830 protein-coding genes, 5 tRNA genes, 2 other RNA genes, 5 pseudogenes, 2 riboswitches and 2 other annotated features (2 of these 846 cut by a window edge) are annotated in these 922,746 nt (G+C 36.1%); of the genes and pseudogenes, 654 read left to right on the forward strand and 188 right to left on the reverse strand.

The genetic code is table 11. The annotated features are described in order from the left end of the window. Both RBU59_RS23270 and RBU59_RS23275 read left to right on the forward strand, forming a co-directional pair. A protein-coding gene (locus RBU59_RS23270) for a response regulator transcription factor (protein WP_308144859.1) crosses the window boundary here: on the forward strand, positions 1-154 show its 3' end. Its footprint begins 1,499 nt before the window's first position; the window shows 154 of its 1,653 coding nt (coding positions 1,500-1,653); its start codon lies off the left edge, out of view; its stop codon occupies positions 152-154. A 185-nt stretch (positions 155-339) separates the two neighbouring features. Continuing rightward, complete coding sequence (locus tag RBU59_RS23275) at positions 340-2,412, forward strand: methyl-accepting chemotaxis protein (RefSeq protein ID WP_308144860.1); 2,073 nt, start codon at positions 340-342, stop codon at positions 2,410-2,412. Positions 2,413-2,474: 62 nt separating this feature from the next. Here RBU59_RS23275 and RBU59_RS23280 read toward each other — a convergent pair whose 3' ends face one another. The 5 genes from RBU59_RS23280 to RBU59_RS23300 are packed head-to-tail and all read right to left on the reverse strand — an operon-like array spanning position 2,475 to position 7,994. Continuing rightward, positions 2,475-3,449, reverse strand: coding sequence for a hypothetical protein (locus RBU59_RS23280; protein WP_308144861.1), 975 nt, complete (start codon positions 3,447-3,449; stop codon positions 2,475-2,477). 11 nt (positions 3,450-3,460) lie between these two features. Continuing rightward, a complete protein-coding gene (locus RBU59_RS23285; protein ID WP_308144862.1) occupies positions 3,461-5,044 on the reverse strand; it encodes an MBOAT family O-acyltransferase in 1,584 nt (527 codons plus the stop codon). Between the two features lie 2 nt (positions 5,045-5,046). Further along, positions 5,047-5,277, reverse strand: a complete 231-nt coding sequence (locus tag RBU59_RS23290; RefSeq protein WP_308144863.1) for an acyl carrier protein — start codon at positions 5,275-5,277, stop codon at positions 5,047-5,049. Between the two features lie 30 nt (positions 5,278-5,307). Then, positions 5,308-6,480, reverse strand: a complete 1,173-nt coding sequence (locus RBU59_RS23295; protein WP_308144864.1) for a diaminopimelate decarboxylase family protein — start codon at positions 6,478-6,480, stop codon at positions 5,308-5,310. Continuing rightward, positions 6,480-7,994 carry an amino acid adenylation domain-containing protein gene (locus RBU59_RS23300; protein ID WP_308144865.1) on the reverse strand — a complete coding sequence of 505 codons (1,515 nt, stop codon included), beginning with the start codon at positions 7,992-7,994 and terminating at the stop codon, positions 6,480-6,482. The genes RBU59_RS23295 and RBU59_RS23300 overlap by 1 nt, the downstream gene beginning before the upstream one ends. Positions 7,995-8,682: 688 nt before the next feature. On the opposite strand from RBU59_RS23300, the gene RBU59_RS23305 reads away from it, so the two are divergent. From RBU59_RS23305 to RBU59_RS23335, 7 genes are all read left to right on the forward strand, one after another. Further along, positions 8,683-10,560 (forward strand): elongation factor G, encoded by a 1,878-nt coding sequence (locus tag RBU59_RS23305; protein WP_308144866.1) that lies wholly within the window; start codon positions 8,683-8,685, stop codon positions 10,558-10,560. Positions 10,561-10,941: 381 nt separating this feature from the next. Next, a complete protein-coding gene (locus tag RBU59_RS23310) occupies positions 10,942-11,424 on the forward strand; it encodes a MarR family winged helix-turn-helix transcriptional regulator (protein ID WP_308144867.1) in 483 nt (160 codons plus the stop codon). A gap of 1 nt (position 11,425) precedes the next feature. After that, the gene (locus RBU59_RS23315; protein WP_308144868.1) at positions 11,426-12,733 is read left to right on the forward strand and encodes an acyl-CoA thioesterase/bile acid-CoA:amino acid N-acyltransferase family protein; all 1,308 of its coding nucleotides are present in this window, start codon (positions 11,426-11,428) and stop codon (positions 12,731-12,733) included. Positions 12,734-12,839: 106 nt separating this feature from the next. After that, positions 12,840-13,556: an MFS transporter gene (locus RBU59_RS23320; RefSeq protein ID WP_308144869.1), complete on the forward strand. Its 717-nt coding sequence runs from the start codon at positions 12,840-12,842 to the stop codon at positions 13,554-13,556. A 120-nt stretch (positions 13,557-13,676) separates the two neighbouring features. Continuing rightward, on the forward strand, positions 13,677-14,273 hold the full coding sequence (locus RBU59_RS23325) for a TetR/AcrR family transcriptional regulator (protein WP_308144870.1): 597 nt from the start codon (positions 13,677-13,679) through the stop codon (positions 14,271-14,273). Between the two features lie 223 nt (positions 14,274-14,496). Continuing rightward, positions 14,497-17,091: a PEP/pyruvate-binding domain-containing protein gene (locus RBU59_RS23330; protein WP_308144871.1), complete on the forward strand. Its 2,595-nt coding sequence runs from the start codon at positions 14,497-14,499 to the stop codon at positions 17,089-17,091. Continuing rightward, positions 17,084-18,442 carry an MATE family efflux transporter gene (locus tag RBU59_RS23335; RefSeq protein WP_308144872.1) on the forward strand — a complete coding sequence of 453 codons (1,359 nt, stop codon included), beginning with the start codon at positions 17,084-17,086 and terminating at the stop codon, positions 18,440-18,442. Before RBU59_RS23330 ends, RBU59_RS23335 begins: the two co-directional genes overlap by 8 nt. A gap of 152 nt (positions 18,443-18,594) precedes the next feature. Here RBU59_RS23335 and RBU59_RS23340 read toward each other — a convergent pair whose 3' ends face one another. Together RBU59_RS23340 and RBU59_RS23345 are read right to left on the reverse strand one after the other, a co-directional pair. After that, positions 18,595-19,830 carry an MFS transporter gene (locus tag RBU59_RS23340; RefSeq protein ID WP_308144873.1) on the reverse strand — a complete coding sequence of 412 codons (1,236 nt, stop codon included), beginning with the start codon at positions 19,828-19,830 and terminating at the stop codon, positions 18,595-18,597. After that, on the reverse strand, positions 19,823-20,392 hold the full coding sequence (locus RBU59_RS23345; protein ID WP_308144874.1) for a MarR family winged helix-turn-helix transcriptional regulator: 570 nt from the start codon (positions 20,390-20,392) through the stop codon (positions 19,823-19,825). The genes RBU59_RS23340 and RBU59_RS23345 overlap by 8 nt, the downstream gene beginning before the upstream one ends. Before the next feature lie 715 nt (positions 20,393-21,107). Here RBU59_RS23345 and murQ (RBU59_RS23350) point away from each other — a divergent pair. From murQ (RBU59_RS23350) to RBU59_RS23395, 10 genes are all read left to right on the forward strand, one after another. Next, complete coding sequence (murQ, locus tag RBU59_RS23350; RefSeq protein ID WP_308144875.1) at positions 21,108-22,025, forward strand: N-acetylmuramic acid 6-phosphate etherase; 918 nt, start codon at positions 21,108-21,110, stop codon at positions 22,023-22,025. 135 nt (positions 22,026-22,160) lie between these two features. Then, the gene (locus tag RBU59_RS23355) at positions 22,161-23,642 is read left to right on the forward strand and encodes an ABC transporter substrate-binding protein (protein ID WP_308144876.1); all 1,482 of its coding nucleotides are present in this window, start codon (positions 22,161-22,163) and stop codon (positions 23,640-23,642) included. Between the two features lie 394 nt (positions 23,643-24,036). Then, the gene (locus RBU59_RS23360) at positions 24,037-24,948 is read left to right on the forward strand and encodes a carbohydrate ABC transporter permease (RefSeq protein ID WP_308144877.1); all 912 of its coding nucleotides are present in this window, start codon (positions 24,037-24,039) and stop codon (positions 24,946-24,948) included. Between the two features lie 41 nt (positions 24,949-24,989). Beyond that, positions 24,990-25,853, forward strand: coding sequence for a carbohydrate ABC transporter permease (locus tag RBU59_RS23365; protein WP_308144878.1), 864 nt, complete (start codon positions 24,990-24,992; stop codon positions 25,851-25,853). Positions 25,854-25,979: 126 nt separating this feature from the next. Next, on the forward strand, positions 25,980-27,212 hold the full coding sequence (locus RBU59_RS23370) for an anhydro-N-acetylmuramic acid kinase (RefSeq protein WP_308144879.1): 1,233 nt from the start codon (positions 25,980-25,982) through the stop codon (positions 27,210-27,212). Positions 27,213-27,312: 100 nt separating this feature from the next. Then, on the forward strand, positions 27,313-28,278 hold the full coding sequence (locus tag RBU59_RS23375) for a GNAT family N-acetyltransferase (protein ID WP_308144880.1): 966 nt from the start codon (positions 27,313-27,315) through the stop codon (positions 28,276-28,278). A gap of 18 nt (positions 28,279-28,296) precedes the next feature. Then, positions 28,297-28,998, forward strand: a complete 702-nt coding sequence (locus RBU59_RS23380) for a PIG-L deacetylase family protein (protein ID WP_308144881.1) — start codon at positions 28,297-28,299, stop codon at positions 28,996-28,998. A 1-nt stretch (position 28,999) separates the two neighbouring features. After that, on the forward strand, positions 29,000-30,574 hold the full coding sequence (gene nagZ / locus RBU59_RS23385; protein WP_308144882.1) for a beta-N-acetylhexosaminidase: 1,575 nt from the start codon (positions 29,000-29,002) through the stop codon (positions 30,572-30,574). 75 nt (positions 30,575-30,649) lie between these two features. Further along, entirely contained in the window at positions 30,650-31,582 is a 933-nt protein-coding gene (locus RBU59_RS23390; RefSeq protein WP_308144883.1) for an N-acetylglucosamine kinase, read from the forward strand. A gap of 23 nt (positions 31,583-31,605) precedes the next feature. Continuing rightward, a complete protein-coding gene (locus tag RBU59_RS23395) occupies positions 31,606-32,772 on the forward strand; it encodes an exo-beta-N-acetylmuramidase NamZ family protein (protein ID WP_308144884.1) in 1,167 nt (388 codons plus the stop codon). A 7-nt stretch (positions 32,773-32,779) separates the two neighbouring features. On the opposite strand, the gene RBU59_RS23400 is transcribed toward RBU59_RS23395, so the two are convergent. Beyond that, complete coding sequence (locus RBU59_RS23400) at positions 32,780-33,652, reverse strand: MurR/RpiR family transcriptional regulator (protein ID WP_308144885.1); 873 nt, start codon at positions 33,650-33,652, stop codon at positions 32,780-32,782. Between the two features lie 165 nt (positions 33,653-33,817). On the opposite strand from RBU59_RS23400, the gene RBU59_RS23405 reads away from it, so the two are divergent. From RBU59_RS23405 to RBU59_RS23470, 14 genes are all read left to right on the forward strand, one after another. Then, positions 33,818-34,717: an ROK family protein gene (locus RBU59_RS23405; protein ID WP_308144886.1), complete on the forward strand. Its 900-nt coding sequence runs from the start codon at positions 33,818-33,820 to the stop codon at positions 34,715-34,717. Next, on the forward strand, positions 34,710-36,035 hold the full coding sequence (locus RBU59_RS23410; protein WP_308144887.1) for a 6-phospho-beta-glucosidase: 1,326 nt from the start codon (positions 34,710-34,712) through the stop codon (positions 36,033-36,035). The genes RBU59_RS23405 and RBU59_RS23410 overlap by 8 nt, the downstream gene beginning before the upstream one ends. Before the next feature lie 163 nt (positions 36,036-36,198). After that, a complete protein-coding gene (locus RBU59_RS23415; RefSeq protein WP_308144888.1) occupies positions 36,199-37,563 on the forward strand; it encodes an MATE family efflux transporter in 1,365 nt (454 codons plus the stop codon). A gap of 289 nt (positions 37,564-37,852) precedes the next feature. Next, positions 37,853-39,250 carry a radical SAM protein gene (locus RBU59_RS23420; protein WP_308144889.1) on the forward strand — a complete coding sequence of 466 codons (1,398 nt, stop codon included), beginning with the start codon at positions 37,853-37,855 and terminating at the stop codon, positions 39,248-39,250. A gap of 368 nt (positions 39,251-39,618) precedes the next feature. Beyond that, positions 39,619-40,539: a Cof-type HAD-IIB family hydrolase gene (locus RBU59_RS23425; RefSeq protein WP_308144890.1), complete on the forward strand. Its 921-nt coding sequence runs from the start codon at positions 39,619-39,621 to the stop codon at positions 40,537-40,539. 194 nt (positions 40,540-40,733) lie between these two features. Further along, positions 40,734-42,038, forward strand: coding sequence for an IS30 family transposase (locus RBU59_RS23430; RefSeq protein ID WP_308143387.1), 1,305 nt, complete (start codon positions 40,734-40,736; stop codon positions 42,036-42,038). A 433-nt stretch (positions 42,039-42,471) separates the two neighbouring features. Then, entirely contained in the window at positions 42,472-43,320 is an 849-nt protein-coding gene (locus RBU59_RS23435; RefSeq protein WP_308144891.1) for an ABC transporter ATP-binding protein, read from the forward strand. Further along, the gene (locus RBU59_RS23440; RefSeq protein WP_308144892.1) at positions 43,321-44,010 is read left to right on the forward strand and encodes an ABC transporter permease; all 690 of its coding nucleotides are present in this window, start codon (positions 43,321-43,323) and stop codon (positions 44,008-44,010) included. It begins immediately after the preceding gene. 535 nt (positions 44,011-44,545) lie between these two features. Further along, positions 44,546-45,196, forward strand: coding sequence for a class I SAM-dependent methyltransferase (locus RBU59_RS23445; RefSeq protein ID WP_308144893.1), 651 nt, complete (start codon positions 44,546-44,548; stop codon positions 45,194-45,196). Positions 45,197-45,248: 52 nt separating this feature from the next. After that, entirely contained in the window at positions 45,249-45,992 is a 744-nt protein-coding gene (locus RBU59_RS23450; protein ID WP_308144894.1) for a class I SAM-dependent methyltransferase, read from the forward strand. Between the two features lie 201 nt (positions 45,993-46,193). Then, entirely contained in the window at positions 46,194-46,670 is a 477-nt protein-coding gene (locus RBU59_RS23455) for a GNAT family N-acetyltransferase (protein ID WP_308144895.1), read from the forward strand. Between the two features lie 149 nt (positions 46,671-46,819). Continuing rightward, entirely contained in the window at positions 46,820-48,088 is a 1,269-nt protein-coding gene (locus RBU59_RS23460; protein ID WP_308144896.1) for a glycosyltransferase, read from the forward strand. Continuing rightward, a complete protein-coding gene (locus tag RBU59_RS23465) occupies positions 48,081-48,650 on the forward strand; it encodes a TetR/AcrR family transcriptional regulator (protein ID WP_308144897.1) in 570 nt (189 codons plus the stop codon). The genes RBU59_RS23460 and RBU59_RS23465 overlap by 8 nt, the downstream gene beginning before the upstream one ends. Before the next feature lie 118 nt (positions 48,651-48,768). Further along, on the forward strand, positions 48,769-49,191 hold the full coding sequence (locus RBU59_RS23470) for a GNAT family N-acetyltransferase (RefSeq protein ID WP_308144898.1): 423 nt from the start codon (positions 48,769-48,771) through the stop codon (positions 49,189-49,191). Between the two features lie 65 nt (positions 49,192-49,256). On the opposite strand, the gene RBU59_RS23475 is transcribed toward RBU59_RS23470, so the two are convergent. After that, positions 49,257-50,003, reverse strand: a complete 747-nt coding sequence (locus RBU59_RS23475) for an SIMPL domain-containing protein (RefSeq protein WP_308144899.1) — start codon at positions 50,001-50,003, stop codon at positions 49,257-49,259. A gap of 841 nt (positions 50,004-50,844) precedes the next feature. Between RBU59_RS23475 and RBU59_RS23480 the strand changes: the two genes are divergently transcribed. From RBU59_RS23480 to RBU59_RS23495, 4 genes are all read left to right on the forward strand, one after another. Beyond that, positions 50,845-52,443, forward strand: a complete 1,599-nt coding sequence (locus tag RBU59_RS23480) for a PHB depolymerase family esterase (RefSeq protein WP_308144900.1) — start codon at positions 50,845-50,847, stop codon at positions 52,441-52,443. 433 nt (positions 52,444-52,876) lie between these two features. Beyond that, positions 52,877-53,164, forward strand: coding sequence for a hypothetical protein (locus tag RBU59_RS23485; protein ID WP_308144901.1), 288 nt, complete (start codon positions 52,877-52,879; stop codon positions 53,162-53,164). An 877-nt stretch (positions 53,165-54,041) separates the two neighbouring features. Further along, positions 54,042-54,842, forward strand: a complete 801-nt coding sequence (locus tag RBU59_RS23490; protein WP_308144902.1) for a nucleotidyltransferase domain-containing protein — start codon at positions 54,042-54,044, stop codon at positions 54,840-54,842. A 163-nt stretch (positions 54,843-55,005) separates the two neighbouring features. Beyond that, the gene (locus RBU59_RS23495; protein WP_308144903.1) at positions 55,006-55,434 is read left to right on the forward strand and encodes a DUF4362 domain-containing protein; all 429 of its coding nucleotides are present in this window, start codon (positions 55,006-55,008) and stop codon (positions 55,432-55,434) included. A gap of 231 nt (positions 55,435-55,665) precedes the next feature. On the opposite strand, the gene RBU59_RS23500 is transcribed toward RBU59_RS23495, so the two are convergent. Together RBU59_RS23500 and RBU59_RS23505 are read right to left on the reverse strand one after the other, a co-directional pair. Next, entirely contained in the window at positions 55,666-57,051 is a 1,386-nt protein-coding gene (locus RBU59_RS23500; RefSeq protein WP_308144904.1) for an MATE family efflux transporter, read from the reverse strand. Beyond that, positions 57,029-57,742: a helix-turn-helix domain-containing protein gene (locus RBU59_RS23505; protein ID WP_308144905.1), complete on the reverse strand. Its 714-nt coding sequence runs from the start codon at positions 57,740-57,742 to the stop codon at positions 57,029-57,031. The genes RBU59_RS23500 and RBU59_RS23505 overlap by 23 nt, the downstream gene beginning before the upstream one ends. Positions 57,743-58,352: 610 nt before the next feature. On the opposite strand from RBU59_RS23505, the gene RBU59_RS23510 reads away from it, so the two are divergent. The 3 genes from RBU59_RS23510 to RBU59_RS23520 are packed head-to-tail and all read left to right on the forward strand — an operon-like array spanning position 58,353 to position 60,943. After that, positions 58,353-58,799, forward strand: a complete 447-nt coding sequence (locus tag RBU59_RS23510; RefSeq protein ID WP_308144906.1) for a very short patch repair endonuclease — start codon at positions 58,353-58,355, stop codon at positions 58,797-58,799. A gap of 18 nt (positions 58,800-58,817) precedes the next feature. Further along, complete coding sequence (locus RBU59_RS23515) at positions 58,818-60,251, forward strand: Sau3AI family type II restriction endonuclease (protein ID WP_308144907.1); 1,434 nt, start codon at positions 58,818-58,820, stop codon at positions 60,249-60,251. Between the two features lie 5 nt (positions 60,252-60,256). Next, a complete protein-coding gene (locus RBU59_RS23520) occupies positions 60,257-60,943 on the forward strand; it encodes a BglII/BstYI family type II restriction endonuclease (RefSeq protein WP_308144908.1) in 687 nt (228 codons plus the stop codon). An 11-nt stretch (positions 60,944-60,954) separates the two neighbouring features. Here RBU59_RS23520 and dcm read toward each other — a convergent pair whose 3' ends face one another. Then, positions 60,955-62,187 (reverse strand): DNA (cytosine-5-)-methyltransferase, encoded by a 1,233-nt coding sequence (gene dcm / locus RBU59_RS23525; RefSeq protein WP_308144909.1) that lies wholly within the window; start codon positions 62,185-62,187, stop codon positions 60,955-60,957. Positions 62,188-62,752: 565 nt separating this feature from the next. Between dcm and RBU59_RS23530 the strand changes: the two genes are divergently transcribed. The 8 genes from RBU59_RS23530 to RBU59_RS23565 all read left to right on the forward strand — a co-directional run bounded on the left by RBU59_RS23530 (position 62,753) and on the right by RBU59_RS23565 (position 69,953). After that, entirely contained in the window at positions 62,753-63,097 is a 345-nt protein-coding gene (locus RBU59_RS23530; protein WP_308144910.1) for a hypothetical protein, read from the forward strand. 473 nt (positions 63,098-63,570) lie between these two features. Then, complete coding sequence (locus RBU59_RS23535) at positions 63,571-64,224, forward strand: cytidylate kinase-like family protein (protein WP_308144911.1); 654 nt, start codon at positions 63,571-63,573, stop codon at positions 64,222-64,224. A 116-nt stretch (positions 64,225-64,340) separates the two neighbouring features. Then, positions 64,341-65,498 carry an ABC transporter substrate-binding protein gene (locus RBU59_RS23540; RefSeq protein ID WP_308144912.1) on the forward strand — a complete coding sequence of 386 codons (1,158 nt, stop codon included), beginning with the start codon at positions 64,341-64,343 and terminating at the stop codon, positions 65,496-65,498. A 90-nt stretch (positions 65,499-65,588) separates the two neighbouring features. Further along, entirely contained in the window at positions 65,589-66,347 is a 759-nt protein-coding gene (locus tag RBU59_RS23545; RefSeq protein ID WP_308144913.1) for an ABC transporter ATP-binding protein, read from the forward strand. 11 nt (positions 66,348-66,358) lie between these two features. Then, the gene (locus RBU59_RS23550) at positions 66,359-67,195 is read left to right on the forward strand and encodes an ABC transporter permease (RefSeq protein WP_308144914.1); all 837 of its coding nucleotides are present in this window, start codon (positions 66,359-66,361) and stop codon (positions 67,193-67,195) included. 21 nt (positions 67,196-67,216) lie between these two features. Continuing rightward, a complete protein-coding gene (gene allB / locus RBU59_RS23555) occupies positions 67,217-68,587 on the forward strand; it encodes an allantoinase AllB (protein ID WP_308144915.1) in 1,371 nt (456 codons plus the stop codon). An 11-nt stretch (positions 68,588-68,598) separates the two neighbouring features. After that, a complete protein-coding gene (locus RBU59_RS23560; RefSeq protein ID WP_308148670.1) occupies positions 68,599-68,760 on the forward strand; it encodes a hypothetical protein in 162 nt (53 codons plus the stop codon). Further along, positions 68,691-69,953 carry an amidohydrolase gene (locus RBU59_RS23565; RefSeq protein ID WP_308144916.1) on the forward strand — a complete coding sequence of 421 codons (1,263 nt, stop codon included), beginning with the start codon at positions 68,691-68,693 and terminating at the stop codon, positions 69,951-69,953. Before RBU59_RS23560 ends, RBU59_RS23565 begins: the two co-directional genes overlap by 70 nt. Here the strand turns inward: RBU59_RS23565 and RBU59_RS23570 are convergent. Beyond that, entirely contained in the window at positions 69,939-71,612 is a 1,674-nt protein-coding gene (locus tag RBU59_RS23570) for a PucR family transcriptional regulator (RefSeq protein ID WP_308144917.1), read from the reverse strand. The genes RBU59_RS23565 and RBU59_RS23570 overlap by 15 nt on opposite strands. Positions 71,613-71,905: 293 nt before the next feature. On the opposite strand from RBU59_RS23570, the gene allE reads away from it, so the two are divergent. Then, positions 71,906-72,682 (forward strand): (S)-ureidoglycine aminohydrolase, encoded by a 777-nt coding sequence (gene allE, locus RBU59_RS23575; RefSeq protein ID WP_308144918.1) that lies wholly within the window; start codon positions 71,906-71,908, stop codon positions 72,680-72,682. 66 nt (positions 72,683-72,748) lie between these two features. Continuing rightward, on the forward strand, positions 72,749-73,999 hold the full coding sequence (locus RBU59_RS23580; RefSeq protein ID WP_308144919.1) for a M20 family metallo-hydrolase: 1,251 nt from the start codon (positions 72,749-72,751) through the stop codon (positions 73,997-73,999). 366 nt (positions 74,000-74,365) lie between these two features. Here RBU59_RS23580 and RBU59_RS23585 read toward each other — a convergent pair whose 3' ends face one another. Continuing rightward, entirely contained in the window at positions 74,366-75,175 is an 810-nt protein-coding gene (locus RBU59_RS23585) for a DUF1266 domain-containing protein (protein WP_308144920.1), read from the reverse strand. A 288-nt stretch (positions 75,176-75,463) separates the two neighbouring features. On the opposite strand from RBU59_RS23585, the gene RBU59_RS23590 reads away from it, so the two are divergent. The 5 genes from RBU59_RS23590 to RBU59_RS23610 all read left to right on the forward strand — a co-directional run bounded on the left by RBU59_RS23590 (position 75,464) and on the right by RBU59_RS23610 (position 79,721). Further along, positions 75,464-76,186, forward strand: coding sequence for an amino acid ABC transporter ATP-binding protein (locus RBU59_RS23590; RefSeq protein WP_308144921.1), 723 nt, complete (start codon positions 75,464-75,466; stop codon positions 76,184-76,186). 71 nt (positions 76,187-76,257) lie between these two features. After that, positions 76,258-77,184 (forward strand): transporter substrate-binding domain-containing protein, encoded by a 927-nt coding sequence (locus tag RBU59_RS23595; RefSeq protein WP_308144922.1) that lies wholly within the window; start codon positions 76,258-76,260, stop codon positions 77,182-77,184. Positions 77,185-77,584: 400 nt separating this feature from the next. Then, positions 77,585-78,316 (forward strand): amino acid ABC transporter permease, encoded by a 732-nt coding sequence (locus RBU59_RS23600; RefSeq protein WP_308144923.1) that lies wholly within the window; start codon positions 77,585-77,587, stop codon positions 78,314-78,316. Further along, positions 78,316-79,083: an amino acid ABC transporter permease gene (locus RBU59_RS23605; RefSeq protein ID WP_308144924.1), complete on the forward strand. Its 768-nt coding sequence runs from the start codon at positions 78,316-78,318 to the stop codon at positions 79,081-79,083. Before RBU59_RS23600 ends, RBU59_RS23605 begins: the two co-directional genes overlap by 1 nt. Before the next feature lie 41 nt (positions 79,084-79,124). After that, positions 79,125-79,721: a cytidylate kinase-like family protein gene (locus RBU59_RS23610; protein WP_308144925.1), complete on the forward strand. Its 597-nt coding sequence runs from the start codon at positions 79,125-79,127 to the stop codon at positions 79,719-79,721. 253 nt (positions 79,722-79,974) lie between these two features. On the opposite strand, the gene RBU59_RS23615 is transcribed toward RBU59_RS23610, so the two are convergent. Then, positions 79,975-80,574, reverse strand: coding sequence for a hypothetical protein (locus tag RBU59_RS23615; protein ID WP_308144926.1), 600 nt, complete (start codon positions 80,572-80,574; stop codon positions 79,975-79,977). 65 nt (positions 80,575-80,639) lie between these two features. Further along, positions 80,640-80,831, reverse strand: coding sequence for a hypothetical protein (locus tag RBU59_RS23620; protein ID WP_330698392.1), 192 nt, complete (start codon positions 80,829-80,831; stop codon positions 80,640-80,642). Between the two features lie 360 nt (positions 80,832-81,191). On the opposite strand from RBU59_RS23620, the gene RBU59_RS23625 reads away from it, so the two are divergent. From RBU59_RS23625 to RBU59_RS23640, 4 genes are all read left to right on the forward strand, one after another. Next, the gene (locus RBU59_RS23625; protein ID WP_308144927.1) at positions 81,192-82,487 is read left to right on the forward strand and encodes a DUF4317 domain-containing protein; all 1,296 of its coding nucleotides are present in this window, start codon (positions 81,192-81,194) and stop codon (positions 82,485-82,487) included. 456 nt (positions 82,488-82,943) lie between these two features. Beyond that, a complete protein-coding gene (locus tag RBU59_RS23630) occupies positions 82,944-83,504 on the forward strand; it encodes a PadR family transcriptional regulator (protein ID WP_308144928.1) in 561 nt (186 codons plus the stop codon). A 14-nt stretch (positions 83,505-83,518) separates the two neighbouring features. Beyond that, positions 83,519-84,073, forward strand: coding sequence for a flavodoxin family protein (locus RBU59_RS23635; RefSeq protein ID WP_308144929.1), 555 nt, complete (start codon positions 83,519-83,521; stop codon positions 84,071-84,073). A 14-nt stretch (positions 84,074-84,087) separates the two neighbouring features. Further along, positions 84,088-84,795 carry a 4Fe-4S binding protein gene (locus RBU59_RS23640; RefSeq protein WP_308144930.1) on the forward strand — a complete coding sequence of 236 codons (708 nt, stop codon included), beginning with the start codon at positions 84,088-84,090 and terminating at the stop codon, positions 84,793-84,795. Between the two features lie 167 nt (positions 84,796-84,962). On the opposite strand, the gene RBU59_RS23645 is transcribed toward RBU59_RS23640, so the two are convergent. Further along, a complete protein-coding gene (locus tag RBU59_RS23645; protein WP_308144931.1) occupies positions 84,963-85,859 on the reverse strand; it encodes an AraC family transcriptional regulator in 897 nt (298 codons plus the stop codon). Positions 85,860-86,097: 238 nt separating this feature from the next. Between RBU59_RS23645 and RBU59_RS23650 the strand changes: the two genes are divergently transcribed. After that, positions 86,098-86,769, forward strand: a complete 672-nt coding sequence (locus RBU59_RS23650; RefSeq protein ID WP_308144932.1) for an HAD family hydrolase — start codon at positions 86,098-86,100, stop codon at positions 86,767-86,769. Positions 86,770-86,989: 220 nt separating this feature from the next. Further along, positions 86,990-87,994 (forward strand): aspartate--ammonia ligase, encoded by a 1,005-nt coding sequence (gene asnA / locus RBU59_RS23655; RefSeq protein WP_308144933.1) that lies wholly within the window; start codon positions 86,990-86,992, stop codon positions 87,992-87,994. Between the two features lie 137 nt (positions 87,995-88,131). Here asnA and RBU59_RS23660 read toward each other — a convergent pair whose 3' ends face one another. After that, positions 88,132-89,154 (reverse strand): LacI family DNA-binding transcriptional regulator, encoded by a 1,023-nt coding sequence (locus RBU59_RS23660; RefSeq protein WP_308144934.1) that lies wholly within the window; start codon positions 89,152-89,154, stop codon positions 88,132-88,134. A gap of 306 nt (positions 89,155-89,460) precedes the next feature. Between RBU59_RS23660 and RBU59_RS23665 the strand changes: the two genes are divergently transcribed. The 16 genes from RBU59_RS23665 (at position 89,461) to RBU59_RS23740 (ending at position 106,268) form a co-directional block, all read left to right on the forward strand. After that, positions 89,461-89,691 (forward strand): hypothetical protein, encoded by a 231-nt coding sequence (locus RBU59_RS23665; RefSeq protein ID WP_308144935.1) that lies wholly within the window; start codon positions 89,461-89,463, stop codon positions 89,689-89,691. Continuing rightward, a complete protein-coding gene (locus RBU59_RS23670) occupies positions 89,684-91,012 on the forward strand; it encodes a DUF4832 domain-containing protein (RefSeq protein WP_308144936.1) in 1,329 nt (442 codons plus the stop codon). Before RBU59_RS23665 ends, RBU59_RS23670 begins: the two co-directional genes overlap by 8 nt. Positions 91,013-91,065: 53 nt before the next feature. Then, on the forward strand, positions 91,066-92,349 hold the full coding sequence (locus RBU59_RS23675) for an acyltransferase domain-containing protein (protein ID WP_308144937.1): 1,284 nt from the start codon (positions 91,066-91,068) through the stop codon (positions 92,347-92,349). Positions 92,350-92,360: 11 nt separating this feature from the next. Continuing rightward, entirely contained in the window at positions 92,361-93,455 is a 1,095-nt protein-coding gene (locus tag RBU59_RS23680) for a DUF4832 domain-containing protein (RefSeq protein ID WP_308144938.1), read from the forward strand. A gap of 152 nt (positions 93,456-93,607) precedes the next feature. Further along, entirely contained in the window at positions 93,608-94,894 is a 1,287-nt protein-coding gene (locus RBU59_RS23685; RefSeq protein ID WP_308144939.1) for a Gfo/Idh/MocA family protein, read from the forward strand. After that, positions 94,895-95,848, forward strand: coding sequence for an ABC transporter permease (locus RBU59_RS23690; protein ID WP_308144940.1), 954 nt, complete (start codon positions 94,895-94,897; stop codon positions 95,846-95,848). Then, complete coding sequence (locus RBU59_RS23695) at positions 95,848-96,741, forward strand: carbohydrate ABC transporter permease (protein WP_308144941.1); 894 nt, start codon at positions 95,848-95,850, stop codon at positions 96,739-96,741. The genes RBU59_RS23690 and RBU59_RS23695 overlap by 1 nt, the downstream gene beginning before the upstream one ends. A 63-nt stretch (positions 96,742-96,804) precedes the next feature. Next, the gene (locus tag RBU59_RS23700) at positions 96,805-98,262 is read left to right on the forward strand and encodes an ABC transporter substrate-binding protein (protein WP_308144942.1); all 1,458 of its coding nucleotides are present in this window, start codon (positions 96,805-96,807) and stop codon (positions 98,260-98,262) included. A gap of 161 nt (positions 98,263-98,423) precedes the next feature. After that, complete coding sequence (gene galE / locus RBU59_RS23705; protein WP_308144943.1) at positions 98,424-99,434, forward strand: UDP-glucose 4-epimerase GalE; 1,011 nt, start codon at positions 98,424-98,426, stop codon at positions 99,432-99,434. Positions 99,435-99,560: 126 nt separating this feature from the next. After that, complete coding sequence (locus tag RBU59_RS23710) at positions 99,561-100,124, forward strand: carbohydrate-binding family 9-like protein (RefSeq protein ID WP_308148631.1); 564 nt, start codon at positions 99,561-99,563, stop codon at positions 100,122-100,124. Between the two features lie 434 nt (positions 100,125-100,558). Continuing rightward, positions 100,559-101,422, forward strand: a complete 864-nt coding sequence (locus RBU59_RS23715) for a response regulator (RefSeq protein ID WP_308144944.1) — start codon at positions 100,559-100,561, stop codon at positions 101,420-101,422. Next, positions 101,413-101,874 (forward strand): chemotaxis protein CheX, encoded by a 462-nt coding sequence (locus RBU59_RS23720; protein WP_308144945.1) that lies wholly within the window; start codon positions 101,413-101,415, stop codon positions 101,872-101,874. Before RBU59_RS23715 ends, RBU59_RS23720 begins: the two co-directional genes overlap by 10 nt. Before the next feature lie 290 nt (positions 101,875-102,164). Further along, entirely contained in the window at positions 102,165-103,445 is a 1,281-nt protein-coding gene (locus RBU59_RS23725; protein WP_308144946.1) for a DUF6273 domain-containing protein, read from the forward strand. A 30-nt stretch (positions 103,446-103,475) separates the two neighbouring features. Next, a complete protein-coding gene (locus RBU59_RS23730; protein WP_308144947.1) occupies positions 103,476-104,309 on the forward strand; it encodes a helix-turn-helix domain-containing protein in 834 nt (277 codons plus the stop codon). A gap of 101 nt (positions 104,310-104,410) precedes the next feature. Then, complete coding sequence (locus tag RBU59_RS23735; protein WP_308144948.1) at positions 104,411-105,628, forward strand: multidrug efflux MFS transporter; 1,218 nt, start codon at positions 104,411-104,413, stop codon at positions 105,626-105,628. 52 nt (positions 105,629-105,680) lie between these two features. Then, complete coding sequence (locus tag RBU59_RS23740) at positions 105,681-106,268, forward strand: isochorismatase family protein (RefSeq protein WP_308144949.1); 588 nt, start codon at positions 105,681-105,683, stop codon at positions 106,266-106,268. Between the two features lie 166 nt (positions 106,269-106,434). Here RBU59_RS23740 and RBU59_RS23745 read toward each other — a convergent pair whose 3' ends face one another. The 3 genes from RBU59_RS23745 to RBU59_RS23755 all read right to left on the reverse strand — a co-directional run bounded on the left by RBU59_RS23745 (position 106,435) and on the right by RBU59_RS23755 (position 108,727). Next, positions 106,435-107,121, reverse strand: a complete 687-nt coding sequence (locus RBU59_RS23745; RefSeq protein WP_308144950.1) for an SDR family NAD(P)-dependent oxidoreductase — start codon at positions 107,119-107,121, stop codon at positions 106,435-106,437. Positions 107,122-107,133: 12 nt separating this feature from the next. Next, positions 107,134-107,595, reverse strand: coding sequence for a VOC family protein (locus RBU59_RS23750; protein ID WP_308144951.1), 462 nt, complete (start codon positions 107,593-107,595; stop codon positions 107,134-107,136). Between the two features lie 94 nt (positions 107,596-107,689). Next, complete coding sequence (locus RBU59_RS23755) at positions 107,690-108,727, reverse strand: LacI family DNA-binding transcriptional regulator (protein WP_308144952.1); 1,038 nt, start codon at positions 108,725-108,727, stop codon at positions 107,690-107,692. A 687-nt stretch (positions 108,728-109,414) separates the two neighbouring features. On the opposite strand from RBU59_RS23755, the gene RBU59_RS23760 reads away from it, so the two are divergent. The 9 genes from RBU59_RS23760 to RBU59_RS23800 all read left to right on the forward strand — a co-directional run bounded on the left by RBU59_RS23760 (position 109,415) and on the right by RBU59_RS23800 (position 120,666). Then, a complete protein-coding gene (locus RBU59_RS23760; RefSeq protein ID WP_308144953.1) occupies positions 109,415-110,302 on the forward strand; it encodes a TolB family protein in 888 nt (295 codons plus the stop codon). A 99-nt stretch (positions 110,303-110,401) separates the two neighbouring features. Further along, positions 110,402-112,105: an extracellular solute-binding protein gene (locus tag RBU59_RS23765; protein ID WP_308144954.1), complete on the forward strand. Its 1,704-nt coding sequence runs from the start codon at positions 110,402-110,404 to the stop codon at positions 112,103-112,105. Positions 112,106-112,216: 111 nt separating this feature from the next. Continuing rightward, positions 112,217-113,167, forward strand: a complete 951-nt coding sequence (locus RBU59_RS23770) for an ABC transporter permease (protein ID WP_330698394.1) — start codon at positions 112,217-112,219, stop codon at positions 113,165-113,167. 39 nt (positions 113,168-113,206) lie between these two features. After that, entirely contained in the window at positions 113,207-114,109 is a 903-nt protein-coding gene (locus RBU59_RS23775) for a carbohydrate ABC transporter permease (RefSeq protein WP_308144955.1), read from the forward strand. A 25-nt stretch (positions 114,110-114,134) separates the two neighbouring features. Beyond that, positions 114,135-114,593, forward strand: coding sequence for a VOC family protein (locus tag RBU59_RS23780; protein WP_308144956.1), 459 nt, complete (start codon positions 114,135-114,137; stop codon positions 114,591-114,593). Between the two features lie 64 nt (positions 114,594-114,657). Further along, positions 114,658-115,491 carry a sugar phosphate isomerase/epimerase family protein gene (locus tag RBU59_RS23785; protein ID WP_308144957.1) on the forward strand — a complete coding sequence of 278 codons (834 nt, stop codon included), beginning with the start codon at positions 114,658-114,660 and terminating at the stop codon, positions 115,489-115,491. Between the two features lie 128 nt (positions 115,492-115,619). Then, entirely contained in the window at positions 115,620-116,576 is a 957-nt protein-coding gene (locus RBU59_RS23790; RefSeq protein WP_308144958.1) for an L-lactate dehydrogenase, read from the forward strand. Positions 116,577-116,779: 203 nt separating this feature from the next. After that, positions 116,780-118,546, forward strand: coding sequence for a Na/Pi cotransporter family protein (locus RBU59_RS23795; RefSeq protein ID WP_308144959.1), 1,767 nt, complete (start codon positions 116,780-116,782; stop codon positions 118,544-118,546). A gap of 431 nt (positions 118,547-118,977) precedes the next feature. Next, positions 118,978-120,666 carry a bifunctional lysylphosphatidylglycerol flippase/synthetase MprF gene (locus RBU59_RS23800; protein ID WP_308144960.1) on the forward strand — a complete coding sequence of 563 codons (1,689 nt, stop codon included), beginning with the start codon at positions 118,978-118,980 and terminating at the stop codon, positions 120,664-120,666. 259 nt (positions 120,667-120,925) lie between these two features. Here the strand turns inward: RBU59_RS23800 and RBU59_RS23805 are convergent, their stop codons facing one another. Beyond that, a complete protein-coding gene (locus RBU59_RS23805) occupies positions 120,926-121,795 on the reverse strand; it encodes a DUF368 domain-containing protein (RefSeq protein WP_308144961.1) in 870 nt (289 codons plus the stop codon). A 253-nt stretch (positions 121,796-122,048) separates the two neighbouring features. Between RBU59_RS23805 and RBU59_RS23810 the strand changes: the two genes are divergently transcribed. Both RBU59_RS23810 and RBU59_RS23815 read left to right on the forward strand, forming a co-directional pair. Next, positions 122,049-122,564, forward strand: coding sequence for a CBS domain-containing protein (locus RBU59_RS23810; protein ID WP_308144962.1), 516 nt, complete (start codon positions 122,049-122,051; stop codon positions 122,562-122,564). A 368-nt stretch (positions 122,565-122,932) separates the two neighbouring features. Then, positions 122,933-125,434 carry a leucine-rich repeat protein gene (locus RBU59_RS23815; RefSeq protein ID WP_308144963.1) on the forward strand — a complete coding sequence of 834 codons (2,502 nt, stop codon included), beginning with the start codon at positions 122,933-122,935 and terminating at the stop codon, positions 125,432-125,434. 192 nt (positions 125,435-125,626) lie between these two features. Here the strand turns inward: RBU59_RS23815 and RBU59_RS23820 are convergent, their stop codons facing one another. Then, a complete protein-coding gene (locus tag RBU59_RS23820) occupies positions 125,627-126,298 on the reverse strand; it encodes a hypothetical protein (RefSeq protein ID WP_308144964.1) in 672 nt (223 codons plus the stop codon). 10 nt (positions 126,299-126,308) lie between these two features. Then, positions 126,309-126,971 carry a hypothetical protein gene (locus RBU59_RS23825; protein ID WP_308144965.1) on the reverse strand — a complete coding sequence of 221 codons (663 nt, stop codon included), beginning with the start codon at positions 126,969-126,971 and terminating at the stop codon, positions 126,309-126,311. Positions 126,972-127,477: 506 nt separating this feature from the next. On the opposite strand from RBU59_RS23825, the gene RBU59_RS23830 reads away from it, so the two are divergent. The 8 genes from RBU59_RS23830 to RBU59_RS23865 all read left to right on the forward strand — a co-directional run bounded on the left by RBU59_RS23830 (position 127,478) and on the right by RBU59_RS23865 (position 136,518). Continuing rightward, positions 127,478-128,953 (forward strand): aspartate aminotransferase family protein, encoded by a 1,476-nt coding sequence (locus RBU59_RS23830; protein WP_308144966.1) that lies wholly within the window; start codon positions 127,478-127,480, stop codon positions 128,951-128,953. Between the two features lie 188 nt (positions 128,954-129,141). Further along, the gene (locus RBU59_RS23835) at positions 129,142-130,335 is read left to right on the forward strand and encodes a class II aldolase/adducin family protein (RefSeq protein ID WP_308144967.1); all 1,194 of its coding nucleotides are present in this window, start codon (positions 129,142-129,144) and stop codon (positions 130,333-130,335) included. A gap of 57 nt (positions 130,336-130,392) precedes the next feature. Further along, entirely contained in the window at positions 130,393-131,988 is a 1,596-nt protein-coding gene (locus RBU59_RS23840; protein WP_308144968.1) for a xylulokinase, read from the forward strand. An 84-nt stretch (positions 131,989-132,072) separates the two neighbouring features. Further along, complete coding sequence (locus RBU59_RS23845; RefSeq protein ID WP_308144969.1) at positions 132,073-132,198, forward strand: hypothetical protein; 126 nt, start codon at positions 132,073-132,075, stop codon at positions 132,196-132,198. Between the two features lie 386 nt (positions 132,199-132,584). Then, positions 132,585-134,393 (forward strand): methyl-accepting chemotaxis protein, encoded by a 1,809-nt coding sequence (locus RBU59_RS23850; RefSeq protein WP_308144970.1) that lies wholly within the window; start codon positions 132,585-132,587, stop codon positions 134,391-134,393. A gap of 35 nt (positions 134,394-134,428) precedes the next feature. Beyond that, positions 134,429-135,142, forward strand: coding sequence for a MurR/RpiR family transcriptional regulator (locus tag RBU59_RS23855; protein WP_308144971.1), 714 nt, complete (start codon positions 134,429-134,431; stop codon positions 135,140-135,142). 124 nt (positions 135,143-135,266) lie between these two features. Further along, positions 135,267-135,875: a sugar O-acetyltransferase gene (locus RBU59_RS23860; RefSeq protein ID WP_308144972.1), complete on the forward strand. Its 609-nt coding sequence runs from the start codon at positions 135,267-135,269 to the stop codon at positions 135,873-135,875. Beyond that, the gene (locus RBU59_RS23865) at positions 135,868-136,518 is read left to right on the forward strand and encodes an HAD family hydrolase (RefSeq protein ID WP_308144973.1); all 651 of its coding nucleotides are present in this window, start codon (positions 135,868-135,870) and stop codon (positions 136,516-136,518) included. Before RBU59_RS23860 ends, RBU59_RS23865 begins: the two co-directional genes overlap by 8 nt. Before the next feature lie 131 nt (positions 136,519-136,649). Here RBU59_RS23865 and RBU59_RS23870 read toward each other — a convergent pair whose 3' ends face one another. After that, on the reverse strand, positions 136,650-137,600 hold the full coding sequence (locus tag RBU59_RS23870) for a substrate-binding domain-containing protein (protein ID WP_308144974.1): 951 nt from the start codon (positions 137,598-137,600) through the stop codon (positions 136,650-136,652). A 125-nt stretch (positions 137,601-137,725) separates the two neighbouring features. Between RBU59_RS23870 and RBU59_RS23875 the strand changes: the two genes are divergently transcribed. The 10 genes from RBU59_RS23875 (at position 137,726) to RBU59_RS23920 (ending at position 151,349) form a co-directional block, all read left to right on the forward strand. Then, positions 137,726-139,423: a S8 family peptidase gene (locus RBU59_RS23875; RefSeq protein ID WP_308144975.1), complete on the forward strand. Its 1,698-nt coding sequence runs from the start codon at positions 137,726-137,728 to the stop codon at positions 139,421-139,423. A gap of 33 nt (positions 139,424-139,456) precedes the next feature. Further along, positions 139,457-141,169 (forward strand): S8 family peptidase, encoded by a 1,713-nt coding sequence (locus RBU59_RS23880; RefSeq protein WP_308144976.1) that lies wholly within the window; start codon positions 139,457-139,459, stop codon positions 141,167-141,169. A 55-nt stretch (positions 141,170-141,224) separates the two neighbouring features. Continuing rightward, positions 141,225-141,791: a histidine phosphatase family protein gene (locus RBU59_RS23885; RefSeq protein WP_308144977.1), complete on the forward strand. Its 567-nt coding sequence runs from the start codon at positions 141,225-141,227 to the stop codon at positions 141,789-141,791. Positions 141,792-141,825: 34 nt separating this feature from the next. After that, entirely contained in the window at positions 141,826-143,139 is a 1,314-nt protein-coding gene (locus tag RBU59_RS23890; RefSeq protein ID WP_308144978.1) for a glycoside hydrolase family 27 protein, read from the forward strand. Between the two features lie 264 nt (positions 143,140-143,403). After that, on the forward strand, positions 143,404-144,435 hold the full coding sequence (locus RBU59_RS23895; protein WP_308144979.1) for a LacI family DNA-binding transcriptional regulator: 1,032 nt from the start codon (positions 143,404-143,406) through the stop codon (positions 144,433-144,435). Between the two features lie 299 nt (positions 144,436-144,734). Then, positions 144,735-145,697 (forward strand): ABC transporter permease, encoded by a 963-nt coding sequence (locus RBU59_RS23900; RefSeq protein WP_308144980.1) that lies wholly within the window; start codon positions 144,735-144,737, stop codon positions 145,695-145,697. Between the two features lie 10 nt (positions 145,698-145,707). Further along, a complete protein-coding gene (locus RBU59_RS23905) occupies positions 145,708-146,613 on the forward strand; it encodes a carbohydrate ABC transporter permease (RefSeq protein WP_308144981.1) in 906 nt (301 codons plus the stop codon). A 122-nt stretch (positions 146,614-146,735) separates the two neighbouring features. After that, on the forward strand, positions 146,736-148,364 hold the full coding sequence (locus tag RBU59_RS23910; protein ID WP_308144982.1) for an extracellular solute-binding protein: 1,629 nt from the start codon (positions 146,736-146,738) through the stop codon (positions 148,362-148,364). Between the two features lie 316 nt (positions 148,365-148,680). Further along, positions 148,681-150,426 carry a glycoside hydrolase family 35 protein gene (locus RBU59_RS23915; protein WP_308144983.1) on the forward strand — a complete coding sequence of 582 codons (1,746 nt, stop codon included), beginning with the start codon at positions 148,681-148,683 and terminating at the stop codon, positions 150,424-150,426. Positions 150,427-150,446: 20 nt separating this feature from the next. After that, complete coding sequence (locus RBU59_RS23920; protein WP_308144984.1) at positions 150,447-151,349, forward strand: AraC family transcriptional regulator; 903 nt, start codon at positions 150,447-150,449, stop codon at positions 151,347-151,349. 159 nt (positions 151,350-151,508) lie between these two features. On the opposite strand, the gene RBU59_RS23925 is transcribed toward RBU59_RS23920, so the two are convergent. From RBU59_RS23925 to RBU59_RS23935, 3 genes are all read right to left on the reverse strand, one after another. Continuing rightward, positions 151,509-153,893 (reverse strand): glycoside hydrolase family 2 TIM barrel-domain containing protein, encoded by a 2,385-nt coding sequence (locus RBU59_RS23925; RefSeq protein ID WP_308144985.1) that lies wholly within the window; start codon positions 153,891-153,893, stop codon positions 151,509-151,511. Positions 153,894-154,268: 375 nt separating this feature from the next. Next, a complete protein-coding gene (locus tag RBU59_RS23930) occupies positions 154,269-155,069 on the reverse strand; it encodes a YibE/F family protein (protein WP_308144986.1) in 801 nt (266 codons plus the stop codon). A 117-nt stretch (positions 155,070-155,186) separates the two neighbouring features. Then, on the reverse strand, positions 155,187-156,296 hold the full coding sequence (locus RBU59_RS23935; RefSeq protein WP_308144987.1) for a YibE/F family protein: 1,110 nt from the start codon (positions 156,294-156,296) through the stop codon (positions 155,187-155,189). A gap of 415 nt (positions 156,297-156,711) precedes the next feature. Here RBU59_RS23935 and RBU59_RS23940 point away from each other — a divergent pair, with 415 nt between their 5' ends. The 17 genes from RBU59_RS23940 to RBU59_RS24020 all read left to right on the forward strand — a co-directional run bounded on the left by RBU59_RS23940 (position 156,712) and on the right by RBU59_RS24020 (position 171,679). After that, complete coding sequence (locus RBU59_RS23940) at positions 156,712-157,683, forward strand: DUF4180 domain-containing protein (protein ID WP_308144988.1); 972 nt, start codon at positions 156,712-156,714, stop codon at positions 157,681-157,683. Positions 157,684-157,696: 13 nt separating this feature from the next. Then, positions 157,697-158,059 carry a DUF4180 domain-containing protein gene (locus RBU59_RS23945; RefSeq protein ID WP_308144989.1) on the forward strand — a complete coding sequence of 121 codons (363 nt, stop codon included), beginning with the start codon at positions 157,697-157,699 and terminating at the stop codon, positions 158,057-158,059. 114 nt (positions 158,060-158,173) lie between these two features. Continuing rightward, positions 158,174-158,866 (forward strand): aspartate/glutamate racemase family protein, encoded by a 693-nt coding sequence (locus RBU59_RS23950; protein ID WP_308144990.1) that lies wholly within the window; start codon positions 158,174-158,176, stop codon positions 158,864-158,866. Positions 158,867-159,015: 149 nt separating this feature from the next. Beyond that, positions 159,016-159,639, forward strand: a complete 624-nt coding sequence (locus tag RBU59_RS23955; RefSeq protein WP_308144991.1) for a TetR/AcrR family transcriptional regulator — start codon at positions 159,016-159,018, stop codon at positions 159,637-159,639. 1 nt (position 159,640) lies between these two features. Next, entirely contained in the window at positions 159,641-160,339 is a 699-nt protein-coding gene (locus RBU59_RS23960) for an ABC transporter ATP-binding protein (RefSeq protein WP_308144992.1), read from the forward strand. 29 nt (positions 160,340-160,368) lie between these two features. After that, entirely contained in the window at positions 160,369-162,588 is a 2,220-nt protein-coding gene (locus tag RBU59_RS23965; protein WP_308144993.1) for an ABC transporter permease, read from the forward strand. A 388-nt stretch (positions 162,589-162,976) separates the two neighbouring features. Next, on the forward strand, positions 162,977-163,915 hold the full coding sequence (locus RBU59_RS23970) for a GNAT family N-acetyltransferase (RefSeq protein ID WP_308144994.1): 939 nt from the start codon (positions 162,977-162,979) through the stop codon (positions 163,913-163,915). Positions 163,916-163,927: 12 nt separating this feature from the next. After that, on the forward strand, positions 163,928-164,608 hold the full coding sequence (locus RBU59_RS23975) for a PIG-L deacetylase family protein (protein WP_308144995.1): 681 nt from the start codon (positions 163,928-163,930) through the stop codon (positions 164,606-164,608). Beyond that, complete coding sequence (gene murQ, locus RBU59_RS23980; RefSeq protein ID WP_308144996.1) at positions 164,602-165,516, forward strand: N-acetylmuramic acid 6-phosphate etherase; 915 nt, start codon at positions 164,602-164,604, stop codon at positions 165,514-165,516. The genes RBU59_RS23975 and murQ (RBU59_RS23980) overlap by 7 nt, the downstream gene beginning before the upstream one ends. A 78-nt stretch (positions 165,517-165,594) precedes the next feature. Beyond that, entirely contained in the window at positions 165,595-166,083 is a 489-nt protein-coding gene (locus RBU59_RS23985) for a PTS system mannose/fructose/N-acetylgalactosamine-transporter subunit IIB (RefSeq protein WP_308144997.1), read from the forward strand. A gap of 18 nt (positions 166,084-166,101) precedes the next feature. Then, positions 166,102-166,896: a PTS sugar transporter subunit IIC gene (locus tag RBU59_RS23990; protein WP_308144998.1), complete on the forward strand. Its 795-nt coding sequence runs from the start codon at positions 166,102-166,104 to the stop codon at positions 166,894-166,896. Beyond that, positions 166,896-167,759, forward strand: a complete 864-nt coding sequence (locus tag RBU59_RS23995) for a PTS system mannose/fructose/sorbose family transporter subunit IID (RefSeq protein ID WP_308144999.1) — start codon at positions 166,896-166,898, stop codon at positions 167,757-167,759. The genes RBU59_RS23990 and RBU59_RS23995 overlap by 1 nt, the downstream gene beginning before the upstream one ends. Positions 167,760-168,081: 322 nt before the next feature. Next, a complete protein-coding gene (locus tag RBU59_RS24000) occupies positions 168,082-168,474 on the forward strand; it encodes a PTS sugar transporter subunit IIA (RefSeq protein ID WP_308145000.1) in 393 nt (130 codons plus the stop codon). 110 nt (positions 168,475-168,584) lie between these two features. After that, positions 168,585-169,298 carry a GntR family transcriptional regulator gene (locus RBU59_RS24005; RefSeq protein ID WP_308145001.1) on the forward strand — a complete coding sequence of 238 codons (714 nt, stop codon included), beginning with the start codon at positions 168,585-168,587 and terminating at the stop codon, positions 169,296-169,298. A gap of 165 nt (positions 169,299-169,463) precedes the next feature. Beyond that, entirely contained in the window at positions 169,464-170,087 is a 624-nt protein-coding gene (locus RBU59_RS24010) for an AAA family ATPase (protein WP_308145002.1), read from the forward strand. Between the two features lie 121 nt (positions 170,088-170,208). After that, positions 170,209-170,757 carry a histidine phosphatase family protein gene (locus RBU59_RS24015; protein WP_308145003.1) on the forward strand — a complete coding sequence of 183 codons (549 nt, stop codon included), beginning with the start codon at positions 170,209-170,211 and terminating at the stop codon, positions 170,755-170,757. Positions 170,758-170,926: 169 nt separating this feature from the next. Further along, a complete protein-coding gene (locus RBU59_RS24020) occupies positions 170,927-171,679 on the forward strand; it encodes a glycerophosphodiester phosphodiesterase (protein ID WP_308145004.1) in 753 nt (250 codons plus the stop codon). Between the two features lie 162 nt (positions 171,680-171,841). On the opposite strand, the gene RBU59_RS24025 is transcribed toward RBU59_RS24020, so the two are convergent. Together RBU59_RS24025 and RBU59_RS24030 are read right to left on the reverse strand one after the other, a co-directional pair. Next, positions 171,842-172,024 (reverse strand): H-type small acid-soluble spore protein, encoded by a 183-nt coding sequence (locus RBU59_RS24025; protein WP_308145005.1) that lies wholly within the window; start codon positions 172,022-172,024, stop codon positions 171,842-171,844. 72 nt (positions 172,025-172,096) lie between these two features. Beyond that, on the reverse strand, positions 172,097-172,465 hold the full coding sequence (locus tag RBU59_RS24030; RefSeq protein WP_308145006.1) for a hypothetical protein: 369 nt from the start codon (positions 172,463-172,465) through the stop codon (positions 172,097-172,099). A 120-nt stretch (positions 172,466-172,585) separates the two neighbouring features. On the opposite strand from RBU59_RS24030, the gene RBU59_RS24035 reads away from it, so the two are divergent. From RBU59_RS24035 to RBU59_RS24090, 12 genes are all read left to right on the forward strand, one after another. After that, complete coding sequence (locus RBU59_RS24035; protein WP_330698395.1) at positions 172,586-172,984, forward strand: hypothetical protein; 399 nt, start codon at positions 172,586-172,588, stop codon at positions 172,982-172,984. Positions 172,985-173,182: 198 nt separating this feature from the next. Continuing rightward, complete coding sequence (locus RBU59_RS24040; RefSeq protein WP_308145007.1) at positions 173,183-173,680, forward strand: GNAT family N-acetyltransferase; 498 nt, start codon at positions 173,183-173,185, stop codon at positions 173,678-173,680. Between the two features lie 62 nt (positions 173,681-173,742). Continuing rightward, entirely contained in the window at positions 173,743-176,025 is a 2,283-nt protein-coding gene (locus RBU59_RS24045) for a glycoside hydrolase family 3 C-terminal domain-containing protein (protein WP_308145008.1), read from the forward strand. A gap of 185 nt (positions 176,026-176,210) precedes the next feature. Then, positions 176,211-176,774: a TetR/AcrR family transcriptional regulator gene (locus RBU59_RS24050; protein ID WP_308145009.1), complete on the forward strand. Its 564-nt coding sequence runs from the start codon at positions 176,211-176,213 to the stop codon at positions 176,772-176,774. Positions 176,775-177,006: 232 nt separating this feature from the next. After that, positions 177,007-177,792, forward strand: a complete 786-nt coding sequence (locus RBU59_RS24055; protein WP_308145010.1) for an SDR family NAD(P)-dependent oxidoreductase — start codon at positions 177,007-177,009, stop codon at positions 177,790-177,792. Positions 177,793-177,929: 137 nt separating this feature from the next. Beyond that, positions 177,930-178,886 carry a tRNA dihydrouridine synthase gene (locus RBU59_RS24060; protein WP_308145011.1) on the forward strand — a complete coding sequence of 319 codons (957 nt, stop codon included), beginning with the start codon at positions 177,930-177,932 and terminating at the stop codon, positions 178,884-178,886. 316 nt (positions 178,887-179,202) lie between these two features. Then, positions 179,203-180,807 (forward strand): response regulator transcription factor, encoded by a 1,605-nt coding sequence (locus RBU59_RS24065; protein WP_308145012.1) that lies wholly within the window; start codon positions 179,203-179,205, stop codon positions 180,805-180,807. Then, positions 180,801-182,621: a sensor histidine kinase gene (locus tag RBU59_RS24070; protein ID WP_308145013.1), complete on the forward strand. Its 1,821-nt coding sequence runs from the start codon at positions 180,801-180,803 to the stop codon at positions 182,619-182,621. The genes RBU59_RS24065 and RBU59_RS24070 overlap by 7 nt, the downstream gene beginning before the upstream one ends. Positions 182,622-182,760: 139 nt before the next feature. Continuing rightward, a complete protein-coding gene (locus tag RBU59_RS24075) occupies positions 182,761-184,167 on the forward strand; it encodes an ABC transporter substrate-binding protein (RefSeq protein WP_308145014.1) in 1,407 nt (468 codons plus the stop codon). 82 nt (positions 184,168-184,249) lie between these two features. Then, positions 184,250-185,167, forward strand: a complete 918-nt coding sequence (locus RBU59_RS24080; RefSeq protein WP_308145015.1) for a carbohydrate ABC transporter permease — start codon at positions 184,250-184,252, stop codon at positions 185,165-185,167. Continuing rightward, entirely contained in the window at positions 185,167-186,015 is an 849-nt protein-coding gene (locus RBU59_RS24085) for a carbohydrate ABC transporter permease (protein ID WP_308145016.1), read from the forward strand. Before RBU59_RS24080 ends, RBU59_RS24085 begins: the two co-directional genes overlap by 1 nt. 231 nt (positions 186,016-186,246) lie before the next feature. Next, positions 186,247-188,196: a glutaminase domain-containing protein gene (locus RBU59_RS24090; protein WP_308145017.1), complete on the forward strand. Its 1,950-nt coding sequence runs from the start codon at positions 186,247-186,249 to the stop codon at positions 188,194-188,196. Positions 188,197-188,213: 17 nt separating this feature from the next. Here the strand turns inward: RBU59_RS24090 and RBU59_RS24095 are convergent, their stop codons facing one another. Continuing rightward, positions 188,214-188,579, reverse strand: a complete 366-nt coding sequence (locus RBU59_RS24095) for a metal-dependent transcriptional regulator (RefSeq protein WP_308145018.1) — start codon at positions 188,577-188,579, stop codon at positions 188,214-188,216. 310 nt (positions 188,580-188,889) lie between these two features. On the opposite strand from RBU59_RS24095, the gene RBU59_RS24100 reads away from it, so the two are divergent. From RBU59_RS24100 to RBU59_RS24120, 5 genes are all read left to right on the forward strand, one after another. Next, entirely contained in the window at positions 188,890-189,633 is a 744-nt protein-coding gene (locus tag RBU59_RS24100) for a helix-turn-helix domain-containing protein (RefSeq protein WP_308145019.1), read from the forward strand. Positions 189,634-189,705: 72 nt separating this feature from the next. Then, positions 189,706-190,872: an alpha/beta fold hydrolase gene (locus RBU59_RS24105; RefSeq protein ID WP_308145020.1), complete on the forward strand. Its 1,167-nt coding sequence runs from the start codon at positions 189,706-189,708 to the stop codon at positions 190,870-190,872. Positions 190,873-191,157: 285 nt separating this feature from the next. Further along, complete coding sequence (locus RBU59_RS24110; protein WP_308145021.1) at positions 191,158-192,048, forward strand: MerR family transcriptional regulator; 891 nt, start codon at positions 191,158-191,160, stop codon at positions 192,046-192,048. Between the two features lie 202 nt (positions 192,049-192,250). Then, complete coding sequence (locus RBU59_RS24115; RefSeq protein WP_308145022.1) at positions 192,251-192,463, forward strand: hypothetical protein; 213 nt, start codon at positions 192,251-192,253, stop codon at positions 192,461-192,463. Between the two features lie 382 nt (positions 192,464-192,845). Then, a complete protein-coding gene (locus RBU59_RS24120; RefSeq protein WP_308145023.1) occupies positions 192,846-194,018 on the forward strand; it encodes a DUF362 domain-containing protein in 1,173 nt (390 codons plus the stop codon). A 14-nt stretch (positions 194,019-194,032) separates the two neighbouring features. On the opposite strand, the gene RBU59_RS24125 is transcribed toward RBU59_RS24120, so the two are convergent. After that, positions 194,033-195,136 (reverse strand): DNA alkylation repair protein, encoded by a 1,104-nt coding sequence (locus RBU59_RS24125; protein ID WP_308145024.1) that lies wholly within the window; start codon positions 195,134-195,136, stop codon positions 194,033-194,035. Between the two features lie 334 nt (positions 195,137-195,470). Between RBU59_RS24125 and RBU59_RS24130 the strand changes: the two genes are divergently transcribed. Next, positions 195,471-196,037 (forward strand): rhomboid family intramembrane serine protease, encoded by a 567-nt coding sequence (locus tag RBU59_RS24130; protein WP_308145025.1) that lies wholly within the window; start codon positions 195,471-195,473, stop codon positions 196,035-196,037. Positions 196,038-196,156: 119 nt separating this feature from the next. Continuing rightward, positions 196,157-196,984, forward strand: a complete 828-nt coding sequence (locus RBU59_RS24135) for a TerC/Alx family metal homeostasis membrane protein (protein WP_308145026.1) — start codon at positions 196,157-196,159, stop codon at positions 196,982-196,984. Positions 196,985-197,412: 428 nt separating this feature from the next. On the opposite strand, the gene RBU59_RS24140 is transcribed toward RBU59_RS24135, so the two are convergent. The 8 genes from RBU59_RS24140 to RBU59_RS24175 form a co-directional block, all read right to left on the reverse strand. After that, the gene (locus RBU59_RS24140; protein ID WP_308145027.1) at positions 197,413-198,297 is read right to left on the reverse strand and encodes a polysaccharide deacetylase family protein; all 885 of its coding nucleotides are present in this window, start codon (positions 198,295-198,297) and stop codon (positions 197,413-197,415) included. Between the two features lie 189 nt (positions 198,298-198,486). Then, positions 198,487-199,803 (reverse strand): aspartate ammonia-lyase, encoded by a 1,317-nt coding sequence (locus RBU59_RS24145; protein ID WP_308145028.1) that lies wholly within the window; start codon positions 199,801-199,803, stop codon positions 198,487-198,489. Between the two features lie 26 nt (positions 199,804-199,829). Beyond that, on the reverse strand, positions 199,830-201,029 hold the full coding sequence (gene hydF / locus RBU59_RS24150; protein WP_308145029.1) for a [FeFe] hydrogenase H-cluster maturation GTPase HydF: 1,200 nt from the start codon (positions 201,027-201,029) through the stop codon (positions 199,830-199,832). 12 nt (positions 201,030-201,041) lie between these two features. Beyond that, positions 201,042-202,460, reverse strand: coding sequence for a [FeFe] hydrogenase H-cluster radical SAM maturase HydG (gene hydG / locus RBU59_RS24155; protein WP_308145030.1), 1,419 nt, complete (start codon positions 202,458-202,460; stop codon positions 201,042-201,044). 391 nt (positions 202,461-202,851) lie between these two features. After that, a complete protein-coding gene (locus RBU59_RS24160) occupies positions 202,852-203,610 on the reverse strand; it encodes an ABC transporter ATP-binding protein (protein ID WP_308145031.1) in 759 nt (252 codons plus the stop codon). Between the two features lie 4 nt (positions 203,611-203,614). After that, positions 203,615-205,945, reverse strand: coding sequence for an ABC transporter permease (locus RBU59_RS24165; RefSeq protein ID WP_308145032.1), 2,331 nt, complete (start codon positions 205,943-205,945; stop codon positions 203,615-203,617). 2 nt (positions 205,946-205,947) lie between these two features. Further along, a complete protein-coding gene (locus RBU59_RS24170) occupies positions 205,948-207,090 on the reverse strand; it encodes a HAMP domain-containing sensor histidine kinase (protein WP_308145033.1) in 1,143 nt (380 codons plus the stop codon). Then, positions 207,087-207,773 carry a response regulator transcription factor gene (locus tag RBU59_RS24175; protein WP_308145034.1) on the reverse strand — a complete coding sequence of 229 codons (687 nt, stop codon included), beginning with the start codon at positions 207,771-207,773 and terminating at the stop codon, positions 207,087-207,089. The genes RBU59_RS24170 and RBU59_RS24175 overlap by 4 nt, the downstream gene beginning before the upstream one ends. A 642-nt stretch (positions 207,774-208,415) precedes the next feature. Between RBU59_RS24175 and RBU59_RS24180 the strand changes: the two genes are divergently transcribed. From RBU59_RS24180 to RBU59_RS24195, 4 genes are all read left to right on the forward strand, one after another. Beyond that, positions 208,416-209,354, forward strand: coding sequence for a ketopantoate reductase family protein (locus RBU59_RS24180; protein ID WP_308145035.1), 939 nt, complete (start codon positions 208,416-208,418; stop codon positions 209,352-209,354). A 43-nt stretch (positions 209,355-209,397) separates the two neighbouring features. After that, a complete protein-coding gene (locus RBU59_RS24185; protein WP_308145036.1) occupies positions 209,398-209,763 on the forward strand; it encodes a hypothetical protein in 366 nt (121 codons plus the stop codon). Between the two features lie 368 nt (positions 209,764-210,131). Next, positions 210,132-210,923 carry an arginase family protein gene (locus tag RBU59_RS24190; RefSeq protein ID WP_308145037.1) on the forward strand — a complete coding sequence of 264 codons (792 nt, stop codon included), beginning with the start codon at positions 210,132-210,134 and terminating at the stop codon, positions 210,921-210,923. 90 nt (positions 210,924-211,013) lie between these two features. Continuing rightward, the gene (locus tag RBU59_RS24195; RefSeq protein ID WP_308145038.1) at positions 211,014-211,631 is read left to right on the forward strand and encodes a lactate utilization protein; all 618 of its coding nucleotides are present in this window, start codon (positions 211,014-211,016) and stop codon (positions 211,629-211,631) included. A gap of 29 nt (positions 211,632-211,660) precedes the next feature. On the opposite strand, the gene RBU59_RS24200 is transcribed toward RBU59_RS24195, so the two are convergent. The 5 genes from RBU59_RS24200 to RBU59_RS24220 all read right to left on the reverse strand — a co-directional run bounded on the left by RBU59_RS24200 (position 211,661) and on the right by RBU59_RS24220 (position 214,259). After that, positions 211,661-212,002 (reverse strand): phage holin family protein, encoded by a 342-nt coding sequence (locus RBU59_RS24200; protein WP_308145039.1) that lies wholly within the window; start codon positions 212,000-212,002, stop codon positions 211,661-211,663. A 23-nt stretch (positions 212,003-212,025) separates the two neighbouring features. Then, positions 212,026-212,334: a hypothetical protein gene (locus RBU59_RS24205; protein WP_308145040.1), complete on the reverse strand. Its 309-nt coding sequence runs from the start codon at positions 212,332-212,334 to the stop codon at positions 212,026-212,028. Further along, entirely contained in the window at positions 212,324-212,773 is a 450-nt protein-coding gene (locus RBU59_RS24210; RefSeq protein ID WP_308145041.1) for an SHOCT-like domain-containing protein, read from the reverse strand. The genes RBU59_RS24205 and RBU59_RS24210 overlap by 11 nt, the downstream gene beginning before the upstream one ends. Positions 212,774-212,780: 7 nt before the next feature. Further along, positions 212,781-213,170 (reverse strand): DUF2089 domain-containing protein, encoded by a 390-nt coding sequence (locus RBU59_RS24215; protein ID WP_308145042.1) that lies wholly within the window; start codon positions 213,168-213,170, stop codon positions 212,781-212,783. 390 nt (positions 213,171-213,560) lie between these two features. Next, positions 213,561-214,259: a helix-turn-helix domain-containing protein gene (locus RBU59_RS24220; RefSeq protein WP_308145043.1), complete on the reverse strand. Its 699-nt coding sequence runs from the start codon at positions 214,257-214,259 to the stop codon at positions 213,561-213,563. Between the two features lie 153 nt (positions 214,260-214,412). Here RBU59_RS24220 and RBU59_RS24225 point away from each other — a divergent pair, with 153 nt between their 5' ends. After that, positions 214,413-215,786, forward strand: coding sequence for a glycoside hydrolase family 1 protein (locus RBU59_RS24225; protein ID WP_308145044.1), 1,374 nt, complete (start codon positions 214,413-214,415; stop codon positions 215,784-215,786). 19 nt (positions 215,787-215,805) lie between these two features. Continuing rightward, complete coding sequence (locus RBU59_RS24230) at positions 215,806-216,732, forward strand: ROK family protein (RefSeq protein WP_308145045.1); 927 nt, start codon at positions 215,806-215,808, stop codon at positions 216,730-216,732. Between the two features lie 211 nt (positions 216,733-216,943). Here the strand turns inward: RBU59_RS24230 and RBU59_RS24235 are convergent, their stop codons facing one another. The 7 genes from RBU59_RS24235 to RBU59_RS24265 form a co-directional block, all read right to left on the reverse strand. Next, a complete protein-coding gene (locus tag RBU59_RS24235; RefSeq protein WP_308145046.1) occupies positions 216,944-217,882 on the reverse strand; it encodes a DNRLRE domain-containing protein in 939 nt (312 codons plus the stop codon). Positions 217,883-218,085: 203 nt separating this feature from the next. Next, positions 218,086-219,186, reverse strand: coding sequence for an LPS biosynthesis protein RfbU (locus RBU59_RS24240; protein WP_308145047.1), 1,101 nt, complete (start codon positions 219,184-219,186; stop codon positions 218,086-218,088). 82 nt (positions 219,187-219,268) lie between these two features. Further along, a complete protein-coding gene (locus tag RBU59_RS24245; protein ID WP_308145048.1) occupies positions 219,269-220,168 on the reverse strand; it encodes a glycosyltransferase family A protein in 900 nt (299 codons plus the stop codon). 236 nt (positions 220,169-220,404) lie between these two features. Continuing rightward, a complete protein-coding gene (locus RBU59_RS24250) occupies positions 220,405-221,454 on the reverse strand; it encodes a glycosyltransferase (protein ID WP_308145049.1) in 1,050 nt (349 codons plus the stop codon). A 49-nt stretch (positions 221,455-221,503) separates the two neighbouring features. Next, a complete protein-coding gene (locus RBU59_RS24255; RefSeq protein ID WP_308145050.1) occupies positions 221,504-222,139 on the reverse strand; it encodes an acetyltransferase in 636 nt (211 codons plus the stop codon). Between the two features lie 4 nt (positions 222,140-222,143). Continuing rightward, positions 222,144-223,274 (reverse strand): DegT/DnrJ/EryC1/StrS family aminotransferase, encoded by a 1,131-nt coding sequence (locus tag RBU59_RS24260; protein ID WP_308145051.1) that lies wholly within the window; start codon positions 223,272-223,274, stop codon positions 222,144-222,146. Positions 223,275-223,321: 47 nt separating this feature from the next. Beyond that, entirely contained in the window at positions 223,322-224,248 is a 927-nt protein-coding gene (locus RBU59_RS24265) for a glycosyltransferase (RefSeq protein WP_330698396.1), read from the reverse strand. Between the two features lie 153 nt (positions 224,249-224,401). On the opposite strand from RBU59_RS24265, the gene RBU59_RS24270 reads away from it, so the two are divergent. The 23 genes and pseudogenes from RBU59_RS24270 to RBU59_RS24380 all read left to right on the forward strand — a co-directional run bounded on the left by RBU59_RS24270 (position 224,402) and on the right by RBU59_RS24380 (position 258,736). Beyond that, entirely contained in the window at positions 224,402-226,171 is a 1,770-nt protein-coding gene (locus RBU59_RS24270) for a hypothetical protein (protein WP_308145052.1), read from the forward strand. Between the two features lie 362 nt (positions 226,172-226,533). After that, complete coding sequence (locus tag RBU59_RS24275) at positions 226,534-227,346, forward strand: hypothetical protein (protein WP_308145053.1); 813 nt, start codon at positions 226,534-226,536, stop codon at positions 227,344-227,346. Next, on the forward strand, positions 227,339-227,914 hold the full coding sequence (locus RBU59_RS24280) for a TetR/AcrR family transcriptional regulator (protein ID WP_308145054.1): 576 nt from the start codon (positions 227,339-227,341) through the stop codon (positions 227,912-227,914). Before RBU59_RS24275 ends, RBU59_RS24280 begins: the two co-directional genes overlap by 8 nt. 83 nt (positions 227,915-227,997) lie before the next feature. Beyond that, positions 227,998-228,348, forward strand: a complete 351-nt coding sequence (locus RBU59_RS24285; protein ID WP_308145055.1) for a VOC family protein — start codon at positions 227,998-228,000, stop codon at positions 228,346-228,348. Positions 228,349-228,446: 98 nt separating this feature from the next. Next, positions 228,447-228,689 (forward strand): zinc ribbon domain-containing protein, encoded by a 243-nt coding sequence (locus RBU59_RS24290; protein ID WP_308145056.1) that lies wholly within the window; start codon positions 228,447-228,449, stop codon positions 228,687-228,689. 464 nt (positions 228,690-229,153) lie between these two features. Further along, the gene (locus tag RBU59_RS24295) at positions 229,154-235,567 is read left to right on the forward strand and encodes a GH92 family glycosyl hydrolase (protein WP_308145057.1); all 6,414 of its coding nucleotides are present in this window, start codon (positions 229,154-229,156) and stop codon (positions 235,565-235,567) included. Between the two features lie 191 nt (positions 235,568-235,758). Then, positions 235,759-236,907, forward strand: coding sequence for a YibE/F family protein (locus RBU59_RS24300; protein WP_308145058.1), 1,149 nt, complete (start codon positions 235,759-235,761; stop codon positions 236,905-236,907). 17 nt (positions 236,908-236,924) lie between these two features. Next, a complete protein-coding gene (locus RBU59_RS24305) occupies positions 236,925-241,655 on the forward strand; it encodes an S-layer homology domain-containing protein (protein ID WP_308145059.1) in 4,731 nt (1,576 codons plus the stop codon). A 379-nt stretch (positions 241,656-242,034) separates the two neighbouring features. After that, on the forward strand, positions 242,035-243,648 hold the full coding sequence (locus RBU59_RS24310; protein WP_308145060.1) for a response regulator: 1,614 nt from the start codon (positions 242,035-242,037) through the stop codon (positions 243,646-243,648). An 82-nt stretch (positions 243,649-243,730) separates the two neighbouring features. After that, positions 243,731-245,203, forward strand: a complete 1,473-nt coding sequence (locus RBU59_RS24315; RefSeq protein WP_308145061.1) for a sensor histidine kinase — start codon at positions 243,731-243,733, stop codon at positions 245,201-245,203. Positions 245,204-245,497: 294 nt separating this feature from the next. Continuing rightward, complete coding sequence (locus tag RBU59_RS24320) at positions 245,498-246,529, forward strand: ABC transporter substrate-binding protein (RefSeq protein ID WP_308145062.1); 1,032 nt, start codon at positions 245,498-245,500, stop codon at positions 246,527-246,529. 168 nt (positions 246,530-246,697) lie between these two features. Continuing rightward, a pseudogene (locus RBU59_RS24325) lies at positions 246,698-248,188 on the forward strand (sugar ABC transporter ATP-binding protein); the annotation flags it as partial. A 79-nt stretch (positions 248,189-248,267) separates the two neighbouring features. After that, complete coding sequence (locus tag RBU59_RS24330; protein ID WP_308145063.1) at positions 248,268-249,332, forward strand: ABC transporter permease; 1,065 nt, start codon at positions 248,268-248,270, stop codon at positions 249,330-249,332. Beyond that, entirely contained in the window at positions 249,329-250,351 is a 1,023-nt protein-coding gene (locus RBU59_RS24335; protein ID WP_308145064.1) for an ABC transporter permease subunit, read from the forward strand. Before RBU59_RS24330 ends, RBU59_RS24335 begins: the two co-directional genes overlap by 4 nt. 207 nt (positions 250,352-250,558) lie before the next feature. Then, positions 250,559-251,320 (forward strand): SDR family NAD(P)-dependent oxidoreductase, encoded by a 762-nt coding sequence (locus RBU59_RS24340; RefSeq protein ID WP_308145065.1) that lies wholly within the window; start codon positions 250,559-250,561, stop codon positions 251,318-251,320. Continuing rightward, positions 251,290-251,622 (forward strand): GNAT family N-acetyltransferase, encoded by a 333-nt coding sequence (locus RBU59_RS24345; RefSeq protein ID WP_308145066.1) that lies wholly within the window; start codon positions 251,290-251,292, stop codon positions 251,620-251,622. Before RBU59_RS24340 ends, RBU59_RS24345 begins: the two co-directional genes overlap by 31 nt. 71 nt (positions 251,623-251,693) lie before the next feature. Then, entirely contained in the window at positions 251,694-252,398 is a 705-nt protein-coding gene (locus RBU59_RS24350) for a hypothetical protein (RefSeq protein WP_308145067.1), read from the forward strand. A gap of 212 nt (positions 252,399-252,610) precedes the next feature. Then, positions 252,611-254,086 (forward strand): protein adenylyltransferase SelO, encoded by a 1,476-nt coding sequence (locus RBU59_RS24355; protein WP_308145068.1) that lies wholly within the window; start codon positions 252,611-252,613, stop codon positions 254,084-254,086. A 528-nt stretch (positions 254,087-254,614) separates the two neighbouring features. Continuing rightward, positions 254,615-255,325 carry a TMEM175 family protein gene (locus tag RBU59_RS24360; protein WP_308145069.1) on the forward strand — a complete coding sequence of 237 codons (711 nt, stop codon included), beginning with the start codon at positions 254,615-254,617 and terminating at the stop codon, positions 255,323-255,325. Next, the gene (locus RBU59_RS24365) at positions 255,318-256,016 is read left to right on the forward strand and encodes a MarR family winged helix-turn-helix transcriptional regulator (RefSeq protein WP_308145070.1); all 699 of its coding nucleotides are present in this window, start codon (positions 255,318-255,320) and stop codon (positions 256,014-256,016) included. The genes RBU59_RS24360 and RBU59_RS24365 overlap by 8 nt, the downstream gene beginning before the upstream one ends. A gap of 40 nt (positions 256,017-256,056) precedes the next feature. Next, the gene (locus RBU59_RS24370) at positions 256,057-256,269 is read left to right on the forward strand and encodes a hypothetical protein (protein WP_308145071.1); all 213 of its coding nucleotides are present in this window, start codon (positions 256,057-256,059) and stop codon (positions 256,267-256,269) included. 84 nt (positions 256,270-256,353) lie between these two features. After that, positions 256,354-256,968 (forward strand): hypothetical protein, encoded by a 615-nt coding sequence (locus RBU59_RS24375; RefSeq protein ID WP_308145072.1) that lies wholly within the window; start codon positions 256,354-256,356, stop codon positions 256,966-256,968. 61 nt (positions 256,969-257,029) lie between these two features. Continuing rightward, the gene (locus tag RBU59_RS24380) at positions 257,030-258,736 is read left to right on the forward strand and encodes a GMC family oxidoreductase N-terminal domain-containing protein (RefSeq protein ID WP_308145073.1); all 1,707 of its coding nucleotides are present in this window, start codon (positions 257,030-257,032) and stop codon (positions 258,734-258,736) included. A gap of 190 nt (positions 258,737-258,926) precedes the next feature. Here RBU59_RS24380 and RBU59_RS24385 read toward each other — a convergent pair whose 3' ends face one another. Together RBU59_RS24385 and RBU59_RS24390 are read right to left on the reverse strand one after the other, a co-directional pair. Further along, the gene (locus RBU59_RS24385; RefSeq protein WP_308145074.1) at positions 258,927-260,024 is read right to left on the reverse strand and encodes a lactonase family protein; all 1,098 of its coding nucleotides are present in this window, start codon (positions 260,022-260,024) and stop codon (positions 258,927-258,929) included. A gap of 248 nt (positions 260,025-260,272) precedes the next feature. Further along, a complete protein-coding gene (locus tag RBU59_RS24390; RefSeq protein WP_308143379.1) occupies positions 260,273-261,640 on the reverse strand; it encodes an ISNCY family transposase in 1,368 nt (455 codons plus the stop codon). 373 nt (positions 261,641-262,013) lie between these two features. On the opposite strand from RBU59_RS24390, the gene RBU59_RS24395 reads away from it, so the two are divergent. Continuing rightward, on the forward strand, positions 262,014-262,397 hold the full coding sequence (locus tag RBU59_RS24395) for an iron chaperone (RefSeq protein WP_308145075.1): 384 nt from the start codon (positions 262,014-262,016) through the stop codon (positions 262,395-262,397). 11 nt (positions 262,398-262,408) lie between these two features. Here RBU59_RS24395 and RBU59_RS24400 read toward each other — a convergent pair whose 3' ends face one another. Continuing rightward, entirely contained in the window at positions 262,409-263,299 is an 891-nt protein-coding gene (locus tag RBU59_RS24400) for an AraC family transcriptional regulator (RefSeq protein WP_308145076.1), read from the reverse strand. Positions 263,300-263,515: 216 nt separating this feature from the next. Here RBU59_RS24400 and RBU59_RS24405 point away from each other — a divergent pair, with 216 nt between their 5' ends. The 7 genes from RBU59_RS24405 to RBU59_RS24435 all read left to right on the forward strand — a co-directional run bounded on the left by RBU59_RS24405 (position 263,516) and on the right by RBU59_RS24435 (position 273,912). Next, on the forward strand, positions 263,516-264,496 hold the full coding sequence (locus tag RBU59_RS24405) for a mannonate dehydratase (protein WP_308145077.1): 981 nt from the start codon (positions 263,516-263,518) through the stop codon (positions 264,494-264,496). A gap of 575 nt (positions 264,497-265,071) precedes the next feature. After that, positions 265,072-266,151 carry a LacI family DNA-binding transcriptional regulator gene (locus RBU59_RS24410; RefSeq protein WP_308145078.1) on the forward strand — a complete coding sequence of 360 codons (1,080 nt, stop codon included), beginning with the start codon at positions 265,072-265,074 and terminating at the stop codon, positions 266,149-266,151. Between the two features lie 184 nt (positions 266,152-266,335). Continuing rightward, positions 266,336-267,694 (forward strand): extracellular solute-binding protein, encoded by a 1,359-nt coding sequence (locus RBU59_RS24415; protein ID WP_308145079.1) that lies wholly within the window; start codon positions 266,336-266,338, stop codon positions 267,692-267,694. 92 nt (positions 267,695-267,786) lie between these two features. Then, the gene (locus RBU59_RS24420) at positions 267,787-268,734 is read left to right on the forward strand and encodes a carbohydrate ABC transporter permease (RefSeq protein ID WP_308145080.1); all 948 of its coding nucleotides are present in this window, start codon (positions 267,787-267,789) and stop codon (positions 268,732-268,734) included. Beyond that, positions 268,731-269,615 carry a carbohydrate ABC transporter permease gene (locus tag RBU59_RS24425; protein ID WP_308145081.1) on the forward strand — a complete coding sequence of 295 codons (885 nt, stop codon included), beginning with the start codon at positions 268,731-268,733 and terminating at the stop codon, positions 269,613-269,615. The genes RBU59_RS24420 and RBU59_RS24425 overlap by 4 nt, the downstream gene beginning before the upstream one ends. 102 nt (positions 269,616-269,717) lie before the next feature. Further along, positions 269,718-271,772 carry a beta-galactosidase gene (locus RBU59_RS24430; RefSeq protein ID WP_308145082.1) on the forward strand — a complete coding sequence of 685 codons (2,055 nt, stop codon included), beginning with the start codon at positions 269,718-269,720 and terminating at the stop codon, positions 271,770-271,772. Between the two features lie 118 nt (positions 271,773-271,890). Then, positions 271,891-273,912, forward strand: coding sequence for a beta-galactosidase (locus RBU59_RS24435; protein WP_308145083.1), 2,022 nt, complete (start codon positions 271,891-271,893; stop codon positions 273,910-273,912). Positions 273,913-274,352: 440 nt separating this feature from the next. Here RBU59_RS24435 and RBU59_RS24440 read toward each other — a convergent pair whose 3' ends face one another. The 4 genes from RBU59_RS24440 to RBU59_RS24455 all read right to left on the reverse strand — a co-directional run bounded on the left by RBU59_RS24440 (position 274,353) and on the right by RBU59_RS24455 (position 280,632). Then, a complete protein-coding gene (locus tag RBU59_RS24440) occupies positions 274,353-276,617 on the reverse strand; it encodes a M56 family metallopeptidase (protein ID WP_308145084.1) in 2,265 nt (754 codons plus the stop codon). 1 nt (position 276,618) lies between these two features. After that, on the reverse strand, positions 276,619-276,996 hold the full coding sequence (locus RBU59_RS24445; protein ID WP_308145085.1) for a BlaI/MecI/CopY family transcriptional regulator: 378 nt from the start codon (positions 276,994-276,996) through the stop codon (positions 276,619-276,621). A 268-nt stretch (positions 276,997-277,264) separates the two neighbouring features. Beyond that, a complete protein-coding gene (locus RBU59_RS24450) occupies positions 277,265-278,809 on the reverse strand; it encodes a response regulator transcription factor (protein WP_308145086.1) in 1,545 nt (514 codons plus the stop codon). A gap of 113 nt (positions 278,810-278,922) precedes the next feature. Further along, positions 278,923-280,632, reverse strand: a complete 1,710-nt coding sequence (locus RBU59_RS24455; RefSeq protein WP_308145087.1) for a sensor histidine kinase — start codon at positions 280,630-280,632, stop codon at positions 278,923-278,925. 301 nt (positions 280,633-280,933) lie between these two features. Between RBU59_RS24455 and RBU59_RS24460 the strand changes: the two genes are divergently transcribed. The 16 genes from RBU59_RS24460 to RBU59_RS24535 all read left to right on the forward strand — a co-directional run bounded on the left by RBU59_RS24460 (position 280,934) and on the right by RBU59_RS24535 (position 292,652). Next, positions 280,934-282,637 (forward strand): extracellular solute-binding protein, encoded by a 1,704-nt coding sequence (locus RBU59_RS24460; protein WP_308145088.1) that lies wholly within the window; start codon positions 280,934-280,936, stop codon positions 282,635-282,637. A gap of 204 nt (positions 282,638-282,841) precedes the next feature. After that, positions 282,842-283,759: an ABC transporter permease gene (locus tag RBU59_RS24465; RefSeq protein ID WP_308145089.1), complete on the forward strand. Its 918-nt coding sequence runs from the start codon at positions 282,842-282,844 to the stop codon at positions 283,757-283,759. A 16-nt stretch (positions 283,760-283,775) separates the two neighbouring features. Beyond that, positions 283,776-284,669, forward strand: coding sequence for a carbohydrate ABC transporter permease (locus tag RBU59_RS24470; protein WP_308145090.1), 894 nt, complete (start codon positions 283,776-283,778; stop codon positions 284,667-284,669). 194 nt (positions 284,670-284,863) lie between these two features. After that, positions 284,864-286,144, forward strand: coding sequence for a LysM peptidoglycan-binding domain-containing protein (locus RBU59_RS24475; protein ID WP_308145091.1), 1,281 nt, complete (start codon positions 284,864-284,866; stop codon positions 286,142-286,144). Positions 286,145-286,297: 153 nt separating this feature from the next. Further along, on the forward strand, positions 286,298-286,675 hold the full coding sequence (locus tag RBU59_RS24480) for a hypothetical protein (protein ID WP_308145092.1): 378 nt from the start codon (positions 286,298-286,300) through the stop codon (positions 286,673-286,675). A gap of 196 nt (positions 286,676-286,871) precedes the next feature. Continuing rightward, positions 286,872-287,342 carry a GNAT family N-acetyltransferase gene (locus tag RBU59_RS24485; protein WP_308145093.1) on the forward strand — a complete coding sequence of 157 codons (471 nt, stop codon included), beginning with the start codon at positions 286,872-286,874 and terminating at the stop codon, positions 287,340-287,342. Further along, positions 287,339-287,797 carry a hypothetical protein gene (locus RBU59_RS24490; RefSeq protein WP_308145094.1) on the forward strand — a complete coding sequence of 153 codons (459 nt, stop codon included), beginning with the start codon at positions 287,339-287,341 and terminating at the stop codon, positions 287,795-287,797. The genes RBU59_RS24485 and RBU59_RS24490 overlap by 4 nt, the downstream gene beginning before the upstream one ends. 336 nt (positions 287,798-288,133) lie before the next feature. Further along, entirely contained in the window at positions 288,134-288,265 is a 132-nt protein-coding gene (locus tag RBU59_RS24495) for a hypothetical protein (protein WP_308145095.1), read from the forward strand. 14 nt (positions 288,266-288,279) lie between these two features. Beyond that, the gene (locus RBU59_RS24500; RefSeq protein ID WP_308145096.1) at positions 288,280-288,435 is read left to right on the forward strand and encodes a MazG-like family protein; all 156 of its coding nucleotides are present in this window, start codon (positions 288,280-288,282) and stop codon (positions 288,433-288,435) included. Between the two features lie 39 nt (positions 288,436-288,474). Next, on the forward strand, positions 288,475-288,756 hold the full coding sequence (locus RBU59_RS24505) for a hypothetical protein (RefSeq protein ID WP_308145097.1): 282 nt from the start codon (positions 288,475-288,477) through the stop codon (positions 288,754-288,756). Next, complete coding sequence (locus tag RBU59_RS24510) at positions 288,753-289,475, forward strand: class I SAM-dependent methyltransferase (RefSeq protein ID WP_308145098.1); 723 nt, start codon at positions 288,753-288,755, stop codon at positions 289,473-289,475. Before RBU59_RS24505 ends, RBU59_RS24510 begins: the two co-directional genes overlap by 4 nt. A 167-nt stretch (positions 289,476-289,642) precedes the next feature. Next, positions 289,643-291,019 (forward strand): bifunctional metallophosphatase/5'-nucleotidase, encoded by a 1,377-nt coding sequence (locus RBU59_RS24515; protein ID WP_308145099.1) that lies wholly within the window; start codon positions 289,643-289,645, stop codon positions 291,017-291,019. Positions 291,020-291,144: 125 nt separating this feature from the next. Beyond that, the gene (locus tag RBU59_RS24520) at positions 291,145-291,474 is read left to right on the forward strand and encodes a DUF1801 domain-containing protein (RefSeq protein ID WP_308145100.1); all 330 of its coding nucleotides are present in this window, start codon (positions 291,145-291,147) and stop codon (positions 291,472-291,474) included. A gap of 115 nt (positions 291,475-291,589) precedes the next feature. After that, entirely contained in the window at positions 291,590-291,955 is a 366-nt protein-coding gene (locus RBU59_RS24525; protein WP_308145101.1) for a hypothetical protein, read from the forward strand. Between the two features lie 15 nt (positions 291,956-291,970). Then, the gene (locus tag RBU59_RS24530; RefSeq protein ID WP_308145102.1) at positions 291,971-292,408 is read left to right on the forward strand and encodes a DUF3788 domain-containing protein; all 438 of its coding nucleotides are present in this window, start codon (positions 291,971-291,973) and stop codon (positions 292,406-292,408) included. A gap of 115 nt (positions 292,409-292,523) precedes the next feature. Beyond that, the gene (locus RBU59_RS24535) at positions 292,524-292,652 is read left to right on the forward strand and encodes a hypothetical protein (RefSeq protein WP_308145103.1); all 129 of its coding nucleotides are present in this window, start codon (positions 292,524-292,526) and stop codon (positions 292,650-292,652) included. Positions 292,653-292,677: 25 nt separating this feature from the next. On the opposite strand, the gene RBU59_RS24540 is transcribed toward RBU59_RS24535, so the two are convergent. Beyond that, the gene (locus RBU59_RS24540) at positions 292,678-293,685 is read right to left on the reverse strand and encodes a LacI family DNA-binding transcriptional regulator (RefSeq protein ID WP_308145104.1); all 1,008 of its coding nucleotides are present in this window, start codon (positions 293,683-293,685) and stop codon (positions 292,678-292,680) included. Between the two features lie 482 nt (positions 293,686-294,167). Between RBU59_RS24540 and RBU59_RS24545 the strand changes: the two genes are divergently transcribed. The 6 genes from RBU59_RS24545 (at position 294,168) to RBU59_RS24570 (ending at position 300,680) form a co-directional block, all read left to right on the forward strand. Continuing rightward, the gene (locus tag RBU59_RS24545; protein ID WP_308145105.1) at positions 294,168-295,445 is read left to right on the forward strand and encodes an extracellular solute-binding protein; all 1,278 of its coding nucleotides are present in this window, start codon (positions 294,168-294,170) and stop codon (positions 295,443-295,445) included. A gap of 4 nt (positions 295,446-295,449) precedes the next feature. Next, positions 295,450-296,343, forward strand: coding sequence for a carbohydrate ABC transporter permease (locus RBU59_RS24550; RefSeq protein WP_308145106.1), 894 nt, complete (start codon positions 295,450-295,452; stop codon positions 296,341-296,343). A 3-nt stretch (positions 296,344-296,346) separates the two neighbouring features. Continuing rightward, the gene (locus RBU59_RS24555; RefSeq protein WP_308145107.1) at positions 296,347-297,177 is read left to right on the forward strand and encodes a sugar ABC transporter permease; all 831 of its coding nucleotides are present in this window, start codon (positions 296,347-296,349) and stop codon (positions 297,175-297,177) included. Between the two features lies 1 nt (position 297,178). After that, positions 297,179-298,918, forward strand: coding sequence for a glycoside hydrolase family 13 protein (locus tag RBU59_RS24560; protein ID WP_308145108.1), 1,740 nt, complete (start codon positions 297,179-297,181; stop codon positions 298,916-298,918). A 747-nt stretch (positions 298,919-299,665) separates the two neighbouring features. Next, positions 299,666-299,941 carry a sodium ion-translocating decarboxylase subunit beta gene (locus tag RBU59_RS24565; RefSeq protein ID WP_308145109.1) on the forward strand — a complete coding sequence of 92 codons (276 nt, stop codon included), beginning with the start codon at positions 299,666-299,668 and terminating at the stop codon, positions 299,939-299,941. 277 nt (positions 299,942-300,218) lie between these two features. Continuing rightward, positions 300,219-300,680, forward strand: a complete 462-nt coding sequence (locus RBU59_RS24570) for a VOC family protein (protein ID WP_308145110.1) — start codon at positions 300,219-300,221, stop codon at positions 300,678-300,680. Between the two features lie 356 nt (positions 300,681-301,036). Here the strand turns inward: RBU59_RS24570 and RBU59_RS24575 are convergent, their stop codons facing one another. The 9 genes from RBU59_RS24575 to RBU59_RS24615 form a co-directional block, all read right to left on the reverse strand. Further along, complete coding sequence (locus tag RBU59_RS24575; protein WP_308145111.1) at positions 301,037-301,291, reverse strand: (2Fe-2S) ferredoxin domain-containing protein; 255 nt, start codon at positions 301,289-301,291, stop codon at positions 301,037-301,039. A 1-nt stretch (position 301,292) separates the two neighbouring features. Next, the gene (locus RBU59_RS24580) at positions 301,293-302,996 is read right to left on the reverse strand and encodes a [FeFe] hydrogenase, group A (protein WP_308145112.1); all 1,704 of its coding nucleotides are present in this window, start codon (positions 302,994-302,996) and stop codon (positions 301,293-301,295) included. A gap of 111 nt (positions 302,997-303,107) precedes the next feature. Further along, on the reverse strand, positions 303,108-304,982 hold the full coding sequence (gene nuoF / locus RBU59_RS24585; protein ID WP_308145113.1) for an NADH-quinone oxidoreductase subunit NuoF: 1,875 nt from the start codon (positions 304,980-304,982) through the stop codon (positions 303,108-303,110). Then, positions 304,982-305,458, reverse strand: a complete 477-nt coding sequence (locus RBU59_RS24590) for an NADH-quinone oxidoreductase subunit NuoE family protein (RefSeq protein WP_308145114.1) — start codon at positions 305,456-305,458, stop codon at positions 304,982-304,984. Before RBU59_RS24590 ends, nuoF begins: the two co-directional genes overlap by 1 nt. 89 nt (positions 305,459-305,547) lie before the next feature. After that, positions 305,548-306,186: a redox-sensing transcriptional repressor Rex gene (locus RBU59_RS24595; RefSeq protein WP_308145115.1), complete on the reverse strand. Its 639-nt coding sequence runs from the start codon at positions 306,184-306,186 to the stop codon at positions 305,548-305,550. 2 nt (positions 306,187-306,188) lie between these two features. Next, on the reverse strand, positions 306,189-307,583 hold the full coding sequence (gene gltA / locus RBU59_RS24600) for an NADPH-dependent glutamate synthase (RefSeq protein WP_308145116.1): 1,395 nt from the start codon (positions 307,581-307,583) through the stop codon (positions 306,189-306,191). A 1-nt stretch (position 307,584) separates the two neighbouring features. Further along, entirely contained in the window at positions 307,585-308,427 is an 843-nt protein-coding gene (locus RBU59_RS24605) for a sulfide/dihydroorotate dehydrogenase-like FAD/NAD-binding protein (protein ID WP_308145117.1), read from the reverse strand. A gap of 1,188 nt (positions 308,428-309,615) precedes the next feature. Then, positions 309,616-310,554: a LysR family transcriptional regulator gene (locus tag RBU59_RS24610; protein ID WP_308145118.1), complete on the reverse strand. Its 939-nt coding sequence runs from the start codon at positions 310,552-310,554 to the stop codon at positions 309,616-309,618. 25 nt (positions 310,555-310,579) lie between these two features. Next, positions 310,580-311,236: a redox-sensing transcriptional repressor Rex gene (locus RBU59_RS24615; protein ID WP_308145119.1), complete on the reverse strand. Its 657-nt coding sequence runs from the start codon at positions 311,234-311,236 to the stop codon at positions 310,580-310,582. Between the two features lie 322 nt (positions 311,237-311,558). Between RBU59_RS24615 and RBU59_RS24620 the strand changes: the two genes are divergently transcribed. From RBU59_RS24620 to RBU59_RS24655, 8 genes are all read left to right on the forward strand, one after another. Next, positions 311,559-312,206: a flavodoxin family protein gene (locus RBU59_RS24620; RefSeq protein WP_308145120.1), complete on the forward strand. Its 648-nt coding sequence runs from the start codon at positions 311,559-311,561 to the stop codon at positions 312,204-312,206. Positions 312,207-312,453: 247 nt separating this feature from the next. After that, complete coding sequence (locus RBU59_RS24625) at positions 312,454-314,838, forward strand: GH36-type glycosyl hydrolase domain-containing protein (protein ID WP_308145121.1); 2,385 nt, start codon at positions 312,454-312,456, stop codon at positions 314,836-314,838. Positions 314,839-315,219: 381 nt separating this feature from the next. Next, entirely contained in the window at positions 315,220-316,113 is an 894-nt protein-coding gene (locus RBU59_RS24630) for an AraC family transcriptional regulator (protein ID WP_308145122.1), read from the forward strand. Between the two features lie 287 nt (positions 316,114-316,400). After that, positions 316,401-318,056 (forward strand): extracellular solute-binding protein, encoded by a 1,656-nt coding sequence (locus RBU59_RS24635; RefSeq protein ID WP_308145123.1) that lies wholly within the window; start codon positions 316,401-316,403, stop codon positions 318,054-318,056. A gap of 71 nt (positions 318,057-318,127) precedes the next feature. Then, positions 318,128-319,084 (forward strand): ABC transporter permease, encoded by a 957-nt coding sequence (locus RBU59_RS24640; protein WP_308145124.1) that lies wholly within the window; start codon positions 318,128-318,130, stop codon positions 319,082-319,084. Between the two features lie 12 nt (positions 319,085-319,096). After that, on the forward strand, positions 319,097-320,020 hold the full coding sequence (locus RBU59_RS24645) for a carbohydrate ABC transporter permease (protein WP_308145125.1): 924 nt from the start codon (positions 319,097-319,099) through the stop codon (positions 320,018-320,020). 258 nt (positions 320,021-320,278) lie between these two features. Further along, positions 320,279-322,276, forward strand: a complete 1,998-nt coding sequence (locus tag RBU59_RS24650; RefSeq protein WP_308145126.1) for a glycoside hydrolase family 31 protein — start codon at positions 320,279-320,281, stop codon at positions 322,274-322,276. 124 nt (positions 322,277-322,400) lie between these two features. Next, a complete protein-coding gene (locus RBU59_RS24655) occupies positions 322,401-322,853 on the forward strand; it encodes a helix-turn-helix domain-containing protein (protein ID WP_308145127.1) in 453 nt (150 codons plus the stop codon). A gap of 190 nt (positions 322,854-323,043) precedes the next feature. Here RBU59_RS24655 and RBU59_RS24660 read toward each other — a convergent pair whose 3' ends face one another. Then, positions 323,044-323,730 carry a class D sortase gene (locus RBU59_RS24660; RefSeq protein WP_308145128.1) on the reverse strand — a complete coding sequence of 229 codons (687 nt, stop codon included), beginning with the start codon at positions 323,728-323,730 and terminating at the stop codon, positions 323,044-323,046. Continuing rightward, positions 323,696-325,120: a processed acidic surface protein gene (locus RBU59_RS24665; protein WP_308145129.1), complete on the reverse strand. Its 1,425-nt coding sequence runs from the start codon at positions 325,118-325,120 to the stop codon at positions 323,696-323,698. Before RBU59_RS24665 ends, RBU59_RS24660 begins: the two co-directional genes overlap by 35 nt. A 348-nt stretch (positions 325,121-325,468) precedes the next feature. Here RBU59_RS24665 and RBU59_RS24670 point away from each other — a divergent pair, with 348 nt between their 5' ends. The 3 genes from RBU59_RS24670 (at position 325,469) to RBU59_RS24680 (ending at position 328,477) form a co-directional block, all read left to right on the forward strand. Continuing rightward, positions 325,469-326,122 (forward strand): response regulator transcription factor, encoded by a 654-nt coding sequence (locus tag RBU59_RS24670; RefSeq protein WP_308145130.1) that lies wholly within the window; start codon positions 325,469-325,471, stop codon positions 326,120-326,122. Continuing rightward, positions 326,119-327,519 carry a sensor histidine kinase gene (locus RBU59_RS24675; protein WP_308145131.1) on the forward strand — a complete coding sequence of 467 codons (1,401 nt, stop codon included), beginning with the start codon at positions 326,119-326,121 and terminating at the stop codon, positions 327,517-327,519. Before RBU59_RS24670 ends, RBU59_RS24675 begins: the two co-directional genes overlap by 4 nt. Before the next feature lie 79 nt (positions 327,520-327,598). Next, positions 327,599-328,477 (forward strand): hypothetical protein, encoded by an 879-nt coding sequence (locus RBU59_RS24680; RefSeq protein WP_308145132.1) that lies wholly within the window; start codon positions 327,599-327,601, stop codon positions 328,475-328,477. Positions 328,478-328,637: 160 nt separating this feature from the next. Here the strand turns inward: RBU59_RS24680 and RBU59_RS24685 are convergent, their stop codons facing one another. Next, the gene (locus RBU59_RS24685) at positions 328,638-328,793 is read right to left on the reverse strand and encodes a hypothetical protein (RefSeq protein WP_308145133.1); all 156 of its coding nucleotides are present in this window, start codon (positions 328,791-328,793) and stop codon (positions 328,638-328,640) included. 278 nt (positions 328,794-329,071) lie between these two features. On the opposite strand from RBU59_RS24685, the gene RBU59_RS24690 reads away from it, so the two are divergent. Continuing rightward, positions 329,072-330,427 (forward strand): MATE family efflux transporter, encoded by a 1,356-nt coding sequence (locus RBU59_RS24690; protein ID WP_308145134.1) that lies wholly within the window; start codon positions 329,072-329,074, stop codon positions 330,425-330,427. A 124-nt stretch (positions 330,428-330,551) separates the two neighbouring features. Here RBU59_RS24690 and RBU59_RS24695 read toward each other — a convergent pair whose 3' ends face one another. Together RBU59_RS24695 and RBU59_RS24700 are read right to left on the reverse strand one after the other, a co-directional pair. Further along, entirely contained in the window at positions 330,552-330,872 is a 321-nt protein-coding gene (locus tag RBU59_RS24695; RefSeq protein WP_308145135.1) for a Gfo/Idh/MocA family oxidoreductase, read from the reverse strand. Further along, positions 330,839-331,516: a Gfo/Idh/MocA family protein gene (locus RBU59_RS24700; RefSeq protein WP_308145136.1), complete on the reverse strand. Its 678-nt coding sequence runs from the start codon at positions 331,514-331,516 to the stop codon at positions 330,839-330,841. The genes RBU59_RS24695 and RBU59_RS24700 overlap by 34 nt, the downstream gene beginning before the upstream one ends. A 237-nt stretch (positions 331,517-331,753) precedes the next feature. Between RBU59_RS24700 and RBU59_RS24705 the strand changes: the two genes are divergently transcribed. From RBU59_RS24705 to mmsB, 12 genes are all read left to right on the forward strand, one after another. Continuing rightward, positions 331,754-332,479 (forward strand): FadR/GntR family transcriptional regulator, encoded by a 726-nt coding sequence (locus tag RBU59_RS24705; protein ID WP_308145137.1) that lies wholly within the window; start codon positions 331,754-331,756, stop codon positions 332,477-332,479. Positions 332,480-332,745: 266 nt separating this feature from the next. Continuing rightward, entirely contained in the window at positions 332,746-334,344 is a 1,599-nt protein-coding gene (locus tag RBU59_RS24710; protein ID WP_308145138.1) for an L-lactate permease, read from the forward strand. Between the two features lie 96 nt (positions 334,345-334,440). After that, positions 334,441-335,229, forward strand: coding sequence for an electron transfer flavoprotein subunit beta/FixA family protein (locus RBU59_RS24715; protein WP_308145139.1), 789 nt, complete (start codon positions 334,441-334,443; stop codon positions 335,227-335,229). Positions 335,230-335,273: 44 nt separating this feature from the next. Continuing rightward, the gene (locus RBU59_RS24720) at positions 335,274-336,467 is read left to right on the forward strand and encodes an electron transfer flavoprotein subunit alpha (protein ID WP_308145140.1); all 1,194 of its coding nucleotides are present in this window, start codon (positions 335,274-335,276) and stop codon (positions 336,465-336,467) included. Between the two features lie 63 nt (positions 336,468-336,530). After that, a complete protein-coding gene (locus RBU59_RS24725) occupies positions 336,531-337,934 on the forward strand; it encodes an FAD-binding oxidoreductase (RefSeq protein WP_308145141.1) in 1,404 nt (467 codons plus the stop codon). A gap of 479 nt (positions 337,935-338,413) precedes the next feature. Then, positions 338,414-339,457: a substrate-binding domain-containing protein gene (locus tag RBU59_RS24730; protein ID WP_308145142.1), complete on the forward strand. Its 1,044-nt coding sequence runs from the start codon at positions 338,414-338,416 to the stop codon at positions 339,455-339,457. A gap of 16 nt (positions 339,458-339,473) precedes the next feature. Beyond that, complete coding sequence (locus RBU59_RS24735) at positions 339,474-340,988, forward strand: sensor histidine kinase (protein WP_308145143.1); 1,515 nt, start codon at positions 339,474-339,476, stop codon at positions 340,986-340,988. Next, the gene (locus tag RBU59_RS24740) at positions 340,981-342,579 is read left to right on the forward strand and encodes a response regulator transcription factor (RefSeq protein WP_308145144.1); all 1,599 of its coding nucleotides are present in this window, start codon (positions 340,981-340,983) and stop codon (positions 342,577-342,579) included. The genes RBU59_RS24735 and RBU59_RS24740 overlap by 8 nt, the downstream gene beginning before the upstream one ends. A 41-nt stretch (positions 342,580-342,620) precedes the next feature. Next, the gene (locus RBU59_RS24745) at positions 342,621-343,682 is read left to right on the forward strand and encodes a substrate-binding domain-containing protein (protein ID WP_442871719.1); all 1,062 of its coding nucleotides are present in this window, start codon (positions 342,621-342,623) and stop codon (positions 343,680-343,682) included. A 434-nt stretch (positions 343,683-344,116) separates the two neighbouring features. Then, positions 344,117-345,280 carry a multiple monosaccharide ABC transporter substrate-binding protein gene (chvE, locus tag RBU59_RS24750; protein WP_308145146.1) on the forward strand — a complete coding sequence of 388 codons (1,164 nt, stop codon included), beginning with the start codon at positions 344,117-344,119 and terminating at the stop codon, positions 345,278-345,280. Positions 345,281-345,441: 161 nt separating this feature from the next. After that, entirely contained in the window at positions 345,442-346,980 is a 1,539-nt protein-coding gene (mmsA, locus tag RBU59_RS24755) for a multiple monosaccharide ABC transporter ATP-binding protein (protein ID WP_308145147.1), read from the forward strand. A 2-nt stretch (positions 346,981-346,982) separates the two neighbouring features. After that, positions 346,983-348,140, forward strand: coding sequence for a multiple monosaccharide ABC transporter permease (gene mmsB / locus RBU59_RS24760; RefSeq protein WP_308145148.1), 1,158 nt, complete (start codon positions 346,983-346,985; stop codon positions 348,138-348,140). Between the two features lie 52 nt (positions 348,141-348,192). On the opposite strand, the gene RBU59_RS24765 is transcribed toward mmsB, so the two are convergent. Further along, complete coding sequence (locus RBU59_RS24765; RefSeq protein ID WP_308145149.1) at positions 348,193-348,585, reverse strand: winged helix-turn-helix transcriptional regulator; 393 nt, start codon at positions 348,583-348,585, stop codon at positions 348,193-348,195. Between the two features lie 121 nt (positions 348,586-348,706). On the opposite strand from RBU59_RS24765, the gene RBU59_RS24770 reads away from it, so the two are divergent. Next, on the forward strand, positions 348,707-349,231 hold the full coding sequence (locus tag RBU59_RS24770) for a hypothetical protein (protein ID WP_308145150.1): 525 nt from the start codon (positions 348,707-348,709) through the stop codon (positions 349,229-349,231). A 145-nt stretch (positions 349,232-349,376) separates the two neighbouring features. Here the strand turns inward: RBU59_RS24770 and RBU59_RS24775 are convergent, their stop codons facing one another. Then, the gene (locus RBU59_RS24775) at positions 349,377-350,486 is read right to left on the reverse strand and encodes a DUF362 domain-containing protein (protein WP_308145151.1); all 1,110 of its coding nucleotides are present in this window, start codon (positions 350,484-350,486) and stop codon (positions 349,377-349,379) included. 50 nt (positions 350,487-350,536) lie between these two features. After that, positions 350,537-350,770, reverse strand: coding sequence for a hypothetical protein (locus RBU59_RS24780; protein ID WP_308145152.1), 234 nt, complete (start codon positions 350,768-350,770; stop codon positions 350,537-350,539). 418 nt (positions 350,771-351,188) lie between these two features. Here RBU59_RS24780 and RBU59_RS24785 point away from each other — a divergent pair, with 418 nt between their 5' ends. Both RBU59_RS24785 and RBU59_RS24790 read left to right on the forward strand, forming a co-directional pair. Next, positions 351,189-351,704 carry a nitroreductase family protein gene (locus tag RBU59_RS24785; protein ID WP_308145153.1) on the forward strand — a complete coding sequence of 172 codons (516 nt, stop codon included), beginning with the start codon at positions 351,189-351,191 and terminating at the stop codon, positions 351,702-351,704. A 95-nt stretch (positions 351,705-351,799) separates the two neighbouring features. Next, entirely contained in the window at positions 351,800-352,354 is a 555-nt protein-coding gene (locus RBU59_RS24790) for a flavodoxin family protein (protein ID WP_308145154.1), read from the forward strand. On the opposite strand, the gene RBU59_RS24795 is transcribed toward RBU59_RS24790, so the two are convergent. Together RBU59_RS24795 and RBU59_RS24800 are read right to left on the reverse strand one after the other, a co-directional pair. Then, complete coding sequence (locus tag RBU59_RS24795; protein ID WP_308145155.1) at positions 352,351-352,809, reverse strand: DMT family transporter; 459 nt, start codon at positions 352,807-352,809, stop codon at positions 352,351-352,353. The two genes, RBU59_RS24790 and RBU59_RS24795, sit on opposite strands and share 4 nt — an antisense overlap. Before the next feature lie 25 nt (positions 352,810-352,834). Continuing rightward, complete coding sequence (locus RBU59_RS24800) at positions 352,835-353,257, reverse strand: DMT family transporter (protein WP_308145156.1); 423 nt, start codon at positions 353,255-353,257, stop codon at positions 352,835-352,837. A gap of 139 nt (positions 353,258-353,396) precedes the next feature. Between RBU59_RS24800 and RBU59_RS24805 the strand changes: the two genes are divergently transcribed. Then, a complete protein-coding gene (locus RBU59_RS24805) occupies positions 353,397-354,098 on the forward strand; it encodes a cyclic nucleotide-binding domain-containing protein (RefSeq protein WP_308145157.1) in 702 nt (233 codons plus the stop codon). Between the two features lie 107 nt (positions 354,099-354,205). Here the strand turns inward: RBU59_RS24805 and RBU59_RS24810 are convergent, their stop codons facing one another. Together RBU59_RS24810 and RBU59_RS24815 are read right to left on the reverse strand one after the other, a co-directional pair. Beyond that, positions 354,206-355,492, reverse strand: coding sequence for a cation:proton antiporter (locus RBU59_RS24810; RefSeq protein WP_308145158.1), 1,287 nt, complete (start codon positions 355,490-355,492; stop codon positions 354,206-354,208). A gap of 251 nt (positions 355,493-355,743) precedes the next feature. Continuing rightward, positions 355,744-356,580, reverse strand: a complete 837-nt coding sequence (locus RBU59_RS24815; protein WP_308145159.1) for a LysM peptidoglycan-binding domain-containing protein — start codon at positions 356,578-356,580, stop codon at positions 355,744-355,746. Between the two features lie 291 nt (positions 356,581-356,871). Between RBU59_RS24815 and RBU59_RS24820 the strand changes: the two genes are divergently transcribed. From RBU59_RS24820 to RBU59_RS24855, 8 genes are all read left to right on the forward strand, one after another. Beyond that, a complete protein-coding gene (locus tag RBU59_RS24820) occupies positions 356,872-357,183 on the forward strand; it encodes an ArsR/SmtB family transcription factor (protein ID WP_308145160.1) in 312 nt (103 codons plus the stop codon). 447 nt (positions 357,184-357,630) lie between these two features. Beyond that, entirely contained in the window at positions 357,631-358,578 is a 948-nt protein-coding gene (locus RBU59_RS24825; protein WP_308145161.1) for a DUF2156 domain-containing protein, read from the forward strand. Between the two features lie 29 nt (positions 358,579-358,607). Continuing rightward, positions 358,608-359,240, forward strand: a complete 633-nt coding sequence (locus RBU59_RS24830) for a S8 family serine peptidase (protein WP_308145162.1) — start codon at positions 358,608-358,610, stop codon at positions 359,238-359,240. A gap of 314 nt (positions 359,241-359,554) precedes the next feature. After that, a complete protein-coding gene (locus RBU59_RS24835) occupies positions 359,555-360,046 on the forward strand; it encodes a pyridoxamine 5'-phosphate oxidase family protein (protein WP_308145163.1) in 492 nt (163 codons plus the stop codon). 351 nt (positions 360,047-360,397) lie between these two features. After that, a complete protein-coding gene (locus tag RBU59_RS24840; protein ID WP_308145164.1) occupies positions 360,398-361,006 on the forward strand; it encodes an HD domain-containing protein in 609 nt (202 codons plus the stop codon). A 98-nt stretch (positions 361,007-361,104) separates the two neighbouring features. After that, a complete protein-coding gene (locus RBU59_RS24845; protein ID WP_308145165.1) occupies positions 361,105-361,680 on the forward strand; it encodes a flavin reductase family protein in 576 nt (191 codons plus the stop codon). Positions 361,681-361,862: 182 nt separating this feature from the next. Continuing rightward, complete coding sequence (locus RBU59_RS24850) at positions 361,863-362,414, forward strand: HD domain-containing protein (RefSeq protein ID WP_308145166.1); 552 nt, start codon at positions 361,863-361,865, stop codon at positions 362,412-362,414. A 161-nt stretch (positions 362,415-362,575) separates the two neighbouring features. Continuing rightward, entirely contained in the window at positions 362,576-363,367 is a 792-nt protein-coding gene (locus RBU59_RS24855; RefSeq protein WP_308145167.1) for a helix-turn-helix domain-containing protein, read from the forward strand. Positions 363,368-363,540: 173 nt separating this feature from the next. On the opposite strand, the gene RBU59_RS24860 is transcribed toward RBU59_RS24855, so the two are convergent. Next, a complete protein-coding gene (locus RBU59_RS24860; protein ID WP_308148634.1) occupies positions 363,541-364,668 on the reverse strand; it encodes a GGDEF domain-containing protein in 1,128 nt (375 codons plus the stop codon). 237 nt (positions 364,669-364,905) lie between these two features. On the opposite strand from RBU59_RS24860, the gene RBU59_RS24865 reads away from it, so the two are divergent. The 12 genes from RBU59_RS24865 (at position 364,906) to RBU59_RS24920 (ending at position 375,674) form a co-directional block, all read left to right on the forward strand. After that, positions 364,906-365,337: a MarR family winged helix-turn-helix transcriptional regulator gene (locus RBU59_RS24865; protein ID WP_308145168.1), complete on the forward strand. Its 432-nt coding sequence runs from the start codon at positions 364,906-364,908 to the stop codon at positions 365,335-365,337. Between the two features lie 73 nt (positions 365,338-365,410). After that, a complete protein-coding gene (locus RBU59_RS24870; RefSeq protein WP_308145169.1) occupies positions 365,411-366,193 on the forward strand; it encodes a 1-acyl-sn-glycerol-3-phosphate acyltransferase in 783 nt (260 codons plus the stop codon). Next, positions 366,190-367,020: a glycosyltransferase gene (locus tag RBU59_RS24875; protein ID WP_308145170.1), complete on the forward strand. Its 831-nt coding sequence runs from the start codon at positions 366,190-366,192 to the stop codon at positions 367,018-367,020. Before RBU59_RS24870 ends, RBU59_RS24875 begins: the two co-directional genes overlap by 4 nt. A gap of 4 nt (positions 367,021-367,024) precedes the next feature. Further along, the gene (locus RBU59_RS24880) at positions 367,025-367,246 is read left to right on the forward strand and encodes a hypothetical protein (RefSeq protein ID WP_308145171.1); all 222 of its coding nucleotides are present in this window, start codon (positions 367,025-367,027) and stop codon (positions 367,244-367,246) included. Beyond that, complete coding sequence (locus RBU59_RS24885; protein WP_308145172.1) at positions 367,236-367,565, forward strand: hypothetical protein; 330 nt, start codon at positions 367,236-367,238, stop codon at positions 367,563-367,565. The genes RBU59_RS24880 and RBU59_RS24885 overlap by 11 nt, the downstream gene beginning before the upstream one ends. A 519-nt stretch (positions 367,566-368,084) precedes the next feature. After that, positions 368,085-368,319, forward strand: a riboswitch (cobalamin riboswitch). Positions 368,320-368,560: 241 nt separating this feature from the next. Then, positions 368,561-369,583: a homing endonuclease associated repeat-containing protein gene (locus RBU59_RS24890; protein WP_308145173.1), complete on the forward strand. Its 1,023-nt coding sequence runs from the start codon at positions 368,561-368,563 to the stop codon at positions 369,581-369,583. A gap of 21 nt (positions 369,584-369,604) precedes the next feature. Continuing rightward, positions 369,605-370,363: an energy-coupling factor ABC transporter permease gene (locus RBU59_RS24895; RefSeq protein ID WP_308145174.1), complete on the forward strand. Its 759-nt coding sequence runs from the start codon at positions 369,605-369,607 to the stop codon at positions 370,361-370,363. 3 nt (positions 370,364-370,366) lie between these two features. Further along, positions 370,367-370,681: an energy-coupling factor ABC transporter substrate-binding protein gene (locus tag RBU59_RS24900; RefSeq protein ID WP_308148635.1), complete on the forward strand. Its 315-nt coding sequence runs from the start codon at positions 370,367-370,369 to the stop codon at positions 370,679-370,681. 56 nt (positions 370,682-370,737) lie between these two features. Continuing rightward, positions 370,738-371,643: a cobalt ECF transporter T component CbiQ gene (cbiQ, locus tag RBU59_RS24905; protein WP_308145175.1), complete on the forward strand. Its 906-nt coding sequence runs from the start codon at positions 370,738-370,740 to the stop codon at positions 371,641-371,643. A gap of 14 nt (positions 371,644-371,657) precedes the next feature. Further along, entirely contained in the window at positions 371,658-372,482 is an 825-nt protein-coding gene (locus RBU59_RS24910; RefSeq protein ID WP_308145176.1) for an energy-coupling factor ABC transporter ATP-binding protein, read from the forward strand. 343 nt (positions 372,483-372,825) lie between these two features. Next, positions 372,826-374,493, forward strand: a complete 1,668-nt coding sequence (locus RBU59_RS24915) for a recombinase family protein (RefSeq protein ID WP_308145177.1) — start codon at positions 372,826-372,828, stop codon at positions 374,491-374,493. Beyond that, positions 374,481-375,674 (forward strand): S8 family peptidase, encoded by a 1,194-nt coding sequence (locus RBU59_RS24920; RefSeq protein ID WP_308145178.1) that lies wholly within the window; start codon positions 374,481-374,483, stop codon positions 375,672-375,674. Before RBU59_RS24915 ends, RBU59_RS24920 begins: the two co-directional genes overlap by 13 nt. 133 nt (positions 375,675-375,807) lie before the next feature. Here RBU59_RS24920 and RBU59_RS24925 read toward each other — a convergent pair whose 3' ends face one another. Then, the gene (locus RBU59_RS24925) at positions 375,808-377,064 is read right to left on the reverse strand and encodes a peptidoglycan-binding domain-containing protein (protein ID WP_308145179.1); all 1,257 of its coding nucleotides are present in this window, start codon (positions 377,062-377,064) and stop codon (positions 375,808-375,810) included. Positions 377,065-377,428: 364 nt separating this feature from the next. On the opposite strand from RBU59_RS24925, the gene RBU59_RS24930 reads away from it, so the two are divergent. Then, entirely contained in the window at positions 377,429-377,776 is a 348-nt protein-coding gene (locus RBU59_RS24930) for a four-helix bundle copper-binding protein (protein WP_308145180.1), read from the forward strand. A gap of 82 nt (positions 377,777-377,858) precedes the next feature. Here the strand turns inward: RBU59_RS24930 and RBU59_RS24935 are convergent, their stop codons facing one another. Together RBU59_RS24935 and RBU59_RS24940 are read right to left on the reverse strand one after the other, a co-directional pair. Continuing rightward, complete coding sequence (locus tag RBU59_RS24935; protein WP_308145181.1) at positions 377,859-379,031, reverse strand: cation:proton antiporter; 1,173 nt, start codon at positions 379,029-379,031, stop codon at positions 377,859-377,861. Next, positions 379,021-379,374, reverse strand: coding sequence for a hypothetical protein (locus RBU59_RS24940; protein WP_308145182.1), 354 nt, complete (start codon positions 379,372-379,374; stop codon positions 379,021-379,023). The genes RBU59_RS24935 and RBU59_RS24940 overlap by 11 nt, the downstream gene beginning before the upstream one ends. Positions 379,375-379,540: 166 nt before the next feature. Between RBU59_RS24940 and RBU59_RS24945 the strand changes: the two genes are divergently transcribed. Together RBU59_RS24945 and RBU59_RS24950 are read left to right on the forward strand one after the other, a co-directional pair. Further along, entirely contained in the window at positions 379,541-380,122 is a 582-nt protein-coding gene (locus tag RBU59_RS24945) for a manganese efflux pump (RefSeq protein WP_308145183.1), read from the forward strand. A 197-nt stretch (positions 380,123-380,319) separates the two neighbouring features. After that, positions 380,320-381,225 carry an acyltransferase domain-containing protein gene (locus RBU59_RS24950; RefSeq protein WP_308145184.1) on the forward strand — a complete coding sequence of 302 codons (906 nt, stop codon included), beginning with the start codon at positions 380,320-380,322 and terminating at the stop codon, positions 381,223-381,225. An 84-nt stretch (positions 381,226-381,309) separates the two neighbouring features. On the opposite strand, the gene RBU59_RS24955 is transcribed toward RBU59_RS24950, so the two are convergent. Next, positions 381,310-383,469, reverse strand: coding sequence for a HelD family protein (locus RBU59_RS24955; protein ID WP_308145185.1), 2,160 nt, complete (start codon positions 383,467-383,469; stop codon positions 381,310-381,312). A 409-nt stretch (positions 383,470-383,878) separates the two neighbouring features. On the opposite strand from RBU59_RS24955, the gene RBU59_RS24960 reads away from it, so the two are divergent. Beyond that, on the forward strand, positions 383,879-385,012 hold the full coding sequence (locus tag RBU59_RS24960; protein ID WP_308145186.1) for a glycoside hydrolase family 88/105 protein: 1,134 nt from the start codon (positions 383,879-383,881) through the stop codon (positions 385,010-385,012). A gap of 123 nt (positions 385,013-385,135) precedes the next feature. Here the strand turns inward: RBU59_RS24960 and RBU59_RS24965 are convergent, their stop codons facing one another. Next, complete coding sequence (locus tag RBU59_RS24965) at positions 385,136-386,008, reverse strand: AraC family transcriptional regulator (protein ID WP_308145187.1); 873 nt, start codon at positions 386,006-386,008, stop codon at positions 385,136-385,138. A gap of 406 nt (positions 386,009-386,414) precedes the next feature. On the opposite strand from RBU59_RS24965, the gene RBU59_RS24970 reads away from it, so the two are divergent. The 34 genes from RBU59_RS24970 (at position 386,415) to RBU59_RS25135 (ending at position 421,838) form a co-directional block, all read left to right on the forward strand. Beyond that, a complete protein-coding gene (locus RBU59_RS24970) occupies positions 386,415-387,140 on the forward strand; it encodes an SDR family NAD(P)-dependent oxidoreductase (protein ID WP_308145188.1) in 726 nt (241 codons plus the stop codon). Between the two features lie 23 nt (positions 387,141-387,163). Further along, entirely contained in the window at positions 387,164-388,327 is a 1,164-nt protein-coding gene (locus RBU59_RS24975) for a Gfo/Idh/MocA family protein (RefSeq protein WP_308145189.1), read from the forward strand. A 19-nt stretch (positions 388,328-388,346) separates the two neighbouring features. Beyond that, positions 388,347-389,183: a sugar phosphate isomerase/epimerase family protein gene (locus tag RBU59_RS24980; protein ID WP_308145190.1), complete on the forward strand. Its 837-nt coding sequence runs from the start codon at positions 388,347-388,349 to the stop codon at positions 389,181-389,183. Between the two features lie 27 nt (positions 389,184-389,210). Further along, positions 389,211-389,675: a VOC family protein gene (locus tag RBU59_RS24985; RefSeq protein ID WP_308145191.1), complete on the forward strand. Its 465-nt coding sequence runs from the start codon at positions 389,211-389,213 to the stop codon at positions 389,673-389,675. 482 nt (positions 389,676-390,157) lie between these two features. Continuing rightward, positions 390,158-391,048, forward strand: a complete 891-nt coding sequence (locus tag RBU59_RS24990) for an alpha/beta hydrolase (RefSeq protein ID WP_308145192.1) — start codon at positions 390,158-390,160, stop codon at positions 391,046-391,048. A gap of 111 nt (positions 391,049-391,159) precedes the next feature. After that, entirely contained in the window at positions 391,160-391,897 is a 738-nt protein-coding gene (locus RBU59_RS24995) for a response regulator transcription factor (protein ID WP_308145193.1), read from the forward strand. A gap of 4 nt (positions 391,898-391,901) precedes the next feature. Beyond that, complete coding sequence (locus RBU59_RS25000; RefSeq protein WP_308145194.1) at positions 391,902-393,686, forward strand: sensor histidine kinase; 1,785 nt, start codon at positions 391,902-391,904, stop codon at positions 393,684-393,686. A 245-nt stretch (positions 393,687-393,931) separates the two neighbouring features. After that, positions 393,932-395,305: an ABC transporter substrate-binding protein gene (locus RBU59_RS25005; protein ID WP_308145195.1), complete on the forward strand. Its 1,374-nt coding sequence runs from the start codon at positions 393,932-393,934 to the stop codon at positions 395,303-395,305. Between the two features lie 191 nt (positions 395,306-395,496). Continuing rightward, entirely contained in the window at positions 395,497-396,384 is an 888-nt protein-coding gene (locus RBU59_RS25010; RefSeq protein WP_308145196.1) for a carbohydrate ABC transporter permease, read from the forward strand. Between the two features lie 56 nt (positions 396,385-396,440). Beyond that, a complete protein-coding gene (locus tag RBU59_RS25015) occupies positions 396,441-397,289 on the forward strand; it encodes a carbohydrate ABC transporter permease (RefSeq protein ID WP_308145197.1) in 849 nt (282 codons plus the stop codon). A gap of 57 nt (positions 397,290-397,346) precedes the next feature. Then, positions 397,347-398,930 carry a glycoside hydrolase family 43 protein gene (locus RBU59_RS25020; protein WP_308145198.1) on the forward strand — a complete coding sequence of 528 codons (1,584 nt, stop codon included), beginning with the start codon at positions 397,347-397,349 and terminating at the stop codon, positions 398,928-398,930. A gap of 169 nt (positions 398,931-399,099) precedes the next feature. Beyond that, positions 399,100-399,780: a FadR/GntR family transcriptional regulator gene (locus tag RBU59_RS25025; RefSeq protein WP_308145199.1), complete on the forward strand. Its 681-nt coding sequence runs from the start codon at positions 399,100-399,102 to the stop codon at positions 399,778-399,780. Positions 399,781-399,918: 138 nt separating this feature from the next. Continuing rightward, positions 399,919-400,743: a transketolase gene (locus tag RBU59_RS25030; protein ID WP_308145200.1), complete on the forward strand. Its 825-nt coding sequence runs from the start codon at positions 399,919-399,921 to the stop codon at positions 400,741-400,743. Positions 400,744-400,902: 159 nt separating this feature from the next. Further along, entirely contained in the window at positions 400,903-401,832 is a 930-nt protein-coding gene (locus RBU59_RS25035; RefSeq protein WP_308145201.1) for a transketolase family protein, read from the forward strand. Between the two features lie 265 nt (positions 401,833-402,097). After that, the gene (gene garR, locus RBU59_RS25040) at positions 402,098-402,982 is read left to right on the forward strand and encodes a 2-hydroxy-3-oxopropionate reductase (protein WP_308145202.1); all 885 of its coding nucleotides are present in this window, start codon (positions 402,098-402,100) and stop codon (positions 402,980-402,982) included. Positions 402,983-403,168: 186 nt separating this feature from the next. Next, positions 403,169-403,978: an SDR family NAD(P)-dependent oxidoreductase gene (locus tag RBU59_RS25045; protein WP_308145203.1), complete on the forward strand. Its 810-nt coding sequence runs from the start codon at positions 403,169-403,171 to the stop codon at positions 403,976-403,978. A gap of 339 nt (positions 403,979-404,317) precedes the next feature. Continuing rightward, positions 404,318-404,698, forward strand: coding sequence for an SMU1112c/YaeR family gloxylase I-like metalloprotein (gloA2, locus tag RBU59_RS25050; RefSeq protein WP_308145204.1), 381 nt, complete (start codon positions 404,318-404,320; stop codon positions 404,696-404,698). 286 nt (positions 404,699-404,984) lie between these two features. Next, a complete protein-coding gene (locus RBU59_RS25055; protein ID WP_308145205.1) occupies positions 404,985-405,443 on the forward strand; it encodes a hypothetical protein in 459 nt (152 codons plus the stop codon). 191 nt (positions 405,444-405,634) lie between these two features. Continuing rightward, entirely contained in the window at positions 405,635-406,321 is a 687-nt protein-coding gene (locus tag RBU59_RS25060) for a F0F1 ATP synthase subunit A (RefSeq protein WP_308145206.1), read from the forward strand. 33 nt (positions 406,322-406,354) lie between these two features. Then, the gene (gene atpE / locus RBU59_RS25065) at positions 406,355-406,579 is read left to right on the forward strand and encodes an ATP synthase F0 subunit C (RefSeq protein WP_308145207.1); all 225 of its coding nucleotides are present in this window, start codon (positions 406,355-406,357) and stop codon (positions 406,577-406,579) included. A gap of 126 nt (positions 406,580-406,705) precedes the next feature. Then, a complete protein-coding gene (gene atpE, locus RBU59_RS25070) occupies positions 406,706-406,930 on the forward strand; it encodes an ATP synthase F0 subunit C (protein WP_308145208.1) in 225 nt (74 codons plus the stop codon). A gap of 15 nt (positions 406,931-406,945) precedes the next feature. After that, the gene (atpF, locus tag RBU59_RS25075; RefSeq protein WP_308145209.1) at positions 406,946-407,431 is read left to right on the forward strand and encodes a F0F1 ATP synthase subunit B; all 486 of its coding nucleotides are present in this window, start codon (positions 406,946-406,948) and stop codon (positions 407,429-407,431) included. Continuing rightward, positions 407,428-407,934 (forward strand): ATP synthase F1 subunit delta, encoded by a 507-nt coding sequence (atpH, locus tag RBU59_RS25080; RefSeq protein ID WP_308145210.1) that lies wholly within the window; start codon positions 407,428-407,430, stop codon positions 407,932-407,934. Before atpF ends, atpH begins: the two co-directional genes overlap by 4 nt. Beyond that, the gene (atpA, locus tag RBU59_RS25085) at positions 407,931-409,439 is read left to right on the forward strand and encodes a F0F1 ATP synthase subunit alpha (RefSeq protein ID WP_334307738.1); all 1,509 of its coding nucleotides are present in this window, start codon (positions 407,931-407,933) and stop codon (positions 409,437-409,439) included. The genes atpH and atpA overlap by 4 nt, the downstream gene beginning before the upstream one ends. Positions 409,440-409,448: 9 nt before the next feature. After that, positions 409,449-410,321 carry an ATP synthase F1 subunit gamma gene (gene atpG / locus RBU59_RS25090; protein WP_334307739.1) on the forward strand — a complete coding sequence of 291 codons (873 nt, stop codon included), beginning with the start codon at positions 409,449-409,451 and terminating at the stop codon, positions 410,319-410,321. Between the two features lie 97 nt (positions 410,322-410,418). Next, positions 410,419-411,822, forward strand: a complete 1,404-nt coding sequence (atpD, locus tag RBU59_RS25095; protein ID WP_308148637.1) for a F0F1 ATP synthase subunit beta — start codon at positions 410,419-410,421, stop codon at positions 411,820-411,822. 39 nt (positions 411,823-411,861) lie between these two features. Continuing rightward, positions 411,862-412,269, forward strand: coding sequence for a F0F1 ATP synthase subunit epsilon (locus RBU59_RS25100; RefSeq protein WP_308145212.1), 408 nt, complete (start codon positions 411,862-411,864; stop codon positions 412,267-412,269). 284 nt (positions 412,270-412,553) lie between these two features. Next, a complete protein-coding gene (locus RBU59_RS25105) occupies positions 412,554-413,588 on the forward strand; it encodes an ABC transporter ATP-binding protein (protein WP_308145213.1) in 1,035 nt (344 codons plus the stop codon). An 11-nt stretch (positions 413,589-413,599) separates the two neighbouring features. After that, complete coding sequence (locus RBU59_RS25110) at positions 413,600-414,553, forward strand: carbohydrate ABC transporter permease (protein WP_308145214.1); 954 nt, start codon at positions 413,600-413,602, stop codon at positions 414,551-414,553. A gap of 236 nt (positions 414,554-414,789) precedes the next feature. Continuing rightward, a complete protein-coding gene (locus RBU59_RS25115) occupies positions 414,790-415,617 on the forward strand; it encodes a carbohydrate ABC transporter permease (protein WP_308145215.1) in 828 nt (275 codons plus the stop codon). 45 nt (positions 415,618-415,662) lie between these two features. Beyond that, entirely contained in the window at positions 415,663-417,051 is a 1,389-nt protein-coding gene (locus RBU59_RS25120) for an ABC transporter substrate-binding protein (RefSeq protein ID WP_308145216.1), read from the forward strand. Between the two features lie 87 nt (positions 417,052-417,138). After that, entirely contained in the window at positions 417,139-418,449 is a 1,311-nt protein-coding gene (locus tag RBU59_RS25125; protein ID WP_308145217.1) for an alkaline phosphatase family protein, read from the forward strand. Between the two features lie 219 nt (positions 418,450-418,668). Beyond that, the gene (locus RBU59_RS25130) at positions 418,669-419,274 is read left to right on the forward strand and encodes a TetR/AcrR family transcriptional regulator (protein ID WP_308145218.1); all 606 of its coding nucleotides are present in this window, start codon (positions 418,669-418,671) and stop codon (positions 419,272-419,274) included. A 2-nt stretch (positions 419,275-419,276) separates the two neighbouring features. Continuing rightward, positions 419,277-421,838: a PEP/pyruvate-binding domain-containing protein gene (locus RBU59_RS25135; protein ID WP_308145219.1), complete on the forward strand. Its 2,562-nt coding sequence runs from the start codon at positions 419,277-419,279 to the stop codon at positions 421,836-421,838. A 128-nt stretch (positions 421,839-421,966) separates the two neighbouring features. Here RBU59_RS25135 and RBU59_RS25140 read toward each other — a convergent pair whose 3' ends face one another. After that, on the reverse strand, positions 421,967-422,857 hold the full coding sequence (locus tag RBU59_RS25140) for a LysR family transcriptional regulator (protein ID WP_308145220.1): 891 nt from the start codon (positions 422,855-422,857) through the stop codon (positions 421,967-421,969). Positions 422,858-423,070: 213 nt separating this feature from the next. On the opposite strand from RBU59_RS25140, the gene RBU59_RS25145 reads away from it, so the two are divergent. Then, complete coding sequence (locus RBU59_RS25145; RefSeq protein ID WP_308145221.1) at positions 423,071-424,672, forward strand: nitrite/sulfite reductase; 1,602 nt, start codon at positions 423,071-423,073, stop codon at positions 424,670-424,672. 46 nt (positions 424,673-424,718) lie between these two features. Here the strand turns inward: RBU59_RS25145 and RBU59_RS25150 are convergent, their stop codons facing one another. Continuing rightward, a complete protein-coding gene (locus tag RBU59_RS25150) occupies positions 424,719-426,086 on the reverse strand; it encodes an MATE family efflux transporter (protein WP_308145222.1) in 1,368 nt (455 codons plus the stop codon). Between the two features lie 259 nt (positions 426,087-426,345). Between RBU59_RS25150 and RBU59_RS25155 the strand changes: the two genes are divergently transcribed. The 11 genes from RBU59_RS25155 to RBU59_RS25205 all read left to right on the forward strand — a co-directional run bounded on the left by RBU59_RS25155 (position 426,346) and on the right by RBU59_RS25205 (position 439,905). Continuing rightward, positions 426,346-427,866 carry an amino acid permease gene (locus RBU59_RS25155; protein ID WP_308145223.1) on the forward strand — a complete coding sequence of 507 codons (1,521 nt, stop codon included), beginning with the start codon at positions 426,346-426,348 and terminating at the stop codon, positions 427,864-427,866. 48 nt (positions 427,867-427,914) lie between these two features. Then, positions 427,915-428,403: a hypothetical protein gene (locus RBU59_RS25160; RefSeq protein WP_308145224.1), complete on the forward strand. Its 489-nt coding sequence runs from the start codon at positions 427,915-427,917 to the stop codon at positions 428,401-428,403. An 80-nt stretch (positions 428,404-428,483) separates the two neighbouring features. Then, positions 428,484-429,023 carry a DUF5662 family protein gene (locus tag RBU59_RS25165; protein WP_308145225.1) on the forward strand — a complete coding sequence of 180 codons (540 nt, stop codon included), beginning with the start codon at positions 428,484-428,486 and terminating at the stop codon, positions 429,021-429,023. A gap of 131 nt (positions 429,024-429,154) precedes the next feature. Then, entirely contained in the window at positions 429,155-430,060 is a 906-nt protein-coding gene (locus RBU59_RS25170) for a Ppx/GppA phosphatase family protein (RefSeq protein ID WP_308145226.1), read from the forward strand. Positions 430,061-430,062: 2 nt separating this feature from the next. Then, the gene (gene ppk1 / locus RBU59_RS25175; RefSeq protein ID WP_308145227.1) at positions 430,063-432,372 is read left to right on the forward strand and encodes a polyphosphate kinase 1; all 2,310 of its coding nucleotides are present in this window, start codon (positions 430,063-430,065) and stop codon (positions 432,370-432,372) included. 228 nt (positions 432,373-432,600) lie between these two features. Beyond that, entirely contained in the window at positions 432,601-435,303 is a 2,703-nt protein-coding gene (locus RBU59_RS25180; protein ID WP_308145228.1) for a GH36-type glycosyl hydrolase domain-containing protein, read from the forward strand. 43 nt (positions 435,304-435,346) lie between these two features. Further along, a complete protein-coding gene (locus RBU59_RS25185; RefSeq protein ID WP_308148638.1) occupies positions 435,347-435,784 on the forward strand; it encodes a hypothetical protein in 438 nt (145 codons plus the stop codon). A 169-nt stretch (positions 435,785-435,953) separates the two neighbouring features. After that, positions 435,954-436,775, forward strand: coding sequence for an AraC family transcriptional regulator (locus RBU59_RS25190; protein WP_308145229.1), 822 nt, complete (start codon positions 435,954-435,956; stop codon positions 436,773-436,775). A gap of 128 nt (positions 436,776-436,903) precedes the next feature. Beyond that, positions 436,904-437,875, forward strand: a complete 972-nt coding sequence (locus RBU59_RS25195) for a sugar phosphate isomerase/epimerase family protein (protein ID WP_308145230.1) — start codon at positions 436,904-436,906, stop codon at positions 437,873-437,875. A gap of 36 nt (positions 437,876-437,911) precedes the next feature. Beyond that, entirely contained in the window at positions 437,912-438,967 is a 1,056-nt protein-coding gene (locus tag RBU59_RS25200) for a Gfo/Idh/MocA family protein (RefSeq protein WP_308145231.1), read from the forward strand. Between the two features lie 59 nt (positions 438,968-439,026). Then, the gene (locus RBU59_RS25205) at positions 439,027-439,905 is read left to right on the forward strand and encodes a sugar phosphate isomerase/epimerase family protein (protein WP_308145232.1); all 879 of its coding nucleotides are present in this window, start codon (positions 439,027-439,029) and stop codon (positions 439,903-439,905) included. Between the two features lie 230 nt (positions 439,906-440,135). On the opposite strand, the gene ssrS is transcribed toward RBU59_RS25205, so the two are convergent. Then, a non-coding RNA gene (gene ssrS, locus RBU59_RS25210) (6S RNA) lies at positions 440,136-440,312 on the reverse strand. A 387-nt stretch (positions 440,313-440,699) separates the two neighbouring features. Here ssrS and RBU59_RS25215 point away from each other — a divergent pair. From RBU59_RS25215 to thpR, 15 genes are all read left to right on the forward strand, one after another. Continuing rightward, positions 440,700-441,128: a hypothetical protein gene (locus tag RBU59_RS25215; protein WP_308145233.1), complete on the forward strand. Its 429-nt coding sequence runs from the start codon at positions 440,700-440,702 to the stop codon at positions 441,126-441,128. Between the two features lie 63 nt (positions 441,129-441,191). Further along, a complete protein-coding gene (locus RBU59_RS25220) occupies positions 441,192-441,464 on the forward strand; it encodes a hypothetical protein (protein ID WP_308145234.1) in 273 nt (90 codons plus the stop codon). Positions 441,465-441,730: 266 nt separating this feature from the next. After that, on the forward strand, positions 441,731-442,930 hold the full coding sequence (locus RBU59_RS25225; RefSeq protein WP_308145235.1) for a tetratricopeptide repeat protein: 1,200 nt from the start codon (positions 441,731-441,733) through the stop codon (positions 442,928-442,930). A gap of 37 nt (positions 442,931-442,967) precedes the next feature. After that, the gene (gene hflX, locus RBU59_RS25230; RefSeq protein ID WP_308145236.1) at positions 442,968-444,212 is read left to right on the forward strand and encodes a GTPase HflX; all 1,245 of its coding nucleotides are present in this window, start codon (positions 442,968-442,970) and stop codon (positions 444,210-444,212) included. Positions 444,213-444,677: 465 nt separating this feature from the next. Further along, entirely contained in the window at positions 444,678-447,119 is a 2,442-nt protein-coding gene (locus RBU59_RS25235; RefSeq protein WP_308145237.1) for a ribonucleoside triphosphate reductase, read from the forward strand. Positions 447,120-447,385: 266 nt separating this feature from the next. After that, positions 447,386-448,234, forward strand: coding sequence for a thymidylate synthase (thyA, locus tag RBU59_RS25240; RefSeq protein WP_308145238.1), 849 nt, complete (start codon positions 447,386-447,388; stop codon positions 448,232-448,234). Between the two features lie 34 nt (positions 448,235-448,268). Beyond that, the gene (locus RBU59_RS25245) at positions 448,269-448,760 is read left to right on the forward strand and encodes a dihydrofolate reductase (RefSeq protein ID WP_308145239.1); all 492 of its coding nucleotides are present in this window, start codon (positions 448,269-448,271) and stop codon (positions 448,758-448,760) included. A gap of 62 nt (positions 448,761-448,822) precedes the next feature. Then, positions 448,823-449,494: a Crp/Fnr family transcriptional regulator gene (locus RBU59_RS25250; RefSeq protein ID WP_308145240.1), complete on the forward strand. Its 672-nt coding sequence runs from the start codon at positions 448,823-448,825 to the stop codon at positions 449,492-449,494. 132 nt (positions 449,495-449,626) lie between these two features. Continuing rightward, positions 449,627-451,264, forward strand: coding sequence for a hydroxylamine reductase (gene hcp, locus RBU59_RS25255; protein ID WP_308145241.1), 1,638 nt, complete (start codon positions 449,627-449,629; stop codon positions 451,262-451,264). Between the two features lie 341 nt (positions 451,265-451,605). Continuing rightward, positions 451,606-452,766 carry a cyclopropane-fatty-acyl-phospholipid synthase family protein gene (locus tag RBU59_RS25260; RefSeq protein WP_330698406.1) on the forward strand — a complete coding sequence of 387 codons (1,161 nt, stop codon included), beginning with the start codon at positions 451,606-451,608 and terminating at the stop codon, positions 452,764-452,766. Positions 452,767-452,892: 126 nt separating this feature from the next. Further along, the gene (locus RBU59_RS25265; RefSeq protein WP_308145242.1) at positions 452,893-453,771 is read left to right on the forward strand and encodes a DegV family protein; all 879 of its coding nucleotides are present in this window, start codon (positions 452,893-452,895) and stop codon (positions 453,769-453,771) included. Positions 453,772-453,891: 120 nt separating this feature from the next. After that, positions 453,892-454,962 (forward strand): branched-chain amino acid aminotransferase, encoded by a 1,071-nt coding sequence (locus RBU59_RS25270; protein ID WP_308145243.1) that lies wholly within the window; start codon positions 453,892-453,894, stop codon positions 454,960-454,962. A 363-nt stretch (positions 454,963-455,325) separates the two neighbouring features. Further along, entirely contained in the window at positions 455,326-457,188 is a 1,863-nt protein-coding gene (locus RBU59_RS25275; RefSeq protein WP_308145244.1) for an APC family permease, read from the forward strand. 456 nt (positions 457,189-457,644) lie between these two features. Then, complete coding sequence (locus tag RBU59_RS25280; RefSeq protein ID WP_308145245.1) at positions 457,645-458,334, forward strand: MgtC/SapB family protein; 690 nt, start codon at positions 457,645-457,647, stop codon at positions 458,332-458,334. Between the two features lie 166 nt (positions 458,335-458,500). After that, entirely contained in the window at positions 458,501-459,061 is a 561-nt protein-coding gene (gene thpR, locus RBU59_RS25285) for an RNA 2',3'-cyclic phosphodiesterase (RefSeq protein ID WP_308145246.1), read from the forward strand. 188 nt (positions 459,062-459,249) lie between these two features. On the opposite strand, the gene RBU59_RS25290 is transcribed toward thpR, so the two are convergent. The 4 genes from RBU59_RS25290 to vanR (RBU59_RS25305) all read right to left on the reverse strand — a co-directional run bounded on the left by RBU59_RS25290 (position 459,250) and on the right by vanR (RBU59_RS25305) (position 463,307). Continuing rightward, positions 459,250-460,494: an ABC transporter permease gene (locus RBU59_RS25290; RefSeq protein ID WP_308145247.1), complete on the reverse strand. Its 1,245-nt coding sequence runs from the start codon at positions 460,492-460,494 to the stop codon at positions 459,250-459,252. Between the two features lie 3 nt (positions 460,495-460,497). Beyond that, positions 460,498-461,385, reverse strand: a complete 888-nt coding sequence (locus RBU59_RS25295; protein WP_308145248.1) for an ABC transporter ATP-binding protein — start codon at positions 461,383-461,385, stop codon at positions 460,498-460,500. A 134-nt stretch (positions 461,386-461,519) separates the two neighbouring features. Continuing rightward, a complete protein-coding gene (locus RBU59_RS25300) occupies positions 461,520-462,569 on the reverse strand; it encodes a sensor histidine kinase (protein ID WP_308145249.1) in 1,050 nt (349 codons plus the stop codon). A gap of 42 nt (positions 462,570-462,611) precedes the next feature. Next, positions 462,612-463,307 carry a VanR-ABDEGLN family response regulator transcription factor gene (gene vanR / locus RBU59_RS25305; RefSeq protein ID WP_308145250.1) on the reverse strand — a complete coding sequence of 232 codons (696 nt, stop codon included), beginning with the start codon at positions 463,305-463,307 and terminating at the stop codon, positions 462,612-462,614. A 534-nt stretch (positions 463,308-463,841) separates the two neighbouring features. On the opposite strand from vanR (RBU59_RS25305), the gene RBU59_RS25310 reads away from it, so the two are divergent. After that, positions 463,842-465,992 (forward strand): methyl-accepting chemotaxis protein, encoded by a 2,151-nt coding sequence (locus RBU59_RS25310; RefSeq protein WP_308145251.1) that lies wholly within the window; start codon positions 463,842-463,844, stop codon positions 465,990-465,992. A 186-nt stretch (positions 465,993-466,178) separates the two neighbouring features. On the opposite strand, the gene RBU59_RS25315 is transcribed toward RBU59_RS25310, so the two are convergent. Beyond that, positions 466,179-466,730, reverse strand: a complete 552-nt coding sequence (locus RBU59_RS25315) for a DUF3877 family protein (protein WP_308145252.1) — start codon at positions 466,728-466,730, stop codon at positions 466,179-466,181. 117 nt (positions 466,731-466,847) lie between these two features. After that, positions 466,848-469,346, reverse strand: coding sequence for a GH39 family glycosyl hydrolase (locus RBU59_RS25320; protein ID WP_308145253.1), 2,499 nt, complete (start codon positions 469,344-469,346; stop codon positions 466,848-466,850). A 329-nt stretch (positions 469,347-469,675) separates the two neighbouring features. Here RBU59_RS25320 and RBU59_RS25325 point away from each other — a divergent pair, with 329 nt between their 5' ends. The 7 genes and pseudogenes from RBU59_RS25325 to RBU59_RS25355 all read left to right on the forward strand — a co-directional run. Next, positions 469,676-471,568, forward strand: a complete 1,893-nt coding sequence (locus RBU59_RS25325) for an ABC transporter substrate-binding protein (protein WP_308145254.1) — start codon at positions 469,676-469,678, stop codon at positions 471,566-471,568. A gap of 157 nt (positions 471,569-471,725) precedes the next feature. Beyond that, entirely contained in the window at positions 471,726-472,730 is a 1,005-nt protein-coding gene (locus RBU59_RS25330; RefSeq protein WP_308145255.1) for an ABC transporter permease, read from the forward strand. Between the two features lie 25 nt (positions 472,731-472,755). Next, on the forward strand, positions 472,756-474,009 hold the full coding sequence (locus tag RBU59_RS25335; RefSeq protein WP_308145256.1) for an ABC transporter permease: 1,254 nt from the start codon (positions 472,756-472,758) through the stop codon (positions 474,007-474,009). 14 nt (positions 474,010-474,023) lie between these two features. Beyond that, positions 474,024-475,031, forward strand: a complete 1,008-nt coding sequence (locus tag RBU59_RS25340; protein ID WP_308145257.1) for an ABC transporter ATP-binding protein — start codon at positions 474,024-474,026, stop codon at positions 475,029-475,031. Then, a complete protein-coding gene (locus RBU59_RS25345) occupies positions 475,024-475,836 on the forward strand; it encodes an ABC transporter ATP-binding protein (RefSeq protein WP_308145258.1) in 813 nt (270 codons plus the stop codon). The genes RBU59_RS25340 and RBU59_RS25345 overlap by 8 nt, the downstream gene beginning before the upstream one ends. A gap of 390 nt (positions 475,837-476,226) precedes the next feature. Next, entirely contained in the window at positions 476,227-477,039 is an 813-nt protein-coding gene (locus RBU59_RS25350; protein WP_308145259.1) for a polysaccharide deacetylase family protein, read from the forward strand. Positions 477,040-477,254: 215 nt separating this feature from the next. Continuing rightward, a pseudogene (locus tag RBU59_RS25355) lies at positions 477,255-478,112 on the forward strand (carboxypeptidase-like regulatory domain-containing protein); the annotation flags it as partial. 151 nt (positions 478,113-478,263) lie between these two features. On the opposite strand, the gene RBU59_RS25360 reads toward RBU59_RS25355, so the two are convergent. After that, positions 478,264-479,709 carry a recombinase family protein gene (locus RBU59_RS25360; RefSeq protein WP_308145260.1) on the reverse strand — a complete coding sequence of 482 codons (1,446 nt, stop codon included), beginning with the start codon at positions 479,707-479,709 and terminating at the stop codon, positions 478,264-478,266. Between the two features lie 128 nt (positions 479,710-479,837). Here RBU59_RS25360 and RBU59_RS25365 point away from each other — a divergent pair, with 128 nt between their 5' ends. The 5 genes from RBU59_RS25365 to carB all read left to right on the forward strand — a co-directional run bounded on the left by RBU59_RS25365 (position 479,838) and on the right by carB (position 486,106). Beyond that, positions 479,838-480,020: a hypothetical protein gene (locus tag RBU59_RS25365; protein WP_308145261.1), complete on the forward strand. Its 183-nt coding sequence runs from the start codon at positions 479,838-479,840 to the stop codon at positions 480,018-480,020. A gap of 262 nt (positions 480,021-480,282) precedes the next feature. Further along, complete coding sequence (locus RBU59_RS25370) at positions 480,283-480,672, forward strand: hypothetical protein (RefSeq protein WP_308145262.1); 390 nt, start codon at positions 480,283-480,285, stop codon at positions 480,670-480,672. 46 nt (positions 480,673-480,718) lie between these two features. Next, complete coding sequence (locus tag RBU59_RS25375; RefSeq protein ID WP_330698408.1) at positions 480,719-481,147, forward strand: peptidoglycan-binding domain-containing protein; 429 nt, start codon at positions 480,719-480,721, stop codon at positions 481,145-481,147. A gap of 622 nt (positions 481,148-481,769) precedes the next feature. Next, positions 481,770-482,906, forward strand: a complete 1,137-nt coding sequence (locus RBU59_RS25380; RefSeq protein ID WP_308145263.1) for a carbamoyl phosphate synthase small subunit — start codon at positions 481,770-481,772, stop codon at positions 482,904-482,906. After that, the gene (gene carB, locus RBU59_RS25385; RefSeq protein WP_308145264.1) at positions 482,906-486,106 is read left to right on the forward strand and encodes a carbamoyl-phosphate synthase large subunit; all 3,201 of its coding nucleotides are present in this window, start codon (positions 482,906-482,908) and stop codon (positions 486,104-486,106) included. Before RBU59_RS25380 ends, carB begins: the two co-directional genes overlap by 1 nt. A 120-nt stretch (positions 486,107-486,226) precedes the next feature. Here the strand turns inward: carB and RBU59_RS25390 are convergent, their stop codons facing one another. Further along, on the reverse strand, positions 486,227-487,948 hold the full coding sequence (locus RBU59_RS25390; RefSeq protein WP_308145265.1) for a S8 family peptidase: 1,722 nt from the start codon (positions 487,946-487,948) through the stop codon (positions 486,227-486,229). A gap of 192 nt (positions 487,949-488,140) precedes the next feature. Here RBU59_RS25390 and RBU59_RS25395 point away from each other — a divergent pair, with 192 nt between their 5' ends. The 7 genes from RBU59_RS25395 (at position 488,141) to RBU59_RS25425 (ending at position 499,923) form a co-directional block, all read left to right on the forward strand. Next, positions 488,141-490,771, forward strand: coding sequence for a bifunctional diguanylate cyclase/phosphodiesterase (locus RBU59_RS25395; RefSeq protein ID WP_308145266.1), 2,631 nt, complete (start codon positions 488,141-488,143; stop codon positions 490,769-490,771). Between the two features lie 270 nt (positions 490,772-491,041). Continuing rightward, positions 491,042-493,411, forward strand: coding sequence for an alpha-xylosidase (gene yicI / locus RBU59_RS25400; RefSeq protein WP_308145267.1), 2,370 nt, complete (start codon positions 491,042-491,044; stop codon positions 493,409-493,411). 124 nt (positions 493,412-493,535) lie between these two features. After that, the gene (locus RBU59_RS25405) at positions 493,536-494,582 is read left to right on the forward strand and encodes an aromatic acid exporter family protein (protein WP_308145268.1); all 1,047 of its coding nucleotides are present in this window, start codon (positions 493,536-493,538) and stop codon (positions 494,580-494,582) included. A gap of 387 nt (positions 494,583-494,969) precedes the next feature. Next, positions 494,970-495,923 (forward strand): ABC transporter permease, encoded by a 954-nt coding sequence (locus RBU59_RS25410; protein ID WP_308145269.1) that lies wholly within the window; start codon positions 494,970-494,972, stop codon positions 495,921-495,923. Positions 495,924-495,935: 12 nt separating this feature from the next. Next, positions 495,936-496,856, forward strand: a complete 921-nt coding sequence (locus RBU59_RS25415; protein WP_308145270.1) for a carbohydrate ABC transporter permease — start codon at positions 495,936-495,938, stop codon at positions 496,854-496,856. Positions 496,857-496,953: 97 nt separating this feature from the next. Beyond that, on the forward strand, positions 496,954-498,774 hold the full coding sequence (locus RBU59_RS25420) for an ABC transporter substrate-binding protein (protein WP_308145271.1): 1,821 nt from the start codon (positions 496,954-496,956) through the stop codon (positions 498,772-498,774). Between the two features lie 336 nt (positions 498,775-499,110). After that, complete coding sequence (locus RBU59_RS25425; protein WP_308145272.1) at positions 499,111-499,923, forward strand: alpha/beta hydrolase; 813 nt, start codon at positions 499,111-499,113, stop codon at positions 499,921-499,923. Positions 499,924-499,968: 45 nt separating this feature from the next. On the opposite strand, the gene RBU59_RS25430 is transcribed toward RBU59_RS25425, so the two are convergent. Together RBU59_RS25430 and RBU59_RS25435 are read right to left on the reverse strand one after the other, a co-directional pair. Beyond that, complete coding sequence (locus tag RBU59_RS25430; RefSeq protein ID WP_308145273.1) at positions 499,969-501,519, reverse strand: response regulator transcription factor; 1,551 nt, start codon at positions 501,517-501,519, stop codon at positions 499,969-499,971. 3 nt (positions 501,520-501,522) lie between these two features. Then, positions 501,523-503,325, reverse strand: coding sequence for a sensor histidine kinase (locus RBU59_RS25435; protein WP_308145274.1), 1,803 nt, complete (start codon positions 503,323-503,325; stop codon positions 501,523-501,525). A gap of 217 nt (positions 503,326-503,542) precedes the next feature. Here RBU59_RS25435 and RBU59_RS25440 point away from each other — a divergent pair, with 217 nt between their 5' ends. Both RBU59_RS25440 and RBU59_RS25445 read left to right on the forward strand, forming a co-directional pair. After that, a complete protein-coding gene (locus RBU59_RS25440; protein WP_308145275.1) occupies positions 503,543-504,262 on the forward strand; it encodes an AzlC family ABC transporter permease in 720 nt (239 codons plus the stop codon). Positions 504,263-504,269: 7 nt separating this feature from the next. Next, positions 504,270-504,575, forward strand: a complete 306-nt coding sequence (locus tag RBU59_RS25445; RefSeq protein WP_308145276.1) for an AzlD domain-containing protein — start codon at positions 504,270-504,272, stop codon at positions 504,573-504,575. Between the two features lie 183 nt (positions 504,576-504,758). Here RBU59_RS25445 and RBU59_RS25450 read toward each other — a convergent pair whose 3' ends face one another. The 5 genes from RBU59_RS25450 to RBU59_RS25470 all read right to left on the reverse strand — a co-directional run bounded on the left by RBU59_RS25450 (position 504,759) and on the right by RBU59_RS25470 (position 509,879). Beyond that, the gene (locus tag RBU59_RS25450) at positions 504,759-505,916 is read right to left on the reverse strand and encodes a peptidylprolyl isomerase (protein WP_308145277.1); all 1,158 of its coding nucleotides are present in this window, start codon (positions 505,914-505,916) and stop codon (positions 504,759-504,761) included. Between the two features lie 109 nt (positions 505,917-506,025). Continuing rightward, complete coding sequence (locus RBU59_RS25455; RefSeq protein WP_308145278.1) at positions 506,026-506,961, reverse strand: M14 family metallopeptidase; 936 nt, start codon at positions 506,959-506,961, stop codon at positions 506,026-506,028. Then, positions 506,954-507,901: a M14 family metallopeptidase gene (locus tag RBU59_RS25460; RefSeq protein WP_308145279.1), complete on the reverse strand. Its 948-nt coding sequence runs from the start codon at positions 507,899-507,901 to the stop codon at positions 506,954-506,956. Before RBU59_RS25460 ends, RBU59_RS25455 begins: the two co-directional genes overlap by 8 nt. 142 nt (positions 507,902-508,043) lie before the next feature. After that, entirely contained in the window at positions 508,044-508,397 is a 354-nt protein-coding gene (locus tag RBU59_RS25465; RefSeq protein WP_308145280.1) for a DUF1622 domain-containing protein, read from the reverse strand. A 387-nt stretch (positions 508,398-508,784) separates the two neighbouring features. Continuing rightward, positions 508,785-509,879, reverse strand: coding sequence for an acyltransferase family protein (locus RBU59_RS25470; protein ID WP_308145281.1), 1,095 nt, complete (start codon positions 509,877-509,879; stop codon positions 508,785-508,787). Positions 509,880-510,166: 287 nt separating this feature from the next. Here RBU59_RS25470 and vanR (RBU59_RS25475) point away from each other — a divergent pair, with 287 nt between their 5' ends. From vanR (RBU59_RS25475) to RBU59_RS25510, 8 genes are all read left to right on the forward strand, one after another. Then, positions 510,167-510,862, forward strand: a complete 696-nt coding sequence (vanR, locus tag RBU59_RS25475; protein ID WP_308145282.1) for a VanR-ABDEGLN family response regulator transcription factor — start codon at positions 510,167-510,169, stop codon at positions 510,860-510,862. After that, positions 510,819-511,982 carry a vancomycin resistance histidine kinase VanS gene (vanS, locus tag RBU59_RS25480; protein WP_308148640.1) on the forward strand — a complete coding sequence of 388 codons (1,164 nt, stop codon included), beginning with the start codon at positions 510,819-510,821 and terminating at the stop codon, positions 511,980-511,982. The genes vanR (RBU59_RS25475) and vanS overlap by 44 nt, the downstream gene beginning before the upstream one ends. A gap of 76 nt (positions 511,983-512,058) precedes the next feature. Beyond that, positions 512,059-513,219, forward strand: a complete 1,161-nt coding sequence (locus tag RBU59_RS25485; RefSeq protein WP_308145283.1) for a D-alanyl-D-alanine carboxypeptidase family protein — start codon at positions 512,059-512,061, stop codon at positions 513,217-513,219. 308 nt (positions 513,220-513,527) lie between these two features. Further along, complete coding sequence (locus RBU59_RS25490; protein ID WP_308145284.1) at positions 513,528-515,597, forward strand: DNRLRE domain-containing protein; 2,070 nt, start codon at positions 513,528-513,530, stop codon at positions 515,595-515,597. A gap of 244 nt (positions 515,598-515,841) precedes the next feature. After that, positions 515,842-516,168: a MazG-like family protein gene (locus tag RBU59_RS25495; RefSeq protein WP_308145285.1), complete on the forward strand. Its 327-nt coding sequence runs from the start codon at positions 515,842-515,844 to the stop codon at positions 516,166-516,168. Positions 516,169-516,233: 65 nt separating this feature from the next. Next, positions 516,234-517,523, forward strand: coding sequence for a LysM peptidoglycan-binding domain-containing protein (locus tag RBU59_RS25500; protein WP_308145286.1), 1,290 nt, complete (start codon positions 516,234-516,236; stop codon positions 517,521-517,523). A 57-nt stretch (positions 517,524-517,580) separates the two neighbouring features. Beyond that, complete coding sequence (locus RBU59_RS25505; RefSeq protein WP_308145287.1) at positions 517,581-518,513, forward strand: DUF1848 domain-containing protein; 933 nt, start codon at positions 517,581-517,583, stop codon at positions 518,511-518,513. A gap of 223 nt (positions 518,514-518,736) precedes the next feature. After that, positions 518,737-519,327, forward strand: coding sequence for a DUF6385 domain-containing protein (locus RBU59_RS25510; RefSeq protein ID WP_308145288.1), 591 nt, complete (start codon positions 518,737-518,739; stop codon positions 519,325-519,327). Between the two features lie 86 nt (positions 519,328-519,413). On the opposite strand, the gene RBU59_RS25515 is transcribed toward RBU59_RS25510, so the two are convergent. After that, the gene (locus RBU59_RS25515) at positions 519,414-520,526 is read right to left on the reverse strand and encodes an aldo/keto reductase (RefSeq protein WP_308145289.1); all 1,113 of its coding nucleotides are present in this window, start codon (positions 520,524-520,526) and stop codon (positions 519,414-519,416) included. A 250-nt stretch (positions 520,527-520,776) separates the two neighbouring features. Here RBU59_RS25515 and RBU59_RS25520 point away from each other — a divergent pair, with 250 nt between their 5' ends. Continuing rightward, on the forward strand, positions 520,777-520,992 hold the full coding sequence (locus tag RBU59_RS25520) for a hypothetical protein (RefSeq protein ID WP_308145290.1): 216 nt from the start codon (positions 520,777-520,779) through the stop codon (positions 520,990-520,992). A gap of 141 nt (positions 520,993-521,133) precedes the next feature. Here the strand turns inward: RBU59_RS25520 and RBU59_RS25525 are convergent, their stop codons facing one another. The 3 genes from RBU59_RS25525 to RBU59_RS25535 all read right to left on the reverse strand — a co-directional run bounded on the left by RBU59_RS25525 (position 521,134) and on the right by RBU59_RS25535 (position 523,283). Beyond that, entirely contained in the window at positions 521,134-522,015 is an 882-nt protein-coding gene (locus RBU59_RS25525) for a LysR family transcriptional regulator (protein ID WP_308145291.1), read from the reverse strand. 19 nt (positions 522,016-522,034) lie between these two features. Continuing rightward, positions 522,035-522,403 carry a VOC family protein gene (locus tag RBU59_RS25530; protein WP_308145292.1) on the reverse strand — a complete coding sequence of 123 codons (369 nt, stop codon included), beginning with the start codon at positions 522,401-522,403 and terminating at the stop codon, positions 522,035-522,037. A 106-nt stretch (positions 522,404-522,509) separates the two neighbouring features. After that, positions 522,510-523,283: an MBL fold metallo-hydrolase gene (locus tag RBU59_RS25535; RefSeq protein WP_308145293.1), complete on the reverse strand. Its 774-nt coding sequence runs from the start codon at positions 523,281-523,283 to the stop codon at positions 522,510-522,512. Between the two features lie 421 nt (positions 523,284-523,704). On the opposite strand from RBU59_RS25535, the gene RBU59_RS25540 reads away from it, so the two are divergent. The 10 genes from RBU59_RS25540 (at position 523,705) to RBU59_RS25585 (ending at position 539,765) form a co-directional block, all read left to right on the forward strand. After that, the gene (locus RBU59_RS25540; protein ID WP_308145294.1) at positions 523,705-527,499 is read left to right on the forward strand and encodes a phosphoribosylformylglycinamidine synthase; all 3,795 of its coding nucleotides are present in this window, start codon (positions 523,705-523,707) and stop codon (positions 527,497-527,499) included. A gap of 361 nt (positions 527,500-527,860) precedes the next feature. Then, positions 527,861-530,224 (forward strand): diguanylate cyclase, encoded by a 2,364-nt coding sequence (locus RBU59_RS25545; protein WP_308145295.1) that lies wholly within the window; start codon positions 527,861-527,863, stop codon positions 530,222-530,224. Positions 530,225-530,252: 28 nt separating this feature from the next. Further along, on the forward strand, positions 530,253-531,203 hold the full coding sequence (locus tag RBU59_RS25550; protein ID WP_330698410.1) for an L-lactate dehydrogenase: 951 nt from the start codon (positions 530,253-530,255) through the stop codon (positions 531,201-531,203). A 487-nt stretch (positions 531,204-531,690) separates the two neighbouring features. Then, entirely contained in the window at positions 531,691-534,006 is a 2,316-nt protein-coding gene (locus RBU59_RS25555; RefSeq protein ID WP_308145296.1) for an AraC family transcriptional regulator, read from the forward strand. A gap of 180 nt (positions 534,007-534,186) precedes the next feature. Next, positions 534,187-535,095 carry an ABC transporter permease gene (locus RBU59_RS25560; protein ID WP_308145297.1) on the forward strand — a complete coding sequence of 303 codons (909 nt, stop codon included), beginning with the start codon at positions 534,187-534,189 and terminating at the stop codon, positions 535,093-535,095. Positions 535,096-535,116: 21 nt separating this feature from the next. Then, on the forward strand, positions 535,117-535,995 hold the full coding sequence (locus RBU59_RS25565) for a carbohydrate ABC transporter permease (RefSeq protein WP_308145298.1): 879 nt from the start codon (positions 535,117-535,119) through the stop codon (positions 535,993-535,995). A gap of 21 nt (positions 535,996-536,016) precedes the next feature. After that, positions 536,017-537,648 (forward strand): extracellular solute-binding protein, encoded by a 1,632-nt coding sequence (locus RBU59_RS25570; protein ID WP_308145299.1) that lies wholly within the window; start codon positions 536,017-536,019, stop codon positions 537,646-537,648. Between the two features lie 495 nt (positions 537,649-538,143). Further along, positions 538,144-538,650 (forward strand): RNA polymerase sigma factor, encoded by a 507-nt coding sequence (locus tag RBU59_RS25575; protein WP_308145300.1) that lies wholly within the window; start codon positions 538,144-538,146, stop codon positions 538,648-538,650. Then, entirely contained in the window at positions 538,631-539,275 is a 645-nt protein-coding gene (locus RBU59_RS25580; RefSeq protein ID WP_308145301.1) for a zf-HC2 domain-containing protein, read from the forward strand. The genes RBU59_RS25575 and RBU59_RS25580 overlap by 20 nt, the downstream gene beginning before the upstream one ends. A 79-nt stretch (positions 539,276-539,354) precedes the next feature. Continuing rightward, entirely contained in the window at positions 539,355-539,765 is a 411-nt protein-coding gene (locus RBU59_RS25585) for a hypothetical protein (RefSeq protein WP_308145302.1), read from the forward strand. Positions 539,766-540,107: 342 nt separating this feature from the next. Here RBU59_RS25585 and RBU59_RS25590 read toward each other — a convergent pair whose 3' ends face one another. Both RBU59_RS25590 and RBU59_RS25595 read right to left on the reverse strand, forming a co-directional pair. Then, complete coding sequence (locus RBU59_RS25590) at positions 540,108-540,431, reverse strand: hypothetical protein (RefSeq protein WP_308145303.1); 324 nt, start codon at positions 540,429-540,431, stop codon at positions 540,108-540,110. After that, complete coding sequence (locus tag RBU59_RS25595; RefSeq protein WP_308145304.1) at positions 540,424-540,636, reverse strand: helix-turn-helix transcriptional regulator; 213 nt, start codon at positions 540,634-540,636, stop codon at positions 540,424-540,426. Before RBU59_RS25595 ends, RBU59_RS25590 begins: the two co-directional genes overlap by 8 nt. Before the next feature lie 208 nt (positions 540,637-540,844). Between RBU59_RS25595 and RBU59_RS25600 the strand changes: the two genes are divergently transcribed. The 4 genes from RBU59_RS25600 to RBU59_RS25615 are packed head-to-tail and all read left to right on the forward strand — an operon-like array spanning position 540,845 to position 543,019. After that, positions 540,845-541,213, forward strand: coding sequence for a GntR family transcriptional regulator (locus RBU59_RS25600; protein ID WP_308145305.1), 369 nt, complete (start codon positions 540,845-540,847; stop codon positions 541,211-541,213). Between the two features lie 55 nt (positions 541,214-541,268). Beyond that, on the forward strand, positions 541,269-542,126 hold the full coding sequence (locus RBU59_RS25605) for an ABC transporter ATP-binding protein (protein ID WP_308145306.1): 858 nt from the start codon (positions 541,269-541,271) through the stop codon (positions 542,124-542,126). Continuing rightward, the gene (locus RBU59_RS25610; RefSeq protein ID WP_308145307.1) at positions 542,126-542,800 is read left to right on the forward strand and encodes an ABC-2 transporter permease; all 675 of its coding nucleotides are present in this window, start codon (positions 542,126-542,128) and stop codon (positions 542,798-542,800) included. Before RBU59_RS25605 ends, RBU59_RS25610 begins: the two co-directional genes overlap by 1 nt. Positions 542,801-542,821: 21 nt before the next feature. Next, entirely contained in the window at positions 542,822-543,019 is a 198-nt protein-coding gene (locus RBU59_RS25615; RefSeq protein ID WP_308145308.1) for a hypothetical protein, read from the forward strand. A gap of 302 nt (positions 543,020-543,321) precedes the next feature. Here RBU59_RS25615 and rsgA (RBU59_RS25620) read toward each other — a convergent pair whose 3' ends face one another. Both rsgA (RBU59_RS25620) and RBU59_RS25625 read right to left on the reverse strand, forming a co-directional pair. Next, the gene (gene rsgA, locus RBU59_RS25620) at positions 543,322-544,395 is read right to left on the reverse strand and encodes a ribosome small subunit-dependent GTPase A (RefSeq protein WP_308145309.1); all 1,074 of its coding nucleotides are present in this window, start codon (positions 544,393-544,395) and stop codon (positions 543,322-543,324) included. Then, on the reverse strand, positions 544,367-544,588 hold the full coding sequence (locus tag RBU59_RS25625; protein WP_308145310.1) for a hypothetical protein: 222 nt from the start codon (positions 544,586-544,588) through the stop codon (positions 544,367-544,369). The genes rsgA (RBU59_RS25620) and RBU59_RS25625 overlap by 29 nt, the downstream gene beginning before the upstream one ends. Before the next feature lie 887 nt (positions 544,589-545,475). Here RBU59_RS25625 and RBU59_RS25630 point away from each other — a divergent pair. Genes RBU59_RS25630 through RBU59_RS25640 form a run of 3 tightly spaced genes read left to right on the forward strand, consistent with a single transcriptional unit; the run spans position 545,476 to position 547,160 of the window. Beyond that, positions 545,476-545,823 (forward strand): PadR family transcriptional regulator, encoded by a 348-nt coding sequence (locus RBU59_RS25630; RefSeq protein WP_308145311.1) that lies wholly within the window; start codon positions 545,476-545,478, stop codon positions 545,821-545,823. Next, entirely contained in the window at positions 545,816-546,544 is a 729-nt protein-coding gene (locus RBU59_RS25635) for a permease prefix domain 1-containing protein (protein ID WP_308145312.1), read from the forward strand. Before RBU59_RS25630 ends, RBU59_RS25635 begins: the two co-directional genes overlap by 8 nt. After that, a complete protein-coding gene (locus RBU59_RS25640; protein WP_308145313.1) occupies positions 546,534-547,160 on the forward strand; it encodes a DUF4825 domain-containing protein in 627 nt (208 codons plus the stop codon). The genes RBU59_RS25635 and RBU59_RS25640 overlap by 11 nt, the downstream gene beginning before the upstream one ends. A 168-nt stretch (positions 547,161-547,328) precedes the next feature. On the opposite strand, the gene RBU59_RS25645 is transcribed toward RBU59_RS25640, so the two are convergent. Together RBU59_RS25645 and RBU59_RS25650 are read right to left on the reverse strand one after the other, a co-directional pair. Next, positions 547,329-549,122: an ABC transporter ATP-binding protein gene (locus RBU59_RS25645; protein ID WP_308145314.1), complete on the reverse strand. Its 1,794-nt coding sequence runs from the start codon at positions 549,120-549,122 to the stop codon at positions 547,329-547,331. Then, entirely contained in the window at positions 549,115-550,878 is a 1,764-nt protein-coding gene (locus RBU59_RS25650; protein WP_308145315.1) for an ABC transporter ATP-binding protein, read from the reverse strand. The genes RBU59_RS25645 and RBU59_RS25650 overlap by 8 nt, the downstream gene beginning before the upstream one ends. Positions 550,879-551,226: 348 nt before the next feature. On the opposite strand from RBU59_RS25650, the gene RBU59_RS25655 reads away from it, so the two are divergent. The 3 genes from RBU59_RS25655 to RBU59_RS25665 all read left to right on the forward strand — a co-directional run bounded on the left by RBU59_RS25655 (position 551,227) and on the right by RBU59_RS25665 (position 553,102). Beyond that, complete coding sequence (locus tag RBU59_RS25655; protein ID WP_308145316.1) at positions 551,227-552,090, forward strand: AraC family transcriptional regulator; 864 nt, start codon at positions 551,227-551,229, stop codon at positions 552,088-552,090. A gap of 55 nt (positions 552,091-552,145) precedes the next feature. After that, positions 552,146-552,913, forward strand: a complete 768-nt coding sequence (locus RBU59_RS25660; protein ID WP_308145317.1) for a nitroreductase family protein — start codon at positions 552,146-552,148, stop codon at positions 552,911-552,913. 117 nt (positions 552,914-553,030) lie between these two features. Beyond that, positions 553,031-553,102 (forward strand) — tRNA-Gly (locus tag RBU59_RS25665). 195 nt (positions 553,103-553,297) lie between these two features. On the opposite strand, the gene RBU59_RS25670 is transcribed toward RBU59_RS25665, so the two are convergent. The 3 genes from RBU59_RS25670 to RBU59_RS25680 form a co-directional block, all read right to left on the reverse strand. After that, positions 553,298-554,617: a tyrosine-type recombinase/integrase gene (locus tag RBU59_RS25670; RefSeq protein ID WP_308145318.1), complete on the reverse strand. Its 1,320-nt coding sequence runs from the start codon at positions 554,615-554,617 to the stop codon at positions 553,298-553,300. A gap of 135 nt (positions 554,618-554,752) precedes the next feature. Further along, positions 554,753-555,358 (reverse strand): hypothetical protein, encoded by a 606-nt coding sequence (locus RBU59_RS25675; protein WP_308145319.1) that lies wholly within the window; start codon positions 555,356-555,358, stop codon positions 554,753-554,755. Further along, the gene (locus tag RBU59_RS25680) at positions 555,306-555,602 is read right to left on the reverse strand and encodes a hypothetical protein (protein ID WP_308145320.1); all 297 of its coding nucleotides are present in this window, start codon (positions 555,600-555,602) and stop codon (positions 555,306-555,308) included. The genes RBU59_RS25675 and RBU59_RS25680 overlap by 53 nt, the downstream gene beginning before the upstream one ends. Positions 555,603-556,326: 724 nt before the next feature. Here RBU59_RS25680 and RBU59_RS25685 point away from each other — a divergent pair. Both RBU59_RS25685 and RBU59_RS25690 read left to right on the forward strand, forming a co-directional pair. Beyond that, on the forward strand, positions 556,327-556,692 hold the full coding sequence (locus tag RBU59_RS25685) for a hypothetical protein (protein ID WP_308145321.1): 366 nt from the start codon (positions 556,327-556,329) through the stop codon (positions 556,690-556,692). Between the two features lie 115 nt (positions 556,693-556,807). After that, complete coding sequence (locus RBU59_RS25690) at positions 556,808-557,425, forward strand: helix-turn-helix transcriptional regulator (RefSeq protein ID WP_308145322.1); 618 nt, start codon at positions 556,808-556,810, stop codon at positions 557,423-557,425. Between the two features lie 177 nt (positions 557,426-557,602). Here the strand turns inward: RBU59_RS25690 and RBU59_RS25695 are convergent, their stop codons facing one another. From RBU59_RS25695 to RBU59_RS25705, 3 genes are all read right to left on the reverse strand, one after another. Continuing rightward, a complete protein-coding gene (locus RBU59_RS25695) occupies positions 557,603-558,145 on the reverse strand; it encodes a tyrosine-type recombinase/integrase (protein ID WP_308145323.1) in 543 nt (180 codons plus the stop codon). Positions 558,146-558,148: 3 nt separating this feature from the next. Then, positions 558,149-558,832, reverse strand: coding sequence for a hypothetical protein (locus tag RBU59_RS25700; RefSeq protein ID WP_308145324.1), 684 nt, complete (start codon positions 558,830-558,832; stop codon positions 558,149-558,151). A gap of 100 nt (positions 558,833-558,932) precedes the next feature. Further along, the gene (locus RBU59_RS25705; protein WP_308145325.1) at positions 558,933-560,171 is read right to left on the reverse strand and encodes a plasmid recombination protein; all 1,239 of its coding nucleotides are present in this window, start codon (positions 560,169-560,171) and stop codon (positions 558,933-558,935) included. Positions 560,172-560,642: 471 nt separating this feature from the next. Between RBU59_RS25705 and RBU59_RS25710 the strand changes: the two genes are divergently transcribed. After that, the gene (locus RBU59_RS25710) at positions 560,643-561,170 is read left to right on the forward strand and encodes a VanZ family protein (protein ID WP_308145326.1); all 528 of its coding nucleotides are present in this window, start codon (positions 560,643-560,645) and stop codon (positions 561,168-561,170) included. Between the two features lie 228 nt (positions 561,171-561,398). Here the strand turns inward: RBU59_RS25710 and RBU59_RS25715 are convergent, their stop codons facing one another. Next, on the reverse strand, positions 561,399-562,718 hold the full coding sequence (locus RBU59_RS25715) for a tyrosine-type recombinase/integrase (RefSeq protein ID WP_308145327.1): 1,320 nt from the start codon (positions 562,716-562,718) through the stop codon (positions 561,399-561,401). Between the two features lie 688 nt (positions 562,719-563,406). Between RBU59_RS25715 and RBU59_RS25720 the strand changes: the two genes are divergently transcribed. Then, positions 563,407-564,105, forward strand: coding sequence for an MBL fold metallo-hydrolase (locus tag RBU59_RS25720; protein WP_308145328.1), 699 nt, complete (start codon positions 563,407-563,409; stop codon positions 564,103-564,105). Positions 564,106-564,278: 173 nt separating this feature from the next. Here the strand turns inward: RBU59_RS25720 and RBU59_RS25725 are convergent, their stop codons facing one another. Next, the gene (locus tag RBU59_RS25725) at positions 564,279-565,034 is read right to left on the reverse strand and encodes a tyrosine-type recombinase/integrase (protein WP_308145329.1); all 756 of its coding nucleotides are present in this window, start codon (positions 565,032-565,034) and stop codon (positions 564,279-564,281) included. Positions 565,035-565,944: 910 nt separating this feature from the next. On the opposite strand from RBU59_RS25725, the gene RBU59_RS25730 reads away from it, so the two are divergent. The 44 genes from RBU59_RS25730 (at position 565,945) to RBU59_RS25940 (ending at position 599,609) form a co-directional block, all read left to right on the forward strand. Further along, on the forward strand, positions 565,945-566,163 hold the full coding sequence (locus tag RBU59_RS25730; protein ID WP_308145330.1) for a hypothetical protein: 219 nt from the start codon (positions 565,945-565,947) through the stop codon (positions 566,161-566,163). A gap of 569 nt (positions 566,164-566,732) precedes the next feature. Further along, complete coding sequence (locus tag RBU59_RS25735; RefSeq protein ID WP_308145331.1) at positions 566,733-567,821, forward strand: hypothetical protein; 1,089 nt, start codon at positions 566,733-566,735, stop codon at positions 567,819-567,821. Between the two features lie 638 nt (positions 567,822-568,459). Then, a complete protein-coding gene (locus RBU59_RS25740; protein ID WP_308145332.1) occupies positions 568,460-568,954 on the forward strand; it encodes a GNAT family N-acetyltransferase in 495 nt (164 codons plus the stop codon). A 151-nt stretch (positions 568,955-569,105) separates the two neighbouring features. Beyond that, positions 569,106-569,579 (forward strand): MarR family winged helix-turn-helix transcriptional regulator, encoded by a 474-nt coding sequence (locus tag RBU59_RS25745; RefSeq protein WP_308145333.1) that lies wholly within the window; start codon positions 569,106-569,108, stop codon positions 569,577-569,579. Positions 569,580-569,632: 53 nt separating this feature from the next. Continuing rightward, positions 569,633-569,884, forward strand: coding sequence for a hypothetical protein (locus RBU59_RS25750; protein WP_308145334.1), 252 nt, complete (start codon positions 569,633-569,635; stop codon positions 569,882-569,884). Between the two features lie 61 nt (positions 569,885-569,945). Then, the gene (locus tag RBU59_RS25755; protein WP_308145335.1) at positions 569,946-570,359 is read left to right on the forward strand and encodes a metal-dependent transcriptional regulator; all 414 of its coding nucleotides are present in this window, start codon (positions 569,946-569,948) and stop codon (positions 570,357-570,359) included. A gap of 277 nt (positions 570,360-570,636) precedes the next feature. After that, positions 570,637-570,813: an RNA polymerase sigma factor gene (locus RBU59_RS28895; protein ID WP_442871720.1), complete on the forward strand. Its 177-nt coding sequence runs from the start codon at positions 570,637-570,639 to the stop codon at positions 570,811-570,813. After that, a complete protein-coding gene (locus tag RBU59_RS25760) occupies positions 570,810-570,968 on the forward strand; it encodes a hypothetical protein (RefSeq protein WP_308145336.1) in 159 nt (52 codons plus the stop codon). The genes RBU59_RS28895 and RBU59_RS25760 overlap by 4 nt, the downstream gene beginning before the upstream one ends. 340 nt (positions 570,969-571,308) lie before the next feature. Next, positions 571,309-571,767 (forward strand): GNAT family N-acetyltransferase, encoded by a 459-nt coding sequence (locus tag RBU59_RS25765; protein WP_308145337.1) that lies wholly within the window; start codon positions 571,309-571,311, stop codon positions 571,765-571,767. A 382-nt stretch (positions 571,768-572,149) separates the two neighbouring features. Further along, the gene (locus tag RBU59_RS25770) at positions 572,150-573,025 is read left to right on the forward strand and encodes an MBL fold metallo-hydrolase (RefSeq protein WP_308145338.1); all 876 of its coding nucleotides are present in this window, start codon (positions 572,150-572,152) and stop codon (positions 573,023-573,025) included. A gap of 220 nt (positions 573,026-573,245) precedes the next feature. Further along, entirely contained in the window at positions 573,246-574,004 is a 759-nt protein-coding gene (locus tag RBU59_RS25775; protein ID WP_308145339.1) for a class I SAM-dependent methyltransferase, read from the forward strand. Between the two features lie 142 nt (positions 574,005-574,146). After that, complete coding sequence (locus tag RBU59_RS25780; protein WP_308145340.1) at positions 574,147-574,758, forward strand: hypothetical protein; 612 nt, start codon at positions 574,147-574,149, stop codon at positions 574,756-574,758. Between the two features lie 338 nt (positions 574,759-575,096). After that, positions 575,097-576,086 carry a ribosome small subunit-dependent GTPase A gene (rsgA, locus tag RBU59_RS25785; RefSeq protein WP_308148642.1) on the forward strand — a complete coding sequence of 330 codons (990 nt, stop codon included), beginning with the start codon at positions 575,097-575,099 and terminating at the stop codon, positions 576,084-576,086. Positions 576,087-576,153: 67 nt separating this feature from the next. Further along, positions 576,154-577,014 carry a phosphotransferase enzyme family protein gene (locus tag RBU59_RS25790; protein ID WP_308145341.1) on the forward strand — a complete coding sequence of 287 codons (861 nt, stop codon included), beginning with the start codon at positions 576,154-576,156 and terminating at the stop codon, positions 577,012-577,014. A 63-nt stretch (positions 577,015-577,077) separates the two neighbouring features. Beyond that, positions 577,078-577,425: a transposase gene (locus tag RBU59_RS25795; RefSeq protein WP_308145342.1), complete on the forward strand. Its 348-nt coding sequence runs from the start codon at positions 577,078-577,080 to the stop codon at positions 577,423-577,425. Beyond that, on the forward strand, positions 577,425-578,330 hold the full coding sequence (locus RBU59_RS25800) for an IS3 family transposase (protein WP_308145343.1): 906 nt from the start codon (positions 577,425-577,427) through the stop codon (positions 578,328-578,330). The genes RBU59_RS25795 and RBU59_RS25800 overlap by 1 nt, the downstream gene beginning before the upstream one ends. Positions 578,331-578,760: 430 nt before the next feature. After that, complete coding sequence (locus RBU59_RS25805; RefSeq protein ID WP_308145344.1) at positions 578,761-579,669, forward strand: MerR family transcriptional regulator; 909 nt, start codon at positions 578,761-578,763, stop codon at positions 579,667-579,669. 392 nt (positions 579,670-580,061) lie between these two features. Next, positions 580,062-580,502, forward strand: coding sequence for a MarR family winged helix-turn-helix transcriptional regulator (locus RBU59_RS25810; protein WP_308145345.1), 441 nt, complete (start codon positions 580,062-580,064; stop codon positions 580,500-580,502). A gap of 89 nt (positions 580,503-580,591) precedes the next feature. Next, complete coding sequence (locus RBU59_RS25815) at positions 580,592-581,269, forward strand: DUF4386 family protein (RefSeq protein ID WP_308145346.1); 678 nt, start codon at positions 580,592-580,594, stop codon at positions 581,267-581,269. A gap of 112 nt (positions 581,270-581,381) precedes the next feature. Further along, positions 581,382-582,326 carry a helix-turn-helix transcriptional regulator gene (locus RBU59_RS25820; RefSeq protein WP_308145347.1) on the forward strand — a complete coding sequence of 315 codons (945 nt, stop codon included), beginning with the start codon at positions 581,382-581,384 and terminating at the stop codon, positions 582,324-582,326. Between the two features lie 196 nt (positions 582,327-582,522). After that, positions 582,523-583,071: a flavodoxin family protein gene (locus RBU59_RS25825; protein ID WP_308145348.1), complete on the forward strand. Its 549-nt coding sequence runs from the start codon at positions 582,523-582,525 to the stop codon at positions 583,069-583,071. A 100-nt stretch (positions 583,072-583,171) separates the two neighbouring features. Beyond that, on the forward strand, positions 583,172-583,936 hold the full coding sequence (locus tag RBU59_RS25830) for an HAD-IIB family hydrolase (protein WP_308145349.1): 765 nt from the start codon (positions 583,172-583,174) through the stop codon (positions 583,934-583,936). Between the two features lie 138 nt (positions 583,937-584,074). Continuing rightward, the gene (locus RBU59_RS25835) at positions 584,075-585,079 is read left to right on the forward strand and encodes a phosphotransferase (protein ID WP_308145350.1); all 1,005 of its coding nucleotides are present in this window, start codon (positions 584,075-584,077) and stop codon (positions 585,077-585,079) included. Positions 585,080-585,152: 73 nt separating this feature from the next. Then, the gene (locus tag RBU59_RS25840) at positions 585,153-585,716 is read left to right on the forward strand and encodes a MerR family transcriptional regulator (protein ID WP_308145351.1); all 564 of its coding nucleotides are present in this window, start codon (positions 585,153-585,155) and stop codon (positions 585,714-585,716) included. A 263-nt stretch (positions 585,717-585,979) separates the two neighbouring features. Next, the gene (locus RBU59_RS25845) at positions 585,980-586,867 is read left to right on the forward strand and encodes an HAD-IA family hydrolase (RefSeq protein WP_308145352.1); all 888 of its coding nucleotides are present in this window, start codon (positions 585,980-585,982) and stop codon (positions 586,865-586,867) included. A gap of 61 nt (positions 586,868-586,928) precedes the next feature. Beyond that, positions 586,929-587,381 carry an NUDIX hydrolase gene (locus RBU59_RS25850; protein ID WP_308145353.1) on the forward strand — a complete coding sequence of 151 codons (453 nt, stop codon included), beginning with the start codon at positions 586,929-586,931 and terminating at the stop codon, positions 587,379-587,381. A 2-nt stretch (positions 587,382-587,383) separates the two neighbouring features. Further along, positions 587,384-588,181 carry a class I SAM-dependent methyltransferase gene (locus RBU59_RS25855; RefSeq protein WP_308145354.1) on the forward strand — a complete coding sequence of 266 codons (798 nt, stop codon included), beginning with the start codon at positions 587,384-587,386 and terminating at the stop codon, positions 588,179-588,181. A gap of 173 nt (positions 588,182-588,354) precedes the next feature. Next, positions 588,355-589,023, forward strand: a complete 669-nt coding sequence (locus RBU59_RS25860) for a hypothetical protein (RefSeq protein ID WP_308145355.1) — start codon at positions 588,355-588,357, stop codon at positions 589,021-589,023. 84 nt (positions 589,024-589,107) lie between these two features. Next, positions 589,108-589,671 carry a YcxB family protein gene (locus RBU59_RS25865; protein ID WP_308145356.1) on the forward strand — a complete coding sequence of 188 codons (564 nt, stop codon included), beginning with the start codon at positions 589,108-589,110 and terminating at the stop codon, positions 589,669-589,671. 92 nt (positions 589,672-589,763) lie between these two features. Beyond that, complete coding sequence (locus RBU59_RS25870; protein WP_308145357.1) at positions 589,764-590,045, forward strand: TIGR04076 family protein; 282 nt, start codon at positions 589,764-589,766, stop codon at positions 590,043-590,045. A gap of 32 nt (positions 590,046-590,077) precedes the next feature. Further along, positions 590,078-590,872: a hypothetical protein gene (locus RBU59_RS25875; protein WP_308145358.1), complete on the forward strand. Its 795-nt coding sequence runs from the start codon at positions 590,078-590,080 to the stop codon at positions 590,870-590,872. A 151-nt stretch (positions 590,873-591,023) separates the two neighbouring features. Then, positions 591,024-591,806, forward strand: coding sequence for a class I SAM-dependent methyltransferase (locus RBU59_RS25880; RefSeq protein WP_308145359.1), 783 nt, complete (start codon positions 591,024-591,026; stop codon positions 591,804-591,806). A 154-nt stretch (positions 591,807-591,960) separates the two neighbouring features. Next, a complete protein-coding gene (locus RBU59_RS25885; protein WP_308145360.1) occupies positions 591,961-592,647 on the forward strand; it encodes a hypothetical protein in 687 nt (228 codons plus the stop codon). Next, positions 592,647-593,294 carry a zinc dependent phospholipase C family protein gene (locus RBU59_RS25890; RefSeq protein ID WP_308145361.1) on the forward strand — a complete coding sequence of 216 codons (648 nt, stop codon included), beginning with the start codon at positions 592,647-592,649 and terminating at the stop codon, positions 593,292-593,294. The genes RBU59_RS25885 and RBU59_RS25890 overlap by 1 nt, the downstream gene beginning before the upstream one ends. Before the next feature lie 122 nt (positions 593,295-593,416). Further along, positions 593,417-593,962, forward strand: coding sequence for a GNAT family N-acetyltransferase (locus RBU59_RS25895; RefSeq protein ID WP_308145362.1), 546 nt, complete (start codon positions 593,417-593,419; stop codon positions 593,960-593,962). Between the two features lie 381 nt (positions 593,963-594,343). Next, the gene (locus RBU59_RS25900) at positions 594,344-594,832 is read left to right on the forward strand and encodes an RNA polymerase sigma factor (RefSeq protein WP_308145363.1); all 489 of its coding nucleotides are present in this window, start codon (positions 594,344-594,346) and stop codon (positions 594,830-594,832) included. Next, the gene (locus RBU59_RS25905) at positions 594,825-595,601 is read left to right on the forward strand and encodes a zf-HC2 domain-containing protein (RefSeq protein ID WP_308145364.1); all 777 of its coding nucleotides are present in this window, start codon (positions 594,825-594,827) and stop codon (positions 595,599-595,601) included. The genes RBU59_RS25900 and RBU59_RS25905 overlap by 8 nt, the downstream gene beginning before the upstream one ends. A 186-nt stretch (positions 595,602-595,787) precedes the next feature. After that, positions 595,788-596,135: a VOC family protein gene (locus RBU59_RS25910; RefSeq protein ID WP_308145365.1), complete on the forward strand. Its 348-nt coding sequence runs from the start codon at positions 595,788-595,790 to the stop codon at positions 596,133-596,135. A 69-nt stretch (positions 596,136-596,204) separates the two neighbouring features. Next, positions 596,205-596,630, forward strand: a complete 426-nt coding sequence (locus RBU59_RS25915; RefSeq protein ID WP_308145366.1) for a VOC family protein — start codon at positions 596,205-596,207, stop codon at positions 596,628-596,630. A 120-nt stretch (positions 596,631-596,750) separates the two neighbouring features. Next, positions 596,751-596,945, forward strand: a complete 195-nt coding sequence (locus RBU59_RS25920) for a DUF6199 family natural product biosynthesis protein (RefSeq protein ID WP_308145367.1) — start codon at positions 596,751-596,753, stop codon at positions 596,943-596,945. Between the two features lie 94 nt (positions 596,946-597,039). Continuing rightward, positions 597,040-597,492, forward strand: a complete 453-nt coding sequence (locus RBU59_RS25925; protein ID WP_308145368.1) for a pyridoxamine 5'-phosphate oxidase family protein — start codon at positions 597,040-597,042, stop codon at positions 597,490-597,492. A gap of 142 nt (positions 597,493-597,634) precedes the next feature. After that, positions 597,635-598,135, forward strand: a complete 501-nt coding sequence (locus RBU59_RS25930; protein ID WP_308148643.1) for a flavin reductase family protein — start codon at positions 597,635-597,637, stop codon at positions 598,133-598,135. 66 nt (positions 598,136-598,201) lie between these two features. Continuing rightward, entirely contained in the window at positions 598,202-598,738 is a 537-nt protein-coding gene (locus RBU59_RS25935; protein WP_308145369.1) for a Rab family GTPase, read from the forward strand. A 157-nt stretch (positions 598,739-598,895) separates the two neighbouring features. Continuing rightward, positions 598,896-599,609 carry a GNAT family N-acetyltransferase gene (locus tag RBU59_RS25940; protein WP_308145370.1) on the forward strand — a complete coding sequence of 238 codons (714 nt, stop codon included), beginning with the start codon at positions 598,896-598,898 and terminating at the stop codon, positions 599,607-599,609. Positions 599,610-599,779: 170 nt separating this feature from the next. Here the strand turns inward: RBU59_RS25940 and RBU59_RS25945 are convergent, their stop codons facing one another. Next, positions 599,780-601,147 (reverse strand): ISNCY family transposase, encoded by a 1,368-nt coding sequence (locus tag RBU59_RS25945; protein ID WP_308143379.1) that lies wholly within the window; start codon positions 601,145-601,147, stop codon positions 599,780-599,782. A 199-nt stretch (positions 601,148-601,346) separates the two neighbouring features. Then, positions 601,347-601,600: a binding site (T-box leader), on the forward strand. A gap of 61 nt (positions 601,601-601,661) precedes the next feature. Here RBU59_RS25945 and RBU59_RS25950 point away from each other — a divergent pair. From RBU59_RS25950 to rfbC, 12 genes are all read left to right on the forward strand, one after another. Continuing rightward, entirely contained in the window at positions 601,662-602,075 is a 414-nt protein-coding gene (locus RBU59_RS25950) for a GNAT family N-acetyltransferase (protein WP_308145371.1), read from the forward strand. A gap of 418 nt (positions 602,076-602,493) precedes the next feature. Then, on the forward strand, positions 602,494-603,021 hold the full coding sequence (locus RBU59_RS25955; protein ID WP_308145372.1) for a GNAT family N-acetyltransferase: 528 nt from the start codon (positions 602,494-602,496) through the stop codon (positions 603,019-603,021). 133 nt (positions 603,022-603,154) lie between these two features. Beyond that, a complete protein-coding gene (locus RBU59_RS25960; RefSeq protein WP_308145373.1) occupies positions 603,155-604,381 on the forward strand; it encodes a UDPGP type 1 family protein in 1,227 nt (408 codons plus the stop codon). Between the two features lie 212 nt (positions 604,382-604,593). After that, positions 604,594-605,544: a GNAT family N-acetyltransferase gene (locus tag RBU59_RS25965; protein ID WP_308145374.1), complete on the forward strand. Its 951-nt coding sequence runs from the start codon at positions 604,594-604,596 to the stop codon at positions 605,542-605,544. A gap of 78 nt (positions 605,545-605,622) precedes the next feature. Further along, positions 605,623-606,096: an NUDIX hydrolase gene (locus RBU59_RS25970; RefSeq protein WP_308145375.1), complete on the forward strand. Its 474-nt coding sequence runs from the start codon at positions 605,623-605,625 to the stop codon at positions 606,094-606,096. Between the two features lie 382 nt (positions 606,097-606,478). Further along, positions 606,479-607,471, forward strand: coding sequence for a helix-turn-helix domain-containing protein (locus tag RBU59_RS25975; RefSeq protein ID WP_308145376.1), 993 nt, complete (start codon positions 606,479-606,481; stop codon positions 607,469-607,471). A 32-nt stretch (positions 607,472-607,503) separates the two neighbouring features. Continuing rightward, positions 607,504-607,833 carry an inorganic diphosphatase gene (locus RBU59_RS25980; RefSeq protein ID WP_308145377.1) on the forward strand — a complete coding sequence of 110 codons (330 nt, stop codon included), beginning with the start codon at positions 607,504-607,506 and terminating at the stop codon, positions 607,831-607,833. A gap of 231 nt (positions 607,834-608,064) precedes the next feature. Then, a complete protein-coding gene (locus RBU59_RS25985) occupies positions 608,065-608,577 on the forward strand; it encodes a GNAT family N-acetyltransferase (protein WP_308145378.1) in 513 nt (170 codons plus the stop codon). Between the two features lie 84 nt (positions 608,578-608,661). Continuing rightward, the gene (locus tag RBU59_RS25990) at positions 608,662-609,447 is read left to right on the forward strand and encodes a class I SAM-dependent methyltransferase (protein WP_308145379.1); all 786 of its coding nucleotides are present in this window, start codon (positions 608,662-608,664) and stop codon (positions 609,445-609,447) included. 86 nt (positions 609,448-609,533) lie between these two features. Continuing rightward, a complete protein-coding gene (locus RBU59_RS25995) occupies positions 609,534-610,535 on the forward strand; it encodes a helix-turn-helix domain-containing protein (RefSeq protein WP_308145380.1) in 1,002 nt (333 codons plus the stop codon). Positions 610,536-611,072: 537 nt separating this feature from the next. Then, positions 611,073-612,770 (forward strand): arginine--tRNA ligase, encoded by a 1,698-nt coding sequence (gene argS, locus RBU59_RS26000; RefSeq protein ID WP_308145381.1) that lies wholly within the window; start codon positions 611,073-611,075, stop codon positions 612,768-612,770. A 280-nt stretch (positions 612,771-613,050) separates the two neighbouring features. Next, positions 613,051-613,656 (forward strand): dTDP-4-dehydrorhamnose 3,5-epimerase, encoded by a 606-nt coding sequence (gene rfbC / locus RBU59_RS26005; protein WP_308145382.1) that lies wholly within the window; start codon positions 613,051-613,053, stop codon positions 613,654-613,656. A gap of 56 nt (positions 613,657-613,712) precedes the next feature. Here the strand turns inward: rfbC and RBU59_RS26010 are convergent, their stop codons facing one another. Next, positions 613,713-614,999 carry a LysM peptidoglycan-binding domain-containing protein gene (locus RBU59_RS26010; protein ID WP_308145383.1) on the reverse strand — a complete coding sequence of 429 codons (1,287 nt, stop codon included), beginning with the start codon at positions 614,997-614,999 and terminating at the stop codon, positions 613,713-613,715. 168 nt (positions 615,000-615,167) lie between these two features. Then, the gene (locus RBU59_RS26015; RefSeq protein WP_308145384.1) at positions 615,168-615,581 is read right to left on the reverse strand and encodes a hypothetical protein; all 414 of its coding nucleotides are present in this window, start codon (positions 615,579-615,581) and stop codon (positions 615,168-615,170) included. A gap of 267 nt (positions 615,582-615,848) precedes the next feature. Here RBU59_RS26015 and RBU59_RS26020 point away from each other — a divergent pair, with 267 nt between their 5' ends. The 4 genes from RBU59_RS26020 (at position 615,849) to RBU59_RS26035 (ending at position 619,826) form a co-directional block, all read left to right on the forward strand. Beyond that, positions 615,849-616,454: a TetR/AcrR family transcriptional regulator gene (locus RBU59_RS26020; RefSeq protein ID WP_308145385.1), complete on the forward strand. Its 606-nt coding sequence runs from the start codon at positions 615,849-615,851 to the stop codon at positions 616,452-616,454. A gap of 93 nt (positions 616,455-616,547) precedes the next feature. After that, the gene (locus RBU59_RS26025; protein ID WP_308145386.1) at positions 616,548-617,930 is read left to right on the forward strand and encodes an MATE family efflux transporter; all 1,383 of its coding nucleotides are present in this window, start codon (positions 616,548-616,550) and stop codon (positions 617,928-617,930) included. A gap of 81 nt (positions 617,931-618,011) precedes the next feature. Continuing rightward, entirely contained in the window at positions 618,012-618,635 is a 624-nt protein-coding gene (locus RBU59_RS26030) for a hypothetical protein (protein ID WP_308145387.1), read from the forward strand. Positions 618,636-618,710: 75 nt separating this feature from the next. Beyond that, the gene (locus RBU59_RS26035; protein WP_308145388.1) at positions 618,711-619,826 is read left to right on the forward strand and encodes a hypothetical protein; all 1,116 of its coding nucleotides are present in this window, start codon (positions 618,711-618,713) and stop codon (positions 619,824-619,826) included. A 175-nt stretch (positions 619,827-620,001) separates the two neighbouring features. Here RBU59_RS26035 and RBU59_RS26040 read toward each other — a convergent pair whose 3' ends face one another. Both RBU59_RS26040 and RBU59_RS26045 read right to left on the reverse strand, forming a co-directional pair. Beyond that, on the reverse strand, positions 620,002-621,363 hold the full coding sequence (locus RBU59_RS26040) for an MATE family efflux transporter (RefSeq protein WP_308145389.1): 1,362 nt from the start codon (positions 621,361-621,363) through the stop codon (positions 620,002-620,004). An 18-nt stretch (positions 621,364-621,381) separates the two neighbouring features. Further along, positions 621,382-622,044: a helix-turn-helix transcriptional regulator gene (locus RBU59_RS26045; RefSeq protein ID WP_308145390.1), complete on the reverse strand. Its 663-nt coding sequence runs from the start codon at positions 622,042-622,044 to the stop codon at positions 621,382-621,384. A gap of 676 nt (positions 622,045-622,720) precedes the next feature. Between RBU59_RS26045 and RBU59_RS26050 the strand changes: the two genes are divergently transcribed. From RBU59_RS26050 to ltrA, 10 genes are all read left to right on the forward strand, one after another. Continuing rightward, complete coding sequence (locus RBU59_RS26050; protein WP_308145391.1) at positions 622,721-624,067, forward strand: ABC transporter substrate-binding protein; 1,347 nt, start codon at positions 622,721-622,723, stop codon at positions 624,065-624,067. A gap of 241 nt (positions 624,068-624,308) precedes the next feature. After that, positions 624,309-625,253, forward strand: a complete 945-nt coding sequence (locus RBU59_RS26055; protein ID WP_308145392.1) for a carbohydrate ABC transporter permease — start codon at positions 624,309-624,311, stop codon at positions 625,251-625,253. A 2-nt stretch (positions 625,254-625,255) separates the two neighbouring features. Beyond that, positions 625,256-626,101 carry a carbohydrate ABC transporter permease gene (locus tag RBU59_RS26060; protein ID WP_308145393.1) on the forward strand — a complete coding sequence of 282 codons (846 nt, stop codon included), beginning with the start codon at positions 625,256-625,258 and terminating at the stop codon, positions 626,099-626,101. A gap of 336 nt (positions 626,102-626,437) precedes the next feature. Next, positions 626,438-628,921 carry a beta-mannosidase gene (locus tag RBU59_RS26065; protein ID WP_308145394.1) on the forward strand — a complete coding sequence of 828 codons (2,484 nt, stop codon included), beginning with the start codon at positions 626,438-626,440 and terminating at the stop codon, positions 628,919-628,921. 190 nt (positions 628,922-629,111) lie between these two features. Next, positions 629,112-630,227: an alanine racemase gene (locus RBU59_RS26070; RefSeq protein WP_308145395.1), complete on the forward strand. Its 1,116-nt coding sequence runs from the start codon at positions 629,112-629,114 to the stop codon at positions 630,225-630,227. Next, on the forward strand, positions 630,224-631,825 hold the full coding sequence (locus RBU59_RS26075; protein ID WP_308145396.1) for an N-acyl-D-amino-acid deacylase family protein: 1,602 nt from the start codon (positions 630,224-630,226) through the stop codon (positions 631,823-631,825). Before RBU59_RS26070 ends, RBU59_RS26075 begins: the two co-directional genes overlap by 4 nt. A gap of 35 nt (positions 631,826-631,860) precedes the next feature. Further along, positions 631,861-632,328: a RidA family protein gene (locus tag RBU59_RS26080; protein WP_308145397.1), complete on the forward strand. Its 468-nt coding sequence runs from the start codon at positions 631,861-631,863 to the stop codon at positions 632,326-632,328. A 259-nt stretch (positions 632,329-632,587) separates the two neighbouring features. After that, positions 632,588-634,729 carry a glycoside hydrolase family 3 C-terminal domain-containing protein gene (locus RBU59_RS26085; protein WP_308145398.1) on the forward strand — a complete coding sequence of 714 codons (2,142 nt, stop codon included), beginning with the start codon at positions 632,588-632,590 and terminating at the stop codon, positions 634,727-634,729. Beyond that, entirely contained in the window at positions 634,726-636,006 is a 1,281-nt protein-coding gene (locus RBU59_RS26090; protein WP_308145399.1) for a glycoside hydrolase family 125 protein, read from the forward strand. Before RBU59_RS26085 ends, RBU59_RS26090 begins: the two co-directional genes overlap by 4 nt. A gap of 585 nt (positions 636,007-636,591) precedes the next feature. Continuing rightward, positions 636,592-637,896 (forward strand): group II intron reverse transcriptase/maturase, encoded by a 1,305-nt coding sequence (gene ltrA / locus RBU59_RS26095; protein ID WP_308144086.1) that lies wholly within the window; start codon positions 636,592-636,594, stop codon positions 637,894-637,896. A 183-nt stretch (positions 637,897-638,079) separates the two neighbouring features. On the opposite strand, the gene RBU59_RS26100 is transcribed toward ltrA, so the two are convergent. Continuing rightward, positions 638,080-638,727 (reverse strand): peroxiredoxin, encoded by a 648-nt coding sequence (locus RBU59_RS26100; protein ID WP_308145400.1) that lies wholly within the window; start codon positions 638,725-638,727, stop codon positions 638,080-638,082. Positions 638,728-638,888: 161 nt separating this feature from the next. Between RBU59_RS26100 and RBU59_RS26105 the strand changes: the two genes are divergently transcribed. The 3 genes from RBU59_RS26105 to RBU59_RS26115 all read left to right on the forward strand — a co-directional run bounded on the left by RBU59_RS26105 (position 638,889) and on the right by RBU59_RS26115 (position 640,490). Further along, complete coding sequence (locus RBU59_RS26105) at positions 638,889-639,356, forward strand: GNAT family N-acetyltransferase (RefSeq protein ID WP_308145401.1); 468 nt, start codon at positions 638,889-638,891, stop codon at positions 639,354-639,356. 168 nt (positions 639,357-639,524) lie between these two features. After that, complete coding sequence (locus tag RBU59_RS26110; protein WP_308145402.1) at positions 639,525-639,710, forward strand: hypothetical protein; 186 nt, start codon at positions 639,525-639,527, stop codon at positions 639,708-639,710. A 114-nt stretch (positions 639,711-639,824) separates the two neighbouring features. Further along, positions 639,825-640,490 carry a 4Fe-4S binding protein gene (locus tag RBU59_RS26115; RefSeq protein ID WP_308145403.1) on the forward strand — a complete coding sequence of 222 codons (666 nt, stop codon included), beginning with the start codon at positions 639,825-639,827 and terminating at the stop codon, positions 640,488-640,490. Positions 640,491-640,534: 44 nt separating this feature from the next. Here the strand turns inward: RBU59_RS26115 and RBU59_RS26120 are convergent, their stop codons facing one another. Continuing rightward, the gene (locus RBU59_RS26120) at positions 640,535-641,809 is read right to left on the reverse strand and encodes a hypothetical protein (RefSeq protein WP_308145404.1); all 1,275 of its coding nucleotides are present in this window, start codon (positions 641,807-641,809) and stop codon (positions 640,535-640,537) included. Positions 641,810-642,100: 291 nt separating this feature from the next. On the opposite strand from RBU59_RS26120, the gene RBU59_RS26125 reads away from it, so the two are divergent. Further along, positions 642,101-642,892: an HAD family hydrolase gene (locus RBU59_RS26125; RefSeq protein WP_308145405.1), complete on the forward strand. Its 792-nt coding sequence runs from the start codon at positions 642,101-642,103 to the stop codon at positions 642,890-642,892. 286 nt (positions 642,893-643,178) lie between these two features. Next, positions 643,179-643,250, forward strand: a tRNA-Gly gene (locus RBU59_RS26130). A gap of 107 nt (positions 643,251-643,357) precedes the next feature. Here the strand turns inward: RBU59_RS26130 and RBU59_RS26135 are convergent. Both RBU59_RS26135 and RBU59_RS26140 read right to left on the reverse strand, forming a co-directional pair. Further along, positions 643,358-644,575 (reverse strand): tyrosine-type recombinase/integrase, encoded by a 1,218-nt coding sequence (locus tag RBU59_RS26135; RefSeq protein WP_308145406.1) that lies wholly within the window; start codon positions 644,573-644,575, stop codon positions 643,358-643,360. A 128-nt stretch (positions 644,576-644,703) separates the two neighbouring features. Further along, the gene (locus tag RBU59_RS26140) at positions 644,704-645,621 is read right to left on the reverse strand and encodes a hypothetical protein (protein ID WP_308145407.1); all 918 of its coding nucleotides are present in this window, start codon (positions 645,619-645,621) and stop codon (positions 644,704-644,706) included. 604 nt (positions 645,622-646,225) lie between these two features. Between RBU59_RS26140 and RBU59_RS26145 the strand changes: the two genes are divergently transcribed. Beyond that, a complete protein-coding gene (locus tag RBU59_RS26145) occupies positions 646,226-647,011 on the forward strand; it encodes an endonuclease/exonuclease/phosphatase family protein (RefSeq protein WP_308145408.1) in 786 nt (261 codons plus the stop codon). Positions 647,012-647,163: 152 nt separating this feature from the next. On the opposite strand, the gene RBU59_RS26150 is transcribed toward RBU59_RS26145, so the two are convergent. Then, positions 647,164-648,012, reverse strand: coding sequence for a tyrosine-type recombinase/integrase (locus tag RBU59_RS26150; protein WP_308145409.1), 849 nt, complete (start codon positions 648,010-648,012; stop codon positions 647,164-647,166). A 976-nt stretch (positions 648,013-648,988) separates the two neighbouring features. Here RBU59_RS26150 and RBU59_RS26155 point away from each other — a divergent pair. Next, positions 648,989-649,561: a GNAT family N-acetyltransferase gene (locus RBU59_RS26155; RefSeq protein WP_308145410.1), complete on the forward strand. Its 573-nt coding sequence runs from the start codon at positions 648,989-648,991 to the stop codon at positions 649,559-649,561. Positions 649,562-649,913: 352 nt separating this feature from the next. On the opposite strand, the gene RBU59_RS26160 is transcribed toward RBU59_RS26155, so the two are convergent. After that, complete coding sequence (locus tag RBU59_RS26160; protein WP_308145411.1) at positions 649,914-650,801, reverse strand: substrate-binding domain-containing protein; 888 nt, start codon at positions 650,799-650,801, stop codon at positions 649,914-649,916. A gap of 122 nt (positions 650,802-650,923) precedes the next feature. Here RBU59_RS26160 and RBU59_RS26165 point away from each other — a divergent pair, with 122 nt between their 5' ends. The 3 genes from RBU59_RS26165 to RBU59_RS26175 all read left to right on the forward strand — a co-directional run bounded on the left by RBU59_RS26165 (position 650,924) and on the right by RBU59_RS26175 (position 653,017). Further along, on the forward strand, positions 650,924-651,289 hold the full coding sequence (locus RBU59_RS26165; RefSeq protein ID WP_308145412.1) for an ATP-binding protein: 366 nt from the start codon (positions 650,924-650,926) through the stop codon (positions 651,287-651,289). Between the two features lie 104 nt (positions 651,290-651,393). Beyond that, the gene (locus RBU59_RS26170; RefSeq protein ID WP_308145413.1) at positions 651,394-652,308 is read left to right on the forward strand and encodes an ABC transporter ATP-binding protein; all 915 of its coding nucleotides are present in this window, start codon (positions 651,394-651,396) and stop codon (positions 652,306-652,308) included. Position 652,309: 1 nt separating this feature from the next. Further along, positions 652,310-653,017, forward strand: coding sequence for an ABC transporter permease (locus RBU59_RS26175; RefSeq protein WP_308145414.1), 708 nt, complete (start codon positions 652,310-652,312; stop codon positions 653,015-653,017). A 518-nt stretch (positions 653,018-653,535) separates the two neighbouring features. Here RBU59_RS26175 and RBU59_RS26180 read toward each other — a convergent pair. Continuing rightward, positions 653,536-654,105, reverse strand: a complete 570-nt coding sequence (locus RBU59_RS26180) for a hypothetical protein (protein WP_308145415.1) — start codon at positions 654,103-654,105, stop codon at positions 653,536-653,538. A gap of 227 nt (positions 654,106-654,332) precedes the next feature. Between RBU59_RS26180 and RBU59_RS26185 the strand changes: the two genes are divergently transcribed. The 8 genes and pseudogenes from RBU59_RS26185 to RBU59_RS26220 all read left to right on the forward strand — a co-directional run bounded on the left by RBU59_RS26185 (position 654,333) and on the right by RBU59_RS26220 (position 659,601). Continuing rightward, complete coding sequence (locus RBU59_RS26185) at positions 654,333-655,388, forward strand: serine hydrolase domain-containing protein (RefSeq protein WP_308145416.1); 1,056 nt, start codon at positions 654,333-654,335, stop codon at positions 655,386-655,388. A 282-nt stretch (positions 655,389-655,670) separates the two neighbouring features. Then, on the forward strand, positions 655,671-656,018 hold the full coding sequence (locus RBU59_RS26190) for a transposase (RefSeq protein ID WP_308145342.1): 348 nt from the start codon (positions 655,671-655,673) through the stop codon (positions 656,016-656,018). Beyond that, positions 656,018-656,305 (forward strand): annotated as a pseudogene (locus RBU59_RS26195) (IS3 family transposase); the annotation flags it as partial. The gene RBU59_RS26190 and the pseudogene RBU59_RS26195, both read left to right, overlap by 1 nt. A gap of 80 nt (positions 656,306-656,385) precedes the next feature. Next, positions 656,386-656,733, forward strand: a complete 348-nt coding sequence (locus RBU59_RS26200; protein ID WP_308145342.1) for a transposase — start codon at positions 656,386-656,388, stop codon at positions 656,731-656,733. Continuing rightward, positions 656,733-657,476: pseudogene (locus RBU59_RS26205) on the forward strand (IS3 family transposase); the annotation flags it as partial. The gene RBU59_RS26200 and the pseudogene RBU59_RS26205, both read left to right, overlap by 1 nt. 81 nt (positions 657,477-657,557) lie before the next feature. After that, positions 657,558-657,905, forward strand: coding sequence for a transposase (locus RBU59_RS26210; RefSeq protein ID WP_308145342.1), 348 nt, complete (start codon positions 657,558-657,560; stop codon positions 657,903-657,905). After that, positions 657,905-658,810 carry an IS3 family transposase gene (locus RBU59_RS26215; protein WP_308145343.1) on the forward strand — a complete coding sequence of 302 codons (906 nt, stop codon included), beginning with the start codon at positions 657,905-657,907 and terminating at the stop codon, positions 658,808-658,810. Before RBU59_RS26210 ends, RBU59_RS26215 begins: the two co-directional genes overlap by 1 nt. Before the next feature lie 185 nt (positions 658,811-658,995). Then, entirely contained in the window at positions 658,996-659,601 is a 606-nt protein-coding gene (locus RBU59_RS26220) for an HD domain-containing protein (protein WP_308145418.1), read from the forward strand. A 423-nt stretch (positions 659,602-660,024) separates the two neighbouring features. Here RBU59_RS26220 and RBU59_RS26225 read toward each other — a convergent pair. Beyond that, positions 660,025-660,096, reverse strand: a tRNA-Ala gene (locus RBU59_RS26225). A 490-nt stretch (positions 660,097-660,586) separates the two neighbouring features. On the opposite strand from RBU59_RS26225, the gene RBU59_RS26230 reads away from it, so the two are divergent. Both RBU59_RS26230 and RBU59_RS28900 read left to right on the forward strand, forming a co-directional pair. Continuing rightward, positions 660,587-661,303, forward strand: coding sequence for a helix-turn-helix transcriptional regulator (locus RBU59_RS26230; protein ID WP_308145419.1), 717 nt, complete (start codon positions 660,587-660,589; stop codon positions 661,301-661,303). Positions 661,304-661,305: 2 nt separating this feature from the next. Then, entirely contained in the window at positions 661,306-661,476 is a 171-nt protein-coding gene (locus RBU59_RS28900) for a hypothetical protein (protein ID WP_442871721.1), read from the forward strand. 509 nt (positions 661,477-661,985) lie between these two features. Here RBU59_RS28900 and RBU59_RS26235 read toward each other — a convergent pair. Together RBU59_RS26235 and RBU59_RS26240 are read right to left on the reverse strand one after the other, a co-directional pair. Then, positions 661,986-662,855 carry a DNA/RNA non-specific endonuclease gene (locus RBU59_RS26235; protein ID WP_308145420.1) on the reverse strand — a complete coding sequence of 290 codons (870 nt, stop codon included), beginning with the start codon at positions 662,853-662,855 and terminating at the stop codon, positions 661,986-661,988. A gap of 276 nt (positions 662,856-663,131) precedes the next feature. Beyond that, complete coding sequence (locus tag RBU59_RS26240) at positions 663,132-663,581, reverse strand: hypothetical protein (RefSeq protein ID WP_308145421.1); 450 nt, start codon at positions 663,579-663,581, stop codon at positions 663,132-663,134. Positions 663,582-663,711: 130 nt separating this feature from the next. On the opposite strand from RBU59_RS26240, the gene RBU59_RS26245 reads away from it, so the two are divergent. The 4 genes from RBU59_RS26245 to RBU59_RS26260 all read left to right on the forward strand — a co-directional run bounded on the left by RBU59_RS26245 (position 663,712) and on the right by RBU59_RS26260 (position 666,472). Further along, positions 663,712-664,296, forward strand: coding sequence for a class I SAM-dependent methyltransferase (locus RBU59_RS26245; protein ID WP_308145422.1), 585 nt, complete (start codon positions 663,712-663,714; stop codon positions 664,294-664,296). A gap of 181 nt (positions 664,297-664,477) precedes the next feature. After that, on the forward strand, positions 664,478-664,726 hold the full coding sequence (locus tag RBU59_RS26250) for an NUDIX domain-containing protein (RefSeq protein WP_308145423.1): 249 nt from the start codon (positions 664,478-664,480) through the stop codon (positions 664,724-664,726). A 325-nt stretch (positions 664,727-665,051) separates the two neighbouring features. Next, entirely contained in the window at positions 665,052-665,798 is a 747-nt protein-coding gene (locus RBU59_RS26255) for an APH(3') family aminoglycoside O-phosphotransferase (RefSeq protein WP_308148644.1), read from the forward strand. A 53-nt stretch (positions 665,799-665,851) separates the two neighbouring features. Next, positions 665,852-666,472, forward strand: coding sequence for an HD domain-containing protein (locus tag RBU59_RS26260; protein WP_308145424.1), 621 nt, complete (start codon positions 665,852-665,854; stop codon positions 666,470-666,472). A gap of 182 nt (positions 666,473-666,654) precedes the next feature. Here the strand turns inward: RBU59_RS26260 and RBU59_RS26265 are convergent, their stop codons facing one another. Next, positions 666,655-667,611: a D-2-hydroxyacid dehydrogenase gene (locus tag RBU59_RS26265; RefSeq protein WP_308145425.1), complete on the reverse strand. Its 957-nt coding sequence runs from the start codon at positions 667,609-667,611 to the stop codon at positions 666,655-666,657. Between the two features lie 971 nt (positions 667,612-668,582). Here RBU59_RS26265 and RBU59_RS26270 point away from each other — a divergent pair. The 9 genes from RBU59_RS26270 to RBU59_RS26310 all read left to right on the forward strand — a co-directional run bounded on the left by RBU59_RS26270 (position 668,583) and on the right by RBU59_RS26310 (position 678,586). Then, complete coding sequence (locus RBU59_RS26270; protein ID WP_308145426.1) at positions 668,583-670,256, forward strand: ABC transporter substrate-binding protein; 1,674 nt, start codon at positions 668,583-668,585, stop codon at positions 670,254-670,256. 140 nt (positions 670,257-670,396) lie between these two features. Continuing rightward, entirely contained in the window at positions 670,397-671,320 is a 924-nt protein-coding gene (locus RBU59_RS26275; protein ID WP_308145427.1) for an ABC transporter permease, read from the forward strand. A gap of 1 nt (position 671,321) precedes the next feature. Beyond that, a complete protein-coding gene (locus RBU59_RS26280; protein WP_308145428.1) occupies positions 671,322-672,188 on the forward strand; it encodes an ABC transporter permease in 867 nt (288 codons plus the stop codon). Between the two features lie 14 nt (positions 672,189-672,202). Beyond that, positions 672,203-673,198 carry an ABC transporter ATP-binding protein gene (locus tag RBU59_RS26285; protein WP_308145429.1) on the forward strand — a complete coding sequence of 332 codons (996 nt, stop codon included), beginning with the start codon at positions 672,203-672,205 and terminating at the stop codon, positions 673,196-673,198. After that, complete coding sequence (locus RBU59_RS26290; protein WP_330698419.1) at positions 673,185-674,162, forward strand: dipeptide ABC transporter ATP-binding protein; 978 nt, start codon at positions 673,185-673,187, stop codon at positions 674,160-674,162. The genes RBU59_RS26285 and RBU59_RS26290 overlap by 14 nt, the downstream gene beginning before the upstream one ends. A 188-nt stretch (positions 674,163-674,350) precedes the next feature. Beyond that, the gene (locus RBU59_RS26295) at positions 674,351-675,034 is read left to right on the forward strand and encodes a DUF6198 family protein (protein ID WP_308145430.1); all 684 of its coding nucleotides are present in this window, start codon (positions 674,351-674,353) and stop codon (positions 675,032-675,034) included. A 142-nt stretch (positions 675,035-675,176) separates the two neighbouring features. Beyond that, the gene (locus tag RBU59_RS26300) at positions 675,177-676,448 is read left to right on the forward strand and encodes a hypothetical protein (RefSeq protein WP_308145431.1); all 1,272 of its coding nucleotides are present in this window, start codon (positions 675,177-675,179) and stop codon (positions 676,446-676,448) included. 406 nt (positions 676,449-676,854) lie between these two features. Further along, a complete protein-coding gene (locus RBU59_RS26305) occupies positions 676,855-677,949 on the forward strand; it encodes a glycosyltransferase (protein ID WP_308145432.1) in 1,095 nt (364 codons plus the stop codon). Further along, positions 677,936-678,586 (forward strand): glycerol-3-phosphate acyltransferase, encoded by a 651-nt coding sequence (locus tag RBU59_RS26310; RefSeq protein WP_308145433.1) that lies wholly within the window; start codon positions 677,936-677,938, stop codon positions 678,584-678,586. Before RBU59_RS26305 ends, RBU59_RS26310 begins: the two co-directional genes overlap by 14 nt. An 86-nt stretch (positions 678,587-678,672) precedes the next feature. Here the strand turns inward: RBU59_RS26310 and RBU59_RS26315 are convergent, their stop codons facing one another. Both RBU59_RS26315 and RBU59_RS26320 read right to left on the reverse strand, forming a co-directional pair. After that, entirely contained in the window at positions 678,673-680,058 is a 1,386-nt protein-coding gene (locus RBU59_RS26315; protein WP_308145434.1) for an MATE family efflux transporter, read from the reverse strand. A 155-nt stretch (positions 680,059-680,213) separates the two neighbouring features. After that, complete coding sequence (locus RBU59_RS26320; RefSeq protein ID WP_308145435.1) at positions 680,214-681,059, reverse strand: AraC family transcriptional regulator; 846 nt, start codon at positions 681,057-681,059, stop codon at positions 680,214-680,216. A gap of 161 nt (positions 681,060-681,220) precedes the next feature. Between RBU59_RS26320 and RBU59_RS26325 the strand changes: the two genes are divergently transcribed. The 5 genes from RBU59_RS26325 (at position 681,221) to RBU59_RS26345 (ending at position 686,463) form a co-directional block, all read left to right on the forward strand. Continuing rightward, positions 681,221-681,979 (forward strand): sugar phosphate isomerase/epimerase family protein, encoded by a 759-nt coding sequence (locus tag RBU59_RS26325; protein WP_308145436.1) that lies wholly within the window; start codon positions 681,221-681,223, stop codon positions 681,977-681,979. 16 nt (positions 681,980-681,995) lie between these two features. Next, positions 681,996-683,171: a Gfo/Idh/MocA family protein gene (locus tag RBU59_RS26330; RefSeq protein ID WP_308145437.1), complete on the forward strand. Its 1,176-nt coding sequence runs from the start codon at positions 681,996-681,998 to the stop codon at positions 683,169-683,171. Between the two features lie 85 nt (positions 683,172-683,256). After that, a complete protein-coding gene (locus RBU59_RS26335) occupies positions 683,257-684,258 on the forward strand; it encodes a Gfo/Idh/MocA family protein (protein WP_308145438.1) in 1,002 nt (333 codons plus the stop codon). A gap of 505 nt (positions 684,259-684,763) precedes the next feature. Next, positions 684,764-685,606 carry a sugar phosphate isomerase/epimerase family protein gene (locus tag RBU59_RS26340; RefSeq protein ID WP_308145439.1) on the forward strand — a complete coding sequence of 281 codons (843 nt, stop codon included), beginning with the start codon at positions 684,764-684,766 and terminating at the stop codon, positions 685,604-685,606. Between the two features lie 170 nt (positions 685,607-685,776). Beyond that, a complete protein-coding gene (locus RBU59_RS26345; RefSeq protein WP_308145440.1) occupies positions 685,777-686,463 on the forward strand; it encodes a DUF3298 and DUF4163 domain-containing protein in 687 nt (228 codons plus the stop codon). 161 nt (positions 686,464-686,624) lie between these two features. On the opposite strand, the gene RBU59_RS26350 is transcribed toward RBU59_RS26345, so the two are convergent. Next, complete coding sequence (locus tag RBU59_RS26350) at positions 686,625-686,876, reverse strand: hypothetical protein (protein ID WP_308145441.1); 252 nt, start codon at positions 686,874-686,876, stop codon at positions 686,625-686,627. Between the two features lie 340 nt (positions 686,877-687,216). Here RBU59_RS26350 and RBU59_RS26355 point away from each other — a divergent pair, with 340 nt between their 5' ends. From RBU59_RS26355 to pyrF, 3 genes are all read left to right on the forward strand, one after another. Then, positions 687,217-687,612, forward strand: a complete 396-nt coding sequence (locus RBU59_RS26355) for an NUDIX domain-containing protein (RefSeq protein ID WP_308145442.1) — start codon at positions 687,217-687,219, stop codon at positions 687,610-687,612. A gap of 76 nt (positions 687,613-687,688) precedes the next feature. Then, a complete protein-coding gene (locus RBU59_RS26360; RefSeq protein ID WP_308145443.1) occupies positions 687,689-688,966 on the forward strand; it encodes a dihydroorotase in 1,278 nt (425 codons plus the stop codon). Between the two features lie 123 nt (positions 688,967-689,089). Then, positions 689,090-690,013: an orotidine-5'-phosphate decarboxylase gene (gene pyrF, locus RBU59_RS26365; RefSeq protein ID WP_308145444.1), complete on the forward strand. Its 924-nt coding sequence runs from the start codon at positions 689,090-689,092 to the stop codon at positions 690,011-690,013. Between the two features lie 187 nt (positions 690,014-690,200). On the opposite strand, the gene RBU59_RS26370 is transcribed toward pyrF, so the two are convergent. From RBU59_RS26370 to RBU59_RS26385, 4 genes are all read right to left on the reverse strand, one after another. Beyond that, entirely contained in the window at positions 690,201-691,373 is a 1,173-nt protein-coding gene (locus tag RBU59_RS26370) for a MalY/PatB family protein (protein ID WP_308145445.1), read from the reverse strand. Between the two features lie 120 nt (positions 691,374-691,493). Continuing rightward, a complete protein-coding gene (locus RBU59_RS26375) occupies positions 691,494-692,627 on the reverse strand; it encodes a trans-sulfuration enzyme family protein (RefSeq protein WP_308145446.1) in 1,134 nt (377 codons plus the stop codon). A 711-nt stretch (positions 692,628-693,338) separates the two neighbouring features. Beyond that, the gene (locus tag RBU59_RS26380; RefSeq protein ID WP_308145447.1) at positions 693,339-695,135 is read right to left on the reverse strand and encodes an aminopeptidase P family protein; all 1,797 of its coding nucleotides are present in this window, start codon (positions 695,133-695,135) and stop codon (positions 693,339-693,341) included. A 242-nt stretch (positions 695,136-695,377) separates the two neighbouring features. Continuing rightward, positions 695,378-695,902 carry a peptidylprolyl isomerase gene (locus tag RBU59_RS26385; protein WP_308145448.1) on the reverse strand — a complete coding sequence of 175 codons (525 nt, stop codon included), beginning with the start codon at positions 695,900-695,902 and terminating at the stop codon, positions 695,378-695,380. A gap of 291 nt (positions 695,903-696,193) precedes the next feature. Between RBU59_RS26385 and RBU59_RS26390 the strand changes: the two genes are divergently transcribed. The 4 genes from RBU59_RS26390 to RBU59_RS26405 all read left to right on the forward strand — a co-directional run bounded on the left by RBU59_RS26390 (position 696,194) and on the right by RBU59_RS26405 (position 701,331). Then, positions 696,194-698,917 carry a YfhO family protein gene (locus RBU59_RS26390; RefSeq protein ID WP_308145449.1) on the forward strand — a complete coding sequence of 908 codons (2,724 nt, stop codon included), beginning with the start codon at positions 696,194-696,196 and terminating at the stop codon, positions 698,915-698,917. Position 698,918: 1 nt separating this feature from the next. Beyond that, positions 698,919-699,845, forward strand: a complete 927-nt coding sequence (locus RBU59_RS26395; protein ID WP_308145450.1) for a glycosyltransferase family 2 protein — start codon at positions 698,919-698,921, stop codon at positions 699,843-699,845. A 437-nt stretch (positions 699,846-700,282) separates the two neighbouring features. Next, on the forward strand, positions 700,283-701,032 hold the full coding sequence (locus RBU59_RS26400; protein ID WP_308145451.1) for a DUF2087 domain-containing protein: 750 nt from the start codon (positions 700,283-700,285) through the stop codon (positions 701,030-701,032). Positions 701,033-701,061: 29 nt separating this feature from the next. Further along, positions 701,062-701,331 carry a DUF2087 domain-containing protein gene (locus RBU59_RS26405; protein WP_308145452.1) on the forward strand — a complete coding sequence of 90 codons (270 nt, stop codon included), beginning with the start codon at positions 701,062-701,064 and terminating at the stop codon, positions 701,329-701,331. Positions 701,332-701,724: 393 nt separating this feature from the next. Here RBU59_RS26405 and RBU59_RS26410 read toward each other — a convergent pair whose 3' ends face one another. Both RBU59_RS26410 and RBU59_RS26415 read right to left on the reverse strand, forming a co-directional pair. Beyond that, complete coding sequence (locus tag RBU59_RS26410) at positions 701,725-702,309, reverse strand: TIGR00730 family Rossman fold protein (RefSeq protein WP_308145453.1); 585 nt, start codon at positions 702,307-702,309, stop codon at positions 701,725-701,727. A gap of 21 nt (positions 702,310-702,330) precedes the next feature. Continuing rightward, on the reverse strand, positions 702,331-702,789 hold the full coding sequence (locus RBU59_RS26415; protein ID WP_308145454.1) for a DMT family transporter: 459 nt from the start codon (positions 702,787-702,789) through the stop codon (positions 702,331-702,333). 115 nt (positions 702,790-702,904) lie between these two features. On the opposite strand from RBU59_RS26415, the gene RBU59_RS26420 reads away from it, so the two are divergent. The 22 genes from RBU59_RS26420 (at position 702,905) to RBU59_RS26525 (ending at position 725,295) form a co-directional block, all read left to right on the forward strand. After that, positions 702,905-703,792 (forward strand): LysR family transcriptional regulator, encoded by an 888-nt coding sequence (locus tag RBU59_RS26420; RefSeq protein ID WP_308145455.1) that lies wholly within the window; start codon positions 702,905-702,907, stop codon positions 703,790-703,792. Between the two features lie 306 nt (positions 703,793-704,098). After that, entirely contained in the window at positions 704,099-704,866 is a 768-nt protein-coding gene (locus RBU59_RS26425) for a dihydroorotate dehydrogenase electron transfer subunit (RefSeq protein WP_308148646.1), read from the forward strand. Positions 704,867-704,947: 81 nt separating this feature from the next. After that, a complete protein-coding gene (locus tag RBU59_RS26430) occupies positions 704,948-705,856 on the forward strand; it encodes a dihydroorotate dehydrogenase (RefSeq protein WP_308145456.1) in 909 nt (302 codons plus the stop codon). Between the two features lie 93 nt (positions 705,857-705,949). Next, positions 705,950-706,624: an orotate phosphoribosyltransferase gene (pyrE, locus tag RBU59_RS26435; protein WP_308145457.1), complete on the forward strand. Its 675-nt coding sequence runs from the start codon at positions 705,950-705,952 to the stop codon at positions 706,622-706,624. 58 nt (positions 706,625-706,682) lie between these two features. Beyond that, positions 706,683-706,835 carry a hypothetical protein gene (locus RBU59_RS26440; RefSeq protein ID WP_308145458.1) on the forward strand — a complete coding sequence of 51 codons (153 nt, stop codon included), beginning with the start codon at positions 706,683-706,685 and terminating at the stop codon, positions 706,833-706,835. 341 nt (positions 706,836-707,176) lie between these two features. Beyond that, positions 707,177-708,043 (forward strand): hypothetical protein, encoded by an 867-nt coding sequence (locus RBU59_RS26445; protein ID WP_308145459.1) that lies wholly within the window; start codon positions 707,177-707,179, stop codon positions 708,041-708,043. Then, positions 708,040-709,017: an SAF domain-containing protein gene (locus RBU59_RS26450; RefSeq protein ID WP_308145460.1), complete on the forward strand. Its 978-nt coding sequence runs from the start codon at positions 708,040-708,042 to the stop codon at positions 709,015-709,017. The genes RBU59_RS26445 and RBU59_RS26450 overlap by 4 nt, the downstream gene beginning before the upstream one ends. After that, positions 709,007-709,657 (forward strand): hypothetical protein, encoded by a 651-nt coding sequence (locus RBU59_RS26455; RefSeq protein WP_308145461.1) that lies wholly within the window; start codon positions 709,007-709,009, stop codon positions 709,655-709,657. The genes RBU59_RS26450 and RBU59_RS26455 overlap by 11 nt, the downstream gene beginning before the upstream one ends. Before the next feature lies 1 nt (position 709,658). Further along, on the forward strand, positions 709,659-710,453 hold the full coding sequence (locus RBU59_RS26460) for a hypothetical protein (protein WP_308145462.1): 795 nt from the start codon (positions 709,659-709,661) through the stop codon (positions 710,451-710,453). Next, entirely contained in the window at positions 710,450-711,313 is an 864-nt protein-coding gene (locus RBU59_RS26465) for a hypothetical protein (protein WP_308145463.1), read from the forward strand. The genes RBU59_RS26460 and RBU59_RS26465 overlap by 4 nt, the downstream gene beginning before the upstream one ends. Positions 711,314-711,350: 37 nt before the next feature. Next, positions 711,351-711,866, forward strand: coding sequence for a hypothetical protein (locus RBU59_RS26470; protein ID WP_308145464.1), 516 nt, complete (start codon positions 711,351-711,353; stop codon positions 711,864-711,866). Continuing rightward, positions 711,853-712,803, forward strand: coding sequence for a hypothetical protein (locus RBU59_RS26475; RefSeq protein ID WP_308145465.1), 951 nt, complete (start codon positions 711,853-711,855; stop codon positions 712,801-712,803). The genes RBU59_RS26470 and RBU59_RS26475 overlap by 14 nt, the downstream gene beginning before the upstream one ends. Before the next feature lie 669 nt (positions 712,804-713,472). Beyond that, positions 713,473-714,693: an S-layer homology domain-containing protein gene (locus RBU59_RS26480; RefSeq protein WP_308145466.1), complete on the forward strand. Its 1,221-nt coding sequence runs from the start codon at positions 713,473-713,475 to the stop codon at positions 714,691-714,693. A 20-nt stretch (positions 714,694-714,713) separates the two neighbouring features. Then, complete coding sequence (locus tag RBU59_RS26485) at positions 714,714-717,959, forward strand: DUF5704 domain-containing protein (protein ID WP_308145467.1); 3,246 nt, start codon at positions 714,714-714,716, stop codon at positions 717,957-717,959. An 811-nt stretch (positions 717,960-718,770) separates the two neighbouring features. Beyond that, positions 718,771-719,334, forward strand: a complete 564-nt coding sequence (locus RBU59_RS26490) for a GNAT family N-acetyltransferase (RefSeq protein WP_308145468.1) — start codon at positions 718,771-718,773, stop codon at positions 719,332-719,334. A gap of 300 nt (positions 719,335-719,634) precedes the next feature. After that, positions 719,635-720,159, forward strand: a complete 525-nt coding sequence (locus RBU59_RS26495; RefSeq protein WP_308145469.1) for a GNAT family N-acetyltransferase — start codon at positions 719,635-719,637, stop codon at positions 720,157-720,159. Positions 720,160-720,262: 103 nt separating this feature from the next. Next, the gene (locus RBU59_RS26500) at positions 720,263-720,730 is read left to right on the forward strand and encodes a GNAT family N-acetyltransferase (protein WP_308145470.1); all 468 of its coding nucleotides are present in this window, start codon (positions 720,263-720,265) and stop codon (positions 720,728-720,730) included. Positions 720,731-720,804: 74 nt separating this feature from the next. Further along, positions 720,805-720,933 carry a hypothetical protein gene (locus RBU59_RS26505; RefSeq protein WP_308145471.1) on the forward strand — a complete coding sequence of 43 codons (129 nt, stop codon included), beginning with the start codon at positions 720,805-720,807 and terminating at the stop codon, positions 720,931-720,933. A 12-nt stretch (positions 720,934-720,945) separates the two neighbouring features. After that, positions 720,946-721,551 (forward strand): class I SAM-dependent methyltransferase, encoded by a 606-nt coding sequence (locus tag RBU59_RS26510; protein ID WP_308148647.1) that lies wholly within the window; start codon positions 720,946-720,948, stop codon positions 721,549-721,551. Between the two features lie 325 nt (positions 721,552-721,876). Further along, positions 721,877-722,644: a GNAT family N-acetyltransferase gene (locus RBU59_RS26515; protein ID WP_308145472.1), complete on the forward strand. Its 768-nt coding sequence runs from the start codon at positions 721,877-721,879 to the stop codon at positions 722,642-722,644. Positions 722,645-722,725: 81 nt separating this feature from the next. Next, positions 722,726-723,250 (forward strand): dihydrofolate reductase family protein, encoded by a 525-nt coding sequence (locus RBU59_RS26520; protein WP_308145473.1) that lies wholly within the window; start codon positions 722,726-722,728, stop codon positions 723,248-723,250. A gap of 133 nt (positions 723,251-723,383) precedes the next feature. Beyond that, a riboswitch (cyclic di-GMP riboswitch) is annotated at positions 723,384-723,466 on the forward strand. 44 nt (positions 723,467-723,510) lie between these two features. Continuing rightward, positions 723,511-725,295: a methyl-accepting chemotaxis protein gene (locus RBU59_RS26525; protein WP_308145474.1), complete on the forward strand. Its 1,785-nt coding sequence runs from the start codon at positions 723,511-723,513 to the stop codon at positions 725,293-725,295. Between the two features lie 206 nt (positions 725,296-725,501). Here RBU59_RS26525 and RBU59_RS26530 read toward each other — a convergent pair whose 3' ends face one another. After that, positions 725,502-726,779 (reverse strand): HlyC/CorC family transporter, encoded by a 1,278-nt coding sequence (locus RBU59_RS26530; protein WP_308148648.1) that lies wholly within the window; start codon positions 726,777-726,779, stop codon positions 725,502-725,504. Positions 726,780-727,526: 747 nt separating this feature from the next. On the opposite strand from RBU59_RS26530, the gene RBU59_RS26535 reads away from it, so the two are divergent. Beyond that, positions 727,527-728,123, forward strand: coding sequence for a zinc dependent phospholipase C family protein (locus RBU59_RS26535; protein ID WP_308145475.1), 597 nt, complete (start codon positions 727,527-727,529; stop codon positions 728,121-728,123). 250 nt (positions 728,124-728,373) lie between these two features. On the opposite strand, the gene RBU59_RS26540 is transcribed toward RBU59_RS26535, so the two are convergent. After that, the gene (locus tag RBU59_RS26540) at positions 728,374-730,008 is read right to left on the reverse strand and encodes an ABC-F family ATP-binding cassette domain-containing protein (RefSeq protein WP_308145476.1); all 1,635 of its coding nucleotides are present in this window, start codon (positions 730,006-730,008) and stop codon (positions 728,374-728,376) included. A 299-nt stretch (positions 730,009-730,307) separates the two neighbouring features. Between RBU59_RS26540 and RBU59_RS26545 the strand changes: the two genes are divergently transcribed. From RBU59_RS26545 to RBU59_RS26565, 5 genes are all read left to right on the forward strand, one after another. Beyond that, entirely contained in the window at positions 730,308-731,222 is a 915-nt protein-coding gene (locus RBU59_RS26545) for an alpha/beta hydrolase (RefSeq protein WP_308145477.1), read from the forward strand. Positions 731,223-731,456: 234 nt separating this feature from the next. Next, positions 731,457-732,716 carry a hypothetical protein gene (locus RBU59_RS26550; protein ID WP_308145478.1) on the forward strand — a complete coding sequence of 420 codons (1,260 nt, stop codon included), beginning with the start codon at positions 731,457-731,459 and terminating at the stop codon, positions 732,714-732,716. 14 nt (positions 732,717-732,730) lie between these two features. Further along, positions 732,731-733,393: a DUF6320 domain-containing protein gene (locus RBU59_RS26555; protein WP_308145479.1), complete on the forward strand. Its 663-nt coding sequence runs from the start codon at positions 732,731-732,733 to the stop codon at positions 733,391-733,393. 57 nt (positions 733,394-733,450) lie between these two features. Beyond that, positions 733,451-735,292 carry an alpha-amylase family glycosyl hydrolase gene (locus RBU59_RS26560; RefSeq protein ID WP_308145480.1) on the forward strand — a complete coding sequence of 614 codons (1,842 nt, stop codon included), beginning with the start codon at positions 733,451-733,453 and terminating at the stop codon, positions 735,290-735,292. Between the two features lie 232 nt (positions 735,293-735,524). Then, positions 735,525-736,217, forward strand: coding sequence for a TraX family protein (locus tag RBU59_RS26565; protein ID WP_308145481.1), 693 nt, complete (start codon positions 735,525-735,527; stop codon positions 736,215-736,217). Between the two features lie 71 nt (positions 736,218-736,288). Here RBU59_RS26565 and RBU59_RS26570 read toward each other — a convergent pair whose 3' ends face one another. Beyond that, positions 736,289-736,486: a hypothetical protein gene (locus RBU59_RS26570; RefSeq protein ID WP_308145482.1), complete on the reverse strand. Its 198-nt coding sequence runs from the start codon at positions 736,484-736,486 to the stop codon at positions 736,289-736,291. A gap of 103 nt (positions 736,487-736,589) precedes the next feature. On the opposite strand from RBU59_RS26570, the gene RBU59_RS26575 reads away from it, so the two are divergent. From RBU59_RS26575 to RBU59_RS26600, 6 genes are all read left to right on the forward strand, one after another. Continuing rightward, positions 736,590-737,087: a DUF5721 family protein gene (locus tag RBU59_RS26575; protein WP_308145483.1), complete on the forward strand. Its 498-nt coding sequence runs from the start codon at positions 736,590-736,592 to the stop codon at positions 737,085-737,087. Positions 737,088-737,345: 258 nt separating this feature from the next. Further along, positions 737,346-737,954, forward strand: a complete 609-nt coding sequence (locus RBU59_RS26580; RefSeq protein WP_308145484.1) for a hypothetical protein — start codon at positions 737,346-737,348, stop codon at positions 737,952-737,954. Positions 737,955-738,040: 86 nt separating this feature from the next. Continuing rightward, positions 738,041-738,595, forward strand: a complete 555-nt coding sequence (locus RBU59_RS26585) for a hemerythrin domain-containing protein (RefSeq protein ID WP_308145485.1) — start codon at positions 738,041-738,043, stop codon at positions 738,593-738,595. Between the two features lie 106 nt (positions 738,596-738,701). Continuing rightward, positions 738,702-739,040 (forward strand): hypothetical protein, encoded by a 339-nt coding sequence (locus tag RBU59_RS26590; RefSeq protein ID WP_308145486.1) that lies wholly within the window; start codon positions 738,702-738,704, stop codon positions 739,038-739,040. A gap of 232 nt (positions 739,041-739,272) precedes the next feature. After that, the gene (htpG, locus tag RBU59_RS26595; protein ID WP_308145487.1) at positions 739,273-741,342 is read left to right on the forward strand and encodes a molecular chaperone HtpG; all 2,070 of its coding nucleotides are present in this window, start codon (positions 739,273-739,275) and stop codon (positions 741,340-741,342) included. A 360-nt stretch (positions 741,343-741,702) separates the two neighbouring features. Beyond that, a complete protein-coding gene (locus tag RBU59_RS26600; RefSeq protein WP_308145488.1) occupies positions 741,703-742,539 on the forward strand; it encodes a DegV family protein in 837 nt (278 codons plus the stop codon). Positions 742,540-743,010: 471 nt separating this feature from the next. Here the strand turns inward: RBU59_RS26600 and RBU59_RS26605 are convergent, their stop codons facing one another. Beyond that, the gene (locus RBU59_RS26605; protein WP_308145489.1) at positions 743,011-743,889 is read right to left on the reverse strand and encodes a radical SAM protein; all 879 of its coding nucleotides are present in this window, start codon (positions 743,887-743,889) and stop codon (positions 743,011-743,013) included. A gap of 21 nt (positions 743,890-743,910) precedes the next feature. Further along, positions 743,911-744,813 carry a radical SAM protein gene (locus RBU59_RS26610; protein WP_308145490.1) on the reverse strand — a complete coding sequence of 301 codons (903 nt, stop codon included), beginning with the start codon at positions 744,811-744,813 and terminating at the stop codon, positions 743,911-743,913. A 108-nt stretch (positions 744,814-744,921) separates the two neighbouring features. Between RBU59_RS26610 and RBU59_RS26615 the strand changes: the two genes are divergently transcribed. Beyond that, positions 744,922-745,251: a winged helix-turn-helix transcriptional regulator gene (locus tag RBU59_RS26615; protein WP_308145491.1), complete on the forward strand. Its 330-nt coding sequence runs from the start codon at positions 744,922-744,924 to the stop codon at positions 745,249-745,251. 519 nt (positions 745,252-745,770) lie between these two features. On the opposite strand, the gene RBU59_RS26620 is transcribed toward RBU59_RS26615, so the two are convergent. Genes RBU59_RS26620 through RBU59_RS26630 form a run of 3 tightly spaced genes read right to left on the reverse strand, consistent with a single transcriptional unit; the run spans position 745,771 to position 747,945 of the window. Continuing rightward, positions 745,771-746,517 carry an alpha/beta fold hydrolase gene (locus RBU59_RS26620; protein WP_308145492.1) on the reverse strand — a complete coding sequence of 249 codons (747 nt, stop codon included), beginning with the start codon at positions 746,515-746,517 and terminating at the stop codon, positions 745,771-745,773. Then, positions 746,507-747,325: an alpha/beta fold hydrolase gene (locus tag RBU59_RS26625; protein WP_308145493.1), complete on the reverse strand. Its 819-nt coding sequence runs from the start codon at positions 747,323-747,325 to the stop codon at positions 746,507-746,509. Before RBU59_RS26625 ends, RBU59_RS26620 begins: the two co-directional genes overlap by 11 nt. 14 nt (positions 747,326-747,339) lie before the next feature. Next, complete coding sequence (locus RBU59_RS26630; protein ID WP_308145494.1) at positions 747,340-747,945, reverse strand: TetR/AcrR family transcriptional regulator; 606 nt, start codon at positions 747,943-747,945, stop codon at positions 747,340-747,342. 1,144 nt (positions 747,946-749,089) lie between these two features. Here RBU59_RS26630 and RBU59_RS26635 point away from each other — a divergent pair. From RBU59_RS26635 to RBU59_RS26685, 11 genes are all read left to right on the forward strand, one after another. Next, positions 749,090-749,731: a histidine phosphatase family protein gene (locus RBU59_RS26635; RefSeq protein WP_308145495.1), complete on the forward strand. Its 642-nt coding sequence runs from the start codon at positions 749,090-749,092 to the stop codon at positions 749,729-749,731. 21 nt (positions 749,732-749,752) lie between these two features. Continuing rightward, a complete protein-coding gene (locus RBU59_RS26640) occupies positions 749,753-750,058 on the forward strand; it encodes a GNAT family N-acetyltransferase (RefSeq protein WP_308145496.1) in 306 nt (101 codons plus the stop codon). A 41-nt stretch (positions 750,059-750,099) separates the two neighbouring features. Next, on the forward strand, positions 750,100-751,029 hold the full coding sequence (locus tag RBU59_RS26645; RefSeq protein ID WP_308145497.1) for a CPBP family intramembrane glutamic endopeptidase: 930 nt from the start codon (positions 750,100-750,102) through the stop codon (positions 751,027-751,029). 448 nt (positions 751,030-751,477) lie between these two features. Then, entirely contained in the window at positions 751,478-751,999 is a 522-nt protein-coding gene (locus RBU59_RS26650) for an NUDIX hydrolase (RefSeq protein WP_308145498.1), read from the forward strand. Between the two features lie 20 nt (positions 752,000-752,019). Continuing rightward, the gene (locus tag RBU59_RS26655; RefSeq protein WP_308145499.1) at positions 752,020-752,925 is read left to right on the forward strand and encodes a metallophosphoesterase family protein; all 906 of its coding nucleotides are present in this window, start codon (positions 752,020-752,022) and stop codon (positions 752,923-752,925) included. Positions 752,926-753,369: 444 nt separating this feature from the next. Then, positions 753,370-754,287: a phosphotransferase family protein gene (locus RBU59_RS26660; RefSeq protein ID WP_308145500.1), complete on the forward strand. Its 918-nt coding sequence runs from the start codon at positions 753,370-753,372 to the stop codon at positions 754,285-754,287. Between the two features lie 71 nt (positions 754,288-754,358). Next, the gene (locus tag RBU59_RS26665; RefSeq protein WP_308145501.1) at positions 754,359-755,141 is read left to right on the forward strand and encodes a class I SAM-dependent methyltransferase; all 783 of its coding nucleotides are present in this window, start codon (positions 754,359-754,361) and stop codon (positions 755,139-755,141) included. A 191-nt stretch (positions 755,142-755,332) separates the two neighbouring features. Next, positions 755,333-755,785: a GNAT family N-acetyltransferase gene (locus RBU59_RS26670; RefSeq protein WP_308145502.1), complete on the forward strand. Its 453-nt coding sequence runs from the start codon at positions 755,333-755,335 to the stop codon at positions 755,783-755,785. Positions 755,786-756,263: 478 nt separating this feature from the next. Continuing rightward, positions 756,264-757,322 carry a hypothetical protein gene (locus RBU59_RS26675; protein ID WP_308145503.1) on the forward strand — a complete coding sequence of 353 codons (1,059 nt, stop codon included), beginning with the start codon at positions 756,264-756,266 and terminating at the stop codon, positions 757,320-757,322. A 34-nt stretch (positions 757,323-757,356) separates the two neighbouring features. Further along, complete coding sequence (locus RBU59_RS26680) at positions 757,357-758,229, forward strand: aminoglycoside 6-adenylyltransferase (RefSeq protein WP_308145504.1); 873 nt, start codon at positions 757,357-757,359, stop codon at positions 758,227-758,229. 171 nt (positions 758,230-758,400) lie between these two features. After that, positions 758,401-758,598 carry a hypothetical protein gene (locus RBU59_RS26685; protein ID WP_308145505.1) on the forward strand — a complete coding sequence of 66 codons (198 nt, stop codon included), beginning with the start codon at positions 758,401-758,403 and terminating at the stop codon, positions 758,596-758,598. Here the strand turns inward: RBU59_RS26685 and RBU59_RS26690 are convergent. The 6 genes and pseudogenes from RBU59_RS26690 to RBU59_RS26715 form a co-directional block, all read right to left on the reverse strand. Beyond that, positions 758,569-758,922: pseudogene (locus RBU59_RS26690) on the reverse strand (ABC transporter permease); the annotation flags it as partial. The gene RBU59_RS26685 and the pseudogene RBU59_RS26690 overlap by 30 nt on opposite strands. A gap of 84 nt (positions 758,923-759,006) precedes the next feature. Beyond that, positions 759,007-760,338, reverse strand: a complete 1,332-nt coding sequence (locus tag RBU59_RS26695; RefSeq protein WP_308145506.1) for a recombinase family protein — start codon at positions 760,336-760,338, stop codon at positions 759,007-759,009. Between the two features lie 79 nt (positions 760,339-760,417). Continuing rightward, positions 760,418-760,591 (reverse strand): hypothetical protein, encoded by a 174-nt coding sequence (locus RBU59_RS26700; protein WP_308145507.1) that lies wholly within the window; start codon positions 760,589-760,591, stop codon positions 760,418-760,420. A 487-nt stretch (positions 760,592-761,078) separates the two neighbouring features. Then, positions 761,079-761,561 carry an ABC transporter permease gene (locus tag RBU59_RS26705; RefSeq protein WP_308145508.1) on the reverse strand — a complete coding sequence of 161 codons (483 nt, stop codon included), beginning with the start codon at positions 761,559-761,561 and terminating at the stop codon, positions 761,079-761,081. Beyond that, a complete protein-coding gene (locus RBU59_RS26710; RefSeq protein ID WP_308145509.1) occupies positions 761,548-761,718 on the reverse strand; it encodes a sulfonate/nitrate/taurine transporter ATP-binding protein in 171 nt (56 codons plus the stop codon). The genes RBU59_RS26705 and RBU59_RS26710 overlap by 14 nt, the downstream gene beginning before the upstream one ends. Positions 761,719-761,754: 36 nt before the next feature. Then, entirely contained in the window at positions 761,755-763,395 is a 1,641-nt protein-coding gene (locus RBU59_RS26715; protein ID WP_308145510.1) for a recombinase family protein, read from the reverse strand. Between the two features lie 212 nt (positions 763,396-763,607). On the opposite strand from RBU59_RS26715, the gene RBU59_RS26720 reads away from it, so the two are divergent. Further along, positions 763,608-763,775, forward strand: a complete 168-nt coding sequence (locus RBU59_RS26720; RefSeq protein ID WP_308145511.1) for a hypothetical protein — start codon at positions 763,608-763,610, stop codon at positions 763,773-763,775. A 197-nt stretch (positions 763,776-763,972) separates the two neighbouring features. On the opposite strand, the gene RBU59_RS26725 is transcribed toward RBU59_RS26720, so the two are convergent. Continuing rightward, positions 763,973-764,212, reverse strand: a complete 240-nt coding sequence (locus RBU59_RS26725) for a hypothetical protein (RefSeq protein ID WP_308145512.1) — start codon at positions 764,210-764,212, stop codon at positions 763,973-763,975. Positions 764,213-764,230: 18 nt separating this feature from the next. Further along, positions 764,231-764,911 carry an ABC transporter ATP-binding protein gene (locus RBU59_RS26730; protein ID WP_308145513.1) on the reverse strand — a complete coding sequence of 227 codons (681 nt, stop codon included), beginning with the start codon at positions 764,909-764,911 and terminating at the stop codon, positions 764,231-764,233. 339 nt (positions 764,912-765,250) lie between these two features. Between RBU59_RS26730 and RBU59_RS26735 the strand changes: the two genes are divergently transcribed. After that, on the forward strand, positions 765,251-766,120 hold the full coding sequence (locus RBU59_RS26735; protein WP_308145514.1) for a DegV family protein: 870 nt from the start codon (positions 765,251-765,253) through the stop codon (positions 766,118-766,120). Positions 766,121-766,340: 220 nt separating this feature from the next. On the opposite strand, the gene RBU59_RS26740 is transcribed toward RBU59_RS26735, so the two are convergent. Then, a complete protein-coding gene (locus tag RBU59_RS26740; protein WP_308145515.1) occupies positions 766,341-767,678 on the reverse strand; it encodes a LysM peptidoglycan-binding domain-containing protein in 1,338 nt (445 codons plus the stop codon). A 440-nt stretch (positions 767,679-768,118) separates the two neighbouring features. Between RBU59_RS26740 and RBU59_RS26745 the strand changes: the two genes are divergently transcribed. From RBU59_RS26745 to RBU59_RS26785, 9 genes are all read left to right on the forward strand, one after another. Beyond that, positions 768,119-769,135 carry a substrate-binding domain-containing protein gene (locus RBU59_RS26745; protein ID WP_308145516.1) on the forward strand — a complete coding sequence of 339 codons (1,017 nt, stop codon included), beginning with the start codon at positions 768,119-768,121 and terminating at the stop codon, positions 769,133-769,135. Positions 769,136-769,158: 23 nt separating this feature from the next. Continuing rightward, positions 769,159-771,165 carry an ABC transporter substrate-binding protein gene (locus tag RBU59_RS26750; protein WP_308145517.1) on the forward strand — a complete coding sequence of 669 codons (2,007 nt, stop codon included), beginning with the start codon at positions 769,159-769,161 and terminating at the stop codon, positions 771,163-771,165. Positions 771,166-771,316: 151 nt separating this feature from the next. Then, on the forward strand, positions 771,317-772,300 hold the full coding sequence (locus RBU59_RS26755; protein ID WP_308145518.1) for an ABC transporter permease: 984 nt from the start codon (positions 771,317-771,319) through the stop codon (positions 772,298-772,300). Positions 772,301-772,310: 10 nt separating this feature from the next. After that, positions 772,311-773,438, forward strand: a complete 1,128-nt coding sequence (locus RBU59_RS26760; protein WP_308145519.1) for an ABC transporter permease — start codon at positions 772,311-772,313, stop codon at positions 773,436-773,438. Between the two features lie 77 nt (positions 773,439-773,515). Then, on the forward strand, positions 773,516-774,520 hold the full coding sequence (locus RBU59_RS26765) for an ABC transporter ATP-binding protein (RefSeq protein ID WP_308145520.1): 1,005 nt from the start codon (positions 773,516-773,518) through the stop codon (positions 774,518-774,520). After that, a complete protein-coding gene (locus RBU59_RS26770; protein ID WP_308145521.1) occupies positions 774,520-775,545 on the forward strand; it encodes an ABC transporter ATP-binding protein in 1,026 nt (341 codons plus the stop codon). Before RBU59_RS26765 ends, RBU59_RS26770 begins: the two co-directional genes overlap by 1 nt. Positions 775,546-775,757: 212 nt before the next feature. After that, entirely contained in the window at positions 775,758-777,419 is a 1,662-nt protein-coding gene (locus RBU59_RS26775) for a GH39 family glycosyl hydrolase (RefSeq protein WP_308145522.1), read from the forward strand. A gap of 109 nt (positions 777,420-777,528) precedes the next feature. Then, on the forward strand, positions 777,529-778,209 hold the full coding sequence (locus tag RBU59_RS26780) for an aspartate/glutamate racemase family protein (RefSeq protein ID WP_308145523.1): 681 nt from the start codon (positions 777,529-777,531) through the stop codon (positions 778,207-778,209). 166 nt (positions 778,210-778,375) lie between these two features. Next, a complete protein-coding gene (locus RBU59_RS26785; protein WP_308145524.1) occupies positions 778,376-779,164 on the forward strand; it encodes a sugar phosphate isomerase/epimerase family protein in 789 nt (262 codons plus the stop codon). A 147-nt stretch (positions 779,165-779,311) separates the two neighbouring features. Here the strand turns inward: RBU59_RS26785 and RBU59_RS26790 are convergent, their stop codons facing one another. The 3 genes from RBU59_RS26790 to RBU59_RS26800 form a co-directional block, all read right to left on the reverse strand. Next, on the reverse strand, positions 779,312-779,488 hold the full coding sequence (locus tag RBU59_RS26790) for a hypothetical protein (protein ID WP_308145525.1): 177 nt from the start codon (positions 779,486-779,488) through the stop codon (positions 779,312-779,314). A gap of 96 nt (positions 779,489-779,584) precedes the next feature. After that, positions 779,585-779,657, reverse strand: a tRNA-Thr gene (locus tag RBU59_RS26795). A gap of 14 nt (positions 779,658-779,671) precedes the next feature. Then, a tRNA-Pro gene (locus RBU59_RS26800) sits at positions 779,672-779,745 on the reverse strand. A gap of 598 nt (positions 779,746-780,343) precedes the next feature. On the opposite strand from RBU59_RS26800, the gene RBU59_RS26805 reads away from it, so the two are divergent. The 12 genes from RBU59_RS26805 to RBU59_RS26860 all read left to right on the forward strand — a co-directional run bounded on the left by RBU59_RS26805 (position 780,344) and on the right by RBU59_RS26860 (position 795,752). Continuing rightward, a complete protein-coding gene (locus RBU59_RS26805; RefSeq protein WP_308145526.1) occupies positions 780,344-781,354 on the forward strand; it encodes an ABC transporter ATP-binding protein in 1,011 nt (336 codons plus the stop codon). Positions 781,355-781,356: 2 nt separating this feature from the next. After that, positions 781,357-782,283, forward strand: a complete 927-nt coding sequence (locus tag RBU59_RS26810) for an ABC transporter ATP-binding protein (RefSeq protein WP_308145527.1) — start codon at positions 781,357-781,359, stop codon at positions 782,281-782,283. Positions 782,284-782,359: 76 nt separating this feature from the next. Further along, on the forward strand, positions 782,360-783,322 hold the full coding sequence (opp4B, locus tag RBU59_RS26815) for an oligopeptide ABC transporter permease (protein WP_308145528.1): 963 nt from the start codon (positions 782,360-782,362) through the stop codon (positions 783,320-783,322). 19 nt (positions 783,323-783,341) lie between these two features. Continuing rightward, entirely contained in the window at positions 783,342-784,265 is a 924-nt protein-coding gene (locus tag RBU59_RS26820) for an ABC transporter permease (RefSeq protein ID WP_308145529.1), read from the forward strand. Positions 784,266-784,293: 28 nt separating this feature from the next. Next, entirely contained in the window at positions 784,294-786,168 is a 1,875-nt protein-coding gene (locus RBU59_RS26825) for an oligopeptide ABC transporter substrate-binding protein (protein ID WP_308145530.1), read from the forward strand. A gap of 274 nt (positions 786,169-786,442) precedes the next feature. Next, the gene (locus tag RBU59_RS26830) at positions 786,443-788,272 is read left to right on the forward strand and encodes a helix-turn-helix domain-containing protein (RefSeq protein ID WP_308145531.1); all 1,830 of its coding nucleotides are present in this window, start codon (positions 786,443-786,445) and stop codon (positions 788,270-788,272) included. An 888-nt stretch (positions 788,273-789,160) separates the two neighbouring features. Then, positions 789,161-790,624, forward strand: a complete 1,464-nt coding sequence (locus tag RBU59_RS26835; protein ID WP_308145532.1) for a B12-binding domain-containing radical SAM protein — start codon at positions 789,161-789,163, stop codon at positions 790,622-790,624. Positions 790,625-790,627: 3 nt separating this feature from the next. Continuing rightward, a complete protein-coding gene (locus tag RBU59_RS26840) occupies positions 790,628-791,827 on the forward strand; it encodes an MFS transporter (protein ID WP_308145533.1) in 1,200 nt (399 codons plus the stop codon). 434 nt (positions 791,828-792,261) lie between these two features. Further along, positions 792,262-793,434 carry a radical SAM/SPASM domain-containing protein gene (locus RBU59_RS26845; protein WP_308145534.1) on the forward strand — a complete coding sequence of 391 codons (1,173 nt, stop codon included), beginning with the start codon at positions 792,262-792,264 and terminating at the stop codon, positions 793,432-793,434. Continuing rightward, on the forward strand, positions 793,412-793,714 hold the full coding sequence (locus RBU59_RS26850; RefSeq protein ID WP_308145535.1) for a hypothetical protein: 303 nt from the start codon (positions 793,412-793,414) through the stop codon (positions 793,712-793,714). The genes RBU59_RS26845 and RBU59_RS26850 overlap by 23 nt, the downstream gene beginning before the upstream one ends. Next, a complete protein-coding gene (locus RBU59_RS26855) occupies positions 793,711-794,853 on the forward strand; it encodes a radical SAM/SPASM domain-containing protein (RefSeq protein ID WP_308145536.1) in 1,143 nt (380 codons plus the stop codon). The genes RBU59_RS26850 and RBU59_RS26855 overlap by 4 nt, the downstream gene beginning before the upstream one ends. A gap of 152 nt (positions 794,854-795,005) precedes the next feature. After that, complete coding sequence (locus RBU59_RS26860; protein WP_308145537.1) at positions 795,006-795,752, forward strand: DUF2268 domain-containing putative Zn-dependent protease; 747 nt, start codon at positions 795,006-795,008, stop codon at positions 795,750-795,752. Positions 795,753-796,147: 395 nt separating this feature from the next. Here the strand turns inward: RBU59_RS26860 and RBU59_RS26865 are convergent, their stop codons facing one another. Next, a complete protein-coding gene (locus tag RBU59_RS26865) occupies positions 796,148-796,771 on the reverse strand; it encodes a response regulator (protein ID WP_308145538.1) in 624 nt (207 codons plus the stop codon). Positions 796,772-796,861: 90 nt separating this feature from the next. Continuing rightward, entirely contained in the window at positions 796,862-797,965 is a 1,104-nt protein-coding gene (locus RBU59_RS26870; protein ID WP_308145539.1) for a sensor histidine kinase, read from the reverse strand. A gap of 387 nt (positions 797,966-798,352) precedes the next feature. Between RBU59_RS26870 and RBU59_RS26875 the strand changes: the two genes are divergently transcribed. The 6 genes from RBU59_RS26875 to RBU59_RS26900 all read left to right on the forward strand — a co-directional run bounded on the left by RBU59_RS26875 (position 798,353) and on the right by RBU59_RS26900 (position 804,418). Beyond that, positions 798,353-799,285, forward strand: coding sequence for an ABC transporter ATP-binding protein (locus RBU59_RS26875; protein ID WP_308145540.1), 933 nt, complete (start codon positions 798,353-798,355; stop codon positions 799,283-799,285). An 18-nt stretch (positions 799,286-799,303) separates the two neighbouring features. Continuing rightward, the gene (locus tag RBU59_RS26880) at positions 799,304-800,440 is read left to right on the forward strand and encodes an ABC transporter permease (protein WP_308145541.1); all 1,137 of its coding nucleotides are present in this window, start codon (positions 799,304-799,306) and stop codon (positions 800,438-800,440) included. After that, complete coding sequence (locus tag RBU59_RS26885) at positions 800,427-801,590, forward strand: ABC transporter permease (protein ID WP_308145542.1); 1,164 nt, start codon at positions 800,427-800,429, stop codon at positions 801,588-801,590. The genes RBU59_RS26880 and RBU59_RS26885 overlap by 14 nt, the downstream gene beginning before the upstream one ends. A gap of 90 nt (positions 801,591-801,680) precedes the next feature. Continuing rightward, positions 801,681-803,168 (forward strand): putative DNA modification/repair radical SAM protein, encoded by a 1,488-nt coding sequence (locus tag RBU59_RS26890; RefSeq protein ID WP_308145543.1) that lies wholly within the window; start codon positions 801,681-801,683, stop codon positions 803,166-803,168. Then, entirely contained in the window at positions 803,165-803,941 is a 777-nt protein-coding gene (locus RBU59_RS26895) for a TIGR03915 family putative DNA repair protein (protein ID WP_308145544.1), read from the forward strand. The genes RBU59_RS26890 and RBU59_RS26895 overlap by 4 nt, the downstream gene beginning before the upstream one ends. Positions 803,942-804,133: 192 nt before the next feature. After that, positions 804,134-804,418, forward strand: coding sequence for a hypothetical protein (locus RBU59_RS26900; RefSeq protein ID WP_308145545.1), 285 nt, complete (start codon positions 804,134-804,136; stop codon positions 804,416-804,418). A gap of 128 nt (positions 804,419-804,546) precedes the next feature. Here the strand turns inward: RBU59_RS26900 and RBU59_RS26905 are convergent, their stop codons facing one another. Next, positions 804,547-805,743, reverse strand: coding sequence for a GNAT family N-acetyltransferase (locus RBU59_RS26905; protein WP_308145546.1), 1,197 nt, complete (start codon positions 805,741-805,743; stop codon positions 804,547-804,549). A 215-nt stretch (positions 805,744-805,958) separates the two neighbouring features. Continuing rightward, the gene (locus tag RBU59_RS26910) at positions 805,959-806,357 is read right to left on the reverse strand and encodes a putative ABC transporter permease (protein ID WP_308148649.1); all 399 of its coding nucleotides are present in this window, start codon (positions 806,355-806,357) and stop codon (positions 805,959-805,961) included. Between the two features lie 259 nt (positions 806,358-806,616). Between RBU59_RS26910 and RBU59_RS26915 the strand changes: the two genes are divergently transcribed. The 5 genes from RBU59_RS26915 (at position 806,617) to folK (ending at position 811,527) form a co-directional block, all read left to right on the forward strand. Continuing rightward, positions 806,617-807,819, forward strand: a complete 1,203-nt coding sequence (locus RBU59_RS26915; protein ID WP_308145547.1) for a class I SAM-dependent rRNA methyltransferase — start codon at positions 806,617-806,619, stop codon at positions 807,817-807,819. Between the two features lie 10 nt (positions 807,820-807,829). Continuing rightward, positions 807,830-809,155, forward strand: coding sequence for a bifunctional folylpolyglutamate synthase/dihydrofolate synthase (locus RBU59_RS26920; protein WP_308145548.1), 1,326 nt, complete (start codon positions 807,830-807,832; stop codon positions 809,153-809,155). 18 nt (positions 809,156-809,173) lie between these two features. Then, positions 809,174-809,725 (forward strand): GTP cyclohydrolase I FolE, encoded by a 552-nt coding sequence (folE, locus tag RBU59_RS26925; RefSeq protein ID WP_308145549.1) that lies wholly within the window; start codon positions 809,174-809,176, stop codon positions 809,723-809,725. 101 nt (positions 809,726-809,826) lie between these two features. Then, on the forward strand, positions 809,827-810,642 hold the full coding sequence (gene folP, locus RBU59_RS26930) for a dihydropteroate synthase (RefSeq protein WP_308145550.1): 816 nt from the start codon (positions 809,827-809,829) through the stop codon (positions 810,640-810,642). A gap of 72 nt (positions 810,643-810,714) precedes the next feature. Next, the gene (gene folK / locus RBU59_RS26935; RefSeq protein ID WP_308145551.1) at positions 810,715-811,527 is read left to right on the forward strand and encodes a 2-amino-4-hydroxy-6-hydroxymethyldihydropteridine diphosphokinase; all 813 of its coding nucleotides are present in this window, start codon (positions 810,715-810,717) and stop codon (positions 811,525-811,527) included. On the opposite strand, the gene RBU59_RS26940 is transcribed toward folK, so the two are convergent. Further along, the gene (locus RBU59_RS26940) at positions 811,519-812,568 is read right to left on the reverse strand and encodes a DUF5050 domain-containing protein (RefSeq protein ID WP_308145552.1); all 1,050 of its coding nucleotides are present in this window, start codon (positions 812,566-812,568) and stop codon (positions 811,519-811,521) included. The genes folK and RBU59_RS26940 overlap by 9 nt on opposite strands. A 223-nt stretch (positions 812,569-812,791) precedes the next feature. Between RBU59_RS26940 and pheA the strand changes: the two genes are divergently transcribed. The 8 genes from pheA (at position 812,792) to RBU59_RS26980 (ending at position 821,613) form a co-directional block, all read left to right on the forward strand. Then, complete coding sequence (gene pheA / locus RBU59_RS26945; RefSeq protein ID WP_308145553.1) at positions 812,792-813,928, forward strand: prephenate dehydratase; 1,137 nt, start codon at positions 812,792-812,794, stop codon at positions 813,926-813,928. A 129-nt stretch (positions 813,929-814,057) separates the two neighbouring features. Next, entirely contained in the window at positions 814,058-815,368 is a 1,311-nt protein-coding gene (locus RBU59_RS26950) for a S1C family serine protease (protein ID WP_308145554.1), read from the forward strand. 356 nt (positions 815,369-815,724) lie between these two features. Beyond that, positions 815,725-816,720 carry a glycosyltransferase gene (locus tag RBU59_RS26955; RefSeq protein ID WP_308145555.1) on the forward strand — a complete coding sequence of 332 codons (996 nt, stop codon included), beginning with the start codon at positions 815,725-815,727 and terminating at the stop codon, positions 816,718-816,720. Positions 816,721-816,769: 49 nt separating this feature from the next. After that, positions 816,770-817,771 (forward strand): glycosyltransferase family 2 protein, encoded by a 1,002-nt coding sequence (locus RBU59_RS26960; RefSeq protein WP_308145556.1) that lies wholly within the window; start codon positions 816,770-816,772, stop codon positions 817,769-817,771. A 134-nt stretch (positions 817,772-817,905) separates the two neighbouring features. Further along, positions 817,906-818,412, forward strand: a complete 507-nt coding sequence (gene ilvN, locus RBU59_RS26965; protein ID WP_308145557.1) for an acetolactate synthase small subunit — start codon at positions 817,906-817,908, stop codon at positions 818,410-818,412. A 162-nt stretch (positions 818,413-818,574) separates the two neighbouring features. Further along, the gene (ilvC, locus tag RBU59_RS26970) at positions 818,575-819,585 is read left to right on the forward strand and encodes a ketol-acid reductoisomerase (RefSeq protein WP_308145558.1); all 1,011 of its coding nucleotides are present in this window, start codon (positions 818,575-818,577) and stop codon (positions 819,583-819,585) included. A gap of 439 nt (positions 819,586-820,024) precedes the next feature. Continuing rightward, positions 820,025-821,113 carry an A/G-specific adenine glycosylase gene (gene mutY, locus RBU59_RS26975; protein WP_308145559.1) on the forward strand — a complete coding sequence of 363 codons (1,089 nt, stop codon included), beginning with the start codon at positions 820,025-820,027 and terminating at the stop codon, positions 821,111-821,113. An 86-nt stretch (positions 821,114-821,199) separates the two neighbouring features. Continuing rightward, positions 821,200-821,613, forward strand: a complete 414-nt coding sequence (locus RBU59_RS26980) for a VOC family protein (RefSeq protein ID WP_308145560.1) — start codon at positions 821,200-821,202, stop codon at positions 821,611-821,613. Positions 821,614-821,824: 211 nt separating this feature from the next. On the opposite strand, the gene RBU59_RS26985 is transcribed toward RBU59_RS26980, so the two are convergent. Continuing rightward, positions 821,825-822,769, reverse strand: coding sequence for a LysR family transcriptional regulator (locus tag RBU59_RS26985; RefSeq protein ID WP_308145561.1), 945 nt, complete (start codon positions 822,767-822,769; stop codon positions 821,825-821,827). A gap of 310 nt (positions 822,770-823,079) precedes the next feature. On the opposite strand from RBU59_RS26985, the gene leuB reads away from it, so the two are divergent. The 6 genes from leuB (at position 823,080) to RBU59_RS27015 (ending at position 830,772) form a co-directional block, all read left to right on the forward strand. Beyond that, entirely contained in the window at positions 823,080-824,162 is a 1,083-nt protein-coding gene (gene leuB, locus RBU59_RS26990; RefSeq protein ID WP_308145562.1) for a 3-isopropylmalate dehydrogenase, read from the forward strand. A gap of 136 nt (positions 824,163-824,298) precedes the next feature. Then, positions 824,299-825,564 (forward strand): 3-isopropylmalate dehydratase large subunit, encoded by a 1,266-nt coding sequence (gene leuC / locus RBU59_RS26995; protein ID WP_308145563.1) that lies wholly within the window; start codon positions 824,299-824,301, stop codon positions 825,562-825,564. 228 nt (positions 825,565-825,792) lie between these two features. Beyond that, on the forward strand, positions 825,793-826,275 hold the full coding sequence (leuD, locus tag RBU59_RS27000) for a 3-isopropylmalate dehydratase small subunit (protein ID WP_308145564.1): 483 nt from the start codon (positions 825,793-825,795) through the stop codon (positions 826,273-826,275). 372 nt (positions 826,276-826,647) lie between these two features. Then, positions 826,648-827,520, forward strand: coding sequence for a DegV family protein (locus RBU59_RS27005; RefSeq protein WP_308145565.1), 873 nt, complete (start codon positions 826,648-826,650; stop codon positions 827,518-827,520). A gap of 29 nt (positions 827,521-827,549) precedes the next feature. Continuing rightward, positions 827,550-829,151, forward strand: a complete 1,602-nt coding sequence (locus RBU59_RS27010; protein WP_308145566.1) for an MBL fold metallo-hydrolase RNA specificity domain-containing protein — start codon at positions 827,550-827,552, stop codon at positions 829,149-829,151. Positions 829,152-829,551: 400 nt separating this feature from the next. Beyond that, positions 829,552-830,772 carry an MFS transporter gene (locus RBU59_RS27015; RefSeq protein WP_308145567.1) on the forward strand — a complete coding sequence of 407 codons (1,221 nt, stop codon included), beginning with the start codon at positions 829,552-829,554 and terminating at the stop codon, positions 830,770-830,772. 426 nt (positions 830,773-831,198) lie between these two features. Here RBU59_RS27015 and RBU59_RS27020 read toward each other — a convergent pair whose 3' ends face one another. Next, a complete protein-coding gene (locus RBU59_RS27020) occupies positions 831,199-831,975 on the reverse strand; it encodes a shikimate dehydrogenase family protein (RefSeq protein ID WP_308145568.1) in 777 nt (258 codons plus the stop codon). Positions 831,976-832,102: 127 nt separating this feature from the next. On the opposite strand from RBU59_RS27020, the gene spoIIIAA reads away from it, so the two are divergent. The 38 genes from spoIIIAA (at position 832,103) to RBU59_RS27210 (ending at position 871,153) form a co-directional block, all read left to right on the forward strand. Beyond that, positions 832,103-833,053 carry a stage III sporulation protein AA gene (gene spoIIIAA / locus RBU59_RS27025; RefSeq protein ID WP_308145569.1) on the forward strand — a complete coding sequence of 317 codons (951 nt, stop codon included), beginning with the start codon at positions 832,103-832,105 and terminating at the stop codon, positions 833,051-833,053. A 29-nt stretch (positions 833,054-833,082) separates the two neighbouring features. Next, the gene (locus RBU59_RS27030; protein ID WP_308145570.1) at positions 833,083-833,607 is read left to right on the forward strand and encodes a stage III sporulation protein AB; all 525 of its coding nucleotides are present in this window, start codon (positions 833,083-833,085) and stop codon (positions 833,605-833,607) included. Between the two features lie 37 nt (positions 833,608-833,644). Then, the gene (gene spoIIIAC / locus RBU59_RS27035; protein ID WP_161839598.1) at positions 833,645-833,839 is read left to right on the forward strand and encodes a stage III sporulation protein AC; all 195 of its coding nucleotides are present in this window, start codon (positions 833,645-833,647) and stop codon (positions 833,837-833,839) included. Between the two features lie 12 nt (positions 833,840-833,851). Continuing rightward, positions 833,852-834,241: a stage III sporulation protein AD gene (gene spoIIIAD / locus RBU59_RS27040; protein ID WP_308148650.1), complete on the forward strand. Its 390-nt coding sequence runs from the start codon at positions 833,852-833,854 to the stop codon at positions 834,239-834,241. Between the two features lie 21 nt (positions 834,242-834,262). After that, the gene (locus RBU59_RS27045; protein ID WP_308145571.1) at positions 834,263-835,438 is read left to right on the forward strand and encodes a stage III sporulation protein AE; all 1,176 of its coding nucleotides are present in this window, start codon (positions 834,263-834,265) and stop codon (positions 835,436-835,438) included. A 133-nt stretch (positions 835,439-835,571) separates the two neighbouring features. Next, positions 835,572-836,198, forward strand: coding sequence for a stage III sporulation protein AF (spoIIIAF, locus tag RBU59_RS27050; RefSeq protein WP_308145572.1), 627 nt, complete (start codon positions 835,572-835,574; stop codon positions 836,196-836,198). A gap of 28 nt (positions 836,199-836,226) precedes the next feature. Next, complete coding sequence (locus RBU59_RS27055) at positions 836,227-836,841, forward strand: stage III sporulation protein AG (RefSeq protein ID WP_308145573.1); 615 nt, start codon at positions 836,227-836,229, stop codon at positions 836,839-836,841. A gap of 20 nt (positions 836,842-836,861) precedes the next feature. After that, positions 836,862-837,725 carry a SpoIIIAH-like family protein gene (locus RBU59_RS27060; protein WP_308145574.1) on the forward strand — a complete coding sequence of 288 codons (864 nt, stop codon included), beginning with the start codon at positions 836,862-836,864 and terminating at the stop codon, positions 837,723-837,725. Between the two features lie 319 nt (positions 837,726-838,044). Continuing rightward, a complete protein-coding gene (locus RBU59_RS27065; protein WP_308145575.1) occupies positions 838,045-838,434 on the forward strand; it encodes an Asp23/Gls24 family envelope stress response protein in 390 nt (129 codons plus the stop codon). A gap of 249 nt (positions 838,435-838,683) precedes the next feature. Continuing rightward, positions 838,684-839,088: a transcription antitermination factor NusB gene (gene nusB / locus RBU59_RS27070; RefSeq protein ID WP_308145576.1), complete on the forward strand. Its 405-nt coding sequence runs from the start codon at positions 838,684-838,686 to the stop codon at positions 839,086-839,088. 60 nt (positions 839,089-839,148) lie between these two features. Continuing rightward, the gene (gene xseA / locus RBU59_RS27075; protein WP_308145577.1) at positions 839,149-840,357 is read left to right on the forward strand and encodes an exodeoxyribonuclease VII large subunit; all 1,209 of its coding nucleotides are present in this window, start codon (positions 839,149-839,151) and stop codon (positions 840,355-840,357) included. Continuing rightward, positions 840,358-840,567, forward strand: a complete 210-nt coding sequence (xseB, locus tag RBU59_RS27080; RefSeq protein WP_308145578.1) for an exodeoxyribonuclease VII small subunit — start codon at positions 840,358-840,360, stop codon at positions 840,565-840,567. Then, the gene (locus RBU59_RS27085; RefSeq protein WP_308148651.1) at positions 840,557-841,525 is read left to right on the forward strand and encodes a polyprenyl synthetase family protein; all 969 of its coding nucleotides are present in this window, start codon (positions 840,557-840,559) and stop codon (positions 841,523-841,525) included. Before xseB ends, RBU59_RS27085 begins: the two co-directional genes overlap by 11 nt. A gap of 74 nt (positions 841,526-841,599) precedes the next feature. After that, on the forward strand, positions 841,600-843,549 hold the full coding sequence (gene dxs, locus RBU59_RS27090) for a 1-deoxy-D-xylulose-5-phosphate synthase (protein WP_308145579.1): 1,950 nt from the start codon (positions 841,600-841,602) through the stop codon (positions 843,547-843,549). Positions 843,550-843,586: 37 nt separating this feature from the next. Then, positions 843,587-844,453, forward strand: coding sequence for a TlyA family RNA methyltransferase (locus RBU59_RS27095; RefSeq protein ID WP_308145580.1), 867 nt, complete (start codon positions 843,587-843,589; stop codon positions 844,451-844,453). Between the two features lie 75 nt (positions 844,454-844,528). Next, on the forward strand, positions 844,529-845,395 hold the full coding sequence (locus tag RBU59_RS27100; RefSeq protein ID WP_308145581.1) for an NAD(+)/NADH kinase: 867 nt from the start codon (positions 844,529-844,531) through the stop codon (positions 845,393-845,395). A gap of 2 nt (positions 845,396-845,397) precedes the next feature. Beyond that, a complete protein-coding gene (gene argR, locus RBU59_RS27105) occupies positions 845,398-845,859 on the forward strand; it encodes an arginine repressor (RefSeq protein ID WP_161839586.1) in 462 nt (153 codons plus the stop codon). 103 nt (positions 845,860-845,962) lie between these two features. After that, the gene (locus RBU59_RS27110; protein WP_308145582.1) at positions 845,963-846,691 is read left to right on the forward strand and encodes a YebC/PmpR family DNA-binding transcriptional regulator; all 729 of its coding nucleotides are present in this window, start codon (positions 845,963-845,965) and stop codon (positions 846,689-846,691) included. A 294-nt stretch (positions 846,692-846,985) separates the two neighbouring features. Beyond that, the gene (locus tag RBU59_RS27115; protein ID WP_308145583.1) at positions 846,986-847,450 is read left to right on the forward strand and encodes a GNAT family N-acetyltransferase; all 465 of its coding nucleotides are present in this window, start codon (positions 846,986-846,988) and stop codon (positions 847,448-847,450) included. A gap of 352 nt (positions 847,451-847,802) precedes the next feature. Continuing rightward, positions 847,803-849,185: an Ig-like domain-containing protein gene (locus tag RBU59_RS27120; protein WP_308145584.1), complete on the forward strand. Its 1,383-nt coding sequence runs from the start codon at positions 847,803-847,805 to the stop codon at positions 849,183-849,185. A 43-nt stretch (positions 849,186-849,228) separates the two neighbouring features. After that, on the forward strand, positions 849,229-850,089 hold the full coding sequence (locus tag RBU59_RS27125; RefSeq protein WP_308145585.1) for a metallophosphoesterase family protein: 861 nt from the start codon (positions 849,229-849,231) through the stop codon (positions 850,087-850,089). A gap of 190 nt (positions 850,090-850,279) precedes the next feature. Next, positions 850,280-850,795 carry a tetratricopeptide repeat protein gene (locus tag RBU59_RS27130; RefSeq protein WP_308145586.1) on the forward strand — a complete coding sequence of 172 codons (516 nt, stop codon included), beginning with the start codon at positions 850,280-850,282 and terminating at the stop codon, positions 850,793-850,795. Between the two features lie 374 nt (positions 850,796-851,169). Continuing rightward, on the forward strand, positions 851,170-851,571 hold the full coding sequence (locus tag RBU59_RS27135) for an FMN-binding protein (RefSeq protein ID WP_308145587.1): 402 nt from the start codon (positions 851,170-851,172) through the stop codon (positions 851,569-851,571). 106 nt (positions 851,572-851,677) lie between these two features. After that, on the forward strand, positions 851,678-852,526 hold the full coding sequence (gene nudC, locus RBU59_RS27140; protein WP_308145588.1) for an NAD(+) diphosphatase: 849 nt from the start codon (positions 851,678-851,680) through the stop codon (positions 852,524-852,526). A 563-nt stretch (positions 852,527-853,089) separates the two neighbouring features. After that, complete coding sequence (locus RBU59_RS27145) at positions 853,090-853,482, forward strand: DUF2680 domain-containing protein (protein ID WP_308145589.1); 393 nt, start codon at positions 853,090-853,092, stop codon at positions 853,480-853,482. 678 nt (positions 853,483-854,160) lie between these two features. Further along, entirely contained in the window at positions 854,161-857,913 is a 3,753-nt protein-coding gene (locus RBU59_RS27150) for an Ig-like domain-containing protein (RefSeq protein WP_308145590.1), read from the forward strand. A 404-nt stretch (positions 857,914-858,317) separates the two neighbouring features. Next, complete coding sequence (locus tag RBU59_RS27155) at positions 858,318-858,680, forward strand: response regulator (RefSeq protein ID WP_308145591.1); 363 nt, start codon at positions 858,318-858,320, stop codon at positions 858,678-858,680. A gap of 28 nt (positions 858,681-858,708) precedes the next feature. Continuing rightward, on the forward strand, positions 858,709-860,784 hold the full coding sequence (locus RBU59_RS27160; RefSeq protein WP_308145592.1) for a chemotaxis protein CheA: 2,076 nt from the start codon (positions 858,709-858,711) through the stop codon (positions 860,782-860,784). Between the two features lie 48 nt (positions 860,785-860,832). Then, positions 860,833-861,330, forward strand: a complete 498-nt coding sequence (locus RBU59_RS27165) for a chemotaxis protein CheW (RefSeq protein WP_308145593.1) — start codon at positions 860,833-860,835, stop codon at positions 861,328-861,330. Between the two features lie 45 nt (positions 861,331-861,375). Beyond that, positions 861,376-863,094, forward strand: coding sequence for a methyl-accepting chemotaxis protein (locus RBU59_RS27170; protein ID WP_308145594.1), 1,719 nt, complete (start codon positions 861,376-861,378; stop codon positions 863,092-863,094). A gap of 17 nt (positions 863,095-863,111) precedes the next feature. Further along, the gene (locus RBU59_RS27175) at positions 863,112-863,927 is read left to right on the forward strand and encodes a CheR family methyltransferase (RefSeq protein WP_308145595.1); all 816 of its coding nucleotides are present in this window, start codon (positions 863,112-863,114) and stop codon (positions 863,925-863,927) included. 66 nt (positions 863,928-863,993) lie between these two features. Then, positions 863,994-865,028 carry a protein-glutamate methylesterase/protein-glutamine glutaminase gene (locus RBU59_RS27180; RefSeq protein ID WP_308145596.1) on the forward strand — a complete coding sequence of 345 codons (1,035 nt, stop codon included), beginning with the start codon at positions 863,994-863,996 and terminating at the stop codon, positions 865,026-865,028. A 39-nt stretch (positions 865,029-865,067) separates the two neighbouring features. After that, positions 865,068-868,499, forward strand: a complete 3,432-nt coding sequence (locus RBU59_RS27185; RefSeq protein WP_308145597.1) for a PAS domain-containing hybrid sensor histidine kinase/response regulator — start codon at positions 865,068-865,070, stop codon at positions 868,497-868,499. 14 nt (positions 868,500-868,513) lie between these two features. Beyond that, positions 868,514-868,909: a response regulator gene (locus tag RBU59_RS27190; RefSeq protein ID WP_308145598.1), complete on the forward strand. Its 396-nt coding sequence runs from the start codon at positions 868,514-868,516 to the stop codon at positions 868,907-868,909. Positions 868,910-868,984: 75 nt separating this feature from the next. After that, a complete protein-coding gene (locus tag RBU59_RS27195; protein WP_308145599.1) occupies positions 868,985-869,323 on the forward strand; it encodes a nucleoside triphosphate pyrophosphohydrolase in 339 nt (112 codons plus the stop codon). 260 nt (positions 869,324-869,583) lie between these two features. Continuing rightward, the gene (locus tag RBU59_RS27200) at positions 869,584-869,793 is read left to right on the forward strand and encodes a helix-turn-helix transcriptional regulator (RefSeq protein ID WP_308145600.1); all 210 of its coding nucleotides are present in this window, start codon (positions 869,584-869,586) and stop codon (positions 869,791-869,793) included. Beyond that, positions 869,786-870,220, forward strand: coding sequence for a hypothetical protein (locus tag RBU59_RS27205; protein ID WP_308145601.1), 435 nt, complete (start codon positions 869,786-869,788; stop codon positions 870,218-870,220). The genes RBU59_RS27200 and RBU59_RS27205 overlap by 8 nt, the downstream gene beginning before the upstream one ends. A 255-nt stretch (positions 870,221-870,475) precedes the next feature. Then, entirely contained in the window at positions 870,476-871,153 is a 678-nt protein-coding gene (locus RBU59_RS27210; protein WP_308145602.1) for a DUF5680 domain-containing protein, read from the forward strand. Positions 871,154-871,235: 82 nt separating this feature from the next. Here RBU59_RS27210 and RBU59_RS27215 read toward each other — a convergent pair whose 3' ends face one another. The 3 genes from RBU59_RS27215 to RBU59_RS27225 form a co-directional block, all read right to left on the reverse strand. Beyond that, positions 871,236-871,967: a TVP38/TMEM64 family protein gene (locus tag RBU59_RS27215; protein ID WP_308145603.1), complete on the reverse strand. Its 732-nt coding sequence runs from the start codon at positions 871,965-871,967 to the stop codon at positions 871,236-871,238. A gap of 4 nt (positions 871,968-871,971) precedes the next feature. Continuing rightward, the gene (locus RBU59_RS27220) at positions 871,972-872,880 is read right to left on the reverse strand and encodes a DUF4097 family beta strand repeat-containing protein (protein WP_308145604.1); all 909 of its coding nucleotides are present in this window, start codon (positions 872,878-872,880) and stop codon (positions 871,972-871,974) included. Between the two features lie 80 nt (positions 872,881-872,960). Continuing rightward, positions 872,961-873,623 (reverse strand): TetR/AcrR family transcriptional regulator, encoded by a 663-nt coding sequence (locus RBU59_RS27225; RefSeq protein ID WP_308145605.1) that lies wholly within the window; start codon positions 873,621-873,623, stop codon positions 872,961-872,963. A 263-nt stretch (positions 873,624-873,886) separates the two neighbouring features. On the opposite strand from RBU59_RS27225, the gene RBU59_RS27230 reads away from it, so the two are divergent. The 13 genes from RBU59_RS27230 (at position 873,887) to secG (ending at position 887,255) form a co-directional block, all read left to right on the forward strand. Then, positions 873,887-874,090 (forward strand): hypothetical protein, encoded by a 204-nt coding sequence (locus tag RBU59_RS27230; protein ID WP_308145606.1) that lies wholly within the window; start codon positions 873,887-873,889, stop codon positions 874,088-874,090. Between the two features lie 14 nt (positions 874,091-874,104). Next, entirely contained in the window at positions 874,105-874,302 is a 198-nt protein-coding gene (locus tag RBU59_RS27235) for a hypothetical protein (protein ID WP_308145607.1), read from the forward strand. Between the two features lie 133 nt (positions 874,303-874,435). Next, positions 874,436-876,118: a DNA repair protein RecN gene (recN, locus tag RBU59_RS27240; RefSeq protein WP_308145608.1), complete on the forward strand. Its 1,683-nt coding sequence runs from the start codon at positions 874,436-874,438 to the stop codon at positions 876,116-876,118. A 336-nt stretch (positions 876,119-876,454) separates the two neighbouring features. Then, positions 876,455-877,744, forward strand: coding sequence for a SpoIVB peptidase (gene spoIVB, locus RBU59_RS27245; protein ID WP_308145609.1), 1,290 nt, complete (start codon positions 876,455-876,457; stop codon positions 877,742-877,744). Positions 877,745-878,237: 493 nt separating this feature from the next. Next, complete coding sequence (gene spo0A, locus RBU59_RS27250) at positions 878,238-879,041, forward strand: sporulation transcription factor Spo0A (protein ID WP_308145610.1); 804 nt, start codon at positions 878,238-878,240, stop codon at positions 879,039-879,041. A 307-nt stretch (positions 879,042-879,348) separates the two neighbouring features. Next, positions 879,349-880,791 carry a glycogen synthase GlgA gene (gene glgA, locus RBU59_RS27255; protein ID WP_308145611.1) on the forward strand — a complete coding sequence of 481 codons (1,443 nt, stop codon included), beginning with the start codon at positions 879,349-879,351 and terminating at the stop codon, positions 880,789-880,791. A 167-nt stretch (positions 880,792-880,958) separates the two neighbouring features. Then, positions 880,959-881,144 (forward strand): hypothetical protein, encoded by a 186-nt coding sequence (locus tag RBU59_RS27260; RefSeq protein ID WP_308145612.1) that lies wholly within the window; start codon positions 880,959-880,961, stop codon positions 881,142-881,144. A gap of 11 nt (positions 881,145-881,155) precedes the next feature. Continuing rightward, positions 881,156-881,467: a spore coat protein gene (locus tag RBU59_RS27265; protein WP_308145613.1), complete on the forward strand. Its 312-nt coding sequence runs from the start codon at positions 881,156-881,158 to the stop codon at positions 881,465-881,467. A gap of 383 nt (positions 881,468-881,850) precedes the next feature. After that, positions 881,851-882,864, forward strand: a complete 1,014-nt coding sequence (gene gap / locus RBU59_RS27270) for a type I glyceraldehyde-3-phosphate dehydrogenase (RefSeq protein ID WP_308145614.1) — start codon at positions 881,851-881,853, stop codon at positions 882,862-882,864. Between the two features lie 213 nt (positions 882,865-883,077). Next, positions 883,078-884,271 (forward strand): phosphoglycerate kinase, encoded by a 1,194-nt coding sequence (locus tag RBU59_RS27275; RefSeq protein WP_308145615.1) that lies wholly within the window; start codon positions 883,078-883,080, stop codon positions 884,269-884,271. Between the two features lie 169 nt (positions 884,272-884,440). Then, positions 884,441-885,187, forward strand: coding sequence for a triose-phosphate isomerase (gene tpiA, locus RBU59_RS27280; protein WP_308145616.1), 747 nt, complete (start codon positions 884,441-884,443; stop codon positions 885,185-885,187). 173 nt (positions 885,188-885,360) lie between these two features. Next, positions 885,361-886,905 carry a 2,3-bisphosphoglycerate-independent phosphoglycerate mutase gene (gene gpmI / locus RBU59_RS27285; protein WP_308145617.1) on the forward strand — a complete coding sequence of 515 codons (1,545 nt, stop codon included), beginning with the start codon at positions 885,361-885,363 and terminating at the stop codon, positions 886,903-886,905. 113 nt (positions 886,906-887,018) lie between these two features. Beyond that, a complete protein-coding gene (gene secG, locus RBU59_RS27290; protein WP_308145618.1) occupies positions 887,019-887,255 on the forward strand; it encodes a preprotein translocase subunit SecG in 237 nt (78 codons plus the stop codon). Positions 887,256-887,374: 119 nt separating this feature from the next. On the opposite strand, the gene RBU59_RS27295 is transcribed toward secG, so the two are convergent. Beyond that, positions 887,375-888,661, reverse strand: coding sequence for a sensor histidine kinase (locus RBU59_RS27295; RefSeq protein WP_308145619.1), 1,287 nt, complete (start codon positions 888,659-888,661; stop codon positions 887,375-887,377). An 18-nt stretch (positions 888,662-888,679) separates the two neighbouring features. Then, positions 888,680-889,348, reverse strand: a complete 669-nt coding sequence (locus RBU59_RS27300; protein WP_308145620.1) for a response regulator transcription factor — start codon at positions 889,346-889,348, stop codon at positions 888,680-888,682. A gap of 359 nt (positions 889,349-889,707) precedes the next feature. On the opposite strand from RBU59_RS27300, the gene RBU59_RS27305 reads away from it, so the two are divergent. From RBU59_RS27305 to RBU59_RS27325, 5 genes are all read left to right on the forward strand, one after another. Further along, a complete protein-coding gene (locus RBU59_RS27305) occupies positions 889,708-891,867 on the forward strand; it encodes an ABC transporter substrate-binding protein (protein ID WP_308145621.1) in 2,160 nt (719 codons plus the stop codon). Positions 891,868-891,884: 17 nt separating this feature from the next. Beyond that, entirely contained in the window at positions 891,885-892,763 is an 879-nt protein-coding gene (locus RBU59_RS27310; protein WP_308145622.1) for a carbohydrate ABC transporter permease, read from the forward strand. 186 nt (positions 892,764-892,949) lie between these two features. Further along, entirely contained in the window at positions 892,950-893,807 is an 858-nt protein-coding gene (locus RBU59_RS27315; protein ID WP_308145623.1) for a carbohydrate ABC transporter permease, read from the forward strand. Between the two features lie 46 nt (positions 893,808-893,853). Next, positions 893,854-896,010, forward strand: a complete 2,157-nt coding sequence (locus RBU59_RS27320; protein WP_308145624.1) for a hypothetical protein — start codon at positions 893,854-893,856, stop codon at positions 896,008-896,010. Next, the gene (locus RBU59_RS27325; RefSeq protein ID WP_308145625.1) at positions 896,007-897,074 is read left to right on the forward strand and encodes an ABC transporter permease; all 1,068 of its coding nucleotides are present in this window, start codon (positions 896,007-896,009) and stop codon (positions 897,072-897,074) included. Before RBU59_RS27320 ends, RBU59_RS27325 begins: the two co-directional genes overlap by 4 nt. Before the next feature lie 181 nt (positions 897,075-897,255). On the opposite strand, the gene RBU59_RS27330 is transcribed toward RBU59_RS27325, so the two are convergent. Then, on the reverse strand, positions 897,256-898,623 hold the full coding sequence (locus tag RBU59_RS27330; RefSeq protein WP_308143379.1) for an ISNCY family transposase: 1,368 nt from the start codon (positions 898,621-898,623) through the stop codon (positions 897,256-897,258). Positions 898,624-898,816: 193 nt separating this feature from the next. Further along, positions 898,817-899,059 (forward strand) — a binding site (T-box leader). Between the two features lie 193 nt (positions 899,060-899,252). Here RBU59_RS27330 and RBU59_RS27335 point away from each other — a divergent pair. The 3 genes from RBU59_RS27335 (at position 899,253) to smpB (ending at position 904,167) form a co-directional block, all read left to right on the forward strand. Further along, positions 899,253-901,268 carry a methionine--tRNA ligase gene (locus RBU59_RS27335; protein ID WP_308145626.1) on the forward strand — a complete coding sequence of 672 codons (2,016 nt, stop codon included), beginning with the start codon at positions 899,253-899,255 and terminating at the stop codon, positions 901,266-901,268. Between the two features lie 266 nt (positions 901,269-901,534). After that, on the forward strand, positions 901,535-903,679 hold the full coding sequence (rnr, locus tag RBU59_RS27340) for a ribonuclease R (protein WP_308145627.1): 2,145 nt from the start codon (positions 901,535-901,537) through the stop codon (positions 903,677-903,679). A gap of 20 nt (positions 903,680-903,699) precedes the next feature. Further along, positions 903,700-904,167, forward strand: a complete 468-nt coding sequence (smpB, locus tag RBU59_RS27345) for an SsrA-binding protein SmpB (RefSeq protein WP_308145628.1) — start codon at positions 903,700-903,702, stop codon at positions 904,165-904,167. Positions 904,168-904,330: 163 nt separating this feature from the next. Here smpB and RBU59_RS27350 read toward each other — a convergent pair whose 3' ends face one another. After that, complete coding sequence (locus tag RBU59_RS27350; RefSeq protein WP_308145629.1) at positions 904,331-904,660, reverse strand: hypothetical protein; 330 nt, start codon at positions 904,658-904,660, stop codon at positions 904,331-904,333. A gap of 150 nt (positions 904,661-904,810) precedes the next feature. Further along, positions 904,811-905,371 (reverse strand): hypothetical protein, encoded by a 561-nt coding sequence (locus RBU59_RS27355; RefSeq protein ID WP_308145630.1) that lies wholly within the window; start codon positions 905,369-905,371, stop codon positions 904,811-904,813. 157 nt (positions 905,372-905,528) lie between these two features. Between RBU59_RS27355 and RBU59_RS27360 the strand changes: the two genes are divergently transcribed. Together RBU59_RS27360 and RBU59_RS27365 are read left to right on the forward strand one after the other, a co-directional pair. Further along, entirely contained in the window at positions 905,529-905,768 is a 240-nt protein-coding gene (locus RBU59_RS27360; RefSeq protein WP_308145631.1) for a hypothetical protein, read from the forward strand. 469 nt (positions 905,769-906,237) lie between these two features. Beyond that, positions 906,238-906,405, forward strand: coding sequence for a hypothetical protein (locus RBU59_RS27365; RefSeq protein ID WP_308145632.1), 168 nt, complete (start codon positions 906,238-906,240; stop codon positions 906,403-906,405). Positions 906,406-906,479: 74 nt separating this feature from the next. On the opposite strand, the gene RBU59_RS27370 is transcribed toward RBU59_RS27365, so the two are convergent. Then, positions 906,480-907,277 carry an EFR1 family ferrodoxin gene (locus tag RBU59_RS27370; protein ID WP_308145633.1) on the reverse strand — a complete coding sequence of 266 codons (798 nt, stop codon included), beginning with the start codon at positions 907,275-907,277 and terminating at the stop codon, positions 906,480-906,482. A gap of 146 nt (positions 907,278-907,423) precedes the next feature. Between RBU59_RS27370 and RBU59_RS27375 the strand changes: the two genes are divergently transcribed. Together RBU59_RS27375 and RBU59_RS27380 are read left to right on the forward strand one after the other, a co-directional pair. Beyond that, positions 907,424-907,978: a TetR/AcrR family transcriptional regulator gene (locus RBU59_RS27375; RefSeq protein WP_308145634.1), complete on the forward strand. Its 555-nt coding sequence runs from the start codon at positions 907,424-907,426 to the stop codon at positions 907,976-907,978. 576 nt (positions 907,979-908,554) lie between these two features. Continuing rightward, positions 908,555-909,316 (forward strand): class I SAM-dependent methyltransferase, encoded by a 762-nt coding sequence (locus RBU59_RS27380; protein WP_308145635.1) that lies wholly within the window; start codon positions 908,555-908,557, stop codon positions 909,314-909,316. Positions 909,317-909,745: 429 nt separating this feature from the next. Here the strand turns inward: RBU59_RS27380 and RBU59_RS27385 are convergent, their stop codons facing one another. From RBU59_RS27385 to ssrA, 3 genes are all read right to left on the reverse strand, one after another. Then, the gene (locus tag RBU59_RS27385) at positions 909,746-910,159 is read right to left on the reverse strand and encodes a type II toxin-antitoxin system HicB family antitoxin (RefSeq protein WP_308145636.1); all 414 of its coding nucleotides are present in this window, start codon (positions 910,157-910,159) and stop codon (positions 909,746-909,748) included. Between the two features lie 25 nt (positions 910,160-910,184). After that, a complete protein-coding gene (locus RBU59_RS27390) occupies positions 910,185-910,382 on the reverse strand; it encodes a type II toxin-antitoxin system HicA family toxin (RefSeq protein WP_308145637.1) in 198 nt (65 codons plus the stop codon). A gap of 673 nt (positions 910,383-911,055) precedes the next feature. Further along, positions 911,056-911,402: a transfer-messenger RNA gene (gene ssrA / locus RBU59_RS27395) on the reverse strand. 376 nt (positions 911,403-911,778) lie between these two features. Between ssrA and RBU59_RS27400 the strand changes: the two genes are divergently transcribed. The 12 genes from RBU59_RS27400 (at position 911,779) to RBU59_RS27455 (ending at position 921,585) form a co-directional block, all read left to right on the forward strand. After that, positions 911,779-912,783: a Gfo/Idh/MocA family protein gene (locus RBU59_RS27400; RefSeq protein ID WP_308145638.1), complete on the forward strand. Its 1,005-nt coding sequence runs from the start codon at positions 911,779-911,781 to the stop codon at positions 912,781-912,783. A 130-nt stretch (positions 912,784-912,913) separates the two neighbouring features. After that, positions 912,914-913,591: a peptidylprolyl isomerase gene (locus RBU59_RS27405; RefSeq protein ID WP_308145639.1), complete on the forward strand. Its 678-nt coding sequence runs from the start codon at positions 912,914-912,916 to the stop codon at positions 913,589-913,591. A gap of 210 nt (positions 913,592-913,801) precedes the next feature. Continuing rightward, positions 913,802-914,356: a hypothetical protein gene (locus RBU59_RS27410; RefSeq protein ID WP_308145640.1), complete on the forward strand. Its 555-nt coding sequence runs from the start codon at positions 913,802-913,804 to the stop codon at positions 914,354-914,356. A 173-nt stretch (positions 914,357-914,529) separates the two neighbouring features. After that, positions 914,530-915,207 carry a response regulator transcription factor gene (locus RBU59_RS27415; protein WP_308145641.1) on the forward strand — a complete coding sequence of 226 codons (678 nt, stop codon included), beginning with the start codon at positions 914,530-914,532 and terminating at the stop codon, positions 915,205-915,207. Continuing rightward, positions 915,204-916,775, forward strand: coding sequence for a sensor histidine kinase (locus RBU59_RS27420; protein WP_308145642.1), 1,572 nt, complete (start codon positions 915,204-915,206; stop codon positions 916,773-916,775). Before RBU59_RS27415 ends, RBU59_RS27420 begins: the two co-directional genes overlap by 4 nt. A 129-nt stretch (positions 916,776-916,904) precedes the next feature. Next, positions 916,905-917,663 carry a DUF4352 domain-containing protein gene (locus RBU59_RS27425; RefSeq protein WP_308145643.1) on the forward strand — a complete coding sequence of 253 codons (759 nt, stop codon included), beginning with the start codon at positions 916,905-916,907 and terminating at the stop codon, positions 917,661-917,663. Positions 917,664-917,684: 21 nt separating this feature from the next. Then, positions 917,685-918,053 carry a PH domain-containing protein gene (locus tag RBU59_RS27430; RefSeq protein WP_308145644.1) on the forward strand — a complete coding sequence of 123 codons (369 nt, stop codon included), beginning with the start codon at positions 917,685-917,687 and terminating at the stop codon, positions 918,051-918,053. 338 nt (positions 918,054-918,391) lie between these two features. Continuing rightward, positions 918,392-919,168, forward strand: coding sequence for a threonine/serine exporter family protein (locus RBU59_RS27435; RefSeq protein ID WP_308145645.1), 777 nt, complete (start codon positions 918,392-918,394; stop codon positions 919,166-919,168). A gap of 5 nt (positions 919,169-919,173) precedes the next feature. After that, positions 919,174-919,599 carry a threonine/serine exporter family protein gene (locus tag RBU59_RS27440; RefSeq protein ID WP_308148652.1) on the forward strand — a complete coding sequence of 142 codons (426 nt, stop codon included), beginning with the start codon at positions 919,174-919,176 and terminating at the stop codon, positions 919,597-919,599. Positions 919,600-919,824: 225 nt separating this feature from the next. After that, complete coding sequence (locus RBU59_RS27445; protein ID WP_308145646.1) at positions 919,825-920,415, forward strand: histidine phosphatase family protein; 591 nt, start codon at positions 919,825-919,827, stop codon at positions 920,413-920,415. A 37-nt stretch (positions 920,416-920,452) separates the two neighbouring features. Beyond that, positions 920,453-920,932 (forward strand): 23S rRNA (pseudouridine(1915)-N(3))-methyltransferase RlmH, encoded by a 480-nt coding sequence (gene rlmH / locus RBU59_RS27450; RefSeq protein WP_308145647.1) that lies wholly within the window; start codon positions 920,453-920,455, stop codon positions 920,930-920,932. A gap of 23 nt (positions 920,933-920,955) precedes the next feature. Next, a complete protein-coding gene (locus RBU59_RS27455) occupies positions 920,956-921,585 on the forward strand; it encodes a histidine phosphatase family protein (RefSeq protein WP_308145648.1) in 630 nt (209 codons plus the stop codon). Between the two features lie 205 nt (positions 921,586-921,790). On the opposite strand, the gene RBU59_RS27460 is transcribed toward RBU59_RS27455, so the two are convergent. Then, positions 921,791-922,360: a manganese efflux pump MntP gene (locus RBU59_RS27460; RefSeq protein ID WP_308145649.1), complete on the reverse strand. Its 570-nt coding sequence runs from the start codon at positions 922,358-922,360 to the stop codon at positions 921,791-921,793. Between the two features lie 317 nt (positions 922,361-922,677). Between RBU59_RS27460 and RBU59_RS27465 the strand changes: the two genes are divergently transcribed. Then, on the forward strand, positions 922,678-922,746 hold the 5' end (the start) of the coding sequence (locus RBU59_RS27465) for an SLC13 family permease (RefSeq protein ID WP_308145650.1). 1,062 nt of this gene lie beyond the right edge of the window; the window shows 69 of its 1,131 coding nt (coding positions 1-69); it begins with the start codon at positions 922,678-922,680; its stop codon lies beyond the right edge, outside the window.

Raw genomic sequence — 922,746 nt, forward strand, 5'->3', positions numbered from 1 at the left:
AAAAAGATTATTGGTTAATACAAATTATAAAGTTTATAAAGTAGCTGAATTGATCGGTTACAGCGATTATAAGTATTTTTCCGTCCAATTTAAAAAATATGTTGCGCTTACACCAAAGGAATATCGGAATCAGGGAAGACTGGAAGTGAAATGATAATAGTTGGATTTATTTGCAGACAGCTCCGGTGATACAAAAGTTTAGATGTTAAACTATGTAAAATATAGTAAGAAATTAGTATGTTTTTTAAAGCATTAGTATAATTCTAGAATATTTTTGCCGCCATGAATGCCTTATACTGATATAAAATAAAGCATTATCATTTAATGGAGGTTATACGAATGAAAAAACTTACCAGGAATTTGAGCTTGCTGCAAAAAATGGTTACTATCATATTGACTGTCGTAATAGTACCAATACTAATCATCGGAATTATCGCTACCAATATATCGAAAAATGCTCTAAGGGATCAGTCGGATAAATCTAGAACAGCAATTGCTTCTCAGATTGCCGGTATGATCGACCAGGAGATGGAGCGCATTAATCAAATGTTTTTACAGGTTGCAACCGGTACGGCTTTTCAGGAAGTGGTCAAAAATTTAGAACTGAAAAAAGGGATCAGCGAAAAGGAAAAGGCGGAATGGAATTTAAACCGAATGAAATATCTTAAGGTTCTTGATAAAGATATGCAAAGTATGACCATCTCCAATAGATACATCAGAAGTATGTCGTTAATGTTTGTAACAGGAGATATTATAGGACCATCTAAAAAACTACCGGAGGGAATAGATGATGTCCGTAAAACAAAAGGATATCAAAAGCTGATTGACAGTCAGGATATGGTTTGGCTGAGTGCAGCTGATGCGGATATGTCTGCCGGTAATCCCTATCTGACCGTAGGAAAATTCATTAAAAGTTTTAATTATTCAGATACAGAACCGGTTGCGGCGGTTATGATTGAATTAAATTATGATACTTTCAGGTCCCTGTTGTCCGAAATAAAAATCGGTGAAAAAGACCATTCATATCTTATCGCTGCTAACGGCGGATTGATTTCCTCACAGCCCTATGAACAGTTGGAACAGATCAAAAAAGAGCCTGTGTTTGCTGAAGTTACTGAAAGAGCAGGTAAAACCGAGGCAGATAGCTTTACGATGGGTGTGAACGGCATACGTTCCATTGTAACTTACAACACATGTGATAAATCCGGTTTTATTTATGTAATGGTTCTTCCGGAGGCAGAAGTATTAAAAGGTTCAGATGCGATAAGAAATTCTATTATGCTGGTAGGAGTTCTTTTTTCTGTCCTGGCAGTTTTCGGAGGGTTATATTTTTCACTTCATATGGCAAAAGACTTAAAAGCAGTAGAAAAAACAATGTTTATCTCAGCACAGGGAGATCTGACGGTAACAGCACATACGAAGCGTACTGATGAGATCGGTAAAGTTGCCGACTCTTTTAATGCAATGGTAAAAAATATTAGAATGCTTCTTACACAAAGCAAGGAGGTATCCGGGGAGGTAAGCGAAACAGCCGAAGCACTGCTAAGAATATCGGATTCGTCTTCCCGTACTGCAAAAGAGATCTCCGATGCAATTAATGATGTGGCGGAGGGAGCCGGTCAGCAAAGCGAAGAAGTTGATAGGAGTGTTGGAATCTTCCGGGGTCTAGCTGAAGAAATCAAAAATGCTGCGGTCAGCACCAGTGTTATGGTATCCGGAGCAAGGGATGTGAAGAATTATACGACTTCGGGCATACAAACAGCAAAAGTTCTTGATAAAAAAGCATTGGAAGTAATATCTATTACTGCGGAAGTTGTGGAACAGATATCAGAATTGGGTAAAAGTATAGCAATTATCGGAGAGTTTACTAAAATTCTGAATGAAATTTCAGAGCAGACCAAATTATTGTCTCTGAATGCATCCATTGAAGCAGCAAGAGCAGGAGAGTTTGGCAAAGGATTTACGGTTGTAGCTGAAGAAATCCGAAGATTAGCCGACCAGTCAGGGCAGCATACTAAGGAAATCGAAACGCTTGCCGGTAAGATTCTATCCCAGACAAAAGATTCCACCGAATTTGTTTTAAAGGCCAATGAGGTGATTAAAGAGCAGGCGGAATCAGCAAAGGATTCGGCAGAGTATTTTAGTAAGATCGACGAAGCGATGACAGAATTACTTGAAAATATTAACAGAATCAGCAGTACGATACATAAGATTGATGGGGATAAGGAGGTTGTGCTTAACTGCATCAATAATATTGCAGCGGTTTCCGAAGTGGCGGCCGCATCATCACAAGAAGTTTCGGCTTCCACTCAGGAACAATTAAACTCTTTGGAGGGACTGACTAATATGGCGGTTACGCTGAATCATTACTCCAAGAGCCTGGAAGAAACATTAAAACTTTTTAAAGTGTAAATTAAATTATAACCCTCGTTCTCTGCTATCAAATAACAGACCGAGGGTTTTTAAATTTTAAATCACTGAATTGATGAAATCTGTTTTGTCAGGCGCAGATACCTTTTCAGTTCTTTATTCCAGGCTTTGTATAATTTTTCCTTACGGTGGTCGGTTAAGTTCATATGTTGGGATAAATAAGTTCCCATATAGCCGGATACCTTTTTTGCACCGTAGAAATTTAAATGATTTCCCCTGTCGCGGGTATCTTTATACCAGTCTATACCTAATATATCGTTCTTCAGATTCAGGTCAATATAAAGTAAATGATTCTTTTGTGCAAAGGCAGTTATAGAATTGTGTTTCTCATAGGTCCAGCACAAAGGAGAGGGCGTACTGTATAAAATTAATTGAATTTTTTTTGATTTACATAATTCGACTATTTTGTTCAAAAAAAATAATGGCATATCGTCAATTTTTTTAAAAGCAGTAGTCTTATTAACATAAGGACCATTCGTATAAGGTTTCACAGCAACATTATAATAAAAGCCTTTAAATACCTTAGTAATTCTTTTGGGTTTGTGTCCGATGTCTTTTAACATACCGAGATTAATGTATTTCCAGCTGTTGTGGTATTTATAAATGGGAAAGGCTTTTTTTGCAGCTTCGTCAACCACATCCTGAAACGCATTCGTATACTTAAAATTACGGTAAAGCGCATTTGTTTCCAGTAATACTATTTTTGGTGATTGCTTTTGAAGTAATTTATCCAGCATATAATAGGTGTCCAGCAGTTTCTGCCCCGGAACTCCGCAATTATAGCCGGCGTAACCATGATTTTTCCAGATTTCCATAGGGGAAATACTGGTACTGCTTTCACTGTCACCGATTATTACGTAGTCAAACGTATTATCAGGCGCACTATAATATCCTTTCAATTTTTTATAAAATCCGCCCTCTGAACTATTAGGTGGTACCATTAAATAGGATATAACAAACAATATAATGAGTAATACGGATAGAAATATAATTGGTTTTATAATATTTTTAGAGTGCATAATTGTACCTCTTAAAATCCTGCATAGATTAGTTTGGCCGGTATGTAGCCATCACCGTAAGCACCCAGAATAATAACAAGTAATATAGCTGAGTAAAGAAAGCTCCAGCGGACAATAATATTCCAACCTGCAATCTTCTCACGAATTGAAATTCCATGTTCATGTATAATACCGACTGTCAACACGGCGATAAATCCCAATAGTACAGCTGCAAAATCTTCCTGGGATAAGCCTAATTTCAGTAAGGTTCCATCTGTTAGGGTATTCCAGCTGAATCCGGTGAAAATAGATTGGAACATAGATATTCCTGTTTTTAAAGAATCAGCTCTAAAAAAAAGTTCCCCGGTAAAGATAATAGGCAAAATCTTAATTGTTTGAAAAATATGATAGTAAATACTATTTCGGTTAATCTTTAAAAATGTTGTAAACTCCTGTATCCAGGGTTCGAAAATATTACCCAGTAAAATCAAGATAAAGTAATACATGCCGAAAAATATATAATTCCAGCCGGTACCGTGCCAGAATCCGTTACATAACCACACACCAAATAAAGCAATCGAAGAAGAGATAATTTGTCCCATATGTTTGCCGAATTTCTCTCTTGAACTTTTACCAAGATTTTTTGCAAATTTGGTTAAGGATATAGGATAAAAGATATAGTCTTTTAACCAGGCACCGAGTGTGATATGCCAGCGTCTCCAGAATTCGGATGCGGTTTTGGAGAAGAAAGGCTGACGGAAATTTTCCGGAATAACAATTCCGAAGATCTCGCCGGTACCGATTGTGACATCAATACAACCTGAAAAATCCGAGTATAACTGAAAGGTATATAATACTGCGACCATTATAACAGTGATTCCGCTGTAATAATCAGGTCTGTCAAATACCGTTTCTACCAGCATGTTTAAACGGTCTGCTATAATAAGCTTCTTAAATAACCCCCAGAGTATCCTTTGCATACCAAAGGTAATATTTTTATATTCCAAAGGGCAACCCCGGTATAAAGCTTCCGATGTCTGAGAGTAACGGCAGATAGGTCCCTCTAAAAGGTTGGGAAAAAAGGACATATATAAAGCCAGTCTGCCTAAACGTCTGTCTGCTTCTATCTTCTGGTAATAAATATCAACCAGGTAGGATACAGCCTGCAAGGTGTAAAAGGATATACCGATAGGCAAGGCAAATTTAAAGGTGGGAAGCAGGAACGGAGAAGATAGCTTCTCCAGAACCTGATTTATGTTTCCACCCAAGAAAAAGGAATATTTTAAAATAATTAATATACCCAGCTGTAATCCTATTCCCAGCCATAATATCCTGCGTCTTTTTTGAGTATATCTCTGCTTTAAGACCTTTTTCTCTTCGGCCGAATATTCCGTTTTACTATATTCTTTTTTACAGGAAGAAAGCCATAGTCCAAGGTAATAAATCGAAAGGGTGGATAAGAGTAAATAGCCCAGGAGTTTTCCGCTTATGGAATAGAAAAAAAGGTAGCTGGCAAGCAGTAATATCTTCCAGCGGTGGCGTTGTGGAACAAGCTGGTAAACCAGCATAACTGCCGGTAAAAAAATTAAAAGATATAAAATGGAAGTATAACTCATCTCTATAGTTCCTCTAGTAAACGATTTACCATACGCCATATTGCCTGTGCTGAATTAAAGTTGACAGGAACTAAATCAACCGGTGTGATTTCAATTCCAAAGGTATCCTCTAACTCAGGAATGAGAGTAAGGATTGAAAAAGAATCCAGAAGACCGTCATCAATGAGTCTGGTTTCTGATTCGTAATTAATATTAGGATTAATTTCTTCTAAGATAGCTAATAATTTTTCCATGTTTTCATTTCCTCTTCTTCTTAAGTTTTTTTAACTATGAAAATAATTTAAATGATCCGTTAATATCATATTTCTTGCAATACGGAATTGATTTTGTTCCGAATATAAAAGCACTTGGGGTAATTCACGGCTCAAAAATAAAGATATGCCCTCAGTTACGGAATATGCACCGGTCTTCTCAAAGATTAAGGTATCACCTGTCTGAAGACTGGTAAAAGGATACTGCTTCACAAGTACATCATTAATGGTACATAACGAACCGCATACTGTCCATTCCCTGGTTTCACCACTTCGTTTATTCCAATGAATGAGGGGAGGTTTTTTCATTGCCAGCATTTGTCCATAATAGTTTACCTGGTGTATACCACCGTCAACGATACAGTAGGGTTGGTTTTTATTTATTTTGGTATCTACGATGCTTGTTACATAAGCCCCGCAGGGAGCGGCAATCGACCGGCCTAATTCCAATGCGATTTTACCGCCGAATGTAAGCTTTTTAATCAATTGCGATAAGCCGCCGAGTATAAGCTCTTCCTCGTCTGTTTCATCTTCAAAATAATAAACAGGAAGTCCGGGTCCATATTCTAACTTTTTAACGGTAAAATCATATTGCTTCTTTAAATCACAACAAAACTGATCAAGCATATTCAATTCATTTTCGTACTTATGGATAGATTTTTTCTGGGTGCCGGAAAAGAATTGAATGCCATCAATACTTATAAAGTTTTGATGTCTATTTTCTATAATCTGCCGTATCAGGGATTCATCCATACCAAATTGATTTCCTGATGTCAGGCGTAACAATACCCGGATTGTTATTTGCTGTTTTAAGGCATAATTTTCAATGAGCTGCCAGTGGGTTAAGGATTCGATGGTGTAAATGATCTGATTCCCATACTGATTCAGAGCATATTCAATGTCCGACTGATTCTTATATACTCCGGACATAACGACCTGATTCATATTAATTTGAGCCCTTTCGCAGATACGGAATTCTCCGGGGGAGCAAACTTCGTAAAAATCAACAAGATCCTGTAACTCTTTAATAATAAAAGGATTGGCTTTCATAGCGTAACACAATTCCACATCCGGACCTAGAGCGGTTCTTAGTTTATTGATTTGTACTGCTAATAAGTCCGTATTAAAAATATAAAAAGGAGTTTTGTATTGACTGATTGCCTGCTTTAATATACTTTCATTCATCAAAAGTTACCTCCGTAGATAGCCGATAATTTTTTCCTGTCAATTTTCCCGTTTTCAGTAACCGGTAATTCAGGTAAAGGAAAAAATACAGCAGGAATCATATAGGCAGGCAGGGATTCCATCATCTTGCTTTGCAGCTGTTTTTTCTCTATATTTCCCGAATAAAATGCTATGATCCGGTTCCTTGAGGTATCATAAAGGCAGGAAGACCTTAGGATACCGGGATAACTGTTAATAATTAATTCAATTTCTTCCAATTCAATGCGGTGTCCCATATGTTTAATTTGAAAATCTTTTCTTCCTGCAAAGCAAAGATCGCCGTCTTTATTATAAAAGGCAAGATCCCCTGTCCGGTAAATCAGCTCCATATAATGGGGATTCAACGGATTTTGTATAAATACTGATTTGGTCTGCTCTGAATTGTTATAATAACCTAAAGCCAGGGCTGTGCCGGATACGCAGAGTTCGCCGGTGGTGTCTTTGGCTGTAATCAGGTTGTTATGGTTGTCCAATAAAAATACTTTTTCATTGGGAAATGCTTTTCCTATTGGTATAAGTTCATTTATCTCAAACTCACGGTTGATACGGTAGTAGGTACAGTTACATGTGATTTCCGTAGGGCCGTACAAATTCACATAAAGAGCATCCGGCAGATAGTTTCTCCATATGTTAAGATGTTTGACCGGCATCGCCTCACCGCTGAATAAAATCTTATTCACAGTTGTTGGAACCCGATAGGTTAATCCTTTTAACTGCGTAATCATACATAATGCAGAAACCGCCCAAATCAGGGTGGTTATTCTGCGTTCACAAACAAAATCCAAAAGCTGCGCAGGGATTGAGAACAGCCTCTTGGGTATAATCACCATAGTCGCACCGACTTTTAGCGTTGAATAAATATCTTTAACGGATACATCAAAGTCAAATGGTGCCTGGTTACCGATAATATCCTCCTCGGTGATGTGGAACATAGAAGGAAAAAATTCCATAAAATCAATCACAGACCGGTGGCTTATTAAAACACCTTTGGGAATACCTGTGGAACCGGATGTAAAATTACAATAGAGAGGATCAATATCTTGTGACAGATCTCTGATATGCCGTAATTTTTCATCTTGTATTTCTGCACTCACCAATTCGTAATAATCAAGTCGTGTACCGGTAAAATCAACCTCATGGGGTATATGATCTATATCGCCCAAGGTGATGATATAATTAGCATTAGTAACTTCTAAAATTTGCCGGATTCGGTATACCGGCTGATCCGGATTAATTAAAATATAAAAACACCCGGCATACACAATTCCCATAAATGCGGTTAAGGCTTCGATGCTTTTATCCATAAATACAATAACCGGGTTTCCGGGTGATTCATAAGCTGCCAAAGAACTGCCTATACCTTTGGCATTATGTAATAATTCTTTATAAGAACAGATATTATTTATATCTTCCGCAACTGTTTTGTCCGGATATTTTTCAGCAGAAACTTCAAGATATTCCAAAATATTTTTCATAGCTGTATACTCCTTTAGTTCGTTCCTTCGTGAAAAATAATAAGTAATATTTTCCTCCTTTTATATAAATAAGATTATAACATTAATGGATTGAATGACAAATGAATTTTCTGTGAATTAAGAAAACTTAAGAAGCGTCAGGAAAATGTAAGAGGTGTAAAAAAAACTTAAGAAAAAAATAACATTTAACACAAAAACAAAAACTCTGCTTTGGCGCGGCAATCTCCGGTTTTTTGTGACAATGCACTCACAAAAACATGTCGTGTATACAGGTTATGAACAGTAAAAGTCTATCGTCTTTGAAAATTATGGTTGACAGATTTTTGATTTTGTAGTATTAATATTTATATATAGAATAAAAGGAGGCTGAAATATGCGTAAGCTTAATTTAATTGAGAACAGAATAAAAAGATGCAATCAGCCGACCTTGGTTTCCATGTAAAATCCGTTATTGAATAATACAGAATGACGATTTTAAGATTTCCTATGTGAATTTTGACCACAGTCGCAAACTGTGGTTTTTTTGCGCTCATTTTTAGAAAGAAACATGATGATCCATGTCAGGCGACCCGCCCGTTCTCATAAGGGAAGCTGCTGATTACCTGTATATTAACGAAGCGAAAGTAATATGTCGCAATAACTGTCTGCGGTTCATAACTTGCAGTTTGGGAAAGAATGGGTGATCATGATGAAAAAATTAAATATCGGTATTATGGCACATGTTGATGCTGGAAAGACGACGGTAACGGAAGGGTTCCTGTTTCACAGCGGTGTTAAAAATTCCATGGGAAATGTGGATAACGGTACAACCACCACAGATTCTATGGAACTGGAGAAACAGCGGGGAATGACAATCCGTTCCGCAACGGTTTCTTTTATGATTGGTGAAACTAAAATTAATCTTATTGATACACCGGGACATATGGACTTTATTGCAGAAGTGGAAAGAGCCCTGTCAGTGCTTGACGGAGTAGTTCTTGTTATCTCTGCAAAGGAAGGTGTCCAGCCCCAGACACGTGCTATTTTTCATAAAATACAGCAGATGAAGATTCCTGTTATCTTTTTTATAAATAAAATCGACCGTTTGGGTGTAAATACGGAAGAAGTATACGAACAGATCAAATTGCAGCTTACAGATAATTTATTGCTGATGCAGAGAGTAAGTTATGAGTATGATGGAACGGGTCAAAGGTTCTGTCTTTTTAAAAGAAGTTACAAGGAACCGGATTTTGCGGAGCAGGTTATCGTTATGTCGGAAAAACTGCTGGAAAAATATATGAATAATGATAGGATTACAGAAGAAGATTATGAAAATGTAATTCGAAGCAGAATTCATTACGGAAAGCTTTATCCGGTTTATCATGGAACTGCTCTTAAGGATGTTGGTATTATAGAATTGATGGAGGCGGTCAGTAAATGGTTTATGCCGCAGGATCATAAGAATAGGCCGCTTTCTGCTTATATATATAAAGTAATATTTGATGAGCATAACCACAAGCTTTTTTATGTCCGTATCTTTTCGGGCCAGCTGTCTATAAGAATGCGTACAACAATTGAGAAAGATAACAGTGAGATTATAATTCGCAATTTGTTCGGTCTTGAAAATGGCAGACTCATTCCGGTCGATAAAGTGGATGCCGGTGATGTGGCCGTGATTATGGATGCAAAAGAATTAATATGCGGTGACTGGATCGGAGTGAAAACAAAACAGCATGTCTTTACACAAACGGAACCCCTGTTAAAGGTCGGTGTAAGGCCGGTTCCCCCCGTGAACAGGCGAGAACTGCTGGAAGCCTTGCAGATACTTTCCATGGAGGATCCGTATCTGGACTTAAATGTAGACGAGGAAACAGAAGAAATACAATTAAGGCTGTTTGGAAATCTGCAAAAGGAAATATTACAGATGCTGCTAAAGGATAGGTTTCATCTAGACACGGAATTCGACAGTGTTACGACAGTGAAAAAAGATAAACCCCTGGATAAGATAACCTGCATTGTACCTATCTTCGAGCAGGGTAATCTGTTACAGGCAGGAGTTGGGCTTACACTGGAACCCTTAGAGGAGGGCAGTGGCTTTCAATATGAAACCAAGGTTTCTTTCGGTGATCTGACCAAATCTTTTCAGAATGGTGTAAGAGAGGGAGTAGAGAAAGGAATCAGGAGGGGACTTCACGGTGAGGTAGTAGACACGAAGGTCACTTTTATGCATTCTGACTACAATAGTGTTACAAGTACACCGGCGGATTTTAGAAGACTGGCAGAAAAAGTGGTATATCAGGCGTTAAAAGAAATTGGCACAAAAACTATGGAGCCGGTAATGAAATACACCTTAACGGCGCCCCAGGGTTATGAAAAGAAAGTCATAACGGAATTGGTCCGTTTGAATGCTGTTATGGAAGAGACGGAATATACCCAGTCAGAAATGATTATAAAAGGCAAGGTAACACTTGAAGCCTGTAAAGATTTTGCTACACAGCTTTTTACCATTACAGAGGGAAGAGGAATATTCGAAACCACTTTCTGGCAATATCGGGATGTGGAAACTGATAATAGAAAAGTATTATAATAACAGTTCATTCGTAACGGACTCCCGCTTGGATGAAGTACGTAATGGTGCGGAATGTAAGCAAAAATTATAGATTAAATCTTGGAAAAAATTAATAGTAGTACCTGTAAATGGAATCACATCGTTTGCAGGTACTTTTTTATTACATTGGAAAGTTCTCCGAACTTACCTATGCAATAAAAAAGCCTTCCAGGCAGGATGCACATGAATACGCATAAGGATAATATCCTTTGGTGGATTGCCATTGAAGTGACAGCGCGTCAGCGTTAGAATCTAGCAGATCAGACTTTTTCTGAATCAAGTAAATTAAGTTGACAAGTACATAAGTCTTTTATATAATAAAAGACAACAAGTTGTCTATTGAGGTAAAGGAGGGTAACTATGAAACAATTTTATTTGCAGCAAATATTAGCAGCGATTTTTTATATGTCAAATAAAATACAGACGGAAGGTGATAAAATCGACAAAAGATTAACTACCAGGCAATGGATGACTTTATTAGCAATTATACATTTGCCAAAAGATAAGACATCCTATAATCAAATTGCCAATATGATGGGGTGTTCAAAACAAAATGCAAAACATATTGTGGAAATTCTCGAAAGAAAAGAGTTAGTTATAATAAGTAAAAATAAAAATGACAACAGGGCAGTAAATATTGAAATAACAAATCACTGCAGAGAAATTTTGCTGGAATATTATGAAAATGGCAATAAATTTTTAAATCAGATGTTTCAGGATTTTGATGAAACAGAATTAGAAGTTTTATGGAATTTATTAAAAAAATTAGCAGCTTCGGACGGTAGTAACTGGATTGGTTTTGAGGAAAAAGTTCCTATTATCCTAAATGGAAAGGATGAATAATATGAGTGAAGAGATTTGTTCTATAAAGATTGTACCGGAAATATCCTGTGCAGATGAAGCGGTTGAAATCAGTGTATGCGGATTACAGAAAAATCAGGAAGTACTTATACGGGCAATTAGCAAGGATTATTATTGTATCAATGCCGGTATGTCCGAACAGGGACAGAATTCTATTTGGGAATCATATGGGGTTTTTATAGCGGATGACAAAGGAAATCTCCAACTTAATAATACTGCTCCGATTGAGGGAACCTATAATACCTGTAATTCCATGGGACTTTTTTATTCTATGAGAATAAAAGAATTACATAAAAGTAAGCCTGCCTCAAAGCTGAACCAGGTAATGGAAAATAGAAGTTACACCATAGTTTTTACAGTTGAGGTAAATAACCGGATTATTGCATCAAAAGAACATATCAGAATTTTTTGTGATGAATCCATAAGAAGTGAAACAATTAATAATAATAATCTGGTGGCACGTTATTTCACCTCCGGGAGTACTCAGAAAAGACCTGCAGTTATTGTTGTAAGCGGAAGTGACGGAAGAATTGAGAAAGCACAGACCATATCCCAGCTATTTGCATCAAAAGGTTACTCTGCTTTGGCCGTATGTTATTTTGGACTGGAGGGAACACGGAATCATTTAGACAGGGTGCCACTTGAAATCATTGAAAATGCTATTAAATGGCTGAAAATACAGGACTCCGTTGATCCAAACAAGATTGCTATTTATGGAAGATCCAAAGGCGGTGAATTGGTTTTGCTTGCAGCGTCCATGTTTTCTGATATAAGCTGTGTTATAGCAAACACACCAAGCTGTTATGTGTATGAGGGGGTAAAAAATGGAATTCCAAGCAGACATTCCTCGTGGGCTTATCAGAACAGAGAAATTCCATATTTAAAGATATCATCATTCGTGCTTTTACAAATGCTGGTTAAGAAAATATTTGGGCACAAAGAACTGCTCACATGGATGTATAACAAGGTAATTACTTCGGAAAATACCGGTTGTGCCTCTATTTCAGTGGAAAGGGTAAATGGATCAATTTTATTATTCTCATCTGTCTCTGATGCTATATGGCCGTCTTTATTGCATTGCCAGACAGCCGTGAAACGTCTGGAAGAAAAAAACTATAAATATCCTGTTTATCATTGGACTTACGATAAAGCCGGTCATATGCTTACGTTACCTTATCAATCAATTTCATCATTGAATAAATGTAATGGAAACCTGGAAGCCTGGCAAAGCGCCTGTGTTGACAGTTGGAATAAAACAGTTGAATTTCTCAATAATTGGAGTAATGTATAAAATTATTCATGAACCCCCAAATCTCTGTTATGCTCTAATTAAATGACATACTGCCTTTTTTCCGTACATCCTTGGGTCTATTCTAATTTCGATTATTCTAATTACATTGTTTGTAGGTTTTGAGAAGAAACAGAAGCAGCCGCTCCTTGAATTTAACATATTCAGGAATGTGCAATTTTCCTTAAACCTGATCTGCGCACTCATTTCCTTTATCTGTATTGCCGCATCCATTATCCTGGTACCGTTTTATCTGCAGGATAGCCTGAAGTTGACTCCGGCTCAGTCAGGGCTATTTATGATGCTGTCACCACTTATTCTGGCAGCTCTTTCACCAATATGCGGTGCTATTTCGGATAAAATCGGATCGGAAATAATAACCATGTCAGGTATGCTGCTTATGGGGTTAGGTTTCTTCCTTATGTCTAGGCTTAACGAGCATTCTTCCGTTGTGATCTGTGCTGTTTTTATTTCTGTTATAGCTGTTGGCCAATCTCTATTCCAACCTGCCAATAACTCTTTGATTATGTCTGCTTGCCCCAGGGATAAACTTGGTATCGTTGGCAGTATTAACTCACTGGTACGGAATCTCGGACAAATTACAGGAATAACGCTTTCTACAACGCTGTTGTATCGTTTTATGAGTTGGAAGCTAAAATATCATATCTCCGACTATGTAAAAGGCAGGGATGACGTATTCGTTTATGGGATGAAAAATGTTTATCTTATACTGGTTGCTATATGTTGTCTTGGAGCTGTATTTACCGCTCTTAGGTTTTTTAAGACGAAAAGCAGAACTATTATAATTGATGGAAGAGGGAATTGAATCAGTAAAAGGAACGGAGTGCTTATTACCTATTAATAATAATTTAGGACTTGAAATGAATGATTTATTGTGCTAATATATTCTATGAATTTAACAATATAATATTCACAGGTGAACGATATGGGAAAAGCATTTACAGAAGAAGAGAAGATAATCATAAAAGAAAAAATTAAAACAGAATGTTATCACCTTTTTTTGGAGAAAGGGATCAAAAAGACCAATATTGAAGACATTACAATACGTGTCGGTATCGCAAAGGGCGGATTTTATAGTTTTTATAAAAATAAAGAAGAAGTGCTTTATGATTTAATAGACGATGATATGGAGCAGCAGATTATGAATGCTTTATCCCATCTGGATGAAAGCCATAAGAATCCAAAAGAAACTTTATATGAAATTATCAGGCATCATTGCAAACATATGAGAGACCGTAAGGCAATCTGGATGAAAGAACCTGATATTATGGAGATATTATCCAGAAAAAGTATTAAGGATAACCTATACACTGCGGAACGTAACAGGGAAGTATTACAAAAATACCGGGAGTTCTGGTTGCAGCAGGGCAGTATTAAGAGTATGGATCTGGAGAAATTATTGTGCCTGTTTTATATGTCTGAGGTTATATACATTAATCGGGAATATGTCAACTCAGAAGAATTTGATATTGTATTTGAACAAATTATTAAGCAAATGATAGATAAATATATCAAGCTATAAGAACACGGAAGTGTTCTTATATTTTACAAAGGCTGTGACTACAAATTATTTTTATTCACAGGATAGATGTGAGTCCGATTATTTTGAAAGGATAATTCATACGAAGAAATGCCGGTATATTATAGTGGGTGCTTTAGCTGTATCTTTACTCTTTATGCGAGTTACCGCAAAACAATATAATAATGTGATAAATGATAGTTAATAAGAAAGGTTGTGATATAAAATGAATAAAAATCAGAACGTAATAGGCTTAAAGGAAGTACCGGAGGGCTGTATCGGATTGGTGGGAGGGAAAGGAGCCAATTTAGGAAAATTAATACAGGCAGGAATTCAAGTTCCCGGGGGATTTATAGTTACAGCAGAGGCTTATCTGGAATACCTGAATAAAAACAGCTTATTGAGTACTATTGAAGAAATGGAAACTTTTATTAAAAATAATTCGGATGAGAATAAATCGGACGAAAACAAATCAAATAATAAGCTTATGGAGTATTGTAAGCAGTTACAGGCTAAAATCGAAAACGGCAGCTTTTCAGAGGATATGATAGAAGAACTGCAGAGGATGTACAATAAAATGGGAACGGAAACCAGGGTGGCAGTCCGCAGTTCAGCAACAGCCGAGGACCTGGAAGAAGCCAGTTTTGCAGGGCAGCAGGAAACCTACCTGAATGTCAGGGGGATTGCAGAAGTTATTCATAGGATAAAATCCTGTTTTGCTTCCTGTTATTCCTATCGCTCCGTATCTTATCGGCTGAAGTCCGGGTTTGAAGTAAATAAGGTGTCCGCAGCAGTTGTCGTGCAGGAAATGGTAGAATCCGAGATTTCAGGAGTGCTGTTTACACAGAATGTGTTAAACGGAAATAAAGCTGAAATGGTCATCAATGCTTCCTATGGCCTGGGAGAATCCGTAGTGTCCGGAGCTGTCACACCGGATGAATACAGATTAGACGAGCAGGGTAAAGAAATAAAATGTTATATCGGAAGTAAGGAAACAAAAATTATTTACGGAGAGAAAGAAACCATACAGATACCGGTTTCCAGGGAATTACAGATAGTAAGAGCACTGAATCAGAATCAGACGAAACTCATCTGGGAGTCGGGCCAAAAGATTCAGAAACTTTATGGAAAAGCGATGGACATTGAATGGGGAATATATGTAAATAAACTATATATCCTTCAGGCTAGACCAATCACAACATTAAAGGGTACGAATGAGAATAAAAAGGCAGGGGATCAAATCGAGTCAGGAAAGCAAAAGGATTATACTCCTCCATTCTCAGAGGAAACTTCACCAGACAGTACCGAAACCGTGCTTAGAGCAAAAGGAAAGGGTAAGAATAAGTTGAATAATTATGAACGTAAAAATCTTGCTTTTAACCTGGAGCATTGCCCCTATGCATATTATCCGCTGGATTACGGTATCGGAATGATACTCGGTGATGTCAAGCAGAAATTATTTAAAGAAATCGGAATTACAATTCCCTCTGAATATGAATTGAGTTCAAATGGTTTTATAAGAGTAAGAGCAGGGAAAATAAAGATGAATCATAATATATTGCATCTGGTGGGAACGTTACACCGGTATGGAGATTATGCCAATAACAGTATGTCTGGGGAGAGATTGCTTAAGGAGATTGACAGCGCTTTATATTCCGTTGAAGCAGATATGAAAAAAAAGCTCTCCTTAACAGAATATGACGGGATTTTTCATAAATTGTATGAGATTCAAGAAAAGATAGGGTATGCCAGATTCCGGTATTACATTTTTCCTGCGGTGATTACCGGCAAAAAACTGTCCGGATTTATGAAAAAAAACGGTAACTTCTCAGAATACGATTTGCTTGGTGACCTGTCCTACCGAACGATAGACATGAACCGGGATTTAATTATTTTGGCGGAAAAGTTGAAAAAAAATGCCGATTTATTAAGTAATGTGGATAAACCGATAGACTGGATTCAGACCAAATATGTTGAAGAATGGAATAAGATACGGGAATACCTTACCAAATATGGCTATAGGATGGAATACAACTGTTATCCGTTTTCGTCACAGTCCTGGTTAGAGAATCCCCAAAGATTTTGGAATATCCTTAAGATGTGTTTGAAGAACGGTAAAAATGATATAGAAGAAACTTATAAATACCAGCAGATTATGAAAGCTGTACATAAATTACCGGAAAATAAAAGGAAAAGCAAGGAGGTACAGATTGCATTTTACCGTGAGAGCCATGTAAAAAGGGAAGAATCCCAATATATGTGGGAGAGATGTTTTTATGATTTCAGATCAGCCCTAAAAAGTGTTGCAGGGATTCTAAAAGCTGAGGTCAGAGATCTATGGTTTCTTACCTATGAGGAATTATTAGGCATTCTAAAACTTGGTCAGCTTAGCACAAAGGATAGGGAAAACATAACCTTAAGAAAGCAATACAGGAAACAGGCAGAAAAAGTATGGCAAAATCAGTTTATGCTGTTACAAACATCCGAAGATAATGAGAAAGAATTGCAGGGGATATCAGGGAGCTGCGGCAAGGTTTTCGGAAAAGCCTGTATTGTAAATACTAAGGAGGAATTTAATAAACTACAGACAGGTGACATTCTGATCTGTCCTTTTACCAATCCGGAATGGACACCTTTATTTTCAATTGCTGCAGCTGTTGTGGCAGATACCGGCGGCGCGTTATCCCACGCGGCGATTGTTGCAAGGGAATACGGGATTCCTGCGGTTCTTGGGACAGGTAATGCCACAAGGATATTCCATGACGGGGACCTTGTCCTGGTGGATGGAGACAAGGGAAAGGTCGTTTTAAGTCATGAATAAATATAAGAATAAAAAGGAAGAACAAACGAAATTACCCATGGAAACAGAGCCGGTACATATCTTGATTTTGAAAATGGCTGTTCCTACCATTATCAGTATGCTGATTACCACTGTTTATAATATGACGGATACCTTTTATGTGGGCAAAATAGGCTCGGAAGCTGTTGCAGCTGTCGGAATTGTATATTCTTATATGAGCATCATACAGGCCTTTGGTTTTTTGTTCGGTCACGGCTCCGGGAATTATATTGCCCATAAATTAGGGCAGCATAAGGGGCGGGAGGCAGAGAATATGGCAGGAACGGCACTTCTGTTATCCGGTATATTCGGAGTTGTTCTGGGTATTTTCAGTTACCTGTTTGCGGGAAAAATCGTGAGGATTTTAGGTGCGGTTAACGGTATGACAAGTAATGCAGCCGTCTATTTACAGGCGCTTTCTTTCGGTATTCCTTTTATCATTGTAGCATTAATGTTAAATAATCAATTACGTTTTCAGGGAAAAACACTGCTTGGAATGATCGGAATCGGTATGGGCGGAATTCTGAATATAGCAATGGCTCCTTTATTTATCTTTGTATTAAATATGAAAGTAGAAGGGGCAGGAATTGCAACCTCATTATGTCAGTTAATCAGTTTTCTGCTTCTTTTTTATATTGCCAGGAAAAAGAGTGTTGTCCATATTACCATTAAACGGCTGCAGATCAATGCAAACCTGATAAAGGAATTACTGTGGGGCGGTATGCCTAACTTTACAAGACAGGCAATTGCATCTTTTGCTATGTTGTGCCTGAATTTATCCATTATAAGATACGGGGAACAGGTGATTGCAGCATTTACTATCGTAAACAGATGGCTTATGATGACAGGTGCTGCAATGATTGGGTTAGGTCAGGGCTTTCAGCCTGTATGTGCCTATAATTATGGAGCAAAACTTTACAAAAGGGTAAAAGCCGGATTTAAATTCTGCTGTACGGTTTCTACCGTGGCAGCGATTCTCTTAACCGGAGTCTGTTATTTATTTAGTGATGAAATTGTTCGAATATTCACGGTCGACAGCGGAGTGATCTCCGTTGGAAAACAAATATTAAGATATCAATGTATTTCTGTTCCGGTTTTAGGCTGGGTAATCATGAGCGGGATGTTATTGCAGAATACAGGCAGATACAAACAGGCAACAATTGTATCTGCCTCCAGACAGGGAATTGTATTTTTACCTGTTTTAGGTATTATGGTATATTTGGGAAGTTTAAAGGGAATCTTGCTGGTGCAACCCCTTGCAGATATTGGAACGTTCCTGATATCCCTTCCTATGGGAATTCGGGTATTAAAATTTTTAAATGGTATGGATTAAGATGAATAATATGTAAATCTTCATAATATCGTAGAACATTAAAGTATGATTAAGGGTATCTCTCTGGTCTTTGACCGGGGAGATACCCTTTGCTGCAGCATCTATAACATGAGGTAGAGTCCATCAATTTAGATAGGGCTGACAAGAACTTACTAAGTGTTATTCTCACTATAATCAGAATTTATGTATTCCTTAAATGACTTGCTGAAATAGGATGGTATGGAGATTATAAAAACAGCTAAAAAAGCAGCGGTAATTACCAAACGAATAGGATATATACCTCCAAGTACTCCGCCAAGTGCCATAGCAAAAGGCGTTAAGCCCTGTGTTATCATATTTAAAAAGGACATTACCTTACCTCTTACTTCCTGTGAGGTAGAGGCTTGTATGGTAGAGATCAGCAGAACATTAAAAAGAGAATTAAAGAATCCTGCCAGAACAATCAGTATGGACATTATTATAAAAGATGGCTGGTTAAAGGCAAAAATCATACAAAGGTTAGATATGATACTGGAAACAATAAACAGTTTAAGTTTATTCTGTGATTTTATTGTTAAGATGGACAGAAGCAGAAAACCAGCTGCCGCACCACCCATATAGGTGGATAAAAGAATGCCGTATTTTCCTGCTCCCATTGACGGAGTATACTTACAGTACGGTAAGAATAATACGATGCCTATGAAAGAGAAAAAATTACACATAGCAGCTAACATTAGAATGATCCGTAAACCTTTCTGCTTCCACATATAGAGAAAACCCTCCGACATATCCTTAAAAAAATGAATTTTATCTTTCTTTTTATTTTCAGGAATTTTAACAAAAGCGATAGAGGTACCTGAAAATAAAAAGGACAAACCATCGAATAGGAATAATGCCGGTGCACCTAATGCCTGAAACAAAAAACCGCCTGCTACATTCCCGACCATGTTGGATCCGGAAGATAATATGGAAAACACGGAAAGAGCATTGGAAATCTTGGCTTTTGGTACAATCTCCGGGATTGTCGCCTGTACACCTGGATTAAAGATAGCTCCGCAGATACTAAGGAGAATACCGGTTACAAAAACCATCCATATGGCTAATTCTCCATGGTAAGCGGCAGCTGCCAATAGAACAATACATATTCCGCGTAGGATATCTAATAAAATAAACAATCGTTTTTTACTGGAATTATCAATGATAACACCTGCTAAAGGAGCAATAAGCACTCCGGGCAATGTGGAGGCAGCCATAAGAGTTCCCATTAATGCGGTAGATCCTGTAACAGCAAGTACCCAGAAACCGAGGGCAATACTATAAACCGCATCGCCTACAGTGGAGACAAGCTGACTCTGCCATAGTATTGAAAAACTGGGTGTCCATAATCTGTTTTTGCTAAACTTACTCAATTGAATCACCTTCCATTTCTATTTTTGCTCTTCTGGCATCAAATTTCTCCAGCGTCTGTAACTGAGACTCAGTGAAGTCTTCGCTGTCTCCATAATTAATATTTTCCTCAAAATTAAGAGGTTCATTGCCATCATAATAATATAGCTTTTTCAACAGCAACCATAATAGTTCTAATTCCCTGGTTGTGAATTTTGAAAACATCTCAGTAAATAAATGAATGGACTGCTCCGCAGATATCATTACGGCAGTTTTGCCGGTATCTGTAATTTGTATCTCTGTTGCACGTTTGTCCAGAGCAGAGGGTACAGAGACAATATAACCTTTATTTTCAAGAATTGAAATTAACTGTTTGACGCTTTGTCTTGTACTACCTAACATTTTAGCCAGGTTACTGTGAGTTGCCTTTCCGTTTGGTAAATGAAGAATCGCCGTCATTAACATCATCTGTCTTGTTGTAAGTGAGTTAAGTGATTGATCGCCCTTAACCTGAATCTTATTCGATAACGTAAATATGGTGGCAAATATTTGCTGGATTAAATAGAGATCTTTTTCATATTTCAAAATGGTACATCCTCCTGATTCATTATTTTATTATGCAGTATACTGCCTATTATATCACTTTTTATGTAATTGTCAATATACTGCATAAATTTTATTATAAGAGCAGATTATCACAACAATCACTGGTACGAACTATTTTAATTTCGGGATAAATATGCTTGATTACTGGATACTATTCATAAATCAAATAGGGTATATATAAAAAGGCAGACGAGGAAGAAGCTGAGCGTTGAGCTGGGGGACTACTTTTTATTGAGGAGATAAAATAATATTTTATATTGAATTAAACTTTCGTAATAAATTACTTCGATAAAATATAATTTCAAAAATCCTTGACAATCTATTTGATAATAGCTAAGATATAAAAAAGTAAACGAATAAAATTATAATGCAAAGAGGCAGTCTAATTATGGACTGCCTCTTTCTGTCATAGAATCATTCTCTGAACTTCTCTCATAGATAATTGCCAGACCATCAGGTGCATATTAACATGTCTATCGACTGTAAGTGAAAATAGAGGGAAAAAATTTTTCTATTCAATGAAATAAAATTACACAATAAAATAAAATAATGAAATAAAATTTCAAAAAACTGTTGACATATGATAAAACATTGGTTAAAATATAATAAATTGTTGCAAATAGACAAAGCTAATTGTGCAATATTACTACAACACTGTCTTTTTAAAATATACAGTTAGGAATGTGAGATTACTATGAATGATTATTTATCAAACCTGATAACAGAGCAAGTCAATCAAGAAACTGAGAATATTGATGAATGTACTACGGAGCAGATTTTAAATCTGATCAATAGGGAGGATTCCAAGGTACCGGATGCTGTTAGGAAAGAAATACCCAATATAACAAAAGCTGTTGATATAATATATGAATCACTATCGAGTGGCGGCCGGATGATATATCTGGGTGCAGGAACTTCGGGAAGATTAGGCGTATTAGATGCTTCGGAATGTCCGCCAACTTATGGAACGGACCCTGAATTGATACAGGGTTACATAGCCGGAGGAGATGGTGCACTCAGGACAGCCGTTGAGGGAAGTGAAGACAGTGAAGAAGAGGGAAGAAAGCAGGTTAAGGAGTGCAGTGTAACCAAAAAGGATGTCATAATAGGAATAACAGCCAGCGGCAGTGCACCCTATGTATGCGGGGCCTTGAAACAGGCCAGAGAGTATGGCGCCACAACGATTGGAGTTGTAAATAATGACAATACGAAACTAAATAAACTTTGTGATATATGTATTGAAGTTGTAGTAGGACCAGAGGTTGTAATAGGTTCTACCCGAATGAAAGCAGGCACGGCGCAGAAGCTGGTGCTGAATATGTTAACCACCGCGGCTATGATAAAACTCGGTAAAGTATATGGGAATATGATGGTGGATTTAAAAGCTTCCAATAATAAGTTAAACGAAAGGTCAATCCGAATTATAAGAAAAGTAACCGGAGTCAATGAAGAGTCAGCCTTAAAATATTTGGAGGAGGCAGATAAGAATACAAAACTTGCAATTATGATGATACTATCGGGGGAGTCCTGCGAGAATTCGAAAAGGATATTAGAGAAGAATCAGGGATATTTAAAAAGGGCACTTAAGGCAAGTGATATAAACCTGAACTAATTTAACCTAATAATTCAGGCAAGATATAAAAGTAAAACCATAAGTGGGGCGGACCCAAACGATAGGTCTATATAGTTGATTCGATATATAGCATTTTGCTTAAGCAAAATTATATAAATTAAGGAGGAAAATGAAATGAAGAAATTAAAACGATTTTATGCTTATGCTTTGGTTGCGGTTCTGGCAATCGGCAGTTTAACCGGCTGCAAAAGCAAAGGTGCAAAGGAAACTAATGAACCCAGTAAAAGCACCGTCACAAATGATACCAGTGAAACAACTGCTTCCGAAACCGGGCAAACAGAATTAAAAGAGGATACCATTAATGTACTGTTACCCCCTGTCTCCCCAACCTATCAGGATAATTTTGATAAGTGGACCAAGGAATTTAACGAGTTGTATCCTAACCTGACACTTAAGATTGAACCGGCAAGCTGGGAAGATGTTACTCAAAAACTGGATGTACAGGTGCAGGCAGGATCTCCTCCGGATATCGCTTTTGTGGGTGCAGGATCGATTCCGAAATACATAGATACCGGCCTTTTACTGGATATCAGCAATATAGCCACAAAGGATATGCTGGATGATTTTGATCAGAATATCCTGAATTATTACAAAAACGGGGAGGGCCTATATGGCATGCCAGCTTACGCTGAGGTACACGGCATCGGCGGTAACAGAGAAATGTTGGAAGCTGCCGGGATTGACTGGAAGAAAGTTCAGACGGATGGATGGACATATGAAGAATTCAGGAAAGCAATTAAAGCCGGTACTATCAAGGATGGAGATAATGTTAAGACATACGGTTTTGTTTTTGCCTGTTCAGGTGTTACGGCGGCGGATTATCTTAACATATTTGTTAAAAATGCCGGAATGCCGGATGCATTCAACAAAGATTTAAAATATGCTTATACCAGTAAAAATTTCCTTAAATTATTGGAAGCCTTAAGAGCTTTAATTGATGACGGCTCCATGCCTGCAGAACTTAGCTCCGTAGATGCAGGAAAACGCTGGAATATGTTCTTAACCGGTCAAACCATGATAACCGGTAAAGGTTTATCCGTTTTTGAACGGTCCGCTAAGCTTAATAACGATAAAATAGATGCGAAAGACGGAAGTGCTGTAGAGGGCAGTATCAAAACAGAGTATATCATACTTCCGGTGCCTACTTTTTTCGGTAATACCATGTCGGCAGCCGGTGCAATTGATGGTTATGTTGCTTTCCGCGGAAAACAGGAACCTGATCCGGAACATCTTAAAAATGTAGCAAAAGCAATGTATTTTTTAGCCAGCGGTCAGGTAGCGGCTATAACCTGTAATGATTTGTATATATCTCCTATCTGTCAATCCGGTATGAAAGCTATGGCAGATTTGGAAGCTCCGGAAGGTAAAAATGATTATAACACCAAAGAAGCAGCACTGCTTACATCCCTTATCTCAGAAGCAAGACCGGATATTACTCCGGAGCTTGGGGCAAAAGCACAGAAAATATCCGATGAAGTTATGGTACCCAAATTTCAGGCTTTATTGGCAAATGAGCTGACACCGCAGGAAATGTATGATGCAGTCAAAGCTGCAGCAATTGATGCTTTTGGGGAAGATGGAATAGTAACAGACTAAATCCAAGAGGTAAGAATATAAATTAGCAATTCTTATGATTCAAGCGTCAAAAGCAATTTTTATATTATGGTTTTCGTCAATTTGCACAATTTATGTTCTAATTGCGTGACGCAGAATATAGTTCATTCGTAACACGTTCTCGCTTGGATGAAGTGCGTAGTGGTACATAAGGCCCTAAAATACAGGACCTAAGTACCAACGACTTCATACAGTTACTCATCAAACTATATTCTACATCACGCTAATAATGAGTTATAGATGTGCAAATCGACGAATGTGAATTATTTGCATGGATTTTGACGCTCGAATCATTATTATTAATAGAGCCTGGATTTTTGGCAGGGCCGTGAAAAAAATATGATATCACAGCGGCCTTGCAATATTTGGAGGATGTATGAAAAATAAAAAAGAACCTGCATTGCATAATAAGAGAAGAAAGAATAATGAGGAAAGTAAATGGGGGTATATTTTTATTTTGGCACCTTTACTTGTTTTCATTATATTTACTTTATATCCCATAATTGATGCTTTTATCATAAGTTTTAAAGAGTTTAAACCTTTAAAGACAGAATGGATAGGGTTAGATAATTATAAAAATACCCTGAAGAATTCATTATTTTATAAATCGCTTATTAATACAGTAGTGTACACAGGGCTTACCGTGCCGCTTTCCATGGCTTTGTCCTTTGTTGTTTCTATCCTGATTGTACCTTTGACGAAAAGAAAACAGAATTTTTATAAAGCCGCATATTATTTGCCTGCCATTGCATCGGGGGTTGCCCTTTCCTTTGTATGGAAATGGATCTTTGACCCATTGCCGTCAGGTTTATTAAATAGATTGGTAGCTCTGTTTGGTGTGAATAATCAAAACTGGCTGGGGAGTTCTAAAACTGCTATGTTATCCTTAATCTTAATGGCATTGTTGTCCAGTCACGGTACTTCTATTATTATTTACATTGCAGCTTTACTTGGTATTGATAATACCTATTATGAATCAGCTGATATAGATGGAGCTACATTTTTTAAGAAATTATGGTATATTGTATTGCCGTTAGTAAAACCGACAACTGTTTTTTTACTTGTAACCAGTGTGATCGGTTCTTTCCAGGTGTTCCAGAATGCGTTTCTTATGACAGGCGGAGGCCCGGATAATGCCACTACCATGGTTGGCCTCTTAATTTTCAATAAAGCTTTTAAGTATTTTGAATACGGAGAGGCTTCTGCTCAGGCATTGCTGTTAACCGCTATTATCGGGATATTTACTTTCATTCAATTTAAATTAACCGGCGATAATGTAGAGTATTAGAAAGGAGGAAAGTCGAGACAAAGTTTACTCGACTATGTTATATGGCTTTGTATAAAAGTTACAGCAAAAATGAAAACAGTAAAAAATATTTTCGAAACACGTGGATCATACTCCTTCTAACACTGTTGGTAATTGCTACGTTATTTCCGATTTATTATATGATAATATCATCCTTTGGACCGCCTGTTGAAGCAGGAGCTTCAAGCTATTCCTTACTTATTAAGAATCCTACCCTTGGCTCATACAAATTTTTCTTTGATTACAGCAAATATTCCTTACGCTGGATCGTGAATTCTTTTATTGTTGCGGGGTTAATTACTCTTTCCAATGTTATTTTTGCAACTGCGGCAGGGTATGCATTTTCAAAACTCAGATTCAAAGGGAATAAGCTGTTATTTTCTCTTCTGCTGCTTGCTATGATGATACCTTATCAGGTTACCCAGGTCCCTTTATATATCTTAGTCGTTAATGTTTTACATATCGATAATACTTATACGGCGTTAGTTGTTCCCGGACTGGTTTCTGCCTATAATGTATTTCTGGCAAAACAGTTTATCGGTTCTCTGCCTACAGAAATTATGGAAGCGGCTAAAATGGAGGGCTGCAGCCAGCCGGCGCTCTTGATTAAAATTATTATGCCATTGTCCAAAACGGTTATGGCAGTTATGGCAATCAATACCTTTATGAATAACTGGAATACGTTCTTTTGGCCTTTTTTAGTAACCAGTACGGAAAATATGCAGACGATTCAGGTAGGGCTTAAGAATTTCAGTTTTGCCAATACAACGTATTTTGCACCAATGATGGCCGGTGCCACGGTGTCGGCACTGCCTATGTTTATACTTTTCTTTACCTTACAGAAATATTTCCTGGAGGGTGTTACGGTTGGAGCTGTAAAAGGGTAGAAGTAACTTACAATGCCGGGGAAACAGTAACCGGAAGGATAGATACGGCATTACAACGAAGAGATTGTAGTTTTCGACACGGATTTAAAAAGCGCAGGAAATCGGCGCGGGATTGCAGGTAAGAATATGATAGATAGAATCGCGAATAAAGAGGTAAGAAGAATTATCGGTTTAATGTCCGGAACTTCTGTGGATGGTATTGATGCCGCGCTGGTAGAAATAACAGGAAATCCATATGAGGGAACTGCCGCTGACGGAAATTCCGCTGACGGAAGGGTAAAACTGCTGGCCTTTGAAAATAAGCCATTTCCGGAAAAGATAAGAAACCAAATATTTGAATTATTTCAGGCCGGAAATGCTACGGTAGATAAAGTGGGATATATGAATTTCCTGTTAGGCGAGCTTTATGCTAAGTCAGCCTGTTCGGTAGCCGGGAAAGCAGGGTTATCCATAAAAGAGATAGACTGTATCGGTTCCCACGGGCAGACAATATACCACCATCCGGAACCTATAACAAAGGATGGTTATCTTATCGGTTATACCGTACAAATCGGTGAGGGTGCCGTAATTGCCCAGAGGACGAAAGTGCCTTGTGTCAGTGATTTCCGTGTGGCGGATATGGCAGCAGGAGGCCAGGGAGCTCCTTTGGTGCCGTTTACGGAATATGTGTTATATAGAAAGAAAGAGGAAACAATCCTTTTACAGAACATTGGTGGAATCGGCAATATCACCGTATTACCAAAGAATTGTAAACTAAATGAAGTGTATGCGTTTGATACCGGTCCCGGCAATATGATAATGGATGGTATGATAACCCGTTTTACCGGCGGAGTTAAAACCATGGATGAGAATGGTAAGATAGCAGCAGCCGGAAAGGTTGATACAGTTTTACTGGATGAATTAAAAAGACATCCTTATTTTAAAGAAAAACCTCCTAAATCAACTGGAAGGGAAATGTTTGGAGAGGAATTCATCAAAAATGTTTATGAAAAGGTAAAAATCCGGGGGATTTCTTTACAGGACACCATGGCAACAACTGCAGAATTCACTGCCTGGTCAATTGTAAAAGCCTACCAAAAGTTTATTATGCCCTTACATAAAGCAGACAAGTTATATATCGGAGGGGGAGGCAGTTATAATACCACATTAGTGGATAAAATCCGCAAACCCATGGATAAATTGGGAGTTTCAGTATTGATTCAAGAGGATATCGGGTTTAACAGTGATGCCAAGGAAGCAGTGGCTTTTGCCCTGCTGGCAGATTGTACCATAGCCGGCAGATATAACAGTATACCCTCTGTTACAGGCGCAGCAGGTCCCGTGATCATGGGGAAGATATCATTATGTAAGGATAATTAGGAAGGCAGGTTCTGTGCTAATTGTTTTTAAGTACAGAAATATAATGATATTGAAGATCCCTCAGGCGGAGGTCAGCAGTATAGAAAGAAGGAGTATATGTATGATAGATACTTATAAAGAACAATATTTAGAGGGCATCCTTACATTATGGAACCAAAGTGCAGTGAAAACAGGCTACAAAAAAATGGATACCCGGTCTTTAAGACAAATCATTTTGGATAACCCTTATTTTGATCCCAAGCTTGCCCTGGTGGAAACCGAGGATGGTAAGGTTACAGGTTTTGCCTGCGGTTGTATGGGGGAGGATCTGCCCTTAGGGAAAACCAGCGGTTATATTACCTGTGTAATTCTGGATGAGGAGCATGAAGATGCAGTCCATTATCAATTATTACTTAGCAGAATTGAGGAAACTTTCGCAGGTGCTGGGAAAACCCAGTCGGAGGTCCTGTTTTTTAATCCTATGAAACTTCCCTGGTATATTAAAGGAACTAATCGCCACGAACATAACAATGCTCCGGGAGTTTTTAAATCCAGCAGGTTTTATAAGGAACTGTTTCATAATGGTTATACGGAGAGGACCACCGAACATGCCATGTATCTGAATTTAGAACAGTTTCACATACCGGATACGATTATAGAGAAAGAAAAAAGGATTCAGGCAGACGGATATGAAGTTACCCTGTTTGATAAAACGATACATTATCAGGTCAAAGAGATGTTAGATACACTTAATAATCCACTATGGGAAGAGGAAATAATAAAGTGTACCAAAGAGAATATTCCGGTACTGGTAGCTGCCAGAAACAATAAGGTTATCGGGTTTGCAGGTCCGGTTATTAAACAGGAGAATCATAGAGGGTATTTTACCGGTATCGGAGTAATAAAAGAAGAGGAAGGGCATGGACTTGGTACGATTCTTTTTTATAAACTTTGTGAGGAAGAGAAAAAGGCCGGGGCTTCTTATATGTCTTTATTTACCGGCGCCGATAATAAAGCCGGTAAAATATATGAGCAGGCCGGGTTTAAGGTAGTAGAAAAATTTGCGGTAATGCGGAAATTCTTATAGAAAAGGCTGGTGAAAATTATGAGTGAAGAGAAGTTAACAATTTTAGCGGTAGGCGGCCATATTGGTGATATGGAACTTACGGCGGGAATGGCATTAGCCAAACATGCACTGGAGGGGGCCAGAATTATCACACTGGCACTTACGGCAGGTGAAAAAGGTGCACCGGCCGGCAGGGATATTAAGGAATACCGGGAGCAGAAAGTAAGGGAAGCGAAAACTTTTGCCCAGATGCTGGGAGGAGAAGCAATTGTATTTGATTATCCGGACGGAGAACTGCCGGACAATGAGGAAGTTCGTTTTAAAGTGTGTGATGTAATCAGGAAATATAAGCCGAATATCCTAATTACCCACTATAAGAGTTCGATGCATAAGGATCACAATAATACCCACAAAATCGTTACGGATGCCCGTTTTTATGCTTCTTTACCCGGATTCTTAAGAGAAGATTCCCCATTTTTTGCCGGACGTTTTTATTATGCGGAGAATTGGGAGGATGCCGTTTCTTTTACTCCTTACCTTTATGTGGATACAACGGAAGGGTATGAACTATGGAAAAAAGCCGTAGCAACCCATTGGTTTGTCACAGGAAGCACTTCTTTTCCCTATCTGGAATATTACGACCACTTAAGCCGGGTAAGAGGGATTGAAGCGAGAAAAGGAAGGGCGGAGTGTTTTATGATTCCGGAGGAAACGTATCGGGTTATTAAGGAAGGATTATAAGATGAAACCTATGACACTAAGAGAAAAAATCGGGCATATGATTATGACCGGTTTTAATTCTGAGGAAGTTACACCCGAGATCCTACAGCTGATTGATGAATATAAAGTATCTAACATTATATTATTCTCTTATAATCTAAATAACCGGAAGCAAATAGCTGAGTTGTGCCGGGAACTAAATAACCGGATATGTCTTAGTACGGGATATCCTGGAATGATTGCCACAGATCAGGAGGGCGGTGTGGTTACCCGTCTTCCCGAAGAATCACCCTGTATTCCCGGGGCTATGCTAATCGGTGCAACCGGTAAGAAAGAATATGCATATGAAGCGGGAAAAATAACGGGAGCAGAGTTAAAAGCATTGGGTATCAATATGGATCTTGCACCTGTCCTGGATATTAACTCAAATCCCGGGAATCCGGTTATCGGTGCACGTGCTTATTCCGGGGATGGTAAAACAGTTAAAGAATACGGAGTGGCAATGATGAGAGGCCTTTTAGAGAAAGGAGTTGCGGCTACAGCCAAACATTTTCCGGGGCACGGAGATACGTCGGTAGATTCCCATCTGGGACTTCCCGTAGTGGAAAAAGGACTGGAAGAATTGATGGAACAGGAACTGATTCCCTTTCAAAGTGCTATAAAAAACGGCATTCCCTGTATTATGACTTCACATATCCTGTTTCCAAAGTTAGAGGAGAAAAAACTACCGGCCACTATGTCAAAATCTATATTGACCGGCCTTCTGCGGGATAAATTAGGGTTTCAGGGAGTTATTATTACGGACTGTCTGGAGATGGGGGCCATTAAGGATAATTACAAAACGACAGAGGGCGCTGTGAAAGCGGTTAAGGCAGGAGCAGAACTTCTCTGTATTTCCCACACACCTGAATTAGTTATAAAAGCGATAGAGAAAATAGAAGAAGCAGTCCTTAGCGGTGAGATCCCTATGGAGCAAATTGACCGGGCGGTGGATGATATCCTTAAGTTAAAAGAGAAATATCAGATTGAAGCAAACAATGGGAAATCGAAGAATGCGATCAGGAAAGATGAGAATACGAAGGATGCGAAACAGATCATAAAGGAAATAGCGTTATCCGGTATAACCTGGCTTTCAGATGCAAAATTACCGGAGATTACACCTGACACAATCTTTCTTGGCAGCTTTGCTTACCGCTCGACTTTAGCCAGCAGTATTGCAGATTCCGGATTACATTTTGCAAAATATATGGCAGAGAAGATGAATTGCAGCTATCTTAATGTATCCATTAATCCTGATATAGATGAGAGAACCCGTATCCTGCAGGAAGTAAAAGGTTATTCCAGGGTTGTATATGGTTTATATAACGGTCATTTAAATAAAGGGCAGATAGAACTTGCCAATGAAATCAGTCGATCCGGGCAGAAAATTCTTGGGATAACCTTAAGAAACCCATATGATCTGGCATTTTTAGATAAGGCTATCTTAAAAATGGCGGCTTATGAGTACAATACTACCGTATTTGATGCCTTGGTTAAAATACTGAAAAAACAAGAAGAACCACGTGGAAAACTTCCGGTAGAATTAACTAAAGTATAGTGAAAAAGGCCATCCTGCGGGATTTATATTCATAAACCGGCTGTTATAAAAATATACACAGGAAGGAAGTTAAATATGAAGAATTATGTTATCGGAATGGACGGTGGAGGAACCAGGACGTCCGTTTTGATTGCGGATTTCAAGCAAAACTTGTTGGATAGTTTTGTAAAAGGTACTATCAATTACAACGGGAGCAGTAAAATCCAGGTAGATGCTAATCTGGAAGATATATTTAAATCGGTGGAGGAAAACGGTTATCCAAAAGAGAAATGTAAGGCAATCTGCATCGGTGCTGCCGGTGTCAGCAATCCTGTTGTTAAAGAAAATATCCTGGGATTCATTAAAAAGATGGGCTTCTTATGTCCGGTTAGGCTTGTAGGGGACCATGAGGCAGCATTTAACGGTGCCCTAAAAGATTCTTTTGGTATCATCTTAATCTCCGGAACCGGTTCAATCTGTTATGGACAGGACCATAATGGGGTCTCTTACCGAACCGGGGGTTTTGGTCATTTGATTGACGATACCGGCAGCGGTTATGCAATCGGCAGGGATATATTAAAAGCCGTAGTTATGGCCTACGACGGAAGACGAGAAGCAACTCTGCTTACGGAGCTTATTTTTAACCGGCTAAAGATAGATAATATTAACCAGCTGGTATCCTATGTATATAAACAGGAACGCAGTAAAAAAGACATTGCCGGGCTGTCGATTCTGATTGAAGAAGCTTGTGAAAGAAAAGATAAATGCGCGCTGGAAATTGTGGACAGGAACGTAAATGATTTGGTGGACTTAGTTACTCCGGTTGCAAAGCAGATGAAGGGGGAAATACCTCTTGCTGTTTCAGGCAGCGTCTTGTTAAAAAATCAGTATATTTACAATAGATTAAAAGAAATGTTATATCAACACAATCCAAAGATAACCGTATTCCAGTCTAAAAGAAATGCTGCTATAGGTGCAGTGACGCTGGCCTTAAAACATATCGGGGCAGAGACAATAGAAAGACCTTAGAGAAAGGATTTGGGGTAATAGGTATGAGTAATAAAAAACAATTGACTAGTCAAGTTACTACCGGAATTGATAACACAGAGGTTTGGATAAAGGTACTTAATGGAAAACGGGTCGGGCTGGTAACCAATCCTACCGGTGTAAATCAAAACATGAGAAGTACCATTGATATTCTAAAGGAAAATAGTAATCTGGTTCGTCTTTATTCCCCAGAACATGGCGTTCGGGGAGATCGGCAGGCAGGCGAGAAAGTAGAGGAATACATAGATGACAAATCCGGTGTTCCGGTTTATTCCCTGTACGGAAAAAATAAAAAACCGCCTAAAGAATATCTGGAAGATGTTGATATTCTTGCCTTTGATATACAGGACGTGGGTTCCAGACTTTATACTTATATTTCAACGATGTCTTATTGCATGCAAAGCTGTGCAAAATACGGCAAGACATTTTTAGTTTTTGACAGGCCAAACCCCATAGGAGGAGAAACGGTAGAGGGAAATCTGATTAAGGAAGGATTTGCCTCTTTTGTTGGTTTACACCCGATTCCTTACCGTTATGGACTTACGATAGGAGAATTGGCATTGCTGTTTCAGAATGAATTTGAGATCAACTGCGATCTGGTGGTAATTCCTATGAAAGGCTGGGAAAGAAAGATGTTTTATGAAGATACTGGGCTTATCTGGGTAAGTCCGTCGCCTAATATGCCTACAGTTGATACCGCTTTTGTCTATAACGGCACCTGTCTATTTGAGGGTACGAATATCTCGGAGGGAAGAGGGACAACGAAACCCTTTGAACTGGTGGGTGCTCCCTGGCTTCCGGCGGATGGACTGGCTGAATTAATGAATGAAAAAAATCTCACCGGAGTTATATTCCGCGGGGTTTATTTTACGCCTGCTTTTTCTAAGCATGAAGGGGTTCTGTGCAAGGGAGTACAGCTGCACATAACAAACAGGCAAAGTTTCTGTCCCGTAAAAACAGGAATTTATCTGTTAGAGGCAGTAATGGAGTTATCGGGTAAGGAATTTGCATTTACAAAAAGCTATACAGAGAAAGGAAAACCTATGATTGATTATAATACCGGAAGTGATTATATAAGAAGACATAAAATTAATCCGGAGCTGGTGTATCAGGAGTGGTGCAGGGAAGCGGAAGAATTTGCATATAGAAAGAAAAAATATCATTTATATTAAAGCCAAATTATTCCGAATCAGACCCGTTATGGGTGGCCAGATAGCTGCCCTCCAATCTGGATTCTACATTGTTATAATCCCTGTTGGCAATTGCGGTAAATAAGATATCAGTTAAGATCAGCTGGGCAATACGGGAGCTCATGGCACCGCTCCTCTTATAAATTTCGGGAGAACTGGTAAATAATACATAATCAGATGATAGAGCCAGATGGCTTTTACCATATCTGGTAACAGCAATGGTGACTGCTTCTTTTTTCCTGGCAATGTCCAGGGCGTCGATAATTTCTCTGGTTTCACCTGTATTGGAGAAGAATATGGCCACATCGTCCCCGGTCATAGTAGAGGCATAGGTCAGACTGATGTGCGTATCATGGGTGTAGGTTGCATTATATCCAATACGCAGAAGCTTATAATAGAAGTCATCTGCTACAAGTCCGGAGGCGCCTACCCCGAATATACGGATGGATTTTGCACCGATCATCACGTCCACAATTTTGGCAAGCATAGTCTCATCAAAGAGCTTAAGAGTGGATTCAATTGCCTGGATGCTGCTAAAGCAGACATTTTCCGCCATAGAAATATAGGTGGAATGTTCCTTAATATCTGTAAACTGAAGTTGAGGGGATGAATTTTCACCCTCCGAAATGACACCGTTCAGCTCGGCGAAAATGGATTTCTTAAGGTCTTTCATACCGTCAAAACCAATGGTTTTACAAAAACGTACCCAGGCACCCTGGCTTGTCCCGGATTGATCCGCCAGTTTCGCAAGAGGATAACGGAAGATGTTTTCTATGTCTTTTAGAATATAATCAGCAACCATTTTCTCTGTATTATTCAATTGTGCATACATGTTTTGGATACGTATTTCGACGGTAGTCATAGGATTCACCTCTTAAGTTTATTACAATAATTATATAATAAATCAAGCGGGTTGACAATAAGGTTTCCTTTTTTTCAGGAGAAAAACCGGCCGAAAAAATTCAGTGGTTCAGTTAGCAATCAAAATCTTATGAAAAGAGAATTAATCATAGAAAGGGAATGAAACATGGAAAGGAAAACAATACAATACCTTACAATGGACATCGGGGGTACTTATATTAAGTATGGCATCATGGACAGCAATTTTAAGGAAATAAGTTCAAATACCGTAGCTACAAGAAAAGATCCGGATCTGTTCTTAAATCAGCTTTTTCATATTGCCGCGGAACAGCTTCCCGATATAGCAGGAATTGCAATCAGCATAGGAGGATTTATTAATCCGGATACCGGGGCTAATGTGGATTACAGTGTGGGAGAAAATTTCAGAAAATATAATCTGATGGAAAAATTACAGGAATATACCGGTTTGCCGGTGGGAATAGAAAATGACAGCAACTGTGCTGCACTTGCGGAGCTGCACCTGGGGGCCGGTAAGGAATGCAGCGATTTTTGTATGATTACCCTGGGCACAGGGATCGGGGGAGCTGTCATTCATAAACGTGAATTAATCAGGGGCAGAAATTTTAAGGCCGGGGAATTTGGATTTACCAGAATCGGAAGATTAAGGGGGAAAGATGGATATATCTATCATGGAGCCTCAGCAACTTCTTCTTTGGTAAAAAAGGTATCAGAAGCCCTGAAAAAAGAAGTTAACGGAGAATACATATTCGCTCATCTTAAGGATGAGGTGGTTTGGAAGATCTATGAGGAATGGGCGGAAGACCTGACTATGGTAGTTGGTAATGCAGCAGTCTGTATGGACACGGAAAAGGTAATAATCGGCGGAGGAATCAGTGCACAGAAGTTCTTTATACAGGATTTAAGAAAACGGGTCTATGATAGGTTCAAACCTCTTTCGGATTATACTAAAATCGAAGCAGCGGTTTTAGGCAACAACGCAGGTAAAATCGGAGCATTAATAGAATTTCTGAAAAGAAAGGAAGGAAAGGTGATAAGATATGAGTGAGGGAATTAAAATCGTAACCATTGGGGGAGGTTCCAGTTATACTCCGGAATTAGTGGAGGGCTTTATTAAAAGGTATGATAAATTGCCGGTGCGGGAATTATGGCTGGTGGACATAAAAGAGGGTCAGCATAAGTTGGAAATTGTAGGTAACCTGGCAAAACGTATGGTGGATAAAGCAGGTGTACCAATGAAGATTTATACGACACTGAATCGCAGGGAAGCCTTAGTGAATGCCGATTTTGTAACGACTCAATTACGGGTGGGGTTATTGGAGGCAAGAATCAAAGATGAGAGAATTCCCTTAAGTTATGGCATGTTTGGACAGGAAACCAATGGTGCCGGAGGGTTGTTTAAGGGTCTGCGCACCATTCCGGTGTTGTTAGACATCTGCAAAGATATGGATGAGTTATGTAAAGATGCATGGCTGATTAATTTTACCAATCCGGTGGGTATGGTTATGGAAGCAATCAATCGGTACTCCTCCAGAAAAAAAGTCATTGGTCTGTGTAATGTGCCGATTGACACCCATAAAGCAATTGCCAGAATCCTTGAAAAACCCGTGGAGGAAGTTTTTGCAACTTTTGGAGGATTAAACCATATGGTTTATGTAACAGGGGTATCCGTTGATGGCAATAATGTTATGGATAAGGTGATTGAAAAGTGGGGCAGACAAAGTGTAAAGAATATTAAAGGGATTGAATGGGAGCCTGGATTCTTAAAAGAACTTGGTGTGATTCCCTGTTCCTATCACAGGTATTATTATATGGCGAAGGAATATCTGGAAGAAGCGATAGAAAATTACAAACAGCATGGTACCAGGGCGGAAAAGGTAAAAAAGATTGAAGAGGAATTATTTGAAATATATAAAGACGAAAACCTGGCTGAAAAACCAAAACAGCTGGAGCAGCGGGGCGGGGCTTATTACAGCGATGCAGCCTGTAACCTGATTAGTTCGATTTATAATGATACCAGGGATATTCAGGTAGTAAATACTGTGAACCGTGGGGCTCTCACAGTACTGGAATATGATGAAATCGCTGAAATCAGCTGTATGATAACAAAGGATGGGCCCATTCCCATATCGGTGGGAAAACTGCCTAAAGCGGTAAATGGTCTAATACAGCAGATTAAATCGTTTGAAGTAGCAGGCAGTGAAGCAGCCGTTACCGGTGATTATAATAAAGCTTTGCTGGCGATGATGATTAATCCTCTTGTAGGTTCACAGTCGTATGCCATAAAGGTTCTGGATGAATTATTGAAAGCACATGAAAAGTACTTACCAAGGTTTTTCGCTCATGATACAATTCACAGAGCATAATTTTTGAATTAATATATAATAGGTATTTTCTTTGCCTTTAGTGTATGGGCTGACTTGTATTTTATCTGCTTTTACAATAAACTATTTTAGCTTGCCAGATTTATCTATTTGATTTACAATAATATTCGTCGCAAATAAAGGTAAATATTATACGAGGTAGACGATGAAGAGATGGTTTCAACTAGATAAGAAAGCGGATAAAGAGATAATTTCGCTTGCATGGCCTTCAATAACCGAGCAGATACTTGAGATGATGGTAGGAATGGTTTCCACAATTTTTATGGGAAGAATAGGTATTTATGCTGTTGCAGCCGTAGGTATGGTAAATATGCTGATGGGATTTTTACAGACAGTTTTCTCAGGTTTATCCATAGGGACGACAGTTATTATAGCCAGGGTCACTGGGGAAGGGCATAACGAAGATGCAAAAAGAGCATTAATTCAATCAGGATATATGGCAATTATAGTTGGTGTATTCATAGCGGTGATAGGCAGGATAATCTCTTTGCCGTTGCTGGGTTTATTTTTTGGCAAAGCAGAACCGGAAGTGTTTACAGCAGGAATCAGTTATCTCAATATCATACTGATTAATCTGCCTTTTCTTGTGCTTGATATCATTGTTTCGGGAGCTATGAGAGGAGCAGGAGATACAAAAACTCCGATGATAATTACAGGCGGAGTTAATATATTAAATATTATATTGAATACGGTATTGATATTTGGTGTACCTGCTTTACATATTCCTGCATTTGGCATAGTGGGTTCCGCTGCGGCAGTAACGGTTTCCAGAATCATAGGAGTGACTGTCAGAGTTTTGGTTTTATATAATTTTAAAGGTCTTAAGCTGAATCTAAGCCTAAAGGATGATTATAGGATTCGGGTAGATATGATTAAACGGATCATTAATATAGGCATCCCCGGGTTCATTGAGCAGGCTGTTATGCAGGGTGGTTTCCTGGTACTTCAGATCGTAATAGTGCCGTTGGGAACAGTAGCTATGGCTGCGTATCAGATCGGTTTAAATATAAATGCACTGGCTTTCTTCCCTATCTTTGGTTTTGCAATAGCTAACACAACGCTTGTCGGGCAAAGCCTCGGAGAAGGAAATCATGAAAAAGCGGAAACCTATTCTCATGAGAGCTTAAAGATAGCAATGTTAGTGGCTTTTGTAATTGGTATTCTTATGATTATTTTCTCAAAACTTCTTGCGGGTTTATATTCCACGGATTCACTGGTTATAAAGGAAGCCATCGGCATAGTCTGTACCTTCGGAGTGATAGAGCCGCTTCTGGCGGTATTGAATGTATGCTCGGCAACACTGAAAGCTGCCGGAGACATTAAGTATGTTATGGTTACTTCTTTTGTAGGGTTATGGACTTTCCGGGTTTTTCTGTCTTTTTTACTTATAAATCTATTGGGATTAGGTCTGACTGCGGTTATGATAGGTATCTTCTTTGACTTCAGTTCAAGATCTGCCATGTATCTGATCAGAGTGAAGAGCGGTAAGTGGAAACTACTTACAGTGTAAAACGAAAAGATAAAATTCTGATTGCTAATACAGGGAAAAAAGTCTAAGATAATGAATTCTTTTTATTGGCTTTTAATACTGGTAAGAGACCAAAGCCGGAGATTACTGCCACTTTATAGCCAGAAGCCTACAGGGCGGTATCTATATGCCACTGAAAGGAGCTGAAAACGCTCCTTTTTTCTTGGAATTTACCAGAATGATTTTTTTGCTTTCTTTGCTTTTTATGAACTATTCGTCATAATATGACATAAATTGATAATACGAATAGAAAAACGCGAGGAGGCAGGTTATGCTAAAAGAAAAATTCCTGACTATAATGACAAATACCGCATATGATTACATGAATCAAAATCCTGAGAAAAGAATGCTCAAACTGGTTGATTTAATAGATAAATTAGATAAAAAAAATGTTCTGAAAGCGCAGTGCAAGGTATTTCGCGAAATCATCAAGGACAAGGACAGTAACTGGTATAAATATATAATTAGTATATGGGAGGATATTGATTCTGAAATAAGAAAAGTCTTCTTCCGCAATTTTATATGTAATGCTACGTTATTTTCCAGTAAGAATCATAATAAACTTAAAAGGAAATATGAATGTAATATCCCTTTTGCAATATTGATGGATCCTACCTCAGCCTGCAATTTAAACTGTTTAGGGTGCTGGGCGGCGCAATACGGCAGTAATCAATCTATGAGCATAAAAACACTGGATAATATCATAGTACAAGGTAAGGAGTTGGGTATACATTTTTATGCTTATTCAGGCGGAGAACCGCTTATACGTAAAGACGATATCATCAAACTCTGTGATAAACATAAAGATTGTATTTTTACCGCATTTACTAACGGAACACTGATAGATGAAGCATTTACGGATGAAATGCAGCGTGTTAAAAACTTTATACCGGCAATAAGTATAGAGGGTTTTGAAGATGAGACGGATGCTAGACGGGGAAAAGGAACTTATAAAGCAGTTACGGCGGCTATGGAACTATTAAAAAAGAAGAAATTAGCTTTCGGCGCATCATGCTGTTATACCTGCAAAAATACGGAAGTTATAGGCAGTGAAGCATTTATCGATGACCTGATAGCCAAAGGGGCAAAGTTTGTTTGGTTTTTTACTTATATTCCTGTTGGAGCGGATGCTGTACCGGAGCTGATAGTTACTGCCAACCAGCGTGAATTAATGTATCGACAGATTAATAATTTCCGTAAGACGAAACCGATCTTTTGTATGGATTTCTGGAATGACGGGGAATATGCGGGAGGCTGTGTTGCCGGCGGACGCAGATATCTGCATATTAATTCGGCCGGAGATATAGAACCCTGTGCTTTTATCCACTATTCCGATTCCAATATTTACAATAAATCAATCCTGGATGCGCTTCAGGGACCACTGTTTATTCAATATTATAAAAATCAACCGTTTAACTGCAATCATCTGCGTCCGTGTCCGCTGCTTGATAATCCGCAGCGTCTGGTTGAGATGGTAGAAAAATCCGGGGCTAAATCAACGGATCTGCTGCATCCGGAAAATGTAAAGGAATTGACACAAAGATGTGAGGAAATAGCCAATCAATGGGCCGTAGCCGCAGATCGTTTATGGGCCTGTACTCATACCGATTATCATTGCGATTATTGCAAGAACGGAAAAGATAAGACTGCCGGAAAGAAATTCACATAATTATGAATAGTTTATAACACAGAAGACAGAGTCCAATCGAAGTTTCAACAGGTTTTTAAGTTTGTATGAATGAATTAATAATCGAAAAATAGTATCATGAAAGAATAACAATAAGAATAACAATAAAGAATATCAATAAATAATAACTATAAAGAATAACAGGTAAAAAATACAATAAAAAAATATTAATAAATAGTAAAGAATAGCATATTACAATTTGTGTGGTATGTTATTCTTTTTATGTAAACCGGTTTTTCTGTTTCTGATACCCAGGAGAGTTACAATCGGACAGTTTAATAAAAATAATGGATAGCGCTAAAGAAAAAGTGTGGTAAAATAATGATGATAAAGAGCAGGAGGTTTGAGACATGATTAAATGGATAGTTTTAGATATGGACGGTACACTTTTAAATGAAATAGATCAGATTACAGAACGGACAAGGAGTTGTTTGCTACGTTGCCAGAAGAGGGGCATTCGGATTATATTAGCCAGCGGACGGAGTTATACGCGTCTGCTCCCTTATACGCGGCAGCTGCAGATGAAAGAACATAATGGTTACTTAATTGAAGTAAACGGAATGGCAACATATGATCTGGCCACAGAAGAAAGACTGGTAATACGGCAGCTTCAGGAAGAAGATATACAGGCTTTGTTTGCATTTGGGCAAAGTACGGAGGTAGAAGTGCAATGCTTTGAGGATCGGGCAATTTATTATTGGATACCGGAATGGCAAAGAATAGAGAAAGAAAAAGAACGGATCTTACGTGGTCTTCCAAAAGATTATCCAAGTCTTGGCGGAGCATGGACCTGGATCACGGATATAACCGATGGTTATCCACTGCAGAAACAGATACAGTCGGTGGAAGAAATACCAAAGAAATTAAATAAAATTAATTGCGTGGCGGACCCTAAAACAAATCAAAGAGTGTACAACAGGCTGAAAGAACAGTATGATGAAGATTACGAAATAGTAAGAACCTGTCCAAGGCTGATTGAGATTTCTCCAAAGGGAATTACCAAAGGTCAGACTTTAAAATGTCTAATGAATAAGTTTGATATTAAGTATGATGAAGTATTGGTATTTGGAGATGGTGAGAATGATGTCGATATGTTTCGCCAGGTAAAATACAGCGTTGCAATGGATAATGCGGAAGATTTTATAAAAGAACAGGCTTATACCGTTACGAAAAGCAACAAAGAGGAGGGTGTGGCACTGATTCTGGAAAAATTATTGGATGAGATGGGGCAGGAGAATAATATATTGCCGACAAAAAATAAAGCCAGATAGAGACGTGAAGTTCGGTATAAAAAATTTGTAAGCCCAAAAATACTCCTCAATTGTAAAATAACTTTCCCTTTCGGACGGGAAAGTTAGGTACAAATATTTGAAAATAGCATAGAGAAATTCGTGTTTCAAAAGGCAGGGCGCAGTCCCTGCCTTTCGTGATATACTGAACTTAGCCGGTTGGGAAAGGAGACACTATGGCTAAGTTTTTATCTTATGAACACCGTTTGGAGATTGAAAGTGGACTGAAGGAAGATCTGACTTTTACAGAGATAGGCAAGAAGCTGGGGAGGGACAGAACTACTATTACAAAAGAAGTCCGCAACTATGCAGCAGAGCAATGTACAGGATATTCAGTCTATCCCCATAATGTATGCAAGTATCGAAAAGGATGTAAGAGAAAAAAAGTGTGTGGAACAAATGAATGTAAGCATCCTATGGTAACCACATGCAGACAGTGTGAAAGCCTGTGTAACAGGTATTGCGAACAGTTTGAGGAAGAAGTATGTACCAGCAGATTTAAAGCCCCCTATGTATGTAATGGATGCAGTGAAGTGAAGAAGTGTACACTGACGAAGACAATCTATGACGCATTGGAAGCCCATTGTCAGGCATCTGAAAAGATTGCGGAATCTAGAAGTGGGATTCTTTCTACTGAAGGAGAAATTGCCAGACTGAATGAGATCCTGGTTCCGCTGATCAAACAAGGACAGTCCATACATCAGATTTATTTAACTAATAAGGATGAGTTAATGTGCAGCGAGAAGACTTTATACAATTACATAGATGGAAGTCTATTTGATGTGCGGAATATTGATCTCCCACGGAAAGTAAAGTATCGACCGCGTTATAAAAAACCAGAGCTGAAGGTAGACAGGGGCTGTCGTGTGGGAAGAAACTATCATGATTATGAGGTGTATCTGGAGCAGCATCCTGATACAGCAGTGATCCAGATGGATTCTGTGATAGGAAGCAAAGGTGGAAAGGTTCTGCTTACATTATTCTTTGTAGAAACGTCCTTGATGCTTGCATTCCTAAGAGACGCCAATACCTCTAAGTCAGTAATCGATATTTATGAGGAACTATATAATAAGCTGGGAGGACAGGACTTTCGAAAGTTGTTTCCAATCATTTTGACTGACAACGGAAGTGAATTTTCTAATCCGAAGAGTATAGAGTATGGTCCAGATGGTAAAGGATTTCAAAGAACCAGAATCTATTACTGTAATCCAAGTGCACCCTATCAGAAAGCGGAAATAGAGGTAGGCCATGAATTCATAAGAAGGGTATTTCCAAAGGGAAAAAGCTTTGATGAACTGATGCAGGAGGATATCAATCTGATGATGAATCATATCAATTCCTATAGAAGAAAAAAGCTGAATGGGAAAAGTCCGTATGAAGCATTCTGTTTTTATTATGGAAAAGACCTGGCTGATAAATTAGGATGCCACGAGGTTGCCGCCAACAGCATCAATTTAACACCAGGCCTTTTGAAAAAGTAGCAAGATAATCTTAAGATGAAACCACCGGCTGGAACGAAAAGACAGATACCAGCAGACGTGAATTTTGGAGTACAAAATTTGTAAGCCAAAATTCACGTCCGGTTTTTGTGCGCCAAAATCATCCTGTTACCAGAGATTATACCATGAAAAGCAAGAGAAAAACGTGAAAGTCATAACAATCGTGGAATTTCGAGTTCAAAAATGGAAGGTTGATTTCAAAATGTGAAACTCGATTACAAAACGGGAAGCTCGGATTGCAATTGAGCGCCCAAAAATACTACCAAATCAATTTCATGTAGAATAGACAAAAAACACTTAGAATATGCGAATAATATTGACTTATTAGCATAAAAACCTATAATGATGGTTAATTAAATTATATATTTAATTTGACTGGGGTATTTTAGTAATTTCTGATTGGAAGGCTAACCAAATGGATAATATGATACAAATAAAAGATATTTCACATACTTATGGTGATAAACAGGTATTAAAAGAAGTTAATTTAGATATAAAAAGTAATGAAATCTTTGGGCTGTTAGGACCGTCCGGAGCTGGTAAAACAACTTTAATAAAAATATTAACTGGTCAGCTTCAAGCAACAAAAGGGAAATCATATATTGATCAACTGGACACAATATATTCGAAAAAGAAAATATATGAAAGAATTGGGGTAATGATGGACATAGCCGGCTTATATGAAAGATTATCCTGCTATGAAAATCTATTACTTTATGCTCAAATACATAAAGTCAATAAGCTTTTAATAAATGAAGTTTTAAAAAAAGTTGGTTTACTGGAGGCAATAAATACAGTTGTCTGTAAACTATCGACAGGAATGCGTCAACGATTATTATTTGCACGAGCTATTTTACATAGCCCACTGGTATTATTTTTAGATGAACCGACAAGAGGTCTTGATCCTGTTACATCAGACAGCATACATCAGTTTATAAAAGAAATTAGAGATGAAGATACTACTATCTTTTTATGTACGCATAACATGGAAGAAGCTACTAAATTATGTGATAATATTGGATTATTACAGGAAGGTAAAATTATAGAGTATGGAAATCCTAAAGAAATCTGTAGAAAATACAATGAAGAAGATACATTTACTGTTATTTGTAAAAGCGGTGAACAACTAACGTTGAAAAATAATGAAACCGATAGAGAAAACATAATTCAATTATTCAGGGATAATAATGTAATGTCTATACATTCTTCTGAACCTAATCTTGAAAGTGTATTTATTAAACTTACTGGGAAAGGATTGGTGTAAATGGATTTTATTATTAAAATTTATGCTATAGCAAGAAAAGAAAAATCTGATTTTATAAAAAATAAAAAAAATTTAATCATGATGGTAATTTTCCCAATTCTTCTATTTATTATATCTATAGCTGAGAAACAATCGAATATTTCATCGATATCACCATCTTTTATAACTATGCATATCGTTATGGTTCCATTAATGTGTATGGCTACTATTATAGCAGAAGAAAAGGAAAAGAATACATTAAGAATGTTGATTTTATCCAATGTTAAACCTTTGGAATATTTAATTGGAATCGGTTTCATTATTTTTATGTTTTCATTAATGGGGTTAGGTGTCTTTAGTGTGATGGATGCTTTTGGAGAACATCCAAATCATATGATGGAAATTTATTTACTTTTAGGACAAATTTGCTCACTTATAATTGGCGCAATAATTGGTGTTTCAGTGAATAATCAGGTAAGTGTTACTCCAATTGCACTGCCGCTAATATTAACTTTATTTTTCATTCCTATCTTAGCTCAATCGAATACAATGATTGCTATGTTTTCAAAATATTTATTTACAGATGCAATTATGAGGATGCTTATCGCCAATAAATTTTATAGCGATAGCGGAATCATAATACTACTTAATATTTTGGTATTTTCAATATTTTTTGTTGTTTGCTATAAAAATAAAAAATTAATCCAATGAAACAATCAAAATATAAATTGTTCCAATTGACGGAACCATAATATAAAACTGGCTTTTGACGCTTGAATCATAAAATAAGGCAATATATAAATTAAAGCTTCTTCGTTTGACGAAGAAGCTTTTTTAGGCATAGAACATTATAAACTATAACACAAATAAAATTAAAAGTCTAGTAATTTTTTCCTGGTCCGGTACAATGAAGATAGTTAGTTACTGCTCACAGGTAACAAACGCGACGTGTTTTTTGTGAATGCATTGTCACAAAAAACCGGAGAATTGCAGCGCCAAAACGCTGCCCCCCTCGTTTTGTGTGCATCGCGAAGCGTGTTATTGTACACAACACTGCTGTTTTTTGCAGGGATGTGTACAGTAACGATAGTTAAGTTAATAAAAATTATTTCTCAAATATCTGGTAAAAGGGGGTGCCATTTTATGTATGGAGACCGGTAAATGGTAACTTATAAAAAGATGGATCGATTGATAATTAGTCCGCTGGTATCAGGCGGCAGGAGAGTTAAGAATTAGGAGGTTAGTTATGATTTTATCCGTATCGGACTGGTATGAGAAAAAGGAACACATTGAAGAAATGAAAGGCTGGGACAAGGGCAAATTAAAGATCTGGGAACAGCAGGTCACCGACAGGTTTCCGCCGGGAACAAAGATACTTGATATCGGAAGTGGATTGGGAAGAGAAGCATTTACACTATATAGACAGGGATTCCTTGTAACCGGACTTGATATTTCAGAATATGCAGTTGAAAAAGTTAAGGAAGAAGCGGTTAAAGCTGATTACGAAGTAGAATTTTATCACTATAACGGCGAAAAGATTCCCTTTGAAGATGAGACATTTGACGTTGTAATCATATGGAATCAGACCTTTGGATTGTTATACGGCGAGGAGTATAAGAAAAGATACATAAGTGAATGTAAGAGGGTTTTAAAGCCTCGAGGGCTGTTCAGCTATTCCGGGCATTCTCAGTTATATTTAGAAGAACACTACGATCACTGTCTTAATGGGTTTAAGTTTTACCCATACAGGGAACGGAGTATATACTGGGAGGCATTTACTTTGGAACAATTAGAAAATTATGCAAGACAGGCCGGGTTTCACATAGTATTGAGCGGAGAGGGTGAGATCTATGTACCGGAAGACGGTATTATTCTGCATTGCTTATGTAAAAAATAAGTGAGTAAATAATTGGGAGCAGGTAGAAATAATAGAAAGGAAAGGGTTAAAAATGAATAGGGACAGTTCAACGGAATGCTGGAATAAGATCGGAATTGAAGAATGGGTGGAGAAAGCACAGAACAATGATTTTCGTATGTATTTTATTATGCCTTATACATTGCAGCAGCTTGGAGAAGTAAAGGGAAAAAATATTCTGGATCTGGGATGTGGAGAGGGAGGATATGCAAGAGCACTTGCTGATAAAGGTGCAATGGTTACTGCTGTTGATTGTTCGGAAGAATTGTTGTCTTATGTTACTGAGAGAGCGGACAGAGAAGGAGCCAATATAAAGACAATGCTTCGGAATGCGAATCAGTTAGATGAGATTCAGGATGGTGGATATGATATTGTTTTATGCTCTATGCTGTTGATGGATGTGGAAGATCTAAACGGAACCTTAAAAGAAATCCATCGGGTATTAAAACCAAAAGGAAAAGTGTTTATCTCAATTCTACATCCGTGTTATAAGCCGAAAGAAAGCAGGTGGAAATTGGAAGAGGATAATATAAAGGTAGAAATTGCTGATTACTTTAACCCCTCAGAATGGCTTGATGAAATAAAGGGGATCAATGTACCTATTGTTTACCGGCATAGGACACTTTCGGATTATGTGAAAGCATTTAACCGGAATGGATTTATCTTAACCGATATGAATGAACCCGTTCCGACGGAAGAACAAAGAAAACAATCCGAAAGAATTGGCTGGCTGAGTAAAATACCGATGTACTTGTTTATGGAACTTGAAAGTAAATAGGCAATTGTGAAATAAATAAAAATAATATTGGAGTTTGCAATTGACTGCTAGGATTTGAGTGTCAAAAGCCATATATGAATGAACTATATTTTGCATCACGCAATCAAAATATAAATTGTGCAAGTTGACGAAACCATAATATAAAATTGGCTTTTGACACTCGAATCATGCTTGAAAATAAATAATAGGAGGAATAATGATATGGTAACACTCAGGAAAATTACATTGGATAACAGACGGGAGGTATTCCGTCTGGATGTAACACAAGAACAGCAGCATTATGTTGCATCGAATCTGTCAAGCGCCGCATCCTGTTATGTATTGGCAACCAACGGGGGTTGTCCTCTGCCGTTTGCTATTTATGCAGATGAACAAATAGTGGGATTTGTTATGATTGTTTATGGCAATACCGGATATGATCAGCCGGAAATGGCAGAGGGTAATTATTGTATCTTACGCCTGATGATAGGAAAACAATTTCAGAGACGCGGGTATGGGCGGGAAGCAATGGGGAAAATATTGGAGTACATACGTACCTTTCCTGCGGGACCCGCCAGGTATTGCTGGATATCCTACGAACCGGATAATATAGTAGCGAAAAGGCTCTATGAAAGCTTTGGATTTTGGGAGAGCGGGGAGATCTATAATAATGAGCCTGTAGCGGTAATGGAGTTATAAGTGTATCTGCCCACGAACAGGTAAGATATTCGTAAGAGCTTTGTATTGTATTTCACAAACATAAGATAATAGTAAATATTTGATGTTCTTGACAAAACAGACCACATGGTCTAATCTGTATATAGACCATGTGGTCTAAGGAGGGAAAGATGAATATACTATTTTTATGTTTAGGTACAAGAGGTGATGTGCAGCCTTATGTTGCAATTGGCAAAACAGCGAAAGAGTTCGGACATAAGGTCACCATATGTACCGGTAGATCATTTGAAAACTTTGTGAGAATAAATGGTCTGGAATTTACAGAATGCAGCTTGGATTTATTGGCCATATTACAAACTCCGGAAGGAAAGCAAGTGTTCGAAGACGGGATGAAACATCCTGTAAAAGCGATGCAATATGCAAGAAAAGTAATTAATCCCTTATATAGAAAAGCAATGACAGAATTTTATGAAGCATGTCAAACAAACGATGTTATTATATATCACCCGAAAGCATTCGGAGCTGTTGATATTGCGGAGAAATTAGGTATATTATGTATATCGATGCCGCCGGTACCAATCATTTATCCGATTACAGAATTCCCAAACCTCGCTATATCAACTAAAAATCTTGGCGGAACAATAAACAAACTAACCTATCAATTGACCAATTCAGGAGCAGAAAGTAATAATATTAAAGATATTAACGAATTTAGGGAAAAAGTACTTCATTTGGGAAGAAGGAAGTCCGGTGAATATATGATAAAAAGAAATGGATATCCGTTACCTATCATATATCCGATTTCACCCAGCTTGTTTACCGATATAAAAGAATTCAGAGAAAAAGTGTATTTATCCGGATTTCCTGTGTTAGAGGATGGGGGAACCCTTGATGAAGAAACAGAAGAATTTTTAAAGTATGGAAAACAACCAATCATAGTAACTTTTTCATCTATGCCGCTGAAAGATTCACAGTCATTTATGAAAAAAGTAGTTGCTTCTTTATCGGAAAGCGGAAACAGAGGAATAATTATTACCGGAAATAGCGGAATCAAGATGTCATCAAGCGAAAGCCTTATGATAAAAGAATTTCTGCCCCATGATGCGGTATTTAAGCGGGCAAAAGGAATTTTACACCATGGAGGGGTCGGGACTATGGCTGCGGCATTGCGAAGCGGAAGGCCGCAGGTGATTATGCCCTTTAATGTAGATCAACCCTTTTGGGCAAAGAGGTTATATAATTTGGGATATTCCTTAAAACCGCTGAAAGAAAGCGATTCGGAGAAAGAATTTGTAAACAGGTTTATTGCAATGGACAATAAGGATATCATTCTTCAATCAGAGAAAATTGCAGCCATTATAAATCAGGAAAAAGCGAACGAAAAAGCAGTGGGATATATAGAACAGCAATATAGGGAATGGTACAAACATAATGAATAAAAGAGAAGCTATCTTATCGGCAGCATTAACAGAATTTAGCAGTAATGATTATGAAAACGCGTCGGTGAATAAGATCATAAAGGAGGCCAATACCAGCAAGGGCAACTTCTATCATTATTTTAACAATAAAGAAGAATTATATATTGTGTTGTTAGAAGAAGCATGGAGAAAAAAGATGGAAGTTATGGTTTTTGCTGATGAAGATGATATCTTTGTTAAACTTCATAATCAAGTAATGGCAGGAATAAAATTTGCGAGAGAAAATCCAGAATATTATCAGCTGAGCAGAAGATTTGCCAAAGAGAAAAATTTAGAGATATATAATCGGGTATTAAAGGAAATTGCAATGGAAAGCGAGAAAGAGAACGTTGATTTAAACCCACAAACAAAATATAATAGGTCTATGATTCGGGATGAGTTTCCGAGGGAGTTCGTAGATAACTTTTTATCGCTTGTGTTTAATAATATAAATGAATTAATTAATGATACCGATGATATATCAAAAGTGGAAGAAAAGCTGTTACTTTTAATCAAAGTACTAAAAAACGGATTGGAAAGATAAAGGCTGACGGAATTGTCTACGGCTGTTATCTGGATCATATCCATAAGACCTTAGGAAAAATCGGAGATTGTATGATAAAATGACATAGCGATAAGAAATAATCATGGAAGGATAAAATATGATAAGAGAATTTAAAATCAGCGATTTAGAATCGGTTATGAACTTATGGCTTGATACGAATGTACAGGCACATGATTTTATTCCCAAAAGTTACTGGATGGGAAATTATGACAATGTGAAAGAAATGTTACCCGATGCAACCATTTATGTTTATGAGTCCAACGACATCCTTCAGGGCTTTGTTGGTTTAATAGGCAATTATATTGCAGGAATATTTATTGAGGTGAGCTGTCAATCCATGGGTTTAGGGAAAGCGTTACTCGATTATATTAAGGCAAACCATTCTGAATTAACTTTGCAGGTTTATAAAAAAAATACCCGTGCGGTTAAATTTTATTTAAGGGAGTCTTTTGTAGTCTCAGTAGAGCAGCAGGATGAAAATACCGGCGAAACAGAACTTGTAATGTCTTGGACAAAATAAGCTGAACTCATATATGCAGCAAAAAGCAGGCCAAAATTTACGGCCTGCTTTTTAGCTGTTATATATTATTCTCCAATTTCAAAGGTACAATGAACGACAGCCGTGATCTCTTTCTCCAACGATGAGGTATCATTCACTCCAGAATCTTCAATATCATTGGAATATAACGGAGTAATCTGCATAACACCCATATCGGCTTTTGTTAAACCACCAAGCTTGCTTCCTGCGTTTTCAGCAATCATCTGTGCACGTTTCTTGGCATCTTTAGTTGCTTCGGCAAGCATCGTTACCTTTAAATCAGCCAATTTGGTATAGAGATATTGCGGATCATAGGATTGGAACTGTACACCGTCATTCAGAAGTTCAGTAGCACTTCTTGAAATCTCTGTCACTTTATCAATTTCAGAGGAACGAATCGTGATGGTTTCGCTTAGATCATAATTATTGATCTCATTTGTCTGTATTCCATTAACATCGTACACATAATTAACCATTGTGTTAATTGCTGAAAATACAATATCCTCTTCTTTGATTCCTTTACCCACAAGATATTTTTTTACTTTCTCCCGATCTGTTTCCAGTTGGGTATAAGCATCCTTAAGTACAGGGGATTGTTTATTGAAATAACCCGTCCATACAATCAGATCCGAAGTGATCTGTTTCTTGGCTGAACCGGTAACTTCTATACTGGTTCTGGTACTTTTAATCTTAACGAGTCCGTTCACTCCTATCAGCGATGCAGCTACGATACCCGCCATAAGAATCACTGCAACAATGATATTTCCTATCATCCTATGTTTGTTATCATTCATAACTATGTATCCTCCTATGATACTATCCTTTTAATACACCTATCTTACTCTCTTGCCTAAAATACTTCAAGTTTTATTAAATAAAATTAATAATATTAATAAAAACTTAAATATTACCAAATACTGCTACAAGTAGAACAGCAGGTAACAATCATTTTAACACTTTTTTATTGTTGAGGTACCTTCTTCATGCCATTCAAAAAACTAGAAAAGTAAAAAAATTATAGATTATAGACATAATAGTTGATGTCTTTTGATTAACTGATATGATACCATGTATTTGTTCTATAATTTAGCACAGGAGGGGGGTAAAAATTTGTTTTCACATTTGGCTATGACTAACATGGATGTGGAAACAGTGGCAAAACACAAGATACGGCATTTACGAAGAAACAGACAAAAAGGAAGCGGTAACACTAACGATAAACGCAAATAAGGAGATAGAAAAAGACACGAATATAAAACCAGCAGTGATAGAAACACCGGCTTGAGATGCCTTGTCAGTTACAGATAGATTCAGGCATCCAGGCAGTAGATTTAGCTGAGTAATACAGTATTCACATTCTATTTGTAATAGTATCCCATTTGCGTATAATATACATATCTATGATATGCCAAAATCGATATAATTGATGGCAGTGTAAACTGCGCACCGAACTCGATCGGCAAAACAAACATAAAAATGAAGTAACCTCAGAGGACGTGTTTTATGACGATGGCATAAAGGAAGTTACCTCACCTGAGGTGCTTAACCACGTTTCACGTTAGAAACGATTCAAAAAACGAGGGACCCCGACCTCAGAAAATAAAAGGGGCAAATAATAATAAGGAGGAAATCACTATGAAAAAAATCTTAACAATTGTTTTTGCGATTGTCATAGCATTAAACTTTCAGGTACCAACTATGGCCTTTGACATACCAGCCAGCAATAACGTGGATGTTTTTGAGGCTGGAGCTTTTGAGGCGGTAGACGGCTGGTATATGGGCGAAATTAATGTCGGTTGGCACGGAAATGGCAATAATATAGTCGATGTGGACTGGGTTGGCAATAAGGGCGAGGTCATCGCCACGCCATACACAGTAGAGAATAACAAACAAGAAGCAGGCAGACTCGGAATCAAGATAGCGCAGACAACTGAGGAGCAGACGGTTGTATTTACACTGACAAAGATAAACGGACAAAAGCTTGACACTGCAATTATAGTTCCCGCATTGAACGATGGCCCGATTTCATTCGACATTTTAAGAACCGCGAGCAACCCGGGATATTATTATTCCGGCGCTTTGATCGATATGGGTGTTACTTTAACAGCCGGCGCCGTGGATAAAGACACTTTCTTTGCAAAAGCCAGGGTAACCGAATATGACGGTAGTGTTCAGGGGACTTTTGGAAACTACGCATGGGATCCTGAAAAAGCGAGTTACGCTCTCGGAGATGGATGGGCCAGATGGAATATTGTTGATGCCTATGTTTCGGATGCTAATGGGAACAGAGTCGAGGAAGGGAAATATGTCAAAATTGACATAGAATGGCTGACCAGAACTGAGCCAAGCGGAGCCAGCAGCGCTAACCGCTATGATGTACCTGCTACCCGTGCCGCGTGGTACACTGCAGGCGGATACATTGCTTTTGCAAACATAGAGCTTGCAATTACACAAAACACAGTAATTCCCGGCATAGGCGAGGCGACTTATGTTCAGGGAGAAACAAGGCACGATCCCATATTCGACCGGTTTGAGATCTCGGATGCCCCTGGTGGAGGTAAGTATGCGCTGTATACCCCTGATAATGCCGGCGCAGACAATAAAAGGCCGATACTTATCTGGTTCCATGGCACAGGAGAACGCTATCATGGCGCTAACCCGGGCGGCAATCTCATAGGCAACAGAGCCCTTTCGTTCGCTGGCGAGGAATTTCAGGAGGCCCTTGACGGCTGCTATATCTTGGCTCCGCAATCAACAACGGCCGGATGGAGCGGCAACCGGCTAAATGATATGGAGCAACTGATCAATACGGTGGTTGCTGAAAATTATATTGATACAGAACGGATTTATGTTGGCGGTCTTTCAATGGGTACCGGCATGACAATTCCTCTGATAACATCTAATACCGAAAATAAAATTAATTTCGCCGCGGCGATTCTATGTTCCGGAGGCAATTTAAATGCAGCACAGTCACAGATAATCGCCAGTAAGGGTTTCCCTGTGTATCTTGTTGGCAGCACGTCGGACTCCGCAGCCACCAACCTTCCAACCTCTCTCGGAAACCTGTTGGCGGCAGGAGTTAACGCCAAGATGAAGCTGTATCCTGCGGGCCCCGTTTTCGACGGAACCTATTATTATGGTGCTCACGACGCATGGAATTATATTTATAACAATATTGTAGCGGACGAGAGCGGCGAGACTATCTTTCAGTGGCTTGCTAATCAGAGCCGGTGAGTTTAAAGAGCGAATCGCAAAAACCCAGAAAATCTAAGAAGAAACCAAACCAGAAATCTAAGAATTATTAGAAGAATATAAGGAAAAGAAAGTGATACGGTTTACTACAAGAGAAGAAAAGAATGATTATTTGATAAAACAGGGGTTTTAAAGTTTTGAATAAACTTTGAAACCCTTGTTTCTTGTTATTTGGATATTCAATTATTATGCAATAGAAATAATTTATCATTAATTTTAACTGTAATTGCCTTAGAATTCAAACTAAAATCCCCGCAACCCCTCCCCAATCACAATATCGATTATATCAATGTGAATGGAATATTGGAGATACTTTCGCTTATCAATTAGAGAGTGTTTATGCAAAGGAAAATGGATTATACAAAAGATATTTGATTTTAAGAAAAGTTGATGAGACTATTTGGTGGCGGGACATGTGATCCCAATTCTATATGCTCAAATAACAGAGGATGAGAAACTCCCCCAAATAGAAGATGAAATATCCAAATTAAAATATATACAAACAGCTAATTGGGAGGGAGGTAAAGTATACTTATTAACAATGATATCTACTTCCAAAAAGGTAATCCCTATTAAACAATTGAAGTATATTGGGAATATAAATCATTTGCCTTCACCGAATAACGAATTTATCCCGGCAGATAAGATATCTATTCCAGTTTACCGTTGGAAGAATATCGAAAAAGGATTAATTGAAACCTGATCTGCGCCGGATGGAGTTTCGTAACTATACCGGGAATCAGGTTTGTATGGAATTAGAAATACCGGACGATCAGGTACTTCTAAGTGATGAGGAAATGTAGCATTTTGTTCTTAATGACAGCTATATCGATAATAGTACAAATGATGAGGAATTTGAGTCTGAGTGTGAATGGTTTGTTAATCTTCCTCAAATTCAGCAAAAAATACTGAAAAAAAAGTTTTGGGAAAAGATTTTTGATATCTCGCCGCCGATTAATACAGAATGGCATAGGCAAGGGATGTTTATACAAGCCGTTTTCTGGGAACTGCGCCTGGAGTATGTAGTTACGGTACGGCATTTTATAGGGAAAAAAAAGTAATTATAGAAATGAAAAATTGTCTGATAAGTAAGAGATTCGGTAAAGTAACTTTGAATGAAGTACAAAGCTATCATACAGCCACATTGGAAAGCACTTCAGAAATGTCGGAACCGGAAGAATTAGAGCGATAGCTGTCCCACAAACATGGGGCTTTTATGAGTTGTTAACTATCCAGAAATATGATAGAATAACATCATGGAACAATCGTGTTGCAGGGTGCGTTGACCCTCATTCTTTTCAGAACGGGGGTGATGCCTATGAAAAATCATTTTGATTTCAAGGATATACTTACTTTTGGTATATTCCTTTTGGCATTGCTTACATTTGTTTTTACGTTTTGTAAGTAGCTATACATAGCAAAAACCACCCTGGTATACTTGGCGGTTACTGGGTGGCTTTGCTTCTCATTTAACGGTCAAACACCTTGTGGGCGGTTGTTCCTTTTCTAACCTAAGAATACCACATTTCGATGTGGTTTGTAAAGATGGAAATGAGAAAATATATAAAGGAGCGGTGGATATGCTCTCTGAAGTGGCTAATTCCCGAAAAATATGGACTCCGGTAGAAAGTATTGATATTCTAATTGATAACGTAAGAACAATATTAAGTGGAAATGACTTTACAGTCTATTTATTTGGTTCAATTTGTTACGATGATTTTAAACTTGGATGGAGTGATATTGATATACTTATATTAACTGAGAAAACATTATCAGAAAACCAGGCAGAACAATTAGTTAATCTACGGCAGACATTATTAGAAGTATATAGGGAAAATCGTTACTTTAGGTCATTTGAGGGCGGGATTTTAAGCATAAATGAATTTCTTAATAAAAAACAAGAGCGGGTTGTTTATTGGGGAACAAGTGGGCAGAGAATTACAGATAATTATTGCTTTGATGTGTTTTCAACGATGCAGTTAAAAGACTCAGGTATTCTAATTTACGGAAACAATATAAGAAATCAAATACAATATCCATCCTATGATGAAATAGTTCAAGCAGTTGCAAATCATTATCGAACAATTCGAAACTATGCTGTTAAGCCAGGTAGAAATCTATATTCGATCGGATGGATGTTAGATATTGCAAGATGCTTATATACCTTATCTGAAAGAAAAATCATTTCTAAAACAAATGCTGGTTATTGGGCATTAGAGAAAGGCTTAGTTCCTAATGTAGAGGTGATGAAAAAAGTAATAAAGATAAGAGAAAATCCAATGATGTATAAAGATAAAATAGAAGTTCAAGACTGGTCAGAAACGCTTGGACCTATAATACAGGAATTTGCAGATGTGTTAGAAAAAAGACTATTAGTATAATGCGATTTAGGATATTAATGGTGGTATATTAAAAATCTTCGGATAATCAAAATTCAGAAGGCGTTTTTGGTATTAAATCAACCATCTTAATTTTATTTTGGGGTATCGCTTGGGGATAATTAGTACTTACACTTAAAGAATTTGTATGATTAATGAGGTTAAAATGAAAAAAATTATCGGTTCTTGTATCGGGTTTTTAATAGTTATAATCATATTTGTCATGTTAAAAATTACAAATTCTTATACAATTGAAAAAGCCACTGCTAATGGTGATTTTATTACTTATCCCGAACAAATCAATATGGAAAGCTTCAATGAATTTATCACTAATGTTAATAATCACGTTAATTCCAAAATACGGATTACAGAATATTCGAAAGAGGGAGTACCTAAAGTAAATGATTTAACTTTCGATAATGATGTTATTGTATTGCATTCATTTTATCCTAACAGTTTATTCAATAAAAAGAAAAAAACGGGTGAATATTCAGAGATATATTTTGAAAGTATTGGTGATGATAAAGATATGTATTTATTGAATTCAAAACTAGGTACTAAGACTTATATTTGTCAAATCAGGAATTTTAAATGAATTAAACGATAACAGAAGATACGGTATTTTGAGGACATACCTAGAAACACTACAGGATATCGCCGGGGGTAATCTTAACACGAAAATACCTATAAGGGGAGAGGATGACCATTTTGAATATTCAAAGTTACTGTCGGAACTTAAGTTGAATAGAAGATTATGGCTGTAGGCAGGAGTTATTGAAAACCGTAAGGTGACGTCCCCTCACGGTTAAGGGATGATTAGAGTTTATTATTTCATCTCAAAGGATAACGACCTGCTCTTTTTCATTATTGTCGTTAATACTACAAGGGTTAGAAGCAGTGCAAGCAAATCTGCTAACGGCTGTGCAAATATTAACCCGCTGAGGCCAAAGGCACTGTTAAACACAAATAAAATTGGAATATAAAATAATCCTTGTCTGGCAATAGAAAGCAAAAAGGAAGCTTTTCCTTTTCCCATAGCTTGTACGGTCACAGCACCAACCATTTGAGCACCATATACAGGAAGTGACCACATAAGTCCTAAAAGTATAAAACTACCTTGTGAAATAACATCCGGCAGAGGTGTAAAAAACGAAATAATCTGATTGGAAAAAAGACCAAAAAGTATAGTTAACACTGTGCCGATGACACTGGTAATCAGCATCCCTTTTTTAATAATCTCCTGTACACGGTTATAGTTTTTTGCACCAAAATTATATCCCAGTAACGGTTGACATCCGGCGGCAAATCCCATAAATATATAGGTTCCGATCGTCATTATCTTGGATGCGACACCTATTCCGGCTACAGTATTATTACCATATGAAACAGCTAAATTATTACATAACATAACAGCCACACCCATAAGTAACTGACTGGTTGAAGAGGGGATTCCAATTGAAAATATCTCTCTCCAAATGTCTTTTTCAAAAGAGATATTTTTGAATTTGAATTTAATCATTGATTTATCACGAACATAAAATATTATGTAATAAATTAGACCAAATGCATTACCAAGCACAGTTGCAACTGCCGCACCTTGAATTCCCATATGCAGGGTGAAAATAAAAATCGGATCCAAAATCGTATTAGCGATTGTACCAATAAGCATACCCATCATGGACACAAGAGCAGAACCTTCGCTTCGCAATAACTGTCCCAAAGCGAAATTGCCCATAATAATTGCTGCTCCCAGAAGTAGTACCAGAGAGTAATCTAAAGCAAAGGAATAAGTCTCATCCACTGCCCCTAAAGCATGGACAATCGGAGAAATAAAGATACTTCCGATGATAGAACACAATATACCTAAACTAATACATATCGTAATACCTGATGAAAGGACTTTGCTTGCCTTATTATAATCTGATTTTCCCATACATCTGGAAATATAAGAAGAAGCACCTGTCCCTATAATTCCTGATAAAGCCATTAATATCATAAACAGCGGTGTAGTTATATTAGCAGCTGCCAGTTGATTTTGATCTTCCAGCTTACCAATAAAATATATGTCTATAAGATTATAAAGCAATTGAATCATCATTCCCATAACCATGGGAATAGACATTGTAAATATCGCCTTGCTGACGGGCGATTTACTTAATAACTGTATTCGTTTTTCATCCATTTGAATTTTACCTTTCTTTTCCTTTGTCATAATGTCTTAATCCATCATTTTCGGATTCATAATCTCTTAAAATTGTAAGAGCTTTTTCATCAAGACCGCCAAATAAAACAGCAGCTTCAACTTGAGGGTAAATATACTCTGCGTGGGGAAGCATAATTCTGATTAATTTATAATCAAGTTCACCCTCAAGGATTTTCTGAAATATGATAGATATTGAATTACCATCAAGAAAAGGGATTAAGCGTTCAAGTAAAGTTTCATTGATTGTGTCATAGGTTGCATTTTCCAACAGTTTAATAACAGTATCATCATTTATGTACTCCGCGAGTGAAACAATACTTGAAATATCTATTCCGTGTTTTGCAAGACCTTTCGCCATCTTATCGAGTAAACTTGGCTTTAGCAGCGGTGCGATATTTACAATATCAGATATGCACTGCTTGTCCAAATCATCGTATATATCCTGCCCCTCCACAGCACATTCAAGAATGGCGGCTTCCTTTAGTGTCGGATGGCCGGAACTAATAAGTTCATCAAGAGTGATACCAAATACGTCTGCAATTTCAATTAAAATAGATATATCGGGGAAACTATCTCCGCACTCATATTTGGATATTGCCTGGCGAGTCAGGTTAAGCCGTTCAGCAAGCTCAGATTGAGTCATATCGGCTTTCTTGCGAAGTCTCGAAATATACGCACCAAATCTCTTTATATCGAACATTAAATCACCTCCTGGTACTTAGAATAACTTAGAAATAGTAGCAAATCAAGCAAAGGATAGTTGCTATTACCAGCTCATTTTATAATTAAGCGTTTTAAAATTAATACAATAAATAAATATCGTATTGATGTCACTGAATGATAATATGGAGTAGTTAATGTTAAAGCGTATATTGGTAATGTTGGTATAAAAGATGAAATAAAAAATATAGATGCTTTATTCAATTATCTTTTTGTGTAGTATAATTAAAAAATATTTGCTATAATATTCTTAAACATGATTTAATAAATAGGTGAATTTATGTTGCTAAAAAACGTAAAAATAAATGGTAAAATTGATTTTATGCTTGTTTAAGGACTTTTAGTAATCAAATGAAGTTAGAGAACCCTGGAACAACTACTAGATAATAAAAATGAGATAAAATTGCGATAAGTATTTTAAATTATGTGATTTTATTGCTAGAAAGCAAATGAAGTTATGTTATTCTTGTTAAAGATTATAATATTCACGAAGCACCATTTTAGAGGGTATGGGATGCATAATATGGATGATAGAATAGGTGTACTAGAATTCTATTTTAAGAAAATTAACATGGATTTGGTGATTTAATATGAGAATATACGAAAATGTAACAGAGCAGCGACGGAAAACAATGAGTCATATCAAAGGTAAGGGTACAAGTATTGAATTAGCGCTTAGCAAGGCTTTGTGGGTAAAAGGATATCGATATAGGAAGAATTATAAAGTATTACCTGGATCCCCAGATATTGTTTTGACAAAGTATAAGATAGCAATTTTTTGCGATAGTGAGTTTTTTCATGGTAAAGATTGGGAAATGTTGAGACGAAAACTAGAAAAAGGTAATAATGCTCAATATTGGGTAAATAAAATTCAAGATAATATGAATCGTGATAATGAAATAGACAAAAAATTATTGTTCGCTGGTTGGACGGTAATCCATTTCTGGGGGAAAGATATTCTTAAATGTACGGATGAGTGTGTAAAGGTGATTGAGGAAACTGTTTTTGATTTGATGATTTCAGATTATGAATTATGATATAGAGGAAGTGATTTGATGAGTTTTGTTTATGGGAAAGATTATGATGAATCTAATCCTATTAGTATTGAAAAATATGCACAAAAACTGATTGGAAAAACATTTAATCAGATTTGTGAAGAAGATATAATGGAATTTATGGTAGTCAGATCAAATTTAAATTATGAAGTTGATCATGAAAATAAAAATAGAAAAGGTGGCTTGGGTGAACTGGTAGAAGAAAGATTTTTCCATTACCAGACAAATAATAATTCAAATCCAGATTTTGATAAAGCAGGTGTAGAATTAAAAGTGACACCTTATAAAATCAATCAAAATGGTAGCATATCTGCAAAAGAACGTTTGATTATTACGATGATAGATTATTTTGCTGTAATTGAAGAAAGATTTGAAAGTAGCCATTTATGGAAAAAAGCTAATTTGATTCTATTAGTCTATTATCTATATCAGCAAGAAATAATGAATCGTCTAGACTACAAAATTGGTTATGTAAAATTGTTTACTCCACCTGTTGAAGATATACAGATAATAAAACATGATTTTGAATTGATTGTTGAGAAAATATGTGCTGGAAAGGCGCATGAACTTTCAGAGGGAGATACTTTATATCTAGGTGCGGCACCTAAAGCTGCATCTTCTAAGGATAGACGAAAACAGCCATGTAGCGATGAATTGGCAAAGCCAAGAGCATTTGCATTTAAGAATTCATATATGACATATGTTTTGAATAATTATATTATACCAGGTAAGACGACATATGAACCTATTGTAAAAGGTAATATTGAGAAATCGTTTGAAGACTATGTAATTGAAAAAATACATGCGTACAGACATTGTAGTGCTGAAGATTTATGTAAGAAATTTAAGATTGATTTTAAAAGAAAGCCGAAAAATTTGGAAGCTATGCTTGCATATAGAATTCTTGGGATTAAAGGTAATAAAGCAGAAGAATTTGAAAAAGCAAACATTGTTGTAAAAACAATTCGTATAGGTAACAACAATAAAATTAAGGAGAGTATGTCCTTTCCTACATTTATGTTTAAAGAACTGATTAAAGAAGAATGGGAAACATCGACATTTGGTACATATTTAAGCGAGACAAGATTTTTGTTTGTAGTTTATAAATTTGATGAAAATAATATTCTTCGATTAGAAGGGTGTCAATTTTGGAATATCCCATATAATGATTTAGAGGTAGAAGTACATTCTGTATGGAATAAAACGGTACAAGTAATTAAAGAAGGATTGCAAATTACACAAAAGAATGGAAAGAATTATAATAATTTTCCGCATGCATCAGATAATAGGGTTTGCCATGTCAGACCACATGCATTGAATGCACAGGATACGTATGAATTGCCGGATGGACGACATTATCCCAAACAATGCTTTTGGTTGAATAATTATTATATTATGTCCCAGTTGAACTATGAATTTTTAGAAGAGGAATAATAGTTATGATTGTAAAAACATATTCTTATCGTTATGCAGAAGAAATATTGCAGAACCCCAAATATTTAGATGCATATAAGGAAATTATAGATATCTGTAAAAAATGCCCGGTTCCAGTTTTTAAGGGAAAGTCCTCAAAACAGGCAAAGAAGGATGTCATTCAACAGGTAATGAATACATATTTTAAAGTCGCTTTCCTGCAAAGAGGTTGGGAAGATGAACCTTTGGCGACACCAGAGGACAATGAAGATGTATTGCGTTCTGATTTTAGAAAGAAATTTGAAAGAAGAAATGAAGATAGTGGACCCATTATTTTGCAGATTGAAGTTGAATTTGGAAATATAGCGAGTGCATACCGTAATTATTTTAAATTCCAATTGTCTTATTCATATGGATTAACAGATGTTTGTATATTAATACTACCATCTCAACATTTGTCTACAAGAATAGATTCTGGTGTGGCAAATTTTGAAAAAGCGCTTAGAGAAATCCCTGCAGCAAAATTATCTATTACTGTGCCAATCCTTATAGTTGGACTATATGATATGGATGATATTGGGCATATGGTTGATGAATGGAATATTAAAAATCAAGGAATAGAAATAGCAATTGCTAAGAATGTGAGAAAAGAATATAATGCTAGACATCTTGCAATGATTCAGGAGTATATTAATAGAATAGCTAATGAATAAAAAACGGAAGGTTAAATAGCCTTCCGCTCTTCATTTTCAGGAGTAATAGATTCATGTTCAAAAATATGATTTAAGTAATTTCCCATTTGAGTAATTAGACCAACTACTAATGCATTACCCATACAGAAATATCTATTTCTTTCTGCCATCCCTGTATTTGTCCAGTCATCTTCGAATCCTTGAATTCTCTCAGCTTCTATTGGAGTGAGTAAACGATAATTCTTAGTTATAGGGTCTTCAATTACATGTGTGCTTCTATTTGATGTTGCCTCACTTGTTAACATTGTTCGAGCTGGTTTGTCAAGAGGGTCAGGGAAAGCAATAGGACCTTCTGAAAATATATATGTATAACCGGTTTTACTAGTACGTTCGATTTTCTTTGCACCCTTTAAATATTCCCATTTACTTAAATCATTGCCTAAGTAATATTTCTCACTGACACCATGAGTGACAATATCTTGTAATTTAGTTGATTCCTTATAAATTGGAGTAGTACCACAAGTATATATTGTTCCATCGCACATAAATCCTGAATTTTCAAAACTACATGAAAACTTTTCTGTTACGTCGGCCAAGTCGGTATATTCCAGAGCACTTTCCTTTAACTCATTACTAGCTACAATAGGAAATGCATTTGCGAAGAAGCCGATATTATTTATAATATAGATAGGATTTTTATCAATTCTATGTTGTGCAAAAGTAGTATCATTACGAAAAGCGAAGATAAAAGTACGACGTCTTCTCTGTGCAAAACCATAGTCAGCAGCATTTATTATTCTCCATTCAACGCTATATCCTAGTTTATTGAAACAAGTTAATATGATACCGAAATCTCTGCCACGTTGACTAGCAGGAGATTTCAATAATCTGTCAACATTCTCCAATAAGACAAATTTTGGGTGTTTAGCTTCTAAGATATCTCTTATATCCCACCAAAGAACTCCTTTCTTTCCATTAATACCAGTTGCTCCAGTCCTAGCAACTGAGTAGTCCTGGCATGGGAAACCTCCGACCAGTAGATTATGGTCTGGAATTGAGTATTTATCAATTGAGGAGATATCCTTATTTACATGATTTGGATTTTTTCCAAAATGAGAACAATAGCATTCAAAGGCAAACTGATTCTTTTTGCCTGGCTCCCACTGATTAGCCCATACAGTTTGCCAATCTTTTGATGAACGCTCTAACCCTAAACGGAATCCACCGACACCAGCGAATAATTCACATACGGTCTTATCTAGCATGGTTTTACCTCCATTAGTTAAGAAAAATACGAACGATCGTTCGTTATAAAAGTTATCATACTCTATAAATCATAAATTGTAAAGTAGAAGTTTATTTTTTATCCTTATACATAATACCATGAGAAAACGGTTCTGTAAAGATCGAAAATGAAATTTGGGAGAAAATTTTTGATAATTAATATTTTGTTTTGATGCGTGCCAGATGTGACAATCGAGTAACTTGAAATTATTACAAATATTTGCAGGAAGATTTATGTAACGTTTCATGTAATTGAATGCTAAAATACATTTAAATCATTAGTCATATGAATCCCAAGTTTAAATAATAGGTTTAGAAAAGGTCTGGATATAATGTATGATATTGCTACTGCAGAAATATATTATTATATGAATACCAGGAAGTGTAGATAATACTTAATATAAATTATAATTTTTATATTAGCAGAGTTTCGTAGCTAATAATAATAGTCTGTATTTTATTTAGCATTGTAACTATCTAGTTACAATATAACTGATTTATAGATGTATAATCAATCTATATTGTAACCTAGAAAGGAGAACATATATGCAACCCCCAGAAGAATCCAGAGAAGAAGTGATCCGTTTCCTTGAGTGGATCGAAGAAGATCCCACACAGTGGGAAGAAATTTTAGGAGAAAGAAGTGTCGACCCGGTTACGCCTGCGAAAACAATGGAAGACTGCGATGTATTAACTTTCAGCGGTTTATATAGTGTAATGATGATGATATTGTTCAGTGAAACCGACATAATCGCGATTAGAGCATTAAAGCGTCTAGCAGCCAAATCGTTGATCCAGAAGATTGAGGACATAGGTGCCCTGGAGACCTCCAAAGAAATCCTGGAACTCTTAAAAGAAGAGTGGGAAAGGAATGACCGGGAAACTATATAACAGAACAAAACTAGATTTATACAAAGCCGGAGAGGCACCGATAGTTGGACTATATTATGCAATGAATAAAAGTCAGGGCGCAATCCCCGGCTTTTGTTATGCCAAGCAATAAATCCCAGCAGAAACCCTGACTGAAAATCATATCCCATACCTGTGCATGTTGAACAATAAGGCAGGTTTAACAGGGGCATAAGACAGAATACATAACAACGGTAATAATCCTTATAAACCGCATAAATAAAGCATTTCTCCGTTATTTTATCCCTGTGCGAAAGTAACTGGTAATGGCCTTTTCGTTGTGCTGCTTTTAAAAAGTCTGCTTTTTCTGCGGGTTGACAAGAAGAGAAAGGTATGTTAAAAATGATATATTCCAAGCAGGACCGAAAGAGATTAATAACAATTTCTTCGGTACTCCACAAGGAAAGCACGAACTTAACCGGTTAAAAGTGCATGTAAGGAGAGGACAGGATCATATGGATAACTATGTTATTACCATTGCCAGGGGATTTGGCAGCGGCGGCAAAGAGATAGGACTTACGCTGGCCAAAGAACTGGGAATTAACTGTTATGAGAAAAGAATCCTTGAATTAGCTTCTGAATACAGCGGACTCTCACAGGAGATGTTTGAACGGGTTGATGAGAAGTTCAGCAGTGAGAAGATAAGAAAAGCACTGGCGAAGATGCCGGTAACAGGAGAGGTTTCCTCCCCGGCGTATAAGAGGTTCCAGTCGGATATTAAACTTTTTAATATTCAGGCACATATTATCAGAGAGCTGGCACAAAGCGAATCCTGTATCATTGTCGGTAAATGTGCTGATAACATACTGGCGAGTTATAAGAATGTCATCAGTGTATACATCGAAGCTCCAAGAGAATTCTGCAGGGCACGTATTATGGAGAAGTATTCCTGTACGGCGGATGAAGCAAACCGTCTGATCTATCAGACCGATCAGTACCGTGCCGAGTATTATAAGTATTACTCAGGCGGAAATGAGTGGACGAATGTAACGAATTACGATTTAACCATCAATATTGGCAGGACGGGTTTTGACAATGCAATTAACTTGATTAAGGATTATCTTAAATCAAAGCTTGGTAATGTCATTTCACAGGATATAAAAGTATAATAATGTAATAATGCGGTTGTTCAGCCGCAAAATAACAATCTAAATACAATGGTGTATAACAAGGAAAGCATTAGTGCCGACCGGTTATACACCATTTTTTTAACAGGAGGAAGATTATGAGAAAGACAGGAAAGAAATTAATAGGATTAGCAATGATCACCATGCTTGCGGTATCTTTGATGACAGGCTGCGGCAGCAAAACCGGAAGTACAAGTACCGGTGCGGAAAGTGCAGGCAGTAATACGGCAGGTACTAATAGTAGTACGGCTGATAATACGGCAAGTACGGAAAGCAGCGCAGATGGCAGTGCCGATACGACTTCCGCTGATAGTTCTGCCAATGGAGAACTGACCAAAGTAGTTGTATTAGGTGAATTCGATCCCCAGATATCCGGTCAGCAGATCATCGCAAAGGAAAAAGGATTTTTTGAAGAAGAAGGCCTGGATGTGGATCTGCAGCTCTTAACGGATCCATCGGTTTCCACGACCATGGTAGCTGCCAATGAAGCACAATTTTATTCTATTTCCAATTATCAGGCCATTAACCTGGTGGATAAGGGCAGTGAAGTCTGTCTGCTGGCACCGGTGGTTGATGCAGGTAATACACAGTGTGTGGTAGGCGGTCCCAATCTAAAGCTGACCAGCGCTAAGGATCTGGAGGGCAAAAAGATGGGTTATACCGACGGTGCGGGTGTAATCGTAGCGGTAAAAGCAATGTGTGATGATCTTGGGGTTGATTTTAATGCGATTAAATTAGTTAACCTGCAGGCTTCCGATATGTTAGCATCCCTTGAAAGCGGGGACATTGATTTCTTTGCAGCCTGGGAGCCATGGGGAATCAAAGCGGAAGAATTTGGCGGACACTACTTATTTACCGGAACCAAGTCCTATCTTCCGGAGAATGAGGGAGATGTGAGCTATCTTAACTTTGAAGTATGTATCGACGTATCCAAAAGCTTCTTAAACGAGAATCCAAAAGCCTGTGAAGCTTACGTAAGAGCTATGATGAAAGCCACCGATTACATAAACAGTAATCTGGAAGATGCTGCGGACATTATCGGTAAACAGATCAATCTGGACAAAGATACCTGCGTATCCATCATGAAGAAAAATGTATATAAGGTTACATATGACCAGACCTTTAAGGATTCCTGTGATTCCCTGGCACAGTATATGGCAGATTCCGGACTGAATACCGGTGTTGTGAAATTCGATTCTTTTGCCAATACGGACATTTTATCCGGTATCGATTCAAGTCTTGTAAGTTTTAAATAAGGATAAGGTTTTAGAAAAATCACTAAATTTTATGGGGTGCCGCGATATGCGGCAGCCCCCTATGTATTTTCTGTTAAGGAGGTATAAGAAGTGGCAGTACAGATTGAACATTTATACAAGGCATATGAAGAGCGTAAAGGGGAGATGTTTTACATCTTAAACGATGTAAACCTGGACATAGCTTCAGGAGAATTTATCTGCATCTTAGGTAAAAGCGGCTGCGGAAAATCAACACTTTTAAATCTCCTTGCAGGATATTTAAAACCGGATAAAGGTTGTATCAAAACAGACGGGAGGGAGGTTACCGGTCCCGGCGCCGACCGGGGTGTGGTATTTCAACAGCATGCATTATTTCCCTGGCTTACCGTAAGGAAAAATATTGAATTCGGGCTTAAATTAAAGCGAGAGAAACGGGCGGGGGAGATCGCTTGGGAGTATATTAAGATGGTCGGACTGGAGGATTATAAGGATGCTTATCCCATCGGACTATCGGGAGGTATGGCTCAGAGAGTGGGTATCGCAAGGGCTTTGGCGAACGAACCCGAGGTGCTTTTAATGGACGAACCCCTTGGAGCCCTGGATGCTTTGACCAGGGATTCCATGAGGCGGGAAATCGAGCGAATCTGGAAATTGACCAATAAAACAATTGTTTTTATCACGCATAGTGTTCCGGAAGCGGTCTATCTTGCCGACCGGGTCATCCTGTTAGATCAGGGCAGGGTTACCATGGATCAGCGGATCGAACTGGAGCGCCCGAGAGACATTATAAGTGAATGTTTTGTAAAATATGTGCAGCAATTTGAAAGTGCGATTACAGGCACTGATGCAAATGCCGTAATTACGGAATAGGGGGTCAGGTAATGAAAAAAGCTAAAAACAGTGTGTCCTATCAGACTGCGGCTGCCAATAAGGCAAAAAGGGATAAGTATTATAAGATCATTTCCTTGTGCGGATTTTTCCTCCTATGGGAGCTAATGTGCCGGATCAACCTCTCTCAAGGCTGGATCAATGCAAAGTTTCTTCCCATGCCGACAGGTATCATTACGGCAGTATACACTTACCTGTCAGACGGGACGCTCCTGGTTCACGTTGGTGTCAGCGTAAAACGTGTACTGACCGGTTATATCATTGGGGTACTGATTGCTGTTATATTAGGCAGTCTGATTGCCAGTTCCCGTATTATGGATAATGTCTGTTCGCCGGTCTTAAACCTGTTCGGGCCGATTCCGGTTATGGCGTTTCTTCCCATGTTTATCTTATGGTTCGGTATCGGTGAGAATTCCAAGTCCATCTTAATTGCTTATTCCACTGCCATCTATATGATTTCCTATGTGACAGAGGGAATTAAGAACACCGACCCGCTGCTTATACGGTCCGCTGCCAGTCTGGGTGCCACACCTCTGCAGGTATTCTTAAGGGTCAAATTCCAATCGGCTTTCCCGGGTATCTTCTTGGGAATGAAAGGGGCATTGGGTGCGGCCTTCGGAGCCATGGTCGTAGCGGAAATGATGGGTGCTTCCACCGGTCTCGGATACATTATCGTATTCTCTAAAAACTGGTTTAAAATGAATGATATGATTATGGCAGCCGTTTTAATCGGTTTGCTTTATTCCGTATTATTTGCAGTACTGACTGTGCTGGAACACAGGTTGTTTGACTGGAGGAATCAGAGCAAAGGCGGTGCAGTGGAGCAATAAGAAAAGGAGCTGGTTTGATTTATGTTTGATATAAGTATAAGAAACGGAAATATTGTAGAAGAAGACCGTGTCTATAAAGGAAATATCTATATAAAGGACGGTAAGATCGTATTGATTAGCGGGTGTGAGGAGCCGGTAACAGAGGTGTTAAGTGCTGCCCTGGTAATGGATGCGGCAGGTAAGCTTATCTTCCCGGGAGCGGTGGATGCCCATATGCATATCGGTGAATATCAGGCTGATTTTGAAGATATGCAGACCTCCACAATGGCTGCAGCGGCAGGAGGGATTACGACCTGTATCGATATGCCCCTTAATCTGAATTCCCCCTCCGTATTAAATCCGGAGATATTTAAAGCCAAACAGGAACGGTTAAGCAGGGAATCCTATGTGGATTTTAGTATGTGGGGAGCTTTGGTACCTCAGAATCTTAAGGAGTTGCCTGGCCTTAACAGAGCCGGAGCTGCCGCATTTAAGTGTTTCCTCTCGGGAGGGGGCAATGACTTTTCTGCACCCGATCTTGGAATGGTGAGAATAGCGCTTAAGGAGATAGAGGCCTTTAACGGTCTGGCCGGTTTTCACTGTGAAGATTATTCCATTACCAGGTTGGAAAGGGAATATGTCGTGAAGAATAAGATAAACGGCAGGCAGGCTTTTCTTAATTCCAGGCCGTTAGTCAGTGAATTGATAGCCACCCAGAATATTTTATTTCTGGCCGGAGAGACAAAAGCCAGAGTACACATATGCCATGTCAGCCATCCCAAGGTAGCGGCCCTGATAGAAAAGGCGAAAAACGAAGGCGTGGATGTGACGGCGGAGACCTGTTCCCATTATCTGACCTTCTCGGAGGAGGATTATCTTGAGAAAGGCTGCCTGTTTGGCTGTGCCCCGCCCTTAAGAGAACCTGCTGCCAGGGAGGGATTATGGGATTATGTGGCCAGAGGAGTTTTAAGCTGTGTGGCTTCGGATCATTCCCCCGGCATGCCGTATAACCGGGATGATAGAAACCAGCCTACGTATGAATCAGGGTTTGGAATCAGCAGTGTCCAGACGGTGTTTCAGACCGTATATGACCAGGGGGTAAATAAGAGAGGGTTTTCTCCCAATCTTTTAGCCAGTTGTCTGTCGGCTAATCCGGCCAGGCGATTTGGAATCTACGGGAGAAAGGGAGCGGTTAAGGTAGGATTTGATGGAGATATCGTTATCTTTGATCCGGAGAAGGAATGGAGAGTGGATGCAAAGCAGTTGTTTTATAAGCAGAAAATAACGGCATTTGACGGACTTAGCGGAAAAGGACTTCCGGAAACGGTTCTGATCCGCGGTGTTCCGGTGTTTCGTTCGGGTAAGATCCAAACAGAGAAAGGGTTCGGACGGTTTGTACCGGTTCAAAAGTAAGGGGGTGGAGCATGAAAGAGATTTATGAACGGTATACAAGGTATGTTGAGAAAAACAGGGATCAAATACTGAATACCTTTGATTATATCTGGCACATCCGGAAGTGGGTTATAAAGAATGGAAAACCAGTGGATATCTTAAGGAACAGTTTGTCAGATTGGGTTATGAGGTGAAAGAAGCCCAGGGAATACCCGGATTTACAGCTGAACTGGATACCGGTAGGAAAGGCCCGAAGATCGCGGTATTAGGTGAACTGGATGCTTTATTTTGTGAAAATCATCCTGCGGCGGACCCGGACACCGGAGCGGTCCATGCCTGCGGACATCTGATTCAGACTTCCGTTATGCTTGGAGTCGCTGCGGCTCTTAAAGAAGAGGGAAGCCTTAACGGACTCGCTGGTTCTATCATATTTGCAGCTGTACCTGCAGAAGAAACCATCGATCTGGAATACCGGAATCAGCTGATCGAACAGGGAGTCATCCGGTATGTGGCAGGTAAAATCGAATTTTTATACAGAGGACTTTTCGATGAAGTGGATTTGGCGATTATGTTTCATGCGGACAGCAGTGAGAATAAATTATTTAAGCTGATTGACGGAATGGACGGATGTATTACGAAACATATGGAATACAAAGGGGTGGCTTCCCATGCCGGGGGAGCTCCCCACAAAGGTGTCAATGCCTTATATGCGGCATCCCTTGGCTTGCAGGCATGTAATTCCTTAAGGGAAACCTTTCAGGAAAAGGATTATGTCAGGTATCATCCGGTGATAACCGGAGGCGGCGGTGCGGCTAATATCATACCGGGCCTTGTGAAACTGGATACCTACGTAAGAGCGGCAGCGATTGATAAGATGATAGAGGTGAACGACCGTATCAACCGGGCTTTGGCAGCTTCCGCAGCAGCACTCGGTGCGAAGGTGGTGATCGAAGACAAACCGGGGAACTTACCCCTGCACAGTAACAGGGAGTTGAATGATCTCTGTGAACGGGTAATCGAAGAGTTATTCGGAAAGAACAAGATTATCCATGCCGGATGGGACACCCAAAGCAGCGACATCGGCGATCTGTCCTCCCTGATACCGGTCATTCAGCCTTTATGTATGGGGGCGGAGGGAAAACAGCACGGCGATGATTATTATATCGGAGACCGGGAGAAATGTGTGATTAATCCGGCTAAAGTTCTGACCTGTATGATTTATGAGTTGCTAAAAGAGGAGGCGGCTTTAGCGAAAGATATAAAGCACAATTATAAACCGCTTTATCACACAAAAGAGGATTATTTTAAAGCAATCGATGCCATTGAAAGGAAAAGGGAGCTGGTGACCTATTTAGAGAACGGAGATGTCCTGCTAAAGCTCCAGTAATTCCTTAATATATAAAGCAAGGCGGAGACGGAATACATTACCCGTATCTTTCAGATCCATTCCCAGCAGTTTCTCCAACTGTTCCACCCGGTAGAACATGGTATTCCGGTGTATAAACAATGCTTTGGCAGCCTGGCTGATATTCAGGCCGTTGTCCAGATAGGAGAGCAGGGTTTTTAAGTTTTCATTCTCCGGGTCCTTTAAGTTGCCGGTGATGGGACTAAGGGTCTCACTGTAGATTTCCAACATTTTTTCATTGGTCAGGTTGGAGGTAAATAAATGATAGATATAATCATCGTTATAGGTATAGATCATGTCCTTAGCATGTAATTTCTGTCCGAGCTCCAATGCGGATATAGCCTGGGTGTAACATTTCTGGATGGTTAAGGCATCATGATAACATCCGCTGATGCCTGCTTTACAGATAATTCCTGCCTTGTTTAGTTCCGTACACAGGGCTTTGACCGTTTCACAGGCAGTTCGGCTGGTTTCACTCTGGCTTTTATAATTAGAAAAGAATATAAATAAAATAAAATCAATGTCGTAGACAGCCGAGGTATGATCAATGGATTTTTCATCCAGGTAAGAATCCAGCTGGTTAAAGACTTTACGCTCCAAAGCTCTTCGTTTGGCGATGGTAAGTTCGGCATAATTCTCGATGCGAAAGGTGACACATACCCGGTATTTCTTGTAATGAAAGCCGTTTTGTATGCAGGCAGGTTCGATTTCCGACTCATTTTTCAGTTTGCCGGACAAGAGGTTGTCGTAAAACAGATACCGGCTGCTTCTTACATTTTCCGTAAAAAGGCTGTTGGAAATCAGGGATACATGGATAATAGGAATAATATTCCTTATTAAGTCATAATCAAATGCCGTAAATTCCTGTTTCTCCTGTAGGAAGATCAGAAAACCGGAGAGGGTTTTCCCGCTGGTTATGGGAAATATCAAAAAGAAATATTCTTTATTGTTTTTGCTTAGTTTGTATTTGTGCACGGGAACCGGTTTTTCGGCCTGAAGGGTCTTTAAGTTCAGAATCACATTACTGGGAAAAAGGGTGTTGGTATTCTGGCTGAAAGGGTAAGGAAAGGTATCTTTTGACTGTATCGGAATGGAATATTCGATAATTTCAAAGTCATGATTGGTCAAAAAGGCCGCAGCTTGAAAAGAACCGGACAGGTTCTTAAGGAGCGGGGGAAGGCTGTGCTTTTTAAGGGCTGCTTCCGTAATACTTTTATAGAGATCGGCTGCTTTCTGGGTTTCCGACATTTCTTCCAGAAAGATATTGTGGTAGACCTGATTGGCGATTTCCTCCATGGTGCTGCCAAAGGGAATACAGAAGATAGGAAAACCCAGTTCATTGGACTGTTCCAGCATCTCGGAGGGCAGCTCATCCAGATAACGGTTGAGTTTAATACCAAGCCCTGCACAGTTTCGTTCATGAAGGTCGTAAATAATATGCCGATACAAGTCTGTAGAGGTAAAGAGATAACCCGTTGACAGAATAAGCTCGTTTTTTTTCAGCCACGGAACCGTGTCGGGATTATCCATGATATTGATGCCGACGATGGGATTGTCACCGCCGGTATTACCGGCAAGATAATACATTCCGTCCTTGGAGTTTTTGTCGATCAGCCAGTTAATAGTGGTTTTTGAAGCCATATGTTCCACACTCCTTAGTATTAGGGTACCGTAATCAGTTTATGAGGTGCAGACCTCTTAAGGTCGGGAGAAGTCTGTTCTTTCCTGACATAATAACAGGATTTGAGGTTACTGTCAAACACTGTTATTAGACCAGCTAAAATATTTATTAATAATCAATCTGAGTAGCCGAAAACCCAATGGAATCCGGCACTCCACTAAAAAAATCATATAGGCTTAGGGTGTCAAAACACAAAATTGACCTTTAGACACTCGAATTATAAAAAAACTAAAATAAAAAGGAAGTGTATAGTATGAGTTATCCAAAAGATTTATTATCATCAAGAGCAGTTGTAAAACCGGGTTTATGGGCAGTGCTTCCGGGGGATGGACTTGTAAACAACGTGATACCATATATAAAAGGCTGCAGAGTCAGTATCGTAGCTTCTCCCAAAATGGGAGCCGGTTTTGTGCAGTATGTTGTAGAGGCCGGTACTAACGGACATACGGTTTCTCCTTTTGCCGCAGAAGCAGAGGTGGAGGGGTTCCTTTATGTGATTAGGGGAGAACTTAAGGTGACGGCAGGAGAGCAGACGGTTACCCTGACAGAGGGAGGTTATGTGTATTCTCCGGCAGGAACCGGTATATCCTTTGTCAATCAGAGCGGCAGCGAATGTAAATTCTTGCTTTATAAGCAGGTTTATATCCCCTTGGAGGAAAAGATCAGTGCCAAAAGTCCTGAAATCATAATTGGTAATGTTAATGAGATTGAATACCGTATCTACGAAGAGATGGATAATGTATTGATCAAGGATCTGCTGCCGACGGAGCTGGAGTATGATATGAATATGCATATATTAGCCTTTAAGCCGGGCGGATGCCATCCGATTGTGGAGACCCATGTGCAGGAACACGGTGCTTATGTATTAAGCGGAGAGGGAATGTATTATCTGGACGACCGGTGGATGGGAATTAAGGAAGAAGATTTTCTGTGGTTTGGCCCCTATGTGGCACAGTGTGCCTATGGCGTAGGAACGGAGCTTTTTGCATACATTTATTCCAAAGACTGCAACAGGGATGTGGTATTTTAACCATATAAGTAGAGCGGCGGACATAAAGTTATCCGTTATGACTTAGGAGACAGAGGAGGAGAATCTATGTTACAAAAAGCGAATGTCACCAGGATAAGAGCCTGGCTGGAGAAGATCAATACCTTCAATTCCACACCGGGAGCCGGAACCACAAGAGTTTTATTTACGAAAGAAGAACTGGCTTCCAGAGCTTATATCAAAGAGGAAATGAATAAGCTTGGATTGGAAGTTTCGGAGGATGCCATCGGCAATCTATTTGGTGTGTTAAGAGGAAAAAATCGGAAGTTTGCTCCGGTCTGGACCGGGTCCCATATTGATACGGTATTAAATGCCGGTATGTTTGACGGAATGGCCGGTATTGTAAGCGGTATGGAAGCCTTACGACTTATTAAGGAATCGGGGATTGTGTTTAAAAGGGATTTAGCAGTTGTTGTTTATACCTCGGAAGAACCGACCAGATTCGGATTGTCCTGCCTTGGCAGCAGGGCTATGGCAGGAGAACTGACCTTAGAAGATACCAGATCTATCAGGGATGAAGAAGGAAATTCCCTGTATGAGGTACTTGGGACTCTGGGGTATGATTATAAAGAGTTTGCGGCAGTGAAGCGGGAGAAAGGGGATGTTTATGCGGCAGTGGAACTCCATATTGAACAAAACCTGCATCTGGATAAAGAGGGGATACCCATCGGGATTGTTAAGGGAATCTGTGCGCCTACAATCTACGAGGTGACGATAAACGGCTGTCAGTCCCATGCCGGAGGCACTTCAATGGGAGACCGGCATGATGCCTTTACGGCTGCCAGCGAGCTGACCTTAGTCCTTGAGAAATTAGCAAGAGAGTCAAAGGGAACCTATGTGACCGGAACCGTGGGTAAAGTAAATGTATTACCCAATGCGGTAAATGTAATTCCCGGTGAAGTGCATATGTCCATTGATATTCGTTCTATTGATGTAGAATCAAAAAAAATGGTTCTAAATAAACTATTTACGGAAAAAGAGCGGATTGAATCAGAACGGGGAGTGATCATCTCATTAGACTTGGAAAATGATGATATACCATTAAAATGTGATGAAAATATAATCCGTATCTTAAAGAATAACTGTGAAAATCTTGGTATAACCTATATGGACCTGATCAGCGGACCTTATCACGATAGTCTCTTTGTAGGAAGGTTTGCTAAGACTGCAATGCTGTTTGTTCCCAGTAAAAACGGGATCAGCCACAGTAAGGAGGAATGGACGGACTTTGAAGATATTGCCCTTGGTACGGATGTACTGGCCCATACGCTCCTGGAACTGGCCAACAAGGACAACTGACCCGGAATAGTGAATAGATAATAGTTGAAATACTCTGATAACAAAGGTATTATGTGTTATATATATGTGAAGGGCTTTTAAAATGATTGCAGCCCTTCACATGCTCTCTTTTTCCTCTCCACTGTTGAAGCAGCTTTTTCGTTTCTTTCCTACGCTTAATTACAAAAAACGGTTTGTCCGGATATTTGTGATGCAGTTCCAGCATTTTGAGTTTACGTGTTTTGGGGAAATTCCATACACCTTTTAAAACTCTTATAAATTCCAGATCAAACCTCTCCCGGAGATATACAGGCATATCCGAGCGCTTTTTGCCCAGTCTTTTTAAGACACCGGACAGACATACAAAACGGATGAAATAGAATAATCTTACCAATCCTTTTGAAGAGTATAATTCCAATCCAGGGTATAAGGGCCGTCCTTGTTCTCTTTCAAGTTCTGATATATTTGGATTCGGGCATAACTTTCGGATGTTTCATCTGTCATATCATCATCATTCCAGTACTGGAATCCGTAGAAATAACTTTGCATCATATCATCCCAGGAAGTATAAGTTTTCTGTAATTCTGAGGCGATTTCTAAGCTGGAATCCATGGCTTCCCCATAAGTATAATAACCGGCCAGGTAATACCAGGCACATAACTGCATTGCTCTTGACAGATCCCAGGCTTTTATGGCATTATCGCCATATTTTTGGGCGGAATCATAGATACCCAGATAATAGGATTTGTCTAAATCGGTATAAGATTCATCCGATAAGGCATTCATTAATTCCTCTCTGGAATATTCATCTAATTTATTATCATGATAAGCAGCAAGCAGCTTAGAATTATGTCCGCCGTCTTCGGTCAGCCATTTTAAGGTCTCATCAGCCGATGCTCTGTCGGTTACATCCCAGGAATCCTTTAGTCCCTTTTTCATCATTAACTTATTCATTTCATTACATTCGTAACCGCCGGTCAGATGATAATCAGCTTCGTTTCTTGTAGTAATTATGGCATAGGTGGCATTAAACCATTGTAACGTATCAGAGATGTCATTTTCAGGTGTTGATACTTCACCGGAATCAGCGGAAACACTCGGTTGGCTGCTCCCTGATGATTGATTCACCGGTTTGGTTCCGCAGCCGGTTAAGGCAAGTATCGTAATAATTACGGTTAATATGAATCTTTTTTTCATGTTAATTTCCATCCTTTGTATAATTGTTAGTCGTGTTTTATAGTAACAAATTCTTTAGTAAAGGTTAATGGGAAAATAGTAGGAGAGCTTTAGACCGTGTGGAATTTATATAAACTTTGAACCGGATAATGCGGGAACACGTTAATAGACTAATAAATTAAACTATTACTTGACAATAGTCCATTTATTTAATATAATCATAATCAGGATAAAGATGTCTGAATTTTACAATTCAGACACCTTTTTTTTCTTAATCCCTGAAACAGGGTTGTAGAGAGAGGTGACATTATGATTAAAATGGAAAATGTTAACAAATTTTTTGGGGATCTGCATGTACTTAAAGATGTCAACTTAGAGGTAGCAGAAGGGGAAAAGCTGGTTATCATCGGGCCATCCGGTTCCGGTAAATCCACAGCGGTTCGTTGTTTAAACTTTCTGGAAGAACCGACCAGCGGTCATGTATACATTAATGGAGAGAAGCTGACATCAAGGAACAAGACAAAAGTGGTCAGGGAAACCACGTCTATGGTTTTTCAGCAGTTTAATCTCTATCCTCATATGACCGTATTAAAGAATCTGACTTTAGCACCTCTGAAACTACATCACAAAAGTAAAAAAGAAGCGGAAGATATGGCGTATCATTATCTTGATATTGTCGGACTCAGGGATAAAGCATTTGTCTATCCGTCAACTTTGTCCGGCGGGCAGCAGCAGCGTATTGCCATTGCCAGAGCCTTATGTGCGCAGACAAAAATTATTTTATTTGATGAACCGACATCGGCGCTGGACCCTGAGACGATCCAGGAAGTACTGGATGTTATGATCAAATTGGCGAAAGAAAATATTACAATGGTGGTAGTTACCCATGAGATGGGTTTTGCCCGCCAGGTGGCGGACCGAATTGTATTCATGGCAGACGGCCAGATCATTGAAGAGGGAGTACCCGAACATTTTTTCACAAATCCTGAAAATGACAGGGTAAAACAATTTTTAGGTAAGATCATCCGCTAACGTGGATGATAGGAAGAAATTAATATCCGGGTAACATTTAAACTGAATCAAATTTTAAAGGAGGAGAATTTATGAAACATTTAAAAAAATATGTAAGCCTTATACTTAGCGTACTTTTACTGACCTCCCTTTTGGCGGCATGTAAAGGGAAAGAAAGCGGTACGGATACACCGTCATCCACAGGTGATAACAGCGGTGCAGCGACTACGAAGAGCACCGGCGGTGCAGATACTGGGGCTTCAGAATATCCCGCAGATGTGCAGGCAATCATAGACCGTGGCGTGTTAAAGGTCGGAGTTAAAAATGCGGTTATCGGTTTCGGTTATCAGGATCCGTTGACTCAGGAGTACAGCGGACTTGAGATAACTCTGGCTCAGAAAATTGCAGAGAAACTCGGTGTAGAAGTTGAATATACTGCCGTTACTGCAGCAACACGTACAGAATTACTGGATTCAGGCGATATCGACTGTGTTCTGGCTACCTTTACCATCACAGATGAAAGAAAGCAAAGCTGGGATTTCTCCACTCCTTATTTTACAGACTATGTTACCGTTTTAGTTGAAAATGCTTCCGGTATTAAATCACTGGACGGGTTAGTGGATAAGACCGTGGGTGTTTCTTCCGGTTCGACATCAGCAAAAGCTTTGGTAAAAGCTATGATTGAGGGCGGATTCATTAAGGGTGATAATTTTAATGAAGATACCTTTGATCCCGCAACCTGGAAAGAGGGCGTTGCATTCCATCAATATGATGATTATCCTACAATCTCTACCGCATTAAGCGCCGGAGAAATCGATGCATTTTGTGTAGATAAATCCATCCTTGCAGCATATAATTCAGACAGCAGATCTTATATCGAGGATAAGTTCTCTCCTCAGGATTATGGTGTAGCTACGAAAAAAGGTTCAGGATTATCCTCTGTTGTTGATGAACTGGTGAAAGGCTGGCTGGCAGATGGAACGATTAAAGGATTAATTTCAGAAAACGGATTAGAGTAACATTTAAGTTTTTTACAGGAAGTCTTACAGGGGGATGCTGCAAAATAGTCAATTTACTGAACTTGCTTCCGGGATAGGATTTATATCTGTGAGTATAATCTTATTCTTTTGCAGGTAAGTTGGTTTGAATCTTGTAGCATCCCCTGATTTATCTGTTACCGAGATACGTATTCGGTCCCGGTTTTGTCCGGTTCCGGCTCTTTATTAATTAAGAGCACTTTCAGAAACTCTTATATATATTGCATACATCTTTACGGCTGATTTTCATCCGGCTGCACACAAATTTATCAACGTAGACTCCACGTACGCCTCATAAAATTGTGCACATCTGATGGATAATCATCTTACAAAGCAACATACAAAGAGTTTCCGAGAGTACTTATAACAGGAGGAAAATGGAGTGGATAGTTTATTTTCTATAACTGCCTGGGAAAAGGTATGGACATACCGTTCCACCTTTTTATTAGGTTTATATAATACCGGCAGAATGGCATTGTTCGCGTTGCTGTTATCCATGATTTTAGGAATCGTATTCGGTTTGATGGCCACCAGCGGCAAGAAAGCTCTGGAAGGAATCAGCCGAATTTATGTGGAGTTGATTCAGAACACTCCTCTTATTCTTCAGCTGTGTTTCCTGTATTATGCATTGGCATTTACGGGCAGAAGTCTGGGGATTATCGTTACAGGTATTATAGCCCTTGGTGTTTATCATGGAGCTTATATGGCAGAGGTTGTCCGTGCCGGTATCGGGGCTATTCCCAAAGGCCAGTTTGAAGCTGCCGATTCACAGGGCTTTCATTATATGGAAAAGATGTATTATATTATTTTACCGCAAAGTATCAAGATCATTCTTCCGCCTATGGTAAATCAGGTGGTCAATCTGGTTAAGAATACTTCATGTCTTTATATCATCGGAGGAGCGGATCTGATTTCGCTGACATACAGTTTTGTAACAGGAGCTTCCACAGGAGGGGCGTATGCACCCGCTTATCTGGTAAGCGGTCTTTTGTTTTTTGCTGTTTGTTTTCCGCTTTCAACTTTGGCAAGTGTATGGGAGAATTCACTTAAAAAGAGAGATCAGAAGACAGTTGATACGGGCAAAGGCATAACGGATGGGATGGTGGCTAAATAATGAATACATTAGAAGGTAGTTTATCTATACTAAAAAATCCGGCAGTCCTTAATTATATATTTAAAGGTGTTGCTTTTACAATTATACTATCGGTCATTGCTGTTGGTATCGGTGTTCTTTTGGGTTCGGTTCTTGCGCTTGTGAGAAATTATTGTACCTCCCGTAAAACACGTATTTTTAAATGGCTGGCAGTAGCATATATTGAAATCTTCAGAAATACTCCGCTGCTGTTATGGATCTTCATATGTCTGGTGTTTTTTCCTTTTCCGGAATTTTTATCCAGAAAGATGTTCGGTCTTACTTCCGTAGAGGTCAAACTGTTGTTCAAAGGGGCGGCGGCACTTATTTTGTTCACCTCTTCCGTTATTGCTGAAATTATAAGAGGGGGATTAAACTCAGTGGCACAGGGGCAATTTGAAGCCGGGCATTCCCAAGGGTTTAATACCGTACAGATCATGATTTATATCATATTGCCGCAGGCTTACAGAAATATTATCCCAACCCTGTTAAGCCAGGTTATCACAACAATCAAGGATTCTTCTTATTTAGCCAATATTGCGGTTATTGAGTTGATGGCAAGGGTCAAGACGTTATTAAGTGCGGCTAATAAATACAACGGCACCGGATCGGTGAATGTATCGGATGTTTTTGTATTATTAGGTTTTGCAGCGGTTATTTATTTCATTATTAATTTCACTTTGTCTTCCCTGGTAAGGTATATGCAGAAGCATCCCCGTATACCAAAGAGTACAGCACGTACAACTTAAACCGAGGTGTGCAGGCGGGAGATAGAAAGAGAGGTCTTATATTGGAGAATTATGTAGTTACCATTTCAAGGCAATTTGCCAGTTTTGGCCGTTCCATTGCACAAAAAATGTCTGAGGAACTGCAGATTGAATTTTACGACAGGGATATAGTGGAAGCGACCGCAAAAAGGATGGGTCAGCCGATACCAGTTATCAGTAATGAAGAGGAGAATTCGAATTCCATATTCTTTAGAAGAAAATATCCCCTGGGAATGGGGGTAGCCAACATACAGGACGAGATTTTTAACGTTCAGACCAATATCATACGGGATATCGCCAAGAGGGAGTCCTGTATCATCGTCGGGCGTTGTGCGGGCAGTGTGCTCAAAGATTATGCCAAATGTTTAAACATCTATATCTATGCACCTTATGAATGCAGACTAAAAAATTGTACGGAAAGTTTACAGATGGATCCTAAAGTCACTAAGAAGATGATTAAGGAAATAGACAAAGCACGAGAGAATTACCGATACCGTTATTGTCCGGAAGTGGCTAATGTCTATGACGGGTATGATGTTATGATCGACAGCAGCCGGTTCGGTGTAGACAAGACTGCAAAAATTTTAGTAGATATTGTGAAAAGTACGCTTTTAACATAAACAGATAGTCGGAGAAAACAGAAAATACCTGATTTAGATAGTACCTGGTGCAGGTGTTATCTGAAGCAGGTATAATAAATGAGGGCAGGGAATATTTATTCCCTGTTTTTTATAATGTATTCAGGTGATAATCTGAATTCCGGGAGGAGAGCAGCACCGAGGTACGACAGTAACAATAAGGCACACGGAGACAAAATCATGTCTTCCCCTGTGCGATAGGTTTTGTTAATAGAATTTACTTCTAATAAATTAATTATATATCCTCCTCATTTGAGCGGATGCCTGCATTCTTTCGGTAGACCAGATATGCTGTCAATTCATATAAACAGGCGAACAGCAAAGCGGCACAGGAAACCTTTGTTAATCCCATAATACCACCAATGCCAAATCCAAAAGTGAAGGCGAGGACAGCAGCGCCACCCAAAAAGACAATTCCAGAAAAAGCAACCAGAAGCCCCCTTTGCATGAATGTATTTGCACACAAGGCTATTATAAAATATAGGATACTCTCCAATAGCAGTAATCCACCAAGATAAACTGGGGTTACTCGAATCATCAAATGTCTAAAAATAATGGATTGGATTACTACCACAATCAGCAAAACAGCAACCAGGAGGCTAAAATAACGGAGAGGCGAACACATTTTCTTATCCTTAATATGATTTACGGCACACTCCCTGGCAAAACCCACAATACGCCAGATACCGACCGTAAGCATATATCCGACAATCATATAGAACATCCCGTTAAGATAAAAGTCAGGCAGCGTTAACAGAATCATCCCCAAGACGCCCCAAAATGACGCTCGAAACAGTGCATACTTCGTTAAATTCTTAAATAGTAATGAATACAAAATAAATCCCACCTTTCTATAAAGGTAGATTAACATCTGCTCCTTACTCCTATATGAATTCTTCCTTACATTTTAGTAAGATTCAAAAAATTCATTACAAATACGCTTCCTTCACCTAAAATGCTGTCTACCGTAATACTGCCGTCGTGTGCCTCCAGGATTGTTTTTGCAAGAGGTAGTCCAAGACTGATAATACCTTTCAAAAGCTCTTTTACTTTCTGTTCTTTCATTGCATGAGCATTGAGTGCCGTAACCAAAGTGTTACTTCATGGAAAAGTTTATTCAGGCTGCTTTCCTTGTCGCAATCAATTCGGATATCTGTATTTCCTGATAGTTATAAATTGATTTTGAGATATAGCTTCTTCAATAATCTGCAAGATGAAACGTAAAATATAATTTCATCTTTGATTTATTTTTTTATATGATTTATAATAGAACTAACTTATCGGTAGTTGTATTAACCGTTTCTGTTTAAGGCAATATCATAAAATAAATTATGGAATCAAAGAATGAAAGAAAATATAAACAAAGAAAGGCAGCCACAATGAGATTCTTTCACTCTTTTTTATTTGTGGCAGTATCGCAGAAAAGTCTGCGATATGCAATGGGTGTAAACTATGAATAGAAAAGAAGTTTTTGAGATAAAAAGCCGGTTAAAGAAAACCGGATGTACTTTTACGAAGATGTGCGGATGTTATGTTAACTCAGAGAGAGAAATCGTGTTAAGACTTAATGAAACATTTTTAAATCTGGAGGAAGAAGAATATTATAAATATCTGGATATAGCAAAAAAAACACTCTCAGGAACTTTGGGCAACAATCTGTTGGAACTGGCATTTCCGTTAGAGGAAGAAAAACCGGGCGGCAAACAACAGTTTTTAATGGGACTTAAGGAAAGTAAATTAAAAAATGAAGAGCTGTTAGAGGCTTATTATCAGCTTATTATTGACAGTTATGATTATGCGGGAAATTACCTTATCTTAGTTTTTCATGATGCTTACGATGTTATGACAAAAACATCGGATAACCGCAGACTGGATGAATCGGAAGAAGTATATGAATATTTAATTACGGCAATCTGTCCGGTCGCATTGACTAAGCCTGGGCTTGGTTATCTGGAAGACGAGAACAAAATCGGACCCAGAAAACGGGACTGGGTTGTGGGAGCACCTGAGAACGGTTTTATCTTCCCGGCATTTACGGACCGCAGTACGGATATTCATTCCGTTATGTTTTATGAGAAAAATCCTGTGGAACCCCATAAAGAATTAATGGATCTGGTACTTGGCTGTCCGGTAAAAACTACCGGTGCCGAAAAGAAAAATATCTTTCAGAATATAATTAAAAATTCCGTAGCCGATTCCGAAAAAAGCACCAGGATCTTTAGTGATATCCAGGAAAGTCTGGGACAGCTTGCAGAGGAGCAGGCAGCGGCAGCAGAAGCCACGGAAGAACCTGTTGTATTGACAGGTGAAACCGTCCAGGAGATCCTGGCTGAAACTGACCTGTCAGAAGAACTCATAACTAAAATTGAAACGGCCTATACGGAGAATTTCAGTGAGGAGCCGCCTGCCATTGAACACTTAATTGATAAAAAGATATTAGCCGAAAACGAAAAACATAAAGTCGAAAAAGCCCTGGTAGAAAAAGTTCAACAACTGCAGGTGAAACTGGAAGAAGTAACGAAGGGAGCCGGTACTTTTAAGGCTTATGGAGATACTGAAAACCAATCAGAGGAAGAACCAGATTTTGGATATGATGTCACCACCGACGAGGACTATGATATTATTCTTCAGGTGAAACCTGAGAAAATGAATCAGATCACCTCCCAGATTATTGAGGGGAAGAAATATATTATGATTCCGGTGGAGGAAGATGAGCAGGCCAAAGTGAACGGTACGATGATTTCTTAAGTTTACATATAGATCAACCTGCCCGGATAAAGAAGAGAAGATAGAGTATTATTTTATATATTAACTTAAGATAAGGATGCCTGAAGGTTTAGTTCAGACATCCTTTAATAAATTATTCCAATTTACTAATTGACAAAGTTGAAATCAGGGTATATTATTATGTTAAAATATATCGAAACGATATATAACAAAACGATATAATATAGAATCAAACAAAGGAGGCAAAGTGAGTGGTCTCGCATATGACCTGCAGGCCTAAAACCTCGGATACGAGGCTTGAGAAGGATAACTAAAAAATGTTATTCTTCAAGATTTTACCCAGAAAATCATACCCAGAAAGCATGGGTGCCAGTAGAAAGAAAATATAAACTAAGAAAGGTCGCCGCAATGAGATCCTATCACTCTTATTTGCGGTAATATCGCAGAGAGGCCTGCGATATGCAATGGGGATAGAATATGTTAGAATTTATAATCCTTGGTTTCCTAATGTGCGGAGATACAAGTGGATATGATTTGAAACAGTGGATGACAAAATCTACTTCGTATTTTTTTGACGCAAGCTTCGGAAGTATCTATCCGGCATTAAAGAGATTAGAGGATAAGAAATTGGTTATTTTTAATGAGTCAGTACAGGGTAATAAATACAAAAAAATCTATCAGATTACAAAAAGCGGAAAAGAAACTTTTATGAAGTGGATTGAGGAACCGATTACTTTCGAGAAATCAAGGCAGGATCACCTGGTGAAGATATTTTTCTATGAATTTCTGTCTAAAGATAAGGCGATTGCTAATCTCAGAGCGCTTATTGAAGCAATCGAACCCGTTGTCAAGAACTTAAACAGTCAGAAGGAAGAAGCAGCTGGACAATACGACCTCTACCAGTTCTACTATCGGTATGCAACAATGGATTACGGCATCAATTATTATCACTTTGTCATAAACTGGTGCCGTGATATGATTAAAAAACTTGAAACTGATCCTGAAACAGACCGAAGCCAGCGCTTCAAAATAAAATAAAAGGGGACTTAATTATGAAAATATTAACTATTTTGGGGAGCCCAAAGGAAAACGGCAAAACTGCCAAAGCTCTGAAACTTTTTGAAGAAAATATTCTTTCTCAGGGAAATGAGGTGGAAAGCATTCATATAAAGGATTATAACATTAACGGCTGCCAGGGGTGTTACGCATGTATGGGTAAAAAAAATGAACCCGGTTGTGTTCAAAAGGATGATGCAGCCTCCCTTTTTGATAAGATGGCTGCTGCTAAAGTCATAGTGTTAGCTTCTCCGCTGTATTCCTTTGATTTGACAGCTCAGTTAAAACCTTTCGTGGACAGATGTTTTTGCCTTACCAACACCACTATCTTAAACGGAAAACGTATGGCACTTCTAATTACTTGCGCCGGACCGGTTGAGAATAACACGGACCTTGTTCAGGAATTTTTCCGCAGGGCATTTGATGGTAAGAATGGAGGTATGTTTCATACGGAAATAGCAGGGAAGTATGTAGTACCGTTCAGTGATGCTCCGGATTTTATGGACCGGGCGAAACAAACGGCTGATATCATGTCGGCTGAAATCAGATAGAAAGGAGCAGAGAAATGAGGCAAAAAATACGTAAAGGTTTACTTGCCTATACAGCTATATTATTTCCGCTTTTATTCTTCTTCCTTTCACCCTTTATCATTGTAATGTCAGCAGCAAACGGTGTTATCAATGGAAGTGCAGTTATGTTTGGACTGCTGTTATTGATTTCTTTGTTCGGCAGCCGCCTTTTCTGCGGATGGCTGTGTCCGGGTGGTGCAATACAGGATCAGGTAATTAATGCGAATAACAGATCATGGAACAGTAAGTGGAAAAATGCATCCAAATATATAATTTGGATTGTCTGGCTTTCTTTCATAGTTTTTTTGTGGATTCACAACTCACCTCTTCAACTAGATTTTTTCTATTTGTCGGGTATTAATTTATTTATTGTTATCATATATTTTGTCGTTACAACAATCATCTATGTAATTGCTCTTATAACCGGTAAAAGAGGTATGTGCCACAGTATCTGCTGGATGGCGCCATTTATGGTAATCGGTGAAAAGCTTGCAGATTTGCTACATATACCAAGATTCAGGTTAAAGGCAGATAGCAAGACTTGTGTTTCCTGCGGAAAATGCAGTAAAAACTGCCCTATGAGCCTAAATGTTCTTGAAATGGTGACCTCGGGACAAATGGATTCGTACGAATGTATTTCGTGTCTGGAATGTGTGGATGGCTGTCCTAAAAAAGTTATAACTTGTGGAATTCAACGTAAATAACTGACAAAATAAAAGAGCTGTTGCAAAGTTCAGAAGCTGTTTTACTTAGGTGAGATATAGTAAATGTCACAGACATAACTATATTTCAGACTAAAGTTCAATAGAACTGATATTTTGTAACAGCTTTTTGTATGTTATAAAAGATTAACCTATATTAAAGACGAATCTTATTCATTTTTGTTCCGGTAAGTAACAGGGGAGCATAACATAAAGTTTTTAAATACCTTTGAGAAATAGCTCGGAGTATTAAAACCGGATAAACTGCTGATTTCTGTTACAGACATATTGGTATTTATCAGGTATTTGGCTGCTATCGATACTCGGTGTTTTAACAGATAGACGGTGGGAGACATGCCGATACTTCTTTCGAAACAGCGGAAACATTCTCGTTCACTGATATTAGCTGCATCTGCGATCTGCTGCAGGTTAATCTGATCGGAATAGTTATTATGAATAAAATCCAACATTTTTTTAATACGTTCGGTATCGTGGTTTTCTTTTAAATAGTGCCTTGTTATATCTGACTGCAGATTTTTAACCAGGTAATACCAGGCTTTCGAAAGGTGATCACGTACCAGAATTTCATAGCCGAAATCATCCTCGGTATAAATTGTATATGCTTTCAGAATGCATAAAATAATATTGTTCTGCCATTCAGTTCCCGGACTTAAATGTACAAAGCTTAAGGATTGGCAGGTAAGCAAGGGATTTACATATCTTTGCTCAAAAATACTATCCTGTGGCCCGGAGATAATTTTTGAATGAAAAACAATAGTAATCAAATGACAGCCTTCCTTTCCAACAATCCGCATGGAATGAAGAATATTTGTATTGATAAAAATACCTTCTCCTTTTCTTAAAGTAATTCCGGTTTCTCCAAAATTTACATACATCATTCCGCTATGTACTACAACCAATTCGATCTCTTCATGCCAGTGCCAGGGAATATCACCGGTAATGTATTTTGTAATATCTGAAAAATAAACTGCACATGGGAACAGGGGTGTTCCTCTTGTAATCAATTCACGGCGGTTTTTATCTACGATCACTTCAGTAATCTGCATAATGAACTGTGCTCCTTTTTTTGCATAATTTTTAATTATTAAATTCCTATTATGTTTCTTGTGGCGGAATAGTTATAATTTATGGCAATATTATTGTTGTTTTACAAGATATACGTCATTATAATTATAGTAATTCTATAAAACCATGTCAAGAAATTACAGAGGTGTGCCGGTGAGGCATGTTTCTGTCTTATAATAGAAACTGACACAAAGCAGGTATTTACAGGAGTTGATTAATATGAAAGGTGTTATTTTTAAGTTTAATCATGTTCTGTTCCGGGATTTTGACAGACAGAAAAGAGCATGGAGGTTATTTGCCCTGGCGGAGTTTTATAAGTATATTTCAGACACGGAATTTGACCAATATGTATATGGGCAAAGCTATAAATCAGTTATGGAATATTTGGCAGGTTATCCCCTGACAAACCAGGAAGTTAAGGAATATGCGCTAAAACAGGAGATTGTGTATCAGATTTTATGGAGGAAAGCGAAAGAAGACTTGACGCTGACCTGCGGTGCGGAATTCCTTTTAAATGAATTAAAAGAAAGGAAGATTCCTCGTTTACTTATAATGGAATCACAAAGAGCCAATCTTGATTTTTATATTGAAAACTATGGAATCAATAAGTGGTTTACCAAAGAAAGTATTCTCTGTGTGGATAATATCGTTCCAGGCAGGACAGGTTCGGATTTTTATGTACATATACTGCAGGAAATGAACCTGACCGGCAAAAATTATCTTGTATTTGAAGATTCTACCTCAGGAGTAAATGCTGCCAAACAGGCAGAAATAGGAAGAGTCGTGGCAATTGTACCTTACAAGGAACATCATATTTATGAAAGTTTACATGAGGTAGATGATGTGATAGAAAATTTTCATGAATTTAACCGATTTTTGTTAAGTGAGTAAATAGCTGTATTTGGTTAGAAAACAATTGGTATATAACAGGAGTAAAAGCACAGATTATTATTACTGAACTATATTTTGGTGGCAAAGATTAAAACAAAACTAATTTTTGAAATAAGAATGTAAGTTTTGATTGTAATATTTATGTAATTATATTTATAATAGTAACTGCAGGCTTTATATTAGTAAGTATTATTATTAAAATAATTCAGGAGGTATTTGTATGCATTACATACCAGAGGGGTATTCCAGTAAAACTACGCTCCGGGAAACCGAAATAGCAATCAAACTTATTAAAGATTATTTTGAAAACAGTTTGGCGAAAAAGTTAAACTTAATCAGAGTTTCAGCACCTTTATTTGTATTGCCTGAAACCGGATTAAATGACAATTTGAACGGTGTTGAGCGGCCGGTTTCCTTTACCGGAATCGGTACACAAAACAGAAAATGTGAGGTAGTTCAATCACTGGCAAAGTGGAAGAGAATGGCGTTAAAAAGATATAAATTTGATGCCGGCGAAGGTTTGTATACCGATATGAATGCAATCAGATGTGATGAGATATTGGATAATATCCATTCAATCTATGTTGATCAGTGGGATTGGGAAAAAGTCATCATAAAAGAGGAACGAACCATCGAAACGTTAAAAAATACGGTTAATAAAATTTATGAAGTATTTTTAGAAACCGAAAAATTCGTGGACAGCAAATTTGCTTTATTTGAAGCCAAGTTGCCGAAAGAGATAACATTTATTACAAGTCAGGAGCTTGCCGATTTATACCCGGAGCTTTCCGCAAAGGACAGGGAGACTACTTTTGTGAGAGAAAAGAAAGCAATATTTATAATGAAAATAGGCGGTGAACTAATAAGCGGTGAAAGGCATGACGGACGCGCACCGGACTATGACGATTGGAACTTAAACGGTGATTTGATTTTATATCACAATCTTTTGGACATCGCATTCGAGGTTTCCTCAATGGGAATCAGAGTTGATGCCCAAGCTATGGATCGACAGCTGACAGAAGTAAATGCAAACGATAGAAGAGAATTACCGTATCACCAGGATATTTTGAATAATCGTTTACCATTTACCATCGGAGGTGGAATTGGGCAGTCCAGAATCTGTATGTATTTCATGGATAAGGTACATATTGGTGAAGTACAAGCTTCCGTATGGGAAGAGGATATGTTAGAGTACATGAATGAAAAAGGCGTTGTAATTTTATAAAGATTAACGGCCGGGTAAATAGTGAAGACTGTGTAACTAAATTTTAATGAGCCTTAATGATATAAACTTTTTATTAGCTTATATCATTAAGGCTCATTTTATATCTATATTTTTTCTTCTGTTTTTCGTCCGATAATTTAAGTCGAGTTGCGTTTAATCAAACTGGTTGGTAAAATTACTTTCTTCGGAAGAAGATTATCCCCGTTCATTCTGGCAAGGAGCAGGTCCACCGCAACCATACCGATTTCTTTCGTGGGAACATCAAAGGTCGTCAGCGGCGGATTGGAATATTTGGAGACTTCAATGTTGGAAAGTCCAATTATGGCTATATCGTCAGGAACGGATATGCAATTATCATACAAACAGCTTAAAGCAGCCATAGCCATCAGATCACTGCCGGCAAAAAATGCAGTTGGGTAATTATTTGTCTGGATTAAATAATTCATTTTTTCGATACAGATATCTTCATCCCAGCAGCAGTCTATAACCCATTCGGGTTTAACGGACAGACCGGCCGTAAGTAATGTAGAATAATAACCTTTATAACGTTCACTATCTTTAAGATTTTTGGTTGGGCCGCCGCCTCCGATATAACCGATATTTTTGTGGCCTTGTTCAATCAGATGCTGTACGGCCATACATGCAACATGATAATGATCATATCCCACATTATCTATATCATTACGTTTTGTATCAATCCCTACAATATAAGGTACCTGGTTTTTTATAAATTCATAACTTTCACTACTAAGAGGAACCATTAAGATAAGTCCGGTTACGGGTTCGCTGAAGGTAGTAAATAATTTCTGTTTGTCCTCAAGTTCATGTCCTGTTTTAACAAAAGATATTTCATAACCTTTCTCGATCAGTCTGGTTTCAATTCCGTTTAATATGGACATAAAATAAGGGTCGTTGTATTTCTTTTCAGTAACACTTAAAACACATCCAATCTTAATCTCGCTTTTTAGTGATATATTATCTACTTTTTTCGATTTTATCTTTGCTGTCGAGCTGGTTTTGTAATTCAATTTAGTTACAGCCTGCCATACTTTCTCTCGGGTCTCATCTTTCATCTTATAAGTAGAATCGTTATTAAGTACTCTTGACACAGTAGCGGTTGACACCTGCGCTAATTTCGCCACATCGCGAATTGTACTCATTATATATTCCCCTTTCAGTGGTAAACAAACATTTTTGTTACGTAAAATTTACGCTAATGAATGTAATAATATCTAGATACTAGATTATATTATATTGAACAGATTGTCAATATTTAAAACATTATATTGTACCATTGTAGTTCAGTAGTTAATTATATCATTGCAAAAGCAATACTTTGATGTAAAAATTTAATAAATTAATTAGAAAAAATTGTTTACAACTTTGTAGTCAGGTGATATAATCACATCATATAATTTACTAAACAAACGTAACAAATAACGTAACAAAATGTAAAGAGGACACGAATGAAGACAGTTCAATGTAAACACTGCGGTACGAGGATAGGTAATGATGAAATCGCTCTGAATATCAAGATATTCGGAAAGCAGGTCGGAATGATAAGATGTTATGACTGCCTTGCGAATTTTCTAGACTGTAACAGTGATAAATTAAGAAATATGGCTCTGTTTTATAAGAATACAGGATGTTCTGTTTTTCTAATGAAATATACCGATGAAGGAGTGTCAAATGAGTAACCAAATTATTGTATACCCTGAAATAAGCAAAACCTTAATTACCAACCCCGGTATAGGATTTATAGCTGCCCCCGGCCTTATGGGAGAATTAGACACAGTAGAAGATAATAAAGGAAATGAAGTACATAAATATAAATTTACAAAGGACAGTAAAACATGGAATCATCCGGATAGTAAGGTATATTATTGCGGAGTTCGCTGGAAAGATATGGAGCCGGTAAAAGGGCAATATAGGTGGGAGATCTTAGAGGAAAAATTGGACTATGCCAAATCCCTGGGGTGTACTGCGGTTGTCCGCTGTTCACCTTATGCTTTAAGTGAAGAGGAAGATATACCGGATTGGTACCGGAGGGAATACCAGGAAGAGCCGGAGTTTCCATTCTGGAGGGTAGATCCTGTTACCACCCCTTATGTGAAGTATTGGTCAGCATTTATCAGAGAATTTGCAGGTCATTTTGACGGTCATCCTGTGATCAGTTCAGTTGATATGGCCATCGTAGGTGCCTGGGGGGAAGGCGGAGGAACGGAATTTATAGAGGAAGATGCCATAAGACAAATCACTGATGTTTACATAGATAATTTTAAGATAACGCCGCTACAGGCTCTGCTCCATGATCCGAAGTCTTTAAGGATTATAAGGGAACGGAATGAAACTGTAGGTTTTCGGGTGGATTGTCTGGGAGATATGGGAGGATTTCATGGGGATGAATGGTCGCATATGCTGGATTTCTACCCTCAGAACATCCAGAACTTTAATATGGGTAATGCCTGGAAGAGGGCGCCGGTTGTTTTTGAAGCCTGCTGGCATATGAACGACTGGTATCAGCAAGGCTGGGATATAGATTATATTATTGATGAGTCTTTAAAATGGCATATATCCTCATATAACAGTAAAGGTACAACCGTTCCTTATGAATGGAAAGACAGTGTGAAACGATGGCTTATGAGAATGGGTTACCGCTTTGAAATAAGAAAATTTACATACGAATCAAAAGTAAAAAAGGGGCAGAAACTGCCGGTTGGTATCTTAGCGGCTAATGTAGGAGTTGCGCCGATTTATCAAAGTTATCCGCTGGTTATAAGGCTTAGGAATAATAATGTTATTTATTCCTTTAAACTGCAGGAAGATATCAGAGGGTGGCTGCCTGATATGGATATCCTGTGCAAGGAGGAAATCAAACTGCCAAAGAATTTACCAAGCGGGGAATATATAATAGAAGTTGGAATTGAAACAGGAATAAAAGAAATAGGAAACATTAAATTGGCTATTACAAAAGAAGAAGATGGTTATTATCCTATGGGTATCATATCAATTGAATAACTGATGGTTTCTCAGTTGACAGAAATCTATCGAATAAGAGGAGGTTTAATAGAATGAAGCTGTTATTTAAAGAATGTATCAAGCATTGCGGGTTTGATAATTTACCGGAGGGCATCGAAGAGTTCTATGATATGTATGAGGAAGATAACAGAGAATATCTGATAGAACGAAGCTTCTTAAATCATCTGTTTGAAAAATATCATCTGCCGCGGGAGAAACAGGATTTAATACTTAAGGCCTGCCAGGTGGTAGAAGAGGATACGATCCTTTTTAACTTTACTAAATTTCTCGTCTGGGATATGTGCAGTGCCAGAAACCGGTGTGATGTTGATAATTACAAGATTATGTCACCTGCCTGTATGGTAAGGTACAAAGAACTCTACTCGTTCCTGTTACTTCTCTCCTGTGTAAAACCGGCCATGAAATTGTTGAACGACAGAGGGGTTCCGGTCGAATATTATGAAGATATTCCTTACCGTCCTATGGAGAACCAGTTTAAGAAGCTAATAGATAGCGGAGATACAACGGTCAGTGATTTCCCCTGGGATATGAATTTTTATACCTGTGCCATATTTTTAATGGACCGGTTCCTGTTTATACCCTGCAGATTTGAAGACAATTTCACTATGTACCGGAATGTTAAGACCAAGAAAGTAATTGCCCTTCGGTTTGCCGGAGAAGAATTCAGAAGAGACGGACAATTAAATGGGATTAATGAAGTCTATGACGAGTATGGTAAATTCACTTCCGAATGGGAAGAAGGGGAGAATTCCATAACAGCGAATCCCATCAGCCCCATGGGATATGTTAAAAATAAGAAAATAACTCTTAATAAGAATGAATGGAAATCAGAATTACAACAGGGAGATATTCTGCTGGCATTGCATGTACCCTCCGGTCCCGGTTATAATACAGCCCGTTTAAAAAATTCCATGCAGCTGGCCTTGGAATTCTATGATAAATATTTTCCGGAGCTTGCCATTAAAGGTTTCTGGAGCGAAAGTTGGCTTTATGACTCCAGGTTATCTCTGGTTCTAGACAATGACAAAAGTAATATTATCAGGGTTCAGAGGCAATTTTACCTGTATCCGATTAAAGAGGGTGATTCTATGCTGCGTTATGAAGTATTCGGAGACTGGAAAGCCGACCCCAATAAGGTGGAATTAAAAACGACCCTGCAAAAGGCTGCCCGCGATTATATGAAAACAGGCAGAAGATTTAATACTCTAAGTATGGTGGTGCTTCGGGAAGATATGAATAAGGTGGGAAGTGACACGTATCTTACCCGGGAAGATATTGAAGAGTATAGAAGTACTGTAGATAGCCACCTGAATTAGAAAGGATTACTATGGGCAAATATTCATTAGAAAATTATGAAATATACAAAACAAAAAAAATAAGGCCTGTTTTATTAAGTACTCCACAAGATAATTACGGCAGAGGGCAGATAAATTATATAACCTGTTCCTGGGCGGAATTGGAACCACACAGGGGGTGTTACAGATTCGCTGCCCTATTAGAGGAGGTCTTGGTAACTTTTAATCCGGTACTGATATTAAAACCGGATTATCCTGATTGGGTAAAGGATTATCAGGAGGAGTGTTTTACCAGGTTTATTCGACGAGCAGGCAGCTATTTTGAGAAAAATAATAGTTCGCTTATCGGAACTGTTATAACCACCATAAATAATAAAATTGTTGAATGGGATGCATACCTGGAGGGATTTCGTAACTTTACGTTATTTGCTGACTTACACAACTATGAGCTGATCAGCTTTCTGAAAAACAGAAAACAGGAATTTGGTATAAGGATTTCTTGCAGTGAAGATAACTGGATTAAGTGCTGCGAGGATCTGGCTGGACAATTTTTACAGAATCACTGGGAGAGAAAACCGGTGCTGCTGCATGTTTTAGATGAGACCTTAGGACAAGAGACGCAGAGGCAGGCTCTGCAATGGCATGCCGGATTCTCCAATAAAAAACTAAATCTGGGATTTCATATAGCTTTGAGAAGGTTAACTTATACAGAGAAAGTATCAAGCGGTGGTGTTCTGCCGGCACGTTTCTGGTTTGTTAATACCGGAAGTTCACCATGTTACAGCGATTTAAAGATAAAACTGAAACTGATCAGAGAAGATGAAATACATCTAATTAATGTTTCGAGTGCACCGTCAGACTGGCCTGTGGGAGATATTATTCAGAATGAAATAATACAACTGCCGTCTCTTGAAGAGGGAAACTATTCCTTATCGGTGGGAATTTTTCATAAAAATGATCTTCCGGTTTCTATGGGGATTGATGGGAAACAAAACGATGGGTTTTACAAAATGGGTGATATCAGGATTGATTATGTAAACAGGGATAACTTAAAAAATGTCTGGGAGAATTATTATCCAGAGGGTTATTATCCGCTGGAAGATCCCAAGAGACCGGAAGTACAGTAGTTTACTATAACTTATTAATCTCAAATAATTGCAGATTTGCAGATTTCATTTTTCAACGAATGTATTATTGGTTATAGTTTTATTGATTCCAAAACATAATCGAAAGATTCTATAACCCTCAATATATATATTACATACTGGAGGTATCTGATATGAAAATAGCACTAGTGGGTGCGGGGCAAAGAGGGATGACATATGCAACCTATGTTTATCAATCAAAAAAAGCTGAAATTGCTGCCGTAGTAGAACCTGATGAAATCAGAAGAAAGGCGGCGGCAGATTTATTCAAAATTCCGACTAAGATGCAATTTGCTTCCGTAGACGAGTTTTATCAGGCAGGGAAAGCAGCAGATGCAGTCATTATAGCGTCAATGGATCGGGATCATTACAGTCAGACAATGGCCGCCTTGGATATGGGGTATGATATTCTTTTAGAAAAACCGATCTCTCCTGATCCCAGGGAGACACTGGATATTAAAGAGAAGGCAAATAAGTTGAATCTTAATGTAGTTGTTTGTCATGTATTAAGGTATACGAACTTCTTCTCTACGATCAAAAATATCATTGACAGCAACGAGTTAGGTAAAGTAATTTCAATCCAGCATAATGAGAACATAGGTAATTTCCATATGGCACATTCTTTTGTAAGAGGTAATTGGAGAAACAGCACTTTGTCCAGTCCTTTGATTATGCAGAAGTCCTGTCATGATATGGATATATTAACCTGGCTTACAGACAGTGAAGCTAAGCGTATTTCTTCTTTTGGGAGTTTAAAATACTTTAAGGAAGAAAATGCGCCTGCAAACAGTTCAGACCGGTGTTATAATTGTCAGGCTGCCGCAGATTGCAGATTTGATGCCAGAAAAGCATATTTACCTGCAGCAGGGGACTGGCCGGCCACATTATTATCCCAGGACCAAAGTGAGAAAGGGCTTCTAAAAGCAATCGAGAAAGGGCCTTATGGAAGATGTGTATACCGTTGTGACAATGATGTCTGCGATAATCAGGTTGTTTTAATCGAATTTAAAAATGGGGTTACCGTAAGTTTTAATTTAAGCGGTTTTACGAATAAAATGTGCCGGACCATTAAGGTTATGTGTGAAAACGGTGAAATCCGAGGTGATGACAGTAAGAACATTATTGAGATAACCCGGTTTGGCTCCAATGCGGTGAATCAATACGAACAGAAAGTAATTCATCCGGGAATCGTAGAGGGCGCTCACGGCGGCGGTGATATAGGTTTAATGAATGATTTTATAAAGCTGCTGAATAAGAGAGAAAGTGTTAGCAAATCGTCCATTAATCAATCCGTTGAGAGTCATATCATGGCCTATGCGGCGGAAGAATCCAGAATCAGCGGAAAAGTTATTGATATTGATGAGTTGAAACAAAATCTGATGTTGGAAGACAGTTCATATAACAAAAGCGTGGTGAGATAGATGAAATCAAAAAAGGATGTAATGATTTCCCCGAAAAAGAAAAATGTTTTTTTTAGGGAAATGAAGGAAAACAGAATTTTATATTTAATGTGTGTACCGGCATTATTGGTTTTGATTCTTTTCTGCTATATACCTTTTGCGGGAGTTTGGATGGCTTTTACGGATTTTAATGTGGTGGACGGAATCTTTGGAAGTCCATTTGTGGGGTTTGACAATTTTAAGTATTTTTTTGCGAAAAACAGTATGGGTTGGAAAGTTACGTATAATACGTTATTTATTAATTTCTTCGGCATTATTCTGGGATTAATTGTTCCAATCAGTATTGCTGTTTTTTTAAATGAAATCCGCAGCAAAATCTTTAAAAAATTAACGCAAAGTATGATGTTTTTTCCCTATTTTTTATCCTGGGTCGTTGTAGGAGCCATCATCTACGGTTTTTTTTCAACGGATGTAGGAGTAGTAAATCATATGCTTTCTTATTTTGGTGTAAAACCAATCAGCTGGTATTCCAAACCCCAGTATTGGAAAGCAATAATTATTTTTGCTAACGTATGGAAATGGAGCGGATATAATTCCATCATCTATATGGCGGCAATGGCCAATTTTGACCACTCCCTTTTTGAAGCCGCAAAAGCTGATGGTGCCAATAAACTGCAATGTATAATCAATCTCACAATTCCTATGTTAAAACCTACAGCTGTTGTTTTGACCCTAATGAGTATTGGTCGTATTTTTTATGGTGATTTCGGCATGATCTACGGTATCATTGGCAATAATCCTGTGCTGATTGACGAAGTAACTGTTATTGATACCTATGTTTATCAATCCATGCGTACCTTAGGTTTTTCCTATTCCACTGCGATTGGGTTATTCCAGTCCGTTATGGGACTGATATTAGTAACCATTGCAAATAAGGTTTCCAAGAAAATAAATGATGGGGAGGGATTGTTTTAATGTTAAAGAAAAAATCATTCAGCGACAGGTGTATCCTTTTAATTGCATACTGTTTTATTGGATTTTTTGGGCTTGTTTGTCTGTATCCGTTAATTCTTACCTTAAGTGCATCCCTTTCCTCCGAAAGAGATATTGTAAGATATGGTTATTCCCTGCTGCCTAAAAATTTAACCTTTGATACGTATAAATATATGTTTTTAAACAGCGGAAAACAGATTTTAAAATCCTATGGAATAACAATTCTTATTACAGTGGCAGGCACTGTCGGAGCGATGATAATTACCAGTATGATGGCGTTTGCTATCTCTATTAAGACCCTGAAATACCGTAATGTAATAGCTTTTATTGCTAATTTTACAATCGTTTTTTCTGCCGGTCTGATTCCGTGGTATGTAGTATGTGTAAATTATTATGGTTTAAAAAATAATATTCTGGCATTGATTCTTCCCTCTATCTTCAGTGTATGGAATATGTTTTTAATGCGTACTTATTTCTCAAGCATTTCTCCCTCTCTATATGAGGCAGCCAAAATCGACGGTGCGAATTATTTTACGATTTATTGCAAAATCGCAATACCATTAAGCAAAACCGCCGTATTGACCGTTGGATTAATGTATGCCCTGCAATATTGGAATGACTGGTGGAATGCCCTGATTTTCATTAATGATAAAGATTTATTCCCCTTACAATATTACTTATACACAATATTATCTAATGTTAATGCAATTAGTTCCGGGCGAATTCCGGCCGGTGCTTCCGCCGGTATTACGTTACCGACGGAAACCGTTAAAATGGCAGTTACGGTAATAACCATCGGACCGATTATTTTCTTATATCCATTGGTACAAAAGCATTTTGTACAGGGAATCATGACCGGTGCCGTGAAAGAATAAGAATAATTTATTGATGTGAAAGCTGTATAGGCTAAACATAGATAGAAAAAAGGAGGATATATAATGAAAAAGCTGAAAAAATTGGCTCTTATGGTCTTAGTGCTGTCGTTAGTCGGTATGATAAGCGGGTGCAGCGGCAAAAAAGGAGACAAATCAGAGACGGTAACCATTCTCTATCCGGGAGATGAGAGTGAGAGAATGGCAGAATTCATGGATAATGAGTTTGCAGAAAAAATGGCAGCAGACCTTAATTTAAGGGTTAAAATGATCTATGTGCCATGGGACCAGTATTGGGAGCAGAAGGATATTATGTTGGCTGCAAATGAACCGGTTGATCTCTATTGGGATGGACTGCCAAGTCTTTCTACTATGGTGAATAAAAAACAGACCATGGTCTTAAATGATCTGATTGATAAGTATGGCCAGGATATGCTGAAAGTGCTTCCAAAAGAACACCTGGAGGGTGCAACAATCAATGGAGAAATATACGGAATTCCATCCGCCTACGCACCATCTTCCGCCATGTACCAGTTAGTATGTGTCCGCCAGGATATTATGGATGCGGTTGGTATGACTAATTTAAATACTGCAGATGACTTAAAAGAATTTGCTAAGAAAACCAGTGAGAAATTCCCGGATTTAAAAGGTCCGGCGGATATCATCTTCAAACCGCTGACAAGATATTTCCAGGATGAACAATTAACCTGGATCGCAGTTGAAGATCTTGTAGTATATGGAGAAGATTCCAACAAGGTATACAGTTATTATGAGACCGATGCCTTTAAAAAGGTTGCACAGTTTAATCGTGAAATGTATCTGGACGGATATTATTCCGATGATTTAACAATAAAATATAATGAACGTGATTCCCGTATGCAAACCGGGCAATATACCTGGGTAGAGGGTTCTTTAGGAAAAGAAAATGAGATCATTGATACGGTAAAAGCCAATGCTCCGGATGCAAGTTTAAAGAGCTATCTTTTAGCAGAAGAAAAACCCCGTTACATTACCGCAACCGGAGGAGAAGTTTTATGTATTCCTCAGACAGCTCCCAATCCAGAGGGAGCGATGAAATTCATTAACTGGTTATATTCTTCGAAAGAAAATTATCTATTTGCATTATACGGCGTGGAAGGCAAGGATTATGAAATCGCTGATGGCAGAATTAACAAACTGTCACAAAATGATTTCTTCTATGAATGGATGTTCAGAAACCAGAATTATCAGATGTTTGCCCCCGGCATCGATCAGTCTTATATAGACATATATAATAGCTGGGATGATAATGCGGTACGTTCTAAAACATTAGGTTTTAATTTTAATAATGAAAAAGTTAAAGATGTTGAAACAGCTATTAAAGAAGTAGGACTCAAAGATTTTGCAGCAATTCGCTCCGGTTTTGTGGATTTTGATACGGAATATCCAAAAGCAGTTCAGAAGTTAAAAGAAGCCGGGATTGATGAATATGTTGCTGAGGTACAACGTCAGTTTGACGAGTTCCTTGCTTCAAAAGGAAAGTAAGTGATTGTAAGGCCGCCTATTTGTGTAATTTAGTAGATTAGTAGTAATAAATTACACAGCGGGCGGCCTTTTTGTGAAAGGATACAAATGACAAGGAAAGAATATTGTGCTAAAATTGAAGAAATAGTTAAAGTGATTGCTGATCAGGAATGGAGGCAAATATGGCAATTCTAGTAACCGGCGCCGCCGGGTATATCGGAAGTCATACCTGTGTTGAATTATTAAATTCAGGATATGAAGTAGTTGTTGCAGATAATTTAAGTAATTCCAGCGAAGAATCCCTAAAGCGGGTTGAGAAAATTACCGGTAAAAAGGTTAAGTTTTATAAGGTCGATCTATTGGATCAATACAGGCTTATAGAACTATTTGAAAAGGAAAGTATTGATTCCGTCATACATTTTGCAGGGTTAAAAGCGGTGGGAGAATCGGTAATGAAACCTCTTGAGTATTACCATAATAATATAACAGGAACATTGATTTTATGTGATGTAATGCGCCGGTTTGGAGTTAAAAAAATCGTATTCAGTTCCTCAGCTACGGTTTATGGTGACCCCGCTACGGTACCTATTAAAGAAGACTTTCCTCTGTCAGCGACCAATCCATACGGAAGAACGAAACTGATGTTAGAAGAAATCTTCCGTGATATTTATAATGCGGATCATAGTTTAAGCATAATTATGCTTCGCTATTTTAATCCGATCGGTGCTCATGAAAGTGGGTTAATCGGGGAAGATCCCAATGGAATTCCGAATAATCTGGTTCCTTATATTACGCAGGTTGCAGCAGGAAAATTAAAAGAGCTCGGAGTATTTGGAGATGATTATGATACTCCTGACGGAAGCGGTGTCAGGGACTATATCCATGTGGTTGACTTAGCAATCGGCCATGTAAAAGCGATAGAAAAATTAAATAATTCATCCGGTATATATATATATAACCTGGGCACAGGGATGGGGTACAGTGTATTAGATATGGTAAAAGCATTTTCAAAAGTATGCGGGATGAATATACCGTACGTAATTAAACCGCGCCGTCCGGGAGATATAGCTGCCTGTTATGCAGATGCCTCTTTAGCCGAAAAAGAACTGGGCTGGATTGCACAAAGAGGTATAAAAGAGATGTGTGAAGATGCCTGGCGCTGGCAGAAAAATAATCCAAACGGCTATCGATAATTACAGTTAAATAAACTGTACAAATTGGCGGAACCATAATTTATAATAGATTTATACCGTGCGAACATAATAGAAAAGAGTTGATAACATATATATCAGGTAGAAACGATACAAAGAATTGAAGAGATCAATCATTGTCCAAAATTTCAGATTGATCACCATCTATGGGAGAAAGAGTATAAACCGGTTTCTTTCGGACAGATGGCAGTATTGGCTGGATATGGGATTATAGTCTTTATGACAGCTATGGAAGTGAATCCGTTATGCAGATTTAATCAAAAGGATGATCCGGTATATAAAGACAGTGCATTGGAAGCTTTTCTGAATTTTGATTTAAAAAATCCGGACAAAGGATATCTTAATTTCGAAATGAACGCGAATGGAGCGATGCTTAGTGAATTTGGCATGTATCATAATCGGAAAAAAATTAAAGATTTGATTTCGGAGTCAGCAGTCTGTGAAGCTGCGGTTAATGAAACTAATTGGCAGGTTCTCCTTAAAATACCCATGGAATTAATAAATAATTTGTATCAAAGAGGACCGCTCAAAAGCGGAGAGATATTTTCCTGTAATTTTTATAAAATAAGTCAGGATCCTGCCATGGAACATTATGCAAGTTATGCTCCGGTTATGAGTAAAGTGCCTAATTTTCATCTGCCGGAGTATTTTGAAAAAGCAGTTATTCTATGATAAATAACTGGTAAAATCAGTAATTATAATATATTAAGTAATCTTTGTAATATCAGGGCTGCCGCAAGATTCATCGAGTATAACTTGTAAAGTGCAAGTTATAGGAACCGAAAGAAACTTCAGCAGCCCCTTTTGTTCTAAAAATTCAATTTTTATATGTATAATAGTAATTTTTACTAATAATTATTTTGAAAATTGAACGAAATTACTAAAAATTATAATCTATTTAGTTAATCATCATAAAAATAGTCCGGTATTTTGGTAAAAAGGGAAAAATATCGAATAATGTCAAATTAATGATGGAATAGTAGTTTTGTTTGTTATAAAATATATAAAACAACCAAAGATAAATTACAAAAATTATACATATGTAATAATATTTTTCCTTGGAACTGTAATATTTCCACTACAAACGTAAGAAAGGAAGTCGATTTATGGCAGGAATTAAAGTTGTTATTGTAGATGATTCATCATTTTCCATAGCTGTTATAAGAGGTATTTTGGAGGAAAACGGATTTGAGGTTGTTGGAGAGGCCGGCACCTTGGAGGAAGTTAAGGAAGTTGTAAGGGAGAAAAAACCTTCTTTAGTAACAATGGACATCACTTTACCCGGTACGGACGGTCTTGAGTGTACTCGGGCTATCCATGAAATTGATAAAGATATTAAAGTAATTGTAATCAGTTCAATGATGGATGATGAAATCGTAAAAGAAGCAAAAGATAATAAGGTTTCCGCTTATATTCAGAAACCTGTAGACGCTGAGGAGCTTATCACAGCGGTTAACAGAGTTTTGGCATCGGATGAATTATATCAATATCTGGAAGAAGAGAATTTTACGGTTTTTAAAGAAGCTTTAATGGATGGAGTCAATAAAATGACAAAAACGCTCCTCACCTTTAAAGACGAATATGTATGTGAACAGGAGTATATTTCCAATGGTATGACTATTATTATAGGAATAATCGGAAAATTTTCAGGAAGTGTACTTCTGGACTTATCCAAAGAAACTGCAGCTAATTTAGCAGCAGCCGTATTAAGAAAAGAATCTTCGGGCAGTGATGAGACGATAGCAGTGATGGGAGAATTTGCCAATATTATAGCCGGTAATGCTTGCTCCATTTTAAACAAAAAAAATAAAGCCTTAGGGTTACGTGTTGCCCCTCCATCAATACTCCATGGAGAAAGTGTATGTATATCAGTTCCTGATTTTAATACAAAAACTGCGGTATCTGAATCAAAATATGGTGAAATATTGCTTAATGTTGGTTTTAAGAGGGGTGAGGATAAATGGATGTAAAACTTGTAAATCCTTTTATGGAAGCTTTTACGGCTATTATGCCCCAGCTCGGTTTTAATGATATCCGAAAAGGTGAGTTAAGTGTAAAAACTCAGGAAATAAATTGCTCAGGAGTTGTTGTTATAGTAGGTATCGTTGGTGTAGTGAAAGGAAATGTCGTTTATTCTATAGATTCTGAAAATGCAATAAAAATAGCGTCAACCATGATGATGGGAATGTCAATATCCAAATTAGATGAAATGTCAAAAAGTGCATTGTCCGAGTTGGCTAATATGTTAACAGCTAATGCGGCAACCTGTTTTTCAACTATAGGGATGCAGATTGATATTTCGACACCAACGCTCTTATACGGTGAAAACATAGAAGTTAAGATGAGCTCAAGCCAGGTGCTTTGCGTCAGGCTTTTAGCGGATGAAATTCCCATAGATATAAATATTGCATTTGAGAAATAGAATGACAGGAATGATTAAAGACTGATAGGGGCTATTGCAGAATAATAATTTGCGATAGTCCTTATTTCTGGTTATTGTGTTACAAGAGAGTACTTTGGAATTTTTGATGAAATTATATAACCCGAATAACGAAACTATGTAGAAAATAATACTGGATTTCTATTTACCTTTGATTTATAATTGGTCAAGCTGTATTATCATGTTTAAAAAGACGGAAATAAATTTCAGGGTCTGCAAAGGGTAGAATAAGCTTTATCAAATAGGAAGAAGGCAGGTTAGAATAAGTTGCTATGACAAAAAAGAATAATGAGTCAGTTGGGAAAGTTACAAAAGAGCAAAAAGAAGATAGGAAGAATATAGCTTTATCCAAAGAGAATAGTAAGGAAGATGCAGAAGTTTTAAAAGATCAGAATTATCAGAAATTAGTTAGTCTGATGAAAAGTATCCGGTGTATGCCGGGCAGTAATTCCAAAATCGACATGTACCGGCAGGTGGCGGATAAATTCACCGAGTTCTCCGGTTATTGTGATGCGGATGAGTATAGTGAGGATTGCAGGAGATTAGCAAAAAAGACGGAAGAAGAAATTAAGAAGTCGATTTATGAAAATGCACATAACAGAAAGAAAAATGCCAAACAAACATTAGATTATAAAATAGCTGCCGATGAATTCAGGGAAATTAGCGGATATCTGGATTCAGACGATATGATTCTGGAATGTGAACAATTAACCCAAAGCGCAGAGACCAGGAAATCCAGGAAAAAGCTGGCGGGTTATGGAGCGGCAGTACTATTGATTCTTGCCTTTCTAGTCGGGATAAATACTTCCCATGCTAAATATTATTTAGCAAACACATTTATGTATACACACTCTTATAAGATGGCAATAAATCTGTATACGAAGCTGGGTCCCTATAAAGACTGCGATAATAGGCTGATAGAGAGCCAATATCAGAATGGTCTAATAGCAGAGTCGGATGGGAATTATGAAAATGCAAGATATGCATATGCGGCAGCAGGAGATTATAAAGACAGTGAAGAACGGAAAGTTAATATGGAAAAACTGTTAGTAAAAAACAGCGGGGTTGGCAAATTTGTTACTATCGGTAATTGTAAGTGGGAAGTTTTAGATATCCGGAATGACCAGGTCTTATTACTTAAGAAAACAGCTCTGCGGGAGATGGCTTATAATGATAATGCCGTAGATGTTACCTGGGAAAGCTCAAGTATCCGCAAGTGGCTTAATTCTGACTTTCTAAACGAAACTTTCTCGGAGTTGGAACAGAAGAATATGGTTGTTTCTGATGTGATAAACAACGATAACGAAGTGTACGGTACGGATGGCGGAAATGATACCAAAGATTATGTTTTCCTATTAAGTATAGAGGAAGCGGATAAATATAAATCTTTATTTCCGGTTTTCAAAAATAACGGCTGGCTTCGTTCGCCGGGATATAATCAAGGCAGTGCAGCGTTTATTTCTGTAAGCGGTAACATCATGGATTATGGTTATGCTGCGACAGCCGAAAACGAGTTTACAGTACGTCCGGCTTATTGGTTTAATCTAAAATAGAGTTTGGTAAGGAGCAGTTTTGGAGGCGACATGAATAATTTACATGATATCTTTTTCCACATTCATTATTGCAATGGCAGTAAACTCAAAAAACCCGGAGAATTTAATCCGAAAATAGCAAGATCACTTCCCCATGAAGAACTTATCTATGTCTGTAATGGTACGGGCAGTTTTAAAATTAAGAACAGAAAATATTCCGTAAGAAAAGGGATGCTCTTATATATTAACCATGATGTACCGTACTCTATTGAGATGGATACTGCAGTACCTGCCGGTTTTCTGACTGTGCATTTTAGTTATGCTAAAGTCAGATTTAATAACGGAAAATGGGATATAAAGGATCAAATACCTCTCCCCGCCTGGCCTTCCGCTCAGGAATTAAAAGAAACTTATCTCATTGAGGAACATTTTCAGAAACTGGTAAACTGCTGGAATGAAAAGCTCCCCGGGTATGAATTTACAGCCAGGACAATGTTACAGCAGCTTTTAATTCTAATTATACAAAATTTAAATAAAAAACCTCAAAATTATGCAATGATTTTAAAAGTGGAAAAAATGATTCAATATATGAATCAAAATATTAACTGCAAAATTACCATACCTGAACTGTCAAAACTGGTGCAAATGACACCTGCGTATATGTCCAGAGCTTTTAAGGAAATAACAGGCTACTCTATAATAGAGTATTTTAATAGGCTGAAAATAGACAAATCCAAAGAATTACTGATTGAGGGGAATAAGAAAGTCAAGGAAGTGTCCCAGTTACTTGGGTTTGCTGATGAATTTTATTTCAGCAGAATGTTTAAAAAGCTGGAGGGTATAACGCCCTCTGAATTTAGTAGCAGAATAATTCATGAATCTTAGGATATTACATGGAAAAAAGCCACTCTAATTGATAGACTATAGTTATAAATAATACATGTATTACTTTATAATTATAGTCTGGCAGTAGGAGGGCTTTTTTTATGCAGTTTTGGAAAAGAAATTTATTAGTCTGCTGGTTCGGAATGTTTGTCACTGGTATAGGTATGAGTCAGATTGCACCGGTGTTACCGCTTTATATAAAACATCTGGGAGTGAATGATACGGGATTAATTAACCAATTATCCGGTCTTGCCTTTGGCATTACCTATATCATCTCAGCTATTTTTTCACCTATTTGGGGGCATGCAGCAGATAGATTCGGAAGAAAGCCTATGTTATTACGGGCAAGTCTCGGGATGGGTATCATTATATTTTGTATGGGTTTTGCACCAAATGTGTCTGTTTTGATTTTTTTAAGGTTATTGCAGGGTGCCATAACAGGTTATGGTACAGCCTGCACCACGCTGATAGCAACCCAGACGGATAAAGAACACGCAGGATATGCTTTGGGTACGCTCTCAACGGCAAATGTTGCGGGATCTTTAATCGGGCCTACAATCGGCGGCCTTATAGAAGACAGAATCGGTATGCAGCCAGTGTTTTTCATAACCGGAATACTGATGTTAATAGCTTTTACGGCAACACTTTTATTTGTTAAGGAAAACTTTATACGTGAAAATAATAAGAATCGAAAGACCCGGGAGATTTGGGCCAGTGTCCCGGAAAAAGGTCTGACCGTTATTCTTTCAGTGACGTTTTTTGTTATCACACTGGGTTTATACTCCATTGAGCCAATAGTAACCGTATATGTCACCCAGTTAAGCAGAGAAACAAGTCATGTTGCCCTGATTGCGGGACTTACTTTTTCCGCTTCAGGACTTGCGAATGTTATTGCCGCACCCCAGCTTGGGAAACTTTCCGACAGAATCGGAGCACATAAAGTTATACTGTTTGCTTTGATTGCCGCAGGAGTAATTTATATACCGCAGGCTTTTGTAACAAACTCCTGGCAGCTTATGGGACTGCGTTTTTTGCTGGGATTAACCATGGGTGGGTTAAACCCTTCAATCAATATATTAATTAAAAAAATAACACCCGGTTCCATTACCGGAAGAATCTTTGGTTTTACTATTTCAGCCGGTTATTTGGGCGTGTTTGGAGGCTCCGTTATGGGCGGGCAGATTGCTGCGGCATTTGGTATCCGCTCTGTGTTTTATGTCACCAGTACTTTATTGCTGCTCAATGCGGTATGGGTTTATTATAATGTATATAAAAGGCTGAAAAACAGTGATTATACGGCGAGAGTGAATAATAAATGATTGGGTAAATTGTTATAGAAGAATTGATATACGTTAGAAAAGGAGAGTAATTATGGAAAACATACAAAACAAAGATTATCTGGATTCGAAGAAAACCGCACTTGTTCTTATTGATCTGCAAAACGGACTTATGACAAATACATATCAATCACCTAATTCAGCAGAACTGGTGGTGTCAAATGCTTGTAAACTTGCGGCAGCTTTTACGGATAAGGGTGCCTTGGTGGTACTGGTCAGAGTTTCTACACATGACGGCAAAGATATGCTTCAGCCAATTACAGATTCTGAGTTGCCGCAGCATCAATATCAGGCGGGGTGGGATCAGATTGTCCCAGAACTTGCATCTTTCACAAATGCCCTTATTATCACCAAAAGGCAGATGGGTGCTTTTTATGGTACGGAACTTGATCTGCAGCTGAGACGCCGTGGTATTGATACGATTGTACTCTGTGGAATTTCTACATCGATCGGTGTGGATACAACTGCCAGAGAAGCCTATCAGTTTGGGTATAATCAGATTTTTGCGGTGGATGCCATGACAGCCCGAGCAAAAGAAGAACATGAACATGTTTGCAAATACATTTTTCCAAGGCTGGGACGTAGCCGGACAGTGGATGAAGTCATTGCTATGTTAGGTTAATTTCTCAATCAGATGCGGTTAAATAGAGATTAATAACCGCAGAAATTTAATATAGGCTGTTGCAAATTAATGAATTTATAGGAACTTGTGTCAAAAATATGGTCTATAATTCCGTTAAGTTAGGTAAATTATTAATTTTGCAACAGTCTATTTATTTGTGTTTAGTTCAATAATCCATTTTATTTCCCATGTAATCAATATACCAGCAGTCTCGGGAAACAGGGGTTTCGCCGCTTATAAGTCGTAAGAATCCTTCTGCAGATTCTTCCGGTTCGATTTGGGCTGTCGTTCTGCCCATATCGGTATTCATTCTGCCGGGATGGACTGCATAGAAATTGACATTTTCCACGGATTGATTAAGTATTCCGCAAGCTTTTGTCGCCGCGGTTTTGGAAAGGCCATAGCAGGGTACCCAGGTACCGCAATTTTGTATTCCGACCCCTTCGGAGGTCACTACGAATATGTTTGCTCCGTCTTTGAGGTAAGGATAGAAGTACTTTATCACAGTGACAGGACCGACTGCATTAATTTCAAAGGTTTTTTTAAGTTCCGTTATGTCGCATTTATGGAGCAGATTTATTCGGTCGCCGTTAAGCAGTACACCTGCAACAATACAGACTGCATCGATCGTTCCAAGAAATTGACTGCACTTTCCGGCGCCTTCTTCAATCTGCTTCTCATCTGTTACATCGGCCTCAAAAATAAGCAGAGAATCAGCATACTTTTTTTTTAGAGCAAGGAGGCCTGCTGTTTGACTTATTGTACCGGCAGCAACGAGAAAACCTTTTTTCAGCAGCTGCTCCGTAAGGCATAATCCAAGGCCTTTTGCAGCACCAATTATTACAGTATTCATATTGGCCTCCAATCAATAGTTTTCAAGCAGTTCGATAAGGCACTTCATATCCTTATTAGCATCCATATAGGCATATTCACCATTACCGCTGCCGTATTTTCCACGTTGTATACATTTCATACCGGATTTTTCAAAATTGTTGATTTTTATATCCATGTCTTTAATTTGGAAAGCTATATGATGGATACCCTCACCATGTTCATCAAGAAAATCCTGCCATGTGCTCTTTGCACCGTTAGGTTGAATCAGTTCGATCTGCGTACTTGGTCCGACATCAAAGAATGCCATAAAACAATTAGCATCAGGAGCTGGTTTGCCATCTACGGTCGTGCCGGTTATGTCATATGTACCACCGTCGTAGGTTGGAGGAACCGGTACTCCGAGAAAATCTGCAAAAACTCTCTTTGACTCTTCAATATCACGTACGATAAAGCCAACTTGTGCAATTTGATTGTTATCAAGAAATCCTGGCATAGAAAAACCTCTTTTCATATATATATTTTAAAACAAGAATATAAACCTGTTTTAATTTACGCGAAAATAAAGTGAGTAATAGTAAGCTTACTTATCAGCTGATATGCTTACATGATTTACGTTCCTTAAATATTCCCGGGATAAATACATCCCTCTCTACATCTTCCTTATCTTCTATGACATCTATAACTCGTGAAACAAGAGAGTAGAACATATCTTTGAAATTAAAAGATATTGTGGTAAGCGGAGGACTGCTGTGTTCACCGGTTATGTCACCGTCATTGCCTATAACAGAAATATCATCTGGAATTTTCAAACCATATTCGCTGCAAGCCTTATAAACACCGAAGGCAACTGAATCATTGCTTGCACATATTGCAGTAGGATAATCGCCGCTGCAGTTTTCCAAGAGTAATTTAGCAGCTTGATATCCGCTTTCTTCCGTAATACCGCCGTAATAGAGCCACTTGTTTCTTATCGGTAGATTGTGTTTTTGCATACCACGTAAATAACTTTCGTGACGCTGTGTGGAACTGAATCGGTTCATGTTTCCATCAATGATCCCTATTTTTCTGTGCCCAAGAGTATAAAGGTAATCAATAGCCTGTTCACCGGAGTTACGGTCGAAATTAACTGTTATGCGGTTGGGAATATCTTCATTTTCATGGTAATAATCAAAAAGACCTACGATTTTTCCAAGACCAAGAAGCTCATCAAGAATCGGCTCATTGTTATCGGCGCCGACAATTACACCGGCATCTATACGGCCCTCCATAAAAATCTTCTTGATATTATTAATATTTTCTTCGCTGACCAGATCATCCAGAATGCAGGTCAATACCAGATACCTGCGTGCTGCGGCTGCTTCTATCGTATTGACTAAGAAACTGCTTGTTAGCGGACTATTTGCTATATTTCCGCCTGATGCCCAGAAGAAACCGATGGTATTCATCTGTTTTCCTGTAAGAAGCTGACCGGAAAGCTGGGGATAATAATGATTTTCCTGTATAATTTTCATTACTTTATCTCTGGTCTCTGGAGGAATATTTGAGTAGCCATTAATAACACGGCTGACTGTACTGCGTGAAACACCGGCCATCTTTGCGATATCATTACTAGTAATTTTTTTCATCTTTACATCCTTTCAAATGTAATATTGGCAAAGTAAACTACTTGCACGGGACTAAACTGATTCTATTACAAGTGAGGACAAATTGTAAATATAAATATTTAAAAATCAATGAAATTAATGAAAAAGCAGTCCAAAATGCAAATTTTATTAAATAAGCAAGTTATATACGATTCTTTTCAGGAACACGTGTTAAACAAGAAAAATACTAACATCTATAAGAATGAAAGTCAACAATAAAAAAAGTATTTATTATAAAAAATACTAATATTGTTAATAGTGTACATTAAAACTTAATTGAAATTGTACATATTACATAATATAGCTTTAATATTATAAAACACGCGTTAATAATGTAAATGCATGAGTTAGTGCATGATAATTATGATTACTACTAATTCAATGATAAATCGTCATAAAATGGAAGTATTCAAAGAATATTCAAATTAATGTTTAAATTTATTAGTGCGCAAAGTAAACACGTGTTAATACGTTTAATAGATATAAATAGTAAAGTTTTATTTACCTAAATAAGTTAAAGATTTACGAATAAATATTATAATATGGTAATAATGCATAAAAATATATCAATAAAAGTGTTAATAATGATAAATTTATAAAATATACTTGAAAACACGTGTTTATTATGTTATTGTTTGGTCAGAGAGCGTACATAAAGGAGTGGTTAAAATGAATCATATTAATAAAGCTAATCCATGGAATCGTGAAAATGACGAATCCATACTTGAAATTTACGATGTTGTGAAAGGAACCAGAGAGATTATATATGAATTTGATTACCTTATAGAGGCGCCAAACTGGTCGAAGGACAGTAAATATCTTATATACAACAGCAATGGGAAGATATATACGTTTAATCTTGCAACGAAAGAAATTAAAGAAGTTTTCAGCGACTTTGCTACAAATTGTAATAATGACCATGTACTTTCACCAGACGGGAACAGTATTGCTGTCAGTCATGGCACGAGAGAAGACGGCAAATCAAGAATTTACATTCTACCGCTTGCCGGAGGAGTACCAAGACTTATAACTCCTTTAGCTCCGAGTTACCTGCACGGCTGGTCACCTGACGGAACGACACTGGCGTACTGTGCGGAAAGAAATGGCGAATTAGATATCTATACGATTCCCGCTTTAGGAGGGGAAGAAAAATATCTTACAGATGTAACAGGGCTGAATGACGGACCAGAGTACGATCCGACTGGGAAGTATATTTGGTTTAACTCGGTACGTACAGGACTTATGCAGGTCTGGCGTATGAAGAGCGATGGCTCCGAACAGAGACAGATGACTTTCGATGAGGAATGGAATACCTGGTTTCCTCATGTATCTCCGAATGGAAAGACTGTTGTTATGATAGCATATAGAAAAGGTGATCTAGGGCCAAATGAACATTTACCACACAAAAATGTCGAGCTTCGTCTGATGTCTGCCGAGGGGGGAGAAGTAAAGACAGCGGTGAAACTTTTTGGAGGGCAGGGAACCATTAATGTCAATTCATGGTCGCCTGACAGTAAGAAATTTGCATTTGTAAGTTACAGGATACGAGAGAACTGACTCATGCAATTGGAAATAGCGGCCGGATAAGCCGTTAATTCAACGGGATACCCGTTATAAATCAATTTATATGGAGGAAAAGGTATGGAGGACAAGACTATGAAAAAAGCAAGTAAAAAGATCATTGCTGTGTTTTTGGTAGTTGTAATGACTGTAAGTCTGTCAGCCTGTAAAAGCAGCTCGGGCGACACAAGCAATACTTCTTCTGAAACATCGACAACAGTAGCAGCATCGACTGACAGCAAAGCGGAAGCTGACCCGCAATGGGGGGCATACGATGAACCCGTAACAATCACATCGGCCATACAGGCATCGGCCGTGCAGGAGTTCCGTGACAAAGACAGCTATGATGATAACGAATGGACGAGACTTATCAAAGATACATTCAATATCGATGTGGATGTTGCATTCTCTGCCGACATTACTACAGATGCATACAAAAACAAGATGAACGTTCTTCTTGCTTCCGGAGATTTACCGGATGTCTTGAAGTTTGATGACAGAAACTGGTTAAAGCAGGCAATCCAGGCAGGGTATGTTATGGATATCACGGATGTATTTGATAAATATGCATCCGACGCCGTAAAGCAATATCAAACTGACTATGGGGATGCTTTTAAAGGTGTTACCTATGACGGTAAACTGTATGCTTTCCCATATATGAGTAATAACTTCCATCAGGCAACAAACCTTTGGATCCGTGACGACTGGTTAAAAAATACAGGGAAATCAGCTCCGAAGACGGTAGATGAGATGGTTGATCTTGCTAAAACATTTGCTACCGGAGACCCCGACGGTGATGGAGTTAATGGTAATACATACGGGCTCTGCCTGGCAGAAGATGTCGTTCAAAGCAATTATGGTACAATTATGGGCCTTTTAGAAGCTTATGGTGTGCCTTGCTACGGTGACAACGGTATCTTTTATCGAGGTGATGACGGTAAGATAACATTTTCCTATATCCAGCCGGAATGTAAAGATGCTCTTGCAGTCGTAAGAGGTTTGTATAAAGATAAAATCATCGATCCGGAATTTATGGCTAAGGACACATCTAAACTTGAAACTGACTGGGCGCAGGGTACGATCGGTATGACTTATCATATGAACTGGGGTACCTGGCATCCGTTTAACATTATTTATGAAGATTCCGGTGTTATCACACGTCCATACCCGCTTCCGACGGTAGACGGACATGAAGTGAAACAGGGTATTCAGAGTAACCAGGTTGGTGAATATTTTGTTATCAGCTCAAAATGTAAAAATCCTGAAGCTATCATGAAGATTCTAAATCTTTACGAAAAGACTGCAATCAGTGGTTCAGAAGACGACTTTAATACTTATTGGGCTGATGAACAGTACAGATTAAGTCCGATTTACATCGGTATACCAACAGAAAACTTTGCTCCTCAGCTTCTAAAAGCCCTTGATGCAAAAACAGACGCTAACCTTAAAGGTACTGCACTACAATATTATAAATATGTGACCGGATTTGAAGATGGCTCACTTAGTAAGGATGCAAATGCATATGGTACTTGGGGACAGATGAACGCGGCAGGTTCCATGAAGATTGACCTTGACTATCAGAAAAACGGTCAGGACGTAATTAATATCATGGCCGGAGAAGAACCTGATATCTGGATTCAGAATGCATCCGTTCTTAACGACCTTGTACGTACCGCATACACTGCAATTATTACGGGCGATAAAGATCTTGATTACTTCGATACATTTGTTAAAGAATGGCTTGAAGCAGGAGGGCAGGAAACTCTTGATGAAATGGAAAAGATTTATCCGAACAACTGATAGGCATATTTAAACAAATAATGAATTATGAGAGTAGTATCCTGAAGTGGGAAAATATCCCGCTTCAGGATTCCAGAAAGATCAAAGAATGAAAAATGGCTGGTAAAATATATGAAAAATAATGGAAAAATAGATAATACTGGGAAGATAGAGAATAAGATGAGGTCTGCAGGTAAATTAAAGAGGGAGTTGCCTCTTATAATTATGCTGATACCGAGTGTTATTCTGGTGCTGATATACAGTTACGGTTCTATGGTTGGTACCGTTATTGCATTCCAGAAATTCAATATTGCAAAAGGACTTTTCGGATCAGAATGGATAGGCTTAGTAAATTTCAGAAATCTGTTTTCGATGCCGAATATATGGCCAATTATCAGAAATACGGTAGTAATAGCATTAGGCAAAATGATAGGAGGTATTTTGGTACCTGTCATATTCGCATTGATGCTCAATGAGGTTTCCAAAGGAAAATTGAAAAAAGCATTTCAGACGATGGTTTATCTCCCTAATTTTCTCTCCTGGGTTATCCTCGCAAGTATTTTTACAGATATACTCTCTCCAAGCACCGGTATCGTAAACCATTTCTTAGGTTTTCTTGGAGTGGAACCTATTTTTTTCCTGGGAAGCACAACATGGTTTCCAATTACAATGATTATAACCGATATCTGGAAAGTATTCGGTTTTGGTTCAATTATTTATCTTGCGGCCCTTACCGGTATCGACCAGAATCTTTATGAGGCTTCACAGATAGACGGCGCAGGCAGAATAAAGCAGACAATTTATGTTACGCTGCCCGGAATTTTGAGCACGATAATTCTTATGTCAGTGCTTAGTATGGGTAATATTTTAAACGGTGGATTTGACCAGATATATAACATGTACAATGCATCTGTATATGAAACAGGCGATATACTTGATACCTTTGTTTTCAGACTTGGTATTGAAAATGCCCAGTATGCGCTTTCAACTGCGGCAAACTTATTTAAATCAGGTGTTTCACTTGTATTTGTTACTGCTTCATATGGCCTTGCATATAAGTTTGCAGGTTACAGGATTTTTTAATTCACATGTGTTTATCATAAAAGGAAAGGTGGTCAAATCATGACTAAAATGAAAACATCAGTGTCAAGGAAAGTGTTCCTTGTTATAAATTATATCGTCCTAACCTTATTGGCCTTGATTTGTATACTTCCGTTTTTGAATCTCCTGGCTATTTCATTTTCGGCAAAGGAAGCAGTTATTGCAAATAAGGTCACATTTTGGCCGGTTGGATTCAGTCTGAATTCATATAAATTTATTCTTAAAAGCAATCAGTTTATCAGATCACTTTTAATAAGTATAGAAAGAACAGTGCCAGGTGTAATTATTAATACGGTATTGGTAGTTCTTACGGCGTATCCGCTGTCAAAATCAACAAGAGAATTTAGATTCAGAAGCTTTTTTTCTTGGTTCTTTGTTGTGACGATCCTTTTCAACGGCGGTCTTATACCAACATACCTGGTGGTTAAAAACACAGGTCTGCTTAATTCAATTTTAGCTCTTATACTTCCGGGAGCTGTGAATGTATTTAATATGCTAGTCGTTATGAACTATATGCGAAGCCTTCCTAAAGAATTGGAGGAAGCCGCATACATAGACGGCGCAGGACATGTTCAGGTATTGCTTAAGGTAATCCTCCCTGTTTGTACGCCAACGCTTGCAACAGTAACATTATTTGCTTTCGTCAATCACTGGAACAGTTGGTTTGATGGAATGATTTACATGAATACAGTTGACAAATATCCGCTTCAGAGCTATCTGCAGACGGTTATCATCAATACGGATTCGTTCTTTCGAAATGCATCGAATACAAGTTCAGAAATTGCAAACTATGTCAAATTGGTTAATGCACGAACAACGAGTGCCGCTCAGCTTTTCCTTGCTATGATACCGATTCTGTGTATATATCCGTTTCTTCAGAAGTATTTTACTACAGGTCTGGTAATGGGCAGTGTGAAGGGATAATAGTACATAAATAAAGGAGTTTTTTATGAATACACAATTAAATAAAGAAGGCTTTATTCAGATTAATATTGTAGTAAAAGATATACAGAAAGCAGCAGAAAAATGGGCAGACCTGCTTGGTATCAAGGTGCCGGAGATCCGTAAAAATCATCTTGACGGTAATGAGGAATACCCTTATCTTTACAGAGATGAGCCGGTTGCTTCTGACCTTCTGGTCTGTAATATCAATATGGGAAGTTTTGCAATCGAACTTCATCAGCCAGCCGGCGGAGCAAGTTCATTTCAGGAGTTTTTGGATAAACATGGTAATGGTGTACATCATATTGGATTTGAAGTTGGTGACAGGCGTGATGATTTAATTTCCGGGCTAGAAGAGGATGGTTATAAAATGCGAACGGTCGGATATTATCCTGGAAGCAGCTGGACAATAGTTGATTCGGAAGATGATCTTGGTGTTAACTTAAATATCAAGCCTGTCAGGTAATTTCCTATAGTTTTTATATACCTGCGGGACTTGTCCTACAGGTATTGATTGGAGGAATAGTTTAATGCGTTTCGGTGGATTTATATTTAAGAAATGGACATCACCTGAGGAATGGGCTTTGGCGGCTGTAGATGCTGGTTATTCAGCCGTATATTTTCCGGTTGATTATACTGCAGAGGTTTCAGTTATCGATGGCTATGCAAAAGCAGCGAAAGAACTAGACCTTGTCATATGTGAGATCGGAGTCTGGAACAATTTGATGGTAAAAGATCCTGTGAAGAAAGAGGAAAATTACAACCGGGCAGTAAGACAGCTTGAACTTGCAGATTATGTCGGGGCGAATTGCTGTGTGAATATAGCCGGCTCTTATAGTGAACAGTGGGATGGACCCCATAGGGATAATCTGACTGAAAAAGCTTTTGATGAAATCGTCCTCACAACGCAGAAGATTGTAGATGCAGTAAATCCTAAACGTACCTGTTACTCTCTTGAACCGATGCCTTGGATGTATCCTGACATGGCGGATTCTTATCTGAGACTTATAAAAGGTATAAATCGTAAGGGTTTTGCTGCTCATTTGGATCCGGTAAATATCATATGCAGTCCGCAGCAATATTACCGTAACGGGGAAGTGATAGAAGAATGGTTCGAAAAGTTAGGCAGCAATATTTTAAGCTGCCATGCAAAAGATATAAAATTAAGTGGTAAACTCACAGTCCATCTTGACGAATGCCGTCCGGGTCTTGGTGAGCTTGATTATGAAACTTATCTTAAATGTATATCGAAACTTGATGACAGGGTATGTATGATGCTAGAGCATATGACTGAAGAAGCAGATTATATGGAAGCTACAAAGCACATTAAAAATATAGCTAAACGGCTGGGAATAAAAATATAATGATATAAACAAACTAAATCTAAATAGAGCCATTTGACAAAAATAAGTAAGCGGTCTATAATAGCAGTATTTTGACAGATAATATGTAATATCAATAATAAAAGATAAGAAAGGATTATCAATCAAGTATGCTAATAAAAAAGTCTAAAGTTGCTGTAGTCGGATGTGGACTGGTAGGGTCTTCTACCGCATTTAGTTTGGTTACCCAGGGAGTTTGCGATGAGATTCTTATGATTGATATCAATGAAGAAAGAGCCTTAGGCGAGGTTATGGATCTAAGGGATACAATCAAATACCTGGATCGTAATGTGAAAGTGAAAGCCGGAACTTATTCAGACTGCTCTGATGTAGATATCATTGTAATAACAGCTGGTGCACCGCCTAAAGCTGGTCAGACCAGATTAGATACGCTGGGTGCCAGTGCAAAAATAGCAAAATCTATTGTTGAGCCGGTTATGGCAAGCGGTTTTGACGGTATTTTTGTCGTAGTATCCAATCCGGTGGATATGGTTGCGTATTTTGTCTACAAATTATCCGGACTTCCGAAAAGTCAGGTGATTGGTACCGGAACCTCCCTTGATACTTCAAGACTGCAGAATTTTATTGCGGAAATGGTAAATGTAGATCCAAGAAGTGTATATGCTTATTCCATGGGTGAGCATGGGGATTCCCAAATGGTACCGTGGTCTACGGTAACAATAGCCGGCAAACCTTTTTATGACATTATTCAGGATAATAAAGAGATAGTAGGTGATGTTGACCTGGATGATATCGTATTAAAAACCGCCAGAGAAGGCTGGGAAATCTATAACCGAAAAGGAACTACCTATTATGGTATTGCATCGGCGTGCGTAGGAATTATCAAAGCAGTCCTTTATGATGAAAATAAGATTATTCCGGTTTCTACTTTATTAGAAGGGGAATATGGACAGCAGGATATCTATGCCGGGGTTCCGTGCATATTAAACAGAACCGGTGTAGCCGATGTTCTTGAGATCCATATGACAGAGGAAGAGTTACAGAGATTTAGATATTCAGCTGATTTGCTGCACGAATATACGGATAAAATTATGGAATATTTATAGAAAAATATTATAAAGACTTACAAAAGCCGTTTTGAAAAGGGTAAAATACCATTCAAAATGGTTTTTTTTTATAAAAACGACTAAAAAACCAATAAAATCTAAAGAAAGTATCATTTTACAATTCCTTTACAATGAGATGTATGATACAATATACCTGTATGTAAAAATTTATTACTATTATGCTATTAAAAAGGAGTCGCAGTATGGATTTTTTTAATGTAATAACAATGATAGGCGGTTTAGCGTTATTCCTGTACGGAATGAATACTATGGGGAATGGATTAGAAAAGTTATCCGGGGGGAAACTTGAGAAGTTATTAGAGAAATTGACTTCCAATCCATTAAAAGCAGTGCTTTTAGGAACGGCCGTAACTGCGGTTATTCAATCGTCATCTGCAACTACCGTTATGGTTGTAGGATTTGTTAATTCAGGTATCATGAGGTTATCACAGGCAGTGGGAATAATTATGGGGGCTAATATCGGTACCACGGTCACGTCATGGATATTAAGTTTATCGGGAATTGAAAGTAATAATTTCTATATTAAATTACTGAAACCAACAACATTCTCACCAATCTTAGCATTGATTGGTGTAGTATTACTTTTATTTATTAAAAATGAAAAGAAAAAAGATATAGGTTCCATATTAATTGGTTTTGCCATATTAATGTTTGGTATGGAAACTATGAGTGATGCAGTAAAACCATTGGCAGATGTACCGGCATTTACGAATACTTTAACTATGTTTTCACAGCCGTTATTAGGTATGCTGGCAGGTGCAGCACTTACTGCTATTATTCAAAGTTCATCCGCATCCGTTGGTATCCTGCAGGCTTTATGTATGACAGGATCCGTAAGTTTTGGAATTGCTTTGCCGATAATTATGGGTCAGAATATCGGAACCTGTATTACGGCCATACTTTCGGCTATCGGTGCAAATAAAAATGCCAAACGGGCTGCATTGATCCATCTGTATTTTAATTTAATCGGAACAATGTTATTTATGATAGTGTTCTATACTTTAAATTTATTTTTAAAATTTTCCTTTTTAGGCGAGACGGCTAATCCGGCAGGTATCGCAGTGATTCACAGCTTTTTTAATATAGTGGCCACCGTAGTATTATTACCTTTTTCAAAATGGTTGGTTAAGTTAGCATGTATTTCTATCCGGGACGAAAAGCAGGAAATCGATGATAAGCAGAAAAGCGATTTTCAACTTTTGGATATCCGATTTCTGGACAAGACATCCTACGCAACAGAGCAATGCAGAAATGTCACAATGAATATGGCAGAACTTGCAAAAGATTCACTGTTTAAAGCGATGGGATTAATTGTAGAATATAATAAGGATGTAGAAAAAGAAATTCGGGAAATGGAGGACAAGGTTGACAAATACGAGGATGAACTGGGATCTTATCTCGTTAAATTAAGCAGTAAGAATCTGTCAGAAAAGGATTCCAGAACAATTTCTATTTTACTTCATTGCATCGGAGACCTGGAACGTATCTCCGATCATGCCATTAATATTATGGAAGCTGCTAAGGAAATGTTTGAGAAAGAACTAAGATTTTCCCATGATGCATTACAGGAAATTACAATTTATACCCAGGCGATTAAAGAAATTGTATCTACCTCCATTCATGTTTTTGAAACAGAGGATATTACACTTGCTACCACGGTAGAACCACTTGAGGAAGTTATTGATAAATTAAATGAAAAACTCAAAAGCAGACATATTAAACGTCTTAGAAATGGCAGTTGTACAATAGAATTGGGCTTTGTTCTGTCCGATATTATTAATAATTATGAAAGAATTGCGGATCACTGTTCTAATATTGCAATCTGGCTGCTTCACTCAAAAGAAGACGGATTAGAAACACATGGATATATTGATAAATTAAGACATAGTGATAATGAAGATTTTAAGAAACAATATATTCAGTTTAAAGAAAAGTATCAATTACCGTAATAAAATAATCAGTGGTTGAAATTACTTTCATACAGGATACTCAGTAGAAAATAAATATTGTGAGGCGGTAAAATTAGAAAGCTGCAAATTGATTAATAAGAATCAATTTGCAGCTTTTGTTATCTGCTCACTTATTATTAGTATGAATTAAGTTGTATTCAAATATATTAACTTAAATCATTTTTACCGAGAATAAAAACTTCTACTTAAACATTACTGTTTTTGTAGTATACTGTATATATCAATTTATTCCTAAATCAGTAACTAAATGACATTGATTCACAGGCAATAAACGCGAAGCGTGTTATTGTCCGAAAAACTGCTGCTTTTTGCAGGGGGAATGAACAGTAACACTAAATATCTTTATTAAAAGTAATTATTAAATATCATAAATCCATGAAAGGAAAAGTTATCTACTTGTGAGGCGCAAAATGAAGAATAGTGTGTTAAAATTGATTAGTAAAATTAACAAAATTACTGTTATTCTGTTATTAGTCATATCAATCGCTAATATAATTTCTCCGTTTTTTATAATTCGATATACCAGAGATAGCAGTCTCATCCACTATTTCGAGATACATCGTACGATTCGGAGACTTTTAAGCTTTATTATCCTGATTGTATCATGGAAATTATATAAAAGAGTAAGTGCTGCATGGTCTATTGTTATGATAGCATTATCACTGAGGATATTCCAATTTCTGATTATCCATCATGAAAAGATGTGGAATCTGTTATTCCTGTTAGAAGTATTATGTTACTTTCTTTTATTATTATCAAAAAATTATTACTGCAGAAAAATGGACAGATATTCATTGAAAAAAGGAATCGGTATATTTTGTGTTTATGTTTCTTTTGTATTTATTAACGCGGTAATCGCTTTGTTTAAAGTAAAAGGTACGGTTTCCTTCCCTTTATGTATTACGGAAACCGTTGATATCATCTTTGATTTTAATAACTTATCGCCTGTTATCTATTCAGGAAATTCCATTTATCACAGCTTTGTTTTCTGGATTAGCTGGATTTGTATCGTGTTTGGTCTGATTTTAATATTAACCCCGTATATCAATAGAAGAACCCAGATTCGGGAAGAAGTGGAAAAAGCACGTGATCTTGTTAAAAAATACGGGCAGAATTGCAGCTCCTATCTGGCACTTGAGGGAGATAAATGCCATTTTTTCAGTAAATCGGTTGAGGGTGTAATAGCGTATGGTATTATTCAGGATACCCTGGTTGTTTTGGGAGAACCGATTTGTGCTGCAGAGGATTTCCTGACATTTTTAACTGAAATTAAAAATTACTGCGAAGAAAATGCGTATAATCTGTTATTTTTAAATACTACAAGTATGTTTCTGAAAGAATATAAAAAGCTTGGATTTGGTATTGTCAAAGGCGGGGAAGAACCAAGGTTTTATCTTCCGGAGTATTCCATTGCCGGTGGTAAGGCCTCCAAAATAAGGCTGAATATTAATCATGCAACAAAAGCGGGGATAATAATAAAGGAATATGATCCTCATAAAGAAAGAGATTTAGCGCTGGAAAAGAAGATCCTGGAAGTATCACAGGAATGGTTTACATTGAAAAAAAGCGGAGAGCTGGTATTTACTATGGGCAGCATAGGATTTGAAAATCCTATGGAACGCAGATATTTTTATGCGGTAAATCAGGAAAACAAAGTGGAGGGATTTATGGTTTTTGTGCCATTTGGCGGAATGAAAGGATATATGGCAGATGTAACAAGGCATCGTATAAATACAACCAGAGGAGTTATGGAGAAAATATTTTATGAGGCAATGATGGTGTTTAAGGAAGAAAGAATCGAGTGGGGAAGCCTGGCGGAGGCACCTCTTGCAAGGCTTGAAGAAGAAACGGAGGTTACGGCGAAATTATTAAATACCGTATATGAGAAAATGAATCGTGTTTATGGCTTTAAAGCACTGTATCAGGCGAAACTTAAATATAATCCTACATATTGGGAACCGAATTATTATGTTTATTATCCTCCCATTTTTACACCTGCAACGGCTTATGCTATTATCAGAATACAGAACCCATTGGGAATAAAGGATTTTATAAAGTCTTTCTTTCATAACAGGACGAAAGAGAAAACAACAATATAATTATTGTAACAGTAATTTCAGTACTGCTTATACCAGTGCCTCACCTATATAGCTGAATCAATCAAATTCTGGCAGATCCGTGATATGGTTTTTCACAGCTTATTAATAGGAGTATAACGAAATATTATATTCATTATTTAATCAAATATTTTGTTGTAATAGATTAGGAGCATTGTTTGTTTGTTAAGAGTGACCAACATTGCTCCCTTTTATGTTCTATTGACATTACAAAATAATTTACACAAATAAATAAGAAAAGCTATTTATCGTTGGGCTCTTCTTTCCCCAGGAAGAAAGATATGGAAAAACCAATACAAAAAGTAAGTATAGTTACCAGAATACCCAAAAGCGTAACGGAAGAGATACCGATTTTATATATAATTGCTATTGGTGAACCAAAGATTAATCCAAAGATAGCAAAATATGTTAATACCGGAACCTTGGTAAATAATATTTCGATTAACTTAGCAACTAAGCCTATACCTGCCAAAACACCAAGACCAAAAGGAAATAATACTCCGAATCCATGGATAAGAGCAGGAATATCAGAATGAAACAAGGATGAAATAAAATTGCTGATATTACTGATGATAATTCCATAAAACCCTAATATCATCATTACCAGGGAACCGCTTACACCGGGAATAATCATGGTAGCCGATGCAATGATTCCTACAAAAAATAATTGAATTACTGTGATTAATTCCACTCTGATATCCGAAGAAGATCCGGCGTTTCCGTTGAGAAATGCCATTCCTGTGACGATACAGAAGAATATTATAAATACTAGGATATTTGCCGCAGTTAATCTTGCTCCCTTTACTTTGCTTACTAAAATCGGTATGCCTCCAATGATCAGTCCGATAAATAGTCCGCTGGTTTGCATGGGATAAGTACTTAAAGCATACTTTACAACAAAGGATAAAATGCCGATTCCTGAAGCTGCTCCTATCACATAGGGGAGCAGTGTTAAAATGCTTTTCTTAAAATTTTTGCGAAATCCGGTAATTGCCATGATAATCTTGTCATATACACCCATGGATACAGCCATGGTACCGCCGCTGACGCCTGGAATAATGTTGGCAACACCAATTAAGATACCTTTTAAAAATTCTTTTATAAAGTTCATATTTTCTTTTCTGATCCTTTCCTTTTCTTTCTTAGGCAGATTCTAGGTTATTATAACATTTTTTTTTTAGGTACTCAATTATTTCCGTAAAAATAATCTTTTCTGATCCTGCCAATGTTATTGAAGATTTATGTAAAATGGGGTAATATTATAGAATACTACTGAAATCACGTATAAAATAATTTATAAAAAAGTAAATAACAAAATTTTGTTGATTTAACCGTTTTTATAAATGACTGAGGGGACATATAAGATGCATAATATTGACAGAGATGTATTTAATGAAAACAAGTATTCCGTTAAGGATAACGATAATATGATTAATAAGACAGAAAGAAAAAGCATTGTTTTTTTGTTAACCGTGAAAGCTTATGTTGCATATTTGGATGACCGTTGTACCTTACGGCAGGGAATAGAGAAAATGAGGTACCACGGGTATACTGCCATGCCTGTAGTCTCACAGGATGGTACCTATATCGGCACTGTTAGTGAGGGTGATTTTTTATGGCATATGATAGACAGCGGTATGTATGCCATGAAATCACAGGAGGATTACCTGATCACGGATATACTGCGTAACGGCTGGAATCCTGCGGTAAAAATAGATGCGACGATGGATGAATTGCTGCTTCGGGTCATGGAGCAGAATTTTGTTCCTGTTGTGGATGACCGGGATAAATTTGTAGGAATTATAACACGTAAAGACATAATAAAACATTACAGGATGAATATCGGGAGCGCTGCTCTTAATAAGCTGGATCGAAGCTGATTAGAATAGTATGTTAGTAATTTAATCGAATATTTTGCTGTAATATATTAGGAGGATTGCTTGTTACTCTAGGATTAACTGGCAGTCCTCCCTTTTAAATATAATAGATTAGGCAATTGCGAAACTATATAGTTTTTTGAATATACCATGCAATTGATACGAATTTCATAGCTTCAGATGCCCTATAGGCAAGATTCAGCTCTGAAATTGTATTAATTGCATGGCATATAGAGACAATATTTGAGTTTCGCAATTGCCTAAATTATTATAAAAGAAATTTGACATTATTTTAACATAAAATTGGTATATTATTCCTTGACATATGGTACTTATATAGAAAGAACGAAATCCGACAGCAAGGAGGAACAATGGTAAAAACAACAAGAAGAATAATATATCTGGCAATCATAATAATATGTATATTACATACAACAAAGACCTGTATGGCAGAATCCGTTTATAATTTTACAAAAGATAAGCAGTCAACACATAAGGGGGAAGAAGTATTCGTTATTAAAGAGAATGTAACAAAGGAAGATTTTAACTGTAATCAAAAACCAATCTACCCCGAGGTAAAAGAAGTTATTCTTGAGAAAGGTGTGACCTCCTTTGACTGGGACTTTTTTGCCGAAGGTTATTTTCCTAATGTCGAGACGGTAACCATTTCCGATACGGTCAGGAAAATAAAAAGCAGTGGCTATAGTTTTTTTAATGGATTAAAAAAACTGAAAGTCGTTAATGTTTCTTCCGAGAATGCTTTTTACACAGCCAATCAAGGATGCTTATTTAACAAAAATAAGACAATATTAATTCAATATCCGGCAGCAGCCAATAATACCTCGTACACCATTCCCGATACGGTAATTACGATCACGGGCAATGCTTTTATTAATGCCGTAAATCTTGAGAGCATTTCGTTAGGAGCAAATATAAAGAGTGACCAAATTGGAAGTCTGCGCGAACAGTTAAAAGGTATTAAAGCTTTTAAGGTAAGTAATAAGAATTTATCATTTAGTACAAAAGATGGTGTCCTTTTTAATAAAAAAGGGGATTCGCTGCTTCTTTATCCTAACGGCAAAGGGTCAATATATTCAGTGCCTGCTGGAACGGTGACGATTGAAAAGTATGCATTTTATCAGAGTAAACTTATGAAAGTTAGTCTTCCAAAAGGACTGAAAACGATAAAAGATAATGCTTTTACCACTTGCTTTCAATTAACGGATATAACGATACCCAAAACAGTTACCGGGATTAATATTAATGATTTCAGATATCTGGAGAATCTGCAATCTTTCCATGTGGAGAGCGGCAGTAAATTATATTCCTCTTATGGCGGTATCTTATATAATACCACCCGGACTAAAATTATTTTTGTTCCAAGAGCTTTAAAGAAAACGGTTTTAAAGTTTCCTGGTACGTTAACCGGACTGAATCTGGGAAGTTTTAATTTGGAAAATACGAATGAAATCATCATACCAAAGGCATTAAAAAAATTAGATCCTTTCACTGACAGCGGGAAATGTTTTAATAAAATTACAATAGAAGCCGGAAATAAAAATTTTGTACTTTACCAAGGTTCCCTTTATAATAAGAGCAAAACGGAACTCTATTTATTCAAAAAACAAAATAAAGGGAGCTTTCCGGAAACGTTAAAAAATATTAATATACATTATCTCATAAATAGCGGCATAAAAGAAATGGTCATTCCGGAAAATGCACAAATTACCGCTTGGACTGACAATGTATATGACATTCCTACTCTTAAGAAATTAACAGTTGATAAAGACAGTAAATACTATACCATGACAGATGGGATGCTGCTTAGTAAGGATAAGACGGTACTTTATGATATCCCTGGAGATAGGAAAGAACTTAAGATACCGGATACGGTAAAAAGTATAAATTCTTATTTGGTTTTCCGAAAGGCTTATTTAACCAAGGTACTGATACCTAAAACCGCCACTGACATTAATTTCGGTTATTTTATGTACCTAAAGTCTGCAGTATCAATAGAAGTTGATCGAGATAATAGTGAATTTAAAAGCATTGACGGTGTTTTGTACAATAAGGATGTAACGGTGTTACTCTATTACCCGGTAAATAAAACCAATAAAAGTTATACTATGCCAAATACGGTAAAATATATTCTGAATCCGGATTCTCTCATTGATAACCCTTATATGGAAAGTTTGAATCTGTCAGATGCCCTGGAATACCGGAAATATGAATTTGTAAAAAGCAATTCACTGAAAGAAATCAATACCGGTGATAACAGTAAATATTATAAAAGTGTGGATGGGGTGCTTTATAATAAAGCCATGACAGAATTAGCTGCATATCCCTATCATAAGCCGGATACCTCTTTCACAATTCCGGATTCTGTAACAGAAATTACAGGATTGTGTTACAGCAAGGATGTGTTGATTGATGAGTATCAGTATCAAGTTAATGCATTCTCAAATCCTTATCTGGAGACATTGATTATCGGGAAGAATGTAAAAACCTTGTTTAGTGACTATGATGGATTTGTTATTTGGGATTTTAAAAAGCTCCAGACAATAAAAGTCAATCAGGATAATCCGTTCTTTTGTTCGAAAGACGGGATTCTTTTCAATAAGGACTGTACTGTAATATACCTTTATCCAAGGGATTGCAGAAATACGACATTAACAATACCAGGCAGTGTAAAAGAGATACGGGATACGTTTATCAGTGCAGCAGTAAACAATAAATACCTTAAGTCAATCGCAGTGGAAAATGAAAATAAAGCTTATAGTACAGATGGGATAACCTTGAGTAATTATGCCGGCAATCATATATACTTTATACTCGGTGATCATAGTTATGGTAAAAGAATCTTTAGTGACTGACTACTTTAATAAATCAAAATAGATTACTTAAAAATAATGGAATCGGTTATAAAGAACTGAATAATCAGCAACAGCTTGAGGTGGTTTAACATCCTCAAGCTGTTGCCGTCTTCTTATTCGATTATGAATAAACGCAGTCAGCGTTCTGATAATACTATCGATAGTAACTACTGCAGAGAGAATCATTTTCCTCTATATAGCCGTCATTTCCTGTATGACCGTCATTGCTTTATCCCGGTCATTCCGGCTGCAAAACATTACAGTTACATCCGGATCTTTCTTCGTCTCCAGGTTACGGTAGAAAAAGTGGATGGGGAGAAGTTCAAACCGGGTACCGGCACCCTTAAGATTCAGCCTGATATTGTATTGGTTTGCGTCCAGCTCTATGCGGTCTACATCCTTTAATCGAACAATTGCACAGTTGATAAACCAATAATTTTTAAAGAAGTAATCCTTAGTAATATAGATACTTTCTTCTTTCTTATTTGCATTGATGTATCTAAACTTTTTTGCTGCTGTAACATCAAGCATCTGAACAGCGAATTCAGCCTGTTCTCCTGCGGAAGGCAATGCTTTTTCAATAGTTTTCTTTAAAATCTTTATGTATCTCTTGGCCGTATTCTGCAATAAGGCAGGCAAAGTACACAATTCCAGAATAAGACCAAAAATAACTCCATATTTAATATTAGCAAATCCCTTACTAATATCTTGTGAACTACTCAGGTAGCCGATCAGAAATAATGCCAGGATAGTGCCCGGTAATAATAATATCATACCAAACACAACCTTTTTCCTTTCTTTTTTCATATTTACCTGGGCTGCTTCCATCTCTTTTTCTAACCATTCATTCATGCTTTGATTCATTTCAGTCCTCCTAGTTATCTTTATATTTCGATTCTATTCTCAACAGGTTACCCTCATTTGAAATAATGATATTCATTGAATAATTTCTGCTGCGCCAAGTATATATGGTTCCGGTGGGTGATGTATCGGAATAGGATTTATATTCAGATTCTTTTCCTACTTTATTCATGGCTTCACTCATTTTTTCCGGAGTAATACCCATTAGCCCAAGACTCTTTATTTTTAGAGTATCCATATTCTTATAGTTTTTTTTAACATCAATACTGACAGCACTTATAAGGCAATCCCCCAGCTGCTTCTTATTTGAACTATCGTTGATTATTTCAATATCAGCATATGGTTCCTCTTCTTTCACCACGGACACCATGGTATACCGTGTCTTTGCTTCGGCTTCTGATGTGATATCATAGGTATCCTTGTAAAGGCTGCTATAGTCAGAAAGTTCAAAACCTGCCTCTGCCAAGTCAGATACGGTTGTCTTACCCGGATAGATTACATATCCACCCACTTCCATTTCGTAAGGTTTCCCTGTAGCAAAAGAAGTGGATTGAAAATAGAAAAGTCCTGACAAAATTGCGGCACATATACCGAATAAGATTATAAGTTTAAGTACAACTACAGGCTTGGTGCTTTTTAAGACTTCTGCTTTTTCTTCCCTATTAATTATTTCCATTTTAATGCCCATTACATAACACATCTGTTTTCAGATGTGTTTACTCCTTTCACATTTAATTCAATACTGCTATGTTAAACTAAAAAACTTTGCACAAATCTGATTTGGCCAGAACAATACAGGGCCGGAATACGATCGTGCTCAATATAAGATTAACGACAGCAGACTATATGTCTATTTATATCGGCACGTTTAATGGTTTTATTTACATTATTATGAAAATAATGTATATTTTGAAAATTCAATACAGTCGTACCAATTGGTGCAAGATTGAAGTCTGTGATAGTCTGCGTCCAAGTATGATACCGATTCGGACTCCCATACCGCTATATTTTATATAGTTAATTATAATTTCACAGATAGCAGAATATATTATTACCAAACAATAGAAAGACATTATGATTCTTCATAAGGGCATAGATCATATCCCGGAAAAACGAGCGAACGCTCGCTCTTTCTTTAGCAGGCAAAACTCTTTTCTATGACAATAATAACAGGAGGGTAACATGGACAACAGATTTGCGATTTCTAACTATCCGGATGCTGCTGAAATAAATAAACAGCTGGACGTCTTGATTACCAAACCGATTTATACTATCAAACCGGATGCTTTAAAGGGTTACGAGAATGAATATTATGATAAAAAATGTACTAAATCAAAAGAAATGATACAAGAAGCCAAAGCTATAATCCCCGGAGGGGTACAGCACAATCTGGCTTTTAATTATCCATTTCCGCTGGTATTTACAAAAGCAGAAGGAGCCTACCTGTATGATATTGACGGAAATCGGTATTATGATTTCTTACAGGCAGGCGGTCCTACAGTTTTAGGAAGTAATCCGATAGAAGTCCGCAGCAAAGTAATTGAATTGTTAAATGATTGTGGTCCGTGTACAGGACTCTTCCATGAGTATGAATATAAACTGGCCAGGAAAATATCTGATAATTATGAAACGGTAGAGATGTTTCGAATGCTTGGATCAGGTACGGAGGCTTGTATGGCTGCTATCCGGGTTGCCCGCCTTGCTACCAAAAAGAAAAATATTATAAAGATGGGCGGTGCATATCATGGTTGGAGTGACCAGCTGGCTTACGGAATTAGGATTCCAGGTTCTAAGTGGACACAAGCTCATGGAGTACCGCACTATGTCTTTAAACATACACAGGAATTCTACCCTAATGATTTAAATGACTTGGAAAGAAAACTAAAATTTAACTGTTTACGGGGCGGTACTGCTGCAGTTATGATTGAACCTGTAGGACCGGAAAGCGGGACAACACCTGTTGACAAAGAGTTTAACAAAGGTGTGGAAGTTCTTTGCCGTAAGTACGGAGCTCTTTTTATATTTGATGAGGTCGTGACCGGATTTCGGCTCGGAATGGCGGGAGCACAGGGATACTTTGGTGTTCGTCCCGACTTAACGATATTTGGTAAGGTAGTTGCCGGAGGTTATCCCGGAGCCGGAGGTCTCGGCGGTAAAAAAGAATATATGAAATATCTCTCCGCAGGTATCGCAGGTGGTCCTAAAGTTAAAAAAGCTCTTATCGGAGGTACTATGGCAGCTAATCCACTTAGCTGCGTGGCTGGTTATTATACCCTGTGTGAGATAGAAAGAACAAATGCAGCACAGAAAGCCGGAGTGATAGGTGACATACTAACTGCTGGACTGAAAAACCTTATTAGGAAATATGATCTTCCATTTGTAGCATTTAATCAGGGGTCCATCTGTCATCTTGAAACCGTGGGAACAATGCATTATTCCATTCACTGGTTAAAACCCTGGTCCATTCCACGGGTATTAACTGCAACATCAGAGAGGAAGAAAGAGATGGAACATGTAGGTGCGGCGTATATGGCTGAGGGAATTGTTACACTGGCCGGCAGCAGGCTTTATACCAGTGCCGCATATACGGAAGATATGATAGATGACGTACTTGCCAGATTTGAAAATGTATTTAAAAATATAGCAGTTAAGGAATAAGAGATTAAAATAGGTAATTGCGAAACTCACATATTGTATCTATATGTCATGCAATTGATACAATTTCAGAGCTGAATCTTGCCTGGAGGGCAACTGAAGCTATGAAATTTGCATGAATTGTATGGCATATTCAAAAAACTATATAGTTTCGCAATTGCCTAAATAGATAAAAAAGCAAGGAGGTTGTTATGACTGAAAAGGAGGCAAAGGAAAAGGTTATAATGGCAGGGAGACGGCTAGTTGAATCAGGACTTATAACACGAACCTGGGGGAATGTCAGCTGCAGAATCGATGAAAACCATTTTGCAATCACTCCCAGTGGCAGAGATTATAGGTCAATTGGACCGGAGGATATTGTTAAAGTCTCAATAGGAGATTGCAGTTATACAGGAGATATAAAGCCCTCCTCAGAAAAAGGGGTTCATTCAGAGGTCTATCAACATTACCCTGATATTCATTTTGTGATACATACTCATCAGGAAAATGCTTCTGTTATAAGTGCTTTGGGTTTAGATTCAATTATTATAGATTCAAAAGATCCTTTACTTGGAGATGAGATACTATGTGCCTCCTATGGTCTTCCGGGAACGAAAAAGCTTAAGAAAAGTGTTGCGGATGTTATAAAGAAGTCGAAAGGTAACGTTATTATTTTGAAACATCACGGAGCGGTCTGCTTTGGGAAAGATGAAGAAGAAGCCTTTCGGGCTGCATTAGAGCTTGAGGAAGTCTGCGAAAGTTATATTGTTAAGCAATATCTGAAATTAGAGCAGAAGAATACTTATAATCCTGATGATCTGAGGCAGTTTGCACTATTACTTATGGGCCGAAACCGGGTACCTCAGGGTGATAGAGTATCACAAGGCTTTTGTAATAGTGAGCGAACGGAAAACGGGTTTCAAATATACGAGAAAAACGGAAAGGAAACAAAGAGCAATCTTGATGAACAGGCAGATTCTTTAAACGGAGAAGCCGCAATACATAAGAGTATTTATAATAAATATAAAAAAATTAACTATATTATACATGCGGATACCCCAAACATTTTATCGTTCTCCCATGCGGGCATTAATTTATATCCTTTCGTTGATGATTTCGCTCAAATTGTAGGTACAAAAGTGGCTGCTGTAAAGCCGGCAAAAGCAGTGACCGCTTTAAAAGGTGCCGCCGCCGTTATTATAAACAACAACGGTGCTTTTTGCTGCGGGGCCAATGAGATAGATGCCGCCGCCGTTGCATTGATTATGGAGAAGAACTGCAAGGTTTTCCTTAGCGGTACACTGTTTGGGAAAATAAAACCAATCGGCTGGCTGGATAGGAACTTAATGCGTATTGTGTATATAAAGAAATATTCCAGACAGATAAGTAACAATTGGGGTAAATAAAGTTTGTATAAACAGAATCGGATGAAAAGACAAAAGGAAAGTGAGGTGTGTCAATTTGTGAGTGTAAATGTCGTTGCTTATGATGTAGGTACGACAGGAATCAAAACCTGTATTTTTGAGATTTCTGACACAATAAAGCTGATTGCATCAGCAGTGGAGGGGTATCAGCTTTATATAGAAGAAAATGGCGGTGCGGAACAGAATCTTAATGAAATATGGAATGCCATGTGTAGTACTACGATTAAGGTGATTGACAATAGTAAAATTTCTTCCGAAAGTATTCAAGGAATTTCATTTTGTTCACAGATGCAGGGGCTTGTACTTGTAGATCAGAAGGGTGAACCGGTCCGCAGATTAATGAGTTATATGGATCAAAGGGCTAGATCTGAACTGGAGGAGGGTATGGGAAACGGACTTAAAATAGCGGGAGTAAATTTCTTTAAACTTCTTAAGTCCATTAAAATTACGGGTGTTGTGGCAGCAAGTGTTAAAGATCCGGTCTGGAAATATATCTGGGTTAAAAGAAATGAACCGGAAAACTTTAAAAGAATACATAAATGGCTGGATGTAAAAGAATATCTAATTTTCAAATGCACGGGCAATTTTGTAATGACAAAAGACAGTGCTTTCGGAACAATGCTTTTTGATGTCAGGAAAGGAAAGAATTGCTTCAGCAGGACAATGTGTAAGATGCTGGGTGTTAATCCGGAACACTTGCCTCAAATAGCAGGCTCCACCGAGAAAGTCGGTTCACTGACCGGGAAAGCCGCAAAGCAGCTTCATTTAAAGACAGGAACACCTGTGTTCGGAGGCGGAGGGGATGCTTCTCTGATTGGTGTGGGAGCCGGTGCTGTCAGAAATGGAAGTACTCATATTTATTCTGGTACTTCCGGCTGGGTGTCAACAATAGTAAATAAAAGGATATTGGATATCAATGCTATGATAGCTTCTATAATAGGAGCAGCTGACAATTCTTATAATTATTTTGCAGAGTTGGAAACAGCAGGTAAATGCCTTGAATGGGTGAAAAATCACCTTGCATTAGATGAGATCAACATTTACCTGCAAAAGGTATGTGTTTCAGACTCATTGGAATCTATTTATGTAAATTTGTATGATTTTATGCTGGAAGAAATAAAAAGTATTCCTGCCGGAAGTCATGGAGTTATTTTTACACCGTGGCTGCATGGAAACCGCTGCCCTTTTGAGGATTCCTTTGCCAGGGGAATGTTCTTTAATATCGGGCTGGAAACGGGAAAAAGAGATTTAATACATGCCGTCATAGAAGGAATCTGTTATCACCTAAGATGGCAGCTTGAGGCTCAGAGAAAAAAAGTAAAGACATCAAAGGCAATAAGATTTGTCGGGGGTGGAGCCTTATCTCCGCTTACTTGCCAGACAATTTCAGATATTCTGGGCTGTGAGATAGAGACCGTTGACAGCCCTCAGAATGTGGGTGCATTAGGTGCAGCAGTGATCGCAGCAGTGGGACTTGGAATTATAAAAAGAATTGAAGATGCGGATAAACTTATTAAAGTAAAAGAAGTATATGTACCAAATCCGGCAAATAAAGAAATCCATGACAGGAATTTTAAGGTTTTTAAAGCTCTTTATAAAAATAACAAAAGAGCATTTCGTATCATGAATAAATAAATAATTTTTATGTCGGTTTGATTCAGAAACGGGATAACAAAACAGAGGGAAGATAAGATTTATAGATGATTGATGGAGGTTATTATGGATGGAAAAAATGGTATTTCAGCTTACCGTTGGATTATTCTGCTGGCGATTCTGCCTATTATTATCTCTACGGAACTGCCGGTAGTTTTAAAAATGAAAGAATCTGGTTTTATAAAATCGTAACGGAGGTTATAAAGAACGATTAAAAATATTCTTAAGAGAGGATAATCTTAATGATATATACGATATTGAGGAAAGCATTGTTAAGTTTATTAGAGCAGCCATTGAATAAATAAGGTAATGATATTAATACAGGTCACGATACGTTATATGCCCCTTCTTGTGATTTATTAATAAAAATTATCAATAAAACAGTCGAATTAAATTGAATAAGTTAGATTTATACATTATAATAAAGAAAAAAATGGAAACGTGGACAAAGATGGAGGGAGATTCCTACCGGTTAGCACCCGGATCGCGGACTTTTGGCCAATTATTTTAGCATGAGGGGAGTGCAGGAACTAATAAGTACAGAAGTAAAAAACTTAAAAATACCGGAGGAAAAGAACATGAAATGGTTTAAAATGGATGGAATTGGTAAAAGAATTGGTTTATTTGTATCTCTCATTATTATTGTAGCTTTACTTGGCATATCATCATTTAATTATATTATATCGAAAAATGAGATTACAAGGTCAAATACGATAATACTTAAAAATGCAATCGAAACGATTATGGCGGATATAAACAGAAATTACTCCTATACCAAATCGGATACAAATGGAATGTCAGAAGAATCTGCAAAGGAGGCATCCATTCATTCCATTGAGTCCTTGCAAAACGGACAAGCCGATGCATTGTCGGCAGCCACAGCGGAAGGGGCAGATGCCACTTCCGCTGCAACTAAGAACTCTTTTATGGCAAGACATACCTTGGATTTAGGGGAATCAGGTTATTTCTATATAATAAATTCACAGGGAGAAATTATCGCCCATCCTTTTTTGGAAGATAATATCAAGGATTTAAAAGCGGATGACGGTAGAAATATTATTCAGGATGTTATAACTTTATCAAAATCAGGCGGAGGAATGATTCATTATACCTTAAATGACGAGGTAAGTATTATAAGGGACGGTAAAACCGTTTATACTAAATACTTTCCTTATTGGGACTGGGTAGTATGTGCAGTAATTTATGATAAAGATTTTTCCCGGGGATCCGACATGATTCTTATCAGCAACTTAATTGGTGTCGGTATTGTTTTATTAATCTCGCTTATACTTGTTAACTGGTTATCCGGCAGAATAACCAAACCCATAAAAAGTGTGGCAGGTGCTCTCTACGAAGTGTCAAACGGCGATTTGACCCAGAGTAAAATTGACCTGAATACGAAAGACGAGACGAAGCTTCTTGCGGATTCGGTTAACCGACTTTTGGACAGCTTTAAACACATAGTAAAGATGATGACAGTTTCAAGCAGCAGTTTAAACCAATTTGCCATGAATTTGAGCCAATCTTCCGAGGTTGTATCAGAAACTACAGTAGCAGTATCACAAGCAATATCACAGATGGCAGAACAGACAGAGATACAATGTCAGGAAACTCAGGATACAGTGCATAAGATAACTCTGCTTGGTGATGATATCAGGCATACGGCTGAAGAGGGAACAAGAATAGAGCTGGCAGCTCAACGAAATCTTGAATTAAAAGAGGAGGGGCAGACCTCTGTCAATAATCTAAAAGATGCGAACAGAGAAAACCAGGCAAACTCCATTGAGATTGAAAAAATAATACATAAAATAAATGAATCCTCCAAGGATATTGGGGATATAACTGCGATTATAACAAATGTAGCAAATCAGACCAATCTGCTTGCTTTAAATGCAAGTATAGAGGCAGCCAGAGCCGGTGAACACGGTGCAGGTTTTGCCATAGTCGGAGAAGAAATCAGAAAATTAGCGAATGAAACAGCCATAGCAACGGAAAATATCCGGAATAAAATTATCCAGATGCAGGAGGAGTCAGAGGAAGCGGTCAGATTTATCAATATCAACCGGTCAGGAGTTGAGAAGATTAATGTAACGGTTGAACAGACAGGAAATGTTATAAACAGGATTGAAGAAGGTTTGCTGACGCAAATAGAAGGAATAAGGGAAATTGCGGAACGGAATAAAGAAATTAATTCGAAAAAAGACGATATTTTAAAACTTTTACAGCATGTGGCTAAAACTGCAGAAGAGAATTCCTCTTCAACAGAAGAAATCTCAGCGACTGCAGAAGAGCAATCTACGACAATGGTGGAAGTAACTTCAAGTATTACGCAGCTGTATGATATGGTTCAGGAGTTAAACGGGATGATTAATCAGTTTAAGATTTAATATAATAATTACTGTGGAATTTGTTGGAGGTTAACATGTTTTCATATGAAAATATTCAAAAATTCAATGAAACCGAAATTACAATATATAAATATATTATGGATAACAGCGAAAAAATACCCTATATGACTATACGGGAACTGGCTGATGTGATACATGTTTCTACTTCAACAATACTTAGGTTTTGCAATAAAATAAATTGTGAGGGTTATACAGAATTTAAAGAAAAGTTTATTAAACATACAGAACAAATCAGCGAAATACCTCCGCAAGAAAATTTATCTGAGTTATTACTTTATTTCAAGAGGACGAATACCAATTCTTTTGAGCAGAAAATAAAGCAGGGTGCTGAGTTTATCAGAAAAGCAGAAACAGTTATATTTCTTGGTATGGGTTCATCAGGAGCCCTGGCAAGATATGGAGCAAGATATTTCTCTAATTTAGGTAAATTCTCTATAGGTTTAGAAGATACTTATTATCCAATTTTAAAGGATAAGCCAAAAGATACCGTGGTGATCGTACTTTCGGTTTCAGGAGAAACGAAAGAAGTAATAGATTTAATTGATCAATTCAGACTCAATCAATGTAGCATCTTAAGCATTACAAATCAATCTCATTCAAGCATAGCCATGTTGTCAGATTGGAATATTTCATATTATGTGGAGATGCAGAGAATTAATGGAGGATTTAATGCTACGACACAGGTGCCGGTATTGTTTCTAATAGAAGCACTGGGAAGAAGAATATGAATTTTGAAACATCTTGTTACTGGTTTTGTAACAAGATGTTTTTTATATTATAAATATATCAGGAGTTGATGATAAAAGTTCTCCTGAAGTAAATATTTTTATGTAGTAATGAAAGGAATAAAAGATGAATAGAGAACTGGATAAGTGTCTGGCAGGAAAATATTACAACTGCCATGATGAAGTATTTTTGAAGTATAAAAGAAAAGCAAGAATATTACTCAATGAATATAATCGGTTTGCATATGACCAAGAGTCGGAAAAAAAGGGAATTTTAGCACAACTCTTTGGAAGTATTGGTGCAAATATATCAGTGGCCGCACCTTTTATCTGCGATTATGGATGCAATATATATCTGGGCAGCAATGTATCAATTAATATGAATTGTACTTTTGTAGATTGTAATAAAATTACGATAGGCAATAATGTGTTAATAGCTTCTAACGTTCAAATCTATACGGCAGCACACCCGGTAGAACTTAATGAAAGGCTGACATCTAATTGGAGTCTGGAATCAAATGAATATTTTTGCCGGACCTACGCACTTCCCGTTACGATTGGTGATGGATGTTGGATAGGTGGAGGAGTTATTATATTACCTGGAATCAACATTGGAAAAGGAAGCGTTATAGGTGCGGGGAGCATTGTAACAAGAGATATTCCCGAAAATTGTGTGGCAGTTGGGAATCCATGCAGAGTAATCCGCAGAATCAACGGAGCTGATAAATATGATTAGAATGATTGCATTTGATTTTGACGGAACAATAGCAGATACCATTCCGATATGCATTGAAGCATTTAATAATGCAGTTTCACCTTATGTTGGGCATAAGTTAACAAAACAGGAGATAATAAAGACATTTGGACTGAACGAGATCGGAATGGTTAAAGCGGTTGTAAAAGACAAATGGGAACCAGCACTGGATGATTTTTATTTTTATTATGAAAAATTACATGACAAATGTATGGAACCATTTCCACAGATTGTTGGATTGATAAAATTTCTTAAAGAGAAAAATATCATCGTAGCTTTGATTACCGGAAAAGGGCAGATTAGCTGTGATATCTCATTAAAAAAGTTAAATTTAGAGAAGTATTTTAGCGAGATTATGGTAGGGGATGAGAGGTACCTTAATAAAGCAGACTCTATTCTAAAACTGATAAAAAAATACGCTGTTAAAGTTGATGAATTTTACTATGTAGGCGATGCAGTATCCGATGTAACAGCCTGCAAAGAAGCCGGTGTTATCTGCCTGTCGGCGGCATGGTCAGAAAGTGTAGACTTGGAAAAATTAAAAATAATTAATCCAGGGTTTATATATTATGATATTGATACATTAAAAGATTTTTTCAGAAACATTATATTTGAAAGTTCATGAATCAATATATATATAAATCTTCATTATGAGTATCTGGTTATTTCTTTTTCGATACAGTAACAAATACTTGGCGAGGATATGCTGCAGTGAATTGCTTTTCCATTGAGCTGTTTGAAGAATTTACTGGTAAGTCAATGGGAATACTTGGTTCTTACTGTTATACCTGTATTAATAAAAGGAGAACCTGTATCATATCCTCTCAAAGCTGCAATCGTTTCGGCCAGACCCAGATAACCCATAGTATATGGACTTTGAACCATAACTGCTTTGAAATAACCTTTATCAATAAATCCCTGTATGGTATCAGTCAGATCGAAACCGATACCTACTATTTCTTTATTACCGGACTCAAGAGCATAACCTATGCCAGTGGTTGTCTGCTCATTCGTTCCAAATAACCCGACTAACTCCGGGTTATAATTAATAAAGGCTTGTGCCATGGACTGGGCGAGGAAGATATCGCCGCCGGCATATTGTGTATTTAGAAGCTTAAAGCGTCCATCTGTCTCAATTACGTTTCGAAAACCTGATTCACGGTTTACTGTAGTTGAATTTTCAGGAGTAACACCAATAATACCGATCGAACCGCTTTTAATTCCATTAGATTCTAATTCCAGGAGCATGTTTTCTCCAGCAGTTATACCGGCACTGTAGTTATCAGTTGCCAGGGTAACAACACCCTCTTCAACAGCAGGAGCATCTACATAAATTATTTTAACACCAAGTGCTTTCGCATCTTCAATTGTACTTGATACTCTTACCGGATCACTGGCTGCAATCATAAGTGCATTTGCTCCATTTCTGACGGCATTTTTAATGATGCTTATTTGTTCATTCACATCCCTGTCCTGGGGGGCATCCCATATATAGGTAATACCTAATAAATTAGCCATGTCTGTAACACCCTTATTAAGGATATCCCAGTACTGGCTTGACTTATCCATTGTTATAAGATATATTCTGTAATTTTCGGATGCTGTTGAAGCGGGCACAGTTCTATTAAATCTTACTTCATGCCATATTATAAAAAGAATAAAAGCTGTAGTTATTACAAGTATATGAATTATTATTTTTTTATTCATTTATGGTTTACCTCTTAAAAATCTGTAATAAGTTTATTTATATATCTCTGAAAATAGAGAAAATAAAGTTATTAATCTAAAGAATTCTAATATAATGATATGAGAACCTGGAAGCGGATAAAAGGATGAATGGAGATAGGGAGAAAATCTATAGTAATGAATATGCCGATTTTATACTAAATTATAATGGAGATATGTCAATTTTAGAACTATATAGGGATACAGATATTAATATTATTAATTATTTTTTTGCCGTCGTACATTTTCCGGTAGGTCAAATGAGTGAAGATATCGTATCAAAAGTGGGGTATTCCTCTTTGCCTTTATTATTTGGACTGGAAAGTGAAGCAAGTATGGAAGCTTCCGGTATACCAAGTATCCGGAACGTTCCAAGCTTTAACTTAAAAGGGAAAGGTGTCCTGATTGGGATTGCTGACAGCGGTATTGATTATACGAATCCTATTTTTCAATATGCTGATAAAACGACTAGGATCGCGAGGATTTGGGATCAGACAATTGTGAGTGAAAATAAACAGGAAGGATTGGTTTATGGAACAGAATACACACGAGAACAGATAAATGAAGCAATAGTAAATATCGATCCTTATAGTATTGTTCCATCTAAAGATGATATTGGGCATGGAACCATGGTCGCCGGTATTGCGGCCGGTAATGAAGTCCCTGAGAGTGGATTCTACGGTGTAGCTCCGGATTCTGAGTTAGTAATAGTAAAACTTAAGCCTGCAAAGCCATATTTAAAAAAATTTTTCCGGGTACCTGATAGCGTAATTGCCTATCAGGAAAACGATATTATTTATGGAATTCAATACTTACTAAATTATGCGATTGAGGTAAATAAACCGATAGTAATATGTATTGCCATTGATACCTCTCAATATGCCCATGATTCCAGGAATTTAACAAGTACGTGGTTATCCTTTCAAGCCAGTTATCCGGGTATCGCAATCTTATTGCCTGCCGGTAATGAGGGAAATACAGGCCGCCATTATACCGGATGGATTGATGAAAGTACAAGAGCAGATACGGTAGAACTTAATGTAGGAGCTAATGAAAGTGGATTTACTATGGAATTTTGGGGAATGTCACCGAATATATTTACCCTTGATATCTTATCGCCTTCCGGTGAATACATCCCTAAATTGGATTTCCGCTATAATGAAACAAGAAGAATTGCTTTTCTATTTGATGCTACTGTAATCTATGCCGATAATCAGACTGTAGAATTAGGAAGCGGAGAACAGCTTATAATGCTAAGGTTTTCAAATCCAGCTCAGGGTATTTGGAGATTCAAAATTTATAGCAGAGGAATATTTCCGATTCGCTTTGATCTATGGCTGCCAATGAACGACTTTATTACCTATAACACCTATTTTATTAAACCGAATCCCAACACTACCCTGCTTTCTTTAGCTTGTACCACGAATCCAATAACAGTAACGGCATATAATCCGGAAAGTAATGGATTGTATATTAATGCGGGGAGAGGTTATACACGTTCTGATTTGATAAAACCTGATATCGCAGCTCCCGGGGTTAATCTTATAAGTCCCTCACTGGATCACGGATTTTACCAGGTTACCGGAACTAGTGCGGCTGTGGCACATACTTCGGGTGTATCGGCACTATTGTTTGAATGGGGAATCGTAAACGGAAATTTTCCTAATATGAATTCTGTAGATATGAAGATCTTTATGATCCGCGGAGCAAAAAGAATAGCAAATATCAAATATCCGAATCAGGACTGGGGATACGGAATTTTGGACCTATTTAATATATTTAACAGTATAAGAAGCGGCGTTTAGTACTGACTATATAAATGGATTGGGGTGATCTGTTTGATACCGGAAGATAGATACAAAATAACGAGTAATGAATATATGGACTTAATTATTAAATATAATGGAAACCCGAATTCATTGAAAGAATACGAAAAGTATTCGGTACATATCATGAATATAGCCTATGCAGTTTTGTATCTTCCCATTTCTCAGTTTACTGACCGATTGGTAACGGAATTCGGTTATTCTTCCATTCCCAAATGTTATGCTTTAACTCAGCAGAGCCTGGAAGAATCCGGTGTAACGAAGTTACGTAATATTCCAGCATTAAATCTGCGGGGAAAGGGAGTTATTATTGGAATAATCGGAACTGGGATTGATTATACAAACCCGGTATTTTTGCATAAAGATGGAACGACTAAAATATTAGCCATATGGGATCAGAGTATAGATAGTGAAAACAGATATCCCCAAGTAATAAACCCGGCCTTTTATGGTACGGAATACACAAGAGACCAGATTAATGAAGCCTTAAGAAGTGAAAATCCGTATCAAATTGTTCCAAGCCTGGATGAAAATGGACATGGTACGAAACTGGCAGGCATTGCGGCGGGCTCTGAAACGGTATATAACGGTTTCAGTGGTGTAGTACCGGATGCGGATATCATTGTTGTAAAACTGAAACAAGCAAAGAAAAATTTGACAGATTTTTTTCACATACCATCTGATATTCCCTGTTATCAGGAAAATGATATGATATGGGCTATTCAGTATTTGATTGATACTGCCAGAATTCATAAGATGCCACTGTCCATCTGTATTGGCTTGGGAACCTCACAGGGAGCTCATGACGACAATGGTCCTCTTAATACAATTGTTTCTATTGTCGGAGGTTTCCCCGGTGTATCGATTTCCGTGTCTGCAGGAAATGAGGGCAATTCCCGAAGACATTTTTATAGTGCTCTGGAGCCCTCCTTAGGTTCTGTGACTGTTGAGCTGGTAGTGGGAGAGAATGAATCCGGTTTCTCAATGGAACTATGGGGAGATCCTCCCATGATATATGCAATGGATATTACATCACCGGCAGGTGAATATATAGCGGCAACTTCCGGGCAGCTTGAAGAAACCCAAACGATACATTTTGTTTTTGAACAGACAATTATTAATATTGATTATGTCATGATTGAACAAGAAACCGGAAAACAAGTTATTATCCTGAGATTTATGAACCCAACAATGGGCATATGGAGATTTAAGGTAAACGGCAGAGGAGATATTAACGGAGCCTTTCATTTATGGCTGCCTAACGAAAATTATATATCTAAAAATACCTATTTCTTAAATTCCAATCCCTACACAACTATAACTTCACCCGGGAATTGTTTAATACCAATAACAACAACGGCATATAATTCAAATTCTAATGTTCTATATCCAAATGCCGGAAAAGGATATTCTACATCAAATATAATAAATCCGGACCTGGCAGCACCCGGTGTCAATTTGCCATGTCCTGATTTAAATCATGGACTTACTACTATTACGGGCAGCAGTGCAGCGGCTGCATTTACTACAGGAATAACGGCTATGTTACTTGATTGGGGTATTGTAAGAAATAATTATCCCGGACTTAACAGTGTCAGTATTAAAAAATTTCTTATGAGGGGCGCAAAGAGAGTTAACAATCTTCAATACCCGAACAGGGACTGGGGTTATGGAATTATAGATATTTATGATGTATTTAACATCTTCAGAATGGATATTAAATAAACTGATATTCCAACATAGATGTGTTATAATATATAGCAATTGGAGGAGGAATATTATGACAACAGTCTATTTTATAAGACATGCAGAACCGGATTTTAATATACACGATGATCTTCTAAGGCCCTTAACCAAGCAAGGTCATAGAGACGCGAAACTGGTTACTGCATATTTAAGAGATAAGGGAATTCATGTAGTATTATCCAGTCCATATTTAAGGGCAATTGATACAGTCAAGGATTTTGCCGATGCAAGCGGATTGGAGGTAAAACCAATTTATGAATTCAGGGAGCGAAAAGTTGATAGTGCCTGGATAGAAGATTTTACTTCTTTTACTAAAAAGCAGTGGGAAGATTTTGATTACAAATTATCGGACGGAGAAAGTTTAAGAGAAGTACAGGAAAGAAATATCAAAACGTTGAATAATGTTTTAGATTTACATGAGGGTAAAAATATAGTGGTTGGTACACATGGAACTGCTTTAAGTACGATGATACATTATTATGACAATACCTATGGTTATGAAGACTTTGAGAAAATGAAGAGTTTAATGCCCTGGATTGTTAAAATGCAATTCAATCATGATCTATGTGAAAGTATAACTAAAATAAATATTCTAAAGTAAAAATATAGTTAAAAAGATAAATGGAGGTTAAATAATGGATAAAAATAGTTTTACCCCAAATCCGCCAATGGGCTGGAACAGTTACGATTATTATGATACAACGGTTAATGAAGAACAGGTCAAGGCAAATGCAGATTATATGGCTGCCCATTTAAAGGAATTTGGCTGGGAATATGTAGTTGTGGATATTCAGTGGTATGCCTATGGTACGGGAACAAAACGGCAGCAATATCAATATATTCCGTTTAGCAGATTGGAGATGGATGAATATGCAAGACTTTTACCAAACCCGGAGAAATTCCCATATTCTGCCAATGGAAATGGATTTAAGCCATTGGCTGATTATATACATAATCTTGGACTCAAATTCGGTATTCATATCATGAGAGGTATTCCAAGAGCTGCCGCCCATAATCATAGCAGAATTTTTGGAACAGATATTACAGCAGACAGGATTGCCTGTCCTAATTCTATCTGTGGCTGGAATCCGGATATGTATGGGGTGAATAATGAGCCGGGAGCGCAGGAATATTATGATTCCCTGGTAAAACTATATGCAGAGTGGGGAGTAGATTACATTAAATGTGATGATATCTGCAATACTAATTTGTATGTGAACAATCCTTATTCAGCCAGACATGAAATCGAAATGCTGCATCATGCAATTAAAATAAGCGGACGACCTATAGTTCTTAGCCTGTCTCCGGGACCGGCATTGATTGAACAGGCCTGGCATTATGAAAAATATGCTAATATGTGGCGGATTACCGATGATTTCTGGGATAGCTGGCCATTACTCCTTAATATGTTTGAGCGTTGTGAATTATGGCAGAACCATGTGACAAAAGGATGTTATCCTGACTGTGACATGCTTCCGCTTGGTATTGTAGGTAAAGGCTTTGGAACTGAGCGTATGACTAATTTCACAAAGGATGAGCAGATTACCATGATGACCTTGTGGTGTATCTTCCGTTCACCCCTAATGTTAGGAGCCGAATTGACAAAGATGGATGACTGGACCTTATCCCTTATAACAAATAAACAAGTATTAGAAATCTTAAGCGAAGAACATAAGGCCGTGCAGGTAATAAGAAATAAGGATTATGCAGTGTGGTTTTCCAGAAATCAAGAAACCGGAAAATGTTATGTGGCGCTATTTAACTTCAGGGAAAAGAAGTCAAAAGTAATGGTATCTTTAGACGAATGCGGATATTATCTGCATAAGGATGATAAATCAAAAGAGGTGTTTGCACAGGAGTTGTGGACGGGCAGAGAGAGCAGGATTATAAATGGTAAACTGATAGATGAAATTGAAAAGCATGGTGCGGCACTGTATAGTTTAAATTGATATAAAGGCTCAGAAGTGGACAAAATCAGGCAGAGGCATAATTTTGGTACATCATTTGTTACAGTTTAGTCTTAAGGCAGAACCGTAACAAACTATGTGACTGAATTTATAAAATATCTTGTAGAAATCGGTTTCATATATTATACTTATATATTAGTAAATGTTCTGTGAAACTTTTGAACATGATCCAGACTGGTTTTAAGTTTCAGTCATTGGGATTAATACGATAGTTTACCGTATATAACCGTTATTACAGGAGAATCTATGGGAAAAGAAAGAGTCAGTATTTATCATATAGCCAAAGAGGCAGGCGTTTCCCCGGCAACAGTATCACGTGTTTTAACACATAATGCAAATGTCAGCGATGAAAAAAGAATTAAAGTTGAAGAATTAATCCAAAAATATGATTTTAAACCGAATGCAATGGCCAGGGGGCTTAGTAATACTCAGTCAAAAATAATAGGGCTGCTTGCTCCGGATATCCGTAATCCTTTCTTTGCAAATCTTGCAGTTGAATGCGAGCGTGCGGCCAATGAAAGAGGTTATATACTATTACTCAGCAATTCCATGAGTAATATGGAGTTAGAAGAGTACCATTTACAGAAAATGTTTGAACAAAGAGTAGATGCGTTGATACTGATGGGGGGTAAAGTTGACGAGCTTATTTCGGACGAAGAATATGTTGAAAAGATGAATCAGATTGCTGATACAACACCGGTGGTAATTACCGGTAAATTAGACGGAAGTGACTGTTATCAGGTAAATATTGATGAAGCAAAGGCTATGGATATTTTGATGGAATACTTAATTAATAATGGGCACCAAAATATTTGTATTATTGGTGGCAGGAAAGATGTTAATTCAACTTATGCCAAACGTATACGCTATCGCAGCAGTTTAAGAAAATATGGGATACCATTTCGTCCTGAATATATGATCGAAACCGGAGAATATAGTCTGGAAAGCGGTTACAAAGCAATGAATCAGATGTTTGAAAGTGATATTGAATTACCAAGTGCTATTATTGCGATTAATGACTTTACTGCCCTTGGTATTGTTCAGTCTATCCGCCAGCATTCGTACCGAATTCCGGAAGATATTTCAGTTACAAGCTTTGATAATACCTTTATTGCCGATTCTTGTATACCGCGGTTGACCAGTGTGGGGTATCAATACGATAAGTTTGGGAATGCTTTGGTCGATACTGCAATTGCAGTCCTGGAAGGAAAAGATCCTCCTAAATTACAGCTGATTCCACCAGAACTTGTAATTAGGGATTCATGTAGAAACATCTAATAAGAGACCATGTCGGTATGTGCAAAACGCACAAAAAACATGGTCTCTTTTTTGATTTAGACTACTATTTAACTATAAAAATAAAAAAAAAGTAAAGATGTTTGTTGACAAATTACATATATTGGAATATAATAATTGTGAAACGGGTTTCAACCCAAAAAACTGGGAATTATGATATGATTTTAGTACTACAAAATAGTTCGAGGTTTTGACCAAGTTTGGGGAATATTGGGTTATAAAAGAAATCCGATTTTTATTGATTCATATGAAACCGATTTCAAATGACAGGAGGAAATAATGTGATAGTTAAAAAGAATAATTCTGGAGAGTTGGCTGTGAAAACTCGTAAAAAATCCTTTTGGAATACACTAAATGACAACAGAACATTGTTACTTATGTGTCTTCCGCCCATTATATTCTTTATCGTTTTTTGTTATTGCCCGCTTCCGGGTGTCTACATAGCATTTACAAATTATAATTTCCGTGATGGTATCTTCGGAAGTCCGTTCGTAGGATTTAAGAACTTTGAATTTCTGATTAAATCCGGTCAATTATGGCATTTAACTAAAAATACAATACTTTATAATCTGGTATTTATTATACTGGGTAATGTTTTGCAGATCACAATTGCAATTATGCTGAATGAAATTAAAAATAAATGGTTTAAAAAAGTATCACAGACAATTATGTTTTTACCCTATTTTATTTCCACGGTTTTGATTGGAGCTATTACATTTAATATTCTCAACTACGATACAGGTGCCCTCAATACAGTCTTAAGGGAGATGGGCGGCAATCCAATAAAGATTTACAGTATGGCAGGGGTTTGGCCCTTCATCATTGTTTTCTGTCAGATGTGGCAGCAGACAGGTTATGGGTCCGTTGTATATTTTGCTTCAATCTGTGGCATAGATTCCAATATGATAGAGGCTGCCGAGGTTGATGGTGCAACAAGCTGGCAGCGAGTCCGTTACATAATTCTTCCGTGTCTCAAACCTACGTTTGTAATTTTATTGTTGTTTGCGCTTGGCGGTATCATGAAAGGTAACTTTGGTTTATTCTGGAACCTTGTTGGTAATAACTCTCAGCTGTTTGCAACAACCGATATTATTGAAACTTCTGTATACCGTATGATGATGTCCCAGAATAACTTTGCGACTTCGTCAGCGGTTGGGCTGTATCAGTCTATCTTTGGATTTGCTTTGGTCATGTTAAGCAATTGGCTGGTAAAACGAATCGATCCGGATTATGCATTATTCTAGGAGGTATATAATGATAAAAAAAGGAGCAAAAATCAAACTGGGCAGAAGTACTGTCACTATAAAATTAATATCTTATCTAGTTGTTATACTGTTTACAATGATATGTATCCTCCCGTTTATTCTAATTGTTTCTGCATCTTTTTCTACCGAGAGTATTATCAGCAAAGAAGGATTTGGACTTCTTCCTAAAGGGCCAACGCTGGTGGCATACGGTTGGGTGTTCCGTTATCCAAAGATGATACTCGGTTCTTACGCCGTCACAATTATTATGACAGTATGCGGTACGGTTCTGGGCTTATTTATAATATCAATGACTGGTTATGCCTTGCAGAGAAAGGATTTCCCTTATCGAAATATATTGTCGTTTTTTATCTATTTTACCACTCTGTTTTCAGCAGGCATGGCACCGACTTTTATATGGGTGGCAAGATATCTGAACCTAAAAGGAAGCTATCTGGCAGTGTTTCTACAGTTGCTGATGTCACCCTGGCTGATTATTCTTATGAAAAATTTTGCAAAATCAGTGCCATATGAGATAACGGAATCCGGTAAGATTGATGGTGCAGGAGATTATAAAATATTTATTTCCCTTATTTTCCCCATGCTAAAACCGGCTCTTGCAACAGTAGGTCTTTTTCTGGCCTTGGGATATTGGAATGAATGGTATCAGTCTTCCCTTTATCTTGGATCATCTGTTACGTATAAGCCGCTTCAGTACTATTTGTATAATATCATTAATACAGCCAATGCATTAAAAGGTTCAGTTGCGGGTGCCAATGTGACCTATACCGAACTGCCGTCCAATACTTTGAAGATGGCAACGGCGGTAGTAGCCACCGGACCCATTGTATTTCTATATCCGTTTGTTCAGAAATATTTTATCTCGGGTATTACTGTCGGAGCAGTAAAAGGTTAGGCGCCTCCAGAAATGATTCGATACCCCAAGGTTGTTTTAGAACCACAAAATCTGAATGGTTATTATGGATTCCAAAAAAGGAATCTATATAGATAGAACCTATAATGAAAAGGAGGATTAAGATGAAAAAGAAAAACATGGCAAAACGTATCCTGGCAATCGTTCTGGCCGCAATTACAGCAACAGGTCTTGTAGGATGCGGTGGTAACAGTAACACAAAAAATGCTTCTACTTCAGTTAAAAATACCGGCAGCGATTCTGGCGGTAAAGAGGGGAATGGAATTGATACATCCAGTCATGAAGTAATTACTATGTTGGCACTTGGGGATAAGCCAACCAATGGAAGACTCGAGGCTATGCTGGAGCAGCTGAATAAAGCTCTTACAAAAAAGGTAAATGCAGAGCTTAAGCTCACCTTTGTCGAATGGGCGGACTGGCAGACACAGTATAATGTGCAGCTATTAAGCGGAGATGATTCCCTGGATATCATAACAACTGCCACAGATTGGCTTTACGCCTGGGAAAATACACAGAAAGGCGCATTTATGCCATTATCTGAAGATATGTTGAAAACATATGCACCAAAGACTTATGAGCAGGTTAATGCGAAGGATGACTGGGATATCTGTAAATATAATAATGAAATATATTTCATTCCCGAAGATCATTATACCCAGTATACCAATCATGGTATGTTTTACCGCGGAGATTGGGCAAAAGAAGCCGGGCTTATAGACGGAACAGTCAGTAAGTTTGATGATCTTACCACATATTTTAAATATATAAAAGAAAATAAAGAGGGTGTAATACCCTGGGATGTACCGGGTAAGAATAATTCAGCAGGAGTATTAGGAGCATATATTCAGTCCAATTCCGATTACCGTGTTTTGATCGGATGTAATGTAGGTAATTATGAATTCTGGTGTACAAAAGCCAGTGACCCTTATACCATATCTTCTCCATACATGGAGGACGACACGATTTATAAAGCAGCAGATTTAATGAAACAGTGGAATGATATAGGGGTATGGCGAGAGGATGTTCTGAATTTCGACGGAGACAGCAGAGAAGAATTATATGCAGGTACTTCAGGTGCCGACCAGCATCACAGCCAGACATATTATTCACAGATTAAACCTAATATGGATATCAAACAGCCAGGTTCCGATGCTAAGATGTACTATTGGGGACAGGAAAATAATAATGTTTCCAAACCTCTGAAAACTCATGGTGCTGCTGCAATCAGCGCAAATTCAAAACATCCTGAGCGTGCTTTAATGGTTTATGACTTACTCCGTAACGATGAAGAGTGTTACCGTTATATTAACTATGGTATTGAGGGAACAGACTATATCATTACCGATGACGGAAAACTGGCTTATCCTGAGGGGTGGGATCAAAGTACAGATCAAGTGGGTGCAAACTACTGGTGCGGACGCAATGATGATCTTGAACTTGAGAACAGTTTCAACTGGAACGGTACTAAGGATATGATAGCAGGGCTTAATGCTGTTGCTTACGATTATGGATACGAAAACCTGATTCTTGATAAGAATGCGATTGAAGCAGAACAATCAGCCATAGCCAGTGTATTATCGGAATACATTCCACAACTGGCATATGGTAAATTTGATAATCCTAAGGAAAAAATAGATGAGATGAGGCAGAAGATTAAAGATGCAGGATATGATACGGTTAAGGCATCTCTGCAAAAAGATATGGATACATTTAAACAAAACAGCGGTAAATAATATTATTGTTTGCACCAGAGTTCTAAGTACGGTACATAGTACCGGATATATGGGGATACCATTCGCCTGACAAAATGTCTGGAATGGCTTCCCCCTTTGAGGTTAATTAAGGTCAATTTTAATAACCTAATAAGTGTACAAAAGAATACAGGGCGAAAGTATAAATCACTTAGGTATTTATAGAAATACACCATCCGGTTTTTTGACACCTGAATTCCAATAATAATAAAATAAGATTAATCATATTCTGCCCTATCGGGGACAACAAAAAAATGACACATATGGGCGGATAAAAATCGCCCGGACAGGAGGAAAAATGCATCAATTTGAAATTCGTGACGAGTTTTATCTTGACGGGAAAAAAATAAAGATTATTTCAGGAGGAATGCATTACTTCCGGGTTGTACCGGAATACTGGTCTGATCGTTTGGAAAAGTTGAAAAATCTGGGATGTAATACGGTAGAAACCTATATTCCGTGGAATCTCCATGAAAAAGAGAAAGGTAAATATGATTTTACCGGAATGCTTGATATTGTTTCATTTGTACGAAATGCCCAAGAGCTGGGGTTAATGGTAATCCTCAGGCCATCACCGTATATCTGTGCTGAGTGGGAGTTCGGAGGACTTCCTTACTGGCTGCTTAAAGAAGATGGTATGAGATTACGTTGTATGTATCCACCGTACCTGAAACATGTGAAAGAATATTATGAAAAGCTGTTTGAGGTAATCGCTCCGCTGCAGATAACTCGGGGAGGTCCCGTTATTATGATGCAGGTGGAAAATGAATATGGCTATTATGGAGATGATAAAGAGTATATGGAATTTATTAAGCAGCTGATGCTTAATAATGGCTGTGAAGTTCCGCTGGTGACTTCCGATGGCCCGTGGGGTGACGCCTTTGACTGCGGTAGGGTAGATGGGGTTTTGCAGACAGGTAACTTTGGCTCAAAAGGTAAAGAGCAATTTGCTGTGATGAGACAGAAAATCGGGAATAAACCATTAATGTGTATGGAATTTTGGATTGGTTGGTTTGATCATTGGGGTGCTAAAAACCATCAGACCGGTAAATTGGAAGAAAACGTGAAAGACTTGGATGAGCTGCTGTCAGAAGGTCATGTGAATATCTATATGTTTCAGGGAGGAACTAATTTCGGATTTACAAATGGTGCTAATTATTATGACAAATTGACTCCGGATGTTACTTCTTATGATTATGATGCCTTATTAACGGAGGATGGAAGGATAACTCCAAAATACGAAGCTTTTCGTAAGATAATCAGTAAATACACCAAAATTCCGGACGTGAAATTTACGAAAGTGATTAAGCGTAAAGCATATGGAAAACAGAAAGTAGCTCGAAAGACAGGGCTTTTTGAAAATCTGAGTAATCTTGCCCAACCCATAGAAAATGTGGTGCCGCTGCCCATGGAAAAGCTTAATCAGGGATATGGTTATATTCTGTATGAAAGCGAATTAAAATATGAAGGGGCAATTGAAAAATTCCGCCTGTGGGGTGCCAATGACAGAGCAAATGTATTTTTAGATGAAAAGCCGTTTCTGACATTGTATGACAGAGAACTGCTTACGGAGCAAGAGATTATAAACCCACCGGTTACAGGTAAAAAGATAGATATCCTAATTGAAAATATGGGGCGTGTTAATTTTGGAGTGTCCTTGGAACACCAGAGAAAAGGAATCGATGGTGGTGTCCAAATAGGCGGACATCAGCACTTTTACTGGAAACATTACTGCCTGCCGATGGAAGACCTGTCAGGGCTTAATTTTAATCTAACAGCAAAAGAGGGGACCCCTGCTTTTTATGAATTTACCTTTGAGATCGAAGAAACAGCAGATACTTTTCTGGATTTTTCCGGATGGGGAAAAGGGTTTGCGATAGTAAATAATTTTAACATCGGAAGATTTTGGGATATAGGTCCTCAAAAAAGGCTCTATATACCGGGACCAATCCTTAAGAAAGGTGATAATACGATTCTGATTTTTGAAACAGAAGGAAAATCTGCGGATTTCATCACTCTCTGTGACGAACCGGATTTGGGTTAATAAGAGTTATGTATTATGAAATGAATGGAAATATCCTGCCCCAGGTGCGCTTGGTGGATATGGCGGTTTTGGAGCCTCCCTATGTACATAAAAGAAGAAAGGCAGATGAGTATATCTTATATATAATGAAAAAAGGGATACTTTATCTGCAGGAAAACGGTAAAAAATATGAATTAAAAGAAGGAGATATAATACTTCTGGATTCGGATTTTATTCATCAAGGGATAAAAGCGTCCAATTGTGAATATTTTTATATTCATTTTCGCCATCCGGAGATTATCCGTAAACTGGAGGAAACTGATTTTTTAGAGTCCTGTTTGAAAATCAGAAGTGATTCCCTTAAGGAGGATAGTGGATCCTTTGAGATTTACCGGGATTCCTGGTTGAGGATCCCGAAATATAGCAGTCTTCAGACAGGAAACAGTTACCTTCAGGTGATAAAACTAATACAGGAGGCCATGGATCAAAATCAGAATCAGTTGGAGAATTATAAGGTATCCTGCTCATGTAAGATTATGGAAGCCTTTGTAGAGATTGCAAGAGAAGCCGTATCGAATAGAGAGTTAAAGCAGATGCCGGGTATCCCAAGGTCCTATAAGAATATTCATGAACTTCTGAACTATCTAAATGCGAACTATCAGAAGGAAATATCGGGAAATTTAATTGAAGAAGTGTTTTCCTGTAATTTTGATTATCTTAATCGGGTATTTAAGAAAAATATTGGTAAGACAATCTTTGTATATCTGAATGAAATACGGATCCACCACGCAAAAGAATTGATTGCCACTACCTCCATGAAGATATTGTCAATTGCATACAGAGTAGGATTTCAAGATGAATGTTATTTCAGCAAGGTCTTTAAAAAGTATACAGGAATGTCTCCTGGACAGTATGAAAAATTAACATCACATAAAAATATCTAAGGATACGCCCGGCAAAAGCTAATACCAGATTCCGGTATCGATTGCTTTACAGATGTACAAATTAAGAATGTAAATGATCTGTATGTTTTTACCGGGCGAAGTATCTAATAATAAATAATATATAATTCCGGTTCAGAGTAAGCTAGAGTTTGAATTAGATTATAACCCGTTTCTTTCGTTATTCACATGTAGGGATGCGGCTCTTAGATTTTCACCATTAACAGTAATCACAGTTTGTTTGGAGATATCCTCCGGTTTTACGTAAATTATTAAATGTCCCTGATAAACCCTGCGGTAGGTTGCGGAATAGTCAGTGTTGTCTGCAAGATCTCCATTCTCCAATCCAAGCAGACTGCCGTTATCCACTGTTATATGCAGACAGGAGCAATCGGATAACACATCATTTCCCCGGTAATCTTTCATGGTAACTTCAATCTGATATAGGCGTGATTCCTGTAATGGATGGGTAATATCTTCCCAACACCTTAAACTCACCTGGCAGGCAGTTCCTGTAGTGGTAAGAGTGTGGCTAATAGCTGTGTTATCGGCGGTTATCCCTTTAGCCATTAAGATACCCGGGCTGAAGGGAAGCGTTAAGGAAATACAATCTTTATCTATATCTTTTTCATAAACTCCAAGCAGTTCTTCGTTAAGATAAAAAGTGATATCTTTCAGATTGGTATAACATTTGATTAATATTTCTTCTCCCGCCGTATAATTCCAGGAATCGTAAACCGGTGTCCACTCACCTATATCATTGGAAACTAATGTGGTTGATATATGTACAACGGGTTCCTCCGACCAGAAACTCTGACGGCGGTAATACCAGGGTTTTTCAAAACCGGCAAGTGTCAATAGGCCGGAACCGGCGCCATGAATCGGCCAGCCGTGAGCTTCACCCAGATAATCAATACCGGTCCAGAGAAATTGACCGGAGATATAAGGATTATCGGTAACAGCCCTCCAAGCTTTTAGACTATGGCCGTTTTCGCTTCCGAGAAATGGCTTGTCCGGATATGTCAGGTGACTTTCTTCGTAAAGATGTTCCTTATAATTGTAACCTGCCACGTCCAATGGATCCAAAAAGCCAAGAGCACCTGAGAGCTCCGGAAAAGCGGCAGCAAGTGTAACAGGTCGGCTGCTGTCATGTCTTTTAACAATTTCAGTCAAATGCCTGGATAATACAGCCAGACGTTTGGCATCAGGACGTTCCGGATTGTATTGCCGCTCTTCTGCCGGCTTATTGGTATCGTTATTGCCGGTCATGGTGTTAAACGACGGGTGGCAGTAAGGATCATTAGGATAGTCAATTTCATTGCCGATACTCCACATGATTATTGAGGGATGACAGCGGTTTTTGCGAATAAGGGCTGTGAGATCCTGCTCATGCCAGAGAGGAAAATCCAGATAATATCCCTGGTGTTTTGGCGGATAGACATTGTGCCCGGTACTCCACTTATTTTTAGGACCCTCCCATTCATCAAAGGCTTCATCCATTACCAGAAATCCCATTGAATCACAAAGGTCATACAGTTCCGGCATGTGAGGATTGTGGCTCATACGGATGGCATTACATCCCATATCTTTCAGCTTTCTTAAGCGTCTGATCCATACTGCCTCGGGCACTGCGGCGCCAAGGCAGCCGGCATCATGATGAACGCATACTCCTTTTATTTTCATTGGAACCTCATTTAAGAAAAACCCCTGATCCGGATCGAAACGAATACTGCGGATACCAACTTTCCTGGAATCGGCAAGATAGGTAAAAGTATCACCCTCCGGTTGTTCCAGGCAAATCCAGGTTTCAAGAGTATATAAATGAGGGTGCTTAGGTGACCAGAGCTGCGGTTTCTCAATAGTAGCGTTTGTAATCATTGTTTTTTGACTGCCGGCTGGAACAGTATCAGTTGCTGTTGCGGTAATCTCTTTGCTATCCCAGATGAGTTTACTTATAATTGTCAGCTTGGTGTCCTTATCCCGATTATTCATAATTTCATTTGAAACAGTAAAGGATGCCTTATCTGCCAAAACCTCAGGGGTAGTAAAAAAAAGACCGTCAGGGACAAGATAAATAGGTTCTTCTATGATCAGATTTACCTTACGAGTGATGCCGGAGCCTGTAAACCAGCGGGAATCAGATAGGTCCCGGTGGTCTACCTGTATACTGATGATGTTATCCCGGTCGTAACGAAACTGATCCGTAATATCATAAGTAAATGATATGTATCCATTAGGCCGTGATCCCAGATAGTAGCTGTTACACCAGATTTTACTGTTTTTATAGATCCCGTCAAAGGCCAGGCGGATTCGTTTACCAATCCAATTTTTGTTCGGAGTGATTCTGAGACGGTACCACCCTATACCGCCTGCAAGATAACCGGTGCCGCTGGAATACTCTTTAGAGAAAGGTAAAGTAACGGACCAGTCATGGGGAAGAGAAATTTCATCCCAATCTGTATCGTTGTACCAGGACTGCCAGGCATCCGGGCAGTCACCCAAGTGGAACATACAGTGATTAGTTAAGGTTAAGATTGTTTTATTCAAAAAAATTACCTCCAAATTCTTATGACTTATATGAAACTATTATAAAAAACTAGAATAAGAAAACAATGTAATTTAGAGAGAGTTATTGTAAATTAGCGACTTTTTGCAAGGGTCGTAACACGCTCCCGCTTGGATGAAGTTCGTAGTGGTACATAACAGTTACTCATCGAACTATATTCTACATCGCGCTAATGTGAAATTATAGATGTGCAAATCGACGAATATGAATTATTTGTATAGCTTTTGACGCTCGAATCATGATAGGTAATTGTGAAACACGGTTATTGTGTCTATATACCATACAATTAATACAATTCAAATTAAGCCTGGGGTTCTGATTTTGATAGTTTTGACGATTTTAAGAAACGATAGATGCTATTCTTCATGGCTCGCATTTTTTGTGAGGCTATTCATACTTTCCCTGCCTCGCCTTGAAGTTAAGAGATAAGAGGTGATTCCTGCAGTTATGGGGATAATCAGCGCGACTCCAAGGCCGCTGCAAAGAATGGATATTATTTCAGAGCAAAATATTTTCGAATTAATAATTTTACCAAAAGAATAATTTAAGTCTTTCAGCCACAAAATCAAAGCCATATATCCTCCCACAAAAGCAAAATATAAGGTATTTGTAGTAGTTCCAAGAATATCTCTGGATATATTTAATCCGGATTCAAACAAGTTATGTCTTGTAATGGATTGATTATGAAGAAATACTTCATTCATGGAGGAAGAGATGGATATCGCTGTATCAATGATTGCTCCGATTAAACCAATAATAATTGTGCTGATAACAACTTGGGTGAAATCGATTCCTATATAAAGAGAATATATGCTTATTTCTTCAAATTCTTCTTCACCAAATCCTTGTATCCGGGTTATAGTACCTATTAAGTATATAAATAAATACAGTGCTATTAATGTAACTATCGTTGATAAAAATGCAGCAATTGTCTTTGTGCTTATCCCGTTAATGTAGAAGAGAGTAATATAACTTATAAGGAAACAGGCTAAAAGGGTTATAAATATAGAATTTAAATTATGAGCAATTAGTATTATAGCAACATAAAGTATAAAAAAATTTATCAACAATGAGAAAAAGGATTTAACACCCTTTTCTTTTCCGATTAACTTCATCAAAATAAATAAAATGGCAGCTAAAATAATTATAACATTCATCGGTAATACTTACGTCAGGTTTGCCTCGGCGTCCTCTCTTAATTTTTTAATCATTAAATGTCTCTACGCTTATTGCTTCTGTAAGATGGTTTTTATTCTGAAGTATATTTATTTATATTAAAATTTTATATGTTTATTTTGCATAAACAGTGAGGCAAATAAAGAAATCGGTATAGTAAGGACGATACCGATGCCTCCTGTTAAGGCACGTATAAGTTCTAGGGAAAGGTTCACAGTAAATGTATATCCTGTCTGATAACCGTTTCTAAGATAAACCAGTAACATGGGAATAGTACCGCTTATATATGCAAAAAATAAAACATTCGTCATTGTACCCATAATGTCCCGCCCTATCTCCATTCCCGAATCAGTTAATGACTTTAGCGAAATATTCGGATTTTTTTCGCATAATTCATGGATGGAGGAAGAGATTGTTATGGATACATCCATAACAGCTCCTAAACATCCCACCAGGATTTCAGCCATAAAAATTTCATGAGGAGGATGGGTTAAAAACTGCATTTCTTCATAGCGTACTCCCTTTTCATTAGTTAGCCTCATTACAGCATAAGCAATGATTAAAGTAATAAAAGTACCTAATAAAGTTGATACAATTGCGGTTAAAGTCTTTTTATTTCTTCCACTCACAAGAATAAGAGAAAAAACAGTAAATACAATTACAACAATACAGCAGACTAGAAGTAAATTGATTCCTTTTAAGTATAAATCCATAACAAGAGAAAAAAGAATAATGTTAAAGGACAAACTAAATAAAGAAAAAAGTCCCTTTTTCTTACCAACAATAATAATAAAAACGGTAAATAACATAATCATAATTACAAGATAGCGGTCCCTCTTTAATCCCTTTATTGTTCCTGTTAATTTCGCGCTGGTATTGTCATTCAGTGATATAAATAAATTATCACCAGACTTATAACGATTGTCGGCGGCACCAGAAGAAGAATATTCATTCTGAAGTTCCACATATCTGCCTTTTAAAGCCCCGTTTAAAATTTTTCCTGTAAGCAGCTGTGTGTATATCATATCTTTATTTCTGTAGTGATCAACAGATTCTTCTTCCTTCATTAACTGTACACTGGTTACTCTAACAATTGTTTCTTTGTAATACTTATTATTCTGATTTACAAAAATAAGAGAAAATAAGCAACATAATCCCAATAGTGTATATAACATCAATTCCTTTTTATGTATAATCAATTTTTCCATAATATCACCTGCAAACCGTCTTTGGCTTCACACTTTTATAAACTTGTCTGAATAGTCTCTAACCATCCTATCATAATGCATAAAAATTGTAAATATTATATAAAAAACTTATAGCGTGCAGTATAAGTTACTGGTTACAGGAAACGAACGCGACGTGTTTTTTGTGAATGCATTGTCACAGAAAACCGGAGAATTGCAGCGCCAAAACGCTGCCTTCTCGTTTTGTGTGCATCGCGAAGCGTGTTATTGTTCACAGAACTGCTACTTTGCATGGGAGTGAACAGTAACGCAGTATAGTTACCTGTGATCGTAACATTAAATGTATTACTTATTATGATTTGTAAGAATTCATATTGATATTAATAATAACATGTGTTACTATTAACATATGTTATGAAAACAAGGAGAAAGAAATATGTCTATTGATTATGCAATTTTAGGAATATTAAGCCAAAGATCAATGACCGGTTATGATATAAAAAAGTTTATGCAAGAATCTGCTTTTATGTATTGGTCCGGTAACAATAATCAAATATATAAGTCACTGGTGGAATTACTTGATAAAGGTTTACTTACTTATGTTATAGAACACCAGGATAATTCCCCAACCAAAAAAAAATATACGATTACCGATAAGGGGCTTACTGTTTTAAAAGAGTGGGTACTGTCTCCGACGGAGCCTAATGATATGAAAAAACCATTTCTAGTTCAGTTTGCATGGTCCTGGCAGCTAAACTCAAGTGATCTGGATCAGATACTAAAGAGATATGAAACTCAGATAAATACGCAGTTGCTGATGCAGCAAAATAACAAACAGAATACTTATTTATCACCGGACAGAACAGAACTCACAACTGCGATTTGGAATTTGATTGACGACAATATAAAACGGACATATGAAAATGAGTTAGTATGGATACAGGATGTACGAAAAAAATTAGCAGGTATTCCCAATGAAAATGATGTGTTTGAAAGTGAGAAGAGAAAGGTGGGCGGACTAAAAGAAACCAGCAGTGAAGTTTTTCATTATTCCTTTATCAACAAAAACGAGATAAGTTATATTTATTTGAATGATTCGCAATTTAAGCTTTGTACGGAAAGAAATATACTGGACATTATTACTGCATGTGCTGAAAATAATACCCAGTTTGTACTGTTTGACCTTGTAACACTATCAAAGGATTTTCTCGACCTTAAAACAGGATTAGCCGCAGCTATGTTACAAAAATTTAGACTTTATCATATTAACTCTGCAATAATCGATGAGGATATGAATTTAAAAAGCAGTCTAAGAAAAATCCTTATCGAAAGCGGTAGAAATGAAACGCTCAGATTGTTTTCAAATAAAACCGATGCAGAAAAATGGATCTATGATCTGATACTTTAAAAGGAGATGTTTTATGAACTACAAAATAACTAAGATAAACAATTTAACGGTATATATTAAAAGTGACGACATTTTAATATCTGATACCCAATCTGCCCTTGATTTAATGATGACAGTTAATTATGAAAAAAACTGCAGCAGAATCATTATTGATAAAATAAACATATGTGAGGAATTTTTTATCCTGAGTAGTGGTATTGCCGGGGAAATACTTCAAAAATTTATAAACTACCAGACCAAGTTAGCAGTCATTGGTGACTTTTCCAAGTACAAAAGTAAGCCTTTACACGACTTTATATTCGAATGTAACAGAGGTAGAGACTTTTTCTTTGTAGATGATCTGGATCAGGCAATAGAGAAACTGAAATCATTTTAAAGCAGAAAAAGGAATATGCAGATTTGGGTACAGGAAGAGAAAAAACTTATGCAGCCTGTTTTTCAAAGGGTTGCACGTTTAAAATAAAATTTCATAATTGTGGGAGGAAAAGATTTGAAAACAATAGGATTAATCGGCGGAATGAGTTGGCAGAGCACTATAACATACTACAAAATCATTAACGAAACAATAAAAGAACAATTAGGCGGATTGCATTCTGCCAAATGCCTGCTCTACAGTGTGGATTTTGAAGAAATTGAGAAATGCCAGTCAAACGGGGAATGGGAGAAAAGCGGTAATATTCTATCAGAGGCAGCAATAAGTCTGGAGAAAGGAGGTGCAGATTTTATTATCATCTGCACCAACACCATGCATAAAGTAGTTCAGCAAATACAATCAAAGATAACGGTTCCCATCGTACATATAGCAGAAGCTACCGCAGAGGTACTTATACAGAGTAATATTAAAAAAGTCGCTTTACTGGGAACAAAATATACCATGACCCAGGACTTTTACAAAATGAAACTTATTAACAGAGGAATAGATGTTTTGATACCTGAAGAGAGTGATATTGAAAAAATTAACTCTGTTATATTTGAGGAACTATGCATTGGAATTGTATCTGAGAAATCCAGGAATGAATATATACGAATTGTGGATAAACTATCAGGGAAAGGAGCTCAGGGTGTCATCTTAGGGTGCACGGAAATCGGGCTGCTTCTGAATCAATTGGATGTAAATATACCGTTATTTGATACTACAGTAATACATGCAACAAAAGCAGCTTTAATGTCTATTGAAAAGTAAAGATTATAATAAATTTATATAGTTAAAAATTGTTGAAAATTATATTGACTACTCTGGTCACCTGAGATATAATAGTGGTGACCGGAGTGGTCATTTGTTTTGAAATCTACTTTTATCGAGTGAATCATAATATTAAAGAGGTGATAAGCATGAATGAGATATTTGCAAATTTAGAGCAGGAGAAACAAGAACGTATAATAAACGCAGCATTAAAAGAATTTGCACAGAATGGTTATGATAAAGCTTCGACCAATGTGATTATCAAGGAAGCAGAAATAGCAAAAGGATCATTATTTAAATATTTTAACAGTAAAAAGGAATTATATTTATTTTTGTTTGATTATGTGAACGGTATTATTAATAAAATCTATGATGAAATGGATTGGAATGAAACCGATCTATTTGAAAGAATGAAACAAATCGGATTGATTAAGCTTAGAATCTATAAACAATATCCGAAAGCATTTGATTTTCTTAAGAGTGTTAAAACAGAAAATTCATCTGAAGTGAAGACAGAAATTGATGAAATTAAAAAGGAAATAGTTGGAAACGGCTTCGGAATAAGTTATAAAAATATCGATAGATCAAAATTCCGCGATGATATGGATACGGAAAAGATAATGAACGTTATTACCTGGACAATCTTGAGCTTTGCAGAGCAGCAGGTAAATAAGGTCAGTTCTTTTGAAAATGTTGACATTGAATTACTTCATGATTGGGACGATTATTTTGATATATTAAAACGCTGTTTCTACAAAGAGGAGGAACAATAATATGTTTATTTATATTTCAGACCTGAAAAAAAGTTATACGTCAGGTGAGATTAGAACGGAAGTTTTAAAAGGAATTGAAATGCAGCTGGAGAAAGGGGAAATCGGCGTTATCCTTGGGCCTTCCGGTTCGGGAAAATCCACGCTTATGAATATTCTGGGCGGTATTGACCGTTGCGACAGCGGTAAGGTATTAATCGACGGGGTAGAAATCAATAAATTGAATGAAAACCAGCTGACAGATTTTAGACGAGAGGACATCGGTTTTATCTTCCAGTTCTATAATCTGGTCCCTAATCTTACCGTCGGGGAGAATATTGAAGTGGTGTCTAACATAAGTAAATCACCTTTAAATGTAGATGAAGTTTTAAAGGCTGTGGAAATGCAGGATAAAAAACACCGTTTCCCCAGGGAACTAAGCGGCGGTGAGCAGCAACGTGTATCCATTGCCAGAGCAATTGTCAAGAATCCTAAGCTGCTCCTTTGTGATGAGCCCACCGGTGCACTTGATTTTCAGACGTCCCGCAGTATTTTGAAGCTCTTGCAGCAAGTGAATAAAAAATACGGAACAACCATTTTGATGATAACCCATAATGCTGCCATTGCGGCTATGGCTAACCGTGTATTTAAGGTAAGAAGCGGGGAGATCGTAGAAGCAGTGGTTAATCAGGTGACGGTTCCGGCGGAAAGGATTGAGTGGTAATGGCATTAAATAGGAGAGTTTTTCGAATATTGAAAGAAAATGTTATACGGTATCTCGGAGTTCTTATATTAATTATCCTTGGAAGTTATACATTTTTAGTAGCTACAGGAATAGCTGAGAATCTGGGTGATTTGGTTACTTCCTTTACAGAAGGAAATAAGCAGGAAGATTTGTCCTTTCTAACTGATAAGCCAATTGCAGATAGTGAAAAATTAGAGAAAGATTTTAATGCTTTAATCGAGGAGTCAAAGAGCTTCGATGCGGCTCTTTCTGATACTCTTACACTTCGGCTCCTTAGTAATACGAAAAAGGTGAACATTCCGGCTGTAACAGAAGGACAGCCTCTTTCCGGCCCAGGAGAAATACTGCTTGATCCTTCTTTTGCCAAAGCAAACGGTTATCCTGTCGGGAGTAGTATCAATGCAGGAGGCAAAACATTCAGTGTCGTAGGTTTTGTGTCCTTGCCTCATTATATCTACCCATTAAAAAATGTTAACGATATTATGAACTCACCTGATATTTTTGGAGTTGGAGTTATAAATAGCGAAGATTTTAACGGTTTAGATAATGCTTCGGTTATATATTCCGTCAGATTTAATAACAGAAGTCAGAGTATTAATGAACAAGCGGTACAACTTAGGGAACGTCTGCATGATGAGGGAATTACAGAGTCTGAATGGATTGATATTATGAACAATAAACGTGCCAGAATGGCCTGGGCATCCATAACAGGTATGAAAACCATGAGTGTACCCCTGCCGTCTGCAATGTTTCTTATGTGCTGCTTAATAATCGGCATTATGATTTGGCGTATGATACGCCATGAATCAGTGATCATAGGGACACTTTATGCCCAAGGTTACCGAAGACGTGAATTAATCAGGCACTATATGGCAATTCCAATAATTCTGGCTTTAACGGGCGGCATAATTGGCAGTCTATCTGCACTTCCATCCATCGCACCTGCGGTAATGGCCATGATTTCATATTATAACGTACCCGTGAATGGTATTGAACTAAATTTTCTGAATGTCTTATTAGGAATTTTGACTCCGGTCCTGTTTTTAGGTCTTAGCAGCTACGGTGTAATTCGTTTGGAACTAAAACGTTCCCCGGCAGAACTTATGAAAGGAGACAAACAAAACAACAAGGTTAATGCCTTAGAACGTATATTTAAGCTGGAAAGATTATCATTTCATGCAAAATTTAAACTTCGGGAGCAGCTTAGAAGTGTATCACGTCTTGTATTTCTGTTATTGGGTGTTACCATTGCGTCTGTTCTTATGCTTTTAGGATTTACGATAATGAATTCTATGAATTATGTATTTAATAACAGCACGAATGGTACTTATAAATTTGAATATGAATATGCCTTTAAAGACATTCAATATGGTGAAGCTCCGGAGGGGGCAGAAGTATTCTCAGCCGGAAGATTTTATCCGAAAGGCCAGGAAGAAATCGAATTTTATGTTACCGGTGTAGAACCTGATTCCACAATATTAACGTTAAAGGATAAAAAAGATAATCCGATTCCGAATGATCAGATAAACATTACAAAACCTTTGGCGGATCGGCTTGGCATTCGGGCCGGGGAAACTGTTAGTGTCATAAATAAGCAGGATGGAAAAACTTATACTTTTCATATTGACGCAGTGGCCGATACCTATGCAGGACAGTTTATATTCATGCCCATGGCCGAATTTAATAAGAAACTTGGTATTCCCGAAAATAGTTATATGGGAATTTGGAGTACCAAAAAGCTTTCTATTCCGGAGGATAAACTCTCAGGCATAAAATCGTTGAGTGAGGTCTCAAATGCAATGGATGAATTGTTAGGTCCGATGGTTTCCATGGTGGTGGCAATGACGGTAATTTCCTGTGTTGTAGGTCTGATTATTCTCTATCTTGTAACCTCATTGATTATTGAGGAAAATAAAAATACTATCTCATTGTTTAAGATATTTGGATACAGATATAGGGAAATCAAATCGCTGATACTAAACAGTTCAACCTTTGTACTCATTGGTGGATTTATAATCAGTATTCCAATTATGGCGGTATCAATGGGCGCTATGTATGGTTATCTTGGTGACATGATCAATTTAGTGCTTCCAACTATCATAAGCCCGGTTTATGTAGTGTTCTGTTTTGCCGCAATTATGTTGACGTATCAGCTTAGTAAATTGCTATGTGCAAAGAAAGTGAATGCAGTTTCTATGAGCGAAGCGCTAAAAGCGGGAGTGGAATAAAAATTAAGAGTGACAAGATAGGCAAAGAATAAGACGAATTTAAACGAAAGATATGCAGAAATTCTATAGACAAGAAAAAATGACTGATTAGGACAGAAATGTTCAATTGGTCATTTTTTTATCTACTATTAGAGATAATAAAAAGTGGCTTGTACTAGGCAGACTCTATATATTAATCTATGATTTTAGCTCATATTTGAACAATGTGCACTGAGAAAATATGCTTTTTAGTTAATTTGTTGTAAACTGTGTAAAAATAACTATTGTAATCATTAAGTTAATATGCTACAATAAACTCACTTAACATATTAACATAACAACATATAAACATATCAACATGACAAGCGGAGATACACGATATATTTAAAAGACAGAGAGGAGGAATAAAGTGCGGATAATAAACTATAGTCAAAAATATGAAAAAGAAGTGGTAGAGCTTTGGAATAAAACTCTGACCATGGATCCGATTACCATCCACAAATTTAGAAAACAGGCATTATTTGATGATAACTTTGATTCAGAATTGTGTTTTATTGCACTGGAAGAAGAACTTGTTGTTGGTTTCCTGCTTGCAACAAAAAGAAAGTTTCCATACCTTGAAAGAGGACTGGAACCGACGAGGGGCTGGATCAATGTTTTATTTGTTCATAAGGATTACCGACGAAAGGGTATTGCTGCTGCCCTGGTGGAACATACGGAAGTAATATTAAAATCATTGGGTGTTGAAACAGTGACGCTAGGCGCTTACAGCCCAAATTATTTTTTCCCTGGTATTGATAAAGAGAATTACAAGGAGGCTATACAATTTTTTGATAAAGTGGGTTATATTCCAGGGAAAGAAAGTTACTCCATGTGTAAGGATTTACACGGTTATCAAATCAGTGAAGAAAGTTTGGATAAACAAGCCAAAGCTCAGGAAGCCGGATTTACTTTTCAGAATTTTGATTACAAATACTCCATAGAATTACTTGAATTTTTAAAAAATGAATTCGGAGGAGGCTGGAAACGAAATGCATTAATGGCCATGCAAAATAATACGGCGGAAGATTGTATTCTCCTTGTATTGAATTCAGAACAAAAAATTGTCGGCTTTTGTATGAGAATGATTGATGGTAACCCGATGCGCTTTGGGCCCATCGGAGTGAAAAATGAGGTCAGGAATTTTGGAATTGGCGGAATATTATTTGATATCATGCAGTTCGAAATGGAAAAACGGGGAATCTATCACTTATATTTTGTCTCAACGGATGCACCGGGCAGAAGATTTTATGAACGGCATGGTGTTCAGGTGTTTAGAACCTATGTGGATTATCAAAAATTAATCTAAGAGGAGGAAACTATGAGTGAAATAAAAAGAGTAGTAAGTATAGGAGCTCATTCCCTGGATGCTGAGTTATTGGGAGGGCCTATTATGTTAAAGTATGCAAAAGACGGAGCGCATTGTACTTATATTCATGTTACCCAAGGGCGTTTGGAAGATCCGAATGCGGCAGAAGAAGCAAAACGTGATTATTTACAGCAACTATTAGAACAAAATAAATGTGCTGCAAAAAAATTAAACGGGGATACTATATGGCTTGGTTATGTATCCAGCAATATGCCGTCTTTGGAAGAGTTTTCCTTAAGACTGGAACAGTATTTCGCAGATGAAAAAGTAGATCTGGTAATCACGCACTGGAGAGGTTCCATGCATCCAAGACATATTAACACGCATGACGCGGTGACAAACGCGGTAAAGCGTTTACGTGAGAGGGGAAGCTCTATAAGGTTAGTATATGGAGAAACGTTCGAGGATTTGGTTGGTTTTATTCCACAGGCATACTTTAAGCTTGAACCGGAAGAAATAGAACAGTGGTTTACAGGACTTAGAGAATACTCCGTGTTCCGTGGTGAAATTAATGATTTTCCATATAATGATTACTATTCAACCATTGGTAAGGTACGTCAGATTGAATCAAATAATAATGGTTTCACTGTTGCCTATATGTATGCCAGCCTGATAGAGAATAAATTATGGTAGATACTATGGATAGGAAAACAAAAGTGAATATTGACCATTTAAAGACAGAAAGCCGCAATCCGAAAACATTGAATCTGGATACTATGACTACCATGGAACTAATCCGTATCATGAATGAAGAGGACCAAAACGTTATTAATACTATTAAAGAAGCATTACCCCAGATTGAAAAAAGTATCCGCTTAGTAATTGAAGCTCTTGATCAGAAAGGCAGATTGATCTATATGGGTGCAGGAACAAGCGGAAGATTGGGAATTCTTGATGCTGTAGAATGTGTTCCGACCTTTTCTACTACAAATGAGGTAACCGGTATTATTGCAGGTGGAGACAAAGCTTTTGTGAGGGCAGTTGAGGGTGCGGAAGATTCGGAGGAACTTGCTGCCAGTGATCTGGAAGCTATAAAAATAGGGGAAGAAGACGTTGTTGTTGCAATTGCTGCATCGGGAAGAACTCCTTACGCAATCGGTGCTTTAAAATATGCTAAAAAATGTAATTCCAAATGTATCAGTATCTCCTGTAACAAAGGTGCTAAGTTATCAGAATATGCAGATGAAGCCATTGAAGTGGATGCAGGTCCTGAGATTTTAACCGGGTCTACCCGTTTAAAAGCCGGAACCTGCCAGAAAATTATTTTAAATATGATTTCTACGGCAGCTATGGTTGGAATAGGTAAGGTATATGGAAATCTGATGGTTGATATGAAAGCAACAAATCTTAAACTGATAGAACGAGCTAAAAGGATTGTTATGGAAAGCACCGGGTGTGATTTAGGGACAGCAGCCAAAACCTTAGAAGAAACGGAAGTTTCCATCAAGGAAGCAATTGTTATGATCCTGACAGGTGTAGACCAGGTAGAAGCGAAAAAGCGGCTTGCTGATAATAAAGGATTTATAAGAAAATGCATATAGGAACTGACAGGATTAATAAAATGTACAAATGGGATATGTAAGCTAAAGGGATTATCAAAGAAAGGAGGGGGTAGTAAAATGGCAAAGACATATATACGAGTGGATGACAGATTGATTCATGGGCAGACAATTGTAGCATGGTGTCCGACACTGTCTATTAAGGAAATAATTGCAATCGATGATGTAAGCGCTAAAAATCCGATGCTGAAATCAATCATGACAATGGGTGTACCATCAACCTATAAAACATTTATCCTGACCACAGAAGAAGCGAGAAATTTATTGGCGAAAGAGAGCAATGGGAATCGTCTGGTTATTGTTAAATTTCCCGGTAAATTAGAAGATTTGAAAGAAGAAATACAAAGCGCTGAACTGGTTATATTGGGAAACCTTGCGAAACGCGATAATACAATCCATAAAGTAAGCGGTGCTACGGGGATATTCTATTTAAGCGAAAATGATGTGAGAATTATTGATAACGTAGTTTCAAATGGAACGGAAGTTTGTTTTCAACAATTACCGTCAACGACTAAAACAAGTTGGGAAGTATTTAAAAAATCTATATAATTAGAAGAGGAGAAGATTATGCAAATTTATCAAATAATTTTAATCGCTCTATTCGTGTATTTGGGTTCAATTGGCTCTATCGTTGGTAATACGATTGGCTGGTATACATTAGGAAGGCCATTGGTAGCATCCTTAGCTGTTGGAATAATTATGGGGGATGTTCAAACTGCTGTATTAGTTGGTATTGCCCTGCAAATTATGTATATGGGTAATGTGACACCCGGCGGTGCTGTTGCCTGGGATTTATCTTACGCTACCTATATCGGTGTTGCAGGCGCACTTGTTTTCGGCAAAGGGTTAGACACTACACAGGTTATTGGTTTAGCGGTAGTATTTGCCGGTATCGGCGGTTTAATCGGACAGATTATGTGGAATATTTCCTATGCATTAAATTTACCTTTGAATGTAGTGGCACATAAATATGCAAAAGCAGGTGAAACAAAAAAAATGTTTGTTCCGAATCTTGTTTTAGGGCAACTAATCGGTTTTGCCTGTCGTTTTATTCCTGCTGTAATATTACTTACTTCGATGACTGCAGCTTCCGCTCAGGGTGATTTTGCATCCATAATACCTGGCTGGGTTACTACGGCATTAGGTATCTTTGGTGGTATGATGGCTGCCTTAGGTATGGGAATTATCCTATCTTTCTTATTAAAGAAAAAGTATCATATTGCTATTTTCCTGATTGGATTTATCCTGGTTACCTATTTCAATCTAAGTACTATGGCAGTCGCTGTCGTAGCAATACTCGCTGCTGTTCTGTATTATGTTATAAACTCAGGCTTAGAAGCTAAGAAAGGAGAAACAATATAATGAAGAAAATCAGTGATAAAACGCTAAAAAAATCTTTCTTTAATTGGTTTTTCTGGAATGGATGTTCACAACAGGCAGAAAGTATGCTGGGTTTGGCTTTCGGACAGTCAATGGCACCAGTGATTGACGAGTTATATGATACAAAAGAAGAAAAAGCAGAAGCGTTAGAAAGACATATTACTCTATTTAATACAGAATCCCAGGTTGGGTCCATATGCAACGGTGTTGTCTGCGGACTGGAAGAAGCAAATGCCAATAAAGCCTGTACTCCTGAATTAATAAATAGCGTTAAGGTTGCTTTGATCGGTCCAACCTCCGCCATTGGAGATTCCTTATGGGTTGCAACCTTTATACCTATCCTCCTAACCATTTGTCTGTCTATTTCACAGGCTTCTCAAAGTTTTGGATGGTTAGGACCGGTGATCTATATGCTGGTATATCCGACCGGAACCTGTTTATTAAGCTGGTATTTATTTAAACTGGGTTATAAATCCGGTATTGAGGGTATGCAGGGATTCATGTCAACCGGGAAACTTAGTTCCTTAACCGATACCATGACGGTGTTAGGTTTAATCGTAGTTGGTGCATTAACGGCATCTTTTGTTAATTTCACTTTGCCGATTCAAATCATCCGGGATGTATTTGATGCTACAACAGGCAAAATGTTAGCAGATCAGGTTATTTTCGATGCTGATAAAATTGTTAATTCTATTTTCCCTAAAATGTTACCTTTATTATTAACCTTAGTTGTATATTACTTATATTCCAAGAAAAAATGGTCACCGCTTAAACTGATGGGATTAATTCTTGTAATGGCCTGCCTGCTTACGCTGATCGGATATGCAACAGGATTCTATAAATAATTATAGATAGATTTGAGTATCAAAAGTCCAATATACTTTTATAAGTACACAGTTTTAAAACATATTCTGTTAGAAATTATAATATTTAAACCAAACATAATTGATATAAAATGAAATAGAGGGTACTTTTAGACGCTAAATGATACGTCTAAAAGGTACCCTCTATATAAAGAAAAATTGCAAATATTTATTCAATTTAGCGCGGATTACTATGTTAAATCAATACAGCTGGCAGTTGTTATCCGTGTACCTCTGCTTAGCAGCAAATGAAAAGGAACGGATTATCCACGGTAGAAAATATAAAACCAAAGGAGAATTATATATGATAGTAGTAGTAATGGGACATGGCGGTTATGCCAAAGGTGTAAAATTAAATTTGGAGATGATAGTCGGGATACCGGAATTTATGCATTTTATTGATCTAACCAAAGAAGATGATTTATACAGTTTTAAAAATAAGGTTGACTTACTATTACAGGAGTTTAATGAAGAGGAAGAAGTATTATTTGTCTGTGATTTGCTGGGAGCTACACCATTTCGTGTTGCCGCAGAGATTTGTGTATCTCATCCTGGAAAGTATTATACGGCAGCCGGTTTAAATGCTATGGCATTGATGGAAATAGGTATGACTGATAATCGTGGTCTTTCGATAGAAGAACTGGCGAACCGGGCAGTTGAAACTACAAGGTCGGCAGTAGCTAAATTCCCCGAATAAGTAAACATAAAACTGAATTTCACTGCAATACTAAGATTGGCACTTTTTAAATGTCATGTTATAATAGAAAGCAGTGATTATGTTAACATATGAGGAGGTTATGTATTTTTATGGAATATCAAGTACCAAAGTATTTACAAATCAAACAGGATATTATAGACGCAATTAAGTCAGGTGAATTAAAACCGGGTGATAAAGTTGACAGTGGATCTGTACTTAAGGAAAAATATAATGTATCAACAATTACAGTCAGAAAAGCCTTTGATGATCTGATTAATGAAGATTATCTGGTTGGTGTGCAGGGGTTAGGAACTTTCGTTGCCAAAAAGCATATGAACCGCAGACTGACATCCATCAGCTTTAGTGATGAATTAATACAACAGGGTTATAAGATTGATATGCAAGTTGATAAAATAGAGGAAATTGTGAACGAGAGTATTGCAGAAAAATTACTAATACCTCATAATCAGAAAATCGTATGTGTAAGAAGAATAAGACTTGCCAATAATGAACCGATTGCTTATCAAAGTTCCTTTATGGACAGTAATATGCTTAGCCTGGAACAGGCACAGAGAATTCTTGAAAATAAATCATTTTATAAGACATTGGCCGAGTTTAATATTGTTCCGGTCTTAGCTAATGAGAATTATTCTATTAAAGAAGTGAATGACAGCAGAATTGCTAAATTAATGAATGTTAAAAAAAATACGGATACATTTTTTGTTAAAAGAACTACAGTGGATGAGTCCGGTAAAGTAATCGAATATGCCGAGACTTATTTTAATAAAGAGTGGTATTCTGTAACGGTGGAAGTAAAGATGTAAAGTGAAAAAGGCAAATTGTGATTTCAAAGTATAATAGATGCATTAATATTAACAATAAGGGCAGTAGTGAAATTTTTTGAGTATAAACTCGCGGAGTTAAGTTTATTTCAATTAATTTTGCAATTGCCTGGTTGGCAGTGCAACTTTATAGAGATATAGTAATAAATGAAATGTAAAACACTGATTAAGAATAAACCGGCGGATTTGTTTTTCAATAGATTTTGTAGCCGGGCTAGGAATGAAAGAGGTTATCTGGTTATGAAAAAAGTTATAATTATTAATGGACCAATGGGAGTCGGAAAAACAACAGTTAGTAAAATGTTATGTAATAAGTTAAATAAATCAGCATTTCTTGACGGTGACTGGTGTTTTGATTTGCATCCATTTGTGGCAAATAAAGAGACAAAAGCTATGGCAATAGATAACATCTGCTTTATAATACGAAATTATCTTAGATGCAGTGAGTGTGACTATGTAGTTTTCAATTGGGTGATAGATAATGAAGAGGTATATGAAAATATTACAAATAATATTTCAGATATGGAATTTGAACTAGTTAAAATAACTTTGACATGTAATGCAGTGTCGTTGGAAGACAGGTGGCATAAAGATAAAGTCAATGAATGGAGAATACAGGAGTGGTTAGATGTCAGTAAAAGATCACTCCAATATTTTGAACACCTTGATTCAATCAAAATAGATACAAGTGATATTTCTCCTTGTAATGTTGCAGAGAAAATTTATACAATGATAACGATGCAATATACTAATGAATCTGACAAAGTATAATAAAGCTACTCTATTATGGACAAGGTTGAAAATCATGATGATTTTATATTATAAATTAACAATTCCTGGTAACCATCATACAGTAGTATTGATTTAATTAATTATTGCAGGTGAATTGTTAATGAACGGACAAATACTCGATTTGCTAAGAGAAGGAGGATATGTACTGTATGCAAGGCATGGGGAGGCCACCATTGGAGAAGATCAGCCTCACCTGAATTTCAGATATTGTTTAACACAAAGAAATCTTTCTGAAACGGGAAGATGGCAGGCGTTTTATTATGGTCAGATTTTACGTAAATTGTGTATACCTACAAATTATCTTATTCAAACGAGTCCCTTCTGCAGAGCCATAGAAACAGCACAGTTGGCTTTTGGATGGTCGACTATTCAGGTTGATCCGTTTTGGGCCGACATAAATAATCTGAGTACCAATATTTCGGCTGAGTGGCAGCGGAAAATATTAAATACTCTTCAAAAAAAGTTAGAAATCGAACTTCCCAAGGGAACAAATAAAGTTATTATTGGGCACAATTTTCCAAGCCAGATTGGTCTGGGACAAATCCCTGAAATGGGGACAGTTATTATAAAACCTCTTGGACAGGGAAACGGATATGAAATTATTGATAAAATAACTTTGGAGGAGTTAGGAAATTTGCTGAAACTGTAAAGGATTGGCTATCACTAAGAATGAACCTTACCTTTTGTTCAAGAAGAGTAGGGTTTTTTGAGGTGGGTTGGATGTTCTGATTGACTTAATCGATAAAAGGAGTATATTACAATTATAGGAAGAAATAAAAAAAGGTAATTTTTTAGAACATCAGGGAAGGAATAAATAGATGGAGAAAATAAAAGTATGGGCACACAGAGGTGCCTCTGGTTATGCACCGGAAAATACACTGGCAGCATTTAAAAAAGCAATCGAAATGGATGCTGATGGGATAGAACTCGACGTACAGATGACTAAGGACGGCAGGCTTGTAATTATACATGATGAAACCGTAGACCGCGTAAGCGACGGAAAAGGCTGGGTAAAGGATTTCACCTATGAAGAATTGTCAGAATTAAACGTCAATAAGAAATTTCCTGAGTTTGGTAAAGTGACGATTCCTACCTTGGAGGAAGTTTACTCACTTATTAAAGATACCGGATTAACGGTTAATGTAGAGTTAAAGAATTCCATTATTTTTTATAAAGACCTGGAAGAAAGAGTAATGGAATTAACCAGAAAGATGGGACTTGAGAAACGTATTATATATTCCTCTTTTAATCACTTTTCCATTATGAAAATAAAAGAATTAGACCCTGGTGCGGAAACAGGGTTTTTGTATGAGTACGGATTTTTAGATATGCCGGAATATGCCAGTAAATATCATGTAGATGCCTTACATCCGGCCCTATATAACCTGCAGTATCCGAATTTCATGGAGGATTGCAAAAACAGAGGTATAAAACTTCGCGTGTGGACGGTAAATGATGTAGAAGATATGATAATGCTTTGTGAGAACAGACTGAATGCCATGATTACGAATTACCCGGATATTGGGCGTAAAGTTGTGAATGATTGTGTGAAAAGGGGCCAGTTTAATTAATAAAAACTGCAGATGGAGTAATAGAGAAAGAGACACCTGATAAGCCAGGTATGGTTGCAAAATAAAGGGGACTGTTGCATAAAGACTTTGCAGCAGCCCTTTCGTTAAATATATGCAATATTAATTAGCAGGCTTATCTGTGATAAAAGTTGTCAGTTAAATTTATTTTGCTTCCACGAGTTGGGTTAAATGAACTTCCTGGCTGTTTTCAGGCCTGCTCAGGTAATGAATACTGGCAGTATCCTTATTGGGATTAATGTCTTCAATATAAATGGGTTCTCCGTTATAACTGACATTGACCATATCCGGAGAAGATTTTATTTCAGTTGCACGTTTCCTATCCATAATTAGTACTCCTTTACTTATTATATTCCATTTTTATTTTTTCCTTAAGTTCATGAAATATTCGGTTTTATACTAATTATCTGATCTTCCGAATAAACCATAAAAAAATAACTTGCCTAAATCACTTCTTACTTTCGGACTTATATTAGATTGAAGTGCCGTATTTATTATTTCCATAAATAATATAATGGAATCCGTAGAAATATCCTTATCGAGCAGATTTTCCTTACGTCCTTGTTCAATTAGTTTAAGATATAAAGGCAGTGTTTTATTTTTTCCATATTCCTCAAGAAATTTTTGAATGACAGGGTCTTTTATAAACTCTATTTGTTTGAAGTTATCATGAAAGTTACGCGATGCATTTACTGAAAAAGATTGCATTTTTTTAATTTTTTCATTAAAAGAAAGGTCACTTTTGACTAAGTCTTCCGAGCCTATCATAGTATCATCCATTAATTTAATGAATACCTGTCTGGTAGGTTTTAGGGAATATCCGAAGTATTCTTTTATAAAACATTTTGATATATATAAGGAAGCTTTAATGAAAGAGGCTGATTTATTGTGAAGGAGGGTATTATAAAAGACAAAGAGGACATTTATTATTTAACGTTAGAAGAATTCAGGAAAGCAGTTAACCATGGTAATCTTGATTATCAAATTATTATTAAGAGAAAAGAGGATTATGAGACATATAAAAAACTTACACCGCCTCGTGTCATTACTTCGGAAGGTGAGATTATTTCCGGTGAATACGATACCGGTACGATACCTCAAGGAGCGCTGGTCGGTATTCCGGTTTCATCGGGAGTAATCGAGGGCAGAGCGAGGGTGATTTTAAAGCTAGAAGATGCTGTTATTGATAAAGAAGATATATTAGTAACTGCTTTTACCGACCCCAGCTGGACACCATTGTTTATATCCGTGAAAGGAATTCTCTTCATTCTTTTTTTCTTAAATTAAACTTGCTTTATAAAGATTGTGTTTGGGATAAAGCTTGAAAACTATTTTCAATAAAATAAGTTCTATAAAGATATAATTATTGTAAGTTAATAAGAAAAAGTTCTTGCCGTATCAGCAGGATATCTGTTAATATTTGTATATAAGTATGGAGTTATTAATAGGTATTATTTGGGTTAAGGAATGGACGGGAGGTTTGTAATGAACCATAAAATATATCAGATAAGAGAAATGCGGTCAGACGAAAGATATATTCTGGATGATATGTTATATGAAGCAATTTATCAATCGGATGAAAATAATCTTTTACCAAGAGAGATCATTCAGAGGCCTGAGATTAAAGTCTATATTGAGGATTTTGGCAAAGAAGATGATTATTGCCTGGTGGCTGAAGTAACAGGTAAAATTGTAGGTGCGGTCTGGGTAAGGATTTTATCCGGTCCGATTAAAGGTTATGGGTACCTAGATTCGGAAACACCGGAATTCTCAATTTCATTATTGAAAGAATACCGCAATCAAGGTATCGGGACTGCCTTAATGAATAAAATGATACAGTATCTTTCTGAGAAAGGTTATAAAAAAGCCTCATTAAGTGTATCGAAGAATAATTATGCATTCAAACTGTACCAAAAGTTAGGGTTTAAAATTATAAATGAGCAGGAAGAGGACTACATCATGGTTCTTGAATTATATCAATAATTATTTTATAAGGATATTTGTTGATTTCTTATACCCTAAATTTAAATAAAGGAGTGATCTAAATGTCATCTGAAAAAATCAGAGAACTAATTTCTAAAATGACCCTGGAGGAAAAAGCATCCCTGTGTTCCGGTGCAGACTTCTGGCACACAAAAGCGGTGGAGAGGCTTGGAGTTCCCGCCGTAATGGTATCGGATGGGCCGCACGGACTTAGAAAACAGGCGGAAGAGGGAGATCATCTTGGAATCAATGACAGTATTAAGGCAGTATGTTTTCCGGCAGGCTGTGGAACAGCTGCATCTTTTAACCGTGAGTTGATTTGTGAGATGGGAGAAACACTGGGCAATGAATGTCAGGCGGAAGGAGTAAGCGTAATTTTAGGACCGGCGGTAAACATTAAACGTTCTCCTTTATGCGGCAGGAATTTCGAATATTATTCTGAAGATCCTTATGTAGCGACGGAGATGGCAGGTGCATTGATTAAGGGAGTTCAAAGTAAGAATGTGGGCACCAGTATCAAACATTTTTTGGCGAATAATCAGGAAACAAGAAGAATGTCTTCTTCCTCCGAAGTGGATGAGAGAACTTTACGGGAAATTTACCTGGCAGCGTTTGAGGGTGCAGTCATCAACGAGAAACCCTGGACTGTTATGTGCTCCTACAACAAAATAAACGGAGTATATGCCGCTGAAAATGAGACATATTTAACGAAAGTACTCAGAGAAGAATGGGGTTTTGAAGGTTATGTGATGAGTGACTGGGGTGCAGTAAACGCTCGTGTAAGGGATCTTGCAGCCGGGCTGGATCTGGAGATGCCATCTTCTTTGGGGATTAATGACCGTTTAATTGTAGAAGCTGTGAAACATAATATAATTGAAGAATCGATTGTCGACCGTGCCTGTGAAAGAATCCTGAATATAGTTTACCGATATGTGGAAAACCGTGATACAAAGGCTGTATTTAACCGTGAAAAAGATCATGAGAAAGCGAGAAAAATTGCACAGGAAACGATTGTATTATTAAAAAATGATCAGGTTCTTCCGTTAAATGAGAAAGATGACATTGTATTTATTGGCAAATATGCAAAAGAACCGCGTTATCAAGGCGGCGGAAGTTCCCATATCAATAGTTTTAAGGTAACTTCAGCATGGGATGCAGTGTCCGACAAACCAAATGTAACATTTGCACAGGGATTTATCGATTATAAAGATGAGATAGATGAAAACCTGATAGAAGAAGCAGTTGCAGCTGCAAAAAAGGCAAAAACAGCTGTTATTTTTGCCGGATTGCCGGATGCCTTTGAATCAGAGGGATTTGACCGAAGTCACATGAGACTGCCGAACTGCCAGAATGAATTAATTAATAGGATTGCTAAGGTTCAACCCAATACTGTGGTAGTTCTGCATAACGGCTCCCCTGTGGAGATGCCATGGGTAAACGAGGTAAAAGGTATCATAGAAGCATATCTTAGCGGGCAGGCCGTAGGCGGGGCTTGTGTGGATATCTTATTTGGTAAGGTTAATCCAAGCGCAAAACTGCCTGAAACTTTCCCACTCAAGTTAGAAGATAATCCATCTTACCTGTTTTATCCCGGAGAAAAGGACAAAGTGGAATACCGCGAGGGAGTTTTTGTTGGCTACCGTTATTATGATAAGAAGAAAATGGATGTGCTTTATCCCTTTGGATATGGTTTAAGTTATACGACATTTGCTTATTCCAATCTGACAGTAAGTAAAGAAAAGCTTACGGATAAAGAAAAAGTCAGGGTATTCGTTGATGTTACCAATACCGGTACTGTAATAGGAAAAGAAGTAGTACAGCTGTATGTTTCTGATTTGGAAAGTACGGTGATACGTCCGGAGAAAGAATTAAAGGAATTTGCCAAAGTAGAATTAAAACCCGGCGAAACGAAGACCGTAGTGTTTGAATTAGGAATGAGGGCATTTGCTTACTGGAATACAGGAATACATGATTGGCATGTGGAAACTGGAGATTTCAGAATTATGATAGGAAAATCTTCAAGGGATATTGTATGCAGCACGGATATTAGGGTGGAATCTACAATAAAACTTCCATTTGTTTATACCACGGATACGACAATCGGAGATTTAATGGAAGACCCTAAAGCTAAAAAATATATCGACGATTTAATGAAAGGCAGCGTATTATTTTCTGCAGAACCGGAAGAATCTAATTCATCGGCATCAGAAGCCTTATCACAGGATATGCTGATGGCCATGATGAAATACTTGCCTATACGGGGAGTCATAAGCTTTGGAGACGGATCCGTAACCATGGAGGACTTGCAGAAAATAGTGGATGAATTAAATAAAAAAGAACAGTAATTTATGATGATTATAAGGGAAGGTTATAAGCTATAGGTAACTAGCTATAGTTTATAACTTCCCTTGATTGTTGAATGCAATATGAGTGAATAATAATCATTGACAATCAATCACTCAAGGATTATACTTAAAGAAATAAAAGATTTAAATTTAAAATTATTAATTTTAAATCAAAAGGAGGAAAGATGAGAGTTTCGAAGGAACCTGAAGTAAGAAAACAGGAAATACTGGACACCGCTATGAAACTATTTGCTGAAAAAGGATATGAAGTTACAACTATGACAGATATTGCGAAAGCTGTGGGAGTAGTTTCAGGACTGTGTTATAAGTATTTCAGCTCAAAATATGAACTTTATCAAGCGGCACTAAAAGAATATGTAAAAGAATATTCGGAACCAATTATAGCTATATTAGACAGTGAAGAAGAGTCATTTGAGGCTTACATGGTAAAAATAAAAGAATATTTCATTAAAACGGATGGGAAAGAAAAATATCATGACTTCTTTCACAAAAGAGGAAATGAAATGTTTAATATACAATTAAGTATGAGTATGTGTGAAAATGCGAGGCCCCATATGGAGCAGTTTTTGTTAAGACTGAAGCAGAAAGGTTTTATTAGAGTAAAAGATTATAAAGTAAGTGCTGCTTTTATTTTGTATGGTGAAATACCGATATTAAATGATGAGAACTTAACTTCAGCTGAAAAAGCTGATAATGTAATTGAAATAATGAAAAAGATAATAATGTAAGTAATAAAATAAGTAATAAAGAAGATTGCAAATTAAATTATTTTGCAGTCTTTCATTTTGAACAATGAGTGAACAAAAGTCAATGACGAACAATCAATCAATCAAGAAGTATTTGTCAAGACGCTGTCCAAAAATCAAGCCGGACGGCTTGATTTCCCCGACGTTAGTGGCTTGTAAAAAGTATAGACACTCAAACCTAAAGATTAAGATCTAAAGTGAAAGGAATTTTATTATGAAAGGAAAAGTATTAATAACAGGAGCAACAAGTGGCTTAGGTTTGGCATATGCCATGGAATATGCTAAAAGAGGTTATGATTTAATAGTAACCGGAAGAAGAAAAGAAAAGTTAGAAAAAAATGCAGAAGAAATCATGGCACAGACAGGTGTTCATATTAAAATTATTATTGTTGAATTATCCAATCAAAAAGGTCTTGACTATTTATTAAACGAAATCCGTGAGGAAAGCATCGAAGTTTTAATTAATAATGCCGGTTATGGTCTGCGGCCGGTATTCTCCGATTTATCAAAAGAAGAAATGGAGGGACTGCTCTTTTTACAGACTAACGTAGTTGTATCCTTGACGCATTTCATATTAAAAGGTATGTTAAGCAGAAATAATGGTACTATTATTAATGTTTCCAGTGAAAGTGCATTTGCGGTAATGCCCCATAATGTTTTATATGCCGCGACAAAGACCTTTTTATTAACCTTTACGGAAGGATTATATATGGAACTTGCAGATACCAACATACAGATACAAGTAATTTGTCCGGGTTTTATAGATAGTGATTTTCATGAAAGTGCGGGTATGAAAGTAAATAAGCAGAGAAAAGGAATTATGAAGTTTACATCTCCTGAAAAAATCGTATCGGTCTCTATGAGGGATTTAGACAGGAAAAGAATTGTATCGGAGACTTCCTTTGATGTAAAAGTATTTCATTTCCTGTCAAGAGTTTTACCAAGAAAAATATTTTACAGGATGGCGATTTCATTTGCAAAAAAAATAAAAAGAAGTTAATATATCTTTAATAAAAAAACAAGGTTTATCTTTAAGTTACGAAGTTTCTTAATAGGGGTGGTAAAATTTATAAAAAGACATCCGGAGAGAGTATAGAAACAACTGAAAGAAATTACTTGAATTAAGGAGTTGCTAGTATGAAATTTTATTTTGCGCCTATGGAAGGCTTGACCGGATATATCTATCGAAATGCCCATAAAGAATATTTTGGTAATATAGATAAATACTTTTCACCTTTTATTGTACCAAATCAGAACGATAAATTTAAAAGCAGGGAAATCAAAGACATATTACCTGAGAATAATCAAAACCTGGTTTTAGTACCGCAGATTTTAACCAATAAAGCCCGGGATTTTATTAATACCTCTAAGAAAATAAAAGAATTGGGTTATAATGAAATTAATTTAAATCTGGGATGTCCTTCCGGCACAGTTGTTTCGAAAGGCAAGGGCGCCGGCTTTCTTGCTAAAAAAGATGAATTAAACAAATTTCTAGACGAAATATTTTCCTGCTCCATAACAAAGATCTCGGTGAAAACTAGAATTGGTAAAGACAATCCGGATGAGTTTTATGAATTGATAGAAATTTTTAATCAATATTCTATGGAAGAGCTTATCATCCATCCCAGAGTACAGACTGATTTTTATAAAAATAAACCTAATCTTAAAATATTTAAAGATGCTGTAAACTTAAGTAAAAACCCGCTGTGTTATAACGGTAATTTATTTACTGTAAGCGATTTTAAGGCATTTGCCCATGATTTTCCTGATATTGATACTTTTATGTTGGGAAGAGGGTTATTAGTAAACCCCGGATTAACCGGCAAAATTACCGGTAAAGGCAGACTGGATAAAGAAATTCTTAAAGATTTCCACGATAAAATCTATAGTGATTATAAAAGTATGCTTTTTGGAGACAGGAATGTCTTGTTTAAAATGAAAGAAATTTGGTTTTACCTGATTACAATGTTTACGAATAACGTTAAATACGCTAAAAAAATAAAAAAATCCGAAAAGCTACAGGATTATGAGGAGGTTGTTTCAAAGCTGTTCAGAGAGCAGGATATTTTAGAAGAGTATAAGGTGGAACTTTAAGGTTATGTATAATAATATTAGGGAATCTGATTTGCATTATTGTTGATCAGATTCTTTTTTTTGCCTTATTATAGGATTTAGCGTACAATCTCGTACCTAAAAAACTTCGGCATCTGATTTGATACCCAAATTACAATCCAATTTTTTAGAATGGTGATAATATATATTTTTTTAATAATACTTGCTATTCAATTATTCAATATATATAATGTTATGGAAAAATAGCCAATATTCAATGTTAAATGTAAATAATAAGTAATTTGTAAATGAGATTTTATTTACAATCAGGAGAAAGGGTTTTTGAAGGTGATTTTTTATGATGAATGAGGCACAATTACGAATTGTAGTAGCAGATGATGAAACAATGCAGCGTAATGTACTGACAGAAATTATCCATAAACTATATCCGTTCTTTGAGGTCATCTCATGCAGCAATGGGAAAGAAGTATATGACATTTTGACGAATAAACCTGTGGATATCGTATTGACGGATATTCGAATGCCGGTTATGGGTGGGATGGAGTTGATTAAAAAGGTTTATAATGAATTTCCCCGAACGAAAATAATATTAATCAGTGCTTATCAGGAATTTGAATATGCCCAGAATGCAATAAAATATAAGGTCGTTGAATATCTGATAAAACCTTTTCGTGTATCTGAGGTGCAAAAGCTTTTGCAAAAGGTTCAAATGGAGATTCAAAAGGAATCTGAAAATGAAAAAAGCTTAAATCAATATCAGCTTTTAGCAAATGAAGTTAAAAAACGGGAAGAACAAAAAATTTTGCAGGATGTTTTAGAGGGAAATACAGATATCATAAAATCAAAGCAAGAGAAATATCTCATATTACAGGAATTCGGTACTGTCGCTCTTATCAGGTGGAGAGGGGAAACTGCAGATTTAAATAACTATCCAAACCAACTAACCAGGCAGCAGCAATGCACTTTAATGGAGCATATATCATTTTTATTTCCTCATATGTTTTTAATTCCCCAGCCAAATGATTTTGAGAAATCAGTACATAAGGCAGCTTTATTGCTCCCAAAAGAAACAGCCATGGAAGTATCTCAAAAGTTGGAATATTGCCTGAAACAATTACGACAAAACAATATTATTTTCTGGGCAGGGTTATCTAATACAAAGCTAAATCTGGCAGCATCGGCAGCAGAAGCTTTGACGCAAGCGGAGGAGATGCTGGCATTTTACTTCTATGAAACCGGAGGAGGGGTTTTTTCTTTTGATAAGATGCATACCATTATGGACATTCCGACGAAATCCACAGTTTCTTTCGAAAATCAACTGCATCGAGCAATACGGGGTTCCGATATTAAGCAAGTATACAATATTATAGACGATATGAAAAAAGCATTGTCAAATGAAACCAGATGTTACCCCAACAAAATTAAGCACAGAGTGTCTTCTATGATTGTTTTGATTTTAAAAGAATTAGAAAATAAAATGATACAGGAGCAGTATGATCAGTTATTAAACAGGTCCTATCAGATGTATGCGGAATGTGATTCCTTTGATAAGCTGTTTGAAATCTCAAAACAGTTATTGGAACAGGCAGTACAGTACTCTATGCAGAATACGATTCACGCGGACGTGGTGGAAGAATGTATCACGTATATTAAATCTCACCTGGACAGTGACTTGTCACTGCAAAAGGTAGCGGAATATATACATTTCCACCCCAATTATCTGTCCGGAAAATTAAAAGAAAAAGTGGGACTGCCCTACAGTGTTTTTGTCTTAAAATTAAGAATGGAATTAGCATCCAGCTTATTAATGGATACCAATGATAAAATACAGGATATCTCTTTACGATGCGGTTTTAATGACAGCAATTATTTCAACAGGATGTTTCGAAGGGAATATCATATTTCACCGGAACAATACAGAAAGGCTCATAAAAAATGGTAAAAAAACTTATGGAACGGATTTTGTACATGAGCCTGCGTACCAAACTGGGAATTATATTAGCTGCTTTCGCAGTTATTCCTTCTTTTGTCATATACAGTCAGGTAATGAAAACATATGAGAATGATATGGTGAAAGCAGCCTCACGGAATGTACAGTCCATCGTAAAAACAAATAATAATCTGATTAATACTACACTGAACCGTATTGAGGAAGTATCCTATTTGCTTTTAAATAATAAAGACTGCTATGATTGTTTTTCTAATATAGGCAAGTTCACGGTCAGTGATTACTTAAAAGAAGAACGGGTTATATCTGACGTATTAGGAAAGCAGTTTACAGCAAATGATACCGTATATGCGAAATATTTGTATACTTCAAAATGGATATTCGAAGCAAATAAAACATCTATGAAACCAACAATAGGAGAAATTAAACGATTTAAACTCGATGAAAAAGCTGCAAAAGCCGGGGGACAGGCATACTGGATAACAGGTTATGATTATGGTAAATGGTTTCAGACGGAATATTTAGGTAAAAAAAATGGTTACGAATATCAATACCCCATTACAATGGTCAGACAGATGAATTTTCAATATCTGCAAAACGGTAAGTTGTATGCAATGAAAGGAAATCAGGAACGACCTGTTTTAATAATACAAGTATTGGAAAGTACACTGGCTTCTCTTTATGAATCCAGTGTAAATTATAAAGGCAGTATCTATGCGGTTGCCAATGAGGAGGGGAAGATTATATCCTCAGATAATAAATTGTTTCCTATAACGGAACTAGTTCCTGATAACATTCTCAAATTAAAACCATCTTCAGGGTATACTTCCTATTGGATGAAAGGTGTTAAGTATTTATTGTGTTATGATACCTTAGAAGAAAGAAATTGGTTTTCTTTTTGCCTAATTCCAATGACGGAAGTGGTTCAGACCACAAAAGAGCAGATGCAGAGTTCTCAAATGTGGCTGACTGTAATTTTACTTGTTTTATCAGTTATTATTGCAGCACTTTTATCTTTAACAATCAGCAAACCCATAGAGATACTTACGAAAGCGGCAAAACGGGTTGCAACAGGAGATTTTAGTGCGGATACACCGGTTCCAAGAGGTAAAGATTTTAAAATCCTTACGCAGAGTTTTAATCATATGGAAACAGAAATTACAAGGTTAATTAATGAAAATTATAAAATATCATTAAGAGAGAAAGATACGCAGATCATGGCTCTGACCATGCAGATAAATCCTCACTTCCTGTATAACACATTAAATACAATAAATATGATGGCTATTATGAATGCGGATTATGAAACTTCAGATTTAATTGTAAGTTTATCTGAAATGCTACATTATTCATTTAAAAATACATATGAGAAAATACCTCTTTCCGATGAAATTCAATGGACAATAAATTATATTAATATAATGTCTAAGAGATTTGAGGGAGTTTTTGAGACAAAGCTAGAGATTCCGGATGATTTGCTGCTTTATAAAGTTCCAAAGTTCTTCCTGCAGCCCATTGTTGAAAATGCAATCCTTCATGGATTTGAAGAAATGACTAACGGAGGGATACTTTGTCTGTCCGCCAAAAAACAGGGAGAAAAAATTATTTTTACAGTTTCAGATAACGGCAAAGGTATGGTTGATCTAAATTTTAAAGATATAACGGTAAAAAATCAGCAGGGAAGAATCGGGTTACCTAATGTATACCGCCGTTTATCCCTTATATATGGAGCAGACTATTCCATTGACATAAAATCGGAACCGGGACTTGGTACTGCTTTTAAGCTGATAATTCCCTGCCAGGATTAAATTATTAAAAAGAACTTTGATTTGTACTATTATATTAGAATCCTCATATAGAAGACTTCATAACCTTATGATAAACTTTGATTGTTAGGTTAATAAGACGTCTGTTAGCTTGATATGAATGACTGAAAGGAGATATTTTATGAAATTGAAACGATTTATAAGTGTATTAGTAGTATTAGTTTTAGTTCTTAGTGTTACTGCCTGCTCCGGAAAATCTGAGTCCACCGGCAGTAAGAATGACAGCAGTTCTAAATCGGGGGATGCAGCCGATGGGGGAAATAAAAAAGATGATGTAATAGAGATACGCTTTACCGAATGGGACGGCGGTGATACCTTAGCAGTTTATGAAAAAATTGCAGATGAATTTAATAAATCACAGTCAAAAATTCATGTAACCGTTATGAATATTCCTGATGAATATGATACCAAATTAACAACGATGGTTGCAGGAAACGATGCACCTGAAATATGTGAAATGGAAGCCGGAACTTTGATGTTTCCTTATGCAGAAGACGGTATCATACGCAATATGCAGGACTTTATAGATAAAGATACGAATTTTGATAAGAGCTATATGCTGGATCAGTTTAAATACATGCTCAACAGCGATTATATGGCAGGATACGCATCCGGTTCTGAAAATATTACCATGTTTTATAACCCAGCTTTATTCCAGAAGTATGGGGTGGAAGAACCACCTGCCAGCTATAAGGATGCGTGGGATTGGGATACCTTTGTACATGTTGCACAACAATTAACCATTGATAAAAATGGCAAAAATGCACTTGATCCCGACTTTGATCCAGAAAATATTAAAACCTATGGTGTAACGATCAGTAAATGGTGGGCAGGATACATGCCTTTCCTTTATTCTGAGGGAGGAGATTACCTGAGTGAGGATGGTACCGGAATCGGGTATGCCACTGACAAGGGAATCGATGTCTTACAGAAATTAGCGGACTTAACCTATGTTTACCATGTTGCACCGACTCCAACAGCAAGTGAAACCATGCCAGGTCTTTCCGAAGCTCTTTCTACTAATAAGGTAGCAATGACATTTGACGGCCAATGGACAAATGCAACTCTTATGGCAGACGGAGTAGCATATAATGTAGCCGCACTTCCCAAGATGGGGGATCAGGCTAAAACAACAATGACTTTTAGTGGTATCAGTATCATGAATACAGATAAAGCAGATGCAGCCTGGGAATTTGAGAAATTCTTACTTTCTAAAGGTTCCTGTGAACCCTTATATAAATCAGGTTTATGGCTGCCAACAACGGCCGGAGAATATACGGATGAATACATAAAATCCTTTATAACCGATAAACATCCTAAAAATTATTATGAATCCGTCGTTGCCCCAATGATGGATGGTACTGCACAAAGACCTGTTGTAGCAACAGTAAAGAATTTTAACAAAATAAATGATATTATCAGCCCGGCGCTTGACGAACTGTGGGCAGGTGAAATGACTGCCAAAGAAGCGGTCGATGCTGTTAAAGATCAGGCTAATGCTGAAGTTAAGGGTTACCTGGGAAAATAATTTTTCCATTAAGATAAACTGTGTAGGAAGGGGCTGCCGTTTTGGCAGCCTTTTCCATAGGACAGATGAAAGGAGAACATCGGTGAAATTGGTTAAAGAAAAAAGCTTCATGAATACAAAAATCAAATCCAATATTGTAGGATGGGCATTTGCTCTACCGGCTATTTTAGGATTTCTGTTTTTAAACCTGATTCCTATGCTGCTAAGCGGTTATTATAGCTTTTGTGATTATAACATTATTAGTAAACCGGTTTGGTCAGGTTTAAATAACTACGTCTCACTTTTTAATGGTACGGATGCAACTTTTTGGTTATCAGTAAAAGCAACCTTACTCTATACTATTATGGCAGTTCCTGCTAATTTAATTTTTGCACTGACTATAGCGTTATTGCTAAATCGTGATATGGTTGGCCGGGCATTCTTCCGGTCCTTATTTTATCTGCCATGTATCTTACCGGCGGTGGCATCAAGTTTTGTTTGGATTTTACTTATGAATCCGGATTTTGGATTATTTAATATAATATTGCATTTTCTGCATTTACCGGAGAGTAAGTTTTTCTGGGATAAAGGCAGCGTTCTGCCATCCATAGTGTTTATGGGAATATGGAGTACCGGTTCCACCCAGGTTATATTTTTGGCAGGCCTTCAGAATATTCCAAGAGTATATTATGAAGCCTTGGAAATTGACGGAGGTAATGTTTGGCATAAGTTTTGGAGTGTAACACTTCCCATGTTATCTTCTACTTTATTCTTTAATCTGGTAATGGGAATCATTAGTGCTCTGCAGGTATTTGGAGCAGCTTATATAATTACGGAAGGCGGACCGAATAATTCATCCCTTTTTTATGTCTTTAATTTATGGCGTCAGGCATTTAAATACATGGATATGGGAAAGGCTTCCGCAATGGCATGGATTCTGTTTGTTGTAGTATTACTGGCGACTTTGTTTATATTTAAAACATCAAATAAATGGGTATATAACGAAGGAGGAGTTGAATAATGGTAGTGAAAAAAAACACTCCTTATTATATTAGGAGAGCTTTCTTTTATCTCTTAATTGGAATTTTAGCTTTTGTTTGTGTCATTCCGCTTTATTGGATGGTACGGTCTTCTTTTATGAAGAATACGGATATTTATACCATGGATCCCTTTATTTTCTGGCCAAAGGAAATGCTTTGGAGCAATTTCTCAGATGCCTGGAAATCTGCACTTTTTACCAGATATGCAATTAATACTATAATAATAGTTGCGTTAAATATTTTTGGAACCATAATAACCTCCTCTATGGCTGCCTACGCATTTTCAAGAGTAAAATGGAAAGGCAGAAGTTTTTGCTTTGCTTTGATTTTGACTACAATGATGTTACCTGGTGCTGTAACAATTGTACCCCAGTTTTTAATTTGGAGAAATTTACATATGGTAGATACTTATGTGCCTTTAATATTACCTGCGTTTTTAGGTGGAGGTGCCTTTAATATATTCCTGCTAAGACAATTCTTTTTAGCAATCCCCAATGACTTGGATGAAGCAGCTGAAATTGACGGAGCAGGAAAATTGCGAATTTTTCTTCAGATTATTCTTCCTCTGTCCAAATCAGCTATGATTGTAGTGGCTTTGTTTACATTCTTAGGCAATTGGAATGATTTTTTTGGGCCGATTATCTACCTGAATACAAAAGAAAAGTTTACTTTAGCAGTTGGACTTTTGCAGTTTCATGGGGATTATGCAACAAAATGGAATTTATTAATGGCGGCATCTACCATAGTTGTTGCACCTTGTATTCTAATCTACCTCATTGGTCAACGATATCTGATTGAAGGAATTTCATTGACAGGAATGAAAGCTTAATTGCGAAACCAGATGATTATAATTAATACTACATAATTAAAACGCTGCTTCCTTGTTTTGAGTGCATTGCGATGCGTGTTATTGTTCACGGAACTGCTGTTTTTGCAGGGGAGGGAACAGTAACATTTAATTATTTTATTATTAAGATGTCATTTTATGGTATCTTGATTAATACCCACAAATAAGATAGAATGGTTGAAAGAAAATCTATTTTAAGAAAGGAATTAAAAAATGGAAATTGAAAGAATCGCCAGTGTACCTTTAATATTACACGATCCGTATTTTAGTATCTGGGCGCCGTCAGATAAGCTGTACGAAGCAGATACGTTGCATTGGAGCAAAGCACCTCAAAAGTTATACGGATATGTTACAATAGACGGTACCGTATATTGTTTTCTGGGAAAGAAAGAGTTTCATCCGGTAATTGAGCAAAAAAGTGTGGAAGTAACGGCTACGGCAACGAAATATACTTTCGAAAATGAGAAGATAGAACTTACCGTCCGTTTTACCTCACCGCTTTTACTGGACAATCCGGTATTGGTGTCAAGACCCTGTACTTATATTGATTATGAAGTCACAAGAAAGCAGGAAGCAGAGGTAAGAATCGACTTTATCGTTACTTCCGATCTGGTACGTAATACCCCAGGGGATATTATCGGAGGAGATTATGAAAAGGATACTTTCCACTACGCTTATATGGGAAAAGCCGGACAGCACCCGTTAGGTCACAGCGGAGATAATATTACTATTGATTGGGGATTTGTTTATTTAGCAGCAGAAGAATCCGATATAACAACGGTATTTGAGGCCGGAAGTGATAAACTGATAGCAACTGCAAATCTGGGAAAAGAAAAAAACAAAGCATCTATGATTATCTCTTATGATGATCTGTTATCTATCTTTTATTTTGGTTCCTGGCAGAAAGCTTACTGGACGAAAGAATATGAAACCATCTTAGAGGCGATAGAAGCAAGTTTTGCAGACAAATCAGAAGTCCTAAAAAAAGCAGATCTTCTGGATAAAGAGATAGAAGCAAAAGCAGAGAAAATCGGCGGGAAAGATTATGCCCTATTGTGTAATATAAGTTACCGCCATGCAATCGCAGCCCATAAACTGATTGCAGATAAAGAGGGTAATCTGATTTTCTTATCCAAAGAAAATGATTCCAATGGCTGTATCGGAACGGTAGATGTTAGTTATCCGTCCGTGCCCTTATTCTTGTTATATAACACGGAATATGTAAAAGGAATGCTCCGCCCGGTATTCTACTTTGCCAAATGTCCGGTTTGGGAATATGATTTTGCGCCTCATGATGTGGGACGTTATCCCTATGCTTCCGGTCAGGTTTACGGACTGAATAGTGAACATGAACATAAAGAATTCCGTTATGATAACGGAAATATCTTACCGTTTTATTATATGTATCCATCCGGCAGTAAAACTTATGATATTAAATATCAGATGCCCGTGGAGGAATGCGGTAACATGCTGATATTAACAGCAGTGGTGTGTGCTCTGGATAAATCCGCAGACTTTGCAAAACCTTATTATGAACTGTTAAAGCAATGGACAGAATATCTGTTAACATACGGGGCTGATCCGGGAGAACAGTTGTGTACCGACGATTTTGCAGGACACCTCTCCCATAACGTAAATCTTTCCGCTAAAGCAATTATGGGTATCGAAGCTTTTTCACAGCTGGCAAAACAGATGGGAGAAGAAAAAGTATCAGAAGAATATCACCAGAAAGCAGCTGTTATGGCAAAGGACTGGGAAGCTCGTTCCCAAGCCGGTGACCATTACCGCTTAACTTTTGATAATACAGAGTCCTGGAGTCTTAAATACAATCTGGTATGGGATAAATTCTTCGGCAGTAATTTGTTTTCAGGGGAAGTATTTAAGAAAGAAATTGCCTATTACATTAGTAAAAATAATTCTTACGGTGTACCATTAGACAGCCGCAGAGATTATACCAAAAGTGACTGGATTCTCTGGTGCGCTGCATTTGCTGAGGACAAAGAGCAGGCAGAGAAACTGATATCCCCGGTTGCAGATTATGTAAGGAAAACTACAAGCCGGGTACCTTTTTCCGACTGGTATGAAACCGTAACCGGTGAATACTGCCATTTTATTGCAAGAAGTGTACAAGGCGGTATCTATATGCCGATGTTGATAAAGTAGTTTCTTATTGTAAAAGCCTATTTTTGCTTAAAATAGGCTTTTAAACATTGATAACTTTCTTCGCTGATAATGTGTTCCATTCTGCATGCATCTTTCATCGCTGTTTCTTCACTGACACCTGCCGTTTTTAGTAATTGAGTCAGGGTCTGGTGCCGATCGAAAGTTTGGATTGCGATAGCATATCCTGTTTCCTCTAATTTTATATATCCATTCTCATCAACTTTAATAAAACCATTTTCCCGAAGCTTCTTCATTGCAATGCTTACACTGGGTTTCGTAAAGCCCATCTCATTCACGATATCTTTGGACCGGACTTGTCCGTTTCGGTTTCTAAGTATTAGAATCATTTCCAGATAGTCTTCTGCTGATTCCTGAATCTTCATTTAATCACCCTCTAAAATTTTTGTGTATAAACGGCATATATGTCTTATTTGTAAGAAACGTTGTTATTAACATTACAAACAAGCAGCATAGGGCAGACCTGCAATTATCTGCTTTGCCAATTCATCTTATTATCATATTAATTTAGATGATCCTTTTTTTCAAGTCCTGTTTAACCAATTGACAATTATTTTGCGAAGTGTTATTTTAGAAAAAAAGTTAGCCTTAATTAAATAATAAATATATGGATAGAAAAGATAGGACCATTCAGTTACATTACATTGGATGGTCAATCTAAAACGAGGTGTTAGATTGACGGAAGTATTTTATGCAGTTGACCATATTTTGATGTCCCAGGGATATGATAATCCGGCCCCACATAAGCATATGGCAAAACATCTGATCTTTAGTCTGGATGGAGATTTTGGATGTAAGGTGGATGATATGGAAATATTTTGCCAAGGTATCTGTATTGATTCTGAAATAAAGCATACGGTAAATGCCGATGGCAGCAGATTGCTTATTTTCCTCTTTGAGGAAACAAGCAATCTGGCAGAAGAATTAACGAAGCAATTTTTAATAGGGGGTGAATATAAGATCCTTGATCATAAATTGGTTTTGTCCATAATAAAGATATGGGAACGGTATAAGCAGGAGCCCGTTACTTTGGATCTTGCCATATTATCGGCGTGTGGCTTGTGTCAGGAGAGTTCCGGGAAGTATGAGGAGAGAGTATGCAGGCTTTTGGAATCAGTCCGTAAAATGGATGGTATTTATGATGATACGATCTGTCTTTTAAGCAAATCCCTTTCACTTTCCCAAAGCAGAATGTCCCATTTGTTTAAGGAACAGGTAGGGATTGCTCTTAATAGTTACTTAATATTTGAAAAAATGAGAAAAGCTTATACCTATATAGTTAATGGGGAAAATATAACCAAGGCCTGCATTCGAGCCGGGTTTGACAGTTCATCCCATTTTTCCTCCACCTGCAAAAGAATGTTTGGGTTATCTTTTACTGATTTTAAAAAAGATGCAGTTTTTAAAGAAATATCGTAGCGTCTATTTGAAAGTATAAAATAATTCTATAAAGTATAATTGGATCATAAAAGATTTTGTGGAGGTTAATCAATGAAAACTGATAAGATACAGTTTAAAATGGGTTCCTATCAATTGAATTCTGATCCGAATTTTAATTACCAATTAAACCGCACGATTATGTGGGGCGGAGGAGATATTGAAGATATCAAAAGAATAGCAAATAAAATAACTGACAGTGTCTCATGGAAACGGGAGTTGATTGCCCTTGGTGAAAAAGCAGATGAAGAAGGGCGAGTAAAAGAAGCGATAGCCTATTACCGTATGAGTGAATTTTTTATGTATGATGGTGACGCGGATAAAAAGAAATATTACCGTCTTGCTGTTTCCATGTTTTATAATTATTATAGGGATTACTTTATTGAGAAAATAATCCGTTATGAGGTACCTTACGAAAATGTAAAGCTCCCTGTATTATATGCGAAAGCAAAAGATATCAAAAAAGACACAATAATTCTACATGGGGGAAATGATTCTTATATGGAAGAATTATTCTTTCCCATGCTGTATTTTGCAGAAAATGGTTATGATGTTTATCTTTTTGAAGGACCGGGCCAGGGCGGTGTTGTTCGTATACAAGAAAAGCATTTTACATACCAGTGGGAGAAACCGGTAAAAGCAGTGCTGGATTATTTTGGGCTTAAGGAAGTCACGATAATAGGTGCATCACTTGGAGGAATGCTTGCTCCACGTGCAGCTGCTTTTGAAAAAAGAATCAAACGTGTCATAGCCTGGTCCGTATTCCCAAATTTTCTGGATATTCTTATATCAACACAGTCTGTTTTGGTACAAAAAATAATCAGGCTTACTTTAATGTTAAAACTTAAGTGGGTGGTCAATTTGTTATTTGGTATAAAACTTAAAAAAGGTGACGAATTAGTAAAATGGGGATTAAAACATGGAATGTACGCCTATGAAGCGAAGTCACCTTATGATTATTTTGTTAAAATGAATCAATATCAGATGGTGGACATTGCCCCCTTTATTGATCAGGATATGCTTATTATTGGTGCAAATAAGGATCATTTCATTGATTATCATATGATAAGCAAAGAGATAGATGTACTTAATAATGTAAAATCCCTGACCATACGAATTTTTACCGAAAAGGAAAATGCTGGAGCACATTGCAATGTTGGCAATTCCGAGCTTGTATTAGATACTATGTTAAGCTGGATTGAAAGTATCAGAGACAATTAGTTACCGACTCATGGTTTATTTATTAAAAGGTTATGGTAGCATATGGTAAATATATAGGTTTTGATCTCTTGTATGTAGGAATATTATTACAGTTTTTTAATCCATTGTTATTGTTATCTGGGCAGTAGAAATTGTATTAGTCATAATAGCTGAAAAATATATTGACTCTGACATCACGTCATAGTGTATAATCAATTTAGAGTTAGCAATATTGTATAAAAACTCATAGCCGGCAGAGTAACAAACAGTATGGGCAACTCTTAAAAGACGATTGGAGGTTTATCCATGAGAACAGTAAAGCAGATATCCGATTTAACCGGTATCAGTGTACGTTCCTTACATTATTACGACGAAATCGGATTATTAAAACCAAGTAAAATTTCAGACGCTGGTTATAGACTTTATGATGAAAAAGCTCTAGAAACTCTGCAGCAGATTTTATTTTTTAAAGAACTGGATATTCCGCTTAAAGAAGTAAAAGAAATCATGGGAAATCCCCGGTTTGACAAAATACAAGCCCTATACAATCATAAAAAACTGCTTATATTAAAACGTAACAGAATGAATGATTTAATTGAGCTTGTCAATAAAACATTGGAAGGAGCCGGCACAGTGAGCTTTAAGGAATTTGATATGAGTGAATATTTTAGCGCCTTGGAAGAGTTTAAAAAAGAAAAAGAAGATGAAGTAATAAAATATTGGGGCAGTACTGAGAAAGTTAGTGAATTTATAGAAAATTGTAAAACAAAAGAATCAGAAATCACTTCTTTAGCGGTGAAGCAATACGGAAGTATAGAAAAGTATACGGAAGCGATGAAGAAAAATCTGAGTCATTATTCAGAATCCATGGATAGGTTTCATATCATATATGATAATGTAGACTATTATGTAGGGAAAAATAATGAATTAATGAATCAACTAACCGCAGATATTAGTAAAGATCCCACTTCTAAAGAAATCCAGCAAATCGTCAGTGAGATAGCACGACTTAAGGATGAGACGAATGAAATTGTAAATATAGACAAGGGAGAAAATTACTGGGGTTTAATGTCTGATTTTTATTTAACTAATTCTGCATTTATTGAGGTGACAGATAAGAAATATGGAGTTGGCGTTTCAGCATTTATTGGAAAAGCTCTTAAATTTTATCAAGACAATTTAACTACTCTAGAATAACAGAAGATTAAGTGATTACAATCATCCTTTCAAACAAATCAGTCTGGAGGGATAAATTTTAAGATGCATTTTAAGTGACAGGAAGTTATAGGCTTATCTGTTAAGTAAAGTTATAGAACAGTTTGAATCTGTATAAAAAATACTCAACAGCAGATAATATTAGAAATTAATATAAGTATAGACAAAGTGAGGAATTAAATACATGCAGAGCATAAGATTTAACATTGATGGGTTAGAGGAAAATGAGACACAGGACAAAGTAAGAAATCAATTAGAGGGTGTAGTTGGTGTACATGATATATTCTTAAGCAAGGGACAAAATTATGTTGATATTAATTTTGATGAGCAGACATCTATCCCGGAGCTAAATAATCACCTGCAAAACAATGGATATAAAATAACCGATATCATATAGTTCTTTGGAAAAAAACGATGATATCACCGGATGTACAGGCACAGATAAGAGGATATGCTAATATTCAGGATCTTAACTGGATAGTTTAGCAGGAAAGTTTCCAATATATGATATAAGCGGACTAAGCAGTTGTACCATGTAAAGTATGGTTCTTGCTTAGTCCGATTTTTATATAAAAAAAGTCCAAAAATTTAAAAAGTGTGGTAAAATTAGAGATAAGTTGTTCTTATCATTTGGATAGTTTTGTAAATAAACTTGTGAAAAGTATGGGAGTAATATGCAAAACAGAAATGAAGAGCTAAAGGAAAACACAGAATTTATGAAATTGAAAAAGTGATTCATAAAGTTCTTGGAATAAAATAAAAAAATAGGGGGTTATTTTATGGAAAAGGTTGCTTTGCTTAAATGTACCGAATATGATGTGGACTTAATCGAAAAGAAGCTAAGAGAGGGATTTGAACTTTTAGGAGGGGATTCCTATTTGAGAAACCTTATCCCTGAAAATAGCAAAGTGTTGTTAAAACCCAATCTTTTAAGCGTAGTGGAAAAGGGGTCTCCGGTAATTACACACTATGCATTATTTGAAGCAGTTATCCGAATTGTTAAGGAATATAGTTCTGATATAGTATTTGGTGATTCTCCGGGTTCGGAAGATACAAAAAGAGCAGCTGAAACATCAGGGCTTATAAAGGTGGCAGACAGGTACGGGGTTAAGTTTGCAGATTTTAATGATGCAGTACACGTGCAGGTTGAAAATCCTCTGATTTATAAGTTTATGAATATTGCCAGGGCTGCGTATGAAGCCGATGTAGTAATTACACTTCCAAAACTGAAAGCTCATGCTATGATGTATTATACAGGTGCTGTTAAGAATCAATTCGGATGTATACCTGGGATCAGTAAAGCAGAATGTCATACAAAACTGCCGGATGCAATTAATTTCAGTAAGATGTTGTTTGATATTAACTCTGTTGTAAAAACGTCTTTTGCAATATTAGATGGAATCATTGCTATGGAGGGGAATGGACCCAGAAACGGCAATCCCAAAGAAATGGATACTATTATTATGGGAGAATCCCTTACGGCTGTTGATTCCGTGGCTGTCAGGCTGATCGGGTATCATGATGTGCTGACTTTACCGTTTTTAAAAGCAGCATATGATACACAGTGGGGAACCGTACTTCCCGAAGAAATAGAAGTTTTAGGGGAAACCATTGAGCAGATGAAGTGTGATAACTTTAAATTATCACGAAACGCAAAAGTTGTTAATTTCCTGACACCTTCCTTGAGCAGGTTTGTAACCTCCTTAACTGCGCCAAACCCGGTTCTGGTTTTTGATAAATGTATCGGTTGTAAAAAATGTGCAGAGGTTTGTCCGGAAAAACCAAACGTGATCACATTTATAAAACAAAACGGTAAAACCATACCGAAATGGAATTACCGCAAATGTATCCGCTGTTTTTGCTGTCAGGAACTTTGTCCCCGTGGGGCTATCGTGTTAAAAGAAAAAGCAATCAGAAAACTAGCGGGCTTGAAATTTAAAAAGAATATTTAACTGTTTAAATGAATTCATACATTTAAAGTTAAAGTAGTTTTGGCTGCCTCCTGTCCGTTGATTAATAAGACGATTTGATGGATACCCGGATAGTGAGACCTGGTGGTCAGATCGGCAAAACTGTGCTTACGGGAGCCTGTTAGAGTTACTTTACCGGATACGGTTTTATCCGTTAGTAAAAAAAGCTTACGTGATGGTCTTCCATTGGATTTAATAAAATCGATTCCATATTCTATCCGGATGCGGGCACTTGTATCCTGGTCCAGGTCTATGGAATAGGTAAGTTCACAGCCATCACCGATTGCGAGGACCTCTGGTCTCACAGTAAGGGAAGCACTTTTATAAAGCGGTTTAGCTTCAATCATCTCCGAATATCCGAAAAGTGTCAGAGCTTCAGGATTCGCTTTTCGAATAAGAGTACGGCATCCCTGACGTAAGATCCAATCGGTATCAGGGTTTTTGCCTATCCACTGTTTCACTGTATTGATAACGATCTCGGGATGATCTTTTGCAATATCATTTAAATTATTGGCAACACTTTTACGTACATAAAGAGATGGATCAGCTTTTAGATTCTCCAGAATTTTAAGTATTGGGGCAGGATCTTTTTTGAACATGGGAAGATCCATACTCCAGGGCAGACGGGGGCGGCAGCCCTCACTGGAGAGGCGTCTGACATGTTCATTGGTATCACTTGACCACGTTTGCATATATTTCATGGTGAATTCAGTATTTAGAAGAATAAAAGGTCTGATTGCAAATTCTGAGGAGGAAAGTTTGGTGAAACGTTTTAAGGCATCCATAGATAGTTCCAGGTGTTCCTCGTTTTGTCCGAAAGCAGCAACAAAATCAGGAAAGAATAAATAAGGGAAACCAGTACATTCCTTTTCAATAGAAAATAATATATTTAAAGCATCCTGATAATTACTGGGCAAACAGGTTCCTAAACTTTCTGCGATTCTGTGCATACGGGCCCGCAACGGTAATTCTTCCCAGGGAGGCAGCAGTACGGATTCTTCAAATTTCTCCCTTGGGAAGTCACTGTAAGCAGATTTCACTTTTTTTCCAAAATCCTGTATAAATTCTTCGGTATATATATCTTTTAATGCATCAGCCATGGTTTTTCTCCTGTTCATTTATCTTAATTATCACTTTTGACCTTAATTGTATATACAAATCTTATCATCTTTTTAATAAGAGAGACTCTTTTATAACTAGTAAGGATTATTCTTAAAACTATGTTACATCAGTTTTTATATTTTTACCATAAAATATTAGTAAAGCGATTATATTATATCAAATAAAATATGACAACAGTATGTCAGATTATTATTTGGTTAATATTTAGATAGATAACGACAATTTGATTACTATATGATAAAATAAAAATGTTTAAGCAGATTACATAAATAATTATAAATAGCAGACAGACCTGAAAGGAAAATCTAAAGTATGAAACATAAAGTTGGAAGATTTCAATATAATTCTCCCGTTACTCTCACTTTTGCATTGATTTCTCTCGGAGTACTACTATTAGGAAATTTAACGAATGGAGTATCCACGACCCTGTTCTTTTGCACGTATAAATCTTCCTGGTCGGATCCCTTAACCTATATCAGATTGTTTGGTCATGTATTAGGACATGCTAACTGGAATCATTTTTCGGGTAATATGGTTTTATTTCTGGTATTAGGGCCGATGTTAGAAGAAAAATACGGCTCTAATCTTTTCTTGAAAATGATAGTACTAACAGCAGCGGTATCCGGTATATTTTATATGGTTTTTTACCCGAACAGCGCACTTTTAGGTGCCAGCGGTATCGTATTTATGATGATTGTTTTATCCTCTGCGGCAGGTATGAAAGAGGGCAGGATTCCAATTACTTTATTACTGGTCGTTATCATTTATCTTGGTGGTGAAGCAGTGAGCAGTGCGGGGACTGAAGATGGCATAGCGCATGGTGCACATATTTTGGGCGGAATTTGTGGAGCCGGTTTTGGCCTTCTGGTTAAAAAGTGAAGTGAAAGAAAGATCTTAATATAATTGGTAATTTCCCCAGTTATAATATAGGTCTTTTTTTTATATATTGTGTACTAAGTAATATTAGAATCTGACATAAATTATAGGGGGTAAATAGATTGTCGACCAGTAAAGCCTTAGCCTGGACAGCATTTTGGATAGATGTTGCCTTACTATTTGATATAGGTATCTACCTTTTTATGGGTAAGGAAAAATCCCTGGAATTTTTAGGTGGGTATATAATTGAACAAAGTTTAAGCATAGATAATCTTTTCTTATTCATATTGGTGTTCTCAAGTTTCGGAATAAAATTGGAGTATCAGAGAAGAGTTTTAAATTATGGGATAGCAGGGGCATTGGTACTGCGGCTTCTATTTATCATATTAGGGGTAGCAATCGTGAATAGGTTCCATTGGATTCTTTATATATTTGGAATTATTTTGATTATTAGCGGGATTAAAATGATGCAGAAGCAAGAGGAAAATGTAAATCTGAAAGATAGCAAAATTCTTGAGATTATGAGCAAAGAATTGCCGATAACGAATGAACTGGAGGGAGATAAATTTTTTGTCAGGAAAAATAAAGTTTTACATGCCACACCGTTGTTTGCAATCCTGATCCTAATCGAATTTACGGATATTATCTTTGCAGTAGATTCGATTCCGGCTATTTTTTCCGTTACAACAGATACATTTATCGTTTATACTTCCAACATCCTGGCTATTTTAGGATTAAGGAATCTTTATTTTGTTCTTGGTAAACTGCATGAAAAGTTTAAATATGTAAAATACGGTGTTGCTGTTATACTTACCTTTACAGGGATTAAACTTACGCTATTAATATTTGATATTCAAATCCCCACAGGATGGTCACTTGCTGTTATTTTTACCGTTCTGGGCGGAAGTATTGCAGCTTCAGTGGCTTATAACTTACAAAATGACGGTTAATAACCGGGAGGAAGATTATTGTTTTACATGTTAAAAGCTAATTTCAGATAACCGGGTTATAGTGCAGATATTAATATATACATTAGATAATAGCGAAACTCAAAATTTGTATTAGTTTGACATGCGATTCATACAATTTTAGAGCTGAATCTTGCCCCTAAAGGAAACTGAAGCTATGAAATTCGTATGAATTGTATGGAATATTTAGATAACTATGTTGTTTCGCAATTACCTAAATATATATAGAAAAGAGGAGAGGGCTGTGAAAAATAAATTTTATTGTTTTAAGAAGGATGTTATTTTAATAAAATTTATTTCTAAACAGCCCTGTAATAAAAATAATAATAAATGTGATTTAGTCTAACAAGCACAATTAGAGGAATTATAATTTACAATTGGATTATGTCGCTCGAAGCATCCGTATTATTTTAATTATCAATAAATTTAAGAGTTTTTAAACCACCCTTTATAAGCTTATCAATTGGCTCATTGTGGGAACGGCAGATCCTTTTTAATCCATATAGGTTTTCCGGATCCTGGTTTATTAGATTTACACCGTAGGTACAGGATAAGGTCGCTTTAAAGCCTAATTTCTTTATGATATTTTCTGTTTTATCATTATATTTTCCATATGGATAAGTGAAGGTGGTTGGAATCTTATGGGTGATTTCTTTTATTTTTTCCTGCAAGGTAGTAAGGTCATACGTGATTACTGTTTCATAATGATCGGCGGATTCATCCTGTTTTTGATAACAGCCGTATCGTCCATTGCGGATTTTATGCAGATCATAGGAATGGTTTTGGATTTCTACAAGTCCGGATTTATCCATTTCATATATCTGATTCCAGGTCATGGAAGCATAATTAATATTATCATCAAATACTTTTGAATAATTGTCCGTACTTTTACCTACGATGGACAAAACTATCTTCATATTATATTTTTTTAATAATGGAAAAACATATTTATATACACTTAAATAACCGTCATCAAAAGATAAGATAATAGGGTTTTTCGGTAATTCCAAACCATAATAAACATAGTCAATCAGTTGAGACATTGTTATGGTGGAATAATTATTATCTGCTAAATATTTCAGATCACTTTCAAATTCGTAGGGGCTGATAACATCTTTCCCGAAGTTGTTATCTTTAACCTGATGATACATTATAATAGGGACACAGACTGCCTGGCTGCTTGAGGATACGGCATTAATACCAATCAGATTTTTTACAATAGAAATTGCTAACAGACCAAATACAATGATTAATAAAAAGATTTTGTTATGTTTTAAACGTAATTTTTTCTGCATATAGAACCACTTGATTGTTTTGTTATTAAAAATTATATGATTTAGAGGTATGTATCTAGTCCGTTATTTTAAAAATTATTATAATTTTATTGCACAGCCGGTTCTATCAGTTGAAAAAACACCAGATTTTTAGTCCGGTGTTTTTTTAGAGTGTTCTATTGGTTAATGTAAGGAATATATATTATTTGGTTAATCAGTAAGCATATCATCCAATAACTGCTTTGCTGACTCTTTGTTTTCTTTACATTGTTCCAGAATACGACTGACGGTTTCATAACCTAACTTGGTGGTATACTCCGTTGCAAAAGCAAAAGAAGAATCAAGCAGTGCAGTACATCTTATTGGGTTTGATTCAATAAGGTCCACACATTTTTCGCGGAAGAGTTTCACTGAGTTCACCAACAGTTCCAGACTTTCTAAGAGTGAGTCTGCTATAAGGGGAAGAAATGCATTCAGTTCAAATTCCCCAAGAGCCGATGCAGTACTGATAGCATAATCATTTGCCATAATACGTATGGCGACCTGGGTTACCATCTCCGGAATTACAGGATTTACTTTACCGGGCATAATGGTACTGCCTAATTGCATTGGTTTTAACCTGATTTCACCTATTGCGTTGGAGTTCATTAGGCGGAAATCACCTGCTATTTTCATCATATTCACAGCAAGCGCTTTTAATAGACCGGAGACTTCCACAAAGACATCATTATTCTGAGTAATATCCAAAGGGTATTCAGAAACAGCCAGACCAATACCGGTTAATTCCCTTAAAACTTCAATAATGCCAAACCGGTATAGTTTATCGGCGTTGGTTCCGGTACCAATTGCGGTGCCGCCTATATTAACCTGGCGTAACCGTTCTTCCACTTTATATAACCTCCACCTGTCACGGGCAATAGCTTGGGCATATGCACCAAATTCCGCACCTAAGGTTACAGGTATGGCATCCATTAACTCCGTTCTGCCAACTTTTTTAATGGAATCGAATTCATTTTCTTTCTTCTGGAGTGCCTCCTGAAGTTTGGCACATTCGTTGCTTAAGGTTCTTAAAATATCAATAGCGGCAATCCGTAAGGCGGTTGGATATACATCATTGGTGGATTGACCCCGATTGACATCGTCAAGTGGATGGATGATATCATACGAGCCGGGGGGATGACCCAAAGTTTTCAGTGCAAGATTGGCAATTACTTCGTTCACATTCATATTAGTGGAGGTTCCGGCTCCGCCCTGAAGAGATTGCGTGATAAACTGTTCATCAACCGCTCCGGTAAGAATAAGGTCACAGGCACTGATAATCGGTGGATAAATTTCTTTTTTATCAGTACCGATGTTGATATAAGTGATTGCCGCTGCTTTTTTAATTTTAACAATGGAATATATTAGGTTAAGGTTAGTGTTTTTGTGGTCTAATTTAAAATTCTCAAATGCCCGTTTGGTTTGAAGTCCATATAATTCGTTATCGGAAAGTTCCCTCTGACCTAATTTATCTGATTCATTTCTCATATAAACTCCGATCTGTCTCTAATATTCTAAAGGAGAGCCTCAAGATGCGGGAAGATTTTAAGGCTTCGTTTTAAAATTCCCTGCATATAGGCTATGGTTACACCATAGTTAGTTATCGGTACACCCTGGTCAACCGCACATTTCATACGGTAACGTACTTCTCGTTCATTTAACATACAACCGCCGCAGTGAATAATCATTTTATAAGGTGACAGGTCTTCCGGAAATTCCGTACCCGATGTAAATTCAAAGGTTATGTTTTTACCGGTATAATTTTTTAACCACCGAGGTATTTTTACGGTACCGATATCATCACATTGGCGGTGATGGGAACATCCTTCTGAAATTAATACCTTGTCTTGGTCCTTTAATAATTCTACTGCTGTAACTCCTTTTACAGAGGTATCAAGAAGTCCCTTGTACCGTGCCATCAAGATGGAAAAGGAGGTAAGGGGAACATGAACAGGCGTATCGGCAGATACTTTTGCAAATACCTGGCTGTCGGTTATTACCATAGCAGGCTCTTTGCCAAGGTTTAAAAGAGTATCCCTAAGTTCATATTCTTTTACCACAATTGCAGTAGCATCGGCTTCCAGGATATCCCTAATTGTCTGCTGCTGGGGTAAAATCAGTCTGCCTTTCGGCGCTGCCTTATCAATTGGGGTTACCAGTACCACAAAATCAGAGGGATGAAGTAAATCAGCAACTATTTTCATTTTTTCGTCATCTGTCGAAGTGATATGTGCTATTTTTTCTTTTAATTCCTGTATCCCAGTCAGATATTTTGCGCTGACATAGATTTCGTTGGATTTTGTAGCAGGAACTGTATCAAGTAAGTCTGCCTTATTATAAACAATAAGATACGGAACCTCTTTTGCAGTAAAAGTATGAATAAGTTCCCGGTCAGTATCCTTAAAACCTTCCAAAGCATCCACAGCCAATATAGCTATATCTGTTTTGTTTAATACCTGTTTTGCTTTTTTTACACGAAGTTCTCCAAGTCCGCCCTCGTCATCAATACCTGGAGTGTCTATAATCATAACCGGCCCCAAAGGAAGTAATTCCATAGCTTTATATACAGGGTCAGTAGTAGTTCCTTTTACATCAGAAACAACAGCCAAGGATTGGCCTGTGACAGCATTTACCAGACTTGATTTTCCGGCATTACGCCTGCCGAAAAAGCCGATATGGATTCTGTTAGCGGATGGGGTTTCGTTAAGTCCCATGGTATACCTCCATTAAAATCTGAAATCACGGATTCCGTTTTCTATTTTCACAAGATGGTCCATACACACTTCACGTACTTTTTCTTTTGGAATATTATTTAATTCAGCTTCAATCAGTTTCTCACCGATTGCCTTAGTTTCCGCTGAAGCATAATCCATCAGATACTCTTTTAAGGTCATGAGTGCATTGGGATGGCAGCAGTTCTGAATCTGGCCGCTTTTACAAAGTGCCATAAAACGATCACCGGTCCGGCCTTCTCTGTAACAGGCTGTACAAAAAGAGGGGATATATCCAAAATCCATAAGCCATTTTACGATTTCATCCAGAGTTCTCCGGTCGCTGACATCAAATTGCTCGGTACGCTCATCTTCCGGTTCCGGTTCATTGTAACCACCGACACTGGTACGGGAAGCACCACTTACCTGGGATACACCAAGACGAATTACTTTCTCTCGAACTTCCTGTGATTCACGGGTAGATATAATCATACCGGTATAAGGTACACAGATACGGATCAGTGCACATAATTTAGCAAAGATATCATCACTAATGCTGTTATCAAAAGCATTCGGATCAATATCATCGGCATGTTTGATACGGGGTACGCTGATTGTATGGGGTCCAACACCATGAACAGCTTCTAAATGTTCTGCATGCATTAAAAGAGCAGCAAATTCATAACGGTATAATTCAAGTCCGAATAATACACCAAGGCCTACATCATCAATTCCGCCCTCCATAGCGCGGTCCATAGCCTCAGTGTGATAAGCATAATTGTGTTTTGGGCCTGTAGGATGAAGATTCTCGTAACTTTCCTTATGATAGGTTTCCTGGAAGAGAATATAAGTACCGATTCCGGCTTCCTTTAATTTACGGTAATCCTCCACCGTTGTTGCTGCAATATTCACATTTACACGGCGGATCGCGCCATTTTTGTGCTTAATACTGTATATGGTATTGATACATTCTAAGATATATTCAATGGGATTATTGACAGGATCTTCACCGGCTTCAATTGCAAGACGTTTGTGCCCCATATCCTGAAGGGCGGTGACTTCCTTAACGATTTCTTCCTGGGTTAGCTTCTTTCTTGCTATATGTTTATTTTTCAGATGATACGGACAGTAGACACAACCATTCACACAATAATTAGACAGGTAGAGCGGTGCGAACATAACAATGCGGTTACCGTAAAAATCCTTTTTGATTTGTTCGGCAAGATCATACATTTTCTGTATTCTCTCCTCATCAGAACAGGCAAGCAGAACAGAGGCTTCCCTATGGGTAAGTCCTTTCCTTAAGCTGGCTTTTTCAAGCAGCTCATCCACCAGTTTCAGATTGTTTTTGTTTGCATCAGCGTAAGCCAGAGTAGCAAGTACTTCTTCGTTGTCGATAAATTCCTCTGCTTTAAGAGATTTTGGATTATACATTATTTTATTTTCCTTTCTTTCGGGTCAGAAATTCTTTCCCGTTAGTTATATTTAACCGGCATAATAATGCCGTAGTTGACTATAAAGGCGGCAAGTCAAAGGCTGGTACTGTCGCAGGAAGTTAAAAAACTATCCTATGATAAAAGGAAACCGGCTTGCCAGACTTTAGCGCTGACGCGCGCTGTCAGGACAATGACAGCTTCCTCTTCCTAAAAATAAAAAATGCGTCACAAAGGACGCATAGATAGATTCTTATTAGAATTAACCTTTCGCCTTAATAATTAAATTTTGGCGTCAGAATAAATTGACGAAATATAAAATTATTAATAATATTTATCATTATATCATTCTGAAAATTGAATGTCAATTCGGTTGTATTTTTAAATCACACCTAAATACCCACGGCCGCCATCCCAGCGAGCACCGTTTCCCATCTTGACTCCATTTCCCTACCACTAAACTTTTGTAGTGGAAGTTCTGAAACGATATTCCCGTCCTTCGTAAACAGAACCCTGTTAGCCATGGCCGAGACTTTGGCGTCATGGGTCACAAGTAATATGGCTGTGCCTTCCTTGTTGATTTCCAACAGTAATCCCATGATTTCTTCCGCTGATTTCGAGTTGAGTGCGCCGGTCGGCTCGTCGGCAAAGAGAATCTCTGGCGAATTTATCAGGGCGCGGCAGATACCGGCTCTCTGGAGTTGACCGCCCGAAACCTCCGTGGTAGCCCTGCTTTCAAGCCCGGCAAGCCCCGTTTTCTTCATCAGGACTTTCGCCTTTTGTGTGAGTTTTGCTGTATCCTTTTTTCCCTCATGCACAGCGGGGAGCATAATATTATCCAAGAGATTCAAGTTTCTCAGCATGGTGGGCTGTTGAAAGATAAAGCCCATTTTTGTCCGCCGAGCATCCGCAAGTACGTTTTCGTTTAGTTTAGATAGTTCGGTATCGCCAAATTTCACTGACCCGCTTGTAATCTCGTCCATACCGCTGAGAGCGAACAGCAGTGTGGATTTTCCAGAACCGGACGGCCCCATTACGGCAACAAACTCGCCTTTTGCTATTTCCACATTTACTCCGTTCAGCGCCATGGTTTGCTCATTACCCTTGCCAAAGATTTTCACAATATTTTTACCTGTAATAATACTATTCATAATTTCAAGACTCCTTAATATGTTCGGAAATTTTTAATGCATAGATGCCGGAAACACCCAGCATGGTGGCGACAATGACGCAACCCGCAATTAGCAGTGGCGAAACGAGATAGACAAACCACGGGTTTACTACAAAACGGAAGGTTGATGCGCCAAAGGAAGAAATGATTGCCACACCGACAAGCTCTCCCAGTGTGTTTGCCAGAATCGTGCCAATGATTACACCCAGTGCCAGCACGATGATAGAGCGCGTAAGATATTGCCCGCGAATATCCGCACAGGTGAAACCTATTGATTTCAATATGGCAATTGGATAACGGTCTTTCGCCACCAACATTTTCATAAACAGCACTGTGACCAGCAGCGTGAGCAGGACAGTTGCCAAGGTTGCAATGGCGGAAGTCATTTGAATTGCATCCCGTATCGAACCGAGCATCTGCCGAGTGCTTTCGTCAATGCTGGTAACCTTGGCAAAAGAGAACTGTTCACTGTATTGGGATACTGCAGTCTCCACACTCTGGCGATCGCGAAATGTAACCGCAATGCCGACACTCAAAACATTTGTGTTATTTGCGTCAAAAATGGCTTGTGCCGTTCGACCACCATTGGTGACATCAGAATAAATCCCACAGACCGTCAGGTGTTTTTCCGCACCGTCAACGATTAAAATAATTTCATCCCCAACGGTTTTTTCAAGGTCTTTGGCATTAAGGACGGAGAGGGCAAGTTCCGATTCCGATTGCGGTTCATGCCCCTTGGAGTAGGTGATAGGAAAGACGGAATAGTCACCAAATGTCACCCGCAGCTTCTCAATCGTACCGTTGTCCGTTTTCCGGTCTAGCATTATGCTGGTAAACAAAGCATACTTTTCAACATTTTTGTCCTCCGCAAGCACATCAGCAATCTCCGCTGCCTTCTCCGCAACGTCCTCCACCTGTGTTCGCATCACCCCGATATTAACGTCGCAAATTCCCATGCCCATATAGGTGATGAAGCTTTGTGCAGAAATGGTGCTGCTGATATTTTGCGGTACAATCATAATGAATGAGGAAATGATCAGTACCATCAGCATGGTAATATACAGCTTTTTCCGAGAAAGAACATCCTTGATACCAAGAAAGACATTCCGGGAAAAAAGCCTGTTATGACTTAGAAGGAAGGTTCTGTTCGATTTTGAATTTTCCTTCGGAGAACCGAACCGTATTGCCTGAGCCGCGGATATTTTACGGAATCGTCCTAACACCCCGTTCACATACAGCAGGACAGCCCCGCAGATTACCATCGACCCTAAAAGACCCCAGAGCAAGCCAGGTAGCAAGCTTCCGCTTTCACCCATGTACAGGTGGATGTTTTGCATGAAAGGCGTTTGCAGCGGCAGAGAAGCCAGAAAGCCCAGCACGCAGGCTGCCCCCGCGATAGCGCCGTATTTCGCAAGGTAGAGCCTTTTAATCTGTGATACCCGTATCCCAACGGCCTTCAGGACGCCTATTTCCTTATAATCCTCTTCAATTTTAGCCAGTAGTGTAAAGCGGATGCACAAAAACGCCACAAGGATAACAAGGATGCCTATCAACACCAGCACGGCAATCATAATGCCGTCCGTAATGCCATTTATCATTTTCACTTGATTGTAAGTGATAGCAGGTGGGCCGTTTGCGGGAAGTCCCGCGTCAAGATAAGCTGCCTCGAAAGCAGGGAAGGAAACCTCCTCTGCCAGACGGAATTCAATAAGGTATTCTAACTGTCCAAACTCACGGATTTTTTCAAAATCCGCTTGGCTCACGAGGAACCGCTTGGAGCTTACCAGTGCCGCGTTCATGGCGGAATCCCGTAAAAAACCCGCCACGGTAAAGGAAATACCGTGGATTGTCACTGTATCTCCAAGTGCTGCGTTTCCTTTCTGCATGTAATAAATGGGAACATAGATTTCGCCGTCGGCAGGATGAATGACTTCGCCGTTTAAGTTAAGCAGAAAATCGAATTTTTCGCCCTGTACTGATAGGCCGTTGTCCTGTATACTTCCGGCAAGGGAGTCATCCCCGATGACAATGTCCGCGCCGTCAATGTTGAGAAACTCAAGTACCTGATAATCCTCTACGCTGTCATTAGCTTCCTCGTAACTCTGTAACTGTTCCAAATCTATGTCACCTGTGTGCATCTGCATGAAATGGAGTGACTTTGCCGAAAGGAGCATATTGTCGATCGCGCCAAACAGGTTTACCGTAAGGGATGCAGATAAGGCGGTCAGCATGGCGGCAACGAGGATAAAAGATGCAATTGTTGCTGTAATTAATTTACTTTTGCGCATATCGTTTTTGATAAATCTTAGATACATATTCAACCCTCCATCTTTTTGCTGCCTGAAACTTTTGGAAAACTCAGGACAAACATCTTAGTATAAGGAGAGGGTGCGTCAATTAGTTCAACCTCGCCGGAATGCTGTTCCATCACTTTTTTCACAATGGCAAGCCCAAGTCCTGTTCCACTGCTGGTACTTCTTGAATCACTGCCGGATACAAAAGGCTCGAACAGTTTTCCGTTGATAGCCTCCGGGATGGCCGCTCCGTTATCGGCAATTTGTATCTTAATACGACCGAGTTCTTCTGTAATCCCCACAGACAATAAGCTACTCACCGGGTTGTGGTGGATGGCATTCGTCAGAAGATTCCCAATGGCACGGCTGGTTTCCAACGAATCCACCATGTAAAACATGGGTTTGTCCGGCAACCGCAGCTCTAATTTCATCTGTTTGCTTTCGATTTCACCAAACAAAGTGGCGCAAGATACACGCAGCAACTCTACAAGGTCAACTATCGCCAAATTCATCTGGTATTGCGGCATACCCAGCTTGGAATAGGAAAGCAACTGGTCTATCAATTGGTTCATCTGCGCGGATTTCGCTTTAATTGCCAGATGGTATTCCCGTTGTTTGTCCGGGGTCTCTACCATATCATTTGCCAAGGCTCCCGCGTATCCGGAAATCGTTGTTATAGGGGTTTTTAAGTCATGGGCAATATGGGAGAACATTTGCATTCTCTCATTTTCCATGGTCAATCGCGTTACTTCGGAGTCTTTCAGCTTTCGTACCATATAATTGAAAGCATCACGCATTTCCTCAAATTCCTTTTCTGTTTCAAAGTCCAGCGTAGTGTCTAAGTGACCAGCCATAACCGCATTAAAACCTTCCTGCATTTTCTGTACTGGCTCCATGATTTTTCTGCTGATTTTGCGCCCAAAAAGGACTATTCCTATAAAATATACAATAATGGTGATAAGATTCCAGATAACAGAAAGTGTGATTTGCAGTTTTTTTGTCCCCTCAGCCAGCGGGGAAGACGCCAGTTCCGAGAAGTCCAGCCCATTATTAAATGTAAACAGACTTAATAAAAACTCCAATACCAGAAGCGTAAGAGCAATGCCAATGGTATAGCCTATAAAACTGCGCATAATAACTTTTTTAAAGCTACGCTTTTTTTTCATGTACACACCTCCAGACGATATCCTAATCCCCGGACGGTTCCGATGGATACCGTGCAGTCTCCGGGAAGTTTGCTGCGAAGCTTGCTGATGGCGACCATCACTGTATTGTCATCCACAATGGCTGCCTCCTGCCATCCAGCTTCATAAATCTGTTGTTTGGTGTATACACGTCCGGGACTTTGCATGAACAGCTTCATCATATTAAATTCCGTAGCGGTAAGAGGAATTGTTGTCCTGCCAAAACTAAGTGTGCAAGCAGAAACATTCATACACAGCTCACCTGCTATCAATAAAGGAACTTCGGAATCCGCTGTGCCTCCGTCATAACGGCGTAACTGAGCTTTGATTCGGGCGATGACCTCCAAAGGATCAAAAGGCTTTGTAACATAATCGTCCGCACCAAGGTCAAGCCCCAATATTTTCTCATGATTTTCCGTTTTGGCACTCACGATAATAATGGGAAGATTACTGCGCTCTCTCAAATCTTTGATAAGCTGATAACCGTCAAGCTTTGGCATCATAATGTCAATGACAGCCAAATCAATTCGCGCGGACGCAGCCTGCTTAAGCGCCTCCGCGCCATTTTCAGCCTGTATCACAAAATAGCCATCCTTTTCTATATATAACCGCAGAAGCTCACGAATTTCCTTTTCGTCATCTACAATAAGAATCGTTTTATTCATGGTTTCACCTCTCTCTTGCTCGTCATACCCTCGAGCTGTAAGTTCATTATAGTTGCCCAACCTTTCAGTTAAACATGGTTAATCTTAACATTACCTTAAGTTAGTTCAATGTTATTGTATTGCATTGTACCTAACAGGTCAATGAAGAGTATTGATTCTTAATCCTAACCATTTGGAGAGCCTACCCAAACACGACTTATGTTACATCATTCGCGGGTGCTCAATCCTTGTTATATTTAGTAAGGATGCTCTCCTTTCTTATTGTTTAATGGCAAATTTTGATATATAATTAAATGTATTTGTAAGATGTTACTTAGAATGACATCTGCTTAAAAATTAAAGAAGATAGAATGAGTCAGTCATTTGAAATACTATAGGGATGCTTACAGTGTTTCTCCTAAAGAAACTTTGAATATTTTTATTGCATATAATATCTATAAAGCAGGAGAGTGTATAAAAATTTCAATTTCGGATTCCGTAATTATGCAAATATAGAAAATATATTCTATAGGATGAGGTTGGGGTCAAATAGCCCCTCAACCTGCGTTTAATGAAATACATCACTGGTATTCATTCAATCAGCAAAATTGACCTTTTCATACTCGAATCCTAAAATATATTGTAAGAGCAAAGGAGATCATTATGGAAATTAAAAAAGTAACCTTAATTGGGTTAGGAGCTATGGGTGTATTTTTCGCACCAAAGTTAAGCGAATATCTGGGTAAAGAGAATTTTAGAGTACTTGCTGACGGGGAAAGGAAAGTAAGATTACAAAACAAAGGTGTGACGGTTAACGGAATTACATATAAATTCAATATTATTTCACCCCAAGCAAAAGAGGATACAGCCGACCTTATTATTATGGCGGTAAAAGATACAGGTCTTAATCAGGCAATTCTGGATATTCAAAATCAGGTGGGGCCACATACGCAGATTCTTTGTGTTATGAATGGAGTTGACAGCGAAGAAAAAATCGCAGCAGTTTATGGATGGGAACATGTTATGTATTCTTATATGCGGGTCTCCATCGTTATGAAAGACGGTATGGCTGATTATAACCCGGAATTAGGCAAGGTGTATTTCGGAGAGTCTAAAAATAAGGAATTAACCGATCGGGTAAAAGCAGTAAAAGGATTATTTGAAGCCAGTAATATAGCATACAGTATCGAGAAAGATATGATTCGGGGAATGTGGTTTAAATTTATGTGTAATATCGGAGAAAACTTGACCTGTGCTATGTTGGGGATTCCTTTTGGAGCATATCAGGTAAGTGACCATGCGAATGCAATCAGACGTAAAGCCATGTGGGAGGTAATCACAATAGCTAACCGTCTTGGCATCGATTTAGGTGAAGAAGATATAAAACATCAGGAACTTACGATACAAAATTTGCCGTTTGCCAATAAACCATCTTCTCTGCAGGATCTGGATAACGGTCGAATGACAGAGATTGAAATGTTTGCAGGTAAGGTTGTAAAACTAGGCGAAGAATTAGGAATAGAGACTCCTTTAAACTGGGTGTTTTATCATGGTATAAAAGTATGTGAGGAAAAATTCCAGGGAAAATTTAATAAAAAGTAAATATAACATAAAAATCTTGCTAAAAACTATATGGAGGCAGAGTTTGATTCAAAAGAAGAAAGATAGAATAACCATTATTATATTAAGTATATTTTATATAACTATTGGATTGGGGTTTTTGTTTGGAGGTGCATCCTCTGACATTAGATTCTATGCTTTTGATAACTTATTTATCAGAATTAACGGAATTTTTTTAATAGTATCATGCATTGGCCTTTTATTCAAAAAAGAAATTGCAAGAAAAGGAATAATATTATCTCTTGTTCTGGCCGTTGTTGAAATTTTTATTGGAGTACCAAAAGAGAGTGAAATACAGAAGATGATAAATGATATTTGTATCATGCTAATGATTTATGTTCCGGGATTAATATATTTTATTGTCATAAAAAATCGGAATTATTTTAATTAGTAGTATTTATAACCTTTCTGAAATAGCCGGAAATAGGTAAATAAGTTACTGTTCACACCCCTGCAAAAAACAGCAGTGTTGTGAACAATAACACGCTTCGCGATGCACACAAAACGCAAGAGCAGCGTTTTGGCGCTGCAATTCTCCGGTTTTTTTGTGACAATGCATTCACAAAAAACACGTCGCGTTTGTTACCTGTGAATAGTAACGTAAATAATATTAAATAGCTGTATATTTTAGTATAAATATTGAATTTCAGGCAATAAATGTTTTATAATGTTTGATATAAGAAATTATGCAGGAACTTCAAAACTAGACTGACCGGTTTATAACTGACCTTTAATAGTTATTTCCAGGGGGTGTTTATTATGAAAAATCCTATCATAGTTATGAATTTTTCAAATGTATATGAGAAAGAGAATTTTTATAAAGATCAAGAGTTTCAGTGGATAGATTGTAAGAATATATCTGGAACGAATTGTTACTGTGACGAGATAGCAGAAAATGAACTAAGAAAGTTAATGAATCCGTATTCACCTTATGGAATCCATTTTATTGATTCCGGTAATTATCATTATGTAAGTAAACTATGGGTAGATAAGATTACTGAACCATTTTCACTTATGTTATTTGATCATCATACGGATATGCAGCCGCCTGCATTTGGCAATGTACTGTCCTGCGGATCATGGGTTAAGGATATTATGAACCATCCCTGTTTAAATAAAGTTTATTTATTGGGGATAGACGAGAAATATATCTTTTCAGTACTTAATCTATATAAAGATAAAGCGGTATGGTTTTCTGAAAGAGAATTAGAGAATAAAAAGACATTGAAGTGGTTTAAAAATCTACATAAAAAAGAAGCTATATACATTTCTATTGATAAAGATATATTAAGTCCGGAGACAGTAAAGACGAATTGGGATCAGGGAAATGTATCGTTAGAAACTTTGTCAAACTTATTAAGAATTGTGTTATATAATCAGAGAATTATCGGTATGGATATATGCGGAGAATGTTCTGATGTATTACAAAACGGCAGGGATACTAAATTATTTCTGAATCATGATAAAGTTAACTTATTTTTATTAAAAGAATTCTTACATATGGAACATCTGTATCAAATCAAAGAAAGCAGCGGTTATAATTCCAGATAAAGATAATTGTGAAACTAAATTGCAGTATATTATTAGTATATTTTAGGTTACGCAATTCCTGATTTAAATAAAATGAAGTGAGTGGTAGTGATGGAAGTTAAAATAGAAAAAGTAATCTCCAATTTAAATAAAAATAATATGGCAGGATATTTTGTAAACAGCGCAAAAGAACTTTTTGTGCTGCTTACAAAATTGATTCCGGAAAGATCGACTGTAGGATGCGGAGATTCTGTTACATTAGAGGAATTAGGAGTATATGATTTTCTTCGAAGAGAAAATTATATTTTTTATGATAAATTTGTACCTGCTTTAACTTCGGAAGAGAAGCGGCAGATTTATCTGAAAAACTTTACTGCAGATACCTTTATGACAGGTACCAATGCAATTACTGCTGACGGTAAAATCTTTAATATTGACGGTAATGGAAGCCGTGTAGCGCCAATGTTATACGGACCGGAACAGGTGATTGTAATTGTTGGTATTAACAAGCTGGCAGAAGATGTGGATTCTGCTATAAAAAGAACAAGGCAGATAGCTGCTCCGTTTGACGCAAAAAGGCTGGGCAAGGAAACTCCATGTGTTACTTTGAACAGATGTATTGATTGCGGGCATAAGCAGCGTATCTGTAATGACTTTGTCTTAATTACCGGTCAGTTTATAAAAGATCGGATAAAGGTTATCCTAGTAAATGAGGATTTGGGATATTAGTTAAAGGGTGTAAATAGTCAAAAAATGGATTAGGCTTTGTTCATATCCCGGAACAGGTGATACAGGATTGTAATAATAAATGCTGCCAGTAAAGAATTTAAAAATCCGTTCATATTTACATCTGATATAAAATGGTCAGCTATCATTATAGTCCATGCATTTACAATAAAAGTGAATAAACCAAGGGTCAGGATGCTGAACGGCAGGGTAATTAACAGCAGTACCGGTTTAACTATTAAATTAATGACTAATAAGACTAATCCCATAATCAGTAACGAGGAAATATCACCGATATATATACTATCTATTACGGTTGATAATAAATATATGGTTAATATAATTGATAAATATTTAAAAAAAAGTTTTGACATAATAACCTCCTGCGGAATAGTCTTTATCTGATTTTAATGGATACCCTCATACGATCAGCCGTGACGTCGACAAGATCGTAAGGTTCACCATCAACTAGGGAATCCAGCAATATGATTATCATTTCCACAAGATTTTTTATTGTATATACGGAAACCGAGCTGGAACTTATAAGTGACTTGGATACAAAAAGGCATATAACAGCCAACAAATCAAAGGTACAATCCAATATCTCAGTGAACATAAATAATGGAATGGGAAATGAAAACGCAATATATGGATTTTTATCCATCTGTAGTTTAAACCATATAATCCGGAGATTTCTATTCCACATAGATATTAACCTTCACCATTGCTTTATGTGTTTCATCCCATGCTTCCACATCAACTATATTGGGATCGTCCAAAGTGCCGTTAATAATTTCCTCAATGATATGTGCAAAATCCATACTGGTAATATCTACACCTTTGGCGGCCATTTCCTTACGTGCGTCAGCAGGTACCATGGCGGTCATTTTATCTGCAATTTCGCCGATTGTAGTCAACAGGCGAAGAGGTACATTGACGTTGACATTGACCGTATGATTATCGGAAGTAACTTTTATTTTTAAATATTTATAGCTTCTTTTTACACTTGGTACCATAACCGCGGGTATTTCCGCTTCTTTATTTGCATTAAGTGCGTCTAATAATTCCAACCCCTCCGTGGCTGTAATCTGACCCTTTTCAATCATTTCTAATATTCTAAGTTGTTCATTCATAAATAATACCATACCTCTCCTATAAATTTTTAATTTTTTCTGTAGCTTCTTTTGGTGTAATCTCACCTTTTGATAACTGATCCAGGATTTCATTCCGCAGTGCTGCTTTATCATCATTTTCTTTCGCAGTATCTTTCCCAGGTACTTCAAATCCAAGTCCTCTGATAACCGCATCTAATTTGCCGCGTACGGTAGGATATGAGATGCCAAGTTCTTTTTCTACATCTTTAATATTACCCCGGCATCGGATAAAGACTTTAACAAACTCAAGATCATCTTCCGGAAGTCGGCAGAATTCACAAGGTTGAAAGTCGCCTTCGATGGCTGTGGAACACCTGGGACAGCCCAGTTTTGTAATTGTCAGTTTCTCGCCGCATACCGGACATTTTCCTGGAGCTTTATATTTCATTACTTTGGCCTCCTAATATATTTTGTTGGTATTAATATACTCCAAAAGATTAAAATTGTCAATGATTAAATTAATATTTTTAATTAAAAAATTAATAATATTAATTTTGACATTAAAATAATTAATATTATTAATAAATGATGAAAATAATAAAAAAGCAAATAATAAAAAATAATAAAATAAGTTATAAAAGTGTAAGTTTCTAATGTAATTAAAATGATCGTTATATAAATGCTTAATTTCAGAAGCCGGAAGACAACGATTCAGCAGATGTTTCTTATATTGGTATATTGCGAATAGTTCAGCTGTTAGAACTAGAAATAAGGAATCTGATTTATAAGGTTTGTGTTCTTAAAAAAGTAGAAGAAATGGGTTAAGATATCATATTCTTTATTTGCATCCACGAACAAATTCCTGGGGTGAACAGGAATTGACAATACGAAACACCTTGGAGAAATAGGAGACACTGCCAAATCCCAGCATATCTGCTACCTCGGATATGGAATAGCTATCTTCGTGAAGCATGCTCCTTGCTTCTCTGATTTTTTTATCCCTTACATAGTGGGTAAGGGATATTCCTGTTTCTGATTTGAATAAAGCTGACAGGTAGCTGGGGGTTAATTTTATGGCGGCTGCAACATCCCTAAGACTGCAGGGTTCATAAAGGTGCTGATTAATATAACGAATCGCTCTTCGGACCGGCAATGTATGTGTTTCTTCTCTTCCGATATGTACCAATTCAGTATAATGATTCAAAATCTCATTCTGAAAATCATGCCAGTTATTAATATCTACGCCTGTCTCAATTTTATTTATATAATAATCGCTAAGCGCATAGCAGCGCTCATCATCTGCACCTAGATCGGCAGCGTAACGGCAAATTACTGCAACCATACATATCATGCTGTTTTTTGCTGACCTCAGAGGCTGTGATGCCAGGGGAAATTCATGCATTGTCAAATCATGTAACGGGACATCGTTCCCTTGTAAAAATTCCGTGATGATTTTGTGCTCATAAGATCTGGAATAATGTCCGTAACTGGACATCAGTATTTGTTTCACTGCTTTTTCTGTTTCTCTTCTACTCATAAACCACCTCAAAATAATTACAATAATCTAAAAATATTACAACTATCATAGCAAAGAACCGCTACAATTACAATAGAATAGTCAGTGTTGGTCTGATTAAAATAGCTAAGGGACATTGACATATCTAAATCATAATCAGAAGGAGTGTTTTGTATGGGTGTATTAGTAAAAGATTTTATGTGGGGTGGTTCTGTATCAAGCATGCAGACCGAGGGTGCCTGGAATATAGGCGGAAAAGGACTCACGGTTTATGATCTTCAGGAAAAGACTAAATCAGGGTCAGACTGGAAAGTAGCCATTGATTTTTATCACCGTTATAAAGAGGATATAGCTTTGTTTGCAAAGATGGGTTTTAATGCTTATCGTTTCTCACTAAGCTGGGCGCGAATACTTCCAGATGGAGAAGGTGAGATTAACGAAGAGGGATTAGACTTTTATGATCAAGTAATTAATGAGCTTTTAAAATATAATATTGAACCGGTGGTATGCCTCTATCATTTTGATATGCCAGCTGCATTAATGAAGAAATACGGAGGCTGGACGGGAAGGAAAACCGTTGATGCATTCAAGAAATATTCTGAAATAGTAATAAGACGATTTGGAACCAGGGTAAAGTACTATATTCCGTTCAATGAGCAGAATGCAGCTCCTCTAATTTCTGCTATGAACCTGCCGGAAGATACACCGGAGCTTGATAAGAAACGCATCATTGCGGTTAATATGCATCATATGTTTTTAGCTTCCGCTTCAATCAGCCATATCCTGCGCAAATATGCCCCCCATGCCAAAGTAGGCGGGATGGTCAATTTCACACCCTTTTATCCTGCCAGTTGCAGACCGGAGGATGTATTTGCTGCTCAAAAAGCAAACAGAGGGTACAACTATCAGACGCTTGATGTATTAGCAAAAGGCGAATACCCTGCGGACTTACTTCATGAATGGAAAACAACCGGAATAACACCTTCGTTTGAGTCAGGGGATATGGAATATATAAGACTTGGTAAAATGGATTTTCTCGCCCACAGCTATTACATGTCCGCACCGGTAAAGGCCGGAGATGAAAATGCGGGAATATCAATCATAATGAAATTGATTATGAACCCAATAAAAAACAAATATCTGGAACAGACAGAATGGGGTTGGACCATAGATCCCGTTGGTATACGTCTGACAGTGAAGGAAATATACGATCGTTACCAGCTTCCGGTTTTTACCATAGAATGCGGTATCGGTGTGAATGAGGAACTGAATGAGAAACAAACGGTAGAGGATGATTATCGTATTGAGTATTTCAAAAATCATTTGAATCAGCTTAAGCTGGCTGTTTCTGAGGATGGCGTCGACCTAATGGGATTCCTGACCTGGGGCCCCATTGATATTTTAAGTTCCCAAGGAGAGATGAAGAAGAGATATGGTTTTATCTATGTCAATCGTACCGATACGGATCTTTTAGATCTTGCCCGTTATAAAAAGAAAAGCTTTGAATGGTTCAGAAATGTGATTGCCAGCAATGGGGAAGAATTATAAGGTGAGATGAGGTGCAGACATGAATAAACTGGTTTTGGATATTGGGGCAACAAATACAAAATTCGCATTAATGAGTACAGATGGTAAAATCCTTGAAAGAGAAAAGGTGCCTACCGTATATAGTTCTGTGGACGAATACTTTGATAATATGGTGGGTATCGTAACGAAATATAGTCATCAGGCTGATGAGATTGCAATCAGTACTAATGGCAGGATGTGTACCGATGGAGACACCTATAGGGCTTATATTATGAAGCTGCTTCAGGGAATCAATCTGAAGAAAGAGATGGAGTTAAGAACCGGACTTTCTGTAACCGTATTAAATGATGGGTTCTCAGCAGCCCTTGGAGAATGGTGGAAAGGTGCGGGAAAAGGAACTAAAAATCTTCTGGTAATAGTCCTTGGAAGCGGTATGGGAAGTGGTCTTATTCTTAACGGGAAACTCTATCAAGGCTCTAAGTTAAATGCAGCCATGGTGTTTGGTATGATAAATACCTATGGCAGAGACAAATATGATATGGCAGGAATTACAACCGCTTTTGCACTGCTCCTATACAAGCTTTCTGCCATAAAACAGATACCTGTGGAAGAGATGACAGGACAGAGATTCTTCGATTTTATAGAGGAAGGCGACCCGATTGCTATTGGAATGCTTAATCAGTATTGCCAGAGCATTGCCGGAATTGTCTATAACTCTGCCATGCTTCTGGATTTGGACAGTATCGTTATTACCGGCGGACTATCCGCCCAGGGCATTATAATAGAGAACGTCAACAAAAAATTACTTGAGTTACCTCAAAAGATTATGCAAGGTCAAGAAGTTGCCAGATTGCTTAAGTTGGCTAATGTGGATGCCAGTGATTTTCAGATACAGGTAAAAAAAGGCGAGTTGGCTCTTGACGCAAATCTTTATGGGGCCTTATATTTCCTTCTTAATAAGGAATAAAATAATAGTGTAGTAGTATAGTGTTAGACTTTACGAACAACTATGTTTATAAGCCATTCTTTCTAATAAGTACGTCATAATATGTTCCGCAAAAATAAAAAACAGAGCAGGGTATACTTGTTCTATATACTCTGCTCTGTAAGAAGCATCTGTTCCTATGTCTTAATTAAAAGACATTGAACATTTTCATTTCTTTATTTATTAATAATAGTTAATCAGAATCGCTAATAACTGTTATGATTGATATATTTGCCTGTACTGGTATATTAGCATATAGTATGCTTGCACCGGATTGATTTACCAGTGTAATGGTAACGGGTTCATCGGCAACGGTAAAAAATCCGTCGCCATCCACCTGTCCGGTAACATTCGGTGAATTACCCAAAGCAATCGTGTTGCCGTTCGCAAGTAAAGCGAATACCATATTAGATGGGCCAGCCGAACCATCTGTTGTAACCCACCAGCTTATATAATAATTGCCGGGTTCTGAAATGGTAAATTCTCCGGTCTGAAGATTGTAAGAAATACTTTCAGACTGATCGGTTATAGTAGTATCAAATATTACATTAGCTTCATTAGCAAGTATGACACCTGGGCTTTGCTGCAACTGTGCCTGGATTCCTGTCAATTCACCAGGCTCTTTTTGGCCATAGGTCACAACCAGCTGTGGTTCAAAATCAGCGCCGCTTAGTTTCCCGCCAAAAAGTACGGATGTTATTCCATCAGGATTAGTTAATGCTAAACCATAATTCGGGGCTGCTCCGGTAAGCCATTGATTTACCAGAGAAGTAACAGAAATTTCAATATATTTCAACTGTTCGTCAGATGATATTTCTGTCGTAATCCCAGTCGGTTCATAGGAAGGCTGGGTATTATACGTTACAGTATTTATATCGTAATTAGAGGTTACTCGATTTACCACAATTGGGCTGGGTGTTGCACCGTCTTTTGTGAAAACGAATAAGCGAAGTGTGGCACTGGTTACAGGTGCAGAGGGTAAAGAGGATAAATCAAATTTAATAAAGCTTATACTGTTCTGATAAACTGAATGAGTGCCGACTGCAATAACAGCACTTGCAGACAGATTATATTCTGCTAAAGCACTTGATACAAAAGTGGTACCAGTAGAAAGAAAGGTTTGGGTCGTCAAAGTAGTCAACTCCTTTCTGGGACAATTTAGGGTAATCTACTTAATGTAAATAGTATATTACCATTATAATATATTCGACAGTAGGTAAAAATGTTCAGGTATGCTTATTTTATGGGTAAAAAGAATAGAGATGAAAAGAAAAAGGATTTTTTTGATGCTTTCAGGTGGTTTCACACCTGAAAGCTAAGAAATGAGATTTAATTTTACAGGAATTGCTGTAATATAGCAGCTCTTTGCCCCATCTGTTTATTAAAGTCAAATACCTCTTTGAATTTAGCCTGGCCATTTGCTGATAACTGATATAATTTCTGTGGATCATAGTAATATTCCAGAATATTTGCTGTAATAGCATTCGGGTCAAGGTTAATAATGAACAAGTCTTTTCTATGCTCAAAATGGGCATTCTGGTTTAACGGATCAGTACAAAATACACCAACACCATTTAAACCGGCATCGATACAACAGCCAGTAGGAAAACCGTCAAAGTTTTTGCCCGGTATCAGGACAAAAGCAGCATTTGGTGACACGATAATATCCATTCCTGAGTAAAAACTCGGGAAGAAATTATGATCTTGTAAGCCGTAGAACGTAATTCTGTTTTCTAAACCGGTAATATCCAGATCCGTACGGTCGTAATTCCCCACTACATGGAACATAATATTCGGGGCTACCGCCGCCAGCTGTTTACAGGCGTTTATGAAAAGGGGATAGCCTTTATCAACGCCCTGAGCCATATATTTATGAGACACGAAACAGATATCAAAGGTTGCTTTTTCCGTACCATAATGTCTTTTTGGCGGTGTAGACAAAAAATACTGGGGATGGGTAACCAGACCATAAATATAAGCAATTTTATCCGGTGTTACAAACCCTCTGTTTAAAATAAAATCATAAGTTGCTTTCTGGGTTATTATTACTTTTTTTAATAATGGTGATTGCAGGACTTTTATTAATTTTGCGTCAACTTCCGGGTCATTGAACCAGAAGGCTCCGCCAGGATACAATTCAAAAATAAATGGTTTTTGAAACATATCAAACATAAAGTAAAATGCATATGCATTATTTAAAAATACAGTATAAAATAATGAGGTAGATGCACCCGTCCAGTCGTATTGGGTTACAGGTTTAACCCTGTTCGCAAACTGCGGATAAGCAGCTACATACTTAGCATAATGCATATCATAATTAGTGGAGATTATTTCACTGGCAGGAAACCTCTCCAGATAATAATTAAACTCAGATACACGAAAACCTGTAGTCAAATTTGGGAAATAGTCGTCAAGTATTGTTAAATTACCGCTCATTAAGTCTTATACCTCCATTCTTATTTATTCGATAAGTAAGGGCTGAGCCCTTGTTGCTTCTTTTTATAGGTTTTTTATTTTGTTAATTCGCATTTTCTGCATAGTAATTGAAATTTTCTAAAGCCCAGTCTATATGATACAAATGAGTGGAATAAGACATGGGATCAAGGAGGGATGCGCAATAAACGCTCCTTTTGCCCTGGTTTAGTTCATCAAAATATTCAAAATATTTCCAACGGTTAATTGTAGAAAAATCCAGATTTTTGTGTTTGTTATTACGGAGATCAAAACAGGTGTTAACGTCTCTATTCAGTTTACATAAATGAATTCCCTCGCAATTCTCACAAGGTATGGTCTGGGTCAGATCAATAGGAATATTGGTTGTAAGTCCTGCTTTAAAGGACGTATATTTATTAATTCTAATTGAAATTTCAGCATCACCATAGCAATTTTCTTCACACCAGTATCCTATGGTATCGATCAGTTCAGGTCTTAGACATTGACAATGTCCGGGTACGAAATCACGTATACTTCCTACTTCGTAATGTTTTAACTGATTATAACTTACACCATCTTTCTCTATGGTAACAACCTCCGGTTCATAACCTGGGAGAGGTATAGGTCTTGGAACTCCAAGGAGCCCTACTTCTGGAAAAGTTTCAAAAACCTTCATAAACCGGCTGATCCAGTCAGAAGCGTATAAGTAAACATCACTTTCCAATACGATAAAATACTGGTCAGGCCTTCTCCTGGTCAGATTCAGATTAATAGGGTAAATAGGCCCGAGATTTATAGGAAATCGAGTTCTCGATTTAATACGGCTGTCATTTAAACTTTGAATATACTCCCAGGTATCATCTTGTGAGTTGCTATCAATAATATGAAGCTCAAAATCGTCCGTAGTTTTTAATAATGAATTTAAGTTTCTGAAGGTTAAGCCCATTCTATGAAAAGTGGAATAACTGATTAAAGGTGGTGTCATAATAAACCTCCATTTCATTCCGGTAAGCTAAAAGTTAGTGTTCAGTATTGGTGTCTGGTATAATTATATAGTATGTGGCTCTAAGAGCCGTTGTTACAAAAAAATACAAAAAACCACATAATAAAAACAACTTTCTCTTGGAATAAATACTACACGATTCAAGAGAAAGTTGTTTTGCCTTTATCAAATATAAGCAACCCCTTTTAACATAATTTAACGTTTCACAGTTTTTGCCGTTACTTCGGATTGGAATTCCTGATATAATAATCAAAATTTTCGGAAGCCCATATTTGATTATAATAATGATTTTTCATTGATTCAGGATCATGAACAGAAGCACAATAGGCAGTCCTCTTTCCCGCTTCCAGCTCTTTAAAGGTTTCCTTGTATTTCCATCCGTGTTTTCTTACAAAGGATTCATTGTAATTGGCAGTTTTGCTGAGGGAAAAGCAGGTACGTACACTTTTGCTGAGTTTACAGAAATCTCTGGCCAGGCACTGGTTACAGCCGATATATTGGTTCATATCAATCTCGACATTAGTCAGATATCCAACTTTATATTTAGTGTAATGAACAATTCTGGGAGATAACTCCGCATCACCGTAACCGTTTTCTTCACTCCAATATCCTATTTCTTCAATTAATTCCGGCCTTAGGCATTGTAATTGTCCGGGTACGAAATCAAGGTCTACTCCTACCGTAGCATTTCTTAATTCCAGATAATTAACAGCTCCATTTTCTCTGGCAATAACAGGAGGCAGATATCTTGGATATGGTTTATCTCTCATAACACCAAGCATACCAACTTCCGGAAAAGCATCAAAAACCTCCATAAATTTGGCTATCCAGTTTTTAGTTTTAATAAAGGTGTCACTGTCTACAGTAATAAAAAACTGCCCAGGTTTTCTCTTGGTAAGACTGTAATTTAAGGGGTATATGGGACCAAGATTTAAGGTAAACCGCGTCTTGGACTTTATTCGTTTGTCATTTAAACTCTGGATATAATCCCAGGTATTATCTTTTGAATTACAATCAATGATGTGTAATTCGAAATCTTCTTCAGAATCAAGGATATTATTCAGATTTTTAATTGTAAGTCCCATTCTGTTAAACGTTACATAGTTTATAAAGGGAGGTATTTTAACGATTTCCGTTTTTTTCACTTTCTCGCTTTCCTCCGCCTCATAACATTCTACATAATCATTGCTTTTGCTGAATAACTTTCCTTTTATATCTTTTACCGTATCGGTAAAGCGGTTGATATTATTGCCAAATGCTTGCTTCAATGTCAGCAGTCCTTTCTATCATTAATTAGCTGGTTATGGTTTCGGTTCTTTAAATGGTTCTCCCAGGTACTCCAACGGCAGTACAGTTTTCGGGCAGATCTCTTATGATAACTGCACCAGCGCCGATAATACTCCATTTCCCAACAGTCTTTTTTTGTATTACGATTGCTTTTGAGCCTATTTCACAACCTTCGTGAATACATACATTTCCGGATAAGGTAACATTCCAGTACAGAGAGGTGTAATCTTCTATGATAGTATCATGACCGATACCACAGCCTGGATTAATGCAAACGTGATTCCCTATCTTTGTATTTACGGATATAAAAGAGTTGCAGCAAATGATGCAGCCAGATCCCAATTCACTATATTTATTAACTTTTGCATCAGGGTGTATTAATGTGGCATAATTAACAGGATAAGCAGAAGCTTTTTGTATTATATTATATTTATCCCGCGGATTTCCAAGGGCACATACGGTCCATATTTTGTTTTTCCGGCTTTTTAGTAACCAGTCAAAACTTCCAAGTACCGGCGTGTCATTTATTACGGAACCCTGTTTTTCAACGGTCTCATCTATAAATCCTAATAAGTTCCATGTTTTTTTATCTTTATTTATCTCTTTTATCAACTGGGCGACTTCTTTGCCTAAGCCGCCGGCACCAATGATAACAATGTCTTTCATAAAATCAACCTTTTTGAATAGCTTTTATGATCGCACAGATTTTTTCTACGTCATTTTTTTGCATTCTGCCATGTAATGGAAGGGAAAGTACCATATCTGAGATTTTATTTGCTATTGGAAGATTTTCTTTCTGAGAGGAAGGAAAATCTTTATAACATTGAAAATTGCTGCAAAGAGGATAAAAATATTTTCTGGCAATTACGTTGTATTCTAATAATTTATCATAAAGTTCATCGCGGGAAAGACCATATCCTGCTTTATCAACCCGGATAACGAAATAAGAATAGTTATGATCAACACCATCGATATCTTTACTGGTTATGATTCCTGGTACCTCTTTTAACAGCTGACGGTATAGATTTGTTATTTCTTTTCTGCTTTCGATTTCGCTTTCTACCTGCTTTAACAGTAAAATACCCACAGCAGCCTGGATTTCATTTAATTTTCCGTTGGTTCCGGGTTCCATTACATTTTCACCGTTCCGGATACCAAAGTTTCTTAAGGAATCTGCTCGTTCTTTCTGATACGGATCTTTAAAGGTTAAAGCTCCGCCCTCAATGGTATGGTATATCTTTGTTGCATGAAAACTAAACATGGATATGTCGCCAAAGTCCGCTATGGACTTACCATTCACTTTAACTCCGAATGCATGAGCCGCATCGTACAATACTTTAAGACCATATTTATCTGCAATTTGCTGTATTTTTTCTACATTACAGGGGTAACCAAAAACATGAACAGGCATGATTGCAGTAGTGTTTTGTGTTATTAATGATTCTATTCGATCAGTATTCATATTAAAGGAATCTTCCTCAATATCACAAAAAACAGGTTTTATATTGTTCCAAGCCAGGGAATGGGCGGTAGCTGCGAAAGTGAAGGGAGTGGTGATTACTTCACCGGATAATCTTAAAACTTTACATGCTAATTGTAATGCAACTGTCCCATTGGAAAAAACGGATAGGAAATCAGTGTTTAAGTAAGCTGATAAATCTTTTTCCAACTGTTTTACCATATTTCCGTTATTGCTTAACTGTTTGCTTGCCCATATTACTTTAAGCATTTCATTCATTTCATCCATATCAGGCAGTAAGGGCTGAGTGATATAGAGAGGCTTTGCAAAAGGTTCTAACATCTTGTATTACACCTCCACGAGCCTGCAATTAAATTTATATAAATTATTTAATTTGCATTATTAATATAGTAATTAAAATTTTCCATTGCCCATTCGCTGTTATATATATGATCTATTGAGGAAGCAATATCATTTGCCGAAGCACAGTATACCGGACGGGCGCCGCTATTAAGATCTGTTATGGTTTCTTCAAATTTCCACTTATAATTTCTTTTGAATTCTTCGTTTTTATACAGCTTATTGTAATTAGAAAAACAGGTTTCCGTAATTTTATTAAAGGTGCACTGAGAATTGTAGGGGCATGTGCTGCATTCCATTGTTTGAGGCATTTTAATACTTATATTTGTCATAAATCCGGATTTGAAAGAAGTATAATTATTGACACGATTGGATAATTCAATATCACCATAATAATTTTCTTCACACCAATATCCAATTTCATTAATAAGTTCAGGCCTTAAGCACATTAAACTGCCGGGTATATAATTCTGTTCTATGTTAGGGGTAGTATTATCCAGCTCTAAAAAAAAGACACTGTCTTTTACTTTAGGGGTAACCGGAGGAAGCTGGTCCGTATAAGGCAGCCCCCGTTGTACTCCAAGCAATCCCACTTCAGGAAAAGTTTCAAACACTTTAAGAAAACGGGATATCCAATCTTTTGTTTCAATATAAACATCATTATCGACCGTTATAAAATACTGATCCGGTCTTCTTTTCAAGAGATTTATATTCAATGCATAAATTTGACCATAATTAAGAGTTATGCGTGCTTTTGACATAATACGGCTGTCTTTTAAACTTTGGATATATTGCCATGTACCATCGGTTGAATTATTATCGATAATGTGCATTTCAAAATCATCACTGGATTCTAGAATTGAAGTTAAATTCTGAACAGTTAAACCTAAGCGGTTAAATGTAACATAACTTAAAAGCGGAGGTAACATAATAACCTGACCTTTCGTTATAAGCATATCATACCTCTATTTTATGTTAATACGTTTAAATTGCTACTGATTATGAATCTACTTTTTAAAACTGCCGCATATATTATAAATGTATAACTATACCTGCTGATATGAAATCTGAAATTATTTATAAAAAATTATGATACGAGGTGATGGTTGGTGAAAATAAATAGTATTCGAATAGATAAATCAGCATATGAACCGAAAGCCTTTCAGAACAAGCTAAAAACAGAACTGAAATTAAATGAGAAATCGGATACCGGCACAGAAAATAATAGTGGTTGTGTTATTGAAGAAGTAGACTGCGCAAGTTCTATTACCTGCCTTGCAACTATGGAATACAAATATATAGTACAGAGTAAGCCAGTTAGGAAAAGATTAAAAGCCGATGACACGAAACATACAAGCACAGAGAAGAACTTAAAAAACGGCCCAGGGGCCGGGCAGACCAAAATGGGAGCAAACGGAGGTAATACAAATCAAAAGAAAGAGAATAAAGGAGCTCCGGATAAAAATACTACGAGTAATAGTAATACAAATAAAGGCGGTATGAGTATTGGCAATGCTAAAACAAGTCAAGTTAATACCAGTAGTAACAATACCCATAAAAGCATTAATAAGAGTAACACCAATAAGAGTAATATAAATAAGGGTAATGCCAATAAGAGTAACGCCAATAAGAGTAATACAAATAAGGGTAATACCAATAAGAGTAAAACAAATAAGAGTAATGCCAATAAAAGTAATACCAATAAGAATAATATAAATAAGGATAATGCCAATAAGAGTAATATTAATAAGGGTAATACAAGCAAGAGTTATACAAGTCAAGGTAATACAAGTAAAAGTAATATTAATCAAGAAATCTCCGGTAAAGAAATTCTAAATAAAAATCCATTCAATGATGCCGGGAAAAACAATATTACCAATGAAATCGGCAGCCAGGAATATGAAGATAAAGCTGTTGAAAATATTAATGCAAAAGAGACCTTGCCAGAAGAAAAGTGTGTTATCGAAGAAGTAGATTGTAAACTTTCTCTTATCGGTATCGGATATGAAGAGAAAGAGGATGAAATAGAGGATGAAATAAATGCAGAGGTAGTCGCAGCAGTAGGTAATGAAGAACCTGAAAAAGATGTTTATATGGATTTAACACCTGATATAAAAGATAGTGAAACCGATCAAAGCAGTAATACATCCATAGATAATATTCAGGAGACACCGGAGGACCAAAAAATAATCAGTTCGGTTAATCCCGTAGATGAACAGGAAAAGCCTGATATCATCCAATATACCAGCAACAGTATTATTGATAAAATATTGGAATACCCGGAAGATAAAGAAGATACAAAAGCAGTACAGGAAGTGAAAGCAGTACAGGAAGAAAAAGCAGTGCAGGAAGAGAAAATAATACAGGATGAGAAAGCTGCTTTGGATACAAGTGTAAAGGAAGATGAAATAAGCGGGAATAAGAGTAATGATCTTATAGAAGAACTGCCAATGAAAGAAAATAAAGAGAAAAGCCACGAGTTAAGTAAAGACATGATAAAAGAAAATAGAATATTATTACGTATGAAACCATTACATAAAGAGAATATATTAGGGTATATAAGTCTCCTTGCTTTATTTGGATTATTTGGTATTTTTACCGAAAATAAAGTTTTCCTCGGTTTCTGGGCATTCGCTTATTACTTCAGGTTCTTTTATGTAAAATCGGGTGAAACTTTTAAAATTATTATTGCGAAAGCAGCAAATTTAGGCTTTATATCAGGAACGGCAGTTTCAATCCTTTCCATGGTGTTTTATGCAATACTTCATAATATACAGATATATAATATTGGAATGACAATCGGAGTGATTGCCTCCATTCTGGTTTTTACTATTATGCAGGCATTTTATGAAAAAAAATTAAAGTCACATAAAAACTAGCAATAAAAGCTTTTCACCGAAACGATTTTTATAATAAATAAAGAAAAAGGATGTTGTACATTTGAAGATTTGATGTACGAAACTTAAATGGAGTATTTAAGTTTCGCAGCTTATCGATTCTGATAATTACAATATCCTTTTTTATTGAGTATTGTAAGGTTAGGGTGTCTAAAGGTTATCAACCTGTATTTTATGAATATATATACGCTGATATTATTCATTCAAAAAGCAAATTGATCTTTTGACATTCGAATCCATCGTAATTAAATAATAAATTTATAATTGACAAATTAATAGATCGACATTATAATGAGTGCAAAGTCAATGAGTAATTACTCATTAAATGAATGGGTGGTATTATTATGAAAGAAAGTACAGATATAATGAAAGAGATTACCCCAATATTTAATAATCCGGAGAATTATGCAAAAATCGAAGAATATCTTTATATGAATTCTAATCTGCCGGGTCCAAGAGGAAATCTTACCCTTGCCGACAAATTTGCCGGATTTTTTAAAACTGCTTCAGTCAGGCAGGAATTAATTGACTATTTATTTCTATGGGCGAACATATCGGAAGAAACGGCTCCTGTAAATGACCCGATAGAATATCTTCCTTTTTGTGCAATTCTGGCATTAGGTGCACATTATTATTATGCAGAGGATAACACCAAATTAAAAATCATGGAACAATTAAAAAAAGCTATGAGCGATAAGAGATGGAGGATACGTGAGGCCGTGGCAATGGGGTTTCAGTATATTGCAGAAATGGATTTTGAACCTGTCAGATTCTATTTCACGAGATGGTATACGGATTCCAATTACCTGGAAAAACGGACATTTCTTGCAGCTTTGGCACATCCACCCATACTTAAAGACAAAGACATTGTCCGGTTCAGTCTTAATATGAGTGATGCTATCTTAAAAGAACTAATATCCTCCGGCGATGAAAATCGTAAAACAGAGGAGTTTAGTGTGTTATCAAAAGGACTTCAATACTGCTTAAGTGTATTTGCTGCAGAATTACCGGAGGAGGGGTTTCAGTTATTGAAAAACTATGCAGATTATAAAGATAAGGCTATCAATAAAATAATAAAAGCGAACCTCTTAAAAACCCGTTTAACAAAGAAATATCCTCAGAGAGTTAAAGAGATTTTGGAGGTGATTAATGAATAAAAGGCAGATGCAAAAAGAAGCTACCAGAAAATTGATATTAAAAGCAGCTTATCAGATTTATGCACAAGAAGGCTTTGGGGCATCAACTAAAACGATTGCCAAGGAAGCACAGATAGCACATGGTAGTATATTTGTACATTTTCCAACGGTGGATGAGCTTAAAATAAGTCTTTTAGAGCAGTTTGGCAGGGACATAAATACGCGTCTTCATGAGTTAGCAGCAGATGGAAGCTGTCTTGAAGAGGTATTAAATGCTCATATTAATGTATTGAGTGAACATGAGGAATTTTATAAAAGGCTGATAACGGAAAGCAGTCAGCTGCCGGAACAGGTGAAATATGTGTATGTATCCATACAATCGACGGTGTCGTTTCACCTAAGCCAGGTGATCGAAAAATATCAAACAGACGGAAAAATTAAAAAACTTCCTATGTATTTTATATTTAATTCCTGGATAAGCCTTTTGCATTATTATCTCTCCAACCAGGATTTATTTGCACCGGAGGGTTCTGTTCTTATCAGGTATCAGGAGGAACTGGTTCATAATTTCATAAAGATGCTGGAATAGAATACTAATAAGAGATTTGGTTTTGAATAGGATGATATGTGATTGTAAACAAATTATTGAGAGCTATAAGAAAGGAGATAAAGATGAAGACATATGATAACTTTTTTGTACCTGTTAATAATCTGGTACAAGCAAAAGATTTTTATCAGAAAGTTCTTGGTCTTTCTTTGAAATTTGACTTTTCAGAGAAAGGTATGGTTGCTGTGCAGGTAGGTAATGAGGAACCTGCAATTATATTGAAAGATACACATCATTTTCCAGATGCAAAACCTGCTATTTGGTTTGAGGTAGATTGCGTGGAAGATAAATATCAATCTCTTAAAGAAAAAGGTGTAACTTTTTTAGGAGAGCCATACAAGATTGGTACGGGACATGCTGTCGAGTTCGAAGACATATTTGGTAATCGCCTTGGAATTACGGATTACCTTTTATGATAGCAGTTTAATAAATATCTTATTAGGAAGTGAGTAACTTTTTAATGCTTAAATACTAAAAAGCGTTTCATAATTAAGAAAGTATTGGAGATAAAATAATGAAAGTATGTATTTCTTGCGGTATGCCATTGAAAAATGCGGAGGATTATCCTCTTAAAGATGAATCAAAGGATTATTGCGTTCATTGCGCCCATGCCGATGGTTCTATGCAGTCCTTTGAGGAAAAAAAGAGTAGTATGTCAGAATTTATTATGAAAACACAGGGACTGGATCGTGTTGTTGCCCATAAGGCAGCAGAAGAATTAATGCGAAAACTTCCGGCTTGGGAGAAGTATTTTTAGGATGGTATTTATTTAAATCATATGAAAGTTTATTATTAGGCTCTTGAATTTGGGATATATTACTTACTATCTCAATTCGGGAGCTTATTTTTATTTCATAGGAAAGTTCTCCGAACTTCCCTATGAAATAAAAGCCCGAGCGGCGGGATGCGCATGACGCGCTATTGGAAGTTGTCACTAAAGTGACAGCGCGTCAGCGCTAGAGTCTGGCGAGCCAGACTCTTCTTATGAATCATAAATTTACATTATATATAATGATTCGCCCGACAAAAGCCCTCTCAAATTATATAACATGAAAGCAGGTAGGTATAATTTTTTCATTTACAAGAAATTTACCTCCTTACGACAAAAGAATTACGGAATTGTGATAGCAGGGGAGGGGGAATTTCTATAAACTTGAAATGCATTCCAATTATGTAATTAAAACACAATAAGATTGGCAATATGAAAAATAAGGAGGCATTATGAAAAACAGGAAAGCTAGAATATTGGCTGGAGTAGTGGCGGCAATCATGCTGGTAACCAATGTGAATTTGGGCAGCTTTCAGTTAAACGAAACGTCTAAAGTGTATGCAGCAGGAGATTCTTCCGATGAAGAAGACTATACGGCCTACGCCGACCCCTTTGTCGGAACGGACGTTGATTTTGGACAACTGTTTCCCGGAGCAGTCACTCCCAATGGACTTGTAAAACTAAGTCCGGATACTTACCCTCATAATACGGATGATCATGCAGGATATGATTACAGCAAAACCCAGATAGAAGGATTTTCCCACACCAGAATAGAAGGAGTCGGTGGACAGGGAGCAGGCGGGGACATTTTATTAACCCCGACCTATGTCCAGTATGACAGTAAACCAACGGCAGCTTCCAGGGCACAAAGCTACAGTCATAATAATGAGTCTGCCTCACCAGGGATTTATTCGGTAGAACTTACTCCAAAAACCGGGACGGGTACAAATTATAAAGATGATACCGGCATTGGTAAAATCAAGGTAGAGTTAACTGCCAATACGAGGACAGGTTATCATAAATATACCTTTCCTAAGGACGGGAGAGTCTCTTTAGTGGTAGACCTAAATTATACCTATCACGGAACTGATATCAGGAATGCAGTGCTTAATGTGGAGCAGTCAGGCGGTATAACTGCTGTTTCAGGCAGATTCAGCGGAAGAAACGTCTCCGGACATGGTAAATACACTATGTATTTCTACATGGAGACAAGCCAGCCGGCAGCAGAAGTGAAAACCTGGCTTAATTCTGCTCTGACAGATGTACAAAGCCAGGAGGGAAACGATATTGGGGCCGTGTTGTCCTTTGATGCTAAGGCATCGACGCCACTTCAAATAAAGGTCGGTGTCTCACCGGTCAGCAGTGTGCAGGCGAAAAAAGATATGTATAAAGAAATGTCAGACTGGGATTTTGACGCAGTTTATAATAATGCCAAAGCAGCCTGGAATGATGTACTAGGAAAAGTAAAAATAGAGAATTCTGCTGTCAGTGATCCGGACGGAAAGCTTAAGAAATTATTTTATACTCATTTGTATCATATGTTCACTACACCGGTGAATGCCACAAGTACTGACGATACTTTCCGGGCAACCGACTTAAAGGTTTACAAAGCAGATGATTATACCCATTATGATTCCTGGACCTTATGGGATGACTTCCGAAAATATCCCATTATCGGTCTGGTCCTTCCGGAAGTGTATAAAGATTATATCCGTTCCATTGCCGATACCATGGAATACGGAATCGGTACATGGGGGTTGGATACCCAGACGGTCCCGACAGTCCGGACCGAACATGCTGTCGCACTTTTAGCCGACGGAGTGGCGAAAGGGTTTGATGATATTGACAATTTGGAAAGTGCGTATGAAACGGCAAAAAATATAGCCGACGGTACGGTTGACAGTACAGCTGAGAGATTGGGATATATTAAGGGCAGAGTCGACAGAACCGTGGAAGCCTCTTATGATGACTGGGCGATTTCCCTATTGGCAAAAAATCTGGACAACGCAGAGGATTTTAATAAATATCTCGGACGCTCCTTTTTTTACAAGAATCTGTATAAAGAGGATGCAGTTACGGCCTCCGTTAATGGAACAGACACTAACATGGGGTTATTATGGCCAAAAGACGCGGCTGGTAATTTTATGAGCGCCAATCCGGAAGCCTACGGCGATAACAGTTTATATCAGGGAACACTATGGCAATATACCTGGTGGAATTCCAATGATGTAAACGGATTATTGGATTTAATCGGCAGTAAGGAAAAAATGGCCCGGGAATTGCATTATCTGTACGGAATGCAGGATCCGGGCAACGGAAGACGAATGTTACATACCAATTCCAATGAAATTGACCTGCACACACCATATTTATTCAATTTTGTCGGGGAACCCTATAATACCCAGTACTGGGTAAGGCAGATCTATACGGGAAAGACATGGAACCGCTACAGCGGGACAGGGGAGTACAATCCACCTGTCTATGACTATGTTTATAAATTGGATCCTCAGGGATTTTTAGAGACCATGGATGATGATGCCGGAACAATGGCTTCCATGTATGTAGCTGCCGCCATGGGATTATTTCCGATGGCACCGGGGGATACAACCTATCAGATTGGAACGCCTTTTTTTGATAAAGTAACGATTGACGTCGGGAACGGGAAACAATTTGTCATTGAAGCGGATAACGTATCTTCCGATAATTATTACATTCAGTCAGCTACCTTAAACGGAAAAAACTTTGATCGGACCTGGATCGACTATTCGGAAATTATACGGGGTGGTACCTTGAAATTCCAGATGGGTTCTTCGTCTTCCGACTGGGCAGTGGAGGGGATAACAGCGTTATCTTCTTCCGACCTTACAGATACGAAAGTCTATGATACCAAAGATATGCTCAGTTATTCCGCAACAACGATTTTTGAGTCTGACCGGAATGACGGCTCTGTTGATGATACCATTACCATATCCTTGCAAAATACGGATACAGTAATGGTGGGAGAAGAGAATGAAGATTTAATCTCCTCAGGAAGAGTGACGGTAAGTAATGTACCGGAAGGGCTTACGGCAAGTGCTGTAAAACTGGATGACACAAGCATTCGGATAAGTTTTTCGGGAAATGCGGTCAATCATAACAAGGATGACAGTATTGGAAATCTATCTGTCAGCCTGGATGATTCCTTATTCAGTAAAGTCATTATAAGTAAGCGGAAAGAAAAATCAAATATTAAAATCATGTTTCGGGATGATACCATTACCTTTGACACGGACCGTTTGTATGAATCTGCCGACAATGACGGTACCTTAGAAGGAACTGTTATCGTTAGTTTATCGGGAAACGGTACATTTGATGGTGCTGACGGAGAAGATTTTATTGCGGATGGGAAACTATATTTGTCGAATCTTCCGGACGGATTATCCGCCGGTGCGGTAAAAACAGGAGAGAAACAGCTTGAACTTACCATATCCGGACAAGCAAAAGAAAATGAGGCCGATGTGGATGATTTGGGGATCACCTTTGAAGATTCAGCATTTTCAGGGGCGGCGGCTTCTGAAATAAACGGTTCCAATTATGGAGGTATGAAATCTCTTATACTCGATTTTGCTCCGAACTGGGAGGAACGCCTGGCGGAAATGATAGAGGAAGGCAGGCAAATCAACCCATCCGATGTTACGGCCAACAGCTTTTCTGCTTTGAAGGAGGCTTTGGAAAACGGTCAGGAGATTCTTGATCAGGGCGGAGCAGCGGAAAGTGAATACCGGGATGCCTATGAGACAATCATTTGGGCCCTGGATGGCCTTGTATACAGTCAGAGTGTCTTAAAACAGCTGGAAGCTGAACAATATACCATATGGTCGGGCGGAAATGATTTAAAAACAGAAACCAGCCAGGATAGCAGCGGGATTTCCCTGGGCAATCTGGGAGGAACCTATGACGGAGCCTGGATCGGGTTTGAAAAACTAAACTTCGGAACCGGTAATATAGCTTCCTTTACCGTTCGTTATGTAAATAACAGCAGCCGCTGTGCCGCAGATTCCGCAATGGAAATTCACTTAGGGAGCCCGGATGGGGAACTGCTGCAGACAGTATCCTTAAGCCCCAGTGGAAGCAGCTGGAATGCGTATACCTCGAAAACGGTAGAACTGGATCACCCTGAAAAACTTACCGGAACCGTGGATGTTTATTTTGTATTAAAGGGCACCGGCGCGGTTGGGAGCGGCACTGGGCAGGTATTTGCCGCAAATCTGGACTGGATGAAATTTAATGCGGCCACTACTTATGGAATATATCAGGCGGAAAATTATTCTTCCTGGTCGGCAGGAAATCTGAAAACAGAAACCAGTACGACATATGAGGGTGAAAGTCTGTCTAATATCGGCGCTACCTACGACGGAGCTTGGATTTCCTATAATCAGGTATTATTCGGTGGGCAAGGACTTGGTAAAATTGCTATCCGTTATGCAGGAAATACGGGAAGGTGCGGAGCAGATGCACGTATAGAACTTCATCTGGATTCACCGGGAGGAGAATTGATTGATACGATTCCCATTGCACCGACGAATCCTGACTGGTCGCATTATGTTACCGCCGAGAAAGAACTGGCAGGTAAAGTAACCGGCTTGCATGATATATACCTTGTGATGCGTGCTGCGACAACAGGTTCCAAACCATATGTAGCGAACCTTGACTGGTTTTCTTTGATAGAGGCGGAAAGCGACAGTGTGGACAAGTCAGAATTACAGTTCTTATATAATTTTTATGCAGACCTGTTAAATCAGGAAGACAAATATGAAGCTGCCTCCTTTACCGCTTTTAAAGAAGCAATGGTTCAAACAAAGAAAATACTGGATTCCGTTCAGGCTACGAAAGAAGAAGTGGAACAGATGACGGCTGTCTTACAGGAGAAGAAAGCGGCACTGATTGCTTTAAATTTACCGGGGGAACCGGCAATCACACCGGATCATGTCGTTTTCGACAAATATACGGGTTCCATAAACTATGGGGACAAAACAGTAATGATTACAGAAGGTGGTACCTTAACAGGCATTAATAACGGGTCGGATACTTTGTCCTCAGAATCCGATTATACGGTAACCGGCAGTGCGGTCACAATATATTCCCTATATTTAGAGACTTTGAAAACGGGTACCACGGAATTATCTTTTCAATTTTCTGACGGAACTGCTAAAACATTAACAATTCTGGTGACAGATACCACACCGAGACAGGAAGAAGCGGATTCGGTTATCAGTCCGGTTACGGCAGTTTTTAATAAATATAAAAAATCTTCGGATCATAAAGATGTCGTTGTAACCATGACACTAAACGGTAATACTTTAACCAATATAAAAAACGGGACGGATATTTTAGCGGAAAGGGATGATTACACAGTAAGCGGCAGTGCGGTTACGGTTCATACGACATATTTGGATAGATTGAAAAAAGGTACGGCTTACTTAACCTTTACATTCAGTTCAGGGAAAGACAGCAGTCTGTCTGTCAGGATTGTCGATACTAAACCTTCCTCCCCTTCCTCAGGTCATTCCTCGGGAGCTTCGGGTTCCGTTCCCTCAACGAGGGAATGGGAAATTCCCGTCGTAACTGACAACGGTACTTCTCAGTCAACGGCTGTACGGATTCCGGTATCCAGAACAACATCCAATGACGGAACGGTAAAGGATATAGTACAGCTTAAAGAAACACAGGCTGCCGGAATCATAAAAAATGCGCTGGAAACCAGGAGTACCATAGCGGTCATCGATTTAACCGGGACGTCTTCCGATAAAGCCGACAGTTCGCAGATACAGATTCTTAAGGCAGCGGCGACACTGTTCGGACAGAATAATATTGCATTTACTATTTTAACGGAACAGGCAGGTATGGTACTTCCGGCAAAAACAATGACAGAGATTGCCGGTCAGGATGTATCTCTTACGATTTCTGATGTTAAAGAGGAGTCACAGATAGCAAAAACGAAGGATTTAGCTTTACAGATGGGAGTGGAAAAGATGCTGCATTCTCCAATCCGAATCGAAACCAATTATGCTCTAAAAACACAGATAACACTTCCGATACAAAGCAGTGATCTTCCAACCGAAGGCAGTCAGCTTAAAGAATTTACATCTTCACTGGCAGTACTTGTGGAACACAGCGATGGGGAAATCAGACTTAAAAAAGGAACCATCCAATATGATAAAACTGGAAAGCCGACGGGAATATCCGTCTGGGTGGATAAATTCAGTACCTTTACCCTGGTAAAAACTACGTTTGACGGAACTGTAAAAGTATTGAAAAATAAGCAGATGCCGGATAAAGAGCTGAATGTAAGGTTTGGCCAAAATCTGGATTCTGGGACCGTTTCGGAAGATAATGTATATGTATTGGATTCTAAGGGAAATAAGATAGATGTGACCATAGCGTGTGAGAGAAACAGTATAAAAGTGATACCGGTAAACTATTATAACCCCGGGGAAACTTACACATTTTACATTACGAAAAATGTCCTGTATGAATCCGGTTTACCAATAATAGCACGAAAGTATGAATTTACCATTGGTAATATACTTCTTGGTGGTACGAAAATAAATACTTACCAAAATGTACCGGCAGATAAAATCTGGTCAATTAAATTAGATAAGAGGATAGACATCAAAACTTATAAAAACAAATATGTTACGGTAGTTGACCAGTACTGTAACATTATAAAAGCGGTATCTTCTGTGGTTAAAGACAGCTATATAAAAGTGATACCCCAGGATAAATATAAATCCGGAAATACCTATTACATAATTATTGACGGGTTAAACTTTGATGACGGTACTGCAATGGATAAAGCGGTATGGATTAAGTTTTCCATAAAATAAACAAATAATGATAAGGAGCTGTGACACCTGCCTTACCGGTTGGAGTGTAATGGCTCCTTTTCATTGAGAATAAAATTTTACATAAAATAAATGCAAATATTACCAGAATATAATTCTTTATTTACTTTCACCTGATATACTCCATGTTATATTGAAGATGCAATGAAGCCCGGGAGGATGAAACGAAATATATGAGGTATAAAAGCAAAGGGATTCATATAGTAATAAACGCTGCTATAGTCTTGATAATTATAATTATAACTTGGGGGTTCCTGAATCAGGAAATTGGATATAGAAGATATGAAACTGCAACCCGTTCCTATAATCAGGCTAAAGTACTGAAAATAGACAAGCAGGAACTGGTCATTGAAGGGTCAAATGAATATTTAACAGGGTATCAGGATATTACGGTAAAGTTTATAAGCGGAAAAGAAAAGGGAAAAGAAATAAATATTGAAAATTCAGTGACAGCCACCCATAATATAGTGGCTAAAAACGGGCAGACCTTGATTATCTGTTCTGATATTCCCGAAAATGCGGAGAGTTATTATACGGTATATAATTACTATCGTACGCCGCTTATATGGCTTATTAGCCTTATCTTTTTAGGAATTGTCGCTATGATTGGCGGTAAAAAAGGCATGAAAAGCGGGATAAGCCTTCTGTTTACACTTTTTGTAATCGTATGTTATTTGCTTCCGGCAATGTACCGGGGAGATCCCCCTATATTTACAACGGTAATTGCAGCAGCGTTAAGTACGGCTGTGACCTTGTATTATTTAAACGGTTTGTCTTATAAAACCCTGATTGGAATTCTCTCAACTACTATGGGAATCATTATTGCCGGAATCCTGTTTTTTATCATATCAAAATTACTAATTATCAGCGGTTACCAGACGGATGAGGCAGAATCCCTGATTCTTATCTCTCAGTCAACAGGTTTACAGATAAAAGACATACTTTTTGCAGGGGTATTAATTGCTTCTTTAGGAGCGGTTATGGATGTTGCCGTATCAATAGGCTCATCCCTGTATGAAATTACCAGTCTGAATCCAGCTATCACCGGAAAGGAAATATTTAAATCCGGAATGAATATAGGGAAAGATATGATTGGTACCATGACTAATACCCTGATCCTGGCCTACGCAGGAAGTTCCCTGATGACACTGCTGATATTTATCTCTTATGGCTTACAATATCAGCAACTGCTATCGTCTGATTACCTGGCAATCGAACTGGGGCAGGCAATTGCCGGAAGTGCCGCGGTGGTGATTACGGTACCGGTAGCCTCTGCCTTCTGTTCCTTAGGTTACCCGCATTTTAACAAGAAAACCAGATAACATAATGGAGGATAATCATGAAGAAAATGAAACAATTTCTTTCACTGGCAATGGCAACGATTATGATATTTACACCACTATCTGTCCCGTCAGTGAAAACAAAAGCGGCAGTACAGGATAAAACCGTACTGGCAGGCAGTAATACTACATGGAAATATTTGGATGACAACACAGATCCCGGAGAAGAAGAGAATCCTGCATCCTGGACATTAAATACTTATGATGACGGAAGTTGGAAAAGCGGAAAAGGAAGTTTTGGATCCAAAGGCGGCAGTTCCAAAGAACTTGGAGGCGGGTTTACAGCCGATAATCTTTTGCAACAGTATATGGAAGGAACCACAACGGATATCCCGGCTTATTTCTTCCGGACCACTTTTAACATTGACAGTTTGGATGATTTTAAAGAGCTGACCGGCGAACTGCAGTATGATGATGCTGCCATCGTATATATTAATGGCATCAAGGTTGCCGAGTTTGATGTTCCTGAGGGTGGATTTGATTCGAATATGTCCTATGGAGGTTCCAATGCTTCTAATCCAAGAACCGGTAATTTTACCATAACAAATAATGATATAGCAACAGGGCCCGCCATTGTGACAGGTTCTGCTATAGAAGCAGGTTCGCCCATTCTGGTTGAGGGTGATAATGTAATGGCAGTAGAACTTCATCAGGGACGTGCAAACAGTTCTGATATATTCCTTAAGGTTAACAGTGTTGAACTTATCCGCAACGGTTTACTTACAGACGGATTTGATACTATGGAGGCGGAAAATTGTAGCTCCTGGTCAGCCGGGGGGCTGAAAACCGAGAACAGTACGGATTCTTCGGGAGGAACCCTGACAAATGTAGGAGGAACCTATGACAGTGCATGGCTTCAATATAATGACAGGTATTTTGAGGAAGAGCCCTCTTCCATAACTTTCCGTTATGTCAATAATTCCGGCAGGTGTGCTTCTGATGCCAGGATGGAAATCAGACTGGACGGTACAGACGGTGAAGTGTTACAGACGGTAGAACTTCCGGCCACTGGCTCTAACTGGAACGCTTACTCTATAAAGACCGTAGACCTTACCAACACAGATAGTTATTTAGGAAAACATACTTTATGTTTCGTTATGAGAGGAACAACCGGTACAAATCCCTATATCATGAACCTGGATTATATTAAGTTTAATAAAACCGCTAAAACTGTAATTCAAAAGGCGGTTTCCTTAAATATTGGCGAGAATGAAACAGAAAGAAATATAACCTGGTATGCGGATGATGCTGACCCCGGACATTTACAGCTGGCTTTAAAAAGTGATATGATAGGGGAGGAATTCCCGACTGAAAATTACAGGGAATTTACTGCCGGGGTACAGGCAGCCAATGACACAGGCTTTTACAGTAATCAGTTGACAATGGATGATCTTACGGCAAATACGGAATATGTTTACCGGCTGATAAACAAAAGTACAGTATCGGAAGTTTATAACTTTAAAACCGGAGCTTTAGGAGATTTTTCTTTTCTCCTTGCAGGTGATCCGCAGATAGGTGCCAGCGGATCCAGTGCAAATGACAGCAATGGCTGGGAGAATACCCTGAGGAAAAGTCTAACCCAGTTCACAAATACGGATTTTATAATTAGTGCAGGAGATCAGGTAAATAGTGCAGCCGATGAATCTCAGTATGCCGGTTATTTGAATCATGACGCATTAAGTTCCGTCCCTGTTGCTACAGTAGTCGGCAACCATGATACGTCAAATGCCGCTTATAAGCAGCATTTTAATAATCCCAATGTCAGCTCATATGGAGCATCTACAGCAGGCAGTGATTATTGGTATACATATAACAATGTCCTTTTCTTAAATTTGAATTCCAATAACTTAAGTACGGCAGAGCACAAAGCATTTATGGAAGAGGCAATCAACCTAAATCCGGATGTTACCTGGAAAGTAGTTGTATTTCATCATTCTATTTACAGCGTTGCTAATCATGCCGCAGAAAATGATATACTTCAAAGAAGAGAAGAATATGCGCCGGTATTTAAAGATCTGGGTATTGATGTTGTTCTGATGGGACATGATCATGTTTATGTGAGAAGTTATATGATGGACGGTTTGACACCGGAAGTCGAAAGGAATGCAGACAATTCACCCCTTGCCAGTGTGACGGACCCCGACGGTATTTTATATGTAACGGCTAACTCGGCAAGCGGCAGTAAATTCTATACCATTCAAAATCAGGTATTTCCATATTCTGCAGTACAGTCTCAGGAAAACGTACCTAATATATCAAATATAGAAATATCGCCTACAAGTTTTAAAATAACCACATACCGTATAACCGACATGAGTGTGGTAGATACCTTTGAAATTCTTCACTCCAAGGTATTAACAGGAGTTATAACTCCGGAGAATATTACCGGCGTGGTAAACGGAACTGAAAAAACTGCCCAGGCTTTAGGCCTTCCGGAGACGGTTACTATAACCACCGAGGAGGGAAATTTCCAGGCAGAGGTACAATGGGATGCAGCTTCCAGTTCTTATGATTCATCCAATCGGGAAGAACAGACTTTTACCGTACAAGGTACCGTAATCCTTCCGGTTGGAGTAGGAAATCCGGGCAATATTAGTTTGGATGTTACTATAACTGTTACGGTAGGCAAGGCTTCGCAGGAGTTAAAGTCACTATTAAATATAAAGGAACCGGAGGCAGTAACAGGTATTAAGAATGGAACGGCCAAAACGGTAGAAGCTTTAAGGCTTCCAGGGATTGTAACTCTGGTAACGGACAAAGGAGAAGAGACAGCACAGGTTGTCTGGGATGTGGTTTCCAGTTCTTACGATCCATCCAATAAGGAAGAACAGACCTTTATGGTACAAGGTACCGTAATCCTTCCGGACGGGACAGGTAATCCAAACAATATCAGTTTGGATGTTACTATAACTGTTATGGTAAACAAAGCTTCACAGGAGTTAAATTCATTATTAAGTATCAAGGAACCGGTAGCAATAACAGACATAAAGAATGGAACGGCCAAAACGGCAGAAGCGTTAAGGCTTCCAGAAACTGTAACTCTGGTAACGGACAAAGGAGAAGAGACAGCACAGGTTATCTGGGATGTGGTTTCCAGTTCTTATGATCCGTCAAATAAATCATCACAGACATTTATTATTTACGGTGTTGTTACACTGCCGGCTGATGTAGTTAATACAAGTAATATAGATTTGAGTATTCCCATCAGTGTTACGGTAAAGAAAAAAACCAGCTCATCCGGTGGCAACAGTAGTAATTCAAGCGGTAGTAAGGGGGGAAGTGATTCGGATAACAGTCATTCAGAAAATGAAACAAGACCTCAGAATCAGCCGCATAAACCTGTAACTGAAAATATTACCGTAAAAACCTCTGTAGATAAAAACGGTCTTGCAACAGCAGCGGTATCTGAAACAGCAGTTACAGATGCCATAACCAAGGCAGTATCAACTGCAGGGGAGCAGGGCAAGACAGAGGATGGTATAGAAATTACACTAAGTGTAAGTACTCCGGACACAGCGAAATCTCTGGGAATTGTACTGACTCAGCCTGTTTTAAACAAAATTACCGCAAATAATGTACGAAAACTTAAGGTAGACGGAAAAATGGTTTCTTTAAATTTTGATAAGAAAGCCATAGATGAAATTAGAAAACAAAGTAACGGAAATGTCAATATTAATGTTAAACCGGCAGAGAATTTATCCGAAGAAGCGAAAGCTTATATCAAAGACAGGATTGTATATGACATTGACATAACTTATGTGAAGAGTAAACAGACACAGGCAATCACCAGTCTGGAACAGGGAATGGTATCAATTAGCATACCATATACTCTGTCCGAGGGCAAAGATGCCGGTAAACTGTTTGCAGCATATGTTAATGATAACGGCAAGGTTACTTTACTTACGAATTCAAGCTATGATGCCAATACCTCCAGTATTATTTTCACGACAGGACACTTCTCAGTATATGGTGTGGCATATCAGAAAAAAGCCGGTTCATATACGGATATTGTGAATCACCCAGCCAAAGAGAGTATCGATTTTGTAGCAAGCAGGGATATCTTTAGCGGTCAAACCGATAGTATCTTTGGACCCGAAACAATATTGACCTATGGAACGCTTGCAAAAGCTTTCGCAAAATTAGACGGTGCCGATATCAGTAAATATAAGAGCAGCAGTTTTACAGACCTGGAAAATAATCAATATAAACCGTATATAGAATGGGCATATAAGAAAGGAATTATGACCGGTGAAGATACTAAACGGTTTGCGCCGGACAGGATTGTGACCCGCGAACAGTTTGCGGTTCTTTTGGAAAAGTATGTGAAAGCGTCAGGTTTTACTTTAATAAAAAACAGGGATGCCATAAGCTTTCAGGATGCCGGAAGCATTTCAGGAAACGGACAGGAAGCAGTAAAGGCCATTTTGCAGGCTGGTATAATGGATAAGGAAGATAATAATCAGTTTTACCCATTAAAAGCAGTTACATATGCTGAGGCAGCCCTTGCTCTTCACCGCTATGCAAAACTGGCAATAGATCCTCAGACTGCACAGGGTTGGGCTTTAAATGATGCCTTTCAGAAAATGTATTATAAGGACGGCAAAATTCTGACCGGCTGGCAGAATCTGAATGATAACTGGTATTATTTTTATTCCGATGGTTCTTTGGCTGTTAATACTTGGATTGATATATATCAGGTAGATAATAACGGTAAAAGGGTTTCAAAATAATTTCTGTAAGTAATCAGCTCATCAATACTGAAATAAAGTAAAAAGAGTCAGACCGTTTTAAATGGAAATAAAGGGGAGTTTCCGTTTAAAACGGTTTAAATATAAGTTAATTATATCCAAGAATCCAAAACTGCCCGGTTACCCAAAACCGTGGCAGTTTTTTTAGTTCGACCATACAACAAAGGTAAAATATTACAATAATTAACAAATTATGTATTGAAATATTTGAACTACCGAAATATAATTTTATCAGGGAATAGAACAAATTTTAAACATTAGGGGAGACTAATTTTAGGAGGAGGTTGAAAGCAAAATCTTCTTTTCAACTTCGGATTAACGAATATCCAATTAAAGATGGTTATTCAGGAAAGAGGTTATTATGATAAAAATATTTCTTGTAGAAGATGAAATTGTTGTGAGGGAAGGAATAAAGAATAATATCAACTGGGTAGAGAATGGGTTCTTATTTTGCGGAGAGGCAAGTGACGGAGAATTGGCATACCCTCTGATTCAGAAAGCAAAACCAGACATTGTGATTACGGACATTCGCATGCCGTTTATGGACGGGTTGGAGCTTAGCCGTTTGATTAAAAAAGAAATGCCTATGGTTAAAATCATTATATTAAGCGGATACGGAGAATTTGATTATGCCAAGGAAGCAATTAATATCGGTATAACGGAATACCTTTTGAAACCAATCAATGGAGCTAACTTATTATCCAGTGTAAAAGGGATAGCGGAAATTATAAAAAAAGAACAGGAAGAAAAAGAAAATTACAATAAATTCTTAAAAGATATAAAGGAAAATGAGATAGAAGAAAAATGGCGGTTATTTCATGATCTGGTAAGCAATTCGGATTCGCTTGCTTCTATTCTGGAAAGGGGAAGGGAACTAAATCTGGAATTAACGGCACCGTTTTATAATATAATCCTGCTCCAGATTGGGATTGTCAGAGGAGGCAAAAAGGAACGGGAAACTTATCCGCAAATATGGCAGGAAATTAATGATCTGGCAGAGCTAAAGGGAGATGCCATTTTATTTGACTGCTCCATCGAGGGTAAAGCCATATTATTAAAAGGCAGCAGCCTGGATGAGCTTAATAAAATTCAGGATTATTATATCCGTAGACTCAGAGAAATTTTAGATAGGGCTAACCCGATTTCCTATTTTGGCGGAATAGGGAAAGCTGTAGGACGTCTGGGAGAACTTAGCATGTCCTACTATGAAGCCAGCCGTGCTTTTGCATACCGGTATATCTGGGATATTAATGAAATACTTGACTATGAAACCATACCGAATGGGTATGGTGGTGCCGCACAGGCAATCGATTTTAACATGGAAAATATAAGTCAGTTGGATAAGCGGAAAGTAGAAGCATTTTTAAAAAGCGGTGAAATAGAAGAAGTACATTTTTTTGTAGGAGAATATTTAAAAAGTTTGGGAAATGAGTGTAGAAATTCAATCCTGTTCAGACAATACCTGGTGATGGACATGTATTTTATCGTTACAGGATTTTTGGAGGATTTGGGATATGGAACAGAGGTGATTGATAAACCTTTTAAGGACAGCAGAGAAATGAATATCCAGATTTCATCTCTGGAATTAACCAAAGGATATATCGAGAATATTTTTCTTGAGGCTATGGAAATCAGGAATGAGGTAGCTGACAAACATTACAATGGTATTATTAAGAGGGCAAAGGAATATATCATGGAGCATTATGCCGAGGAGGATTTATCCTTGAATCAGGTGGCAGCCAGAGTTTACATAAGTCCCAGTCATTTTAGTACGGTCTTCAGTCAGAAAACAGGCCGGACTTTTGTGAAATATCTTACGGACATACGTATGAATAAGGCTAAGGAACTGTTAAAATGTACGGATTTAAAAACTTCGGAAATCGGTTATATGGTAGGGTATAAAGATCCTCATTATTTTTCTTATCTTTTCAAAAAAACACAGAATTGTACACCAAAGCAATATCGTTTTTTGTAATGATAATTTGAAATTATATACTAAAAGCGGGGTGATGGCACCAAGTGGATGCAAAAACCCCTTTTTAAGAACGGAGAAACATATGAAAGGATTCTTTATAAAAACTTTTGGGGACCTGAAACTGAATGTAAAGATTCGTTTATATTTTGCAGGAATTATAGCGCAGTTCTGTCTGGTTGCCCTGTTATTATTTACCAACCTGATAAAATATAACCAGGAATATAATCAGATTGTACAGAGCGCAACGACAGCCAGCGGTTTCAGCATCGATTTTAAAAGTGATTTTGACTACAAAATGTATCGAATCATCATAGGAAGTGAAGCTTTTAAGAAGGCAAAACCTTATGAGGATATTGATGCCGCCCAGAGGGTTGCCTTGGATTTACAGCTTGCTGCAAGAACTTCGGGTAATAAGGACCGGGCAGAGGGGATACATAAATTTCTGAATAATTTAAAAAAGCATGTGCATAAAATTGAAGACAATCTAAAAGAAACAGGACACTATGATGAGAACATCCTAATTTTGGATAATGACATCAGGGTACTAACCTCTTTGATACAGGATACAGTGTTGGAATACATATATTATGATACTCTGGATATGGAATCAGTCAGGGTTACCATGGAAAAACAGACGCTTAAAACAGTGGAACTCAGTGTCATTATGCTAACAATTATGATAGGAGGAGCATTGTTTTTTTCAGTTATTATATCAAACAGTATATCCAGACCAATTAAGGAATTAAGCGGTATTACAGGTCAGGTTGCAAAAGGGGATTTATCGGTGCGGTCCCATATTAAAAATGGTGCAGAGGTAAAAGTTCTAAGTGATTCTTTAAATATAATGATCGGAAAATTAAGCGATCTTATCGAAACTGTTAAAATTGAACAGGCAAATTTAAGGGAGGCAGAATTAAAACTATTGCAAGCACAGATCAATCCTCATTTTCTATATAATACCCTGGATACTATTATCTGGCTGGCAGAAGCGGATAAAGGAGAGGATGTTGTGGATATGGTAGGAGCATTATCCAATTATTTCAGAACCTCATTAAGTAAAGGTAACGACAAAATCAGTTTAAAAGAAGAAGAACTGCACGTTCAAAGTTACCTTCAGATACAGCAGTCCAGATATAAAGATATCTTAGAGTACGAAATTGACATACCCGTTGAGTTAGGGGATCACCTTGTTCCTAAGATTACCTTGCAGCCACTGGTTGAAAATGCACTTTACCATGGAATTAAAAATAAAAGGGGTAAAGGGAAGATAATTATAACCGGTGATCAGGATGGCAGAAATATAAGATTATCGGTTAAAGATAATGGTTTAGGTATGTCAGAGGAAAGGCTGAAACAGGTGATCAAAGCATTAAGTAAGAAAGAGAAGGAATCAGAGAAAAATTTTTATGGCTTATATAATGTGAATGAAAGAATCCAGCTATATTACGGAAAGGAATACGGACTTAAAATAAAAAGCATCTATCAGGCAGGTACGGAAGTTGAGGTTATACTGCCGGTTGATTATAAAGTCGCTGCAGAAGCAGTCATAGATTAAATTTTTTAGTTTTTATTAATGTATTTTATTAAATTAAAGCTAATCAGAAAAGGCAAAAATTTCGTAAAAAAATATAATTTATTCGTAAAAAAATGAATCTTTTCCCTAGATAATTATTTGCGCTTCAAGATAACAAAAAATTATAAAATTTCGTCAAAAGATAATGAATTGTATTCTTTATGAAACTTTGTATAAATATAACTGTAACAATAAATCTAGAAGATACATAGATTCCTAACTTAGTTCATATTAAATGGAATTATTTATTTTCTTAATAAGGTGGAGGTATTTTGTATGAAGAGGTTTAAAAAAGTATTAACAGTTTTACTGGCAGGAGTTCTTACCATGTCATTATGGGGCTGCGGGGGGGCTGCAAAACAAACGGCATCAGAACCTGCAACAGAAAGTAATCAGGATAAGACGGCTGGGGATAAGGATCTGATCGTAGTGGGCTATGCTCAGGTTGGGGCAGAGTCGGATTGGCGTACAGCAAATACGAAATCATTTCAGACTACTTTTGTAGAAAAAAACGGATATAAGCTGATATTTGATGATGCCCAGCAAAAACAGGAAAATCAGATTAAGGCTATCCGGAATTTTATTCAGCAGGATGTGGATTATATCGTATTGGCACCGGTTGTGGAAACTGGCTGGGAAACTGTATTGGGTGAAGCAAAAGAAGCCGGAATTCCGGTCATATTGTCCGACCGTATGATTGATGTATCCGATGATTCCCTTTATACCTGCTGGGTCGGCGGTAATTTTATAAAAGAAGGAGAGGACGCAGTAGCCTGGCTCTCCGATTACCTGGATAAACAGGGCAGAAGTGATGAACAGATTAACATAGTTACCTTACAGGGTACCATTGGCTCTTCTGCACAGGTAGGTCGGACGAAAGGTGTTGAGGATAAAATGCCTGAACATAAAAACTGGACCATGCTTGACAGACAAACCGGAGAATTTACTCAATCCAAAGGGCAGGAAGTTATGGAATCGTTCTTAAAATCTTATGATGATATTGATGTTGTAATTGCTGAAAATGATAATATGGCTTTTGGCGCAATTGATGCTATAAAAGCAGCCGGTAAGGTTCCGGGTAAAGATATTATTATTGTTTCCTTTGATGCAGTAAAAGCGGCATTTGAAGCAATGATAGCCGGTGATATGAATGTTTCAGTGGAATGTAATCCGTTACATGGTCCCCGTGTAGCTGAAATTATTCAGAAACTGGAAAAAGGCGAATCAGTTGAAAAGATAGCTTATGTAGATGAGGGTGTATTCCCTGCCGAAACTGCAGCAGATCTGATTGGTTCTCGTTTATACTAAAATAATTACGATATAATTTTAGATTATATAGTTAACACGCAGGGCTGCGGCAAATGATTCCTTAAAAGCACCTGATAGCTGCTTTCAATAGATTAAGGACTTTTGTGCGGCCCTTATTATAGGTCTTGGGAGGTATTTCATGTGAACGGTCAGAAAACAATATTAACTATGAGGCATATAGAGAAACATTTCCCGGGAGTTGTTGCACTCTCTGACGTGGATTTCACTTTAAGAGCCGGAGAAATTCATGCGCTCATGGGGGAAAACGGTGCCGGTAAATCTACCCTGATTAAAGTTCTGACCGGTGCTTACGAATTTGAAACCGGAGAAATTAGAATAGATGGGATAGAACATGGGATTATAAATAATTCGCCACAGGAAGCGCAGATGAACGGAATCAGTACGGTTTACCAGGAGGTAAATCTTTGTTCCAATCTGTCAGTGGCCGAGAACATATTTATCGGCCGGGAACCGAAGAAAAATGGACGGATAGCCTGGAAGACCATATACATCAAAGCGGATGAAATTCTTAAGAGCTTAAATATAAATCTGGATGTTACGAAACCACTGGAGAATTATTCGGTCGCCATACAGCAGATGGTAGCTATTGCAAGGGCGGTGGATATTTCTGCTAAAGTTCTGATTCTGGATGAACCAACCTCCAGTCTGGATGAGTCTGAGGTAGCTAAATTATTTTCCATCATGCGTAAGTTAAAGGAAAAAGGGTTAGGTATTATTTTTGTAACTCATTTTTTAGAACAGGTATATGAAATCTGCGACCGGATTACTGTACTTCGAAACGGCAGACTGGTAGGAGAGTATGAAATTGCTAATTTACCAAGGGTACAGCTGGTGGCTAAGATGCTTGGCAAGGAATTTGATGATCTGGCAGTAATTAAGAATAAGGATAAAAGTGTTGAAAATGAGAAGAAAAAGGATTCTCTTTTAGAAGCGGAGGGTTTGGGTCATATCGGTACCATAAAACCTTTCAATCTGTCTATTCATAAAGGAGAAGTTATTGGTTTATCCGGTCTTTTGGGGTCTGGACGGTCGGAACTGGCCCGCGTTTTATATGGGGCCGATAAACCTGACAGAGGTGAGTTAAAGATAAATGGAAAAAAAACGGTAATCAATGCTCCGATTGATGCCATGAAAGCCGGAATGGCTTATCTTCCGGAGAATCGTATCGTAGAGGGAATTATAGCAGATTTATCGGTAAGGGAGAATATAATCATTGCGCTTCAGGCCAGGAGAGGTTTGTTCAAGTTGATTAAAAAAAGCAACCAGGATGCATTTACGGATAAATACATAGAGTTGTTAAACATTAAAACCGCTGACAGAGAAGTTCCGGTTAAGAAGCTTAGCGGCGGGAACCAGCAGAAAGTAATACTTGGAAGGTGGCTGTTGACGAATCCGGAATTTCTGATTCTGGATGAACCGACCAGAGGTATTGATGTAGGTACAAAAACAGAAATTCAAAAGTTAGTACTTTCCCTGGCAGTGGAGGGTAAGGCGGTTATGTTTATTTCTTCCGAAATCGAAGAAATGTTACGTATCTGCTCCAGAATGGCAATTTTACGGGATGGCAGTAAAGTGGGTGAATTGAGAGAGGAATTACTTAATCAGGATGAGATTATGAAAGCGATAGCCGGCGGCGGAACCACAGAAGCAGATAAACCAAATACCATAGCAAGTAAACAATCCGGCAGTTCCATGAAAGGAAAGTCAGGAGGAAAGCATGAATAATATAAAATCAATATGGAAAAAAGTAACCGGTTACCGCTTGTTTTTACCTATTTTTTGTTTGATCATAGTATTAATCATTAACTTAATAAAAACCCCTGCTTTTTTTCAAATCACTATAAAAAACGGAATTTTATACGGTTATATTATAGATATAATTAACCGGTCCAGTGAGCTTATTGTATTGGCGGTCGGTATGACGTTTGTAGTAGCTGCATCCGCCGGCACGGATATATCAGTGGGAGCGGTCAGTGCCCTATCCGGTGCGGTGTGTGTATATGCTCTGGTAGGCAGTGCCAGTGCTTCGGAATACCGGATGCCCTATTTTGCAGCATTATTATTAGCTGCCCTGACAGGAATCCTATGCGGAGCCTGGAATGGTTTTCTGGTCGCGAAGCTAAAGATCCAGCCTATGGTGGCAACTTTGATTTTATTTACAGCCGGAAGAGGGATTGCCCAGGTGTTGACTCAGGGATTTATTCTGTATGTAAGAACCGATCAGTTTAAGTATTTAGGTAATTCCATACCTGGGGTACCATTACCTACGCCTATCTTTATAGCAATAATCGTAGTGGCAGTTACTGCATTTGTAGTAAAAAAGACGGCCCTGGGACTTTATATACAGACGGTAGGTATTAATGCGAAAGCCGCCAGACTGGTAGGACTCAACTCATCGTTTATTCAGTTTTTATCCTATACCTTTTGTGGTTTATGTGCGGGTATCGCCGGTATGATTATAACTTCAAGGGTATATTCCATTGATGCCAACAATGCCGGGCTGAATATCGAATTGGATGCAATTCTTGCGGTTGCAATCGGCGGGAATAGTCTGGGCGGCGGAAAATTCTCCTTAACCGGCAGTGTCATCGGTGCCATTACCATTCAGGCATTAACAACCTCTCTCTATGCAATGAAAGTTACTGCAGATCAGCTGCCTGTCTATAAGGCAGTAGTCGTTATCATTATAGTAGCGCTCCAGTCACCGGAATTAAAGAGAATGTATCTGAAATTAAAAAACAGAGGTGTTATAGGAGATTCAGGAAGGAAGGTGGCAGAATGAAATTGAGACGTAAACTGGATTCCAATACCTTTTTATTGTTTATTACTATTACCTTGTTTATCTTGATGTATGGTACGGGAATTATTATTTTCAGGGATAAGAACTTTGGTAATTTACAGGTGTTTTTAAACCTGTTTATCAGTAACGCAGGGCTTATCGTTGCTGCAGTGGGTATGACGATCGTGTTGATTACGGGAGGTATTGATATATCCATTGGTTCCGTGGTGGCAATGACCTGTATGCTTCTGGCCTGGATGATGGAAAAGAAAGGGATAGGTGCAATAACAGCCATCTTTATTGTATTAGTTACCGGTATTGTTTTTGGATTGATTCAGGGCTGGCTGATTGCATATCTTAATATCCAGCCCTTTATAGTCACTCTGGCGGGGATGTTTTTTGCCAGAGGTATGACTGCAGTTATCAGTACGGAGATGATAACCATAAAAAATGAGACGTTCTTAGCTATGTCCAAGGCCAAAATATATCTCCCGTTTGGCGGAACTGTCAACCGGAAAGGAATTTTAATACAGCCATATCTCTATCCCAGTGTGGTAATTGGACTGCTGGTGCTGGTAACAGTTTATTTATTATTAAAGTATACAAGATTCGGCCGATCCATTTATGCCGTAGGCGGAAATGAACAGTCTGCCTTATTAATGGGCTTAAATGTAAAAAAGACAAAATTGAAAGTCTATGTTTTAAACGGTTTTCTGGCTGCTTTGGCTGGTTTTGTATTCTGTTTAAATACCAGCGGCGGTTTTGTGGAACAGGCAAAGGGGTTTGAAATGGAAGCGATTGCTTCTGCAGTAATCGGCGGTACCCTGTTAACAGGCGGTGTGGGCAATGTAATCGGAAGTTTATTCGGGGTATTAATTAAAGGAACGATTGAAACTTTTATTACTTTTCAGGGAACCTTATCTTCCTGGTGGACTAAAATTGTTATTGCTGCCTTACTTTGTTTCTTTATTGTACTTCAAAGTGTGTTTGTAGCGGCAAAAGATAAATTACGGGTAAAATAAGAATAATAAACTAAAACTTGCTAATAGAAATCAAAGCAGGGGCAATGAAATACACCTTTAAACTTAGAACAATTAATCTAACGTTTTGAGGTGTTTTTATTGTAAAATTCAATACATCAGTGATATAATGATTAATAATTAACCTTAATACAGAATAGGATTAGGGTGTCAAATCCTATTAATACATGATTACAAAAGGAGATTTCTATGGATATTAATCTAAAGGGCAAAAAAGCAATCGTAACAGGCGGCTCCGGTCAATTAGGACGCTGTATCGTACGTTCCTTAGCCGAGTGTGGTGCAGACGTTGCCATTCATTATCATAAGAATTCGGAAAAAGCGGAAGAGTTGGCGGCAAAACTGAAAGCAATGGGAAGAAAATCCGGTGCGTTTCAGGCTGATATCACGAGGGAACAAAGCATTTATGATATGCGGGATATGGTATATGAGCAGTTTGGCAAACCGGATATTATTATAAATAATGCGGTAATACAGTATACCTGGAAAGATATTCTTAAACAGGATACTGCAGATTTCTTCAGCCAGTTTGAAAGTTGTGTGATGCATAATGTATACATGAATAAGGCATTTGTACCGCATTTAATAGAACAGCAATATGGCAGGATTGTTGTTATGAATACGGAATGTGCAGCTCTTTCCGATGCCGGGAGTGCCGCATATGTAGCAGGCAAGAGGGGATTAGATGGCATCGTCCGCTGCCTGGCAAAAGAGATAGGCAAATATAACATAACTGTGAATCAGGTGGCACCGGGTTGGACAATCAGTGACAGAGCCCGTACGGAGCATACGGAAGTTCAACCGGATTATGATAGAACGGTACCGCTTGGACATCGCGGAACGGATCAGGATATTGCTAATATGGTGTGTTTCCTTGCATCTGATCTGGCTGCATTTACAACAGGAGCTTATATACCCGTATGCGGCGGCAGGGTAATGGGGGCAATCTAACGAAATCGAGGGTAAAACATGGGAGTTATGATTACATCAAGGTCTGGTACCTGATGCAGAATATATTAGACGAAGATGTGGCATACATAGCAGATATCCGCTTGGATGAGGCTGAAAGAGGTAAAGGTTATGGAAGAAAGATTCTGCAATTTTTCGAAGAGGAAGCCAAAGAAAAGGGATATAAAGTCTTAGGGCTCAATGTATTTAAAGATAATCCCGGCGCATTACATTTATATAAAAGTGAAGATTATGAAACTGCCGCAGACAGTGGCGGCAGTATGTATATGATAAAACGGATTTGAAACAGTAATCTGATCGTAACAGGTTTAGCGGCATTTATCAGCACAGTTAATTATTATGAATTGAGGAACTTATGGAATATCAATACGGTAATGACAAGAATTATGAAGATTTCGCCAGCGGTAGAGTACTACATAATTATAAGGGAATTACTAATTTCCCGGCTAGGCTTGCTCAGGAGATTTTTGGACGATGTCTTAAGTATTCCCATAAAAAAAGTGATATCTGTCTATATGATTGCTGCTGTGGCGGCGGATATATGCTTACGGTTTTAGGGTTTATGAATGTTCAAATCATCTCTGAAATAATTGGTAGCGATATCAATCCGGATGCGGTGTATAAAGCACAAAATAATTTGGAATTATTACATACAGACGGACTTAATAAACGTATGGAACAGATTCGGGAATTATCCAGGGAATACGGGAAAGAATCACATGAAGAAGCACTGCAAAGTGCCATTAAACTTCATAAGAAGCTGGAGGGCAGCAATATTATTACCCGCGTTTTTACAGCGAATGTTTTCGAAAATCTTATTTTAAATAAGACACCGGACATTATTATTACGGATGTACCTTATGGGGAGATTGTTACCTGGGAGGGAGCCGATAACGGAAATATAGATTTGTTATTGGACAGTCTGTATTCAATTTGCAATAATGAAACGGTTATTGGAATTTGTATGGACAAATCCCAAAAGAATACTAATGATAAATTTCAACGTTTAGAAAAGCAGCAGATCGGAAAACGGAGGTTTGAGATACTAAAAAGAAGGTAGTACCAGTAATTGAATCGTTATAAAATATAAGCTGATAAAAAATGCCTGAATCAACTTCCGAAAGTTTATTTGGATATTTTTCATCAGCTTTTAATTTTGTCCTGATTTAATATGGAATAATAAATCGTCATAAGCAAACACTAAGAGTGCCATGAATTTTAGTATCTGCTTTTCGGTTGTTTATTATTTATCATAGAAGAATGGAGTTTATCATGATGGAGAAAAATGAAAAGAACCCATATGGATGGAATTTCGATAATAGTTATGCCAGGTTACCAGAAACATTTTTTTCAAAACTTAGTCCCATGCCGGTAATATTACCAAAGTTAGTGATTCTAAATCTTTCACTTTCAGAAGAATTGGGGTTATACCCCAAAGCACTGCAAAAGGACGGTGGTGTCGCGGTATTTGCCGGAAATAAACTTCCGGAGGGTTCTGAACCTTTAGCTCAGGCATATGCCGGGCATCAATATGGTTATTTTAATATGTTAGGTGACGGACGTGTTTTGCTTCTTGGCGAACAAATAACACCTGAGGGAAAGCGGGTTGATATTCAGTTAAAAGGTTCAGGACCGACACCCTATTCAAGAGGAGGTGACGGCAGGGCAGCCCTTGGGCCTATGCTAAGGGAATATTTAATAAGTGAAGCTATGTATGCTCTGGGTATTCCGACAACACGAAGCTTAGCAGTGGTAACAACAGGTGAAGCTGTAATCAGAGAAGCAAAACTTCCAGGGGCAGTACTAACCCGTGTCGCAGCCAGTCATATTCGCGTTGCCACTTTTCAATATGCAGCACATTGGGGTACCTTAAATGAACTCAAATCACTGGCAGATTATACTATTAAAAGACATTTTAAAGGAGTACTGGATTTCCCTAACCCTTATCTCCACCTGCTTAAGGAAGTAGTAAAATCCCAAGCTGCACTAATTGCAAAATGGCAGCTGGTTGGATTTATTCACGGAGTAATGAATACCGATAATATGGCAATCAGCGGTGAGACTATAGATTATGGGCCTTGTGCATTTATGGATACTTATGATCCCGGGACGGTATTTAGTTCCATCGATACACGAGGAAGATATGCTTATGGAAATCAGCCCAAAATCGGAGAGTGGAACCTTTACCGGTTTGCAGAAACTTTATTGCCCCTGCTTCATGAGAAGGAAGAAGAAGCTGTTGGTATTGCACAGAATGCCGTCACAGAATATACTAAACTTTACACTGAAAACTGGATTACCGGGATGAGAACGAAGCTCGGATTAATTACAAAAGAAGTACAGGATAAAAGTTTGATTGAAGAACTATTAGATTTAATGAAAAAATATGAAGCAGATTATACCAATACATTTGTGGCATTAACTTTTCATAATTGTGCAGGTACACCTTTATTTGACAGTACGGAGTTCTCTGATTGGTATAAGCAGTGGCAGACCAGACTAAACAGTCAGAATGAACCCGAAGCAGCCGTAAGGAAGCTGATGATGGATTCCAATCCTGCGGTGATTCCACGAAATCATCGCGTAGAAGAGGCGTTGAAAGCGGCAGTGGATGATGGTGATTACAGCGTGATGAATCGGTTTTTAAAGGTTCTTGCTACTCCCTATGCCCATACAATTATACAGGCAGAATATGCAAAACTTCCTGAGAAACCATCCTGTCCATACAAAACTTTCTGCGGTACATGATAGAATTACAGGAAAAATCCATGATGTAAGTAAAATTATTCTGTATTAAGAAGTTCTGATATGTATAGATAAAAAATAGTATAAAAGATAAAAATATATAAAAAATATAAAAAGAATCCTTCTTTACTCAATGTAAGAGAAAGAAGGATTTAAACATTTCTTATTTATTTGACTTAAGAACTTTTCTATAGCAGTTTGAGTTACAATTAACTGATCTTCGGTAATTGTGCCGTCAGTAACCAGACTTTCAAGGATTAGTATGTCTTCTGAATGAATCGTCAGTATCTTTACTCTTTATATCTTTATTCTTTGTATGGGTACCTCTAGACGGCATAAAACCGGTACTTGCTTCTTGTGAGATAACTCCCTAAAAAAATAAAAAGGTACCTTTAAAAAAGTATTGACAAATATATAAAGGTACCTGTATAATTAAGAAAACCTAATTAATTACAAAACATAAGGTATATTTAGACAACGAAATAGTTTAGGAATTGCTTGAATTAACGTATAAATGAAAGGAGGATTTTTATGTTGAAATTATCAAAAGACAGGCTCGAGACATTCAGCGACGGAGTTATAGCCATTATAATAACAATAATGGTTTTAGATATTCCGCTGCCGGATAAATTTAATTTTGATGATATTATGAGATTACTGGCATCAATCTTAATATTTTTCGTAAGTTTTTTTGTAGTTGGAGCCCAGTGGTGCAAACATCATCAATTATTTATTAATATGAAAGAGGTAACTAATAGAATTATGTGGAGAAACCTGCTTTTTCTGTTTTTTCTGTCTCTTATTCCTATCTTTGCAAAATGGGTTATGTTAAATCCGGGTCAGGTAGCTCCGGCAATTGGATATGATATTGTATTTCTATTAGTAAATAGCAGTTATTTATTTATATGGCATAGTATTATCCATGATAATGGAGATGAGGAAAGGTATAAAGCGGTCCGAGAGTTAAAAACAGCTAGAAGAGATCCCTGGCTGCGTTTTGCAATGATGGCCGGTATTATTGCTCTTATTATTATACTATCCTTTTTTTATCCGACGATTTCCTTAATTATGTTTATCGGATTACCTGTAGTTACATCTCTATTTAACCTAATATTTGATGATAGCAAAACCAATAAGAAGATTCTTCTTAATAAACCGAATAATATAAATTCACTGAATGAAAGCAGAAATCGGTGGATTTGGATTCTTTTAAACAGACAGATTGGAGAAAAATATGAATGAAAATGTAAATGATTTATACGAATTATTTGTACGTTTGGAATGGTTACTTAGAAAGTTCCAGCTGCAAAACCTCAGAACTTTTGGTCCCATGGCGGATGTACATCGGGGACAGGGCAGAGTTTTAGCTTTATTAAAATTAAAACCGGAGATGAGTCAGAAAGAATTATCTAACATCCTGGATATCAGATCACAATCGTTAGGAGAATTACTGGCTAAGCTGGAACGGAACGGATATATAACCCGTAAACCATCTGAAGCTGACCGCAGGGTAATGATGATAAGTCTTACGGATGCCGGAAGAGAAGCCGCCAATCAGAAAGAACGGCAAACGGAAAACAAGAACTTATTCGGTTGTCTGACTGAAGAAGAACAGAACAGATTACGAGACTATTTAAAGCGTATTATTCTGGAACTGGAACAGCAATTTGGTGAAGAAGATATAGAATTCGGAAGAAGAGGCCATCATGGCCGTCCGCCGTTTGATGATGAAATGATTAGGCGGCTGCATGAAAAGTTCGGCGGTCACAGGTACTTTGGCGGAAGAAGATTCGAAGAAGAATATAGAGAAGACTTAAGAAATGAGTTTCACAAAGAATTTAATATGGAGAAAGGTAATATAAATGGAAAAGAACATGGGGAAAAAGAACATACGAAAAGGAATGATATGAAGGATGACCAGAGTGAAGAATAACAGTTTTTGAATAGTTCCTAAAAACTTGGTTTTTATATTAATGAATCAGTCAGAGTATGAGCTGCTGGCTGATACGGCCAAAGAAGTAATAAAAAAATCAGCAGATTTAATAAATTATAAATTATTAGTTTTAATACAAAATATCATATATTTTTATAGTCAAAGAGGGTTGTTGAATCATTTTTCAACAACCCTCTTTGACTATAAAACCAAATATATCAGCATTTTATGGCTGCTGGATATTTCTCCATAAAATGCTAATTTATATGTAATAAATCAGCAAGATATATCATATTAATTCTAATAGTCGAAAAAATCTAGTCAGGTGGGACGATGCATGGGACGTTCTGTGTCATACGATAAAACTGGGAAAAAGCAAAACTATTATACACTTCAATATATCCTGGATACTTTTAAAGCTTTGGTAGATGCTATTATTCCACGGACACCCGGGCTTGCCGAAGAATATGGAAAAATACAATATTATGGAGCCCTGAACTTACATATAGATGAGTACATGGTATATACGCTGAATTATTATTCTGTCCCGTTGGCAGAACCTACTGCACTAATGCTGGATCTGGCAGCTGACCAACTGATATTTAACGGTGAGAACACCAGATTATTGGACTTTACCAGATTCCCTGTTGGAGGGACCTTTGCTGCGCTTGCACCTATAGACCGGTTCCGTGCTTTAACCCTATTGGAACAGCTTAAGGTGTACCTTTTAGATTTACCCGCACCTTATAAAGGCAATTCGGGATTAACCTTGATTATAACCGGTGTGTTAGACAGGTATACCATGATGGGATATTATTCGGAGTGGTCAGGTTACGGTTCAACCCGCTTGGAATCACCAGGTAACCGTAAATTAGAGTTTTATCCATTAAGTTGGGAACAGGTTGGGTATCCGGGTCCATCCCTGGGATATCGTGCTTTAAGAGATGAATAATTAATTATGAAAGAAATATCCGATTGTTTATTTGCTATGGATCGGGTAGTTGGGAGTTAAAATGAATAAGGATGCAGATGTTATTGTTATAGGGGCAGGAGGCGGCGGAGCGGTTGCTGCCAGAGAACTTGGTGAGAAAGGAATCAAAGTCCTTCTACTGGAGGCAGGGCCGTGGTATGGAAATAAAAAATGGCCGAAACCTAATGCCGAAAAGGGGGGGATAAGCAGCGCAAGTGCAGATGATTTGAGTATTGAAATCCTAAAAGAAAATTTTACAGATCTAGAAGACGATATGAATGATTTTGTTACGGGCAAATTCCGTTGGGGACCGGCAGACAGGAACCGAGGTGCCTGGAATAGAATTATAACCACAGGAGGTTATACCTGGCAAAATTCGGGAGTAGGAGGCAGTACACTGCATTATTTCGGAAATTCACCCCGTGCTTTCCCACAAGCGGTTAATAATGTATGGCCTATTACTTATGAAGAATTGATTCCGTACTATGAAAGGGCAGAGCAGACATTACCTGTGAGACCGGCTCCAACTACTGCCAAGGAAGAGTTATTCTATATCGGTGCCGGAAAAGCCGGATGGCAGCTCTTAGATACACCGGATTTAACCGGTCCGGGTTACAGACCCCAGCCCAATGCGATTCTGCGCCCAAATCCCTCTCTTAATGACCCGGATTTTGATTTTCAAACCAATACTTCGACAGGCTGTACTCTTAGAGGCCATTGTGTCAATGGATGCCATATTGGGCCCACAGTAGAGGGAGTTGCCAAAAGGTCTACTTTAGTAAGTTACATACCCCGTGGGCTTCGCACCGGTAATGTTGAAGTAAGGCCAAATACATTTGTTACAAAGATAATTACGGAGGAAGATACATCGGAGGGTTTACGTGCTGTTGGGGTATTGTACAGAGATACCTGGACCGGAGAGACAGGTCAGTTAAGCTCGGATGTGGTTATCATGGCTGCAGGCGGCGTGGAAACACCGAGACTTTGGCTGAATTCTGCATTGCCGGAAAATGAGTGGGTTGGCAGAGGTTTAATAAATCATTGGTTTGATAGTGTATCGGGTATTTTTGAGGAAGAGGTATTAATGGATCGGCTGGGGGTTTCCGATATTAAACCTTATGTTGGCCAAAATGCCGCAGCCAGGTTTGATTACCCGGGACTCGGTGTAATAGAAACATATGGTATGAGTCCCGGATTATATTCGGGATTGTTATATGGAACCAGCAATATGGGATATCATATTTTAAATAAAACCGATTCACAGAACCCCTGGGATATTGAGGGACGTGTGGTCGGAGAACAGCTGAAGAAATTTATGCGGGATTACCGGAGGACATTAAGTGTACTAATATTTACAGATGACGACGTAAATCAAAGTAATTCCATCACCTTGGATCCTGAATTAAAAGATGAGAATGGATATATACCGGTTATTAATTATCAGCCAAGCAGGATTGATATGGAAAAAAGGGATAAACTTGCTGTTATAGCATCTGATATTTTCAGGAAAGCAGGAGCTAAGACGGTTATTCGTTCCAATTGGCCGCCGGGAATCTTTATTCATATTCAGTGTACTATGCGTATGGGTTATGTGACGGATATCAATTGTGAGGCAAATCAGGTCAAAAGACTTTATATAGCTGACAACAGTGTATTATATAATGGTTTAGGCGGACCCAATCCCACACTTACCACCCAGGCATTAGCAACACGGACCGCAGAAAAGATTGTAGATAAATATTTCAGTTAATTAAAAACCACCGGCTCAACAAGTTTATACGGACTTGTCCGTTTTGTTATCTGATAGGCAGTTAGAGTCTGGCTAGCCGGACTCTAACTTGTGATAATGGTAAACAATAAGAATGGCTTCTCCGTTTTCCTTAGCCGGTGAACGGAGTTTTTTTGCGGGTTTTCATCGGAAGTAAGAAAAAAGTTTTAATTTAGTATATTACCAGTCCTTGAGCACCTAATTGGGGTAAGCGATCACATCCTACACTTTGCCGGTAAGAAAGATTTCCATTATTTTCGATTCTAAATACGGATATGGTGCCTTTGTTTCCGTTTAGTACATAAAAATACTGTCCATCACCGCTTACACCATTGTCAATAGGGGCGGCCATAGCATCAAGAGTGCTATATAAACTGGTTAAGATAGACAGAGTACCATTCCGGTTTATACGGTAGACGGAAATTGTTCCATTACCTGCATTTGAGGTATAAGCATAAGCACCATTTGGCGTGGATACAACCCAGCATGTAGCCATCTGGCCATTTCCTGCTGAACCACTGATAACAGCAAGTTCTCCGCTTTGTGTTGGTCTGTAAGAAGATACAGCATTTTCACCTGCTTCAGCAACTAATAAGAGTCCGGAACGGGTAAAATATGACCCGAATGGGCCAGCGCCATTGGAGGCGTTTACGTACAATTCCGAAAGGGTTCCATTAGAATTAACTTCAAATATATTTAAACGACTTGTTGTTAATTCAGATACTATAAGCTGGCTGCCGTCCGGGCTGAATAAAACCCGCGCCGGTTGTGCATTTGGTGTACTCAGGGAATGGGTAGAGACTGGTATTGTGTTAAAGGTTCCATTATTTTCTACATAAAAACCTGTAATATTAGAGCTGAAATTATTTTCAGGGCTCCCGGCATTTGCAACATAAAGGAGATTATTATAAACATCCAAACTATTCGGCTGTAATCCGCCGGATGGAATTATGTCTGCAAAGATAAGCTCACCGTTGTAATCCACCCGGAAGCTGGAAATATTATTACTACCGGCATTCACAGCAAATAGATAATGTTTGTCAGAGGATAGGGCAATGGAACCTTGTGAAGCCAGGGTATCAATTCCGTCCTCCGGTGTAGCAGAGGAAATTTCCCTTGTTCCGGTACCCATACCGTGTGTTTCATATAAATCTACAAAAGTAAGATCTCCATTGGGATGCCTTCTAAAAGCAGCGATTTGATTGCCCTCGGCAGAATTGGTCATAACATAAACCATCCCTAAAGGAGTGTTATTTCTAAAAGTCAACATAAGATACTCCAATAATCATTATATTATATTTTATGTTTCTATCACTTCTTTGTGAAAAATATAATATTTTTCGATAATACTGGTATAATTAATTGTAAGTGTCAACCGTTTTTGAAAATGTCCTCAAAAAGTTTAAACATAAGCACCAGATTTCTGGTGCTTAGTTTTAAATAGTACTTTAGGAGAAAATCCATAGCTCAGTCGGTATTTGGATAACCTTAATAAACCTACAGACTTCGAAATATCAGTTAAGCTACATCTTTTCTATGTAATTGACTTTTAGCGTACTTTTCAAATGATGCCTGCTTCCAAGGATGGTTCATAGGAGGTATGTATTTCTTTTTTGGTAATTCCGGAATGGTCGCTAAATCAAATGCTTTTGAAGAAAGCTTGTGTTCCGGAAGTAACTCAAGTGCATAAACCTGCTCACCAATACAACTAAAAAGTTCACCATTGAATGATCTAATTACCATTGCTGTGGTGCCCTTACGATGGTGTACAGCGATTCCTTGACTGTTTACAGGAAGATAGTATTCATTTTGATATTTCAGGCAACTTCCGTTATCTATCTTTCTAGAAGATAATACCGCCAACGTCAGATTGATTTTATCACTATCTGGTTGCATTTCGAACACAGATTTGATACTATCAATAGGTAAAGCGAACTGCTTATTAAATTTCTTTATATAGGTGTGGAGAAATTGATTGGCTTGCTGAATGCTGGTTACATTCGCAAGTCGGAGTTCAACAGGAAGGCGGGATTGAAGAGTGCCAAACATTCTTTCAACCCGCCCTTTTGCTTGTGCAACGCTGGAAGTACGAATGTCGATTCCTAATTGTTTGCAGGCATAACCAAACTGAGTAAAGGTATCTTTCTCTAAAGAGGTTTCATGCTTCTTTTTATACTCAAATACAGTTCGGTTGTCAGTAAAAAATTGATATGGAATGCCATAATTACTAAGAACCTGATAGAGAACATGATAATAGCCATTTAATGTTTCTTGTTCATCAAAGTAGGCGCCAACAATCTGCCCTGTGGCATCATCAACGGCGATGTGGAGTTGTGTTTTGAATTGCCCAAACCAAAGGTGTAGGGACGCATCCATTTGAAGCATTTCACCGAAATACGCGCATCTAGGATGCCTAGGATGCGAATCCTCCAGATCCATGATGGAACTTTGAATAATAGCTGCTTTCTTTTTAGACTTAGTCTTTGATTGAATAGCCTTTAGTGCTTTTTTTACCGCTTTCTTGGAAGAACGGTTTGCTTTAGGAGAAAGGATGTATTCCTTTCTAAGAATAGAAGTAATGGCACTGACAGATACACTGATATGTTCTTTTTCTTTGAGAAGTTCAGAGTAATGGGTCAGATTGCAGTCACTGTACTTGGTACGATATAAGTCCAAGATTAACTGTTTTGTATCTGTAGGAAGAGTAATGGCCGGCTGTCGCCCTCGGTTACCATGAATAAAGAAAGACTTACCTTGTTCTTGATAGCCCTTTATTAAGCGATTGATGTGTCGATCTGAACAACCTATTTTAAGAGCAGCTGTTTTCTTATTACCATTTGTGTCTACGAGTTTTTTAATGACCTCGTACTTTTGGTTTTCGTCCATTGTTAGTAATACCTTTCTGATTGTGTCCACCTCATTTCTAAGTCATGAGGTTCTATTATAATATATGAACGACTAATTGGGACATAATCATTTGTGGTACACTAAGACATTATCATAAATGAATCATAATAATACTGGTATAATTAATTGTAAGTTGACAGTAAAAGTTTATCATAATATACTTTATATATAAAATTCAGGCTGATGCCATACATTTGATTTTTGTTTCCGGCTTCAGGTGCCCTCTGGGCAGGATTCAGCCTTAAAATTGTATGAATTGCATTACTTTTGGCCCCGGCATCATGACATATAGATAAAATATGTGGGTTTTGCAATTACCTAAAATAAACTGAAATAATTATAAGGAGAAGACGTGGAAAAAAATCAATATACTACAATCGATGAATATATCAGTGTATGTCCGAACGAAATTCAGGATGAACTTAAAACACTCAGAAAAGTAATAAAAGAGGCAGCACCGGATGCAAAAGAGAAAATTAGCTGGCAAATGCCTACTTTTGCATTACATGGCAATCTGGTACACTTTGCCGCACATAAAAATCATATTGGATTTTATCCCGGTGCAGAAGGGATTGAAGCATTCAAAGAAGAATTAGCAGGGTATAAAAATTCAAAAGGAGCCGTACAGTTTCCAAATGGTAAACCTCTGCCATATGATATTATATCAAAAATCGTAAAATACAGAGTGGAAGAGAATAGGAAAGCAGCAGAAAGCAAGCAAAAAAAGAAAATATAAAATAATCCTTGTTAAGGCATAGCATTTAACTTAAATTGTTTGGGAGACTGACTGTTATACCGCTTAAATTGTTCGATAAAATAACTGGAATTGGAGAAACCAACTTTTAAAGCTACTTCCGTAATATTGAATTCCGTGGTCAGAAGCAGCTTTTTGGCTTCGGTGATCCGAATATAATTCAAATATTCTACAAAGGTTTTATGCATAATTTTCTTAAAAAAGCGGGAGAAGTAACAATAACTCATGTTACACATTTTGGCCATATCCTGAACGGAAATGTCCTCGTTATAATGCAGATCAAGGTAATCTAACAGATGCTGCAGTTTATTTATATCAATCTGCTTTGGGCCGGTTTCCTGGGTATATTTAAGACCCTCGCTTTCCCATTTTCTGATAGACCATAAGAACAGGGTGCCTATATTGATTCTAACAGCAAGTTCATATCCATATTTTTTACTCCTGTACTCCTCATAAATTTCTGATACCAGAATTTTAAGGGGAGTATTTTTTATTTCATTTTCTTTAAAAACTTTTTTATAGTTATGCTGTGACATGGTAAAGGGCAGGATATATTTTGCTTCAAAGACGGATTTTGCAGAGGAATACAGGATATCCACATCAAATTTAATAACAATGTACCGGGTATTTACACCCTCATAACTGTTAATAGAATGCACCTCTCTGGAATTAACGATTATAAAATCTCCTGCAGATACCTGGTTTCGTTCATTTCCCAGGATTATAACAGCACTGCCTTCAAGAAAATATAATAATTCAATATAATAATGCCAATGTGGGTCAACAATGAATTTATGTCCTCCGGTATTTGCAATAAAGGTATGAAAAGGATAACGCTCTCCGTTTACAACCGGCATTTGTTCTTCATAATAAGGTTTTGGCATGGGATATTTACCTTTCGTATTAATATATGACAAATTTGTTATACTTTTTTATATTTTAATTATATAACAAAGATCAGGAAAAGTGTATGTTATTTTAGATAAGAAACTTAATATCCAATAACAAATTGGTAAAATTAATGAAGTGGGTTAATAGTTCTGACAATATGTGTGTTACACAATTAACTCATGCATTACAGAAGGAGAAAGGAGTTTAGAATGAAATTAGCATTATCTTACTTTTTTGACACCAGTGATACCAAAATCATTCAATCCCAGCAGATGGGTGTTGAATATGCAGTAATTGGAAGCCATGGCGATGTAGAAACCGAAGAGGAAAAGCCTTGGGATTATATGCCCATGCTTCGAATGAGAAACCGTTATTTAGCTCTTGGTGTTAAACCGCTTGTTGTAGAGGGACCGCCGCCGATGGATAAAATAAAACTTGGCCTTCCGGGAAGAGAAGAGGAATTAAAAGAAGTAATTACCCTGATTGAAAATATGGGCAAATTAGGTATAGAAGTATTGTGTTACAACTGGATGCCGGTTATCAGCTGGTTTCGTACTTCCTTTGCAGGAAGAACCAGGGGTGGTGCTTTAGCTACGGTATTTAATTATGATGATATTAAGGATGCTCCCCTGACCTGGGCAGGAGAAGTAAGTGAAGATAGACTTTGGGACAATCTAAAATGGTTTATCGAAAGAATTGTTCCGGTTGCGGAAAAAAATAACGTTAGACTTGCCATACATCCGGATGATCCGCCGATAACTCCAATCCGAGGTATATCCAGAATATTAATTAATCCGGAAGCATTTCAAAGAGTAATCGATATGTATCCGTCACCTAATAATGGAATTACTCTCTGCCAGGGATCTTTCAGAGCCCAGGGTGCGGATGTTATTGAGGTCATCAAACAATTTGTTCCCCAGAACAAAGTATTCTTTGTGCATTTTAGAGATGTGGAGGGGGAAAAGAATCATTTTAAAGAAGTTTTTCATGATGACGGCCCTACTGACATGTACCAATGTATGAAATTATATTCGAAGCTTGGATTTGACGGACCGATCAGACCGGATCATGTACCGACCATGGAAGGGGATAAACACGATCATCCGGGTTATACCCTGTATGGCAACTTTTATGCGGTCGGATATATGAAAGGATTAATGGAAGCTGTTGAACGTGAACTAAATAAGTAATTGTAGATAAACAAACAAAGAAAGGGCTGCAAAATGCAACCCTTTTTTCAATCCATATGGTTAAACACTCTTGTAACAATACTCATTGACTCATTATGAAGATGTGTTATGCTTTAGAGTTCTCATTTAAATACTTCTTCAGAGATATTAGATGAGCTTAGAAGGCCCATGATGTTACTGATATCAGCAAGAAAAAATAGGCAAAGCAGAGTTTAATATAGTACAATTTAAATAATATCCGTAGAGTTGCTGTAAAATAGAAAATTTATAACTAGTCAAAAGGTTGATCTATTTTACAGTATTTTTTTATCTTTTTATATTGGGTCATGTAAAGAAAAAGTCCGACCGGCGGGTGCACATGAAAATGATGTTAGATTAGTTTTTCGACACCCATGTGCAATATTACACATGGACACGCGACCACATATAAGTGAATTGCACATAATGTTCAAATGTATTATTATTATATCATAAAACACATCAATTACTACAAAATTGATAAGAAAATGCGCATTATATAGTCAAAATTGTCTATTGGAAATCAAAGACAAATAAAAAGTAGTATAGGAGGAAATATGGCTACCAGAAAAGATATTGCAAACCGGGCCGGCGTATCTGTTTCAGTAGTTTCCAGAGCGCTGAACAACAGTGGCTATGTTGACAATGACAAAAAAGAAAAAATATTAAAAATCGCTGAAGAACTAGGATATTATCCGCATCCAGTGGCTATGTCCCTGCAAAAGCGAAGAACAAAACAAATATTATTTTATTGTAAGGATTTACAGAATTCATTTAATATCGAAATGTATCAGGGTATGATGGAAACGGCAAAAGACCGGGGATATATGGTTGTATTCAACGGTTCACTGGATTTTAACAGCATTAAAGAAACAATGATAGACGGTATTATTATGCCAAATGAAAATGCGGCACAGTGGTATCTGGAATCCTCCGGAAAAAATTATTTTTTACCGGTTGTAACAGCCAGTTACGGTAATCCGGTCTGTTTCTCCAAAGCTGCACCCAGGGTAGAAATTGATATGTACAAAGCAACAAAGATTGCCGTTCAATATCTAAGGGACAACGGACATGAAAAAATTGCACTTGGAATGCCGTATGAGTATAATTCAGCCAATGCCAGAATGTATGGTTATCTGGAAGAATTAAGACCTGTATTGAAAGAAGATATTAAAAGATATGTTTTGGGGATACACAAAAAAGATATGGGTGAGGATGAACGCCTCCTGCGGTTTATTGAGGAGCAGACAGGAAATAATTTCACAGTGGAAGAGAGTTTTTATGGAAAAGGAGAGGTGGCTGCACAACTATTTTTGGAACGAAATCTAGATGCTACGGCAATTCTTTGTTTTAACGATGTATTCGCTTTTGGTGTCTGCAATCAATTCATAAGGATGGGGGTAAGGGTGCCCGAAGATATTTCTATTATGGGATTTGACGGTACTTTTGCAAGACGTTATACTTCCCCACTAATGACCACCGTAGACCTTTCCGCGAAAAAGCAGGGGGGTAAGTGCGCTGAACTATTATTAGATATGCTGGAGGGGAAAAAAGTGAAAAGAGTCATTCACTTGCCCGTTAAGATCATGCCGGGTGAAAGTGTGAAGAATCTTCACACTGGAAGAAGTCCGAAATGAGCACGGAGGGTGCTAATTCCAGACTTCTTCCTCATTTATTTGAGATGCCGTTATGCGGCATCATGTTTGGAAGTGTAAAGAATATTCGGGGGAATAATACAAAACAGTAACCGGAGAGATAAGGAGAAGCATATTCCTAATCCTTAGCGAGATTGCCCGTTTTAACGGGAGATGGGAGAAAACTATGAAAAATAATAGGAGAAGAATTACAGCAATACTATTTACAATTATATTAGTCATGTCATCTTTCACAGGATGTAAAAGTTCAGACAGTAAAAGTACCGGCGGTACATCGGATGGTAAGATTTCAGGTACGATAACCGTTGGAGGTTGGCCATCCGGTGATGATGCTTTTAAAGCTGCTATGGCAGGATTTAATGAACAATATCCGGATATTAAAGTTGAATTACAATTTACCGATACCACCAGTCATCATCAGGCATTGCAGACTGCCCTGGCAGCCGGAACCGATGCTCCGGATGTTGCCATGGTTGAGGGAGCTTACATAGCACAATACAGAGATTCCTCCGCATTGACGAATCTTTTGGAAGAACCCTATAACGCAGGTGATTTAAAGGATGACTTTGTTGCTTATAAATGGGAGCAGGCAAATTCTTCCGACGGAAGCAGGTTTGTTGCGATTCCCTGGGATATTGGTCCCTGCAGTTATTTCTACCGTACCGATGTATTTAAAGAAGCCGGTTTGCCTACCAATCCGGATGAAGTCGCTAAATTAATGAGTACCTGGGACGGTGTTTTAAAGGTCGCTGAGGCAGTTAATATACCGGGAAAAAGATGGCTTATTCCGGATGCTTCCTATCTGTATTTTGAATTATTCTGCAACCGTGATTATTACGATAAAGATTTAAATCTTCAAATCCAACGAGACGGAGACCTGGATTGCCTTAATGCAGTCATAAAAATGAGACAGAATAAATGGGATATGAATGTAGATATGTGGAGCAGCGAGGCTTATGCAGGATATGCTGCAGGTACCTGTGCTTCCGTATTTACCGGAGCCTGGTTCGGTGGATTTTTAAAGACCGATATTGATCCGGACGGAGCTGGGCATTGGGCAGTAACTACCTTACCCGGTGCTGTAAAGAGTTCCAACTGGGGCGGTTCATTCTTGGTTATTCCAAAACAAAGCAAAAACAAAGACGCTGCCTGGGCATTTATTAAATATATGTTAGCAACTGCAAAAGGTCAGAACGACATGTTTCAAGCAGTGGATTATTATCCGGCATATAAACCGGCTTGGGATGATAAAACAATTTATGATGCAGAAGACCCTTATTTCGGCGGTGAAAAGACAAAAGCACTTTGGGCAAAAATCGCAAGTGAATTACAGCCTGTAAATACAACTATGATGGATACCACTGCGGAGGGCTGTATCTACAGTTCAGTAAATGCAGGGTTGGAACAGGGACTTAGTGCAGAGCAGATTCGTGACCTGGTAGCTTCTGATATTGAGAAAGCAACGGCTGAAGTAAAACAACAGCAGATTCAGGTACTCAAAGATGCCGGATTATGGGATAAATAACAGATAGCTCATTAATTGGGAGCATATGGTTGCTGCAAAGATAAATTAAATATTTGCAGCAACCATTTCTAATAAAGAGGAGGATATATCCTATGGCAAAAGTAAAAACAGTTAGGGCAAAATATAACAGATGGGCAGAAATTAAGCGTTATAAAGTTGCTTATGCTTATATAGCACCTTTTTATATTTTATTTGCAGTTTTTGGAATATTTCCAATCGCTGCAGGTTTTTATATCAGTTTTTTCAGGTGGGATGGTTTATCCGCCATGCATTTTATCGGCATTGACAATTATCTGAATCTATTTAAGGATACCTTGTTTTGGAAAGCGTTGAGTAATACACTGATAATTGGAATTATAGCACATATTCCGATTCTATTAGGCGGCCTGGCGCTTGCTTATATATTAAATTCCAAAATCGTAAAAGGTGAGAATATATTTAAAACCATTTATTTTATGCCTATGGTTACCAGTTCTGTTGCGATTACGATTATCTTCCAGAATTTATTCGGTAACAATTACGGGCTTATTAATTATATCTTGAGTTTCTTTGGAGAAGAGCCGGTCAACTGGCTCGGAGGTAACGGGTCATTAATAAAAGTTGCGGTAATTGTCATGTTCGCATGGAAATGGATTGGCTGGAATATGGTTATTTATCTGGCAGGAATGCAGGGCATCAGCAATGATATTTATGAAGCTGCCAAAATCGACGGTGCAAGTCATTTCAGAGTATTTTTTAATATTTCGGTACCGCTTCTTAAGCCAATTATCGTTTTTACTATTATCCAATCCAGTATCGGTATGTTTAACCTGTTTACGGAGCCGTTTATATTAACCAATTCCAGCTGGACCGGCGGCCAGAATAACGGCGGTCTGACTTTGATGATGTATTTACTGAATAAAGCACCTCAGGGCGGTACCGCATATGGATACGCCTCAGCCGTTGCTTATGTAATAACTATGTTGATTATATTGATTTCTATAGGTGTTTACAGAGTCACGGGTGAAAAAGACACGGTAAAAAGGAGGAAAATAAAATGATAACATTGCTGATTCTTATTTTAATTACCGTTGTTGTATTAATTGCAATTGCTAAATTTATTCCAGGCGGCAGGAAATTTTCCACATATTTTATATTAGGCTGTATTGCATTAATAATGCTCATTCCCTTTTATATGATGTTTGTAATGTCAACACATACAACCAGTGAAATTTATTCTTTCCCGCCGGCTGTCTGGTTCGGGCAGAGTTTAGGAGAGAATTTTAAGAATATGACAGCAGCCGTAAATATACCCCGGGCTTTTATAAACAGTTGTATTATTACCATTTCCTATACCACATTGGTTTTGTTATTCTGCTCCATGGGCGGGTATGCATTTGCCGTATATGATTTTCCCGGAAGAAAGAAATTATTTGCCATTCTTTTGGCAACCATGATGATTCCTTGGACAGCCGGGATTATTCCCTGGTTTATTATGATGTCCAGATTCGGCTGGATAAACGATTTTAAGGCTTTGATTATCCCTGGCTGTGCCAATGCCTTTGGTATCTTCTGGATGCGCCAGTATTGTCAGAATAATGTACCTACCTCCCTTATGGAAGCGGCCAGAATTGACGGCTGCAGTGAATGGACTATCTTTTTCCGTGTCATTGCACCTGTACTTCTGCCGGCTTATGCATCCCTGGGAATTATGCAATTCGTTAATGTATGGAATGACTTTATGCAGCCCTTAATGATTCTTCGTAAGGAGGAGTTACAGACATTACCGTTGTTATTAAAAACAATGGTCAGCGACCGCGGCACGGACTATGGTGCCATGATGCTGGCAAGTACTTGTGCGGTACTGCCGCTGTTAATCGCTTTCTTATGTGCATCCAAGTTCTTTATGTCCGGACTTACTGCGGGTGCTGTTAAAGAATAGAATGTATATACTATTTTATAAAGGAGCAGGGGATTGTGATAACAGTGTACTAGCTGTGACCCAACTCCCGGGAGAAAAAGACAAGAAAGGAAGATAATTATAATGAATAAAGCATTAAAAGCAGACAGGTTATCTCTTGGCACCTGTTATTATCCGGAACACTGGGATAAAAGCCTATGGAGGGAAGATTTGCTTCGTATGTTAGAGAATGGTATCGAAACCATTCGTATAGCGGAATTTGCCTGGAGTAAAGTAGAACCGACGGAGGGAAATTTTACTTTCGAATTCTTTGATGAATTTCTAGAAATAGCGAAAGAAACCGGTATGAAAGTAATTTTCGGTACCCCCACAGCAACCCCGCCGGCCTGGCTTACTACGAAATATCCGGAGAGTTTAAATGCAACTATGGATGGAGTGTTATACCGCCATGGTGCCAGAAGACACTACAATTACAATTCAAAAATATATCAGGAACTATCTAAAAGAATTGTAGAGAAAATCGCTGAACATTATGCACCTCATGAAAGTATTATCGGCTGGCAGATCGATAATGAACTTAACTGCGAGAAAAATGAATTTTATTCTGAAAGCGATACGATTGCTTTCCGTGAATTTCTTAAAAATAAATATCAAACCCTGGAAGCCTTAAATCAAGCCTGGGGGACCACATTCTGGAATCAGACGTATACAGCCTGGGAGGAAATCTTTGTTCCCAGAACAACCATAAGTAATGCGACCAATCCACATGAAGTACTGGATTACACCAGATTTGTTTCCGACAGTGCCTGCAGGTTTGCCGGAATGCAAAGTGAAATTATTAAAAAGTACATTAAGAGGGATGATTTTATCACGACCAACGGTCTCTTCGGGAATCTGGATAATCACCGAATGACGGAAGAAAGTCTTGATTTTATGACGTATGATTCTTATCCCAACTTTGCATATTGTATGGGAACGGATCCGGAACACGGGACAGACCTAAATGATAGAAAGTGGAGCAGAAATTTAACGGAAGTCCGTTCCATTTCTCCTACGTTTGGTATTATGGAACAGCAGTCCGGAGCCAATGGCTGGAATACGGCGATGGAAGCACCTACGCCAAGACCGGGACAGATGACCTTATGGACTATGCAGAGTGTTGCACACGGTGCGGATTATATCAGTTATTTCCGGTGGAGAACCTGTACTATGGGAACGGAAATATACTGGCATGGTATATTGGATTATTCAGGACGTGATAATCGTCGGCTAAGGGAAGTAAAAGAAATTTATGAAAAAATGAAAAAACTAAAAGATGTAGCCGGTTCTGTATATGAAGCTGCCTTTGGTGTTATAAAAGATTATGATAATATCTGGGATTCACAGTTGGATGTGTGGCATAAAAGTGTGGAAAAAACAAGTCAGGAGGGTATCTTTAAAGCCTCCCAGCTTACCCATACCCCTATGGATTATATCTATCTGAGGGAAACGACAAGAGTCGAAGAGTTAGCTAAATACCCGGTATTATTTTATCCTCATGCTACCATACTAACAGATCAAAAAGTAAAGTTACTGGAAGAATATGTTTCTTACGGGGGATGTCTGGTATTAGGATGCCGTACAGGGTATAAAGATGAGACAGGTAAATGTGTTTTGTTAAAATTACCGGGATTATTACAGCCCCTGACAGGAACTGATGTTACGGAGTATTCCTTTATAGCTCCGGATGAGGGTAAAGTATATATAGACTGGGACGGAGTCAAAGTGGAAGCGGCAGTATTTAATGATTTATTGCAGCCTTTAGGAGCAGATGCTAAAACAGTTGGAACTTATGTATCAAGTTATTATGCGGGGTGCCCCGGATTAATCGAAAACAGGTACGGTAAGGGCAAAGTATATTATTTTGGCGGAGCATTTACGGAAGAAACAGCGAAAGTCTTTCTGGAGTTTTTAGGTATTGCTGCTCCATATAAAGAAATTATATCCGTTCCCAAGGAGTGTGAAATAACTGTTAGAAGTAAAAACGGAAAGAAATATCTGTTCGTACTTAATTATACAAAGAAACCGGTTGCGATTTTGTTAAAGCAAACCCTTAATAACTTATATGAGGACAAAGAAGAAAAAGGTGAAATAGAAATCGAACCATACGGCACCAGAGTTTATGAAATAAAGAAATGACTTAAAATAACAAATGTATGAAATATGGAATGAATGAAATAAAGAACAAATGAAATAAAGAACAAATGAAATAAGAAATGAATGATAGAAAGAAAGCATAAACGACCAGGAGGATGAATTGGAGAAGTTATTATACGGAGCAGCATATTATGATGAATATATGCCATATGAAAGATTAGAAGAAGATATAAAAATGATGAAAAACGCAGGAATTAATGTGGTACGTATCGCCGAGTCAACCTGGAGTACTCATGAGCCGCAGGATGGCGTTTTTGATTTTAGTTCCGTCAACAGAGTATTGGATGCTATGGAGGAAGCAGGTATTGATGTGATCATCGGCACACCAACCTATGCAATTCCCGCCTGGTTAGCCAAAGCATATCCTGAAATTATGGTTACCGACCGTACCGGCAGGCGTCTTTACGGCGCCAGACAGATTATGGATATCACCCATTCTGCCTACCGGTATTATGCGGAGCGGATAATCCGCAAGTTAATGAAAGAGACCTGCTGCAGAAAAAACGTAATCGGATATCAGCTGGATAATGAAACGAAACATTACGGTACATCCTCTGTAAATGTACAGCAGGCCTTTGTAAAATATATCAGGACGAAATTTAAGGATAATATTAAGACTTTTAATCATGAGTTCGGTTTAGATTACTGGAGTAACCGGATTAATACCTGGGAGGATTTTCCGGATGTAAGAGGGACGATTAACGGAAGCCTGGGATGTGAATTTGAAAAATTTCAACGAGGTTTAGTGGAAGAATTTATATCCTGGCAGGCAGATATTGTTAGTGAATATAAAAGAGAGGATCAATTTATTACCCATAATTTTGATTATGAGTGGAGAAATCAAACTTTTGGTGTTCAGCCCTCCCTGGATCATTTTAAAACCGCTAAGGCTTTAACCATATCCGGCTGTGATATATATCATCCCACTCAGGATTTCTTAACCGGTAAAGAGATTGCCTTTGGAGGAGATTTAATCCGGTCGACGAAAAAGGATAATTATTATATCCTTGAAACGCAGGCTCAGGGTTTCCCGGGTTGGGTACCTTATGAGGGCCAGCTTAGACTGCAGGCTTTCAGTCATCTTGCAAGCGGTGCGGATTCGGTTATGTACTGGCATTGGCATTCCATACATAATTCCTTTGAGACCTACTGGAAAGGATTATTAAGCCATGATTTTAAGGAAAATGATACTTATCTTGAGGCCGTAAGCATAGGACGGGAATTTGCGGCGTTGAGTAATCATCTGGTTCATCTTAAGAAAAAAAATGCTGTTGCTATTATGGTAAGTAACGAAGCGTTATCTGCCCTTAACTGGTTTAAAATAGAGGCAGGAGCCAGAGAAAATACCGGATGCAATTATAATGACATTGTAAGGTGGATTTATGATGCTTTGTACGAAATGAACATAGAATGTGATTTTATTTCCGCAGATGATGCAGTGCTTTCAGGTTATCAAATGATTGTAATGCCTGCATTGTATGCCATAAACAGGGAAGCTTTGGAACGGTTAAATCAATATGTAGAAAATGGAGGCTGCCTTGTCGCCACCTTTAAAACAGCATTTACCAATGAAAATGTTAAAGTCTGGTCAGAAGAACAGCCGGGGGTTTTAAGTAAATGCCTGGGAGTTACTTATAACCAATTTACTTTTCCCGTTGCTGTGAGATTAAAAGGGGATAACTTTTTCTTATCTGAAGAAGAACGAAAAGCGGAACTTTTTATGGAACTGTTAAAACCACAGGAAGCAGAAGTAATTTCCAGGTATGATCATTATAACTGGAAGAAATATGCAGCTGTAACCGTTAATTTTTACGGAAAAGGAAGGGCAGTTTATATCGGTTGTAAAACCAGTACGGCTTATTTAAAAGAGTTATTTACCAAAATATTAAAAGAAATCGGATTATGGAGTGCGGACCAGAAAGCAGCTTTCCCGGTTATTATCCGTAAAGGTATAAATACAAAAGGAAAAAAAGTTATTTATTATTTGAATTATTCCAAGGAAGAACAAAAGGTTCGTTATTCCCATACGGAAGGTCAGGAGCTACTTACGAATACTGAGGTAAAGGAAGGAGATATCTTAACGATTAAACCTTGGAATCTATGTATTATTGAAGAAAAATAAAAGACATTAAAGGGCTATTGACTTTGAAAAACACTTTAAAGTACAATAGCCTATGATACATTGGAATAATCCACTTTTTGGCAGATTTCAGACTTATGGTCTGCTATGTCTTAAAGGCGCAATCTGCCGGAAATTCATCCCTTACTTCTGATATGAATAATTCCGCGAAAAAAGGAAGTATCTGATTTTATCACATAATTACCCGGCTTCATATGGAGAGTATGATTTTATTCTTTGTCTATTGCAGAGGAGTTATATATTTCATCTTTTGTGTCTTTATTAAGAAAAGATATTGATATAGCACCATTATCTTTTTTAACATATAAATCAAAATCACGCTCCTTCTCTATAGAAAAACTAAAATTCTGATTGCCACAGTTCCCAATTTTTACTTATATATCCTTAATGGTTTTAAGATAATATTCATCAGGAAGGTTTATTCACTCAATGGGCAAATCCTCATCATTCAGTGCCTGGGAATTATCATTATACCGATCATCCATTTGCTCAAAGCCAAACCATTGTGGGGTGGGTTCAAAGGTAATAGTTATAAGTTTGTTGCTGTACTGTTTAGCAAAGTCCTTCAATTTTGCAATCATGTCGTCCTTGCTCATGCTTAAAAGCTCATTTATGCCTGCTCCATCCCAAAACTTCTGGATACCGTTTATCACGCCTCCCACACAGCGGTCGCGTTCGCCGACGGTAATCTTGCTTTTATCCGAAATGTGATAAGACATTTGATAATACAGGCTGCAATATAAATTGCCGTTATCATCGGAAGCCTCTTTAATAAGCGGGCTTCCGCCAAAGGAGGGGGCCTCTTCCGGTTTTCCGGTATATTCACTTCTTATCATTACGGCGTTTTCCTTGCCAGAACAGTTATAGGTCAGCGTTACAAAGGAAAGCTCCTCCGGTGTCAGAGACACGGCGAAATCATTCCAGGCTGCATCAACACCTATCCTTTCCATGCGGTCGTAATCTTCATTTGCCCAGTCCAGCACATCTGCATTGAAGTCCGATAATGCTCTATTCTGATAATCCGACGTTTTCAATTTCAGTAGGGAACGGTAATCCTCCTCGGTACCATGGGGGTATTCGCGTTCTTCAGCGTAAGTATCATTGCCGGGTTCAGTAAATTCACTGTCCTCATACACTTCCAGCGGTATGAAGAAATAGTCAACATCAATTGTCAGAGCATCGCTGCTCCATTTCTTTGCCAGGCTGTCAATTTCGGTATCGATTGCTTTCTTCATACCCGGTTCATTCTGCAACTCCTTTTCCGACCGATTCTGAAAAAAGGTCAGAAGCCCATCCATCACAGCTTTTCTTGCTTTGTAATATTCTCCAACCGTAAGATGGTCAGCATCCAAAATGGAAAGCGTACAGGTATAATCAAACTGTGCGTTGCCGGCATTTTTATAGCTGGTCATACCACTATCTAAAAAGTATCTGGATTTCCAACGTTCAGATGTAAGCGGTATCAGCTCATAAAACAGGAAAGAGGCAATATCATTTGTGTCTTTCGTTTCTTCCAGCTCGGTGTCCTCATAAAACCATTCTAAAAGTTCCGGATATTCTGCCGTATCTGTTGCCGTCCAGACCTTTTGCTGAAATTTAGATACACTCATATCTTTATAACCATCAAACCGCAAAGCAAGGAGCTTTCCATATTCTTCTTCTGTAAATGACGTGTTTGGAATAGAGGTGGGTTGTCTTCCTGCCGAAACCAACGTTACCCCTGTAAGTAATATTCCTGTCAATACCAAGCAAAGAACAATTACTCCTGCCTTTTTACGCTTTGTATCTAAAATAGACGCAATTCGGTTTTTCATTCCTTGTTTTCCTCCATAAAAATTGGTAGTCAGTGGGCTCTGTGTCTTTAAACTGTTTCGCATTACTGTAATAATCGTTTCGCCGTATTGCCTGCGCAACCCTGAGTCTGCATTTTGAAGCACAAGAGCGTCGCAGGAAATTTCACATTGTACCGATGCAGCTCTTGCCATGAAGTAGACCACGGGATTGAACCAGTGCATAACCGTTACCATTAAAATCAAGGCCTTAGACCATAGGTCATGCCGCTTGAAATGAGTTAATTCGTGTCTCAAAATAAGAGACAATTCATTTTTGGATAACTGCACGGGGGGCATTAAAATAGCAGGATGAAAAAAGCTAACCAGCATTGGACTTGAAACACCGGAACATGTTTTGTACTCAATTTTGGCTTTAATACCTTGTTCCCGTTTCAGTATGTCTATCAAACTCATAATTTCAGGTGCGGTTACGGTTTCACTCCAACGGCCTACGATTTTCATAAAACGCTTATGGCGTAGAAAATGATAGCTCAATAGGACAATCATCCCTGCCAGCCAAATGAAAAAGGCAACAGTCCATATAGAAATCCCGGGAGCATTTGCCGTTGTTTCATAGGCGGCAGTCAACACTTCCTCTGTATTATTTATCACGGGAGAAGAAAGAGCGGATTGTACAGGCATGAACGGTGTATCTAAACTCTGCGCAGGTAAAAAAGGCAGTTCAATCAAAGGCCGGAAAGGAATAAGCCAGCCAGCCGCAATGACCAGCCAGACCATATAACGCCATTTGGGGGCATACCGTTTTGACAGAATCGGCAAAACCGCCGCATATAAAAGCGTTATCATTGACATGGACAGGGTACATTGCAGTAACGCAATTAGAAATGCTTCCATATCAATCCCTCCTGTCTTTCAGCCACTTTGCCAGTTCGTCAAGGTCGCTGTCCTTTATCTTCTTACCATCGTACAGGGTAGTGACTAAACTTGCAAAAGAGTTACTATGAAAGCGCTCCATGAAGTCACCAGTTTCAAATTTCAAATAGTCCTCTTTGCTGACCAAAGGAAAATAAGTACGTTCCTTTCCATTCTTTTCCGTTCGCAAAAAACCCCGCTCTACTAGCCGAACCATGAGAGTGAGAATGGTCTGGGCTTTCCATTCTTTCTCTTTCCCCAACTGTTCCATAATGATACCGGTTGTAATAGGCGGTTCATTCGCCCATACCACTTTCATAATTTCAAATTCCGCATCGGGAAGTTTTTTTATCGCATCCACATCAATGCCTCCATATTCTACAAATGTCTTTATTTGTATTCTACATCTGTCTTTAATCATTGTCAAGCATTTGTAAAATATTTTCTTCATTTTGTAGAAAATTTATTTAAAGTCATATCGCCAATCATCAAGTATAATATTAAGTATAAGGTAAAGTGGTTGTTTATTATCTGAATTATTCCAGGGAAGAACAAAAGGATGAAAATTAAACATAAAAGGGCTATTGACTCTGAAAAATAATTCAAAGTCAATAGCTCTTTTAATGGAGTTAATTATTTGAATGTCTGTATTTGTCAGGAGTTTTACCGAATTCTTCCTGAAAGCTTTTGCAAAAATACGAAACATTGGAATAACCCACCTTTTGGCAGATTTCGGTAATTTTCATATTAGTAGTAAGCAGCAGTTCTTTTGCTTTTTCCATACGGATGCTTTTAATATATTTATTGATACCACAACCTGTTTCCTGTATAAAAATATTACTTAAATAGCTTGGGGTCAGGAAAACCCTATTTGCAAGTATATTTAAACTTAGTTCATCCCCATAGTGTTTATTAATATATTGTTCTACCATATGAATGGCATTACGAGGCAGGTTACTCTTATTTTCCAATTCTTTAATTAAATTTTCCAGTGTTTTTAATATATAATCTTTAATTTCTGAAAAGTGCTGAAAGGAATATATTTGATCCGCTGCTTCCTGAATGATTGCTTCTTTATAATCGGAAGTATTTAATAAAAGGATACTTAACAGGTTAGTCAGTATAAAACGGACATATATATGGGAGAGGGATATCTGGTTTTCATATTTTTGAAGAAGAATTTGTGTATTTTGTCTTAAACTAAAGATGTCATTTAGTGAAATATCCTTTTCGATATTTTTTAGTAATTGATCATCCTGATATAATATTTCATTTTTCGTTATATCGGAATTTTCATCACCAAAAATATAGATTCCATTTGAATAAAACCGTTTTTCAAGTTGTGATTCTACTTCCTGATAAGCATAAGCTATGGAGTCCGCCCCATTAAAAAAATTACTTATGGATATATAGCTGTTTTTATGAAAGAGTTCAAAAAATATGCGGTTAATAATCCCGGCTGTTTCATAATACCAGTGTAAGGTCTCCTGATTTGTAAAAAGAATCAGACTTTGGGATGGATTCAGGTTAATAAACCAGTAATCTGCAGAAACCTGATTAGTAAGCCGTTCCATAAAAACACACTGAGAGTTATTAAACGTTACGCTTCCAAAAAAGTCTTCCTCAAATTGTATTAAAAATAACCGGTGGAAAGAGTCGGTAAACGCAAGATCCATGGATGGATACTGCTTAGATAAAAGCTCTATAGAGGTCCTGTTAATTAACTGATACAGAATGTGATTCTTAAGATACCCTGCCTGTACTTTTAATCGTGCTGAAACCATTTCCTCTTCTTTGATGACATCTATTACGGAAGACAGCGTTTTTTTAAATTCATCGGGATTCACCGGTTTTAATATATAGTTCACGGCTTTTAAGGAGAGGGCTTCTTTTACATATTCAAAGTCGTCATACCCGCTGAAGAATATAATCTGCATATGGGGATAACGTTTTCGAATCTCACTTGCCACTTCAATTCCGTTGAAAAAGGGCATCTTAATATCAGTAAAAAGTATTTGGGGAGTGTAAGTTTCCAGTAAGGACAGCACTTCTTTACCATTAGCTGCCTCCAGGATGTCTAAAGGAAATTGATATTTGTCACTTAAAAACCGGATTACATTTCGTTCATTTTCTTCATCATCTGCTATTAATATTTTGTAAGTCCTATCCATCATTTGTACCTCTCTTCGTACCTATATGTACTCAATAAATTAAGAATAACTGTTTTGCTATTCTTCCCGAGCCTCGTATACGAGGCTTTTTGTCCGCATGTTTTTGGCGGGACAATTCATAATTCCACGGGTATCCTAAGGGTAACTTTTGTCCCAACATGTATCTTACTTATATATGTAATTCCATAATTATCACCGTAAGCCAGATTAATACGGCGCTGTACGTTTTGAACACCGTATCCTTTGGACGCTTTTGCGGTTATATTCTGCAAGATTTCATCAGGAATGCCGCAGCCATTATCTTTAACAGTAAATACAATAGCAGCATCTATTTTTTTACCTGTAACGGTAAGGGTTCCACTTCCCGGTGTTTCCTTATGGCTGATGCCATGTATAATGGCATTTTCGACCAAAGGTTGTAATATAAGGTTTATCATTTGAAAGGCGAGGATACTTTCCTCAATATCAAGCACCGCTTCAAAGGAACCCGGATGCATCAACTGCTGTATTTTTATATAGGATACGGTGTTATCCCATTCACCTTTTACTGTAATTCTGTTCTTTCCGTTATTTAAAGTTGTCCGATAGAAAGTGGATAAAAGCTGCGCCATTTGACTGATATCATTTTGTCCGGATAAAATAGCTTTCCCGTTGATAAGAGACAGGCTGTTATAGAAAAAATGAGGATTTATTTGTGCCTGCAAAGCTTTCATTTCATATTGCTGTTTAGATATCGTGCTCTTATAAACTTCATCTATCATTTGATTCAGACGCAAGATCATTATGTTAAAATGTTTGATAAGTTCCCCGATTTCATCCGTTCTGTCATAAGTCATGGCAACGGACAAATCACCGTTTTCCACCTTTTTCATATAACCGGACAGCTTAACCAGAGGCTGTACTGTTATTCTAGATAATTTAAAGCTAATAAAAAGGAGTATGGTTACACTTATTATAATAACAATAAATACCAGAACCGATAAATTACGTGCGGCCGCTGAAACAATACGTATAGGACGGTAGATATATGCAGTCCAGTCAGTGGATTCCATATGGGATGAATAATAGATATATTGGGTTTTCAAGGTATCATTTTGAAGACTTTTAAGCAGCTTATCCGGGGATAAACGATAGTTATAATTTGTTTCGTTATAATTATCATAAGTGTAAATGGTTTTATTATTACTGTCTGTTATGATAAGTCCATATTCTTTTTTCAGCAGAGAAGACAGCTTTGAAAATGTTTTTTTATAATTGGTAGTCATACTTAAAATATTAGTATTACCGGTTCCGTTATCATTAAGACGGGCAGCAAAACGTATGGTATGTTCAGGATAATTCACAATGGCATAAGTGGTTAAGGGTCGGGGCAATGCAGTTAACCATTCCGCACTTTCAATATCACGAAAAGGCCGCAGATTATTGCCATGGGGATATAAGCTGCCATTGGTGTATACGGTAAAGCTTACTATATCCCTGTTTAAGTTTCTAACTGTAAGCAGCTGATTATCAATGGCATCCCTGTACGCTAAAAACATATCGATATTACGTTTATAATCCTGATTAAGAGCATTCACAAAAGGAGTATTCCAAATCAGGTAATTCATGGAATTAAGATTTACTTCCATTTTATAGTTCATGTTATCCATAGCTTGTGTAAGAGCCGTATTCAAGTTTTCTTTTTCGCGCGTGATTAGAAGATTCCGCATCTGGTAATAACTGAAGCTTCCTATCAGGATTACCGGAATCAATCCTACAAGTATACAGATAATCGTAATTTTACTGCCAAAACCCAGATTTTTAAACCATTTGTTTATATTTTTCATAAAAGCTCCCATGTCATAAATCATCTGTCGGCAGATGGTTCAATGCCTCAAATCAGGGTTTGAAAATTACATTTGAATTGAGGTGTTGTATTACGCCTTTCTTAAGTATAGCAAAGGAGTTTTTTCAATGCAACCGGGTTAAAACAACAACAATATTTTTTTGTGTAAATCATAAAAAAATATTGTTTACGTGTGGCTTAACACACGATATACTTTGATTGTTCCATAATATAACGGCCGTTTATTATAAGAACAGGAATAAGAGAAGTAAAAGGATGTAACATATTGGGAGGAATTAAAAGTGAAAAGCAGGATATTAAAAAGATTAGTTGTATTTACCGTATGTTTTACAATGATTGGTTCATTAACGGCATGCAGTGAAAAAAATGTTAATACATCAAATAATAATACTGGAAATACCGCAGATTCAGTAGAAAATACAGACCCATTCGGCGCATATGAAGAAACATTAAATCTGAACATAGGAAGGCAGACAGCAACCAATCCCAAACTACCGGAGGGAGACACTTATGATAACAATCCTTATACCAGATATGTAAAAAACAGACTTAATATTCAAATTACAGACGAATTTGAAGCAAATGGAGATGACTATGACAGACAGGTATCTCTGGCTATCGCTTCCGGGGAGTTGCCGGATGTTATGAAAGTGAATGACAGGAAGACCTTATATGAACTGGTAGAAAATGATTTAATTGCTGACCTGACAGACGTATATCAAAAATATGCAAGCGATAATATTAAGAAGATATATGACAGTTACGAAGGAAGGGTGCTTAATTCCGTTACTGATGACGGTAAATTAATGGCATTGCCCAGTCCTAACACCAGTATTGATTTAAGTGAAGTGTGGGTACGTCAGGATTGGGTCGAAAAATTGGGAATGACAGTCGATCCGGATGGGGATGGATGTATTTCCATAGATGAACTGCATGATATTGCAAAAACATTTTACCAGGCAGATCCGGAAAACACAGGTGATCCTGTCGGTTTAGCTTTTGCATATTACTTAAACGGAAGCGTGGAATATTGTATGACAGGTATCGCAAATGCAATGGGGGCTTATCCCAGAACTTATCTTAAAAATGAGAACGGTAATGTGATATACGGCTCTAATACGGAGGAAATGAAAGCCTCTCTTGGTATATTAGCAGATTGGTTTAAGGAGGGTCTGATTGATCCGCAGTTTGGGACAAGGACCTGGGATGATATCAGTGCTCTTTTAAATAACGGACAAACAGGCATAGCATTCGGGCACTGGCATATTCCTGATTGGGGTCTTATCAATGTTAAGGCTATGAATCCAAAGGCAGAATTTAAATCCTATGCCATATCAGACAAAGACGGTAACGCTAATGTGACAAGATGTGATGAACTTGGCAGTATGATAGTTGTCAGCAAAGCTTGTAAACATCCTGAAGCAGCAATTAAAATAGCAAACCTCATGTATGATGAAATACCATTCAGCAAAAATTTACAAAAAGAAGCTCCCGAAGTTTATGATGCAATGATTGCAGGAATTGACGGATCTACAAGACCCTTTAATATGGAGATAATGAGTGCTACCAACCTGGTTGATGACTATAATGATATCGTAAATTGTGTGGAAGGAAAGATTACATTAGATGAAGTGCGTACATTAGAATCTAAAACAATCGTAGGCAATATTCAAAATTACAATAAAGATCCTAATAATGTCCAGCCAAATGACTGGGCCAAATATACATCCCGTTTGAGTGGCTTAGGTTTGATTAATAATCTGACCAACAGCGGTAAACTTAAGTATATCGAACCTGCATTTTTCGGTAATACGGATAATATGGAAGCAACCGGTGCGAACCTGGTCAAACTGGAAGAAGAATCGTTTATTAAGATTGTTACAGGTGCGGAGCCCTCTGATTATTTTGAAACTTATGTTTCAGAATGGATGAAACAGGGCGGTGAAAAAAACATTCAAGAAATTGAGACTGAAATAGCTAAATAGGATTCGACACTTGAATCTAAATAGGTAATTGCGAAACATAGTTATTGTATCTATATACCGTATAATTAATACAATTTCAGAGCTGAATTTGGCCCAAAAGGCCACTGAAGTTATGAAATTCGTATTAATTGTACGGTATATTCAGAAAATTAAATAACTTTGCAATTGCCTAAAATAGCTAAACAATAAAAGGAGAGTTTCCATATGGCTAATAAGAAATCAGACAGGAAGCATTTGAATAGACAATCAAATCTGGTGTACCATGGCATGATGGCTCCGGGAATGATTCTGCTTATTATCTTCAGTTATATTCCAATGGCAGGAATTGTTATGGCTTTTCAGGATTATGTGCCGGCAAAAGGTTTGTTTCATTCCGAATTTGTCGGGCTGAAACATTTCGTATATATGTTTACCTTGCCTGATATTGGAGAGATAGTAAGAAATACCATTTCGATTGCACTGGGAAAAATTATTCTGGGGCAGTTAATGGCGATTACCTTTGCTGTTCTGCTAAATGAAATCAGAATTAAATTTATGAAGAAAACCATACAGACGCTGGTATATCTTCCACATTTTCTCTCCTGGGTAGTGTTAGCAGCAGTTGTAGTGAACATTTTTAAACTGGATGGCAGTATAAATCAAATGTTAACCTGCATTGGAATGGAAAAAATAAATTTTCTCGGCAGTAATAAGACTTTCCAGCCTTTACTGATAGGTACGGATGTCTGGAAAGAATTCGGTTACAATTCTATTGTTTATCTTGCTGCAATAACAGCAATTGACCCGGGGCTTCATGAAGCTGCTGCCATAGACGGTGCCGCATGGCGAAAGAGGGTCTGGCATATAACACTTCCAGGAATGATGCCAATTATTATGCTTATGGCTGCAATGAGTATTTCGGGTATTTTAAGTGCAGGTTTTGATCAAATATATAACTTATATTCACCACCTGTTTATGAGACAGGTGATACCCTGGATACGTATGTTTATCGTATAGGTGTAATAAGCAGAGAATATAGTTTCGGTACGGCAGTGGGATTATTTAAATCTATTGTCGGAATTATTTTATTGGTTTCATCAAATCAATTGGCTAAGAAACTGACCGATCGAAAAATCTTTTAGACAGGGGGGAAAATATATGGTACATAAACATGGTTTGAAAGGAAATGCCAGGCAGATAATTATATATCTGATTGTTTTAGCTTGTGCAATTGCCTGCCTTTTTCCGCTGCTTAACATATTAGCGATTTCCTTTAGTTCCGCTGCGGCTGTTGTTTCTAACAGGGTTGGATTATTGCCTGTTGGTTTTACGACAGCTCCGTATGAAAAAATTATGACTGACGGTCAGTTCTGGCGTTCTTTTGGAATTTCCGTATTAAGAGTTGCTTTAGGCCTGGCAATCAATATGATATTAGTTGTAATGATGGCATATCCTATGTCAAAATCAAACAGTGAATTTAAAGGACGTAATATATACATGAATCTGCTTATTTTTGCCATGCTGTTTAATGGTGGTATGATTCCTACTTACCTGGTAGTAAAACAACTGGGGTTTATCAATTCTTTATGGGCTCTGATTTTGCCGGGAGCTGTGCCCATATTTAATGTCATTTTGGTCATGAATTTCTTTCTGGGAATACCAAAATCACTGGAGGAAGCCGCATTGATCGACGGAGCGACACCTCTTCAGGTTTTACTTCGTATTTTTGTACCGTGTTCAAAGCCGGTTCTGGCAACGATTGCATTATTTAGTATTGTGGGAAATTGGAATGATTTTTTCGGGGGGTTGCTTTACATAACTAAAATAAAAAATTATCCATTAATGACATATATTCAATCTCTTAGCGTCAGCATTGAAGATTTAATTAAGCAAAGTACTAACGCATCAGCTCTTACAAATGTTGCTGAGATAGCCAATCAGAATTTAAACGCAGCAAAAATCGTGATATCAGTAATACCCTTACTTTTGATCTATCCCTTGCTGCAAAAATATCTGATTACGGGAATTGTTATGGGTTCGGTGAAAGAGTAGAATCCAACACTGGCAACAAACCTCCGGGTGCTAGTCCATCCTGAAATGGCTGTTGATATGGAATTCAGATTAAACATCTTCTCATAAGGCGGATTAAAATGTAATTAAGGCAATCGTTTTTTAATTCACAGTAATTAAGAATGCTTATGAACTAACAACCATATATTACAGTAAAACATATTTCAAGGAAAATTATGACCATTCATGTAGTGCAAAAGGGTGATACCATTAATTCAATCGCTGACCAATATGGCGTATCGGTTGATCGGCTGATACTTGAAAATGGAATTAACGATCCTGATATACTGGTTGTAGGGGAAGCCTTAGTTATCTTGTATCCCGAAATAACTTATACAATCCGGGAGGGAGATACACTGGACGGAATTGCGGACAGATATGGTATAAGTATATTTCAGCTATTAAGGAATAATCCGTATCTTTCAGATAGAGAATATATTTATCCCGGCGAAACAATCGTAATAAGCTATGAGGGTAATAAAATAAGGGCTATAGCAACCAATGGTTATGCGTTCCCTTATATAAATATTAATGTTCTCAGGAAGACATTACCGTTTCTTACCTATCTGAGTGTTTACAGTTATAGGGTATCGGCTGAGGGAGAAATAAATGATATTAATGATACGGAGATTATCCGGGTGGCGAAAGAATACGGCGTGGCACCTGTTATGATGCTGTTAGCATTATCAAAGAGCGTGGAAGAAGAATTTAATGTGATACATTCAATTCTTTCAAATCAAGAAATACAGGAACGGTTTTTCAATAACCTTCTTCGTATTTTACAAACAAAAGGATACATTGGAGTAAGTATTGATACTCCATATATACTTCCGATGGATCGTAGTCTTTATGAAGAATTTGTTATAACATTAGCTGATCGTATATCAAAAGAGGGATTTAAAGTATTTAATACTATCAGTATACGTATTTTTCAATTATTGACCGGAACGATTTTTATGGGACTTGATTTATCAGAGCTTAGTAAGGCAGTAGATGGTATTACATTGATATCCTATGAATTCGGTTATTCGGAAGGCATACCTCCGGGAACGGCGTCAATGGATACATTCAGGCGTTTTTTTGAATATTCGGCCAGAGTTATTCCTCCGGAAAAAATAAATGTCGGAATACCGGTCATAGGATATGTGTGGAAGTATCCTTATATACCTAATGTATCACAGGGAATGGCGATCAGTTATGATTCTGCTATCAAAATTGCAATTGAAAATAATGCCGAGATCCAATATGATGAAATTACAAACGCCGCATATTTCCAATATATATCAGGTAATGATGAATATATAGTACGGTTTTGGGACGCAAGGAGCATAGATAATTTTTTAAAACTAATATCGGAATTCGGATTAAACGGTATCAGTATCTGGAATATAATGTCCTGGTTCCCGCAGATGTGGTTGGTTATTAATTCGCAGTATGATATTGAGAAAGTACTTTAAATACGCAAAGCATAGTGATGTGCAGAGAGAAGAAACGAACTTTAATCGGGTTGTTTCTTCTCTCTTATTTTAGTTGCAATGAATAGAAGTTAAATGTTACAATCGTTACAAAGCACATAATAAATGCTGGTAAGGAGCAGATTGGAGAAAATTATGAAAAAAAGATTTCTGGTTGCTATTCTTATGATTGGGTTGTATGGAATTATATATTTACTAAATTACTTGTTTTTTGATGTTTATAAACAATACTATCTTTATACTGTTAGTTGGACCACAAGACAAGTTTTGCCTGTTGTTATTTTTATAACAGTATGTATGATATTATCAGGAAAATGGTATTTAACATCATTTATTTCTTTTGCAGGTTATATTTTAGGCATTATCTTTGGAGAAGCCTTTGGTGCATTTGAAAGAGATGTTTCGCCGCAATATCTACATCATGGATGGAAAATATGGGGATTTATATTTATTTTGTCTGTATTAGTGGGTGTAAATTTAGAGAGGGTATATAATCGTAAATATTTGAAATAATGTATATCTATTTTCCTTGTAAATAAAACTTTTAACAAAAGAAAGGTAAAATATGGTAGATGTAATGAAATGGTTGTAATATAATAAAGAGGAAAACAGAAAAAAATCACTTTTTTACATAATTTGGACGGAAGTAATAATATGTGTGTAAGTACAGGAACGGTTATTTAACTATTGAAACAGGAAAGGGAAGATTATGAAAATCAGGTTTGAAAGAGCAAATATTGAGGATGCGGAAACATTGATTGATATTCGAAACCTATGTTTTTACAAGGATTATCTAAAATATGGTGTATGCCCTGGATATAATATTACAAAAGAACAGATGAGGAATTCAATTATACATAGAATATCCTATAAAATAATCTGTGGTAACCAAATAGTAGGTAATATAAGTGTTAAGGATAATAAGGATAATACATATTACCTCAGTTGCCTGTGTGTGATACCGGATTACGAGAATAAAGGAATAGGGCAGAGTGCTATTCATTTTATTGAACAGGAGTTCCCGGATGCCTCTTCCTGGACGTTAGAGACGCCCGCTGATAAAGTGAGAAATCATTATTTTTATAAAAAGATGGGGTATAACCTTGTTAAGGAAATTGACGAGGGGCCGGTTAAATTAGTAGTGTTTGAAAAGATTATAAAAAATGAGGAGGATATATGATTACAATCAAACCACACCACTTTTTGGACGTTATTAAATTATATGGTAAGGGAGTTGAGAAATTTGTTCCTGATAAAAGTTATCATCATAATTTTTATTCCGTCGCAAATGATTTAGTTAACAATCATGGTACCATAATTCAGTTAACATCGGGAAAAGATGACATATGTGGACCTTGTATCTACATTAATGAAGAGGGTATATGCACTGACGATATAGAGCACGTAGCAGGTGTTAATTCAAAAGATGAATGGAATAAGACTTTAGATCATCGCATTATGCGTTACACTAAGGTTTTAGAAAAAAGTCTGTTAACAGCTTTTGAATATTGTGAGATTTTGTATTTTGAAAAAGAGCATATCTTTGATGTTTGGAAAGAAGAAAGCGAATCATCAAAGCAAATTCGTTATGATACTTTTTGTATTGGCGCGAAAAAGTACTTAAAGCTGCGGTAGTTTACAGGGGGAAAAAGTGAAACCATGGTTGTAAATGAGTTCCATAATATTTTTGCAGCATCGCAGATAAAGATATTATAAATACTTTAACAGCAGCCATGGTTTTATTCAGATAATTGTCTGTTGAAACTGCCGATAAGTGGAATTACCAATATTCTGTTATTTCTAATAGGTATACTACGGATTGGTTAGAGGTAGAAAAACGAATTATTGTGAAATATGATGCCGTAATATTTGATGTGAGTGATACTTTAATTGAATATTGACCCAATAATACTTAAATTTATGAAGATGCTCTATCGTAATATGATTATATAATAGGATGGTGAGAATAAGATGATTGATTTATTACAACTACAAAAAGAAGTATATCAGAATAAAATTGAGAAAGGATTTGATGTTACCGATATTATCAAGAATTTTGTTTTACATATGGAGAATTATCGGAAGCTTGCGAAGCATATCTGAAAAAGAAAGATGATTTGGGTGAAGAATTGGCTGATGTTGCAATCTATCTATTAGGACTTTCACAACTCTTGGGTATTAACCTGGAACAAGAGATAATAAACAAAATGAAAAAGAATGAAAAAAGGCAATATATGAAAAAAGATGGCGTGCTTTTAAAAGTAAACGAATAAATATTTATACACTTTGACCAAGGCTTAGAGGAATATAATATGACACTAAATGATTATAAGGATGAAGCAAAAGATTTTCTTATAAAGATAAATGCTATAAATGAAGGTACAGCTATTAAATTGAATTGGCTTGAGGAAGAATTTCTTTTACTAAAAGATGCAACGAATAAAGAAGAAAAAGACAAAATCAGACATCAAATATATGATATGTTATTTTTACTTTTTGAACTGTCTGCCGATTATGATTTTGACATTGACAGTGAATGGAATTTAGGAAGACAGAGAAAACTGGAAAAATATTTGCCGGAGGGAAACAAATGAATCTGGAATTACAGAGATATCTTCAAAGTATAAATACTCCATGGGGAATGCTATTTTATAAGATGGTGTGGCAGCAAATAGGGGATGTATCAGGGTTAAAAATATTAGATTTCGGAAGTGGTTTTGGAGTAACTTCCAATCATTATGCCAAAGAAAATAAAGTTTTGGCAGTGGAACCGAACATGGATATGTCAGAAAACCGAATCTGTGAATATCTTTATGAACAGATAAATGGAAGTAAAGAGATTTTAAAAACTTTTGATAATGAGACATTTGATCTGATTATTTGCCATAATGTTCTTGAATATATGGAAGAAAAAGAAAGACTATTACAGGAGTTTGATAGACTTATTAGAAAAAAAGGAACAATATCGATTGTGAAACATAATCATATCGGAAGAATCATGTCAAAAGTTGTTTTTGAAAATAAATTAGAGGAAGCAATTGAATTATTAAATAACGGTGAATCATATTCCGAGAATTTCGGGAGAATTGATTATTATAATATAAATCAATTGCTTGAGAAATTTAAGGGATTACAGATTAATAAAATATTAGGTCTCAGAACATTCTGGGGGCTGCAGCAAAATAATGAAGCTAAATATGAAGACAATTGGGCTGAGAAAATGCTGGAAGTAGAATTAAAAGTTTCAGATATGGATGAATTCAAAAACTGTGCTTTCTTTCATCATGTTTTTATAAGTAAAAATGAAAAATAGTTTAAGAAGATGCAGTGGGTAGCTTGTCGTAAGTGTGAGGTAGAGAATTTCAATCAAAATCGGCACATTATTATCCATTTTAACGGAAGAAAGGCATATGAAAATCTCCAGTCTGTTTTATCTATGTCAGTTCTGTAAATAATTCACGGCAAGAGGTGGGTATAAAAATGCAATTAAATATATTACATACGAATGATATACATAGTAATTATGAAAATTTTTCAATGTTAGTAAGCAAAATAAAAGAACTTAAGGATGATAACACAATTATATTGGATGCTGGTGATTTTGCAGATTTTAAGAGAATGGAATTACAGGGAACGAAAGGAATAGCTGCCGTAGAACTTCTGGAATATACAGGTTATGATGCTATTACAGTCGGAAATAATGAGACCTTTAACGGAATCGAAACCTTAAACTATATGGCCGGTAAATCCAGGATTCCGTTTTTAAGCAGTAACCTGTCAGGTTTGGATTATAATGATATTGATTTTGTGAAAAAGAGTACCCTGTTAAATAAAAACGGACTAAGGATTTTAATAATCGGTGCTTCACCGGATCTAGGACCCTTTAATGAGTTATTGGGATATCACATTAATGATTATATAAAAGTTATAAGAAAAGAAATAGCTTTCAATAAAGGAAAATATGATGTAGGTATCGTATTATCCCATCTTGGAATGGATAAAGATAAAAATATAGCAGAACAGATTGACGGTATTCATGTGATTATAGGCGGTCATTTTCACATATTAATGGACAAGCCAGAAATAGTGAATGGTAAAATTATATTTACCTCCGGGTCTTATGCTAAATATTTAGGCATATTAAAATTAGAAGTTAATGACAATAAGGTAGAACTGCTATCCGGTGAAAATTTTGACACCACGAACTGTAATGTTTGTAATGATATCATTAAAATATTAAATACAAATAAGGAAAAGGCTTTAGATGAATTAAGTAAGCCGCTCTATAGGATTGAGACAGATTTGTGGCATGATGTGGCAGAAGAAAATCCTATGACCAATTTATTGGCAGATGCGCTGGCAGATGTACTTAAGTGTGATTTGGGTTTGATAAACAGCGGAGTAATAAATGGAGGTGTCAGAAAAGGTAATGTCACATTAAAGAAAATCCTGGATTTATGTCCTTCCTACTTAAATCCGACCCGTTTTGAGATACAGGGAAAGTATATATGGGAGGCTTTACAAAACTCTCTGGACACGGATTATTGTTATGCGGATGGAGCCGGACCGGGATCCAGAGGCAAATATTTAGGTAAGCTGCACGTATCCAATGCTGTTATTGAATATAGTGGAAGGAATATAATTAACATTTTCATTAATGGAGAGATAATTGATCCTAAAAGATGGTACACAGTCGCATCCTCAGATTATCTTCAGAGAGGAACCGGTTATACTTCATTGGGAAATAATAAGAATGAAAGTTATAATGGATTCTATTTAAAGGATATATTAAGAGAATATATGGCTAAAAAAGAGTTTGTTGATAAGGCTTTTATTGACAGGTGGATATTAAAATAGAGATAAAATAGGTTGAAAGAAGTATACCGTTATTGCTGCTATATCTTTATTAATTATCTTAGCCGGAATAACTTTATCCAATAATAATTAATACTGAGTTGCATAATACGAATGGAGAACTTAAAATGATTAAGGATATTAAAAGTTACATAGAAAAATTTGAAAGCCGGACAAAAGATAGGTTTTATGACCTGAATAAACTTATTTACGATAGTACCTCTCAGATAATTACTGAAAAACTGTGGGCGAAGTTACCGTCATATTATGTGGGAAATAATTTTGTCCGTATTATTCCATTTAAAGACCATATCAATATAGAGGCAAATGCAGTAATTAGCCATAAAGATGATTTAGGGGATTATAAAATAACACCCAAGGGTATGCTGCAAATATTCCATAATCAGCTGATTCCGGATGAAATATTGAAAGTTGTTTTTAAAGAAAGCCTGGAATGAGTTATTAGAAGAATAGCAAAAGATGTTATTCTTCAGGATTTGAGTCCATAAAACATGTGTGTTACGTTCGTGTAATTTGAAAAGTAGGCAGTTATCACTTGATTAGGAGGTAGGTATGTATCGATTAGGAATCATTGAAGAAAGTTTGGAAAACGCTAAGACACTGGATTTTATAAAACCCTGTTTCTTTTCACAGAGAATAGAAAATATGCCAGAGGACGTATATCCTATATGGCACATTAATGAATATCATGTGCCGGATGAAAAAATCGAGGAAATACTGAATGTATTAAAAGAAGATATTAAGCTGTCTTGGTATATCCATGCATTTAGTGATAGACAGCTATTTGTAGTAATGAGAGAAAAATATTTTGAAATCTCGTTGCAGCGGGATGATACATGGGACGAAATGATTCAATATGGTATAGAAAAAGCCAAGATAGAAAGGCATTTTATAGAAAACATCCCGTTGGAGGTTTGATGGAGGTGAAAAGAAATGTATGAACGTCTGCTTAATAAAATGGATACTCCCTCACCTGAATATATAAAAAGTTATATCGGGATAAATAGCAGCAGTATTTTAGATCAATTTGAAGATTTTTTAAACACAAATTATCAACTTACTAAGGAACTAAAATTTCCGTTTGGCAATAATTATGGCTGGGGATATAAGTATAGTCATAAGTCGAGTCATATCTGTTATGCTTTTTTTGAAGCCGGTGCATTTACCGTTACCATACAAATTGGTGATAAAAGTGTTTCCGAGGTGGAAGAGATCCTGCCAAGTTTGTCGGCAAAAGCCCAACAACTGTGGAATAACCGTTATCCTTGCGGTACACAAGGCGGTTGGATACATTATAGAATCGTTGATACAAATGATTTAAATGATATTATTGAATTTGTCAAAGTTAAAAAGAAGCCTGTCAGTATATAAGTCTATGAATGAGAGTTTATAATCACATAACAAGCGAATTTATTCGCTTGTTATGTGATTGGTTTAACTGAATAGCTAAATTAACATTATCATATTAAATACAGGAGGTGATTATATGACGGCAGCTAAACTTTTAAAATTATATTACATACCGATGATATCAATAATTAATGAATTTGTGGTAAATATATCCCTTACTGGACATATCTACTCAACTGAATTGTTCAGCTTCCTTGCAGAATGACATAACATTTAAAATACTGTACCAGCTACTTACTGGATTCCCGAATGATAAGATTCGGTGACAGCATACTGTAATGCATCTGAAGGTTCGGGTTTTCTAATTTATAAAGTAATGCTTTTGCTGCGTATGCGCCAAGTTCAAATACATCATTATCCACCACACTTAATGGTGGCTCTGTAAACATGGACAAAGGATAATTATCAAATGAAATAACAGCAATGTCCTGAGGTATTTTAAGACCTCTTTTTTTTATGGATTGTAAAGCGCCTAAAGCTACAAAATTATTCAGACATATTACACTATCGGGAGGTACCGGTAATTGAAGCAGATGATCCATCATCTCTTCGCTGCCTTCGATGGAAGGATCGCCTTCTATGATATATTCTTTATACAGCGTTACGTTACTTGCTGACATAGCAGCTTTAAATCCAAGCTGACGGTTATTTGATATATTGGTATTGCTTCCGATAAAGGCAATCCGATTATAACCTGTTTGGATTAAATGCTTTGCGGCAAGCTCGCCGGAGGTTTTGTTATTAATATCAATCCAGCACATATTTGATTCAAAATCAGGCTGTCCGATAACGATATAGGGGAAATTTAATTCATCCATTCTTTTACACAGTGCTTTATTCAGGTCGACAATATGAATAATAAAACCATCAAATCTTTTTTCTTGTATTATTTTTTCATAGGGCTCTAAACGATTTCCCATTGTAGTGGTGTTTAACAGAGTAACCATGTATCCGTTTTCGCTTAGAACTCCCTCGATACCACCTAATATTTCATATATATGAGAGTTAAGAAAAGCGTAATTACGTTTTAATTCCATTATAACACCAATATTCATAGAGCTTTGCCGTACAAAACTTCTGGCTATGACATTGGGATAATAATTCATCTCTTTCATTAATTTGCTTATTCGTTGCTTCGTTTCTTTCGATATAGTGGGAGCATCATTAATTACTTTTGATACGGTTGATATGGACACTCCTGCTGCTTTTGCAACTTCTTTAATTGTTGTTTTTGACATTATGACCTCTCCTTGTACAAAATAGGAAAGTGTTTTCCTTGATTCACTATAGCATAGATTAAATTATATGTCAAACAGTTCATGCTCTTTATACAACAATCACAATAAAACAGCTTAAAACTCAAAGTTTTGAAATTTGTATTGACATAATATTAATAGTTATGATATAACTTAATTTAGGAAAACGTTATCCTAAAAACTAGATAATGAATAAAAAAAAGAGAGAGGAGAGAATATCGAAATGCTCATATTTCATGGAAATTACAATGGTTTACAGAAATGACTGAAATGAAAGTTTGTAAGGAAAACATTATACTAAGTTATGGAATATTGGACAGAAAGAAAAAACATATGCCGGTATGGAGAGAAGTGAAATAAATCAATTTCACAGAAAAAAAGCACTTTTGACTTGGAAAGAACCCGAGAAGTGGCTTCTTTCATAACATTTTATGCCGTTGTGAGCGGCGGAAGGAGAGGTAAATATGAAAAAAATTACTCAAATAATTGCGTTATTTTTAGTTGTTACTATGATGTTAACGGGGTGTTCATCTGAAACTGCAACGAAGGAAACGAATATGGATAATAATGAGGCAGTAACTAAGAGCGCTGACCATGAAACAGATGAGAAAGAACCTGCGCGAACGGCAGAACCGGTTGAATTAACCCTTTGGCACCAGGCAGAGGATGGTGTGGTTAAAGTATTATCAGAAGAGTTTGCTAAGTTGGAGCCGGGTATTAAGGTTAATATTGTCAGAAAAGAAAATTTAAGCGATGCATTAAAACTGGCGGCAGGGGATGCAGGTGCTTCACCTGATCTGGTATGGTATGCCAATGACAGCATAGGCATGTTTGCTGAAATGGGGGTGTTTGAGCCAATTGATGACTATGTTGATACCAATGAATTCAACAGGTTTTTACCGCTTACTAAGGATGCGGGTGAATATAAAGGAAAACATTATCAAATACCGGCTTATTATGAAACGGTTATGTTTATGTACAATAAAGCACTTTTATCAAAGGCTCCGGAAACCACAGATGAATTGCTTGAAATGATGAAAGAAAAAACAAAGAATGGAAATTATGGCTTTGTTGAGCAGCACAGTACTGCATATTATGTAAGTGCATGGATGCATGCATTTGGCGGTTATATTATTAATGAAAATGCGGAACCGGGATTAGACTCTCAGCAAATGATAGATGCAATTAACTACCATAAACAGTTCGCAAAATTAATGCCGGTAGATGGTGAATATAATACGATAACAACTCTTTTCCTGGAAGGAAAAGCAGCTGCAATTGCAAGCGGTCCTTGGTTTGTTTCAGCTGTAAAGGATGCCGGGATAGATTTAGGAGTGGCACCTCTTCCGACTGTCAGCGAAAATGGCAAGGCATTACAGCCTTATTCGGGAGTTCAGGGGATTTCCCTTATCAGTACCAGTAAAAATAAGGACGCCGCTAAAACAGTATTAAATTTTTTGTGTAAAAAAGATTTGAGTGAAGCACTGGCTATTGCAAATGGAGCAGCTCCTGCTCATAGTGAAGCCTATGATAATACCGAAATCCAGAACAATGAAATTATTATGACCTTAAAAGCCTGCGCAGAGAATGCGATTCCGATGCCGAACATTCCACAGATGAACGTTATGTGGACCTGTACCGAAAACGCCTTGGCTGCGATTAATAAGAGTGATGCTGATACGGTGGAAACACTGAAGGCGGCACAACAGGAGGCACTCTCACAGATTAAGGCGATGGAATAGGAATATGAAAGCAAAATCGAAACGAACGATAAGACCATACTTATATCTTAGCCCTGCATGGCTGGTTATTGGTGTTGTGGTGCTTATTCCAATTATTTATACACTTGCTATATCGTTAACCAATATGAATATATGGCATTGGACGAATTATAGTTTCATTGGAATTAAGAATTATATTAAAGCATTTACGAATATGAGGACCGGATTTTTGTCTGCACTGTTTAATACCATACTATGGACATTTTTAAATCTATTCTTACAGATTATTCTGGCACTATTTATTTCGTTGATGCTGAATACGGAGGGATTAAGAGGAAAAGGTCTCTATAAAACCCTTATGATGTTTTCCTGGGCGATGCCCTCCTATATATCGGCTTTAATCTGGAAGCATGGCATGTTCCAGAATGATTTCGGATTTTTAAACCAATTGCTTAGAATGCTTGGTTTCAAAGGAATTGGATGGTTAAATAGTGACATTCCGGCATTTATATCCTGTATGATAGTTAATCTCTGGATGTCACTTCCCTATATGATTCTTGTATTCTATGGGGGACTTCAGGGTATTGATAAGATATATTATGAGTCGGCAGAAATGGAGGGAGCCTCAAGGAGGGATAAACTACATTTTATTACAGTCCCATTGTTAAAGCCTATCGTTATGCCGGCAATTATTTTAACTGCATTTATAACTTTTAAACAATTTGACATAATTTATTTAATGACAATGCAGATAGGAGCTAAGACAGGTGCAAATATACATACGGTTATTACATATGCTTATGAAAATGCATTTATAACAAATAATTATGGCTATAGTTCAGCTCTATCTGTATTAATATTCCTAATTATTGTATTGCTTACGGTTATAAATCAGAGAAATTTGAAAAAGGAGGATTAATAAGTGAAAAAATCAATTCATCATTTGTATGTACATATATTACTCATTATGGTATGCGGCTTTTTTCTGATACCAATTTTATATACTTTATCGGTTTCCTTAAAATCCTCCAATACACTCATTAGTTCTAATTTTAAATTGATCCCGGATAATCCTACCTTTGATAATTATAAAGATATTTTGTTTGAAAAGCCATTTTTACTATGGCTTAAAAACAGTCTTTTATTAACGATTGGTACTGTGATAGCCACGATGGTTGTTGCACTGCCTGCTGCCTATGCATATACGAGGTTGAAATTTAAAGGAAAATCAGGTTCCCTGTTTCTGCTTTTACTGTTAAATGCGTTTCCGGCGATTTTATCTATGGTGGCAATTTACCGGTTGTTTAAGACATTTTCACTTATGAATAATTATGTTGGATTAATTATTGTATATACAGGAACGATGGTTATATTCAGCATATGGAATTTAAAGGGATATTTTGAAACAATACCTGCAGATATAGAGCAGGCTGCAATGGTAGATGGAGCCAATAATTTTACAATTATCCTTAAGATTATATTACCGCTTGCCAGACCTACAATTATAGTAACGGGAATGGTGATATTTATTACTTCATGGAATGAATATATCTATGCGGTTAATTTTTTATCTGATGTAAATAAATATACATTAGCAGCGGGATTATATTCCATACAGGGAACGAATTACACCAGAAATTGGCCGGTTTTCGCAGCCGGTTCCATGTTGACATCATTACCGACATTACTAATATTTTTTGGAATCCAAAGGTATTTAGTATCAGGATTAACGGTTGGAGGAGTAAAATACTAATATGAATTTAGAAGCAATAAAACACATACCATTATCAGAAGATGCTTTTGCTATAGCAGAGGACACTCTTGTACTAAGACTCAGAGCCATGAAAAATGATATTAAGGAGTGCATGGTTTTCTATGGAGACAGAGTCTGTAGGACGAATCCGATTGTTATGAAGAGTATTGTAATGAATAAGATAGCCAGTGATGCCTTGTTTGATTATTATGAGGCAGAGGTGAAAAGCAGTTACACCAGAATATGCTATTATTTTTATCTTAAGAATGAAACGGAAAAAGTCTATTATGTCGGCGGTGTTTTTTCAGAGCATGCGGATTATGACAGGACAGAATTTTTCCAATTTCCATATATTCGAAGAGAGGAAATCGTAAATGTTCCGGAGTGGACAAAAAGTGCCATCATGTATCAGATTTTTCCTGATAGTTTTGCCACAGGCAGCAGAAAAATAGAAGCTTTGGATAAAGGGCGGTATACAAAGGACGGGATTACAGTTGCTTCGCATTACGGCGGAACAATATCCGGTATCATTGATAACATGGATTATCTGGTATCACTGGGGATTAATTGTATCTATCTGAATCCTGTATTTGCAGCCTCATCCTATCATAAATATGATACAATTGATTATTTTTCAATCGATCCGTGCCTGGGGGATTTGGATACTTTTAAGGAATTGGTACAGATATGCCATAAGAATGAAATTAAGGTATTACTTGACGGTGTATTTAATCATTGCGGAACGGATTTTTTTGCTTTCAGGGATGTATTGCAAAATGGAGAGGCTTCCAAATATAAGGATTGGTTTTATCAGCTGCGATTTCCTGTGAAGTACGAGGAGCCACCTAATTATGAAGCTTTTGCCTATGTAAAGGAAATGCCTAAGCTAAATACAGGTAATCCTGAGGTTGTTGATTACTTTTGCCGGGTGGGAGTCTACTGGATAGAAGAAGCCGGCATTGACGGTTGGAGACTTGATGTTGCGAATGAAGTTGACCATGAGTTTTGGAGGATATTTAGAAAAAGTGTCCTGAAAGCAAAACCTGAGGCCTTTCTGATTGGTGAGATCTGGGAAGACAGCCAGGTGTGGCTGCAGGGAGATCAATTAGATTCAACGATGAATTATAAATTCATGAATATATGCAGGAGATTCTTTGCTGATGAGAGTATAACAGCAGAAACTTTTAACAATGAAATTAATTCAATGCTTATGCGGTACCGAAGAAATATTACATATGCTCAGATGAACTTACTGGATAGTCATGATGTACCCCGGTTCCTCACAAAATGCCATGGTGATGTTATGAGACTGCGATTAGCATTATTGTTCATGTTTACTTTTGTAGGAATACCTTCTGTATTTTATGGGGATGAAAAAGGAATCTCCGGTAAGGAAGAACTAGAATACCGAAGACCGATGATATGGGAGGATACTCCCCAAAGCTTAAGTTTGTCAGGTGAAGTTAAGAAAATGATATCGATAAGGAAGCAAAGTGAGGCTTTCCTATATGGTGATTTTAGATATGTGCCCGTTAACATACCGGATAATGTATATGTATTTTGCAGACAGTATCAGAATGAGAAAATGCTTGTTGCGATTAACAATGAAAATAAAATCCTTAAAGTTCAGATACCTATGTTAGAATCCGGAAAGATATTATTTACACTTTCGGAAGATTATATTGAACAGGAATATTTATATCTAAATCCGAAGAGCGGGATAATAATAAAATGCCTATAACCGTTTATTTCTTTTGAAACCTTGTAAAATAAATTATTCGGATATCAAGCCGTTTGCTGTCGAAAGCAATGAATATGTGTGAAATATATATCTGATTGTGAAAAACAATAAGCCGCAGGTAAAATCATCCTGCGGCTAACTGTTTTTCACCTTACAGGGGCAGGATATTTGATAAAGAATCAAGGTAAAATAAAACGGGTTGATTTTCCTATTACGGGATTACATCTTTTTTGGCAGAGTATTATGTAAAGTCTTTCCTGAAATATTAGGAGTAGAGAGTTTTATTTTTTTCTATTCTTTTTGCATTTTAACATAATTTCAGAGATGCTTGCATTTGGTAAAATTTTTATAGAATTATGGATATATTTGGAGTATAATTTCTTATATGACAGAAGCTTATATTAAAATGCGATGGCGGGTAGCAGAATATTTTAAAAGTCATCAAAAAATAAATCATTTTTATTTGTTCTAGTATTTTATATCATAACAAGGTCAAACCTTCCTGGAGTTACAGCAACAGCAGGCAATCCCAAAAGATAAAATATGGCAAGAACAGATGCTTGAGGTTGAAATGAAAGTAAGTGATTTGGCTGAATATAAATCAAATTTCATTTTTTCATCATGTTATACTAAGAAAAATATAATGTAATAGGTAATTGCGAAACTCAACTATTGTTTGGTATATTCTAGAAACTAAATAGTTTCGCTATTGCCAAAATTTAATTGTAAAATACGGAGGCAAATTTAATGTATTTAAAAAGAAAAATAGTTGTTATTATTACGGTCTTATCAATTTTAATTTCTTTATTACAGGCAGTATTTAAGTTCTTGCGGCCAATCTATTTATCACATAAATATGATTTCGATATAGGCGATGCTTCATCCATAGGTATTATAGGCGGGGCTGATGGGCCAACTGCTATCTATATTGCAAGTTCACAATCTGGATATTTTCTTGCTTATTTACCGGCAATTATATCAATTATCGGTATTATATATCTAATAAAAACAAATAAAAAATAGAAAATGAAAGATTTCCACTGATGAGATAAGAAAAGCAAAGAAGTTTAGCCTGGTAAAAGCAAGTGAAATTATGGCTTGGTTAGAGGAACATAAGGAAGTGGAAGCGTTCATTGTCTTGGATGATCTGATTTACACTGTGAAAAATTGTCCAAATATCAGATCAGAACCGATTCAACGGTAGGAATTACGGAAGAAAATTTAGAGCAGGCTATAGATATGTTGACTTAGTACCGGTAAAAAGAGGTTTAGTATAGCATAAAAGGAGATCTAGAAAGAGATGTTTCGATACGTACATACTAATATTATAGCGAGAGATTATGAGAAGATGATTCAATTTTATAAAGAGGTATTGCATTGTAAAAGTATAGGTGAGAGCAGAGATTTAAAAGGAGTATGGCTGGATGAGTTAACCGGAATTCCGGATGCACACATTGTAGGTGAACACCTTTGCCTGCCGGGGTACGGAGAAGATCATCCGACATTAGAGATTTTTTCATATGACACCATGAATGATAGCGGAGAAGCCCTTATTAATACTTATGGAATAGCTCATCTGGCATTTGAAGTGGATGATGTTGAAACAACTCTGGAAGAAATATTAAAAGCCGGCGGTGGACAGGTTGGAAAGGTAGTCACCGCGGATTATACAGATAAACAGGCAGTTTTTGTTTATGCAAAAGATCCGGAAGGAAATATTATAGAACTGCAGAGTTGGAAAGATAAAGAGATAAATAATTGAAAGTGAAATTAACATAGCCAGTATTGAAAACATTATTGCCAAGGATAGTTTATTTAAGAGGAAAATTAATGGTGAAAAGCCGCATCTTAAGGTAAGAATATTTATTATTACCTTGAAATGCGGCTTTTCTATATATATTAACAGAGGTTAAAAAATTGTTTTGCGAACATTTTTGAACGTAGTAACATAGTATTACTATGTTATATGATTTCTTCAAAGTAAAATCTTTATATATTAGGTCTTAGTATGCAGAGATTCTATTAGGCGTAGACTTAAATTTAAATATAGGCGTATTTAAATTTATTTCCTTGTATAAAGATAATACGATAATACTTTAAATTCATCCGTTCTATGATTTAGGCATTCATCATATTAGGCATAATTACTGTTTTAAAGAATTCACGGGCATTTTCAGGCTGTACATGGTGGGCAGTTCCGTTTACAGAAACTGCAACACCGGTGCCCTGACATTCTTTCATACAGAAATTAGCTTTAAAATCAATTTTATCATGTAAGGCATTTTCTTCAATTATTTGCTGAAAGAGTTGTATTATATTGTAGGAACCCTTTAAGTGGCAGGAGCTTCCTATACAGACACTAAGTTCAAGCATTTTAGTTTTCCTCCTTAACGCTGTCTGCATAATGTACATGCAGAAGCTCATGGACACGGCCTTTTAACAGACCATTATATAAAGACATCATAAGAGGATTTTCTTCAGAGCGTTTGATATTGGATAATTTATCAGCAGAATAAAGTCCTTTTCCACGTTTCTCTTTTTCTTCCTGGGAAGTGAAAGGCTGACCTGCTCCGCTGATACAGCCGCCAGGACAAGCCATAACTTCTACAAAGTCATAATGCTTACCGGCTTTAATACGTTCAATTAAATCTCCTGCATTTTTAAGACCGCTGACAATTGCAATACGGAGTTCTTTGTCACCAAACATAATTTTGGTCTCCTTAACACCTTCCATACCGCGGACACCCTGGTAAGCAATTGTCATTAGGGAAGTGGAAGATTTATCGGAAGAAAGGCGTCTTAATACGGCTTCCGTAACTCCGCCGGTCACTCCGAATATTACACCTGCACCGGTCATTGTCCCAAATGGCATATCCACAGCTTCCGGTTCCAAATCAGCAAATACAACACCGGATTCTTTAATCATCTGTATCAATTCCTGGGTTGTAATAACATAATCAACATTCGGAACACCATCTACCTTAAATTCATCCCTGGCTGCCTCCTGCTTCTTAGCGGTACATGGCATTACAGCTACATGAACAGGTCTTCTGCTGGAGGTTTTATTTTGTTCTTTAATCACAGAAGCAAACATCTGCATCGGAGAACGGCAGGTCGATACATTAGGAAGCAGTTCAGGGTAATTCTTTTCACAGAAATTTACCCAGGCAGGGCAGCAGGAAGTGAAGAGGGGCATTGTACTCTCACCTGCTTCCAACCGTTTTAAGAACTCATTGGATTCTTCCAAAACAGTCAAATCCGCACCGGTGGATGTATCATAGATCTCGTCGAAGCCCATACGTCTTAAGGCAGCAACGATTTTACCTATGGTATTTTCTCCATTGGAGTGACCTAATTCTTTACCGATAGCTACACGCACGGCAGGTGCAATCTGAACCGTAACCTTTGCATTTTTATCATCTAAGGCTTCCCATACTTTGTTCTTATCATTTTTAACCACGATGGCACCGGTAGGACATGCTGCCGCACATTGTCCGCAGCCCACACAGGGGGAAGAAGCGATTGGCTGATCAAAAGCAGTACTTATGGTCATTTTGGAACCACGGTGAGCAAAATCGATTGCACCGACATTCTGGATTTCATTGCACATACGTACGCAGTCACCGCAAAGGATACATTTATTCTGATCTCTTGTGATACAATTGGAAGAATCATCGATCTTTGGCTTCGCAGCCGTATTCGGGAAGCGTACTCCCTCAATATTAAAGGTAATAGCCAGATCCTGTAACTTACATTTTCCGTTATTGTTGCAGGTGGTACAATCCCTGCAATGGTTAGCTAGGAGCAATTCCAGGATCATTTTACGGTATTTTCTAAGACGTCCCGTGTTGGTTTTAATCTGCATACCCGGCTTTGGAGGTGTGGAACAGGCAGCGTCCAGTCCTCCCCACTCGTTTTCAACCATACACATACGGCAGGCACCGTATATGGATAACTCGGAGTGATAGCAGAAAGTAGGCAGTTTAATGCCGGCTTTGCGAATGAGCTCCAGGAGATTTTTTTCTCCGTTTATTTCAACCGGCATTCCGTCTATTATTACATAATTATTTGTATTCATAGTTTAAACTCCAATCTGCCCGCCTTGGCGGGCGAATAAATAAAGGGGTGCTGCTTAATTATAATAATGGGAAGATAAATTTACTGCATTATTGTGACTGTCCAGTAAACATTAAACTTCCTTAATAGCGTGGAATGGACAGGTTGAAATACAAGCCTGGCATTTAATACATATTGTTTCATCTATCTTAAACGGTTCTTTGATTTTACCGGAAATTGCATTAACCGGACAGGACTTGGAACATTTAGAACAACCCTTGCATAATTCAGGATCGATCTGTATCTTTTTCAATTTCTGGCAGCTTCCGGCCGGACAGCGTTTTTCATAGATATGAGCTTCATATTCTTCACGGAAACTCTTAATGGTACTTACTACCGGGAAAGCAGCAGTTTTACCAAGACCGCAAAGAGCAGTGGAGGAAATGGTATCAGCCAGTTCAAGAAGAAGTTCAATATCACCGTCTTCCCCGTTGCCCTCTACGATACGTTCTAAGATTGCAAGCATTCGTTTTGTACCTTCTCGGCAGGGAACACATTTACCGCAGGATTCGTTCTGGGTAAAATTCATAAAGAAACGGGCAACTTCTACCATACAGGTATTACTGTCCATAACCACCAAACCGCCGGAGCCAATCATGGCACCTGCTTTTTTCAGGGAATCAAAGTCAAGGGGCAGATCAAGCTGTTCTTTGGTTAAGCATCCGCCGGAGGGTCCGCCGATCTGAACGGCTTTAAATTCACCGCCGTCCCTCATACCGCCGCCGACATCGAAAATTACCTCGCGTAAGGTAGTACCCATAGGAACTTCAATCAAGCCGGTATTTTCAATATTACCGGTTAAAGCAAATGCTTTAGTTCCGGCACTTTTCTCCGGACCGATTCCTTTATACCAGTCGGAACCGTTGCTGATAATAAGAGGAACATTGGCGAAAGTTTCCACATTATTTAATACGGTAGGTTTATCAAAGAGCCCGTGTTCAACGGTTCTCGGAGGTTTTACTCTCGGCATACCTCTGTTACCTTCAATCGAAGCAGTTAAGGCGCTTCCTTCTCCGCAAACAAAGGCACCGGCACCCCGGTTAATATGTAAGTGGAAACTAAAGTCCGTACCAAGGATATGATCGCCTAACAGGCCAAGTTCATTTGCCTGTGCAATAGCAGTTTTTAAACGGCTTACGGCCATAGGATATTCCGCACGAACATAGATGTAACCCTCACTTGCACCACAGGCAAGGCCGGCTATCATCATGCCTTCTAACATTCTGTGAGGATCTCCCTCCATAATGCTTCGGTCCATAAATGCACCGGGATCACCCTCGTCACCATTACATACGATATATTTCTGTTCCGTATTCTGACGTTTTACCTGAGCCCATTTTCTGCCGGTAGGGAAACCGCCGCCCCCACGTCCTCTTAAGTTGGATTCTGATATTTCATTGATAATATCATCCGCACTCATGTCAAACAGAGCTTTTTCAAATGCAGAATAACCGCCGATACCAAGATATTCAAAAATGGAAGTAGCATCAATATGACCACAATGTTCCAATACCAGACGGGTCTGTTTTTTATAAAAAGGAATTTCATCCTGCTTTTTATGAATTGTTCCGCCTTTTTGATAAGCCAGATGTTCGATGTGTTTTCCCTCTTTAATAGTTTTCTCTACAATTTCTTCACAATCGGAGAGTTTAACTTTCGTATAAAGGTAACCCTGCGGCTCAATTCTAACCAGAGGGCCCATCTCGCAGAAACCGTGGCATCCGCTTTTTTTCATTCCGATAGAATCCTCATGAGGTTCTTCTTCCAGTTCTACGGAGCAAGGAATATTCTGTTCCGTTAAAAGCTCTACTAAACGGTCATATATTTCCAGGGAACCGCTGGAGATACATCCGGTACCGGCGCAAACCAGTATTTTTTTCGTTTCCGCAGCAAGGCTTGTTTCATAGGTACTGCGAAGTTTCACCAAATCTTCTCTATTGTTAAGCATCACTTTTCCTCCTTTAAGTCATTCAGAAGTTCCGTAGCTTTATCCGGAGTCATGGCAGGGTATACTTTATCATTAATGGTAAGTACCGGAGCAAGTCCGCAGGCACCAAGACAGGATACTGTTTCCACCGTGAACAATAAATCGTCCGTAGTAGCTTTTTTATCCGAAAGATCTAATTCCTTACGTAGTCTTTCCAGGATCGGAATCGATTTTCTAACATGACAGGCAGTTCCGTCACAAACTTTTATGACATATTTACCCTTTGGCTGCAGGGAGAAATTCTCATAAAAGGTGGCCACACTGTATATCTTAGCCTGACTGATTCCAAGTTTTTCCGAGAGATAAGGAAATACTTCTTTAGGCAGATAGCGGTAATGCTCCTGAATATTCTGCAAAATAGCAATAATAGCACTTTGCTTACTTCCAAGTTCATCGATGATTCCATCAATAACCTTGTAGTCAAATGTTTCGTTCATAAAATCCTCCATTCTGAAAATGAACCTATTGTATTAAATATATATAAACTTTGATTTCACCTAACTATTTTATAACTGACCTGATGATTTTATAAAAAACTCAGTTTCCTGGATAAATTCTTGGATAACTTAGCCAGTGAAAATGCCATGTCTTCATTTTGAACCAGGACACTGTCCGGTACATATAGAGTAACCGGTGCAAAGTTCCAGATAGCAAGGATACCGCTTTCCACCATAGTATTGCAGATTTCCTGTGCTTCGGATGCCGGTACGGCTATAATTCCGATGCGGACTTTCATACGGCTGCATAAATCTTTCAGCTTATCAGAAGAGAGTACTTTCTTACCATTAATGGTAGTACCGATTATATCCTCTCTTATATCAAATGCGGCAATAATATCAAGACCGTATTTGGAGAAACCGTCATAGGAGAGAAGAGTACGGCCTAAACCACCGGCACCGGCTATTACAGCACTGTCTGCATCATCGTAACCTAAGAATTTTTCTATATCAAAGATCAGGTTTTTAGTAATATATCCTATTTTCGGCCGGCCGCCGGAACTAATCATTGCTAAATCCTTCCTTACCTGCACATCATTAAACTTTAATGCCTCGGCAATCGTAGTAGCTGAAATGTTTAAGGTCTGATTATCAGGCAAAGATTTCAGGTAATTCAGATACATTGGAAGGCGTTGTAATGTCTGCGTGGAAATGGATTTATAAATCATGATTATTCCCCTTTGCTTTTAATATACGAATCCATTGCCGCAGCAGCTGCTTTTCCGGCACCCATGGCAAGGATAACCGTAGCGGCACCGGTTACGGCATCACCTCCGGCATATACTCCGGGAAGAGAAGTTGAACCGGTAGTTTCATCAGCAATAATTCCTCCCCATCTCTGGGTTTCAAGCCCTTTTGTAGTTGATTTGATAAGAGGGTTTGGAGAGGTGCCAATGGACATGATGACACATTCCGTTTCCACATCAAAATCACTGCCCTCAAGCGGGATTGGTTTTGCACGTCCGGATTCATCCGGCTGGCTTAAGACCATCTCCTGGCAGCGGATTCCGGTAACCCAGCCATTTTCATCTCCTTTAATTTCAAGAGGATTGGTTAAAAACAGGAAGTTAATGCCCTCCTCCTTGGCATGTTCGATTTCCTCAAGCCTTGCCGGAAGTTCCTTTTCTGTACGACGGTACACGATAGTAACGTCTGCGCCCAGACGTTTTGCACATCTGGCGGCATCCATGGCAACATTGCCGCCTCCCACTACCGTTACTTTTTTCCCTTTTTGGATTGGTGTGGTACTATCTGAATTATATGCTTTCATAAGATTTACTCTGGTTAAAAATTCGTTGGCAGAATATACACCTTTCAGGTTTTCACCCGGTATATTCATAAATCTTGGTAATCCGGCACCGGAACCGATGAAGATTGCTTCAAAGCCGTATTCATTTTTTAATTCTTCTATGGTTAAGGTTTTACCTACGATTACATTGGTAGCGATTTTTACGCCAAGTTCTTTTAGGGTATTGATTTCTTTCTGTACAATTGCTTTTGGCAGACGGAATTCAGGAATACCGTATACTAAAACACCGCCTGCAAGATGTAATGCTTCAAATACAGTAACTTCGTAGCCTTTTTTTGCTAAGTCACCGGCGCAGGCAAGACCGGAGGGACCGGAGCCGATAACAGCGGCTTTATGTCCGTTTGATGCGGGTTTCACTGCCTTAACAGTACTGTTAGCATTATGATAATCTGCAACGAAACGTTCCAGTCTTCCGATTGCAACAGCTTCTCCTTTAATACCCCGGACACATTTCTGTTCACATTGGGATTCCTGAGGACATACTCGGCCACATACAGCGGGAAGAGAACTGGAACGTGTGATGACATCATAAGCGGCTTCAAAATTACCTTCTGCAACTTCCTTTATAAATGCAGGAATATCAATCTGTACCGGACAGCCGCTGATACAGGGTTTATTCTTACAGTTGAGGCAGCGTTTGGCTTCATCGATTGCCTGTTCTTTTGTATAACCTAGGGTTACTTCAAGGAAATTTTTATTTCTTATCTCAGGTGCCTGGGCCGGCATTTCATTTTTAATGAGAGACATATTCGGCATATTATTTCACCTCCATTTTATAAAGATTACATACTGCTTCATGTGCGTTACGTTCAAACGGTTTGTAAATGGATGAACGGGCAATTGCTTCATCAAAATCTATTTCGAAACCGTCAAAATCCGGACCGTCTACACATGCAAATTTCGTTTTACCGCCGACACTTAAGCGGCAGCCGCCGCACATACCGGTTCCGTCTATCATAATCGGATTCATACTGGCAATAGTTTTAACTCCATATGTTTTAGTCAGATTGCATACAAACTTCATCATAATAAGAGGACCAATTGTGATTACGGTATCATATTGGTTGCCGTCTTCAATTAAAGCTTTCAGGGCATCTGTTACCAGACCTTTTTCTCCGTAACTGCCGTCATCTGTCATTAAAACCAGTTTACTGCTGGCATTTTTAAATTCTTCTTCTAAGATAACTAAGTCTTTATTACGGAAACCTACGATAGAATGTACTTCGCAGCCTTGCTCATGCAGTTTTTTCGCTACCGGATAAGCGATTGCACAGCCGACACCGCCGCCTACTACAGCAACCTTCTTTAAGCCTTCTGTTTCCGTTGCTTTTCCTAAAGGGCCTGCAAAATCTTGAATATAATCACCGGTATTTAAGTGATTTAAGGCCTCTGTTGATGCACCTACGATTTGAAAAATAATAGTTACGGTACCTTTTTCACGGTTATAATCAGCAATCGTTAATGGAATTCTCTCACCGTTTTCATCCACACGAAGTATGATAAACTGCCCCGGTTCTGCTTTTTTGGCTATCATGGGTGCGTCAATCTCCATCAATGTAACAGTGGGATTTAATATTTGTTTTTTTATTATTTGATTCATTTTAATACCCCTTGCATAACACATCTGCTCACAGAAGTGTTGCTGCCACATACAATAGAATGCGGAAAAGACATATATTTCTATTGTTAAAATAAAAAGTGTGAAAGAATCTTAATGTGGCATTCCTTCCTTTAAATATATTTTCTTCCACACAAACGCAACATGGCCGAGTATCGGCCGTATATGTTGCATGAAAATCAGGGAAATATAAGAAATTCGCCCCACCGGCGGAATTCTTATATTTCGATAGAAAACTGCAGAGCAGTTTTTTATTTCACACAAACGCAACATGGCCGAGTATCGGCCGTATATGTTGCATGAAAATCAGGAAATATAAGAAATTCGCCCCACCGGCGGAGTTCTTATATTTCGATAGGAAACTGCAGAGCAGTTTTCTATTACTCAATAACGCCTATGCTTTATTGGCATAAATCCTGAAGAATAGCATTTTTGGCTACACGTGGGTGATACTTCTTATTGAACATATTTTATCGTTATTATTTTAACAAACTATAATTTTAACTTGTAATATAAAGATAGCATATCGATATGCTGTTATCGATATGCTATAGGAGATATAAAAGATAATTAATTAAAATATATAAATAATAATATTGTTTTAATGTGTTATAAACTCGGGAAAATAGCTGTGTTATCACAGAATTCGTCCGGGATATATAAAAATCAATATATCGATGTTATGATATCGATATATTGTTATTGACTTTTTCAAATGCTCAAATCTATTTGCAGTACAGATGCTAATAGAATATTAATTATCAGAGTTTATATTCGATATAGGGAAATAAAGGGAATGTTATAGTAATTCTGATGAAATTGATATATATTAAAACAAAACCGTTATTACTTTATAAATATATGCAATAATTGAAAATGGATTTATAAAGAATAATTAATTGGTAAGAGAATAGACATAATTAAGTAATAGGAGGAAACGATTTCATTTTCTTGATTGCGTGATACACAATATAGGTCTTTCCTGGTACGCCCCCGCTTGAATGTAGTACATAATGTTAATTAAGGTCCTTAAACTACAGGACCTTAATTAACAATGGCTTCATACAGTTGCTCATTGAACTTAATTCAGCTTCACGTTTATATAGAGTCTAAAATTTAGATTAAATGAATGGTACTATTAACGCTTATAGATATGCAAATATTTATATATTAATTATACTCACGGAAAGCCACTTCATTTTTAGCTTCATAAAGTTTGTCAATTAATTTTTTATCAAGAGGAGTAAATTTATAGCCTTTTGGATAGATAAGAACATCTTTGCATTGATGATTTGGTACGAAACATTTTCTTTGAATCAGATTATAACGATCCAGTAAATCTTGCGGAATCGGTGATACCCACATAAATGTAGTAGGTATATGGGAGAGCAGATCAAACTGACTGCAGCGTTCATAGACATAGATTCTCTTTTTTAACGGACTGGGATCTTTGATTTTTTTAGTATCACTGCCGGTAATATAGGGAACAGAAATATCACCATGAGTGATTTCCATAAATTTGCTAAGTTCCCCATACTGAACGTCTTTTGAGGAAGCCAAAGGGTGGTTCTTTGACATTACAGCAAGATATTCATATTCCCATATGAGGTCATAACAAAAGTCTTTTTCTGCAAGATAATTCAGAAAGTAATTTTCATAGATACACTGATACCTGATAATCCCAAGATCGAATTTATCGTAGATTATATTACTAATTGCCTCCATGGAATTTGTTTCTTTGATATTAATTGCTATTTCTTTCTCCTGGTCTAACTCGGCAACGAAGCTGGTTAAACCTTTCGCAATATAGCTGCCATGGGGAATGGATATATTGATGTTTTGCTTTCCGGATTCATCCGAGATATTTAATGCTTCTATTTTATCCATCTGTGCTAATATATTTTTAGCATACTTTAAAAATTCCGCACCTTTCACAGTGGGTAAAACCCCTTTTGAGGTCCTCTTAAAGATGGAGATACCAAGACTGTCCTCCAGCTCTTTGATTGCTTTGCTTAAGTTGGGCTGTGCCATATAAAGATTGTCTGCCGCCTGGGTAATGGATCCTAAGCGCTCAACCTCAACAGCATACTTAAAATATAATGTATTCAAATCCTGTGTACCTCCGTATTATTATTTATGATTGTTTTATTTTTTCCTGCAGATGTTTTGATAATATAGCCAGGGAAGCAGCCATATTTTCACTCTTTACCATTATGGTTTCCGGTGTATTTAGATGAATCGGGGCAAAATTCCAGATGGCCATAATACCGCCTGCAACAAGTTGATCACATACGGTCTGAGCCTGATCTTCCGGTACTGCAATGATACCGATATGGATATTCATACGTCTGCATATTCCGCTTAATTTATTAACCGGTAAGACCTTTTTACCGCATATCTCGGTACCTATTATTGTATCGTTTATATCAAAAGCCGCGACGATATGCATTCCGCAGCTGTCAAAACCTTTGTAAGAAAGAAGTGCGCTGCCTAGATAACCGGCACCTACTAAAACAGCATCTTTCACATTATGATACCCCAAGATATCTTCCATATTATAAATCAAATCGGGTATGATAAATCCTGATTTCGGTTTACCTTTTAAAGTGCTGACAGCAGCTAAATCTTTTCTTACCTGGACTTCGTTCAGGGAAAGGTCAGCTGCAATTGCAGGTGAAGCGATAATAGTAACTCCTTCTTTTTGAAGTTGTTTTAAATGCTGGAGATAATAAGGCATACGTTCCAAAGCCTGGGTTGAAATTGAAATTGGGGTATCACTAAAATCGTTCATATTTATAAGTCCCACTGCCATATATATAATAGATATAATATCTTCAGGTGGCATCCTTTCTTAACAATATTTTCTTTCATGAATACTCAGTTAAGCATATCGGTATCTGAATATCGATATTATAATGCTGATTTGATTTTCTGTCAATCATTCCATAAGTAATTGCCTGTGGACAGTAATAATTGGTTACTTGAAAACTTAATAATGTTAAATAAATTTGAAGTAAAAAGACTTATTTGATGTTATAATGCTCTCAGGTATTATAAAGTAAAAGAGTGGCTTATTGGTCAGATTCTGATCTTAATAAAGATGGAGGTATCATATGAAAGTGATTGCAATCAACGGAGGTCCGAGAAAAAACTGGAATACTTCGATTTTATTAAACAAAGCATTAGAAGGTGCAGCATCAGCAGGAGCCGAAACAGAGCTGATTCATCTGTACGACTGTAACTTTAAAGGGTGTATCAGCTGTTTTGCCTGTAAGAGGTTAGGCAGTAAAAGTTATGGAAAATGTGCGGTTAATGATGATTTAAAACCCATATTTGAAAAGATTGAAGAGGCTGATGCCCTGATTCTTGGGTCACCAATCTACTTTGGAATGGTCACCGGAGAAATGAGGTCATTTCTGGAACGGCTGCTTTTTCAATATTTAGTTTATGATAAAAATTATTCTCATCTATCTAGTATGAAAATGCCGGTAGGTCTTATTTATACTATGAATGTTCCGGAAGAATACTTGGATAACGTAGGTTATAAACAGATGTTTTTAAATGCCATTGAAAATCCCTTAAAGAGAAGTTATGGTAAGGTGGAAACCCTGTTTGTTACGGATACTTACCAGTTTGATGATTATTCCAAATACGAAACCTCCGCTTTTGATACAAAAGCAAAGAAAAAAAGAAGAGAAGAAGTATTCCCAAAAGATTGTCAAAAAGCTTTTGATATGGGTTTGCAGTTTGTAGAGAGCTAAGGTTTTCTTTACTGATTTTTTTGTTTAAATTTAACAATTTTTAGATTGATTCTTTCAAACTGTATACAAATAGATTTAGATTTGTTATAATGATAAAAATTTTAACTTATATAATAAGTAAATGTCTGAATAAAAAGAGCGTCAAAGATCAATAGAAAGCGCTTTCGAAACAATATGGTATGTGTTTTACGAATTACCGGCACATAATTTCAGACGCGTAAAAATTTATCGCAGGAATGGAGATAATATGATAGGAGCAACAGAAAACAATAATTATTATGAATTAACCAGTCCCACAAGTCTGCCAAAAGCAACCGGGTTTTTATGGAATGAAAAGATGATGATTCAGGTAAACTGCAGGGGTTATGCAGTGGCTCAGTTTATGCAGCCTGAACCCGCAAAATACTCCCATGGTCCCAATTTGGAGGCTAAATCCTTTATGCAGCCAGAACAGCCTTATTATACCGATCATCCCGGCCGATTTGTTTTTGTGAAAGATGAGGAAAGCGGAGAAGTATTTTCTGCACCTTATGAACCTGTACGAAAACTGCCGGATCAATATAAATTTTTAGTAGGCAAAAATGATATTAAATGGAGAGTACAAAGTGGAGACATTGTAATTGAAATGAGTCTTAGCCTGCCCAAAGCAGATGTTATGGAGATGTGGCGGATTAAAGTAATAAATCGTTCAAACAGAAACAGAAAAATAAGTATTTATCCTTATTTTACCGTAGGATATATGTCGTGGATGAACCAATCCGGAGAGTATAATGAAGATTTGCAAAGTATTGTATGTTCATCCATTTCACCTTATCAAAAATATCAGGATTATGCTACGATTAAGAATTTCAGTGATAAGACCTATTTATTAGCAGAAGAAAAACCTTACTCCTGGGAAGTTAGTGAAGAAGCTTTTGAAGGAGAGGGCGGTATTACAAAACCGTCTGCGGTGTTTAAAGAAGAATTAGCAAAAGGGGATTCCAGATATGAGATGCCGGTCTGTGTCTATCAGTATAAGTTAGATATGAAACCGGGTGCGGAAAAGGAGTACCGTTTCCTTTTCGGACCAGCCAAGGATGAGAAAGAGATTGATTCCGTTCGTCATAAATATTTCTTAGATAAGGATCAAAACGGCATGGATGGTTTCTGTCTGGCAGAAAAAGAATACACGGATTACATAGCGGAAGGAAAAGGATGTATTGATATAAAGACACCGGATAAGGATCTTGATAACTTCGTAAATCACTGGCTGCCAAGGCAAATGTACTACCACGGTATTACCAACCGTCTTACGACAGATCCGCAGACCAGAAATTATCTGCAGGATAACATGGGTATGAGTTATATTAAACCGAAGATTGCAAGAGCTGCCTTTCTTCATGCCTTAAGCCAGCAGAATGAAAGTGGTGCTATGCCGGATGGTATCCTGTTACATGAAGATGCGGAGTTAAAATATATAAATCAGGTACCACATACGGATCATTGCGTCTGGCTTCCGATTTGTATCGGTGCTTATCTGGAGGAAACAGGCGATTATACCATATTAGATGAATTAGTACCCTTTGCAGATAATAAGGAAAAGGTGACTGTAAATGAGCATATTGACAGGGCGATGCGCTGGTTAATCAGTGACAGAGATGAACGGGGTCTTAATTTTATTAAACAGGGTGACTGGTGTGACCCTATGAATATGGTTGGATATAAAGGAAAAGGCGTATCCGGATGGCTTACAATGGCTTCATCCTATGCTTTTATCATCTGGGCTGATATCTGTGATCAAAGCGGTAGAATAAAGACAGGTAAAGAGTTCCGTCTGGAAGCTGAGAAATCCAACGAAGTAATTAATAAGTACCTATGGGATGGGGAATGGTATGCCCGCGGTATAACGGATGACAATGTGGTTTTTGGTATCAGTAAAGATAAAGAAGGCAGGATATTCATTAATCCCCAGGGATGGTCTTTATTATGCGGGGCAGCAGATGAAAGTAAGAAAGAGAAAATATTAAAGTCCGTAGAAGAACAGCTTGAAACTCCATATGGCGTTGAAAAACTGGCACCTTCTTATACTGCCATGCGTGAAGATGTCGGACGTGTAACCCAGAAGCACCCGGGGACAGCAGAAAACGGTGCGGTTTATAATCATGCCTCCGCATTTTATATCTATGCCTTATATAATGCAGGGGAAAATGATAATGCTTACCGCCTGCTTCGTAAAATGCTTCCCGGACCGGATCTTAATGATATCATCAGAAGAGGGCAGTTACCTGTATTTATACCAAATTATTATAGGGGTGCCTACAGACAATTTCCTCGTACAGCAGGACGTTCCAGCCATTTATTTAATACCGGAACTATATCCTGGTATTACCGCTGCTTTACGGACGGCTTATTTGGGTTAAAGGGTACCAAAGACGGATTAAGTATTAATCCAAAACTTCCATCTCACTGGCAGGAAGCAAGCGTTAATCGTAATTTCAGGGGAGCAGAACTTCAGATTGAAATGAAAAGAGAATCCGGAATTAAAACAACAGAAGTTTACGTCGACGATAAGCTTGTGCAAGACGGGATTGTAAGGAATCTAAAATCCGGTGTAATATATAAAGTAACGGTTAAAATTCCAGAGACTATTTAGATATTTACTATTTCAATTATGTTATCAACTAATGAATTACTCAAATTTTATATATTACTGAAATAAAATTACTGAAACAATGTTAAAATAAATAGGTTTATCTTATTAAAAGCGTAGATTTATCCTTCCTCATGGATTTATCTGTGCTTTTTTTATTTTAGGAATGCTCTGAAAGCATCTATTCAGCAGAATAGTAGAAATTTATGTTACTATTGTAAAAGAAAATAATACAATTTTCATGTATAATTACAAAGTAGGATAACATTTATTAGTTTACTGTTCACTTCCCTGTATAAAGGCAGCAGTTTCGTGAACAATAACATACTTTGCGAAACACACAAAACGCAGAGTCAGCGTTTTGGTATAACAGGAGATATTGAGATGAAGAAAAATGATCTAAAAGAAATACTGCAGCACGGTGATACACTTTTTCACGTTAGTGCTTATGAGACGATACTGCAACAGAATTTTAGCGTACCTTTATATTACCATTGGCATAATGAGATGGAATTCTTTTATATAGTATCCGGAAATGCAAAAATGAGATTAAATGGTGAAAATATCCATATAAGCGCTGGTGACATAGTAGTCATAAAACCCAACGTTTTGCACGGATCGTATGACTGTTACCAGCAGGCACTTATTTTCAGAGCAGTTTTAATTGACTATGAATTTGTGGCAGGTATACTAAATGATATCGTACAGCAAAAATATATCGCTCCGCTATTTGAAGAAGATAATTCAGCATTTTATTTAATTAAAAAAGAAGATACTTATGGGCCGGAACTGTTTGCAGAGCTTAACAATATATATGACATTTTTGAAAAGAAGCGGGAGGGATATGAAATTAAAATAAAATCCCTGATTTTCAATGCGTTCTATTATTTATATCCGTCAATATCCCAGTGCAGAATAAGTAAACCGATAGATACCATGAAAGACTGTACCATGAAAAAAATTCTGAAATATATTGATAAAAATTATGATAATAAGATTTTGTTGAAAGATTTGGCAAAAGAGGTATCAATGAGTGAGGGGTATCTTTGCAGATTTTTTAAGATAAATTTTAAAATGACATTCGGTGATTATCTTTTAAATACAAGAATACAGAAGGCAGAGATATTAGTACGTAATACCGATTACTCTATGGAATTAATAGCTATGAAAACGGGTTTTACTAATTCTAATTATTTTACTATAAAATTTAAACAGGTTTTTAAGGAGACACCAACAAAATATAGAAAAAAGAGTCAAGATTTTAATAAAATCAGTTAAAATATATAGGGAAATGATTCTTTCACCTTTGTATAATTTGTATAAATCCATAATAAATATTAAGTATTTTTATTGGAATTGTGCAAAAAAAATAATAAGCTCGCTATATAGGAAAGGTAACTGTGAAACAGTATATTTTTTAATATGCGTCACAATTGATACATGTTTCTGGTTTCAATGCCCATAGAGGGCACAATCGGTGTGAAATCGTATTTATTGTTTGGCATGTAAATCAAAATGCGAGTTTTGCAGTTATCTATTATATAGGGATGAAAAGGAGAGGAATTATGATAAAGAAAAGATTTTATAGTGTAATTTTGACAGTCTTAATGGTCAGTATGTTATTTACGGGATGCAGCAAAAGCAAAAATACGGACAGTAATTCAACAGGCGGAACTTCAGCTGACAGTAGTTCGGCAGGCGGAGGATCGAAAGTAAAATTAACAGCGCTCATTAGTAAACATTCATTGACCAAGGATTTGAAGGAGATGAAGTGGCTTAAAGATTTGGAAGAAAAATGTGGGGTTGAAGTTGAGTGGCAGCAAATATCCGCAGACTGGGATACTAAAAAAAGCGCAATGTTTGCAAGCGGTAATATCCCCGATCTGTTATTTAATGCTACGGGTGACTCAGATTATGTTCAGTATAAGGGTTTGTTTGAAAATTTGTCACCCCTTATTGAATCTTACGCACCTAATCTTCAGGAAATGTTTACTGACAAACCGGAGATAAAACAACTGGCTTCTGAGATGGATGGAGAAATTTATGCAACGCCCAGATATAAATGTGTTTGGCCAAGTACAACATGCACAATGTTTATTAATAAAAAGTGGTTGGATAATTTAGGGTTAGAAATACCTGCGACCTTTGACGAATTGGAAAAAGTACTGTTAGCTTTTAAAGAGCAGGATGCAAATGGAAATGGTGACACAACGGACGAAATTCCTATGGATTTTCAGGGATACGAAAACGGAGGTGCTTTTTCACCGAGAGTTTTGTTAGGAAGTTATGGAGTTCAGCTTACAGACGATGCCGACTGCGGTTATTTTGTTGAAGACGGTGTGGTAAAGAATTATTATACAGATGATCGTTATAAGGAACTTACTATATTTATACAGAAGTTATGGCAGGAGGGACTGATTAACCCGGAAGTATTTACTCAGGATTATTCAAAATACCAATCGGTGGCCCGAGGTGACGGAGACGTTGCAAAAGTTGGTTTTACATTTGGATGGGAAACCGGAGACCGGGTTGGTGTTAAATTAAAAGATCAGTATGCAGTGGTACCTCCATTAAAAGTAACTGCTGACTCTACTGTGGATGTCAGATGGAATAATGATACTTATGCTGAAAATTACAGCAGGAATGCAATTGCTATGAGTTCCGCCTGCAAGAATAAAGAAGCCGCTATGAAATTTATTGATGGCTTTTATGATAAATTGGTTAGTATGCAGGTTATGTTTGGTGGTATGAATGAGGTGGATAAAGGTATTTCCGATAATGATGATGGTACATATACCGTTCTGGCACCGGCAGATACCTCTCTTGATCCGGGTTCCTGGAAATGGACTAACAGTATAGCGGATTTCGGACCTTATTATATCAGAGAAGATATAAAAAACAGTCTTACCTTAAGTTCGGATATGGAAGCAGCTGTTAATGAAAAATCAAATTATACTGCGTTTAGTAAGCTTGATGAAAAGAAAAATGCATATCACAGTGCATTTATGAAATATAGTGTTGATGATATTAGTACCTTAGCCATAAATCAGGCTAACGTTAATAATATCGTACAGCAAACGATTGCATCCTGGATCACGGATGGATCGGATATCAATTCGGCATGGGCCGCCTATGTTGATCAGGTTAATAAAGCAGGACAGTCACAAAACACTGAAATCAGACAGAAAGCATATGAGAATTATGTAGCTACTCTAAAATAATAAAGAGATGGTTATTTAGGACGGAGTGCAGACAGAGAGTCTCATTCCGTTCTTTTTAAAAAGGAGAGCTTATGAAAAAAGAAAAAAGTGCTGTTAATAATTTATATATGCCCGCCAAAAGTGGATTTAGAATGAAATTTAAGAGAGATTACCAACTATGGCTAATGGTATTACCTGCTATTATTTTTATAGTTATATTCTGCTATGGCCCAATGTATGGTATCCAGCTTGCTTTCAGGGATTATGATTTTACCAAGGGATTTACGGGAGGTAATTGGGCCGGACTTAAATATTTTAATCAATATTTTACAAGCCCTATGTTTTGGCCTACAATCCGAAATACTTTTGTAATTGCAGTAACTTCTATTGTTTTTGGTTTCCCTGCACCGATTTTATTAGCTTTAATAATAAATCAAATTAAAAATAACAGAAGAAAACGTATTCTCCAGACAACGGTTTATTTGCCATATTTTATATCAACAGTTGTATTGGTTGCGATTCTTAATATTTTATGTGCACCGACTACAGGTCTTATCAGCAATCTTTTGAAAGAATTACATATTATATCTGCGGATGCTAACCTCTTGGGAAATGCTAATAAATTTGTTCCGCTTTATGTGATATCCGGTATTTGGCAATCGTGTGGCTGGAATAGTATTATATTTATAGCAGCATTGTCTTCTGTTGATACACAATTATATGATGCAGCTAAAATTGATGGTGCAAACAGCTGGAAATTAGTCAGATATATTGAACTGCCCACTATTATGCCTACTATTATCATACTATTAATTATGAATATGGGAGGTATTTTAAGTGTTGGTTTTGAGAAAACATTTTTAATGCAGAATTCCTTGAATAAAAGCGTTTCAGAGGTAATCTCAACGTATGTATTTAATATAGGGTTAAAATCAAGTCAGTTTAGTTTTGGCGCAGCAGTTGGTTTATTTAATACAGCAGTTAATTTTACCTGTTTAGTGGTTGTTAATTACATAGCAAAGAAAAAAGCTGACATTAGTCTTGTATAGGAGGTGAAGAATATGTCCAAAGTTGTTGTAAAGAAGAAAAATTTAAGACAGAGAAGCAGCTCAGATATCTTTTTTAGAATACTTGTTAGTACAGTAAGTGTATTGGCCTTCGTTTCAGTGGTTTATCCTTTATATTTTATTATTATTGCATCCGTAAGCAACTCTAATTATGTAAATCAGGGGTTAGTTCTTTTTTTGCCGAAAGGATTCAGTACTTATGGCTATGAACAGATATTTAAAGATTCACGTATATGGCACGGATATCTGAATACTATTTTGTACACAATTGGTGGAACTCTGGTTAATCTTGCAGTAACATTACCTGCGGCATATGCCCTGTCCAGAAAGAACTTCAGGGAACGAAAAATTATCATGGCATTATTTGTATTTACCATGTATTTTGGCGGTGGTATGGTTCCGACCTATATGTTAATAAATGATCTGAAAATTATTAATACTCCCTGGGCGATGATCTTACCTACTGCCATGAGTGTCTATAATCTAATTATTACAAGAACATTTATGGAAAGTTCTTTGCCGGACGATTTATATGAGGCAGCCATTTTAGACGGCTGTTCACATTTTAAATATTTTGGCACGGTGGTCATACCACTTTCCAAGGCAGTCATATCTGTTATTTTTCTATATTATATGGTAGGGCATTGGAATGATTTTTTTAATGCTTTACTTTATCTGAACAAGGATGGGCTGCAACCGCTGCAGGTAGTATTAAGGAACATCTTGCTTGTAAATCAGGCATTTGCGGGAGGTGCCGGTTCGGGTGCCGGAGCCGGAGCCGGAAGTTATGCGCAGCAATTTGCGGATCAGATTAAATATGGCGTAATTATTGTATCTACAGTTCCAATCTTATGCATCTATCCATTTATTCAAAAGTATTTTGAGAAAGGTGTTATGATTGGTGCTGTAAAAGGATGAGCGCGTCCAGATAAAGGTTTAAATTCTGGAGCAGCGAAAGAAATATTAAAGTCTGTATGGGATTTGGAAGTGGATAATCGGTACTGATATGGAGTTTTACCATAAAAATAGGTGATAAGAAATAATCAGGTTAGGTGTTTAAGTTTTTTGGTTATGCAATTTATTAAGATAATAATAGAATCGGTCAAAATATATACGGAAATCTGCCATAAAAATAAGTATAATAACTATAAGTTTAAACTTATAGGAGGAAAGAAAATGGAATTTATCCATAGAGAAAACAATAGTTTGGAGTATCAATTTAATGGTGAAACTCTACGTATTGAACCATGGGGTGCAGACAGTTTCCGCGTAAGATCCACAGTTTTAGGACAACTTATAGATACGGATTATGCATTGTTACCACAGCCGGAACATGTACCGCACATTCAGACGGAGGAATACAGGGGAGAGATTGTTAACGGAAAAATCAAAGCAGTTTTAGAAGTATCCGGCTGGAATAAAAAATGTACTATCAGTTTCTATAACCAGAAGGGAGAGCTTCTGTTAAAAGAAGCCGGGGATGGCGGAGCTTTAAATAAGAAGAACCGCACGTTCAAGCCAAATCTTGGTGGAGATTATAGTCTGACAGTAACTTTTGCTTCCGCTAGTGAGGAAAAGTTATATGGTATGGGACAATATCAGCAGGATATTTTAAATATAAAGAACTGCAATCTGGAGCTGGCACATCGTAATTCTCAGGCCAGCGTTCCTTTTGTATTATCAAGCCTTGGTTATGGTTTTTTATGGCATAATCCGGCAGTGGGACGGGTAAGCTTTGGTAAGAATAATACCGAATGGTACGCAGAAAGCACTAAGCAGATGGATTATTGGATTACTGCTGGAGATACGCCGGATGAGATTGAAAGGGCATATGCTGATGTTACCGGTAAGGTGCCTATGATGCCGGAATACGGTATGGGATTCTGGCAGTGTAAACTTAGGTATTGGAATCAGGAACAGCTGCTAAATGTAGCTAGGGAATATAAGAAGAGAAATATCCCCATTAATCTTATTGTATGTGATTTCTTCCACTGGCCTAAAATGGGTGATTTCCGTTTCGATGATGAATTTTTTCCGGATCCGGAGGTTATGGTGAAAGAATTAAAAGAAATGGGGATTGAGCTAATGGTATCCGTGTGGCCGCAAATTGATTTGAAGAGTGAGAATTTCGCCGAAATGCAGCAGAAAGGACTTTTGGTTAAAACGGAAAGAGGAGTTGAAATCTGTATGTGTTTTGGCGGGGAGAGTGTTTTCTTTGATGCCACTAATCCAAAAGCAAGGAATTATGTATGGGATAAATGCAGGAAAAACTACTATAGTAAAGGAATAAAAGTATTTTGGCTGGATGAAGCCGAACCGGAGTATACGGTTTATGATTTTGATAATTACCGCTATTTCCTGGGAACAAATATACAGGTAGGCAATATTTATCCCCAGCTTTATTCCAGAACTTTTTATGATGGTTTGAGAGAATCCGGTCAGGATAATATCATAAATCTGGTACGCTGTGCCTGGGCAGGCAGCCAGAGATACGGAGCACTGGTCTGGTCGGGTGATATTCACTGTGATTATGAGACGTTCAGAAAGCAGCTGTGTGCAGGGCTTAATATGGGTATTGCAGGTATTCCCTGGTGGACAACGGATATTGGCGGCTTTAGCGGTGGTTTCACTGAGAACGAAGATTTTCAGAAACTTTTAATCCGCTGGTTTGAATGGGGCACTTTCTGTCCGGTAATGCGTCTGCATGGTGATAGGGGACCGGGTGAAAAAGTGTATAGAAAAGACGGAAGCGAAGCTATAAGTTCTGGCAGTGATAATGAAGTTTGGAGTTTTGGAGAAGAAAATTATAATATTATGGTAAAGTATATCAGATTTAGGGAAGCCATGAGGCCGTATACTCGAGAACTTATGGAAGAAGCCCATTCTATGGGAAAACCTGTTATGAGAACCATGTTTTATGAATTCCCGAAAGAGGAAATCTGCTGGGAATTAAAAGATGAGTATATGTATGGCAGTGATATTCTGGTAGCTCCTGTTATGTATGAAGATATGTTTGAAAGAAATGTATATTTGCCAAAAGGTGCCATATGGACTAATGTCCACGACGGTAAGGATTATGAAGGCGGGCAGACTGTCACTGTTACAGCTGAACTGGACGTTATACCGGTATTTTTACGTGACGGCAGATTGAATGAGTTGATTGGATTGATTTAACGATGTATATAATTCGAGTTGATATGAAAAAATTGAGTTTTTTCAAATTGAAATGCCCCTTGTTTCTATTTATAATGAACATATAGTTTACAAACATATGAAAATAGAAGAAAGGGGCTATATTATGAAAGAGTTTTTCACCATTGATGATTTGTCCGTTATGACAATGCTTTCTACAAGAACAATTCGAAATTATATTACTAAAGATTTCTTATCTGGCAAGAAGATAGACGGCGTATGGAGATTTACTGCTGATGATATAGATAAATTTTTTAAAGTAGACTTTGTTAATCAGAGTGTTCAGAGCAAAAAATACGGAATTGTTTTTAATTATTTGTCCAATGAGGTTAAAAATGAAAATTCAGTTTGTTCGATCTATGATTATTCAAATGTTGATAATGATAAAGCTGAAAATATCTGTAACAGAATGATAGAATTGGTGAACTCTAATCAATATGGTAAGGTAACGTTTTCTTACTCTTATAACGGAAAGAAAAAAATAGTACGTATCCTTTTAACAGGAACAATAATGGATATTCACACTCTTATGAATGATTTTATTAACTTATCACAATAAATCTTGGAATAATGTTATCAATCTGGTATTTTATGAGGCTGTTGCTTTAGCGATTGAACAAGCGTAAAGAAGCATCTTCCACTTTCCCTAAATAACTCTAATAATCAGATGCTATTTTGATAGCCTAAAAGGTGATAAATACCTCTAATAAAAAAGGGTGCCGCACACATTTTAGTGCGACAGCCCCAGTTTAATTCAATGTTTTATCAGCAAGATAGGCCACCAGAATGTAACGTTTTGGTGCGGAGCCTATATAGTCAAAGGGATAACAGGTGCTGACTGTCAGCGTTGTACTCGGCTTCGGAACAATAACGGTGCGGTCTTCCTTATCAACGATTCGTACTTTTTTCACTTTGTATTTAAATTCTCCTGCAGAGGTGCGAACTATAAGTAAATCACCTTTGCCTACTTTCCCAAGCTTTCGAAACACGGTATCGCGATGACCGGCTAATACCGCATTATCATTTTCACCGGGTAGAACACTTCCTTCATAATGCCCTACACCCTTTTCAAGCTCATCCTCATTCGTGCCCTCATATATGGGAAGAGTAGCATTTATTTTTTTAATATATAATTCTCCGATTTCCTCACCTTTTTTTGGGCGGACAGGATATAAAACAACGTCAGCTGAATCAGTATCTGTGTTATTATTATCAGCAGCCTTGGATATATCTAAGTCAGTAGTTTTATCGTTGGTTTCTATATTTATACTATTTGTCGCTGAGGTATTTTCATCAGAAACCGCAGCAAAAAAACCTTTTGAAAACTTAAAAAGATTATCTGCCGTAAAACTTATCGCAGTTATAATAAGAACAAATGAAAAGATTCGAAAATAAACAAATTTATTCCATTTTGGGACTTTCTTTAATAATTTCATTTTCCTCATTCCTTAATTTTCGGTATAGTATAACGCCCGTTAATACAAAGAAAAGACCGATTAAAGCATTAGGCAGGTAATCAGAAGAGGTTTTGGGCAATTTGCCGCCTTTTATGGTTTTAACTTCCGGTTTAGATTTTGCCGGTTTGGTAACGGCAGGTTTATCTACTGCATTAATTACCCCTTCGGTAGAGTCTTCTACTACATCAACTAATTCTCCAAAGATATTACTTGGAATATTAAAATCAGCAAGCAGCTGTGAGTCGGAACCAAACAGCTCCACGATTAAGTTAAAATCTTTCAACTCATTGTTATTTAACATTTGAAATAATTTTTCAAAAGATATGGGTGTCTCTTTACCATTGGATTTAAAGGTTAAGACAGCGTTCAGCTTAAAAAAGGACAGTAAATCTTCATAAATGGATGCTAATTCAGAAATTTGTCCGTCAGTAAGATGTTTGGTATCTGCTAAATCATAAAAAGGCAATAAACGGTTTCCGATGGCATCCAACTGTTTTTCTAATGCAGGATCCGAGAAATAATCTTCCATGGAAAGAAAATAATTCATTAGTTTTTGTAATTCGTCCTCGGTCAAACCTATTTTTCCCATGATAGAAGTAATCCCGCCGAGAACATCATCAAACCCGGGGAGTTCACCCCCATTAGAAGTCCAGACAATTTCTTCTAAGTCATCCAGAAATATGAAATTATTAATTTCTTTCCCATTATTTTCTAACAACTTAAGAAGAGCTTCTTTATCCAGATCATAGGTCTCATAAATATAGTCCAGATTACTGAGATCGGCTTGAATAACCTCTCCTAAGAAATCACTTACCTGTTCTACGGTTTCAAAATTGTCCAGGCGCATATCATAGTCTGCCAGTGCGGCTTCAACAGTTTCTTTTGTTACTTCAAAACCTCTTTCGCTGCTGATCTTGGTTAAATACGCTGCGAACTTCTGGTCAAAATCCGGATCTCTTACAAATTCACCGTTTTCCTGATAGAAATAAACTGCGAATACAAGATCATTGAGATAAATATAATCCTCTAAGGTTTCACCATTATCCTTCAGTAATTGTTCAAGTTTCTCCTGGTCTAAATCATTGTTTTCATAAATACCTGATAAGTTACTAAAATCTGCCTTTATAACTTCTCCCAGAAAACTCTTTAAATCGGCAGCCGAATCAAAATCTTTAAGTCTTTCATCATAGGTGGAAAGGATGGCTTCAATGTTTTCTTTCGAAACCTCAAAACCTCTTTCTACACTGACTTCATTTAAGTATTGTATCAGTTCCTGATCAAAATTAGTATTTTCTGCAGCGAATGCTGTCTTTGGAAAAATACTAAGGATAAGCGAAAAAATAAGTAATATTACCCCCACTTTTTTCATATGTCTCTCCCATCTGCCTTTACTATGGCGCAAAATTTATGCGAATGCAATTTGTGTATACGGGTTCACCCTGTATAGACGCTTAACGCATGCGGACTAATTTAGCCCTGCAAGGTTATTATATAATACTGCGAAATCATTGACTATACGTGAAATGTTTCCAATAAGCCCAGGGGAGGGGGAGTACGAGTAACTAATATTTCTTATTTTGCAGTACCAGGATTACATATATTAATATAATGTTGTAAATGAGTTAACTTGACAGTAAAACTGCCTTGATTTTGCCATATAATTTTACAACTCTATAATAAGTTGTTATTATAATAACTTTTAAGGAGGTGGATTACTATGGCAGAAATCCTGATTGTTGAGGATGAAATATCAATTAATGAACTTGTAAAACGAAATTTACAGCTGGTAGGTCACCGCTGTACTTCTGCATTTGATGGGAAAAATGCCATTAATCAGATGCAGGAACATAATTTTGATTTAATAATATTAGATATTATGCTGCCGGAAATAGATGGATTTGAAGTGTTTAAAGAGGTAGACAAAACACCTACGATTTTTCTGACCGCACGAAGCAGTTTAGGAGACCGTATCAAAGGCTTTTCTCTGGGAGCGGATGATTATCTGACAAAGCCCTTTGAAATGCTGGAACTTCTGGCACGTGTGGAAGCAGTACTGAGGAGGACGCAGAAAACCCGCAGTTGTTTTATAAACGGTTCCGTTAAAATTGATTTTAACAGTCGTCAGGTGTTTTATTTGGAGAAGCTTGTGGAATGTACCCCAAAAGAATATGAATTACTGGAAGTACTAGTCAATAACCGAAATATTGCCTTATCCAGAGAACGGCTTCTCGAACTGGTATGGGGATATGATTATGAGGGAGATACCCGCACTATAGATGTGCATATTCAAAAACTCAGGAAAAAACTGGGCTGGGAGAATGTCATAAAGACGGTTTATAAGCTTGGTTACCGGTTAGAGGTAGGATTATGAAATACAGGACTTTTTTAACAACCCTCATATTGTTCCTGTTTACGTTTAACCTTGGAATTTTTATTATTTCAATTACATCCTTTCAGGATACAGTTAACCGATCGAAAGAGGGAAGTTTAGGGGAACATTATTTTATAACATCCGCAATTCTAAAAGATTTTAACGCGGTAGAAAGTCGTGGAGTGAGTATTGAAAGTACCGTGAATTCCCTGCTTACACCTTACCGTTACCTTACCGGAAACAATAAGGCTTTAATAGCCCTGTATAAGAATAACGAACTTGTTTATTCTGACTTGGGGAATATCACAGTACCAGAACGGTTTTTAAAACTGCCGGAGGATGAAAACCGGCTGATATCCCTGCAGAAAACCGGAAAAAATAACTATATAATTGTCTCAGGGAAAATGCCCGCTCCGTATAACTCTTATATTTTTGTTTACCTGTATGATATGACGGAAGCCATAAACAGCTGGGAAAAGATGAAAAACATGCTGTATGTTATAGGATTTTTACTCTCTGCACTGTTAGCATTAGGTCTTCATGCATTACTGAACCGGATCTTCAGACCACTTGCACAAATATCCCACATATCAGGAGAAATTGCGGCAGGAGCTTATGAAACCAGACTTCCGGTATTGGGACAGGATGAACTTTCTGATATGGTCAGGAGTTTTAATCATATGGCGGAAGAGATACAAAAACAGATGACGGAACTGATTACCGCTGCGGAAAAAAAACAGCAGTTTATTGATAATTTTGCCCATGAGCTGCGTACACCTTTAACGGCGATTTACGGATATGCAGAGTATTTGCAGAAGGCTGCCGTGACAGAGGAGGACCAGTTATCTTCAACACAGTATATTATGTCAGAAAGCCGCAGACTGCAGACCATGGCATATCAGTTATTAGAGCTTGCCAACTTAAAAAATGACCAGATCGTATGGGAAACAGTAAGTGTTCCGGGGGTTTTTGAATTGATACGGCATACTCTGGATAGTAAATTTAAAGAAAAAGATATCCAAACAAAATTTCTCTGTGAACTGGATACTGTAAGAGGAGATGCCTGTCTGCTAGAAAGCCTGGTTCTTAATCTTGCGGATAATGCTGTTAAGGCTTGCAGCCAGGGCGGTCATATTACAGTAGGGGCCGGTAAGGAAGAAGAAAATAAGATGATTTACATACAGGATGACGGCAAAGGAATGACACAAGAGGTATTAAATCATATTACAGAACCTTTTTACCGGGCCGAAAAATCACGAAACCGAAAGGACGGCGGAGCAGGTCTGGGATTAGCACTGTGCACCCAGATTGCGGTCTGTCACGGGGCACGGTTAACTTTTGAGAGCTACCCGGAAAAAGGGACGACAGCTAAGATAATTTTTACAACTTCAACATAACTTCATTATAATTCTATAAAACGGCTCTTTTATACTTATTATTGTAATCACAGATAAAAATAATAAAGGAGATATTACAATGAAAAGAAGTAAATTGGAAATGAAAAACTTAAGGAAGACCATATTAACCTCTGCGGTTGTTTTAGTGACCGGAACCTTGTTGTTCGAGGGATTTACCCAGGCAGCAGTAGCAGCAGAATTCAAAAAAACAGAAAAGGTTCCTACCAGTTACACGGAATACACCAAGGATTCTGTAAAAAGTACGGACAAGAAAGTTCCGGAAGGTTACGTTAAAGCAAACTATACCATAGGGACAATTGATTTGGAATGTTACAAAAATAATAAGCCTGATAGTAAGGATATAACGAAAGAAGCTGCGGCAGAAATCGGTGCTCAGGCTTTATGGAAGATATTCGGTGTTAATTTAGAGGGGCAGGAAATCAAAATGGGATATGATCTGCCAACGGAAACTTTTTCACGAACCGGCTGGTCTGCAGAAGTATGGATTGACGGAAAACAAAGCTATTATTTTTCAGTAGATTCAGTGACAGGAGAATTATTTCAAATAGGCTATGATAGGACACTAAAAGAAGATGTTTCCGTAGCTTATGATGCTGCACTTGCTAAAAATCCTCAGGAATATATTGAACTGGCCAAAAAAGCAGCAGCGGAGTTTAATGTTGTCCACGGCAGTATAAAGTCAGTTGAGTACAACGGACAGGGTTACGGTAATAATGATCCGTCGATTTCTATAGACGTTAAAGGAGCAAATGGGGAAATAGCTTTATTATGTTTCTCAAGATATGACAAGAAACTGCTGAGTATAGGTTACAGTGCACAATATAAAGAAGTACTGGATGCTGCTGTCAGGGCTGAAAAAGAATTAAAAGATAAAACAAAAAATAAAGAAAAAACTAATTTTTCTGACAGTACACCTAACTTTATAACAATAGAGTAATATTAATAAAATGATTACCGCGTTCAGCTAATTGCAATGGGCCTAACTGCAAATTATAGTGGAAATAAAAAGTAAAAATAGTTATGATTAAAAAGAGTGCAAAGTTTAGATAATTTTGCACTCAAATGTTTATATTAAAAATATCGTAAAATAAAGTAAACTACTTCTCAGATTTTCTTTTCTCATGTTTTCCTTCGTGTACACCAATTATTTGCCCGTTTTCTATTCCTACGTCCGCATTCTCCTTAGGTTTCATTTTTCTAAGTTCAGGATTGCTTTTTTCTCTGTCTTTCATTCTGTTTTTATTATTGTCCATTTTCAAGTTCCTTTCTTACTAAGTAATTAGTTATAGTATAAGCAGATTCCAAAAAAATATGGGTCGAAAATTTTTAGTTTTTAATAAAGAAATTTAATAAATACTTGAATTATTAATTTTTTAACAGGAAAGATTGGTGAATTATTTATATGTATAGTCTAATTAAAATCACTATTTGTAATAAAAAAATATAATCTGAAATAATTGAAACTGTCCTAATAATCGAGTATAATTTACTATCAGATGTTAAAATGTATTTGGCAACAAAGGAGCTAATTATGAGACAGGACAAGTCAGGCAGATACAGCATTACAGAAGGAGTCATTTGGAAGCAGCTGCTTTTCTTTTTCTTTCCATTGCTGTTTGGTACTTTTTTTCAACAGCTTTATACTACGGCAGATGCTATTGTCGTAGGACAATATGTTGGCAAGGAAGCTTTATCGGCGGTCGGCGGTACAACCTCGGCAATTATTAATGTATTTGTAGGATGTTTTATCGGTATATCAACCGGTGCTACCGTCACGATTTCTCAATATTACGGCGGAAAGCAGCAGGAACACTTAAGTAAGGCGGTTCATTCAGCTATCATGCTTGCCATAACCGGAGGGGCATTTATTATGATCGTCGGTATTCTTTTAGCACCGACAGCCTTAAGACTTATGGGTACTCCAGATGAAATTATGCCATATTCTGTAGTTTTTATACGGATCTATTTTGGAGGTATGATAGCTAATCTTGTATATAATATGGGTGCCGGTATACTAAGAGCAATAGGCGATTCCAAAAGGCCTTTATACTTTTTAATACTTAGCAGTTTCTTAAATATCGCATTGGATTTTCTTTTTGTTTTACATTTTAAGTGGGGTGTTGCGGGAGCGGCAATCGCGACAGTAATATCACAGTTTTTTAGTGCTATATTGGTTTGCCTTACTTTAATGAAGACGAATGAATGTTATCGCCTTTATTTAAATAAAATTCGTTTTCATAAAGAGATGCTGGCTAAAATTATACATATCGGTGTGCCTGCAGGTTTTCAATCCCTTATGTACTCCATATCCAATTTATTAATTCAATCTACAGTGAATCAATTTGGTACGGATACCATAGCAGCCTGGACAGCATATGGTAAAATCGACGGTATTTTCTGGATGATCATGGGCTCTTTTGGTATCTCAGTAACGACTTTTGTTGGTCAGAACTTTGGTGCGGGTAAAATCGACAGGGTTAAAAAAGGAATTCGTGTATGTTTTGTTATGGCTATGGCCGCAGCAATTAGCCTGAGTATTACCTTATCATTCGGAGGCTCTTATATTTTTCAGTTATTCACCAGAGATCAATCAGTTGTGAACAGGGGAATGGAAATATTACTTTTTCTGGCTCCGACTTATTTTACCTATGTCTCTATAGAAATTTTTTCGGGCTCCTTAAGAGGAATGGGAAGTGCATTTATTCCGATGATATTAACCTGTTTCGGTGTATGTGTTTTACGTATTATGTGGATTTTTACCGCTGTACCCATATGGCCGGACATTAAAACCGTAATTTTCAGTTATCCCCTGACGTGGTTTACAACATCCGTATTCTTTGTTATTTATTATTTTATGTATACCAGAAAACGCTTCGCCGGGATATAATCAGGACAGCGAAAAAGAATCGAATGACAATGTAGATTGTCATAAAAATTTAAATAGTTTAATCATTATACTCTGTCAGGATGCAAATACTAAGTTATCTGCCTCCTGACATTTTTATAATAAATCAATAACCGATGAGAGAAAGTATTTTATCCATAGTTCTGGCAGTTTCGATTGAAAATGCATGAGTTACAAAAGGCTGTTCCTGCTCTCTGATACATCTGCCAAACTGTTCAACCTCAAGCATATAATTATTGGGCACATCCACCGTAACTTCTCTGGTATTGTCTTCTGTGCGGATATAATACTTTAATAATCCATTTGCATTAAAAGGTACCGGAGCTTCAATTGTTCCGTTTGTGCCATAGATAAAATACCGGTCCCCTCTTTGATGTGCACACATCCCTGTTACTATGGATGCCCTGCAGCCACTTGGGAATTCCAAATACGCTGCTGTAAAATCATCGATTTTATCATCGGTAAAATTAGCAAAGCATTTATTTTACTGGGTTCTTCCCCAAGAAGTGATAAAATTAAACTTACATTATAACAGCCCAGATCATAGATGCTTCCGCCTAAGGTATCTCTTCTTAAGCGAATATCATTATCTTTTGGTTTTGGAGTTAAGAAAGTTGTCTCAATAAATCTTGGTTCCCCAATTAAACCGGAATCCAGAGCTTCTTTTATTGATTTCACAATAGGGCTGTGTAAATATGCAAAGGCCTCCATAAAATAAACACCTGCATCTTCACAGGCTTGTACCATTTCTTTTACATCTTTTTCGGAGCCGGACAAAGGTTTCTCACACAATATATGTTTTTTTCCGGCAGCAGCTTTTAGCACCCACTCCTTATGAAGTGCATTTGGCAGTGGAATATAAACGGCCTCTATTGCCTCATCCTCCAATAGAGCTTCATAACTGTAATAAGCTTTTTCAAATCCGTAAGTCTTTAAGAAAGAGTCCGTTTTCTCTTTATTTCTTCCGGCAATCCCGCAGAGAGTACCATTTGCTGATTGTATAATAGCAGGAATTACACATCCCTTCGCAATATCAGCGGTGCCTAAAACACCCCAATTAATCTTTTCCATAAAATTTCCTTTCTTTGTTCAGCATTATTTTGTATCCTTATTTTGTATCATTATTATTATCCATATAGCGGCCTAATATTTTGTATCATTTCTGACTTAATTTTATTATAAAATTAAGTTGTTGTCTATAAGTCAAAGAACAGCATATTTTTTTTGATCATTTTTAGGAGAAAATAATTGCATTTTAAAGCCCCTGCAATTAAAATGAACTTATAGAGAAGACAAGGAGTGATACCGATGGAAGATAGGGAATTACATAAAAAATCTTATATTAAGGTAATCGATTATATTAAAAATCAGATTAGGGATGGCAGATTAAGCATGGGGGGAAAATTACCTGCGGAGAGAGAGCTATCCATAATTCTGGGGGTAAGCCGTAATTCCGTACGGGAGGCAATCCGAACCATGGATATAATGGGAGTAATATCAAGTCAACAAGGTGCGGGTAATTATTTAACCGGTAACTTTGAGAATAATCTGGTAGAATCCTTGTCGATGATGTTTTTATTAAATCAAATCAATTACCAGCAGGTATCCCAATTACGGCGCGGTCTGGAACTGCAGGCTCTTTTATTGGCCATCGATAATATATCCGATGAGAATATTAAGAAACTGGATGAAATAAATAGCAAACTGGAGCATGAAACAGAAGAGAATAATGTAATTTTGGATAAGAAACTTCACTATAACATTGCCATAGCCTCCAATAATACATTGATTGTGGATATTCTGCAGGCTCTTTCCGAATTAATCGACCAATTTATTGTTGACTTAAGAAGAGAGATACTAAGTTCTAATGACAGTAAACTGCTTTTGATAGAAGCACATACGGAAATGATTAAAAGCCTGGTTAACAGAGATAAAAACCTTGCTTATGAAGCAATTAACAAACATTTTGGTATAATTGACGAAAAATTGAAATCAAATAGTGATAAATTAATAAAAATTAACGGGAAAAAGTAAAATATCACAAATCATTTGTTAAAAAAATGTCGTTCGTTGACATAGGGAATAAAGAAAAGTATAATAAAATTACAAAAAAGTGGTCCTACCAATTTAAACTTAATTGGAGGAACAGGAGTGCTGCAAAACTTCCTGTCTTGTAGCACTTATTTTTTACCCTTAAAAGTGGTCCTACCAATATGCAGAAAATCACGTGATAAAAATGCAGTCCAATTGAAACTAAGAAGAAGGAAAAGTTCCCTGCTTGCAGGTAGATAGGAGCAAACATGAATATGACAGTTGCATTTGTTTTAGCGTTACTCCCGATCATTTGGCTGATTGTAGCCTTAACGGCTTTTAAAATCCCAGGATTTAAAGCATGTGCCATAGCTCTGGTTATTGCGTATACATTAGCAGTTACCGTATGGGAAATGCCGTTACAAGATAGTATCACGGCGGTTGCAGAGGGAAGTGCATTGGCTTTATGGCCGATTATTATTGTAATTATTGCCGCGATTTTTACTTATAACGTATGTCTTGCAACCGGCAAGATGGATATGATCAAAAAAATGTTAGCAAGTGTCACAAATGATAAAAGAGTATTAGTATTGATTATTGCCTGGGGTTTCGGAGGTTTTATGGAGGGAATGGCAGGTTTTGGAACCGCTGTTGCCATACCGGCAAGTATGCTGTGGGGGTTAGGGTTCAACCCGGTATTTGCAGCAATTGTCTGCCTGATAGCTAATGCTACGCCAACCGCGTTTGGATCTATCGGAATACCCACAACTACATTAGCAGGGATAACAAGCCTTGATGTTGTTGGATTATCTACCAATACGGTTATATTACTGGCGCCTTTGATTATATTAACACCTTTTATCCTGGTATATTTAACAGGGAAAGCTGAAAAAGGAGGGAATATTAACAAAAGTGCAAAAGGAAATTCCGAATTAGGGAGATCAAAAAATCCATTTAAAGGTATTGAATTAATTACCCTTATATCCGGATTAACATTTTTAATTCCTGAATTTCTGGTAGCAAAATTTCTTGGTGCTGAGCTGCCAGTAGTAATCGGTTCTGTGTGTTCCATGTTGTGTACGGCAGGCGCAGCCAAGTTATTTGGTAAAAAGGTCATAAGCCCTGAATATTGTCTGGAAGAGAAAAATGAAAACAAAATAACAGGAAGAGAAGCGCTTATAGCCTGGAGTCCATTTATTTTAATTTTCTTTTTCTTACTGGGAACCTCCAAATTAATAGCACCGCTGAATGAATTATTGGCAGTTGTAAAAACTTCTGTGAATATATACACAGGGGAAGGTGCTGCCCCATATACTTTTTCCTGGCTGACCACTCCCGGATTATGGATTATCCTTGCAGCTTTAGTGGGAGGGAAAATACAGGGAGCCGGTTTTAGTGAAATGATTACTGTTTTAAAAAAGACAATAATTCAAATGTTTAAGACTGTAGTAACTATCATTTCCATTATGGCGACGGCTAAATTGATGGGTTACAGCGGAATGATAGCATCCATATCACTTATGTTTGTAACAGTTACCGGATCATTTTACCCGTTATTTGCACCTCTTCTTGGTTCTATTGGAACTTTTGTAACGGGCAGCGGTACTTCCTCCAGTGTGTTATTCGGAGGTTTACAGGCTGAAACCGGTGCGGCTCTTAATCTGAACCAGGTCTGGATTTCGGCATCCAATACAGCAGGGGCGACCACGGCTAAAATGATTTCTCCACAAAGTATTGCGGTTGCTGTTGCAGCTGTTCATTTGCAGGGCAAAGAGAGTGTGCTTTTAAAAGGCACCTTTAAATATTACCTCTTATTTTTAGGAATTGTAGGTGCCTTAACCTATGTGGGAGCACAGCTGTTAGGGTAATTATTATTGAAATTATCAAATAGATTTATCATATAAATCAACTAAGAATTTCAAATAAAATTAAATTGATAATGAATAAAAGGAAAGGTGAAAAGTATGAATATTTTAGTATGTATTAAACAGGTCCCGGACAGCAATAAAGTGGAGGTGGACCCGGTTACCGGAGTATTAAAAAGAAACGGAGTGGAATCCAAAATGAATCCCTATGATTTATATGCCATTGAAACGGCACTCAGAATACGTGAAAAAATGGGAGGAACCATTTATGCACTAACAATGGGTCCCGGACAGGCTGCGGTGGTAATAAGGGAAGCTTTTGCCATGGGTGTAGATAAGGGAGTTTTAATCTCTGACCGTAAATTCGGCGGTGCCGATGTTTTGGCAACCAGTTACACTATTTCCCAGGGAATTAAAACCATTGGAGACTTTGATTTAATCCTCTGCGGAAAACAGACTACGGATGGAGATACGGCTCAGGTGGGGCCGGAAGTTTCCGAATGGCTTAATATCCCATGTGTTTCCAATGTATCAAAGATTGTAGATATTAATGAGGATAACATGACAGTGGAAATGGATATGCTTCATGATATTGAAATAACCAGGATTCAATTCCCATGTCTTCTTTCGGTTGATAAAGATATTTTTATGCCAAGGCTTCCATCCTATGTAAAAAAACAGGAAACCAAGGATCGTGAAATCACTGTAATCAGCCTGGCAGATCTTAAAGATCAGAATGAACTTCATTATGGACTGAATGGTTCACCTACTCAGGTACAGCGAATCTTCCCACCTGAAGTCAACGCACACAGAGAAATCCATCACGGAACAGGAGAAGAACTTACGGGAATATTATTTAATAAATTACAGGAATTAAAATTCGTTTAGGAAAAAAAATGAAAGAAAAATAAGATCTAGAAAGGGTGTAAAACATGGCAAAGTTAGTGATTAACCAAAGTAAAGTAGGAAATATTCAGGAAGTAATCAGTATATGCCCCTTTGGAGCAATGGAAGAAAAAAACGGGGAACTTCAAATAAATGCAGCCTGCAAGATGTGTAAATTATGTGTGAAAAAAGGCCCGGCCGGTGCAATTGAATATGTAGAAGAGGTAAAAGAAGCCATAGATAAAGAAAAATGGAAAGGGATTGCAGTATATGTAGATCATATCGATGGTGTGATTCACCCGGTAACTTATGAATTAATCGGGAAAGCCAGGGAGCTGGCAGAAAAGATTCATCACCCGGTTTATGCAATTATGATGGGAAGCAATATTAGTAAAGAATGTCATGAATTGCTTCATTATAATGTAGATAAAGTATTTGTATATGATCAAAAACAATTAGCACGTTTTATTATGGAACCCTATACTGCCGTATTTGAAGACTTTGTGAATCGGATAAAACCCACCGCTGTTTTAATGGGAGCTACACCAGTTGGACGTCAGCTTGCACCAAGGCTTGCGGCCAGATTAAAAACAGGACTTACGGCAGACTGTACCATCCTTGATATCAACGAAAATACAGATCTGGTGCAGATCAGACCGGCTTTTGGCGGAAATATAATGGCACAGATACTGACTCCGAACCACAGGCCTCAGATGGCGACGGTTCGTTATAAAGTAATGGATGCACCAAAGAGAAATACACAAAGTTCCGGTGAAATTGTGGAATGTAAAATTAATACGGAAAAATTAAACAGTAAAGTGGATGTACTTGATATTATAGCGAAAGAAAAAGAACAGTTTATTGAAGCGTCCGAAGTATTGGTTGTAGTAGGGCGCGGTGTGAAAAAAGAAGAAGATTTAGTGCTGATTCAGGAATTAGCAGATTTATTAGGAGGTCAGCTTGCCTGCACTAGGCCAGTTATGGAAGCAGGTTGGCTGGAAGCAAAACGTCAGGTGGGCTTAAGCGGCAGAACGGTAAGACCGAAACTTATTATAACCTGCGGTGTATCCGGATCAGTGCAGTTTACAGCCGGTATGAATAATTCAGAACAGATTGTTGCCATTAATAAGGATGAAAATGCACCGATTTTTAAAACTGCCCATTATGGTCTGGTGGGAGATTTATATGAGATAATTCCGGAGCTGATAAATCAAATTAAGATTAATAAAGGAATAGCCTGAAATAAAAACATTTCCTATACAATTTAGGCAGGGAGAAATCTAAATGCAGAAATGGAGAGCATTATGAATTATAAAAAAATAGACGAGAAAGATTTAAACTATATTACGGAATTAATTAACGATACAGAAAGAGTGCTTTACGGAGAAAATATAAATGAAGAATACAGTCACGATGAATTAAGCGATACGGTCAGCTACCCGGATGTAGTAGTGAAAGTAATCACAACAGAGGAAGTTTCAAAAATAATGAAATATGCATTTGACAATACGATTCCGGTAACTCCACGTGGTTCAGGAACAGGACTGGTTGGTTCTTCCGTTGCCATGGAACATGGGATCATGTTAGATACCAGCTTAATGAACCGGTTTTTGGAATTGGATGAGTCAAATTTAACAATAACGGTGGAACCAGGAGTCTTATTAATGGAATTGTCGACTTATGTCCAGGACAGGGACCTATTCTATCCTCCGGATCCGGGTGAGAAATCTGCTACCATAGGCGGAAATATCAGTACCAATGCCGGAGGTATGAGAGCTGTTAAATATGGTGTTACCAGGGATTATGTCAGAGGACTTGAGGTAGTGCTGCCGGATGGCAAGGTAGTGGAATTCGGAGGCAAAGTAGTAAAAAACAGCACGGGATATGCCATGAAAGATTTAATGGTAGGTTCTGAGGGAACGCTTGGTATTATAACAAAAGCGACCTTAAAGCTGCTTCCTCTGCCGAAAAAAGCCATTAGCTTATTAATTCCTTTCCCTACTCTGGAAACAGCTATCAGGACAGTGCCGTTAATCATCAAATCCAAATCCATACCTACGGCCATTGAATTTATGCAGAGGGAGGTTATTATCGATGCGGAAAAATATCTGGGTAAAAAATTCCCGGATAACAGTGCAGATGCTTACCTTTTATTAAAGTTTGACGGTAATTCCACGGAAGAAGTGGAAAAAGATTATGACAATGTGGCGAAAATTTGTCTGGAACAGGGCGCACTTGACATCCTGATTTCAGATACAAATGAAAGAGAAGAATCCATCTGGAAAGCAAGAGGTGCATTTTTGGAAGCAATCAAAGGATCTACCACCTACATGGATGAAGTTGATGTGGTAGTACCCAGGAGCTGCGTAAATGAAATGGTAGAATACATTCACGGTTTATATAAGGAAGTAAATGTTCGCATTAAGAGTTTTGGTCATGCCGGTGACGGAAATCTCCATGCTTATATATTAAAAGATGATTTAAGTGAAGAAGAATGGGAGAAGAGAATGAAAGCTGCCATGGATAAGATTTACGGCAAAGCCAGAGAATTAAACGGTTTGGTTTCGGGAGAACATGGAATCGGATATGCCAAAAAATCTTATTTAATGGAAGCTATGGATCCTGCAACCGTAGAGATTATGCGAGGCATCAAGAGAGCTTTTGATCCAAAAAATATCTTAAATCCACATAAGGTTTGCCAGATATAATTAAATGATTTTTGGTGTATTATTCCGTTTATAAATGCGCACAATATTGGAATGTCTATACTACAGCTTGCAGTGAAATGGTGTATGGCACAGAAAAGTGTTACCTGTAATAACAGGTGTAAGGCGCCTGTCCCAACTGGAACAGAATATAACATCAGTAAAGGGAGAACCTTTAGATATAAAATTTTAAAACAGTGTGATGAGAGATGGAATTCCCTTGCAGAAACCTGGTTTGGATACAATTGATAAGTATAACAGTACATTATTATATAAAACCTCCGGATGAAATACCCGGAGGTTTTTATGATTCATCAAATTGTGGAATATATAAATGGTAAATTATTATAAAGTTACACCCTTTATTGACATACCATTCAGTTTTGTTATAATAAATACAATTACATGATTTTGTTAATAAACTATATAAAATAGAGAGGTATACGAAAAGTTTTGTCAAATCTGTTCAAATGGAGGAAGCTATGGAAGATAAGAAAAGCAAAATAGGCAGAAATAAGCATAAAGTTTCCTCTATATTTATTATAGGGAATACAGTTCTAATGGTTGCAGTAACAATTTTTAGCTTTGTATACTTTAATAATAAATTAAAAGAAACTCAAAAAGATGCATATGAGGTCTATCAAAAACACTATGCCTTTATCTCTAATAACCGGGAGCAGGATTTCTGGAATGAAGTTTATAAGGGGGCATTAAAAGAAGGAAAAGAGCAAAGTGTATATGTAGAACGTTTTGGAAATAAACTGTTCTCTGATTATAGTAAAGATGAACTTATGAGAATGGCAATTGATGCTGCGGTGGATGGAATTATTCTGGAGGGTGACGGCGATAATAAAACCAGAGAATTGGTTAATGAAGCCGTCGATAAGGGAATTCCAGTAATAACAGTTCTGAAAGATTCCACCAACAGCATACGCCAGTGTTTTGTCGGTATCAACAGTTACAACCTGGGACAGGAATATGGCAAACAAGTACTTAAGCTTCGGAATCAGAATACGAAGCGGGTCTATGTATTGGTAGATGAAAACAGTACGGACAGCAGTCAGAATATTATCCTGCTGGGTATAAGGGAAACCATAGAGAAGACCCTTGGTAAAAACCATGGCATGGAAATTAAAGCGGTGGTTGTTAATAATGAAGATGAATTCAGTCCCGAGGAGACCATCAGGGATATTATTATGGATGCTGAAAATATACCTGATATTATGATATGTCTGAATTCTACGTATACCATGTGCTCATATCAGGCGGTGGTAGACCATAATATGGTAGGGAAAATCAATATTATAGGATATTATGATTCGGACAGTATTTTAAGCGCCATCCAAAAAGGAATTATATATTCGTCTATTTCTGTAGATACAGAGCAGATGGGGAGTCTATGTGTAGAAGCATTGGAAGAATATACGCTTACAGGGCATGTAAGTGAATATTTACCGGTTGATACGAAATTAATTACCTCTCTTAACGTCTCAGAATATTACAATAGCAATACGGAATCAGAATGAAACAGGGGGATTCTATATGAAAAACAGTAATCAGATTGTGCGTATTAAATGGAATAAACTCTCCCTGCAGTGGAAATTAACAACAGTTTTTGTATTTACTTCTGTCATTATGTTGATTGTTAATTTTATTATGTATTTTAACATGAATCAGATGATGGGTAAAATTGACGAGGTGTATATCAGTAATATTAATTTAAATAAATTATCCGATTCTCTGAATGATTTGCAAAACAGTATGACGGATTATTTAAATACAAAAAGTTCGGATGCCATTGATTCATATTACAGGAATGAACAGAAATATCGGGAATTACTGGATAAGCTTAATACAAATATTACGGATAATGAAATGCTTTTAATGGAAAAGAACATTAAAAATATGTCAGAGAGTTATCTGGATACTGCATTTGATACCATACAGGCAAAACGGGGGAGAAATGTAGAAAAATATAAAGACAAATATGAAGTCGCCAAAACAGCATTTCAAGATATCAATGCTTTTATATACAGTCTGAATAATGAACAATTCAAATATAATTCCGTAAGTTATCAATTAATGTTAAATACGCTTCGGTATATGGAGATAATCAGCACATCGATATTAATTATCATTGCAGTAATTAATATAGGATTAATTATTCTACTTACCAGGTCCATAACAAAACCATTAAATAATTTAGCTAAAGTTGCGAATGAAGTATCAAAAGGGAAATTATATATTGATCCGTTGAAGGTGGAATCAGAGGATGAGGTAGGGGTAGTATCCAATGCTTTTAATAAGATGGTTCTTAATATAAGGGTTTATATCGAGCAGATTCGCGATAACATGGAGAAAGAAAGGGTACTAAAGGAAAAGGAGCTGCGGATGGAGGGACATTTAAAGGATGCCAGGTTAAAATATCTCCAGGCACAGATTAATCCTCATTTCCTTTTTAACACATTAAATGCCGGGGCGCAGCTTGCAATGATGGAGGGAGCAGATAAAACCTGCCTGTTCATAGAGCATATGGCTGAATTCTTCCGTTATAACATGAATAAAATGGATCAGTTCGTAACCATAGCAGATGAGGTTCGTCTGGTAGAAAGTTACATTTATATATTAAATGTACGTTTTTCGGGAGACATAAATTTCGAAAGAGAGATCGATGAAACTCTTTTAAATACCCAGATACCGGCTATGGTGCTTCAGCCGATAGTAGAAAATTCCGTCAATTACGGAATTCGCGGTATTAATTGGGACGGAATTATAAAAATTTCTTTATACCGTGGTGAAAATGACATCTGTCTTGGCATAACGGATAACGGAATCGGGATAGAACAGGACAAAATCGAGCAAATCCTGGCAGGACAGAAAATAGATACAGATCTGCCATATAATTCAAATGGTGTGGGACTTGTTAATGTAATCAGCCGGTTGAAACTCTATTTTAATCGGGAAGATGTATTGGAAATAAAAAGTGAAGGTAAGGACAAAGGAACAGAAGTAATCATTCATATTCCTGCTTACCATGGGGAGGTTGCAAATGTATAAAATAATGTTAGCAGATGATGAGGGCATTGTAATTGAATCACTTCAGTTTATTATTGAGAAGAATTTCAGTGGGAAATGTCAGGTAGAGTTTGCCAAAACCGGACGGAATGTCATAGAACTGGCAGAACATTTCAGACCGGATATAGCCTTTATGGATATTCAGATGCCGGGAATTAACGGAATAGACGCCATGAAAGAAATAAGGAAAAGTAATCCCGGAATACTTTTTATTGTTCTATCTGCTTATGATAAATTTGATTATGCACAAAAAGCAATTAATTTAGGAGTAATTGAATATCTGAATAAACCGGTAAGCCAGAAAGTAATCGTGGAAGTATTAGAAAGAGCGATGAAAATGGTAGATGAAAACAGGGAAAAAAGAAGCAATGATTTAATCATTAAAGAAAAGCTTGAAATCGTTGTACCGATTATAGAAAATGGGTTTATTTATTCCATTATGTTTCAGGAACATTTTACGGAGGATATTGATAATTACCGGAATATGCTTGGTATTACGGAAGATTACGGTTATATGCTGGCTCTGGTTTCAGGAGAATCTCAAAAAGGTAATTATATGACCAATGCGGTTGGAACCAGCATAAAGGCACAGATGAACTATCAAAAGATAAGAGAGCTGGTAAAAGAAGAGTATCCTTGTATCATTGGTTCGATTATGTCTAATAAGATCGCGGTTTTCGTTCCCTGTGAGAAAAAGAAACTGGATTATAATGAACGTATTGACTTAATTGAGAAATCCAGAAATCTTGCCCGTAAATTAAAAAACAATTTAGGAATCTCTTTTCGTATCGGAATCGGATCCATACGGCCTTTAAACGAGTCAATGGAATCTTACAATGAAGCTTTAAATTCTTTATTAAATACAACAGGAAGCGTAGCTCATGTGGATGATGTAACCCCCCGCTACAACAATGAAGAGGGGTATCCTGTGGATATAGAAAAATCCGTACTAAACAGTTTAAAAGAAGGAAATACGGCAGACTGCATCAGGCAGGCTAACGTATTTTTTGACTGGATGTCGGAAAAATATCTATCTGGGGATATGAATGTAAAACTGAAAGTATTAGAGTTGGTATTATTTGCAGAACATGAAGTATTTTTAAGCGGCGGTTCCAATTATGTATTTTCGGGAAGAGAGGATTATCTTGCTGCCGTTACTGAGTTTAAAGACATTACAGCATTAAAAAACTGGTTTATTTCAAAATTAACGGAAGCCAGCCATAATATCGTTATAAAGAAAGAAGAAAATTCCAACAGCATGATTAAGAAAGCACAGGATTATATCCTGCAAAATTTCAAAAAAGATATTTCATTAGACGATATCTCCAGAGAGTTAGATATCAGCCCTTATTATTTCAGTAAGATATTTAAAGATCATACCGGAACCAATTTTATTGAATATCTAACCAATGTCCGTATTGAAAAAGCTAAGATATTACTTCAGGATAATGAAAGAAGTATGAAAGAAATCTGCGGAGAAGTAGGGTACAGTGATCCTAATTATTTCAGCCGTATCTTTAAAAAATATACGGGAAAGACACCTACGGAATATAAGGAGGGAGGGGCAGTATGAATTGTCTCGCGAAAGACCTTCACGATTTAAGCTCCAAAAGCATGGGCGTTATTGTGAGAATTACTGCTTTGTGTTTCTTGTTTCTGCTGATTATTGTGTTAACAACCGGATGCAGTAAAAAGGGACAGGAGCCGGTTGAAAAGGAAAAGGAAGAGAAAGCGGCCATTAAAATCGGTATGACCTTTGATTCCTTTATTTTGGAACGCTGGCAAAGAGATCGGGATGTATTTGTCTCCAAATCCAAAGAACTGGGAGCAGAAGTGAATGTACAGAATGCCAATGGTGATTTAAAGGAGCAGATATCACAAATTGAATATTTTATTGAAAAGAAAATGGATGTCATTGTAGTAGTAGCAATTGATTCTAAGGGTATCTCCGAAGCGGTAACCAAGGCAAAAAAAGCCGGCATAAAAGTGATTGCTTATGACCGTCTGATATTGAATGCCGGTGTGGATCTATACATTTCTTTTGATAATGAAAAAGTAGGTGCCCTGATGGCAGACTATATGAAAGATAATTTACCTCCTAATGGAAAAATCTTAATGATCTGCGGTCCTTTAGCAGATAATAATGTTTCCCTTGTTATGGATGGTTTTATGAATGGTATTAAAGGTACGAAATTAGCTGTTATTGGTACGGAATATGCAGCTGGATGGCATCCGGAAACAGCTTTTACCGTAACGAATCAATATCTTCTGGTACGCAGTAAATTTGACGGAATTATGTGCGGAAATGACAATCTGGCGGGTCAGGCCATAAAAGCACTTGCTGAGAGAAGGTTGGCCGGAGAGATTTCTGTTGTTGGCCAGGATGCGGATTTAGATGCCTGCCAAAGAATCGTAGAGGGCACCCAGAATATGACGGTATATAAACCGGTGGAGAAACTGGCCAGTCTGGCAGCTGAATATGCGGTAGCAATGGCTAAGGGTGTAAAAGCAGAAACAAAAGATACGTTCTTTGACGGAGCACAGGATGTACCGTATGAGAAACTGGAACCCATTGCGGTTACGAAAGATAATATGGATGAGGTTATTGTGGGAGATTATCACCTTAAGGAAGATGTTTATTTAAATATACCAAAAGAGGAACAGGACAAAAATTAATGCACAATGGAATAAGCAGAATTTTATTTTGATACCCGGATTCATTAGCAAAAAAATGCTAAGGTCCGGGTGTTTTTTTATTTCACAGAAAGTTCTCTGAACTTCCCTATGAAATAAAAAAGCCCTATCGGGCAGGATGCACATGACGCGCCAGCGCTAGAGTCTGGCTTGCCAGACTCGTTTTTACCGTACAGAAAATTAAGTGCTTGTTTCAGGCGGAGTACAGCTTCCGTCTGAAATGCCAGCAAAAGCAGGTATAAGTATTGATCATGCAGCGCAGCGAATTGCGAATAGTTGATCCGGTTAGCACTGAAAATAAAAAAATCCAGAAAAAAATATACAGATAATCGAAAAATAATGCTATTTCATCTATGGTATAGTTTGTTTGTAAACAAAAACATGTTCATAACATGAAAAAATAGGAGGTATTTTTTATGAAAAAGAAAATGCTTGGTGTTTTGTTAGTTCTTACCTTAGCTGCATCTATGCTTGCTGGCTGCGGAACCAAATCTACAAACACAAGTGCACCGGCTGATACCAAAGAAGCCGAAGCAACAGCAGAACAGACTGCTGAAACAACTCCGGAAGCTACAGCTGAAGAACCGGCTGCTACTACGGAAAAAGGTTTAGTTGGGGTTTCCATGCCAACGAAGGATTTACAGCGTTGGAATCAAGATGGTGAAAATATGCAGAAACAGTTAGTTGACGCCGGTTATGAAGTTGACTTACAGTATGCAAGTAATGATATTGCAACTCAGGTTTCTCAGATTGAAAACATGATTGCAAACGGATGTAAATTATTAGTAATCGCTTCTATCGATGGTGATTCTTTAGGAACTGTATTAACACAGGCAAAAGATGCTAATATTCCTGTAATCGCTTATGACCGTCTTATCATGAATTCAGATGCTGTAACATATTATGCTACATTTGATAACTACATGGTTGGTACAAAACAAGGTGAATATATCAGAGATGCTCTTGATTTAGATAATGCAGCAGGTCCTTTCAATATTGAAATCTTCACTGGTGACCCAGGAGATAACAATGCAAAATTCTTCTATGGCGGTGCTATGGATGTATTAAATCCTTACATTGATGCAGGAAAATTAGTTGTTAAATCCGGACAGAAAGAGTTCGAAGCAGTTGCAACTGCTAACTGGTCTACTGAAAATGCACAGAACAGAATGGATGCTATTATCGCTTCCAACTATGGTGACGGAACGAATCTTGACGCTGTTCTTTGCTCCAATGACTCTACTGCACTTGGTGTGACAAATGCTCTTGCAGCATCTTATACAGGTAAATATCCTGTTATCACCGGTCAGGACTGTGATATAGCAAATGTTAAAAACATGAAAGCTGGAAAACAATCCATGTCAATCTTTAAAGATACCCGTGAACTTGCTGCTCAGACTGTTAAAATGGTAGACGCTATCATGCAGGGTGGTGAAGCACCGGTTAATGATACAAAGTCCTATGACAATGGTACAGGAATTATTCCTACCTATCTGTGTGAACCGGTATTTGCAGATGCTACAAATTATAAAGAATTATTAATTGATTCAGGATATTATAAAGAAGCAGATTTACAGTAATTATTTTTATACAATAGGGAAATACTTCTATTATATAAAAAATGCTAGAAGTGTACGCTTGACAATTATAAGATGTCAAACGGCCATTCATCTTAAGCATCATCATATTCTACAGGCGAGTCTTGATTACTCGCCTGTAATTCAGATTGGGAGGGAATGAATTGAGTAAAATACTGCTGGAAATGAAAAATATTACAAAAACCTTTCCCGGAGTTAAAGTATTGGATAATGTAAATCTTAAAGTGGAAAAGGGAGAGATCCATGCTCTTGTTGGTGAAAACGGTGCCGGTAAATCCACTCTTATGAATGTGTTAAGCGGTATTTATCCTTACGGATCCTATGAGGGAGATATTATCTTTGATGGAGAAGTATGTAAGTTTTCAAATATTAAGAACAGCGAAGAAAAAGGAATTGTTATTATTCACCAGGAATTAGCTTTAGTTCCTTACATGTCCATTGGAGAAAATCTTTTCCTTGGTAATGAAAGAGGAAAAAAAGCAGCGATTAACTGGAATGAGACTTACGGAAAGGCGGATAAGCTGCTTCGTACCGTAGGTTTAAAAGAATCCTCCCGAACTCTAATAAAAGACATAGGTGTAGGTAAACAGCAATTGGTGGAAATTGCGAAAGCACTTGCTAAAAATGCTAAACTGTTAATTTTGGATGAACCTACTGCATCCTTAAATGAGTCTGATTCAAAAGCTTTATTGGATTTACTTTTGGAATTTAAAAAGAATGGCATGACTTCCATTATTATTTCCCACAAATTGAATGAAATTTCTTATGTAGCAGATAAAATTACAGTTATCCGTGACGGTGCTACGATTGAGACTTTGGATAAAAATAAAGATAATATCAGTGAAGCTAGAATTATAAAAGGAATGGTTGGCCGGGAACTTTCTGACCGTTTTCCGAAAAGAATTGAGAAAAAAATCGGCGATATTAAGATGGAAGTTACTGATTGGTCGGTTTACCACCCCTTATACACGGATCGTAAAGTGGTAGATAACGTATCCATCAATGTAAGAAGCGGTGAAGTAGTGGGGATATCCGGACTTATGGGCGCCGGCAGAACTGAGCTTGCAATGAGTATCTTTGGCAAGAGTTATGGTACCAATATATCGGGAAATCTCAAAATCAATGGAGAGGCCGTGAGGTTAAACAGCGTAAAGGATGCCATTAATAAAAGATTAGCATATGTTACGGAAGACAGAAAAGGGAATGGTGTAATATTAAGTAACCCTATCAAGATTAATACGACACTTGCGAATCTTCAAGCGGTCAGCAATAATTCCATCATAGATAAAGACAAGGAATATGCAGTAGCCGTTCAATATAAACAAAAACTTAATACGAAATGTACTTCGGTTGAACAGAATGTAGGTAATTTAAGCGGGGGTAACCAGCAGAAAGTGCTGCTCAGTAAATGGATGTTTGCAGATCCGGATATTCTAATCCTGGATGAACCGACCCGCGGTATCGATGTTGGTGCAAAATATGAGATTTATTGTATTATCAATAACCTGGTAGCAGAAGGCAAGTCAGTGATTATGATTTCCTCCGAACTGCCTGAGGTCTTAGGTATGTGTGACCGCATCTATGTTATGAATGAGGGGAAAATTGCCGGAGAACTTAGCAGTGAGGAAGCATCACAGGAATTGATTATGTCCTATATTTTAAAATCAGGTAAAGGAGAATAACCATGGAAAATGCAAAAATAGTAATGAGAAAATATACAATGGTCCTAGTTTTGTTGCTTGTAACATTGTTTTTTACCTGGATGACCAACGGTAAAATGCTGTTGCCTCAAAATGTAAACAACTTAATTGCGCAAAACGCATATGTATTTATATTAGCAGCAGGTATGTTATTATGTATCTTAACCGGCGGTAATATCGACTTATCCGTTGGTTCCGTAGTTTGTTTTGTAGGCGCTATAGGCGGTACCTTAATGGTAAATGGCAAAGTGAATATATTTGTAAGCATTTTTGTTATGCTGATTGTCGGTGCACTTATCGGAGCATGGCAGGGCTTCTGGATAGCCTATGTAAGAATACCGCCTTTTATTGTAACATTAGCCGGTATGTTTGTATTCAGGGGTCTTTCCAATGTAGTATTAAAGGGTTTGACAGTTGCTCCTATGCCGGACAATTATTTAAATTTATTTAACAGCTATGTACCGGATGTTTTAGGAGGTCCGAAGAACTTTAACTTAACCTGTATGGTTGTAGGTATTGTGGGCTGCTTAATTTATGTATTAGTTATTATTAAAAACCGCAGAAACAAAGTAAAAAATGGTTATGAACTGGAGAAACTAACAGGAGTAATCGTAAAAGGTGCAATTATCTGTATCGCAATTCTTGCATTTACATTCCGCCTTGCTCAATACAAGGGTATTCCTACTGTTTTAATATGGGTTGGAGTAATTATCGCAATCTATGCATATATTACATCTAAAACTACAACAGGCCGTTATTTCTATGCTGTAGGCGGTAATGAAAAAGCAACGAAACTTTCCGGTATTAATACAAATAAAGTATATTTTACCGCTTATTTAAACCTGGCTGTTTTAGCTGCTGTTGCAGGTATGGTAACGATTGCACGTTTAAATTCAGCAAATCCCACAGCCGGAACCAACTATGAAATGGATGCAATCGGTTCCTGTTTTATCGGTGGTGCATCAGCCTACGGTGGTATCGGTACCATTCCCGGAGTTGTTGTAGGTGCGATCTTAATGGGTGTTATCAACTTGGGTATGAGTATTATGGGTGTAGATGCGAACTATCAAAAAGTTGTTAAAGGCCTTGTATTACTTGCTGCTGTAATTTTTGATGTTGTTTCTAAAAGAGAAAAAAAATAAATAAAAAAATAATTTTAAAGAATTACGACTTTTTAGATAAGAATGGGATTATTCAGTCACATTCAAAATCTTTCAAGTAGCGGGTTCCCCAGGTGCACATACTATCCAGAATAGGTATGATACTTTTTCCAAAATCAGATAAAGAGTATTCTACTTTGGGTGGTATTACCGGATATACCACACGGTTAACTAACCCATCATTTTCTAATTCACGTAGTTGCTGCGTAAGCATTTTTGGTGTAGCCTGGGGAATCACTTTACTAAGTTCGTTGAAACGGAGCGTTCCGTTAATAAGACGCCATAATATTATAGATTTATATTTTCCGCCAATTAAGTCAAGGGTGGCTTCAATAGGGCAGCTATATTTACTGCTTTTATTATTTAAATTTTCATTTGCTTCTGTATGGACCGCAGGATGACTGCGGTTAATTTCTGCCTGTTTCATGGTTTTACCTTCTTTCGAAAAAAATGTAATAAATTTTCAACTGGATTAAAATTTGGAATTTTAACAAATCCTATACAGAATCATATAATAAACCATAAATGTATTTTATAAGGATTAATATATGAACCGAACAAAAATAATAGTTATAGGAGCTTTAATGGCCGGGATTGCAACTATTTTTCAATCGATTCCTTTCTATTTATCGGAGGCTTTTGCATTACTCACAATTTTAAGCGCAATTCCCGTTTATACCGCAGCCAGGACAAATCCTGTGTCAGGAGCTTTATCCTATGTGATAACTGTGATTCTACTCCTTTTTGTTAGTCCCCATGAAGCCCTTATGTTTTTATTTACTAATGGTGTAGTTGGTCTGTCACTTGGATCTACCAGTTATTTTAAGTTAAATAAAATTCTGTCCGTAGGCGGAAGTTCAGTCATACAGACAATTTTTTTATGTATTCTAAATTATGGATTAGACATCTCTATCTTTGGTATAAAAATACCCGGAACAATTATAATACAGTTGATACTGATACTTGGATCTACTATGGGTTATAACTTCGCTTACCAGGCTTTTGCAGATTTTATTTATAAGCGAATAAAAACTTCAGGAATTACTGATATTGGCGCTAATGAAAAAAAATAATAATATCATATTGTAAAAGGTCTGCTTGAAAGAAGTGATTTCAATTTTACAAACAGACCTTTATAAATTTATAGAAAGGATGTATATTGCTGCAGGGCCGCCAGGACACGAAAGTGTCAGCAGGCTGACTTTTTATACATACCATTTATTTTATTGTAATTATCTCGTATACTTTATTACCTAAACCTAATTTAACAGCATGGTCGATGGAACTCTTCCAGTTTGTAGTGGGGTGCATATTAGTAAAATGATCGTGGTGATTCTGTTTCTTTTTGGATAGCTGGCTTCCGGCTATGACAGGCTGCTTATTTACAGCATCGGCACATGCCACATCCAGGGCAACCGGATCAAAAGAGGCGAACATACCTACATTTGGAACCAGGGGAATATCATTTTCGGAGTGGCAGTCACAGTTAGGTGAAACGTCAACAACCAGGCTTATATGAAAATGCGGGCGGTCCTTTAATACGGCATAAGTATATTCTGCTATTTTATAATTAAGAATATCATTTGCCTGATCGCCCCATGGATTAATGGCATCAAAGTTGCAGGCTCCGATACAACGACCACAGCCAACACATAGATCATGATTAATACCGGCTTTACGGTGTTCATCAAATGTTATGGCATCATGGGCGCAGTTTTTTACACAGGCGCCGCAACTTTTACAGATATCTATATCTACATTAGGTTTTCCTGAACTATGCATCTCCATTTTACCGGCGCGGGAACCGCAGCCCATACCTATATTTTTAAGTGCTCCTCCAAAACCGGTGGATTCGTGGCCTTTAAAGTGAGTCAGTGAAATAAAAATATCTGCATCCATAATAGCACGGCCGATTTTAGCCTCCTTTACATATTCACCGTTTATAGGTACATAAGCTTCATCCGTTCCCTTTAATCCATCTGCGATGATTACATGACATCCGGTTGTAAAAGGATTAAATCCATTCTCATAAGCAGAATCAAGGTGATCCAGGGCATTTTTTCTTCTCCCTACATAAAGGGTATTACAGTCGGTAAGAAAAGGTCTTCCGCCTTGTTCTTTTATAAGGTCGACAATAACTTTAGCATAGTTGGGTCGAAGATAGGACAGGTTTCCGGGCTCACCAAAATGAATCTTAATTGCTGCATATTTATTATTAAAATCAATATTAGTGATATCTGCTTTTTTAACCAGTTTTTCCAACTTTTGCAGAAGGTTGCAACTAGAAGTGGCTTTAAAATCCGTAAAATATACCTTTGAGGTTTCCATAGATTATCTCCTTTATTTTAAAACTTTGTATTTATTTGCTTATTACAGCATCAGGCCAATAACAATTCGTGAACAATTACTTCTTCAAGATTTTCTTGTTTTGGATTTGCTCTATTAAGAAGAAGTACAGCTTTTCTATCATCACAGTCAACCTTAAAATCTCCTGTTTTTCTCCAGTTAATATCATCAACAAATTCAATCCTAATATCCCAGCCTGGGGATATACGCAATTTCTTGCACCAATTTTCAAAAGACTGAATTATTTTATTTTCATCAACGTTCATTATAACCTCCAAAATAAAAATCTTTTCATTCTTAATGTTAAATATTGCTGACTAATTGTATGGTATTATTATACGTTATATAATTGCTTAAAATCAATATATTTGTTATTCACATCTTAATTTAAAATGATCATATATAATAAAGAGTCACTAATATTGACTTTTGAAATTTCATCACTAATACAGATTAATAGATTACTGTTCACAAGCAACAAACGCGACGTGTCTTTTGGGAGTGCAGTGAAGCGAAAGGCATAGAAAACCCTAGAATTGCAGCGTAGGAACGCTGTCTCTTCGTTTTGTGTGCATCGAAAAGTCTGTTATTATTCACGGAACTGCTGCTTTTTGCAGGGGAGTAAACAGTAAAATTAATATTACTTGAAAGTTACGTTACTTCAGTTATAATTAAGAGGTAAGAATGATTATAGTTTGTGAGAAAGGCGTGGTAATAAGTATGGATTTTACTAAGGTAGTTTTGTCTAGAAGAGCAATCCGTAACTATAAAACGGATCCTGTTCCGGAGGAAATATTACAACGGTTATATGAAGCAATGAATGCAGCTCCATCCGGAAATAATCATCAACCGTATCGGTTTATATTTGTGAGGAAAGATGATATACGGAAGGAGCTAGCTTTAAGGGCATGCCATCAGGACTTTTTATTAAATGCGCCAATATTGGTTGCAGCCTGCTGTGAGAAAGACAGGGCATTTGATACGGCAATTGCTATGGAGCATCTTATCCTTTCTGCAACGAATGAGGGTCTGGGTTCTTGTTTAATCGGATGGTTTGAAAGGGAGATTGTAAGAGAAATTCTGAATATTCCGCACAATCATGAGATTCCGATTTTGGCTTCCATCGGTTATGCAGCTGAAAGCCCAGAAGCAAAACCGAGGAAACCTTTAAATGAGTTAATATCATATGATCGGTTTTAGTAGAAATATATAAACAGTTTTATTTATGATAATATAGAAAATTGAATCCTTTAATCCATTTAAATGGTTGTTATCGGGATTCAGAAAGAGGTATTATGAAAGTATTAATTATATCTGGAACACCCAAAAGTGAGGGGTTATCCTGTTCCTGCGAAGAAGCTGCCTTAGCCGGGATTATAAATGCCGGTGCAGAAGCTGAAGTAATTAAATTGTGTGATTATAAACTTTCACGCTGTGCCATGTGCGGTGACGGATGGGGTACCTGCCGTGACAAACATACCTGCATCTACGGTGAAGACGGATTTAACGAGATTCAGTCAAAAATAACTGAAGCAGATTTATTAATTTTAAATACTCCGGTATATTGGGGAGATATGACAGAGATCATGAAAGCATTTTTTGACCGCTTCCGCCGTTGTGAGGCATTAAAAGGCGCTGAAAGTGTAATGGCAGATAAAAATGTGCTGCTCATTGCCTCTCCGGGAGGCAGCGGCAATGGTCTGATAAGCTGTTTAGAGCAAATGGAGAGATTATGCAGGCATTTAGGTGCCAAAATATATGATTTTATAGGTGTAAACAGATGGAACAAGGAATATAAGCTTGCTGCAATTAAAGAAGCTGCAGCTTCCATGGTGAAATCCATATCTTAAAAGCTTTTGTTGAACGGCCCTTTCTTATCAACCCAGAGATTATAGGTTAAACCTATAAAGACCAGAAGTCCTCCCATACATTTTCCTATGGATACTTCCTTTAATATAAAATAATCAATCATAATTCCTGTAAACAGCTGGCCTATAAAAATAAGCAGTGTAATATAAAATGCAGAGAGTCTGGGCGTTATATAATTGGATGCCATGATTATTACAACTCCCGCCAACCCCCCGAGGTAAGCCCATAATGGTACTATATTACGAAAAACCGAGGAAAAGATGGGTTTATCGTTACTGACAAGATAGACGATGCTTGATAAGCTTAAACCGGTTATATAGTTGATTAAGGTGCTTTGTTTAGTGCCTATTTGTTCAGCCAGCTGTGCATTTATTATTCTGCCAAGTACAATGGATACTCCTGCTAAAAAGGAAAGTATTAAAGAAACAATTAACATAAACTTTTCTCCTCTAAAATATTTTCTAATAAATAGTCATAACCAGGATCCCGCCTGCAATAAAAAACAATCCGATTAACTTTTTAACTTGGAATCTAGAGGGTTTTATACCAATTAAGCCGAAATGATCTAATAGAAGCGATAAAACAGTCTGGCCAAGCAAACCTAATGCCTGTGTCAAAGACACTCCAAGATTCATGAAACCAAGATTAGTAAATATCACAGTTGCAACACCTATAAAACCTGCACTATAGAAATAGATAGGAATATTGCGAGTTATTTTTACAGATGTTTTACTAACGATTAAAATTATAATTACGGAGACAAGACCAACCACATGAATCAATACAGTGGAAGCGTAGTTTCCATATGTTTCGGATAAGGTCCCATTGAGAAGAATCATAACGGAAGTGATAACCCCGATAATCAGGGAAATAAAATAATTCATTGTGGTGTTACCTCCATAACCAAAAGTATTTACAAAATCATGTTATATTAGTAATTTAACATAAAGCGGTTGAGTTTTGCTATGACATATGTCATACTGATTAAAAAAGATAAAGTATAAAGGATGTTGATATTTACCTATGGAAAAAATATATAACGGGAAAGTATTGGATAAATACATCTCACAATATCATATGGATCAGTTGTTTACAAAGGACATGAGGTCTTATATGGAGTTGTTTTACTATCAGAAAAATGAGTTTATAGTGCGGGACAGTGAAAAAATGTCGTACTTAATTTTCCTGGTAAATGGCAAAGCTAAAGTCTTTACTACCTTAAGTAATGGCAAATCCCTGTTACTTTGTTTTTATCAGGACTTTAAAGTGTTAGGTGATCTTGAGATTACCGGTTCACCAAATGCAGTTACGAATATACAAGTTCTGGAAGATACGATCTGTATTGGTATCCCAATAGAGAAAGTTAAGGTTTTACTAATGGAAGATGCTAAATTCCTGCGTTTTATCTGCGGTTCCTTAGGCGACAAATTATACCGCTGTTCGAAAAACAGTTCTATTAATTTGCTTTATTCTTTAGAGAATAGACTGGCCAGTTACATTTATACGGCAGGAGATAGAATAAAAGATTCAGATGGAAGAAAGACAAAAATTATATTCAAAGAAAATATGACAGAAATCGCAGAGCTTTTAGGTACAAGTTACCGGCACTTATTAAGGACCTTAAAAGGATTATACCAAAAGGGTGTATTGCGAAAGGTAAATGATGGGTATGAGGTTTTGGACGAACTGCATTTAACCAGATTATCAGCTGATTTATACCGTTAATAGAAACCAATTAATCGGTTATAGGGTGGAGGGTCCATATTTCATGTTGCAATAAAAAAGGTATATTGCCAGTTATTTTTCTGGCAATATACCTGCTCTTTTTTAGGTTACTCATTTATTACTTTTCTTTTTTCAATGTCATAATTCCTTTGATAATCCAACAACTCTTCATAGGGTTCCGCAAATAAATTATCTTTTTTTGTTGACTCGTTATTATCTGATTTAAAAGAAAGTTTTAGTAAAACAGGAGCTACGATAGTGGTAAAAACAACTACAACGACTATTGGACCAAGAAAGTTCGGAGACATTAATCCTACCGAATTGCCTTTACTTGCTACAATTAAAGCTACTTCACCCCTGGAAATCATACCTACACCGATCTGTAAGGATTCTTTTGTAGTATATTTACAAAGTTTTGCCCCCAGTCCGCAGCCTACTATTTTAGTTAAACAGGAAACAATTACCAGGATTACAGCAAAAATTAAAATACTGTGATTCATATTTGGCAGTTCCACTTTCAAGCCAACACTGGCAAAAAAGACAGGAGATAAAAACATATAAGATAAGGTATCAAATTTTGATGCAATGTATTCATTCTTTTGTGAATTGGATATGATAAGACCGGCTATAAAAGCACCTGTGATATCTGCTACACCAAAAAAAGTTTCTGCAATATAGGACATAACTAAGCAAAATACAAATGCAATTATGGTAAAACGGCGCATATCTTTATTATACATATTGGTCCATTTTTTAAAGATAAAATAAAAAAATATCCCTACCGGAATGCAGAAAATAAAGAATCCAATAATCTTTAGCAACACAAGCAGTACATTTATAGAGGAATCTGCCAAGCCAGTAATTATGGTAAGTGCTATAATTCCTAAAATATCATCAATAATTGCTGCACCTAATATGGCATTACCGGATCGGGTATTAAGCTTACCCAGTTCTTTTAGAGTTTCCACGGTTATACTTACAGAAGTTGCTGTTAAGATAACTCCTATAAACATATTCTGCAAAAATACACTGGTGTTGATATTAGACTCTATTATACCCGGTCTGTTAAAGATAAAAGCTATTCCAAATCCGCCGGCTAAAGGTATCAAAACTCCCATTAATGCGATTAAAAAGGCTGCTTTACCGGTTTTCTTTAATTCTCTAATATCAGTTTCCAAACCGGCGCAAAACATTAAAACAATAACACCGATTTCGGATATTTGGTGAATCAGGCTTGTCTCCTTAATAATTCCAAATAAAGCAGGTCCTAATAATAAGCCGCCCAATAAAGCACCTACAACCTGGGGCATCTGAAATCTTTTGGTAATTATTCCTAGTACTTTAGTGCATAGCAAAATAATTGCTATATCCAGTAAAAATTGATAGTTTTCCATTTCGGGTCCTTCTCCTAATGTAAATTTCCAATACTAATTAAAAATAATGTAAAAAAAACAACATTCATATAGCATTATAACATAATATGTTGAATTATGTAAGTATAAATATAAAAATAAAAAAGTTGTGTAAAATCGTAGGATTGCAGCGCAAAAACGCTTTTTTTTGCGTTTTGTGTGCATCCCAAATTGTATTCTTAAACAGGATGAGCAGTATGATTTTACACAACTTTTTTCTCGTATTTTATTAACTATTTAACAAAAACCATGATACCGTATCTTGCAGTTATTAGTTTAGACCACAACCAGGCATTAGTCGAGGTATCATCAAAATAGAACATAGCGCCCTTTGAGGGATCATTTCCATTTAATGCTGCTTTTGCTGCTTTTATAGCAATTGCGGATGCCGGTTTATTAATATAGCCATTTTTAACCGGAGTGAACTGATAATAATCTCCGGCAACGTGATTAATAACTTTCGTTATTGTATCCGGCCAATCCGGGCTTTGTACTCTGTTAATGACAACAGCTCCGACCCCGACCATAGCATTATAAGGTTGTCCGGTAGTTTCTGCTGTTATTAGCCTTGCCAGTAAGTCCAGTTCTTTAGGTGTATAAGAGATGACTGCACTTGAGTTAGTTGTAGACATTTTCGCGTTCGTAGATAATTTGTTTGCTTTCACCGTTGCTTTTTTCACTGTTGCTTTTTTTGCTTTGCTAGTTTTGGCAGGTGCAGGCAAAACTAGCTTTTTACCTGGTTTTAAACTATCGTTCCATTTATTATTTGCTCTTCTTAATGAAGCAACAGTTACTTTACTCTTCTTAGCAATGAGGAACAGGGTATCCCCTTTCTTAACCTTGTAGGTCTTTGCATTGACGTCAATTACCTGACCTGGATAAAGAGTATTGGTTTTTAGATTGTTATCTGACTTTATGGTCTTCACAGGAGTGTCAAATAAGCGACCAATCTTGTATAGTGAATCATTCTTAAGAATAGTATAGTCAGCTGCCGATACAGTAGTGGAACTGATAGTAACGGATAATATTAATCCAAATGCAAAAACAGCAGCTTTTCTAAATCTGTTCATAGGTACCTCCTTTGGGTTGGTGATCCATTTATGGCAGCAATTCCTGTACCTACTATTCTAAACCAGAATGACATCTGGGTATATATCGAATTGTTAGCAATAGAGGATGTTATGTGCAAAATTGTATAAAACTGTATGTGAAATATTGAAAATATGGCATTTTGCACAAAATAGATAAAAACCTTATGGATATAGAGTAAAGGATATAGGAATAGAGTAAATATAAACTATTGACAGTTTCATTATGAAACCTTAAAATTAATATAGTTCGAATTATTACGAGGTGACATTATGAACGAGAAATATAATGAATATGCTCTATTATTTAAGGCTCTTTCCGATCCTAACCGGTTATTAATTATAGATTACCTGTTAGGAAGTGAACGTTGTGCCTGTGTAATATTGGAGAAATTACAAATTACCCAGTCTACATTATCCTATCATATGAAAATTCTTTGTGAGAGTTCGATCGTTAATGTACGAAAAGATGGAAAATGGATGCATTATTCTATAAATAAAAATAAGTTTGAAGATTTAAAAGAAATTCTCGATAAATTTTCGAACAGTGATTCAGATGGAACATTAAGTTGTTTTTGTAAATAATCATAATAGGATTTATCAAAACAGTAAAAAGTTTTGACAAATCTTTTTTTATTGCATAGGAAAGTTCTCCGAACTTACCTATGCAATAAAAAAGTCTTTCAGGCAGGATGCGCATGACGCACTTAAGGAAGATGTCACTGTCGTGACAGCGCGTCAGCGTGGAGTCTGGCAAACCAGGCTCTTATTTTTACAATTAGTCAGCACTTTCCTATCAGTTCTAGAGAAAATTTTCGTTTATATATGTTCTAGAGAAAAATTCTGTTTATATATTGACAATTATCAATATGTTTTTTATAATGAGATAAATTGATAAGTATCGATATATCTTCTGTTTTATAATAATTTATAAAATATTACATTGAGTAGAACAATTATGAGAATTATAAACAGAAGAGTTTAATTAAAGTTTCCAAAGATAAAAGAAAAATTATAGTAAAGAGGTATAATATGGATCAGTTCAAGAAATTAACCATTGAAGATAGAGATATTATAGAAAGCTATTTGGATAAGAATAAACACAGGGCTTGCGATTATAGCGCAGGGAATCTGATTCTGTGGTCGGATGTCTATAATACCCGATATACAATCGAGAAGGATATGCTTTTCATAAAATTTATTAAAGATAATGAGAATTATTTTGCGTTTCCAATGGGAAGCGGTAATATAAAACAAGCTTTCGAATGGCTGACTGCATACTGTAAAGCACAAAAAATTGAATTTAAAATGAATCTGATTGAGCCATTCATGTATAAAGAAATAGAGAAATTATATCCGGGAGAATATGAGATAGCTTATGTCAGGGACAGTTCAGACTATATATATTTGATTGAAGATTTGCATCATCTTTCCGGCAAGAAATATCATGGCAAGAAAAATCATATAAATAAATTTATTAAAACTTATCAGGACTGGGCTTATGAGACAATTTCGGATGAGAATACACAAGAATGTATAGAAATGGTAAAAGAATGGGGCAAGGAGAATAAAAGCAGTGAGAACCCATCAAAAGCGGATGAAATCAATGTGTTGATTAATGGTTTGAAGCATAGAAAAGAACTTCATATGATTGGGGGTATTATTAGGGCAGAAGGCCGTATCGTTGCGCTGACCATGGGTGAAAAATCAGGTGAGGATATGTTTATTATACATTTTGAAAAGGCATTTGCAGATGTTAACGGTGCATATCCAATGATAAATCAACAGTTTATTATACATGAACTATCCGGTTATACATATGTAAACCGGGAAGAAGATATGGGGATAGAAGGATTGCGCAAAGCGAAAGAATCGTATCATCCTGTATTTATGGCAGAAAAAGGTATACTTGTTAAAAAGGTTGCTTTTAGAACTGTAATTAAAAATATTAAAGAAATTACGGATTCCTGCATATATTAGAATAATGATAATATCGGATGGTTCTATGTATGCCTGATGGAAAAGCGGAGAATCAATTAAATTTAGCTTTGGATGTTTCGGAACAGACCAGGGCAAAAACCTTAGATTTAAATGTAGGTTATATGCCGGCATTAAACATGTGGGAGTTAATTGTAAAATATAGCGGAGATATTAACAGAATTGCAGAGGAATTAGAGTTAGTAATCGTACCTCTTCAAAACGAATATGCAATTATCACGATTCGGGAAGACTTAATTGACAGGTTATCCGATTATCAAGAGATTGAATTTATTGAAAAACCAAAAAGGCTGTTTTATAATGTAGCACAGGGACGGACAGCATCCTGTATTAACCCTCTTCAGACAGCACAGTATAACCTGTTTGGAAGAGGAGTCATTGTTGCCATCATTGATTCCGGAATTGATTGGACTCATCCTGATTTTCGTAATGAAAACGGAACAACCAGGATTCTGGAATTATGGGATCAGACGATTCCGGGAAATCCACCGGCCGGTTATGCAATCGGTACGGTGTATAGCAGAGAACAGATTAATGCAGCTTTAGCCGTCAACAATCAGGCCGAACGGCTTACGATGATACCCAGTACGGACTTATCCGGTCATGGAACCCATGTGAAGTGTTTGAATACAAAAAGTATGTAAGTGCTGAAAATACTGAAAAATATAAAGAAACATTATTTATAAAATTTATAAAAAGATATGAAAAGAATGTCTCTCTTTCATATCTCAAGCTGTCGGCATTCTGTATGTTGATAGCTTTTTTATCTTATAGACTTACGAGAAAATTACGTCCAATAAGATAAAAAGCTCCCTCGGGCAGGATGCGCATGACACACCAGAGGTGAATCAAAACAAATAAGCACTATACCGTGTACGTAATTTAATTTTAAATATGACATATTGTTGTCTTAATTATCATGTTATAATAAAGAAAAATTTAATAGGAGGAGTTACAAATGAGCAGGTACGAAGAAGGATTAAAATTAATCGAGGAAAGGTGCGGCAACGGAAAAGATAATCTCATCTCTCTTTCAACCATCGCAATGGAACCGAACGATGATGGAAAACCCCGTCCTTATATCCGTGATGTAGATGCTTATTATGAAGACGGTGTGTTTTATGTTAGTACTTGGGCGAAATCAACAAAAATGCAGCAGATAGCTCAAAACAAAGAGGTTGCATTTTCTGTTTGCTCCGAGTGGTTTTCAGGAAATGGAATTGGAGAAAACCTTGGATGGGTTTTAGATCCTAAAAACGCAGAGCTGAGGACAAAACTTCGTAAAGCGTTTGCCGAGTGGTACGATATTGCAAACAATGAACAAAATGAAAACTGTATTATCCTGGCAATCCGTATCACAAGAGGTACGGTGATTAAAGATCACGGTGCAAAACGTTATAATATGGACTTTGTGAATAAGATAGAAACGGATGAAGGAATAATTAGGTAAGGCTTTAAGCGGTAACTATAAACATTTTTATTTATTACATATTATCCTATTAATATTCAGCACATACACAGGAAAAAGGTATGTGCTGTTTTATTTTTTTGTTGAATAATGTCCATGGAAAGTATTAATGACTAATATAATTGGAATAAAAAGGTAGAACGATTCCTATTATGGTGCTATAATATAAGTGATACCTTTATATGTAATCGGCAATCATCCCTTTCAATCATGTCCGTACTCATTGCTTAATTAACCAGTATTCACTTCACTTTCAGAAAATCACATAAATCTAAAAAGAGTATCGGATTTTATATAGTTAAAAATACTACAGAATTAGATAGGAGAACATATATGACTTTAACGGTAAATAAAGCGGAGATGGAATTGGAGATCGGAGCCAAAATGAATCCAGGTGTTTGGAAGCAGCATAGTATTTCAGTTGCAAATAATGCAAGACTTATTGCGGAAAAAATTAAAAATATGGACAGTAATAGCGCTTATGTTATGGGGTTGATGCATGACATAGGAAGAAGAGAAGGTGTAAAAGCTATATTACATATTTTTGATGGATATGATTATATGATGAGCATCAATCAACCTGAGATTGCTCGCATCTGTCTGACACATTCATTTCCGATAAAGGATGTTAATACCTTTTTTGGAAAATATGATTGTACTAATGATCAGATAGAATTTTTGGATGAATTTATCTCTAATGTCACATACGATGATTATGATTTGCTGATTCAGTTGTGTGATGCCATATCTTTACCCAATGGTGCCTGTATTATGGAAAAAAGGTTTATCGATGTAGCTTTGCGGCACGGACTTCCCCAATTTACCCTTGATAAGTGGAGAGCATTTTTGAATCTGAAAGCGTATTTTGACGAAAAGTGTGACTGCGATTTATATTCTTTGTTGCCCAATGTTATAGAAAATTCATTCAAGAGTCTTATATAAATTTAAGTCATAGAGCAGTATTATTCACATTGTTCTGAATTAGAAACTATGTATTAATTCAGAACATACAAAATTTAAATAAAAGGAGTGTCAGATTCATGTTTAAGATAGATATAAAGCCGGATTGTGTATTTAGCCCTCAACCTATGTATCTCATAGGTACAAAAAATGAGAATGAGGCACCAAATTTTTGTATCATAACCTGGATGGGTTTTTCTTTTGATAAGACACCTCACATAATGATGACTATAGGTGGTAGAAAACAAACGAAAACGAACATTTTACGTGATAAAATGTTTTCGGCAAACTTAATCAGCGAGGATATTATATGGATTGCAGACTATTTTGGTACTACAATGGATGAAGAAAAACTTAAGAATGATATTCAGTTTGATTATAAATGGGGTAATTATTTAAAAGTGCCTGTTTTAGAGCAGAGTAACTGGGTTTATGAATGCGAAGTAACTAAAATAATAGAATTAGATGGAAGCCACCTGTTTTTAGCTGACATAAAAAACATACAGATAGATAAGAGATTCGAAGAAATGGACCTTGAAATGATTGATTTGAAAATGCTGAATCCGGCAATATATGCACCATATAATTACTTTTCCATAGGAGACAGAATAGGTGGATGTGGGGAATGGAAGAATCATTTACTCAAAACTAAATAAAAAACAAAAAGACCTTTATGGGAACAATAATAAACTCAGGTATATTGGTAATTTAACTCTATTTCCCCCACTCTTAAGCCACTGCATTTTTGGTGGAAGAGAATTTATTATATCATGCATTGGCTTATGCAATAGGTTAAATATGCGTTCTAAATAGTACCCATAGAATGGAGGCTGAAGATATGGAAAACTATTTTGAAAAAATAAAAAAGTATTTACATAATGGACATGCTAAAGAAATGGATAATCGCATTGAAAGACTTCGAATGTATATAGATGAAATTCTATTAGATATGAAGGATACTCAGGAAAGAAGATGTGGGTATCTTCATCTTTATGGGGTATCACAAACATGTGCTTTTATAGCTCTCAAAAGAAATCAAGATGTTGAATTGGCGACAATGGCTGGTATGTTACATGATTTACATTCTTACAAAACACAAAATACGGATAAACATGCTGAACAAGGTGCAGTTTTGGCTCGCCAAATTCTTGAGGAGTTGTCATTAACAAATGAAAATGAAACAGATTTAATATGTTCAGCTATTCGCAACCACAGTTCAAAGGCGATTGTACATTCTGCATTTGATGAAGTATTGAAAGATGCAGATGTTCTGCAGCATTATGTATATAATCCGCTTTTTCCAGTGATGGAACATGAAAAAAACAGGTTGCAGAATCTATTGACTGAATTTGGAATAAAACCTCATCAAAACGATTATGAATACCGATAATGAAACAGTTGCGCAAGTTGTTGGCGAGATTAAAAGTATAATAAATTAACTGACCATGCAGCGTGAGAAATAAAAGTATGGCACAAGACAATTAAGTGCAAGTTTATTCAAGAAAAATAAACTACCGGCTGTTATTATATTTTTAAGCGAGGTGAAAGAATATGGATTGGATGTATATAGTACAGAATGCAATTGAAGAAATTGAATCAAAAATGAATGAAGATATAGATGCTGATTTATTAGCAGAACATCAATTTGTTTCATCTTTTTATTTTCAGAAAATGTTTTCTGCACTATGTAATTGTACTGTTGGAGAGTATGTTAGAAACAGGAGATTAACTTTAGCAGGATTTGATATTGTAGATACAAACCGGTCAATTCTAGATATAGCTGTGTGGTACTGCTATGATTCGGCTGAGGGGTTCTCAAAAGCATTTTCTAGATTTCATGGAATTACTCCTATAGTAGCTAGAAAAAATAAATCCAATCTTAAAGTATTCGCAAAAATCTCGTTATTAAAAAATTTAACAGGAGGTAAAATAATGTTAGGAAGTTTAGGTGAAAGAGGTTATATTGTTAAGGAAACAGGAGCGGTATATTATTCAAAAGATATGGACAGAACGTTGAAGTGGTTTAAAGAAATACTTGGATGGTATGGTCAGATTGAAGCACGCAATGATCTAAATGAGGGAACATATGGATGTGTAAATAATATTCCTATTGAGATTGAATCCTTACACATTGCACCATTTACGGGCATTCACTTGTTTTATGGTGAGCCTTTAAAACAAATGGTAGGTTTTATGCTTGTTCAAGGGATAGAGCAACTGCATACTTTTGTAAAAAGCCAAGGCTGGAATGAAATTTCAGATATTAATGTACAATCCTGGGGCGGAAAAACTTGTTCGATTACTACAATTGATGGAAGTATACTTACTTTCTTCGAATTATGATGCCGGGGCTATAAGCCTCAATTATGGGTTTTTGACCCAGCATCATGGTATCAGGTAAGCATAACATGAAGTCGTTAATTGGATTATTTTGGATTCCGCTGCGGGAGTTCTAATAGGCAGAGTAAAATTTCAGGTGGATTTAACGGTATAATACCTTAAATCTACCTGAAAATCTAATGATAGACACGAATAGCATTTTTTATCTCTTTCGCTTCATATAATGCCTGGTCTGCATGGATAAACAGCCTCGCTGCGTTACAATCATCCGTATACGGAGCGATTCCGAAACTGGCGGTTAAATTAAGAGTCGGGTAATTAATCTTAAACAGATCTTTTAATATGGTTTGAAGCCTTTCACAGGTCGATACCACCTCATCTATACCGAAATTCTCATAAATCAGACAAAATTCATCACCGCCATAACGAAAGACGGACGGACCCGCACTATATTTCTTTAATACTGTAGCAAAATCGATTAAACAATTGTCCCCGACATGGTGACCGAATTGATCATTAACACTTTTAAAATTATCAATATCTGTGATTACAAATACAAAACTGGGGGCTCTGTTCATTTCCAGATCCCTCATTGCATCATGTAAAGCTTTGCGGTTAAATACTCCTGTTAATTCATCTAATTTGAGTTTTTGCTCAAGCAGCTCTCTCTCCAGTTCTTTTTGTATACTCGCTTCATTTTTCTTTCGCATATAAGCTATCTTAATCATACATACGATAGAAGTTGAGATTATAATAGACAGTGAGATCAGGAATTCCGAAAACCGCAGGGTGCTTGCATAGACACTTGGCTTATCCGAATCCCATTTAATAAATAACTCCGAGCCTATTAGTGCTGTTATACTTAGTAAGGCAGTAATACCAGTGACGCGATAACTTGCATAGATGGTTGTTAATATGATTGCAAGAATAAAGAGAAAATGGGTTGAAGTAAATGCACTATGAGCTGTAAACAAAATAAAAGATATAATTACTAGATTAATAGATACAACATAAATTTTCTGATCCTGCGTTAATTTCTTTGCCCGCATTGCAAGGGTATCACAGATAATACAAATAAAATTAACTGCACTTGGTGCTATTATGAATTTAAGGATAAAGCGGTTTACTGTTGTTGTTAACATTACTGAATTGATTAATATGACAGCCATGAAACATTCCACCAGAAAGGCAAATAAAAATAAGCCTATGGAGATTTTGTACTGAAAGAGCAGCCAATCATTGTCTATTCTTTTATATTCTTTTCGGATTTCATTGATATGGATTTCATCAAGGTTATTAATCATGTAAGTCAATTAGGGATAAACCCGGCTCCTTTTTATACTGATTGTATTAATTATAAAAGAAGCATTTGTATTGTGCAAGTGAATATTGATAATAATTACTTTTATTAGCATAGAAAGGTAATCAGGCGAAGTTATGAACAGGCAAACAATTATAAAGAATTCAATAAAAAACAACAGCACACTGTTGAAATATGAAAATTAATGTGATATAATTATCAAAAAAAGGAGAATAAATCAATGAATGAACAAATATATAGTTTTATTCCTTTATTAAAAATGATAAATGATGGGATTGAAAAGAAAATAAATAATGAATTAAAAGAATTTGATTTAACATTTTCTCAAATTAGAGTAGTTGCATTATTATATCATTCAGTGCAGGAGAATTATTCCATGAAAGAACTGGAAAAAATATTTCATGTTTCTCAGCAGACAATTGCCGGAATAGTAAAACGACTGGAAGCAAAAGATATGATTGTCAGCATATCAGATGCCGATGATAAGAGGATAAAGAGAATAAAACTTACAGAGAATGGTAAGAAATTAGGTGCTGAAGCACAGCTAATAAAAGTGGAAAAAATTGAAGAATGGGTATTAAAACCTCTTAATGCCGAAGAACAGGATATGATATTGTCTTTGTTGAAAAAAATATATAATTATATTGAATAGAGAATAAAAAGTAATTAAGAAATTATTTTTTATGACCAAAACAACAGCATACTGTTAAAAGGAGCGTGATTTTATGAGACAGATAAAAGGTATATCTGTTAGATATTACAAGACCTATGCTGATGAGTACATAGAAAGTAATAATCAAAATTGTAAACTTCAGGACAACTATAAATGGTTCCGGCAGAATATAGAGTATCGATTAATTTCCTTTATTATCTATGGCCTCGCATGTGCATTTGGATGTTTTTACAGCAGATTAATATTACATATTACCATACGAAACAGAAAAATATTACATTCCTATAAAAATACAGGATATTTTCTATATGGAAATCATACTCAGCCAATCGGTGATGTCTTTATTCCTTCACAGCTTGTATTTCCCAAAAGAATGTATACGGTTGCCAGTACAGCGAATCTGGGTATTCCGGTAATCGGAAAACTATTACCACTGATGGGAGCTTTGCCGATTCCGGAATCCTATCAGGATATGAAAAAATTCTTAAATGCAATTAAATATCACATCGCGGATCAAAAATGTATTGTGATTTACCCGGAGGCACATGTCTGGCCTTACTGCTGCTTTCTGCGTCCATTTCCGATTACATCGTTTCAATTTCCTGTATCCACAAAAAGCCCGGCATTTTGCATGACAACTACATATCAAAAAAGAAGAATCGGAAAGAAACCAAAGATAACAGTTTATATCGATGGACCCTTTTGTCCGGATAAGTCCCTAAAACAAAAAGAACAACAAAAAAGATTATGCAGTGAAATATATAACTGTATGACAAATAGAAGCAGGCATAGCACTTATGAATATATACAATATAGGAAGGAGCCTGAACAATGAATCTATTATATTGCGGAGATGACAACATTGCAGATGGATTAATTATTTCCATATTGTCTTTATTAAAAAATGTAGATGAGGATATGAAAATATTTGTACTAACGATGACATTACAGATACATGGAAAACAATATCAGCCTGTTTCCGAAGTAATCATTGATTTCTTAAATCAAAGGGTGAAAAAGACTAATCCAGGTAATTCGGTAGTAAAACTGGATGTAACTGAGTTATTTAAGACAGAATTACCGGATGCCAATATGGAAACACGGTTTACTCCCTATTGTATGCTGCGATTATTTGCAGACAAAATACCTGAGTTGCCGGATCGGATTCTATATCTGGATAATGACGTTATATGCAGGAAAAATTGTAGTGAATTTTACTATCAAGATATTAGTAATCTAGAATTAGCCGGAGTTTTGGATCATTATGGTAAATGGTTTTTCAGAAATAATCTGTTAAAGATGGATTATATTAATTCTGGTGTTTTGTTATTAAATTTAAAGATGATCAGAGAAACGGGATTATTTGAAGAATGCAGGGCTTTATGTAAGCAGAAAAAAATGTTTATGCCGGATCAGTCAGCAATTAATAAATTATCCAAATTAAAAACAATTCAGACAGGAAAGTTCAATGAACAGCGAAAAGTACATGAGAATACAGTGCTGCAACATTTTACAACAAGTTTCCGCTTTTTTCCATGGCTTCACACCTTGACTGTTAAACCATGGCAGATCAACAGAATACATAATGAATTAATACTATTTGAGTACGATGATATTTTAGATGAATACAAAGCATTGATTACAAATGAGAAAGGATGTTAATAAAATGAATCAGATTTTAATTCCGGTATTTTTTACAATTGATAACAAGTATGCTCCATATCTTGATTGTGCCATACGTTCCATGATCGAGAATGCATCAAAAGAATTTGAGTATAAAATTATTGTTTTACATCAGGAACTGACAGAGGAGAATATTCACAGAATAGAAAAGAATGTAAAAGATCGAGTTTGTCTTGATTTACCCGGAACAGGAGATGTGGTTTAACTATAGAAAACCGAGACCACTAAAAAGAGGAGCTTATTATTATGCAGCCGCGAATCAGGTTCCAATCATATCCTGCTTTGTTGAAATTCATGATATCCGACAAAAAGATAATGAGCAGTTCTATAAGACAGAATATATAATGCATGTACTTAAGCCAATTTACCCCGACAATAGTAAGGATATAAGAGAAAACAGTTTAAGGATGATGGAAACTGATTATCGGCAAAAGAGAGAAGCTTATGAAAGTGCATATGGTAAAAAATTATACTATGAATTTGGAAAAGATGACATTGCAGGGTGGATATCAAAGGATATTTAGCGATCAGACATAATGCAAGACAGAGAGAAACGTTAATTCAGTTATTAGAAAAGCAAAGAATGAATTAAAAGAGGACAGCTTTATTACGGCAGTATGCGGTTATGGTGGAAAAACCATGACGCAAAAGCAGGTGTATTATATTCAGGAAGTAGTTATAGGTGAAATTATGCAGACTCCTATGCATCATTTGATACCATTCAGCCGCAGGTTGAACTATAACACGTTTTACATGGAATGACCGCCGATTAAATAAGCAGCTGTATTGACATGATTTATGTGTTATTGTATAATGAATTCAATTAAATAATTAACAGATGCGATGAGGAATGAATATAAAAGGCAGTAACTCTTAATCAAAAGTCTGGTGAAAATCCAGCACAAGTCAACTTGCTGTAATTACTGAAATTAGGTATAAGTCAGCGAAGGTCGTATCCTATACGAAATTCTTATAAGTGTGCACTCTGTTAAGACGAATTTTTTATTATGATGCTCACTCTATTTAGAATGGGCATTAATTATTTTATTAAAATAACTTTTTGTGGCCATACTCCGTTTAGTGAGTATGGATGGACAAGGGAATTGGGTGTGAATCCCAGACGGTACCGCCGCTGTATACGTGGAGTCCATTCTTGTTGATGAAAATCAGTCATTGGGGTAACCTGAGAAGGCTAAGGATGGACGCGGAAGTAGAACATATTTAGATTAATACTTCGAAAACGTGAGTCAGAAGACCTACAAAAAGAGAATGTTGGCTATAATTCTGTCTAAATTGCCAACGAAATTCGCAGAAAATCGGCTGTGACAATTATTATTGTCATGGCTTTTATTTTTTTGAAAGCAATGGAGCATTTGTAGACTGGACTACTAAATACCCAATTACTTCAACTAACGGGAGAAATGTGAAATAAATTTTTACCGGTTAATATAAAAATAACTGCTATGATAAAAGAGTGGGGTGATAACAGCTAATTATAATAAAAAAGACGAGGTTAATCATGTATACTTTAAAACTCTCTAGTTTACAATTATCACAACTTTATACAGAACTTGTACAAATAGCAAAGGCCAATAATAAGGAACTTGGAAAAGAGGATGAAGAATCTGATATCAAGAAGACTTTTTCTTTATCCTTTCCAAAAGGAAAACAACTATACAGGAGTCTATCGGATGAACAGCTTCTTCATTTCATTACGGATATCGCCAAAGAGATAGGTCATTCTCCATCGCAGAAAGAAGTTTTTTGGGTTATACGTGAATATATAAAATTACGATTTAAAAAATGGCCATATGCACTGACTGCCGCAGGATTGTCTAAGAGTGCGGGGGAAAAAGGCCAGGCTCTCGAACAGATAATAGAGAGGAAGGAATGTTATAAACAGATGATTTTAATAATCCGTGATAAGGCGAAAGATTTAGGACGTATTCCGCATCCAAAAGATTTGCCTGGAATATATATAGAAATGGGCAAGCATAATCACTCATGGCAGGAAGCAATAAAAGATGCAGGTCTGGACCAGAATTTCTTTGTATATAACTCTTTATATATCATTAACGATTTAGAGCAAGAATATATCGGGTATCTGATGGAGGTATTAAACCAAGCAAAACTTCTTAAAAGAGCACCGATGCGTAATGAAATAGATATAGAAATAAAAGAAAAGCTGATAAAGCGCTGCGGAACCTGGAGAAACACCCTATATCAAATCGGATTGGAACCTGTAACAAGAATAACACCATTTTCAGCGACTGGTAGTCATAATCTACAAAATGATATAAAACAGTATCATCGAAACACTTTATATGATTGTCATTATAAAGTGTTAAATCCTGACATTGAAACACAAAATGATCTTATGTACATAAAAAATTTATCAGGGAAATTAAAGCATATACCGAATAAGAATGAAGTACCGGTTGATATCAAATTACGGCTGCAGAAAAGTTGCGGTTCCTGGTCGAATGCTCTTTACCAATTGGAATTTATAGAAAAAGTTAGTAGTAAAAATATATATCCATAAATTAAATAGGAGGAAATGATCATGAAAAAATGGACAAGAGCAGAAAAGAGAATATTTTGCATTTCAGTAATGTTTGCATTATTTTTTGCTTCTTCCGAGACAGCATATGCTATGCACATTATGGAAGGGTATCTGCCGGTTCTTCATTGTGTTGCATGGGGAGTTATCAGTATACCGTTTCTTGTAGCAGGAGTAATCAGCATACGGCATACGGTACAGCAGAAACGCCGGGCTTTAATTTTATTAGCAATGTCAGGAGCATATATTTTTGTCTTGTCGTCACTTAAAATCCCGTCAGTGACAGGAAGTTGCAGTCATATGACTGGTACGGGATTAGCAGCAATTGTTTTTGGCCCTTTGGTTACCAGTGTCTTAGGTATTATTGTATTGATATTTCAAGCAATACTATTAGCCCACGGAGGATTAACAACGCTGGGAGCCAACACATTTAGTATGGCAATTGCGGGTCCGATTTTCTCAATACTTCTTTATAAATTGGGACTAAAATTAAAATTAAACAAAAGAATCACTATTTTTGTAGCTGCGGCGCTGGGTGATTTATTTACATATTGCGTTACAAGTTTACAGCTGGCACTGGCTTATCCCAGTGCGAATGGTGGGGTCAGCGCAAGTGCTATTAAATTTCTGGCTGTTTTTGCACCAACACAAGTACCCCTAGCTGTTATTGAAGGAATTTTGACCGTAATAATTATTATGGGTATGGAAAGCTTTGCTGCACCTGAATTAAAAGAAATTGGTTTTATAAAGGAGGCAAAGTAAATGATGTCAAAAAATAAAAAAACCATAATTATATTATTAACATTTGTATTAATTCTTGTAATTGTACCATTATTTATTTTAAAAGGAGCAGAGTTTGGAGGCAGCGATGATGCCGGAAGTCAAGTTATTCAGGAAATAGCCGGACAGGATTATGAACCATGGTTTACACCGGTTTTGGAAAAAGCCATAGGCGGTGAACTACCGGGAGAAATCGAAAGCCTGATTTTTTGTGTACAGACCGGTATTGGAGTTGGAATACTAGCATATTCTTTTGGATATCTAGTGGCTCGTAAGAAATACACAGGAACAGAAAAATAAAAAAGTAAAACTCGGTCTGATATATGTTTCAGACCGAGTTTAATTTGGAGAGAGATATGATACTAACTGCTTTATTAACAATTATTGTAATTTGGTGTCTCTTTTATGCTATAATTCCAAACTATATACTGTTATTTTTAGGTTTACTTTTTGGAGGAATTATGATAGCCATGAGCCGTCATAAACATGAGGGATTTATGACGATAGATGCCATAGCTCAAAACTCGCGTTTGAATAAGGTACATTCTTCCTTAAAATTTTGTACAGTTCTGATTCTGATGATCTTAAGTATTGTTTCGCATTCTCCGATTGTTGGACTGTTTTTAACAGTTTTTATGCTTATATTAATAGTTATAGTTGGTGGTATGGAGCTGCAGGAATATTTTTCTATACTTTCATTACCCGTATCATTTCTCTTAATAAGCGGGTTAGCACTTCTTTTTGAATATAGTTTACAATCAACGGGCGCAATTAATTTACCGATATATCATGGCTATTTAATTGTCAGTAAGACAGCGCAGTTACGAGCTGCACTTGTCATGTCAAAAGCATTGGGGGCAATAAGCTGCCTGTATCTACTCAGTTTGACAACACCGATGTCTGAAATTATTGATGTTTTAAGACGTTTTCATACACCGGACATCATTGTTGAGTTAATGTATTTGATTTATCGTTACACCTTTATTTTATTGGAAATGCATCATTCAATGAAAGATGCTGCAAAAAGCAGACTTGGATTTATTAATTACTCAATCAGCATACAAACTACCGGAAAGATTTATTTTAATTTACTTTCCAGAAGTTATCAACAGGCTAACAAAAATTTTGATGCAATGGAAAGCCGATGTTATACGGGTGAAATCCGGTTTTTAGAATCTAAAAAGGAAATAAGGCAAATTCACATTATTGCTGCTGTGTGCTTAATTATTTTTACATTAGGTATTACTGTTGTTCTATACTAGAAGGAGGCATGAGATTGGAAGAAATACTTCGTTTTGCCAAAATAAGCTTTAGTTATGATAAAGAGCGAATTGCTTTAAATGATTTGTCGGTTTCATTATATACTTCGGAAAAAGTAGCGGTACTTGGGAATAACGGAGCCGGAAAAAGCACTTTCTTTTTATGCTGTAATGGAATAGTGAAACCCAAAAGCGGTGAAATATATTTTAAGAAGAATAAATTTCAATGGACGAGAAAAGAGAATATTTTGCTAAGACAGGCGGTAGGCCTGATATTTCAAGACCCGGATAATCAGATTATTGCAGGAACTGTTGAAGCAGAAATAAGTTTTGGCCCTATGAATCTTAAATTAGATGAAAACACAGTACGAAAACAGGTGGATGATGCCATAACAAATATGCAATTGGAAGAGATGCGTTTAAGAGCCCCCCATTACTTATCCGGTGGTGAAAAAAAACGTGTCAGTATTGCGGATGTCCTTGCGATGAATCCTCAGCTATTGTTATTGGATGAGCCTGGCGCAAGTCTGGATCCAGCTAACACCAGTTTATTGGAAAAAAATCTTGACATGCTGACTGAAAAAGGACTGGGGCTTGTGATTGCTACCCATGATGTTGATTTTGCATGGCGTTGGGCAGACAGAATATTGGTATTTCACAGAGGAGAAGTTGTAGCTGATGCTGATCCGGAAACCGTATTTTCAAACAGTTCACTTCTAAATAGATGTGGATTAGCACAGCCTATTTTATATCAGGTAGGAAAGATATTCAATATGAATCCGCTTCCGCGTGTAATTGCGGACGTTAGAAAAATGAGTGAATTACCCAGAAGTAATAAATAGTATCAATTATTTTTCATAAGAAACAGAAATAGCTAATTTCAATCTTCTCATAGGTGGTGAAGTTATTTAGGATTGTCAGAATTATGTGGAAGCAGCGGGTTAAAGAGATGAAATATTTAAGTTGTTAAGTTTACATAACTTAACAACTTTTTTTTATTGTAATAGGACAAGAAATCAAATAAATATACTACTATTGATCAATCATACATAAATGGTATGGAGGTGAACGCATGATAGTTATTAAAGAAATTTTCAAAGAATCCTCTAAAGAAGAGAGGCAGAAGACTATAACACAAATAATTGTTAGGATGATTAAAAATAAGCAAAAAGGATTGGTTTAAAGGTGGCAAGTTGGAAAAAGGATGAGTTGAATTTTCAGTTTACTGATTTGCCTGTCAATGAAAGTAGTGTGTTAGATACATATACGGAGAAAGCAGCTCTGTATTGCAGATTATCAAAGGAAGACGAGGATAAAATCAATCAAGGTGATGAAAGTGCAAGTATTCAGAATCAAAAGATGCTTTTGATGGATTATGCCTTTACGCATAAATTTGCTGTTTATAACATCTATTTTGATGATGATTATTCCGGACTTGATAGTGAGAGACCGGCATTTAAGAAATTAATCCGAGATGCAAAAAATGGCTGTTTTAATACGATAATATGTAAGACACAGTCAAGATTCACCAGAGATATGGAACTGGTGGAAAAATACATACATGGTTTATTTCCTATCATCGGGATTCGATTTATCGGAGTAGTTGATCATGTAGATACTGATATAAAAGGAAATAAAAAGGCCAGGCAGATCAATGGATTAATAAATGAATGGTATTGTGAGGATCTTTCAGAAAATATTCGGAGTGTATTTCGTACTAAGATGGAGAAAGGGCAGTTTATAGGTTCTTACGCTCTATATGGTTATAAAAAGGACCCCAAAAACAATCACAAACTAATTATTGATGAAGAAGCTGCTGCTGTCGTAAAAAAAATATTTAACTACGCTGTGCAAGGGCTGGGAAACAGGCAAATATGTGATAAACTCTATGAGGAAAAAATTCCTACTCCTACAATTTATAAGAAGCTGCAAGGCTTTAATTACCAACATACATTAAAAGACGAAACCTTTGGGAAAAATGGTATCTGGGGAGTTACAACAATAAAAAGTATGCTAAGTAATCGTATATATATAGGAGATATGGTTCAGGGCAGGAAACGTAAGGTCAATTATAAAAGTAAAAAGGTTATAGCTGTCCCTGAATCAGAATGGATTATAGTTCCTAATTGCCATGAACCTATTATTGAAAAAGATATATTTGATTTGGTTCAAGAAATAATAAAAACCAGAAGATATGCCCGTACATCTTGTAAGGATGGAAAGAAAAGAATCAATTTACTTGCCGGTAAGGTGAAATGTAAGGATTGTGGCAGTACTTTAGCCAGATTTAATGGAAATACAAAGTATATTTATTTATATTGTCAGTTATACAAAAGGTCTAAAAAGGAACAATGTACCCCTCACTCAATTCGGTATTCAACCTTGCTTGAGATATTGGAAGAGAGAATCCATTCTATTATTGATAATCATTTGAGACAAAATCAGATAGGTGAATTTTTAATCTTACAGAACAATGATAAGAAGCTGATATCAAGTAAACAATCAGAATTAAGTAATAATGAAGATAAGATGAAAAAAACAAAAAAAGCATTAGCCACATTATATGTAGATAAGGCAAATGAAATCTTGTCTAAGGAGGAATATATAGAGATAAAGAATTCATTAACTACTGAAGTAGAGAATTTATATATGGTATCTGAAAAGTTAAAACTCGAGATAAGTGATCTATTGAATAAAAGCAGCTATCAGGATAAAAAAGAAGATTTAATAAGGAAGTTGGCTGACTTTGATACCTTAGATCATGAGATTATAAATGAATTTATTGATTATATTGAAGTTGGAGAAAAGGATACAGACAATAATCAGGAAGTTTTTATTCATTGGAGATTTTAAAGATAATTTTTGTATTCAAACATTTCACCCATGTGGCCAGTATTGCAGCCGGGAATGGTCGGGCCAGTAATGGAAGAAACCGGGGAGTTGCATCCCAGAGTGAACTACTTATAGTAAAATTGGGTACCTCCGTGGGTGATTCCTTTCCCAGAACGACTCAGCTGATGCAGGGAATCGATTATTGTATCAAAAGAGCGATTGAACTTAACAGGCCAATAGCCATCAATATCAGTTTTGGTAATAATTATGGCTCTCATAGCGGAAATTCATTACTTGAGAATTACATAAATGAAATAGCAAACCGCTGGAAGACCAATATAGTTATCGGTACCGGCAATGAGGGTGCCGCCGGGAAACATACAGGAGGTATCTTAAGCGGTGACCCGGGTGCTCAAAGAGAAATTATAGAATTGGCAGTAGGAGCCTATGAATTTACTTTTAATTTACAGATATGGAAAAACTTTTATGACCGGTTTGAAATTGTTATAACTTCACCCGGAGGAACCCGGGTGGGGCCGATTCCGGAGAGGCTTGGAACTCAGCAATTTAGAATCGGTCAGACGGAAATTTTCTTATATTACGGTAAGCCTCTTCCCTATAATGTGCAGCAGGAGATCTATATTGAGTTTATACCGGTTAGAGATTATATAGAATCAGGAATCTGGAATATAGAATTAGTTCCTATCGATATCGTAGTAGGCAATTATGACATGTGGCTTCCCTCGGGTGGGGTATTAACACCTGAGACTGAATTTTTAAGACCTACGGAACAAACAACGCTTACGATACCCTCGACTGCAGAGCGGGCAATTACAGTGGGAGCTTATGATGCTTATAATGACAGTCTTGCGTTTTTCTCCGGAAGAGGATTTCCAAGAGGAGTTACCTCCGTCAAACCGGACTTAGTAGCACCCGGTGTAAATATTACGGCAGCGGCACCGGGAGGAGGATATACAAGCCGTTCCGGTACCTCTATGGCTACGCCATTTGTTACGGGAAGTGTGGCACTTATGATGGAATGGGGGATTGTTAATGGTAATGACCCTTACATGTATGGAGAGAAAATGAAAGCTTATTTAATAGCAGGTGCAAGACATTTAAGCTTTGAGCAGGTTTATCCCAATCCAACCTTTGGGTTTGGAGCATTATGCTTAAGGGATACGATTGCTCTGACCCAATGAAATTAAATAATAAATAAGAACGGACTGCCTTCATAGATAAATGATTCTATGAAGGCAGTTTCTAAATACCGGACACCAGGTAAGGTGTAATTTGCAATTACTAATTCAAAATCCGATCACAGATTTCGAACAATTAACATCTAAGGACAGTATTGTTATATTTGTTAAAGAACAGCATTATACTGTACCAGGTTCCAACATCCACCTTACCGGTAATAGGTAAACTAAATATACGTTGATATACTTTAACAGCTTCTTCCGTAGTTTTACTATAGATACCATTACTTTTATTCACAGGTATCTCAGGATAGACCGTAGCAATATTATTTAAATAATCTTGAATTATTGTTATGGCATCGCCGGAGAAACCAATTGATAGCTCTACACCCGGCCATAAATATGAGACTCCTGCATTATTATTTGTTGAATTTAAATATAAGGATTCACCAAAAAAGTATCGAAGAATATTAATTGCTTGATAACCATCCGTACCGAGATCTTTTGATATCCATTTTTCCATCATGTTTCTGCATTTAATTAGTGCTCCTTTGCAGTAAGGAGTCAGAAGTGGCTGGGTAATTCCGGGTTTTGATAAATAGTAGTAGAAAAAAGAATCCACTATATTACTAATATTGTCGTAATAATTTCTTCCATAAATCCATTTGTTATCAAATACATTCGTGTCTGTAATATTAAAATCATAACCCTGTCCTGGATACCAGTTGGTATAAAATCGGTTTAAAGTAAAAGATAAAGTAGCAAAAATATTCGCATATATGGTTTCTATGGGCCAGGTAGGATAGATTTCATTAGATACTACATTTTTGATATAATCTTTGTAACCGGTACATAAATTAGGTACTATGGTATCGGAGGGTATGCCGGTATGAACGATCAGATGATCAGGAATTATCACCGGTTCATCCGTGTTGATAATTTCTTTTTCGATTTCTGTTACAACGGAGGGAGGATAGTATCCGGAAAGAGTATGTGCCCCAATAATAATTTTTTTAGTATCTATTGTATTAGATGCATGTGACAGATTAACAGGCTGAATTGCCAGAACTTCCGGAAAAATCTGTGTACCATAGATTTCTACAGTCTGAAAATCTGGAGCGCTTATCTGTAGTATATAAGGTTCATAAGGCAGAACATCATATGGTTCCATACTATAATAAACAGGAGGAGCTAATAATTCTATTACCAATGTTTGACCGGATATGTTGGTTTGAGTTTCTTCTAATATTTTGCTTTGGTTTTTCATATTGTAAATCCGTACCGTAGCATTTTCAACAGGTTTTTTGCTCATTTCATTATTAACTTTAACCAGTAATTTACCGTAGGATTTATTCTCTGATTGAAATGGATAAATAATATTTTTCTGATTCATATATTCTCTTGATTTTATTCTTTATTTCTATATATGCTAAATAACTAAGAAATAATATAAATACGCAATTGATAATAAATACAAATCTGAACTCACCGTTATATGATATTTATCTATATGAATTATTGTTAAGACGAATAATATTACTCATAATCAAACATAATTGATAATGTAAATTTTATTAGGCAATTGCGAAACGAAATAGTTTTTTGAATATGCCATACAATTGATACAAATTTCATAGCTTCAGTTGCCCTCTGGGCAAGATTCAACTTTGAAATTGTATGAATTGTATGACATATAGATACAATATGTGAGTTTCGCAATTACCTAAATTTAAATTTTATTATAAGGAGATATAAGTATGTTAGGAGTAGCAAATACAATTGAGAGAAATCAGGCGTGTATTGATGCTTGTACAAAATGCACACAGGCTTGTTATGAATGCTTTCAGGCTTGTTTGAATGAAGAGGATTTGAGTGCCCGCAGAAGTTGCGTCAGTATGCTCGTAGAATGTGCCATGATGTGTCAGATGTCCGTAGCTATGATGTCAATGAACGGAGAATTTTCAAAACAGCACTGCGCCTTATGTGCACAGATCTGTGACAGATGTGCAAATGATTGCTCTATGTTTCAGGATGATCATTGCCAGAAATGTGCACAGATTTGTCAGATGTGTGCGGATGAATGCAAAAAAATGGCCTCTATGTAAATGCTGTTTTTTGTAGAAGTATCTAAAGAAAGAGCTTATGCAATGACTAAAACGTTCATATTGCATAAGCTTTTTTCACTAACTATAAAACAATTTCACCCGATTTTACAAGAGCTATTTTGGCGGCAATCGGGCCGATAATTGAATAAATAAAAGTGGAACACAAAATAATAACGCGTATCTGAGGAGCGTAATCAGGAACCAGGCTTCCGGCTACGGCAACTAATCCTAAAGCAACTCCGGCTTGCGGCATTAATGTAGGACCTAGGTATTTGCAGATTTTTTTATCTTGTTTGGTAATACGTCCTCCTAACCAAGCACCGAACCATTTACCTACAATGCGCATAACCACGTATAATAAACCTATTAATCCAATTCCTTTTAAAGCCGATATATCAAACCCGGCTCCGGAAATAACAAAAAAGATCATATAAATGGGAGGATTAAAAGAATCAGAGATAGTCATAATATTTTCGATATCTGAAAAAGTATTTACTAAAACTGCACCCAGGGCCATGCAGGCAAGCAATGGTGAACCATGCAAGACAGTAGCAATCCAATAGGTAAATAATATAAAGGAAACTATGATACATAATCTGTTTGAGGATTTCTTAAACCATCGAAAAAATAACTTCATTACAAGACCGGCTACAGCTCCCAGGATAAAAGAAATGAATATCTCATAAAAAGGGGACAATACAGATAATATAAGGTTCGTATCTGTATGAGATGAAATTAAGTTGACTATAGTAGTAGCAATACCAAATCCAATTAATGCTGTTGCATCATCTATTGCTACTACACTCAATAACATGGATGTCAGTGAACCTTTTGATTTATATTGATTAATTACCATAATAGTCTGTGCTGGTGCAGTAGCAGCTGCAATTGCTCCTAACATTATGGAGAGTTTTAAATCAAATTTCAATAAGATTAATACTCCGATTACTAAAATGATTGCGCCGGAAGACTCAGCTATGGCTATAATAACAGGTGCAATTCCTACTTTTTTGTAATAATTTAAATTAAATTCACTTCCAATCGAGAAGGCAATAAAACCTAATGCAATATCAGATATTATATTAAAATTATTAACCATTTCCGCGGGGATAAAACCCAAGATGGAAGGTCCTAATAATAGACCGGCAATTAAATAACCGGTCACATTAGGCAATTTTATAAATTTGGCAAGTCTGCCGAAGAGAATCCCGGAAAAAAGTAGTAGAGCCACATCAATAAGTAATTTATTTTCCATTGTCAATAATCCCCTTTACATAATCTATAGGTAAGCTAAACACAATTCCATTATCTTTAATGTTAAGATCGCCGACAGTTTTTTCTATTATGTTTACTGCTTCCTTTAGCTGTTCATCATGGATAATTGCAAATATTAAATTGCCTTTTTCTCTTTCGGGATATAATAATTTTCTTAAGGAACCCAAAAATGGAAGTTCATCTTCATCATGTTTATGACTTAGGATTCTTGCCATTCCCATACTCTCCAGTACGGTTGCTCCACTTATACCATTATGAGCAAATTCGGTTAAAATTGTATCTAATTTTTCGGTTTTGTTCAGAACATAAAAAAATAATCTCATAATTACCTCCTTTTAGATGAGATATTTACTGGTTACCTAATAATAGTAGCATTTTATTTAATAATATACAAGAATTGAATTTATCGGTTCGGCTGCTATCAACATTGTAAACAAAACGACAACATTCGCATAAGATAAACAACGACTAATTTTTAGAGGTTTTCTTATGGGAATATTAATGATTGTTTTTTTGACATTTGCGGCAACTGCCGACAGTTTTATAATTGCTTTCAACTATGGTATTAAAAAAGTTATTATCAGCAATTCTTCCAATTTCTTTATTTCATTTCTTTGTCTATGCGGTACACTGTTTTCCATGTTTATAGGAAAAACACTTGGCGGTTTTGTTTCCGCAGAAATGGCTGACATAATAGGCAGTATCGTACTTGTTGGCTTTGCAGTTTATATGTTATTTAATACAGTGTATTCTGACAAAAAAGGAGAACATCAGTATACGCAGGATCCATCCGTTGTTGATAAGGATAATTCCAAAGTGATAGAGCTCAGGGAATCCTTGCTGATAGGGATATTTTTAAGTATAAATAATATGGGAATGGGAATTGGTGCAGGTATTGCAGGAATGTCGGTTTCCGTAACACCGTTAATTTGTGCGGCGGCTAGTTTTATTTTTATAAAAGCAGGCTGTATATTAGGCAGACATATAACATCTCAAAAACTTTCAAAGAACTTAGAGATGTTTTCTGCAGTTTTAGTATTACTATTGGGTATTATGGGTTTCTTTAACTGATAAGAAAAAAGGTTAATGTTTGAGAGATTCTTATAACCGGTTATAAAGTTCATTTGACTTTTATTTTACATTTGTATACAATAATATAGAATAATTCATAACAGAAAAAAAATCGGTTAGAACAGTGATTCAAGGTAATTTCTGAATTTGTTGGCTACGGACCAATTTCTAAAAAGCAGGAGAAGGCAGGTAGGTAAATGGAAAGCAAACTGGATTTTATTGAGTATTTCATGGAGAAGATTGAATTTCCACTTAAAGCGCAGGAGGTCTATACTAATTTATGTAGAAAAATTGAGCATGTTGCGGGACACCGTGAGAAATTTAAAGAACTGGCTGAACGTTTTATGAGTGGGGAAACAGATGGGGTTTATGAAGAACTGGATACTTTGGCGGAAACTATGAATGTTCATAGTTATACGATGTCAATGATGCTGTTGCTTTGGTGTGGGGAAGAATTGCTTGCTAAATATAAAGAGGAAGAAGTATCTGAGAAAATATACTGGGATTCCATGTGTGATCTTAACTATAAACTGTTGGAATGTTATGAGGTTTACGGTATTTGGGGAACATTTGTTAGAACATGGTATCCGGGTTTTTATCAGATGACCAGGTTTGCCCTGGGTCGTTTACAGTATGAATACACAGACTTTAAACTGGATGAGTTTGAGGTGGCAGGCAATATCCTGAAAAAGGGTGATAAAGTTATTAATATGCATATTCCTTCCAGCGGTTCTTTTTCGAAAGATAAGCGAATGGATTCCTATAAAAGAGCTTTTGAATTTTATAAAGATGATTTCGGCGGTAAGCCGATACCTATGGTTTGTCATTCCTGGCTGTTATATCCGGAGCACAGGAAATTTCTGCCTGAACACCTGAATATACGAAGCTTTATGGAGGATTTTACTTATATAGAGGGTGAAACGGAAGATAAATTTGAAAATGACTGGAGAGTATTTGGTAAAGATTGTTTCAAGGCGCCAAATGAGCTGCCGCAAAAAACTTCTTTACAAAAAGCCTATGCAGAGCATTTGATTGCAGGCGGTAAGACAGGAAGTGGTTATGGTATGTTCTTCTTTGACGGAGAGAAAATCTTACAGCCTTAGAATTAGATATAGGTAATTAACTTATTAAATCCCAGATATGGTGTTTTGAGCATTGGCGTTTTGAGCATATCTGGGATTTTTATTTTATAATAACGGACTAATGTCTCCCTTGCAGAACAGATTGAGCCTGTGCAGTGCCCTTGTGCACGCAATGTATAATAATTTTTTATCTTCTTCATTATTATAATTGGCGGTATCGGTGTCACATATTAAAACAGCATCAAACTCAAGCCCTTTTGACATATATACAGGTATAATAAAAATACCTTGTAGATCTGCAGTACTCTCATTTCTAATGATTTGAATATCCAGGCTGTTTATTAGGCACTCATATAAATGCAGAGCATTTTTTTCGGTTTTACAGATCAGTCCGATGGATTGATATTCTTTCTGCTGACAGAACTTTACTTCTGCAACAATCATGTCATTTAGTGATGATTGGCTGTCGGCTGCTAAGACTTTTGGCTCCGCTCCTTTTCTATTAAAGCTCTTTATTTCTATGTCTTGCTTAATGAATTTGGAACTATAAAGCAAGATTTCATTGGTACAGCGAAAACTTTTATCCATTGTAACAAGAGATGATTTTTTCTTATTTAATATATTTTCAATATGACCATATAAGGAAAGATCTTCACTTTTTTCAAGAGTTTGGTTTATATCTCCCAAAATCGTAAATTTGGAATTTGCAAACAATAAATTAAAGATTTCATAATGGAGGGGATAATAATCTTGTGCTTCATCGATTACCACTTGTTTTATATTTTTATATTCGTTGGTTCCATTAATTTTTAATTGTAAATAAGCGAGAACAGCTGCATCATCATAGTATAAAAGACTGGTACTTAAGTTTTCCGCTGAAAATATTAAAATATCTTCTATGCAGTCCGGAAGCTTAAAACCCTCCGATAGACTATAAAAATATTCTTTATTACAAATTAACTTCCTATACAGATTTAATATATTCAGTTCGGTAAATTTTTGTATTTGTTTTTTTATGATAAATTCATCTGATTTCTTTATACGTATATTTGACGCATATATTAATTCTAATATAAAATCTTCTAACTGCTTTAATTTCACCCCTAAAAGAACTTCTTTTCTGCCTAATATTTTCTCCTTTAGTAGTTCTTTACTGACAATAAACTGATCATTATAATACACATCCTCAAACTCTATCCATCTATGTGGTAAATCCCCAATAAATTTATTTAAGATTTCTAAAAACTGGTGCGAGGTTTTAAATTCTATGCTGCTTTTTATAATATCATGGTATCCGGAATTTAGGATTAAGTTCTCTAAAAATAGATTTCTTGACTGTATCGGGTCAATCTGCAACAGGTTAGTAAGCATTTCTTCAAATACTACTGAAACAACATGCTCTTCTCCGAGTTCAGGTAATACATTAGAGATGTATTGCTCAAATAGTGTATTGGGCGAAATAATAAGGATATTAATAGAGGAAAGCTTGGAGGACAGGCCCTGATACATAAGATATGCAGCTCTATGAAGGGCTATAGAAGTTTTGCCGCTGCCGGCCACTCCCTGCACCATCATTAAGTCATTTTCCATATCTCTAATAACAATATCCTGATCTTTTTGTATGGTTTCAACAATCGTTTTCATCTTAGAGGAAGTGTTCTGGGATAATAGTTTTCTTAAAAATTCATCTACGATTTGAACGTCAGCATCAAAAAAATATTCCAAAATTCCATTGTTAATTTCATACTGACGCTTTAAATTAATTTCACCGGTTATTCTTCCGCCAGGTGCATCATAAAATGCGTTCCCCAATACAAAACGGTAGAAGACACTTGCTATTGGCGACCTCCAGTCATAAACATACATATCGTAGGAATTGTCTTTCCTTAAAGAAGAACGTCCGATATATATTTTTTCAAATGTATTTTCACCGTGGAATTTAAAATCAATTCTGGCGAAATAAGGTGATTTGATTAAATTTTCCAAAAGTGCAATTTTGTTTTCCAGCTCTTCATAGTCTATAATCTTATCTGTAATAGGATTCGCATACTGACTTAATTCTGCCAGGGCTTCAAAACCATCTGAAGTCCAAAGGGCTGAAATTAAGTGAGATGTATTTTCACGCAACTCTTTTTTAGCAGTAATGATAGCAGATTTATTCTTCTCGTTTTTCTGCTTGGCCTGATTCAGCTGTTTTTTTGCTAAGGATATTGTGCTTTCTAATCGTTCCTTTTCAAATGTTAAATCCTTTTGAATATTTTCCATTATGGAAATCACCCCTTACATAGAATCGGCAGGAAAATTACTTCCAAAACCGTCATCAATAACTCTAGCATAACTATCCTCAGAAAAACAGTCTTGTTGTTATTGATTAGATTTGATATAATAATAGTGGAAGGAAAGGTGATCGCTGTATAACCGTGATCACCTTTCCTTTTTATCTGAGTCTGCGGTGGAGTCTTTGCCCAGTGGGCAACTGACGATCGTATCCCAAATAGATTTAAATAATAAATCTGTCGTTTTTTTAAACATATCCCAAAGTTTTTTTTATTATATTATAGTATTATTTACTATATTCTTGTTAGTAAGTAAAGCACTTAATCCTAATCCGGAAAATTATCCCGGTATGGTATTTGAAACAGAATACCTGGGGCAGATTTCTGGACAACATTAGATGAAAGGAATAATAAATAAAATGACAAATGAAATATTATTAGATAAGATTAATCTCATAGTTGAAAAATTAATGAATCTGGGCGGCGCTGATTACGACAGTGATAAATCAACTTCGGAAAATGCGAGAAAATCCGGATTAATTGCAAGAGATTTTGGTATCGAAGAATGGGATTGGCCGCAAGGAGTTGGATTGTATGGACTTAATAAATTACAGCTTTTTCTGAAGCAGGATAAGTATACGGAGTTCTTTAAAAACTGGTTTAAAACGAATATGGATAAGGGGCTTCCGTCAGCGAATATCAATACAACAGCTCCGCTTCTAACATTAGTTGATCTATTGGACAAATTTCAAAATACAGAATATGAACCCCTTTGTATGAGAAGGGCAGAATGGTTAATGAATGAACTCCCCAAAACAAAAGAGTCCGGTTTTGAACATACTACCAGTGCTATCGGCAACCGGGATGCTTTTGCACGGCACGAAGAACAGCTATGGATTGATACGCTGTTTATGGCAGTATTGTTTTTAAATAAAATGGGACATAAATATAATCGGAAAGATTGGATTGAAGAATCTATCCATCAGGTTCTATTACATATTAAATATCTATACGATAAAAAAACAGGGTTATTTTATCATGGTTGGACCTTTAAAGAAAATAATAATTTCGGTGAGGTGTTCTGGTGCAGGGGAAATTCATGGTTTACTTTTGGTTTAGTTGACTTTATCGAAGCTTTTCACGGACAAATGGAGAGCGGCTTAAAGAGATATCTGGAAGATACCTGGAAAGCACAGGTTATCAGATTAATTGATTTGCAATCTGACAGCGGTCTCTGGCATACGGTTCTGGATGACGAAAGCAGCTATGAGGAAGTCTCAGGTTCAGCAGCTATTGTAACCGGTATTTTAAAGGGAATAAGGCTGGGAATCCTTGATGATGCCTATAAAATAAAAGCGGATAAGGCAATTGAAGCAATATGTAATAACATAGCAATTGACGGAACGGTATTAAATGTATCCGCCGGAACCGGAATAGGAATGGATAAAGAACATTACAAAAATATAATGATCGCACCTATGGCGTATGGACAATCTTTGGCTTTGGTGGCACTTTGTGAAGCATTAAATTAATTTTAAACTGATATAATAAATACAATGGAACCAGTAGAATACTAAGGATACATTTTTAGTACTGCTGGTTCCTTTTTTCATGTCCCAAAAGCAAAAAATATAGTTGTGACTTAACAAAAACCATTACCCCGGGTTCTCATTGGGGATATAAAGTTTCTTAAATTCCGTTGGAGTGCATTTTTTAGCTTCTTTAAAAGCCCGGTTAAATGTGGACAGACAGTTAAAGCCTGCCTGCATAGATACCTCAGTTATGGAAAGGTTCGGATTGAGTAAGAGAACCTCAGCCTCCGTAATCCGCTTTAAATTCACATAATCGTTTATTGACATATTCGTTAACTGCTTAAACAGCCTTGAAAAATGGAATTTACTGAAGCCTGCCATCTGAGCTATGGATTCCAGCGTAAGATCTTCTGTATAATGATCGTTAATATAAGAAAAAATCTGTGTAAATTTAGCCATGTATTCCTGATGTTTATTTGTTGTAATATCCGGAAAATGGTTGGACATCTTAGTATATTTTCTGGCAATCAGTACATAAATCTGAAGAAGTTTGGAGTACATGATAGCATTTTTAAAATCAGTTCCGGAGATATATTCTTCTCGGATTTCCAACATTAAATATAAAATCTCCTTATGAATATCCGGGTCATTATCTTTTGTTATCAGCTTGATCGTCTGAAAAATGGAGCTGAAGAAATTAAAATCTTTTAAATTATTGATAAGGGAAAAATTAAACTGCAAGATCATATGAGAGCCCTCCATGGGTTTTGGCATCTCGTGAAGTTCTCCGGGTGATATGAATAATATACCGGAAGCACCTAAATGATAAGGCACACCGTTGATATGTACCAGATAATTTCCCTCTAAGGGCAAAATAATCTCTGTTTCTTTATGCCAATGGGAAGGAAATGCTTCCGTATTTTCAGCGAGGGAAACATTAATATAACATCCGTCTTCAAATTCCAGATTTTCAAAAGAAGCATTAGTTAATATCATAATAACCTCCGTCATAAAATCTCAAAAAATGCTATTTGTTGCTTGGAAAAACAGCTTGCAAAATAGGTATAATTAAAATATTGTTGAGAAGTTTGAGAGAAACGGGATGAAAGAGATTCAAAAAGGGGAATGGATTGGCGGACGTTACTCCTATATTGACGCAAAAGAAACTTTAAAACTGACGTTGGAATTATTAGAGATCGATAATTAAGATTCGAGTGTCAAAAGGTCAATTTCGCTATTTTTTACAAGCCTCTTACGTCGGGGAAATCAAGCTGTCTAGCTTGATTTTTAGACAGAGTCTTGACAAAAAATAAGCAGTGTCCTAAATCGTATGGAATATTTAATGGACTCTATTGTTTCGCACTCATCTAATAAAATAACTTAAAAAAGGAGGAGATTATTTATGATCGGATTAGTAACAGGTGCCGGCAGAGGATTGGGTTATGAACTTGTCAAACTTGGACTGGAAAAAGGCAATCAGATGATTGCGTGTTGGCTAGGATATCCGGAAGATAATACGGAACTGTTAAAGCTTAAGGAACAATACAAAGATCAAATGTTGATTTTACAAATGGATGTGACTAAGGAAGAAGAAGTAGTATCGGCAGCGATAGAATTCTCTGAAAGTTTTAACCACTTAGACTTTATTGTCAATAATGCCGGAGTATTATTTGAATCCAAATACGATACCACGGATGTTATTCGTGATATAGATATTAAGATATTCCGAAAAACCCTGGAGGTTAATACTGTCGGACCGGCTATAGTCCTGAAGGAATTTATACCGCTTATATATAAGTCCCATGATCCCTGTATTATTAACATTACTTCCGAGGCCGGTCATTTAGAACCGGGCGGACATAATTACCTTGCGTATTCCGTTTCCAAACATGGAGCCAATATGTACACCCAGAAGATTCGGAACTATCTGGCCCATACCGAAGGAAAAGAACATATCCGTATCTTTATGGTACATCCAGGCCGGATGCAGACAGTTATGGGAGCGGAAAATGCACAGATTGAACCAAATGAGTCCGCGCAGGGAATTTATAAACTGATTGATAAAACCATCAATCCCAAATTAGATATTCCATTTGTAAATTATAAGGGAGAACAAATGCCTTATTAATTAGTATTCCAGGAGGTGGCCAATTGAGGAAAGTTAAAATAGGAATTATTGGTTGCGGGGTAATCAGTAATACATATATCGCAAATATTAAATCCATGTTCCATTGGTTGGAAATAGAAGCATGTGCTGATATATTAGCAGACAGGGCCAAGGAAACTGCGTATAAATATTCCATTCCCATCGGCTGCAGCGTGGAAGAACTGCTACAGAATCAAAAGATTGAGCTGGTAATTAATTTAACCATACCTGCCGTACACACACAGGTAAATCGTCAGATTCTTCTGGCAGGGAAACATGTTTATTGTGAAAAACCATTAGCGCTGACGCTGAAAGAGGCGGAAGAAACTCTTGAGTTAGCAAAAAGCAAGGGGTTATTGGTTGGATGTGCACCGGAGACATTTTTAGGAGCCGGTCTTCAGACCTGCCGTAAAGTGCTGGATGAAGGATGGATTGGAACACCGGTATCAGCCACTGCCAATATGATGTCTTATGGTTACGAGACTTGGCATTCTTCCCCGGAGTATTATTATAAGAAAGGCTCCGGGCCGATGTTAGATATGGGACCCTACTATCTTACTGCTTTAGTGTCATTACTTGGTCCAATCAGTAAGACAGCTTGTTTTCACGGTATCGGAAATAAAACCAGGAAAATTTACACTGATCCATTAAGAGGCAAAGTCATTGAAGTAGACATCCCTACGACCTATGCGGGAATTATGGGATTTGAAAACGGAGTTATTGCCAATATAAATATGACATTTGACAGTTGGATGTCCAGTCTGCCAAAGCTTGAAATCTATGGTACAGAGGGTACTTTGCTGGTACCTGACCCGAATTTGTTCGGGGGTAAGGTGAAAATATTCCGTAAAGAGAAAGTTATGGATTCTTTAAATTTATATGGTGGGAAAGGGCAGCCGTATTCTACGTCCTATGAAGATTTACAGGAAATTCCCCAGGTATTTTCCCAGCCTTATGAATATATAAGAGGGTTTGGTGTTCTGGATATGGCATTTGCGTTAGTTAACGGCAGGAGGCACCGGACCAATGAAGAATTAATCTATCATGTAACGGAAGCTTTATTAAGCTTTGACGAAGCGGCAGAAAGCAATCGTGTTTATAACATGAAATCAACCTGTACCAGACCGAAACCTTTGCCTGCGGGAATTGAATTAGGAGAATTGGATTAGGAGAATTGGAGGCCGTTCTATGAGAATTGGGGGAGGAATAGAGAAACCATATACGAATCCGGATGAATGGATAGCACTGGTGAAAGATTTAAACTACAGTGCAGTTTTGATGCCGGTAAAATATGATGCAACGAAAGAAGAGAAAAAAGATTATTTGGATTATATTAATAAATATAATCTGGTAATCGGTGAAGCAGGAGTATGGAGAAATCCTATTTCCATTGATGAAACAGAAAGAAAAATTGCTTTGGACTATTGTAAAAAGCAATTGACACTTGCAGATGAGCTGGGTGCAAACTGCTGTGTAAATATAGCTGGTGCAAGGGGCGAAAAGTGGGCCGGATTTTATAAAGAAAATTATTGGCCGGAGACATATGCGCTAATTGTTGATACGGTTCGGGATATCATCGACAGTGTGAATCCCAAGAATACTTTTTATACTATTGAACCAATGCCCTGGATGACACCGGATACCCCGGACGCTTATCTGAAGCTTTTAAAAGCTGTTGACCGGAAAGCTTTTGCTGTTCATTTAGACTTTACCAATATGATAAATACACCATATAAATACGTATACCGTACGGAATTTATCAGCGAGTGCTTTGAAAAACTGGGTCCTTATATAAAAAGTATTCATATTAAAGACGTTACAATGAGAGAAGTATATCCCTGCAGTATAGAAGAATGTATGCCAGGTCAGGGAACAGTGGATTATGTAAAGGTTCTTCGTTTAACGGAGGGATTAGGTAAGGAAACCACAGCCTTTGTTGAACACTTAGATACATACGAGGAATATAAAGTAGCTGTTCGGTATGTCAGAGGAATTGCAGATACGGCAGGTGTTACTATTATATAAGAAAAATAGAAAGAGAAGGTATTAGAGATGGAAAAACCAACGATTGAGTTAAAAAATTTAATACAAATAGCATTAGTAGTGAAAGACATCGAAAAAGCAGCAAAAGCCTGGAGTGAAGTGTTCGGAATTGAAATGCCGAAAATCGATCATATATCAGGTCCTGAGGATTGTCAGATTTATTACCGAGGACAAAAGTCCATTACCAGGGCTAAAATTGCATGTATTGATTTAGGCCAGATAACAATAGAATTAACAGAGCCTGACGAGATGGATTCATCCTGGAAAGAATTTCTGGAGCAGCATAACGGCAACGGCGTTCATCATCTTGGTTTTACTGTGGGTTCTGATGAAAATCGTGATAATGTTATAAAGATGCTTGAAGACCGAGGTATTGGTGTTCGTCATTACGGTTATTATCCTGGTGGAAGTTATACATTTGTAGACAGTGAAGAACAGTTAGGAGTTATTCTAAATATTAAACCTCACGCATAAAAACGATTTAACTGAACAAGTAGATTAAGGACCTACGAATATTTGCTGTGTATTTCAAAAACAATTGTAAATTAAATTACCTAAATTATTTGAACATCAAATAATTTTATAGATAAGACTGCTGCAGAATAAAAAAGAATTTTGCAGCAGCCTTTTTATTATCTAAAATTGAGTTCAAGCAGGCTCTACCTTTTTGTTTCAAGTTTTGTAATTGAAAATTTAGGCATAATAACGGATTACAAGGTATTTAAATTATGAAAAGTATTCATTTTTATGCATTTATCTGTTTATCTGTTTTTTAAAAAAATCACTTGTGTTATAATTGTTATAAAAAATAGTATATTATGTCGAAAAAATTCAGCATAGTTTTTGAAAAAGCAAGGAAGCATTTTAGTAATATCAGAATGGTTATAGAAGAAAAAGAGGTTTACTAGCAAACCGTAAGAATTATCTAACTAATAAACGATTGAAAGAGGCGAAGCATGAAATTCATAGAAGAAAAAAGAGTGCATATACCAGCCAAAACAGAATTTATCAAGCGTAAATATTTAAATATCCAGTATGCAAAAGGGGATCAAAGAAGACAGTTAGATATTTATCTGCCTTGTTCCGGTATGGGCCCATATCCGGTTATCATTGATATATATGGCGGTGGCTGGTATTTTGGAAATAAGAGCTCCTATAAATTAGAACCTGCCTTAAATCTTTTAAGAAGAGGTTTTGCAGTTGTAAGTATTAATTATTCTTTAAGCTATCAACAACAGTTTCCCATCCAGGTGGATGAGATTAAGGCAGCAATTCGTTACATTAAAGTTCATGCCAATGAATATGAATTAGATTCTTTTAAGGTTGCTTTAATGGGGGAATCTGCAGGCGCTCACTATGCTGCATTATGTGGAATATCCTCATCCTGCGGACAGATAGAAGACAAAGAAACATGGGGAAATTCAGAGGTAACCAGTGACGTACAAGCGGTTATTGCAGTTTATTGCCCCAGTAATCTTGGTGTTATAAAAGAAGAATTGGATACCCTAGGATTAGAACCTGCTTTTAAGGAGGTTGGAGAAGCCGATTCCATGGAAGGAATTCTTTTCGGAGGCAGAAAACCAGCTGAGGTTCCTGAGTTAGTAAAATTAGCAGACCCTCATACCTATGTGAACAAAAACTGCCCGCCTTTTTTATTCCTCCATGGAGATCAGGACCAGTGTATCCCTATTTTGCAAAGTATGACATTGGCTGCAGCAATTAAACAGGTTGCAGGCCTTACCAGAGCAGAATATCATATTATCCGTGGTGCCAGACATAATTTAGCAGATTTTGAAACGGAGGAAATATATAATCTGGAGGAAAAATTTTTAAGAAAATATTTATAAAAGTAATGATAAAAAGACTAATTAGCTAAGATTATCAGTATTGGTTTAGGCATACGAACATTCAATAGCCAAACCGGTGATTAAATTTATTTTTTAGGAAAGGGTGGAAGTATGTATCATTTAGTCATTGTTGATGATGAGGAAAAAATTTTAGATGGTATATCGGAGTTATTTCCATGGAATAATATTGGATTTGAGGTTGTTGCACGTTTTACCGATGCTAACAGTGCCTTATCCTATGTGGAAGTGAATCCGGTTGATGTTGTGATGACGGATATTTCTATGCCTGTAATGAATGGAATAAGTCTGACAAAAGAATTAAAACGGTTTCCTCATATAAATATAGTGTTATTCAGCAGCTATCAGGATTATGAGTATATGCGTGCCGGAATTCATTATGGTATAAGCGATTACTTGTTAAAACCTATCCGTTATGAAGAACTGGTGGCCTGTTTTGATAAAATCAGAATGAAGTTAGATGAAACAAATAAAGTTATAGAAAATAAGCCGAAAACTTATTATAGCGAGATTATTAAACGAGTGGATAATTATCTTCAAAATAATTATCAGAAAGCCTCCCTGGAGGGAGCGGCTGAGATAGCAGGGCTTAGCCCAAATTATCTGTCGAAAATATATAAAGAAAAATCCGGCAGCGGATTTTTAGAAAAACTAAATAAAATCAGAATGGAAAAGGCAAGTGAACTATTAATGGACCCTAATTATAAAAGTTATGAAATTGCATTTTATGTGGGATATGATAACCCTAAGAATTTTTCAAGGGCATTTAAAACGTATTATAACGTAAGTCCCATGGATTATAGAAATGGTATCAGAAAGGAGAACAGATAAAGGTATGCTTCGCAAATTTTTCATGAAACGTTTCCGTACATTTGCAATTATTATGTTTATACCTTTACTCCTTCTTTTTATTATAATGGGTTTCATGAATATTTACTCCCAGCAGGAGGAACTAAAAAAACAAGGAGTGAATACCCTAAAAAGTATTAATGATAATATTGTTTATGTTGTATATAGTACCATACACCAGCAGGATGTTATGATGGGCAGTGCCCAATATAAACTGGCGTTGCAAAAATTATTAAGACATGACCGATTAGAATTTAAAGATGTAGTATTTATGAATGCAATTGAAAATTTTATACGAAGTTCAGAAAGTTCCTACCCTTACATAAATTCAGTTTACCTATATATTGATGGCAGGAATAATTTTTTGACCTCCTCTTCGGACCAGCTTGCTTCTGTGGATAACTATTATGATAAGGATTGGTTTAATCATTACAAAAGTATTCCAAAAGAAGATAAACAATTTGTTGAGACCAGATGGTTGAAAAGACATAGCTACGAGGAACCCAAAAAAGTCATAACCATATATCAGCGAATGACATATGCAAAAGGAGTAATTGTCGTAAATGTCAATGCTAAGGATTTTGGTATGATGATCGAGAATATGTTATATCATTCAGGCCAAAATTTTTATTATTTAAATAAAAAAGGTGATACTTTATTTGCAAGTAATCCGGGTTCGGCATCCGATGCTGCGATTGAAAATGGTTTTTTCACAAATAGTATTAAGGAATATGAATCTAAGGGGAGATTCAGTAAAAATCAGGAGTGGGTTAAACTAGGAGGTAAATATTTCTTAATTTATATAGAACCTGCTTCTTATTATGAGACTTATTTTGTATCCATGATTTCTTTTGATGTTTTTGCAGATAGACTTTTAGATTTCTTAAAACTGGCTTTTGCAATACTCCTTATTAATTTCCTCATCGTTATGGCTCTTGCCTGGATTACAACCAAAACCGCATTTAAGCATATAACGTATCTGGTAGATGTATTCAGTGCGGCTGAGCGGGGAGAAATAATTGAAAAGCCATTGCTTATCGTAAAAGATGAATACAATCTTATTATGAATAATATCCTATTTCTGTTTATTAAGAATAATCAGATGCAGACCAACCTAATGGAGAAACAACATCAAAATGAGATTACGGAAATCATGGCGTTACAGCTGCAGATTAATCCTCATTTTATTTTTAATACCTTGCAGACAATGGATCTAGAGGTATTAAAGGAAAAAGGCGGACAATCAACTCTACATACCATGATACAGGAATTGTCAAGGATTATTAAATATGCTTTAACCAATCCGACGGAACCTGTAACCTTGCGGGAGGAGCTTGATTATTTAAAGGCATATCTGCAGATTCAGGAGATCCGGTTTAATCATATTCTCATAACCTATTTTGAAATTGATGATGAAATTTTGGAGCATAAAGTCTTTCGGCTTATGTTACAGCCAATGGTCGAAAATAGTGTTAACCACGGTATGAAGTCCACAGATCAGCACTGCTATATTAAAATAAAAGGGTTTATAAGGAACGATGTAATAAATATAGCAGTAATTGATAACGGATGTGGAATGACGAAAGAAGAAATTGCGGAATTATATATTAAAATCAATGATCCTTCTTCCAAGAACATTGGATTAACCAATTTAAACCGCAGGTTATTACTGCATTATGGGGACACGAGCAAACTGCACATTCGAAGTAAAAAGAATCTGGGAACGGGAATTTATTTTAAGATACCGATTCAAAATGCAGAAGTTAAATAAAAGGTATATATAATATCACGAAAAATATAAACAAAATCGAGCCTTTGTTGGTGAAAGTGCTATAAATGAATAGAAAAGATTAAAAATGATACCAAGGGTTTTAGAATGAGTAAAATATGAAGTTTTATATTATCCGCTGTACCTTTTAAAGAATTCCTGCGGATGTTAGAATGATATCACTGAAGCGGTTCACTCATCCGAAAAGGGTAAGCTGCTCATAAAATAATATATTGGAGGGTTTTATTATGAAAAAGAAAAAAATTGTTGCTTTGTTTCTTACTATGGCAATGACTGCATCGCTAGTTGGCTGCAGTGGTTCAAAAAGTACCTCAGGCACCGGTAACACAAGTGAAACAAATACCGCAGCAGATACGGCTGCCACTGCTGACAGTACGGCAAATACCGATGCAGCACAAAATCATGATCCAGTTAGTCTACGTTTCTCCTGGTGGGGTGGAGATGCAAGACATGAAGCTACCTTAGCTGTTATCGATCAATTTGAAAAAGAGTATCCATGGATTTCCATTGAAGCAGAATACGGCGCTCAGGATGGTTATAATGATAAACTTATGACACAGTTTGCGTCCGGTACCGCCCCGGATATTATGCAGTTAGAGACAGGTGCTGCACCTGAATATTATGAACAGGGACAGCTTTTAAATTTATCAGAAACCAGTATTGATTTTTCAAATTTTGATGCAACATTCATAAAAAACAATGGACAATTCGGTTCAGGAAAACAATATGCAGTTCCTACAGGGCAGGCCGGAAGTGCTATTATTGTTAATAAGGATTTGGCAGATAAAATGGGAATTGATTTCACAAAACAATATGAATGGAATCAGTTAATCGAATGGGGTAAACAGATTCAGGAATATGATCCTTCCATGTATCTGATCTCCGGTAACTTAAGTTATATGACAGCATTTATTATGCGTACCTGGTCAAGACAGGCGAACGGTGATGCTATTATCAGTAAAGATAATAAATTAAACATGACTGAGCAGCAGTTTGAAGAATGTTTAACTTTCATAAAAAACTTATATGATAATAAGGCAGCAGCTCCCTTATCCTACATGGCATCTTATGGTACCAGCAACCAGGAGGATCCAAACTGGATTGGCGGAAAATATGTATGCAATATCGGTTATACCTCTTCAGCTGACGTTATGCAGGCTGCTAACCCTAATGCAAACTATATTGCAGGAAATATGCCGGTTATGGCAAATGCAAAAAGTGATGGCTGGGTTAATGACTGCCCTCAATACATAGGTATTTATGCTAAGAGCAAACATACAGAAGAGGCAGCTATGTTTGTTGATTATTTCTTTAACAATGAAGAAGCTATGAAAACATTAGGTACCGTTCGTTCCGTGCCGCCGACGGCAAAAGCTCAGCAGATTACACAGGAAGCAGGAACGCTGAATCCTCTGACTAAGATGTGTGTAGATGTCAGTCTTCAGTATAATGGTGTATCTGATTCAGGTAAGACCACAAGCGCAGAAGTTACAGCAATCCTAGAAGATGCCTTTGAAAGTGTTGCCTACGGTGCTAAAACGCCTGCAGATGAAGCAAAAGAAGTTGTTTCCTTGTTAAATGATTATCTTGCATTACAATAATAACGACTAATCAATAAAATTTAAGTTCGAGGGAAAATGGGTTATTGCAAAGAATTAATTCATGAACTTGCGTATAGATCGTGTTTTGCAGGTAATATGGTTTTGAATTTGCAAGAGCCCATTTTTATTTATGACTTAAGTGCAGAGTTTGCTAATGTAAACTTTTAATTAAAAACAAGAGGTGACACAGAATGAAAAAATCAGTTATTGCAAAGAGAGGTTATCAGGCATATTTCTATTTATTGCCTTGGCTGATCGGCTTTGGTTTCTTGCAGTTATATCCCTTTTTATCTTCCCTTTATTATTCTTTTACCAATTATAATGCATTCGGTAAAATGAATTTTATCGGCTTGAATAATTATATCAGTTTATTTACAAAGGATAAAGAATTTTATAAAGCCCTTGGTGTAACAATTAAATACACTGTATTTACGGTGCCGGGTAAGATCATTATGTCACTTGCTATAGCGGTAATGTTAAATAAAGCCAGAAAAGGCATTGGTATTATGAGAACAATTTTCTATCTGCCGTCCCTGTTCGGCGGCAGTATTGCTGTAGCGATTCTATGGAAATTACTGTTTATGGATAACGGTTTTATTAATACAATTTTGAGTACTTTCGGTATAAAATCCATCTCCTGGCTTGGTGATCCCAGATTTGCATTAAATACCTTGAGTTTATTAGAAGTCTGGCAGTTTGGTTCTTCCATGGTTATGTTTCTTGCGGTATTAAAACAAGTCCCTGTTTCTTTATATGAAGCCGCTCAAATAGACGGAGCAAATAAAGTTAAGACATTTTTTAAAGTTACCTTTCCGCAGATTACTCCTATTATATTCTTTTCCGTTATCATGCAATCAATTAATGCACTGCAGAATTTTACCTCGGCATTTGTTATTACCCAGGGCGGACCTGTTAAATCAACCTATATGCTGGGCCTAAAGCTTTATAATGATGGGTTTGCATACTATAAGATGGGTTATGCATCTGCGACCTCATGGATTATATTCCTGCTGATTTTATTTGTCACAATGATTTTATTTGCGACCTCAAAGTTCTGGGTATTCTATGGAGATGAATAAAATTATCACTTCAGATTGTATGAGATTTAATTTTAATGGAAAGAAGGTTTTAATTCATGAGTAAAAAATCAAGAAATAATATCACTGAACGTATTATCTACGGTGTGATAATACTAATCGGAATTGCTATGATATATCCTCTTATCTGGATGTTCTTCGCAAGTTTTAAAAGCAATGAGGAAATATTCGGATCTCTTAATTTATTACCGAACAGTTTCAACTGGTCAGCTTATTCAGATGGATGGAAGAGCGCCGGAGGCGTAACTTACACAAGATTTTTCTTAAATACCTTTATATTAGTTCTTCCAACTACCCTTTTTACCGTTGCATCCAGTGCTCTGGTAGCTTATGGGTTTGCCCGTTTTGAATTTCCGGGAAAGAGACTGCTCTTTGCAGTACTCATTGCAACTTTAATGCTGCCGAATGCGGTTATTATCATACCGCGATACACGATTTTCAGATCCCTTGGAGCATTAGATTCCTACTGGCCATTTTACCTTACAGCCATATTTGCCTGTTATCCTTTTTTTACCTATATGTTAATCCAGTTCTTAAGAGGTCTGCCGAAAGACCTGGATGAATCAGCTTATATCGATGGCTGCGGTACTTTTAAAACCTTTACGAGCATTTTGCTCCCGTTATTGAAACCGTCTCTTTTTTCAGCCGGATTGTTTCAATTCCTCTGGACCTATAATGATTACTTTAATTCTTTAATTTATATTAATACGGTAACAAAATATACAGTTTCATTAGCATTACGTCTTTCCCTGGATGCGGAGACTGTGGTACAATGGAATAAAGTCATGGCAATGGCCTGCGTTGCAGTATTGCCTGTGGTCGTTCTATTCTTCTGCTGTCAGAGATATTTTGTGGATGGAATTGCAACAACCGGCTTAAAAGGATAGAAAAATCTTATATTTATTAGAAATGCCGCCTTAAGGCGGCGGATTGGGAGGAAAATTATGGCTTATGCAACAAATCCAATTTTAACAGGATTTAACCCTGACCCCTCCATTCTCAGGGTAGATGGTGATTATTACATAGCAACATCTACATTTGAATGGTTTCCCGGAGTACAGATTCATCATTCCACCGATTTAATTCATTGGGAATTAATCTGTCATCCCCTAAATAGGCTTTCCCAGTTAAATATGTTAGGAAATCAAAGTTCCTGCGGAATCTGGGCACCCTGCCTTACTTATGATAATGGTACTTATTATCTTATCTATACGGATGTAAAATCATTCTTAGGTATGTTTAAAGATACCCACAATTATCTGGTTACGGCGAAAGACATCAAAGGTCCCTGGTCTGAACCGGTTTACTTAAATTCAAGTGGATTTGATCCATCTCTTTTTCATGATGAAAACGGTAAAAAATATCTTGTTAATATGATAATGGATCACAGACGCTGGAAATCCAAATTCGGAGGAATCGTAATACAGGAGTATTCTATAGAGAAGCAGTGTTTAATCGGAGAATCGAAGATTATCTTTAAAGGAACTCCCATCGGGTGTACGGAAGGACCTCATATCTATAAACATGATGGCTATTATTATTTGATGACAGCTGAGGGCGGTACGGAATATGCACATGCCGTTACCATGGCAAGAAGTGAGAACCTGTTAGGTCCCTATGAAGTGGATCCCTGTAATCCGGTTATTACCGCTTTGCATCACCCGGAGCAGCCGATACAAAAAGCCGGCCATGCAAGTATTACCGAAGGAAATAACGGTAAATGGTATATGGTACATCTTTGCGGCAGACCTGTCGGAGAAAATCGTATGTGCATTTTGGGACGAGAAACGGCTTTAGAAGAAGTAGTGTGGAAAGACGGCTGGTTAAGGTTGGCAAACGGTGGAAATTCGCCCTGCGAAACGGTGGAAATTGCCGGTGTTACGGCAGATTCAACTGTACTTAAGAAATATTTGATGGAGGACTTTGATAAAGATTCCTGGAGTATTCATTTACAGACTTTAAGAGTACCATTGGAAGAAAGAGGATCATTAACAGAGCGACCCGGATATCTGCGTTTATATGGACGTGAATCCTTTACTTCCTGTTTTCATCAGTCACTTTTGGCCCACAGACAACAGGCTTTTTATTGTGAAGTAACTACAAAAGTAGATTTTACTCCGGTTAATTTCCAGCAGATGGCAGGGCTTGTATATTATTATGATTCCTTAAGTTATTATTATCTGTATATTACAGAAGATGAAACAGAGGGAAAGGTATTAAGCATAATATCCAATATTCTCGGCAACGGAAGACAACCTATTGGCGTAGGAGTACATTTACCGGCTTTAGGAGAAGTTTATCTAAGGCTGACAACCGAGAAAGAAAAAGCTCATTTTTCTTATTCCCTGGATAATAAAACTTTTATTCAGATCGGAGAAACTCTGGAGGCAACCGTTCTTTCCGATGATTATTATGCGCCTACAGGTCATATTATGTTCACCGGCGCCTTTATTGGCATCTGCTGTCAGGATCTATCCGGGCAGGGTATTTTTGCTGATTTTGATTATTTTGAATATAAAGAAATTTGAAAGAAATAGAAACGTTTTTTTATTCGGTTCACAAATTTTATTTTCAACATAAAATCAATTGACAGAATGGAATATAAGTGTAATAATATAATAAAAGAGAACTTGTAAGACAGCTTACATCTAACAGGATAGTTTGTAAGCTGCTGTTTCAAAATTTGCGGAGGAATTCATGGTTATAAAACCAATTAATAAAGTAAATGTAAGCGAACAGGTATTTAGTCAGCTAAAGAAAGCCATTGTAGAGGGCGTGTGGAAACCTGGTGATAAAATCCCATCTGAAAATGAGCTTGCATCCAGTTTTGGAGTAAGCCGAATGACAGTAAGACAGTCATTGCAGAAATTAATCGCGCTTGGATTAATTGAAACCAAATTGGGAGACGGCTCCTATGTCAGAGTTTTAGAGGCAGGTGATTCTTTAAATGCCTTGATGCCGGCCATGTATTTAAATAAAGATTCTTTTCTTGATGTGATTGAATTCAGAGAGATGATTGAAACGGAATCGGCGGGGTTGGCTGCTATACGATCTACCGGGCAACAGCTTACGGAATTAAAAGATATCTACAAAAGAATGCTGTCCAATAAAAATAATATTAAAATATTCGCTTTGGATGATCTTGCTTTTCATTGCAAGATTGGTGAAATGACCGGCAATGAACTGATTATTAAAACATATGCCCTTCTGGATGACATTTTAGAAGCAGCCATGTATGACGGTATTACCAAAATGGGTACGGAGTACGCGGAACAATATCACCAGTTGTTAATTGACAGTATAGAGGCACATGATGAATTAAAAGCCAGAGAATACATGAAAAAACATCTGATGAATAACCGTGAGTATTACAAATAAAAAGGTTATTCATTTAGATAAAAGGAATATATATAAATCGTAGGATATATTTTTTATATCAACCTGTTAGACAAGTAACAGCAAACAACATACAAAAAATAAAAAGCAATATTTTTATTAACATAAAGGAGGATAAAAATGAAGTATAGTAAAGAGTTGATTGATGATTTGAGCCAAAAGGCGAAAAAACTAAGAAAGGATGTTGTAATCAGTATTGGAGTCGGGGTTGCAGGCCACATAGGAGGCTCGAATTCCTCCGCTGATATTGTAGCTGCATTGTACTTCCACAAAATGAAACATGACCCGAAAAATCCTAAGAAACCGGACAGAGACCGCTTTTTATTAAGCAAAGGGCATGTTGCTATCTTACAGTATGCAGCCTTAGCGGAATCCGGTTATTTCCCTGTTGATGATCTAAAGAAGACCAAAGAAATCGGTTTCTATCTGCAGGGTCATCCGGATGTTTTAAAAACTCCGGGTATTGAAGCAGGAACCGGATCACTGGGCCAGGGCCTGTCTATTGGACTTGGTATGGCTCTCGGTATGAAACTGGATCAAATTGATAGAAAAGTATATGTACTTGTAGGTGACGGTGAAAGTGCGGAGGGCCAGATTTGGGAAGCAGCTATGGCTGCCAGTGCATTTAAAGCGGATAACCTGGTTGCAATTGTTGATAATAACGGCTTACAGGCAAACGGCAAAATTACAGATCGTTTTGACAGTTATCCGCTTATTCCCAAGTGGGAAAGTTTTGGCTGGAATGTAATTGAAATAAACGGTCATAACATGGAGGAAATTCTTACTGCATTAGACGAGGCCGATATGGTTAAAGGAAAACCGACTGTCATAATAGCACATACCGTTAAAGGTAAGGGTGTCAGCTTTGCTGAAAATGTAGTAGGTTTCCATAATGGTATGCTGACGGAAGAAAATTATGCACAAGCATTAAAAGAATTGTCATAAGCAGTATTTATGCGGTATCAGATCAGGATGGTTGAAAGAAAATATATGATAAAGAAAGGATGCCACAAGTACTTCTTTCAACCTGCGAAACTTGTTTCGCATTTTTATAAGTGGCAGTAACCCCTCTGCCAGCAGATGGGTTATGCAATGGGTGTAAAAATGGCATATACAAATCAAAGAATGGCATATGGTAACACATTAGTTGAATTAGGTAAAGAGGATAAGAGAATCGTTGTTCTGGATGCGGATCTTGGAGGCTCAACTATGGGTAAATTATTCGAGACAGCTTATCCGGAAAGACATTTTGAAATGGGTATAGCAGAAGCAAATATGACTTCTGTCGCAGCAGGTCTGGCCCAGACCGGTAAAATACCTTTTACCAATTCCTTTGCAGTATTTGCAGGAGGTCGTGCATATGATCAGATAAGGCAGACCATAGCAATCGGTAAATTAAATGTTAAAATCTGCGGGTCTTCTTCCGGTATGTCTGATTTCGGTGATGGTGCTACGCATCAGGCGATAGAAGACATGGCAATTATGAGAGCAATCCCTAATATGACCGTTATCTGTCCGGCGGATGCAAATGAAACAATACAGGCAGTAAAAGCTATGGTGGAACTGGATGGTCCCTGCTATCTCAGATTAAACCGTAACGATTATGAAAATGTTACCCCGGAAGATAAACCATTTGTAATAGGAATGCCAAGCGTATTAAAAGAAGGCAGTGACATCGTGGTCTTTGCAACCGGTATTATGGTCTGTAAAGCGCTGGAGGCGGCGGAAGAATTAAAGGACAAAGTTTCTGTAAAAGTGGTTAATGTCAGTACCATTAAGCCAATGAATAAAGAAGCTGTCATTAAACTGGTTGAAGGCTGTAAAGCAGTTGTTACCGTAGAGGAGCACAATATTGTCGGTGGTCTTGGCAGCGCTGTTTCGGAAGTACTATGCAAAGAATGTAAACCAATAGAGTATGTAGGTGTGGAAGATACTTTTGGTGGCAGCGGCCATAATTATAATGATGTTCTGGAATATTACGGGCTGACCAAAGAGCATATTATGGAAGCCATACTTAAAATGGCAGAAAATTAATACATATCAATAAAACAGGCTGAAGGAAAATAAAATAAAGAAAGGATGCCACATTTGAACTCTTACAGCCTTAAAAAAGGATTATCTTTAGTATGTGGCGGTGGAGCTGAGAAAATAAATAGTTACTGTTCACCCCCCTGCCAAAAGCAGCAGTGTTGTGAACAATAACAATAAATACTATTTGCCTGGGAAAGAATAATAATTTTAATGTTGCACTCAGGTTAAGAAGTTAATTTATTCCAACAGATCCATAGGGATAGAATAAATGAAATTAGGATTTATCGGATTAGGAATTATGGGCAAACCCATGGTTAAGAATCTATTAAAGGCTGGATATGAAGTAGTTGCTTATGATGTGATAAAAGAAAATCTTGATGATGTAACTGCAGCAGGGGCAATACCTGCGGCTTCCTCAAAAGCAGTAGCAGAGGAATGTAATATAATTATCACCATGCTGCCTAACAGTCCTCATGTAAAAACGGTAGTCATGGGAGAAAATGGTATTTTGGAAGGAGCAAAGGAGAATACCATACTTGTTGATATGAGTTCTATTGCTCCTCTGGCATCGCAGGAAATAAGCAAAGCATGTGCCGAAAAAGGGGTTATAATGATAGATGCTCCGGTGTCCGGCGGAGAGCCAAAGGCAATCGACGGAACGTTATCCATCATGGCAGGCGGTGATAAAGCAGTATTTGATGAAGTCTATGATATTTTGATGGTAATGGGTGCAAGCGCTGTTCATTGCGGAGATATCGGTGCCGGCAATACAACCAAACTAGCCAATCAGGTAATCGTTGCTTTAAATATTGCTGCTGTTTCCGAAGCATTTATGCTTAGTACAAAAGCGGGAGTGGATCCGATAAAAGTATTTGATGCAATTAAAGGCGGGCTTGCAGGTTCTACTGTTATGAATGCTAAAGTTCCGATGATTACCGACGGGAACTTTAAACCGGGATTTAAGATTGATTTACATATTAAAGACTTAAGTAATGCATTGGATACCGGACATGGAGTAGGAGCGCCTCTTCCGTTAACTTCTTTGGTTATGGAAATGCTCCAGACTTTACATGCTGACGGACATGGACAGGATGACCACAGTGGTATTGCCATGTATTATGAAAAACTGACAGGCACTGAAATTCGTAAATAGAATTTCAGCTAATTGCGAAACAGAGTTTTTGTATCTATATGCCATGCATTTAATACAATTTCAGAGCTGAATTATGCCCATAGGGCAACTGAAGCTCTGAAATTCGTATCAATTGTATGGTATATTTGGAAAACTAGATAGTTTCGCAATTACCTCAAATAGAAATCACCTAAAAAGGAGACCAAAATGTCAATTGGATCAAACTTAGAAAAGTTATTTTCTCTAGAAGGGAAAGTTGTATTATTCACCGGTGCAGCCGGCGGTATCGGAAGCGAATTGGCATCGGGACTGGCAATGGCCGGTGCGACCGTAGCTCTTTGTGATATTGATAAACAGAGATTAGAAGAAGTAAAAACACAGATTGAATCAGAAGGCGGTAAAGCTTCCGCCCATGTCTTAAACGTAATGGATAAAAATAATATAAAATCCTGCGTAAAAGAGATCGGAATAACTTACGGTCATATCGATGTACTTGTTAACTGCGCCGGAATTAACAAAAGAGAAGGTTTTATGGATGTGGAAGAAGATACCTATGACCGGATAATGGCAATTAACTTAAAAGGTGTATTCTTAGTGTCCCAGGAAGTTGCACCTTATATGATGAAGCAAAGGAACGGAAGTATTATAAATATCGGCTCCCATAACACTGGTTGGGTATTAGGAGGATGCTCCGTATATGCAGCTACCAAAAGCGGAATTTATGCGTTTACGAAATCCCAGTCAGTGGAATGGGCAAAGTACAATATCCGCTCAAATTGTATAAGTCCCGGACATATTAAGACACCACTGACAACCGTTACCTGGGAACATCCTGAACGCTCCAAGTATCTTTTAGACAGAATAGCAATGAACCGTCCCGGATATCCGGAAGATATTGTAGGTGTGTGTATTTTGCTTGCGTCAGATGCTTCTTCCTATATTACCGGATGTGAATACAGAGTAGACGGAGGATGTATCTCAGGTGGTCAGCCTTGGCCTTATGATACAAAATATTAAGATATAACACTATAAATGTTCAACCATTCCATAAACTGTTAATGCCCCATGGAGATTACATTGAAATGGGGCATTTGTTATGCAATTTGCCAGGGGTTGTCGGTTTTGCATTAATATACGAATTTTCATCACGATTCTTTAAAACATACATAAATTAATTTTGATTTTATACTTTTTTTATAGTAATTTTTTTATACTTTCGGAATGAGAATCATAATAATACTTTTGGAGTATTTATTTTTCAATAACAGTATGGTAAAGTAGGATATTATAAATAAACAGGAAGAATGAAACAGTTTGGTTATTGATTTTAAGTAAATAAAAAGCAGGAGGAGTATTATGATAGTGAATGCAATCCATCATATAGCTATTATAGTTTCAGATTATAAAAAATCCAGAGAGTTCTATGTGGAGAAACTCGGCTTTGAGATAATCCGGGAAAATTACAGGAAGGAACGGGGGGATTATAAACTTGATTTACGCTTAGGGGATTGTGAACTGGAAATATTCGGAATGCCAAATCCTCCTAAAAGAGTAAGCCGCCCGGAAGCCTGTGGGCTTAGACATTTGGCATTTCATGTAACGGATATAGAACAAACCATTCAGGATTTGAACAAACAGGGAATCTTAACAGAAGAGGTTCGTATCGATGAGTTCACCGGTAAAAAAATGACTTTTTTCTTTGATCCGGATGGGCTGCCCCTGGAACTGCATGAGTAAATAATCTGTAAAAACAATTTGAAAATTAGCTTTTTTGATGTGAATTTATGTGAAAAATATGATTTTTTTATTAGTCCAATTGGTCGATACATACAATTTTTTACTTATTCTTTACTTCTGACAATGGTTATAATTAAAAAAATGCTAACAGTTGATAGTAAATTCGTCAAAATTCTATGTTTTTTAACAATTTTAATATTTTTCAAATATTTTTACTAGACAGATTGCCAAGAGAGGTATATTATATGTTTAATTTCGTAATTTGAAGAAACGGGAGGGATATAATATGTTAAAAAAGTTATTTGCTTTAAATAAATTGTATATATCAACAGTTATATCTTTACTTATCTGTGCCTTATTTTTTTCTTATTACAATGTAAATTCATCCATTGAGGTTTTTAAAAAATATATTGAGAGCAATCAGAATTGCAAAGTGACCAATAGTGAAACTGCAGCAAAGACAGGCGGGAACACGAATAAATTAAGATTTGCTAATTTAAGATTTGCGGAAACGGAAAAAGATGAGCAATTATTAACTAAAAAATTAGGATTCAACCATGAAAGCCCTCTAGGAAGAAAGTGGATGTTTTGCTATTTTTATATAATTAATATTCTATTTTTATCTATAATCATCCTTTACAGCAAAGGATGGTTTATTAAAGTTCTTCGATCGACGTATCAGTTTTATCAAGTGCATTATATCCAGTTGAAAGACGGAAAAAAAGAATGCGCTGTCTTATTGTAATTCATTCAATATACTATGAATTTAAAATGTTTTATTTCATAATACTAACATAAATATTTTAGTTGGTATTATTCTGCGCAATAACTGCGCCTTATTGACGAAATAAAAGAGCGTATCACTGCCTTACAAAAGGCTGCCGTCTTGGCAAAAATTTAACAAACTAAAAAATTGCTAAAAAGGAGGTGAAATCTATGGAGGACTTAGGAACTGAGTTGATGTCGGAACTGCAAAGTAAAATAAGTTTTGTCATTCCTCTTTTTGGAGGGATACCTGTACCAACTTCAGTGGTTGTAACATGGGGAATCATGGCATTTCTTATGATTCTGACATTAATCTTTGTACGGAATTTAAAACTGATTCCAAAAGGACCGCAATTATACGTAGAAGCTTTAGTTGGCTTTATTAATAATTTCTTTGATGATATTTTAGGGGAAGAAGGAAAAAGATACATTCCATATCTTGGTACAGTATTAATATATATTACTTGTGCTAATTTAATTGGTATTTTTGGAATCACTCCTCCCACAAAGGATTTAAACATTACTGCCGGCCTTGCTGTTATGAGCATTATATTAATTGAGTATTCCGGTATTCATGCAAAAGGTCCAAAAGGGTGGCTGAAAAGTTTTAGGGAACCAATGTCTATTCTAACACCTATAAATTTGTTGGAAGTATTTATAAGGCCGCTGTCCCTTTGTATGCGACTTTTTGGTAATGTATTAGGTTCCTTTGTTATTATGGAATTAATTAAAATTATAGTTCCGGTTGTTATACCAATACCGTTCAGTTTTTATTTTGATATATTTGACGGTGTAATTCAGGCATATGTGTTTGTATTTTTAACATCACTTTTTATGAAAGAAAAAATGGAAGAATAAAAAATTATTTAAATTTAGATAGGAGATTATATTATGACAGGATTAATCGCAATAGGAGCAGGTTTAGCAGTATTAACAGGTATAGGAGCCGGTGTTGGTATCGGTATTGCCACCTCTAAGGCAGCCGAATCTATCGCAAGACAGCCGGAAGCAAAAGGTGATATTAATAAAGCTTTACTATTAGGATGTGCATTAGCGGAAGCAACAGCAATTTATGGTTTCGTTATCGCAGTATTAATTATTTTATTCTTAAAATAATTTAATTAATTTCAACTTTCTCCAAGATAAGATACATATCTTATCAGAGACTGGGAGAAACCGTAAAACGGCTTCTTTTATTAGATTTTTGAGCCGCAATCCTGCGGCAGATTGAGAGGTAATATTATGACAGGATTAATCGCAATAGGAGCAGGTTTAGCAGTATTAACAGGTATAGGAGCCGGTGTTGGCATCGGTATTGCCACCTCCAAAGCAGCCGAAGCAATCGCAAGACAGCCGGAAGCAAAAGGAGATATTAACAAAGCTTTATTGTTAGGTTGTGCCTTGGCAGAAGCAACAGCAATATATGGTTTCGTTATAGCCGTCCTGATTATACTTTTCTTAAAATAATAGGAGGGGATAATATTGTTAAACTTAGATTGGAATATCGTATGGACTTTTGTAAATATCTTGATAATCTATTTATTCCTGAAGAGGTTTTTATTCAAACCGGTTACGGAAATGATGGAGAAGCGTACACAGACAATTGAAGATTCTCTGCAGAATGCCGAAGATACTAAATTGGAAGCTGGTAAACTAAAAGATGAATATGCAGCAGAATTAAGCCATGCAGATGAAGAAGCTGCCAAGATTATAAATGAAGCAAGAGACAGGGCTGCCGCTGAATATAACAGAAAGATCAAAGAAACCAAAGAAGAAGCCGCCAGAATTATGCAGGAAGCAAGTAAGACAATTGAATTAGAAAAGAAGCAGTCTATTCAAAATGCACAAGCCGAAATCGCAGGTATTGCCATGCTTGCAGCTTCTAAAATCATCAATAAAAACATGGATGATAACACAAATAAGCAATTCCTGGGGGATTTCTTAAAAGAAGTAGGTGCTTCTAAATGATGACTTCAAAGGCAGCAAACTATGCAAAAGTTCTGTTTTCTTTGGGACTTAAGGAAGAAACGGTACAACAGACGAAACAGATATTTTCAGAAAGCTACGAATTAATAGATGCTTTGGATAATCCTATCATCAAGGAGAAAGATAAAGAAGCTGTCATAGAGCGTATTTTCGAAAAAGATATTCGTGGTTTTTTAAAAGTATTATGCAGTAATCAATGTATCAGTATTCTTGATAAGATATTTGAAGCATATGAAACATTAGTATTAGACAGTAAAAATATTATAGCGGCTAAATTATCTTATGTTACAAGACCTAATGAAGCAGAACTTGAACAAATTAAAGATATGTTATGTGATAAATATAGGAAAACAGGAGTTATTCTTGATTTGGAAGAAGATACTTCCCTGATTGGCGGTTACGTATTGACAGTTGGTGATATGGAATATGATAAAAGTATCAGGGGAACTCTATCAGAAATGCAGAAAGCTCTTGTCAGGAGGTGAAATGTTTGAGTAATGTAAATCAAAATGATATTATTTCTGTTTTGAAAAGTGAAATAGAAGATTATGATATAAAAATGACAGTAAAAGAAACAGGAACAGTTATTAGTATTGGTGATGGTATTGCAACTGTATATGGATTGGACCATGCTATGTATGGTGAGCTGGTAGAATTTGAAACAGGTGTACGCGGTATCGTTCAAAATCTTCAGTTAAAAACCATCGGATGCGTTTTGCTCGGCTCAGACTATGGAATTAAGGAAGGATCCAAAGTTGTCAGGACGAAAAAGAGAGCCGGTGTTCCGGTTTCTGAGAATTTAATCGGAAGAGTTGTGGATGCTTTAGGAAGTCCGATAGACGGTAAAGGACAGATTGATGCAGACGAACTTTTTCCAATTGAAAATGAAGCACCCGGTGTTTGTGACAGAAAATCAGTCACCGTACCTTTACAAACAGGTATCCTTGCAATCGATGCCATGTTCCCGATCGGAAGGGGACAACGTGAGTTAATCATCGGTGACCGACAGACAGGTAAGACCTCTATAGCAATTGATACAATTCTTAATCAAAAAGGGCAGGATGTTATATGTATCTATGTTGCAATTGGCCAGAAAGCGTCTACCGTTGCAAAAATTGTTTCTACCTTGAGTAAATATGGAGCTATGGATTATTCTATCGTAGTATCTGCTTCCGCAAGTGATCTTGCACCGCTTCAATACATTGCTCCTTATGCCGGAACCGCTATGGCAGAATATTTTATGAAACAGGGTAAGGATGTGTTGATTGTATATGATGATTTATCAAAACACGCAGTAGCTTACCGTACTATGTCCCTGCTATTGGAAAGGTCACCGGGTCGTGAAGCATATCCTGGTGATGTATTCTATCTGCATTCCAGGTTACTGGAACGTTCCAGCAGACTGGATGAAGCCCATGGCGGCGGTTCCATTACGGCATTGCCGATTATTGAAACGTTAGCCGGTGACTTATCTGCTTATATACCAACAAATGTTATATCTATCACTGACGGTCAGATATTCCTTGAGAGTGAGTTGTTTTTTGCAGGTATTCGTCCTGCGGTTAATGTTGGTTTAAGTGTATCCCGTGTTGGTGGTGCAGCACAGACAAAAGCAATGAAAAAAGCGGCAGGCAGTCTTCGTATCGATTTAGCACAATTCAGGGAAATGGAAGTTTTTACCCAGTTCAGCTCCGAACTTGATAAATCTACTAAGGATCTTTTGGATCATGGTTACCGGCTGGTAGAACTTTTAAAACAGCCTTTATCAAAACCATTAGCATTACATGAACAGGTAATCCTTTTAACTGCTGCAAACAGCAGACTCCTGAATGACGTACCGGTAAAACAGATTAAAACGTTCCGTAATGATTTAATGGAATTTATCAGAACGAAATATCCTGAAATTATAAAAGAAATTGATGCAAATAAAGTGTTAACAGATGAACTGAGTGAACAGATTAAAAATGCAGTAAAAGAATTTAAAAAGTAGGTGATTGTTTTGGCAAACATGAGAGAAATTCGTACCAGAATGAAAAGCATACAAGACATCATGAAGATTACGAATGCCATGTACTTAATATCCTCATCAAAACTTAAAAAGGCAAGAAAAAATCTTCTTGCTACGGAACCTTATTTTGAAAAACTACAGGCTACGATTCACGATATATTAGTACGTGCACCCCATATACATCATGTCTTTTTCGATCGCAGAGAAGAGATCCAGCCGGAAGACAGAAAAAAGGGATATATTGTTATAACTGCTGATAAGGGTTTGGCTGGTGCTTATAATCATAATGTAATCAAAAAGGCCGAAGAAGTTATGGGTCAAAGTAAAAATAATTATCTTTACATTGCAGGTCAGGTTGGAAGACAATATTTTAAGAGGAAAAATGTTCATGTAGACGGTGAATTCCTGTATACAGCGCAGAATCCAACGATGTACCGTGCACAATTAATTACGGAGTCTATCATTGAACTGTATGAAAAAGGCGATTTGGATGACGTATACGTAATCTATACTAAAATGATTACTCCTATGAAAGCAGAAGTGCAATCTGTTCGGATTCTGCCTTTTGAAAGACGTAAGTTTGAAAGAAGGGCAGCCGGTTATCAGCATGCCAGATTTGAGCCGTCTGCGGAAGAGGTTATGAATCAACTTGTGCCTAATTATTTAAAAGGTCTGCTGTATGGTGTTTTAATTGAATCATTTTCCAGTGAACAGAATGCCAGGATGACAGCGATGGAGGCAGCTACGAAAAGTGCTAAAGATATGTTAAGGGATTTAGATCTTTTATATAACAGAGCAAGGCAGGCATCCATTACTCAGGAAATAACAGAAATTGTCAGTGGTGCCAAAAGTTTAAAAAAATAACGGAAAGGAGATTTCTATACACACCCTGTAGAGGGCTTTTACAGCCAGATTAATTCCGGTATTGTATAAGCCCATGGGAGCTAGAAAACTTGATGATATGGAAAAAGGAAAAATAGTTCAGGTATTAGGACCGGTTGTTGATGTAGAATTCGAAAATGGCGAGCTTCCAATGATAAAAGACGCACTCGAAGTCACCAATAACGGAAAAAGACTTGTTATGGAAGTAGCCTCTCATATTGGTAATAATATCGTACGTTGCATCATGTTGGCCTCCAGTGAAGGTCTGGTAAAAGACATGGAAGTAACCGCAACCGGTTCCTGTATTACTGTGCCTGTGGGAAAACAGACACTGGGAAGAATGTTTAACGTATTAGGCGAAGTAATTGACGGGGGCGAAAAAGTTATTGGAGAAGATCAATGGAAGATTCATAGAACACCTCCTACATTTGAAGATCAAAGTCCGGTTGTAGAAATATTGGAAACAGGTATTAAAGTAATAGACTTGTTAGCTCCATATGCAAAAGGAGGTAAGATTGGTCTGTTCGGTGGTGCCGGTGTTGGTAAGACAGTATTAATCCAGGAATTAATTCGAAATGTAGCTACGGAGCATGGCGGGTATTCTATCTTTACCGGTGTTGGTGAACGTTCCAGAGAGGGTAATGACCTTTGGATGGAAATGAAAGAATCCGGCGTTATAGGTAAAACCGCCTTGGTATTTGGTCAAATGAACGAGCCGCCGGGATCTCGTATGAGAGTTGCACAGACAGGTCTAACAATGGCGGAATATTTTAGAGATGAAGAAAAACAAGACGTATTATTATTTATTGATAATATTTTCCGTTTTGTTCAGGCTGGTTCCGAGGTTTCCGCATTATTAGGACGTATGCCGTCTGCCGTAGGTTATCAGCCAACGCTTGCTAACGAAGTTGGAGAATTACAAGAGAGAATTACCTCTACCAAGAACGGCTCCATTACCTCCGTTCAGGCAGTGTATGTGCCTGCAGATGACTTAACTGACCCTGCGCCGGCAATTACCTTTGCCCATTTGGATGCGACAACAGTATTATCCAGAAAAATAGTAGAGCAGGGTATCTACCCTGCTGTTGATCCGTTGGAATCCACTTCCAGAATCCTGGAGCCGGATGTAGTTGGTGAGGAACATTATGAAACTGCCAGAAAAACACAGGAACTTTTGCAGAAATATAAAGAATTACAGGACATTATAGCAATTCTTGGTATGGAAGAATTAGATGAAGAAGATAAATTAGCCGTTTATCGTGCCAGAAAGATTCAGAAATTCCTATCGCAGCCATTTAACGTTGCAGAGAATTTTACTGGTTTTCAAGGAAAATATGTTCCGTTAAGTGAAACCATTAAAGGCTTTAAAGCTATTATAAGCGGTGAAATGGATGAATATCCGGAAGCAGCCTTTCTCATGGTAGGAACCATTGAAGATGTGATAGAAAAGGCGAAACGCATCAAAGAAAATGAAACAGATTAATTTCCAATGTAAACCTAAAGTTTATAGTTAGGAGGAGCAATGGCTAAGACATTTGAACTTGAAATCATTGCGAGTGACCATCCCTTTTTTAAAGGGCAATGTGAGATGCTGATCTTCCCCGGAATAGACGGTGAGCATGGGATTTTAGCGAAACACGAATCGATGGTTACCTGTTTAAACGCAGGAGAACTTAGGTTTTTAGTTGATGGTGAATGGCATTACGCAGCAGTAAGTGCAGGATTTGTGGAGATTACCTCCGATTATGTAGTACTGCTTGCCGATACGGTAGAAAAACCGGAAGAAATTGATATCAACCGTGCAAATGAAGCAAAAAGGCGTGCGCAGGAAAGATTACGTCAAAAGCAAAGCATTATGGAATATTATCATACACAGGCGGCACTCAATCGAGCAATGAGTCGTCTCAAAGTTACAAATAGACATATGTAAGTTAATATAAATATAAAACGAAGGAAGAGTATTTACAACTTCGTTCGCATACGTTAAAACAGCAGTAATGTCCATAAAACATTACTGCTGTTTTTTTCCGTTTTTTGATTTACTTAATTGGTGTTCTTTTACTCCATATTATATATAACGTTAATAATATCAGCACCATAATTTACATTTATTAACTAACTTTTTACATATTCATAACCAGTTATATACATTTATTAGTTAAGCTATAAACATAAATACTTCTGGGTATTTGTTAGAGAAAGGAGGAGATTGTCTTGAATAAAATTGAACTGGTTGGCGTTGATAAAACCTACGGCAAGGAAAAACCGGTCATTGAAAACCTGAATCTGGATATTGGTGAGGGGAGTTTTACGGTACTGTTAGGTCCATCCGGCTGCGGTAAATCAACCACTCTTAGAATGATTGCCGGATTAGAGAAAGAATCAGGAGGTGATGTCTATATTAATGGAAAAAGTATGAAGACGGTGGAACCAGGTGATAGAGATATAGCCATGGTTTTTCAGAATTATGCACTATATCCTACCATGACAGTAAAGGGTAACATTGAGTTTGGTCTCGTTAATAATAAACTTCCCAAAGAAGAGCGGGAGTCAAGAATACAGGAAATCGGGGAAATCGTTGGTTTAACCGAATTTATGTCCCGTAAACCCCAATCTCTGTCCGGTGGACAAAGACAAAGAGTAGCGCTTGCAAGGGCAATGGTTAAAAAACCATCGGTTTTTCTAATGGATGAGCCTTTATCTAATCTGGATGCTAAGTTAAGGAGCCAGTTACGAACAGAACTGATTGAATTACATCACAAACTAAAGACTACCTTTGTCTATGTTACCCATGACCAGGTGGAAGCTATGTCCATGGGAACTGAAATAGTACTGATGAATCAGGGGAGAATTATGCGGCAGGGCACTCCTGTGGAGATTTACAATAATCCTCGAAATGTATTTACTGCACAATTTATAGGAACTCCTCCAATGAACATTTTACAAATTGATAAGGAGGATAGTTTACATATTCCATATGAAGATGCCGGATATGTGGGATTTCGTCCTGAACATGCAAAACTCTATGAGGGGCAGTCGGTTCGTGTGGACGGGTTAAATCTGGTAGGAGAAGTAGTTACACATGAGATGTTAGGTTCTGAGGTTCTATATAAGATTGATACCTGTTATGGAAGAGTTAATGTGAAAGTTTTTGATTTAGGAAGAATTATAGAGGGTAAGGTTACTATAGAGATTCCTAAAAACAGGCTGTATTTTTTTGATGAGAAACAGAACCGCATTTTCTTTTAAGGAGACCTGCTATGTATAATGAAAATTTAATAAATGAAAATGGTTTAGTACGACAAGAAGAAAAATCAATCGATGTCAACTCGATTTTATTGGATAAAATAAAACTAATCAGGAAAAGAACGTTGCCCTATGTAATGATAGCACCGTCTATGATCCTTTTTGCTTTATTTATGATTTATCCGATTATCTATATGGTATATTTGAGCTTTTACAAATGGAACTTGTTAAGCGAAAAAGAATTTATTGGTTTTAAAAATTATGTTAATATGTTTCAGAATCCGGAATTTTTTCAGGTTCTGTTAACTACCGTAAAATTCATGGTAGGAACTGTAAGCGGATCTATTATTTTGGCTCTGTTATTAGCTTTATATTTAAAAAGTAATACGAAAATGAACCGTTTTCTACAAAGTATAATATTTACACCATACATTGTATCACTTGTGTCGATTGCTTTTATTTTTATGTGGATGATGGACAGTGATCTGGGACTTTTTAATTACATATTAGGCTTATTACACATACCTAAGGTTCGTTGGTTAGACAATCCGCAGGTGGCCATCTATTCTCTTGTACTGGTAAATATCTGGAAAGGTATCGGATATTATACCATTATCTTTATATCAGCCCTACAGAGTATACCCACCTACCTTTATGAAGCGGCAAAACTGGACAAAACAAGTAAGCTTAAGACATTTTTTCGTATTACCTTACCAATGATATCCCCAACTCTCTTTTTTGTAACTCTGACTGGGATTATTTCAGGTCTTAAAGTATTTGAAACCATAAAAATTATGACAGGCGGAGCCAATGCTACCAATACCCTTGTATATAACATTTATCAGTATGGGTTTTCTTTTTATAAAATCGGTTATGCTTCGGCGCTGGGTGTTGTTTTAATGATAGTGATCGGCTTAATGACTTTGCTTTATTTTAAAGTCTTAAGTAAAAAAGTTTATTACAGCTAGTGAGTCAGGTTTAAAGAGTAAGGATATAAGCAATTGTGAAACTACATAGTTTTTTGAATATACCATACAATTGATACTTGTTTCTAGCTTCAGTTGCCCTCCGGGCATGATTTAGCTCAGAAATATATTAATTGCATGGCAGATAGATACAATATGTTAGTCTCGCAATTACCTGGATTTTAAGGATAACAAGGGAGGGATAATCACTCAAATGATTATCCGGAAAGGAGGTTTTTATGAACACGAAAAGATTAGTTACCGGGACAATGAAAACAATACTGAATACACTTATTATTCTGATTTTTTTTGTTCCTTTTTACTGGATGGCATTAACGGCTGTAAAATCTCTTGGTGAGACGTTGATATTCCCGCCTGCATTTTTTGTTAAAACACCCCACTTTGAGAATTTTATTAATGCCTATCAGGCAATTCCCTTTTTAAAATTTACCATAAATAGTTTAATCGTGACGCTTGGAACCTTATTGCTGCAGTTTATAACGGTTATCCCTGCGGCTTATGCATTTGCAAGATATCAATTCCACCTTAAGAATTTTTTATTTGGTGTTACTTTAGCGACCATGATGATCCCCGGACAATTGATATTTCTGCCGATCTTTTTAATGTTCAGCAAATGGGGACTGATTAACAGCTTTTGGTCTTTAATTCTTCCAAGTGCTTCCAGTGCTTTTGGTATATTTATGTTAAGGCAGACCTTTAAGCAGGTGCCGGAGGAATTGATTGAAGCTGCCAGATTAGATAAAAGCAGCGAGTTAAAGATAATTTTTAAAATCATGCTTCCAATCGCAAAACCTACCGTAGTAACACTGGGATTGCTGACTTTTATCGGTACCTGGAATGATTACTTCTGGCCTTTGGTAATGACTACCAATGACTCGGTAAGAACACTGCCGGTGGGAATTGTTTCATTAAGAATGGTAGAAAGCGGAATATCTTATCATACGGTAATGGCTGGAAATGTGATCTTAATTATTCCCATTCTATTTGTTTATTTTCTGGCGCAGGGTCAGATTATTAAGGCTTTTACCTATATGGGTGAAAAATAAAAAAGTGTATGTACATTATTAACATGAAAATTAGGAGGATTAAGAATGAGATCATCAAAATTAATTAAGAAAATCGTGGCAGTCTGTTTGGCCGGAGTATTGTTGGTTGGCTTAACCGGATGCGGAAGTAAAACAGAAGCTACTACCAGCAATACTGACACGAATGAAAACGTGAGTCCGGCTGATCAAACGGCTACAGAGGAAGCAGATTCAAGTACCGCAGCTGATTCAACTGAGGCTGGATCTGGTACAACCGATATTACTTTCTGGTATTCCTGGACGGATTTAATACAACAGAATAACATTGCTCTTACAGATGAATTTAATAATACGGTGGGGAAAGAAAAGGGAATCCACGTTACAGCTGAATATCAGGGAACTTACGACGATCTCCATCAGAAACTCCAGGCTGCTTATGTAGCCGGAACAACCCCGGAAGTCACAGTTATGGAAATCGCATCTATAAAAACATTTGCAATGAATGGTGTATTGGAACCTTTAGACCCCTATATTAAAAAATCAGGTGTGGATTTAAGTGATTTTCAGGAAGGCCTTATGAAGAATTCATACTATGAAAATGCCTGCTATGGGCTTCCTTACTTAAGGAGTACTCCTATTATGTATATGAATACTACCATGCTTAAGAATGCAGGGCTTGATCCGAAAGGTCCATCAACCTGGGACGAACTGGCTCAGTATGCAAAAACCATACATGAGAAAACAGGTAAATACGGTCTGTCCCAATTCAGTTATATCTGGACCTTTGAAGCCTTTATGATGGAACATGGCAGCAGTGTCTTAAATGAAGACGAAACTGCAGGAAATTTAAATACACAACAAGCAAAAGATATTGTTAACTTTTTTAAGGATTTGAAAAAAGATGGAAGTGCACATCTGATTTCATCAGCAGAAAGTGATAAATTGCAGGCAGATATTATGAATCAGGAAACGGCAATCTGGTTTAGTTCCACCGGCGATTTAACAAATAACCTAAAAATTGCGAAAGATAACGGTTTTGAATTAAATACTGCCTTTATTCCGAAAGATGTTCAATACGGTGTACCAACCGGTGGTTGTAACTTAATTATGACAACAAATATTACAGATGAAGAAAAAGATGCCGCATGGGAATTTATACAATGGATGACAGAGAAAGAACAGACAATTAAGGCCAGTAAAAATACCGGGTATCTTCCTTCCAGAATCAGTGCAAAAGATTCAGATGAAATGCTTTCATTATATGAAGAAATACCTCAGTTTAAAGTTGCGTTAGATCAGTTAACTTACAGTACCGGCCGCCCTATGAACCCGGGATATACGGAAGCGACCAAAGCAATTCAGGATGCGCTTGATGCAGTTTGGGTAAATGATCAGGATGTAGATAAGACATTGGAAGATTTAGAGACAAAGGTCAATACCTTATTAAATGAATAATAAAACTATAAAAGAAATCTGTATTAAGGTTTGGAATAGAATCCTATGCCTTAATACAGTATAAAATGTCAGGATTGAGAGGTAAATATGGGACATAATTTAATTGTTTTATCAATAGATTCTCTTCAGACTACGGATTTAATCTATCTTAAAAATAAACCGAATTTTGCTGTAATTTTAAAAAAATGTGCTTTAGTAAAAAACATAAGAGAAATATATCCTACACTGACTTATCCGATTCATACTACTATCATAACAGGAGTACACCCGAATACCCATGGAATTACACATAACCAGTTGCCCTCTATTGAGAAAGATGATTCAGACTGGAGTATTATGGGGTCAGATTGGAACTGGTACAGTAAGGCTGTTAAAATTCCATCTTTAGTGGATGCTGCTAATGAAAAAAATCTTGTGACCGCATCGGTTATGTGGCCGGTTATGGGGGGCCATAAACCGGACCACAATCTTGCTGAAATCTGGCCAAACAGATATGAAGATATGAGAGTAACGTTCGAACGTGCCTGTACCAAAGATATTATGGAGCTGTATTATGATAGATATTTAGTTCCATTCGATTGGGAGCATAGAACTGATATGGACAGTTATTCCATTGATATAGCCGTAGATATGATAAAGCGATTTAAGCCGGATTTAACACTGATTCATTCCATTTGCCTGGATCACTGCAGACATGAATTCGGGGATGAGGGCAGTGAAATTGACGAATGTCTGGATCGTGTGGACCGAATTGTCGGTTCAATAGTTAAAGCAGCAGAGGATGCCGGAATTTACGAGGATACTAATTTTGTTATACTGGGAGACCATGGACAAATTAATATCCGGCATGTATTTCAGCTTAACATCCTGTTAAAACAGTTAGGTTTTATTCGCACTGATTTATCAGGTAAGGTGATAGATTATGATGCTTACAGTTTTTCTGCGGGATTTTCAACCCATATCATGTTAAAAGAACCTCAGGATGAAGCGTTGGAACAAAGAGTTTATTCTGCTTTACTCAAAATACAAAGAGAATATGGGGAATATATGGGACGTATCTTTAATAAGGAGGAAGTTGCACGGGAAGAGGGTTTATCCGGATCTTTTTCGTTTGTTGTCGAGTCGGCAGATGGAGTGATCTTTGATAATGCACTTAACGGAGAGGTAATTTCTGAGATGAAACATTCCAGAGATTCTGTTTACCATGCTATGCATGGACATCATCCATCCAAAGGGCCAAAACCGCCATTTCTGGCTTTTGGACCGGATATTAAAGAGGGTGAAGTGATTGAAAGCGGAGATATGCTGGATGAATGTCCGACTTTAGCGAAATTATTACAAGTCGATATGAAAGGAATGGAGGGTAAACCCTTTCATATTTTTTATAAAGAAAATTAAAAAATCAAGAACAAGAGGATGTGTGAAATTATTATTCACAGCATCCTTATTTGTTGTTTGGCGGCAGCACCGAAATGAAGGTTCGTAACAGTTCAGCCTACGGCTGAATGGTAACGAACCTTCTATTGCTAGGAAAAATAGACTTGACAAGCGACCGATGGTCGCTATATAATAAGAGCATAAGAAACGACCATCGGTCGCTACAAGGAGGTACCTCATATGCCAAAAGGAATTATGCTTACACCCGAACAACAAGCAGCGCGCCGGGAAGAAATAGTCAGCATTGCTTTGCATCTCATAGCTGAAAATGGATTCCAAAAAACATCAATGCGGGAAATTGCGGTTTTAGCAAACATGGGAAAATCCAGTCTATATGATTTTTTCAAAACAAAAGACGAGATTGTTGTATATGCAGTTGAGAATGAAATAGAAGAAACCATTCAAAAAGTTCATAGGATTATTGCTAATGAATTCTCGCCGGAACAGTGTCTTAGAAAAATAATGCTTACTCATCTTGAAGTGCCAAAGCAGTATAGAACTGTGTTGATGTGGTTAAATACGGAATCAGACTATTTAGAAGAAGAATATCGAAAGCGGCTGAAAGCGGTGCGTTACGCATACCAGGATATTATAAAATCCGTGATTGAAAATGGAGTGACCGCAGGTATCTTTCGTAAAACGGATACGGATCTTATGACACGTTTGTTAATTAACTCTGTTATAGCAATCGTCTACACGTCCCGGCCGTCAGCCAGTCCGGAAAAAATGATGGATGAAACAATGAATATATTTTTGCATGGCATTATGAATGATGGAGGTGAATGATTATGATTTATTATATCCTGCCCTTGATGCATAAACAGGCAACCCTTGAAATGGTTGGCGGAAAAGGTATGTCATTATCAAAACTATTGACAGCGGGAATCCCTGTTCCAGACGGTTTTCATGTTACGACTGCATCATACCGGATTTTTGTTGAGATGAACCGTATTCAGTCTCAGATTAATAAGCTATTGGTCGGTATTGATTCCAACAATACCAGCCAGCTTGAGGATGTATCTAAGCAGATTGGAATACTTTTTCATGATGGTGAAATGCCGCAGGAAGTGTCAGCGGCAATTAAAACGGCTTATGCTGGTTTGGGGAACACCGCAGTGGCTGTCCGTTCTTCCGCAACCGCCGAGGATTTGCCCGACGCTTCTTTTGCAGGGCAGCAGGATACTTATCTTAATATACAAGGTGAGAATGAAGTTCTTGCCGCCATAAAGCGGTGCTGGGCTTCCCTGTGGACAGCCCGCGCTATTGCTTACCGTAAGAAAAATAATATAAAGCAGGAGATTGTAGCGCTTGCCGTTGTAGTACAAAAGCTTGTCTTATCCGATGTGTCCGGCGTTATGTTTACGCTAAACCCTATCAATGGCAGCCGCAGCGAAATGATTATTAATGCCTCCTGGGGACTTGGTGAAGCGGTGGTTTCCAGTTTAGTCACTCCCGATACAATCATTGTTGATAAGAAGACCGAACGAATAGTTACGTATGAAGTCGCAAACAAAGAGATTATGACAGTTCGCAACGCAGACGGAACGGAAGAAAACCCGGTTCCTGACCAATTGAGGAAAAAACATTCGCTAACCCGCGATCAAATTAATCGGCTGTCACAGCTTGGACAGAAAATTGAGAAGTATTATCAAAGGCCTATGGATGTAGAGTGGGCACTGGAAAAAGATAAATTGTATATTGTTCAGGCTCGCCCCATTACGGTTCTTCCGCCGGAATGGGTATTGCCGGAAAAGGGTGTTATATACACAAAGGGCAGTCTGGCGGAACACTTGCCAAATCCTGTTACGCCTTTGTTTGCCACGCTTGGTCTTGAAATCATTAACCGTGCGTCGGCACTTTTATGGATAGATATGTTTGCTAAAAGTGCGAAAAAGCTAATGCCGGAAAACGGAGCATATACAGTTATTAACGGATATGTCTATCTTTCCGCTAAATCAAAACCACTTTTGATCGCTGTCAAATCTCTTTCGCCCCATTCATTGCGCAGGACACTTACAAACAGCGTTGTACGCTGGGTGGCGGCGCGTAAAGAATTTGAGGCGGTGATTAAACAATGGGAAGAAATACCCCTGCATACGTTGAATGCCCATCAAATAATGGAGGGTATTCAAAACGTATTTTGTGCCGCGTGTATTTATTTCACAAGGATTCAGCTCACATTGCCCGCCGCGTCAATAAGTGAAACACTATTTACAAAATTATTTCAGGGAACAGCCCGCCGTGCCGGTATTGCAGATACTTCTGTTTTCCTTCTTGGATCTGATACAATTGCTCTGCAATCGGAAAAGAACCTGTGGGATCTCTCGGAATGGGTTAAGCAGAATAGCACCATGAACCGTTATCTGCAAAACAATCCTGCAACAAAGATAGCAAAAGATTACATGTCCTCAGTTTTGCCTGCTGGAGTTTCAACGGAAGCATGGATAGAATGGAAAAACCGAATCAATCAGTATTTAAAAGAGTTTGGCCGTACCGCATATGAATTTGATTTTGCATATTCCACACCGCAGGAAACACTTACGCCAACCCTTGACTCTATAAAAACATTCATGGAGGGAAAAGGGGAAAGTCCTTATTTACGCCAAATCACATTTAAAAAGCGCAGAAAACAGGCAGAAACAGAGATTTTACAACATATAGGCGGCCCGCGTAAAAAACTGTTTTTAAAGTTACTTCATTGGGCGCAGGAAACCGCCCCTATGCGTGAAAATGCTATTTATTTAATGGGAATGGGGCATCCGCTGATTCGCCGCATGTTTCAGGTAATTTCAGAAGACCTCATACGCTGCGAAGCTATTTCCCATCCGGAAGATATTTACTGGCTTACAAAATCGGAATTGGAAGCACTCATAGACCAGTTGGATAAAAACATACCTTTATCTGATATGAGAGGGGAGATACCAGCTCGAAAAGCGGAACTTAAAAAATGCCGGGGTTATACGCCGCCCTCCAGGTTACCGGAGAAAAACAATAAAGCCATATCAAAAGCACCACAGAAAAAAGATGGGAAAATAATGTTGACGGGCATAGGTACCAGCAGCGGCGTTGTGACGGCTCCCGCCTGTGTGCTGAACAGCCCGGCAGATTTTGAAAGCTTCCAGCCAGGAAGTGTGTTGGTTGCAGTTACTACAACTCCTGCATGGACACCATTATTTTCCTTGGCAAACGCGGTTGTAACAGATATTGGCGGCCCTCTCAGCCATTCAAGCATCGTTGCCCGCGAATATGGCATCCCCGCCGTTATGGCGACACACACCGCCACACGAACCATCAAGAGCGGACAAATGATAACGGTAGACGGGTCGACGGGGACGGTGAGACTCAATTAATAAATAGTCTATTTTGCTTTGAAGCTTTCGATCTTTGTGATTGAGTAAGAGTATAGCCTAATTCTTCCGGTTATGTCGTTTTACATGGAGAACCTTGGGCCGAATGGCCGGTAGGGTGGCAACTGCTATTAAATGGACTGAACGATTTTCTGACAGCGGTCAAAAAACTCCAGGTGCTTTTCCGTAAATTGGCTTCCTTTCATACAAACAAAATTAAATTCTCTTACTGCTTCAAAATCCGATAATCGGACCTTTTTAAGTAATCCCTGGGACATTTCATTATCAACTGCATTTTCATAAAGAAAAGTGATTCCCAGTCCTTGTTCTACCAGAGTTTTAATTACATTTAGATTGCCAATCTCTACAATCTGGGAAAAACTCTGAATATTCTGGTTATGTTCCAGTAAAACCTGTTCCAATACCCCCCTTGTTCCGCTTCCCACCTCCCGGACGATAAGTCTTTGAGAAAATATTTCATCAAAGGAAACGGTGCGGTTTGCGAATTCATGATTTACGGAACAGACCGGAATAAATCTTGCACAAGAAAATAGCCTGGTGGTATATTCTTTTTTATCCAACTGTCCCTCTATGAATGCAAAATCAATAAGACCCTGCTGCAACTTCTCTAATAAGGTTTCTGTATTATCAACCAGCATGGAAAGGGTATTTTTGTAGGGCTGCTTAATAAGTTCTGATAGGATATCCGGCATTACATATTCACCGATCGTCAGGGTAGCTCCAAAAGAAATCCGTCCGCTGACCGTATCTTTCTTAAGTGCGTCGGATATTTTGTTCCAGTCCGCTTTAAAGATGAGAGAATGCTTTAACAATTGTTCTCCTTGTGATGTTAAGTAGAGATTTTTGCCTTTGAAACAAAAAAGTTTGCAGCCGTAATACTGCTCCAGATATCGGATATGCTGACTGACTGCAGGTTGTGTTATACAAAGTTTCTCGGCGGTTTTGGTATAACTCTTTTCCTCGCACAAAGTGAGAAATGTTTCGATTCTGAAATCAAGCATATAGTGTATCCTTTCATAAGTTGGCTTAACGAATCATTTAATTGAACAGATTAATAAACCTTTATTCTGAGTTTAAGATTGAATATCTAAGAAGTATAAATTTAATTTATAGTAAAATAATTATTTATAATTTTATTTTATTCTTTTTTTATGTTAAAATCAAGTAATTTGTGAATTCAAGATAATCATTAGAAGCAGAACAGGAGAGTAAAGGTGCAAGAGTATAATCAGAAATTAAAAGAAGAAATCATCAATTTTCGTAAGGTTGGATATCAATTTATTAATAAAGAAATTACAGCCGCAGAATTCAAAGGAGTATCCGGAGGTATGGGAGTATACGCCCAACGGGGCGGGGAAAAGTTTATGATACGATTAAGAATACCCTCCGGTGTGTTAAGTTTAACTCATTTAAAACTGATTACCGGTTATACGAAACAATATAAACTGGATACTGTTCATCTTACTACCAGGCAGGCTATTCAGCTCCATGATTTAGGTATAGAGGAGGTCTGTGAAATCATGAGTTCGGCAATTGATTCCGGCCTGTATACCAGAGGCGGAGGTGGTAATTTCCCAAGAAATGTTGCTCTTTCCCCTTTATCCGGCGTAGATAAAAAAGAAGCCTTTGATGTGACCCCATATGCATTACTTGTCAGTAATTATTTAATGGAAAAAATTACGGAATACCACCTGCCGAGAAAATTAAAAATATCTTTTTCCAATAGCGAAGAAGATAGCGGAAATAGTACGATTAACGATCTTGGATTTATAGCGGTTTTAGTGAATGAAATTCCTTATTTTCAGGTATATCTGGCCGGAGGACTGGGGAATAATCCCGCTATCGGAATTCCGCTGGAGGAATTAGTTCCGCCGGAGGAGGTATTATATCATGTTGAAGCTGTTACCAGATTATTTATGTCCGAGGGTGACTATGAAAATAAGGGAAAAGCCAGACTTCGATATATACCAAGAAGAATGGGGACAGAGGCTTTCCTTGAGACCTACAAAAAATATTTAGACAGGGTAAAATCAGAATTAAAACTGGAAGAAATGAAACCGGTTTTCTTAGAAAATGAAGATAAGAAAGATGCAGCCACTCAAATAAAGATGGAAGAAACAAAACATGATTTCACCGATGAAATAAAGGATAGCAAAAACTACCTGATACCTCAAAAACAGGAAGGTCTTTATACTGTAGTCCTGCATCCTCTATGTGGTTTGCTGCCAGCAGATATTCTGCCTCAGTTAACAAAATTTTTAGATGGGTGTGACCAGGTGGATATCAGACTTAGTATGACGGAAAGCATGTATATCAGAAATCTTGACCTTAATAAAGCCAGAGAATTGCTTAACATAACAAAAAATGTGAGACAGGTTTCCAATCTTTCGATGAGCGTCAGCTGCGTAGGAGTACCGACCTGCCAGATCGGTGTGGAACAGAGCCAGGCTTTATGCAGAGCTATACTTAAAACCTTAGAAAAAAATCAGACATCTGACAGGTATTTACCGGCGGTTCATATTTCCGGCTGTAATAATTCCTGTACCAGACATCAGGTCAATGCGTTAGGTTTTGCAGGCAGTAAAAAAAGAATCGGAGATAAGGTGGAAGATGTATTCGAAGTCCATACAGGCGGGTTATACAGCAAAGATAATACCAGGTTCGGTAAAGTGCTTGGATTTATGAAATGCAATGATATACCATTTTTTATCAATGATCTGGCTGTAGAATTAAATAATATTGAAAAGGACTTCAGGGAATTTTTGACTGAGAATATGGATGGGTTCACAAAAATAGTTGAAAAATATCTGGTATAAGAATACCCTCAGACAAGAATAGCTTCTTATAACAGCTTTTATTCAGTTAGAATGTACTGCTTGGACTTTTCTTTAGTTCGGTCCCCACAAGGATTAACATAGTGGTGAAACAGGCTGCTCCGCCAATAAAATTTGAAATTGGCTCTGCCAGGAAAATACCTTTTGTACCTAATTGAAACAAGCGGGGCAGTAATAAAGTGAGTGGAATAACAATCACCACTTTTCTGAGCAGTGAGAAAAAGACAGCCTGTTTCGCTTTACCCAGTGCTACAAAAACGGCTTGCCCAGCAAACTGTAAGGACATCATAAAAAATCCAAAAAAGTAAATTTTTAATGAGGGTAATGCTGCCTCCAGAAGTTTAGTATCCTGGCTGAATATCTGTATAAAAAAGTGAGGGAATATTAGTAATATACCCCATGCAATAACCGTATAGGTGATACAGACTGCGGACATAAATTTGATTGCTGATTTAACTCGTGCATAAGCACCGGCCCCATAATTATATCCGATAACCGGCTGTGCACCATTCGTCAATCCTGATACAGGCATGGATATAACTTCCCGGATGGAATTAATAACAGTCATTACGCCGACATATAAATCACCGCCGTAAAATTTTAACCCCGCATTGCACATAACCTGAACGGCTCCGTTGGTAATGGCCATCATAAAGCCCGATAAACCTAACAGGGTAATATCTTTTACCCTGCTTTTTTTTAATCGGAATCCGGATTTTTTCAATTTTAAAATTGCTTTTCTGCCGGTTAGAAACTTTAAAATCCATACTGCTGACAGAAATTGTGAAAGAATGGTAGCTAAGGCAGCGCCTTTTACTCCCATATGAAAACCAAAGATAAAAATGGGATCCAGAATAATATTAGAAGCAGCGCCCAATAAAACAGTCATCATTCCTGTTTTGCCAAAACCCTGGGAATTTATGAAGCTATTCATACCAAGACCAATCATTACAAAAAGATTGCCAAACATATATATGGTTAAATAAGCATTCGCATAAGGAAACGTAACATCACTGGCACCAAACAGGTAAAGCAGGGGTCTTTTAAAGAGAAGAACAATTATAGTTAATAAAACTCCGGATATGATTAATAAAGTAAAGGAATTTCCCATAATTCGTTCCGCTTCTTCGGTATCGCCGTGTCCTCTGGCAATGGAACACAGCGGAGCTCCACCCATACCAAAAAGATTAGCAAACGCAATAATAATAGTAATCACGGGTAAAGTCAGACCAATAGCAGTTAAAGCAAGAGTGGAATGATCAGGAATTCTACCGATATAAATTCGATCAACAATGTTATATAAGACATTAATCAGTTGTGCCACTGTCATTGGAAATGCCAGATTTAAGATGTTTTTTACGATACTTCCTTTTGTAAAGTCATTCTTCAAAGTCATTCTTCTTTCTATGTGTTTCTAAACAAACTATATTTCCATTATGTAAAATACAAAATTTAGTGTATTCTTTCTAATTATACCATATTTTTTGAGGAAAAAAAAGGTTTTTATACACTAAGGTTAATTCCAAAAGACGAATCTGAGATTGTTATTAAGTAATTGGTATGTAATATGAAATTTTAGGAATAATAATCAAAGATAATGTTCTTTCTTTAATCAATCTTACTTTTATTTTATTTCTATGATGGAGGTTAATGCATTGAAGAATAAGGGAAAAGGGTTAACAGCGTGGCAATTAACAATGATGGCTGTAGGGACAGTAGTTGGAGCTTCTTTTTTTCTCGGGTCGGGTGTTGCAATTAACTCTGCCGGACCATCTATTGTAATCACATATATTTTATCAGGTTTGATAGTATATTTTATACTATACGCACTATCTGAAATGACAGTATCGAATCCTGACTCCGGTTCCTTTCGTACTTTCGCAGCAGAAGCTTTCGGAGAGGGAACCGGTTTTGTAACAGGGTGGATTTATTGGACAGGTATGGTATTAGCCATGTCCAGCGAAGCTACCGCAGTTTCTATTCTTTTCAGACAATGGATTCCAGGTATATCCATTTCCTGGTTAGGGAGCTTCATTATAATTGGTGTAACATTACTTAATCTTTTAGGCGCCAGTAAATTAAGTAAATTAGAAAGCGGCTTTTCTGTAATTAAGCTTTTAGCTGTTTTTGCGTTTATAATTATTGCAATCCTGCTTATCGTAGGATTATTTCCCGGCGTTCCGGCTGTCGGTGCCGGTGAACTTAGAAATGAAACATTTCTGGCAGGCGGTGTTAAAGGAGTAGCGGGCAGTATGTTGATTGTTTTGTTTGCTTATGCCGGGTTTGAGGTAATCGGACTGGCGGCCTCTGAAACGGAGAATCCGAAAGAAACTATCCCGAAAGCTATTAATTATACCGTATTATGCTTATTAGGGTTATATATTTTATCAGTAGCTGTATTATTACCGCTTATCCCTACTGCTGATGTAAATGAAGAAACCAGTCCGATTGTAGCTGCGTTGGACCGGTGGGGAATTACATGGGCGGGAACTGTTATAAATTTTGTTTTAATCACAGCAATCTTATCTACCATGTTAGCATCAATGTTTGCAATTGGCAGAATGATGCGCTCCTTAGCAGATGAAGGGCTTGCACCTGGTTGGATTAAGGACAAAACGGATGTGCCTTATAGAGGAATCTTGTTTTCGGGAGTTGGCATGTTATTAGGGCTCGGACTTGGACTTCTTCTTCCGCAGGTTTATCTGTTTTTAATAAGTGCAGGCGGATTTGCTACATTATTTACCTATATTGTGATAATGGCGACTCATATCCGTTTTCGTAAAAAATACGGTTGTCCGGAGGGAAAATGTAAACTGGGGGGGTATCCGTATTCTTCTCTTTTTGTATTGATTTGTCTTATCGGTTCCATTGTCAGCATGCCTTTTATAAAGGGACAGGCGACCGGATTAATAGCAGGTATTATAATGCTAGTATTCTATATATTATGTTATATAGGTATGAGAATCTTCCAGTTTGCGCACCTGAAGGATAAAAGGAATGACAGTTTGAATAATCATTATAAGGATAAGCTGTTAACAGAATTTTCTGATGAATTATCCGCAATCATTGAGAAACAACAAAATGCAGATATAAATGAGGAAAAGATAGAGAACTCGGAAAATAATACGGAAGAAAATTGTTCTCAATGTAAGAAGCAGAAGAAAAAGGAAAAGTAAAGCAATTAGCCAGGTCTCCGATATATATACAAAAGGAGGCAGGTAAAAATGCAAATAAATAATTCAGGACTGTTATTTAAGCAGTATACGAAACAAGATCTCTATAAATCCGATAAAAAACAAGCAGGGAATGAGAGGGATAATATAAATGATAGTATTAAGGATAAAATAGCAGATGCATTTGATTATTCCGAAGCGGAAGAGCAGCAGCTTAATGCCGGTATTAACGCTAAGATACAATCAGGAGAAAAGTTATCTCCCAAAGAGTTATTATATCTTAGGAAAAAGAATCCTATTTTATATACCAAAATGATGATGATGGATAGAAAACGGGAGATTCTGAAACAACGGCTGAAGACCTGTAAATCAAAAAAAGAGGTAAATGATGTAATCGCAGGGGAAGTAGGTATGATTGGTAAAAAAGATCCGGATAAAGAATTAAAGCTTAAAACGATTCTGAATACGGAGAAAGAATTTAAGAAAACAGAGCATTACAAACGCCTTCCTGCTGCCCCAAAAGAGCAGGATAACAAATAAATCACCGTTTAGTTCTATATTCAAAACCTTGACTATCTTTAGCAGGTAAAGCATAATAGTAATACGAAGTGGAGGTTTTTATGTTAAAATGGCGTCAGCATCTTAAAACAATTAATCATCATAAATGGCTGGTAATGCAATATTGCTTTCGGGCAGGTCTATATAAACAAGGACTTCTTCATGATTTATCCAAATATTCCTGGGTTGAATTTTCAGTGGGGGCAAAATATTATCAGGGAAACCGAAGTCCCAATAATGCAGAACGTGAAATCAAAGGCTACAGCCTGGCCTGGCTTCATCATAAAGGAAGAAATAAACATCATCTGGAATACTGGATTGATTACAGCTTAAGCGAGGGCACTCCCATGGCCGGTATGAAAATGCCGGTGAAATATGTAGTCGAGATGTTTTGTGACCGAATAGCCGCAAGCAGAAATTATAATAAAGAAAAATATACGGATGGCGATCCTTTAGCTTATTTCAGGGCGTCTAAAGAGCATTATTTAATACATGAAGATACCAAAAAGATTCTGGAGAAACTACTTATAAAACTGAAAGAAGAAGGGGAAGAAGCCACGTTTACGTATATCAGAGAAGTTCTATTAGTCAAGGGGTATTAGTTTATACAGAACTTACTAAAAATATAATTTTACCTATTATTAACAATAATTTTACACACACTTAACATTCACTTAATATACTCTGTTATAGAATAAAGTAAGTAAACTAAAGAGAAGTGGAGGCTTTCTATATGATTTGTGCAATTATAGATTTAGGATCTAATACCATCCGGTTATGTGTTTATGAATATAATGAGTCCCAAATGAAATCATTATTGGAAAAAAAAGCAATGGCCGGTCTTGCCAATTATATCAAAAATGAAAAGCTAAGTAACAGTGGAGTGGAAAGAGCTTGTGAAATATTAAAAGAATTTTCTGATATTTTGAAAAATTTCCAGGTAAAGAAAGAGAATACACATATCTTTGCAACGGCTTCATTACGAAACATAGTAAATACCAAAGAAGTAATTGGAATCATCAAAGAAAACACAGGTTTTGAGGTAGAACTATTATCGGGAGAAGAGGAAGCAACTCTAGATTTTATTGGTGCGACCAAATCGGTCAGCAGTGACAATGGAATATTAGTAGATATTGGAGGAGGTAGTACGGAGTTAGTTCCGTTTGCCGACAAAAAAATTCAGGCAGCTACCAGTATGCCCATAGGGTCCCTTAATTTATATGTAAAGTATGTTAAAAAAATTATTCCTAAAAAGGATGAAAGAGAAATTATAAAACAGGCAGTTCTTGAGAATCTGAATACGCTTGATTTAAAGAAAGAGACTTATCAAAATATCTGTGGCGTTGGAGGTACCATACGGGCAGCTGCTAAGTTAAGTAATCACATTTTTGGCTTGCCGAAAAATAATACGAATATCGAAGTTCACCATATTAAGCAAATTTTAGAATTAATTCACAATAGTCATAAGAATACGCTGACACCGATTTTGCAGAATATACCGGACAGGGTTCACACCATAATACCCGGACTCATAATAGTAGAAACCATTATGGATTATTTCCAGAGTGAAAATATTACTGTCAGTAAATATGGTATAAGAGAAGGATATTTTTACGAACGAATCCTGAAAGGAGAGTAATTATGGCTCATTCAGAAGACAATTCCGGAAATAATTTTATGCAGAATCGGGAGCTTTCCTGGCTGAAATTTAATAAACGTGTATTGGAAGAAGCTCAGGATGAAATAGTTCCTCTTTATGAACGGTTAAAGTTTATCTCAATATTTACAAGTAACCTGGACGAGTTTTTCATGGTACGGGTTGGTTCTTTAACCGATTTATCTCTAATGGGAAATAATAATATTGATAATAAAACAGGTATGACTCCTAAACAGCAGCTTACCAGGGTCTTTGAGAATACTATACCTTTATATCAGCTAAAAGATAAAATATTTAACGATGTAGAAACAGAATTAAGAGAATTCGGTGTCTATAATTTAAACTTATCTGAAATGGGAAAATCAGAAAAAAGGTATATAGAACAGTATTATCAAAGTGATATATTGCCTATACTATCTCCTCAAATCATAGATTCACGTCATCCCTTTCCGCATTTAATTAATAAAGGACTATATATTATTTGTGAATTTCATGGGCAAGACAAAAAATTCGGTTTAATTCCCATATCACAGTCATTGCCTCGGTTTATTTTATTACCCGGTAATCAAACCCGTTATATTTTGACTGAAAAGATAGTACTGGACCACACAACTGATATCTTTGGTATGTATGTGGTAGAATGTGCTGCAATTATCTCGGTCACCAGAAATGCGGATATCAGTCCGGAAGATGAAATTTTTGAAGTAGATGATGATTATAGAGAACAAATGAAGAAAGTTCTTAAAAAACGTGGAAGACTTTCTCCGGTCAGAATGGAAGTACAGGGGCATTTAAGTAAAACACTCACGAATTTTTTACTGGACAAACTTCATATCAGTAAAGAACAGGTTTTTGCCTGTGTATCACCTATTGTTATGAATTATGTATTTGAACTCTCTTCAAAACTTCCGGTGGTGTTACTAAAGCAGTTAAGTTATCCTGCTTTTAAGCCCATTTACCCAGTATTTTTAAACCATAATGAAAATATTACAAGTCAATGCCGTAGAAAAGATATCCTTCTCTTTTATCCTTATCATCAGATGGAGCCTTTTTTACATCTTTTAAAAGAAAGTTCACAAGATCCTAATGTTATTTCCATTAAAATTACTATATACCGACTATCCAGAAATTCAAGAATTATTGATTATTTAATTACGGCAGCAGAAAATAATAAAGAGGTTACCGTTCTGGTTGAATTAAAAGCCAGATTTGATGAGGAAAATAATATAGAATGGGCAGAACGCTTAGAGGAAGCCGGATGCAATGTCATATATGGTTTTGAGGGTTTTAAGGTTCATTCTAAAATTTGTCTTATAACCAGGCGGGACAGGAATAAAATAGTGTATATTACACAGGTCGGAACCGGTAATTATAATGAAAAAACAGCAAAATTATATACCGATTTATCTCTTATTACGTCCAATAAGGATATAGGACAAGATGCCAGTGAATTCTTTAAAAATATGTCCATATCTAATCTGAAAGGTCAGTATAATAACCTTTTTGTTGCTCCTTATTCCTTTAAAAATAATATGCTTGCTTTGATGGACAATGAAATTGAGAAAGCAAAACGGGGCGAGAGTGCGTTAATTATTATTAAGTCTAATTCGTTAACGGATAAAGATATAATAATGAAGTTATCAGAGGCTTCCCAGACTGGGGTAAAAGTGAAATTAATTATCAGAGGTATCTGCTGTTTATTACCCGGGGTAAAAGGTAAAACGGAAAATATAATGGTTACCAGTGTAGTTGGAAGGTTCTTAGAGCATTCCAGGATATATTGTTTTGGTACGGATAAAGATATGAAAGTATACATTTCATCTGCCGATATGATGACACGAAACACATCTAAGAGGGTTGAGATTGCTTGTCCTATTTTGGATGCAGAGATAAAGAATCAAATATTACATATATTTGATATAATATTTAAAGATAATGTAAAAGCAAGATTATTAGGCAGTGATGGCATTTATAGAAAAAAAGAAACAGCAGGAGGTTTAACCGAGGACTTTTTTAAGGATACTACGGAAGATACAGCCAAAGAGATCACCGGGAACATAAACGATATTTTAATCCAGGATATACCGGATTATATATCCCAGGACATTTACCAGGATATGTCTGAAGATGTACCCCAAGATATATCAGAAGATACATCCTCTGAAATATTGGAGAATTCCTTTGATAGCCAGCAGTATATGATTGAAGAATTTATTTTTCAGAGTAATCAGAATATGAAGTCCAATATTTGGTTTCAAAAACTGGTAAAAGTGTTTGCCCGTCATGCGCAGTAAAATTGAATATGAAAGTTACAGTTAGTCATAAGACTGAACTGTGTTACCTATAACAACTTAATCCATATAGATTAGGTTGTTTTTTTTGTTGAAATTTTATATAATGGTTATATTATCCAAATCAGATTATGATTGACTTTAATAGGGACATATGACAGTAAAGCAGTGTAATAATCATTAGAAAATAAAAAATATGCCTAAGATTAAGGCACAGAAACGGAGGTTTATATGGTGGGATATGAATTTTTAGATGAGAAAGGAACATTCCGTTTATCTAATCCGGAGTTAACCAGTTATCTTTATTTCCCTATTGCAAATGAAAGCGGTGTTATGAGCAGTGTTACACCTACTCTTGGCGGGGATTGCAAAATGGGGCAGAATACTTTTATACTGGCTCCGGTAAGCAGTGAAGATTTACATAACAATAAATCATCCAGGAATTTCTGGTGTAATGTAAAAGGAAAAGGAATCTGGTCAGCAACAGGCAGATCAGCGAAACAAGAGGCAGTGCTTTTTACTAAAGATAAAGAGGAAACGGTCTTAGAAGCCGGATTGATGTGGCATAAAGTTAAAAGAGTATCAAAGGAGTATGGAATTACTTCAGAAATTACGTCCTTTGTTCCCTATACAAAGGATACTATGGAACTTATGATAGTTACAATTAAAAATTCCGGAGCAGAACCGGTTACATATACACCTACGGCAGCCATACCCCTTTATGGAAGATCTGCAGATAATATAAGAGATCACAGGCATGTTACTTCATTACTGCATCGGGTGGAAGTAACGGAAGATGGGGTAATTTTAAATCCTACTCTTACGTTTGATGAAAGAGGCCATCAGAATAATTCAATGGTTTATGGTGTGTTTGGTTCTGCCATGGAAAGGGTGAAGCCCATGGGTTTCTACCCCGTTGCGGAAGGTTTTATCGGTGAGGGCGGAAATTTCGAAAATCCAAAAGCGATTCAGGACGACGGTTTACCTTATGTGACGAAAGGGTTTAAGATAGATGGATACGAGGCTTTTGGCGGAATCCGTTTTAGTGAAAATACATTAGCCGTAAATGAAGAAATAACTTATATTATTGTCCTGGGTTTCGGAACATCAAAAGAAAGTCTGGAAGAGACAGCTATGCCTTATCTCTCTGTAAAATACTGCCGAAAAGCTTTGGAAGAAACCAGGTTATATTGGGAAAACAAACTTAATATTACATATAAAACAGGTAAAAGAGATTTTGATACCTGGATGCAGTGGGTGAATTTTCAGCCGATTCTGCGAAGAATCTATGGATGTTCTTTCCTGCCTCATCATGATTATGGGAAGGGTGGAAGAGGCTGGAGAGATTTATGGCAGGACTGCCTGGCCTTACTTTTAATGAATCCCCGGGGTGTACAGGAGATGTTATTCCATAATTTTGCGGGGGTTCGTGTGGATGGAAGTAATGCCACTATTATTGGGACAAAGCAAGGTGAATTTATTGCTGACAGGAATAATATAACCCGGGTATGGATGGATCACGGAGCCTGGCCTTTCTTAACTACATACCTTTATATAAAACAAAGCGGTGATCTAAACCTGCTGCTAGCGGAAACTTCTTATTTTAAAGATCCGCAGGCAGTAAGAGGTGAGGAAAAGGATACTTTATGGAAGACGGAAGACGGCAACATACTTAAAACCTCTATGGGACAGGAATACAGGGGAAGTATATTGGAACACATGCTGATACAACATTTGACTGCATTTTATGATGTTGGAGAGCATAACCATATCCGTCTGCGCGGAGCTGACTGGAACGATGCTCTTGATATGGCAAAAGACAGGGGAGAAAGCGTAGCGTTTACATTTTTGTACGGTGCTAATTTAGAACAAATGGCGGACTTAATCATTACTTTGGATGCCAAGGGGACACATAAGTTGTTATTGTTAAAAGAAATCAGCCTATTACTGGCAGATAATACAGAATTATATGATAATACAGCTAAGAAACAGGAATTGTTGTATCACTATTGCAGAGAATGTAAGCATACGGTGAGCGGAGATAAAATTGAAATATCCTGCAAGGAATTAGCAGATAACTTAAAAAATAAAGCAGCTTGGATTAAAAATCATACCCGAAGAACAGAATGGATTACGAATAAAGATGGTTATTCCTGGTTTAACAGCTACTATGATAATAACGGTCTGGCAGTTGAGGGAGATAATAACAAAGGTGTGAGAATGATGCTTACGGGCCAGGTATTTGCAATTATGTCACACACGGCCGACGAAGAACAGGTAAAAGATATTATTACCGCAGCAGATACCTATCTATATGATGAAACAGTCGGCGGCTATAAATTAAACACGGATTTTGGTGAATTAAAAACGGATCTGGGAAGAATGTTTGGTTTTGCTTATGGCAGTAAAGAAAACGGAGCCGTATTTTCCCATATGGCGGTGATGTATGCGAATGCCTTATACCAGAGGAACTTTGTACCTGAGGGCTATAAAGTAATAAACAGTCTGTACAGTCATTTAAGCAACTTTAACAAGAGCAGGACATATCCGGGTATACCCGAATATGTAGGGGATAACGGAAGAGGTCTTTATCATTACCTGACGGGTTCTGCCAGCTGGCTTTTATTAACGGTTTTAAACGAGATGTTTGGTGTGAAAGGTGAATTGGGAAATCTGAAATTAGATCCTAAACTTTTATTGGAGCAGTTTGATAAAGATAAACAGGCTTGTGTGGAATTTATTTTCGCTGACAGAAAGCTGAAAGTAATGTATTATAATAAAAATTCGAAAGAATATGGGGCATATCGAATAGGAAACATTACGATTAACGGAAAACAATATGATTGTGATAACAATCATTGTGTGATCAATAGAATCATATTGGAGAATCTGGATAGTAACCAGCTGCACAGTATAAACGTAGACCTAATATAGATAAACAGTAAACAGGTAATTGCGAAAGGAAAAGGTAAATTTGATGAAGAAAGAATATATAGATGTTACCTCATATTACGGAGAGGGGTATAAGCCATTAATTGATTACAATACCTGGAGAGTAGCCATATTAAGGTATTGCGAAGAACTGGAAGTACAGAATTTAAAAACTATGCAAAAACATATGGAATCGGATGAAGTATTTATACTCCTGGACGGAAACTGTACACTTTTTACGGGGGGTAAAGGGGAGGAGATCCGGGATATTGATGGAATCGCCATGAAACCTATGGAAATGTATAATGTTAAGAGAGGTGTGTGGCATACCCATACCTTAGATAAAAAAGGTACTGTATTAATTGTTGAAAATCAGGATACATCAGATATAAATTCACCTACCTCACATTTAGAAGAGTCACAAAGAGAAGAACTTCAGAAGATTTTTAGAAAGATAGGGTTTAAAGAGCCGGCAGACCAATAATTAAATTATGATAGGAGGTATTTATTTCTTGCATGAATCGGGTAGTATACCGGATTAGAATATGTTAAAATAGAATCGGTGGAATTTAAGTTTCTGGATTCAATCTGCCTAGATATATTACGATATGGATTTAGTAGAATTTTAGCAGAATATAATGTGAGGATTACCTATGCATGATTTAAGTTTATATGAAAAAAAGATAATAAATGATGAGGAATTTCCGGTTCAGATGTTTGAAAATAGAATTCGTATTCCGGGTACGTATTGTCACCCACATTGGCACGAACATTTAGAACTGCATTATGTTTTAAAGGGAAACGGTATATTTTATTGCAATCAGAAACCTTTACCTGTCAAAGAGGGAAGTCTTGTTATTATCAACAGTAATGAAATACATGAGGGCATTAGTTATACCACGGATTTTCATGCTTTGGTTATTATATTTGAAATGGGTGCATTTTCGAAAGAAATAGCAAATTATAACGTTATATTTCAATCTTTAATCGAAGCAGATGTAACAATTAATGAGCTGATCATGTCCATATACGAGGAAGAAAATGAAAAAGTTCCGGGGTATAAAGTAGCAATGAAAGGCAAACTGTACGAACTAATTGCTTATTTATTGAGAAATTACGTCGCGCAACAGCTTTCAGAAAAGGAAAGTATCAGCCGGATACGCAACTTAAGCAGGTTAAATACAGTAATTAAATATATTCAGGAAAATTATACGGAAGTCATAACAAACAGTGAACTGGCGGATAAAATCCATATCAGTGAGTACCGTTTTTGTCATTTGTTTAAGGAGATTATGGGGCAGAGTCCGTTAAATTATATTAATGAAGTACGACTAAAAAAAGCCTATTATTTACTTGATCAAAAAGAGATGACTGTCTCACAGGTAGCAGCCGCTGTAGGTTTCCAGGATTATAATAATTTCGGCCGGCTGTTTCGAAAACATTACGGATATCCTCCGACAAAAGTGTGGGGATGAATAGCAAGATTGTATGTGCATTCAGCAATACATCTATAGATTTTTTGTGTGGAAAATTATATGATTATGGTATAAAATTCGTATATAATTAAATGCTGCCTTTGGCAGCGGAATGAGAGGTAACAATTATGAAATTAGGAACTTTTTCTGTAGTATTGGGGAATCTTCCATTAAAAGAAGCTTGTGAGTTTTTAAGCCAGAACGGAGTTCAGATGATTGAAATCGGATGCGGCGGCTATCCTGGGAAAGCGCATTGTGATCCGGATGTTTTATTAAATGATGAGGCAGAACTGGAGAAATTTAAGACAACCCTTAAAGATAGTCACCTTGAAATCAGTGCTCTGAGCAGTCACGGCAATATGGTACATCCTGTGAAAGAAATTGCAGAGAAGTTTGATGAAGACTTAACAAAAGCAATTTTATTAGCAGAAAAGCTTGGTGTCCCTGTTGTAAATACTTTTTCCGGATGCCCTGGCGGAAGTACAGCTGATAAACAGCCAAACTGGGTAACTTGCCCCTGGCCCGAAGATTTTATGGCAATTTTAGACTATCAATGGAATGAAGTTCTTATTCCATATTGGAAGAAAAAGGTAGCATTTGCAAAAGAACACGGTATTCATAAAATAGCTCTGGAACTGCATCCGGGATTCTGTGTTTATAATACGAATACACTGCTTCGTTTACGTGAAGCCGTTGGACCTGAAATCGGAGCAAATTTTGATCCGAGCCATTTAATCTGGCAGGGAATGGATCCCTGTGCTTGTATCAGAGAACTTGGCAAAGCAGGAGCTATCTATCATTTTCACGCTAAAGATACTAAGATAGACTCTGCAAACTGCGCTCTTAACGGAGTACTTGATACGACCCATTATGCAGATGAAATTAACCGTTCCTGGATATTCCGATCTGTAGGATATGGTCACGGGGAAGAATATTGGAAAGCTATCGTTTCAGAACTTAGACTGGCAGGTTATGATTATGCCATCAGTATAGAACATGAAGACAGTTTAATGTCCGGCAAAGAAGGACTTTTAAAAGCAATCGGATGCCTTAGAAATGTACTGATTTACGAAGACCGCGGCAGTATGTTTTGGGCTTAATAAGATATTTACGAACTATTTAGTTAGGAGATTAGTATGGAACAGCAGAATTTTATGTTAGGAATTGTAGGCTTTGGAGGTATGGGCAATTGGCATAGAGAGCTTATCGATTCTATCGATGGATTAAAGGTAGCAGGAATTTACGATATAAAAGAATCAAGAAAGGCTTATGCAAAGGAAAATGGTATTAAAGCATATGACAGCCTGGAAGAGTTACTTTCAGATGACCGTATCGATATCGTTTTGGTTTCCACGCCGAATGATTTGCATAAACCAATAGCTATAAAGGCAATGAAAGCCGGTAAAAATGTTGTAAGTGAAAAGCCAGTAACTCTAAACTCTAAAGATTTACAGGAAATGATTGATGCTTCTGAAGAAACCGGAATGTTTTTTACCGTACATCAGAACAGACGTTGGGATGAAGATTTTTTAACCATGAAGAAAATATATGACGAACGCCGTCTGGGTGAAACTTTCCGTATTGAATCCAGAGTACACGGTTCCAGAGGAATACCGGGAGACTGGCGCCAGGAGAAAGAGCATGGTGGCGGTATGGTCCTTGACTGGGGCGTTCACCTGTTGGATCAGATTCTTCTTATGATGGGAAGTACTAAATTAAATACCGTATATGCTACAGAGACTCATATCACCAATCAATTGGTAGATGACGGTTTTACAGCTGAATTAAGATTTGAAAACGGTGTGGAAGTATTGGTTGAAGTCGGAACCAGTAACTTTATTAATCTTCCAAGATGGTACATGTTAGGTAATAATGGAACGGCTATTATAGAAGACTGGGAATTACACGGTAAAATTGTTTCTGCAGCCGGTAAGAGTGAAACGGATGTAGTTCCGGTACGTACTGCAGCAGGACTTACCAAAACCATGGCACCACGCAGGGAAGATACTATAAAAGTAGAAGAACTTCCTATTGTTAAGAGTGATATCAGAGACTTCTACCGTAACGTTATGAAAGTAATTGAGAAAAAGGAAGAACCAAAAGTTAAATTACCGGAAGTAAAACGTGTTATGAAATTAATGGAAGCAGTTTTTGAGTCGGCGGAACAACATGCAGTGGTTAGATTTGAATAAAATATAGTTTTAAATTTAAAACAGATAATCAAATGACAAAATGAAGGAGATTTAAAGCTATGGAACAGATTAAAATTGGTACCTGTATTCCTGGAACTAAAGCTAAGGAATGGCTGCCTCATATGGTGAAAGCAGGTTTTGAAACAGTCTCTCTTAATTTCCATATGTCTTTGGAAAATACAGATCTGAAAGAATTAGCTAAAGAGGTAAAAGAAATATTAGGAGATTCCGGTGTTCGGGTTTCCTGTCTGGGATACTATTGCAATGCGTTACAATATGAAGAACATAAAAAAACATTAGAATATTGTATTGATTCCGCCCGTTTATTTGGTGCAGGAACTGTTACTACATTTGCAGGTGCTCTTGAGGGTAAACCGGTGGAAGAGGCCATTCCGGTTTTTGGTAAGGTATTCGGCGATTTAGCAAAAAGAGCTGAAGATAATCAGGTTAAGATTGGTTTCGAAAACTGCCCTATGGGTGGCAGCTGGAATCAGCCGACCTGTAATATCGGTTTTAACCCAAAAGCCTGGGAAATGATGTTTAATGAAGTTACTAGTGATAATATCGGATTAGAATGGGAACCTGCCCATCAGATGTCACAATTAATAGACCCTATTCCCCAGCTAAAGCAATGGATAAAGAAAGTAGTTCATGTTCATGGTAAGGACTCTTCAGTCGACTGGGATTTAGTTCGACGTTACGGTGTATTCGGAGGAGTTAAATTTGCTTATGACAGAACTCCTGGTTTTGGCGATACCAACTGGAGAGATATTCTGTCAATCCTGCATATGGGAGGTTATAACGGAGATATCTGTGTAGAGGGTTATCATGATCCTATTTACAATGGTGACTGGGAGATGACAGCTCAGCTTCATTCTCTGAATTATCTCAAATGGTGCCGTGGAGGAGATTTTGTTCCTAATCCATGGGATAAATAAAATTACTTCCTGAATTTTTCATATATTAGTATATAAGGTTTAGGCGTGAAAGTTAACTAATCACCAAAACCATCTTAAAAATTAGACTAATTTAAAAATCATATCTATGTCCTGTAAAAGCAATATATCAGGTAAAAAATAAAATCTCTGTAATTTTGATTTAAAATCAAATCGATTTAATATCAAAGTTGCAGGGATTTTTTATGTTAGTTTTTATTGTAAAATTTTATATTTGACCCAAAATGCCGTTATCTACAATTTTGATACCTAGCGCTGCTAGGTGGGCAACCGCATCTGATCTTCTGGCTTCCACTGCTATGATGGCCTGTCATCCAATCAGAATATAGGAATCCCTTAATAATAATGTAGGATCAAAATAGTAGGGGTCCCGAACACCCCAGGATTTCTCTTTCGTGTTAAAATTATTATACTAAATTTAAAAATAGATAGCAATAGTAAATTATGTAAACTAAAACTTTGCCAATACACTGTTACATTAAGATCTATAAAATAAATAAATTGAAAACTATAGGATATACTAATCAAGAATACTAAAGAATAAAAGAAATGAAAGATAAAAGAAATGAAAGACAAAAGAAATAAAAGATGAAAGAAATGAAAGATAAAAAATGAAAGAAAAATAAGAAAAATAAATAATGCAACAAGTTTTTATAAACGTTGTAAAATAGAAAATTATTTAAAAAATCAATATTACGAAAGGATTCCACTAAATTATCATTTTTCAATTTACGTAATTTATTTTAAGTAATTTTGTGGATTATAAGGAAAGATATATGGATGGAAATACGGAACTACTAAATTATATATATCAAAATTCCCAGATGGGGGTTAGAACTATTGAACAATTATTGAAAATAGCAGAAGATAAGGATTTTGCCAATTTATTGAAAATACAGGAAGAAGAATATAAAAAGTTAAATGAAACTGCTGTAAAGTTACTAAACGAGTCTGGACACGAAGAAAAAGAAATTGGTGCTATGGCAAAAGTATCCGCCTATATGTCAATCAATATGAAAACTCTGGCGGATAAATCACCCTCTCATATTGCTGATATGTTAATTCAGGGCAGTACAATGGGAATTATTGATGCAACTAAAATAATGAATGAATATGCAGAAGCGGATACTGCTATAATGGAATTAGCGGATAAACTATTAAAAACAGAACAAAATAATATAGAGGAATTAAAAAAATTCTTATAATTATATAACTAAAACTATAATATGACATTATGATGACTTATTATGCGTGGAATGGAGGATAATATGGAGGAACTTTTTATAGAAACGAAAAATGGTAATATCCCTATTGCTGAAGATATAGTAGAAAAATACGATCTAAAGAAAGGCACGCGATCACCTTATACTGATAGTCGGATATTAGGTGAAAATTGCGACTATGTAAGGGAGAATCCACCGGAAGAAAGGGCATCATTAAATCAGGGAGATGATGAAATTAAAGATTTGGAAAATGGTTTTATGTTATCACAATCTGAAATGATAGATATAGCGCAGGGTGTGGATTCCGATGAGACTTAATCTGTAACCTTAATCATGGAATATTTTAGTAATCACTTGACAAATAGTAACCAATTACGGATAATTTATTTAGGATTGGTTACTATTTTTATATCCTTGCTTGAGATTTAAGTATTTGAAAAAAACAAGCAGGAAACCTTGCAAATATAATCTGCAGAAACTATAATATGAAATGTGCACCTATATACATATCACGGAAACCGTTGCAAATTATAACAGTTTTTGTTCAAAGTAATGTCGGGACAAATAAACGATAGGAGTTGTTAATGAAAAAAGCGAGATTAAAAAGTGCAGCTATTCTTCTTTTGACCATTACTTTACTTAACGGTTGTGCCCAATCGGCCGGCAGTTTTTATAAGGAAGGGCTTCAGAACTTTAATAGCGGTAACTATGATAAAGCAAAAGATAGCTTTTCTAAGGCATTGGAATTAAACAGTGATCGTGCTGATTATTATATAGATTATGCTATGACGTTAATTCAACTTGGGAAATATGAGGAAGCGAATCAATATTTAGACCGGGCAATATTAAATAAGACCAATCGTATCGTTAATAAGAATAATAAACTAGCCTATCGTGGAAAAGGTATTGTTTATTTTAAATCACATAATTATAAAATGGCCATCAGTCAGTTCGATAAGGCACTGGCAATTCATGAATTATCTGATTTAAATATGGACATCTTATATTATAAGGGAAACTCTCAGAACAGGGCAGGGTTTTACAAAGAAGCTGTAAAAACATATACAGCTATAATCAAAGGAAATCCATCGGACTCATATACCTATTATTGCAGAGCCGATTCATACCGTTTACTAAAAGATTATAAGAATAGTCTTATAGATTATGACAAGGCAATTAAGCTGGATAGTAAAAAATACGAGTATTATTTTGGTAAATATTTTTTGCTTGTTGAAACAGGTGATAAGAACGGAGCTAAGGCTGTCTTAGAGATGGCTGCCAACATAAAAGGAACGACACAGGAGGATAACTTTAACCTGGCGAAAGTTCATTATTATATGGGCAATTATGAAGATGCAGTCAGAGAATTCAGCGAGGCATTCCGCAATGGATTTGCTGAAGCTTATTATTTTTTGGGTACTATTTATGAACAAAAAAAAGATTATAAAAATGCAGTCAATAATTACAGTATGTATATAAAGGAAGAAACTAATATTACTTCTGCATCCGTATATGATAAAATTGCTTTCTGCCAAATGAAACTTGCAGATTACAAAGATGCATTATCTTATATTCAGACAGGGCTTAAGTATAATGATATAACCTTAAATCAATCTTTGAAACGGAACGAAATTATCGTTTATGAGAATATGGGAGATTTTGAAAAAGCATATGGCCTTATGAAAGAGTATACAAAAGAATATCCTGAGGATGAAAAAGCGAAAACGGAACTTGGGTTTATCAAAACCAGGCTGCCTGAAGCCAGTACGGCACATAAAGAGTAAGGAGCTAAGCAAAAGTTGAAATTTTAGGAGGTTATACATGGGTGAACTGTTTGAGATAAAGGAAAAAGAAGAACGCCTGATTTTAGTAGGTGTTGCTGTAAACGATGGAGATGATACGGCAGATTCACTGGATGAATTAGAAGAACTGGCAAAAACTGCAGGAGCTGTAACTGTTGCAAAGATAATTCAAAACAGAGAAAGCGTTCACCCGGGTACGTATATTGGTAAAGGTAAAATAGAGGAAGTTAGGGAATTATTCAATGATTTAGGTGCAACAGGGGTTATTTGTGATGATGAATTATCACCTGCGCAACTAAAGAATCTGGAGGATGCCCTGCAAGCTAAAGTAATGGACAGAACAATATTGATTCTGGATATTTTTGCTCAGCATGCTACTACAAAAGAAGGTAAAATTCAGGTAGAGCTGGCCCAATTAAAATATCGCGCCACCAGACTGGTTGGAATGCGTAATTCCATGTCAAGATTAGGCGGCGGAATTGGTACCAGAGGTCCCGGTGAAAAGAAACTGGAAGTGGACCGAAGATTAATCAGGGATCGTATATCCCAATTAAACCGAGAACTATCAGATGTAAAACAATATAGGGAAACATCAAGAGAATTAAGGAGTAAGGGCTCTATACCTATTGCTGCAATCGTAGGTTATACCAATGCCGGTAAATCCACCTTATTAAACCGCTTAACCAGTGCCGATGTACTGGAAGAAGACAAGCTATTCGCTACCCTGGATCCGACAACCAGGAATTTAACACTTCCCAGCGGACAGCAGATATTATTAACAGACACCGTCGGTTTTATAAGAAAACTTCCTCATCACCTGATTGAAGCTTTTCGAAGTACCTTAGAGGAAGCAAAATATGCGGACATTATACTTCATGTGGTAGACAGCTCCAATCCGTCAGCATACAAACAGATGCATGTAGTGTATGAAACCCTTGAGAATCTTGGGGTTAAAGATAAACCGATTATAACAGCTTTTAATAAACAGGATTTGTTGGAAACAGATTTAATCATTAAGGATTTTAAAGCAGATAAATCGGTTAAGATATCGGCAAAACAGATGAAAGGATTGGATGAGTTACAGGAAATTTTTGAAGAGATACTACGTGAGAGAAAAATTTTAATAGAACGGATATTTTCCTATGAGGATGCCGGGAAGATTCAGATGATTCGTAAATACGGGCAGCTTTTAGAAGAAGAGTACAGGGAAGATGGAATCTACGTAAAAGCATATTTGCCAAAGGAGATATACAATAGAATATAAATAATTATAAATTAGCAAAAGGGCTGCTGATAATAAGATATGACTTATTATCCAGGGTCCTTTTCGTTTCAAATAAGAAGATAAATAAAATTGTTGTTTGTATTCCAACAATAATTAAGGTGTTAAAAGGTCTCAATCTGCATTTTATGGATTATAAATGTAAGAATAGCAGATGAATTTATTCAATTGATTTAATTGTCACAATATTTAAATTATTTATGTTATTTCACATAATAGTTTATAGTGTTACAATACAAAGATAAGAGTGTAAAAAGTTCAGAATATAAAAAAGTAAATGGGTATTAAGGACTAAAGAAAAACCACAATATATTGTGGTAAAATAAAATTAGAAATATATATATTGTAGATATCACTTGACGTATTAAGAGAATTCTGCTAATATATTTTTAGGTAAAATTTACAAAAGACAAGTGCAAAACGGATAAAGAAGGGGGATTTTTAACAATGATTCAAGTAGTAAAAAGAGACGGAGAAATAGCAGATTTCAATCTGGCTAAAATAACGGAAGCTATCAATAAGGCTTTTATTGCAACGGATAAAAATTTTACTGAAGACATCATAGGTCTTTTATCATTAAGAGTTACGGCCGATTTTAATGCCAAGGTAAAAGAAGGATTGGTCCATGTTGAGGATATTCAAGACAGTGTAGAGCATGTTTTAGAGCAGACAGGTTATACGGATGTGGCGAAAGCGTATATTTTATATCGTAAAAATAGAGAACGTATCCGTAACATGAAATCAACTATCCTTGATTATAAAGAAATCGTCAACAGTTATGTAAAAGAAGAGGACTGGCGTGTGAAAGAAAATTCCACAGTTACTTATTCCGTCGGCGGCTTAATTTTACATAATTCCGGGTCTATTACTGCGAACTACTGGTTATCTGAAATCTATGACGAAGAAATAGCAAATGCTCATAGGAATGCCGATATTCATTTACATGACCTTTCCATGTTAACCGGTTATTGTGCCGGCTGGTCCTTAAAACAGTTAATAACGGAAGGCTTAGGCGGAATACCGGGAAAGATTACTTCTTCTCCCGCAAGCCATCTTTCTACCTTATGTAACCAGATGGTTAATTTCTTAGGAATTATGCAGAATGAATGGGCAGGCGCACAGGCATTTTCTTCTTTTGATACCTATTTAGCACCTTTTGTAAAGATTGATGACCTCTCTTATCGTGAAGTAAAACAATGCATTCAATCATTTATTTACGGCGTTAATACACCAAGCCGTTGGGGGACTCAAGCACCGTTTTCCAATATCACACTGGACTGGACGGTACCGAACGATCTGGCAGAACTTAATTGTATTGTCGGCGGCAAAGAAGTAGATTTTAAGTATAAAGATTGTAAAAATGAAATGGATATGGTAAATAAGGCTTTTATTGAAATTATGTTAGAAGGAGATGCAAATGGAAGAGGATTTCAGTATCCTATACCAACTTATTCCATAACAGGCAATTTTGACTGGTCCGATACAGAAAATAACCGTCTATTGTTTGAAATGACCGCAAAATATGGTACTCCCTATTTTTCAAACTATATTAACAGCGATATGGAACCCAGTGATGTACGTTCCATGTGCTGCAGACTTCGTCTTGATCTTAGGGAGCTTAGAAAAAAGACAGGAGGATTCTTTGGTTCGGGAGAAAGTACCGGCTCCGTTGGAGTTGTAACGATAAATATGCCGAGAATTGCTTACCAGGCGGTAAATGAAGAAGATTTCTTTAAGCGGTTAGACAGAATGATGGATATTTCCGCCCGTTCCTTAAAAGTTAAAAGGGACGTTATCACGAAACTTCTGGATGAAGGTTTATACCCATATACAAAACGTTACTTAGGAACTTTTCAAAATCATTTCTCCACAATTGGTCTATTGGGGATGAATGAAGTTGGCTTAAATGCAAAATGGCTCGGGAAAGATATGACGGATCCGGCTACCCAGGCTTTTAGTGTAAAAGTATTAAATCATATGAGAGAACGTTTATCCGATTATCAGGAGGAATACGGTGACCTTTATAATCTGGAAGCAACACCGGCTGAATCTACCAGCTATCGTCTTGCCAAACATGACAGGAAACGCTGGCCGTTAATTAAGACTGCAGGGAAAGCAGGGGATACTCCTTATTATACCAACAGCTCTCATTTACCTGTAGGTTATACGGAAGATATCTTTGAAGCTTTGGATGTTCAGGACCAGCTTCAGACCCTGTATACTTCAGGAACTGTATTCCATGCATTTTTAGGTGAAAAGTTACCGGATTGGAAAGCAGCAGCTAAATTAGTACGTACCATAGCTGAAAACTATAAATTACCTTATTATACTTTATCACCTACCTATTCTATCTGTAAAAATCACGGGTATTTGACAGGTGAACAGTTTAAATGTCCCGAATGCGGTGAAAATGCTGAAGTTTACAGCCGTATTACCGGTTATTACCGCCCGGTGCAAAACTGGAATGAGGGTAAATCGCAGGAATATAAGAACAGAAAGTTATATGAAATGAATCATTCCAGGATCATGCCTGTAAGCAGCGGCTGTGATCATGAAGACATCTTAGAGGGAACTTATTCTGAAGTTTCTGAGGGTAATAATTCAGAAGAATCCTTTTATATAGATGAAATTGCGGCAGCAGATGCCAGAGAGAACGGAATATACTTATTTACAACAAAAACCTGTCCTAACTGCAAGATTGCCAAAGAATTTTTAAGCAGCTACTCTTATATTCAGGTGGATGCGGAGGATAACCCGGAGCTTGCCAGAGAATATGGAGTTATGCAGGCACCTACACTGGTAGTCGTAAAAAATGGACAGTTTAAGAAATATGCCAATGCTTCTAATATAAAAAGTTTTATGGATGAACAAATAGCAGGTGTAAGATAATTTAAATAAAAAAATACAAGATAAGTAAGAAATGACTAATGAGTTACTTGCTGTCAAGAGAAAACACCCGGGTGGGTTAGTAATACCTTAACTTAAACCATTCAGAGGGTGTTTTCTCTTTTTTATTTTAAGGAAAGGGCAGGGTGTTACATAACTTTTGACAGTTATAAGATTTGACGGTCATAAGGTATGATGATATAATTGCCATAGACAAACAGGCTTAATAAGTTTCTTGGCATGCCTGATAAAAGAAAGGATGGCTGAGTATGAGTTTAGCAGATAGAATATTTATTGATATGTGCAATGATGTATTAGAAAACGGTGTAAGTACTGAGGGTGAAAAGGTACGTCCTAAATGGGAAGACGGAACAAGTGCTTATACAATCAAGAAATTTGGAGTGGTAAATCGTTATGATTTATCGAAAGAATTCCCTGCAATCACCTTAAGAAGAACAGCAATTAAAAGCTGTATAGATGAGTTATTATGGATATGGCAGAAAAAATCCAATAATGTAAACGAATTGATCAGTCATATTTGGGACAGCTGGGCGGATGAAACCGGATCCATCGGTAAAGCTTACGGTTATCAGCTTAGCGTAAAACATAAATATAAAGAAGGGGAAATGGATCAGGTAGACAGGGTAATCTATGATTTGAAAAATAATCCTTACAGCCGTAGGATTATGACTAACATCTACGTTCACCAGGACCTGCATGAGATGAAATTATATCCTTGTGCCTACAGTATGACTTTTAATGTTACTAAGGCAAAAGACAGTGATAAACTAAAATTAAATGCTGTTTTAAATCAGCGATCCCAGGATATATTGGCAGCTAACAACTGGAATGTATGCCAATATGCAGTACTGGTTCATATGTTAGCTCAGGTTTGTGATATGGAAGTCGGAGAATTAGTACATGTTATTGTGGATGCCCATATCTATGACCGCCATATTCCAATCATTAAAGAATTAATAGCCAGACCTGTGTATGAAGCACCTGTATTCTGGATGAATCCAGAAATCAAAGATTTTTACCAGTTTACGGTAGAGGATTTTAGATTGGATAATTATGTGACAGGTCCTAAAATCGAACATATACCCGTAGCAGTGTAATCAGAAGATAAATCAATACAGACAGGAGTAAACTATGAATTTAATTGTTGCCGTAGATAAAAACTGGGCTATAGGATATCAAAATAAATTATTAATCAGTATACCGGAAGATATGCGGTTTTTTCGGGATGAGACTATGAATAAAGTTGTTATTATGGGGAGAAACACCCTGGAGACATTTCCGGGAGGGAGACCCTTAAAAAACAGAACTAATATTGTAATTACTTCCAAAACGGACTTTACCGTAAATGACGCCATTGTAGTGTCTAGTGTGGAGGAAGCCCTGGAGGCTGCCAGGGATTATAAATCAGAAGATGTTTATGTTATAGGAGGTGCCAGCATCTATAAACAGATGCTGGGTTACTGTGATGTAGCCCATGTTACAAAAATCGATTATGCATATCATGCCGACACTTATTTCCCTAATCTGGATGAGAATCCGGAGTGGGTAGTGGAAGCCGAATCAGATGAACGGACTTATTATGATATAGAATATGCATTTTATAAATATGTGAGAAAAAAATAGGTTAATGCACTTTGGATTAAACCGATATGGAGCTGATCAGATTTTAGTTAACAGGAGATAATATGATTGAAAAAATTAAAGATAATGTCCTTTTTAAAGGGTTAACGCAGGAAGAAATAGAACTTTGTCTGGGATGCTCCAATGCCAGGCTTAAGGACTATGAAAAAAATCGAATCATATTCAGTCAGATGGATCCCCCAAAAGAACTGTTTGTTCTGCTTAAAGGGTCCGTATCCGTATGTAAGGATACCCCGGATGGAAGAAAATATATTGTAACTAATATTGAAGAAAAGGATATCTTTGGAGAAGTATATGTCTTTTTAGAAAAAGCGGATTATAATTATTATGTATTGACCAATACCGATTCTACAGTGCTAGCCATACCGAAGGAATATTTTTTTACAACCTGTGATAAATCCTGTAATGCCCATTCGGTAATTATACAAAATATGCTGGGAATCTTAGCTCAGAAAGCATATTTTTTAAATAATAAAGTTCAATTATTAACCAGCGGCAGCTTGCGGCAGAAAATTGCCAAATATCTGTTGGAGAATTGTAATAATAAAAAGTATGTAAAATTGACAATGAACCGGGAACAGTTTTCTGCTTATCTTAATGTAACAAGACCTTCTCTTTCCAGAGAACTTATTAAAATGCAGGAAGACGGTCTCATTGATGTGGACCGGGATATGGTTAAGATTGTGGATTCGGATAAATTAAGCAAATCATTATAGTAACAATAATTTTCTGTTTTATTTTATAATTCAAATCAATTTGTAACATATGTTACGGAATTTGTTCGCATTTTGTTATATCATTAACACATCAAAAAAAACAAAAACAAATTTGATTTGGAGGATATTTGAATGGAAAATACAATGTTTTGTTATCAATGTCAGGAAACAGCAGGTTGTACCGGCTGTACAAAATTCGGGGTGTGCGGTAAGTCCCCTGATCTTGCCAGAATGCAGGATTTATTAATCTATACGACGAAAGGTATCTCCGAGATTGCAACAAGATTAAGAGAAGAAGGCCAAACGGTCGGCGGAGATATAAATCACTTGGTAACACTTAATTTATTTACAACAATAACGAATGCCAATTTTGATGATAAAGTATTTTATGACAGAGTTAAAATGACTCTAAATGCTAAAAAAGAGCTATTAAATAAATTAAATAATAAAGCTGATCTATCCGATGCTGCTTTATGGGAAACAAATACAGATTCAGAGTTAGATGCAAAATCCTTAACAGTAGGTGTCTTAGCAACGGAAAATGAAGATGTAAGAAGTCTTAGAGAATTAATCACATACGGATTAAAAGGTCTCTCCGCTTATGTAAAACATGCGCTTGCGTTAGGATTTGATAAGGAATCCATTCATGTATTTATGCAGAGTGCATTAGCTAAAACTTTAAACGATAAGTTAAGTGCGGATGAATTAGTAGCATTAACTCTTGAAACCGGTAAGATTGGTGTTGACGGTATGGCTTTATTAGATACGGCAAACACTTCTTCATACGGCAATCCGGAAATTACCAAAGTTAATATCGGTGTAGGTAAAAATCCTGGTATCTTAATTTCCGGACATGATTTAAAAGATTTGGAACAATTATTAAAGCAGACAGAGGGAACCGGTGTGGATGTGTATACACACTCTGAAATGCTTCCGGCTCACTACTATCCGGCATTTAAGAAATATACTCATTTCATTGGCAATTATGGTAATGCATGGTGGAAACAAAACGAAGAGTTTGAATCCTTTAACGGACCGATTTTAATGACCACAAACTGTATCGTACCGCCGAAAGCAAGTTATAAAGACAGATTATATACCACCGGTGCGGCAGGATTTATTGGATGTACGCATATTCCGGGAGAAAGTGGAGATCAGAAAGATTTCTCACAGATTATTGAACATGCGAAAAAATGTGCGGCTCCGACTGAAATTGAAACCGGAGAAATCATCGGTGGATTTGCTCACAATCAGGTATTTGCATTAGCAGATAAGGTTGTTGATGCAGTGAAAACCGGTAAGATTAAGAAGTTCTTCGTTATGGCAGGATGTGACGGAAGAGCTAAATCCAGAAATTATTACACTGATTTTGCAAAAGCATTACCGGAAGATACGGTTATATTAACTGCAGGTTGTGCGAAATACAAATACAATAAACTTCCTTTAGGAGACATCGGCGGAATACCGAGAGTATTAGATGCCGGACAATGTAATGACTCTTACTCCCTGGCTTTAATTGCATTAAAATTAAAAGAAGTATTTGATTTATCCGATATTAACGAATTGCCCCTTGCATTTAATATAGCATGGTATGAACAAAAAGCAGTTATTGTTTTACTGTCCCTTTTATATCTGGGAGTAAAGAATATCCATTTAGGCCCGACATTACCTGCATTTTTATCACCAAATGTGGCTAAAGTATTAGTAGAAAACTTTGGTATTGCAGGGATCGGAACAGTAGAAGATGACATTAAATTATTTATGGCTTAATTGTCGTCCATAAAATCTAATATTCTATTTTTAATTATATAAAATATATCCTCTAATAAAAAAAGATAGAAGAATAAGAAAAAGCTTAAGTTATTTCCGGACTATCAGGATTATAACTTAAGCTTTTTATAATTATATTTGACAAATGATGGTAACAGAACTAAAATAAAAGACAAAATTTATGTGTTTTTTTTGTAATGACAGAATTAACTCTAAATATGACAAAAAAATATGAAGTCATCAAAATAATTAATTAATTGTATAACGATACGCTTTTTTGTAAATATAATAAGTGGAATATTTTGGTGATAAATTTCCCATATTGAAAGGATGGTGCAATCATGTTTGATAAGTTTTTTATCGATTATATGTCCGGCATTATACCGGTAGCATTTAATCTGCAATCGGAAAATGAAATAAAGAAAATAGGTAACGGAGAACCTGAATTTACAGTAATTCTAAAGAAACCAATCAGTAAAAGTGACTTGCTAACCAGTACATCGTTAGCTTTAGGGGAAGCGTATATGAGGGGGGATATTGAGGTAGATAAAGATCTATACCAAGTCCTGAATTTGTTTCTTGGAGAAATGGGTAAGTTTACTACGAATAAATCAAAACTTCACAGTCTTTTATATACTGCAACTGGAAAAGGACACCAAAAGAAAGAAGTTACCTCCCATTATGATATCGGAAATAATTTTTACAGTCTGTGGCTGGATGAAACTATGAGTTATTCCTGTGCCTATTTCAAAGACAAAAATAATACCCTATATGAAGCACAAATGAACAAAATTCATCATATACTGGATAAGCTATCTTTAGAGAAAGGAATGTCGTTATTAGACATAGGCTGTGGATGGGGTTCCCTTTTAATTGAAGCCGCTAAAAAATATCAGGTAAAAGGAACCGGTATTACGTTAAGTAAAGAACAATATGATAAATTCAAGGAGAGAATTAAGGAAGAAAATCTGGAGCATCTTTTAGAGGTTGAAATTATGGATTATAGAGATCTTAGCAGTACAGCTTTATTATTTGACAGGGTTGTCAGTGTGGGTATGATAGAACATGTCGGCAGGGATAATTATGATCTGTTTATGAAAAATGTAAATCATGTGTTAAGGAAAAAAGGTGTTTTTTTACTTCATTCCATAACCGCATTAAAAGAACATCCCGGAGATGCCTGGATTAAGAAATATATTTTCCCGGGCGGAACAGTTCCTAGCTTAAGGGAATTAATACAGATTCTTCCGGAGTATCAGTTCTATACGTTAGATGTAGAAAGTCTGCGAAGACATTATAACCGTACTCTGTTATGCTGGAGAAACAGGTTTCTGGAACATAAGGTTGAAATAGTTAACATGATGGGTGAAGAATTTACAAGAATGTGGGAATTATACCTGGCATCCTGTGCGGCAACCTTTAATAATGGCATTATAGATTTACATCAGATACTGGTATCAAAAGGTGTGGCCAATGATCTGCCGATGACCAGGGTTGTATAAGTAAACCGGAGGAAGCAGCAGTATTATAAATTGCAGTAATAGAAGCCATATTAGTAAAGTTGGCTTCTATTACGATATATAATATAGGAATAAAATGAGGAATAAATTAAAGGAAGAACGATTTCAATGATTAAATTAATAGTGGACAGTACATGTGATTTACCTGAAGAGTATATAATAAAATATGATATTACGGTTTTATCTCTTAAAGTTTTATTGGAGGATAAAGAATTTCTGGACAAGAAAACTATATCAGTTGATGAAGTATATGATGCGATGCGAAGAGGTGTAATGCCAAGAACTTCTCAGCCGAGCCCGGAAGAAATATATAATATATTTCGGGACTTTGCAAAAAATGGCGAAGATTTCATTTATCTGTCATTTTCCCAGATTCTCTCCGGAACTTATCAGCTGGCCTGGGCTGTTCTAAATGAAATCAAAAAACTTTATCCGGACAGAAAAATGGCTATTATTGATTCTAAGGGAGGTTCTACGGCTACCGGACTGATAGCGCTTCAGGCAGTAAGCTGGATAAAAGATTATAATCTGGATTACCAACAAATTGTCTCTAAAATCACCGAGCTGGTTAATTCAGTTGAACATATATTTACCTTATCGGATTTAAGCTGGCTTATTAAAGGAGGGAGAATTGGAAGGGCACAGGGGATGTTAGGGAATATCCTTAATATCAATCCCATTCTGCATGTAAATGACGGCAGGATGGAAATTATACATAAAGTCAGGGGAAGAAAAAAAGCTCTTAATATGGTAATAGATCTGTTAGAGGAAAGGACTGGGGAGTTTACAGATCAGATTATAGGAATCAGCCACGCGGATGATTTAGAGACAGCGGAAGAATTAATGAGATTAATTCAGACGAGAACAGGTTTTCATAGGTTTATTATAAATAAAATCGGCAGTGTTCTGGGAAGCCACTTAGGTATCGGTGGCGTAGGAATCTTTTTCTTCAATTACAATGCAGAGGAATTATTAAAAAACACTTGAAAATTATTATTAGTAAGGCTAATATAGTAGTTATATTTATAATTATTTAAATTGTCTTGAATAACCTGTAAGAATTCGAGCCGGTTTGCACCAAAAATTTATGAAAGAAGGATAAGTATCATGTTAGATATCAGAATTGAAAAAACAACAACCCCCAAGGAACTTCCAAAAGCGGACAATCCCTTAAAGTTTGGAACCATATTTACAGATCATATGTTTGTTATGAACTATGAAACAGGTAAGGGGTGGCATGATGCAAGAATAGTGCCCTATGAACCAATCAGCTTAGAACCTTCCGCTATGGTATTTCATTACGGACAGGAGATGTTCGAGGGATTAAAAGCCTATAAAGCAGAAGATGGCAGAGTATTATTATTCCGTCCTGACAAGAACATAGAAAGAGCGAATAAAACAAATCGAAGAATCTGTATACCGGAGATTCCGGATGAGGATTTTCTGCAGGCTTTAAAAGCCATAGTTAAGATGGATAAAGCCTGGATTCCTACCAAACCCGGAACTTCTTTATATATCAGACCGTTTATTATAGCTACAGATCCGTTTTTAGGAGTGAGGCCGGCTGATACTTATCTGTTTATCATTATTTTATCTCCGGTTGGAGCTTATTATCCGGAAGGTTTAAATCCGGTTAAGATCTGGATCGAAGATGAATATGTACGTGCCGTTAAAGGTGGTATCGGAGAAGCCAAAACAGGCGGTAATTATGTAGCTTCTTTAAAATCACAGGTGAAAGCTCATGATGAGGGGTATTCCCAGGTATTATGGCTGGATGGCGTAGAAAGAAAATACATTGAGGAAGTCGGAGCAATGAACATTTTCTTTAAAATAAACGGAACAATCGTAACTCCAAAATTAAACGGAAGTATCTTACCAGGTGTAACCAGAGATTCCGTAATTAATTTATGTAAAGCATGGGGATTACCGGTTGAAGAAAGAAGAATCTCCATTGATGAGATTTATGAGGCTCATAAAAATGGAACGTTAGAAGAAGTATTTGGTACCGGAACAGCAGCAGTAATTTCTCCGGTTGGACAATTAAGGTGGGAAGATCATATTATGAAAGTAAAAGACGGCGGTATCGGTGAATACAGCCAAAAATTTTATGATACCATTACCGGAATTCAATTGGGTAGACTGGAAGATAAATCCAATTGGACAATAGAAGTAAAATAATCGTTTTAATATTGGCAAGGGCTGTTCCTTTAAGGAACAGCTCTTTTTTTGTTCCATAGACTAAGTTCGCTGAACTCCTCTAAGATATAAAAAGTCATCTGAGCAGGATGCACAAAACATGCACAGGTAAAATGTCACTAAAGTGACAGCGTATCATAACCTGAGTATGACATGCCAATATATAATAGAAAGATTTGTGTTCACTGCAGCATATTAAATAAAGTGTTGAAAAAATGTATAATATCACTACCATAATATAATCACTTATTGTGCAAAGCTTATATTGACGCTTGAATGTGAAATGAGTAGAATTAGTTGGAATTCGATATAAATACAGCACATAATTTTAAGGAGAAAATAGAAATGAACATAAAAGATATTTTACTGGGAAAGCCATTGAAGAATAATGAAATAAGTCATGAAAAGCTTTCAAGATTATGGGGATTACCAATTATGGCAAGTGATGCCGTATCCTCAGTTGCATATGCTATTGAAGAAATTCTATTAATTTTGATACCGTCAATGGGCCTTTTGGCTTTTCACACCTTGCCTTATATTATTTTGCCGATTTTACTGTTATTAATAATCCTGGTATTGTCCTATTCGCAAATAATTGATCATTATCCAAATGGAGGCGGAGCTTATGCAGTAGCGAAAGAGAATATTGGAAAAACTGCATCCCTATTATCAGCAGCCGCACTGACAATTGATTATATTATGACTGTCGCGGTTAGTATTTCATCATCAACAGCCGCATTAGTGTCCGCTTTTCCGTTATTGCATAATTATAAAGTAATTATTTCTTTAATTTGCGTTACTTTAATTACTTTAATCAATTTACGCGGAGTAAGAGAAGCCTCTAAGGTTTTTGGATTACCGACCTATATATTTATTATCTCTATGGTAATATTGATTATTTGCGGGTTATTCCGTTTAATTACAGGTACTTTAAATCCGATTGACTATTCATCACCCATTCTTCCAAAAGAGACGATGCAGGGAGTTGGTATACTTATTTTACTGAAAGCATTCTCATCCGGATGTTCAGCAATGTCCGGTGTAGAAGCAGTCAGTAATGCGGTACCCAGTTTCGCAAAGCCCTCTACAAGAAATGCGAAACATATTTTATTTATGTTAGGCTGTATCATAGTATTTATTTTTGGTGGTACCAGTATCATTGCAATTCATCTTCAGGTTGCCCCAATAGACGGACATACCGTATTGTCCCAGATTTCATCTGCTGTATTTGGTCATACTTTTATGTATTATGTCATTCAGGTTTTTACCTCCCTGATCTTAATACTTGCAGCTAATACAGCATATAACGGATTACCGCAGCTGTTATATATTCTTGCCCATGACGGTTATGTACCAAGGCAATTTTCTTCAAGGGGTACGAAACTTAGTTTCTCAAACGGTATTTTGTTTATTTTTATTGCAGCGTCTCTGTTGATTATAGGCTTTAAAAGTGAAACTCATAGGCTGATACCCTTATATTCAGTTGGTGTCTTTATATCTTTTACCATCGCACAATATGGAATGTATAAAAAATGGTTAACAATTAAGGAGAGAAACTGGCAGTATAAAAGCTGGATTAACGGTTTTGGAGCGTTGGTTACCTTAGTCGTTTCTGTTATAGTATTTTCTACTAAATTTATAGATGGGGCCTGGATATTGGCAATAGCAATTCCAAGTATTATGACAGGTATGTATTTTATTCATAAACATTATACTGCTATTGGAGAACAGCTTCGTCTGGAAAAATTTAATCCATATTACAATAAGGATGCAGCGACATCCACACAATGCATTTTACTGGTGCATGATATAAATAAACCATTTTTAAAAGCTATTAATTATGCAAATTCTATTTCAAATAATATAACAGCCCTGCATGTCTGCCGACACCCGGAACATGCAAGCCAACTGAGAAAACAATGGGAAGATCTAGAAATACCGATTGAATTAAAAATTATCGAGACGCCTTATCGTGATATTATAAAACCCATGGATGACTATTTGTGGCAAAGAGAACGGGAATTAAACCATGGAGAGAATATTTCTGTTATAATTATCAAATTTATTACCGCCCACTGGTATGACAATTTTCTTCATAACCAGACGACTTACTTTTTCAGTCAGCATTTAAGTAAACACAAAAATATATCAACAATTATTATGCCCTTCCATTATATGCTTGATGATAAACATTTCTGTAAAAAATAAAATATTACTTTAAAATATAACAGGCTGCTGCAAAATAATAAAACAACTGACTTACTTCTAAAAATGTAGAATTTATATCCTCCGTAAGTTATTGGTTTAATATTTTAGCGGCAGCCCTTTTAAATCCGTCTATGTCTTAAATTCTGAATCGTCAGCATTAGTTCCATATCAAAATTTTTATATAATGAATTCTTGCCTTTACTTTCTCTTTTTAATAAATTAAAATGTATATCATTATTGGTAGTATTTAGTTATACTTAGAAATGTTATAATGTTAAATGTATTTAAGGAGCACCCAGCATAAACGCAACTAATTATTTGATAAAGATACTTAATTCATAAGAATAATCAACATATAATAAAGAATATATAAATTATCTTGTAAGCTTTAATAGGTTTCATAAATAAATGAAAGCTTTTATAACATATAAAATAACAGTGAGAAGGGAAAGGATTATGGGAGAATTAGAAATTAGTTTAATGGATGTAAATACACTATCGATTATCGTGCGTTTAAGCCTGGCTGCCATTTGTGGAGGTCTTATCGGTTACGACAGAGGTAGAAAAAGGCGGCCGGCAGGATTTCGTACACATATTTTAGTCTGTATTGGTTCAGCATTAGTAATGATAACCAATCAATATATAATAGAAGTATTGAAATACGATACTGATCCCACCAGATTGGGAGCCCAGGTTATCAGCGGTATTGGTTTTTTAGGGGCAGGTACTATATTAATTACGGGAAAACAACAGGTTAAGGGACTCACCACAGCAGCCGGCTTATGGGCATCCGCATGTATGGGGCTTGCAATTGGAATTGGTTTTTATGAGGGTGCATTGATTGGCTGTATTTTCATCTTAGGAAGTATGACACTGCTTCATAGGTTTGATGCTTTTGTAATGTCTAAAACAAAACTTCTGGAATTATATGTGGAATTGGTTTCAGTAAAAAGTATCAGTAAATTTTTTGATTTTGTACGGAATAATAATATGGAGATTACAAATGTGGAGATAATTAAAACAAGATCAGCAGAAGAAATGGTTGGACTGTTTGTTACAATCAAGCAAAAAGAAAAACATGATCATATGAAAGTCCTAACGTTGTTCGGAACGCTGGATGATGTTGTAATTGTGGAAGAGATATAATAAATTATTAAGGCGCAAATTAAAGAATGCAAATTTTCGTTTCATAGCTAAAGTTGCCCTTGGGCAAGATTCGGCTCTGAAATTCTATGAATTGCATGACATATAGTTATAATATGTGAGTTTCACAATTACCTGGAATTATTTAATAAAAAGGAGGTTTGACGGGATGAAAGAGTTATTAAGGCTTTTTATAGCGATTAATTTTTCGGAGGATATAAAGTCAAATTTATTTCACTTAACGGAGGTTCTTAAAAAAAATTCTTCCGGAGGACATTTTACTGCCAGAGAGAATTTTCATCTGACCCTTGCTTTTATCGGAGAAACAAAAGATAGAGAGCAGGTAATACAGGCAATTGATAATGCGGTGGATAAAGGAAGAATCAGTGAGTTTTTGCTGAAATTTGGTGGTTTTGGCAGATTTAAAGGCAGGGATGGAGATATCTTTTGGGTGGGAGTTGAAAAGAATCCGATATTAACGGAGCTAAATAATGAACTTGTCAGAGCACTTAAGACATTTGAATTTAAAGTTGATGATAAAGAATTCAAACCCCACCTTACCCTGGGAAGAGGGATAAAACTGAAAAACGGATATATTGCCAAAGATTTTGAACAGATTATTCCTCTTATGTCTATGGAAGTAAAGGAAATCAAGTTAATGAAATCAGAACGGATGAATGGCAGATTAGTGTACACTGAGATATACAATAAAAGTTTGTTAGTAATATAATGTGATTCGAGCATCAAAAGCAATTTTTATATTATGGTTTCGTCAATTTGCACAATTAATGTTTTGATTGCGTGACGCAGAATATAGTTCATTCGTAACACGCTCTCGATTGTATGAAGTACGTAGTGGTACATAAGGCCCTAAAATACAGGACCTAAGTACCAACGACTTCATACAGTTACTCATTTTTAAGCAACCTGATGTTTACAATAAGTGTGTATCGCAAGGAAAAGAAACAAAGGGATCTCGATCAATGTTGCCGTTATTATGACGTAAGGAGACCAAATGCTTAATTTACCGATATACAGAAAATTAAAGCCTGTCAGCTGGTAAAGCAAGCTGTTCTGCATACCGATTCCCGCGGATGGTAAAATGAAACTAAGCCAACCGGCACCAGACGAATACGTAAAGATTGGGAGCAGACACATAAATACTGCTATAAGGATAACGGAAACTGAATCCTTGCATTTGGCTGATAGAAACAAAGTAAAACTGATGGTTGCCAGTAAGGAAAGAAGTCCTCCGGCTGCCAGGATAATCTGAAGCTGTCCTAAATTAATGGCGGGCAGGCTGATTACGGAAAATAACATTTGCATCGATGTTTTCATACATTCCGGTCCGAATGCAAGGTTTGAGATTATCAAGTGCAGCGAGATGCAAAAAATGAAAGCAGTTGAAAAAACAGTTAATGCGGCAAGTATCTTCACCATTGCCAATCGGGAAGTTCCATTTTTGGTACAACGTAAGATACTGTCCGAACCTGTTTGATATTCATTGGAAAACGTAGGAGTGACAGCCGTTGTACAAAGAATTACAAGTATAAATATATAAAGCACGATGTAATCAAAAGCATCTCTCGAATAACCGGTATAAAGTTGAAATGGTGTTTTTACCGCACTGTATTTATGCAGGGTTTGTTTCTGTGCTGTCGGGTGCTCTTTCTGTTCCATCTCCATGATACTTTTAAGGTGCTGTGATGTTTGCTCATAAAAGCTGTCTAATTTATCTGGAGATAGATTCATTAAACTTGTTGCCTGACCGGTTTTAGGGTCAGAGAATGCTTCAGGTAATTTTCCTAAAAGCGATTCAACCGGAAATACCTTTTTCATATAAAGGTCAACCGGGAAGTCACCGCTATCAATGCTTTCCTCACCATACTGTGAAACTGCGCTTTGATAGATGGATAAAGCACTTTTAAGCTTTTTGGGGGTAACTTCTCCGTTATTGGCGGAGCGAAGCGATTTTTTATAAGCTATCGCCTTCAGTCCGTTGAGTTCAGACACTTTATGTCCGTCTTTGTCATATTGATTGATATCCTCATACATAACAGGAAGCCAAGCCATTACCACAGACATAAAAAGAGCAATAAGCAATAAAATAATAGAACGACGTGATTTTAGCACGCGTTTTAATTCAAGGCCATAAAGTCGCATAAATTATTTTCCCTCCTCATTAAGTCCCTCTTGTGGGAACAACCATAAATATAAATCCTCCAAACGAGGCGGTGCCATTATAGAATCTCTGGTTTTCGCTTCATCTGCCAAATAACGGATTGATACCTTATTGTTACATTCATTGCGCTGGTTAATAATACGAAGCTGCATTTCATATAAAGGCATCTTATCGGCAGGTACCAGACAGGTCCAGACTTTACCGGCAACTTGTTTTACTAATTCATCTGTTGTCCCTACATTAAGAATTTTCCCGTTTTTCATAATAGCATTTTTAGTTGCTATATACTCGATGTCAGATACTATATGAGTTGAAATCAGTACAATACGATCATGGGAAAATTCTGAAATAAAGTTTCGGAAACGAACCCGTTCACCAGGATCAAGACCGGCTGTCGGTTCATCCATAATTAGAATTCCGGGGTCATTTAACATTGCCTGAGCGATTCCCACCCGTCGTTTCATACCACCGGATAACTTGATAATCTTTTTGTTTCTCACATCAGCCAGGGTAAGTGTATCCAGCAGGCTGTCAATCTTTTTTCTCGTTTCTCTTACCGGTACGTCTTTTAATGCGGCCACGTACTCCAAATAATCCCATACAGTAAAATCCTGAAAGAATCCAAAATCCTGCGGTAAAAAACCAAACAGATTCCTATAAGCTGCTTTCATAGTATGGATGTCTTTACCGTCATAAAGGATTTTTCCGCCAGTTGGATTCAAGATATCAGCAATCATCCGCATTAGTGTTGTTTTACCGGCTCCGTTGGCTCCGAGCAGTCCCCATACGCCGGGGGTAAGGTTTAAACTGACATCAGCAACTGCGGTTTTGTCCTTGAATCTTTTACAAAGGTTAATAATTGTAAGTTCCATATCGTTCTCCTTTTATTAATATTACAACGACAAACGTCCTTGTTCTGTTTTATTGTACAGAACAAGGACGTTTTAGATTTTAATATTAACAGGATAAATGCTTAAGGAAATCCTAAGATGGAATTAATGTTTTCCTAAGGCGTAACCGGAAGGAATACATGAAATGTAACCGTTTCATTTTCGCTATGGACAGAGATTTCACCGCCGTGCAAACGAACGATTTCGTCAGCTATAGATAAACCAAGTCCTGCACCGCCGGTGTCAGATTTACGGGCTTCATCCAAACGATTAAATTTTTGAAAGATTACAGATAACTGATCGGGGGGAATAGTTTGTCCCAGGTTCTTAAATGTAATAATAATTTGATTCTGTTCCTTTTTTGCTGAAATCAAAATTTTAGTATCAGGGTAACTATATGCAGCGGCATTTTTTAGAATGTTGTTAAATACTCTGGCCAGTTTTTCAGAATCTGCATAAACTGTCAAAGACTCATCTGCCTTAAGTACAGCGGTATTACCTTTAGCGGATAAAACCGGATAAAATTCGTCAATGAGCTGCACAAGCATATAGTATAAATCAACATTTTCTTTGGTGAGTTTGATTTGCTGTGTATTGTAACGTGTAATCTCAAAAAATTCATTAATAAGCTTTTCCAGCCGCATAGCATTTTTTAAAGCAGTCCCTACATATTTTGCTTTCTGTTCCACTGGCATATCCGATGCTTCATCAAGTAAGCTTAAATATCCGATTACAGAGGTGAGTGGAGTACGAATATCATGTGCCAGGTACATGACCAATTCATTCTTTTTGTTTTCTGCCTCTTTAACGGCTTGCTGGCTGAGCAGAACCGCCATTTTAATTTGGTTCATTTGCTTTTCTACGTCTTTAAGCGGTTCTGATAATTCGATGATGCTGTCATTTGATTGATATACCGTTGTCGTTGCGTTGATGACTTCCTGCAGATATTCCCATGGCTTTTTCCAGTAATGATAGAAGATATAACAAAATCCGATAATTAAGTAAAGAATATAGATGATATCAATCCTGAGATGCAGCCATGGAAAAAATGAAATGTTGTTAAATACGTAATCGTATAACATTGCCAGAATATAGCCAACCAACGTGTAGAGACTTAAGGTAATATAGAACTTTACGCGTAATTTTTTTTCTATGTTGTTATTCAATGTTATCACCCTCCATTCAATATGCTGCATACCAATGCGGAACTAAATTTTATAACCCACTCCCCATATTGTTTTAATATATTTTGGTTCCTCTGCAGTATCACCCATTTTTTCACGCAAATGCCGAATGTGAACAGTAATGGTATTATTACTTTTACTGTAATACTCGTCCTGCCATATTTCATGGAACAGTTTCTCGGAACTTACAACGGTTCCTTTGTTTTGAAGTAAAATACGGAGAATGGAAAATTCTGTTGGTGTAAGCAATACAGCAACACCTTTTAGCATACATTCATATGTATTTGTGTTTATCTCCAAACCGTCAAAACTTAGAACCGGGTTTATATCCGGTTCTTCCTTTATAGAATTATATTTTTTGTACCGGCGCAACTGGGCTTTCACTCTTGCTACCAATTCGAGGGGGCGGAATGGTTTTGTGACATAATCGTCAGCACCTAAAGTTAAGCCTGTAATTTTGTCCGTCTCCTCATCTTTTGCAGTCAACATAATTACGGGAAAAGTATATGACTCACGGATTTTTCGACAAAGGTCAAATCCATTTATTTCAGGCATCATAATATCCAGAATAGCAAGGTCAAGTTCCGTACTTTCTATGCAGGCAAGAGCTTCTCTGGCGGAATAATATTTAAATATGGTAAAGTTTTCATTTTGAAAATAGACTTCGATCAAGTCTGCAATATCATGTTCATCATCTACGACAAGAATTCTATCATTCATGACCTGTTTCCTCCTTTCAGGCTATCTTAAATCTTTAAATATTATATCAAATAAGTTATATTTATGTATTATTTTTAGCATGAGAATTTCCTAAGAATTTCCTAAGATTAGAATCTGTTTTTTGCAGAACTTATCATATCTTTCTTTCAGTGTATACATTGAAGCGAATAAAATCAAGCAAATATATACTAGAAAATGATTCACTTAGACGCCCTTTTTTATTTAATTAGTTAATTGATGTATACAATAATGTCGAAATAGCAACATTATAATTGATAAATGTCGGAATAATATAAATATCCCCTTAATTTATAAAAGAATAAGTAAATTTCGCAGTAAAATACTTGTAAATCCTAAATGAATAGTGTAATATATGTGAAGGGTCGAAGGGGATATCCGTACTTTAGGGTATCACCAGGGACTCTTTTTATTTCATGGGAGGGTTCTCCGAACTTCCCACGGAATAAAAAGCTCTTCCGCTCACGATTTTTTGTAAAAATTAAAAATACACAGTACAAAGGAGATTGCTGCCGTATGAAAAAAAATAATGTTAAGAAAAAGTTAATAAGCATAAGAAAAGAAAAGGGCGGAAAGATACATGGACATAATTTTGGCATTCGCCAGAAACTGATATTTGGTTTTCTGATACCCGTGTTATTTATTGTTGTTTTAGGATTTGTTTCATATACAAAAGCATCCAAAGGATTAATATCCAATTATGAACAGGCCACGAAAAATTCAATTAATATGGCCACGGAATATATGAATTTTGGATTAAGTTCTGTTAACTCCATTGCATTACAGTATGCTGAAGATAAGGATATTAGTTACTTTGCCCAGGGAGTAACCAACAATACGGATTCAATGAGAGATATCTTTGTAAAATCCACAGACAGAGAACTTATGAAAAAGGTTGATTTAGAACAACTGATTGAAAATATACATATCATCACTCCCTCGGGTATACCGGTATTAACCAGCAGTAATAAGATCCTGGACGGTTTTTATAAGGAATTAACGGAAGCAGAGGAGGGGAAACTTTTAAGCGATTCTAAACTTGAGTTTTATTGGAGAGGAAATCATCCGCTGATCGATTCGAAATTTGGTTTAGATACGGCTAAATATGCTTTTTCACTTTATCGTCTTTCTCAGTCCAAAGATTCAGGGGTTATTATTGATGTAAGCCGGGAAGAGATAACAAAGTTTTTAAAAAAACTGGAGCTTGGTAAAGGCAGCATAGTAGGATTGGTTACACCGGATGGTTCAGAGATTTTAACGGAGGATATGGGCGGTTCAGAGAAGAACGATGGAATAGAAGGGACTGCAGCAGCTGAGATCTCCGATAAAAATAAAGACTTTCAATTCAATTCACAAAATTATTATAAGGAAAGTATGAAATCGGAAGCTTTGACTGGATCGAAGTATATTAAATATAAATCGGAAGATTATTTATACTTATACAGTAAAATAGGTGACACAGGAGTGACAATCTGCGGTCTGGTACCGAAAGCAAGCTTTATGCAGCAGGCTAACGACATAAAAAATATAACCGTTATAGTGGTGCTATTAGCTTGCCTGATTGCAGCAGGGATCGGGATGTATCTATCTTTCGGGATAGGAAGAAGCTTAAATAGTATCAATAAAAACTTAAAGCAGATTTCAGAAGGGGATCTGACAGTTCAGGTATCATCAAAACACAAGGATGAGTTTACTGTGCTGGCCGGAAATATTACGGAAATGCTAAACAATATGAGGCGCTTAATACAGAAAGTTACTCACGTCAGCGGACTGGTTTCGGATTCGGCACAAAATGTAATGCAGTCATCGGAGAACATAGCAGCAGCCAGCGGTAATATTTCATTAGCAATTAATGAAATCGGCAACGGCATATCAGCCCAGGCGCAGGATTCCCAGAGCTGCTTAATGCGGATGGATGAATTATCAGGAAAAATTACGGATGTAAATGATAATCTGGGAGAGATTGAAAAAGTTACGGATAATACGAAATATATGATAAACCAGGGAATTACTACCATGGAGGAATTATCCAGGCAGTCGGAAGCGACCAATAATATAACAAAATATGTGGTAGACAATATCACAGCGCTGGAGGCTAAATCCTATTCGATTGACAGAATTATCAAGGTCATTAATGAAATAGCAGACCAGACGAATCTCTTAGCTTTAAATGCATCTATAGAAGCGGCAAGGGCAGGGGAGACAGGAAGAGGATTTTCTGTAGTAGCGGATGAAATCAGAAAACTGGCTGAGCAGTCTGTACAGGCCGCAAATGAGATAAGAGAAGTGATTGAAGAAATTACAAAGCAGACTTCGGAAACTGTTATTACTGCAAGGGAAGCTGAAAATATAGTTGAGAAACAGAATCATATCGTAGATAATACCATCCAGTCTTTCCACAATATGAACTCTGGAGTTGAAAAATTGATTTCAAGCCTTACTGTTATCAGCCAGAATATGAAAAATATGGATAGTGCCAGGACAGGGACCTTAAATGCGGTTGAAAGCATATCAGCAATTGCAGAAGAGACCCTGGCAACTTCCGATATGGTAGAGGATACTGTAAATACCCAAAACACATCCGTAAAAGCTCTGGAAGATGCATCAAAAGTACTGGGCGAAAATGCAAAAGAACTCAATGAAGCAATTAATCTATTCCGAGTATAATGGGCAGTATAATATTTTGTCGTCCATAGAAAAAAATAAAAGGGCCGTTTCAAAATTCATAATTAATATTACTCCAAAAACCAGGGGTTAAGTTAATTTATGATTTTTGATACAGCCTATTTTACGGTTTAAGTAAAACACGTTATTCGGGTCTGATTAACTACTGCTATAATTATAGAGATATTGCTATTCATTCATAATTTTATTATAACTAAAATCCAGCAAACGATGATAATACCCGCCCATTTCATCAAAGGTGAAACAGTACTTGAATCTGTCAAAACGATTGTTTTTAAAATACAGAACATATTGAAATTCGTCATTATCGATTTCTTCACAAACGTAATCCCCGGAGTAACGTTTAAAAATAGCAAGAATATCTTCTAAATGAAAAGAATGTGTATTAACAGTTTGAATTAACTCCTGTAAAAAGGGATTATTTTCATGTTTATAAATATACTCTATACCATCTTTTGATACGGTAAATTTAAAGCGGTTACGTTCTAAGGAAATCTCTATATCAAATAGATGCTTTTTAGCATAAGCTTTAAATTCCTGCAGATAACCAAGGCATAGTTCATTTGATTCAAAAGCAGTTTGAAGCAGATGGTTTAGAAGGTCCAGATCGTAATAAATGCTAAAACTTTCATTATTCTGGTAACCTAATTTTAATAACCCCTCATAAATTGTACTATTAATATTTTCTTCCAGATTAAAAAAACCAGTTTTATTTGACATATTGGTACTCCTGTATAAAGTTATTTAAAAGTTAATTTATTGGTAAGTTAGAATCATAGCAGCTGACAGCCAAACTTATTGTATTATAGAATAATTTATATGTCAACGGTTCAGGGTCTACCAGAGCTGCTTCTTAATAGTTACCAATCTTATTTCATGAGGTTTTAAATCTGCATAATAATTTAAGAGGTTATTACTTATCTGGATATTCATTTTATTTATTTTCGGCATGGAACGACCTTTTAAAGTATTTATCTCTTCTTCCGAGGTAAGGGGAAGTGCGCCCATTCGCACCCATTCATCAAAAGCACTGCCATAATCGCGGTTCACAATCTGCTCTGTAAGGATATAATCACCATTTTCAATCTGGGTCAGGACTAAATCGGCTTCCATTGAATTAGCGTCAACAATGGCATTATACCGTTCTAAAAATGTTACATTAAATAAAACACCCTGGGCATATAGCGGTGATATATGGGAGTAATTATAGAGAATTATTGCATAGTCTCCTTTCTGGTTTGTTGTAATGAAATAGCCATTACCTTTATCAATCAAAGTATCTAATAATTTATTTAAAAAAGTAAATGCATAATAAGCCGGTTTCTTAATACCACTTAAGGTAAACAGACCTAATTCACCATGGAATTCTTCGTTGGATAAAGGCAATTCTTCAAGTGTATCAGATATACACCAATTACAGAAGCTATCCATGGAATCGTAATTCTCTAAAATATTTTTAATTATATAGGAGGAACGGTAACAGGTATCATTTAGCCAATCTCTGTGTGATGAAGTGGAAGCCCATTCTGTTATATAAGTCGGAAGTTTTGGATACCCCGTCATTTTTTTCTTGTAACAATCAATGGTATGTGCCATATAATCCGGGTCATCCGATAATATAATTTTATCATTTTCGCTGTCGCGGTAAGACTCTCCCAAGGTAGCAAGATCTTTTGTGGTTGATGTCTTAACGGGATAACAATGGATATTATAAAAATCAGGGTAACAATTATTCGCTTTACAATAATCCAGAAAATCATAAAATTCTGAACTGGCAAAATTAATGGAACCATAGGAGGGAGTACCGAAAAGAAGGTGGGGATCGCATTCTTTTACACAATTTCTGGTTATCCGGTATAATTCATATGCGATTTCATTTGTTTCAAATGCAAATACATAGGTCTTAAAAGGTACATTCCAAAAAGAGAAAAGCCAGGTCCGTACTTCTGATAAACCGTATCGTTTAATAAAATGTTTGGTTAATTCGGTTATATAATAAACCCATTTATTATAGTTATTTGGCTCACTTAATATTACAGGGTTGTAAAAAATGGTGGATTCGGGATTTTTTGCAAGAAGTTTAGGCATAAAAGAGAGCTGAATCAAGGGTTTAAAGCCGATTGAAAGCAAAAAATCAAGAACTTCATCCACATAAGTAAAGGTAAGATAGGGATTGCCACTTTTATCTTCATTATATAACATCATGGAATCATCCAAAATACCATGAAATTTAATATATTGGAAACCAATTTCTTTCTGCAGGGTTATCAGTTCGTATTGCACTTTTTGCATAAGCATATCTTTGGCCCTGCCCACACCTGTAAAGGTTTTAAAGGTATGTAACAGACTACATTTCAGATTTGACACATTTACATTAATTATATTATAAAAAGAAGAATCTGTTTTTTCTTTTTTAAAGGTATTTCCGCTTTCCAGATATTCTCCCAGTTTATTTAGAAAATCATGTTGTTCGATTAACAGGTAGTCACTGATCTTTTGTGCTTTCACCACATTGATATCAGTTTCCTTTCTGTGTTCTTTCTGGTATTGTTTCGGTAAGATTCCGTACTCTTTTTTAAAACAGCTCACAAAATACCGGCTGTTGGCAAATCCGTTATTAGCCGCTATCTGTTCAATAGTAAGATTTGTATTTAATAAATCGTTCACTGCATGATTCATTCTAATTCCAGTTAAAAAATTAAAAAAGCTGACACCCATATTTTTTTCAAAAAAGTGTGACAGATAGGATGCTGACAGATATTCTCGTTCGGCAACCGTATTTAAAGTGATATTTTCTGTATAGTTGTCATTTAAATATTCTATAATTCCTTTTAATCTCTTTAAATTTTTGGATTTATTACCGGTAAGTTTAGTGTCATTGCATTTAAAGTTTTTTACCAGTTCGTGAAGCAGTTGATAAGAATGTGAGATACATAATAAATCATCACAATCGGTATTGTTATAGTTTAAATAGATTAACTTTGCGATGGATCTTTTCAATTCCAAAAATCTTGATTTGTTATGAAAAATAGAAGAATTTACTTCAAAAAAAGTAGAGTCGTTTATCCATTGCTTAAAATAGCTGTGTTTAATCTGCAATACAGCAACAACATTATCATTACAATGAATTTCATGTAATTGATTGCTGTTAATCAATAAGATATCATCTTCAATTAGATGAAAGGTTTCCGATTCCAGTATAACTGTTATGTCACCGCTTAGAACCAGATAAATTTCAATACTTCCATGCCAATGCCTGGTAGTATTTTCCATTCTTTGGATACTGACTCTGATTGGAACATCTTTCGAATATTCAATGATTTCATGTTTGTACATTATTTAGTCCTCCTCATCTGACTATTTTTATGCATTATATATAAAATATTAGGTTAATAATGATTTATTTAAGTAAAAAAACCTAAAAAAGATAAAAAAGAAAAATCTTTATTAAATATCAACAAAAGCATGTATAATATTTGTATTAATTTAAAAGAAATATTAAGCCTATTTACAAATATAGCTAAATCATGTATAAAAAATTAACAAAATAAATATAAATCAGCATGGATTTATTCTACAATATATATTAAGATAAGTAAATAGAAAGCTTTACAAAGCGTAAAATTTTCTAACTTCAAATCATATTTAAATACGGGAGGTAAAAAATGAAAAGAAGGAAACATGTAACAGCTTTATTATTAGTAATGACTTTAGTAGTTACATCCTTACTGGCCGGGTGTAAGAAGAATGACACCGCGAATACATCCAGTGAAGCAACAACAACACCAACGGTAGAGGCAACTACTCCGGAACCCACCAAGGAAGCAACTCCGGAACCAACTGAAGCAGCAACAGCAGAACCACAGGATGCAGCTACAGTAGCAGCTTCTCTTCCAAGAGAAGAAACACTTTATTTTTCTGGTCAGCAATGGGGCGCTATTAATGACTACAACCCATTTTCCAGCAATTCCAACAACTGGTGGATCGAACAAAATGATGACGCCAGAACAATGGTTTATGAGACATTATTTATGTTTAATCAAAATGATGGTAAATTATATGGTTTGTTAGCAGACAGTTATGAACAAAAAGATAAAGAATTTACCGTTAAGTTAAAACCGGCTGCTAAATGGAGCGACGGAACACCAGTTACTGCCGATGATGTTGCATATACTTTTGATGCACATAAGAGACTGCAGACAGCTCAAGGTACTCAGTTCGCACCATATATCGATTCTGTTAAAGCAGTTGATCCCCAGACAGTAGTTTTCACAGCAAGCAGCGAAAATTATAATCCATTAAAGGTACTTGAAGTATTCCCGAAAGTATTTATCGTTAATAAAGCTCAGATGTCTAAATTGGAAGCAGATAACGGTAATGATGCCGATAAGATCAAAACTGCTAAAAATGAAAATCTGATTGCTTCCGGTCCTTACAAACCGTATTATGATGATGAAACAAAAGTTGTTGTTGTCAGAGACGACAATTATTGGGGCCAGGACGCTTCCATGTGGGGCAAACTTCCGGCACCAAAATACTTAGCACATAACATCTTTATTGATAATAATGCAGGTGCAGTTGCCTTCGAAAAAGGTGAAGTTGATGTATCCCAGCAGTTTATGTCAGAAGTTTGGAAGATGTGGGAGAATGGCAAACCAGTTTCTACTTATCTTGATGATGCACCATATTATGCCTGCGTTACACTTCCTACCGCAATCTTTAATGTAGAAAAACCGGGGCTTGATCAGGCGGCAGTAAGAAAAGCACTTGCTATGGCTACCGACTATGAACAAATCGCAACAACAGCTATGAGTGGATATACTCCATTAATGAGCGATGTACCTCCGGCACTTATGAATCCGACCGCTCCGGAACGTGCTTTAATTGATGAAGCACAATTAAAAGATTTACAATGGAAAGGTAAACAAATTGACGAAGCCAAAGCTTTATTAGATAAAGCAGGTATCAAAGATACCGATGGCGATGGATTCCGTGAATACAAAGGAAAGAAGATTGCTTTTACTGTACAGTGTCCGTCCGGTTGGACTGATTGGAACTCAGCTCTTGAAATGGTTGCTGCTGCCGGTCAGGCAATCGGTTTAGATGTAACTACACTTTGGACTACTGCTGCAGAATGGACCACAAACCGTCTCACCGGTAATTTTGATGTTATTATGAACTCCTATCCTGGAGCAAGTATTTCCAATCCTTGGACCCGCTGCTATCAAACCATGTACACTACACCCGCTAAAGAAGGTCAGAATGCAGACTGGAATTTCGGACGTTACAGTAATAAGGAAGCAGATAAGATTATTGATCAGATTCCTACTGTAACAGATCAAGCTAAACTAAAAGAATTATATACCGAGTTAAATAAGATATATTTAACAGATGTACCTGCATTCGCATTAATGTATCGCCCAGGTTTATTCCATACTGTTAACGAATCCGTATGGACCGGATTCCCTCAGGCCGATGATGGCTCTAATGTACCTCCTACCGTTCTTACAGATGGTTATGGTATAGCAGGACTTTATAACCTGACTTTAGTAAAATAATATAAAGATTATGTAAGGATTGCTTCCGGCGGTCATGATTTGAAATGAAAATTAGAGTAAATTCATGACCGCTGATTTATGTGATGGCAGAATGGAACCGCTTAAAATGTAACAGCATATTTTAAGAGCTTCCAACCAATGAAACGAGGTGTTTGATTTGAAAGGTTATGCTAAGTATTTTTCCAGCAAAATTGCCTGGTATTTATTGACTTTAGTGATTGCTGTTATTCTTAATTTCTTATTACCCCGTTTAACACCGGGGAATCCGGTAGCTACAATTGCCAGTAAAGCAGTAACTGGAATGACAGATGCTAACGCGATTCAAAAGGTTTACGAGGATTATTCTAGAATGTTTGGGTTGGATAGATCCCTTCCTGAACAATTTATAATATATATAGCTAATTTGTTCAAAGGTGACATGGGTATTTCTTTTGCTTATTTTCCAAGGGAAGTATCCGATTTGATTGGTTCTGCAATCGGTTGGACGGTTGCACTGCAGCTTCCTGCTATTTTAGTAGGATGGTTCCTTGGTAATTTATTAGGAGCAGTTGCTGCCTATATTAAAGGTTCTTTTGATAAAGTTATTTTCCCTATTTTCTTATTTATCAGTAATGTACCTGCATTTGGTATGGCTATTATTCTATTATTTATATTCGGTATCTATCTGAACTGGTTTCCTACCAGCGGAGGATATGGATTTGATTTAATTCCTTCTATGAATTTTAATTTTATATTATCCGTTATAAGACATTATCAGATGCCCTTCTGGTCCATTGTATTGATTACTATAGGTGGTCAGGCTATTGGTATGAGATCCATGTCTATTTATGAGTTAAATGCAGACTATGTAAAGTATAGCCGGTTTTTGGGAATTAAAGATAAAGTAATTGTAAAATATGTATTTCGTAATGCCATGCTTCCACAGATAACAGGACTTGCACTTTCCCTTGGTACCATGGTAGGGGGAGCGTTAGTAGCCGAGATGATATTCAGCTATCCGGGTCTGGGTACCAGAATGTTAAATGCTGTTACCGGTCAGGATTATCCGGTAATATCCGGCTGCACATTAATCATTACAGTAGGTGTCTTGTTAGCGAATCTTGTTGTAGAAATTCTGTATGGTTTAATAGATCCAAGAATTAAAGCGGCACAGCAGGAGTAAAAGGTGAAAGGAAAAGAGGTGCGAAATGAAACATCAATTACAGTTAATATTTAAATCACAGAAATTTGTTGCCGGATTTGTTATCTTTGCTGCGATTCTTTTATTGATTACCATATATCCGCTGCTGGTTACAAAAAATCCATTGGAGATGGTGGGCGGTTTATTTTATAAACCTGGAACCTATGTAAGCGTTACGGATGCCGTGGATACCGACAGCTATAAAATTAATAAAGATGTTGTAGCCGATAAATTGGCTAAAGCGGCATCTTTGGATGAGCAGCAGTTAATGAGGGACTGGTTATTAAAATACTGTCCTACCGTAAAACCGGAAGAAGTCAATGCGGCAAAAGAGGCTTATGATATTATTGAGTTATGGTTGAAATATTATGATAAAGATGTCAAGATGGAGGGTGCTACAAAAGCGGTCAAAAATCAATATGTAAGATTATATGGTAAGATTGAAAATGTCCTTAATTCACAGGGGTATGTAGTTTCTCAGAAAAATGCAGAAACCGGTGAGCTGGAAGAAGTGGCAGTACTTGGAACCCAGGCATTTGTTAATGTAAAGGATATACCAAATCAAGTGACTTTCCTTCTTGGAACCGATAACTTCGGAAGAGACGTTCTTACCGAACTGGTAGCAGCGATTAAGACCTCTTTAAAGATTGGGTTAATTGCCGGTACCGTAGCAACAGCAATCGGATTAACACTTGGGCTTTTAGCCGGTTATGTGGGCGGTTTGGTTGATAATATTATTACTTTTATCACGAATATGTTCACTGTTATTCCATCCTTTATTATATTAATCTTAATTGCTTCCAGTTTAGGTCAGGCCGGCAGAGGTGCTATGCTGGTGGCAGTAGTTATAGGATTTACATCGTGGCCTTGGACCTGCAGGTCGGTAAGGGCACAAACGATTTCCTTAAGAAACAGAGATCACGTTAATCTCTCCAAACTATCCGGTCACAGTTTGCCAAGAATTATCTTAACGGATATCCTTCCTTATGTTGCGTCCTATGTAGTTATGGCTTATATTCTTCAAATCGCTTCCGGTATACTTTCAGAAGCCCAGTTATCCATGATCGGTTTAGGACCGAGTACCAATAAAGTAGCAACCTTAGGACTTATGATGAACTGGGCGATGCAGTTTCAGGCACCGTTGTCATCCGCATGGTGGGCATTTATACCTGTCGTACTTTCCATAGCGCTGATATCATTTTCACTTAACTTAATGAATACCGGCTTAGATCAAGTATTCAACCCACAGTTAAGAGATTAAGGGGGAATTTGAATATGGGAAAGATAATGCTGGAAGTTAATAACTTAAAAACAAAATATGTTACAAGATTTAATGAAAGTGTTTATGCGGTTGATGGTGTCTCCTTAAAACTGGAAGAGGGTAAATCAATCGGTATTGCCGGAGAATCCGGCTGTGGTAAATCAACCCTGGCATTAAGTCTTATGGGGTATTATTTTGCGCCGCTGCATTATATGGAGGGAAGTATTATTGTAGACGGAAAGAATATCTCGGAGATGACACCGGACCAGGTTCGTAAAACCGTACTTGGAACAGAGGTCTCTTATATTCCCCAGGCCGCTATGAATGCATTAAACCCAACTCAGAAAATAATCAATTTTATTGAAGATGTTATACATGCCCATGATCCTAAAATGCCAAAGAATATGATTTATGATTTGGCAAGGGAAAGGTTTGAAGTTTTAAATTTGCCCAAAGAGGTATTACAAAAACATGCTGTTGAATTGTCAGGTGGTATGAAGCAGCGTACGGTTATTGCAATTTCAACTATATTATCACCAAAGGTTTTAATTGCAGATGAACCCTCTTCTGCTTTAGACGTAACATCTCAAAAGATGGTTATTAAGATGATGCGCGATTTAATGGTAAAAGGTTTTATCAAATCTATGATATTTATAACCCATGAGCTTCCTCTGCTTTATAATGTAACTGATGAGATTATGGTTATGTATGCGGGTCAGATTGTAGAAAAAGGTACTGCAAAAGAGATGGTATTTGAACCGCTGCACCCTTATTCAAAAGGTCTTATGGGATCCATTATAGTTCCCGAAGCCGGTACCAGAGATGTAAAATTAACGGCTATTCCTGGTACACCTCCGAATTTAAAAAAACCACCAGCAGGTTGTCGGTTTGCTGAACGTTGCAAGTATGCCATGCCGGCATGTAAAGTTCAAAACATAGAAGAAGTACATACGGAGGATGGCCGTATGTATCGTTGTATTCTTAATCAGGATCAGTTAAAGGAGGTTCAGAATCATGGCTAAATCTGATGAAGTTTTCTTAAGCGGCAGAAGTGTTACAAAAATATATGGTTTTGGTGATAAGAAAACAGCCGCTGTAAATAAAGTAGATTTTGACTTCCATAAAGGTGAAATTATATCCATAGTTGGGGAGAGCGGCAGTGGTAAGACTACCCTGGCAAAAATGTTATTAGGGCTGCATAGTGTAACTTCAGGTGAAATTTATTACAATGGTAAACTTAGAGATATCCGCAGTGCACGTAAAAAAAGAGCCTATTGGAAAGGAATACAGGCTATCTTTCAAGATCCTTTTTCCTCCTTTAATGTCTTTAACCGTATTGATACCTTATTATTGGATTGTATTAATATGAGAGGGCAAAAAGATTTACCCTATGATAAAAAGGTAGAGTTAATGACAGAAGCCTGTAGTTTTGTTAACCTGAAATTTGCCGAATTAACCAAAAAGTATCCGTTTGAATTATCCGGCGGGCAGATGCAGAGATTAATGATAGCGAGAATCTTTCTGCTAAAACCCCAGATTTTAATAGCGGATGAGCCGACCTCAATGATTGATGCCTGTTCCCGTGCAACGATTCTGGATATGTTATTAAAATTACGGGAAGAGATTAATATGACCATTATCTTTATTACACATGATATAGGTCTTGCATATTATGTATCTGATTCTGTATATATTATGGAACATGGAGTATTTGTAGAAAAAGGAACTGCTGACGATGTAATTCTTCATCCGAAAGCAGAATACACAAAGAGATTGATTAATGATGTTCCTAAGATTTATGAGGAATGGGATTTGTCTACGGTATAACCTTACAAGTAAGTTACAGAGCGGACCTTTTTAATATCTGCTTTGGTTCTTAATTATGTATGTTTTGCCCTTAATTGGGAATAACATAAGCTAACCTTTCAAATCAGGTCTGATTTTGCTGATATATGCAGAATCAGATCTGTTTCCGTTACATACTAAAAGAGTAATCTACATCTATGTATGGTTTTATAATTTGGGCATATGATTATAGAAAAAAGATTTAACTTTCCCTAATAACATACTGTGATTCGCCTGCGAACCATAGTATACCGGGTGAAGCTTATTTGGAAAAATATGAAGGTAAGGAAAATCAAATTTATAATTTTAAGTTTATTTATTATTTTAACACTCAGATTATGTATTTTTAATAATAAGATCGGTAATGATTTAATGATACATAAAAAAGGTGATGATACAGTAACAGTCTGGAATTTCGGCAATTCTTATTTCAAACTTCAATCGGCTGTAAATAAAGAAAATGATGCAGTCAAAGAAAAAGTATTAAGTGATGATCATAAGAAAAGTTACATGGAGCTGTATCCGGATATGTATGTGGATAGTATTAAACCGGTAATTCATTTAGAAGAAAAAAAGATGGCTTATATTTCTTTTGATGACGGACCAAGTTATATTACAAGCGATATTTTAAAGACGTTGGAGGATAACAATGCAAAAGCAACATTTTTTATATTAGGTTGTACGATTACGACAGAAGGAGAAGCGTGTTTAAAAGAAATGGTCAAACAGGGGCATACAATAGGAATCCATACATACTCGCATAACTATAAAGATATATATTCTTCTGTTGAAGCCTTTTTAGACGATTTTTATCGGGATTACCTTTTAATCTACGAAACAACCGGAATTAAAGTTAATATATTCCGTTTCCCCTGGGGGAGTTATAATACTTATAATAAGCGAATTAGAAACGATTTAATTGCTGAAATGAAACGCAGGGGTTTTACTTATTATGATTGGAATATAAGTGCGGAAGATTCGGTGGGTTATCCAACGGAATACCGCATAAAAAATAATATATTAAAAGAATTGGATCGGTTTAATAATCCAATTATACTAATGCATGATTCTTCTGTTAATAAGATAACGGCTAAAACTCTTCCGGACTTATTAAAATCCATGAAAGAGAAAGGATATGATTTTGATACTTTAGATCATAGAGAACCATACCAATTTGGCAATTGAGTTTATTCTATCACTTTCTTTATTATTAAAGCATATATTGAAAGTGAGAATAATATGTGGCACTATCGCAGACTGGTTTGTGATATGCAATAGGTGTAAATATGAATATAAGAGATTATTATAGGAATACTGCCAAATCAATAATTTATCCAAATTTTAATAAAGATTCCGGTATCCCTTATGGATATGATTTGGGCAGAGTTTATCCGGCACAAATGGAAACCCAATCCTTTGGAAGATTACAAGTGAACTGCGTAACTCAGCAAGGTTTCAGACCGATACCAAACGCTACGGTAAGAATAGCATATACCGGAGACCCTACTTCCGTAGTGGAAGAACTCACAACAAATGAATTAGGGCGTACAGAGGAGATAAATTTACCTGCTCCACCTGTGGAATACAGTCTGGATCAAACGGTTTTCGAACAGCCTTATTCCGAATATACTGTGACAGTATCGGCTCCGGGATACGAAAGTGTAGAAGTAGCCGGAACCCAATTGTTATCCAATGTAACTGCAATACAACCCATTGAAATGATTCCGTTACCTGAAAATGCTCAAGCGGAAGAAGTTTGGGTTATAGGCCCTCACACCTTATATGGAGATTATCCTCCCAAAATTGCGGAAGCAGAGATAAAACCCACGGCTGAATCCGGTGAAATAGTTTTAGCATCTGTTGTAGTTCCGGAGTTTGTTATTGTTCATGACGGACCTCCGACGGATACCTCAGCAGCTAATTATTATGTACGTTACAGAGACTATATTAAAAATGTCGCTTCCAGTGAAATCTATGCAACCTGGCCGGAAGCAACAATTACAGCTAATATATTAGCTATTATGTCGTTCACTTTAAACAGAGTTTATACGGAGTGGTACCGAAATCAAGGTTATAATTTTACTATTACATCTTCAACTGCATTTGACCATAAGTGGATCAGAGGAAGAAACATTTATAACAATATCGGGTTAGCCGTAGATCAGATTTTTAATAATTATCTGTCCAGACCAAATGTTAAGCAGCCAATTTTAACCCAATACTGTGACGGAAGAAATGTAACCTGCCCCGGGTGGATGCCCATATAGTAACAGGGTAGTAATTTTAACTATAAGTTAATTATATTATGTCCTTATAAGATACCGGTTATATGCTTTATAATTAAATTCGATTAAAACAGCTGATTTAGGTAACAGCAGTGATAGTTATAGAGTAATATCGCCATGGCAGTTATATAAAATAAAAGTTAAGGCAGCCATCTTTTTTGTTATATTCTATTTTATCAATAATGGAACGTAATGCTCTATTTTTCATTAAATTATCAAATTGATCAGAAATTATTATTTTATATACGGAATCCAAATGGTTTCGGATGTCATTCGTGTTATCCATATTATTTACGGTGATAACCTCAAGCTGTTTTAAAATATAAAAGCGCTCTTTTTGCAGAAGTTCTTTATTTTTTCTGTATTCATCCATGGTATCAATTCCATTTAGGTATGAGTTTTTTATTCTGTTTTCTTTTTCCTTTAACTTATTAAGCTGTTGATCTAATATCATAGTGCCCATAACGGGTTGAGATTCATTTAAAATATAATCTCCTTTTACGGAATATAATACTTTTGATAGGGTTTGCACAATTACGGGTATCAGTATATTTTCGGAAATGCTATTACATACAGGGCATTTGCCTTTGGTATATCCACTACAGCAAAATTGAGAAAATCTGGTGTTCTTACCTTTAGTAACCGTCATACTCCGGCCGCAGTTGCTGCATTTCAATAATCCGGTTAACCAATGCTTATATTCGGTGACAGGTCTGGATTTTTTACATTTTGTAGATTCTTTACGATTTATTTCCTGTGCTTTCTCAAATAATTCTTCTGATATAATCGGTTCGTGCTGCCCTTTTACTATAACCCATTCCGACTTCTCTTTCAGGGATTTGGTGGCGTTATGAATTTGGTTCCAGCGGATAAACCCTTTATACATTGGATTTTTCAAAATATATTCAATGGATCTGCGTTCAAAATCTTTTTTTTGCTTCGTTTTATATCCCAAAGAATTTAGGAGTTTAGCAATTTGAAAACTTGACATATTGTCGTATACATATTTATGGAAGATCAGTTTAATGATTCTGGCTTCCGCGGGAACAATTACCGGAAGCTCACCCTTATGAAATATTCTATACCCAAGTGGCGGATTAGCCTGATAACCTCCTCGTAAAGCTTTTTCTGTCATACCTTTCATAACTTCATCGGCCAGATTTAAGGAGTAATATTCGGCCATAGCCTCAAGCATAGCTTCCAATATTACGCTGAATTTATCATCTTCAAGCTGCTCCGTTATGGATACTACTCGAATATTGCATTCTTTTTTTAGTAATGATTTGTATACGATGCTGTCCTCTCGGGAACGGCTGAAACGGTCAAAACGGTGAACCAATATAATATCAAATGGTTTAGGTTTCTTTTTGGCTATTGCTATCATACTCATAAATCCTGGTCTTTTTTCTGCTATTCGGCCGGAAATACCCTCATCAATAAAGATATATTCTTCATCAACCAATATATGATTTCTTTTGGCATAATCCAGCAATAACCTCTTTTGGGCATCTGGCGAAAATTCCGCCTGATCCTCAGTACTTACGCGTATATATAATGCTGCGGACTGCATATTTACCAGCTCCTTTTTCTGATTATATTTAAAATAAACCGGAAAAATAACCAGATCTGCAATATGTACAACCCCATTTTCATAGATTTATATTAGAGTCGGTAAAAGTGATAATAGGGGTTAAGTGTATGAAACAGGAGTTGAAAGTAAATATCTTTGTAAACATTGAAAAAACATATCAATCATGGGATTTATTATCAGATGAAGAAAGAAAAAAGATAGGAGCTGCTCTTAACGAGAAAGCATTAAGAGCGATAGGATATATACCTGCTTCAGAGATTAAGGGTAAGCAGTCAAAAATGAAAAATTAATTGTGACTTTTCAGTCAATTAGTTTGCTTTCGCGGTTTAAAACAGCAGATATATGTACAGAGGAGTGGCCGACAGGATTTCCTGCCGGCCTTGTTTATGAAAAAAATTATTTACTAAATAAATGCTATGAAATTATTATATCGTTCATTTATGTACATAGTTTTATGAATTTGTGAAGTAACTGTTAATATTTGACCTGTCAGTTGTACTAAATGAGGTTACACAATAATATTTTTAACTATAAGTTTATAGCAGGTGATCTATGTTAAAAAAAACAAAAAGAAAACGATCAAATACTAATTTTCTTCCCTTTAGTAAAAAGCTGTTGGAATATTCCAGGATTGAATGCTGGATTATGACAATCGCTTTATTTCTGATGCAGGGGTTTGGAATTGACACCGGTGAACTATATCAGGTCTGTCTTGCCGGTTGGGGTGGTTATGCCGTAGCAAAAGCCTTATATTATAATATGGCTAAATCGGATCATCAGATTCAATTGCTCAGGAAAATAGAACCGGAGGCTGCAGGTAAGATAAAAGACATTATTATAGAAAATACAGAAAAATTGCTCAAAAACAGTATTGATGAAACTGTTGAAGAGGAAACGGACGAAGAAAAAAAAGAAGGAGAAATAGATCAAGTTGATAAATAAAGCTGCAACAAATGATTAGAATAAAAAAATAAAATATGAGAAACGTATGAAAAACATTAATTATTGTAGTTCATACCCTGTTTCTATATGGGTGACCCAATGGGGTTCTAAAGACTTGGGAGAACAGGGTCTTACCGCGATACAGATAATCCGTAATTTTTATGGAGCCAATATGTATATCAACTCGGCAAATGAAGTAGCCGGTGTGCCCGCCTCTTGGCCTGGTTCCAATTTAACAACTGGTTCCCGAGGCGATAGTGTTAGAATGATACAGGATCAGTTAAATGCAATATCCAATGTTTATACGGTAATACCCAAGGTTGCTGTGGACGGAGTTTATGGCGAGCAGACCGCTGACGCTGTAAGAATATTTCAACAGACCTTTGGACTACCGGCAACCGGTATCGTTGATTTTCCGACCTGGTATAGAATATCTGAATTATATGTTGCAGTAACCAGAATTGCGGAATTATAAAAGATATATAATCAAAATGATATATATAATTAAAATGCAGAAAATATATTAAAAAAAATGATAAATAAAAAAAACGTCAGAAATGTTATAGAAATTAATAATATGCATAATAATATGCATAATTAAATTATATGCAATAATAGGTGAAACAAAATTTATAACCCCAGCCAAAAAGACTTAGAACTTTAGGTTTATCCTAAAGATATTAAGTCTTTTTTTATGTGATAGTAATTTGATGCCCTATTGTATTAAAAACCCTCCGGGCAGATACAATTGACAGACTTTCGGGTAATTATCGCTAAAGTAACAGCAGAACAGCGCTATAGTCTGCAAGATGCTTTCTTATTTATATAAAGTAGTTTCTTACGTTTCAAATGGATAGGAAAGGGAAAAATCAGATATATAATTCAAATAAAAACATTTTACTTGATTTTACTTGATTAAATCAAAATTATAACTTATAATTATAAACAAAAATGAATAATAATAAATTTGATATAAGTGAAAATAAGTATTGCATTTTAAAGAAAGATATGATAGAATTTTGACAATTTGGGTATCTGTTAGACACTGCAGTTACTTTAAAATGCACTACATTATTTGAAAGGAACAGGTGGAAGTTATGAAAGCTTTTCTAATACTGGAAGACGGTAATGTTTTCACAGGTAAAAGTATTGGTTCAACTAGGGATATGATTAGTGAAATAGTATTCAACACCTCAATGACAGGATATCTGGAGGTGCTTACGGACCCATCTTATGCAGGTCAGGCAGTGGTGATGACGTACCCGCTAATCGGAAATTATGGTATCTGTTATGAAGATATGGAATCAAAAAAACCATGGGTGGACGGATATATAGTAAGAGAAATTGCAAGGCGCCCAAGTAACTTCCGAAGCGAGGACAGCATTGAAACCTTTTTAACGGAAAAAGACATACCCGGAATTGCCGGAACTGATACGAGAGCCTTAACAAAGATATTAAGGGAAAAAGGTACCATGAACGGTATGATAACTACCAATGAAAATTATGTTTTAGAAGATGTGATTAAAAAATTAAAAGCACATTGCGTGACTAAGGTAGTTGAAAAGGTAACCTGCAAAGAGAAAACGACCTATTTAGCAAAGGAATATGTACCAACGGATGCAGATAATGCAAGAAGCGGACTTAAAATTCATCCTTACCGCAAGGGTAATTTTAAGGTAGCCTTATTGGATTATGGTTCAAAAGATAATATTAAGGACTGCTTATTAAAAAGAGGATGTGATGTTACCATATATCCTGCCTTAACGAAAGCAGAAGAAATCCTTTCTGAAAATCCGGACGGTATTATGTTGTCCAACGGCCCCGGGGATCCAAAAGAATGTGTGGAAATAATTGAAGAAATCAAGAAAATGTATAACAGTGACGTCCCGATCTTTGCCATCTGTCTCGGCCATCAGTTAATGGCATTGGCTAACGGTGGGGATACTAAAAAGATGAAATACGGACACAGAGGTGCGAATCATCCGGTAAAAGACTTGAAAACCGGAAGGGTATATATCTCTTCCCAGAATCACGGTTATGTAGTGGAAGACGGATCCATGAGTGAGGCAAAAGCTGAAAAGAGTTTTATCAATGCAAATGACGGGACGATAGAAGGTTATCATTATCTAGGAAAAAATATATTTACGGTCCAATTCCATCCGGAGGCATGTGCCGGACCGCAGGATTCAGAGTTCCTTTTCGATGAGTTTATTCAGATGATGGAGGTACAATAATGCCAAAGATTGACAGCATCAAAAAAGTATTGGTTATAGGTTCCGGTCCGATTGTTATCGGACAGGCGGCAGAATTCGACTATGCAGGTACCCAGGCCTGCCGTTCCTTAAAAGAGGAAGGAATTTGTGTCGTATTAGTTAATTCTAATCCTGCTACCATTATGACGGATAAAGATATAGCGGATATGGTTTATATTGAACCGTTAACTCCTGACATGGTTAAAAAAATAATATTAAAGGAAAAGCCGGACAGTGTTCTTCCTACACTCGGCGGCCAGGCTGCTTTAAATATTGCCATGGAATTAGAAGAATCCGGATTTTTAAAAGAAAATGATGTTAAATTAATCGGTACAACCTCGGATACTATAAAGAAAGCAGAAGACCGGCTGGAATTTAAAACAACCATGGAAAAAATCGGTGAACCTTGTGCACCAAGCACGGTTGTAACAACAGTGAATGATGCGGTTGCTTTTGCAGAAACCATAGGTTATCCGGTAGTTGTAAGACCGGCCTATACTCTTGGCGGCAGCGGCGGCGGAATTGCTCAGGATGAAGAACAATTAAGAGAAATCTGTTCCAATGGTCTTCGTTTGAGCCGCGTAGGTCAATGCTTAATCGAGAGATGTATAGCCGGCTGGAAAGAAATCGAATACGAAGTAATGAGGGATAAGCAGGGTAACTGTATAACCGTATGTAATATGGAGAATATCGACCCGGTTGGTGTACATACCGGTGATAGTATCGTAGTTGCACCCTCCCAGACCCTTGCGGATAAAGAGTACCAGATGTTAAGGTCTTCCGCTTTAAATATTATTACAGAATTAAATATAACCGGCGGATGTAATGTTCAATATGCACTTCATCCCGAAACTTTTGAATACTGCGTTATCGAGGTAAATCCGAGAGTTAGCCGTTCCTCCGCTTTAGCTTCCAAAGCGACGGGATATCCTATTGCAAAAGTCGCAGCTAAGATAGCTCTTGGATATAATCTGGATGAAATTCAGAACGTGATAACCGGTAAAACATATGCCAGCTTTGAACCTGCACTGGATTATGTTGTTGTTAAGATTCCTAAGTGGCCTTTTGATAAATTTATCATGGCAAAAAGAACCTTAACCACACAGATGAAAGCTACCGGTGAGGTTATGAGTATCTGCACGAATTTCGAAGGTGCCTTAATGAAGGCGCTCCGTTCTCTTGAACAGAATATCTACAGCCTGCAATACGGTAATTATGAACAATATAAGACGGATGAAATCAGAGAAAAACTACACCTGATAGATGACCGAAGATTATTTGTCATTGCAGAAGCTATCCGCAGAGGAATATCCTATGATGAAATACATGAGATAACTAAAATAGATCATTGGTTTTTAGACAAGATCGCTATTCTGGTAGAAATGGAACAGGAATTAAAGACCAAACCGCTAACGAAAGAACTACTTTTAGAAGCTAAGAGGCTTGAATTCCCGGATCGTGTAATTGCACAATTCACAGGAAAGAATTTAGAAGATGTTAAGCTATTACGCAAAAAAGAGTATGAAATTACACCGGCCTATAAAATGGTAGATACCTGTGCAGCTGAATTTGAAGCAAGCACTCCCTATTATTATTCTTGCTATGGAAGTCAAAATGAAGTAGACCCGGTGAAAACAAAAAAGAAAGTTATGGTATTAGGATCCGGTCCTATTCGTATCGGACAGGGTATTGAGTTTGATTATTGCTCCGTACACAGTGTATGGGCTTTAAGAAAAGCAGGCTATGAAACCATAATCGTAAATAATAATCCCGAAACCGTCAGTACGGACTTTGATATCGCCGATAAATTATATTTTGAACCGCTAACTCCGGAGGATGTGGAAAGCATCGTAGATTTGGAACAGCCGGACGGAGCCGTAGTGCAGTTTGGCGGTCAAACAGCGATAAAATTAACAGATGCCTTATTAAAGATGGGAGTTCCTATTCTTGGAACCTCTGCTGAAAATGTTGACGCAGCGGAAGACAGGGAATTGTTTGATGCTATCCTGGAAGAATGCTGTATACCAAGACCTGCGGGAAAAACAGTATTTACGACAGAGGAAGCCATAACTGCAGCGAATGAATTAGGATATCCGGTTTTAGTAAGACCATCTTATGTATTAGGCGGTCAGGGCATGCAGATTGCAATTTCGGATGACGATATCAGAGAATTTATGGCTATTATTAACTTAAATGTTCAGGAACATCCGATTCTGGTTGATAAATATCTAATGGGTAAAGAAGTTGAAGTAGATGCGGTATGTGATGGGGAAGATATCTTGATTCCTGGTATTATGGAACACGTAGAACGTGCCGGTATCCATTCCGGAGACAGTATCTCGGTATATCCTGCCCAGAATGTGACGGAAAGGCTTAAGAATGTTATAGTGGACTATACCAGAAAGCTAGCAAAATCCCTTAATGTAATCGGTTTAATTAATATACAGTTTATCCTGTATCATGATGAGGTTTATGTAATCGAAGTAAATCCACGTTCCAGCCGTACTGTTCCTTATATCAGCAAAGTAACCGGTATTCCGATTGTAGGTTTAGCTTCCCGCGTTATTTTAGGAGAAAAGATTAATGACTTGGGATACGGGACCGGATTAGCACCGAATGCAGATTATATTGCGATTAAAATGCCGGTATTTTCCTTTGAAAAATTACATGGAGCTGATATCAGCCTTGGACCGGAGATGAAGTCTACCGGGGAATGTTTAGGAATTGCTAAAACTTTTAATGAAGCTTTATATAAAGCGTTTTTGGGTGCAGGAATCAATCTTCCAAAACACAAGAAAATGATTATGACCGTAAAGGATGCGGATAAACTGGAGTCTGTAGAAGTAGGCAGAAGATTTAAGGCACTTGGTTATGAAATCTATGCGACCAGAAGTACCGCCAAGTTTTTAAATGAAAACGGTGTGGAAGCAATTCCAGTAAATAAACTGGATAAAGAAGCTCCGACTATAATTGATTTAATCCTGGGTCATGAGATCGATCTGGTTATCGATACACCTACCCAAGGGCGTGATAAATCGAGAGACGGTTTTATAATTCGCCGTACCTCCATCGAGACGGGAGTAACATGTCTTACGTCTTTGGATACGGCTAATGCCTTATTAACAAGTCTGGAAAATGCAGATATAGATAATATTTCATTAATTGATATTGCAAAATTATAAATTTTAGGGCAAAAGTCCATTTAGTGTTCTGAATGGAAACAAGAGATTTATATTGTTAAAACGAAGTATGGCGGATAGAGGCTAGGTAGTTATTCTCTGTCCGTACATACTTCGTTGTTTTTAACCAGTGGTTTCTCCTCTTAAGCTGTTAAAGGCATTATAGATATCCAGGATTCCGTAACCCCATTCCCGGTTAGGATATACAGTGCCAGGAGTTCTTCTGGCTCCTCGTATCAGTAAATTTTTAATCTCCACACTGTCAAGTTGTGTATAATTTCCTCCAATAATACCCCACTCCAGTACCATAGCCGCAATTCCGGCTGTGTGTGCAGCCGAAACACTGGTGCCGGATCTGGTTGTGTATGTATTTCCCGGAGCCGGACCTACCAGATTGACTCCGGGAGCAGCCAGGTCAGGGCTGATGTTATTCGTTCTGGTAAATCCCCTGCTGGCATTGATAAATAGACTTTGATTGGTATAATCATAGGCAGTAACAACAATAGGAATGATCGTGTTACCAGGAGAGGTCAGAGTAATTTCTGGAGTTGGCTGTGTGAAATAAGTCTGATCACTAATAAAAGTTGAAATGGGAAGCCATATATTAAAACGGGAATCCAAATCGGTATTCGAATATACACGGAATCGCCAAATTCCTTCCGTAGGAGTATTAAAACGAATTAAAATTAACTGATCTCCAGTCTGTGTTTCCACAATCTGATAATCTACATAAATAATCGTTTGTTCAAAAATGAACCGGATAATACGGGTTTCACCTATTCTTGCGGGAATTCTTGGGATAAATTCTCCGGTAGGAGATAAGATATCGATGGAAAAGGTACTGGGGGCATCACCCCATAATTCCATGGAAAATCCGCTTTCATTTGGACCAACTCTTAATTCTACTGTTTCATATTCTGTTCCACGGCTGATAATACCCATAAAATGATGACCTCTGTTTCCTTCATTTCCTGCAGCAATAGACACTCCGATTCCTCTGATATCCGCTATAGTAGAAAGGTAGTTACTTAATACCCCCCGTTCATCATGGGCACCCTGAGAAGTACCGAAACCAATACAAATGGATAAAGGCCTCATCAGCCGGTTAGCTACGCTTAGTAAATAATTAATTCCCAGCATAATATCCGTTTCCTGATAGCAGACCGCGTCCTGGGGGATAGCAAAAAAATTACGGGTAAATTGTTTCGCCTGTCTTAATTTAACCACCACAAGGTCTGCAAGGGGTACAACACCCGAAAAATTATTTTCAATGCTTTCCGTACCTGCGGCAATACCGGATAAAAAAGTACCATGCCCATCCTCATCGGTGGTTGGGACAACAGAAAGCGGGTTTGCATTCTGAAGAGCAAGATCAATCTGCTCCTGGGTGTATTCCGTTCCATAAAAAAACCCCTCCGGAGATTGACCGGTTTGTATAGTCTGATCCCAAATAGAATATATTTTAGATGTACCATCAGCGTTTTTAAAAGCATTGTGTGTATAATCAATCCCTGTATCAATAATTCCTATTAACACGCCCTCACCCCGGAGGTTAAAGCTTGGAATATTACGAATTCTGGTTACCCCGGAGGCTTCCAGGCTGCCGGTATCCATTAAACCAAAACAGCTGGGATAAATTCCATAACCATATAATTGAATTATATTTTGAGGCAGACTGCTGATAGGAGTATATACAACAGCATGTGTCGAAGTAAGGGGGGCATAGCAGGTATCCCGATTTGCTGTAAGCAGATCAAATGTCTGCCCAAATTCAACTATAAATTCAGCATAATCTTCGCTGAGAGCATATTCTCTGCAATTTTGATCCAAGGTAATCATCTCCATTTAATAGAACTCATTAATTAAATATATGAGTAAATATCCTTATTATTCTATATTACCAGGGAGCATATTTTTATAATGTATATAAGAGGTTTTTTAACTTTTGCGGGGTTGTCTGATATATGTTTTCATGGTATAATTTAACTCGATATTTCTTTTAGAGAGTACATCAGGGAAGATGGGAAAGTACGAAGCATGGATGGTAAAGATAAAACACTAAGGAAAAGAAATCTTTACACGAAAGAACAAATGATGGATTTCTTTACAAACATTACATTGCCGGATGGCATGATAAGTAATTATATAGAAAAAGATAATTATATTGAATTTGTTTATGAGGATACAATTTATTCCGCGTTAATAGACGGGGGTAATTGGACAGAGATCAAAGAAGAAATGTTTCGCCAAAAGGAACGTAAGCTTAAAGAAAGTTACCGGATGAAAGAATTGGAGAAACAGGATTCTTTGACAAGATTATTCAACAAAGAATATACCAGACAGATTATAGATGAATTTTTAGCAGCTTCAAAACCGGATTCCAAACATGCACTTATGATTGTTGATATTGATAACTTTCAGGTAGTGAATGAGAATTTAGGGTATTTATTTGGTGATACGGTTTTGATTAATATTGCAGATTCATTAAGAAAGATATTTTATGATACGGATATACCGGGCCGAATTGGCGGTGATGAATTTCTTATTTTTCTTAAAAATGTTGATAATCAGGAAGTATTAAAAGATAAGGCGGAAGAGATATATTCTGTGTTTCGTAATACATATACCGGCGAGAATACAAATTACTCTATGTCATGCAGTATTGGTATCGGAGTGTATCCTGATGACGGAGCAGATTTTGAACAGCTGTTTTCTAAAGCAGATGCTGCATTAATTTATACGAGAGAGAACCAGAAGAATTATTATGGATTCTATCGCGAAATCGAAAACAGCAGCAGTTATATAGATACCGGCTGTTATGAAAAATATAAGATTACAAAAACCAGAGCCTATGGCAGTAATAATTTTGATAAGGAAATTACTGCTTTTGCCTTTGACATTATGTCAAGAACAAAGGACGTTAACAGTGCAATTAATCTCCTGTTAACTAAGGTAAGAGCACAATTTGATTGCAGCCATATCTGTATTTTAGAAAATTCTATTAATTCGCAACTAATTACTACATATCTTAGCTGTAAAGACGAAATAAAACCGGATAAAAGTAAATTTAATAATTTCGTATTAGAATTAAATGATAACACAAGCAGATTTGATGAAAACGGTATTTTTTTTATTAATAATGTTACCGCATGGAATGAAGAGTATGAAATTGACATTCTTAAAACGATGCATATTCAAGCATTGCTGCAATGCGGAATATTCGAGAATGGTGTATTAAAAGGCTGCGTCAGTATTCACGATAACGAAAAACCCAGATACTGGACACAGTATGAAATTGATTCTATGGTTACAATAACGAAAATCATATCTTCGTATCTATTAAAAATGCGTGCCTCGGAGAGAGCAAATGAACAGTTATATAAAATCAAGAATTATGATGCACTAACAGGACTTCCCTCTTTGCATAAATTCAAAAAGGATGTAAGGAAATTATTGGCAGACAATCCGAGACAGAAATATGTAATCATATATTCGGATATTACCCAATTTAAGTATATTAATGATACTTTAGGATATGATGTGGGTGACAGAATTTTGAGTGATTTCGCGATGCTTATATCCTGCAATGGAACTAAGATGGATGGAGTTGCAAGAATTTCAGAGGATAATTTCCTGGCTGCTTGTCCTTTAATTGATGAGAAAGTTCTTAAAGATAATATTTTATTACTGAATGAGCAATTTAATATTAAACAAAGGTCAAAATATCCTGGAAATAAGTTTATTATTGCCAGCGGTGTATCTGTTATAGATCCGGCAGAAGATATATCCGTTGCAATCGACAATGCCAATGTAGCTAGAAAAAGTATTAAAAATTCCTCTAAAACTGACTGTAAATTCTTTGACAATTCCATGAAAGTAAAACTGCAACGGGAAGCAGAGATAACGAATTCCATGGAGCAAGCTTTGAAAAACAGTGAATTTATCGTATATCTCCAACCTAAAATTGGTTTGACAGATAATAATTTAGTTGGAGCTGAGGCTTTGGTCAGATGGAAAAAAAATGAAAATACTCTGATTCCACCAAATGATTTTATTCCTTTATTTGAAAGAAATGGCTTTGTAGTTAATTTAGATTTCTATATCTATGAGGAAGTTTGTAAATTACTGCATTACTGGATTAATAATAATCTTCCGGTTGTGCCCATATCCGTCAATGTATCACGGATACATTTAAATGATGAGAATTTTGTAAATGAAATAAAAAAGCTGGTAGATCATTATGCGATACCTTATCATTTATTAGAATTGGAACTAACAGAAAGTATCTTCTTAAATAATGCGGAAGCAGCTTTAACTACCATGAAAAAGCTGCGGAAGTTGGGATTCGGGGTTTCTATTGACGATTTCGGAGCCGGTTATTCCTCTCTTAATTTGTTAAAAAATATGGAGACGGATGTTATAAAGCTGGATAAAGAATTTTTCGGAAAAGGTGATATGCAGAAAGAGGAACAGATTATTGTATCAAGTATTATAAGCATGGCTAAACAGTTAAATATGAAAGTTTTGTCCGAAGGAGTAGAAACCCAGACACAATCGGACTTTTTAAAAACGGTAGATTGTGATATGGCACAGGGGTATCTATATTCCAAACCGATCCCGGTTGAGGATTTTGAATTTCTTATGAAAAATACTTATACTAATAACTGAAACCACATTTATTTAATCTATGATACAACCGGTTAGTCCTTCCTAACTAAGTTCTAAGGCCACTCTGGACTGAACTTTATTAGGAGGGACATTTGTATATTTAATAAACTATAATACATGTCAGATATGAAAAAAAACATTGTTTGTTTTTTATTTATGGATATAATATAACTTGTATAACTTATCGGAGATGGATTCAAATATAAGAAAAAAGGCGGTGTTTATCACCGTACAGCTAACGATAGGAACATAAGTTGAAAGGAGATAGCTATGAAATTTAGCAATGGATGCTGGGTACAAAAAGAGGGAGTGGAATGCTTCAGTCCGGCTGAAGTTTATGAAACAAGGCGAAGCAACAACAGTATAACATTTTGCGCACCTACACATAAAATAAATCGCAGAGGTGATACTTTAGGAGGACCAAATCTTACGATTAAGATTTCAGCTCCCGCACCGGAAGTTTTAAGAGTTCAGACATTCCATTATATGGGTGTAATAGATCACGGACCGAATTTTGAATTATCCCTGGATGAAAATAATACCTTGATAATAGAAGAGGCTGATTGGGGATTTAAGTTATCTAGCGGTTCTTTAAACTTAACGATTAATAAACAGGATGCTTCAATGCAGTTTAACAGGGGCGATTACAAATTAACAACAAGTGGCCGTCGTGATTTAGCATATATGAAGACTGATTTTAGAGGTCTTGCCTATGAAACGGATAATAAAGATGCATATATGAGAGAACAGTTAAGCTTATCCGTAGGAGAATTGATTTACGGTTTGGGTGAACGGTTTACACCATTTATTAAAAATGGGCAGAATGTAGAAATCTGGAACGAAGATGGTGGTACCTCAACGGAATTATCTTATAAGAATATACCATTTTATCTTTCTAACAGAGGTTATGGTGTGTTTGTAAACAGCTCCGATAAAGTATCTTATGAAGTAAGTTCAGAGATGGTTAAAAAGGTCGGATTCTCTGTTCCGGGAGAAAACCTGGATTATTTTATTTTTAACGGACCTACAATGAAAGAAGCTATCACCAGATATACGGACTTAACCGGTAAGCCGGCACTTCCTGCACCTTGGACTTTTGGCTTATGGTTATCCACTTCTTTTACCACAAATTATGATGAAGCAACGGTAACCGGTTTTGTTGATGGTATGTTAGAGAGGGATATTCCTCTCAGCGTATTCCATTTCGATTGTTTCTGGATGAAAGCTTTTAACTGGTCAGACTTTAAATGGGATAAGGATGTATTTCCGGATCCGGCAGGCATGTTAAAACGTCTGAAGGAAAAAGGATTAAAAATCTGTGTATGGATCAATTCCTATATAGCCCAGGAATCTGTGCTTTTTGAAGAGGGAATGGAACACGGATATTTTGTTAAGAGAACAAACGGTGATGTATGGCAATGGGATATGTGGCAGCCGGGAATGGCTTTGGTTGACTTTACAAATCCTGCAGCCTGCGATTGGTTTGCATCGAAACTGGAAGTTTTAATGGATATGGGTGTTGATTGCTTTAAGACCGACTTTGGTGAAAGAATTCCGACTAAGGATGTTGTATATTATAACGGAGCAGATCCGGTTAAAATGCACAATTATTACACCTATTTATATAATAAGACAGTTTTTGGTTTGGTTGAGAGAAAACGGGGGAAAGGCAATGGTGTAGTATTTGCCAGAAGTGCAACCGTCGGCGGACAGAAATTTCCGGTACATTGGGGCGGTGACTGCTGGTCTGATTATGAATCCATGTCAGAGAGCTTAAGAGGAGGATTATCCTTAACCATGTCCGGTTTTGGTTTCTGGAGTCATGATATCGGCGGCTTTGAAGATACCTCTACACCGGATGTTTATAAGAGATGGGTAGCATTCGGTTTAATGTCCTCTCATTCAAGGTTACATGGCAGCTCCTCCTACCGTGTGCCGTGGGCTTATGATGAAGAGTCCGTTGATGTAGCCCGTTTCTTTACGAAATTAAAAGCTTCTTTAATGCCGTACCTTTATAGGAATGCCATCGAAACCAATAAAACAGGGGTACCTGCTATGAGAAGTATGGTATTGGAATTCCAGAATGATCCGACCTGCGGTTTTCTGGATAAACAGTATATGTTAGGAGACAGTCTTCTGGTAGCACCGATATTTAATGAAGAGGGTATGGCTGAGTACTTTGTACCGGAGGGAAATTGGACGAATTTCTTAACAGGAGAGAAGGTAACCGGAGGCAGATGGGTCAAAGAACATCATGGATATTTAAGCATACCTTGCCTTGCCAGAGAAAATTCCATTATTGCAGTTGGTTCCGTGGATACCGAACCCGAATATGATTATGCCAACGATGTAACGCTAAAAGTATTTCAGTTAATAGAAGGAACGGAAGCAAAAACAACTGTTTATAATATGGATGCGAAATTGGAATTAAGCATATCCGTATTAAAGGAAGCAGGCAAAATAACGATTAAGGTTCAAAACTTCGGAGAGAGCAAGCCATATAAGATTTATCTCCATGATGTAAAAAATATAGCTTCTGTTACCGGAGCTGATATACAAGCGGAAGAGAAAGGTACTGTTATTCTGCCTTCCGAAACCGGTAAGGATTCCGTTACGGTTATGACTTGCTTATTAGATTAGCATTATTATTTTATATAATAAAATGGTATAATTACATTATAAAATAAACCCAATCAGGGCTTGCCATAACTGTTTGGCAGGTCCTTTATTTATCATTCAGGACTGGCAAAGGAGTAAGCTTTCATTGAAAATATTTAAGAGATTAACTAAGGATAAAATTAATTTCATAAAAATATTAAAAATAGCAGCCGGAAGCAGTGCGGCAATCCTGTTTGCTGACTTTTTGGGCCTTAAGTACAGTGCATCTGCCGGGATTATTACTTTATTAAGTATCCAGGATACAAAAAAGGAAACTTTGATTGTTGCCGGGAAACGGATCCTTGCATTCTTCCTGGCTTTATTAACGGCCTATGTCCTGTTCCGGTTTTTTGGTTATCATACCGTTACATTTGGTGTTTTCTTATTAGTGTTTATAACGGAAAGCTATTTATTTCATTTGCAGGAGGGAATAGCGATGTGCTCGGTACTGGTGACCCATTTTCTTATTGAAAAGGATATGGGGGCAGCCTTTATCTGGAATGAAGCCCTGATCATGATCGTAGGCACTTTCGTAGGTATTCTTTTAAATCTGTATATACCGGGGAATTTTGATGCGGTAAAGGCTGATATGCGGTTGATTGAAAGTGATATTAAAACAATTTTAGGGAAGCTCTCCGAATCTATCTTAAGTAACCGGAAAACGTTAAAGAGCGATGATAGCAAGAATTGCTGCACATTGGATAAGGAATTTAATGATCTGGATGAACATCTGAGAGAAGCGCTCACCCGTGCTTATGATAATATGAATAATACCTTATTAAGTGATACCCGCTATTATATTCAATATTTTACCATGAGGAAAAGCCAGTTAACCATTCTAAAACATATCAAAGAACAGATAAATCTGCTTACGATAGTTCCAAGACAAGCTTCACCCATTGCTTTGTTTCTAAACACTGTCAGGGAGCATTTTCATGAGTATAATAATGCGGAGAAACTACTGGAGGAATTAGAACAGATAAAATCAGGCTTTCGGGTAGAACAAAATCCTGTTACAAGGGAAGAATTTGAGAACCGAGCGGTTTTATATTTAATATTATATGATTTAGAAAACTTTTTACTCATTAAAAAGAATTTTGTTAACAATATAAGTTTAAACCAGATAATAACCTTTTGGAAAAAGGATGATTAATTAAATCCGTTTATTTTCTATTATTCTTTATTAATCATAAAAGTATTATAAGTCCAATTTAGTCTATGAAATAAATACAGGTGTATATATATTCGAGTTAGCTGTCTATCCCTTGAACACAAGGATTCTTATCGTGGACAGCTTATGTAAAATCGAATATATATACACCTGTATTCATTATTCCGTATCTGAATTAGCTTGATACTGGTTTTTATCAAGAAAGCAGAATAGGTCAGCGGCAAAACTTCAACCTAATTATAAAAATCCAATTTTTACTGTATATTATCTTAAATTTTTATAGTATTAATGTGAAAAAAAAACTGATAGTATAAATGAGTCATTAAAACTTACTTGTATAATGGCAGCATCAAGTCCAGGAGGTTAAAAATGCAAAAATCAGTATCAGTACAGACTAAAAATATTCAGAAAGTGAAAAAAAAAGGAATCTCAGAGGGAAAGAAATTGTTTTTGTACATAGTACCGTTTTTAATATTATCTTTCGCATTTTCCTATTTTCCGTTACATGGTTGGATATATGCCTTCTTTGATTATAAGCCGCCGCTAAAATTAACACAATGTGAATTTGTAGGATTTAGGTGGTTTAAAATGTTATTTGCTAATCCGACACAGATTAGCCAGCTGATGAAAGTAATGAAGAATACATTTGCCATGAGCGGGTTAACACTTGCTACATCATTCCTGCCGGTAATTTTTGCTATCTTTTTAAGTGAAATAAAAAGTAAATGGTTTAAGAATTTTGTGCAGACATTTACAACTGTGCCGAATTTTATCAGCTGGGTTATGGTGTTTTCCGTAGCATTCAGTTTATTCTCCATCACAGGTATGGTTAATACGCTATTAATGGGTGCCGGGATTATTACAACTCCAATTAAATTTCTGGATGGCGATTCCCATACCTGGCTGTCTATGCTTTTGTGGAATACATGGAAAACCCTTGGATGGGGATCTATCATGTATCTTGCAGCAATTACAGGTGTCGACCAGGAATTATATGAAGCTGCCAGAGTAGATGGAGCCAACCGTTTTAAATTAATGAGGCACATAACCCTGCCGGCTTTAATGCCCACTTTTTTTGTGCTATTAATGCTTTCCGTTGCAAATTTTCTGAATAATGGTCTGGACCAGTATTATGTATTTCAGAATTCTTTTAATAGAGAACATATACAGGTACTTGATTTATATGTATACAATGTCGGTATGACAGGCGGCAGTCCTTCATTGGCAACCGCAATCGGTATGCTAAAGAGCTTAGTCAGTGTTACTTTATTGTTTACAGTTAATTTTGTATCTAAAAAAACACGTGGGGAATCCATTATTTAGAAAGGAATCATTATGAAACAGATGGTAAAAAAGAAGAAAAAGCCGGAAAGGTCAGAACTGGCTTTTGATATTTTAAATCATATATTTTTTGTAATTTTTACTTTAATTTGTATCTATCCGTTTTATTACCTGATTATTAATACAATCAGTGCCAACGACTTAAGTGCAAATGGAATGATTAATTTTCTCCCAAAGAAAATTCATTTTGATAATTATATTAATGTTCTTAAAATCAGGGGGCTGGGTACTGCTTTATGGGTTTCGGTGGGCAGAACAGTAATTGGAACTGCCTGTACAGTATTAGCTTCTGCGTTTTTGGGCTTTATGTTTACCCAGCAAAAGATGTGGGGCAGAAAATTCTGGTACCGTTTTATCGTTGTTACCATGTATTTTAATGCAGGGTTAATTCCCATGTTCTTAACCATGAAAAATTTACACCTTACCAATACTTTCTGGGTATACATAATTCCGGTAATTGTGCAGCCATTTAACATAATTTTGGTTAAAACATATGTGGAATCAATTCCAGCATCTCTTCAGGAGGCAGCCAAGATAGACGGAGCTGGAATCATTACGGTTTTCAGAAAAATTATCCTGCCTACCTGTAAGCCTATTTTAGCGACAATTTCAATCTTTGCGGCAGTAACTCAATGGAATTCCTTTCAGGATACTTTAATTTATATTACTGAACAGAAATTATATTCCCTGCAATATTTACTGTATTGTTATATAAATCAGGCAAATTCTCTTGCGGCATTAATTAAGAACAGTGTTGGTTCCGGGAGTAATGTTATGGCATTGGCAACACAGCAGACACCGACTTCGGTACGTATGACTGTTACCGTTATTGTAGTATTGCCGATATTATTCATCTACCCAATGTTCCAGAGATATTTTGTAAAAGGTATTATGATTGGTTCCGTGAAAGGGTAGCTAATTAATTAAAATAATTATTAGTTAATAAGCAAAACAAAATTAATTATTTTATTTTGCTGATTATATGAAAAAAATTATATTGGAGGAATAAGGTATGACAAAGAAATTACTAAGTATGCTATTAGGTGTCCTATTAGCAGCATCCATGCTTGCAGGATGTGGTAAAAAAGCAAGTCCAACAGCAGACATCGTGACTTCTGAAGACTCTGCAAAAACCGAAGATAGTGCAAAAACTGCAGATACTACTGCATCAGGAGATAGTGACAAGACTGGAGCAGAGAAATATCCGGAGTTTATTACAGTTGACGTTTTTGACGGTTTAGCGAATTATCAGGGAATTCAATCCGGATGGTTTGCTAAGATTGTAAAAGACAAATTCAATATGGAGATGAATATGATAGCACCTAACGTAGCAGGCGGCGGAGAGACATTGTTTCAGACGCGTTCGGCATCTGGAGACCTTGGAGATTTAATTATCTATGGTGCGGATGGCGGAAGGTTACAAAACATGGTAACTGCAGGGCTGGTACTTAATTTGACGGATTTAATTGCCGATAAAGAGAACCTTAAGAAATATCAGAGCGGAATTGATTCCTTAAATGAATTGGTAAAGGAAGACGGAGTTTATGGAATCCCCAGCAGTGTTTCCGAACAACCGGCAACAAATCCGTCAGAGGGTCTTGATCCGACTTTTGGACCATATCTTCGCTGGGATGCGTATAAGGCTGCTGGTTATCCGCAGATGAAAACAATGGAAGACCTGCTTCCGGTTTTAAAGGCAATGCAGGATGCGGTTCCTGAAAGCGACACAGGCAAGAAAACCTATGGCATCTCATTATTCAAAGACTGGGACGGCAATATGATGTGTTTAGCGAAACAGCCAACCTGTTTTTATGGGTACGACGAGTTGGGATTTGTTTTGTCAAAGGTGGATGGCTCTGATGACCAGAGTATAATTGACAGTGATTCCATGTACACCAGAGTATTGAAGTTATATTATGATGCAAATCAGATGGGGCTTGTAGATCCGGAATCTACTACCCAAAATTATGATACGTTATATACAAAATACCAGGATGGACAGATTTTATATTCACCATGGCCGTGGTTAGGCCAGGCGGCTTATAATACACCGGATAATAAAGCTGTCGGAAAAGGATTTATGATTGCCTCCATTGATGACATGAAAGATCTGTCTTACGGATGCAGGCCTGATGGTGACAGGCAATGTATTGCAATCGGAAGTAAAGCAGAAGATCCCGAAAGATTAGCTGACTTTATTGATTGGTTATATTCGCCGGAGGGAATTATGATGTCAGCCGCACAGACTTCAAGCTCCTGTGGTCCGGAAGGGTTGACCTGGGAACTAGTGGATGATAAACCTGCCTTAACCGATTTCGGTTGGAAAGCTTTCTATGAAGGCGGTAATACTATAGTTCCTGATGAATGGGGCGGAGGCAGCTGGAAAGACGGAGTATCTGCTCTTAACTTTCCTGCTGTCATACCAAGCGATACAAATCCGGAAACCGGATATCCATATAACTATACATTATGGGAGTCCGTATTAGAGAAAAACACAACACCACTTGATACAGACTGGCAGGCAAAAATGGGAGCAAAAACTACCATAGAGTTTTTACAGAACAAAGATCAGCTTATGGTTGCACCAGGTTCCTCTTATATTACACCGGAAGAAGATTCTGAGATCACTACCTTAAGGGGACAATGCAGGGCAATTATTATTGAATATTCCTGGAAGATGGTATTTGCCTCAGGTGAGGATGAATTCAACAGTTTATTAAAAGAAATGCAGGATACGGTAAAAGGTTTAGGTTATGATAAGGTATTAGCTCTTGATATGCAGAATGCAAAAGATCAGAATGCATCCAGGGCAGAAGCAGCAGCCTCAAAATAAGGAAAATAGTTAACCGATAAAATTATAATATAGAGTTTGCCAGTTGTAACAGTCAGCTCTTAACTACTTCCTGACATAACGGATTATGTTTTTTAATTCTATTATGTCAGGAATTTTTTGTAAGTAGTTTTATCTATCAAGGAAGTGTAGCTGTTGTCTAACAGCCTTTATAAATTTCTGCAAAAGATTAGTACCCTTTGAATTAATTATTTAAGCTGGAGATTATTTTAAGATCTAATGTAGGAATAAGATTGTTTATTAGAATAGAGGCAGGTAATGTTAAGTGGATTCTGAATATATGGTTGGTTTTTACAAAGATAATTGGAGGATAATATAGTGATTCATGAAGTTTTTGATATACAGGTAGAAGGTTCCAGCCTGGATACAAAATTATATACTTACTTTTTAGATAATTCAAATGAAATAAATCCAGGTGGTATCAGACCTGTTATTGTTATATGTCCGGGAGGCGGATATACCATGACCTCGGACAGGGAAGCGGAGGCACTGGCTATTCAATTTATGGCAATGGGGTATCATGCGGCAATACTTCGTTATTCCTGTGCACCGGCAGTTTATCCTACTGCCTTAACGGAATTGGCGGCAGTTATTTCACTTTTAAGAAATAATTCAGAGAAATGGCATATTAATAAGGGAAAAATCATTGTACAGGGTTCTTCCGCCGGAGGGCATTTAGCAGCGAGTTACGGAGTTTTCTGGAAGGAATCTTTTTTGGCAGAAGCAGTGCATACAGATACGGAGCAGTTAAGACCCAATGGATTAATATTAAATTATCCGGTGATTACATCCGGACCGTTTGCCCACCGGGAATCCTTTCAAAATCTATTAGGGGAGCGGTATGGGGAACTATCTGAAAGAATGTCACTGGAAAAGCAGGTGACGGAAGATACACCTAAGACCTTTATCTGGCATACATTCCCGGATGATTGTGTTCCGGCTGAAAACTCCTTACTTTTTGTAATGGCATTAAAAAGAAAAAATATTCCTGTTGAATTTCATTTATATCCCGTGGGAGGTCATGGACTGGGGCTTGCGACAAAGGAAACAGCGTGTCCAAACGGATATGGTGTTCAGGAGGAGTGTCAAAGCTGGATTCCATTAGTTAAAACCTGGCTGAAAAATATATAACAGGAGTATAAAGAAGTACATTTAAAAAATGAACTAGCTGCAAGGTTAGTTCATTTTTGTATTATTTTTCCGGAACTCAGCAGGGCTTATCCCTACATATTTTTTGAATTTCTTGTGAAAATAGTCTACATTCTTATAGCCTACAAGTTCTGCTATCTCATATACTTTTAAGTTCTTCTGCTTCAGGAGCTCCATCGTATGATTAATACGTATATGGTCAATATAAGAATTAAAGCTTTCTCCCATTTTTTTATTAAATATTTTACCTAAATAGGAACTGTTATAACCAAAAAGAGGAGCTATGTTTTCTAATTTTATATTATCATGGTAATTATGATTTATATAATAAACAATATCATCTAAGATACTTTCACTGGAAGAATTGCCTATTGCATTCATTAACATCTCGAACTGCTCTGAAAAGAACAAAACGATCTCGTATAAATAGTACTTACTTTCAATAAGATCAATAACGGATGAATTCGTTGGAAACGGGATATCGGCAGTGCTATAAATATGATTTATATTCTGTTTGATCTGTAGATAAATATCTGCCAAAAACAGCTTTATCCCGGATAGATCCGTCCTGGAATAATAGAGATTGTTATTAAGAGCAGATAAGGTATCCGCAATCATTTTACGGTTAAAGCTCTGGATATAGCCACAGAATTTATCCGAGTATAATTTTGATTCCTCTGTGCTGACCTCATATACAAGGTCTTCAAAAGCTGGAAGCTGTTCATAACCTATGGCATGCTGGTCCTGTTCACAGAAAAAACGCCGGTTTAATAAGTTTAGAGCATCTTCATAGGAATAATGGATATCTTCTAATTTATGAATAAGACGTCCATAGGTTACAAACAAAGAATCCAGAGGTGACCCTTTTTGCGGTTTTTTCTCATAATGGCTCAGAACATTAAGGAAGCGTTCCAGAGCAAATGGTCCCTTTAATAGAATGACATCTTTCTGATGTAACTTAATATGTTCAAATGAGCTGTTTCCCTGATTGGTTACTTTTAATATATTCGCAAAGCTATAAGTAAGGCCAAAGGAATCCAGGTTATAATTTTCATAAATAATAACCTGGTATACACAAGCAGAAAGGTTTATTTCATCCGGATGAACACCTGAAAAGTCACAGGTGTTAAGAAGAATGTCCCGCAGTATGGTATATTTAGCTTTTTCCCGGTAATGTTTCATGGTATTGGTATGTAATTTCTCTTTTTCTATGGTATCCTTAACTGTTTTTACGGCATTGTATAATTCATCTTCATCAATTGGTTTGGTCAGGTAGAAATCTACACCGCAGCGGATTGCCGTCTGGGCATACTTAAAATCGGAATAGCCGCTTAGGATGATAAAATGACCTTTAAATTGCTGTTCCCTTGCCAGCTTTGCAATTTCTGTTCCCTGTAATTTAGGCATTCGGATATCTAAGAGTACCAAATCGGGATTTAATTCAAGAATACCAGCTAAGGTATCCTCTCCATTACTTGCTTCACCGCAAATGGTGAATCCTAGTTCTTCCCAATTGATTATATATTTTAATCCTTCCCGGATGATCGCCTCATCATCTGCTAAAAATACTTTCATCATTAATTATTCCTCCATTATATTATGTAAAGGAAGTGTAAGGGATACTAAAGTTCCTTCTTTGCGATTGCTTTTTATTTCCATGCCATAAGTTTCACCATAAAAAAGCTTGATTCTTTGATTGATATTATAAAGGCCGATACTGGATGCGGCAGTCTTTTTAGGAATCTGTATACTGTCGTTTAAGGAATTTAATTTATCTTCTGTCATGCCAAGACCATTATCAAAAATATTGATTAATAATAAGTCATCATCCTTTGTTTTTACATCAATACAAATCTGTCCGTTATACTCAGTATCTTCCAATCCATGGAGTATGGCATTTTCGACAATAGGCTGCAGCAGTAGTGGAAGAATTTGGTATTCTTCCAAATCCATATCATCCGGAACCGTTAAGGTGTAGTTTACGCGGTCATTAAAACGAAGCTTTTGGATTGCCAGATAAGTAGAAATATAATCCAATTCCTTTTTCAGAGTAGTAGAAGAGGTTCCGGTATTTTCCAACACATAGTGCATGGACTTACCGAGCAGCTTTATCGCATTAGCCACATCCCGATTCCCTTCCGTTAAAGCTTTCATACGGATGGTCTCCAGGGTATTGTAGAGAAAATGCGGATTAATCTGGCTGGCCAGCATTTTAAATTCCATTTTCTGCTGTTGATTTTTAAGTACCTGTTCCTGAAGCTTTGCTTCATACATTCGGGTATTCATCTGGGTTATGCTTTGAATCATGACCTTTAAGTCTGAAAAGACCTGTGATAATTCATCATCCCCCGGAATAGAATCTATAATGTTATAATCGCCATTGCTGGCCTTATACATTTCCCCGCGTAAGGTGATAATTCTGGAACTAAACTGGTTGGTAAATAAAGTAATTATAACTAAAGGCACTATAGCAGCTATGAGAATAATCGCACTGCAGATAATTATTATGTTTGCTGTATCGTCCAATGCCTTAAAATCTAAAGTTGAAATATAGATTTTATCTTTAGAAACATAGGGCTGCAAAGTTGAAATATTTGCTATACTTTCCTTATTTTCGTAAGTTAGCTGACCGGAATATTGAAATAGGGACCGCTCATAATTAATAGGAAGTTTCAGGTAATTTCCGGACAGATTTCGTTCTGAACTGTAAAATACGGGGTCTTTATTAACGGTAACGGCAGTGAATAAGGAATTATTTTGTATTCTATTCTTTAAATATATATTGCTTATTCTAATAACCAATACGGCATATTCCTTCGTGGTGATAATGGGGATCTTTCTTATTAAACATAGTTCCCGGGAAGTATGTTTCCAGGAGTCTACGGAATTAAGGCTTTTCCAAAGTATATCAGCACGATTGCTTGCCTGTTTATACCAGGGTTTGTTTAAAATATCTTTCGTGACCGGTTTAAAGGATGCATATTCAGAGATAGTCGGATTGGTTGTATATAGTTCAATGGATGAGATAAACGTATTTTTGTAGATATAATTATTTAACTTAGTAAAATTACTGCAGTTTTTTGCAGCATCCTGTCTGGTAGAATAGCGGGTGGCTAAGAGAGTCTGCAGATTTTTATCCGCAAAGATTTCATCAGAAATGTTATATACAGTGGTAGTCACATCAAACATAACGGATTTTACACGGGTATTATCAGCTTCCACCTGTTGCTGATAATGATTCAATAATAATCTTCGGGTATTCACTATTAAAAAAATTCCAATAATTAGAACAGGGATTAAAAGTGCAGAAAAATAAATGAAGTTTAATTGCTTTTTTACATTGGTATTATAAAAAAAACGCCGTAAGACTTGTAAAATCTTCATAATCAGATGCACCTTTCCTAACTTACATATATTAGTATTATAGTAGAAGCCAAAATAATTGTCAAATAACCGAATTGCCATATCTTATTAAAATAATAATAAGGGTTTCCTTTTATGGAAACTAATGCTATAATCTACCTCAGCATGGACTGTTGCAATTAAATTCACAGGACATTTGCAACATCCCTATTACGTATATAGGAGAGGATTAAGTTTAATGTTTACGAATGATAACAAAACTAGTTTTTATTACGGATTAAAAAAAGGGATTCCGATTGCTCTTGGGTATATACCGGTTTCCTTTACATTTGGTTTAATGGCTGTTTCAGGCGGGCTGCCAGTCTGGCTTGCCATATTTATATCAGCCTCAAATATTACATCGGCAGGGCAATTTGCAGGAACCAGCTTAATTCTTGCAGGAGCAGGATATCTGGAGATTACTCTTACCACTTTTGTTATAAATATAAGATATATGTTAATGTCCTTATCCTTATCTCAGAAAATTGAAAATAAAATGCCGCTTTACCAAAGATTCATATTTGCTTTTGGCATAACGGATGAAACTTTTGCTGTTGCGTCAATGGAACAGGGGAAGCTACCCTTTTCATATTTGTTAGGATTAATCCTGGGGCCGATAGGCGGCTGGACATTAGGAACTGCTATAGGTGCCCTTATCTGTTCGAAATTGCCGCAGAGTTTGAGCAGTGCTATGGGAATTGCATTATATGGCATGTTTATAGCAATTATTGTACCGCCTGCTAAAAAGTCCAAAACCGTACTTAGTATTGTTCTGATATCCGTATTTATTATGTGTATATTGAAATACATCCCAATATTTAAAGCAATATCTCCAGGTTTTCGGATTATTATTGCAACAGCAGCTGGTGCCGGAATCGGTGCGTTTCTATTCCCTGTAGAAGAAGACTTAAGGAGGTAATAAATAAATGTATAAGGCTTTAACCGCCGTATTATTTATGGCACTTGTGACATATATACCCAGGGTTATTCCCGTTTCAATATTCAGAAAAGAAATAAAATCCGTATACATCAAGTCATTTTTAAAATATGTTCCCTATGCTGTTTTAGGATCACTTACCTTTCCTGAGATATTTTACTCTACAGACAATGCCTATTCGGCGATTGCAGGAACCATAACCGCATTTTATCTGGCTTATAGGGAGAAAAGCCTGGTTACTGTGGCACTTGCATCAATATTAACGGTATTCTTAACAGGATTTATTTTTCACTGATCAAGAAAGCTATTCACCATTTAGTTTTTGATTAATTTTTATACGCGTTACAAAAAAAGGCGGCCCACAAAATAAATAATTCTCACCAATGTAAGGTTTTTTGTCTGACATTGGTGAGAATTATTTATTTTGAGAACAGCCTTTCATAGACACTATTATCTATATAATTTAACAATATTAATTTTATTCGCCGGTTGTTGCTTCTTCCGTGGAAGTGTCTGCAGTGGTGTTATCATCTGCTGTGGAAGTAGATGTAGTATCACCGGTAACAGTATTAGAAGAAGGAGTGGAAGGGATGAGAGTAGTTTTGCCCATTACAATCGGATCCCAAACTTTAGTATTAATTGTAATTTTATAGTCTTTTTTTATCTTATCGTATTCAGCGTTAAATGCATCCTGTTCAGCTTTGGAAGTAGCATCATTAACTGCTTTGTCATAGGCTTCGGTTGAATTACTGTCAACCATCTTAATAATATAATACCCGGTATCCGTCTCAACGATATCCTGTGTATAAGCATCATCTGCTAATTTCATAGCTGCATCTTTGTAAGCTTGTTCCGCAGTAGTGGTATCATTCGCAGTAAAGTTTAAAGTATTGGTTGAAAGTTTATCATTTCCCTCAACGATTTTTGAAAATTCTTCACCTGATTTTACTTTTTCAAGAGCAGCTGTGAGAGAAGATTTTGCCGCTGCCTTTTCTTCTGCGGTTAAGTCTACTGACTTCTGGTTATCATCTAATTTCTTAGTTGAAGTAAATAAATATTCCGTATTGTATTGTCTGTAATCTTCCTTTTTAATGGTTGCTTTGATGCCATCATAGTCAAGTTTGGCATCATCAATTATCTTTTGATAATACTTGCCGCCAACTATGACTTTTTCCTGAATTTTGGTAAGTGTATCTTTTGTAAAACCGGTAAGCTTTAATTGATCTTTGCTTATGTTTTTTAAAATCTGGTCTGCATTGTTTCCAGCCTGAGTTTTTTCATCATCCGTGAGGGTTAAACCTGCTTTTACAGCCTTATCATATAAAATTTCGTACATTTCAGCCATATCCATGACGTAAGTCTTTGCCTGTTCTCTCATGGTTACCCCGTCAGAAACTTCCATGTCCCAGTAGCTTTGACCGGTATATTGCTGATAAGCTGCATCATATTGAGCTCCGGTTGATTCTACATAAAAAATATAATACATCATTTCATTTAAATAAATTTCGTTGTCACCAACCGTTACTACTAAAGACTTTGCAGGATCCGATTTTTTACTGCATCCTGTCATGAATGTCATTCCAACGGTAATAACCATTACCAGAAGAAGTGACATAATTCGTTTTGTTTTTTTCACTTTATTTCCTCCATTAATCAAATTACTCAGTGCCTTAACATGAATATAAGACATGCATACACATAGTATCTATTTTATACCTTTTTTCCTATAAGTCAAGCTTGTTTATTTATTCGTGCAGCCTTCGTATTAACTTATAAACTGTACAATTTTCAATTACTAATGGTTTACCATGGGCAAAAAAGATAATACCATCACTGGGAGCTATGAGCTGGGATATAACTTCGCCCTCTATTGGATCCACCACTTCAGCCAGAAGATCACCAAAGGTAACTTCATCCCCCGGTTCTTTAAACCTGCGGTAAATACCGGATACATCCGCCCTTATGGGCATTAGAATTTCTTCTTCTAATGTAGTGGCAATATAACCATTATGACAATTATATTTGATAATACCCATTCGGGTAAGAAATCGAAGTACGGAGGATACAGCCTGTTTCGCCGATTTTTCATCAATACGGTCAGTTGCGCTGGTGTACACGGAGAAAGCATTCGTTCCGTTTAACTGCCAGTTATAATTTAATGTTCCGGTATCTATTGGCTGGGGTTTCCTGGTCATAACATAGGGAAGACCGAATAAATTAGCCAGGCTGGTATTGTGATAACCGGTTTCCATCATACGCACATGGGGAATAAAATCACCAGGAGTATGGAAACTTGCAAACTGGATTCCGTAGCTGTACCCTTTGACTGCTCGAAATACACCGGCAGCAATCCTTTTTGTGGTTTCACCCTCTTCATCACCGGGAAACATGCGGTTAATATCCGTATTATCCATTGCCCAGAAACGTTTTTCTATATTTATGGAATAGTGGTTAATGGACGGAATAACCATAATTTCATTGTTATTAACAATTGCGCCGGTTTTCTCAAGTCTAGACAGGGCCTTAATCAGTTGAGAACAGATGTAAAGCTGCTGGACTTCATTTCCTCTGGTTGGTCCCACGATACAAGCTGATTTTTCACCTTTACCGAAACGGTATCCCAAGATGTTCATCTCTCCCCGAAAAGAGGATTTGATGCTGTATATTGTATCTTTAATCATAAAAGTCACCTCCCAGAATCCTTACAATTAAGGAACCGCTGTTAACCACCGGATATTCTCTAAGAGTAAAAACCATACCGTCACAGGGAGCAATAATATGCTGCTCTATATTTCCGGTCAAAGTATTAACGATGTCACCAATAACATCGCCTTTTTTGATACCTTTCCAATGTTCGACGGCAGGCAGAAAAATACCGGATACATCAGCATGTACCATTGTAACTTCCCTTTGTCCTTCGGAGGATATAATAGGTGTTTTGGGAGTAATTACCTCACCGCCCCACATTCCGATTTCTTTTAAGAGACAGAAAATTCCTTCTGTAATCTGGTCACCGAATTGCCTGGTTATACGCATTCCGGTACCCATTTCAACTGCTATGGTAGGAACTCCATTGGTGTTAAGGGCATGTGCCAGAGTAGCATTTTGCACCGTGGCGGATGGATGAACCCATACAAAATCCAGATTCAATAATTTTGCATAAGGTAATAACATGGAGGCATTTTCTTCAATCATTCTGACCTGTGGTACTTCACGAAGAGAGATATTGCTGGAATGCAAATCGATACACAGGTAGGAGCCTAAGATATCCTCGACTATTTTAGCTGCAGCATTTTCTGACATATCCCCATCTTTATCCCCTGGAAAGCATCGGTTTAAATCCAGATCAAAAGCAGGGATACCGCGGGTTAAGGAATCCATACCCAGTGGGTTTAAACTGGGATAAATATCAATGATACCATGCAGATGCTGAATGCTGGCATTAATTCTGCGAATAATTTCGTAACATATATATTGACCTTCCAGTTCGTCTCCATGAATTCCAGTTACGATACAGACGCGTTTTTCGTTTCCGGTTAAGTTTAAAGGTTCAATTCGGTTTTTCAGTATGTGCATATTTTCTAAAACCGGAAGGTCGATAGAAAATACTGTTTTTATCATATAACATACATCCTTTCTAAATTAAGTAAAGGGTAATCTCAAATCCTGAATTCCGTTAGAATAACAGTATTATGAGACACCCTTGTTGCTATAATGATACTATATTATATTTGGAGTGTAAATACTATAATCGTTTTGAATCCTATTCCGGATTATTATTATCCGGTATATTATTAAAATCATTATGGGCCTCTTCATTTTTAATTTCCCAATGAATTAAAAAAGTAAGAGCCGCCCGAAGCAGAATAATACCTGCCACGGTTAATATTTCTTTGTAATCACGGACAATCACGGTTCGTAAAATTTCGCTGCCTAATTTAAATTCGAGCCCCATAGCCATTCCTTTTGCCAGGTTTAGCCTAGTAAGTGGACATTTCCTGAAATAATTATAAATTCCCCGTAGTCCGGCAATAATCAGAACCAGTACTCCCATATATTCAAAAAGGAGTATGGCAATATCAACCAGGTTATTAAGTAAGTCATGAATAAATTCCATTTGCCATACACCTCCGATTTCGCAGATAAAAATCACAAATAGTATATCCGTAATAACAACTTATAACATAATACCATTTATTTATTAAAAAAACAATAAAAGCTCCGTATTTTGTATAATAAGATGTTACAGTTCAGCCTATGGTACCGCGAGGTGTTTTTTGTGAGTGAAGCGAAGCGAAAGTCACAGAAAACCCGAGACATACATGCGCGAAATTATGCAGAATGCATAATTTCTGTGCATCATATGTTTCAATTCAGCCATAGGCTGAACTGTAACAATAAGATTCGAGCGTATAAGTCTATTTAAGTAGTACTAATGAATATCCTTACAGAAGTACAGAACTAGTATTTAACTGACTGATTTTTGTTTCTGATAGGATAATTCTTAGTGGACACGTGTCAAAGAGTGAAATTGATTTCTAAAATAATGAAAAAGTCCCTTTAACTCATACTTCTTTAATTTCATAAACGGTTTTTCGATGAAATGCCAGGATAGAAAAGAAAACAGCAGTACAAAGGGAACAGCGATTATCAAATTTATGTACCAATGTAAACTATCACCCAATACATGGGATATGATTTGCTGAATCGGAAAGGCATATATGTAAATACCGTAGGATAAATCACCTTTTGAAGCAAAATGATTTAATTTAATTTTAGGTGAAAAGGCTAAAAACAGGATAATATATGGCAATAATAGAGTTGATGTTAATTCAAATCCGGGAAACTGTGTAGTTAACAGAAATACTATCAGGCTAAGGTTGAAATAAGCGGCATTGATCTTAATTTTATCCTTGAAACAATAAATCAGTGTACCGGCAAAAAAACAGGCAGCCAGTCCAAGACTTAAATGGGACAATCCCAGGCAGTCCCATTTCATAACGTATGAAATAAAAGTAATAAGAAATAAAGGCAGCATAAATTGCTTTTTCAGTAAGTTAAATAATCCTAATACACCGGTTATCAGATAGCAGTTAAATTCATGCTTTAAAGTCCATAAAGAACCATTAACCGCACTTGGATAAATATTATCCTGAAAAACTCCCGGCAGATTATATAACATATGGTACAAGGTAATAGAGGCTAAATAGCGGTAGGTGTTTTCATTGTGAAAGTATTCCTCTATGGGATATGTAGTAAATAAGGCGCCTAACAGGAAAGTGCTTAAGGTTACCGCTGTAATAATCCCGGGAAAAATTCTTAAAACCCTGGCTTTTATAAAGATAAATATATTATGTGAATTATCCCAACTGCCGGCGATTAGAAAACCACTTATTATAAAAAAGACTTTAACTGCCAAATTTCCAAAGGTCAGCTGACCATGGGTAAAAATATATAATAGTTCTTTTTTATTATCTCCGTATGTCAGCGGAAAAGAATGGGAGACGATAACGAGTATTGCTGCAATAAATCTGAGAAAATCAAAATTATTACAGCGTCCCATTGCAAGTTCTTTCAGTAATAAACTTCTTTTGTCCATATTACACTCCGTTCCTGCGGTTCTTATGGTGGTATTAAGGGTTACGCAGGTATAAACTTTTTAGTCGAAAGAAAAAATACACATTAATTTCTTCTCTTTCACTTGAACGCTATTAGCAATCATACTACATATTTTAAGATATTACAATTTTTATAATGAAATTCATTCATATAAGCAGACAGTAATTAATCTTAGGAAAATCTTAATATTTTATCAACAATATCCTAAGAAGACCGTCTGTTATATCTGTTAAAATATAGGCAAAGATGTAGGAAAGAGGTGTTATTATGAATGGAACGATTCTGGTGGTTGATGATGAAAAAGAAATTGCTGATTTGGTTGAGCTATATCTAAAAAGTGAGAATTATACGGTTTATAAATTTTACTCCGGGAGAGATGCATTGGATTTTCTTGATAAAAATAAAGTTGATCTGGCAATTTTAGATGTTATGCTTCCCAGTATCAGCGGTTTTACAATCTGTCAGAAGATAAGAGATAAATATAATTATCCGGTTATTATGCTTACGGCCAAAGATGAAGAAATTGATAAAATAACAGGACTTACGATTGGAGCTGATGATTATATTACAAAACCTTTCCGCCCGTTAGAGCTGGTGGCAAGAGTGAAAGCGCAGCTTAGAAGATACTTAAGATATAACGGCGGGATGGAACAGGAAGATAACATTATTGAATTATCCGGGCTGGTTATTAATATTGAAACCCACGAATGTACTTTAAACGAGAAACCATTATCCTTAACGCCAACCGAATTTTCCATACTTAAAATTCTCAGCCAGAAACAGGGTAATGTAGTCAGTGCCGAAGAATTATTCCATGAGATTTGGAAAGACGAATATTACAGTAAAAGTAATAATACAATAACCGTTCATATACGGCATTTACGGGAAAAAATGAACGATTCCGTAGATAATCCAAAGTATATTAAAACAATATGGGGGGTGGGTTATAAAATTGATAAATAAAAAGAAACTCAAAAATGATTATACCAAGTTTGAACAAAAGTTGTCACTCCGAATATTCCTTATAGCAATCGGGACCGGTATTGGTATTTCTGTAATTATATCTTTAATAACCGGTAAATTTGGCAATGCAGTTGTAGCTTTTCTTCAGCGAAACTATTTTTTAGATTATGAAGATGCCATTACAATTTATCAATACACCCTGCGAAATAATAAAGTTTTAATTATTGCGCTGGTTGGGATTATTGGATTTTGGGTAATGATGCGGGTTTTTATCTCGTTTATGACACGTTATTTTGATGAAATCAGCCAAGGACTGGATGATCTAATGGATAAGGCGGATAAGGATATTATCTTATCTCCTGAAATGAGTTTTTTACAGGTGCGTTTAAACGAATGCAAATATATTTTAAAACAAAGAGAACAGGATGCTAAACTAGCAGAACAAAGAAAAAATGATTTAGTGGTGTATTTAGCCCATGATATTAAAACTCCGCTGACTTCGGTGATAGGGTACCTGAGTTTATTGGAGGAAGCTCCCGATATGCCTGCAAAGCAGAAAGCAAAATATGTAAAGATAACATTAGATAAGGCCAATCGCCTGGAAAAACTTATCAATGAATTTTTCGAAATAACCAGATATAATCTACAGAATATTGTCTTAGAAAAAGAAGATATCGATTTGTATTATATGCTAATTCAACTAACGGACGAATTTTATCCGTTGTTAGAGCCGTATGGGAAAAAAGCAGTAATTTATGCAGAGGAAAACATTGTTCTCTATGGTGATTCTGAAAAATTAGCAAGAGTTTTTAATAATATTCTGAAAAATGCCATTACCTACAGCCTGGATAATACTGTAATTCATATTACTGCTAAATTACAGGAAGATAGAATAATAATAACATTTCAAAATTCCGGGAAAACCATCCCCAAGGAAAAATTAAATTCCATTTTTGAAAAATTCTTTCGTTTGGATGATGCCCGGGTAACTAACACCGGAGGTGCAGGTTTGGGACTTGCCATTGCGAAAGAAATTGTTACATTACATGGCGGCAGTATTTATGCTGAGAGTGAAAACGGGACTACAACTTTTACAGTAACCTTACCGGTAAATAAATAGTTTTAGTCCTGCAAATACCGATCAGGGAATCAAGTACTTCCCCGAAAGGTTTAAATTTCTTTATGGAGGGACAAGTATGAATTATTATAACGATAATAAGAGAAAAAGAAGGAGAAGGAAGATCTTAATTGCTAAATTATATTGCATTCTCTTATTGGGTATGTTGTCTCTGGTTATTTTAATGACATTACTTATAACAGATTATAAAGGAGTAAATCTAAAGAAATTGCCGGATGCCTTATGGGAAGAATTGAACTATTTAGCTTCAGGACAGGAAGAAGTTAAGTCTGATACGAACTTAAAAAGGAATCGATTCCATACGGAAGATACACAAAAGCTGGAAAAACAGGATAACAAACTAGAACCTGTCAAGGAATCCGATTATAATAACGAGGAGAAAATAACTGCTGACAAGAGTTCTAAATTGAGCTTTGATATGGAAAATCTGTATAGTCCGGAAGCAATTCTATTCGAGCGGGATAACGGAAGTATTATCGCAGACAAAAATTCTGATAAAAAGATATATCCGGCATCCATGACAAAAATAATGACTGCAATCCTGGCAATTGAGAATATAACGGATATAAATGAAAAATTAGAAATTCCATCGGATATATATCAGGATTTGTATGCCGAAGATGCTTCGGTAGCAGGTTTTGAACCGGGAGAAGTAGCTGCGGCAAAAGATCTGATCTATGGTATTTTACTTCCATCAGGAGCAGAGTGCTGCCTGACGATTGCTTTTAAGGTCTCCGGTTCTGAAACAGAATTTGCTGACCTTATGAATATAAAAGCAGAAGAGCTGGGAATGGATAATACACATTTTAGTAATTCCACCGGTCTGCATAATGAAGATCATTATACAACAGTAAAAGATATGGCATTGCTTTTAAATTATGCACTAAAAAATGATGTATTCCGTAGTATATTTACCAGCAGCAGGTATACTGTATCATCAACCAATAAACATCCTGAGGGTTTTACCTTTGTTAGTACAATGTTTAAAGCCATGGATTATAAAGAGGTGTATGGCGGTGAGATACTGGGGGGTAAGACGGGATATACAAGTGAAGCAGGTCTATGTCTGGCGAGTTTGGCAAATATAGAGGGTAAGGATTATATACTGGTCACTGCCGGAGCTAAAGGAAATCATTCAACAGAGCAATTAAACGTTTTAGATGCATTTTCAGTTTACGATCAAATCGGTCGGGAATTAGCTAATGCAGATCAGAAATAAGCACACGAAATACTACCTTTTAAAAATATGTCACATTTTGTCGATATAATGTATATTATATCTATATAATTATTTATTAATGATATATAATGGGACTGATCTCTTAATAGATAAATATATGTAGTTTTTGATAATTGATATACCTTAATGGGGAGATTATAGCAGGACGGTACCGAAATCAGTTTCTAAATAAATAATTATGGAAGTGTTAAAGAGGGGTGTATTACAAGTATAATAAATTAATAACCCAGGAAATATACCCGTTATAAATGAAAGATAATATAATTTATAGTAAAGGTGGAATTTTCATGCCAGTATCAATGATACTTCCAAGTGATGATACTTTTATTGCTTCGGGTTACCCTACAACTGTCTTTGGCAGTTATCCTTATTTATATATGGGTGTATATGTAGCCCCGGGAGATAATTACAGGACGTTGATAAAATTTGATCTGTCAGCCATTCCTCAGGGCAGCAGCATCACTGAAGCGACATTAAACCTTTATATCTTCAGAAAAGACGTACCTGGTCCGGAAATATTAAGTATACTTCTAAACCAAAGTGATTTCGACCAGAATACGGTAACGTTTATAAATGCTCCTGCCACCACACCCACAGGAATTACTGCGGTTGTTACGGACGCAGATGTAAATACTTTTTATAGTATCGATATAACTCAACTTGCCCAACAATGGTATACAAATCCTGCAACCAATTACGGTATCACCATAGTTGGACCGGAAAATACCTATTCATTAATCGGAGCTTACAGTACGAACTTTTCAGATAGCAGCTTATATCCATTTCTTAGTGTGACTTACCAGGAGACCTGCAACTGTACCAGCGATATGATTAATGATGTAACGCAATCCGGGAATTACACGATATACGAGTCAAACACGCTTTTGATAAACCAGAGAATACTGGGTACTTTCAGTGTAGAAAACAACGGGTTTACTAATGGACTTGCCGTACTTCAGATCCTGAACGGCAGCAGTATCTGGGTGGATGAAAAATCGGCAGAAGTAAGTCCCGGACAGACAAAAGTTTTAACCACTACGGCATCCAGGCTTGACGAAAGAATATCAATTGTCGGCATTATTGAGCCAATTATTTCCGGAACCCCTGGCGGTACCTTGAATGCTAACGATAATCTATTTAATCCGAATAATGTAGCACTGACCTTTAGCTCAAATAATCCGGACTTTGTTGTAGATCCCAATACAGGCATTATTTCAATTAATGGACCCGGCTCAGCTGTTATAACCGTGAGCCCACAAAATATTGACGGGCCAAGTATATCCTTTACAGTTATTGCTATTGGCAGTAATTCAGTTTACAATCAAACCCAGGATACTTTCTATGGTACGATTCAAATGGCGATAAATGCTGCTAATCCAGGTGATATTATTCAGGTAGGACCTGGTAATTATCCTGAAAATGTTACTATTAACAAGCGGATTGTTTTAAATGGTTCCGGAAGCGGTCCTGGTGGGACAATTATTAATCCGGTTTCCGGAGTCGGTATAGCCATTTCAGCCGGAGGTTTAAATCAGGCAGAGCGGCTGGTGATATCAAATCTGCAGGTCACCGGTTCTTCACAAGGTATTTCAACGATTGGAAGTAATCAGCCAAGTTATATTACTCTGTCCAATGTAGCATTATTGAACAATACGAATAACGGTTTTAGTATGAATGTAGATCCCTCATTCCCAATTATGCATGATCTTATTATAATAGGCTCTAATTTTTCTAATAATATGGTTGCAGGTTTCCGAATTCCGACTTACGGTCAGGTTTCAGATGTAACGATCCAAGACAGCATATTGGATGGAAATGTTTATGGAATTGAGGTGTTTTCAGGTACGGCAACCTTTAATAACATTAATATAACAAATTCCCAATTTAATAACAACAGTTCAAAAGGAATGTATTATGAAGCATTAAATAATGCTTTTCTAACAAACAATACCATTAATAATAGTGGTACGGCCGGGAGTTTTGCAGCAGGTATTGATATCAATCTGAAAAATGGTAATTACCAGAATGTCAACCTGATTAACAATACGGTAACAAACAGCGGAAACGGTGATCCTGTAAACGGTGCTGCTGCTGTAATAAAAGGCCGTGACGACGATGCCAACAATGGTACGCTTACCGATGTGACCGTATCCGGCGGAACTTACTCGGATGCTCCGGTTGGCATACGCTTTGGTGAGACCGGCAAGAACAACAATTATCCAACGAATACGGTTGTTACCGGCGCTACGATAGCAAACAATGGAATAGGTTTACAAAATGTTACTACTGTTGTCATTTCACAGAATAACAATACCTTTATTGGTAATGGTGTTGATATTGTAGGGAATTTCAATTAAACAGGATAAATACCAAAGCTAACAATAGGAGTTGCTGCGATAGCGGCAGCTCCATTCATACTATTAAAAGTTTCGGCGGAAGTTTTATTCTTATCTGCTCTGCAGGCAGGTTGAATATTGGTAAAAAATGGTGTATAATATTGTATCAAAATAATCTTAGATAGACAATTGCGAAACTCACATATTCAAACAATTATTTAGTTTCGCAAAAGGCTTAATAATAATAGATATTGGGAGGTTATGTATGGAATTTAGTGAAACACTTGATATGTACAGGAATATAGTGAGAAGATTTGCCAAGATCGAGGGAAAACCCTGGGGTGTGGAAGGCGGTATGATGGAACTTTCAAAACAGGTCGGAGAACTGTCCAAATGTGTAATGCTGCAGGAAAATTATTATTGTTTTCCTGCTGAAAATCCGGAGGAAAATCTCATTAAGATTGGCAATGAATTAGCTGATGTTTTTGGACAGATTATCAGAATTGCGGATTATTATAATATAGACCTTTTAGAAGCACATATTGCTGCAAGGGAAGATGAAGACAATTATTTAAAAGGAAAAGGTGTTTAAACTGGACAGGTATAACTGGCTCATATACTCATATAATTATAAAAATGATAATTATGAGGATGTTAATGGAAATTTATGTAGTTCAGCAAGGTGATAATATATATTCAATTTCAGATAAATATGGGGTCACGGTTGAAAAAATAATACAAGATAATGACTTGCAATATCCTTATAACTTAATTAATGGGCAAGCTATAGTGATAACATTTCCGAAGCAGTCATATATAGTGCAGAATGGGGACACTTTACAAAGCATTGCAGATTCGTATAATGTGTCACTTATGCAGCTTCTAAGAAATAATCCCAGTCTTTCCGATAGAGAATATCTGTATCAAGGTGAATCGTTAATAATTAGTTATAATACGACCAGAAGTATAACAACAAATGGTTTTGCATATCCATTTCTAAGAAAAGAAACTCTGATTAAAACTTTACCAAATCTAACTTATCTATCTGTTTTTAATTACACAACCACGGAAAAAGGGGAAATGATAGCATATTATGATGAATCAGATCTAATTAAGACACTAATAGATTATGAAGTTATTCCGCTTTTAGTGTTAACTACCTTATCACCTCAAGGAAAACCTGATATTGAGACTGCATATAATATCTTGTTGAATGCAGAATATCAGGAGAATACGATTAATGAATTTATTAATATAATGAAAAATAAAGGTTATCATGGCATAAATTTAATTTTATATTTTTTAAACGAAAATAATCAAACACTTTATATTAATTTTGTACAAAGAATATCAAGTCGTTTACAGCAGGAAAATTATTTATTCTTTATTACAATTAACTATGATGAGAAGAAAGAGGATGATACAATAATAATTAAAGAGGTGAATTATTCAGATTTAAGTAATTTTGTTGATCAATTGATTTTTTTAAAATTTGTATGGGGTACGAATTATAACCCCCCAGCTCCTATAAGTAACATTACTTATTTAACAGCATTGATAAACTATGTTACATCTAAAGTATCTCCTGATAAAATTATTGTTGGAAAATTGATTCTTGGTTATGATTGGAGGCTGCCATATATACCGAAAGAATCTTATGCAAATTCACTTACAATAAATTCTGTCTTGGATTTAGCCTATGATGTTGGTGCAGTAATAGATTTTGATGATGAATCACAAACACCGTATTTCTATTATAATGAATTAGGTTTTGCCTATCAGGTACAACATATTGTTTGGTTTATTGATGCCAGAAGTATAGAGACACTTAATAAATTGATTGAAGATTATGCACTAAATGGAAGCGGAGTATGGAATATAATGGTCTATAATCAGCAATTATGGACCATTATTAATGCTAATTTTGATATTATCAAGCTAATATAAATTACAACTGACTCACAACTACTATATAAATAATAAAACATGTAACTGGAGAACATTATGATAATAAGTGCATCACGCAGGACCGATATACCTGCATTTTATTCTGAGTGGTTTATGAACCGGTTAAAAGAGGGATATGTATTAACCAGGAATCCCATGAATCACTCTCAGGTTAGTAAAATAATACTCTCTCCGGATGTAGTTGACTGTATCGTTTTCTGGACGAAAGATCCTAAAAATATACTGGATAAATTACCGGTTATCGATAATTTAGGATATCAATATTATTTTCAATTTACATTAACACCGTATAATCAGGAGATAGAATCATTTTTACGCAAGAAAGAAGAAATAATCGACACTTTTATAAAACTATCTGAAAAAAAAGGTAAAAATAAAGTTTTATGGAGGTATGATCCCATTATTTTGAATAAGGATTTAACGATAGAATTTCACCTGGAACATTTTCAGTATTTATGCAGTAAACTCAGTGGTTTTACCGGAATCTGCAATATCAGTTTTGTAGATATTTATAGTAAACTTGGTAAAGCTGTTAAAAATAATTTGTTAAGAGAAATAACAATAGAGGAAATGATTAAGTTAGCATCCGGGTTTGCTAAGATTGGCAAGAGTTATGGAATAGAACTTCGTGCCTGTTGTGAGAGGGTTGATTTATCAGCTTACGGAGTAAGACAAGCCAGCTGTATAGATAAAGCCATTATTGAAGAAATAAACGGCTGCAGTCTGGAAGTAAAAGCAGATACTAATCAGCGAGCGGGTTGCGGGTGCATTCAAAGTACTGATATTGGGGCTTATAATACTTGTCAAAACGGCTGTATTTATTGTTACGCTAATTATAGCTATCCTGCAGTGGCAAATAACTGTCTGAAACATAATCCAAGGGCAGATATCTTAATCGGAGAAATTAGTCAGGAGGATAAGATTATAGAAAAGAATATGTGTTCCTGCAAAAAAATTGATATAATGTAAGGAAAGCTTTCGTTGTTTATACAGTAGGATAATTTGAAAATAGAAATGTCGAAATATGTAATAATATAGGACTTTGCGTCACAAAAACACGACATACTCATATTATATTAGAGGGATCAAAAAATCATATTAATTACCTATAGAGTATTCAATTTTGTATGGAATTTTATGATTCTTTTTGAACCTCATATTATTGCCAAAAATTAAAATAGGAGTTGATTTCATGTCAGGAATTGCTGTATATCAGGATTCGCCGGAAAGCTTGAAGACGATACAATATGGCTATGATGGAACAAATGCAAGGGTGCTAAGACTTGACTCTAACGGCCGGTTGTATATTACTACAGAAACCGGAACATCAGTCGAAGTCGTTGGTTCGGATTTTGATATAAGAAATTTAACCAATACACAGGATAATATCGCTGTTTATGGTAATGATGGAACCACCAACCGTATTTTAAAAACGGATGCAAATGGAGCTCTTCAGGTTACTATAGGAATGAGCTTTACAAATCAGAGTGAGAATGTAACAACCGCAGATGATTATGCAGGTTCAACTCAAAGAGATATATCTCTTCAACGGCAATACAGCTTCTTTGTTAATAATACAGGAACAAATTCAGCAACTGTAAAAGTACAGGTAAGCCCAGATGGTACTCTTTGGGTCGATGATAGTACAGAATTTATAATTGCAGGATCAGAAACCAAAGTATTAGGTCCGAACAGATTTGCAAATTATGTAAGAATTGCAAGTAAATCTGCAACGGCAGGAGCAAGTACAACTTTAACAATGGTATATCAGTCACAGGCATAATAAGATACCGTATTAAATACTGGATAAACAGCCGCTTTAGTAAATTATTGCGGCTGTTTTAGCAGAAGTTCTTAGCATATTATTAATTAATATATATCACGATTTTCCAGTTTATAGTCCACAATGGATAATTTACGGATGATGTCAATTCCATATGGACATTTTGGCATACAGATACCGCATTTCGTGCAGCAGTTCGCTTTCACTTCAATTTTAGAATAAGCCAGTTTTGCCTGTTCTTTATTACCGAACCAGAAGCGAAGTCTTTCTTTCAATGCGAAATCGGAAGCGTTGGTTACGATTCCATCACCCATTTGCCGGTCGAAATATCCTTCACATTTAAAAATTTCAGGAATCGGGAGACCTTCCGGGCAGGGCAAACATTTATTACATTGTCGGCATACATAATTACCTAATTCTGGAGCATCCAGATAAAGTTTTTCTATTTCTTCCTGTGACATAGGTTTAAAATCCTGAACATATTTTAAATCAGTCTCAAGCATTTCACGGTTATTAATACCTGTAACAACCACAGAAACAGGCTGATTAAGAGCATAGCGGAAACCATTTGCGGCAGAACGCCATAATAAACCGTCTGCGATCGGTTTCATTAATATAATTGCCGTTTCTTTCTCATGAGCTAATGGTAATAGTTCATTCTGAATTTCAGGATAATTAAAATGGTCATAATAGTTAATGGTTGTCATAACTGCATCAAAAGGATATTCCTTCAAGGCTCGGATTAAGACGTCCGGCTGCCCATGCATGGAGATACCAATATGATTTATTTTACCCTCTTCTTTTGCCTTACGGGCGCCCTCTAAAGCACCGCCAGGACCAAGGATGGTATCTAACTCCGCCATAGTTCCTACAGCATGCATTATAAAAAGATCAACATGGTCCGTACGAAGGTTTTTCAGACTTCTTTCCAGAGATTCCAGACATTTATCTTTCGTTCTCTCCCCGGTTTTAGTAGCCAGTATGTAATCTTTGCGTCTATGGGAAACACTGTACCCGATTTTTCGTTCGGATTCTCCGTCACCATAACTGGCTGCAGTTTCTATATAATTACCGCCTGCATCCAGATATTTATTTAATAGATATTCTGCTTCTGTAACGGGTATTTCTAATAAATGAAAACCTCCAAATCCTAAAATTGATGTTTGTAAACCGGTTTTACCAAATGCTCTTTTTTTCATGATTTTCTCCTTGTATTAGCAAAATACTTTTGCGATTTGTAGAAGCTGGCAGATTACCAATTTTACTTCTATTATAGTATAATAAAGAGTCGAATAAAACATGATAAATGCATAAAAATATATGAATTTTTTGTTGAAATAAATAGTTACAAGTCAAGAAAGTAATTCCTTAACATCCATACATATAATTTAATAAACAGGGAATACTAGTAGAGTAACTTATTACTATTTTTTATAAAGGATTGATAAGATGGAACAAGAAGATAAAACTCCGGGAATTAAAATAACGACTACAGGTACCAATTTAGTAAAAGAACAAATAAAATCTAAAAATAACAAAAACAATTTAAGTGATGTATCAGCCATTGTTCCAAGAGCGGGATATTACCCTCAAAATGAATGTAATCCTGATAATAATGATTTTTTTGAAGAAAGAAGCAACCCTTTAAGCAGTAAAGGGAATTAAACAAAGATGCCCTGTGTTTTTAGTAATCCAGCCGGAGTGACCAAACCATTTATTAAACTGACCTCTTTTCACCTACACCCCAAATATTTTTATATATAATTATAAAAATGCTTGGGGTGTATATATTTGTATAAAATCCATTTATTGTTGTGTCAACTGTTCGATAAAATATTTGGCAGCAGAAGATAAAGGAATATTACTATTATAGGCTGCTACTAATTTTCTGGTGGGCAGGTTTTCACTTACTTTCATGGTTACCAGTTTGGATTGGTCTTTTAAACAGAAATCCGGAATAAAAGCAATACCAAGACCTATCTTTGCTAAATCAATTAATAAATCGTTGCTGCTGAGTTCTATGGCAGGTACTAAATCAAGAGAATGCTGTAAAAATAAATTGTGAAGAAATTCACTGGTAGTTGAGTGTTTTGTTAACATCAGGATTGGATACTGCAATAATTCTTCCAGGAAATAGGATTCTTCCTTAATTGGAAAGAAATCGGAATTGCCGATAAAAACATCCTGAAATTCCAAAATTGGTTCAATATACATACTGTTAACCAAAGCTGAGTTTGGAGAGTTGGTAACAATAATATCAACTTCATTAGCCTCTAGCATTTTAGCACATTGAAAGGAAGTACCATTGGTTACTTTTATGTGAATATCCGGATACCTGCGATGAAAATCTTCTAAAAAAGGGACAAGAAAATATCTGCATATGGTATCACTGGCTCCCAGACGCAACTGACTTTCACCTAAAGCAGCAGCTTCTAAAAGCTGGTTTTCACCCCGGCTGATTAAATTAATCGCAGGTTCTATGTGTTTAAATAAGAGTTCTCCCTCTTTTGTAAGCGTAACTTTTTTTGTGCTGCGAATAAAGAGAGTCTGGCTTAAATTAGTTTCTAATACTTTGATTGACTGACTCACTGCGGACTGAGATATAAAAAGTGATGCGGCAGCCTCTGAGAAGCTCAGGGTTTTTGCTACATAATAAAACACTTTATATAATTCATAATTTATATCCATGTTGAGTCTCCTTTCTATGCTATCTGGTTGGTATTATCTCTAACCAATAGCCATCCGGGTCACTTATAAAATAAATGCCCATAGCTGTATTTTCATAACAGATGCAGTTCATTTCTTTGTGCTTTTTGTAGGCGGCATCAAAATCATCTACAACAAATGCCAGATGAAATTCATTATCCCCAAGATCATATGGATGGTCCCAATCACTAAGCCAGGTTAATTCCAGGAGGTGGGAGGTTTCATTATCTCCTAAAAAAACAATGATAAAACTGCCGTCCTCAGGCTCTATTTTTCTGGTTACCTTAAGACCTAATGCATCTTGATAAAATTTAATAGAATCATCCAGATTGATTACATTCAGGTTATTATGTGCAAATTTAAATTTCATAATTCGTTCCTCCGTTTCGGCGCTTTTATTTTTTTGTGTCTCACTCAATATTCAGTTTTCAAGACAGAATAATATCTGCGTTTTAAACATAATAAGTTATATACGGTTATATTAAAAAAATCTGGCCTTCTTCTTTTATATCCACAATCCGATTAAAATATTCCTTGGAAATTTCCATATTTTTAAGTTTAGAAATAATAGTATAATCTTTCCAAAAATGCATAGGAAAAGCATGTACGGTTTCGGTTGATTTCATAAAATAATCAAAACCCCACCAGAAACGGTCTTCCTGTCTTGGATCAAGAGGAAGAAATGCTGCATCAAAAAAACGGCCTTTTATTTTGAATATTTCTTTTTGAAAACGGTCGGTCATGTCTGCATATTCCTCTTTCGTTTCACCCTCCCAGGACCACCAGTTTAAATCCCCGGCATGATAAATTACCTTGCCGTTAATGGTAACGATAAAGGCAACTCCCTCATCCGTAGAAGTCAATGTCTCTACCAGAAGACTGGAAGATTTATCATCCGGGGATAAATCAGGGTACCCGTCTTCGGTGTTGCTATTTATTGGATAAGTTTCAATTACATTCTTGTTGATATAATGAATATTAGGCCGTATACTTTCCGGAATATTCTTTCGATCCATATAAGATTTATTCATACGTATATCACTGGATAAGATGAAAGTAATTTCAGGATAGATTTTAGCCAGTTCAAAAATTTCAAAATTAAAATGGTCCTGATGTTTATGACTGGAAAAAACAAAAATATGTTTTTTCTTATCAAATAAAGGGATCATTCCTTTATAATAATCAAAAAGCATAACTGCAGTTTCTGTCTCTGCACAAAAACCGCTATGATGAATATAAGTTATTTTCACAGGACACCACCTCCCAGGATACCGCACAGATTACTTACCTTATATTATTCTACCTCAAAGACTGTCATTTGTATAGATGGAGAATGGCAAAGTAAGCCAAACTGTACATAAAAACCGTTACTGTTCACTCCCCCTGCAAAAAGCAGCAGTTTTGCGAACAATAACACGCTTTGCGATGCACACAAAAGACGAAGACAGCGTTTTGGCGCTGCAATTCTCCGGTTTTCTGTGACTTTCGCCACGCACACTCACAAAAATCACGTCGCGTTTATTGTCTGTGAACAGTAACTAAAAATCAACACTTTGTATTAGCACTGCTTATTAAAAGGTTTATATATATTAATTTCTTTTATAAAAGGTATTATGCTATAATAGTTGCAGAAACTTATGTGATGAATGATGTATGGAAAGGATAATAACTATGAGCAGCGTAAAGCGAATCTATGTAGAGAAGAAAAACCCCTATGCTGTAAGGGCAAAAGAATTATTCGATGAAATAAAAAGCTATCTTGGTATGAGTAACTTAAAACAAGTAAGGGTTTTAATCCGTTATGATATAGAGAATGTCAGTGATGAAACTTACAGGAAAGCTTTAGGAACTGTTTTTTCCGAACCGCCTGTTGATATGTTATACGAGGAGTCTTTTCATAAAGAGGAGAAAGATAGAAGCTTTACTGTTATGTATTTACCCGGACAGTTTGACCAGAGGGCAGACTCTGCGGAGCAGTGTGTAAAATTGTTAAATGAAGAGGAAGATCCCATTATCCGCTCTGCTACAACTTACGTTTTATCCGGAGATATCAGTGAGGAAGATTTTAATAAAATAAAAGCTTATTGCATCAACCCGGTTGATTCCAAGGAGACCGATGAGGAAAAACCGGTAACATTGGAAACAATATTTGAAGAACCTGCAGATGTACTAATTTTTGACGGGTTTATTTCTATGCCGGAAAATAAATTACAAGAGTTATATCAATCCCTTAACCTTGCAATGACTTTTCAGGATTTTCTTCATATCCAGAATTATTTCGCCAAAGAGGAAAAACGTGATCCATCCAAAACCGAAATCCGTGTGTTAGATACCTATTGGTCGGATCATTGCAGACATACCACCTTTTTAACGGAGTTAAAGAATATACAGTTTGAAGATGGATTCTATAAAGAACCCATATATAAAGCTTATGAAAACTATCTTTCAGACCGTGAAGTTTTATATAAAGGCAGGGAAGCCTTATATAAAAGCGATAAATATATCTCATTAATGGATATTGCATTAATGGCCATGAAGAAATTAAAAGCGGACGGCAAATTAGAGGATATGGAGGTTTCCGATGAGATTAATGCCTGCTCTATTGTTGTACCGGTGGAAATTGACGGTAAAACGGAAGAATGGCTGGTATTCTTTAAAAATGAGACCCATAATCATCCTACGGAAATCGAGCCTTTTGGCGGCGCTGCAACTTGCCTTGGAGGAGCGATCAGGGATCCCCTGTCCGGAAGAGGATATGTCTATCAGGCTATGCGTGTAACCGGTGCGGCTGACCCTACGGTATCTCTGAAAGATACCTTAAAAGGTAAACTGCCGCAGAGAAAAATAGTAACCGGTGCAGCTAACGGTTATAGTTCTTACGGTAACCAGATCGGGCTTGCAACAGGTTTGGTGGATGAAGTTTATCATCCGAATTATGTTGCTAAAAGAATGGAAATAGGTGCTGTTATGGGAGCTGCTCCCCGTAAGAATGTAATCAGGGAGAATTCCGACCCGGGCGATATTATTATTTTATTGGGGGGAAGAACAGGAAGGGACGGCTGTGGCGGAGCAACCGGTTCATCCAAAGTTCATACTACCGAATCGATTGAAACCTGTGGAGCTGAAGTGCAGAAAGGAAATGCGCCTACGGAAAGAAAGTTACAGCGTTTATTCCGCAGGGAAGAAGTAAGCAGATTAATTAAAAAATGTAATGACTTTGGTGCGGGCGGTGTGTCGGTAGCCATTGGTGAATTAGCGGAAGGTCTTCATATCTATTTGGATAAAGTTCCGAAAAAATATGCGGGACTTGACGGAACTGAACTTGCAATTTCAGAATCACAGGAAAGAATGGCTGTGGTTGTAGATAAAAAAGATGTAGACGGTATGCTTACCTATGCAGAAGAAGAGAATCTGGAAGCAGTGGTAGTTGCAGAAGTTACCAAAGAGCCGAGGCTGGTAATGTTATGGAGAAATCAGGAAATTGTAAATATTTCAAGAGCTTTTCTTGATACCAACGGAGCTCACCAGGAAGCGGAAGCTCTGATAACTCTGCCGAGAACTGAAGAAAATTATTTTAATAAAGAAGATTACAGTAATATTGATATAAAAGATAAATGGCTGCAAACCTTAAGAGATTTAAATGTATGCTCGAAAAAGGGTCTGGTAGAGATGTTTGACAGTTCTATCGGAGCAGCTACCGTAACCATGCCCTATGGCGGTAAATATCAGTTAACCCCGATTCAAACTATGATTGCTAAATTACCGGTATTAAAAGGCAACTGTGATACCGTGACCATGATGAGTTATGGTTTTGATCCTTATCTCTCAAGCTGGAGCCCTTACCATGGAGCCGTTTATGCAATTATTTCTTCCGTTGCTAAAATAGTTGCGGCAGGCGGTGATTATAAGAAAATTCGTTTCACCTTCCAGGAATATTTCAGAAGACTCGGAAACGATGCAAAACGCTGGGGAGAACCTTTGACTGCCCTTTTAGGCGCTTTTGATGCGCAGATGAAATTAGGGCTGCCATCCATCGGCGGTAAAGACAGTATGTCCGGTACTTTTAATGATATTGATGTACCGCCCACATTAGTTTCCTTTGCAGTTAATGTAGCAACTATTCACGATGTTATTACACCGGAACTGAAAACACCTGGCAATGTACTTGTTAAATTTGATATAGAAAAAGATGCATATGATCTGCCGGTTTATGAACAGATTAAAAAACTCTACGATAAGATTCAGACAATCGCCAAGGAGAATGTATTAGTTTCTGCTTATGCATTGGGCGGACATGGTATAACGGAAGCTGTAAGTAAGATGGCATTTGGTAATAAACTGGGCATCCGGTTAGAACAAGGGTTAGATAAGAAAGACTTATTTGCTCCCGCTTACGGCTCCATACTTGCAGAGCTTAAGGAAGAAGATCTGACTAAACTGGACAGAATTAATTTATCATATCAACGAATAGGTGAAGTAATAGCCCAGCCTAAATTTATTGTGGATGATACGGAAATAACCATAGATGAAGCTTTATCTTATTGGACGGCTACTTTAGAGAAAGTATTTCCGACCCGTTCTGTGTTAGAACCTGAAATTAAGAATAAGAAGATAGATCCATATTTATTTGATGCAAAGTCTGTTTATATTGCAAAAAATAAAGTAGCGAAACCTAAAGTGTTCATCCCGATATTTCCAGGAACCAACTGCGAATATGACAGTTTAAAAGCTTTTGAACTGGCTGGGGCCAAGGTAACTGCCACTGTATTTAAAAATCTAAATGCAGAGAATATCAGGGAATCCGTAGAAGCGTTTGAAAAAGGAATTAATGAGGCACAGATTCTAATGTTTTCAGGCGGTTTCTCTGCCGGAGATGAACCGGATGGTTCCGGTAAATTTATTGCTACTGCATTCCGTAATGACAGGATTAAAGATGCTGTCAATAACCTGCTTAAGAAAAGGGATGGTTTGGCATTAGGTATCTGTAACGGTTTTCAGGCTTTGATAAAATTAGGTTTAGTACCTTATGGTGAAATTACTCCTCAAAGAGAAGATTCCCCCACGTTAACAACGAATAATATCGGCCGCCATATCTCAAAATCCGTGTATACGAAAGTGGTATCCAAGAAATCCCCATGGCTTACCGGGGCAGAACTAGGCGGTATTTATGCAATTCCTGCATCTCATGGTGAGGGCAGATTTGTTGCAAATGAGGAATGGATCAAGAAATTATTTGCAAACGGCCAGGTAGCTACCCAGTATGTGGATATGGATGGAAATCCTGCTATGGATGAGGATTATAATCCTAACAGCAGCTATTATGCAATTGAGGGAATTACAAGTCCTGACGGCAGAGTACTTGGCAAAATGGCTCATTCCGAAAGAAGAGGTCATGGTGTGGCAGTAAATATTTATGGCGAACAGAACCAGTATATCTTTGAATCCGGTGTAAATTATTATAAATAAATTATGATACAAATGATTCGATATCTGTAATTAGATGTAGTGAAAAAGATATAAATGTATAGATATAAATGATTAGTTATATATGATTAGTTAGGGTATATAATTATATATAATGAATTATCTATTAAAAATTATGATATAGATTTTAAGAATTAATAATAGAAATTAATCCTATGCTGCTGTAAATATGAATTTTTTATGAATATTTACAGCAGTTAATTTATTGGTAACTTTATAAGCCTGGTATACGTAAAATTTATAATTAAAGATTGAATCCTGTCGATATTTCTGATATAGTGAAATCACATAAAAATTGGATAATTGCAGTTATTTACTAAGGCTTAAGGATGGAATGAAAATTATGAATCAATTATTATCCTTTCTATCAACATTAGCAACTGTTATATATTTATTCGTAGGATTTAATACTTATAAATTAAATAAAAAATCAAGAGATGGTTTCCTGTTTTTGCTCTTAACTTTATCCCTTTCCGTTTGGTCCTTTGCTTACTCTTTTGCTTATACGGCTGAAAGTAATCTTGTATTTTCCGTTTGGATGAAAGTGTCTGCAATTGGCTGGTGTACTTTCCCAACGCTTGTCTTATTTTTAGTTTTATCAATAACCAACAACCCGGTTTTAGATAATACGATATACAAAGTATTAATTTCGTTTCCTGCTTTCTTCTTAATATTTATGGAAGTTTATTTATTAGGACCAACAGTCGGTACTTCAGATTTTTTGTATCGTTTTTTTAATTATGGAGATTCCATTTATAGTAACAGCTATGTAATTCTAAGTATCATATTAATCTATCAATGGGGTAAAAAATCGAATAAATCAATACAAAAGAAGCAGGCAAGAATTATTATAATTACCGGTGTTATACCATTTCTGATCGACATTTTTACACAAACTATTTTACCGCGGATACTTCATATTGATTTGCCTAATGTAACTCAGATATTTGTCTTAATTATGTTATGGGGGATTTATTATGCAGTAGTTAATTATAATTTTTTAATGGTTTCCAACGCCCTGATTGTTAATGAGTTATTTCATGAAATATTGGATCTGACCTTTCTAATCGATTTGAACGGAAAAATTATCAGGACGAATAAACAAGTACTTAGTTTGCTTCATTACGACTTAATTGACTTGATTAGTACCTCTATTACAAAAATCATCCCGGAGGAAAAAATAAATAATCTAATTAAAAAATCCGATCAGATTAAGGACACCATAAAATTGAATCAGGTTATCATACATACGAAAAAAGGGGAACCTATTTTATTAAATATTTCTATTACACCAATACGGGAATCAAGAAATAATTTATTATTAGGTTTTTTAATAGTCGGGCAGGATATCAGAATGATCGAAGAATTAAAAAACGAAATAAATAATCACAAAAAAACTGCAGAAAAGTTAACAAAGAGTGAAGAATTATTTCGAACCGTAACGGAAACCATACCATTTGGTATTGTAGTTACGAACAAAAATGATAATACCCTATTATACATTAATAAAAATGCAGAAAATTTGTTCCAAATCGATTATGACAATATGTTAGGTAAAGATGCCTATAGTTTTTATAAAAATCCTCAGGATAGATTTCAACTTATTGAGGATATAACGAAAGGATATGAGGTTAAAGATAAAGAAGTATTATTTAAACGGGGCGATAATTCGGTTTTTACAGGACTAATCACAATGGTACCCGCTGTTTATAATGATAAGGAAGTTCTGCTTTCCTGTCTTGCCGATATAACGGAGCAAAAAATATTACAGCAAAATATCGTTAAATCAGAAGAAATGTTAAGTAAATTAATGGATTCTATTCCTGATCTGGTATTAGTCTGTGATATTAATGGAGATATTACTTATATTAATAAAAGTATCAAACAGATATTAGGATATGATCTGCAAACGGATGATGTACCTAAAAATGTTATTTGTTTTCTGGATGAAAGTGACAAGAAAATAGCCGGAGAAAATATGAAACGGATATTAGTGGAAGACATAGGTCCAGTGGAATATAAGTACATTAAAAAAGATGGTTCTTATATTGTTGCTGAAGTTAATGGTACGGTGCTGTGTGATAAATCGTCAGAGCCGTTCGGTTATGTTTTTGTTGCCAGAGATGTCACAGAAAGAAAAAAGGTTCAGGATGCCCTAAAAAGAAGCAAAGAAGAGATTGAAAAAGTTAACAGTGAATTAAGAATCAGTAATTCCTTATTGCAGGAACAATCCATAAGAGATGGTCTGACCAATCTGTATAACCATAAATTCATCATGGAATTATTGGAACAGGAAATAGGCAAGGCCTTAGATTATAAGACCAATTTGTGTCTGATGATGTTAGATATCGATTTTTTTAAACGTGTAAATGATACTTTTGGACATCAAATCGGTGACAGGGTTTTAAATGTAGTATCCAAATTAATTCAATTAAATGTCAGGGATTATGATTCTATTGGACGATACGGCGGTGAAGAATTCATGGTTGTGCTGCCGGATATAAAATTAGAGGATGCATATCAAATAGCTGAAAATATAAGAAAAGGAATTCAAAATTTTAAATTTACAAAAAAGAACCTGAATGTTACAATCAGCATAGGGCTTACGGAATTACATTCTGAAGAAACTAAGACTTTTGTAAATCGTGCTGATACACTTTTGTATCGCGCAAAAGAAAATGGTAGAAATCGTACGGAAGTATCATAAAATAATAATATAGAGAGGTATGGTGGGGATGATGACTATTAATCGCAGTAAAGTAGTAATTATCGGAGCGGGTTTAGTTGGTTCTTCTACAGCATTTAGTTTGATAACACAGGGCGTATGCGATGAGGTGATGGTGGTTGACATAAATAAAGATAAAGCCCGGGGTGAAGTAATGGATTTATGCCATTGCGTAGAATACTTGAACCGGAATGTTAAGGTGAGCGAAGGAGATTATAAGGACTGCGGTGATGCGGACATTGTAGTTATCACTGCAGGTGCGCCTCCTAAGCCGGGTCAGACAAGGTTAGATACGCTGGAATTATCAGCAAATATAGCTAAATCTATTGTTGGTCCGGTTATGGAAAGTGGTTTTAGGGGACATTTTCTTGTGGTTTCCAATCCGGTCGATATAATCGCCCATTATGTCTATAAATTATCCGGATTGCCAAAGAATCAGGTGATCGGAACAGGTACGGCAATGGATTCCGCAAGGCTGAAATATTTCCTTGGAGAGTTATTCAATATAGATCCAAGAAGTATTCAAGGTTATACCATGGGAGAGCATGGAGACAGTCAGATGTGTCCCTGGTCCCATGTTACGGTAGGTGGTAAGAGAATCTATGATATTCTGGAAGATAACAAAGAATTTGACAAAGTTAATCTTGAAGAAATTGTCAAAAGGATTACACGGGTTGGATTTGATATCCTGGAAGTAAAGGGTACTACCTGTTATGGTATCGCAACGACAGCAGCGGGAATTATTAAGGCTATTTTAAATGATGAAAACAAAATAATACCTGTTTCAACCCTGCTAGAGGGTGAATTCGGTGAATATGATGTATTCTGCGGAGTACCGGTAATCTTAAACCGAAGCGGAGTAAAAGATGTGGTAGAAGTACATCTGACTGAAGCTGAAAAAGTTAAGTTCAAGAATTCAGTTAAAGTAATCAGGGAATATACGAATAAACTCCTAAGTTAATATAAAAGTAATGCATTGTCAAAACTATTTGAAAATCGGCCGGAAAGAGGTTAACTCTTTTGGCCGATTTTTACTGTTTAAAGATATTTAATGATTCGAGCGTCAATAGGTCAATTTAGTGTTTTGAATGAATACGAGCGAGTGAGAAAAATTATAAGAATATGGAAAATTTGTGATTGAGTAAAAATAATATATCTGTATAATGATTGAGATATTATATAATTTAGAGATTACAGAAATCAAAAAACGTTACTGCAAATTGTAAGGGAGAAAGAGGTATATTGGAAAGGAGCTCTTTCCCCCTTTTATGCAATAGAGATTAAGTCCTGCTGTATAAGGTATAAGGTCCAATGATATATAACAGAGTATGAAATGGGTATATTTGACATATTGCATTTGAAATCATTCCTACAAAATGATAACATTGAATTACGCTATCTATTTCGTTTAATAATTATTATTCATTATAACAGAAAGTAGGTTCTCTATGAAACATTTATTAAACCGGCTGAACCGGTTTGACACCATATTTCATCGTTTAATTATATCCTTTACAGGTATCGTTGTAATTGTAGTTCTATCAATAAGCGGGTTTTTAACCGTACAATTTTCCATTCATTATAATCAAAAGGTAGAAAATTTGGAGAGATATCGTCTGGAGCACCTGGGGAACCTGATTAAAGAATATCTTTTTGAAGAACCAAACCGTACGATAATGGAGATTACCAGCTTAGGCAATAAAGACAAAGGAATTCAGAAGTTCTTGCACTATCCCATGAAAAATGATTATTACAGGGCAACGGAACTGGATAAATATTTACAGGTCATAGATGCTCAAAATGTTCCTAATATTGAGAATATTGAACTATATGTATTAATTAATGATATATGGATATCGACCCAGAGTGGTATCAGATATACGAATAAAGATTCAGAAGCATTTTTAAAATCATTGGATATATTTGAATGTGAAACCAAATATCAGGATAAAAAACGCTGGATGTCAAGCCGTATAATTAAAATGGATAGTGTAGAGATCCCCGTATTTTCTTTTACTGCCGGATATCCTCTATATACTCAGGAGCAATCTAAATTTAAGGGATATGTAATCATTAATGTGCGTCAGGAAATAATAAGAAATCTTTTAAAAGACTTCTTAATAGGAGACCTGGATTCAATTGCTATCATGAATCTTAATGGCGATATTATTACGTTGGAAGGTGAGAAAAACGCATTTAACTCTTTAGTGGAAAACAATAAAGAGTTTGTCTTGAAAGCATTATCTAATAATGAGAACCAGAAAGACAGTAAAATCGATGATTACATCATCACTGTCCAGCCGATAGGAATAAAAGACTGGAGAATCGTAAAACTGAATTCTGCAAAAGATTATTATAATGAAACAAGATCAATACAAAATAAGGGTATATATTTTTCTATTATCGTTATGGTAATTGGGCTGATTCTGTCTTTTTATTTTGCAAGAACTTTATATAAACCTTTCTATTTGATTATGGATAAATTAAAGAAAGTAAAACTTAATAAAAAAATAAAAGAAAGTGAATATTACTACATTGACAGGGCCATTGATGAATTATATGATTTGGCAATTATAAAGGAAGAAGCTTTATTAAAAAATATTAATATTATTAAAAATGATTTCATAATCAATCTTTTATCCTCAAAGTATGTAAATAAAAACGATATTGAGGATAAGCTTCAATTTTTGGGATATACGGAAAATTGGAATTATAATCATTTGCTTATGATTAGGCTTCACCCCAAAATATATGACCGCTCAGATGAACTGACAAGAAATTTAGTTACTTATAACATGATACAATTTTTTGACGGTTATGCCAGTGGAACTGTACGGTGCTTATCAGCAGATTTATTTGACGGCAAGATTTGCGTTATTATTTCTACCCAGGATGAGGGAAAAGAACAATTAAAAATCCTAAGAAAAAAATTTACCGATTATATGAAAATCAATTTCTCGGTAGATCCGATTATCCTGCAAAGTGGTAAGTTTTCTGATTTTATGGACGCTAATAAGGCTTATAATACATTATTAAAAATATTGGATTATATCTATTTTATGCCACATACCTATTTTGTTGATTGGGAAGATATTGAGGATAAGCTTGTCAACCACAGTAAAGGGATCGACCCTAATTTTGAAGTATTCAGTGAAGCTTTGGTCACGAGAGATTTGGAACGGATAGAGAGGGTACTTAAGTGTTTTATAGAAGAAGCAAGTATGCTTACTGCACCAATTGAGGATTTAAATGGTTATATACTTAAATATGTATTTTTATACAATTATTTCTTAAGAGATATCAGAAAAGAAAATAAAAGCGAGCAAGAACAGCTATTTAAAGAGATTAATGACCAGTATAACAGCGAAGATTTCTATTTTTGGTTTATCCGATTGATTAAAAATACATTTACTGAGTTATCCAAAACAGAAAATAATCCAACTTTAACCGTTGTTGAATTGATTGAAAAGGTTATTATGGAACATTTATGTGAGGATTTATCCCTGGAATATATTGCAGAGAAGGTTTATTTGAGCCCTAAATATATCAGCCGTATATTTAAGGAAGAAAAAGGGATAAATATTACTCAATTTATAACTGATTGTAAGCTGAAAAAGGCCGTGAAATTATTGTCGGAATCTAATATTTCACTGGAGCAGCTGATTAAGCAGGTAGGTTTTAGCAGTACTAATTACTTCATAAAAAAATTTAAAGAAAAATATTCGATAACACCCGTACAGTATCGTAGAAATGCTATAAAATAGCCTTACTATAAAAAGTAGAATATTTTACATATTGTAGAAAGAATATAACGGTTTTTTTCGTACCTTTTTAAAAGATGTGGAAAAATTATAAAAATATGGAATGTTTATGATTGTGATGGGAATAGCAGGCAGCTAATATTAAAGTGTAACGTTACAAAAAAAGTTGAATGGGGGTAAAAAATGTTTTTGAAGAAATGCAGGATGGAACTGCATTCAAACAAATGGTTATATCTAATGTTTCTGCCTGTATTCATATGGTTTATGGTGTTTTGTTATTTGCCTATGGGGTGGATGATTATAGCATTCCAGAAATTTGACATTGTTAAAGGTATTAAAGATAGTACTTGGGTCGGATGGCAGAATTTTGAAACTGTATTTAAAGACCCGTATTTTTTCAGATTGTTAAAAAATACACTTCTGATGAATGTTTATGGTTTGATTTTTGGATTTCCGCTGCCTATTATACTTGCCATTGCTTTTAATGAAATTCAACGAAAGAGGTTTAAAAAAGTTACCCAGACAATCAGTTACTTACCTTATTTTATATCATCGGTTGTGGTAATGTCCATGGTAATTAATTTTCTGTCTCCTGACGGTTTGGTGAATATGGTTTTGAATAAGTTTGGTATGGATAATATTTTATTTCTACAGATTCCTAAATATTTCAGAACTATATTTATAAGTACAGGAATATGGCAGGGTACAGGGTTTAGCGCTATCGTTTATATGGCAGCATTAGCAGGTATTTCAAGTGAACAATATGAAGCGGCAACGGTTGATGGTGCGGGTAAGTTTCAAAAAATGCTTTATATAACCTTACCGGGTTTGGTACCAACCATAGTTATCATGCTGTTAATCAGTTTGGGATCCATTCTGAATGTAGGACATGAGCGCATCATACTTATATATAATCCTGCGATTTATGAAACAGCGGATGTTTTTAATTCATACGTTTATAGGGAGGGTATTTTAAATCACCGGTATGGTTATACACAGGCATTAACTATCTTTCAAAATGTAGTAGGATTTGTATTGGTATATACTGCGAATAAGATAACCAGAAAATTGGATGGTACAACTTTATGGTAAGGAATCGGAAAGAGGTCTGTTATGAAGCATAATAAAAATATTGGTGAAACCGTATTTGTGGTGATATGTTATGGTATTGTTATTTTTGTGTGTATTGTAACATTATATCCGTTTCTGTATTTACTGTCTGCATCAATAAGTTCATCAACAAGTGTTATGAAAAACGAGGTGGTTTTACTGCCCAAAGAATTTACCTTGAGAGCGTATCAGGTCGTAGTACAATACAAAGGCATTTGGAGTGCTTATCTTAATACGATATACTACACAGTATTCGGAACAATATTAAGTTTGGGGCTTACTATACTGGCTGCATATCCACTCTCTAAAATGCGGTGGGCACCAAAACGTATAATGGGACTGTTTGTTGTTTTTACTTTATGGTTTACGAGCGGTATGATTCCTTTCTTTCTGGTTATGCATGAACTTAAACTAACGGATTCCAGGTTGGGGATATTATTGTATCCGGCGATTAATGCTTTGTATATCATTATTTTGAGAACTCATTTTCAGGGGCTTCCCATGTCACTGGAAGAATCGGCGAAACTTGAGGGTGCAAATGATTGGCAGATACTTAAGAAAATTATTGTACCTTTATCAAAACCGGTATTGGCAGCAATAGGACTGTATTATGCTATAGCACGATGGAATTCATTTTTTTGGGAAAGTATTCTGCTGACGGATGATAAAAGAGTACCGGTTCAGGTTCTGCTGCGGCGGATCATTATTTCCAGTCAGTTAGGCCAGGATATGGCAGCGGCGCTGTCACGGGGTGAGGCGAGTGTACCTGTTACAATTAAGTTCGCCACAATTATAATAACAACGCTTCCAATTATTGTACTATATCCTTTCTTTCAAAAGTATTTTGTAAGTGGTGCGCTGGTTGGAGGTATCAAAGAATAAGCAAGTTAAGAGGAGGTTATTATGTATATTAAGATGCGTAAAATATTAGGAGTTTTATTGGTTTTTACTTTATCAGCCAGTTTATTAGGTGGATGTGCTAAAGACAAAGATACCGGTGTAAGTAAGGTGGAAAACAACAAGGAAACAGTTACTGAACAAACACCCGCTGAGGGAAAAGAAACATCGGACAGACCGGTTAAAGTATCAATTTATGTACCAAGCCGTCTGCCTGATAAAATCTATACAAAAGATACCATGACATTTAAAACCTTAGCTGAAAAATGTAATATGGAGTTTGATATTGAATCCGTGTTCAGTGCACAAGCAGCGGAACGATTTGATGTAATCATATCCACCGGGCAATTACCGGATATCATGGCTGGTGATAAACGTGATATTAATACCTATGGAATGTCAGGAGCATTTATGCCGTTAGATGATTTAATTAACCAGTATGCTCCCAATATTAAAAAATACTTGGTAGATAACAAAGATGTATTGGCAGAGACTGTAGCTTCTGACGGAAAGATATATGCGATTCCTATGTTATCGGCTGTTCGAACAGCGATGGGTTATAACATCCGTCAGGATTGGTTGGACAAATTAGGGCTAAAAGCACCGGTTACGGTAGAGGACTGGTATAATGTTTTAAAAGCTTTTAAAACGAATGATCTAAATGGCAACGGAGTTGGGGATGTTACTCCACTGGTTCTGGATCGTGCCTGGGAGGCTTATTACATGAATTTCGCTGATGCCTGGGGTATTGAACTGAATGAATGGAATGATTTTTGGATGATCAGGGATGGAAAAATAGTATTTGCACCTATTCAGCCTGAAACCAAAGAATTTCTGGCAACTATGGCAAAATGGTATAAAGAAGGGCTCATTGATCCGGAATTTATAACCCGTGAGGATACCAACAATTACCATATATTAAATAATAAAGCAGGGGCCACCTGCTACTGGACGGGTTATATCGCAGGTCAAAATGTGAATGCAGAGGTATTAGCCAACGATCCAAATACAAATTGGCAGGTTATTCCGCCTCCGGTACTTAAAGAGGGGCAGGCACCAAAAACTTTTAGTCAGCAGGCTCCCATTGTTAATATTGGAAGTTGGGCAATTTCAAGTTCTTCGGTGAACGCTGTTGATATTATAAAGATGTTTGATTATGTATATAGCGATGAGGGTGCTTTGTTGTTTAACTTTGGTATTGAGGGAGAAAGCTACGAGATGGTTGATGGCCAACCTGATTATATGGATTCAGTAAAAAATGCAGAGGGCGGTTTGGTTAATTGGATCCGGGGAAATGGTCTCCAGGCATTGATTGGAATGAGACAAATGCCTGAATATGAAGCGGCTTCCTGTGCAAATGAAGATGTAAAAAGGCAATTATTCGACTATATAGAAAAGGATTATTTTTACCCGATTAATCCCGAGTTAACTTTAACGGAAGAAGAAAAAGAAATATATGATGTTAAAATGAGTTCTATTAAGACGTATGCTCAGGAAGAATTGCTTAAATTTTTTATTGGTACCAGACCGATAGATGAGTTTGATGCCTTTATAAGCAGAATTAATGAATTAGGTGTAGAAGAGATGGCAGTGTTAAAAAACCAGGCTTATGATAGATATAAAGCCATAGCTGAATAGATTAATGTTCTTGAAACCAGATAAAAAACCAACTTTCAAATATATCAGAAAGTTGGTTTTTTAATATCCAATAAATAATTAGGCAGTTATTTAGGATGAGATAGGGTATAGAAATATCAGGTGGTCAGTGGCAAAAAATAGCCTTGGCTAGAACTATGTCTAGGGATATTGCCGAAGATGGTACATTTGATGAAATGATGAAAGAGAAAGGTTTATTTTATGATATGTATATAAGCCAATGTTATGGAGTTTAAATGAATAGCCACATTTATTACTATTTAATGATTTTCTTGACATGCCCTAATATCATTTTATAATACAAGTATGAACAGAAACCAGAAGAATAGTGCCCTAAATAACTATCAGTATATTTTACATTAGTTTTTAGAGTTTACAAGGAAACTGCTCTCTTATGAATCCGTTATACTTAAAAAGTTTAGTTATTATGTAACATAATAACTAAATAGGACTCTTATATGTGAAAGGAGGTTTATTATGGCTCATCTAAAATTTGAAGAAGTTTATGAAATGTATTTTAAAGATGTATATAAGTTTATGTTATCCATTTGTCATAACGAACAAATGGCTGAAGAAATAACACAAGATACATTTTATAGAGCTATGCAAAATTTTGAACAATTTAGAGGTGAATGCAAAATACAGGTTTGGTTATGTCAAATTGCAAAGCACACATACTTTAAATATAAAAAAAAGCAATCAAAAATGGTTGACATGTACGATATTCAAGAAAATTATGATGAGTCGATTGAAGTTACTTATTTGCAAAAAGAACGTATTTTTGAGCTCCATAAAGTATTGCATTGCTTATCAGAGCCTTATAAAGAAGTATTTTCGCTTCGAGTATTTAGTGAATTATCTTATAAAGATATAGGCGTATTATTTTCTAAAACAGAAAGCTGGGCCAGAGTTACATTTCATAGAGCAAAGTTGATTGTAATAAATAAATTTAAGGAGGAAAATAATGATGAAGATATCTTGTAAAATAATTGAAGACTTAATACCTTTATATTTTGATAAGGTTTGTTCAGAAGAAAGTAGTAAAATGATAGAAGATCATATCAGGGAGTGTGCTCATTGTTCGCAAATTTTAAAAGATTTACGGACAGAAACGTCTATAAATTGCACTGAAATAGAAGAAAATATAAAAAGTAGTACAGTTCTAGGAGGGTTTATAAACAAATATAAAAAATCTATATTTAAGGCTTTTATAAATGGATTAATTACATCTGCTATAATATTTTCTTTCATTATTGGAATTTACTATTCATTATTTGATTATCAAGGAAGTATTGTACCCAAAGACCAAGTTTCAATTTCAGGATATATGATTGGAAAAAATCAGATTTCATTTAAGCTAGAACCATTAGACGGATATTGTGGGGGTAATATAAAAACTAGTATCGATGAAGATGGTAATTTGTATATTGCGATATATCGAACCTTTATTAAGGAAAGACTAAGAGAGGATGAGAATGAAATAATGAATTATGGATTTAACCAGTCCATTAAAAACTATAATGCTGTATATTACGGTACACCAGGAGAAGCAAAGTTATTATGGAAGAACGGTCAAACGTTGCCTAAGGCAACTGAAGACAATTTTTAAAAATAAATGAAAAATTGTAACGAATTTAATCTAAGGTACTCGTATATATGTAAAAACAAACTTTAGGGATTACGGGAGTATGGTTTACTCTAATTCATATGCAGCCAATGAAAAAATGGAGAAAACACAAGATGTTGCAGATATGAATTATTCACAAAATCTAACTGAAGAAGAATTACAGATGCATAAACTTATTAATGAAAGCATTTATAAAGAGGTCGAAGAATCACTTAAGCCATATTGTGAGTATGGTTTAAGCTATAACTCTAATGAAAATCAATTATATTTTAATAACAATCCTATTAAATGCTTTGTAGATAACACTGCAACCGATGGCTCATTTTATGGGACTGAACATCATTGTGAAGCAGGAGTAGGAGGTGTGATAACAAAAAGAGATACTAACGGAAATATAACTGAGTTGACATATCTGGATGACGATAAGCTAGATGAATATCTGAGCACTGGATGGAAAACATCATCTAAATGATAGTTCTTGAAATAAGTAAGAAACTCAAAATCTGGGGCTATTATGCTTATTATTTCGAAATTAGGACTAAGTATTTATTCAGAATAAGGAAGATTTTATTAATGAAGTGAAAAAAATAAATTATAAGATTAAAATTGAAAACTAAGAAATTATTGATAGTATTTGTAATAAATGACAAACAATAATCCATGAACCATAGTTTAGGCAAGGATTCCAGCCTTTACAGTAATTCATGGATTTATTAATTAATTAATTAAGATTCCAAAATATCTAAAACTTACTTTATCCTACACACTCTGTCTTTGAGCGAGGTATCTTTTACATTCTATTGGTTTCCAGAAGTTACAGTCGTTTATCAAAATATAATAATGAAAAAAATTCTATCGCATTGTGAAAACCGATGAAAAGTAGACCATAAATCAAAACACGATTAAAGGTAAAGGTAGTTTGAATATCAGAAAATATCGATACGATATCTCCAATCGCTATTAAGACTATAAGAATATAGTTTGAAAAATTCGCTGCATTATTCCCTTTATTCTGGATCAGTTGCCAACGTTCGTCTTTTTTGTATTCAACTTCTTTTTTAGCCTTCCACAGATAAAGAGAAAGAGTAATACCAGTAAAAACAATAAGAAAAAATAAAATAATAGTTTGTTCATTCAACGTTTTTGCCCTCCCTGTGTTCAAAAACTTCATTAATTGAAACATTAAATACTTCTGCAATTTTAAAAGCTAATTCCAATGAGGGAGTATACTTGTACTTCTCAATTGATATAACCGCCTGGCGGGAAATTTTTAGCATTTCAGCTAAATCAGCTTGTGTCCAATCACGTTCTGCTCTTAAGACCTTAATCCGATTCTGTATCAATGTATTACCTCCTTGACAAAATGTAATCTGTTGATTACTTCTGTATTGTAATCAACAGATTACATTTTGTCAATAGTTAAATACGCTAATTTAAGGGTATTTATTTATTCTATATTTTTTTACCGGATTTATAAGTAGTATTAAATAATAGTATATTGACATGTGTTATATGGTGTTATATACTGTTATATATTGAAGGAGGTAATTAATGGAAATATTAATAAGCTTCAAAAGCAGTGTTCCAATTTATGAACAGATTGGAAATCAAGTTAAAGATGCAGTATTAAAAGGAGATTTAAAAGAAGGTGAAATATTACCATCTGTACGAGGGTTGGCAAAGGATTTAGGAGTTAGTATATTAACCGTCCAGAAAGCATATGATGTCCTTCAAAAGGATAGGATTATTGAATCGGTAAAAGGAAAAGGAAATTATGTAAGGTGTGAATATTTCAATAAAATTGAAGACGAACAGATACAAATTTTTGAATCACATGCAGAAAAGTTGGTTTTGGAAGCAAAACGGCGAGGATATTCAAAAGATGATGTTATAAAATTAATAGAGATATTATTTGATTAAAAGATGCTGATTTAATTATAAAAGAGCATAGCATGTAAAGTTGAAAGGTAGAGATATGGAAAATATTTTGGAAATCAACAATGTTACAAAAAAATATAAAACCTTTGAATTAAAAAATGTAAGTTTTTCCTTAATTGAGGGAAGTATTATGGGGCTGATAGGTGTTAATGGTGCAGGCAAAACTACCATTATATCATCTATTTTAAATATTCAGCAATTAAATTCAGGTAATATTAAGTTGTTTGGTAAGAAACACAATAAACTGGATTTGAGGGAGAAAGAAAATATTGGTGTGGTTTATGATGAAAATTGTTTGCCCGATGAATTAAATTCATGGGAAATTAACAAAGTTTTCAAAGGAATATATAAAAATTGGAATAGTGATACCTATGAAAGTTACCTAAAAAGATTAGATATTCCAAATAATAAAAAAATTAAAGAACTTTCCAGAGGAAATAAAATAAAATTGAATTTAGCTGTAGCATTGTCACATGGAGCACAACTATTGATTTTAGATGAAATTACAAGTGCTTTGGATCCGATTATGCGAAATGAAGTATTAAAGATATTTATGGAATTTGTTCAGGATGAGAAGAGAAGCATATTACTTTCTTCACATATAACAACTGATTTGGAAAAAATAGCTGATTATATAACGTTTATAGATAAAGGTAATATTGTTTTTTCAGAAGAGAAAGATATCCTGATGTACAATAATATCATTATTCGATGCAAAAATATAGAGTTTGAAGAACTAGATAAGAATAGTATTATAGCAAGTAAAAAATCTGAAAATGGAGTAGTAACTCTGGCAAAATCAGATTTACGTTATTATTGCGAAAAAAAAGGATTGGTATATGAAGAACCGACAATTGATGAGATAATGTTACTTTTGGCTAAGGAGGATAATTGATGAAAGGGTTACTTTTAAAAGATTTTTATAATATAAGAGGAGTTTTAAAAACATATGGTGCTATTTTGATATGCTTATTTGTTTTTTGTTTTGTAACCAAAAAAGAAGTAATAATAGGGATTATTCCTGTTTTGATATTAAGTACTCTTATTACTACTACATTTAGAGTTGATAATCGTGTTTGTTGGTCTAAGTATGTTACTGTTTTGCCAGTAAAAAAAAATACAGTAATTATGTCGAAGTATATATTATTAGTATTACTAACCATTATAGGAAGTCTGCTGGGTATCATCCTTTCTTTACCTTATTTATTTATAGAAAGTGGAAAGTTAGCGGTTGTAGAACAGGTTGTTTTAATGGGAATAAGTATATCTTTATGCTCAGGTACATCACTAATAATAGTAAATTGCTTAATTGAAGAATCATCGGAGAAATTGGAACTATTTACTATAGTTGCTTATATGATATCCGCGGTTGTTGTTATGGGTGGATATAAAGCAGTAAGTAGTATAATTAGAATAAAAGGTGTTTTAGGCTGGGGTGTATTTTGTATGATTATATTGGCCTTAAGTATCTGCGCAGAGCAAATTTTATCCGTTTATTATTCTTACAGTTCAGAAAGATTAAAGTCTGAAAGACTTATAAATCGAGGGCTCAAGAAGCCGAGAAGATAAAAGTTATAAGGAGGATATGAGATGAAAGGTAAGACATGGAAGTTAGTTTTATGCATTTTAGTATACATATTTAGTGCATTATCAACAGCGATAGGTTATGGCCTTATGGGGGAAATTACCATTTCGCTATTTGTCAAATTGGTGTATGGAATTATTTTTATATTAAATCCATTATTAGTAATTCAGTTGATAATAATTTTGTATAAAAAGGAAAATTAATATCAGTTAAGCATAATATATTATTTTGCCTGTAATTCAATTTAGAAAAGGTTTCATAAACGGCTTATTGTTCACGATGCCATATTTTGGATCACCTACTTTCAGTGATATGAATAGAAATGGCAGATATACCATACAACAACTAATACATGTTCATAGCGGAATAGGAATATAAAAACCACTGTAAGGAACCGTATTAGCTGTATGGTAAAATCAAAAAATGAAATAGTTCGGTAATTGCCTGAATTATTGAACATTTTAGGGAGCATCCCTTAATTCAAAACAATTATCCTCTTGTATGTTTAAGATTTCCTGGATGAGCGATGGTTTTTCGCAGCGTTTTTAAAGAATTGGGTTTTCGCTTTTAAATATGCAGCTTTATCTGCACTGTGCTGTGATTCCTTTTTAAGCTTGATATAAGATTTATATCGTTCCGGAGTCAGAGTACCATCTTCCAAAGCTGCTTTTATTGCACAACCGGGTTCTCTATTATGGCTGCAGTCACTAAATTTACATAGGGAAGTCAAAACTTCAATATCAGCAAAGGTTTCCCCTATTCCCTCATCTGCGGCCCATATACCCAGTTCACGCATTCCAGGAGTATCGATAATCAGAACACCGTTATTCAATTTAAATAATTGACGATAGGTGGTAGTATGATGCCCCTTACTGTCATCCTCACGGATCATATTTACTTTCATCAGTTCTTCACCCGCCAGAGCGTTTACCAGAGAGGACTTACCGATTCCGGAAGAACCAAGAAATACAAGAGTAGCAGCCGGTTTCAGGTATTTATTCAGGGTGTCCATACCGAATCCGGTATAGGTACTGATTACATGTATTTCCATACCAGGGGCCACAGCTTCTATTTCTGCAACCATATCGCTGTAATCTTCGCACAGATCCGCTTTGGTTAACAGAATTACCGGAGTACCTCCGCTTTGCCAGGCGGTAGTAAGATACCGTTCCATTCTCCTTACGTTAAAGTCATAATTAAGGGATGCCATAATAAAGACGTAGTCAAAATTAGCAGCTACAATCTGTTCACTGGCGCCGGTTACATTATTTCTCAGAGTTGGATTTAACCTGGAAAAACTGGTGCGTCTTTCTAAAACCCTATAAATAATATCATCACCCATTGGGTTATATTTGATTAAAACGAAGTCCCCTACAGCAGGATAGGTCTGGTATTTGGAATCCTGATAAAAGATGGAACCTTTTAATTTGGCGTTATTTTCTCCGGCAGAAGATATAAGCCGATACGTTTCTTTTTGCACGGATAATACTCTTGCAGGCTGCAAACCGGCGTCTTTTTCTTCTTCTGTAATTTGTCTTTCATAAATATCGTTATATCCATAATCTGTTAAATTGATCATTTATAATTCCTCCAAGTTTTAATTTTTTAAATTTTATATAGTTGTTATTCCTGGTTACATCCATGTCATATCCTTTAAAAAGCAGATAGGATACTGCTATATTAATAATCTTAAGAGCAGATGCGAACCTGCTTGGATATAACAGGGAAAGGTTCATGTTGTCAGACCTTTCTAAAATTAAATGTACTCTCATCCTAATACCTCCTGTCAGTTATTTTTAATAATAATGAAATTTGCTTGCAAATGCAGATAGCCATATAAGGCGGGTGTCCTTAATACATAAAAATGAGCACAAAAAAAACACGTCAACTCGCGTGTCTGTTATATTAAAAAGTATGATGAATCTAAAAGATAGTATAAAGTCAATATACTACTATACAAAAGAATTCATATTTAAAATACATTCCACGAAAGGTTAAGTGCAGAGCAAACAAAATAAAGGGCTGCAAACCCAATAAATGAGAAAATTGAATAAGGAAATCCAATCAACAAATTAATTTATTTTGTTAAAAGAAAATAAAGTTAGAATATACGTCGTAACTCTGATTCTCCTGTTATGCTCCGCTCATATTCAGTTTAAGAATAAACCACCATATAAGCTAAAGTCATAATAAACACAACTCCTTTCGGGAAATTGAGGACTCAATCTCCAAGTGTTTTAAGTACATTTTATAAATATACTAAATTACACTATATAATATTTTATTCTAAATACATTTATTATTATTGTCAAGATTTTTTTATTTAGATTACAGTAAAGGTATTTAATTATATTACAGAAAAGATATTTAATTATATTACAGAAAAGTATTTATTATTTACAGAAAAGGTATTTTATATACATTACATTAAGGTTTTTTATTTATTTATCAGGGAGGATTTTTTATTAATATTTCAGAAGATATTTATCATTTTATATTACACAGCTTTTTCTTATTTGTTATACAATAATATTAGCCTGACTTAATTAGCATTTGTGCATTATAAAATATGATAAATAAAGACGTTATTAAATATTTGTGAAATAGTACATTGACACACATAGTAATATTTGATAAGATGTAATTCGGAGGTGAACAGATGGGAGACTTTATCAGCAGCGATTTAATTCGCGGTCATATTGATACAATCATATTAAGAGTATTATTAGATGGTGATAATTATGGGTATGAAATCATAAAGGCAATATTTAAAAACAGCGACGGTGAATATGAATTAAAAGAACCCTCCCTTTATACCAGTCTGAAACGGCTTGAGAAACTGAATTATATCAGCAGTTATTGGGGAGATGAAACGCAGGGGGGCAGACGTAAATATTATAAAATAACAAACAGCGGCATATCTTTTTATGAGAATGCGTTAACTGCCTGGAATACCGCTGTGAAAGTAATTAACAGATTGATTCAAAGGGGGCAGGACCATGTATGACCTTAATAAGATGAAACATACTAATGAGGCACAGAATTATAATGTAAAAGAGCTGAAAACTTACGTGGATCATTTATTTAAAAAACATAAAAACAGTAGTAAAACCGCTGATTTAAAAGAAGAGATATTTAGTAATCTGGAAGCAAAATGGCTGGATTATATGAATCAGGGAATGAGTGAAAAAGAAGCGCTGCTAAAAGTTAAGAGCAGTATTACCAGTATTGACGGATTGGTAGAAGAGAGCAAATTATTTTATGCCGGCAGATTTAGATTAGAAAGGCTGCAAATAATTTTAATGTATCTTATCATCGCCTGGATCTTAAGTACACCGGTGATGATTTTTCATAGATTCTCACTTCTTAATACATTGTTATTTTTAGCTGTTATCATTACCTGCATTTATTATGCAATTCAGAATAAACAAGCAAAGAACAACGATATTGTTAGTGCTTTGCCAGTTGAAAGTTATCTAAAATGGAAAAAAGCAATCTGGTTGTTATGGGGAGTGTTTATCCTGGTGAATATATTCTTGATTACCGGAATAAATTTTGCCAGCAATATATGGTTTTTCAGACCGATAAAAATAGCCGGGCCTTACCAGTTTGCAAAGCTGGCGATCCAGTATTATATCCCTTTTATCACAATTTTAATCCCAATTGCCATAAGCCATATCTATAAAGTCTTACTTAAGAATGGAACGGGTGATCAGTATGAAGATTAGAAACCGGATTATTAATGTGTTGCTTATCATGGGTGCTATTTTATATATCGTTGTGAGGTTTATTATTATTCCAGATAGTGTAAGAAAAGAGATGGAATATAATAAAGCACAATATAATGCCGTTACCCATAATTTAAACAGTATCCTGCCTTATAAAAGTCCTTATATGGGAGATGCTTCGAATATCATTAATTTATATAATAATCTGCCCATGACCGTTGACCGGACGTTCCAACTGTTATCTGATGAACTGACCTTAGTGATTTATTATAAAGATACATTTCTTCAGGTAGGTGAAAAAAGTGTAGAAATGCAGGAGGATGAAACGAATGATAGTAACGGTAAGCAGAATCAAGTTTATCAGGATGAAGTTTTTAAAGACTTAATCTATAACTCTACAGCTGCATTTGCCCTGATTGATAACTTAAAGAAGATAAATTATAACTTTACCGATATTAACTACAGTGTAACAAGGGATATGATTGAAGAGTTATATACCGTGAAGTTATCAGAGTTACTGACGGAAAAGAATTGGAGTGTACTGGTCCAGGATAAATTAAAAGATTCGGAGTTTGTAAATAACAGTATGAATATTTTTGCGATAGAAACGTACTAAAATCCTCAGATACAAGGTTCGAAAGAATAACAAAAGTCATTATTTATCATAGATTTCTTGATTTTCTTTAAGTAAAGCATACCAGGAGGAGTAATACTCTTCTTAGTATGCTTTATTTTAGGTGGTGAAAATATATCGTTAGAAAATGTAAACTTACTGAATTAATTATTAATTACTCTCATTTAAAAACTCATATTGGGAGACAAATAAATCATAATAGTAACCTTTTAGCTTCATCAATTCTTCGTGGTTACCCATTTCCTGAATGCTTCCGCCGTCCACATAAAGAATACAGGAAGAATTTTTAATGGTGGAAAGTCTATGGGCTATAATAAAAGAAGTTCTTCCCACTAACAGTTTGCTTAAACCTTCCTGTAACAGGATTTCCGTTTCCGTGTCGATACTGGAGGTGGCTTCATCCAGGATCAGGATTTTAGGGTCCGCCAGTAAAGCTCTTGCAAATGAAATTAACTGTCTTTGTCCTGCCGATAAACGGCTTCCCCGTTCATTTACTTCGGTGTAATAACCATTATCCAGACTCATGATAAAATCGTGAGCACATACGGTTCTGGCAGCAGCCATTACCTGTTCATCCGTAGCTTCCATATTACCATAACGAATATTATCCATAATCGTACCGGAGAAAATAAAACTGTCCTGGAGCATGACACCCATCTGTTTACGCAGAGATTTGATGGTTACCTTACTGATGTCGATTCCATCAATTAAGATCTCGCCGGAATCTAAGTTGTAAAAACGGCTGATCAGATTGATAATAGTTGATTTACCGGCACCGGTGGGACCAACGATTGCAAAGGATTCACCCTGATTTGTTATAAAACTGACTTTATTTAAGATACGGATGCCGTCTTCATAACTAAAACACACATCTTTAAATTCTACCGTACCTTTAATCGGAGGCATTTCCACAGCTCCCTCCATATCTTTAACCAGTACAGGCTCATCGATGGTTTCCATGATTCGCTCAAGATAAGAAATAGCAGTTAATAAGGAATTATAAAAGCTTGCAAGCGTATTAATCGGTGCCCAGAACCTTCCTATATAACCGGTAAATGCAATTAATACACCAATGGTTATCCCGGGTATCTGATTATCAATCCAGGAAACACCCAGAATGTATATAGCGGCAGTTGTTAACATAGATATATTATCAATAGCCGGCCATAAAAGGAAATTTAAACGGACCGCATTCATCCAGGCTTTACTGTAGTTACCGCTTAAGCTGTTAAATATTTTAATATTTTCCTGTTCCCTAACAAAACTTTGGGTAACACGGATTCCGTTAATGCTTTCAGCTATGTAAGCATTTAAGTTGGAGGACTTATTACTGGAAATCTGCCAGGCAACTCTTTGCTTCTTCTTGATGATAAAGATCAATGCCATAAGTACCGGCAGTCCCAATAAACAGATTAAGGAGAGTCGGACATTAATGGACAGCATAAATGCAACGATAAAGAAAAGGCTGAATAAGTCTGTTATTGTATTTACGATACCGTTGGAAAGCAGATCACTTAAGCTGTTAACGTAGTTTACAACACGTACCTGTATTTTACCGTGGGGCCTGTCATCATAATAGGAAAAGGGCAGTTCCTGCAAATGATTAAAAATATCACTTCGGATCTGATGAATGATATTCTGTCCTAATCTGGTAGTTATATGGATCTTCATACGTAGAAATACTACTATAATTAAGTTGAACAGCAGCAGGAGTAAACTGATTGCTACAATTCCTCTTATATTTTTATTTGGTATGTAATCATCCATGATGGTCATTAATATTCTTGGGGTAAACATACTTAAAGCACTGGATATTATCATCAGGATAATCGTAAAGGTCATATCTTTTCTATGAGGTTTAATGTAGGCATAAAGCCGTTTTAACTGTTCAAAGCTGAATTCGGACTGGAGAGTTTCATCAATATCATATTTATTTCTAGCCATTGTATTTTCCTCCTTTTTGCTTTGTCTTTAAGTATTTATCAAATTCTCCGTATTGATGGTTAAATACGGTATGATAATATCCTTTCTTTGCAAGGAGGCTGTCATGATTACCGGATTCTACGATTTTGCCGTTATTAAGTACCAGAATGACATCCGCATCTTTAATGGAAGAAATACGATGAGCAATAATAAATACGGTGCGGTTGGATAGAGCGCCTAATTCATTCTGAATATGAGCTTCTGTCTCCATATCTACAGCCGATGTCGTATCATCCAGTATTACTATGGATGGATTCTTAAGCAGGGCTCTTGCAAGGGAGATTCTTTGCTTTTGTCCGCCGGATAGTCCCATACCGCGTTCGCCGACTATGGTGTCATATCCGTCGGGCATATTTTGTATAAATGCATCCGCATCCGCAATTCTGGCAGCTTCTTTTACTTCCTCAATGGTGCAGTTAGGATTCCCGTAAGCAATATTACCCTCGATGGTATCTGAAAATAAAAATACATCCTGCATAGCCATACCGATATTACTTCGCAAACGATATAAATCCATATCTTTTATGTTAATTCCATCAATTGTTATTTGACCGTTCGTTACATCATAGAATCTGCATAATAGATTCATCAGTGTGGATTTACCGGAACCGGTCGCTCCGATGATACCTACTGTCTGACCGGGTTGTATTTTAAAATTAATGTCCGTTAAGATTACGTCATCTTCAGCACGGTAATTTACATGCTTAAATTCTATTTCTCCTTTTAAACGCTTACTTCCGATTGCATTTCCTGGAGTCTTAATAACGGGTTCTTCCTTAATGGTAGTGTATATTTTCTCAACTGAGGTTACAAATCTTTGATAATCATTGGCCAGCCAGCCTGCCATTCTTAAAGGATTATTTAACATCCATAAGTATCCGCTTACCGTAACCAGTTTACCAAGGGTAATGGAGCCTTTTACCACCATAATACCGCCTGCTAAGTAAAGAATGAAAGTCAGGGAGCTGGATAGAAATTCAAACACAGGAACATATTTGCGCCAGATTGCAGCAGCATTTAATTCTGCATCACGGTATCCGTCATTTTCTTTATTAAATTTTTCTATCTCAAAATCTTCTTTTGCGAAAGCTTTTACGACCCGGTTACCGCTGACATTTTCCTGAACAGCGGTGTTTAAACTTGAAAAGTGCTTACGAATGTTATGGAAAGCCGGTTTAATCGCTTTTAATTGCTTTGAAGTAATGAACACGGTAATCGGCATTACCGCGATCATACACAAAGCTAAGCGGTAATCAACCGTAAAAATCATTATCAGTGCAAAGCATAACAGTAATGCATTTTCATAGATGGAATAGATTACAAAAGCCACAAAGTGGCGGATTGCATCCATATCACCTGTCTGTCTGGACATCAGATCACCGGTACGGTTTTTGTTATAAAAGGTAAAATCTTCTTCCAGAAAACGTCGATATACATAATCACGCATAGTATAGAGCATTTTCTGGGAAGTAGTCTCAAACATATATAAATATGTATATCGAATAATGGACCTTACCAGTGTGGTAATAATCAGGAGTAATACTAAGTGTAACAGTAACTCCTTGTGTCCCCCCTTGATTACATCATCCACTATAATACCGGAAATATATGGGTTAATAATAGTAAGACCGGATGCGATGGTAACCAGAATGAGTGCAATAATTAAATTGAGCCGGTATTTTTTCAAAAATGAAAAAAACCATTGTATAGCAGTCATAAATAAAATGTCCTCCCCTTTTTTCTTCTGTGTCATTACGATTCTGTTCCATTATATTATTATAAAATATTTTTAAAATGTACTTTGTTATTTAAAACATGTCAAATGTTATAATAGGGAAAATTTTCGTTAAATATTTAACAGTGTTTTATAGTATATAATTTATTTTATTTAAGATAAGTCCGAAATAAAAAAAGATAAAATAGTACAAAAAATGTGTTTTTCAATTGGTAAAAAGGTGTTATAATAAATTATAGTTCTAAAGCAACGAATACCAAACCTGTCAGCAGGTCACAGACTAATTGTCGTAGGTATAATTCTTGCTAGCAAAGATGAGGAGGGTATCGTATGTGCCAGCATCAATTTGATATAACCTATAATGACTTAAATCCAACCATATTTTTTGCCAGTAAGCAGAAGATGATAACGGAATCTGTCTATCATGATCATGATTTTACTGAATTAACTTATATATTATCAGGCAAGGGGAAGTATTTAGTAGAGGGGAACGTGTATGATGTGGAAGCCGGGGATATCATTATATGCAATCCGGGAATAAAACATCAAAATATACTGGTTAATCCCAAAGAACCTACCGTAGAATTTTTTGCAGGTTTTACAGATTTTCATTTTAAAAATATGCCTCCTAATTCTATTATTTTAAGAGATGGAGGATATATCCTTCATACCACTTCTGAAATAAAGCAGGATATTTCAAGGCACTGTTTTGAAATGCTGGCTGAAAATGAATCCTGCCAGGTGGGCAAATATTTTATGTTAAAAGCGCATTTAATACAGATCTTATTATTAATGATTCGTGATATAACGGAAGCCCAGGATAATAATCAGAAAGGCTGTAATTTTGAGTCCTATAATAAAAGTTATGCTGTAAAAAAGATAATAAATTATTTAAATGAAAATTATGAAAACAAGATATCTTTAGATCAAATTGCACATAATATGTATCTGAGTCCAGTGTATATCTCTAAGATTTTTAAAGAGGAAACCGGTGAATCACCGATTAATTACTTAATAAAAATCCGGTTGGAAAAAGCAAGAGATATATTGCTTACTTCAGAGGGCGGCAGTATCAAGAGCATAGCCAATAGTGTGGGATATGAAGATGTTTACCATTTCAGCAAGTTATTCAAGAAATACTATGGTATATCACCTCTTTATTACAAGAAGATTGCTTTGGAAAAGCATGCCTGATCCAAAACAAATGTAGTTAAAAGATATTTATTTAAGCGTGGAATTGGAGTCATCTATGAATTTATATGAAGCAATATTTGTTAGAAAAACAGTAAGAAAATACAAGACAGAACCTTTGGAACAATCGACACTTGATAATATTATGGATTTCGCAGATAATACACTTAAGTTATTTGAGGGTATTATTGTTGAATATAAAATAATGAATCATTCGGATATGAAAAAGAATTTTAGTGGTGCATTAACATACAGAGCACCTCATTATCTAACTCTATATTCTGAAAATGTATCCGGTTACCAGATGAATGCAGGGTATCTGCTCCAGCAGATTTCGTTGTATTTGACTGCGAAAGGGATCGGCTCCTGTTATTTGGGTATGCTAAAACCCAAGAAAGTGAAACAGGATGGTTCTAAACTGGAATATGTCATTACTTTGGCTTTCGGTAAAGCAGAGAATGAGGTATACCGTTCCTCCGATAAAGCAAAACGTCTACCGATGGATGATATCGCGATTTTTAAAAGCGAAGTAAACCGGAATATTAAAACTATGATTCAGGCAGCACGTCTGTCTCCATCCAGTATGAACAGCCAGCCTTGGAGATTAGTGGTTTATGATAACCGAATTCATATCTTCTGTAAAAAGAATATGTTTTTAAACGGTGTTTTAAACGAAATCAAATTAATTGATATCGGTATATGTCTTGCACATCTCCTGGTAACAGCAGAAGAACTGTGGGTAGATGTTAAGGTGATTCATCTGGATAATATCAGCAGCATTGCTTTTAAGAAAAATGATTATGTTATTAGTATCAAAGTGTGTTAATTTCATGAAAAAAATATATTAAATAAATAATTAAAAAAGTATTGACAAACCATTCAAATTATATTATACTATGTCATGTGCTTGAGAGAAACACAAAAAAATAAAAACACATGATATGCGCGAGTGGCTCAGTGGTGGAGTATCGCCTTGCCAAGGCGAGGGTCGCGGGTTCGAATCCCGTCTCGCGCTTAATAAAAAAGGATTCTTCGTTAGAAGAGTCCTTTTTTTTATTCAAATACCAGACAAGAATTGAACTCATACGAGAATAGACTTAAGGAGAATGCGCCAGCATTCTCCGGCGGCTTTGCAGAGCAATGCCGCTGCGAGGAGTCGCGGGTTCGGATCCCGTCTCGCGCTTAACTTAATTCGTCAGAAGTTCTTTATTTAAAAGGCTTCTGGCGATTTTTCATTTCTGGAGTTTTGAGTACGCATGAGTACGTCGCTTCCGTTCATACCCGAAAGAGCATTCACAATCTGTCTTGATGTCTTCTGCTTTCCTTGGTTATTCAGTATGTAGGTACGAGTGGTAGCTTCATCATTGTGACCAAGAGACCATTGAATGTCTTCAATTTCCACTTTTTTTCTTCTCATTTCAGATGCTACCGTTCTGCGAATATCATGAGTAGATTTGACTTCAATTCCTGCACGTCTGCACTGAGCACGGATACAGTTATCGACCTCACGAATCTTGGTTCTACCTTCTTTATCACAGAAGATAAAATCACCATCCGAATACCCTGCTTCCTCATTGATACGCTTAACCGTCTGAAACAGATTAATTTCATAATCACTTAAAGGGAGATACCGGTCACCAGCAGGGCTTTTCTTCTTCGTATACTCACAGATAGCTACTTTGAGTTTCCCGTTTTCATCTTCAACACGACTTTCCATCCGATGAATATGTATTTCTCTGGCTTCCCAATCAATATCCGACCATTTAAGAGCAACCGCCTCACCTATCCTAAGACCAAGCTTGAACAGAAGAAATACCACATAGGCATCCGTCTCATATGGCATCTGCATTAATCGCTTGTTCAGTTGTCGAAATAGTTTTTCCTTTTCCTCTGGGAGATACACCCGACTTTCGTCCTTCGGATTATTCGGCGGCTTGCAGCCATTCAACTTGATTTCGACGTCATCATATGGATTTGACAAGATTAATCCTTTTTTCTTGGCATATTTCATCAGGTCTTTGAAAATCAGCTTCATATTGTCCAGTTCTTTCTTGGTCAAATCATATTCACTGATGCAGCCATGAAAGAAACCCTCGATGTCATCAACAGTGATTCTGTCAATGGATTTTCTAATAATTTTAGCTTTTTCATAATACTTTTCCCAATGATTGCGGTTTCTTTGAATCGTCCTGCTACTCAAATTCATTCCCTTACGCTTCTCTACCCATAGCGGATACAGAATTTCCAAGGTTTCTTTCTTTACTGGAAAATAAATATTGTATAGTTTCTGATATATCCCATCTTCGGTGTAAGAAGTTATTTTAACCCTCTTATTCACCTCTGTATCTTGGATATAGGTCATCCAGCGTCCACCATCTTTAATTGGTGGTGTTATCTGATATGGATGCTTCTGTAATACTTTTTCTTTCTTCATTTCTTTCACTATACTTTCCAGCTCATCCGACTTCATTGTACCGCAGGTAAAGTATTCTTTCAAAAGGTTTTTCTCTTCAAGATTGATTTGTTTCATAAAATGCCTCACTTCAGAATAAGATGGCATTTTTGTTTGTTATCATTTTTAAAATTTTGTTTGCTATTTTTGTTTCTATGCCTCAATTTAAATATGCAAGATTATTTTGAAAACAAAGCATTATTCAGGTAATGTTCAGCAATGACGCTGATTCTTGTTATGTCCAAGTGCTTTTGAAGTGATTTTCATCGCTTCTTTGTCATACCAGACGCCCTTCTTATCCTTCCGGCAATAATAACGGTCACATTTCGGTATCTGGTCAAGCGGTCTTGCATTCGCAAGATAGATAGCTGTTGCATAATCACCCCTGTAGGAATGAATATCCGCTGCATTATGTATCTTATTCCAGACCTTTTTATCCCCTGCCTCATTCATTTTACGGATAACCAAGTCATTATTCTCAATCACAGGAACTTCACGATATTTCCCACCCTTAGAACCAGAGCGGACGATAATATAATACTTCCCATCTTCTTCTTTCAGACAGTTTCCCATCAAAGCAGAAAGTTCTGCACGTCTTAATCCCGTGGCACAGCAGAATTCAACAAGTTCCTTATTCTTTGTTTCTGAGAAATGTGAATCCCGTTTCTTGGTCCCACGACTTCTTTTGATATTCACTCTTAATCTCTCATCTGTTTTTATAAATTCAGCGGTAGAACATCCGAAGATCTTGGCGAGGGAGCTTGCTTCATAATTTCTGCGTACTTGCAGAGAGAGCTTTACGGCTTTCCAGCCATTCATCAACATGGCTTCTGCATTGTTCTAAGGTTTTACACCGATATTTTTCTTTGCACCAGAGAACAAAATAGCAACCATGTTTTAAATAACTATGGTAGGTTTCCCAGCTATAGATATAATTCGATGTAATTTCTTTTCTCTCATTTTCAGAAAGCTTATCCTGGTGTTTGGAACGACCAATTGCAAGCTTACTGTCCAAAGCTTGTTTCACTTGGTCAACTAGAGATTTTTTATTCTTGTGTGACATAATAATTCCTTTCTCACTTATTTCGTGAATAAAAACATAATCAATGGGTATCTGTTAAAGCTAAGCACAACCCACTCTTATTTATACAATCTTATGGACGATTGTTTTTGCCACGAAACACTTTGTGTTCCAGAAAGAAAAGTAATAAAGGGTTCTTTCATTCCCTACCATGCTTCTTTGGCGGAGTCGCATGGTGAAATCTCCTTTGAGATGATAATTAAGTACAAGGATGTTTTTTCATCCTTCAACTCATTTTGTTTTGTTAATATAAATTAACAAAACTCAATTTGTTTGTTTCTCCTTTCGTCTTTGATGCTAAGAATATGATTGAATCACTTGTTCGATATTTGAAAAAATGGCATAAAAAATCCAATAACCGTTTACCCATACATAAATGTGATGTGTAACCGTAATTGGGATTGGCTGGAAGAAACAAAAGAATTAGCGCTTAATAAAATATATAATTTGTGCACTTGCAGGTTGCTAAAATGAACTTATAAGTTGGTAGATGTTAATTGATGGACTTATTATAATGATATATACAATATTCTATTATTTCTATGAGGTACTTAATGAAAAAGCTCTGTCAGATAATATTATTTGTATTGAACGTATGTTCTCGTTGAGCTATAATAGGACTTAGGAAGTGGGGGTTTTTATGATATATCAAAGGCAGTTTAGGGATAGACCAGCAATATTAGTTTAGTATAATAGGAGGTATATGATGTTTAGATTAGGAATAATTGAGGAAAGTTTAAAAAGTAAAAAAACATTAAATTTAGTAAAACCTTATTTCTTTTCACAAAGAATTGAAAATGTATCAGAGGACGAATATGCAACATGGCATATAAATGAGTACCATGTACCAGATGAAAATATTGAGGAACTATTAAACATACTGAAGGATGAGGTAAAACTTACATGGTATGTTCATGCTTTTAGCGATAATCAATTATATGTTGTGCTACCAGGTAAATTCTTTTCTATATCATCACTGAGAGATGATACTTGGAATGAAATGATTGAGTATGGTGTTAAGGTAGCTAATGTTGATAGATATTTTTTAGAGACTATACCTTTACATGTTTGATTTTTAAAGATGTACTAATAAACAAGAAGTAGGATGTCATCCTCCTTCAAATGAGTTAATACCAATATAATTATCTAACAGAGCTTTGCTATTAAAACAAAAGGTTGGTATAAGAATGAAACTATCCGAAAAAATTCAAATATTAAGAAAGAAATATGGATATTCACAAGAATATTTGGCGGAAATTTGTAATGTTAGTAGACAATGTATATCTAAATGGGAAGTGGATATAGCATTACCATATATTGACAAGTTATTGATACTGAGTAAAATTTTTCAGGTCTCTATAGATGTTTTGTTAAAAGATGATTTGACAATTGATGACGCACAAGAAATTCATACATGTGGAAACAGTACTATTCTCAATGGCAGTGCAGGCTTATATGAAGGCGTCCTTATTAAAGAAAGTATAGAAAATGATTTGGTACTTGATTACCTTACAATCAACAAAGTTGAAATATGGAAGACTCAAGGCAATCCCAAATACTGGACTGTTATTTTTTTTACTTCGACAAATAGAGATTTTCCAAGTTTGCTATCAAAAGCAATTATATCAGATGAGGCAAAAGGCGGAAATTGGTTTGTTGATTTTAAAGCGGGGAATATTAAGTTTATTGTCTTCCGTAATAAAATTCTAAAATACACTATAGGGAATAGTATAGAAAAGCAAGATGTGTGCGAAGAATGCAAGAAGATGGGTATTCCCCATGAGCAAATGCAATGGGCTGAATGAAAAGCAAATATTTTTTGAGTACCCTCTTGAGTACGTTAAAAATGGATGTGCTGGAAAGTCCCTTTCTATCAGTATTTTTACGAGGGGATAGAATTCGAATCCCGTCTCGCGCTTACGAAATCCCTTGATTTTCAAGGGATTTTTTGTTGCAACGATATGTGCACCGTATGTGCACTACTATTTTATGTTCTTTCTATCACTCTTTTTCAGAGCTTCATTCATGATATTAAGGTTCTCTTGTTCTGTATTGGGATTGTAAATGTAGCCAAGGGTTGTTTTCTCATCAACTTGTCCAAGCATATCCCGAATCTTATCAAGAGGCATTCCTTTCGTACTCAAGCGACTTGCAGTAGTCCTTCTTGTGCAATGAGGACTCTTGTATGTAATTCCTGCATCTCTGCAATATTTACTAAGCCAATAGGTTACCGCTCTTGCAGTTAATCGCTCACCATTTCTTTCAAAGATAAATTCACCATTAGGATTAAGCTCTTTTGCTTTTCTTATGACTTCATTTGCTACATCAGTAAGAGAAATATAACGATATTCTGAGTCGTTTTCCTTTTTCAGATGTTCCACTATGTGGACTCCGTCACTTTTAAAATTCTCTCCGTCAAAGACAAGTACCTTTTCCTCCATCCTCTGAATAGCTATCTCTCCATACTCAATATCAGAGAATTTAAGTGCAACACCCTCTCCAATGCGAACACCTAGTTGAAACATTAATCAGATACATAATGCTTCAATTGTGCTTTCATTCTCAAGATGGGTATCTAAAGTATCAAACTCATCATTCAGATATAACTTAGAACCGTCACTTTTCTTTCTGATTGCCCGGAATTTTGACTTGATATAGATTCCGTTCATTGGATTTTCCACAATAATCTCTTCATCGATAGCAATCCGCATTAGTGCAATCATTATGCTTTTCATGTTGTTGTATTCTCTGTTAGAAAGATTAAATTTGGTAATAGTAGAATTAAAAAAATCATTCATTATCTTGGTGGTCAGTTTCGAAATCGGCACATATACGATAGAATGCTCTTTGTAATACTTGTTCCAATGCTCAGTATCACGTTTGACAGTTTTAATATTAAGACTTTTGTCCTTTAGACGTTCTGCTTTCCATTCTGGGAATAAGTCATTTAAGGTCAATTTCTTCTTGTTCTCATAGTAAAAAAGATACAGTTTATCAAACATGTCTTCCATAGTTATTGCGGGTATCTGCTTAAGCTTGCCATCCTCCCTTACTGTTGTAATTACTCTGCCATTCGTACGGCTATTAATTGCATATGGATGCTTTTGTTCTACTAATTTTTTACGTGTCATCTTTAACATATCATCCACTTCTGATACAGTTAGGATATCACGACTAATTGCTTCTTTCAACATTTTATCTAAATTTAACATAGCGAAACCCTTCTTTCGAATAAAGGCTTCTGTTTGTTATAGTTTTTCTTTGTTTCAGAGAGTCTGATTATTAATTCTGCCTTATCATGTTAATAGTTGCTTATCTGCTCTTATGGCAATTGTTTTCATGTTCTTTTTGTATATCTTCTTTGTGAAGAATCTTGTAGTCCAATAATTCACGTATGAATTTAGGAGATACCTTTATCAATTCTGGTAAGAAGTCTTTGATGATTCGTACCAGTATGTCATATAATTTGATTTTCTGCTTGGCTTCATTAAGATAAACCTGACGCAGGAGTTCATCCGATACCTTAATATTCAGAATATCATTGGTCATATCTTTCTCCTTGGATAACTTGTTCTCTACTTCAGAGAGTTTTTCCTGTTGATTTTGAATTTCAAGGTTTTGGGCAAGAATTACTTCATTCTTTTTTTTAATCGTTTGATTTAGGCTTTCTTTTTCTTTAAGAAGAAGAGCATTCTTATCCTTTTCCATTTTCAATGCATAGTTGATGGCTTTTTGCTTTTCCATCACCTTTTTAGTATTAAAGATAGATATGTGTTCTTCAGGTTCCAAGTCCTTAGCCTGTTCCGCTAGACTTTGCTCTTTTATTTTGATTTCTGCTTCGAGCTTATTTAAAGATTTCTCCGCTTCCTTTAATTTAAAGGCTTGGACTTCCAAATGCTTCTCGGCTTCACAAAAATCATGTTTCTCTCCCCGGTCAAACCCATATTCTTTACCAACCGTATTATACATATAATCTTGGAATTTGCGATAACTGAATTGTCCTTTCCATAGTTCTGTTATGGAAATTTTCTTACAATCTTTCTTTTTATCATGAACTATTGGTATTGCAATTAAATGCATGTGCGGAGTTATTTTTCCTTCGGGAAAGAGAGCTTTTAACTCTTCATCATTAGGATGAAAAGCTTCATCACGATGAACAGTAGCAGATAAAATAATCATATCAGCGAAGTAATTCTGAATTGCCTGCAATTCCTTTTTGAAGAATACATCTTGTTCCTCAAGACTCATTTCTGATATTTTCTCACTTGGTGGATAAACCAGAAATTCATCTAAGAACTTTGTTTGCTTTTCTTCTGCTCCTTGTACTTTTAGCTGCCCTTTAAATGCTCCGTTTTGATACAGACGATTGAACGCTGTGAGATAGGTTTCTCCCTCTTTCAGGTTATTTGCTATGCTGGTATTAAGATGAGTAAGTGATGCATCAATGTTCTTGTTTCCGTAGTTTTTCAGTGTCCTGAAATTATGTTGATACGGAAATCGCATCTTTGATTTTATGTAGCCTTGATGTCTTACAATGCAAACATTTGCCATAAGAATTTCCTCCTTTAAAATTCGTTAATCTGGTACATTAATAAAAATGACAGACGAATTTAAAAAGAAGCACTTTTTTCATTTTTTTCAGAAAAGGGTTTACATCTCTTATATTTCAGATTATCTGTATTAACTCACTAGGGCAGTTAAACTGCAACTGCCCTGCTCGCTCTCCGAGGGGTCTGCGACGCTTTTGCATCATATTCACGTCAAAACAACGAAGAATCCATGCGCAGCATGGAAATTCGTTGTACCGTCCACTTCATCATGGAGGATTTTGCATCTATATGCCATATTTCATAATCTTTTATTTTACACAAAAGAAAGTCTTCACAATTATAGGAAGTGTAGGAGATACACATTGATAAGAGGTGTACACAGATTATTGTAAAATTTTATTTATTTATTTTATTAAATATGGTATTATGATTTAATAATTTACATATAAGTTTGAATTTGTGGAGGGGAATTATGATGAGCGATATAAAAAATAAATGGATAAAAGTGTTACATAATTTTTTGCTTTATGGAGTTATGTTTTTTTATTTAATGATACTATTTATTCTTTTATTTCATAAAAAAAGTATTGGTTCCTTTCAATCTGTAAATTTAATTCCTTTTCGTACAATAGATAGTTACTTGTTCAATGATGATTTAATACATGAATCTTTTGTATTAAGTAACATATTAGGTAATATAATAATTTTTATTCCTTTGGGAATATATATGACATTAGTAAATCGAAATAAATTAATACTTGTTAATACTATTTTAGTTACTTTGTTGAGTCTACTTGTTGAAATTGCACAATTTATTTTTGCGGTAGGAGCAACAGATATTGATGACATAATTTTAAATACTATTGGCGGATTACTCGGTGTTCTCTTATTTCATGTAATAAGTTATCTTTTCAAGGATAAAACTAAATTAGCTATTGAGGTAATTGCACCAGCTGGAGGGATAGTTGCCTTTGTAATTTTATTTTTTATGAATAGATAAAATCTTTTACAAATCCCGGTTTGTCGAATAGACATCTTGGTGTGCAACTTCCAATTTGTTGCATTGATTTTGAAAGAGTCTATTAAAATTCTTATTAAAAAATATGTGCACTATTATGTGCACATGAATCAGAAGTGGATGAAACCCCTTTCTTTTCAGTATTTGTAGGATAGGATTATGGTTCGAATCCCGTCTCGCACTTAACTTAATTCGTCAGAATTTCTTTATTTAAAAGGCTTCTGGCGATTTTTCATTTCTGGAGTTTTGAGTACGCATGAGTACGTCGCTTCCGTTCATACCCGAAAGAGCATTCACAAGCTGTCTTGATGTCTTCTGCTTTCCTTGGTTATTCAGTATGTAGGTACGAGTGGTAGCTTCATCATTGTGACCAAGAGACCATTGAATGTCTTCAATTTCCACTTTTTTTCTTCTCATTTCAGATGCTACCGTTCTGCGAATATCATGAGTAGATTTGACTTCGATTCCTGCACGTCTGCACTGAGCATGGATACAGTTATCGACTTCACGAATCTTAGTTCTGCCTTCTTTATCACAGAAGATAAAATCACCATCCGAATACCCTGCTTCCTCATTGATACGCTTAACCGTCTGAAACAGATTAATTTCATAATCACTTAAAGGGAGATACCGGTCACCAGCAGGGCTTTTCTTCTTCGTATACTCACAAATGGCAACTTTGAGTTTCCCGTTTTCATCTTCAACACGACTTTCCATTCGATGGATATGTATTTCTCTGGCTTCCCAATCAATATCCGACCATTTCAGTGCCACAGCCTCACCTATCCTAAGACCAAGCTTGAACAGAAGAAATACCACATAGGCATCCGTCTCGTATGGCAGCTGCATTAACCGCTTGTTCAGTTGTCGAAATAGTTTTTCCTTTTCTTCTGGGAGATAGACACTACTTTCATCTTTGGGATTATTAGGTGGTTTACAGCCATTCACTTTGATTTCAATGTCATCATATGGATTGGACAGAATTAAGCCTTTCTTCTTCGCGTACTTCATTAAGTCCTTGAAAATCAACTTCATATTGTCCAGTTCTTTCTTGGTCAAATTATATTCACTGATACAGCCATGAAAGAAATCTTCAATATCTTCGACTGTGATTCTGTCGATAGATTTTCTGACGATTTTGGTGTTATTGTAATATTTCTCCCAATGGTTGCGATTTCTCTGAATTGTCCTGCTACTCAGATTCATTCCCTTGCGTTTCTCTATCCACAGAGGATACAGAATTTCCAAGGTTTCTTTCTTTACTGGAAAATAAATTTTGTATAGTTTCTGATATATCCCTTCTTCGGTATAAGAAGTTATTTTAACCCTCTTATTCACCTCTGTATCCAGGATATAGGTCATCCAGCGTCCACCTTTCTTAATTGGTGGTGTTATCTGGTATGGATGCTTCTGTAATACTTTTTCTTTCTTCATTTCTTTCACTATACTTTCCAGCTCATCCGACTTCATTGTACCGCAGGTAAAGTATTCTTTCAAAAGGTTTTTCTCTTCAAGATTGATTTGTTTCATAAAATGCCTCACTTCAGAATAAGATGGCATTTTTGTTTGTTATCATTTTTAAAATTTTGTTTGCTATTTTTGTTTCTATGCCTCAATTTAAATATGCAAGATTATTTTGAAAACAAAGCATTATTCAGGTAATGTTCAGCAATGACGCTGATTCTTGTTATGTCCAAGTGCTTTTGAAGTGATTTTCATTGCTTCTTTGTCATACCAGATACCTTTCTTATCACTTTGTGTTTAGAAAGAAATTTAATAAAGGGTTCTTTCATTCCCTACCAAGCTTCCTTGGCGATGTCGCATGGTGAAATCTCCATTTGAGATAATTATTAAGCACAAGGATGTTTCTTCCATCCTTCAACTCATTTTGTTTTGTTAAATTAAATTAACATAACTCAATTTGTTTGTTTCTCCTTTCGTATTTGATGCTAAGAATATAATTGAATCACTTGCTCAATATATGAAAAATGGTAAAAAAAATCCCAATAACCGTTTACCCATTCATAAATGTAATGTGTAACCGTTATTGGAATATGTTGGCATGTAAATAAAAGAGTGATATAATAGATAAAGTTTAATGAAGCTTATTATATATCAGTTTTACTACATTTCTGTTAAAACTGCTAACTAATAATGAAATGGATAGGATTTACAAGTTCAGACAATTTATATTATGTAAATATTTGGAGGTAGAACTGTGAAAGAAATTACGAAAGATTTATTTGTTATTCAAGATGAAGTTTTAAAGGCGAATATTTATGTGTTGTTAGCAAAAAACGGATATTATTTAATAGATACAGGAATTTTTATGAAAACAAGATATTTGATTGAAATATTGACGAAGAATAAATTCCCTCTTTCTGACTTAAAAATGATTATTCTAACCCATTGCCATTGTGACCATATAGGCGGAGCTGCGGAGCTTGTAAAATATTCAGGCGCAAAGTTAGCAGCGCATAAAAATGATGTTCCGTTTATTTTGCAACAAAATGTAATTGAAGGTACTTATCACAGCATGATGTTAGAAGAGCAGAAATACATGCGTCAGTTTAATTGTGTTGTGAATCAAATTGACTGTATTTTAGAAGATGGCGATATAATTGACATCTTTGGCGGTTTGCAAGTTATAAATGTACCCGGGCATACACCAGGGAGTATTGCCTTATATCAAGCCGATAAAAAAATAATGTTTTTTAGTGATGTTATCAGGAATAAACAAGACAGAGGCCTTGTAATTGGTATCCCCGAGAAATTTAACGTAAATACTAATCAGGTTCATATCGATGCAAAAAAATTGTTGAGTTATTCCATTGAGTATGCATTATTTGGTCATGGTTCAGCAATAACAAAGAATGCCAACTATATACTGAATGAGGCACTTGAATCTATTTTATGAAATAATATATGATTTTGAGTACCCTCTTGAGTACGTTAAAATTGGATGTGCTGGAAAGACCCTTTCTATCAATATTTATCGATGGGGTAGAATTCGAATCCCGTCTCGCGCTTACGAAATCCCTTGATTTTCAAGGGATTTTTTGTTGCTTGTATATGTGCACCGTATGTGTACTAGTTTTTCTTATTCTTTTTATTGCTACTATTCAGAGACTTATTCATAATGTCCAAGTTACCTTGTTCCGTATTGGGATTGTAAATGTAACTGAGAGTAGTCCTTTCATCGACTTGTCCAAGAATTTCCCTTATCTTATCCAAGGGCATTCCTTCCATACCTAAGCGGCTTGCAGTAGTCCTTCTTGTACAATGAGGACTCTTGTATGTAATTCCTGCATCTCTGCAATACTTACTAAGCCAATAGGTTACTGCTCTTGCAGTTAATCGTTCACCATTTCTTTCAAAGATAAACTCACCATCGGGATTAAGCTCTTTGGCTTTTCTTATGATTTCCTTTGCTACGTCAGTAAGAAGAATAAAGCGATACTCCGAATCATTTTCCTTTTTCAAATGCTCCACTATCTGGACACCGGCACTCTTAAAATTCTCTCCGTCAAAGACTAGAACCTTTTCTTCCATCCTTTGAATTGCTATCTTACCATACTCGATATCAGAGAATTTAAGCGCTACACCTTCTCCAATTCGAACACCAAGCTGAAACATAAGCTGTATGCATAATGCTTCAATCGTACTTTCTTCTTCCAGAAAAGTATCTAGAGCACCGAAGTCATCATTCAGATACAACTTGGAACCGTCACTTTTCTTTCTAACTGCTCGAAATTTTGCCTTGATATAAATTCCATTCATTGGATTTTCCGCTATAATCTCTTCATCAATTGCAATACGGAGTAAAGCAATCATTATGCTTTTCATGTTGTTATATTCTCTGTTAGAGAGTTTAAATTTGGTAATGGTAGCATTAAAGAAATTATTCAACATCTTGGTGGTCAGCTTTGAAATCGGCACATGAATGATGGGATGGTCTTTGTAATACTTATTCCAATGCTCATTATCCCGTCTGACAGTTTTAATATTAAGGCTCTTGTCCTTTAGACGTTCTTCCTATAAGGCTTTATAACCTTAATGGTATTTAGTCAAACTAATTTATTTATCTTTTTACAGACGGAAAGAAGAAATTTTTTCGAAAAGAAAGTATACATCTTTTTCATAAGTGTAGATGTTACACTATTTTGTTTTGTGTACCCTGCTGCTTTTTATTATTTAGGAAATACTGTTTTAGGGATAGTAAGATTATTTGGAATTTTTAAGGAATTACTTGATTAGCATGTTATAATGCTTTACAATAGCCATATCAAAAGAAAAGGGGACAATAATGAAAACAAAAAACAAATTGTTATATAAAGTTATCACGTATTTATTGTTGTTCCTTTGTGCGACATGTATATCATTTCATTTGACTATATATGGAGCACAATCTGTACAAGAGATTCAAGATTCGCAGTTAGCTTCTATAAATCGCGAATACAACAATTCTGGCGATGGAAACAACAATTCAATAATCCATAAATTAATTAGCAATAAACATAATCGTACTAATGTAATTAATAATTCTGGATTACTATTTTGTTTAGCATGCACATTTAATATAATAAATACTATTCAGATTAGTGAATCCTACCTCTATGAACATGAATATTTTTCTAAAATATATACAAGGTCTTTAGTAGCTCAAAAAATTCGTTTAAATAATTGAATCTTTTTTACATGGGAATCCAAATTGACATTTTAAGGTGTCATTATTACTATGTAAGAAGGAGATTTGATGAAAAATAGAATATATAAAAGTATAAAGCAGTTTTTTGTAATGCTTTCTATTAGCATGACTTTATTCTTAGGACCTGTTGCTGGTAATGAAGTAAGTAAAATGCTAAAAAGCATGGATGAAAGAAATGCATTGATAAAAGAAATAAATGAAGCTGAGAACGAAGAAAATAGTGATGATAAACTCAAGCTAAAAAGTACTCAGTTCAAAGAGATATAAGTTTTTTTCAATCATTGGCTCATAATTTTTAGCCATAAAAATATGTGCACTATTATGTGCACATGAATCAGAAGTGGATGAAACTCCTTTCTTTTCAGTATTTGTAGGATAGGATTTATGGTTCGAATCCCATCTCGCGCTTACGAAATCCCTTGATTTTCAAGGAAATAAAAATTTCCTCCTGCTCGCTCTCCGAAGTGGGGTTATACAGACATAGCGCTTTTTTCAAAGCTTTTATGTCATGATGTATGTTTCATTACACTCATAATAATTGTATTCTACTTATCATGTAAACAAGGTACTACATTATTAATACAAAATTAAAGTATACACATTTTGAGGAAGTGCAGAAGATACGCTTTAATGTTTGGTGTACGCAGATTACTGGTATACTTATTTTTTTTATTATGTTATCATTGTATTTATAATATATTAACAGGAATTTGTGCGGAGCCGAGAGGTCCATTTTTATTAATAAAAACGAAGTAGAATATTTATATTATTTAATATGACATGCTATTATCAGATTATATGCGATATTATTAAGGAAAAAATCGAAGGGAGTTATTATGGAATTCAAATACTATGTGCAAGAATACGCAAAAAAAAGAGCGGATAGTATTTTGCCTGTACCGAAAAATTATCCATTAAGAGGCGATTTTAAGCCTAATTTCTATTCGGATTTTTCAGAATTGACAGAGCTACTAAAAAGAATATATATCGACGTTGCCGAAAATCCCGCCGCTTACGGATGCGATTTATACCCGCTGGATAACGAAATGAGAGGAAAAGGTGTTGATAATGAATCAAACCTCAGCCTTGACCGTACCGTTAAATATTTACGGACACTTTGCGATTGCGCTGAAATTGAAAATCATACATTAAAAGTCAAAACAGAGCTTTTCAAAAAACAAGTAAAGAAAATCAAAAGACATTTCGCTATCGCGGAAAAACTGAAAGCTTTTAATTTTTGTTTTCAAGAGTCTGAAGATAACACGTACCTTTTAATTTCATATCCCAACAAACCAACTATTATCGATGTATTAAAGATTTACATGGATTGTTGGAATGAGGTTTTGAATGACGAATACATAAAAAGCGAGATTAAGAAAAACGGATATGGTTGTATAGCCTACTACTATAATTTTTATTTATTCGATTACAAAACTACGGCAAATCCGAAAAAACTGGAGCCCATGCAAATAATAAAAGACGATACTTACACTTGGGACGAGAGATGCCAGCAAACTTACATAAGCTTTTATGAGTACTCGAAAAAATATCCCACAATCCGTTCTTACGGAAGAGACTATTATATCGGAAAAAAGCGTATAGGCACCTTGCGATACGATGCAAATCATGAGTTTCTAAATCTAAAACTAAAGCTAAAGAATCCTGACAAATATATATCCGAAATCGAAAAGCTGCCTGAAAATTTGCAGTCATGTTTTTCAAATGATGTCAAAAAATGCTGGGGCTGCGGCTGCCTCGGTAACAATCCTGATATGTGTAGTAACAGAATATATTGGAAATTTAGCAGTGTAGAATATATTGGATGCTCAATGGAAAGCTTTTATTTTAATGGTATTAAAAGTGAAGATATACCACGGTTATTCTCATTGCTTGAATACGAATATAGCATCAAAAAAAGCAACTAGTTTTACAACTTCAGGCGGCATTATACTACGTACAGAATAAGAATAATCTACTATTGATTTTATACACGTTCTTTCACAATAGCGAGTTAAGACTCCGTTACATATTCTAATTCGTCAACGTGGTTACTAATTTTTTGGACGTTTTAATATCTTCAGTTTTAAACATAAAAATATGTACACTATTATGTGCACATAAATCAGAAATGAATGAACCCCCTTTCTTTTCAGTATTTTTAGGCTGGGATTATGGTTCGAATCCCGTCTCGCGCTTAATGAAAACGATTGGGAAGTCTTATTTTATAGGACTTCCCGTTTTTTTTATGTGTCGATTTTGTGGTAAAGTGTAAACCTTAATGCTCTGCGAATTTCTCAAGCACATATGCCACTTGTCTACTGGTTATTCGTTTTCCATCTCTTACAAAGATATATTCACTTTGACGTTCTATCTTTTGTAGGATTTGAACTGCTTTGGGAATTAGTACTACAAATCGATCACTGTTTGTTTTGGTATGCTCTCGAAGAAGTAACGAGTAACCGTTACCATGTCTATCTTGAACGCTATATTAATAAAAACATAGCCTTTGACAGTACATTGTTAATTAATACTTTAATAAAATATAGTAAGGAGATATTAGGAGATGGAAAATATTCAAATTCATAAAGTTACAGCAAATGATGCAGAGTTTTTACACAAGCTCATGAATGATGAGCATGTTATAGACCGATTAAGTGAGACTGAAACGGGCATTGATATCTGGATATCCGCTATAATAGAATGGGAAAAGGATCAAGACGAGGAAGATTACATTATTTATTATAATAGTATCGCCATTGGATGGTTAGGAATAAACAATCTATTATCAGCAGACAAAAAAGCTTATATTAAGATGATAGTAATATTGCCTGAATATCAAGGAAGAGGTATCGGCAAATACGTTATTTCTCAATCAGTTGAGCATTTACGCCTCATGGGATATCATTCAGTAATATTATTTACAGATAATAGTAATGTTGTAGCTCAGAAATGTTATAAAAAATGCGGATTTGACATTACTGAGACTATAATGAAGAAAATGTCTAATGGTAAAAGCATAAAGCGAGTAAAAATGGAGAAAGTACTTAAATGCTATTAAACAAGGTAAAAAAATCATCTTATTAGTTAAGAGATAAATGATACTCTTTTATTTCACCGTTAGTCATAGTCAATATAAGAGTAGCAGTATTTCCAGTATGATTAATTAAATATGACTTGACAAAAGTGTATGGCAACCATATACTATTAACATGGAAAAATTAATAAATAACAAACATCAAATTGCATATGATTCTCTGAATTTAGCTCTTACCATGGTTGATTTGGATAAAAAGACTCGTTACTTTGGAACGGATGTGCCGATTTTTCACTCTGAAATACATGTAATAAAGGCTATTGCTGAACATCCTGGCATTCATGTAGGTGGTCTAGCTGATGTTCTAGGAGTAACAAAAGGGGCTGCTTCCGAAATTATCAAAAAACTGGAGAGAAAGGCTCTGGTTATAAAGGAAATTGATGATCTTAATTTATCTAGATATTCACTGAGCCTAACGGAAAAAGGGGAAAAAGCCCATAAAAATCATATGCATTATCATGCTATTTTAAACAATATTGTGGAAAATGAGCTACAAAACGCTACCGAGGCAGAACTAAAATTTTTGTCTAGCTTCTTGACATCCCTGATAAGCAGAGTTGAAAATTTCGATGAAAAAATAGTTGAATAAAAATTTTGTGAAAGCGTATGGTAGCCATACACATTTAGTTAGGAGTTGCTAATATGAAAATGAAAAGAATAAAACATCATAATTTTGATAATAGTGAAGCCAGCGAACGACTGTATCAACAAAAACTTAAAGCTGACCAAAATACATTTCAAACATTTTTAAATTCTTTTTCGCAATGCATCTGTGTTCCTTTTTATCCATATTTTTATTTATATGATTATCTGATATTTACGCGAACCAATTCGTTTGTCGATCAACCGGAGGATAACAAGAATAAGGAGTACTTAAAAAAGAAGAATAAATAATTGTGGCCAAGAGTATGGCAACTATACACATTATACCTAAGCTTAAAATGGAGGGCTGATTGTGCAACAGAATAAGCGTCGTCATTCGGAGAAAAAACTTAGTTCTTCAAGGGAGGAATATTTGAAAGCTATTTATAAGCTATCTAAAAGAACTCAATCAGTACGCTCAATTGACATTGCTTTATATTTAGGAGTTTCAAAGCCTAGCGTTCATAATGCCGTGACTACATTGCAAGAAGAGGGACTCGTCATCAAGCCTTTCGGTGGTGAAATCCAGCTCACTGAGGAAGGACGCAAACAAGGAGAAGCCATTACGACCAAGTTTCAGATCATAAGACAATTTTTGATTACTTGTTGTAATGTTGATGAACTGACTGCAAATGCAGATGCCTGCAAAATGGAACACATCATCAGTGACGAAACTGTTTTTGCTCTAAAGAATATTTTAGTCAAGGGTGAGGTACTATACGAATGAATCAATTACGTAACAAACACAAAATAATATTGATTTATATTCAAAAAGAGCTACGCCAATAATTCTGATAATTGAAGCGGAGGAACTTGCAGCAAGAATAGTACTTGAAGCATATGTTACTCTTCTTAAGGTAGATGATATAAGCAATTGGGATGGTTACTTATATCGTATTGCAACCGGTGTATATTCAAGATATGTAAAAGAAATTAAGCGTTTCAGCAATTTTTCAATTGATGATATGGATATTTCATCAGAGGTGGATTTTACAAAAGAGATTATGCAAAGTGATGATTATAAACTTATAAGGCGTGAAATTTCATGGCTTAGTAAAATCCAAAGAGAAGTTATTTATTTGCATTATTATGAGGGCAAAAAAATTTCTTACATAAGCCATGCTTTAAATCTTCCTGAAGGGACTGTCAAATGGCATCTGTATGATGCTAAAAACTCATGAAAGAAGGAATGGAAAGAATGAGAAATAGTGGTGAATTAGGAATAAAACCTATGGTATTGGATGAATTGGTTGAAAGAGGATTCCTAAAACCATTAACAGAGTTACAAAAGAAAGGTGTCATGACAGTAGTTTTTAGTGATATATTACCAGATTAAATACAAAAAATGTTCAAATAAATCAGAAGTGGATGAACCCCATGCTTCTTTGGCAGAGTCCCATCCCGATATATGAAAGATGGTATAAAAAATCCCAATAACGGTTACCCATGCATTTTAAGTCAAAATGTATGGGTAACCGTTATTGGAATATGTTGTAATTTGCAAAAGGCAGTAGTATTATAGAGACATAACGGTATATAGTTATATAAAAACCAGTATTGTATCGCTCTAGCGTTATAATAAATAACGAGGAAAGGAGAAATGAAATGTTTAAAATGGATGCAGTGAATGGAGGATACACTTTAAAATAGCCTCTGTAAATTTAGGGAGAAAATAAATGGTTGCATATATTGAAGACAAAAGACAAAAGGAATTCATTTCAAGAAAAATATTAGAAGATTTACCTGACTGGTTTGGATTACCAGATAGTACAGATGAGTACATAAAATGTAGTCAAGAACTACCTTTTTGGGCAGAAATAGAAGATGATACTGCGAAAGGTTTTATTACTTTAAAAGGCACTAGTTCAGATACTGCTGAAATTTATGTTATGGGTGTCTTAAAAGAAATACATAATAAAGGTATTGGTAAGAAATTATTCGATGCATTTTATTCATTTGCTAAGGAACATAATTATTCATTCATACAGGTAAAAACTGTTCAAGAAGGTCATTATGACGAATATGACAGAACAATTCAATTTTATAAAAAACTAGGTTTTAAAGAACTTGAATGTTTTCCTACATTATGGGATGAATGGAATCCTTGTCAAATTTATATTATGGCAATTAAGTAAATCCAATTTGCCTTTTTACTTTTATTGCGACGTCCTGTTTTAACAGGATGAACGCTATACCGGTATCACGTTCACAGGCGGGCTCGTTTTGACGCAAGTAACCTTAGTACATGAGGCTCATTTTACCTACGTGTAAAATGACATGATAACCGGTTACTCGAATATGGCTGCGAGTAACCGTTATCATGCCTGTTAATGAAAGTGTACACTACTGCAAGGTATAGTAATACTACACTTTAAAAAAAATTGACTTCCTTTATCTGGTAATGTATGATTAAGTAAATTCTTATGGAATAATATTTAATCCGATATGGTTAGCAATTATTAATTAACGGGAAGTCAAACATATCATTAAAACATCCTCATTGAAAGAAGGGAAAAAATGTTAGAAAAAGTAACGGATAGAATCTACTATTATATGAACAATGATGAAACAGACAGGCCTGCATTAGGACTTGTATGTGGAAATGATTGTTGCTTAATTATTGATGCAGGAAACTCTCCAAAACATGCAAATGAACTAAAAAAAGAGATTGAATCCATGAATTTGCCACCAGTTAAATACTTAGTTGTAACACATCATCACTGGGATCATACTTTTGGTTTAAGTGAATGGAATGTTGTAACAATAGCGAATCAAATTACATATGAATACATGAAAACTTATTGCAACCTAAAGTATGACGATCATTCTTTGGAAGAAGCAAAAAAGAATAAAATATTTAAGGATACTTCGATAAAAAGTATAAAAGACGAAATTGAACAGAGAGAAAATTTTCATCCTAAGAACTGCACACTTTTATTCAGCGGAGAAATAACAATCGATTTAGGCGGAATTACTTGTTATTTGCGACAAATTGTTAGTCCTCATACAGATGATTCGACAATTATATATGTTCCGGAGGAGAGAATGTTATTCTTAGGTGATTGTAATTATGGATACACCAGCCAAGGATATAATTATTATAATAAAGAGTTAATGGAATTAAATATTAATGCAATTAAGCAGTATGATGCAAAATATTACTTATGTTCTCATGAATCCATCTGTACGAAAGAAGAAATGGAAGCTTATTGGAAACAATTACGTATGGGAGCTAAAATCACTGAAACTTGTAACAATATTGATGAGGCAATCATGGAATTTAAAAAAATTTATAATACAGAACCAAATAGTGATGATATATTTTTTATTAGAAGTTTCGGAGTAGGTAAAACTTGGGGACGTGAAATGGATTTAAAGCCGGAGATATTTTAAATTAAATACTTAATTTCATATTATTAAGTAATAAGTACCCATGAGTACGTCACTTCTGTGCATCTAGAGAGCATCGATAATCCGTCTTGCTGATTAGTATCTGGCTTCAGTTGCTCTCAGGGCAAGATTCAACTCTGAAATTGTACGAATTGCATGATATAGAGATACAATATGAGAGTTTCCCAATTACCTAATATTTATATTTTACGAGGAGGATATTATGGATTACAGGAAAATATTTGATAATAATGTTTCAACTGAAGATTTTGACAAATGGAGAACCCGTTATTGTGATGAACTTTTCGCAGACATTATTGAGCACTCAAAGCTTGGCATCGGCAAAACTGCACTTGAAATCGGCCCAGGAACAGGGCAGGCAACTGAGCCTATTTTAAAAACAGGCTGTTCTTATCTGGCTATTGAACTTGGTGAAAATTTTACAAAAGATATGAAGAGCAAGTTTGGTTCATATGATAATTTTCAAATAGTTAATTCAGATTTTGAAACATATGAGTTCGATAAAAACAGATTTGATTTAGTATATTCCGCAGCAACAATCCAATGGATACCTGAAGAAATCGCTTTTCCAAAGGTGTACAAACTCTTAAAAAACAACGGAACCCTTGCAATGTTCATGACACACACAGATTATAAAAGCACCAATGGAGCCTTACATCAAAAAATACAAGAGGTCTACGACAAACATTTTATACCGGAAATACCATATGCACCACATTTAGAATACAAAAATGTTATAAACTACGGTTTCACTGACTTTGAATGTCGACATTATCACAAAGTAAGAGAATATAACGCTGATGAATTTGTCTCATGGACAAGAATAATGGCTCCTCAATTGACTTTACAAGAACCAAATAAATCAAAATTTTTTGATGGCATCAGAGACGCTATTTTGAGTTTCGGAAACAGTATAACGCTTCTTGATGATATTGTTTTATACTTGGTACGGAAGCAGTGACATAATGTGCCTTTTGGAATGTAGGAGATACACATTGGCAAAAGGTGTACATAGATTATTGGAAAATTTATTTATTAATTTTATTCAATGTGGTATTATGAATTAATAATTTACATATAAATTTAGATTAAGGATGATATCCATGAAGAATATTTTTTTATTAACAGGTTTTTGTATTACATTTTTATTTCTCTCAGGTTGTTCCCAAAGAATTGGTTCTGATGTCGTTTCAAACCCAGTTCCCCTAATAGCTGCTCCGAGTCAAGAACCAACTATTAGTTCCATACCATCATATATTGAAACGGCTAGCACTAATGACAGTGACATTACGAATGCTTATAGCAATCCAATTGATGCATACTTTCTTCCACACTTAAATAATTATTCTTGCGAAGTTGAATTACGAGACTACCAAGATGCATATGTAGTGGTCTGGCGGGATGAATATAAAAACGTTATGAAGTGGATGTATAGTAAGTGTGTTTATCAAGAAGACAAAAACAACTTATCAGCTTATGAGGATAGTGTATCTCAATTGATTGAATCAACTGAAACAGTTTCACTCATAAATTGGTCAGACATCTATAAAACTCCTCCTAAAAAACGATATCCCGGTGCTTCCTGGGGAAACGGAACCCGTAGTGCTTTAAATCAGTTGGAGGCTGAGATTTATAGAGATGCCAGTATGAGATTTATCGACAAAAAATATACTTTTTTAAAAAGAGACTATTCTGCAGTGGAGATTCCTGAATAATTATTATTTAATAAAATCTTGTATAATTTCCAATTTGTTTAATTGAATCTAGATAGATATTAGTAATTCAACGGTTTAATATAAATTGGAAATATATACTTGATTTAAGATACGATTAGATTTATAATGATTAAGTTGATATAACTTCAATTTGCTTGCGAAAGGGGCTGATTAAATTATGAGAAAAGTAGATATGGTGATGGATCATTAATTTAATATTGATGTATGCAAAAGCTGATGCTTCTTGTGTACAAGGAACCCTATTGTAAATACTGTATAAACAGACTTGCCAATGGGCAAGTTTTTTTGTACCCAAAATTGGAGGAAAACCATTGAAAATGAAAGAAAACGGAACACAAATGCATGCTATTGTTTGTGAAGTTCAACGAGAATTGTTTACTTTAATATGTGACCATGGAGAGATTCATGCAAAATTAAAGGGGACATTTTACAAAGAAAACAGTATATTCCCAGTTGTAGGGGATAAGGTATTAGTTTACTTTAATCAAAACGGAAATTCTATTATTGAAAAAGTCTTTGAAAGAAAAAGTAAGTTTTCAAGAACGGATTTTTCAGGACATGCGGCAGGTTATGTAAAAACAATAAAAGAGCAAGTGCTTGCAGCAAATTTTGACTATGTTTTTATAGTTGATTCACTCAATAAGAATTTTAATGTGAATCGTATCACCAGATATATAAGCTTAGCATTAAAAAGTGGAGCAAAACCAGTAGTAATTTTAACAAAAGCTGATTTATGCAATAACGTTGATTATTATATAAAAGAAATCAAAAGCATATCAAAAAAAATTGATATCTGTATCATAAGCGCAAAATCAGGAATTGGCATGAAGCAGCTTGATTCTTATTTGAAACGTGGTAGTACAATTGTACTTCTTGGCTCATCCGGGGTTGGAAAGTCTACTCTAGTAAATGCAATTGCAGGTGAAGAACTAATGAAAGTAAGTGAGATACGAGAAAACGATTCAAAGGGACGTCATACCACCACCCACAGGCAATTGATAATGCTTCCATCAGGAGTTGCAATTATTGATACACCGGGAATAAGAGAATTAGGTATGTGGGAAGCAAGTGAAGGGATTGATGATACATTTTCAGATATAACGGAACTTTTTGGAGATTGCAAATATAGTAATTGTACACATACAACAGAACCTAGATGCGCTGTAAAAAAAGCAATTGAAAATAATATTATTTCAAATGAACGCTGGGAACTATATTGTCAATTAAAAAAAGAAGATGAATGGGGTAAAAATAAAGCTATTTATACATCCAAACAAAAATTAAAGAATAAAATTAGCAGGACATAAAACAAGATTATATTAAAAATTATAACTACTAAAACAGGATTAAGTTTTAAAATGAAAGGAAAATAATATGCTGAAATTAACATATCTGTTTGAAAACTTTGATCTAGCCAAAGAAGCTATAAAAAATTGGAACTATGATGCCGATTCACTTGATACAATGCTATCCTATTATCGCATTTCTTCAAATGCAATTTACCCGTTTTGCCATAACGGTCAGGTTTGTTTTTTACGGCTTGCTCCAATAGATGAAAAGATTGAAAAAAATATATTGGGTGAACTAGAATTTATTGAATACCTAACCCAGCATGATTATCCGGCATTGAAACCAATAATGACATTATCAGGAGAAAAGCTCATTAAGCTGGACACCAAATGGGGAAAATATTATGCATGTGCTTTCCAAAAAGTTGCCGGGGTTCAAATTGAAACAACAGACAAATCAAATGAAATCATGTACGAGTATGGAAAGACTTTGGGTAAGTTGCATGCTTTGTCATCGGATTATAAACCAAGGATTAAAAAATGGACACATGTTGAGGTCTTAGATTGGATTGAAGAAGTATTTGCAGAATACCAAACGCCAGCTAATGTTATATTAGAGTTGATGGAAGTAAAAAAGGAACTAGCTGATTTTCCGATTCGAGATGATAATTACGGCCTGATACATTATGATTTTGAACTGGACAATGTTTTTTATGATGATAACACAAAGTCATGTGCTGTAATTGATTTTGATGATGGTATGTATCATTGGTATGCGCTTGATATCGAACAGGTTTTTGACTCTCTTAACGAGGAACTTGATTCCGGCCTTCTTCAGAATGCAAAGAATGAATTTATGAAAGGGTATAAAACCGAGTTTGGCTATTCTGAAGAGATGGAAAATTCACGTCCACTTATGAGACGGTTTATGATGTTGTATAAATAAAGTTGACACCCTATTCTCAAGAATTTTGATATATAATTAAAAGAGAATAGGAGTGAAAATATTATGGCAACAAATCGTGATCAAAAATCTTATGACAACGAGTATAAAGCTCAGGCTGTAAAACTTGCCCAGGAAATCGGTGGGCATAAAGCGGCTAACGAATTAGGAATTCCAAAGGGTACTATGTACACTTGGATAAAAGCCTACAAAGAAGGGCGCCTCAGTGCAAACCAAGCAGTTCATACACCGAATAATGCACTGACCCTTAACGAAGAACTCATTGAACTCAGAAAACACGTTAAAGAGCAGGATAAAGAAATTCGCCGTTTAAAGGAAGAAAACGAATTTCTTGAAGAAGCAAGCGCTTTTTTCGCAGCCAGCCGTCGGAAGTCAGCAAAAAACAGAGATTAATGTTTATTGCAATCAAAACCGAAGACGGCGTGGTTAAGGGCAAAATTTCTTTTTATTGCAGAATGCTTAGAGTTTCCAGACAGGCATTCAACAATTACCTGAAAACAAAAGATTCTCCTTGGAAATATCAACCTTTGGCAGATGCTATGCTGGATATCTGCAAGGAAGATGAATGTAATGACACTTATGGAAGAATCCGCATGTATCAGGCATTACAGCTTAAACAGCCAGACGGTGTTCCTATTCCCAGCGAGAGAACGGTTTATCGTTTGATGGAAGAAATAGGTCTTAATCATAAATCCAAACGCAAGCCTAACGGTATTACAAAAGCTAATAAAGAAGCCCGAAAATCAGATGATTTAATTAAGCGTGACTTCACAGCAGAAAACCCGCTCGAAAAATGTGTTACAGATATGACTGAAATAAAAGCATATGATGGAAAACTTTATGTTTCAGCTATCTTTGATTGCTACGATTTAGCAGTGTTAGGTCTTGCTATGGATACAAATATGAAAGCAACCCTATGTGAACAAACTTTAGAGAATGCTTATAAGGCATATCCGATGCTTTCTGGTGCTATCCTTCATAGTGATAGAGGTACACAATACACAAGCGAATTATATCGTAAAGCAATCAATAAATATGGCATTCTCCAGAGTATGAATAGTGCTGGTGGCAGATGCCATGACAATGCCAGATGCGAAAGCATGTGGGCAAGATTCAAAGAAGAATTACTTTATGGACGTTACGACACTACCACAATGACTGTGGAACAGTTAAAAACTCTCATCTGGAGGTATTTCATCAGCTATTGGAATAACAGAAGAATCTGTTCCGCTAATGGTGGTTTACCTCCATTGGTGAAACGACAGCAGTACTATGCTTCGTTACATGAGGCAGCATAGGTCGAACATCCTTGAGAAAAAAGTGTAAAGTAATATTGACAATATCATTATTAATTTATATAGCTATGCACGCTTAATTCGATGTGTAGCAGTAAATTTATCAAATGAACCCAATTGGTTACTTGAATTAAGAAAAAAACTAAATAACAGTATTCAAAAGTTGGAAATGAGTATTACAAGATTCAAATAATAAATCGGTGATTTTCCAATCAGTACTCGGGTTAGATAAACACGTAAAGGAGTACAAAAAAAATGGATGTGCCGGAATGTTCAGACTTGACTTAATTAAATTTGCTATAATTTATTGTTGTGAAATGCTTAATATAACTAAATGCTAAAACATTATAGTATATGTTATAGTTATATCCTCTTGACTCTGTCGTTGGGGAATAGTCTATACTAGAACCAAAGCAATGATTTGGAGGTTAATATGAACGAGTTATTTAAAATCAGAGATATATCAACCAGATATGGTATATCAGCACGCACACTTCGATATTATGAAGATATGGAACTAATTAATAGTATTCGCAATGATGATTATGCTTATAGAATGTATAATGAAACGTCTATAAAAAGACTGGAACAGATATTAATATTGCGTAAGTTAAACATTAGCATTAAAGATATACAACGTATTTTTAACACTTCTGGCTCTGAGGTTGTATTAGAGGTATTGGGTAAAAAGGTTGATGATATTGATGATGAAGTTTCTCTTTTAAATGAACTAAAAGAGGTTGTTTTAGAATTTATTGACCAGATTGAGAAATCTGATTTTGGCAAAGATTCAGATATTAAATTACTTTATGAAAAAGCAAAGGAAATAGAAAATCAACTTGTTAATGTAGATTATAATGGCAATCCATCCAATAGAAACCGGCTATTTGAAGTGACTGAAAAACTGAAAAAAGCACCTGAAGTACGTATTGTTCAACTACCGAAATGTAAAATGGCCACTTCCGGAGCACCGGATTCAACATTTACCACAGTGTGGAACTTTTCAAAATGGTGGGAGGATTATGACAAAAAACGCCATGGGGTACACTATGCACCACTGGATTTCCTTTTTGGCGAGGACGGTGGTCTGGTGTGGTGGATAATGGTGGAAGATGACGCGACCAATGAAGATTGTGGAGGTTATGATATCTTTGACTTTGAGGGTGGATTATATGCTGTTCATACATCCGTTGATGAAGATATGGAAAGTCAGAATATTGTAAATCATAAAATCTTGGAATGGCTCGAAAATACAGGTTTCGAGATTGACAAACGTCACGGTAATCGTACTTATATGGGACATATGGTCAATCCTTCAAACGAAATAAAACAGGGATTATGATATCATCAATATGAAATATTTGTGCCTATTAAATTGAGAGAGAAATAAAATGACGGATATTTTTCACTCCAGGGAAAGCTTACTTTCAAAACACTTGATTCGTTACTGCATCAGTATTGTAATTGTTGTTCCTAAAATATAGACTAGTCATATCCGAATCAGGACTGGTATGATTGCCTATTGCACAAAAGGCAATCGTACCATGTATGCAAGAATTGAGGTAAGAATAGGTGCAGATAAAACAGGAACCCTTTGCTTCGTAAATCAAAGACATTTTATTGAAGCTTTTTAGTTTGTAAATTATAATATGAAATTTATTATTTTAAAATAACGTTATTAGCTTGACAAAATAAAGTTTATGTCATAAACTATTTTGAGAAAGGAGGCTGTGCATGAAATCAGAGAATATTATCAATACATTTGAGAAGCTTATTTACTGGTCCGGTGAACGTTACAAATTAGCAAAAGAGTACGGAACTAATCAAAAATTGTATATTGCTGAAATTCATGCAATAGAATTAATTGGAAAATATTCCGGTATTCTTCAAAGAGATTTATGTGAAATGATGGGTATTACGAAAGGTCGCATGTCAATTATCATTTCTAATTTATGCAAAAAGGGGTTAGTCGAAAAGACTGATGATTTGATAAATCGAAAGGAACTTCCCTTGCGGTTGACATCGCAAGGTCATATCGTATTTCAATTTCATGATACTCAAGAACAAGTCCGTATGGATGCTATAAACAAAGTATTAAACAGATGTTCTGATGAAGAAATCGAAAAATTTACTGGTATATTGGAGGATGTTTTGAATATTTTGCAAGAAAAATAATTTTTATCAAATGGTTTATGTCATAAACTATTTGCAGAGTGTATTTTTATGAATGAAATAATAATTAATAACCAGGAAGGAAAATTAGCATGAATAAAGGGATAGAATTAGCTGCCGGTGTTTTAACAATATTAGCATCATTAATAATCGGAGGTAGTATTGTAGGGCTTGTTTTAGAGTTTGGTTACCCTAAAATTATTAGAAAGGATGCTATTACAATTTTAAGTACACTTGATAAAAAGAGATTTACAGTCCCATATATCTATTATTTATTTGGATTTGGTGGTTTTATATTAGTATACGCTTCAGTGTGTCTTGGAAATTATGAATTGGCTTATGGTGAAAAGGTATTTTCTCAGCTTGGAGAAATAAGTGGTATTATTTATGGAACATTATTGTTTGTGGGCATTTTGAGATATACGAAATTATTTCCACAAATAGGTAAATGGTTGAGAGAAGAAAAAATAAACAAACATGAAGCAGAAGTCATATTTAATTCATTTAATATCTATGCAGGTGAATCAATTGCAGAGCACATTGCCTTTGTCTTTCTTACTGCAATGATATTTTTTAATACATTAAGCATACTAGTATCGTCTTGTGTGGCTGCATGGATTGGGTACAGCGGTATTATTATTGCTATTGGCATGTGTATTGGCAATCTGGAGTTTCTAGGATTAAATAAAGTATTTATTATAAACCGTATTTTTTCATCAGTAGGGGCAATCTGGCTCCTGGTATTTGGTGTCGACATAATTTGCAAATAGTATAAAATAGATGGTATTCTGAATATTTAGCTTTTACTCTTGCACAAATATACTTTTATTGCAAGATTGTAATATAATAATATGCTATTATTATAATGGAGGTGAAATTTAAATGGAATGGATTAATAAATTTAATGAGGCTATTGCTTATATCGAAAAAAATATGGAGGGTAAAATTAATTTAGAGGAAGTAGCACGTATTGCTTGTTGTTCATTAACTCGTTTTCAAAGAATGTTTAATTTTGCTACAGATATGACTGTAGGAGAATATATACGAAATCGAAAAATGTCCCTTGCAGCTAATGATTTAAAAAATAGTGAGATAAAAGTTATTGACCTTGCCTTAAAATATGGATATGATTCACCGGAGGCTTTTACTAGAGCATTTCAAAATTTTCATGGTATGCCACCGACTACAGTACGTAAGTTAAGAATATCAACTGATTTTCAACCTATTACCTTTCAGATTAAAATTAATGGAGGGAATTTTAATATTGGAACAAAACCTATTTTACGGATAGAAGATTGCAGCAATAAACGAGTTATTTCATTTTTTGTAAATTGTCAAGGACCGGAAGAAGCTGCTGGTAATATGCTACGTGAATGGGCTCTTAAAAATTTAAGTGATTATACTGCTCGACGTTATGTAGGTTATGCTCCTAAAGGTCATCATCCAGAAGGTGTACATCATCAATCAGATGAACCAATCGGTTCTCATGAATATCTTATACAGATGTTTCTTTTAGGAGATGAAGAAAAAAACAGTAATTTTCATGGCGCAGATGTGGGTGATGGTCCTCAAGGACTGTACTTAGTTGGCGATGTATCCTTAAATGAATTTGATAGTAATGGTAACATAGACCTTGGTTCATCTATGCAAACTGCGTTTGGCATAATGTCGGAGAGCCTAAAAGATATGGGTAATTATGAGTTTGATTTTGGTCAAAGACGACATAGAGAAGAACAAATATTTTCTAATGAGTGGTGGATTAATACAAGTATTAAGGATGCCGGTTTACAAGGGTTTAAATTGTGGCTTCCTATTAAAAAAATATAATTTAATTAAGAGATAGATAATATGAGAATTGTTACCTATAATGAGAATGTATAAACATTCTCTGGCGTCTTTGCAGAGCGATACGTACATAAATAAATGTGATGTATTATCGTCATTTTATTTTATATTGGCATTTTAAAGCAATGATATAATGAAGAAAGTCTTGAAGCGGATAGGATTTTACGGAGGTATACTGATGAATGTTTTACTGGTAAATTGCAGCCCTGTAAAAAATGGTGCTACAGCCGAAATAATAAATATTGTAAACTCAATAATAGGAACAAAATATAGTATTAGAAACATTTGTATTGATGATTACGAAATAAAGTTCTGTCAAGGGTGCAGGACATGCCATAAAACAGCAAAATGCATACATAACGATGATGTGCTAAACGTTATCGAAGAATATTCCTGGGCGGATAGTATTATTTCAGTAGCTCCTTCTTATTGGGCAGATATACCGGGACAATTTAAGGCATTTATAGACAGATGCACACCCTGGTGTAATACACATGAACCACATGCAGTAATCGGTCAGGGGAAAAAGGGGTATAGTATTGCATTACGAACGGGTCCGAGTATGAGAGAGTGTAATAGAATAATAGAGAGTATAGAACACTTTTATGGTCACATGGAAATAATTCCAACAGCTAGCCTGGTATTATGCTCTGTGGAATATAAGGCCGATGTCGAAAGTAAGAGAAGTGAAATAGAAGAGTTTTGTAATAAAATTATGAAGGTTTAGATTTACAATTGTGTATAAAATATGGGAGGCGCTCGGTGTCTTTTGATCCCAAACTATCTTTTTCAAAAAAGATATGGTAGAATATCACAGAGGTGAAAATATGTATATTTTATCAAGTGATTTCGACGGTACTTTAACGCAGCAGGGTACTGTATCGGACAAGGACAAGGCTGCAATTGCAGCATGGCGGAAAGCCGGTAATCTTTTTGGTGTTAATACCGGCCGTGGTTACTGCGGTATAAAGGCAGAACTAGAACGCCATCAGGTAGATTTTGATTATCTTATATGTAACAATGGTGGTTTGATTTATGAAAATGATGCAAAACCCGTTGAACAGAAAACTGCAGACGGTGAGGTGCTTCCATCGCTGATTTCATTAATTTTGGAATCCGGAGGTTTTCATGCCGCAATCGGTCGAATAGAAATTGACAGGGAAGCCAGTTATTGGGTTAGTGAAAATGTGGATCGTAAACCAGGTCCGGAATTTACTCGGATTTTAATGGATGATTTGAAAGAGATTACGTATTTTACGCAGTTAAGCACCCAATATGAGAAAGAGGAACAGGCAAATAAATGTACGCAGCAAATCAATGAACTATTTGGCGGCAAGGTAACCGCTTTCCAAAACGGTGTTTGTATTGATATCGTTCCGGTTGGAGTTAATAAAGCCATGGGATTACTTCAATACATGCGTTTAAAGCAAATTCCGAAAGAGAATGTGTTGGTTATCGGAGATAATTTCAATGATCTGGACATGATTCTGGAATTCAATGGATTCAGTGTTAATTCCGGAAGACCCGAAGTCATTAATAAGGCGAGAAAATCCTTTGACAGCATCGCTGCACTTATCGGTGAATACATATAAATAATTACATGAGCGCTTCTCCTTACAGGAAAGGCGCTTTTATTCTGATGGAAATTTATGTTTATTTACCGGTTTTTATTTGATATAATAAGCAATAGATAAAGACATTCATAAAAAGTGAAATTAAAAGGAGCCAATATGAGCAACTCAGAAATTTATATTGATATAGACGAATTATTTCATAAATATAAGCTCGGAAATATAACTGAAGAACCCTCAAGTATTTCCGGTGGACTTTTGCATAAAATGTTTAAGGTAACTACGGAAACCAATAAATACGCTGTAAAATGGCTTAATCCCTCCATAATGCAGCGAAAAGGCGTAATGGAGAATATGATCAATTCAGAACGAATTGCATATGCCTTTTCCAAGCATTTACCGGTTATTGCTGCATTAAAGATTGATAATCAAATTGTCCTGCATTCTAATCAAAAGTATTATATGGTGTTTCATTGGATTGAGGGTACATCGGTTTTCCCGCCTTTCATCAGCGAAAAACATTGTTATGAAATAGGAAGCTCGTTAGGCAAAATCCATAGATTAAATATTGCTATACCGGAAGTAAAAAAACATGCGAACGAGTCTATCAGCTATAACTGGCAGCAGTATTTAGTAAAAGGAAAAGAGTTAAATGTCTTCTGGATTGACACTTATGCTGCAATGGTTGATAAATTAATATATTGGAACACTCTTAGTAATGAATCAAAAGCTAAATTATCTGAGTTTATGGTTATCAGCCACGGAGATTTAGATCCCAAAAATGTAATGTGGCATCAAGACAAACCATATTTCATTGATTGGGAAGCTGCGGGTTATGTAAATCCATATCAGGAGTTAATAGAAGTGTTAAATTATTGGGCCAATAATGGGAATGGTGAAATAGATAAAGTTAAATTCAATATTTTATTAAATGCTTATAATGAATCTATGAGTACAAAAACCGTTGACTGGGATTGTGTACTTAATAGTGGATATGCCGGTATGCTTGGTTGGTTAGAATACAATTTAAAACGGGCATTAGGAATTGAAAGTAATGACGAGAAAGAAAAAAAACTAGGGGTAGAGCAGGTAATTGGAACTATCAAAGAATTAGAAAGATATGATAATCAATTGGTTTTGTTAAAAAGATGGTTAAGTGAATAAAAATAATACAGAATACTGCTTGACTTTGACACCGTGTCGTACTTTATACTCATGATTGGAAGGAGGGAAAATCATGGAATTACTAACAATCAGCCAAGTCTCTAAAAATTTTAATATTTCAACCAGAATGCTTCGATATTATGAGAATGAGAATATTGGACTCATCGAAAGTCTGAGAAAAGATGATTATTCATATAGAGTTTATGATGATGTTAACATTCATAAATTGAGTCAAATCATCATATTACGTAAACTTCGTATTCCTGTAAAGCAAATTAATGAAATTTTGAACAGCAAAGATGCAGTTACTGCAATTGAGATATTCAAACATAATATAGAAGAACTAAATGGTGAGATATCAGCACTTTCTACTATTAAGTCAATACTTCTCAGTTTAGTAGAAACTTTACAGAAAAATGTTAATACACAATTAAAATTAAATAAAATTAATGAAGAAGCATTATTATCCATGATTGACTCCTTATCTCTATCAAAGAATTATATCGTGGAGGAAAAGTCAATGGACGATTTTGTAAAAGCAAGCAAAAAATTAACAGAGCTAAAAGATGTGCGGATTATATATCTTCCGCCAATGACAGTTGCATCAAGTCAACTCATCGAAGTGGATATGTTTTGAAATACCATCAGAAGAATTTTTTAGCAAATTTAGAGCAGATAATCTACAGCATACGCTTATCAAAAAGTTAGGTCATAATTTCAATGGTTCAGTATCAGGCCATTTTGATGTTTTTCTTGATGGTATCATTTTTGACGAAGAAAAAACAAAAGTAAATATGGTTCATTTTTGGATGCCAGTATTATGAGTATAGACAACAATTTCCCAAGCCATTGAATTCATTAAGAAGGACTAGATTTGATAAATCATGGTAGTGGAGACTTATGAAAATTATAGAGATAAAGATAGACAACCAATACACAAGAAAACTCGAGTTCATAATAACAAAAAATTATTTGGCGAAAGTATTAATGAAGGTCCTGGATTGTGCCGCCGGAACAGGAGAATGCATATGTTTGTTTAGTGATCCAATCTATAAGAAAAATTATCAGGAGGTTAACATGATAACAACTTTAGTTTTTGACTACGGCGGGGTACTTGCATATCCCAAGGCAGGTAATTGGTTTATAACTCAGAATACAAGAAAAATAATAGGGCTGCCAAATTATATGCGATGTTTTCTCAACTACAAGAAAATAGCAGCAGCTCTCGAAAAGGCCCTTAAATACTTGAATGATAACCATGTTTTACATACAGAACAAGATGAGTACCTGCAATTTATTGTATTCTATAAAATCTTTTTCAAATCAATGGGTTTTACAAAAGATATGACAAAAGAATGTCAAAAACTCGCATATGACATTGTTTACAATGATGACAAGGTTAAATTTTATGATGATGTTATTACTATGTTTACAGAGATTAAGAAAAATTATAAAATTGTGATTTTGTCTGATACATGGCCATCGTTGAAACGTATTCTAAAAAACAAAGGAATATTACCTATGTTAGACGGGCTTATCATGTCTTGCGATTATGGGGCAACGAAAGAAACAACAAAATTATTTGAAATTACTACACAAGAATTAAACCTAATACCAGAGGAATGTGTTTTTATAGATGATTCAATATCAAATTTAGAAAATGCGGAAAAAGCAGGATATAATCCGGTATTAATGGACCGAAACGATAAGATTACTACATCGAAATATCCATTGGCAAAAAACATTAGTGATGTAATAAAGCTAATTGGTGCCACTTTACCAGTATAAACTTATTGTTAAATCGAAACGATTGATATAATAAGGTTAAACAGATAGGAGGAGGGGATTAATGATTAATAATCATTTTACAGCAACAGGAATTGTATTTAATTCAAAAAAAGAAATACTGATGATACATCATAATAAACTGCACGTATGGTTACCGCCAGGTGGACATGTTGACGATAATGAATTACCTGATGATGCGGTATTACGCGAAATATTTGAGGAAACAGGAATTAGAGCTGAGATAATAAATAATAAAAGATCACTTCCATTAACGGACTGCAAGGAACTTGAAATACCATTTGTCATACTACTTGAAGATATGGAGGGAGATGGAACTCATAATCATATTGATATGATTTATCTCTGTAAAGCAATCAATGAGGATTATGTACCACAGGAAATCGAAGTGAATGGAATAGGTTGGTTTAGTTTTGAACAAATAAAAGAATTGAAAACATTTGATAATGTTATTAAAACAATTTCTCAAGCCGTTGAATTCATTAAGGAGGATTAGATTTGATAAATCATGTAGTGGAAACTTATGAAAATTATAGAGAAGAAGATAGATTAACAACCAATAACGCAAGAAAGATCGAGTTCATAACAACGAAAAAAATATTTGACGAAGTATTTAAAAATGAAATGAAAATCCTGGATTGTGCCGCCGGAACAGGAGAATACGCATTTTATTTATCGGAAAAGGGTCATGAGGTTACTGCCACAGACCTTACACCCAGACATATTGAAATAATGAATCAGAAATTAAAAGAGAAAAAACATAAGATAAATACTGCGGTATTAGATGCAACGGATATGAGTGTTTTCGGTGATGAATCATTTGATATTGTACTCAATATGGGACCTTTTTATCACTTAATAACGGAAAGCAAAAGACTAAAGTGTATTTCAGAATCACTCAGAGTACTAAAAAAAGGAGGTTTACTGGTTACAGCTTATATTCCAAGATATTCTGTATTTCAATACGTAGCTTTGAGTGATAAAAAATACTTAGATATGAACCTGGCAGATCAGCTAATTGATACCGGGGTCCTAAGACATGATGATGCCAATTGCTTTTGGACGGATACATATTATTCTAACCCGGATGAGATGGAAACGTTATACCAAGAGCATAACTTAGAAATAATAGAACATTTTGCACAAGATGGAATAACTCCATTTCTAAAAGAAAAAGTAGATGCACTTAATCCAACCGAATTTGAAATGTGGTGTGACTATCATTATCGTATATGCCGTGAAAAATCAATATTAGGAGCAAGTAATCATGTAATTATCATTGGACGCAAAAGATAAGATTAATTATTTTATAGCTGAGGTTCATGTAAAAATGTGTTCAAATACCCCTGCTGGAATATGTTGTAAATAAGAAAAGTGAATGATATAATAACTGAAAGGGAGGCCACATATTGATCCTTATACACTTTTTATTTGTGGCAGTTACACATCTGTAAACTGACGTGTACAAAATGGGTATGAAAATGGAATATCCGACAAATCAACATAAAGAATATATTGAATATATGACAGAGGAATGCACTAAGTATGGGCTGTCTTTACTTTTAGAGGGATCTTTAGCCAGGAATTTAGGTTCAAAATATTCAGATATAGATCTGGCAATGAGTGGGGATATAACAACTGAATTGATAGATAAAATCATCTCTGGGTATGATTTATTGATAATGTCCAATTATACAGAAAAACCCAAAGGAATATTTATATTAAATTATAAAAATGGAATTAACGTCGATTTAGACATCAGAGAAACATTTCTTTCAAATGAAATAGAATCAAATATTTTATTATGTAACAACGGTATTGTTATCGATGATATTTTGAAAAGAAAAGAAATAAATAGTGAAATGCTTCCTTCCAGACAGCAATGGTATAAAGTATTAAGATTGATTCATAGATGTTGTATTAAGTATTTATGTAATAAAGAAGAATATGCGATAGGATTATGCGCAGAGGTTAAACAAGCCCTATATGAATTATATAATATTAACCTAATAGATGGAAATATACTTAGTCAAATGAGGGAAGCACTGAAATTAATAACTGATAAAGAAAATGTAGATAATGAAATCATAGAATTATTTGATGATTTGCTTATAAAATGTAAACGGCGGGATCATTAATTCCTCGTTTTTTTTACATCATAATGATGTCAATAATAAAAAGAAATTTGAAATCTGTTATTTATAAAATATGAGGAGAAAGTTATGTTTGAGTTTAAAATTAATTTAAATGACGATGATTATTTTTTATTTAATCAATATCATTTATTAAATAGTCCTACCGGTAAAAAATCTTTGATGACGTTTAGATTTATTGTACCGTTTATATTTTTTATGTTCGTTATTATATTTTGTATTGCAGAAGCTGACTTATTATTGATCTTAATTGAAGCAATAATGATGGCGATTTTATCAATACTTTGGATTATTTTTAGTAAAAAAATATTGCAAAAATCAATGAAAAAAAGAATTAATAAAATGAAAAAAGAGGGAAGACTCCCATATAGCAACGAGGCAATATTGAAGTTCGATGACGAGAGTATACACGAAATAACACCAAAAACAGAAAGTAAAACGAACTACTCATTAATTGAAAAGGTTACTGTAACGGAAAAAGCTGTTTATATTTATTTTAGTTCTGTACAGGCATACATTCTTCCGGTGACTGCATTTTCGGAGGAAATGGAAAAACAAAAATTCCTGGAATTTATCAATTCGAAAGTTGATCATTTAAAGATTAAAAAAGGTATAACTTGCAATGAAGTATAATCTTGAATAAGCAAATAATATGTAATCCACTTGATTAATCTATATAGAAATTGCTGCTGAAATGGAACAAGAACATTTGTGAGGTGATTTAGTTGAATAAAACCATTGTTGAAGATTGGGAGTTTATAATTACTGTTACATCTGCAAAGCCATGCAGGATGGGTTATGAAGTCGGCGATACATTTTATTGTAAATATGAATGCCCATCAGGATTTTGTCCTAAAACTATGGCTGTTTTACATAGTTATTGTGAAGTAGCACGAGGTGGAGGAGATTATCAATTACTTGGTGGTAACGCCAAAAATGAAATTAATTTTGGGTGCGCTGACGGTACAGTCCAATTTAATTTAGTGGCGAAGAAGATAAACCTATAAAAGACTAAAAACCGTTATAGAGGAGTATTTATATGCGTAACATTTTCATAGAGGGAATTCCCGGAAGCGGGAAAAGTACATTACTCCGCGAATTACAGAAGAATCTTCCAGAGTATAAATTTTATTATGAAGGAGATATTTCTCCTATTGACCTTGCTTGGTGCGCTTATATGACATCTGAACAGTATAGTAAGGTTATGGTAGATTGGCCAGAATTAGAGATAAAAATTAAGAAAAATTCTAAAATTGAAGATAGTCATTATATCGTCTCATATACTCATATTCAAACGGATAAGCAAGAGTTTTATAGATATATGGAACAATATGAATTATACGGAGGACGTAGAAACATTCAAGATTTTAGCAAAATCATAATTGAAAGATTCCGTAGGTTCAATAGTGTTAGAAATGTTTTCGAATGCGCATTTTTTCAAAACATAATTGAAGAATTAATGCTGTTTGCCGAATATGATGATTCGCAGATTTTAGATTTTTACAGCAAAATGACACCTAATATATTAAATGATTTTTTGGTAATACGATTAATAAACGCCGATGTGGAAAATAGTATGAAACAGATAAAAGAAGAACGTATCAACGAGCAAGGTGAAGAAGTCTGGTATTCTTTAATGATGAATTATTTAAAGCAATCTCCTTATGGAAAATCTCATAACTATAATTCTTTCGATGATATGCTAACACATTTTAATAGAAGAATATCTATAGAAAAAAGAATATCAAAGGAGTTATTGCATAATCGATGTATTGATGTAGAAAGTAAAAATTATCAATTAAGAGATATTATTAATTTACTAAAGAATAAATAGAAATGTATTGAGAAGATGGAAGGTAAAGTACAATATATCAATTGATTTTTGATGGAAATCGTAATTCAATATCGTTTGTCTAATGAAATCCTGCATCACCTCACTAAAACAGAGGAGGGAGTGCGACGTAGTTAAATTGGGAGGATAAAAAATGCCAATAATTAAGGGGTTAGAAACCACATTCAATACCGTTTATTCCGAATATGACAAGTGGAGACCTACATATCCGAAAGAACTATATGAGGATATTTTTAATCTCATAGTAATTGATAAGTTAAGCAATGTACTTGAAATTGGGATAGGCACGGGACAAGCAACGTCGCCTTTACTTGAAACCGGTTGTAGCTTAACTGCTATTGAATTGGGTGACCAACTGGCGGAGTATTCAAAAGAAAAATTCAAAAAATATGAAAAGTTCCATGTGATAAACACGGCTTTTCAAAATTTTGAATGCCCAGCTAACTCATTTGACCTTATCTTTTCGGCATCAGCTTTTCACTGGATTCCGGAGAAAATAGGATATACTAAAGTATTCGATTTGTTAAAAAGCGGTGGTGTTTTTGCACGGTTTGCAAATCATCCGTATAAAGATAAAATACGAAATGAAATACACAATGCATTTGAAAAGATTTATTCAAAATATATGCCTGGATTATTAGCTGGCGTTGAATATAGTGAGGAAAATGCTAAAAATAGAGCTAATATAGCTTGCAGATATGGATTTACAGACATAAGTTACAAACTTTATCATAGGACTAGGACTTTTACAGCGAATGAATATACAAGGTTGTTAGGCACTTACTCAGACCACATTGCTATCGAAGAAACCACACGGAAGAAATTTTTTGATGAAATAAGAGAAGCTATAGATGTTAATGGAGGAATTATTACTCTTTACGATACTATAGATTTACAGCTTGCAAGGAAACCGTAAACACACCGATTCAATAAGGAGAATAAAACATGTGGTGTCATTATTTATATAACAACAATAGAATACGATAATAGATTAAATAGCCATGAATTTATTTTAAACGTATGCAAATCAGGCGTAGGTTTTTTTGTTGTATAATAAAGGAGACACTATAATGCAGATAGATAACAATATTATAAAGCATTACTTAAAAAATGTGATGTTTATTACAGGTACAGCATATGCCGGTAAGTCAACCATGGTAGCTTTACTGGCAGAAAAGTATGATTTGGTTCCATGCGGAGAAAATTATCATTCTCTGGTAGCAGATGCTATTAAAGTGCCGGAACGTCAGCCCAATTTGTGTTATTTTCAAACAATGAAAAATTGGCAGGAATTTTTGAATCGAACACCGGATGAATATGAAGAATGGATTCAGGGGTGTTCTCTGGAAGCAGCTGAATTTGAAGTAGCCGAATTAATTCGCATCTCTCAAAACCATCGTGTAATTGTGGACACAAATATACCGCTTGATATTTTACGTGATATAGCAGACTATCATCAAGTGGCAGTGATGCTGTCACCGCAGGAAATGTCAGTTGAGAAGTTTTTTGACCGTGATGATCCTGACAAGGCATTTATAAAAGAGCAGATTATGAAAGCAGAAGATCCCCAAAAAACAATGGAGAATTTTAAAGCTTGTCTGGCTAAATTGAATAGTAAAAAGCATTATGATGAATTTGCTAAGAGTGGATTTTTTACTATAGTAAGAACAGACGCTAAGACAGATACCAAGGAAGAAACTTTAAAAATACTGGCAACTCATTTTAGACTTTATTCCCTATACAAAGAGGAGAAATAATGGCTTCAAGATTAATACACTATCTAATTGCTGAAGAAATTACAAAAATTAATAATCAGATAAATAGAGACAGATTTGTATACGGTTCGTTATTACCGGATTTATCATTACATGAAGATGGAAGTTATGATAGGGCCCATTATGGCGAAAATCATAATGAAAGAGAATTAAAAGGAATTAATTGGCATAAATTTAGAGATAAATATTATCTTAATATGAATAATGATGCACTCTATTTAGGATATTATTGTCATTTAATAATGGATGCTTTATGGTTTTCGAAAATCGCAGAGAAGTACATTCGTATTCATCCATATCCGGAAAGAAATATTTATTATCAAAAAAGTTATGAGGATTATAGAATTCTTAATTATCTTTTATCCAAAGAATACGACTTAAAATATCACATATTAATTTTAGATACTGATATCGAAGAAATCAATTTATCATTTCGCGACACTTTCTTCGAGGGATTAAAAGAAGAAATAACCAATTCAGATACAGCACACAAGAAAGATTTAAAACTGTATCCATATGATGTAATCCATGAATATATTAAGCAAGCCAGGGATTTGTGTATAAATGAATTAAAAGTTTTTAAGGAAGGAAAAGATTTCATAAACCCAAGCATTTTTTATAGAAAATAGGAAGATTATAACCTAGTTCTTTAGAAAAGGAAACAGTTCACAAGTTAGATAAGTCATAGCGAATGGGTGAAGTACATAAAACTTCTTGATTCTATTAGAACTTATTAAGTACGGAGGTTGAAATGATTGAAATAAAGACAGAAAGATTACGTGTTAGGAGTGTTACTATTAATGATTTTACAAAGTTTGTTGATTTGGAAGGAAGATTAGAAAGCTATCAATACGAAAGTAGTTGTCCATTATCTTTAGAAGATAGTAAAAGGATTTTTGATAAGTATATCACAGATACTTGTGATTTTCCCAATTCAGGTTCTGCAATGTTAAGTATTATAGATGGGCAGGATTTATTTGCCGGAGAAATTCATATTAAGTGCAATTGGGCAGAAATGAAAGAATGGGAAATCGGATATAAATTACTTAAGGAATTCTGGAACAATGGATATGCTACTGAGGCGGTAAAAGCAGTAGCTATATATTTATTTGAACAGATACAGATACATAAGCTTATTGCTTTTGCTAATAGTGATAATATGAAAAGTGAACATGTTTTACAAAGAATTGGTATGAAAAAAGAAGGCCATCTACGAGAAGCACGGATTGTAAATGGAGAATATAAAGATGAATTAGTATATGCGATGCTCAAATGTGATTTGACAGAAAATATATAAACAAGGATTGGGTGCGGAACACATTTCATGCTTTGAGAATTTCGTCAGAAGGACTTTATTAAGGAGGCTTCTGGCGATTTTTCGTTTCCGGAGTTTTTAGTACCAGTGAATTCGGTATTTCTCATACGGCTTAACCAAACACGAAATTATTACAAGTATTTTGATTTTATCGCTTAATGCAATGTGTAATCCTATAAATTTATAGGCAGAAATTAACATAAATGTTACAATGGAAGAAGTCAATGAGCGATGCAGAAAATTGAATGATAGGATTATTAACAAAAGAGTGGAAATTCATATTAAGTGTATTTTATAAAATAAATTAAAATAATTGTAACGAAAACAAATTTTTCTGCACTTATATTCTGAGGAGGCGAAAAAATGGATAGGCAGAATTTGGAGGAAGTATATAATGAAAATGCATCTGCTGTATATAAATATTTATTGTGCCTGACCCATGATGTCTATTTGGCAGAAGAATTGACCCAGGAAACTTTTTATCAGGCTGCAAAAGGAATTCATAACTTTAGGGGTGATTGCAAAATTTCTGTCTGGCTGTGTCAGATAGCGAAAAGATTGTGGTATAAGGAACTGAAAAAAGAAGAATATGTTCCGCTGGATGAAATCGAAGAACCGCAGGCGAATATTAATTTAGAAAAGCAATACCTTATGAACATGGATAAAGTTGAGCTTTATAAATTGTTACATACGCTTGATGAGGCTTCAAAAGAAGTGGTTTATTTAAGACTCACAGGAGAACTGAGCTTTTCTGAAATCGGTGATATCATGGGTAAAACGGAAAACTGGGCAAGAGTTACGTTTTATCGAGGAAAACAAAAAATTGTGAAAGGAAAAAATAAAAATGGATAGGGATATTTCATGTTGTATTATAAAGGATTTATTACCAAACTATGTAGACCGGCTTACCAGTGAAGAAACAAATAATATTATAGAAAATCACTTAAAAACTTGCAGCGTTTGTTCCAAAGAACGTGATGAAATGATGGAGCAGGTGGAGATAGAGCAGGACACAAAAGCTAAAAATCAAAGCTTTAAACAATATTTAAGCAAAACAAAAATGATGTATTTATTAAAGGGAGCTTTGCTGTCTTTTGGTATAATTGGGATTATAGTTACTTTTATTGTAGATTTAGCGGTAAATAAGAGGCTTAGCTGGTCGCTGATAGTAGATATGGGAATATTGTATTCTTATTCTGTTGGTCTGACAGCTGTAATGAGCAAAAAGCAAAAAGGTATCAAAGCGTTTGCAGTAGGGAGTATCTTGGTATTGCCCATGCTTCATGGTATTGAGTATGTAATTAACATAAATTATATGACTGAGCCTGTCTCTTGGTTCAGTAGATATGCTCTTCCGATTACGGTTATATGGCTGGCTATTTTATGGATTACAGTACTGATTAAAAAAATTATAAAATTGAACATTTGGAATGTTCTTGGAGTACTATTAATTATGACAATTTTTGGCTCGGTTCTCACCGATTCTATAGCGCAGCAGATATCGGTAAAGCAGGTATATACCTCAGGATATGAGTGGATTGATTCTATTTCTTATGCAGCTTGTGCGCTCCTCTTTTTTATTATTGGTACTATCCGAAAAAATAGAAATAGATTGCATTAAGCAGAAAAAATGATAATAAAATAATTATTTTGGTGTTGATATTATGTTCTACCAGTACCAGTACCAGTACCAGTTGGCAGATGTTATATTCTTCCAACTGGGTATTGACTTATTATTCCAATCTAAGTATAATCTGATAAAAGGGACATCCATAATTTTCTAATAATTAGTAAATCGGAGGAGTATATGAAAATTGGTGAAGTAGGATTATTATCGAACGATGTTGTTAAGCTTGCGGATTTTTACAAAACTTTTCTAGGGATTGATAATGGAAGTAATGATGAGGTACATCAGACATTAATCGCTGAAGAAACTATGCTGACAATATACAATGATAATTCAGTAAAGAGGAACGATAATCAGAATATATGCCTCGCATTTACAGTTGCAGATATTGATGAAGAATATAATAAGCTTATGAAATTAGGTGTAGAAATAATCGAAAAACCGACAACACGTCCGTGGGGTGTCAGAAACATGAGCTTTTATGACCCTGATAATAATATAATTTACTTACGAAGTTTTATAAAGTAAATAATTGTACACTAATTAATGATGTTAATGACATCCCTTGGAACTTGTAAGATAAATGGAGAAAAAAGAATGATATTAATCACGCCGAATTTTAATTTCAATGGCCGTTGTGAAGAAGCTATTAATTTATACCAAAAAGCCTTTAATGCCAAACTGAATTGTCTGGTAAGATATTCTGACGCTGATAAAAGAGATTGGGATAAAGAATTAGATTCTATAAAGTCTAAGTATATCTACCATTCAGAGCTTTTGATAGGTAATCAGAGAATTATGATGTGTGATAATATGGATGTTGATTTGGTAAAAAGCACTTCATTATCACTGACTGTTACGTTTGATACTAGTACCGAGGTAAAAAATGCATATGAAACTTTAAAGGAGGGGAGTACTACTATATATCCGATACATAGTACCACATATAGCTCCTGTGAAGTTGTTTTTATTGATAAATTTGGTTTCCGCTGGGGATTAATGACAGAGCAAACGGAATGCTGATATTAAACCATATATTTTCTGTAAAAAGATGCATCACAGCTTAACTTAATTAGTTAACGTATGAGGCATCTTTTTATTGAATTTGAAAGTGTTAAGTTGAGTAAATAAGGAGGAAATAAAATGGAAGTTATGTTGGGAATATTTTTATTTGTAATAGGTGCGTTAATGCTAGTAAAGCCTAAGTCAGTTTGGAGAATTGCAGAATCATGGAAATTAAAAACATTTGCAGAACCAACGGATCTGTATATTATACTGATACGAATAGCCGGTTGTATATTAGTTATAGGCGGCATATTTGCCATTTTACAGATGTAAAATAAAGGGATTATTAAATATTTAACTAATAGGAATATAATGGTGTGGCTTGAATCAGGGAAATATTATAATTTAATCTAAAGGGTGGTAAGAAATGGAGGAACTAAATTTTATAGCATTATCAAACGAAATTGAAGAAATACTTAAGTCCCAGGAAAATATTGTCCTTGCAACGTGTGCAAATAACCATGTTACAGCGCGAATAATAAATCATATTAATGATGGTTTGACAATTTTATTTTCAACAAGCAGGAATAGCGAAAAAGTTGAACAAATAGAGCAGAATCCTTATGTAGCATTGGCAATTGGCAATTTAAAAATTGAAGCAGTTGCTGAACTTTTTGGTCATCCAAAAGGTCATTCTTTATTTCTAAAAGAGTATCCTAAAAAATTCCCTTATCTAGGCGAAATATATCCGGAAAATCCTAATGATTTACTGATTATTGCACATCCAGTGAAGATATCACTTTTTAAGTTTATGGGTAAACCATGTGAGGATGTCTTAGAAATGAAGAATAAACGAGCTTATCGTAGAGAACTAAATTAACGTTTCCAATAAGCGCTATAGAGTTCATGAACCCAAAAGTTTTTACGCTAATGAGGAGCATAATCATGGAGGAAAATGAAAGAAAAAACGATGACTTACACATAAATGCAGTTGAAGGTACCTTTACTTATAGAGCTTTTTAATTGGCACTTATGATGAAGCGGGCAATGTTAATTTTGCGCCAATAACCTGGCTAAGCGTTACTTGGGATACTGACCACTATATGCTTGTAATTAGTATGTTTGGTACAAAAAAAACGAAACGAAATGCAGCTAAAACGAAACAACTATCAGCTAATCTGGTGAGTACAAACATGCTGTATTTAATGGATTATTTCGGAAGCAATTCCGGTAATAACGGAGCAAAAGATAAGCTGACATATGACTATAGTAATGGTGAAGTCTTACATGTACCTACACTTGACTTAAGTAAATGGGTATATGAATGCGAGGTAAAAACAATTGTGCAAACAGGAGATTCTGACACTTTTTTCTGTGATATTAAAAATGTTCAAATTGACAGAGATATAGATATTACTGACGGAATCGATTTGACAGTTTTTGACCCGGTGGTATATTCAGGACAGTATCATTCCATAGGTAAAAATTTAGGAAAAATCGGTGATTACCTTAAAAAAGATTAGGTTTTTAATAAAACCAACGGAAAGATAAACTGTATAGAACAAAATAATACCAGGAGAGATATTGTATTGGCTAAAAAACTGATTTTTATTTGCGGACCTAATGGGGTAGGTAAATCGACAACCGGCAGAGAGCTTATCCGTTATATAGATCATTCTGCATTTGTAGATAGTGATTTATGTGCATTAAGAAACCCCTTTCTGGATACGGAAGGGATAGATATTGGAAAGCAATTTATGCAATTCATGCTAACGAAATATTTGGAAAGCTCTTTATATGAAAGTATCGTCTGGGCATATGGTTTTCATGCTCATAGAAAAGCTAACTTTACGGAAATTATGAAAGAATTAAGATCGTTGAATATTAAATTTGATTTTATACCTATTATATTAACTTGTGATCTGGGTGAAAATATTAAGCGAATGAAATGTGACAATAGAGATGAGGCAAGAATTGAAAGAGCAATCAAAAATACAAGAATGATATACGATAACTACCCCTTTGCCAGCATTAATACAACTAATATGACATTGAAAGAAACGGCTTATGAAATAAAAAAAATAGTGGAGGATGTACAGAATATATTTGATGAAAAAATAATCTAAACCTCCCCTACGAAGAATGAAACGAAAGCCCCAAACCTAATGGAGATTTTATATGATAAAGGTTTATCAAAATATTAAGATAAAAAATACATCAAATATAATAAATGATAAATGTCCAAGTTTTTCTGGTATTATAAGTCAAGAATGTTAAGGAAATTTGTGGGTAAATAATCTTGAAGTACCAACAATAGCAATAGCTGAATCCTATGCAGTAGGGAGTTTTGCATTCCTTGGTATATATAATACCGAAGGAGAATTTTTAAAATTAAAAGATTTTATAGAAGCTGAATTATTTAATGAGTTAAAGAAAAAGGGGTATCCGTGTTTTGAATTTTCAGTTGAGAGTGAAAATATTCGAAAATATATTTTAGAAATATTTAAAGATAAAACAATTCAAACCGAAAAGGAATTTTCTTTCAGGATTAATACATTACCTGCAAACAACCAGGATATTCCAAAGGAATATAAAATATTAAAAGTAGACTCTTTATTTTGGAAGATGTTATCTGATGGTAACTATGAAAATGAAAATTTCCTAAAAAATAGGTTGCTGGAATCTTGGTATTCATTTGAAGAATTTGAAAATAAAAGTATTGCGTATTGTACTATTTTCGATAATAGAATTATTGCAGTTATGGTTGGTACGGCAAGCTTTCATAATATAATACCGATAGACATTGAAACAGAGGTAGAGCATAGGAGAAAGGGATTAGCTTATGCCATGGCGGTAAATTTTATAGCGGAGTGCTTAAGGAGCAAGTATACTCCGCAATGGGATTGTGTTGAATCAAATCTAAATTCATATAATATGGCCATAAAATTAGGGTTTAAGAAAATGAATGAAAATACAGTTTATTGGTTTGATATATAATACAATTTATATTTCCGGCTCTGTCAACCGTTTTTGAAAATGTCCTCAAAAAGTTTAAACATAAGCACCAGATTTCTGGTGCTTAGTTTTAAATAGTACTTTAGGAGAAAATCCATAGCTCAGTCGGTATTTGGATAACCTTAATAAACCTACAGACTTCGAAATATCAGTTAAGCTACATCTTTTCTATGTAATTGACTTTTAGCGTACTTTTCAAATGATGCCTGCTTCCAAGGATGGTTCATAGGAGGTATGTATTTCTTTTTTGGTAATTCCGGAATGGTCGCTAAATCAAATGCTTTTGAAGAAAGCTTGTGTTCCGGAAGTAACTCAAGTGCATAAACCTGCTCACCAATACAACTAAAAAGTTCACCATTGAATGATCTAATTACCATTGCTGTGGTGCCCTTACGATGGTGTACAGCGATTCCTTGACTGTTTACAGGAAGATAGTATTCATTTTGATATTTCAGGCAACTTCCGTTATCTATCTTTCTAGAAGATAATACCGCCAACGTCAGATTGATTTTATCACTATCTGGTTGCATTTCGAACACAGATTTGATACTATCAATAGGTAAAGCGAACTGCTTATTAAATTTCTTTATATAGGTGTGGAGAAATTGATTGGCTTGCTGAATGCTGGTTACATTCGCAAGTCGGAGTTCAACAGGAAGGCGGGATTGAAGAGTGCCAAACATTCTTTCAACCCGCCCTTTTGCTTGTGCAACGCTGGAAGTACGAATGTCGATTCCTAATTGTTTGCAGGCATAACCAAACTGAGTAAAGGTATCTTTCTCTAAAGAGGTTTCATGCTTCTTTTTATACTCAAATACAGTTCGGTTGTCAGTAAAAAATTGATATGGAATGCCATAATTACTAAGAACCTGATAGAGAACATGATAATAGCCATTTAATGTTTCTTGTTCATCAAAGTAGGCGCCAACAATCTGCCCTGTGGCATCATCAACGGCGATGTGGAGTTGTGTTTTGAATTGCCCAAACCAAAGGTGTAGGGACGCATCCATTTGAAGCATTTCACCGAAATACGCGCATCTAGGATGCCTAGGATGCGAATCCTCCAGATCCATGATGGAACTTTGAATAATAGCTGCTTTCTTTTTAGACTTAGTCTTTGATTGAATAGCCTTTAGTGCTTTTTTTACCGCTTTCTTGGAAGAACGGTTTGCTTTAGGAGAAAGGATGTATTCCTTTCTAAGAATAGAAGTAATGGCACTGACAGATACACTGATATGTTCTTTTTCTTTGAGAAGTTCAGAGTAATGGGTCAGATTGCAGTCACTGTACTTGGTACGATATAAGTCCAAGATTAACTGTTTTGTATCTGTAGGAAGAGTAATGGCCGGCTGTCGCCCTCGGTTACCATGAATAAAGAAAGACTTACCTTGTTCTTGATAGCCCTTTATTAAGCGATTGATGTGTCGATCTGAACAACCTATTTTAAGAGCAGCTGTTTTCTTATTACCATTTGTGTCTACGAGTTTTTTAATGACCTCGTACTTTTGGTTTTCGTCCATTGTTAGTAATACCTTTCTGATTGTGTCCACCTCATTTCTAAGTCATGAGGTTCTATTATAATATATGAACGACTAATTGGGACATAATCATTTGTGGTACACTAAGACATTATCATAAATGAATCATATATATAATACAATTTATATTTCCGGCTCTTGACTTTATTATTAAAATGTAGTATTTTAATAAAAACAGATAATAAAAGCAATGAAAAGAAAAGTAAGCAATGGAATATGTTACAGAGAGCTTTTATGGTGAGAGAAAGCACAGAATACATTGCCCAAAATGGTCTTGGAGCCGCGTACCGACTACAGTTATTGTATAGGCTACGATGGGAGTGCCCATTACAGCACCAGAGTATCGAAGTTAATTCCGTACTTGAAGAGGTCTATATTGTGAGATGTAGATAAATTAAGGTGGTATCACGAAGCAGATTAGCTATCGTCCTTGAAATATAAGCAAAGGAGGGTAGTTTTTTTATTATTCATTATTGGTAAATTGGAGGTCTAAATAATGTTAATAAGAAGATTTGAAAATAGTGATGCACAATATGTTGCCGAAATAATAAATCGAAATTTTTTTGAAGTTAATATTAAAAACTATTCAAAAGAAGAGTTAAATGCCAGACTTTTTAACGAAGAAAAAGTAAGGACAATTGCCGAATATTCTCACATGTATGTTTGTTACAGTGATAAGGAGATTGTTGGCTGCGGAGCAATATCTAATAATTGGGGAAGTATAGATGAAAGTGTTCTATTAACCATTTTTGTAAAACCGGAACTTCGAAAAAATGGAATTGGTAAAGTAATAATCGAAAACTTGGAACATGATGAATTATTTTTACGTGCTAAAAAAATAGAAATTTCGTCATCAATAACTGCATGTGAATTTTATTTTAAAATGGGGTATCACTATAAAAAGTATTGAAATAAGTAGAGATATGTAAAAATTATAGAGAATGCAAAAATTAATGAAAAAATTATAGAAATAAATTATAGATAATGAAAGATATGAAAGATAATACATGATGCCGCAAAGCGGCATCTCAAATAATGGATGGAGAAGTTCAAAATGAGAATTCCAAATTGTTAAGATAAAACGTCTTAACAATTATGAATTTCATTTTGGAATTCTTCGAAAGAATTTTGGTCTTTTCAAAATTCTTTTTCACACTTATCAATTTAATTCGCTAATCCTAGTTATTTCAAGGGTTAGCGAATTTTTTAGATCCTTGATACTTTACTCCAGTATGCTATTGAAACTAAATGGAAAATTTAGTTTATTATTCTATTCATATGAGATATAATAATAAGCACATCAGCTGCAGTTTGTTAGGAGGTTATGTATGAATATTCCAATTTTAGAAACCGAACGATTAATATTAAGAGCTCTGACAATAGAAGATGCAGATGCAGTATTTAAATGGGTCAGTGATGAGAGAGTTACGAAATATATGCCATATAACACCTATACATCAATTGAGGATGTTACAAAATGGCTATCTACAGTAGTAAAAAATGAGAATACCTATAATTTTGGATTTGTTTTAAAAGATAATAATATTCTTATTGGGAGCGGTGATATTGGATACAACACTGAAGAGGAAGCTTGGGATTTCGGATATAATATTCGGTTTGACCATTGGAATCGCGGTTATGGAACAGAAGCAGCGAAAGCGATGATCAGATTTGCTTATGAATCACTGAATGCCAGATGTTTTAGCGCAAATCATGTTGTAGATAATACAGCATCCGGCAGAGTAATGGAGAAGTGCGGGTTGAAATTCGATCATTATGGTGAATGCAGCAAATTTGATGGAACACAGACATTTAAAGCAAAATTCTATAAGGGATACATTAATGCTAGTGAATAAACGTATTTTGAAATAAAATCAGATTACGAAAATAATATGTTTAATTCTGTGCACATAATTAAAATTATAAATGGTAAAAAGCACTATATTAATTAACCTGAAAGAGGATTACGAATTATAAAAGGAGAAAGTCGTGGATAGAGTCGAATTAGCAATCTTACTTAAAAAACATAATCAGGAACATCTATTATCTTATTATGACAAATTACCTCAAAAGGATAAGGATAGTTTGGCTGCTCAAATAGAAAAGGTAGATTGGAAACTGATTAATCTCATAAATAAAGAAAAAAAACAGCAAAAAAGCAGTATCTACGAACCTCTTGATGGAATGAGAATTGAACAAATTGAGTCAAATAAAAAATTATATTATGATATAGGTATTAAGACCATTCAAGAGGGCAAAGCAGCAGCTGTTCTGTTAGCCGGAGGGCAAGGTACACGTTTGGGCTGTGAGGGACCAAAAGGAATGGTAAATATCGGCCTCTCAAAGGAAATTTACATATTTGAACTACTTTTTAAAAATATTTTAGATGTGGCCAGAGCAGCTGATACCTGGATTCCATTATATATTATGACGAGCAATAAGAATAACGATCAGACGATAGCTTTTCTGAAACTACATGACTTTTTTGGTTATCCGAAAGAATTTATAACTTTTTATATACAGGATGAGACACCAGCAGTAGATTATGAGGGGCATTTGCTGTTAGAAGCTCCCGGACAGCTTTCCCTTTCTCCAAATGGTAATGGTGGCTGGTTTTCATCAATGGTAAAGGCAAATTTACTGGATGATTTACACCGTCGTAAAATAGAGTGGATTAATGTGTTTGCTGTTGATAATGTTCTCCAAAAAATCGCTGACCCCTATTTCATAGGAGCCACAATCAGCACAAATCATGTGTGCGGTGCCAAAGTAGTAAGAAAGACTGATCCTAATGAACGAGTGGGTGTGTTATGTTTAGAAAACGGAAGACCATCCATTGTAGAATATTACGAAATGACTGATGAAATGATTCATGCAAGAAAAGATAACGGTGAATTAAGTTATGCCTTTGGAGTTATATTAAATTATTTATTTCGTTTAGATAAACTGGAAGATATGATTAAATATGATTTACCTATTCATGTGGCTGAGAAAAAGATTCCTTATCTGTCTGCGGATGGTAACTATATTGAACCTGATGAACCGAATGGATATAAATTCGAAGAGCTTGTTTTAGATATGGTTCATCTTTTTGATAACTGTCTTCCGTTTGAAGTGATTCGAGAAAATGAATTTGCACCTATCAAGAATGCTGCCGGTGTTGATTCAATTAGTACTGCAAGGCAGCTTCTAATTAACCAAGGGTATATTTTGTGAAAAATTTTAGTTATAAATATAATTATGATTATTCTTTGTCCTAATTACAACGTTACTAGGCCTATTTAATATAAATTTTTGAAATCCTTTTCTCTGTTTTATCATATTTATCTTGATTTCCTGTATATGGAAATATAGACTAGATATAGGTTATCTAATAACGACTAAAATCATTTTAATAAAGGGAGAGGATTTGTATAAAAATAGTTAAATTGAACGAAAATTATCTGGAACAGGCGGCTGATCTTTTCACAAAAAGTTATAAAAAAGCACGGGAAAATCAGAATATACTACCCGTAAAATATGAAGATAATAATAATATATTTACGTTACTTCAAGATTTTTCTAAAGAATCCATCGGGGTAGTTGCTGTTGAGAACAGTGAAGTAATTGGATATCTAACCGGACTTCCTATTTCTAATTTCAAAGGGTCTCAACGCGGTATTTATTGTCCTGAATGGTCACATGCCGTTAGGTATAAAGACAGACTTGAAATATATCAAAAGTTATATGAAGAAGCCTCTGATTTATGGGTTCAAGATGGGTGCCTTAACCATGCGATAACAATAATGGCACATGATGATGAAGCAATGAATAGCTGGTTTTGGAATGGCTTTGGATTACATGTAGTTGATGCTGTACGGGATTTGAATTTATTATCAGGAAATTTTAATAATGAAATAGAAATCAGAAAATTTAAGAAAGAAGACACAGAAGAGGTGGCACATTTATATTTTGAATATAAAACTTATATGGCTTCTTCACCTATTTATTTACCATTAATTCAGGTTAAAAATGCAGAGGATATAAATCAGTGGTTGTTAAATCCTGATAATAATTTATGGCTTTGTTTAAGTAAAAATAATATTATTGCAATCATGGAAGTTAGTTATAAGCAATCTAATGATGCACAAATCTTATCCGATGATGATACTGTTAGTATTGGTGTTACATATACAAGCGAAAGTTATAGGGGGCAGGGTTTTACAAAAGCATTACTTCAAAAAGTATTGGAAGATGCTTTATTAAAAGGCTATAAGCGATGTGCCGTAGTTTTTGAGTCTCAAAATGACAGCGGTAGATATTTTTGGTTGAAATACTTTAAACCTGTTTGTTACTCTTTAGTACGTAAAGTTGATAATAGAATATTGGATAAAGTGTAAAAAGTATAAAGAATAGATGAAGGGATAACCCGATGATAAAAACTACATTTAAAAATCTGGAGGGAGGGTGACAAAAGTTTGGAGTATTATAAAGAATTACGTAAGTTTGTCGGACATAGGCCGTTAATCCTGCCGGGTGCTGTTGTAATCATAATAAATGGCAACGGTGAAATATTACTGCAGGAACGAGAGAATAACTTTTGGGGTTTGCCGGGAGGGTTAATGGATTTAGGCGAGTCGTTTACAGATACTGCAAAAAGGGAAGTGTTGGAAGAAACCGGACTGCGAATTAATAACTTAGTTTTACTCGATGTATTATCCGGCCCTGACTATTTTTATAAAAATCCTAACGGAGATGAACTGTATTCTGTAACAGCGGTTTATACAACCAACGAATACACCGGTGAATTAATACCTGATATGAATGAAAGTAAAAGTTTACAATTTTATGATATTAACTGTTTACCCGAGAAAATGGAAAAAGAATATAAGGATTGCATAAAAATTTATCGCAGGGCGTTAAGCTTAGAAAAGATATCTGAAAGCGGGTGATTTTATTGTTTGTCCTCCCAACGAAAGAGGCACCCATAAAATAATAAATGCATCAGAACGAGACATTTAAAGTACATAGATTTTAATACTACAATATCACCTGCTTTTTTATGATAATTGTGAAGTGGGTTATTATGATGGTGAAAGCAAAAAATGATAAAGATTATTTCCAAGATCCGGTCTATTAGCTGCCATCGCTCATTACTCCAGGTAATTTCAATGAATTGTGATCGTTGTTGCTATTAAGATAGATAGAGCAAAGATTTTTTTATTGAAACATTTATAATAAAATCAGGTAATTGCGAAGCTCCAGTATTCGTATCTAGTGTATTATTTCGCAATAACCTACTTATAAAGAAATGACAAACAGGAGGGCAGCAAATTGAAAACAGATTATTTAGTAAAGGTGGAACAATGCATTGCGTATATTGAAGCTCATTTAACCCATAAAGTGTCTGTTGAGGATGTTCTTGTTAATACATATTATTCCTATCCTCATTTTCATCGTATATTTATGGATATTGTAGGAGAACCAATCTCATCTTATATTAGAAAAAGAAAGTTGTCTTGCGCGGCAGAAGAATTGATAAATACTCAAAAAAAGATTGTAGATATAGCAATCGATTATAATTTCAGTTCCCAGCAGACATTTAATCGGGCGTTTACAGGATATTTCGGTGTTTCGCCACGGAAATACCGGGAAACCGGGATGCTGGATGAATTATATAAGCCATTTGTTCTAACAAATAGTTTTTTGGAAGATTTGATACCAATTTCGGTATTAATTGAGAACTTGCCGCCAATGAAGGTCGCATCTTATCATTCCTATATTAACAATATAAAACTAACGAAAAACAGACAAGAATCGGAAAGAATGGTCTCAAAAGCATGGGGACGACTGATTAGATGGCAAATGTCTTATGAGTATCAGAAACAATTTGGTTCGGTAAAAAAACTGCCTGCAACACTAAAAATAGCGCATTACATGATTGATAATAATCTTCATTTACCACCAAATACAAGATATTTCGGATTTGTAAATCCCTTTCCAATGAACGAAGATGAATTTGGATATGAAGCATGGGCAATGCTTACCAATCTATCCGAAAGTCCGATAAATGAAACGCAAAACAGGGACATTATTATTAAAAATTATGAGGGCGGCTTATATGCAACCGCAAAGGCGACCTATGGTCCGGGTTCGAATCTTGATGAAGTGTGGAAGTCATTACATTATTGGTTATCACAAAATCAGCAGTATAAATATGGTGAACATCAATGGCTTGAAGAGCATATAACCAAAGTTGGAGAGGGCGGATTTCATGGTTTCAAACTATTTATGCCTATAAAACGAGTAGGTAACGAATACGAATAACGTACCCTGTACCAGGGAGTTAAGGAGAGTATATGATTGGAAAGACCGTAACTGTAACTGTCGATAGAGCGATGGGAACATATCATCCCGAGCATCCGGATTTATATTATCCAATAAATTACGGATATATAAGAGAAATTATGTCACCTGACGGGGAAGAACAGGATGCTTACATTTTAGGTATAACTGAACCGGTAGAAACGTTTACCGGCAAGGTTATAGCAATCATACATCGAAAGGATGGTATAGAAGAAAAATGGGTTGTTGCGCCTGCTGATATGTCCTATACCGAAAAGGAGATAATGAAACAAGTCTATTTTCAAGAGCAATACTTTGATACAGAGATAAGAATGTCACCGTAATAGTGTGGATGGGCTGCTGAACTGCGATAGAGTAACAAAAATATATAGCGAAAGAATATAACAATTACTGTCTTTGACCGGTCGAGGACGAAATAATCCGACAAAATCGAATATCTACACGCCGATATTCATAAAATACAAGTTGAGAGACCTTTTGACACTCGAATCCTCATAAGAAATATTTATGAAAAGTCGCATATACCAGAATAAAATTACTATTTAGGAGAGTGTATGGAGCACATAATAAGAAAAGCAGCAAGAGAAGATGCTTCCAGATTGGCAGAAATATTGATATTCGCAAAAAGAACGTCATATCGTTCTATTTTTAAAAATGATTATGTTTCGTTTAATGAGATGCAGGTATTAAGTCTCGCTTTAGATTATCAAAAGCGGGAAGAGATGCTTGATAATATTTATGTTTATGATGATGGCATTGTTAAGGGAATGATGAATTGGGGCAAGTCTGCAGACAGTAATTACCCCGAAAGCATTAGATTATACGAGTTTTACGTAGATCCTTTTTTTCAAGGCAATGGTATTGGTACTAAAATGATGAAAACACTTTTAAGTCAGGCAGAAGCAATAGGTGCCAAGAATATATTCTTATGGGTATTGGAGGAGAATTTAAAAGCTAGAAGGTTTTACGAACTTTTTGGATTTGCTTCGGATAAAACAAGAAAACTGGAAGAGGGTACGGATGTTTATATCCTTAGATATTTTAAAGAATTAAATACGAATAAATGAGTCAATGATAAAATTATTTGATATGAATTTTCTGAAGCAATTATAAAATTAAACATTATTAATAAGGAAGAACGGAGGGAAATTATGGAGTTTGATTCAAAAAAGGAAAGTGAAATGTTTGATAAGGCTGCAGAATATTATGATAAATTCAGACCGGGTTATCCGAATGAAATTATTGAAGCTATGGTAATTAACACAGGATTAATAAAAGATTCAAAAATTTTGGAAATAGGGGCAGGCAGCGGGAAAGCAACTGAGTATTTGAAAAATTATGGGTTTACTATCAGATGTGTTGAGCCAGGTGAAAATCTGGTGAAGAATGGTAGGATTAAGTTTCGTGATTATCCAAACATAAGTTTTGAATGCGGTAGATTTGAAGAATTAGAGAAAGGTAATGAAAAATATGACGTTATCTTTGCAGCGCAATCATTTCATTGGCTGCCTCAGCCGATTGGTTACCAAAGATGTGCAGAGATGTTAAAAGACAATGGTTATTTAGCTCCCTTTTGGAATATGTACATTACATATGATAATGAAGCTGATAAGAACTTACTTAAATTATCAAAGAAGTATGGTGGTTTCGCCGATTTTGTAAGTGAAGAAGAGTCTGTAAATCGAATACAATCCATAGTAAAAGGAATAGAGGATAGCGGATTGTTTGAAACCCCAGCAGTATATAAGCACTTATGGGTACAGGAATACACTGCTGAGGAATATTATGGATTTGTACTAACCGGAAACCGGTTTTTACAATTACCGGATGAAGTAAAAGAAGAAGCCCATGCAGAAATTATGGAACATGCCAATAAGTTTAATGGAAGAATTATTCGCCCGTATCTATGTGTTCTGTATTTGGCAGCTAAAAAATGAGCTGACAAAATCATATTCTTAAGGACAGGAATATCTTAAGAATAACAGGTATAATAATAGCATTATTTTCAAAGGGAGAACCATATATGTCTGAGGAATCAAAAAAGCCTATTAATGCTATTTCAATGAATACAGTACAATTAATAATTAACTATATTGAGGACAACCTTCTTGAAAGATTAACACCAGGCATTATAGCAAAGCAATTTTACCTAAGTGTTTCCACACTAAATAACTTGTTTAAGATTGTTTGTGATATGACCATAATGGAATATATACGAAACCGGAGACTTTCACTTGCAGGATATGAGCTTTTGATTTCTAATATACATATTATAAACCTTGCATATAAATATGGGTATGAAACCCCAGAGGCATTTACCAAAGCATTTACAAGATTTCATGGAATTCCGCCTAGCTTTGTCAGACGAACCTATCCGGACATAAAAATATTTAGTCCATTATTGATAAAAATTGAAATACAAGGTGGTTGGAAGAATACAATCACTAGCAAGGATTTATTACTGACAAATCAAAATTCTTCAGAACAGGAACAAAACTCCTTTTATTGCTATGATGGAGATAACAAATTAAAAGGAGGAGTACCTATGGAAAATACAGGGTATAAATATCACATCCGTGTTAAGGAAATGCAGCAGAAAGAAGATTGGAACGTATTGCTTTTATTGGCAAAAAAACTGGATCAAGGTCAAATTAAATTTAAAGTAGACGGCGGCACAATGGTTTTTGCACATGGGCTGGAATTTAAACTCGAAAAAATCTGTCTGACATTTAAATGGAATGAAGAGCAGAGAATAATTGATTTTTTTCATTACGATGGGAAAGCGAAAAGCACCTTCAATGGTTTTAAATATTTTGATGTAATTTTTGAAGGTATGAAAGTACGTTGTATGTTCTATGATAATAACCAGGGCAATGATACCGATGAATCCCTATATCGAAATGCCGATCTTGTGGATGTAGACGGGCAAAATATTTATGTACAATCATTAGAATTTTATTATGAAAATACTGAGCCAAATACAGAATACTACAAAGTAGTAGAGCAGTGGCTTCACCGTAAATAATAAATATCTGTTTAATCAGACATGATATCCGGTCGTTTGAGAAATAAGAGTAACAGTTATTATGCCGGAGAAATTATGCCGGAAATTTGGTTACAATAAATAATATAGGAAATAAATTTTAAATTGACACAGTTATAGTTATGTGTTATGCTTCATAAAAGTTATCAAAAAAAGGATGGATATTATGACAGCATTAATAATAATTAACTTGAGACGTAGAAACAGACGTAGGCTCTTGTAATTATGTGATGGAATACTTCGCATAGTTTCAAGAGATATACGTCTTGTTTCTATGCGGTGCTGAATTATATCTGTAACAGAACCGTATTAGATTTTTACAATAATCTATGCGGTTCTTTTTTATTGCATAAGAAAGTTCTCCGACCTTACCTATGCAATAAAAAAGCCTTCCGGACAGGATGCACACCAGATACACACCTCACGGAGTGGAAGTATATTGCTGCAGGGTCTGCTAGGATACGCAATTCTCAGTGTAAATCTTAATGCACATAAAATATGCGCAGGAATGGAGAAAAAATGAAAAAAGTATTAAGTAAAATGATAATCAAATATCTGGATGGAGTTTCAGACGATGAAATAGAACAATTACTTGTAATTCCGCCGGAAGTTGATATGGGTGATTATTCACTGCCTTGTTTTTCTTTTGCGAAAAGATTAAAAAAATCGCCTGTCACAATAGCAGACCATTTAAAGGTTGATCTGGAAAATGATTCAGACCAATCAGTTATAACAGAAATATGCAGTATGAACGGGTATCTTAACATATATCTAAACAGAAGCAATTATATTAAATTTATTTTAGATGATGCACACAACCTTGATCTAAACTTAAGTGCTGAGGGTATTGGCAAAGTGATATGTATGGATTATTCATCGCCTAATATAGCTAAGAATTTCCATGTGGGTCATCTTCGTACAACAGTAATAGGAAATTCACTTTATAAAATCTATACTAAACTGGGATATAAGGTAATCCGCATCAATCATTTAGGAGATTGGGGAACCCAATTCGGAAAATTAATTGTTGGATATAAAAACTGGAGTTCTAAAGAGCAGGTTGAAGAGGGCGGCATCGAAGAATTATTACGAATTTATGTTTTATTTAATAAGAAAGTAAAAGATAATCCCATGCTAAATGAAGAAGCGCGTTTATGGTTTCTAAAAATGGAACAGGGAGAGGAAGAAGCACTTTCTATTTGGAAATGGTTTAAAGAGATCAGCCTGAAAGAATTTAACAGGATTTACCGATTACTGGGCATAGAATTTGACTATTATTTAGGTGAAAGTTTCTACATGGACAAAGTACCGGCCCTGGTGGCAGAATTAAAAGAAAAAGGGCTGCTTTTAGAAAGTCAGGGAGCGAATATTGTGAACCTTGAAGCTTACAACATGCCTCCTTGTTTGATTACTAAGAATGATGGCAGTTCAATTTATCACTCTCGCGACATGGCTGCAATTCTGTATCGTAATAATGAATATCATTTTGACAAATGCTTATATATTACCGGTTTGGAACAGAAATTACATTTCGCGCAGGTTTTTAAAGCAATCGAATTGATGGGATATGATTGGGCAGACGGTTTGGTCCATATACCATACGGTTTAGTAAGTCTAAAGGGTGAAAAATTATCAACACGTACCGGAAATATAATATATGCAGAAGATATACTTTTTGAAGCTATTAAGCGTTCTAACCAGTTAATAGCAGAGAAGAATCCAAATATAAGTAATAAAGAACAAGTAGCAGAAATAGTTGGTCTGGGTGCGGTTATATTTCATGATTTGTTTCATCAGCGTATTAAAAATATTAATTTCTCCTGGGAGGAGGTATTAAGTTTTGACGGTGCAACCGGTCCATATATACAGTATACCTATGCACGTGCAAAGAGTATTCTAAGAAAGGGAAATATTGATAAAATAAATATGGATATAGAAACAAATCTATTAATAGAACAGGCCAGTTATAATCTGGTAAAAGAAATTGCATCTTTTCCGAATAAAGTGAAAGAATCGGCAGCGAGGTATGAACCCTCTGTAGTTGCGCGTTACGTATGGGGACTTGCTACTATATTCAATAAGTTTTATCAGGAGTGCAACATATTAAATGCAGAGAAAAAGACGAAAGAGGCTCGGCTCGTATTAGTATATTTAACACAGAAAACAATAAAGGATGCAATGGAGCTTTTGGGAATACGATGCCCTGAAGAAATGTAATATTAATTGGTTACAGCCAGTCCTGGTTAAACGATATGGTAAAGTAATATAAATGTACTTAATTTGAATATTGGGTGAGATACAAAAATAGAAATTTGCTTTTGAGTAGTTATTGATTTCCTAAAATTGGTAATGTATAATTATATCAGACTTAACTTACATCCGAATTCGGTCATTTGGAACTATGATGACATTGGTACAGTAATTTTACTTTTGGTTATGTTATTGTTGATCATTTTTTAGTAACGTTTTAGGTGGAAACAGATAGGAGGTATTCAAAATGGGACAATTCAAGTTTATAAAATGTTCGGATATAGAAGGACTATATACGGTAGAACCAAAGATTTATCGTGATGAAAGGGGTTATTCTTTAGAAACTTATAATTATGACGATTTTATTAGAGCCGGGCTTGATATGGTATTTGTCCAGGAAAACCTGTCATTGTCAATGAAAGGTGTTCTAAGAGGATTACATTTTCAGAAAACATATCAGCAGGGAAAGCTGGTACGTGTCATAAGCGGTGAAGTTTTTGATGTGGTAGTAGACATACGGGAAGGTTCTGAAACCTATGGTAAATGGCATGGAGTAGTTTTATCTGCGGAGAAGAAAAATATGTTTTATATACCGGAAGGGTTTGCTCATGGTTTTCTGGTTCTTTCTGATAGAGCGGAATTTGCTTATAAGCTTACTGATTACTACCATCCGGAGGATGAGAGCGGGATTCCCTGGAATGATAAAACGATCGCTATTGATTGGCCCATTCCGGAGGGAATGAACATAATAACTTCTGAAAGAGATTGCAATCACCCTCCTTTTAGTGATGGTATATCATTAAAACCAAAAAGAAGTAAAGAAAAAACAGCAGGGTTACTTCTAAACTGCTAATGTTGAAAAAACAGATGTCTGCTGTGGAGTATTTGATTAGGTTGTAAAGTTAAATATTATAATTGGACTCTTTCTATTTCGTATTCGGTATTTAGTACGAACCACAATTGCGTATTAAAATCCATAATAGTCCAGATTGCGAGTCCTTTTAGGCCGTATTCAGATAACAAATCTGCGATTGCATTAAAACTGCGGGCATCCTTAAACCATAATAAATAGAACTCTTGATTAAAATTAACATAAAAGAAATAGGGTGCTTGTGCTTGTTCATTATATTGTATCGGTATGCTGCTATCTGCTGCAAGCTGTATCGCACTATCGGATGTGACAGCATTAGCTATTGAGAAACCTGGAACATATGGTAGCAGCCAGTCATAACCGATAGGTATAATACCTATGATAATTTTTTCCGGTGGTATTATACTTATTGCATAATTTAATAATTCTTTCAGTATGATTACCGGGGTGACAGAACTTGTGTAGCTGTATGTCATCCCCCACTCATAACTGGTAAAAACAACTGAATCAACATATGCTGCAAACTTAGAATAATCTATTTTGTCAAAGGATACTCCATGGCTTTCAATGTTAACTTTTGGCGATACCGTAACAGATACTTTGAAACCCTCAGAATGGAATATATCAGCGGCTTTCTTAATATTATCAGCGATAATATCTATATTTTCTAAATTGATATATTCAATATAGATGTTAACTCCATAATAACCTTTTGTATGCAATATATGAAGAATGGTATTAATAACACGGACTTGTACCTCGGGATTATGGATTAAGCTATAAAATACCTCAGTGTTGCTTTTACCGTCGGAGGTAAGTGTAGAGACAAACATCATTGGCGCTACGCCGTATTCTTTTGCCATCTGAATCATTTTAGAGTCATCATCACCAACAAGTTCTCCGTTTATTGAGATTTTATAATTAAATATGGTTAAATAGGACAGGAAAGGAAGTGATTCCCTTAAGGTATTCAGATTTATATGTGTAAAAGCATAACCGCTGGTTGTTATTTTTCTTATTTTCTTCTTCTGATAATTTATAACTAAGGTTTCACCGGTATATATATACTCTCGGCCACTAAGATAGGGATTATTTCTCAGCAATTCTAATAATGAAATGCCATGTTTCTCTGCGATACTGCCCATGGTATCACCAGCCTGGACGGTATATAAAGTCTCTGGGAAGATGATAGCGATAGCTTGACCGATAGCTAAATTTTCCGGATTATTAATCCCATTAGTCTGTATCAATCTCTCAGCGGGGATATTATAGAATGCAGATATTGAATTTACTGTCTCTCCGGGTTGGACTACATGTATAATCATAACAGTCTCTCAGATTAAGTTTCTATTAATATATGATTATAGAATCAGTTAATTGCCTTAAAGTTTCTCTTTTATAGTTTTTCATTCACTTAAATTCCGAATGGTACTACTTTGAATCTCACCAATAGACGAAAAAATGTATTTGTTTGAGTCTAAGCGAGATTTACGTCAATCTGCTCCTTTTTGTGATTTGTATAATAAAATTAAACCCCAAAGGCCACCCAAGAGCAATACCTCAACGATACCCATAATATGTATTGTATAGGTTAGTGATCTATTATTTAAAAAAGAAATAAGATGATTAATTCCCAGCAGCAAGCAAAGAATCGTTGATTGCAGAGTTAATATTTTCATATATTCGATGTTTTCTTTTATAAATGCTGCAATAATTGCTCCTATAATACCAATATTCCATAAGGAAATTTCACGTTGCCAACCAATACTAATTGCCCAGCTAGAATGCTGACTTCCTAAAACAGGAAAGAAAAATTGCCAAATAAATGCGCCTCCACAAGCAATAAGCATAAATAAAAGATAATATTTATAGTGTCTGATTGTAATATTTGTTTTGGAATGTTTCATAGTTTCCCTCCTAAAATATGAAATATGTTTCATATTTAAAACATACACCGTATGGCTCGATTTGTCAATCAAAATATGAAAAATATTTCAGGTTCTATTGATGCAGATCTATTTTTATTATATAATAAATCTGTAATTTCCAGGATTTAAAGCTTTATAGATTAATTTAAAGAATACTAGAGATATGTATGGAATCATTAATATATTATAATTTAGATTTTTACAAGCAGAATATAGATGTACAATTAAGATAGGAGAAGGTGCAGAATGGTCAATCGAGAAGTCAGGGAACCAAAACAAAAGAGATCAATCGAGAAAAAAAATAGTATTATAATGTCAAGTTATAAACTTTTTGGCGACGTGGGTTATTATAAAACGAATACAGTAGATATTGCACAGGAAGCCGGTGTTTCGACAGGTATTGTGTACAGTTATTTCCAGGACAAAAAAGATATTCTGATTGAAGTGATTAAATTCTATATTTCTTCTCTGACAGAGCAGTTTCAGCCTATGTTGGCTGCCCCTATAAATAAAAATAATCTGCCTGCCATACTAAATCAGTTTATTGATCTATCTATTGCATCCCATTCAATGAACAGGAATGCTCATAATGAATTCTTGGCTTTGTCTCTGCTTGAGAAAGAAATAGCAGAGTTATTCAGCGACTTTGAAAATGCATTAGTGCTTAAAGTTTATCAGCTATTGGATACCGATGGATTTTCTAAGACCAATTTGATTGAAAAAGTAAGGATGAGCTATGGTTTGGTAGAACAAGTATGCCATAATTATATTCAGAATAAATGGTCCCAAGGTGAACTGGATATCACAAAAGAGCTTGTTATTAGGACAATATTAACTTTATTATGTGATTGAGTTTGAAATAAGAATGTGATAAGATATAATTGATACCAAACTTTGGTAAAAAACATACAATTTACGACAGATGCAAAGAAAGCGAATTATTTTATGAACACAAAAAAACGCGAAATGGATATGTGCAACGGACCACTATTTCGGAAAATACTAATCTTTTCATTACCCATTATGGCTATGAATATTCTGCAGCTATTATTCAATGCAGCGGATATGATTGTTGTCGGACGTTTTTCAAGCAGCAGAGCACTGGCTGCGGTAGGTGCAACCGGTGCTCTGATTAACTTAATCGTTAACCTGTTTATGGGTCTTTCGGTTGGCACAAGTGTTATAGTAGCTCAGGATTATGGAGCCGACAATCCGGAGGCAGTGAGCCGGTCGGTTCATACCTCCATTCTAATCAGTATCATCAGTGGGGTTATTGTCATGATAGCCGGGCTTATTCTATGTAAACCGCTGTTGGTACTTATGGGAACCCCGCAGGATATTATAGGCTTATCGGCATTATATATGAAAATCTACTTCCTCGGTATACCTGCAAGTATGATATACAACTTCGGATCTGCAATTCTTCGTGCTGTCGGTGACAGCCGTCACCCGATGTATTACCTGGTTTTTACCGGTATCATAAATGTAATCTTAAACCTGTTCTTTATAATCGTCATGCATATGAGTGTTGATGGTGTAGCATGGGCTACTATAATCTCGCAGTATATATCTATAGTTTTGATCATGAGCTACCTTTACCGGTGTGATGGGGCGATACGGTTTATACCAAGACAGCTGAGGATTGATGTGGTTAAGTTAAAAAGTATAGTGAGGATTGGGCTGCCTGCCGGTTTGCAGGGGCTGCTGTTCTCCATTTCCAATGTACTGATCCAATCAGCAGTTAACTCTTTTGGATCCACCATGGTGGCAGCCAATTCTGCTGCCAGTAACATTGAGGGGTTTGTAGGTACTTCAATGAATGCTTATTACAACGCTGCCATCACCTTTACCGGACAAAATATGGGTGCGAAGAAATATGACCGGATAGATACGGTTGCAAAGGTAAGTACAGTCTTGATTTTTGTAACCTGGATTATATTGGGAGGTGCAGTGATTCTTTTTGGAAGACCGTTACTTGGTATCTACACGCCGGATAAGGAGGTCATTGATCTTGGCATGCGTCGTATGATTATTATGATGGCAACCTATTTTACTTGTGGCATGATGAACGTTTATCCGGGGTTAACTAGAGGAATGGGATATTCCATGATGCCTATGCTTAGTACGCTGATAGGTGCCTGTCTCCTTAGAATCGTTTGGCTGGCTACTTTTTTTGCATGGTATCCCTCATTTACAGTTCTCTTTATCTGTTATCCGGTTACCTGGGCTATGGCAGGAATCGGCCAGGTGGTAAGCTTTTTTTATGCGAGACGGCAGATAAGAAAACGGAGCAGCCAGAATTTAAATTGCCCTGATGCTAGGCAATAAAATGTATTTGCAGTTATTTCATTAACCAGGTATTTTGATAGAAAAGTGATTGAGCATATTTATCCATAAGGGGAAATAATTATGAATGTACATAGTAAAAGTAATATCTGGAGAAAAAATGTAGTGAATTGTGCATTAAAATACGCTGATCATATATGGAAACCTACTTTTGCAAATGCTTATCATGGTTATGATGAGAAAGGAATTCTTGTAAATACTCCGGATACCGGTTTTAATAGCACAGAATATATGTGTGGATGGTGGAGGATCAACCTGTTTAATAAGGGGATACCGTATAACTGGGGTGGATGTTCTACTATTGAAGAGTTTGATGCAGGTTTAATAACAGGAAAATATGCAGGGAATGTGCCGGATTTCAGAGATAACGGTATCAGTGAGAGTTGTGTCGGTGTTGATTGTTCGGGGCTTGTTACCATATGCTGGGGATTAACGGAACGTTTGCTAACAAAGACTATACCTGTAATAGCATCCCCACTGGAGACATCAGACTTATTATCGCCCGGAGATTTGATAGCATTACCTGGCTGCCATGTTATGATATTTACGGATTATGTCGATAATACAAGAACTAATGCCTGGATTGTAGATGCTAGCAGAAACACGGGAAAGGTTATGTTAAGAAATGTGTTCATACCGGATTTATTAGAGAAAGGATACCGTGGTTATCGAAAAAATCATCTATGATTCAGAAAGTTTCAAATAAAATTTATTCCATTCAGGAAATGGAAAGTAAAAGAATTATAAATCACGGAGGTACAAATGAAGCGAAAATTAATGATACTAATTACTTTATTAATAGTAGCAATATTGGGAGCATGTAAAAATGATGCAGGAAAGGCTGTATACGGTGAAACCACAGACAATGCGGTTATCAAAACAGAGGCGGGAAAGACGGAGAATTCTGCTAAGACAAAAGAAATAAGCACAGAAGCGGATGATTTAAAGAAGAATCAAACGAATGCCTCCGATGAGTCAGTGGGTGATTCAACCGGCAAAACAACAAAGGATTCAATAGAAGTAACAAAGCATTCAACGGAAACGATTGATACAAATAAAAACTACCAAGGAGATAATAGTTTTGATATTAATAATCCGGTACTCTTACCGACTCCATCCTTCAGCTATTATAAAGCAGACAAAGTAACAGATAATAAAAATCAACCGATACAATTGGTTGAGAAATCAAAAAAAGCGAATCAAATAACCGATGATGAAAATTGGTTCATAAATAATAAACTTTCCATGAATACCCTGCAGATACCGATTCCATCACAAAACATAAGTGATAATTTACCGGATGAAATAGATGGAATGTGGGAGGATCTTCCAATGACCTCTGCTTTTCACGATGATCATTATATTTATTGCATCTATGGGTCAGATTATTCAGAAGGTTATATTTTAAATATATACGATGCAACATCAGTAAGACCTGTATATTCCCTGGATTTTTCTAATTACAGATATTCTCCTGATTATATAGAAGAGGATTATGATTATATACAGCAGAAAATTAACTGGGCCTCTATTAAAGATAATATTTTATATATTTCACATAGCCATAATACTTATGCAAAAAGCTCTAAAAATATGAATGGCTACATTACAGCAATCGACTTATCCGATATGAGTATATTGTGGAGAACCGATGCATTAGTAAGCAATTCAAGTAATTTTCAGATTATCGGCAATGTGATTATTTGCGGATATGGTTTTACAGATGAACCGGATTATTTATTTCAGATTGATATTAGTTCCGGTAAAATTTTAGATAAAAAACCTCTAAAGTCTGCAGCATCCTATATTATACAAAAGGATAATGTACTGTTTGTTCGTACGTATAATACCGATTATGAATTTGATATTGTTAAGTAAGTAATTAAGAACAAAAACAAAGCGAAAGGGGACATTCTCCTTTCGCTTTGTTTTCTTGTTTCTAGTTTCAGATGCCCTGTGGGCAGGAGTCAGCTCTGAAATTGTATTAATTGCAAGGCATATAGAGACAATATGTGAGCTTCGCAGTTACTATATTTCTGGAAACACGGATGGTTTATATATTGAGAACTTCATTTTCCCTAAGGCGGGGACGGATTCTTTTATAGTAGTAAACGGTCATACATAATACAGCACTTCCCCAAGTAATGGGATAACCCAGATATAATATGTAAATAGAACGAAAATTCGGTATCATAACGGTCAGCCATATAATACGGAATAAGCATAGATTCAGGATGGAAAGCAGCATGGTATTTAGTGTGTCGCCTGCACCTCTTGCCGTTCCGATTAATATCTGGCAAGTGACTAAAAGAAAATATCCGGGGCCTAAAACCTGGCCCATCATAACACCGTAGTGGATTACTGCCGGATCCGAAGTAAACAGACGGAGCGGTAAACGGCTGAAGAAGCAGAGCAGGCAACCAATGAAAATGGAATAACTATTACCCAGTAATAATAAGGAAGAGAACCCTTTTTTAACACGGTCGTATTTACGGGCACCGATATTTTGCGCGATAAAGGTGGTAGCAGTAAGAGAAAGGCAGTTGACCGGAAGAAGGGCAAAACCATCTAATTTACTATAAATATTGTTACCGGCCATAGCAAGGGAACCAAATGAGTTCAGATAACTTTGTACAATAACATTGGAGAATGAGGTAATTGCTGACTGAAGACCGGTCGGTATACCGAATTTAAGAATTTTTATCAGCATTTCTTTATTATAACGGATTTCCGATAGTTTTAACTGATAAACGTTATTAGTACAGCAAAGTTGTCTTATGACACAAAAAGCTGCAACGAACTGTGCAATAAGCGTAGCCAGGGCAGCACCTAATACTGCGAGATGAAAAACGGTAACAAACAAGATAACCAGGACAACATTAACAGCAGAAGAGATACACAGGTAATAGAGAGGATGTCTGGTATCTCCGACTGCCTGCAGAGTACCTGCGCCCATATTGTATATAATGCTGAAAATCGTCCCCAGAAAATAAATTCTCAGATAAAGGGTTGCATCCGGAATTACTTGTGCAGGTGTATTCATGGAACTTAAAATAGACGGGGACAAAATACAACCTGCGGCTGAAACCAGTACACCTCCGATAATACAGAACCAGAAAGAAGTATGAATGGCCTGATGTAGTTTTGAGTGGTTTAAAGCGCCATAATATTGGGCAATTATAATCCCTGCGCCAGTAGTCAGACCAATAATAAAGCCGATAAACAAATTGATAATCTGTGCGCTGGCACCGATGGCCGCCAGTGCGTTGCTGCCTACATAGTTACCGACAATAAAAGCATCGGTAGTGCTGTATAACTGCTGAAAAAGATTACCAACAATGAGGGGACCTGTGAACAGCAGTATTCTACTGTTTACAGGTCCCTCTGTCAGAGAGATAGATTTTGGGTCCGTCATAGTAATGTCTCCCTCTTATTAAAGTGTATTGTCAGAATTTTCTGCCTGGTTTCGGCTGGTTTCCAGATAATTATAGAATGTGAACTTACTGATTCCAAGCAATTCACAAATCTGTTCCCCTGATTTTGTTACCAGGAAAGCCCCTTTTTCATCTAAATAACGAATAAATTCTATCTTTTCGTTTTTGTTCATATCACAGGCAGGTTTTCCTATCTGTTCCTGACCTTTCTGGATTAAATGAGCCAAAAGGTTATTCACATCTGGTGCAAAGATTTCCTCTTCGTTAGGAAAGTTATCAAATTGATTAAATTGGCGAAGATAACCTTCAAATTGGAGTGTCTCTGTAATATCCAGATTAATGCAGATGGAACCAATCACATTACCCTCATCATTTTTTAAATAGATAGAAGAAGAACGAAGAATCTTACCGTCCTGAGTTGTAGTAACATAATTAAAACGATCGCCGTCTACTACGGTACCGCGTAAAACCTCAAGACCTAGGTTGCTTCCGCAGCCACCGACCGTGCGGTTGGTAATACCTCCATTTCGTATATCTACTATAGAATGGTTATAATCTTTAGTCAGATCGTGTAATACGACTTCACATTTATTGCCGAAGTGCTTCTCTATTAAGGTAAGTACTTGTTGGAACAAAGGTATTGCGTCGTCAATAGATTTCATATAATTCACCTCATAAAAAGAAATAAAATTTGATAATTGTTGCAATATTGCGGTTTACAGCCATTATATCATATAAAAAGTTTTTAAACAATATAAAAACCAGAAAAAAAGTAAGAATCAGTAAATGTGCTGTGTCTTAACATTTATAACAGTATTTATGTTTAACAGAATTAGATAAATATAAAACTCTATTTTATTACAAAATAAAAAATTGTTATAATGACATCAGAAATTTCGAAAAAATTTATCAGAAAAATTTTTTGTCTTATATATCATACTAAATTTTTGACAGAATAATCCAGATAAAGATTAGGACATAATTTGGCTTTAGGGAAGATGTCTTAGATTCTATAGATATCTGTTGATATATATCGGCAATTGGTAAATCATATAAATAACCGGATAGTTGTTAAATATGTTGTGTTTCATACATAAAGTTAGATTCAATTTGACAAGTTGATGTAGTGAAGTGATTTTTTAATTAAAAAAAGTTAGTTATATTGTGAAAAGTTGTAAAAAAACCAAAAAAATAATTTTTAAAACACTTGAAAACAAACAAAAAGTATGATATTCTTAATTCGTCAAAAAAAATCGAAAAAAAGCATAAAAAAAAGTCTGATAAACAAAACAATTGTTTATGGAAGATTTATGCAAAGAGAAGGAGGAACAAAACAATATGATGAAGAGAATGTTATCATGTTTAATGGTAATGGTAATGGTAATTACCATGTTGACGGCCTGTGGAGGGAAAAAGAATTCAGAGGCGGATACTGCAGCAAGTGTTTCTGAGGATACTCAGAAAGAATCTGGTGATGGGGATGCAGCTGTCGGTGAGAAGAAAAAAATAGTTTTCTGGTATTCCCATAAGGGTGATGAAGCCACATGTTTTGAAAATGCTATTAAGGCTTATAATGAAAGTCAGGATAAATATGAAGTAGAAGGGCTAAGTGCCACTGATAACCAGAAGATTATCGTAGCTATTTCCGGTAATGAAGCACCGGATGTAGTTGAAACATCCAATCAGAATATTATAACCTATGCAAACAGTGGTTTAATTGATTCCATTTCTGATATGGCTACAGCTGAAAATTATTCTTTAACAGATCAATTTTCAAATCAATCTTTAGAAGCAAATACGTTAAATGATAAAATTTATGGTATGCCTTATGCAGCCATGATAATTCAGATGTTCTATAATAAGGATATCTTACAGGAAATCGGATATACCGAACCACCAAAAACAATGGAAGAATTATATGATATGGCTGTGAAAGCTACTGAAGTTGACGGAAACGGAACAATCACAAGACTTGGTTATCCGCTGTTTCCATTAGCAAGTGCAAGACAGGAATTAATTTATGCATTCGGCGGCAGATGGTGGTCTGATGACGGAAAAACATTAACTCCTGATAATCCTGGAATTGCTGACAGTTTAAATATGAACCTTAAATACAGAAGCCAGTACGGCATCGAAAAGGTTCAGGAATTCGTTGCAACAGCCAATACAAACCGATATACAGAAAATGATATGTTCTTTGCGGGCAAACAATTATTCCGTTTTGATGGTACATGGTTAGCGGCAATGATTAAGAATTTTAATTCAGATGTTAATTATGGTGTAGCTTTAATTCCCGGTACAAAAGCTCATCCTGAATTACAAGGTACCAGCCGTTACGAAACAAATTCCTTAGCTATCCCTGTAGTTTCAAAAGAAAAAGAAGGTGCTTGGGACTTCATTAAATTCTTCACAACTTCAGAAGCAACCAAGGAACTATTGATTGGAATGGCAAATCTGCCGACCCAGCCTTCTTTATATGATGATCCTGATATTCTTGCACAGCCAAACTTTGATATATTCATCGAAGCTCTGAAAAAAGAAAATGGTATTGAATATCCTAAGATTGCAGATCTATCAAAATACACATCATTAATCGAAGAGCATTTAGATTATCTGTACAATGGTATGGATACACCGGAAAATGTATTAAAGGCATTGTCAGAACAAGCTAAACTTTTACAGTAAGATACATAATATAGTAATTATTCAGGAGCCGGTTTTGCAAGAGAAAAATTCTTATGTGACTTCTGAGCGTAAAGTGGCCTTTATGAAGTACGGTTGAATCATTCTATTTTTTTAATACTGCCTATGAATAGGAATATCGCATATGTAGTTTTCGTAAATATTATATGTGATATTCCCTTATAGGGGTTATCTCAGACTGAGATAAAGCATGGGCTTACTTAAATAAGAAAGGAGTAGTCTAATGTCGAAACTGACTGCCAAAAAAATGAAAAAATCAGAAGTACGTGACAATATAAATGGGTTTCTATTTGCACTTCCATGGATTATTGGATTTATCTGTTTCAGTCTGATTCCATTGTTAACATCGTTATATTACAGTTTTACTGATTTTAATCCGGTAAAAGCTCCGGTATGGGTGGGTTTAGAGAATTTTAAATATTTATTTCGTGATCCACTGATTTTTAAAAGCTTAAAAAATACTTTATTTATGGCATTTGTATCAACGCCGATAAATTTATTTATCGCAATGCTGCTGGCTTCCGTTTTAAATTCTAAATTTAAAGGGAGAGGTGTAGCCAGAACCATTTTCTTTATGCCCTCAATTATCCCAATGGTTGCGGCTACTATGGTCTGGATTTGGATGTTTGATCCTACCTATGGCTATATCAATCGTGTGCTTGACCTGATTGGAATATCCGGACCTTCCTGGCTGTTAAATCCGGCTTATACAAAATGGGCACTTGTTCTTATGGGAACGTGGTGCACCGGTACGACGATGTTAATCTGCCTGGCGGCGCTTCAGAATGTTCCGAGGAGCTATTACGAATCAGCAGAAATTGATGGTGCCAATTCCATAAATAAATTCTTTAAGATTACACTTCCTTGTGTAGCACCAGTTCTGGTATATCAGGCAATTTTGAATATTATCAATTCATTCCAGTATTTTACTCAGGTTTACGTTATTATTAATGCCAGTTCCGGAGGCGGAGCAAGTACTGCAGGGGGAGGACCGGCTAATTCTATCCTTATGTATCCGCTGTATTTGTTCAATAACGCATTCTCTTACATGAAGATGGGTCGTGCGTCAGCAATGGCTTGGTTTTTATTTGTAATTGTCTGTGTTTTAACATTAATCATGACTAAAATAACAAAAAAAGTATCAAATAATGGAATGGGAGGCGAATAGACATGAAAAATACAAGCGCATATTATAAGAAACGTCTGAAACCGATTCCGTTATATCTGATCGTTATTCTCTTAAGTTTAATATTTTTCTCACCATTTCTGATTATGGTGACGACGGCACTGAAAACTAATGCGGATGCATTTGAACTTCCGGTAAAATTATTTCCGCGAAAGTTTATCTGGAGCAACTTCCCAGAAGCGATGGAAAAGATTCCGTATATGCGATATATGATGAATACGATCCTGATTACTTTTCTATCTATTGCCGGACAGCTGATTTCTACACCAATGGTTGCATATTCCCTTGCTAAAATCAAATGGAAAGGTGCTCCCCTTATTTCTACGCTCATTATGGGTACTATGATGATTCCCTATACGGTAACCATGATTCCTCTTTATAAAATATGGTCCGGACTTGGTATGACTAATACCTACATACCGTTAATCGCACCTACCTTTTTCGGAAGTCCTTTCTATATCATCATAGTAAGACAATTCTTTGCAGGCTTACCGAATTCCCTGATGGAAGCGGCTAAGATTGATGGAGCAGGAGAGTTAAGACGTTACGTGTCTATTGCCCTTCCTTTGTCAAAACCTGCACTTACAACGGTGGGAATTTATGCATTTATTGCAGCATGGTCTGATTACCTGGCACCGCTTATCTATATTAATAAAACAGAAAAACTGACATTGTCCTTAGGCTTACAAGGATTTTTGAACCAATATTCCGTAGACTGGACTCATCTGATGGCTGCAGCAACTATATTTGTTGTTCCGGTTGTAATCTTCTTCCTGTTCTTTCAGAGAAATTTTGTGGAGGGAATTGCAACTTCAGGAATTAAAGGTTGACTATGCTGTAAAAGGGGTTTTCACACTTCATTATGTATGGTGGTATGACAGTCAGTTTGTCTCATGCAATGGAGCATGTGTGAAGTAAAAGTATCTTTACAAAGTGAATGAAAAGAGCTATTCACAAAGTGAATAGAAAGATACTATTCACAAAGTGAATAGAAAAGACTATTCACTTGGGAAGAACCTCGAAATGAGCACAGAGTGCTCATTAGAAGTTTCTTCCTTAATTTATGTGAAGAAATAGTAATAATTGAAATCATCTGCGGCAATATATACACAGATAAGTAAATGATGCAAAAGTACGAAATTAAAATGTTTGGAATGGAGGATAAAATGGAGTATCGACTGACGTTAAACGGAACCTGGAATTGGTGTACTGTCAACGAGGAACAGATTTGGAAGGGTCAGGTACCAGGCAGTATACTGACAGATATGGCTGCTAATGAAATGATAGAAGATCCATACTGGAGAACAAATGAATATGAGACAAAGGAACTGTTTCGAAAGGATTATCGGTATTTTAGAAGTTTTGAAGTGCCGGATGATTTCTTTGAAGAAGAGGAGCAGAGTCTGGTATTTGAAGGTCTGGATACCATTGCGGACATTTATTTAAATGGAGAACTGCTAAAAACCGTTAATGATATGCATCGTACCTATCGAATTGATGTGAAAAATAAACTAAACAGGAATAATGAATTGGAAGTGATATTTCATTCACCTATAGAGTTCATAGAAAAGGTACAGGAAGAGAGTGATATATTCTATGCTTCGACCGGTTGTATGAAAGGGAATGGGGCGCTAAGAAAAGCACATTATATGTTTGGCTGGGACTGGGGTCCCAAGATTCCGGACGCGGGAATATTCAGGAGTGTCTATTTATCCGGTTACAGTACGGCAAAACTGAATGATGTCAGAATACGTCAGCATCATGAAAATGGAAAAGTCAGACTGGAATTAGATACACAAGTAAAAAGACTTACAGATAGTACTCTTTGTATACAATATGAAATCATAAGTCCGGACGGGGTTAAAATAAACGGTAAAAAAGAAATTTTAAATGGAAAACAAAACGAAAGTTTTGATATAGAGATTAAAGATCCTGAGATCTGGTGGCCCAATGGTTACGGTCAGCAGCCTTTATATCAGGTGAAAGTCGAACTGGAATCGGTTGGCAGAAAACTTGATACCTGGGAGAAATTCATAGGACTCAGGACAATTACAGTCTGTACGGACAAGGATGAATGGGGAAATCAGTTTGCATTTGTGATTAACGGACAAAAGATATTTGCAATGGGTGCCAACTATATTCCGGAAGATAATATACTTGGACGTTTAAGTAGGGAGCGCAGCGAAAAAGTAATAAAGGACTGTGCCAGGGCTAATTTTAACTGTATCCGAATCTGGGGCGGAGGATATTATCCGGAGGATTATGTATATGATATCTGTGACCGATATGGAATTTTAGTATGGCAGGATCTGATGTTTGCCTGTAATGTATACGATTTAAATGATGAATTCGAAGAAAATATCCTGGCTGAAACCATAGATAATGTAAAACGTCTCCGTCATCATGCCTGCCTGGCACTCTGGTGCGGTAATAATGAGATGGAATGGGGCTGGGCTGATTGGGCCCGCCTTTTGGGGCACCGGCCAAAATATAAAGCGGATTATATTAAGATATTTGAAATGCTGCTGCCCAGAATTACAAAAGAAATAGATGATCAGACTTATTACTGGCTGTCGTCTCCATCCTCCGGTGGTTCTTTTGATAATCCAAATGATTTTAACCGTGGAGATAATCATTATTGGGAGGTATGGCATTCCAATAAACCGTTTACGGAATACCGCGATTTTCATTTCCGGTTCTGCTCTGAATTCGGCTTTCAGTCATTTCCTGGTAAGAAAACCTTAGACAGTTTCAGTCTTCCTGAGGATCAGAATATCTTCAGTGAAGTTATGGAATCCCACCAGAAGAACGGATTGGCCAATACAAAGATTTTCTCATATATTTCAGGATATTATAAATACCCAAAAGATATGGAAAGTATTGCTTATATCTCTCAAATTCTGCAATTAAAAGCAATTCAGTACGGTGTGGAACACTGGCGCAGAAACTGGGGCAGATGTATGGGAGCAATCTACTGGCAGTTAAATGACTGCTGGCCGGTTGCATCCTGGGCGAGTGTGGATTATTACGGACGATGGAAAGCGCTGCATTACGGAGCAAAACGTTTCTATTCCAGGTTTATGGCGACTGCCTGTGAGAAAGAGGAATTAAGTACGGAGATTGATTATTATATACACAATGAATCCTTTGAAAACCGTAAAGCCGTTTTGCAGATCAGACTGTTTGACAGGGATTTAAACACAATTTTTGAGACGAAGAAGAATATTTCGGCAAGTTCCTTTGAGGTTAAAAATGAACTGCAGATTGATTTCTCCGATTATCTGAATAGTGGATTGTCAAAAAAGCAGGTGGGAGCAGAATATACTCTCCTTGAGAATGGCATTGTAATAAGCAGGGGAACCAATCTGTTTGTAAAACCGAAATATTTCGAATTTAAAGTACCAAAATACCAAATTTCTGTAACAGAAGAGAAAGAAAACTATTCCATTCTTATAACATCGGATGTATATGCCAGCTATGTGGAACTGTATCTTGAAGAGGAAGATGTGGTGTTTGAGGATAATTACTTTGATATTACCTCAAAAGATGGTGTTCTTATTACTGTAAATAAGCAGGAATTTAAAAATCCGGTTACGGCAGATGAATTACTTGCCAAACTTCATATAAGAAGTGTGGCGGAAAGTTTTTGATGGAATAATTCGCCAAAAGTGATATAATTATGTGCGGTAGAAAAGGCATCTTCTTTATATCGGAAGATCAGTAAGTAATTTCCCATATAACAGGAATAAGCAGTTATTCCTGTGAATGGATGCACGGTACAAGACAGCACCTGATAACAGAAGTTATATTACGACAGGAAAGAGGAAAGGAGGAATAATTATGAAGAGAGAATTACTTGAGAAGCTGGAAACACCCTGTATTGTAATTGATATGGCAAAAACAGAGGAAAATGTAGCAAAGATGCAGGCGGCAGCAGATGCTTATCATTGCAGTTTAAGACCTCATATTAAAACGCATAAGATGCCGGTATTTGCAAGAATGCAGTTATCACACGGTGCCGCCGGTATTACCTGCGCAAAAGTTTCCGAGGCGGAAGTGATGGCAGACGGAGGAGCCAAAGATATCTTTATTGCTTATCCCATGGTAGGTGATTTCCGAATCAAAAGAGCAATAGAACTTGCAAAACATGTAAAAAGACTTATTTTGGCAGTGGACAGTATGGAATGTGCAGAGGTACTGAATGAAGCGGCGAAGGCAGAGAACCTGATTCTTGAGGTGCGCCTGGAAGTGGACACCGGTGCAAAACGTACCGGAGTTTTGAGAACCCAGGCAGCAGAACTGGCAAAGCAGATCTATGGCCTTTCCAATCTGAAACTAACGGGAATCTACACCTTTAAAAGTCTGGTCTATCACGATGAAGCTACCGTGGATAAACATTTGGCAGGTTTGGAAGAAGGGGATCTGATGGAACAGATTGCAGAGGATATTAGGAAAGCAGGTGTTCCAATAGAAGACGTCAGTGCCGGATCTACTCCTACGGGACTTGAGGTAGCTAAGACCGGTAAAGTAACTGAAATACGTCCCGGAACTTACATTTTTAACGACCATATGCTTTGTATGGAGGGGGCAGCTAATAGAGAAGATATTGCTGTCAGAATCTATGCAACCGTAGTAAGTGTACCCTGCAGGGAATATGCCGTTATTGACGGGGGAACTAAAACATTTCCAATGGATATCCCTTTAGATACGGCGCCGTATTATTATCCCGGATATGCTCTGGTGGTGGGAAATGAGGATCTCAGACTCCGCCGGATGAATGAAGAACATGGTATCATTACAAGTATAAAAGGTGATACCGGTCTTAAGGTCGGGGATAAGATTGAATTGATACCAATTCATGTATGTACCGCTATTAATATGCAGAATCAGGTCTACCTCTATGACGGTGAAAAACTGATTCAGGAGAAAGTAGCGGCGAGAGGAATGCTGGTATGAGAACACTGATTAAAAACGGATTGATTTATGATGGAAGCGGCGGCAGCCCTTATCAGAAAAACATACTGATAGAGGGGAATAAGATAGCTGCTGTTACAGAAGATAAGGATCTTGATGCAGAGAATATAATTGATGCATCAGGTCTAACGGTTACTCCGGGATTTATTGATACCCACAGGCATTGTGATATTGACGCTTTATATAATCCTGAATTCGGTACCATAGAAATATCCCAGGGTCTTACAACGGTTATTGGCGGAAATTGCGGCCTTGCTCCAGTTCCCGCACCCATGGCATATCGCAAAGATATCTTTGATTATATTGAACCATGCCTTGGCATCGCACCGGAACAGATGAGCATGGAATATTTTTCTGAATACATAAAAGCTCTGGAGGAAAAAGAGCTTCCGATTCAGGTTGGAAGTTATATTGGTACCGGAACCTTAAAAGCAGCAATAAAAGGGTATGGTAAAACTCCATTTACAAGAGCAGAGATGGAGAAAGCTAAGGCGTATATAAAGGAAGGAATGGAAGCAGGAGCTGTCGGACTTTCCATGGGTATTATGTATCAGCCGGAGTGCTATTCTACCCGAAAAGAAATGACGGAACTGATTTCAGCCGCAGCTCCCTATGGTCGTCCTCTGGCTTGCCATATCAGAGGAGAAGGAAATAATCTGGTGTCCTCCGTAAAGGAAATTATAGAAATAACCAGGGAAGCAGAGGTACCTTTAAATATAAGCCATTTTAAAGTTACTGGTGTGAAAAACTGGGGAGTCACTATTGATAAAGCTATTGGGCTAATTGAAGAGGCACGGAACAAAGGACAGGATATTACCGTGGATTTTTACCCGTACTGCGGAGGTTCAACCACTCTTTTAAGTCTTCTTCCGCCATCCGTGATGGAAGACAGCCTTGTTGAGACACTAAAAAAACTGTCATCAAAAAGTGGTAAAGAAACACTAATAAAGGAACTTTATAAAGAGCATACCGGATGGGATAACATGGTTACGGCAATCGGATGGGAGCGGATTCTCATTAGTTCCGTTACAAAAGAGAGCAACAGAAAGTTTTCCGGATTGAAATTTAATGAGGCGGCTGTTATAGCCGGATATGAAGAACCCGGTGAATTTATGTGTGATCTCTTAATAGAAGAACAAGGAAAAGTGGGAATCATTCTCCTTTCCATGTCGCAGGAAGATGTGGACACAGTATCAAAACTTCCGTATTCCATGGTAATTTCGGATTCACTGTATGGAGTGAGTGATTGCCCCCATCCCAGATTGTATGGATCCTTTCCCAAGATAATAAGAGAATATGTAAGGGAACGTCGTGTGCTTACCATGGAAGAAGCTATTAAGAAGATGACATATTTTCCTGCCAACAGGCTTTCTCTAAAAGGAAGAGGAAGGATTAAGGAAGGATGTTATGCGGATATCAATGTATTTGATGCTATGAATATAAATGATTATGCCGTATATGAAGATCCCAAAAAACTTTGTTCCGGATTTAAAACGATTCTGGTAAACGGAAAAATAGCCGTATCGGATGATACAATAATAAGCCGGATTAATGGCTCTGTTATAAAGATAGGATATTAAAATTGTTAATAAAATTGAAAGAAGAGGTTTAAATTATGAATGATATATATGCTAAGTTAAAAGAGTTAGGATTGAAATTACCGGAAGCACCTGCGAAAGGTGGAGTTTACTCTCCGTCTAAAAAATTCGGAGAAAATCTGGTTTACATATCCGGATGCGGTCCGGTAATCGACAAACCTGTTGTTGGAAAAGTCGGTAAAGAGTTTGACAAAGATGAGGCGAAAGAATTTGCTAAAAACTGTATGTTGAATGTTCTGGCGGTATTAGAGGCTCAGATTGGTGATCTGAACAAGGTAAAGCAAGCCGTTAAAATTCTTGTTTTTATTGCTAGTGCGGATGAATTTTATGACCAGCCTTACGTAGCAAACGGAGGATCCCAGCTCCTGGTAGATATATTTGGAGACGAAGCCGGAGCACCAAGCAGATCAGCAATCGGTGTTAATGTACTTCCCGGAAACATTCCGGTAGAAATAGAAGCGATCTTTGAAGTTGAAGAAGCCTAAACAGTACCAAATATAAATAGAACAAAAGCCTCGTAACCGGGGCTTTTGAAGAATAGATTAAGCAATTATTTGCAGCAGTCGTTAAAGTGACCGAGCTGCGTTTGGCTGAAAGAAAATTATTTGAGAGAAAGGGCGCCATGTACAGATTCTTTCAACCTTTTTATAAATGGCAGTGGGGTTACTGCAAAGATCATATTTGATCTTTACTTAGGTTAGAATATGATAAATAGTTGCAATAACCCTGGCGAAGGGTGTTAGTATGAAACCGGTATATTTAGATGAAACGAAAACGGATGCAGAAAGAGTTTCAGATTTAGTTGAACAGATGACCCTTGAGGAAAAATGCTCCCAGTTAAGATATGATGCGCCGGCAATACCAAGACTTGGGATTCCAAACTATAACTGGTGGAATGAGGCTCTTCACGGAGTTGCCAGAGCCGGTGCTGCAACAGTATTTCCACAGTCGATTGGACTGGCAGCTATGTTTGATGAGGAATTTCTGCAGAAAATCGGAGATATAGTGGCAACGGAAGGCCGTGCAAAATATCATGAGGCAGCAGCGAACGGTGACAGAGGGCTTTATAAGGGAATCACATTCTGGTCTCCCAATATTAATATTTTCCGTGATCCCAGATGGGGCAGAGGGCATGAAACCTACGGTGAAGACCCCTGTCTTACCGGGCGGATGGGAACTGCTTATATAAAAGGAATTCAGGGAAATGGGAAACGCTTGAAAGCAGCTGCTTGTGTAAAACATTTTGCTGCCCATTCAGGACCTGAGAAAGGCCGTCATTCCTTTAACAGTATTGTAAGCAAAAAGGATCTTAATGAAACGTATTATCCTGCCTTTGAAAAATGTGTAAAAGATGCCAAAGTAGAAGGTATTATGGGTGGTTATAACCGTTTGAACGGAGAGGCAGCCTGCGGAAGTTATTCCATGATTACCGAACTGCTTCGTGAAAAATGGGGATTTGATGGGTATTATGTATCGGATTGCGGAGCAATTAAGGATTTTCATATGTTTCATGGTCTGACTGCAACGGCTGCGGAATCGGGAGCACTGGCTTTAAAAAGCGGCTGTGATTTAAACTGTGGAGCAGTATATCTTCATTTGATGAATGCTTATGTCCAGGGACTTATATCCGAAGAGGATATCAATAAAGCGGTATATCATGTGATGATGACCAGGATGCGTCTTGGTATGTTTGACGAACATAACGAATACGAGAATATCCCATACGAAATAAATGACTGCAAAGAACATCATGATCAGGCACTTATAGCCGCCGAGAAATCCATGATATTATTAAAAAATAATGGTATGCTTCCTTTAAAAAAGGAAGAAATAAAAACTGTGGCGGTGATTGGGCCAAATGCGGACAGCGACGAAATTCTGAAAGGAAATTATAACGGAACTGCAACGGAGAAGTATACCCTGTTAGAAGGAATCAGGAATGCAATTGGTGACAGTGCCCGTATTTATTATTCCGAAGGGGCACACCTGTATCGAGAAAACGTAGAAAGTCTTGCAGAAGCCGATGACAGGATTAAGGAAGCTGTAACCATAGCTAAAAGAAGTGATGTGGTAATCCTTTGCCTCGGCCTTAACGGAACGTTGGAGGGAGAAGAGGGAGATGCCAACAACAGCTATGCAGGTGCGGACAAGGCAGATCTTAATTTACCCGAGTCCCAGATGAGGTTATTAAAAGCAGTCTGTGAAACCGGCAAACAGGTTGTTCTGCTTCTTGCTACCGGAAGTGCCATGGCGATTAATCATGCAGCCGAACATTGTGATGCCATTCTACAGGTGTGGTATCCCGGACAAATGGGCGGTATAGCGGCAGCTAATCTCTTGTTTGGGAAAACATCACCTTCCGGTAAGCTTCCGGTTACGTTCTACCGGACTACGGAAGAACTTCCGGATTTTACAGATTACAGTATGAAAAACCGTACATACCGGTATATGGAACAGGAAGCGTTATATCCGTTTGGTTACGGACTAAGTTATGGTGATTTTACATACGATGGGCTGGGTGTGGATCAGGTTGTGCCCGGAACAGACGGGTATGTAAGGATATCTGTATCAGTTCGGAATAATTCTGCTGTAGAATGTGAAGAAGTTACGCAGGTTTACATAAAGATAACGAATTCGTTATTTGCTGTTCCCAATTATACATTAACCGATTTTAAACGTGTTCATTTGCAATCAGGTGAAAAGAAACAGATTGAATTTTTATTGCCTGCATCCGTTTTCATGGTAATAAATGATGAGGGTGAGAGAATATTGGATGGTGATAAAGCGTTTATTTATGTTGGAGGAAGCCAGCCGGATGCAAGAAGTATAAAGCTTACAGGGAAGACACCTTTAAATTCAGTGATTGAAATCGGAGGTTTAAAGTGATTAAGAAATATCAGGAGATTCTTGCGATTGAAGCAGAGAACCTTAAGGAAAAAATAAGATCAGATGAGAAACTGGCATTTATGTTTAAACAATGTTATTTAAACACCATTGATACGACTGTGAAAGAGCTGGAAGACGAAAGTTTATTTGTTATCACCGGTGATATTGAAGCAATGTGGCTCCGGGACTCGGCAGCTCAGGTTCATCATTATCTTCCGGCAGCTGTACAACATGATGAAATCTATGAGCTTATAAGAAAGGTAATAGAAAAACAGATATTTTATATTAATAAGGATTCCTATGCCAATGCCTTTAATCTATGTGCCAATGGAAGACATTATGCCAATGACCGCTCCGGACAAACCGATTGGACCTGGGAGAGAAAGTATGAAGTGGATTCTCTCTGTTTCCCTATAGATCTTGCATATGAACTATGGAAGACTACCGGCAGAACAGAACATTTGGATGATGAGTTTAAAAGAGCCTGTGAAACAATCGTAAAACAATGGAAGATGGAGCAGCATCATGAAGAAAACTCAGAGTATCGTTTTGAAAGGGATACGGTGAAAGAAACCGAAACCCTGAAACGAAACGGACTTGGAAGCCCTGTGGCATATACGGGTATGACCTGGTCAGGATTCCGGTCAAGTGATGATGCCTGTACATATGGATATCTGATACCTTCTAATATGTATGCCACAGTCGTACTGGAGGGAATATCTGAGATTGCAGAATTAGTGTATCAGGATTCTGCGCTGGCAGAACAGGCAATGGGCCTTGGAAGAGAAATCCGCGAGGGTATAAAACGGTTTGGTGTGGTGGACCATCCAATCTATGGGCAAGTATATGCCTATGAGGCTGATGGATTGGGTAATTTCCTGCTTATGGATGATGCAGGTATTCCGGGACTTTTATCTGCACCGTATTTCCGGTTTTGCGAAACCACCGATACCATATATCAAAACACGAGAAAGATGGTTCTTAGTAAAGAAAATCCATATTATTTTGAAGGAAAGAGATTAAAGGGGATCGGAAGCCCCCATACGAAAACGAATCATGTCTGGCCGATGGCTTTGATCGTTCAGGGATTGACCTCGTCAGCGGAAGAAGAAATACGGGAAATGGTTCGTATGATTGCTGATAATGATGCAGGTACCGGTTATGTCCATGAAAGTATTCACAAAGATGATGAAACTGTATATACCCGTCCCTGGTTTGCATGGGTAAATTCCCTCTTTAGTGAATTGCTGATCAAAAAGATTCATCTATCTGATTAATACTGTATTTAAAATTTCATTAAGCCTGTAAATAGTTACTAATATCTGAAAAAACCAAGGTATTTGCCTTGGTTTTTTCCTAGTGTGCCAAGCATGGCACTAATCTAACTGGTGCAAGTCCAGTCGCGGGTATTTACCGCCAAGTGTAGCGAACCACAAGTTGGTATCAGTAATGGTATGGATGAAGGAAGTGGTGTAGCAAAGTTCTTGAGCCTACGTACAGAAACTTGATAAGGCGATTAGGTGGGTAAGGTTGCTAGACAAACCAAAGCCCAAATGGTAAACGTAAACCGAAGTTGTAAATCAAGAGGTTGTGGAACGAAAGATTAGTGTCTTACCTTGGGAGACCCTACCCACATATCATAGATGTGGTCGAAAAAGGTTTAGGGAGGGAGTCAGATGAAGTTATAGTAGGTGTAATAACCGAAGGACTGAAACGATTTATAGTACAAATCGTTATTAAGAGAATAATACGCAAGCCAGAAATCGGATGGATAAAGAAAGTAGGAACGTAACCAATGACAATTATCTATATCCAGAGGGGTGATGTGTATAAATTTAGTAATAAGCAGAGGAGTAACAACAGTGGAATTAATAGATATGATTACATCGAAAGAAAACCTAAACAGAGCCTATAAAAAGGTGGTGGCGAATAAAGGTGCAAGTGGAGTAGATGGAATGACTGTAGATGAACTTGGTGCATACATCAGAGAAAATAAAGACACAATCGTACAGTCAATTCGAAACAGAACCTATATGCCCAAGCCAGTGCGTAGAGCATACATTCCAAAGGATAATGGGAAGAAAAGACCACTGGGAATACCAACGGTTTTGGACAGAGTGATACAACAAGCCATTGCACAATCGATATCTGATATTTATGAAGAAATATTTAGTGAATTCAGTTATGGGTTCAGACCTGGAAGAAGTTGCCATAACGCTATAAAGCAAGCATTGGATTATCTTAATGAGGGATATGAATGGGTCATTGATGTTGATATAGAACAATTCTTTGATACGGTGAATCATGACAAATTAATTCAGATTCTTAGAGAACAAGTAAATGACAGTACAACATTAAATCTGATTCGCAAATATTTAAGAGCAGGAGTAATGGAAAAAGGACTGGAAAAAGCAACAATCACCGGTGTTCCACAAGGCGGACCGTTGTCGGTTGTGTTGTCGAACGTCTACCTTGATAAGCTAGATAAAGAGCTGGAACAAAGAGGTCTGCGTTTCACGAGATATGCCGACGATGCATTGATATTCACGAGAAGTGAATTGGCGGCAAACAGAGTGATGAAGTCCATAACAGAGTGGATTGAAAGAAAGCTGTTCCTAAAGGTGAATGCAACAAAGACTAAGGTAGTCAGACCGACAAGGAGTAAATATCTAGGATTTACATTTCTGAAACATGGTGGCGAATGGAAAGTGAAACCAACCACAGAGAAGAAAAAGAAACTGAAACAGAAAATGAGTGAATACCTCAAAAGAAACAAAGCGATTTCACGACCGCTTGCGGAAACAACAAAGAGAGTGAATGAAATAGTAAGAGGATGGATTAACTATTTCAGAATCGGAATGATGAAACAGTTCATGGAAGAGTTTGGAACATGGCTTAGGCATAAAATAAGAGTAATTGTTATAAAACAATGGAAAATGCCTAAGACGATATACAGAAATTTATGTTATCTAAATCGAAAAAATAAGAATGGATTCGACCATGAGGCAATCTATAAAGTTGCAAATTCAAGACTGGGTTGGTACAGAAGAAGTGGAATGAACGTAGTGAATTTTATTATCAGCCCAGATTTGCTTGAAAACAAAATAAAGGACAATGCAGGTTTGCTCAATCCTTTAAATTATTATCTAAGAAAAGTTGGAATATAAGTTGTAGAGCCGTATACGTGACCCGTATGTACGGTTCAACGGGAGGGAAATAATGTTAACCATTATTTCTCTACCCTATTAAAAAATAACATATCTTTGTAAGTATCCATACTTTTAAGCCACAGTTCTTTAGAACAGCGCTTTCGCGATTCTTCCTTGATTTGAATTTTATTGTGATTCATACTAACATCCATGATTTATATCCTTATAACACCAAAACCAATCCATGCAATTAAGGCCACTTTTTTCAGGAGCATTAATACGTTCCAATAATTGGTTATAAGTACGGGGAGGAGGAACCATTACAGCTTTGTCGGGCTGCCAATTTGCCGGTGTCACGACATTATACTGATCTGTTGTCTGAAGTGCGGTTAACAGACGAAGAATTTCAGGAATGTTTCTTCCGTTTGTTAAAGGATAAATGAAAATAGCACGTATTACCTGTTCCGGATCAATGAAAAATACATTTCTAACCGTTTCTTGCTTACTGGTATCGGGAGCAATCATACCATAGAGTTTTGCGACCTCAGCCATACGATCTGCGATTATGGGAAAAGGAATTTGAATACCTGTTAACAAATAGATTTGATTCACCCATGCCAGATGAGAGGGATTGCTGTCTATGCTGAGTCCGATCAGATTAGTATTTAGAGCTTTAAATTGATCGTTTGCTTGGACAAATGCTATAAATTCAGTAGTGCATACAGGAGTAAAGTCTCCTGGGTGAGAAAACAGAACTACCCAGTGTCCTTTGTAATCAGACAGTTTTATTGGTCCGAATGTCGTCAGGGCATTAAAATCAGGGGCCTTCATACCAATACTAACGTTCATAAATATACTCCAAGAAAATTTTTAGAATATCATATGACAAAAAACTAAAATATGTTAAAATATTACATAAGCTTAAGGAAATAAAGAAGTGTTTTAAATCATATTATGATAGTGTTAATTTGAGTACTTGGATTAATAGTCAGATGGGAGAGGTGAAGACTTTGATTTACAGAAAAGCAATACCAGATGATATAAATGACCTGGTGGAGATGAGAATGGCCTATTTATTGGAAGATCAGGAATATATTAAGGAAACTGACCGGATTAGGATGGAAAAATCATTACCGGCTTATTATGAGAGACATTTAAACCAGGATTTTTTTGCTTATGTTGCTGTCAATAATAAAATAGTTGGGACAGTGTTTTTAGTGGTTGAAGAACGTCCGGCAAATCCACATTTTATTACTGGGAAGATAGGAGTTTTAATGAATGTTTATACCAGAAATGAATATAGAAGGCAGGGTATAGCGAGGAAGCTTGTATCTATGGTTATTGACGAAAGTAAAGTAATGAATCTTTCGAAGATAGAACTTATGGCAACCGAGGATGGGTATGAATTATATAAAACTTTAGGTTTTAAAATAAAAGAGTCCGAATACGTTCCTATGGTTTATAAGTTTCAAAGATAGCTAATGTAATAGCATCGTTTATTTTATATTAACCGTAATTAAAATTACATAGATTCAGACTGTAAGCTAAGTGTCTTATATTAAAATCATTAGGTAATTGTATGGCATATTCAATAAACTATTTAGTTTCGCAATTGCCTATTAAAAAGATATAATGGAGGAGTTAATATGAAAAGTAAATCTTTATTTTTTATAAGTTTTATTATTATGATTATAGTATTAATATTAATGGGAATTAATTTTTATGTATTTCCTTTTTCTGATATGGCAGTAAGGGGGATAGGGATTATCATATTAATTGATTTATTTACCTTAATTTTTAGTATGGTAAGATTTATTAATAGCAGGAATTAGCGGATTACATTCTCTTCTGAAAAATTTTAGAGGTTGTAATAAGAATATTGATAATGATACTATTGTTATATAGTTTGTGAAAATTAAATCTTTAGTATTTTCAGAGGATTGTATATGGTGAACGAGATCGTTGCTGAGTTAAAAAATCGTGGTGCTGATTTTATCAAGGTAGTTGATATATCAAAGCTTTCCATTAAGGAAAACAGAGGGTATTATTCTGCTATTTTGATAGGGTTAATTTTGAGCCCCAGTTATATTTATCGTCAATCAAAAGAAAATATAATAGATCACTCTGAGTTTGAAGAGAAAGAGCACCAGGCTGACGAACTGGCAGACTGGTTGACTGATTATCTGATTGTGAAAGGATACAAAGCTTTCTCCCAGTCGGAAAGGAATCTAATTCATGGGTTTTTTAATGAATCTACGAAAACAACTCCCCTTCCGCATAAAAAAATTGCTATGTTATCTGGACTAGGCTGGATTGGAAAAAGTAATCTGTTGGTTACAAAAGAATATGGCAGTGCTTTCTGTATGTGTACTGTTTTAACCAATGTCCCCTTGCCAGCCGAAAATACGCCATACATAGAATCGCAATGCCAGAACTGTACGAAATGCATCGATATATGTCCTGTAAATGCAATACGTGGATTAACATGGGAACCAGGTTTGAATCGTGATTGTATCGTAGATGTATATAAATGTATAGGATGTTTAAAATGTTTAATAAACTGCCCATGGACGGTAAAATATATGGAAAAAGAAAAGAATAATATTTTATAAAAGCCCTGAATACCGTCGGATATTCAGGGCTTCTTATAGCTATATTAATATGGGGCACGCGGATCATTGTATATTTCTGCGGTTGAAATTTTCTTTGTGTCTTTACTGATTGAAAAATCAACAGATCCGTAACGGTTACGGTATTCATAGAATTCAAAAGAACTGGAGGTACTCTTATCAGTAGGATCACCATATGCAGCGGATATGTCTTCTAAATTGGAATTTTCAGTTATTCCCTGCGGTAATTCGATAGATACCTTAGTTTCAAATTCGGAAAATTTCAGGCGTGTCACAAAACAATTAGATACAGGCTGCTCGCTATCGGCATAATTTCTTACAGATGTGCTCATAACCTGATTATCTTTACAAAGTTCCACACCGGTCAAGGAATCTTTTGCGGCTACCATTTCATTTCCATCCGATACCATTACCCACCCATTATTAATAAAAGAGGATATAGGAGCCGGTATATGATAATAGGAATCACCATATTTTATATCAAAACTGTCCCAGGTCTTTCCTGTGCTGGTTGGAGCAGTATAGTTCTTAACGACATCCGGAAGTGGTGAATTGCCTTTAGAAGAAGTTGAAGTTTCTTTTGCAATCAGGTTTTCCATTTCTATGGAATCAATAGCATTCGTTTTGGTATTGATCTGGATTTTTACACTGGAATAGGTGTCGAGATTATAATCCATATATTTTATGGGATCCGTTTCTCTTTCGTCCGATGGTTTTCCATAGGCTGCAATTACATCGTCGTAAGTGGAACCGACAGCGATATTCTTTGGTAATATCAGTTTAACACCTTTTTCAGCCTGATAATTATCAATGGAAACTTTACCGACATTACATTTATCCATAGCCAGCACATCCGTACCGGTATTTACAAGATTGGCCATAATGCGACTATCTCCATTTATTAAAGCATTAGACAAGGTATATTGGCCCGGTTCCAGGGTCTGTCCGTCAATATCCTCAAAGGACCAGCTATCATTGGTAAATTGGGAATAAGTACAGGGCAGGGTATATACCGTTCCATTTAATGAAAACTGGAAACTGTATAGATCGTCAGATAAATCACCGGTTACTGTCGTATCAGTCGTTGAGTCGGCCGTTGTTTCAGCCGTTGAGTCAGTCGGTTCTTCAGTTGGTGTGACAGTCGGTTCTGCGGTGGGTGTCAGTTCATCTGTTGATGCAGTTGTTTCTGTTGGTGTCGGTGTCGTCTCTGCTATGGTGCTTTTCTTACTTTCACCACAAGCACTTAAGGCGATAGTGGATAGAACCACGGTCAGCAGTAGCATACATTTTTTAAAATACATAAATAGTTGTCCTCCCATCGGTTAATTATGCCATTATTTGGCATACCAATCTAATGATAACACTTAATATGACCAATATAAAGTCATATATTAGTAATTTTACCATTATTTTGTCTGTTTATGAGAAAATGAGTATACTAAAGAATGTTCGGTTTAATTCAAATTTTATAACGAAGCAGGTATTAAATTTGTCAAAATAGATGAATTTATTTGCATTCTATACTAATTCCAGATATAATTACAAAATATGATGTATGGGGCTCAATCATTTGCAAAGAAAGGAAGTATCATATGGAAAGAAAAATAATGTTCTTTGACATTGATGGAACAATATTGACTGAGGATACGCAAACGATTCCGGATAGTACGGTCAAAGCAATCAGAAAAGCGCGTGAGAATGGGCACCTTGCCTTTATCAACACCGGAAGAACCTATTTTAATGTTGAAAATAAAATACGGGATATCGGATTTGATGGTTTTGTGTGTGGGTGCGGTACCTATATTAATGTTGATAATAAAATATTGGAAGCGGCTACAATAGAAGAAGCAACCTGCAGAAAAATAATTGATTTGTTACGTAAATATAATATAGATGCAGTATTAGAGGGACTGGATGATGTTTATTTTGATACAAAGGAAATTGAATCAACAGAAATGAAAAAGTTAAAAGAGCATTTTAACAAGAGAGGTTACGGTATAAAGAAAAACTGGGAATCAGAGGGTCTTTTATATGATAAGATTTTTGCTCAATTTACTGAAAATTCAGGCAGTGAAGAATTTATTAGGATTATGGAGAAAGATTTTGACTGTATAGACAGGGGTGACTGTCTGTTAGAAATAGTACCAAAGGGTTATTCAAAAGCCAGCGGTATTAAACGTGTTCTGGAGTATTACCTTTTACCGCTTGATAGTGCTTATGTTTTTGGAGATAGTTCCAATGACCTTCCTATGTTTCAATTCGCCACCAATAGTATTGCAATGGGTAAAAGCGACGAATGTATTTATAATGCAGCAAGTTTTATAACAAAGGATATTCATGATGACGGAATTGCTTATGCAATGCAGCATTTTAATATAATATAATGTAATATATATGAAATGTTAATTATTTAAATTATATTTGAGGAGGAGATAAATATAACAGGACTTAATTTATGTGATTCGCTTTACAATTTAAAATCGATACATTATAAAACTGTTCTATATTTATCTTTACCTCAATTTTAATTTTCTATAAGGATGAATGAATAAGATAATTTTTTAAAAAAAGAAAATTTAAAAAAATATTTAAAAAAAACTATTGACAGACGGGCTTTAATACTCTATAATATCATTTGTGTCTGACACGTAAACAAATAAAATTACATATGCGCGAGTGGCTCAGTGGTGGAGTATCGCCTTGCCAAGGCGAGGGTCGCGGGTTCGAATCCCGTCTCGCGCTTCATTGAAAAGTATCGCTAATCCTTTTAAATCAAGGGTTAGCGATTTTTTGTTACTTAAAAACATGTGTGCAGGATGTGTGCAATATCCTTTTACGGACTCAAACCGCTATAATGCTTTGTCCATATAGGCACGATTCTTTTCGATTTCGTTGTAATTGTAGATATAGCCTTTCGTTGTATTGGAATCCTCATGACCCATATACACACTGATTTCTTCTAAAGGCATACCCTTTGCATACAAACGTCTGGCAAAGGTTCTTCGGATACAATGGCTGCTCTTGAACGTGATTCCGGCATCTCTGCAATACTTCTCCAACCAGTAGTTAAAGCTTCTGCTCGTCATTTTTTCACCATTCGCCTGCGTAAAAAGATATTCACTGTCAGGTGAAAGCTTTTTAACCTCTTCCAGAATCTTTTTCGCCTTTTTTGATAAGGGAATGGTCCGATAGCCAGCGGAAATATCATGTTTTACGTATTCCACAACCTTGTAGCCTTTGCGGATATATACTCCGTCTACTCTTTCCTCATCGACAATCTCCATCTTATGAATATAGACTTCACCATCAAGCATATCTTCCTTTTGCAGAACTACCAGTTCACCTATCCTTGTTCCGATTTGGAAATCCATCAAAATCGTATAAGCTTCCATGGTTTCTTGCTGATAGAGAAAATCTTCAAGGACTTCCATTTCTTTTTCGAGATAGAGCCTAGAACCATCCTTTTTCTTTTGAATAGAGCGGAACTTTACGTCAGTATGTGTGTTAAGAAGCGGATTTACCGATAGTATCTCCTTATCCATTGCTATCAGATAGACAGCATTCAGGATAGTTTTCATGTTGTTAAATTCTTTTCTGGAAAACTTAAATGTGGTAATGGAATCATTCAGAAAATCATTCAGCATTTTGGTTGTTATTTTCTTAATAGGAATCATGACAAGCTTATTATCAGCATAATACTTACGCCAATGTTGTTCATCCCGTTTGACAGTCTTAATATCGATAGTACCTTCTACAGACTGTTTTCCTCGCTTTTCTACCCACATTTCATATAAATCGCTGATAGTATAATCACTTTTACGGTCATTATAATAATCGTAAAGCTTACTAATCAGTTCTACATATGATGGAGCGGCTATCTGCTGTCTTTCTTCGTCCTCTTTCCTTACGGTGGCTATGAAGCGCCCATCTTTCCGAGAACTGATGGAATATGGATGACGCTCTTTAACATAGTTTTCTTTGGTCATATTTATTTTTATTGCGACTTCTGTTGCATCCAAGATACCACATTCATAAGCTTCCTGCAAGATAGATAATGCATCAAGCATAATAATGTGACCTCCTGTTATTGTTTTTAAAACACTTTGTTTAGTGTTTCATAGAACAATATGACAGGAGATTTTAAAAACGAAGCTTTTTCACTACAATATGCCCGCAGATCCTGCGGGCATAAGAGTCAGCGTAAATAATGTTCTGCAATGATATTGATGCGGTTATGACCTAGGCACCTGCTGGCTATTAGCATAGCACGCTTATCATAGCAGATACCTTTTAGGGCGCTCATACAATAATAGCGTTCGTTCTTTGGTATCTTCTCTAACTGTCTGGCTAATGTATTATAGATTTCAGTACAATAATCACTGCGATAAGAATGAACATCCATGTCAGGAACATATGACCATACTTTACTATTCCCTGCTTCTTTCATTCGCTTTACAATTATATCTACATTTGAAATGATAGGGAATTCACGGTATCTGCCGCCTTTTGCTCCACTGGAAACAGCTATGTAATAAATTCCGTTCTTATGAACTAATTGTGTACCTCTTAGGCATTTCATTTCTTTCTTTCGTAATCCGGTTGCCTTGCAGAATTCTATGAATTCCTTATTCTTTGTTTCAGAGAAATTCTTATCACACTTTGCCGCTTTCCGACTTCTTGTGATACCAGACCTATGACGTACCGCTGTTTTAATAAAATCCTCTGTCGTACAGTCAAAAACCTTCGCTAATGCACACGCTTCTAGCTTTTGTGAATAGGGTGCTAATACAGACCTCTCTGTAAGCCATTCATCAACATATTCTCTACATTCGGAAAGCATCTTGCATCCATAGCGTTCCTTGCACCATTCAACAAAGTAACAAGCATGTTTCTGATAATCCTGAAAGGTACTCCAAGTATAAATCTTATGGATGGATTTACGTTCTTGATAGCTTAACATTGACTTTGCATCCTTTTTCAGCTTCTCTTTCAGAAGCGCGCGTTCCGCCCTCTGGTCATCATATTTTGAATGACCGATTGCCATTTTTGACTTTAATTTCATTTCCACCTGATGAACCAATGATTGATGTTTCTTTTCTCTGTTACGAGCCATTTTTACCACGTCCTTTATTGTATTTATATGTTAAAGCTGAGCACGCCCAATTTATTTCAATCACAGGGCATAGTGATTATTTCTCCTAAGGATACAGTCAAAGGGTATCCAGCCTGACCATTATTAACAGAGTGATTTTTAATGGTCTACAATCTCCTGAACAGTGGTTTGTTTTTAAATTTCAACTGCAGATATGTCTTAAGTCAAGAAAACTTCGTTCTCTCTTCTTTTCTTCTTACAGACCGCTGGTTTACCGGCAATAGGGTTTTATCAGTTAACTGATATCACCTTACGAAAACAAAATAAATTTTGTTTTCAGTCTGTTTGTTTCATTTGTTTGTTTTGTTTTCTCCTTTTGCCATGATTACAATTTTAATATGCTATTATTCATTCAATGATATCGAAAAAAATGACATGATAACCGTTTACTCGAAGATGTAACGAGTAACCGTTGTCATGTATCCAATAAAGAAGTGTACATATTTATAAACGTGTAGATAATACGTTTTTATTGACAAGAAGATATATAAACTGTAATATTGTATGTGAAATTATGGTAATAACGAGGATGAATTACTAGTTTAATGAGGAGATAATAATTAATATGAGAATTGCGACTTATAATGTATGGAACGAAAATAAAGGTATTGGTGGTAGATTTGAACAGATAATACAAGAGATAATTGATGTAGGTGCAGATATAATTGCATTGCAAGAAGTAACTACAAAGTTTTTTCAAGATATTCTTACTCAAAACATAGGGTATCAATACTGTGAATTTAGCAAGTATATTGATGAAGATGAAGGATTAGCCATATTGAGCAAATACCCCATCGAGAGTTGTACTTTTTTACATGCAAATTCAGACTATTCTAACAGTAAAGCACAGAATATATTGTTCAAGTGTGGTAAATCAAGATTTTCATTTACTAATGTACATATACCATGTGATTCTGCAAGAGAAAAAGAACAACAAATTGTTGCTATTGATAAATTTATACATAAGCAAAAAGAGAAAGCAGATTATTATGTACTACTAGGAGATTTTAATAGTGGAATTAACTCAAGTATTCATAGATTTCTGACTGGTGAACAGACAATAAATAATGAAGAATCTATTCCCTATTGGTTAGATATTACAGGTAATTATGCATCTTTGCATAATTTACCATTACTACCAACACTTGATTGTATAAATAATCCTAGATGGAAAGGAAAAAATACAATTTATGCTCCTGATAATGTTGATAGAATTTATATATTAGATAATTGGGCAGCTATGAAATTTGTTGGTGCTGGAATATTTGGTACAGATATCAGCCCAATTAATAATCTATCAGCTAGTGACCATTATGGAGTAGTGGTAGATGTTGAGTTTGATGAGTTGTAAACAAATAAAAAAGGCACACATCTTCATGTGTGCAACCATGTGTGCAGATAAATAACAGAAGCCGCAAACCTCCTATCTATCGGTATTTGTGTGTACGGGGATTTGTTCGAATCCCGTCTCGCGCTTAACTATTTTCGTCAGAAGTACTTATTTTATAAGGCTTCTGGCGATTTTTCATTTCTGCATTTTTGAGTACTCATGAGTACGTCACTTCCGTTCATCTCCGAAAGAGCATTCACAATCTGTCTCGATGTCTTCTGCTTTCCTTGATTATTCAGAATGTAGGTACGAGTGGTAGCTTCATCATTGTGACCAAGATACCATTGAATGTCTTCAATTGCCACTTTTTTTCTTCTCATTTCAGATGCCACCGTTCTGCGAATATCATGGGCAGATTTTACTTCGATTCCTGCATGTCTGCACTGAGCACGGATACAGTTATCGACCTCACGAATCTTAGTTCTGCCTTCTTTATCACAGAAGATAAAATCGCCATCCAAATAGCCTTCTTCCTCATTGTTACGTTTAACGGTCTGAAACAGATTAATTTCATAATCACTTAAAGGGAGATACCGGTCACCAGCAAGGCTTTTCTTCTTCGTATACTCACAGATGGCAACTTTGAGCTTTCCGTTTTCGTCCTCAACACGACTTTCTATTCGATGGATATGTATTTCTCTGGCTTCCCAATCAATATCCGACCATTTCAGTGCCACAGCCTCACCTATCCTAAGACCAAGCTTGAACAGAAGAAATACTACATAAGCATCGGTCTCGTATGGCATCTGCATTAACCGCTTATTCAGTTGCCGGAAGAGTTTTTCCTTTTCTTCTGGGAAATAGACCCTGCTTTCATCTTTGGGATTATTCGGAGGTTTACAGCCATTCACTTTGATTTCAATGTCATCATATGGATTGGACAGAATTAAGCCTTTCTTCTTCGTATACTTCATTAAGTCCTTGAAAATCAACCTCATATTGTCCAGTTCTTTCTTGGTCAAATCATATTCACTGATACAGCCATGAAAGAAACCCTCAATGTGTCATCAACTGTGATTCTGTCAATGGATTTTCTAATAATTTTAGTGCCTTCGTAATACTTTTCCCAATGATTGCGGTTTCTTTGAATCGTCCTGCTTACTCAGATTCATTCCTTTACGCTTCTCTATCCACAGAGGATACAGAATTTCCAAGGTTTCTTTTTTTACTGGAAAATAAATTTTGTATAGTTTTTGATATATCCCATCCTCGGTATAAGATGTAATTTTAACCCTCTTATTCATCTCCGTATCTTGGATATAGGTCATCCAGCGTCAGAGCCTATCCTGATGTTTGGAACGACCAATTGCAAGCTTACTGTCCAAAGATTGCTTCACTTGTTCAACTATAGATTTTTTGTTCTTGTGTGACATAACGATTCCTTTCTCACATATAGTGTGAATAAAAATATAAACAATGGGTATCTGTTAAAGCTAAGCACAACCCACTCTTATTTATACAATCTTATGGACGATTGTTTTTGCCAAGAAACACTGTGTGTTCCAGAAAGAAATTTAATAAAGGGTTCTTTCATTCCCTACCATGCTTCTTTGGCGGAGTCACATGGTGAAATCTCCTTTTGAGATTATTATTAAGTACAAGGATGTTTTTTCCACCCTTCAACTCATTTTGTTTTGTTATTTAAATTAACAAAACTCAATTTGTTTGTTTCTCCCTTCGTCTTTGATGCTAAGAATATGATTGAATCACTTGTTCGATATAAGAAAAATGGTATAAAAAATTCCAAAAACCGTTTACCCATACATAAATGTGATGTGTAACCGTTATTGGAATGTATTGCCATTTACAATATTAAGTGCTATAGTTGATGTTATAGAAATATAAAAGATACTGTAGATTTATAGATTGCGTACCGTCGTGTTTATTGCTATTGTAAATAAGTTCCAATCACAGATTGTACATAAATGGAGGTATTAAATGAATATCGAAATACGAAAATTAACTCCTGATTTGTTAGAGGATTATATGTATTTTTTTGAGAATGTAGCACATGAAGACTGCTATTGTACTTGTTATTGCAGCGATGACCAAGTAGGAATGGATTTTCATTTGCAGGAGGTGAGAAGAGATTACGCTGTAAGTTATATAAAAGAAGGGAAAATAAAAGGTTATTTAGCATATAGAGATAATCAAGTTATTGGATGGTGTAATGCCAACGATAAATCGGATTGTTTGGAATGTGAAGGATGGCAACGAATTCTGACTTCTGTAAAAACAACAGATTCTGAATCCAATTCAAAAGTAAAATCTATTTTTTGCTTTCTTGTTGCACCAAATGTGAGAAGAAGTGGTATTGCATCATATCTTTTAGAAAGTGTTTGTAAAGATGCAGTAGCCGATGGTTTTGACTATGTTGAATCATATCCAAACAAAGACTTTATTGACATTTACGATGACCATATGGGTCCTGTTAATTTATATATAAAATTCGGATTTGAAGAATTTTACAAAACAGAGCAAAAGATTGTAATGCGAAAGAGGTTAAAGTGAATATAAACATTTTAAGCATTATCAGTTGGTGTTTTAATGCACAATCTTTTACAAATGGGATACTATTTAATTTGAGTACTCAATTGAGTACGTAAAAATTGGATGAGCCAGAAAGCCCCTTTTTATCAGTATTTTATTGAGGGGATAGAATTCGAATCCCGTCTCGCGCTTAATGAAAAAGGGCAGGAAAGCTAGTAAAATTAAGCTTTCCTGTTTTTTTGCTACTAAATTGCTATTGCCTTATAAAACAAAATTAAAATTTTAATTTCGGTCTGTTTATTTCATAAGTTTGTTATTTTTACAATGTTTTTGTTTGTTTTCTCTTTTCGTCTCGAATTCTAGCATATAAACATTAATTTGTATTCTTTGTTCGGACGGATACCCCAGTATTAATATAGGGTGGACCTGTTTCAAACCCCTTTAAAGCTGCTATGGTTTGTGCCATACCTAGATATCCCATGGTGTATGGATTTTGTACCATAACCGCTTTTAAACTTCCATCCTCAATCATTTTCTGAGTTTCAGGTGGAAAATCAAAGCCTATTCCAACTATTGGGAGGTTACTTTTACTGATTGCATTCCCAACACCGATAGTTGTATCCTCATTGGTACCATATATTCCAACTAAATCCGGGTTATTAGCAATATAACTATTTGCTATTATTTCTGCACTTGCGCTGCCAGGACCAAATTGAGTATTAAGCAGTTTGTAATTTCCATTAGGAGCTAATACACTACGAAAACCATTAACTCTTTCTCTTGTATTTGTACTCATTATGGAATCACTAACAATTCCTATTGTGCCTTGTCTATATCCAGCTACTGCTAATTCAACAATCATATTTTCACCAGCCGTAACCCCAGCACTGTAATCATCAGTAGCTAGTGTTATAATGCCTTCTGCAGCTGCAGGAGTATCTAGATATATAATTTTTACACCTAAGGATTTCGCATATTCTATTGCGCTGGATACTGCTACAGGATCGAGAGCAGCTATTAGCATAGCATTTGCACCGTTATTCGCGGCATTAGTTATTATTTCTATTTGTTTTTCTACTGATCTTTCCTCAGGAGCATCCCATATATAATTAGCACCTACTAAACTAGCCATATCACTGATTCCTTGATTAATGATATACCAGAACTGACTGATCTTGTCCTTGGAAATATAGTATATATTGTAATTCTCTAAGGTAGTTGGCCTTATAAGCATATTTGTATATTTATTTCTTATATACATGATTTAACCTCTTTTAATAGGAAAAAATTATAGAGTGTTTATTTATTATATTCGCTAATAGCTAATATATTCCCTATCTATAATTGTATTAGGGGAAAACGATAAGTTTCAGGAAATTTATTATGGAGCTGTATCTTTTTAAGCACATTGCAAGGAGTCTGAAAAGCAAGCGTGGTATGAGTATATTTTATTCCTCCACTAATATAAATTTTCTACTTCGTATTTGCCAACAAAATGTATCAGATGAAAACATAGTGCGCATTGATATAATCGATAAAGGAAAGGGAATTGGAAAAACAGAAAAAGAACATATCTTCGAACGATTATATACAGCAGACAATACAAGAAACAAGGAGGTGCCGGGTAATGGGCTTGGACTTACCATTGCAAAAGAACTGGCAGAAAAAATAGGTGGAAATATCACTTTGGAAAGTGAGCCATATATAAGAACTATATTTACTTTGGAACTTGACAGAATGGAATATTAAATATGAAATAAATTAGAGGCGAAAGAAATTTGTAAGATTTATTCAAGAGTTTTGAAAATTCTATCTGCTAGACTAATAAATAACAAACAAAAGGAGTGGAATGCATGCAGTATATATTAACTACGAATAATCTTACAAAAAAGGTAAAAGGCAAAGAACTTGTTTCCCAAGTAAATATGCATATTTCAAAAGGTCAGATTTATGGCTTTCTAGGTCCAAATGGAGCGGGCAAGACTACAACCATGAAAATGCTCACCAATCTTTGGAAACCAACTTCGGGAGAAATCATTTTATTTGGGCAAAAGTTAATGCCAGATTCTTATGGAGTATTAAAAAGAATGGGAAGTATTATTGAATTCCCAACATTTTACGAAAACCTTAGTGCAAAGGAAAATCTGAAGCTTCATTACGAGTATATGGGTTATTATAGTCCAAATTGTGTGGAGCAGGCATTGGACATGCTGCGTCTGTCAGATGCATCGGATAAAAAAATAAAAGAATTTTCATTAGGAATGAAGCAGCGATTAGGAATTGCAAGAGCTGTGTTAACAAAACCAGAATTATTAATTCTAGATGAACCTACAAATGGTTTAGACCCAGCCGGTATGAAACAAATCCGTGATTTACTAACTATGCTATGTCAGGAGTATGGAATTACTATCCTCATTTCCAGCCATCTACTATCAGAAATAGAAAGTATCGCATATACAATAGGAGTCATTCATCACGGTAAAATGTTAAAAGAAGTATCTATGAAAGAGATATCCGATATGGGATTAGAGTATATTGAGATTAAAACTGCAAATGTCAAACAAGCAGCATATACAATTGCAGAGAAATTGAATGTACATAATTTTAAAATTATAGAAGATAACCAAATTCGTATTTATGATAATAACATTTCTCCTCAGAAACTTTCCGGGATATTAGCGGATAATCAGATTGCAATTCAAACGCTAAATGTGAAATCAGAATCATTGGAAGATTACTTTTTAAAATTAACAGAGGGGGATGAATAAAATGTGGAAGCTAGTTGAGTTAGAATGGAAAAAAAATAGAATTTCAAAATATATATTTGGAGCTATTATTTTAACTTCTTTATTGGGACTATTTATGTTTGCACAATGTTATCTTGGTATTGCTAATGATGCATCTACCGGGGTACCCGATTCCGCACCGGGGATGGAAACTATGGCACCTCAGATTGAATTATTTACAAATCTAAGCTTTTTAATATTTACAGCTGTTATGATGTCTTCTTTTATTATTACACCATATAAGAATAAAACTATGAATTTAATGTTCAGTTACCCAATAAAGCGTCAAAAAATTGTGATTTCACAAATGCTGTCTGTATGGCTGTTTTGCTTTGTTGTATTACTGTTGGGAAAATTATTTATTTATACTCTTCTTTTGGCTGTGAATGGAAGTATGACAGCGTACTTTTCTCTGGGATATAATATGTCGAACATAGGCTTTTATATTCAGATTGTCTTGAAATCCGTTGTAACGGTAACGCTTGGATTTATTGCCCTCTTTATAGGGAACTCTATGAAATCATCAAAAGCAGCAATTATCACCGCATTTCTGTTGTTTGTTGTGATGAATGGAACGGTTGGAGACTTTTCTTTAAGAGGTAATGCAATTGTTCCAATGACTTTAGTAATCATTTCTCTTGTCTGCGCATATTTATCGTTATACAAGGTTGAAACGAAAGATTTAAAATAAATAACATATGCTAAAAGCACTCAGAAAAAGATTATGAACATAATCCAAAGTTTTTAAGATTTATTATTTTTGATTGATGAGTACCTACTTGAGTACGTTAAAAACGGATGAGCTGGCAAGTCCCTTTCTATCAGTATTTTTTCGAGGGGATAGAATTCGATTCCCGTCTCGCGCTTAGTTGAAAAGTATCGTTAATCCTTATAAAATGAAGGGTTAGCGATTTTTTATTGTTTGAAAAACGTGTGTGCAGGATGTGTGCAACATCCTTTTACGTACTTTAACCGCTATAATGCTTTGTCCTATGAATTTCAACTACAGATATGTCTTAAGTCAAGAAGTCAAGAGAACATCGTTCTCTCTTCTTTTCTTCTTTCAGACCGCTGGTTTACCAGCAATAAGGTTTTACCAGTTAACTGATATTATCTTACGAAAACGAAGTGGTGCATCTTTAATTAAGAAAAAAGGTTGAGGTTGCTGTACTACTATACAGAGCGATATCATTTTAATAGGATTTTACTTTAGATAGGAGAAAGTCCTGAATCAGCTGTTGAATCAATTAGTTCAGCTAATGCTTTAAAATCATTTTTCTTTCTGATTGGTTGCATGACAGCATCAACATAACGTTTACTAATAATATCATAAAGGGCAACTGTATGTATTTGGTTAAACCCCTTTAATGATTTTCCATCAGATCCATAGAAAGCATCTATATCGTTAGGATTTCTGGTAAATGTAAAGGTGCAGCCATCGCAGGCCATTAATCGGTATTTTTGTTTATATGAGGATGGAGCAAAATGAGAGTCAAATTTCTCGAATAAGGTCTTAAATGTTCCTTTCGCGATTTTGTTTCGTTGTTGGCAATAGGCTGAGTTGGCAAGTGTTTTGTCGTTATATGCAAAATATTTGTATAGTTCATGCCGAAGTGTGCCGCCCTCCATGGTGATCGGAAGCATAAGAAGATCCTTGAATGAAATCTTTTTATGCCGAGTAAAATCTTTACCTGGGGACTTGACATATTTTTCAGGAGTAGATGCCATAGCATTAATCTCTGACATAAGAGTGTTTTTAACAGAAACAGCGTAATTCATAGTGTCATCCTTGAAAATAAGTGAAAAATCATATACTTAATTTCAAGGGCCGCTCTCGCTATCTCTAAAATTCATCAATAGTGAGAGCGGCCGCACATTTTGAATTATGTGTCAAGCATTATTTGAGGGTTTTATAAAAAATATGAGTTAGACCACCTTAAGGAATCTAACTCATATCGTTAACTAAATGACATTGGTTGTATATAGTAAATAAGGAGCTTAATTAAATGGATATTAAAAATATTATTCAAAATAAAATATATTATGGAAACCATACGTTATATGATCGCATGAAACAATGGCACATTCCTGCTGTTAGTTTTGCAATCATAAAAGATTATGAAATTATTGAAACATATGCGTATGGAGTTAAACGAAGAGGAAAGTCTGATATTGTAACTGCTGACACACTTTTTCAGGCTGCTTCTATAAGTAAGACTATTTTTGCCACCGCTGTTATGTTACTTGCTGAAGCAGGAAAGCTATCACTAGATGAAGATGTTCATACATATTTAAGAGATTATGATTTTCAGACATATGATGGAAAGAAGCATGCAATAACATTAAGACAAATATTAAGTCATACTTCAGGTCTGAATATTCATGGATTTGAAGGATACCGTCAAAAGCAAAGAATACCTACGATAAGTCAGATTCTTGAAGGTGCTTCATCTGCCAATTCACATCAGCTTATGCTGATTCAAGAAGAAGGAAAGAATTTTATGTATTCTGGAGGCGGATATCTACTTGCACAAAAAATAGTATGTGATACATGTGGTAAAGATTTCAATGATATAGTAAATCGGCTTGTATTTGAACCGCTTGGCATGGTAAACAGTTCTTACAATCAACCCATTGCCAAAGAAAAAATATCAAGAATAGCATATGGTTATGATGTATACAATCTTCAAATACCTGGTGGCTATAATGTAATGCCAGAACTTTCTGCTGCTGGATTGTGGACAACACCGACTGACCTTTCTATCTTTGGAATTGAGATTATGAAGGCAATTAACGGGAATAGTAAATTTATGAGTAAACATATAGCAGAACTTATGACAACTAAAGTTAACCAAGCGGCTCCAACCGGATTGGGATTTTTTATATCAGAAAGAGATGGACATAGATGCTTTGGCCACGATGGTTGTAATAATGGTTATCATTCAAATATGGTATTCTCTCATGATAAAGGAAACGGCGCGGTTGCAATGACTAATGCAGATATAGGAGCTGAAATAGTTTATGAAATAACAGAAGCAATTTTTAAAGAATACAAGTTATGAGTTAAGCAAGAAGAATTCTGGTACAATAGACTACTTTGATTTAGTTTATTAAATACCAGAGAATTTGATAAGGAAGGAAATGAATAATGGATATAATAAAAAATATACACCTCGAAACACAAAGACTCATCATCAGACCATATATCGAAGAAGATTTGATGGAGTGCTTTTATCTAATGCAAGATAAAGAATTGTTTAAGTATGATGTTGTATAAATAAAGTTGACACCCTATTCTCAAGAATTTTGATATATAATTAAAAGAGAATAGGAGTGAAAATATTATGGCAACAAATCGTGATCAAAAATCTTATGACAACGAGTATAAAGCTCAGGCTGTAAAACTTGCCCAGGAAATCGGTGGGCATAAAGCGGCTAACGAATTAGGAATTCCAAAGGGTACTATGTACACTTGGATAAAAGCCTACAAAGAAGGGCGCCTCAGTGCAAACCAAGCAGTTCATACACCGAATAATGCACTGACCCTTAACGAAGAACTCATTGAACTCAGAAAACACGTTAAAGAGCAGGATAAAGAAATTCGCCGTTTAAAGGAAGAAAACGAATTTCTTGAAGAAGCAAGCGCTTTTTTCGCAGCCAGCCGTCGGAAGTCAGCAAAAAACAGAGATTAATGTTTATTGCAATCAAAACCGAAGACGGCGTGGTTAAGGGCAAAATTTCTTTTTATTGCAGAATGCTTAGAGTTTCCAGACAGGCATTCAACAATTACCTGAAAACAAAAGATTCTCCTTGGAAATATCAACCTTTGGCAGATGCTATGCTGGATATCTGCAAGGAAGATGAATGTAATGACACTTATGGAAGAATCCGCATGTATCAGGCATTACAGCTTAAACAGCCAGACGGTGTTCCTATTCCCAGCGAGAGAACGGTTTATCGTTTGATGGAAGAAATAGGTTGATGTTGTATAAATAAAGTTGACACCCTATTCTCAAGAATTTTGATATATAATTAAAAGAGAATAGGAGTGAAAATATTATGGCAACAAATCGTGATCAAAAATCTTATGACAACGAGTATAAAGCTCAGGCTGTAAAACTTGCCCAGGAAATCGGTGGGCATAAAGCGGCTAACGAATTAGGAATTCCAAAGGGTACTATGTACACTTGGATAAAAGCCTACAAAGAAGGGCGCCTCAGTGCAAACCAAGCAGTTCATACACCGAATAATGCACTGACCCTTAACGAAGAACTCATTGAACTCAGAAAACACGTTAAAGAGCAGGATAAAGAAATTCGCCGTTTAAAGGAAGAAAACGAATTTCTTGAAGAAGCAAGCGCTTTTTTCGCAGCCAGCCGTCGGAAGTCAGCAAAAAACAGAGATTAATGTTTATTGCAATCAAAACCGAAGACGGCGTGGTTAAGGGCAAAATTTCTTTTTATTGCAGAATGCTTAGAGTTTCCAGACAGGCATTCAACAATTACCTGAAAACAAAAGATTCTCCTTGGAAATATCAACCTTTGGCAGATGCTATGCTGGATATCTGCAAGGAAGATGAATGTAATGACACTTATGGAAGAATCCGCATGTATCAGGCATTACAGCTTAAACAGCCAGACGGTGTTCCTATTCCCAGCGAGAGAACGGTTTATCGTTTGATGGAAGAAATAGGTCTTAATCATAAATCCAAACGCAAGCCTAACGGTATTACAAAAGCTAATAAAGAAGCCCGAAAATCAGATGATTTAATTAAGCGTGACTTCACAGCAGAAAACCCGCTCGAAAAATGTGTTACAGATATGACTGAAATAAAAGCATATGATGGAAAACTTTATGTTTCAGCTATCTTTGATTGCTACGATTTAGCAGTGTTAGGTCTTGCTATGGATACAAATATGAAAGCAACCCTATGTGAACAAACTTTAGAGAATGCTTATAAGGCATATCCGATGCTTTCTGGTGCTATCCTTCATAGTGATAGAGGTACACAATACACAAGCGAATTATATCGTAAAGCAATCAATAAATATGGCATTCTCCAGAGTATGAATAGTGCTGGTGGCAGATGCCATGACAATGCCAGATGCGAAAGCATGTGGGCAAGATTCAAAGAAGAATTACTTTATGGACTGATGTTGTATAAATAAAGTTGACACCCTATTCTCAAGAATTTTGATATATAATTAAAAGAGAATAGGAGTGAAAATATTATGGCAACAAATCGTGATCAAAAATCTTATGACAACGAGTATAAAGCTCAGGCTGTAAAACTTGCCCAGGAAATCGGTGGGCATAAAGCGGCTAACGAATTAGGAATTCCAAAGGGTACTATGTACACTTGGATAAAAGCCTACAAAGAAGGGCGCCTCAGTGCAAACCAAGCAGTTCATACACCGAATAATGCACTGACCCTTAACGAAGAACTCATTGAACTCAGAAAACACGTTAAAGAGCAGGATAAAGAAATTCGCCGTTTAAAGGAAGAAAACGAATTTCTTGAAGAAGCAAGCGCTTTTTTCGCAGCCAGCCGTCGGAAGTCAGCAAAAAACAGAGATTAATGTTTATTGCAATCAAAACCGAAGACGGCGTGGTTAAGGGCAAAATTTCTTTTTATTGCAGAATGCTTAGAGTTTCCAGACAGGCATTCAACAATTACCTGAAAACAAAAGATTCTCCTTGGAAATATCAACCTTTGGCAGATGCTATGCTGGATATCTGCAAGGAAGATGAATGTAATGACACTTATGGAAGAATCCGCATGTATCAGGCATTACAGCTTAAACAGCCAGACGGTGTTCCTATTCCCAGCGAGAGAACGGTTTATCGTTTGATGGAAGAAATAGGTCTTAATCATAAATCCAAACGCAAGCCTAACGGTATTACAAAAGCTAATAAAGAAGCCCGAAAATCAGATGATTTAATTAAGCGTGACTTCACAGCAGAAAACCCGCTCGAAAAATGTGTTACAGATATGACTGAAATAAAAGCATATGATGGAAAACTTTATGTTTCAGCTATCTTTGATTGCTACGATTTAGCAGTGTTAGGTCTTGCTATGGATACAAATATGAAAGCAACCCTATGTGAACAAACTTTAGAGAATGCTTATAAGGCATATCCGATGCTTTCTGGTGCTATCCTTCATAGTGATAGAGGTACACAATACACAAGCGAATTATATCGTAAAGCAATCAATAAATATGGCATTCTCCAGAGTATGAATAGTGCTGGTGGCAGATGCCATGACAATGCCAGATGCGAAAGCATGTGGGCAAGATTCAAAGAAGAATTACTTTATGGACGTTACGACACTACCACAATGACTGTGGAACAGTTAAAAACTCTCATCTGGAGGTATTTCATCAGCTATTGGAATAACAGAAGAATCTGTTCCGCTAATGGTGGTTTACCTCCATTGGTGAAACGACAGCAGTACTATGCTTCGTTACATGAGGCAGCATAGGTCGAACATCCTTGAGAAAAAAGTGTAAAGTAATATTGACAATATCAAACTTAAGATTTCTTGACTTCCAATCTTAGGAAAAGTATAATTAAAAATAATTAATATTTTATGAAAAATTATTTTTATATTGATTATAATTGCGAACCAGAAATTTATTTTTTGTTCAGAAAGTAGGTGCTTGAGTTATGAATGCTCCTTCGCGTAAAGAAGCAGAACAATTATTGATTTGGGCTCATGAAAAAAATCCTGGTGCATGGGCAGACCATAGTCGAGTTGTCGGAAGAGCAGCAGAGACAATCGCTAAACAATGTAAAATAGATTCAGATTTGGCATACACCTTGGGATTACTTCATGATATTGGAAGATATGAAGGCGTTAGAGGTTTACATCATCTTAATGCGGGATACGAGTTGATGATGGAACGACATTATGAAATGCACGCGAGAATTTGCTTAACACACTCATTTCCATATCAGGATTTTGGTGCGTATGGTGGAGGAGCATTAGATTGTACAGAAATTGAAATTGAACAAATAAAACAAGTATTAAACGAAACAATATATGATGATTATGATAAGATAATTCAATTATGTGACGCGATAGGAACAGCTCAAGGGATTTGTTTAATTGATATTCGTTTACTTAATGTTACAAGGAGATATGGCTTTGATGACTTTACATTACCAAAATGGGATGCTTTTTTTAACCTCAAAGATTATTTTGATGTAAAATGTGGTATGAATGTGTATGATTTATTTTATGAAGAGATTAGAAAGGTAAGCTTTGACTAATAAGCATAATCTATATTTCGGATACCTCGCATTCTTTCACAATAACGAACCAAAATAGATATAACTTAAGAATTAAATAGCACACATCCCATGTGTGCAAGAATGTGTGCAGATAATTAACAGAAGCCGCAAACCTCCTATTTATCAGTATTTGTGTGTGCGGGGATTTGTTCGAATCCCGTCTCGCGCTTGCTTAATCCGCGGAGATAACTCAAGTGTAATTTCTATAGACTATAATAAAGACAGACTACCAGCTACCAATATCAGCAGGTAGTTTTTTTATACCTGAAATTAGAAAGCAGGCGACGCATGAAAGAAAATTACTATGCGCTTTTAATCAGGAGTTAAATGGAAATGAGTTAGGATCCGGACTGTGTTGAAAAAAGATTAAGAATTAAGACGAAAAAAGGACGAATTATTAAGTGGAGATAATGGGATTTGAACCCACGGCCTTTCGGATGCGAACCGAACGCTCTCCCACTGAGCTATATCCCCGATATAATCAATTATAGCACTGAATAAGACGTAATACAAGAATAATAAGCTGACAAATAGAGGAGGGGCCAGCAGGGTTATCCTACTGACCGATTTATGAAAAAGTTTATGTTAGCAAGGTGGGGAACCTTGTTGTTATCTTATGAACTTAGTATATCGTTTATATGTGTACAGGGTTTGATGTTAATGTTAAGTAACTGTGAACATTTTCAGGAATACATCAGTAATTTAATAGGTAATAATGATTATTCTCTCATTTTATCTTGTACTAAATCTTGACATAGGATCAAATTGTATTGTTAAATAAAATAGGTAGAGAATTGTTAATCTAAAATATTAATTAATGCCCTATATCAATTTATATTAAGAGTAACAAATAAAAAAATTAATATTATGATTTAAATGTCCCAAAATATCAAAAAAAGATATTCCATTTATGTTAAGCTGAAAGAAGGGGAAAATGTATAGTTGTAATGATGTGAGTGATTATTTGAAAGATAAAATCCGGAAAGAACTGGATAATGTTGACTGTAATAAAGTTGCATTATACAGTGGATATTCGGTAAAGCAAACGAATAGGATTTTCGCTGCGCAGACTGATATGAATCTAGGTGAATATATCAGATATAGAAGAATGGCACAAGCTTTATGGGATTTAAGATATACTGATAAGAGTATAATCCATATAGCACAAAATAATGGATTTGAAACTCAGGAAAGCTTTACTAGAGCGTTTAAGTCAGCATTTAATGTTACTCCATTTAAATTCCGTGAGTACCCGAGGTTAGAATTTAATAAAATTAACAAAGCACTAAATGAAGTAATTGAGGAAGCATCTCACGAAAATGCACGAAGCCGAAAACAGGAGCTACCAGAACCCACAGTACAATTAATTAATAAACCTCGAAGCCTTTGGTATAGTATAAAACAAAATACCAATAATTTATTTCCTCATGACTTTTATACTAGATGTCAAAAAGAAGGTTTTTTTGAGATTATTAGCAGAACAAGTAATACGACGCTTTTAGAGGGTGTATATTTAACTCATATTTATAAAGGGCAGAAATTTTCTTCACTGACTCTGGGATTTGAAAATGCATACAAAGAAGATATTTTAGATGTTGATGGATTTACAGTAAAAATATTGCAGAAATATGCTTATCACCAGAAGAATCTAGTAAATATATTTTTGGATGCAATGAATTAGGAATTCCCCAAAATGCCGGTTACTATTTTGGTATAAAAATAATAAGGGAATATATGATGAAAACTCAGATTAATGACATGAAAAAAATATTAGAAACGCCTTTAGAAGAAATCTACAGACATTATAAAAATGATAATACAAGTGTTACGAGGGGTAAGTCTTATAGAGTTTAAAAACGGTAATACTATTGCTGGAATTGTTAGCATATTATCATTTATTGTGGCCTTCCTATTTTTTGTTCTATTCATTCTGGGGGATAAAGATGAATTTAAGAATACCATCATTGCATATGAAGGAGTATGGGAAAGATTAACACTGGCAGCCATGTATTTGCCATTTCTTTATCAATCTGTAAAATATTTATTGAAATGAAATATTATTTATTGGTATAAAAAATATGTGCACCGTATGTGCAGTGCATTCATTCAAGGGCATTCCTGCTGTACTAAATCGACTTGCAGTAGTCCTTCTCGTAGTGTGGAATCATATTACACTCCGGCATCTCTGCAGTATTTACTATGCCAATAGGTTACCGCTCTTGCAGTTAATCGCGCATCAATTCTTATGAAGATGACATTAAGATTTTATCAGTTAATGGATATTGCTTTATAAACAAAATTTCCCATTCCGCATTTTATTGAAAAGGGCAGGAAAGCTGGTAAAATCAAGCTTTCCTGTTTAATTATTCGCCCACCATTCCGTCGCTATCTCGATCATCCATATATTTATATAACCAATGATCTGAATAAATGGGCATAGAGTAACCGGCCGCTTTGGCTTCAGCTATTGTGACTTTGCCGTCACCATTCTTATCAATTTTAGCAAGATCTTTTTGAGCGTCAATAATTGGCTTATTAACTTTGTCTGGATTTACATTATCAAATTCATCGGTTATTTGTTCACCTTTTAACTTATATGTAAACTTATAATGGGATGGTATCTGTGTCGTGGTATTCGGATAAGTTATGGTAGCCTTAAATTCTGTACAACCTCCGGCATCTCTTATAACCTTTTCCATATATGCCTGGTCTCCAAGTCTGTTTAAAATACTGTTCTGCGGAGTAATATTATAAGCATTTGATACACCACCAAGGGAATCGGCAATGACATGGCCCTGGTCAAGGTCTTTCTTTTCAGTCCCGGGCACATTGGCTTCATCTTTATAATACCTTCCGTTTGACAAAACCTTTTCTGTTTTAGGGTTTTGCAATGTTATTTTATCAGCCACTACGTATACTAATTGTCCGTACTTATTTGTAAATCCCCAATATAATCTATTTCCATAACCGATATCTACAGCAACATTTTTTTGCCTTTTACCTGATAAATCTCCGCCTTTAACTTTTATAACCTTATACGATTTACCATTATATTCAGCATACTTCACCTTGTTTTTGGTGTTAAAGGTTACGGTACTTTTTGCTGCTTCCGCAATACTATAACTAAATGTGTTCTTACTAAATTCATTAATAGTTCCTATTAATACAAAAGAAAATATCATACTTACCAGTATTAAAACTCTTAATTTGCTTCTATTTATCCAGCTATGCATTTTTTCCTCTCTGCTCCGTAGTTTTCCATTTATGAATTACCATGCTAAATTATGGGGTTAGTTTGCTAAGTTGTCAATACTATAAAGAACTATTTATTATTGAAAAGAAAAATGACGGGCATCCTTTTGAATTGTATGCAACTAATATGGATTTAGCTGCTTATTAAAAGAAATTATCCGTTATTCTATAGCAGCAAAAACAGAAGAATAAATTCGTTCAAGTTACTGTTCTTAATTTTCCCTAAAAAAGGGGGCTGAAAACCAGCCCCTGCGCAATTATGCTTCTTCAACAACGATTATTTCAATACCTTGTTCATCAAATTCAGACAAATTTTCTTCTGAAGCATCCCAATCAGTAATAAGTTTATTGAGTCTTTTAGCCGGGCATATACTCACAACTGATTCAAAACCGATTTTTTCAGTCGGATAAAGTCCAATTGTTTCTTTTGATGAGTCAATAAGTGCATTCCAAAAACTAATTGCTTGTGATTTTTGAATTGATAATCCAAAATTGGATGAAATAAATGCTGATGTGATAAAACATTTGTCAAAACGTAGATGTTTTATCATGTCAATTGCAAATGCATCATAACAATTTCCCTTATTATCCATTTCACCACCAAGAAAAATAACAGAAATATTATCTTTTATTCTTAGTTCTTCAGCGATGATAATAGAATTTGTTACAACTCGTATACGTAAATTGTCTGGTATATTCTGAGCCATAAGATAACCAACGGAAGCAGAAGTAGAGGTGTTCATCTTTTTCAAAAAGTGTACAAATCTGGAAATTAGTTGATATTGTTAATACGGAGAATTATAATAAGATAAATTTAAATTATGTGGAGGAGGTAATATGGATAAGGATTTTTTATTAAAAACTTATGGTCAGTGTTATGGTCCTGAGGCGGGACCATGGAATTTATCAGTTGAAAATAAATATTTGGAGTATATGTTCACAAAGTTTTTTGAGAATAATTTTAGTATTAATGAGGGGTATCAAATATGTAATATAGGAATTGGAGCTGGGTATTGGGACAGATATTTGTCTTATAAATTAAAAAATGGTAGATTAACGAGTATTGATATTGATGAAATATGTTGTAAGCAGCTTCTGGAAGGCTTAACGAACGAAGATAATAAAAATCCAATTGAAATCATAAATTCTGATATAATGATGACTAGAGGCCTTGAAGGAAAATTTGACATAGTTACTATGGTTGGTTCATCAAGACTTGAAAGCGGACTCTATCATGAGATATTGAATAAAGCCATAAGTTTAATAAAAACGGGCGGAAGTATGTATTATCAGACTCTTGAAAGAACGGAAGACATGAATGAGTTTATTAAGGTGTGTGTAGCTAATAGAGTTAAGATTGACAATTATTTGATAGACATGGAGTATGGATTAAAAGCACAATATTGGAAAATAATTAAATAAATAAACTCATCCTTGCGTAAAAGTATGTGTGCAGGCTGGGATTATCTGTTTTGCAGTATATTAGTAACAGAATTTTATCAAAGGTAGTAGTTCGTGGTAATTATTGAAATAGATAATGTTGAAATAGATGTGCTGGAAAGCTAACAGGTGTATTATAAATATTATAAAGGTAGGTGGCGGTATGGCTATTAGAAATGCAGCGAAAGCGATTATTCTGCATAAAGGTAAAATACTTGTTAATCGATGTATTACAGAAAATAAGGAGGTCTATTTTGATTTACCCGGTGGTGGACAAAATCAATTTGAAACGATGGAAGAAGCTGTAATAAGAGAAGTTTTGGAGGAAACAGGGTATAAAGTAAAAATTGTTAGATTTCTTGCACTTGCAGAAGAAATTAATGATAATAAAGAACTGAGAGAGATATTTTAATTATGCTCATAGAATATTACATATTTTCCTTGTTCAACTTGAAAGTGAAAATGCTGCTGAAATAACGGAAAAGGACTGGCAGCAGGAAGAAAGTTTATGGATTTCTACTGATGAAATAGATAATATCCCTTTCCGGCCCAGGCAATTAACAGGTAGAATCACAGATTTAATTCATGTAGGGTACCCCCAATATTTAGGATGTATTCGTGAATGCTAGTATCACACACTTATTGACTTCCTAAATTAGGAAATATATAATGGAATAAAATACTATATTACAAGGGGTGATAATATTATTGTCTCAAATATAAAGCTTCCATCCTGTATTAAAGAGATCGTTAAAACTGACAGAATACAAATAGATACTATTGGCTGTTCCGATTCCCAGGTTATATTTTTTGATGACTATGTTCTGAAAATTGAAAAGGAGAGAGAAGAATCCAATAATGAGCACTTAATGCTTCAGTGGCTGCCAGGTAAATTACCGGTGCCATGTATTTACATAGCACATAAAGAAAACGGTAATAATTACTTACTTATGTCAAAATTAAAAGGCCAGATGGCTTATAGTGAATATTGGTTACAAAGGCCTAAACAGCAGATTCATTTCATGGCAGAGGGGCTGCAAATATTGTGGGCAGTTAATATAACGGATTGTCCTTATAGAAATGATATCAAAAATAAAATAAGGTTAGCAAAATACCGTGTTGATAATGGATTGTCAGGCAGGGAAGACTGGGAACCGGAAACATACGGAGAAAATGGTTTTAAATCCCCAGGAGAATTACTTGACTGGTTAATCGATAATCAACCGGAAGAGGAATTAGTCTTTTCCCATGGTGATTATTGTCCACCCAATATTTTTATAGACAATAATACAATCAGTGGTTTTATTGATTTGGGACGGGCCGGTATAGCTGATAAATGGCAGGACATTGCACTCTGTGTTCGAAGCATCGGACATAACTTTGGGAAAAATAGTAATTATATTACTTTATTGTTTGAAGAATTAGGAATGGAACCGAATTGGGAAAAAATTAATTATTATATTTTACTGGACGAACTGTTTTAAGGGCATTGATATTCTTATGTATTGAATTAACATAAACCTATGAGGTGACAATAATGACTATAAAAGAAGCTCATGTACTTGTAGATAGATACGCTGAAAATAAATTGATCATGGGACAACCATATAATTATGGACATATTCAAAACGCAGCCAATATCGCTTATAAGATTGCAAAATTGTGTGGTATGGATGGGAACAAAGCATATGTATATGCTTTACTTCATGATATCGGAAGATTTGAGATCTGTGACAGTAAAGGAGAACTAGATTTTAGTGACAAACATCGGCATCCTATCGTTGGTTACAAGATACTTATTTCGCTTGGTTTGACTGATGAAGCCAATATATGTATTACACATGCTTTTTTAGGAAAGATAAATAAATACAGAGAATTATATGAAGAGGAAGAAAATTTAATCGTGGATAAGATTCTTTCGCAACCATTTGATGATTATGATCTGTTAATTCAATTAGCGGATGAAATGTCAGTAGTGGCTGGATATTCTGCACTGGAAACAAGATTTGCAAGGAAGATTATGGAAGACGGTTTCAGGGAGGAGTATCTGGAGGAATTAAATCAGTTATGTAAGATTAAAGACTATTTTGATAATAAAATGAATGGAAATGTATATGAATTGGTTTTGAATATACCCAATAATATTCGACTGCTGTAGAATGTTAAGAATCATGATAATTCCCATATTAGAGTAAATAAAATTTAAACTTTATTAGTGAAAAAGGATTCTTCCCGGGAAGAATCCTTTTTCGTAATTCATATAAACAGACAAGATTATAATGTTTAATATTTGAAAAAACAGTTACTAACCTCGTGCTGCTTTTGGGATTAACTGCTTTTTTATTTGCAATAACCGGTTTCAAAATCAATTAAATTTTTAAGGGATTTACCGGTAAGGTAATTCTCAATGTTTGTAGCTGCAATTTCTACGATCTTATCCAATGTTTCGGGTAAATGGTAGGAACCGGATACATGGGGGGTAATCATTATATTTTTTTCACGCCATAAAGGATGGGTGGGAGGGAGCGGTTCCGGGTCGGTTACATCTAAGCCGGCAGCAGAAATTTCACGATTTTGTACAGCTGATAATAGAGCGTCTTGGTCCACTGCACTTCCTCGTCCACCATTTAAAAAAACAGCTGAGTTTTTCATTTTGGAGAAAAATTCTGTATCATAAAGATGGTATGTAGAGGGTGTATTAGGAAGAAAAGAGACAATGACATCTGATTTGGGTATGATTTCATCAATATCTTCCATTAGGTGCAGTTCATCTGCTTGCTTTGGGCAATCGCTTTTACGACGTTTGACTCCAATGACATAAGCACCCAAGGCTTTTGCCATTCCGGCAAAATATAATCCGATATCTCCTAATCCGATTACGGCAACCGTTGCACCGGTAATGGAGGTGACCGTACCATAATCATTCCAGTCCCCATTTACTCTGTCATCCCTGTAAAGATGTAATTTTTTCTGCAGACACATCATCATTCCGAACATATGCTCGGCAACTGTTTTGCCATATGCACCAGTGGCATTCGTTAGTATAGTCTTGGAAGAAAGAACTCCCGGAACGATGTAAGCATCTGTACCGGCAGAATTTAATTGAAGTAATTCCAGGGTATCGGATGCAGCAATAAAAGAAGCAGGTACATTACCAACAATTATTTCTGAATTTTGTACCATATCAATGGTTACTTCTGATAATGGAACATACCCAAAACTGCAATCCGTATTAGTTCCCTCCAAACGTTTCTTGTGATGTTCTGTTACCGGCAGTGTAATTAAAATTCGTTTCATATATTTTCTGTCCTTTCTTTCAGCCGTTGGTATTAGTAATGAGAAAGCGGCAGAACCGCTCGGTAATAGTATGGGATTATTTTACTAATTTGTCAACAAAAAGATAGTTAAATATTATATTTATGCAAGTTTTTTTCTCTGGCAGCTTATTTATTATATTCCTTTGTCTCAAGATGGGTATTATATCAATAAAACCCTATGTGCAATAGGGAGCACATAGGGCAAAAGATGAAGCTATGCTGGGGAGCATAACTGTATTAATGTATCAAATTAATAAAGTAATTTCAATGAGAATAATTACCATAAAAGGTAAATAAAGGTAAATTTAACTTTAGAATTAATAACTGATTACTAATTCAGCTTTTGTAAAATTAGAATGCAATCTACGGTATGTCTACAAATATGATAAAATAATGTTACGGTTCACAGGCAACAAACGCGACGTGTTTGTTGTGAGTGTAGCGAAGCGAAAGTCACAGAAAACCGGTGAATTGCAGCGCCAAAGCGCTGCTTCCTCGCTTTGTGTGCATCGTGAAGCGTGTTATTGTTCGCGGAACTGCTGTTTTTTGCAGGGGAGTGAACAGTAACAAAATATTGGACATTTTGTCCATGTATTGAAAATAATACTTGACAGGTGGAAGATATTAGTAATATGATATAAGAGACAAAGGTGTTCGTGCAGATTATTATCTTGTAAGAGCACCTTTATTTTGTTAACTCAAAAAGTAAAGTATAGATCGGCAATAAGAATGTTGTATATAAAAAGATTGTTTTTACAGAGAAGCGGTTATGATTTACCCAAAAGATTATGTTGAGAAAAGTGCGAAGATGCATTCCTGAAAAGGGGTGCTTTTTTATTTTGGGAAAGTTCTTGGAACATCACAATGAAAAAACCTTACCGGACGCGAAAGTGTCAGCACGCTGACATTTTGTTCAATAAAATAACAGTACCAATACAAGGAGGATTTTTTATGAAAAAACCAGTTAGCTTTTTACTTACAGTGACATTAGCAGCAAGTTTATTGCTGTCCGGCTGCGGAAAAAGCACAGCACCTGTTAACCAGGACACCCCTGAGGGGACAGCACAAACAGAGAAAACAACAGAAGAAGGAAGTAATATTGATACCGGCTCGTTTTTAAAAATCCAGGAATTAACCAACCCTACAACCGTTGATCCCCAGTGTACGACTGAGTATTATGGGGTAGGTATGAATATTTTTAACCGTCTTGTGGAGGTAAAGGCCAATGAGGACGGAACTTCAGAAATCGTACCGAGCCTGGCAGACAGCTGGGAGATTTCTGAAGACGGATTAACCTATAAATTCAAATTACATGAAGGAGTCAAATATACCAATGGTGCAGATTTAACATCGGATGATGTACTCTATTCATTTACCAGATTGTTAACATACAGCAAATCACAAAATGGCGATATTGTTGATCAGATTAAAGGGGCATCGGAACTGCATGATGGCGCGGCTGATACATTAGAGGGATTTACAGTGATTGATGATTATAATTTCACTGTCACGCTGAAAGAACCCTATGCTGCTTTCCTGGCATGTTTGTCAACACCTGCCTGTTCCATATTAGATAGAGAGACAACCGAAGAAGCAGGAGAAGATTTTGGTCTTGTTCCGGATAAGACTATCGGTACCGGTTATTTCAGTTTCTATTCCTGGACATTTAACAGTGAAATGGTTTTGGTCGCCAATAAAGACTGCTGGGCAGGCGCACCCGGTTGTGACGGTATCGTGATGAAGATAATACCGGACGAAGATACACTGAGGATGATGTTTGAGAATGGGGAACTGGATATTCTGGATTTGGAAAATGCTCCAAGCCAGACAGATTATTTTCTGAAAAGTGATACCTATAAAAACCAGATTGCCTTCGGCAATCGTGTGGGTATTTATTACATAGCAATGAACCAAAGTATAGAACCGCTAAGTGATGTGAAAGTAAGAAAAGCGATTCAGATGGCAATTGACAGGCAGGCAATTCTGGATGCCCTGTTCGGCGGAAGGGGAACTTTGGAGAATGGTATCTTTCCTATTGGATTAATCGGTCATAATAATGATTTGGAATCCATCACCTATGATCCGAAAGCTGCTAAGGCTTTACTGGGTGAAGCAGGTTATGCAGATGGCTTTGACATTGAAATCTCACAATCTTCAGAAGCATCTAATACAACCTCCAGTGTTAATCAGATTATTCAGTCCATGTTAGCCGAGATTGGTATAAAAGCAAAAATTAATGTACTTGATGATGCAACCTACATGGACAAGAGAAATGCGGGAGAACTTGCAATGTATAATACCAATTGGTCTGCGGACTTTAATGATCCGGATAACTTTATCTATACTTTCTTTGGAACTAAAGAGAACACAAAAAGAAGATGCTTAAGTTACCCTGACACTTCTGTAATCGGCCGGGTAGCGGCAGCAAGAGCGATTGTAAATGAAGAAAACAGAATTGCAGAATATCAGTCTTTGGAGAAAAAAATTATTCAGGATGATGCGTCCTGGGTACCAATGTTCTCAGTAAAGCATTTATTTGTAGTTAATCCAAGAGTTAAGAATTTCAAAGTTTCCTGGAATGGCTGGTCAAATAATTATTATCAAAATGTTTCAATTGAAAAATAAAGAAGGATTGCGTAACTACAGTATTCAAAAAACTTAAGAGTTTCGCAAAGGGGCTGTTGCAAAATATAGCAACATCCCCTTTTTTGCAAAAATAAATTTAGGTGAATATTTAATAAATTGCAGGAAAGAAGGAATAAACATTGGCTAAAGAGGTGATGAAGCGAATTATTGTATCGATACCTGTTTTAATAGGAGTTATGTTAATTGTATTCCTGATGTTGAATGTAATACCGGGTGATCCCATCTCGGTTATGATGAAAGAACATGTAAAGCCGGAAGTGGTAGAGAGACTGACGAAAGAAATGGGTTTAAATGATCCCGTGATGGTTCGATTTTTTCGTTATTTGTGGGACGCTTTACATGGAGATTTTGGTATCTCGTACAAACTGAACCGACCGGTCAGTGAATTGATTACAAATGCTTTTCCGTATACCCTGAAACTGGCAGTTTTGGCAGCATTGGTTGCATGGGTGATAGGAATTCCGGCAGGAATTCTTTCGGCTATCAAACAAAACACGGTGATAGACCGATTATTTATGGGAATATCCCTTGCCGGTGTTTCTATGCCCGTATTTTGGGCAGCCTTGTTATTTCAGTATTGTTTTTCTTATAAATTAAAATTGCTTCCGGTATCCGGTGCCGATTCCTGGAAAAGTTATATCTTACCGGCTATTGTATTGGGGTGGAGTGCAGCCGGTACCATTGCCAGGTTAACAAGATCTAATCTGCTTGAAATATTGCAGGAGGACTTTATACGGACCGCAAGGGCAAAAGGAATGAGGGAATCAGGAGTTATTATTTCTCATGCATTTAAAAATGCATTGCTTCCGGTGGTCACCGTAATGGCTATCCAGGTGGCAAGCCTATTATCAGGGGCAGTGATTACGGAAAGTGTCTTTGCTATTCCCGGAATAGGAAGGCTGGCAGTTGATTCCATTTCAAGCAGGGATATGCCGCTGTTACAGGGCACTGTATTATTTACCACGGTATTGATTATCGCAGGTAACCTGATCGCAGATATCCTGTATTCATTAATTGATCCGAGAATCAGAATGGAGGAGTAAAATGGAGCAGAATCATAACAATCAGGAAGCGATATGGGAAAAAATAAAATTATTAATGAATCAAAATAAACTGGCGGTATTTTCAGCTGCAGTAATTATCCTAATTACAGTAATGGCAATATTTGCACCTCTTTTAGCACCATATGACCCGGCTAAACAGGATTTGATAAACCGTTTATCAGGACCAAGTTTGGAACATATCCTGGGAACAGATGATTTTGGAAGAGATATTTTTAGCCGTATGATTTATGGTGCCAGAGTGTCCTTGTCCATTGGGTTATTTCCCACATTGGTTTCTATGGCTATCGGAACTGTATTTGGATTGATGGCCGGATATTTTGGGAAAAAAGTAGATTTTGTAATAATGCGTATCGCGGATGTTGCTTTGGCATTTCCGTCTATTTTACTGGCTATGGTGGTTATGTACACTGTAGGAGCTGGTTTGATTAACATTTATATTGCTTTGGTTATTGTCGGTTGGGCTGGAACAGCTCGTGTTGTGCGGTCACAGACCTTATCTCTGAAGGAGACAGAATATGTGGAGGCAGCTAAGAGCATCGGGGTCAATTCCTTTAAAATCATGTTTCGTCATATCTTGCCAAACTGTATTCCTTCTTTAATTGTTCTGTTTACGTTAAATATACCGGGTTCCATCTTATCCGAATCCAGTTTGAGTTTTTTGGGAATAGGTGCACAGCCGCCCTCTACAAGTTGGGGACTCATGGTGTCTAACGGAAAGCAATATCTTTTCACGGATCCCTGTATAGCAATAGCACCTGGAGCAGCGATTCTTATTATAGCCCTGGCGTTTAATTTTCTGGGTGATGGATTAAGGGATATTTTGGACCCATATATGAAAGAGCAGTAAGGAGGAGGTTATGAATGGAACAGGATATCACTTTACAGATAAATAATTTAAAAACCCAGTTTTTTACTTCAAAAGGTGTTATTCCCGCAGTAGATGAAGTAAATATTACGATTCCGAAAGGGAAAATAGTAGGGCTGGTGGGTGAATCCGGCTGCGGTAAAAGTATGACTGCCATGTCTGTAATGCAGCTTTTACGTAAACCCGGAAAAGTAATGGGCGGCGAGATTCTTTTTCATGGGCAGAATCTGTTGGAATGTTCGAAGCAGGAACTTCTTAGAATCAGAGGCAACCGGATTTCGATGATATTTCAGGAGCCGATGACCTCGCTGAATCCTGTATATACGGTTGGGAGACAGGTAAGAGAAGCGATTATGCTGCATGAGGATATCAGTAAAGAACAAGCCAGAAAAAGGGTAATCGATATATTCAAACAGGTAGGGATTCCGGAACCCGAAAGACGATACGGTGCATACCCGCACCAATTATCAGGCGGGCTTCGGCAGCGTGTTATGATTGGTATGGCGATGATTTGTGAACCGGAACTACTGATTGCAGATGAACCAACCACCGCCTTGGATGTTACAATAGAAGCACAAATACTTAATCTGATGAAAAAATTAAGAGAGGAACATGGTACCTCGATCTTATTAATTACCCATAATATGGGGGTGGTTGCGGAAGTATGTGATTATGTATATGTTATGTATGCAGGAAAGGTAATGGAACAGGCGGAGACCTTTGAGTTATTTAAAAATACCAGACATCCATATACGATAGGTTTATTGCGTTCAATTCCCCAAATTGAAGATAAGAAAGAGCATTTGTATAATATTAAGGGGATGGTACCTAATCTATTAAATTTACCGGATGGCTGCAGCTTCTGTAACCGGTGTGAATACGCTACAAAACGTTGTGAGAAAGATCGCCCGGGAAATTATAGAATCAACGACTTGCATAACACAAGATGTTTTTTATATGAGAAAGGAGGAGATTTTATTGGAGATAAATAGAAAGGTGCTGCTTGAGGCTAAAAATCTGGTTAAAGAATTTCCGGTAATATCCTCTAAGAAAAAGAATACAAGAGTTCATGCCGTATCCGATGTAAACCTGACCATCTATGAGGGCGAAACCCTGGCATTGGTAGGAGAATCGGGATGTGGAAAAAGCACACTGGGAAGACTTTTGTTACGGCTTATTGAACTAACAAGCGGAGAACTGCTGTTAGAAGGAGAAGACCTGACTGCTATGACTGCAAAGGAGTTGATTTCGGTTCGAAAGAAAATGCAGATTATTTTCCAGGATCCCTATGCCTCCCTTAACCCAAGAATGACTGTAGAACAAATTATCGGAGAACCCCTGTTAACACATAAAATATACAGGACGAAAGAAGAAACACACGAAAGAATTATAGAGTTGATTGGTAAGGTCGGTATCCCGAAAGAAGCATTAAAACGTTATCCACATCAATTTTCAGGCGGACAAAGGCAAAGAATCGGAATTGCAAGGGCCATAGCATTGAATCCGAAACTTATTATCTGCGATGAGCCGGTTTCTGCACTTGATGTATCCATACAATCCCAGGTATTGAATTTGTTGCATGACTTGCAGGAAGAGTATCATTTAACTTATTTATTTATATCCCACGATCTGAGTGTGGTACGTCATATAGCCAACCGCGTTTGTGTGATGTTTTTAGGAAAAATCTGTGAAATAGGTGATGCAGATGAAATTTTTATTAGTCCGAAACATCCCTATACCAAATTTTTATTGGAAGCAGTACCACGGCCAAATCCGGAACTTCGTAAGGAAAACAGGCAATTACTGACAGGGGAAATGCCCAGTCCTGTATCACCGCCAAACGGATGTAGATTTCATACCAGATGTCCATATGCAACAGAGCTTTGCGGTAATACGGAACCGGTTATGAGAGGTATGGGTAATATACAGGTTGCTTGCCATTATCCACTTGTTTAGGTTTTGTTCCATGCATTTAAGTAATGTTTGATTGACATTTTACTCTATATATGTTAGCCTGTAAAAGCAACTTTTCCTGTTTCTATATCAAACAGGGCTGTTGCTTTTTTTGTTTATAACATAATCAATTGCAGCTTTTCTTGTTTTGATATTGAACAAGTTTAGCTGTTTGCTTTTTGGGAGGAAAAATGAATAAGAAAATATTTTATACGGAAACCGCATACATTTGCGGTATTATAGCATTAGCCTTGGGAACTGCATTAATGGAGAAAGCAAACTTTGGAATGTCCATGGTTGTTGCGCCAGCTTATATACTTTACCTTAGATTTTCGCAGATTTGGAGTTTTATAACTTTTGGTATGATGGAGTATACGGTTCAAGCCATATTATTAATTATAATGATTACGGTATTGAGAAAATTCAAAACATCCTATTTGTTTTCTTTTGTAACAGCAGTTATTTATGGTATAACATTAGATGGGTGTTTGCTTATGGTAGGAATGATTAAAACAGATATACTGATTTGGAGAATAGCTTTCTTTTCAGCAGGTTTTATTTTGTGTGCTACTGGTGTAACCTTTATGTTTCATACTTATATAGCACCGGAAGTATATGAACTTTTGGTTAAAGAGGTATCAAAACGGTTTAAAATTAATATAAATAAGTTAAAGACTTGTTACGATTGTGTGAGTTGTTTGATTAGTGTTATTATGTCCTTTGTATTTTTTGGACTGTTTCATTTTGAGGGAATAAATATCGGCACAATCATATGTGCACTCATCAATGGTATGACGATTGGTATTATCAGCAGAAGGCTGGAAAAGCATTTTATATTCAGGGACAGGCTTCTCTTAAGAGGATATTTTGAATGAGGAAATTGATATAATTTTTTGGAAAATAATTCTTGTTATTGTGAATTGATAGGATATAATAATTTTAAGATTATTATCAGGAATCTATTAAGGGGAGGGATTAATATATTTAAGAGAGGATTATTGAAAGGAGAAGTAAGAAATGTCGGATAATCAATCTGTTAATTATAAAGTCGATGCATGGGATAAACTGCAGTATCTGTTTAAGGTTAAAAATATCAACGATCATACGCTCCACTTTGCAGCAACACTTTCAGGAAAACTTGATTTAAAACGTTTTAAATATGCGGTTAATCTGTCAGCAGAAGCTTTTCCCTTGATAAAGTGCAGGTTTAGCGAAAATAAAAATCTAATGACTTGGGTAGATGAGGGTTATACGGCCGATGATATGGTACGTTTTTTAGAATCCCGGAATATGGAAGATAGTGCTGCAGAATTTCTCAGTAAAGAGATCGATGCCATCAGAGGTCCCCAGTTAAAAGCTCAAATAATCCGCAGCAGAGATAAAGATAAGCTCTGTATCTCCATGAATCATATGTTATGTGATGCCGCCGGATTTAAAGAATATCTTTATCTGTTATGTAATATTTACAGTAATTCAGATGAGACATGGAATTTGCATAGAAAGTCCATGGGGAATAGAATGTTGAAACAAATCTTCAAAACTTTTTCCATACGTGATAAATTAAAAATACTATTGGGTAAAGATGATATGGTAACAATAGACTCAATACAGTTTGGGTTAGATGGTGATCGTTCCAATCCTTTTATTGAAAAACGGTTTATTCCCAAGGAGCAATTTTATGCTTTAAAGGTATTCGCTAAACAATACGGTGCTACTGTTAATGATTTGATTGTGGCGGCATATTTGCGTGTTCTTTACCAATTATATGGTAGAACGATTGTTTTATCCTGCACGGTGGATCTTAGAAAATATCTGCCGGAACGCAGAGCAGGAGGTATTTGTAATTTGTGCACCAATCTTACCTGTAACATCGGTTCAGAAATCGGCTCAACTTTTGTGCAGACACTTATTAAAGTAAAACAAGTTATGGATAAGGAAAAATCAGATATTACCTGCGTTAAAAGTGTTTATCTGATGGAAAAAGCATTTGATGTACTGCCCGATAAATTAGCAAGAAGTTTACTCGAAAAAAACTTCTCCAATCCTTTTATTGCATTTACCAATATTGGTATATTGGATAAATCTAAGCTTACGTTCGGAAGTGTTAAAGTTACGGATGCTTATATGACGGGATCAATCAAATACAGTCCATATTTTCAATTAGCGATATCGACATTTGATGATGTGGCAGCACTTAGTGTTAATTTGTATGGAACACAGGCAGACAGAAATAAAATATCACTTTTTTTGGATAAACTTGTAACGGAGTTACATAATGCAGTAAAATGAATAGTAATGATATGGCTTAAAAGCGTATTAGTATTCACAACTTAATTACAATTATTGAAATACTGGAAGAAGAAGTTCTTGTGAAAAATAATCATGATGTTAATGAGATAACTGAGAAAATCATATCATATGTGTAATGAATATACATTTAGAAAATTAATACTTTAAAGTCTTCAAAGGAGTTGTTAAATAATTTAAGTTTTCAAACCGGATTTTAGAATCAGGTTGGTAAAACTTAGATTTTGTAACAACTCCTTTTCTTAATTTAGGTATAAAATTAAAATGTTATAAAAGATACGATCCAATTTGATTGACTATTTTGATTGACTATTTTTACCAAAGGTTTATAATATAATTAATAAATGTTTCCACAACAAATTGATTTGCAAAAAAGGGGAAAACTATTATGATAATTCTGATTTTACTAGTTTGTTCCTGCCTGTGCGGCTATGTCCTTTTCTCTAAAACTCTGCTTAAAAATCCGGAAGACCAAACGAAAATACATAATAATGTATCAATTATTATACCCGCCAGAAATGAAGAAGATAATTTACCGTTTCTTTTAGAATCGTTAAAATCACAGTCGATAGAACCATATGAAATTATTGTGGTTGATGATATGTCCTCAGATAAGACTTATGAGATTGCAGTTAGTTTCGGGGTAAAAGTAATTAAAAATACGGAATTACCCGACCAGTGGACAGGAAAGTCATGGGCACTTTGGAATGGTGTAAAAGAATCCTCCGGTGATATATTAGTATTTCTCGATACCGATGTTAGACTGGAACCAAAAGCACTGGAGACTTTATTATTTACCAGAGAATTATCAGGCGGGGCAATATCAGTTGTACCCTATCACAAAACGCAAAAATTTTATGAGAGATTATCACTGATTCCCTATCTCCTGGGTGTATTGGCGTTTACTTCACCTTTTGAACGATACAGTAAAAAGAAAGGTTTATATGGTTCCTGTATTGTTATGACCAGAGAGGATTATAGTAAAATTGAGGGCCATGACAGTGTGAAGTCAGAAGTATTAGATGATCTCAATCTGGGTAAAAAATTAACCGGTGCGGGTGTACCGGTCCATAATTTTATCGGATATCACAACGTATCATTTCGAATGTATTCCGGTGGTATTCAGAGTGAGTTACAAGGTTTTGGCAAAGGTGCTGTCCTTAGTACCGCCAATCTTCGGCCCCTCACAATCATGTGGATTGCTTTCTGGTTTATGGGATTATTGGCAGTTGAATTTGTTACACCGGTTTTAATGATTCTGGGAAGTATTTATACCACACCGTTTTTATTAGGATATATTCTTTTAACCCTGCAGGTTTTTTATTTTCTGAAATACAGCGGAGAGTACGGAAAATTAGTTCCTGTATTGCATTTATTATCAACTATATTTTTCATAGTCATCATTTTGTATTCTTATTATCAGGTGGCAATCATTGGAAGCGTAACATGGAAAGGAAGGCAGGTTAAGGTTGGGAGAAAATAATCTGATACTATTGTTATTTATTCTGATGGAGTATCTTTGCGGCTCGCTTATGTTTTCCTATTGGCTGGGGCTGGCGGTAAAAAAAGATTTAAAGACTATAGGTGACGGTAATCCGGGTGCTTTTAATTTATGGAATGCAGCCGGTTATAAACTTGGCTTATTGGGAGTGTTGTTAGACTTTATGAAAGGTTATCTTCCGTTGGTATTTCTCTATGAATCAGGAGTTTTATATGGTTACTGGCTTGTGCCGGTAGCCCTTGCACCGATAGTTGGTCATGTTTTTCCGGCTTTTACCAGATTTAAGGGCGGAAAAGCCATTGCAGTAACGTTTGGTGTTTGGAGTGCAATATCCGGATTTAAAGTTTCTTTTCTATTAGCTGTTATATTAGCATTTATTCAATTAATGGTAAGATTACTGAATAAAGGGAAAACAATTTCTTCCGATGAAGACGGAGTGCTGGTAGTATGTGGTATGATAATATTAGGGATCTGTCTGAAAGTAACCGGACTGCCGGTTTATTATATTGGAATCTGGTTCGGAAACCAGATTATATTTCTATATGCTAACAGAGGAAAGTTGTACCGTTTCTGGAAAGAAAAAAATTTTTTAAAAATAGATGGACTTTTAAAACATTAATCCGTATGAAAATATGGGGTGAAATTACTCGGACGACAAATAATATAATTCGCCCGTATAATTTTACCCCATATCCAATATTACCGTCAGGAAAGCTTTGCATTTTTTATTTTCATTTCCTGAGGAATGGAAGAGACCCAGTTTACCCTTAAGATTAATATTGTTGTAATCAAGGCAGCCATATAATTAGAGAAGAGATTGCCCCAGAAAACAGAATAAAAGCCCAGAAAATGCTCAGTCGCCAGTATAAACACATACCGCAGCAGCCATACACGAAGGATACTGATCACCAAAGTAACCTTGGTTCGCCCGAGGCCTATGAAAGCACCCAACTGAACCATACAGATACCAAAACCGACAACGGAATAGGTATAGATATGTAAAGCTTTATTCGCTATTTCCAGTACATCTTTTGAACGGGTAAATAAAACTGTAATTCTGGAAGACAGCGGTACAATAATAGCGATTAAAATTATAGCTGTAATTGCACTGATAACGCACCCGACCAGACAGGATTTTTTAGCTTTTTTACTTTGCCCGGCTCCGATATTCATACTCACCATGGTGGTGACGGAAGAACCGAAAGAGGAGGGTAAAATAAAGCAGACAGAGGTTATATTATTGGCTATTCCCTGCCCGTTTAAGACAATTGCGCCGTATTTCTCTACTTCGTTGTTAATGAGCAGAAAGCCGAGATTTAACATAATACTGGAAAGCATGGAGGGGAGACCGATATGAATAAGATCACGGATAATTGACCGGTCAAAATGAAAACCGGTTAATATAAGTCTGTCACCGCTTTTTTTAACAAATAATTCATAATACATCCAGGAGGTTATTAATATATTGGAAGCCAAAGAAGCTAATACGGAACCTACGATGCCCCAACGAAAGACAGCAATAAAAAGAACATTAAAGATTACTTTTAATATTAACATAATTACCATTCTAATAAAAGTATCTTCCGGTTTGCCGCTGGCATTTTTAATTGAGTTATAAATGGATTCCATGAATGAAAAGGGAAGAACACAGGCACTTAGAGAAAGATATAGGAACACATCTTTGGATATTTCCACAGTTACATGTCCTGAAGCAATAAAAGCAGATGCGATAAGGACCGGTGCTAAGAGAAATCCTAATATAAATGAAAAAACAATTAACTGAGTTGATATGCGCCGACCGGCTTCAAAGTCTCCTTTTCCGTTGGATTGACCGATAATAGCCATTCCTGCTACACTTAACCCCTGAGCTAATGCAGCAGCCATATTAACGATAGGAGCACAGTAGGTAACGGCACTTGCTGCGACAGTACCGACGATATTATTTAAGAATAGACCATCTATAACCGGTATGACGGATTGTATTACGCCCATCATAAGAGCTGGTACGGAAAGAAGCATTATGGTCGTAGAGACTCGGCCATTTAAAATCAGATCACGTCTTTGTTCAATATTTTGCTTTAAGAAACTCATAATTTTACCTGCCATATTGTTAAAATGGTAACAATATCCATACAAGGAAGTGTTACGAAAGACGATTATACTCTCATTAGATTTTAGAGTCAAGTATAGATTCAAGATTATAGATATATTGGTTAATGTTCAGACTATGGTACTGAATGGTGTTATTATTTCACTAAAGAGGGAAGTACACCTCTGTCCTGTAAAGGGGAATGCCCTATTATTTTAGTATATGCCCGGTAAAAAGAAGAATAATCACCGAAACCCGATTCGTTTGCCGCCTCCGATGCAGTGTGTCCGTTAATTAACAGCTGTTGTGCATAAATAATCCTTTTGTGCAGCAGATAATCACCTACCGTTGTTCCGGTGGCTTTTCGGAATACTTTGTTTAGATGATGTTTACTGATATAAAAATCCTCCGAAATCTGATCCAGCGTTATGGAATCGGTCAGGTGCTGGTTCAGATAAGCAATTATTTTTGATATGGTATTAGGGCTGCTTCCGGTATTCGAATCAGTTTGTATGGAGTGACTCATAACAGTCACCTGTGATAACAGTGCTTCCATGTAAATGGGAAGCAGATTTTTTTGTAATTCCGGCTCTAATTTGGAACATTCAATCAAGGATTCAAAAAAAGAATAAATCCGGTAATGCTCAGGGTTTTGATAATATATTTGTTTTTCTGAATGTTTTTCCATGGCAGGATATGCGGATAGCAGTAAATGCCTCCGTTCCATTGACAGGATATCGGGGAAAAAATGCAGAGCAAACCGCAGGTAAGGGTTGGTGGAATTTACTCTCACACCATGAAATACATTGGGGGTTAATAAGAGGATACTGTGGGGAGAGAGATGATATTGCCTTCCCTCTACCAGATAATCAACATCTCCATTAATAAAATAATATAATTCATAGTAATTATGGCAATGCAGAAAATAGTCCTTGCTGGATTCTTTACTTTCCGAATAACTAAACATAACCCTGTCTGTTTTTATTTCTGCTAAAATCCCCATAACTTTGTCCGCCTTTAATTTTTTATAAAACACGCGAGTCATATATCAGTATAGTTTAGTATCGCTATATTTGCAATATGATTGTTCTTATTTGCAATGGTATTTTTACAGAATTATTTCTACAATAAAAGCATAATAAAACGTAAGGAAGGTTGATTCTATTGAAACTGGGAGCACAACTATATACTGTAAGGAATTATATTCAGAATGAAAAGGATTTTTATTTTACCGTAACAAAGATTGCTGAAATGGGATATACAACAGTTCAGATTTCCGGTATCGGCAAAGAAATCTCACCCACTAAAATAAGAGAGATCTGCGACAGCCTGTCTTTGGAGATTGTACTGACCCACAGTGATGTTAACCGGATTCTGTATGATACGGAGAATTTAATCAGGGAACATGATATCATGGGCTGCAAATATATCGGACTGGGAGCCATGCCGGAAAAATACCGCACACCATTCTGGGTGTCCCATTTTGCAGAGGATTTTAAGGAACCCGCTAAAAAAATAGCCGCGGCAGGAAAGTTATTTATGTATCATAATCATCACTTTGAATTTGAAAAGATGAATGGAAAATATGCCATTGATTATCTGCTGGAAGCTTTCACACCGGAGGAGATGGGGATTACGATGGATACCTATTGGGTTCAGGCCGCCGGTGGTGATGTATGTCAATGGATTGAAGTTCTAAAGGACCGGTTATCCTGTGTACATCTAAAAGATATGGCAGTAGTAAATGGGACACCTGTAATGGCACCTGTTATGGAGGGAAATCTGAATTTTAGCGCAATTATAGATAAGCTGAAGCAGACGAACTGTGAATATCTGCTGGTTGAGCAGGATATCTGCCAGGGCAGCCCGTTTGATTGCTTAAAATTAAGTTATGATAACTTGAGAAACTTAGGTTATCGATAATAGAAGGAGAAATTACATGAATAAAGTAAAAGTAGGAATTATCGGAATCGGCAATATGGGGAGTGGTCATTGTAATACCCTGATTAGCAATCAGGTTCCGGAAATGGAACTGACTGCGGTTGCAGATCTGAAAGAATTAAGAAGAAACTGGGCAAAAGAAAATCTGCCTGAATCAGTGACGATATTTGAGAACGGCGATGAATTAATAGAGGCTAAGATATGTGATGCCGTTATTGTTGCAACACCTCATTATGATCATCCAAGACTGGTTATGAAAACGTTGGAATATGGACAACATGCATTAAGCGAGAAACCGGCCGGAGTATATACCAAACAGGTTCGCCTGATGAATGAAGCAGCTGAAAAATCCAATCTGGTATTTGCTATGATGTTTAATCAAAGAACCAATCATGTTTACCGCAAAATGTATGAACTCGTTCATGGAGGCAGTCTGGGTGCCATAAAACGGGTTAATTGGATTATAACAGACTGGTATCGAACACAGGCCTATTATGACTCCGGAGATTGGAGAGCAACCTGGGAGGGGGAAGGCGGCGGAGTTTTGCTTAACCAATGCCCTCATAATCTGGATCTGCTGCAGTGGATTTGTGGTATGCCAAATAAAGTACAGGCTTTCTGTCATATCGGCAAATGGCACGATATTGAAGTGGAAGACGATGTGACTGCTTATCTGGAGTATCCGGGGGGAGCAACAGGGGTTTTTGTAACCACAACCGGTGATGCACCGGGCACAAACCGTTTTGAAATAACCTTGGAAAAGGGTAAGCTGGTATGTGAAGAAGATAAATTAACTTTATATGAATTAGAAATCAATGAAAGAGAATATTGCTATTCTGCTACGGAAGGATTTAAGAAACCGGAAGGACATTATGTCACTCTAGAAACTGACGGTAAAAATCCTCAGCACGCAGGTGTTCTAAATGCTTTTGCAGGAAAAATACTGCATGGTACCCCGCTGATAGCAGAGGGGATAGAGGGAATTAACGGATTAACTTTATCAAATGCCATGCATTTATCCAGCTGGCTTAATATACCGGTAGAAATTCCATTTAATGAAGAATTATTCTTAAGTGAGTTAAATAAACGCCGTGCTAATTCCAAACTTAAAAAAAATGTAAAAGAAACAGTTTTTAATACGGAAAGCAGTTATGGTTCAGAGAAAAAGCAATAAAAGAATCCGGCGGCGGACAGGAATAATAGAAAGGTATATGCATTAACACATTTTCTTGCTGTTGTGTTATGCGATGGGTGTTGAAATGAAAATTGCAATTGTAGGATGCGGCGGTATTGCCAAAGTGCATGCCGAATGTATTCATCAGTTAGAAAATCTTGATATGATTGCTTATGCAGATATCAAGACAGAAAGAGCAAGGAACTTTGCAGATCAATATGGCGGGAAGGTTTACAACACCTTGGAAGAGATGCTTGAGAAAGAAAAAATTGACGCACTGCATATATGTACCCCCCATTATCTGCATGTTCCAATGGCGGTTTATGCCTTAGAGAGAGGAATTCATGTATTTATGGAAAAACCTCCGGTAATCTCTGCAAGTCAATTCAATGAATTACAGGCGGTTAAAAGTGATAAAAGATTAGGTATCTGCTTTCAAAACCGGTATAACCCAAGTATTATTCAGGTAAAAAAGATGATATCCTCCGGTGAAACCGGTAAGATCAATGGAGTCAGAGGTATTGTAAACTGGAGCCGCTCTAAAGAGTATTACACGGAAAGCGGATGGAGGGGAAATCTTGCTACGGAGGGCGGTGGAGTCCTCATCAATCAATCTATACATACTTTGGATTTGTTAGCTTATCTGCTTGGGACCCCTGTATCAGTTGATGCTACTATGACGAATCATCATTTAAAAGGAGTGATTGAAGTAGAAGATATGATGGAAGCTTATATTCGCTTTGAGGGTGATAAGATAGCCTGCTTTTACGCTACCACGGCATATTGTGCAGATGTACCTCCGCTAATCGAATTATCCTGCGAGAATATGACCATACGTATCGAGGATCTGGATGTGACCTGTTATTATAAAGACGGTGAAAGTAAAAAATTACAAATCGAACATAAAACCAAACTCGGCAAGAGTTATTGGGGTGCCGGTCATATGGATTGTATTACTGATTATTATGATAGTATTGAAAAAAACCGCCCATTTTCACTGGACTTAAATCATTTAAATGATACCATCTTGCTTCTGCTCAGAACCTATGAATCCGCAAGAACCGGTAAAGAAATTTCCATAAGATAATATCGGAACAAGAACGGTTCACAGTTATATGAAGTGGCTGTCTTACAAATGAATTCTTATTGAAAAACATATGTAAATAGAAAACAACAGATAAAAACAAAGATAAAATAGAAAAACAAGTAAAATAAAAAAAAATATATGATAAGTTACAGAGAAATATAACAAATTTCATAAAAGATTAGGGTGTCAAAAGGTCTCTCAACCTGTATTTTATGAATATCGGTGTATTTACATTCATTTTTGCGTCGACCGGCCGAGGACACTGCTTATATTTTGTCAAGACTCTGGCCAAAAATCAAGCTAGATGGCTTAATTTTTGAGACGTTAGAGGCTTGTAAAAAATATAGTGTTTGAGGGAAAGGCAGCAGAATTGAATATATATACGCTGGTATTCATTCAAAAAGCAAAATTGACCTTTTGACACTCGAATCCTTAAAAGCAAAACATAAAAGGCTTGATTAAGTTTGGTTAATATATTGCCAAATGATTACGGAAAAGAGGTACTATGTTAAAAAATACAATAATAACCGGATTTGCTGATGAAATCCATACCGAGATTAAGGTGCAGGTTAAGCTGCTGCAGGAATTAGGAATAAAATTCATTGAATTCCGCAGTGCTAATGGAAAAAATGTGGCAGATTATTCTTTGGAAGAAATAAAGGAACTTAAGAAATATCTTTGGGAAAATGACATTCATATCTCAGCAATTGGCTCACCGATTGGCAAAATCAAAATTACGGATGAGTTTGAACCTCATTTTGAGGTATATAAAAAGGTTGTTGAAATTGCCAAATTGTTTGAAACACCTTATATCCGGATGTTCAGTTTTTATATTCCGAAAGGGGAATATCCGGAAACATATCACAACGAAGTTTTTGACCGGACAAAACGTATGATTGATTATGCCAAGAAACATAACGTAATTTTACTTCATGAAAATGAAAAAGATATTTATGGAGATATTGCACCAAGGTGTTTTAATCTTTTCAAAGAATTTTACTGTGATAATTTTAAATGTACCTTTGATTTCGCAAACTTTGTACAGTGCGGACAGGATACAATTAAAGCATATGAACAATTAAAACCATATATAGAATATATCCATATAAAAGATGCGGTTTCTGATACAGGAGAAGTAGTCCCTGCAGGAGAAGGGGACGGCAATGTACTGGAGATTCTAAAGGAACTGGATAAAAGCGGGTATAGAGGATTTTTAAGCTTAGAACCCCATCTGGCTGAATTTGCGGCACTAAAGTCTCTGGAAAAGAATTCGAAACAGCGTACACTTACAGATGGCGAAGCTGCCTATCAAATTGCTTATAGGGCACTTGAGAAGATCTTATTATAAAATAATTCAGCATAAAAGAATGATGTCTAAACATAGTGGAAATTAAGGTCTTCACATACATTCAGATTAAAAACATATTCATTAACTTAATCGGGGTATAAGCGGAATATGAACAAGATAGAAGCTGAAAGCATATGTTAGTATAGATGATATTGGCGGGAGGTTTTTCATTGACATCTTATACCCTTACTGCAAAGGAACATGCGATTAAAAAAGATATGTATTATAAAGGGCATTTAATTATGACTTATACTATTAAATACCCACAATTTGTCTCGGATAAATTTAAGTTATTCCTTACTAAATTGAATTTGTTTTATAAAGCAGAAGCTTCCATGTATCGAAGAACCCAGGTTATGAAACTATATCAGATGGCTATGGATGATTATGAAAATTCCATAGCAAATGATTTTCCTGTTCATGAGTACGAAGTATATGTAGAATATAATGTTACCTATAACAATAATTGTACTTTAAGCTTATATTTTGACAGGTATGAATATACCGGCGGAGCACATGGGATGACCTATCGCAGTTCAGATACTTGGAATCTGCAAAAAGGTATCCGCTTGGAGTTATCGGATTTCTTCCCGGATATGGAGAATTATACGGTTTCGATACAAAAGGATATCCTTGGAAAGATAGAAGATGAACAGAAAAAAGATAACACGATGTTCTTTACGGATTATGCTGACCTGGTAAAAGAGAATTTTAATACAAAAAATTTTTATTTATCGAATGAGGGGGTAGTCATATATTTTCAGCTATATGAGATAGCGCCTTATGCAAGCGGAATCCAGACTTTTACGATTCCATATTCAAGTGAAAAAGCAGTGGAACCGAGCTGCTGTACTTGATATAAAAATAATTGTTTATGATTTTCTCAAACCGATAGGAACATTAGATCTTGTTGATTTGTATCCCAGGAGCAGATTATTTCTGTCTAACCAATAAAAACCTGTCATTTATTCAAAGTTATAGCAAAGAGTAAATGACAGGTTTTTCTTAGATTGGATATTTATCTAAATTCATCATTTTCAATATGATACAGATACCGCTCTAATTCTTCCTGGGATTGAAAGTCCTTAGCATTACGGAGTAACTCAGCTTTATGGGCATCATCCATGTTATCATAATAATGCCTTGCACCTAAATCTTCATTTATTAAATTACCCAAAGCAGGGGGGAAGTCCGTCAAGCCTGTAGTTACACCGCCTGGAAAAGCGCTTAAACCATTGGGAAATGCATTAATACCGTTGGGATTATCCATAATTACCTCCATTCCTGTGCACATTCTGTGTATTTCTGAAAATTGCGCCGAGGATCATATTTGTTTTTAAAGTAATTGAAACTTTTTCATAAGTAAAAAGAAAACATTACAACAAATAATAGCCGTAATAATATTTTTTACGAAAGGGTTAAAAAATATGCTAGAAAATATTACATATAAAGCAATCAATCTGTTGTATTCAGGCTGCAGTTACGTTATAATAATGAAGATAAAATTATTAATATAAAATTTGATTCGATAAATTATGGATTTTATGGGTAATTTATTGTAACAAATTATTTCAATATGGAGTTTTAATGCGTATTCAAGGAGGAAGCCTATGGAAAAGTACAAAATCATGGTAAAAGGTATCGTTCAATATGAGGATAAATACTTACTGGTTGAAAAATGGTATGATGATAGAATTGTTGATCCTTATCAGTGGGAATTTATTGACGGAAAATTAGAATTTGGCGAAAATCCTGAAAAAGGTGTGCTAAGATTAATATTTGAAACTACAGGTTTATCTGTGTATGTTAACCGTATCCTTTACACCTGGTCTTTTATGGTTGGGGATGTATGTAATATAGGAATCAGCTTTTTATGTATGAGTACCAGAGACGAAGTAGTTCTGCCGGAAGAACTTAATAGTTATAAATGGGTTACCAAGGAAGAAATTGGTAACTATATCAGTAATGAGGCCGTTATGGCAGATATTGAAAAAGCAGAATTATAATTTCATAAATAAATTTTACGACGTTCGGCTTGCCGAACGTCATTGTGTGTAATCATTGATAGAAAGGAGCATTATTATGTCAATACTAATTAAAAATGGATATCTGTTGGATCCGGCAACCAAAACGGAAGGAGTATCTGATCTGCTTATAGAAGATGGCTTTATCAAAGAAATTAGTCCAAATATTAATACGGAAGCTGAGCAGGTAATTGATGCGAAAGGGCATTATGTCATGCCTGGTTTTATAGATCTCCATGTACATTTAAGGGAACCCGGGTTTGAATATAAAGAAACGATTGCAACAGGCTCAAGGGCAGCTGCCAGAGGCGGTTATACTACCATATGCCCCATGCCTAATACCAGACCTGTCATTGACAGTAAACAAATGGTTGAAGTCCTTGTTAAGAAAGCAGAAGAAGATGCAGTAGTTCATGTTCTTCCCATCGGCGCTGTTACGAAAGATCAGGTTGGGGCAGAAATTTCCGATATTAAAGGAATGGTTACTGCCGGAGCAGCTGCTATCAGTGAGGATGGTAAATCTGTTATGAATACTGCTTTATACCAAAGAGCAATGATAGAAGCAAAAAAAGCAGGTATTCCCGTATTCGCTCACTGTGAAGATAAAGATCTGGTTGGCAAAGGCGTATTGAATGAGAGTAAAAAATCCCAGGAACTTGGTATGCCGGGAATAAGTAATGCTGTAGAAGATGTAATAGCTGCAAGGGATATTCTGTTAGCGAAAAATACCGGAGTAAAACTTCATCTTTGTCATTGCTCTACCAGGGATAGCGTTACTTTTATAGACATGGCGAAAAAAAGCGGATTACCTGTTACCGGTGAAGTGTGTCCGCATCACTTTGCCATGGCGGATGAGGAGATAACAGGCGATGATGCTAATTATAAAATGAACCCTCCCCTAAGAAGCAGGGAAGATATTCAGGCGTTAAAAGATGGTTTGAAGAGCAATATTATGGATGTAATAGCAACGGATCATGCTCCCCATAGTGCTGAAGAAAAAGCAAAATCCATTCAGGAGGCACCCTTTGGGATTGTGGGATTAGAAACTGCATTTGCACTTACTATGACTGAATTGGTAGAACAAGGTTATTTAACCCCGATGCAGATGGTGGAGAAGATGAGCTTAAACCCGGCTAAGGTATTAGGGATTGATAAAGGTATCCTTGCAGTTGGAAAAGCAGCAGATATTGTCATTGCAGATCCCAAGGAAAAATATAGAATTGATGTAAATGAATTTGCTTCTAAGGGTAAGAATACCCCCTTTCACGGAAAAGAAGTTGTGGGCAGGATAAAGGTTACTATCGTTGATGGTAATATTGTATTTAAAGATAAATAAGATTGCCGCTAAAGCAGCACATGGAGGTAGGTTGAAAAGAAAAGCGTTTTCAACCGGCAAAAAGCACAGAAGTGCTTTTTACGAAGAATTTAATTGCCGCTAAAGCGGCATATGGAGGTAATTATGATAAATAAATTAATTCAGAAGATTGAACAAAGTAAAGCACCTATTGTTGTTGGATTAGATCCCATGTTATCCTATATTCCGGAACATGTGAAAGAGAAGGCATTCCAGGAAAAGGGTGAGACATTAGCCGGTGCGGCAGAAGCTATCTGGCAGTTTAATAAAGCGATTGTGGACGCTACCTGGGATATAATTCCCGCGGTTAAACCTCAGATTGCAATGTATGAACAATTTGGTATCGAGGGAATGATCGCATTTAAGAAAACAGTGGATTATTGTAAGGAAAAGGACCTGGTCGTGATTGGTGATATCAAAAGAGGCGATATCGGTTCTACCTCAGCTGCCTATGCAACAGCCCATTTAGGTAAAGTGAAAGTGGGTAACAATTCTTTTTATGGTTTTGACGAAGACTTCGCAACGGTTAATCCTTATTTCGGTTCCGATGGTGTGGATCCTTTTATTGAAGTGTGCAAGGAAGAAAAGAAAGGTTTATTTATACTGGTTAAGACTTCAAACCCATCAAGCGGTGAATTTCAGGATCAATTAATTGATGGAAAACCGCTTTATGAATTAGTAGGCGAGAAAGTAGCCGAATGGGGCGAGAAGTGTATGGGCGATCAATACAGCTATATCGGTGCTGTAGTAGGGGCAACCTATCCTAAGATGGGCAAAATTCTAAGAAAGATTATGCCGAAAACTTATATCCTGGTACCGGGTTATGGTGCACAGGGTGGTAAAGGGAAAGATTTGGTTCATTACTTTAACAAAGATGGTTTAGGAGCTATCGTGAATTCTTCCCGTGGTATTATAGCTGCATATAAACAAGCAGAATATGAAAAATTCGGACCAACTGCTTATGCGGATGCTTCCAGACAGGCAGTAATTGATATGAGAGAGGATATTATGGGAGCGTTAAGCAAGTAATTTCATTAAGAGGTAAGTTTGCACTTGAACAATTAGAAGAATATAAACTACTTGTGTTTCGAATGTTGTGAATGAGCGTTGCAATCATACTAAAGTCTTGCAAATAAAGATCCGTGGCACCATGTAATAACGGTGTCACGGTTTATTCGTTCCTATACATAAAAATATTGTACCAGAATTTATAATTTTATTTTAAAACAGCGTTTCTTAACTGGGTTAAGGCGAGTGACAAAGTCTCTCTTGGACAAGCTATATTAATTCTCTGGAAACCAAGGCCTTCCGGACCGAACATGGTTCCGGCATCCAGCCATAGCTTTGCTTTATTAAGGAGCAGTTCTTCCAATTCTTCTTCCGACAGGCCTAACTGGTTAAAATCAAGCCATACCAGATAAGTTCCCTCCGGCTCGATTAATTTAACCTCAGGAATATGTTTTTCTAAAAATTCTTTTACATATAATAAATTCTCACGTAAGTATTCTTTTAACTCCTTAAGCCATTCCTCTCCATATTCATAGGCTGTCTGGCAGGCAATTAATCCCATGGTGTTTAACTGGCTATAACCGGATTTTACGATTTCTGTTTTAAAGGCGGATTTTAGCTTAGGATTTCCGATTAATACATTGGACACCTGCAGACCTGCCAGATTAAAGGTTTTACTTGGAGCAGTACAGGTGATGGTATTATCTAGAAATTCCGGTTTCAGATTGGCAAAATTAAGATGTTCAAAACCGGAATAGATAAAGTCGGCATGGATTTCATCAGAAACGATTAATACATTATGTTTGATACAGATATCACCTAAACGTATTAACTCATTTTTTGTCCAAACCCTTCCCACCGGATTGTGAGGATTACATAAAATAAATAATTTAACATTATTCTTTATTATTTTATCTTCAAAATCGTTATAATCTATATGATATTTTCCATTTTCATAAACTAAAGGATTATTAATCAGTACTCTTTCATTACTTTTTATGGCTTCGGAAAAAGGATAATAAACCGGTCTTTGAATTAAGACAGCTTCGTTTTCCTTCGTGAAAGCACGTATAGCCATAGCAATGGCAAAAACAACACCGGGTGTTTTAACAAGCCATTTTTGTTCAATCTCCCAGTGATAATGGGAAGAAAACCAGTTACGGAGAACTTCAAAATAATTATCTTTAACATCCGTATAACCAAATATCCCATGATGGCTGGCTTTTACCAGAGCTTCTGTAACCTCGGGTACCGTGGGAAAATCCATATCGGCAACCCATAGCGGTAATATATCGGCAGCTTTCCCTCTTTCTACTGCGAAATCATATTTTAAGGAGTTCGTATTTTTTCTGTTAACTACTAAATTAAAATTATATGACATTTTGTATTCCTCCTGGTTTATTGTATTTATATGCCATACACTTAATACAATTTCAGAGCTGAATTTTGCCCTAAAGGCAACTGAAGCTATGAAATTCGTATTAATTGTATGGTATTAGTTTTAATTTAATGCTTGTGCTAAATCAGCTATTAAATCATCCGCATCTTCAAGACCCACAGATAGACGCAGTAAACAATCATTGATACCTCTTTCCAGGCGTTCTTCTATAGGAACATCTGCATGGGTCTGAAGCATAGGATAGGTTATCAAGGTTTCTACACCACCTAAACTTTCTGCAAACAAAACTAATTGAATTCGTTCCAATAACCGGATGGCAGTCGCTTCACTGTCGACTTCAAAAGAAATCATGGATCCGTATCCCGTTGACTGTTTTGTGGAAACCGCATAACCTGGATGTTCAGGCAGACCAATATAAAATACTTTTTTTATTTTTTCCTGGGTTTTAAGCCAATTTGCTAATTTGATCGCATTATCCTGCTGGCGGTCCATACGCACAGCAAGAGTTTTAATCCCGCGGATTAATAACCAGCTGTCAAAGGGAGAGAGACAGGCGCCGGTAGTCTTATAAATGAAACGGAGTTTTTCTGATAAATCTGCTTTATTAGTTACTAAAAATCCGGCTAACGTATCATTATGACCGCTTAAATACTTGGTGCCGCTGTGTACTACAATGTCAGCGCCTAATACAAGAGGCAGCTGGTAATATGGTGTGAGGAAAGTATTATCAACAATGACCAGGAGTCCAAAGGCTTTTGCTAATTCACAAACTGCGGCAATATCGGTTATCTGCATCATGGGATTTGTCGGGGATTCTATATAGACCGCTTTTGTGTCCGGGCGAATCAGGTCACGAACCCCATCCAGGTCTGCCGTATTAACATAATCAATTGTAAGACCGTTCTTACGGGAGATATGTTCAAATAAACGCACTGTTCCGCCGTATAAATCTCCTGAAGCTATAATATGGTCTCCAATGGAAAAGAGCTCCATAAGAGCTGTGATTGCAGCCATTCCCGTTGAAAAAGCCAATGCATCGGTGCCTTGTTCCAAATTGGCTACCACTTTTTCTAAATGTTCTCTGGTGGGGTTTTGCAGGCGAGAGTAATCATAACCTGTACTTTTACCGACTCCCAGGTGGGCAAAGGTTGCCGATTGATAAATTGGAACGCTGACAGCTCCGGTAGTATGAGTATTATTTTCAGCTCCATGTATACAAAGAGTTGATATATCCATATTTTTTCCTCCTTAAATTTCGTTTGCTAAACAAATATAATGTTCCTAAGTTATAGATAGACAGGAATAAGAAAGAGTCTGGTCTACCAGACTTTTGCGCTGACGCGCTGTCATTTTTGTGACAATCCACCCTAAAGGATAGTATCCTTTTGTCTGTTCATGTGCATCCTGCCGGTCGGGCTTTTTATTACATAGGGTTGTTTGGAGAACTTTCCTATGTAATAAAAAAACTCGCCTTCTTATACATTAAGAAGACGAGTAAAACCCGTGATACCACTTCAATTTATCTGTTCATTACTGTAACAGACCTCTAAGAGTACGATATTAAATATCTAATTATACTCGTTTGCTGTAACAGGCAATCCTGTCGAATTCTAAATGCAATATAGTCTAAAAATAACTAAGTTAATATAGATGAATATATTACAATTCAAACCGCCACTCCTGAGCCATATTCAGTCATTTTTCATCTGCTTTTTTCCACCGCCAAAGCTCTCTGTAAGACTTTTAATCACTTACTCTCTCATTCCTAGTGTTTTACTATGAAATTGATAAAAGTATAGCAAAGAAATAATATAATGTCAACAGGTATAAATGTTAAATGTTTTTTAAGGAGAAACTAACGGTTATTGTTCACAGGCAACAACGCGACGTGTTATTGTTCACGAAACTGCTGCTTTTGCAGGGGAGTGAACAGTAACAATTAACGGTTTATATACCAACAGCACGCGTATAAACTTTTAACCAGTCTTTTTCTTCCGGGGTAAGATAAGGGGATAACTTTTCATATACTTTTTGATGATAATCGTTTAACCTTTTAATTTCAGCAGGTGACATGAAAGAGACATCTACAGCATCTAAATCAATAGGAGCAAATGTTATATGTTCAAAATACATAAACTGGCCGTATTCATTTTTTTCACCCTTATGGCAGACCAGTTCATTTTCTGTTCGAATTCCATGACTGCCCTCGATATAGACACCGGGTTCATCTGTTGTAACCATACCTTCCTCTAGTACACAACCGTCATCTCTCTCGGGTACTTTCTTCCAGCGGAAACCATTAGGAGCTTCGTGTACGTTAAGAAGATAACCGACACCATGACCGGTTCCGCACTTATAATCTAAATTCATATCCCAGATGGGGCCTCTTGCTAATATATCCAGATTCAATCCGATACAGCCATGCAGGAATTTTGCATCTGCGAGATTTAACATACTTCGCAGTACTGCCGTAAAGTGTTTTTTCAGTTCATCACTGATTTCTCCAAGAGCCATGGTTCTGGTAATATCAGTAGTACCCTCGTAATATTGCCCGCCGGAATCTACTAATAATAATCCCTCCGGCTTTAGCACAGCATTACTGTCCTCGTTGGCAGAATAGTGCATCATGGCAGCATTCGCTTTGTATGCGCAAATGGTATCAAAACTTAATTCAATAAAACCGTCCTGTTCTCTTCGGCGATCTTCCAGATAGTCGCTGGCACTAATCTCAGTAATTTCTGTCTTACCGATCTGAGTTTTCAGCCAATACATAAACTTGGTAAAAGCAACGCCGTCTTTGATATGAGCTTTTCTCAAATTCTCTATCTCAACCGGATTTTTCATAGCTTTGAAAAGTACGGTGGGGTTGGCAGCATCAATTATATTGATTTCTGGATTAAGATTCCTGTAAATAGCATAGTTTACTTTCTTAGAATCGAGCAGTACGGACATCTGAGAGGAAAGACTCGTTACAAAGGAATAAATCTCCGCATAATCCTTTAATTCAATCTGATCCGAAGCTAATTTATCTCGAATCTCGTCAGATAACTTATCTTGATCCAGGAATAAATAAGCATGTTCCAGAGTTATAACTGCATAGGATAAAACTACCGGATTGTAAGTAACATCATTACCTCTGATATTAAAGAGCCAGGCGATGTCATCTAAAGTAGTAATAATATGAATGGTAGCTCCTGATTTTTTCATTTCGTTTCTGACATCCTGCAGTTTATCTGATGTGGATCTGCCGGAATATTTTTCTTCTAATAAAAATGCCGGTTCCATCGAAAGAGCAGGACGGTCTGACCATATGATGTCTACCAGGTCTTTCTCATATTTTATGGTTATATTTTTTACCTGTAATTTTTCTTTTAAATTTAAGCCGAATTTTGCATTTATAATTCTGCCATCAAAACCAAGCGTTCCGTCCTGTTGTAATCTGTCTAATAAAAATTCTTCAATGCTAGGGACCCCTTCCTCACCCATCTTAAAGAGGGTTATTCCGGTATCAGCCAGCTGTCTTGCAGCTTGAATGAAATATCTTCCGTCTGTCCAAAGCCCGGCTTCCGTTAAAGTAACTACTAAAGTGCCTGCGGAACCGGTAAAACCGGACATATACTTTCTTGCCTTAAAATAATCGCCCACATATTCAGATTCGTGAAAGTCAGAAGTAGGAATTATATAGGCATCCATTTGATTTTCAGCCATTAATGCTCTTAAATGCTGGATTCTTTCCTTTATCATGATATCCTCCTTACATAGTTTTAGCGGGTATTCTTAAAACCGCTACGCTGTGGCTTAACCTTATACCAGTCAGGCAGGTATTTCAGCCGATACATAAAGTCCACTGAAACAAGAAAGAACCTAACTCCTGCATAGACTTATGCTTTGTGAGCAGGCACTTACTTGTAAGGTTAAAAAGCGACATAAATGCATGAATCCGGCAGTTATGTCGCAAATCTGTTGATTGTTATCTTACTATATATTTAAAGTTTTTCCGGTTCATCGTATGTTTCACCAAATAATTCAACCGTTACAGATTTCATTACCTGTGGATCCAGCGGACGATCGGAATAATCTGTTTTTGTTTCAGCTATTTTGTTAACAACTTCAAGCCCTTCAATTACTTTACCAAAAGCTGCGTAAGAACCATCTAAATGAGGTGAATCTTTATGCATAATAAAGAATTGAGAACCTGCTGAATCAGGCATCTGGGATCTTGCCATGGATATAACCCCCGCAGTATGTTTTAGGTTGTTTTCAAAGTGATTATAAGAAAATTCACCTTTTACCTGGTAACCGGGACCTCCCATACCGGTACCCTCAGGATCTCCCCCCTGAATCATAAACCCACGTATAACCCTGTGAAAAATAATACCATCATAAAACTTTTTCTGAACTAATGAAATGAAATTCTTAACAGTATTAGGGGCAATGTCTGGATAAAGTTCAATTTTCATTACATCGCCATTTTCCATTTCGATTGTTACTATAGGATTTTTCTCTGCCATTTTTTTTATCCTTTCTAAAGTCAAATGTTTACATTGGACAATTATATCATATATTATGTTGGGTGTCTAATTAAATTATTAAATATTCTATTAGTTATTGACATGAAATTTACATGCAGATAATGTAAATAAATATTTTTTTGTTATAAATATATTCAAAATTGTGCGATTGTTCCTTAAATAATTTATTTATACAGATTTAAATTTAAAAGTTTGTTTACTCTCGATTATAATTAATGCACAGTGGTATAATAAAGAAAGATGTTTACAGAAAAAGGAGTATTAAAATTAATGACGCTTTTGTCTAAGAAAAATACCGGTCTGAAAAATTATTTCTTCTATTATATGATACCTTTTACAGCAGCATTTCTATTGTTACAGTTTATTATATATTATCCCTTTAGGTCAGGCGGTAAATCTTTTATATGGAATATGGACGGCATCAATCAGCATTATCCTGCATTGGTTTATTACAGTAATCTATTAAAAGACCTGTTTGGGGGTCGGAAAATTCCCATGGTGGATTTCAAATTGGGTATGGGCTTTGATACACTTACTACATTGAATTATTATGCAATCGGCGATCCGATTACTTTACTGACTGTATTTGGCAAGGAAAATAATATGGAAGTTGTGTATCGTTTCCTAATACTCTTAAGATTATATTTATCCGGAATAAGCTTTATGCTGTATTGTATTTATATGAAAAAAAAGGGCTTTTCTTCTGTTCTTGGAGGATTAATCTATGTATTTTGCGGATATGTATTTTATGCCGGAACGAGGCACCCCTATTTTACAAATCCAATGATCTACCTGCCACTCCTTTTTATCGGAGTAGATCTTATTATACAAAAGAAAAAACCGTATCTGTTTGTTATTATGACCTGTATCAGCGCATTAAGTAATTTTTACTTTTTTTATATGCTTACAATTTTAGTTTTAGTCTATGCGCTAATCCGATTTTTTTATACTTATAATAAAAACGAAGACAAATCGGTCTTTCCGTTATTTTTAAGGACAGCTTTACGGGCAGGGCTGTATTATACATTAGGATTGGTTATGGCTTCCTTTATCCTATTGCCCGTCCTTGCAGCATTTATGGGGAATGGACGTTTTAACAGCGGATATCAGATGAATCTGTTCCATTATGATTTAAGTTATTATCTATTAATTATACACTCTTTTATAGCTCCTAATATATCGCCGGGATTTTGGACTCAGTGTACCTTTGCAGCAATAGTCCCTGTGGCAGTATGGATAGTAGTTCGTAACAGAGAATACAGGGAATTAAGGATGGGTTTTATCATTGGAACCATAGGTCTTATGATTCCTTTTATAGGATACCTTATGAATGGCATGTCATATGTCTGCAACAGGTGGGAGTTTGGTTACAGTTTTCTTTTGGCATTTATTGTTGTATCGGTTTACGAGAAAATATTTCAATTAAAAAAGCAGGATAAAATCGTTTTATTAGGGGGTACGGGTCTATATGGAGCAGCAGGACTGATAAAACCTAGTTGGTCTATACTTTTCGCATTTCTTATCTTATGTATCACGGTTTTTAGTGTTCTCTTTTTTAATTTTTACAAAAAATCGAAATATCTTCAGAGAACGGTTATTTTCAGCCTGATATTCTGTAACCTGGCTATCAATGGATATATGACTTACTCCGGTAGATATGGTAATTATGTGAATGAATTCATTGCTTCGGGTGAAGTTGATAAAACCATACGTAATTCGGCAGTGGGTCTTATCCCGGGAATTCGGGATAATTCATTTTTTCGTATAGAGACCTATGGTGATAAATGGCTTAATGAAGCGATCACAGTGGGTTATAATGATGTAAGCGGATATTTCAGCATTATGGATAAAAGAACAGCTGAGTATATGAAAGGTTTAGAAATGTTAAACCAGAAGACATCATACCGGTTTGACAATTTAGATTACCGTACCGGAATTGGTACTTTAGCAGGGGTAAAATATATGATTTCCCCGAAAAAAGACGCCGTACCCTATGGATATAAACTGCTGACTAAGGAAAAATTCAATGATAAGACCTATCGTATCTATGAAAATCAATATGCACTGCCTTTAGGATATACCTATGACAAATATATAACCAGGGATGTTTATGAAAGTCTAACTGCAATACAAAAGCAGGAGGTTATGCTGCAGGCAGTAGTCCTGGAAAAACCTATTAACAGGTATATGGGTATAATACCGACAGAGATGGAATCTGGAAAGGTTATAGGAAATAAAACAAGTTTTTTATCAGAGAAGATTCCTATATCAATTGAATATGGAAAAGGGATATCCTTTCATGATAATTTATTGAAGGTTGAAGAGCCAGGAGCCAAGATTAAAGTATATTTTGACGGAGTAAAAGATTCGGAAGCCTATCTGCGGCTTAATAATTTTAATATAGGTACGGATTTTTACGCCATGAACTTTTACATTAAAAACGAGAAAGGTGTAAATAAAACCATAAATGCCAGATCAGTAATAAATAATGCATATTTTGGCAAAGAAGATTATCTGATTAACCTGGGATATGATAAGGGGCCAATGAGATATTGTGTATTGACTTTTCCCAAGACAGGTATCTTTCATTTAGATGGAATAGAAGGTTATGCTTTACCCATGAGCAATTATATACAGCAGGTAAAAGACAGAAAGTCAGGTGCATTTTATAATATTATGGTCGGAACCAATCAGATAACTGGTATGGCCGATAGCAAAAAGGATTCCATACTGTGCTTATCGATTCCTTATAATAAAGGGTGGTCTGCTTATGTAAATGGTAAAAAGCAGAAACTATTGCAGGCTAACGTCATGTATATGGCACTGGAGCTGGATGCCGGCAAAAATGATATTAAACTGTTTTATACAACACCTTATCTGAAAGCAGGAATCGCATTGTCAGCTGCCGGATGGTTTGTTTTTTTCTGCATTATTATATTTAACTTGATAATAAAGTTAAAATCAGGGAAAAATTATGATAAAGGAGATGAATAATTTGGACAGAATATCTGTTGTGGTACCTTGTTATAATGAAGAAGAAGTTATGCCCCTGTTTTATAAAGAAATGAAACGGGTCATGGATAGGATGAATTATGCCGGGTTTGAAATAATATTTGTTGATGATGGTTCTAAGGATAATACATTACAGATTGCAAAGAATTTGAAAGCTGTTGATGAACGGATCCGTTATATTTCCTTTTCGAAAAATTTCGGAAAAGAAGCAGCTATATTTGCAGGACTTGAAAACAGTACCGGTGATTATGTGGTTATGATGGATGTCGACCTGCAGGATCCGCCCTCCTTACTGGAAGAGATGTACCGTTACGTAAAAGAAGAAGGGTATGATTCTGTAGCGACCCGAAGAGTAACCAGGGAAGGAGAGCCAAAGTTACGTTCTTTTTTTGCCAGGAGATTCTATCATCTTATGAATCATATATCGAAAACAGACATTGTAGACGGTGCAAGAGATTACCGCCTGATGAATAGACAAATGGTTGATGCGATTGTAAATATGAAAGAATATAACCGTTTCTCCAAAGGAATTTTTGGCTGGGTGGGTTTTAAAACAAAGTGGATTGAGTACAACAATATAGAGCGGGCGGCAGGTGAAACAAAATGGTCTTTTCGTAAGTTATTGTTTTATTCTTTTGACGGAATTGTAGCTTTTTCCACCATGCCATTGGGTATTGCATCATTTTCCGGACTCTTTTTATGTTTATTATCCTTTATTGGCATTATTATTGTTATGGTACGATATTTGATTGGAGTGAAATCAGCTTATGGCTGGTCTTCTATGACTTGTATTATTTTATTTGTAAGCGGTTTTCAATTGTTCTGTATGGGCGTGTTAGGACAGTACCTGGCTAAAACCTATCTGGAAGTGAAAGAACGTCCCATATATATAGTAAGGGAAAAAGGTTGAAAAGAAAAATCCTTTTACACTGGAAGAGCTTTACAAAAAATACAGAGGTTACTCATTCAAAGCTCCTTCCTGTATTGTTTAAGATGCCGCCCGAGCGGCAACTTGTATGGAAGTTGAGAAGATGTTGATAAAAATTTGAAAAGACTTAAGAAGGAATAAAAGATAATATAAGGATCTGTTTTTTAATTTAAATGGTTAGTACTATCAATATAATTGCTGTGAACTCTTTATAATTATAAGTATAAAGAATTTACAGCAGTTTTTTATGTTACAGGAGATTGCGTCTTATTATATAAAAAGTGAAATTAATAAGTTGAAAGAAATAAAAATAGAAGGATGCCAGGAAAATAATCATTTTATTATATTGTATTGACAATATTAATAAACTAATATAATATATGTTTATTAATATTATAAACAATAACGTTGGAGGTTGTATGATAAACGATTTAAGTGATTTGGACATAGAAGAAATCAAAAACGGTTACCGATTTGATGAAGAAAATAAAAAATATATCTGCAATCATTGCGGCAAAGAATTTTATACAGGTGAAATATATCCTTTTGAGAATCGTTTTTTTGATTGCCGCTTAGCAGTAGAAATCCATGTAACTAAGGAACATGGGACAGTTTATGATTTACTGGTATCCACAGAGAATAAATATCTTGGACTTACAGAAAATCAAAAAAATCTGTTAGGAATGATAAATGAGGGATTATCGGATAACGAAATTGCAAAACAACTGGGAATTTCACCATCCACCGTACGTCATCAAAAATTTATGTTTCGTGAAAAAGCAAAACAGGCCAAGATGTATCTTGCTGTTTATGAACTGGCTATAAAAGGAAATCCTATTCACGAGAATCTGGTAAACATTCACAGCAATGCGACCATGGTAGATGATAGGTATATCACAACGGTGGAAGAAAGGGATAAAATACTTAAAACGGCATTTTCTTCTCTGGTACCTCTTAAATTAATTGAATTTCCTGCAAAAGAGAAGAAAAAGATAGTTGTATTAAAGAAAATAGTAGAACAGCTTGAATATGGAAGAAATTATGAAGAAAAAGAATTAAACCGCATACTAAAGGGAATTTATCAGGATTTTCCTACCATTAGACGGTATCTCATTGAGTATGGATTTATGGACCGGACTATGGATTGTAAAAAATATTGGCTAAAGTGACTTAATAAGAGAAGGGTTTCGGTGATTATATGAAAGATGATTTTAATATAGAACGGTTTCTGGATGAAGAGAAAAAGATTAAGATATGGCCCGCAAAACGTGATTTAAAGATAGAGATTCTAAAGTATCTGGCTCAAAAATTTGAGACAGGAGTTATCTATACAGAGAAAGAAGTAAATGAAATTATTAAAAACTGGCACACTTTTTCTGATTTTTTTCTGCTGCGGAGGGGGTTGATTGATATGAAGTATTTATCAAGAACAAAAGATGGTTTACAGTATTGGAAAGAGGAAAGGTGATAAAGGGTAGAGTATTAATACATTTTCCGTCATCGGACTGAGAATAGAGAAAGTATAACATATGGGGCTGTCGCTTTAACGATTGAAAAATCATGAAACGGTAGCTCTTATTTTCCTGAAAATACTCTTTCTTTATTTAGTTTATCCTGATTTAGGCTATTTTCCTTAAAAATGAAGTACCTTAATAAACTTAAATGTAGTTTATCAAAATTCATTTAGACGTATGCTGCGATTCATTCTTAGCAGTATTCCTTTCTCTGAAAGTATTCATTCAAGATCTTCTTGCCTTTGTTGTATAAATCTTTTCGCTACTTGAAGAATCTTATTTCATTATTGCGACAGCCCCATATTTAGAATTCACCTCAAAACAGCGGTCAAAAAAGAATATAAGAATTATTTTTCTTGTAATTCGCGCCATTTTATACCTAGATTGGGCGGAGAGTATGCTTTCATTTTATCCAAAAGACTGTTGGGGTCGGTATCCACTAGAAAGAGTTTTTCATTGGATTGGTTCATAAATCCTTCTTGTATAGCTTTAACAATCATGTCAATGAGGGGGTCGAAGAAATGTGCTACATTTAAAATGCCCACTGGTTTGCTATGAATTCTTAATTGAGCCCAACTAAGTATTTCAAATAATTCTTCATATGTTCCGACACCCCCGGGCAATGCAATAAAGCCATCAGATAAATCAGCCATTTTCTTTTTTCTCTCATGCATATCAACGACTTCAATAAAACGAGTAAGATTCGTATTTACAATTTCTTTGGGAAAAAGTCCTTTAGGCATCACACCTGTAGCTTGACCATTATTTTTAAGCACTTGGTTAGACAATTTACCCATTAAACCTACGTTGGAACCGCCATATACCAACTCAATTTTGTTTTGAGCTAATATTTCTCCAAGTTGTAATGCACACTTTTTATATTCAGGTTTATTTCCAAGATTTGAGCCTGAATATACACATATTCTGTTCATCGGTTATCCTCCTAAAAGTATCTAAAATTTTTGTATAACATATACCCCTGCTATAAGCAAAACTACCCCAAATATTCTTTGCGGATTAATCAAATGAACATCATTTCCGAAAAATCCAAAATGATCAAACATAATCGATAAAACAATTTGTCCGCAGATTACCAGACTAAACATATTGGCAAAACCTATTTTAGGGGAAGCTAAAATTGTAATAAAGATATAAAAAGCTCCCAGAAGGCCGCCGGTTAACATCCACCACCGAATACCTTTGAGCATATTTGTGCCATCCGATAATGAATAGGTACCGCTTAATAATGTATAAGAAAGTACTAATCCAAGACCTATTGCACCGACTAAAAAACTTATAAAAGAGGAACAAACAGGACTGCCGACTTTTGAACGAAGCTGCCCGTTTAATCCTGCCTGTAATGTCAAAGCCATGCCAGACACAAGCGAAAGAAAATAGTACAGTAATGCCACGATTCACACCTCCTTTGCCAACTTCTCATTGACTATACTGTATAAGCACATTATAATATTGGTCAAGATATAAGTAAAATCACGATTTAATATAGGAGGTATACTGAAATATTATATGTTTATTAATTTAGAGCTTTATAGGATTTTCTACACGACTGCAAAACTTGGAAGCATCTCCAAAGCGGCAAAAGAATTATATACATCACAACCGGCAGTAAGCCAAGCAATTAAGCAACTTGAGCAAAAGCTGGGAGGAGAATTGTTTTATAGAGATGCCAGGGGTGTTTCTTTGACCACTGAGGGTGAGGTTCTATATCGATATATTGAACAAGGCTATAGCTTGATTCAGGTCGGGGAACAAAAGTTTTCCGAACTGAAACAAATGACGTCAGGGCAGTTGAGATTAGCAGTTTGCAGTGCAGTTTGTAAATATGATTTATTGAAATATATCAGTCAATATAACATCAACTATCCGGACGTTTCTCTGTATATCGAAGATGAATCCAGTTATAAAATAGCCCAATTATTGGAGATAGGAAAAATTGATATAGGAATCATAAATCTTTACAATATTGATAATGGTAATTTCAATATAATTAAGACGATAGAAATGCATGACTGCTTTGTTGTTGGTGAGAAATATAAAGCCTTATGTGACGATTCGATTTCTATTCATATGTTATCTCAAAATTATCCTTTGATAATGCTTCAAAAGGGAGGCAATACAAGGGCAAGTATTGATGAATACTTCCTTTCACATGGAATTAATTTAGCTCCGCAAATCGAGTTAAGTAACTTGGATTTAATCATTGAATTTACTGTCAAAGGATTAGGTGCAGCTTGCGTTATAGAAGAATATGTGCAAAAGGAATTAAAAAATAAATCTCTATATAAGCTTAATATTCAGGAAAAAATGTCGATCCGGAGTTTGGGGATTGTCACCAAAAAGGATATGCCACTTTCAACTGCAGCCCGCAAATTTATTGAGATAATGCGCACATGAACGGGGCTGCTGCAAAATTATAAGGTAATGATCTTGGAACAAAATTTCTGCAAAACATAATCCTTATTCTCTCCCAAGTAATTTACATTTTGAATTTGCAACAGCCCCATATCTTTACGTAGAAATATTTTAATAAAATAACAGTTTTGGACAATGGAACATAAATGCTGTTCTTTTGTGGATAAATTTATTTTAAGGGCTTGTTTTACCAAAATTTTTCGTTTATAATTAGTAAGATTAAAAACAGGAAACCAGTAAAACAGCAGGTATCTAATTATATGGCTGCACAATTCAGGAGATGAAATGATGACCAACACCTTTAAAAAAACAGCAGTGATTACCTCTCATATCCAACTGACAGAGGATATTTTTAGTATGTGGATTATGGACAGTCAGATAGCAGCAAGTGCTAAACCCGGGCAATTTATTTCTTTGTATTGCAAAAGCGGTAACCGACTGCTTCCAAGGCCAATCAGTATTTGCGAAACAAAGAAAGAAAACGGAACATTACGTCTTGTATATCGTGTTGTTGGAAACGGAACAGAGGAAATCTCCCATTATAAAACAGCCGATACGATTGATATATTGGGACCTTTGGGAAATGGCTTTCATTTAGAAGGAAAACGTGCAATTATAGTCGGCGGCGGAATAGGGATACCTCCTATGCTGGAGCTTGTCAAACAGTTAAAGTGTGAAAAACAGATCGTGTTAGGTTATCGTGATAATACCTTTCTTAATGAAGAATTTGGAAAATATGGTGATGTGTATATCTCAACGGAGGATGGAAACGCCGGAATAAAAGGTAATGTGATTGATGCAATTAAAGCAAATAATCTGGTCGGGGATATGATATATGCCTGTGGTCCAACCCCTATGCTTCGGGGAGTTCAGACATATGCAAAAGAAATGGGGATCAAAGCCCAGTTGTCCATGGAAGAGAGAATGGCCTGCGGCATAGGTGCATGTCTGGCTTGTGTATGCAAGTCTAAGGATAAGGATCACCATACTAATGTAAATAATAAACGAATCTGCAAGGATGGACCGGTGTTTTATTCTGATGAAATAGAAATATAGTTTTGGCTGTCAGAATCTTCATACCCGGTTAAAAATGATAGGATTCTTATTAAAGTTTATCCTCTGGAAAGGTAGATTAAGATGAATACAAAAGTAAATATTGCAGGTATAGAATGGAAGAACCCGGTAACCACAGCCTCCGGCTCATTTGGTTCCGGAATGGAATATAGTGAGTTTGTAGATTTAAGTAAACTTGGTGCAGTAACTACCAAAGGGGTATCTAATATTCCCTGGACCGGAAATCCTACACCCCGGATCGCGGAAACGTACGGCGGTATGTTGAATGCCATCGGTTTACAGAATCCCGGAGCAGAGGTATTTATTGAGCGGGACATACCATTTTTAAAGAAATACGATACAAAGATAATTGTTAATGTCTGCGGCAAAACTACGGAAGATTACATCGATGTCGTAGAACGTCTTGCAGAAACCGACGTGGACATGTTGGAAATTAATATTTCCTGTCCTAATGTTAAAGAGGGAGGAATAGCGTTTGGGCAGAATAGCTGCGCGGTAGAAGCCATAACAAAAGAAGTTAAAAAACGTGCCAAACAGCCTATTATTATGAAACTCAGCCCTAATGTAACCGATATTACGGAAACTGCGAAGGCGGCAGAAGCCGGCGGAGCGGATGCCCTTTCCTTAATTAATACCTTAACAGGAATGAAAATTGATATCTATAAAAGAAAATTTGTTTTGGCCAATAAAACCGGAGGGTTATCCGGTCCTGCCGTCAAACCAATTGCAGTCAGAATGGTAAATCAGGTAGCAAATGCAGTGAAACTTCCGATTATAGGAATGGGTGGAATAATGTCCGGAGAAGATGCCCTGGAATTTATTATGGCAGGTGCAATGGCTGTTGCTGTGGGAACTGCCAATTTCATTAATCCTACAGCAACTCTTGAGGTTATTACGGAAATTGAAAACTATATGAGAAAATATAATATAGAAGATATAAAGGAATTAATTGGCTGTGTTAACAGAATATAATAATATAGATAATTAAACAAAATAATCGATTAATTAGTTGTTTAGACTGAATAGAGATAGAAAGAATATCAAAATTTAACGGAGGCTGATACAATGGAACAATACAAGCGGGAATTTATTGAATTTATGGTGGATTGCGGAGTACTAAAATTTGGTGATTTTACAACTAAAAGCGGAAGAAAAACACCTTTCTTTATCAATGCGGGTTTTTACAGAACAGGCTCACAATTAAGAAAGCTTGGTGAATTTTATGCAAAAGCGATTAAGGAAAGCTTTGGACTGTATTTTGATGTATTATTTGGACCGGCATATAAAGGAATTCCTTTAAGTGTTGCAGCATCCATGGCGATCAGCGAATTTTACGGAAAAGAAATCCGTTATTGTTCCAACAGAAAGGAAGTTAAAGATCATGGAGATAAAGGAATTCTTCTTGGCGGACCGATTCTGGATAAAGATAAGATTGTTATTATTGAAGATGTTACAACAGCCGGTACTTCCATTGGGGAAACAATGCCTATCTTAAATGCACAGGGCGATATTACTGCTCTTGGACTAGTCGTATCCGTTGACCGAATGGAAAAGGGTCAGGGGATTAAGAGCGCCTTAGCTGAAATTGAAGAAATCTATGGTCTTAAGACAACGGCTATCGTAACGATGGAAGAAGTAGTTGAACATTTATACAATAAGCCTTATAATGGAAATATAGTTATTGACGATAAACTAAAAGCTGCCATAGATGCATATTATGAACAATATGGGGCTAAGTAAGAGCTAAGATAAGTTTTTAGTATAAAAGGCTGTTCATTGCAGCAGATAGGAGCTAAAAATGAGTGAAAGAATTTATAATACAATGAAATCAGTAGGCGTTGGTAATTTAGTTATGGGAATTCTGTTTATAGTAGCCGGCGTAGCAGGCGGAGTGATAATGATTATCAGCGGCGGAAAATTACTAAAGAAAAAATCGGAAATCCTTTTCTAATTACTTATAGGGACTGTTGTGAAATATAGAATATAACTGATAAGAATTCATGTTACCTGTTTCTTAAGTTATAAACGGAATATTTACAGCAGTCTATTTTTTTCATCCCTTAATTATCTAATATAAATACTCAATATAAAAATAATAGCATAAAATGTAAAAAATCACTTTACAACGGGAAAGAAATCATATATTATTAAAGTATCTTATTTTTCTAATTTCTTAATTATCTATTTATTTTCAGTTATTACATTCCAATTTATCAATTGAAACGAGGTGATTTTCGATGTGAGGGGTTTTTATGTCTAATTCATAATTTAATATTGAAAAGGGGATTATATATGAAGATAGCGTTTTGGAGCAGTGCTAGGGGGAGCAGCGGTGTGACAAGTAATCTGGCGTGTATCAGTATTGCATCGGCTATTGAGTATTCTTATAAATCAATACTCATAGAGAATCACTACCAAAAAAATAAGCTAGGTAATATTCTAAGGTATCAAAGGGCAAATTATTCAGAGAGGGTGGAAAATTATCAATTCGGACATATAGGTATCGATTATATCATGAATCAATTTTCAAAAGGAAAAGATAATTATAAAATTCCGGATAATTCACATGTACCGGACCAGGATTCTGTACAGATTATTAAAGAAGCATCTTTAGAGATTTTAGATAATTTTTTATATTATATACCTGTAAGTTACCAAATCAACCAGGAAACCTTTGATTATAATCTTTATGGCAACATAAGAGAAATTCTAAATGCAGCAGATGGATTTGCTGACATAACTTATATCGACACATCCAGCCAAAACAATCTTAGCTCAAAAATTATTCTGGAAGAAGCAGACTTAGTAGTAGTAAATCTGGTTCAAAATTCATTTATGATACAATATTTCTTTGACAATTATTCGTCAATCTTAAACAAATGTGTATTCTTGATTAGTAATTATAATAAAAATTCAACCTTAAATCTTAATAATATATCCAAAACTCATTCAATAAGCAAACCTAATATTGCAACAATTCCTTACAATATAGAATACCAGGAAGCGGTATTGCAGGGAACGGTTGTAGAGTTTTTATCGCGCAATTATACCTGCAAGCGGAAAAGTCCTAATTATGCCTTTATACGGGATGTAAAAAAAGCTGTTGCGATGATTATCAACAATGCTTCCAATATAAGTCAGAAGGAGGAGTGTGTGTGAAAAGAAGACTTAAAAGATCAACGAAGCAGCATATTTTCGTTTCTCTTTTATGTGTCCTACTATTCGGCGGGGTATTTTTAACTGCATATTTTACAGTTCTTACCTATATGAAAAATAATTATGAGGCAGAGATAAATGAACTGTCAAACCAGCTGGAAACTAATAAAGTGAAAGTATATGAAGCTAATTACGATATTCCGGTCGGAAGTGTAATTACAAAAGAAAATCTTAAGTTCAAACAGGTTTTATCTGAGCAGCCTCAGGAGGATTACATAACGGAAAATGAATTAGGCATGGTTACTTTAATTGACATTAAATCGGGTACCCCTTTATTAAAATCCATGTTATCCAAAAAGTTTACCGATAACAGTGCGAGAGAAGCAGAATTTAATACTTTCTTTCTTAACAGTAACCTGAAAGAAAATGATTATGTGGATATCCGAATTCTATATCCGAATGGAGAGAATTATATCGTTCTTAGTAAAAAGCAGGTTAAAAATCTATCATTAGAAAAAAACGATTGTTTTATGTGGCTTAATGCTGAGGAATTACTTAGAGTATCGGGAGCAATTATTGATTGCTATTTAAAAGAAGGTTCAAAGCTTTATACCGTAAAGTATATCGAACCTCGGATACAAGAAGCTTCTGAAATCACTTACCTGCCTAATACCGATATAATACAGCTGATTAAAAAAGATCCCAATGTCCTTCAAAAAGCAATGGAGGAATTAAGCTTATCAGTCCGTGTCGAATTAGAGGAAAGATTGAATCAATTCTACAGCACTTATCATGGTGAAGTAACCTGGGACCCGTATAATACCAATCAGATTAATTCCACAGATCAGGTAAATAACAATGACAATATAGTTAGTCCGGATATTGTAGAGGATAACGTTTCAGATGATTCAAATGATACTGTGGCGGAGGATAATAAGAAAGAACAAAGTAAGGAGGAAATTTATTATGTCGACTAAAGCAAATATAATCGGTTTTCTGGGTATTGAAACCTATGACATTATTTTATATCTTTCTAAACTTCTGTTTCATTTAAATAAGAAAGTTCTAATTGTAGACAATTCAGATACGGAAGCGCTTACCTATTGTATTCCGATTCCGGCATCTATGAATCCGAAAATCAATAGAATACATTTCTGTAACCTAGATTTTATTAAAGAAAAAAATGTTACTGATTATTTGAAAGAATATGATTATATTTTAATTGACTTTGGCTTTAAAACAAATCATATGGAAATACATAACTGCTCCTATATCTATCTGGTAACAGACAAACAACAGCATAATCTGGCAAGAATTCTAAATTTGAAATGTAAGCAGGAAGTTTTTTTAATTATAAAAGATCGGATTAAAAATAAAAGTCTAACTTATTTATTAGAGATGATGAAAGATAATGGAATTAATATAAAACAGTATTACTGTCTGTATTATGACGATCTGGATAAGGAAAATATGACAGGAATACAGTACAGGAATGAAATCTCTTTTAAACATCAATCAGGTCAGATGAAAGACCTGTTGAATGAGTTAATCGAAACATTGAGTTTTAATAAAATAGAAGCTGGACAAGCCTATAAAAAGGCGAAAAGGGGTGCATAAGTTGAAAATAGTATTTTGGAGCCCATTGGCCGGGCATTCCGGAACTACAGGAAGTATGCTTGCCATAGCTCTTCTGTCATGTCTAAAATTAAAGAAAAGTGTTTATTTATTACATAATCAATTTATGGATCGGAGTATGGAAAAAGCCATATTTGATGCTGAAACGTCTGATATGTATGAAGATATCGGAATTGATTCTTTAGCAAGAAATATTAAAGTTTCCCCGTTAACGGAAGATATTATTAATGATTCTTCTATGTCTCTTTACAACAATATGATTCATATATTGCCGGGTACAACAAAAGAGAATAGGTATTTATTTGAGAAAGATATTTCGCTTACTTTTCCTGCTATTGTTAATTCAATCAACAGTTTTTATGATTTTATATTTATTAATCTGGCAGCAGGGGAGAATGAATATTCGAACAAAATCATGGAGGATGCAGATATAATTGTAGTAACGTTTGCTCAGGATAAGAATATGATTGATAAGTATTTCTCCGGAAATCATTTACCTGAAGATAAAACTTTATATCTAATTGGCAAGTATAATTGTAATTCCAGGTATAATCTAAAAAATCTGGAAAGATGTTATCCCTTGTTACGAAATAAAACAGAAGTAATTCCTTATGATGTTGGATTTATGGATGCTATGGCAGACGGTAAGGTAATGCAGTATATATTGAAGAACCTGTTTAATTACAAAGGTGATAATAATCAAAATTTTTTAAAAAAGATAAATAAAGCAGTGGATTTGCTATTTGCGAATAAAAAAAAGGCAGGTGAGATAACGTGATATTTAATTTAATTATAATCGTTATAATCTCCGGAATGACCTTATCAGGTTTATATTTCACAGGGAAAAGGGATAGTTGCATACCGGATGAAATATATACAGATCACTATCACATACCTTATCTGGTGAATGAAGTTAAAAATACATTTGAGAGTATCTTGAATAAGAATATCGCCGATTTGAATCTGAATAAGGCTGAGACGATTAAGAGAGATAAAATAAAAAGCCTGATCAGAAAAAATTTACGAAGCTGCAGTTATGGGGATATAGGAGCAAAAGAGTATGTAAAGGATTATATTAAAGAAATACTTTTAAAAAATTTAGGAATCAAGGAGGAAAATATAGACAGAATCATACCTTTTACCAACCGTAGTTTATTAACACCGCAGGATAAATTTGAGATTCTTTTGTATATCTTTAAAAAACAATATAAATACGACGCTTTAACCATGCTGATAAACACTTATCATCTGGCGGATTTGAAAAAAGAGGGGGAGGAGGGGTTTTATGAGATAACAAAAGAGGAAATCGAGGAAATCTATGATTTTGAGTGCCATAATCTGCTTTTTACAGATAAACTGGAGGTGTTAGCTCAACGGATATATCAACTATATAAAGGGTTTGGAGTCATTGATGAAATCAGGGATATGAAAATTGATGGGGTTTCCGGTGGAATTTCAGGAATACCATTTGATTTTTATACGTACCAGTCAGATGATTTTAATTCAATTGAATTAAGAAAACTAAATGCATACGATAGTGTCTGGATTTTCTATCAGGGAAAAACTGCTCATCTTTCTTTTTTGGGATTCGGTTCTCAGAATGAATTGGTAAGAGTATGTAAAAATATATATCGTTAAGGCAATACCGTATATGCGGTATGCAAAGGGTATAAGAATGAATTCTTTCAGTAAAATAGTTTGTTTTTTTCTTGCAGCAATTGTTATGTTTTTGGGACCGTTATTATATATGGCGCAGAAACAAGATGCTATCAGTCAAAACTATATAACAAATGAGACGGCAAAATTTGTCGACAGCATAAAGAATACAGGTCACTTAAGCAGTAAAATGTATATGGATTATATCAGGAAAATAGATGCTACTAATAATTTATATAAAATAGAAATTGTTCATAGCCATAAAATTGTAGAGCCTGTATATGATGAAAATACCGGAACTTTTTTAAATGAATATAATACTTATTACAGAAATACATATCAGGATGATATCATGGATTCCTTTGACAGGGGAGTTGAATACTATTTTACCCAAGGAGATTATATATCCTTAACGGTTTTTAATCGTACCAGAACCTTAGCCACAAAGCTTATGGAACTATTCTATTCATGGGATATACCTGATGAACAGATATTAGTTACTTACGGAGGTATGATAAGAGATGAAGATTACTAATTTAGCCATTATTTTTTTTGTGCTAGAACTCTTAATGATTACCTTAATTGATATACGTTTGAATAATTTAACAGCAATAACAAATAAACAGGTCGAGTATAATAAAGCTCTCGATAATGCAATTGATGACGGGGTTATGAATTTGGTAGAAGTGGACAGTAATCGTAAACTTATCCTTAATAAAGAAGTGGCAGTGCAACAATTCTTCGAATCACTTTTCGCTAATTTTGGTGTTATTGGTAACAGTCATTTGGAAAACCGGTTAAAGAATTACATCCCAGTTATTTTAGTAACTGATACCGATGGATTTTATATTAATTATTCTGAACTCTACAGATCAAACGATGAAGTATTAACAGTATCAAAGTGGAGTGAAAAAATTCCATATTTTTATGAAGATAATAATATTATTTATAAATTTACTTTAGGAGATTATATAACTTTATATGATAGATCTGCAAATTTAATTTATGAAGGAGACTACCATGATTTAAACGCTCATTTTCCGGGTACTTTGTTAGCAAAAGATGCATTTGATCAAATACGAAGAAGTGTTATTATTGGTAAAATAGAAGAAAAAATGAATTATTATATTAATTTACATAATAATATAGCAGAGCAATATGGTATAACCTATCGATTCTGGCTTCCTCAGATTAATAAAGCAGATTGGTATCAGACGGTAAATGATATAAGTATGCTGGTCATATTTCAAGGATACCCTTATAATGCCGCAGGGTTAGATACCTATAATCGGTATGCTTTAGGCGGAGCAAGAATTAAGAAAAGCAGTGCTTATTTTATAACAAAAATAAATGATCTAAAGGTATATCACAAGGATAGTTGTAAACGGATAGCTGATTCAGGAATACCTTATTATACAAAAGAAGAATGTGCCCTTGAGGGAGCTTTTCCCTGTCCGGATTGCAATCCTTAAAATAATAAGAAAAGTAGGTTAATGATTGACGAGCAAATGTATAGAGTGGTAAAATTTGTATGTAGTTTTGTGTCATAATATAAGAGGAAAAGTATATTTCTGTTATCTGAGAAATAGTGGTGATATTCTACCTTTTATTCAGTAGTTTCAAATTAACTGCTGATAAATCATGCTATTTGGAACAAAAAACTAGTTGGTATATTAAAGATGCATTATGAGAAACAGAACCTTTTAACAGTAGATTGAATAGTGGTTTCTGAATTATTATGAAAATAATAATATTATTTAAAATTTACTTTAGGAGATTATATAACTTATACAATTAGGTATATCCTAATAACAAAATGTGTTCCTATAATTAGCTATATGGAGAGAATATACTGCAATATCAAAAAAGAAATTTAATTTCTAATAAGTTTCGTAATAAACAATAAGAAAGAAAAGGAGGGGGAGCTTTTTAATAACTGTTTTAATTGAAATAGTTTTAAATTAACAATAAGTCACTTAACTACATGGAAACTCTTTGCAAATTATTCTAGACCAAATGTATAGTTGTCAATAAAAACTTGGATAGTGTTAATAGTTATTAAACATTGGTTCAGTAAATTCAGAAATGAATAAGGGGAAATTAAATTGATTAATCGTTTAGTTAATGAAGGGAGCCACTTTATGAAATTAAATATAATTAAAACAAAAGGGATTTATTTATTCTTAAGTTTGATAATTCTAATAACATCTATTATTTCCGTAGTACCATCTGCTCATGCAGCGACCAGCAGTAAAATCAAATTATATAATTTTGTAAAATTAGTTGTTGAGGCAACTGATTTGAAGGTTGAAACGACTTACTTAGAGGCAGCATTGAAAGCCGGTATCATTAAAGAGGGTGATTTCTCTGATTACAGTAAATATACAACCAGAACGGATGCCGCAGTAATTTTAAATAGAGCAGATGAATATCTGCATGGTGACACTTTGGATTCAGAATTGCTCAATACAGTTCTGAAAGACCGAATTTCAGATATATCACAGATAGCCAAGGATAAAAGAGAGACAGTCGCTAAAATCTATGCAAAGGGATTTATGAAAGGTTACAGCAAGGGATATTACATAAAGAGTCGTGAATTTCGTGGAAGTGAATATATGACCACTTCCGGAGCGAAAGATGCTATTTCTATGCTGAAGGACACCAAAAAAAGGGCGAAGCTAAGTCCGGATGGTCAGTTAATAAGAACGACTAATTTACCGAGAAATGCAAAGGATTATGAATATATTTTGGAAACCTATCCAAATTCTTTTTATGAAGTAAAATTTATGTATCAAAGGGCAAAATATTATTATGAACCCAAGGAATTAGTAGATTATGCAAACCCTGCAAAGATGAAAGATGTTAATCTTTATACTGTGGATTTAAATAAATACAAAGAAACCTGGATGGATAGGATAGAAACAAATTTAAAGAGCCGTCTAAATGTTGATTATCGGACCATTGATAATAACTGGATTAATACTTTAAGAAGTGCCTATACACAGTATGGTGAGGCTAAAAATGATAAAAGGGTAACGGACGGTATTAAAGATTATATAAATGTAGTAAAGAAAAATAAAATAGTAATTCAGAGCAAAGAGATATCAATTGAACCATCTACTTTATATATGATGGGAGCTGGATTTTATGTAAGAACTTACATAAAATTTAAAGTCAATTATTCTGGAACAAAAATAACTGCCGAAGATTTAATTTGTGGTGATTTAATCTGGATGCCAGATCTAAAAAAAGATACGTGGTTTGAAGGAGTTTATGATATTGAGCTAGGTACCATTAATGGTTCCAGTAATGGAAGTGATTACTATGTTACGAACGATTCATTGCAGGATTATTCTGATTAATGTAAAAAAGGAGGAATAATTTGAAGAAATATTTACTAGATCTGTTAAAAGAAAAATCTTTTTTTACAATCTATATTATAATATTCCTTGCTCTGATTATGCCAGTACAGAGGGTTCAAGCTGCAACAGACGCAAAAATGAAATCAAATGGTAATTTTGAATTTACAACTACTGATACTGCAGCAACGACAAATATTACATGGGAAACCATTGGATTTACAGTACGTAGGGATATAAGTAATGGAAATCCATTAAAGGATAATAAATATGCTACCTTTATGTTAAAATCTGGACAAAAAGTTGAAATACCAAATCCTAGCGGAACAAAAACGGTTACTTTTTATCTAACAAAAAAACAAGTAAATGATGCTTTAGATGATACTAATTTAGCGACAATCAAAAAAAATGATGAATTGTACCTGAATGGTATTATTAAAGTACATAATGGTACGAAAGCACAAGATACCTACAAAACTTTAGAAGGAATTAAAAATGCAGAAAGCTGGGCGAATAGAAATGATTTTAACGATCGTTTTGATGTCAGGATATATTATAATCCAGGAGAAGGAACCTATCCTGTAACGATTACATATCAGTTGTATCAATCGGGAAATTATATTCCTGCAGGGACACTGGATTGCGGGGAGTTTCAGAATCATGATTCATTTATACTTGATTCAGTTAATGTACCGGATATCAAGAATTATAACGATGAAACCTATTTTCTTTACCGTACTTATTATCAGAATCTTCCAAGTACTCGAAAACTTGGCAACCGAAAGACATCTGTTGATAAAAATTTATACCCGCAACAATATGAAGATGATTTAAAATATCTTAGGCATGACAGTGGCAGAGACGAAGATTTTCTTATGGTACAAGGTGCTGAGGACGGGGACGGTTTGAATATAGTAGCAATCTACCGACGTTATCCAACCAGAACAGATAGTGAAGAGGAAGAAGAGATAGCCAAAGAATATGAAGAACCTGATCCCACTGCAAAACTTCATGCAGATACCAGGGGGAATGAGGCTTATGACGTGGAAGATGGTATTCCTGGAACGGAATCCCTTTATGCCAACGCATTTACCAGTGAATATTTGGCTGGCAGTACTTTTACAAGAAAATATGGAACGAAATATTATACAGTAAATGTAAAAAAGACATATGTTTTGCGATGGACAACAACAAGAACTGATCCTGATACGGGGGATTCTGAAACCGTGCATCATAGTGAAACAAAACATATGACATACACTTATAATATAGCTCGTGATTATTCTTATTGGATTATCTCTGCTTTGGGAGTATATGGGGTAGGAAATGCTGAACTAAATAATAATGCTCTACCCGGAGGCAATATAATACTAAACCCCGTTGGATATGACTTGCCCACAGTTGAGTATATTCATAATGATGAGGAGAATGATCACTTGGTCGAACCGGATGATGAAATTACTATTGATCTAGGTTCAGAAACAGTGCATTCAAACAGTGTACCAAGTAGGGAATATAGGAGTGATGCAGAAGATGCGGTTGCTGAAATACAGTGTAAAAACGACAATCTTTTATTTAATGGTCAAATAATCATGTCAGACGAAATGAAAGAGAAGATGACGGATATTCCTACGGAAATCCCTTCCGGATTAAATGAAATAGGTGAGAATGTATTATATGAATCTGGACTGGTTATACCGGAGGATACAGCAAATGCAGAGTATGAAACCACAGGAACTGTAACTTATATACCAGTTGCGGAAATAAATCCTACAGATGTAGAAACAACATATGAATTTACTGATGTCAATAATGTTGTTGTACATACACCAACCGTTTGTGATGCTAAAGTACAAGATAATTATCAGGATAATCAGATGATCAATCCGGATGCCAGCAGAGCTTCTCTGGTACTCGATCGGTCTTTTAATATTAAACTTCCCACAACAGGAGATCACCGTTACATAAAGGGCTATGGTTATAACGATTATGAAAAGTACATTTCATCCCGGCAGGTAAAATTTCCTTTTGATGTTTATAAAGGTTCATCTATCGGTGGAACTTTCGTAAAGAAAAATACATGGACGAGCGTTTCATCCAATACCCAATTTTATTTACCCACCTGGGTAGATGAAGGAAAGTATACTATTAATTTTCGAAGTATCGCCATAAATTCAGATGCAAATGATGGTATTAATAAGACAGAAACCTTAGCTAATACGGAACTTGAAAATTATGTAGCTACGGATACAACCAATGTAGAAATATCCGGTCGTATTTATGGATTAAATCTTTATGACATATCCGATTATCCAATATGGCAAAATGTTTTCCGTATTCCTAATTCCTTATCCTTAACCGGGTTTAAGTATACAGTGGGAGATAAAGACCAAAATGGAAACAGTAATGGAAACAATCTTAAATATACTTTAGCTCTGGTAAATGGTGTACATCCACAATACAGTAATGTAGGAGCTATAAAAACAGGATATGTAACAAGGTTTAATCTGCAGACTGTCGGAAATATGTATGGTGATAATGATTACGTTCGGATCATACCAACTTTCTATTATGTAGACAGCACTGGTAATAACAGGAAAGAAGTTGATATTTATTATTCAGAAACTTTTAACGGAAAGAAAAATATCATGGTAAAGATGGGAAGCCCACTTGATTTTGAAAATATAAAGAGCATACGAACAGGTGATCTTTATCTTGGAATACCGGAACAGGCATTAAATCAGACAGCATATTTCTCAGGAGTATCCTTAAAAGACTGGAAAGCACAGGTAAAGAATATATATACATATATAAATATAATGCTTCCCGGAAGTTTAAGAACTTTTGAGGGTTACATACCCAACATTCCTGTTAGTGTTGCAGAAGCTTCTGTAGCGAAAAGCGTACAAAACTGGTATGGTGAATATTATATTCCCAGTGAAATTCATATCACACCAAAAGGATACAATATTAAGGAATATGTTAAGTATTATGGAGGTCTAACTTATAAGGAACCATTTTGGTTAAAAGGTGGGTATATCATTGTAAATTTTGCTATAGAAACTATACAGAATGGTCAAAGGCATTTAAGTTATATTAATGCAGATAATGCAGCCAGAGGATATTGTAATATGTGGAATCGAGAGGGATATCAGTATAGAAAAATTGATTATAAAGGGAATCAGTTTAATTTCATAGATGGAGATTATGCTTTATATTATTCTAATAAGTCTGCTTCAAAAGATTATATATCTGCCGGAACACATTAGGCTGAATATGTCGTTTTTTTAAAATCCTTTATTATATTAAAGTGCAAGGAGGGTGATTTTCTTGCACTTTAATTATTTAAGGACCTACGAGAGCCGGACCGGAAGAAATAGTTGGAATAATTGGAATAAAAAGGTAGAGCTAATCCTATAAAGGTGTTATAATATGAGTTATAATTCGATATAGGTTTGTAATATAAAACTAGAGATAATATATAAGTTTAAGAGGATACCGTATGGAGAACTGTATAATAGCTGATTAAAAAAACAGTTATGAACTAATTTGTAATCATAATTCTCCAGTAATAGGCGGATTGAGGCTTTCGTGGTGCATTAAAACACCATGGTGGATACCGCTGGATTTTTTTGGAGAATTTGATGAAATTCCAAAGCGTTTCAAAGATGAAATGCTCTCGTTAATAGTACAATAAAAAACGCGGCGATACGAACGAAGTATCGTTTGAATGGTTGAGAATGAAACCTCATCATGACGATTATGTTATTAATACCGACAAAAAAACAATTGCGCAAGTTGTTAATGAAATTAAAGGTATAATAAATTAAACGGACTATGCAGTGAAAAAAATCATGCACTTTATACTAAAGTTCATATTGAAATTAGATGAAAATTTATTAGAAAGCGTCATACGCTTATAATATATTGGATAGGCATTTGGCAGCGATTGTAACTAAAGGTTTTACAGTAATGTAGGAAAAATTTAAATTTAAAAGGAATTATATACTGTGGGATTTGATTTACAATCGTTATCTATTACAAATTAATGAGTATTTATATAATTGGAGGCAGGACACTTTGATACATATTGGAACGCAGACCTTGGAGACCGACAGACTTCTATTAAGAAAATATGAAATAACAGATGCTGAGGATATGTTTCGTAATTGGGTTACTGATCCTGAAGTCAGTAGATTTTTCGGGTGGAAACCGCACGAAAATATCGAAGAAACGAAATCATTGCTTCAAGGGTGGATTAACGATTATGCCAAAACTGATAATTATCATTGGGTGATAGTTTTTAAGGAGCTATCGGAAGCAATAGGTTACATTTACTTGAATGAAATAAACAATGAAGAAAAGAGTGCATCCATACACTACCTTGTTAGCAAAAGTTTCTGGAACCAAGGCATAATAACGGAAGCATGCAGAGTTATTCTGGCTTTTTCCTTCAATAAAATAGGTATTACTAAAATTCATACACACCACCATGCAGATAATCCTGCGAGCGGTAAAGTAATGCAAAAATCTGGTATGCATTATCTTGAGACGAAGTACAAGAAATTTACTGATTCCGCACAAATTAGCGGTGATTATTGTTTTTATGAAATAACATCTGAAGATTGGATACGTGCCGAATAAGCATAATACGAAGGGTAGTTTGTTTGCAATCACTAAAAATAGTGTATTAACCAAATTAATAAGAAATTTGTATGCGCCTATCAACTCAATTAAAGATTGATAGGTTTTTTACTGTGCTAAATGAAATTTATTTCATCAATTAGGATTTGGCTGATTAAGTACATTGATAACAAGTATTGATAGTTGATGAAATTGGAATAAATAGGTAGAGATATTCATTTCGAGGTGTTATAATATAATTGCTGCTTCACTTTCGGTAGCCACTGCGAATAAATTTAGTGTAATGTCTGAGGAGGAAATATGCTAAAAGTAATACCTCGTAATCAATCATATGTGGCAGGATATAAAGAATATTGCCAGGAGTTTTATGATAATCATATTGTAACATTTGTTCCAACCAATCCAGAGAAGATTGATGAAAATTGGTATGAACGTACTGCTGAATGGTACGCCAGAAAAGAAAAGGAGAGCTTCGATGGATATGCCAGAGGTATTCATTTATGGGCAATTGATGATAGTAAATTCATTGGAGAATTTCAACTTCGACTCGAATTAAATGATGATATAATGTTTGGGATTGGAAGTATTGGGTACTCAGTCCGTGTAACTGAATGGGGCAAAGGTTATGGAAATGAAATATTGAAACAAGGGCTTGAAATTGCACGAAATTATGAGCTTGAAAAGGTGCTGCTAAATATAGATGATGATAACTATGCCTCAATCTGTATTTGCGAAAATAATGGAGGTATTTTGATGGATAAAGTCATGTTAGAATCCAAAGAAGAGGGAAAACGTCTTGTTCGCAGATATTGGATACTCCTGTAGTGTTTACGTAATAATGTGTTTCTAAGTTGCTTCACTTTCAGTGGTGCTTGTAACTAAAGGCTTTGCAGTAATGCAAATAGATTTGAATTTGAGAGGTAATTATATGATACAAATTGAAGAAATACCTGTAGAGAAAATCAATGATTTTTGGAAAATACATTATGAGTATCTAATAGAGGAATTCATTTTAGAAGATGAAGATATAAAATATTTCCAGAGTGATGAATATCGGTCAGTAATTAAAGAGCATATGCTTAGAAAGATAGATAAGCATCATCTGGTATATTTTGTGGAGAATAATATAAGACTTGGTGCAGTATCATATTGTACTTATCAGAGTGAAGATGGAAAATGCTTTATTTTGGACTATTGGGTGTTCCCGCAGTTTCGGGGAAACGGAACAGGGCATAGATGCTTTGAATCGTTGGAGAGCTATACGCAAAAAGCTGGTGCTTTATATTATGAAATTAATTGCGATGGCAGGGAGGACAGAATACGGTTCTGGAAAAGCAATGGATTCGTTGAAAATGGAATAGATGAGTTTGGCATTGAATTGCTTATTAAGAGATAAATTCCAAGATACAGGGGGTTTTGATTTGCAATCGTTATTAATGCCAAAATTAAATTTGATATGGAGGATAGTAGATGAAACATGATAGTTCTACAATATCGTGGAATCAACTTGGACAAGAATGGTTTGAATTAGCACAATCAGGTGAAAGCAGAATGTACTTTATTATGCCTTATATGTTAAATTTATTAGGAGAAGTTTGAGAGAAAAAAATACTGGATCTTGGTTGTGGAGAAAGTGGGTATTCACGGGAGTTGTCTAAAAGAAATGCTGCTGTTACGGCCATTGACTGTTCTGAAAATAGTATTGCTTATTCCGCGAAACAAGCTGAGGTTAACGGATTGCAAATTCAACATTATATACGTAATAGTAATGATTTATATGGAATAAAGAACAATACCTTTGATATTGTTCTTTGTTCTATGATGCTAATGGACTGTGAAGATTTTGTAGGAACAATCAAAGAAGTAGTAAGAGTTCTAAAACCATCAGGAAAATTATTTGCAAGTGTTCTTCACCCGTGTTTCGACGGAAATCATGACCACGGAATTGTTCGGCAGGGCGTAGGAATTAATCGTGAAGTAGTTGTGAAAAATTATTTTCAGCCAACGGAGTGGGAAGCTCTTTTACCAAATGGTACAACATCGGTCATATGGAGGCATAGGACTATTGAAGATTATGTGAAAACATTTATAAAAAGCGGATTGACTATCGTGGATATTAATGAACCCCGCCCAACAAAGGAGCAAGCACAGATTTCAACAACAATAGCTTGGTTACAAAAAATACCGCTGTTTTTATTTTGGGAATTAAAAAAATAAACTGCAAAGATAATACTATAGCAGGAGTTTATTAATTGAATTGTATAATGTGTGAAAATCAAAAGAACATAGAGGATGATCCATATTTTATTATGGAACTTGAAACAGGATATGTAATCTTGGGCTGGTTTCTGAGGTTCTGTATATCAATTGTCAAACGCTGAATTGTTTGATGAAACGACAAGACCAGATGAAGAACAAAGGAAAGAATTGATTTGATTAAGAATGAGATTATTCGTTTACACACCTGATAAGCATAATACGATTGAAATCACCAAAATAATAAAAGAGTACATATTATATTTTTTTTGAAGAAAGGTAAACCATGACGAATAGCGAAATTATTAAAATTGCAATGCAACAATCTGCTATTGATAGTAATTGCTGTATGGAGGACTTCATTAAATCAGATAACAAAATAGTAATCTCAGGTAGTAATTCCAAGGCCAGAAAATACTTGGAATTACCGTTTTACTGCGATCTGACTTCATATGGCAACAATATTGTAGCATCTGTTTCGGAAGAATTAAGGGAAGCAGTAAGTGATTATATAAGCAAATATCCTATTGAACATTGTTTTGAAACACCCAACCTGCATATATTAACTGAAAAACTTAAGCCATTTAATTTGAACGTTTGTTTTATGGCGGAATATTTTTTACCGGATATGGATTCTATAAAATTACTTGATTGTAAGTATGAAACGGAGGTTTTGGAAGCGGATCATTTTTCAGACTATTATTTACCGGAATGGCAAAATGCGTTATGCGAAAAACGTAAACAGCTAGATAAATTAGCCATTGGTGCATTTGATAAGAGTAAACTTATCGGTCTTGCAGGATGTTCTGCCGATTGTGAAACTATGTGGCAAATCGGAATTGACGTACTACCGGAATATAGAATGCAGGGTATTGCTTCAAGTCTCTCAAGCAGGCTTGCCATAGAAGTACTAAAAAGGAATATAGTTCCATTTTACTGTTGTGCCTGGTCTAATATAAAATCGATGAGAAATGCAATCAAAAGCGGCTTTAGACCGGCTTGGGTTCAACTCACGGTAAAAAGAAATGAATATATTGCAGAATTAAATAAGTAAAAATTAGGCTAATTTTTGACGACTAACCTAATTTCCCTTATTATTATATAAATAATAATATCATATCGGAGGTAAAATTAAATGACAAGAAAGATTGTTCTATATATTGCTATGAGCCTGGACGGATACATTGCTGCAAAAGATGATAATTTAGAATGGCTGTTTAAGACCGAGGGAGACGGAGATAATGGATACGCTGAATTCTATGATACTATAGATGCAATTATATTAGGGCGAAGAACTTACGATTGGATACTAGATCATGAGGGTGATAATTTTCCGTATAAAAATAAGCAATGTTATGTATTCTCTAAAACAAAGCAGGGAAAAGATAAAAATGTTGAGTATATTAATGTTAATATTACGGAATTTGTTAAGAACCTGAAACAGACGGACGGAAAAGATATATGGATTGTGGGCGGAGGGGAATTGCTTCATGATTTTATAGAGCAGGGGTTAGTGGATGAGTGGATTATAACCATAGCACCGACTATCATTGGAGATGGTATTCCTCTTTTCAAAAAACTTGATTTCGAAACACGTTTAGTTTTAAAAGGAATAAGACGTGTTAACCAATTTACCGAGCTGCATTATGAGTCAACTTAATATAGGCGGCGGAATTAAATGACATTGCCTGTGAACAGTAACGCCGGTATTTATGTGAGATAATTTTTTTGGATAACTAGATTGAAAGGATAAAAATGGTATAGTATAATAGTTGATGTTTCATTTTATGAATTAAATTGTTGGAAACGTTGAAGAATTCCTGTATCTGGGCACATATGGAATTTGGAGTTAGTTGTGCAACCGGCCAGCAAGTATAGTATTTCACCTTTTCTAAAGATAAAACATACTTGGAGGCAGACATGAAAAAAATCAGACAAAAGATACTATTAACACTACTTACCACTTCTTCTTTTTTTACTATATTAATTGGGGCATACAGCTTACTTAGTATAGCAAATATGAATGAAAAGGAAACTGCAGCTATAAAAAGTTCTTTATCGGATGATTATGACAAAATGATTAAGAATGAAGTGGAAACAGCCGGTACAATTGTAAATTATTATTATGATGCTTATAATAAAGGAACAATGTCAGAAGAGGAAGCCAAGGATTCAGCCAAAGAGGCAGTTAAATCCTTACGTTATAATGAAGACGGTTATTTTTGGATTGACGACACAAAAGGATATCTGATAGCCCATCCTATTCAACCGGAGGATGAGGGAAAGAATCGAATTGACATAAAAGATCCTAACGGTGTTGCATTAATTAAAGAAATCATAAGCGGTGCTACGGATAATAAAAATTCCGGTTATACAGATTATATGTGGGTAAAACCTGAGAATGTAAAAACAGGTCAATTAAGCCCAAAACGTGCTTATTCTAAGCTTTTTGAACCTTGGAACTGGATTGTCAGTACTGGAAATTATATAGACGATATCGATCAGACTGTTGCTGAACAAGAACTAAAGCTCAAGGATAAATTCCGTGAGAACATCCTTAGTATTATAGGAATTATTCTATTCTCTTTACTTGGTATCAGTATTATTGGAATGATTCTAAGCAGGTTAATATCAAGGCCAATTATCAGCCTTGTGAGAGCTTTTGAAAAGGATGAAAACGGCAGAATAACCATTCAGGAAATAAATATTAAATCAAAGGATGAGATTGGTTTATTAGCTAAAACACTGAATGAAATGTCCATGCAGGTTAAGGAGTTTATTCAAGGGGTCGTAAAGGAATCCGAGAATGTTGCAGCCTCAGCCATCTCTGTTAAAAATGACATGGCGGCTTTAAATGGTGAGATAGAAGAGATCTCGTCTACTACGGAGGAAATCGCAGCAGGAATGGAACAGACAACAGCCATATCAGAAGATATGAATAATAAGGCAATGGCATTATCTGATTTTGCTGATTCCATTGCGAAAAAAGCAGAAGACGCAGCGGGGGCTGTCGTTGAGATCAGTGATAGGGCAGCAACATTAAAAGACAATTTTAATGCAGCTGTAGAAAACAGCAATCTTATTATCAGAGGAGCTCAGGAAAAATTAAACCAGGCTTTAAATGATTCCAAAGCCGTAGCACAGATAAGCGATTTAGCAGATGTAATCATACAGATTACGAATCAGACTAATTTATTGGCATTAAATGCCGCGATTGAAGCAGCACGGGCAGGAGAAGCAGGGAAAGGGTTTGCGGTAGTTGCGGAAGAAATCAGACAGCTTGCGGACAATTCTCAAAATACGGTAAATGAAATACAAACGATGATTAAATCAGTTACCGGCTCTGTCAACAGTTTGTATCAGAATTCCGGTGAGCTTGTTAATTATCTGACCGGTAATGTAAGAAACGACTATGAGTTAATGCTGAAAGCTTCGGATGATTATAATACGGATGCAGCGTATTTGCAAACAGTGATATCTGATTTCCGTGATACGGCAAACAGTCTTAGTTCATCTATTCAACATATGACCAAATCTATGAATGAAATAGCAGCGGCTACTTTTGATGGAGCTCAGGGCGCAGGAAATATATCTCAAAGTATTGATTCTGCAACTGAAAAAACCGGTGAATTGCTGAATCAGGCAAATAAGTCTGAACAATATTCGGATTCTCTTCATAAATTGGTATCGCGGTTCAAAGTATGATTTTTGAATAATGATTTTACGATTTTAATCCGAACATTAGTTTTCTATATAGAAGGTATACCATGGGACTTAGAATCGTTATAAAAAATAAAAAGAGGGTTGCTGAAAGAATATTTCAGCAACCCTAATATTATCAACTCTAACAATAACAAATCCAGTATTTTTGATAGATATTATTTCTTAAATTAATAATAATAAAATTATGATTATTCTTCTGTTTTTTCCTCGGATTCCGGTAATATAACAATGTGTACTTTATCAATACGGTTTTTTTCTACTGCATCAACAGTAAAAACAATATTATTATCTGTTACGCTTTCACCTACTTCCGGTAAATGATCTAACAGATAAATCATATGACCGGCTATAGAGTCATAATCATCAGATTCTAACTCTAATCCCAGGAATTCATTAATTTCATCCAATTTTGTATTTCCATCGGCAACATATTCATTCTCACCGATATTTCGAATGGAATCTTCTTCATCATCGTCATACTCATCACGAATATCTCCAACGATTTCTTCCAATAAGTCTTCTAAGGTTATAAGTCCTGCGGTAGCACCGTATTCGTCAAGAACAATGGCCAGCGGAATAGATTCTTTACGCATTTCTATTAATAATTCTGAGGTTTTCTTATATTCATAAGTAAAATAAGGTTCTCTCATGATATCTTTAATACTGAATTCTTCCTTAGAACCCTGATAGAAGAATAAATCCTTTATAATTACGATTCCTATTACATTATCCCTGGATTCACTATAGACAGGCATTCTGGTATATTTATCAACAGCGAAAAGTTCGACTAATTCATCATAGGTTAGAGAAGCTTCCGCAAATACCATATCTACCCTGGGAACCATGACATCTTTCGCAAGGGAATCGCCAAAATCAACCACATTGGTGATCATTCTGCGTTCTTCACTTTCAATTACCCCTTCTTCATGACTTACCTCCACAATTGTACGGAGTTCGTCTTCGGTAATAACAGAAGATTTCGCATGAGGGTTAATATGAAACAGTAATAAAAATCCTAATGAAATCCGATTGATTAAAAAAATAACAGGTGTCATTAATTGAGTCAGAAAATTTATAACTCGTCCATAACGTAGTGATAATTTTTCTGCGTAAATCGTCGCCATGGTTTTCGGGGTGATTTCTCCGAAAATTAAAATCAATATAGTAAGGATACCGGTTACGATACCGATACCGATACTGTTAAAAAATTGAATTGCGAGAGCAGTAGCAATTGAAGAGGCACTCAGATTGGCAATGTTATTACCAATTAATATTGCACTTAACATCTTCGACGGATTTTCAATCAGCTTATTTACGATTACAGCCTCCTTTACATTGTCTTCTGCCAGGCTTCGGATCCGAAGTTTATTAACAGTGGTAAGGGCGGTTTCTGCTGAAGAAAAAAATGCAGATAGTAGCAATAAAAAACCTAATATGATCAGTTGCGTGACTTCACTCGAGTCCAAATTATCATCTCCTAATTCTTTGTGGTTGGCAAGTATAACGGTAATATAGTTCTCATAGTGGGTTAACACAATATGTAGGATTGTGTATTCATAACAGAATTTTGTTAAATAAATATATGCATAAATGGTTGGTATAAGTAATAAATTCATTTTAATTCCTTATGCCTTTAAAAGGTCCAGATATGACAACATCAAATCCTTATTGACATTATTGTAATATAAGAATACATTTTTATTATTATAATCTATTTGTTATAAGTGCCATTTGACTAAATAAAATTATCTTGCTTTTGTATACAATTGTTATAATTTTACATGAAAAAGTATCAAATGTCAACAGAAATGGGTATTTTTCAAAGGTTTCTATAAATAATTAGATATATAACCTACCAGACATTGTTATTTATATAAAATTTTTATTTTAGTATATAACTGTTATAAAAAGAATAATTATTAATATATTTTGTATACAGCAATTTTCACATTAAATTATTTTAATTTTATAAGATTTTAACTATTTATTAATGGATTAAATTGATTTATAATAAACTCATTGAGGCTGCTAAGAAATATGGACTATAAGTTGTAATTTTTTCTTTCATTGCTCAATTTTACCATTAATTATATCTTGTTAATTTTATATTGAAGTAGTAGAATATTTATCAGCAGTGTCGTGACGAGTCGAATTATAGCATCTAGTCTGACAGAATGGTTTTATTTTTACTCACCATAAGAGCGGGGGACTTTATGAGAAAAAAATCGCACATCTCATTAGCGAATTACTTGATAAAAAGTATGAAATCTGAAGAATTAGTAAACCACAAAAAGGCGTTTTATATTGGCAGTATATTACCGGATTGCGTTCCATCTTTTTTAACAAGAAAACATAATATTGAAGAAACCTTTGAAATTCTGAAAAAGGAAATATTAAAAATTACGGATTATTATGATATGGATAGGGGAATGACCGGATACTATTCAAGGCATCTGGGGGTTGTTACACATTATATAGCTGATTATTTTACTTTTCCGCATAATGATATTTTTAAAGGAAATCTGAAAGAACATTGTACCTATGAAAGAGATTTAAAACTGGCATTCCGGTCTTATGTTAAAAGTGATGAAGCAATTCGTGGACGTGAGCATAATTCAATCTTTAAATCAGTTGATGAAATTCTGGAATTTATTAAGAAAATGCATGAAGAATATCTGAAAGCAATTAAAGTTATAACAGTAGATTGTTTTTACATTGTTGAGCTATGCCATAAAGTGGTAGATGCCATATTGCAGATATTTGAACTTAATTTAATGGATAAGCGAATAAATCAGGCATCAGCCGCCTAAATAATTAGCTCTGTCTTTATATCGGGAGATTACTATTTCCAGATATAAAGACAGAGCTTTTATTTATGAGGAAAGTACTCTAAATTTCCACATAAAATTAATGCCCTACCGGATAAGAAGCACATGACGAGCCAGATACAGATGTAACTGAGGTGATAGCAGTCAGCGATGGAGTCTGGATAGTCAGACACTTTATTATTGTATAAGATAACCGGGTGGTCTCTCCGATTTATGCCCAGGCAAACAATTATTAGATGTCATCTTCTCCGCGGTCAATCTGCATTACCTGTCTCTTTCTTGCAAATTCATCGTTATCTAAATATTCATCATATGTTGTTACTTTATCTATTAAACCGTTAGGTGTAAGTTCCATAATACGGTTTGCAATTGTCTGAATAAACTGGTGATCCTGTGAAGTAAATAATAATACTCCTGAGAATTTAATTAAACCGTTATTAAGTGCTGTAATGGATTCCATGTCCAAATGGTTAGTTGGTTCATCCATAAGCAGTACATTAGCACCAACAATCATCATTTTAGATAACATTACACGAACTTTCTCACCACCGGATAGGACTCTGACCTTCTTTACGCCCTCTTCACCGGCAAATAGCATTCTGCCTAAGAAACCACGTACATAAGTTACGTCTTTCTCCGGAGATATTGGCATTAACCAGTCAACAATGGTATCATCGGTATCAAAATACTTGGTATTATCTTTCGGAAAATAGGATTGATTTGTTGTTATTCCCCATTTATAATCCCCCTCATCCGGTTCTAATTCACCTGCAAGGATACGGAAAAGTGTCGTAGTTGCCTGAGTGTTAGGGCCGACAAAAGCAATTTTATCATCACGGCTTACGGTAAAGGATATGTTATCCAGAACTTTAATTCCGTCTATAGTCTTTGAGAGATTGGTAACAGTAAGGACTTCATTGCCGATTTCTCTGTTTGGTCTAAAATCAATGTAAGGATATTTTCTGCTGGAGGGACGAATATCATCCAATTCAATTTTTTCAAGTGCCTTTTTACGGGAAGTTGCCTGTTTGGATTTTGAAGCATTGGCACTGAATCTTTGGATAAATTCCTGCAACTCCTTGATTTTTTCTTCTTTTTTCTTATTTGCTTCTTTCATCTGCTTAACCATTAACTGACTGGATTCATACCAGAAGTCATAGTTACCTGCATAAAGCTGGATTTTTGCGTAGTCAATATCAGCAGTATGGGTACATACCTTATTCAGAAAATATCTGTCATGGGACACAACGATAACTGTATTTTCAAAATTAATCAGGAATTCTTCCAACCAGCGGATCGCTTCCAAGTCCAAATGGTTTGTAGGTTCATCTAAAAGCAGAATATCAGGATTACCGAACAGTGCCTGAGCTAATAACACCTTAACTTTTTCACTGCCGTTTAATTCACTCATCAGTTTGTAATGAAGTTCAGTTTCAATGCCAAGACCGTTTAGAAGAGTCGCTGCATCGGATTCTGCTTCCCAACCGTTTAGCGTTGCAAATTCACCCTCCAGTTCACTTGCCTTAATACCGTCAGCTTCCGTAAAGTCTTCTTTCGCATAGATAGCATCTTTTTCTTTCATAATATCATATAGACGTTGATTACCCATAATAACAGTATTCAGGACATCATATTCATCATACTTAAAATGATCCTGCTGTAAGAAAGATAATCGCTGTCCGGGTGTTATAATAATATCCCCTTTGGTAGCTTCCAATTGACCGGAAAGAATCTTTAAAAAAGTAGATTTACCGGCACCGTTTGCACCAATCAGACCATAACAATTACCTTCCGTGAATTTAATATTTACATCTTCAAATAAAGCTCTTTTGCCAAGTCTTAAAGTTACGTTACTTGCTTGTATCATTTTTATACCTCTCGATCGTTCAACGTGTTAAGATTCATTTTATATTTTAACGTAAATTTACTATTTTGCAAGTGTTTTATTGTATTTTGTGAGAATCTGGGACTTAATAGGGATTTTAACTGCCGGAGTTTCTTTATAGAAAGAAAATATTAATATAAATGTATTCATAACTATGGTATAATCTGGGTTAGTGTATAGTTAGCAACAATTATAATCAACCATTTTGGTGTAATTGACTTTTTATGGTTTCTTCTATAAAATGAAGACAATATTATATTATAAAGGAGATGCCAAGGCTTATGAATCGTGTCAGGAGAATGGCTTTAAAGGCCCTCACGTATCCTATAGATTTAAAGAAACACTATAAGCTTCAACGTAAGTTATTTATTGCAGCACATCCTTATATTAGGCCGTTATATAATTTATTAGATAAAAAAATTATGTTTGAAGACAGGGAAATTCCTGTAAGGATATTTAAACCCAATAGAAGTAAAGCATTTAAGGTTTTATTATTTTTTCATGGCGGAGGCTGGGTTACCGGGAATATTGACAGCTACAGTTATATTTGCGCAAATATGGCTAACGTAACAGGTTATGTGGTAGTTTCCGTGGATTACAGCCTGGCTCCGGAATTTCCTTTTCCCATTGGTGCAGAAGATTGTTATTATGTGGCTAAGGCGATATTTACAGATCGTAGTATATTCCATAAGGTGCCGAAAGAGATTGTTTTAATAGGTGACAGTGCGGGTGGAAATCTTGCGGCTGTTGTATCCCTGATGGCCAGGGACCGAGGAGAGTTTCTGCCGTCAAAACAAATTCTTATCTATCCCGCCACTTATCATGATCATAGTGATAATTCACCGTTTCCATCCGTACTGGAAAACGGAACGGGATATCTTCTGACTTCTAAGCGAATACAGGACTATATGGATTTATATGTAACGAAGGAAGAGGATCGTTATAATCCTTATGTAGCACCGCTTTTAGCAGACGATTTAAGTAACCAGCCCCAAACACTGATTATAACAGCGGAGTATGATCCCTTGCGGGATGAGGGGGAAGCATACGGTATGCGTCTTATAGAATATGGAAATACTATAACCATAGAGCGCATAAGTGATGCACTTCATGGTTTTCTGTCTCTGCCCAGGCAGTCTGTTTATGTTATGAAGTGTTATGAGATAATAAACCGATTTTTAAATGAAGAGATATAGTACAAACGGTCTCGCCAAGAACATGCGGGCCAAAAGACTCGGATATGAGGCTTTTGAAGAATAGAAAAAGACACTATTCTTCAGGATTTGTGCCCAAAGAGCATGGGCGTTAGTGTGAAATAATACTTAAAGAAAGGATTGCCATATGTAGATTCTTTGACATTGTGAAACTTGTTTCACATTTTATTATGTGGCTATAACACAAACAGATGTGTTATGCAATGGGTATGAAGAATGAAACATCGAAAAAAGGTTGAATGGACCAGGCTTGATAATGCGGCGAAGATTTTCCCGCCTACCAGTAATGAAAGGGATACAAAAGTTTTCCGGTTCGCCTGTGAATTATTTGAAAGGGTGGATCCGGTTCTATTACAAGAGGCCTTGGATGAAACAATAGAAATATTTCCTCTCTATAAATCCGTATTACGAAAAGGGGTATTCTGGTACTATTTTGAAATGAGCAATATACGGCCTGTTGTAGAAGAAGAATCCCTTCCTGTTTGTGCAAGAATTTATAATGAGAACAGAAGAAATCTTCTGTTTCGAGTCTTCTATTATAAAAACCGTATAAATTTAGAAATTTTTCATGCGCTTTCGGATGGTACAGGAGCACTTTGGTTCATGAAAAGTTTATTATATCAGTATTTTACCAGAAAATATAAGGAGTCCTTAAAGAATACAATACCAAAGATGGATTATGACGCTTCTCTCAGCCAGAAGATGGATGACAGTTTCTTAAAACATTATACCGGTAAAAAACTGTCGCTGGTGGTTAAAAGTGAGCGGGCCTATCACATTAGGGGAATCCGAAGAGAAGAAAACCGGATGTGTCTGGTAGAGGGAACCATGTCTGTTAAGTCAGTTCTTAATGTGGCACATGAGTATAATACAACCTTAACCGTATATCTGACAGCTTTGTTTATGTATTCTATCTATAAAAATATGTCGGAGCGAGGTAAAAAACACCCGGTAGTCTTATCAATCCCTGTAAATCTGCGTAATTATTTTGAATCGGAATCAGCCAGGAATTTTTTCAGTACGATTAATATCGGATATCATTTCGGTAAGGGAAATAACGATTTGCAGGAGGTAATAAAAAGTGTAAATGAAAGTTTTACAAGGGAATTAACGGAAGAACATCTGAAAAACCATATGGAGAGATTAGCTTCGCTGGAACATAATGTATTTACAAGAGCAGTACCTCTAGTACTTAAGGACGTTACCTTAAAATTAGCGAACCGTATCAATGAAAGAGGTATTACAGCGGCTCTTTCCAACATTGGTAAAGTAACTATGCCCGTTGAGTTTGCGCCTTATATCAGGCAGTTTGAGGTATTTACCAGTGCCAGGAGGCCACAGATATGTATGTGTTCTTATGGAGATAATCTGGTAATCAGCTTTACCTCACCTTTTACCGATACGGACATTCAGAAAACTTTCTTTCAGATTCTTACAAAAAAAGGTATTGATGTAAAGATAGCTACAAATCTTTAACAGGAGGTAGAATCATGCAATATTGTGAGCATTGTAAGGTTCATATTCGGGGCAACCGTAAATATTGCCCATTATGCCAGAATACATTATCCGGTTTGGGAAGTGAGGAAGAAGAATTATTTCCCGATATACCGGTAACCTATCAATATAATTTAATGATACGGGTAATGATGTTTATATCTATTAGTATCGTTGTAGTCAGTTTGGCTGTAAATGCCATGTTTCCTGTGAATGTAAACTGGCCGATGTTTATTATATTTGGAATTTTGTGTATCTGGATCAGCCTGGCTATGGTAATACGCAAAAGACATAATATACCTAAAAGTGTTATCTGGCAGGTTGGTGTTATATCGGTATTGGCTGTTTTGTGGGATTGGAAGACAGGGTGGAGAGGCTGGTCTTTGGATTATGTAATTCCAATTGTCTGTGTTGTTGCTATGATTGTAATGTATATCACAGCAAAAATTATGCGGTTAGGTGTCAGGGATTTTATAATATACATTGTATTGGATAGCATATTTGGCATAATTCCCATATTATTTCTTCTGTTAAACCTTCTTCATGTAAAATATCCGTCCGTTATTTCTATATCAATTAGTGTGTTATCACTGGCAGCCGTTATTTTGTTTGAGGGTGATAATATCAGGGAAGAGTTAAATAAACGAATGCATCTGTAAAGAGTCTTATATAACCGGAGATAAAAGTTAAGTAATTTTTTAATCGGGAGGATAGATATGGCAAAAAAAAGTAAGTCAGGTTTTATATTAGAGAAAGGCAATCCCCTGCTCCCTGGTGTAACCGTATTAAACAATGGAATTAATTTTGCCGTATCTGTATATGGCAGTGATACCTGTTGTTTAAACCTATATGATAAAGATACCGGCTCACTTAGAGAATCTGTAGTACTTACGAATCAAAACAGAACCGGCAATGTATTCTCTGTACTAATTAAAAATCTTGATATAAATGGGATAACCTATACATATCAGGTTAGGAATAAGGAATTTATAGATCCTTATGTCAAACAAATCTATGGAAGAGAATTATATGGGAAAGTTTTAAGTGCAGAGGAAACGAAACTGCTACGGGGAGGTATTTATCAAACCGGCTTTTCCTGGCAGGGAGAGTGGCCGCTTCATATTCCTTATTCTAAATTGATTATTTATAAATTACATGTGCGGGGGTTTACCAGACACCCGTCATCCGGGGTTACGAATGGTGGAACATTTCTTGGAGTTGTTGAGAAAATACCACATCTAAAAGAACTGGGAGTCAATTGCCTTCAATTGATGCCAATCTATGAATATAATGAAATAATCGGACAAAATGGATTCAACGGTAATCATAAAATGAATTATTGGGGATACAGCAATGAAAATTATTATTTTGCTCCCAAAGCTTCCTATTGTGCAGAACCATCACACCAGGCGGATGAATTAAAATATATGATTGATACCCTTCATAAAAATGGGATAGAAGTAATTATGGAGATGAATTTCGTAAAAGGATTAAATCCCGGTTTCATCCAGGACTGCCTGAGATTTTGGTATTTGGAGTACCATTTAGATGGTTTTAAGGTTTCTTCGGAAACGGTACCGGGAATTCTCATAGGTACGGATCCAATTCTTGGCAAGGTGAAACTGCTGGCTGAGGGGTGGGATGTAGACAGGATTTATCCGAAAGATATGGTACCTGATTTTAAGAATCTTGCTGAATATAATTCGGGATTTTCCGTAGATACAAAACGTTTCTTACGAGGAGATGAAGAACAAACCCCCGCCGTGGCAAACCGAATGAAAAAAAATCCGGATAAGTGCGGAGTCATCAATTATATAACAAATCATGATGGATTCACTTTAATGGATCTCTACTCTTATGATGTGAAACACAATGAGAAAAACGGTGAGAATAATCAAGATGGAGCAGATTATAATTACAGCTGGAATTGCGGAACAGAGGGTAAAACACAATCCAAGAAAGTACGGTACTTAAGAAAGAAGCAAATACGTAATGCTTTACTATTACTATTTTTAAGCCAGGGAACTCCACTTTTATTAGCCGGAGATGAATTTGGCAATTCTCAGGAGGGGAATAATAATGCGTATTGTCAGGATAATGAAATTTCCTGGCTGGACTGGGATTTATTAGAGCAAAATAAAAGTTTATTTCAATTTGTGAAACAATTAATTAAACTTCGAACGGAACATCCGATTTTGCATATGGAAGAGCAGCTCCGCAATATGGATTACATAGCCTGCGGATTACCGGATATATCCTTTCACGGAATCAAAGCCTGGTATCCGGATTATAGCCATTACAGCAGAGTAGTGGGTGTTATGCTGGCCGGTAATTATGTTAAAATAAACAGGAATGAAAATGACCGGATTTTTTATCTGGGATTTAATATGCATTGGGAAAACCACGGTTTTGATCTCCCAAAACTGCCTGCCGGCAAACAGTGGTATGTGCTCTATAATTCAAATACGGAAAATAATATCATGGAGGAGCAGCTATTAATCAATCAAAGAATCTATGAAATACCTGCCAGAACGGCAGTTGTTTTAATCAGTAAATAAGGGGTGTAAGTGTGAAGAAAAAGCATCTTCACACTAAAAGAACTCCGAAATGAGCACGGAGGGTGCTCATTCCAAACTTCTTCCCCAATTATTTGAGATGCCACTTGCGCGGCAATTTGTTTGAAAGAGTGAAAGAAAATATAAAAAAGAGGGATGCCACATGGGATTCTTTCACTCATTTTTAATGGTGGCAATATCGCAGGCAGCCTGCGATATGTATGGGGTGTAAAATATGAATGGTTATGTATTGAAAATGATTGCCATAATAACAATGTTTATCGATCATACGGCAGCTATATTAATTCCCTCAGATACAATTGCATATTTAATATGCAGAAGTATCGGAAGACTGGCTTTCCCCATATTTTGTTTTCTATTAGTGGAGGGTTTTATACATACCAGCAACGTGAAGAGATATTTATTAAGATTAGGGCTTTTTGCACTAATTTCCGAAATTCCTTTTGATTTGGCATTTTCGAACAAATCACTGCATTATGGATATATACTTCAACAGAATATATTCTTTACGTTGTTCATTGGATTAGCAGTTATTTGTTTCATGAGTATAATTGATTTAAAATTTGCTAAAAATGTATTTATACGTAAAGGATTGGATTGTCTCGTGGTAGTATTGGGGTGTGTTTTAGCAACTGTACTTGCCACGGACTACGAATTTATGGGTGTTTTATTGATTGTTGCATTTTATGTATTCCGCTTTAATAAATTTCTGCTTACTCTTGCAGTTTTATTAGTTAACGTATCTTTTGGATTAGGATTACAGGTATTTGCGGCGTTATCTATGCTGTTCATCTTGTTTTATAACGGAAAAAGAGGTCACCAGGGAAATAAATATATATTTTATATTTTTTACCCAGCTCATATCTTACTGTTATATTTTATCAGCCTGCTTCCTATATTTAATTAAAATGTACGGGGATGAAAAACACTTCACCCCCGTTTACGTTCACTTAACTTTCAAAGGCTTCAAAGCTGGGTTTATAAGGTCATTCCATGAGAGTAATCGTGGACATCATCGTAATTATAGTAGTTTGGATCCTGGGAGCTTCCGGACAGGTCATCTGATACCACGGAATTTTTCTCCGGAAAATAGTAAGGCATCTGTGTATCAAAATCTGTTACACTGTTTTTACTGGGAAATCGATAATAACTTCGTTTATTGTGATCAAAATACATAATTTGCCCTCCAATCTTATCCTTCTTACTGAAGTCCTTTTATTACTTTACATGTTTATTAAAACATGCTATTTTAGTGTTTGTAATATAGGAGGAAATATACATGATTTCTTTAAAAATAATTGATATAAAAGCATTTATGAACAGTTTATTGATTCAAAATGTATTCGATAATTTTTTGTTATCGGAAATGCAGATTGTAACGTTTAATCAATTCCATCTATCCGGACGACTAAATACCGAGTATTATTCTGCAGACGAATTAGAGTTAATAGAAGGAAGACAATATGCTACCTGGAGTGAAATTAAACCTATTGCCTATTCATTAATCAAAGGAAATAAATTACCATTGTCCATTAAAATTATCTTATTATTATCACCTGCCAATACGGAAAAGGTACTTAAAAGATCAGGAATTGCTATACCAATCAGTGATATAAACGGATTATTTTTAAACATCCGGTTTGATAAGGGAAGTTTATATTTAATTACCGGTACTTCTATGAAAAGTTTTAATATGGATAAAACTCTCGAGCATACCTGGGATGATGATTTAAGACTGTTTTTAAAACACTATGAAATTGCTGCCGAGGAAGAGTAACAAATACAACAAAAAATTTTATGTATTTGTATATTTTTTGAATAATTCATATCTTTGGTAAGATACTAATCTTATAAAATATTGATAATAATCGTGATCTGACCGGCAGAATGCAAAACATTTTGCCGGTTATATTACTGTTATGGGAGAAGTGAAAGTAAATTTGATTAAAGAAAGGAAACCACAAGTGAATTTTTTCACATTTTTATCTTGTGGAAGTATCGCAGGCCAGCCTGCGATATGTGATGGGTGTAAAATATGAGTGCAGTACTGGGACCAATACATTATTGGTTGTATAATAAGATAAAGATGCAGGATCATTTAGTTGAAAGGGTCATAAATTTAGCAGAGAATCAGTTTTCGGAAATGGACTTAAGAAATCAATTAGCGAATAACTACGGTACTTTAGAGAAGAAACCGCTGGAAGATATGATTGATTCATCCAATATCCATGGATGGCTTTTGGAGAGAGTAAGCTTAGTAGAATACCGGCTGGCTTATGCCGTAACGTTTTTACTTAAAAATGATCCGGATTCTATGGATAAATTACAGGTATTAGTTTGGAATATGGGTGAAGAGATATCCGCAGCCTATCATAATAAAGATGCGGCCGAAATATATAAGAATCTGAATGATATACTTTTAGACGGAATGCCCTGCGATCATGTTAATCTGGTGATATCACAGGATGAAAAAGAAGTTATCTGGAAGCGGAATGTATGTGTACATGAAGATTACTGGAATGAGGTTGGTGGCGATATTAAGACATATTATTTACTGAGAGATGAATTTCTAAAAGGGTTTGTTACTGGGGCAGGTGCCACATATATAAAACAGGATGAAACCACCGGTAAAATAACGAAATAATCAATATAATAAGTAGGTTGTAAAGTTAATAGAACCGGATAAATAATATGAATATGCCGGGTTTAAGCGGCAGACAGGAGTTAGTAATGAACAGCATAGAGCTAATGGTGGAAGAACATAAATACATTAAACGTATGTTAAAAGTAGTAAGAAAAGCTTGCTTTTTAGTAATGAAAGGGCAGGAAATAGATTATGAGGATTTTAGCAAAATGATAGACTTTATTCGCAATTTTGCTGATAAACATCATCATGGCAAAGAAGAAAAATTCTTATTTAAAGAAATGCAGAGCCACTTAGGAGCAATCGGAAATAATCTTGTAACCCATGGAATGCTTGTAGAACATGATTTGGGAAGACTCTATATCAGTGACCTGGAAGATGCACTGAACCGGGTAAAAAACGGAGAGGAAGAAAGTAAATTAGATGTAATCAGCAATGCTGTAAGCTATACACATCTTTTGAACAGGCATATTGATAAAGAAGATTCCGTTGTTTATGTATATGGAAGTAAAAATCTGTCAGCGGACATTATAGAAGATATAAACCAAAAATCAGAAGTTTTTGAACAAGAAGCAAAAGATCAGGGGATACAGGATCGATATAAGCAGATACTGGAAGAACTTGAGGGTAAATATAAATAATCTAAAATTGGTGGATTTTATAATGATTGACATTTATTCGTAATATAAGTAAAATATATGAAATGAGGGAATAGTTGTTATATTTCATATAATAAGGAGGTTATTTATGTTACAATTTTTCAACAAAAAGAGATTAATAATGTTAGCCATTTTTAGTTTATTTATTTTTATTTCTATTGCATCTGTTGCTTACTATCAAAAGCCAAATTTTAAAATAAGGAATGACGGCATAGTAGATAATTTTTCTATAAATAGTAAAAATCAGACTTATATAGGAAGATTATATACTAGGGATGTTCAATATTTGGGTAAAGTAGATTCTGATATAATAGATAAATATGTACAGAATTTAAAGGCACCCGATAATGCTATTGCAATTAACATAAAATTTTATAATCATAATAATGATTTAAAATATGAAGCAAGTAAAGTACTTATTAACTAGCTTTTGTTTTAATTGTTTATTAGAGGAGCTGTTGCTATAGATGCACATCTCCTTTTGTACAGAACTTGGAATTGGTAAGTGGAACATCCTATGAATATCTTTAAGAGAAATTTATCTTGTTAGCACTCGTTTGAAATGAGTGCTAATTTTTTCTTGACAAAATTGTGCAGTAGTATTAATATTATTTTTATCAAAATTAAAAATAATAAAAATAATATAAAGGAGCGATTTTATGATGAATGAACATGGTAGCTTATCAATTAATTCGGAAAATATATTTCCCATAATTAAAAAATGGTTGTATTCCGATCATGACATTTTTTTCAGAGAAATAATATCAAATGGCAGTGATGCGATTACAAAGTTAAAAAAGCTTGAACTTATGGGTGAAGTAACACTCCCGGAAGATAATAAATATAGGATTGATGTAATTGTGAATCCGGAAGAAAAGACTTTAAAATTCATAGATAACGGTATTGGTATGACCGCCGATGAAGTAAAAGAATATATTAATCAGATCGCTTTCTCCGGCGCAACTGACTTTTTAAATAAATATAAGGATAAGGCAAATGAAGAACAGATCATCGGTCATTTTGGTTTAGGTTTTTATTCTGCATTTATGGTTGCAGATAAAGTTACCATAGATACTTTATCCTGGCAGGAGGGTGCAGCCAGCGTTCATTGGGAATCAGAGGGCGGAACGGAATTTGCCATGGAAGAGGGAGACCGTGAGATCAGAGGTACGGAGATAACCTTATTCTTAAATGAAGACAGTTATGAATTTGCCAACGAATACCGTGCTAAGGAAGTAATTCAGAAGTACTGTTCTTTTATGCCTGTAGAAATCTACTTTAAAAATGCCAATGCACCGGAAGAAACAGAAGCGGTCGATGAAGCAGATGAAACTGCAGAAGAAGAGAATGTAATAGATGCTTCCGTAGATGAGAACGGCAATGTATCCGAGCAGGAGGAAAAAAAGGACGAGGACTCCGAGGCTAAAGAGGGTGAGAAGAAAGGTCCTAAAAAACCGGAACCTATCAATAACACGACACCGCTTTGGACAAAACATCCTAATGATTGCACGGATGAAGAATATAAAGAATTTTACCGCAATGTTTTCCTTGACTATAAGGAACCGCTGTTCTGGATCCATCTGAACATGGATTATCCTTTTAATTTAAAAGGTATTTTATATTTTCCGAAGCTAAATACGGAATATGATACCCTTGAGGGAACAATTAAGTTATATAGTAACCAGGTATTTATTGCTGATAATATAAAGGAAGTTATTCCGGAATTCTTAATGCTGTTAAAAGGTACTATCGATTGTCCGGATCTTCCGTTAAATGTATCCAGAAGTGCACTTCAGAATGATGGATTTGTTAAGAAGATATCCGATTACATTACGAAAAAAGTTGCTGATAAACTTTCCGGTATGTATAAAGTGGACAAAGAAAATTATGAAAAATTCTGGGATGATATCAGTCCATTTATTAAATTCGGCTGCTTAAAAGATGATAAATTCCGTGATAAGATGAAAGATTTCATTATCTTTAAAAATCTGGAGGGCAAATATACTACATTACCGGATTATGTGAAGGCAAGCAAAGGAAAAACGGATACGGAAGCTGATAAAGTTGAAGCAGCAGAAGCAACAACTGATAAAGAAACCAAGGATAATAAAGACGAAAAAGAAGAAAAGAACATTATCTATTATGTAACCAACGAGCAGCAGCAAAGCCAATATATTAATATGTTTAAAGAAGAAGGCATTGATGCATTGATATGTACCCATAACATAGATCAGCCGTTTATTACCCAGTTAGAGCAGCAGGAGAAATCATACCGTTTCCAGAGAATTGATGCTGATATTACAGACAGTTTTAAAGAAGAAGCCATTGAAGAAGATGCATTAAAAACTGAAAATGAAAAACTGACAGAAATTTTCCGCAAAGCTTTAAACAAAGAAAAACTTGAAGTAAAAGTTATGAAATTAAAGAATGATAAAGTATCCTCCATGATAACTCTATCCGAGGAAAGCCGCAGAATGCAGGATATGATGAAGATGTACAATATGTACGGAATGGATCCCAGCATGTTCGGCACGAATGAAACTCTAGTATTAAATGCCAATAATAAACTGGTTAAATATGTATTTGAAAATCAGGAAGCAGAGCATGTACCTATGATTTGTGAACAACTATATGATCTTGCTATGTTAAGTCATAAGCCTCTTGAACCGGAAGCTATGACCAAATTCATCAGCAGAAGCAATGAAATTATGCTGACATTAGCCAAATAAGAATCAAATCTGATTTAACAAACTGCAGTTTATTTACTACTATATTTTAAGATAAATTTAAACTGATTTATAAAAAAATTTTAGAAGCTGATAAAAATACACTGGAATACTGTATTTTTATCAGCTTTTTATGTTATTGGAGAAGTGACCTTATGATTTAGTGGTATTTCTGAATTTTATTTATAAAATATTTATAAAGTCTTTAAGAAAAGGACTTTAAAAATGTAATATAGTATGCTATGATTGATAGTAATAAAAACTATATATCATAGTAAAATAAATAAAATTACATGGTTGCGATTACCAATAAATGTAATTTGTTATAAATTAAAGGTATGAAGTTCTTAGGAGGATGAATGAATGGCTTATAAAATCATAGTAGATAGCTGCACAGATTTAACAGATAATATGAAACAGGATGGACATATTCAATTGGTACCGCTTACATTGCAGGTAGATGACAAATCAATTATAGATGATGATACCTTTAATCAGAAGGAATTTTTGAGAATTGTTGCAGAAAGTCCTAATAGTCCAAAATCTTCCTGTCCATCCCCCGAAGCCTATATGAAGTTCTATGGCGGAGAAGAAGATATCTATGTAGTAACTTTATCTGCTAACTTAAGTGGGTCGCATAACAGTGCGGTTCTCGGCAGAAAATTATACTTAGAAGAGCATCCCCATAAAAACATAGAAGTATTTAATTCCTGTTCGGCATCTATAGGACAGACTTTAATTGCAAAAAAAATACAGGAGTATGCAGAAGCCGGAAAACCTTTTGATGAAGTAATCAGTCTGGTGAAAGCATTTAGAGATAAATTAAGTACAAAGTTTGTACTGGAAAATCTGGACACCCTTCGTAAAAGCGGACGTTTAACCGGAATCAAAGCTTTATTGACCGGAGTATTAAATATTAAACCTGTTATGGGTGCTACTCCCGAGGGAACCATCTGTAAATTAGATCAGGCAAGAGGAATACAAAAAGCTCTGGTTTTATTGGCCAACCTGATAGAGCAGGATGCACAGAAACCGGAGGAAAGAACCTTAGCAATTTCACATTGTAACAATTACGACAGGGCAGTATTTGTTAAAGAGGAGATATTAAAACGAGTACCTTTCAGGGATAGTTTTATTGTAGATACAGCCGGAGTAAGTACTATGTATGCCGGTGATGGCGGAATCATTGTCTGTTATTAACTCGACTATTGTCCCGGGGCACCTCGTATTATCCTTGCGGTAACCCCGTTTATCCTCGCAGGCAGTAGAAAATGAAATAGAAAATATCGTAAAAATCGCGAAAGCATCTTAGAAAGCAGACCTAGAGTAGGGCAATGAACCACAAATCGGTTCATCAAAACCGCCCCGTCTCAGGTCTGTTTTTTGTCTTTTCTCGCTTTAAAGAAACAATAGAATGAATAGAAAAAGAGGATGAAAAGAGAAGAAGAAATGACGCAAAAATGAAGAAAGAAATGATGAATGTAATGAGTTTTCTCGAAAATAATTGTGAATAACTGCAATGAGGATGGCCCCGTTAGAGGATAAATGAAATGTATTCAAAAATCAGCAGTTTTGATTTTATTTCAAAACCGCCGAATAGTTGTTGTATTTTAACCAAAAAACTCACCACCAAAGCAACGGTTTTTATTTCCGTAGGTGACGTTATAATTACTATAAGATGTTTAAACTGTTTCGATAGGTAACCATATCCTGTTCGCTTGCTGTTTTTAAGACATAACGTAACTCTTCAATAATGTTTGCCTTATCATATGGAAGAGTTCCCGACAAAGGCTTATAGTTTGATTTCGTGTCCGCTTGTAAATGGGTACGAATTTGTAGGTTTTCCAAAAGAGTAATCAATTCTTCTATTCGTTCATGCTCTGTTGCGGGAGTAAACTTATTGCTTATGGACCAAGAATACAGTTCTGTATTAGGGAATAGCGTCAAAGAATCAATGCTTAAAAAATAAGGATTTAGCTGATTAAAAATCTTAGCACTGTTAATAGCGTTTCGCTTGCCATTTCCTTTTCCTGCAAGACCAGTCATATAAACAAATGAATATTCAATTCCAGCTTCGTCCAGTTTGTTGCACTGCTCAACAACATCCTCGGCTGTATAGCCTTTATTTACTAAAGCAAGCGTTCCATTATCTCCACTTTCGGTTCCGATACTCAATCCGTTTATACCCATTGCCCGTAATTTTCTAAGTTGATGAACAGATTTTGATTTTATATCTCTAATACTTGCAAACATAGCTATGTTTTGACATTTAATCAGATAGTCCCTAGTTGTTAAAGCTCTTAATTTAAGGTTCTCATAGTTCATTGCGAATGGATTTGCTCCAGTCCAGAAGATACGCCGGGCATTAGGCTGATAGCTTTTTATTTCAGCCAAATCTTCCTCAAATTCACTAATAGGCGACATACGGAAGCATTCTCCGTGATATAGGCTACAAAATCTACATTTGTTATAGGTACAGCCGGAAGTTGCTTGTATGATAACAGAATATGCTTCATACGGGGGACGCCAAGTTCTTCCTGTAAAATGCATTATTAGCTCCTTTCCGGGAGCTTACAGGTGTCGGATGTTCTTTCGATACCGCTTAAGCTCCGCTTCATCAATATTGTCAATCGCATATTGCAAATGCTTTATCATTTTCTCTTTATCCTGCGGCAATTTTCCAACCAATGGGGCTGTATTAGAAATTGTGTTTGCATACACGGTCGTTAGAATTGTCAAATGCTCAATCAAGGTTTTTTGTTCCTGTAATTTCTCCAATTCACCTGTTTCGGTAAAAGTACCGTTTCTTATTTCGGTGAACAAATCTGATTCGGGGAATATTGTCAATGCAACTATACTTATACTAACAGGATGGATTTTATTATAAATTTTTGCAGTGTTCAAAGCAGAATTTTGGCTATTTCCAGAACCTACAAGACCATTTAGATAGGAAATATGGTACGCTATTTGAGCTTCATCAAGCCTGTTTAACTGTTCAACAATATCTAGTGCTTGATACCCCTTACGCATAAAGCGAAGCGTATCATCATCGCCTGTTTCGGTTCCGATTATAATACCATCATAACCCAATTGGCGTAGTTCTTTAAGTTGTTCAAGTGTCTTTGTAGTAATGTCTGTTACTCTTGAAAAACAGCCAATACTTTTAACTTTAGGCAAATATTGATGTACCTTTTGAGCTATCTCTATTAATTTGTCAACGCTAAGAGCAAACGGGTTAGCCCCTGTCAAGAATACCCGTTTTGCACATGAATGGTATGCGCTAAGTTCTTGTAAATCTTCTTCTACCTCACTCATTGGTGATAACCTGAATTTGAAAGGTAAATCCTTATAAAGAGAACAAAACTTACAATTATGGTGTGTACAGCCAGCCGCCACCTGTAATAGAGCGGAATTCAATTCATAGGGCGGTCTCCAGATTGTGCCTGTAAAATGCATAAAGTCAACTCCTTTCATACATATTATATTTGGCGTACAATAAAAATAATAGTACTGAACTTATTTGTAGTACATTGATTATTTTAAGTATGTAATGTATAATGGTCATAGATTGGAGAAACCAAAATGAGAAAAAGTAAATTATCTAACCAACGTTGCACTACTATTTCAACTATTCAGAAAATAGTTGGAGGCAAATGGAAAATAGAAATCCTATATTATATAGCTTTACAAAATATAAATCGGTTTGGTGAATTGCGTCGTCATATCGGTGACATTACGGAATCATCTTTAACAAAACAATTACGGGAATTAGAAGCAGATGGATTTATTTCTCGATATGACTACAAGGAAGTCCCGCCAAAAGTAGAATATTCGTTGACCGATTTAGGCAACAGTTTTATACCTGTTTTGGAATTTATGAAGCAATGGGGAGAAACCCACCTAAAACAGTAAAAATATTACTATCAATACTTAAATCTAGAAATCAATAAATTTATTTGTTAAAACCGTTATTGTAATGCAAAAGAATAATTTTTCCATTATAATGTTGTATTGTCTGATATATTCTACTATGTCACCGGGCACCCCGTCTTATCCAAAAGGCAACCCCATTTATCCTCGTTGATATAATAGAAAATAATGAGGAAACACCGTAGAATAATAAAAAATTCAGACCTAGAGTAGGGCAGTGAACCACAAAACGCTTCATCTTAACCGCCCCGTCTCAGGTCTGTTTTTTGTCTGTTTCAGACCTGACCACGCAACGCTTCTATCAATTCAACACAGAAAAATCCCAGGAAAATTAAGCGTACTAGCTCTTTTCTGCTTTTGAATATATGGGGAGAACCAATGGAAAATCGGTTTGAAGAGATGATGGAGTGTTTTACTGTTGAAGCTTTTAATTATGTGATAGAAAAAAGCAGCTGACGAAAATCAGTCGCTTAAGTATAAATCTGAAGAGATATCCCGAACTCATAATTTGAATAAATTCTTAAGTAATTCTATATATTTTTGAGGGTATTTTAAGCTTATTTCACCGTGCTTCATACCAGGAGCAGTATATAATTCGCTTCCAGGGATATTTTTATGGATTTTTTGAGCTGATTTCTTCATGACAGATATTTCCTTTTCACCCACGATAATGAGCACTTTAGTTTTTGTATTTGAAATTGGTTCTTTCAAATCATATGATCCATTACTCAAGGTCATATTTATCAGCGATTGTTTCGACATTTTCATACTATCTTGGTAATATATTTCAAACATATTAGAAGGGACACAGAGAGATTTTGCTTGCAATTTTGAAAACCACCTTTGCTTAACTAATCCATAGAACATCTGATAGGTAGGAACTGTGATGTTTGTAATACCTTTGATTGGATAAACTAAGGCACTTTCGATAATCGCATATTGTGTAATGTCATCTCTTTGAAAAATTACTTCCGTTACGATTTGGGCACCGATAGATAACCCTGCAATTGCGAAGACCCTTCCGTTACATTGCGTATCAATGTAATGAATTAATTTTTCAGCAGAATCGGTAATATTAGTAAATGTTTCGGTGGCGGCTTCTCCATGTCCATCAATGATAGGTGTGATTACGTGAAAATTATTTTTAAATTCATCAACGATAGGTTTTAATGACCAGTCCGACAGACCACCGCCATGGAGAAAAATCATAGTTGGAAAAGCGTTATGTCCAGTTTCCTTAAAAATCATATGAACCCTTCCCTTGTATAAAATGTTCTATCTCTAGATTAACTTGTTCTGGATTATCTCCATTGGAAAAATGCGCTGCATGTTTAATGATGTGCAGAGGATAGCCAGTTGCCTTGGCCCAAGCTTTGTTATATTGTTTTACTTTTCCAGTAGTATCACTATCACCAAGTAAAAGTAATACCGGACAATCAAATTGTACATCTTTATTTTCCTTAGCAAACTTACCGTATGCAATATCCATTTGCTCAAGAATCTCTGCTTTTGATAAAGGCTTTAGCATTTCTATTATTTTATTATAAGCATAGTTTGTTTTCGAAACGGATTTTGCCATAGTTTCTCGAAGCATATGGTCAGTAAAACATTTTCCAAGCGGTGATACTTGTTTCAGCCACCATAAATCTGATTTAGAATAATACTTAAGTCCAAACGGAGTGGTATCAAGCATTATTATCCTATCAACATTTTCCGGAAATCTATATGCAAATTCCTGACTTGGATAGCCACCCATTGACATACCGACCAGAATAACTTTCTTGACATTCTCTTCATTTAAAATAGCCTTTAATTCCATTGCTGTATTCTCATAAGAAAAATTTTTATAAGGTCTTGACAAACCATGTAACGGTACATCCCATGTAATTACTGTATAGGATGCTTCAAAATATTCGACCTGTTTTTCAAACATGTTATGATTTGCAGTTAGTCCATGTGTAAATAGGATGCATTTTGCATTTGGATTACAATTTCTGGTAATCCAGTAGTGGACATAGCCATTATTAGATTTAATTTGTTTATGTTCTGTACTCATGATTTCCTCCCATGCTATTTTTGATACACTTTTTCCCACATAAGAATTAATTGTTCGAAATCTGATTTCAGTTTATCTACATTGATATTGCCCTGCATAAGTGCCATATGCAAATACCCATCAGAAGCCCATACCATTTCTTGATACATTTGATGTATATCAATATCATCTCGTAACATTGTAATATCTATGATTTCAAACGCTTTTTTCTCACTTTCCAGATTGATTTGCTGAAAACTATCATGAATTTCTTTTTTTACCTCTATATTTTCTTCGTAGTAGGCTCGTAATGAGAATTCACTTACATAGGGATATTCTCTCAGCAAATTACATTTTCCTATAAGAGAGCGTCTTAGCATTTCAAAATAGTTGTTAGTTCCTAAGATATTCTGTTCCTTCATTGCATTTCTTGTTAACTCAATTGATTTATTCCACAAAAATAAGTAGAGTTCTTTTTTGTTTTTGAAATGGTAAAAGAGAAGGGCTTTGGAAATGCCAGCTCCCAGGGCTATTTCTGCTACAGGAGCCTTCTTGTATAAACTCTGGGAAAAAACTTGAAATCCCATATTAATTATTTTTCGTTGTTTGTCTGCAGGCAATCTGAAAAAACCTTCATTCATAAAAAACCTCCTGACCAATTTGATTAGTATATATTATATGCTATTATGACTGACCAAAATTGTAAAGACCCTTATAAAAATATTATTATATGAGTTAGCTTTGGACACATCATTATTACTGCATATCGTTAGATTTTTGCATTAATTCTTTCACATCCGCCTCGAGGGAAAAGCTCTTTGAAATTCTGAAAGCCGGTATGGAATTTCCTGACCTTCAAGTTCTGTTTTGTTTGTTGTTATTTGTTTTAAATCTCCCTCCGTGTTTATATTTTCAATATGAAATATTTAGTGGTTTCATATTGGTACGATGCTGGTATGCCAAATCCAACTGGATACGTGGATTATGTGCTTTTTGGTAATGATGGAAAACCGCTTGTTGAAGTGGAAAAGTTAATTGAAATTTTATAGCAATAAAACAAGAGAGACGTTGCGTATACAAATTTACGCAGCGTTTTTGTTATAGTAATTGAATACAAATTTTTGAGGATAATTGGTATTGTTAAATGATAGATAGAATGTTAAAATTTAAGTAAAAATGTAGGAATTAGTATGGAGATAAAAAAATAAATTGGATGGAATTTTCCTGATAACAATAATGGACAAGTGGTAGGAATAACAGATGCTGGAATTGAGACGTTTAATGGCTCTTTAAATGCTCATTAACAAGGGAAATATGTCAAAACTCTTTGGATGCAAAGATTAATGATCAGTGAACCAGAAAAAATAGAATTCAATATTATTAAGCTTCCGAAAGAAGATATACCCGGATTTGAACAATTATTAGGAACAATGGAAAGCTGTTTAGGTTTTGGAAAGAACTAAGGAATGAAAAATCTTATCATTTCTTTGAAAATGCTCTTAAATGTTTGAACAATAAGTACATTAATATAATGGTTATAAGTGTTCAGAAATCTATTACTGGAGACATGCCTGAAGATCAAAAAAGCTTTTTAGATAAGTTTATAGGAGATGAGATAGAGGTTAAAGGAGTAAAGTATACTGCTATAAGTATCGGAGAATGATTAAAAATCAACGCTCATTAAGAAAGGAATTAATGTCTATACCGGGATAGCCACAGATAAGCAGGTAGTCTTTCATAAAATAAATGAGTTTTAATGATACCACTAGAACAGGAGTAAATAATATGGATATAGCTGTCTTATCTGATATTCATGGTAATTATGTTGCATTGGAGAGTTGCCTGGAATACGCATATTCACGAAACATCGGTACATTTATTTTCTTGGGTGATTATATAGGTGAATTGTCATATCCTGATAAGACCATGCAGATTCTTTATGATTTGAATGATAGATATAAATGCTATTTTATCATAGAACAGGCAGAACGTACGGCAAAGGATGAAAGATTAATGGGGGCAGACATTATTATTTCATCACCTTATACCAGAGCTTTGCAAACGGCTGCAATTATTTCTAAGAAAACAGGAATCGATATAAAGGTGGAAATGGATTTACATGAATGGATGCCGGACTTAACCTTTCAATATAAAGAATTCTCAGAATGTTTACAACTAACTGAAGGTTTTAATAAGCATCGAGGAGTTTATCCTGAGGGAGAAACACCCAGATGGGAATGTCTTCAGCAATTAAGAGAACGGGTAAGAAAAGTCGCTGATAAATATGCAGATTACAATAAGGTTATCATTGTATGTCATGGAATGGTTATAAGAACACTAACTTATGCTGAAGAAATAAAGCCGGCAGAAATTATTGAATGTAAATATGAGATAGGACAACCTGATTGTACCTATTCATTTCATTAAATAGAATTGAGGGGAATTTTTGTGATAATTAGAACTGCAATAAAATCTGATATTGTTGATATAAACAAGTTGTTTATTGAACTAGATGCAGATAGTGTACAATATCAAACTGAACATTATCAAATTGGAAACAGAACGGACGAGTATTTGCTAGAAATCATAAATAATCGAACACAGCTATTAGATGGCTCAAAAAAGTGGGCGAAGGAACATGGAATGGGGTATTTAAGGCTATCTGTTTTTCCTGCAAATGATAGTGGGATACGCTTTTATAAACGTCATGGGTTAATGGAACAAATGGTTACGATGGAATGTTCATTAACTTAATATTCTCATAGGAAGAGAAAATCAGGTATAGGGGAGTTTTTATGCAATATAAATTGACTAACTTATCTAAAAACGATGGAAAAGATATATATGATATGTTACAGGAATTTCCTGCTGATGAGAATGGCTTTATTAATTCTGTTTATGGCAAAAGTTATGAAGAATATAACGAATGGCTTATTAGGCATGAGATCATGCAAACAAAAAAGCCAGATAAAGAGGTTTTGTTCTTTATCGTATATGCCTTTACTATACCACTTATCTGTATATGCCTTATGCAATATATACCAGCATTTAGTCAAGGTTGCGTAAGATTCATTTTATATGGAATAGAAGGTGCATCACCTTCAATAGCAGCTATCATTACAATTCTACAAAAATATGGTATAAATGGTACTAGATGTTTTATACTTGATAAGTATAAGAATGGTTTTAATATAAAGCTTTGTATCATGGGTTTTCTTATACCTGTAGCCATGCTAACTGTTGGTAAATTGTTAACATACGTTACTCCATATCATAATCAATTTATTATATTACTAAGTTTAAAAAAAATAATAATAGTAACATGGGCATTGGTTGCAGAAGAATTAGGATGGAGAGGTTATTTACAAGATAAAATAGAAAAAAAATTTGGGAAAAAACTCACACCACTAATTATAGGTTCAATATGGTCTGCCTGGCATTATCACTTTTTTCTTTCTGGTACAATGGAGGTACCAATTGTAGTATTTACATGCGGTTGTATTGCAGAAAGTTACGGATATTATATTATAACTAAGTTAGGAAAGGGTAATATAGTACCAGCCTCCTTATGGCATTTTTCTGGAAATCTATTTTTTAACTTATATCTATTAAATCCTAATTGGAATAACGGAAGCATTATTTCCTATTTAATTGTGAATACATTATATGTATTGTATATTGGAGCTTTTATTTATTGCAGAAAAAAGGATAAGAAAGAGAATTAGTATTAAAAGAGCATAATCCCAATACAAATGCAATTTAGAATATCAGGAAATTAGAAAAGCAGTAAAATAATAAGACCTATCAACTATTTGCATTTGGTTGGTAGGCTTTTTGTTATATGGAATACGTTTATTACGCTATTAATAATAAGATGGATAAAAATGTTTCAATATAGCAGATACATTCTAAAAATAGTTGCAGTGAAAACCTTATATCTCATCTCCTATGCTTGAACTAGAAAATAGTGGTAGAAAATACTGGAATGATGGTGTAAAATGGAAAAGGGATAAGGAAGGTTTGAGGATAATTTATGATTAATACTTCAAGAAATGATGACGTTGTCAGTATAAAGCACAGTAAACTGATGGACTTTATAATTAAGTGAAATATTTATTGTTTTAGTCTTTCATCCGATTATATGCAAAAACTAAGGTTTATTTGGGGGTAAATATGGAACTCTGGGATGTATATGATATTAATAGAATCAAAGCGAACAAAACTATGGTTCGTGGGGAACCTTTTGAAATAGGAAATTACCATTTAGTCATCCATGTATGTATTTTCAATTCGGATAACAAAATGCTGATTCAACAAAGACAACCATTTAAAGAAGGATGGCCAAATATGTGGGATGTCACTGTCGGCGGAAGTGCTACAAAGGGTGATACAAGTCAGTCTGCTGCTGAAAGAGAATTGCTTGAAGAAATTGGATTAAGGCAGGATTTTAAAGATATTAGGCCTCACATAACTATAAATTTTAGCAATGGATTTGATGATGTTTATTTGTTGGAAAAAGAGGTTGATATCTCTAAGCTATCCTTGCAGTATGAAGAAGTTCAAAATGTTAAGTGGGCTTCAAAAGAAGAAATATTTTTGATGATAGAACGAGGCGAATTCATACCATATTATCCAAGTTTAATACAGCTGTTTTTTGATATTCGAAAACAATACGGATGCCATCAAATAAAATGAGTATACGAGGTGGTCTACCTATGAAATTTGCAGTATTTACGGATTTACACTACGACGTTATACAGGACGGAGACAGACGAATACATGAGTTTATAAATGCGGTGAAAGAAGAAAACTTGGATTTTATAATTGAGCTGGGAGACTTATGTCATCCGACCGATGAGAATAAACATCTGATTTCAGAATTGAAAGAAGTTGGAATCCCATGCTTCTTTACTGTAGGGAATCATAATTCGGATGCTTATTTAATAGATACTGTACTAAAATTCTTTGAGATGAAAAATAGTTTCTATTCTTTTGTCTATGGAAACATTAAATTCATTGTTCTTGATGCAAACTACATCAAAACTCTCGATGGATGTGAGCCATATTGTAAACGAAATTATGAACGGACAAATGGTGATTATCCTTATATTCCACAGGAGGAAATAGAATGGTTGAAAAATGAGTTGATAAAAGAACAGTATTATTATGTGATATTAACTCATCAAAGTCTTTCTAATGATTTTATGAATCGTGGAATTTCTAATCGTACAGAAATTAGAAGACTTCTTGAAGAAAGAAATCGAAACGGGAAGAAAGTGCTGCTATGTATGAATGGTCATGACCATGGGGATGATGTGAAGATTATTAATGGGATTCATTATTATACCTTGAATTCAATGTCATATATCTGGCAGGGAATAAAAGAAACCTTTAATTATAGTGATGAAATACATAAACAATATCCCACTTTAAAGAACTTGATTCTCTATCAGGAGGCATTACATATCATTGTAGTAATTGATGATAATATGAATATTCAGATAAATGGGATGAATGGACATTATCAGAATATAACGCCGTCTGATATTGGTATGGGAAATAAATGGAATGGTGTTTCAATTGAACCAAAAACATCGTCCTTGTACATCGGTTATAAATAATGCGTTTTAGAAAAAATATTTGGGACAATACAAGGATATTGAGAGGAGAGTATGAATCCTGACAAGGCAAGCAGAGGCTGATAATAGCGAAAAATAGCATAATTCGCTATGTAGCTATGGCCAGATAATTATACGGAAAGCTTAAAATTTCATTTAAACCTTGGAGGTGATTTGAATTTATCTATATCATTATTTTGATAAAACAATCGGACCGTTTGTCAACTTGTTATGTGTTTATTCGGTATGTGGTAAGATGGAGTTGTTGAATAAAATTATTGAAAATGTATAAGTTGAGATAGATTACGGAGGCGGTAATGAAAGACTTTAAAGCAAACGGGAGATGATTTTATTCCATATGTTCATAGGACATTTCCTGAATTAAAGCCAGAGGAAATATACACTCCCTGGTTTTGAGTAATGATACATATAGTTGGACGAAAAAAAATGAGAGGAATGGGAGCAATGAAAGATATTCCGATATATGACACGTTTGCTAAGATTGAACCGATTATGAAAGGCATGTCAGGTGAAAAAAAATATTATATTGAAACAATAGAGGGTAAGCATCTTTTACTTCGGATTGCTGATTCATCAGAGTATTTATTGAAAAAGACTGAGTATGAAGCGATGAAAGAAATGTATGCACGAAATGTGCCGATGCCATCTCCTGTTGATTTTGGTATATGTGACAATGGGAAATCTGTGTATACGTTATTGAGGTGGGTTGAGGGAATTGAAGTAGAAACTATTTTACCTACCCTATCACCTAAGGAACAATATCACATGGGTTTAGAATCAGGTGAAATTCTTAGAAAGATACATACAGTTCAGACAAGAGATGATGTTCCTGACTGGTCTGAGCGATACTACTCTGTAATAAATCCTCGCATAGAAGCATTTCACTCAGAAGGTGTTCGCTTTCCCGGAGATATAATTATTTTGGATTATCTTGAAAGAAATAGAGAATTACTAGATAACCGTCCACAGTGCCGTCATCATGGAGATTACCATATGGGCAACATGATACAAACTGCATCTGGTCACTTATCAATAATTGATTGGCATACCGTTGATTTTGATAATTATGGAGACCCATGGTATGAGTTCAATCGTATCGGTATTGAGTGCACTGAATTTGCATCAGGGCAGATTAATGGTTATTTCAACAATGAAGTACCAGAAAAGTTTTGGAAACTACTAATGCATTACCTTTCAACAAGCGCCATAACTTCTATAGTGTGGGCTAAATATTTTGCTCCGGATGAATTACCTTCTATTTTAAAGATGAATACAGATATACTGCATTGGTTTGATGATATGAAAAATCCCGTTCCAACATGGTATATTAAGGAGTTTTGTTGAACAAAGTTATCATTGGATTAGGAATCAGAAATTGAAGTGCTGGCAATGTATATTGGGAGGAAGGTGAATTAATGCCAATAATTAAAGGGTTGGAGTGGACATTTAATACAGAAGCCGAAAAATATGAAAAAATGCGACCAGGATATGTTTCGGAGTTGTATGAAGATATTTTTAAATATAATCCAATTAATAAATCCAGTAATGTCGTCGAAATTGGTATTGGAGGTGGACAAGCAACTCTACCGATTTTAGAGACTGGGTGTACGTTAACCGCCGTGGAATATGGTGAGAATTTAGCTGAATTATGTCGTCACAAATTCAATCAGTTTCCAAATTTTTCAGTTGTAACAACAAAATTTGAAGATTTTATATGTGACAATAATTTATGTAATTTAATCTACTCTGCATCTGCGTTTCACTGGATACCAGAAGATATCGGATACACAAAGGTTTATAAAATGCTGAAAAGTGGTGGTGTCTTTGCTCGTTTCGCTAATCACCCATACAAGGATAAAGGCAGAGAAGAAATTCATGAAGCATTTCAAAGAATTTATTCTAAATATATGCCCGGTTCTCTTGCCGCTAACGAATACAGTATAGATGATGCTAAAAAGCGTGCAGATATTGCGCTGAAATATGGTTTCATTGACATAAGCTATAATTTATATCATAGGACAAGAACTTTTACGGCAAAAGAGTACATATCACTTCTAGGTACATATTCCGACCATATCGCGATTGAGGAAAATATAAGAAATAAATTCTTCTCGGAAATAGAAGAAGCTATTGATAATTTAGGCGGTCAGATCACAATATATGATACCATTGATTTACAACTTGCAAGAAAACCATAACTTTCTGTTATGAGATTACAACCGAAAATCATGAATATGTAAAGGATAATACTAGTTTAATGACATCGATAATTATTTTACTGTACTTACCCTAAAACATGTAATGACGAAAACAAGTGGAATTAAATGGCCACGTTTTGGTGAAAAGCTTCACAAAATATGCATGAAGTTTGAATTGCTTGAGGTGTATAATGGATATAACGATAGGGATAGAAAATATAAATTCTTCAGATGCCATTAGATTAATGAATGAACTGTCAGCGGAATTGGAACATATCACAGGAAACAGCGGTAGAGATAGTTTTGACAATGCTGATATCAAAAATCCAAGGTCAATATTTGTGATGGCCAGGGAGAGTGATATAGCCGTCGGATGCGGAGCATTCCGTGAATTATCAGATGATACCGCTGAAATTAAGCGGATGTATGCCAGAAAAAAGTCTTCTGGTGTAGGTGGCAAAATCCTTGCTCATCTAGAGGAACAGGCGAAGAAATTTGGATACAGCAGAATTGTCTTGGAAACAAGAAAGTGCAATGAAAAGGCGGTGTCCTTTTATCAGCATCACGGATATAGAGTGGTAAAAAATTATGGAAAGTATGTAGAGATGCCAGAGGCAGTATGTTTCGAAAAAATGCTCGGATGATTCTAAGTTAGGAGTTACAATGAAAACACTAATATTTAACGAATCGGAAAGCTAATATTGGAGGAATAAAAATGAATGTAATAGATGTTAAAAATGCCTTAGTGAGTGAACTGTCTCAGAAAAAGAACGGAGCATTATATCAGAGAATTTAAGAATAAACCCGATGATTGCTATGACCGGTTAATGCAAATTCTTTTTGATTCTATTTCAGACAAGACAATAGAAAAATCAGTTGAGGAATTAAGAAATATTACTTTAGAAATAGTGCATATTGGTAATAAGTTATTTGTAAAAGAATTCTAGGCTAAGCATACACTGTTGAAATTTCAAACGATTTTGTAGTAATACAGTCACAAATCAGAATGTGTAGTACAGACAATTTGTATAACGGTTAGATGATATTCTATGAATTGATTCTTGATTATACTAAAATCGAAAACATCAATAAATCTATTTCTATGACGACGGAGGAAAATAGATGACACTGAATCAGTTATATAAAAGCTATAACTCTATAAAGGAAATAAGGCTAATTGGCAAAGAAATCATTACGGACCATAAAATCTGTGAAGTAATTGGAATTTATTTATGTGGAGGACATTTGCAGTTATTACTTCTTGAATACAATGAGAAGCAAATTGAGTACGAAAGTGAACAGGACACATTATATAACAACGATTATGAAAGAGTTATTACAAATCGTACACGAAAACGAGAAGGCATTTCAAGGGATTTTAAAGTAGTCTCAAATAATATCAAAGAGATAGTTATTAACGATGTCTGCTACGAAGTAGAGGAAATCGGCTCTACAAGAGCATTGCTCTCTGTCAGTGATAACACATTTATATTTTCGCAATTCTTCCAAAAAGGTTGGAAACCGAAAAGTATCGGTAAAGTGAATCTTGAAAATTGCTTTATATGTACGGTTCTGTTCAAGGGCAAGTTTAATAAAATGCCTAACTTTGGCGATAATCCTAATATATTATTTAAAAATCGTGATTCATCAAGACAGGAATTAATTGAACAACCAATCACTTTAGAGATCGGCAAAGCCTATGACGATAAAATCCAGTTTAAAATCAAGGAAACAGGTGAAGAACACTGGATTTATATAAACGGTGTAAGCATCTGTGATATTTTTGCAGAAACGATGAAAAATTTTGAAAATCCTAAAATCAAAGGACAACGTTCGGAGAAAGAACTCCAAAAAATGAAAGCCGATACGGAAAAACGTTTGATGGAGGTTTGTCCCAAAGGTAAGGGATTTTTGAGCATCGAATACGAAAGCGATACGGATGAGCAAATAGATTTTCATTCTATAGATTGGCTTGAAAGCGAACCGATCCATAGAACTGGTGCAATTTCTTTAATTGCAAGTCCAAATTACCCAACAGGAAAACTCGGAAAACCGCTTCGAGTTGCACTGGTTGAAGAACCATTAGATTTAAGTACCAAAAGTATGGAAGTTGAGTTATTTTGTCTTATCAGAAAAATAGAAAACAGCGATATTGAGCTGACAAGTCAGTTAAAGACCTGATATAAGAAAAAGTTAATGCGGGTGGAGGGTTAGTATGCGTTCGGAAAAAGAAATGATTGATTTAATATTAAATACTGCTAAGGAAGATGAGCGAATCAGAGCCGTCATTATGAATGGTTCAAGAACAAATCCTAATGCAATAAGAGACATCTTTCAGGATTATGACATACAATATGTTGTACATGAAACAAAGTCATTCAGGGAAGATAAACTATGGATTGACCGATTTGGGGAGCGCTTGTATATGCAATATCCCGAAGATAATTCTTATTATCCGAGTGACGTAGAGAATTCTTATGCATGGCTGATGCAATTTACGGACGGAAACCGTTTGGATTTAACGATATGTACGCTAAGCCAGACGCTAAAAAATCTACATAATGACCGACTAAGTAAGATCTTACTTGATAAAGACAATTGCTTACCTCAGATACCGGAAGCAACGGATGAGGATTTTTGTGTGAAGAAACCCTCAGAAAAGCAGTTTTTGGATACTTGTAATGAGTTCTGGTGGTGCCTTAATAATGTTGCAAAAGGGTTATGGAGAGAGGAAATTCCATATGTAATGGATATGATAAATAAAGTAATACGTCCACAATTAGTCCGGTTACTTGGATGGAAGATAGGTTATGAAACATCATATCGTGTTAGTATCGGTAAGTTAGGTAAATATATGAAACACTATCTGGAGAAAGAAAAATGGGATACCTTCATTCATACATACTCATCGGGAGATGTTAATGATATCTGGGGATCAGTTTTTATCATGTGTGATATGTTTGATACGATAGCAAAAGAAGTGGCAAATAATATGAAATTTGAATACAACGAGCTGGAAGCGGAGAATAGCCTGCAATATTTAAAGCATGTTACTATATTGCCAAAAGATGCAAAAGATATCTACTAGCGGGATTTTTATTAACCTGAAAGAGAGATTAAAGATAGCTGAAGAATATGACTGCAGATGTGTAATAGAGACCAAAACAATAGAAGCCTTAAGGGAATCCGTAAAATATATGGAGAGATATTTGGACTCCGCCCCAAATAAGTATGAAAACTGATATTAGGAGACAATTCGATGAATGAAATAATGTATTATAGAACCTCCGTTACAGCAGAAGAATTAAGTTTTCTTCAAGCAAGGGATGCTGTAAAATTATTATCTATTTCCTTGGAAAATCCAAGAGAACTCTATATCCAGGACCCAAGTACAAAAAGATATTTATTCTGCAGCACCCCATTAAATTTATTTATATTTTCTCTCAAAGTAAGCTAATAATTGATACAAACCGGTTGCTAATATGCATAACAATACGATTGACATAATTACCCAGTCGAGTTTAAATACCTGACTTCCATAAATAATGAGATATCCAAGCCCGGCTTTGGCAGCTAAGAATTCTCCGATAATAACACCTACCAGGGACAAGCCAATATCGACTTTCATTACACTGATGACGGAGGGTATATTACTGGGGATAATAACCTTAAACAGAATATCCCGCTTACCGCCACCGAGAGTACGGATTAGTTTTATTTTATCCTCCTCAACATTAATAAAATCGGTATATAAAGATATGATACTACCAAAAACAGCTACCGGTGAAGTTACATAAGTACAATAATTCATAAAATCTAAATGCAATATATATAATTTTTAGGGAGATTTTCTGAAAGCTAACATTCATTTATAGTTGACTACAAACTGATTATTACCGTCCACTTGGATAGTAGCAATTAATGATCTCCATAGAATTCTCTTTTCAGTACGGGATAATAAACTATAAATATAATCAAAATCAGTATTTAATAAACTGTTAAATTCCTCGGTTCCATTTCTTTTTTCTACCTTATGTAGGTTCTTCAACTGAGTATTAATTAAAGCATGGTCCTCCTTATAGGTTTTTATATCTATGAGGTTTTCCATATACAATTCTTTTAATTTCTCCAATTTGAGCTGCAATTTATTGATTTCATTTGTAGTGGTATACTTTTTCGTTTCATTAATATCTGCAGTAAATTGATATCCGGTAAGAATTTGATTAATTTGGTTTATCAGGTAATTCTCAAGTTTAGTTTCATTTAGGCTTTTTTTATGAGAACAGGATCGCTGCTCAGAATATCTCTTGCAACGGTATATGTAATATTCCTTTATAGAGTTTTTATATGTTACCGTACTATGATTTCCTGTTAATTTTCTGCCGCATTCCCTGCAGATTAGTAATCCGCCAAATAGATAGACCCGCTCCTTATTTCTTCGTCTCTTGGGTATTGGAAGAATGGTTTGAACCTGATTAAATTGCTTAAGGTCAATAAGGGGTGCTGTGATAGTATCATCTCTGTATTCCGTATATATTTTATTTTTTAATATTCTGGATATGGTAGTATTACAGAAGGTCAATTTATATTTATCCCTAACCATCTGTGTCGTTTCATAAATAGACTGATGCAGTTCATAATAATTAAAAATCTCCCTTACAATATCAATCGCTTTGTCATCCGGTATCAGCCGCTTATTTTCTATTTTAAAACCTAAAGGGTGGGAACCGTTGGTAACCTCCCCTTTGTTTTTCTTATTTTGAAAGACAACTTTAATTCTCTCGCTGGTGCGATCTGCTTCATCCTGGGCAACGGATAACATTATATTGATGTGAAGCCTTCCATTGGCAGAAGTAGTATCATAGTTTTCATATATAGTTTTCCAGTTTACATGATATGTTTCTAAAATTTCCTGTACCTTATAATAATCCGATATATTACGAAACCAACGGTCTAATTTAGTTATTAAAATTAAATCAATTCGATTTCCGATTACATCGGATAACATACGCTGAAATTCTTTGCGTTTTGCCATCTTTTTCCTTGCCGATAAACCCTCGTCTATGTAATAATCCACAATATCCAGACTGTGTGCTTTGGCATATTCCGTTAAAGCAGCTTTCTGAGCTTCCAGTGAATATCCGTGTATGGCTTGTTCTTCAGTAGAAACTCTAATATAGACAGCGCATCTGGTCAATTTCTTTCACCTCATAATACCATAAAATCCTTAATTAAATATATGATAAATGGTATTAAAATACGAAAAAGAAAACAGATTATTCATCTGTTTCCTCGGAATACTCTATTTCATTAACTTTACTGCTGGGATCATAATTGTAAGAAACATCATCTTCATCAAATTTTGAATAAAGGTTATTTTCACGGAATGTTTTATTATTTGAACCGGTATGTTTTCTTGGTGTACCTTTATTGTCCTTGTAATTATCCATAAATCATTCTCCTTTCAAAGTTAAGTAGTTGCAAAATGGGTAATTGCGAAACTATGTAGTTTTTAAATATACCATATAATTAATACTTGTTTTAAACCTCAGGGGATAAGGATAGTCATCGCCTCTGAGATAGTATTATTTGCCTGGTATATAGATACAATAGTGGAGTTTCGCAATTACTAATAAGTATTTTCATAAAAGGAAAAAGTATACACTTTTGTTAAAAAATAAAAAGACTGGGCTGCATTTATAATAATTAAAATACTATAGATAACAGTATAGATCCCGGCGTTTTATCTGTTTTTAATATTACTGCGGTTCGGTTCTATGATGTTTGTTTATCATGATATACTATATAAAAAGGATAGATAGAAGAGGTATATATCTATGGATATTGAAAAACTGATTAATATTCTTTCAATCTTATTATCGAAGAAATATGACCTGGAGATTCAATTTAAAATCATTAAATCTTAGATTTTTGTACTTATAGGTCAATACCTACCGAAACGGCAGCTACAATAATAGTTTTCATATTATTTCCCAGCCATACGATAAATACCGGTGCAAGTGCCGATTTAGGCAGGCTGTTTAAAACGACTAAATAAGGTTCTAAAACTTTAGCCAGACTATCATTCCACCATAAAACAATTGCAGTTAAAATACCTATTATAATAACCAGTGAAAAGCTTATAAATGTTTCAATTAAAGTCACGCCAATATGGTAAAAGATACTTCCGTCAGCTGCCATTTCAAGAAAACAGCGAATAACTCTGGAAGGACTGCTGAAAATAAAGGAATCCACTATTCCCAAACGGGTAGTAACCTCCCATAATAATAAAAAACTAACAATAATGACGATCTGATAAATACGAACATTACGCATTTTTTTTATATAATTTAAGAGATACGCTTTATGGGTAGGAGAAAGCTGAGTTGAATTAAGTAATTTTTTTTTATTTAATTTCATTCTGGCTTAACTCCTTCCATATTAGATTGAAGTAATCCTTAAATTCGGGAGCACTTCTGGCATGAAAGGGAGTTTTCTCATCAACAGTTAAATGAACCTCAATCACTTTTTTTACGGTTCCGGGACGGCTTGTAAGAACAATGATTCGGTCAGCCATGGATACTGCTTCAGCTATCTCTACGTAAATACTAATTTATACCGTGTTCGTCTTTAAAGTTACATAGGCTGTATTACCATTCCATTTAACTTCATCGATCAGGGTATTAAAAAGATAGCGTTTCAGATCCATATCTGCATTATCGATAAGTAAATTCAAATGAGTGAGATTTTGATATAAGGTGAGTATTGTATTAGACTGGGTACCGTTGATACTTTCGTCATCGGTTAAGATTTTGATTTCCTCTTGAATCCGGGATAAATCGTTATCCAATTCTTCTAATTTAGGAAGCAGATATTTTTCTGTAAAAGAACTCTCCCGTTGTCCGATTTGAGAAATAATATTTTGTATTGATGTTTTGATTAAATGCTCTTCCTGGTGAAGTGCATTTAGACGAGTGTTTTTCTCCTGTTTTTCTCCCAGAATGAGAGATTCCTTTTTTTTAAGATAGGGGATGTAATCATTAGTAAGAATATTTGCTTTAAGTAAAGTTTTAACAAGTTCCAGCATTTGGTTATCAAATTGTTTACCGGGAATATTGGGTATGGAACATCGGGTGCTTTTCGATAAAACTTTCATTTCACAGGCATAACTAAAACTGATGTTATTATTGATTCTATGTATATTTTTAACTCTTAACTTAGAACCACAGTGTTGACAGATGATTTTACCCGAAAACAGGGCAACGCTGGAAGTATCTGCACGGGGATTGCCTTTCATTTTATTTTGCTTTATTAAATTCTGGACAAAGGTGTAATCTTTTCCGCTAATGATACCCTCATGTTTGCCGATAGCCACCACCCATTCATTTGGAGGGCGCTTTTTCTTCTTTTTACCGGCTTGATGTTTGGTACGGTTATAACATAAAATTCCTTGTTTGCCGTCAAATTCGGAAGCAGCATTAGCCAGTATACATCCGAGTATGCTAAAATAATCATAGGTATTTTGATCTGCAATGCAGTAGGTGGGATTTTGCAAGATCAGTGATAGTGAACTTTTGGTAAAATCATTGTTATTTTGAGTTTTTATGTGATTTATAAGACAATACTGTTCCACTTGCGATAAACTTTTTAATTCCATATATTTATAAAAAAGAAGTTTTACTGTTATTAATTCTGTTTTCTCTGGAATTAATTTATATAGCTGCCGTTCCTTATAATTCTCATCTATAAAAAGAATTGCTTCCGATCTGTAACCATAGGGCGTTACTCCGCCAAGCCATCTTCCGGTATGAGAGAGCGCAAGCATATTGTCCCGAACCCTTTCAGCTGTAGTTTCTCTCTCTAACTGGGCAAATACGGAAGCAATATAAATCATAGCTTTACCCATTGGTGTAGATGTATCAAAATTTTCCGTAGCAGACACAAAAGAAACATCGTATTGTTCTAACAAATCCAGCGTTTTAGAAAAATCGGAGACATTTCTGTTGATACGATCCAGACGATAGCACATAAGTACATTTATTTTTCCGCTTTTTATATCATTTATCAGTTTTTGAAATTTCGGGCGGAATGTATTTGCAGCGGAAAACCCTTCATCTTCATAGATAAAAAAGTATTTATCCGTGATATGAGACAGGTGCATCTTAGCGTAATCCATACAAAATTGTATCTGATTGTCTATTGACTCTCCTTTTTCGGAAAATTTTGATTGCCTGCTGTAGATTGCTATATTCATTAAATCCACCTCCCTATAAAAATATATCAGCCGGTAAAGGTAAAAAGACCTATCGTATATAAAAACCAATATACACTAAGCCAGTTGTATTCGGTTTATCACCTGTAACTGCAATAAGTACAGGCAGTTGTGCATACATATTAGCAAGATAATACTTCTACAATAAGAACGACCCTTAAGGTTTCAATCACCTGCGACGGGAGGAGATAAGGTTGAGGATAATAATAAACAATGCAGAGGAAGCAATAGATTACATAAATGAAATAAAAGGTCCGGCTATTGCGGAACTTTTATTTGCCGAACTTATGAAACAGCCTGATTCGATTCGGGCAAAATTATATGAGGTGTTAACAGAAGAAGAACAAAAATCAGGGAATTAAGATGAAGATGATTAATTCCCTGATTTATTAATAAGCTCCGGATAAATAACTGCTTATATCTATATGAACTGTACGCGCACAGATAATATTTGAACTATGATTAATGAATAAGAAAGAATGGCCAATTCTTAATTTATGAATCGAATGAATCGGAAGCATATAAAGCTGTTAATACATAATAGCTATAATTTTTATTCTTAATAAGGTCTGGGGCCCCAAGGACCATAAGGAGGTCTGCCGGGACCGTAAGGAGGTCTGCCCGGTCCGTAAGGAGGTCTGCCGGGACCGTAAGGGGGTTTGCCAGGTCCCCACGGAGGTCTGCCGGGCCCAGGTCCCCACGGTGGCCGGCCCGGTCCCGGTCCCCAGAAAGGAGGCCCCCAGGGATCCCTGCAAGAAGGGCATTCATTCTGATGAAGCTTATTATTACCATTTAACATGATATACTACACTCTCCTTTATATTTTTTTATTATTATATGCAATTGATAAAAAATGGTGAATATTGTAGAATAAAGTTTTTATGAATATTTTAGTATAGATAGGTTCCGATATATCGTGGGTGATTAAAATAGCAGTTTTCTTTTCTTTACGGATAATGCCCCATATATCATCGGAAACCTCGATTCGTGTTTGATAGTCCAGAGCCGAAAATGGTTCATCTAGAAGTAAAATATCCGGTTCTAATAATAAAGTTCGAATTAAAGCAGCTCGCTGTCTCATTCCACCTGATAGTTCCGAGGGTTTTGCATCTTTAAAGGTCACCAGGCCATAGGTAGTAAGCATATCATTGATTAAAACGTAACTGTTTTCCGTTAATTTATGCTGTATCTCTAATCCCAAAGTCAGATTACGTAAAGTGGAGCGCCACTCCAACAGATGATCTTTCTGCAACATGTAACCAATATTTTTGCCCGATGACTTAATATCTTTGTCATTTATATAAATACCACCGGTGTCAGGGTTTATCAGCCCTGCAATCAGTGATAAAAGAGTTGATTTACCACATCCACTGGGTCCTACAATTGCGAGGAACTCACCGTCATTTACATGAAGTGATACATCTGCCAGGGCAGGTGTTTCACCCTCTAAGCTATGGTAGTTATAACTTACGTGGTCAATTCTTAATAGTTCTCCCATATATTCCTCCTAATTAAGTTATACTGTATTATATGAAAACAGGATAAATAGGGTTACTTGCTGAAAAATATAAAGATTATGGGAAAAAAATAAAAAAAATATAAAATATAAATAAATAAACAATGAATAACTACCAAAATTTAGTTGCATAATGGTGATAAATCAAGTAAAATAAGGAAGTAGTTGTTTACATAATTCTTAGTAAAAATATTGGCATCCTGCTTCTTCAGCCGGATAAACTTATTTTATCGGATTAATAGTACTTCGGTAATAAAGATACAATGTAATTACTAAGTATAAGTTTAACTTCTTAAAAAATTTAAAGGAGACAGGGATATAATGAAAGATTTTGTCATTACCGCAGACTCTAACTGCGATTTATTACCGGAATTTATTAAAGAGAAAAATATAGGAATTATACCCCATTATTATGATATTGACGGAATAACATATGGAGATGAGATAAATCTTACACCAAAGGAATTCTATGATAAGATGAGGACAGGATTTATGCCGACAACGATGGCAAGTAATCCGGCTGTAATAAGAGAAACTTTTAAGAACTATGTTGATCAGGGGCTTGATGTTTTGCATATAAGTTTTTCTTCTGCTTTAAGCGGGGGGCATAGTAATGTGGCAACCGGTGCAGCCGAAATCTGTGAAGAGAATCCGGGAGCTAAAATAATTGTTTTGGATTCTATGAATGCTTCAATGGGTGAAGGGCTTGTAATAATGAAAGCGGTTCAGTTAAAAGAAGCCGGTAAAGGCATTGATGAAATTGCTGAATGGATAGAGACACATAAGCTTAATTTCTGTGTACAGTTTACGGTAGATGATTTATTTCATCTACAAAGAGGCGGCAGAGTATCTAAAATGACCGCAATTGTTGGAAGTATGATTAATGTTAAGCCTATTCTTGTTGTTAATAAGGAGGGGGCTTTAGTTCCTGCAGGAACAGTAAGAGGCCGTAAAAAGTCTCTGGCTACCATAGTAAATAATATGGAAAATCAGATTGGAAGTTATAAAGACGAAGAGAGTGCAATTTGTGTTGTTCACGGTGACGCGCTGGAAGATGCTGAATATGTAGCGGAACTGATAAAAGAAAAACTTCATACCAATCATATAATAATTAATACGATCAGCCCAAGTATAGGTGCTCATTCCGGCCCGGGTGCTATTGGAATCTGTTATTATGGAGGAAGCAGATAATACCGATTTGTAGTTATTTTATCAAAATCTGAATTAATATTATGCAAATAGCATATATGTAAAGTGCTAAAAGCACTTTATTATATATTACCTATGTCCTACAATAAGTATGTACAACACGTACTCCCCTAAAATTACAGTATGTTTCTTACGGATTTTAATACTAATTATGCGGAATTAGTATTAAGTTTGAAATATACTGTATTTTTTAGTTGACGTTTTATTGGCATGATGGTGAGAGAGGGAAGGAATTATTATAACTTTGTAAAGTTTCCCCTGCCTGATTATCTGTTTCTATGTCATATTGACTGTTAATTAATAACCATAATTGGGAGCAATACTGCATTATATTCCAGATTGCAACGCCCTGAACTCCATATTCAGGCACCAGATCCAATAAGACATTTACTCTTCTGGCATCTTTAAACCAAACTACATGATCCGTCGGGATTTTATTTCCAAAATCCAGATAATAAAAGTAAGGAGCCTGGATCACTTCATCATACTGAATAGTTGCACCAACCTCACTGGCTAAGCGGACTGCCCCATTGGTACTGATGGAGTTTGCCCTTGAGACGCCGGGAATATAGGGCAGCTGCCAATCATAACCTATAATTGGAATTCCAAAACTTAATTTTTCCGGAACAACCTGCGTTACGGAGTAATTCATCATTTCTCTTACAGTTCCTATTGATGTTACCGAGGTAGGAGGTCCATAAGAAAATCCCCATTCATAAGATAATAATAAAATATGGTTTGATATTTCACCAATCGTTGTATAATCTATATCCTGATAAAAACCAGTAAAGGTTTGCGGAGTTAATGTAACGACAACCGGATACCCTGCACCATTCAGGCGATTTGTAATGTTTGCAATAAAATTTTCTACAAGTGGTTTGTATTCCGGATCAATATTCTGGAGGGATACATTAACGGCATAATAACCTTTTGTTTTTAAAGTATTCAGTATATTACTAATCAGATTATCCTGCATAGACGGATTGGATATGACGTTATAAGTTATATCTGCATTGTCTAACCCTAAGTTAGTCAGCGTAGATACCATCATGACCGGTGCCACTCCATATTTTTTTGCTAATGTAACAATTTCCTGGTCATCAAGATCAATAAGGCCTCCCTCTTCGGTTATCCTGTAATCAAATACGGTGAGAGAAGTCAGATAGGGTAAAGTTCTTATTAGTGTTTCTCTGCCTATAAATGGATAGGTAAATCCGTTAATTGTCATTTTTCCTTTTTTGATTCCATAGCTGATAATCAATATATCTCCGGGATATAGGAATTCTCTGCCTGCAAGATAGGGGTTATTCCTCAGAAGCTGGATTGGTGTAACACCGTGAGCATCAGCAATACCGTTTAAGGTATCTCCATCTTTTATAACATATGTCTGTTCGGGTTTAGCTATCACCAGAGCTTGCCCTACAACCAGATTTTCTAAATCTTCTAAGTCGTTGTCCTGAATTAACTTCATATCAGATATGCCGAAATTTGCCGCAATGGAACTGATGGTATCCCCCGATTGTACAACATATATGTTCATAGATGTCCTCAAAAAATGTACTTAATTTATTATATGTGGCTATTAATACTTCATTACATTATTGGATTAATAATTTCTGAGGATCTATGTAAGTATGTGTAAATTGCTAAAAATGATTGTGTTATTAAAAAAATTTTTTTATATGCTTGACATATACGAAATGCTGTGCTAGTATGTGGTGAATTTGGATAAAATAATTCAAATTGAAGCTATAAAAATATACAAAAAGCATATAAAGGAGGGAATAAAAAGCAAAAAACAAGATAATAAATACATTAAATGGGTTAAACCAAAGATTCAAAATGTGCAATATGCACATAACAAAGGGACGAAATGATATGTGCATATTGCACAGAGAAAATGGTCGAAAAACAACAGGTAATCCAGTGACAGGTGTATAACAGAATGGTTATAAAAATTTACGTGATTATGGAGGCAAAATGAATCAGGAAAACAAATGGATTATTGACAATCTTCGTTTAGAATTTAAGCAGATGCAGGCAGACCGGCTGGTAAAAATTGAATCAGAGAGAGCGCTGGAAGAAAAAATCGGAGTGGGGAGACAAAGAATAAGGGAAGTAATTAACCAATTAATTGAAGAGGGACTCCTGATTAAGTATGAAGGAAAAGGAACCTATATAGCGCCCTACATTAAAAGTCAGTATGTAAATCTTTTATGTTCGCCCACAATTAAAAGCAACGATCCGTTTTACAACAGATTACTAATGGAATTAACCTGTTATTCTGCTAAAAACTGCATTAACCTCGTACCTTTGACTTTGGAAAATATCTCAAATGGCACTTCGGATTTTCCGTTACTTATGATCGGCAGATTGGAAGAAGCCGACCTGAAAAAAATTAAATCAATTTTTTCCATGGTGATTTCTTTTGAGAATTATCCCGAACATGATGATTTTATCCAGATTTATTTTGATCATTTTAAGATTGGATTAAATGCAGCAAAAGTATTGTCAGCCCACGGTCACAGGAGGGTGATTCATATAACAGGACCTGATAAATACGCTTCGGCCTGTTACCGCAGGAACGGATTTATAAGAGGAGCACGTAAACAGGGGATGGAATTTAGTATTATAACAGAAAAGATGAATTTTGAAGGCGGGTACCGGGCGGGAGAGGAAGTTATTAAATTAATCGGGGATGGAAACTATACTGCCGTGTTTGCGGCAAACGACTGGATGGCAATCGGAATGATACAGGCATTAAAAGCAAAGGGGGTAAATGTTCCCCAGGATGTTTCCGTACTTAGCGTGGATAATATTCCCCTGGCAAGTCAGATTGCGCCTAATCTTACAACCTATTCGCTGGATGCCAATATGATGATTGCAGAAGTATTTTCCCTAATGGATCGTATTTCCGACGACAGCAGATATTCAGTGGATAAAAGAATAATCCTAAGACCTATTCTTATAACAAGAGATACCTTACAAAAAATCTAGTACCTTGTGGAAGGGAGCTTTTTATGAAAACAAAAAAAATATTTATACTATCGGCAGTGTTTGCCATAATGATGATAGCATTTACAGGATGCGGGGGAAAAACAACAAAAGTTGATAATACTATCGGGAGTCAATCCAAACAAGAAACAGCGGAGGAGAGCCGGAATACTTCCATAGGCGGGAAAGGAGTCGGTACCGGACAATATAAGGAGGCTCCTGTGTTAGCTGAAAAAGTTAAAGGAGGCCAGCTGCCGCCGATTGAACAAAGACTGCCCAAAGAGCCGGCGGTAGTAAATGTAGATCAGATCGGTACCTATGGAGGAACTTATGTGGGTGCCGCCTTCGGACCCAGCACCGGACAGGTGGATACGGAAGGTCTGCGTTTTCAGTCTTTGCTGACCATAGAAAAAGATTTAAAGACCTTTAAGCCTAATCTTATCAAAGCATATGATGTAAATGAGGATTTTACTATGTTTACCCTGCATTTAAGAGAAGGCATGAAGTGGTCCAATGGAGATGATTTTACAACGGATGATTTCATGTTCTGGTATAATGACGTATTACTGAATAAGGACATCAATCCGTCCATAGACGCTTCTTATTGTACCAACGGTGAAGTAATGGTATATGAACAGGTCGATCCATATACTTTAAATATTAAATTTAAAGAATCCAATCCATCTTTTCAGATAACAATGGCCCGGTATTCTACCGGTATCATCCGTACTTTTTTTGCACCTTCCAAATATTTAAAACAATATCATACAAAATATAACGAAAAAGCAGATGATTTAGCCAAAGAAGAAGGATTTGAGTCCTGGATCTTATGTTTCCAGTCTCATATAGATAATACGCAGGCACAGACTGACTGCAATGCACCGGATGTTTACCCCTGGGTATTAAACCGGATCGATGCACAAGGCAATAAATTCTTCAGCCGGAATCCTTATTATCATGTTGTCGACCAAGAGGGAAACCAATTACCGTACATCGATGAGCAGGAAGCTTTGATCGTACAGGATGCAAGTGTGCGGGCTATGAAATTGATCAGCGGAGAAATTCATGCCGCGGGGGAAAATCCACTGCCGGTAAGTGATTATACCATGCTAAAGGAAAATGAGGAAAAGGGAAACTATAAGGTATTTTTATTTGACAATACCAGAGGTTCCGATTGTGCGTTTACTTTTAATATAACGGATAAGGATCCGACCTTACGAGATATTTTCAATAAACTTGAATTCCGACAGGCCATGAGTCTGGCTTTGGACCGTAATACCATAAATGAAACATTATATTTTAATAAAGGTACGGTCAGACAAGCTACTGCCGCATTTAATACTTCCTTTATGAAACCTGAATTTGAAACTGCCAATACAGAATATAATCCGGATAAAGCAAATGAACTCCTGGATGCTTTAGGGTATAAATGGAATTCCGCCCATACGGTAAGATTAATGCCGGACGGCAAGGAATTCAATCTCATCCTGGAAACCATAGAAGAATTTGCTCCGATATGCGAAATTGCATGCGAATATTGGAATGCGGTAGGTATAAAGGTTAATTTAAAACAGGAGGAGAGATCTTTTTATCTGGAAAGAGGTGTTAGCAACGATAGAAATATGCAGGCATTTACCATGGACAGTGTGGGTGAATTTAATTTAAGCTCAGCAGCATTCAGCAGATTAAGGCCGGGTAATGCCTATGACGATCTGGAATTCATGCAGGCGTATAAGGACTGGTGGAACAGTGACGGAGCAAATGGGGAAATGCCGCCGGAGGAGATTGATACCTTACGGAAAGATTGTCTTAAATTCGGTACATTGTCTCCGGATGACACGGAATATAAAACCCTGGGTGAGAGTATTCTTAAGAGAATCAGTGATAAATGCTGGTTTATCGGTGTCAGTGTATCACCAAGGCTTGTTATAATCAGTAATCGTCTCGGCAATACCCCTACGGAAGGAACATTTGCGAATGACTATAATTTCTGGAAGCCATATCGCGGAGATACCTGGTATTTTAAAAATTAGCAGCGGGGTCGGACGAAAGTTTTCCATATAACCCAAGTTGACTGGAAGAACCGGATAGGATCAGTTTCAGGAAATAGGGCAGGTAATTGCGAAACTCCATATAGTTTCGCAATTACCTAAAGAATATGGAAATGAAAGGAGAAAGTAAGGAATGAAAAAGTATATTTTGAGACGCCTGCTTTATATGATAATTTTGCTCTGGGTAATGTCGGTTTTTGCTTTTATAGTAATTCAGCTTCCGCCTGGAGATTATCTAACTTCTTATATAGCGAATCTGCAGCAGCAAATGGGGCAGGTGGATGATTCTGTTGTGCAGAGCCTCAGGACGCAATACGGACTTGATAATCCTATGTGGCAGAGGTATCTTCTTTGGATGAAAAATATGTTCCAGGGTGATTTTGGGCAGTCTTTTGAGTGGAAACAGTCGGTGGGTATTCTGCTGGCATCACGTATGCCAATGACCATATTACTGTCAGCCATAACTCTTCTGTTTGCTTATGCATGTGCCATTCCGATCGGTATTTTTTCAGCGCGTCACCAATACTCCGTCGGTGATTATGTTTTCTCTGTGCTGGGATTTATTGGTCTGGCAACACCCAGTTTTTTTCTGGCTTTAATAATGATGTATTACAGTAATCGTTATCTGGGAATCAGTGTCGGCGGTTTCTTTTCTCCCGAATATCAAAATGCACCCTGGAGTTTGTTAAGGGTACGGGATTTAATCAAACACCTTCCGATACCTGTATTTGTAATCGGTCTTGCAAGTATGGCAAATGTGATACGTATACTGCGTGCCACTCTTTTGGATGAATTGAAACGGCCTTATGTAGTAGCGGCCAGGGCAAGGGGATTAAAAGAAAATAAGATGATCTATAAATATCCTGTCAGAGTGGCTTTAAATCCAATAATCAGTTCCATAGGAAGTATTCTTCCCTCCATTGTCTCTGGAGCAACGGTAACAGCAATCGTACTTGACATACCCACAGTAGGATCCCTGTTATATAAAGCGTTATTGTCTCAGGATATGTATCTTGCGGGAGCAAGTATATTGATGCTGACTGCCATAACCGTAATAGGTACATTCCTGTCGGATATTCTACTGGTAGTGGTTGATCCTAGAATTAAAATAGGTTAGGAGATAAGGCATGATTACATGGAATAAAAACAAGAAAAATCAGTTATCGAAACAGGATTCTTATTATATGCAGACCCAATGGCAGCTGATGTGGAGAAAGTTTAAAAAACATAAGCTTGCCCTTACAGCACTAACGCTCCTCTGTATTATGTACATACTGGGAATATTCAGCGAGTTTTTTGCACCCCAGGATATGGCCAAAAGAAGTACGGCGGCTATCAGTATTTCTCCTACACGAATTCACTTTATTGATGAGGAGGGACAATTCTCCCTAAGACCGTTTGTATATGGTTTAAAACAGGAGGAAGACCCGGTTACCTGGAAGAAATATTATAAGGAAAATACAGAAGAAAAACACTATTTATCCTTTTTCTACCATGGAGATCCATATAAAATGTGGGGTCTGATTCAAAGTGACATTCACTTTTTCGGAACTCCGGATGAAAATGTCTATTTTTTGTTTGGAACGGATACTTCCGGAAGAGATATCTTTTCCAGGGTATTAGGAGCGCTTAGGATATCCTTAACCACCGGGCTTATCGGAGTTTTTTTTACATTCATTTTTGGATGTATTATCGGCGGGATCTCAGGATATTACGGAGGTGTTATTGATACTGTGATACAGAGAATTATTGAATTTTTAATGTCGATGCCGAATATTCCTTTATGGATGGCTCTGGCGGCAGCATTCCCAAGCAATTGGTCCTCCTTAAAGACTTATTTTGCAATAACCATTATTTTATCCTTAATCAGCTGGACCGGTCTTGCCAGAATTGTAAGAGGTAAGATTCTGGAACTTAGGAATGAAGATTTTGTTGTGGCTGCAAAGGTAGGCGGTGCCACGGATGCGTATCTTATTCGAAGACATTTGCTTCCCTCTTTCAGTAGTTATCTGATTGTTAATGCAACCTTAGCCATACCCAATATGATTCTTGCCGAGACCTCCTTAAGTTTTTTGGGGATTGGCTTAACACCTCCTATTGTAAGTCTTGGAGTTCTTTTGCAGGATGCCCAGAGTATTAATACAATCTCCTTATATCCGTGGATGATGATACCCGGAATATTCGTTGTGATAGCAGTGCTGGCTTTTAATTTTGTAGGTGACGGGCTCCGGGATGCTGCAGATCCGTATAAATAAGTATTCCGGGAAAGGTGACGGCAACCTGCGCAGGAATTCAACAGCGAATACAAAATCTGGATAAGAAAGGTGCTAGAATGGAAGATTATATTTTACAGGTTAAGAATCTGAAAACTTATTTTAAATTGGATACCGGTATATTAAAGGCTGTGGATGAGGTTACGTTTAACTTAAAACGAAACGAAACAATTGGTATTATCGGAGAAAGCGGATGCGGCAAGAGTGTGACTGCACATTCCATATTAAGGACTGTACAGAGTCCGGGCAAGGTTTTAGGCGGGGAAATCCTTTATAACGACGGAATAAACGGAACAAAAGACCTGGTTCATTATTCACCGGACAGCAAAGAGATGAGGAAGATAAGGGGAAATGATATTTCCATGATCTTTCAGGAACCCATGGCAAGTCTGGCTCCTGTTTACACAATAGGAGAGCAGATGGTGGAAGCCGTAATGGTTCATCAGACTAAAAAAGATAAAAAAGCGGCGAAAGAAATCAGTCTTTCCATGTTAAAAGAAGTAAGCATGCCAAATCCGGAGCAAAGATTAAACAATTATCCACATGAACTCTCCGGAGGTATGTGCCAGAGGGCAATGATCGCTATGGCCCTGGTAAATAAACCAAAGATACTGATTGCGGATGAACCGACGACGGCCCTTGATGTAACGGTACAGGCTCAGATCACGGATTTGATGAAGAAATTCCAAAAGGAATTTAATATGTCAATTATATATATTACCCATGACATGGGTGTAATAGCGGAAATGGCAGATAAAATTGCAGTTATGTATCTTGGCAGAGTGGTTGAAAGTGGAAGTGTGATGGATGTATTTAAAAATCCGATTCATCCGTATACGAAAAATTTATTAAAGTCTATGCCGGTGTTAGGAAATAAAAGTAAAGAACGTTTAAATGCCATAAAAGGAAATGTTCCGATACCTTTAGATCCGCCGGACGAATGCGGATTTAAAACCAGATGTGATGAGTATTGTGAGAAATGTAAAGATAATATACCGCCATTAACAGAAGTGGAAAACGGTCATTTTGTGCGATGTTATAAATACAATACGGAGGTGCGGTAATGGATGAAAAAGAGCCTTTACTACAAATAAAACAGTTAAAAAAACATTATCCCATCGAAAAAGGTATTATGAAGAAGCAAATTGGTATGGTGAAAGCGGTAGATGATGTCACACTTACCATACATAAGAACGAAGTACTGGGTGTTGTGGGAGAATCAGGCTGCGGTAAAACCACCTTAGGGCGTGCTATACTTAGGATCGTGGAACCTACTTCGGGAGAAGTAATCTATCATTTTGATGACAAAGCGGTTAATTTTACAACTTTGAATAAGAAAGAACTACGCTCTATGAGAAGATACGTGCAAATGATTTTTCAGAACCCTTATACTTCATTAAATCCAAGGATGACAGTATTTGATATTGTTGCCGAACCCATGGTATTAGCCGGTACCTTTACTCAGAATGAGATAGGGGAGAGGGTGCGGGAACTGATAATAAAAGTCGGGATGGAAGAGAAGCATTTAAACCGGTATCCCCATGCTTTTTCCGGCGGACAGAGGCAGAGAATCGGAATTGCCAGGGCATTGTCATTACAGCCGAAATTTGTAATTGCGGATGAAGCTGTCTCTGCCTTGGATGTTTCCATACAAGCCCAGATTCTGAATCTGTTACAAGACCTTCAGGAAGAATACGGATTAACCTATATGTTCATTGCCCATAACTTAAGTGTGGTGGAACATATATCGGATCGGGTATGCGTTATGTATCTGGGCAGAGTGGTGGAGATAGCTGAAACAGAGGAACTGTTTTATCATCCGCTGCACCCTTATACGGAAGCGCTTCTGTCGGCGATTCCCATATCCGATCCGACAGTAAAGAGCGAGCGGATTATGATGCCTGGTGAAATCGGTAATGCTGCAAATCTTCCCAGTGGGTGCTGTTTTCATCCCAGATGCAGGTATGCGAAAGAGTGCTGTAAAAAAGAATATCCCGTTCTTAAGGAAATCGGTCAAGGCCATATGGCAGCCTGCCATTTTGCAGAGCAGTTAAATCTCTCGGGAATAAAAGAATTAAAGCTAAAATAAAAATAAGAGCAGTAAACCTTACAATGAGTACGGAGGGTACTCATTACAAGCTTCTTCATGTATTATTTGAGATGCCGCAAAAGAGGCATCATATCTGGATAGTTGAGTGAAAATAATAACAAAGAAAGGACGCCACATAACAAATCATTCAACCTTTAATTAGTGGCAGTAACACATCTGTAAACAGGTGTGTTATACAATGGGTATAAAAAATGAAACAATTAGTTGAAATGAATGTAAATGCAGATATTGTTACAGGAGAACAGGAACATTATTGGAGATATATCGGATATGATGAATGTAATTATACCTATATCCCGGAGGGAATAGAATTACTGAAAAAATTCGCATCCCTGGGGGACGCACCTTATTATTTCCGCACTCATTTTATGTTTTGCACCGGTAATTGTCACGGAACCTATAAATTTGGTTCTACTAATTTATATACGGAGGATAAAGATGGGAATCCGGTTTTTGATTTTACTTACTATGATAAAATCATTGATGCTTACCTTGAAACAGGGAATAAACCCTTTGTTGAACTTGGATTTATGCCTATGGACCTGGTGGATACAAATTATCTGAATCCAGTGGAGGGAAGCTGGCAGGCTTATAACCAGTATAAAGAAGTAGGTTGGACCTGCCCTCCGAAAGATTATAATAAATGGCATCTTCTGATTGAGGAAACCATGAAACATCTGATTGACCGGTATGGTATTAACGAAGTGAATACCTGGTATTTTGAACTCTGGAATGAACCGGATATCTTTTATTGGAGCGGAAATACAGGAGAATATTGCAAACTCTATGATTATACGGAGCATGCTTTTCATTCCGTTCTTCCGGATGCCAGGTTATCCGGCCCTGCGGTCACCGGTATATTTGAAGAGGGGCATGCACAGAAATTTTTCCGGTTCTTTCTGGAGCATTGCAAAGCCGGTTCCAATTATTATACTAATGAGAAAGGGACCAGACTGGATTTTATTACATTTCATGTAAAAGGAGGCGGATTTCCCTTTAAGATACGTGCTGAAAAGGCGGTGCCATCGGTGGAAAGTCTGGTTCATCAGGTAAAACTGGGACTTGATTTAATTAAGGAGTATGGATATGACAGTCTGGAAGTGGTACTCTCCGAGGCAGACCCGGACGGCTGGGCGGCAGGCGGTGTTTATGACAATGCCAACATGATATTCCGAAATACGGAATATTATGCTACCTATGTTGCATCAACCTATATCAAAATAGATGAATTAAGCCTTAGATACAATATGAAAGTAAAACCTCTGGCGTGGGCATTTATGTTCCCGGGAGAACGTTGTTTTGAAGGGACCCGGACTTTTACGACTCAGGGAATTAATAAAGCAGTATTTAATATGTTTAAAATATTGGGACAATTAGGAAATCAAAGACTTAACTTTCATTGCGGTGAAGCTAAGGTGCCTGAATATGAGAAAGAACCGGATATCGGCAATCCGATTCACAGCCGTTATACCGCAGAAGAGGAGATAACGGAGGTATCAGGTTTTGCGGTAAAAGGGATCAATGGGGAAACACAGATTGTACTTTTCAGCCATAACAATGACCGCGATAAGAAAGATGAAATAACCGTAAGGGTGAGCGTAACAGGACTTTTTAAGAAAGATGAAGTAACCGTATCACATTACAGGATTGACGAGGAACACAGCAATGCATATGGAGAGTGGATCCGTCAGGGATCACCAATGTATCCGGATGAGAATCAGTACAAAGCAATTAAGGCCAGAGACGGTCTGGAAAAACTTACGGGTGATTTCAAAACAATGGTATCGGATGGTCAGATTACAGTGTCATTTGATATGACTGCTCATTCCGTATCTTATCTGGTAATTAAATAGGAAAAATGCAAGGCAACTATTATTAATATAGTATAATCAGAAACCTAAATAGTTTCGTTATACGTACAGCCTTGGTTAGGTTTTATTAAAGGCGGAAAGGATTATTATTATGAATAAAAATTTATCTGGTAAAACCCTGGGAATCATACATGCTTCTCATATTACGATAGGAGCGATGGAGCCTTATATACAAAAATACATACCGGAAGTAGATATCATGCATTTGTGTGATGATACCATACAAAGGGATAATATACGCGCAGGAGCAGGTATGATTCCAAAAGTAAATTATTATAAGTTTGCGCAATATGCCCATAACCTGGAAGAAGCTAAGGTTGATTTGATTTTGCTGGCATGCTCCACTTTTAATTATGCTGCGGAACTGGGCAGGCCATTAGTTAACGTACCGATAGCGCAGATCGACCGGCCTATGATGGAGACTGCCGTAAGACACGGCAAAAAGATTGGTTTATTGGCCACTCTTGCGACAACCGTACCGTCCTCAGAACGATTACTACAGATAGCGGCAAAAGAAGCAGGGAAAGAAATTGAGTTTAAAACAGTCTTATGTAGCAGGGCTTTTGAAGAACTCTCAAAGGGAAATACGGCTGCCCACAATGAGATATTGTTGGATGCGGTTCAGAAACTATCGGATGAAACGGATTGTATTGTTATGGCACAGTTATCAATGTCGGCATTGGCTCCTTTTCTGGCAGATACGAAAGTGCCGGTATATAACAGCGGAGATACCGGCTTTGACAGGGTACGGCAGTTGCTAGAGAATAGGTAAGGCAGCACTTCTAGCACAGATTAGCGTTAGTGGTAATAGTCTTGCGGAGAACATGGGGGCCAAAAGCCTCGGATACGAGACTTGACAGGAATGGCAAAAAATATTGTTCTTTGGAATTTATGCCAGTGGCTCAAGTAGCCAGGATTTAGAAAGGATGGTGATTAAAATGAAATATGGATGCTGTGTAAATATGTTTGGAGAGGAAGCGGATCCGGTCGGGATAAAATACATAACTTATCTGGCCGAATGCGGTTATGATTATGTGGAGCTTCCCCTTGCACAGGTTATGGAATTGTCTTCCCGGGAGTTCGGTATATTAAAAACAACCTTAAAGAACAATGGTATCGGCTGTGAATGCTGCAATAACTTTTTTCCTGCATCGATCCGGCTCACCGGAGAAAATACTTCGCCAGCCGTAATTGAAGAGTATATCCAAAAAGCTTGCACACGTGCTGCCGAACTGGATGCTAAAGTGATTGTTTTCGGCAGTTCCGGCGCGAAAAACGTACCGGAAGGATATCCGATGGAAGAAGCATTCCATCAGATCGCGGAAGTTCTAAAAATAGCGGATAAATATGCCTTTCCGAAAGAAATTCAAATTGCCATCGAACCCCTGAACCATAAGGAAAGTAATATTATTATAAATCTTTCGGATTCTAAAAAATTAATGAAAGCAGCAGATGCTTCCAGTATTAGATTATTGGTGGATTATTACCATTTTATGGTTGAAAAGGAGAGCATAGAGGCAATAAAAGAAAACGGAGCGGATATCATCCATGTACATTTTGCCGAACAGGATGGAAGGAGTTTTCCCAAGAATCCATCAGAAGATTACAGATTGTTTTTTGATACTTTAAGAAAAACCGGTTATGATTCCAGAATAAGTATAGAAGCATATTCCAGTCAAATAAAAGATGATATGGTGAATGCATTAAGAATTATGAAAAATCTGTAAATGCAGCATGGAATAAATGGTTCAAGGCATAAAATAAATAGTTCAAGTTTTCGCTTATATAAATTATTATGATAAATAAAATACCCCGGAAAACCGGGGCATTTTATTTATTCGTAAAGCAGGAGTACATTTCTTTGTGTACTTGAATCAGTTGTAGATATGATTACACGGTAATTCGTTCCGGGGACCATATTCATAAAGCCTGAATTTTATTGATTTTGTACCGGTAGTGGAGGCAGAATCAATGGTAGTCCATTTGCCATTCACGTTTTTTTGCAGAGTAACTGTATGAACATAAGGATTTTTTGTTATTGTAGTCTCCAAATAGTCTCCTAAGACATAAAAAATAGCACTCACTTCTGAATGCTTCAATCATATTAAATCTGCTGTAACCATTGATTTATCTATATTCTTTTTAGAAGCTGGAAAAGGGATTCGAACCCTCGACTTCCTCATTACGAGTGAGGTACTCTACCGACTGAGTTATTCCAGCAAAAACATAAAAAATCGAGGTGACGGGATTCGAACCCACGGCCTCTGCGTCCCGAACGCAGCGCTCTACCAATCTGAGCCACACCTCGTTTATTACCAAAATCAGTTAATTTATCAAGAATCTTTATTTTCTCTTGCCAAGATATTATCCTACATTTAAAGTGAAAAGTCAAGAATAAAATTAGATATTTTAATTTTTTATAATTTCTATACTTACTGGATAATTTTTACGATATGAGGAAATATTACAAAACTATTAAATATTAATTAATAGTTTTGTAATAAAATTATTTGATTGAATAAATATGCATATAAGGAATTTTATTCTATTTCATAATTAAAATTCAGTGAAATAATCTATTTTAGAAATAGGCATAATAAAAAAAGTAATTACTTCAGTTTGCGATAAACGGATTTTGTGCGTACAGGAAAGACAAAAAGGGAATTACATAAAGAAATCCTAATTTTATGAAAGTAAATGCAATAAAAATATATATTTAAACAGACACTGGTAAGGTATGGTTGACTTGACAGCAATAGGAAAAGATAATATAATGCATACATTATTTGTAAGTTAAAGCATCGTGGCTTATGCATACGTTTAGAATGAGAGATAAGCGTATTAGAGCCATTTTTTAATTTGTAAATACATTCATTAAGACAAAATAATATGGAGAGAGGATTATTATGGTAAATGAGGAATTGCTGAAAATTAGCAATCTTGTCACGTCTTTTCGTATCAACGGCAAATATTATGCTGCGGTAGACGGGGTATCACTGACTGTCAATCACAATGAAGTTTTTGCTATTGTAGGAGAGTCAGGTTGCGGAAAAAGTGCTCTGGCACTCTCAATTATGAATCTGCATAATAAAGATAATACAAAAATTGAGGGTAATATTTACTTTAAGAATAAAGACTTGCTATCTTTGAGTTTGGAGGAGCTAAATAGTATAAGGGGAAGAGATATAGGAATGATATTCCAGGATCCGCTTACTGCCTTGAATCCTCTGATGAAAATTGGTGCACAGATAGAAGAGAGTTTATCCTTTCATCTGCCGCTTAATAAAGCGGAAAAACAAAAACGTGCTATGGAATTATTAGAGGGAGTCGGAATACAATCGCCTGCGCTTACCTATGACCAATTTCCACATGAGTTATCCGGCGGTATGAGGCAGCGTGCCATGATTGCCATAGCTTTGGCATGTAAACCGTCTTTGGTGATTGCTGATGAACCTACTACGGCGTTAGATGTAACAATACAAGCCCAGATACTGGACCTGTTAAAAAAACTGCAAAGTGAAATAAAATCGGGAATTATACTAATTACTCATGATCTGGGAGTTGTGGCTGAGATGGCTGATAAAGTTGCAGTCATGTATGCGGGGCAGATAGTGGAGACTGCCGAAGTCGGCGAATTGTTTGCACATCCGCAGCATCCCTATACCCGTTCCCTTCTTGCATCTGTTCCAAGTATGGCATCCGGGGATGAGAAAGAAGACCGTTTGCATGTGATACAGGGGATGGTACCCTCACTTTTGAATTTAAAAAGAGAAGGATGCCGTTTTTCACCGCGGGTACCGTGGATTAAATCGTCTGCGCATGAAGAAAAACCTGTATATCATGAAGTGAGGCCGGGACATTTTGTATTATGCTCCTGTTATAAGGAATTTAAATTCAATAAGGGAAAGGAGATGTAGGCGTGTCATTACTTGAGGTTAAGGACTTAAAAGTGTACTACCCAATCAGAGGGGGCATATTAGGGCGTACCGTAGGTTATGTAAAGGCAGTTGACGGTATCTCTTTTTCAATTGAGGAAGGAAAAACTTTTGGGCTGGTAGGAGAATCAGGTTCCGGCAAGAGTACGACCGGAAAAGCTATCATAGGGTTGGCAAAAAGCACCCATGGGCAGATTTTTTTTGACGGAGAGGATATAACGCAGTATATCGGTGTTAATAAATCCCCCTATCGAAGAGGAGTACAGATGATATTCCAGGATGCTTATTCCTCTCTAAATCCGAAGAAAAGAGTGCGGGATATTATTGCTGAACCATTACGTAATTTTGAGAAGTTGACATCTGGCGAGGAACAGAAGAGGGTTGACGGTTTATTGGATATAGTTGGTCTTCCTCCGGAAACTGCCTTAAAATATCCTCATGAGTTTTCAGGGGGACAGCGTCAAAGAATAGGAATTGCCCGGGCTATGGCATTAAAACCTAAACTAATTATTGCAGATGAACCGGTTTCTGCATTGGATTTATCGGTTCAGGCCCAGGTATTAAATTATATGAAAGATATCCAGGAGCAATTTAAATTAGCATATCTTTTCGTCAGTCATGATTTGGGTGTCGTAAAGCATATGTGTTCTGAAATTGCAATAATGCATAAGGGACGTTTTGTAGAACTGGGTAACAGGGACAATATCTACAATAATCCGGTACATATTTATACAAAACGGTTAATATCCGCTATTCCTGATATAAATCCGACTAACCGCAAGAAGATGCAGGTTTATCGGGATAAAGTATCAGAAGATTATACAAATAGATATAGTGAATATTATAATTCCGAAAACTCAGTGTATGATTTGAAAAAAATCGGTGACGGTCATTATGTTGCCTTACCATAGAAAGAAGAGGAATTTTAAGTACAAAATTCTTTAATATAAAATGCTGCCCTGCGGCATTATGAACGGAGTTGAATCTATGTGGAAAACAATAGTTAGAAGAATTATTATACTGATCCCACAGGTATTTATAATAAGCCTTCTGGTGTTTTTGCTTGCAAATTTTATGCCCGGTGATGCATTAACCGGTAAAATCGATCCCAATGTTTCAGCTGCAAGACTGGAAGAATTACGCCAGAAGTGGGGATTTTATGACCCCTGGTATGTGAAATATATTCATTGGATTACTAATATATTCAAGGGAGATTTAGGCGAGAGTACGGCTTATAAAATGCCTATTACCCAGCTAATCGGCCAGCGTGCGATGAATACGTTCTGGCTTGCCGCATTAACAACTGTCTTAAATTATATCATCGGGATAATTTTAGGGATTATATCGGGACGTTATAACGAAAAAAAACCTGATAAAATTATTGTATTTTATACTTTTTTTGCTTTAGCCATGCCCTCTGTTATATTCGGGTTGATAAATATTTTTATTTTTTCATTTAAGTTAAAGTGGTTTCCTGTGGGAGGAAGTGTTGATGTTAAATATGTTGCAGGAACTCTATCCTATTACTCTGACAGAATTTACCACATGATCCTGCCTGCAATGACAGGTGCCCTGCTTTATACAGTAAGTATTATTCAATATTTACGGAGTGAAATTATTGAATATAAAAATTCGGATTTTGTCGTTACCGCACGTTCTAAAGGGGTACCGGAGAAGAAGATATATTCCAGGCATATTTTCAGGAATGCACTTCTTCCAGTCGCTTCTTTTATGGGATATGATATTGCGGGATTGTTAGGCGGTTCCATCTTTATAGAAAAAGTATTTTCCTACCCGGGTATGGGCAATCTTTTTCTGGAGTCCATACAGCGCAGGGATTACGCCGTAGTTAATGCATTAATCATTTTGTTCGCTGTACTTACGGTATTGGGTACGCTTTTGTCAGATGTCATTATGTCTTTGGTGGATCCAAGAATCAGAATAAAATAACGGAGGGAGAGATGACTAAATGGGTAAAACGAAATCTGATAAGGATATGGACGTTATAAATAAAAATACTGAAGCAGTCAAGCAGCCTCCTTCTTTCGCTAAATTAATATGGAAAGAAATCTGTTATGATAAATTTGCGTTGTTTTCCTTTGTATTATTTATTACAATTATGGTTACTGTGTTTATTGGTTCCCTTTTATTTGACCAGGGAGAAACCAATAAAGTAATTTTATCACAGATAAATAAACCCCCATCAGATAAATTTATATTGGGGACGGATGCCTCGGGCAGGGGGATACTGGGTCAGTTGTTTCTTGGAGCCAGAAATTCCTTTCTGATTGCCTTTGGAGTTACTATATTATGTGCTATTGTCGGAGTGTTTGTTGGTTTGTTAGCCGGTTTTTTCGGAGGAATGGTAGACGTTGTTATTATGCGTTTTGTGGATTTTTTAGATATGCTGCCGGCTTTAATGATTATTATCGTTATTGTATCATTAATTCCCAAATACAATGTTCTGACCTTTGTTTTAATTATGTCAGCTTTCCGGTGGACCGGCAATGCCAGGCTGATACGGGCCAAAACTCTGCAGCAGAGCAATTTAGACTATGTTTCGGCTTCTAAAACGTTAGGAACCGGTAATCTTGTTATTATGTTCAGGGAAGTACTTCCGAATATTGTTTCCATAGTTGTTGTGAATACTACCTTGAATCTTGCAGCCAATATGGGACTGGAAACGGGATTAACCTTTTTAGGGTTTGGACTTCCTTTTAATACACCAAGTTTAGGTACATTAATCAGTTATGCCGCTGTTCCGGAGAATATGCAGAACAGACCCTGGCAATGGATACCTGCATCATTACTTATCGTAGTAATGATGTTATGTATAAATTTTATTGGGCAGGCTGTGAAACGTGCAGCCGATGCAAAACAAAGAGTTGCATAAAAAAGAAAGAAGGAGAGTAGGAGAGTGTATGAAGAAAGTATTAACACTGTTAATGGTAACTGTATTCGTAATTTCCACACTGAGTGGTTGTGGAAAGAATAAGGATACGAATGCCTCAAAAGGTACGGATGTTTCTGCAGTGAATCAGACAGCAGAAGAGGAGACAAAAGAAACGGCAGCGGAAGCAACAAAAGAAACCGCTGAGGGAACAAGTGATAAAGTTCCTGCCTATGAAGAGATGGCGGCTAAATTCCCGACGGATGCAGCTAATGATAATCCCAGCATAGAGGGGGGAACGTTAAAGGTTGCCCTGGTTGATTCTTCTGCTTTTGCAGGTGTGTTAAATCCTTGTTTTTATGAGGATGAGTACGACAACCAGATATTAACCTGGTTTACGGAACCTATTATCAGTTATGATGAGAATTTTGTAGCGGATCAGGATGGTGCTGCGACATATGAATATGATAAAGATGCAAAAACCATTACACTCCATATGCGTGAAGGCGTAAAATGGCATGACGGGGAACCGGTTACCTTAGATGACCTGGTATTCGCTTATGAAGTAATCTGTGATAAGGATTATGAGGGGCTTCGTTATGATGATTCGGTAACGAATGTAGTTGGTGCGGAAGAATACCACAAAGGTACTGCAGATACTATTTCAGGTCTGGAATTATCTAAGGATAAAATGACCCTGACCATACATTTTAAAGACTTTTATCCCTCCATCTTAGTTGGTGGATTCTGGACTAACCCTATACCAAGACATTATTATGAGGGAATCGCAATTAAAGATATGGCCGCTGATCCGAAGACGAGACAGAATCCCATCGGTTTCGGTCCCTTTAAGGTAAAAAATGTTGTACCAGGAGAATCTGTTGAATTAGAAAGATTTGATGACTACTGGATGGGTAAACCAAAATTAGATGGTGTTGTGGTAACTGTTGTAAATCCGGATCTGGTACCCTCTGCTATGGAAGAGGGTAAATATGATGTGGCAGAATTCAGTACACAACAGTATCCCAATTATACAAACCCTACTAATTACCAATACATAGGGGAGATACAAACGGTATTTAGCTACACCGGTTTTAAGCTTGGCAAATGGGATCAGGCTAAAAATGAAAACATATATGATTCTAATTGCAAAATGGCTAATGTGAAACTCAGACAGGCAATCGGTTATGCCGTGGATAATGAAACAATCGGACAGCAGCTTTACAGTGGATTGCGTTTTCTGGCAACTACCGTTATAACTCCAAGACACGGAGCTTATCAGAATAAGGAATTGGCAGGATATAATTACGATCCGGAGAAAGCTAAAAAGCTATTGGATGAAGCAGGTTATCTGGATGTGGATGGAGACGGGTTCAGGGAAGACCCCAGCGGAAAACCTTTTACCGTCACCTGGGCTACCATGGATGGAGAAAATGCGGATGCTTATGCACAATATAAAATTCAGAACTGGGCAGATGTCGGTCTGAAAGTAGAATTATACAATGGCCGCCTTACTGAATTTAATGCCTTTTATGATGCAGTCGAAGGGGATGACCCGGCTATCGATATGTATGATGGGGCATGGCAGACCGGTTATGATCCCAATCCGGCTTCCCTGTGGGGACATAACTCATCGGCTAACTACACCAGATATACAAGTGAGAATTTTGATACTATCATAAAGGATATTTCCTCCGATAAAGGTTGGGACAATGATTTCTTAAGCAAGAGGTATCATGACTGGCAGCAGCAGTTTTTTGATGAAGTACCAGCGATTCCTACTTTATGGAGAATGAGATTAAAAGCAGTTAATAGCCGTGTTAAAAATTATACCATGACTGAAACGGATATTAAGCAAACTGAGCATTTAATCGAATTAACAGCGGAAGAACCGGCTAAGAAATAAATACCAGCGGGAATGTTTAGAAAACCACCTATTTTTTTATTATTTTATACTAAATAGGTGGTTTTTTATAAAATAGTAAACTATATTTACTTATTTTTATAGTAAAAGATAGTAATTTGTATACTAACTCTAAGATAGTTACTATATAAAGACCTAATTGTAGTTCATTTTGTTATTATCTTTTGAAGAACTTAAGATGACGAAAACTAATGTGATATTAGTTTTGCATTGAGTGAAATATTTAATGCAGTTAGGTTTTAAGGGAGGGTATTCAATGGCTGTAAAAGATAATTATATAGGAGAGATTATTTATAAATTAAGAAGTAACAATAATATTACTCAAAAAGAACTCTCAAAGGGGTTGTTGGCAATTAGAGATTTATCACGTATAGAAACAGGTATTAAATTACCTGGTAAATTAATGATTGATGCTATTTTACAAAGATTAGGCAAATCATCTGATAAACTGGAAAGCATACTGTCTTATGAGGAATATAATCTTTTATTGATAAGATACAATATTGAAAATTCCTTACTTCAAGGAGATTATGATAGTTGTAGAAAATGGTATAAATCATATAAAGAATACAAAGGTTTCAATGATAATTTAAATAACCAGTATATTTTAAAAATTCAAGCTATTTTGAATTTATGTTGTGACTATGGAAAAGAAGAAAACTATAAAATTTTAGAGAATGCAATAAATATTACTTTCCCAGAATGGCAGGCTTTAAAGATAGATAAATACTATTTATGTATACAAGAATTACAGATAATATGCTTATTAGGCTATTTAATGTATGGTATGATGGCTAAGACAGAATCCGTTGAGATTCTTGAAAAGTTATTGAAGTATATTGATAATCAATTTACTGATAGTGAGGAGAAGGCCAAGATCCAGCCACATTGTATGTATTATTTATCAAAAATTTATTATTTAAATGAAAGATATGAGGATGCAATTAATATTTGTAATAGAGCCATGAAGTGTTTAAGTGATTTTGGGGATATTAGCTTTATAGTAGATATGCAAAATATACTTATGAATTGCTATGAAAAACTAGGAATGATGCATAATTTTAAACGTAGCAAAAAATATATTAATGTAATAAATAGGATTTTTAAAGATATAGGTGTAGATTATGATACAAATGAGTATGCGAAGATTCTTCTTGTTAATGTACAAAGTGAAATATTCTTAAGTAATGAGGTGATACGTACTCTTAGAAATGTAAAAGGCATTTCTCAAGAAGAATTAAGTTGGGAGATTTGTACACAAGAAACTTTATCCAGAATAGAGTGTGGAAAAAGAACACCTAATAGAAATAATTATTATAAACTAATGAGTAAATTAGGCATTATGAAAAATTATTTTAGTGGGTATATTATTTCTGATGATTATGAATTATATGGTTTGGTCACTAAATTCAATAAGTATTTAAGCAAAAATAAATTAACAGAGGCTTTAGAAATATTTTTCAAAATAAAAGACAAACTCAATTTGAATATAATTGAGAACAAGCAATTTGTTGATGCTGGGATTATTATATTGGATAGATTGTCAAATAAAATAAATGATATTAATGCACTTAGCGAGTTAACTAGAGTACTTAAATATACAACTATGGATAATTACTATAATATACAGCAGATTCCTTCCAGAGAAGAATTTATTATAATTAATCAAATTGCTCTTATTTTAAAACACGCTAACAGATACCAAGATGCTATTAAAATTTATCAGAATCTTCTAAGTAAATTTGATGCTAGTAATGTTTCGGAAAATTATCATTATACTTCATTAATTGTTTTGCTTGCTAATTATTCTGCCGTTTTAGAAGATAACAATGAATTAGACAAAGCATTAGATATTTCAAACAGGTGTATAAGGTTATCGTTAAAATGTAGAAGATGCGAGATGTTAAGTGGTATTTTAGCCAATAGAGGATGCATATATGAAAAAATGTCAGAGGATTGTAAAAACTTATGTAAAAATTATTTTGAATATGCGTTCTATATATCTAAATTGCTAAACCGTGATTTTGAGACAAAAATAATACAAAATCATTATAAACAGATATTTAACAAAGATATATGCGAATAAGAAGAGTGTGTCTTCAAAAGTGCAAATTAGTTAAGTTCGTCTTTATCATAAACATCTATTATAGTTAATTTATTCTGTGGTAACGGTGAAGTCAATCAAAGAATAAAGTGACACTGTATTTGTAGATTCCACTATAGGGTATTGTTCAGAGCAATATGTGTTAGATTTAGTATATAAAGATATCGTAAATGTATTTGAAATAATTGTAAAAAAAATAATTAGCTTTATAGTTTTATGTAATTTTTGTAATAATTGCTTCATTTTTTAACCTCCGTTAAATAAAATAATCTTTCGGAATCTATAAGTCTTGATCTTTCTGACTTCTAGGTTCTTTTTTAATAAAATTCCACATTTTTTACGTTAAAAATCTTTGAAAAATTGTCTAAGATTTTCTGATTAAGACGATTAAATGTAATATATTTTTGGAGACATTTTTTAGTTACTTATTACTTTTGGCGGCTATTCTATTATGCGTAATCGTCTCTGCTTCTCGGTTTCCACCTGTATATTCGTTTTATCTGTTTTCCATTGAATTCAAAGCTCCCATCTGAGTTGATCTGATAAAAGAAATCTTTTCTGATGAGTTGATTTTGTCTGGTAATGGAATTCTTGTAAAGATTTCGTAAGAAAGTACGAAAGTACAAGCATTTAAAAGTTCATTAGCATAGTAGCAATAAAATTATTCAAGTTTACGAGAGTTTATAATTTTTCTATAAATATACTTTATATCATTATTTTTGTCTATGACGAAATTTGAGAATAATATTCTCCATTTAAGTCATAACATTTTTCACCCATAATGCTACAATTTTTACAATATTAATTATTACATAAATAATATAATAATTAAAGATAATAAAAATATCTTAAGGAAAGATGAGAACAATTATGTGTGAATCAATACTACTAATTCAGCCATTTCGGAAACCGTCAATTCGGGAAATAATAGTTAAGAATTATCCATGCTGGGAAATAATTAATTCCAATTCTTTAGTAATGGCTTCTGTATTAGAAAAAGCCGGAATGAAAGTAGATTTTTTAAATATGCAGAATTTGTTTAAATCATACGAAAGCGTACAGGAAGATAGCTTAAAAGGACTACTGTCTGAATATGAACCAGATATAGTGATTTTTCATACTGATTATTACATTTCATTTACAAGTACTGCAGTTTTTTATTCCATAAAGATGATAACAAGTTACTATAAGGCAAAAAGCCATAACACAAAAATTATCTTAGTAGGTAGAAATGGGTTAGCCTTAGGAAAAAAGGTTTTTGATATTGATCCTAACATAGATGTTGTAATAAAAGGTGAATGTGAGGACTTTATTGTCTCATTAATAGATTCCATTAAGAATAATTGCTTAAAAAATATTTCAGCAATTATATATAAAGAAAATGGAAAAATAGTTGAAAATCCGGGGATTGGTAGGATATTAGATTTTGATAAATTACCTGTACCTGCATTCCATTTACTTAAGAATGTTTTGGAGTTGGCTGAAAGATTTACAGGATTAAAAATGCGATTTGTACCAGTTTCTATTAGAACATCTTTTGGATGTCCAATGAATTGTCGTTATTGTGGGGGTGTTTCAACATGGAATGAATATCATATGAAATCCAAGAAGTCATTAGAAAATGAAATAAGATATTTTAAGGAAGTATTTGGAAATAAAGGAAAGATTATGTTCTTTGCAGATGAACTTTTTGCGTATAATATGGATCATGTAAACGATGTTGCTGATATCTTTATGAAAAATAGTATTAAAATTGATGGATTATTTGCACATTCACATATATTTAATGAAGAATTAGCTAGGAAAGTACAGAAAATTAGTGATTTTGTAGTATTTGGCGCGGAAAACTGCTGTGATGAAGTATTAGCTAATGCTAATAAAAAACAAACTTATGAATCACTCCTAAAAGCTATTGATATAGCGAAGAAAAATAATCTTAAAGTTTCCTTGGAATGGGTTGTTGGATTACCTGGTGAAAATATAAAAACAGCTGCGAAAAATATTAATGCTGTTTACCAAATGATTGCTACTGGACAAGTGGATAATATTAATTCATATGTATTTTGTCCATATCCAAATACAGAATTTGCTGTAAATAAAGAAAAATTTGGACTTGTAATATATGATTCTTTCGATGAAATGGTGGAGGAAGGATATCCAACGTATTCTCTTACTAATCTTACGAGTAATCAGATATTTATATATTATCTATTAACACAGGTAATGATTAAAGAAGCATTATTGGATAGGGAACAATTTCAAGGACATTTTATTCCACAGGAGTGCAACCTGGAGCGTTTTGAAGAACTACTAGAAAAAGTTGGGGGAAAATAGCTTATGTTAAAAATTGATAGTTCGAAAAAGTATACATTTGTTTGCTTATTAACTAATATCGCTGAATTTTTAGTAGATTCGTTTGCAACACTCTATTTATTGCAGAAAGGTGCTTCATATCAGCAAATCGGAATAATGTGGACTCTATATTTGGGTATGACAGCAATAACCGATTATCCGACTGGCGGTTTTTCGGACAGGTTTGGTAGAAGAAAGATATATGCAATAGGAATTTTATTGACCTCATTATCATATTTCATGATTTTGAGTCATACGATTCCTGTATTATATATTTCATATGCGATAAAAGGGCTTGGAACTTCATTTATAAGTGGTTCATTTATTTCCTGGCTTGCCTCCGACCTGAGAGATAAAGATAAATTTAAGAGAACAATAGCGCATACAAAATTAATAACAAATTTATGTAGTTTTATTCTTCCTATAATTAGTTTGAGCTTTACTTCAATAAAAATAGATAATGTATTTTTATTCAGTGCAATAGTACACTTGTTTGTTGGTTTATTTACCTTAATAGCTATGAAAGAGAATTATGGCTCGCAGACTACTATGATAAGGATATATAAAGAGTCCTTTTTATATTATATACATAACAAAATACTGCTTTTTATAACGTTTGTAAATATCGCTTTATACCTGTTTTTTACAATATTTTATTATGCATGGCAGCCAATAACCAATAATATTGTCAATAATAATAAATATATACCATTATTTTATGGTATATATACACTTTCCAGTGGAATCAGTGCATATGTTATGAAGTTTATTCATATATACAGTACGAAAAAATTGAGCATACTAATAATGCTATTGTATTGTATGAGCTTTATTAGCTTTTATTGTGCTAACAATCTAGCAATGCTGACGTTCTTGATCATAGCAATGGTTTTGTTTGGAACTTCTGGTGGTGTTATTTTTATGCTGACTAATGTATTTATTAATGATAATGCAATTAATGAGTATAAATCCTCGATTTATTCATTAATAAGTAGTATATGTACGATGTGTAATGTGATATTCCAATACATATTTGGCAGAATAATAGATTATTACGGATTGTCTAATTTAATATTTGGTGGAATAATTTTATCTTCAGTTCTCGTAGTTGGTTTCTTTTTTGTGAAAAAAAAAGCAGAGCCAGAAAATGTAATATCTGCAGTAGCTGGAAAAAATCTTCAGTGATTATAGGTTATCATATTTCCTTAGAAGTTTGAAATTAATTCACTTAAAAGTCTTGTTATTCAAGATTTTAATTTAAAACTTTTTATGAGAATGGAGGTGATACGAATGAAAAAATATTATACACCATCATTTAAGGTTTATAACAACCGTTGGTTATGTTGGGGCAAGAAAGTTGTTACTGACTAAAATGTAACACAAAAAAGCTGGATATATAATTTTATGATATATCCAGCTTTTCAATAATTAACATAGTTATTTGCGAAACTCAAAATTATATCAATATGACATGCGATTCATACAATTTTAGAGTTGAATTTTGCCCCTAAAGGCAACTGAAACTATTAAATTCGTACGAATTGTATGGAATAATTAGATAACTATATTGTTTCGTAATCATCCATTCAATAATTAACAAAAAGTGAGGAGTGATACAAATGGTTTTAGCGCCCTTTCAAGTAGATTTTGACGTTACAATGAAATGTATGTATAAATGCAGGCATTGTAATGTTGCAGCAGGAGAAAAATTAAATGATGAAATGTCATCTGAACAGATAAAAAAAGTATTAGATCAACTTGATGAAGTGGGGGTATCTGACGTTTCAATTACAGGTGGGGAGCCTTTACTTAGGGAAGATTGTCTCGAATTATTAGAATATGCAGGAAAAAAAGAAGGTTTTTATCTTACCTTAAATACTAATGGCCTTTTACTTAATGAAGAAAAGATTAAGTTCTTGGAAGCGTATTGCCCCAAAATTAATATTGCCGTGAGCTTAGATGGTTATAATCCAGAGACTTATAGTGTATTACGTAAATCATATATTGAATATGATAAAATTTTGGATCAAGAATTTTTTATAATTGTGGAGAATTTGAAGAGATTAGTTAAAAGTAAGTTGTCAGTAGGGATCAATTATACAATAACCCATGCAACGATTAATAATATATGGAAAACATATGAATTTATTAATGGACTTGGAATAAAAAGAATGTTAGGAATTAAATTTTTTCCATATGGACATGGACGATTAAATAGGGAGATACTAGAATTAAATTATGATGAATGGAAAGATTTCTTAGTGGATGCGACTGCTAAGAAAAGCAAAGATGATTATTATCACGGTGTACAAATTTCTGTTACATGTCCATGGGAGATGTACGTACCTTTATTAGAAAACGGTTATACAGAAGATGATGTTGTAGATAAATGGGATTACTGTTCACCTCTTAAATCAGAACTGTATAGAAGAAAAAGAAATTTAGGATGTCATGCAGGTATAACAAGCTGTGCAATATCACCTAATGGTGATTTATATCCTTGTGGTACTATATCATCAAAGTTTCCACCTTTTGTTTGTGGAAATTTGAAAGAAAAAGATTTAATGGATATATGGCAAAATTCCACAGTGTTAAAAAAATTGCGTAATCTTGATATTAGTATGATTGAAGGAAATTGTAAAGAATGTAAATATGTTGAACTTTGTGGTGGGGGATGTCGAGCAAGAGCATTTACACAATTTAATTCGTTAGTTGCGCAGGATTATTTATGTCCATTAAATTGCATAAAAGAAAGAGAAGGTGTTCGTGATGGAAATGCTATGCATTGTTGATAGTGGTAATACATATCGTGTTCGTAAGGAAGAAGAAGGATGTTCCATATTTGGTCCAGGACATTTTATTGAGGGTAATGATGTTTTGTTTGATATTTTAAAAACATTTGATAAGAACGACACTGAAAATGGCTTTAATATACTTCTGAAAGAATATCAGGTTGAGCCAGAAATTTTAAAACAGGATTTGCTGGATATTGCTGAAGGTTTTTTAGCTAATAAAATTTTCATTGAAATGGCTGGAAAGATTAATAGAGCATTTAGTGAGGAGAAAAAATGATATATCCAAATCAATTTCATGTAGAATTAACGCAACAATGTAATTTAAATTGTTTACATTGTTTTGCAGATGCTTCTGTTCAAAATATGAATGAGTTATCTTATGAGGAAGTTGTTGAGATATATAAACAGATGAAAGAACTTGGGATTATATATGCCAATCTGTCTGGGGGTGAACCTGTATTAAATAAAGATTTTTTCAAGATTGTGAAATATGCTGCAGAACAACCTTTTGAAACATGTTTACTGACGAATGGTCTTTTATGGGATGATGTTTCGATTGAAAAGCTATGTAAATTAGATCCTAATAGAAATTTGACAATACAGATAAGTCTTGATGGCCCTTTTGAAGTAATGACCAAAGAAAGACTTATTACCAAAATGCAATATGATAAGATTATAAATACTATAATCAAACTTAAATCATATGGCTTTAGCGTAGGATGCTTAATAGTATTAAATTTACTAACGGCAGCAACCAGTTTGGATACAATCAAATATGCGATATATGAACTCAATGTAGACGCAGTACAAGCAATACCTTTGTTTCCAACAGGAAGAGCTTGCGAAAATAGAAATATACTTCAAGGATTTTGGAAAGAATGGTCAAAATTTGTTATTGATGTTACAAATATTAAAAAAACAAATGCATGGGGAGATAAAAGCCAGAGGGTAAATATTGGATTTTTTACATTATATGAATTAACAGAACCTCTAGATAGAGCTGGAATGCATGATGATATATATAATGTTTGGGGGCTAGACGTATCAAGTTCCGAGAAATTTCATATGCAGACGAAGCGTCATTATTATTGTGAAGCAGGACAGACAGAGTTGACTATATCTTCTGAAAAGAGATTGTACCCATGTGTAGCTTCAATAAGAACGGAGTTTGGTGGAGAATATATTGAAGGTAAAAACATCATAGATGTCTGGGAAAATGATAAGAATTTGAATTGGTTCAGAAGTGTTACTAAAAAAGTAATTAGCCAGGAACCTTGTAATAATTGTGAATATAAAGATATATGTGGTGGTGGTTGCAGGATTGCAGCCCTTGAATTTAAAGAGGACAAGTATGCACCAGATCCTAGATGTCCTAAAGTACAGGAATATTTTAATACTAATTCAAAGTTTTTCTAAATAGAGTTATGATGTTTTAATTAATAAAAACCAGTATTATTTAGTAATACTGGTCTATTTAGTATATGATGACTACAAATAAATCATTTAGAACAAGGCTAATATAGTTAAATATATTATTCATGAGAAGAAAATACAAATAGAGGTATGTTATGGTAATAAAAATAATAAATGATTTTAACTATCTAGAATACAGAGATCTCATTATGGATACATATAATATTTCTGTTGATACATTTAATAAGTTATCTAATAATGGTGTAATTAAAAACAAGCATCTTTTATTTTCTGTTAATGAATTAGAAAAGACATATAAGTTATATATAGATGAATTCAAGGGTAGTGATTATAATGTTTGGATTTTAACAGGTAATATTGCAGAAATGATTTTAAAACAAAATCCTATTCATGGTTGCACAATATTTTATAAAAACAAAATATTATGTTTCATAACATGGAAAGAAAACTTTGAACTATTAAAAAGAGTGATGTTACATGAGCTTTGTCATGCATATCGGATAAAATTTAATAAAATTATAACGGATATTGAGTATATAAAGTATTTAAATGATCCTCTTAATTGGCTATATGAAGAAATTCTTGCTATCTCTACCGAAAAGAAGTATTTTAACAGTATATCTTGGGAAGAGATAATAGGATTTAAATATAATTCAGTACTACGATATTATGATAATAAAAAAGTATGTTCAAAAATATATAAGATTTATGATATTTATGATTTATTAGCAAATAATTATAATGATCTAAGCAGTATTATATATTATATTGCATACTATTTTTCAAAAAACTCATTTTTATTATATCAACTTAATGAAATGGTACATTATGATTCGAAAACTGGTCTTAGCTTGATGATTTCATTTATTAATGCAAAATAATTAAACTTTTACGAGAACAATAACCTTGTTAAGCTGGCTTAATACAATATTCCATTTTCTGTATTTTGCATTCATTTCTTTATTATATTAGTGGATGCCAGATATAGCATTTTTTTAAGGTGTGTCATTTGAAAAATCACTTTTTAATTCGTGAATTTGCGAAACTGGCGATTAACTGCCTCTATGATATTTATAGTATGAATATTGCGTCCGATTAGATATATTAATCTAAAAAATCACCAATTAAAAGGGGCTGCATATAAGAAAATAAAATTATCAAACATATTATTTAATGATAAAAAAGTTACTCTATTTTTCATCATTAATATTTTATTCAACATTTCTGGAATTTTAATAATTTCCCGAATGCTTAAAAACCAATTATAAACATTAAATTACTTGTTTTTATAATAAAATATAGCAATCTGCGTTCGGTCTCTTAAGGAAAGTTTCTCTAAAATCAAACTGATATAGTTACGGACCGTACCCTCACTTAGGTATAAAAGCTCGGATATTTCCTTGTTTGAAAGTCCGTCTGCAATTTTACATATAATTTCATATTCCTTATCGGTGATACCATAAGAAGAATAATTAGCAGCAGGATTGGATTGATGTAATAAATTCGGAAGTTTCGTAATGATTTCATTTCCATATACATTCTGACCCTTATATACGGCATGCAGGGCAGGTATAATACTGTCATAATCCTGTTTCAGCATATAACCTTTTGCACCAATATTCAAAGCCTTAATAATATAATCATCATCCAGAAACGTTGTAAGGTAAAGGATTCTGGCATCCTTGTACTTCTTTAAAAGGATCTCTCCGGCGTCTAAACCTGTCATCACGTCCATTCGTATATCCATCAGCAGAATATCAGGTTTATATTCTTCATATAACTGAATTCCGTCCATACCGTTATTGCCGGTACCAATCACAGTAATATCCTTATCCGAATCCAATATGATCTTTAAAGAAGAACAAACCAATTTATCATCGTCCACAATTAAGACATTCATACTTAACACCCACCTCTTATCACAGTCAGTGGCCACATATTAAAGAAGTGAAAGAATTCATGTGGCTCCTTTTACAGTATTTTCTCTCACTTATAATTTCTCTTTTGGTACGGTTATAAATATTTTAAACCCTTTATCCAGGGAAATGTTAATGTTTCCATGAAAACTTTTTACACGGTCAGTAATGTTTTGAATCCCAATTCCATCATAATAGATTTGATTTTCTATCAGTTTGCTTAATTTAACCTGTTTTTGCTCATCCATTGTTCCGTTATCTAAAATGATTAACTGATACATAGCAGGATGTTCCCGAAGGCAGATTGACACTTTGGTTGCATTGGAATGTTTTATTATATTAGCCAATGCTTCTTTTACAATAGCAATAAAAGAGTATTTCAACTTAATATCCGGATTTGATTTTATATCATATTCAAAACTAATAGTACAGAAAGTAAATTCTTTGACCAAAGAATCAACACTGGTATATAAATCAATGGATTCATCATGCAGATTGTGAATACTGCTTCGTATACTATCCATTCCACCGGATATGGACTCTTTTAAAGCAGTTAATCCTTCTCTTGTGGTTTCTTCTTTAGAGATGGTCAGAAGTGCGCCTATCTGTAAAAGAGAACGAGAGAGCAGGTGTCCGATATTATCATGAATTTCTTTGGAGATACGGTTTCTTTCATTTAATGTAGCAACATTAACTTCATAATCCTGATTCTCTAAAATACTCTGGTTTTTCTGTTCCTGCAGCAAGGCTAATTCTTTCGAAGTATCCCTCTGTTCATTGTATTCCGTCTGTAATCTTGTATAGGAGATGGATTTATATTTCATTACCCAGCTAAAGACAAAAAATACAAAACTAAAAATAACTATTCTTAAACTATAATGATGAAAATTCAGGAATAAAGGAAATAAACCCAAAAAGGACAGTATCTGGTAATCGTATAAAGCAATATCATAGATGATTAAAGGCAGGAAAACAAAACAATAAGGTATTAACTGGCAACAGGCGATATAGATAAGAAAAAAACCAAGCTTAAGCCTCCTGTCTTCCAGATAAGAGCTCAGGCAGGAGAACGATACTGCTATAATAATCGGTACAATTGCATATTCGGAATTAACTTCTAACATATACAATGCAAAACAGCAAAGAAATAGAAGTATTTTATCATGAATCTCTAACATGATATCCTCCGTATTTTATAAAAATTTTATAATTATAAACATAATACCAAAATTTATTTAATAAATCAATGTAAGAATGCCTATATATTTCCCATTTATACCGTATTAATACCGCTATGCTCTTTCTTCAACGGCTTTTTAAAGAAATCAAAATGTTATACAATTACATTTGTCATGAGTTTTTATGACGTTCTTCACTATAACGGAAAAATATGATAAGGTATAGTATACATAGAATGAAAAATCTGGTATAAAGGAGATATTGTATCTCTGTACAGTCATTAGAAGGTAATTGCAGCTATGAAATTTGTATCAATTGTATACTATATTTTATGACAATATAGTTCGTGGCTGCCTGGTATATAGATATAATAGGAGGAAAGCAGCATGATTGTTGAAGTAAAAAATTTAGTAAAAAGATATGATAAATTGGTAGCATTGGATCATTTAAATTTAGCCGTGGAAGAGGGAGAAATCTTTGGCTTGTTAGGCCCCAACGGTTCCGGCAAAACAACAGCAATAAACTGCATGTTATCCCTGTTAAAATACGATAAGGGAAGTATAGAGATATTTGGTAAACCTATGAGGCCGGATGCTTACGATATCAAGAAAAACATTGGTATCATCATGCAAAATGTAGCTGTTTTTGAAGAACTGTCGGTTTATGAAAATATCTCTTATTTCTGCAGTTTATATGTAAATGATAAAAAAGAAGTAAAAAGACTCACGGAGGAAGCAATTGATTTTGTTTCTTTACAGGATTTCACTAAATTTATGCCAAAAAAATTAAGCGGCGGACTGTTACGCAGACTGAATATCGCCTGTGGAATAGCTCATAAACCAAAATTAATTATATTGGATGAACCGACGGTAGCGGTTGACCCACAGAGCAGGAACAAGATTCTTATGGGGATTAAGAAACTGAATGAAAACGGAGCCACAATTATCTATACCTCCCATTATATGGAGGAAGTGGAACAGCTTTGCAGCAGGATTTCCATTATAGATAAAGGAAAGGTGATTGCAACCGGTACAAAAGATGAATTAAAAAATATGATATCTCTGGGTGAAAAAATTACTGTAGAAGCGTATAACGTAAGGGAGGAACAGCTGGAGGAAATGCTGCACATTCCTAATATTTCTCATGTAGATTACATCGGAAACCAATTAGTAATCAGGTCTAAAAAAGGTAAAAATAATTTAATCCATGTTCTTGATTATTTGCAGAGGCATGAAATTACGTTTGGGAAAATTTATACGGAAATGCCGACATTAAATGATGTATTCCTGGAAATAACGGGTAAAGATCTCAGGGATTAATTTGAAAGGAGAAAGCCCATGGCTTTTTATTTATACAGAACCAGGATAAAATGCTTATGCAGAAGTTACGAAGTAATCTTTTGGTCCTTTGGTTTTCCAATCTTATTAGCTCTGTTTTTCTATATGGGGTTTAGTAATTTAGCAGGAAATGAAAATATTAAAACGATTCCTGTTGTTATAGTGGAAGAAAACCATGCAGACCCGGAATTTATAAAATCTATAAAAGATGCGCGGATAAGTAACAGTCAAAATCTCTTTTCGGTGGAAACTTTTTCCCTGGACAGAGCTAAAGCAATGCTTAAGGATAATGAGATTGCCGGTTATATTGTACTCACTAATAAGCCGGCCTTGTTTTTTAAGAATAATGGATTAGAACAATCCATTATTAAGGTATTTACTGATAATTATATTCATAAAAGCAGTACGGCGAAACATATATCTGATTTAAAACCGGAAGTTATGAATAATAATTTTTATAGAAGTATTTCTGCTTATAAAGATTATATCGTTGACGATAGTGATAAAGAAAGAAATCCTAATTATACGCTTAACTACTTTTATACTTTAATTGCATTAGCCTGTATGTTTGGTACGAATTGGGGATTTCGTGAAATGGTGGATATTCAGGCCGACCAATCGGACATTGGATCCAGAATAAATATATCACCTGTTCATAAATTGAAACTTTTGCTATGTAATATTTTAGCAGCTTTTACACTGCATTATCTAAGTATCTTATTTTTATTAGCGTTTCTTAATAAAGTATTGCAAATTGATTTCGGACACCGGATTGGTATGATATTACTAACCAGTGCTTTGGGATCTTTATGCGGTATTTCGCTTGGTGCTATGGTATGTGTATTGGTAAAAGCCAATGTGAAGGTAAGAGGTGCAATATTAAATGCTATTATTTTGGGAGGGGGATTCTTATCCGGAATGATAATTATTGATATGAAATATTTAATAGCGGCAAAAATGCCCATGCTTCAGTATATTAATCCTTCCAGCCTGATAACGGATGCTTTCTATTGTCTATACTATTACGACGGTTATGACAGATTATTTCGCAATTTATATATGCTTGGTCTTCTGACAGTATTATTTAGTGTAATCACCTATTTTGAAGTCAGGAGGCGGGAATATGCAAGTATTTAAACTTTATTTTAAATTATTAAAAAGTGTAGCACCTGCTCTCATAATTTACGCAATTATTTTTGCAGTTTTAATTTTTATTATCTCTGCCAATCAGACTCAAAGTATAACACATTTTGAAGAAACTAAGATAGATACGGCTTTGGTAAATTATGATGAAAACAGCATTTTCTCAAAAAACCTGATCCATTATCTAACTAAATATTGCAGCTTTAAAGATTATGGTGATGAGGAAGATAATTTGGCCGATGCTTTATTTTTTCGCCAGATAGAATATATTCTTACAATACCATATGACTTCGGGGAAGATTTTCTAAAAGGCAAAGAGGTTGCAGTTGAGAAAAAATCTGTTCCGGATGGGGTATATAATTCATCCATAGATAACGCAATTAATATTTATTTAAATACAGCCAGAATATATCTTAGAAATATTCCGAATATTACAGAAGAAGAGTTGGTTACCTATGTAAATAAGGATATGCAGGATAAAGCAGAAGTAGTGATTGAGGGCTCAGAAAAAAAAGTTAATGATTACAGTTTTTACAATAGATTTTTCAATACCGCATCCTATATTATGTTAAGCTGCTGTCTGATTGGCGTGGGTATGATTATGTTAACCTTTCATAATGTCTTTATATTAAGAAGAAACATGGTAACGCCCATGACACATAAAGATATGAATTTGCAGCTGATAGGTGGTAATCTGGTCTTTGTGCTGGTACATGATATACTGTTTATCCTGTTTGGTTATATTATTAATGACAATAAGAATATATCCGGTAATGTATTATTATTTTGGCTTAATATGATTGTATATTCCATCAGTGCTTTAAGTATCAGTTATTTTGTGGCAGTTGTAATTAAGAATAAACATATTAATGATATTATGGCTTATGTATTACCTTTGGGTTTTAGCTTTATCAGTGGTGCATTTATTCCGCAATACATCTTAGGGGATGCTGTACTTAAACTGGCCAGTTTTACTCCAGTATATTGGTATGTGAAAGGGAATGATGCAATCGCATTATTGACGGATTTTAATTGGAATTTATTAGGGAATATATTTGCTTATATGTTAATACAGATTGGTTTTGCTGCAGCTATATTTTCTTTATCCTTGGTAGTTAGCAAAAACAGAAAAATGAACGGTTAGAACAAACAAATGTTCTTATTGCATCTTGATTTATTTGCCAGGTAGTGTTATAATAAAACAAACAAATGTTTGCAAAGTGAGAGAAATGCTATGAGTGTGATAATTCAAGAGAACATGTCAATTCAAAAAAAATTAGAGATATTATCAGATGCTGCAAAGTATGATGTGGCTTGTACTTCCAGCGGTGTTGACCGGAATGGAACCAGTGGTGCTATGGGGAATTCGGTGGCTTGCGGTATCTGTCATACTTTTTCAGCTGATGGAAGATGTATTTCTTTATTAAAGATATTATTTACCAACGAATGTATTTTTGACTGCAAGTATTGTCTTAACCGAGCTTCCAATGATATTGTAAGGGCTTCGTTTACTCCGGAAGAAGTCTGCACCTTAACGATGGAATTCTATCGCAGAAATTATATCGAGGGTTTATTTTTAAGTTCCGGTGTTTTGGTGACTCCGAATTATACAATGGAATTATTGTGTAATACGCTAAAGATGTTACGGGAAGTGCATCACTTTAACGGTTATATTCATTGTAAAGCAGTTCCCGGAGCAGACCCTTCGCTGATTGAGATGACGGGCTGGTATGCGGATCGTATGAGTGTTAACCTGGAATTACCCACAGCAGACGGGTTAAGGAATCTTGCACCTCATAAAAGCCGCAAGAATATATTAAGACCTATGAAACAGATTCAGCTTGGAAGAAATGAATCACTGGGTATTCATTCGTACACCCGGCTTCCCGCAGACAGAAATCAAAAGAGAATTTCAATAAATAATGATATTAATACATCAGGGATTTTACAGGGTAATGATTTAACGGATAGGAATACCATTGTGGCTAATACGAATTCTTCTGTTTTGGGGTTGGTGAACCGCCCTAAAACCAACAGGGGTTTTGTACCGGCAGGACAGAGCACCCAGATGATTATAGGAGCGACGCCGGAGAATGATTATCAGATTATATCCGTGGCGGAAGCATTATACCAGAAGTTTGATTTAAGACGTGTTTTTTATTCGGCTTATGTTAAGGTGAACGAAGATAGTTCCTTACCGGTTTTACTCCAGGGTCCGCCCCTGTTAAGAGAACATCGGTTATATCAGGCCGACTGGTTGCTCAGGTTTTATGGTTTTCAGGCTTCGGAACTGCTGTCCGAGGCAAGACCCAACTTTAACATATTAATGGATCCCAAGTGTAATTGGGCTTTAGGACATTTAGGACAATTCCCTGTTGAAGTTAACAGAGCAGACTATTACACCTTACTTAGGGTTCCGGGTATCGGAGTCAAATCAGCTGAACGAATTGTAAAAGCAAGACGAAATTGCAATCTGAGATTTGAAGATTTGAAAAAGATCGGTGTCGTTTTAAAACGTGCATTATACTTTATTACCTGCAGCGGTAAGATGATGTATCCTATTAAGCTTGAAGAAAATTATATTACAAATCAGTTAATCAGTATAAAAGAAAGACTTCCCTTGGGTATAGACGGCAGCAATTTATATAAGCAGATATCCTTATTTGATGATGTTAATTTTAACACTGTAAATAATTTGAGTTATAGGAGTCTATCTTTATGAATAAAAAAATTTTTCTATGTTACGATAGTATAGAGGGTATATTTACAGCTATATATGATGCCTGGAGCAGCAGATATGGACATGATAATGTTCGTATACAGGTACAGAATCCGGACGACTCTAATTTTAATATAGAACTTTTTACAGAATATATTTATGTAAAAGAAAGTGAAGAAAAAACTGAAAAGGTTGCAAGAGCAATTCGGGAGAAAATTTCACCGGAAGCATACGATATGGTTTGCAGTGCTGTATTTTCGGATGATTTACAAAAAGGAGATATGATCTATCGTTTTCTGATACTTGGGTTTTCTATGGGGGCGAAAGTTGTAAGTTGCTTAAGTAATGATGCGGTTCTAAATATTTTTAATTTAAATCGTAATGTTTTTAATGAATCGCATCACTTTCTCGGATTTCTTCGCTTCAAGGAAATAAAGAATCATATTTTATTATCCAAAATAAATCCTAAAAATGATATATTGCGGCTTATTGCACCGCATTTTTCAGACCGCCTTAATACCGAAGATTTTGTAATATATGATGAAAAAAGAAAAACAGCCGTAGTCCATCGAAGTGGGTTTTCCTGGATTTTTGTATCAGGCAGTGAATTTGATCTTGACAAGTTTGAGGAACGATCGGAACAGGAAGCAGAATTCCAGATGCTCTGGAAGACGTTTTTTGATTCAATAGCTATAAAGGAACGTATAAACGACAAATTGCAAAAAAATAATCTGCCGTTACGATTTCGAAGTAATATGCTGGAATTTAAAGATTAATAAACTTTTGTTGTCCATATGTACAGGAATATAGTTCATTTATATCATTGTATAAAGAATATAAAAAATTTTGTGATTGATTTAAAAGCGTTTCCTTTTATGTTATATTTATGAACGTGATAAAATGCATAATCTAAGGAATCAGTGAGATACTAAATGCGTAAAATTAAATATTTTATAGGAGGAGTATCCATGAAAAAAAGATTATATTTGTTAATGGCAGTTTGTTGCCTGACATTTCTAACTTTTACTGCTTGTACTACAAATGGTAACGGTAGCAATAATTCTGCAACAACTGACCAGAACACAACCAATGGTATCGGAAATACAACGACGGATACAACGGATACAACTGATGCAATTGGAGGAACCGGTACGACAAATGGTACAGGAACTACGAATGATACAGGAACTACTAACGGTACAGGAACGACGAATAATACAAGCGGAGCTTCTGATACAACAAACACAAAATAATGAATGATATTAGCAAACAACAAAAACGAGCAGAATTGATTTCTACTCGTTTTTAATTTATCAGATTTTGCGTTTTAATTAATTTATGATGTGTGGCAGCCTTATTTAAACATTGTGAATAACCTTACTTAACTGAGAGATTCTTCGGAGGTATGAATCGTATAAATTGCATACTCCTCTCCATCTTTAATTATAATTTGATCTAATTTCATACCCACACGTTCGGCAGTTTTAATTGAACGATTATTTGAAGTATTAATAACGGAGATAATATCTTTTATATTTAAGTTATCATAAGCATACCTTAATATAGAATGTAAGCATTCGGTGGCATATCCGCAGCCCCATTTGCAATAATCCAGCATATAACCCATTTCAATTACTTCTTTACCATTAATTATTGAATTTGTAAAACCGCATTTTCCCATAAGCTCCCCTGAATTTTTATCGAATATACCCCATAAACCATATCCGTAAAAATGGTAAACACTTTTTATATAAGACTTATGTTTTTCTATTTCTTCCTCCAAAGTATCAGATATCCCAGGTATATATTTTTTAACTTCTTCATTTTGATAGATTTGATACAAAGCTGGGATATCATCTACTGTTAGTTCTTTAATAATTAACCGGTTCGTTTCTGTAATAGTAACCGGTAAGTTTAAAGTATGCAAGTATATAGTTTTAATATACTTTGTATTAATTTCATCAAATCCTTCAATCAGATAAGAAGCGGATGAGAGATCCTGATTACCTGAGTGTTCATTTACAAATCCGATAACAGGCATACCGGCAGAATTTGCTGCACAAACTCCGTTATAGGAATCTTCGACTATAATACATTCATCCGGATTTACACCAAGTTCTTTAGCTGCTTTTAAGAAGATATCAGGTGCTGGTTTTGGATGTGAAACAGTAGTTCCGCTTATTAGTTTTGTAAAATATTCCTTTATACCAAAAGCTTCCGCCACAGCTGTAATTTCCTTAATCGTAGAAGAAGAAGCAATCGCTAATTTAATCCCGTTATGATACAGATCCAGTATTAAATCTTTAGTATAAGGTATTGGCTCGTAACCCTCCGTTTTAATTAAATTATTCAAGGTTTCCTTATAAACTTCATATAATTCAGCGGAAGATAAGGAGATATTATAATCCTTTATCATGGTTTCTAACATATGTATTGTGGTGGAGCCAATAAAACCATAACAATAGTCTATTGTAACTTGATACCCCAGACTTTGTAGAGCTAAAACTGCTGCTCTGGCATGTTGAGGTTCACTATCAACCAGCACACCATCCATATCAAAAATTACGGCTTTTAACAATGTGTTTACCTCCTGTTTATAAATATAATGCACCTATTATATCAGAAAAGCTGGGGAATGAAAACCCAGCCATCACTTGTGTCAGGAATATGAGTTGTTTTTACGTATATTGGAAACCGGAAATGGTTCGCAAATATTCTATAAAAATATAACTGCATATTCTCCACAAGAGTATCCTTTAATAATACTGCGTTTGGTTATTAAATCAGCTGAATTCATGACCGGTTTAATAATTTCTCATAATATAACCCGACTAAAAACCATGCCGGTGCGTAATCAAGGCGGATGAGTCCTTTATAATTTAATTTTGCTTTACTGTAATCCCAAGGGCATGCTCCGAATTTTTTTAACAGTCTTCCAGTTGAGAATTCTGCGATAAAAATAAAAAATGCATAAACACCTCCTCTTAAAAGAGCACTTTTGTCCTTCAGTTTTTTGCAAATAGGATTTAAAAAAGCTGCCATACCATAAATAGGAAACATCCATACAGAGGTACGGCATAGCAAAGTCTTATCTTCGTGTGTTAAGACAGAATGAAGTCCAGTCCAAAAGCATTCCATACACCAGCCGCTGAGACCGCATAATAAAAAATTACTTAAAAAACATTTTTTCATGGATTTAGTATAAGCGGAAGATGGAAAAACTATACACTGAATAAAGGATAGTGAAATTGAATACCATATCATGGCTCGAATGCCAGGATGCGTTGACAATCCTGCTTACTATGGTATAATATCGACAGATATTATACCGGTGCCGAACGGAGTGAGTGCACATAAACGCCACAAAGTGGCGCAGTACCATGGGAGCATGCGGACATGGTATAATTAGCGTCAATGATGAAAAGCATGAAGAAAATGGAGATAATAACGGATGGAGAAAGCAATCGTAAAGTTAAAAAAAGGGGAAGGAAGAACCCTCAAAGCAGGTGGTATGTGGGTTTATGATAATGAAATAGATACCATTACAGGTGATTTTGAGAATGGAGATATTATATATGTCCATGATTTTGACGATTATTATATGGGAAGCGGTTTTATCAATACCAAGTCAAAAATAACGGTCAGAATTATGTCAAGAATCAAAGGGCAGGAGATTGATGCGGAATTTCTCAGAAACAGGGTAAAAAATGCATGGGAATACAGGAAAAAAACCGTGGATACGGGCAGCTGCCGTATTATCTTCGGAGAAGCTGATTTTCTTCCGGGTATTGTTATTGATAAGTTTTCCGATGTTTTAGTGGTACAATCTCTGGCACTTGGAATTGACCGAATGAAAGATATCATTGTAGAGTTACTGAGAAACTGTCTGAAAGAGGATGGTATTAATATCCGGGGCGTATATGAAAGAAGTGACGCCAAAGTAAGAAGTAATGAGGGAATGGAACGAATCAAAGGTTTTCTGGGGGAACCCTTTGATACCAAAGTCCAGATAATCGAAAATGGCGTGAAATATATGGTTGATGTTGAAGAGGGTCAAAAAACAGGGTTTTTCCTTGACCAGAAATATAATAGGGAAGCAATAAAGAAAATTTGTCAGGGAGCCGAGGTATTAGACTGCTTTACCCATACTGGTTCTTTTGCTTTAAATGCCGGTTTAGCCGGTGCCAAAAGTGTACTTGGAGTGGATGCTTCCGAGATTGGAATTAAGCAAGCCGAAGAAAATGCAATTTTAAACGGGTTACAGGATACCGTTCATTTTAAATGTGAGGATGTATTTGAATTATTGCCGGAATTAGAGAAACAAAATAAAAAATTTGACGTAATAATCCTGGATCCGCCTGCATTTACAAAATCAAGAAATTCAATAAAAAATGCAATCAAAGGTTATCGGGAAATTAATCTTAGGGCTATGAAGCTAATTAAAGATGGAGGATTTTTAGCTACCTGCTCTTGTTCTCATTTTATGACACCGGAATTATTTGCGGAAACGGTAGGACAGGCTGCCAGAAATACGAGAAAACGGTTAAGACAGGTAGAATACAGAACCCAGGCGCCGGATCACCCGATTCTTTGGGCTGCCGATGAATCCTATTATTTAAAATTCTTTGTTTTCCAGGTATGTGAGGAAAGATAGGAGGTAAGTCATGACATATGAAGAGGCGTTACATTTTATAAAATCATCCGAGCAGTACGGCAGCGTATTAGGTTTGGAAAATATGAGAAAATTACTTAAGGAATTAGATAATCCTCAGGATAAGCTGAAATTCGTTCATATAGCAGGAACTAACGGCAAAGGTTCGACGGCAGCTTATATAGCCAATATACTGGCCTCAGCCGGGTATCTGGTGGGACGTTATATCTCTCCTGCCGTATTCAGTTATTTTGAGAAAATACAAATAACCGGTTTAAATAAACAGGTTAAAAAGAGTTCGTCTGTAAAAACTACGTACATCAATAATATTGAAGTTGCAAAATACATTAACCGTATTAAAGAGATATGCAGAGCGATGACGGAAGAAGGTTTTCCTCACCCAACCGTATTTGAAATTGAAACGGCTATGGCTATGCTTCATTTTGTAAAAGAAAAATGTGATGTGGTAGTACTGGAAGTTGGCTTAGGAGGCCGGCTTGATGCTACTAATGTTATTACTACAACAGAATGCGCGGTAATAACTTCGGTCAGTATGGATCACATGCACATCTTAGGAAACACATTAGAAAAAATTGCAGAGGAAAAGGCTGGAATTATTAAAGAAAGAATACCGGTTGTTTCTTATGATCAGGAGCCGGAAGCCAAGAAAGTGATTGAATCCGTCTGCAGGAAAAATCATTCTGCTTTAACAGAAGCTGATTTTAATAAAATACAGATAGAAACACAAAGCATAGAAGAGACTATATTTTCCTACGAGGGTTTTAAACATTTAAAAATCAGGTTGTTAGGTGAAAATCAGGTTAAGAATGCAGTATTAGCAGTATTAACGGCTGAATGTTTAAGAAATCTGGGATATTCTATTACCAATGAAAATATTCAGAATGGTTTAGAACATACTCATTGGAGAGGGCGTTTTGAAATAATAAAAAAGAAACCATATTTTATCATTGATGGCGCTCATAATGAAGATGCGGCTCTTTCACTGGAACAAAATATTAAATATTATTTTGGAAATAAGAAAATTATTTTTATTATAGGTGTTCTGGCAGATAAGGATTATGATTCCGTATTAAGACATACAGGGAAATATGCGGACAAAATATACACGATTACGCCGAATACAATACGTGGTCTGCCTGCTGATAAATTAGCCAAAACTGCTTTAAAATATAACTGCCGGGTATTTGATGCAGGTACTGTTGTACGGGCTGTTAAAATGGCTTATGAAACAGTGGGTGAAGAAGATGTTATAATCGCTTTTGGTTCCTTATCCTATCTTAAGGAGATTTGCGATGCGGCAGAGGTAGTTTTGTCATAAATGTACAAGGAGGACTTTATGGATGATAAAAAAATAGAAGAAGCAGTAAAACTGTTTTTAGAGGGAATCGGGGAGGATGTCCATAGAGAAGGCCTCTCCGATACACCTAAGAGAATTGCAGCGATGTGTAAAGAAATATTCGGTGGTCTGAATCAGGAAACAGATAAATTTCTGTCCAAAACTTTTTCTGCCGTAAATAACGAAATTATATTAGAAAAGGATATTACATTTTATTCTGTCTGTGAACATCATTTATTGCCCTTTTATGGTAAAGCACATATAGGATATATACCCGACGGTAAAGTGTTAGGACTCAGTAAACTGGCACGAACAGTAGAAACTTATGCACGCAGGCCTCAGATACAAGAGCAGCTGACAGCTCAGATCGCAGACGATATTATGAAATATCTAAAACCCAAAGGAGTAATCGTGTTACTGGAAGCGGAGCATATGTGTATGACAATGCGCGGGGTAAAAAAACCGGGAACATTGACAACTACGCTGCTTGGCAGAGGAGTTTTTGAAGATAATACAGAATTAAGGAATACATTTTTTCAACTGCTAAAATAAAATGTTCAACTGTCACCTTGAAATCCTTTGCGGGGTGTTAGAAAACATTTCGCTTTTTTGGTCAGTTTCGAGGTTAACTTATGAAACTCAAGGGAGTCATTATGATAATCGGAAATAAAAATTTTGATCTTAAAGAACATACTTATATTATGGGGATATTAAATGTTACCCCGGATTCTTTCTCTGATGGAGGTAAATACAATAGCATTATTGAAGCACTAAAACATGCTCAGCAGATGGTGGCCGAAGGGGTGCACATCATTGACGTCGGCGGTGAATCTACTAGGCCAAATTTTACGCAGATAACAGCAGAGGAAGAAATCAGCAGGGTTGTTCCGGTAATTAAAGAGCTCAAAAAGCAATTTAATATACCTGTTTCAATTGATACTTATAAAAGTAAAGTCGCTAAAGCAGCGATAGAAGCAGGAGCAGATCTTGTAAACGATATCTGGGGACTGAAATATGACAGTAATATGGCTGAAATCATACGCAGTTATGATGTGCCGGTCTGTGTTATGCATAATAGAAAAGTAGCAATTTATGAGAATTATCTGGAAGATGTAATCTCTGATTTAGAGGATAGTATTCAAATCGGACTTTCTGCAGGAATCAAACGTGAGAAATTTATTATAGATCCCGGTATCGGTTTTGGAAAGACGTATGAGATGAATCTTAAGTTATTAAATCATCTTGAGGAATTGCATCGATTAGAACTTCCCATTTTATTAGGTACCTCAAGAAAATCAGTCATAGGCCTCACACTGGATTTACCGCCTGAACAACGGCTGGAGGGTACAATTGCGACTTCGGTTATAGGAGTTATGAAAGGATGCAGTTTTATAAGGGTTCATGATATATTACCCAATTATAGAGCGGTAAAAATGGCGGAAGCGATACGGAGGGAACAGAAGGTATAATCAAGGAGCAATTTTAAGTTACGTATTCGTAACATATAGCAGCCATATCTTAAAGCAGGAAAGGAATTCAAGATGGATCAGATAAGGATAACAAACCTTGAAGTGTTCGGACATCATGGTGTTTATAAAGAAGAAAATGTACTTGGTCAAAAGTTTTTAGTCAGTGTTATATTATATGCTGACTTATGGAAAGCATCTTGTAAGGATGATTTAACGAAATCGGTTAATTATGGTGAGGTTTGCCATTTTATAAAACGTGAAATGGAAAAGTATACTTTTAAACTAATAGAAACTCTGACCGAACATCTTGCTAGGGAGATATTAATTCATTTCCCTGTTATAGAGAAAATTAATCTGGAAGTAAAAAAGCCCTGGGCACCCATACTGTTACCCATAGAAACAGTCTCGGTAGTTATGGAGAGAGTATGGCACAGGGCTTATTTAAGTATTGGTTCCAATCTTGGAGATAAGGAGCAAAACCTAAAAACCGCTGTAGAACTATTAAAAGCAGATAATTTATGTAAAGTCGGCAATGTTTCGAATTTTATTGTCACCGCACCGGTTGGAGGGGTTTGTCAGGATGATTTTCTAAATGGTGCTCTTGAACTTAAAACACTTCGTACCCCTTACGAACTATTGGAACTGATACATGAAATTGAAGCAACATTAAAACGGGAGAGAATTATCCATTGGGGACCTAGAACGATTGATCTGGATATACTCTATTATGACGATGAAGTTGTAAATGATAAGGATTTGATAATTCCTCACCCGGAAATAAAAAACAGGGAGTTTGTCTTAAAGCCACTGAATGAGATTGCACCCAATCACATTCACCCGATCTATAATATCACAACATACCAGATGCTACAGAAGTTAATTTAGTACAGGGGGCTGAAAAACAGAGACAGTATTATTTAGGCCAACAGGTATATAATAGGTGTCTTTGTCTTCAAAATCACGAAAGAATACCTTATTGCCTGCTATATGTATATTTTTATAATTTCCTTCCTTGATGTGCTGCGACTTCCCAGTGGTAAGGTCCATAACACCGATATGATTATTTTCATTGTCATCAACCTGATAGTATAGATATCTGCCATCCTCTGAAATATTATAAGTGCTGCATCTTTCTTCAATAAGGGGAGCATTATTTTTACCGTTTAATTCCATACGGTTTATAGAATAATTATTTGTGACGGACATATAATAGACATATTTTTTCTCAGTTTGAATTAAGATCGGGGCATAGACACCACCCTCATAAACGGTAGATATGCTGCCGTTTTTTAAATTCATGGAATATAGGTTATGATCTTTTTTCATCCCACTGTAATATAAAACAGAATCAGCTATCGTCATAGGAAGGATACCCTCATCCGACAATTTTTTTTCTCCGGCGCCATCTATACCTGTTTTATAAAATTTCAATCCATCTTCGTTGGTAAAATGCTGATAATATATGTTATTACCATACACGTTTAATAAACCGCATGGAGTGTCAGATAAACTTACTATATTTTTACCGTTTGATTTAATTCGGTACAAACCGGCATTTTTAAAAGCAAAAACACTCGGCTTACTCTTTTCTTTTTTATGATTTACACGGGAATAATAAATATAACTGCCCGCGGCATTAATATATTCCACTCTGTCATTATAAATCTTTTTATAATCCAGCATGTTTAAATTCATAGAATATAAAGTGCCATCATCTTCGGGATTACTAAAATAAATTCGACCGCTATTTTCGCAGAATATTCCTCCATTGAACAGATTACCGGCTGTATTGCCATAAGTGTGCTCTGAATTGTATTTCATTTTTATGGAATTTCGGTAAAATAAAACTATACAGACTGAAATAATAATGAGAATAAAAATAAGGATTATATTTTTAATAAGTTTCATAAAACCACCCTTTGGCATAACAAATGCCTCCTTTACTCAAATGAGAAATCTTCATGTTTAATTATAAAACTATTATGTATAATATGCAATGAATTCTTCTTAAGGATTGCATTAGGATACCAAAGTGTTATATAATTATGTGCAGAATAGAGTTTAAAACGAAAAGGGATAAAGGCTGCGAATTACATTCAATTACTTATATCCGGATCATAAATACGAAAACACCAGGAAAGAGGTTTATATGATTGATTTACAGCAAAGCAGGGAAGAAATTGATAAGGTAGATAAACAAATAGTAGATTTGTTTGAACATCGGATGCAGTTGGCAAAAGATGTCGCCGAATACAAAATACAAACAGGGAAAAAGGTTTTTGACAGAGAAAGAGAACAGGATAAACTTAAAGTTTTAAAGGAGTTGGCAGGGAATAATTTTAATCGGCACGGTATACAGGAATTGTTTACTCAGATAATGTCAATGAGCCGTAAATTGCAATATGGATTAATCAGTGAAGAGAGTTTTGTTAATCCATTTACTGAATTTGAAAAACTTCCAATTACTAAAGATACTAAGGTAGTATGTTTTGGAGTAAGGGGTTCCTATACGGAACAGGCTATGGAAGAGTACTTTGGATTGAATATCAACCGCAGTTATGCATCTTCTTTCAAAAAAGTTATGCAGGCTATCAAAGAGGAAGATGCCGATTATGGCGTACTTCCCATTGAAAATACCTCTACCGGCGGAATCTCCGATATTTATGATTTACTTGTTGAATTTGACAATTCAATTATTGGAGAACATGTTGTTAAAATCCAGCATGCTCTTTTAGGGCTTCCCGGAGCAAAAATTAATGATCTTCACACAATCTATTCTCATCCCCAGGGACTTATGCAGTGTTCAAGATACATAGAACATCATCCTTATATGAAACCTGTGGAGTGTACCAGCACAGCTGACAGTGCTAAGAAAGTATTGGAAGATAAGGATATGACCCAGGGTGCCATTGCAAGTAAACAGGCGGCAGCTTATTATGGACTGCAGATCCTGGAAGAAACAATTAATCATGAAGATACGAATTCTACTCGTTTTATAATCATTTCAAAAGATAAAAAGTATATAAAAAATGCCAATAAAATTAGTATATGTTTTGAACTCCCGCATGAGAGTGGTACGCTTTATAATATGCTTTCTCATTTTATATATAATAATTTGAATATGACAAAGATTGAATCCAGACCCCTGGAGGGAAAAGTATTTGAGTATCGTTTCTTTGTGGATTTTGAAGGAAATTTAAATGATGCAGGTGTAAAAAATGCATTATTCGGAATTCAGGAAGAAGCTATGTGTTTAAAAATATTAGGAAGTTATAAATCGATTTAAATCTTCATACAATTTTCAAATAGTAATCACAAAGTAGACATAATTTCTTGTTAAACTTTAGTTATAAAATAAAGAAACAAATAAGGAATGACAAAATATAATAACTAAAGTTTGAAAGGAGTAATAATTATGAACGATAACTTTTTTAATAGTCAATTTAACGAGAATGACAAAAATAATAATGATTTTACATCCAATAGCAATAAAGAGATTATTGAAAGCAATGTAATAATTTCTGATGTAAAACCAAAGAAAAAACATAAATTTGCAAAAAATCTTACAAAGATAATTGCATCAGCAACAGTCTTTGGATTAGTAGCAGGAGCATCTTTCCAGGGAGTTTATGCCTTATCAGATCGGAATAAACCGACTGTCAGCAGTGCTGTAGATAATAGTAAAGAGGGTACGGATGGGGTTGTTGCTGTAGAAACAGGAACTACAAAAAATAACACATCAGGAGACGTTTCTACTGTAGTAGAAAATGTAATGCCATCCATAGTAGCGATTAATTCAACAGTGACTGATGTAACCAGTGACTTTTTTGGCAGGCAATACAGCGAAGAGAAAGAGGGCAGTGGTTCAGGAATAATAATTGGACAGAATGAGAATGAGATCTTAATAGCAACCAATAACCATGTTGTAGCGAATGCGAAAACGGTTAATATTGTATTTGCGGATAATACAACAGCACCGGCTACGATAAAAGGTACAGAGCCAAGTAATGACCTGGCAGTCGTTTCGGTAAAACTCTCTGATTTAAAAGAGGGTACCGCAGATAAGATTAAAATTGCAACTTTAGGTGATTCTAAATCTGTAAAACTGGGTGAAATGGCAATTGCCATCGGAAATGCGTTAGGATATGGCCAGTCCATAACCGTTGGTTATATCAGTGCATTAGATCGTGAAGTAACCGTTAATAACGTTACATTAAAGGTTTTACAGACAGATGCAGCAATTAATCCCGGCAATAGCGGCGGTGCATTACTTAACTCTAAAGGGGAAGTAATCGGAATTAATTCTGTGAAATATGTAGATGACAATGTAGAAAGCGTTGGTTATGCAATTCCGATTTCCAATGCGATTCCCATTATTAATGAATTAATGAACAGAACCGTATTGACCGAGAAAGAGAAAGCATATCTGGGTATCGCAGGAAAAGATGTTACAGATGATTATTCCCAGAGATTTAATATGCCGGTTGGTGTTTATGTAGGTGAAATAAAAGAAGGTTCCGCTGCTGAAAAAGCCGGTTTAAAAGTTGGAGACATTATTGTATCTGTAAATAATATAACAATTAAAACAATGGCAGATCTGCAGGAAGTATTAGGATATACCAAAGCAGATACAAGTGGTACCGTAGTTATTAAATCCTTAGAAGACGGGAAATATGTTGATAAGACAATTAACGTAACCTTTGATGCAAGACCTTCCGGTAATTAAATATTTGACTAGTTACTAAGTTAAAGTTTTTATGAGTTATATTTTAATTATTGACTGATAATAATAAAAGATAAATTTTTTAAATATACAAAGAGTGTCCGTAAGAGTATTGCATTTATGGGCACTCTGTTATTTGTGATGAAGTTATATAATCAATTGGTTGAATGATTATTCGGATATAGATAAGTATTCTTAAAAGAGCGTGTTTATGAAGAAATTGAAAATTTATTGATTTAATCGGTTTAAAAACGGCAAAATACAACAAAAAAGATAAAATACCTACCCTGCTTGACAGGGAATTAATACTTGGGTATGATAGGCTTATAATGTACAATAAGTGAGGTGGCTCATAAATAATGTGGGATAAAGAAGTACAAGCTAATAATACAATACCGAGGCAGTATTCTGTCTCAGTTGATGTTATAATTCCGGTTTATAAACCGGACACAAAATTCAATCAATTAATTGAAAGACTAACAAAACAAACTGTAAAACCCAATCGAATTATATTGCTTCAAACTGTGGAGACTGAAACAGATAGCACAGAAAAACAGGAAAAAGCCTTGGCATATGCACTTAGTTTAAGCAGTTCTATATGCAGGATTGAGTCTTATGAAATAAAAAAACCTGATTTTGACCATGGTGGAACAAGAAACTACGGTGCGTCCCTGTCACAGGCTGAAATTATTGTATTTATGACTCAGGATGCTGTTCCGGCAGATGTAAATCTGATAAATTCGCTGCTTATACCTTTTCAGGACCGTAAGGTTGCAGCAGCTTATGGAAGGCAGTTAGCTATGCAAAAAAGCGGAATCATTGAAAGTTATACCAGGCAGTTTAATTACCCTGATCATAGTTATACTAAATCATTGGAGGATTTACCTAAGCTGGGTATTAAAACTTATTTTTGCTCCAATGTATGTGCCGCATATCGTAAAAGCGTTTATGAAGAGCTCTCCGGGTTTGTTACCAAAACCATATTCAATGAGGATATGATAATGGCAGCCGGAATTATTAATGCCGGATACTCAATAACGTATGCAGCTGACGCAAGGGTTTATCATTCCCATATTTATACTTATATGCAGCAATTTAAAAGAAATTTTGATTTAGCTGTTTCACAAAAACAGTATGATCATATTTTTTCATCCGTTAAATCAGAAACGGAAGGCACGAAAATGGTAAAACAGACATTAAACTATCTGATCGAAAAAAAACAGTATATTTTAATCCCGGATTTAATATTCCTGAGCGGATTTAAATATCTGGGTTATTTAGCCGGAAAAAATTATGATAAACTCCCTAAAAATGTTATAAAAAAATTAAGTTTGAATCCCTCATACTGGAATTAAATGATAGAAATTATTACAGGCAAACTTCCGGAAAGGTCAGGAAAAAAGTATGAATCGCGTAAATATTATTATGGCAACTTATAACGGTGAAAAATATATAAGAGAACAGATTGAATCCATATTAAAAAACACATACAGGAATTGGAAATTATGGATATTTGATGATGGTTCAACGGATAATACGAAATGTATTATCGAAGAATATGTTCGCCGTCTACCGGATAATATTATGTTTCAGCAGAATAACAAAACTAAAGGCGTCACTCTGAATTTTCTAGAAGGTGTCCAATATGCTGCAGATTATAACAGAAGATTACAGGAGAAAGCAACGGAGCACACGAAAGTAAACGACGAAGATTCTGAGCTGGCACCTATGATGGATTATTATATGTTCTGCGACCAGGATGACGTCTGGATGACAGATAAAATTGATAAAACCATGATTCAAATGAAAAAGATAGAGAAGAAATACGGTCAGGATATTCCGTTAGCAGTATTTACCGATGCCCTGGTTGTAGACAGCAATTTAAATATTCTCAATCGATCCTTTTATAAATGCAGTAAATTAGACACCAGAAAAGTTGATTTGCCTCACATTATGATGGAGAATAAATTAATCGGATGTACGGTTATGTTTAATGAAACATTAAGAAATTACATGAATGTACAACCGGTAAATGCAAGATACCATGACTGGTGGGTAGCTTTAATTGCCGCGGCATTTGGCAAAATCTATTTTTTACCTACTTCGACACTATTTTACAGGCAGCATGGGGGCAACGTAGTTGGAAATCAAAACTTTCTGTCCTATCTGCACGATCGTATCTCCTCATTAAAAAAGCAGAAAGAAGTTATATATAAAACGGCATTACAGGCAGATGAATTTTACCGCATCTTTGAACCTAAAATGCCTACGAAGCAAAAATTACAAGTATATTCCATGGCTAATATACTGAAACAAAACTGGATTAAAAGAAGACATGTGGTTTTGAAGTTTGGTTTTATGAAAACAGGTATTTTAAGAAACCTGGGACTGCTGTATATTCTATAAAAGGGCGGTTCTTTTCCGCCTTACATAAATTCATATTCAAAAAATGTTTTAATTATTGACAATTAATACTCATATTGTTAAAATGAATACAATTTAAATGCATAGAAATACATAGAAATACATGGGAGGTCCCTATGAAGAAAATGGTATTATCAATATTGGTGGATAACACAGCCGGCGTTTTAAGCCGTGTTTCAGGTCTATTCAGCAGAAGAGGTTATAATATAGATAGTTTAACAGTTGGTGAAACACAGGATCATGCGTATTCGAGAATGACTGTTGTTGTTAACGGTGACGATCAGATTTTAGAACAGATCCGTAAACAATTATTAAAACTTGAGGATGTCAGGGAAATCCGTGAACTGCTTCCGGACGAATCCGTTTGCAGAGAGTTAATTCTGGTAAAAGTTCTATCGACAGTAAAAGAAAGACAAGCAATTATAGCAGTAGCAGATATATTCAGAGCTAAAATCGTTGATGTGGCTATGGAGTCCCTTATGATTGAGTTAACCGGTAATCAGGCTAAAATAGATGCTTTTATAAAGTTATTGGAGGGTTATACCATAAAGGAAATCGTAAGAACGGGAATAACCGGTCTTTCAAGAGGGTCAGGAGATATCGCGGATTATCTGGATGATTAAGCAGTCGTAGGTGACATTACTTTATAACGCCTGCATACGTGCAGGCGGTGTTATTTAAATTAGTGCTTTAACAAGTTAAATTGATAAAGAAAAAACGATTATTTCAAAGAGTGGTGACACTTTTTACAATAATAAATTATTTATATTTAGGAGGATACGAAGATGGCAAAGATATTTTACCAAGAAGATTGTAACTTATCATTATTAGAAGGCAAGACAGTAGCTATAATCGGTTACGGCAGCCAGGGACATGCGCATGCGTTAAATGCAAAAGAATCAGGAGTTCATGTAATTATCGGTCTGTATGAAGGCAGTAAATCATGGGCGAAAGCAGAAGCTGCCGGCTTTGAAGTATATACTGCAGCAGAAGCTGCAAAAAAAGCAGATATGATTATGATCTTAATTAACGATGAAAAACAGGCTAAGATGTATAAGGAATCCATTGAACCTAATTTAGAACCAGGTAATGCTATTATGTTTGCTCATGGTTTTGCAATTCATTTTGGGCAGATTATTCCGCCAAAAGATGTTGATGTTATTATGATTGCTCCAAAAGGTCCCGGACATACGGTAAGGAGTCAATACAAAGAAGGCCAGGGCGTTCCTTGCTTAATCGCAGTAGCACAGGATGCAACCGGTAAAGCTCATGATTTAGGTTTAGCTTATTCCCTTGCAATCGGCGGTGCAAGAGCCGGCGTGTTACAGACAACATTCAGGGAAGAAACAGAAACTGATCTTTTCGGTGAACAAGCAGTTCTTTGCGGTGGTGTAACCCAATTAATGAAAACCGGTTTTGAAGTTTTGGTAGAAGCAGGTTATGAACCGGAAAGTGCTTATTTTGAATGTATTCATGAAATGAAATTAATAGTAGATCTGATCAATGAAAGCGGTTTTGCAGGTATGAGATATTCTATTTCCAATACAGCAGAATACGGTGATTACATTACCGGACCTAAGATCATTACCGAAGATACCAAGAAAGCTATGAAACAGGTTCTTAAAGATATCCAGGAGGGTGTATTTGCACGCAACTGGTTACTTGAAAACCAGATCGGCTGCACTAATTTCTTAGCAATGAGAAGAAGAGAATCCGAACATCAATTAGAAAAAGTTGGAGCTGAGCTTCGCAAGATGATGAGCTGGACCAATAAAGATAAGCTCATTAACAACTAAAAATAATACATTTATTTAATATATTACAGAAATGTTTCCTGTATTTTTTGTAGTTTCTGATAATAAGGAGAATATCCCCGGTAGAAGTATTAAGAGTAACTGGGGATATTCTTTTTTATGCAATAGGATTGCGTCCTATTGCATAAAAAACCCGACTGGCAGGATGCACATGAACACGCAAAAGGATAATATCCTTTAAGGTGGATTGTCACTAAAGTGACAGCGCGTCAGCGCTAGAGTCAGGCAAACCAGAATCTTTCTTGTTTATTACCTGGTAAATTCTCCGAACTTCCCTCTATGAAATAAAATATTTATTGTTACATACTTAGTAATCATGTAAAATAGTATAGGGTTATTATAATATCAACAATAGTCAAAGTCTTTCGTACTATTGTCCCTCACATTTACAAATGGATTAAATAAAAAGTGGAGATAAAAAATGAAGTATAATTATACGGATACAATTGAATATTTGCTGGATTGGTATGATAACAACGCCAGAATATTGCCGTGGCGGGAAAATCCCAAACCATATTATGTTTGGATCTCGGAAATAATGCTGCAGCAAACCAGGGTAGAAGCAGTGAAAGTCTATTTTGAACGTTTTATCAATACCCTGCCGGATATAAAGTCACTGGCATATACAAAAGAGGAGCAGCTGCTTAAATTGTGGGAGGGGTTAGGGTATTATAACAGAGCCAGGAATCTTAGGAAAGCAGCCGGAATTATAATGGAGGAATATGGCGGTGAATTACCGCCGGTTTATTCTGACTTGTTAAAACTCCCGGGAATCGGCTCCTATACGGCAGGAGCGATAGCGTCCATAGCCTTTCAACTCCCGGAACCGGCAGTGGATGGTAATGTATTTCGGGTGATGAAACGGGTGGCGGGAAGTTTCGATGACATTACCAAAGCAAGTGTGAAAAAAGAATTAGAAGAGGATATAAGAGAAATTATACCTAAGAACAGGCCGGGTGATTTTAACCAGGCAGTTATGGAACTTGGAGCTAGAATATGTATACCAAACGGGAGACCAATCTGTTTGCAATGCCCAATTATGCATTTATGTAAAGCTTATCAGAACAATACAGAGATGAGTATTCCGGTTAAACCGGCAAAAAAAGAACGAAAAATCGAAGACAAAACAGTCCTGGTTTTGGAGAAACAGGGTACGTTTTATATTAGAAAACGTCAAAATAAAGGGTTGTTAGCCGGTCTTTATGAGCTTCCTGCACTGGAGGGAAAACTAACAGCGGTACAACTTGACGAATATTTAAAAAGTGAGGGATATACTAATTATAATTTTTATAGTTTAGGAGAAGGTAAACATATTTTTTCTCATATTGAGTGGCATATGACTGGGTATTATGTGCAGATTAATGAGGAGGAAAAGGTAGCTGAAGAAAATGTATACAAAACAGATAAAGTATTAAACGAAGTCTGGGCAACAAAAAAGCAAATCGATGAGATTTATACACTTCCAAGTGCATTTGAAAAATACCGGGATAGTATTATAAATTGTGATTAAGCTTTCCGTAAAGTATAAAAACATGAATACTCTGTATAATAGGGATATTATTACCTAAATGAATATTAAAAACAAGGAGTAGAAATATGGTAAATGTATATCTCATTTTTAACGGGAATTGCAGAGAAGCGGTAGAATACTATGCGAGTGTTTTTGGTACAGAGATACCCCAAATAATGACAATGGGAGAGGCACCGGAAGATCCGGATTATCCGGTCCCGGAAGAGTATAAAAAATTAATTATGTTTGCCAGACTTAATATCAGCGGCAGTAATGTTATGTTTTCCGATAATGTAAATAATTCTGCTTATGCCCAGGGAAATAATATTAGTCTTACAGTTGTTCATAATAACGAAAATGATTTAATAAACTGGTTTGAAAGATTAAAAGACGGCGGTAAGGTTGAATTAGAATTACAGGAAACCTTTTGGAGCAAATGTTACGGTTCCTTAACGGACAGATTTGGTATACATTGGCAATTAAGCCATCAAATTGAGTAGTCTGGGTTTGTTATAGCAGAAATCTAAGCTGACGTGCTTTTTGTAAAGTAACGTCAGCTCTAGAATCTGACAAGCCGAATGTTGTAGTCATTGAAGTGACAGTGTCTTAAGTATAAGAGTCGTGAAAGCCCGGCCAGGCTATATTTTAGTATGAGTATTTTCGACCGTGTCTTACTAGTAAACATTTAATATGTGTTTATAATCATATAACTTATTTGTTTTTATAGAATTGAATAAATTTTTTAGCCGCCTCTGATAACCTGGAATTACTTAAGTAAGCAAATCCCACCTCTCTTTTGCCCAGAGGTTTTTCTAAAGGAAGTTCTATGAGGATTCCGTCTGCTAGTTCCTTATGAATAAATTCTTTTATTACGCAGGATACACCCAGTCCAATTTTAGCAAATTCAATTAATAGGTCCATATTACTGACCTCCAGTATCTGATTTGTTTCAATCTGATTTCTGGTAAAATAATCCTCAATATATAATCTAGTCATATTTTTTTCATCAAGCAGCATAACATTAGCAGTCTTAAAAATATCATATGATATAGTATCTGATTTTTTTCCCACAGTGATTTCGGTACGAGTTGAAACCGAGGGGGTAGATTCACGCACTCGTAGATTCTCAAGGTATGATTCCGTAGTAACAAAGATATCCTCAATCTGTTCTATCATATAGTAGTCCAGATTTTTTAAATTAACCGGTTTTCCTATTAATCCGATATCCAGTTTTCCTCGTTCCAATAATTCTAATGTCTGGAAAGTCGACTGACATTCAATGGTAATTTTAATATGGGGATGAGAAGATACAAAACGTTTTAGGTACGGGAGCAGGATATATTTGCATAATGTAGTACTGACTCCGATACGCAGATGCCCGATTCCTAATTCATTAATACGTTTAATATTAACTTCTCCCTGCAGTAAGGTATCAAAAGCAGATTTTGTATGTTCATATAACAGAGTTCCCTCCTCGGTAAGATGGACTCCTCGAGAGGTTCTGTTAAATAACAGAATTCCCAGATTCTCCTCCAGTTTTGTTATGGCTTTACTGATAGCAGGCTGGCTGATATAAAGCTCTTTGGCTGCATGGGAGATATTACCGGTTTCAGCTACCGTATTAAAAATTTTATATAAAGATAAATTTTGTTCCATATTTGACCCATTATATACCTTTCTTTATTCGTGAACAATAACAGACTTCGCGATACACACAAAACGAGGAGGAAGCGCTCCTACGCTGCAATTCTCCGGTTTTCTGTGACAATACACTCACAAAAAATACGTCGCGTTTATTACCTGTGAACAGTAATGGCATAACCTCAAGTTATAATATATATTCTTAATATGTATTTCAATTATAGCAAAGCTTATGTTAAAATAGCAATAATGAAAATAAAATAATGAAAGAGGAAATAACAATAGAAAAATTAATATCCTGTAAAAGGACGAAAGGAAAAGGGTTATGAATTATAATGTTGCTGTTATACCGGGAGATGGAATAGGTCCTGAAATAATTACTGAGGCAAAGAAAGTACTGGATAAAGTAGGCGAAAAGTTCGGACACAAATTTGCATATACTGAAGTGCTTATGGGAGGGGTTTCCATTGATAAGACAGGAGTCCCATTAACGGAGGAAGCACTGGAAACTGCCAGAAAAAGTGATTCGGTACTTCTGGGTGCGGTTGGTGGCAAAGTCGGACAATCCAATTGGTACAGTCTTCCGCCCCATCTAAGACCGGAAGCCGGACTTTTAGCCATACGTAAGGGGCTGGGGTTATTCGCTAATCTAAGACCGGCTGTATTGTTTGATGAGTTAAAAGGAGCCTGTCCCCTTAAGGATGAAATTATCGGAGACGGATTTGACTTTGTGGTAGTAAGAGAATTAACCGGCGGGTTATATTTTGGAGAACGTAAAACGTATGAAGAAAATGGTCTCAGAAAAGCCATGGATACCTTAGTGTATGATGAAAATGAAATTAAGAGAATAGCCAAATGGGCTTTCGAAATTGCCCAAAAGAGAAATAAAAAGGTCTGCAGCGTAGATAAGGCTAATGTTATTGATTCCTCCCGATTATGGAGACAGGTAGTAAAGGAAGTTTCTGCAGATTATCCGGAAGTGGAATTAAGTGATATGCTTGTTGACAATTGTGCTATGCAGATTGTAAAAGATCCAAAACAATTTGATGTTATCTTAACCGAGAATATGTTTGGTGATATTTTATCCGATGAAGCAAGTATGGTGACCGGTTCCATCGGAATGCTGGCTTCCGCAAGCCTAGGTGATACAAAACTTGGTTTATATGAACCGAGTCATGGTTCTGCACCGGATATAGCCGGACAGAATAAAGCGAATCCGATCGCCACTATATTATCTGCCGCTATGATGCTAAGATACTCCTTTGATTTGGAGGAAGAAGCGGACCGGGTTGAAGCAGCGGTCAAAAGTATACTTAAGGCAGGATATCGTACCGTAGATATTATGTCCGAGGGGAAAACGCTGGTAGGTACCAGGGAGATGGGAGACCGCATAGCAGATAAGATTTAACTTATAATTTCTTTAATCTCTCTCAGCTGAGGTAATAACAATGAAGTTAGATAAAAAGAACATTAATAGTTAATTTCATAACAGGATAAAAATATTATTAAGTGTTTAACCGATAACAGGTATGGAGGATAAAAGTATGGGAATGACAATGACTCAAAAAATTCTGGCAGCACATGCCGGACTTAACAGTGTAACAGCCGGTCAGTTAATTGAAGCTGATTTAGATTTAGTTTTAGGTAATGATGTAACAGCTCCGGTAGCTATTCATGAGATGGAGAAAGTAAATAAAAAGGGAGTATTTGATAAGGATAAAATTGCTTTAGTACCGGATCATTTTACTCCCAATAAGGATATTAAATCTGCAGAGCACTGTAAATGTATGCGTGATTTCGCAAGCGAGTTTGAAATAACCAATTATTTTGAAATCGGTGAAATGGGTATTGAGCATGCTCTTTTACCGGAAAAAGGTCTAGTTGTCGCAGGAGATGTGGTAATCGGAGCGGACTCTCATACCTGCACTTACGGGGCATTGGGAGCATTTTCCACCGGAGTGGGCAGTACGGATATGGCAGCCGGTATGGTTACGGGAAAAGCGTGGTTTAAAGTCCCCTCAGCTCTTAAATTCGAATTAATCGGCAAACCATCCAAATGGGTAAGCGGCAAAGATGTAATTTTGCATATCATTGGAATGATAGGAGTTGATGGTGCTCTGTACAAATCCATGGAATTTGTCGGTGACGGAATCGCTAACTTAAGTATGGATGACCGTTTTACTATGGCAAATATGGCAATTGAAGCAGGGGCAAAAAACGGTATTTTCCCCGTGGATGACAAGGCAGTGGAATATATGAAGGAACACTCCAAAAAAGAATATATAATGTATTATGCAGACGAGGATGCGGAATATGATGAAACTTACATCATTGATTTATCAGCTTTAAAACCTACTGTTGCATTTCCGCATCTGCCGGAAAATACAAAGACAATTGATGAAGTTGATGAGATAAAGATAGACCAGGTTGTGATCGGGTCCTGTACCAACGGTCGGATCGATGATTTAAGAATCGCAGCTAAAGTTATGGAGGGCAAAAAAGTTGCAAAAGGTATGCGGGTAATTATATTCCCGGCAACCCAGGATATATATCTTCAGGCTTTGGAAGAAGGGTTATTGACTACATTTATTAAAGCCGGAGCAGTTGTCAGTACGCCAACCTGCGGACCATGTCTCGGAGGACATATGGGCATCTTAGCTGCCGGTGAAAGAGCCGTAGCAACAACAAACCGTAATTTTGTCGGCCGTATGGGTCATGTAGATTCTGAAGTTTATTTAGCAAGTCCTGCCGTAGCAGCAGCAAGTGCCATAACCGGAAGAATTTCAGGCCCTGGCGAATTGGGATTATAAGTAATTTGTATAAATTGAATGGTAGGAGCCATTACGTTAGTGTGAATAGTCTCGCCAAGAACATGCGAGCCATTTTTATGCCCCAAAAGCATGGGCGTTAGTGTGAAAGAAAATATAAATAAAGAAAGGATGCCACAAGAGAATTCATTCACTATGTGAAACTTGTTTCACATTTCTATCTAGTGGCAGTATCGCAGGTTAACCTGGGATACGCAATAGGTGTAAAATATGAAAGCACATGGTACAGTACACAAATATGGAGATAATGTAGATACGGATGTAATTATTCCTGCAAGATATTTAAATTCTTCCGATCCCGCCGAACTTGCCAAGAAATGTATGGAGGATATTGATCCGGAATTTGTAGGCAGAGTTAAAGCAGGTGATATTATGATAGCCAATAAGAATTTTGGATGCGGCTCCTCCAGGGAACATGCTCCGATAGCCATAAAAGCAGCTGGTATCAGCTGTGTTATCGCCGAAACTTTTGCAAGAATTTTCTTTCGTAATGCAATCAATATTGGATTGCCTATTATTGAATGTCCGGAAGCTGCAAAAGAAATTGAAGCAGGGGATGAAGTAGAGGTAGATTTTGACAATGGTAAAATCTATGATATTTCAAAAGGAACCAGTTATGAGGGCCAGCCCTTTCCTGAATTTATGCAAAAAATAATTAAGGCTGAAGGGTTAATTAATTATATTAACGGGTAATTATTGTTAGTATGAATAATTTTACCAAGAACAAACGGACCAAAAGCCTTGGATGCAGGGATTGGAGAGAATAGTGGTAAAAGTATTTTAATTTGTGCTGTGAAAGCATGGGAGTTAGAATGTTAAAATAGAATTACTTAATAATTGAATAATATATAAAAAAGCTTTAAGGAATGATAAGGATATATGTACCTGCTAAAATTATTAATTTTATTTTATCGGAATATTCCCTTTCCTGAGAGCTTTTTTTGTGTCCATATAATAGCTATATAATGTCCGCCATTTTATTTGTAGGAGTTGTATTAACAAATTAAAAGTGGTAAAATATATATAAAAAACAGGCAATCCAAATATTTGGGGAACAGGTGAATTATGAAAGATTATGTAATTATAACTGAGTCTACTGCAGATCTTTCCCAGGATATGGTCAATGATTTGGGAATAAAAGTAATGCCTATGGCATTTGAATTAAATGGAAGAAGTTATTTTCACTATCCGGACACCAGGGAAATGGATATACACGAATTTTATCAGCGCCTTAAGAAAGGAGAAAAGTCTGTTACATCATTAATTAATACGGAGGCTTTTATTGAATTTTTTGAGCCTGTTCTAGAAGCAGGCAACGATATACTTTACATTGCATTTTCTTCCGGATTAAGCGGAACATACAATTCTTCCCTGTTGGCGAAAGAAGAGTTACTGGAGAAATATAAAGATTCAAAAATTATTTGCATCGATTCAAAAGCGGCATCGGCAGGAGAAGGTTTACTGGTATACAGTGCGGTAAAGAAGAAGGAAGAAGGATTAAACCTTTTGGAACTAAGCAGCTGGCTTGACCAGAATATCTTAAAACTATGTCATTGGTTTACGGTTGATGACTTAAATCATTTAAAACGCGGAGGCAGAGTCAGTGCTTTAAGTGCAGGTATAGGAACTGCTCTTAATGTAAAACCTATTCTTCATGTAGATAACGAAGGGCATTTGATACCAATGGAGAAAGTCAGGGGCCGCAAGAAGTCTCTCTATGCACTGTTAGACCATATGATTGATACCTGTTCTCCGGTTAAAGATCAGGTGGTATTTATAGGACATGGCGATACTTTGGAGGATGCGGAATTCTTAGCGCAGCTTATTAGAGAAAAATTCGAGGTAAAGGATATTATTATTAACCCTATCGGCCCGGTAATAGGAACCCATTCAGGACCTGGTACCATAGCATTATTTTTCTTCGGAACTGAAAGATAAAATCGTAGAGAAAAGTATGGAGGCACATCATGAGATTGACTTTTATTGGAGCTACACATGAAGTTACAGGTAGTTGTTATTATTTAGAAGCTTGCGGAAAGCATATATTAATTGACTGCGGTATGGAACAGGGAAAAGATATATATGAGAACCAGGAGATACCTATACCCTCTGCCAAAATAGATGCCATATTATTAACTCATGCACATATGGATCATGCCGGAAAACTTCCGCTGTTGTATGCACAGGGATTCAGAGGGAAGATTCATTCGACGGCTGCAACCAGTGATTTATGTGATATAATGCTCAGAGATAGTGCACATATCCAGATGTTTGAGGCGGACTGGAGAAACCGTAAAGGAAAAAGAAAAGGCGAAAGTCCGTTCTTGCCTTTATATACCATGGAAGATACCTATGGAACGATCCGCTCTTTTGTACCTCATAAATACAAAGAGAAGATTAATTTATATGACGGTATCCAATTTCGTTTTGTAGATGTGGGCCATTTACTTGGTTCCGCCAGCATTGAAATCTGGATTACCGAAGAGGGTGTTACTAAGAAAATTGTATTTTCCGGTGATATCGGAAATAATAATCAGCCTTTAATTAATGATCCCCAATATATAAATGAAGCAGATTATGTTGTTATGGAGTCTACTTACGGAGACCGAAGTCATGGTGTAACACCGGATTATATCGGTGAGTTAACCAAAATAATACAAACTACCTTTGACAGAGGCGGTAATGTAGTTATTCCTTCTTTTGCGGTGGGAAGAACACAGGTACTTTTATATTTTATCCGTAAAATTAAAGCAGATCGGCTGGTTACGGGACACGGTGACTTTAAAGTGTATGTGGACAGCCCATTGGCCAATGAAGCAACACAGATTTTTAATGAAAATATGGCAGGTTATTTTGATCAGGAAGCAATGGACCTAGTGAATAAAGGCATCAATCCCTTATCTTTCCCGGGATTAAAAACCTCCGTAACTTCAGAGGATTCCAAAGCGATTAATTTTGACGATGACTGTAAAGTAATAATTTCAGCCAGCGGAATGTGTGATGCCGGAAGAATCCGCCATCACTTAAAACATAATCTGTGGAGAAGTGAAAGCACGATTTTGTTTGTAGGACATCAGTCAGCCGGTACTTTAGGACGTATTATACAGGATGGAGCAACGGAAGTTAAGTTATTTAGTGAGACTGTTCAGGTGAATGCGGAAATCAAAAGGTTAGGCGGAGTCAGCGGTCATGCAGACAAAGAGGGGCTGTTAAAATGGATTAATCAGTTTGAAAAGAAACCTCAGAGAGTTTTTGTGGTTCACGGTGAATCCAGTGTATGTGATTTATTTACGGAAACTCTGAAAAGTGAGTATGGATATGATGCAGTTGCACCTTTCAGCGGAGAAATCTACGATCTTCTTACCAATGAATGTCTGGAAAAAGGTAAAGCGATTGAAGTACATGATAAAGAAGATAAGAAGAAAGGAATTTCATCCGTATATGAACGCCTTGTAAATGCCGGAAAACGTTTAATGGTTGTTATTCAGCATAATGAGGGTGGTTCCAATAAGGATTTGGCCAAGTTTACAGACCAGATTAATTCCTTAAGTGATAAATGGGATCGATAAGAAATAAATTAGTTATGTATTAAAAAAGTTGAGAGATAAATGAATAAAGTACTGTTACAAAGGTTGTTATAAAGATAATCTCATGTAATAGTACTTTTTTAAGCGTTATTTCATGAGACTTAAAGAGATATTTCAAATAAGCGACCCAAACTTACATCTCATGGGAAAATTTCATCAAGAGTTATGGAGTAAATATAGAGAAGAGACTGGAATTATTTGGCCTGATATCAAAGGTAAATAAACTTGATCTTTCTTAAGTAATTATGCAGATTATTTATAAAATAATACATAAATTGACTTAAATTTAAAGGACATAATAATACTATTTTAAAATATTACAGAATATGTTAAAATATACCATAACTTATATCGGAGAATTTTTTATTGGGGAGATAATTGAATGAATGCAAACTTTTTCAAATTACTAGTTGCTCGTATTAATATAAACTTTGCTGATAGTTTGTTTTACGTTATATGTATGTGGAGTATATATCAAATAAGTGGAAATGAATTGCTAACCGGTTTAGCAGGTGCACTATTTTCAATTCCTGAAATAATTAGTATATTTTGGGGACCTATAGTAGATAAATATGACAAGAAAAAATTACTTTTAATATGTTGTCTTTTAGAAATAATTTTTATGTTTATAATGACACTTGTCATGGCAAAATTTAATAATGTTTATATTCTATTATTTTCTATACCATTCATTTCATGTGTTTCAAATCTGACATATCCTATAGAAAATTCATTCTTACTTGAAATAGTCAGTAAAGATAAAATGATAAAAGCAAATTCTGTTATGGAAGCTGCTTACACTGGAATGGATTTGATTTTAAATGGATTGTCAGGTTTTTTACTGTCTATTTTTTCAATTTCAGTAATTATGGGACAAAGTACCGTGTTTTATATATTTGCATTATTATTAGTATTGTTTATTGTCAATTACAAATCAAACACACTTTTAGATCATAAAGATTATAACCAAAGCACTAAATACATAGACGATTTTAAAATTGGCATGGAGTATATTTTCAAAAATAAAATATTAATATTATTATGCCCTTTAGTCCTGGTAAATCTTTTTAATGCTATTTTAACTGTAGGTTTGCCTATATTTGTTTCTGAATCTGGAATAACTTCATTTGGTTATGGTGGTATTTTAACTCTAAGAGGAATTGGATATTTAGTTGGAACAATATTTTCTGAAAGGATAGCAAACAAATACAAAATTGGTAAATTATTGGTTATGGCTTATATTATAATAGGGGGAATCTGGATAGTTATAGCAAGTTTTGGTAGTCAATTTTTGATTCTAGAAATCATATTATTTATTTTTTCAAATTTTTTTAACGGAGTAATTAATGTAATATATGGCACTTATTTTCAAATAGTGCCACCGGAAAACATGGTTGCAAGGGTATACACAATAAATATGACACTGGTTACACTAGCCATGCCGGCCGGCTCTATACTTGGTGGAATACTTGCAAAAATGTTTGGTGGAACATTTACTTTATTAATTTATGGTGTAATGATATTTGTTTTAGCTGTTGTTATGTTTTTTCTTAAACCTATTAGAAACTTGGGATATTTGGAGAATCTTAATAATGGAAAGTAGTAATAAAATAGGTCAACGCTTAGTTGAATAAAATCTTAAAACTCAACTATAGTTGAGAAAACCTCCTTACAGTTGCTTGCATACAACTTAAATTTGAGATAGACTAAAAATGTTTAATAAATTCAGTTTATAAAGAAATGGGGGATAATAATATGCAACAAAAAGGTCTTGGTCATAAAATATATGAGCTACGCAAGAAGAAAGGAGTAACACAGATACCTTTGATGAATTAATGAAGAAAAGAGGTTTTTTTTATTCACTTTACATGGTGTCAGGCAGTTCAAATCAAAATCAGTCAGAGGCTAGTTAGAAAACAAGGTAGTTGTAAATAATAAATCTATCGAGCTTGGGCCTGGATTATAGTAATATTTCGCCCAAGTAAGATAGATTTTGAATTATGTAACAGCCTCTTTTTGATACTATATATTAAAAATCGTGTCCTGTTATATCTGCTAAAATCTTCTCATGAATCTCATCAATTACCTCATCTTTTATATCTTTATCCAGGAAAAATTCCACAGCATATTTCGCCTGGGCAACTAACATCTCAAGGCCATTAACCGCTTTCATACCTAATTCTTCCGCCTGAAGCAGTAATTTGGTTTTTAAGGGATTGTAAATAATATCAAGTACTGCTTCGCAATTCTGATATAATGTTAAATCAATAGGACTGGAATCAACGTTCGGATACATACCAACAGGGCTGGTATTTACTATCAGTTGTGCATCAGAATGATATTTCCTGCATTCCTCATAGGAAATAACACCATCCCCACTGATTCTTTTTACAATAATAATATTTTGAGCTTTTAAATGCTCAAAAACTGCTAAAACAGCCTGGGCAGCCCCTCCATTACCAAGTACGATTACTTTTTTATTCTCTACAATTATACTGTTATGTTTAATCATATATAAAAATCCAAAAAAATCCGTATTATGCCCGATTAATTTACCATTTTTATTAACAATGGTATTTACGGCTCCAATCCGTTTTGCATTATCATCCATCTCATCAAGATACGGGATTACGTCTCTTTTATAAGGGATCGTAACATTAATGGCTTTAAAATCCCGAACCTCCATGAAAGATTCAAATTCTACCTTAGATAAAGGGGTCAGCTCATAGTCATAATCTGCAAGCTTCTCATGAATAATCTTTGAATAACTATGTCCCAATTTTTCTCCTATTAATCCGTATTCCATGTCATATGCCTTCCTTTAAAAAATAAATTAGTTAAAGAATAATATAATTAATATGAATTTGCAAGAAAAATATCCGGTCATAATTTCGTATGCCATACATATATTGTTCTAAAGGAGGAGGAATGAGATGAATAAAAAAGACGAGCTGTTGAAAATCTTTTCGGTAAAACTTAGGACAATTCTTTCCAAGATAAATTTTGATTATGATTTGTTACAGGAGATTCGTCTTAGAGTAAATGCGCCCTTGTTGGTAATCTACGATAACCAGGAGTTTTTTGTAACTTCACAGTCAACTCTGTCTGTAAGCGATGAAGATATCTATGTGATTACGAAAAATGAAATCCGGGAAACCATGGAATATATCAGCAATTATTCCTTGTATGCATTTGAAGAAGAACTGAAACAGGGATTTATTACAATAACCGGAGGACATCGGGTAGGTATTATCGGGAAAGCAGTTTTGGAAGAAAATAAAATAAAAAGTATGAAGCATATATCCTTTATCAACATCCGCCTATCCCATCAGGTGAAAGGTTGTGCCGATAAGGTAATACCTTATATTACCGGTGTTAAGGGTAATGATTGCTACCATACGTTGATTATATCACCGCCCCGCTGCGGAAAGACAACATTACTTCGGGATGTAATCCGTCAGTTATCCAACGGCAGTGAGAACCGCCCGGGTATTACAGTGGGTGTAGTGGATGAACGGTCTGAAATCGGTGCCTGTTATATGGGAATTCCCCAAAATGAATTGGGAATCCGAACGGACATATTGGATTGCTGTCCTAAGGCAAAAGGTATGCTTATGCTGATTCGGTCCATGTCGCCAAGAGTCATTGCCGTAGATGAAGTCGGATCCGTTGAAGATATAAGTGCCATTGAATATGTAATGAATTGCGGATGCAAATTAATCGCAACAGTACATGGCAATTCCATAGAAGATATCAAAAATAAACCTATATTAGGTAAATTAGTGGAAGAAAGAATATTTGAGCGTTATATATTGCTGAACAATTATGGCTGTGTCGGACATCTGGAAGAAATATATGATGAGAAAGGTATCAGAATTTATTAAGTGTTTATGGAATAAGAAGGGAGGCAACTATGATAATTATTAAAGTAATCGGATGTATTTTAATTCTTACATCATCAGCCGGAATGGGTATCTATTTTAGCAGTGAATTAAAGAACAGAATCATGGATTTAAGGGAATTAAAGAAGATTATTTTTCTTTTGCGGGGTGATATCCGGTATGCCAATACTCCATTGCCGGAAGCAGTACAAGCCTTATCTTACCGCCATGAGGGGAAATATAGAACATTTCTCTCTGTAATTGCAGACCGGTTAAATGAACTGGGCGGCGTTTCTTTTTGTACCATATGGAAAGAAGCGGTTGTAAAGGAACTGAATAATACGTCATTAAGTAAAAAAGATCTGACAAGTCTTGGTCAGTTTGGTGAAAATCTTGGGTATCTGGATAAGGATATGCAGATTAATACCATAGATTTATATATATCACAAATCGAAGATGAAATAAAAGAACTTTCACATAATGTGAAACAAAAATCCTATTTATACAATTCCCTGGGTGTTTTGGGAGGAATCTTTATAACGATCATAATGCTTTAATGAGCTATAAGCCATAAACATTTACAAGGAGGATAACATGACTATCAACCTGATATTTAGAATTGCAGCGGTAGGAATACTGGTATCGGTTCTAAACCAGATACTAAAGCAATCCGGCAGAGAAGAACAGGCTTTTTTAACAACTTTGGCAGGACTGATCCTGGTACTTTTTTGGATTGTACCATATATATCCGAGCTGTTTGAAATAATCAGGAATTTATTTACCTTATAAAGAGAAAGGAGCATCGATATGATACAGATTGCCTTAATCGGTATTATTGTAGTTTTAATGGCGATACAGTTTAAGAGTACGAAATCAGAATATGCAGTATACATAAGCCTTGTAGGATGCATCCTCATCTTTTACCTTGGAGTAAATAAATTAGAGATTATTATTGATACCATAAAGAAAATTCAGACTTATATCAGTCTTAATGAAACCTATATTTCAATATTAATTAAGATAATCGGAATTACCTATATTGCTGAGTTTTCTTCAAATATCTGCAAAGATTGTGGACATACTGCAGTTGCCAATCAGATTGAGCTGGTAGGTAAATTGACGATATTAGCAACTGGAATGCCAATTCTTCTGGCTTTGCTGGATACCATTAATGAGTTTTTAACGGCATAGTCCATAAGAGGAGGATTCCTAATGATTATTTTTAATAAAAGAAACCGGAAAATAACCAAAATACTTATTTTTCTGCTGGTTCTTTTATTTCTGCTTATAACGAAAGATAAAGTGTATGCGAGGGAAAGTAGTACCAATTCGGATGATGTCAATGAAATCAGCGGTACGGATTTTAATTATAATGATATACAGCGTGTTATTGATGAAGTCTTAGATTCGGGCGATAATATGAATTTTGAACAATATGTAACCGACCTTGTAACCGGTAATAAAAAGTTTTCCCTGGAGCAGATAGGAAATGATATTAAAAATGCGGTAATAAATGAAGTAAAAGATAATATTGGTATCTTGACAAGATTAATATCCATTGCTGTCATTGCTGCCGTATTTACAAATTTTTCGTATGCTTTTCAAAATACGCAGGTGGCTGAGACCGGGTTTTATGTTGCGTACCTGCTTTTATTTTCCGTGTTAACGGCCTCATTTATATCGGCGGCAACCTTAGCGTCTAATACGATATCAGCCGTGCTAAGTTTTATGAAAGCTCTGGTGCCCACCTATTTTTTATCGGTAGCATTTGTATCCAGTGCCGGAACTTCCATGGTTTATTATCAGGTAACTTTATTTTTAATAACTTTTGTTGATGTATTATTAATTAAAATAATTATTCCTATGATTAATATTTATCTGATTGTTTCTATGGCAAATAATCTATCGAAAGAAGATTTATTGTCAAAATTGGCAGATCTGTTATCCATAGTGATCAAGTGGGCCCTAAAGACACTGCTAGGGTTAGTTGTGGGATTTAATGCAATACAGGGTTTGATTTTACCCGTAGCTGATAATATTAAAAAATCAGCTTTATATAAAATTGCAGGTGTTATACCGGGAGTAGGAGATGTACTTGGGAGTGTAACCGAAAGTGTATTTGGAGCAGGTATCCTGCTAAAGAATGCCATAGGTGTTGCAGGTGTTATTGTAATAATAATTATATGTGCTCTTCCGATTATAAAACTGGCAATCACTACCCTTATTTACAGGGTAAGCAGTGCTGCCGTGCAGCCGATTTCGGACAAGCGTATGCTAAATTGTGTTACTGCCTCCGCTGATGCGGCAGCCCTTTTACTGCAGACCGTATTGGTAGGTGCCGTTTTATTTTTATTAACCATAACAATAATTGCAGCTACAACGACATAAGGGAGATGATAAAATAAATAATGAAATTTACACTTCATAATTAAAGAAAGGAATTCAAAGTTCAGAGCTTTATTATTGAACTTATGAAATACTATCCAGTTACATAATTATGGATAGTTTAAGGGATTAAGATATGAGTGAAATATATGGTTGGGTTAAAAATATAGTAATATTTTTAGTACTGACAACGATTGTTACCAACTTACTTGGCAAAAGTTCTTATAAGAAATATGTAAATTTAATTACTGGAATTGTTCTGGTAATTCTCGTTATTTCACCGTTGTTAAAACTGTTTCAACTGGATAAAACCATGGATTATTACTTTACAACCAATTCCCTTTTGGCCGAAGCTGAGGATATGAACGACAAATTGGCGGATGCAGAAGATAATCAGATGTCTGCCATTTTAAAAGAATACAAGGAACAGATCGGAAAGCAGGTCAGTAATTTGCTGGAAGGAGAGAACCTATATCTTACCGATATACAAGTTAAAGTAGATGAAGATGAAAACAACAGCACTTTCGGTAATCTGCTGTCACTAAATATTACTGCCGGTTATATCAGGAAAGAAACCAAGAAAAATTCTGTGAATATTGACAAGGTAGATATAGAAGATATTAAAATCGGAGAAAAAAAGGAGAAAGACGAGGACAAAGAAAAAAAACTTCTTACACCTAGTGAAATTAATATAAAAAACCTGTTGTCGGACTTCTATAATATGAACCCTGATAATATAAATATTAGTATACAGGAGCAATAACCGGTCCTGTAATACTTAAGGAGAAAGTATGGATAAAGAAAAGGTAAAGGAAAAGAAAAAGCTCAGTATTAAGGAAATTGGACCCGCAAGACTCGTAATACTGTTGATGGCAGGAATATTTCTGCTTGTATTATCATTTCCTGATATGCTTTCATCAGAAAATTCCTCAAAAGATAATACAGCAAAGCAAGATAACAAAGTGAAAGTGAATTCTGACAATACAGAAACAGATGATGAAACCGAAGTTTATATCAATGAATTAGAAAACCGTTTAAAGAAAGTACTTGCTAAAGTAGAAGGTATCGGAGATGTAGATGTCATGATTACTTTAAAGGGTTCCAAAGAGAAAGTAATACTAAAAGATGGTCCATATACACAAGAAAGCATGAATGAAGTAGATGGGGAGGGCGGAAACAGAGATAGCAGCAATATTAGCAAAGAAGATACCACTGTTTTAGTGAATGGTGGAAACGGTGAAAGTGTTCCATATGTCATACAGGAAAAGGAACCGGAGGTAGAGGGTGTTGTTGTAATAGCCGAAGGCGGAGGTAATGCAAAAATTATGACAGAAATTATGGAGGCAGCACAGGTATTATTTAACGTACCTGCACATAAAGTTAAAGTAATGAAAATGAATAAATAAATGTTTTAAAGGAGGCAAGTATGAAAAATATATTTAAGAAAAATCAAATCATTATTACTGCATTGGCTATCATGATTGCAATTGCAGGGTATCTGAATTTTTCTGACAGGAACCACGAGGATAAAATTGCCGATGTCGGCAATGGTGAAGTATTGGATTATGATACATATACGGAAACGGAAGGCGATAATATTACAGACGGAAGTACCGTTTCTCTGCAGGACACCAAAGATTTATTGGATGAAACCGCTTTGGATGTAACTACGGATGGAGAAAGTGACAGTAAAGAGACCTTGGCCAAAGATAAAGGAAAAGAAGAAAAGGCAGATGCTAAAGGTACAGATGAAACGACTTCTTCAGATAAAAGCGGGAAGAAAGAAGATGCTAAAGCCGATACTTCTAAGAAAGCCGATTCCGAAGAAGTAGCTGCTTATGATGTAAACGATAATGGTGAAGTTGTTGTTGATGAAAAAGGGAAAGAAACCACTGCTCCCGGTGAAGCAGTATTAGTCAGCACGACAACCACTCCTGATTTCTTTGCTTCCAGAAAATTAGCAAGGGAACAGATGAGAGCGGTTAATAAAGAAGAGTTAATGAAAATCGTTGACAGCGCTAACCTTACTGAAAAAGCCAAGGAAGAGGCAGTTAATAATATAATTAAAATGACTGCAATCTCTGAAAAAGAAAATGCTACCGAAACGCTTCTGGAAGCAATGGGCTTTAGTGATGCAATCGTTACAATTGAAGGTAAACTTGTTGATGTTGTAGTGAATGCAGCCAGCTTAGATGAACAGGATGTTGCTAAAATTGAAGATGTTGTTAAGAGAAAAACAGGTGTAGCATCAAAAGATATAAATATTGCTCCGGTAGTTGTAGGAGAATAACAGATAAGAATTAATGTTAATAGCATAGCAGCATAATTACAGAGGGCTAATGCAAATTTTGCAGGAGCCCTTTTTACGATTACCGCATAAAAATCTGGTAATAATAATATTAAGCGGAGATGTCTGTTATTATATATCGAGTACAGGAAACAATTATTGTTCCCAAAAAGCCAGTTAAAGCACAGGTAAGTGGTACTTGTATTTAAAAATATGAATAAATGATTGGCATTTAAGAATAAGTTTGATATAATAATTACATTAAGTAGCATTTTTTGGACACTTGTTACTGTTATGTGTATAAACTTAGGAGGTAATTACAGTGGTTAAGGAGCAAGAGAATAGAAATACTTATCAAATACATGCTGAAAGTAATGTGGGTGAGGTGCAGATTGCTGATGAAGTAGTTGCTACCATTGCCGGTTTAGCTGCCACCGAAGTAGAAGGCGTTGCTGCAATGTCAAGTAATATTACGAAAGAATTGGTTAGCAAGTTGGGTATGAAAAATTTATCCAAAGGAGTTAAGATTGAAGTTAGCTCAGACTCAGTATCGGTGGATTTATCCCTGACATTGGAATATGGTTACAGCATTCCTAATACCTCCAGACAGGTTCAGGAAAAAGTTAAATCAGCAATTGAGAACATGACTGGTTTGACGGTTTCGGTAGTTAATGTCAGGATTTCAGGTGTTAATATAGAAAGAAGCAAATAAATAAAATAATAGTGTCTAAACCTATGCAACCCTTAGATAATTCTATTTAAGGGTTGTTTATGTGTTAAACATTTCGTTATTTCATAGGAAGTTTCAACGAACGTCAGGGCTAGAGTCTGGCTCGCCAGACTCTTTATTCTAAAGGCTGAAAGAAAATTAAATTGAAAGGATGCCATAAAATGATTCTTTCAGTCTGTTTTAATATGAGGCAGTACCGCTAAAAGTTAACGGTATGCAATGGGTGCAATTATGAGTAGAAGAGAAATCAGGGAACATCTTTTTAGAATGCTTTTTCGAAAGGATTTTCATGAAGATACGGAATTAAATGAACAGATTGATTTGTATTTTGAATCTTTAGAGGAACCAAAAGAGGAAGATTTACTTTATTTAAAAGAAAGATTTCATAAGATAATTGAAAGAATTCCGGAAATTGATGCTATATTAGCAGAAGCTTCCAGTGGATGGAAATTAAACCGAATGGGTAAGGTTGATCTTACTATAATGAGACTTGCCATATATGAGATTAAATATGATGATGATATACCAACAAAAGTCGCCATTAATGAAGCAGTTGAGATAGCCAAAATTTTTGGAGGAGATTCCTCCGGGTCCTTTGTTAACGGCGTTTTGGCTAAGCTGGCTAAAGATGAATAACAATATCAGGCTGTATCTGAGGGTTGACTTTAGGTATGTTATGGGAACAAGGGTGGTTTTATGAATAATGTATATTCCGTAACACAGGTTAATTTATATATCAAAAATATGTTCATAAGGGACTATGCCTTAAACAATATCTATATTAAGGGTGAGGTATCCAATTGTAAGTATCATACTTCCGGGCATATTTATTTTACGCTGAAAGATGATAATGGGCAGATGGCCTGTGTCATGTTTGCCGGGCAGAGGAATGGCCTTAAATTTCAGTTAAAGGAAGGACAGAGCGTTATTGCCCTTGGATCTGTTAATGTATATGAAAGAGACGGTAAATATCAGCTTTATGCGAAAGAAATAATTCTTGATGGTTCCGGTCTGTTATATCAGAAATATGAGCAGCTTAAAAACAGATTGGAAGAAGAAGGACTCTTTGAGGCAGAACACAAGAAAAGGATACCGGTTTACCCCAAGATGGTAGGTATCGTTACAGCTAAGACAGGAGCGGCAATTCAGGATATCATAAATATTACAAAACGGCGGAATCCTTACGTACAATTAGTACTTTACCCGGCTTTGGTTCAAGGGGAGGGAGCGGCACAAACCGTTGTCGCAGGAATACATGCTTTGGACAAACTTGGTGTAGATACCATAATAGTCGGACGCGGCGGTGGCTCCATTGAAGATTTATGGGCATTTAATGAAGAGATTGTAGCGAGAGCTATTTATGATTGCCGAACGCCTGTTATTTCGGCGGTAGGCCATGAAACCGATGTTACGATAGCTGATTTCGTTTCTGATCTTCGGGCACCTACACCATCTGCGGCTGCGGAACTGGCTGTACCTGATATTAAAGCAATTCTTTTTGACATAACAGCATTGAATCATGCCCTGAACAGCGGATTGCAAAAGAAGATATCAGTTTACCGTAATGAAATAAAGCATTTTGCTTTAAAGTTGGATTATGCCAGTCCAATCTATCAAATCCGCCAGAAAAGGCAGCAGCTGATTGACATGGAACAGAAATTGTCGCAGCAGATGCAAAAAAAGTTAACCCTTAAAAGGCATCTACTTGAACTATATATTGAAAAAATAGAAGGGCTTTCTCCTCTTAAGAAATTAAATCAGGGGTATGCCTTAGTTTTGAATCGTGAGAATAAAATCATGAACCGTCTTGATAAAGTGCAAGTCGGTGAAAAAATTCGCATTTGTATTACCGATGGCGATGTGATGGCTACCGTTGATGAGATGATTAAAAAGGAGCGGAATTAAATGAAAAAAGAAGAAAAGTCCCTGGAAGCTTCCTTTCATGAAATAAATGATATTATAAGTAAGCTGGAACAGGAAGACATTACACTGGAAGACTCATTTTCACTCTATCAGGAAGGCATAAAATTATTAAAATACTGTAATGATTCTATTGATAAGGTCGAAAAAAAGCTGATCGTATTAGGGGAGAAAAGTGAAACAGATGAACTTTAGGGATGAACTAAATAAGAGGGTTAGTTACATTGAAACTATAATAAAAGAATATCTACCGGAAGAAACCGGATATCAGAAACGTATATATGAAGCTATGAATTATAGCATTATGGCCGGAGGTAAAAGACTTCGTCCTATGTTAATGCTGGAAACCTACCGTTTATTCGGCGGTTATGAGGAAGAAAAGATCAGACCTTTTCTGACCGCAATGGAGATGATTCATACTTATTCGCTGGTACATGATGATCTTCCTGCAATGGATAATGATGAATACCGCAGAGGCAGAAAGACCACCCATGTTGTATTTGGAGAAGCTATGGGCATATTGGCGGGGGATGGTTTACTGAACTACGCATTTGAAACAGCCTGCTTGGCACTAAAAGGCGATTCTTATGATGATCTAAGACGTGCAGCAGCAGCTTTTAGTATCCTTGCCCAAAAAGCCGGTATTTATGGGATGATTGGCGGACAGGTTGTTGATATGGAGGGATTCGGGACTTTAACCGAATCGCATTTGAATTTAAATAGTAATATAAAAGGGATTACATTAACAGAGCCCCATAAAGATCATAACACTATATTGGATAAATTAAACTATATGTACAAGCTTAAAACTGGAGCACTTATTGAAGCAAGTATGATGATAGGTGCTGTATTAGCAGGAGCCGGGGAAGAGGATATAGCAGTGGTGGAACAAATGGCTTCGGATATAGGACTTGCTTTTCAGATACAGGATGATATATTAGATGTTACCTCAACTACTGAAGTTATCGGAAAACCTGCGCACAGCGATGAAAAGAATAATAAAGTAACCTATGTAACCTTATTAGGAATAAACAAAGCAAAAGAAAAAGTTGAGGCCTTATCGGAGAGAGGATTAGCTGCTTTTCAAACGCTTAATAAAGAAAATGAATTTTTACAGGAATTAATTATAGAACTTATTAACCGTAAAAAGTAGTTCATTGAGTATTATATACGTTTAATGTTTAATTACTTACAGACAAATTATTAAACAGAAATGAAGGTGAAGATTTGTCACGAATCTTGGATAATATAAATCAGGCAAATGACATTAAAAAAATAAACCCGTCCGACTATAAAAAACTGGCGGAAGAAATTAGAAAATTCCTGGTGCAAAATATCAGTAAGACAGGTGGGCATTTGGCTTCTAATCTGGGTACGGTGGAATTAACTATGGCTTTACATCTGTATATGGACTTTCCTAAGGATAAATTAGTATGGGATGTAGGTCATCAGGCATATACGCATAAGCTCTTAAGCGGCAGAAAAAATGATTTCTGCACGTTAAGGACTTTTGAGGGATTAAGTGGATTTCCTAAAAAGAAAGAAAGTAATTGTGATTCATTTGATACAGGACATAGTTCCACATCGATTTCAGCGGCTATGGGTCTGGTAAAAGCAAGGGATTTAAGAGGAGAGAATTACAGGGTAACGGCAGTTATCGGGGATGGAGCATTATCCGGAGGATTAGCCTTTGAAGCACTGAATAATGCAGCGAGGCTTAATTCCAATCTGATGATTGTATTAAATGATAATAATATGTCTATATCTGAAAATGTCGGCGGTATGGCTAACTATTTAGGCCAATTGCGTACAAATATAAAATATAATAAGTTGAAAGACTCTATAGAAAATACTTTAAATAATATTCCCGGAATTGGTTCTATCATAATGGACAAATTAAGAAAATCGAAAGATTCCATTAAACGGCTGGTTATTCCGGGCATGTTATTTGAGGATATGGGATTAACTTATATCGGACCGATAGACGGTCATGATATTAATCAATTGACTACTGCTTTTTCCAGTGCTTCCAAGTTAAATGAAGCAGTATTGGTGCATGTAATAACCAAAAAAGGCAGAGGTTATAAACCGGCAGAACAGAATCCCTGTTGGTATCATAGCGTGGAATCCTTTGATGTAAAAACCGGTAAAAATAATGCCCCGAAAAAGGGTCTTACCTATACTGATGTTTTTTCCGATACTTTAATGGAACTTGCGGGGGAAAATGAGAAGCTGGTAGCAATTACGGCAGCTATGCCCAGCGGAACCGGTTTAAATAAATTTATGAGACAGTATCCGGACCGGTTTTTTGACGTGGGGATTGCGGAAGAACATGCAGTTACCTATGCTGCAGGTTTGGCTTCCGGTGGTATGAAACCCTTTGTAGCAATATATTCTACATTTTTGCAACGGGCTTACGATCAGATTCTTCATGATGTATGTATTAGCAGACTTCCTGTTGTATTTGCTATCGATCGTGCCGGCTTAGTTGGAAATGACGGTGAAACCCATCAGGGTATCTTTGATATCTCATTTTTATCCCATATGCCGTCGATGACCATGATAGCACCTAAAAATAAAAAGGAATTCCGTGAAATGCTTTATTTCGCAAATCAGTTTGACGGACCCATTGCCATTCGTTATCCCAGAGGCAGAACATATGAAGGTTTGGAGGAGTTCCAAACTCCGATTGAATACGGTAAAAGTGAGATAATTAATTTAAATAAATCGAATATGAACATAATGCAAGATTGCGATTTTAACCAAATTTCCAGAGATACATTCAACGACGAATTTCATCTTGAGAACCTGGTTATACTTGCGGTAGGAAGTATGGTGGAAACAGCAGTACAGGTTGTTCAGGAATTGAATAACCTTGGTAAACAGGCTGTATTAGTAAATGTGAGATTTATTTCTCCTATGGATGAAGAATTATTTCACCGTTTGGCATTAAGTTTTGGAACGTGGATTACCATGGAAGAAAACGTTAAGACAGGCGGTTATGGTGAAAAGGTTGCAGGATTTTTAATGGAGCATAATTACCAACGAATCAGATTGATTAATATTTCCCTGCCGGATCAATTTATAGAGCAGGGGGATGTAGGGGTATTAAAAGAAAAATTACAATTTGACCCAGCATCTATAATAAAAAATATATTATCAAAAGTAGAAAGTTAATTTCGTAATGTTCCTTTCTATTTTATGGAGGTTACCTGTGAAGGAACGATTAGACGTATTATTAGTTAAAAGAAACCTGATTGAGTCACGAGAAAAGGCGAAAGCGATTATCATGGCGGGTAATGTATTCGTTGACGGACAGAGAGAAGATAAGGCAGGCAGTATGTTTGCCGATTCTGTAACGATAGAAGTGAAAGGGATTCCATCAAAATATGTCAGCCGCGGAGGTTTTAAATTAGAAAAAGCTGTTGAACAGTATGGTGTTTCCTTAGAAGGTAAAATATGTATGGATGTGGGATCCTCAACGGGAGGATTTACGGATTGTATGCTGCAGAACGGAGCCAGTAAAGTCTATGCGGTGGATGTGGGAACAAATCAGCTTGCATGGAAATTAAGGCAGGATGAACGGGTCATTTCCATGGAAAAAACAAATATCAGGTATTTGGAATCGAATCAAATTCCGGACAGTATCGATTTTATATCCATAGACGTAGCCTTTATATCCCTTACAAAGGTATTGTTACCCGTACGGGAATTATTAAAAGAGAGCGGTGAGGTTGTCTGCCTCATTAAACCTCAATTTGAAGCCGGTCGTGAAAAAGTAGGGAAAAAGGGTGTAGTCCGTGAACAAAGTGTTCACATTGAAGTAATAGAGAAAGTTATTATTTATGCGGTATCAACAGGGTTTCATATCCTTAATCTGGATTATTCACCGATAAAGGGGCCGGAGGGTAATATTGAATATTTATTACATATTCAGAAAGATATCATCCCCGAGAGGGAACCGGAAATCGAAATGACTCTTAAAGAATGCAATCAGTACGTCCACAATGTTAATATAGGTGATTTATTAAATTATATCCATAATATTGTAGGCGCCGCGCATAATACATTGAACTTGTAAAGATAGAGTGTTTATGGTACAATAACAGGAGCATTGTATAAATAATCATAACAATGTAATTTATAGGAGTTTTTAATGAAAAAGTTTTGTGTAATAACAAACCGGGATAAAGATACAGATTTAGAAATTACAACGAAAATTGTAGATTATATGAGGAAAAATAAAAAGGAATGTATCCTTTTGGAAGGTCAAAATCCTGTAAATTACCAAAATCGTTTTACGGATGCAAGCGCTATTCCAAAAGACACGGAATGTGCTATTGTATTAGGCGGAGACGGTACCATTATACAGGCAGCCAATGATCTTGCGGGAAAAGGAATTCCTATACTTGGCATAAATCTTGGAACACTGGGTTTTTTGGCAGAAATTGAAAAGCATAACCTTTATGAAGCACTGGATGTTTTATATTCTGATCAGTTTAGTTTAGAAAGCAGAATGATGTTAAAAGGGAATGTATATAGTAAGAAAGTGCGGGTTTACGGTGGTATTGTATTAAATGACATTGTTATTACCCGAAGTGGTTTTTCAAGAATTATCAGTGTAAGCATATTTGTAAATGATGAATTGGTGGGGCGGTATCGTGGTGACGGAGTTATTGTATCTACACCGACTGGCTCTACAGGTTATAATTTATCCTCCGGCGGACCGATTGTTAAACCCGATGCAAGAACGATTATTATAACACCGATATGCCCTCATACGTTAAATTCTAGAAGCATTGTGGTTTCTTCCGAGGATTCGGTTAAGATAAAGATCGATGAGAGCAAAAAGACGCAAGAGGAAGAAGCAATTGCAACATTCGACGGAAGAATGGCAATTTTACTTCAGGCAGAAGATATTATTGAAGTAGGCAAAGCGAAAGAAGAAACAAAATTAGTGAAAATCAATCATACTAGTTTTTTTGATATACTAAGAACAAAAATAGGACAAGGTGGGGAATAAATATGAAAGTAGGAAGACAGAGTAAAATTATTGAGTTAATTAATAAGAATGATATTGAAACACAGGAAGAGTTAGCTGATTTACTGACGAAAGCAGGTTATAATGTAACCCAGGCTACGATTTCCAGAGATATCAGAGAATTGAAATTAACAAAAATATCGGTAGATGACGGAAGGCAGAAATATATTGTTTTAAACAATACGGAAACCGGTTTAAGTGAGAAATTTGTCCGTGTATTAAAAGATGGTTTTGTTTCCATGGATATGGCCCAGAATATTATTATTGTTAAAACCGTATCCGGTATGGCAATGGCGGTTGCAGCAGCATTGGACGCTTTACACATTCAGGGAATTATGGGATGTATAGCAGGAGATGATACCGTCATGTGTGTAATTAAAACTACGGAAGAAACCGTTATAGTGATGGAAAAATTGAACAAGTTAATCAATTCAAAAAGCTTGTAAATAAAAACAGACCGTGGTACAATGATTTATTGTGCAGGTTATTTAACGATCGTTTGAAGAACCTGCGATTTAAATATCCATAATAATAAAAAGGAGAGTTTATATGTCGGGACATTCTAAATTTGCCAATATAAAGCATAAAAAAGAAAAAAATGATGCTACAAAAGGAAAAATCTTTACGAAATTGGGAAGAGAAATAGCGGTAGCGGTAAAAGAAGGTGGTCCGGATCCTAATGCCAACAGTCGTTTGAAAGATATTATAGCAAAAGCAAAATCCAATAATATGCCTAATGATACCATTGACAGAAGTATTAAAAAGGCTGCCGGCGATGCAAATGCTGTTAATTATGAATTTGTAACATATGAAGGTTATGGACCTAACGGAATTGCAATTATTGTAGAAGCTTTAACAGACAATAAAAACAGAACCGCGTCCAATGTAAGAAATGCATTTACCAAAGGTAACGGTAACGTAGGTACACCGGGCTGCGTTTCCTTTATGTTTGATAAAAAAGGCCAGATTATTATTGATAAAGAAGAGTGCGATATGGAAGCGGATGAGCTTATGATGATCGCATTAGATGCCGGAGCAGAGGATTTTGCAGAGGAAGAAGACAGTTTTGAAGTTCTTACGGATCCGGAATCCTTTAGTACTGTTCGTGAAACGTTGGAGAAATCAGGAATTTCTATGGCGCAGGCAGACGTAACTATGATTCCGCAGACCTGGGTGGAATTAACCAATGATCAGGATATTAAGATGATGAACCGTACTCTTGATTTACTCGACGAGGATGATGATGTACAGGAAGTATATCATAACTGGGATGAATAAGTAGAAAGGCTGTAAGTACTGCAAATACAGGGTTTTCTGTAAAATTAGATGTGAAAAAATGCACTAGTGATGATATACTGGATGCCTGTTAATAAAAAATGAGGCATACATCCAAATCCCACTGTCTATCATAGCTGAGCCTATGGTGGATGGAGGGATTTTTTTATGTTAAATCAGGATATTATTATGTTCATTGAGAGTAGACAGAGCAAAGCTATCTGCTCTTTTTTGTATTGGTTTTTATTCCTATTTGGTGTATAATAATGGAAACATTTATATTAATGGGGGAATTCAATGGAAGTATTGATTAACAAGCTAAATGTTACTGAATTGGAAAGAGCATTTGTTTTAATATGGGATGTTTTTTTAGAATTTGATGCACCAGATTATAGTCAAGAGGGAATAGAAACCTTTAGGAAAAATTTCATTGAAAATGAGGACTTTAGAAATGCTTTCAAAGAAGGTAGGCAGATTATGTATGGTGCATTTTTAAATAATCTTCTTATAGGGGTTATATCTATAAGTATAAATAATCATGTTTCATGTGTTTTTGTAGATAAAAAATATCATAGAAATGGAATTGCAACAATGTTATTCAGACATATCATTCTGGAACTAAAAGAGAGACAAGTTCAAAAAATATTTTTAAATGCATCACCATTTGCCATACCATTTTACCATGCTATAGGCTTTGAAGATTTAGATAATCAACAAGATTATCATGGTATTTTATACACACCAATGGAATTAAACTTGTAATTATGTTATAGAATAGGATTGGTAATGATATGAGTGTAAATAAATATGAGGTACTAATTCATGTGGAAGTATACTGCTGAAAATGATTATCCAAATATTAGTTTACATGATTGTCGTATTTCAAATGTACTTATTGACAATAACGATATCGTCTTTGAATTTGATGATAACGGTTTTTGGATATTAGAAAATAACTGTCAAAATCCCTTTAAAAAGACTTTACGTCAGTGATTTAAGGCGATCACAGTTTATCCCAACCTTACTAATTGCCTAGAGGAGAATGATGTACGGGACATTATAAAAGCTGTAAAAGCATATAAAAATTTGGTGATTATGTGTCAGGAGTTGAAAAATGAAAAATAAAGCAGCAATGGTAGTTATATTAATTATTATTATTTGTTTAAATCGCTATGGATATGCCTATGCATCTATTCTTAAGCAGGAAGTAGATCGAGATGGTATTATAACATATTATGTGACAAATGAAGAAGATAAATTTTTAGCTTTCAGTATGATTTTCGCCAGATTAGATACACAGAGCAGAATTGTTTATACAGATAAATATGATGGAGATATAAACGATGTTTACGATTTTACAGATTATAGACATTATATGCAAAAAGAAGTAATTAATTTACAACATGGCATAGGTTCTTATACTGGCAGTGGAGTAATAAAGAATTCAACCAGCAAAATAAAAAATATACTGGATTATAGTATTTATTATTTTGAAACCGAGGAACAAATACAATATGTTTCTGATAAAATTAATGAAGTTATAAAAAATAATATTCAAAATTTACAAACCGATTACCAAAAAGCATATTTTGCGTATAGGTGGGTGTTGGATAATGCCAGCGTAGATTATACAAATAGTAATTTCTCGGCTTATAGCGGAATCACAGGTAAGGGTACGGTATGTCAGGGGTACTCCACCTTATATGCGACGATTGCGGGTGCATTAGGATTGGATAATGAAATTATTTTTGGCGGCGTCAATGGTTCAACATATAATCATGCCTGGAATGCTGTTAAATTAAGCGGTCAATGGTATTGCGTAGATACAATGTGGGGTGATATTGCTAACAGTGATACATATTTTTTGGTTCCAAAAGACATTTTAGCATCTAGTGATTATGGGTATCATATTTCAAGTATGTATGATAATTATGAAAATTCCGGCGAAAAATTTGCTGCGCAAAACTATGTTACTACCGATGAAGAAAAATCTAGTTATGTAATGCCATCAGTATATAATATAAAAATGGATGTGTTAAAATCTAACAAATTAGATATTGGCGAAGGATATACTTTTATGATAAATAATCCGGAAAATATTCAGTTAATATTTAAAAGTGACAGACCTGATATTGCTACAGTTGATAACAAGGGTATAATTACAGGAATATCGGAAGGAACAACTACCATAACTGCTTATAATGATGCTCTGAAATTTTCACAAGATTGTGTTATCACAGTATTATCTAAAAAGGTTGGCACAATATTATCAGACAATAGTATTAAGTTAAAATCTAAAAATTCATTTAAATTGAAAGTTAAAAATGCATTAAATTATTCTGTTTATAAATGGTCATCGTCTAATAAGTCCGTAGCAAAAGTAACTTCATCAGGAGAAGTAACTGGTGTATCACCTGGTAAATGTACCATTATGTGTCAGGTAACAAATGGAACAAATATTGTAATTTTACAATGTAATGTTTCTGTAATAAAATAAAATTAAATAAGAGTGACTGAACTGAATTTTGAAGGGGGAAAAGTTGGAGATAGCGGTATTAAGTGATATTCATAGTAATTATGTTGCATTAGGAAGATGTATCGAATTTGCATTGAATAAAGGTGTGGCGAATTTTTTGCTTTTGGGGGATTACGCAGGAGATTGTCCATTTCCGCAACGTGTTATGCAGATGTTATATGAATTAAAGGAAAGATATAATTGCTGGTTTATAAGAGGAAATAGAGAAGAATATATGATTGATTATCAAGATAATGGGGAACAGGGATGGGTAAACGGTTCAAGTTCTGGGTGTCTGCTTTATACTTATGAAAATCTAACGAAGAAAGATTTGAAATTTTTTAGAGAGATGCCTAACAATTCAAAAATGATGTTTGCTGGATTACCAGCTTTTTGTTATTGCCACGGTTCGCAAAAATCATCCAGAGAACACTTGTATATAAATAGTGAAACTTCAAAAAAAGTTCTTGAAGAATTAGAAACGAATATCTTAATCTGTGGTCATACACATGTACAGGGAACCTTTGAGTATATGGGCAAAAAGATAATAAATCCAGGTTCAGTTGGAATACCCTGGTATTACGATGGAAAAACTCAGTTTGCCATAATTCGTGGCACTGAATATGATTGGAAGGAAGAGTATTTTCAATTGGATTATGATAAAGAAATTGTTCTGAAGGAATATGAAACGAGTGGGTTTCTTGAAATTGCGCCTATGTGGGCGGTTCTTGCGAGAGAGGTTATTAATACTGGAAAAGATGTTACGACAAAAGTCTTGAATAGGGCAGTTGAATTATGTAAAGAAGAAACAGGAGAAGCAATTTGGCCATATATACCTGAAAAATATTGGGAGTATGCTGTAAGAGAGCAAGGTATATATTTTTAACAATGTTACATAATGATATTTAAATAATTCATTGTTTATAACATTAATAAGATTTTGAATATCCAAGGAATACAAACATTAGCTAAAAATTATGATGATTTAATAAAAACCATTAAATGACCGGGAGGTTAAGTTACGTTTTTTAATTCTATAAACTTCAATAAGGAATCATATAAGGAGAGATATAATTATGGCTTCAAAGCTTCCTGTCGTAAAACAGACAAAATACAGTTACGTATTATTATCTAGCATCTTACTGATAATTATTTCTTATGGGATTTTTTTATTAATGGGAATTTCTTTTCCGATTGAAGAAAGTTTAATAGTATATTTGGTAATTTCATATACGGGAAAGGCTATCCTGCCAAAAAATCATAAAAAAGGTCTCAATTATATTAAAAATAATCAATATGACGATGCAATAGTGGAATTTCATGAAAGTTATGTATTTTTCTCAAAATATAAATGGGTTGATAAGTATAGACATATTGTAATGCTTTCTACAAGTCAATTTTCATATATAGAAATGGCTTTAGTGAATATGGCATATTGCTATGGACAAATCGGTCAAATTGAGAAAGCAAAGGAATTATACCAACAGGTATTAAATGAATTTCCTGATAATCAGATAGCTATAGCGGCGCTGAAGATATTTGACTCAGCAGATGGTATTGATTTTGATGAGTTACAATATATGGATAAGTAATAGAGAAGAATATCCTTGGTATTATATAAAATCAAGTTAAAAATTAGACAGGATACCTGACGCGCAGTTGTTGATTTCATTGAAGTGACAGTGCGTCAGCGTCAGAGTCTGATGAACAAGAATCTTCTTCCCTATGAAATAAAAAAGCCCTATCGCGTGGGATGATCACATCGCAGAAAGGAAAGTTACTGTTCAAGAAACTGTTTTTTTCAGGAGAATAAACAGTAACAAAGGAAGAATATTTTACAAAATATTAATGTATTAACGCTTGTTTTTAGAAGAAGATAATGATAAACTACTACTCAATGACTGTATGAGAGGTAAATACATAAGTTTCGGTTTTGAAACTTATACATAGTAAAGAGGGCTTAGGAATGAAAAATAGTAAGAAAATTAAGATTATAATAGGGGTAGTTTGTATAGTTCTGCTTATTGCGGCGGCATATTTTATCAGTTACATGCTACGAGTTAACCGATATCAGGATAAAGTAAGTAACTTAACTTATAATGATATTAATATTTCTAATATAGCAGACGGAACCTATATCGGAGAATGTGATGTTGATTTTATATATGCTAAAGTAGAGGTCACTGTCAAAGAAGGTAAATTAATCAATGTAAAACTTCTGGAACATAAAAATGAGCGTGGAAGCAGTGCGGAAGCAATAACGAATAAATTTGTACAAGAGCAGCGTATTGATGTTGATGTTATTTCGGGAGCTACCAACTCAAGTAAGGTTATTAAAAAAGCTGTTGAGAATGCTTTGGAGCAATAAAAGTGTTTTAATCAGTAATAATTAAAAATGCATATCAAATTCCTCTGTAAATCTAATTTTATTGTGGTTAACAGAGGGATTTTTAAGCGAGAAAGGGTAAAATCAAATGATAAACTCCAGTGAAGTTAAATACATACCTGCATTTCTAAGGCCGGAAGAAATAGAAAATGATGCGTGGGCCTTAATTTTATCCGGCAAACAATTATTGCTGTGGCAAACAGAGAATCAATTAAGGATTCCAAAAATAAAAGAATTAAAAGATAATATTTCAATAAATGAGGATATGATGTATATAGGCAGATATGACGGGTTTGCCTGTTATTGTAAAAAGGCAGACGAATTGCAAACACTTACAGAGAAACTAAAAGCAGTGGAATTAAGGGATATTACGGCTAAAACCGGTGATTCAGGGTTATTTATGCTTGCAGGTACTGCAAATCACTTGCTGCATTGGAATAGTACTAATCAATATTGCGGCTGCTGTGGAAATAAAACTGCGGATAAAATAGACGAGAGAGCAAAAGTATGCCCTAAATGCGGTAATACGGTATATCCAAGAATCTCTCCGGCAACGATTACAGCTGTATTTAATAAAGACCAGATATTACTTGCACATAATAAAAATTTTAAGAGGAATTTATACAGTCTTATTGCCGGTTATGTTGAGCCTGGAGAGACCCTGGAGCAGTGTGTGGAACGAGAAATCCGTGAGGAAGTAGGGATTAAAGTAAAGAATATAAAATATTTCGGAAGTCAGCCCTGGCCGTTTCCGGATTCATTAATGATGGCTTTTACCGCTGAATATGAAAGCGGACAAATAGAGGTAGATGACTTTGAAATTACGGATGCCTCGTGGTATCATGCAGATAACTTACCGGAGATTCCAAACACCGACAGTGTGGCCGGCAAGATGATACGTTGGTACCGTGATCAGTTTAATGAAATGTCAAATTAATATTGATTTTATCAGCGGACTTTTAAGAAATAGAAAGGTCCGCCTTTTTTATTGTATAGGAAAGTTCTCCGAACTTTCCTATACAATAAAAAGCCCGACCGGCAGGATGCACATGAAGCGCTTAAGGAAGATGTCACTGTCATGACAGCGCGTCAGCGCTAGAGTCTGGCGAGCCAGACTCTTTCTAGCTTATGAAAATAAGCCAACTGTTGTCAGTTGGCTAAAGAGAAGGAGTTTTAAGGAAATCTATGTTAAGGTTACTTGTTGTTAGTCGAAGCCAGTAACCACCATAGCAGTCGTGGCTTCTAAAAATTATTTGATTTATAATATTATAATAAATGAAGAATGTGTTGTAGGTATGAACGATTCGTGAAAGAAATGTTAAAATAATTAAATGAAAATAAAATTTATTAGCATTCTACTACTTTACATATTTCTGGTTCGGTTGGCAGTTATTACATCCAGGAATTTTTCTGTGAAATTCACAAATTCTTCACATCTAATGGAAATACTAATTCAGAAAGTTAGTGTACTTGCGGTTATTTAGAAAGTGAGGAAGCAGGATGGATAAAGGAAAGTTATGCAGTTTTGCTATAGCAGGTATGATAGGATTCCTTAGTATAAGTCCCATTACCACTTATGCGGCTGAAACAAAAACGGAATCAGTAACTCAGTCAGATAATCTTAATAAAAATCAAGACAGAAAAGTTGTAGAGGGAAAGTTAAAACAAGCTTCTGAAAAATGGAATACTCTATCTGCTAAACAGAAAGAAGAAGTATATTCACTGTTAGAGGAAGAAATGAAAGTCGAGGGCAGGTTAATGGATAAATTAGCTGAACTCGGAATATTAGAACAGGATGATGCAGAAGCTATGAAATCTCGTGTGCAGGAGAGATATCATAAGATAAAAGAAAGCGGGGATTTTCCTTTCATTAGGCAAAAGGGAAGAAAGTAACAAACAAAGATTAGAAGCGGTAGGTTACAGATTGACATAACAACAAGAACACTAACTTTTTAATTTTAATCAAGTATCAGTATCAAGCACAACCTTGCATAGATTTCGATTAATATCAGGCACTGCTGATAAACGAAATCTATGCAAGGTTGTACTAGGAGGTTAATGTTCACAGCTAACAAACACGACGAGTTTGTTGTGAGTGTATTGTCACAAAAAACCGGAGAATTGCAGCGTAGGAACGATGTTTTCTCGTTTTGTGTGTTTCGCGAAGCGTGTTATTATTCAGGGAATTGATGCTTTTTTCAAGTGAGTGAACAGTAACACTAGGAAAAATGTGCTAGTTTCACCGTGGCAACATTACTTGCTTTAACAGGAAGAGTATGCTAAACTAAAAAAGAAGAAAAATGCAATAATATAGGGAAAAAGGGAGGATAAAAGTTAGTAAAAGTGCTACACCTATTGGGGATAAAACCTGATTTATTGAAGTTAATATGGATACATAATTGGCTATATTTAGATTATTTGATTAAATTATTTAAAATAACACAAATATGACAAAGTATTGGGTTATTGTGTAAATATTGATAAAATATTCAAAATAAGTATTTTATATAATACTTCTTACTTTATTAATTTATAGTAATAATAGGAGTGTTACTGGCAGGGAGGTCACAAATGAATAGTAAGAAAAAGAAATTTTTATTGGTAACTGTTTGTGCTGTAGTTTTTATGATTACAGGGTTATGGAAATTTTACCAGGTTTATGCGGCTAATAGTGATTATTGGTTTTTCTATCAGAATCCAATGCAAGAGGGTGATGAGATAGAACTCAAGCAGGCAGAGGACAGTATCATTGTTAAATGTGAAGCAGGATTGGAGATAAATGGTACCACAGATACAATTACCTGGCAATCTTCAGACACAAATGTTTTGGAGGTTAAGGGTGGCGGTCCATCTGATCCAACGAATCAAAACCCCATGATTGCCAAACTTACCAGAAAAGGTCCTGGTTATTCGAAAGTAACTGCAATCATTAAAAGAGGAACTACATATTATACCCTTACCTGTAAGGTAAAGGTTGATTATAAGGTTGATAAGAGTATTGCACCCTTTCAAGCGATATTTACAACGGACCTGCAAGATAATTATGTGATGGTATTAAACGGTAATATAGGTGACCCCATAGCCCCGGTAAAACTAAAATATACCAATGCGGCTGATGGTTACCTGGATAGTTCACAAATGACCTGGAGATCTTTGGATACTAACGTTGTAGATGTAAATAATACGACTGGTGCTATTACCATAAAAGGTGCGGGAGAAACGGAAATTGAAGTAAGTACCAATTCTACACTTAAGGAAGAGCCTATTACCAAGACTTTTAAGGTAATAGTTGAACCAAAAGCAAGACTAAATGAGAGTGATTCCTATGCAACAAATTTAACGAAAGAAACAAATGAATTTCCTTTAAATATATATACTAATGCAGTCAATTCCCAGAAATTATACTGGCAGATTTATAATACTAATTTTGAGCTTGTTCCCAATGGAAAGGTATCTTATAGTATGGATAGTAACAAGCTTATTATAAATGGTGCCAAAGCGGGTACTTATTTTATAAGAGGTTACGTAAAGGAAGATTATAAGCCGTCAGAATTAAAAGAAAATATTAAAGGCAATGTAGGGTTTATTCAGATTAAACTGATTGTTCCGATCAAGGTAAATGATATTGGTAAAACAATAATTATGAATGTGGGAGATACCTACAGTATAGAAGACAATACCAATATTGACTCATACGAAAAATTTAACTATACCTGTAATCCTAATTATGTGAATTATAGTCAGGGTGTATTAAAAGCGGTAGGAGTCGGGGATACTACAGTAACATTAACTGTAATAGGATCTACTTCAGTTCCCCCGGAAAGTTATTCCTTTAACATTAAGGTTATTGATGGTATAGCACTTAATTACAGCAGCGTTAAAATATATACTTCAGGAACAATACAACTGGATGCATATGTAACGAATAAAGTCGCACCGATTGTCTGGACTTCCGATAAACCGGAGGTAGCAACGGTTGATAAAAACGGTCTGGTTACAGGTGTAAGCCAGGGCACAGCAATCATTTCTGCTTCGCAGACCATTAACGGAGTCGTAAAATCTGCTGTCTGTACCGTAAACGTACAGCCATCAGTTAATAAGATAACAATTGATCCGGCAACAGTAACATTGAATGCGAATGAAAAAACAACATTAACGGCGGCGGTTGAGCCAACTAAATTAAATAATGTTCATTTGAAATGGATATCATCCAATGAAACAGTTGTGAAAGTAGAGCAGGCTTATGATTTGTCAGCAACAATTCAGGGATTAACACCCGGTGCAGCAGTTATTACTGCCATAAATGAGGAAAATGTCGTTGTTGGTTACTGTCATGTAACGGTAAAAGATAAAGTAAGTAAAATAACGTTATCCAATACTTCCGTCACACTGGCATTATCGAAAAAGACATATCAGCTTACAGCAACAGTTACTCCGGATACTGCTGTTAATAAAAAGATAAACTGGAAATCAACCAATACCCAGGTAGCTACGGTAGACAGTAATGGATTAGTTACATTGGTAGCAGGGGGCAATACCTCCATTATAGCAACCTCGGATGATAATCCGGCTGTAACGGCTATTTGTAATATCACTGTGGAAGTATCAACCTCAGGGATTGTTTTGGATGAAACCACCAAAACCATGGATGTAGGTGATACGGTTAGACTGGGTTATGTAATAACGCCTACGAATGCTGCAAATAAAAATGTTACCTGGAGTTCTTCTAATACTTCTGTTGCTACGGTAGATACCAGCGGATTGGTAAAAGCAGCGGCACCAGGTCAGGCAGTTATCACAGTTAAAACAACAGACGGCAGTTTGTCAGCAACCTGCACAATTACAGTCAAACAAAAAGCTACGGGAATTAAGTTAGACGCTACAGATTTGGAACTGTACGTGGCTCAGACTTATGAATTAAAAGCCACTGTGACTCCGGCAAACAGTGATAAGAGTGATTTTACATGGGAATCCTCCAATTCAACTGTCGCTACCGTTGATAAAGATGGTGTAGTAACTGCCGTTGCGGCTGGTTCTGCAACCATTACAGTAAAGACCACCAATGGTAAAATTGCTTATTGTTATGTTACGGTGAAAGAACAAGTTAACGGTATACAACTTAACTATAAGGAAAAAAATATTGTAAAAGGCGAAAAGTTTACTTTAAAAGCAACAATTGTACCCAGCTCAGCTGCTGATGATGTTAGTATCAAGTGGTCCAGTTCAAAAACTTCCGTTGCTACGGTATCCGCATCCGGCGTTGTAACAGGTATCAAAGCCGGTACGACAGTCATCACATGTTCAACAGATGACGGAAAATATACTACATATTGCGTAGTTTCGGTTGTGGAGCGGGTTACCAGTGTTACACTTAATAAATCCAACATACCGGTAGGATTGGGTAAAAGCTTTACTTTAAAAGCGACTGTAAAGAGTAATGCGGCTACGAAACCAAAATTAAAATGGTCATCCAGTAATAGTAGAATAGCTACTGTAGATTCCAATGGTAAAGTTTCAGGTAAAGCTATTGGTACCGTTACAATAACAGCAGCTGCCCAGGATGGAAGCAAAGCGAAAGATACCTGTGTTATTCGTGTTGTAAAGCAGGCGACATCTATCTCTATTAGTAGAACCTCCGTTACTACCGTGGAAGGACGCAGCTTTAAATTAACCGCTAAAGTTAAACCAAGCAACGCGACTTACAAAACACTTAATTGGAGTTCAAGCGACGATAAAGTAGCGATTGTTGATTCTAAGGGTAATGTGACTGCTATTGCGGAAGGAACCGTTACCATAAAAGCTGCGGCAAAAGATAACAGCGGAAAAGCCGCAACATGTTTTGTAATTGTTCAAAAAAGAACACCTGCTAATAGTGTTACTATAATAAATCAGAATCTTACTATGGTGGTTGGTGAATCAACAACAATACAGAAAGCGATAAATCCGACTACTTCCACTGACCGATTTACCTGGGAGAGTGATAATAAAACGGTTGCTTCTGTAAATTCATCAACTGGTACAGTAACTGCACATACTCCTGGTATTGCAAATGTCACGGTTATGACAGAATCAGGCAAAACAGCTACCACAAAAATAACGGTGGTAGGTTTGAATACCAGCAATCTTGTATTGGAACAATATACTACCTATCAGCTTACTGTGATAGGTATACCAGGCGGTGTAACCTGGGATGTAGATGACAATGATATTGCAGTTGTATCCAATGGTTTGGTTAGCTCCAGAAGAACCGGTACGACAAATATTACTGCCACGGTTAACGGCAGACGATTAACATGCAGGCTTCAAGTGGTTAAAATTAAATAATTTAATAATATATAAATTAATAATAGTATTCAATCTTTTATAGGGTGGGATTTTCAGGTAACTGGAATCCTGCCCTATTACTGTGTAGGGGTTTCATAATTTAGGCTTATAATAAGACATAAAGTGATTAAATAAAATTATCTTCGACAGTATAAAACATATATTGACAAAGAAAATATTAGCAGATATAATGATATTAATAAGTATATGTAAGTACTTACTACTGTGCATGTATATATTTGGAAAATATATTTTCTAAAATATTTAGATAAAAAAGTATTTACATAGAAAAAGTTAAGTTAAATTGTCTAATTAAAATTGCCATAAAGCTGGTGAATATGTTTTGAAATAAACCGTGAAAGATAGCCTTTGAAGGGGAATAAAGGAATTGAAAGGAGATATGTATGAAGAGAGTTTTGATTGTTGATGACGCATCATTTATGAGGATGTCAATTAAAATCATGTTAGAAAAAGGTGGTTTCGAGGTAGCCGGAGAGGCTTGTAATGGTTTGGAGGCAGTAACCAAATATAAAGAATTGAAACCCGACATTGTAACAATGGATATTACAATGCCGGAGATGGATGGGATTGAAGCCTTAAAGATGATCATGCAATACGATCCCAAAGCTAAAGTGGTTATGGTGTCAGCAATGGGACAGGAGACATTAGTAAAACAATCTATCATAAACGGAGCTAAAACTTTTATAATAAAACCTTTTACAGAAGATCAGGTTATCCAATCATTAAATAAAATAGTTACTGCATAATTATCTTAAAAATAAGAGGGGGAGTCCGATGTCTGATCAATATACCAATGAACCGCTTCTTGATATGTTCATATTTGAGACTGCTCAGTTGCTGGAACAATTGGAACAATCTATATTGTCAAGTGAAAAAGAATGCTGCTATACCCTGGATGCAATAAATGAAATATTTCGAATCATGCATACAATCAAGGGATCATCATCCATGATGATGTTTAATAATATTTCTACATTGGCTCATACCATAGAGGATTTATTTTATTACCTTAGGGAGAGCAGACCGGAACAGGTTGATTACTCATATTTATGTGACTTGGTTTTAAATGGTGTGGATTTTATTAAAAACGAACTGGAAAAGATAAAAATCAATAAAGAAGCGGATGGAAATTCAACCCCTCTTATTGATAATTTAAAAGCTTTTTTAATGGTACTGAAGCAAAATAATAATGAAACTATTGTCAGCAGCGAAACTCACCCATTAAACGATGAAAAACAGCAATATTACATAAGCCAGCAAAAGAAAGAAATTGTTTCCTATCAATATAGCTATAAAGCAATTATTTTCTTTGAAGACGGCTGTGAAATGGAAAATATAAGAGCCTATGCTGTAATTCATGATTTAAAAGACATTACAGAAGAGGTTTATTATATTCCTGATGATATTATGGAGAGCGATGACAGTATTGATGTTATTCGAAGAGATGGATTCCAAATTTACTTTCAATCTGATAATGACTATGATCACATGCAGGAACATTTAATTCATACTGCATTTTTGAAAGACTTAGAATTAAAGCAAATAGAAAGTGAGGAGGAATTTAAGCAATTTATAAGATCGAAAGAGATAAAGCTAACGGACAGCTCGGTTTCCAAGTTTGTTAAGAATACAGCAATGAAAGAAAAAGAGCCGGGTGTAAAAGAAGGACAGGCCACATCCACAGGTCAAAGTATAATCAGTGTAAGTGTAGCTAAATTAGATAAATTGATGGATTTAGTTGGAGAAATGGTGATTGCCGAAGCGATGGTTATACAGAATCCGGATTTAAAGGGATTGATACTGGATAATTTTCAAAAATCAGCACGACAGCTGAGCAAGATTACAAGTGAAATGCAGGATATGGTCATGTCCATACGAATGGTACCTTTATCTGCTACGTTCCACAAAATGCATCGAATCATCCGGGATATGAATAAGAAACTGGGGAAAGAAGTAGAACTGGAGATTATTGGTGAAGATACGGAAGTTGATAAAAATATTATTGAACATATTTCTGATCCGTTAATGCATCTGGTTCGAAATGCTCTGGATCATGGTATTGAATCAATGGAAGAGCGGAAGCAAAAAGGCAAGCAGGGGAATGGCACCATAACGCTGGAAGCCAAAAATGCCGGTAGTGATGTACTGGTAATCGTAAAAGATAATGGCAGAGGTTTAGATAAAGATAAAATTTTGAAAAAAGCGAAAGAAAACAATCTGCTTCATAAAGATGAAAATGAAATGACGGATAAAGAGATCTATAACCTGATTTTATTGCCGGGATTTTCAACAAAAGACAGTGTAACGGAGTTCTCCGGCAGGGGTGTGGGAATGGATGTGGTTGCTAAAAATATTGAGATGGTGGGTGGCTCGTTAGTAGTAGACAGCGGAATCAATAAAGGAACCACAATCACATTAAAAATTCCTCTTACCTTAGCAATAATAGATGGTATGACGATCAAAGTCGGTAAATCATATTTTACGATACCTACAAATTCAATCAAAGAATCTTTCCGCCCTATGGATAAAGATATAATAACTGACCCGGATGGAAATGAAATGATCATGGTTAGAGGACAATGTTATCCTATTTTACGTCTGCATGAGCGTTATAAGGTGAAGACGGATATTATAAAATTTACCGAGGGAATTTTCATAATGGCCCAGCAGGAAGAAAAAGGGTTATGCATATTTGCAGATGAGTTAATTGGTCAGCAGCAGGTCGTTGTTAAATCTTTACCGGATTACATTGTACGTTATAAAAAGATAAAAGGCCTGGGGGGCTGTACACTATTAGGAGATGGCAGTATTAGCTTAATACTGGATGTAACAGGATTAATCCAAAAGTAAAATAAATTCTCACCTTTAATAAGTGCAGAGCACGGATAGGAGCTGAATATGCAAGAGATAAATAATAGCACTGTGGAAATGGAGGAAGATACCCAGAAAGGGAGATATCTGACTTTTTCCCTTGGGAAAGAAAGTTATGGAATTGAAATACAGTATGTTATGGAAATCATAGGTATTCAATCTGTAACAGAAATACCGGAAATACCGGATTATGTAAAAGGGATTATTAATCTTAGAGGAAAAATCATTCCGGTAATGGATGTCAGGCTTCGATTTAAGAAAGAAGAGAAAAGTTACAATGACAGAACCTGTATTATAGTAGTAGATATAAAAAATATCTCGATAGGTTTAATTGTTGACGGTGTGTCAGAGGTACTTACTATACCGGAACAGGATATTGTAGATCCGCCCGAAGTGAATAAAGGTTTTAATCGTTACATTAAAAAGATAGGAAAGGTCGGTAATGAAGTTAAGTTACTGCTGGATTGTGATAAATTGTTATCGGAAGATGAACTTAATGATTTGGATGAGGTATATATGAAGTAAAAATAAGGGGACTTGTTGTCCCGTCATAAGACAGGAGAGTAAATTATGAAGTGGTTCTTAAATATGAAAATTCGTGGAAAATTAATAGCTTGTTTTATTGTTCTTGCGATATTTACCGCAATTGTAGGTATCGTAGGAATCAATAATATGAATACCTTAAACAATGCCAGTATTAAAATGAATAAGGAAGATTTTCAACCCTCAATAGATTTATCTAAAATCCAGACATATTTACAACAGGTACGTTCTGACCATCTGCTGTTATTATACGAAAGAGATGTAACGAAATTCCAGGAGAGAGTAGATGAAATAACTAAGTTGGCAGAAGAAGCAAATCAATTACTGTCCAATTACGAAAAAACCATATTAGAAGACAAGGAGAACCAAAAGCTTTATGAGACTCTCATGGAGAACCTTGCAAATTACCGTACTTTAAGAGACCATAGTATAGGGTTAATAGAAGAAAAAAAATATGATGAAGCCATTAGTACTTTATCGAACGTTTCGGTTTCAAGGGAAGCAGTAGATAAATCACTGCAGGATCTGGTGGATTATAAAACGAACACGTCTGCCAAAACAATAAAAGCGAACACAGAAAGCTTTCAACGGCAGACAATCCTTATGATTACTGTTATGGCTATTGGCATTTTATTAGCAGTACTTTTTGGAATGTTACTTGCCACTATGATAAGCAAGCAGCTTAACCGCCTTGTTAAAGCCGCAAACCGGATTGCAGACGGTGATCTGGATGTAACCATTGATGTTTATTCGAAAGATGAAGTCGGAATTTTGGCTAAAGCCTTTAAGAAAATGACAGATAACGTAAACCAGGTTATGACCAATATTAATTCTGCTGCTGAACAGGTAGCTTCCGGTTCGAAACAGGTTTCAGATTCCAGCATGGCACTTTCTCAAGGTGCAACGGAACAGGCAAGTTCAATCGAAGAATTAACGGCTTCCCTGGAAGAAATTTCTTCACAGACAAAACTTAATGCGCAGAATGCAAATCAGGCAAATGATTTGGCTGAAGTAGCCAGAGATAATGCAGAGCATGGCAATCTTCAGATGAATGAAATGTTAAAATCCATGGAAGATATTAATGATTCCTCATCCAATATATCAAAGATAATTAAGGTAATTGATGAAATAGCATTCCAGACCAATATTTTAGCATTAAATGCTGCTGTAGAAGCAGCCAGAGCCGGTCAGCACGGTAAGGGATTTGCCGTAGTTGCAGAGGAAGTAAGGAATCTTGCAGCAAGATCTGCAAATGCAGCGAAAGAAACAACCGATATGATTGAGGGTTCTATTAAAAAAGTCGAAATTGGTACAAAAATAGCGAATGAAACAGCAGATGCGCTGACAAAAATAGTCGCAGATGTTACGAAAGCAGCATCTTTAGTTGGAGATATTGCAGTTGCCTCTAATGAACAGGCCTTAGGCATAGAACAAATTAATCAGGGAATTATGCAGATATCTGAAGTGATTCAGACTAATTCTGCGACTTCTGAGGAAAGTGCAAGTGCCAGTGAAGAACTTTCCAGCCAGGCGTTATTATTAAGAGAGATGGTTGGCAATTTTAAATTAAAGCAGAATACAACAAATTATAATTCTATAGACAATCTCAGTCCGGATGTACTGAATATGTTAGAAAACATGGCTGAAAAGAATAGAAATCCTAAAAAAAGGCGGAAAGATCAGGAGGAAACAACTGTTCCCAAGCCACAAATAACTTTGAATGATAATGAATTTGGTAAATATTAAGGTGGTAAAGAGCTAAAGTGATTACAATTACAGAAAAAGAATTTAATCAACTTGCTGCATATATTAAAGCTTATTATGGCATATACCTGAAACCGGAAAAACAAGCCCTGGTTATGGGAAGACTTCAGCATGTGTTAATGGAAAAGAATTTTCGGAATTTCTCTGATTATTATGATTATTTGATTTCAGATAAATCGGGTAATGCCGCAGCTACGCTCATAAACAAAATAACGACAAATCATACTTTCTTTATGAGGGAAGCGGAGCACTTTGAATATTTTAGGGATAAAGTGCTCCCTTATCTTAAGAATACTGTGGCTGATAAGGATTTAAGAATCTGGAGTGCCGGATGCTCCTCAGGAGAAGAACCATATACTTTAGCTATGATTATGGATGAATATTTCGGGTGGGAAAAACATTTATGGGATTCCAAAGTTTTAGCCACCGATATATCCGGTTCGGTTCTAGAAAAAGCGGTGCGTGGCATCTACAAAAGCGAGGATATATCAACTCTCCCTCCGGCGTGGAAACAATCCTATCTAAAAAGACTGGATGAAGAACATTATATCTTTCAGGATAAAATTAAATCTGAAATAATATTTCGTCAGTTTAACTTAATTAATAGAAGTTTTCCATTTAGAAAGAAGTTTCATGTAATATTCTGCAGAAACGTTATGATCTATTTTGACAGCAAAACCAAGCAGGAACTGGTACAAAAATTTTATAATTACCTGGAATACGGAGGATATCTTTTTATTGGCCACTCCGAATCCCTAAACCATGATGATACCAGTTTTAAATATCTGATGCCTGCGGTTTACAGAAAAGAATAAAGGGATATAGGGGAGAAATACATATTTACTGATATCTAAGGCGGTAAATAATTATGAGGTGCAGGTTTGGAAAAAAAGATAAGAGTTTTAGTTGTTGATGATAGTATGGTATATCGGGAAGTTTTAGCCAGAGGGATTTCAACGGATCCTAATATAGAAGTAATAGCAACGGCCACGGATCCGTATGATGCCAGAGATAAAATTTTAAAATATGAGCCGGACGTAATGACCTGTGACGTTGAAATGCCGAAAATGAATGGGATTGAGTTTATCAAAAAACTATTACCGCAATACCCTTTGCCGGTTATTGTGGTCAGTTCCATCAGTGATTCCGTTTTTCAGGCTATGAATGCCGGCGCCATTGATTTTGTGGCTAAACCTAATATAAATTCCATTAAAGGTGTGGAAGAATTTATTAATGATATGATATTTAAAATAAAAATAGCGGCAGCTGCCAAAGTACAGTTTAACCCTAAACAAAACACAACTGATTTGCCTGCACATAATATGAAAGTAAATGCTGCTTCGGATTCCTCAAAAATCATTGCCATCGGGGCATCAACAGGAGGGACGGAGGCAATCTATAATTTGGTTAAAAGACTGCCGAATCATATTCCGGGAATTGTAATCGTTCAGCATATTCCACCGGTGTTTTCCGGTATGTTTGCTGAAAGACTCAATAATTCTACCGCATTTCAGGTAAAGGAAGCAAAGAGCGGTGATTATGTCAAAAAAGGTCAAATACTGATTGCACCGGGAGATAAGCACATGAAAGTAAAGAAAGTAGGGGATAATTACAGGGTAGATTGTAATGAGGGCAGTAAAGTAAATGGTCATTGCCCCTCGGTAGATATATTATTTGAATCGGTAGCGAAAGAAGCAGGAGCAAATTCCATCGGCATAATTCTTACCGGTATGGGATATGACGGTGCGAAAGGTCTTCTGGCTATGAGGCAGAGGGGCGCAAGAACGATAGGACAGGATGAGAAGTCCTCGGTAGTATATGGCATGCCAAAGGTTGCATTTAATATTGGTGCAGTTGAAAGACAGGCTTCACTGGATAAGATATCGTTATTGCTATATTCTATGTTAAGCGAATAAGCCTTGTGGGTTTCTATTATGCAAAAGGAGTTTTGGAATATGGAAAATATTGAATTTGCTGAGACTACTTTATCTTGTATTGGTGATGGTGTAATTTCTACAGACCTTAACGGTAATATTATATACATGAACCAGATAGCGGAAGAAATAACAGGCGTATCTGTGGCGACAGCTTTAGGAAAGAAGTTTGAGGCTGTTTGTGCGTTTTATAATGCTGTAACAAAACTGCCAATAAATAATCCTGTAGCCAAAGTTATACAGAACCAGGCTACTGTCGGACTTGAAAATAATACAGTTTTGCTTACGAATCAGTCAAAAAAATATATATCTGCAACCTGCTCTCCGGTAAAAGCAGCAGATGGTTCTTTCGTAGGAACCGTCGCCATATTACGGGATATCACAAGACTTAAGACCTTAGAAATGGAACACATTGACGAAGAAAATAATTTAAAAGCTATATTTAACCACGCTCCGGTTGGTATGGTAATTTTAAATGAAAACTTATATATCACTCAAGTTAACGATGCTGCTTTGCACTTTTTTAATAAAAGCAGAGAACAAGTAGTTAATAAGCATTTTGGAGATAGTTTCTATTGTATAAAAAGAGCAGAGAACGAAAAGGGCTGTGGTTACGGTATACACTGCAAAGATTGTGAGATATGGAATGCCGCGACCCTGGCAATAAAACAGGGAATAGCTACCAGTAATATTGAATTTAATAAAATCTTTATTAATGATAATAAGAAAAATGACTTCTGGTTTCGCATCAGTGTGGCACCTATAACTATAAATGGATCAAGAAATGCAGTGGTCACTTTACTTGATATAACAGACCCCAAAAAGCAGGAAATTAAAATTGCCATGTCCAGGGATTACTGTAATAATATCCTGGAGCAGATCCCCTCCTGTGTGTGGCAAACAGATGAGGGACTGTTATATAACTATGTAAATAAAATCTGGAGTGATTTTACAGGAATCTCATATAAAGAAGCTTTAGGTTATGGTTGGACTAACTTAATTCATCCTGAAGATTTCGACAGATATATGAAAACCAGAACACAAGCAATGCGTAACGGGGAATATTATCAGCTGGAAGTCCGTATTCACCGTTATGACGGAACTTATCGCTGGTGTCTGGAAGCTGGAGCTCCTTATTATGATCTTGAAAGAAATTTTGCCGGTTATATCGGCTCCTTATTGGATATAACAGATCGAAAAGAAGCGGAACAGGTTTTAAAACAATATGAATTATTATCCCAAAATACCAGAGACATTATGCTATTCCTTGACATGGACGGACGAATTATTGAAGCGAACAAAGCTGCCGTTTATGCATACGGATATACTTATGAGGAGTTACGTGCTATTAATATCCGTAATATCAGGGCGGATTGGAGTTATCCGCTGGAAATGGGACAGGAATATTCCGACTGTATTTTTTTTGAAGCCATTCATTGTCGTAAGGATGGCAGTATTTTTCCGGTGGAAGTAAGTTCTCAAAGTGCTAAGACCGGCGGCGGAACAGTTCTTCTTAGTATCGTGAGGGATATCTCCGAGCGGAAAAAGAATGAAGTAAAAATAGTAGAAAGCCAGGCTAATTACCGTTCTCTCTTTATGAATATGCAAAGCGGTTATGCGTATTTCAAATTAATATCCAATAGGGAGCAAATACCTATAGATATGAGATTTATTGAAGTAAATGAATCCTTTGAAAATTTATTTCAGACAACGGAAAAAGATATAAAAGATATCAGTTTTAAAAAGATTTTTCCGCAGAACAGTGATGTCATATTGGAAGCGATTCATAATAATGCGGATAAACTACTCCATGGTGGAAGTGTGCAGCTGGAGGAATTTTTTGTTGAAAGTTATAATAAGTGGTTATCTATATCCATTTACAGCCCAAGAGAGAAAATAGTAGTAACTATTGTAAAAGATATAACTAATTTAAAAGAATGGGAAATAAAACTTATTGCTGCCAAAGAAGCTGCAGAGTCTGCAAACAGGGCGAAAAGTGAATTTTTAGCTAATATGAGCCATGAAATCCGTACACCAATTAATGGTATGTTAGGAATGGTAGATCTTACTTTACTTACCGAGCTTAATGAAGAACAAAAAGATAATCTGATAACGGCTAAAGCATGTGCAAATTCTCTGCTAAAAATTATCAATGATATTTTAGATTTTTCAAAAATGGAAGTGGGAAAATTATCAATTGAAAATGTCAATTTTAATCTAAAAGAACTTGTGGATGAATTAGTAAAAACCCATTCACCTAAAGTCAGTGAAAAAGGTCTGATGCTTTATTTAACATATAATACAGAGATACCTGACTTTTTAATTGGTGATCCTAACCGGCTTCGTCAGATACTTAATAATTTAATTAGTAATGCCATGAAATTCACACCAAAGGGTGATATTAAGCTTATAGTTGACAAATTAGGACTGATACAGGATGAGATTGAAATTAAATTTTCTGTTAAAGATACCGGCATCGGAATAGCAGAAACAGATTTAAAAAGGCTGTTTAAAAGTTTCAGTCAGATTGAAAACTCATATACCAAACAATTCAGCGGTACCGGTTTGGGTCTTGCCATTTCAAAACAGCTGGTTGAGATGATGGGCGGTAAAATATATGCGGAAAGTGAGAAAGGTAAAGGAAGTATATTCCATTTCCACCTCAAATTCAAAATCGGTAAGTCAGCAGTGAAAAAGGATAATTTAGTTCCCACTATTAAAAAAATCAACAGACCTTTTGATATACTTTTAGTAGAAGATGATGCAATTAATCGTAAAGTTGTACAAAAGATATTGGTAGAAAAAGGCTGTAAGGTAGAAATTGCATGTAATGGAAAAGAGGCGCTTGCATTATATGACCAAAACAATTATGATATTATACTGATGGACATTCAGATGCCTGTTATGAATGGAATTGAAACGGCCAAACAAATTCGAATAAGAGAAGCTGGAAGAAGACATGTCCCGATTGTAGCATTAACTGCTTATGCACTGCAAGGTGACAGAGAACTGTTTTTGACCCATGGAATGGATGAATATATAGCAAAACCCGTAAAACACGACGAATTATTTCAAATACTCGAAAACATTATAATGAATCAGGATAATTTAACCGATAATACTCCAGACAAGGTAATATTAAGGGATAACGGTGAAGTTATTTTTACGAACAGAACCAGATGTTTAGAGAATAAACAAAATATATTACAATTGGCGGATATCGAAAACGCCATAACTATTTTGGAATCTGCAATGGATAACAATGATTTAATGACAATAGAAGGTATGGCTCATGAGATAAAACTTAAGTCAAACGATATGGATGCAGGTGAATTAAAAGATAGTGCTTTTCGAATTGAATTAGCAATCAGGCGAGGAAATTTAGAAGAAGCAGTATTGCATATAGAGAAATTGAAATCGGAGTTTAAAATTTATCAGGATGCAAAAGTTTGACAGGAGGTATTAAGATGAGGATTCTAATAGCAGAAGACGATTTAGTAAGCAGAAAGTTTTTATTTAAGTTTCTTTCGACTTACGGAGAATGCGATTTGGTTGTAGACGGAGTGGAAGCTTTGGATGCTTTTTTAATGTCGATGAAAGATGGTAACCCATATGATCTTATTTGCCTGGATATCATGATGCCTAAAGTAGACGGAGTGAAAGTACTTAAATATATCAGAGATTTAGAATCTCAGCAAGGTGTTCTGCCTGAAAAAAGGTCAAAAATTATTATGACTACGGCATTGGCAGAAACTCAATTTGTTCAGAATGCCTTTGATATCGGCTGTGATGCATATGCAGCAAAACCAATAGACACGCAAAAACTTATTGATGTATTAAAGAAGCTGGAACTTATTCCGTGAAATTAAGATTTTATGCAATAAGGTAATTTTTAACCTAGTTATAACGTTGCAAAGATTCCCGGTTATGGAGGAACTATGATCAAAGTGTATAATAAACTTGTACGGGATAAGATACCTGATTTTATTATGGAGAATAATCAAATTGCCGATTATACGGTATTGTCTGATGAAGATTACTTAAATGAATTGCATAATAAGTTAAATGAAGAAATAGAAGAATATCAAAAGAGCAGAGAAATTGAGGAAATGGCTGATATATTTGAGGTACTGCAAGCAGTTTGTGCAGTATGTGACTTCTCCATGGAAAAGATATTCGAGATAAAGAATAAAAAGGCAGCAGAACGCGGCGGTTTTGAGAAGAAAATCTACTTAAGGACTGTTGAAAATAAGAAAAAGGATAGAACTATCGACTGATAAGGTTGGTAGTTTTTTTTGTGCAATAGGAAATTGCGTCCTATTGCACAAAAAGCCCGACCGGCAGGATGCACATGACGCACTTAAGGAGGATGTCACTGTCGTGACAGCGCGTCAGCGCTAGAGTCTGGCGAGCCAGACTCTTTTTCATAAGTTTTAGACTTTAATTTGAAATGGAAAGTTAACTTGACATTTCATGCAAATTGTTATATATTATAAATGGAAAGTATACTTAACATGATTTGAAATGGAGTGATTCAGTGAAAAACAGATTGGAAGAAATTCGCAAGGAACGGAGGATTAAGCAAGAAGAACTTGCAAATGCCCTGGAAGTTACAAGGCAGACAATAGGTTCATTGGAAAATGGCAGATATAATCCGTCTATTATTTTAGCATTTAAAATTGCACGTTATTTTGGGTTAAGCATTGAGGAAATATTTATTTATGAGGAGGAAATAATAAATGAATAAAAGTTTATTAAAAGCGATCTTATTTACTATTTTAGGTTTCATTATATTTGGCTCAGGTATCTATCTGGTAAAAAATATAAATGAATCAAATAGTACTATGCAGACATTACCGTATATAATGATTGGCATTGGATGTGGTATCTTCGGACATAATCTAGGCAATGTTTTTAGTATTAGAACTACACTGAGATATCCGGATATCGCAAAGAATATTGAAATTGTGCAGAAGGATGAAAGGAATATTATAATAACCTATAAATCGAAATCAAAGGCTTATGATATGATGGTTTTTGTTTATGGTGCTATACTTCTTGCGTTTGGATTAATGCAGGTTGATATGAAAGTAATTATTATTTTGGCGGTATCCTATTTATTTATTGTATTTTATGGAGTTTACTATCGTATTAAATTGGATAAAGAGATGTAAAAGCAACTGCCGGTTGTCAAAACTGCAAGGAATGGTATATGGTGATAATTTATATCCATGATATACTATTGTTAAGGCAAAAGCATAAATAATCTCGTGTATGAAAGCGAGTTTAAACTTCTGATACGAGGCGCTGATAATATAATAAAAAGAAAGGGATGCCACTAACAAATTCTTTTCATCCGGGCGAGACTCATTTTATTAGTGGCAGTAATACAGCTGTGAACAGGTGTGTTATACAAAATAGGTATTAAAATGAAATTTAATGAGAATTTACACGCAATTCGAAAAGACAGGAAACTATCCCAGGAAGATATCGCCGAAAAATTAGGAATATCAAGACAGGCGGTTGCCAAATGGGAGTCCGGGACAGCATATCCTGATATTACGAATCTGATCCAACTTAGTGAACTCTTTTGTGTTACCATTGACAGTTTGGTAAAGGACACTGCCGAATGTTCTACTATAGGTGCAATCAAGAAAGACATTCACAAGGAAAAAATTATACAGTTCCTAAAAACGGCAACAAAATTTACTTATGCAGGAAAAGGCAAGGAAGAGAGTATTCCTTGCCGTCCGGGTTCTCATGATCTGAAATTTGAGCAGGGGGAGCTGAAGTACTTAGATACTTATATCGGAGGAGAAAAATTTTCAGGTGAAGAAACTGTTTTTGAAAATAGTAATCCGGTATGGGCGATGAATTATTCCGGTCGAACAATTGATGAGCCTTTTTCCGGTGATTTCTTAAAAGAAGTTTTGCTTTTAAGACCCGAAGAAATGCCGTTTAGGGGACCGAGAGTCTATCAGAGTGGAAATTATACTTATCACAATGCTTATGACGGAGATTTTTTCTGGTTCCAAGGGAAAGAAGAAATTTTCTGGGGAGATAAAAAGGTATTTGAATGTTTTTATCACGGCGGAATAGTCAAATAAATCATCAGTCATCCTATGTTAATTTACCGTTTGTTATATCCTATGGATGATTAGTTGTTTATATCAAATCAGAGCCATTTTCTTAAGAATTTTCATCCTTTTGTCCTGAGCCTACTATTCTTTGGCCTAATCTCTTGCAAAAACCGACCATATGTTCCTGATATTTTATCCCTAAAACACCTAAAATTGCGGTTAATGCAAAAATCAGAGCAGCGGTCTCCCATTGTCCGTTTCGTAGAGTAGAGCCAATGAAAGTAGAGGATACGATGGAAGGAAAACGAGCAAAAGTTGAGATGGCCAGAAATTGTGCTAACTTCATGGGACTGGTTCCGGCTACGTAGGTCAACATATCTTTTGGGGTTCCCGGAATTATAAATAGTATAAAAACAATGATTTCCAGTTTTTTTGTATCTTTCACAAAAGCAAATGCCTCCAATTTGTTTTTATTGAAAAGTTTTGCTACAAGGGGTGTACCAAAGTTTTTAGAAAGCATAAAAACGCAGGAAGAAGCTAAAGTACACCCAAACAGGCAAAGAAACAGACCGCCAAAACCCCCATATAGCACTCCCGCCAAAATTTCAATAGGTTCACCGGGTATAAATGCTATCAGTATTTGGATTATCTGCATACTAAGGATAAGGAACCAACCCCCTATACCGAAAGAAGTTACCCATGCTTTTAATGTCTGCTGTGATTTCGGTTCTGATAAAAGATTCAAATAAGGGAGGGAAATCAGGCCCAGAACAAACATCAGCAAAAAAAATATTAAAATTATTATGGTTAATTTATTTATTGATTTTTTGTTTTTATTCATAGAGTCACCTTGATACTTTAATATCCCCGTTCCGCGTTTCCAGCTCTACGGTTATATCAGGGGAAGTACCAACGGTTCCGGACGTTGTGTTATCCGTTACTATTAGCCGGTCTGTAAAAGACGTATCAATAGAGCCTTCTTTGGTCGTTGCTGAAAATTTGAAAGCAAGTTCACGAGGAAGAGTTACCGCAAGAGTACCGTTTTTGGAGTATGCTGAAATATCCCTTGTTACATCAGCAAAAGAAATTTCTATAGAACCCTCCCCGGAAGCATTGAAGGAACCAGAACCATGGAGAGCCGAAGCGGTTAATTTTCCGCCCTTTGACTGATAGTTGATCGTTCCGATTATCTTGTTCAGGGAAGTTGCAGCATTAGTAGTTTGTATGTTTACTTCATCCGCAATCATATTTTCAAAATTTAAACTGCCATTTGTACTGGATGCTTTTACATTTAATGCCTTTGTATTTGATACTTCCACCAAGCCGCTAGTCGTATCGACATTGAAATTGCCTGATAAATTCAGGGCAAGTTCCGAATGGATGGTTCCGCTTGTGGAGTGCAAGGATAAATTGCCGGTATAATTCTGCGGGATATATATTTCTATATAGGAATCAAAACCGGAGCGTTTTGGCCTGTCACCCTCCGTAATCAGCAGTTCACCGTTCTGCTTGAATGTTCTGGCGTAAAAGCTTTGCTTATTTTCATTCATGTATTCTTTTACTATTAACTGGTCATTATTACTTTTTAAAACACGAATATCATCTGCGTCATAATCAAGCCGAAGGCTCTCAAAATCAACGGTATTGAATGTAAGAGTGTTTACAAGGGAGATTGCCTTTTGTATACGACATCCTGACAAAAATCCCACGAGTAGTAAAACTACACAAGGGAACGAAAGTAAATTGTGTTTCATAAATATTGGCCCCTTTCATTAATTGAACCATTCATTTAATTGAACGGTATTTTTTAACGGAGCGATTGCTCCGTTAAATTTTATATCATATAAGCGTGAAGCAGATTATCCATACAGATATTTTTCGCTGCCTGGGCTGTAATATTCTTTTGTGTCTCAAAAGCGTCATTTGATATGTGCATTCCCCACCATGACAGGGTTTCGATAATGAAGCGCGTGACATACTGTGGTTGTTCCACCTTACGAAAAGTCCCCATCTGCATATACAATGTGATATACGATAAGACTTGAGTATAAAATCTTTGGCGGTATTCTTTGTAGTAATCTGTTAACTTTCCGAGATCATCCGGATTTTTTTCAATAAGTAAACATCCGATTCCATATTTTGAAATGACATCAAATGCATCGGAGAGCATTTGTTCCAAAGGATAATTTGTAATGTCTTTAAGATGAGCAGAAAATGCTTTTGTATTCTCTTCAAACGCTTCAATAATTTCATTATCCAGAGAATCAAATAATTCCGAACGAATTGGCAATTCAAATTCGCGTGCAATAAAGGTTGGATCAATGGTTTCTTTAAGAAGAAAACTCAGGATATCTCTTTTTCCAGTAAAGTACACATAGAGCATACCAGTTGACAAGTCAATTTCTTTTGCAATATCTTTCATTTGTGTCTTTGCATACCCTTTGTTGATAAACAAGTGACTGGCTGCATTAAAAATTAGTTCCATTCTGTTTTCCATTACGCTCACCTTTCTGACTGAACCGTTCATTCAATTATAATTGTATTACTTTTAGCTTGACCTGTCAAGCACAGTTCTTTTCTTTTTCTCTTTTCTTTCGCTTCGTTTGACTTGCAGATAAAACTTGCCATAGATTGTATTGTAACCAGACTGGTACTTTATTTTTATTGCTTTATGGTAAAAAATGTATTAATGTATATAGTACTAAATTATAAATCAAAGGAAACTTATAGTAATAGTACTAAGAAAAAGGAGAGCAAAAAATGATCTTTCAATTTGTTGATGGTATAAAATATAAGCTTCACAAACCGGCGGATATGTCTTTTTTAAACAGGTATGGTAAGGTATTTAAAGTATTTGATGACCAGGATTCCGGTAACATATGTTTTGGAACACAGTTAGGTGAGAAACGGTATTTTATAAAGTTTGCCGGTGTAAGAACAGCAGAATATAATGGAGATACTTAACGAATGTCTATTTAATGGGTGCGACGGCATTTGCAATGTTTGGAGGCGAAACAGACCATTCCTATGAGAGATGGAAATTAGATAAAAACTTATTTAATATTGCCTTAAAAGCTGTAAGTACCGAAAGAGAAAAACGATATTTTACTATAAAAAAGTTTGCTGATGAGTGGAATCAGGCATTATTGCTCTATATTAATGGATATTTATCGTGATAAAATAAACTAAAAAATCATTTGCGTAATAATCACATTTATGATAAAATTAATACAGAACATATGTTTCCGGAGCTTGGAGAGGCCACCGCTTAAGAGATTGTTGTTACAAACAAACAATAGGAGGAACGGAATGTTACTAAATTTACATGTAAAAAATTTTGCTATAATTGATGAAGTAGACGTGACTTTTACAGACAACCTTAATATTCTAACCGGTGAAACCGGAGCCGGTAAATCAATTATTATCGGTTCTATTAATGTAGCTCTGGGAGGTAAGATAGCAAAAGACATCATTCGAAAAGGAGCCGAATATGCTCTGGTAGAATTATTATTTCAGATAGAAGATAAACATATTTTAGAAGTATTAAATGAGATGGATATACCTGCTGAAGATGGTCAGATAATCATTAGCAGAAAGATTATGAATGGCAAAAGTATCAGTAAAATTAACGGACAAAGTGTTACCGCCGGAGTTCTAAAAGAGATAGCCGGATTGTTAATTGATATACATGGTCAGCATGAACACCAGTCCCTGTTATATAAAGAAAAACATTTAGATATTATAGACCGGTTTGCCAAGTCTTCTATAGGAGATATTAAAAAGGAGTTGGAATCTGAATATAAAGAATACATAAATCTTAGAAATAAGCTTAATGAATTAAAAATAGATGAAGATAAAAGATTAAGGGAAATATCTTTCCTGGAATATGAAATCAATGAGATTAAAAATGCCAATCTAAAAATGGGTGAAGATGAGATATTAGCTGCGGAGTATAAAAAACTATCCAACTCCAAAACAATTGCGGAAGGATTAAATAATGTATATGACTGGATGAGTTATCAGATAACGGATTCCGCTGGTGATAATATCGGCAGGACAGTCAAGCAGCTAACTAAGTTATTAGAATTTGATGATTCCTTAGCGGGTTTATATAATCAGATATTGGATATCGAAACATTGGTTAATGATTTTAACAGAGACTTATCTGAGTATACATCTGATATGAATAATAACGAAGAAGATTTATCAATTACAGAACAGCGGCTGGATTTAATTAATCATCTAAAATCAAAATATGGCAGCGCTATAACGGATATACTAAAATATCTTGAACAAAGTGAAAAAAAGCTGTCACAATATAAAAACTATGAGGAAACGATGTCTGCTTTAGCGATACAGTTGGAAAAGCAGGAGACCAAAATACAGGATTTATCAGATCAGTTATCATTAATTCGAAAAGAAAAAGCAAAAGATTTATCAGCTAAAATAAAAGATGCTTTAATTGATTTAAATTTTCTTGAAGTACAATTTGAAATGATATTTAAGCCTACCGGACACTATTCGGTTAATGGATTTGACGATGCTGAGTTTTTGATTTCTACCAATCCGGGTGAAGAGATAAAACCATTATCGAAAGTAGCTTCCGGCGGTGAATTGTCAAGAATTATGTTAGCCATTAAATCCGTACTGGCTGATAAGGATGAAATTGAAACACTGATTTTTGACGAAATTGATGTCGGTGTAAGTGGAAGGACTGCTCAAAAAGTATCTGAGAAGTTATCCATGATAGCAGGAAGTCATCAGGTTTTATGTATTACTCACCTTCCTCAGATCGCAGCAATGGCAGATTCTCATTATATTATTGAAAAATCATCTGACGGATTTACCACCAAGACATCCATACGTAATCTCAAAGAAAATGAGTCCATAGATGAAATTGCAAGAATCTTGGGAGGCGCGGTCATTACGGATACTGTTCTACAAAGTGCAAAAGAAATGAAACAATTGGCTAAAACAACTAAAAAATACTAGTTTGAAATCAAATTAAATAGGTATACTATCAAAAGATAGTCATTCAGGATATACACTTTTTGTATATCCTTTTTTATTTCCGCATAGGCAAAGTGAGGATTAGCAAGCTTGTTTATAATAAATCAACCGGACAGAAGAACCAGAGATACTGACAAACGTGTATCTTCCGGTTTGTCAGGAATAAACCTTGAACAATCCTGTTGGAATAAAGTACTACTGCCCGGATAGTTCTGCTGGCGGAAAGAAAACATAACGATAGCATTTCACTTGGGTTTGATTATGTCAGCTTAATGACTATTTGTTATTCTTACGTTTAAAAAAGATAGGAGCCTGTTTATGCACAGAAAATCTGTATATCGTAAAGTACTGATATTATTATTATGTATTAATATAGTTGTACTTTTATTTTTTACTTATAAAGAATTAGATAATAGAGTCCCCGATAAGATTAAAATTTTAGTTGGTGAAAATCAGGAATTCGATTTTGATCTGCCATTTAAAGGTGCTTTTGATAATAAAAATGTAGATGTAATAAGTGTAAATAATAAAACTGTACCGACAAATCAGATCAAATTAGATTTAAATAAACCATTTTCTATTAAATCAACTAAAACAGGACAATATGTTATTAATTTAAAGCTATTCGGCTTTTTGGATTTTAAGAAAGTTGAGTTGGGTGTCATTGATACCCGGGAAGTACTTCCCAGCGGGAAACCTATAGGCATTTACGTTGAGACAGATGGAGTTATGGTACTTGGAACAGGGGTAATCAATGCGGTTGACGGTTTAAATTATGAACCGGCACTTAATAAGCTAAAATCGGGAGATTATATAACAGCTGTTGATAATAAGACAATTCATAATAAGGAAGAATTGATTAATGAAATCCAGAATAGTAACGGTAAAGATATTAAGATAGATGTAAGAAGAAATGAAAAAGATATACAATATAACGTTTCACCGGTTAAAACATCGGATGGTGAATACAAAATAGGAGCTTGGATCAGGGATAATACACAAGGTATTGGTACATTGACATTTGTAACTCAGGAGGGAGAATTTGGGGCTTTAGGTCATGGTATAACAGATATTGATACAAGCCTGATTATGGAAATAAACCGAGGTTACGTATATTCAGCAGATATTATGACAATTATTAAAGGTAAACAGGGAGCACCTGGTGAGTTAATTGGTTTAATCAATCAAAATGACAGAAATAAAATAGGGAATATTACAAAAAATACGAATCAGGGAATATTCGGCAAAGTAGATAATAAGTATAATTCGACAAGCATTAAAGGATATTTGCCTTTAGGATTAAAGCAGGAAGTGAAATTAGGGCCAGCCACTATATTAACCTGCGTTGATAATGAAGTGAAAGAATACAATATTGAAATTGAAAAAATAGATATGAATAGCTCCAGCCCGAATAAAGGAATGGTAATTCGAATCGTGGATAAAGATCTTCTGGCTCTAACCGGCGGAATTGTACAAGGCATGAGCGGAAGCCCTATAATTCAGAATGGAAAAATAATTGGAGCCGTTACGCACGTTTTTATACAGGATTCTACTAAAGGTTACGGTACTTTTATAGAAAATATGATTAATAATTTGGAAGATAATTAAGAGAATTAATATATCGACGGGAAACTAGAAAATTCTTACAGTAATGATATAATTACACACCAATATAGTAAAAAAATATAGTAAAATTAATATAAACGCCTATTTTGTATGAAAAATAGCCAAAATCCAAAACATTATTGTCGTAAAATGCGATAAGAAACAATTGATAAAATGGAAATAAATGTATATAATGCAAATATGGTAAGAATTTACAAATGATTATTTCATACAATTCATGGATGGTGCTAATTCATATATAATTATGTAAAAGCGAACTATATTTGCAGATATATTCTATAGTATTGTAAAATTAATGGTAAATAATATGGAAAATATTGACTTAAACATTAAAACGCGGTATAATGTAGTACATGGTGGGCAAAATTCGTGAATTTATGTAACAAATTATAATGAAAGGAGGCAAATATATTAACTATATTTACGTAGTATTATAAAGAAAACCGTAACAGGTAATATTTTGGGAGGAATCAAAGTGGGTAAGATTAATGTAGCAATTGTGGATGACAATGAAAGAATCGTTAAATTATTAGAAGAAATACTTAAGGGTGATTCTGATATAGAGGTAGTAGGGACCTCTGAAAATGGAATCGACGCTCTGGAAATGATTAAAGAAAAGAAACCAGATGTAGTACTCTTAGATTTAATAATGCCTAAACTAGATGGTTTGGGTGTTATGGAGAAAGTAAGATTAGATGAATCTTACAAAAAAACGCCGGCATTTATTGTAATAACGGCAATCGGACAAGAGGGAGTTACTGAAAATGCTTTTGAGCTTGGTGCAAGCTACTATATAATGAAACCTTTTGATAATAATATGGTATTAACAAGAATAAAACAAGTTAGAGGTGATTTACATAATAATAAGTTAATAGAAAACCACCGGGTTAGTACCTACGAGAACAAAGATGATTATAAAGAAAGAAATCTCGAATCCGATGTTACTAATATAATACATGAAATTGGTGTTCCGGCTCATATTAAAGGATATCAGTATCTTAGAGATGCTATCATGATGTCCGTAAATGACAATGAGATGTTGAATTCCATTACGAAATTATTGTATCCGTCCATTGCTAAAAGGCATAAGACAACACCTAGCCGCGTTGAAAGAGCAATAAGGCATGCTATAGAAGTAGCCTGGAGCAGAGGAAAAATGGATACGATTGATGAATTATTTGGGTATACAGTAAGCAATGGGAAAGGAAAACCGACTAATTCTGAGTTTGTAGCATTAATTGCTGATAAAATCAGATTAGAATACAAATTAAGAGCATAATAACATTGGATTAACCTTGTTAATTATAAAGAAGCCCGTCTCATATCAAGAATTGAGACGGGCTTGTTTTAAATATCTAGCATATATATCCAGCATATGTAAATAAATCTTTCATAAAAGCCTTTAATAAGGTATAATTAATATGAATAATATTGCGAAAGACCTGCGATTCAAAAACCTCGAATCAGTGAATTGATAAGAATTATATAAGAGGCTGTTCTTCAAGTTTTGTATTTGTAAGCAGGTGTTTTCCTGTGATAATTTTATCATTGGATAGTAAATGAATAGTGTGTAGGGAGGTAATTATATGAAGAGTGTATTGTATATGGCTTCAGAATGCGTTCCATTTATAAAGACAGGTGGTTTGGCGGATGTAGTAGGATCATTACCTAAGTATATTAATAAGGAAGAATTTGATATACGGGTAATGTTACCAAAATATAAGGTTATACCGGAAGTATTTAAAGAAAAAATGATCTATAAAACGAATTTTTATATGGATTTATCCTGGAGAAGTCAATATATTGGCTTGTTTGAACTCGAATACAGTGGTATTATCTTTTATTTTATTGATAATGAATTTTACTTTACCGGGAACACTCCTTACGGAAATATCTACGAGGATATTGAAAAATTCGCTTTTTACTGTAAAGCCTGCCTTTCTGCACTTCCGATTCTGGGTTTTAAACCTGAGATCATTCATTGCCATGACTGGCAGACAGGTTTGTTGCCGGTATATTTGAAAGACCGGTTTATGGAAAATGAATTTTATAAAGATATAAAAACAATAATGACCATACATAATCTGAAATTTCAAGGAGTATGGGATGTGAATACAATTAAGGATATCACAGGATTATCTGATTATTATTTTACGCCGGATAAATTAGAAGCTTACGGAAATGCTAATTATCTAAAGGGTGGCATTGTTTATGCTGATTATATCACAACAGTAAGTAAATCCTACTCAGAGGAAATCAAAACACCTTTTTATGGTGAAGGACTGGATGGGCTGATGCGTGCCAGAAGTAACGATTTAACTGGTATCGTGAATGGTATTGATTATGAGGAATATAACCCGATGACAGACCCTCTGATATATCATAATTATGATCAGACTAATTTCAGAAAATTAAAAATTAAAAATAAAAGAGATCTGCAGGAAGAACTTGGGTTAGCAGCAGGTGATAAGAAATTTATGATAGGTATCGTTTCCAGATTAACAGATCAGAAAGGTTTCGACTTAATTGATTCTATAATAGAGGAGTTATGTTCAGAAGATACCCAATTGGTTGTATTAGGTACCGGTGAACAAAAATATGAAAATTTATTTCGCCATTATGCCTGGAAATATGGTGACAGGGTATCTGCAAATATATATTACTCTGATGAAAGAGCACATAAAATTTATGCAGGCTGCGATGCATTCCTAATGCCATCCCTATTCGAACCCTGTGGGTTAAGCCAGCTTATCAGCCTTAGATACGGGACTGTACCTATTGTAAGAGAAACAGGTGGGTTACGGGATACGGTAGAACCTTATAATGAATTCGAAAAAACCGGAACGGGTTTTAGTTTTACTAACTATAATGCCCATGAAATGTTATTTGTTATCCGATATGCTAAAAACATATATTTTAATGCAAGAAAGGAATGGAATAAATTAATTGACAGAGGAATGTCAAAGGATTTCTCCTGGAACAATTCGGCAAAATTATATGAAGAATTATACAAAAAAATAGGGTTGTGAAACTTATTACAAGTATATAAATAGTCAAACATAAAGAATTTACCTGCATAATAAATGAACTCCTATGAGATAATAGTTGATAGGTAACTGCTCAATGATACTAGATACTATGACTGAATCATTCTGCAATTATCCGGATTATTTTGAGTAAAAAGGAGGAAATTTGAATGAGTAATTTATCAGAAATGGAACTACAGAATTTAAGACACCTTTTAGTGTTTGGTGAATCAGATAAGGAAAAATACAAAACCTATGCAGAAAATTGTACGGATCCTTATGTGAAGCAGTTTTTCCAGAAAGAAGCTCAGTCTGCAGAGCAAAAGAAACAGACATTAATACAATTTTTAAAATAGGAGGCTGGCATATGCAAGAGCAATTAATGGTAAATGATGCTTTAAATTCAATTAATGCAGGTTTAAAGAGTTTAGGTGATATGATAGCACAAACTGAAAATCAGGAGCTAAGGCAAACATTACAGAAATTCCGTAATGATGGTGAAACCTGTCAATATGAGTTATATACTATAGCGAAAAGTAAAAATTATTATCAACCGGCTCAGAAGGCTTCTCAGGATGAAATTATGAATTTAAAAAATTTCATAAACAGTCAATCCGGTATGACAGGACAATCAGGTATGTCTGGTCAATCAAACCAGGGACATGGACAAATGAGATAAAATGATCCTAATTTGGTATACACTTTTACTGTAATTAGGTAGGAGTGTATATCCAAATTAATACTTTTTTTAGTATTTTGGGAAAGATTACAGAATACCGAATAAGGATATTATTAACAGTAAACTATTTACAAATAATATGCACAAATAAAGAACAGAGAGATAGTGAAATATGTTAGTTCTAATAATATTCTATGAATTTGAATTTTCTACTTGAAATTTGAATTTAAAAAAGGTAAAATAAGATAGTGTTTGAGAAAAATTTGTCAATCATATGAATTGATTAGTATCTGTCATATACATAATTTTGTATATTAAAACGATTAAATATACAAAAGCATGACAGAATATTATAAAATTTAACAATTAGGAGGAAATATAACATGGCAGTAAAAGTGGCAATTAATGGTTTTGGACGTATTGGACGTCTTGCATTCAGACAAATGTTTGGTGCTGAAGGATATGAAATCGTTGCAATAAATGATTTAACAAATCCTAAAATGCTTGCTCATTTATTAAAATATGATTCAGCACAAGGCAGATATGCAAAAGCTGATACAGTAGAAGCAAAAGAAGATTCTATCGTAGTAGATGGTAAAGAAATTAAGATTTATGCTCAAAGAGACCCTAAAGATCTTCCTTGGAAAGAACTTGGAGTAGATGTAGTACTTGAATGTACTGGTTTCTTCGTATCAAAAGCAAAATCTCAGGCACATATCGATGCAGGTGCTAAAAAAGTAGTTATTTCAGCTCCGGCAGGTAATGATCTTCCAACCGTTGTATACAGCGTAAATGAAAAAACATTAAAAGCTAGTGATACAATTATTTCAGCAGCATCTTGTACGACTAACTGTTTAGCTCCTATGGCTGATACTTTAAATAAATTAGCTCCTATCGCTAAAGGTTTTATGACAACAATTCATGCTTATACCGGTGATCAGATGACTCTTGACGGACCTCATCCTAAGGGAGATTTAAGAAGAGCTCGTGCAGCAGCAGTTAATATCGTTCCTAATTCAACCGGTGCAGCTAAAGCTATCGGTCTTGTTGTTCCAGACTTAGCCGGTAAATTAGATGGTTCTGCACAAAGAGTTCCTGTTCCTACAGGATCTACTACTGAATTAGTAGCAGTTTGCAACGGTACTGTAACAAAAGACGATGTTAATGCAGCTATGAAAGCAGCAGCTTCCGCTTCCTTTGGATATACTGAAGAAGAATTAGTATCTTCTGATATTATCGGTATTACTTATGGTTCTTTATTTGATGCAACTCAAACAAAAGTTACTGATCTTGGTAACGGACAAACTTTAGTTAAAGTTGTCTCTTGGTATGATAATGAAAATTCATATACAAGCCAGATGGTTAGAACCATTAAATATTTTGCTGAATTAGCATAATTATTTAGTTAATAATTTATATTGATCCTATTATGGGTCCGGCCTTTGTAAATAAGTCGAGGAACGTTTACCGAACCCTCCTTGACTAGAACGATTGACCGGGCTCATTTTAAATCATATTACTTATAACGGTAAAGTTTAAACCAAAGTAAAAAACTGAAGTAAAGAGCTTTTCGTATAGGGTTATAAAGGACAATGAAAGGAGTTACACACATGCTTAATAAAAAATCAGTAGTTGATATTAATGTAAAAGGTAAAAGAGTATTAGTAAGATGTGATTTTAACGTTCCATTACAAGAAGGAAAAATAACAGATGAAAACCGTCTGGTTGCCGCACTTCCTACAATTAAAAAATTAATCAAAGACGGTGGCAAGGTAATTCTTTGTTCCCATCTTGGCAAACCGAAGGGAGAACCTAAACCGGAACTATCCTTAGCTCCCGTTGCTGTTAGATTAGCTGATTTATTAGGACAGCCCGTTAAATTTGCTGCAGATGCCAATGTAGTTGGAGAAAATGCAAAAGCCGCAGTTGCAGCTATGAAAGACGGAGAAGTTGTTCTGTTAGAAAATACCCGTTACAGAGCCGAAGAAACTAAGAATGTTGATTCTTTCAGTGAAGATTTAGCATCCCTTTGTGATGTGTTTGTAAATGATGCTTTTGGTACAGCTCACAGAGCACACTGTTCAAACGTTGGTGTTACAAAATATGTAGATACAGCAGTAGTTGGTTATTTAATGCAGAAAGAAATTGATTTCTTAGGAAATGCTGTTGATAACCCTGAAAGACCTTTCGTTGCTATACTGGGTGGTTCTAAAGTTTCCAGTAAGATTTCCGTAATTAACAACTTATTAGATAAGGTTGATACATTAATTATCGGTGGTGGTATGGCTTATACATTTATGAAAGCATTAGGAGAAGAAGTTGGTAATTCCTTATTGGAAGCTGATTATCTTGATTATGCTAAAGAAATGATAGAAAAAGCTGAGAAAAAAGGTGTTAAATTATTAATTCCTGTCGATACCGTTGTAGCAAAAGATTTTTCAAATGATGCTGAATATAAAACAGTTGGACGCGGTCAGATCGAAGCCGGATGGCAAGGTCTTGATATCGGTGAAAAAACTTGTGAATTATATGCAGATGCTATAAAGAGTGCAAAAACTGTTGTTTGGAATGGACCAATGGGTGTATTTGAATTCTCTAATTTCGCTAAGGGAACTATTGCAGTAGCAAAAGCTTTAGCAGAAATCAGCGCAACGACCATAATCGGTGGTGGTGATTCAGCAGCAGCTGTTAACATCTTAGGATTTGGTGATAAGATGACTCATATTTCTACAGGCGGCGGTGCTTCTCTTGAATTCTTAGAGGGTAAGGAACTTCCTGGTGTAGCTGCAGCTAACGATAAATAAAGGTAACTGATTAAGTTAATAATAATTTCGAACTATTAATTCAGGGACAGGTAACTGTTTAAAAACTTACCGTCCCTTTCTAAATGAGTATACGACAGTATTCAGATATAAAATCAAACATATCGTAAGATCTTTATATTTTACTGTCTGAATATAAAGGAGAATTAAGATGCGAAGGAAGATTATTGCAGGAAACTGGAAAATGAATAAAACGCCCAGTGAAACAATTAAATTAATAAATGAATTAAAACCGTTAGTAGTTACTGAGGATGCGGACGTTGTATTCTGTGTGCCGGCTATTTCCTTAACAACTGCAATGGAAGCTGCAAAAGGCTCCAATATTTTAATTGGCGCTGAAAATATGTATTTCGAGGAAAGCGGTGCATTTACCGGAGAGATCGCTCCTAATATGCTTACTGATATAGGAGTTAAATATGTTATTATCGGTCATTCCGAAAGAAGAGAATATTTTGCGGAAACTGATGTAACAGTGAATAAAAAAGTTCTAAAAGCGTTTGAACATGGTATTACTCCAATTATCTGCTGTGGTGAAACCCTTACTCAAAGAGAACAAGGCGTAACGATTGATTTCATTCGCCAACAGATTAAAATTGCTTTTTTAAGTGTTACATCTGAACAGGCTAAGACAGCTGTAATTGCTTATGAACCAATCTGGGCTATCGGAACAGGTAAAGTAGCAACTACAGAACAGGCTCAGGAAGTTTGTAAAGCAATACGTGACTGCATTGCTGAAATCTATGATGAGGCAACTGCAGCAGCAATCCGTATTCAATACGGCGGAAGCGTTACGGCAGCAAGTGCAGCTGAACTTTTTTCACAACCTGACATTGACGGTGGTTTAGTTGGCGGCGCCAGTTTAAAACCTGACTTTGGCAAAATCGTTAATTATAAATAATAGTACATTTATCTGCTAAAGAGATTAAATTTATATTTATATATAATGATAATATTTTGATTTTATTAATATTTATTATATATATTTTCTTGAATAAGGCTCATACCCTTATTTAAGATTTGTAATAAAATAGTTATTTATAAACTTTGCAACCAGATAAAGGAGTAAGTATAATGAGTAAAAAACCTACAGTATTAATGATATTAGATGGATATGGCTTAAACGAAAAAAAAGAAGGTAATGCTGTTAAATTAGCCGATACCCCTGTTATGAATAAATTAATGACAGAATATCCTTTTGTAAAAGGAAATGCAAGCGGTATGGCAGTAGGCCTTCCGGAGGGCCAGATGGGTAACTCTGAGGTAGGACATCTTAACATGGGTGCCGGAAGGATTATTTATCAGGAATTAACCAGAATCACCAAGGAAATCCAGGATGGCGATTTCTTTAAAAATGAAGCTTTATTAAAAGCTATAGAAAACTGTAAGAAACAAGGCACTGATTTACATTTATTTGGTCTGCTATCCGATGGCGGTGTTCACAGCCATAACACTCATTTGTATGGATTACTGGAATTAGCAAAAAGAGAAGGTCTAAAAAACGTGTATGTGCATGCTTTCTTAGACGGAAGAGATACTGCACCAACCTCCGGTAAGGGATTTGCTGAAAGTTTAATGGAGAAAATGGAAGAACTCGGTATTGGTAAAATTGCTTCCGTTATGGGTCGTTATTATGTAATGGACCGTGATAACAGATGGGATAGAGTGGAGAAAGCTTACCGCGCCATGGTTATGGGTGAGGGTGAGACTGCTGAAAATGGTGTTGATGCTATTCAGAAATCTTATGAGACTGATGTGAACGATGAATTTGTGTTACCAACAGTTATATTAGAGAACGGTAAACCGGTAGCAACTATTAAAGAAAATGATTCTGTTATTTTCTTTAACTTCAGACCTGATCGTGCCAGAGAAATAACAAGAGCATTTTGTGATGACGAATTTAATGGTTTTAAAAGAGATAAAGGCAGAATTCCGTTAACATATGTTTGCTTTACGGATTATGATGTGACCATAAAAAATAAAATCGTAGCATTCCATAAGATTTCTATTGATAATACATTTGGACAATTCCTGGCTGCCAATAATCTGAAACAGTTAAGACTTGCTGAAACGGAGAAATATGCCCATGTAACGTTCTTTTTTAACGGTGGTGTTGAAGTTCCAAATGAAGGAGAAGAACGTATTCTGGTTAACTCTCCAAAAGTAGCAACATATGATTTACAACCGGAAATGAGTGCATATGATGTCGCTAAAAACTTAGTAGAAGCAATAAAATCCTTAAAATATGATGTAATCATAGTTAATTTTGCCAATCCGGATATGGTGGGACATACCGGTATTGAGGATGCAGCTATTAAAGCTGTTGAAGCAGTTGATAAATGTGTTGGTATGGCTTATGAAGCTTTATTATCTGTAAATGGACAGATGTTTATCTGTGCAGATCACGGCAATGCTGAACAATTAATTGATTATACAACCGGAGAACCATTCACCGCACATACCATTAATGAGGTTCCTTTTATCTTAGTTAATTATAATAAGGACTATACTTTGAAAGAGGGCGGCTGTTTAGCTGATATTGCACCAACAATGATTGAAATGATGGGCATGAAGCAACCGAAAGAAATGACAGGAAAATCCTTGCTGGTTAAAAGATAATAGAATGATTTCCTATTCCCATCTACTGTATTGCAGATTACCTGTACAAAAAATAGTTGAAATCTGTAATATTGTATGGTAGAATTAACATTAGAGCTTTAGGAGGTGCAGTGATGGATATTTTAAAAGCAATTATAACAATCATTTATGTTATTATCTGTATTGCATTAGTGGTTGTTGTTTTAATGCAGGAAGGCAAATCAGCAGGTTTAACTGGATCTATTAATGGTGTGGCTGATACCTATTGGGGTAAGAATAGAGGTCGTTCTATGGAGGGTGCTTTGGAGAAATTTACAAAGTTTCTTGCTTTAGGATTTATCGTTCTTTCCGTTGTACTTAATATAATTTAATATAGTTTTTGAAAGCACTCTGTACGATACAGAGTGCTTTTTTTTAATGAATATAAAATTCCAAAACCAAATTCCCTTGGGTTATTTTTCATCTCTCATAGGGTCGTGGAGTCTTGGGGTTATGCCGGTAGTTCAATGATAAAGGTAGAACCGCCTTCAAAGGAATCTTTTAATTTAATCTGTCCTTCCTGAAGTTCAATCAATTCTTTTGCTACACTAAGTCCCAGGCCGAAATGGGATTTATCGCTGCGGGATAAATCAGCCCGATAAAACCGGTCAAAAATATGCTCCTTTTGTTCCTTTGTAATTCCAATACCATGGTCCTCTATTTCAAGGTAAAAAACAGACTTTTTAAGGTATGGGCGGAGGGTTATGGTGGTTTGGGCAGGGGAATAACTGAGGGCATTATCTATTAAGATACTGATTACCTGAGTTAAACGATCCTTGTCAACCAGAATTTGCGGAAGAGCTTCTCTTGGAAAATCCAGATAAAGATTATGCTCTTTCTTTTTACAATAGGTTAAAAAAGTATCGTATAGATCAATAAGATAGGTTTCCGTATCTATAGGAGATTTCTGTATAGTCCAGGTCTTGGCATCTGAGGAAGCAAGGATTAACATATCACCGATCAGCTTGGACATACGGGAACATTCATCCATAATTTTAGGAACAAATTGTTTATTATTATTTTCTTCAATGAGTAAGGATGAAGCATTTGCCTGGATAACCGCCAGGGGGGAGCGTAAATCATGGGAAGCAGCGGCTATAAATTCATTCTGCCGTTTCTGGCTTTTTACAACGGGTTCTAAGGCTTTGCCTACATAGAACAGGCTTACTAAAAATAAAGCAAGACAGCCTGCTAAATAAATAAATAAGTATAAAAATAGTAATAATATTATTTGTTTTTTCACATCCGGATGAAACTGAACCAGGGTTAGGCTTTTAACCCCCCCTTTTACGGAAATAAGATTCATGCTGGCGTAAGCAGCCTCTCTGTGATTTCCTCTAAGATGGAACAGGGAACTTTGATAATTATCAGAATAAAAAGAGCGGGCAGAGGTATCAATTCCCTCTGCCAGAGCAGCTTTTTTTGCTCTGTTAATCATTATTGCCCTGGGAGTGGAAGACTTCCATGAACCTTTAAAAAGAAAAGGTGTGCCGTTATCTTCAATATGGATAATCAGGTGATTGGCAGCTTCCAATTGAGAAAGCCAGCTCTGGGCAACAATATTTTCCGACTGGAGCTTATTTACCAGGGTTTCCCGCAATTCCTTATAGTCATCAAGACTGTTATTTTTAATCTGTACAATATTAATATAGCAGGCTCCGAACAGCACCAGCACCAGGATTGCACTAGCGGTAACTGTATACAGGGCAACAAGACGTATTTTTAATTTATGTATCATAAGAACCTCTTCCGGTTATTATTCAAAGTAATAACCTACACGGTGCATGGTTTTTATCTGAACACAGCTGGATATAGAAGATAAACGTCTTCTTAAGAAATGGATATAGTTATCCAGATTGCCCTCCTCTACCATATTATCCGGACCCCAGACATGGGAGAGAATCAGTTCTCTGTTAAGTACCCGTCCGGGATTTTGCATGAAAAATTCCATAAGAGCTGTTTCTCTTTTTGATAGAGCACATATTTTATCTTTATTTTTTATAGTCTGCTTTTTGCTATCCAGTTCAAGATCGGAAAAGGATAAAACTTCCGTCTGCTCGATTTTCTTAGGACGCCTGGCAAGGGCACGGATCCTTGCCAGTAACTCCTCTATGGCAAAGGGTTTAACCAGATAATCATCAGCACCCGAATCCAGGCCGTCAACCCGGTCAAAAAGGCCGTCCATAGCGGTTACCATAATAACTGGTACATGAATGTCTTTCTTACGGATAACTTTTAATATACTAAGTCCATCCATAACCGGCAGCATACGATCCAGTATAATCATATCGTAGGATTGGCTGTCGACATAATAAAGAGCATCTTCTCCCGAGGCACATATATCGGTAGAATAGTTTTCCTTTTGCAGCCGGAAGCTTAACGCTTCACTCAAATCTTTATCATCCTCTATCAGTAATATTCTCATTCTTACACCCATTGCATACCGCAGAATGACCTGCGGAACTGCCACGTAATAATATATAAAATTTCATATGTTGAAAAAATCGTATTGTGGCAACCTTTCTATTGTTATATTTTCTTTAAATTTTCCTGTTATGATTCAGTTTCATAAGTATCACAAATAATTGTGGAAGAAACTTGGGATGAGTACCCGCCAAGGTTTAAACTTAAAGTGAGTCATGATCTATTATTATTATAATGGATTATTTTTCAAATTTCAAAAGATTTCTATTTCTTAAAGTTCTTTTAGAGAAATTCCTGTTATATTTTATCTTGCACTATAAAAAGATCTGGAAAAAATAAGTGAAATCAGGAGGAAAGAATATGAAATTAAAAAAAGCAGCAATCTTATTGCTTACTATAGTTTTGTCGACCGTCTCTGCAGCAGGTTGCAGCAGGCAAGAACGGCCGGATAAAGCAGAGGACAAGGGAAAAAATGTAGCTATGGGTCGTTATGTGGAGGAAGAAATAAAGATGCCAGAGGCGGTCATGAAGGGTGAAGAAGTAGCTTACCTCATGGTAAATAACCCGAAAAAGGGTATATTGGTTTTCAGTTCCCCCATGAAAGAAAATGAAAACAAGACGATACAATATACCCTGCAGAAAGATGGGACCTGGAAACAAGAAATTCCAGGGTGGCTGAACCAGGAGAAGTATGGAGTTTTATGCGTCACCTATCAAATGGACGGGACCGGGTATGCAGTCAGATATAAAGATTTGGCGGATAAAATTGAGCTACATATTTTAAAAAGTACGGATGGGGAGAAAGCAGTAGACATTCCAATAGAGGATTATAAAGATGCGGTGGGTTATGATAAGCTTCCCTATGGAATATCGGTTCTTCCGGATGACGGGATTCTTTTATTGTGTCAGGATGAAGGCACTCTGTATGAAGACGGAAAGGCAGTTTCTCATTTTGAGAATAACGGAAGAGTATATGCCCTTAGTGAAAACACCCTGTTAACTGTAAATAACAAAGCAGACGGATTTTCATTGATTGATGTTACCACCGGCAAAACCATAAGAGAGGTGCCTTTTGACGGTGATATGGATAAGGTGGCTCTCACAGCGGATAAAAATGGAAACTGGTTTGTAACCTCCGGTTCCGGCATATATCGTCTGGCAAAGAACGGAACTACCTGGGAATCAGTATTAGACGGTAATCTGGTATCCTTAAGTTCTCCAAACCTCGGCCTGAATTCCATGATAGCCGGAGAGCAGGAAGATTTTTATGTATTGTTTGAATCAGGAGGAATGGGAAAACGTACCATAAATCATTATACTTACAATAAAGATGTTGTAACCGTACCGGATAAAACCCTGACCGTCCTGTCCCTGGAGGAAAATGCTACGGTAAGGCAGGCTATTGTGGCGTATCAGCATAAGAATCCGGATGTAAAGGTGGATTATAAGGTGGTTATGGATAAGGAAGATGCGGCTACAGTATCGGATCATATTAAGAGTATTAATACGGAATTACTGGCAGGGAAAGGACCGGATCTATTAATAATGGACGGACTTCCTGTTGATTCTTACATTGAAAAAGGAATATTAGAAGATCTGAGCGATATCTTAAAGCCCATGTCAGAAAAAGGAGAACTCCTTAAGAACATTATCAAAAATTATGAAAAACAGGATAAGATCTATTATGCTCCCCTTCGTTTTGGCATAACTTTTGCCTTTGGAAGTAAAGAAGCGGTAAGCCGTGTTAAGACATTGAAAGGTCTTAGTGAGTATGCCGGGAATAAGAAGGCACTTCCCCTGTTTGGCTCCGGTTTGATATCTGATGCCGATTTGATTACACTTATGTATCGGTTTTATTCCAATGATTTTATTTTAGAAGACGGTGGATTGGAGAAAGAAAGCCTGAAGCAATTTTTACAGCAATTAAAAGTAATACAGAATCAGGCTAAGACAGTGGAGAAATCCTTATGGGGCATAGGGCAGGATGAATTGAATATGCAGGCATCCTCTTTAATGATTAATAAAGAAACACAGCTTAGTTTAACGGAATTATACAATATGTATGACGTATTTGCGCCCATTGAGGTGCTAAAAAGTATAAATGGTACCTATTCAGATATAAATGGGGAATTTGTACCGAAAGGACTGATAGGAATTAACGGAGCAGGAAAGCAGAAAAAACTTGCCAAAGAATTTGTTCAGGAAGTTTATTCGGAGCAGGTACAAAAGACAGAGCTGGGAGACGGATTTCCGGTAAACAAAAATGCACTGAAAGAGTTTTCTTTGGAAAAAGATGATTTTTTAATCGGCGATGGTAATTTTGAGGCGGGGCAGCCCGGTAAGGAAGAAATGAAGCAGATACTTAAGTTAGGGGAAAACCTTACTACACCTGTGGTAATAGATGAACAGCTCTTTGAGGCAGTGCGTAACGAAGCAGAAGCTTACTTAAAAGGAGAAATAAATCTGAATCAGGCAGTGGAACAGGTAATGGATAAGTCAAAGACATACCTTAACGAATAATGAGAAAATGGAAGAAAATGGAAGATAAAAAGAAGCAAAGAAAGAAAAAATATCATATTAAAAAGGTATTGTGGGCTTTTTTCTTTCTGACCCCAAGCCTGACAGGAACCATGTTGTTTTTATTCCTTCCGTTTCTGGATGCTGCAGGAAGATCATTTTACACAGCTGTCGGCAGGGAATTTGTGGGAGTATCCAACTACCTTACCGTACTGCAAAATTCAGCTTTTCACCTGGCGGTAAAAAATACGGTCAGATTTATACTCATTTGTATACCACTATTACTTTTGATATCCCTGTTTTATACTGCAGTGGTAAGCAGCCTAAAAAAATATGCTCAGGCATTTAAAACCCTGTTTCTGATTCCCATAGCCATACCGGCGGCATCAATAGTCTTTTTGTGGAAGATTTTTTTCCACCAAAGTGGTATGGTAAATCTATTTGTTATCTTTATGGGTGGTCAGAAAATAGATTTTATGAATACCGGCAGAGCATTTTGGGTTCTGGTATTTAGTTATATCTGGAAAAACACTGGATATGATATGGTCCTATGGCTGGCAGGACTGGCGGGTATTCCCGTATCCTATTATGAGGCAGCTAAAATAGACGGTGCGGGAGCACTGGCGCAGTTCTATTATATTACACTGTCCGAGCTGAGACCCACTATTTATATTACCGCAGTATTATCCCTGGTGAATTCCTTTAAGGTTTTCCGGGAAGCTTATCTGGTGGGAGGTAATTATCCCCAGGATAGTATCTATATGCTGCAGCACATTTTTAATAATTGGTTTATATCACTGGATATCCAGAAAATGTGTGCTGCAGCCGTAATGATGGCAGGGGTTATTCTGTTATTTCTTCTGCTGCTCCGGAAAATCGACCGAAACAGGGAAGAATGATGCAGGAAGAGCATGTATGAAGAAAATAACATCTTTATATTGTTATTTGTGCGCCGTAAAGCGGAGTCACGTCGGGAAGGTTGAAAGAAAAAAACAGAAAGGATGCCACATACTGATTCTTTTAACCATTTTCATTATGGCAGTAATACATCTGCCTATAGATGTGTTATGGAATGGGTGTAAACTATGATACTTAATAAATTAATAAAGAAAATTCCGGTTTTCATCTTTTTGGCACCTGCCTCCTTACTTATTATCCTGCCATTGTGGGTGGTAATATTCGGTTCCTTTATGGGAAATGCAGAAATTGCCGGGAACTTGGCCCCAATCTTATCGGATGGTGCCGGAAATATAAAATGGACCCTGATACCTCAATATCCTACACTAAGACCTTATGTGGAGCTGCTGTTGGATTCGCCGGCCTTTTTTGTCCGTTTCCAAAATTCCCTGTGCCAGGTCTGTCCCCTTCTTGTTGGTCAGCTTTTCATAGCAGTTCCGGCCGCTTGGGCATTTTCAAGATTTGAATTTCTTATGAAGAAATTATTATTTATTTTCTATATGGCGTTTATGATTATGCCCTTTCAGGTGACCATGGTATCGAATTATCTGGTGCTAGACAGGTTAAAGCTTTTAGATACAAACCTGGCCATCATACTACCTGGGATGTTCTCTACGTTTCCGGTATTTATAATGACTAAATTTTTTACTTCAATTCCTGTTTCCTTGTTGGAAGCTTCCGAGCTGGATGGAGCAAATGAGTGGCAGATTTTTATTCATATCGGAATCCCAATGGGAATGTCCGGTATAGTTTCTTCCTGCATTTTGGGATTTTTGGAGAACTGGAATGCAATTGAGCCGGCACTTACCTTTTTGTCCGACCAGTCTCTCTGGCCGTTATCTTTATATTTGCCTGAAATTGCGGTAGATAAGGCAGGGGTTTCCCTGGCAGCTTCGGTAATTATGATAACACCCCCGCTGCTGGTGTTTTTTTACGGGCAAAGTTATCTGGAGCAGGGTATCTGCGCTTCGGGGCTGAAAGAATAGAAATGAAATTCCCGCAAATCAGTTTGCGGTACTTTGGGAGTAAAATATGAAAATAGTAGAAAAAGATAAAAATCAAGCGATTATGCAAAGGACGGCAAAAAGATTATTAATCATCTTTCTTGTTTTGATATTTCTTCTTAGCTTTTTATCAAGGGCGGCTGATTCGGTCACCGTGCCCCGGGTTGTTACACGGAATCCGGGAGGTGGTGCTCTTACCTTTACGGCAGAGGGAACCGGAACAGTTATTTCAGGACGGAATAAATATGTAAAAGTACGTAAGGGACTTGGAATTGATAAAATATATGTAAAAGAGGGAGAAAAAGTTAAAAAGAAACAGGTACTCCTTGAATATAACAAAGAAGATATTAAAGACATTATGAAAGGGCTGCAAAGGGAGGCGGAAAAACTAAAGATTCAGATACAGCAGGAAGATACAAGCCTCATTCAGACAGATTCAGGAGATGATAAGAAAGCAGAATTTGCCTGGCAACAAGCAAAGGAAAACTTAAAGATTGCCGAAGCAGTTGTAAATACAGCTGTAAAAAATTATAATTGGAATCTTAATAAAAATAAAAATAAGCTGCTGGAGGAAAAAACGAAAGAATACGAGAGTGCAAAAATATCTTTTGAGGAGGTAAGACTTGAGAATGAACGGAGCTTTACGGAAGCAGAGGAAGCTGCAGAAGATGCTGGGGAGGTCCTTGCGGAATTAGAGAATAAGGATAGCAGAATAGAGGAGCTGTTGGAAGAATACGGGAGAGAAAGGGAACAAGAACAGGATAGCCTTACTAAAGAGAATAAACGGGATGATACAGAGGCAGAAGAGCAGGATAAGGGGAAATTAATTTTGACCGAACTATACCGGATGGCTTATGGAGGAGAAAGTGAATATGAAATCCATCAGGAAGAAGTAGCCGTATTAGAACGGAAATTATCCAGAGCCAGAGAAGATGTAAAGAGAGCGAAGAATATTTACGAGGATACAATGTCGGAAGAGGGGGTTGCAGATTCGGCAAAGCAGGCATATACAGAAGCTAAAAGAACAGCGCAGGATGCGGCGGAGAGCCTGTCCGCTGCTGTAAAAAAGGAAGACATCATCTTCGCGGCAGCAGAGGATTATTTTTTAGCCTTTCATACCAATAATGCGGAAAAGAGAAGCAGTTTCCTGGAGTCAGCATATAAAGGTATTTACAGTGCCAGCGGTTATGAAAAACATAAAAAGGAAATAGAAAAGGCCGAAAAAAATTTACAAAGGGCAAAAAAGAATGAACAAATAGTATCAGATAAGAACGAGGTAACCCTTAAAGCGGAGACAGAGAAGCTTGCGATATTGAAGGAAGACATAGACAGATTAAATAATGGTACTTATGATTTTGAAGAAGAAATCTCCAAAAATGTAACAGAAATAGAAGAGGCACAGGAGAAAGTAAAGGCATCGGAAACTGCTTTAAAAGAAGCTTCCTTTAATTTAAAACTGGAAAAATTGCATAAGAAGAATGAGAATCTCCAAAGAGAAAAGGAACAGGAAAACGTTAAATTTAAACAGGAAGTCCTACAAATTGACCTGGAGGAAAAACAGGAAAATCTAAAGTACCTAAAAACCCTGAAAGAAAATGGAGGAAAACTAAAATCTCCGGTTACCGGCAGAGTGGATAAAATCTCCGTTGAGGCCGGGAAGCAGGCCATTGAGGATGGCAGTATCGCCGTTAGTACTGGAGATTATGGTATTCTTGTTATTTTGTCCAGGGAACAGGGAGGCTACATAACACCTGGGGATAAGATGGAACTGCTCCCAAGGGGAAAGAAAGAGAAGATAGAGGTGGAGATTCAGGGAATCCGGTTTACAAAAGACGAACAGGGAAAGGAACAGACAGAAGTGACGGCTGTTTTACCGGAGGGAAATTATATACCCGGTTCTTCCATGGCGGCCACCATATCCAAATCCTCCGAGTTATATGATGTCTGTGTCCCTTTAGAGGCAATCCGTAACGATACACGGGGAAGTTATGTACTCACAACCAGTCCCTTTAATACCGCACTGGGAGAAGAACTTCGGGCGGTAAGAGTGGCTGTGGAGGTTCTGGACAAGGATGATACCACGGCAGCAGTGGAGGGTGCCCTAAGCAAGGAGGAGGACGTTATTATAAGCAGCACAAGAGCAATCGAGGAGGGAGATCGGGTAAGACTGGAGGGAAATCAATGAGACAGGGAGCAAAAAATTGGATGGTATTAATATATATATTTTTTTTCCTTATTTTTTCCTTTTTAAGCATAAAGTACGGAAGATATGCGGCAGATCAGTTATCTAATGTCAGCGCAAGATATAAGGAGGATACCTTAACCCCTCGGGAGTTCACCGCTGCCTTAAAAAACATGGGACAAAACGGAGAGAAGACATTGGAATTAACCTTGTGGAACCGCTTGAAGAAAGAGAAAGCAGAAAACGAACTAACCGGATTGCAGGCTGAAACCAATGTGATAGAAGTGTATGGGAATATGAAACAGGTAATTCCCATGGAATTTTTATACGGAAGAGCAGTAACAGAAGACGATCTTAGAATGTGTGTGTTGGATTCTGTTACGGCCTGGAATTTATTCGGTACGGTCAGTGCAGTGGGAAACCGGGTAATCTGGAATGAAAGAAAATATACGGTAAAAGGTATTATTAAAACCAGTGATACAGTTATAATAATTCCAGTGTCAGACATCGAACATAAATTCTCAAATTTGGAAGCCGTTTATGGCAGGAAACATGGGAAAAGAATAGAAGACCAGGGCCGGCAGCTGATAAATTTTATGAAGAATAACGGTATAGAGGAACCGGATACACTGATTGACGGCAGCTTTCTTGCATATCTATTAACCGGATTTTATCATTTGTCACTATGGATACTGGCTGTTCAGCTGATTTATTTTCTTGTAAAAACGGCTTGTATGTTCAGAAATCATAAATTTTTGTGCTTTCTGGTCGGTCTTGCTGCTGTAAGCTCGGTTTTCATATTGGTTCAGGTTACGGAATTTCATATACAGCTGCCCAGCCAGCTGATTCCGGGAAAGTGGTCAGATTTTGATTTTTATGTTTCCAAATATAAGGAATGGAAAGCAGCAGTACTTAATATCAACAATAATAATGTACTTCCTAAGGATAAAATATGTACCTATTACAGCAATCGTTGTATGTTTTACGGATTTTTAAGTGCAGGAATGCTGATACCGGTGCAGTTTTGGTTAATCCGGTTTTTTAAGTCACAGGCGCTTAAGTCATAAAACAGTATTTTGCTTTGCCTCCAATTAATCCCTGTCAACCGTTTTTGAAAATGTCCTCAAAAAGTTTAAACATAAGCACCAGATTTCTGGTGCTTAGTTTTAAATAGTACTTTAGGAGAAAATCCATAGCTCAGTCGGTATTTGGATAACCTTAATAAACCTACAGACTTCGAAATATCAGTTAAGCTACATCTTTTCTATGTAATTGACTTTTAGCGTACTTTTCAAATGATGCCTGCTTCCAAGGATGGTTCATAGGAGGTATGTATTTCTTTTTTGGTAATTCCGGAATGGTCGCTAAATCAAATGCTTTTGAAGAAAGCTTGTGTTCCGGAAGTAACTCAAGTGCATAAACCTGCTCACCAATACAACTAAAAAGTTCACCATTGAATGATCTAATTACCATTGCTGTGGTGCCCTTACGATGGTGTACAGCGATTCCTTGACTGTTTACAGGAAGATAGTATTCATTTTGATATTTCAGGCAACTTCCGTTATCTATCTTTCTAGAAGATAATACCGCCAACGTCAGATTGATTTTATCACTATCTGGTTGCATTTCGAACACAGATTTGATACTATCAATAGGTAAAGCGAACTGCTTATTAAATTTCTTTATATAGGTGTGGAGAAATTGATTGGCTTGCTGAATGCTGGTTACATTCGCAAGTCGGAGTTCAACAGGAAGGCGGGATTGAAGAGTGCCAAACATTCTTTCAACCCGCCCTTTTGCTTGTGCAACGCTGGAAGTACGAATGTCGATTCCTAATTGTTTGCAGGCATAACCAAACTGAGTAAAGGTATCTTTCTCTAAAGAGGTTTCATGCTTCTTTTTATACTCAAATACAGTTCGGTTGTCAGTAAAAAATTGATATGGAATGCCATAATTACTAAGAACCTGATAGAGAACATGATAATAGCCATTTAATGTTTCTTGTTCATCAAAGTAGGCGCCAACAATCTGCCCTGTGGCATCATCAACGGCGATGTGGAGTTGTGTTTTGAATTGCCCAAACCAAAGGTGTAGGGACGCATCCATTTGAAGCATTTCACCGAAATACGCGCATCTAGGATGCCTAGGATGCGAATCCTCCAGATCCATGATGGAACTTTGAATAATAGCTGCTTTCTTTTTAGACTTAGTCTTTGATTGAATAGCCTTTAGTGCTTTTTTTACCGCTTTCTTGGAAGAACGGTTTGCTTTAGGAGAAAGGATGTATTCCTTTCTAAGAATAGAAGTAATGGCACTGACAGATACACTGATATGTTCTTTTTCTTTGAGAAGTTCAGAGTAATGGGTCAGATTGCAGTCACTGTACTTGGTACGATATAAGTCCAAGATTAACTGTTTTGTATCTGTAGGAAGAGTAATGGCCGGCTGTCGCCCTCGGTTACCATGAATAAAGAAAGACTTACCTTGTTCTTGATAGCCCTTTATTAAGCGATTGATGTGTCGATCTGAACAACCTATTTTAAGAGCAGCTGTTTTCTTATTACCATTTGTGTCTACGAGTTTTTTAATGACCTCGTACTTTTGGTTTTCGTCCATTGTTAGTAATACCTTTCTGATTGTGTCCACCTCATTTCTAAGTCATGAGGTTCTATTATAATATATGAACGACTAATTGGGACATAATCATTTGTGGTACACTAAGACATTATCATAAATGAATCATATATTTTGCTTTGCCTCCAATTAATCCCTTGACTAATTAATAAAATATGCATATAATAAGTAAAAAATAAAAGCTATGAAGAGAGAAGTAATCATTTACAAAACCTACAGAGAACTCCGGAAGCTGAGAAGGAGCAGCAGCGTATTTGATGAAACAAGCCTCGGAGCCGCATACGGATCTTATATAAGTTTAAGTGATGATATGACGTGAGTTCACGTTACAGAACTAGAGTATTTATGTACTCGATGAGATTGATATGGTGACATATTAATAAATTAGGGTGGCACCGCGAAAATAATCGCCCCTACAAATTACTTTGTAGGAGGTGTTTTTTTTATCCTTTTTTTCTGTTTATATAATTATTACAGGATAATTCAAAGGTAGTTTAAATAGGGGATTTAAACAGAAGAAATGTAGAAAGGTAATAGCAATAATAAATATTTATAATAAGCGTATTTAATTTTTTAAATTTAAACTCTTAATTTACAGAAAGGTGATTGATATGAAAGATATAGCAAACAAGGATTTTAGTAAAGGCGGCAGACCGCAGTTTCCTAAACGAGCAGTAATAACAGCCGGAATGCCTTATGGCAATAAGGAACTTCATTTTGGACATATCGGCGGGGTATTTGTTCATGCGGATACCTTTGCCAGATTTTTAAGAGATAGAATCGGAAGTGAAAATGTAATTTTTGTATCAGGAACGGATTGTTATGGCTCCCCAATTCTTGAGAGCTACCGCAAACTAGTAGAAAGCAATAAAGATAAGACAGTGGGCACGATTGAAGAATACGTCCGTAAAAATCATAATATCCAGAAAGAAACATTATCAAATTATGGTATTAGTTTGGATTTATATGGAGCTTCCGCACTTGACAGACCGGGTGAAATACACAAAGAGGTTTCGAAAGAGATTTTTGAAAAATTATATAGTAATGGTGATATAGTACCAATGTCAACACCTCAGTTTTATGATACAGATTTTCAAGTCTTTCTAAATGGCAGGCAAGTAGTCGGACAATGCCCTATTGAGGGTTGTACGTCAGAAAAAGCATATGCGGATGAATGTTCCCTGGGCCATCAATATATGCCAAGTGACTTATTAAATCCTAAAAGCACATTATCAGGAAAAACACCGGAGGTCAGAGAGGTTACAAACTGGTATTTTAAATTAGAGGAATATCAGGACAGATTAAAAGATTGGATTAGGAATCTCAGGGTGAATACAAATACGAGAAAATATATTATTAATACGATTGAAGAATTTTTAAAACCACCCTATATTTATGTAAAAAAAGATCAATTAGAAAATCTTCCGGATATAGATAATCTGCTTCCACAACATAATAGGCTAGCAGAAGAGAATAAAGCGTCCCTTACCTTTGTTTTTGACAATTTAAATGACAGAGATATAGCTAAGGAGATATTTGCAAGCAAAGGAATCCGCTTCCGTACCGGAAAAACTTTAGTTCCTTTTCGCTTATCCGGCAATATTGAATGGGGTGTTCCCGTACCGGATAAAGATGATTTAATGAATCTGACTTTTTGGGTTTGGCCGGAATCATTATGGGCTCCTATATCCTTTACCAGAGCATATCTGGAGTCCCAGGGAAAAGAAAGTAAAACCTGGACGGATTGGTGGAATTCAAAAGAATCTAAAGTTTATCAGTTTATTGGTGAAGATAATATATATTTTTATGGTATAGCCGAGATGGCGTTATTTGCTTCTCTTGATAATGATAACGGTAAAGAAAGGAAAAGTATGGGAGAGTTGCCATTGCCTCATCTTATCGCTAACCGCCATATTTTATTTATGGATAAGAAAGCAAGCAGCAGTAACGAAATAAAACCGCCAATGGCTAAGGATTTACTGGAATTTTATACACCGGAGCAATTACGCATTCATTTTTTAAGCCTTGGATTATCAACTAAAAGTGTAAGCTTTCGGCCGCAGGTTTATATGGATGAAAAAGACAGATACAGAGAAGATATAGTTATAAAAGAGGGAAATCTGTTAACCAATGTATTAAACAGATTAGTACGCTCCTGTTTTTATACTTCACAAAGTTACTTTGAATCCAGAATCCCCAAAGGAGAAATAAGCGAGAAGATATTAAGTGAATCAGAGGAAGCAATTCTTAATTTTGAAAGGCATATGTATAATCATGAATTCCATAGCCTGACTTATGTACTGGACACTTATATCCGTAATATGAATAAATATTGGGTCAATAATATGAGAACCGCGGAAACGACAGGTAAAACAGAATTAAGAAAACAGATTTTAATCGATTCCTTTCATGTAGTTAAAACAGCGGCTATATTATTACACCCCATCGCTCCAATCGGATGTGAGAGGATAAAGGATTATTTAAATGTAAGCGATAAGATCTGGAATTGGGATTATATTTTTTCAACTATTTATGATATTATTGATGACATGGATAATCATAAATTAAAATTTTTGGAACCTAAGACAGATTTTTTTAAAAAGCATGTTAGTCAGTTGGAAAGATAAGCTGAGAAAACTGTCGTGACAGCGCTTCAGTGCTAAAGTCTGGCAAGCCGGAATCTTTTTTATTTTCTATAAATCATAATTATACCGTTGCAAAATGCAAATACTATATAAAACAGCCTATATAAATTTTTGTATTAATTATAGGAGAATTATGGTATACTACATTATAACAAGGCTTGAGCATCTAAACTGATCTGGCTTAAACTGATTAAAATCAGGTTGGGAATACTTAAAGATTAGTGATGTTTAGAAATGATGGAGGCAAAATGGATAAAGTGATTTTGGACGAAAAAAAGAAAATATTATTAGATTTTATAAATAGTAAAGAATATCATCCTTTAAAATTTAAAGAAATAGCCAGTATTTTACAGGTACCTCGGGATGAAAAACAGGATTTAAGGGAAGTGTTAACTGCACTGCAGGCTGATGGGAAGATTGAGCAGGACACCCAGGGCAGATATAAATTAGCTGATGCGAATACCAAAACCGGAATTTTTTCCGGTACCCAAAGGGGGTTTGGATTTGTAATTATCGAAGGGGAAGAGGAAGATATTTTTATCCCGGAGAATGCTACGAAAGGCGCACTTCATAATGATAAGGTAATGGTCAGTATTAAAGAAAGCAGAACGGGAAAACGAAAAGAAGGAGAAATCCTGCGGATTCTCGAAAGAAGTTTTACTACAATTGTAGGTACATTTGAAAAGAGCAAGAATTATGGTTTTGTAATACCTGATAATCAAAAGTTCGGTAAGGATATCTTTATTCCGAAGGAGCATACAAAAGGAGCTGTAAATGGACACAAGGTAGTAGTTAAACTTACGGATTACGGCGGACAGGATAAAAACCCCGAAGGAAAAGTAATAGAAATCTTAGGTCATATGAATGACCCCGGAGTAGATATTATTTCGGTAATCATGGCGTATAATCTGCCTATGGAATTTCCTGAGGAGGTTATGAATCAGGTAGAAGCTGTTCCCGATGAAATTTCCGGTGAGGATATTACTGGCAGAAAAGATATCAGGGAACTGCAGACGGTTACCATTGATGGGGAAGATGCTAAAGATCTGGATGATGCTATAACAATTTCTAAAGATAACAATCTGTATCATCTTGGTGTACACATTGCGGATGTTACCAATTATGTAACTGAAAATTCACCTCTGGATAAAGAAGCCGTTAAAAGAGGCACCAGTGTATATTTAGTTGACCGTGTTATCCCTATGCTGCCTCACAAGTTGTCTAACGGAATCTGTTCCCTGAATGCAGGTACGGACAGACTTGCTTTAAGCTGCTTTATGGACATAGATAACAACGGTAATGTAATAGGACATGAAATAGCCGAAACTGTTCTTAAAGTAGATCGAAGAATGACATATACCAGTGTGAAGAAGATTCTTGAAGATCATGATGAAGAAGAGATAGAACAATATAAAGAATTTGTCCCTATGTTTGATTTAATGGCAGAACTTGCAGATATACTTAGAGAAAAGAGACGCAAACGGGGTTCTATTGATTTTGATTTTCCGGAGAGTAAGATTCGACTGGATGAGAACGGTCATCCGATTGAAATAAAACCTTATGAAAGAAACAAGGCTACTAAAATTATCGAAGATTTTATGCTTATAGCAAATGAAACCGTAGCGGAGGATTTCTTCTGGCAGGAGATACCTTTTGTATATAGAAGTCATGAAAATCCGGATTCTGATAAAATAAAGCAATTAGGCATTTTTATTAATAATTTCGGCTACAGTATTAAAATCAGCCAGGATGAGATTCATCCCAAAGAATTACAGAAATTATTGTTAAAAATTGACAATACACCGGAGGAAGCCTTAATCAGCCGTCTGACCCTGCGTTCCATGAAACGCGCAAAATATACCTCTACCAGTGATGGGCACTTCGGGTTAGCGACTAAGTATTACTGCCATTTTACTTCTCCTATCAGGCGATATCCGGATCTCCAGATTCATCGAATTATTAAGGAGAATTTACGCGGTAGCTTAAATGAGAAACGGCTTAAGCATTATCATAAAATTTTACCGGATGTAGCAATGCAGGCAAGTATTACCGAACGGCGGGCAGACGATGCGGAACGGGAAGTAGATAAATTAAAAAAAGTAGAGTATATGAGTGATCATATTGGTGAAACTTTTGAAGGGGTAATATCAGGAATAACAAATTGGGGATTATATGTGGAATTACCTAATACGGTAGAGGGTATGGTTCGTGTGTCAGAAATGACGGATGATTATTATATTTATGATGAAGAGCATTATACGATGATGGGTGAGCATACAAGAAAGACCTATAAGCTGGGGGAAAAGGTCTTAGTGGAGGTAGTAGCAGCCGACAAACTGCTGCGGACCATCGATTTTGCATTTGTGGACGAAAAGCCTGAAGAAGATCAGTAAAGGAAGTTTTGGGAGGATTTATGTCTAAAGAAAGTATTAAAATGATTGCTAACAATAAAAAGGCGAGATTTGATTATTTTATCGAAGATACCTTTGAGGCCGGTATTGTACTTCACGGCACAGAGGTTAAATCTTTACGAATGGGTAAATGCAGTGTTAAGGAGTCTTTTATTCGAATTGAGAATGGAGAGGTTTATATCTATAGCATGCATATCAGCCCTTACGAGAAAGGAAATATATTTAATAAAGATCCCTTGCGTATTAAGAAATTATTATTGCATCATTATGAAATTAATAAAATTATGGGCAAAGTGGCACAGAAAGGTTATACGGTTGTACCACTTACCGTATACTTAAAAGGCAGTCTGGTCAAAGTTGAAATTGGTTTAGCCAGAGGTAAAAAGCTATATGATAAACGGGAAGACATAGCGAAAAAGGACCAAAGAAGAGAAGCAGAGAAAGACTTTAAAGTGAAAAATTTATATTAATTAATGGTAAACGCTGGGTCCTTAGTATAATAAGTATTATTTAATAACTGCAATATGAAAGATAGTCTCTGTATTATGAACCGATCCCTGTAGGTTAGATTTGGAAATCTTACTTATTGGGATCATTCACGCTCACAATCAGCAGACTATCTTTTTACATACTTCAGATTATATGAGCAGATACGGCTATTGTAGGGCCTGCACTTAAAAATATAATTCTAAAGTTTTTATTGAGTAAATTATCTAAAGTACAACCGTATTTTTTAACCACAAGCTCTGTAGCTCCGTATTGTCCGTAATCATAATAGCATACTTTTATACCGTCTATAAACGGGTTTTGTTCATTGCCAAAACAGATTTTTAAGCATTCAAATCGTTTCAGGCAGAATTCTTCAACCCGGTAAACGCATCCTATTCTATCACCTGCTCTCACAGAAATAATAATATTTAAATTCGAGCAGGAATTATTTACGAATTCCCTTACTCCGTCCATCTAATTCCTCCAATATAACCATTATAACTAACCAGAAATTGTGATTTGATTTCTGATAAAAGATGGTGACTAACGCCGTGTTTCCGAAAACAGGAACAAAATCTTTACTGCTATAATATTATATGTCTGCTTCTGGGAAGAGTGATGGAATTACTGTTGCGGGTATAGTTGATTTAAGATGCCATTCCAGAAATAATCGGCAATCATTAAAGAGTGATATTCAATAAAATTATATTCATACACATCAGATGCATATTGCTTATATTTTCTTTTTTGTGCCTCATATATAGTCATATCTAAGTGGTTATAGAATAAATTCTGCAATACCTGTTTATTCCAATAAGGATTTAACTGTGAAAGGAATAAACTGATTTGGTCTGCATTCGATTTCCAATTGGATTCGGCAGTATCAATAGGCTGTTCTGCACTGATTTCATCTATTATCTGTATCGTTAGTGCTATCTGACTTCTTAATAAATTCTCAAATTCCAGTGCAAAATTACTGCCATAATAAATGCGTAAAACATTATATAAATCGATCGGCACCTCATAAAGCCTGTTTGTTACCACATCTAAATCATCTAAATCAGCCATTCTGCTTACGATATAGAATCTGCTCCATACAGAATATTGGCTCCAAAGCTGTCTTAATATATTACGAAGGTCTGCCGAAGAATAATAACCGGAGGTAGTGTTGTTGGTTTCGTCCATCATGGAATCCTTTTAATACTTATTTAATAACATATGAAAAAGATTATTTAATCGTGCATGTATAATAATTTTTTTTGGATAGGCATTTTTTGAAAATATGTGCATATATTAATACAATACTATAAAATAGATTGGATTGAGGTTAATGGGACGCAGTATGTCATATGCAGAATATAAAAAAATAATCAGTGATGCTGTGAGAGAGTATTGCAATAATGGCGGTTCTCTCTTAAATATAGCGCTTAACAATATTAGAAAAGAATATATTTATGATTTTGACTTTATATATCCGGAGGATACGAAAAAAAATTTAATAGACAAAGCACATCAGGCTATGCAGAAAGGAAAAGACTTACCTGAGGGAATTCGATTAACAAAAGTTATATTTCGTAATTAGATGGGATAGACTCATATAAGCTGTGAAGCAGATAGTACATAAAAAATATGGAATCAGAGATATAGTTTTGATTCTATTGTTAAATTAATACGGTATTTTGTACGATTCCTGTTTTACGTGTCTTAGTGGTTTGTTTATAAGTGTGAGGGCAATCAAAGATAGTATGTATAAAAATAGGAGGAGCCAGCAGTTATTCTGCTGGCTTTATGAAAAAAAATTATATTAACAAGGTGCGGAAACTTGTTATTTTTATGCTTTTATTATAATGTTCATATATGTATAGAGTTTGAATGTTTCATTAATATAATGTGAATAATTATGAAAGTATTTTTTTTACATTTGCATTAATATTATAAAGGGTGAATTTTCAAATTAATAGGAAGAATTGATGATGTAATTAAATTGTATGGCAAGTTATAATATATTTAACACTTTAACGATTCAAATGATAAAGCAAAGGAGAAAGGATATGAAAAAGATAAGTGTTTATGTATTAGAACAAACAGATGGAGCGGCTGACCAGATTTTAAAGGCTCCATATGAAAAGTTAGCTACCTGGTTATGGGATCATAATTTAGAAGTAGTAAATATTCGTTGTGAGGAAGTAGAAGAGGAAGAAGCTATAAAAACGAAATAATAAGAAAAACGTAAAAAAGTGCTCTAAACCTTAAATAAAAGGTCTTGAGCACTTTTTATTCGTTGCTTTCCAAATTAGTCGTTTTGAGGATATAACTTCCTATCTGAAATGATTTCTGTTACATTGATATGTGGATTGTGATATTTTTTCCGTTTCCGTGTAAATTTAGGAAAATTGATTGCCTGTTTAGGACAGAAAGAAATACAGGCCATACACTGATTGCATTGATGTAGAAACGTTGGCTTGCCATTTTCAAAATTAATATTATGGCAGGGGCAGACCTTTGCACACAGACCGCAGGAAATACAGTCATCCCATACAGAAAAGTATTTGTCGTTTGACGGGCAATGATCAATAAACTTCTGCATCTTCCGCGGTGCAAGCCACCGTGTTATCGCATTGGCGTGAGGAGGATTCTGCAGCTTTTTTTCAATAATCTCCTGTGCAATAGAAGCAAGCTGTATTTCTGTTTTGGGAACGCGTTTTTTAGGATCAGGAAAGGGTGGATACATAGCCACATAATTGGCAACACAGTACACCTTCTCTCCATAAGAAAGTGTACAATTCTTTTCTTTCAGAAGTTCCATTAGTTTATCCTGACAACCTCCGTTGATCATCCCTGGTGTAGAGACCGCAAAAATGTATGCTTTCGGGTTCAACTTTACCTGCTCTACAAAATGGATTGCATACTCTGGCATCGTCCAGTGATACACAGGGTAAACAAAACCAATCCTTTCAGCGTTCGTTGAAGGAACATCCTTTGGATTACATCGCATGGAAATAATTTCTGTATCACCTAGTTGCTCGGCAATGATTTGTGCTGCGCGAAGACTGTTTCCTGTTCCTGTAAAATAGTAGATAATATTTTTCATAAAGTTACCTCACAATTCCAAAATAATTCAAATGTCACACTTGTAACAGTTCGATAATTTTATTATAATGAGTCTGTAGCAATAATTCAAGATTTCAGAGTCAAGTGCCACATCGGTTTATTTTTGTGACATTTTAAGGAGTCAACATGAAAGATATACAAAATCCAATTGCTTTACGTTCCATTGAATGGTTGACGAATGCTCTTTTGGAGCTGATGAATATCAAACCGTTTCAGGAAATCAGTATTTCAGAGATTGCGAAAAAAGCAGATTTGTCCCGTAGAACCTTTTATCGCTTTTTTTCTTCGAAAGAAGAAGTAATTTGCTTTCATCTGGAGACAATTTGGCGTACAGGAGCGCTACAGCTTTCCACTGACAAAGATCACAGCTATTTTCATACGATTCGTTGGTATCTGGAGCTTTGGTATGAGCATAAGGAACTGGCTCTTTTACTTTACCGCAACGATCTATTATCGCTTTTATTGCATGAGTTTAACCATCTTTTTCAGGAAGTGTACCTGATGCGTAAAGGCAATTATCCTTTGGCTAAGCAATCAGAGGCAATGAAATATGCGCTTTCCTATAGTGTAGGAGGGCTTTTTAACATACTTTGGCAGTGGGCGGGCGAAGGGATGCAGAAATCACCTGAGGAAGTGGCCAATCTGCTGCTGATTGCCATCCGCTTACCCGATCAGGAGTAATGTTTTGTTGGATACCTTTTTAAGGGTCTGACAGTTACAACAACTGCTTTTGCAACGTTGGTTGGTGGAAGTCCCTTATTGCTATAGAAATTGTTTCATGTTTATTATATTCTGACAATACATGTTATTGTGTGCTGTTTGTGCACATTTTAATGACACACATAAAAAGAAAAATTTCGCAATTCAGATTTTATTTTAAGGTTTTTGTGTGCCACTCCGTAATTTAATATAAAATAGGCGAAAAAGTTTGTTGAAAATTACAATGAAAAACCTCGTGCATATGGGAAAGCATTGATTTTACAACGTTTTTTTGATACTTCACGCTAATAAATATTTTATAGAAAAGTACATTAATAATGTTTCTGTTAAATAAAAGTGGAACATTGGAACAATAATGATAAAAAATCACAAATACGATGTTTTTTTTCCATTTAAATAAAAAAGCGTACAACAAAAACAATCGCATACATTTTACAATGTGTGTTGGAATAAAATTAGCATAGTTATATTTGACATATATTCACTGTGATTGTATTATGATTATATCAACAAATTTGAATTTGTGGAGGTAGATATATGGAGTTTAGAAAGGTATTTGACCTAATTCCGGATGAATTTGATAGATGGCGTCCCCAATACTGTCCTGAGGCTTTTGCTGACATAATTCGGTATGCAGATTTAAAACCAAGCAAAAAAGTGCTTGAAATCGGTCCAGGGACAGGACAGGCTACAAAACCGCTACTTATGACTGGCTGTGAATATGTTGGAATTGAGCTTGGCGAGCATTTATATGACTTTGCCAAGAAAAAATTTGCTGACTATCCGAATTGTCATATGATCAATGGGGATTTCTGTACTTATGATTTTGCAGATGAAAAATATGATATGATTTTTTCGGCAGCCACAATTCAATGGATACCGGAAAATGTTGCATTTAGCCGGTCTTTTGATCTTCTAAAACAGGGTGGATGTCTAGTGATGATAGCAAATGTTGGGGATGATAATACTAGAAATTCTCCTGAATTGATTGCAGCAAAAAATACTGTATACGAAAAATATTTCGCTCCAGTAACACCGTATACTTGTAGAATTAATAAACAAAATGTAGTTAACTACGGATTTGTTCCTATAGAAGTATCTGACTATGAATATGATACTGATATGACTGCAGATGAGTTTGTAAGTTTTACGATGACCCATGCGGATCATATTACACTTTGTGAACCGAATCGCAGTTTGTTCATGGACGGACTAAGAAATGCCATTATAAACAATGGTGGTATATGGAAACGGCATGATAGAGTAAATGTTGTAAAAACAAAGAAACCGATTCGTTAAATTCCGATATGTCAGAATGAATAAAATCCAATACATACAAAAAAAGAGCACTCAACAAGATGAAATTGTACACTTATTGTTAACTTGCGGTATGCTTGATTTCCTAACATTTATTTTATAATTGTCTTCAATCCACTTTTGAAATAGATTAAAAGTTAATTTCACTGTTTTTTTAAAAGTGCCTAGAACTTTTGTTGAAACAACTATACTAAAGACATTTCTAAATACAGCTATTATTGCGGTTGAACGGCAGGTCGTTTCTACCGCTTCGTATGGAGCTGAAAGGAACATCAATTTACTCCTGCCCATATCTGCCATAGACAGAGCCACGAAAGAAAGAATAGATTTCTACTTGGATATGAAACAATATATAGTGTAAATAAAGGCTGTTATTAGACAGCCTTTACAATTGGATAATTACCTAATCAATTAAGGTTTAGGTTGATCGTTTATTTCTAAATATTCCATTAAAGCATTCTGAAATAATTTAGAAAAATTCACATTGTTTGCATCACCCTCTGCAGCAAGCCATGCAGGAAGTGAGAGAGTTTTTTTAGTAAATTGATTTTTTACTTTATCTCTTATTGTTGGCATAAATACATCAATAAGAACAGGCAAATCACCATTATCTAAGTGAATAAGCTGAAGCGGTGTGGGTTCCGGTATTTCCTCATCATCCTGTTCCATTCCCCATAAATGTAAACCTAAAGCTTCTTTTGCATTTTTAAGAGCTTCTTCGGTAGTTAAAGCACATGGAAGACAGCCCGGCAAATCTTGAAAAGAGATGGAAATACCATCTTCTGCATAATGAAATGTCGCAATAAAACTATATCTGTTTTTCAAAATATGAACCTCCTTTAGTTGGGAGTTAAGAAAACTTAACTCCCGATTGTCTTTGAATATTTTTTAATGTTTCAATTGGTATATCCCTTACTGGATGTGTTACAGTAGTTCGTCCCTTTTTTGTTGGATGTTTAAATTGGTGATGGTCACCTACACAACCTACTTCATACCATCCATCTTCTATAAGTATTTTGATTACTTCTCTCGACGAGTAACTTTTCATTCGTGTTCCTTCTTGTTATGCATATATTATAATACATAATTTATTATGTGTCAATAAAAACACATAATTTATTACGTATTTAATTTGCTTAATTATTATATTTACTTTTTAAGGAGAATCGTGAATCAAGTGTCCAGGACATGGATAACACCAATTATGAGATTACTGGCATAATGAATTATCGAGTTTGAATAATAAACAAAGTGTCAAGAAGGGAGTATTCCCGCGGCTCTTGAGGCTTGTTTTTGTCTGTGATATTTTTTTAATATCTTAAATTATAGAACATTTAAAGAGTAACTGACAAAATAAACAACTTATTACTTTTATTAAATCTATGTGGTAATATCTATGGCATAAAAATAAACCTTAGATATTACCGCATAGAAAGGAGAACGGTTATGGGCATTAAATTATAATGTTTTCAATTTTTATCTAAAGTAGCACGTGAAGAAATTATTTCTGAAACTTTTTTTAATAAAAAGATAGAATATCATAGAATTGAATTAGGAAAAATCATACTTCCTCCGAAAGAATTTATAAGAGAAAAACTTAAGAATGATATCAACCTAAAAGAAAAAGGCCTTGAAGATCAAAAGCACATCATCAAGACCTATATTTCCAAAATACTCATATACCACGACTATATAGAAATCTATACGGACAGTGGTTTGAATGATGGAGCTGAGGGGAATCGAACCCCTGTCCGAAAGCCCATTCATTGCAGCATCTCCCATTACAGTCAATCATTTAACATTCCCTCCGTCTAACGCCGGTTGACAGGCTTTAGACTTCAGTAGCTTCATAAATTCTTTTATCCTCTCAAAGCTTTGAAGACAAAGTGCCTTGCTAATTTGATGCCGAGGTCTTAAGCCGCAAGAAGCTTAAGGTCGACAGCTGCCATTAGGCAGCGTACGCTAAATTATCGTCTGCGTTTAAATTTAATTCTAAGTTGATGACGCGGTCCTAGTCCGCGAATGGCTTCCGCAACTTCAAAACCCCCGTCGAAACCAGTACAACCCCTTAATATACATTTGGTTGCTTATATCTGAATGAAAAGTAATACTTTGCAACAGAATATAAATGGTTAACAGACGAATTCTGAATCACATGAATATAGTATAACCTTAATTTGTGTCTAAAATGTGTTTTTTAGAAAAAATTTTTTAGCCTAAAATAAATATCAAAATGCATTAAATGTCAATAAATAATTACAATGTTTACTGTTCACTCCCCTGCAAAAAGCAGCAGTTCCGTGGGCAATAACATTACAATTTCATTTATTCAAACTTTTTATAAAGATAGGATTTTCAATTAAGGAATTTAGTGATAAAATATTATTGTTTTTCCATAGGATGCAGACATTGGAAATAAGAAGTAAAAACAGGAAAGGATTAGTATGAGAATAATAAAATGGGGAATTATCGGAGCCGGTAATATTTCTGCCTCTTTTGCAGCTGCTCTAAAGCAAATGGAATATACGGAACTTGCTGCCATAGCATCCAGGGATGTCAATAAGGCAAAGGATTTTGCAGGGAAATTTGGTATTCGAAAAGCTTATGGAAGTTATGAAGAATTAGCTAAGGACAAGGATATTGATGTAATATATATTGGTACTCCACATACGGAACACATGAAAAATGCCGAACTTTGTATAAAAAATGGTAAAGCAGTTTTATGTGAAAAACCGTTTACAGTCAATAGCAAAGAAACGAAATATCTAATGGATCTGGCCAAGGAGCACAAGGTATTTCTTATGGAAGCAATGTGGACAAAATTTCTGCCGGTTACAAAGAAAGTAAAAGAATGGATTACCAATGAAAAAATCGGGAAAGTAAAAAAAATGCAAGTCGGATTTGGATTTACTGTGCCTTATAATGAATCGAATCGTTTATATAATTATTCCTTAGCCGGAGGTGCATTATTGGATGCTGGGGTATATCCCATTACTTACGCGGTACATTTAATGGGAAAATTACCGGTTCAAGTCGTATCAACCGGTGTTTTTTTAGACAATGGTATTGATGTACAAAACTGTATATTATTTAAGTTTGGTATGGATGCTATTGCTATGTTAAGTTCTGCAATTAATGCAGAAGTAGGTAAGGAGGCTATTATCATTGGCGATAGTGGAAAAATCGTTATTCCGAACTTTTGGATGGCGGATAAAGCGGTGATTTATGATCAGAAAGGTAATGAAATCGAAGCTTATACGGAGGATGGAAGAATTAACGGTTATGAATTCCAGGCTTATGAGGTAAATGCTTGTTTAAGAACCGGTCAATTAGAAAGTAAATTGAATCCGGTACAGGATACTTTGGATATTCTCTCGATTATGGATGGAATACGGGAAGACTGGGGCTTAAAATACCAGCAGGACCTTGATTCATCTCATAGTATATAATTAATGAAGCAAGATTCCATTGAAGAAAAAACAGGTTTTAAGTTCAGAAAGAGTTAAATGGATCAAGAAGAATAATAAACTTAAAAATAAAGAGTATTTAATTAAATTAAATAGTCGGAAAAGAGGTAATATGAAAAAAGCAGTATCATTAATATTAATTATGGTAATCAGTTTGACATTATTAGGAGGATGTTCTAAAAAAGCGGATCAATTTTCAGAACCGAAAAACGGAGAAACGGTTGCTGAAATAGTAATTAAGGATTATGGTTCAATTTTTGTTAAATTTTTTGATGATGTTGCTCCAAAAGCAGTAGAAAATTTTACTAAACATGCAAAAGATGGGTATTATAATGGATTATCCTTTCACAGGGTTATAAATGATTTTATGATACAGGGGGGTGATCCCACAGGAACCGGGGCCGGTGGTGAAAGTATCTGGGGTGATAATTTTGAAGATGAATTTTCAGATAAACTGCAACCCTACCGAGGTGCCTTATGTATGGCCAATTCCGGACCAAATACCAATGGAAGCCAGTTTTTTATTGTCCAGACAAAACAAACCTATGGCATGGATATGTTAAGCAAAGTTGAACAGCAAAACGGCATAAAATTTAACGAAGAGGCAGTTGCCAAATATAGTGAAGTCGGAGGAACCCCGTGGCTTTATAACAAACATACCGTATTTGGACAGGTTTATGATGGGTTGGATATTTTGGATACGGTTGCAGCGGTGGAAGTGGATAGTAATGATAAACCGGTAAAAGACGTCATTATTGATAAGATAAATGTATTTAAATACAAAAAATAGGTAACCGGATATACTTTGAATTAAACGAAAAATCACACACAAATTTTAATCATCCGTAGTTCTAATCACGAAGAAATAAACGTTATGTTACTGTTTATAAGTATTCTTCGTAAACCAGTAGTAGTAATTTTTTTACTGGAGATTGATCTGCGGATGAATTTTTAAAGAAAGTAATTCCGGAACCAACTGGTAAAGATAGGAGATAATCATATGCGAGAGAAAGGTTTAATAATAGGCGGATATCTTTTCAGTAACAATAAAGATTATAATTCAGCAAAGGAGGAATATGAGTCTATCCATATTTTACGATCCAAAGCCGATCTAACTGATCCCGGAACTGTACTTAAACTTTATAATAAGTTAATAGAAAACCGCACCTTTCATACCATAATTGGATACACTTTTTTAAAAGAGCTTCAGGTTGTGGTCCTAAGTTCAGGCATTGTGAAAGAAGAAGATATTGACGGTATTTATATACCTGTGCAAAATGCCAATAATATAGACATTTCAGATTTTGAAAAATATAAACAATTGACTGAAAAACAAAAAAACCTTATACGGAATAAGAGAATCATTAACATATTCTTATTGATTACAATCCTCGGAATGCTGATAATTGCTATTTATACGAACAAATCAGTGTATGCTGATTTTGAAAATAAGATAATAAATCGTTATTCTGCCTGGGAAGAGGAATTAAATAACAGAGAAGAGGATTTAATTCAAAGAGAAGAAGCTTTGGAGGGTATAAATACATTTGAATAATTAAGAATTATAATGTTAAAACATACTTTTTTCATAAATAATTGTTATAATATAGCTAAAGACGAGCATATTTAAATTAACAATGTACTTTTGCAACAAAATTATCTTTATCATTGTTAAAAAAAGACGTCCGTCCTTAAGGACGAACATATTGTTTGGATAGGAGGTATATTATGGATAAATTAAAAGTACTTGTTGTAGATGATGAAAGCAGAATGCGGAAACTGGTTAAAGATTTTTTAAGTAAAAAAAATTTTGATGTACTGGAAGCGGAAAACGGGGAACAGGCAGTTGATATTTTTTTTGAAAGTAAAGAAATTGCATTAATTATTTTGGATGTTATGATGCCGAAGATGGATGGATGGCAGGTATGCCGTGAAGTACGCCAATATTCCAAGGTGCCTATTATTATGTTGACTGCTAAAAGTGATGAAAAGGATGAATTGCTTGGCTTTGAATTAGGTGTAGATGAATACATATCGAAACCGTTCAGTCCTAAAATATTAGTAGCCCGTGTAGAAGCAATATTAAGAAGAGCCAATGCTTTAGAGGAAGATGTTATTAACGTAGGCGGGATTGTACTAGACAAAGCTGCACATCAGGTTAAAATCGACGATATTAATATAGATCTAAGCTATAAGGAATTTGAATTACTGACGTATTTTATTACGAACCAGGGAGTTGCCTTGTCCAGGGAACGAATCTTGAATAATGTATGGAACTATGATTATTTTGGAGATGCCAGAACGATTGATACCCATGTTAAAAAGTTAAGAAGTAAAATGGGCCCCAAAGGGGATTATATTAAAACAATCTGGGGAATGGGGTATAAATTTGAGGTAGAACCATGAAGCTCCATCTAAACAAAATTATAAACCGGCACTCCATCCGTTTTAAATTAACTTTTACCCTGACCCTTATTATTATTTTTACAATATTCACTTTATTGTTTTTAAATATGACGCTTTTAGAGGATTATTATCTTCATAGTAAAATAAAAACATTGGGAGAAACTTATGATGAAATAAATGCAATCTTTAAAAAGAGCGATGATATGAATACTACTTTCAGCCAGGATAAATTAAAATTGCAACGTCTTATGGAAAGCCGTAATGTAAGTATCAATATTATTGCTAATACAGGGTGGTATGACCGTTCCGAGTGGGTACCATTTGAGAATGATGATAAAGATAAAGAAAATGAAAGAGACGATAAAGAAAAAGATGAAAGATATGACCAGATACTTCAATGGATAAAAGGATATATTTTCGGTGAGATGAGTCAGGGAATTAAATCAAAAAAAATATTAAGTAGAGAAAAATACAATATTTTTATGACATATGATCCCCGTATTGATTCCAACTATGTTGATTTGGTCGGTGATTTGGAGGATGGCAATGTCTTCATACGGACAAATCTGGAAAGCATACAGGAAAGTGTACAGGTAGCGAATAAGTTTTTAGCTTATGTAGGAATGGTAGCCGTTATTATAGCTTCTATTATTATGTTTTATTTTAGCAGAAGATTTTCGAAGCCAATTCTGCAGCTTGCAGGTATTTCCAAAAGAATGAGCGATTTGGATTTTGATGCAAAATATTTTGTAACGACGCAGGATGAGATAGGGGAACTTGGCAGTAGTATTAATATTCTATCGGAAAAACTGGAAAAAACCATATCGGAATTAAAAGGTGCCAATAACGAGCTGCTTTCCGATATTCAGAACAAAATACAGATAGATGAAATGAGAAAAGATTTCTTATCCAATGTAACCCATGAATTAAAAACTCCCATTGCTCTGATTCAGGGATATGCGGAAGGATTAAAAGACAATATTAATGATGACGCTGACAGCAGGGATTTTTACTGTGAGGTTATTATTGATGAAGCAAAAAAAATGAATGAAATGGTTAAGAAATTATTATCTTTAAATCAAATTGAAGCCGGCAATAATCAAATCAATATCGAACGGTTTGATATTGTTGCCATAATTCATTCTGTTCTGGATTCAGCAGAAATATTAATTCAGCAAAAAGAAGTCTTACTTCATTTCGAGCACAAGGAACCTATCTACGTATGGGCAGACGAATATATGGTGGAGGAAGTAGTTACGAATTATGTAAGTAATGCGCTGAATCATGTGGATGGAGCAAAAATAATAGAGATAAAACTAATACAACAGGAAAATTCGGTTCGGATTGCTGTATTTAATACAGGTGCTAATATACCCGAAGAAGATTTGGATAAAATATGGATAAAGTTTTACAAGGTGGACAAAGCCAGAACCAGGGAATATGGCGGAAGCGGTATTGGCCTTTCGATAGTAAAAGCCATTATGTCGTCCTTAAATCAGGATTGTGGTGTAATTAATCATGAAACAGGTGTTGAATTCTGGTTTGAATTGGATACAAAAATAAATTAAACACATTTTAAGCAGATCTATGGATTTTTATGAGAAATTCTTCTTAGTTTTTAAGTTTTTGATTGCCCAAACTTGTAATTAGTGGTATTATGTAGGTGATTATAATGATTTTCTACGGGAGGATAAATTGTGAGGAAACTACTCTTAATATTAATTACAATCTGTGGAGTAATGCTGACTGGATGTGCGCAATTAATTGAAATAGATGACCAGGAAAGTGATGTATTGGCTGAATACATGGCAGGCACTGTGTTACGATATGATGTAAATTATCATGAAGCATTGATTTATCCGGAAGCGACTACGGATACGACGGATTCTGAAGACATAACGGAAAATGGGGAGATAGCGGATTCCGATGATACTATAAAAGCATCTGATATAAACAGGAATGGCACGGGAGCAAGTAATTCAGCCGGAACGCAGGATTCTTCCGATTTTTCTGTTGATAAGCAAAATGGAAGCGCTGTAAGCCTGGCGAGTTTGTATAAAGATAGTTTTAAAGGCAAATTCAGTATTAAGTATATAAATCATAAATTTTATAACAGTTACCCGGATGAATATAAATTTTTTACATTAGAAACGACGAAAGATCATAAATTATTAGCAATTAATTTTAATATCAAAAATACATCCCAGAAAGCCAGAACTCTTGATTTAAAGAATGATAAGATAAAATATCAGCTGATTGACAAAACAGGTACGGTATATAACCCTATGTTGACACTACTTAATAATGATATTCAGTATATAAATCTCGATGTTGCTGCCGGTAAAACAAGGCAAGCCGTAGTTATGTTTGATGTACCGGAGAATATGGATAGATCAAATTTAGAACTTACAATTTCATATGAAGATAGAACTACGGTTATTGATTTAAATGAATAATATTTTTAGAGGAGCAAAACGATGATTTATATTGAGAAAAAAAGGACAAGGTTTCTTGCATTGCCAATTTGTTTTACTACTTATACTATATCCGATGAGAAAATTACCATAACCAGCGGATTTCTTAGTATTACAGTAGATGATGCATTTATGTACAAGGTTCAGGACGTAAAACTTACTAAAAGCTTTATGGAGAGGATATTCAAGCTGGGAACAGTGACTTGCTATACCGGAGATACAACTCATCCGGAACTTAAGTTATTACATATCAAGAATGCAAATCAAATTAAAGATTTTCTCATGAACGCATCGGAAGAGGCGAGAAGAAAGAGAAGAACGCTGCATACTATGGATATTGATAATTCAGATGTGGATACGGATGAGATTTAATAGGAATTGAAAGGACGAGTCAGATTTTAAAATGTGGCTTGTCCTTTCTTATGCAATAGGAATATTCATCAGGTTTAAAAACACCGGATTGGTAAAGTAATCAATACAAAACAATTAATTAGTATATAAATGAAAGAGAAAAGCGATAAATGATAACCATTTACCGCTTACTCAAAATATATATTAATATGGGGGAGGAGAGAGAGTGAAGCATAATTTCACTTTCTTAAGTCAATTATAATTTTAAAATATGAGTAAAGTATGAAGATAATAAAAATTATTTGTTAACTTTTTCGTTCATAATCTCAATAAATTACTGTGATTGGAGAACAATGACAATGAACTATAAATTATTAGTAGATACTGCAATGCTGACGGGAGAGATCATGCTTCTTGGCGGTGCAGAAACGTATCGGGTTGAAGATACCATGTGTAGAATTTTAAAAATATCCGGTCTGGAAAAAACAGAAACATTCGTTACACCTACCGGTATCTTTTTAACCTTGGGAGATTCTAATATAGATTCCATAACAGTTGTAAAAAGAGTGGATAACCGTATAACCAATATATCCCATATTTATGCAGCAAATAATGTGTCCAGAAAATTATGTGACGGAAAAATTACACTGGAGGATGCCTATGAAAACCTTAAAACCATCAAAAATGAAAAACCGTATAGCAGAGCAGTAAATTATCTCTGTACCATGATTGCTGCGTTATCATTTACCATCTTATTAGGCGGGGATTGGTTAAACAGTATTATTGCGGGTCTGAACGGAGGGCTCATTGTTATAATTTTTATTATTACGAATAACCTTAGAGTAAATACTTTCATAAAAAACCTGGTATCATCAATACTGATTGCGTTTAATAGTATGTTTTTTCTCCATAATTTAGGGTTGGCAATCCAACTGGATGCCTTAATCGGTGGTTCGGTGATGCCACTACTGCCGGGAGTAGCAATTACGAATGCGATTCGGGATACTTTACAGGGCGATTATATGTCGGGTGGTGCAAGAGCAATCGAGGCATTTGTTTCGGCAACTTCCACAGCTGCCGGGATTGGTATCGGTATTGCTTTCTACTCTTTTATAGCGGGAGGAATATCCGTATGATTTTGATACAAATATTGATACAGGTTATTGGATCGTTTATCGCGGTTATTTCCATGGCAATTACAATCGGGGTCCCTAAGAAATTCTTAGGACGTGCAGGCTTAGTAGGTGCTGTGGGATGGCTGGTATATTTACTGCTTATGGAGGTTGGCTGCTCTACGGTTGCAGGTATGTTTCTGGCAGCATTGGTAGTTGCGCTCATTTCCCATAGTTTTGCAAGATTAATGAAAGCCCCGGTTACCTTATTTTTGATTGCCGGTATCTTGCCTTTAGTTCCGGGAGTAGGTATGTATCGTATTGTATATAATTTAATCAGAAATGATAACTCCTTAGCCGGTTATTATTTTAGTGAAACCATGCAGTTAGCCGGAATGATTGCTTTGGCAATTTTTATTATGGATACTATCTTTCGCATCTTCCAAAAGAATTAAGGAAGATTTATGCATTAAGATTCTTAACTTGCAATTCATAATAAATGCAGGTAAAATAATTATATAACTAGAAATTCAGAGAATATATTAATATAAGAGTTATAAATTAAATTATAGAATTATTCCTGGTGCAGAATAAATTTATCAAAGTAATATAATATGAAACTATTTATTTAAATGCAGCAAATTATTTAAATAGTAAATACGGATTAAAGAAGGTAAATCATGAGAATTGGACTATTAAGACACTTTAAGGTTAACTGTCCGCATAAAAAAATGATGACATCAAAGGAATTCAGAGAGTGGTCAGAGTGTTATGAGAAATCAAAAGTAATAAAAAAACATGTTGATATGTATGGGATTGAATGGGATATTTGTTATGTCAGTGATCTTCCAAGAGCGATTGTTACAGCGCAGGAAGTTTACAGCGGTAATTTGATTATAGATAAATTATTGAGGGAAGTGGATAATGCACCTTTCATCCATTCGGACAGATTACGTCTGCCATTTGAAGTATGGCATGTATGCGGCAGGTTAGCATGGCTGTTTAAATCCAAGAGCCAGCCGGAAACTGTTATTGGTACAAGGAAAAGAATTAATGTTTTTTTAGATCAGATTGATTGGTCTAAGGAAAATATACTAATTGTATTTCATGGATTTATGTTATTTAATTTACAAAGAGAATTAAGAAAACGAGGATTTTCCGGTGAAAAAATCAGAATGGTTAAAAATGGTGTATTGTATCAATACATACAGGAGGATAAGACGAAACCTGATAAAAAGAAAGGATTTCGCGGAAAGTTAAAACAGCGGTAATATTGTAGGGAACAGGCGGAATATTGTAGGTTTATAAATGAAAATAACAATTATATGTGTAGGTAAAATAAAGGAAAAATACTTTAGTTCAGCTATTGATGAATATACAAAACGGTTGAGCCGTTACTGTAAATTAGAAATCATTGAAGTTAATGATGAAAAGACTCCGGATGAGGCAAGTGAAGCAGAGGAAAGTCAAATTAAGAAAGCAGAAGGAGAGAGGATACTTAAGCATGTAAAAGATGGTGCTTATACAGTTGCCTTAGCGATCGAGGGTTCTATGCTTTCTTCAACGGATCTAGCAGAAAGAATAGAAAAATTAGGAGTAAATAGCTGCAGTCATATTATTTTTATCATAGGAGGTTCCTTAGGGTTAAGCGATGAGGTTCTGAGAAAAGCAGATTTCAAACTCAGTTTTTCAAAAATGACATTTCCGCATCAGATGATGAGAGTGATCTTATTAGAACAGATATACCGGGCTTACCGGATTAATTCCAACGAACCTTATCATAAGTAAATAAGAAAGGCGCAGGTGTTACGATGAATATATACTTAATAAGGCACGGTAAACAGAACACTACTTTATGTAATGAAGATGCCGGTTTAGCGGAGGCGGGATATTTACAGGCCGATTTACTTGGTAAGAGACTGGCTTCCTATGAAATTGATGCATTATATTCCAGCCAGTTAATACGTGCAGTCCAAACGGCGGAAGTGATTAATTTATATATACACAGGCGGCACTATATAAGAGAAAATCTTACAGAGATTTCTTTTGGAGATATGGAGGGTAAAACCAAAACATACATAGCAGAGCATTTTGACGACTTTAAAAGGGAGCAAATGAAATTAGAAGAAGATATTCCTTATCCCGGTGGTGAAAACGGACGCGATGTATTTAGGCGGGCTGTGACTGTCATAGAAGAATTGATTCATAGTGGTAACAGAAATATTGCGGTTGTAACTCACGGAGGAGTTATCCGTGCCTTAATAGCCGGTCTTATCGGGTTGGATATAAGCAAAAGGTTATTGTTAGGTTATACCCTGGAAAATAGCAGTATTACCGAATTAGTGTATGATGAAACAGATAAACGGTTTTATCTTCAGAGATTTAATGATTTTGCACATTTAGAAGCTAATCCGGAATTACAGTGTCATAACAGTTGGTAAAAGACGATCATTCCCAGTAGGAGTGTTCAAAAATATGATGTCTGAAGTTATAGATAAGGCAAGGAATATTTAATAATAAAATAGATCAGTTCGAAATTCTAAAAAGATGTAAATAAACCAGGTTTGCAGGTTAAATTCCTATTTAATCGGCAAGGCTGGTTTTGTTTGAGTAAGGATCATAAATTATAAAGGAGAAGAAAAAAACTTAAAAAAGCATATGTTCAATAAAAATCCGCAGTCCAATTAGAATTAAGATGCATCCACCAAAAATCTCTGCTTTTTCCTTTAAAAAGCGGTCAAATTTTTTACCCAGGAAGGTACCAAATAGACTGAAACAGAAGGTAATGATTCCAATACAGATAATGGCGAGGATTAAATTGGTCCTCATAACGGCAAAACTGATGCCAATGGCAAGTGCATCTATACTTGTTGCAATACCTTGGGCTAATAAAAGTTTGACTGAAAAACTTTCTGTATTACAATTTTCTTCCGGATTAAGGTATGTTTTGATTCCCTCTACAATCATGTTAGCACCGATTGCGCCTAATAAAAGTAAAGCAATCCAGTGATCCAAAAATGCGATGGTTTCATAAAAAGCACTTCCGATGAAATATCCTATCACAGGCATTCCCGCCTGGAACAGTCCAAAAGTGACAGCGGTCATAAAAGCTTCTTTCCGTCTGAATTTCTCATAACATAATCCGTTTGTTACAGATACGGCAAAAGCATCCATTGCTACTCCGAAAGCCAGCAAAATAATTGTTACAATTCCCATGAAGGAACCTCCTTAATACAGCCGGTTTTAATTAGTATCAGTATTAAATATTATTATATTTATTATTAGAAAAAATACGATTAAAATTTAACTGAATTCATTGTTTATGGACAGTTATTTTTATCCGGAGTATTTTATCATTGTTACGATATTAATTATATATAAAAACATTACATTACAATTTTATTTTAGTAATACAATAATATTCAAAATAAAAAACGAAAATCAACTTACAGGAAAATTATATCAAGGTAATGGTTGAAAATTTAAATAAAAGTGGTACAATTAATTGGATTTTGACAGAAAGGACTAGTGGTATGATACATAAGATAACCCCTTTGTTTAAAAGGGAAGCTGTTTTAATAATTTCGGCTGCATTTGCAGTT

It is taken from the genome of Anaerocolumna sp. MB42-C2 (assembly GCF_030913705.1).
In the GTDB taxonomy this organism is placed as follows: domain Bacteria; phylum Bacillota; class Clostridia; order Lachnospirales; family Lachnospiraceae; genus Anaerocolumna.

Bases quoted from the DNA above. Each gene is read 5' to 3' on its own strand.
- RBU59_RS23275 (WP_308144860.1), top strand. From the start codon at position 340: ATGAAAAAACTTACCAGGAATTTGAGCTTGCTGCAAAAAATGGTTACT.
- RBU59_RS23280 (WP_308144861.1), bottom strand. From the start codon at position 3,449: ATGCACTCTAAAAATATTATAAAACCAATTATATTTCTATCCGTATTA.
- RBU59_RS23285 (WP_308144862.1), bottom strand. From the start codon at position 5,044: ATGAGTTATACTTCCATTTTATATCTTTTAATTTTTTTACCGGCAGTT.
- RBU59_RS23290 (WP_308144863.1), bottom strand. From the start codon at position 5,277: ATGGAAAAATTATTAGCTATCTTAGAAGAAATTAATCCTAATATTAAT.
- RBU59_RS23295 (WP_308144864.1), bottom strand. From the start codon at position 6,480: ATGAATGAAAGTATATTAAAGCAGGCAATCAGTCAATACAAAACTCCT.
- RBU59_RS23300 (WP_308144865.1), bottom strand. From the start codon at position 7,994: ATGAAAAATATTTTGGAATATCTTGAAGTTTCTGCTGAAAAATATCCG.
- RBU59_RS23305 (WP_308144866.1), top strand. From the start codon at position 8,683: ATGAAAAAATTAAATATCGGTATTATGGCACATGTTGATGCTGGAAAG.
- RBU59_RS23310 (WP_308144867.1), top strand. From the start codon at position 10,942: ATGAAACAATTTTATTTGCAGCAAATATTAGCAGCGATTTTTTATATG.
- RBU59_RS23315 (WP_308144868.1), top strand. From the start codon at position 11,426: ATGAGTGAAGAGATTTGTTCTATAAAGATTGTACCGGAAATATCCTGT.
- RBU59_RS23325 (WP_308144870.1), top strand. From the start codon at position 13,677: ATGGGAAAAGCATTTACAGAAGAAGAGAAGATAATCATAAAAGAAAAA.
- RBU59_RS23330 (WP_308144871.1), top strand. From the start codon at position 14,497: ATGAATAAAAATCAGAACGTAATAGGCTTAAAGGAAGTACCGGAGGGC.
- RBU59_RS23335 (WP_308144872.1), top strand. From the start codon at position 17,084: ATGAATAAATATAAGAATAAAAAGGAAGAACAAACGAAATTACCCATG.
- murQ (WP_308144875.1), top strand. From the start codon at position 21,108: ATGAATGATTATTTATCAAACCTGATAACAGAGCAAGTCAATCAAGAA.
- RBU59_RS23355 (WP_308144876.1), top strand. From the start codon at position 22,161: ATGAAGAAATTAAAACGATTTTATGCTTATGCTTTGGTTGCGGTTCTG.
- RBU59_RS23360 (WP_308144877.1), top strand. From the start codon at position 24,037: ATGAAAAATAAAAAAGAACCTGCATTGCATAATAAGAGAAGAAAGAAT.
- RBU59_RS23365 (WP_308144878.1), top strand. From the start codon at position 24,990: ATGGCTTTGTATAAAAGTTACAGCAAAAATGAAAACAGTAAAAAATAT.
- RBU59_RS23370 (WP_308144879.1), top strand. From the start codon at position 25,980: ATGATAGATAGAATCGCGAATAAAGAGGTAAGAAGAATTATCGGTTTA.
- RBU59_RS23375 (WP_308144880.1), top strand. From the start codon at position 27,313: ATGATAGATACTTATAAAGAACAATATTTAGAGGGCATCCTTACATTA.
- RBU59_RS23380 (WP_308144881.1), top strand. From the start codon at position 28,297: ATGAGTGAAGAGAAGTTAACAATTTTAGCGGTAGGCGGCCATATTGGT.
- nagZ (WP_308144882.1), top strand. From the start codon at position 29,000: ATGAAACCTATGACACTAAGAGAAAAAATCGGGCATATGATTATGACC.
- RBU59_RS23390 (WP_308144883.1), top strand. From the start codon at position 30,650: ATGAAGAATTATGTTATCGGAATGGACGGTGGAGGAACCAGGACGTCC.
- RBU59_RS23395 (WP_308144884.1), top strand. From the start codon at position 31,606: ATGAGTAATAAAAAACAATTGACTAGTCAAGTTACTACCGGAATTGAT.
- RBU59_RS23400 (WP_308144885.1), bottom strand. From the start codon at position 33,652: ATGACTACCGTCGAAATACGTATCCAAAACATGTATGCACAATTGAAT.
- RBU59_RS23405 (WP_308144886.1), top strand. From the start codon at position 33,818: ATGGAAAGGAAAACAATACAATACCTTACAATGGACATCGGGGGTACT.
- RBU59_RS23410 (WP_308144887.1), top strand. From the start codon at position 34,710: ATGAGTGAGGGAATTAAAATCGTAACCATTGGGGGAGGTTCCAGTTAT.
- RBU59_RS23415 (WP_308144888.1), top strand. From the start codon at position 36,199: ATGAAGAGATGGTTTCAACTAGATAAGAAAGCGGATAAAGAGATAATT.
- RBU59_RS23420 (WP_308144889.1), top strand. From the start codon at position 37,853: ATGCTAAAAGAAAAATTCCTGACTATAATGACAAATACCGCATATGAT.
- RBU59_RS23425 (WP_308144890.1), top strand. From the start codon at position 39,619: ATGATTAAATGGATAGTTTTAGATATGGACGGTACACTTTTAAATGAA.
- RBU59_RS23430 (WP_308143387.1), top strand. From the start codon at position 40,734: ATGGCTAAGTTTTTATCTTATGAACACCGTTTGGAGATTGAAAGTGGA.
- RBU59_RS23435 (WP_308144891.1), top strand. From the start codon at position 42,472: ATGGATAATATGATACAAATAAAAGATATTTCACATACTTATGGTGAT.
- RBU59_RS23440 (WP_308144892.1), top strand. From the start codon at position 43,321: ATGGATTTTATTATTAAAATTTATGCTATAGCAAGAAAAGAAAAATCT.
- RBU59_RS23445 (WP_308144893.1), top strand. From the start codon at position 44,546: ATGATTTTATCCGTATCGGACTGGTATGAGAAAAAGGAACACATTGAA.
- RBU59_RS23450 (WP_308144894.1), top strand. From the start codon at position 45,249: ATGAATAGGGACAGTTCAACGGAATGCTGGAATAAGATCGGAATTGAA.
- RBU59_RS23455 (WP_308144895.1), top strand. From the start codon at position 46,194: ATGGTAACACTCAGGAAAATTACATTGGATAACAGACGGGAGGTATTC.
- RBU59_RS23460 (WP_308144896.1), top strand. From the start codon at position 46,820: ATGAATATACTATTTTTATGTTTAGGTACAAGAGGTGATGTGCAGCCT.
- RBU59_RS23465 (WP_308144897.1), top strand. From the start codon at position 48,081: ATGAATAAAAGAGAAGCTATCTTATCGGCAGCATTAACAGAATTTAGC.
- RBU59_RS23470 (WP_308144898.1), top strand. From the start codon at position 48,769: ATGATAAGAGAATTTAAAATCAGCGATTTAGAATCGGTTATGAACTTA.
- RBU59_RS23475 (WP_308144899.1), bottom strand. From the start codon at position 50,003: ATGAATGATAACAAACATAGGATGATAGGAAATATCATTGTTGCAGTG.
- RBU59_RS23480 (WP_308144900.1), top strand. From the start codon at position 50,845: ATGAAAAAAATCTTAACAATTGTTTTTGCGATTGTCATAGCATTAAAC.
- RBU59_RS23490 (WP_308144902.1), top strand. From the start codon at position 54,042: ATGCTCTCTGAAGTGGCTAATTCCCGAAAAATATGGACTCCGGTAGAA.
- RBU59_RS23495 (WP_308144903.1), top strand. From the start codon at position 55,006: ATGAAAAAAATTATCGGTTCTTGTATCGGGTTTTTAATAGTTATAATC.
- RBU59_RS23500 (WP_308144904.1), bottom strand. From the start codon at position 57,051: ATGACAAAGGAAAAGAAAGGTAAAATTCAAATGGATGAAAAACGAATA.
- RBU59_RS23505 (WP_308144905.1), bottom strand. From the start codon at position 57,742: ATGTTCGATATAAAGAGATTTGGTGCGTATATTTCGAGACTTCGCAAG.
- RBU59_RS23510 (WP_308144906.1), top strand. From the start codon at position 58,353: ATGAGAATATACGAAAATGTAACAGAGCAGCGACGGAAAACAATGAGT.
- RBU59_RS23515 (WP_308144907.1), top strand. From the start codon at position 58,818: ATGAGTTTTGTTTATGGGAAAGATTATGATGAATCTAATCCTATTAGT.
- RBU59_RS23520 (WP_308144908.1), top strand. From the start codon at position 60,257: ATGATTGTAAAAACATATTCTTATCGTTATGCAGAAGAAATATTGCAG.
- dcm (WP_308144909.1), bottom strand. From the start codon at position 62,187: ATGCTAGATAAGACCGTATGTGAATTATTCGCTGGTGTCGGTGGATTC.
- RBU59_RS23530 (WP_308144910.1), top strand. From the start codon at position 62,753: ATGCAACCCCCAGAAGAATCCAGAGAAGAAGTGATCCGTTTCCTTGAG.
- RBU59_RS23535 (WP_308144911.1), top strand. From the start codon at position 63,571: ATGGATAACTATGTTATTACCATTGCCAGGGGATTTGGCAGCGGCGGC.
- RBU59_RS23540 (WP_308144912.1), top strand. From the start codon at position 64,341: ATGAGAAAGACAGGAAAGAAATTAATAGGATTAGCAATGATCACCATG.
- RBU59_RS23550 (WP_308144914.1), top strand. From the start codon at position 66,359: ATGAAAAAAGCTAAAAACAGTGTGTCCTATCAGACTGCGGCTGCCAAT.
- allB (WP_308144915.1), top strand. From the start codon at position 67,217: ATGTTTGATATAAGTATAAGAAACGGAAATATTGTAGAAGAAGACCGT.
- RBU59_RS23560 (WP_308148670.1), top strand. From the start codon at position 68,599: ATGAAAGAGATTTATGAACGGTATACAAGGTATGTTGAGAAAAACAGG.
- RBU59_RS23570 (WP_308144917.1), bottom strand. From the start codon at position 71,612: ATGGCTTCAAAAACCACTATTAACTGGCTGATCGACAAAAACTCCAAG.
- allE (WP_308144918.1), top strand. From the start codon at position 71,906: ATGAGTTATCCAAAAGATTTATTATCATCAAGAGCAGTTGTAAAACCG.
- RBU59_RS23580 (WP_308144919.1), top strand. From the start codon at position 72,749: ATGTTACAAAAAGCGAATGTCACCAGGATAAGAGCCTGGCTGGAGAAG.
- RBU59_RS23585 (WP_308144920.1), bottom strand. From the start codon at position 75,175: ATGAAAAAAAGATTCATATTAACCGTAATTATTACGATACTTGCCTTA.
- RBU59_RS23590 (WP_308144921.1), top strand. From the start codon at position 75,464: ATGATTAAAATGGAAAATGTTAACAAATTTTTTGGGGATCTGCATGTA.
- RBU59_RS23595 (WP_308144922.1), top strand. From the start codon at position 76,258: ATGAAACATTTAAAAAAATATGTAAGCCTTATACTTAGCGTACTTTTA.
- RBU59_RS23605 (WP_308144924.1), top strand. From the start codon at position 78,316: ATGAATACATTAGAAGGTAGTTTATCTATACTAAAAAATCCGGCAGTC.
- RBU59_RS23625 (WP_308144927.1), top strand. From the start codon at position 81,192: ATGAATAGAAAAGAAGTTTTTGAGATAAAAAGCCGGTTAAAGAAAACC.
- RBU59_RS23630 (WP_308144928.1), top strand. From the start codon at position 82,944: ATGTTAGAATTTATAATCCTTGGTTTCCTAATGTGCGGAGATACAAGT.
- RBU59_RS23635 (WP_308144929.1), top strand. From the start codon at position 83,519: ATGAAAATATTAACTATTTTGGGGAGCCCAAAGGAAAACGGCAAAACT.
- RBU59_RS23640 (WP_308144930.1), top strand. From the start codon at position 84,088: ATGAGGCAAAAAATACGTAAAGGTTTACTTGCCTATACAGCTATATTA.
- RBU59_RS23645 (WP_308144931.1), bottom strand. From the start codon at position 85,859: ATGCAGATTACTGAAGTGATCGTAGATAAAAACCGCCGTGAATTGATT.
- RBU59_RS23650 (WP_308144932.1), top strand. From the start codon at position 86,098: ATGAAAGGTGTTATTTTTAAGTTTAATCATGTTCTGTTCCGGGATTTT.
- asnA (WP_308144933.1), top strand. From the start codon at position 86,990: ATGCATTACATACCAGAGGGGTATTCCAGTAAAACTACGCTCCGGGAA.
- RBU59_RS23660 (WP_308144934.1), bottom strand. From the start codon at position 89,154: ATGAGTACAATTCGCGATGTGGCGAAATTAGCGCAGGTGTCAACCGCT.
- RBU59_RS23665 (WP_308144935.1), top strand. From the start codon at position 89,461: ATGAAGACAGTTCAATGTAAACACTGCGGTACGAGGATAGGTAATGAT.
- RBU59_RS23670 (WP_308144936.1), top strand. From the start codon at position 89,684: ATGAGTAACCAAATTATTGTATACCCTGAAATAAGCAAAACCTTAATT.
- RBU59_RS23675 (WP_308144937.1), top strand. From the start codon at position 91,066: ATGAAGCTGTTATTTAAAGAATGTATCAAGCATTGCGGGTTTGATAAT.
- RBU59_RS23680 (WP_308144938.1), top strand. From the start codon at position 92,361: ATGGGCAAATATTCATTAGAAAATTATGAAATATACAAAACAAAAAAA.
- RBU59_RS23685 (WP_308144939.1), top strand. From the start codon at position 93,608: ATGAAAATAGCACTAGTGGGTGCGGGGCAAAGAGGGATGACATATGCA.
- RBU59_RS23690 (WP_308144940.1), top strand. From the start codon at position 94,895: ATGAAATCAAAAAAGGATGTAATGATTTCCCCGAAAAAGAAAAATGTT.
- RBU59_RS23695 (WP_308144941.1), top strand. From the start codon at position 95,848: ATGTTAAAGAAAAAATCATTCAGCGACAGGTGTATCCTTTTAATTGCA.
- RBU59_RS23700 (WP_308144942.1), top strand. From the start codon at position 96,805: ATGAAAAAGCTGAAAAAATTGGCTCTTATGGTCTTAGTGCTGTCGTTA.
- galE (WP_308144943.1), top strand. From the start codon at position 98,424: ATGGCAATTCTAGTAACCGGCGCCGCCGGGTATATCGGAAGTCATACC.
- RBU59_RS23715 (WP_308144944.1), top strand. From the start codon at position 100,559: ATGGCAGGAATTAAAGTTGTTATTGTAGATGATTCATCATTTTCCATA.
- RBU59_RS23720 (WP_308144945.1), top strand. From the start codon at position 101,413: ATGGATGTAAAACTTGTAAATCCTTTTATGGAAGCTTTTACGGCTATT.
- RBU59_RS23725 (WP_308144946.1), top strand. From the start codon at position 102,165: ATGACAAAAAAGAATAATGAGTCAGTTGGGAAAGTTACAAAAGAGCAA.
- RBU59_RS23730 (WP_308144947.1), top strand. From the start codon at position 103,476: ATGAATAATTTACATGATATCTTTTTCCACATTCATTATTGCAATGGC.
- RBU59_RS23735 (WP_308144948.1), top strand. From the start codon at position 104,411: ATGCAGTTTTGGAAAAGAAATTTATTAGTCTGCTGGTTCGGAATGTTT.
- RBU59_RS23740 (WP_308144949.1), top strand. From the start codon at position 105,681: ATGGAAAACATACAAAACAAAGATTATCTGGATTCGAAGAAAACCGCA.
- RBU59_RS23745 (WP_308144950.1), bottom strand. From the start codon at position 107,121: ATGAATACTGTAATAATTGGTGCTGCAAAAGGCCTTGGATTATGCCTT.
- RBU59_RS23750 (WP_308144951.1), bottom strand. From the start codon at position 107,595: ATGCCAGGATTTCTTGATAACAATCAAATTGCACAAGTTGGCTTTATC.
- RBU59_RS23755 (WP_308144952.1), bottom strand. From the start codon at position 108,727: ATGAAAAAAATTACTAGTAATGATATCGCAAAGATGGCCGGTGTTTCA.
- RBU59_RS23760 (WP_308144953.1), top strand. From the start codon at position 109,415: ATGAATCATATTAATAAAGCTAATCCATGGAATCGTGAAAATGACGAA.
- RBU59_RS23765 (WP_308144954.1), top strand. From the start codon at position 110,402: ATGAAAAAAGCAAGTAAAAAGATCATTGCTGTGTTTTTGGTAGTTGTA.
- RBU59_RS23770 (WP_330698394.1), top strand. From the start codon at position 112,217: ATGAAAAATAATGGAAAAATAGATAATACTGGGAAGATAGAGAATAAG.
- RBU59_RS23775 (WP_308144955.1), top strand. From the start codon at position 113,207: ATGACTAAAATGAAAACATCAGTGTCAAGGAAAGTGTTCCTTGTTATA.
- RBU59_RS23780 (WP_308144956.1), top strand. From the start codon at position 114,135: ATGAATACACAATTAAATAAAGAAGGCTTTATTCAGATTAATATTGTA.
- RBU59_RS23785 (WP_308144957.1), top strand. From the start codon at position 114,658: ATGCGTTTCGGTGGATTTATATTTAAGAAATGGACATCACCTGAGGAA.
- RBU59_RS23790 (WP_308144958.1), top strand. From the start codon at position 115,620: ATGCTAATAAAAAAGTCTAAAGTTGCTGTAGTCGGATGTGGACTGGTA.
- RBU59_RS23795 (WP_308144959.1), top strand. From the start codon at position 116,780: ATGGATTTTTTTAATGTAATAACAATGATAGGCGGTTTAGCGTTATTC.
- RBU59_RS23800 (WP_308144960.1), top strand. From the start codon at position 118,978: ATGAAGAATAGTGTGTTAAAATTGATTAGTAAAATTAACAAAATTACT.
- RBU59_RS23805 (WP_308144961.1), bottom strand. From the start codon at position 121,795: ATGAACTTTATAAAAGAATTTTTAAAAGGTATCTTAATTGGTGTTGCC.
- RBU59_RS23810 (WP_308144962.1), top strand. From the start codon at position 122,049: ATGCATAATATTGACAGAGATGTATTTAATGAAAACAAGTATTCCGTT.
- RBU59_RS23815 (WP_308144963.1), top strand. From the start codon at position 122,933: ATGGTAAAAACAACAAGAAGAATAATATATCTGGCAATCATAATAATA.
- RBU59_RS23820 (WP_308144964.1), bottom strand. From the start codon at position 126,298: ATGAATCAAAGCATGAATGAATGGTTAGAAAAAGAGATGGAAGCAGCC.
- RBU59_RS23825 (WP_308144965.1), bottom strand. From the start codon at position 126,971: ATGGAAATAATTAATAGGGAAGAAAAAGCAGAAGTCTTAAAAAGCACC.
- RBU59_RS23830 (WP_308144966.1), top strand. From the start codon at position 127,478: ATGGACAACAGATTTGCGATTTCTAACTATCCGGATGCTGCTGAAATA.
- RBU59_RS23835 (WP_308144967.1), top strand. From the start codon at position 129,142: ATGACTGAAAAGGAGGCAAAGGAAAAGGTTATAATGGCAGGGAGACGG.
- RBU59_RS23845 (WP_308144969.1), top strand. From the start codon at position 132,073: ATGGATGGAAAAAATGGTATTTCAGCTTACCGTTGGATTATTCTGCTG.
- RBU59_RS23850 (WP_308144970.1), top strand. From the start codon at position 132,585: ATGAAATGGTTTAAAATGGATGGAATTGGTAAAAGAATTGGTTTATTT.
- RBU59_RS23855 (WP_308144971.1), top strand. From the start codon at position 134,429: ATGTTTTCATATGAAAATATTCAAAAATTCAATGAAACCGAAATTACA.
- RBU59_RS23860 (WP_308144972.1), top strand. From the start codon at position 135,267: ATGAATAGAGAACTGGATAAGTGTCTGGCAGGAAAATATTACAACTGC.
- RBU59_RS23865 (WP_308144973.1), top strand. From the start codon at position 135,868: ATGATTAGAATGATTGCATTTGATTTTGACGGAACAATAGCAGATACC.
- RBU59_RS23870 (WP_308144974.1), bottom strand. From the start codon at position 137,600: ATGAATAAAAAAATAATAATTCATATACTTGTAATAACTACAGCTTTT.
- RBU59_RS23875 (WP_308144975.1), top strand. From the start codon at position 137,726: ATGAATGGAGATAGGGAGAAAATCTATAGTAATGAATATGCCGATTTT.
- RBU59_RS23885 (WP_308144977.1), top strand. From the start codon at position 141,225: ATGACAACAGTCTATTTTATAAGACATGCAGAACCGGATTTTAATATA.
- RBU59_RS23890 (WP_308144978.1), top strand. From the start codon at position 141,826: ATGGATAAAAATAGTTTTACCCCAAATCCGCCAATGGGCTGGAACAGT.
- RBU59_RS23895 (WP_308144979.1), top strand. From the start codon at position 143,404: ATGGGAAAAGAAAGAGTCAGTATTTATCATATAGCCAAAGAGGCAGGC.
- RBU59_RS23905 (WP_308144981.1), top strand. From the start codon at position 145,708: ATGATAAAAAAAGGAGCAAAAATCAAACTGGGCAGAAGTACTGTCACT.
- RBU59_RS23910 (WP_308144982.1), top strand. From the start codon at position 146,736: ATGAAAAAGAAAAACATGGCAAAACGTATCCTGGCAATCGTTCTGGCC.
- RBU59_RS23915 (WP_308144983.1), top strand. From the start codon at position 148,681: ATGCATCAATTTGAAATTCGTGACGAGTTTTATCTTGACGGGAAAAAA.
- RBU59_RS23920 (WP_308144984.1), top strand. From the start codon at position 150,447: ATGAATGGAAATATCCTGCCCCAGGTGCGCTTGGTGGATATGGCGGTT.
- RBU59_RS23930 (WP_308144986.1), bottom strand. From the start codon at position 155,069: ATGAATGTTATAATTATTTTAGCTGCCATTTTATTTATTTTGATGAAG.
- RBU59_RS23935 (WP_308144987.1), bottom strand. From the start codon at position 156,296: ATGGAAAAATTGATTATACATAAAAAGGAATTGATGTTATATACACTA.
- RBU59_RS23940 (WP_308144988.1), top strand. From the start codon at position 156,712: ATGTCTATTGATTATGCAATTTTAGGAATATTAAGCCAAAGATCAATG.
- RBU59_RS23945 (WP_308144989.1), top strand. From the start codon at position 157,697: ATGAACTACAAAATAACTAAGATAAACAATTTAACGGTATATATTAAA.
- RBU59_RS23955 (WP_308144991.1), top strand. From the start codon at position 159,016: ATGAATGAGATATTTGCAAATTTAGAGCAGGAGAAACAAGAACGTATA.
- RBU59_RS23960 (WP_308144992.1), top strand. From the start codon at position 159,641: ATGTTTATTTATATTTCAGACCTGAAAAAAAGTTATACGTCAGGTGAG.
- RBU59_RS23975 (WP_308144995.1), top strand. From the start codon at position 163,928: ATGAGTGAAATAAAAAGAGTAGTAAGTATAGGAGCTCATTCCCTGGAT.
- murQ (WP_308144996.1), top strand. From the start codon at position 164,602: ATGGTAGATACTATGGATAGGAAAACAAAAGTGAATATTGACCATTTA.
- RBU59_RS23985 (WP_308144997.1), top strand. From the start codon at position 165,595: ATGGCAAAGACATATATACGAGTGGATGACAGATTGATTCATGGGCAG.
- RBU59_RS23990 (WP_308144998.1), top strand. From the start codon at position 166,102: ATGCAAATTTATCAAATAATTTTAATCGCTCTATTCGTGTATTTGGGT.
- RBU59_RS23995 (WP_308144999.1), top strand. From the start codon at position 166,896: ATGAAGAAAATCAGTGATAAAACGCTAAAAAAATCTTTCTTTAATTGG.
- RBU59_RS24000 (WP_308145000.1), top strand. From the start codon at position 168,082: ATGATAGTAGTAGTAATGGGACATGGCGGTTATGCCAAAGGTGTAAAA.
- RBU59_RS24005 (WP_308145001.1), top strand. From the start codon at position 168,585: ATGGAATATCAAGTACCAAAGTATTTACAAATCAAACAGGATATTATA.
- RBU59_RS24010 (WP_308145002.1), top strand. From the start codon at position 169,464: ATGAAATGTAAAACACTGATTAAGAATAAACCGGCGGATTTGTTTTTC.
- RBU59_RS24015 (WP_308145003.1), top strand. From the start codon at position 170,209: ATGAACGGACAAATACTCGATTTGCTAAGAGAAGGAGGATATGTACTG.
- RBU59_RS24020 (WP_308145004.1), top strand. From the start codon at position 170,927: ATGGAGAAAATAAAAGTATGGGCACACAGAGGTGCCTCTGGTTATGCA.
- RBU59_RS24025 (WP_308145005.1), bottom strand. From the start codon at position 172,024: ATGGATAGGAAACGTGCAACTGAAATAAAATCTTCTCCGGATATGGTC.
- RBU59_RS24030 (WP_308145006.1), bottom strand. From the start codon at position 172,465: ATGATAGGCTCGGAAGACTTAGTCAAAAGTGACCTTTCTTTTAATGAA.
- RBU59_RS24040 (WP_308145007.1), top strand. From the start codon at position 173,183: ATGAACCATAAAATATATCAGATAAGAGAAATGCGGTCAGACGAAAGA.
- RBU59_RS24045 (WP_308145008.1), top strand. From the start codon at position 173,743: ATGTCATCTGAAAAAATCAGAGAACTAATTTCTAAAATGACCCTGGAG.
- RBU59_RS24050 (WP_308145009.1), top strand. From the start codon at position 176,211: ATGAGAGTTTCGAAGGAACCTGAAGTAAGAAAACAGGAAATACTGGAC.
- RBU59_RS24055 (WP_308145010.1), top strand. From the start codon at position 177,007: ATGAAAGGAAAAGTATTAATAACAGGAGCAACAAGTGGCTTAGGTTTG.
- RBU59_RS24060 (WP_308145011.1), top strand. From the start codon at position 177,930: ATGAAATTTTATTTTGCGCCTATGGAAGGCTTGACCGGATATATCTAT.
- RBU59_RS24065 (WP_308145012.1), top strand. From the start codon at position 179,203: ATGATGAATGAGGCACAATTACGAATTGTAGTAGCAGATGATGAAACA.
- RBU59_RS24070 (WP_308145013.1), top strand. From the start codon at position 180,801: ATGGTAAAAAAACTTATGGAACGGATTTTGTACATGAGCCTGCGTACC.
- RBU59_RS24075 (WP_308145014.1), top strand. From the start codon at position 182,761: ATGAAATTGAAACGATTTATAAGTGTATTAGTAGTATTAGTTTTAGTT.
- RBU59_RS24085 (WP_308145016.1), top strand. From the start codon at position 185,167: ATGGTAGTGAAAAAAAACACTCCTTATTATATTAGGAGAGCTTTCTTT.
- RBU59_RS24090 (WP_308145017.1), top strand. From the start codon at position 186,247: ATGGAAATTGAAAGAATCGCCAGTGTACCTTTAATATTACACGATCCG.
- RBU59_RS24095 (WP_308145018.1), bottom strand. From the start codon at position 188,579: ATGAAGATTCAGGAATCAGCAGAAGACTATCTGGAAATGATTCTAATA.
- RBU59_RS24105 (WP_308145020.1), top strand. From the start codon at position 189,706: ATGAAAACTGATAAGATACAGTTTAAAATGGGTTCCTATCAATTGAAT.
- RBU59_RS24110 (WP_308145021.1), top strand. From the start codon at position 191,158: ATGAGAACAGTAAAGCAGATATCCGATTTAACCGGTATCAGTGTACGT.
- RBU59_RS24115 (WP_308145022.1), top strand. From the start codon at position 192,251: ATGCAGAGCATAAGATTTAACATTGATGGGTTAGAGGAAAATGAGACA.
- RBU59_RS24120 (WP_308145023.1), top strand. From the start codon at position 192,846: ATGGAAAAGGTTGCTTTGCTTAAATGTACCGAATATGATGTGGACTTA.
- RBU59_RS24125 (WP_308145024.1), bottom strand. From the start codon at position 195,136: ATGGCTGATGCATTAAAAGATATATATACCGAAGAATTTATACAGGAT.
- RBU59_RS24130 (WP_308145025.1), top strand. From the start codon at position 195,471: ATGAAACATAAAGTTGGAAGATTTCAATATAATTCTCCCGTTACTCTC.
- RBU59_RS24140 (WP_308145027.1), bottom strand. From the start codon at position 198,297: ATGCAGAAAAAATTACGTTTAAAACATAACAAAATCTTTTTATTAATC.
- RBU59_RS24145 (WP_308145028.1), bottom strand. From the start codon at position 199,803: ATGAGAAATGAATCAGATAAATTAGGTCAGAGGGAACTTTCCGATAAC.
- hydF (WP_308145029.1), bottom strand. From the start codon at position 201,029: ATGGGACTTAACGAAACCCCATCCGCTAACAGAATCCATATCGGCTTT.
- hydG (WP_308145030.1), bottom strand. From the start codon at position 202,460: ATGTATAATCCAAAATCTCTTAAAGCAGAGGAATTTATCGACAACGAA.
- RBU59_RS24160 (WP_308145031.1), bottom strand. From the start codon at position 203,610: ATGAATAGTATTATTACAGGTAAAAATATTGTGAAAATCTTTGGCAAG.
- RBU59_RS24165 (WP_308145032.1), bottom strand. From the start codon at position 205,945: ATGTATCTAAGATTTATCAAAAACGATATGCGCAAAAGTAAATTAATT.
- RBU59_RS24170 (WP_308145033.1), bottom strand. From the start codon at position 207,090: ATGAAAAAAAAGCGTAGCTTTAAAAAAGTTATTATGCGCAGTTTTATA.
- RBU59_RS24175 (WP_308145034.1), bottom strand. From the start codon at position 207,773: ATGAATAAAACGATTCTTATTGTAGATGACGAAAAGGAAATTCGTGAG.
- RBU59_RS24180 (WP_308145035.1), top strand. From the start codon at position 208,416: ATGGAAATTAAAAAAGTAACCTTAATTGGGTTAGGAGCTATGGGTGTA.
- RBU59_RS24190 (WP_308145037.1), top strand. From the start codon at position 210,132: ATGAAAAATCCTATCATAGTTATGAATTTTTCAAATGTATATGAGAAA.
- RBU59_RS24195 (WP_308145038.1), top strand. From the start codon at position 211,014: ATGGAAGTTAAAATAGAAAAAGTAATCTCCAATTTAAATAAAAATAAT.
- RBU59_RS24200 (WP_308145039.1), bottom strand. From the start codon at position 212,002: ATGTCAAAACTTTTTTTTAAATATTTATCAATTATATTAACCATATAT.
- RBU59_RS24205 (WP_308145040.1), bottom strand. From the start codon at position 212,334: ATGTGGAATAGAAATCTCCGGATTATATGGTTTAAACTACAGATGGAT.
- RBU59_RS24210 (WP_308145041.1), bottom strand. From the start codon at position 212,773: ATGGTATTATTTATGAATGAACAACTTAGAATATTAGAAATGATTGAA.
- RBU59_RS24215 (WP_308145042.1), bottom strand. From the start codon at position 213,170: ATGAAATATAAAGCTCCAGGAAAATGTCCGGTATGCGGCGAGAAACTG.
- RBU59_RS24220 (WP_308145043.1), bottom strand. From the start codon at position 214,259: ATGAGTAGAAGAGAAACAGAAAAAGCAGTGAAACAAATACTGATGTCC.
- RBU59_RS24225 (WP_308145044.1), top strand. From the start codon at position 214,413: ATGGGTGTATTAGTAAAAGATTTTATGTGGGGTGGTTCTGTATCAAGC.
- RBU59_RS24230 (WP_308145045.1), top strand. From the start codon at position 215,806: ATGAATAAACTGGTTTTGGATATTGGGGCAACAAATACAAAATTCGCA.
- RBU59_RS24240 (WP_308145047.1), bottom strand. From the start codon at position 219,186: ATGAGCGGTAATTTAACAATACTTGACGACTATTTCCCAAATTTGACT.
- RBU59_RS24245 (WP_308145048.1), bottom strand. From the start codon at position 220,168: ATGACACCACCTTTAATCAGTTATTCCACTTTTCATAGAATGGGCTTA.
- RBU59_RS24255 (WP_308145050.1), bottom strand. From the start codon at position 222,139: ATGAAAGACATTGTTATCATTGGTGCCGGCGGCTTAGGCAAAGAAGTC.
- RBU59_RS24260 (WP_308145051.1), bottom strand. From the start codon at position 223,274: ATGTTAGAACCTTTTGCAAAGCCTCTCTATATCACTCAGCCCTTACTG.
- RBU59_RS24265 (WP_330698396.1), bottom strand. From the start codon at position 224,248: ATGCTTATAACGAAAGGTCAGGTTATTATGTTACCTCCGCTTTTAAGT.
- RBU59_RS24275 (WP_308145053.1), top strand. From the start codon at position 226,534: ATGAAAGAAAGTACAGATATAATGAAAGAGATTACCCCAATATTTAAT.
- RBU59_RS24280 (WP_308145054.1), top strand. From the start codon at position 227,339: ATGAATAAAAGGCAGATGCAAAAAGAAGCTACCAGAAAATTGATATTA.
- RBU59_RS24285 (WP_308145055.1), top strand. From the start codon at position 227,998: ATGAAGACATATGATAACTTTTTTGTACCTGTTAATAATCTGGTACAA.
- RBU59_RS24290 (WP_308145056.1), top strand. From the start codon at position 228,447: ATGAAAGTATGTATTTCTTGCGGTATGCCATTGAAAAATGCGGAGGAT.
- RBU59_RS24295 (WP_308145057.1), top strand. From the start codon at position 229,154: ATGAAAAACAGGAAAGCTAGAATATTGGCTGGAGTAGTGGCGGCAATC.
- RBU59_RS24300 (WP_308145058.1), top strand. From the start codon at position 235,759: ATGAGGTATAAAAGCAAAGGGATTCATATAGTAATAAACGCTGCTATA.
- RBU59_RS24305 (WP_308145059.1), top strand. From the start codon at position 236,925: ATGAAGAAAATGAAACAATTTCTTTCACTGGCAATGGCAACGATTATG.
- RBU59_RS24310 (WP_308145060.1), top strand. From the start codon at position 242,035: ATGATAAAAATATTTCTTGTAGAAGATGAAATTGTTGTGAGGGAAGGA.
- RBU59_RS24315 (WP_308145061.1), top strand. From the start codon at position 243,731: ATGAAAGGATTCTTTATAAAAACTTTTGGGGACCTGAAACTGAATGTA.
- RBU59_RS24320 (WP_308145062.1), top strand. From the start codon at position 245,498: ATGAAGAGGTTTAAAAAAGTATTAACAGTTTTACTGGCAGGAGTTCTT.
- RBU59_RS24330 (WP_308145063.1), top strand. From the start codon at position 248,268: ATGAATAATATAAAATCAATATGGAAAAAAGTAACCGGTTACCGCTTG.
- RBU59_RS24335 (WP_308145064.1), top strand. From the start codon at position 249,329: ATGAAATTGAGACGTAAACTGGATTCCAATACCTTTTTATTGTTTATT.
- RBU59_RS24340 (WP_308145065.1), top strand. From the start codon at position 250,559: ATGGATATTAATCTAAAGGGCAAAAAAGCAATCGTAACAGGCGGCTCC.
- RBU59_RS24345 (WP_308145066.1), top strand. From the start codon at position 251,290: ATGCGGCGGCAGGGTAATGGGGGCAATCTAACGAAATCGAGGGTAAAA.
- RBU59_RS24350 (WP_308145067.1), top strand. From the start codon at position 251,694: ATGGAATATCAATACGGTAATGACAAGAATTATGAAGATTTCGCCAGC.
- RBU59_RS24355 (WP_308145068.1), top strand. From the start codon at position 252,611: ATGATGGAGAAAAATGAAAAGAACCCATATGGATGGAATTTCGATAAT.
- RBU59_RS24360 (WP_308145069.1), top strand. From the start codon at position 254,615: ATGTTGAAATTATCAAAAGACAGGCTCGAGACATTCAGCGACGGAGTT.
- RBU59_RS24365 (WP_308145070.1), top strand. From the start codon at position 255,318: ATGAATGAAAATGTAAATGATTTATACGAATTATTTGTACGTTTGGAA.
- RBU59_RS24370 (WP_308145071.1), top strand. From the start codon at position 256,057: ATGAATCAGTCAGAGTATGAGCTGCTGGCTGATACGGCCAAAGAAGTA.
- RBU59_RS24375 (WP_308145072.1), top strand. From the start codon at position 256,354: ATGGGACGTTCTGTGTCATACGATAAAACTGGGAAAAAGCAAAACTAT.
- RBU59_RS24380 (WP_308145073.1), top strand. From the start codon at position 257,030: ATGAATAAGGATGCAGATGTTATTGTTATAGGGGCAGGAGGCGGCGGA.
- RBU59_RS24385 (WP_308145074.1), bottom strand. From the start codon at position 260,024: ATGTTGACTTTTAGAAATAACACTCCTTTAGGGATGGTTTATGTTATG.
- RBU59_RS24390 (WP_308143379.1), bottom strand. From the start codon at position 261,640: ATGGACGAAAACCAAAAGTACGAGGTCATTAAAAAACTCGTAGACACA.
- RBU59_RS24400 (WP_308145076.1), bottom strand. From the start codon at position 263,299: ATGCCAAAACCTTATTATGAAGAACAAATGCCGGTTGTAAACGGAGAG.
- RBU59_RS24405 (WP_308145077.1), top strand. From the start codon at position 263,516: ATGAAATTAGCATTATCTTACTTTTTTGACACCAGTGATACCAAAATC.
- RBU59_RS24410 (WP_308145078.1), top strand. From the start codon at position 265,072: ATGGCTACCAGAAAAGATATTGCAAACCGGGCCGGCGTATCTGTTTCA.
- RBU59_RS24415 (WP_308145079.1), top strand. From the start codon at position 266,336: ATGAAAAATAATAGGAGAAGAATTACAGCAATACTATTTACAATTATA.
- RBU59_RS24420 (WP_308145080.1), top strand. From the start codon at position 267,787: ATGGCAAAAGTAAAAACAGTTAGGGCAAAATATAACAGATGGGCAGAA.
- RBU59_RS24425 (WP_308145081.1), top strand. From the start codon at position 268,731: ATGATAACATTGCTGATTCTTATTTTAATTACCGTTGTTGTATTAATT.
- RBU59_RS24430 (WP_308145082.1), top strand. From the start codon at position 269,718: ATGAATAAAGCATTAAAAGCAGACAGGTTATCTCTTGGCACCTGTTAT.
- RBU59_RS24440 (WP_308145084.1), bottom strand. From the start codon at position 276,617: ATGGAAGCATTTCTAATTGCGTTACTGCAATGTACCCTGTCCATGTCA.
- RBU59_RS24450 (WP_308145086.1), bottom strand. From the start codon at position 278,809: ATGATGGATAGGACTTACAAAATATTAATAGCAGATGATGAAGAAAAT.
- RBU59_RS24455 (WP_308145087.1), bottom strand. From the start codon at position 280,632: ATGAAAAATATAAACAAATGGTTTAAAAATCTGGGTTTTGGCAGTAAA.
- RBU59_RS24465 (WP_308145089.1), top strand. From the start codon at position 282,842: ATGGCTAATAAGAAATCAGACAGGAAGCATTTGAATAGACAATCAAAT.
- RBU59_RS24470 (WP_308145090.1), top strand. From the start codon at position 283,776: ATGGTACATAAACATGGTTTGAAAGGAAATGCCAGGCAGATAATTATA.
- RBU59_RS24475 (WP_308145091.1), top strand. From the start codon at position 284,864: ATGACCATTCATGTAGTGCAAAAGGGTGATACCATTAATTCAATCGCT.
- RBU59_RS24480 (WP_308145092.1), top strand. From the start codon at position 286,298: ATGAAAAAAAGATTTCTGGTTGCTATTCTTATGATTGGGTTGTATGGA.
- RBU59_RS24485 (WP_308145093.1), top strand. From the start codon at position 286,872: ATGAAAATCAGGTTTGAAAGAGCAAATATTGAGGATGCGGAAACATTG.
- RBU59_RS24490 (WP_308145094.1), top strand. From the start codon at position 287,339: ATGATTACAATCAAACCACACCACTTTTTGGACGTTATTAAATTATAT.
- RBU59_RS24495 (WP_308145095.1), top strand. From the start codon at position 288,134: ATGATTGATTTATTACAACTACAAAAAGAAGTATATCAGAATAAAATT.
- RBU59_RS24505 (WP_308145097.1), top strand. From the start codon at position 288,475: ATGACACTAAATGATTATAAGGATGAAGCAAAAGATTTTCTTATAAAG.
- RBU59_RS24510 (WP_308145098.1), top strand. From the start codon at position 288,753: ATGAATCTGGAATTACAGAGATATCTTCAAAGTATAAATACTCCATGG.
- RBU59_RS24515 (WP_308145099.1), top strand. From the start codon at position 289,643: ATGCAATTAAATATATTACATACGAATGATATACATAGTAATTATGAA.
- RBU59_RS24520 (WP_308145100.1), top strand. From the start codon at position 291,145: ATGATTAAGGATATTAAAAGTTACATAGAAAAATTTGAAAGCCGGACA.
- RBU59_RS24525 (WP_308145101.1), top strand. From the start codon at position 291,590: ATGTATCGATTAGGAATCATTGAAGAAAGTTTGGAAAACGCTAAGACA.
- RBU59_RS24530 (WP_308145102.1), top strand. From the start codon at position 291,971: ATGTATGAACGTCTGCTTAATAAAATGGATACTCCCTCACCTGAATAT.
- RBU59_RS24535 (WP_308145103.1), top strand. From the start codon at position 292,524: ATGACGGCAGCTAAACTTTTAAAATTATATTACATACCGATGATATCA.
- RBU59_RS24540 (WP_308145104.1), bottom strand. From the start codon at position 293,685: ATGTCAAAAACAACAATTAAAGAAGTTGCAAAAGCAGCAGGAGTGTCC.
- RBU59_RS24545 (WP_308145105.1), top strand. From the start codon at position 294,168: ATGAAAAAAATTACTCAAATAATTGCGTTATTTTTAGTTGTTACTATG.
- RBU59_RS24550 (WP_308145106.1), top strand. From the start codon at position 295,450: ATGAAAGCAAAATCGAAACGAACGATAAGACCATACTTATATCTTAGC.
- RBU59_RS24560 (WP_308145108.1), top strand. From the start codon at position 297,179: ATGAATTTAGAAGCAATAAAACACATACCATTATCAGAAGATGCTTTT.
- RBU59_RS24565 (WP_308145109.1), top strand. From the start codon at position 299,666: ATGTATTTAAAAAGAAAAATAGTTGTTATTATTACGGTCTTATCAATT.
- RBU59_RS24570 (WP_308145110.1), top strand. From the start codon at position 300,219: ATGTTTCGATACGTACATACTAATATTATAGCGAGAGATTATGAGAAG.
- RBU59_RS24575 (WP_308145111.1), bottom strand. From the start codon at position 301,291: ATGCTTGAACTTAGTGTCTGTATAGGAAGCTCCTGCCACTTAAAGGGT.
- RBU59_RS24580 (WP_308145112.1), bottom strand. From the start codon at position 302,996: ATGAATACAAATAATTATGTAATAATAGACGGAATGCCGGTTGAAATA.
- nuoF (WP_308145113.1), bottom strand. From the start codon at position 304,982: ATGCTTAACAATAGAGAAGATTTGGTGAAACTTCGCAGTACCTATGAA.
- RBU59_RS24590 (WP_308145114.1), bottom strand. From the start codon at position 305,458: ATGAACGAAACATTTGACTACAAGGTTATTGATGGAATCATCGATGAA.
- RBU59_RS24595 (WP_308145115.1), bottom strand. From the start codon at position 306,186: ATGATTTATAAATCCATTTCCACGCAGACATTACAACGCCTTCCAATG.
- gltA (WP_308145116.1), bottom strand. From the start codon at position 307,583: ATGCCGAATATGTCTCTCATTAAAAATGAAATGCCGGCCCAGGCACCT.
- RBU59_RS24605 (WP_308145117.1), bottom strand. From the start codon at position 308,427: ATGAATCAAATAATAAAAAAACAAATATTAAATCCCACTGTTACATTG.
- RBU59_RS24615 (WP_308145119.1), bottom strand. From the start codon at position 311,236: ATGAACGATTTTAGTGATACCCCAATTTCAATTTCAACCCAGGCTTTG.
- RBU59_RS24620 (WP_308145120.1), top strand. From the start codon at position 311,559: ATGAAAGTGATTGCAATCAACGGAGGTCCGAGAAAAAACTGGAATACT.
- RBU59_RS24625 (WP_308145121.1), top strand. From the start codon at position 312,454: ATGATAGGAGCAACAGAAAACAATAATTATTATGAATTAACCAGTCCC.
- RBU59_RS24630 (WP_308145122.1), top strand. From the start codon at position 315,220: ATGAAGAAAAATGATCTAAAAGAAATACTGCAGCACGGTGATACACTT.
- RBU59_RS24635 (WP_308145123.1), top strand. From the start codon at position 316,401: ATGATAAAGAAAAGATTTTATAGTGTAATTTTGACAGTCTTAATGGTC.
- RBU59_RS24640 (WP_308145124.1), top strand. From the start codon at position 318,128: ATGAAAAAAGAAAAAAGTGCTGTTAATAATTTATATATGCCCGCCAAA.
- RBU59_RS24645 (WP_308145125.1), top strand. From the start codon at position 319,097: ATGTCCAAAGTTGTTGTAAAGAAGAAAAATTTAAGACAGAGAAGCAGC.
- RBU59_RS24650 (WP_308145126.1), top strand. From the start codon at position 320,279: ATGGAATTTATCCATAGAGAAAACAATAGTTTGGAGTATCAATTTAAT.
- RBU59_RS24655 (WP_308145127.1), top strand. From the start codon at position 322,401: ATGAAAGAGTTTTTCACCATTGATGATTTGTCCGTTATGACAATGCTT.
- RBU59_RS24660 (WP_308145128.1), bottom strand. From the start codon at position 323,730: ATGAAATTATTAAAGAAAGTCCCAAAATGGAATAAATTTGTTTATTTT.
- RBU59_RS24665 (WP_308145129.1), bottom strand. From the start codon at position 325,120: ATGAAAAAAGTGGGGGTAATATTACTTATTTTTTCGCTTATCCTTAGT.
- RBU59_RS24670 (WP_308145130.1), top strand. From the start codon at position 325,469: ATGGCAGAAATCCTGATTGTTGAGGATGAAATATCAATTAATGAACTT.
- RBU59_RS24675 (WP_308145131.1), top strand. From the start codon at position 326,119: ATGAAATACAGGACTTTTTTAACAACCCTCATATTGTTCCTGTTTACG.
- RBU59_RS24680 (WP_308145132.1), top strand. From the start codon at position 327,599: ATGAAAAGAAGTAAATTGGAAATGAAAAACTTAAGGAAGACCATATTA.
- RBU59_RS24685 (WP_308145133.1), bottom strand. From the start codon at position 328,793: ATGGACAATAATAAAAACAGAATGAAAGACAGAGAAAAAAGCAATCCT.
- RBU59_RS24690 (WP_308145134.1), top strand. From the start codon at position 329,072: ATGAGACAGGACAAGTCAGGCAGATACAGCATTACAGAAGGAGTCATT.
- RBU59_RS24700 (WP_308145136.1), bottom strand. From the start codon at position 331,516: ATGGAAAAGATTAATTGGGGTGTTTTAGGCACCGCTGATATTGCGAAG.
- RBU59_RS24705 (WP_308145137.1), top strand. From the start codon at position 331,754: ATGGAAGATAGGGAATTACATAAAAAATCTTATATTAAGGTAATCGAT.
- RBU59_RS24710 (WP_308145138.1), top strand. From the start codon at position 332,746: ATGAATATGACAGTTGCATTTGTTTTAGCGTTACTCCCGATCATTTGG.
- RBU59_RS24715 (WP_308145139.1), top strand. From the start codon at position 334,441: ATGAATATTTTAGTATGTATTAAACAGGTCCCGGACAGCAATAAAGTG.
- RBU59_RS24720 (WP_308145140.1), top strand. From the start codon at position 335,274: ATGGCAAAGTTAGTGATTAACCAAAGTAAAGTAGGAAATATTCAGGAA.
- RBU59_RS24725 (WP_308145141.1), top strand. From the start codon at position 336,531: ATGAATTATAAAAAAATAGACGAGAAAGATTTAAACTATATTACGGAA.
- RBU59_RS24730 (WP_308145142.1), top strand. From the start codon at position 338,414: ATGGAAGATAAGAAAAGCAAAATAGGCAGAAATAAGCATAAAGTTTCC.
- RBU59_RS24735 (WP_308145143.1), top strand. From the start codon at position 339,474: ATGAAAAACAGTAATCAGATTGTGCGTATTAAATGGAATAAACTCTCC.
- RBU59_RS24740 (WP_308145144.1), top strand. From the start codon at position 340,981: ATGTATAAAATAATGTTAGCAGATGATGAGGGCATTGTAATTGAATCA.
- RBU59_RS24745 (WP_442871719.1), top strand. From the start codon at position 342,621: ATGGGCGTTATTGTGAGAATTACTGCTTTGTGTTTCTTGTTTCTGCTG.
- chvE (WP_308145146.1), top strand. From the start codon at position 344,117: ATGAAAAAGAAAATGCTTGGTGTTTTGTTAGTTCTTACCTTAGCTGCA.
- mmsB (WP_308145148.1), top strand. From the start codon at position 346,983: ATGGAAAATGCAAAAATAGTAATGAGAAAATATACAATGGTCCTAGTT.
- RBU59_RS24765 (WP_308145149.1), bottom strand. From the start codon at position 348,585: ATGAAACAGGCAGAAATTAACCGCAGTCATCCTGCGGTCCATACAGAA.
- RBU59_RS24770 (WP_308145150.1), top strand. From the start codon at position 348,707: ATGAACCGAACAAAAATAATAGTTATAGGAGCTTTAATGGCCGGGATT.
- RBU59_RS24775 (WP_308145151.1), bottom strand. From the start codon at position 350,486: ATGGAAACCTCAAAGGTATATTTTACGGATTTTAAAGCCACTTCTAGT.
- RBU59_RS24780 (WP_308145152.1), bottom strand. From the start codon at position 350,770: ATGAACGTTGATGAAAATAAAATAATTCAGTCTTTTGAAAATTGGTGC.
- RBU59_RS24785 (WP_308145153.1), top strand. From the start codon at position 351,189: ATGATTATAGTTTGTGAGAAAGGCGTGGTAATAAGTATGGATTTTACT.
- RBU59_RS24790 (WP_308145154.1), top strand. From the start codon at position 351,800: ATGAAAGTATTAATTATATCTGGAACACCCAAAAGTGAGGGGTTATCC.
- RBU59_RS24795 (WP_308145155.1), bottom strand. From the start codon at position 352,809: ATGTTAATTGTTTCTTTAATACTTTCCTTTTTAGCAGGAGTATCCATT.
- RBU59_RS24800 (WP_308145156.1), bottom strand. From the start codon at position 353,257: ATGAATTATTTTATTTCCCTGATTATCGGGGTTATCACTTCCGTTATG.
- RBU59_RS24805 (WP_308145157.1), top strand. From the start codon at position 353,397: ATGGAAAAAATATATAACGGGAAAGTATTGGATAAATACATCTCACAA.
- RBU59_RS24810 (WP_308145158.1), bottom strand. From the start codon at position 355,492: ATGGAAAACTATCAATTTTTACTGGATATAGCAATTATTTTGCTATGC.
- RBU59_RS24815 (WP_308145159.1), bottom strand. From the start codon at position 356,580: ATGAACAGATTTAGAAAAGCTGCTGTTTTTGCATTTGGATTAATATTA.
- RBU59_RS24820 (WP_308145160.1), top strand. From the start codon at position 356,872: ATGAACGAGAAATATAATGAATATGCTCTATTATTTAAGGCTCTTTCC.
- RBU59_RS24825 (WP_308145161.1), top strand. From the start codon at position 357,631: ATGGATCAGTTCAAGAAATTAACCATTGAAGATAGAGATATTATAGAA.
- RBU59_RS24830 (WP_308145162.1), top strand. From the start codon at position 358,608: ATGCCTGATGGAAAAGCGGAGAATCAATTAAATTTAGCTTTGGATGTT.
- RBU59_RS24835 (WP_308145163.1), top strand. From the start codon at position 359,555: ATGAGCAGGTACGAAGAAGGATTAAAATTAATCGAGGAAAGGTGCGGC.
- RBU59_RS24840 (WP_308145164.1), top strand. From the start codon at position 360,398: ATGACTTTAACGGTAAATAAAGCGGAGATGGAATTGGAGATCGGAGCC.
- RBU59_RS24845 (WP_308145165.1), top strand. From the start codon at position 361,105: ATGTTTAAGATAGATATAAAGCCGGATTGTGTATTTAGCCCTCAACCT.
- RBU59_RS24850 (WP_308145166.1), top strand. From the start codon at position 361,863: ATGGAAAACTATTTTGAAAAAATAAAAAAGTATTTACATAATGGACAT.
- RBU59_RS24855 (WP_308145167.1), top strand. From the start codon at position 362,576: ATGGATTGGATGTATATAGTACAGAATGCAATTGAAGAAATTGAATCA.
- RBU59_RS24860 (WP_308148634.1), bottom strand. From the start codon at position 364,668: ATGATTAATAACCTTGATGAAATCCATATCAATGAAATCCGAAAAGAA.
- RBU59_RS24865 (WP_308145168.1), top strand. From the start codon at position 364,906: ATGAATGAACAAATATATAGTTTTATTCCTTTATTAAAAATGATAAAT.
- RBU59_RS24870 (WP_308145169.1), top strand. From the start codon at position 365,411: ATGAGACAGATAAAAGGTATATCTGTTAGATATTACAAGACCTATGCT.
- RBU59_RS24875 (WP_308145170.1), top strand. From the start codon at position 366,190: ATGAATCTATTATATTGCGGAGATGACAACATTGCAGATGGATTAATT.
- RBU59_RS24880 (WP_308145171.1), top strand. From the start codon at position 367,025: ATGAATCAGATTTTAATTCCGGTATTTTTTACAATTGATAACAAGTAT.
- RBU59_RS24885 (WP_308145172.1), top strand. From the start codon at position 367,236: ATGTGGTTTAACTATAGAAAACCGAGACCACTAAAAAGAGGAGCTTAT.
- RBU59_RS24890 (WP_308145173.1), top strand. From the start codon at position 368,561: ATGTATACTTTAAAACTCTCTAGTTTACAATTATCACAACTTTATACA.
- RBU59_RS24895 (WP_308145174.1), top strand. From the start codon at position 369,605: ATGAAAAAATGGACAAGAGCAGAAAAGAGAATATTTTGCATTTCAGTA.
- RBU59_RS24900 (WP_308148635.1), top strand. From the start codon at position 370,367: ATGTCAAAAAATAAAAAAACCATAATTATATTATTAACATTTGTATTA.
- cbiQ (WP_308145175.1), top strand. From the start codon at position 370,738: ATGATACTAACTGCTTTATTAACAATTATTGTAATTTGGTGTCTCTTT.
- RBU59_RS24925 (WP_308145179.1), bottom strand. From the start codon at position 377,064: ATGAATCAGAAAAATATTATTTATCCATTTCAATCAGAGAATAAATCC.
- RBU59_RS24930 (WP_308145180.1), top strand. From the start codon at position 377,429: ATGTTAGGAGTAGCAAATACAATTGAGAGAAATCAGGCGTGTATTGAT.
- RBU59_RS24935 (WP_308145181.1), bottom strand. From the start codon at position 379,031: ATGGAAAATAAATTACTTATTGATGTGGCTCTACTACTTTTTTCCGGG.
- RBU59_RS24940 (WP_308145182.1), bottom strand. From the start codon at position 379,374: ATGAGATTATTTTTTTATGTTCTGAACAAAACCGAAAAATTAGATACA.
- RBU59_RS24945 (WP_308145183.1), top strand. From the start codon at position 379,541: ATGGGAATATTAATGATTGTTTTTTTGACATTTGCGGCAACTGCCGAC.
- RBU59_RS24950 (WP_308145184.1), top strand. From the start codon at position 380,320: ATGGAAAGCAAACTGGATTTTATTGAGTATTTCATGGAGAAGATTGAA.
- RBU59_RS24955 (WP_308145185.1), bottom strand. From the start codon at position 383,469: ATGGAAAATATTCAAAAGGATTTAACATTTGAAAAGGAACGATTAGAA.
- RBU59_RS24960 (WP_308145186.1), top strand. From the start codon at position 383,879: ATGAAAGGAATAATAAATAAAATGACAAATGAAATATTATTAGATAAG.
- RBU59_RS24965 (WP_308145187.1), bottom strand. From the start codon at position 386,008: ATGATATTAACTAATGCTTCTTTTGAAAATCTGGAATTTGAAGACGGA.
- RBU59_RS24970 (WP_308145188.1), top strand. From the start codon at position 386,415: ATGATCGGATTAGTAACAGGTGCCGGCAGAGGATTGGGTTATGAACTT.
- RBU59_RS24980 (WP_308145190.1), top strand. From the start codon at position 388,347: ATGAGAATTGGGGGAGGAATAGAGAAACCATATACGAATCCGGATGAA.
- RBU59_RS24985 (WP_308145191.1), top strand. From the start codon at position 389,211: ATGGAAAAACCAACGATTGAGTTAAAAAATTTAATACAAATAGCATTA.
- RBU59_RS24990 (WP_308145192.1), top strand. From the start codon at position 390,158: ATGAAATTCATAGAAGAAAAAAGAGTGCATATACCAGCCAAAACAGAA.
- RBU59_RS24995 (WP_308145193.1), top strand. From the start codon at position 391,160: ATGTATCATTTAGTCATTGTTGATGATGAGGAAAAAATTTTAGATGGT.
- RBU59_RS25000 (WP_308145194.1), top strand. From the start codon at position 391,902: ATGCTTCGCAAATTTTTCATGAAACGTTTCCGTACATTTGCAATTATT.
- RBU59_RS25005 (WP_308145195.1), top strand. From the start codon at position 393,932: ATGAAAAAGAAAAAAATTGTTGCTTTGTTTCTTACTATGGCAATGACT.
- RBU59_RS25010 (WP_308145196.1), top strand. From the start codon at position 395,497: ATGAAAAAATCAGTTATTGCAAAGAGAGGTTATCAGGCATATTTCTAT.
- RBU59_RS25015 (WP_308145197.1), top strand. From the start codon at position 396,441: ATGAGTAAAAAATCAAGAAATAATATCACTGAACGTATTATCTACGGT.
- RBU59_RS25020 (WP_308145198.1), top strand. From the start codon at position 397,347: ATGGCTTATGCAACAAATCCAATTTTAACAGGATTTAACCCTGACCCC.
- RBU59_RS25025 (WP_308145199.1), top strand. From the start codon at position 399,100: ATGGTTATAAAACCAATTAATAAAGTAAATGTAAGCGAACAGGTATTT.
- RBU59_RS25030 (WP_308145200.1), top strand. From the start codon at position 399,919: ATGAAGTATAGTAAAGAGTTGATTGATGATTTGAGCCAAAAGGCGAAA.
- RBU59_RS25035 (WP_308145201.1), top strand. From the start codon at position 400,903: ATGGCATATACAAATCAAAGAATGGCATATGGTAACACATTAGTTGAA.
- garR (WP_308145202.1), top strand. From the start codon at position 402,098: ATGAAATTAGGATTTATCGGATTAGGAATTATGGGCAAACCCATGGTT.
- RBU59_RS25045 (WP_308145203.1), top strand. From the start codon at position 403,169: ATGTCAATTGGATCAAACTTAGAAAAGTTATTTTCTCTAGAAGGGAAA.
- gloA2 (WP_308145204.1), top strand. From the start codon at position 404,318: ATGATAGTGAATGCAATCCATCATATAGCTATTATAGTTTCAGATTAT.
- RBU59_RS25055 (WP_308145205.1), top strand. From the start codon at position 404,985: ATGTTAAAAAAGTTATTTGCTTTAAATAAATTGTATATATCAACAGTT.
- RBU59_RS25060 (WP_308145206.1), top strand. From the start codon at position 405,635: ATGGAGGACTTAGGAACTGAGTTGATGTCGGAACTGCAAAGTAAAATA.
- atpE (WP_308145207.1), top strand. From the start codon at position 406,355: ATGACAGGATTAATCGCAATAGGAGCAGGTTTAGCAGTATTAACAGGT.
- atpE (WP_308145208.1), top strand. From the start codon at position 406,706: ATGACAGGATTAATCGCAATAGGAGCAGGTTTAGCAGTATTAACAGGT.
- atpH (WP_308145210.1), top strand. From the start codon at position 407,428: ATGATGACTTCAAAGGCAGCAAACTATGCAAAAGTTCTGTTTTCTTTG.
- atpD (WP_308148637.1), top strand. From the start codon at position 410,419: ATGGAAAAAGGAAAAATAGTTCAGGTATTAGGACCGGTTGTTGATGTA.
- RBU59_RS25100 (WP_308145212.1), top strand. From the start codon at position 411,862: ATGGCTAAGACATTTGAACTTGAAATCATTGCGAGTGACCATCCCTTT.
- RBU59_RS25110 (WP_308145214.1), top strand. From the start codon at position 413,600: ATGTATAATGAAAATTTAATAAATGAAAATGGTTTAGTACGACAAGAA.
- RBU59_RS25115 (WP_308145215.1), top strand. From the start codon at position 414,790: ATGAACACGAAAAGATTAGTTACCGGGACAATGAAAACAATACTGAAT.
- RBU59_RS25120 (WP_308145216.1), top strand. From the start codon at position 415,663: ATGAGATCATCAAAATTAATTAAGAAAATCGTGGCAGTCTGTTTGGCC.
- RBU59_RS25125 (WP_308145217.1), top strand. From the start codon at position 417,139: ATGGGACATAATTTAATTGTTTTATCAATAGATTCTCTTCAGACTACG.
- RBU59_RS25130 (WP_308145218.1), top strand. From the start codon at position 418,669: ATGCCAAAAGGAATTATGCTTACACCCGAACAACAAGCAGCGCGCCGG.
- RBU59_RS25135 (WP_308145219.1), top strand. From the start codon at position 419,277: ATGATTTATTATATCCTGCCCTTGATGCATAAACAGGCAACCCTTGAA.
- RBU59_RS25140 (WP_308145220.1), bottom strand. From the start codon at position 422,857: ATGCTTGATTTCAGAATCGAAACATTTCTCACTTTGTGCGAGGAAAAG.
- RBU59_RS25150 (WP_308145222.1), bottom strand. From the start codon at position 426,086: ATGACTTTGAAGAATGACTTTACAAAAGGAAGTATCGTAAAAAACATC.
- RBU59_RS25160 (WP_308145224.1), top strand. From the start codon at position 427,915: ATGCAAATAAATAATTCAGGACTGTTATTTAAGCAGTATACGAAACAA.
- RBU59_RS25165 (WP_308145225.1), top strand. From the start codon at position 428,484: ATGTTAAAATGGCGTCAGCATCTTAAAACAATTAATCATCATAAATGG.
- RBU59_RS25170 (WP_308145226.1), top strand. From the start codon at position 429,155: ATGATTTGTGCAATTATAGATTTAGGATCTAATACCATCCGGTTATGT.
- ppk1 (WP_308145227.1), top strand. From the start codon at position 430,063: ATGGCTCATTCAGAAGACAATTCCGGAAATAATTTTATGCAGAATCGG.
- RBU59_RS25180 (WP_308145228.1), top strand. From the start codon at position 432,601: ATGGTGGGATATGAATTTTTAGATGAGAAAGGAACATTCCGTTTATCT.
- RBU59_RS25185 (WP_308148638.1), top strand. From the start codon at position 435,347: ATGAAGAAAGAATATATAGATGTTACCTCATATTACGGAGAGGGGTAT.
- RBU59_RS25190 (WP_308145229.1), top strand. From the start codon at position 435,954: ATGCATGATTTAAGTTTATATGAAAAAAAGATAATAAATGATGAGGAA.
- RBU59_RS25195 (WP_308145230.1), top strand. From the start codon at position 436,904: ATGAAATTAGGAACTTTTTCTGTAGTATTGGGGAATCTTCCATTAAAA.
- RBU59_RS25200 (WP_308145231.1), top strand. From the start codon at position 437,912: ATGGAACAGCAGAATTTTATGTTAGGAATTGTAGGCTTTGGAGGTATG.
- RBU59_RS25205 (WP_308145232.1), top strand. From the start codon at position 439,027: ATGGAACAGATTAAAATTGGTACCTGTATTCCTGGAACTAAAGCTAAG.
- RBU59_RS25215 (WP_308145233.1), top strand. From the start codon at position 440,700: ATGGATGGAAATACGGAACTACTAAATTATATATATCAAAATTCCCAG.
- RBU59_RS25220 (WP_308145234.1), top strand. From the start codon at position 441,192: ATGGAGGAACTTTTTATAGAAACGAAAAATGGTAATATCCCTATTGCT.
- RBU59_RS25225 (WP_308145235.1), top strand. From the start codon at position 441,731: ATGAAAAAAGCGAGATTAAAAAGTGCAGCTATTCTTCTTTTGACCATT.
- hflX (WP_308145236.1), top strand. From the start codon at position 442,968: ATGGGTGAACTGTTTGAGATAAAGGAAAAAGAAGAACGCCTGATTTTA.
- RBU59_RS25235 (WP_308145237.1), top strand. From the start codon at position 444,678: ATGATTCAAGTAGTAAAAAGAGACGGAGAAATAGCAGATTTCAATCTG.
- thyA (WP_308145238.1), top strand. From the start codon at position 447,386: ATGAGTTTAGCAGATAGAATATTTATTGATATGTGCAATGATGTATTA.
- RBU59_RS25245 (WP_308145239.1), top strand. From the start codon at position 448,269: ATGAATTTAATTGTTGCCGTAGATAAAAACTGGGCTATAGGATATCAA.
- RBU59_RS25250 (WP_308145240.1), top strand. From the start codon at position 448,823: ATGATTGAAAAAATTAAAGATAATGTCCTTTTTAAAGGGTTAACGCAG.
- hcp (WP_308145241.1), top strand. From the start codon at position 449,627: ATGGAAAATACAATGTTTTGTTATCAATGTCAGGAAACAGCAGGTTGT.
- RBU59_RS25260 (WP_330698406.1), top strand. From the start codon at position 451,606: ATGTTTGATAAGTTTTTTATCGATTATATGTCCGGCATTATACCGGTA.
- RBU59_RS25265 (WP_308145242.1), top strand. From the start codon at position 452,893: ATGATTAAATTAATAGTGGACAGTACATGTGATTTACCTGAAGAGTAT.
- RBU59_RS25270 (WP_308145243.1), top strand. From the start codon at position 453,892: ATGTTAGATATCAGAATTGAAAAAACAACAACCCCCAAGGAACTTCCA.
- RBU59_RS25275 (WP_308145244.1), top strand. From the start codon at position 455,326: ATGAACATAAAAGATATTTTACTGGGAAAGCCATTGAAGAATAATGAA.
- RBU59_RS25280 (WP_308145245.1), top strand. From the start codon at position 457,645: ATGGGAGAATTAGAAATTAGTTTAATGGATGTAAATACACTATCGATT.
- thpR (WP_308145246.1), top strand. From the start codon at position 458,501: ATGAAAGAGTTATTAAGGCTTTTTATAGCGATTAATTTTTCGGAGGAT.
- RBU59_RS25290 (WP_308145247.1), bottom strand. From the start codon at position 460,494: ATGCGACTTTATGGCCTTGAATTAAAACGCGTGCTAAAATCACGTCGT.
- RBU59_RS25295 (WP_308145248.1), bottom strand. From the start codon at position 461,385: ATGGAACTTACAATTATTAACCTTTGTAAAAGATTCAAGGACAAAACC.
- vanR (WP_308145250.1), bottom strand. From the start codon at position 463,307: ATGAATGATAGAATTCTTGTCGTAGATGATGAACATGATATTGCAGAC.
- RBU59_RS25310 (WP_308145251.1), top strand. From the start codon at position 463,842: ATGAAAAAAAATAATGTTAAGAAAAAGTTAATAAGCATAAGAAAAGAA.
- RBU59_RS25315 (WP_308145252.1), bottom strand. From the start codon at position 466,730: ATGTCAAATAAAACTGGTTTTTTTAATCTGGAAGAAAATATTAATAGT.
- RBU59_RS25320 (WP_308145253.1), bottom strand. From the start codon at position 469,346: ATGTACAAACATGAAATCATTGAATATTCGAAAGATGTTCCAATCAGA.
- RBU59_RS25325 (WP_308145254.1), top strand. From the start codon at position 469,676: ATGAAAAGAAGGAAACATGTAACAGCTTTATTATTAGTAATGACTTTA.
- RBU59_RS25335 (WP_308145256.1), top strand. From the start codon at position 472,756: ATGAAACATCAATTACAGTTAATATTTAAATCACAGAAATTTGTTGCC.
- RBU59_RS25340 (WP_308145257.1), top strand. From the start codon at position 474,024: ATGGGAAAGATAATGCTGGAAGTTAATAACTTAAAAACAAAATATGTT.
- RBU59_RS25345 (WP_308145258.1), top strand. From the start codon at position 475,024: ATGGCTAAATCTGATGAAGTTTTCTTAAGCGGCAGAAGTGTTACAAAA.
- RBU59_RS25350 (WP_308145259.1), top strand. From the start codon at position 476,227: ATGATACATAAAAAAGGTGATGATACAGTAACAGTCTGGAATTTCGGC.
- RBU59_RS25360 (WP_308145260.1), bottom strand. From the start codon at position 479,709: ATGCAGTCCGCAGCATTATATATACGCGTAAGTACTGAGGATCAGGCG.
- RBU59_RS25365 (WP_308145261.1), top strand. From the start codon at position 479,838: ATGAAACAGGAGTTGAAAGTAAATATCTTTGTAAACATTGAAAAAACA.
- RBU59_RS25370 (WP_308145262.1), top strand. From the start codon at position 480,283: ATGTTAAAAAAAACAAAAAGAAAACGATCAAATACTAATTTTCTTCCC.
- RBU59_RS25375 (WP_330698408.1), top strand. From the start codon at position 480,719: ATGAAAAACATTAATTATTGTAGTTCATACCCTGTTTCTATATGGGTG.
- RBU59_RS25380 (WP_308145263.1), top strand. From the start codon at position 481,770: ATGAAAGCTTTTCTAATACTGGAAGACGGTAATGTTTTCACAGGTAAA.
- carB (WP_308145264.1), top strand. From the start codon at position 482,906: ATGCCAAAGATTGACAGCATCAAAAAAGTATTGGTTATAGGTTCCGGT.
- RBU59_RS25390 (WP_308145265.1), bottom strand. From the start codon at position 487,948: ATGGAGATGATTACCTTGGATCAAAATTGCAGAGAATATGCTCTCAGC.
- RBU59_RS25395 (WP_308145266.1), top strand. From the start codon at position 488,141: ATGGATGGTAAAGATAAAACACTAAGGAAAAGAAATCTTTACACGAAA.
- yicI (WP_308145267.1), top strand. From the start codon at position 491,042: ATGAAATTTAGCAATGGATGCTGGGTACAAAAAGAGGGAGTGGAATGC.
- RBU59_RS25410 (WP_308145269.1), top strand. From the start codon at position 494,970: ATGCAAAAATCAGTATCAGTACAGACTAAAAATATTCAGAAAGTGAAA.
- RBU59_RS25415 (WP_308145270.1), top strand. From the start codon at position 495,936: ATGAAACAGATGGTAAAAAAGAAGAAAAAGCCGGAAAGGTCAGAACTG.
- RBU59_RS25420 (WP_308145271.1), top strand. From the start codon at position 496,954: ATGACAAAGAAATTACTAAGTATGCTATTAGGTGTCCTATTAGCAGCA.
- RBU59_RS25430 (WP_308145273.1), bottom strand. From the start codon at position 501,519: ATGATGAAAGTATTTTTAGCAGATGATGAGGCGATCATCCGGGAAGGA.
- RBU59_RS25435 (WP_308145274.1), bottom strand. From the start codon at position 503,325: ATGAAGATTTTACAAGTCTTACGGCGTTTTTTTTATAATACCAATGTA.
- RBU59_RS25440 (WP_308145275.1), top strand. From the start codon at position 503,543: ATGTTTACGAATGATAACAAAACTAGTTTTTATTACGGATTAAAAAAA.
- RBU59_RS25445 (WP_308145276.1), top strand. From the start codon at position 504,270: ATGTATAAGGCTTTAACCGCCGTATTATTTATGGCACTTGTGACATAT.
- RBU59_RS25455 (WP_308145278.1), bottom strand. From the start codon at position 506,961: ATGATTAAAGATACAATATACAGCATCAAATCCTCTTTTCGGGGAGAG.
- RBU59_RS25460 (WP_308145279.1), bottom strand. From the start codon at position 507,901: ATGATAAAAACAGTATTTTCTATCGACCTTCCGGTTTTAGAAAATATG.
- RBU59_RS25465 (WP_308145280.1), bottom strand. From the start codon at position 508,397: ATGGAATTTATTCATGACTTACTTAATAACCTGGTTGATATTGCCATA.
- RBU59_RS25470 (WP_308145281.1), bottom strand. From the start codon at position 509,879: ATGGACAAAAGAAGTTTATTACTGAAAGAACTTGCAATGGGACGCTGT.
- vanR (WP_308145282.1), top strand. From the start codon at position 510,167: ATGAATGGAACGATTCTGGTGGTTGATGATGAAAAAGAAATTGCTGAT.
- RBU59_RS25485 (WP_308145283.1), top strand. From the start codon at position 512,059: ATGAATTATTATAACGATAATAAGAGAAAAAGAAGGAGAAGGAAGATC.
- RBU59_RS25490 (WP_308145284.1), top strand. From the start codon at position 513,528: ATGCCAGTATCAATGATACTTCCAAGTGATGATACTTTTATTGCTTCG.
- RBU59_RS25495 (WP_308145285.1), top strand. From the start codon at position 515,842: ATGGAATTTAGTGAAACACTTGATATGTACAGGAATATAGTGAGAAGA.
- RBU59_RS25500 (WP_308145286.1), top strand. From the start codon at position 516,234: ATGGAAATTTATGTAGTTCAGCAAGGTGATAATATATATTCAATTTCA.
- RBU59_RS25505 (WP_308145287.1), top strand. From the start codon at position 517,581: ATGATAATAAGTGCATCACGCAGGACCGATATACCTGCATTTTATTCT.
- RBU59_RS25510 (WP_308145288.1), top strand. From the start codon at position 518,737: ATGTCAGGAATTGCTGTATATCAGGATTCGCCGGAAAGCTTGAAGACG.
- RBU59_RS25515 (WP_308145289.1), bottom strand. From the start codon at position 520,526: ATGAAAAAAAGAGCATTTGGTAAAACCGGTTTACAAACATCAATTTTA.
- RBU59_RS25520 (WP_308145290.1), top strand. From the start codon at position 520,777: ATGGAACAAGAAGATAAAACTCCGGGAATTAAAATAACGACTACAGGT.
- RBU59_RS25525 (WP_308145291.1), bottom strand. From the start codon at position 522,015: ATGGATATAAATTATGAATTATATAAAGTGTTTTATTATGTAGCAAAA.
- RBU59_RS25530 (WP_308145292.1), bottom strand. From the start codon at position 522,403: ATGAAATTTAAATTTGCACATAATAACCTGAATGTAATCAATCTGGAT.
- RBU59_RS25540 (WP_308145294.1), top strand. From the start codon at position 523,705: ATGAGCAGCGTAAAGCGAATCTATGTAGAGAAGAAAAACCCCTATGCT.
- RBU59_RS25545 (WP_308145295.1), top strand. From the start codon at position 527,861: ATGAATCAATTATTATCCTTTCTATCAACATTAGCAACTGTTATATAT.
- RBU59_RS25550 (WP_330698410.1), top strand. From the start codon at position 530,253: ATGATGACTATTAATCGCAGTAAAGTAGTAATTATCGGAGCGGGTTTA.
- RBU59_RS25555 (WP_308145296.1), top strand. From the start codon at position 531,691: ATGAAACATTTATTAAACCGGCTGAACCGGTTTGACACCATATTTCAT.
- RBU59_RS25560 (WP_308145297.1), top strand. From the start codon at position 534,187: ATGTTTTTGAAGAAATGCAGGATGGAACTGCATTCAAACAAATGGTTA.
- RBU59_RS25565 (WP_308145298.1), top strand. From the start codon at position 535,117: ATGAAGCATAATAAAAATATTGGTGAAACCGTATTTGTGGTGATATGT.
- RBU59_RS25570 (WP_308145299.1), top strand. From the start codon at position 536,017: ATGTATATTAAGATGCGTAAAATATTAGGAGTTTTATTGGTTTTTACT.
- RBU59_RS25575 (WP_308145300.1), top strand. From the start codon at position 538,144: ATGGCTCATCTAAAATTTGAAGAAGTTTATGAAATGTATTTTAAAGAT.
- RBU59_RS25580 (WP_308145301.1), top strand. From the start codon at position 538,631: ATGATGAAGATATCTTGTAAAATAATTGAAGACTTAATACCTTTATAT.
- RBU59_RS25585 (WP_308145302.1), top strand. From the start codon at position 539,355: ATGGTTTACTCTAATTCATATGCAGCCAATGAAAAAATGGAGAAAACA.
- RBU59_RS25600 (WP_308145305.1), top strand. From the start codon at position 540,845: ATGGAAATATTAATAAGCTTCAAAAGCAGTGTTCCAATTTATGAACAG.
- RBU59_RS25605 (WP_308145306.1), top strand. From the start codon at position 541,269: ATGGAAAATATTTTGGAAATCAACAATGTTACAAAAAAATATAAAACC.
- RBU59_RS25610 (WP_308145307.1), top strand. From the start codon at position 542,126: ATGAAAGGGTTACTTTTAAAAGATTTTTATAATATAAGAGGAGTTTTA.
- RBU59_RS25615 (WP_308145308.1), top strand. From the start codon at position 542,822: ATGAAAGGTAAGACATGGAAGTTAGTTTTATGCATTTTAGTATACATA.
- rsgA (WP_308145309.1), bottom strand. From the start codon at position 544,395: ATGATCAATTTAACAGATTATGGATATAACGATATTTATGAAAGACAA.
- RBU59_RS25625 (WP_308145310.1), bottom strand. From the start codon at position 544,588: ATGAGAGTACATTTAATTTTAGAAAGGTCTGACAACATGAACCTTTCC.
- RBU59_RS25630 (WP_308145311.1), top strand. From the start codon at position 545,476: ATGGGAGACTTTATCAGCAGCGATTTAATTCGCGGTCATATTGATACA.
- RBU59_RS25635 (WP_308145312.1), top strand. From the start codon at position 545,816: ATGTATGACCTTAATAAGATGAAACATACTAATGAGGCACAGAATTAT.
- RBU59_RS25640 (WP_308145313.1), top strand. From the start codon at position 546,534: ATGAAGATTAGAAACCGGATTATTAATGTGTTGCTTATCATGGGTGCT.
- RBU59_RS25645 (WP_308145314.1), bottom strand. From the start codon at position 549,122: ATGGCTAGAAATAAATATGATATTGATGAAACTCTCCAGTCCGAATTC.
- RBU59_RS25650 (WP_308145315.1), bottom strand. From the start codon at position 550,878: ATGACTGCTATACAATGGTTTTTTTCATTTTTGAAAAAATACCGGCTC.
- RBU59_RS25655 (WP_308145316.1), top strand. From the start codon at position 551,227: ATGTGCCAGCATCAATTTGATATAACCTATAATGACTTAAATCCAACC.
- RBU59_RS25660 (WP_308145317.1), top strand. From the start codon at position 552,146: ATGAATTTATATGAAGCAATATTTGTTAGAAAAACAGTAAGAAAATAC.
- RBU59_RS25670 (WP_308145318.1), bottom strand. From the start codon at position 554,617: ATGAAACAAATCAATCTTGAAGAGAAAAACCTTTTGAAAGAATACTTT.
- RBU59_RS25675 (WP_308145319.1), bottom strand. From the start codon at position 555,358: ATGAATGGCTGGAAAGCCGTAAAGCTCTCTCTGCAAGTACGCAGAAAT.
- RBU59_RS25680 (WP_308145320.1), bottom strand. From the start codon at position 555,602: ATGTCACACAAGAATAAAAAATCTCTAGTTGACCAAGTGAAACAAGCT.
- RBU59_RS25685 (WP_308145321.1), top strand. From the start codon at position 556,327: ATGTTTAGATTAGGAATAATTGAGGAAAGTTTAAAAAGTAAAAAAACA.
- RBU59_RS25690 (WP_308145322.1), top strand. From the start codon at position 556,808: ATGAAACTATCCGAAAAAATTCAAATATTAAGAAAGAAATATGGATAT.
- RBU59_RS25695 (WP_308145323.1), bottom strand. From the start codon at position 558,145: ATGTTTCAACTAGGTGTTCGCATTGGAGAGGGTGTTGCACTTAAATTC.
- RBU59_RS25700 (WP_308145324.1), bottom strand. From the start codon at position 558,832: ATGTTAAATTTAGATAAAATGTTGAAAGAAGCAATTAGTCGTGATATC.
- RBU59_RS25705 (WP_308145325.1), bottom strand. From the start codon at position 560,171: ATGGCAAATGTTTGCATTGTAAGACATCAAGGCTACATAAAATCAAAG.
- RBU59_RS25710 (WP_308145326.1), top strand. From the start codon at position 560,643: ATGATGAGCGATATAAAAAATAAATGGATAAAAGTGTTACATAATTTT.
- RBU59_RS25715 (WP_308145327.1), bottom strand. From the start codon at position 562,718: ATGAAACAAATCAATCTTGAAGAGAAAAACCTTTTGAAAGAATACTTT.
- RBU59_RS25725 (WP_308145329.1), bottom strand. From the start codon at position 565,034: ATGAAAAGCATAATGATTGCTTTACTCCGTATTGCAATTGATGAAGAG.
- RBU59_RS25730 (WP_308145330.1), top strand. From the start codon at position 565,945: ATGAAAAATAGAATATATAAAAGTATAAAGCAGTTTTTTGTAATGCTT.
- RBU59_RS25735 (WP_308145331.1), top strand. From the start codon at position 566,733: ATGGAATTCAAATACTATGTGCAAGAATACGCAAAAAAAAGAGCGGAT.
- RBU59_RS25740 (WP_308145332.1), top strand. From the start codon at position 568,460: ATGGAAAATATTCAAATTCATAAAGTTACAGCAAATGATGCAGAGTTT.
- RBU59_RS25745 (WP_308145333.1), top strand. From the start codon at position 569,106: ATGGAAAAATTAATAAATAACAAACATCAAATTGCATATGATTCTCTG.
- RBU59_RS25750 (WP_308145334.1), top strand. From the start codon at position 569,633: ATGAAAATGAAAAGAATAAAACATCATAATTTTGATAATAGTGAAGCC.
- RBU59_RS28895 (WP_442871720.1), top strand. From the start codon at position 570,637: ATGCAAAGTGATGATTATAAACTTATAAGGCGTGAAATTTCATGGCTT.
- RBU59_RS25760 (WP_308145336.1), top strand. From the start codon at position 570,810: ATGAAAGAAGGAATGGAAAGAATGAGAAATAGTGGTGAATTAGGAATA.
- RBU59_RS25765 (WP_308145337.1), top strand. From the start codon at position 571,309: ATGGTTGCATATATTGAAGACAAAAGACAAAAGGAATTCATTTCAAGA.
- RBU59_RS25770 (WP_308145338.1), top strand. From the start codon at position 572,150: ATGTTAGAAAAAGTAACGGATAGAATCTACTATTATATGAACAATGAT.
- RBU59_RS25775 (WP_308145339.1), top strand. From the start codon at position 573,246: ATGGATTACAGGAAAATATTTGATAATAATGTTTCAACTGAAGATTTT.
- RBU59_RS25780 (WP_308145340.1), top strand. From the start codon at position 574,147: ATGAAGAATATTTTTTTATTAACAGGTTTTTGTATTACATTTTTATTT.
- rsgA (WP_308148642.1), top strand. From the start codon at position 575,097: ATGAAAGAAAACGGAACACAAATGCATGCTATTGTTTGTGAAGTTCAA.
- RBU59_RS25790 (WP_308145341.1), top strand. From the start codon at position 576,154: ATGCTGAAATTAACATATCTGTTTGAAAACTTTGATCTAGCCAAAGAA.
- RBU59_RS25795 (WP_308145342.1), top strand. From the start codon at position 577,078: ATGGCAACAAATCGTGATCAAAAATCTTATGACAACGAGTATAAAGCT.
- RBU59_RS25800 (WP_308145343.1), top strand. From the start codon at position 577,425: ATGTTTATTGCAATCAAAACCGAAGACGGCGTGGTTAAGGGCAAAATT.
- RBU59_RS25805 (WP_308145344.1), top strand. From the start codon at position 578,761: ATGAACGAGTTATTTAAAATCAGAGATATATCAACCAGATATGGTATA.
- RBU59_RS25810 (WP_308145345.1), top strand. From the start codon at position 580,062: ATGAAATCAGAGAATATTATCAATACATTTGAGAAGCTTATTTACTGG.
- RBU59_RS25815 (WP_308145346.1), top strand. From the start codon at position 580,592: ATGAATAAAGGGATAGAATTAGCTGCCGGTGTTTTAACAATATTAGCA.
- RBU59_RS25820 (WP_308145347.1), top strand. From the start codon at position 581,382: ATGGAATGGATTAATAAATTTAATGAGGCTATTGCTTATATCGAAAAA.
- RBU59_RS25825 (WP_308145348.1), top strand. From the start codon at position 582,523: ATGAATGTTTTACTGGTAAATTGCAGCCCTGTAAAAAATGGTGCTACA.
- RBU59_RS25830 (WP_308145349.1), top strand. From the start codon at position 583,172: ATGTATATTTTATCAAGTGATTTCGACGGTACTTTAACGCAGCAGGGT.
- RBU59_RS25835 (WP_308145350.1), top strand. From the start codon at position 584,075: ATGAGCAACTCAGAAATTTATATTGATATAGACGAATTATTTCATAAA.
- RBU59_RS25840 (WP_308145351.1), top strand. From the start codon at position 585,153: ATGGAATTACTAACAATCAGCCAAGTCTCTAAAAATTTTAATATTTCA.
- RBU59_RS25845 (WP_308145352.1), top strand. From the start codon at position 585,980: ATGAAAATTATAGAGATAAAGATAGACAACCAATACACAAGAAAACTC.
- RBU59_RS25850 (WP_308145353.1), top strand. From the start codon at position 586,929: ATGATTAATAATCATTTTACAGCAACAGGAATTGTATTTAATTCAAAA.
- RBU59_RS25860 (WP_308145355.1), top strand. From the start codon at position 588,355: ATGGGTATGAAAATGGAATATCCGACAAATCAACATAAAGAATATATT.
- RBU59_RS25865 (WP_308145356.1), top strand. From the start codon at position 589,108: ATGTTTGAGTTTAAAATTAATTTAAATGACGATGATTATTTTTTATTT.
- RBU59_RS25875 (WP_308145358.1), top strand. From the start codon at position 590,078: ATGCGTAACATTTTCATAGAGGGAATTCCCGGAAGCGGGAAAAGTACA.
- RBU59_RS25880 (WP_308145359.1), top strand. From the start codon at position 591,024: ATGCCAATAATTAAGGGGTTAGAAACCACATTCAATACCGTTTATTCC.
- RBU59_RS25885 (WP_308145360.1), top strand. From the start codon at position 591,961: ATGCAGATAGATAACAATATTATAAAGCATTACTTAAAAAATGTGATG.
- RBU59_RS25890 (WP_308145361.1), top strand. From the start codon at position 592,647: ATGGCTTCAAGATTAATACACTATCTAATTGCTGAAGAAATTACAAAA.
- RBU59_RS25895 (WP_308145362.1), top strand. From the start codon at position 593,417: ATGATTGAAATAAAGACAGAAAGATTACGTGTTAGGAGTGTTACTATT.
- RBU59_RS25900 (WP_308145363.1), top strand. From the start codon at position 594,344: ATGGATAGGCAGAATTTGGAGGAAGTATATAATGAAAATGCATCTGCT.
- RBU59_RS25905 (WP_308145364.1), top strand. From the start codon at position 594,825: ATGGATAGGGATATTTCATGTTGTATTATAAAGGATTTATTACCAAAC.
- RBU59_RS25910 (WP_308145365.1), top strand. From the start codon at position 595,788: ATGAAAATTGGTGAAGTAGGATTATTATCGAACGATGTTGTTAAGCTT.
- RBU59_RS25915 (WP_308145366.1), top strand. From the start codon at position 596,205: ATGATATTAATCACGCCGAATTTTAATTTCAATGGCCGTTGTGAAGAA.
- RBU59_RS25920 (WP_308145367.1), top strand. From the start codon at position 596,751: ATGGAAGTTATGTTGGGAATATTTTTATTTGTAATAGGTGCGTTAATG.
- RBU59_RS25925 (WP_308145368.1), top strand. From the start codon at position 597,040: ATGGAGGAACTAAATTTTATAGCATTATCAAACGAAATTGAAGAAATA.
- RBU59_RS25945 (WP_308143379.1), bottom strand. From the start codon at position 601,147: ATGGACGAAAACCAAAAGTACGAGGTCATTAAAAAACTCGTAGACACA.
- RBU59_RS25950 (WP_308145371.1), top strand. From the start codon at position 601,662: ATGTTAATAAGAAGATTTGAAAATAGTGATGCACAATATGTTGCCGAA.
- RBU59_RS25955 (WP_308145372.1), top strand. From the start codon at position 602,494: ATGAATATTCCAATTTTAGAAACCGAACGATTAATATTAAGAGCTCTG.
- RBU59_RS25980 (WP_308145377.1), top strand. From the start codon at position 607,504: ATGATTGGAAAGACCGTAACTGTAACTGTCGATAGAGCGATGGGAACA.
- RBU59_RS25985 (WP_308145378.1), top strand. From the start codon at position 608,065: ATGGAGCACATAATAAGAAAAGCAGCAAGAGAAGATGCTTCCAGATTG.
- RBU59_RS25990 (WP_308145379.1), top strand. From the start codon at position 608,662: ATGGAGTTTGATTCAAAAAAGGAAAGTGAAATGTTTGATAAGGCTGCA.
- RBU59_RS25995 (WP_308145380.1), top strand. From the start codon at position 609,534: ATGTCTGAGGAATCAAAAAAGCCTATTAATGCTATTTCAATGAATACA.
- argS (WP_308145381.1), top strand. From the start codon at position 611,073: ATGAAAAAAGTATTAAGTAAAATGATAATCAAATATCTGGATGGAGTT.
- rfbC (WP_308145382.1), top strand. From the start codon at position 613,051: ATGGGACAATTCAAGTTTATAAAATGTTCGGATATAGAAGGACTATAT.
- RBU59_RS26010 (WP_308145383.1), bottom strand. From the start codon at position 614,999: ATGATTATACATGTAGTCCAACCCGGAGAGACAGTAAATTCAATATCT.
- RBU59_RS26015 (WP_308145384.1), bottom strand. From the start codon at position 615,581: ATGAAACATTCCAAAACAAATATTACAATCAGACACTATAAATATTAT.
- RBU59_RS26020 (WP_308145385.1), top strand. From the start codon at position 615,849: ATGGTCAATCGAGAAGTCAGGGAACCAAAACAAAAGAGATCAATCGAG.
- RBU59_RS26025 (WP_308145386.1), top strand. From the start codon at position 616,548: ATGAACACAAAAAAACGCGAAATGGATATGTGCAACGGACCACTATTT.
- RBU59_RS26030 (WP_308145387.1), top strand. From the start codon at position 618,012: ATGAATGTACATAGTAAAAGTAATATCTGGAGAAAAAATGTAGTGAAT.
- RBU59_RS26035 (WP_308145388.1), top strand. From the start codon at position 618,711: ATGAAGCGAAAATTAATGATACTAATTACTTTATTAATAGTAGCAATA.
- RBU59_RS26040 (WP_308145389.1), bottom strand. From the start codon at position 621,363: ATGACGGACCCAAAATCTATCTCTCTGACAGAGGGACCTGTAAACAGT.
- RBU59_RS26045 (WP_308145390.1), bottom strand. From the start codon at position 622,044: ATGAAATCTATTGACGACGCAATACCTTTGTTCCAACAAGTACTTACC.
- RBU59_RS26050 (WP_308145391.1), top strand. From the start codon at position 622,721: ATGATGAAGAGAATGTTATCATGTTTAATGGTAATGGTAATGGTAATT.
- RBU59_RS26055 (WP_308145392.1), top strand. From the start codon at position 624,309: ATGTCGAAACTGACTGCCAAAAAAATGAAAAAATCAGAAGTACGTGAC.
- RBU59_RS26060 (WP_308145393.1), top strand. From the start codon at position 625,256: ATGAAAAATACAAGCGCATATTATAAGAAACGTCTGAAACCGATTCCG.
- RBU59_RS26065 (WP_308145394.1), top strand. From the start codon at position 626,438: ATGGAGTATCGACTGACGTTAAACGGAACCTGGAATTGGTGTACTGTC.
- RBU59_RS26070 (WP_308145395.1), top strand. From the start codon at position 629,112: ATGAAGAGAGAATTACTTGAGAAGCTGGAAACACCCTGTATTGTAATT.
- RBU59_RS26075 (WP_308145396.1), top strand. From the start codon at position 630,224: ATGAGAACACTGATTAAAAACGGATTGATTTATGATGGAAGCGGCGGC.
- RBU59_RS26080 (WP_308145397.1), top strand. From the start codon at position 631,861: ATGAATGATATATATGCTAAGTTAAAAGAGTTAGGATTGAAATTACCG.
- RBU59_RS26085 (WP_308145398.1), top strand. From the start codon at position 632,588: ATGAAACCGGTATATTTAGATGAAACGAAAACGGATGCAGAAAGAGTT.
- RBU59_RS26100 (WP_308145400.1), bottom strand. From the start codon at position 638,727: ATGAACGTTAGTATTGGTATGAAGGCCCCTGATTTTAATGCCCTGACG.
- RBU59_RS26110 (WP_308145402.1), top strand. From the start codon at position 639,525: ATGAAAAGTAAATCTTTATTTTTTATAAGTTTTATTATTATGATTATA.
- RBU59_RS26115 (WP_308145403.1), top strand. From the start codon at position 639,825: ATGGTGAACGAGATCGTTGCTGAGTTAAAAAATCGTGGTGCTGATTTT.
- RBU59_RS26120 (WP_308145404.1), bottom strand. From the start codon at position 641,809: ATGTATTTTAAAAAATGTATGCTACTGCTGACCGTGGTTCTATCCACT.
- RBU59_RS26125 (WP_308145405.1), top strand. From the start codon at position 642,101: ATGGAAAGAAAAATAATGTTCTTTGACATTGATGGAACAATATTGACT.
- RBU59_RS26135 (WP_308145406.1), bottom strand. From the start codon at position 644,575: ATGCTTGATGCATTATCTATCTTGCAGGAAGCTTATGAATGTGGTATC.
- RBU59_RS26140 (WP_308145407.1), bottom strand. From the start codon at position 645,621: ATGGCTCGTAACAGAGAAAAGAAACATCAATCATTGGTTCATCAGGTG.
- RBU59_RS26145 (WP_308145408.1), top strand. From the start codon at position 646,226: ATGAGAATTGCGACTTATAATGTATGGAACGAAAATAAAGGTATTGGT.
- RBU59_RS26155 (WP_308145410.1), top strand. From the start codon at position 648,989: ATGAATATCGAAATACGAAAATTAACTCCTGATTTGTTAGAGGATTAT.
- RBU59_RS26160 (WP_308145411.1), bottom strand. From the start codon at position 650,801: ATGTATATAAGAAATAAATATACAAATATGCTTATAAGGCCAACTACC.
- RBU59_RS26165 (WP_308145412.1), top strand. From the start codon at position 650,924: ATGGAGCTGTATCTTTTTAAGCACATTGCAAGGAGTCTGAAAAGCAAG.
- RBU59_RS26170 (WP_308145413.1), top strand. From the start codon at position 651,394: ATGCAGTATATATTAACTACGAATAATCTTACAAAAAAGGTAAAAGGC.
- RBU59_RS26175 (WP_308145414.1), top strand. From the start codon at position 652,310: ATGTGGAAGCTAGTTGAGTTAGAATGGAAAAAAAATAGAATTTCAAAA.
- RBU59_RS26180 (WP_308145415.1), bottom strand. From the start codon at position 654,105: ATGAATTACGCTGTTTCTGTTAAAAACACTCTTATGTCAGAGATTAAT.
- RBU59_RS26185 (WP_308145416.1), top strand. From the start codon at position 654,333: ATGGATATTAAAAATATTATTCAAAATAAAATATATTATGGAAACCAT.
- RBU59_RS26190 (WP_308145342.1), top strand. From the start codon at position 655,671: ATGGCAACAAATCGTGATCAAAAATCTTATGACAACGAGTATAAAGCT.
- RBU59_RS26200 (WP_308145342.1), top strand. From the start codon at position 656,386: ATGGCAACAAATCGTGATCAAAAATCTTATGACAACGAGTATAAAGCT.
- RBU59_RS26210 (WP_308145342.1), top strand. From the start codon at position 657,558: ATGGCAACAAATCGTGATCAAAAATCTTATGACAACGAGTATAAAGCT.
- RBU59_RS26215 (WP_308145343.1), top strand. From the start codon at position 657,905: ATGTTTATTGCAATCAAAACCGAAGACGGCGTGGTTAAGGGCAAAATT.
- RBU59_RS26220 (WP_308145418.1), top strand. From the start codon at position 658,996: ATGAATGCTCCTTCGCGTAAAGAAGCAGAACAATTATTGATTTGGGCT.
- RBU59_RS26235 (WP_308145420.1), bottom strand. From the start codon at position 662,855: ATGCATAGCTGGATAAATAGAAGCAAATTAAGAGTTTTAATACTGGTA.
- RBU59_RS26240 (WP_308145421.1), bottom strand. From the start codon at position 663,581: ATGGCTCAGAATATACCAGACAATTTACGTATACGAGTTGTAACAAAT.
- RBU59_RS26245 (WP_308145422.1), top strand. From the start codon at position 663,712: ATGGATAAGGATTTTTTATTAAAAACTTATGGTCAGTGTTATGGTCCT.
- RBU59_RS26250 (WP_308145423.1), top strand. From the start codon at position 664,478: ATGGCTATTAGAAATGCAGCGAAAGCGATTATTCTGCATAAAGGTAAA.
- RBU59_RS26260 (WP_308145424.1), top strand. From the start codon at position 665,852: ATGACTATAAAAGAAGCTCATGTACTTGTAGATAGATACGCTGAAAAT.
- RBU59_RS26265 (WP_308145425.1), bottom strand. From the start codon at position 667,611: ATGAAACGAATTTTAATTACACTGCCGGTAACAGAACATCACAAGAAA.
- RBU59_RS26270 (WP_308145426.1), top strand. From the start codon at position 668,583: ATGAAAAAACCAGTTAGCTTTTTACTTACAGTGACATTAGCAGCAAGT.
- RBU59_RS26280 (WP_308145428.1), top strand. From the start codon at position 671,322: ATGGAGCAGAATCATAACAATCAGGAAGCGATATGGGAAAAAATAAAA.
- RBU59_RS26285 (WP_308145429.1), top strand. From the start codon at position 672,203: ATGGAACAGGATATCACTTTACAGATAAATAATTTAAAAACCCAGTTT.
- RBU59_RS26295 (WP_308145430.1), top strand. From the start codon at position 674,351: ATGAATAAGAAAATATTTTATACGGAAACCGCATACATTTGCGGTATT.
- RBU59_RS26300 (WP_308145431.1), top strand. From the start codon at position 675,177: ATGTCGGATAATCAATCTGTTAATTATAAAGTCGATGCATGGGATAAA.
- RBU59_RS26305 (WP_308145432.1), top strand. From the start codon at position 676,855: ATGATAATTCTGATTTTACTAGTTTGTTCCTGCCTGTGCGGCTATGTC.
- RBU59_RS26315 (WP_308145434.1), bottom strand. From the start codon at position 680,058: ATGAGTTTCTTAAAGCAAAATATTGAACAAAGACGTGATCTGATTTTA.
- RBU59_RS26320 (WP_308145435.1), bottom strand. From the start codon at position 681,059: ATGGGGATTTTAGCAGAAATAAAAACAGACAGGGTTATGTTTAGTTAT.
- RBU59_RS26330 (WP_308145437.1), top strand. From the start codon at position 681,996: ATGAATAAAGTAAAAGTAGGAATTATCGGAATCGGCAATATGGGGAGT.
- RBU59_RS26335 (WP_308145438.1), top strand. From the start codon at position 683,257: ATGAAAATTGCAATTGTAGGATGCGGCGGTATTGCCAAAGTGCATGCC.
- RBU59_RS26340 (WP_308145439.1), top strand. From the start codon at position 684,764: ATGTTAAAAAATACAATAATAACCGGATTTGCTGATGAAATCCATACC.
- RBU59_RS26350 (WP_308145441.1), bottom strand. From the start codon at position 686,876: ATGGATAATCCCAACGGTATTAATGCATTTCCCAATGGTTTAAGCGCT.
- RBU59_RS26355 (WP_308145442.1), top strand. From the start codon at position 687,217: ATGGAAAAGTACAAAATCATGGTAAAAGGTATCGTTCAATATGAGGAT.
- RBU59_RS26360 (WP_308145443.1), top strand. From the start codon at position 687,689: ATGTCAATACTAATTAAAAATGGATATCTGTTGGATCCGGCAACCAAA.
- pyrF (WP_308145444.1), top strand. From the start codon at position 689,090: ATGATAAATAAATTAATTCAGAAGATTGAACAAAGTAAAGCACCTATT.
- RBU59_RS26370 (WP_308145445.1), bottom strand. From the start codon at position 691,373: ATGTCATATAATTTTAATTTAGTAGTTAACAGAAAAAATACGAACTCC.
- RBU59_RS26375 (WP_308145446.1), bottom strand. From the start codon at position 692,627: ATGGATATATCAACTCTTTGTATACATGGAGCTGAAAATAATACTCAT.
- RBU59_RS26380 (WP_308145447.1), bottom strand. From the start codon at position 695,135: ATGATAAAGGAAAGAATCCAGCATTTAAGAGCATTAATGGCTGAAAAT.
- RBU59_RS26385 (WP_308145448.1), bottom strand. From the start codon at position 695,902: ATGGCAGAGAAAAATCCTATAGTAACAATCGAAATGGAAAATGGCGAT.
- RBU59_RS26390 (WP_308145449.1), top strand. From the start codon at position 696,194: ATGACGCTTTTGTCTAAGAAAAATACCGGTCTGAAAAATTATTTCTTC.
- RBU59_RS26400 (WP_308145451.1), top strand. From the start codon at position 700,283: ATGATAAACGATTTAAGTGATTTGGACATAGAAGAAATCAAAAACGGT.
- RBU59_RS26405 (WP_308145452.1), top strand. From the start codon at position 701,062: ATGAAAGATGATTTTAATATAGAACGGTTTCTGGATGAAGAGAAAAAG.
- RBU59_RS26410 (WP_308145453.1), bottom strand. From the start codon at position 702,309: ATGAACAGAATATGTGTATATTCAGGCTCAAATCTTGGAAATAAACCT.
- RBU59_RS26420 (WP_308145455.1), top strand. From the start codon at position 702,905: ATGTTTATTAATTTAGAGCTTTATAGGATTTTCTACACGACTGCAAAA.
- RBU59_RS26425 (WP_308148646.1), top strand. From the start codon at position 704,099: ATGACCAACACCTTTAAAAAAACAGCAGTGATTACCTCTCATATCCAA.
- RBU59_RS26430 (WP_308145456.1), top strand. From the start codon at position 704,948: ATGAATACAAAAGTAAATATTGCAGGTATAGAATGGAAGAACCCGGTA.
- pyrE (WP_308145457.1), top strand. From the start codon at position 705,950: ATGGAACAATACAAGCGGGAATTTATTGAATTTATGGTGGATTGCGGA.
- RBU59_RS26440 (WP_308145458.1), top strand. From the start codon at position 706,683: ATGAGTGAAAGAATTTATAATACAATGAAATCAGTAGGCGTTGGTAAT.
- RBU59_RS26445 (WP_308145459.1), top strand. From the start codon at position 707,177: ATGAAGATAGCGTTTTGGAGCAGTGCTAGGGGGAGCAGCGGTGTGACA.
- RBU59_RS26455 (WP_308145461.1), top strand. From the start codon at position 709,007: ATGTCGACTAAAGCAAATATAATCGGTTTTCTGGGTATTGAAACCTAT.
- RBU59_RS26470 (WP_308145464.1), top strand. From the start codon at position 711,351: ATGAATTCTTTCAGTAAAATAGTTTGTTTTTTTCTTGCAGCAATTGTT.
- RBU59_RS26475 (WP_308145465.1), top strand. From the start codon at position 711,853: ATGAAGATTACTAATTTAGCCATTATTTTTTTTGTGCTAGAACTCTTA.
- RBU59_RS26480 (WP_308145466.1), top strand. From the start codon at position 713,473: ATGAAATTAAATATAATTAAAACAAAAGGGATTTATTTATTCTTAAGT.
- RBU59_RS26495 (WP_308145469.1), top strand. From the start codon at position 719,635: ATGCTAAAAGTAATACCTCGTAATCAATCATATGTGGCAGGATATAAA.
- RBU59_RS26500 (WP_308145470.1), top strand. From the start codon at position 720,263: ATGATACAAATTGAAGAAATACCTGTAGAGAAAATCAATGATTTTTGG.
- RBU59_RS26505 (WP_308145471.1), top strand. From the start codon at position 720,805: ATGAAACATGATAGTTCTACAATATCGTGGAATCAACTTGGACAAGAA.
- RBU59_RS26515 (WP_308145472.1), top strand. From the start codon at position 721,877: ATGACGAATAGCGAAATTATTAAAATTGCAATGCAACAATCTGCTATT.
- RBU59_RS26520 (WP_308145473.1), top strand. From the start codon at position 722,726: ATGACAAGAAAGATTGTTCTATATATTGCTATGAGCCTGGACGGATAC.
- RBU59_RS26525 (WP_308145474.1), top strand. From the start codon at position 723,511: ATGAAAAAAATCAGACAAAAGATACTATTAACACTACTTACCACTTCT.
- RBU59_RS26535 (WP_308145475.1), top strand. From the start codon at position 727,527: ATGAGAAAAAAATCGCACATCTCATTAGCGAATTACTTGATAAAAAGT.
- RBU59_RS26540 (WP_308145476.1), bottom strand. From the start codon at position 730,008: ATGATACAAGCAAGTAACGTAACTTTAAGACTTGGCAAAAGAGCTTTA.
- RBU59_RS26545 (WP_308145477.1), top strand. From the start codon at position 730,308: ATGAATCGTGTCAGGAGAATGGCTTTAAAGGCCCTCACGTATCCTATA.
- RBU59_RS26550 (WP_308145478.1), top strand. From the start codon at position 731,457: ATGAAACATCGAAAAAAGGTTGAATGGACCAGGCTTGATAATGCGGCG.
- RBU59_RS26555 (WP_308145479.1), top strand. From the start codon at position 732,731: ATGCAATATTGTGAGCATTGTAAGGTTCATATTCGGGGCAACCGTAAA.
- RBU59_RS26560 (WP_308145480.1), top strand. From the start codon at position 733,451: ATGGCAAAAAAAAGTAAGTCAGGTTTTATATTAGAGAAAGGCAATCCC.
- RBU59_RS26565 (WP_308145481.1), top strand. From the start codon at position 735,525: ATGAATGGTTATGTATTGAAAATGATTGCCATAATAACAATGTTTATC.
- RBU59_RS26570 (WP_308145482.1), bottom strand. From the start codon at position 736,486: ATGTATTTTGATCACAATAAACGAAGTTATTATCGATTTCCCAGTAAA.
- RBU59_RS26575 (WP_308145483.1), top strand. From the start codon at position 736,590: ATGATTTCTTTAAAAATAATTGATATAAAAGCATTTATGAACAGTTTA.
- RBU59_RS26580 (WP_308145484.1), top strand. From the start codon at position 737,346: ATGAGTGCAGTACTGGGACCAATACATTATTGGTTGTATAATAAGATA.
- RBU59_RS26585 (WP_308145485.1), top strand. From the start codon at position 738,041: ATGAACAGCATAGAGCTAATGGTGGAAGAACATAAATACATTAAACGT.
- RBU59_RS26590 (WP_308145486.1), top strand. From the start codon at position 738,702: ATGTTACAATTTTTCAACAAAAAGAGATTAATAATGTTAGCCATTTTT.
- htpG (WP_308145487.1), top strand. From the start codon at position 739,273: ATGATGAATGAACATGGTAGCTTATCAATTAATTCGGAAAATATATTT.
- RBU59_RS26600 (WP_308145488.1), top strand. From the start codon at position 741,703: ATGGCTTATAAAATCATAGTAGATAGCTGCACAGATTTAACAGATAAT.
- RBU59_RS26605 (WP_308145489.1), bottom strand. From the start codon at position 743,889: ATGCATTTTACAGGAAGAACTTGGCGTCCCCCGTATGAAGCATATTCT.
- RBU59_RS26610 (WP_308145490.1), bottom strand. From the start codon at position 744,813: ATGAAAGGAGTTGACTTTATGCATTTTACAGGCACAATCTGGAGACCG.
- RBU59_RS26615 (WP_308145491.1), top strand. From the start codon at position 744,922: ATGAGAAAAAGTAAATTATCTAACCAACGTTGCACTACTATTTCAACT.
- RBU59_RS26620 (WP_308145492.1), bottom strand. From the start codon at position 746,517: ATGATTTTTAAGGAAACTGGACATAACGCTTTTCCAACTATGATTTTT.
- RBU59_RS26625 (WP_308145493.1), bottom strand. From the start codon at position 747,325: ATGAGTACAGAACATAAACAAATTAAATCTAATAATGGCTATGTCCAC.
- RBU59_RS26630 (WP_308145494.1), bottom strand. From the start codon at position 747,945: ATGAATGAAGGTTTTTTCAGATTGCCTGCAGACAAACAACGAAAAATA.
- RBU59_RS26635 (WP_308145495.1), top strand. From the start codon at position 749,090: ATGGATATAGCTGTCTTATCTGATATTCATGGTAATTATGTTGCATTG.
- RBU59_RS26645 (WP_308145497.1), top strand. From the start codon at position 750,100: ATGCAATATAAATTGACTAACTTATCTAAAAACGATGGAAAAGATATA.
- RBU59_RS26650 (WP_308145498.1), top strand. From the start codon at position 751,478: ATGGAACTCTGGGATGTATATGATATTAATAGAATCAAAGCGAACAAA.
- RBU59_RS26655 (WP_308145499.1), top strand. From the start codon at position 752,020: ATGAAATTTGCAGTATTTACGGATTTACACTACGACGTTATACAGGAC.
- RBU59_RS26660 (WP_308145500.1), top strand. From the start codon at position 753,370: ATGAGAGGAATGGGAGCAATGAAAGATATTCCGATATATGACACGTTT.
- RBU59_RS26665 (WP_308145501.1), top strand. From the start codon at position 754,359: ATGCCAATAATTAAAGGGTTGGAGTGGACATTTAATACAGAAGCCGAA.
- RBU59_RS26670 (WP_308145502.1), top strand. From the start codon at position 755,333: ATGGATATAACGATAGGGATAGAAAATATAAATTCTTCAGATGCCATT.
- RBU59_RS26675 (WP_308145503.1), top strand. From the start codon at position 756,264: ATGACACTGAATCAGTTATATAAAAGCTATAACTCTATAAAGGAAATA.
- RBU59_RS26680 (WP_308145504.1), top strand. From the start codon at position 757,357: ATGCGTTCGGAAAAAGAAATGATTGATTTAATATTAAATACTGCTAAG.
- RBU59_RS26685 (WP_308145505.1), top strand. From the start codon at position 758,401: ATGAATGAAATAATGTATTATAGAACCTCCGTTACAGCAGAAGAATTA.
- RBU59_RS26700 (WP_308145507.1), bottom strand. From the start codon at position 760,591: ATGGATAATTACAAGGACAATAAAGGTACACCAAGAAAACATACCGGT.
- RBU59_RS26705 (WP_308145508.1), bottom strand. From the start codon at position 761,561: ATGAAATTAAATAAAAAAAAATTACTTAATTCAACTCAGCTTTCTCCT.
- RBU59_RS26710 (WP_308145509.1), bottom strand. From the start codon at position 761,718: ATGGCTGACCGAATCATTGTTCTTACAAGCCGTCCCGGAACCGTAAAA.
- RBU59_RS26715 (WP_308145510.1), bottom strand. From the start codon at position 763,395: ATGAATATAGCAATCTACAGCAGGCAATCAAAATTTTCCGAAAAAGGA.
- RBU59_RS26725 (WP_308145512.1), bottom strand. From the start codon at position 764,212: ATGTTAAATGGTAATAATAAGCTTCATCAGAATGAATGCCCTTCTTGC.
- RBU59_RS26730 (WP_308145513.1), bottom strand. From the start codon at position 764,911: ATGGGAGAACTATTAAGAATTGACCACGTAAGTTATAACTACCATAGC.
- RBU59_RS26735 (WP_308145514.1), top strand. From the start codon at position 765,251: ATGAAAGATTTTGTCATTACCGCAGACTCTAACTGCGATTTATTACCG.
- RBU59_RS26740 (WP_308145515.1), bottom strand. From the start codon at position 767,678: ATGAACATATATGTTGTACAATCGGGGGATACCATCAGTTCCATTGCG.
- RBU59_RS26745 (WP_308145516.1), top strand. From the start codon at position 768,119: ATGAATCAGGAAAACAAATGGATTATTGACAATCTTCGTTTAGAATTT.
- RBU59_RS26750 (WP_308145517.1), top strand. From the start codon at position 769,159: ATGAAAACAAAAAAAATATTTATACTATCGGCAGTGTTTGCCATAATG.
- RBU59_RS26755 (WP_308145518.1), top strand. From the start codon at position 771,317: ATGAAAAAGTATATTTTGAGACGCCTGCTTTATATGATAATTTTGCTC.
- RBU59_RS26760 (WP_308145519.1), top strand. From the start codon at position 772,311: ATGATTACATGGAATAAAAACAAGAAAAATCAGTTATCGAAACAGGAT.
- RBU59_RS26765 (WP_308145520.1), top strand. From the start codon at position 773,516: ATGGAAGATTATATTTTACAGGTTAAGAATCTGAAAACTTATTTTAAA.
- RBU59_RS26770 (WP_308145521.1), top strand. From the start codon at position 774,520: ATGGATGAAAAAGAGCCTTTACTACAAATAAAACAGTTAAAAAAACAT.
- RBU59_RS26775 (WP_308145522.1), top strand. From the start codon at position 775,758: ATGAAACAATTAGTTGAAATGAATGTAAATGCAGATATTGTTACAGGA.
- RBU59_RS26780 (WP_308145523.1), top strand. From the start codon at position 777,529: ATGAATAAAAATTTATCTGGTAAAACCCTGGGAATCATACATGCTTCT.
- RBU59_RS26785 (WP_308145524.1), top strand. From the start codon at position 778,376: ATGAAATATGGATGCTGTGTAAATATGTTTGGAGAGGAAGCGGATCCG.
- RBU59_RS26805 (WP_308145526.1), top strand. From the start codon at position 780,344: ATGGTAAATGAGGAATTGCTGAAAATTAGCAATCTTGTCACGTCTTTT.
- opp4B (WP_308145528.1), top strand. From the start codon at position 782,360: ATGTGGAAAACAATAGTTAGAAGAATTATTATACTGATCCCACAGGTA.
- RBU59_RS26820 (WP_308145529.1), top strand. From the start codon at position 783,342: ATGGGTAAAACGAAATCTGATAAGGATATGGACGTTATAAATAAAAAT.
- RBU59_RS26825 (WP_308145530.1), top strand. From the start codon at position 784,294: ATGAAGAAAGTATTAACACTGTTAATGGTAACTGTATTCGTAATTTCC.
- RBU59_RS26830 (WP_308145531.1), top strand. From the start codon at position 786,443: ATGGCTGTAAAAGATAATTATATAGGAGAGATTATTTATAAATTAAGA.
- RBU59_RS26835 (WP_308145532.1), top strand. From the start codon at position 789,161: ATGTGTGAATCAATACTACTAATTCAGCCATTTCGGAAACCGTCAATT.
- RBU59_RS26840 (WP_308145533.1), top strand. From the start codon at position 790,628: ATGTTAAAAATTGATAGTTCGAAAAAGTATACATTTGTTTGCTTATTA.
- RBU59_RS26845 (WP_308145534.1), top strand. From the start codon at position 792,262: ATGGTTTTAGCGCCCTTTCAAGTAGATTTTGACGTTACAATGAAATGT.
- RBU59_RS26850 (WP_308145535.1), top strand. From the start codon at position 793,412: ATGGAAATGCTATGCATTGTTGATAGTGGTAATACATATCGTGTTCGT.
- RBU59_RS26855 (WP_308145536.1), top strand. From the start codon at position 793,711: ATGATATATCCAAATCAATTTCATGTAGAATTAACGCAACAATGTAAT.
- RBU59_RS26860 (WP_308145537.1), top strand. From the start codon at position 795,006: ATGGTAATAAAAATAATAAATGATTTTAACTATCTAGAATACAGAGAT.
- RBU59_RS26865 (WP_308145538.1), bottom strand. From the start codon at position 796,771: ATGAATGTCTTAATTGTGGACGATGATAAATTGGTTTGTTCTTCTTTA.
- RBU59_RS26870 (WP_308145539.1), bottom strand. From the start codon at position 797,965: ATGTTAGAGATTCATGATAAAATACTTCTATTTCTTTGCTGTTTTGCA.
- RBU59_RS26875 (WP_308145540.1), top strand. From the start codon at position 798,353: ATGATTGTTGAAGTAAAAAATTTAGTAAAAAGATATGATAAATTGGTA.
- RBU59_RS26880 (WP_308145541.1), top strand. From the start codon at position 799,304: ATGGCTTTTTATTTATACAGAACCAGGATAAAATGCTTATGCAGAAGT.
- RBU59_RS26885 (WP_308145542.1), top strand. From the start codon at position 800,427: ATGCAAGTATTTAAACTTTATTTTAAATTATTAAAAAGTGTAGCACCT.
- RBU59_RS26890 (WP_308145543.1), top strand. From the start codon at position 801,681: ATGAGTGTGATAATTCAAGAGAACATGTCAATTCAAAAAAAATTAGAG.
- RBU59_RS26895 (WP_308145544.1), top strand. From the start codon at position 803,165: ATGAATAAAAAAATTTTTCTATGTTACGATAGTATAGAGGGTATATTT.
- RBU59_RS26900 (WP_308145545.1), top strand. From the start codon at position 804,134: ATGAAAAAAAGATTATATTTGTTAATGGCAGTTTGTTGCCTGACATTT.
- RBU59_RS26910 (WP_308148649.1), bottom strand. From the start codon at position 806,357: ATGAAAAAATGTTTTTTAAGTAATTTTTTATTATGCGGTCTCAGCGGC.
- RBU59_RS26915 (WP_308145547.1), top strand. From the start codon at position 806,617: ATGGAGAAAGCAATCGTAAAGTTAAAAAAAGGGGAAGGAAGAACCCTC.
- RBU59_RS26920 (WP_308145548.1), top strand. From the start codon at position 807,830: ATGACATATGAAGAGGCGTTACATTTTATAAAATCATCCGAGCAGTAC.
- folE (WP_308145549.1), top strand. From the start codon at position 809,174: ATGGATGATAAAAAAATAGAAGAAGCAGTAAAACTGTTTTTAGAGGGA.
- folP (WP_308145550.1), top strand. From the start codon at position 809,827: ATGATAATCGGAAATAAAAATTTTGATCTTAAAGAACATACTTATATT.
- folK (WP_308145551.1), top strand. From the start codon at position 810,715: ATGGATCAGATAAGGATAACAAACCTTGAAGTGTTCGGACATCATGGT.
- RBU59_RS26940 (WP_308145552.1), bottom strand. From the start codon at position 812,568: ATGCCAAAGGGTGGTTTTATGAAACTTATTAAAAATATAATCCTTATT.
- pheA (WP_308145553.1), top strand. From the start codon at position 812,792: ATGATTGATTTACAGCAAAGCAGGGAAGAAATTGATAAGGTAGATAAA.
- RBU59_RS26950 (WP_308145554.1), top strand. From the start codon at position 814,058: ATGAACGATAACTTTTTTAATAGTCAATTTAACGAGAATGACAAAAAT.
- RBU59_RS26955 (WP_308145555.1), top strand. From the start codon at position 815,725: ATGTGGGATAAAGAAGTACAAGCTAATAATACAATACCGAGGCAGTAT.
- RBU59_RS26960 (WP_308145556.1), top strand. From the start codon at position 816,770: ATGAATCGCGTAAATATTATTATGGCAACTTATAACGGTGAAAAATAT.
- ilvN (WP_308145557.1), top strand. From the start codon at position 817,906: ATGAAGAAAATGGTATTATCAATATTGGTGGATAACACAGCCGGCGTT.
- ilvC (WP_308145558.1), top strand. From the start codon at position 818,575: ATGGCAAAGATATTTTACCAAGAAGATTGTAACTTATCATTATTAGAA.
- mutY (WP_308145559.1), top strand. From the start codon at position 820,025: ATGAAGTATAATTATACGGATACAATTGAATATTTGCTGGATTGGTAT.
- RBU59_RS26980 (WP_308145560.1), top strand. From the start codon at position 821,200: ATGGTAAATGTATATCTCATTTTTAACGGGAATTGCAGAGAAGCGGTA.
- RBU59_RS26985 (WP_308145561.1), bottom strand. From the start codon at position 822,769: ATGGAACAAAATTTATCTTTATATAAAATTTTTAATACGGTAGCTGAA.
- leuB (WP_308145562.1), top strand. From the start codon at position 823,080: ATGAATTATAATGTTGCTGTTATACCGGGAGATGGAATAGGTCCTGAA.
- leuC (WP_308145563.1), top strand. From the start codon at position 824,299: ATGGGAATGACAATGACTCAAAAAATTCTGGCAGCACATGCCGGACTT.
- leuD (WP_308145564.1), top strand. From the start codon at position 825,793: ATGAAAGCACATGGTACAGTACACAAATATGGAGATAATGTAGATACG.
- RBU59_RS27005 (WP_308145565.1), top strand. From the start codon at position 826,648: ATGAAAGATTATGTAATTATAACTGAGTCTACTGCAGATCTTTCCCAG.
- RBU59_RS27010 (WP_308145566.1), top strand. From the start codon at position 827,550: ATGAGATTGACTTTTATTGGAGCTACACATGAAGTTACAGGTAGTTGT.
- RBU59_RS27015 (WP_308145567.1), top strand. From the start codon at position 829,552: ATGAATGCAAACTTTTTCAAATTACTAGTTGCTCGTATTAATATAAAC.
- RBU59_RS27020 (WP_308145568.1), bottom strand. From the start codon at position 831,975: ATGGAATACGGATTAATAGGAGAAAAATTGGGACATAGTTATTCAAAG.
- spoIIIAA (WP_308145569.1), top strand. From the start codon at position 832,103: ATGAATAAAAAAGACGAGCTGTTGAAAATCTTTTCGGTAAAACTTAGG.
- RBU59_RS27030 (WP_308145570.1), top strand. From the start codon at position 833,083: ATGATAATTATTAAAGTAATCGGATGTATTTTAATTCTTACATCATCA.
- spoIIIAC (WP_161839598.1), top strand. From the start codon at position 833,645: ATGACTATCAACCTGATATTTAGAATTGCAGCGGTAGGAATACTGGTA.
- RBU59_RS27045 (WP_308145571.1), top strand. From the start codon at position 834,263: ATGATTATTTTTAATAAAAGAAACCGGAAAATAACCAAAATACTTATT.
- spoIIIAF (WP_308145572.1), top strand. From the start codon at position 835,572: ATGAGTGAAATATATGGTTGGGTTAAAAATATAGTAATATTTTTAGTA.
- RBU59_RS27055 (WP_308145573.1), top strand. From the start codon at position 836,227: ATGGATAAAGAAAAGGTAAAGGAAAAGAAAAAGCTCAGTATTAAGGAA.
- RBU59_RS27060 (WP_308145574.1), top strand. From the start codon at position 836,862: ATGAAAAATATATTTAAGAAAAATCAAATCATTATTACTGCATTGGCT.
- nusB (WP_308145576.1), top strand. From the start codon at position 838,684: ATGAGTAGAAGAGAAATCAGGGAACATCTTTTTAGAATGCTTTTTCGA.
- xseA (WP_308145577.1), top strand. From the start codon at position 839,149: ATGAATAATGTATATTCCGTAACACAGGTTAATTTATATATCAAAAAT.
- xseB (WP_308145578.1), top strand. From the start codon at position 840,358: ATGAAAAAAGAAGAAAAGTCCCTGGAAGCTTCCTTTCATGAAATAAAT.
- RBU59_RS27085 (WP_308148651.1), top strand. From the start codon at position 840,557: ATGAACTTTAGGGATGAACTAAATAAGAGGGTTAGTTACATTGAAACT.
- RBU59_RS27100 (WP_308145581.1), top strand. From the start codon at position 844,529: ATGAAAAAGTTTTGTGTAATAACAAACCGGGATAAAGATACAGATTTA.
- argR (WP_161839586.1), top strand. From the start codon at position 845,398: ATGAAAGTAGGAAGACAGAGTAAAATTATTGAGTTAATTAATAAGAAT.
- RBU59_RS27110 (WP_308145582.1), top strand. From the start codon at position 845,963: ATGTCGGGACATTCTAAATTTGCCAATATAAAGCATAAAAAAGAAAAA.
- RBU59_RS27115 (WP_308145583.1), top strand. From the start codon at position 846,986: ATGGAAGTATTGATTAACAAGCTAAATGTTACTGAATTGGAAAGAGCA.
- RBU59_RS27120 (WP_308145584.1), top strand. From the start codon at position 847,803: ATGAAAAATAAAGCAGCAATGGTAGTTATATTAATTATTATTATTTGT.
- RBU59_RS27130 (WP_308145586.1), top strand. From the start codon at position 850,280: ATGGCTTCAAAGCTTCCTGTCGTAAAACAGACAAAATACAGTTACGTA.
- RBU59_RS27135 (WP_308145587.1), top strand. From the start codon at position 851,170: ATGAAAAATAGTAAGAAAATTAAGATTATAATAGGGGTAGTTTGTATA.
- nudC (WP_308145588.1), top strand. From the start codon at position 851,678: ATGATAAACTCCAGTGAAGTTAAATACATACCTGCATTTCTAAGGCCG.
- RBU59_RS27145 (WP_308145589.1), top strand. From the start codon at position 853,090: ATGGATAAAGGAAAGTTATGCAGTTTTGCTATAGCAGGTATGATAGGA.
- RBU59_RS27150 (WP_308145590.1), top strand. From the start codon at position 854,161: ATGAATAGTAAGAAAAAGAAATTTTTATTGGTAACTGTTTGTGCTGTA.
- RBU59_RS27155 (WP_308145591.1), top strand. From the start codon at position 858,318: ATGAAGAGAGTTTTGATTGTTGATGACGCATCATTTATGAGGATGTCA.
- RBU59_RS27160 (WP_308145592.1), top strand. From the start codon at position 858,709: ATGTCTGATCAATATACCAATGAACCGCTTCTTGATATGTTCATATTT.
- RBU59_RS27165 (WP_308145593.1), top strand. From the start codon at position 860,833: ATGCAAGAGATAAATAATAGCACTGTGGAAATGGAGGAAGATACCCAG.
- RBU59_RS27170 (WP_308145594.1), top strand. From the start codon at position 861,376: ATGAAGTGGTTCTTAAATATGAAAATTCGTGGAAAATTAATAGCTTGT.
- RBU59_RS27185 (WP_308145597.1), top strand. From the start codon at position 865,068: ATGGAAAATATTGAATTTGCTGAGACTACTTTATCTTGTATTGGTGAT.
- RBU59_RS27190 (WP_308145598.1), top strand. From the start codon at position 868,514: ATGAGGATTCTAATAGCAGAAGACGATTTAGTAAGCAGAAAGTTTTTA.
- RBU59_RS27195 (WP_308145599.1), top strand. From the start codon at position 868,985: ATGATCAAAGTGTATAATAAACTTGTACGGGATAAGATACCTGATTTT.
- RBU59_RS27205 (WP_308145601.1), top strand. From the start codon at position 869,786: ATGAATAAAAGTTTATTAAAAGCGATCTTATTTACTATTTTAGGTTTC.
- RBU59_RS27210 (WP_308145602.1), top strand. From the start codon at position 870,476: ATGAAATTTAATGAGAATTTACACGCAATTCGAAAAGACAGGAAACTA.
- RBU59_RS27215 (WP_308145603.1), bottom strand. From the start codon at position 871,967: ATGAATAAAAACAAAAAATCAATAAATAAATTAACCATAATAATTTTA.
- RBU59_RS27220 (WP_308145604.1), bottom strand. From the start codon at position 872,880: ATGAAACACAATTTACTTTCGTTCCCTTGTGTAGTTTTACTACTCGTG.
- RBU59_RS27225 (WP_308145605.1), bottom strand. From the start codon at position 873,623: ATGGAAAACAGAATGGAACTAATTTTTAATGCAGCCAGTCACTTGTTT.
- RBU59_RS27230 (WP_308145606.1), top strand. From the start codon at position 873,887: ATGATCTTTCAATTTGTTGATGGTATAAAATATAAGCTTCACAAACCG.
- RBU59_RS27235 (WP_308145607.1), top strand. From the start codon at position 874,105: ATGGGTGCGACGGCATTTGCAATGTTTGGAGGCGAAACAGACCATTCC.
- recN (WP_308145608.1), top strand. From the start codon at position 874,436: ATGTTACTAAATTTACATGTAAAAAATTTTGCTATAATTGATGAAGTA.
- spoIVB (WP_308145609.1), top strand. From the start codon at position 876,455: ATGCACAGAAAATCTGTATATCGTAAAGTACTGATATTATTATTATGT.
- glgA (WP_308145611.1), top strand. From the start codon at position 879,349: ATGAAGAGTGTATTGTATATGGCTTCAGAATGCGTTCCATTTATAAAG.
- RBU59_RS27260 (WP_308145612.1), top strand. From the start codon at position 880,959: ATGAGTAATTTATCAGAAATGGAACTACAGAATTTAAGACACCTTTTA.
- RBU59_RS27265 (WP_308145613.1), top strand. From the start codon at position 881,156: ATGCAAGAGCAATTAATGGTAAATGATGCTTTAAATTCAATTAATGCA.
- gap (WP_308145614.1), top strand. From the start codon at position 881,851: ATGGCAGTAAAAGTGGCAATTAATGGTTTTGGACGTATTGGACGTCTT.
- RBU59_RS27275 (WP_308145615.1), top strand. From the start codon at position 883,078: ATGCTTAATAAAAAATCAGTAGTTGATATTAATGTAAAAGGTAAAAGA.
- tpiA (WP_308145616.1), top strand. From the start codon at position 884,441: ATGCGAAGGAAGATTATTGCAGGAAACTGGAAAATGAATAAAACGCCC.
- gpmI (WP_308145617.1), top strand. From the start codon at position 885,361: ATGAGTAAAAAACCTACAGTATTAATGATATTAGATGGATATGGCTTA.
- secG (WP_308145618.1), top strand. From the start codon at position 887,019: ATGGATATTTTAAAAGCAATTATAACAATCATTTATGTTATTATCTGT.
- RBU59_RS27295 (WP_308145619.1), bottom strand. From the start codon at position 888,661: ATGATACATAAATTAAAAATACGTCTTGTTGCCCTGTATACAGTTACC.
- RBU59_RS27300 (WP_308145620.1), bottom strand. From the start codon at position 889,348: ATGAGAATATTACTGATAGAGGATGATAAAGATTTGAGTGAAGCGTTA.
- RBU59_RS27305 (WP_308145621.1), top strand. From the start codon at position 889,708: ATGAAATTAAAAAAAGCAGCAATCTTATTGCTTACTATAGTTTTGTCG.
- RBU59_RS27310 (WP_308145622.1), top strand. From the start codon at position 891,885: ATGGAAGATAAAAAGAAGCAAAGAAAGAAAAAATATCATATTAAAAAG.
- RBU59_RS27315 (WP_308145623.1), top strand. From the start codon at position 892,950: ATGATACTTAATAAATTAATAAAGAAAATTCCGGTTTTCATCTTTTTG.
- RBU59_RS27320 (WP_308145624.1), top strand. From the start codon at position 893,854: ATGAAAATAGTAGAAAAAGATAAAAATCAAGCGATTATGCAAAGGACG.
- RBU59_RS27325 (WP_308145625.1), top strand. From the start codon at position 896,007: ATGAGACAGGGAGCAAAAAATTGGATGGTATTAATATATATATTTTTT.
- RBU59_RS27330 (WP_308143379.1), bottom strand. From the start codon at position 898,623: ATGGACGAAAACCAAAAGTACGAGGTCATTAAAAAACTCGTAGACACA.
- RBU59_RS27335 (WP_308145626.1), top strand. From the start codon at position 899,253: ATGAAAGATATAGCAAACAAGGATTTTAGTAAAGGCGGCAGACCGCAG.
- rnr (WP_308145627.1), top strand. From the start codon at position 901,535: ATGGATAAAGTGATTTTGGACGAAAAAAAGAAAATATTATTAGATTTT.
- smpB (WP_308145628.1), top strand. From the start codon at position 903,700: ATGTCTAAAGAAAGTATTAAAATGATTGCTAACAATAAAAAGGCGAGA.
- RBU59_RS27350 (WP_308145629.1), bottom strand. From the start codon at position 904,660: ATGGACGGAGTAAGGGAATTCGTAAATAATTCCTGCTCGAATTTAAAT.
- RBU59_RS27355 (WP_308145630.1), bottom strand. From the start codon at position 905,371: ATGGACGAAACCAACAACACTACCTCCGGTTATTATTCTTCGGCAGAC.
- RBU59_RS27360 (WP_308145631.1), top strand. From the start codon at position 905,529: ATGTCATATGCAGAATATAAAAAAATAATCAGTGATGCTGTGAGAGAG.
- RBU59_RS27365 (WP_308145632.1), top strand. From the start codon at position 906,238: ATGAAAAAGATAAGTGTTTATGTATTAGAACAAACAGATGGAGCGGCT.
- RBU59_RS27370 (WP_308145633.1), bottom strand. From the start codon at position 907,277: ATGAAAAATATTATCTACTATTTTACAGGAACAGGAAACAGTCTTCGC.
- RBU59_RS27375 (WP_308145634.1), top strand. From the start codon at position 907,424: ATGAAAGATATACAAAATCCAATTGCTTTACGTTCCATTGAATGGTTG.
- RBU59_RS27380 (WP_308145635.1), top strand. From the start codon at position 908,555: ATGGAGTTTAGAAAGGTATTTGACCTAATTCCGGATGAATTTGATAGA.
- RBU59_RS27390 (WP_308145637.1), bottom strand. From the start codon at position 910,382: ATGAAAAGTTACTCGTCGAGAGAAGTAATCAAAATACTTATAGAAGAT.
- RBU59_RS27400 (WP_308145638.1), top strand. From the start codon at position 911,779: ATGAGAATAATAAAATGGGGAATTATCGGAGCCGGTAATATTTCTGCC.
- RBU59_RS27405 (WP_308145639.1), top strand. From the start codon at position 912,914: ATGAAAAAAGCAGTATCATTAATATTAATTATGGTAATCAGTTTGACA.
- RBU59_RS27410 (WP_308145640.1), top strand. From the start codon at position 913,802: ATGCGAGAGAAAGGTTTAATAATAGGCGGATATCTTTTCAGTAACAAT.
- RBU59_RS27415 (WP_308145641.1), top strand. From the start codon at position 914,530: ATGGATAAATTAAAAGTACTTGTTGTAGATGATGAAAGCAGAATGCGG.
- RBU59_RS27420 (WP_308145642.1), top strand. From the start codon at position 915,204: ATGAAGCTCCATCTAAACAAAATTATAAACCGGCACTCCATCCGTTTT.
- RBU59_RS27430 (WP_308145644.1), top strand. From the start codon at position 917,685: ATGATTTATATTGAGAAAAAAAGGACAAGGTTTCTTGCATTGCCAATT.
- RBU59_RS27435 (WP_308145645.1), top strand. From the start codon at position 918,392: ATGAACTATAAATTATTAGTAGATACTGCAATGCTGACGGGAGAGATC.
- RBU59_RS27445 (WP_308145646.1), top strand. From the start codon at position 919,825: ATGAGAATTGGACTATTAAGACACTTTAAGGTTAACTGTCCGCATAAA.
- rlmH (WP_308145647.1), top strand. From the start codon at position 920,453: ATGAAAATAACAATTATATGTGTAGGTAAAATAAAGGAAAAATACTTT.
- RBU59_RS27455 (WP_308145648.1), top strand. From the start codon at position 920,956: ATGAATATATACTTAATAAGGCACGGTAAACAGAACACTACTTTATGT.
- RBU59_RS27460 (WP_308145649.1), bottom strand. From the start codon at position 922,360: ATGGGAATTGTAACAATTATTTTGCTGGCTTTCGGAGTAGCAATGGAT.